Raw genomic sequence first — 751,041 nt, forward strand, 5'->3', positions numbered from 1 at the left:
CGTCGCCCGGGCGGAGGAGGTGGAGCGCTTGGTGAAAACAGCGCTCGACCAGTTCGGCCGCCTCGACATTTTGGTGAACAACGCCGGCATTACGCGCGACAATTTGCTCATGCGGATGAAAGAAGAAGAATGGGATGCGGTGATTAATACGAACTTAAAAGGGGTATTTCTTTGTACGAAGGCTGTGACACGGCCGATGATGAAGCAGCGCGGCGGCCGGATCATCAACATCGCCTCCGTCGTCGGGGTCATCGGCAACCCTGGGCAGGCGAACTACGTGGCGGCCAAAGCCGGCGTCATCGGATTGACGAAGACGGCCGCGCGCGAACTCGCCAGCCGGAACATCACCGTCAACGCCGTCGCACCGGGATTCATTACAACCGATATGACCGAAGCACTCAGCGAGGAATTGAAGGGGGAAATGTTAAAACAAATTCCGCTCGCCCGTTTCGGCGAGCCGGATGACGTCGCCCGCGTTGTGGCGTTTCTCGCGTCCGACGCCGCCGGCTACATGACCGGCCAGACGCTTCACGTTGATGGCGGCATGGTCATGCCGTAACAAAAGGCGGCTAGTATTTTCCCTGAGAATCGACTATAATCATGAAGGGAGGTGAACAGAATGGCAGACGTATTGGAACGTGTCACGAAAATCATCGTCGACCGGCTCGGGGTTGACGAATCGCAAGTGACGCTCGAGGCGAAGTTCAAAGACGATTTGGGTGCTGACTCGCTCGACATCGTCGAATTGGTCATGGAGCTCGAAGACGAATTCAACATGGAAATTTCCGACGAAGAAGCGGAAAAAATTGTCACAGTCGGAGATGCTGTGAACTACATAAAAAGCCATCTGTAATCCCGCTTTTTTGCAAAGTCCCGTTGCTCCGAACGGGGCTTTCTCTGCTTTTTAAGAGGCACACGGGACCTAGCCGCGGAAAAAAGGCGCCTTTGCCACTCGCGTAGCGGGATGGTGAACGGATATAATAAAGGATAGTATACGGCCAGTTTTGTCTGGAACGAAGTCGGAGGGCATTTTTATGTCAAAACAAAAAGACAAAGAACGCATCCACGAAAAAAGGCGGGCGAAGTTTCAAGAACTGCAAAGGAAAATCGGGATCACCTTCCAAAATGAAAAGCTGTTGATGCAAGCGTTCACCCATTCATCGTATGTGAATGAGCATCGGCGGCGGCTTCACGAGGATAATGAACGGCTCGAGTTTTTGGGCGACGCCGTGCTGGAGCTGACCGTTTCCCAATATTTGTTTCAAAAATTCCCACATATGAGCGAAGGGCAGTTGACAAAGCTGCGGGCGGCCATTGTCTGCGAGCCGTCGCTTGTGAAATTTGCCAACTCCCTGTCGTTTGGCGAACTCGTTTTGCTTGGCAAAGGCGAGGAGCTGACCGGCGGACGGACGCGCCCGGCGCTTTTGGCTGACGTGTTTGAAGCGTTTATCGGCGCCCTTTATTTGGATCAAGGAATGGAGGCGGTCCTCCATTTTTTAGGGCAAACGATCTTTCCAAAAATAGATGAAGGTGCTTTTTCTCATGTGATGGATTTTAAAAGCCAGCTGCAGGAACTCGTGCAGCGCGACGGCAGCGGGACGCTTGAATACACCATTTTGGAAGAAAAAGGACCGGCCCACAACAAAGAGTTCGTCGCCCGCGTGGCGTTAAACGGCCAAGAGCTCGGCATCGGTGTCGGCCGCTCCAAAAAGGAAGCCGAGCAGCATGCGGCACAAATGGCGCTTGAGACGCTGCGGGCTGCCGAGCGGCCATAGAAAGGCTGGCGCTTTTACGTCAGTCTTTTTGTATGAACATTTTTTCTCGACGCACTGTGGTGGTATATTGAAAACAGCAGCCTGTCCCGGTCCGCTCCGGCGGGCCGAGATCAAAGCGGAAAGATGGTGAAGCATCGTATCATGTTCCTGAAACGGTTAGATGTGATCGGCTTCAAATCATTCGCCGACCGCGTATCGATTGATTTTGTCCCCGGTGTCACGGCGGTTGTCGGCCCGAACGGAAGCGGCAAAAGCAACATTACCGACGCGATCCGCTGGGTGCTCGGCGAGCAGTCGGCGAAATCGCTGCGCGGGGCAAAAATGGAAGACGTCATTTTCGCCGGCAGCGACTCGCGCAAGCCGCTGAATGTCGCCGAAGTGACGATCACGCTCGACAACGAAGATGGCTTTTTGCCGCTTGAGTATCAAGAGGTGAGCATCACCCGGCGCGTTTACCGCTCCGGGGAAAGCGAGTTTTTCATCAACCGCCAGCCGTGCCGCTTAAAAGATATTGTCGATTTGTTTCTGGACTCCGGGCTTGGCAAGGAGGCGTTTTCGATCATCGGCCAAGGCCGGGTCGAAGAAATTTTAAGCAGCAAGCCGGAAGAGCGGCGTACGATTTTTGAAGAAGCGGCCGGTGTCTTGAAATACAAGCTGCGCAAAAAAAAGGCGGAAACAAAACTTGCGGAAACACAAGACAACTTGCATCGCGTCAACGACATTTTGCATGAGCTCGAACAGCAGCTTGAACCGCTTCGGATGCAGGCGTCAATCGCCAAAGAGTATTTGGAAAAACGCGAGGAGCTCGAGCGGTTTGAAGTGGCGCTTATGGTGCACGACATCGAGGAGCTGCACCGGCAATGGAGCGGACTGAAGGAAGCGCTTGATCGGCACCAGCAAGAGGAAGGAGCGCTGGCGGCGGCGTTGCACAAAATGGAAGCTCATATCGAACAGCTGCGCGACCAAATGGCGGCCATTGACGAGTCGATCGACGGCCTGCAGCAAGTGCTGCTGTTGGCAAGCGAGGAGCTTGAAAAACTCGAAGGCCGGAAGGAAGTGTTAAAAGAGAGGAAAAAAAATGCAGAAAAGCGGAAAGAGCAGCTTGAGGAGACTGCCGCCGCTTTAACGGCGAAACAGCGCCGTCTGGCCGAACGGCTCCGTGCAGAGCGGGCTGAGCTCGCCCGGCTTGAGGGCGCTGCCGCGGCGCTGGAGAAAGAGCTGAAAGAGAAACAAATGTCGCTTTCCGAGTATGAGGTTGATCTTGAGGAGGAGATCGAGCGGCGAAAGGGCGATTATATCGACCTTGTCCACGAACAAGCGGCGTTGAAAAACGAGCGCACGCATGTGGAGCAGGCGATCGGCAAGCTGCAGGCCAAGCGGGCGGCGCTCGACGAAGCGAACCGCCACCATCTTGCTGAACGCGAGCAGATAGAACGAAAACTGGCGGCTTCGCGTGCTGAGCAGTCCCGCCTTGAACAAGCCATCGCTGAGACGAGCGGGAAGCTGGCTCATATGACGGCCGCACTTGCGGCACAAAAGGCGGAGCTCGAACGGAATGAGTCGCTTTTGCAGCAGGCGCGTCAATACCGGCAGCAAACAAAAGCGCGCAAGCAATGGCTGGAAGAGATGCAACACGATTATGCCGGCTTTTTCCAAGGGGTGAAGGAAGTATTAAAAGCGCGCGACCGGCTTCCCGGTATTCATGGTGCAATCGTTGAGCTGATCCGCGTGCCGGACCGCTACGAAACGGCGCTCGAAACGGCGCTCGGCGGCGCGATGCAGCACATCGTCGTCGACAGCGAAGCGGCGGCGCGGCAAGCCATCCACTATTTGAAAACGAACGGCCATGGGCGGGCGACGTTTTTGCCGCTTGACGTCATTCAAGCGCGCGCCCTGTCGGAGCGGGAGCGGGCGATGATCAGCGGCCATCCGGCGTTTGTCGGCATCGCAAGCGAGCTGGTCGAGTACGATCGCGCCCACCAGGCGGCGATCGCCCATTTGCTTGGCCACGTCATCGTCACGGCGGACTTAAAAGGAGCCAATGAACTCGCCAAACTCCTTCAGTACCGCTATCGGCTCGTCACCCTTGACGGCGATGTCGTCAGTCCGGGCGGCGCGATGACCGGCGGCGGGGCGGCGAAAAAGACGGCTTCGCTGTTGGGCCGAGCCCGCGAGCTCGAGGCGATGGCTGCCAAATTGCGTGAAATGGATGAAACGATCGCCCGGCTCGAGCGCGATATCGCAGGGAAAGAGCGAGAGCGGGCGGAGCGGGAACGGGAGGCGGCTGCGCTGCAAGAGAAGATGGCGGCGCTGCAGCAGTCGTTGCAGGCGCAAAAAGACGAACAACGTGAACTCGACTGGCAAAAAAAGCGGATCGACGAGCGGCTCGCGCTGTACGATGAAGAAAAAGCGAACGATGAGCGTGAAGCGGCGGAACTCAACCGCCGTCTCGTCGCCGTTGACAGACAGCTTGAGCAGCTTGCCGGAAAGCTGCAAGCGATTGACGACGACATCAGCCGGCTGCAGGCGCAAAAACAGACGGAGCAAACGACAAAAGAAGCGCTGCAAGCCGCGATCACAGAACAAAAAGTCGCTTTGGCCGAGACGAAAGAACGGGTGAAACACGCGCGGCGGACAGTGGAGGAGCTTGAAACGGAATTGGCTGAAACGGCCCGCGAGCTCGAAGCAGCCGAACGGGAGCGCGCCGCCCTTGCCGCCGAAATGAACGCGCCGTCCTGGAACGAGGACAAACTGGAGCAACAGCGGCAGCAAAAGCTAGAAGACAAGCAAAAAACGATTGAACTCATCGCCAGCCGCCGCGAACAGCGGCTTGACTGCCAAGGGCGGCTTGAGCATTTGGAGCGGGAATGGAAAGAAGCGAAGCGCCAGCATAAACAGCTTGTCGATGTGGTCAAAGACGAAGAAGTGAAGTTGAACCGGCTGGACGTTGAGCTTGATAACTTGCTCACCCGGCTTGGCGAAGAGTATGGAATGTCGTTTGAGGCGGCCCGTTTGGCCTATCCGCTTGAAATCGGGGCCGAAGAGGCGCGCAAGCGAGTGAAGCTGATCAAGCGCGCCATCGATGAGCTCGGCACCGTCAATTTAGGAGCGATCGATGAATATGAGCGCGTTTCCGAACGGCACCGTTTTTTGAGCGAGCAAAAAGCCGATTTGGAAGAGGCGAAAGCGACGCTCCATCAAGTGATCGACGAAATGGACGAGGAAATGAAAAAACGGTTTTTTTCAACGTTCGAACAAATCCGCGCTCATTTCGGCGAGGTGTTCCGCGAGCTGTTCGGCGGCGGGCGCGCCGATTTGCGCCTGACTGACCCGAACGACTTGCTTGAAACCGGGGTGGAGATCGTCGCCCAGCCGCCGGGGAAAAAGCTGCAGCACTTAAGCCTGCTTTCAGGCGGTGAGCGGGCGTTGACGGCGATCGCCCTTTTGTTCTCGATTTTAAAAGTGCGCCCAGTGCCGTTTTGCGTCCTCGATGAAGTCGAGGCGGCGCTTGATGAAGCGAACGTGCAGCGCTACGCCCAATATTTGAAGCGGTTCAGCCGCGATACGCAATTTATCGTCATCACCCACCGGAAAGGGACGATGGAAGAGGCGGACGTGCTGTATGGCGTCACGATGCAAGAATCGGGCGTCTCGAAGCTCGTTTCCGTCCGTTTGGAAGACTCCAAGCAACTCGTGTCGTCATAGAAAGGAGGAGCCTCGATGGGCTTTTTTCAAAAGTTGAAAGAAAAGTGGACAAAACAGGCGGATGCCGTCACGGAAAAGTTTAAGGAAGGGCTGTCGAAAACGCGCGATTCACTCGCCGGGAAAGTGAACGACTTGATCGCCCGCTACCGGAAAGTCGATGAGGAATTTTTCGAAGAGCTGGAGGAAATTTTAATCGCCGCTGACGTCGGCGTGGCGACCGTCATGGAACTGGTCGATGAGCTGAAAATGGAAGTGAAGCGCCGCAACATTCAAGATTCGGCGCAAATGCGCGACGTGATCGCGGAAAAACTGATTGACATTTACCGCGCCGGCGCCGATGACAACGAGCTTTCCGCCTTGAATATGCAAGAAGGAGGGCTGACGGTCATATTGTTCGTCGGCGTCAACGGCGTTGGCAAGACGACGACGATCGGAAAACTGGCGCATAAGCTGAAATCGGAAGGGAAATCGGTGCTCTTGGCCGCAGGCGACACGTTCCGCGCCGGAGCGATTGAGCAGTTGGAAGTATGGGGCGAACGCGTTGGGGTCGATGTCATTAAGCAGGCGGCCGGCTCCGACCCGGCGGCCGTTATGTACGACGCCATTCAGGCGGCAAAAGCACGCAGCGTTGACGTGTTGTTGTGTGACACAGCCGGGCGGCTGCAAAACAAAGTGAACTTAATGAAAGAGCTTGAAAAAGTGAAGCGCGTCATCAGCCGCGAAATCCCGGGCGCTCCGCATGAAGTGCTGCTTGTGCTTGATGCGACGACCGGGCAAAATGCGATGAGTCAGGCGAAGCTGTTTAAAGAAGCGACCGATGTGACCGGCATCGTGTTGACAAAGCTCGACGGAACGGCAAAAGGCGGCATCGTGCTCGCCATTCGCAACGAGCTGGCCATCCCGGTGAAATTCGTCGGCCTCGGCGAAAAGATGGACGATTTGCAGCCGTTTGATGCAGAAAAATATGTATACGGACTGTTTGCCGGTTTGTTCGATGAACAATAACGGCTAGTTGGCCAGTTGCATGCCGTTTAGCGGCTCGTACGGCATCGGCGCGGCCTGCATCCGTGTTTTCCCGCCAGGCTGGCGGCCAACCGCGCCCCAGCCTTGCTTTTATGGGGGGAAAAATCGTCCTCATCTTGACAAGAGCCGGAAAACAAAGTACACTCACTTGTAAAGGGAATTTACTTAACAACGGGGGAGGGAGCGTTCGGTGCTCGAAAAAACGATGCGCATGAACTATTTGTATGATTTTTATCACGCGCTGTTGACGCCGAAACAGCGCAATTACATGGCGCTGTACTACTTGGACGACTACTCCCTCGGGGAAATTGCTGAACAATATGAGGTGAGCCGCCAGGCGGTGTACGATAACATCCGGCGCACAGAAGCGATGCTTGAGCAGTATGAAGAGAAGCTCGGGCTGCTGCAAAAATATGAACAGCGGCGGCAGGCCATCGAGCGGCTGAAAGACTACATCAGCCGGCATTACGGCGCTGACGCCGAATTGGCGGCGCTTGTCCGCGAGCTGGATGAACTTGATTAAAAAAAGGGGGTGGCCGCCATGGCGTTTGAAGGATTGTCCGAACGTTTGCAGCAGGTGATGAACCGCATCCGCGGCAAAGGGAAAGTCACCGAAGCGGATGTCAAAGAGATGATGCGCGAAGTGCGTCTCGCTTTGCTCGAGGCTGACGTCAACTTTAAAGTCGTCAAAGATTTCATCAAACGGGTGAGCGAACGGGCCGTCGGGCAGGAAGTGATGAAAAGCTTGACGCCGGGCCAGCAGGTGATTAAAGTGGTCAAAGAGGAGCTGACGGCGTTAATGGGCGGCGAACAGAGCAAAATCGCGGTCGCCAAAAAGCCGCCGACGGTCGTCATGATGGTTGGCCTGCAAGGGGCTGGGAAGACGACAACGACCGGGAAGCTCGCCAACTTGCTGCGCAAGCGCCATAACCGGAAGCCGCTGCTGGTCGCTGCTGACGTCTACCGCCCGGCGGCGATCAAGCAGCTGGAGACGCTCGGCAAACAGCTGAACGTTCCTGTCTTTTCGCTCGGCGAGGACGCCAATCCAGTCGAGATCGCGAAACAGGCGCTCGAGCGGGCGAAAGAAGAGCATTACGACTATGTGCTGATCGACACGGCCGGCCGCCTTCACATTGATGAGGCGCTCATGGATGAACTGAAGCAAATGAAAGAGGCGGTCAAGCCGGACGAAATTTTCCTCGTTGTCGACGCCATGACCGGTCAAGACGCCGTCAATGTCGCGCAAAGCTTCCATGAACAGCTCGGCATCACCGGCGTTATTTTGACGAAGCTCGATGGCGACACGCGCGGCGGGGCGGCGCTGTCGATTCGCGCCGTGACGGGAGCGCCGATCAAGTTCGCCGGGATGGGCGAAAAACTGGATGCGCTCGAGCCGTTTCATCCAGAGCGGATGGCGTCCCGCATTTTAGGGATGGGCGATGTCTTGACGCTCATTGAAAAAGCGCAGGCCGCCGTTGATGAGGAGAAGGCGAAAGAGCTCGAACAAAAAATGCGCACGGCCACCTTCACGCTTGACGACTTTTTGGAGCAGCTCGGCCAAGTGCGCAAGCTCGGACCGCTTGACGAACTGATTAAAATGCTGCCGGGAGCCAATAAAATCAAAGGGCTTTCCAACATTCAAGTCGATGAAAAGCAAATCGCCCGCGTCGAAGCGATCATCCGCTCGATGACGAAAGAGGAGAAAATGCATCCGGAAATCATCAACGCTAGCCGCAAAAGGCGGATCGCCAAAGGGAGCGGCACGACCGTGCAAGACGTCAACCGGCTGCTCAAGCAATTTGATGACATGAAAAAAATGATGAAAATGATGACGAATATGCCCAAAGGGAAGAAAAAAGGATTTCGCTTCCCATTTATGTAAATGATGTTCTGTTAAGCGAAAAACCTTTACAAACGGAAAAAGAATTGTTAATATACTATCTTGTGTGAACACTATACGGAGGTGCGTACAAACTATGGCAGTAAAAATTCGTTTAAAACGCATGGGCGCAAAGAAAAAACCGTTTTACCGCATTGTTGTGGCGGATTCCCGCTCGCCGCGCGACGGCCGCTTCATTGAAACGATCGGCACATACAATCCGGTTGCGGAGCCAGCCGAAATCAAAATCGATGAAGAGCTGGCGCTCAAATGGCTGCAAAACGGTGCCAAACCGTCCGACACGGTGCGCAGCTTGCTGTCGAAACAAGGCATTTTAGAGAAGTTCCATAACTTGAAATACGGCAAATAAGCGGGATGCACATGAAACCGCTCATTGAAACGATCGTCAAGGCGCTTGTCGATCATCCGGAGGCGGTGGCGGTCGAAACCCGTGAGGAAGAGACGGCCGTCATCTATGAACTGTCGATGCACGATGACGATATCGGCAAAGTGATCGGCAAACAAGGACGGACGATCCATGCGATCCGCACGGTCGTCTATGCCGCCGCCGCTGGATCGCCCAAGCGGGTGATTGTGCACGTGAAAGAAAAAGGGTGAGGATGTTCCTCTCCCTTTTTTGATATCGCCGTAAAGGGGGATGGGGATGAAGCTCATTCAAACGGTCGAAGTGCGGCAAGTTGTCACCGAGCGGAGCAAACAAGAGCTTGCGGCGGCATTTGCGGCGCGCAAGCAGCAGTTGGAGCGCGAGTGCGGCCAGCTTCGCTTCGAGCAAAAGCGGATGGAGAAAAGCGGGAAATACCCGGCTAGTCTTGTAAAGCAATATTTTGCCAAAGAAATCGACGACCGGATGGAGAAAATCAAGCTGCTTGAGTTTCAGCTTGAACAGTTACATATGCTACCGTTAGGAAGTGAATTGAAAGAGCGGGAAGTCGAGGCGCTCATTGAGGTGAACGTCGGCGACCGCTGGGAAGAGGTGACGAAAACGCGCGCCATTATCGTTGAAGACGGCGTCGTGAAAGAGATTCGCTAAGGAGGGAGCAAAGAATGGAACGATGGTTTAACGTCGGCAAAATCGTCAATACGCACGGCATTCGCGGCGAAGTGCGCGTCATTTCCCGCACCGATTTTCCGGAAGAGCGATACAAAAAAGGAAACAAGCTGTACATTTTCCGCGAACGCGACAGCGAGCCGATCGAAGTGACGGTGAAAAGCCATCGCGTCCATAAATCGTTCGACTTGCTGTCGTTTGAAGGCTATGACAGCATCAACGATGTCGAACCGTTTAAAGGAGCGATGCTGAAAGTGCCGGAAAGCCAGCTCGGTGAACTCGCGGAAGGCGAGTATTATTTCCATGAAATCATCGGCTGTACCGTCGTAACGGAAGAAGGAGAAACGATCGGCACGGTCAGGGAAATTTTAACGCCGGGGGCGAACGACGTCTGGGTCGTCCGGCGCGGCGACGGCACCGATGCGCTCATTCCGTACATCGACGAAGTCGTTCTTCGCGTCGATCCGGCGCAAAAAACGATCATCATCCGACCGATGGAAGGGCTGCTTGAATGATGCGGATCGATATTTTGACGCTGTTTCCCGACATGTTTTCCGGCGTATTGAATGAGTCGATTTTAAAGAAGGCGCAAGAAAAAGGGGCGGTGGACATCCGGCTTGTTGACTTCCGCGAATTTGCCGACAACAAGCATAAGACGGTTGATGATTACCCGTACGGTGGCGGCGCCGGCATGGTGCTGAAGCCGCAGCCGATCTTCGACGCGGTGGAACATGTGACAGCCGGCTCGCCTGGCGCGCGCATTATTTTGCTTTGCCCGCAAGGCGAGCGCTACACGCAAAAAAAGGCAGAAGAGCTCGCCCAAGAAGAGCATTTGGTGCTTATTTGCGGCCATTACGAAGGATATGATGAGCGCATCCGCCAATATTTGGCGACCGATGAAATTTCGATCGGCGATTACATTTTAACAGGCGGGGAGCTCGGCGCCATGGTCATCGTCGACAGCGTCGTCCGCCTGCTGCCCGGCGTGCTCGGCAACGAAGCGTCGCCGGTTGACGACTCGTTCAGTTCCGGCCTGCTGGAGTATCCGCAATACACAAGGCCAGCCGACTTTCGCGGCATGAAAGTGCCGGACATTTTGCTTTCCGGGAACCACCAGCTCATTGCTGAATGGCGCGAGAAGGAGTCGCTCCGGCGCACGTTTTTGCGCCGCCCGGATTTGCTCGCCGGCTATCCGCTCACCGAGAAACAAAAGCAATGGCTGAAAGAGTGGGAACATGAACGCGAAACGGAAAACAGCGGCTCTCAATGCGAATAACTATTGCTTGTGCCCGGCGTTTATGCTATCATATCTTTTGTGTGACTGAAGCAGTCCGCTTAAGGACGGAAAACGATGTTCCGCTGCAATGATCAAACGCATTGGCATGAACATCTGTGGAAGGAGTGGAAAATGATGCATCATTTAATCCAAGAGATCACGAAAGAACAATTGCGGACCGACTTGCCGGATTTCCGCCCGGGCGACACGGTGCGCGTCCACGTGAAAGTTGTGGAAGGCAACCGCGAACGCATCCAAGTGTTTGAAGGTGTCGTCATCAAACGGCGCGGAGCGGGCATCAGCGAAACGTTCACCGTCCGCAAAGTGTCCTATGGCGTCGGCGTTGAGCGCACATTCCCGGTGCATACGCCGAAAATCGCAAAATTGGAAGTCATCCGCCGCGGGAAAGTTCGCCGTGCGAAATTGTACTACTTGCGTGAACTTCGCGGCAAAGCGGCGCGCATTAAAGAAAAAACGGCCCAATAACGGGCAACGGTGGATCACAGCGGAAAAGGAGCTTGCTTTCAAGCTCCTTTTTTCACTACCGCCAATGATGATTACGGTAGTGATCCACGACTGCAAACTTTGATTTAGGTGGGTGGACAATGGAACAGAAAAAAAGCGAATGGCGCGAATGGCTGAAAGCCATTGTTGTTGCGGTGCTGTTGGCCGGGGGCATCCGCTACTTTATTTTTGCCCCGATTATCGTCGACGGCATTTCGATGATGCCGACGTTACATAATCACGAGCGGATGATTGTCAATAAGTTGGCCTACAAAATCGGCATGCCTCATCGTTTCGATATTATTGTGTTTCATGCCGAGGAAGGGAGAGACTATATTAAACGGGTGATCGGCTTGCCGGGCGACCGGATCGAGTACAAAAATGATACCTTGTACGTAAACGGCAAACCGTATAAAGAGCCGTATTTGGACGAACGTAAAAAGCAGGTTGCCGACGGGCCGCTGACCGAGCCGTTTACACTTGAGGAATTGACCGGGCGGAGCACGGTGCCGGAAGGGCATTTGTTCGTCATGGGCGACAATCGCCGATTCAGCAAAGACAGCCGCCATATCGGCTTCATTCCGATGTCAAAAGTCGTTGGCAAGGCGAATCTTGTGTATTGGCCGCTTTCTGACGCCCGGATTGTGAAATAAACGAGGCAGGTGATGCCAATGACAGTGATTCAATGGTTTCCCGGCCATATGGCAAAAGCGAAGAGGGAAGTGCAAGAAAAATTAAAGTTGATCGACGTAGCGTTTGAGCTGCTTGACGCCCGTTTGCCGATGTCATCGCGCAACCCGATGATCGATGACATTCTCGGACAAAAGCCGCGCCTCATTTTGCTCAATAAGGCGGATATGGCCGATGAGGCCGTGACTGAGCAATGGATCCGCTATTTCCGCGGCCAAGGCCGAACAGCCATCGCCATCGATGCGCAAAGCGGGACGGGGGTCAGGCAAATCGCTTTCATTGCCAAAGAAATGGTAAAAGAGAAATTTGAGAAAATGCGGGCGAAGGGCATTAAAAATCCACGCCCCGTGCGGGCGCTCATTGTCGGCATCCCGAATGTCGGCAAATCGACGCTCATCAACCGGCTCGCCGGCCGCCATATCGCCAAAACCGGCGATAAGCCGGGGGTGACGAAAGCGCAGCAATGGATCAAAGTCGGCAAAGAAATGGAGCTGCTTGATACGCCAGGGATTTTATGGCCAAAGTTCGAGGATGAAGACGTCGGCTTCAAGCTCGCGGTCACCGGAGCGATCAAAGATGAAATTTTGAACTTGCAAGACGTCGCTGCCTATGCGCTCCGCTTTTTGTCAGTCCATTATCCGGAACGGCTGTCGGAGCGCTACCGCCTTGACAGCATCCCCGATGACATCGTCGCCTTATTTGACGCCATCGGCCGGCGGCGCGGCTGCCTGACAGCGGGCGGCGGCATTGACTATGACAAGGTCGCTGACATTGTCTTATACGACATTCGCACCGAAAAATTAGGACGGTTGAGTTTTGAAACGCCCGCTTCCTGGACGTAATGGCGTCCGGCGGGCGTTTTTTGCTTCACAGCCGGCTGAACATGGCCGATAGTATTAAGTAGAAAAGGGAGAGAAACATGAAGGAGTACACGGTAAAAGAAATCGAAGCGCTGCTTCCGGAGCTTGGCGGCGAGGATGACCCGCGCTGGGAGATGCTGCGGCGCGATGAACGGAAAAGCGTGCAGGCGCTGCTTGCCCGTTTTGTGAAACAAAAAGAGCGGGAAAAAGTGATGCGGCGGCGTTGGGAGGAGTTGATGCGCTATGAGCGTGAACTGTACGCCGCCGGCATCGAACGAATCGCCGGCATTGACGAGGCCGGGCGCGGGCCGCTTGCTGGCCCGGTCGTCGCGGCGGCGGTCATTTTGCCGCCTGACGCCTACTTGCCAGGGCTTGACGATTCGAAACGGCTGACAGCAGCCAAGCGCGAGGCGTTGTTTGCGCAAATCGAGGCGTGTGCGGTTGCGGTCGGCATCGGCATTGTCAGTGCGGCGGAAATTGATGAGCGGAATATTTACGAGGCGACGAAACAGGCGATGGCAAAGGCGGTCAGCGCGCTGTCGCCGCCGCCTGACTACTTGCTCGTTGATGCGATGGCGGTGCCGTGCGCGCTGCCGCAGCGGCGTCTGATGAAAGGCGATGCCAACAGCGCTTCGATCGCCGCGGCTTCCATTATGGCCAAAGTGACGCGCGACCGGCTGATGAAAGAGCTCGACCGCCGCTATCCGCAGTACGGGTTTGCCCGCCATATGGGTTACGGGACGCCGGAGCATCTCGAGGCGATCCGCCGTTACGGCATAACGCCGGAGCACCGCCGCTCGTTCGCGCCGGTAAAGGAAGCGGCGGGCGTTGAAAATTAGCCGGCCCCACGGCTGGGATGCGGGCCGGGACGAAAGGGGGAAAGCAAAATGGTGGAGCGGATGGAACGAACCGTTCCTGTAGCCGCCGTCCGTGATGCGGCGTCAAGCGGACAGTTTCGGCCGGGGCAGGCGGTTGTCGGCCGAATCGAGCGGGTGGAAGAGGCGGAGACGGGGGAGCGGACAGCGCTTGTCCGCACCGGCGGCCGCCTCGTGCGCGCCCGCCTCGAGGCGCCGCTTGCCGCCGGGCGCACGTACTTGTTTGAAATCAAGGAAAGCGGCAGCAACGTTTACTGGAAAGCGGTCGCGCTTTCCGAACCGGAGCAGGCGGTTCCCCGTGAAGATGTCGTCCACCGATGGCAGCAGGCGTGGAAGCTGCCCGAGGCCGCGCTCCCGGTGCTTCGCCAAGCGCTGAAGGCAGGCGCGGCCGTAACGAAAGAAGAAGCGGCGGAACTGGCTGCAGCGGTGCGAAAAACCGGCCGGCCGGCCGACGCGGAGGAGGTGCTTGCTTATTTGTTCCATCGCCGCCTCCCGCCGTCTCCCGCCGTATTTCGCGCACTGTGGGCGGCGCGGACCGGAGAGCCGCTCGCAGTGCAGCTTGAAAGGCTAAAAGCGGTGTTCACTGAACGTTCTTCAGGCCCGATGGCGCCGGTGTTCAAGCAGGCGGCTGACCGTCTTCTTTCGCCGCCGCTGTTCGCCTATGAGGCAGCGGTGCGCCTGTTGTTGACAGCGGAAGAAGGAGCGGAGGGGCCGGCTCATGCGCTTCTTTTCCGCCTCGGGCTTGTTCCGCTACCGGCAGGACGGATGGCCGCCATTCAGAACGCCATGCAGCAGCGGCAGTTTGCTGAAGTCGGGAAGCTGCTCGGCCTGACGGACGAGGAAGCGTTTTTCGCGCGCTTTGCCGCTGTCGATGCCGCCTGCAAAAGCGGTGCGCTGTCAGAGGCGGAAGCGAAGCTGTGGACGTCTGTCCTCACGGCCGGCGACCCGGCGCTGTCGCTGTTTCATTGGTTGAGGCGGATCGCTGGCCGCCTCGGGCTTGAGGATGAGGCGATGCTCGCCGAAGCGTTGAAAACAAGAGGCGCGCCGCCGATGGCTCCTTCGTTGAGACGGCTGCTTCTTCATCTGCTCGGCGGAGCGGGAAGCAAAGAGGCAGAAGCCGCGGCGGAAGCGTTTCTTGACCGCCTTGACGGAATGGCCGTCATCGCCGGAAGCGATGGGCCTGTCGGGCACATTTGGATTTCTTTTCCTTTGCCGCTGGGCGGGCGCAACCACGATTTTTCGGTTTATTGGCAAGGGCGGCGGAAGGATGGAGGGGCGCTTGATCCCGATTATAGCCGCATCGTTTGCAGCGTCACGCTCGAACAACTGGGCGGGATTTTGATCGATATGCGTGTGCAGCGGCGGATCGTCCACATTTCCCTTTTTCACGATGATCCGAGGCTGCCGGAGCTCGTTCATCGCTTTGCCCCGCTGGTGAAAGAGCGTCTTCAGGCGCACGGTTATCTGCTGTCGGGCATTGATGTGAAAGCGGCCGAAGCTAGTCCCCCGGCCCCTTCCGTGCTGCCGTTTGCCGGCAGCAGCAGCGAGGTGGATTGGCGCGTATGAGCGAGGAGCGGAAAAAAGCGGTCGCCCTGTCCTATGACGCGGCGGTTCACGAAGCGCCTGTCGTGAAAGCGAAGGGAGCGGGAACGGCGGCGGAAGCGATCATCGCTGCCGCCCAACAGCATGGCGTGCCGATTCGAAAGGATCCGTCGCTCGTTGAACTTCTCAGCAAAGTGGAAATCGATAACACGATTCCGGAAGTGCTGTATGCGGTTGTGGCGGAGTTGTTTGCGTTCCTTTATCAGCTGGATCAGGCGGCGAAACAGGAAACGGAGGGAGAAAAGGGATGATTTTTCAACCTCCTAATTTCTCAATTTTGCGACGAAACGGTGGACAAGCGGGAAATGTTAGGTATAAAATGAAAGCGCTAAGACTTTTTCAGTTTCATACATAGGAGGTTGGCGCATGAACATTCATGAATACCAAGCAAAAGAAATTTTGCGAAGCTATGGCGTAAGCGTGCCGAACGGCCGCGTCGCGTTCACGGTTGATGAAGCAGTGGAAGCCGCCAAAGCGCTCGGCACGCCGGTATGCGTTGTCAAGGCGCAAATTCATGCCGGCGGGCGCGGCAAAGCGGGCGGGGTGAAAGTGGCGAAAAGCTTAGAGGAAGTCCGTACATACGCCAGCGAACTGCTCGGCAAAGTGCTCGTCACCCACCAAACCGGCCCGGAAGGAAAAGAAGTGAAACGGCTGTTGATTGAAGAAGGGTGCGACATCCAAAAAGAATACTATATCGGCCTTGTCGTCGACCGCGCCACCTCGCGCGTCGTGTTGATGGGCTCGGAAGAAGGCGGCACGGAAATCGAAGAAGTCGCGGCGAAAACGCCGGAGAAAATTTTCAAAGAGTACATTGACCCGGCCGTCGGGCTGCAGGCGTTCCAAGCGCGCCGCTTGGCGTTCAACATCAACATTCCGAAGCATCTCGTCAACCAAGCGGTCAAATTTATGATGGGCTTGTACCAAGTGTTTGTCGACAAAGACTGCTCGATCGCCGAAATCAACCCGCTTGTCGTCACCGGCGACGGCAAGGTGATGGCGCTTGACGCGAAGCTGAACTTTGATTCGAACGCGTTGTACCGCCACCCGGACGTGCTCGAATACCGAGATTTGGACGAAGAAGATCCGAAAGAGGTTGAAGCATCGAAATACGACTTGAACTACATCGCCCTTGACGGCAACATCGGCTGCATGGTCAACGGCGCCGGCTTGGCGATGGCGACGATGGACATCATCAAATATTACGGCGGCGAGCCGGCCAACTTCCTCGATGTCGGCGGCGGCGCCAGCGAGGAAAAAGTGACGGAAGCGTTCAAAATCATTTTGTCGGACCCAAACGTGAAAGGCATTTTCGTCAACATTTTCGGCGGCATTATGAAATGCGACGTCATCGCGAGCGGCATCGTCGCAGCGACGAAGCAAGTCGGCCTCACGCTTCCGCTTGTCGTCCGTCTTGAGGGTACGAACGTCGAGCTCGGGAAAAAGATTTTAGAAGAATCGGGCTTGAACATTACGGCGGCGGAATCGATGGCGGACGGCGCGCAAAAAATCGTCGAGCTAGTACGTTAAGAAAGCGAGGGAGACACGTGAGTGTTTTTGTCAATAAAGATACGAAAGTGATCGTACAAGGGATTACCGGTTCGCAAGGGCTGTTTCATACAAAACAGATGATTGAATACGGCACGAACATTGTCGGTGGCGTTACGCCGGGCAAAGGCGGCACGGAAGTCGAAGGCGTGCCGGTGTTTGACACCGTTTCCGAAGCGGTCGAAAAAACAGGCGCGAACGCCTCGGTCATTTACGTTCCGCCGGCGTTTGCTGCAGACGCTATTATGGAAGCAGTCGACGCCGGGCTTGATCTTGTCGTCTGCATCACCGAAGGCATTCCGGTGCTCGATATGGTGAAAGTGAAGCGGTACATGGAAGGGAAAAAGACTCGCCTCATCGGCCCGAACTGCCCGGGCGTCATTACGCCGGAAGAGTGCAAAATCGGCATTATGCCGGGCTACATCCATAAAAAAGGGCACGTCGGCATCGTCTCGCGCTCCGGCACGCTGACGTATGAAGCGGTTCACCAATTGACGCAAGCCGGCATCGGCCAATCGACGGCGGTCGGCATTGGCGGCGACCCGGTCAACGGCACGAATTTCATCGATGTGCTGAAGGCGTTTAACGAAGACGAGGAGACGTACGCGGTCATTATGATCGGCGAAATCGGCGGCACGGCGGAAGAAGAAGCGGCCGAATGGGTGAAAGCGAACATGACGAAGCCGGTCGTCGGCTTTATCGGCGGGCAAACGGCGCCTCCGGGCAAACGGATGGGCCATGCCGGCGCTATCATTTCCGGCGGCAAAGGCACGGCGGCGGAAAAAATCAAGAAAATGACCGAATGCGGCATCAAAGTAGCGGAAACGCCGGCCGTCATCGGCGAAACGCTCATTTCGGTCTTGAAAGAGCGCGGTTTATACGAAAAATGCAAAACGCATTAACATGGGGCTCCGCACGTTGCCGTGCGGGGCGCTGTTTGCCATTGACGCAGAAAGGAGAATGGTATGTACGATACAGTTCGCGACCGGCTCATTCATCTTCACCATTGCCGCGGAGCCGGCTGGAAGACGATCCGCTCTCTGCTTGACGCGGACCCGACGCTTGCCGCTCCATTTTTCATGTCCCCTCAATCCCTTCGCCCGCTCGTTCCGCTTACTTCTCAACAATTCGCTGCTTTTTTCCGCGACCTGCATTCCATTGATCTTCACCGGCTCATCAAAACGTATCAAGCTCGCCGCATTCACGTCATAACCGTGTTCGATGATCACTATCCGCCGCTGTTAAAGCATATTTACGCGCCGCCATGGGTGCTGTATGCAAAAGGGAACGCCGGCTTGCTTCAACAAACAAAGTTGATCAGCATCGTCGGCACGCGGCGCCCGACCAAATACGGGCTCGAAGCGCTTGACAAGCTTGTTCCGCCCCTTTCGGCCGCCGGATGGACGATCGTCAGCGGGCTGGCTGCCGGCATCGACATTCATGCCCATCGGCTTGCTGTCAAGTACGGCGGAACGACGATCGCCGTCATCGCCGGCGGGCTGGATCATGTTTACCCGAAAGCGCACTGGCCCTTCGCCCGCTATTTGATGAATGAACAGCTTGTCATCGCCGAACATCCGCCGGCAACGAAGCCGCAGGCATGGCACTTTCCGGCGCGCAACCGCATCATCAGCGGACTGTCGCTCGGCACGCTCGTCGTGCAAGCGAAACGGAAAAGCGGTTCGCTCATCACCGCCGCGTATGCGCTCGAGCAAGGGCGGGAAGTGTTTGCCGTCCCCGGTCCGATCGGGGCGGCCGAGGCAGCCGGGCCGAATACGCTTATTCAGCACGGGGCAAAACTAGTGCAGGAAGCGGAAGACATCATCGTCGAATTCCCGTACGTATAATGATCATGTTTGACAAATGCGGCAATAATCATTAATAATAATGAAGATTTCAATTTACTTCCTAGGGGTGGAAGATGGATGTCAGACTACTTGGTTATCGTCGAATCGCCAACGAAAGCGAAGACGATCGAGCGGTACTTAGGAAAAAAATATACGGTCAAAGCTTCGATGGGACACGTTCGCGATTTGCCAAAAAGCCAGATGGGCGTTGATATAGACCGCGGCTACGCATTGAAATATATTACGATTCGCGGCAAAGGCCAGGTGATTAAGGAGCTGAAAATGGCGGCCAAAAAGGCGAAAAAAGTGTTTCTTGCCGCCGACCCGGATCGGGAAGGGGAAGCGATCGCCTGGCATTTGGCCCACATGCTCGATTTAGACATTCACTCAGACTGCCGCGTCGTTTTTCATGAAATTACAAAGGATGCCATTCAACAGTCGTTCCAGCAGCCGCGCTCCATCAACATGAATCTTGTCGACGCCCAACAGGCGCGGCGCGTGCTCGACCGCCTCGTCGGCTACAACATCAGCCCGCTCTTATGGAAAAAAGTCAAAAAAGGGTTGAGCGCCGGCCGCGTCCAATCGGTTGCGCTCCGTCTGATCATCGACCGGGAAAAAGAAATCCGCCAGTTTCAGCCGGAAGAATATTGGACGATTCAAGCGACGTTTCAAAAAGGGGATGAGGCGTTTGCGGCTTCGTTTTACGGGATGGACGGCGAAAAGCGGGAATTAAAAACGGAAGCGGACGTCAAAGCGGTGCTCGCCCGCTTGAGCGGGCCCGCGTTTACGGTGAAAACGGTGACAAAGCGGGAGCGAAAACGCAGCCCGGTGCCCCCATTTACCACATCGTCACTGCAGCAGGAGGCGGCGCGTAAGCTGAATTTCCGCACGAAAAAGACGATGATGATCGCCCAGCAGCTGTACGAAGGGATCGACCTCGGCAGCGAAGGAACGGTCGGGCTCATTACGTACATGCGCACCGATTCGACACGCATCGCCGAAACGGCGCAGCAAGAGGCGGCAGCGTACATTGAGGCCAAATTCGGCGCGGCGTACGTCAGTCAGGAGAAGCGGAAAGAAAAGAACAGCGCGAACGCCCAAGACGCCCACGAGGCGATTCGCCCGACCTCGGCGTTTCGCGATCCGGAGAACGTGAAGCCATATTTGACGCGCGACCAGTTTCGGTTGTATAAACTCATTTGGGAACGGTTTATCGCCAGCCAGATGGCGGCGGCGGTGCTCGACACAATGAGCGTCGAGCTGGAAAACAACGGCGTCGTGTTCCGCGCGAGCGGCTCGACGGTGAAGTTTCCGGGGTTTATGAAAGTGTATATTGAAGGGACGGACGATCAAGCGGAAGAGCAAGACCGGCTTCTTCCGGACTTGACGGAAGGGGAGACGGTCAAGAGCGAGGCGGTCGACCCGAAGCAGCACTTTACCCAGCCGCCGCCGCGCTATACGGAAGCGCGCCTTGTCAAAACGTTGGAGGAGCTCGGCATCGGCCGCCCATCGACCTACGCCCCGACGCTCGATACGATCCAAAAACGCAACTACGTCGTGTTGGAAAACAAACGGTTCGTCCCGACGGAGCTCGGGGAAATCGTTGTCGAGCTGATGCTAGAGTTTTTCCCGGAAATCATCGATGTCGAGTTTACGGCGAAAATGGAAAAAGAGCTGGATGGAATTGAAGAGGGAAAAGTGGAATGGATCAAAGTCGTCGATGAGTTTTACCGCGAGTTCGAGAAAAGGTTGAAAGTGGCGGAAAAAGAAATGCGCGAAGTGGAGATTAAAGACGAGCCGGCCGGGATCGACTGCGACATATGCGGCAGCCCGATGGTGTACAAAATGGGCCGCTTCGGCAAGTTTATCGCCTGCTCCAATTTTCCCGAATGCCGCCATACGAAGCCGATCGTCAAACAAATCGGCGTCAAATGCCCGAAGTGCCATGAAGGAGAGATTGTCGAGCGCAACACGAAGAAAAAGCGGATCTTTTACGGTTGCAGCCGCTTTCCGGAGTGCGATTTTGTCTCCTGGGATAAACCGCTTGCCCGCCCATGCCCGAAATGCGGCGGCCTGCTTGTCGAGAAAAAGTTAAAAAAAGGCGTGCAAGTGCAGTGCACGGCCTGCGATTATGAAGAACAGCCGGAAACATAACGGAGTGTTGAACACAATTCAGAATTTTAGAAGAAATAGTTGCGCTGCAACCAATCATATGGTACGATGTAGAGGCATTGCGGGGTGAGGCGATGAAAAATGCGACATTTGCGTTACAATTGTTCATGGAATATTTACAAATCGAGAAAAATTATTCACAATATACTATTGCGTGCTACCGGCGCGATATTGAGCAGTTTTTCCAGTTCATGAACGAAGAAGGGATCAATGAGCTTGACCAAGTCGCCTACAGCGACGTCCGCTTATATTTGACGAAACTGTATGGCCAGCATTTGGCCAGCCGTTCGGTCGCCCGTAAAATTTCCAGTTTGCGCAGCTTTTACAAATTTTTGATGCGCGAAGGGCGGGCGGCCGAAAATCCGTTTGCGCTTGCGACACTGCCGAAGAAAGAGCAAAAAATTCCTAATTTTTTATACCCGAAAGAATTAGAAGCGTTGTTTCTTGTCAATGATGAAAATACGGCCCTCGGCCAGCGCAATACGGCGCTGCTTGAGTTGTTGTACGCGACTGGTGCTCGGGTTAGTGAATGTTGTCACATACAGCTGTCTGATGTCGATTTTGTGGCGGAAACTGTGCTCATTCACGGCAAAGGAAACAAGCAGCGCTACGTTCCGTTTGGCCGTCCGGCCCGCGAAGCGCTTGAACGGTATATTCATGGGGGCCGACGCGAGCTGACCAGAAAGCTGCGGGCGGACCACCGCTATTTATTTGTCAACGCCCGAGGCAATCCGCTCACGCCTCGGGGAGTGCGCCATATTTTGGATCGGATTGTCGAAGCTGCTGCGCTGACGCAAAACATCAGCCCGCATGTGCTTCGGCATACGTTTGCGACTCATTTGCTCAACGAAGGGGCCGATCTCCGTTCGGTGCAGGAACTGCTCGGCCATGCGCATTTGTCATCGACGCAAGTGTATACACATGTAACGAAAGACCGGTTGCGACATATTTATTTGCAGGCGCATCCGCGGGCATAGCCCGCATGTAAGGAGGGGAAAGCGATGGAACGCTTTCATGCAACGACGATTTTTGCCATCCGCCATAACAGCGCAGCGGCGATGGCTGGCGACGGCCAAGTGACGTTCGGCAACGCCGTCGTGATGAAGCATACAGCGAAAAAAGTGCGGCGCCTGTTTCAAGGCAAAGTGCTAGCCGGCTTTGCCGGCTCAGTGGCGGACGCGTTTACGCTGTTTGAAATGTTTGAAGGCAAGCTGGAACAGGTCAACGGCAACTTGCCGCGTGCGGCCGTCGAGCTGGCGAAAGAGTGGCGGAGCGATAAAGTGTTGCGCCGCCTTGAGGCGATGTTGATTGTCATGGATAAGGAACATTTGCTGCTGATTTCCGGCACAGGGGAAGTGATTGAACCGGATGACGGCATGCTCGCCATCGGCTCGGGCGGTCAGTATGCGTTGGCTGCTGGGCGTGCGTTGAAGAAGTACGCCGGCGGCTCGATGACCGCCAAGGAGATTGCGAAGGCGGCGCTGGAGATCGCCGCTGACATTTGCGTTTATACGAACAGCCATATTATTGTCGAAGAGCTGTAAAAAGGAGGAGGCCGATGATGGCGGAATCGTTGACTCCACGGCAAATTGTTGAGAAGCTCGACCAGTTTATCGTCGGACAAAAAGAGGCGAAAAAGGCGGTGGCGATCGCGCTTCGCAACCGGTACCGCCGCAGTTTGCTCGATGAAAAACTGCGCGATGAAGTAATGCCGAAAAACATTTTAATGATCGGCCCGACCGGGGTCGGGAAGACGGAGATCGCCCGCCGTCTCGCGAAGCTCGTCGGCGCGCCGTTTATCAAGGTTGAGGCGACGAAATTTACGGAAGTCGGTTATGTCGGGCGCGACGTCGAATCGATGGTGCGCGATTTGGTGGAAACGTCAGTTCGGATCGTGAAAGAACGAAAAATGAATGAGGTGAAAGACCGAGCTGAACAACAGGCGAACAAGCGGCTCGTTGAACTGCTCGTTCCGGGCAAACAAAAGCAAACGATCAAAAATCCGCTCGAGCTGTTGTTTGGCGGCCAAGGGAATCCGTCGGACAACAGCTACGGCCATGAGGATGAACAAATCGAGCAAAAACGGCGTCAAGTGGCCTGGCAGCTGGCAAACGGCCAGCTCGAAAACGAGATGGTCACGATTGAAATTGAGGAGCAGACGCCAATGCTCTTTGACTTTTTGCAAGGGACGGGCATTGAGCAGATGGGCGTGAATATGCAAGACGCGCTCAGCAGCCTGATGCCGCGGCGACGCAAAAAGCGGCGCCTGAAAGTGAGTGAAGCGCGCAAGGTGCTCATCAATGAAGAAGCGCAAAAACTGATCGACATGGATGAAGTGACGCAAGAGGCGGTCCGCCTCGCCGAACAGTCGGGCATCATCTTTATCGATGAAATTGATAAAATTGCCCGCAGCGGGGCGGTGTCCGGATCGGCCGACGTCTCGCGCGAAGGGGTGCAGCGCGACATCTTGCCGATCGTCGAAGGATCGACGGTCATGACGAAATACGGACCGGTCAAAACGGACCATATTTTGTTCATCGCCGCCGGCGCGTTTCATATGGCGAAGCCGTCCGACTTGATCCCTGAGCTGCAAGGTCGGTTTCCGATCCGCGTCGAGTTGGCGAAACTTTCGGTTGACGATTTCGTAAGTATATTGGTCGAGCCGAATAATGCGCTCATTAAACAATATCAGGCACTTTTGGCAACAGAAGGTATAAGTCTTGAATTTTCTGACGATGCTATTCGTAAGATTGCCGAAGTGGCCTTCGAAGTCAACCAGACGACTGACAACATCGGCGCGCGCCGGCTACATACGATTTTGGAAAAACTGCTTGAGGATTTGCTGTTTGAAGCGCCCGATATCGGGCTCGACAAAGTCGTCATCACGCCGCAATACGTTGAGCAAAAACTCGGCAGCATCGTCAAAAACAAAGATTTGAGCGAATTTATTTTATGAGGAGGAGATGGACTCGATGAACTTGCTAGAGAAAACACGAAAAATCAACGCCATGCTGCAGAAGGCAGCTGGGCGGCCGGTCAATTTCAAAGAGATGGCGGAAACGCTTTGCGATGTCATTGAAGCGAACGTGTTCGTCGTCAGCCGCCGCGGCAAACTGCTTGGCTTCGCCATTAAACAGTCGATTGAAAACGAACGGATGAAACGGATGCTTGAGGAGCGCCAGTTTCCGGAAGAATACACGAAAAAATTGTTCAACATTACGGAAACGTCCCCTAATATCGATATTAATAGCGAATATACGGCGTTTCCAGTGGAAAATCGTGACTTGTTCAAAACCGGTTTGACGACGATCGTTCCGATCAACGGCGGAGGCGAACGGCTCGGCACGCTTATTTTGTCGCGCCTTGATCGTGAGTTTGATAACGATGACCTGATTTTGGCCGAGTATGGCGCAACGGTCGTCGGCATGGAAATTTTGCGTGAAAAAGCGGAAGAAATCGAAGAGGAAGCGCGCAGCAAGGCGGTCGTGCAAATGGCGATCAGCTCGCTTTCTTACAGCGAACTTGAGGCGATTGAACATATTTTTGAAGAGCTTGACGGAACGGAAGGGCTGCTTGTCGCCAGCAAAATCGCCGACCGCGTCGGCATCACCCGTTCGGTGATCGTCAACGCCCTGCGCAAGCTTGAAAGCGCCGGCGTCATCGAATCGCGCTCGCTCGGCATGAAAGGAACGTACATTAAAGTATTGAATGACAAGTTTTTAAGCGAACTGGAAAAATTGAAATCAAGCTGAACGGCATAGCTGCCTAAGCCCGCTGGGTATTTTGGCCCGGCGGGTTTTTTGTTGTTGACAAACATCTTTGGCATCGTTTTTCTGTCATGGCATCTTCGAAAAATAGTACCAAGTTCCGTCTATACATTAGGTTTTCTTTCCCGTAAAATGAAAATTAGCAGAAACTGTCGAAAAATAGGAGAAAAGAGGGGATTCCATTGGCGCTCTTTTCAGCGACGATCGGTTGGCTTGAACAAGGGCTTCGCTACGCTGCGCTTCGCCAACAGGCGATCGCCGACAATATCGCCAACGCCGATACGCCGGGCTATAAGGCGAAAGATGTGCGCTTTCAGGCGGAGCTTGACCGGGCGCTTGCCCTTGAGGCCAAACGGACGGATCCGCGCCATTTTCCGTTTCGAAACGAACAGAATGGAAAAATTGTCGTGACGACCAATGCCAGCATCAGTTACAATCATAATGGAAACAGTGTCGATATCGACCAAGAAATGTCGAAATTGGCAGGAAACCAAATTTATTATAACGCTCTGATTGAGCGGTTAAACGGCAAATTCAATACGCTAAAGATGGTGATCAAAGGAGGAAAATAGGCTGTGTCCGTGTTTCAAAGCTTAAACATTTCGGCGTCGGCGCTCACCGCTCAGCGGCTGCGCATGGACGTGATTTCTTCCAACATCGCCAACGCTGATACGACGCGGGCCCGCTTCGTCAATGGCGAATGGGAGCCGTACCGACGCAAAATGGTCATCATCGAACCGCAGAGCGGGGCGTTTTCGGGCTATTTGCAGGCCGCCCTCGGACGTGCTGAAGCTGTCGGCAACGGCGTTCGGGTGCACGAAATTGCTGACGATCCGGCTCCGTTTAAACTCGTCTACGACCCGGACCATCCGGATGCGGGCGCAGATGGCTACGTTCGCCTGCCAAACGTCGAACCGCTCAAAGAAATGGTCGATTTGATCGGTGCGACGCGCTCGTATGAGGCGAATGTCACCGCGCTGAACGCTTCAAAAGGGATGCTCATGAAGGCGCTTGAAATCGGGAAATAAGCCGAAGAGGAGGAATGACAAATGGTTGATGGAGTGAGCCGCATCGGGCTGGCGCCGGCGGCCGCCGCTTCAAGCCCGGTGAAGCCGGCAGCGGTGCAAAAGCAGTTCGCCTCCTTTTTCAAAGAAGCGCTCAACAATGTCAATAACGCACAAATCGAGGCAGATGCGCTGACAGAAAAGCTTGTCCGTGGGGAAAACGTCCAATTGCATGATGTGATGATCGCGTCGCAAAAGGCAAGCATCGCGCTGCAACTGACGATCGAAATCCGTAACAAAGCGGTTGAGGCGTACCAGGAAATGATGCGCATGCCGTTGTAGACAGCAAGGGACGATACATACAGAGCCCGCCATGGCCGAACGGTGGCCGCGGCGGCTGTATGGCTGGATGATCGGGGGAATCGTATGAGCAACAAGTGGAAAGAGTGGTGGGGCCGGGCCCGTTTGTTTTGGCAAGAGCGGACGAAAAAACAGAAATGGCTTGCCGCCGGAGGCGCGGCTACGGTCCTTTTGATCCTTGGCCTCGGTATTTTTTTCGCCTTCAGGACGGAAATGGTGCCTCTATACAGCGATTTGACGCCGCAAGAAGCCGGACAAATCAAGGCGACGCTGGATCAGCGCGGTGTTCCCGCCGAAGTGACGGATGGCGGCACGACAATTAAAGTGCCGAAAGAGCAAGTGGATGCGCTGAAAGTCGAGCTGGCCGCCGAGGGCATTCCGAACAGCGGGGTTATTGATTATTCGTTTTTCGGCCAAAACGCGAGCTTCGGCATGACCGACAACGAGTTTAATATGGTGAAACTGAAGGCGATGCAAACGGAGCTCGCCAACTTAATCAAAACGATCGACGGCGTCGAGGACGCGAAAGTGATGATTAATCTTCCGCAGCCGAGCGTATTCGTTTCCGATGAAAAGGGGGAAGCCTCGGCTTCGATCGTGCTGAAGACGAAGCCGGGCTATGAATTCAGCGACGAGCAAATTCGGGCTTTGTATCATCTCGTCGCCAAAAGTGTTCCCCACCTCTCTACAGATAATATCGTCATTATGAACCAGTTTTTTGAGTATTTCGATTTGAAAAATGAAAACAAAAATTCGACAGCGGCGGCATTCACTGAGCAGCAACAGATCAAACGACAAATCGAACGCGACATTCAACGGCAAGTCCAGCGAATGCTCGGCACGATGATGGGGCAGGACAAAGTCGTTGTCTCGGTGACGGCCGACATCGACTTTACACAGGAAAAGCGAGAGGAGCAGTTGGTCGCTCCGGTGGACGAAAAGAACAATGAAGGCATTGCCGTCAGCGTCCAGCGCATTAAAGAGACGTACTCGGGAAGCGGTGCGCCGCCGGGCGGCACGGCCGGAACGGGGACGAATGAAGTGCCGGGCTACCAAGGAGCAAACGGCGGAACGAACGGAAACTATGAGCGGACCGAAGAAACGATCAACAATGAGGTCAACAAAATTAAAAAACAAATCGTAGAAAGCCCGTATAAAATTCGCGATCTAGGCATTCAAGTGATGGTCGAGCCGCCAAATCCGGATGATCCGAATTCATTGCCGCCGGAAACGGTCAATGACATTCAAAAACTATTAGGGACGATTGTCCGGACGTCGATTGACAAAGAAGAAGCGCAGGCGCTGACCGACCAGGATGTCAATAGCCGCGTCGTCGTCTCGGTGCAAAAGCTCAACGGCAAACCGGTATTCACCGAACCGGCGCCGGTTCAGCCGGCGTGGCGGTGGTACGCGGCCGGCGGAGGCGCGCTATTGCTCATTGCCCTACTGCTCTTCTTCTGGCTGCGACGCCGCCGTGAAGATGAAGAAGAAGAAGAAGAGGAGGAGCTCGCATTCGCCCCGCCGCTTCCGGTCGAGCCGGATTTGCCGGAGCCGCCGGAGACGGAGGCGGTGCTGCGCCGTCGGCAGCTGGAGCGGTTGGCGAAAGAAAAACCGGATGAGTTTGCCAAACTATTGAAAACATGGCTATCGGAAGAGTAGGAGGAGCGGCGTATGGCAAAACGCGATCGGAAAGGCGGGCTGACGGGCAGGCAAAAGGCAGCCATTTTGCTCATTTCCCTCGGCCCGGACGTATCGGCCTCCATCTATAAACATTTATCCGAAGAAGACATTGAAAAGCTGACGCTCGAAATTTCCAACGTCCGCCAAGTGGCGGCCGAGCAAAAAGAGGAAGTGCTTGAGGAATTCCGGCAGCTCGCTTTGGCGCAGGATTACATCGCCCAAGGCGGCATCGCCTACGCGAAAGAAGTGTTGGAAAAAGCGCTCGGCCCGGACAAGGCGATGAACATTATCAACCGTCTGACATCAGCGCTTATGGTGCGGCCGTTTGATTTCGCCCGCAAAGCCGACCCGATGCAGCTGTTAAACTTTATTCAGCATGAGCATCCGCAAACGATCGCTCTCATTCTTTCGTATTTAGACCCGGCGCAGGCGGGGCAGATTTTATCAGCGCTGCCGCAAGAGATGCAGGCCGATGTGGCCAGGCGCATCGCGCTTATGGACAGCACGTCGCCGGAGATCATTAGCGAAGTCGAGCAAATTTTGGAGCGGCGGCTGTCGGCGACAGTGATGCAAGATCACACGCAAACCGGCGGCATTGAGGCGGTCGTCGAAGTGCTGAACCAAGTCGACCGAAGCACGGAGCGGACGATTTTAGAGGCTTTGGAAATTCAAGACCCCGAGCTTGCGGAAGAAATTAAAAAGCGGATGTTTGTGTTTGAAGACATCGTTACGCTCGACAATCGCGCCATTCAACGCGTCATCCGCGAAGTGGATAACAATGACCTTATGCTGGCGCTTAAGGTGGCGAGTGATGAAGTGAAAGAAATTGTCTTCCGCAACATGTCAACAAGAATGGCCGAGACGTTCAAAGAAGAAATGGAATATATAGGCCCGGTCCGGCTGCGTGATGTGGAAGAAGCGCAATCGCGCATTGTCGCCATTATCCGCCGTCTCGAGGAAGCCGGGGAAATCGTCATCGCCCGCGGGGGAGGAGATGATATTATTGTCTAGCGTCATTAAAGCGCCGGCATTGGCCGGGCGCGCCGGCAAAAAGACGATCGCTGTGCAGCGCTGCATTTTCGATGTTCCGCCTTCGAACGAGGATCGGCAAAAGGAAATCGAGGCGATTTCCGCCGCCAAAGAAGAGGCGGCCGCGCTTCGCCGCCAAGCCGAGCAATATTGCGAGACGGTGCGCGAACAGCTGGCCCGTGAACGGGAGCAATGGGAGCGCGAGAAAGACCGGCTTAGGCAGGAAGCGCGCGCCCAAGGGTACGAAGACGGCTACGCCGCCGGGCGCGAGGCGGCGCTTCGCGAACACCGCGAATGGATCGACCAAGCCCGCCGCTTGGCGGAGCGGATGAATCACGAATTTTATGCGAAGGTCGAGGCGGCGGATGAGATGATGCTCGAAGTGGCGCTGAAAGCGGCGGAACGCATCATCGGCGCCACGCTCGAGCGAGACCGGAGCGCGTTTTTGCCGCTTGTGCGCCAAGTGCTGCAGGAAGTGCGGCGGCAAACGGAAGTGTCCGTTTACGTGCATCCGGGTTGTTATGAGACGGTAGCCGAACAGCAAGAATTGTTGAAATCGCTATTTCCGCACCGTGTCGATTTGTTCATCTATCCGGATGAGGCGTTGCCGGAATACGGTTGTCTCGTGGAAACGCCGTTCGGCCGCATCGATGCCAGCGTAGACATGCAACTTGAACGGCTGCGCGAAGCGCTCTACAGACGGCTGAAGGAGGGAATGTCCTCTGAACTGGCAGGCGCTTCTTGAGGACATCGCCACCGTCGATTTGTACAAACGATTCGGCAAAGTATCGCGCGTCGTTGGGCTCATGACCGAATCGAAAGGTCCGGGCAGCTCGATCGGCGACCTTTGCTACATTCATGAAACGAGTGGCCGGAAAATTCCGGCGGAAGTCGTCGGCTTTCACGAGCACCACGTCTTGCTCATGCCGTTTTCCGCCATGACGCATATCGCCCCCGGCTGTTTGGTGGAAGCGACCGGCAAGCCGCTCGAAGTGTATGTGGGCGATGCGCTCATCGGCATGGTTCTTGATCCGCTCGGCCAACCGTTGGACGGTGCCCCACTGCCGCCCGGGCTGAAGCCTGTGTCGGTCGACCGCGATCCGCCCAATCCGCTCACCCGGCCGCCGATCGCCGAGCCGATTGAAGTCGGCGTGCGCGTCATCGACAGTCTGCTGGCGGTCGGGAAAGGGCAACGGGTCGGCATTTTTGCTGGTTCCGGCGTCGGCAAGAGCACGCTCATGGGAATGATCGCCCGCCGCACATCGGCTGACGTGAACGTTATCGCCTTAATCGGCGAGCGGGGGCGCGAAGTGCGCGAATTTTTAGAGCGCGATCTTGGGCCGGAAGGATTGGCCCGTTCCGTCGTCGTTGTCGCCACCTCGGACCAACCGGCGCTCATGCGTGTCAAAGGGGCGTACACCGCGACAGCGATCGCCGAATATTTCCGCGACCAAGGGGCGGATGTCATGCTGATGATGGATTCGGTCACCCGCGTCGCGATGGCGCAGCGGGAGATCGGGTTGGCTGTCGGCGAGCCGCCGACTACAAAGGGCTATACCCCGTCGGTGTTCGCCTTGCTCCCGAAGCTGCTCGAGCGGGCCGGGACGAGCGACTCAGGCACCATTACCGCGTTTTATACGGTGCTCGTTGACGGCGACGATATGAACGAGCCGATTGCCGATGCGGTGCGCGGCATTTTGGACGGCCATTTTGTGTTGGAACGCCAGCTCGCGAATAAAGGCCAGTACCCGGCCATTAACGTGCTGAAAAGCGTCAGCCGCGTCATGCCTCATATTATCAGCGCTGAGCACCGCGAAGCAGCGAACCGTTTCCGCCGTCTCCTTTCCACTTATATCGATTCGGAGGATTTGATTCAAATAGGGGCGTACAAGCGGGGGGCATCGCGAGAAATTGATGAGGCGATTGAACGTTATCCGCAAATGATGGCGTTTTGCCGCCAAGAAATAGAGGAAAAGGCGACGCGCGCCGAAAGCATTGATGCCCTTTTCCGTCTCATTTCGCCGCCATGACGGGGGCACAGCGTTAAGAGGGGGAAGGGTGATCCACAATGATGTCGACATTTCGGCTGCAAAAACTATGGACGATGAAGGAAAAAGAAAAGCAAGCAGCGCTGGCTGAATACGAAGAAGCGGTGCACAAGTTTGAGCAGGCGGCCGAGGCGCTGTACAAGTTGCTCAAGGAAAAAGAACGATGCGAGGCGGAAAGGGACAGGCGGCTGCAAGATGGCCTCGCTGTCGGGGCCATTCGCCATACGCTGCAGTATCTCGCCAGTTTGCAACAAACCATTGATCACTATCAGCTCATCGTCATGCGGGCGCGCGAGCAAATGCAGTGCCGGCACCAGCGCCTCATTGAGCTCAATATTGAAGTGAAAAAGTATGAGAAAATGCAGGAGCGCGTGCGGCGGTGGACAGAGCAGCGCGAAAAAGAGGCCGAAAGCCGTTTGCTCGATGAAATAGCCGTTCAGCGCTTTGTGCGGCAAGGAGAGTTATAGATGGCGGGCAGCAAACTTCAGCAGGAAGAAACGGCAAGCCGGTGGCAATGGATGTTGTTCGTCGTTGTCGTCCCGAGCCTCTTTGCGGCTTTCTTCCTCTTGCTGATTGCAAAGGCGGCCGGCATTGATGCGGTGAAGGCGAAACAATGGGTGGACAGCGTGCCGTTCGTCGCCGAATGGTTTGATTGGAAGAAGAAAGAAAAGACGCTGGCCAACACGATCGAGACGCAACAGCAGACGATCAAGCGGCAAAACCAAACGATCGCCAAGCAAAAAAAGCAAATTGAGCAGCTAAAAAGCGAATTGGCGGCAAAAGACGAGGAAATTGCCCGGCTGTCGACGCAGCAACAGCTGCCGACCCAGCAGGAAAAAGGCGGCGGACAAGCGTCTGCGGTGGATGTCATCAGCATGTACGACGCCATGTCAGACAAGCAGGCCGCGGCTATTTTAGCCAAGCTGCCGGAGGATGAAGCGCTTGAGGTGCTGAGCCGGCTCGATAGCGACAAAGCCGCGGCTATTTTAGAACAAATGCCGGCCGAGCAGGCGGCGAACTTGCTTTCGTCATTGCATAAATGGGCAGGGAGAGAGGAGGGGGCTGAATGAAAGTGATGATCGCAGCAGTTGCACCGCAGCCAACGGGCGTGGAGCTGACAGCGAGAAAAGAGACAGCGGCTTCCAGCGCATTTGCGGCATTATTGGCGCAAAAGCAAACCGGGAAGCTGCCGGTTGAGGAGGGGATTGAACGGTCATCCCAGCCGGAAGGAAAGAAGCCGCGAATAACAGACGAATGGACAGAGCCGTTATGGCTGGCCGCTTCAGCTATGCACGTTGGCGCTGCCAACGTTTTAAACGCCCCTCCGGCGGCTGCATACAATGATGGTGAAGCCTTGGCGGCTGATGGGGAAAGCGGAAGAGTTAACCAAGAAGGGGCTGGTGCAAAAGCGCTGGCAGCCGTTCCGTCTTTTTGGCTACAGACGGATGAAAATAGCGGGTTGGACAAAGCTGCTTGGCTGGAACAACAGGCCAAAGAAATGAACGGGCGTTTCGATGGCGAACACCAGCCGCCTTTCTCACAAATTTTGCCGCGAACCGAGGGAGCTAGAAAGGAAATGGCGGTGCATTCCAACGGTGAAAGCAGCTGGCTGGCGCCGCGAGTTTTATCTTCGATGTACGGGCCAGCCTCTTTACGGCAGCAGGAGGACGCTCGCCAGCTGCATAGTGTGCTCGTTTCGACAAACCTTGCCTCTTTGATTCCATTCGTCCCTGGCGGCCATGAGGCGGGGACGGTGGAAGCAGGGAAGGAAAGTTCGTTTGTCGAGCAAGTAGCCCGTGCATGGCAATTCGGCCGATGGGTGAAGCTGCCAAACGGCGTTATGCAGCTTGTTATTCGCCTTCATCCGGAACATCTTGGAACGGTGACGGTGAAAATGGCGCAAGAAGGCGGAAAATTGACCGCCCGGCTGCTTGTGGCGACCGATGCGGTGGAAGAGTTGATCCGCAACCACTTGCCGCAGCTTGCTCAGCAGCTTGATGCGAGTTCCATCACGGTCGAAAAATGGACCGTTTGGTCGGATTATGACAGCTCCGCGATGCCGCCGTATTCCGGGAATCGCCAAGGAGGGCAGCAGCAGGGCGAATCGCGGCAAAAACAAAAGCGGGAGCCATCATCTTCCTTCCCGTTAGCGCTAGACGGGATCGAAGCTGACGCATAAGGGGGAAAAAGAACGAGGATGACAACGAATGTGATTGATGGAAGCTTATGGATGGCAAACGCGGTTCAGCCGGAACGGAAAACGGGTAATCAAATTTTAGGAAAAGACGACTTTCTCAAAATTTTGCTCGCCCAGCTCGAAAACCAAGATCCGCTCAATCCGATGGAAGATAAAGACTTTATCGCGCAAATGGCGAGCTTCTCCTCGCTTGAGCAAATGATGAACATCGCCAATTTGATGCAGAAATGGATGCAAGTGTCAAGCCGTGATGCGCTTTTGCGCTACAGCGAATGGATCGGCAAAACGGTGCACTGGCAAGAAGGCGATGCAACGATGAGCGCGGTTGTCAAATCGGTGACGCAAAAAGACGGGAACATTGTTCTCGGGCTCGATAACGGAGCGACGATTGCCGCTGACGCGGTGATGACAGTCGAACAACACGAATAAGAGGGGAGAGGGAGCGAATGCTTCGTTCGATGTATTCCGGCATTGGCGCCATGCGCAATTTCCAAACAAAACTTGACGTTATCGGCAACAATATCGCCAACGTCAATACGTACGGGTTTAAAAAAGGACGAACGATCTTTAAAGATTTAATGAGCCAAACGATTTCCGGAGCGGGAGGGCCGAACGCCGGCCGCGGCGGCACGAATCCGAAGCAAGTCGGGCTTGGCTCGCAGTTGGCTGCCATCGACACCGTCCATGCGCAAGGAAGCTTGCAAACGACCGGGCGCGTGCTCGACTTGGCGATTTCGGGGGATGGGTTTTTTGTTGTCGGCGATGCGGAGGGCAACAATCGCATGTATACGAGAGCCGGGAATTTTTATCTCGATTCGCAAGGCTATATTGTCAATGCCGATGGCCAATATTTGCTCGGTGTGGGAAATAGCCGCCTGAAAGTTCCGGCGGATGCGAAAAGCTTAAGCATCGGGGCTGACGGCAAGGTGAATATTGTGAACGCTTTGGGAAACTTGCTGACGATCGGTACGATTCAGCTGGCTAAGTTCTCTAATAACGATGGATTGGAGAAAGCCGGAAACAACCTGTTCCGTGAAACGATCAACTCCGGCGCGCCAACGACAGGGGCGCCGGGAGCGAACGGAACAGGAACCATCGTCTCCGGGGCGCTTGAGATGTCCAACGTCGACCTTGCTGAGGAGTTTACGGAAATGATCGTCGCCCAGCGCGGTTTTCAGGCAAACACGCGCATCATTACGACATCGGATGAAATTTTGCAAGAACTTGTCAACTTGAAAAAGTAGAATAGGAGGTAGGGCGTCAGCTGTTGTTGGACGCTGATGCCCGCTTGCCGATGATTCCGCTGACGAAGCTCAACGGCAAACGGTTTGTGCTCAATGCGTTGTACATCGAACAAATCGAGGCATTTCCCGACACGACCGTGACGCTGACGAACGGAAAAAAATTCGTCGTGCGCGAGACGGTCGAACAAGTCGCGGCGTTGGCGAGCGAATTTTACCGGCAAATTGGCGCGTTTCGCTTGCCGGAAGCAGGAGGATTGAACCGTGAAAGGGAATAAAGTACTCAAAACGATGGTCATCGTGCTAGCGGTCATTGCCTTGGCCGGCACGGCGGCGCTTGTTGCCGTTATGAACCTGACCGGCAAAGAAAAACAGGAGGCGCCAAGCGCCGATGAACTGGCGGACAGTTCGATCGACATTCCGGAAATGACAACGAATTTGGCGGACGGCCGTTATATTAAAATCTCCTTTAAAATTCAAACCGACAGCGACAAAGGAAAAGAAGAAGCGGAGAAGCGTGATTTCCAGATTAAGGATGCAATCATCGAACAGCTCTCGGAAATGAAAGCGGCCGACTTTAAAGGAAAAGAAGGAATGGCGGCGTTGAAAGAGCAGCTGAAACAACAGATTAATGCGTTAATGCAGGAAGGGAAAGTGGAGAACGTCTACATTACCTCCTTTATCCTCCAGTAGCCTGCCATCCGAAGGGGGGAAGGTGACATGACAGCCGGCGAAGTACTATCGCAAAGTGAAATTGATGCGCTGCTTGCCGCGCTTTCGGCCGGAGAAATGAATGCGGAAGAACTGAAAAAAGAAGAGGAAGGCCGACGCGTCAAAACGTATGATTTCCGGCGGGCGCTCCGGTTTTCCAAAGATCAAATCCGCAGCCTGACGCGCATTCATGAGAATTTCGCCCGTCTGCTGACAACGTTTTTTTCCGCCCAGTTGCGCACATATGCGCAAATTTCGGTCGCATCGGCCGACCAAATTCCATACGAAGAATTTGTCCGCTCCATCCCAAAAATGACGATCATCAATGTCTTTGAGGTGCCGCCGCTTGGCGGGCATGTCCTTTTGGAAGTCAACCCGAACATCGCTTACGCCATGCTTGACCGGGTGATGGGCGGGCGCGGCGTCGGCATGGATAAAGTGGAGCATTTGACTGAGATTGAAACACGCATCATGTCCAATTTGTTTGACAAGGCGTTTGTCCATTGGCGCGACGCTTGGGAATCGGTGGCGGAAGTCGACCCGCTCTTTGTCGATTTTGAAGTCAATCCGCAGTTTTTGCGCATGATTGCGCCGAACGACACCGTCGTCGTCATTTCGCTCAACACGCAAATCGGCGAAGCGCGCGGCATGATGAATGTGTGCATTCCGCATGTCGTCTTGGAGCCGATTATGCCGCGGCTGTCGGTGCAGTACTGGATGCAGGCGCAAAAAAAAGAGCGTTCCCCCGAGGAAGCGAAACGGATCGAACAGCGCATCCGCGCGGCAAAATTGCCGATTATCGCTGAACTGGGAACGGCGGTCATCACGGTCAATGAATTTCTTCAACTCGAGGCCGGCGACGTCATTCAGCTCGAGCAGTCGATTCATGAGCCGCTCGTGGTCAAAATCGGCCATATTCCAAAGTTTATCGGCCAGCCGGGGAAGCGGAACAAAAAGCTGGCGGTGCAAATTTTAGCGATGATCGAGGGGGACGAAGCAGGACATGATGAATGACGGAATGTTGTCGCAAGATGAAATCGATGCTCTGTTGCGCGGAATGGACAGCCGTGACCGCGCACCGGCGCTTCACGATATTTTCACCCCGCTCGAGCAGGACGCTCTAGGGGAGATTGGCAATATTTCCTTTGGCAGCTCAGCGACGGCGCTGTCCATGTTATTGAACCAAAAAGTCGAGATTACGACACCGAACGTCTCGGTGATCGAGCGGACGCGTGTCGCGGATGAGTTCCCGCGGCCGTATATCGCCGTTCAAGTCAATTACACGGAAGGGCTTCTCGGGACCAACTTGCTGGTCATTGAGCAGCGGGACGCCGCCATTATCGCCGATTTGATGCTTGGCGGCGACGGAACGGCGCCCGACAGCGCGCTTGGGGAAATTCAGCTGAGCGCCGTGCAGGAAGCCATGAACCAAATGATGGGGTCAGCGGCGACGTCGATGTCGACTGTTTTTGGCAAGCGGGTCGAGATTTCCCCGCCGACGATCCATCTTCTTGATTTGAGCGAAGGAAAAGGTCTGGAATATTTGCCGGATGAAGACTTTTTGATTAAAGTGTCGTTCCGGCTGAAAATCGGCACGTTAATTGATTCGAACATCATGCAGCTGCTGCCCGTTGATTTTGCCAAAGAACTGGTCACCTATTTGCTTGGTGCGGCGGCAGGGGAGGAGGAAAACCGGCCTGAGCTGCCGGCCGGGGCGCCGCTGTCCGTGGAGCCGGAGCCGCAGCCCGCCTACGCCTATGCGGAGGCCGGCGCTCCTTCTTCCCCGGCGGCGAACCGTTTCCCGGAGGCGCCGGCTGAGCGCCTGGATGAAGGCAAAAGCGCAGCTGGACGGCATATTCAAGCAGCTGATTTTGCTGAGTTTGACGCCCCACCGCTTGCCGCGGCGGAGGCGCGCAATTTGGAGCTGCTGTTTGATGTGCCGCTGCAAGTGACGGTTGAACTGGGACGGACGAAACGCTCGGTGCAAGAGATTTTGCAATTGTCCACCGGGTCGATCATCGAACTTGATAAGCTGGCCGGCGAGCCGGTCGACGTTTTTGTCAACAATAAGCTGATCGCCAAAGGCGAGGTGGTCGTGATCGATGAAAACTTCGGCGTGCGCATCACCGACATTGTCAGCCAAAGCGATCGGTTAAAACGGCTAAAATAATGTGCATGGCAGGAGGTAGGGAGATATGGCAAGAGTGCTTGTTGTCGACGATGCTGCGTTTATGCGGATGATGATTAAAGACATTTTGACGAAGAATGGGCATGAGGTCGTCGCTGAAGCGGCGGACGGGAGACAGGCGGTCGAAAAATACAAGGAGACGCGCCCTGACATTGTGACGATGGATATTACGATGCCGGAGATGGATGGGATTACGGCGCTTAAAGAAATAAAAAAAATCGATAGCAACGCCAAAGTGATCATGTGTTCGGCGATGGGGCAGCAGGCGATGGTCATTGACGCCATTCAAGCCGGGGCGAAAGATTTCGTTGTCAAGCCGTTCCAGGCGGACCGCGTCATTGAAGCGATTAACAAAACGATCGGCTAGGCGATTAGAGGTGAGGGGATGTTGATGGCCATACGGCGATGGGCAGCGGGATTGCTGGCGGCAGCCATCTTGTTTGGGGCGCCGCCGGCGTCGGCTGCCCAAAGCCCGACGGTCGCCGATTGCCTGCAGCATCCGGATGCGTGCGGGCCGTCAACGCCGGCCGGGCAACAGACAAAACCGACAGCGAATCAATCGGCTGATGCGGTGTCTGCTTCCGATGTGCTCCGGCTCATCGGGGCGACCGCCTTTGTCCTCGTTCTTCTTTACGCTCTGTTAAAATGGCTTTCCCGCCGCCATTCACCTGCTTTCGGGTCAAAGGGTCTCATTGAGAATCTCGGTGGAACGAGCGTCGGGGCAAACCGCTCTGTTCAGCTCATCAAAGTCGGCAACCGGCTGCTCGTCATCGGCGTTGGCGATTCGATCCAGCTGCTGCGGGAAATCAGCAATGAAGACGAAATAAACGAACTGCTGGCGCAGCATAATGAGCGGCTCGAACGGATGGCCAGCTTCCACCCGTTTGGGTCCCGCCTTCGTGAATATTGGACAGCGAAAGCGAAACGGGGAAGCGGTCCGGCTCCGTCCTTTTCCTCACTGTTTGCCGAGGAAATGAGCCGAATGGCCAACAGGCGGAATGAGTGGCTGAAGCGGTTGAAAGAGAAAGGAACGGCTGGCGATGAATGACTTTGTCCATATGTTTAACTCGATGGCGCCCGAGCATGTCTCGACATCGGTGAAACTGCTTTTGCTTCTTACCATTTTGTCGGTTGGTCCCGGCATTTTGATCATGATGACGTGTTTTACGCGCATCGTCATCGTTTTGTCGTTCGTGCGCACGTCGCTTGGCACGCAGCAAATGCCGCCCAACCAAGTGTTGATCGGGCTGGCGCTGTTTTTGACGTTTTTCATCATGGCGCCAACATGGAAAGAGATTCACGATCAGGCGCTTGAGCCGCTGTTTGCCGAAAAAATTGATTTGGATGAGGCGTACGAACGCGCCGCTGTTCCGCTCAAGCAGTTTATGAGCCAACATACGAGACAGCAAGATTTGGCCTTGTTTTTATCATACAGCGGCGCCGGGCAGCCGAAAACGGTCAACGACATTCCGCTTACCGCGCTCGTCCCGGCGTTTGCGATCAGCGAGCTGAAAACCGCGTTTCAAATGGGCTTTATGATTTTCATCCCGTTTTTGGTCATCGATATGATCGTTGCCAGCGTCTTGATGTCGATGGGAATGATGATGCTGCCGCCGGTGATGATTTCGCTGCCGTTTAAAATTTTGCTATTTGTTCTTGTCGACGGCTGGCATTTGGTCGTCAAATCGTTGCTGCAAAGCTTTCAATAAAGATGGGTGGCGTTTATGAGTGCCGATTTTATCATCCGCCTTGCCGAACAAGGCGTCTACATCGTGTTGATCGTTTGCGGCCCGTTGCTGCTGCTGTCGCTTGTTGTCGGGCTCGTTGTCAGCATTTTTCAGGCTGCGACCCAAATTCAAGAGCAGACGCTCGCGTTTGTCCCGAAAATCGTTGCTGTCCTGCTCGGGCTCGTCTTGTTCGGGCCGTGGATGCTCTCGAAAATGGTGTCGTACGTCCATGACATTTTCGCGAATTTGGCTTCATTTATAGGCTGATCTATGATGGAACAACTATGGACGTATTTTCCCGCGTTTTTGCTCATCTTCGCCCGCACCGCTTCGTTTTTTGCGGCCATGCCGCTCTTTTCGTACCGGACGGTGCCGGCTTCGTACAAGATTGGAATGGCGTTTTTTTTCAGCTGGCTTATGTTTTTGGCAGGGCCGAAGCCGTCGCTTCCATTGGATGATGTGTATGTATTGCTCGTCGTCAAAGAGGCGCTCGTCGGGCTGGCGCTCGGCTTGATCGCGGCCATCGTCATGGCGGCTGTGCAAGTCGCCGGCGGCTTGATCGATTTTCAAATCGGGTTTGCCATCGCCAACGTCATCGATCCGCAAACCGGGGTGCAAAGCCCGTTGCTCGGGCAGTATCTTCACTCGCTGGCGCTTTTGCTGCTGCTTATGCTTGACGGGCATCATTTGCTGCTTGACGGCTTGTTTTACAGCTATCACTGGCTGCCGCTTGACCGGTGGCCGCACATTGCCGACGGGCGGGCGGCTGAGTATGCGGTGCGCACGTTCGCGGCGATGTTTGCCGCCGCTGTGCAAATGGCTGCCCCGCTTGTCGGATCGCTCTTTTTGGTCGATGTGGCGCTCGGCCTCATCGCCCGCGCCGTGCCGCAAATGAATATTTTTGCTGTCGGGTTTTCGCTCAAGACAGCGGCTGCGTTTTTCATGTTGTTTGCGGCGATCGGGGGAATGTTGACCGCGGCGCGCGAACTGCTTCAACTTATGTTTGTGTCGCTGCGCGAGTTTATGCAGCTGTTGGGAGGCGCGTAACGTGGGCGAACGGCGGCTTGATTTGCAGTTTTTCGCCGGGGAAAAGACGGAAAAGGCGACGCCGCGCAAACGGCAAGAAGTGCGGGAAAAAGGCCAGGTCGCCAAAAGCAGCGATGCGGTGGCCGCCATCGTATTGCTCGCGCTGTTTCTCGTTTTGTCGCTGGCGGGAGCGTATGAGCGGGACGGGCTGCTGCGCATGCTCGCGCGTGCGCTTTCCGATTATGCCGCCGCTCCGCTGACGATTGATTCGCTTCATGCCATCTTTCTCGACTGGCTTCGCCATGCGGCGCTTCTGTTAGCTCCATTTTTTGCTGCCGCCGTATTAGCGGCTGGGCTGGCCAACTTTTTGCAAGTCGGTGTCTTGTTTACCGTAGAGCCGCTCAAAATCGACGGAAACCGCCTCAACCCGGTGCAAGGAATAAAACGGCTTTTTTCGCTGCGCGCCATTGTCGAGCTGTTAAAATCTGTGTTAAAAGCTGGAATCATCGGTGCGGTCGTGTTTATGCTCTTGCTTGGGGGATGGGACGAGCTCACGGCGCTTGCGGCCAGGCCGCCGGCCGCCATGCTTGCCATTGTCGGCGCGCTGACGGTGAAAATGGGGCTGTATGCTGCGGCCGCGCTCTTGTTTTTGGCGTTGTTTGACTATTTGTACCAGCGGTTTGAGTTTGAACGAAACATCCGCATGTCGAAGCAAGACATTAAAGATGAATTCAAAAAGACGGAAGGCGACCCGCTCATTAAATCGCGCATTAAGCAAAGACAGCGGGAGATGGCGATGAGGCGGATGATGCAGGAGGTGCCGAATGCCGATGTTGTCATCACCAATCCCACCCATTATGCGGTAGCGCTGAAGTATGAAGATGGAAAAATGGAGGCGCCGGTTGTCGTGGCGAAAGGGGCTGACTATGTGGCGTTGAAAATAAAGGAAATTGCCAAGGCGAACGGCGTCGTGACGGTTGAAAATCGTCCGTTGGCGCAGGCGCTTTACCGGCAGACGGACGTCGGTGACATGATTCCAGAGACGTTTTTTAAGGCAGTGGCGGAAATTTTGGCGTACGTCTACCGGCTCAAACGAAAAGGGTAACAGCAAGGGGAGAAAACCATGCAAGCGCAGCTCAAAGATTTATCCGTGTTAATTATGGTTGTGCTCATCGTCGCCATGCTCGTCATTCCATTGCCGACATGGCTGCTGAGCGTTTTGATCATCATCAACATTTCCCTCGCCTTGCTCGTTTTGCTGACGGCGATGAACACGAAAGAGCCGCTTCAGTTTTCCGTTTTTCCGTCATTGCTGTTAGTGCTGACGTTGTTCCGGCTCGGGTTGAATGTCTCGACAACCCGTTCGATCTTAAGCAAGGGGGAAGCGGGCGGCGTCGTTGAGACGTTTGGGACGTTCGTCGTCGGCGGCGATGTCGTCGTCGGGTTTGTCGTGTTTTTGATTTTGGTCATTATTCAGTTCATTGTGATCACAAAAGGGGCGGAGCGTGTCTCGGAAGTGGCGGCCCGCTTTACGCTCGATGCGATGCCGGGCAAACAGATGAGCATTGACGCTGATTTGAACGCCGGCATGATCTCGGAGCAGGAAGCGCGCGAGCGGCGGGAAAAAATCGCCCAAGAGGCCGATTTTTACGGTGCGATGGACGGAGCGAGCAAATTTGTAAAAGGCGACGCCATCGCCGGCATTATTATCGTGATCATCAATATGCTGTTTGGCATGGTGATCGGCGTTGTTGAGCAAGGAATGGACATGGCGGAGGCGGCGAAGCACTATACGTTGTTGACGGTCGGCGACGGAATCGTCAGCCAGATTCCGGCGCTGTTGATTTCGACCGCGACCGGCATCATCGTCACGCGTGCGGCGTCTGACAGCAATTTAAGCGGCGACATTATGCGTCAGTTATTTGCGTTTCCGAAAATGTTGTACGTCACGGCGGGAACGATTTTCCTGCTCGGCTTGTTTACCCCGATCAACGATGCGTTGACAATGTCGATCGCCGGGCTGTTGGCATTTGGCGGCTACCGATTTGTCGAGCAGCAAAAACAGGGGGAAGCGGCTGCCGTCCAGCCGGATGAAGAAATAGCGGCGGCTGACGAATTAAAAAGTCCGGAGAGCGTGATTCAACTATTGCATGTCGACCCGATCGAGTTCGAGTTCGGTTACGCGCTTATTCCGCTTGCGGATGCCGCCCAAGGCGGCGACCTGCTTGACCGGATCGTTATGATCCGCCGTCAGCTCGCGCTTGAGCTCGGCATCGTCGTTCCGGTTGTGCGCATCCGCGACAACATCCAGCTTCAGCCGAACGAATACCGAGTGAAAATTAAAGGCGAAGAGGTGGCGCGCGGCGAGCTGCTGCTTGACCATTATTTGGCGATGAGCCCCGGGATTGATGACGGATCGGTCGAAGGGATTGACACGGTTGAACCGGCGTTTGGCCTGCCGGCGAAGTGGATCTCCGAGGCGGCCAAAGACCGCGCGGAAATGCTCGGCTATACGGTGGTCGATCCGCCGTCGGTCGTTTCGACGCATTTGACGGAAGTGCTCAAGGCCCACGCCCATGAACTGCTTGGGCGCCAAGAAACGAAACAGTTGATCGATCATTTGAAAGAGTCGCACCCCGTGCTGGTTGAGGATGTCACACCGAATCCGCTGCCGGTCGGGGATGTCCAAAAAGTGCTTGCCAAGCTGCTGAAAGAGAACGTGTCGATCCGCAATTTGCCGCTTATCTTTGAGGCGCTTGCCGACTTTGCCCGCCTGACCGCCGACACCGACTTGTTGACGGAATACGTCCGCCAGGCGCTGGCGCGGCAAATCACGAAGCAGTACGCCGTGCCGGGCGAACCGCTGCGTGTCATTACGCTTTCGGGCAAGGCGGAAAAAACGATTGCCGATGCGGTGCAGCAAACGGAGCACGGACGCTATTTGGCGCTTGATCCGGCGCGGGCGCAGGCGCTTGTCGAGGCGGTGGCGGCGGCGCTCGACCGCCACCCGTTCGCCGGCCAAACGCCGATCTTGCTCTGTTCTCCGGCGGTGCGCATGTATGTCCGGCAGCTGACGGAGCGCCATTTTCCGTCAATCCCGGTGCTGTCGTACAACGAGCTCGAAGCTGACGTCGAAGTTCAAAGCGTGGGGATGGTGGAAATCGAATGAAAGTGAAAAAATTTGTCGCCCCGTCGATGAACGAAGCGATGAAAATGGTCCGAGCCGAGCTCGGCCGCGATGCCGTCATTTTGCACTCGAAGGAGATTCAAACGGGCGGACTGTTCGGCTTGTTTGCCAAAAAGAAGATTGAGGTGCTGGCCGGCATCGATCCCGATCCACTGCCGCGCCGCGCGTCAGAGGCGAAGGCCCCCGCTTCTTCACGGCCGGCGGGGCGGGAGGAAGCGGACGGTTTGTTGGCCGCCGAGCTTCGGGAAGTGAAAGCGCTCGTCCGTCAAATGGCCGGACGGACGTCGTCGCTGTTGTACCCGCCGCCGCTTATGGATGCGGAGCGGCGGCTGCTGCAGCAAGGCCTCGCCGATGGCTACATCCGCCAAGTGATGGACCGCCTGCTTGAGCGATGGTATGCGGACAAAAAAGAGAGATCCGCTGCTGCAGTTGCCGGCTGGGCGAAAGAAGCGGTGCGCGATCTTCTTTCGCCGCTCCCGTTCGCTGAAACGGCAGGAACGAAAAAATATCGCCTGCTGCTTGGCCCGACCGGAGTTGGAAAAACGACGACGCTTGCCAAAATGGCGGGGCGCGCGGTGCTTGAACATGAAAAAAAAGTCGGATTTATCACGACCGATACGTACCGGATCGCCGCGATCGACCAGTTGAAGACATATGCGCACATTTTGCAGGCTCCGCTCGAGGTGTGCTACAACGCCGATGACTTTCGGGCGGCTAAGCAGCGCCTGGCCGATTGCGACGTTGTGTTCATTGATACGGCCGGCCGCAATTTCCGCAACCCGCACTATGTTGCCGAGCTCCAGCAAACGATCGAGTTTGACAGCGAGACGGAAACGTTTCTCGTGTTCGCCGCCACCGGAAAATACAATGATATGAAAGCCATTTATGATCGCTTTTCCGTCCTCCCGATTGACCGGCTGATCGTGACGAAGCTTGATGAGACCGATACGTACGGCGCGGTCGTCAATTTTCTGCTCGAGAGCCGGGTTGGCGTTGCCTATTTAACGAATGGGCAAAACGTGCCGGACGATATGGTGGAAGCGTCAGCCGACCGGTTTGTCCATCTGTTGTTTGGAGCGGATCGATGGTGAGAGACCAGGCGGAACGGCTTCGCCGCGCGTTAAGCCGTCCACGGCGTCCGGCTTCGCCGCGGACGATCGCGGTGGCGAGCGGAAAAGGCGGAGTCGGCAAATCGAACCTTTCGCTCAATCTTTCCGTATCGCTCTCTGAACTCGGGTTTCGCGTCCTGTTGCTCGATATGGACGTCGGCATGGGCAATATCGACATTTTGCTCGGTCAATCGTCGCCGCTTACATTGGCGGATTGGTTTTCCACTCGGCTGCCCCTTTCGGACATCGTCAAAAGCGGGCCGGGGCAACTATCATATATCGCCGGGGGGACGGGCGTTGCGCAATGGCGGACGTTGGATATGGCGGGCATCGACTATTTTTTGGCTGAACTGCAGGCCATTGCCTCGCGCTATGATTATCTCATTTTTGATATGGGGGCGGGGGCATCGGAAGAGCGTCTTTATTTTTTAAAGTCGGTCGACGATGTGTTCATCGTCACGACGCCGGAACCGACTGCGGTGACGGACGCCTATGCCATGATGAAATACATGCATGCCGCCGGCAGCGAAGCGCCGTTTTCGATCATTGTCAACCGCACGAGCTGCGGGCAAGAAGGGTATGGCGTCTTTCAGCGGCTGAAAGATGCGGCGGCGCGCTTTTTAAACAAACCGATTGCCCTGCTCGGCATTGTGCCGGAAGACCGGGTTGTCGCCCGCGCGGTCGTCAGCCAGATGCCGTTTGTCCTGCTTGACCCGAAGGCGAAGGCGAGCCAGGCTGTCCGCCAAATGGCTTGGCGCTATGCGATGGGCAGAGAGGGCGAGCCGGCGCCGCCGGGTCAAATCCCCCGCTTTTTTGCGATGCTGCGCCAATTTTTGCTAGAAAGGTAGAGACGGAACATGAAGACGATCAAGGTGCTTGTCGTCGATGACTCGGCGTTTATGCGCAAATGGATCAGCGACTTTTTGTCCGAGCACCCACGCCTCGAAGTCGTCGGGACGGCTCGCAATGGCCAAGAGGCGCTCGACAAAATCGCCCTCTTGCGCCCGGATGTCGTCACGCTTGATGTCGAAATGCCGGTTATGAATGGGCTCGAAACGTTGCGGCGCATCATGCACAAGCAGCCGCTGCCGGTCGTCATGGTGTCGAGCACGACGAGGGAAGGGGCGGAAAACACGATCACCGCCATGCAATACGGGGCGGTGGATTTTGTCGCCAAGCCGTCTGGCACGATTTCGCTTGATTTATACAAAGTAAAAGATGAGCTGATCCGCAAAGTGCTGCACGCAAGCGAGGCGAATGTAAGGGCGCTCGCCGCCCACCGCCCGGCGCTTGCCGCCCGGCGCCCGCCGGCCCAAACGGCGCACAGCCAAAAAACGGTCGTCGCCATCGGCACGTCGACAGGCGGTCCGCGCGCCTTGGAAACGGTGTTGGCGCAGCTGACTCCTGATTTTGCCGCTCCGGTCGTCATCGTTCAGCATATGCCGAAAGGGTTTACGAAATCGCTTGCCGACCGGCTCAACGCACTGGCGGCGATCACGATCAAAGAGGCGGAAGACGGGGAACTGTTGCGAAATGGCACCGCCTATATCGCCCCGGGCGGCGTCCATCTCATCGTTCGCGAAGAAGGCGGCGCACTTAAAGCCCGTTTCGACGAATCGCCGCCGCGCGCCGGCCATCGTCCGGCTGTTGACGTGTTGTTCGAGTCGCTCGCTGCCATTCGCCGCTGTCGGAAAATCGCGGTGATCATGACCGGGATGGGAAGCGACGGAACAGCGGGGGTGAAAAAGCTGAAGGAAAGCGGGAACACAAAAGCGATCGCGGAAGCGCGCGAGACAGCCGTTATCTTTGGGATGCCAAGAGCGGCGATCGAGGCTGGCGTCGTTGATGTCATCGTTCCGCTTGACAGCATCGCCGCTGCCATCGTCCAATTGATCGGGGAGTGAGGGGGAAACGGCATGGACATGAGCCAATATTTGGATTTATTTATTGATGAAAGCAAAGAGCATTTGCAGGCGATCAACGAGCGGCTGTTGGAACTTGAAAAAACTCCGGAGGACATGTCTGTGGTGAATGATATTTTCCGTTCGGCCCATACGTTGAAAGGCATGTCCGCCACGATGGGGTTTGAAGATTTAGCCAATTTGACGCACCAAATGGAAAACGTGCTCGATGGCATCCGCAATCGGCGGCTTTCTGTTACCCCGGAATTGCTTGACGTCATTTTTGAGGCCGTCGACCATTTGGAGGCGATGATCAGTTCCATCGCTGCAGGCGGCGACGGAACGCGCGATGTAAGGAGAACAGTCGAACAGCTGAAACGAATCGAGCAAGGGGAGATGCCGAACAAGCAGGCAGCAAGAGAAGAACCGCCCCTTGAACATGCGTATGGGGAATTTGAATACTATGTGCTCGAGCAGGCGAAGGAGCAGGGATTTTCCGTCTACGAAATCCGCGTTCGGCTTCGCGATGATTGCTTGTTGAAAGCAGCGCGCGTCTATATGGTGTTTGAACAGCTGAATGAAGTCGGAGAAATTGTGAAAGCAATGCCGCCGGTCGAGATGCTGGAGGAAGAACAGTTTGACCGGGAGTTTCTCGTTACGGTCGTATCCAAAGCGCCAGCCGATGAGTTGCAAAAGCGGCTGATGGGCATTTCGGAAATTGATGACGTCAAGGTGTCTATGCTATCGAGCAATGAACCGTCGGCAGAAAGCGAGAAAGCGTCTGCGCCCCAACAACCGGCCGCTATGGAGCAGGCGGAGGCCGTTCAGGCCGAAGCGGAGGCGCCGGAAAAACAAACAGCGAAACAGGCGACGAAAACGATCCGCGTCAATATTGAACGGCTCGATATGCTGATGAACTTATTTGAAGAGCTTGTCGTCGACCGCGGGCGGCTTGAGCAAATTTCCCGCGAGCTGAACCATGCCGAATTGACGGAAACGGTCGAGCGGATGTCTCGCATCTCGAGTGATTTGCAGACGATCATTTTAAATATGCGCATGGTGCCGGTGGAAACGGTGTTTAACCGCTTTCCGCGCATGGTGCGCCAGCTCGCCCGCGAGCTCGGCAAAAAAGTGCGTCTTGATGTGATCGGGGCGGAAACGGAGCTTGACCGGACGGTCATTGATGAAATCGGCGATCCGCTTGTCCATTTGCTCCGCAATGCGCTTGATCATGGCATTGAAGCGCCGGACGTCCGGGCGGCGCGCGGAAAGCCGGAGGAAGGGACGATCCAATTGCGCGCCTACCATAGCGGCAACCATGTCTTTATTGAAATCGAGGATGATGGCGCCGGTATTTCTAGGGAAAAAGTGCTGAAAAAGGCGATCAGCCGCGGCATCGTTTCGCCCGAGGAGGCTGAGCATTTAACCGATGAGCAAGTGTATGAGCTTATTTTTGCTCCCGGGTTTTCCACTGCCGATCATATTTCCGACATTTCCGGGCGCGGCGTCGGCTTAGATGTCGTCAAAAGCACCATCGAGTCGCTCGGCGGCACGGTGGCCGTCGATTCCCGTCCTGGCCAAGGGTCGCTGTTTTCCATTCAGCTGCCGCTCACGTTGTCGATCATTTCGGTGCTGCTTGTGCAAATTGCGGCGGAAACGTATGCCATCCCGCTGTCATCGATTATGGAGACGGCGCTCATTAGGAAAGAAGACGTGTTCTATGTCCATAACCAGCCGGTCATCGATTTCCGCGGCAAAGTTGTGCCGCTCGTCCGGCTGAAGGACGTGTTCGCTGTGCCGGGCGCGTCGGATGACAGCGAGACGGTGCCGGCTGTCATCGTGCGAAAAGGGGAAAAGCTGGCGGCGTTGGCGGTCGACTCGTTTATCGGCCAGCAAGAAGTCGTGTTGAAGTCGCTCGGCAACTATTTATCTTCTGTTTTCGCCATTTCAGGGGCGACGATTTTGGGAGACGGCCGGGTGGCGCTCATTATTGACTGCAACGCGCTTGTCAAATAGAAAGCCGACTGTATGCCGGCGGAGCTGGAAAAAGGCCGCGGGCGGACGCGGCCTTTTCGTTGGCGGCGCCGGGCGAGGAAGCTGAACAGAAAAAGGGGGAAGCGACCGATGAGCATGAGCGTGCAGACGGATTGGAAAGTGATTGCATTTCGCCTGCAAGAGGAAGAATATGCCTTGCCGGTGCAATACGTTCGTTCCATTGAAAAAATACAGCCGATTACGCGCGTGCCGGGAACGGCTCCTTATGTCAAAGGAGTCATCAACTTACGCGGGGTCGTCACGCCGATTATCGATTTGCGCGAGCGGTTCGGGTTTGCGCCCGAACCATACTGGGAGCAGACGCGGATGATTATCGCCGCCTTTGGGGATATCGAAGTCGGGTTGATCGTCGATGCGGCCAACGATGTTCTCGACATTCCGGCAGCGAGCATTGAGCCGCCCGAGGCGATCGGCGCCATAGGGGCTGCTTACATTTGCGGAGTGGCGAAAGTCGAGAAGCGTCTCCTCATTTTGCTCGATTTGGCAAGTGTCTTAAGTGAATAAAACGGAGAGAGGGGCGTTTGCGGTTGGACGACATTCGCAACTTAACAGGGACACACATTGATATTTTGCGCGAAATGGGCAACATCGGGGCCGGCAACGCGGCGACCGCTTTGTCCATGCTGCTCAACAAAAAAATCGAAATGGCTGTGCCGCGCGTCCAAATTGCGACATTTGCCGAGATGATGGAGCTGATCGGCGGTCCGGAGCAAGTGGTGGCATGCGTCTATTTGCGCGTCGAAGGCGAAGCGCCGGGAAACATGTTTTTCGTGCTGCCGCCGGACCAGGCCGAGAAGTTTGTCCGCCGAATGACGGGCGATGGCTCGTTTTCGTTCCAAGGCGAAGCCCATGAGCTCGGGCGGTCGGCGCTGCAGGAACTTGGCAACATTTTGGCCGGCTCATACTTGTCGGCGCTCGCCGATTTCACCCGGTTAAACTTGCATCCGTCCGTGCCGGCGCTGGCGATCGATATGATCGGAGCGGTGCTGTCGTTTGGCTTGCTTGAGCTGTCGCGCGTCGGCGATTGCGCCATTTTGATCGATACAGCTATTTACGATGACCGGCGGCCAAATGAGAGCATTAACGGCCATTTCTTCCTTCTTCCTGACCCAGAATCATTTTCCATTATTTTTCGAGCGTTAGGTGTGGAGGGGTGATGAAGACGGCAGAAGCAGTGAAGGTTGGCATTGCCGAAATGGAAGTTGTCGTGGCGCCGAACGTCATCCGCACATGCGGGCTCGGGTCGTGCGTGGGCGTCGTCATTTATGACAGCGGAAAAGCGGTTGCCGGTATGGCGCACGTGATGCTGCCGCATTCATCGATGGCGCGCGGGGGAGTTGTCAATGCCGCCAAATACGCTGATACAGCGGTGGAAGCGCTTTGTAAGCTCGTCTTGGCCGCCGGAGGACGGAAGGGCATGCTCAAAGCGAAGTTGGCCGGAGGGGCGCAAATGTTCTCGTTTTCCGCAGCTGGCGGGGACATGATGCGTATCGGCGCCCGCAACGTTGAGGAAGTGAAAAGGCAGCTTGAACGGCTTCATATCCCGATTGTGGCCGAAGATGTCGGGGGCCATAGCGGCCGCACAATCGAGTTTAACCCGCAGACGGGCGTGCTGGCCATCCGCACGGCGTGCCAGGACATAAAAGAAATATGATGGAACGATATGTGGTTTCCGCGAGGCGAGGGGGAGAATGATGGGGAGCGCGCTAAAAGGTGAAGAACGGAAATATTGGGACGACTGGGTCAACGGCCGCGACCGCCGCGCGGCTGAAGAGCTCGTGCAGCGCTATATGCCGCTTGTTTCCTACCATGTGCAGCGGCTTTCGGCGACGCTGCCGAGTTCTGTGCCAAAGGATGAGTTGATCAGTCTTGGGCTCCTCGGGTTGTACGATGCGATTGAAAAGTTTGACCCATCGCGCGATTTGAAATTCGATACGTATGCATCGTTCCGCATCCGCGGCGCGATATTGGACGGTTTGCGCAAAGAAGACTGGCTGCCGCGCAGTGTGCGCGACAAGGCGAAAAAAATCGAGGAAGCGGCCGAACGGCTGGAGCAGCAGTATATGTGATCGGTGACAGCGAAGGAAATTGCGGCTGAACTTGGCATGACGGAAGCGGAAGTGCAGGCGGCGGCCAGCGACACGTTTTGGTCGCTTTGGTTGCCGCTTGGACAAGGAGAGGCTGAAGACGAAGATGAGCCGCTGGCGATTCGGGACGACCGCGCCCTGCTCCCGGAAGAGGAAGCCATTAAGCGGGAAATGATCGACCAGTTGGCGGAAGGCATTCGACGGTTGAATGAAAAAGAGCAGCTCGTCATCAGTTTGTTTTACAAAGAAGAGCTGACGTTTACGGAAATCGGAAGTCTTTTGCAGCTGTCCACATCAAGAATTTCGCAAATTCATGCCAAAGCGCTGTGGAAATTGCGCCGCTTTTTAAGCGGGGATTCATGAGGCGAAAGGAAGCGGGAAGATGGACATCCAATTGCCGATGCTGCAAAGCGTCATGCCGAAGGCGCCTGAAGCCGCGTCCAAGCACGCCTTGGCGCAGCAGCACCCTCATGTTGTGCAGGCGCAGCGGGCAGCCGCGGAGGAAAAACGAGCGGAGCAGGCGCGCCGCCAAGTGACGGGAAAACGGGCGGGAGACGCGCTCCGTTTTGGGAGTCATCCTTATAAAGGAAAAACAATCGACATCAAAGGATAGTGAACAACGATGGAGGCATTTTGGCTGACTGTCAGCTTGTTGCTGCACGCGTTTTCGTTTTGGTTGATCATCCTGCTTTACACGCGCTTGTCGCGGCTAAGCGAAGAGGAAGCAAGAGCCAAGAGGCGGGCTGAGGAGCTTGAGGAGGCGATGGCGGCCCATCTCGTGGCATGGAAAGAGGAAAATGAGCGCTTTTTGGCCGAGTTGGATGCGCTGCTTAGCGCGAAACCGGCCGCCGCGGCGGACAAGCGGACGCCGGCTCCCGTCAAGAGCCGCCTGCCTCAGCAGTCAGAGCCCAGCAATGAGAAAGAGAGCAGGCTGGTAAACGGAGCGGGCAGCGAAAACAGGCCGGGTCGGAAACAAACTGCATCGGAGCGGCCGGAGCTGGGGCGAAGCGGCCGGGTTGAACAAACGGACGCCATGGACGCGCTGTCGGACTATTTTCCCGATGTTGACGCCATCGAAGATGTAGTCGACTTTTCGCCGCCATCCGCCCATGCCGCCGCCATCGCCCACCGTCTCGAAGCCGAAGGGATGACGGTCGAAGAAATCGCGAAGAAGCTCGGAAAAGGAAAAACAGAAGTCGAACTGCTGCTCAAATTTGGCCGAAAAAACGGCCGAATGGGCGAACAATAGCTTGATTTCCTGCCGGCGGTTATGATATATTTTTACATGGTGTGAATACACACGCCTGATGATTTCAGCAACGGTGCTGGCAACGCCAGTCTTGCTGAAAGATGAGGCAGGCGGAGGCACAAAAACCACAAGGAAACAGGAGGAGCATGCATGTCAGTCATTTCAATGAAGCAATTGCTTGAAGCTGGCGTCCATTTCGGACATCAGACGCGCCGTTGGAACCCGAAAATGAAAAAATACATTTTCACGGAGCGCAACGGCATTTATATTATCGACTTGCAAAAAACGGTGAAAAAAGTCGAGGAAGCATACAACTTCGTCCGCGAACTGGCGGCGAACGGCGGCAAAATTTTGTTCGTCGGCACGAAAAAACAAGCGCAAGAATCCGTGAAAGAAGAAGCCGAACGCTGCGGCATGTTTTATGTCAACCAACGCTGGCTTGGCGGCACGCTGACAAACTTTGCAACGATCCAAAAGCGGATCAAGCGGTTGCGCGAAATTGAAAAAATGGAAGAAGATGGCGTATTTGACGTTCTTCCGAAAAAAGAAGTCATCGGTTTGAAAAAAGAAAAAGAGCGGCTTGAGAAATTTTTAGGCGGCATTAAAGACATGAAAGAACTGCCGGATGCGCTGTTTGTCATCGACCCGCGCAAAGAACGGATTGCAGTGGCGGAAGCGCGCAAGTTGAACATCCCGATCATCGGCATTGTCGACACGAACTGCGATCCGGATGAGATCGACTACGTCATTCCGGCGAACGACGACGCCATCCGCGCCGTCAAACTGTTGACGTCGAAAATCGCCGATGCGGTGCTTGAGGCGAAACAAGGCGAAGAAGCCGCTGTGGCAGCAGAGTAAGGCAAGGTGGAGGAAAGGTGATAAGAGGGGAAAGCCTTTTATCACCTTTTTTTAGACAAAAGTCAGCAACTTTTGGCTATACTAACGAATAAGGGCAAAATGGGCATCCGTTGCCGGCATCGATACATATATGCGATCAAAAGAAGGAGGATTTATTCATGGCAATTACAGCACAAATGGTCAAAGAGCTGCGCGAAAAAACGGGCGCAGGCATGATGGACTGCAAAAAAGCGCTCACCGAAACAAACGGCGACATGGAAAAGGCGATCGACTGGCTGCGTGAAAAAGGGATCGCCAAAGCGGCGAAAAAAGCGGACCGCATCGCGGCGGAAGGAATGACGTACGTCGCTGCTGAAGGCAACACAGCCGTCATTTTGGAAGTGAACTCGGAAACGGACTTCGTCGCCAAAAACGAGTCGTTCCAAACGCTCGTCAAAGAGCTGGCCGCCCACTTGCTGAAACAAAAGCCGGTTTCGCTTGACGAGGCGCTCGGGCAAACGATGGACAACGGCGCGACCGTCCAAGACTACATCAACGAAGCGATCGCCAAAATCGGCGAAAAAATTACGCTCCGCCGCTTTGCCGTCGTCAACAAAGCGGACGGTGAAACGTTTGGCGCGTACTTGCACATGGGCGGGCGCATCAGCGTATTAACGTTATTAGCCGGCAACGCCAGCGAAGAGGTCGCCAAAGACGTGGCCATGCATATCGCCGCGCTCCATCCGAAATATGTTTCGCGCGAGGATGTGCCGGAGGAAGAACTTAACCGCGAACGCGAAGTATTGAAACAGCAGGCGTTAAACGAAGGCAAGCCGGAAAATATTGTCGAGAAAATGGTTGAGGGCCGTTTGAAAAAGTTTTACGAAGACATCTGCCTGCTTGAGCAAGCGTTCGTCAAAAATCCAGATGTCACAGTGCGCCAATATGTGGAATCGAACGGGGCGACCGTTAAACAGTTCATCCGCTATGAAGTCGGTGAAGGGCTTGAAAAGCGCCAAGACAATTTCGCTGAAGAAGTCATGAGCCAAGTCAGAAAGCAGTGATGGACCGCAACAGGGAACACGCGCGTGTTCCCTGTTTTTCAAAGCGATTTGCATCATGGAGGTCGGACATGGAACAGCCAAAATATCGACGTGTCGTATTAAAATTAAGCGGGGAAGCGCTCGCCGGAAAGCAAGGGTTTGGCATTCAGCCGGCGGTGATCCAGTCGATCGCCAGACAAGTGAAAGAAGTGGCTGAGCTTGGCGTGGAAATCGCCATCGTGGTCGGCGGCGGCAACATTTGGCGCGGAAAAACGGGAAGCGAAATGGGGATGGACCGGGCGACAGCCGATTATATGGGGATGTTGGCGACGGTGATGAACTCGCTTGCCCTGCAGGACAGCCTCGAGCAGCTCGGCGTCGAGACGCGGGTGCAGACGTCGATTGAAATGCGGCAAGTCGCCGAGCCATACATCCGCCGGCGGGCGATCCGCCATCTTGAGAAAAAGCGGGTCGTCATTTTTGCTGCCGGCACGGGCAACCCGTATTTTTCGACCGATACGACGGCGGCCTTGCGGGCGGCGGAAATTGAAGCGGACGTCATTTTAATGGCGAAAAACAACGTCGACGGCGTCTACAGCGCCGATCCGAACGTTGACGCCAACGCTGTTAAGTACGACGAGCTGTCGTACTTGGACGTCATCAAGCAAGGGCTTGGCGTCATGGATTCGACTGCTTCATCGCTTTGCATGGACAACAACATTCCGCTTATCGTCTTTTCAATCATGGAAGAAGGCAACATTAAACGCGCTGTCTTAGGCGAAAACATCGGAACGATCGTAAGGGGGAAATAACGATGGCAAAGCAAGTGATTCAACAGGCGAAAGAAAAAATGGATAAGGCCGTGCAAGCATTCACCCGCGAGCTGGCAAGCATTCGCGCCGGACGGGCGAACGCCGGGCTGCTCGAAAAAGTGACGGTTGATTATTACGGCGTCCAAACGCCGATCAACCAGCTTGCTTCGATCAGCGTGCCGGAAGCGCGCCTGCTCGTCATCCAGCCGTACGACAAATCGGTCATCAAAGAGATGGAAAAAGCGATTTTAGCATCGGATTTAGGGTTGACGCCATCAAACGACGGATCGGTCATCCGCCTTGTCATTCCGCCGTTGACGGAAGAGCGGCGCCGTGAGCTGGCCAAGCTTGTCAAAAAATATTCGGAAGATGCGAAAGTCGCGGTTCGCAACATCCGCCGCGACGCGAACGACGAGCTGAAAAAGCTCGAGAAAAACGGCGAAATTACGGAAGACGAACTTCGCAGCTACACTGATGATGTGCAAAAACTGACCGATGACCATATCGCCAAAATCGACGCCATCACAAAAGAGAAAGAGAAAGAAGTTATGGAAGTATAGGCAAAACGATGCAAACCCTCTATGTTGATGGAGGGTTTTTTTGCTATAATGGAAAGGCAAAACATGTTGTCGGAGGACTCGTATGTTTAATAAAATCCGAAAAGCGAAGCGGGAAGATGCCCCGCTGACAAAAGAGGATGTGCTTGGCCATCCGATTCCGAACCATGTTGCCATCATTATGGATGGGAACGGGAGATGGGCAAAAAAACGGGCGCTGCCGAGGGTGGCCGGCCATTACGAAGGCATGCAAGTCGTGCGCAAAATCACCCGTTTTGCCAATGAGCTTGGGATCGAAATTTTATCGCTTTACGCGTTTTCGACGGAAAACTGGAAACGGCCGAAAACGGAAGTCGACTATTTAATGAAGCTGCCGGAACAGTTTTTGACGACGTTTCTTCCCGAGCTCGTCGCCGAAAATGTCAAAGTCCAAGTGATCGGTCATACGGAGGCGTTGCCCGATCATACGCGCCGGGCAGTTGAGCAAGCGATTCACGAAACGAGCGGCAACACCGGCTTAATTTTAAACTTTGCGCTCAATTACGGAAGCCGGGCGGAGATTGCCGCCGCTGTAAAGCGGATCGCTGAGGATGTCGAGCGCGGGGTGCTCGCGCCGGACGATATTACGGAGCCGCTCATTTCCTCATACTTGATGACGAACGGCCTGAAAGATCCGGACTTGCTCATTCGCACAAGCGGAGAGATCCGCCTGAGCAATTTCATGCTTTGGCAATTGGCGTATACGGAACTTTGGTTTACGGATGTCTTATGGCCGGATTTTACGGAGCAACATTTTCTAGAGGCGATCGCTGCCTACCAGCGCCGCGACCGCCGGTTTGGAGGAGTGTCAGCGCGATGAAGCAGCGAATCATCACCGGAGTCATAGCGGCGGCGCTCTTTTTGCCGATTGTTATTTTTGGCGGATTTCCGTTTATAATAGTAACATATATATTGGCCACGGTCGGACTGTTTGAGCTGCTGCGGATGAAAGGGATGTCCCCGTTGTCTTTCGCTGGGGCCGCCGGGTTTGCCGCCCTTTGGCTCCTGCTTGTTCCCGCTCTTTACGGCCAAGAATGGCTGGCGTCCGGGACGACAAAGTTCGGTGTGCTGGCCGCGCTCGCTTTTTTGCTGCTTGTCGGCACCGTCGTGACAAAAAATGCGCTGACGTTTGATGAGGCAGCATTTGTCGTGCTGGCGGTTTTGTATGTTGGCGTCGGGTTTTTCTGCTTCGCCGCGATCCGCTTGGCCGGCTTGGCGTACTTCGTCTACGCGCTGTTTGTCATTTGGGCGACCGACATCGGAGCGTATTTTCTCGGCCGCGCGTTCGGCCGGCGCAAGCTATGGCCGGAAATCAGCCCGAATAAGACAGTCGAAGGCGCCATTGGCGGCGTCGTCTGCGCTGTTGTCATCGCGGCCGTTTACGAATGGGCAGTCGGCCCGTTCGGCAGCCTTGGCGCAGCTGTGGGGATTGCGCTTTTGCTTTCGATGTTCGGCCAGCTTGGCGACTTGGTCGAGTCCGCTTTCAAACGCCATTACGGCGTGAAGGATTCGGGGGCGATTTTGCCGGGGCATGGCGGCATTTTGGACCGGTTCGACAGTCTGCTGTTTGTGCTGCCGCTCTTATACATATTCATCGAAGCAGTACGATAAGCGGATGAGGAGTGAAAATGTTGAAATATATTAGTATATTAGGGGCGAGCGGATCGATCGGCCAGCAAACGCTCGATGTCATGCGCGCTCATCCGGACAAGTTTCGTCTGGCGGCGGCATCGGTTGGGAAAAATGTGGAAGCGGCAAGAAAGCTGATTGCTGAGTTTTCCCCTGTTCTTGTCGCTGTCACCGACCGAGACGCTTACGAAGTGCTTCGCTGCGAGTACAGCGGGCGGACTGCAGTCGTGTACGGAGAGGAAGGGTTGGTGGAGGCGGCTATTTGCCCGCAGGCGGACGTCGTTGTCACCGCCGTCGTCGGCAGCGTCGGCCTCGTGCCGACATTAAAAGCGATTGAAGCCGGGAAGACGATCGCTCTCGCCAATAAAGAGACGCTTGTCGTTGCCGGGCATCTTGTCACGGCGGCAGCCAAGCGGCGCGGTGTGCCGCTGTTGCCGGTTGACAGCGAGCATTCCGCCATTTTTCAATGCTTGCAAGGGGAAAAGCGTGAACACGTGGAGAAGCTGATTCTGACCGCGTCGGGCGGGAGCTTTCGCGATCGGACGCGCGAAGAGCTCGCTCATGTGACGGTCGAAGAAGCGCTTCGCCATCCGAATTGGTCGATGGGGGCGAAAATTACGATTGATTCCGCCACAATGATGAACAAAGGGTTTGAAGTCATTGAAGCGCATTGGCTGTTTGGGCTGCCGTATGAGCGGATCGAGGTCGTGCTGCACCGAGAAAGCGTCATCCATTCGCTCGTCGAGTTTCGCGACACGAGCATCTTAGCCCAGTTGGGCACGCCGGATATGCGCATCCCGATTCAATACGCGCTCGCCTATCCGGAGCGGCTGCCGCTTGCGGCGGCCAAGCCGCTCGATTTGGCTGCGCTTGGGGCGCTCCATTTCGCCCCGGTCGATTTTGACCGTTACCGCTGCCTCCGCTTTGCCTATGAAGCTGGAAAACGCGGCGGCTCGCTGCCGACGGTGTTGAATGCCGCCAATGAGGAAGCGGTGGCGGCGTTTTTAGCCGGACGCATTCCGTTTTTGGCCATCGAGGAGTGGATCGAGCGCGCTCTTGAGCGCCATCAGCCGGTGGACGATCCGCAGCTTGAAGAGATTCGCGAAATTGACGCGGATGTGCGCGCTTATGTCCGCTCACTATTAGCATAAAGGTGGTTGAAACGTTGGAATCGATTATTTCGTTTATTGTTGTCTTCGGCGCTCTCGTCTTTTTTCACGAGCTCGGGCATTTGCTGCTGGCCAAACGGGCCGGCATTTTGTGCCGCGAGTTTGCCATCGGGTTCGGACCGAAAGTGTTTTCGTTTAAGAAAAGCGAAACGGTGTATACGATCCGGCTTTTGCCGCTTGGCGGTTTCGTCCGCATGGCCGGCGAAGACCCGGAAACGATCGAGCTGAAGCGCGGGCAAGTCGTCGGTCTTTTGCTTGACAGTGAAGGACGGGTGGAAAAAATCGTCCTCAACCATAAGGACGATTATCCGAACATTCGGGTCGTTGAGGTGGAAGACGCTGATTTGGAGCATGGCATGTATGTCACCGGCTATGCCGACGGCGAGCGGCTGGAGCGGTTTGCGGTGAAAGAACCGGCGTTTTTTGTCGTCGACCGCCAAGAAATTCAAATCGCCCCGTACCACCGCCAATTTGCGGCAAAAACGCTCGGGCAGCGGACGATGACGATTTTGGCCGGCCCGCTCGCCAACTTTCTATTGGCCGTCCTCGTCTTTATCATCATCGGCCTTTTGCAAGGCTACCCGGTCGATAAGCCGGTCATCGGCGAGCTGACGCCGGATGGAGCGGCGCGCGCGGCGGGGTTGAAGCAAGGGGATGAGGTCATCGCCATCAACGGCGAACGGATGGAAACGTGGACGGAAATCGTCAACACGATTCGCGCTCATCCAGAGGAGCCGCTGGAGTTTCAAATTGAGCGGAACGGGAAAGACATGAGCGTGACCGTCACCCCGGAAGCGAAAACGATTCAAGGGGAGACGATCGGCTTAATCGGCGTCTATCAGCCGATGGAAAAATCGGTGTTCGGCTCCGTAAAGCAAGGGCTGGTCGAGACGTATTACTGGACGAGGGAAATTGCAACAGGGCTCGTTCAATTGATCACCGGCCAGTTTCAGCTTGACATGCTGTCAGGCCCGGTCGGCATCGCTGTATCGACTGGCAAGGTGGCGGAGTCCGGGATCTACTACTTGATGAAATGGGGAGCGATTTTAAGCATCAACCTCGGGATTGTCAACTTGTTGCCATTGCCGGCGCTAGACGGCGGGCGGCTCCTCTTTTTCGCCATTGAAGCCGTGCGCGGCAAGCCGGTCGACCGGCAAAAAGAAGGAATGGTCCATTTTATCGGTTTCGCCTTGCTTATGTTGCTGATGCTTGTCGTCACATGGAACGACATTCAAAAATTTTTCCTATAAAGAGAGAGAATGAGGTGGCTGTGAATGAGACAAAGTCAAGCGTTTATTCCGACATTGCGCGAAGTGCCGGCGGACGCGGAAGTGAAAAGCCATCAGCTGCTGCTGCGGGCCGGCTTCATCCGCCAGAGCGCGAGCGGAGTCTACACGTTTTTGCCGCTCGGGCAACGCGTGCTGCAAAAGATTGAAGCGATCATCCGTGAGGAGATGAACCGCATCGGCGGCATGGAACTGCTGATGCCGGCGCTGCAGCCGGCCGAGCTTTGGCAGCAGTCCGGCCGTTGGTATTCGTACGGACCGGAGTTGATGCGCTTAAAAGACCGGCACGAGCGCGATTTCGCCCTTGGGCCGACGCATGAGGAAATGATCACGGCGATCGTCCGCGATGAAGTGAAAACGTACAAGCGGCTGCCGCTTGTGTTGTACCAAATCCAAACGAAATTCCGCGATGAAAAGCGCCCGCGCTTCGGACTGCTGCGCGGCCGTGAATTCATGATGAAAGACGCCTATTCGTTCCATACGTCAAAAGAAAGTTTGGATGAAACGTACAACGACATGTATAACGCCTATTCGAACATTTTCCGCCGCTGCGGCTTAAACTTCCGCGCCGTCATCGCGGATTCGGGGGCGATCGGCGGCAAAGATACGCACGAGTTCATGGTGCTCTCGGACATTGGCGAAGATACGATCGCCTATTCCGACGCGTCCGACTATGCCGCCAACATTGAAATGGCGCCGGTTGTGACCACGTACGAGAAAAGTAGCGAGCCGCCGGCTGAATTGAAAAAAGTGGCGACGCCGGGGCAAAAAACGATTGATGAAGTCGCTTCCTACTTACAAGTTTCGCCGGAGCGCTGCATCAAGTCGCTTTTGTTCAATGTCGATGGCCGGTACGTGCTTGTTCTTGTCCGCGGCGACCACGAGGCGAACGAGGTGAAAGTGAAAAATGTGCTCGACGCCACCGTCGTGGAGCTGGCGACGCCGGAAGAAACAGAACGGGTGATGGGGGCGCCGGTCGGCTCGCTCGGTCCGATCGGTGTCAGCGAAGCGGTCATGGTGATCGCGGACCATGCTGTTGCTGCCATCGTCAACGGTGTTTGCGGCGCGAATGAGGAAGGCTACCATTACATCGGCGTCAACCCGGACCGCGATTTTGCCGTCAGTCAATACGCCGACTTGCGCTTTGTCCAAGAGGGCGACCCGTCTCCGGACGGCAAAGGGACGATCCGCTTCGCTCGCGGCATTGAAGTCGGGCACGTGTTCAAGCTTGGCACGAAATACAGTGAGGCAATGAACGCCGTGTACTTGGATGAAAACGGCCAAACGAAGACGATGATCATGGGCTGCTACGGCATCGGCGTCTCCAGGCTGGTGGCGGCGATTGCCGAGCAGTTTGCCGATGAAAACGGGCTCGTCTGGCCGGCTTCGGTGGCGCCGTTTCATATCCATTTGCTGACAGCGAACGCGAAAAGCGACGAGCAGCGAGCGTTGGCGGAGGAATGGTACGAAAAATTGGGACAGGCAGGATTTGAAGTGTTATATGATGACCGCCCGGAGCGGGCCGGAGTCAAGTTTGCCGACAGCGATTTGATCGGCATTCCGGTTCGCGTCACCGTCGGCAAGCGGGCGGGCGAAGGCATCGTCGAAGTGAAAGTGCGAAAAACAGGCGAGACGTTTGACGTGCCGGTGGGCGAATTGACCGATACGGTGCGCCGCCTCTTGCAAGGGTGAACGAACGGCGCCGGCGAAAAAGAACGAGTTTCTTTTCCGTCGGCGCTTTTTGGCGTTTGTATGGTATGATTAGAAAGAGAAACGATTTCGTTGAGAGGGGAAATCATGGCCACGAAAGAACAAAAAGAGCGGTTTTTCGTTTTGCTTGAGCAACTGAAGATGACGTCGGATGAATGGATGCCGTATTTCCGTGATGCGTTCATTCGCAAAGTCGTGATTGATAAAGAAGAAAAAAGCTGGCATTTCTATTTTCAGTTCGCCAACGTGCTGCCGGCCGAGGTGTACAAATCGTTTACGGACCGCTTGGCGGCTGCTTTCCGCCATATCGCTGCCATCCGGTATACGATTGATGTCGAATCGCCGCGCGTAACGGAAGACGATGTGCGGGCGTACTGGCCGCTTTGCCTCGCCGAGCTGCAAGAAGGCGTCTCGCCGCTTGTCGATTTGCTGAGCCGGCAGACGCCGGCGGTGAAAGGGAACAAGCTCGTTGTCACCGCCCGCCACGAGGCGGAGGCGCTGGCTGTCAAACGGCGGTTTGCGCAAAAAATCGCCGCGATTTACGCGTCGTTCGGTTTTCCGCCGTTTCAGCTGGAAGTCGACGTGCAACCGGCTGAGCAGGAAATGGAGCAGTTTTTGGCGCAAAAGCAGCAAGAAGATGAAGAGCGGGCGTTGGCGGTGCTGACCGATATGGCAAAAGAAGAGGAAAAGGCAGCAGCGGCTTCTCCATCCGGCCCGCTCGTCATCGGCTACCCGATCCGCGACGAGGAGCCAGTGCGTCCGCTTGAGACGATCGTTGAGGAAGAACGGCGCGTTGTGGTGCAAGGGTATGTGTTTGACGCTGAGGTGAGCGAGCTCAAAAGCGGCCGCACGCTGTTGACCATGAAAATCACCGATTACACGAACTCGATTTTAGTCAAAATGTTCTCGCGCGACAAAGAGGACGCCGAGCTCATGAGCGGCGTCAAAAAAGGCATGTGGGTGAAAGTGCGCGGCAGCGTGCAAAACGACACATTCGTCCGCGATTTGGTCATCATCGCCAACGATTTGAACGAAATCGCTGCAAACGAACGGCAAGATACAGCGCCCGAAGGGGAAAAGAGGGTCGAGCTCCATTTGCATACCCCGATGAGCCAAATGGACGCGGTTACCTCGGTGACAAAACTCATCGAACAAGCGAAAAAATGGGGTCATCCGGCGATCGCCGTCACCGACCATGCCGTTGTTCAGTCGTTTCCGGAGGCCTACAGCGCGGCGAAAAAACACGGCATGAAGGTCATTTACGGCCTTGAGGCGTACATCGTCGACGATGGCGTGCCGATCGCCTACAATGAAACGCACCGCCGTCTTTCGGAGGAGACATACGTCGTCTTTGACGTTGAAACGACCGGGCTGTCGGCTGTGTACAATACGATCATTGAGCTGGCGGCCGTCAAAATCAAAGACGGCGAGATCATCGACCGGTTTATGTCCTTTGCCAATCCGGGACATCCGCTGTCCGTGACGACGATGGAATTGACCGGAATCACGGACGAAATGGTGAAAGACGCTCCGCAGCCGGATGAGGTGCTGGCCCGTTTTGTTGACTGGATTGGCGATGCGACGCTTGTGGCCCATAACGCCAGCTTTGACATCGGGTTTTTAAACGCAGGCCTCGCCCGCATGGGACGCGGCAAGCTCACCAATCCGGTCATTGACACGCTTGAACTCGCCCGCTTTTTGTATCCGGATTTGAAAAACCACCGGCTGAACACGCTTTGCAAAAAGTTCGACATTGAACTGACCCAGCACCACCGCGCCATCTACGACGCGGAGGCAACCGGGCATTTGCTTATGCGGCTATTGAAGGAAGCGGAAGAGCGCAGCATACTGTTTCATGACGAATTAAACAGCCGCACGCACAGCGATGCGTCGTACCGCCTGGCGCGCCCGTTCCATGCGACGCTGTTGGCGCAAAACGACATCGGGCTGAAAAACTTGTTCAAGCTCGTCTCGCTGTCGCACATCGATTATTTTCACCGCGTGCCGCGCATCCCGCGCTCCGTGCTGGTCAAGCATCGTGAAGGGCTGCTCGTTGGCTCGGGCTGCGACAAAGGCGAGCTGTTTGACAACTTGATCCAAAAGGCGCCGGAGGAAGTCGAAGACATCGCCCGCTTTTACGATTTTCTTGAGGTGCATCCGCCCGAGGTGTACAAGCCGCTCATTGAAATGGATTACGTCAAAGATGAAGAGATGATCCAAAACATCATCCGCAGCATCGTCGCCCTTGGCGAAAAGCTCAACATTCCGGTCGTCGCCACCGGCAACGTCCATTATTTAAATCCGGAGGACAAAATTTACCGGAAAATTTTAATCCATTCGCAAGGCGGGGCGAACCCGCTCAACCGGCATGAGCTGCCGGATGTGTATTTCCGCACGACGAACGAAATGCTGGATTGCTTCTCGTTTTTAGGGCCGGAAAAAGCGAAAGAAATCGTCGTCGACAACACACAAAAAATCGCTTCGTTAATCGGTGAAGTGAAGCCGATCAAGGATGAGCTGTACACGCCGCGCATCGAAGGGGCGGACGAGGAAATCAAGGAAATGAGCTACCGGCGGGCGAAAGAAATTTACGGAGACCCGCTGCCGAAACTTGTTGAGGAGCGGCTTGAAAAAGAGCTGAAGAGCATTATCGGCCACGGATTTGCCGTCATTTACTTAATTTCGCATAAGCTCGTCAAAAAGTCGCTCGATGACGGCTACCTTGTCGGGTCGCGCGGCTCGGTCGGCTCATCGTTTGTCGCGACGATGACGGAAATTACCGAGGTGAACCCGCTGCCGCCGCATTACGTCTGCCCGAACTGCAAACATTCCGAGTTTTTTAATGACGGTTCGGTCGGGTCGGGCTTTGACTTGCCGGATCAAAACTGCCCGCAATGCGGGACGAAATACAAAAAAGACGGGCATGACATCCCGTTTGAGACGTTCCTTGGCTTTAAAGGCGACAAAGTGCCGGATATCGATTTGAACTTCTCCGGCGAGTACCAGCCGCGCGCCCACAACTATACGAAAGTGCTGTTTGGCGAAGACAACGTCTACCGCGCCGGAACGATCGGCACGGTCGCCGACAAAACGGCGTACGGGTTTGTGAAAGGCTATGCGAGCGACCATAACTTAGAGCTGCGCGGCGCGGAAATCGACCGTCTGGCGGCCGGCTGCACCGGAGTGAAGCGGACGACTGGGCAGCACCCTGGAGGCATTATCGTCGTTCCCGATTATATGGAAATTTACGACTTTACGCCGATCCAATATCCAGCCGATGATACGTCATCGGAATGGCGGACGACCCATTTTGACTTCCACTCGATTCATGACAATTTATTGAAGCTCGATATTCTTGGGCACGACGATCCGACGGTCATCCGCATGCTGCAAGATTTAAGCGGCATCGATCCGAAAACGATCCCGACCGACGACCCGGACGTGATGGGCATTTTCAGCAGCACCGAGCCGCTTGGCGTTACGCCGGAGCAAATTATGTGCAACGTCGGCACGATCGGCATCCCGGAATTCGGCACGCGCTTTGTCCGGCAAATGCTCGAAGAAACGAAGCCGAAAACATTTTCCGAGCTCGTGCAAATTTCCGGTTTGTCGCACGGCACCGATGTATGGCTTGGCAACGCGCAAGAACTCATTCAAAATGGCACGTGCACGCTTTCTGAGGTGATCGGCTGCCGCGACGACATTATGGTCTATCTCATTTACCGCGGGCTTGAGCCGTCGCTGGCGTTTAAAATTATGGAATCGGTGCGCAAAGGGAAAGGATTGACGCCGGAATTTGAGGCGGAGATGCGCAAGCATAACGTGCCGGAATGGTACATCGACTCGTGCAAAAAAATCAAATACATGTTCCCGAAAGCGCACGCGGCGGCCTACGTGTTGATGGCGGTGCGCATCGCCTACTTTAAGGTGCACCATCCGCTTTTGTATTACGCGTCGTACTTTACGGTGCGGGCGGAGGACTTTGACCTTGATGCCATGATCAAAGGATCAGCCGCCATTCGCAAGCGGATTGAGGAAATCAACGCCAAAGGCATTCAGGCGACGGCGAAAGAGAAAAGCTTGCTCACGGTGCTGGAAGTGGCGCTGGAAATGTGCGAGCGCGGCTTTTCCTTTAAAAATATCGACTTGTACCGCTCGCAGGCGACCGAATTTGTCATTGACGGCAACTCGCTTATTCCGCCGTTTAACGCCATCCCGGGGCTCGGGACGAACGTGGCGCAAAACATTGTGCGCGCCCGCGAAGAAGGGGAGTTTTTGTCAAAAGAAGATTTGCAGCAGCGCGGCAAAGTGTCGAAAACGCTGCTTGAGTATCTCGAAAGCCGCGGCTGCCTCGACTCGCTTCCGGATCATAACCAGCTGTCCTTGTTCTGACGGACGGTTTTTCGTTGCAATATATTTCCCAATGTGTTATAGTTTTAGTGGAATTGGCAAAGATAATGGCAAACAAAGAGTGGGGAAACCCACTCTTTCGTCTTGAATGAGCATCGGTCTTTCCGTCTTTCGTTCATTCCCGCCTTGTGCAGGGGATTTTCTCATTATGCAGCATGCAGCCTTGCCCAGTAAGGAGGAACACGATGAGCAAAAAAGTGACAGAAACGGTTGAACAGCTTGTCGCGCCGATTTTGGACGAAATGGGGCTCGAGCTGGTGGACATCGAGTATGTGAAAGAAGGAAAAAACTGGTTTTTGCGCGTCTTTATTGATTCAGACACCGGCGTGGACATTGAACAGTGCGGCGTCGTCAGTGAAAGGCTAAGCGAAAAGCTCGACGAGGTCGACCCGATTCCGCACAACTATTTTTTAGAAGTGTCATCGCCGGGAGCGGAGCGGCCGTTAAAAAATGAAAAAGATTTTGTAAGAGCAATTGGGAAAAATGTATATATCAAAACATACGAGCCGATTGCAGGAGAAAAGCAGTTTGAAGGGGAATTGACCGCTTTTGACGGGACGACCGTGACGCTGTCGGTCAAAGACCGCGGGCGGCAAAAAACGGTCGCCATTCCGTATGAAAAAGTGGCGAGCGCTAGATTAGCCGTCATTTTCTCTTAATGATAAAAGGGGGATTTTCGTTTCATGAACACGCAGTTGCTTGAGGCGTTAGCCGATCTGATGCGGGAAAAAGGCATCAGCAAAGAAGTGATTATGGAAGCCATTGAAGCGGCGCTCGTTTCCGCGTACAAGCGCAATTTCGGCCAAGCGCAAAACGTGCGCGTCGATTTAAATATGGAAACAGGGACGATCCGCGTGCTCGCCCGCAAAGACGTCGTCGAAGAGGTGACCGATCCGCGTCTTGAAATTTCGCTTGAGGAGGCGCAGCGGATCAATCCGAACTATCAAATCGGCGATGTCGTCGAATTGGAAGTGACGCCGCGCGATTTCGGGCGCATCGCTGCGCAAACAGCGAAACAAGTCGTGACCCAGCGCGTGCGTGAAGCGGAGCGGAGCATCATCTACGCCGAATTTGTCGACCGCGAAGAGGACATTATGACCGGCATCGTCCAGCGCATTGACCCGCGTTTTGTCTATGTCAGCCTCGGCAAGGCGGAGGCGCTTTTGCCGGCGAACGAACAAATGCCGAATGAAACGTACAAACCGCACGATCGGCTGAAAGTGTACATTACGAAAGTGGAAAAGACGACAAAAGGGCCGCAAATTTTCGTCTCCCGCACTCATCCGGGCTTGCTGAAGCGGCTGTTTGAGCTTGAGGTGCCGGAAATTTACGACGGGACGGTTGAAATCAAGTCGATCGCCCGCGAAGCCGGCGATCGTTCCAAAATTTCCGTCCATTCCGACAATCCGGAAGTCGATCCGGTTGGCGCCTGCGTCGGGCCAAAAGGGCAGCGCGTCCAGGCGATCGTCGACGAGCTGAACGGGGAAAAAATTGATATCGTCCGCTGGTCGGCCGACCCGGTGGAGTTTGTCGCCAATGCGTTAAGCCCAGCGAAAGTGCTGCGCGTCATCGTCAATGAAGAGCAAAGGGCGACGACCGTCATCGTTCCGGACTACCAGCTGTCGCTCGCTATCGGCAAACGCGGGCAAAACGCGCGGCTGGCGGCAAAATTGACCGGCTGGAAAATCGATATTAAAAGCGAGTCCGAGGCGCGGGACATGGGCATTGATCCGTATGCGCCATCCACTTCGCTTGATTTCAACGGCGCGGCGGCCGATAATGAAAATAGTGATGAGAACGTCCAATCATTCGATGCATCGGCGGAAATCGAGTGAGGGGGAATAGAAATGGCAGCGCAAAAGAAAATTCCGTTGCGCAAATGCGTCGTCACTGGAGAGATGAAGCCAAAGCGGGAAATGGTGCGCATCGTCCGCTCCAAAGAAGGAGAGGTGTCGATCGACCCGACCGGCAAAAAAGCGGGGCGGGGCGCGTATATTACCCTTGACCCGGATTGCATTTTACAGGCGAAAAAGAAAAACATTTTGGCCCGCCATTTAAAAGCCGACATCGCCGACTCGCTCTATGACGAGCTGCTTGCTTTGGCGAAAAAGGAGAAACAGGCAGGACAATGAAACAGAACCGCTGGGCATCGCTGTTAGGGTTGGCGCAGCGGGCCGGAAAAGTCGTTTCCGGAGAGGGACTTGTCGTCAAGGAAGTGCAACGGGGCAGGGCGCGGCTCGTGTTGCTTTCGGAAGATGCGTCGGCCAACACGGAAAAAAAAGTGACGGATAAATGTGCGTTTTATGGCGTCCCGCTTTGCAAAGTGCCGGACCGGTATGTGCTGGGCGGCGCGATCGGCAAAGACGCCCGCGTCGTCGTCGCCGTCACCGACGAAGGGTTCGCGCGCCAATTGCAAACGATGCTCGACCGATCTTTATGGGGGTGACTGTATGTCAAAAATGCGTGTGTACGAATATGCGAAAAAACAGAACGTGCCAAGCAAGGACGTTATTCATAAATTGAAAGAAATGAACATTGAAGTAAACAATCATATGGCCATGCTCGAGGCCGATGTCGTCGAAAAGCTTGACCATCAATACCGCCCAAAGGCCGAAAAGAAAACCGAAACCAAAAATGAAAAGAAAGCGGAAAAGAAAACCGACAAGCCGAAGCGGCCGATGCCGGCGAAGACGGCCGATTTCTCGGATGAGGAAATTTTTGACGATGTAAAAGAAGCGGCCAAGCCGGCCAAGAAAAAAGGGGCGGCGAAAGGGAAAGAAACAAAACGAACGGAGGCGCAGCAGCAAGAAAAGAAAGCGTTCCAAGCGGCGAAGAAGAAAGGAAAAGGGCCGGCGAAAGGGAAAAAACAAGCGGCTCCGGCCGCGAAGCAGGTGCCGCAGCCGGCGAAAAAAGAAAAAGAGCTGCCGAAGAAAATTACGTTCGAGGGTTCGCTCACCGTGGCCGAGCTGGCGAAAAAATTGGGCCGCGAGCCGTCGGAAATTATTAAAAAGCTGTTTATGCTTGGCGTGATGGCGACGATCAACCAAGACTTGGACAAAGATGCGATCGAGCTCATCTGCTCCGACTACGGCGTTGAAGTGGAAGAAAAGGTGACCATTGACGAAACGAACTTTGAAGCGATTGAAATTGCCGATGCTCCGGAAGACCTGGTTGAACGGCCGCCGGTTGTCACGATCATGGGGCACGTCGACCATGGGAAAACGACGCTTCTTGATGCGATCCGCCATTCGAAAGTGACTGAGCAAGAAGCGGGCGGCATTACGCAGCACATCGGCGCTTACCAAGTCACCGTCAATGACAAAAAAATTACGTTCCTCGATACACCAGGCCATGAAGCGTTTACGACGATGCGGGCGCGCGGCGCGCAAGTGACCGATATCGTCATCCTTGTCGTCGCAGCCGATGACGGGGTCATGCCGCAGACGGTTGAGGCGATCAACCATGCCAAGGCGGCAAACGTGCCGATCATCGTCGCCATTAACAAAATGGATAAACCGGAAGCGAACCCGGACCGCGTCATGCAAGAGTTGATGGAGTACAACCTCGTTCCGGAAGAATGGGGCGGCGATACGATTTTCTGCAAGCTGTCAGCGAAAACGAAAGAGGGCCTCGATCATCTGTTGGAAATGATTTTGCTTGTCAGCGAGATGGAAGAATTAAAAGCCAATCCGAACCGGCGCGCGGTCGGAACGGTCATTGAAGCGAAGCTCGACAAAGGGCGCGGCCCGGTGGCGACGCTGCTCGTTCAAGCCGGCACGCTCAAAGTCGGCGATCCGATCGTCGTCGGCACGACGTACGGGCGTGTGCGGGCGATGGTCAATGACAGCGGGCGGCGCGTCAAGGAAGCGGGGCCGTCGATGCCGGTGGAAATTACCGGGCTGCACGACGTGCCGCAAGCCGGCGACCGTTTCATGGTGTTTGAGGATGAGAAAAAGGCGCGGCAAATCGGGGAAGCGCGGGCGCAGCGGCAGCTGCAGGAGCAGCGGAGCGTGAAAACGCGCGTCAGCCTCGACGATTTGTTTGAACAAATCAAGCAAGGCGAAATGAAAGAGCTGAACTTGATCGTCAAAGCCGATGTTCAAGGATCGGTTGAGGCGCTGGTTGCCGCCTTGCAAAAAATCGATGTCGAAGGCGTGCGGGTGAAAATCATCCATGCGGCGGTCGGCGCCATCACCGAATCGGATATTTCACTGGCGACGGCATCGAACGCTATCGTCATTGGCTTTAACGTCCGCCCGGATGCGAATGCGAAGCGCGCCGCTGAATCGGAAAAAGTCGACATCCGCCTCCATCGCATCATTTACAACGTCATTGAGGAAATTGAAGCGGCGATGAAAGGGATGCTCGACCCGGAATACGAAGAGAAAGTCATCGGCCAAGCGGAAGTGCGGCAAACGTTCAAAGTGTCCAAAGTTGGCACGATCGCCGGCTGCTATGTCACCGACGGCAAAATCACCCGCGACAGCAAAGTGCGCCTCATCCGCCAAGGCATCGTCGTGTACGAAGGCGAAATCGATTCGCTCAAACGGTATAAAGACGATGTGCGCGAAGTGGCGCAAGGATATGAGTGCGGCTTGACGATCAAAAACTTCAATGACATTAAAGAAGGGGACGTTATTGAAGCGTACGTCATGCAGGAAGTGGCTCGGGCATGATCGGCTTTGCCGCATGCGAATGTCTCATTTATAACGCCCGCTCGCTGAAGGACAAACGGGCCGTCCTGCAGCGGGTGCTGACAAGGATTCGGCAAAAGTACAACGTCTCTGTGGCTGAACTCGATTATCAAGACGCATGGCAGCGGGCGAAAATCGGCCTTGTCGCCATCGCGTCGAGCCGAATGGCGGCTGAGCGGGAACTCGAGCGGGCCTTGGCCTTGATCGATTCGTTCCCCGAGTTGGAGCGGGCGTCCACATCATTTGAGTGGTTGTAAACCGAGGTGATGGATGATGAACATACGGGCAACTCGCGTTGGCGAGCAAATGAAAAAAGAGTTGAGCGACATTATCGGCCGCAAGCTGAAAGACCCGCGCATCGGTTTCGTCACCGTCACCGATGTGCGCGTCACCGGCGATTTGCAGCAAGCGAAAGTGTACATTAGCGTCTTAGGCGATGACGAGCAGCGGGAGAACACGCTGAAAGCACTGGAAAAGGCGAAAGGATTCATCCGTTCGGAAATCGGGCAGCGCATTCGCCTGCGCAAAACGCCGGAAATTTTGTTTGAGATCGATGAAACGATGGAATACGGCAGCCGCATTGAGCGGCTGATCCGCGAAATTTCCGACGGCGACCGCCGCCGGCCGGAAGAGGCGGAGGATGGTCCAAACAATGGATAGACGAACCGTCTATCCATTTCCGTTGCGCGAGTATAGACAGGGAAAGGGTGCGCCGATGGACGGGGTATTGCTGCTCAACAAACCAAAAGGAATAACGTCGCACGACTGTGTGGCAAAGGTGCGCCGCCTGCTTGGGGTAAAAAAAGTTGGCCATACCGGCACGCTCGATCCAAACGTGTCCGGCGTCCTGCCGCTTTGCCTTGGCAAAGCGACGCGCATTGCGGAATTTCTTACCGGAGCGACGAAAACGTACGAAGGGGAAGTGACGCTCGGTGCAGCGACGACGACCGAAGACGCCGACGGTGACGTCGTTGCCGTCCGGCCGGTCGAGCGGCCGATTGCGCGGGTGGAAATCGAAGCCGTTTTCCGCCGCCTTATCGGGGAAATCGAGCAAACGCCGCCCATGTATTCGGCGGTGAAAGTCGGCGGCAAAAAGCTGTATGAATATGCGCGCGCCGGCATCGAGGTGGAGCGCCCGACGCGGCGCGTGACGATTTACGAGCTCGAGCTGCTCGATGATCGCGAGCAGTTTGCCGGGGAGACGGTGTCATTTCGCTTTCGCGTCACATGCAGCAAAGGCACGTATGTCCGCACGCTCGCAGTGACGGTCGGCGAGCAGCTCGGCTATCCGGCTCATATGTCCGATCTCATCCGCACAGCGTCCGGCCCGTTTCGGCTTGAAGATTGTGTGACGCTGGAAGAAGTCGAGCGCCGGGCGGCCGACGGAACGGCCGCCGCCTTGCTCATTCCGATCGAGCAAGCGCTTTTTCATTTGCCGAAATATGAAATCAATGATAAAGTAGCAGAGAAAGTAAAAAACGGGGCGCTGCTCCGGCTTCCCGCCTTTTTGCATGCGCTTGACGGGCCGGTCGTGCTCGTGACGCCCGAGCGGGAGGCGCTGGCCCTGTATGTAAAGCATCCGGCGCGCCCGGGCTTGATGAAACCGCTCAAAGTGTTTCGTTGACGCCGGGCGAAGCGCGGAAAAAAAGTAAGGTGGGTTATGGACATGGAAACGATATTTCTTTCGCATCCGCATCGCTTTGAGCGCCAGGCGCTTCCCCCGGCGGTGATGGCGCTCGGCTATTTTGACGGCATTCACCTTGGCCACCAAAAAGTGATCCGGACGGCGGTCGAGATTGCGAATGAACGCGGATACGAAAGCGCGGTGATGACGTTTCATCCTCATCCGTCCGTCGTGCTTGGCAAACAACCTGAGCTTCGTCTCATTACCCCGCTTAACAAAAAAGAGCAGTTGGTTGCGGCGCTTGGCGTGAATCGACTGTATATCGTCGAATTTACACCGGCGTTCGCCAACCTGCCGCCGGAGCAGTTTGCCGATCAATATTTGGATGGGTTTCATGTCAAGCACGTCGTCGCCGGTTTTGATTTCACTTATGGCCGGTTCGGAAAAGGGACGATGGAGACGATGCCGCTTCATGCGCGCGGCCGCTTTGGGCAAACCGTTGTTCCAAAGCTGGCCGTCGACGGGGAAAAGGTGAGTTCGACAAGGGTGCGGAAGCTCATTGAAGAAGGGGCGGTCGATCAGCTCCCCCGCCTCCTCGGCCGTTTTTATGACATCGAAGGGACGGTTGTCGCCGGGGAGCAGCGCGGGCGGACGATCGGGTTCCCGACGGCCAACATTGCGTTAAATGGCGACTATCTATTGCCGGCGGTCGGCGTTTACGCCGTCAAAGCGACCGTTGGCGGCCGGACGTACGAAGGGGTGGCGAACATCGGCTACAAACCGACGTTCCATGCGGCGCGCGAAGGGTTGCCGAGCGTGGAAGTGCATTTGTTTGCGTTCGCGCGCGACATTTACGGGGAAACGGTGACGGTTGAGTGGCACCGCCGCCTGCGGAGCGAGCGCAAGTTTGCCGGCGTCGCCGAGCTGGCGGCGCAAATTGCCCGCGACAAGGAAGAAGCAAAACAGTATTTCCGGCGTTTGGACGAAAAGACTTGCATTTTGCCGGAAAAAGAGGTATTCTAATCAGTGTATGCGAACCGTTGCTTGGCCAGGCGACTCACCGACGCCCGCTCGGCAACCGGGGATCGAAGACTAGGGAGGTGAACCATGATGGCATTGACGCAAGAGCGCAAACGCGAAATCATCGAACAATTCAAAGTCCATGAGAACGACACCGGTTCTCCGGAAGTGCAAATTGCGATTTTGACAGAGCAAATCAACAATTTGAATGAGCATTTGCGCGTCCATAAAAAAGACCATCATTCTCGGCGCGGCCTGCTGAAAATGGTCGGGAAACGCCGCCGGCTGTTGGCCTACTTGCGCAATAAAGATGTGGCGCGCTACCGTGAAATAGTTGAGAAACTTGGATTACGTCGATAAAAAAGCGGGAGCATTCCCGCTTTTTTGCTAGTTTATAGGCGCCGTTTGCGCGGCGATGATACAATAGCGCCAATTCGTCTATACTAATCATCAGCAGATCCCTTATTTTTGTACATAGAGAGGAGTACTCGTCTGTATGGAACAAGAGAAACGCGTGTTTTCCATCGATGTGGCTGGACGCCCGCTCGTCATTGAAACCGGCGAACTGGCAAAACAGGCGAACGGGGCGGCGCTCGTCCGCTACGGCGATACGGTGGTGCTGAGCACGGCCACCGCATCGCGGGAAGCGAAAAATGTGGACTTTTTCCCGCTGACGGTCAACTACGAGGAGCGGCTGTACGCGGTCGGGAAAATTCCGGGCGGGTTTATTAAACGGGAAGGCCGCCCAAGCGAGAAAGCGATTTTGGCGAGCCGGCTCATCGACCGGCCGATCCGCCCGTTGTTTGCCGAAGGATTCCGCAACGAAGTGCAAGTCGTATCGATGGTCATGAGCGTCGACCAAGACTGCTCCCCGGAAGTGGCGGCGTTGATCGGTGCGTCTACGGCGTTGACGATTTCCGACATTCCGTTTGAAGGACCGATCGCCGGTGTCATCGTCGGCCGCGTCGATGGCCAGTTTGTCATCAATCCGACGGTCGAGCAGATGGAAAAAAGCGATCTGCATCTTGTCGTCGCTGGGACGAAAGATGCCATCAACATGGTCGAAGCCGGCGCGGATGAAGTGCCGGAAGAAGTGATGCTCGAAGCGATCATGTTCGGCCACGAAGAAGTCAAGCGGCTCATTGCTTTCCAAGAGGAAATTGCCGCCCAGGTCGGCAAAGAAAAAATGGAAGTCGTCTTGTATGAACCCGATCCTGAGTTGGAGGCGGAAATCCGCCAACTTGCGGAAGCAGATATTAAGCGGGCGGTGCAAGTGCCGGAAAAACTGGCGCGCGATGCTGCCATCGAGGATGTAAAAGCGGGCGTCATCGCCAAGTACGAAGCGGAAGAGGCGGATGAAGAGAAGCTGAAGCAAGTGCAGGAAATTTTGCACAAGCTTGTGAAAGAAGAAGTGCGCCGTTTGATTACAGTTGAGAAAATCCGTCCGGACGGGCGCAAAGTCGATGAAATCCGCCCGCTGTCGTCGGCGGTCGGCGTCTTGCCGCGCACGCACGGGTCGGGCTTGTTTACGCGCGGCCAAACGCAAGTGTTGAGCGTTTGTACGCTCGGGGCGCTCGGCGATGTACAAATTTTGGACGGGCTTGATTTGGAAGAATCGAAACGGTTCATGCATCATTACAACTTCCCGCCGTTTTCCGTCGGCGAAACCGGGCCGATGCGCGGGCCGGGGCGGCGCGAAATCGGACACGGCGCGCTTGGGGAGCGGGCGTTGGAGCCGGTCGTGCCGTCGGAGCGCGAGTTTCCGTACACGATCCGCCTCGTTTCGGAAGTGCTCGAGTCAAACGGATCGACATCGCAGGCGAGCATTTGCGCGAGCACACTGGCGATGATGGATGCCGGGGTGCCGATTAAAGCGCCGGTCGCCGGCATTGCCATGGGGCTGGTGAAACAAGACGATCATTACACAATTTTGACCGACATTCAAGGCATTGAAGACCATCTCGGCGATATGGACTTCAAAGTCGCCGGCACGAGAAAAGGCGTCACCGCCCTGCAAATGGACATTAAAATTAAAGGGCTGACGCGCGACATTTTGGAAGAGGCGCTCATGCAGGCGCGCAAAGGGCGCTTGGAAATTTTGGACCATATGATGCAAACGCTCAGCGAGCCGCGCAAAGAGCTGTCCAAATATGCGCCGAAAATTTTGATCATGCACATCAATCCGGATAAAATCCGCGAGGTCATTGGGCCGAGCGGCAAACAAATCAATAAAATCATCGATGAAACCGGCGTGAAAATCGATATCGAGCAAGACGGCACGATTTTCATCTCCTCTGTCGATGAAGCGGCCAACCAAAAAGCAAAGCAAATCATCGAAGACATCGTCCGCGAAGTCGAAGTGGGGGAAGTGTATTTGGGCAAGGTGAAACGGATCGAAAAATTCGGCGCGTTCGTCGAGCTGTTCAACGGCAAGGACGGGCTCGTCCACATTTCCGAGCTGGCCGAGGAGCGGGTCGGCAAAGTGGAAGATGTCGTGTCGATCGGCGATGAAATTTTGGTGAAGGTGACCGAAATCGATAAACAAGGGCGCGTCAACTTGTCGCGCAAAGCGGTGTTGCGCGAGCAGCGCGGCATTGCCGAGCCGCCGCGGGAAAAACGCGGAAGACGGCCGGAGCGCCAACGCATGAAGCCTTAGGAATTTGTTTCTTAAGGCTCTTTTGCTATGTTCTAACTTGTCTCCCGTAGACATATGGTTGTAGTAGTGAAAAAGGAGGGGGACAAGGGTGAACAACGGCTATGCCCGATACATGGCGCTAGCGGTCATGTTTCTCATCGCTTGGATGGCGGTTCAGTGGCCTCCGGTCGGCGGCTACATCGAGAGCTGGCGCCCAGTGGAAATGACCGCCATGAAAGAACGCGACAAACTGTACGAGACGATTGTCAAGCAGGCGAAGCAATACGAAATTCCCGCCCAGGATGCGGTCATTGATAAAGTGTGGAAGGCGACGCCGGGGTACAACGGGCTCGCTGTCGATATTGACGCCTCTTATGAAAACATGAAGAAAACGGGAACGTTCGATGAACGAAAACTCGTGTTCCGCCAAGTGCCGCCGCGCGTTCATTTGGATGACTTGCCGCCGGCGCCGATCTATCGCGGCCACCCCGACAAACCGATGGTCTCGCTGCTCATCAACGTGGCCTGGGGGGAAGAATACATCCCCGATATGCTTGAGACGTTGAAAAAACACGGGGTGAAGGCGACGTTCTTTTTGGAAGGGCGATGGGTAAAAAACCATCCGGAGATGGCAAAAATGATAGCAGATGCCGGCCATGAAATCGGCAACCATTCCTACAGCCATCCGGATATGAAAACGCTCAGCAGCGAAGCGGTCCGCCGCGAACTGGAAAAGACGAATGAAGTCATTGAAGCGGCGACGTCGGTCAAATGCAAATGGTTTGCCCCGCCGAGCGGCAGCTACCGTGATGACGTCGTCAACATCGCCGCCGAGCTCGGCATGAAGACGATCATGTGGAGCGTTGATACAATTGATTGGCAAAAACCGTCGCCATCTGCTATAGTGAAACGGGTAACATCAAAAATCCATCCCGGCGCCATGATTTTGATGCATCCGACGATGCCGACGGCGGCCGCACTCGATGAGCTGATCGCCTCGATCAAGCGGAAAGGCTATGCCATCGGCAGCCTGACAGCCTTATTCGACGAGAAAAGACTGGCCAAAAAACAGGAGGAACATGGAGTTGATTAACAAGTACACGTGCAAAAACGGCGTGCGAATCGTGCTGGAGCAAATTCCGACTGTAAGGTCGGTGGCCATCGGCGTATGGATCGGCACAGGTTCGCGCAATGAGACGGAACAAAACAACGGCATTTCCCACTTTTTAGAGCACATGTTTTTTAAAGGGACGGCAACGCGCACGGCCCGGGATATCGCCGAAGCGTTTGACAGCATCGGCGGGCAAGTGAACGCCTTTACGTCGAAAGAGTATACGTGCTATTACGCCAAAGTGTTGGACGAACATGCACCGCTCGCGTTGGAAATGCTTGCCGATATGTTTTTTCACTCGACGTTCGTTGAGGATGAGCTGCAAAAAGAGCGGAACGTGGTGCTTGAGGAAATCAAAATGTACGAAGACACGCCGGATGACATCGTCCACGATTTGCTCGGCAAGGCATGCTATGCGGGTCATCCGCTCGGCTACCCGATTTTAGGAACGGAAGAGACGTTGCGCACGTTTACGGGGGACACGTTGCGCCAATATATGGCCGACTACTATACTCCGGATCGCGTTGTCGTTTCCGTTGCCGGCAATGTCGATGAGCGGTTTATCACTGAAGTCGAACGTTATTTCGGCTCGTTCACTGCGTCCCGCAAGCCCGCTCCGTCAGGGACGCCGACGTTTGTGCCGCAAAAGCTCGCGCGCAAAAAAGACACGGAGCAGGCGCACGTATGCATCGGGTTCAACGGCCTGCCGGTCGGCCACCCGGATGCGTATCCGCTTCTGATCCTCAACAATATTTTAGGCGGCAGCATGAGCAGCCGGCTGTTTCAAGAAGTGCGCGAACAGCGCGGATTGGCGTATTCGGTGTTCTCGTACCATTCCGCCTACCAAGACAGCGGCTTGCTCGCCATTTACGCCGGCACGGGGAGCAGCCAGCTTGACGTTTTGTTTGAAACGATCCAACGGACGCTGCGCCAGTTGAAAGAAGACGGTATTACGGAAAAAGAGCTGCATAACAGCAAAGAACAGATGAAAGGAAGCTTGATGCTTGGGCTTGAAAGCACGAACAGCCGCATGAGCCGCAACGGCAAAAACGAACTTCTTCTCGGCCGCCATCGGTCGCTTGACGAGATTATCGAGGAAATTGAAAGCGTCACGGTGGAAAAAGTGAATGAGCTGGCGCGCACCGTTTTTACCGATGATTACGCGCTCGCCTTAATCAGCCCGGATGGCGTGCTGCCGCGCCCGCTTCGATCGTAGCCGCCTGTCGGGCATAAAAAAAGCTAACGACCCGTTGTGAGGTTGTTAGCTTTTTTCGTTTGGCGCGCCCGTCATTCTTGTTCCGGAGCGTCGATCATCACCATATCGGCGCCGATTTTGCGAATATACTTCCACGGCACGCGAATTTCCTGCCCGTCTTTGCGAAACCCGAACCATTTTCCAGTCGGGATGAGCAACGCTTCGATTTGCCCTGTTTGCTCGTTGATTTCCAAATCCGTTTGCCCAAGCACCCCAAGCCGCTCCGCCCGCCGCACATCGACGATTTCTTTGCCGCTTAATTCACTCAGCCTCACGCTGATTCCCCCTTCCCCCTTCCCTCTTCCCTACTTCTATTGTAAGAAACGGGCGGGCAAAAAATGCCGCCCGCCAATGGCCTATTTTTCCGCCAAGAGCATTCACCTATATTTTTCTTCCAACATAAGATGGGAAAAGAAACGGAGCAGTTTGCCAGTAAAGAAGGTGACGAGGACATATGATGCTGACAGGAATGCATGTCGCCATCATCGGCGGTGATGCGCGGCAACTTGAAGTGATTCGCAAGCTTGTTGAACTGGACGCCAAATTGTCGCTTGTCGGCTTTGACCAGCTCGCCCACCATTTTACCGGGGCGACGAAGATGTCGATCGAGGAGGTCGATTTTGCCGACCTGGATGCGATCATTTTGCCGGTTCACGGCACGACATTGGATGGCAAGGTCAACAGCGTGTTTTCCCACGAACCGATTCCGTTCACGGAAGAGATGGTGCAAAAAACAGCCAAGCGGTGCACCGTTTATTCCGGCATCAGCAACTCGTATTTAGACGAACTGATGAAAAAGACCGGGCGCAAATACATCCAGCTGTTTGAGCGCGATGATGTCGCCATTTACAACTCGATCCCAACCGCTGAAGGAACGGTGATGATGGTGATCCAGCACACCGATTTTACGATTCACGGTTCCCGCATCGCCGTTTTAGGATTGGGGCGCGTCGGCATGACCGTCGCCCGGACATTTGCCGCTTTGGGGGCAAAAGTGAAAGTCGGGGCGCGCCGGTCGGAACATTTGGCCCGCATTACGGAAATGGGGCTTGAACCGTTTCATTTAAATGATTTGGAAAAAGAAGTGCGCGATATCGACGTTTGTGTTAACACCGTCCCCCATTTGATTGTAACGGCGAGCGTCATCGCGAAAATGCCGGCCCATACGCTGATCATCGATTTGGCGTCAAAGCCGGGCGGCACCGATTTTCGCTATGCTGAAAAGCGCGGAGTGAAAGCCATCTTGGCGCCTGGGCTGCCGGGGGTCGTCGCGCCGAAAACGGCCGGACAAATTATCGCCAACGTCTTGGCGCAGCTTTTGTATCAAGATTTACAGAAACGGAAGGAGAATAAACAATGAGCGAAAAAAGCCTGAAGGGGAAGCGGATCGGCTTCGGCCTGACTGGATCGCACTGCACGTATGACGCTGTGTTCCCGGAAATTGAAAAACTCGTGAATGAAGGGGCGGAGGTGCTGCCAATCGTCACGTATACGGTGAAGACGACGAACACCCGGTTTGGCGAAGGGGAAGAGTGGGTGAAAAAACTCGAGCAATTGACCGGGAACGAGGTGATTGACACGATCGTCAAGGCTGAACCGCTCGGGCCGAAAATCCCGCTCGACTGCATGGTCATCGCGCCGCTGACCGGCAACTCGATGAGCAAGCTGGCAAACGCCATGACCGATTCACCGGTGTTGATGGCCGCCAAGGCGACGATGCGCAACCACCGCCCGGTCGTGCTCGGCATTTCCACGAATGACGCCCTCGGCCTAAACGGCGTCAATTTGATGCGGCTGATGGCGGCGAAAAACATTTACTTCATCCCGTTTGGCCAAGATGCTCCGCACGCCAAACCGAACTCGATGGTGGCGCGCATGACGCTCCTGCATGACACTGTGCTTGCCGCCTTGGAAGGAAAGCAGCTGCAGCCAGTTGTGATCGAACGGTTCCGTTACAACGACTAACGGAGGGTGTGGAAAATCGACACCGGACAGAAAAATTTTCTCTCGTCCGCAGCGGAATGTGATAAAATAAAGACTATGAATTCATCTCTTTAGAGTGACGATGTGGAAGGAGAATGGCTGATGGCTGAAAAACAATACCATGTCGCTGTCGTCGGAGCCACGGGGGCAGTCGGACAACAAATGGTGCGGACGCTTGAAGACCGGAACTTCCCGGTCGGAACATTAACGTTGTTATCGTCAGAACGCTCGGCTGGCAAAAAAATGCGCTTCCGCGGCAGAGAGATTGAAGTGCAGGCCGCCGCGCCCGAGCGCTTTGATGGGGTTGATATCGCCTTATTCAGCGCTGGCGGCGCAGTGTCGAAAGCATTGGCGCCGGAGGCGGTTCGGCGCGGGGCGATTGTCATCGACAACACGAGCGCATTCCGGATGGAGGAAAACGTGCCGCTTGTCGTCCCGGAAGTGAACGAAAGCGATTTGACATGGCATAACGGCATCATCGCCAATCCGAACTGCTCGACGATTCAAATGGTCGTGGCGCTTGAGCCGATTCGGAAGGCGTTCGGCTTATCCCGCGTCATCGTTTCCACGTACCAGGCCGTCTCGGGAGCAGGGGCGCAGGCGATTGAAGAGCTGTACGAGCAGACGAAAGCGGTGCTTGACAATAAGCCGTTCGAGGCAACCATTTTGCCGGTCAAATCGGACCGGAAGCATTACCCAATCGCGTTTAACGCCATTCCGCAAATCGATAAGTTTCAAGATAACGGGTTTACGTTCGAAGAGATGAAAATGATCAACGAAACGAAAAAAATCATGCATATGCCCGAGCTGAGCGTCGCGGCGACGTGCGTACGCATTCCGGTGGCGAGCGGGCATTCGGAGTCGGTGTATATCGAGATTGAGCAAGACGGCGTCACGGCTGCCGATTTGCAAGCGGTGCTGCGCGAGGCGCCGGGCGTCGTTCTCCAAGACGATCCGAGCGAACAGCTGTATCCGATGCCGGCCAACTGCGTCGGCCAATACGACGTCTTTGTCGGCCGCATCCGCCGCGATTTGGACAACAGCCGCGCCTTTCATTTATGGATTGTTGCCGACAACTTGCTAAAAGGGGCTGCTTCAAATTCCGTGCAAATTGCCGAAAGTTTGCTGAAGCTCGGGCTCATTTAACGAGTATCGGGGTGTTATCATGAAAATCATTGTTCAAAAGTTCGGCGGCACGTCCGTCCGCGACGAACGCGGGCGAAACTTGGCGCGCCGCCATATTGAAAACGCGCTTGAAGATGGGTACAAAGTCGTCGTCGTTGTATCAGCGATGGGCCGCCAAGGCGATCCGTATGCGACCGACACGCTTCTTGGCTTGATCGGCGGAGCCCGTCACCATGTGACGAAGCGCGAGCAAGATATGCTTATGGCGTGCGGGGAAATCATTTCGAGCGTCGTGTTCAGCAACTTGCTGAACGAACACGGCATCAAGGCGACGGCGTTTACCGGCGCGCAAGCCGGATTTCGCACGACCAGTGATCATACGAACGCCAAAATTGTTGAAATGCGCTGCGAACGGTTGCTTGAAGCGCTTCGGGAATACGACGTCGTCGTCGTCGCCGGCTTTCAAGGCATGGCGGAAAACGGAGACATCACAACGCTCGGGCGCGGCGGGAGCGATACATCGGCCGCGGCGCTCGGCGCGGCGCTAAACGCCGAGTGGGTTGACATTTTTACCGATGTCGATGGCGTGATGACGGCCGACCCGCGTATTGTCGAAAATGCTCGGCCGTTGGAAGTTGTCACCTATACGGAAATTTGCAATATGGCGTACCAAGGGGCGAAAGTGATCCATCCGCGCGCGGTGGAAATCGCCATGCAGGCGAAAGTACCGCTGCGCATCCGTTCAACGTATTCCGATGGGCCAGGGACGCTCGTTACGTCATCGGTGCGCGGTCAAAGAGGAAGCGATGTGAAAGAGCGTCTCGTCACGGGCATTACGTACGTCGCCAATGTGACGCAAATGAAAGTGTTGGCAAAAGAAGGGCATTATGAACTGCAGTCGGATGTATTTCAGGCGATGGCTCACGAAGGAATCAGCGTCGACTTTATCAACATTTCACCGTACGGCGTCGTCTATACGGTGAGCGGAGATATGACGGAAAAAGCGATAGCCGCTTTGCGCCGCATTGGCTATGATCCGGTTGTGACGCCCCGCTGCGCCAAAGTGTCGGTCGTTGGCGCCGGCATTGCCGGTGTGCCAGGAGTAACGGCCAAAATCGTCACCGCTCTATCGGAGCAAGGCATTCAAATTTTGCAATCGGCAGACAGCCATACGACCATTTGGGTATTAGTCAAACAAGACGATATGGAAAAGGCCGTCAATGCCTTGCACGACGCCTTTTGCTTGTCCGAGGCCAAACAGGACGAATGATCAACCGATTTGAAAATGAGGAGTGAAAACCGTGGTTCAGTTCGGGAATGTCGTCACTGCGATGGTCACTCCCTTTGACCGAAAAGGAAACTTAGATTTAGCGAAAACGACAGAACTCGTCAACTATTTGCTTGACAACGGCACGGATGCGCTTGTTGTCGCAGGCACGACCGGCGAATCGCCGACGTTGACGACGGAAGAGAAAGTCGCACTGTTCCGCCATGTCGTTTCCGTCGTCAATGGCCGCGTGCCGGTTATTGCTGGGACGGGAACGAACAATACGCGCGCCTCGATCGAGCTGACGAAACGGGCGGAAGAAGCAGGCGTCGACGCTGTCATGCTTGTGGCGCCATATTACAACAAACCGAATCAAGAAGGGCTGTATCAGCATTTTAAAGCGATCGCTGAGAGCACGCCGCTGCCGGTCATGTTGTACAACGTGCCGGGGCGCACGTCGGTCAACCTCGCTCCTGAGACCGTCATTCGGCTGGCAGCGATTCCGAATATTGTCGCGGTCAAAGAAGCCGGCGGCAATTTAGAAGCGATGGCGGAAATCATTGAACGCACGCCGGACGATTTTCAACTGTATAGCGGCGATGACAGCTTGACGCTGCCGGTGTTGGCGATCGGCGGCGCCGGCGTGGTTTCTGTTGCATCGCACATCATCGGCAACGAAATGCAACAAATGATTCGTGCATTCCAGGCCGGCGACCATCAAGCCGCCGCCGCGTTGCACCGGAAATGGCTGCCGCTCATGAAAGGGCTGTTCGCTGCGCCGAGCCCGGTGCCGGTGAAAACCGCCCTGCAGTTGCGCGGCTTGGATGTCGGCTCGGTGCGCCTTCCGCTCGTTCCGCTCACCGAGCAGGAGCGAAACGAGCTCAGCCGTCTGCTTGATGCTTGATGGCCATATTCGTGCAGCAAATGACCCCAGCGTCGGTTCGGACGTTGGGGCTTTTTTGTCGAGACGGTGAAATGCGCCGGCTCGTTCATGAACCATCTTGTGTTTTTTGGCATCAATTCGTTATAATAAAGGCAAGTGACTTTGAGCGGGTTAGCATCACAATTGGGAGGACGCAGCCTTGAAATCCAAAATAAAGCCAGTAGAGAAAATACGCATTTTTGCCCTTGGGGGAGTCGGGGAAATCGGCAAAAACATGTATGTCGTCGAATTGGACGAGGACATTTTCGTCCTCGATGCCGGGGTGATGTTCCCGGAAGATGAGATGTTTGGCATTGACAAAGTCATCCCGGACATTGCCTACTTAATTGAACGGCAGCACCGCATTCAGGCGATTTTTCTCACTCACGGGCATGAGGAGCATATGGGAGCGATCGCCTACGTGCTCAAGCAGCTGTCTGTGCCAGTCTACGGGACGAAGCTGACGCTCGGGTTGGCGGAAGCGATTTTAAAAGAGCAAGGCATTGCAAACGCCAAACTGAATGAAATTCATCCTGACGCTGAACTGCTGTTTGACAAAGCAAAAGTGACGTTTTTCCGCACGATCCACAGCATCCCCGATTCCATCGGCATCAGCCTGCATACATCGCAAGGGGCGATCGTGTACACGAGCGATTTTAAATTTGACCAGACGCCGTATGGCAATAATCGCGCCGACTTGGGGAAAATGGCGCAAATCGGCGAACAAGGGGTGCTTTGTCTTTTGTCGGACAGCACGAATGCCGAGCGTCCGGGCTACAGCGGCTCTGATACAGCCGTCGCCCATGAGATTGCAGATGTGATCGGCCACGCGAAAGGGCGCGTGTTTGTCGCCTGCTATGCTTCGAACATTACGCGCATCCAACAAGTGCTTTACGCCGCCAAGCAGTACGGGCGCAAGGTGGCGGTGATCGGCAAAACGCTGCATAAAATTATGGACATCGCCGTCCGCCTCGGTTATTTGCATCTGCCGGATAAGGTGACGATTTCTGCCTACGACTTGGACCGCTATGGGGATGATGAACTCGTCATTTTGACGACCGGGGGTCATGGCGAGCCGATGAGCGCGCTTTGGCGCATGGCGCGGCAGGCGAACAAGCAGGTGAACATTAAAGAAGGAGACACCGTCATCGTCGCTGCTTCTGTCATGCCGGGGTATGAGCTTGGGTTTTCGAAAACGATCGACGCCCTATACCGGGCTGGGGCGAACGTCATTTACCACAATCGGCAAGTGCACGTGTCCGGGCACGGCTGCCAAGAAGAGCTTAAGCTCATGCTTAATTTGATGAAGCCGAAATATTTCATCCCGGTGCATGGGGAGTACCGAATGCAAAAGGCGCACGCCCGGTTGGCGAAGGCGGTCGGCATCTCGGAAGAGCGGACGTTTTTGCTTGACAAAGGTGAAGTGGTCGAATTTCGCGGCGGAGCCGCCCGCCCTGGCGGTAAAGTGCCGTACGGCAACATTTTAATCGATGGCCTCGGCATCGGCGACGTCGGCAACATTGTGTTGCGCGACAGGCGTTTGTTGTCGCAGGACGGCATTTTGATCGCCGTGGTGACACTAAACAAAGAAGCGAAAACGATTGCTGCTGGACCGGAAATCATATCGCGCGGATTCGTTTATATGCGCGAGGCGGAGACGCTGTTGGAAGAGGCTGAGCAAATGGTGTCGGAGATCATTAAGCGCTGTCTGGAATCATACATGCTGGAATGGTCATCGTTAAAGGCGAACATTCGCGAGGCGCTAAGCCAGTTTTTGTTTGAGAAAACGAAGCGAAAGCCGATGATTTTGCCGATTATTATGGAGGTATAACGCAATCATGCTCAAAGTCCAAGGGAAATGCTGGAAACGGTGAACCGTTGCCGGCATTTTTCTTTTTCTTTTCGGCCATACTAAACGTATGACCGATAGAAAGGAGAAGGAATCGATGGACAAGGAGCGTTACCTTCAGGAAGAGACGGAAGAAAAACCGGAAACGAAAACGGAAGAGGCCACTGCTACCATCACCCAGCTTGGGCAGACGAATGTCCCGCAAATGGAACCGGATACGAACATTCATTGTCTGACGATTGTCGGCCAAATTGAAGGTCATATTCAGCTGCCGCCGCAAAACAAGGCGACAAAATACGAACATGTGATCCCACAAATCGTCGCCATTGAGCAAAATCCGAAAATCGAAGGGCTGCTCGTCATTTTAAATACGGTCGGCGGTGATGTGGAGGCCGGGCTTGCGATTGCGGAAATGCTCGCTTCGCTGTCAAAACCGACCGTTTCCATCGTGCTTGGCGGCGGCCATTCGATCGGCGTGCCGATCGCCGTTTCGTGCAACTATTCGTTCATCACTGAGACGGCGACGATGACGATTCATCCGATCCGTTTGACGGGGCTTGTCATTGGCGTTCCGCAGACGTTTGAGTATTTGGATAAAATGCAGGAACGCGTCGTCCGCTTCGTAACGAAGCATTCCAACATTAGCGAGGAGAAGTTTAAAGAGCTCATGTTTTCCAAAGGCAATTTGACGCGCGACATCGGCACGAACGTCGTCGGTCCCGATGCGGTCCGGTACGGCTTGATCGATGAAGTGGGCGGTGTCTCACAGGCCATGGCGAAGCTGCGCCAGCTGATCGAAGCGAAAAAAGGCGGCGAAGGGAAGATGATCCAATGATTTTGTACACGATCATGCCGGAACATTTGGTGTTCCCGGTCGATGCGGCCGCGTATGAAAAGCAAAAGCTAGTGCATTACGAAGGCATCCCGTTGCTCGTCCAAATGACCGATACGGGCGAATATGAAATCGTGCAAAACTTAAGCACCAACCCCTATCATTTTTTAAACGCCAAGTATGCGCCAGGGGTGCGGTTTCCGGTTTCTGTCGCAACATCGTAATGAATTGTCAAGTTGTTCATGATATAATAATAGACAAACAGAAAAAAGCAGCCATTGTTGGCTGCTTTTTCCGGCTTGCCAATTCATTCATGTTGGAGTGAGCGATCATGGCGAAACGAAAGCGACAAAAAAAAGGAAAAACGCCAAAGAAACAGTCATGGACGGAGACAATTCGCTTTGAATTGATCGGTCTCGGGCTGCTGGCTGTTGCCGTTGTGGCGATGGCTCGCCTCGGGCTTGTCGGGGAAACATTCGTGCTTGTCGGCCGCTTTTTTTTCGGCGAATGGTACATGCTGTTAATAGGGGGAGTGTTCATTTTATCGCTCATCCTCATTTGGAAACAATCGTGGCCGTCATGGGCGAGCCGTCCGTTTGTCGGCGTGTCAGTCATCACAGCGGCGCTTTTGCTGCTAAGTCACGAGAAGTTATTTGAGCTCATGTCGCGGCGCGGTGAGCTTGATCCGAGCGTCATCCGGACGACGTGGGCGATGTTTTGGAACGAGGCGGGCGGAAAGGAGTCCCATGCCGACCTAGGCGGCGGAATGGCTGGCGCTCTGTTGTTTGCCGCCAGCTATCAGCTGTTTGATTCGCTCGGGACAAAATGGATTTGTTTTCTGCTGTTTGTAGTCGGCTTTGTCGTATTGACCGGGAAATCGCTGCGCGAAACGATCGGACAGATAGTTGTTGGGGCGGCCGCGCTTGTGCGGAAGGAATGGCTGGCGTTCGTCGCCGATGTGAAACAATGGCTCGCGGGGAGAAAACGGCGAGCGAGTGTAGAACGAGGCCGGCGTTCACGGCGGACGGCCGCCTATCCGGCCGAGGAATCGGCAGAAGCCGGGGCTGCTGAGGCGGACGACGAATTGCTTTCGCCGCCGCCGATCATATCCGATTTTGCCGCCGTCCGGGCGGCCGCCGAGCCGGAAGAAGAGAAACAGCTGCCTGTGGAAGATGACGACAGCGAAGGGGGGGCATCCCCGCCGTTGGCGTTTTCCGAGCATGAAAATGCCAATTACGATTTGCCGCCGCTTGAACTTCTCCGTCCGCCAAAGCCGGCTGGGCAGTCGACCGACCATGCGAATATTTATGCCAATGCGCGCAAGCTGGAAAAAACGTTCCAAAGCTTTGGCGTTAAAGCGAAAGTGACGCAGGTGCACCTTGGCCCGGCGGTGACAAAATATGAAGTGTACCCGGACGTCGGGGTGAAAGTAAGCAAAATCGTCAGCTTAAGCGACGACTTGGCGCTCGCCTTGGCGGCGAAAGACATCCGCATTGAAGCGCCCATCCCCGGAAAGTCCGCAATCGGCATCGAAGTGCCGAACGAGGAGATCGCCACCGTCTCGCTGCGCGAAGTGCTGGAGGCGGTCGAGCACACAAGGTCCGAATCCAAGCTGTTGATCCCGCTCGGGCGCGACATTTCCGGGGAAGTCGTTGCCGCCGAGTTGAACAAAATGCCGCATTTGTTGATCGCCGGCGCTACCGGGAGCGGGAAAAGCGTCTGTATCAACGGCATTATCGTCAGCCTGCTCATGCGCACCAAGCCCCATGAAGTGAAGTTGATGATGATTGACCCGAAAATGGTCGAGCTAAGCGTCTACAATGGCATTCCGCATCTGTTGACGCCGGTCGTCACCGATGCGAAAAAAGCGGCTCAAGCGCTGAAAAAAGTCGTCCAAGAAATGGAACGGCGCTACGAGCTATTTTCCCATACCGGCACGCGCAACATTGAAGGGTATAACGAGCATATCCGTCAGCAGAACGAAGCCGCGCTGGAGCAGCAGCCGCTTTTGCCATATATCGTCGTCATCATTGACGAACTGGCTGACTTGATGATGGTCGCTTCGTCAGATGTGGAAGAGGCGATCACTCGGTTGGCGCAAATGGCGCGCGCGGCCGGCATTCACTTGATCATCGCCACTCAACGCCCGTCGGTTGACGTTATCACGGGCGTCATTAAGGCCAACATTCCGTCACGCATCGCGTTCAGCGTCTCATCGCAAATTGACTCACGCACCATTCTCGATGTGGGCGGGGCGGAAAAACTTCTCGGCCGCGGCGACATGCTGTTTTTGCCCATGGGCGCGTCCAAACCGGTGCGCGTGCAAGGCGCATTTGTGTCCGATCAAGAAGTGGAAGACGTCGTCCAATTTGTCATCGGCCAGCAGCAGGCCCAATATTACGAGGAGATGATCGTACCGGAAGAGGAGGCGAACGCATCGGCCTTCGAAGACGACTTGTATGAAGAGGCCGTCCGCCTTGTTGTGGAAATGCAAAGCGCTTCTGTGTCGATGCTGCAGCGCCGCTTCCGCATTGGCTACAACCGCGCCGCCCGGCTGATCGACGCCATGGAGGAGCGAGGCGTCGTCGGTCCGTACGAAGGGAGCAAACCGCGCGCGGTTCTTTGGTCGAAAGAAGATTTGAAAAAGACGTCGTAGCACTCGGCGGAAAATGGGCCTCAGAGCATTTTGTCAGAAAAGCGCTGGCGTCACGAGGTTTTTCCATTGAACATGGGCTGAAATCAACAGTCTTTTGCGCTGCATCGCAAGCCCTGATCGCTAAGCAGGCAGGTCGATGCCACCTGCCTGCCAATCGTATGCCACATTGGAATCGCTTTCATAAACATATCTTTTTTTTCGACAAAATTTGATAACCCTATTTATTTGGCCAGTAAAAAATGATATAGTAGTCTCAGAAAGGTTATATGTCTAATGTCAGAGGTCTGACTCTTACAGGAGATCATGTGGAGGACGTTGTCATGTCAATCAAATCAGACAACCGCCATCTGTACTTGCAAGTCATCGACCGTTTGAAACACGATATTGAAACTGGCGTGTACAAAGAAAAGCAAAAGCTGCCGTCTGAGTTTGAGCTTGCCAAACAGCTTGGCGTCAGCCGGGCGACATTGAGGGAAGCGCTCAGGGTGCTGGAAGAAGAAAACATTATCATCCGCCGCCACGGCGTCGGAACGTTTGTCAACGCCCGGCCGCTGTTTACGTCCGGCATCGAGCAGCTCTCAATCGTCACGGACATGATCCGCCAAGCCGGACGAAAACCGGGAACGATTTTTTTGTCTTCTTCCATCCTGCTGCCGACAGAAGACGATATGCGCCGTTTTCAATGCCGCCCGGACGACGAGATTTTGTTGATCGAGCGGGTGCGCACCGCCGACGGGGAGCCGGTCGTCTATTGCCTCGATAAAATTTTGTGCAAGTATTTGCCAAAAGGCATTTCGTACGAACACGAATCGTTGTTTGAAAACTTGCACAACCAAACGCATCGCGACATCGCCTATGCAGTTGCGCGCATCGAGCCGCTCGGCTACCATGAAAAAGTGTCGCCGATTTTGCAATGCGACCCGGAAACGGCGCTGCTTGTGCTCAAGCAAATGCATTTCGATAAAAACGACGAGCCGATTTTTTATTCCGTCAACTACTTCCGCTCCGACAAGTTCAGCTTCCATGTCATGCGGAAGCGGTTCAGCTTTTAAGGGGGTGAAAATGGGTACATAGAAAGAGAGCGGAAGCTTTATACTAATTAAAGAACAAATTTTCAAGCCAGGGGGGCAGTGAATGTGAAAAAGCGAATCGGATTGGTGTTGTCCGTCCTGTTTGCCGCCGGCACGCTGCTTAGCGCCTGCGGACAAGCCGGCAACAATGCGGGAGGCGGCAATCAGAAAGATACGTTCAGTGTCGCCATGGTCACCGACGCCAGCGGCATTGACGACAAATCGTTCAACCAGTCGGCTTGGAAAGGGCTGCAAAAGTTCGGCAAAGACAACGGGTTAGAAAAAGGCCGCGGCGGCTACGACTACTTGCAGTCATCGAGCGACGCTGACTATGCCACGAACTTAAACAAGCTCGTGCGCAGCGACTTTGACTTGATTTTCGGCATCGGGTATTTGATGGGCGACGCGGTGAAAGAAGTCGCGAAGCAAAACCCGAAAAAACATTTCGCCATCGTCGACACGGTTGTTGATGAGCCCAATGTCGCCAGCATCACGTTCAAGGAGCATGAAGGCTCGTTCCTTGTCGGCGTTGTTGCCGGTTTGATGACGAAAACGAATAAAATCGGCTTTGTCGGTGGGATGGAGATTCCGTTGATCGAAAAATTCGAAAGCGGATTCCGCGCCGGCGTGAAAGCGGTCAATCCGAAGGCGACTGTGGAAGTGCAATACGCCGGGGCGTTCGACCAAGCGGATAAAGGGAAAGCGATCGCCTCGAGCATGTACGCGTCTGGCATCGACATCATCTACCATGCAGCTGGAGCGACTGGGAACGGCGTCTTCTCGGAAGCGAAAGATTTGAAGAAGAAAGATCCGAACCGCGAAATTTGGGTCATCGGTGTTGACAAAGACCAAGCGCCGGAGGGAGAAGTGAAAGTCGGCGGCAAAACGTACAACGTAACGCTCACTTCGATGGTGAAACGCGTCGACGTCGCTGTCTATGACACGGCGAAACGGGCGAAAGAGGGTGACTTCCCGGGCGGCAAAACGATTGAGTACGGGTTGCCGGAAAATGGGGTTGGCATTGCCCCGACGCAAGGCAACATTCCGGAGAACGTGTTAAAAACCGTTGACGAATGGAAGCAAAAAATCATCAAAGGCGAAGTGAAAGTTCCGACAAACCGGAAAGAGTACGAGCAATTCGCTGCGACGATCAAGTGACGAACAACGGCGAAGAAGGCTAGCGCGAGCCGCTAGCCTTCTTCAAAATCGTCAACTACCCCCACTTCGCTAACGCTTGAAGTGGGGGCCTGCCACTCCCCAGAAGTGCAAACGGACCTCGTCCTCCTTCCTTGACTTGGGGTTGCATCAGGGGGCAGGTTGACCGCTGCCCAACGACGCAGGTCATGCCTGCATCGTTGCCGATTCTCTCGGTGTGTCTGTTGGCAGTACTTGGCTTCCACACACAACAGACAGACCTGCGCTCGATGTTTGACGGCTACAACGTTTCCTGCAGCCAACCCCATACATCGAGCAGCCGTGATTGGAGTGCCTTTATTGAACGGTTTTCTCCACGTCTTTATTCGATCATACACAAAAGAAAGGGGGAACGCGCATTCCTCTCCCACTTACTCCCTTTGGTCGTTGAAGTGGGAGTCTCCTGCGCGAAATAGGATGAAGGGCGGCCGTTTCGCTGTCGCCTTTCATTTTGTGATTTTGACCTTGCTTGAGTAAGGAGTGAATCGCTTGGAATACGTGATTGAAATGCTCAATATCCGCAAAGTGTTTGGCACGTTTGTCGCCAATGACAACATTACGCTGCAAGTGAAAAAGGGGGAGATACACGCTCTGCTTGGCGAAAACGGGGCCGGCAAATCGACGCTCATGAACGTGCTGTTCGGTTTATACCAGCCGGACGGCGGCGAAATCCGTGTGAAAGGAAAGCCGGTGCGCATCACCGACCCGAACGTCGCCAACGATCTTGGCATCGGCATGGTGCATCAGCACTTTATGCTCGTCGATACGTTCACGGTGACGGAAAACATCATCTTAGGCAGCGAACCGACGCGGGTCGGAACGATCGATATGAAGCGGGCGGAGCGGGAAGTGCGCGAATTGTCGGAACGATATGGACTCGCGGTCGATCCAACAGCGAAGATCGCCGACATTTCCGTCGGCATGCAGCAGCGCGTGGAAATTTTAAAGACGCTTTACCGCGGCGCCGATATTTTGATTTTTGACGAACCGACAGCGGTGTTGACGCCGCAGGAAATCCGCGAGCTCATCCAAATTATGCGCACGCTCGTCCGCGAAGGAAAATCCATCATTTTAATTACACACAAACTTAAAGAAATTATGGAAGTGTGCGACCGCGTCACCGTCATCCGCCGCGGCAAAGGAATTGCGACGCTCAATGTGGCGGAGACGAATCCGAACGAACTGGCGGCGCTCATGGTCGGCCGCGAGGTGCAGTTTACGACCGCTAAGAAACCGGCTGAGCCGGGAAAACCGGTGTTGGAAATTAAAGACTTAGTCGTCAAGGACGCGCGCGGGATCAAAGCGGTCAACGGTTTGAACTTGACGGTGCACGCCGGCGAGATCGTCGGCATTGCTGGAGTTGACGGCAACGGCCAGACCGAGCTCATTGAAGCCATAACCGGGTTGATCAAAGCTGAATCAGGGACAATCCGCCTCAACGGCCGAGACATTACGAATTTGCCGCCGCGCAAAATCATCGAAGCCGGCGTCGGCCATATTCCGCAAGATCGGCATAAGCACGGGCTTGTCCTTGACTTTCCGATCGGCGAAAACATGGTGCTGCAAACCTACTATCAGCCGCCGTACTCGAAACGGGGTCTGTTGAATTTTCAAGCCATTTACGAAAAAGCGCGCCAGCTCATCCGCGAATTTGACGTGCGCACGCCGGATGAATATACGAAGGCGCGGGCGCTGTCGGGCGGAAACCAGCAAAAAGCGATCATTGGCCGCGAAGTTGACCGCGACCCGGATTTGTTGATCGCCGCCCAGCCGACAAGGGGGCTTGACGTCGGCGCGATCGAGTTTATCCATAAGCGGCTCATCGAACAGCGCGACCGCGGCAAAGCGGTGCTGCTCGTCTCATTTGAGCTCGATGAAGTCATGAACGTCAGCGACCGGATCGCCGTTATTTATGAGGGGAAAATTGTCGCCATCGTCGATCCGAAAGAGACGACGGAACAAGAGCTCGGGCTGCTGATGGCTGGAAGTAAACGGAAGGAAGCAGGTGTGTCGTGATGAAGTCAAACCGTCTCCAGCAATTGTTGATTCCTGTATTGGCCGTCTTGCTCGGCATGGCTGCCGGATCCATCGTCATGCTCGTGAGCGGCTACAACCCGATCGCTGGGTTTTACGCTCTCGTGTACGGGGCATTTGGCGATACGTACTATATCGGCGAAACGATCCGCCAGACGACGCCGTACATTTTAACCGGGTTGGCGGTGGCGTTTGCTTTTCGCACCGGCTTGTTTAACATCGGGGTCGAAGGGCAGCTGATCGTCGGCTGGCTGGCGGCCGTCTGGGTCGGCGTGTCGTTCGACTTGCCGAAAATCATCCATTTGCCGCTCGCCATTTTGGCGGCCGCCCTCGCCGGAGCGCTTTGGGGGCTGATCCCAGGCGTGCTAAAGGCGTATTTAAAAGTGCATGAAGTCATTATTACGATTATGATGAACTATATTGCTTTGCATGTAACGAACGCCATCATCCGTTCCGTTTTGTCCGATGAGGGATTTAAATCAAAGCCGGTGAAAGAAAGCGCATCGCTTCACTCCGACTTTTTTGATGCCATTACGTATCATTCCACCATGCATTACGGCATTTTCATCGCTGTCGCCGCCGCATTTGTCATGTGGTTTTTGCTTGAGCGGACGACGAAAGGGTTTGAGCTGCGGGCGGTCGGGTTCAACCAGCATGCCTCCCAGTATGCCGGCATGAACGTGCGCGCCAACATCATTTTAGCGATGGTCATCTCCGGCGCTTTTGCCGGCGTCGCCGGGGCGATGGAGGGGCTTGGCACATTTGGAAACATCTCGACGAAAGCCGGCTTTACCGGCCTCGGGTTTGACGGCATCGCCGTCGCCCTGATCGGCGGCAACAACGCGTTTGGCATTTTGCTCTCCGCCTTGTTGTTTGGCGCCTTAAAAGTCGGGGCGTTGGAAATGCCATCAAGCGCCGGCGTGCCGACCGAACTCGTCGATATTATTATCGCGCTCATCATTTTCTTTGTGGCATCGAGCTATATGATTCGCTGGCTGTTATCTCGCTGGCAAAAGGGGGCGGAGTAAGTGAGCATGTATGACGTGTTGCAGACGATTATCCCGACAGCGATTTTCTTTGCGGCTCCCCTCATTTTCACGGCGCTTGGCGGTGTGTTCAGCGAACGGTCCGGCGTCGTCAACATCGGGCTTGAAGGATTGATGACCATCGGCGCGTTTGTCGGCATCGTCTTTAATTTGACGTTTGCCGATCGGTTTGGCGAATGGACGCCGTGGCTTGCCTTATTGGCTGCCATGGTGGTCGGCGCTGTATTTTCCCTGCTGCACGCTGTCGCGTCGGTTACCTTTCGCGCCGACCAAGTCGTCAGCGGGGTGGCGATCAACTTTTTGGCGCTTGGCCTGTCGCTGTTTTTAGTCAAAAAAATGTACGGCAAAGGCCAGACCGACCAAATTCAAGTCGGGTTTGACAAAATCGATGTGCCGGTGTTGAGCGACATCCCGGTCATCGGCCCGCTGTTATTCTCCAATGCGTATGTGACGTCGTACATCGCCATTTTGTTGGCGTTTGTCTCTTGGTATGTGATTTATAAAACGCCGTTTGGCCTGCGGCTGCGTGCGGTCGGCGAACATCCGATGGCGGCGGATACGATGGGGATTCATGTCGCCAAAATGCGCTACATCGCCGTCATGATCAGCGGGGCGCTCGGCGGTTTGGGCGGTGCGGTATACGCGACGATCATTTCCCGCGATTTTAGCCATGCGACGATTTCTGGGCACGGATTTATGGCGCTCGCCGCCATGATTTTTGGCAAATGGCATCCGATCGGCGCGATGGGAGCGGCGCTCTTTTTCGGACTGGCGCAAAGCTTAAGCATTGTCGGGCAAACCATTCCGTTTTTGAAAAACGTTCCGACGGTTTACTTGCTCATCGCCCCGTACGTGCTCACCATTTTGGCGCTCGCCGGCTTCATCGGGCGGGCGGAGGCGCCGAAAGCGGCCGGCACGCCATATATCAAAGGGAAACGGTAGAACTTGCAGCTGTCCGGCGCAACCGGACAGCTGTTTTTCATTCCCATGATGGCAATGTTTCCAAGCGCATCGGACGAACTAGGCGGATTTGTTTGCATTTGTCGCTTGGCAACAGGTATATTGTTGATAAGACATCTCACAATAAGCATGCCGCCCATTTTGCGACAGAAAAGGAGGAGTTGGATTGGTCGACGAAAAAGTCACAGCGGTCGGACCGGTTCGCGTCCATACGATTTCGACCGATAAGTACAAAACGAACACGATCGTTTGGAAAATGAAGGCCCCTCTTGCTAAAGAAACGGTCACGCTGCGCGCGCTTTTGCCATACGTCTTGCAAAGCGGCACGGCCGACTATCCGAGCGTTAAGGCGCTGCGCACCTATTTGGATGAACTGTACGGGGCGACGCTGAACGTCGATTTAACGAAAAAAGGCGAACATCATATCATGACGATTCGTATCGATGTCGCCAATGAACGATTTTTGCCGGAGCAAACACCGTTGCTTTCGAAAGCGCTTCAGCTCTTGGCCGATCTTCTGTTCCGCCCGGCTCTTGATGGCGGGCGGTTTGTCACCGACATTGTCGAGCAGGAAAAGCGGGCACTCCGTCAACGCATTCAGGCGGTGTATGATGACAAAATGCGCTATGCGAACATGCGCCTTGTAGAAGAAATGTGCAAAGGCGAACCGTACGCGCTCTCGCCTAATGGCGAGCTCGAGGATGTCGACGCCATTACAGCGGAAAGACTGCACCGCTATTATGAGCGGGCGTTGGCTGAAGATGAGCTTGACCTGTATGTCATCGGCGATATCGACGAAGAAGAGGTGCTCAACACCGTCCGTCAGCGCTTTTTGCTGCCCGACCGCGCAGAGCCGGCGCGTACGCCCCAAGCTCAGGCAAAAGCGCGTGGGGAAGTGAAGGAAGTGATCGAACGGCAAGACGTCAAGCAAGGAAAATTGAACATCGGCTACCGAACGAATGTCACATACGAGGATGACGATTACTACGCCTTGCAAATGTTTAACGGCATTTTTGGCGGTTTTTCCCATTCGAAGCTGTTCATCAACGTCCGCGAGAAGGCAAGCCTTGCCTATTATGCCGCCTCAAGGCTTGAGAGCCATAAAGGGCTTTTGATGGTCATGTCCGGCATTGAACCGGCCAACTATGAGAAGGCGCGCCGCATCATCGATGAGCAAATGCAGGCGATGAAAAACGGCGATTTCACAGATGAAGAAATGGCGCAGACGAAAGCGGTCATCCGCAACCAGCTGCTTGAGACGCTCGATACGCCGCGCGGGCTTGTCGAGGTGTTGTACCATAACGTCGTCTCAACGCGAAAGCGCCCGATCGATGAATGGATGGCCGGCACCGATCAAGTGACACGCGAGGATGTGGTGCGCGTCGCTGACAAGGTGGAGTTGGATACGGTGTACTTTTTGACCGGAATGGAGGCGACGGAAGATGGAAAAACGGGTGTATGAGACGCTGCGCGAAGAGCTGTTTTATGAAAAAATGGACAACGGTCTTGACGTGTACATTTTGCCGAAAAAGGGATTCAACAAAACGTACGCCGTGTTTACGACGAATTACGGTTCGGTGGACAACCAGTTTGTCCCGCTCGGTAAAACGGAGATGAAGCGCGTTCCGGACGGCATCGCCCATTTTTTGGAGCATAAGCTGTTTGAAAAAGAAGACGGCGACGTGTTTCAGCAATTCAGCAAACAAGGCGCCTCGGCGAACGCCTTTACGACGTTCACCCGCACCGCCTATTTGTTCTCAAGCACCGACAATGTCGAGAAAAACTTGGAAACGTTGATCGATTTTGTGCAAAGCCCGTACTTTTCCGACAAGACAGTGGAAAAAGAAAAAGGGATCATCGGCCAGGAAATCCGGATGTACGACGACAACCCAGACTGGCGCGTCTATTTCGGCGCCATCGAAAGCATGTATCACAACCATCCGGTCAAAATCGACATCGCCGGCACAGTTGAATCGATCGCCCAAATTACGAAAGAGTTGCTGTATGAGTGCTACGAAACGTTTTACCACCCGAGCAACATGCTTTTGTTTGTCGTCGGCCCGGTCGATGAACAAAAAATCATGCAGCAAATCCGCGACAACCAGGCGAAAAAGTCGTTCCCGCAAGCCCCGGAAGTGAAGCGGTTTGCGTATGAAGAACCGAGCGCAGTAGCGGAAAAGAAAAAAGTGATTCCGATGCATGTGCAGACGAACAAGTGCTTTGTCGGCATCAAAGCGCCGTCCGTTCCTGAAGCCGGCGAACAAAAACTTCGGCATGAGCTTGCCTTCCACGTCGCATTAGACTATTTGTTTGGAAAAAGCTCGCCGCATTATGAACGGCTGTACCGCGAAGGATTGATCGATGATACATTTATGTACGATTATACAGAAGAGCGCGGGTTCGGCTTCGCGTTGATCGGCGGCGATACAAGGGACGCTGAACGGCTCGCTTCGGAAATTCAAACGGTGCTGCTGTCGTTTGCCGCGGAGACTATAAAAAAGGAAGAATTTGAGCGGGTGAAAAAGAAAAAAATCGGCGCTTTTTTGCGCGCGCTCAACTCGCCGGAGTATATCGCCAACCAGTTTACGCGCTACGCGTTTTACGGCGCGAGCTTGTTTGACATTTTGCCGGCGTTGTCATCGTTGACGCTTGACGACGTTGCAGCCATTGCCGATGTGTGTTTCCGCGATTCGCAAATCGCCGTTTGCGAGGTTGTGCCAAAAGGGCAATGACAGGGGCTGACCGAAAGAGCGGTAATGCCCCTATCTGGGGCAGCATGGAAAACTAGACCACCCTGAAACCCCTGGTAAAACCAACGATTTCAGAGGTGGTCTCTTTCCCATGTTTTTCAGTTTCATTTCATCAAAAAGGGGCTTTTGCGTCAGCCCCTTTTTTGCGTCCAACAGAAGGAGGAGAACGTTCGATGCGCTATGCGTTAATTACCGGAGCGTCAAGCGCGATCGGGCAAAGCATCGCCCGCGAGCTCGCGCAAGGCGGCTATGGACTTTTTCTTCATTACTACCGGCGCCGCGCGCCCATTGAGGCGCTGCAAGCCGAACTAACCGGCGTGCACACCGTGCCGGTGGAAGCGGATTTGTCGATGCCGGGCGGGGTCGACCAACTGCTTTCCCGCCTCGACCGCCCGATCGATGCCATCATTTATAACAGCGGGGCCACGTATTACGGGTTGCTTACCGACATGAATGACGAGCTGATCGAACGGATGGTGCGCCTCCATGTGACAAGCCCGGCGCAGCTTGTGAAAAAACTGCTGCCGCCGATGATTTCGAAAAAGCGCGGCCAAATTGTGTTCATTTCTTCGATTTGGGGGTTGTGCGGCGCCTCATGCGAAGCGGTGTATTCGATGACCAAGGGCGGGCAAAACGCGTTCGCCAAGGCGCTGGCGAAAGAGCTCGCCCCGAGCGGCATCCGCGTCAACGCCGTCGCGCCGGGAGCGATCGCCACAGATATGCTCCGGCCGTTCAGCGAAGAAGAATTGGCGGCGCTCGCCGATGAAATTCCGGCCGGCCGGCTCGGGACCCCTGAGGAAGTGGCGAAAACAGTGGCGTTTTTGTTGTCGGACGCCGCTTCTTACATCACCGGCCAAATCATCTCTGTCAACGGCGGCTGGTATTGTTGAGCGTATATTTTTTTCGCCCGCAGGCAAACTACCCTTGAAACGTTCATCAAGGAGGGAGGGAATGAACATGTCGGTACTGGATAACTTTGAACAATGGAAAGACTTTTTATCGGAACGTCTGCAGCAAGCGCAGCAACAAGGTTTGACCCAGCAAGTGATCTCGGATGTCGCCTATCAAATCGGGGACTATTTGGCGAAACACGTCGACCCGAGAAACCCGGAAGAACGGGTGCTCGCCGACCTTTGGAGCGTTGCGGATGAAAAAGAACAGCATGCCCTTGCCAACATGATGGTGAAACTTGTCCAACAAAAATAACACCCGGTAAAGAGAGGGGCTCCCTCTCTTTTTTCTTTCCTCTTTTCGGTTGCTTTTCCGTTCGCGGTTATAGTAGTATGAACTTAGCATAAGGCGTTCGTGCGGACAGCGGCAAGGGAGGAGACGGGATGGGCAAGCAGGAGTGGTATTTGGAGTATGAGATTCATGTCAACCGTCCAGGGTTGCTCGGCGATGTCGCCTCGTTGCTCGGCATGTTGTCGATCAACATCGTGACGATCAATGGCGTCCGGGATTCGCGCCGCGGCATGTTGCTTCTTTGCGACAGCAGCGAACAAATCGAGCGGCTGGCGACAATTTTGCGGACGATGGACAACATTACGGTGACGAAACTCCGCCAGCCGAAGCTGCTTGATCGTTTGGCCGTCCGCCATGGCCGCTACATTCAGCGCGATGCCGACGACAAAAAGACGTTTCGCTTCGTTCGCGACGAGCTTGGGCTGTTGGTCGATTTTATGGCAGAAATTTTTAAAGAAAAAGGGCATAAGCTCATCGGCATTCGCGGGATGCCGCGCGTCGGCAAGACGGAGTCGATCGTTGCTGCGAGCGTATGCGCCAATAAGCGGTGGCTGTTTGTATCATCGACGCTGATCAAGCAGACCGTCCGCACGCAGCTGATGGAAGACGAATATAGCGAGGACAACATTTTCATTGTCGACGGCATCGTTTCGACGCGCCGCGGCAATGAGCAGCACTGGCAGCTCATCCGTGAGCTGATGCGCCTCGAGGCGACGAAGGTCGTGGAACATCCGGACATGTTTATCCGCCATACGGAATATACGCTTGATGATTTTGACTATATTATTGAGCTGCGCCATGAACCGGATGAAGACATTTCCTACGATGCGATTGAACGCCCGTCCTTGCTGGGCGGAGACGGATTTTCCGAATTTGGATTTTAATTTTAACAAGTGGAAGGTGTTGGCTGTTGACGGAACTGGGAAAACGTTTGCGGGAAGCGCGAGAGGAAAAAAACATCAGCTTGGACGAGCTGCAAGAGATGACGAAGATTCAGAAGCGGTATTTGATCGGCATTGAAGAAGGGAATTACGCCATTATGCCGGGCAATTTTTATGTGCGCGCCTTCATTAGACAATACGCCGAGGCGGTCGGCCTCGATCCGGATGAGCTGTTTGAACAATATAAGCAGGACATTCCGCAATCGTACCAAGATGATCTTCCGCAGCCGCTGTCGCGCGTGAAAACGCGCCAACAGCTTTCCGCCGAAGGGACGAAATGGCTCGACTGGCTGCCGAAAGCCTTGATCGCGGCGGTCGTCGTCGGGGCGGCCGTTCTTGTTTGGGTGCTGCTCCAGCGCGGCACGGCAAACGAGCCCCCGGCGAAAACGAGCCCGGAGACGGCGGAAGTGGAAAAGCCGAAACAGTCGCCGCTTGAACAGGCGAAACAAAAGCAGTCGGCGAAGGAAACGGACGAGAAGGAAACGAATGAAAACGGACAGCAAAATGAACAGCCAGCGCCGACTGGCGAAGAAGAACAGCCGGCTGCGGCGATGAATGTGACGGAAAAGCGCGGCAACACGGCGACGATTGAAGTCGCCAGCTCTGGCGCGTTTTCCATCGAGCTTTCATCCAAAGGAACGTCATGGGTCGAAGTATACAATACGAAAGGCCATACGTTTTACCGCGGCAACTTGACAAGCGGGCAGACGAAAACGTTCGATCTGTCGGCCGAAAGCGAAGTATGGGTGAAAATCGGGCGCACGCTCGATGTTGAGATGAAGGTGAACGGCCAACCGTTTGCCTACCCGTTTGCCCCGAAAGAGGAAGTATACCAAAAGCTGCATTTCGTGTTGAAGAAATGATGGAACAGGGCGCTTTTCCGCAGGAAGGCGCCTGCTTTTCGCACGGACTGAACTATGTTGAATGAGCGGAGGTATTTGTGGTGAACTTGCCGAATAAAATTACGGTAGCGCGCATTATGCTCATCCCGTTTTTCTTGATCGTGATGCTCGTTCCGTTCGGGTGGGGAAGCATCCAAATCGGCGGGACAGAGCTTCCGGTTGCCCATCTTGCCGGCGCGCTCATTTTCATCATCGCCTCAGCCACGGACTGGATCGATGGCTACTATGCCCGCAAATACGGGTTGGTGACGAATTTAGGAAAATTTTTAGATCCGCTTGCCGATAAACTGCTTGTGTCAGCAGCGCTCATCGTGCTCGTTGAACTCGGCGCCGCTCCGGCTTGGATGGTGATCGTCATCATCAGCCGCGAATTTGCTGTTACCGGCCTGCGGCTCGTGCTCGCCGGGGAAGGGGAAGTCGTCGCTGCCAACATGCTTGGCAAAATCAAGACATGGACGCAAATTGTCGCCATTTCCGCTTTATTGTTACATAACTTCCCATTCTCGCTCATTTCGTTTCCGTTCGCTGAATTGGCGCTGTGGGTGGCGGTCATTTTTACGATTTGGTCTGGCTGGGATTATTTTGCGAAAAACAGACATGCGTTTTCCCATTCGAAATAGCCGGCCACAAAGGGGGAGAAAAGTCTGTTGAACGCGGAGATCATTGCCGTTGGCTCTGAGCTGTTGCTTGGGCAAATCGCCAATACGAACGCCCAGTTTTTGTCGCAGCAGCTGGCGATGTTTGGCATTAACGTCTATTTCCATACCGTCGTCGGCGACAACGCCGGCCGCCTTGAGCAGGCGGTGAAAACGGCGCAAACGAGAGCGAACCTCATCATTTTCACCGGCGGCCTCGGCCCGACGAAAGACGATTTGACGAAGGAGACGATCGCCCGCCTGCTCGGCCGCCGGCTCGTGATCGACGAGGAAGCGCTCCGAGCGATTGAGGTGTATTTTGCCCGCACAAACCGGCCGATGACAGAAAACAATAAAAAGCAGGCGCTCGTCTTGGAAGGATCGACGGTGCTGAAAAACGAGCACGGCATGGCGCCAGGGATGGCGCTTGTGGCAGACGGCATTACGTACATGCTGCTGCCCGGGCCGCCGAAAGAAATGCGGCCGATGTTCAAAAAATACGGAAACGCCTTTTTGCGCCGTACGTTTTCGCTTTCCGAGCGCATCGAGTCGCGCGTCCTCCGCTTTTTCGGCATCGGCGAGTCGGCGCTCGAGACGGCGATCGCCGACTTGATCGACGCCCAGTCGAACCCGACGATCGCCCCGCTTGCAAACGACGGTGAGGTAACGCTCCGTCTGACGGCGAAACATCGGGATCAGGCGAAAGCCAAGCGGCTGCTCGACGAGGCGGAAGCCGCCATTTTGACGCGCGTCGGCCGTTATTGTTACGGGTATAATGATGAAACGCTGTTTACAAAGACATTGGCACGGTTAAAAGAAAGAGGATGGACAATCGCTGCAGCGGAAAGCTTGACTGGAGGCATGTTCCTTGAAGAGCTGACAGCTGTGCCGGGGGCGTCGGCTGCTGTGCGCGGCGGCGTTGTCTGTTACACAAACGGCGTAAAAGAACACATCCTTGGCGTGCCGCGGCCGCTGCTGGAGACGGACGGAGCGGTAAGCGAACCGTGCGCACGCCTGCTCGCTGAGAACGTGCGCACGATGTGCGATGCGGATATCGGCATCAGCTTCACCGGCGTCGCCGGCCCCGATCCGCTTGAGGGCCATCCGCCGGGCACCGTGTATGTCGGCATCGCCATGCGCGGGCGCGACACCGTCGTCCACCGCCTCACCTTATCCGGCACGCGTGATGCCATTCGCATCCGCACCGCCAAATACGGCTGTTTTTTTCTGCTTGAGATGCTCGCGGCCGACTGCTGATCGGCCTCCCCCTTCCTTCTCCATTCTCCACCGCACATCGTTTTTTCCACCGCATGAGTATGGCGATTGTTGCTAGTTTCTCCACCGAAAAAACGAATGGACGTTCGTTTTTTGCTTGGCAATGGCCGCAAAACGCGGTATAGTATAAGTAGTCCTAGAATAAGGAGGAGTAGGTTAGTGAACCAAGATCGTCAAGCTGCATTGGAGCAGGCATTAAAACAAATTGAACGACAGTTTGGCAAGGGGGCCATCATGAAGCTCGGCGAGCAAGTCGACCGCAAAGTGTCGGTCGTGCCGAGCGGTTCGCTAGCGCTCGACATCGCGTTAGGCGTCGGCGGCTATCCGCGCGGGCGGATTGTGGAAATTTACGGCCCGGAATCGTCCGGGAAAACGACCGTTGCCCTTCACGCGATCGCTGAAGTGCAAAAGCGGGGCGGGCAAGCAGCTTTCATCGACGCAGAGCACGCGCTCGACCCCATCTATGCACAAAAATTAGGGGTCAATATCGATGAATTGCTGCTTTCCCAGCCTGACACGGGCGAGCAAGGTGCGTCACGTTTCCGTATAAGTGCGTAGGCACGAAAGCGGAGTCCGATGGGAACATCGGGACAACTCTACAGCCGAGTTGGAAGGTGAAATTCCTTCCCGTGGTGATAGTCCTATATCCACGAGCCTGAGACTCCTGCATGCATTCCGGTGCACCCTCACCGGGATGTATGAAGCCAGGTGAAGTCGTAACCCAAGTAGCCTAAGGCCGCAAAATGTGGCTATGGCGAAAGTGGTGCGGGGCTCCTTAAAAGACGCCTATGGTGACGAAAGGAACCTATGCGTGAAGCTCGGTTACCGGTGCTCCCTGAAAAGGGACCATACAGGACGAACCACCGTGTCTTGTTTGCGGTGTTTCCTTTAACCGGCTGGCTTAGTTCGGTTACTGCTCTGATGGGTAGCGGACGTTCCAATCAGAGGTCCTGCCGAGTAGAGTAGGCACCTAAGGGCGTTCAAAAGAAGGGATAGGCTGTAGGGAACGTGAGAGGCCCCCTAAGGAGGAGACAGGGCTGGTCGATGATATCTTAGGGGGAGTCAGCGGTTCCATAGTAATGATGAAGGAGCGCCGTTTGAACCCCAAAGGCAACGATGGGGGAGGAAAAAACGCTCTGGAGTGAAGGGAACCAGCCGGGGCGGCAAAGTATCTACATGTTACGGCAAGCAGGCTAATTCATGGCACTTCCACCCAGTATTATAAAAAGGGAGAAAGGAGCATGAAGGTAAACAAACTTGTCGTAAAAAGCGAACAGGACTTGAGAAACTGCTTGGATCTTCTTTATCAAGAAGCTAAAAAGGGAAAACATTTTTACGGGATGCTTGAGTTGCTTCAAAATGATGTTGTCATTTTAGAAGCTATTCGCCACAGAGATAAAGGAAAATGCAAAATATGTGCTGTATACTTAAGTCCCGGTAACTTCCACTGCCATCATATTGACCCGAGTAAACCTTTAAGTGAGATCAATAAGACCGTTAATCTAGTTAGCTTATGCAACCAATGCCATAGGCTTGTCCATAGCAACCAAGAACCGCCGTTTACAGAACGAAAAATGATTGACAAACTAACGGAGTATAGGAACAAGCTGAAAATATAAAAGTTCTGTTCGCTGGAAAAATTGTAGGTGCTGTTGCCATGTCATCGCGAGGTGATATGGTGGAGAGATAGCCCAAACGGGGCTATCGAAGCTGTCCCGGTGGAACGCCGTGTGCGGGGAAACTCGCACGCACGGTGTGGGGTGGGGGAAAAGCCGGAGATTGCATCAAAGGCTTACCTATCACTATCGCTCGAAATCGCGGAAGCGCTCGTGCGAAGCGGCGCGGTCGACATTATCGTCATCGACTCGGTGGCGGCGCTCGTGCCGAAAGCGGAAATTGAAGGGGAGATGGGGGACGCTCACGTCGGCCTGCAAGCGCGGCTGATGTCCCAGGCGCTTCGCAAGCTGTCCGGCGCCATTAACAAGTCAAAAACGATCGCCATCTTCATCAACCAAATTCGCGAAAAAGTCGGCGTCATGTTTGGCAATCCCGAGACAACGCCGGGCGGGCGGGCGCTCAAGTTTTACGCTTCCGTCCGCCTAGAGGTTCGTCGCGCCGAGCAAATCAAGCAAGGCAATGATATGGTCGGCAACAAGACGAAAATCAAAGTCGTCAAAAACAAAGTCGCGCCGCCGTTTAAAACGGCTGACGTCGACATTATGTACGGCGAGGGCATTTCCCGCGAAGGGGAAATCATCGATATGGCGTCTGAACTTGACATTGTGCAAAAAAGCGGCTCATGGTATTCGTACAAAGACGAACGGCTCGGCCAAGGGCGGGAGAATGCAAAACAATTTTTGAAAGAAAACCCGCATATCGCCGAAGAAATCGCCCGCGCCATCCGCAAACATTACGGCATCGATGATGGCGAAGCAGGCGGCGAACCGATGCAAGACGAATTTGGGCTGCTTGAGGAATAACAGACGGAAGGCGTCCTGGCATGACTGGGGCGCCTTTTTCCTAGCTGCCGAAACGGAACGGCCATTCACGTCCCTTTGCAGGATATGCCGGAGGACGCCCGACTAACTTGCAGGCGGTTCCGTTTCTTTTCGCATTTTGCCAAAAAGAAGAGGAAGAGCAGAACGCTCTGTGTGCCGCGGCTTAAGAAGGGCTCCTGTGGTGTGAGTAAAATATTTGTGGGTGACATTCCGAAATGATCCCCGACGAGGGTTGCGAACTTTTGTTCGCGACGCTCGTCGGGGCCACCAAGCGAAGCGCGGTAGAAAAAGCAAATGTCGTGAAAAAAGGACTCTCTCCCTGCTATGATGGTGATTGGCAAACCAACCGAAAACAGGAGGGAGAGAGTCCATGAAACATCTTACCACAGAATGGCCTTTATTAAAAGAGCTGGAGGAGCAATTAGTCAGAACTCTTCAAAAGGTGTTCGCTGTCTTGTTGGCGGCCCTTTTGGAGGAGATTGATCAACAACTGGCGGAAGCGCGGGACAAGCGCCGGTATCAGCTGAAAGACAAACGGCCGACTACGATCCAAACGCTGTTTGGAGAAGTGACGTTTCGACGGAACTACTACTATGATCGGCAGGCGGGGGCGTATACCTTCTTGCTGGATGCCGAACTGGGCTTTGATGGAGCGCAGTCGATCAGCCCTTGCCTCGAGGAAACGGCGGTCGAGTTGGCCGTAGAGTGCTCTTCCTACCGCAAAGCGGCCCGTACGTTGGAGTCGATCGTGGGGTATGCGGTCCTAAGCCACGAGGCGATTCGCCAACTGGTGCTGGAGGCCCCTGTCTCGCTGCACCGCCCTGTTTCCCAACGGCACGGCCGAGTGCTATTTGTGGAGGCGGATGGGCTGTTCATTTCCCGCCAGGGGAAAGGGAAACGGGCGAAAGAAGAGAAAATCCTGGCGGTTCACGAGGGATGGAAACGAAACGGTTCGCAGCTCGAGCTCGTGAACCGGCGCCACTACCTCCATGAAGGGGCGGGAGACGTGTGGGAACGGTTTGAAGAGTGGCTGATGAACGAATATGCCTATGATCCGTGCCGGGACCTTTTGATCATCAACGGCGACGCGGCGTCGTGGATCACGGCCTGCCGGGAGTATTTTGGGAAGCGGGCGTGCTTTCAGCTGGATCGATTTCATGTGGCGCGGGAGCTGCGTCAGTGTCTGTCCGGCCATCCGCGTTGGCGGGAGGTGCGGAGGAAGCTGGCGAAACAAGACGAAGAAGGACTTTTGGTCGAGCTGAACAGCGCGGTCGGCACGTTGGGGGACGAAGGCAAAGAACAACAGCTGGCCGCCTTGATTCGCCGGATCGAGTCGATGCCGGGATGCATCCGGGACTATCGGGAGTGGCTGTCGGAGCAAGGGGTGGAGACGACCGGCATGCGTCCGATGGGCCACGCCGAGAGCGTGATGAGCCGGTTTGCGCATCGGGTGAAATCCCGCCGCAGCTGGAAAGACCAAGGGCTTCGGGCGTTTCTGAGGGCGATGGCGGCCCGAATCGACGGGATTTGGCGGAGAAATGGGCAGTTGGTGGAGGAAGAAGAGACCCGAACGGCGGCCTCGGCCTCAACAAAGTCCAAGCGGGTTGAACAGGCCAAACGGAAGGCCGGACGGTTATGGGCAGATGTGGTGCGTCAGAATCTACCGTGTCTGCAGCGGTCATCCGGGACGCCGATCCATCAAGCGTTGTCGGCGCTCCGGGATGGTGGTTGGGTGTAAAAAAATGGAATATCTTATCATCGCCTCAAGATGAGGGATGAGAGTCCGAAAGCGCTTACGATATGAATTCCTGAAAATGGTTCGCTAACTAGTGATTGACAACACCCGTAGTGAACCGAAAAAATGTTCTCCACAAAGTCTTGACTGACTCGCTCCTGTGTAATATCTTGACAATTCCTACCGCCGCCTTTACAATGAACATGTATATTTATCCATGTACACGGCAGGGTCGCGTGACCGCCCGCAGCGGCGTACTGCTTGGATGCGGGGGCGCGTGGAAATGGCCAGGCAAACGACCAAGCCAATGGGTTGAAAACGGGAATGTCCATCTGCGTCGGACGATGGCGCGAAGAAGGCGCAAGGGAAAACGAAACAGCAAGAGGAGGTGAAACGATGGGTTCGATCATCATCTCCGCTTTGCTTGCCTTAGTCATTGGTGCCGTTGTTGGCTTTTTTGTTCGCAAATCGATTGCCGAAGCGAAAATCGGCGGCGCGAAAGCAGCTGCCGAGCAGCTGATTGAAGAGGCGAGACGCGAGGCGGACGCCTTGAAAAAAGAGGCGCTTCTCGAAGCGAAAGACGAGATTCATAAATTGCGGACGGAAGCGGAGCGCGACATCCGCGACCGGAGAAGCGAGCTCCAAAAACAAGAAAACCGCTTGATGCAAAAGGAGGAAAACCTCGATCGCAAAGATGAAGCGCTCAACAAACGCGAGGCGCTGCTTGAAGCGAAGGAAGAAGCGTTAAACGAAAGACAACAGCATATTGAACAAATGGAAAGCAAAGTGGAAGCGCTCGTGAAGCAGCAACAAACCGAACTCGAACGCATTTCCGGCCTGACGCGCGACGATGCGCGCCAGCTCATTTTGGAACGCGTTGAAAAAGAACTGTCCCATGAGATTGCCATGATGATCAAAGAGGCGGAAACGCGGGCGAAAGAGGAAGCGGACAAGCGGGCGAAAGCGATTTTGTCGCTGGCCATCCAGCGCTGTGCCGCCGACCATGTCGCCGAAACGACGGTGTCCGTCGTCAACTTGCCAAACGATGAAATGAAAGGGCGGATCATCGGGCGCGAAGGGCGGAACATTCGCACGCTTGAGACGCTGACTGGCATCGATTTAATTATCGATGATACGCCGGAAGCGGTGATTTTGTCCGGATTTGATCCGATTCGCCGCGAAACGGCGCGCATCGCGTTAGACAAGCTTGTGCAAGACGGACGCATCCACCCGGCGCGCATTGAAGAAATGGTGGAAAAGGCGCGCCGCGAAGTCGATGAGCACATTCGCGAAGTCGGTGAGCAGACGACGTTTGAAGTCGGCGTCCATGGCTTGCATCCGGATTTGATCAAAATTTTAGGGCGGCTGAAGTTCCGGACGAGCTACGGACAAAACGTCTTGAAACATTCGGTGGAAGTCGCGTTTTTAGCCGGACTGATGGCGGCCGAACTTGGAGAAGACGAAATGTTGGCGCGCCGGGCCGGCTTGCTTCATGATATCGGCAAGGCGATCGACCATGAGGTTGAAGGCAGCCACGTGGAGATCGGCGTCGAGCTGGCGACGAAGTACAAAGAACATCCCGTCGTCATCAACAGCATCGCCTCCCACCATGGCGACACCGAGCCGACATCGGTCATCGCGGTGCTTGTGGCGGCGGCGGATGCGCTCTCCGCAGCGCGGCCGGGAGCGCGTAGCGAGACGCTGGAAAACTATATTCGCCGCTTAGAGAAACTGGAGGAAATTGCGGAATCGTACGAAGGCGTGGAAAAATCGTACGCCATCCAGGCCGGTCGCGAAGTGCGCATCATGGTCAAGCCGGATATGATCGACGATTTGGAAGCGCACCGGTTGGCGCGTGACATCCGCAAACGGATTGAAGAAGAGCTCGACTACCCGGGCCATATTAAAGTGACCGTCATCCGTGAAACGCGCGCGGTCGAATATGCGAAATAAAGTGGCATCCTATTGCCACTTTATTTTTCTTTGAAAATAATGAATCCATGAGCGGTTATTTTCATGCTTGGGTGGCGAGTAAAAGCTTACTCATGGATGTTTTTTGTGCGTAAAATGAGAAAGTACAATGGATCCGCGCCACCTTTGAAGCGAAGCGCCATATTTTTTTGATTAGAAAGGGATCGATCATGAGAATCTTATTTATCGGCGATGTCGTCGGTTCGCCGGGGCAAAAAATGGTCGAGCATTATTTGCCGAAATTAAAAGAAAAACACCGTCCCGATATCGTCATCATCAACGGTGAAAACGCCGCCGGCGGGAAAGGGATCACCGAGCCGATTTACCGGGCGTTTTTGGCCCAAGGAGCCCATGTTGTGACATTAGGCAACCATGCGTGGGACAAGCGTGATATTTTTGAATTCATCGATCAGGCGAAGGCGCTCATCCGCCCGGCGAACTATCCGCCCGGCACACCGGGAAAAGGCATCGTCTACGTGCCGACCGAGCAAGGGGAGGCGGCGGTCATCAACTTGCAAGGGCGGACGTTTTTGCCGGCGATTGACTGTCCGTTTCAAAAAGCGGATGAATTGATTGCCGCTGCCTCGACGCGCACGTCGGTCATCATTGTTGATTTTCACGCTGAGGCGACAAGCGAAAAACAGGCGATGGGCTGGCACTTGGATGGGCGCGTGTCGGCCGTCATCGGCACGCATACGCACGTTCAGACGGCGGACAATCGCATTTTGCCGAAGGGTACGGCGTACATTACCGATGTCGGCATGACCGGCCCGTATGACGGCATTTTAGGGGTTGACCGCGACGCGGTGCTGCGCAAATTTTTAACCGGACTGCCGGTCCGGTTCGGCGTCAAGGAAGGACGAAGCCAGCTGAACGCGGTGCTTGTCGATGTTGATGGAAAAAGCGGGCGTGCGCTTGGCATTGAACGGTTGATCATTAATGACGACCACCCATATTTTGAATAATCGTTTTTTTTAAAAACAAGCTTCTCCTCAGCAGGAATAGTTGTCGAAACAGTGAATATAGTTACAGTGAAGACATTTTACCGTAATCTATTTTTCAAGGGAACGAGGGAGGAGCTAGAAATGGAAATATTAAAAGTTTCAGCAAAGTCGAATCCGAACTCTGTAGCCGGTGCACTTGCCGGGGTGCTGCGCGAGCGCGGCGCGGCGGAAATTCAGGCGATCGGTGCAGGTGCATTGAACCAAGCCGTTAAGGCAGTAGCGATCGCACGAGGGTTTGTGGCACCAAGCGGCATGGACTTGATTTGCATTCCGGCGTTTACCGATATTATTATTGACGGAGAAGAGCGGACCGCCATTAAATTAATCGTCGAACCTCGTTAACTCGATGATGAGTCAATGGTAAAATATAACCTGTTGGCGCCTTCGCTGTAGAAGGCAGGCAGGTTATTTTTGCTTTTTTAAGGGGGAAAACGAATGATTTTCGATGTCCACTGTGATGCGCTCATGAAGCTATGGCAAGACCGGTCGTTGTCGTTTCACGATGGGGCACCGCTTCATGTCACCTTTTCTGGCATGGCGGAAGCGGGAATAAAAGTGCAATGTTTTGCCATTTACGTGCCGGAAACCGTGCCGGAAGAAGCCCGGTTCACAGCGGCATTGGAGATGGTGGACATTTTCTTTGCCCGCATCGTCGAGGCGTTCCCGTCCGTCAAGTTTGTGCGGACGAAGCAGGATATCGCCGCACTGAAAGAAGGGGAAATTGGCGCGATGTTGACGCTCGAAGGATGCGACGCCATCGGTGCCAACCTTGTCAAGTTAAAGACGCTTCTTCGCCTCGGCGTCGCTTCTGTCGGCCTGACGTGGAACTTTCCAAACGCCGTCGCCGACGGGGCGTGGGAGAAGCGCGGCGCCGGCTTGACCGCGTTTGGCCGGCAAGTCGTCGAGCTGCTCAATGAAACAAAGCGGTGGGTCGATGTGTCCCATTTGTCGGAAAGAGCGTTTTGGGATGTGATCGAAACAGCCTGTTTTCCGATCGCTTCTCATTCGAACGCCCATCGCCTCTGCCCGCATCCGCGCAATCTGACGGACGAGCAGCTGAAAGCGCTGATTGAAAAAGACGGGATGATTGGCATCAATTTTGTCCCGTACTTTTTAACGAAGGACAAACGGAGAGCAACGATCGCCGATGTGCTTCGCCATCTTGACCATGTATGTGCGCTCGGAGGGGAAAACAACGTCGGGTTCGGCTCCGACTTTGACGGCATTACGGAAACGGTTTCCGGTCTTGAAACGGTGAAGCAATACGACCAGCTCGTCAATGAGTTGTACAAGCATTACTCCGCCGAACAAGCATCCCGCTTTTTATTCGGCAACTTCTACGCCCATTTACCGGAGTGACGAATATCACGGAGTATCGGATCTGCGTATCCTAAAATATTATAGATGCAATTTGAAGATTTACCATTTGCAGCTTTTATCGACTGTCAGGCGACCGAACAACGCCGCTTTACAGACCCATATATGGGTCTGTGAAGCAGGTGGTTGTTCGGTCTTCCGTCACGCCTTGGCGTGACGGGGCAAGCCATAGGCTTGCCTTCGACAGTCGAAAATGGACAAACCGCTTTTCCGTCAAGGATATGTTAAACTTCTTCGTTGCATCTATCCTGAAAATACCCGAACTCCAAAATGTGTAAAGTTGTAAAATTCAACATAGAGGTCTTTTCATCCTTCCGATGGTGACGAAATTTTTTTGTCATGGGAGTCTATATAGAAGACAGGGCATCCGCGGTGCCGGCTGAAAAAGGCGTTCAAAATGATAGTTTCCTTGTCAGAAAAGTGGTACAATAGTAGCGAAAGGCTGGAGTGAATATGAAGGGGTGTAAGCATGATCGAACAGCTGTCATGGAAGGTGGGCGGCCAGCAAGGGGAAGGAATTGAAAGTACAGGAGAAATTTTTTCCACAGCGCTGAACCGCCTCGGATATTACTTATATGGATACCGTCATTTTTCTTCACGCATCAAAGGGGGTCATACGAACAACAAAATCCGCGTCAGCACGAAACCGGTGCGGGCGGTCGCAGACGATTTGGACATCTTGGTGGCGTTCGACCAAGAGACGATTGACTTCAACTTTCACGAGCTGCACAGCGGCGGCATCGTCATGGCGGACGCCAAGTTCAATCCGGTCATTCCGGAGCGGGAAGGGGTCGTCCTTTATGCCGTTCCGTTTACTGATATCGCCACAAGCCTTGGCAACTCGCTCATGAAAAACATGGTTGCCATCGGCGCGACGAGTGCAGTGCTCGGATTGGATCCGGCCGTGTTCGAAAGCGTTGTCGCCGACACGTTTGGCCGCAAAGGGGCGCAAGTCGTCGAGAAAAACATGGAAGCGATCCGCGCCGGAGCCGAATATATGAAAGAGCTGTTGGGCGGGCGCGCCGAACCTATGAAACTGGCAAAAGCGGACGGCAAACAGCGGATGTTCATGATCGGCAACGACGCGATCGCCTTGGGCGCCTTGGCCGGCGGGGCGCGCTTTATGGCGGCGTATCCGATCACCCCCGCCTCGGAAATTATGGAGTATTTAATTAAAAAGCTTCCGGATCTCGGCGGCACGGTCATCCAAACAGAAGACGAAATCGCCGCCTGCACGATGGCGATCGGCGCCAACTACGCCGGCGCCCGGGCGTTCACCGCTTCCGCTGGTCCGGGTCTGTCGCTCATGGCTGAAGCGATCGGCTTAGCCGGAATGACAGAAACGCCGCTTGTTGTGGTTGACACGCAGCGCGGCGGCCCGAGCACCGGCTTGCCGACGAAGCAAGAACAATCGGACTTGCTTGCGATGATTTACGGCACGCACGGGGAAATCCCGAAAATCGTCATGGCGCCAAGCACGGTTGAAGAAGCGTTTTATGACATGGCAGAAGCGTTCAACTTGGCTGAAGAATATCAGTGTCCGGTCATTTTCTTGTCGGATTTGCAGCTGTCGCTCGGCAAACAAACGGTCGAGCCGCTCGATTACGACCGGATCGAGATTCGCCGCGGCAAACTCGTCAGCGAGGAATTGCCGCCGCTTCCGGGCAAAGACAACTTCAAACGATATGAGGTGACGCCGGACGGCATTTCGCCGCGGGTGCTGCCGGGAACGAAACACGGCATCCACCACGTCACCGGGGTCGAGCATGCCGAAACGGGCCGCCCGTCGGAAACGGCAGCGAACCGCCGGACGCAAATGGAAAAGCGGTTGCGCAAACTCGAGCACATCCACTTCCCGACGCCGGTGCACAAACAACTCCGCCACGAAGAACCGGATTTGCTCCTTGTTGGCTTTTTATCGACGCGCGGAGCGATTGAGGAAGCGATCGAACGCCTCGAGCAGGACGGTGTTAAAGTCAACCATGCACACATCCGCCTGCTTCATCCGTTCCCGGTTGACGACGTGCGGCCGCTTGTCGAAAAAGCGAAGCGGGTCGTCGTCGTTGAGCAAAACGCGACCGGGCAATTGGCAAGCTTGTTGAAAATGCATGTCGGGCATGCGGACAAAATCGCCAGCGTCTTGAAATTTGACGGCAATCCGTTTTTGCCGGGCAATGTCTATACTAAATGCAAGGAGTTGTTAGCACAATGGCCACCTTTAAAGATTTCCGCAATGATGTGAAGCCAAACTGGTGTCCGGGCTGCGGCGACTTTTCCGTTCAGGCCGCCATTCAGCGCGCCGCTGCCAACCTCGGTTTGGAGCCGCACGAACTCGCTGTCATTTCCGGGATCGGCTGCTCCGGCCGCATTTCCGGCTACATTCATTCCTATGGGTTTCACGGCACGCACGGCCGCGCCTTGCCGCTCGCCCAAGGGGTGAAAATGGCGAACCGCAACTTGACGGTCATCGCCGCCGGCGGCGACGGTGATGGGTTTGCGATCGGCATGGGGCATACGGTTCATGCCATTCGCCGCAACATTGACATCACGTATATCGTCATGGACAACCAAATTTACGGGCTGACAAAAGGCCAAACATCGCCTCGCAGCGCCACCGGGTTTCAAACGAAAAGTACGCCGCAAGGGTCGATCGAGCCGGCGTTGTCGCCGCTTGAAATCGCGTTAAGCGCCGGAGCGACGTTTGTGGCGCAAAGCTTTTCAAGCGACCTAAAAGAGTTGACAAGCTTAATTGAAGAAGGCATCAAACATAAAGGATTTTCCCTCATTAACGTCTTCAGCCCGTGCGTCACGTACAATAAAGTCAACACGTACGAATGGTTTAAAGAGCGGCTGGTGAAAGTGAGCGACATTGAAGGGTACGACCCGTCCGACCGGGCGATGGCGATGCAGACGGTGATGAAATACGACGGGCTTGTCACCGGGCTCATTTACCAAAATAAAGAGCAAAAATCATACCAAGAACTCGTCCCGGGCTACCGTGATACACCGCTTACTGAAGCCGATTTGAAATTGAGCAAAGAAAAGTTTGCCGAGCTTGTAGCAGAGTTTATGTAACATATAGAAAGATTGGAAGTGATTCACACTCGATGGGGGGGCTTGCCTCATCGGGCGTTTTTTGTTATCATAGCGTGTTCCGGACATCCGGAATAAATCCCATTGTGTTTCATGACGGTTGACGCTATACTATGGTAGTGTGTGATGGAAGAAATTTGCGAGGAAGGCGGGCGGCCAACAAAGCGCCTGCGATCTACATTATTACGAATGAGGAAAGGAGATTGCGATGAACGAAAAACAACGGTTGGAACAAACAGCGCAAATTGAGACGGCAAGCCATCCAGCGGACAGAAAATCCGCCTTGGACCGGCTGAAGGAAAAAACGACGAAAGACTACGAGAAATATTTCACGAAAGTGTTTTTGCCGCCGAATTTGAAAGAAGCGAAAAAGCGCGGCAAAGAGGAAATTCAATATGTAAAAGACTTTGCGATTCCGGACGAGTTCCGCGGCATGGGGCGCGGGCGGAAGTTTTACATCCGCACATACGGCTGCCAGATGAACGAACATGATACGGAAGTGATGGCCGGCATTTTCATGGCGCTCGGCTATGAGCCGACCGACCGTCCGGAAGAGGCAAACGTCATTTTGCTCAACACGTGCGCGATCCGTGAAAACGCGGAAAACAAAGTGTTCGGCGAGCTCGGCTACTTAAAGCCGCTCAAAACGACCAATCCGGACTTGCTTCTTGGCGTGTGCGGCTGTATGTCGCAAGAAGAAGCGGTCGTTAATAAAATTTTAAAGCAATACCAATATGTTGATATGATTTTCGGCACGCACAACATCCATCGACTTCCTTACATTTTGCATGAAGCATATATGTCAAAAGAAATGGTTGTCGAGGTGTGGTCGAAAGAAGGCGACGTTGTCGAAAACTTGCCGAAAGCGCGAAAAGGCCGCATTAAAGCATGGGTCAATATTATGTACGGCTGTGACAAGTTTTGCACGTATTGCATCGTTCCGTATACGCGCGGCAAGGAGCGAAGCCGCCGTCCGGAAGACATCATCCAAGAAGTGCGCCAGCTCGCCGCCCAAGGCTATAAAGAAATCACGCTGCTTGGGCAAAACGTCAACGCTTACGGGAAAGACTTCACCGACATCCAGTACGGCCTTGGCGATTTAATGGATGAGCTGCGCAAAATTGACATTGCCCGCATCCGCTTCACAACGAGCCATCCGCGCGACTTTGACGACCGGCTCATCGAAGTGCTCGCCAAACGCGGCAACTTGGTTGAGCATATCCATCTGCCGGTGCAATCGGGCAGCACAGAAATTTTAAAAATGATGGGCCGCAAATATACGCGCGAGGAGTACTTGGAGCTCGTCCGCAAAATTAAAGCCGCCATTCCGGACGTCGCGTTGACGACGGACATCATCGTCGGCTTCCCGAACGAGACGGACGAGCAGTTTGAAGAAACGCTGTCGCTTTACCGCGAAGTGGAGTTTGATTCAGCGTATACGTTCATTTACTCGCCGCGCGAAGGCACGCCGGCGGCGAACATGAAGGACAACGTGCCGATGGAAGTGAAAAAAGAGCGGCTCAAGCGGCTCAACGACCTTGTTCAAGAAATCGCGGCCAAGAAAATGAAGCAATACGAAGGCCAAGTCGTCGAAGTGCTCGTCGAAGGCGAAAGCAAAACGAACCCGGACGTGCTGGCCGGCTACACACGCAAAAACAAGCTCGTCCACTTCGTCGGCCCCAAATCGCTCATTGGCCAATTGGTCAACGTGCGCATTACAGAAGCGAAAACGTGGACGCTGACGGGCGAATTCGTGAATGAAGCGATCGAGGTGAACTGATATGGCGAAATATACGCGGGATGAAGTGCTGGCGCAGGCGAAGCAGTTGGCGAAAATGATCGCCGAAACCGAGGAAGTCGACTTTTTCAAACGAGCGGAGGAAAAAATCCACCAAAATGAAAAAGTGCGCACATTGATCAACGAACTAAAATCGCTGCAAAAACAAGCCGTCAACTTGCAACACTACGGCAAACATGAGGCGCTCAAGCAGGTCGAGGCCAAAATTGACGCCATTTACGAGCAGCTCGAACAAATTCCGATCGTGGGCGAGTTCCAGCAGTCGCAAGCTGAGGTGAACGACCTGCTTCAGCTCGTCGCCTCGACGATTTCGAATACGGTGACCGATGAAATTCTCGCTTCGACGGGCGGCGATGTGCTGCGCGGCGAAACAGGTGCTGCCCTTCGCTACAACAAGCACGGCGGCTGCCATTAATGGCATGCGGCTCAAAAGCGTCCTTCGGGGCGCTTTTTTTCTTATGGGCGCGCTCTCCCTTCCCCCAAACCGCGGGCGGCTGCCTGGCAGCAAAAAAGAAGGCACATCGAACGGAGCAGGCGCATACAATGAACTATACGGAATAATGATTCATTTGCTGTGCACATTAGCGGAGATGGCGCATAGGATGAAATGAAGATTCATTTGAGGAGGGTTCCGTTCGATGTCTGAATACAGAGAAATTATTACGAAAGCCGTTGTTGGCAAAGGCCGCAAGTTTACACAATCGACCCATACGGTGACGGCGCCGAACCGCCCGTCAAGCATTCTTGGCTGCTGGATCATCAACCACCGTTATGAAGCGAAAAAATGCGATAAAACGGTCGAAATTCACGGCCATTATGACATCAACGTCTGGTATTCGTACAACCACAATACAAAAACCGAAGTCGTCACCGAAACGGTGTCGTATACGGACGTCGTCAAATTAAAATATCGCGACAAAGATCATTTAATCAGCGATGACACCGATGTCATTGTCCGCGTCATCCAGCAGCCGAACTGCCTCGAATGCACGATTTCGCCAAACGGCAATAAAATCGTTGTCGATGTTGAGCGGGAGTTTGTCGCCGAAGTGATCGGCGAAACGAAGGTGTGCGTTGCCATCAATCCGGAAGGATGCGGCAAAGACGACGATTTTTGCGACGAGGATGACCTTGATGAAGAATTAGAAGATTTAAGCCCAGATTTGCTGCTTGGCGAAGAAGAATAAAACTAGGAAATTTCTTTCCTAGTTTTTTCTTTTGCCGCTTGTTATAATAGTAGCGCAATCAACGAGCCTTCGGGCCGAAAAGGTTGGGGAGAAGCGATGCCATCGTACACACCGATGATCCAGCAATATTTGCACATTAAAGCGCAATATCCGGACGCGTTTTTATTTTTCCGGCTTGGCGATTTTTACGAACTGTTTTTTGACGACGCCATCAAGGCGGCGCAAGAGCTGGAAATTACATTAACAAGCCGCGACGGCGGCGATGAACGGGTGCCGATGTGCGGGGTGCCGTACCATTCGGCGCAAGGATATATTGAACAGTTAATCGAAAAGGGATATAAAGTCGCCATTTGCGAACAAGTCGAAGACCCGAAAACGGCCAAAGGCGTCGTTCGCCGCGAAGTGGTGCAGCTCATCACCCCAGGGACGCTCATGGAAGGCAAAGGGCTCACCGAGAAGGAAAACCACTACTTGGCGGCGCTCACGCCGTTTGCTGATGGTACATACGGATTGGCTTACGCCGATTTGTCGACCGGCGAGATTCGGCTCACGCTTCTTTCTTCGTGGGAGGAAACGGCAAACGAATTGCACGCCGTTGGAGCGCGGGAGATCATCGTTGCCACAGACAGCGGCGAAGAGTGGGTGCGCGAGCTGAAAGAGCGGTACGGGGCGGCGGTCTCTTATGAGGACGACACATCGCTATGCGACGAATGGAACGGCGTCATCGGCCATGTGGTGCAAGAAAAGCTGCGGCAGGCCGCAGCCCGTTTGCTTCATTACCTCGTCCGCACGCAAAAGCGGCGGCTCGATCATTTGCAGCCGGCTGAGTTGTATCAAGTTGACCACTATATGAAAATGGACCGACATTCCAAGCTGCATTTGGAATTGGTCGAAACGGTGCGGTCAAAAGGAAGGAAAGGCTCGTTGTTATGGCTTTTGGATGAAACGGTGACAGCGATGGGCGGGCGGCTCTTAAAACAATGGCTGGACCGGCCGCTCATTGATCGGCGCGAAATCGAACGGCGCCTCGATTTTGTGGAAACGTTGAAAACGAGCTATTTTGAACGGCAGGAGCTGCGCGACAGGCTGCGCGGCGTTTACGACATTGAGCGCCTTGTCGGCCGAGTCTCCTACGGCAACGCCAATGCCCGCGATCTCGTGCAGCTGAAAAAGTCGCTTCTTCAAGTGCCGGCGCTCCGTCAGACGGTCGGCGCGCTGCCGCTCGCTGAAGCGGACAAGCTGTGCGAGCGCCTTGACCCGTGCGAAGAGCTCGTCGATTTGCTCGAGCGCTCGATTCAAGAACAGCCGCCGCTTTCCGTCAAAGAAGGGAACCTCATCAAAGACGGGTATGACAAGCAGCTCGATCGCTACCGCGATGCGAGCCGCAACGGCAAAGCGTGGATCGCTGAACTTGAGGCGAAAGAGCGGGAAGCGACCGGCATCAAATCGCTCAAAGTCGGCTACAACCGAGTGTTTGGCTACTATATTGAAGTGACAAAGCCCAATCTCCCCCTTGTTCCGGAAGGACGTTACGAGCGGAAGCAGACGCTCGCCAACGCCGAGCGGTTTATCACCCCGGAGTTGAAGGAAAAAGAGGCGCTCATTTTGGAGGCGGAAGAAAAAAGCATCGAACTCGAATATGAACTGTTTGTCGCCATTCGCGAGCAGGTGAAGCAATACATCCCGCGCCTGCAGACGTTGGCGAAAGCCATTGCCGAGCTTGATGTGCTTCAATCATTCGCAACGATCAGCGACGAGTATCGCTACGTGCGTCCGCAGTTTTCCACGGAGCGCGTCTTGGTGATTCAAGGCGGCCGCCACCCGGTTGTCGAAAAAGTGCTCGGCGCGCAAATGTACGTGCCGAATGACTGCTACATGAACCGCGAGCGGGAAATGCTGCTCATCACTGGACCGAACATGGCTGGAAAAAGCACGTACATGCGGCAAGTGGCGCTCACCGCCGTCATGGCGCAAATCGGCTGTTTCGTTCCCGCCGAGCGGGCGGTGCTGCCCATTTTTGACCAAGTGTTCACCCGCATCGGCGCTGCTGACGACCTGTCGGCAGGACAAAGCACGTTTATGGTCGAAATGTTGGAGGCGTGCCACGCCATCGATCATGCGACACAAAACAGCCTCATTTTGTTTGATGAAATCGGGCGCGGCACATCGACGTACGACGGCATGGCGCTCGCCCAGGCGATCATTGAGTACATTCACGACCATATCGGCGCGAAAACACTATTTAGCACCCACTACCATGAACTCACCGCCTTGGAGCGTTCGCTCCCGCGGCTTTCGAACGTCCATGCCCGCGCCATCGAGGAAAACGGCAAAGTTGTCTTTTTGCATCAAATCGCCGACGGGCCGGCCGACAAGAGCTACGGCATTCACGTCGCCGAACTGGCCGGGCTGCCGGCTTCGCTCATTGAACGCGCGCGGGCCATTTTAGCGGAACTGGAGAAAGCGGCGGGAAAACAGGAAGCCGCCGCAGGCAGGATGGACGATGGCGCTTTGGCGGAAGCGGGTTTGGCTTTTCAGGGGAACGAAGCGTTAGACGTCGGCAGCAAGGTTGAGCGCGAGAAGGACTCCCGTCCGTCAGCCGGCGCGGCGCGGGATGGCGTTTTGGCGGAAGCGGCGTTTGAGCAGCTGAGCATGTTTCCTGACCTTGCCCCGGCGCCTGTGGAGCCGCCGCTTTCAAGCAAAGAGAAAAAGGCGCTCGCGGCGCTGAAAGAGATCAATTTGCTCGAGATGACGCCGCTTGAGGCGCTCAACAAACTGTATGAACTGCAAAAGCTCCTCAAGTAAAGGAGGGAGGCCCGATGGGACGCATCCGCAAGCTCGATGACCTGCTGGCAAACAAAATCGCCGCCGGCGAGGTCGTCGAGCGGCCGGCTTCGGTCGTCAAGGAGTTGGTGGAAAACGCCATTGATGCCCATAGTACGGTCATCAACATCGAGCTTGAAGAGGCGGGAATGGCGAAAATCCGCGTCATCGACAACGGCGATGGCATGGAGGAAGACGACTGCTTGCTCGCTTTTGAACGTCATGCGACAAGCAAAATTCACAACGAGCACGATTTGTTCCGCATCCGCACGCTCGGGTTCCGCGGTGAGGCGCTGCCGAGCATCGCTTCTGTATCCGAAGTGGAGCTGACGACCGGCACGGGCAGCGGACCGGGAACGAAGCTTGTGCTTCAAGGCGGCGCACTCGTCTCCCGCGAGCGGGCGGCGGGGCGCAAAGGGACGGATATTACCGTATCGAACTTGTTTTTCAACACCCCAGCGCGCTTGAAATATATGAAAACGATCCACACCGAGCTCGGCCATGCGGCTGACGTCGTCAACCGGCTGGCGCTCGCCCATCCGGACGTATCATTTCGCCTCCGCCACCAGGGCAAAACATTGCTTGCCACCAATGGCAGCGGCGATGTCCGGCACGTGCTCGCCGCTATTTACGGCGCCGAGACGGCGAGACAAATGATCCCCATCGAAGCGGAATCGCTCGATTTTACCGTTCGCGGCTACATTTCGCCGCCGGACGTGACGCGCGCCTCGCGCAACTACATCTCGCTTGTTGTCAATGGCCGCTATGTGCGCAGCGTGCCGCTCATAAAAGCGATTGAAGCCGGCTACCATACGCTCTTGCCGATCGGCCGCTATCCGATTGTGTTTTTATCCATTGAAATGGATCCGGTGCTTGTCGATGTCAACGTCCATCCGGCAAAGCTCGAAGTCCGCTTTAGCAAAGAAGCAGAGCTGAATGAGCTCGTCACAGACGCCATCCGCCAGGCATTTCGCGAGCGGACGCTCATTCCGTCCGTATCTGCCGACAGCAAGCTGGCAAAACCAAAGGCGGAGCAGGCGGCTTGGACGTTCACTCATCGCGTCCGCGAGCCGTCTGTCTTATCGAGCGACATCGGCGGCGTGGAAGATGCGACCGCCCCTTTTGCGCCGCTAACCGGTGACGCACCGGCTGAGCGGCCATCCGTGGCTGTGCGGACGGATGAATGGGGAATACCGGACGAACATGGGCCCGCTTTCGAGCGAAAGCAGGAGGAAGAGGTGGGAGAAGAACGGCGTGCCCTCCGCTCGCCGACAGATGGGCAAGCGGAAGATAAAGCGGCGGCTGATCGCCTGCCGCCGCTTTATCCGATTGGACAATTGCATGGGACGTACATTTTGGCGGAGAACGAACATGGGCTGTATATGATCGATCAGCATGCGGCTCAAGAGCGGATCAACTATGAATATTTCCGGGAAAAACTCGGCGAAGCCACGAAGGAAGTGCAGGAGCTGCTCGTTCCGTTGATGTTTGAATATCCAGCCGACGAGTACGAGCGGATCACCGCCTGCCGCAATGAGCTGGCGCGCTGCGGCGTGTTTCTTGAGCCGTTTGGGCCGCGGGCGTTTCTCGTTCGCTCCCATCCGACGTGGTTTCCGAAAGGGAGAGAAAGGGAAATCATCGAGGAAATGATCGAACAAGTGTTGGCGGCCAAAACGGTCGACATCAAGCAATTGCGCGAACAAGCGGCGATCTTAATGAGCTGCAAGCGCGCCATTAAAGCAAACCAACATTTGCGCCAGGATGAACTGTTCGCTTTGCTTGAGGCGCTGCGGCAGACGACGGACCCATTTACTTGTCCCCACGGCCGGCCGATCATCGTTCATTTTTCGACATATGAAATTGAAAAACTATTTAAACGGGTGATGTAGCCTGCGCCCCCTTTGTGCGACAAAGGGGGCGCTTTTTGTAATCGTTTTGTAATCTACTTTTATTCTTTCTGTTACAGACGGATTGCTTTGATTTTACTATAATGGCTCATGTGTAGGAATACGTGGTGAATTTTGTAGAGTGATAGCGAATTTTGTATAAACATGGATACATAAAGATGGATACATCGACGTCATAGGGGGATGCAGCATGAAAAAAACGGTTATATTGACAAGCACGTTGATCGGTTCCTTGTTGGCCGGCCACGCGGCATCGGCGGCGAGCTATACGGTGCAAAAAGGCGATACGCTTTGGAAGATTGCCCGGAAATCCGGCACGACGGTCGCAGCGTTAAAGCAAGAAAACGATTTGTCTTCGGATTTGATTTTTCCCGGACAAGTATTGCGCGTCAATGAGCCAAATGAATCGAACGAATCTTCTTCGAATACATATACGGTCGAGCCTGGTGATACGCTAAGCGGAATCGCCCGCAAGTTTAGCACGACTGTGGATGCGCTGCTCAAGCTCAATCCAAGCATTACGAACCCAGACTTCATTCGCGCCGGGCAGAGGCTGCAAGTAGCAGGGAAACAGGAACGTTCCAATACATACAATGTGCAGCCGGCAGCCGTGCCGACAAGCGGCCGGTATATCGTGCAGGCGGGGGATACGCTGCTTGAGATTGCGAACAAGTTTCAAACGACGGTCGACCGTCTATTGGCACTGAATCCGCAAATTACAAACCCGAACACCATCCGCATTGGCCAAGCCATTAAAGTGGCGGGCGGAACGGCTGATGTCCGGGAGGCCAAGCAGCAAGTATCGGCCGCCAACTCGGCTGCCACTGAGTCGTCCGCATCGCTTGCCGACCGAATCATCGATATTGCGGAAAAATATTTAGGGGCGCGCTATTTGTATGGAGCAAGCCCGTCGCGCACCGATGTGTTTGACTGCTCATCGTTTACGATGCGCGTTTTTGGCGAAGCCGGCATTTCGCTGCCGCGCACATCCATCGCTCAGGCGCAAGCGGGAAGAACGGTGTCGTTTGGCCAGTTGCAAAAAGGCGATCTCGTCTTTTTTGATACCGATTCGAACGGCACAATCAACCACGTCGGCATTTATGCTGGCAACGGGCAAATGATCAACGCCACCGTTTCGCTCGGTGTCACGTATTCGTCGCTCACGTCCTCATATTGGAAAACGCGGTTTGTAAAAGCGGTCCGGGTGCTTAACTAACGGGATGCGTATGGACGTCGGCTTAAACATAACCGAATGCGGCGGAAGGCTGCTCGCATAAAGCACATTTGTGGCTTTGGCGGGCAGCCTTTTTTTATGCATCCCGTGCAAAGATGTTGCTTCAGCTGCTGATCGTCACAACCAAGGGAATCATAAGGCCTGTCAATCATTTCGTACATCCTATAATAAGAAAAGGTGTCCCGTTGCTTGAGGGACACCTTTGGTCATTATTGGATGGGTTTTTTCGCTTTTCGCGTCACTTCCTCCTGAAATGAACGGATAAGGGACAGAACGATCAAAATCATGATGATCGCAAGCGGGAATGCAGCGATGATCGAAGCGGTTTGCAACGCTTGCAGACCGCCAGTCCACAGCAAGATCGCCGCAGCTGCCGATTGAATGATGCCCCAGACGAACTTGACCGAATTTGGCGGGTTTAAACTGCCCTTAGTGGTTTGCATGCCGAGCACAAACGTTGCTGAGTCTGCCGATGTGACGAAAAATGTGCAAATGAGCAAAATGGCAATTCCCGAGAGCAATGGAGCGAATGGGAAATGTTCGAATGTAAAAAACAGAGCTATTTCTACTCCTTTTTCATTCATTACCTCGCCAATGCCGGCATGTTGGAACTGCTCCAAATAAAGAGCTGAGCCGCCAAACACGGAAAACCAAAGGGCGCTGAAAATCGTTGGAACCGCCAAGACACCGATCATAAATTCACGGATCGTGCGCCCACGGGAAATGCGAGCAATAAACGTCCCCACAAACGGCGCCCATGCGATCCACCACGCCCAATAAAAAATGGTCCACACTTTCGGCCAATCATTTTGCTCGAACGGGTTGAGCCGGAAACTCATCGAGGGAAGATTTTGTAAGTACGTCCCGATCGTCGACGTGAACACATCCAAAATAAAATTCGTTGGACCGGCAAACAGCATGAACAACATAAGCAACAATGCGAGCGCAATATTGATGTTGCTCAGCCATTTTATGCCTTTGTTTAGGCCGGTTTGCGCCGAGAGCATAAACAGAGCCGTGACAACCACAATGATGAGCAGTTGTGTTGAAATAGAGTTTGAAATATTTGGGAACAACTGATGCAATCCCCCACTGATTTGAATGGCTCCCAGCCCTAGCGAGGTGGCGACGCCAAAAATGGTTGCGTATACGGCTAGCGTATCAATGGCTACACCGAGACCGCCTTCTGTCCGCGCTCCTAGCAACGGGCGCAGCGTGCGGCTGATGACCCCGGCTTCTCGCTTGCGAAACTGGAAGTAAGCGAGCGCCAAGGCAAGGACGCCGTAGATCGCCCATGGATGCAGCCCCCAATGGAAAAACGAGTAGCGCATGGCCAGACGGGCCGCTTCCGCCGTTGCCTCTTCTCCTGTTGGCGGCGTGTAATAGTGGGACACCGGTTCGGCCACTCCCCAAAACACTAACCCGATTCCCATTCCGGCGCTAAACAGCATGGCAAACCACGTCATATAGCTGTATTCCGGTTCTTCCCCGTCGCGGCCGAGGCAGATATTTCCGTAACGGGAAAAAATAAGAAACAAAGAAAACGCCAAAAACAACGAAGCGCTGAGCAAATAAAACCAGCCGAATTTATCGATCAGAAACGAGTGCACCGCGTTGCTGACCGCCTTTAAATTGTAGCGTGGCAGCAAAGACTCCGGAACGACTCCCCAAATAATAAACACAATGGCGATCACAATGGAAATAGAAAAGACGCTTGTTGTTTTTTTCATCTCATTCCTCCTTATTTGTACAATAATCTCATGAGGATCGTGTTAGCGGTTTTGGGGCTTTGCACTTTTAGGGTAACAAAATTCGACAATGAATACAAACGATCCAAATTTTTGACGCATATCATTTTGTGCCATGATTTTTTATTGTGTAAAATAAAATACTTGTAGTTTACCAAAAAAGGAGGTTATTTGTATGAGCAGCCGCCTGTCGGCCATGGTCAGCATCGTGCTGGCGATGCTCGTCGCGTCCATGGATACGACCATCATGAACACGACAATGCCGATCATCGCCAAAGAGCTTGGAGGGTTTTCTTTGTACGCCTGGGCGTTTGCGTCATACATGATTACAACGACCGTCCTGTCGCCGATTGCCGGCCGTCTGTCCGACCTGTTTGGCCGCAAAAACGTATTCAGCTTTGGCATCATTTTATTTTTGATTGGCTCGCTTCTTTGCGGTTTGTCGCAAAATATGGTGCAACTCGTCCTGTTCCGCGCCGTACAAGGGGTCGGCGCCGGGTTTATGATGCCGTTTCCGGCCATTATCGCCGGTGATTTGTTTCCGGTGGAAAAGCGCGGAAAGATCCAGGCGTTTTTTACCGCCATGTGGGGCATTTCCGCCGTCTTGGCGCCGCTTTTAGGCTCGCTGTTTGTCGAATACGCGACATGGCGCTGGATTTTTTATGTCAACATTCCCATCTGCTTGCTCTCGCTTGTGACGTTGTTTCCATATAAAGAAGTATATGAACCGAAGCGGGCGGCGGTTGATTATATGGGCGCGGTGCTGTTTGCGGCGGCGATCAGCTTGCTTTTGCTCGTCACCGTCGTTGCGCGGGGGCAATGGTGGTACGGGGCGGCCGGCGCGCTCTTACTTGTTGCGTTTTACTTTTTCGAAAAACGGCAGCCGTCTCCGCTCGTGCCGCTTTCACTTGTTCATCACCGCACGCTCAAATGGATGAACATTAACGGCTTTGTCAGCTGCGTCGCGCTGTTTGGCACGTCAAGCTACATTCCGCTCTTTTTGCAAAATGTTGCTCATTTATCGGTATTTATCAGCGGCGTTGCCTTGCTTGGCTCGTCCGTTGGCTGGATGATCGCCGCCGTGCCGGCCGGGAAATGGATTTTGCGCTATGGCTACCGTCCGCTTCTCATCATCGGCAATGTGCTGCTGGTTGCGTCCGGCCTGCTTCTGGCGCTGCTGAACGAAAGTCACGGATTTTGGTATGTTTTTTTCGTCATGTTTGTCCAAGGGCTGTCATTCGGGTTGACGTCGACCGTTGGGGTCATTGGCTCGCAGCAGCTTGCCGACGCTCATGAAAAAGGAATCGCGACATCCTTTTTTATGTTTTGCCGCAATATCGGCACGGCGATCGGCGTGACCGTCATGGGAGCGTTTTTGACGAAGGCGCCGACGTTTATGACCGGCATCCATCATTTGTTTTTATTCGGCCTCATTGGCAGCATCGCCGCGCTTGTCACCTCGCTTTTCATTCATGATGAAGCCGAAGCCGGCCGAAACACGTGGCAGCCGGAAGGAACGGCGTAAGGCGGGGAAGCGGCATGGGTGCGGCCTGTTTGCTCTTTGCGAGTTGACGGTGAAAGAGGAGGCTCATTGAGAAAATCCAGTTGATTTTCTCAATGAAGCAGGCCTTTTCATCAAAGATGGCAAAAGAGCCAAAAAAACCCTAAACATTGTCTGTGATCATCCGATAATGTAGATAGAACAACATACTGATTCACAGAAGGAGGATTTGCCAATGAACATGAAAATGACCGTGCGCAGAAAACTGCTGGCTGGGTTTGGCCTTGTCTGCGTATTGATTGTATGGCTAGTCGGCTTTTCTTATTACGAAATTTCCAAACTGAACGGTACATATACTGTCATTGACAAACGGGTGCCGAATCTCGTCAACGTCAAGGAGCTGGAGGTGCTCATCCACCGCCAAGTCGGCAGCATGCGCGGCTATTTGTTGACTGGCGATGAGACGTTAAGGAAAAACTTTGAAAAAGCGCATGAGGAGTACAAGAAAATAAGCGAAAAGCTTGCGGCGAAGCTGACGCGGGAAGAAACGAAACAGCAGCTTGCCGAGCTCGATTTGCTTGAACAGCAGTTTTACGAACTTGGGCAAAAAACGTTCGACTTAAAAGCGCAAAACAAACCGGAGCAGTACATCGCCCTTGTGACCACAACAGGGCGCGACTTAACAACCCAATTTGATGAAAAGGAGAATCAATTGGTCGCTCTCCAGGAGCAGGAAATGAAGGAAGCTAATGATAATGCGAGCGCATCGGTGGCTGCGGTCGAGCGGCTGATCATCATCGTCGGCTTGTTGACGGTGGCGGCTGGAGCGACCGTCAGCTATTACATCAGCCGCTCGATTTCCCGCCCGCTATTGGTGCTGTCGGATGCGGCTGGTCGGATCGCTGCCGGCGATTTGACCAAGACGAAAACCGGCGTCCGCAACCGGGACGAAATCGGCGAGCTGGCCGCTTCGTTTGAACAAATGGCCCAAAATTTGCGCGAAGTGCTAAAGGAAGTGGCGCAAAACGCCGAGCAAGTCGCCGCTTCGTCGGAGGAGCTGGCAGCGAGCGCCGAACAGACGAGCAAGGCGACCGAGCAAATCGCCATGACGATTCAGGGCGTTGCTTCCGGCATGGACAAGCAAATGCGAAGCGGGGAAGAAACGTCCGCCGCCGTCGATTCGATGTCTGAGAGAATCGAGCAAATTTCCGGACGGGCGCAAAGCGTGTCCGCCATCGCTAGTGAGGCGTCGAGACAAGCGGCTGAGGGCGGGCAAACGATCGAGGCGGGCGTCGCGCAAATGAACAAAGTGAACGATACGGTCGAGCGGCTGGCTGACCTCATTAAAGGGCTTGGCCACCGTTCCGAGCAAATCGGCTCCATCATCGAAGCGATCCGCAATATTGCGGCGCAGACGAATTTGCTTGCGTTAAATGCCGCGATTGAGGCGGCGCGCGCCGGCGAGCACGGGCGCGGCTTTGCCGTCGTTGCTGACGAAGTGCGGAAGCTCGCCGAGCAATCGGCCCAATCGGCCCAGCAAATCGCGGAATTGATCGATGCCATTCAAGAAGAAACGGTCCATGCCGTCCAATCGATGGAGTCGGTCGTCAACGAAGTGACGGCCGGAACGAACGTCATTCGCGCCTCGGGAGAAATGTTCGCCCGCATTCGCGCCGCCGTGGACGAAGTTGCGGCGCAAATCCGCGACGTATCCACCGCGGTCAGCGACATGGTCTCTTCTTCGGAGCAAATGGTGCGCTCCGTCCGGCTTGTCGCCGACGTGGCCGAGTCGACATCGGCCGGTGTGCACGAGGTGTCGGCGGCGACCGAGGAACAGCTGGCCTCGATGGAGGAAATTTCAGCTTCGGCCGCGTCGCTCTCGAAAATGGCGGACGATTTGCAGGCGATTGTCAACAAGTTTTCATTATGATGAGCGCCTTTTATGGCGTTCATTTTTTTCCATATGGTTATGGCGAAAGGGAAGAAAGGCGATTTTTCGCGCTGTCATGTATAAAACGATTTGTGGATGGAGAAAACGTATGAAAGAAATGGTTCCATGCACAGCTGTTTTTATGTATAATGATGGTTGACACAAGTCCCACAACAGAAAGCAGTGACGCGCTATGGCTGAAAAAGTCGCCGTCATCGTCGGGCCGACGGCGGTCGGCAAAACGAAGCTCGGCATCGCGTTGGCGAAAAAGCTGGGCGGAGAGGTCATCAGCGGCGATTCGATGCAAATTTATAAAGGGATGGACATTGGCACGGCGAAAGTGAAGCCCGATGAGATGGAAGGAATCCCGCATCATTTGCTGGACATCAAAGAGCCGTGCGAACCGTTTTCCGTCGTCGAATTTCAGCGGCTTTGCCGTGCGCTCATCACCGAGATTTCGGCGCGCGGCCGGCTACCGATCATCGTCGGCGGCACCGGGCTGTACATTCAGGCAGCCCTTTACGATTACCAATTTTCCGCTGCCCCTTCCGACGAAGCGTACCGCCGGGCGCTCAAACAGCTGGCGGCCGAGCAAGGAGCCGAAGCGCTTCACCGGCGGCTTGAGGCGGTTGATCCAATAAGTGCGGCCCGCATTCATCCGCACAACATCCGCCGCGTCATCCGCGCCTTAGAAGTGTATCACTCGACCGGAAAGCCGTTCAGCGAGTGGCAGCAAGGGCAGTCAAAGCGGCTTTTGTATGAGGCGGCCATTGTTGGCTTGACGGCGGAGCGGGAGGCGCTTTACCGCCGCATCAACGAGCGGGTCGATGAGATGATCGCCGCAGGGTTGATCGAAGAGGCGAGGGCGCTTTATGACCGCGGCCTGCGCGACTGCCAGGCGGTGCAAGCCATCGGCTACAAGGAGCTGTACGACTATTTTGACGGCCGCGTTTCCCTTGATGAAGCGATTGAGCTGCTGAAACAAAATTCTCGCCGCTATGCGAAACGGCAGCTCACTTGGTTTCGCAACCAAATGCCGGTGAAATGGTTTGACATGACCGACGCTGGGCAGTTCGCCGCCAAGGTGGAGGAAATTTCTCGCTATGTAGCAGGAAAGCTTCAACTTGAAGCGAATATATAATTATATCCTTAGAGAGAAAAGAGGAGGACGTTTGATGAAAAATACGATCAATATTCAAGACCAGTTTTTAAACCAGCTGCGCAAAGAGGGCATGCAAGTGACCGTCTTCTTATTGAACGGCTTCCAACTGCGCGGATACATTAAAGGGTTTGACAACTTCACCGTACTTTTGGAAGTGCAAGGAAAACAACAGCTCATTTACAAGCACGCCATTTCGACGTTTGCGCCGGAGCGGAACATCCATTTTGAAACCGAACAGTAAGACCGACGGTACATACGCCGCCGAAAAAAGGCGCCTTCCTTCGCGGAGGGCGCCTTTTGCCATTTCCCGTTTTCCTTCCGCGCCCGCTATTTGATCGACAAGCTCCTGCGTCACCCGAAGGGAAGTGAGGGACGAGGTGAATTCAGATGCGTAAACCGCCGCTTTTGTGAATAAACATATACAAACTTTTTCCACTATAACCGACCCGCTGTTCGTTTGGGCGATTGTCACGGATCGGCGGCGGCGTACGTATACTAGTAACGAAAAGGCAAGGCGTCAAAAGCCAAGTCGGAACAGGTGCGGATGGAAGAAAACGGTAAGCGAGGTGACGCCCCTTGTCAGAATTGACGATGAACAAGGCGAAAGGGCAAATCAACATCGTGTTGAACTCCAAAACGGTAAACCATTTAGTGAAAGAAGAGAGAAACGACTGGCTCGATGGCGAAGAGCATCAGGCGCTCCGCAATATTCAAAAGGAGCTTGATCAGCTGATCGGCCTTGATCATGTCAAAAAAATCATCAAGGAAATTTACGCCTGGCTGTACATCAACCGGCTGCGCAAGGAGAACGGCTTAAAGGCCAACCGCCAGGCGCTCCATATGATTTTCAAAGGCAATCCCGGCACCGGCAAAACGACGGTGGCTCGCTTGCTCGGCAAGCTGTTTTTTGAGATGAACGTGCTGTCCAAAGGGCATTTCATCGAGGCGGAGCGGGCCGATTTGGTCGGAGAGTACATCGGGCATACGGCGAGCAAAACGCGCGATTTGATCAAAAAAGCGCGCGGCGGCATTTTGTTTATCGATGAGGCGTATTCGCTCGCCCGCGGCGGGGAAAAAGACTTTGGCAAGGAAGCGATCGATACGCTTGTGAAAGGAATGGAAGACTATTGCGACGATTTGGTCGTCATTTTAGCCGGCTATCCGAAAGAAATGGACTATTTTTTATCGTTGAACCCAGGGTTGCCGTCGCGCTTTCCGCTGACGATCGAGTTTCCGGACTATACCGTCGAAGAGCTTGTGCAAATCGCCAAACAAATGCTGCGTGAGCGCGAATACGACATGACGCCGGAAGCGGAGCGGAAACTGTACATTCATCTCGAAGGGACGCTGGAAGCGACCGGCCGCCTCAAGTTCAGCAACGGCCGTTATGTGCGCAACTTAATCGAAAAAGCGATCCGCAAGCAGGCGGTCCGTCTTCTACACGAAGGGCGCTATGACAAAAAAGAGCTGATGACGATCCGTGACCGCGATTTAGTGATTCATGCTTGAACGCTCTCCCACCTACGCTCACGCGTGGAAGTGGGGGTCTTCTCGGCGCGAGATGATAAAAAAGCCAAGGAGGCTCCTCTTTCTTTTTCTTGTCGAAAGAAAGAGGTCTTCCTTTCTTTTTTGTGCCGCAAAAAAGAGGATACAACATCGGCCGGCTCGCGGCGCTTGAGGCCGGATTCCCGATCGAAGTGCCGGCCGTGCAAATCAACCGGATGTGCGGCTCGGGGCAGCAGGCGATTCATTTCGCCGCCCAGGAAATCCGCGCGATGAGCTGGTTTCGTTTTGGCAACCGGATTTGACGGTTCCGCTCGCCCCTGTGTTTCCTCCGGAAGAAAGCGACGTCTAGCTGATCGAGCACCGTCTTGTTTGGCTGTTAGTTCTGAAAATAACGGCTTTGCTTTTGGAGTCAGCAGCAGAAAGAAGAACGCAAAGGGGATCGATGCCATGAAACAACCTGCTCTTGCTTCCTTGTATTTATCGCTTGCTGCCAGCATTTGGGGCGGGATGTACGTCGTGAGCAAATACGTGTTGGACTACATTCCGCCGTTTACGCTTGTCTGGCTGCGCTACGCCGTCGCCTTGATTGTGCTTGGTGCCATCGCCGCGGCGAAACGGGAGCGCCCGCCAAAGAGCGGGCGCGACTGGGGGATGGTCATCGCAATCGGAATCATCGGCTATGTCGTTTCCATTTCGTTGCAGTTTGTCGGCACAAAATGGTCGAATGCCCATACCGCTTCCCTCATCACCGCCTCGACCCCGGCGTTTGTCGTTTTGTTTGCCCGCTGGCTGCTTGGCGAGACGCTCACATGGCGGAAAATGGCTGCGCTGCTACTGGCGACAGCGGGTGTCATCGTCATCGTCGGCTTAGGAGGCGGAGAAGAATCAACGTTTCTTGGCAACATTTGCTTAGTCGGCGCGGCGGTCACTTGGGCGCTGTTGTCGGTGCTCGTGAAAATCGCTTCGGCCCGCTTGTCCGTGTTTTCGATCACCACGTATGCCATTTTTGTGGCACTCATTGGCATGACGCCGATGATGCTCGCCGAAGGGCCGGGGCTTGCTGCGAGCCATTGGAGTGTTCCCGTCGCCCTTGGGGTGTTGTATCTTGGCGTTATATCGACAGCAGGGGCATTTTTTCTTTGGAACAAAGGGATGGAAATGATTGACGCCGGCGTCGGCTCGCTCTTTGGCCGGCTGTTTTTACAAGAGCAACTCGATGTCTCGTTTTGGCTCGGCGGGGCGCTCATTGCTGCCGGCGTGGCCGTGGCGGTGCGAAGCGAGCAAAGCGCGTAAAGGAAAGCGTCAGCAAACTATATATAGACTCCCATGACAAAAAAATTTCGTCACCATCGGAAGGATGAAAAGACCTCTATGTTGAATTTTACAACTTTACACATTTTGGAGTTCGGGTATTTTCAGGATAGATGCAACAAAGAAGTTTAACATATCCTTGACAGAAAAGTGGTTTGCCCATTTTCGACTGTCGAAGGCAAGTGTGTGGCTTGCCTCCGTCACGCCTTAGCGTGACGGAAGACCGAACAACGACTTGCTTCACAGACCCATTCATGGGTCTTTAAGCGGCGTTGTTCGGTCACTCGACAGTCGGATGCAATGACCGGCAAAGACGAAAAATGTTAAAGCTTTAAATTGCATCTATTATCAAAGCGAGGAGCCGTCTCTCTTTTCGTACGAATCAATTTTGCCGTTTTATCATGGCTCGCCCGCTGTTTCCCCAACCGCCCGGCGCGGCAGCTTCCAACCGTATGTGTAGGACAAAATGCGCAAAGCGGCGACGGCGATAAACAGCATATACAGCTCTACGGGCGAATCCGTCCATTTCAACCCGACGGCAAGGCCGGCCAAAATCGCCCAGGCGGCGTAAATCTCCGCATGCAGCACGAGCGGCTTCCGTCCGGCGAGCACATCGCGGATGATGCCGCCGCCGCTTCCGGTCAACACCGCGGCGACGATGACCGCGCTTAACGGATGACCCATGTTGACGGCATACAGCGCTCCTTGAATGGCGAACGCGGACAGCCCAAGGGCGTCAAAAAAGTTGCCCCACCGCTTCCACGGCGGCAGCATTTGCTTTGGGAACAAATACACAACTGTCATGGCCGCCAAAGCGACAAGAAAGAGCGGCTCTTGTTCCCATAACGCCGACACGGGAACCCCGATCAGCAAATTGCGCACCGCCCCGCCGCCAAAAGCGGTGACAATCCCTAAAATGTACACCCCAAGCAAATCGTACTCCTCTTCCATCGCGACGATCGCCCCGCTAATGGCAAAGGCGATCGTGCCGATGATGCTCAATACTTCCCACGTCATTCGTGCTGTTCCTTTCCGTGCGGTGTTCTTGTATCATTGTAGGGGCAAAAGCGGCGGAAAATCAATCATTTTTTTGGAACGAACTAGCAGACCGACGGTGGGATTTGGTATCATGAACGTAGAGAACATGTTCGCCGCGAGGGAAAGGAAGGGGGATGCCATGAGCCGTGAACAAGCGATCCTTGTCGGCTGCCAGCTCGCTGGTGTCGATGATGAACGGTTTCGCTATTCGATGGAGGAGCTCGCTTCGCTCGTTGCGACGGCGAACGGCGAGGTTGTGGCAGAGGTGACGCAAAAACGTGAAGCGCCGCACCCGGCGACGTATATCGGCAAAGGGAAAACGGAAGAGCTCGCCGCCCTTGTCAAGGAGCTCGAACCGGATCTTGTCGTTTTCAACAGCGAGCTTTCCCCAAGCCAGGCGCGCAATTTGACAAACCTGCTTGGCGAGGTGAAAGTGATTGACCGGACGCAGCTGATTTTAGACATTTTTGCCCAGCGCGCCCGCTCAAAAGAAGGAAAGCTGCAAGTCGAGCTCGCCCAGCTCGAATATATGCTGCCGCGCCTTAGCGGCCAAGGGGAGATGCTGTCTCGCTTGGGCGGCGGCATTGGCACGCGCGGCCCGGGGGAGACGAAGCTCGAGACCGACCGCCGCCATATTCGCCGCCGCATTGATGACATTAAGGCGGAACTGCGGCGCGTCGCCAAGCACCGTGGGCGCTACCGCGAGCGCCGGCAAAAAAACCAAGCGTTTCAAGTGGCGCTCGTCGGCTATACAAACGCCGGCAAATCAACGATTTTCAATCGGCTGACCGCCGCCGATTCGTTGGAAGAAAACTTGTTGTTTGCCACGCTCGATCCGTTGACGCGCAAATGTGTCTTGCCATGCGGCTACACGGTGCTTGTCACCGATACGGTCGGGTTCATTCAAGACTTGCCGACGACACTTGTCGCCGCGTTCCGCTCGACGCTCGAGGAAGTGACGGAAGCCGATCTATTGCTTCACGTCGTCGATTCGTCTCATCCGGATTACGTTGCGCACGAGCGAACGGTGTCGCGGCTGCTCGCTGAATTAGGGGCTTCTTCCATTCCGATGGTCACGGTGTACAATAAAAGCGATCAAAAAGCGTCGGAATTCATTCCGACAACGACTGCTTCCATCATGATCAGCGCGCTTTCCGCCGCCGACATTGACCGGCTCCACTATTTTCTTGAAGAGGCGGTGAAACAGCAAATGGCCCGTTACGACGTGTCGATCCCAAGCGGTGAAGGAAAATTGCTCGCTCGGTTAAAATCGGACACCATTTTGCACGAATGGCATTATAATGAACAGGGAGGCACGTACGACTGCCAAGGGTACGTGCTGCCGACGCACCCCTTGTATGGGGAGCTGCAATCATTCCAACGGTAGAAAGGGTTCATCTATGTTTTGGACACAATGGAGACACGGAGAAACCATCGCTCTTCTCATCGAGGAAATCGAAGCACAAATCGCGCCGATTCACCGCCGCATCGATGAACTGGTCGACGTCAACCAATACCGCGTGCTTGAGAGCTTCCGTCGCCATCAAGTGAGCGACGCCCACTTCATTCCGTCAACCGGTTATGGATATGACGATGCGGGCCGCGATACGCTCGATCGCATTTTCGCTGATGTGTTTGGAGCGGAAGAGGGGCTTGTGCGCCCGCAAATCATTTCCGGCACGCACGCGATTGCGATCGCGCTGTTTGGCGTGTTGCGCCCGGGCGATGAATTGCTTTACATCACGGGCGCTCCGTACGATACGCTTGAGGAAATCGTCGGCGTCCGCGGCCGCGGCGTCGGCTCGCTGAAAGAGTTTGGCATTCGTTATCGCAGTGTGCCGCTCACAGCGGAAGGGATGGTCGATTTTCCGGCCGTTCGCGAAGCGATCCATGAGCGGACGAAAATGATCGGCATTCAACGTTCGCGCGGCTATGAGGACCGGCCGTCGTTTACTGTCGAAGAGATCGGCGACATGATTGCATTCGTCAAGTCGATCAAACCGGATGTCGTCGTGTTTGTCGACAATTGCTACGGAGAATTCGTCGAGGAGAAAGAGCCATGCCATGTCGGCGCCGATTTGATGGCCGGCTCGCTCATTAAAAACCCGGGAGGGGGCTTGGCGAAAACGGGCGGCTACATTGTCGGCAAGCGGGAATATGTGGAGGCGTGCGCCTATCGGATGACCTCGCCGGGCATTGGAGCGGAAGTCGGTCCGTCGCTTTACAGCTTGCCGGATATGTATCAAGGCTTTTTCCTTGCGCCGCACACCGTGGGTCAGGCGCTCAAGGGGGCGGTTTTTACGGCGGCGATGCTCGAGCGGATCGGACTAAAAACCTCGCCATCGTGGAAGGCGAAGCGCACGGATTTGGTTCAGTCCGTCCGTTTTGACGATCCGGAACAAATGGTGGCGTTTTGCCAAGCGATTCAGGCTTCCTCCCCGGTCAACGCTCATTTCACTCCGTATCCGAGCGACATGCCCGGCTATGAAGACAAAGTGATCATGGCCGCCGGCACGTTCGTGCAGGGCGCGAGCATCGAGCTGACGGCAGACGGGCCGCTGCGGCCCCCATATGTCGCCTACGTGCAAGGCGGGCTGACGTATTCACACGTCAAAATCGCCATTTGTTCAGCCGTCCACCGTCTGCTTGAGCAACAGCTCATTTGTTTGTGAGAAAATATGACGCATCATTGACTGTTTTCTTGACATTATGGTAAAATGAAGGTATCAAAAGCGAGGAGGAATTGGCATGAGCAGTCATATTCGTCGTTCCATGCCATTGTTTCCGATTGGGATTGTGATGCAGCTGACCGACTTGTCGGCTCGGCAAATCCGCTATTATGAAGAGCACGGTCTCGTTTCGCCAGCGCGCACTGAAGGCAACCGGAGGCTGTTTTCGCTCAATGACATTGACCGCTTGCTGGAAATTAAAGATTTGATCGACCAAGGCGTCAACTTGGCGGGCATTAAACAAATTTTTGCCGCGCGGGAGGAAGGACGCCACCAGCAGGCGGAGAAAGTCGAAAAAGTAGGAAAACCGAAGCTGTCGGACGAAGAACTGCGCGAAATTTTGCGGAATGAATTGCTGCAGGCCGGGCGGTTCCAGCGCGCGTCGCTTCGCCAAGGAGATCTCGCTCGCTTCTTTCATTAATGACGGAACATGATTTCCGAGCCGGGGAGGAGTTTGGACATGGCAAAATATACGCGTGACGACATTTTACACATCGTCAAAGAGGAAAATGTCAAGTACATCCGCCTGCAATTCACCGATATTTTGGGGACGATCAAAAACGTCGAAATCCCGATCAGCCAACTTGAGAAAGCGCTCAATAATAAAATGATGTTTGACGGGTCTTCGATCGAGGGGTTTGTCCGCATCGAAGAATCGGACATGTATTTGTATCCGGATTTGGACACGTTTGTCATCTTCCCGTGGACATCGGAAAAAGGAAAAGTCGCCCGCTTTATTTGCGACATTTACAATGCGGACGGCACGCCGTTTGAAGGCTGCCCGCGCTACAATTTAAAGCGCGTGTTGAAAGAGATGGAAGCGCTCGGCTTTACGGCGTTCAACTTGGGAGCGGAACCGGAGTTTTTCCTCTTTAAGCTCGATGAAAATGGCCGTCCGACGATGGAACTGAACGACCGCGGCGGCTACTTCGACTTGGCGCCGACCGATCTTGGGGAAAACTGCCGGCGCGATATCGTGCTTGAGCTTGAGGAGATGGGCTTTGAAATTGAAGCGTCGCACCATGAAGTTGCCCCGGGCCAGCATGAGATCGATTTCAAATACGCTGATGCCGTAAAAGCGTGCGACGACATTCAAACGTTTAAACTCGTTGTCAAAACGATCGCCCGCAAACATGGGCTGCATGCGACGTTTATGCCGAAGCCGATTTTTGGGATTAACGGTTCGGGAATGCACTGCAACTTGTCGCTGTTTCGCAACAACGAAAACGCCTTTTTTGATCCGAACGGCGATTTGCAGTTGAGCGATACGGCCCGGCAGTTTATTGCCGGCGTGTTGAAGCATGCGCCGAACTTTACAGCTGTCACCAACCCGACGGTCAACTCGTACAAGCGGCTTGTTCCGGGGTACGAGGCGCCATGTTATGTCGCCTGGTCGGCGCGCAACCGCAGCCCGCTCATCCGCATTCCGGCTTCGCGCGGCATGAGCACGCGCATTGAAGTGCGCAGCGTCGATCCGGCGGCGAACCCGTACTTGGCGATGGCCGTGCTGTTGGCGGCCGGGCTTGACGGCATTCGCAACAAGCTCACTCCTCCGGCGCCGGTTGACCGAAACATTTACGTCATGACGAAAGAAGAGCGGCTTGAAGAAGGCATTGTCGATTTGCCGGCCACGCTGCATGAAGCGTTGGAAAACTTGAAGTCCGATGAAGTGATGATTCACGCGCTCGGCAAACATTTATTCGAGCATTTCGTCGAAGCGAAAGAAATTGAGTGGGATATGTATCGGACAACGGTTCATCAATGGGAATTGGACCAATATATGGAACTCTACTGATTCATAAAAAAGCTGCCCCGTTTTTTTCAGGGCAGCTTTTTTATGGGCGCAGGCCGGCACGAGTCAGTCGAACAGGCGATAGACGCCGATCACTTTGCCGAGAATCGTGCAGTCGCGGACGATGATCGGCTCAAGATGGGCGTTTTCCGGCTGCAGGCGGATGTGGTCTTTTTCCTTGAAAAACCGCTTCACCGTCGCCTCGTTGTCTTCCGTCATGGCGACGACGATGTCGCCGTTGTTGGCCGATGACTGCTGGCGGACGATGACGTAGTCGCCGTCGAGAATGCCGGCTTCGATCATGCTGTCGCCCATCACTTCAAGCATAAACAACTGCTCCTCGCCAGCGGCGAGCCGCTTCGGCAGCGGAAAGTAGCCTTCGATGTTTTCCACCGCTGTAATCGGTTGACCGGCCGTCACCTTGCCGATGATCGGCACCGAGATGATCTCCTCTTTTTCTCTCTCCTTGGCCATATCGTTGTCCAAAATTTCAATGGCGCGCGGCTTTGTCGGGTCGCGGCGGATGTACCCTTTGCTTTCTAGGCGCGCGAGATGCCCGTGGACCGTCGAACTTGACGCCAGTCCAACCGCTTCCCCAATTTCCCGCACCGACGGAGGATAGCCTTTTGTTTTTACTTCCTGTTTAATAAACTCTAAAATTTGCTGTTGTCGTTTTGACAGTTTCGTCATTGTTTCACACCTTTCGCCACATCATTTGCCTTCATTATACCATGCGGAAGACGAAAAAACAAACATAGGTTCGAGTTTTTTATTGACACAAACAAATGTTCTTGACTATAATGAAGGAAAGCGAACAAACATTCTAGAAAGGGTGGGGAGAATGGAGAAAACGTTGCTGCACTATGTTTTGTTTTCATTTTTGTTTTCGCTCGTGTTGGCAGGGTTCGTTTACGCCAGCAGCCCGGTCGATAAAAAAGAATACGTGACGATCACGGTCGCTCCCGGCGATACGCTTTGGGGGCTGGCAAAACAGTACGAACAGGAACACCATATGCCGCCTGATGAGTTCATCCGCTGGGTCGTCGATGTCAACCATTTGCCGAGCCCGCGTCTTGCCACCGGTGAACAAATTGTCATTCCTGTGTTAAAATCAAAGCAGGGCGGCTCGGTGGCCGTCAATCAGTGATGGAAAGAAGGGAGTGGCCATGAGGGCGGTCATTTACTGCCGAGTCAGCACGGACAAAGCGGAACAGGAAACGTCACTCGCGAGGCAACGAGATGAGCTCGAGCAGCTGGCGGCCGAGTGTGGATTTGAAGTCGTGAAAGTGATCGCCGAGCAGGCGAGCGGTTATGAAGCCGACCGCGACGGCGTGTTGGAGCTGCTTTCGCTTTGCGAGGAAGGCGAGGTCGATGTGCTGCTCATTCAAGATGAAACGCGGCTTGGGCGCGGCCATGCGCGCATGGCGGTGCTGCATTGCTTGAAAAAGCAAGGGGTGAAAATATACAGCGCCAGCCACCGCGGGGAGATGCCGCTGTCGGAGGCCGATGAGATGGTGTTATCCATCATCGCGATTGTCGAGGAGTACCAAAGAAAAATACATAACGCCAAAATTAAGCGTGGCATGCAGCGAGCCATCGCCAGCGGATACCGACCGGAGCGGAACCTAAGGCGCCGGGGCGAAAACGCCGGGCGCGATCGAATCGATCTGCCGGTTGAGGAGATCGTCCGCTTGCGCGAGCGTGGACTGACGTTTGCCGATATCGCCGCGACGATGCGAAGCTTCGGCTACGAGGCGTCCAAGGCGACCGTCCATCGGCGTTACCAGGAATATATGGACGAGCAACAAAGGCGGCGTTGATCGTGTACTGCGCCTGACCCTAAAGCGGCGAGCGGGCAAAGGAAGCCAAGATGCCATCCTTGCCATCTTCCCGGTTGATCAGATAAGATAAAACAGAGTGAGAATATGGCAGATAGGAGAAGATGATCAATGCTTGCCAAACATAAATTAGCCCGCATCAATGAACTGGCGAAAAAAGCGAAAACGGCCTGCTTGTCGGCCGAAGAGGCCCTCGAGCAAGCGAAGCTGCGCCGTGAGTACATTCAAGCGTTCCGCAAGGCGATGACCGATATGCTCCATACAGTGACCGTCATTGACCCGAACGGCAACGACGTGACGCCGAAAAAATTAAAGGAAAGCCAGCGGCGGCGCTTCCATTAAACGGTCGAAAGAGGGGTGGACCGGAAAATAACGTTGTACAAGCCGATCGATTTTCTATATGATAGTAAATGACACCATGTTAATGAAAGGGAGGAAGACGATGGCGCATTCAATCGAGGAGTTGGCGATTACGACGATTCGAACGCTGTCGATTGACGCGATCGAAAAAGCGAAATCCGGGCACCCGGGCATGCCGATGGGCGCGGCGCCGATGGCGTACACGCTTTGGACAAAATTTATGAATCATAACCCGGCGAATCCAAACTGGTTCAACCGCGACCGGTTTGTCTTGTCAGCCGGGCACGGGTCGATGCTGCTTTACAGCTTATTGCATTTAAGCGGCTACGATGTCACGATGGATGACTTGAAGCAGTTCCGCCAATGGGGAAGCAAAACGCCGGGCCATCCGGAATACGGCCATACGCCGGGCGTGGAAGCGACGACCGGCCCACTCGGCCAAGGGATTGCGATGGCGGTCGGCATGGCCATGGCGGAACGGCATTTGGCTGCTACATACAACCGCGACGGGTTTGAGATTATCAATCATTATACGTACGCCATTTGCGGCGACGGCGATTTGATGGAAGGAGTGGCGAGCGAAGCGGCGTCACTCGCCGGCCACTTGAAGCTCGGCCGTCTGATCGTCCTGTATGACTCGAACGACATTTCGCTGGACGGGGAGCTCAACCTGTCGTTCTCGGAAAACGTCGCCCAACGTTTCCAAGCGTACGGCTGGCAATATTTGCGCGTTGAGGACGGCAACAATATTGAAGAAATCTCCAAAGCGCTCGAGGAGGCGCGGGCGGACCTTGACCGGCCGACGCTCATTGAAGTAAAAACGACGATTGGCTACGGCTCGCCAAATAAAGCGGGCACGTCCGGCGTCCACGGCGCTCCGCTCGGCGCCCAAGAGGCGAAGCTGACGAAGGAAGCGTACCGCTGGACGTTTGCTGAAGATTTTTATGTACCGGAAGAAGTATATGCCCATTTCCGAGAAACGGTGCAAGAGGCCGGTGCGAAAAAAGAAGCGGAATGGAACGAACAGTTCGCCGCGTACGAACGGGCGCATCCGGAGCTGGCCGCCGAGCTGAAGCGGGCGATTGAAGGGAAGCTTCCGGATGGCTGGGAGGCGGCGCTGCCGGTGTATGAAGCGGGCAAAAGCCTGGCGACCCGCTCATCGTCCGGGGAAGTGATCAACGCCATCGCCAAAGCGGTGCCGCAATTGTTTGGCGGTTCGGCGGACTTGGCAAGCTCGAATAAAACGCTCATCAAAGGCGGCGGCAACTTCTTGCCGGACAGCTACGAAGGGCGCAACATTTGGTTTGGCGTGCGCGAGTTTGCCATGGGGGCGGCGCTGAACGGCATGGCGCTTCACGGCGGGTTGAAAGTGTTCGGCGGCACGTTCTTCGTGTTCTCTGACTATTTGCGCCCGGCGATCCGCTTGGCGGCGCTGATGGGCTTGCCGGTCATCTACGTCTTGACGCACGACAGCATCGCCGTCGGCGAAGACGGCCCGACGCACGAGCCGATCGAACATCTCGCTTCGCTTCGGGCGATGCCGAACTTGTCGGTCATCCGTCCGGCTGACGCAAACGAAACGGCGGCAGCATGGCGGCTGGCGCTCGAATCGACGGACAAGCCGACTGCACTCGTCTTGACGCGTCAAGATGTGCCGACGTTGGCGGCAACAGCTGAGTTGGCGTATGAAGGCGTGAAAAAAGGTGCGTACGTCGTTTCACCGGCGAAAAACGGCGCTCCGGAGGCGCTGTTGTTGGCGACTGGCTCGGAAGTCGGTCTGGCCGTCAAAGCGCAAGAAGCGCTTGCCGCTGAGGGCATCCATGTCTCCGTCATCAGCATGCCATCGTGGGACCGCTTCGAAGCTCAGCCAAAATCGTACCGCGATGAAGTGCTTCCGCCGGCCGTGACGAAGCGGCTCGCCATTGAAATGGGCGCGTCGCTCGGTTGGGAGCGCTACGTCGGCGCCGAGGGCGACATTTTGGCCATCGACCGATTCGGTGCTTCCGCTCCAGGAGAGAAAATCATGGCCGAGTATGGCTTTACGGTTGACAACGTCGTCCGCCGCACAAAAGCGCTGCTCGGCAAGTAACCGGAAAAGCTGCCCTTGCGTTGTTGCAGGGGCAGCTTATTTTTGTGAAAGATGGCTGCGCTTTGGTCAAGTATTTTCGGGGTTGAATCGAGGACAAAGGCTTGTTTGTTGGCGTGTTTGCGGCCGCATGGCCATCGCAAACAAAAATCGACAATGTTAGTGAAAAAACTCGCCGTTAATAGACATATTTTTCCTCTCTCATTTTCTATAATAGAAAATAGATGAACAGAAATGGGGGATGGGGCATGGTCCGCTATTGGATTTATTTGTTGAATGACGATGTGGCGTCGCATTACCGCCATCGGGCAGAAAAAATTGTCGAACTGCTTCGTGAGCATCAATACGCGAAAGCGCCGCTGAAGGCGATTTGCCGCAAGCAAGTCGAATTTATCACCGAACGGCTGTCATTTTCGCGCCTGGAACTTGGCTTAAAGCAATATTTTGCCGGCCGCGTCGACAAAAATTTGGAACGTAATATGTTTGTTTTGCAAAACGACGCCGGCAAGGAAGCGTTGCTTGTCGTGCAAAAGCGCCGCTTGCTTCTTGTCGCTGACAGCGCGCCGCTTGCCGCGGACATCGGGCGGGCGCTCGCTCGGCTTTCGCCGACGTTTTTGGCGGTCGACGCCGATTTTGTCGATTACTACTGGCTGTCTGCGCCTCGGCAAGGAAGAAAATTTGCGTAATGAAAAGATTTTTGTCGCGAAATATTGTCTAATGACGCATCGTTTAGTACACTGTTAGGGAGACAACAAGAAGGAGGAAAATCGCTGTTATGTGGGGTACGATTCTCGTTGGCGTGCTGGCGCTCATCGCCGGGGTGGCGATCGGATTTTTCGTCGCCCGCAAAACGATGATCAATTATTTGAAGAAAAACCCGCCGATCAATGAACAAATGATTCGCATGATGATGATGCAAATGGGCATGACTCCGTCGCAGAAGAAAATCAACCAGATGATGAAAATGATGAACAATCAACTGAAATAAGCGAAACGGACACTCGATCGAGAGTGTCTTTTTATTTTGCCAAAATGTTCTTTCAAAATTTTTCTAGTTTTGTTACAATAATATGGCGATTGTTCGTCAGCCAAATGAAAGGAGGGCGGGCCTTATGCGCGTGTTTCGCGATTTGTTTTGGTTTTTCCGCCAAGAAAAGAAGGCGTATATCACCGGTATTTTCGTGCTTGTCATCGTGGCGTTTTTGGAGACAGTCCCGCCGAAAGTGATCGGCTTGTTGGTCGATCATATGAAAAACGGCACGATGACAAAAGAAGTGCTCATCCGCTGGATCGCCGTCCTCGCCGCCGTTGCGGCGGCGCTTTACGGGCTCCGCTACGCTTGGCGCATTTTCATTTTCGGTTCGGCGGTCAAGCTTGCCCGCCAGCTGCGCAACGAGCTGTATCAGCATTTTACGAACATGTCGCCGTCGTTTTACCAGCGGAAGCGGATCGGCGATTTAATGGCTCATGCAACCAACGATTTGCAAGCGATTCAGCAGACGGCCGGAAGCGGCATTTTGACGCTTGTTGACTCGGTGACGCTTGGCGGGGTTGTGTTGGCAACGATGGCGTTTTCGATCAGCTGGAAGCTGACGCTCATCAGCCTATTGCCGATGCCCGTGATGGCGGCGGCGACGAGCCGCTATGGGACGATGCTCCATCGTCGTTTTTTAACGGCGCAAGCGGCGTTTTCGTCGCTGAACGACAAGGTGCAGGAAAGCGTCAACGGCATCCGCGTCATCAAGGCGTTCGGCTATGAGGAACACGATGTCGAGGCGTTTCGCCGTCAATCGGAAGACGTCGTGGCGAAAAACGTTGCCGTCGCCAAAATTGACGCCTTGTTTGATCCGACGATCGGGCTGCTTGTTGGGCTGTCATTTTTTCTCGCTGTGGTGTTTGGCAGCCAAATGGTTTTGGCGGGCGAATTGACGATCGGCGAGCTTGTGTCGTTTACGACCTACCTTGGCCTGCTTATTTGGCCGATGTTGGCGTTCGGCTGGATGTTTAACATTGTTGAGCGAGGGCGTGCTTCGTACGACCGGGTGCGGGCGCTGTTGGCTGAACAAGATGAAATCAACGAACGTCCGGATGCCCTTCACATCTCTCCGCAAGGCGACATTGAGTATGATGTTCGTCAATTTGCCTATCCGGGGGAGGCGAAGCCGGCGCTTCGGGGCATTCGTTTTCAGCTCAAGCGTGGGGCGACGCTTGGCGTCGTCGGCAAAACGGGGGCGGGAAAAACGACGTTGCTTCGCCTGCTGCTGCGCGAGTTTGACGGCTATGACGGCGAGATTCGCTTCGGCGGCCGCGACATCCGCGATTATACGCTTTTCGCGCTCCGTTCGGCGATCGGCTACGTGCCGCAAGACCATTTCTTGTTTTCTGCCTCCATCCGCGACAACATCGCCTTTGCCAAGCCGGAAGCCGGAGAGGACGAGGTCGTACGGGCGGCGCGGCTGGCCGACATTCATGATGACATTTTGCAGTTTCCCGACGGGTATGAGACGGTCATCGGAGAGCGCGGCATTTCCCTATCCGGTGGGCAAAAACAGCGGCTGTCCATCGCCCGGGCGCTTCTCATTGACCCGGAAGTGCTCATTTTTGATGACGCGTTGTCGGCCGTGGATGCGAAGACCGAGGCGCGGATTTTAGCGGCGCTCAAACAGGAGCGGCGCGGAAAAACGACGATCATCGCCGCTCATCGTTTAAGCGCGGTTGAGCATGCCGATTGGATTCTCGTCTTTGACGGGGGGCGAATTGTGCAGGCCGGAACGCACGAGCAGCTGATGGCAGAAGACGGCTGGTATCGTGACATGCATCGACGCCAGCAGCTTGAGGCGCTTGCGGAGTAACAACAGGTCTGAACGTTCGAGCTCTCGCCAAAAACGAGCGGAGCGAAAAGCCTGAAAATACAAGTTGTTTGTAAGATAGGGGGAAGTGGATGAACGACCGATGGTTGACAACAAAAGAGCAGCGGCGCGTCTTATGGCGGCTGCTCGCTTATATGGGAAGATACAAAAAAGAAACGGCGCTTGCGTTTGCGCTTCTTCTGTTGGCAACGGCCGGGGAGCTTTCCGGCCCGTATTTGGTGAAAGTGTTCATTGATGACTATTTGGTGCCGGGCCGCCTCGCTTTTGGACCGGTGGCGGCGCTGGCCGCCGCCTATCTCGGCGTGCTCGTCTTGAAAACGATCATTTCCTACTTCCAGCTTGTCGAGTTTCAGCGGCTCGCTTTGTATGTCATTCAAGCGCTGCGGATGGATGTGTTTGCGAAAGTGCACCGGCTCGGGATGAGCTATTTTGACCGGACGCCGGGCGGAAGCATCGTTTCGCGGGTGACGAACGATACAGAAGCGATCAAGGACATGTTCATCAGCGTCCTAGCGGCCTTTGTGCAAAACGGCTTGTTTGTCATCGGCGTGTTTGTCGCTATGTTTTCGCTTGATGCTAAGCTTGCGTTGTTTTGCCTGTTCATCCTCCCGGCGATCGCGTTCATCATGCACACATACCGCCGCTACAGCTCAGTGTTTTATCAAGAGATGCGCGAACGGCTGAGCGAACTGAACGCCAAATTGAACGAATCGCTGCAAGGAATGGCCGTCATTCAAGCGTTCCGCCAGCAGCGCCGTTTATATCAAGAATTTGCCGCCGTCAATGAAGCGCATTATAAGACGGGGATGAAAAACATCCACCTTGATGGACTGCTGCTTCGACCGGCGATCGATGTGGTGTATATGTTGTCGATCATGGTCGTGCTCAGCTTTTTTGGCATCACGGCGCTTGATGGCCCAGTTGAGATCGGCGTGCTGTATGCGTTTGTCAACTATTTGGAGCGCTTTTTCGAACCGGTGACGCAAATGATGGCGCGCCTGTCTCTTTACCAGCAGGCGATCGTTTCCGCCTCTCGCGTGTTTGCCCTTCTTGATCATCAAGAAGAGGCGCCGGCCAATCCAAATCGGTCGCCGCATGTGATCGAGCGCGGGGAAATCGAATTTCGGGATGTCAGCTTTTCCTACGACGGCAAACGAGATGTGCTGAAACGGCTGTCGTTTGTCATCCGTCCAGGTCAGACGGTCGCGTTTGTCGGCCATACCGGCAGCGGCAAAAGTTCGATCATCAACTTGCTCATGCGCTTTTATGAGTTTGACCGCGGCGATATTTTGCTTGACGGCCGGTCGATCCGCGATTACTCGCGCGCCGAGCTGCGCCGCCGCCTCGGCCTTGTCTTGCAAGATCCGTTTTTGTTTTACGGGACGGTCAAAGAGAACATTCGCATGTATAATCAGGAACTGGACGACGAAGCCATTCAGGAGGCCGCTCGGCTCGTGCAGGCCGATGCGTTTATTGAGCAATTGCCCGATCGTTACGACCATGTGCTCGCCGAGCGCGGGGCGACGTTATCAAGCGGTCAGCGCCAGCTTCTTTCCTTTGCTCGCACGATCGCTGCTGATCCGAAAATTTTGGTGCTCGATGAGGCGACCGCCCATATTGACACCGAAACAGAGGAAGCGATTCAAGATGCGCTCATGCGCATGCGGAAAGGGCGGACGACGATCGCCATCGCCCACCGTCTATCAACGATTCAAGACGCTGATCAAATTTTCGTCCTCCACTGCGGCGAAATCATCGAGCGCGGTACGCATCAGCAACTGCTGGCGCAAAAAGGGCTTTACTACCAAATGTACTTGCTGCAAAACGGCCTCGTCGATGTCCAAGCGCAACATCCAAAGAACGGACTGTTCGCCCGCCATGAGATGAGATGACCGCTTGCGCAGGCGGCGGGGGCGTGCCGGAAAGAAAAAGCGCCGTTTCCCGTTTAGCGGGAGGCGCTTTGTTTTCGTTGTCGTACTTGTTCGCGCTGATAGGCGTTGAGCAGCGTGTCGAGTTCTTTGCTTACTTTCATTGCGGCTTCAGAGTTTAAACCCGTTTTGGCTACAGTGTCGACAAGTTCCATCCGCTTTTGTTCGATTAAGGTCAACAGATTGCATTTTGGCACGAATAAACCGTCCTTTTCATGAAGTATCGTGTACTGTATTTTATATTATTTTACCAATGAATGCAAAAATGGAAAATAGAAAAATTGACCAAGAAACAGCGGGAAAAACGTTACGGGGAGGAGGATTTTTGCTAAAATAAAAGTAAAAAACAGAGCAGGGGCTGATCCAACAGTGAATGATCTCAATCTCTTTTTAGCGTTCGGCGCCGGGTTTTTGTCGTTTATTTCCCCGTGCTGCCTGCCGCTTTATCCGGCGTTTTTGTCTTATATTACCGGCGTGTCGGTCAGCGAGCTGAAAGAAGAAAACGCCATGCTCAATCGCCGCAGTTTATGGCATACGCTTTGCTTCTTGCTAGGATTCTCGCTCATTTTTATCTCCCTCGGCTTCGGGACATCGTTTCTCGGCCGGCTGTTTGCCGATTATCAAGATGTGATCCGGCAAATCGGCGCGGTCGTGATCGTCGCCCTCGGCCTTGTTGTCGCCGGGCTGTGGAAGCCGGCGTTTTTGCTGAAAGACCGGCGCATTTCGTTTCGTGAGCGGCCGTCCGGCTATTTCGGCTCGGCGCTGATCGGCATGGCGTTCGCCGCCGGCTGGACGCCGTGCATGGGGCCGATTTTGGTGGCGGTCATCGCTTTGGCTGCCGCGAACCCGGGCTCGGGGATGATGTATATGCTCGCGTATACGCTCGGCTTTGCCGTTCCGTTTTTCATTCTCTCGTTTTTTATCGGCAAACTGCAATGGATCCGCCGCCATAGCGCCCCTATCATGAAAGTGGGCGGGTATGTCATGGTGGCGATGGGCGTCGTTTTGTACTTTGACTGGATGACGAAGCTGATCGCTTATACGACGAGCTTGTTTGGCGGGTTTACTGGTTTTTAGCGGCTGTTGTTCGAGGAATATCGTTGAAGAGAGGATGATGAAAAAATGGCGTCCATTTTAACATCTTTCCGAAAGAAGTCTCCCACTTCTAAACGAAGTGAAAGTGGGAGATGAATTTTGGTTAGGTATAGCCTAAAATTGTCTCTTTTCCGTGAAAATCCCACGTTGGTGAGTGGTGATTTTCATGCCCGAGCGGAGGGCAAACCATTGCCCATGGATCTTTTCTGGCCGCGCTGGATTTCCCAAGTTCAAAAACCGCAAGGCGAAACAGTCGTACACCACAAATGCCGCGTTTTTTGTTATAATGATAGCGTTGTCCATGAATTTTGCCGGAAGAAGGTGATGGCTTTGGCGTTCATTACATCGCTCATCGCCGTTGTAATGGCGTTTTTCATCTTTTTTGTGCGCATGAAGGCGTCAGAAAAGCCGACGAATGCCAAAAAAATTATTTTGCCGCCGCTGTTTATGAGCACTGGGGCGCTCATGTTCATCGATCCAATCTTTCGCGTCACACGCGGGGAGCTCATTGAGGCGGTCATTCTCGGCCTGTTCTTCTCGCTGTTTCTCATTAAAACGTCGAAATTTGAAATCCGTGGCAACGATATTTATTTGAAACGCTCAAAATCTTTTATTTGGATTTTGCTCGGGTTGATTGTCATTCGTCTTGGCTTGAAAACGTATTTAGGTCGAACGATCGACTATCGCCAGTTAAGCGGCATGTTTTATTTGCTCGCGTTTTCAATGATCGTCCCATGGCGGATTGCGATGTATGTTTCGTATAGAAAACTGGCAGCGCAGCTGAGACCGCCGATTCTTACGTGAAAAGGCGTCCGAGAGAATGTAGACGCCTTTTCTTGCGCCAAGTGCATAAAACGGCCGCGAGGCGTCAAACGTTGCGTTTTCGTTGAGATCCGCCTCTTGTTTGCCGCGTAGCGGCCGCAGCGAGCCGCGAGGCGAAATGGTGAAAAAGCCGCCGTCTCATCTGTCGGTTCGGATGAGCGTCAGCGGCTTTCCAACAAATGTTGATATGGGGCGAGATCGATGTTTTTCGCTTGCAACGTCCGGATCAAAAATTTATGATCGCGCTTGGGGGTTGCGATGATGTAGCCGCGAATGAGCAAATCGCGTGTGATGCGCGGCGCCTGCTCCTTCAAGGCAAGCTCGCCGATTTTGCCGGCGATTTTTTGCCGGGCCACGTCGCGAAACAGTTCGGGCACAGGGCGGACAAGCTCCTCAAGCAGCGCCTTTTCTTCATCCCCCCATAAATGGCGCGTCTGCTCAATATAATACTCCTGCCAGTCGAGTTCCGATTTTCCATCTTCTTTCGGCAGTCGTTTCAAAAATTTGCGGAACATAAAAAAGCCGCCGATCGACATCATGACAAGCAAAAAGACAACCCAAACCAAAATAAACCAAAGAAACCATCCGGTCAGCACGATGACCACCCCAACTACTGATCGAGAGTTTGTCTTCTGCTGTCCGCAACAAGCAGGGCGGCAGAGGACAAGTTTCGTCTATTATTATGTCGAAAAGCGCAAGGTTTGGCAAGCATTGAGAGCGCGTCCAGCATTCTGTTACGGTCCGTAACGCAACTGTAACGCAACTGTAAAGATGCCTGCCCCGTCCTAGAGCGTCAACGGTTTTGAAATAGGCTACCCGCTCGTCTGGAAATGAAAGACAGTGACGCGCCTAGTTTTGCCTGTTAATCTAGTAAGAAAAGAGAAACAGGAAGAACGATGGAGGCAAGGTGGATGATGGAAATGAAGAAAACAATTGCAGCGCTGGCCATAACTTGCAGTCTGGCGCTTGGTTCACAATCGGTGCTGGCGGAAGCGGCGGGCTCCTTATACATACTACCAAGTGAAAAAAGGCGATACGCTGTCGAAAATCGCCAAACAATATCATACAACGGTGGCTTCACTAAAATCGCTGAACAGTTTAAAAACGGATACGATCCGCATTGGCGCGAAATTGAAAGTCCCGGCGGCTGCGAAGCGTCCCGCCTTGGCATCAGCCGGCAAAAAGGTGATTTCGCTCACCGCCGCCGACCGAAAGCTGCTTGCTCAGCTCGTGCAGGCGGAGACCGGCTCGAGCGAGCCGTTTGCCGGCAAGGTGGAAGTGGCGCTTGTCGTTTTAAACCGTACAACGCACCCAGAGTTTCCAAAGACGGTGCGCGGCGTCATTTATCAAAAAACGAAATCCGGCTATGCGTTTGTGCCGGTGAAAACGGGGAAATTGACCCGCATTCAGCCGACCAAGCAAGATTACGAGGCGGTCGACAAGGCGCTGGCCTTATTCCCAAACGACCGCCGTGGCTCGCTTTATTTCTACAATCCGAAAATCACAAAAGACAAGTGGATGTTATCGCGTCCGGTGACGATTCGCATCGGGCACCATGTCTTTGCGAAGTGAACAGAGCCGGGACAGGCTCTGTTTCTTTTTGGACGTATGGCTCCATAAGGCAATCGCCGCCGCCAAGCAGGGGAAACTATCCGAAGCGCGCCGGCTGTTGGAGCAGGCTGGGGCAGAACGGCAAGCCGCTCACGAGCTGCAAACGTCGTTGCGACAGCCGGAAGGCAGTCTACGGCTGTGACGCTGCTGATGGTGCGCGCCCAAGACCATTTGATGACAGCGATTGCCGTCAAAGAGTTGGCGGCTGAATTCGTCGATTTGTATGAACACATTCAATCGTAAAGGCCAACCCGCCCGTTTCACTCGGACGAGTTTTGGCAACCAATGATGTAACCATAATTTAATTATGTAAACAAAACGGCATCAAAACAGTTGCTCCAACGTTTGCTGCCGGTTGAACGAGGCGGTGCTCCCCGCTCCTTCTTGGCAAACGGAACGGGGGGCACGCCGCCCTTCAGCCGAGCGGTTTACATATCATGGCTTGTGTTATGTTTTTGCCGCGTGTGATTGCGGTTCTTCACTTTTTTCGAACCGTCAAGCGGCTCCGGCTGCCCAGGATTGTCGCCTTTTGGGGCGTTTTTGCGCATATCTTTGCCGTCGTTTTTGTTCGTCATTTGTTGTCCCTCCTTTATCCGTTAGCATGCGGCGTTGTGCTTTCGCTTATTCGGCGCATAATTTGCGCCCGGTTTGAAACGATAAGTAGTGAACGACCGCGATGACTGCGAAGGAGGGACGAGCCATGGTTTACCATAAAACGAAGCAAGAGGCGTTTCAAGCAGCGCAAAAGGCGACGATGGAAGCGAAAGAATGGCACGATCACTTGGTGCGTGATCAAGCCGACTACGGCCACCAGCTGGCCCATCTTCGGCAAGAAGTAAACGAGGCGTTCGCCCAAATTGAAAACGCGCTCGAAGTTGCCTCGGAAACGCAGCGCGTGCAGCTCGAAAAATTCCGCAGCGATTTGCAGGCGATCGTTGACGAAGTCAATGAAAACGAGTAAGGGAATGCCGGCGGCGGACATTCCCTTTTTTCATGCTATGGCAGTCCGGGATGGAGGAATGGCCGCCACGCTATTGGTTCTTTTTTCGTTTTTTGTTGTTTTGGCGCTGTGCTTCTGTCAGTGGTTCATTGGAAAACTCTTCGTTGTAGCCGGCCCCCATTCCTTGCGCTTTGGCGGCGTTCATGCCAGGGATCACGTGGTTTGCTTTTCGCTTTGCCATTCGTTTCACCTCCGCTTCTAGTTTGCGACGAAACGGGCGCCTTATTCCTCTTTTGCCGCCGTTAAGGAAGCCAGCCCGTGAGACACTGGAAATCATTATTTACAACTTGTGCTGTTCTATAATAAGATAAAGTCGTGCCGAACTTTATGGGGATTGGGAGAATTCATGCTATTTTTTCGACTTTTGTGCGAAAAAATAGTATAGTATTATTGTGAAGTGAAGGGGGTTATACATATGGCGAAACAAGATGTGTTCAACGCCCGTTCTTCATTCGAAGTCAACGGTAAAAAATACAATTATTACCATTTGCAAGCGCTTGAAAAAGCGGGAATCGGCCAGGTGAGCCGCCTGCCGTACTCGATCAAAGTGTTGCTTGAATCGGTGCTCCGCCAAGTCGACGGGCGCGTCATTACGAAAGAGCACGTCGAAAACTTGGCGAAATGGGGAACGCCCGAGATGAAGGACATCGACGTGCCGTTTAAGCCGTCGCGCGTCATTTTGCAAGACTTCACGGGCGTGCCGGCTGTCGTTGATTTGGCTTCGATGCGCAAAGCGATGGCGGATCTAGGCGGCGACCCGTACGAAATCAACCCGGAAATTCCGGTCGATCTCGTCATCGACCACTCGGTGCAAGTCGACCGCTACGGGTCAGACGATGCGCTGGAGTACAACATGGATTTGGAATTCAAACGGAACGCCGAACGGTACAAGTTTTTGAAATGGGCGCAAAAAGCGTTTAACAACTATCGTGCCGTTCCGCCGGCAACGGGGATCGTCCACCAAGTAAACTTGGAATATTTGGCAAGCGTCGTTCACGCGGTCGAAGGGGAGAACGGCGAGTACGAGGCGTTCCCGGATACGCTTGTCGGCACGGACTCGCATACGACGATGATCAACGGCCTCGGCGTCCTCGGTTGGGGAGTCGGCGGTATTGAAGCGGAAGCCGGCATGCTCGGCCAGCCGTCGTATTTCCCGGTTCCGGAAGTCATCGGCGTCCGTTTGACAGGCAAGCTGCCGGACGGAGCGACGGCGACTGACCTGGCGCTTAAGGTGACGCAAGTGCTGCGGAAAAAAGGCGTCGTCGGCAAATTCGTTGAATTTTTCGGACCAGGAGTGGCGACTTTGCCGCTTGCCGACCGGGCGACGATCGCCAACATGGCGCCGGAATACGGGGCGACGTGCGGCTTCTTCCCGGTTGACGCCGAAGCGCTTGACTACTTGCGTTTGACCGGCCGCGACGAACATCACGTTCAAGTCGTCGAAGCGTATTGCAAAGCGAACGGTCTGTTCTACACGCCGGATGCACCGGAGCCGGTGTTTACGGATGTTGTGGAAATCAACTTGTCGGAAATTGAAACGAATTTGTCTGGCCCGAAACGGCCGCAAGACTTGATTCCGCTCTCGAAAATGAAACAGTCGTTCCGCGATGCGGTGAAAGCGCCGCAAGGCAACCAAGGCTTTGGTTTGACGGAAGCGGATTTGGAGCGGGAAATTACGGTCGAGTTAAACGGCGAACAAGTGAAATTGAAAACGGGTGCGGTCGTCATCGCGGCGATCACGAGCTGTACCAATACATCCAACCCGTACGTTCTCGTCGCCGCCGGCTTAGTGGCGAAAAAAGCGGTCGAGAAAGGCTTGCAAGTGCCGAAATACGTGAAAACGTCGCTTGCGCCGGGCTCGAAAGTCGTCACCGGCTATTTGCGCGATTCGGGCTTGCTTCCGTATCTTGAGCAGCTCGGCTTCAACATCGTCGGCTACGGCTGCACGACATGCATCGGCAACTCAGGTCCGCTTGCGCCGGAGCTTGAAAAAGCGCTTGCGGAAAGCGACTTGCTTGTCACAAGCGTCTTGTCCGGCAACCGGAACTTTGAAGGCCGCATCCACCCGCTTGTCAAAGGCAACTATTTGGCATCGCCGCCGCTTGTTGTCGCCTATGCGCTCGCCGGCACGGTCGACATTGACTTGCTTAACGAGCCGATTGGCAAAGACAAAGACGGAAACGACGTCTATTTCCGCGACATTTGGCCGTCGATGGAAGAAGTGAAAGACGTCGTCAAACAGGCGGTCGATCCGGAACTGTTCCGCAAAGAATATGAGCGCGTGTTCGACGGAAACCCGCGTTGGAATGCGATCGAAACGACGGACGAACCGCTCTATCAATGGGATGAAAACTCGACGTACATTCAAAATCCGCCGTTCTTTGAAGGCTTGTCGCCGGATGTGCGCAAAGTTGAACCGCTCACCGGCTTGCGCGTCGTCGGCAAGTTCGGCGACTCGGTCACGACCGACCACATCTCGCCAGCTGGGTCGATCGGCAAAAACACGCCGGCAGGTCAATATTTGATTTCAAAAGGCGTCGAGCCGAAAGATTTCAACTCGTACGGTTCGCGGCGCGGCAACCATGAAGTGATGATGCGCGGCACGTTTGCGAACATCCGCATCCGCAACCAAATCGCGCCGGGCACGGAAGGCGGCTATACGACGTACTGGCCGACCGGCGAAGTGATGTCGATGTACGATGCGTGCATGAGATACAAACAAGACGGCACTGGGCTTGTCGTCATCGCCGGCAAAGACTACGGCATGGGCAGCTCGCGCGACTGGGCGGCGAAAGGGACGTTCTTGCTCGGCATTAAAACGGTCATCGCCGAAAGCTTTGAGCGCATCCACCGCTCGAACCTCGTTTTGATGGGCGTCCTGCCGCTGCAATTTAAAGAAGGCGAAAATGCGGAGACGCTCGGCTTGACGGGTAAAGAAGTGTTCGACATTCACATCGATGAAAACGTCAAACCGCGCGATCTCGTCAAAGTGACGGCAACGAACCCGGATACGGGTGAGAAGAAAGAATTTGAGGTCATCGTCCGCTTTGACAGCGAAGTCGAAATCGACTACTATCGCCACGGCGGCATTTTGCAAATGGTGTTGCGCGAAAAATTGGCGAAAGTGAAACAATAACGACAAAAAGCAGGCTCCCATATCGGGAAGCCTGCTTTTATTTTGTGTTGAGCTTTTTCGCTGCGTTCTCAAGCTTGCTTTTTGGATCCGGGGTGAACGTTCCGTCTTGGCCAAAGCCTTGCGGGTTGACGCCCGGCGCCTTCGTGCCGCGGTTTCGGCCGCCGTTTTTGGTCATTGCTCTCACCTCCGCTCTTTACGGATAGTATGGCCGCCCTTGGTCAAAATATAATCAAAGGAGGAAAGCTTCACTGTTTTTCGCTAAGAGCAATCGTTGCGGCTACGATGGGATGTTCCGCTTTTCCCGCCACCGTCTGCCCCAGAGGCGCATGCTTGGCAGTTCGGCGAAAATCATGCCGGCCAAAATCGCAGCGCCGCCAAGCCAGGCCGATGGCGACAGCCGCTCTCCAGCCCAAAGGTAGGCGGTCAAAGCGGCGAACACCGGCTCCATGGCGAAAATCAGCGCGACATGGGCGGGAGTCGTATATTTTTGCACCGCCGTTTGGATGAGAAACGCCGCGGTCGTCGCCAACAACGATGTCACAGCGAGCGCCCCCCATACTTCCGGGCGGCGGAGCACCGCCATATTCCACATTTGCGCGGCGTCTTCAAACCAAAAGGCAAAGAAGAAACAGAGGATGCCGACGGCAAAAATTTGCACCATGGTCAACAGCATCGTCGAATGCTGAGAGGAATAGCGGCCGGTAACAATAATGTGCATGGCAAAGGAAACAGCACAAAGAAAGACAAAGAAATCGCCCTGATTGAACGACAGCTCCGCTCCCCCTGTCAGCCAATATAGGCCGAACGCGGCAAGTGCCGCTCCAACGACCGCATTCACAGACGGTTTTTGCTTTAAAATCAAAAAGGAAAACAATGGAACGAGCACAACGCTCAGTCCGGTAATAAAGCCAGCTTTCGAGGAAGTGGTATACAACAGTCCGATCGTTTGGAATGCGTAGCCGCAAAACAGCCATAGCCCCATCCACGCTCCAGCGCCGATGACTCGCCATGACAACTGGCCGAAGAGTGGGCGGGAAGCGGTAGCCATCCAAGCGAGAAGCAACAAGCCGGCCAAACTGAAGCGAACGGCGTTAAACGACAACGGCTCCAAAAACGAAATGGCATTTTGGACGACGACGAACGTCGCCCCCCAGACGAACGTCACCATGAGCAGACTCAGATCGGCTATGGTTTGACGCTTCAATTCGAATCCTCCCTCTTCATATGCTTGCGCCTCATCTCATTTTGGGTGCTAGCCGCTAGTGTACCACAAGTAGGCCGAAAAAGATAGATATTTTGGAAAAAAGATGGGCGCCTGCGGCAAAATGGTTGATACAAGAAGAAATTGCGCATAATATTAGGTAATGAACAAGGGCGCAAGTGTGGTAAAATAAAAACCAGCTCCGATCATCGCCACGCGGAAGGGTGATAATGCGTTGGACGTACAAATCCACTGGACGTATATCACGCCGAAAAAACAAGAGGCGTTTCTTGTCTCCGATTGGGTCGATGCCAAAAAGGCGCTCGCTTTGGCGGATGATTTTGCAAAAACCGGGCGAACGAAAACAGTGGAGTTCGTCGATCGAAACGGCACGGTGTGGTCAAAAAAAGAGCTGCAAAAGCTGCTTGAGGAGATCGCCGGCGAGCCGCATGAGATCGTTGTGTATTTCGACGGCGGCTTTGACCATGAGACGTCCCAAGGCGGCGCCGGCGCAGTCGTATACTATAAGCAAAACGATCATCGCTACCGGTTGCGCGCCAACCGCCGGCTCGGCGAAATCAAATCCAATAATGAGGCAGAGTATGCGGCGTTTTGGTTTGTCATGCAGCTGCTCGAGGAACTTGGCGTCCATCATTTGCCGGTGATGTTCCGCGGCGACTCCCACGTCGTGTTAAAGCAGCTGTCCGGCGATTGGCCGTGTTTTGAGGATGATTTCAACATCTGGCTTGACCGCATTGAAGCGAAAATGCGCGAGCTTCACATCGAACCGGCGTACGAGCCGATTTCGCGCAAACAAAATAAAGAGGCGGATTCGCTCGCCCGCCAGGCGCTTGAAGGGCAGATCATCACAAGCCGAACGGAATTGACAGGGAAAGGGTAAGGTCGTATGGGAAAGAAGCGGAACCGACGCAAAGAAATATTGGACCAAATCGCTTGGCTGGAGGAAACGTACTGCGATGGCTGCTTTTTAAAAAGCACGTTCCGGAAAGAGTACGGCAAAACGTACGCCCAATCGTTTTGCATCCAGCAATGCACGGTCGGGGAACAAATGCGGCAGTACGGGGAGATGCTTCTATCAGCGCCGCCGCGTTCGCGTCGGTAATGAAGGAATTTTTTTCAAGAGGCGGTTGGTGCGGGCGATAGGAGTCCCAATCTGCGCTTTCGCGGGCCTGGGGCGGTGCCGGCTGTGACCAGGCAAGCTTTGGCGTTTGAACGGAGGAAGCGGATTCGCTGCGAAGGCCGGTGATTGACAGAACATACGTTTTAACATGGAGAAACCTCAAAAGCAGTTCTTCTTTTCACTCCAAAAGGAAATCGCTTTTTGTCCTCCGCCTTAATAGATGCAATTTAACTTCCCTCCGAAAGAAGTCTCCTACTTCTAAACGTGAAGGTGCGCCAGCACCAGTGAAAGTGGGAGATGAATTTCGGTTGGCGTTAGCCAACGAATAGGATAGAATATGGCTAGAACGGACACCTTCGGAACGAAGGGAAGCGTAAAGGGTTCTTGTGTGTGGCTTACCGTTCAGCGAACACACACAAGTCGCTTGAAGCCCCCACCTCTAAGCGAAGCGTAGGTGGTGGGTAGTTCACATTTGTAGCTTTTACTGAGCATTGGATCGACTGTCGAACGACTGAACAAACACCGCTTTCAGCCCCATGAATGGGTCTTTAAGCGAGTCGTTGTTCGGTCTTCCGTCACGCTAAAGCGTGACGGAGGCAAGCCATAGGCTTGCCTTCGACAGTCAAAAATGGATGAGCCACTTTTCCGTCAAGGATATGTTAAACGATTTCGTTGCATCTATATATATCGTTTTGCTGTTATTGCCGCGCCTCGCGAAGCTGGTGTTCGGCGTGGGCCAATGTTTGTTCGCAACGGGCGAGAAAATCACCGTCGACGCCCGTTGCTTCTTGGCGGGCGCGCGCAAGTTGGTCGCGGGCGTTTTTCACCGCTTGTTCGGCATGGCGAAGCATCTCGGGGTCGAGCTGCATCGTCGCCTGGCCGACCATTTTCTCCGCCGTTTCGACGAACATTTCCACTTGCTTTACATCGTTGTATCCCGTATGTACGTCGGCATCGCGTCTGACCATATGAACACCCCCTTTTCTTTATTGTTTGCTGCTTGGTGAAATTTATGCCAATCAAATGAAAAAGGCATCCTGTGATGGTGCAGGATGCCTTTCTTTCCGCTCCCGTTCTCTCGTCTATGTCAACGAAGTCTTATAATTTGACAACGTTCGCTGCTTGCGGTCCGCGGTTTCCTTGTACGATTTCAAACGAAACTTCTTGGCCTTCTTCCAACGATTTGAACCCTTCACCTTGGATCGCCGTGAAGTGAACGAATACGTCCGAACCGCCTTCCACTTCGATGAAACCATAGCCTTTTTCGTTGTTAAACCATTTTACTTTACCACGTTGCATAATGCTGAATTCCTCCTAATACCTTTAGCCTGTTCGGCTAACCTCAAGATTTTTATCAAATAACAAAATATACTTCACAGCCATCCAAGATGCGTATTCATGTTGAATGCCTGAAATATATTCTGTTATATGATGACTTTACTATACACTACCGCGGGTGGCCGCGTCAAGCAAAAGAAAGGAAATTTCCGAAAAAAGTTGTTTGCCGGCCCGAAAAACAATGCGTTGAAAAGGAAAACGGGCCGCTGGGGAGAAAAAAGTCATGAGCGGGCAACAACGGCCATACATTGGAATAGGAACGACGAAAAGGGGGAGAAGCGGATGTACCGCGGAAAAATCGCGGGAAAAGAAGTGATCGTTCGATTGGGCAACCGGGTCAGCCTCCGCTATTTCAGCGACAATAAAATTTACCACATGGTTCTTTCGTACGGAGAGTCGGCGTTTCGCAAAGGGCAGGATATGTTTTGCATCTATAATGACCGCGTCGGCTTGATTGTCGCGGAAGTCGAGCAACAGGACGTCCCGGTCATTCGAATCGATTATATTATCGAAAACGAAAATGTGTACGAATAACCAATTGACAGCGGAAGGCGAATGCGGTAATCTCGAATGTAAGCGATAACAAAACAAGCCGCATTCGTCCTTGTTTCTCCCAGGGGCAGACGTGCCGCGCCAGCATCGTCTGTTTATTTTTTGGCTCGCGTTGAAACAAGCGGCTTCGTTTTTTCGTATGATGATATGACAAGAGAGACAAAGAGGTGACTACGGTGTTATTGCGCAAAATGATGTCAAGAGTCGGAGTCGGGTCGGCGCACGTCGACTTGATCTTAAATAAATCGTTATGGCGCCAGGGGGAAATGATTCAAGCGATCGTCCACATTTACGGCGGAACGGTGGAACAAAGGATCGAGCGGCTCGATGTGGAGCTCGTGCAAAAAACAATCGAAAACAGCAAGGAACTGGATGCCATTGTCGCCGTCATTCCGGCGGCCGGAGCGTTTTCGATCAAGCCGAGCGAGAAAAAGGAAATCCCGTTTTCCTACACGATTCCGGAAACCTTTCCGCCATCGCGCCCCGGCCGGTCGTACCGGTTCATCACCCGCCTTCATATCGAAGACGCGGTCGATACGCTCGACTTCGATTACGTGCAAATTTTGCCGAAAAAATATTTTGACAGCGTTTTCAAAAGATGATATGCTAAAAGCAAGTTAATACGTTGTGGTGGAGAAGCGGAGACCCACACATATTCCTCGTTGATGGGCGGGAAGTGTGTGGGTTTTTGCTTTTTCGCCCAACGGTTCACCCTCCGGAGGGGCTGGACAAACAGGAAATGGAAGAAGAAATCACGAAATGAAGAAAAGGGGGAAGAGAACAAATGTCGCCATTTTTAGGGGAGCTCATCGGCACGGCACTGCTCATCATTTTCGGCGCGGGTGTATGCGCCGGGGTCAACTTGAAAAAATCATACGCGGCCAACTCCGGCTGGATTGTTATTACGATGGGGTGGGGGTTGGCGGTGGCCGTGGCCGCATACGCTGTCGGCCAGTATAGCGGCGCCCATCTCAATCCAGCGCTGACAGTCGCGTTGGCGCTCGCCGGTGATTTTCCGTGGAAAGACGTGCCGGGCTATATTACGGCGCAAGTGCTTGGAGCCGTCATGGGAGCGGTCATTGTCTACCTCCACTATTGGCCGCATTGGAAAGAAACGGACGACCCGGGCGTCAAGCTTGGCGTGTTTGCGACAGGTCCGGCCGTGCCGAATGCGGCTGCCAACTTGCTTAGCGAGATCATCGGCACGTTTGTGTTGGTGTTGGCCATCTTGGCCATTGGCGCCAACCAGTTCGCCGATGGGCTTAATCCGTTTGTCGTTGGTTTTTTGATCGTGGCGATCGGCCTGTCGCTCGGCGGCACTACGGGATACGCCATTAATCCGGCCCGCGACTTTGGGCCTCGGTTGGCCCACTTTTTGCTGCCCATCCCAGGGAAAGGATCATCAAACTGGTCGTACGCATGGGTGCCGATCGTCGGACCGCTGCTTGGCGGCGCGCTAGGCAGTTTGGTGTATAAAGCTGTTTTCTTGGGAAAACCGTCAGGCGCATTATGGGGAGTGCTGGCGGCAACGGCAGCCGTTTTGGCGGCGGCGAAGATGACAAACGGAAAGACAGTGAGCGCCACAAGCCGCCGTTCTCTGTAGCTGGCATATGGGGATTGCAAGCTCATCAAGGAGAAGGGGGAAGAAGGTTATGAATCAATACATGTTAGCCATCGACCAAGGCACAACGAGCTCGCGCGCGATTTTGTTCAATCAAAAGGGCGAAATCGTCCATATGGCGCAAAAAGAGTTTACGCAATATTTTCCGCAGCCCGGCTGGGTTGAGCACAACGCCAATGAAATTTGGGGATCGGTGCTTGCGGTCATTGCCAGCGTCTTGTCCGAAGCGCAAGTGAAGCCGGAACAAGTGGCAGGGATCGGGATTACGAACCAGCGGGAGACGACGGTGGTGTGGGAGAAAGACACCGGCAACCCGATTTACAACGCCATCGTCTGGCAGTCGCGGCAGACGGCCGGCATTTGCGATGAACTGAAAGCGAAAGGGTATGACCCGCTATTCCGCAAAAAAACCGGCTTGCTTATTGACGCCTATTTTTCCGGGACAAAAGTGAAATGGATTTTGGATCATGTCGACGGAGCGCGCGAACGGGCGGAGCGCGGCGAATTGCTTTTCGGCACGATCGATACGTGGCTCATTTGGAAGCTGTCTGGCGGCCGCGTCCATGTAACCGATTACTCGAACGCGTCGCGCACATTAATGTTTAACATTCATACGCTCGAGTGGGATGACGAGCTGCTTGATATCCTAGGCGTACCGAAGGCGATGCTTCCTGAGGTTCGGCCGTCGTCGGAAGTGTACGCGAAAACCGCCCCTTATCACTTCTTTGGCGTCGAGGTGCCGATCGCGGGAGCCGCAGGCGACCAGCAGGCGGCCTTGTTCGGGCAGGCGTGCTTTACGGAAGGGATGGCGAAAAATACGTACGGCACCGGCTGCTTTATGCTCATGAACACCGGGGAAAAGGCGGTCGCGTCAAAACACGGGCTGCTCACGACGATCGCTTGGGGAATAGACGGCAAGGTCGAATACGCCCTTGAAGGCAGCATCTTCGTCGCCGGTTCGGCCATTCAATGGCTGCGCGACGGCTTGCGGATGATCAAAACGGCGGCGGACAGCGAAGCGTATGCCGAAAAAGTCGAGTCGACCGACGGGGTGTATGTCGTACCGGCGTTCATCGGGCTTGGCACGCCGTATTGGGACAGCGAGGTGCGCGGGGCGGTGTTTGGCCTCACGCGCGGCACAACGAAAGAGCATTTCATCCGGGCCACCTTGGAATCGCTTGCTTACCAGACAAAAGATGTGCTCGCCGTCATGGAAGCCGATTCCGGCATCTCGCTGACCACGTTGCGCGTTGACGGCGGGGCGGTGAAAAACAATTTCCTTATGCAATTCCAGAGCGATTTGCTTGCCGTTCCGGTCGAACGTCCGGTTGTGAATGAAACGACGGCCTTGGGTGCGGCGTATTTGGCCGGGCTGGCGGTCGGCTACTGGAACAGCCGAGATGACATCGCCGCCCAATGGCAACTCGAGCGCCGGTTTGAGCCGAAGATGGATGACGACAAGCGAACGATGCTCTACGATGGCTGGAAAAAAGCGGTGCGGGCGGCGATGGCGTTTAAATAACTATAGGGAACAAAGCAATAATCGATCGTAAATGGGCGGCCGCGGTCAAGCTGTGTCCTTTTCCACTTTTTTGTTCATTGCTTAGGCAGATGTTCCTTTCGTGGAGCATCTGCTTATTTATTGTCCAAAAAATAGTGGTTGAAACGAACAGACGAAATCATATCGTGCATTTTATCCCCTTATTCAAATGGGAAAATGGAGGGAACAAATAACAAGATCAAGCTGATGAAACGTCGGGGATACGGATACAGAAATATCCAGCGTTTTGCATGGCGGGTTCGGCTAGAAACAGCTAACATACTTTCATGACAGGTGCAAGTACAACTTTTGGTGATGAACCTTTCTATAAATATTGAATTTACGAAAAAAATGATAGAATACTAATTGAATTTACAAAAAAAAATGATAGAATATTATCTAACTAGTAATACTAACAAAAGGGAGAAGGACACATTGGCAAAGCAAACGTTATTGGAAATTGAGGAGCTGCGAGTCTCTTTCCGCATCGGTGATGACTATTATGCGGCGGTCGACGACGTTTCGCTGGCGATCGGAGAGAACGAAGTCGTCGCTCTCGTCGGGGAGTCGGGTTGCGGCAAAAGCGCACTCGCTTTGTCGATCATGGGTCTCCACCCGCCCGAAAAGACAAAAATTGAGGGGCGCCTGCACTTTAAAGGGACAAATTTGCTGTCGCTCTCCGTTGCCGAACTCAATCGCATCCGCGGCAAAGAAATCGGGATGATCTTTCAGGATCCGTTAACGGCGCTCAATCCACTCATGACGGTCGGCCGGCAGATCGAAGAAAGCATGGATTACCATCTGCGGCTGTCAGCAGCCGAAAAAAAGAAGCGAACGATCGTTTTGCTTCGCAAAGTCGGCATTCCGGAGCCGGAAAAGGTGTACCACCGTTATCCGCACGAGTTGTCCGGGGGGATGCGGCAGCGGGTCGTCATCGCGATCGCCATCGCCTGCGAGCCCGCCCTGCTCATCGCCGATGAACCGACAACGGCGCTTGATGTGACGATTCAGGCGCAGATCATAGGGCTGCTCAAAGAGTTGCAGCAGCAAATGAAAACGAGCATTATTTTAATCACGCATGATTTGGGGGTGGTGGCGGAAATGGCGGACCGTGTGGCGGTCATGTATGCTGGGGAAATCGTTGAGTTAGCGGACGTCGATACCATTTTTCACCGTCCGCTTCATCCATACACTCGCTCATTGTTGCAGTCGATCCCGTCTGCGCAGACGAAAAAGGAACGACTCCACGTCATCCAAGGGATCGTTCCGCCGCTGCATAAACTGCCGCGGCGCGGCTGCCGCTTCCAGCCGCGCATCAGCTGGATTGGGGCGGATAAGCACGAATCGGATCCGAAGTTGCGGGAAGTGGAGCCGGGGCACTGGGTGCGTTGCACATGTTACCAACATTTTTATTTTCCCGATGATCAAACGGTAGGTGGAATCGGCTATGGCGCTTCTTAACGTCAACCATTTGAAAGTATACTATCCGGTGCGCGGCGGTTTTTTTCGCCGGGTGGTCGACCATGTCCGCGCGGTGGACGATGTCAGTTTCACGCTGAACAAAGGGGAAACGTACGGGCTCGTCGGCGAGTCCGGCTGCGGCAAGACGACGACAGGGCGCACGATTATCGGTTTGATCCGCGCCACGGCCGGGGAAGTGCTGTTTGAAGGGACGGATTTGACAAAGCTTCGCCGCCGCGAGTTTCATCCGTATCGGAAAGACATCCAGATGATTTTCCAAGATCCGTATTCTTCGCTCAATCCGCGCAAACGTGTGCTCGACATTGTCGCCGAGCCGCTCCGCAATTTTGAACGCCTGTCCCCGCAAGAGGAGCGGCAGAAGGTGCAATACGTTTTAGAGCGGGTCGGCTTGAGCGCGGAGTCGATTTACAAATATCCGCATGAATTTTCCGGCGGACAGCGCCAACGCATCGGCATTGCGCGGGCGCTCACGCTCAATCCGAAGCTCATCATCGCCGATGAGCCGGTGTCGGCGCTTGATGTGTCGGTGCAGGCGCAAGTGTTGAATTTCATGAGAGAAATCCAGCAGGAGTACGGGCTGACGTATTTGTTCATCAGCCATGATTTAGGGATCATTCGGCATATGTGCGACCGCATCGGCATTATGTACCGCGGCCGGCTCGTGGAGGAAGGGACGAGCGAGGAGATTTTTACGAATCCTCAACATATTTATACGAAACGTCTGCTCTCCGCCATTCCGAACGCCGATCCGCGCGAACGCGGCCGGCAGGAGGCGCTTCGCCGCGAAGTGGAAAAAGAATATGAGCAGTCGTATTCCCGCTATTTTGATGAAAACGGCCGGGCTCACCCGCTCAAGCCGATTTCGCCGACGCACTCGGTGGCCATTCCGTAAAGAGGGGGAGACGGGAAGATGCTGAAATTTATTTTACGGCGAATCCTCATTATGATTCCGCAATTGTTTTTGCTGAGCGTCCTCATTTTCTTGCTGGCGAAGGCGATGCCGGGCGATGCGCTGACGGGGCAGCTGGCGGCCAACCCGAAAATGGATCCGCAGACGCTTGAGGAAATGCGGGAAAAACTTGGCTTGAATGATCCGGTACATATTCAATACATCCGTTGGGTGAAAAACATGCTGCAAGGGGATCTCGGCCTTTCCTATATCCACCAGCAGCCGGTCACTGATCTGCTGGCCGGACGGATCGGGAATACGGTGTTGCTGTCGGCGGCGATTTTAATTTTGACGTACCTGATTGCCATTCCGCTTGGCATCGTGTCGGGGCGATGGACAGATACATGGGCTGATAAGCTGATCGTCGGCTACAGCTATCTCGGGTTTGCCACGCCGATGTTCATTTTTGCTTTGATCATGCTGTTTATTTTCGGTTTTCACCTTGGCTGGTTTCCAACCGGCGGCAGCGTGGACGTTCAGGTCGAGGAAGGGACGCTCGCTTACTATTTAAGCAAATTGAACCATCTCATGCTTCCGGCGTTGTCGGGAGCGCTCATCAACACGGTCGTTACGCTTCAATATTTGCGCAGCGAAATCGTCGATACGAAAGTGAAAGATTTCGTGAAAACGGCGCGGGCGAAAGGCGTGCCGGAGCGGCACATCTATTGGCGCCATATTTTGCGCAATTCGTTTTTGCCGATCGCGGCGTTTTTAGGGTATGAGATCACCGGGCTTGTCGGCGGTTCCGTGTTTTTGGAGTCGATCTACAGCTATCCGGGGCTTGGCCAGCTGTTTTCGCAGTCGATTATGCAGCGGGATTACAGCGTCGTGACGGCGCTCGTCATGATTTCCGGCCTGGCGACGCTGGTGGGCACGCTGTTGTCGGACATCATTTTGAGTGCGGTCGACCCGCGCATCCAGATTGAGTAGGGAAGGAGGAAGACAGCTGACATGAAAGCGGAAATCAGCGGCCCAACGCCGGCCGGAGCGAACATCGAGAAAAGCCCTTCCGCCTTTTCGATCATGTGGCGGGAGGTGGTTCGGGATCGGCTCGCGCTTGGTTCGCTCATCATTTTAGGAATCCTTTTGTCGATCGTCTATGGCGTGTCGCTCTTTTTGGATCAAGAGGAAATCGTGAAAGTGGATTTTCTTTCCATCTATTCTCCGCCGTCAGCGGAACACTGGCTTGGCACAGACTACGGAGGGCGCGACGTGTTTGGCCAGCTCATCATCGGCGCCCGCAATTCGTTTACGATCGGGCTGGCCATTACGCTCATCACTGGGGCGATCGGCCTCATTGTCGGATTGGTGGCCGGCTATTTCGGCGGCTGGATTGACAATGTCATTATGCGCATCATCGATTTTATTCTCGTTCTGCCGTTTTTGATGCTCGTTATTGTTTTTGTCGCCATTGTGCCTAAATATAATGTATTGACGTTCATTTTGATCATGAGCGCGTTTTTGTGGACGGGCAAAGCCCGGCTGATCCGCGCCAAAACGCTGACCGAGCGCGAGCTGGATTATGTCAGCGCGTCAAAAACGCTCGGCACGCCAGATTGGAAAATCATTATTTTTCAAATTTTGCCCAACCTCAGCTCGATCATTATCGTCAATTTGACGTTAAATTTGGCGGGCAACATCGGCATCGAGTCCGGGCTCACGTATCTTGGCTTCGGGCTGCCGGAGAGCACGCCGAGCTTAGGGACGTTGGTCAGCTATGCGACCAACCCGGATGTTTTGCAAAACAAATGGTGGGTTTGGTTGCCTGCGTCATTGCTTATTTTAGTGATGATGCTGTGCATAAATTTCATCGGCCAAGCGCTGAAACGTGCGGCTGATGCAAGACAACGACTAGGATAAGGGGGAAGAAAATGTGAAGAGAAAATGGCTGGCGGCTCTCGCCGCGCTCTTGCTCGTGCTCGCCGGGTGCACGGGCAAATCCGACACAACGAGCGGAAAGGGCAACAATAACGAAAAACCGGCGGCTCAGAAGGAAGACATCAGCAAATTCCCGATGACGGTGAAAAACGACGGGAAAATCATCGATGGCGGCGTGTTGAAATACGGCCTTGTGTCCGATACGCCGTTTGAAGGGATGCTCAGCTCTGCATTCTACACCGGAGCGCCCGACGCAGAGATTTTGCAATTTTTTGACGAGTCGCTTTTCCGGACGAACGGTGACTATGAAATTACAAATGATGGGGCTGCCACGTATGAGTTGTCGGATGATAAAAAGACGATGACAATCCATATTAAAGACAATGTGAATTGGCATGACGGCCAGCCGGTGACCGCTGAAGACTTGGAGTATGCGTATTTGGTCATCGGCCATAAAGATTACACCGGCGTCCGCTATGGCGATGCGCTCATCCAAGGGATCGTCGGGATGGAAGAATATCACAGCGGCAAAGCGGATAAAATTTCCGGCATTAAAGTCATCGACAAAAAGACGTTGACGATCACATGGAAACAGGCCAATCCGTCGGTGTTGACTGGCATTTGGGCGTATCCGCTGCCGAAGCATTACTTGAAAGACATTCCGATCAAAGACTTGGCGAAATCGGATAAAATCCGGAAAAAACCGATCGGGTTCGGTCCGTTTAAAGTGAAGAAAATCGTTCCGGGCGAGTCGGTAGAGTTTGTTCGCAATGATGACTACTGGGCTGGCAAACCGAACTTGGAAGGCGTCATTTTGAAAGTCGTCAGCCCGCAAGTCGTCCTGCAAGCGCTGAAAAAAGGCGAAATTGACGTCGCTGGGTTCCCGACTGACCAATATTTGAACGCGAAAGGGACGAAAAACATTCAGTTTATCGGTAGAGTGGGTTTGTCGTACAGCTATATCGGCTTTAAACTCGGCCATTGGGATGCGAAAAAGCAGGAAAACGTAATGGACAATCCGAAATTCCAAAACAAAAAACTGCGCCAAGCCATGGCGTACGCCATCAACAACCAAGAGGTGGCCGACCGCCTGTATCATGGTTTGCGCTTCCCGGCGAACACGCTCATTCCGCCGTCGTTCCCGGGCTATCATGACAGTTCCATCAAAGGGTATACGTACAATCCGGAAAAAGCGAAACAATTGCTGGATGAAGCGGGATATAAAGATGTGGATGGCGATGGCCTCCGCGAAGATCCAAACGGCAAAAAATTCAAGATCAACTTCTTGGCGATGAGCGGTGGGGACATCGCTGAACCGCTGGCCAAATTTTATATGCAATGCTGGAAAGATGTGGGTCTCGATGTTCAGCTTGTAGACGGACGCTTGGCGGAGTTCAACTCCTTCTACGATATGGTCGAAAAAGACGATCCGAAAGTGGATGTCTACGCCGCCGCTTGGTCAACTGGAACGGACGTCGACCCGTACGGATTGTACGGCCGCAACGCCATGTTCAACTACTCGCGTTGGGTGAACGAGAAAAATGATGAGCTGCTGGAAAAAGGCCATTCCGAGCAGGCGTTTGACAAGGAGTATCGCCGGAAAATTTACAGTGAATGGCAACAGCTGATGAACGAAGAAGTTCCGGTCATCCCGACGTTGTATGGTTTGTCCATTTATGCCGTCAACAACCGCGTCGCCAACTTTACGGTTGACCCGAGCTCGAAACTGACGTGGAAAGATGTCGGCGTCACGTCCGAGCAACCGGAAGTCGAACAATGACGATTGTTGCCTTTGATGATGTACGATAAGATAGAAGATAAATTGCATACGTCTTATCAAGAGTGGGCGAGAGAACGGGCTTGATGACCCCACAGCAACCTGCCGCAGGCAAGGTGCTAACACCCGCAAAGCGGTTTCGCTTTGGATGATAAGAACGGCTCATGACCCCTTTCGCCTCATTCCGAGGCGAAGGGGGTTTTTGTCGATGGGAGGTGAAGGAGAAACAGTGGAGGAGGCGGTTTCGCTCCGTGCTTGCATGGCCGCTCATCTCCCTGCCGCAGCGTTCTCCGTTTGTGTCATGCGCTGTGTGCAGGCGGAGCTCATCCGGTTTGACTCTAAGGCGGCGGCTGACAAGCATCTTGGCACAAATCCGCCGGTTTATGAAAACATACGGCCTTGACCGCGGCGGAACCGAGCGGGAGTATATGCGCATTTTTCAAGACATTTTGTACAATCCCGTCTTGTATCGCATCGTTCAAGAATTGATTTTATTTTTATATCGGTTGTTCCACTTGCCAGGCACCGCCTTTTTCTTAATGACAAAAGCCGTCGATGCCCGCCGTTTGATCGACGCCGTCGCTTCCTTTGTCGGCAGCTACTCCATTGGGTTATTGATCACTAATAAAGTGTTCAAAGAAGGCAAATATACCGTGAAAGAAGCGGCGATCATCGCTACCGGCTTTTCCACTGTATCCGTGACATGTGAAGAAGTTGGGATTAAGTTAATAGTAACTGAAGAGTCTTATACAAGCGGAACATCATTTTTAGACGGAGAAGCTCCAACCAAAGAAAATTATAATAAAAACAGAAGAATTAAAAGAGGTTTATTTAAATCCAATAAAGGGATTTTAATAAATGCAGACGTGAATGGAGCTTATCAAATAATTAAAAAAGTATCTCCAAATGCTTTTAACAAAAGCTATGGAGTAGAGGCTGTGGTGTTACAGCCATCTAAGATATCCGTATCTTAGTAAAGAGTAATGTTTTTTATTACCTGAATCCGTGATAAAAACGCGTTCAAACTGCTGAGAAAGCTTGATAAATCAACAAATATCACACTTTTTGCTTTTCACTCAATAAGTGAACATCCGAAACTGGGCTAAACCCTTGATATGATTACGTTTTCCGGTGCTTTTGATGAGCTGCTGTCACGGATTCAGGTATTATATTTCTTTAATATTTTTTACCATTTTTAACATTACTCATAACATGGGAGAACTTGCGCGATGGCTTCATCATGATGATGGGCATTTTGCCGTCCATTATGTCAGTCGGACTGATCGGGCTGTTGCTCGCTGAATATACGCCGGTGTTTGACTGGTTGGGTTACCTGTTCTACCCATTCACCCTTCTGTTGCAAATCCCTGAACCGCTGTTGGCTGCGATTTTCGGGTTCGCCGCCATTCCATCAACCCGATTGAGAAGTTTCAGCGCCATGAAAGCCTGTCCATCTTCCAGACAGGCTTTCACGTCGTTTCCCGCTGCTGCTTTAACAAATCGCGAATTTCTGTCAATAGCTCCTCCTCTTTCGTCAGCGTCGGTGCGGTTTCCTTCACCTCTTCCTGCTTTTTCACCCGTTCATACAGCGTGTTGATCAATTTCACAAACAGGAAAATCGAAAACGCGATGATCAAAAAATCGACGACTGTTTGGATAAACGCCCCATATTTCACTTCCGCTTTGCCGACTTTCCAAGACAAATCGCTGAAATTGATGCCGCCTAGAATCAGCCCGACAAGCGGCATGATGATGTCATTGACGAGCGAGGAAACGATTTTGCCAAACGCCCCGCCGATGATCACCCCAACGGCTAAATCGATGACATTGCCGCGGACGGCGAATTTTTTAAACTCGTTCCACATGGTCATCTCCTTCCGAAGAAAATGTTCGTCTGCTATTATACCCGACCGGCCGCAACATTGAAACTTTTTAGCTTAAATCGTAGCAAATCAATTGGTTTTTATATATTATAGAATACGTTCATCAACCAAAACAAAAGGGGGAACGCATCGTGGAAGTGACCGCACAACAACGAGACGTTCGCGCGAAACAAGCAGCGAACGCCCCGAAACATCCGACTGCGTGGATTATTGCGGTCTCCATCCTCATATTGATCGGTGGCACGTTGTTCTTATATAGCCGTGTTTCCTGGCAACAGGCGCTTTTGTATGTGCTGGGAGCGTTTGGTGGATTTGTATTGTACCAGGCGCATTTTGGCTTTACATCCGCCTGGCGAAAGTTTATTCTATACCGCCAAGGGAAGGCATTCGGGCACAGATGATCATGATGGCGGCAGCCAGCGCGTTGTTTTTGCCGCTGCTCGTGAAAGGCTCAGTGCTCGGGCACCCGGTGTCAGGGTATGTATTTGGCGTGGGAGTATCGGTCATCGTCGGCGCTTTTCTGTTTGGCATCGGCATGCAGCTTGGCGACGGCTGCGCGTCGGGGACGTTGTACCATATCGGCGGGGGGCGATGCGAACGGCATCGTGACGCTCATCGGGTTCATCGCTGGCTCCGTCATTGCGACGACCCACTTTGACGTGTGGGCGAAGATGCCGCAATGGAAGCCGTTCTCGTTCATTGGCGAGTTCGGCCCCTTGGGAGGGTTTTTGCTTCAGTTGGTTTTGCTTGCGGTCGTCTACTATGCGGTGACGGTGATGGAAAAACGACGCCACGGCCAACGCGTTGCTGCATCGCTTGAGAACCATCATGGCTGGAAAGCGATTTACAAAGGGCCGTGGCCGCTTCTGGTCGGGGCGTTGCTCTTGGCTGTAACGAACGCGCTTGTGCTGATGATTAGCGGCAAGCCTTGGGGCATTACGTCCGCCTTCGCCCTTTGGGGAGCGAAGTTCGTGCAGCTGTTTGGCGTCGATCCGACTGCTTGGGCGTACTGGCAAGATGAAGCGAAACGGCAGGCGCTCGCGAATCCACTCTACTACGATACAACGACTGTGATGGACATCAGCTTGATGGTCGGCGCCTTATTGGCGGCGGCGCTCGCGGGCCGCTATACAAAACCCATTCAGTGGAAGCGTCCGACGCGCATGACGATCGGTGCGCTGATCGGCGGCCTGATGATGGGATACGGCGCCCGGCTGGCGTTCGGCTGCAACATCGGCGCGTATTTCAGCGGCATCGCTTCCTTCAGCGTCCATGGTTGGATTTGGTTTGTGTTTGCTTTCCTTGGCAGCTTGATCGGTGTCAAGTTGCGTCCGTATTGCGCGTACAAAAACTAAACGTTCGAACATCGGCATCCCGTCATGTTGGCGAGATGCTTTCTTTATGCAGGACGGCATATGGTACAATGGGCAGTGAGGCTTCGACAAGAGCAGCTGCCTGCTTGTTTGAAATCGTTTTCCTTGTTTTGGGAGAGCGGAAGGAGGACAGCGGTGTTCATTGGGAGAGGAGGGAAAAGGCATGCGGCAAGCGGCCTCGATCGTCTGCATTGGCGGGGCGAACGTCGACCGAAAGGCGCGGCTGCTTGCGCCGTTTCAGCTCGGCACGTCCCATCCCGTCACCACGACGCAAACCGCGGGTGGGGTGGCGAGAAACATCGCCGAAAACTTAGGACGGCTTGCTCAACCTGTTTCGCTCGTCAGCACCGTTGGCGATGATCGCGATGGACAGTGGCTCGTTGACGTGACGAGCCGATATGTCAATACGAGCTTCATCGTGCGAACGCCAAAAGCGAACACCGGGACGTATACAGCGGTGCTCGATGAACGCGGCGAGATGGTTCTCGCCTTGGCGGATATGGCCATTTATGATACAGTAGGGGAAGAATGGCTAAAGCAGCAATGGACTCGGCTCGGTCCGATTTCTGCGGTCGTGCTTGACACGAATTTCCCGAAGGCTGTCATTCGTTCGGTGATTGCACAATGCCGCCAAGAGGACATCCCGCTTTGTGTTGTGACGGTGTCGGTTCCAAAAGTGAAGCGATTGCCCAGCGATTTGTCTGGTGTGACGTGGTTTGTCACGAATGAAGCGGAGGCGAAGGCATTTGTGGGAAAAGATGGGCATACGGACGACATCATGAAAGCGATCCTTCACGCCGGCGCCCAGAACGTTGTCGTCACGCGCGGCGCAAACGGCGTCGCGTACGCCACCAAGCAAGGGGAAACAGAAGCGATTGCGGCGCCGAAGGTTGAGGTCACCGACGCCACCGGAGCGGGCGACGCCTTTGCGGCTGGATTTTTGTACGGCGTCTTAGGCGGACATACGGTGGAAGACGCCTGCCGCTTTGGGATGAGCAGCGCGGCGCTTACGCTGCAAACGGCCGAAACGGTGCATCCCGCTTTGAATGAACACCTGTTGCAAGCCGCCTATGCGCGGTATTTTCGCGAAGGGGGAACGAAGTGATGAATGATTTTCTCGTCTTTTCCGAAGAAGTCGCCCAAGCTAAAGCAGAACAAAAGCCGATTGTCGCCTTAGAATCAACGATCATCTCGCATGGCATGCCGTATCCGGAAAACGTGCAAACGGCGAAAGCGGTTGAACAGATCATCCGCGACCGCGGCGCCGTGCCGGCGACGATCGCCATTTTAAACGGAAACATCAAAATCGGGTTGACCGAAGACGAACTTGAACAGCTCGGGACAAGCCGCGATGTAGAAAAAGTGAGCCGCCGCGACTTGCCGTATGTCGTCGCCATGAAGAAACACGGGGCGACGACCGTGGCGGGGACGATGATTTGCGCCCAGATGGCGGGCATCCGCGTATTTGCGACCGGCGGCATCGGCGGCGTGCACCGCGGCGCCGAACAGACGATGGACATCTCGGCTGACTTGCAGGAACTCTCGCGCACCAACGTCGCGGTCGTCTGCGCCGGGGCAAAATCAATTTTGGATTTAGGGTTGACGCTTGAATACCTCGAGACGCACGGCGTTCCGGTCATCGGCTATCAGACGGACGTCCTGCCGGCGTTCTATTCGCGGACGAGCCCGTTTCGCGTCGACTATCGCCTCGACAGCGCAGAAGAAATCGCCCAGTTCATCGAAACGAAATGGAAGCTTGGGTTAAACGGCGGTGTTGTGATCGCCAATCCCGTCCCAAAAGAAGAGGAGCTCGAGGAGTCGTATATCACCGCCATCATCGAACAAGCGCTCAAGGAAGCAGAAAAGCAGCACATCACCGGCAAAGCGGTCACCCCGTTTTTGCTTGACCATGTGAAAACGTTAACCGGAGGCAAAAGCTTAAAAGCAAACATCGCCTTAGTGAAAAACAACGCCGCCTTGGCGGCCGACCTTGCCCGAGAGCTTTCTTGATGCGAACGCCCCCGCCTTGATGGAAAGGCGGGGGCATGATGGCAGTGGAGGATTTATCGAGCGTGAAGCAAATGGCGGATTTTTCGATCATGCTGGGCGATTTTGACGGAGTGGAAGTCGACCGTTTCTTGTGTTTCAACTGGTTCGACGCGGATGTGGCCGAGTTTCGCTTCGAGCCGTTCGAACCGTTCGTTCACGGTGCGCTCCAACTGGGCAATCTGCCGCTCAAACCGTCCATCCATCTCCTCGATGCGCTTGTCCATTTCATCCGTTTTTTCATTCAACGCTTGGACTTGGCGTTGGAGCGAGTCGAATTTCTCATGGAGCGCTTCGAACTGCTTGCGCATATCCGCCGCGTACAAATCCAGCACTTGCAAAATTTGCGCCAATATCGTTTTTTCGTAACTATTCACCCCAGTGCTAGTGTATAAAAAAGCCCAGCACAAATAGGGCATTTCGGTCATAGAAAATGCCCTAGGTAGCGGAAAGAACTCGATCGATCGTTTCGCCTGCCAACAGAAGACATAACGAATCCCACACGTTTTTTTCGTGTTTCGTCAGTGTGGAAACGATGCTTCTTGCGATGCAAAACGACTGCGCGAATGTTTCTTCGCGAAACGTACCCGAAATGTTCTCTTTGACTTTGACCATGCGAAGATCGCGTTCGGCTTGGTTGTTGTCAAAGGGAACATGTACTTCACGTAAGAAACGCAGCGCTTCTTCCTTTCGTTTTTGAAGGCGTCGAACAAAAGCGAGTGCTTTTTTCGGAAGAGGCGTCATCGTTTCTAATCGGTGTTGTGCTCTTTCTAGGATGCGATCATACACTCGTTCCCACCGTCTCGCTTCTTCTTCGGAAAGTGCACCGTGATGGGCTTCGACGGCTTGCTTGGCGGCTAACAGAAACGTGGTCATGCGCATCGCCCACGTATGCCCCTGTTCGATGAATCCTTTTAACTCACGCAAATGGTGGGCATGACAAAGGGCATGGGTGGCATGTGTGTATTTCGGATACGTACCGAACGCATCGTGCATCATCGTCCCTTCATATCGGGGAAGAATCCCGATCTCATCGGTCGCTTTTTTTCCACGAGAAGCGTGAGGAGCCAAGTATGTATATCTCGATGTACACGCGACATGCACCCATGCGAGTTTCCCATTGATGCGCAAACTCGTTTCATCGACATGCAGGATGTTGGATTCAAGTAAGGCGTCTTCGATGATGTCCATATTTGATTCCAGCGCTTCGCGTCCTCGTTTCACCATATTGGCAAGGGTTCCTGTACTAATCGAGTGTTGATATAACGCTTCGATTGTATCACTTAAACGCTTGTACGGGATCAATTGGATATGATGTAAATAAACAACGAGTGCCGTGAGCCGTGGACCGTATTGCACATGATTCGTGACATGGGATGGGAATTCGGCTTGTTGCACGCATCGACAATGTGGACACGATTTCACTTCACGTTCATGTTGTGTCACCTCGATCGCCACAGGAGGGACATCAAACACTTGACGGATATCGACTTTGAACGGTTTGACTTCACGCAAAGAAGCTCCACATCCTTGACACGTATGCACACGGTGGACGATGCGATGATGTGGATGTTCCACTTGACGGAGCGTCTTCCCCTCATGTCCCTCTTGCCCACCAGGCTTTTTGCCAGACGGCTCGCGGGAGGAACGCTTTTTCTCAAAACGGTCAGAAGATGGGGGCAAATGGCTATTGGAGCTGTTTTTTTTCGTGCGTGCTTCCAGCTCTTGAACACGGTACTTCAGTTGTTCATTTTCTTTGCGTAGCTGTTTGTTTTCTTTCAACAGTTGCTCAATGACTTGTTGCTGGTGAGTAATGAGCTGCTTTTGTTGTTGAACTTTGCCGATTAAGCCCTCAACTGTAAATACAGCTTGTTGTACCGTCAACATGCGATTCACCTCCTTGTCTATCAATATTCACATCATAGACAAGGAAAGAAGAAAATATTCAGCTCACTTTATGATGTGGCTGAATAGTTACGTTTTTTCTTCCACCCTCTTCACCTCCTTCCATTTCTAGCATATCAAACAAGCGAGTTTGCGAGAAGGAAAAACGGTTTCAAATCAAGCGGATTTTGTCTATGATAGAGGAGGAGATGCTGTGATGTTTGAAATGACCAAGAGCTCCTTTGGCTGCCCATTTCCATCGCATCGGCCGCTGCTTGTGTTCCATGTATGAAGGAAGAACCCGCAAACCCGTCGCGAGGAGGTTGAATGTCGATATTCTGTCAGCGACGGGGGGAAATTTCAGAAAAAAAGAAGGTGTGATCATGTCCTTTATTCAAACAATCGAGCCGCATTTGTTTAGCGACCATCCTGTCCTCCGCCAGTTTGCGTTTGACGCAATCGAAGAGTATCCGGATATTCCAGCCGCGCTTGTGGAGCGTTTGGTGGATGAGGCTGTAACGGCGGACAACGAAGAAACACGGAGGATGATTTTGCACGGCATCTCCAAACAGCCGTTGACCGACCGAGCGCTTGAGCAGTTGTTGAGCATGAAAGATGCAGCGAAGTACATCCGTTGGTTTTTCCCGTTTCCAGCCGCCCAGCTCGAAAAATACGGAGAACAGCTGCTCCCTCACTTCCCGCGGTCTTGGCAGCGAGCTGTCCGCCTTGCTTTAGAAGGAACGGAAGATGACGTATGGGAACACTATTTTTCAGTGCTTTCGCATTTGCACGAGGAAGAGTTTCACAATCACGATTGGTTTTTAGTAGCCAAGCAAGCCGTGCGCATTCTCGTTGAACGCGGATGGATGACGAAGGAAGATATCGGTCTGACATGGATGAAAAACGAGCAACAGCCTTGGTTTTCGTATGACGGCATTTTGGCGGTGTATGCGGTCTCGCTCGTCGGCGCCGCTGAATATATTCCCCGCCTCGCCCGACTGTTGGAACAACAAGACGGTGATGTGCTTGTTGATCAAGCCGTTTCCACCTTATCGATGTTCCAACGTGAAGAAACGATCGAAGCGGTGCGCCCATATGCGTTTCAGGAAGACACGGCGCTGTCCGCTATTCATGTGCTCGCCAACATCAAATCTAAACAGGCCGTGCGTGTATTGCGAGAAGTCTTTTCCAAGCAGCGCGATGATGACCTCCAAGCATTTTGCTTTGAGGCGCTTTGCCATCAGCTGGATAAAGAGGCGCTCCCAGAAGTAGAGCAGTATGTAAAAAGAGCGGAAAAACGAGGGCGTTCTTGGATGATTGATGTCGAACAGAACGCGTACGCCTATTATACGATTCTAGAGATCGATCACCCGAAGCTGGAAACGTGGAGAGCCATTGCCGAGCAGCGGTATCGCCATTTTCAAGCCGTGCTGCAAACACCTCCGCGGCCGACCAACATCCCATACCGCCGAAAAGAGCGAAAAATCGGCCGTAACGACCCATGTCCGTGCGGCAGCGGGAAAAAGTATAAAAAGTGCTGTGGCAAATGAGAACGCTGCTTTGTCTCAAAGAAACAGCCCGCCCCCACGCGGTGGCGTTGGAAGCGGGCCTTTTAAAAAGACACAGCCATGAGGCTTAAGCTTCCATATTGATATTCTCGGAACAACACGCGCGGCGCCCCGCCGCGATCGCCGGCCCCGTAGGCGATCCAGTACGGCGCGAGATGCTCGGGCGTCGGCACGGCCTGCTTGGCGTACGGCGCCTTGTTCTCATACTCGAACACCTCTTCACTATGGGCGGCGGATCGGCTGAGAAGCCAATCATCAAATGCGACGGCCCATTCGTCCGCCTCCGCATGCCCTTCCCAACGGAGCGCCATCAAATTGTGCACCGTCCCGCCGCTGCCGATGACCATCAATCCTTCGTCACGCAATGGACGCAGCGCCTCACCAAGCTGGAACAATTGCTTCGGCGTCCACCACGGCACGACCGACGCCTGCACAACCGGAATATCCGCTTTCGGAAATAAGCGGTAGAGCAGCACCCACGAACCGTGATCCAACCCCCGGGTCCGATCGACGGCCACTTCCGCCACACCGCCTAGGCGCTCCCGCACGCGCTCCGCCCACTCGACCGACCCGCGCGCCGGATACACCACTTCATACAGCTCGCGCGGAAATCCGGAAAAATCATAAATCATGTCATACGTCCCCTCAACCACCGAAACCGTCGGTTGGCGCGTCATCCAATGGGCGGTAAAGATGACGACCGCCTGCGGGCGAATTCCTTCCCCAAGCTTTTTCAAAAACGCCGTATACGCATTGTCTTCGATTGCCAACATCGGCGAACCGTGAGCGAGAAATAGGGCGTGGGATCTCATCGTTCCATTCCTCCCTTGAGTCATATTGACAGATCAACACTTTGCGGCCTGATGCCGCCTCTAGAAGGTTGGTGAAAAACCACTGTTTGACTTGATCGATGATTGAACGCGCGAACATAGAGGCTGATGCAACAAGTTTTTTCTACTTGAGAACCGATTTCCAGAAGCGGTTGCGCAAGTAAATCACCAACCTCCTAGAGAGCTGGTGAAAAATTTGTTTTTTGCTTGAACCGGTGGCAGTTCATCAGAAAGGGGGACAGATCTGACAAGGCTTCCCTAATTGAAAAAAATAATGGGGATGAGCTGCCTTTTTCATTCCTCGTCGGCCTTTCTAGACGATTCGACGAAAAACGGTGTATGGGCCGCTTCCCTTGCCAATCCCCTTACCCTTAGTGTAGCATAAGCATCCTTTGCCATTCTATGCACTTGCAAAACTTTTCCTTGTCCATTTAACCTTTTAAAACAGCAAAAAATCAGTTATAATATACCCGTCTAACACGCCATAAACGGTATGCATCAACAAACATGACTAGAGCCTGCCCCCAGTTCACTGGCAACCAAACAATGAACATATTCTCAAACTGGCCGCGCGTTTGATCGGTTGCACAGCGCCAAAGGCAAGGAGCGGTCTCGTTTCGATGTTTTTCCTCAAAAAACCAGGAACGGATCAAACAATCGGAATTCTCGACGTCTCGAGGGGATGGAGTCTCTCCCCTATCCGTCCCAGCGCTTAGGTGTACATTCTTATCATGGCCCCGTAGCTCAGTGGATAGAGCGTCGGTTTCCTAAACCGTGCGTCGGAGGTTCGAATCCTCTCGGGGCCGTTCCAACGATCCGACTAGTTCGGATTAAAATTCTTAAACCCCTTGATACGACTGCGTTTGCAGTCATTTTCTATTTTTTGGAATCCGAAAAAATACGATAGAATTTGAAAAAATTTTGCACGAATTTTGCACGGCTATTTGGCATGATGCAGTTCCTCCATTGCCAGATCAACTTGGCGGAATCCTTTTTGCTTCATTCCCTTCTATTCTAGAAACAGTCAAGTACCACTTTTGGCGAAGATCCAAAATGACATGTATAAGATAAAACGGGTTTGGTGTATGCACATCGGATTTTGCACGATTTAGACGTCGAGATTAAATGGAACTCAAACACATAAATTCAGGATGAGTTCATACGATCACGGTGGAGAAAATCGTCCAAAGCTATGGGAATATATAAAAAAATGGTCGAGAGCGACCGACGATATTGGAATAAACGAAAGGGATAAGAGGCGGCAATCAAAGACATCATTGTTACGCTTGCGGCTTTGGCGGCGCTAATCAAAAATGTCCTCGACATCCTAGACTGGTTCGACCGCCGCCGCAAGCGACAGTAAGCGGACGAGGGGGTGGGGTTCTCCCCAACCTCACCCTCTCACAACTATTATATCCGTTCTTCCACACAAATTCCATATGAAATGGTTGAAAAAGACAGATGCAACAGACTGGTTTTTCCTTATGCTGTATCTCTCCTGGCTTAGTGAAATTGATTTTGATGACATGACGTTTTTAAGATGGATCACATTGGGATTAGGGATCGTCTGGATCGTGATCGTCGTCATCAAATACAAACTGAAATTCGAAGGGGATGAATGATGGAGTATCATTTAAAAAATCGGAGAGAGGTAGAGGACTTCATTCGAAATGAAGTCCTCACGACTTCTGAAGTAGTTGAAATTCTTGGTGTCACACGTCAAAGAGTGAGTCAGATGATTGCGGGCGGCAAGTTAAATCCGATCAAAAAGCTACGCGGCGACAGTTTGTTTTTAAGAAGCGACATCGAGGAAAAGAAAAAAGAATTGGAGGCGTTGCGCAAGAAATACCGGCCGTATGATATGGAATGATGATTACGAATCTCCACCTTTAGAGTGGGGATTTTTTTATTTTAATACAAAATTCGACAATCTTTTTGATCAAAATTGATTACTATTGAAATTAATGGATAAAGCTTTGAAATGGGGGCTCAATGATGTACGTTGTAGATGGGACTAGCAGAATCATCTATTATCCATCAAATTATACAAATTATCTATGGAGTGGGCAAACGCTGAAAAGAGGTGATCGAAATGATTATGTGAAGACATTGCAATCTTGGCTTTATAAAGCCGGATTTAATCCCGGGGGAATTGATGGAGTTTACGGAGCAAATACAGAGAAGGCTGTGAAGGAATTTCAGAAGAAGGTTGGAATCACGGCCGATGGAATTGCGGGGAAACAAACGTACCAAGCTCTACAAGAGTATGTGAGAACACAAACAACAGTGTCCCGATCAAACTCATCAGGTAGCGATGATCGTTGGACAGGTCAGACGCTTAGGGAAGGAGATCGGGGACAAGCCGTAAAAGATTTGCAGGCTAAGCTTCAACGATTGGGGTATAACGTCGGAGCTGTTGATGGTATTTACGGTAAACAAACAGCAGAGGCAGTGAAAAGCTTTCAAAAAGCGCATGGGTTGACAGCGGATGGCTTGGCGGGAAAAAGCACTTATCATGCTATCGAGCACGCCATGCAGCAAAAAATTTATTATAATCAAAAAACGATTGTTGAGAATAAGTATAAAGCATTGGAAAACAAGGTTCATTCTAAAGATTCTACATGGGAAGAAGTGGTGAAATCTTTAAAAGAAATTGCTAAATTAGGATTTGATTTCATCATTGGTGATGATATTAAAACTTTATTGGATGGCAATGCTAGTACAATAGATAAATTGATTGCTTCCCTAAGCTTTATTCCAGGTGGTAAAGTTGTAAATGAGGGTGTTAAACTGAGTAAAATGGGGAGTAAAGTATTGTTGAGGCTTGATTTGCAATTTTTTGCTAGAGAAGCAGTACATTCTGTTATTAGATCTTTACCGGAAAATCCTAAAGATTTATTGAAGAGGGGATGGCAGGATGTAACTGATCCAAGAATGAAAGCAAATACTAAAATGAGAGAATATAAAGACCCTGTAACGGGTCTAAAAGTTAGATTTGACCCAGCAACGCCAGGAGCAAGTGGTTATGAAGGGAAAGATCATTATCATATATATAATCCTAATGCCACAGGAAAAAATGATATGTATTTGGACATAAATGGTAACCCGGTGGCAAAGGGATCAAAAGCTTCGCATATTGTGATTAATAGGGGGAAGAAATGATGAGAATATCTGATTTTCTTAAAAGATATAATTTACATGGGAGTTTAATTAATAATGTGGAATATGATTCCACTACAAAAAGAGTATCTATTGAAACTGAGTTATGTAAATGGCAGCAATTTGATTATGACGAAACTAAAGATCCTGAAATGATTGAGGGATTCATTGTTTTTGAAGATGTAACATATTTTGAAACAGATTGCGTTAAAGACTTTGATGCTGATGAAATATTGGAAGCGGTGCTTATTTCCGAAACTCCATCGCTTGAAAAAGTTAAAATAGTAACCGATGGGGTGAACATCATCATTATTGAGGCAGGGAATGTAGAGTGGCACTCACTTTGAGTTCAATGCTTGAGGAAAAGAACATTAAAATGTATACAGCGCATACAGTTGTATCGAACGATATTGCTTCATACAGTTTCGAGAAACAAAGGGAGGATGACATCACATATGAAGATGAACCGCCTCGCGAAATAAAGCTGGTGAAGGTGGATGGTACGTATGGAACGTATCGCGTCGAGGAGAAGATGAAGCCGAGTGATGTGGTGGGGTGTGCTTTGTTATCGTTTTACTTATAGCTTATTTTAGCTAAACAAAAGGCGGATCTCTCCGCCTTTTCGCACGAGATAGCAACTCAAAAGAATTTTGCACAAATTTTGCACAACACAAAAGAATGTGTCGCTCAAACATTAAAATATCAATACTTTTCGGTAAATGGTTATTATCCTCTCGGGCCGCTAGTGAAAACCCTTGCGATGCGGGGGTTTTTTCTTTATCTCCCGCCATATTCGCCGCAGCTCACCCCGATCGAGCGTTTGCGGAAATGGCGGAAAGATCCTGTCATGGCGAATGTATTTCATAAAGAACGAAACGATATCATGCAAGCCTTTGATCGATGGCTTATATCCATGAACATCCGGAGAAGGTGCTGCAGCGCTTGGGGGATGGGGCGTGATGAGAAGTCCACTCTTCATGTTGCATGTATATACATAAAGAACGCCTGCTCGTGACGAAAGAAGCGGCTCTCTCACTAGTTGAGAGAGCCGCTTTTTTAGTAGAATAGAAGAAAAATAGAAACGAAGAATAACATTTCTATACGAAGGAGTTATTCCCATGTCATTGCACGATCTTTTCCGCCAAGTGATGGCCATTTACGAACAAGAAAAACGCGAAAAACTGTCAAAAGAGCGGCGGACGTTTCAGTTAGTGACGCGGGCGATTCCAGAGGCGTTGAAAGCGCTGCCGTTTCTGCCGCCTGATCGGTATATGGTGAAAGGGTCGGTCGGTCAAGGGAATTGGACCGACGTGCCGTGGGTGGCGGTGATGGACCAAGAAGTGACGGATTCGACGCAGCGAGGGTATTATATCGTCTACTTATTCAGTGAAGATAGGCGCCGCCTCTATTTGACGCTCGCCCAAGGGGTGACGGAGACGCCGAAAGACGAAATGGAGCGGGTGAAGCGGGACATCCGCCAACTCATTCCCGCCGGAGAGCGCGTGCGGACCGATGATGACATCCGTCTTGGCGAAAGCAAACGGGCGAAAGACTACGAACGGTCGGTGGCGGCGTATATCGCCTATTCGTTTGACGATCTGCCATCCGATGAACAACTCGCGCGCGACCTCGAAACGATGATCGATTATTACCGACAGTATGTAGAGCGAACAGAACCAATGGCATCGCCCGAGCAGGTCTTTTCCTATCGGGAGGCGGTTGAGCATATTCATTCATACATATCCGCCAAAGGTTTTTATTACACAAAAGAGGAAGTGGCCAACCTCTTTCTATCGTTAAAAACAAAACCGTTTGTCATCTTGTCCGGCATTTCTGGAACGGGGAAAACGAAAATCGTTCAATGGCTCGCCGAGAGCGTCGGCGCCACGGAAGACAACGGCCGCTTCGCCTTGATCCCCGTCCGTCCGGACTGGAACGACGGCTCGGACTTGCTTGGCTATGTCGACATTAAAGGCGAGTTCAAGCCCGGGCCCCTTACGAACGTCATCATCGAAGCCGAGAACCATCCGGACAAACCGTATTTCGTCGTGTTGGACGAGATGAACCTCGCCCGCGTTGAGCATTATTTCAGCGATGTCTTAAGCGTCATGGAAAGCCGCCGCTGGGAAGACGGGCGCATCACCTCGTCACGGCTGCTGCCGCGAGAAACGGTGGGGCGCGACCTTTTTCTCCCACCGAACGTCTACATCATCGGCACGGTCAACATGGACGAGACGACCCACCCCTTCAGCAAAAAAGTGCTCGACCGCGCGAACACGATCGAGTTCAACCGTGTCCGTCTCGACCATCTCGACTTTTTGCGCGATGTGCCGACCGTTGCACCCCAACCTGTCGGGCAGGAGCTGTTCGCGGCGCGGTATTTGCATTTGAAAGATGTGTACGCACGCTGCCCAGAGCTTGTTGAAACGGTGACGAAACAGCTCGTGGACATCAACCACATCCTTGAGCCGCTCGGGGCGCACATCGGCTACCGCGTCCGCGATGAAATCTGCTTTTATCTTGCTTACAACGAAGAAGGAAAGCTGATGGAATTTGACAAGGCGTTCGACTATTGCCTGATGCAAAAAATGTTGCCGCGCCTTTCAGGAAGCGACGCGCGGCTCGAGCGGGCGCTCAAACAGCTGTTTGTCCTGTGCGCCGGTTTTGAACCGGATGGGGACTACAGCGGTGCGCTTGATGTGTCGTACGCCCGCTATCCAAAAAGCGCGGAGAAAATTTGGCGCATGCTGCGGAGGTTAGAGGACGATGGCTTCACTTCGTTCTGGCTCGGGGCGTGACGACTATGAGCTCGTCCATATCGAAACGGAACAGCTCACGCTCGTAATCAAAGGAAAGCCGTACCATGAACAATACGAAGGGCTTAAGCAGTACCGCCGCCTCGATTTCCACGAGACGATGGAGTTTTTCGCAAGCGGCGAAGGGGTGCGAAACGTCAAGCTGTTTGACGTGGACGCGGGGGCGCTTGTCGACTGGTCGGGCGGCCACCGCCCGATTTTCTTTGAAAACGGCGTCTATCAGCTGCTTGTCGTTCCGAAAACCGAGCGGGTGCTTACCTTTTATCATGAATCGCCAGCCATTCGGAACGCCATCAGCCTGGTGGACATCGGCGGACAGGCGGTGTTGATGGGCAACCTCTATTTCCCGAATGAAGTCGGGCTGTCGACATTCGAAATCCGCGACGGCCACCGCTCCGTTTTGGACGTGACGATCGAAATTTTTCCGACGAAATTGACCTACAAACAAGACTACCAGCGGCTGCTTGATGAAGTGAGCGAAGAAATTTACAACTTGGCGTTTCACTTTATCAAGCGCACATACCAGCGGGCGAAGGCGAAGCGCAGCGGCGCGCCGTCCCGAAGCGAATTTTTCCGGCTTATGGAGGCGCATATCGGCGATTTTTTGCAGGCCATTCGCCATATCGAGCGGCAGCCGCACCATCAACTGTCGACCGTCCATGTGAGGGTGCGCGGCGACCAGCTCGGCCGTTTGGATGCGGCAGGACGGAATGATTTGCGCAAGCGGCCGCATGTGTTCCGCGATGTCAACCGCGGCATCGACATTGGAAGTCGAACCGTCATGCCGCAATCGGGGCTCAAAGCGAAACAAGAACTGACGTACGACACGCTCGAAAACCGGTTTGTCAAATGGATGATGACGCGCCTTGCCGAGAAGCTGCGCGATTTGTTCGAACACGTGCAAGGGAAACAAAGACGGTACGAAACAGAACCGGATCCGGGTTTGCTTGAGCGCATCCAATCGATGATCCGCGCCCTCGAAACCCGTCTCCGCCACTCCTTTTGGCGGCCGATCGGGCGGCTTGACCGCTCTGTTGCGAGCCTCGTCCTGCAAATGGCGCCTGGATACCGCGACGCTTATCAGCTGTTTCTCCTCATCACCCGCGGCCTCGCCTTGCAGGGAACGCTGTACCGAATGTCCGTCAAAGACGTGGCGACGCTGTACGAGTACTGGACGTTTCTAAAACTCGGGCAGCTTCTCGGGAAAAAATACAGACTCATCAGTCAAAACGTCATCCAAGTGAACCGCTTGGGGCTGTTCGTCCATCTCGACAAAACCCGCTCCGCCAAGCAAGTGTACGAACATCCGCACACGGGCGAGCGAATCACGCTCACGTACCAGCTGTACGAAGGGAGGCTGCCGACCGTCCCGCAAATGCCCGACACGGTTTTGGCGATTGAAAAGAAGGGAAAAGACTATACGTTCAACTACATTTTCGATGCCAAATACCGCCTCGATTTCGCCGTTTCCGGCAGCGCGTATGAAAAACGGTACGGAATGCCAGGCCCGATGGAAGACGACATCAACACGATGCACCGCTACCGTGATTCCCTTGTCGCCCGCCGCGGCGGCCCGTACGAGCGCACCGCCTTTGGCGCCTACGTGCTCTTCCCGTGGCATGACGAAGACAGCTACCAAGCGCACCCGCTGTACAAAAGCATCAACGACGTCAACATCGGCGGCCTGCCGTTTTTGCCGAACGCCACCCGCCTGGTCGAGCAGTTCATCGAGCGGCTGATTGAAAAGAATCCCGAAGAACTGCAACACGAAGGCATCCTGCCGCAAGGGATCATCGAAGAATGGCGGTCGGCGTTCGATGAGCATGTGCTCGTCGGCATGGTGCCAAGCGCGCGGCATTACGAAGTCTATGTGAAGCACCGCTTCTACCACATCCCGGTCAAGCAGCTGAAAAAAGGCTGGCAAAACGCGCGCTACATCGCCCTTTACCCGAAGCGGGGAGCCGCCCCGCAAAACGGGGTCACGTGCTTTGGCAAAATCGCCGCTGTGAATATCGTCAAACGATCGGCCATCACCGAGCTGCCGAAACGAAGCGATGAGGAATACGTTCGCTTCGAAGTCGAAAGCTGGCACTTTCTCCAACACGTCATCCGTCCCGTCGGCTACGGCATCGCCGTTTATGCGATGACGACGCTCAACACGCTCAAGCAGGCGAAAGAACTGCCCGAACTGTTCATGAAATCAAGCGACGAAATCGCCCTTTGGCGCATCCTGCGGCGGCTGTCCGACCGCATCCGCTTCGACCTTGACGCCCGCTACTTGGATCAGGCGTCCAAAATCACCGCATACCGCGTCAAAAACGTGTCCATCCGCCTGGAAAGCGGCCGTCTCATCATCACAAACGGCGCAAAGCACAAAACAATCCCCGCCGACCTGCTCCGCAGGCAGCCGTCGGCCGTGTTTCGCGAAGTGGTGGGGATGATGGGGGAGGGGTGAATGATGGATAACCAGGCGGTTATGACCGAAAAGCGGCCCCTCTTCCCTTTGGAAACAATTTCTGTTTCGACAAATTTCGATACTGTTTTCTCGGATGTTTTAGTAAAATAGATCTGATTCCATAGTCAAACATGATTGCGATTGTTTCGACTGTGTTGAAAGAACGGTTCTTACTATTTTTGAAACTAACAGGGGTGAACAGAATATGACTGTAAAAGCAGACATCGATTTTCAGAAGGATTTATTTGAGGCAGCCAATAAAATGCGTGGGAGTGTGGCTCCTGCTGATTATAAACACTATGTACTTCCGTTAATCTTTTTGCGCTATCTTTCTAACAAGTATGAAAAGCGACGAAAAGAATTAGAGCAAATCGTAAAAGATCCAAGTAGCGATTGGTATACGGAAGATGATGAAATGCGGCAAGTCATTATCACCGATCCGGACCAATATAAGGCGGAAAACGTCTTTGTCGTGCCTGAAGAAGCAAGTTGGTCTTATATTATGAAAAACGCCAAGCAGCCGAATATCAAAGAAATTCTTGATAACGCGATGAAGCGTCTTGAAGAGGAAAACCCAGAACTGGAAGGCATATTGCCGCGAATTTACCAAGGTTCGAACTTGCCGCCTGAAAACGTGGCGGGATTAATCGAAATTTTTTCTCGTGATGTATTTAGCGCCAATACGGATGACAGTGTAGATATATTGGGCCGTACATATGAGTATTTTATCAGTTCTTTTGCCGCTTCCGAAGGTAACAGAGGCGGAGAATTCTTTACGCCATCCAGTATTGTTAAACTGCTTGTTGCCATGCTCGAGCCGAAAAGCGGGATTGTGTTTGATCCTGCGTGCGGTAGCGGCGGGATGTTTATACAAAGTGAAGAATATGCGCCAAACAAACACGCTCTTTCGTTTTACGGGCAAGAAAACGTAGTAACGACCGTACGTCTTGGAAAAATGAACGTTTTGTTGCATGGCATCAATGCAGAAATTCGCTTAGGAGACTCGCTGTTAAACGATCAGTTCCCTGATTTAAAGGCCGATTACGTGATTGCCAATCCGCCGTTTAACCAAAAAGACTGGGGAGCAGATCGTTTATCAAAGAATGACCCGCGCTTAATCGGGCCTGTTACAAACAGCAATGCGAACTATATGTGGATGCAGCACTTTCTGTACCATTTAAACGATGCGGGTACCGCAGGATTTGTCATGGCAAACGGAGCGATGACAACGAATGTCAAAGAGGAGAAAGAAGTTCGTCAAAAATTAGTAGATGAGGGGTATATTGACTGCATTGTTCAATTGCCTGAAAAATTGTTCTTTACAACAGGCATTCCATGTTGTTTATTCTTTTTAAGCAAAAACCGTGACGGCAAAAACGGCTACCGGGCAAGAAAAAATGAAATTTTGTTTATCGATGCCCGCAAAATGGGGACACTCGTCAGCCGCAAGCAAAAAGCGTTGTCTAAAGAGGAAATTGACAAGATCGCAGCCGTTTATCGTGCCTACAAATACGAAGGAGCAGAAGGATACGAAGACGTTGTTGGATTCTGTAAAGTTGCAACAATTGAAGAAGTACAAGCCAATGACTACAAATTAACACCGGGGATTTACGTTGGGACGGAAGTATCCAATGAAGACGATGTACCGTTTGAAGAAAAAATGGCTGAATTAACTCAGCGTCTTTTAGAACAGTTTGAAGAATCGAATCGCCTTCAAGAGAAGATTAAGAAAGACTTGGAGGGATTAGTGTGACGAGATGGATAACTTGTAGAATTGGGGACTTATGTACCTTAAGAAGAGGTGCATCCCCAAGACCAATAAATAATTTTATTTCAACTGAAGGAGTTCCATGGGTCAAGATTGCTGATGCAACGGAATCAAAGACAAGATTCATTGAAAAAACAAAGGAATTTATTAAAGAAGAGGGTGCAAAGAATAGTGTGGCTGTAACACCGGGAACTTTAATATTATCTAATAGTGCAACTCCCGGTCTCCCTAAAATTATGAAAATTAATGCCTGTGTTCATGACGGATGGTTAGTTTTTGATGACTTTAATGGGATTACTAGAGATTTTTTGTATTATTTGTTTTTAAATGAGAGAGAAAGACTAGTGCAAGGCGCTAATGGAAGTGTATTCAATAATTTAAAGACTGATATAGTAAAAAATTTTATAGTTAGGATTCCGGAAAGTATTGCTATACAAAATAGAATAGTTTCGATTTTGAGCAGTATAGATGACAAAATTGAACTTAACTTAAAAATTAACGAAACTCTCGAAGAAATGGCCATGACGCTTTACAAGCATTGGTTTGTTGATTTTGGACCGTTTCAAGATGGGGAGTTTGTGGAGTCGGAATTAGGGATGATTCCGAAGGGGTGGAGGGTAATTTCCTGTTATGATTTGGCGAATTATATTAATGGTAAAGCGTTTAAAACAAACCAACTAGTTGATAATGATGGTTTACCAGTAATTAAAATAGCAGAATTAAAGTCAGGTATTACGAATTCGACAAAGTTTTACAATGGAGATATTGAACCAAAATATCTTCTTCAAAATGGCGATATCCTTTTTGCATGGTCAGCATCTTTGGGTGTCTTTATATGGGCAAAAGGTAAGGCTGTATTAAACCAACATATTTTTAATGTCAAACCTAACGGTACTTTATCAAAATCCATGATTTATTTTACTCTAAAAAATATTATTCAAGAATTTATAGAGATTGCTGCAAGTCGTGCAACAACAATGGGACATATCACAAAAGAGCATTTGATAGATAAAAAAATTGCTTTGCCTCCAGATGAGTTGTTGGTTAAAGTGGATGAAAAAATGAGTAATTATTATCAAATGATACTAAGCAATATGTTAGAAGTGGAGAGGTTAACCCAGATAAGAGATTATCTCCTCCCTCGCCTTTTATCCGGTGAAATTGATGTATCAAAAGCAGAAAAACAAGTAGAAGAAGTACTTTAAACAAACTTAAATTCAACTAGGAGGTGCAAGCAACATGACGAGACCTCTAGGTGAAACGGAATTTGAAGAGACGACGATTGAACGTTTAAAACGGTTAGGTTATGACTATCTTCATGCGCAGGAATTGTTTCAGCGCGGAGAGCGGGACAGTCTTCACGAGGTAGTTCTTTACGGTCGGTTGGAAGCCTTCTTAAAGAAGGCTTATCCGGCCATACCGGAACAAGAAATCAAAAGGCTTGCTCAAATTTTGACGGCGCCGGATGGGGTAAAATTGATTAACCGAAATATGCATTTTCACCAAATGTTGACGAAAGGACTTGAATTTTCTTATGAGGTAAACGATGAAACGTACACGCCTCATGTCTTCCCAATCGATTGGGAACATCCGGAGAACAACGATTTTTTAGTGGTCAATCAATTGCCGATTGAAGGGCGCATGTCCCGCCGGCCAGATATCGTTATATATATTAACGGTTTGCCGCTGATTGTATTTGAGTTGAAAAATCCGAACAACGAGCAAGCGACTGTTTATGATGCATATACCCAAATCCAAAACTATACGTATGATATCTCGCAATTATTTAACTACAACGCTTTTGTTGTCATTTCCGATAACGTGGAAACGAAGCATGGGATGCCGTTTGCCGATTACGATTTCTTTGCCTCATGGAAATCGATTGATGGACGAAATGTCGATAACAAACGTGCCAATACGATGCGCACGCTGATTGAAGGATTATTTCCAAAAGACCGCCTGCTAAATTATATTCGTAATTTTATTGTCTTTTTGGAGGAAGGAAGCAAAATTACAAAAATTGGCGCGAAATATCACCAATTTTTTGGTGTAAACTTCGCTGTCAATGAAGCGATCCGTGCAACGCGTCCGGATGGAGATCGGAAAATCGGGGTAATGTATCATACAACGGGTTCGGGCAAATCGCTAAGCATGTTATTTTTCGCAGGAATTTTGTCTCGCCACCCGGAAATGGAAAATCCATCCATTGTCATTCAAGTGGACCGTAATGACTTAGACGAACAGTTGTATGAGACGTTTGTGCAAGGAAAATCATACATCGGCCATGTGGAGCATGCAGAAGATACAGAACAGTTAAGAACGTTGCTGAGAGGGGAAGCCGGACAAATCATTTTCTCTACCATTGAAAAATTCCGTAAGAAAGAAGGAGAAACTAAGCATCCGGTTTTATCGGAAAGACGAAACATTGTTGTGATTGCTGATGAAGCACACCGCACCCAAGCCGGTTTTGCAGGTGGATTTGCTGCTCAATTGCGTTATGCTTTGCCGAATGCTTCCCATATTGGATTTACAGGAACTCCAGTCGATTTTGTTGATAACAATACGGAGGAGATTTTTGGGCATATTATCCATCGTTATGATATGGCTCAGGCGGTGGCAGATAAAGCGACGTTGCCAATCTACTATGAAAGTCGCTTAATCCCGCTTGATTTATCGGCTGACGACATTGATGAAAAATACAAGGAAATTATCGTAGAGGCTGGTGGAGACGATGAAGAGTCAGAGAACTATAAAAGAAAATGGGCCGCTCTGGAAAAAGTCGTCGGTACTCCAAAACGGCTCCGTCGTTTAGCCAAAGATATCGTATCACATTTTAACCAAGTCGCCAATCCGTTTCAAAAAGCGATGATTGTCTGCATGAGCCGGCGAATTGCGGTGGATTTGTATAATTATCTAAGAGAGATTCCAGAATGCCCTCCTGTTGAAGTGATTATGACAGGAGATGTATCAAAGGATCCAAAAGAGTGGCGAGAGGTTCAGCCGGGAAGCAAATATGCGCATATTAAGTCGAAAAAAGAGCAAGAAGAAGTGAAAGCCAAACTTCGTGACCCAGAAGACCCTTTGAAATTTGTCATTGTCGTCGATATGTGGTTAACAGGAATGGACGCAAAACCGCTTTCTTACCTTTATGTCGATAAGCCAATGAGGGGACACAATCTTATGCAAGCCATTGCCCGTGTAAACCGTGTGTTTCCGGGAAAAGAAGGCGGAGTAGTCGTTGATTATATTGGCATTGCCACTTCACTGAAAGAAGCAACTCATAAATATATGCAAAGTGGCGGCACGGGAAGTCCTACTTATGATATTTCAGAGGCTGTTAACATCTTTATGAATCATCTGGAGACAGTAAGGGGATTTATTCCAAGCAAGATTGATGTGCAAAACTGGCGGGCAAAACCAAAGATAGAGCGCGAAGACTTCATTGCAGATCTTGTTAACATTCTTTTAAATCGAGATCCCGAGGAATATATCCAAGCAGCCACCAAACTAGAAAAATCGTATCAGTTGGTGAAACATCAGCCGGAAGTACTTGAACTTGCAGATGAAGTCATGCTCTATTTAATGATGAAAGCACAACTTCGCAAACATTTACGCCCGTCTACTCGGGGATCTAAGGAAAACAAAACATTAGAAGAGCGATTATCAGAACTCATTGATAACAGTCTGTTAGCGAAAGAAACGGTTGACATTTTCCAAATAGCAGGAATTGAACGTCCGGATATCAGCATATTGGATGATGCATTCTTGGCAGATTTAACGAAAAAAGAGCATGTAGACTTGCGCTTAAAGTTGTTGAAAAAACTTTTAGAGGACCAAATTAAAGTGACATTTAGCCAAGGAAGCCCACAGTCAAAGGCGTTAAGCGAACTTCTAGAGAAAACGTTAAGGGATTATCATAATCGTGTTATTCAGGCTGCTGATGTGATCCGGGTTATGATTAACATGCGTAAAGAAATGGAAGAAGAAATACGCAAGCGGCACGACCTAGGATTGTCAGAGGAAGAAATTGAATTTTACAAAGCGATCACGGCTATGGGGCAGGAAGCGTTCTCAAACGAGTTTCTTGCGAGTTTAATCCATAAGGTGGTCAACGCCTTAAAGAAACAATTAGCCGTAGACTGGACGAGTCCTCACCGCCGCGATGTCTATGCCAAAGTGAAATTAGCTGTCAAGCAAGTGCTCATGAAAGAGAAAATTACGGGACAACAATTGCAGTTCTTAACAAATAAGTTCATGGAGCAAGCGGAACGGCAATATAAAGACTGGCCGATGAATGCGTAATCATGCAATAAATGGTCTATTTGATGAATGGAGCCTAAAAGTTATGCAGTCGGCTAGTAACAGGTGTAGATTTCACTATAAGCAAGCATTACGATTTTTTGCAACCTTTTTCGTTCTAGCATCGAGCTTTTGAAAGCCAGTTCTGTCGGGAAAATTTTTATTTGTTTTAGTCGCCTCTCGTTTTCTTATGTGTCGGGGGAACTGAGGGGCGATTGATTCACCTGGCCATTGTTCAGAACAGGTGCATTAGTATATAAATTCTGTAACTAAACCGCTATTTTAGTATAAAATAGGTTCATCACCACAACATGTACTTGACAAGCGGGGGATTTTCTTGAGCCGCCGTGTACGAAAAATCTGATTTACTGATTTTTCCTTATAAGTACAGAGAAGGCGTGTTCTGAAATAGTCAAGTACAACTTTCGGTGAAGAGCCATAAAATAGGGATGCAAGTTACTGTCTATAAATATTAGGAGTGTATACCAGTCAACTACCCCCACTTAGCTAACGCTTGAAGCGGGGGCTTGCAACTCCCCAGAAGTGCAAACGGACTTCGTCCTCCTTCCTTGACTTGGGGTTGCATCAGGGGCAGGTTGACGACTACCCAACGACATAGGTCATGCCTATATCGCTACCGAGTGGCTCGGCATGTCTGTAGGCAGTACTTGACTTCCACGCACAACAGACGGATGTACGCTCGATGTTTTACGGTTGCAACGTTTCCTGCAACCAACTCCCTACATCGAGTAACGAGAATTGGAGTGCCTTGATTCAACGGTTTTCTCCACATTCTTATTTTATCATATACAAAAGAAAGGAGGAAGGGCGATTCCTCCCCGACTTTCTCTATTGTTTAGAAGTCGGGGTCTCCTCGCCAAAGATGATGAATGAGGCCAAATATTCTGTCCTGCTATTTTCATCTGATATTCGGCAAATACGAGCAAGTGAACTTCGGCAATATATCCAAAGCGGCCGCAAGGTGTATTTGCTTGCGTTTGATGATCCGCAAGAATTATTAGAGGATCCGATTTTGCATGAAGCGCATAAGAAAGAATTGCTCCAAGTTTCTATTGTTCGCTATGCACCAGAATGGGAACGGGTATGGGCAGTGATTGAAGATGGCAAAGTTAATGACTCTCAATTATTGGATTATCTTGATCAAAACAGCGCTTTTAATAAAGGACAGTATGAACTCGAACATGCCTATAGCCGCGGGCATTATATTGTGAAGGCAGGAGCAGGGACGGGAAAAACGACGACGATGATCAACCGGATCATGTTTCTTAAGCATATGCAAGGGGATCTCGATTTGCGTTCAGTTGTCATGATCACGTTCACGAACGAAGCTGCTTCCAATATGCGTTCAAAGTTGTTAGAAAAGATAAAAAACTATTACGATTTGACGAAGGATAAAAAATATTTAGAGTGGATGGAAGAAGCAGGACGGATGTTTATCGGCACCATTCACTCGTTTGCTAGGGAGTTTCTCGTGACAGAAGGGCAAACGCTAGGTTTTTCGCGGTTGATGGAAGTGAGGAGTTATAAACATGAGCGGAGAAGGCTGATCGAGAAGTATATTGACCAGTTCTCGGTTGAATACCCGGAGATATACGAACGTTTTCGGCATATTCCCCACTATCAAATCATTCGTTCTTTTATCGTTATGATCGAGCAGTTGCATAACAAATCGCTTTCTGTTGAAGCGATTGGGCAGCTTGATTTCGGGACAGACAGCTGTGGGTTTCATGAATTTGCCGATTATGTCATGAAACGTGTTATTCAGGAGCTTGATGAACAGAAAAAGAAGGAGGAAACGTTGGAAATTAGTGATTTAATCAGCCGTCTAGCGTCGCTTAAGAATCTTTCTTCCGATCAACTCGATTTGCCGATCCGTTATTTGTTTGTCGATGAATTCCAGGATACGGATGAATCACAGACAGCATTCATCAGTTGGTTGGCGGAGAAGTATGGTTGTCAGTTGTTTGTGGTTGGGGATGTGAAGCAAAGCATTTATCGGTTCCGGGGCGCGGACTATACAGCGTTTCTTCAGTTGCAACAGCAGCTGAAAACAGCCAATCAAGTGTATAAAGAGTATTCGCTGCAGAAAAATTACCGATCATCACCGACATTATTAACACAATTGAATGCCTTATTTCGGAAATGGACAAAAGTCGTTGAAAAGTTTCCTTTTGATGATACGGACAAGCTGCTTCCGGCGAAAGAGGAAGGTTGCAAAGAGGGAGAAGAAGGATTAGTTGCGTTAGATATGGGTGATCCCGCTCTAAAATGCTTGCTTCACCGTTTGTATCGCGAAGATGTTGCCATCTTAGTCCGCTCAAACCGTGAAGTTTTGGAAATGGTGGATAGAGTTGAGAATATGGGGTTCTTTTGTGAAGCAACTATGTCAGGAACTTTTTACCGTTCATTGCCAGTAAGGGAATTTTACCTGTTGATCCGGAGGTTTACCCACCCGTATGTTCCGAAGGATCGTTATCTCTTTCACCAAAGCTCTTATGGAGAGAATGAACTGACTATCGCCAGAGTGTTATCAGCTTATACGCCGGAAACGTCTTTTATTCTTGATTTATTGCAGACATTTGACAATATGGAACGGTGGGAATGCCAATGGAACACATCATCCGCCCTTGCTGTGTTGCAAAACATCATTGATGAAGTTCGGCCGCATGAAGTCTTTCGGCTGCGCTACTATAACCAGTTGAGATCCCGGTTTCCTGATGGAGATGTGGAGATGCATCGGAAAGAAGCCATTGCGAAAATGAAGGAATACAAAATGAACTTGGACCGCCTTATTTTTTTCATCAAAAAGGAATTTGGCGATTTTCGCGCATCTTTCTATGATCTGGAGAAATTTTTAGCAATCAAAATGGCAACAGATGCTTCGGAGAATGAGCTGAAAATAACGAGGGGTGTCAATCACCGGATCAAAGTGATGACCGTCCACAAGGCAAAAGGATTGGAGTTTGACTATGTGCTCATGCCCTTGACGCGCCATCCGTTTATTAAGCAAGGGGAAACGGATGTGATGTTAATTTCTGATCGAGCGCAGTGGAAACTCGGATACAGCATTCGTTGGGATGATATGGAGTTTGAAAATAATTATTACAATGAATACGCCAGATCAGAAAAGAAAGAATTGATCGGCGAAGAAGCTCGGCTGCTGTACGTAGCGTTGACGCGGGCGCGAAAGGCGGTTTATGTAAACAGCTCTTCCCCAATGAATCCATATCAAGCGCAGTGTTGGAGTGACTTGTTAGAAAGCGGGGAGATGTTGGTTGTTTGAAGTCAAGTACTACCAGCATACAACACATTTTTACGAACGGTTCAGAATCCGCGAAGGCGAAATCCATCTTACGCAAAGTACTGCGTTGGCACAGTATTTGAGAAGTGTCACCGGGGCATCGAAAAGCCAAGTACTGGCATATCATTCGTTTGTAAGGAAGCTGTTTCCTCATTGGAATCATCCACATACTGAAATCTATTTGCGGTCGATGATACGCCAATACATTCATCAACATGCTTCGGAAGAATCGATGAACTATTTAGAGAAGAAGGTTCGCGATTTTTATTTATCTCTCCGTTTTTTAATCGAAATGGGGATGACGCGGTTGTTTGACTTTCCGAGCATGCAGCTGAAGGAAGAACAAAAATTTCTGATTGGCATGTTCGAGCAGCTCAGACATGACCCTATCGTCGTCAGCTATCGGCAAGAACGAGCCCATCTGACCAAGAAAAAAATGGCGGAGACATTGAATATTGATACTGACATTCATACCGTATGTGTTCATCATTTCGATTACATTGATGCTGTACGGATGATGATGTTTTATCAATTGCAACAAATAGGATTGCATGTCATATTTTATATTCCATTTAATCCCCATGCTCCAAATGTTTATCAAACATGGCGCAAAATTTATGAGCGGGTGAGCGGAAGCGAGTATAGCCGTTGGGAATGCGTCGAGAATTCCCAGCCGCGCCGAGGCGCCAAATTTGCTCGCTATTTGGGCGATCGTTTTCTAGATCAGGAAGATCCATTGCACCACGTTCGTTTTCTCACTTTTGATCATACGACGGAATTTAAAGAGTATTTGCAAAAACATCCAATTGTAAAAAACCATCATGAAGTGGTGGCTAAATTTGAAGAAGATTTAAACATATACACAAATTGCGCTAGAAATGATCATTTTTACGCCAGCCGCTATGGACAATTTTTCTTGTCTTTGCAAAACTGCAGAAAAACAAATAATGGCATTTTCTTAACTTATGATGATTATGTGAATATGATGACGTCAGGGTGGGTGCAGTCTGGACATGTAAACGGCACGCAAGCATTGACGTTGCTGATTGATTTGCGCAGTTATATGGACGGTGTGAAAAGTTTTCAAGATATCATGGAGCGTCTGCAAGCGCTTGTTGATCTTCAGGAAGTCAGCCGCGTATTTGATGAAACAGCGAAGGAACAGTCGGGGAGCCACCGACTGAAGCGTTATTTAAGCAATCCGTTTCGCTGTTTTCCATATGTGCATCAGTCTCGATACAAAATTACAGTCAAGCAGTTGATCGAATGCACAAAAGATTTGGCTCGAAAAGTGAACCGCCTGCTATTGGGGGAAAGGGAAAAGAGAAATGTGAGGGTGTATATTAAAGAACTGAACGACATCTATGTGGCTGTAAGCGGCCAATGGGAACCTAGTGCTAAACAAAAGATGGAAAAGTTATTTTCCGTTTTGATTCCTGCCGACTGGGAGTTTACGATGGAAGAGTTGTACCAATTTATTACATTGCACTTAGGTGCAGTGCAGGATGAGGAAGAAGACGACCAAGACAGTCCACAAATTGTAAACATTGATCAGTTGATTGGCAAAACGTTGATTGCACATAATATTCACGTAACAGACTTATCGTTGCGAACGTTTCCTTGGGAACAGTCTGAAATGCCACACTTGTTGACGCATAGTTGGTTGAAAGAATGCATTCGCCGTTCATTTGTTGCTGGGAATCGAATCATGCGGATGAATGCGCTTGTAGTTGATTATTATTCACGGAATGTTACAAGAAATACTGCACTATATTCCATTTATCATCTTCTAGCGTACGGCAAGGGACAAATTACTTTTAGCTATATTAAAGATTTGTACGAACATAACAGACCAAGCGTTTATTTCACTATCTTACAGGAATTGTATGGGGGAACAGCAGAAGTTGCACAGGAGCAACCTGAGGAGTGGAAATGGGAAGAAGAGACTGTTGTCCAAGAGGAGATACCGAAAGAACCGTTGCAGGCTATTCCCGATTTGTTATGGTTGGACAGCGACTTTTGCCAACGGAAATTCTTTTTCAATGCGTTTGTTGAACATCATCCGATTTACGAAAACGATTTTCATCAACAACAAGCTTTTGCGATCATCGGCAAACTTCTTGCTGAACAAGGGGATGGAGAAGCGCTGGTGCGGGAGACCATATTCCCTTTATTTCCGCAATGGACAAATGCGCACAAGCAGAACTTGTTGGATACAACCTATCCCTCCAGCCTGAGAACGTATAAATCATATCAGAATATTTACTATCCAAAGGCGATGAAACGGCTTCAACGCTTGGGAAGCAGATATATGGTCACAAAAAATTGGAAAGCGAAATATCAATATGACCATGACACCTTCCGAATTGACGAGCATATAAAGGAATTTCTTGCAAGTGTTCAAACAAAGGAAATCGAAGCAAGAAGCGGACAACATTGCCGCATGTGTCCATTCCTGCATGTTTGTAAGGACGGTGAGTATGTCATCGATGCAAACGACAGTTGATCTTCGTAAGAAGCGCCTAGACTTTGCCAGACGATCGGCGCGGGCTTGGCAAAATTACTTCGATGCTCATGGCCTGTTGCCTAATATTACGCTAAGCCCTGAACAAATTTCCGTTGTCCAGCAAGACGAAGACCAAATGTTGATCAACGGTTCGGCAGGAACTGGAAAAAGTCTTACATTGATTTATAAGTTGATAAAAGTCATGGAGCAGGAAAATGAACCGAAGCGCATTTTATATTGTTCGTTTAATACGACGCTTGTTGAAGATGCCAGAAAACGAATCGAGCAGTCGAGCAAGTTTCATGAGATCAAAGATAAACATACCTTGCATATGGAAACTTTTCACTATATGGCGGCAAGGATTTTAAGGGAAATTGGTTTTCCAAACGCAGAGTTTTTGCGGATCAACCTTGAAAACTTGCGGCGCTATGAGGACGCCATTACGCGCCGTACGATAGCGCTTGTAGATACGTTTATGGAAAGCGAAGAATATAAAAAGCTGCCGCTGGAACAAAAACTTTACAAAACCCATGCGGGGACGTTTTTAATGGATGAAATTCTTTGGATGAAAGCGAACGGTTTTGTCACAGAAGAATCGTACTATCATTGTGAACGGGCGGGAAGGGGAAACATCCCGCGATTAACCAAAGAGCAGCGCCGAACGATTTTCTATTTGTATAAGGAATATGAGAAAATGTTAAAAAAACAGTTTCACGATCATTTAGATTTAGAAGATTATGCTTTGTTGCTGCTGAAATATTTTGACGATATTCCGGATTCATTGAAGTACGACTATATTTTTGTCGATGAAGTTCAGGATTTGCAGGCGATGCAATTAAAAGCATTGGTCAGATTGGCCAAAAAATCAATTGTTGTCTCCGGCGATCCGAAGCAACGTATTTACAAACGAAGCCCGTTCTCTTATCGGGATTTAGGGTTGCACATCGAGGGGAGAAAAACGAGAAACTTGCGAACAAACTACCGATCAACAAAGCAAATCATGAAACTGGCGAGCAGTTTGGAGTTCATTGATATAGAAAACGACCGTTTGGATGATCAACGTTTTGTGAGGGAAGGAAAAAAACCGTCGATTTACTTTTTCCAGAGCTCGAAAGAACTGAGTTGTCATCTAGTGAACCAAGTAAAAGTGATTCAGAAAAACGACCCGGATGCGACGATTGCCGTCATCCACCGCCATGATGCGGATGTATATGCCATCTATCGATGTCCGGTTCTTATGGAATTAAAGAAACACTTTGATGTCATCACCACATCCCAATATGGAAGAAGATTTGATTTGAACAAACAAAAAAAGCCGATCTTTTTTACGGATGCATATAGCGTCAAAGGGCTTGAGTTTGATTATGTATTTTTGATTCATTTTGACCGTGATCATTATCCGAATAAAAAGAGGATTGAAGAACTGGATAAACGAGCCGGCGACAATAAAAATAGTGACGGCTACAAGGCAGATTTTGACGCTATACTCAATGATGAAAAGAAAGTTCTTTATGTCGCAATCACCCGAGCAAAAAAAGAAGTGCAGTTGATGTATACTGGCCGCAACTTTAGAAGTATTTGTCCTTTTGTAAGAAATTTTCATAAAGAAGATTACGATGCCTTTGGCTTTGATTCAAGTATATATTCCAAGTAAGGGAGCGGGTTTGTTTGGCGACGATTCAGTTTGAAATCAAAAAACGAATTGCGACGTTGTCTAGTTCGCCCAAAGGATGGAATAAGGAACTAAATCTTGTGAGCTGGAACGGATATCCTCCGAAATATGATATACGGGATTGGGATGCCTCACATGCGAAAATGGGCAAGGGAGTTACCCTTTCAGAAGCGGAAGCGAAAGAGTTATATTATGCCTTAAAACAGCTGTTTGAAAAGAATTCATCTGAAAACTCTAGCATACAAAATGGGGATTGGCGGAAACGAATCGATGAATGGACCGAGAACTCCCCGTTATTTATTCAACAAATCAAGAATGTACTAATATTCATGAACGAAAAAGGGTACCCTGTCGAGAAGCAAAGGCAATTACTAACGGGGATACAATCGGCATCATCTGAAGAAGCGTTGCAATACGAAATAGAAAGCATTAGCAGCATTTATCCTTCATTCCATAGGGAGTTTATTATCCTGGTTCGAAAGTTAGAGCCGGAGGAACTGGAACGGTTGTTTTTATATATTTGTCATCGCTAGAAAAGGTGAGGAATTCGAATAAAAAATGGTGGGATGATCTGAGTGGGGGACCGCAATGAACTTATTCTGTTTTTGGCTGGAAAAGGCATCTCATCGATCGGATGGCGCGGTTGGAAACCCAAAGACATGTGTTCAACCAAAAGAACAGTTGCTGAAAAAGGCAAATGAAGTGCCCAGCGAGGCCAAGACGACATCGAGAGCAAGTCAAACATCACAAAAACGTTGCCTATGCCTCGGAAATCTAACAGCTTCTCGGGGCGAACCGGCTCGATGCGAATGATCTGTTCGTCTCAACTGGGGGATTTACATGCACCGTTTTTCCAATTATAATGATATTTAGAATAACCGCTGCCGTTCGGATGGATGGCAGGTCAAGAGAGAGGGGCGGCATCGCCGCTCCTTTTGTATTCATTGCCATGGACGGGAGGGAATGCGTTGTATTCGCGAATTGCCTTATTTATTGATGGTGGATATCTCGACCATGTGTTGAAATGGCATGGAAAAGCCAAAATCGATTACAGCAAGCTTGCTCAACAAATGGCTCAAGGCCATCTGCTTTTACGAACGTACTACTACCATTGCCTTCCCCATCAATCATCCTATCCATCTCTAGAGGAAAAAGACTATTTCTCCCATGCACAACGTTTTTTCAAAAGACTAAACCGGCTTGGTAGTTTTACCGTCCGGGAGGGAAAGCTAGCATTTCGTGGCATTGATGAGCGTGGGTTTCCAGTGTTTGAGCAAAAAAGGATCGATGTGATGCTAGCAACCGATTTGGTTATGCATAGTACGAAGAAATTAATCACTCATGCGGCATTGTTGACGGGGGACAGTGATTTTTTGCCCGCGTTGCAAATCGCACAATCAGAAGGAGTGCATATCACTCTTTATTATTCCGACGGAAATGATGAGATTCGGCCACACGACGAACTGCTAGATCTTGTCGATGACAGGAAAGTAATCGATGCGGAATTTCTCCACAGCATTCGACGGGAATGAGAAGGCGATTGTGTACAAACTGTTATTTCCGAAGGGCGCGTTTTTGATTTCAGCCGCCTATTTGAGAAATGCCACCGCAACTCCAAAATGAAAAGCTCCTCGCCTATTTGAACGACAACGCCATCCCGAGCGAAAAATCGCCGTTTGACCATATCCTTTACGATTCCGATGTGGAAGAGCGGTTCGCCAAACGTTTTGAACACGATGAGAACGTAAAAGTGTACGTCAAACTGCCGAGTTGGTTTAAAATTGACACACCGATCGGCTCCTACCCCACATTTCGCACCCTCTCGACGAAAATCGGGAGGATTTTTTCGTTCCGATGTCGAATGAATCCTTGACACACAAGGAACGTAAAGGAGTTTTTCTCTTATGAACGTTCAAGTCAAAAAGGTCTATCGCAATTCTTATTTGAATATAATAAGTGCCCTATTCAAGAAACTGGGTCTGCCTCAATTGATTGACCATCTCGTGCCCGTCGATCCGCAGTGCCAAACGCGAGTCAGCGATGCCGTTCAGGCCATCCTCTACAATATGTTTGACGGCCGGCAAGCCCTTGTTCACTTGGAACATTGGGCTCAGGAGGTCGATTGTGAGAAACTCATCCGTCCCGGTCTCCATCCTTCCTGGTTGAACGACGATGCCTTGGCTCGTCATCTCGACCGCTTGTATGAGGCCGACATTCACAAGGTGATCAGCACTTGCTTGATTCACATTTATCGCAAAGAAGGCCCCTTTCCCTCCGAGCCTTTCACGCCGATACGACGGACAAGACCGTTTACGGCGCGTATGAATCGGCCTCGTTAGAGGCCTTACAAATCACACATGGCTATAACCGCCATCATCGTTGGCAAAAACAGATCGGCTTCGGACTGGTCGGCAACGAGGACGGCATCCCGTTTTACGGCGATGTGCACGACGGCAACCTGCCTGACAAAACGTGGAATCCGGAGGTGCTGTCCCGTGTCCACGAACAGCTCAAACAAGCCAAGATGGAAGACGAATGGATTTACGTGGCCGATTCCGCCGCGATGACAAAAGACACTCTGGCGCAAACCAAAGCGGCCAACGCCTTTTTGATCACCCGAGGCCCTTCGTCGCTTCGGATCGTGAAATGGGCATTAGCGGAGGCCGATTCGCCTCACATCCCGTGGAGCGAACCCTTTACCCTGGCGGAGAGAAACGGCGCCACGTACCGGGTATGGGAAACATCCTCCACCTATGAAGGCCACCCCGTTCGGCTGATCGTCGTCGAATCGAGTGCGCTCGACCAGCGAAAAGGAAAGACGCTCGAAAAAGAACGAACCAAAGAAGCGGAGCTTCTTCGCGAGGAACAAGCCCATTGGGAGCGCCACCCTTTCTCGTGCCGGGAAGACGCTGAACAAGCCTTGGCGTCCCTCAAGATGTCCCTTCGCCCACGGTTTCATCAGGTCAAGGCCGCGGTCGAAGAGATCGTACGCCCGAAAAAACGGCGCGGACGGCCGAAAAAAGGGGTGGAACCCGAGATGGAGACGCGGTATCTCTTGCGCCTTGACGTCGAATTCGACCAAAACGCGTGGGAACAGGCAAGACGGAAAGCGTCCCGGTTTGTCCTTGTCACGACCGTTCCGGAGGAATGGAAGGGCCAACAAATGGATGCCCAAGAGATCTTGAAGCTATATAAAGGGCAGATCTCGGTGGAAATGAACTTCGCTTTTTTGAAAGATCCGTTTTTCACGGATGAGATTTACGTCAAAAAACCAGAACGGGTCGCAGTATTAGGCTATTTGTTTCTGTTGGCCTTGGCGATTTACCGCGTTTTTCAGCGCCGAGTGCGTCAGTTTATTACTCCAGAACACCCGTTGAAGGGTCCTGGAGGCCGCAAGCTGACCCGGCCGACGGGACAGGCGATTTTTCAGCTGTTTCAATATGTGAACGTCGTCCTCCTGGAGCTGCCGGATGGGCGCATCCAACGCTCACTGGATCGCTCCCTTACCCCTGATCAGCGAAGGATTCTGCAGGGGTTGGGGCTGGATGAGAGCATTTACGTGTAACGTCATACGGAACGACCAGCGATGGTAAAAAAAGGATTGCCATCGCTCGTTGTGTTGGTCAAAAAGTTATTCTGAAAAACTAAATAAAAAATCCTTTGTTTTGACCTTGTTAGGGTGCGAAATGTGAGTTGTATCTCCATAAAAGAGGATTTATCTCGTTTTCAAACATGAAAGTGGTGCAGGGAATCATCAAAAAAAGGGATGTATGGATCATATATCCATAGAACTAACACCAAAATCAAAGTTGATTTCCAACCATCACGGATTCAGGTTCTTTTTAAAATGGTATAATAAGTAAAAATTTTTATTAATCCTGAATCCGTGACAGAAGTGTATCAAAAATGCTGGGAAACCCAATCGTGTCGAGACTTCGACTCCATTTCGAATGTTCACCTATTAGGTGAAGAACCCCGAGTGCAATATTTTGTTGATTGATCCAGTTTTCTTGGCAGCTTTGAACGCGTCTTTATCACGGATTCAGGTATTAATCATAGGTGTAGGCTTTAACAACTTAAAAATTATTGAAGATAAATATTCTGAAATTTTTCAGGGAAATATGTTCCCGAAATAAGCCGCTAACAATTAATAAGCGATAGCACCAATGTTGGGGATGACACCATATTTAATATTTAAATCGAAAACCGATTAAAGTAGACGAACATTGGTAAAGTTAGAGCAATACATAATTTGTGTGTGTCGAGATACTGGTTCAACTCTTTTCGATTTTCAGATGTTTTTCTACATGTTGCTTATGGGACTATAATTCTGTCGTTACAACTGACCAAAAGGGAAGATTTCTATCGCTATAATGGAGGCTTTCTGGGAGAGAAAAAGCCCTCTTCGTGCTTCTTTCCTATAAAATTAACTAGCGGGAGGTTGAATAGTTACTTATATTTAAAATGAAGATTGTTTTTATACCTCTCCATTATCTTATTAAAACGTTTGAACGTTTGTCTGGTGTTAAAACTTATATAACCCGTGGTGCTAGATAAAACTCAGACAAGCATAAAAATAGCCCTTGCTGGCGGATCTCCAGTAGAATGAAAGTGTCACCCAACATTCGAAAGGAGAGATCCCCCATGCAAGAGCACTTTCATTTTACTACAGATCCAGCCAAACTTCAAAAACAATATGCTGTAAACTAGCACATTATTTCAGAATCCCTTTTTCAAATTATTTCAGGCGGATTCGGAAATAATGTGCAAAATTTTTGCGGATTGTTCCGGATTTTGCACATTCTTTCGGAACGTTTGCACGCTCTTTCAGATGAAGATTTCCAGCGCGCCTGATGGACCTATGGAAAAGAGAAAGCACAAAAGAGGCCGATTCGGCCCCTTTCGTGCTAATACCCCATTTCCTCTGCGGCCATGCGCACCACTTCTTCGTCAATGGCGTCCTTTTTCAGCTGATACCCGTATAACAGGCACGTCGTGGCCAACGTGTTGATCACCCGAGGCCATCCCCGCGACTGCAGGGCAATCGCCTCTAACGCCGATGGGGTGAAGATCGGATGCTTCGCCCCGGCCTGTTTCATCCGATGTTCGATGTAGCCCGCCACCTCTTCCTTCTCCAGCGGCCCCATCCGGTATCGCATGATGATCCGCTGGTCGAGAGGGCGGTGCTGATTGAGCCGCAGCTTCCCCTGTAAATGGGGCAGCCCGGCCAAAATCAAGACAAATGGGTTGGTCGAATCCATCTCAAAGTTGAACAAGATCGCGATGTCCTGTAAAAATGCATCCTTCGCTAAATGCATCTCATCCAAAATGAACACCGGCGTGATCCGCCGTTCATGATACAATCGCTCGATCGCCTGCTGGATTTGGCGGAAGAGGTCTACCTTGCGGTACTTCGGTTCCTCTCCTAATCCCAAGGCCAGTCCACGGTAAAAATCCATCACGCCTCCGGTGGATAACGGAAAGTAGACGACATGATACAATGATGGATTCAATGACTCTTTCAGCGCCCGAAGGGCGAACGTCTTGCCCGCCCCCGGCTCTCCGATCAACAGCCCGATCCCCCGGGTTCGTTTCACGTACTCCAGCGCCCGCAACGCTTCCTGAAATGACGCCCCTTGATACGCCTCGGACGGGTCTGTTTCTTTCGCAAACGGCTCCCGCGAAAGGGAGTAAAACGATTTATACACTGTGTTCTCCCTCCTTCGCCGGAATCGCCGCAAACGGGGACCGATGGCGTTTTACATAGGCATTGTCCTCCAAACGCACCCGAATGGCTTCCGCCACCCGTTTGCCCTCTTCGTACACATAGACGCCTCGTTCGTCATAGCGGAGCTCAATCGATTGCCCAATGAACCGAGGCGGCACTTCGTATAGCTGTTTATTCAGGGTGATTGTGCCATCGGCTTTCACCTTGCGGTGCTCCCGTTTCAGAAAAATCGCATCCAGCCAATCGCCATCTTCGATGAACGACACGAGATGCACTTGCGATTGAAACACCTCATGCGGCGTTTTTCCGTCCAGTGAGGCGTGCGGTTTTCGATGATACTCCTCTTCAAGCCACTTCCAAAAACGCTCGTTCAACTCGTCAAGCGATTTCGGCGGATTCAGCTCCAACAGTGGATAAAACCGTGTCTGTACGGTGCGGAAGAACCGTTCGATTTTTCCCTTGCTTTGCGGGTCATACGGCTGGGTGTGGATGAGCGTAATTCCCATCTCGGCGCACGCATACTGCAGCACCTCGGACCGATAAATTTTCCCGTTGTCCGAGTAAATGCGTTTCGGCTTCCCGCAACGAAGCACCGCTTCCTTCGTGACGATCCGCAGCCCGTCAAACTTCTCCGAAGGGAAAAATTGGGCATATGGCACTAACCGCGAGCAGTCATCGATATACGCGATCAAAAACGTTTTCTGGGCTTTCCCATGGACGCGAATCGTGGGTCCATGGGATAAGTCCCCTTGCCATAGCTCATTGATCTGGTCATACGCAAAACGCTTTCGCTCCGGCATCGGCAAGATTTCTTTTCCCACCAGGTTGTGTTTTTTCAACAATCGGTATATAGTAAAGTAAGAGGTATGATTTTCTGGGATTTCCCCCTGCTCGATCAGGTGTTCGTAGAACACCGTCACGGGCATGGTGGGATGTTCTTTTCTTAGGGCTAAAATATGATCCTCATCATCGGGCGACAGACGCCTTGAGTGGCCGCGGTCCGAACGGCGCTTCGGCTTTAAGGCGTCAAAGCCCCCTTTTTTGTATCGGGTGCACCAATCGAGGATCGTCTTGGCTGCGATTCGTTTGTCTCCCTGGTGGGGAACATGGTGCACTCGCTCGCTCACCTCTTTCAGATACGTCTTCGGTTCCACCTGCCCATTCACCAACGGAGCGATTAGCCCGTACCGAAACAGGGCAATGTCGTGTCTCATCGACTCATTCATTCAAATCTCCTCCTTGTCTCACTTGGAATCAGGACCGTTCCGGTCCGTCTGCCCTTATCGTACCGAATTGCTTTTTCTCCGTCGATAGGAAAGGTTTGTGGGAACCGAAACTATTTCCAATTTAGGGTATGTATGTAAAATCAGGATCCCATTTAATTCGCAAAAGGGTGTCGGAATCCGCCCTCCCACATCTCTCTGATGGCCGAATCAAGACCGTGTTCCTCTAACGTCTGGATCCACCAAGAAGCCCGTTCCTTTTCTTTTTTCACGATAGGGCCTATGATCCTCCACCGCCTCGCAAAAAAGCTGTGAAGGCTTGATAGGTTTCGGTAGAACCGTCGGACATAAAAGATGATGCCGTCCTTTGTCGGGAGAAACGGAGCCTGGTTCGTCCTTTCGGTCAATCCCAACTGCTCTTTCACGACTTGCCATATGGCGGACAACGTATACTGAAAATACGGGAGGAGAAAGGAAGGCAGCACACTCACCGTCTTCAAGCATTCCCGACAGCGATACCGGACAATCCAAATGCGATAATCACCATGTGGGGTCAATGCGTTTCGCTCATAGTAACCGTGGCGGTGCAACGGGCGCTTGGCCCGGCAATGCGGACACTTTTTCAGAAGAGGGAAGTCGTTTTCTTTTCCACGCTCTGCATACGTTTGGACGTCAATGCCAAAGTCATGAAATTGGATCACGTCCTCCTCCCCCTCCTATGAACCGATGGATTTTCTCTTCCGAAATAATTCACAAAAAATTTAGCACATTCTTTCAGAAAAGGGGAGAGGGCTTTCTGAAGGAATGTGCAAAAAAATGTCTCTTTTGTTCCGAAATAAAGTGATAATTTACACAACAGCTTTCCGGATGATATCATCCCTCCGTCGTTGAAACATCTTCGCATGAATACTCGTTATGATCATTTTTACAGATGGGGTATAAGAGGTGGAAGAACTGGAAATCACAGAATTATATTTGCGATTCACAATTTTTCAAAAGTCATATTGCTTCATTATTTTGACAAGCAGTATAACGGAGCGATAAGACGAGAGGATATTGTGCCGGCTGAATCAGCATATGAACGTTATTGCGCTTTCGACCCTTGCCTTTATTAATGGACTGGGAGGGAAAAACAATGAGTGATTTTTTTAAGAAATATGCAGCCATTCGAGGCGAGCAACATGTTCAAAAACTTCGATTGGAAGGAACGATAGCTGCACAGATTAAAACAAGACGAAAGCAGCTGAATATGTCTCAACAGGAACTGGCAGATCGCATTGGAGTTCCAAAATCCACGATTGGGAGAATTGAAGCGGGACTTACAAGTCCTAGGGTAGAGACGCTTTTTAAAATTTCGCAGGCATTGAATACTCCTTTCATCATTGATGGTACAAGCAGACAGGATCATAACCTAAATGTTCAAGTTTAGCGCATAATAGGGAAATCGATGAGTTCTTTGATCAACTGAGAGTACATGTGAATTTTCCTCCGATGATTTGGCTCGGTCTCCTTTACCATACGGGAAAATTCGCATTTTTTGTATCCTCTATTTTCCCAATGCGCACCTATCTTGCCGTAATGATCAAGTACAACTTGTGGTGAAGAGCCGGAAAAGCTTAATCACTCACTTTTTGCACCCTCCCGACGAAAATCGGGAGGATTTTTTGCGCCCATCGTTGATGGAGAGGCTGGATGTCTTGCGCCTTGACGTCGAGTTCGATCAATTCGTTCCTAGATCGAAACAGAGCCCTCGTTCTTAAGCTGTGTCTATGATAATCAATCTATAGTTTCGACAAATTTCAACAACATCCTACCAGTTGTTTTCGTAAAATAAAACCATAAAGAAAAGAAACAAGGAGCCATTCGTGCATGAAGACAAAAGGGATGATTGACAACAGACAAAACGGCCTAGTCGGCGATGCGTTGAAAGCGCATATCACAAAAGGCAGCAAACTATCGATTGCGGCGGCGCATTTTACAGAAAAAGCCGTCTGAAAGCACATGGTTTCAATCATGGGATGAAAGACGGCATTGCTCGGTAATCCCTTAATAGGATTGTTTAGAGCAACCTCTTTTGTCGTGTGAGTAAAATATTTGTGGGTGACATTCCGAAATGATCCCCTGACGAGGGTTACCAACTCTTATTCGTAATTCCTGTCGGGGCCACCCAGTGAAGCGTGGTAGAAGCCAAAACATGCAAAAAGGACTCTCTTCCTGTTATGATGGTGATTATCAGCATCAACCGAAAACAGGAGGGAGAGAGTCCATGAAACATTTTACTCCATGAAGGGACGGGGGACGTGTGGGAACGGTTTGAGGAGTGGCTGATGCAGGAATATGCCTATGATCCGTGCCGGGACCTGTTGGTCATCAACGGCGATGCGGCGTCGTGGATCACGGCCTGCCGAGAGTATTTTGGAAAGCGGGTGTGCTTTCAGCTGGATCGATTTCATGTGGCGCGGGAGCTGCGTCAGTGTCTGTCCGGCCATCCGCGTTGGCGAGAGGTGCGGAAGAAGCTGGCGAAACAAGACGAAGAAGGACTTCTCGTGGAGTTGAACAGCGCGATCGGCACGTTGAAGGACGAAGCGAAAGAACAGCAGCTGGTGACCATGATCGGCCGGATCGAGTCGATGCCGGGATGTATCCGGGACTACCGGGAGTGGCTGTCGGAGCAAGGGGTGGAGACGACCGGCATGCGTCCGATGGGCCACGCCGAGAGCGTGATGAGCCGTTAGCGGCAACATTACATAGAAGATGATACGGGTAATGCATAAGCACGTGTATTAAATAAAAACGGTGGGGATATATATGCAAGACATTATAAAAAAAGAGCAGGAACGCTTGAATATGACGATATCTGTTATTGATGAGCTGTTAGAAAAAAATAAACAAAACATGAATAAAACCGCAAAAGATGCTGTAGAGGCCCAGCTCATTGCATATGCCAAGAAAGAAGTAAAAAAGCTTCAAGAGATACGACCTCATCCATACTTTGGAAGGTTGGATTTTGAAGATGAATTTGGAAGGGAAACTATTTATATTGGGAAAAAGGGTCTTGAAAAAGATGGAGAATTGATTGTTGTTGATTGGCGGACGGATTTAGGAAGATTATATAATGCCTACCAAGGTGTGCAAAAGACTTTCCAAATCGGAAAAGAAAACAGACCGGTAACGATTCACGGAAAACGCGGCATCGTCATTAAAAACGGAAAAGTGATTAAAGTAACCGATATTGGAAAATCGGAAATCATTGAAAATGACAACGGCGAAAAAGTAAAATACATGGACGATTATTTAAAAGAAATTTTGACCAATACCGAAGAAGCTCATCGACTTCGGGATATTATTGCTAGCATTCAAGCCGAACAAGATGAAATTATCCGCCTGCCACTGAAAGATACGATTATCGTCCAAGGTGCGGCTGGAAGCGGAAAATCAACGATTGCACTGCATCGCATTTCATATCTTTTATATCAATATCACGAGCAAGTCAAACCGAAAGATATTCTTATTTTAGCGCCGAACGAGATTTTCTTATCCTATATTAAAGATATCGTACCGGAAATCGAAATTGAGGGGATTGAGCAACGAACATTTTACGATTGGGCATCTACTTATTTTACCGATGTTCATGATATTCCTGACTTACATGAGCAATATGTACATGTATACGGGTCAACGGAAAAAGAAGACTTGATAAAAATTGCTAAGTATAAAGGATCGCTTCGATTTAAAAAGCTTCTAGATGACTTTGTTGAGTACATCGGCAATACGATGATCCCGCATGGTGACATCGTTATTGAAAGCGGGGTTATTCTTTCCAAGGAAGAAATTCATCAATTTTATCATGCCAAAGAACATTTGCCTCTCAATGTACGCATGAAAGAAGTAAAAGAGTTTATTGTAAATTATCACTTTATTTCGGAACAAAAGAGACATTTTTTTGCACATTCCTTCAGAAAGCCCTCTCCCCTTTTCTGAAAGAATGTGCTAAATTTTTTGTGAATTATTTCGGAAGAGAAAATCCATCGGTTCATAGGAGGGGGAGGAGGACGTGATCCAATTTCATGACTTTGGCATTGACGTCCAAACGTATGCAGAGCGTGGAAAAGAAAACGACTTCCCTCTTCTGAAAAAGTGTCCGCATTGCCGGGCCAAGCGCCCGTTGCACCGCCACGGTTACTATGAGCGAAACGCATTGACCCCACATGGTGATTATCGCATTTGGATTGTCCGGTATCGCTGTCGGGAATGCTTGAAGACGGTGAGTGTGCTGCCTTCCTTTCTCCTCCCGTATTTTCAGTATACGTTGTCCGCCATATGGCAAGTCGTGAAAGAGCAGTTGGGATTGACCGAAAGGACGAACCAGGCTCCGTTTCTCCCGACAAAGGACGGCATCATCTTTTATGTCCGACGGTTCTACCGAAACCTATCAAGCCTTCACAGCTTTTTTGCGAGGCGGTGGAGGATCATAGGCCCTATCGTGAAAAAAGAAAAGGAACGGGCTTCTTGGTGGATCCAGACGTTAGAGGAACACGGTCTTGATTCGGCCATCAGAGAGATGTGGGAGGGCGGATTCCGACACCCTTTTGCGAATTAAATGGGATCCTGATTTTACATACATACCCTAAATTGGAAATAGTTTCGGTTCCCACAAACCTTTCCTATCGACGGAGAAAAAGCAATTCGGTACGATAAGGGCAGACGGACCGGAACGGTCCTGATTCCAAGTGAGACAAGGAGGAGATTTGAATGAATGAGTCGATGAGACACGACATTGCCCTGTTTCGGTACGGGCTAATCGCTCCGTTGGTGAATGGGCAGGTGGAACCGAAGACGTATCTGAAAGAGGTGAGCGAGCGAGTGCACCATGTTCCCCACCAGGGAGACAAACGAATCGCAGCCAAGACGATCCTCGATTGGTGCACCCGATACAAAAAAGGGGGCTTTGACGCCTTAAAGCCGAAGCGCCGTTCGGACCGCGGCCACTCAAGGCGTCTGTCGCCCGATGATGAGGATCATATTTTAGCCCTAAGAAAAGAACATCCCACCATGCCCGTGACGGTGTTCTACGAACACCTGATCGAGCAGGGGGAAATCCCAGAAAATCATACCTCTTACTTTACTATATACCGATTGTTGAAAAAACACAACCTGGTGGGAAAAGAAATCTTGCCGATGCCGGAGCGAAAGCGTTTTGCGTATGACCAGATCAATGAGCTATGGCAAGGGGACTTATCCCATGGACCCACGATTCGCGTCCATGGGAAAGCCCAGAAAACGTTTTTGATCGCGTATATCGATGACTGCTCGCGGTTAGTGCCATATGCCCAATTTTTCCCTTCGGAGAAGTTTGACGGGCTGCGGATCGTCACGAAGGAAGCGGTGCTTCGTTGCGGGAAGCCGAAACGCATTTACTCGGACAACGGGAAAATTTATCGGTCCGAGGTGCTGCAGTATGCGTGCGCCGAGATGGGGATTACACTCATCCACACCCAGCCGTATGACCCGCAAAGCAAGGGAAAAATCGAACGGTTCTTCCGCACCGTACAGACACGGTTTTATCCACTGTTGGAGCTGAATCCGCCGAAATCGCTTGACGAGTTGAACGAGCGTTTTTGGAAGTGGCTTGAAGAGGAGTATCATCGAAAACCGCACGCCTCACTGGACGGAAAAACGCCGCATGAGGTGTTTCAATCGCAAGTGCATCTCGTGTCGTTCATCGAAGATGGCGATTGGCTGGATGCGATTTTTCTGAAACGGGAGCACCGCAAGGTGAAAGCCGATGGCACAATCACCCTGAATAAACAGCTATACGAAGTGCCGCCTCGGTTCATTGGGCAATCGATTGAGCTCCGCTATGACGAACGAGGCGTCTATGTGTACGAAGAGGGCAAACGGGTGGCGGAAGCCATTCGGGTGCGTTTGGAGGACAATGCCTATGTAAAACGCCATCGGTCCCCGTTTGCGGCGATTCCGGCGAAGGAGGGAGAACACGGTGTATAAATCGTTTTACTCCCTTTCGCGGGAGCCGTTTGCGAAAGAAACAGACCCGTCCGAGGCGTATCAAGGGGCGTCATTTCAGGAAGCGTTGCGGGCGCTGGAGTACGTGAAACGAACCCGGGGGATCGGGCTGTTGATCGGAGAGCCGGGGGCGGGCAAGACGTTCGCCCTTCGGGCGCTGAAAGAGTCATTGAATCCATCATTGTATCATGTCGTCTACTTTCCGTTATCCACCGGAGGCGTGATGGATTTTTACCGTGGACTGGCCTTGGGATTAGGAGAGGAACCGAAGTACCGCAAGGTAGACCTCTTCCGCCAAATCCAGCAGGCGATCGAGCGATTGTATCATGAACGGCGGATCACGCCGGTGTTCATTTTGGATGAGATGCATTTAGCGAAGGATGCATTTTTACAGGACATCGCGATCTTGTTCAACTTTGAGATGGATTCGACCAACCCATTTGTCTTGATTTTGGCCGGGCTGCCCCATTTACAGGGGAAGCTGCGGCTCAATCAGCACCGCCCTCTCGACCAGCGGATCATCATGCGATACCGGATGGGGCCGCTGGAGAAGGAAGAGGTGGCGGGCTACATCGAACATCGGATGAAACAGGCCGGGGCGAAGCATCCGATCTTCACCCCATCGGCGTTAGAGGCGATTGCCCTGCAGTCGCGGGGATGGCCTCGGGTGATCAACACGTTGGCCACGACGTGCCTGTTATACGGGTATCAGCTGAAAAAGGACGCCATTGACGAAGAAGTGGTGCGCATGGCCGCAGAGGAAATGGGGTATTAGCACGAAAGGGGCCGAATCGGCCTCTTTTGTGCTTTCTCTTTTCCATAGGTCCATCAGGCGCGCTGGAAATCTTCATCTGAAAGAGCGTGCAAACGTTCCGAAAGAATGTGCAAAATCCGGAACAATCCGCAAAAATTTTGCACATTATTTCCGAATCCGCCTGAAATAATTTGAAAAAGGGATTCTGAAATAATGTGCTAGTTTACATTTATCTTAAATTGGAGCAATGAACAAATCAACATTCGCAAACAACAAATTGAAGATGAATTTGAGGAAGCGTATCGGAAATGGGTTGTAACGCTTCCGGAAGGAGAAGAAAGAAAAGCGGTATATGAAGCATTAGAAAAAGCAAAACAATTGCGTATGAAGATCTTTCAAGAGAAAATGCAGCATGAAATCTCGCTTATTGTGAAAAAGATGGAAAATATTCCTGCGTTGTTAATGTATAAATCGGTGTTCCAGAAAAAAGTATTTGAGAAATTTCATCCGGATATCGATGAAGAATTGCTAAGTCTTTTACTGAAAAACGGAAGACAAATTAAACAGGAACGTTTTATGTATGAAGATATTGCCCCGCTCATTTATTTAGATGCGAAAATCAATGGAAAAAAACTGCAGTACGAACACATTGTTATTGATGAAGCGCAAGATTATAGCCCGTTTCAACTTGCGATTATGAAAGATTATGCGAAATCGATGACGATATTAGGCGATATTGCGCAAGGAATCTTTTCTTTCTATGGACTTGACCGTTGGGAAGAAATAGAATCGTATGTTTTTAAAGAAAAAGAGTTTAAAAGACTTCACTTGCAGACAAGCTACCGCTCGACAAAACAAATTATGGATTTGGCCAACAGGGTGTTATTAAATAGCAATTATGATTTTCCGCTTGTTATTCCTGTAAACCGTCCAGGGGACGTTCCTACGATTAAGAAAGTTGAAAGCATCGGTGAACTTTATGATGAAATAGTAAATTCAATACGAATATTTGAAGAAAAAGGTTATAAAAAAATTGCGATTTTAACAGCTTCCAAACAAGGAGCTATTGATACGTATGATCAGTTAATGAGACGTCAAATTACGCAAATGGAAGTGATTACAGAAGGAAACCAAGCGCTGAAAGAGAAAATCGTCATTATTCCTTCCTATTTAGTCAAAGGCCTTGAGTTTGATGCGGTGATTATCGAAGATGTTAGTGACGAGACATTTAAAGATGAAACGCAACATGCTAAGATGTTGTATATGTCTATTACTCGCGCTCATCACGACTTACATCTATTTTACCGTGGAAATATATCGCCGCTATTGGAAGAACGAGACCCTAGCGCGCCGCCAAAACCACGAAAATCATTTGCCGACTGGTTAATTACGGATATAAACGATCCGTATGTGGAACCACAAGTGGAAGCGGTAAAACGTGTGAAAAAGGAAGATATGATTCGTTTATTTGATGACGAAGAAGAAGAGTTTGTTGAAGAAGCGTTTGAAGATGACCGCGAACGATATTACGATTTCCATGCTTGGTTAAAAGTTTGGCACCGCTGGGCGGAAATGCGAAAACAATTAGACGAAAAATCGTAAAGGTTGGGATGTAGTGTTGAAGAAATATTCCGGAGGATTTACAGCGGAACACCTTTATAGAAATGAAATGAAAATCATTGTTCATTTACAACTACAAGGGTTATCGAAAGAGGAAATAAAGAAAAAAGTTTTTGAAGAAAATTTACTTCATTGTCGCAGCGAAGCGGCAATAAAAGACCTATTTCCTCGCGTTTATCGGCGAGCCGAAGTCCTTGATCAGCAGCTAAAGTTTTTTCTAATACATGGAGCACGTTCCGACCAAAACGCGCTCCTGCTATATGCATTTTTAAAACGTTTTACGTTTCCTCGTGATTTTGTTTTGGAAGTGATCCATTATAACATGAAAAAATTTAAGTCAACGGTGACAGAAGGAAATATTCGCACGTTTTTTGAAGAAAAGGAACAGCAATATGAACAAGTGAGAAACTGGACCGATAAAACAAAATATAAACTAAAGCAAGTGATGTTAAAAATAATAGTAGATGCCGAATTGCTTAAGAAAAATGGAAACGAATACGAAATCAAACCGATTCCATTAAGCAGAGAGTTGCGTGATTACGTCGAACGAAATCCGGTGTATCGCGACTTACTCATCTTAACATTAAACGAATAATATAGGAGGTTTGCAGTGGAGATTCAAAAAAAATTAGATCGGTTTTTTGAAGAGATTCAAAAAGATGAATTTTTGCAGATGAGAGGATTAGGAAATGAAGTACCATACTTCATTTTTGATTACGAACCGGAACATGAGTTGATTGTCCGCCAATCGATCCGATATTTTACGAATCGGATTCATTTAAACATTAAAGTGCTCAATTTATTGAAAATGGTTATTGAACTATTTGACGATATTGGATTAGAAGGGTTAAAACAATTTGAGGAAGAACAAGGAACGGAAGCCTTGTTTGACGCTTTGCGCCCAACGATCGAAGAAGAACAGCTAGTAGACAAAATTGCCGAAGCGGCAGAACAAGCACAAATCATTTTTATCACCGGGATTGGAAGTGTATTTCCATTAGTGCGGGCTCATGAATTGCTAAATCAATTGCATCCGAAAGTAACCAACGTGCCAATCGTTATTTTTTATCCGGGAACATATACAGGGCAAGGCCTGAGCCTATTTAATCGTTTCGAATCCAACGGATATTATCGGGCATTTTCTATCTAATGGACAGAGGAGGGTTCGCAGTGTTACAAAACACATTTACTATTCAGGAACTGTTTAAAAAGCCGATTGACCGTGAAATTAATGGGGTAGTGCAAGCGGGACAATACGACGAAAAAGTGGTTCACAGCGAATTAGAAGAATATGTCATGACGAAAGAAATCAGCGAAAATATGAAGTATTTCTTTGAAAACTACACTTATAGTTTTGACCATCCGACGACAAAAATAGGAGTATGGATTTCCGGCTTTTTTGGTTCAGGTAAATCCCATTTTCTAAAAATTTTATCCTATTTGCTCAACAACGAAACCGTATATGGCAAACGAGCGGTTGATTTCTTTACAGAAAAAACAGATGACCAAGAATTATTAGAAATGATGCAGCGCTCCGCAACGTATGATAGCCATGCAATTTTATTTAACGTTGATTCCAAATCAGCGGGCGGTAAAAAAGAAAAAGCAACTATTGTAGAAGTATTTTTAAAAGTATTTAACGAATATCTAGGATACTCTCCAACGCCTTGGATTGCCCATATCGAGCGGCAATTGGCGGACGAAGGAGTATACGAGGAATTCGTAAGACATTTTGAAGAAATAGAAGGGAAACCGTGGAAGGAAGAACGGGCGCGGATTTTATTAAAACGCAAACCGTTCATTCAGGCGTTAGCTAGATTAGGATATGACGAAGAAACGTCGGCAGGCTTCTTGGACGCGGCTAAGAAAACGTTTGAAATCAGCTCAGAGGAATTTGCCAAAATCGTGGCCAAACACGTCAAAGAGAAAGGAGACAACTACCGCCTTACATTCCTTGTCGACGAAATCGGTCAGTATATTGGCGATGATCCGAACCTTATGTTAAATCTACAAACCGTTGTCGAAGATTTAGGAAACTATTGCCAAGGAAAAGTGTGGGTGATTGTTACTTCTCAAGAACAAATCGATGCCGTAACAAAAATTAAAGGCGCTGACAATTTTTCTAAAATTCAAGGCCGTTTCGCGACACGTATTCACTTAACGAGCTCTAATACGGACGAAGTCATTAAACGCCGTCTATTAGAAAAATGGCCGGCAGCTGCCGATCATTTAAAAGTTGAATTCGAACAAATCGGACAAAGTTTAAACAATACGCTAACGTTTGAAAAAGATACGTGCGTGCTTCAAAGCGGATTCAAAAATGAAGAAGAATATGCGGCGATTTATCCGTTCGTCCCATATCAAGTCGAATTGCTGCAACGGGTTTTTGATAAAGTACGCCGCCAAGGAGAGGCAGGAGCTCATTTAGCTCACGGAGAACGTTCCTTATTAAATGCCTTCCAGGAAGTTGCGTTGCAATTAAAAGATCAAGATACAAACCAATTGGCTCGTTTTTCCCAATTTTATGAAACGGTTAAACGATTTTTAAGCACCTCTGTTTCGGCGACGATCGCATCAGCTGCGAAACGCGAAGGCATCACAGAGTTTGACGTTGAAGTGTTAAAAGTGTTATTTATGATCAAGGGGATCGAGCAGATTAAAGCAACGGTAGAAAATATTACCACTTTGCTTGTCGACAGTGTAGACTGCATAAAAAATGATTTAGAAAAAGAAGTTCGCCGTTCGTTAAACCGTCTTCGCCGAAACATGTTAATTGCGGAAAATGCGGATAAAACGTTCGTGTTCTTAAGCGATGACGAACAAGAGATGAATCGCGAGATTGAACACGAACATATTAACGAAGCAAATGTCATTGATGAGTTGGGCAAAATATTTTTTGAAGATATCGTGCAAATGAAATCATATCGTTATCAAAAAACACATGACTTTGAATTCAATAAAATATTTGATACGTACACTCGCGGTGGGCGAACGCATGAACTAACCCTTCAAGTATACACGGGGGATGTCACGGAAGAACAAGCGCGGGCTGAGGCAAACTCAGGCATTTTAGTCATGCATATTCCACAAGAATTTACTGAAAAGTTTTTTGAACCGATGGAATACGCGTTGAAAATCCGATCCTATGCAAATAAAAAAATTTCAACGAGCTTAACGGAAAGACAACGTAAAATACTGGATGAAAAACGCCAACAAATCACGGAATTTGAAAAGAAAGCTAAGGAAGCGCTAGCCGAAGCGGCAGTGCATGCGACTTACTATGTGCAAGGACAAGAATACCGTTTTAACGGCAGTTTAGAAAATCAGCTGCAAAGCGCTTTTGAAATTCTTGTCCGTAATACGTACAGCTACTTAAGCTATATGGAAGAGCCGGTTCCTGTCAAAAACGCGAACGATACGATTTATGAATGGGCAACAAAAGGTCTTCCAGCGAAATTAGATGGAACGTTTGCCAACCATCTTGCGTATGACACGGTGTTTCGTTTCCTTGAACAAAGCCGCAACCGGCAAATGGTGACGATGAAATTGCTTGTAGAAAAATTTAAAAGCGCGCCTTACGGCTGGAGCGAAAACGATATTGCCGGATTAGTAGCTGCTTTAATGCATGATGGAAAAATAAAATTAACGTATTTAGGAGAAAGTTTTGATACGAGCCATCCACAGTTTATTTCTCGGATTACAAAAGCGTCTGAACGCGAAAAAGTAATGATTGAGGCGCAAATCGCCATTCCAAGCCACAAACGTAAAATCGTCGTAGAAATGATGCGTGACCTATTTAACTTCTACGATGTTGGCGAAACGTATGATGAAATTGCAAAGAACATTCGCGAGCAAATGCAAAAACATTTCTTAGAACCAATAACAGAGATGCTGAAAATAAAAGAATATGAAGATCCGCAATATCCATATCCAGGCGGCATTCAGCTCGCGAAATTAAAGAATAGCATCGAGGAATTGTTGTCTTATTCCAAGAGCGAGAATCTCGTTGAGGAATTCATTGAGTTGGATGAAGATTTAGAGGAATGGCTTGAGGATATACAAACTTTATCTGCATTTTATACAAAAACGGCCATTCGCTATTTTGATGAAAGTGTCCGTCTATTAAAAGAGCGTGCGGATGATTTAGATATCGCCAAAAATCAAACGGAAGTACAAAAAATTAAAAATCAAATTGTTTCCATCTTGACAATGGATCATCCTTATCGAGAAATTCCTAATCTACCAATCTTAAACGAAAAATTAAGAACGGAATTATCAAACTTTGTGAAAAAAGAGTTAGGCGCTCAGCTTGAACAAATGGAAGAAGTTCGCCGCAAGATGGAAGAGCTGAAAGAGCGGTACAGCATCGAAGAGATCAAAGCAATGGTTCAACATGAATTAGAAGAGCTGCAAGCCCGTATAGAGCAGCTGAAAGATATGGACAGCATTTCCCGTGTCTATTCCTACACACAAATGGCGACAAACGATTTGCGTCGTTTGGAAGAAAAAGTATATGAACTGTATGTACAATATCAGTCGGAAACGAGTGACGGCGATGATCGTCAAGTGGAAGTGCCAATCTCACGATTCATCCAAGTCATGATACCGTCCGGTCGAGTCGAAATTCGTACTGAAGATGACGTGGATCGTTTATTAGAAAAAATGAAACAGGAACTGCTAAAAGAAATTCAGAATGGAAAAGTTGTCGTCATTAAAAAGTAGAAGGAGTCAGGAGACAATGAACAAACGAGCATTAAAAGAATTTGCTGTTTATGCGCGCAACGAACTTCGCAATCAAATCTCATTACGAGCACAGGCCTTTGGGATTACTCCCGAAGGCTCTCCTGCGCTTGTAACAGGTGCGGATTATGTCGAAATCAACGGCAAAAAACTGCCGTTATCTTATAAAAACGGTCTACAAAAACTGTTAAAAGAAATTGAAACAAAAGGTTATGACCAAGTGATTGAAGAAGTCGCGTACACGTGGTTTAACCGCTTAATCGCGATTCGCTTCATGGAAGTGCACAACTATTTGCCATCGAAAATTCGTGTTTTATCAAGCGAAACGAAAGGAAAAGTGGATCCGGATATTTTAACCGATTACCAATATACGGACTTGCCAATCGATAAAGAGGAGATTGCATCACTTTTACAACAAGGAAAGCGGGAAGAAGCGTATCGGAAGTTATTAATTGCCCAATGTAATGAATTGCACGAAATCATGCCGTTCTTATTTGAAAAGTTAGCGGACTATACAGAGTTATTGTTGCCTGAGTCGTTGTTGCATGCGGATTCGCTGATTAACAAACTAGGCAAAGAACTTGGAGACGAAAACTTCGGGGATGTAGAAGTCATTGGTTGGTTGTATCAATATTATATGTCTGAAAAAAAGGAACAAGTAGGCGGATTGAAAAACACAGCTGTCAAAAAAGAAGATTTACCTGTTGTTACCCAACTTTTTACGCCAAAATGGATTGTGCAATATATGGTGCAAAACTCATTAGGAAAGCTATATGACGAATGGAAGCCAGAAAATCATCTTGCAAAAGATTGGGAGTATTATTTGAAATCATCCGAGAAGCTTCCAATACCAGGAAACATCTCTTTAGAAGAAATAAAGGTCATCGATCCTGCCTGTGGATCAGGACACATTTTAGTTTATGCATTTGATTTGTTATATGACATGTATTTAGAAGCGGGATATCCAGAACGTGAGATTCCACAACTCATTATTGAAAAAAATCTATATGGATTAGATATAGATAAACGCGCTGTTCAACTGGCAAGCTTTGCTTTAATGATGAAAGGACAAGAAAAATACCGTCGCTTTTTAAAGAAAGCAACAGATTTAAAACTAAACATCCATGAGTTTGTCGACAGTGAGCCTATCTCAGAAGAAGCACTCGCTTTCTTTGGAGAAAAAGTAGGGGATGTCAGTTGGGTTGCTGCTTTACAAGAGAAGTTTGAAAATGCAAAACAGTTTGGCTCGTTACTTGTTCCAGACGAACAGGCATCATTTTATTTAAAATATATTGGAGCAATCGAATCCTACGACGTTAATGAAGTAGAACTATTAGAAGAAACATATATTATTGAGTTAAAAGAAAAACTTCTTCCACTATTAAAACAAGCATACTTATTGGCATTAAAATATGAAGTCGTTGTAACGAACCCGCCTTATCATAATAAGTACAATCCTGTGTTAAAGAAGTTTATGAATGATAACTACAAAGATTATAAATCAGATTTATACTCTGCCTTTATTTATCGTTGCACACAAATGACGGTTGAAAATGGGTTTGCTGCGCTAATGACACCATTTACATGGATGTTTATTGCATCACACGAAAAACTAAGAAAATATATCATTAAAAATCAAAGTATTTCGAGTCTAATTCAACTCGAATACTCAGCTTTTACGGAAGCAACTGTTCCAATTTGCACGTTTGTAATTCAAAATCAAAATCGGACATCCATTGGGGAGTATATCAGATTAGAAGAATTTAAAGGTGCTGATTTACAACCTATAAAGGTAAAAGAAGCTATAAAAAATAATGTGAATTATCGCTATTCGTGTGATAACAAAAACTTTAACGTGATTCCAGGCTCTCCAATTGCTTATTGGGCCTCTAAAATAGTTACGGATAGCTTTCTTAATCGCAAGCTATTTGAAATATATGATATAAAATTAGGAATTAGTCCGGGAGATACAAATTTATTTTTAAAGCGATGGACTGAACTTAATGTTCATCGTATAGGTTTTGAAACTTCTTATGAAAAATCTAATGATAAAAAATGGTTTACTTGTAATAAAGGAGGAGCATTTAACAAATGGTTTGGGAACAGAGAATATGTCCTTGATTGGGAGAATGATGGATATTCCATAAGAAATTTAAAAAATGAGAAGGGAAAACTGCTTTCCCGTCCCCAAAACCTTGACTATCAATTTAAAGAGCATATAGGATGGTCACGTATATCATCATCCGATACGTCATTTAGATATTTTGAAAATGGATTTATGTTTACAGATTCTTCTGCCGGATTATTTCATTTAGATGATTATAAATTTTATGTTTTAGGTTACTTAAATAGTACAGTTACTAAGTATATTCTTGGATTTATTAATCCTACGTTAAATTATCAAGTCGGAGATATTTCGAAATTGCCATTAATATTTAATGAGAATCAAACAGAGATTGTTAAATCTATCGTACAAGATTGCATTACGATCTCAAAATTAGATTGGAACTCCTTCGAGACTTCCTGGGATTTTAAGAAACACCCATTCCTCACCTACCGAAGAGAAGCGAAGACATTAGAAAAATGCTATGCCAACTGGGAGGAACATGCGGAGAAGCAGTTCCGTCAACTACAACAAAATGAAGAAGAGTTGAACCGTATTTTTATTGAGCTATACGGTTTACAGGACGAATTGACACCAGAGGTACCAGATGAGGAAGTAACTGTCCGCCGCGCGGATCGCGTTCGTGATGCAAAATCGTTCTTGTCCTACTGCATTGGTCTGATGATGGGGCGTTATTCGTTAGATGTCGAAGGTCTTGCTTATGCAGGTGGTGAGTGGGATGCTTCGAAGTATAAAACATTCCAGCCTGATAAAGATGGCATCATTCCATTGACGGAAACAGCTTATTTTGAAGATGATGTCATCAGTCGTTTGCAAGAGCTATTAATCATTATGTTCGGCGAAGATACGTTAGCGGAAAATCTTCGTTGGTTAGCGGAGTCATTAACGATGAAAAACAACGAAACACCGACAGAGCGTTTGCGTCGTTATTTCTTCGATGAGTTTTATGATGATCATTGTAAAATTTATCAAAAACGTCCGATTTATTGGATGGTTGAGTCTGGTTCGAAAAAAGGTTTCCGTGCGTTATTTTACTTACACCGTTACACGCCAGAAACATTAGCAACAATGCGCTTTACGTACGTACAAAACTTACAAGAAAAACTGCGCCAAGAAGAAAAACGTCTCGAGCAAGACCTTATCAATCCGGATTTATCTTCTGCGATGAAGAAGCGTTATGAGAAGCAATTGAAACAAATTAGAGCTCAGCAGGAAGAGCTCGTTGAATTCGATAAAAAATTAGCGGAACTTGCCAACCAACGCATTGCCTTAGATTTAGATGACGGAGTGGTTGTGAACTACGAGAAATTAAAAACGATCCTTGCGAAAATAAGATAACCACTGCAAAATGGATAGGGGGAAGTCTCCTATCCATTTTTTCACTTGCCATTGGATTGTCTTTCTTTAAAATAGGGAAAAGAAATACATTGAGAGTTGGTGTAAAGTATGGATATTGTTCAAGAGTTACTGCAACTATTCGAAAAACAGCTTACGGAAAATATTGGCGCGGATCGTGCGATTGTCTTTTGGTATGATGCGCAAAATGAGGATCGTGATTTAGCAGAAATAGAACAAGCGCTGAATGAAAAGGGAATCAAAGTTTGGAAATTAAACGATCACAATGCGTTCCAAACAAAAGTATTGTTGGAACTCGAGGACACGGAAAGTTCGTATTTAATATACGCCCCATTTGTCAAACCGAAAGATGAGGATAACTTTTTATTAGATATCCTTCTTTACAGCGGCAAATACGGAGAATTTCAAGCAGATGAAATCGCGATTATGATGAAAGAACTTCGCATCGATCATTTAGCGATTCGACCGTTTATAGAGGAGCATTGGGCGTTTTTTAAAAACAAGCAACGAGTTGCCAAATTTAAAAAGCTGCTTCCAAATAACCCAAATGCCAATGATGTAAAGCAAACGATGATGGCTGTATTATGTGATGCAAAAAGCATCCATCCACAGGAGTTATTGAAAAGCGTTGTCGCAAAAAAAGGCGGGATATCAGATGATAATGAAGCGCTCATGCAAATGAGCAAATATTTAGATGTCAATCTGTTTTTCGAGCTAATCGAAGATTATTTTGGCGTCTCACCGAAAGAAGAACACCGTCTATCTCATATTATCGAAACAATCGTTTACCAGCATGTTGCTTCCAATATCGATGAAGGGGTATTACATGTTCATTATCCTTGTAGCGTTCCAAATATTTGTAAAGTATTTATTGATGATTGGTTGAAATCGGACGAACGTGAAATATTAGAAACGATTTTATTGGAACTAGAACAAAAGTGGAATGTGCCGCAATTAGTAGAAACGCATACGTATCAGGCGTTCATTCGTTGTTTTACGTTCCCGATTATCGAACGAAAAGTGCTGGATGCTTTGCATGAATTATTATTAAATGAAACGGTTCTTGTGAACGAATGGAAAAGTATTTTGGCGGAACGAAGGAAAGGTTATTGGTCTCAGGCGCATTTTGCCCAAGAGTATGAGTTGTTGGAGAAAGTACTTGATTTTTATGAATGGAAAATCATTTTTGAACGAGATGATGCACCGAAAAACGAACAAGAATGGTTTTCGTTGTATACAGAAAAGTATTACCGTATCGACCAACTTTATCGCCATATTTATCTTCTGTATAGAAAAGGAACGAATTTGGAACGTTACGAACAATTAATAGAAAGAGTAACATTTTGGTATGAGAATAAGTATTTAATGACGTTAGCGGCACATACAGATCACATGTTGGAAACAAGACTCAGCAAACAATGGAACATTCCAAGTGTCATGCAGCAAAAAAAATTTTATCAACATTTTATACGGCCATTGTTAGAGGCGACACGGGAGCGTATTTTTGTCATTATTTCCGATGCGCTTCGTTATGAAATAGGAATGGAATTGTTAGAAGAGTTTCAACAGCGTTTAAACACAGAAGTGAAAATCATTCCGATGCAGGCAACGCTTCCTACTTATACGCAATTAGGAATGGCGGCGTTGCTTCCAGGAAAGATTACAGGGATAAAAGAAGATGGCACGATTTATGTAAATGATCTTTCTACGAAAGGCTTGCAAAACCGGAATAACATTTTGCAAATGTATGAAGTGGATTCCATTGCTTTAAAAATGGAGGACTTCATTCAATTAACTAAAGACGAAGGACAAGAGTATATTCGTGGCAAGCGCGTTGTCTATTTGTATCATGATGCCATTGACGCGATTGGCGATTCGAGCAAAACGGAAGCATATACGTATGAAGCAGTCGAAAATGTGTTAGAACGGATAAAAGCAGCCGTTCGCAAATTAACAGGTACGTATGAAGCTGTTCGTATATTTCTAACAAGTGATCACGGCTTTTTATATCAAACTTCCCAAGTCGAGCAGTTTCAGAAGACAGAAAGTTTAAAAGGCGAGATCTATGACGGGAATCGCCGTTTTGCGATAGGGAAAAACTTAACGGTCCCTGCTGGCGCGATCAAAGTTTCTCTCGATTATTTAGGTGTGGATTGTGAAGCGGTAATTGCGAAGGGGCTGAATCGTTTTACTGCCGGTGGCGGATTGCGGTTTGTTCATGGCGGTGCAATGCCGCAAGAAAGCATTATTCCGTTAATCGAATATCGGCAAATAAAAGGAAAAGCTCGTAAATCTGAAGCGGAACGGGTAAACGTACAGGTTGCTTTGATTCAAAAAGTCATTACGAGTTACCGATTTATTGTTCCATTTTTCCAAGAAGAAAAAGTCTCACCTGAGCAGCAACCACGAACGTTGCGGGCAGCGTTTTACCGCAATAACGAGCGAATTTCGAATGAGGTAACGATTACTTTTGATTCCACTGGGGAAGTTTCAGAACGGCAAATAGAAGTGGTGTTTCATCTTTTAGAAGACCGGTATCGAATGGGAGAAATATGTGTTTTACGCTTAGAGGACGTATCAGGACGTGCCACAGAGCTGTATGCCGAAGAGGAATTCGAGTTGAAGCTGTATAGTATTGAATGATCAAGTAAGCCTTTCTGGTCAAATATACCCAGAAAGGCTGCTTTATTTTGCTATAATAAAGGAGAAATGGAGCAAACGTAGGGGGAGCAATATGATACAAGTTGGGGATATTGTCAAAGGGCCTTTATGGCCGGAAGTAGTAGAAATAAAAAATCAGGCGTGTTGATTATCCAATAAAATCCAAAGGGTATAGAAAAAAGAGCACCTTTCCTGTAGAATGTGAGTAGCAACACAAACAAACCCAGGAGGTGCTCTCTATGAACAAGCATACCACACTCCCGAATTTGATGCAAAAACTTGTTTCGGATGAAGAGATTCAACTGATTGCCGAAGCGGTTGGGTATCGTGATTCGTCTCGAACCTTTACGTTGCGCGAGTTGATTCACTTCTTCCTGCTGGCCGCCATGCATCAATGGAAAAGCTTTCGCCACGGAGCCGATGTGGGGCCTCTGTATGGATTGCCGCGATTCCATTATTCAACTGTATCCAAGAAAGCGAAAGAAGTTCCCTATGACATCATGAAACGCTTGTTGGCGTTGATCATTTCCAAGTGCAACCGCCAAACCCGCCGTTCGCTTCGGTTTCCCAAACCGCTTCGGGTGGTGGATTCGACGACCGTCACGGTCGGGAAAAACCGCCTCCCATGGGCTCCGTATCACGGCGAACGCGCCGGAGTGAAGCTGCACGTCGCGTATTCGCCGGAATCCTCGTTGCCGGCAGACGTGGTGGAAACCATCGGACTGCGTCATGATGGCCCGGTGGGAGAACAGTTGACGAACGCTCAACAAGTGCTGGTGGAAGACCGGGCGTATTTCAAAATCGAACGCCTCGATCGATTTGTGGAGCAGCATCAGCTCTTTGTCATTCGGATGAAGGACAACATCGAACTTCATCAGAAAAAAAGCTTGAACCGCCTTCCGAGCGCATCTTCATCGGTTCAAGCCGACTTCACGTGCCAGTTGGGAACGAAACAATACCGCTCCACCAAGCGTCACCGGGTAGTGATCTTTCGAGATGCGAATGGCCGCGACATTCGGGTCGTGACGAACCTCTTCCATGCGTCTGCGGAAACCATTGCCGACATGTACCAACAACGTTGGACTGTTGAGATCTTTTTCCGTTGGGTGAAGCAATATCTGAATGTCCCGACCTTGTTTGGCACGACGGAAAATGCGGTATACAACCAACTGTTTGCGGCGTTCATCGCGTATGTGTTGCTGCGATGGCTGTATGATCAAACCAAAAAACGGACGAACGTCTCTCTTTCCTTCATTTCGTTTGTTCGCCGTTTTTTCTCTGGGCAGCTTCCTCTCGATTGGAAATCCGGGATGGCCGCTGCTTTGTTTGAGTATGCCCAAATTTATGGAAGGCGTATGTCTAATTTTGGATAATCAACACTCGTGATAAAAAATTGTACGATGATTCAAAATCAATTTTATCAAGTGGAGGCTTATGGGAAGAATACAAGTAAATATTATCAAGTCATTATTCTCCCGGAACAATTAACCAATATTGAAATTATCAATACATCAAATAAAAAAACATATTCTTCGGAAGAATTGCAAGACTATTTACGTTACTTTGAATTCGTTGTCGATAAAAGATTTTCAAAAACGCGCGCATTAGGGAATCAGCATCTGATCCCTTTGCCACATCAAATTGAAGCGGTGTATGGAAGAATGCTTCGCGTGCCTTCGGTGCGGTTTTTACTGGCGGATGATCCAGGTGCGGGAAAGACGATTATGGCAGGGATGTTAATTCAAGAATTAAAGGCGAGACAAAGCGCCAATCGAATTTTAATACTCGTTCCGCCGCTAGTATTGAAACAATGGCAGCAAGAACTAAAAGAAAAGTTTAATGAAGATTTCCTTATTGTTACCCGCTCGACATTAAACGAATACAGCGGCAAAAATCCGTTTGTCGAAAATGACTGTGTCATTACGTCCCTTTATTGGGCTGCGCGAGATGATGTCAGGGATCTTGTCATTGAAGCGGATTTTGATCTTGTGATTGTGGATGAAGCGCATAAAATGGCGGCATATACATCAGGGGTAAAGAAAAAGAAAACAAAGCGTACCAAATTGTATCAACTTGGAGAAATCATCTTGCGGCATAGCGATCATTGTTTATTGTTAACGGCTACTCCTCATAAAGGAGATGTCGAAAATTTTCGCCATTTAATGCGGTTTATTGACCCTGATATTTTTTCTTCCATCGGTATAAAAGAAACGTTGCGTGATAAAACAAATCCGTTTATTATTCGCCGACTGAAAGAACATTTAAAGTATTTTGATGGAACTCCTTTATTTCCAAAACGAACAACAAAAACGATTACATACCATTTATCAGAACAAGAATTAAAACTGTACGAAGCGGTGACTCAATACGTCAAAGAACATTTTAATCGCGCCATCAATCGGGGAAATAATAGTACGGCGTTTGCGATGATGTTATTGCAAAGGAGATTAAGTTCATCTATTGAAGCGATTCATTTGTCGTTGGAACGCCGTTATCATCGATTGATGAATTTGCTGGAGGAAGCGAAGCAAAAACAAATGATTCCATCGGAAGAAGTGCTTTTCGATGAGTATGAAGAAGCAACGTTAGAGGAACAAGAAATTTTCGAAATGAAAAGCGAGACGTGTGTGGATGCCATTGATCTAGCAGAATTAGAGTTAGAAATCGAGGAGCTGAAAAAATTAATAGCTTACTCAGGTTATCTTCGCGAACATGGTGTAGAACGTAAATGGATGGAGTTAGAAAAGACGTTATTTGGTGTAGAGGGATTGTTGCAAAAAGGAGAAAAAATTCTCATTTTCACCGAGTCGACGGATACGTTGTATTATTTAGAAAAGAAACTTCGATCGCATGGAGTGGAAGTCGCAAAGATTATTGGAAAATTTTCGATGGAAGAACGCCGGAAACAAGTGGAAAGATTCAAACATGAATGTCCGATTATGCTGGCGACGGATGCTGGAGGCGAATCGATTAATTTGCAATTTTGCAATCAAATGATTAACTATGATATTCCTTGGAACCCAAATAAGCTGGAGCAACGAATGGGAAGAATTCATCGCATTGGGCAGAGAAATGAAGTATTTGTATTTAACTTAGTGGCTGGCAATACACGAGAAGGGGACGTTTTATTAACGTTAATGACGAAAATGGAACAGATGCGAAAAGATTTAGGCCATGATTTAGTATACGACTTTATCGGTGATCGATTGGAAGACAAAGTGGCGGATTTGCCAACATTAATGCAGCAAGCGATTCTTCAAAGAGAACGATTAGAAGATATAAAGAAAAGTATTGACGAAGTGTTGGCGGAAGAATATGCGGAGCTATTAAAAATAGCAAAAGAAGAACGTCTTGCAGTAGAAACGATCGATTTACCAGGAGGTAGCGTCAAAAGTTCTATGAAAACTCCACACAGATCATCCCATTGAGCATCGTGGGGCATGCGGAGGGCCGGATTCGCCCTTGACCAACACCCGCCAAAGGTGCGGAAGAGTCGTCAAGGGCGACGGGGACAAAAAAGAAGGCAATAAGAAAGCCGCCCTTGCCATGACCGAATTTTACCTTTGGCGGTGTTCGGTTGGTCAAGGGTTCGCTTCGCCGAATCCGGCAGGAGTTCTGTTCAACGGGCTCCAGAGGACAAAAAAGTCAGGCCGCCTCTTGTTGGAGAAACGCTTGTGCCATGGCGATCAGCTTCGTCCACCGGGCCGGCATATGCGGAAGATCCGCCAGTTCCGGGATGACGACCGGCACCCGGCCTTCGAGCGCGCTGTGTGGGCGCAGAAAGTTGAAATACGCCACAAACAGCGTCACAAAGGACACCGAGCCTTCTTCCGCACCAAACCCATGGGTCGGGCGGTAGTTGCCTTTAAAGGTCCGGTTGAATCGCTCGATGATCTGCTTGAGAGGGCGAAACTCTTCCGAGACCGGATCCTCATTGGTCAGCCCGATCACTTGGCGGACGTCAAATGAAATCCCGTGTTGGGCGAAGAAGTGTTGCGCCAGCAGATAAATCGGGTTGCCATCCACGACGAACGACAAGTCGTCTGGGAGGGACGCTAGCTTCCTGAGGACATCATCGATGGCCTTGATGGCCGAGAGCGTGTCCCGGTTGGGCGAGACGCGATACGACAGCACGATCTTTTTGACGGCGTCAAACATAAAGAACAGGTAATGCCAGCGCCCTTTGACGCGAATATACGTCTCGTCCCCGCAAAACGAACCGGACAGCTCATACGGGAACCGGTCGACAAAGGGCTTGATCCAAAGCGCGACGCTGTTGGCGTAGTTGAGCACCGTCTGATGGGAGATCGAGACGCCATGGATGTCCTTCATGGCGGCGGCGGTCTCCCTCGAGGACATCCCAAAGTTGACGTAGTACGTCAACACGAGCCCCAACACGTGCGGCGACGCAGCCAGCCGGGACAAATCGACCTTCGGCTTGATGAGCGACGAGGAAGCCAACGGGAGAAAGTCAAACAAGAACTCTCGAAACAAATACCGCACCTTGAAGGCTTGAGGATCCTGTTGAAACTGTTGGCGCTCCTTCTTCGTCATCCGGCGAAGGTTGGCCTGGTAAAACGGGCAAGCGTTGTTCTTGCACTTATAGATGTTGTATTCTTTGCGTTCCTTGATTTTTTCCAGCGTCTTTTTGCAGTGCGGGCAGCGAAAGACCGCTTGCTTGGTGAACCGATTTCGGTGGTTGAACCGGCACTGGCACACTTTGCATTGGTATTGCCCTTTTCCGCCGTTATTGGCGTACAGGTAAGAAGAGGGAGCCTGGCAGCGAGGGCAGGTCAACGAATCCGGAACACGGTGTTTCGCATTCGCGCGGCGCTGGATGGGCCGTAAAGGACGTCCGTGCTGGGCTTCATAGTCTGCCAACAGCTTTCGGTAATCAAGGGTTTCCGGCACATCGATGATCGGAAGGTCATCGACCTGAAGTTTCCGGTACGGCTTTTGGATGGGTTCGTCCAAGTCCTCGAGATTCAAGGATTTTCCCACGATCACACCCATCAAATACACAATGATTTGATATTGGGTCTTGATTATTTCGAGCAAATAGGCTAATAATTGAGGTAACAAAGCTTGTCACTCCTTTGTTTTGGCTGTTGGGTGTCGTTACCTCAATGATGGCCGAAAACAACGGGGGTGGCAAGCTTTTTTTCTTCCAACCGTTGAAACTCAAGGGAAAACCGTGAGTGTGGAGGATAAACTTTTGACAATACCTACCAGGAATGAAGAGGGAACAGTATGATCTCGCTGTGCAAAAAATCCCTGCACGCGCTTATGCGCAATTTGCGATCAATACGTTAAGCCGTCATCGTGTAAAGGTATATTCTTCTCAAAACAACCATGTTTTTCGCATTGATCGTATGCCAAAATTTATTCGGGAATTTGCGAGAAAACACCATATTAGCTTAAAAGGAAAAGAAGAATCGTACCGTTTTACCGATATAGCTAAATATGCAAATGAAGAAGTTGCATTGATGAAAAATGACCATCCGTTATTTGCTGTATCATTGCAATTAATGAAAGAAGAAATCGAAGGGTTGGTGCTGCCATTTTTTGAAGCGAAAATCCCAATTCGCGAAGCATTAATGGTAGAAGCCTATGAAATTGGTCTAACAGATGGCACAGGAAGAGAATTATTCCGGGATATTGTTTACTTTGCGAGACGGAAAAACGGAGAAATCATAGAAATCGACTCTTACTGGCTTTATGGTTATTCATTGGAGCTAGTATCATTGCATCCCATTGAACAAAATGAATCAACGTTGCTTGCTCATGCTCTCAACAAGGTGATGCAAAAACGGGAAGAGTTAGTTTTATCTAACGAAGCGCAATTAAATAAAAAAATACAGTTCCTTCGCCGTGCTTTTGACCATCAATATCAAGAAACGGTATTTAGACTGGAAAAATATCGACGAGAGAACGATGCAAATCGGAATTCAGCACTAATCAATCAGATGAAAGCAAAATTAGTGGACATTGAAGAACGCCGCCAAGCCCGTTTAGAGGAAATTGAACGCGAACGAAATATAAATATCATTCCGCCGAAAAAAATTGCTTCATTCACCTTATTACCTGACGACAAAACATCGTACCGCCTTCTTTCCGTTGATTATAAAGAAGCAGTCGAACGTTATGAACAAGCGAACGGTCGTAACCATGTAAAAATGTATCCTTCTTTATCTCTAGTTGATTTTATGAGCGAGGATGAACAAGGAAATCCGCGATTCATTATTCTAACAGATAATCCGGAAATGACATTACCAGAGTCTCATTTGGAAGATTTAGCAGAGCTTCAAGGAAGTGTGTATATGTATTTCGTTCGAAATGGAGAAGTAATAAATAAACGATTAATTCTCATTTAAATACAAATATTGAATTCGTCGGATCACAGAATAATGTAAATCTGTTTATATTGCAAGAGACTAAACGGTTAATCATTCATCAAAGACAGAAGCCAGTGTTAAAGCCGATGATAAAATCCCCAATATAGCCGGAATAAAATTCCCCACTTACAATAGAACCATAGTTGTAAATTATCACTTTATTTCGGAACAAAAGAGACATTTTTTTGCACATTCCTTCAGAAAGCCCTCTCCCCTTTTCTGAAAGAATGTGCTAAATTTTTTGTGAATTATTTCGGAAGAGAAAATCCATCGGTTCATAGGAGGGGGAGGAGGACGTGATCCAATTTCATGACTTTGGCATTGACGTCCAAACGTATGCAGAGCGTGGAAAAGAAAACGACTTCCCTCTTCTGAAAAAGTGTCCGCATTGCCGGGCCAAGCGCCCGTTGCACCGCCACGGTTACTATGAGCGAAACGCATTGACCCCACATGGTGATTATCGCATTTGGATTGTCCGGTATCGCTGTCGGGAATGCTTGAAGACGGTGAGTGTGCTGCCTTCCTTTCTCCTCCCGTATTTTCAGTATACGTTGTCCGCCATATGGCAAGTCGTGAAAGAGCAGTTGGGATTGACCGAAAGGACGAACCAGGCTCCGTTTCTCCCGACAAAGGACGGCATCATCTTTTATGTCCGACGGTTCTACCGAAACCTATCAAGCCTTCACAGCTTTTTTGCGAGGCGGTGGAGGATCATAGGCCCTATCGTGAAAAAAGAAAAGGAACGGGCTTCTTGGTGGATCCAGACGTTAGAGGAACACGGTCTTGATTCGGCCATCAGAGAGATGTGGGAGGGCGGATTCCGACACCCTTTTGCGAATTAAATGGGATCCTGATTTTACATACATACCCTAAATTGGAAATAGTTTCGGTTCCCACAAACCTTTCCTATCGACGGAGAAAAAGCAATTCGGTACGATAAGGGCAGACGGACCGGAACGGTCCTGATTCCAAGTGAGACAAGGAGGAGATTTGAATGAATGAGTCGATGAGACACGACATTGCCCTGTTTCGGTACGGGCTAATCGCTCCGTTGGTGAATGGGCAGGTGGAACCGAAGACGTATCTGAAAGAGGTGAGCGAGCGAGTGCACCATGTTCCCCACCAGGGAGACAAACGAATCGCAGCCAAGACGATCCTCGATTGGTGCACCCGATACAAAAAAGGGGGCTTTGACGCCTTAAAGCCGAAGCGCCGTTCGGACCGCGGCCACTCAAGGCGTCTGTCGCCCGATGATGAGGATCATATTTTAGCCCTAAGAAAAGAACATCCCACCATGCCCGTGACGGTGTTCTACGAACACCTGATCGAGCAGGGGGAAATCCCAGAAAATCATACCTCTTACTTTACTATATACCGATTGTTGAAAAAACACAACCTGGTGGGAAAAGAAATCTTGCCGATGCCGGAGCGAAAGCGTTTTGCGTATGACCAGATCAATGAGCTATGGCAAGGGGACTTATCCCATGGACCCACGATTCGCGTCCATGGGAAAGCCCAGAAAACGTTTTTGATCGCGTATATCGATGACTGCTCGCGGTTAGTGCCATATGCCCAATTTTTCCCTTCGGAGAAGTTTGACGGGCTGCGGATCGTCACGAAGGAAGCGGTGCTTCGTTGCGGGAAGCCGAAACGCATTTACTCGGACAACGGGAAAATTTATCGGTCCGAGGTGCTGCAGTATGCGTGCGCCGAGATGGGAATTACGCTCATCCACACCCAGCCGTATGACCCGCAAAGCAAGGGAAAAATCGAACGGTTCTTCCGCACCGTACAGACACGGTTTTATCCACTGTTGGAGCTGAATCCGCCGAAATCGCTTGACGAGTTGAACGAGCGTTTTTGGAAGTGGCTTGAAGAGGAGTATCATCGAAAACCGCACGCCTCACTGGACGGAAAAACGCCGCATGAGGTGTTTCAATCGCAAGTGCATCTCGTGTCGTTCATCGAAGATGGCGATTGGCTGGATGCGATTTTTCTGAAACGGGAGCACCGCAAGGTGAAAGCCGATGGCACAATCACCCTGAATAAACAGCTATACGAAGTGCCGCCTCGGTTCATTGGGCAATCGATTGAGCTCCGCTATGACGAACGAGGCGTCTATGTGTACGAAGAGGGCAAACGGGTGGCGGAAGCCATTCGGGTGCGTTTGGAGGACAATGCCTATGTAAAACGCCATCGGTCCCCGTTTGCGGCGATTCCGGCGAAGGAGGGAGAACACAGTGTATAAATCGTTTTACTCCCTTTCGCGGGAGCCGTTTGCGAAAGAAACAGACCCGTCCGAGGCGTATCAAGGGGCGTCATTTCAGGAAGCGTTGCGGGCGCTGGAGTACGTGAAACGAACCCGGGGGATCGGGCTGTTGATCGGAGAGCCGGGGGCGGGCAAGACGTTCGCCCTTCGGGCGCTGAAAGAGTCATTGAATCCATCATTGTATCATGTCGTCTACTTTCCGTTATCCACCGGAGGCGTGATGGATTTTTACCGTGGACTGGCCTTGGGATTAGGAGAGGAACCGAAGTACCGCAAGGTAGACCTCTTCCGCCAAATCCAGCAGGCGATCGAGCGATTGTATCATGAACGGCGGATCACGCCGGTGTTCATTTTGGATGAGATGCATTTAGCGAAGGATGCATTTTTACAGGACATCGCGATCTTGTTCAACTTTGAGATGGATTCGACCAACCCATTTGTCTTGATTTTGGCCGGGCTGCCCCATTTACAGGGGAAGCTGCGGCTCAATCAGCACCGCCCTCTCGACCAGCGGATCATCATGCGATACCGGATGGGGCCGCTGGAGAAGGAAGAGGTGGCGGGCTACATCGAACATCGGATGAAACAGGCCGGGGCGAAGCATCCGATCTTCACCCCATCGGCGTTAGAGGCGATTGCCCTGCAGTCGCGGGGATGGCCTCGGGTGATCAACACGTTGGCCACGACGTGCCTGTTATACGGGTATCAGCTGAAAAAGGACGCCATTGACGAAGAAGTGGTGCGCATGGCCGCAGAGGAAATGGGGTATTAGCACGAAAGGGGCCGAATCGGCCTCTTTTGTGCTTTCTCTTTTCCATAGGTCCATCAGGCGCGCTGGAAATCTTCATCTGAAAGAGCGTGCAAACGTTCCGAAAGAATGTGCAAAATCCGGAACAATCCGCAAAAATTTTGCACATTATTTCCGAATCCGCCTGAAATAATTTGAAAAAGGGATTCTGAAATAATGTGCTAGTTTACACATAGTGTCAACGAGAGGAGCTATGGTTCATGATTACGAGAGGGGAATTTTTTATGATCAAAGAGATGTATGAAAGGGGAATGAGTATTTCCGATATTGCGAGGGAATTGGGGATCGATCGGAAAACCGTCCGAAAATATATTCACTCCCCCAATCCTCCTTCCAAATCCAAGCGAAAACAAAGAAAAAGCAAGTTAGATCCATTTAAGCCGTATCTTCAAAAACGAATGTTAGAAGATGGGGTGTTTAATAGCGAAAAGTTGTTTTTTGAAATTCGACAACAGGGCTATACGGGAGGAAAGACGATTTTAAAAGACTATATGAAACCTTTCCGAGAGACGGCGAAAAAGAAATACACCGTTCGTTATGAAACGCTTCCTGGCGAACAAATGCAAGTCGATTGGAAAGAAGTTGGGGAGGTCGTGATCGAAGGGAAAAAAGTCAAGTTATCGCTATTTGTGGCCACGTTAGGCTATTCGCGGATGAAATACGCGGTATTTACGACCAGCCAGGATCAGGAACACTTAATGGAATGCCTGATTCAGAGCTTCAAGTACTTTGGCGGGGTTCCGAAGAAGGTGTTATTTGACAATATGAAGACCGTTACAGACGGGCGAGAACAAGGAGTGGTGAAATGGAATCAACGATTTTCCGAATTTGCGAGTTACTATGGATTTATTCCAAAAGTATGCCGGCCTTACCGGGCCCAGACAAAGGGAAAAGTCGAACGAGCCATTCAGTATATCATGGATCACTTCTATGTGGGGACAGCGTTTGAAAGCATCGAGGAATTAAATTTCCTTCTCCATCGTTGGCTCGATCAAGTGGCGAATCGGAAGCCAAACGCCACTACCGGTATTTCTCCGCAAGAGCGTTGGGCCGAGGAGTCACTCAAGCCTCTTCCGTTGAAAGATTACGATACGAGCTATCTTTCCTATCGGAAGGTGCATTGGGATGGCAGTTTCTCCTACAAAGGGGAACAATGGCTCTTATCGGCGGAGTATGCGGGCAAAGAAATTCTGGTGAAGGAGCGATTAAATGGAGATATTCGATTGTACTTTCGAGGGGAGGAGATTTCTCACGTGGACCAACAGAAAAAAGTGATTTCATTCGCCGAAAAAATAAAAAAGAAACAGACGGAAATGGCCGCCACCATTTCGCCTATTTCGGTGGAAGTGGATACTCGTCCATTGTCCGTTTATGACGCATTCCTGCGAGGGGAAAGCTCATGAAAGAACGAATACACGAGTATTGCCACCAACTCCATTTGCCTGTCATGGCGGAGCGATGGTCCGCCATGGCAGAATACGCCTCTACTCATAATATATCATATTCAGAGTTTTTATTCCGCTTATTAGAGGCAGAAATCGTCGAAAAACAGGCACGATCGATCCAAACGCTCATCAAGCTGTCCAAACTGCCGTATCGCAAGACGATCGATACGTTTGATTTTACCGCGCAGCCTTCGGTGGATGAGCGCCGGATTCGAGAACTGCTTACGTTGTCCTTTATTGACCGGAAAGAAAATATCCTCTTTCTCGGTCCACCGGGTATTGGGAAGACACATCTGGCAATTTCGATTGGAATGGAGGCGATCGCAAGAGGATATAAAACGTATTTTATTACCGCTCACGATTTGGTCAATCAGTTAAGAAGAGCCGACCAGGAAGGAAAGTTGGAGAAAAAGCTTCGTGTCTTTGTGAAGCCAACCGTTCTCATTATTGATGAAATGGGGTATCTAAAACTGGACCCGAACAGCGCTCATTACTTATTTCAAGTGATCGCCCGGCGGTACGAGCATGCCCCGATTATCCTCACCTCCAACAAAAGCTTTGGGGAATGGGGAGAAATCGTGGGAGACTCGGTTTTGGCGACAGCGATGTTAGATCGATTACTGCATCATTCCATCATTTTCAACCTAAAGGGGGAAAGCTATCGATTACGGGAAAAGAGGCTCCAAGAAGAAAAACAGAAGGATCAATGAAAGGTCCTTCTGGGGAATTTTAAACCGGCGATTTTGGGGAAAAAATAATCGGCCTTGACAGCCAGTGAGCTTCTGTTTTTGATTTTGTGGCTAGGTGCGATATTTTTTTGGTTAAATATAGTATAACCCGTGGTGCTAGATAAACTTGAGCAAGCATAAAAATAGCCCTTGCTGGCGGATCTCCTGTAGAATGAAAGTGCGACCTGCCATTCGAAAGGAGAATCCCCATGCAAGAGCACTTTCATTTTACTACAGATCGAGCCAAGATTCAAAAGCAATATGCCGCCATTTTCGTTTTTGTTTCTGCTCAACTTTCATGCATTCAGGTGCATCTTCATCGTCGAAATCGCCATTTGGTCAAGCAAGAGGACGCTGTCATCATCGCCATTCATCTTTTAGGAAAGCTGCTCGGTTTTACATCCGAACGGGCATGGCATCGTTTTGTCACGGGAAATTTGTTCACAAACGGCTCGTTTCTTGAACGCTCCCGATACAACCGCCGTTGCCGGGCGCTTGGCTTCGCTATCAAATGGATCGCCGTCGTGAGCAAAACGCGGCCAACATCATGCCTATGCCGTCGTGGACAGCTTGCCGCTCCCGTTGTGCCATACGGCAAGAATGCATCGCGTTAAACGGTTTCAAGAGATCGCCGACATCGGGTATTGCGCTTCCAAAAAGCAATGGTACTACGGGTTGAAGCTGCACCTTCAAGTGACCGATCAAGGGCTGCCAATGGGGTATGTGGTGACGGAAGCATCTTGCCACGATCGAATCGCAGCCGAAAGCGTGATGACCCAAATTCCCCACCCGTATAACTTTGGGGACAAAGGATTCATTAGCCGTGACTTGCAAAAAAGGCTGTACGAAGAATACCAAATGGCGCTTTGGACTCCGTCTCGAAAAAACCAGAAACATCGTGCATCTGAGACATGGGAGAAATGGATCCAACAAAAACGCAAAGTGATCGAGACGGTGTTCTCGGTTCTGGTTGACCACTATCGCATCACGGGGATCCGAGCCAATTCGATTATCGGATTTGAAGTGGCACTAGACGGTATATTGTTAGCTTATTCCCTGGTTACACTTGGGCTAGTTGAGCGCTAAAGCTCAACTAGCACCACGGGTGATATAATATAGAATGGATCGATTTGGAAAGGCGGTGAGATTGTGAACCATTATTATTTTTCTGAATGTAAAGCGGATGAAAAAGCGTCGGATATTGCCATTCATCTTTATACGGTTCCTTTATCTAATCCGCACGAAAAATATTCTTATGCCCATTCGATCGCTTATGAACTGAGAAAGCTAAATTCGTACATAACGGTGGTGGCGCACGGACAGTATATAGCATCGTTTGAAGAGATTTGTCATTGGGGAGATCATCGTTATATTCAGCACGAACATCGGCCCATTCAATGTTCTTTACCTATGGAAAGAACAATTTTGGAAAGATTATTAAAGAAAGAATTAGAGAATCGTTGTAAAAGCAGCTATAAGATGGATAACGACTTATTCCGTTTAGCCAATGAACAATCAATGCATGTCGGTGAAATTAGCATTCATCCGGCGATCTATATTTCCTTTTCAGTCGAAGAAAATGGAGATATTTTCGTCGGTTTTGATTATCAGCACCGTTTTGAATATCGAAAAACATTGCAAGATGTGATCAATAATGATCCATCGCTTCTCAAAGAAGGAATGGAGGTTGTCGATCCATTTAATAGACGAGCATACTATTACACTTTTGTGGGGATGGCTGACTATACAGCCGGGCAAAAAAGTCCGTTTCTCCAACAAAGTGTTATTGATTATTATTTGGAAAAAAATGAGCGATGGAAGCTAAAAGGAGTTCATGAAAAAACACCGGTCGTACATGTAAAAAACAGAGACGGTCATCTTCTTCCATATTTGCCCCATTTGCTAAAATTAACTTGTTCATACGAGCAATTGCCGCCATCGATGACGAAGAAAGTCAATCGCCTGATTAAGCTGTCACCGCATGAAAAAATGTTTAAGCTTTATACAGAAACGTTCCGCTTGCTTAGGCAACAACAAGTGTTGACGTTCCAAAAAGAAAATGTGCGGGCGGTTAACCTAGGCTATGATGTTAATGAGTTGGATTCCCCGATAATGGAGTTTGGACAAGGATATAAAACAAATGAGATTTATAGAGGGCTTAAGCAGTCGGGAGTGTATGAACCGAGCAATGTAGCCGTCAGCTATTTCGTCGATCCAGAGCTGAACTATGACCCACAAAAGCGAAAAGAAGTGGGATGTTTTGTAAAAAAGCTAGAATCAATGTCTGAAGCGCTTGGAGTAAAGCTTAATATTTCCGATCAGCCTCGCCAACTATACGGTCAATTGCCAAAAGACTTTTTTAAGCAAGATAACTTGTCGTATCATTTGAAATCCATTACTGACCAGTTCCGCGGAACAGTAGTAGTGGTCATTGGAACAGAAGAAAATATTGATCGCGCCTACGTTACGATTAAAAAAGAATTTGGCGGAAAAGAAGACTTAATGACACAATTTGTTGGGTTCACTTCTTCTTTAGTTACGGAAAATAATATCTTTCACTACTATAATATTTTGCTGGGTATTTATGCCAAGGCAGGAATTCAGCCTTGGATTTTGGCTAGTCCTATGCATTCGGACTGTTTCATTGGCTTGGATGTCAGCCATGAACACGGAAAGCATGCCTCTGGGATCATTCAAGTTATTGGACGCGATGGGAAAATCATTAAACAAAAATCAGTGGCTACAGCGGAAGCGGGGGAAACCATCGCCAATTCTACAATGGAAGAGATTGTGAATGAAAGCATATACAGCTATGAACAAATCTATGGAGCAAAGCCGCGGCATATTACTTTTCACCGCGATGGTATTTGGCGGGAGGATCTAGATTTTTTGCAAGCTTATTTGCGATCATTTCAAATTCCTTTTGATTTTGTAGAAATCATAAAAAAACCGCGAAGAAGAATGGCTATTTATTCAAATAAAAAATGGGTGACAAAGCAAGGAATATACTATTCAAAAGGAAACACGGCGTATTTATGTGCGACAGATCCGAGAGAGTCTGTAGGCATGGCTCAACTTGTAAAAATTGTGCAAAAAACGAATGGTCTGTCTGTTCATGAGATTGTTTCTGATGTATATAAGCTATCGTTTATGCATATTCATTCCATGCTGAAGACACGCTTGCCGATTACGATCCATTACTCCGATTTGAGCTCTACTTTCCATAACCGCGGGTTGATTCACCCGCGTTCACAGCATGAAAGGGCATTGCCGTTTGTGTGATATGAAAGGGTTGCTTGCCCGCCACTCTCTAAGGGTTGCTGGGATTTGTAGAAGCAGAGAGTCATTGCTTGGCTCTCTGTTTTTGTTTTATCCCATGCAGGAATTTCGCACATGTTGTCGAATAACGTATGTGAATTTTCACATGTGAGGTGAATGTATGGCTGTTGACCATGACCGCTTGTTCAAAGAGTTGATCCAAGCATTTTTTGAAGAGTTTATCCTTCTCTTTTTCCCCGAAATGTACGAGTATATTGATTTTCAGCATTTGTCCTTTTTATCCGAAGAACTGTTCACCGATGTAACGGCAGGGGAGAAGTATCGCGTCGATTTGTTAGTCGAAACGAAATTAAAAGGGGAAAACGGGCTGATCATCGTCCATATTGAAAATCAAAGCTACGTGCAGCCGTCGTTTCCGGAACGGATGTTCATTTACTTCAGCCGCTTGTTTGAGAAATACCGCACGAATGTCGTTCCGATTGCCGTTTTCAGCTACGATGCCATCCGCGACGAACCCTCTTCGTTTACGCTTCAACTTCCTTTTGGCAACATCCTTCACTTCCGCTTTTTCACCATCGAACTACGCAAACAAAATTGGCGCAACTACATTCGCATTGACAACCCGATCGCCGCTGCGCTGTTAAGCAAAATGGGTTATACTGAAAGTGAACGAATCGAATTGAAAAAACAGTTTTTACGCATGTTAGTTCGTTTAGAGCTGGATGAAGCAAAGCAGAGGCTGTTAATGGGTTTTTTTGAAACATATGTGAAATTGTCGGATGAAGAAGAACAACGATTGCGAAACGAGGTGAATCAAATGGAAACGAAAGAAAAAGAGCAAGTGTTGGAATTGTTGATTTCGTATGAAAAAAAGGGAAAACGTGAAGGAGCTAAGCAAAAAGAGCGAGAAATGATGCGAAAAATGATTGCAAAAGGAATGAGCATTGCCGATATTGCATATATATTTGACCTAACGGAAGAAGAAGTTCATAAAAGGGTAAAAGAAGAGTAGGAAGAGACAGTACTTGGCATCTGCTCGAACGTGATTTTATTTACAAGGATGAAAAGACCATTAGAGGATTTAAAGAAATAATGGAGCGCCTTTTGGAACTGGAGAGATACAAGAGAACATTATTAGATGACGAGGATACTTCTTCCGATATATTAATAACAATGAAAATAGCAACCATTGAGCAGACATTAAATTATTTGATGGAATACGAACAAGGGAAGTTGCATGAAGAATTTAACAGAGAGCGAGAACGTATACATTATGGGAGGAAATAAAGAGATTTCAAACGATATTTTGCATGTGGAGTGAAATGTATAACGATTGACCACGACCGCTTGTTTAAATAAATAGATGGCACAGCGTTTTTTAATGGTTTTATTCTTCGCTTTTTCCCGAATATGTATTGGCCTGGTACCTGTTGTTACCCGCTAAAGGAGAAAGCTGCCCTAAGCTGATGGGGTAGCTTTTTTGTTTCGATTGCCTGAGTTTTCAGACGGTATATTAGTTAATTATGCATAGGAAATTTGCAAATGATTTTACAATATTCGACAACGTTTTTCTACAAATATTGGTACAATCGAATTAAATGAGATTTTTGGTTTAGGAATAAGGAAGGGGATCATGATGACAACGATTTGCAAAGCCGATTACTATTACGGGGCGTTGCTTTCTGCGCTGGTTAATGGGGGGCTGGCGCCTGCACTGTTTGAAAAAGAAAACGATAACCGGCAAATATACGAAGTCACGACGAATAAAGCGAGTTATATCATTTATACGAAGTACAATACCACTCCATCAGGTTCCAAGGATTTCACTTGGTCTTTTTCGTTTAGCGACAATGAGATCGAAGAAATTACTAAGATTCATCAGGAAAACAACAAGGAAAAAGAATGGCTCTTCACCACAAGTTGTACTTGATCATTTAAGGTAGGTGTGCATAGAGGAAATAGAGGGTACAAAAAATGCGAATTTTCCTGTATGGTAAAGGTGACCAAACCAAACCATGGAGGAAAATTCGCATGTACTCTCAGTTTATCAAAGAACTCATCGATTTACCAGATGTTTTGATTCAAAAGGTGCGGAAAGAAGGGGAACGTTGGATTTTCGAACTTTCTCTACCCGAACAATGCCCGTTATGTCCTGTCTGCTTGAAGCGCACGATCAAAATGACAGTCAAAAAGAAGCAATGGATGCATGGCTATGCTCAGCGAATAGGGATTTTTTGGATCGAACTTCCTATCGAGCGCAGACGTTGTAGCACGTGTGGCGTGACGTTCAGCACGTCGTATCCAGCCATCTCTCCGCGAAGTGTGGCGACGGATGCGTTTCAGCGATGGGTCGCGCAATCTTGCATCGGAACATCCATTCAGGCGGTGGCTCGTATGCTCAAGTTTCCTTACACGACCGTTGAACGATGGTTTTATACCCATGCCCCTTCCTTCCTATCGAATGACGTCCAACCAAAGGCGGTTTGTGTCGATGAGTTTGCGTTTCGAAAAGGGCACGACTATGGAGTGGCGATCATGGATGCCGAAACGGGAGAAGTGTATGCCATGGAAGCAGGAAAGAACGAGGAAGCCATTGGGCGTGCATTGGCTCATGTGTCTCGTTCCGTTCAGTATGTCGTGAGTGACTTGGCTCCAGCGATGAAAAAAGCGATTCAACGGGTTTGCCCAGAGGCGACACATGTCGTCGACTATTTCCATGTCATTCAGCTGTTTACCGATGCTTTAGAACGTTGTCGCAAATATTTGGGCAAAGGAGGCAAGAAACATGGAAATGTTCGTTACGTTTGCCGTTTATTGAGCCAATGTCCAGAGAAATTGACGGAGGAAGAACGTCAAATCATACGAGAATGGTGTAATGAAAGCGATTACTTAAAGTCTGTTTACCAATCGCTCCAACATGTTCGCTATGTGTTCAAAAGCAAAGATGAGCAACAGGCGAAACGTCGTTTGAACGCCTGGGTTCATCGGTATTTGTTTTGTCCTTGTTCTGCTGTTCGCGCCATCGCAAAATCACTCGTCAAACGAACAGACGAAATCATATCGTGCATTTTATCCCCTTATTCAAATGGGAAAATGGAGGGAACAAATAACAAGATCAAGCTGATGAAACGTCGGGGATACGGATACAGAAATATCCAGCGTTTTGCATTGCGGGTTCGGCTAGAAACAGCTAACATACTTTCATGACAGGTGCAAGTACAACTTTTGGTGATGAACCAAAAGAATTTATCTTTGCCTTTATTTGCAGCCAGAAGCAATTAAGCGACTACAATCAAGTCATTGCCATCGTCTACTGGGACGAATTTCTCGAATGCGTGGATATCGAAAAAGAACAAGTTCGCGGAACGGCGCGGCTGGCCGTGAAAGCAGTCAAAGGCTCCCCATGGCTGCGCATTTACGGCAGCAAGCGTGCTGATATGTTGGACGGGAAAGATAACACGATCAAAATTGAACGAAATCGCCTAGGTAATCTGTAAAGTGGTATGGGGGATGTGAAAAGGGAGGGGGGCAGATGAACGTGAATCTTTTCTATACACTGCTTCTTTTATGTTTGCTTGCCTTATTGGCAAGATGGATCAAGTCAAAAGAAGCCGAATGGATTGGATCGTATGGAGAATATAAAGTCCGTAAAGCAATTAAAAATATAGAAGCAACATCATCCGGAAAATACAAAGCTTTTCATAACCTGTATATTCCAAAACAAGACGGTTCAACTTCGCAAATTGATCATGTTATCCTTTCCGATCAAGGACTGTTTGTCATCGAAACGAAAAATTACAGCGGCTGGATTTTCGGAGATGAAACGTCAAAATATTGGACGCAAGTCATTTATAAACGAAAAGAAAAATTTCTTAATCCTATTTTGCAGAACAAAGGGCATATCAAGGCGTTAAGAGGCTGGCTTGGGGAGGAGTTTGCGCATATTCCGATTCACTCGGTTGTCGTGTTTTTGACGCGGGCAAAGTTTAAATCAAATGCTCATTTTGCCCATGCTTATGTGGTTTATCCGAAACAATTGAAACAAGTGCTCGAGCAACATCAAACAAAAGTGATCGATAGGGAAACAAAGGAACGTTTAGCTCAAAAATTAGAAACAGTGCTTGCCAAAGATAAGACACAAGAAAAAGAAATGAAAAAGCGGCACGTGCAAACGATTCGAACGAAGCAAAAGCAGACGGAACAACATATACAGCAAAACCGTTGTCCAAAATGTGGCGGTGTTCTAATCGTTCGGAAAGGGAAATACGGAACATTTAAAGGTTGCAATAATTACCCGAAATGCAAGTTTACGCAGTCGATTGGCTGAACTTGCAACACGGCCGTTTGGGCAGCAACTATAGATAAGGGAAGGAGGAAAATGATGTTTTCTATTCACGAGGAATTGGAACGCCTATCGCAAAAGTATCGATTTTTTGCTTCAAAAGAAGCGTTTAAACAGTCATTAAAATTTCAGCTTCAAGAAAAATTCCGCGTCGAGGAGAACAAACGCTTTCATGATTATCTGATCGATTTGTGGGTGGAAGAACCGGAAAGCGGGCGCCAATACGCGATTTGTTTAATGAACAAGCTCGCTCGGGTCACGATAAAGCAAAACGGGCAAACGATTGAATTGAAGCACCACGGTGCTCAGGATCAGGGTCGTTATGATTTTTTGGCGCAAGTGGAAAAGTTAGAACGAATAACAATGGGGAGAAGGAATGTATACGGGATCGTTGTGCTGCTAACGAATGACCATTTGTATTGGACCGAGCCGATGCGACCAAATACGGTGGACTGCGAGTTTCGCATTCATGAAAACCGGATCATCACCGGGGAGTTAAAATGGCAGGAACGTGCATCAGCAGGGACGAAAAAAAACCGTGATGCGCCGATCTTTATTAAAGGGAGATATCAATTGAAATGGCATCATTATTCTACTATCAACCAAGATAAACATGGCGAGTTCCGATATGTAGCCGTTCATGTTGGGGACGTATATAGTTGAGAGAAATAGTTTTAGTGTCTGTTGTCACCTATCGAAGAAAAGCTGTGTCAGGAACGAAAACGTCTCGGGCAAGACTTGATTAACCCGGATTTATCTGTTGTGATGAAGAAGTGTTATGAGAAGCAATTAAAAAATTAGAGTGCGACAGGAGAAGCTTCGTTGCACGCGGATCCTGTCACTTGTCGAATGTATGGGCACAGACAGGGGGGAGAAAGTTTGTTAGCTGAAATACATGGAAAAATATCATCAGACGGTTCGAATTTAAGCGAGCGGCTTGAGGATCAGCTGACAGCGAACGTATTTGGCACGTTGCGTTATCTCCCTTTTCCCAAAGGGATTCAGCCGATTTTCAGCAAGGCCGTATTTTTTTCTCAAACTGATCAAACGGTGTTCATAAACGGTTTGGCGGCGCAAAAAGACGAGTTTATAGGGGATAAAGTTAATTTTTGGGTCAAGGGGGAAAGAAGTGAAATCGATGTTTTGCTGGAATTGGATCATTTGACCATAGGAATCGAAGTGAAATATCATAGCCCTTTATCATCAGATGATCAATTGGAGCGAGAAGCAAGCGATTTATTAAACGGTAAAGGACAGACGCCAAAGTTTTTGCTCTTATTAGGAACGGAACCAGAAGTGAATATGATGGCTAAAAAGGTGATGGAAGACAGAAAACTGCCAAGCGGTGTTCATTTCGGATATTTATCGTGGCAAGAAGTGTTCCATCAATTGGTGTACGTGCAAAAAAATGAAACATTGAATGAGTTTGAAAGGTTAATGCTGAAAGATTTGACTGCTTTATTGAGAAAAAAGGGATTTGATCGTTTTCAAAACTTTCAAAGCCTTGCTTGTCCTTTAGTTGACCACTGCTCCTACTTTCATTTTTATACAGATGAACAATTTTTTCATTTAAGTGCCAATCGTATTGAAAAGGAGTGGTATTATGAATTCCGTTAGTATACGAGAGAACATAAAAAACGCTTTTGAGATTGTGCGAAAAACGTACGAGAGTGTCGATAAACTGTTGGCGGAATTGGACCGTCAATCGGTTGAATGTGGATTTGTTCCGGTGATCCCACAATTTTTACGTCAGAAATCTGACCGCGAGTATCAAGGCTGGTTCATTCAATCTTTTATCTTAATTAGGCGAGAAGACTCCCACTTCAACGAAGCGAAGCGGAGTAAGTGGGAGAAGAATCGCCTTAACTATATTTTGCTGAAAATAGGATAGATTCAGTAAAATATAGTATCATATAGTTAGGTAGCGTCAAAAGTTCTATGAAAACTCCACACAGATCATCCCATTGAGCATCGTGGGGCATGCGGAGGGCCGGATTCGCCCTTGACCAACACCCGCCAAAGGTGCGGAAGAGTCGTCAAGGGCGACGGGGACAAAAAAGAAGGCAATAAGAAAGCCGCCCTTGCCATGACCGAATTTTACCTTTGGCGGTGTTCGGTTGGTCAAGGGTTCGCTTCGCCGAATCCGGCAGGAGTTCTGTTCAACGGGCTCCAGAGGACAAAAAAGTCAGGCCGCCTCTTGTTGGAGAAACGCTTGTGCCATGGCGATCAGCTTCGTCCACCGGGCCGGCATATGCGGAAGATCCGCCAGTTCCGGGATGACGACCGGCACCCGGCCTTCGAGCGCGCTGTGTGGGCGCAGAAAGTTGAAATACGCCACAAACAGCGTCACAAAGGACACCGAGCCTTCTTCCGCACCAAACCCATGGGTCGGGCGGTAGTTGCCTTTAAAGGTCCGGTTGAATCGCTCGATGATCTGCTTGAGAGGGCGAAACTCTTCCGAGACCGGATCCTCATTGGTCAGCCCGATCACTTGGCGGACGTCAAATGAAATCCCGTGTTGGGCGAAGAAGTGTTGCGCCAGCAGATAAATCGGGTTGCCATCCACGACGAACGACAAGTCGTCTGGGAGGGACGCTAGCTTCCTGAGGACATCATCGATGGCCTTGATGGCCGAGAGCGTGTCCCGGTTGGGCGAGACGCGATACGACAGCACGATCTTTTTGACGGCGTCAAACATAAAGAACAGGTAATGCCAGCGCCCTTTGACGCGAATATACGTCTCGTCCCCGCAAAACGAACCGGACAGCTCATACGGGAACCGGTCGACAAAGGGCTTGATCCAAAGCGCGACGCTGTTGGCGTAGTTGAGCACCGTCTGATGGGAGATCGAGACGCCATGGATGTCCTTCATGGCGGCGGCGGTCTCCCTCGAGGACATCCCAAAGTTGACGTAGTACGTCAACACGAGCCCCAACACGTGCGGCGACGCAGCCAGCCGGGACAAATCGACCTTCGGCTTGATGAGCGACGAGGAAGCCAACGGGAGAAAGTCAAACAAGAACTCTCGAAACAAATACCGCACCTTGAAGGCTTGAGGATCCTGTTGAAACTGTTGGCGCTCCTTCTTCGTCATCCGGCGAAGGTTGGCCTGGTAAAACGGGCAAGCGTTGTTCTTGCACTTATAGATGTTGTATTCTTTGCGTTCCTTGATTTTTTCCAGCGTCTTTTTGCAGTGCGGGCAGCGAAAGACCGCTTGCTTGGTGAACCGATTTCGGTGGTTGAACCGGCACTGGCACACTTTGCATTGGTATTGCCCTTTTCCGCCGTTATTGGCGTACAGGTAAGAAGAGGGAGCCTGGCAGCGAGGGCAGGTCAACGAATCCGGAACACGGTGTTTCGCATTCGCGCGGCGCTGGATGGGCCGTAAAGGACGTCCGTGCTGGGCTTCATAGTCTGCCAACAGCTTTCGGTAATCAAGGGTTTCCGGCACATCGATGATCGGAAGGTCATCGACCTGAAGTTTCCGGTACGGCTTTTGGATGGGTTCGTCCAAGTCCTCGAGATTCAAGGATTTTCCCACGATCACACCCATCAAATACACAATGATTTGATATTGGGTCTTGATTATTTCGAGCAAATAGGCTAATAATTGAGGTAACAAAGCTTGTCACTCCTTTGTTTTGGCTGTTGGGTGTCGTTACCTCAATGATGGCCGAAAACAACGGGGGTGGCAAGCTTTTTTTCTTCCAACCGTTGAAACTCAAGGGAAAACCGTGAGTGTGGAGGATAAACTTTTGACAATACCTATAGTTAGATGGGAGGTGAAAAAATGTATTTTTGTATCAAACAACAGCTAAATGGTTTGACCAAAGAAGAATACTTGACTCTTCGAGAACTGTGCCATATTGCCAAGAACATGTACAACGTCGGATTGTACAATGTCAGACAATACTATTTTGAACACAAGGAATTTCTTAATTATGAGAAAAACTATCATCTTGCAAAAACTAACGAAAACTATAAGCTGTTAAACAGCAACATGGCACAGCAAATTTTAAAAAAGGTCAATGAAGCCTTTAAATCTTTCTTTGGTTTGATCAGTCTTGCCAAACAAGGAAAATATGACCACAAGGCTATCAGTATTCCAAAATATCTTAAAAAACAGGCGTGTTGATTATCCAATAAAATCCAAAGGGTATAGAAAAAAGAGCACCTTTCCTGTAGAATGTGAGTAGCAACACAAACAAACCCAGGAGGTGCTCTCTATGAACAAGCATACCACACTCCCGAATTTGATGCAAAAACTTGTTTCGGATGAAGAGATTCAACTGATTGCCGAAGCGGTTGGGTATCGTGATTCGTCTCGAACCTTTACGTTGCGCGAGTTGATTCACTTCTTCCTGCTGGCCGCCATGCATCAATGGAAAAGCTTTCGCCACGGAGCCGATGTGGGGCCTCTGTATGGATTGCCGCGATTCCATTATTCAACTGTATCCAAGAAAGCGAAAGAAGTTCCCTATGACATCATGAAACGCTTGTTGGCGTTGATCATTTCCAAGTGCAACCGCCAAACCCGCCGTTCGCTTCGGTTTCCCAAACCGCTTCGGGTGGTGGATTCGACGACCGTCACGGTCGGGAAAAACCGCCTCCCATGGGCTCCGTATCACGGCGAACGCGCCGGAGTGAAGCTGCACGTCGCGTATTCGCCGGAATCCTCGTTGCCGGCAGACGTGGTGGAAACCATCGGACTGCGTCATGATGGCCCGGTGGGAGAACAGTTGACGAACGCTCAACAAGTGCTGGTGGAAGACCGGGCGTATTTCAAAATCGAACGCCTCGATCGATTTGTGGAGCAGCATCAGCTCTTTGTCATTCGGATGAAGGACAACATCGAACTTCATCAGAAAAAAAGCTTGAACCGCCTTCCGAGCGCATCTTCATCGGTTCAAGCCGACTTCACGTGCCAGTTGGGAACGAAACAATACCGCTCCACCAAGCGTCACCGGGTAGTGATCTTTCGAGATGCGAATGGCCGCGACATTCGGGTCGTGACGAACCTCTTCCATGCGTCTGCGGAAACCATTGCCGACATGTACCAACAACGTTGGACTGTTGAGATCTTTTTCCGTTGGGTGAAGCAATATCTGAATGTCCCGACCTTGTTTGGCACGACGGAAAATGCGGTATACAACCAACTGTTTGCGGCGTTCATCGCGTATGTGTTGCTGCGATGGCTGTATGATCAAACCAAAAAACGGACGAACGTCTCTCTTTCCTTCATTTCGTTTGTTCGCCGTTTTTTCTCTGGGCAGCTTCCTCTCGATTGGAAATCCGGGATGGCCGCTGCTTTGTTTGAGTATGCCCAAATTTATGGAAGGCGTATGTCTAATTTTGGATAATCAACACTCGTGCTTAAAAAAGATGGCTTTCATTCACTGATCATTGGCCAGATTCGTATAGACGGCAACAAATTCACGATACCGTATTCTCGCCTATTTAAAAAGACTCACAAGCCTATCACGATAACGATTCCGCCTGTGTTACTGGACAAAAAGATTAAGCAGATTGAAATCATTCCTAAGCATCATGCCAGGTTCTTTGAGATTCAGTACAAATATGAAATGCCTGAAGATCAAAGAGAATTAAATGACCAAAAAGCACTGGCAATTGATTTAGGATTAAACAATGTTGCCACTTGTGTCACATCAGACGGCAGATCATTCATCATTGATGGGCGGAGATTAAAAAGTATAAATCAATGGTTTAACAAAGAAAATGCCAGACTTCAAAGCATAAAAGATAAGCAAAAAATCAAAGGCACCACTCGTAAACAGGCTTTGCTTGCTATGAATCGCAATAATAAAGTGAATGATTATATCAACAAGACTTGCCGTTACATCATTAACTACTGTATTGAAAATCAAATTGGCAAACTTGTCATTGGCTATGCGGAAACATGGCAACGCAATATGAATCTAGGAAAAAAGACAAATCAAAACTTTGTCAATATTCCTCTCGGTAACATAAAAGAAAAACTAGAATATCTTTGTAAATTTTACGGCATTGAATTCTTGAAACAGGAAGAATCCTATACGTCTCAAGCCAGCTTTTTTGACGGCGATGAGATTCCTGAATATAATGCCGACAATCCAAAAGAATATAAGTTCAGCGGCAAACGTATTAAGCGCGGCTTGTATCGAACAAAGTCTGGCAAACTAATGAATGCTGATGTCAATGGCGCATTAAACATCTTAAAGAAAAGTAAAGCTGTAGACCTGAGTGTCTTATGCTCTAGCGGCGAAGTGGACACGCCTCAAAGAATAAGGATTGCTTGAAGCAGTCAAACTTCTTTGGAAGCCCCCACTTCAAATTTTCGCTAGAAAATTAAGTGGGGGTAGTTCACTATCCATTACATCAACGAACATTAAGGATAGGGTGTTTGATGAGTTGCATCGTTTGTGACAGATAAACTGGAATTAGGGAAATTAAAACAGTTGACAGACTGAGGAGGGCGGTGCGTAGGGATCAAAATAGAAATGTCTCTTCGGATGGTAATATTCCGTCTAGCGGAGTTGGATAAATGGAGAAACGGCGAAAGAGAAAACGGTTATTGCAGAAAACTGCCTGGTACAAAAGAATTTAGTTATTTGGGAGTTTTAAAATGAACACGATAGAGTATAATTGCCATTTCACACTGCTTACGGCGAAGATATGGCAAGCCCTGCTTTTTTCCCGTGAATCGGGAATCGCTGGCCAAGGAGCATCGTATTAAAGATATGGGGGGAGAGGAATGAACATGCTGAGCTTTGAGCATAAGAAAGCTATTTTTCGGTCATTTAAGCAATTACAAGAAAAGCCTATAAGTAACAATCGAGTAAATTATGTTTATCCAGAAAGCTTGCAAAGAGGGAAAATATTAGCTAGGGAGTTATCACCTAGTGGAAATGGATATGTAAATGGCAAGTATATAGATAGTGAAATCATAAAGAAAAAAGGATATAACGTTGATCGACGAGGATGGATAAACATTGCAGATTTTTCTGAAGAGCAGTTAAGGGAAGTGATTGAGATTGCCATGATGTCTATGTCAGGGAAAAGGGCTGAAATGATACAAACTGGCGAAAATTTGAACCATGACAGTAACGAAATAAGGCAGGAAACCTCGACTTCTTTTGAGAGATTGGTTCGTTCATGTTTGTATAATTGGCTTGGCTACGGAAATGTCAATGCACCGGTTTGGTTTATTGGGGTTGAAGAAGGCGGGGCAGAAATATGGAGACACCGTACGAAAACACTTGAACAAAGTTTAGAGATTCGCTCAAAGTTTCATCTTCAAATGGATTTTCGGCATGTTTGGGAAGATTTGTACAATATATCGTTATCATCATGGACAGGTCCTAATGTTTGGCGCTATATAGCGGCTTTTATTTTGGAGATCGAAGGAAGGGACGCAACTGTTGAAAATATTAACGATTACATTTTTTATACTAAGCAATTAGGGAGAGAAAGTTCCAATCATTTTCTTGGCGAAATGATGCCATTGCCCAAGCCGTCTAAAAAAAGCATAAAACCTTATGAATCTATTTGGAATTCTGTAAATGATTATTATGATGAAGTAGCCAACAACAGACTTTCCCTTATTCGTAAAACAATTATTGAAAATCAAAATGTAAAGCTCCTCGTATCTTATGATCGAACGCTCACTGAAATGATGCTAAACTATTTCTCTTCGACGATTGAAATGGTTAGTACTTGACCCGTGGTGCTAGTTGAGCGTCAGCGCTCAACCAGCCCTAGTGTGACCAAGGAATAAGCCAACAAGATGCCATCGAGTGCCACTTCAAACCCGGCCATGGAATTCGCTCGAATGTCGGTGATCCGGTATTGGTCTACGAGAATCGAAAACACCGTCTCGATGACTTTGCGTTTTTTTTGGATCCATTCTTCCCATGCCTTGGATGGGCCGTGCTTTTGATTGTGTCGAGACGGTGTCCAGAACGCGACTTGGTGTTCTTCGTACAGCTTTTCTCGAAGAGCGTGGCTGATGTACCCTTTGTCCCCAAAGTTGTAGGGATGAGGGATTTGAGTCATCACCGTTTCAGCGGCTTTGACGTCGTGGCAGGACGCTTCCGTCACGACATAGCCCATGGCCAGCCCTTGATTGGTCACTTGAAGATGCAGCTTGAAACCGTAGTACCATTGCTTTTTGGAAGCACAATACCCCATATCCGCGATCCCTCGAAATCGCTTGACGCGCTGCATTCTCACGGGATGGCACAACGGAAGAGGCAAGCTGTCGACGACCGCATAAGCATGGTGTTGGCCACGTTTCGCCAGCTCATGACGGATCCATTTGATGGCGAAACCAAGCGCCCGGCAGCGGCGGTTGTATCGGGAGCGTTCAAGAAACGAGCCATTTGTGAACAAATTTCCCGTGACAAAACGATGCCAGGCTCGTTCGGAAGAAAAGCCCAGCAACTTCCCCAAAAGGTGAACCGCCATGACCACTTCGTCTTCTTGCTTGACCAAGTGACGGTTGCGGCGATGAAGATACATTTGAATCAACGACAGTTGGGCAGAAACAAAACAGAAAATAGCGGCATATTGTTTTTGAAGTTTGGCTGGATCTGTAGTAAAATGAAAGTGCTCTTGCATGGGGGATCTCTCCTTTCGAATGTTGGGTGACACTTTCATTCTACTGGAGATCCGCCAGCAAGGGCTATTTTTATGCTTGATCAAGTTTATCTAGCACCACGGGTAGTACTTGGAATTTTCAACATGAGCAATATACACTTTATAAAATTACTTTTAGCAATGAAAGATCTATTTTGATGCTTTCCACTCCTTTTTTTGGTAATGGGAGAATTACCTGAATCCGTGATAAAGACGCGTTCAAAGCTGCCAAGAAAACTGGATCAATCAACAAAATATTGCACTCGGGGTTCTTCACCTAATAGGTGAACATTCGAAATGGAGTCGAAGTCTCGACACGATTGGGTTTCCCAGCATTTTTGATACACTTCTGTCACGGATTCAGGAATTAGTTATAATGGGATAAGAAATGCTGCGAGACGTATTATAAATGAAGGATGGGTAGTTCTGTAGCTTGCTTAACTACATTATATGTTTGAATAGAAACAGCACTTGTCAAAGACAAAAAGCAAGAAAAAGAAATGAAAAAGCGGCACGCACAAATGATTCGAACGAAGCAAAAGCAGACGGAACAACATATACAGCAAAAACGCTGTTCGAATGCTGCGGTATTCTATATACATGCACCTTAAAACGATGACTTCTGTATGAGCACCTTTTTTCATGGCTATACTGCTCCTAAATACTCATGTGTAAAAGGAGCGGAAAGGACATGAAACGTCTTAAAATTACAAATGATCACGGCTGGACGCCTTGAACACTTCGGAAACAAGAACGGAAAATCAAAGATGCTTCTCTTCGCGTTCGGGTGACCGCTGTTCGTCTTGTCATGGAAGATCACCTCGGTAAAGATGTCGCGAAAATGATCAACGTATGCCGTCAATCGGTTGTCCTCTACGTTGCACGTTTTAATCAAGGTGGGCTCGATCATCTACTCGATCGTCGGTTGCCGCCTGGTCGCGTGCCATTTCTTACGGAAGAACAACAACAAGAAATTAGACAACTCGTGTTAACCACCACCCCTGTGGATGTCGGCTGGGGCATTTCTTCGTCATGGAATACGCGCATTTTACAATCTTACATTCAACAAACCTATGGTGTTTCCATGTCACGGGAAGGGATTCGCAAGTTGTTGCATCGTTTGCGTTTGTCATGGACACGCCCGACGTATAAGCTCGTCAAAGGAGACGCTAAGCGTCAAGCTGCTTTTCAAAGAGAACTTGAATTTATAAAAAAAAACTAATTACCGGGAATGTTACCATGTTTTATGTGGATGAGACACATGTTCGCGCCTATCAAGCGCTACGTACGACATGGGCAGAAGTAGGAAATCAAAAACACGTGCCGAGCTACGGTCACCACGCCCACGTTTCTATTTTTGGCGCCGTCGATGTTCAACAAGGCGATGTGGTATTTCATCGCGCATCATCCGCCAATGCCGAAACGTTCCTCGACTTTTTGCGCCGATTGAAAGAGAAATATACGGACCGATTCCTCGTGCTTGTGTTGGACAATGCGCGTATTCATCATGCCAAGATGGTGCAAGCCTTTCTTGATGGCGAGGAAGGCGATGCTTTTCATTTCATCTCTTTGCCACCGCATTCTCCACAGTTAAATCCGATTGAACGGCTGTGGAAGTGGTTGAAAGATGAAGTGATTGTCAACATTTTTCACAAGAATCAAAATGACATTGCCCAATCCATTACTCGCTTTGAACAGTACGTCTTACAACATCCAGATGAGGTGTTACGCCGCATGGGGTGTGCTGTGTGAATCAGAGGTTAAAATGTCAATTTGGATGTATATAGAAAAGCTGTGACAAATAAGTCATCGCGATCTTTAAAATAACGATAAATTAAAGCGGGAGATATTCCTGCTTCCTTGGCAATATCACGCATGCCCACATTGGAAATAGATTTTTGGCTGAATAGACGAATAGCTGCATCTATAATCAATTGTTTTCTCGCTTCTCTTTCTTGTTCTTTCAAATCGTGGAAAGTAAGCTTTTTATCCACTATCTCTTCCCCATTAACAAACATCCAAGTAACATTGTTATTATTTCTAAAGTTGAAAGGAAAGTCAAGGTTTTAGGTTCCTGTATGAGCCAAGTTTTGGTGGGAGTTACAAAAACAGTGTGGGAAATTTGGTCTTATAAATAAAAGCGTTTTCTATAATAAGCAATTGTTCCATTTATTTTGGTGAAGAAAAGCAATGAAATGATTGAATGGTTGCCGCTGCTCAAAGGTATCGATCGGTAACTGCTAAAACGAAGCATTTTAGTTTTTACTTCTAGAAGGCTGGTGAAAAACGACTGATTTCGCCGAACCCATTGTTTTCGGTCGAAAGAGAAGCGTTGATTTTGCAAGACTTCTCTATTTGAGAAAAAAGTCCGTTTTTCCGCGATTTTTCACTAAATCACCGGCCTTCCAGAACAAAAGGATTTGGAGGAACCTGGATGTCAAAATGGTGGATGATCCGCGCGGGCGATCGCAATGAACTGATTCCGCTTTGGCTGGAAAAGGGCATCGCATCGATCGGTTGGGCGAGATTGGGCGATCCGAAGCGCTTTCGGTCGAAAGAACAGCTGCAGCGAAAGGCGGATGAAGTGTTTGCCGAGTCAAAACCAAAATCGAGAACGAGTTGGGTGAATCAAGTATGGCGGTTTGCCCATGAAATCAAAAAGGGCGATCGAGTGATCACATATTCAAAAGAGAAAAGGGAGTACATTGTTGGAACCGTGACAGAAGAGCATCGTTACGATCCCTCCATCGGGCATCCCTATTATCCGAACATCATCCGGGTAAAATGGGAAAATGCGACAGTTCCAAGGGATTCGTTGTCAGACGGAGCGAAGAACAGTTTAGGTTCGACGCTGACGGTGTTTCGAGTGGACGAATGGGGCGATGAAATCGAGCAGCGTTTACACAGTGAACCATTCTCAAAACCTCAACATGAAGAGGGGGAAACGGAAGAAATCGTCGAAGACCTTGTTGGAAAAGCGTTGATGATGATCCAAGACAAAGTGGACAAGCTTGATCCGTGGCAAATGCAAGATTTAGTGGCAGGCTTGCTTCAAGCGATGGGGTACAACGTGCAAGTAAGCCCGAAAGGCCCTGACGGCGGTGTGGATGTGCTCGCCTATAAGGACGCGTTTGGCTTTGAAAAACCTGTAATCAAGGTGCAAGTGAAGCATCGCAAAAGCGCCGCCTCGGCCCCGGAAATCCAGCAGCTTCTCGGAGCCAACCCGATTGATGCCAATTGCCTGTTCGTCTCCACAGGCGGTTTTACGTCCCACGCAGAGGCAGTCGCCAAACATAATTCCGTGAAACTGATTGATTTGGAAGAGCTGGTCAACTTGATTGTCCATTGGTATGAGAACATGCCTAGCGATGCGAGAGCGCTGCTTCCGCTGCAGAAAATGTATGTGCCTGAATAAAAGCCGTTTGGGGCCGATTTCCTAGTTGCTCGAGGTTTTCCCGATTAAGCGAGTTGATGTTTGTTGAGCCTTTATGCCAAGGCAGGGATTTCGTCGTATTGACTTGGATGGAACACACAAGCGAAAAACGGAGAGCTTTCCCCAGCTCTCCATTTTTTCGTACATGCAGGATTTCGGCCTTATGTTCACGAATGATATCCCTTATTGTTGGTTTCCTCCGTGAGGAACCGTCCTTTCCACGATGGGAACGATTCCGCCAAGGATGTTGATGATGACAAACGGCCAACCGTTCGTTGTGCGGATGGTGCTCCCTAAGAACGCTGATCAAGTTGCGGTGTTTGCAAGGGCGGTGGACGGAGAAGGTCGTCTTGCCTGCGATCAGGGAAGCAGCGGTTCAAGGCTGCGGCGAATCCCATCGCTTCGCGTTGCCGTGCAGACGGGGCGTCTAAATGCAAGGGCAATGGTGGTGTGTGGCTGTAAAGATGGTGTTTTTGAGAGGGGATGAATGTTGCAAATCGTCACCTATACGTTCTATTCCATTGTGTCGGAACGAAGCGGGATTCGGCTGATCGATGCGGATTGGAGCGATCGGTGCGGATGGATCGTTGTGCAAAGAAGCCGTCGGCGGTTGGAGTGCGTCGTGAATGGAACTGTTCTTCATCCGGACGTCTCTGTTCGCTTTCCCATCATTCGCTGGGTCGACAGTGAGCGCTTTTTGCTGGCGGATGCGAGAAGTGACGGAATCAGCCATAATGTGTTTTTGGTAGATCTGCATGGAAATGTACAACATTCCTTTTGCGGCGGCGATGGGATTGAAGACATAGCGATTGGAAAAGAAGGGATCTGGATCGGCTACTTTGATGAAGGCGTGTTCGGCAAAGGAATTTCGACGGAAGGATTGGTTTTGTTTCGATTGGACGGTTCCCCGGCATTCAAGTATCATTCCCATCTGACGGATCGTCCAATGATCGTGGACTGCTATGCGATGTGCAAAGGAAAATCATCGACCTTGTGGCTTTTTCCTTACGACGATTTTTCGCTGATTCAGGTGGATCCTTGCAAAAAGACGGTGCGGAGATACAAAGCACCCGAGCAGCTGCGCGGATCGACCGCTGTATGTGTGAGGGGGAACTATGCGTATTTTGGCCACAGCTATCATGCAAAGGAGGAAGTGTACAGCTGGGACATCGGAAACGGAACGCTGGAGAAAATCGGGCGTCTTCATGGGGCGGTTCGAGGACTGGGGCCGAAGGAAACGAACCACTTTGTGAGTGTCGAGGATGATGCCGCGAGGGTGCATAGGATTCTCAATCCAGACGAATACGGGACGTCATGGTAAGATGATCGTGGCTGTTTTTCCGCATCGGGCAAGACGTTTTGGGCAGGCGATTTGAACGTTCCGCGGGAAAACGTGGGTCGATCCAAGCCGACGAATCCAAATTGCTGGGAGCGAAGAGCGAACTTTGGAGAGATCGGGGGTGGAGTTTTCGATTTTGTTTGTCTATCAGCTATTGAATTTTTAGGCGCAGATGGATAGAATGAAAAAGGAGAGCCATATGGCCCCGTAGCTCAGTGGATAGAGCGTCGGTTTCCTAAACCGTGCGTCGGAGGTTCGAATCCTCTCGGGGCCGCCATCTACATACGATTCGTTCGGGTTGAGATTGCCGAACCCCTTGATATGACTGCGTTTGTGGTCATTTTTCATTTTTTAGGAATCCCCAAAAAAACGATAGAATCCGAAAAAATTTTGCACGAATTTTGCACGGCTATTTGGCATGGTACAGCTCCTCCATTACGAGATCGACCTGCCGGGATTCTTTTTGTTCCATCTCATCTAAAATGTGCGAGTACGTTTGTAAAGTGGTTACAATATCTTTATGCCCCAGCCGCCGGGAAACGTATTTGATATTCACTCCCTCTAGAAATGTTGATTTATCAAGGCTTTTCGGCCCCTCAGGGGTGTCCAAAAAATATTTTTCGACAAAATCTCTTACATCCTTTTTCAGTTTTGTGGATATCTTACAGACCTAGGGTGCGCTTCGCGGCCACGGCTGGTTATATTTTCCTGCCGTGGGGGAAGCGTATTCGATGCACCCTTTGGATCTCCGCGTCGCTGATGAGGACGAACCCTCCCATGTCTCCGGGCGTCTTCGCGCCAACATTCCCTCGTTCGGTCTCGTCATCAGGCGGAGGCCGGCCAAGCTCCTTTGGGGACTCAAGGTCGAATGGATAAAATCACGCCAGCTTCTCCGGTGTCATCTCGTTGTCCAACGATTCTTCCGTTCGCAGGGGGAGGCCTTAGGCCGCCCGTTGCACCTGGGACAAGACGTCCTGTTTCATTCGCTCCGCGTCAAACGCTTGTTTCTTCGTACAAATCGCAAACAGCACATTCAACAGCTTCCGGCACAAGGCGACGATGGACTGCTTTCCGGTCAGCGGATTGACGGATCGGGTCGTATAATACTCATGCAGCTCGCGAAACGCCTCGTTATGCCGAATCAGCGGAATCATCGCCCGAAACAGCACCGATCGCAGCCGTTTCCGTCCCCGTTTGGAGATGTGCTTTTGCCCTTTGCGCTGGCCGGAGGAGTTCTCCTTGAGCGTCAGGCCCGCCAACTTCACCAATTGGCGCGGGTCCCGATAATGGGCGAAGCTGCCGATCTCCGCCAGCAGATCGATGATCGTGGCGTCTCCCAACCCGTCGACCGTTTTCAACCATTGGTACTCCATCGTCGTTTGAACCAATGCCTTCAACTCGGCGTCCAGTGCAGCGATCTCCGCCTCCAATTGGCGGTATCGGCGGACGAGCGCGGCGATCTCAAACCGGGCCATCGCTGTCCCTTCCGTCACCCCAATCGAGTCCTTCGCGGTGTTGATCAACGCCTGAATTTTGGCCTTCTGCGGGCATTTCATCCCTTCGCTTTGCCGGTACACCTCAAGAAGCTCCTCCACCGTCCGGCCGGCCATATCAGCCGGAAGCGGCGTCCACTCCAACACCGAAAGCGCCGTTTTCCCCAAGTCACGAAACACGGTCCAAAACTCTGGAAAATACCGATCCGTCCAGCGGACGATCGCGTTTTTCACCGCCGTCTGTTCCTTGCGGAGCTTCTCTTTGAGCGTGCTTCCCACGCGCAAATCGGCTTCGATCTCGTGCAGCAGCCGGGGAACGAGGAATCGTCCGTCTTTTGCCAGTCTGGCAATGACCAGGGCGTCTTTGGCGTCGTGTTTCGTCGGCAGGTTGTCATCGAGTTCTTTCGACCGGCACACATGCGCCGGGTTGACCATGACCAACGGGATCCCGTGCTCCTCGAGGAAGTAGGCCAGGTTCAACCAGTAGTGCCCGGTCGGCTCCACCGCGACGATCACCTCTGACTTCCCAAACGCTTGCATCGCCTCCTGAATCGCTTTATACAGCTGCTGAAACCCCTCTTTCGACTGGAAGATCGGGAACGACTTGCGAAGCACGCGCCCCCGGTCATCCACGAAGCAGGCGTAGTGGGTTCGTTTCGCGATATCGATGCCCACGACAAGCGTTTGTTCCGTAACTTGATCAATTTTATAGTTTTGTGTACAATTCATGTAACTATTCAGCCACATCATAAAGTGAGCTGAATATTTTCTTCTTTCCTTGTCTATGATGTGAATATTGATAGACAAGGAGGTGAATCGCATGTTGACGGTACAACAAGCTGTATTTACAGTTGAGAGCTTAATCGGCAAAGTTCAACAACAAAAACAGCTCATTCATCAACTCATTCAAGAAAATGAACATTTGCGTCACGAAAACAAACAGCTACGCAAAGAAAATGAACAACTGAAGTACCGTGTTCAAGAGCTGGAAGCACGCACGAAAAAAAACAGCTCCAATAGCCATTTGCCCCCATCTTCTGACCGTTTTGAGAAAAAGCGTTCCTCCCGCGAGCCGTCTGGCAAAAAGCCTGGTGGGCAAGAGGGACATGAGGGGAAGACGCTCCGTCAAGTGGAACATCCACATCATCGTGTCGTCCACCGTGTGCATACGTGTCAAGGATGTGGAGCTTCTTTGCGTGAAGTCAAACCGTTCAAAGTCGATATCCGTCAAGTGTTTGATGTCCCTCCTGTGGCGATCGAGGTGACACAACATGAACGTGAAGTGAAATCGTGTCCACATTGTCGATGCGTGCAACAAGCCGAATTCCCATCCCATGTCACGAATCATGTGCAATACGGTCCACGGCTCACGGCGCTCGTTGTTTATTTACATCATATCCAATTGATCCCGTACAAGCGTTTAAGTGATACAATCGAAGCGTTATATCAACACTCGATTAGTACAGGAACCCTTGCCAATATGGTGAAACGAGGACGCGAAGCGCTGGAATCAAATATGGACATCATCGAAGACGCCTTACTTGAATCCAACATCCTGCATGTCGATGAAACGAGTTTGCGCATCAATGGGAAACTCGCATGGGTGCATGTCGCGTGTACATCGAGATATACATACTTGGCTCCTCACGCTTCTCGTGGAAAAAAAGCGACCGATGAGATCGGGATTCTTCCCCGATATGAAGGGACGATGATGCATGATGCGTTCGGTACGTATCCGAAATACACACATGCCACCCATGCCCTTTGTCATGCCCACCATTTGCGTGAGTTAAAAGGATTCATCGAACAGGGGCATACGTGGGCGATGCGCATGACCACGTTTCTGTTAGCCGCCAAGCAAGCCGTCGAAGCCCATCACGGTGCACTTTCCGAAGAAGAAGCGAGACGGTGGGAACGAGTGTATGATCGCATCCTAGAAAGAGCACAACACCGATTAGAAACGATGACGCCTCTTCCGAAAAAAGCACTCGCTTTTGTTCGACGCCTTCAAAAACGAAAGGAAGAAGCGCTGCGTTTCTTACGTGAAGTACATGTTCCCTTTGACAACAACCAAGCCGAACGCGATCTTCGCATGGTCAAAGTCAAAGAGAACATTTCGGGTACGTTTCGCGAAGAAACATTCGCGCAGTCGTTTTGCATCGCAAGAAGCATCGTTTCCACACTGACGAAACACGAAAAAAACGTGTGGGATTCGTTATGTCTTCTGTTGACAGGTGAAACGCTCGATCGTGTTCTTTCTACCACTTAGGGCATTTTCTATGACCGAAATGCCCTATTTGTGCTGGGCTTTTTTATACACTAGCACTGGGGTGAATAGTTACCAATTCATCTGAAGTCCTCCTTGGTATGGTGAGTGATGTGGTTGACACCCCTGCATCATACCAAGAGGGCTTTTTTTGATCAAGTCCCCGGAAAAGCTCCTAACGGGAATGCTCCTTTGGAATCAAATTCCGAAGGCTAGGTGGGCTCCGTTTTTTGTCTTAAATGGTGTTTTCAGGATAGATGCAACAAAGAAGTTTAACATATCCTTGACAGAAAAGTGGTTTGCCCATTTTTGACTGTCGAAGGCAAGCCTATGGCTTGCCTCCGTCACGCTAAAGCGTGACGGAAGACCGAACAACCACCCGCTTCACAGATCCATACATGGGTCTGAAAGCGACGTTGTTCGGTCGCCCGACAGTCGATCCAATCGCTCTGTAAAAACTACAAATGTTAAAGATTCAAATTGCACCTATATAGTTCCCTATTCATTCCAAATCCATTTCAGAGAAACCCTACCCCCATTATATTACACAAAATTCTTGACGGTACCTAGCAATTTCCTATAAACTCTTTCATACGATAAATAAAGCTCACTTTACATATCGGTTTTTAATCATTAGAGTAATTTTACGTGTCAGGAGGGATTGACGATGAATGTTTACCTAATCATTTTCAACGTTGCTATATTGCTATTATTGATTGGTGTTCTGGCCTATATGCAAAAGAAACACGTTTCCTTCTCCAAACGGGTATTTACTGCTCTTGGACTCGGAATCGCCTTTGGGTTCGCATTGCAGGCAGTGTATGGGGCTGGTTCCGCTATCGTCCAGCAGTCCACCCAATGGTTTGACATTGTCGGCACAGGCTATGTAAAACTGTTGCAAATGATTGTTATGCCATTAGTTTTCATTTCTATCGTTATGGCGTTTACCAAACTTTCTATATCTAATAATTTAGGAAAAATCGCCACGCTCATTATTGGGCTATTATTGGGCACTACGGCGATATCTGCTTCTATCGGCATCATGGCCTCATTAGGCTTTCAATTAGAGGCGGTGGACATTCCTTCGGGAGAGGCGGAACAGATACGTGGGCAGGAGTTAGAACAAAAATATGAACAAATTCAAAACCTGTCTTTCCCACAAAAAATAATCGAGCTGCTTCCGGCAAATCCATTTTTAGATTTCACGGGACAGCGCAGCACATCCACCATAGCGGTTGTTATTTTCGCCGCCTTTGTCGGCATTGCTTATTTAGGAGTTGCTAAAAAACAGCCTGAACAGGCGGAAATGTTCAAAAAAATAGTAGATTCCCTGTACGCGATCGTCATGCGCATCGTCACGCTAGTGCTGCGTCTAACGCCTTACGGAATTTTAGCCATTATGTCCCGAGTGACTGCGACAAGCGATATCAACTCTATTGCAAAACTAGGAAAATTCGTCGTGGCTTCCTATATTGCACTTTTCGTTATGTTTGCCGTTCATTTGCTAATTTTAGCGTTGTCCGGACTAAACCCTATTACTTACGTAAAAAAAGTGCTGCCGGTACTGTCGTTTGCATTCACTTCTCGTTCAAGCGCCGCCACTCTTCCATTGAATGTTAAAGCACAAACAACCGCGCTTGGCGTTCCCGAAGGCATCGCCAACTTTGCCGGCTCATTTGGGCTGTCAATTGGGCAAAATGGCTGTGCCGGCATTTATCCTGCCATGCTTGCAGTGATGATCGCGCCAACCGTTAACATCGATCCAACTTCTCTTTCCTTTATTTTGACGCTTATTCTAGTCGTCACCATCAGTTCGTTTGGGGTTGCAGGCGTTGGCGGCGGTGCTACGTTTGCGGCGATTCTAGTGTTATCGACCATGAATCTGCCAGTAGCATTAGCAGGATTGCTCATTTCCGTAGAGCCGCTGATTGACATGGGAAGAACTGCCTTGAATGTCAGCGGAAGCATGACCGCCGGTGTCGTCACCAGCCGCATCACTAAAGAATTGGATTTAAATATCTATAACGGAGAAACGCAAAAACTAGAAGCATAGGGCTTGGATATGTCTTGCACTTTCCCGCCCACGCCAAAACATCCGGCTGCACTTGTGCGGTAAATGAAAGAAGAGAGCCTAAACATTATGAGCACCTGTCAAGCAGACACGCATAAAAAAATTACGGCATGGGTTCAGTATCCAACAGAACCCATGCCGTATTCATTTGTGCTTCTTCAACAATTTGCAGCGAAACGGAAACATGTCATGGCACCACAGATTATAGAAAAAATTCTGTTCTTCGACGGGAGTAAGAAATCGTTCACATTTTTAAATTCCATCCTGTATAAACACCTGCTAAAAATATTGTCGTAATCACAATAAAATGGAAGACAACCCATCCCCATCTTCCATAGCGAAAAGATTTAGATTGTATCGGTTTTCTTGAATGAGTTGGAACAATTTTTCCACCAATCCACTCAAAAAGAAGCAAATAAATCCACCACCATGTATAAGAGTCCCAAGCATCCCAGTTTTCTTTGTAATCCATTATCTTAACTGGGGGAATAACACGAAAATTTCTAAAAGCATCGCGATATGAACCATCCCCCAGTAAAAGGGGATCTTCCATCCCCATTTAGACGGACTATATCTCACTCCGAAAAGAACATAAAAAGGAATGACCGTAAACATTTCAATGATAGGTATCGGTGACATAGGGATAAGTCTAGCCGGAAAAGAGTAAAATCCGATAGAAACAAATACAAAACAAAGGAAAGCTCCCGTCAAACCGCTTATAAAATAGACTGTAGATGAGCAATTTTCATAACAATAATTACCATGTAAAAAGAAACAAACAGGGTACCCTTTATGACACATGGAGCTGTTTTTTCACGGTATCAATGGGAATATCTTGTTTCGCTGCATCGTAAATAAACTCCACGAGGCTATGTCCTTTTCTCTTGCGCAAGAGATCGAGCCCATCAGAAAAATCGCTGTTCGACTCGAATAGGCTGTACACGTAAGCAAGCTGCACCAAGATCCAGTAGCGTTTCACCGCCCGAACCTGACGAACACGGTACCCATCGAGCTTCAGCTGGTCTTTCGCTTGTCGAAAAAAGCATTCGATCGACCAGCGTTGGGCATAGTGGCGCAAGATGTCTTCATCGCTTAGCTCCCGATCGGTGCTCAAGACGCAGTGAAGATGTTCCGATGTCATCGGCTGATTGGCTTTCCAAGCGAGCAGCACCACCGCATGGTCGAGACCGTTGAGCGCTCCTTCGTAACGATAGACGCGATAATGCTCTTCTCCCACCGTGACGAGGTGAGTGTCATTCGGTTCGATGGAGCGGGCCAACTGCTTCGCTTGGACGGCAACGCCGTTCGGATAGAGAATCCGGTTCGTCTTGAGCATCGCGATGACGTGGAATCCTTTTTTCAGACAAGCCGTACATCCAACGAAGAAAGCATCTCGATCGCGAGTTCCCCTTTGCTTTTTCCCGCCGTCTTGTCGTAGAGGCGGAAGGAAAAGGGAAACGCCTGGGTTGCAGTATGAACCATGAACCAAACAAGAGAATGGCCCCAAATCGATTTTTTCTCTGAGTGAGAGTAGTGCCAATCACATCCCTGAATCGCGTGTGTTGCCCGTGACGAAGGCTTGGTTTTTTGGCAAATCGTATCATCGATCGAAACAAACAAGGGTTGATTCTCCTGTTTGGCGATGCGTTCGACACGACGAAGGATCCACTGCTGGAGTTTGCGAAGCAGTGTCTCTTCCTCCCACGGACTTTTCGTGAAAAAATGGCTGAGTGTCGTGCGGTGGTTCGGATGAAAGCTCCCATGATGAAGATCGGTCAATGTTCCCGAAAAGCCCTTCGTGATCATCGCATCCACGATATGAACGAGATGCTTCATAACAGGTTTTGAAAAATAAAGGGCCAACCCCAACATCGTGAAAAACTTGTGAATTCCTTGATGATGTGCTAATCTATTCATGAGACATGAACCTCCTTGTGAATGGTTTGGTAGCACATCTATTCTAACCAAGGAATCGGGTTCATGTCTCCTTTTTTGTTTCGATGTAAATTTATGTTAGTGATTTTGCTCATCTACAGTACTGTAGATGAGCATTTTTCATTACAATAATTTCCATGGTTAGAGAGACAAACAGGGTACCCCTTACGCGATACGGAGCTGTTTTTTGATCACATCAATGGGAATCTCTTGCTTTGCAGCGTCATAAATGAACTCGACGACGCTGTGGTCTTTCCGCGACCGAAGAAGCTCCAGCCCGGTGGAGAGGTTTTGTCGGGATTCGGCGATGCTGTACACGCAGGCCAACAGCACCACCGCCCAATACCGTTTCACCGCCCGAATGTGGCGAACGCGGTATCCATCCAGCTTCAGTTGATCTTTCGCCTGCCGGAAAAAGCACTCGATCGTCCAGCGCTGGGCGTAGTAACGCAAGATGTCTTCGTCCCCGAGTTCCCGGTCGGTGCTCAAGATGCAATGAAGATGTTCCGGCGCCATCGGCTGATCCGCCTTCCAAGCCAGCAGCACCACCGCGTCATCGAGGCCATGGATGGCCCCCTCATAGCGATACACGCGATAACGCTCCTGCCCCACCGTGACGAGGCGGGTGTCTTTGGACTCGATATAGCGGGCAAACTGCTTGGCTTGGATGGCGATGCCTTTCGGGTAGAGAATCCGGTTCGTCTTGAGCATCGCGATGACATGGAATCCCTGTTTCAAGCAGGCTTCAATGAGCTTTTTGGACGGATACCACGAATCCATGAGCACATACACCGGCTGAGCCCGCTTCACCTTGAGCGAGGAAAGCATCTCGATCGCCAGGTCGATCTTGCTTTTTCCCGCTTTCTTGTCATACAGGCGGAACGCAAATGGGAACGCCTGCGTGAAGGTGTGCACCATCAGCCAAACGAGCGAATGCCCCCAGACCGATTGATGATCTTTATGCGAGTAGTGCCAGTCGCACCCTTGAATGGCGTGCACAGCCCGTGACGAAGGCTTTGTTTTTTGGCAAATCGTATCATCAATCGAAACAAAAAGGGGTTGATTCTTCCGTTTGGCCAGTCGTTCGACCTGGGAAAGGATCCACTCTTGAAGCTTCCCAAGCAGCCTTTCCTCGTTCCAAGGGCTTTTCGTGAAAAAGTGACGGAGCGTCGTTCGATGATTCGGATGAAAGCTCCAGTAATGAATATCAGTCAATGTTCCCGAGAATCCCTTGGTGGTCAAGGCATCGACAATATGAATGAGATGCTTGATGACCGGTTTGGAAAGCTGCAGCGTCAACCCCAGCGTGAAGAAAAACTTGTGGATTCCTTGGTGATGTGCTAATCTATTCATGAGACATGAACCTCCTTGTGGATAGTTGGTGGTACATCTATTCTAACCAAGGAATCGGGTTCATGTCTCCTTTTTTGTTTAGTTGTCAATTTATGTCAGTGAATTTGCTCATCTACAGTACAGTAAATAAAAAATCCTTTGTTTTGACCTTGTTAGGGTGCGAAATGTGAGTCGTAAGGTGCGAAATGTGAGGTTTAGGTAAGTTGGAAGATAAAATTTGCTCAAGGGCAGATGCCGGGGGACAGTGGTGATATACAGAGGAATGCAGCTTGATTTTGGTTGAAATTGCATGCACAACAACTGTTGACTTCAGATGATGAAAGTAGTATTATATAAAACGTTGCTTTGGTGGTAGGCAAGAAGCGGCCTAAATGCATTCAACAAAGAACGAAAACGCAAAAGTTAAAAAATGCTTATTGACAAAATATGATTTTTTGATATAATTAAATTCGTCAGGTTGTTCAAGATAGTAATTAAGAAACTTGGCGATCGTTGGATGGAATCATTATATTAATAAAGATTAATAAAGAAATCGAATTGCAAACGCGAGCGAATTCAGAAAAGTTGAATTCCTCAAGATTATGGAAAGAAGTTGCTTGTTCCTTGAAAACTGAACGAAACGAAGCGCGACGAAAAGCGGAGGTCCGCATGGGCCGAAGCAAAAGCCAATCAACTTTCTTTGGAGAGTTTGATCCTGGCTCAGGACGAACGCTGGCGGCGTGCCTAATACATGCAAGTCGAGCGGACCGGATTGGGGCTTGCCTTGATTCGGTCAGCGGCGGACGGGTGAGTAACACGTGGGCAACCTGCCCGCAAGACCGGGATAACTCCGGGAAACCGGAGCTAATACCGGATAACACCGAAGACCGCATGGTCTTCGGTTGAAAGGCGGCCTTTGGGCTGTCACTTGCGGATGGGCCCGCGGCGCATTAGCTAGTTGGTGAGGTAACGGCTCACCAAGGCGACGATGCGTAGCCGGCCTGAGAGGGTGACCGGCCACACTGGGACTGAGACACGGCCCAGACTCCTACGGGAGGCAGCAGTAGGGAATCTTCCGCAATGGGCGAAAGCCTGACGGAGCGACGCCGCGTGAGCGAAGAAGGCCTTCGGGTCGTAAAGCTCTGTTGTGAGGGACGAAGGAGCGCCGTTCGAAGAGGGCGGCGCGGTGACGGTACCTCACGAGAAAGCCCCGGCTAACTACGTGCCAGCAGCCGCGGTAATACGTAGGGGGCGAGCGTTGTCCGGAATTATTGGGCGTAAAGCGCGCGCAGGCGGTCTCTTAAGTCTGATGTGAAAGCCCACGGCTCAACCGTGGAGGGTCATTGGAAACTGGGGGACTTGAGGGCAGGAGAGGAGAGCGGAATTCCACGTGTAGCGGTGAAATGCGTAGAGATGTGGAGGAACACCAGTGGCGAAGGCGGCTCTCTGGCCTGCACCTGACGCTGAGGCGCGAAAGCGTGGGGAGCAAACAGGATTAGATACCCTGGTAGTCCACGCCGTAAACGATGAGTGCTAAGTGTTAGAGGGGTCACACCCTTTAGTGCTGCAGCTAACGCGATAAGCACTCCGCCTGGGGAGTACGGCCGCAAGGCTGAAACTCAAAGGAATTGACGGGGGCCCGCACAAGCGGTGGAGCATGTGGTTTAATTCGAAGCAACGCGAAGAACCTTACCAGGTCTTGACATCCCCTGACAACCCAAGAGATTGGGCGTTCCCCCTTCGGGGGGACAGGGTGACAGGTGGTGCATGGTTGTCGTCAGCTCGTGTCGTGAGATGTTGGGTTAAGTCCCGCAACGAGCGCAACCCTCGCCTCTAGTTGCCAGCATTCGGTTGGGCACTCTAGAGGGACTGCCGGCGACAAGTCGGAGGAAGGTGGGGATGACGTCAAATCATCATGCCCCTTATGACCTGGGCTACACACGTGCTACAATGGGCGGTACAAAGGGCTGCGAACCCGCGAGGGGGAGCGAATCCCAAAAAGCCGCTCTCAGTTCGGATTGCAGGCTGCAACTCGCCTGCATGAAGCCGGAATCGCTAGTAATCGCGGATCAGCATGCCGCGGTGAATACGTTCCCGGGCCTTGTACACACCGCCCGTCACACCACGAGAGCTTGCAACACCCGAAGTCGGTGAGGTAACCCGCAAGGGAGCCAGCCGCCGAAGGTGGGGCAAGTGATTGGGGTGAAGTCGTAACAAGGTAGCCGTACCGGAAGGTGCGGCTGGATCACCTCCTTTCTAAGGGGAAAAGCGAAGGCCGCCCGCCTATCGGCGAAACGCGCTGGAGGGCCTGCGAGGAGGCTGTTGCCGCCGCAGCAGGACCGAAGCGTCGCGAGCCGATGGCGGCCGGAGCTAGACAGTACGAAAAGCGGAAGCGCCGCGTTCGGCTCTCGAAGCCAAATGTTCTTCACCCGGAGGGGTGCTGGCACCCCGAGGGGGAAGGTTATTTGGCAGAAGAGAGCCAGGCGCTGGAGCTAGACAAGACGAAAAGCGAAGGCCGCAATGGCCAACTGTCGATACACAGCGCTTCTGTTTCGTTCAGTTTTGAGGGAGCGAGTCATGTTCTCTCAATGACAAAAATCGTTCCTTGAAAACTAGATAACCGGAAAAGCGGAGGCGAGCGTTTCGCCGCGATGGGCAAATGTTCTTCGCCTGCAAGGGTGCTTGCACCCGGAAGGCGAAGGTTATTTGACCCCGAGCGGCGGCGAGCCGACGCTAGACAATAAGGAAGAAGCCGAGAGCGCTGTAGGTTAAGCTAGAAAGGGCGCACGGTGGATGCCTTGGCACTAGGAGCCGATGAAGGACGGGGCAAACGCCGAAACGCTCCGGGGAGCTGTAAGCAAGCGTTGATCCGGAGATGTCCGAATGGGGGAACCCACTGTCCGTAATGGGGCAGTATCCATGCCTGAATCCATAGGGCATGGAGGGCACACCCGGGGAACTGAAACATCTTAGTACCCGGAGGAGAAGAAAGCAAACGCGATTCCCTGAGTAGCGGCGAGCGAAACGGGAACAGCCCAAACCAAGAGGCGTGCCTCTTGGGGTTGTAGGACCGCTCATTGTGGGAGTGAGAAAGGAACGGGGTAGACGAACCGGTCTGGAACGGCCGGCCAGAGAAGGTGACAGCCCTGTAGTCGAAACTTCGTTCCCTCCCGAGCGGATCCTGAGTACGGCGGGACACGGGAAATCCCGTCGGAAGCAGGGAGGACCATCTCCCAAGGCTAAATACTCCCTAGTGACCGATAGTGCACCAGTACCGTGAGGGAAAGGTGAAAAGCACCCCGGAAGGGGAGTGAAAGAGAACCTGAAACCGTGTGCCTACAAGTAGTCAGAGCGCGTTCATGCGTGATGGCGTGCCTTTTGTAGAATGAACCGGCGAGTGACGATGGCGTGCGAGGTTAAGCCGAAGAGGCGGAGCCGCAGCGAAAGCGAGTCTGAACAGGGCGAAAAGTACGTCGTCGTCGACCCGAAACCAGGTGATCTACCCATGTCCAGGGTGAAGGCCGGGTAACACCGGCTGGAGGCCCGAACCCACGCACGTTGAAAAGTGCGGGGATGAGGTGTGGGTAGGGGTGAAATGCCAATCGAACTTGGAGATAGCTGGTTCTCCCCGAAATAGCTTTAGGGCTAGCCTCGGGATGGAGAGTGTTGGAGGTAGAGCACTGATTGGGCTAGGGGCCCTCATCGGGTTACCGAACCCAGTCAAACTCCGAATGCCAACGACTTATGCCCGGGAGTCAGACTGCGAGTGATAAGATCCGTGGTCGAGAGGGAAACAGCCCAGATCGCCAGCTAAGGCCCCAAAGTGCACGTTCAGTGGAAAAGGATGTGGAGTTGCAAAGACAACCAGGATGTTGGCTTAGAAGCAGCCACCATTTAAAGAGTGCGTAATAGCTCACTGGTCGAGTGACTCTGCGCCGAAAATGTACCGGGGCTAAACGTGCCGCCGAAGCTGCGGGATGACCGTTGGTCATCGGTAGGGGAGCGTTCTAAGGGCGTTGAAGCCAGACCGGAAGGACTGGTGGAGCGCTTAGAAGTGAGAATGCCGGTATGAGTAGCGAAAACAGAGGTGAGAATCCTCTGCGCCGAAAGCCTAAGGGTTCCTGAGGAAGGTTCGTCCGCTCAGGGTTAGTCGGGACCTAAGCCGAGGCCGAAAGGCGTAGGTGATGGACAACAGGTTGAGATTCCTGTACCACCTCCTTCCCGTTTGAGCGATGGGGGGACGCAGGAGGATAGGGCGAGCAGGCGGCTGGAAGAGCCTGTCCAAGCCGCAAGGCTGATCCGTAGGCAAATCCGCGGATTGTAAGGCCAAGCGGTGATGGCGACGGAGTCATCCGGAAGTCCCCGATTTCACACTGCCAAGAAAAGCCTCTAGCGAGGGAAGAGGTGCCCGTACCGCAAACCGACACAGGTAGGCGAGGAGAGAATCCTAAGGCGCGCGGGAGAACTCTCGTTAAGGAACTCGGCAAAATGACCCCGTAACTTCGGGAGAAGGGGTGCTCGTTTGGGTGAAGAGCCCGAACGAGCCGCAGTGAAAAGGCCCAAGCGACTGTTTATCAAAAACACAGGTCTCTGCGAAGCCGAAAGGCGACGTATAGGGGCTGACACCTGCCCGGTGCTGGAAGGTTAAGGGGAGCGCTTAGCGGAAGCGAAGGTGCGAACCGAAGCCCCAGTAAACGGCGGCCGTAACTATAACGGTCCTAAGGTAGCGAAATTCCTTGTCGGGTAAGTTCCGACCCGCACGAAAGGTGTAACGACTTGGGCGCTGTCTCAACGAGAGACCCGGTGAAATTATACTACCTGTGAAGATGCAGGTTACCCGCGACAGGACGGAAAGACCCCGTGGAGCTTTACTGCAGCCTGATATGGAATTTTGGTATCGCTTGTACAGGATAGGTGGGAGCCTGGGAAGCCGGAGCGCCAGCTTCGGTGGAGGCGGCGGTGGGATACCACCCTGGCGATATTGAAATTCTAACCCGCACCCCTTAGCGGGGTGGGAGACAGTGTCAGGCGGGCAGTTTGACTGGGGCGGTCGCCTCCCAAAAGGTAACGGAGGCGCCCAAAGGTTCCCTCAGAATGGTTGGAAATCATTCGGAGAGTGCAAAGGCACAAGGGAGCTTGACTGCGAGACGGACAGGTCGAGCAGGGACGAAAGTCGGGCTTAGTGATCCGGTGGTTCCGCATGGAAGGGCCATCGCTCAACGGATAAAAGCTACCCCGGGGATAACAGGCTGATCTCCCCCAAGAGTCCACATCGACGGGGAGGTTTGGCACCTCGATGTCGGCTCATCGCATCCTGGGGCTGTAGTCGGTCCCAAGGGTTGGGCTGTTCGCCCATTAAAGCGGTACGCGAGCTGGGTTCAGAACGTCGTGAGACAGTTCGGTCCCTATCCGTCGCGGGCGCAGGAAATTTGAGAGGAGCTGTCCTTAGTACGAGAGGACCGGGATGGACGCACCGCTGGTGTACCAGTTGTCCCGCCAGGGGCACCGCTGGGTAGCTATGTGCGGACGGGATAAGCGCTGAAAGCATCTAAGCGTGAAGCCCCCCTCAAGATGAGATTTCCCACCGCGTCAGGCGGGTAAGATCCCTCGAAGATGACGAGGTCGATAGGTCCGAGGTGGAAGCGTGGCGACACGTGGAGCTGACGGATACTAATCGATCGAGGGCTTAACCTAGAAAAGCGGCGGCGAGCCGGAGCTAGACAATGAAAAGTGAAAGCGTCCCGGCTTCTTCCCGAAACGGTTATCTAGTTTTGAAGGAATGGCTTTCCTTCTTGACAACATTTATTTTTTAAGTATAATAAATGATGTCGAAACTGAATCGCTTGCCTAGTGGTGATAGCGGAGGGGAAACACCCGTTCCCATCCCGAACACGGAAGTTAAGCCCTCCAGCGCCGATGGTAGTTGGGGCCAGCGCCCCTGCAAGAGTAGGTCGCTGCTAGGCAAAGAACAAGCAGCCAGTTGTGCGTAATGCATAATTGGCTGCTTTTGTTTTTGTTGACCAAGTTTCTGGAAGCCTCCCGTTCTTAATAAGGTGGATGGATCACGATCCGCTTTTTTCAGAACTCCTATTTGCCCTTGGAAATGTTCACTCGTTCAATCTTTCTTTTTCGCCCTTCTCCTTGCGCATCATGCTGAATGACAATGTTAGTAGTGGAATATCTGTGAACTACCCACCACCTACGCTTCGCTTAGAGGTGGGGGCTTCAAGCGACTTGTGTGTGTTCGCTGAACGGTAAGCCACACACAAGAACCCTTTACGCTTCCCTTCGTTCCGAAGGTGTCCGTTCTAGCCATATTCTATCATATTCGTTGGCTAACGCCAACCGAAATTCATCTCCCACTTTCACTGGTGCTGGCGCACCTTCACGTTTAGAAGTAGGAGACTTCTTTCGAAGGGAAGTTAAAGAGAATGCAAAATTTTTTTGAAGTACATATAATGTCCAAGTGGAGATGGTAATATATTGTTGGGGATTCATAATGGGACCATTTTAGGAGTATTATAGTAATTTGGGCTGATCGGCGTTTCGACAGTACAATGGGGGGATGAGCGTGGATGATCAGCACCCAAAGTCATTGCGGGTTCTATCCATTTATGAGAGGCTTCGCAAAGGGGAGGCGATTTCAAAAAAGAGGGAGGCGGAACGGTTTAGCGTCAACGAAAAAACCATTCAGCGTGATCTCGATGAGTTGCGTGCGTACATTGCCGAGATGTTCCAAGGTTTAATGGAATTGGAGTATGATCGGAAGAAAAATGGTTATGTGCTGAAGAAGGACGAAGAAGGATGGTTGACAAACAAAGAAATTTTGGTTGTCTCTAAAATACTGCTGGAAAGTCGTTCGCTGCCAAAGGAAGAGATGGATCGAATATTGAAAAAACTCATTTTTCAATCCCATCCGCAAAATCAACGGTTTATTCAGGAAGTGATCCAAAATGAACGTTTTCACTATGTTCCTTTGCAGCATAACCAACCGCTTATTGAAATCATTTGGGAGTTAAGCAGCGCTGTACATACGAAACGCATTGTTTTAATCAACTACAAAAAGGAAGGGAGCGATGCCCCCGTTGCCCGGAAAGTCAAACCGGTAGGCATTATTTTTTCCGACTATTACTTTTACTTGATTGCCTTTCCGGAAGATTATGATTTTGACTTTCCAACGATTTATCGCATTGACCGTATTGTCCGCTATACGATAACTGACGAACATTTTCACTATGATTACAAAAATCGTTTTGAAGAGGGGGAGTTTCGAAAACGGGTGCAATTTATGCATGCTGGGGAATTGATAAAAATCACCTTCCGCTTTTGGGGTTCGTCTTTGCAGGCGATTTTGGACCGTCTTCCTACCGCGAAAGTTATAGGGAAAGATGGAGATGCTTTTGTCATTGAGGCTGAAGTATACGGGCGCGGTATCAAAATGTGGCTGCTAAGCCAGGCGCAATATTTGGAGGTGATCAAGCCAAAAGAGTTTCGCGAAGAGATGAAAAGAACGATTGAAGAGATGCTGGGGAATTATCGGCAAGAATACGTTTGACGAATTCATGCTAGGGGATGAGCCGCTAGTCTTGCAGGTGAAACGATGTAGGCAAATGATTTTTCTATAATAATGTAAACGCCTTGTTGACTTTCATACAGACAGCGACAACACGTTGCCTATGAGCTTTTTTCGTGTGCTAAGAGGATTAGAACTAGAACCACCGATAAATCTCGAACAAAGATCAGTTATTGGGAAGGGGAAAAGATAAAGTATGAAAAAACGCTTATCATTCTTTTTGGCACTAGCATTGTTGTTCTCCACGGCGGCAGGCTGTTCATCGGAATCATCGTCCCCATCTTCCGGTGACAAAAAAGAAAGCCAAAAGCAAGAAACGAAGGCACCGCTATCGAAGGAAGAGTTTGCAAAAATGATTTCCGATCCGGATCAATACAAAGGCTCGAAAGTAGACTTCTATGCGAAAATTTTTGTTGAACCGGAAAGGAGCGATGACGGCGTTTACATTCAGGCGTTCGCCGATCCAAAAAATAGTGAACAGAACGTGATTGTGGTGGCGGATCCGAAAACGGATGTGAAAAATGAGGATATTATTCATGTTGTTGGAACAGTGAGAGAATCATTTGAAGGAGAAAATGCATTAGGTGGAACCGTGACTGCTCCTGTCATTGATGCAGAAAAAGTAGAAAAAACGGACTATATAAAAGCGTTTTCAAAGCCTTTGAAAACAATTGAGGTGAACAAAGAAATTAATCAGCATGGCTACATTGTTAAATTAAGCAAAGTTGAGGTTGCCGAGGATGAAACAAGGGCGTATGTGACGATTTCCAATCAAAGCAACGCTAAAATTAACTTCTGGGAGCATAATGCAAAGCTGTTAGTAGGGAATACACAGCATGAAAAAGCGGATAACTTTGAAGCAGGCTATCCAGAAATTCCTTCGGATATTTTGCCGAAAGCAACAGTTGATGCGATTATTCCTTTTCCTGCAATTGACCAGAATGAAAAGACGATTAAACTTTATTTTGAGGGAAGTTCAGAAAACTATGACATTACTATCGAACCGTTTCAATTTGAAGTTAATTTGAACTAAAATGCACTTTTGGAACGTGTTAGTGTAATAAAAATAAAGAGGAAAAGGGGGAGCGGCGCTGCACATTGCGCCGCTCCTTGCGTCTTGTTTACAGGTTTTGCCTGTCTTTCGTCACGGTTGTTCATTATGATGGCGGTTTCTCACGGCTGCAGGGATGGGAAGTAGGCTCTGCCGACGGAACAGACGATTTTTCAGCTTCATTTATATAAAGCCGGAAAATGTGCTGATTTTAGGTCCTTCGAAAATGTTTATCAGTTCGTTCCAAGGGCTGCTTCCGGATTTGAATTTAGAGGGCATTCAACAAATGACGTTTCAACAGCTGGCCTTGATGATTTTGCCTTTCTTGCCGAAGGGCCAGCTTGGTCGGTCGCATCACTGGTATTTTGAAAGCGTTTTGTTTGATGATGATGAACTAGAGCGAAAACGAATTGAGTTCAAAGGTTCGTTGTCTTTTATGCGGCTGCTTGACTGGTTTGTCGAAGGAATAAAGGAACGATACGAATCGCAGATGCAGCCGGTCATGGTGTTCGATGAGTATTTGCCATAGCAAAGGAATGGAATTTGATGCGGTGATGCTGGTCAACGTGAATGGAGAACATTTTCCTAATGACGATTTGCATGCCCGTCTCCTTTATGTTCTAGTCACCCGCGCCCAGCATGAGTTGAAAATATTTCGCTATTGGAAGGGCTCGTTCAGCCAACAGCCAAATCCGCTTCCAAGTTTGATGACATCTTATGAGAAGGCGGTGCATGCCCATCCCTAAAGTTCAAAATTTCTTCATTTTTTCTCCACAGATGATGGCGAAATATTCAACTATTTTGTAAAATTAAATATGTAGGTGAGCGTAGGTTTCCACTATTGATATCATAATTGTAGAGCAAAACAATTTATTATATAAGTATATTTTTTGCAGTGCAAATAAAAGTGATATACTATAACTGAAATGTGTTATAATAATTCTCGTCATCTCCCCCAAGCGGCGAGGGGGAGTGCTGAAATCGTTTCGAGCGGTCGCTCACCGTTTTTACAAATATGAGAGGATAGGGATGGTAAACATGGGCAACAAACAAGGAAAAACGGATGTCATTTTAATCGGCGCTGGCATTATGAGCGCGACGTTGGGGGCGCTCTTGAAGGAATTGGCGCCAGAGTGGGACATTGCCGTGTTTGAGCGGCTGGAGGAAGCGGGAGCGGAAAGCTCCAACGAGTGGAACAACGCCGGGACGGGGCATGCGGCGCTGTGTGAGTTGAACTATACGGTTGAGAAGGCCGATGGGTCGATTGACATCGGCAAAGCAATTAAAATCAATGAGCAGTTTTACGTCTCTTTGCAGTTTTGGGCTTATTTAGTCAACAGCGGTATTCTTCGTGACCCGAAAGATTTCGTCCGTCCGCTGCCGCATATGAGCTTTGTGCAAGGGGAAGACAATGTGGCGTTTTTGAAAAAGCGCCACGAAACGATGGCGGCCAATCCACTGTTTAAAGGGATGGAATTTTCCGATGATCCGAAAAAGTTGGCCGAATGGGTGCCGCTCATGATGGAAGGGCGGGTGGTGGACGAGCCGATCGCGGCGACCCGCATCGAATCGGGAACGGACGTGAACTTCGGGGCGTTGACGCGTCAACTGTTTGAACATTTGAAACGGAAAAATGTCAACATTTACTACCGCCATCATGTCGAGGATATCCAACGGACAAGCGATGGCTTATGGGAGTTGAAGGTGCGGAATTTGGACACGGGCGCGGTGGAGCGCCATGCGGCCAAGTTCGTTTTCATCGGCGCCGGGGGAGGCAGCCTCCATTTGTTGCAAAAATCCGGCATTCCCGAAGGAAAGGGGATTGGCGGCTTCCCGGTGAGCGGGTTGTTTATAGTGTGCAACAATCCGGAGGTTGTGGAAAAGCACCACGCGAAAGTGTACGGCAAAGCGAAAGTCGGCGCGCCGCCAATGTCGGTGCCGCATTTGGACACGCGGTTCATCGACAATCAAAAGATGTTGTTGTTTGGGCCGTTTGCGGGTTTTTCGCCGAAATTTTTGAAAAACGGATCGATGCTCGACCTGTTCACTTCAATCAAGCCGCATAACGTCTTGACGATCTTGGCGGCGGGCGTGAAAAATATGGCCTTGACCAACTATTTGATCCAGCAAGTGCTGTTGTCGAAAGAACAGCGCATGCAAGAGCTGCGTGAATTCGTGCCGACGGCGAAAAGCGACGAGTGGGACATCGTCGTGGCGGGTCAGCGCGTGCAAGTGATCAAAGACACGGAATCTGGCGGCAAAGGAACGCTGCAATTCGGCACGGAAGTCGTCCATGCGGCTGATGGTTCGATCGCGGCGTTGCTCGGCGCTTCGCCGGGGGCATCGACGGCGGTTCATGTGATGTTGGAAGTCATCGAGAAATGTTTCCCAGAGCAGATGAAACAATGGCGACCGAAAGTGAAAGAAATGATTCCGTCCTACGGTGAATCGTTGATGAAAAACGAAGCGCTGTTGCGGCAAGTGCAAGCGTCTACAGCGGAAGCGCTCGGGTTGAACGGCCACTTTGCGATACAGTTGGCGTAGGCTTATAGGTTTGAGCAATGGAAAGGAAAGCCGAGAGCCCGTTGCTTGGAAGGAGCAGCTGCCTGGAAATGAAGGGCGGCTGTTTTTCTATTTCGTTTGCCGCTTGATGTCGGAATGAAAGGGGCCTTGCCCTGCGGTTTTCAGATGCACGGTGGGGCGCAATCAAGTATACTGGAAAACAAAGACGTGAATGGAATAGCAATGGATCATCAAGGCTTGTTGAGACGATCTTGCGCTGCGGCCGCTGTTATCTTCCATGGAGAAGCAGTTGAAGGGGGTGAGGCTATGACGAGATGGGTGTCCTATTCAGAAAAGCGGCAGTTCTTAACAACGTTTTTGCACAATCATCGCTTAAAGCATCCGGATGCCCGATTTGTGCTTAAGTATTTGCTTCAGCACCCCCATTTGCTTGAGAACGTCCAGTTTACGGAAACCGAGCAAAAGCAGGCGCGGTGGCTGATCATTTCGACTGCGATGGCGGAAGAGGAAGGGCTCGTCTTTTATCGGCGCGGTCAAAAAAGCACGAGTCTTGCCTCGATTATGGGCGATTTGGCGCTGCATCCGAACGAGCCGCTCTATTTGACGCTCCATTTTCCAGGAAAGGCAAGGAATTTTTCGTACCTTCGGCTTATTGATCACCAAGCGTTTGAAAATGTCAGACGGCACGAGCGGCATGAGAAAATGGCGAAGGCGGCCGAGCAAGTGTTGGATGAGGCGCTGAAACGTCATGAACTATCGGTGTTGAAAATGCAAATTGACCAGGCGCTTGACCGAAAAGATATGGCGTTGTTTCAACAGCTGACGGAACAGTTGAAAAAATACGAAGGACAAAACAGCTAAACGGGCTGCGGGCCTGCATGGGGCAAGCCCGCAGCCGGCGCTGGCCGCTGAACGCGGCAGTTGGGCATCGGGTGGGAGTGCTAGTGTTGCACCGTGCGGCAGCGTCAGGAAAGCGGGATGATGGCCTCGGCGACGTTGTAGTCGAACGAATCAAGTTCGGTCGGGCGGCCGAGTACAAGCTTGGCAAGTTCTGCGCCTAAATATGGCCCGACGGTGAGCCCGGAAGAGCCAAGGCCGTTGGCTGCGTAAAGGCCGGTAAAACCGGGAAGCGACCCGAAGACAGGGAGAAATCCAGGCGTGCGCGGGCGAAACCCGACCCGTGTTTCCACGTAGGTGCACGCCGACAGCCCTGGCGCGACGGCGAGTGCTTTGTCCAGTATTTCGTGGATGCCGCCGGCGGTGGCGCGGACATCCATCCCCGCTTCATCTTCATGGGTCGTTCCGATGATGATTCGCCCTCTAGGGAAGGCGAGCATATACTGATTGTTCGGGGGCATGACGACCGGCCATCGGTCGGTCTCGCCTGCCAACCATTCGAGATGAACGATTTGTCCTTTTTGCGGAGTGACGGCAAACCGAACGCCCAGCGGCTCAAGCAGTTCGCCAGCCCATGCGCCGGCTGTGACGATGACCGCTTCGGCCGTGTATTTCGCTCCATTGACTTCCACGCCGATGACGCGGGAGCCTTCAAACAGGATCTGGGCGTTTCCGCGGATGTAGGCGGCGCCAAGCTTTTGGGCCGCGTTTGTGAGGGCGTCCCGCACCGCTCGGCCGTTCACTCGGGCGGCGCCGCTCACATATAGGGTATGATGCTCACCGCCAAGCGGCGGAAACAGCTCCTTCGCCTCATGGGGATGAAGCCGCACGATCTCTCCCATTTCCGGCGCGTCTTCGCGCCGTTTGCGAGCGCGCTCCTCCATTTGTTCCAGTTTCTGTTCGTCTGTATGCAGGCAAAGCGCCCCGACGCGCGCATAACCGGTGTCCGTTTCCCCGAGCGCTTGCAGTTCTTCGATGAGGGAGGGGTAAAACTTCGCTCCGTTTTTGGCCAATCGGTACCATTTTTGGTTGCGGCGCTGCGACAGCCAAGGGCAGACAATCCCCGCCGCCGCACCGGTCGCCTGCCCTTTGTCGCCGCGGTCGATGATGATCACGTTTGCGCCTTCCTTGGCCAAATGGTAAGCGGTCGAGGCCCCTAAAATGCCGGCTCCGACGATGATGTACTTCATTCATGAACACCTTTTCCTTTTTTCTACTAGTATACCATAGACGGCGCCAATCGGGAACCGGTGTGGGCCGGCCCGAAAGCCGGCAGGCGTCAAAAAGGCGCCCGCGTCAAACGGTGTTCGGCATATTTTTTCCGTAAAAGATCTCATCCATTTCCCTTCTCAGCTTGGCGGTTGTTTCATTCGCTTCTTGTTCGCTCAAATCCTCTTTTGCATAGCCAAACAAGTAGTTGTCCAAATCAAACTGTTTCAACTTGCATTTTGTGTGAAAAATATTCTCTTGGTAAATGTTTACGTCGATCATATCGTACTTTTCGCGAATGTGCTCCGGGATATAATCTTGAATCGACGTAATGTCATGGTCGATAAACAGCTTGTATCCGTGAATGTCGCGCGTAAATCCGCGCACGCGGTAGTCGATGATCATAATGTCGGCGTCAAATGAATGAATCAAATAGTCGAGCGCTTTGAGCGGCGAAATTGCCCCGCATGTGACGACATCAATATCGGCGCGGAACGTGCTGATTCCGTCATTCGGGTGATATTCTGGGTATGTATGGACGGTGATATGGCTTTTGTCAAGGGAAAGCACCACCGCCTCCGGCAAAGGGCCGTCATCTTCGGGCACCTCGACAACCGGCCCCTCGGAAACGAGCATCGTCACGCTCGCGCCCTGCGGAACGTAATCTTGCTTGGCGATGTTTAACACATGGGCGCCGATCATGTCGGCGACACGTTTTAAAAGATTCGTCAGCCGTTCGGCATTGTACACGTCGTCAATGTATTCGATATACGCCTCTCTCTCCTTCGCCGTTTTCGTATAGCAAATATCGTACATATTGAAGCTGAGCGATTTCGTCAAGTTGTTGAACCCGTGCAGCTTGACGCGCGGTGTTTCGTTCATCGACGGGACCCATCCTTTCGTTTTTTCTTAATTTGTCCCGTTGCTGGCGAAGATAGTAATTTTTCATTTGAAATGGAAGAAAACGGAATATGGGCTTGCCCTAATGGTCTATGGCCATTTCCGGGAAGCGTCCGCTTCAGCTTGCCCGTTTCGCTTGATATTCTTGAATGACCGACCGAACAATGTGAAGGGAGTCCCACTCCTTCGCCGAAAAAAAGACGATCGGATATTTTTTCGGGAAAAGCGTTTCTTGAATTTGTTTCGGCGGCATGCCTTTTTCGTATAAATCGATGATGTTGCCTTGAAGTTCAAGCAAGTAATCGAGTTTTCGCTGCAAGGCCTCGCGCCCGTTTGGGAGATAGCCGGCATGGGCGCAGAAGACGTCGCCGAAATCGTATGTCAACGTGCGTTGCAAGGAGGCGATGATCGCCGGGATGTTTTCCTCGCGCAAGATGACTTTCGTTTTCTCTTGACAGTACAAGTCGCACGGGGAACGAAACGTGTTGGGGCGGCTTTTTCTTTTCGATTTCGTCTTCAAAAGGTGCCTCTCTCCCCTAACCGGAAAAGCGGAAGGGGGCGGCGCGTCAATACGCCGTCCATCCGGCATCGGCGACGATCACAGCGCCGTTTAGAAAACTGGCGTCATCGGAAGCTAAAAACAGGGCGATGTTGGCGATTTCCTCTGGTCTCCTGCGCGAGGTTTGAGGGCGGCGTCTGCCATGGCTATTTCGAATGGAGTTGACGCCGTAATCGTGGCGCTGAATGTTTGTTCGTACTGACTCCCAGGTGCCCCAGGTGCGATGGCGTTGCAACCTTCAAGCGTTAGCTAAGAGGGGGAAGTGGACCGGCGACGTCATAGAGGCAATGTAGTATAATGGAATGGGGTGCTTCCACCTATTATGATGAGCCACGAGGGGGGACATAGCTGTGATTGTCACGACCACCAATACCATTGAGGGAAAAGAAATTGAAGAGTATTTGGGCATCGTAGCGGGAGAGGTCATTTTGGGCGCCAATGTCGTCCGTGATTTTCTCGCCAGCATCACCGACATCATCGGCGGGCGGAGTGGAACGTATGAAAGCAAGCTGGCCGAAGGTCGGGAGATGGCGATCAAGGAGATGGTCAATAAGGCGAAGCATCTTGGCGCTAACGCCGTCATCGGGGTGGATCTTGATTTTGAAACGCTGCGCGATGGCATGATGATGTGCATTGCGACAGGGACGGCGGTGCGGGTGAGATCGTAATGGAAAAGCAGAGGGTCTATCGGCCCCTGCTTTTTTTGCTTTGCTGGCTGCCGTTGTGGGGTGTCAGTGCATCGGCTGTTGATGCTGATGGGGTTTTGCGGCTTGAAATTGGATTGACAGAGGAAAAAAAGAGGGTTATGATTCACATATATGAACAAATGCTCATATGTTAAAGTGAGAGGGAACAATGATGAAGGCAGAAGATCATTTGTTTTTAGATGAAAGCGTCGTGGAGGAAGTGTCGAAAATCTTTAAAGCGTTGGCGGATCCGACGCGGATGAAGATGTTGTATTTGTTGTCGCAGGAAGAATGCCATGTCGGCCATATTGCGGAAGTGCTCGGCATGTCGCAGTCGGCCGTTTCCCATCAACTGGCGCTGCTTCGGGCGCTACGGCTTGTCAAATATCGCCGTGAAGGGAAATCACTGGTGTATTCGTGCGATGACGATCATGTCATTTCGCTGCTGAGGCAGGCGATTGATCACGCTCAACATCCATAAAAGGGAGAGAAGAACGATGCATCATCATGAACACGGCCATTGCGGCCACCATCACGGGCATCATCATGGCTTGGGCAGAGAGGGGAGCCAAAAAGGGCTGGCGGCCGCTCTTGTCATTACCGTCGGGATTATGGTTCTGGAGTTTGTCGGCGGGCTTGTGACGAACAGCCTTGCTCTTCTTTCGGATTCGGGGCATATGCTGAGTGATGCCATTTCACTTCTATTAAGCCTGGCGGCGGTTTGGCTGGCGGCGAGGCCTGCGTCGCCGAAGAGGACATATGGATTTTACCGGTTCGAGATTTTAGCGGCGCTCGTAAACGGGGTTGCGTTGGTGGGGATTGCCGCTTGGATTATTTGGGAAGCGGTCGCGAGGTTTGTGAATCCACCTGCTGTCGCGAGCGGGCCGATGATGGCCATTGCTGTCATAGGGTTGCTGGCTAATTTGGCAAGCGCTTGGGTGTTAATGCGCAAAGGGGATGTCAAAGAGAACGTCAATGTCCGCAGCGCCTATCTTCATGTACTTGGCGATGCGTTAGGCTCGGTCGGGGCGATGGCGGCAGGGCTTGTCATCTGGCTGTTCGATTGGTACGCGGCCGATCCGCTCATTTCCATCGCGGTGGCGGTTTTGATTCTAAAAGGAGCATTTGCCGTAGTCAAGCAGACAGTGCATATTTTAATGGAAGGAACGCCGGCGGCGATTGACCATGCGGAAGTGAAGGCGGCGCTCTCGGGCATTGATGGGGTGATCGATGTCCACGATTTGCATATTTGGACGATCACCTCGGGGCTTGATTCGTTAAGCTGCCATTTGCTCATTGAGGAAGGATGCGATGGGCAGGCGGTTTTGCAGCGGGCGATTGATTTGATCGAGACGCGCTTTCACATTCGCCATGCGACGATTCAAATCGAAATGCCGCATATTCGCCATGGGGAGATGGAAGTATAGGGGAGGGCTGCCAAGCTTCTCCCCGTGTTTTTTAGGATCTCCAATTGTGTTGCAACGTTTCAAGGAAGATACGTACATTTTGCTTGTTTTCCATAATCGGTGCACAAATATAGGAAAACATTCGGTAAAACGGTGGATGGTTCAAGTGAACGATGGACAGATGGCCGTGCTCGATGTCGCGGGCGACGACGCTGCGCGACAGCAAGGACAGGGCGTTGCCGTTGATCAGCGTTTCTTTAATGCCTTGGTTGCTGCTGATGATCATGAGCGATTGGATTTTCAGCCCGTTCGAGCGGATGAAATGGTTGAAATATTCCCTTGTTCCCGACCCGACTTCGCGCGCCACCCACGCCTCGTTTTGCAGCTCGCCGATCGTGACTTCGCCTTTTTGCGCTAGCTCGTGCCGCTTGGAGGCGACGATGACGAGCTCGTCTTGCATAAACGGGTGGACGGACAATTCTTTTTCGTTCGTTTGCCCTTCGATCAAGCCGATGTCGACTTGATACGATTTGACGAGTTCGACAATTTCTTTCGTGTTGCCGATCATCACCTCAAGCTCCAATTCTGGATAGCGCTTTTGGAAATCGGGCAAAAGCGGGGGCAAAATATACTCTCCAATCGTAAAGCTGGCGCCGATGGTCAATTTGCCTTTCACTGAGTGATGGTGCTCCAAAATGTCTTGCTTCGTTTGTTCATAGAGCGCCATCATTTGTTTGGCGCGATCGTACAAAAGTTCACCTGTCGGCGTCATGCGCAGCCGCTTCGGGGAGCGGATGAACAGTTTCGTCTGGAACTCCTTCTCTAAATTTTTAATGTGCAAGCTGACACTTGGCTGGGATAAATGGAGAATTTCCGCCGTCTTTGTGAAATTTTTCACTTCTGCTAACGTAATGAACGTCTTCAACTCGTCGTAATACATTGGCCAACCCCTCGCATGCAGCCTGACTGTTTTGTTGCGGATCATTATTAGTGATGTTAATAGTTTTGATAATTTATATTTATTTTACTAATGTTTTGTTTTGCGGTAAAGTGTAAATATGATATTTTGGATAAAGTATACTTTGTTTATATGGATTAATGGAATTTGGCGTCCGCCCATGATGGCGGGTTAAGCAACGCCAATCGATTCCATCTTATTTTTATATTGTGAGGTGGACACTGTTGCAGCTGCAAGTAACCAACAGTCCGTTTAGCCAGGAGCAGATTGAGCTCTTGAACCGTTTGTTGCCGACGTTGACGCCAGCGCAAAAATTTTGGCTGAGCGGGTATTTGGCCGCCGCCGAGTCGGCCGCTGCTGTGCTTGACGCCGAAGCGCCCGCACTGCTTGTCGGGGGTGGGAAACCGGTTTCGAAAGAAGTGACCGTTCTGTACGGTTCGCAGACCGGCAATGCGCAAAAACTGGCCGAAAAAGCAGGCAAGGCGCTTAAGGAGCGCGGATTCGAGGCGAAAGTGTCGTCCATGCTTGACTTTAAGCCGAATGAATTGAAGAAAGTCGAGACGCTGCTCATCGTCGTGAGCACGCATGGGGAAGGCGATCCGCCAGACAACGCGGTGGCGTTTTACGAGTTTCTCCACAGCAAACGGGCGCCGAAGCTGAATCATTTACGCTTTTCCGTCTTGGCGCTTGGCGATACGTCGTATGAACATTTTTGCCAGACGGGGAAAGATTTTGACAAGCGGCTCGAGGAGCTCGGGGGAGAGCGGTTTTATCCGCGCGTCGACTGTGACGTCGACTACGAGGAAGCGGCAGCGAAATGGCTTGACGGCGTGCTTGCCGAGCTGAGCAAGGGGATCAATGCCGAGGCCGCACCAGTGTTGTCGGCCGCTGCGGCCGTGCCGAAAGCCGAACCGGCGGTCGTCTATTCGCGGAAAAATCCGTTCCCGGCTGAGGTGCTGGAAAACATCAACTTAAACGGCCGCGGATCGAACAAAGAAACGCGCCATCTCGAATTGTCTCTTGAAGGATCGGGGTTGAAGTATGAGCCGGGCGATGCGCTTGGCATCTTCCCGAAAAACGATCCGGAGCTTGTTGATCTCATCATTCAAGAAATGAAATGGAACCCGGAAGAAACGGTGACGATCGACAAAGACGGGGAAGTGCGGTCGCTCAAAGAAGCGCTCACGTCCCATTTTGAAATCACTGTGTTGACCAAAGCGCTGTTGCAAAAGCTTGCGCCGCTGTCGAAAAACAGCGAGCTTCAAGCGCTCGTTGCCCCAGGCAATGAGGCGAAGCTGAAAGAATACGCCAAAGGCCGCGACTTATTGGATGCGTTCCGCGACTTCGGCCCATGGGATGCGGCGCCGCAACAAGTCATCTCGATTTTGCGCAAAATGCCGCCGCGCCTGTACTCGATCGCGAGCAGCTTAGCGGCCTATCCAGATGAAGTGCACTTGACGATCGGCGCGGTCCGTTATGAGTCGCACGGCCGCCTGCGCAAAGGGGTGTGCTCGACGTTCTGCGCCGAACGCGTCCAAATCGGCGATACGTTGCCGGTCTTTGTGCAGCCGAACCCGAATTTTAAACTGCCAAAAGACCCATCGACGCCGATCATTATGATCGGTCCAGGCACTGGGGTTGCGCCGTTCCGCGCTTTTATGCAAGAGCGCGAGGCGACAGGAGCCAACGGAAAATCGTGGCTCTTTTTCGGGGACCAACATTTTATGACCGACTTCCTGTATCAAACGGAATGGCTCGCTTGGCTGAAAAGCGGTGTGCTGACCAAAATGGATGTCGCCTTCTCTCGCGATACGGAGAAGAAAGTGTATGTGCAGCACCGGATGCTCGAGCGAAGCAAAGAACTGTTCGGCTGGCTCGAGGATGGCGCCGTCGTCTACGTATGCGGCGACAAACAACACATGGCGCGCGACGTCCATCAGACGTTGATCGAGATTATCGAAAAAGAAGGCGGAATGAGCCGCGAACAGGCGGAAGCGTATGTCACCGAGATGCAAAAGCAAAAACGATACCAACGCGACGTCTATTAATCTCAAAAGAAGGAGTGGGATCGAAAATGGCGAAAGTCGTGTTAAAAGCGCCGGACGGACCGCTAAGCGATGTGGAGCGCATCAAGCAGGAAAGCCGTTACTTGCGCGGCACGCTCGCGGAAACGATAGAAGACCCGCTCAGCGCAGGAATTCCAGAGGATGACAACCGGTTGATGAAATTCCACGGCAGCTATTTGCAAGACGACCGCGACGTGCGCACCGAGCGGCAAAAACAAAAACTGGAGCCTGCATACCAGTTCATGGTTCGCGTCCGCACGCCGGGCGGGGTGGCGACGCCGGAACAGTGGCTTGTCATGGATGAGCTCGCCCGCAAGTATGCGAACGGCACGTTGAAGCTGACGACGCGCCAAGCGTTCCAATTGCACGGCGTCTTAAAATGGAACATGAAAAAAACGATGCAAGCCATTCACAATGCGCTGATGACGACGCTTGCGGCGTGTGGCGACGTCAACCGAAACGTCATGTGCAACCCGAATCCGTACCAGTCGGAAGTGCATGCAGAAGTATATGAGTGGGCAAAGCTGATCAGCGACCATTTGTTGCCGCGGACGCGGGCGTACTACGAAATTTGGCTGGACGACGAGAAAGTGGCGGGGACGCCGGCGGTTGACGGCGAAGAAGAGCCGATTTACGGACCGACGTATTTGCCGCGGAAGTTTAAAATCGGCATCGCCGTTCCGCCGTCGAACGACGTCGATGTGTTCTCGCAAGACATCGGGTTCATCGCCATTGTCGAAGACGGCAAGCTCGCCGGGTTTAATGTCGCCATCGGTGGCGGCATGGGGATGACCCATGGGGACAAAACGACGTATCCGCAGCTTGCCAAGGTGATCGGCTTCTGCCGGCCGGATCAAGTGGTCGAGGTGGCGGAGAAAATTATGACCGTTCAGCGCGACTACGGCAACCGCTCATCGCGCAAACACGCCCGCTTTAAATACACGATCGCCCGCCTTGGCCTTGAAACGGTGAAAGAAGAAATTGAGCGCCGCCTTGGCTGGAAGCTCGGCGAAGCGCGCCCGTACCATTTCGAGCATAGCGGCGACCGCTATGGCTGGGTCGAAGGCGTCAATGGGACATGGCACTTCACACTCTTTGTCGAAGGCGGACGCGTCAAAGACTACGACGATTACAAGCTGATGACCGGCCTGCGCGAAATCGCGAAAGTCCATACGGGCGATTTCCGGCTGACGCCAAACCAAAACTTGATCATCGCCAATGTCACGAGCGAGAAAAAGCCGGAAATCGAGGCACTCATCGCCGAATACGGCTTGACCGACGGCCGCCGGTACACCGCCTTGCGCCGCAACGCGCTCGCCTGTGTCGCGCTGCCGACATGCGGCTTGGCGATGGCGGAAGCGGAGCGCTACTTGCCGAAGCTGCTTGATAAAATCGAGGAAATTATCGCCGAAAACGGTTTGCGCGATGAAGAAATCACGATCCGCATGACGGGCTGTCCGAACGGCTGCGCCCGCCACGTGCTCGCAGAAATCGCCTTCGTCGGCAAAGCGGTCGGAAAATACAACATGTACCTCGGCGCTGCGTTCAACGGCACGCGCCTTGGCAAACTGTACCGCGAAAACATCGGCGAAGAAGAAATTTTGCGCGAACTGCGCGTTCTCCTATCCCGCTATGCGAAAGAGCGGCTCGACGGTGAACATTTCGGCGACTTCGTCATCCGCGCCGGCATCGTCAAAGAAGTGACGGATGGGACGAATTTCCATGATTAAAGTGGTCAGGGTGAAATGGAAACCAGCCTCTCCTTGTTTAGGGGAGGTTGGTTTTTTGTTGCTTTCATGCAATGGCTTTGGTGTTTTGTTCATTGTAGCCGCATTCAATCAATATGAGGTTGTAATAAAGGATTTCCGATCTCCATGTCCTATCTTTATCACTTGAAAAGCTGGAACGGTGACAAAAAGAGCGAACAATGCTATGTAAAAAATTGCAACTTATATAATTCACGAAATATTTCAACTATATTATAGTAGTGTTATGAACTTGTATTTTTCAGATCATGAAAGTGCGCTGCTGTTTAGGCAGGGCGCTTTTTTTAGCGTCAAGCCATTGGTGAAGGTGATTGTCGGCGAGCAAACGGTTTGCTTACAAAAAAACGATGAAAAATATTGACAATGTTCCAATTAAGTAAAAAATGGTTGAGCCGGCTTTCATGTTGACATCGGCAAGAAAGGGCGCCCCTTGTTGAGTGAATACGAAAGCCGTCAACATATAATTTGAATTTCCAAAGGGGGGTATAGCCAATGAAACAGCGTTGGCTGATGGTAGTGGTTGCTTTGCTTCTTGTCGTACTGGCTGCTTGCGGCAATAAGGAGACTGCAAGCAACGGAGCGAGTGGGAAGAATGACGAGAAGAAAACGGAACAGGCCGAGGAAATGACGATCAAGCACCAGCTTGGAGAGGCGAAAGTCAAGAAAAATCCAGAGAAAGTGGTTGTCTTTGATTTTGGAGTGCTGGACACCCTTGATAAACTAGGGGTGAAGGTGACAGCTTTGCCGCAGATGAACGTGCCGAAATACTTGGAGAAATATAAAAGCAGCGACTACCAAAACGTCGGCAGCTTGAAGGAGCCGGATTTTGAAAAATTGAGCGAAATCAAGCCGGATGTCATTTTTATTTCCGGTCGTCAAGCACATTTGTATGACAAGTTGAAAGAGATTGGCCCAACCGTGTATATAGGGATTGACACTCAACATTATTGGGATTCATTTACAAACAATATGAAGCTGATCGGGCAAATGTTTGGCAAAGAAAAAGAAGTAGATGAGGAACTGGCCAATATTGAAAAACAAATCGAAGAAGTGAAGACAAAGGCTGCAGACAAAAAAGCGCTGATCATTTTGACGACCGGTGGGAAAGTGAGTGCGTACAGCAAAGGTTCGCGCTTTGGGCTCATCCATGATGTGCTCGGCGTGCCAGCCGCAGACCCGAATTTGAAAGTGACGAATCCTCATGGACAAAGCGTATCATTTGAGTACATTGCCGAGAAAAACCCGGATTACTTGTTTGTCATTGACCGCGACGCCGTTGTAGAAGGAAAGCCGACAGCGAAGCAAACGATTGAAAATGCACTTGTGAAAAAGACGAAAGCATATCAAAACGGCCACATTGTCTACTTGGATCCAAATTATTGGTATCTCTCAGGCGGCGGATTGACGTCGGTGTCGGAAATGATCAAACAGGTGGAAGAAGGATTGAAATAAAAGGACAGGCGGGCTTAGGCGGCCCGCCTGCTTTATCGTCATAAAATGACATTCTTAATTTTGTAGATTTCCCGTTCGTGTTCGATGACTTTGTTCGAGAGGAAGGTGATGTCAAGTTTGATGTTGTTCAGCTGTTCATTGAATGATTGGGCATGGGAATCGACTTTTTTCTCTAAGGAGTCGAGTCTTTGGTGGATGGAAGAAACTTCACCGTGAAGTTTGTGCACGTCCATCGCGAGGGCGTCGAGTGCGGCGTCGGTTTCATCCTGGCGGTGAAGCAGGGCAGACATCAAGTCATACAGCTCTTTTTGGCCGGCTTTGATATGGGCTTGTTCTTCTTCTAACCGCTTTTGGCCTTCAAGGAGAGCTTGCTGGATCCGCCGGAATTCTTCTTGTTCTTTCCGCATTTCCTGCTGTTCTCTACGGATCTCCTGCTGTTCTTTCCGCATTTCCTGTTGTTCTCTTCGGATCTCCTGCTGTTCTTTCCGCATTTCCTGTTGTTCTCTTCGGATCTCCTGCTGTTCTTTTCGCATTTCTTGTTGTTCTGCTTCCAGCCGTTTGTGGCTTTCGACGAGGAGGTGCAGCGTGTTCTCGATATGACCAAGGCGGTTGAACAACTGCAAGAGGATCTCTTCGCTCATGGTTGGCCCCTCTTTCATTCTAATTTCTTTCATTATAGCACATATGTTCTTGTCGGACAAGCACGAATGGTGTATATAGGAAAGCGTACAAACATATGATACAATGAATAAACAAACTGACAAGCCCCAGTGCGGATGTCGGCTAGTATGTTTTTAGAAAGGGATCGATGTATGCTTTACGTTTCTCCTGCCAAAATCGCAAGCTATTTTTATCACGAGTGCGAGCGGAATTTTTATTTTCAGTCGTTGGCGAAAGAACGGCGAAGCGAGCTCGATGTGCCGGAAGAGCTGTTTGAGCGGCCCGCGGTTCATGAGAGCGTGCTGCGCCGAGGGGTTGAGTGGGAAGAGGAAGTGATTACGACCTATTTGGCCGGCCAAGTGCAGATGGGGAAGCGAGAGCCTGGCGCACCGATTTCCCACTGCTATTTGGATGGAGAGGAGACGATCCGCGAGCTGAAGCGGCCGAGCAAGCGCTATTTATACCAGCCGACATTGATCGCGCCGCCGCGCTTTTACGAGCGGTACGGACTGGACACAACGATGATCCGGTTTGCGGCGTGTCGCCCGGATTTGATTGAGTGTATTCCGGGGCAAAACGGCTTTGTGTTCCGCATCATCGACATCAAATCATCAGATGTGTTAAAGATTTCCCACCGCGTGCAAACGGCGCTGTACGCGTTGATGTTGTCCTCGGTGTTAGAGGAGCACGGTGTTAAGGGCAGCGTCGATTTGCGCGAAGCCGGGATATGGACGTACAAAACCGAGCAGCCGCAGCTGACAGATATCGGACAGCTGCTTCCGTTTCTTGAGCAGTTTTTGGCTAGCGAATTGACGGCGCTGGCTGGGAAGCAACTTGATGAGCTGTTTTGGCATTTGGATTATCGCTGTGAATGGTGCCTGTTCTATGATTACTGTTTCGACAAAGCGCGGAAACAGTCGCATATTTCCCTCGTTCCGTACTTATCGAGTCATGCGTCCCGCTTTATCCGCATGCGGCAGCTTCCGGAGACGATCGATGAGTTTCGCCAACTTCTTGAGCGTCAAGAAACGAGACACGTCCTAAAACAAAACGCTGGATTGGCGCGTCAACTTCGGCGGCTTGAAGCGCAGCTTGAGGCGATTGCGGAGGAAAAGGTCGTTCCGTATGACCAGGCGGTGACGCATATGCCGATATGGGAAGACATCCGTCTGATTCTCACCGCGCAACGCGATCCGTTGACGGGGAAGATTGCGGCGGCATCGTTGTACCGTGTTGGTGGAACAGACGTGTTTGGAACGGGATCGGAAATGCATCATGTTATCGCCGGTTCGTTTGAGGAATGCGACGAGGTTGGCCGAAAGCTGGCCGATGCGCTGGACCGCCTGCTTCAGACGGTGCACGATTACAACCGGGAGCGAGAGTGGCGGTCGCAAAAATCGGTGCAGGTGTATGTCATCGACAACTATGAATGGGACAATGTGCAGCAGCTACTTCAAGCGCTTTTGTTCGATCCAGACTATAACGAAAAAGCTGTTCGGCTGCTGTCGTATTTTCATAGCAGCTCACTAGCAAGTGCCAGCGACCACCCAAGCGAAATGGTTCCGCTTCCTGTCGTTGTGCTGACAACGGCTGTGAGCCAGCTGTTCGCCTTGCCGGCGCATGTCGCGTACCGTCTTGAAGACTTGTCGCGATATATTGCGACCTACCATGATTCGCCGTTTCTGTACTCGGCGAGTGAGCGTTTTTCATTTCGTTTGACAAACGCCATGAAACTGGATGTGCTGCACGACGCCTGGCAAACGGGGGACGAGGAAAAACGAAAAGCGGTCGAGAAGGAGCTGAGCCGCCGCCTTTGGGCCGCTCACAGCATCATTCAAGGAATCCGTGCGTGGGCCGAGAGCGTCCATCCTTCGCCGCTTATGGTCTGGCCGGAAAAATTTGCGTTTCCTCATTCGGCTGATTACCGTGATCCGCTTGTGTCCAAGCTGGCGTTTATGGCGCGCTATGAGGCGCTATTAAACTACTTGGATATTCGCCAAAAGCGCCTGCTTCCGCTTTCGGAGCGGCTTGAGAACGGAGTGACGCTTCATGTCACGTACCTTGGCGGCGATCGGTTCCGATTGAACAACCGCCAGGCGCTTGAAGCGATCGACCAGAAGGCGAGCTGGCTTTTGACGGAGTGCAATGAGGAAGGGGAAAAGGCGCAACAGACGTTTCCTGATCATAAGTACGCCAGTGAATGGAAGACGCCTCAACGGGTCAATTTGTACTTTACCCGCATTCGCGCCATCGAAGATAATGGCAAGACAGCTGAACTCGAGCTCAAGTTGCCCAAATGGCTCGACCGGTTCCCGCTTGTGGAAGGAGGGGAGTATTGGCTGTCGCTTCGGCATGCGGATTTTACCACCCCGCGCGTCTTGCAGGCGTTGCAACAGTTGGATAAGGACAATCATCGCATCTTGGACTTGATTCGCGATCCGATTCGCTATCGGAAAACGTTTCGTCCCAACTGGGATGCAGAGGAAGTCAAGGCGCTTCTCCGCCAAAGCAGGCTGACGAAAAGCCAGCGTCAGGCGTTTCTCCACTTTCTCCGTCATACGTTGACGCTCGTCTGGGGGCCGCCTGGCACCGGGAAAACGCATTTTATTGCCGTCGCTCTTCGGCTGCTTATGCCGATTTACGAAAAGCAGGGGCGCAGGCTTGCCATTCTTGTTTCGGGTTTCACCCATGCGGCGATCGAAAACGTTCTGCGCAAAATTCAGGAGCTTGCGCCGCGGCGCAGCGTCCATATCGCGAAACTTGGTGAGATTCAGACGGAAAACGCCAAAGGAATCGCCGAGGTGGCGGACCGTGACCTTCCCCGATGGCTGGGCAACGGCGGGCATCGGGTGCTTGGCGCCACGCTGTACGGCATTCAAAGAGCGTATGAAAAAGGCTGTCTAGAAGAGTTTGACGTCGTCATTCTGGATGAGGCGTCGCAAATCCGCGTGGCCGATTCACTGTTGGCGCTGCGCCATGTCAAAAAAGCAGGCAGGCTGCTTATCGTCGGCGACCATTTCCAGTTGCCGCCAATCATTCAAGGGACGTATGCGGCCGCGGAAGGGGAACCGCACCTGTTCGACTCGATTTTCCGCCTGCTGTTTGACGCGGATGTGGAGAAGCGGTATACCCGCCAACTGACGGACAATTTCCGCATGAACGAGGCGCTTTGCCGCTACCCGGCCGAGCGGATTTACAGCTCCCAGTATACCGCGTTCACCCGCCAGATTGCCGAACAAACGTTGGCGCTCGCCGATGCCCCAACTGCCGATGAATGGGTGGAAGCAGCGATCGACCCTGACTATCCGCTTGTCGTCTGCACGTATGACGGCGTGTACGGTGCCCAAGAAAACGAGGCGGAAGCGCGCTGGGTGGCGAGCATCGCGAAGGTGTTGCGGGAACGGCTTCTCGACAGCGAGGAAAAACGGTACGATGACTCATCAGAAGGCGACCAAGCGTTTTGGCGCCGCGGGCTGTTTATCATCTCGCCGCATCGGGCGCAAATCCGCGCCATTCGCCGTGCCCTTGAACACCAAGGACTGCGTCCGCCGTTTTTCGTCGATACGGTTGATAAAATGCAAGGACAAGAAGCGGATACGGCGATCATCAGCTACGGCGTCGCCGATCCGGAACTGGCTGTGATGGAAGGGGAGTTCATCTACAGTTTGAACCGCCTCAACGTGTCGCTCACGCGGGCGCGGAAAAAGGCGATCCTCTTCCTCTCGCGCCAACTCATGTCGCCGCCGCTTCAGGTGATCGGCAACGAGGAATACCGTGAAGGAGTCAACTTTATGGTTGGGCTTGAGCAGTACGCTTTACGTCATGGGGAAGCGAAAACGTTTATGGTCGACGGTGTTGCGCTGCAAATGTACCGAGTCAGTCGTCCGAAGATGGAAAACATGGACACTCTATGAAGCTGCTGAGTTTGACAGGAAAAAAGGATGAATCAAGGCGCTGTTCAACTTGAGAAATTCTTTGATGCATCCGAGAATCCCCCATTTTCTTACTCAAAAACCGCATAAGCAGTCACCATCCGCCATGCCGCCTTCTCCGTTTGTTGGCTCGTTTTGTTTTCTGTGCCGGAGGAGGGAGGGCATGGCGATTTTTTTGGACGGCCAAGTCATCTATATAATTGTTATTTTGTTACATATTGCCGATAGGTCGTAACGCCTGTAAAATGATTTTGTAAGAATCGGAGAGAAGAACGCTTTTTGCCATTCCAGTGAATAATCAGATGAACAGCGAAGGGGACGAATGGAACGGATTGGATTTTTCTTAGCAACAGATGACTTTACACAATAGAAAGCGCGGGTGAGGGACGTTGTATACCGTTTTTGAGACGTTGTTTTCCTTGATTAACAAAATCGGAAATGAAGGTTTTACTGATTTGTTTCTTTATTTTCAGTTTAGTTTGTTTTTGGTGATGGCTGTTTGGCAGTTTGTCCGCATTCATAGGGAGATTGCGGTGATGAACCAGTTGAAGCCAAAGCTTTTGGAATTAAACCGTCCTTTAGATGGAAGCGTCTACGAGATTGATCAGGCCATTCACAATCTTTTTGCCCAAGTGAAAAAGTCGAAATATAAAGAACTTTGGGAGCGATATTATAATCGCGTATCGCAGAAAAATGAGGATGAGCGCATTAATGTAGAGCCGTTTTTTGGATTTGATGTGATGTACCATCATATGGGCTACCGAACATTGATGGACATGGGGGCGGGCATTCACGTCAGTCTCGGTGTTCTTGGCACTTTCGTTGGTCTCTCGGTAGGATTGGCTCAATTGCATGTCACTGATACAGAAATGTTGCGGTCTGGAATTGATAGTTTAATAAATGGGATGAAAGTCGCCTTTTACACTTCTGTATGGGGCGTGTTGCTTTCTTTAATATGGACGATGTTCGACCGATGGATCAGTGGCGTGCTTGAGCGCAATATCGACTGGCATTCCGAGCGGCTTGACTTTTTGCTTAGCACCGATGATGAGGAGCTGTTTCTTAACCGTTTAGAAAAGTTATCACGTCATCAGGCTGACCATCTGAAGACGCTACTGACTGATGCGCTTGAAAGGGCAATGCAGCCGATCGCTCTATCGCTTCAGCAGTCGCACGGCAGCCTGCAGCAAGTGTTCGGTCAGCTTCATGACCAGTTTGCCCAGCTGCATGAAGGGATGGAGACGCAGGCGAAGCTGCTTGAGTCGCAAATTGAGTTGACAAAAAGTACAAGCGCCGATGTGACGAGTCGGCTTGTTGATGAGATTACAGGCGGGACACAACAGTCGATTGGAAAGTTTAGAGAGTTTGTCCAACAATCGCAAGTGCTTCACTCAGAAATGATGAAAACGATTGAGTCATTCACAAGCCGTTTTGCTTATATGGAAGAGCGACAGGCGATGACGCTTGAGCGGACGGAAAAAATGTTTGCGCAGTTTGAAAAGATGGCTGGAGAACTTGAGCTGATGAAGGACAGCTATCAAAAAACGGCAGGCATAATGAACGGATTAGGAGAAACGTTTTATCAGTTGCAGCAGCTGACAAAAGACCATCTCCCAGTCCAACAAGAAGTGATGCGGAGCAACCAGTTGCTCGCTCAAAAATACGACGATCTGGTGGAGCGTTTTACCCACTTTAATGCGCAGGTCGAAACGCATTACAGCCAGTTGCTCGAACAGCTTGTTCATGCTGCATCTTCCCTTTCCGCGTCCTTTCAAACGATGGCGAACAAGTTTGAGGAGTCTCTCCGCATTCAAAAAGAATCGCTGCATGATTCGCAGCAGCTGCTTGGCGATGTCCAGTCGGCTGTGGCGGCGCTGTCGCCTCTCGTTCCCGAATTGCGCGAAACGTTCAATTGCGTTCGCGAGCTGAAGGAGCAGTTGCTTAAAATGCAGGAAGCGCAAAAACAGCTTCTTCCAGAGCTTGTGCAGCTGCGTGCGCAGACAAATGAAACGGTGGAGGAAGCATTACAAACGACGAAAGTGTACATGCATGAGATGACAGAGCAAATCGCGACGCTGCAGCAAAACTGGGCGATGACGAAAGAACAGTTGGCGAAGATTACAGAAGCCCTTCATCTTTCAATGAAAGATTTTGCGGAGAACATTGACAGCGGTCTAAGCAAAACGTATCAACACTTTGATGAGACGTTGACAAAAGCCGTTCAGGAAGTGAGCGGGCTCGTTTATCAGTTCAGTGAAGTTCAGAACGATTTCATTGAGAATATGGAAGACTTAGTCGATCATTTAGATAAATGGAAAGCAGGGGCTTCAACATGAAATACCGGAAACGGACAGAAGTGAACTACTGGATGTCCTATGCGGATTTAATGAGCGCCATGTTGATGGTGTTTGCCTTGTTGTTGATGTCTGTCATCCTTGACTACCGTGAATTGTTAGAAGAGAAAGAAAAACAAATTGAAGAGGTTGTCAGCGTCAAAACGGAGATCATTCGGGCTTTAACAGAAGCGTTTAAGAAGTCGAATCTAGCCATTGAGATTGATCAGCAAACAGGAGCCATACGCTTTCCCGGCAGCATTTTGTTTGAATCGAACTCGGCGGAAATCTCTCCGGAGGGGAAGGCGTTTTTGCAACAATTTATTCCTAAGTATATGGGGATTTTATTGCAGGATCGGTTTAAAGATGAAATTTCAAGTATCATTATCGAAGGACATACCGACCGAAATGGGACGTACATGTACAACATGTCTTTGTCACAGCGACGGGCATACGCCGTTTTAGAGTATATTTATAGTAAAGAGTTTCCTAATTTTAAAGAGCGGGAGCTGTCGAAAAAGTACATTACCGCAAATGGCCGGAGCTTCAGCAATCCGCTGACGGATGAAAACGGCAAGTATGATCCTGACCGATCACGCCGGGTTGAATTTTTATTCCGTCTTAAGGACGATGAAGCAATTAAAGCCATTGAAAAGTTGGTGAACGAATAATGAAGTATGAGTATGAACCGGTGTTGCTGAAACGATGGCTGCGGGAACCGCGTCGTCCTCTTTTGAAACAAACGGTTGACTATAGAGCTGAGAAATATCAGGGGGTGCTTGAACGGCTGTCCGATCGGTTTGCCGAGGTAGCCAATGCGCCGATTTCAGTGTTTCAAGAGTGGGTACAACAGCTGTCGCGGCGGGAGAAACTTCTTCTCCCGAACTTGTACAAAAAAGAGCTTCCCGAAGAGCTCAAAAAAGCCATGATCGAGTCCATTCAGCGCCATATCCAGCATGAGCGACGCCTGTTCCGCGTGTTGGTCGATGTTATGTATGAAACGTGCGATTTGGACGAGATTTGGAAGCTTTTGCGTTACGCCTATGCTACCCATATAGAGAAAATCGAAAAGAGGTTGGAAAAAGAGAAAAGTGAAAAATGGCGGCGTTATTTGTTAAGCAAAGATCCCATTGTGTATTTGGCAACAACGGCGTATGAAAGCGAGAAAGGAATTTTAGACGAACTGGAGACGTTTTATTTAACGAAAAACTTTCCGTTGTTTAAACTCGTGTTGATAGAGATTTTTCAGCTGGCCGATGAATCGTTTTTTCTCAAGGAACAAAACTTGTATCGGGAGCTGTTTGTTTCCTCAACAAATGAACAGCAACAAAAAATGGCGAATGCACTGATCAAAAAGTGCAAGCTCAATCACGTCAAGCCGCTTGGGAAACTGATATTTGAAAGGCTGCAAACGTATCACCGAAAGCCGATGTTATGGAGATATGTCGGTGAAGAGGAAAAGCGGCGGTTCGCTCAGTGGATTATGAAGCTGCAATTGAAAGACTTTTTTGGCGGCGTGAACAAAAACCATGAACGGTTTCAATATTGGGAAAAGTTTATTCCAAAGCTAGAGGATGTCGTTGTGACGGATGAACGCACGACGTTGATTATGTATTTTCATGACGTTGTCATTATGGAAGTGCTCGGAACTGGGGCGGTTTATATTTACCGCGCCGACGTATTCCGGCGCCATTTTCAACCCAAAATCGACCGGATGCTCGCCGAACGCGAGCAGTTTGCCAACAAGGCGTGGCGAAAAGTGCGGGAAGTGAAACGAACCGAGCTGATGGATAGAGATTTGACAATTCCAGGCGGCTGGCTGCGCCATAACGGTGGGTGGCAATGGAAATTTGATGAATGGCTTCGCCGCGAACTCGGCTGGGAGGTAAGAAGGGATGTTCTTCTTCAAAAAGAAACGGAAAATGATGAAGGCAGTTTTGACGCCGAATGAGGATGGGATTCATTTTTCGTTTCAGTTGCATGACGGCAAAACCGTCGCCGAACTGAAGCTGCCTATGGCCAAAGAAGACATCGAAAAATATTACAAAGTGCAAGGATTTCAGCAGTATGTCGCTTGGGAGGAGCTTTACGACTCGGGCGTTCTTGTCGATTCGACTTTGCCGTATAGCGAGTATTATGAATTGCTGAAAGACGAAAGCGCCAAAGAAGTGCTCCAATATTTAGGGCTTCCCGTTGTTGAGGAGCAAGTGGGCGGAAAGCTCTCACTTCGTTCGTTGCCGCATGAAGCGGACTTAGTTTTGCAACTGTTTGATGCAGGCGGGCGCAACTTAGATCGGGTTGGGAAACAGGCCGGGGCGATTTATGTGCTGCCAGACCGTCTCATGTTGCTCCCGGAACGCGTATATCGGCTGAAACAAGCGCTTTTGGGATCGTACGAATCAGGATATGAAAAAATCGGCATTTGCCAACAGCTGGCCAACGAAGCAGGAATTGAACTTGAAAACTTTTTACAAAACGAAACGTATCACGTCGTTGATGCGTACAATGTGGACGTTGCTGTGCACCGCCATGACCATATCGAGCTTGTCGTTAAAGGACGAAATGAGGAGGAAACCCGCCATCTTCAACGACTGCAACGGGTTAGCAGCATAAAAAAAGGCCATGGGCGCAGCCGTTTCGTCAGCACGGAGCAGGTTCATGCTGATATGATGCATTTGCAGCAAAAACGGCATATTACGGGAGAAGAAGTGCCGCTGTTTTTGGAAAATCCAGCTGCCGTCTTGCCTGAGCATGATTATTTATTTGATTTGGACCAGTTTTCAGAACGTGTCCGCGGCCTTATCCCGATTGAACGGGTTCGCCCTTTTTTTCATGAGCGGACCGGAATGCAATGGTTTGATGAGGAGAGCGGGCATACCGTTCCGTACGATGAGACGTTTTTGCGCGAACTGATGGAAAAATATCCGGATCAGCAATATGTCGAATACAACGGCAAATGGATTTACCTAGATCCTTTATTGCGCCGGAAGCTGCTGCAGCTGCCGAAAGACGCCGATGAAGCGTTGAAGCGCCGGTATATTCTTGATATTAAAGATAACGAAGAACAACTTGAATACAAGATAGACAGCGCCCAAGAGGCATCATGCCGGCGCTATCCGATTCCATCTGAGCTGCAAGCGGAGTTTTTTCCGCATCAAATCGAAGGCTTTGAGTGGCTCTGTCACTTGGCAGAGCAAGAAAGGGGCGGCCTGCTTGCCGATGATATGGGGCTTGGAAAAACCATTCAAGTCATTGCGTTTTTGCTGCATCAAAAAGCAAATGGGCGGTTGAAGCCGACGTTGATCGTCCTGCCGATAGCCCTGATTGAGAACTGGGTGGCGGAAATCGAAAAGTTTGCCCCAAGCTTGTTGGACGGTTTATATATTCATAAAGGAAGAGGACGGCTGGCTTCGTCGCAGCTCATTTCACAGTTTGATATCGTTTTGACAAGCTATGACACGCTCAAAATGGACCAGCTTCTGTTGGGGAAAATTGAATTTCAAGCGATTATTTGTGATGAGGCGCAAAACATTAAATCTCATACTAGCCAGCGCTCACGCGCCATTCGCGCCATGCAAGGACGTTTCCGTTTAGCGATGACCGGCACGCCGGTCGAAAATAGTTTAGACGAACTTTGGGCGATTATGGACTTTGTCCAGCCCGGCGCTTTAGGCTCTCTAAAAGAATTTCGCTTCCGCTATGTAGAAACGTCGGACTATGATGCGTTGCTTGCGGCCCTCCAACCGTACTATTTGCGCCGCACGAAGCAACAAATTCTCGATGACCGTTTGCCTAAAAAACACCTTGTTCCGCCGATTTATGTTGAAGCTTCGCCCATACAGAAGGAGATTGCCCAGTCAATGCTGGCCACAAAAGAAGTTGGTCAGGTCGCCATTTTGAATATGATTATGAGACTCCGTCAACTGTACGGCCATCCCGGTGCGGTCATTCCGAAATATGAACAGCTCTCTTATCAAGAAGTGCCGAAGCTGAAAGAAACGATGCACATCATTGAAACGATTCGGCAAAAGGGAGAGAAAGTGCTCATTTTTACTGAATTTCGCAAACTGCACTTTCTTTTAAAACGAATCTTTATGGAGACATACGGCATTTCTGTTCCAGTGATTGATGGCGATGCGAAAAATCGGCAATTGATTGTTCGACGTTTTAATGAAATGCAAGGCTTTGGCATTATGATTTTATCCCCAAAAGCGGCCGGCGTTGGCTTGACGATCACAAGTGCCAACCATGTGATTCATTACACAAGATGGTGGAATCCAGCGGTCGAAAATCAAGCAACTGACCGTGCATATCGCATCGGCCAGCAAAAGGACGTGTATGTCTACCATATTATTACGAGGGACAGTTCCCACTTTCCGCAGGGAACAGTAGAGGAATTGATGCATGAATTGCTTGAAAGCAAGCGCCATTTAGCCGAAAATGTCATTATTCCGTTTAATATGAGCGAGATCCAGCAAGCGGTCGCTGAGAAGGTGGTGGGGCGAAGACAGCTTGTGTAAAGCGCCGTTTTCGTGTCCGATCGGCGGATTCTCTTGTCTGACAAGGGAATCGCTTCGCATGAAACGTTCTACGTTCCGCTTCCGTTTGCAGGAGGTGGGGATATTTTTTAGCTAAGAGTTGTGGCAGGAAAACGGTTTGCCATGGCGAAATATTGGAAATACGATCTCTTTTTCGTGGACAAAAAAATGTTGCGGACAAGATGGCGGAGGGGGAGGGAGGGCGTGCCATGGCAAATGCCGGCGGGAGAAGATCGGTGTCGGATGCAAGGCTTGAGGTGATCAAAAAGCTCTTTCCGGAAGCGGTTGTGGATGGGGGCATCGATTGGGAGTGGCTGAAGAGGGTGCTTGGCGGTCACAAACGGCAGGAAGCATATGAGTTCATGTGGCCGGGGAAGGCAGAGGCGAGGCGGCTCGCTGAAACGCCTGCGTCCGGAGTATTGCGGCCGGATCAGGCAGCGAGCAAGCAGTGGGAGACAACAAACAATTGGTATATTGAAGGAGACAATTTAGAAGTATTAAAACTGCTGCGGACGTCGCATGCAGGGGCCATCCAAATGATTTACATCGACCCGCCGTACAATACAGGAAAAGTGCTCACGTACAAAGACAATTGGCGCAAGGGGAAAGCCGTTGTTCCTAGCGGAATCCAGGAAGAAGCGCGTGCCCATGCCGGCTGGCTCAACATGATGTACCCGCGCCTTTGGGTGGCGAGGGAGCTGTTGGCGGAGACAGGGGCGATGTTTATTTCCATTGATGATACAGAACAGGCGAATTTGAGAAAAATGTGCGATGAACTGTTTGGCGAGCGAAATTTTGTCGCCACGTTCATTTGGCAGCGGGCGTTTTCGCCTGTGAACATGAACAAGTTCGCTTCGCGCAACCATGACTTCATCCTCTGTTACGCGAAAAATATCGACCGTTTAGCTTGGTACGGCTTGCCGCGCCATCCGGAAGCGGACGGGCGGTATGCCAATCCGGACAACGACCCGCGCGGGCCGTGGACGTCAGGAGATTTGTCGGTCGGTCCGCCGATTCCGGAAAAAATTTATGACATCGTGACGCCAGGCGGCCGGGTCGTTTCGCCGCCGAACGGGTATTGTTGGCGGGTGACAAAGGAGCGCTTCGCCGAGCTGGCGGCGGACAACCGCATTTGGTTTGGCAAAGACGGCAACGGGGTGCCGCGCCTGAAGCGGTTTTTAAGCGAAGTGAAGCCGACGGTGACACCGCTTACGATTTGGACGCATGATGAGGTGTCCCATTCGCAGGAGGCGAAAAAAGAGCTGAAGGAGCTGTTCGATGGGCTGGCGGTGATGGATTACCCGAAGCCGGTGAAGCTCATTCAGCGTATGGTGGCGTTGACAACGAAGGACAATGACATCATCCTCGACTTTTTTTCCGGCTCGGCGACAACAGCCCATGCCGTCATGCAGCAAAACGCTGAAGACGGCGGCCGGCGGTCGTTTATAATGGTGCAGCTTCCCGAGCCGCTTGCGGAAACGTCCGAGGCGTATCGGGTGGGGTTTCGGACGATTTGCGACATTGGCCGCGAGCGCATCCGCCGCGCGGGGGAGAAAATCGTCCGTGAAACGGGAAAGACAGAGCTTGATATTGGCTTTCGCGTGTTTCGGTTCGAGAAGAAATCGAAGCAGCCCGCTCGCTAGGTGGACGGGCTGCTTTTCGATTCGGCTGATGAAAAGCGCTTTGGTAAAACAGGCGTTGCGTCTATGTTCCGAGTCCCTGATGTCCGTCGTTTCAGGCGCTTTTTACAATGACGCCGCATCCCAACGGTCGTTGACAAAGACGTCGTACTCCGCGGCAATCGTTTCTTTGAGCTCCGCTAAAGACGGGATGCCGTCGGCGAACGTGTAGGTGTCAAGGCAAATGAGGGAGTATTCGTCGCCGGGATCAAATACGATGGTGACGACTTCTTCCGTTCCAGCGTCCACTTGTCGGATGGTGTCGCCGTCTTCCGGCTCCACGAGTACGTTTTGGTATGTTTCGCGAATCACGTAGTAGCCTTCCTGCAATTGTTCAGTGAATAGATGTTCGATGTCTGTCAGTTCGTGGACGATCATTATTTAAGTCCTCCTAACTTGTGAAATCATTCTTAATGTCAGTATATAACGTAGTCGTTGTCGATATAATAGATGTTGTGGAAAGTTCGAAAAATTGTCATTTTGTATGCCAAGCGTAGATAAGGTTGGGGGCAGGATTGACAAGGGAAAATAGCAGCTTCCTGCAAAAAGGCATCGCCCTCGTGGGAGGAATTCAAATATGAACAGGAAATTTATAGGAGTAATGTCCCTCTTTTTGATAATATTATTCGGAATGTATGGTGTCGGGACTAAAATTGTCGCCAAATCAAAAATTTATGAAACAGAGTCAACAACTACATTAGTGGTTAATAAAAATGATTTAGAGGACCTTTCAATTTACTTCTTAACGCCTTATATAACCAAAGCAGTACAGGATTATTATGGAAAACCATCTGGAATTCAGTGGTGGAAGCCTAAAATATTAGAGATTAAAAATTTAGAACCCGGGAGTCGTTATAAATTCTTACTCAAAATTCGTGTAGAAACATTTAAAGGGGCTCACAACCCTCCTTACGGAATTGATATAATAACACTTGAAATCGATTTTGACAAAATTCGTATTATTGATTACAAGCACATCGAAGAGAAGATAAAAAAACAAACATAGGGTATTACCTCTTTTATTTTTCCTAAATAATGGACTCACTAATCAGCGAGGAACAGCTGAGCTTATACAGCTGCTTTCTCCTGCCCGAGTTCGACAGTGACTAGGCAAATAAATCGCCTCTCAGTCCTTGATGCAGAAGGGCTGAGAGGCGATTAGGTATACTTGTGGCGTGTATCTAGGAGCGAGGATGAATGTCTAGGATCTTCGGTGGAGGCTCTAGTCCTAGAGTCGCAAAGGTTTGCCCTTATTTGGCGGTCAGTTCTGTCCGCTGATAAAGGTCCCCGTATTTCGAAGAAAAATGTCCGAGTGTGAGACGCTAGCATTCCTCTCTTACTTTCGGCCACGATTCGTTGGTCCGAATCTTTACGATGCGAACCAGCAAGAGAACCAGCTAACTGAGCAGCGCATGCACACGAATGCGGTCTTCCAAGCGATGATACATGGGTCGCAATTCCAATGTCGATTTCAGTGTACGAAAAGCCAGCTCGATATCCACCAGCTGCTTATATCCCAGCGCGACATCCTCGGCAGACAGTGTGTCATCGGACGTGCGGATAAGATATTTGCCATCATACTTTTCGGCTAAACGTGTGCCTATGGAATTCAGGGTTTTTTCCTAGGTTGACAACCCCAAAGTCCTTGATATAACGGGATTTCTGGACTTTTTATTTGCCTAAAATGGCCTCAAAACTGTCGAACTCGGGTCTACCAAAGAGGCGTCAAGGAAGTGCTTCTTGGCGTCTTCGATGGCCTTCCGGGGCTGGAGGAAGCCTTTCGGGCGGTGTATCCGAAAGTCGATGTGCAGCGCTGTGTCGTGCACAAAGTCCGCAACACCCTCAGCCGTGTTCGGAAAAAAGACCAATTCGAAGTGGCCGAGGATCTCAAGCTGATTTATCGCGCGCCGAATAAGGAGATGGCGTTACAAATGTTTCAACAGTTTGAGTCGAAATGGTCCAGCAAATATCCAAGAGAAGTTCAATCTTGGGCCAATGAGTTGGATGTCCTCCTTACATTTATGGATGATCCAAGCAGTATTCGAAGTGTGATTTATACGACCAATGCCATCGAACGAACGATCAAGGAGATTCGGAAACGTCTAAAGCCGATGAACAGTTTGAGCAGTTTAGAAGCTGCGGAAAAAGTCGTGTATTTAACCATTCAAGATTTTAATGAGAAATGGGCAGGGCGAAAGTTGCGAGGATTTGCCGAAGCGCATGAAGCCCTCGAGCGAATGTTTGAAGAACGTTAACATTAACCAAATACTGTAAATAAACAAAATAGGGGGATTCTCCCTTTCCACACAGGAGACCGAATATTCAGTCTCCTGTGTGGAGGAAACTAGTTCCCTATTCATTCCAAATCCATTTCAGAGAAACCCTACTCCATTACATTACACAAAATTCTTGACGGTACCACCGGAAGCGAGGGTTTTCTTGGTTCAGAAAGGAATCTGGCGTTTGGTTGTCGAATGACATGAGAGAAGAATGCATGAAGAAAGGGAGAGGAATGATGTCCGCATTTCAAGCGTTCGTTGTCAACAAAACCGAAACAGAATTTACCGCTGGTGTGCAGACGATGTCCATAGATGATTTGCCGGAAGGCGACGTCCTTGTCCGCGTCCATTATTCGAGCGTCAATTACAAAGATGGATTGGCGTCCATTCCGGATGGCAAAATTGTGAAAACGTATCCGTTCGTGCCGGGAATTGATTTGGCCGGGGTGGTTGTTTCGTCGCACCATCCGCGCTTCCGCGAAGGGGACGAGGTGATCGCGACCGGATATGAAATCGGTGTGACGCATTTCGGGGGCTACAGTGAATATGCTCGCCTGCACGGCGATTGGCTCGTGCCGCTGCCAAAAGGGTTGACGTTGAAAGAAGCGATGGCGATTGGGACGGCTGGGTTTACAGCGGCGCTGTCCATTCACCGTCTTGAGGAGCATGGGTTGACGCCGGAACGCGGACCGGTGCTTGTCACGGGGGCGACGGGCGGCGTCGGGAGTCTGGCCGTGTCGATGCTCGCCAAGCGCGGCTATACGGTGGAAGCGAGCACAGGCAAAACGGCGGAGCACGACTATTTGCGCGCCCTCGGCGCCAAGGAAGTGTTGACGCGCGAAGACGTCACGGCTGAACGCATTCGTCCGCTTGATAAGCAGCGCTGGGCCGCGGCGGTTGACCCGGTCGGCGGCCGGACGCTGGCGACGGTGTTAAGCCGCATCCGCTACGGCGGAGCGGTGGCGGTGAGTGGGTTGACAGGCGGCGTCGAGGTGCCGACAACCGTCCATCCATTCATTTTGCGCGGCGTCAGCTTGTTTGGCGTTGATTCCGTCTATTGTCCAATGGATGTGCGCCTCCGCATTTGGGAGCGGCTCGCTGGCGACTTAAAGCCGGATTTGGAGCGGATTGCTCAAGAGATTTCGCTCGCTGAATTGCCGCAAGCGCTTAAGCGCATTTTGCGCGGCGAACTGCGCGGCCGGACGGTCGTGCGGTTAGGATGACGTTCGGACGCAATCGAACGGAAGCAGCGTCCGAACTTGGTGCTCTCCACATCTTCTTTTGAATGATCCTTGATGAGTGAAGGCGATGGAAAGGGGAAGTGTGCAGAAGAAGAAAGGAAAGACGCAGGGGGAAGCACCTGCGTCTTTTTTTGTGATCTCGAATCCGTTTTTCGACGTGAGCGTAGGCGGGGGAGCGTTCACCCCCGCAATTGATACCGCTCGAGCTCCGCGAAAAAGTCTTTCACAAACCGGTAAAACACTTTTACCGACGGAGCGAGTTCGTGGTGGTCGGAAATGATAATGCCGACGTTGCGCTTTACTTGCGGCATCTCGATTGGCACTTTGGCGGCGTAGCGAAGAAGGCTTTCCGACAAGGCGCTTTCCGGCAGGAGGGTCACGCCGATGCCAGCGGAGACAAGCCCTTTAATGGCATCGAGATCTTCGCCTTCCGATGAAATGTTGGGCGAAAATCCGGCTTGGTGGCAAGCGTCAATAACGATTTGATGCAAAATGTATCCTTTTGGAAACGTTACAAATGGATCATGGCGCAGTTCGTTCAATACGATCCGGTCGCGGCGGGCGAGCGGATGGCTGTTCGGCAGGAGGGCGGCAAACGGTTCGGAAAACAAAATTTCTCCTTTAATGCCGATTTCATGAACCGGAATCGGTCCGAGAAAGGCAAGGTCGATCTCCCGTTTTTTCACCGCTTCGATTAAATAATAGTACGACCCTTGGCGGAGATGGAACGAGACGTTTGGGTGCTCCGCTTTAAAGGCGGAGATGACCATCGGCATCATGTGGCTTGCCAGGCTTGTTGGAAACCCGATTTTAATCGTTCCGCGTTCCGGGTCCAAATACTCTTCGATTTGTTGCTTTGCATCCTCGACCGCCTTTAACACCGCTTCGGCGTGCGACAAAAAATGGCGGCCGATCGGGGTGAGCTTCACGTTTCGCCCTTCCCGTTCAAACAGCTGCACGCCAAGCTCCGCTTCGAGGTTGGCAATTTGCCGGCTGATCGCCGACTGCGCGACATGGAGGGCGTCGGCGGCTTCGGAGACGTGTTCGCGCCGGGCGACTTCCACGAAATATTGCAGTTGCCGCAGCTCCATTTTTCTCCCTCCTTTTGATTGATCGCAAAAAGAGATGGATTTTATCTAAATTATATATTGTTTATATTAATTTTGAAAACTACAATGAATATTACAGACAATTCGGAACGGGAGGGGAAGGCAGCATGAAACACTACGGATTACCGGAAGCGCAAGGGTTATATCGCCCGGAATTTGAGCATGATGCATGCGGGATCGGGTTTTATGCGCATTTGAAAGGAAAACCGTCACATGACATTATCGAAAAAGCGCTCCATATGCTTCGCCAGCTTGAACACCGCGGCGGACAAGGGAGCGATCCGGAAACAGGCGATGGCGCGGGCATTATGACGCAAATTCCGCATGAGTATTTTCAAGCGGTGTGCAGCGGGATGAACTTGCCGGAAAAAGGGCGCTACGGGGTCGGGATGTTCTTTTTGCCGGAAGAGGAAGCGAAACGGGCGTACTATGAATCGATGTTCAATGAGATCGTCGCTCAAGAAGGGCAACGGCTGCTCGGATGGCGGACAGTTCCAGTTGATCGTGAAAAGCTTGGCAAACTGGCGCGGCAAAGCAAGCCGTTCATCCGTCAAGTGTTTGTCGCGGCAAGTGATGACGTGACTGATGAGTTGGCGTTTGAACGGAAGCTGTATGTGATCCGCAAACAATTCGAAAAATGTGTGGAACACAACGAGTGCTATGTAGCGAGCTTCTCGAGCCGAACGATCGTGTATAAAGGGCTTTTGACGCCGGAACAAATCGATGCGTTTTATTTGGATTTGCAAGATGAACGGTTCCGTTCGGCGTTTGCTCTCGTGCACTCGCGCTTCAGCACGAACACGTTTCCGAGCTGGGAGCGGGCCCATCCGAACCGCTACTTGATCCATAACGGCGAGATCAACACGCTGCGCGGCAACGTCAACTGGATGGCGGCGCGCGAGAAACAATTTGTGTCCGAAGCGTTCGGCGCGGATTTGGAAAAAGTCGTGCCGATTTTGGATACGAACGGCAGCGACTCGTCGATTTTGGACAATGCGTTTGAATTTTTCGTTCTCGCTGGCCGGAAGCCGGCCCATGTCGCGATGATGCTCATTCCGGAACCGTGGTTTTGGGATGAGCAGATGGACGGGGCGAAAAAGGCGTTTTACGAGTACCACAGCTGTCTCATGGAGCCGTGGGACGGACCGACGGCGATTTCGTTCACCGACGGCAAGCAAATCGGCGCCATTTTGGACCGGAACGGTTTGCGTCCGGCCCGCTATTATGTCACCAAAGACGACTACATTATTTTCTCATCCGAAGTCGGCGTCATCGATGTTGACCCGAACAACATTTTATATAAAGAGCGGCTGAGCCCGGGGAAAATGCTGTTGGTTGACCTCGAGCAAGGGCGCATCATCTCTGACCAGGAAATCAAGGAAGAAATGGCTCATGAAAAGCCATATCGCCAATGGATCAACGAGCAAATGATCACGCTTGGCGATCTGGAAATTCCGGAGGACGTCGAAGCGCCGAAGCAACTCGTCAAACTGCAAAAAGCGTTCGGCTACACGTTTGAAGATGTGGAAAAAACGATTTTGCCGATGGCGGCGGAAGGAAAAGATCCGACCGGCGCTATGGGCATGGACGCGCCGCTTGCCGTGCTGTCGGAGCGGCCGCAAAGTTTGTTCAACTACTTCAAGCAGCTGTTTGCCCAAGTGACAAATCCGCCGATTGATGCGATCCGTGAATATGTCGTCACCTCGACGATGACGCTGCTTGGCAAAGAAGGGAACATTTTGCATCCGGACGCCAAAGCGGCGCGGCGCATCCGCTTGGAAACTCCGCTATTGACGAACGAAGAGCTCGCAGCGTTAAAAGCCAATCCGTACCCGGAATTTGCGTGCGCGGTGCTGCCGACGCTGTTTACTGATGATTTGAAACAGGCGCTTGATGAGCTGTTTGCCAAAGCGGATGAAGCGATCGAAAACGGGGCGGTGCTTCTTGTGCTGTCCGACCGCGGCGTTGATGAAACACATGTCGCCATTCCGGTTTTGTTGGCGACAAGCGGGCTTCACCAGCATCTTGTCCGCAAAGGGACGCGCACGAACGTCAGCCTGCTTGTCGAAAGCGGCGAAGCGCGTGAAGTGCATCATTTTGCGGCGCTCATCGGCTACGGGGCGGACGCCATCAACCCGTACTTGGCGCTGGAGACGATCCGCCAAGCGTCAGAAAACGGCACGATCGCCTTGTCGTACCGCGAAGCGGTGAAAACGTATATGAAGGCAGCCGTTGACGGCGTTGTCAAAGTGATGTCGAAAATGGGCATTTCGACGGTGCAAAGCTACCGCGGCGCGCAAATTTTTGAAGCGGTCGGCATCGGCGACGATGTCATTGAGGAATACTTCACCGGCACGGCATCGCAAATCGGCGGCATCGGGCTTGCGGAAATTGCGAAAGAAGCGAAAATGCGCCACGAAGCCGCTTTCGGAGCGCGGCATGAAGACGATGTGCTCGATGCAGGCAGCGAGCTGCAATGGCGGCGCAACGGCGAACATCACGTGTTCAATCCGAAGACGATCCATTTGTTGCAATGGGCGTGCCGGAAAAACGATTACAACCTCTATAAACAATATTCGAAACTGGCCAATGAAGAACAGTTGACGTTTTTGCGCAACTTGTTCGACTTCGATTCGAAGCGCCCTCCGGTGCCGATTGACGAAGTCGAGCCGGTTGAATCGATCGTCCGCCGCTTTAAAACAGGGGCCATGTCGTTCGGTTCGATCAGCCAGGAAGCCCATGAGGCTCTGGCGATCGCCATGAACCGGATCGGCGGAAAAAGCAACAGCGGCGAGGGCGGCGAAGACCCGGCCCGCTATGTGAAAGACGACAACGGCGACTGGCGCCGCAGCGCGATCAAACAAGTGGCGTCCGGGCGTTTTGGCGTAAAAAGCCATTATTTGGTCAATGCCGATGAATTGCAAATCAAAATGGCGCAAGGGGCAAAACCAGGTGAAGGCGGGCAGCTTCCGGCCAATAAAGTGTATCCGTGGGTCGGCAAAGTGCGCGGCTCAACGCCGGGAGTCGAGCTCATTTCCCCGCCGCCGCACCATGACATTTACTCGATCGAAGACTTGGCCCAGCTCATTTACGATTTGAAAAACGCCAACAAAGACGCGCGCATCAGCGTCAAGCTCGTCGCCAAAGCCAGCGTCGGCACAATCGCCGCTGGCGTGGCGAAAGGGAACGCCGATGTCATTGTCATCAGCGGCTATGACGGCGGCACGGGTGCGTCGCCGAAAACGAGCATCAAGCATGCCGGCTTGCCGTGGGAGCTTGGTTTGGTGGAAACGCATCAGACGCTCATGCTCAATGGGTTGCGCGACCGCGTCGTTCTAGAAACCGACGGCAAATTGATGACCGGCCGTGACGTTGTGATGGCGGCGCTGTTTGGGGCCGAAGAATTCGGATTTGCGACGGCACCGCTCGTCGTTTTAGGCTGTGTCATGATGCGCGTCTGCCATTTGGATACGTGTCCGGTCGGCGTGGCGACGCAAAATCCGGAACTGCGCAAGAAATTTACCGGCGAGCCGGATCATGTCGTCAATTTCATGTATTTCGTCGCTCAGGAAGTGCGGGAAATGATGGCGGAACTCGGATTCCGCACGATCGACGAAATGGTCGGCCGCGTTGACGTCTTAAAAGTGAGCGAACGGGCGAAAGCGCATTGGAAAGCGAAACATCTTGACTTGTCCCGTCTCTTGTATCAAGTCGATGGCCCGCGCACAGGCAGCAAAGGGCAAAACCATCGAATGGAAGAGACGCTCGACTATACGGAAATTTTACCGGCGGTGCAGCCAGCGCTTGAGCGGCAGGAGCCGGTCGAACTTCACCTCGCCATCCGCAACGTCCACCGCACGGTCGGGGCGATGACAGGAAGCGAAATCTCGAAGCGCTACGGCGAGGAAGGGCTGCCGGATGATACGATCCGCCTCCATTTCACCGGATCGGCTGGGCAAAGCTTTGCAGCGTTTGTGCCGAAAGGGATGACGCTTGAGCTCGTCGGCGACGCGAATGATTACGTCGGCAAAGGGCTTTCCGGCGGCAAAGTGATCGTCCGTCCGCCGCATGAGGCGCCGTTTGCCGCGGCTGACAACGTCATCATTGGCAACGTGGCGTTTTACGGGGCTACAAGCGGCGAAGCGTACATTCGCGGCCGCGCTGGGGAGCGGTTCTGCGTCCGCAACAGCGGCGTCCATGCTGTTGTCGAAGGCGTCGGCGACCACGGCTGTGAATATATGACCGGCGGCCGCGTTGTCATCCTCGGTTCGGTTGGCAAAAACTTCGCCGCCGGCATGTCCGGTGGGATCGCTTACGTTCTTGCCGATGAAGACAGCTGGCAGCAAACAGCCAACCTTGAGCTCGTCTCATTTGAGCGGCTCGAAGACGAGGAAGAAATTCGCGACGTGCGCCGGATGATCGAAAACCATTACCGCTATACAGGAAGCCCGCGGGCTGCATTGGTGCTCGACGAGTGGGACGATTACGTCCGCCGCTTCGTCAAAGTTATTCCACGCAATTACAAACTGATGATTGAGACGATCGAAACGCTCGAACAGTCCGGGCTTTCGCACGAAGAAGCTGTCATGGCGGCGTTTGAAACGGTGGCAAAACAGAAAAAAGCGGCTGTCGGCGGCGTCCATCAGCTGCAAGCGGTGGCGAAGTAACGCTGTGGCTTGCGATTGGCCGCGAAGTGACGACGCCGCTTCGGCTCCGCGGCTTCGCGGGGCCCGCTTTTTGATCGGCCAACAGGCGGGAAGGCCGCATGAGAGAAGAGAGGATACGTACGGAAAGAAGGAGGGGAACCATCGTGGGAAAAGCAACAGGATTTATGGAATATGCACGCGAGGAAGAGAAAAAGCGCGATCCGCTTTCCCGTCTTGATGATTGGAAAGAATACACGCAGCCGTTTTCCGAAGACGTGCTGGCCCGCCAAGGTGCCCGCTGTATGGACTGTGGCACGCCGTTTTGTCATATGGGATTGGAGCTAAACGGCCTGACTTCGGGGTGTCCGGTGCACAACTTGATCCCGGAATGGAACGATTTGGTGTACCGAGGCCGCTGGAAAGAAGCGCTTGATCGTTTGTTGAAAACGAACAACTTCCCGGAATTCACCGGCCGCGTCTGTCCAGCGCCGTGCGAGGGGTCATGCACGGTGGCGATTTCCGACCCGGCGGTTGCCATTAAAGGGATTGAACGGGCTATTATTGATAAAGGGTTTGCCGAGGGATGGGTGAAACCGCGCATTCCGAAAACAAGAACAGGGAAAAAAGTGGCCATCGTCGGCTCTGGCCCGGCTGGGCTCGCCTGTGCCGACCAACTTAACCAAGCTGGCCATTCGGTGACGGTGTATGAGCGGGCTGACCGCATCGGCGGCTTATTGATGTACGGCATTCCGAATATGAAGTTGGAAAAAGAAGTGGTCGAGCGGCGGGTGCGTCTGCTCGAAGAGGAAGGTATCACGTTTATTACGAACACCGAAGTCGGCAAAGATATTACGGCTGACGAACTGCGTGCTCAGTACGACGCCGTCGTCTTGTGCATCGGTGCGCAAAAGCAGCGCGATTTGGCCATTGAAGGCCGGGAGCTGGAGGGCGTCCATTTTGCGATGGATTATTTGACCGGCGTGACGAAAAGTTTATTGGATTCCAACTTTGCCGATGGCCAGTTTATTGATGCCAAAGACAAACATGTCATTGTGATCGGCGGCGGCGATACGGGCGCCGACTGCGTGGCGACCGCGCTGCGCCAAGGCTGCAAAAGCGTCGTCCAGTTCGGCAAACACCCGGCTTTGCCGGACAAGCGCCCAGACAATAACCCTTGGCCGCAATATCCGCTCGTTTTCACGCTTGATTATGCGTATGAGGAAGCGAAGGCGAAATTTGGGGCAGACCCGCGTCAATATTGCATTCAAACGAAAAAAATCGTAGGCGACGAGCACGGCCGCGTGAAAGAGCTGCATACGATTCAAACGGAAAAAATCATTGATGAAAACGGCAAAGCGATCTTTAAAGAAATTCCGGGGACGGAACAAGTATGGCCGTGTGATTTGGTTTTTATCGCCATCGGGTTTGAAGGGCCAGAGCAGCCGTTGTTGAAGCAGTTTGGTGTTGAAACGATCAACAACAAAGTGAAAGCCCCATACGGCAAATATACAACAAACATCGAGGGCGTGTTTGCCGCCGGCGACGCCCGCCGCGGCCAAAGCTTAATTGTCTGGGCCATCCATGAAGGCCGAGGGGCGGCTCGTGAAGTCGATCGGTTCCTGATGGGAGAGACGAAGTTGCCGTGGTGATGGATCCCTCCTTAAAAAGCACCGCTTTTTAAGGAGGATTTTTTGTTTTGCTGGAAAAGAAGGTATAAGGAGGAGAGTGATGCTCAGCATGAATCGACGATTATGGATCACTGCGGCTATGAGTCTGAGCCTTTTTTTGCTTGTTTGGACAGGCGTGGCCGCTGGATGGACGGAGAGAATGGATGAAGAGGGGCTGCGTCTGTTTGATTATTGGAATTGGCTTGACCCGTTTACGTTTCTTGGCAATGGAAAGACGATTGGCACCATCAGCATTATGCTTGTCATTGGTTTATGGTTTTTTCGCCGCGACGTCTACGGAATGGTGTTGGTTGTGGCCGCTGTTGGCGGGGGATATGGCATCAATGAGTGGCTAAAACATATCATTGGACGGCCTCGACCTCCTCATGCTGAAATCGGTGGATTTAGTTTTCCAAGCGGCCACGCGATGATCGGGACGATTTACTTGTTGATTTTGGCGTACTTTTTGGCGCAAACGCGCACGAAGCGAGGCGAGCGGACCGCGATTTACGGCGTTTTTGGAGCGCTTGCCCTGTTGACTGGCTTAAGCAGGTTAAGTCTGCAAGTGCATTATCCATCTGATGTGCTTGGTGGGTTTTTGCTCGGGGTTGCCTATGTATCAGCCTGCCTGGCTCTTTACCGTAGGTTCACTCGCTGAAGCGGATTTTAGAACATGGACAAAAAACGATTTTTGTTTTGATTTCGCGCGGTGAAAAGCAAATTTTGCGGCTTTGTGTTGAGCTTTGCCGTTGTCGAAATTAGGGAGAAAATCTCTTTTTCTATACTATCGCGTTGACCGAGACAATGATACAATGGGGAAAAGGAGGTGAAACGATGAGCCAAGCCGAACTCGTGCAAATGATGGCCGAACTGCTTGACCAAAAGCTCAATCCCATCCACGTGCGGCTCGATCGGATTGAAGGAAATGTCCGAGCGCTTCAAGAAGGGCAGGCGCGCTTGGAAGGCGAAGTGCAGGCACTCAAAGAAGGGCAGGTGCGCCTCGAAGGCGAAGTGCAAGCACTCAAAGAAGGGCAGGCGCGCTTGGAAGGCGAAGTGCAGGCACTCAAAGAAGGGCAGGTGCGCCTCGAAGGCGAAGTGCAAGCACTCAAAGAAGGGCAGGCGCGCCTCGAAGGCGAGGTGCAGGCACTCAAAGAAGGGCAGGCGCGCCTTGAAGGCGAAGTGCAGGCACTCAAAGAAGGGCAGGTGCGCCTCGAAGGCGAAGTGCAAGCACTCAAGGAAGGGCAAGCGCGCCTTGAAGGCGAGGTGCAAGTGCTCAAGGAAGGCCAGGCGCGTTTGGTAGATGAAGTGCAGTTGTTACAGGAGGGACAAGCCCGCTTGGACCAACGGCTTCACCGGGTTGAGGAAGATGTGCGCACATTAAAGGTGGATATGAACGCGGTCAAAGGCGATGTGCAAACACTGAAAGCCGACATGGATGCGGTCAAAGGCGATGTGCAAACATTGAAAGAAGGACAGCAACGGCTTGAAGGGAAAGTTGAACGGGTCGAAGAAAAAGTTGACAACCTCACACTAGAAATGCGGAGCCACTTTCGCTATATCGAGAACATGCTCCATAAGCATCAGGCCGCTCTTGACATGGCTTCGCGGCAGTTCTCTTCGCAACAGTCATCGATCAACTATTTGATCAAAAAAGTGGCAGAGCATGATATGGACATTTTCCACTTAAAAAATGATCTCCAACCATAGTGTCCTGTACTGCAATAAAGAAAACAGTCTAAAGGGTGAGCGGCAACTAGGAAAATACGATGGAATGAGGCGTGTTTTCACTGGTCTTCTAGACAGCTTTTTCAGCATATTTTATAGAGAGAAAGATTCGAGCCACAAGGGGAGAAAGCGATATGGCGGTCCGCGTCGTGAAAACGGGGTATGCGTTGGCGTTTTTGTGCATGATTGCCGGGATGGTGTATTTTTTTGCCGCCAATTGGCCGGAGATGGGGCGAGAGGTGAAAGTCGGGATCAGCATCGGCATGATGGCGGCATTTTACATCGCAAGCGCGGCGCTTTGGGGCCGCCGTCGTTTCTTAGGGCGTTGGATGTTGATCAGCGGAGTGTTGTCATTTGGCATTGCGTTGGCGCTGCTCGGTCAAATGTACAACTCGCATGCGGACAGTTATTGGCTGTTTCTTGTCTGGCTTGCGCCAACCGCTTTGTTGGCGCTGTTGACAAAAGAACGGGTGCTTTCCGTGATCGCGATTGGGCTGCTGCAGCTTGCGTGCTGGTTTTATTATTTTCCGTCCGCTTATCGGATTGAGTGGACGGAATGGTCTTCGTTTGGAGTGCTGTCGTTATTCGTGATCGTAAACGGTGCGCTCGTTGTGTTTGCTCGGACACCGCTCATCCGTTGTTTCGCTTACCTAGCCATGCAAGGTTGGCTGCTTGTGATGGACATAACCGGGTTTTCCTATGGGCGCGACGCATGGTGGCCATACGTGTATGCCGTGTTGCTCGCTGTGTTGCTTTATTATTTTCTTGTCATCGCCAAGCAGCGGTTGTATGTGTTGTTGACGAGTTTGTTTGCTGGACTGTTTTTGTTCATTCAATACATTCGCTTGCTCGCTGATCATTATGGAACATGGTTGCTTCTCATTGGGCTCGTGGCGGCTGCTGCCGTGTTGTACGGGGGCGTTGTGCTATTACGGCGCACGGGGCTGTTTTCAGCAAAGACGAAAGCCGGGAAATGGTTTTTGGCGGCGTTTCAGGCGATTGTCACACTTGCGGCTTCCGCGTTGGCCATCCAAAGCCTGCTTGGCTTGTATTTTCTTTGGACAGAGTCATGGTCGCCTTATGTGCTCTTTTTCATTTCCATCTTTGGATTTGTCGTTCCCGCCTCATTGGGCCGGCATTGGAATGCGGTCGTTCGTTATACTCTGCTGGCTGTTGGTTATGGGCTCGGGGTGGCGATGGCGGGGGAGGTCTCGCGGCTGGCTCTGTTCCTCTATGTCATTGGGCTTGCGATTGGCATCATCCGGTCATCAGACAGCGGAGTGCGCCGGTTGACGACGGCGGCGCTGACGGTCTATTTCGGGATCGCCTTAAGTTCGGCGATGGATGACGGCCGGACGGTGTTGCTCACCTTGGCTTTGGTCAACGGCGGGTTGTATGCGTATGGCCGCTTTCGCGGAACGCCGTTTCTCACTCCGCTTGTCTTGGCGTTCGGAGCGCTTGGGATCGCGACGAGCGCCGATGTATTTGCGGTTGATGGACTGTACGTGGCGTTGAATATCGTCATGGTCTTGGCGCTTGCCTTCTTTCTTTTCCGCGGTCGGCAACTGGAGCGGAAGACCGCTTGGGTGTACACGGCGCTTTATCTCGTGCTGAAATATTACGAGTTCGCCTGGAATTTGCTTCATAAATCGATCAGCTTGCTGGCGGCAGGCGTGGCGTTGCTTGCATGGACATTGTGGCTCGAGAAACGGAATGGCTTCACATGGGCCAAGGGAGTGCGCTGGGGGCGGCGCGTTTCATTGTGGACGCTCATAGTCGTGATCGCTCAATTTTCATTTTTAGGTTATACCGTGTGGCAAAAAGAGCGATTGCTGCGATATGGTGATGTCGTAAAGCTGGAGCTTGAGCCGGTGGATCCGCGTTCCATGCTGCAAGGGGATTATATTCAGCTTCGGTACGATATTTCCACCATTCCGTCGCTTGATGGAAGCGGACGGGTGCAAGTTGGGCTGCGAAAAGGAGCGGATGGGGTGCATCGTTTGGCTGGCGTATATATGGTGAATGGAAACAAAAGGCCGGGATACACGCCGCAGCCTGGGGATGTGATCATCACCGGCACGTTCCACGGCCCGCAAGTCGTGTATGGCATTGAATCGTATTTCATTCCGGAAAAAACGGGGATGACACAGCAAGAGAATGTTCGGTTTGCCTATGTGCGCGTGAGCGAAAGCGGGGATGCGCTGCTCGAAGCGATCCGTGCTGAATAAAGATGGCGCGGGGAAAGCAGGAGAAACTACTCCCCCGCATACCGTTCTAACACGCGGTCGACCGCGTTGCCGTATGTTTCGCCGAATAAATTGAGATGAACGAGCAAGTAAAACAGCTGGTAGAGTGGTTTTCGGTCATGATAATCAGCCGAGAGCGGCATAAGCTCGCGATAGCTTTCATAAAACCGGAGCGGAAAGCCGCCAAACAGCTCGGTAAACGCGATCTCAAACTCATGATGGCCATATAAAACAGACGGATCGATCAAATACGGCACTCCGTCTGGCCCCGGAATCCAGTTGCCGCTCCATAAATCGCCGTGCAACAGCGACGGGAAACAGTCATCCGGAAGCCATTGGTCAAGCCGCTCGAGCAGCCATTCGAGACGTTTGTGCCGCTTGGCGGGCAGGAGGCCTCTCTCCGCCGCCCGCGTCATTTGTGGTCTAAGGCGGGCGGCGCGGTAATAGTCGGGCCAGCGGCCGTACCAGCCGTTGCGCTGCGGCAGCGTCCCGATGTACGTATCGCGGTCAAGGCCAAACGCCGGGCCGCGGCATTGATGGAGGCGGGCAAGGCCGCGGCCGAGCTGTTCGGCCGTCTGCGCCGTTTCCGTTCCTTCGACCCATTCCAAGACGAGCCAGCCCCAGCCGTTCGCTTCCCCGAAGCCGAAGGTATGCGGAACGTTGATGGCGCGTGCTTGCCTGATCAGCTCGAGGCCCATCTGTTCGGCAGCGAAAAATCCACTCGGCGGGAAACGTTGCATTTTGATAAAGTACGTTTGCTTGCCGCTTTGGACGCGATAGGCGTCATTGATGTCCCCGCCTGAGACGCGGCGCCAATGGCGGATGCGGGAGTGGTCGCCGATCGATTCGAGCGCCATTTGCAACATCGTTTCTTTGTTCATTCCGCCGCCTCCGTCAACTGCCGCTCCAGCTCGTTCAGCACCTCGCCGATTTTCCGGCCGTGAATGACAGCGTCGGCGAGATCGTCCAAGTCAGTCGGCTCCCAATTGATGATCACGAGTTTAGCCCCACTCCGCTTGGCAACAAGCGGCAGCTGGTTGGCTGGGGATACCTGCAGAGAGGAGCCGAGCACAACGAACAAGTCCGCTTGGCGGGCCGCTTCCCACGCTTGATCGATGGCTTTCTCCGGCAGCGGCTCGCCAAACAGCACGACCGACGGGCGCAAAACTCCGCCGCATTCACACGTCAACACACCGTGCAAATAGACAAAGCTTGGCTTTGTTTGCCCGCACCGCTGACAATGGACGGTGCGGAGCGAGCCGTGAAGTTCGATGACGCGTCGGCTTCCCGCTTCTTGGTGAAAGCCATCGACATTTTGCGTCACAATCGTCTGCACGATCCCGCGCCGCTCCCAATCGGCCAACAAGCGGTGTCCGTCATGCGGTTGGCACTGTTGCAATGTGCGAATGCGATATTGGTAAAACTCGACGAACGATTCACGGCGATGATGCAATGCATCGATGGTCGCGAGTTCGCTCGGATTGAAACGCGCCCACAGCCCGGTGCGCGGCGAACGGAAATCGGGCAGCCCGCTTTCCGTTGACATGCCGGCGCCGGTCAGTACGACGGTTCGGCGCGAGGCGGCCAGCCATGAGGTGATGGTCATTCCGTTTCCCTCCTTACTGTCGCAACCATAGCGACTCTCATTTCTGATGCTTCATCTCTTTCCACCAATCATTTTACTTTTCCTTTTCACTCGTTTCCAGTATGATAGAAATGAAAGAAAAAAATGGACAAGGAGGCGGAAATCCATGAGCAAAAAAGTGCTGATCATCACGGGTGATGCTGTTGAGGCGCTTGAAGTATACTATCCGTATTACCGCTTGCTTGAAGAAGGTTATGAAGCGACGATTGCCGCGCCGAAGAAAAAGAAACTGCATACGGTCGTTCACGATTTTGCCGACTGGGATACGTACGTGGAAAAGCAAGGCTATTTGATCGACGCCCATGCGTCGTTCGCCGAAGTCGATCCGGCGCAATACGACGGATTGGTCATTCCGGGCGGGCGCGCTCCGGAGTACATTCGCCTTGATGAGAACGTGCAGCGCATCGTTCGCCATTTCTTTGAGGCGAATAAGCCGATTGCCGCCATTTGCCACGCCTCGCTCATTTTTGAAACAATGCCGGATTTGCTGAAAGGACGGAGTTTGACAGCGTATATTGCCTGCAAGCCGGGGGTTGAGGCGCTAGGAGCGACGTATGTGTCTGACCGCACAGTCCACGTTGACGGCAACCTCGTCTCCGCCCATGCGTGGCCGGATTTGCCGGCGTTTATGCGTGAGTTCCTTCGATTGCTCCAATAGCCAAAAAGCGGTCTCCCTTTGGGTGAGGGGAGACCGCTTGTGCATGCAACAGGGTTTTGGGTGCGGCGGGCGGCGCTGTTTTTCATGGCTAAAGGTTCCCGCTTGTGATGGCGGGTTTTATTTTTGATGATGCTGTCCGCCAAACGGTCCGGCCGTCATCCTGCGATATCCACTTGTTCCGTCTTCACTTTCGGCGCTTTTGTCGCCAAATAGACGCCGAACAAGACGATTGCGCCGCCGGCCAGCTGCAGGACGGATAGAGCACCGCCAAGCAAAAACGTGATCACAGCGGTAAATACGGCAATTAAGTTTAAATATACACCGGCATGGCTCGGACCGACTTTTTGCACTGAGATGTTCCAAAATAAGAAGGAAAGAATGGACGGAAACAAGCAAATATAGATCAATCCGGCGAGCCCAGCTGCACTTATGTGATCAGCTGGAAACGGATATAAGAATGCGAACGGCCACAGCAGCAGCAAGCTAAAAAAAACGGAGCACGTTGTCGCTGTAATCGGTGGGACGGGTAGTTTTTTGCCGATGATCGAATAAAGCGCCCAGACGACACCGGCGGCGAGCATCATCAAATCACCGCGGTTGTAGTTCATCCTATTTCGCGCAGGAGACTCCCACTTCAACGACCAAAGGGAGTAAGTGGGAGAGGAATGCGCGTTCCCCCTTTCGTTTGTATATGATAGAATAAAGGCGTGGAGAAAACCGTTTAATAAAGGCACTCCAATAACTGCTACTCGATGTATGGAGTTGGTTACAGGAAACGTTGTAACCGTAAAACATCGAGCGTAGATCCGTCTGTTGTGTGTGGAAGCCAAGTACTGCCAACAGACACACCGAGAGAATCGGTAACGATGCAGGCATGACCTGCGTCGTTGGGTAGTTGTCAACCTGCCCTGATGCAACCCCAAGTCAAGGAAGGAGGACGAAGTCCGCTTGTACTTCTGGGGAGTTGCAAGCCCCCACTTCAAGCGTTAGCTAAGTGGGGGTAGTTGACTCGGAAGACGTGTGCTATATGCCCATCCGTTAAAATAAACAATACACCGGCCAGCGACAACAAAAAGCCGGCAATATTGGTTTTTGACAGCCGCTCCCGCAGCAGCGCATACGACAACACGACGATGATCGCCGGATTGAGCGAATTGACGATCGCTGCGTTCATCGGCGATGTATAGGCGAGCGCGCCGTATAAAAGCAAATTATAGCCGATGACGCCAAGAATTCCGGCTGCAGCGAGCGGCAGCCAATATTGTTTGATGACCCGTGGTGCTAGATAAACTCAAACAAGCATAAAAATAGCCCTTGCATGAGGATCTCCTTAAAATGAAAGTGCAACCAAACATTGAAAGGAGAATCCCTATGCAAGAGCACTTTCATTTTACTACAGATCAAGCAAAGATTCAAAAGCAATATGCCGCCATTTTCTTTTTTGTCTCTGCCCAACTGTCATCGATTCAGATGTACCTACAGCGTCGCAACCGCCATTTGGTCAAACAGGAAGACGCCGTGGTCATCGCGATTCATCTTTTAGGAAAGTTGCTCGGTTTTACTTCTGAACGGGCGTGGCATCGTTTTGTCACGGGAAATTTGTTCACAAACGGCTCGTTTCTTGAACGCTCCCGATACAACCGCCGTTGCCGGGCGCTTGGTTTCGCCATCAAATGGATCCGTCATGAGCTGGCAAAACGCGGTCAACATCATGCCTATGCCGTCGTGGACAGCTTGCCGCTCCCGTTGTGCCATACGGCAAGAATGCATCGCGTCAAACGGTTTCAAGAGATCGCCGACATCGGGTATTGCGCTTCCAAAAAGCAATGGTACTACGGGTTGAAGCTGCACCTTCAAGTGACCGATCAAGGGCTGCCAATGGGGTATGTGGTGACGGAAGCATCTTGCCACGATCGAATCGCAGCCGAAAGCGTGATGACCCAAATTCCCCACCCGTATAACTTTGGGGACAAAGGATTCATTAGCCGTGACTTGCAAAAAAGGCTGTACGAAGAATACCAAATGGCGCTTTGGACTCCGTCTCGAAAAAACCAGAAACATCGTGCGTCTGAGACATGGGAGCAGTGGATCCAACAAAAACGCAAAGTGATCGAGACGGTGTTCTCGGTTCTGGTTGACCACTATCGCATCACGGGGATCCGAGCCAATTCGATTATCGGATTTGAAGTGGCACTAGACGGTATATTGTTAGCTTATTCCCTGGTTACACTTGGGCTAGTTGAGCGCTAAAGCTCAACTAGCACCACGGGTTTGATGATGTCCTGGTAGCGCGGCCGCTCAAGCCAGTACGATACGGGCGCCAACACGATAAAAGCGGCGCACCAACGGATCAACGTCAGCCAAAATGGGCCCGTTTCCGCAATGATGGACTTCCCGATGACGTAATTGCCGGCCCAAAACAAGTTGGCCAGCACGAGAAACAGCTTTTCTCTCATTCTTTTTCGCTCCTGTCTAGTTTTTCCTTTCTTTTACGTTTACTTCATTGCTGCTCTGATTTCCTTCTTGCATGTTGTTTTTCTGCCGTCAGCCACCCCTGTTGCTGTTTTGCCAACAGCGGAACATGAACGGTGGGAAGAAGGCTGCGCTGGCTCAGGACGCATGCTGTTTCACGTTCGGCGGAAAGATGCATGCGTTTGCCGAAAGGGGGTGTACAATAAGGGTTGTCTTTTTCCGGTTCATAGGATAACATTTGTACCGTAAAATGATTTACTGATTTAAACAAAAATGGAGAAAAGGAAGGACAATTGTTATGGCATTACCAGGCGGGGCAGCGATGAACATTACGATTCGTCTCCAGTTCGAAAAAGATATCGTCTCGTTCAGCGATATCGCCGCCGCAATCGGCAAAACGGGCGGGGACATTGTCGGGATTGACGTCATTTCATCAAGCAAAGTTCACACGGTGCGCGACATCACCGTCAGCGCCCTCGACACGAAGCAGTGCGATTTGATCATTGAGGCGCTGAAAAAAATTCGCGGCGTCAAAATCATCAACGTTTCTGACCGTACGTTTTTAATGCACATCGGGGGGAAAATTGAAACAAATTCAAAAATCCCAGTGAAAACGCGCGACGACTTGTCGCGGGTGTACACGCCGGGCGTGGCGCGCGTCTGCACGGCCATCGCTGAGGATCCGCGCAAGGCGTATTCGCTGACGATTAAACGGAATACGGTCGCCGTTGTCTCGGACGGCACGGCGGTGCTTGGGCTTGGCGACATCGGTCCGTACGCGGCGATGCCGGTCATGGAAGGGAAAGCGATGCTGTTTAAGGAATTTGCCGGAGTAGACGCGTTCCCGATTTGTTTGGATACGAAAGACACGGAAGAAATCATTCAAATTGTGAAAGCGATTGCCCCGGCGTTTGGCGGCATTAATCTCGAAGACATTTCCGCTCCGCGCTGCTTTGAGATTGAAAAGCGGTTGAAGGAAGAGCTTGACATCCCGGTGTTCCATGACGACCAACACGGCACGGCGGTCGTGCTCTTGGCCGGGCTGCTCAACGCGCTGAAAATCGTCGACAAAAAGCTCGAGGACATTAAAGTGGTTCTCACCGGCATTGGCGCCGCTGGCATCGCCTGCACGAAAATTTTGCTTGCGGCCGGCGTGCGCAACATTATCGGGGTCGACCGCCATGGCGCCATCCATCGCGATGAAACGTATGAAAATCCGTATTGGCAAGAATATGCGCAACTCACGAACCCGGATAATCTGAAAGGAAGCTTGTCCGATGTCATCGCCGGCGCAGATGTGTTTATTGGCGTCTCAGCTCCCGGCATTTTAAAAGTGGAAGATGTGAAAAAAATGGCGCGCGATCCGATCGTGTTTGCGATGGCCAACCCGATTCCGGAAATTGATCCGGAGCTGGCCGAACCGTACGTGCGCGTCATGGCGACCGGGCGTTCCGACTATCCGAACCAAATCAACAACGTCCTTTGCTTCCCGGGCATTTTCCGCGGGGCGCTCGACTGCCGGGCGAGAGAAATTAACGAGGAAATGAAGCTCGCTGCCGCGAAGGCGATTGCCTCTGTCGTGACGGAGGATGAATTGAACGAAACATACATCATCCCGAGCGTCTTCAACAGCAAAGTCGTCGAACGCGTCAGACAAGCGGTCGTCGAAGCGGCTTACCGCACTGGGGTGGCGCGGAAGGATCATATTCCTTTAGGTGGATATACAGGGGAGCAAAAATAGAATAAGTGCGTAATTACAGAAAAAGCCGTCTGAAGGCCCACGGTTTTAATTGTAGGATGAAAGGCGACGTTGCTCGGCAATCCCTTAAGAGGATGGCTTCGAGCCACCATGTTTCTCTTTAGGTGTGGAATCTCAAAAGAAAAGGGGGTGAAGCCATGCCCACGATCACACTCAGGCTGGAGCTGCACAACCCAACGAAAGTCAAACAAGACATGTATGAACGGATGACAGAAGTGAATACCGCGTTTGCCAATTGGCTGTTGAATCATCCCGAGCTGAATCAAGCGACGAGCAAAATTTTTAAAGACTTTTCGTCGCAGCGGTTTCCTTCCGCCGTCGTCAATCAGACGATTCGGGAAGTGAAGTCTCAAAAGAAAAACCAGAAAACAAAGAAGTTCCGAACATTATGGTGTTGCTTTAACAACCAAAACGTAAAGGTGGAAAAGAAAGGAGAGTTCTACACGGTTTCATTCCCCACACTGGAGAAACGAATTGGCGTGCCGGTCGTCGTGCGTTCCTATCAAGAAACGTGGCTGAATCGGCTGCTCGATGGAACCGCCAAACAAGGGGCAGCCAAGCTCTACAAAAAGAGAAAGAAATGGTACTTGGCGATTGCCATCACCTTTGAAGTGGAGCCGCGGCACGAAACAAAGGTGATGGGCGTTGACTTGGGGCTTCGCTATATCGCCGTTGCCAGCGTAGGAACGAAATCGTTGTTTTTCAAAGGGAACCAATGCGCTTTCATTCGCCGACGATACGCGGCTTTGCGGCGAACGTTGGGCAAAGCCAAAAAGCTCCATATGATTCGCAAAATCGGTGATAAAGAATCTCGTTGGATGAAAGATATGAACCATAAAATCAGCCGTCAAATCGTCAACTTTGCCCTCGCCAACGGTGTTGGCGTGATTCGGATGGAAGAGTTGACAGGGATTCGGAAACGAGCCGCTTCGGCAAAAGAAGCAGGACGAAATCTTCATTCGTGGGCGTTCCATCAACTGCAAACGATGATTGCCTATAAAGCCGAAAAGGCAGGCATTCGGGTCGAGTGGGTGAATCCGACCTATACAAGCCAAACGTGCAAGTGTGGTCATCGAGAGAAAGCGAACCGAAACGGCATCCGCTTCCGATGCCAAAAATGCGGATACACCCTCCACGCTGACTTGAATGGTGCCATCAACATCGCCAAAGCGATTTCGGGTTTGAGCACCTAGCGCACTGGTCATAGGTGCGCCGCCCATTGGGGTACACGCTAACCTGATGGGATGGGCTGATGACACAGCCCCGAACTTGGGCGTTGTCCGAACCAGAAATGGATGAGGACGCCAACGACCCAAGAATCCCATGGCTTTAGCCGTGTGGAGTGTCAAAACCCGGCGCCAAAGGCGACGACGGCGGTATTTCAATGGAACAAGCCGCTCTTGGGCGTCTTTCGCACGAATCTCAATGAGGAGCTGCTTGACTCGCTCGTGGCGGACGAATGCGGAACGTTTGCGGTCGAGGTGAAGCCGAACGAAGTGCAAACCGTGCTTGTCGTTGATAAACAATAAGATGGTCATCAAAGCTGGGGCTTGCCGCCCCGGCTTTTCTGTTTGCAACAATAGGACAAGCTGTCAGTCTGTTTTGTAACAATACTGTAACAATTGTTAAATGAAACAGCGTGTTCGAGGGGTTGTCAACTCCCTTTTTGCAAGAAAAATATAGAATGATCGGCTGATAGAAGAAAAAAAGGAATGGAAGTGTGTGAAAGGATGACATCGCCAGCCGTTGCAGCCGGCGGCTTAGGCGTTTATTTGGCAATGAAAACAAGCCTGTTTTTTGCTCATTTTTTCCAACAGTCCTTTTTCCCAAATTTAAACCAAAAATATTACAAAAAACCCGTGTTATAATGGGGGTGCAGGCAAGAGAACAGCTGGAACTGTTCCTAAACAGAACTTAAGTGGATGGCGTGACGATGAATAGAGAAAGTCTTTGAAACTTTGAAAATAGAAACGTTAAGAAGGAGGAATTCCGATGAAGAAAAAAATGTTAGCCACGATCGCCGCTTCGGTCGCACTTGTCGGCGCTTCGTTTGCGGCAACGACGAAAACGGAAGCGGCAGGGGTGACGTGTCCGACAGCGAACGTGTATCAAGTAAAATATACAAGCACTAACATTCAAGATTTCGAGAAATGGTTGAAACAATACTTCCCGTTTGTGTCGTTCCAACCGGCGAAACCGGCCGTGCAGCAACCGGCAGTGAAACAGCCGGCCGCAGCGAAACCGCAAGCTCCGGCAGCGGTCAAACAGCCGGCGGCTGCAAAACCGGCAGCCAATACGCAAGCGCCAGCGAAAAAACCGGCAACAGCGCCAACAACAACGACACAAAAAACAACCGGCTTGAACGCTTATGAGCAACAAGTCGTAGAACTGACGAACAAAGAACGGGCAAAATACGGTTTGCCGCCGCTTCAAGTCGACTTAGCTCTCAGCAAAGTCGCCCGCGAAAAATCGCGCGATATGGCGGTCCACAACTACTTCTCGCACAACAGCCCGACGTACGGCTCCCCGTTTGAGATGATGAAAAAATTCGGCATTTCGTACACAGCCGCCGGGGAAAACATCGCCAAAGGCCAACGCACCCCGCAAGAAGTCGTCAATGCGTGGATGAACAGTGAAGGCCACCGGGCGAACATTTTGAACAAAAACTTTACGCATATCGGCGTTGGTTTTGAAGAAAACGGCTATATTTGGACGCAACAATTTATCCGCAAGTAAGGCGGATGGTTGACGGTGATCCTGCCCATCATGCAGATGGGCAGGGTTTTTTTGTACAAAAATATTTCGCTAACAACTTGGGAAACTATGCTATAATGGTCAACAGGCTGTAAAAAATGAGAAGATCGCGGGGGAGACACCAATGCGAATACGCGATTGGGATCACAACTTAAAAGCCCGCCTGTATGGCGAGGCGCTGATGAATACGACTTTTTGGATGTTTTTTCCGTTTATGGCCATCTATTTTGCAGACTCGTTTGGCAAAGAAACAGCCAGTATGTTATTGATTGTGTCGCAATTGTTTTCCGTGGTCGCCAATTTGATGGGTGGCTATTGCGCCGATGTGTTCGGGCGCAAGCGAATGATGGTGTTATCCGCTTACGGGCAGGGGGCGGCGTTTTTCGTCTTTGCCTTGGCCAGTTCCCCATGGTGGTCGTCGCCACTTGTCGGTTTTCTTTGTTTTACGTTTGCCGGCATTTGCGTCGCCTTTTATTGGCCGGCGAGCCAGGCGATGGTTGCTGACATCGTGCCAGAAAAAGACCGGAGCTACGTGTTCGCGGTGTTTTATACGTCGGTGAATATTTCGGTCGTGATTGGCCCGACGGTCGGCGGGCTGTTTTATGCTGATCACCTGTTTTGGCTGCTGCTTTTGGCGGCGTGCTCCTGTTTAACGATGGCGGCTGTGTTGGCCAGACGGCTGCGCGAAACAGCCCCGCATTCGGCGGGAGGGCGGCGAACCGTGCCGTGGCTGCGGTTTTGGCGGGAACAAATAGGACAGTATGCCGTCATTGTCCGCGACCGCACCTTTTTCTTGTTTATTATAGCCGGGGTGCTTGTCGCACAGACGTTTATGCAGCTTGATTTGTTGCTTCCGGTCTATATGAAAGAGACGCTTCATAAAGAAACGTTATGGGCTGGCTGGACGGTGGACGGCGCCAATGCTTTTGGCCTGCTTATTGCGGAAAACGGGCTGCTTGTGGCGCTGTGCACGGTCATGATGACGCGGCAGATGGCGCGTTTTTCGGAGCGGTGGGCGTTTATCGGCTCGGCTGTTTTATATGGCATCACAATGTGGCTGTTTAGCCAAACATCGTCGTTTTTCGGATTTGCGGCGGTCATGGTGCTGTTCACCTTGGCCGAGCTGATGACGGCCGGTCTGCAGCAGTCATTTGTATCCAGGCTGGCACCTGAAGACATGCGCGGCCAATATTTTGCCGCCGCTAGCCTCCGCTTTACGATCGGGCGGATGGTGGCGCCGATGTCGCTTGCAGCCGCGACGTGGGTCGGCTATACATGGACGTTTGTTGGCCTTGGAATGCTGGCGCTCGCCAGCGCGGCGCTCTATGCATGGATGTTTCACCAGGCCAGGCAGCAAACAGAGCGGCCGGACATTTCCCTTTCCCAATGACGGGGGCTATGCAAATGGCTACCCGTTTTTTTGTGTTCCCCGGTGTAAATTAGCACATTATTTCAGAATCCCTTTTTCAAATTATTTCAGGCGGATTCGGAAATAATGTGCAAAATTTTTGCGGATTGTTCCAGATTTTGCACATTCTTTCGGAACGTTTGCACGCTCTTTCAGATGAAGATTTCCAGCGCGCCTGATGGACCTATGGAAAAGAGAAAGCACAAAAGAGGCCGATTCGGCCCCTTTCGTGCTAATACCCCATTTCCTCTGCGGCCATGCGCACCACTTCTTCGTCAATGGCGTCCTTTTTCAGCTGATACCCGTATAACAGGCACGTCGTGGCCAACGTGTTGATCACCCGAGGCCATCCCCGCGACTGCAGGGCAATCGCCTCTAACGCCGATGGGGTGAAGATCGGATGCTTCGCCCCGGCCTGTTTCATCCGATGCTCGATGTAGCCCGCCACCTCTTCCTTCTCCAGCGGCCCCATCCGGTATCGCATGATGATCCGCTGGTCGAGAGGGCGGTGCTGATTGAGCCGCAGCTTCCCCTGTAAATGGGGCAGCCCGGCCAAAATCAAGACAAATGGGTTGGTCGAATCCATCTCAAAGTTGAACAAGATCGCGATGTCCTGTAAAAATGCATCCTTCGCTAAATGCATCTCATCCAAAATGAACACCGGCGTGATCCGCCGTTCATGATACAATCGCTCGATCGCCTGCTGGATTTGGCGGAAGAGGTCTACCTTGCGGTACTTCGGTTCCTCTCCTAATCCCAAGGCCAGTCCACGGTAAAAATCCATCACGCCTCCGGTGGATAACGGAAAGTAGACGACATGATACAATGATGGATTCAATGACTCTTTCAGCGCCCGAAGGGCGAACGTCTTGCCCGCCCCCGGCTCTCCGATCAACAGCCCGATCCCCCGGGTTCGTTTCACGTACTCCAGCGCCCGCAACGCTTCCTGAAATGACGCCCCTTGATACGCCTCGGACGGGTCTGTTTCTTTCGCAAACGGCTCCCGCGAAAGGGAGTAAAACGATTTATACACCGTGTTCTCCCTCCTTCGCCGGAATCGCCGCAAACGGGGACCGATGGCGTTTTACATAGGCGTTGTCCTCCAAACGAACCCGAACGGCCTCCGCCACCTTCCTTCCATCTTCGTACACATAGACGCCCCGTTCATCATAGCGGAGCTCAATCGATTGCCCAATGAACCGAGGCGGCACTTCGTATAGCTGTTTATTCAGGGTGATCGTGCCATCGGCTTTCACCTTGCGGTGCTCCCGTTTCAGAAAAATCGCATCCAGCCAATCGCCATCTTCGATGAACGACACGAGATGCACTTGCGATTGAAACACCTCATGCGGCGTTTTTCCGTCCAGTGAGGCGTGCGGTTTTCGATGATACTCCTCTTCAAGCCACTTCCAAAAACGCTCGTTCAACTCGTCAAGCGATTTCGGCGGATTCAGCTCCAACAGTGGATAAAACCGTGTCTGTACGGTGCGGAAGAACCGTTCGATTTTTCCCTTGCTTTGCGGGTCATACGGCTGGGTGTGGATGAGTGTAATCCCCATCTCGGCGCACGCATACTGCAGCACCTCGGACCGATAAATTTTCCCGTTGTCCGAGTAAATGCGTTTCGGCTTCCCGCAACGAAGCACCGCTTCCTTCGTGACGATCCGCAGCCCGTCAAACTTCTCCGAAGGGAAAAATTGGGCATATGGCACTAACCGCGAGCAGTCATCGATATACGCGATCAAAAACGTTTTCTGGGCTTTCCCATGGACGCGAATCGTGGGTCCATGGGATAAGTCCCCTTGCCATAGCTCATTGATCTGGTCATACGCAAAACGCTTTCGCTCCGGCATCGGCAAGATTTCTTTTCCCACCAGGTTGTGTTTTTTCAACAATCGGTATATAGTAAAGTAAGAGGTATGATTTTCTGGGATTTCCCCCTGCTCGATCAGGTGTTCGTAGAACACCGTCACGGGCATGGTGGGATGTTCTTTTCTTAGGGCTAAAATATGATCCTCATCATCGGGCGACAGACGCCTTGAGTGGCCGCGGTCCGAACGGCGCTTCGGCTTTAAGGCGTCAAAGCCCCCTTTTTTGTATCGGGTGCACCAATCGAGGATCGTCTTGGCTGCGATTCGTTTGTCTCCCTGGTGGGGAACATGGTGCACTCGCTCGCTCACCTCTTTCAGATACGTCTTCGGTTCCACCTGCCCATTCACCAACGGAGCGATTAGCCCGTACCGAAACAGGGCAATGTCGTGTCTCATCGACTCATTCATTCAAATCTCCTCCTTGTCTCACTTGGAATCAGGACCGTTCCGGTCCTCCTGCCCTTATCGTACCGAATTGCTTTTTCTCCGTCGATAGGAAAGGTTTGTGGGAACCGAAACTATTTCCAATTTAGGGTATGTATGTAAAATCAGGATCCCATTTAATTCGCAAAAGGGTGTCGGAATCCGCCCTCCCACATCTCTCTGATGGCCGAATCAAGACCGTGTTCCTCTAACGTCTGGATCCACCAAGAAGCCCGTTCCTTTTCTTTTTTCACGATAGGGCCTATGATCCTCCACCGCCTCGCAAAAAAGCTATGAAGGCTTGATAGGTTTCGGCAGAACCGTCGGACATAAAAGATGATGCCGTCCTTTGTCGGGAGAAACGGAGCCTGGTTCGTCCTTTCGGTCAATCCCAACTGCTCTTTCACGACTTGCCATATGGCGGACAACGTATACTGAAAATACGGGAGGAGAAAGGAAGGCAGCACACTCACCGTCTTCAAGCATTCCCGACAGCGATACCGGACAATCCAAATGCGATAATCGCCATGTGGGGTCAATGCGTTTCGCTCATAGTAACCGTGGCGGTGCAACGGGCGCTTGGCCCGGCAATGCGGACACTTTTTCAGAAGAGGGAAGTCGTTTTCTTTTCCACGCTCTGCATACGTTTGAACGTCAATGCCAAAGTCATGAAATTGAATCACGTCCTCCTCCCCCTCCTATGAACCGATGGATTTTCTCTTCCGAAATAATTCACAAAAAATTTAGCACATTCTTTCAGAAAAGGGGAGAGGGCTTTCTGAAGGAATGTGCAAAAAAATGTCTCTTTTGTTCCGAAATAAAGTGATAATTTACACCCCGGTATAATAAAAAGCGTGTCGTTGTTCGTGTAACATATATTCCCTGTCTCTGACATAAAGTGGAACTAGACAGAGAGAAGGAGAGGGGAAGCCATCATGAAACTGCAACGGTGGGAAACGAACATAAACGGGGGGGAAGCGGACAACCGCGGCGGACAAGACGGCGCGGCGGCGTTAGCGCGTTATGAGAAACGGCATCAAAAGCGCCTATTGTCCCGAGAAAAGAGAAAAAAACAATACCGTTTCATCGGCTGGCTTCTTTTGGCGGTCGCTGTCGCATGGGGGGCGGGCACGCTCGTTTGGAGCGGGTACGGAACATTAAAGACGGCAGCGAGCCGAGAGTTGGCCATCACGCGGTTGAAAGAAGCGATCGAAGACCGCGATGCGGCTGCCTTGCAAACGATGCTGAGAACGACCGATGAAACGGTGCCCATTAATGAGAAAACGCTCACGCCGTTATTCGCCTATTTTGAACAGCATTCTGAGGCGTACGAAGCGCTCGATCAGGAGTTCGACCGCCAGCGTGAGGGGGGGCACGTGTATATTAAAGGATTGACGTCCCGCCCGCCGGTGTTTACGATTCATGTGTTTGAGGATCGGTATGTGTTTGAGCCAGCCCTCTATTTTCTCCATGTCCGCGTCGATGATCCGGAGGCGTCGCTTGTCGTCAATGGGGTGAAAGCGGAAGAGGAGGCGACGAAAGACCCATTTGTCAAAAAAATCGGCCCGTATTTGCCGGGCGCGTACACTGTAACCATTGTCCATTCGAATGGGAAAAAGAAAACCATCCGCGTTGAGCTGTTTGGCGGCGCCCGCGTCCATGAGGTCGATATCACGAAATGAACGAATAAGCAAATACCGCTTCCACGACGGCGGTAATGACAACATCTTGCGTCTGTACAGGCGGCGCTGATGAGGAAATGCTGAGAACAGCCGGATTGTATGGCGCCGGCCGAGGCGATGACTGTTCTTTCAGTTCAATCGGCGTGTCATAAAGAGGCAAGCTGAGAGCGCGGGCGATGGCCAGCGCTTTTTCTTTGGCGTGTTTCACGGCCAATGCCAACGCTTGCTGGTAATAGGCTTGTTCGTTTGCTAGACGGAATTCCAAGCCGCGGGCGAGGTTTGCTCCACGGGCAACGGCCGCCTCGTAAATGGCGCCGGCTTTTTTAGGATCGCGGACGGTGATTTCCAGCCAATGTTCGACTTCATAGCCAGATAAAGCGGTTGTTCCGTTATGATGTTCGTATGTTGGCCGGATGGAAAACGATGTCGTTTCAATGTCTTCTATTGGAATGTCAAGCGCCTTTAATGCTTCGGTGACGGCATTGGTGCGTTTGGCATTGTCAGTCAGGGCTTCTTGGATGTTGTGATGTTCTGTATGAACGCCGATTGCGATGAGGACGGTATCCGGTTTGGCGATGACGGTTCCTTGGCCAGTGATGGTCAGTGTGGGGCGAGAAGCGACAGGGGGAGCGGGACGATGCCATGACTGCATTTCATTCCCTCCTTCCACCATTAGGCAGCTTTTTGATCCTCGTCCGCCGCTTGCCAATAGTAGACGCGCGGCAGGCCGACATAGCACCAATATTCCTTCAACAGCGAGATCACGACAAAGGAGGCAAATTGCCAGTCGATCGAATTCATCCCCATTTCTCCTTTCGATGGTTTCACTATAGCTTATTCAAAGCGGCCATTGTCCTATGCGCGCCGTCTAGTTGGTGATGAAACTTCTTTGGGCGCTTGTACGTATCATGGCGTGGACATGTTATAATGGAAGAAAAGATGAAGAAAGGGATGGACAATGAAGCAACTGCTTCGCACGATATGGCGTTGGTTCGTTTCATGGAACATTGGGATCATCGTTGCAGTTACGGTATTTATTGCCGCCGATTTTCACGTCCTGGCCTCGCTTTTATCAGGAATGGGAGCGATGTGGGGGGTGTCCGCTGTGATGAAAAGGCGGCATCGCCGTTTGGCAGCTGACGTACCGACCGAGGAGCAGGCATACGTTCGCAGCCAGCTTGGCGAGGCGCGCGCGTTATGGAAGCGGCTGCGCCGGGCCCGCTATCGGCTTCGTTCGGTGGCGATGTGGCAAACCGTTTCCCGATTGAGTGCCATCGTCGATCGGATCATTCGCGCGGTCGAGCAGCAGCCGCACCAGCTTCGCCTCGCCCAGCCGTTTTTCTTAAATGAGTGGCCGACGGCGGTGGAAATGGTGGAAAAATACGTATACTTGTCGCAGCAGCCGGTGCAAAATGCGGAAATGGCCGCGGCGCTGCAACAAACGGAGCGGTTGCTTGGCGAGCTGACCGAAGCGGCGGAGCGGCAGCTGCTCGAAGTGTTATCAAACGACGTTTGGTCGCTGCACACCGGAGCAAAAATGCTTGAGCAGTCGTTGCATCAATCATCGGCCCGGCTTCATTTGCCGTTGTCAAAGAAAGGAGAATGACGGTGGACGAACGGAATCATGAGATGGAGTCACTCGAACAGCTTCATGAACGGAAACGGACAAGCATACTTGACGATCTGCTGGCCCAGCCGTTTTCCCCGCCGGCCGCCCCCCAGCTTGAAGAAGGGGAAACGACGGCTAACGCACTCGATGCGCTCAAACCGGAGCATCGGGAAAAAGCATTGGCGCTGGCCCGACAAATCGATCCGGCCAACCACCAGGCCATTTTGCAATACGGGGTGGCGGCGCAAGCTGAGCTGTCCAAGTTTTCCCATGCGATTTTGCATCATGTGCAGACGAAAGACGCCGGTCCGGTCGGTGAAGTGATCAGCGAGCTGATGGCGAAAATTAAGGAAGTCAATCCCGATGATTTAATGACGGCGAAAAAAGGGTTTTTGTCCCGCTTGTTTGGCACAGTGGCCAAGCCGCTGCAAGGGATGGTGGCGAAATATCAAAAAATCGGCGTTGAAATCGACAAAATCGCCGACCAGCTGGAAAAACACCGGCATTTGTTGTTTCGCGACATCATGATGCTCGAGACGCTTTACGAGAAAAATAAAGAGTATTTTGAGGCGCTCAATATTTATATTGCGGCCGCGGAATACAAGCTGGAGGAGCTGCGGACGAAAACGATCCCGGAAAAGCAAGCGGCCGCCGAGCGCTCCGGCGACCAAATGGCTTGGCAAGAGGTGCAAGATTTGCGCCAGTTTGCCGACCGGCTGGAAAAGCGGGTGCACGACTTAAAGCTCAGCCGGCAAGTGACGATCCAGACCGCGCCGCAAATCCGCATGATTCAGCATATGAACGAGACGCTCGTCGAGCGCATCCAGTCATCGATTTTAAACGCGATTCCGCTTTGGAAAAACCAAGTCGTCATCGCGTTGACGCTGTTTCGACAACAAAAAGCGGCGGAGGCGCAAAAACAAGTTGCTGAAACGACGAATGAGCTGCTGTTGCGCAACTCCGAGCTGTTAAAAACGAACAGCATCGCAATCGCCAAGGAAAATGAGCGCGGCTTGGTCGACATCGAAACGCTGAAGCGGACGCAAGAAAACTTGATCGCCACGCTTGAGGAGACGTTGAAAATTCAAGCGGAAGGCCGTTTGAAACGGCAGCAGGCCGAACGCGAACTGGCGGCCATGGAAGCGGAACTGAAACAGACGCTTCTGTCTTTGAAGCGGCCGGAGCGTTAGGGGATCGCTTGCCCGCGGCTCGGCGCATAGAAAAGGGTGCCTGCCACGAAATGGGCACCCTTTTCGTCGTTTTGCGCGGCCGCTTGTTTCGGCCGCAGGCGGTTGTGCAGCCAAGAGCCGCCGTTCGATGGCGTTTTGCGCTAGGCGGCCTCCTCGCCTACAAAATCGGGGGGTTGGGCGGTTCTTGCTTCGGCCGGTCTTCGTCGTCCACCCGTTCGTCTTCGCGGCCATCGGGGCGGGCGGTGCGGATGTCAAACTCTTCCGCCGCTTCCGTCTGCCACTGGCGGCCGATCAGCGGCACCCCTTCCTCGCCATGTTGGCCGATGACAAAACGCAACACATAGCCATGAAACAACAGCTCCCCTAATGCGGCAAGCAAGGCCGAGAAAAAGGCTGCATTGATCATAGCGCCCCCTGCACCGTCATAAAACGCGCCAACGCCGATCCAAGTAGCGACAAACACTAGGCCGAAATCGGCGATCGTCGCCGAGACGTTGCCGAGGCGCGGCAAGACATACAAATCGCCGAGCGCGTAGGCGACTAGCGTCAGCCAAAGGCTGAACCATAATAGTTCCGCGGACGATATGCGCAAAAACAACGGCAAAATGGCGAACATCACGGTAGCCGTCAGCAAATACTTCAGCGCCAATGCGAGCAAATGTCTCATCTTTGCGCCGCCGTCTTCACTCTGCAGGGGAGTTCGGACCCTCTAATTTTTTATCTCCGTACCCCGGTTGCTTTTCCATATTTTTTGCCGGCTGTTGTTTTTTTCGTTGCTGCTCCAAGCTGTCGTTTTGTTGTGGCTGTCTCATTGATCATCATCCTCTCTTTTGGTTGTTTACCGTTAGTTTGCCGCATTTGTCTTGATGTATACATGTATTATCCATAAACTCCCTCTTTTTATTTTTCATCCCTGTTTCACATTAATATAATGAACGATGTAAACAGGGAGGAAAGCGAATGGAAGAGAACAAACAATCGCTTGAGGTGGCCGGGCGCCAGTATGATCCGTCTGATTACAAGTCAGCCGCGGCTCTCGGCGCCGGGTTGGCCGAGACGCATGAACAAGTAAGCGACGTCTACGCGGAAGGGACGATCGAGGCGGCGGCCGAGCAAGAAAACGCGCCAGACATTCCCCTGTCCACGCCGGAGTAAAAGCCGAAACGCCAAGGATTCGCTCCTTGGCGTTTCCGCTGATGGCTAAGGCTGTCCATCGGTGAGAAATGAAAGGGCAAAAGGAAAGAAAAACAGTTCGTACTTTCCCCCATCGTCGTCTATACTAGTAGTGCGCACGGCGATTCACCGATATAAGGGGGATGATCATCGTGAGATGGCAGCGGGCTTTATTGGCGTTGCTCAAAGAGCGGAAAGACCATTCCATCGCGTTGGCGATCGACACATCAAACCGTCCGGAGCGGCCAATGCTCATTCAAAACATTGTGAAGCTGTTTGAAAAGCTGCGCCCGGACACGCTGCTCGTCCAAGCGGATTTTAAAATTCGCGATGTCTCTCCGGTTGGCGTGGCGACGATTAAATATTTCAAGCACGGGAAATCGTCGTACACCGAAGTGCTGGAATGGGCCGCTGCGCAAAAAATCGATACGTTGTTTTACATCACCGATGTAACCGGCTATTTTTATGAAGAACTCGAAGTCGACTATGAAGTGTTTTGGCTTGTGCCGGACGATTATATGCCGCGCGTGCCGTTTGGCAAGCCCATTCGTGTGGCGTAACACTGTGAGGAATGCCCCTCGTGATGAGAGGCATTCTTTTTTGTTAAGAAATTTAACAAACTTTTTGTGTTCGAAACCGATTGCAACCAAAAACACACGTTGCTTTTGGTTGGTTTGTGTTATATATTATTACATATAAAAGGGATGATAAATGACAAAAGGGGGATGCGTAAAATGGATGAAAAAACGTTGACGCTTGGGCTGGATGCCCTCTGGGTCATGCTTTCGGCGGTGCTCGTCATCGGCATGCAGGCAGGGTTTGCTTTGCTTGAGGCCGGATCAACGCGCATGAAAAACTCCGGGCATGTGGCTGGCAAACAAATTTTAAGCTTTGCTATCGCCTCATTGGCGTTTTGGGCGTTCGGCTTTGCGATTGCGTTTGGGGCTGGGAATAGCTTCATCGGGACGGAAGGATGGTTTTTAAAAGAAGGAAAAGGAACGTTTGACTCGTTGTCGTGGGCGAATGTGCCGCTCGAGCTCAAATTTTTATTCCAGCTCGGCTTTGCCGGCGTGTCGCTGGCCATCGCTTGGGGCGGCTTCGCTGAGCGGGCGAAGCTGTCTGTTTATTTTCTTTTTGGCACGATTTTTACGATCGCCATTTACCCGGTGATCGGCCATTGGGTGTGGGGCGGCGGCTGGCTCGGGCAACTCGGGATGCAAGATTTCGCTGGTTCAACCGTTGTCCACTTGCAAGGCGCGATTGCGGCGCTCATCGCCACGGTCTTGCTTGGCCCGCGCATCGGCAAGTTCAATAAAGACAAGACGCCAAACGTCATTCCGGGGCATAACCAAGTGTATACAGTCATTGGCGGATTGATTTTATGGATCGGCTGGTTCGGCTTTAACGCGGGCAGCACGATGGCGGTTGGCGACGGATTTTTCGGCTATGTGGCCTTGACGACGAACTTGGCTGCTGCGGCGGGGGCGGTTGCTGCGATCTTGACGGCGAAAATTTTGGTCGGCAAAGCGGACATTCCGGCGATGGTCAACGGTGTGTTGGCGGCATTGGTTGCCATTACAGCGGCGTGCGCGTTCGTTGAACCGTGGGCGGCGGTCATCATCGGTGCAGTGGCGGGATCGTTCACGTTCTGGACGTCCATCTACTTCGAACGCAAAGGGATTGATGATCCAATTTACGCCTTTTCCGTCCACGGCATTGCCGGCATTATCGGCACGATTTCAACTGGGTTTTTCGCTTCGCCGCGTTTAGTCGAGATCACGGGCATCGGGAAGGCCGGACTGTTTTACGGCGGCGGATTTGATCAGCTGATTGTGCAAACGGTCGGGGTGCTCGGCGCTGCGGTGTATGTCGCTGCCGTTTCGTTTATCATCTTATATGCCATGAAGAAAACGATCGGACTGCGTGTGACGGCGGAACAAGAAATTTCAGGTCTTGATATTAGCGAGCACGGCTCTTATGGCTATCCGGAACAGCTCGATCCCGTGTATCAGCCGAAGACAGCTGCCCAGCAATAGCCAAGGGGGAAAAGGAGGTGGAATCGTTGGCGGAAAAGGTGGCCGAACGGCTAAGTGCAGCCGAGTCGGCCGCCGAACTTCGTTTTTGTCATGATGAACTGGCGCGTGAACTGCGGCGCTGTTTGACGCTTGAACAAATGGAGCAGCTTGCAAGCGACATCGTTTGTGTGCATGAAGCCATCCTTCGCCGCGCGTTTTTCCTTGCGGAGCGGGAGACGATGAAACAGTCGGTCGGCATTCGTCCCTCGGCGTGGTGCTGGTATGTGATGGGAAGCATCGGCCGGCGTGAGCCGACGATCTGGACGGATCAGGATCACGGCGTTTTATTCGACTGTCCCGAGGAAGTGGAGGCGGATTGTTATGAATTCATCCGCCATATGGCGGCGATTGGGGTGGACATGTTGCATGAGGCTGGGTATCCGTACTGCTCCGGTTACGTGATGGCGACGAACAAGCGGTGGGCGCAGTCGGTCCGCGGTTGGGAGCAACAACTTTCTTCCTATTTCGAAAGCGGGTGGCCGAACGACATTCGTTTTTTGTTGATCGCGATGGATATGCGTCCGCTTTATGGCGAGCTGAGATTGGCTGAGGAGGGCAGGAGGATGTTGTTTTCAGCGGTGGCCAAACGGCCGCCGCTGTTGGCGCGCATGGGGGAGCACGTTCAATTCCCTCCGGTTCCGCTCGGTTGGCTGGGTAACGTGCAAACGGAGCGATGGGGGCCGCATAGTGGGGCCGTTCATATGAAACAAAGCGGCTACGTGCAACTCGCCAACGCCTTAAAATGGTTAGCCTGTTTTGCTCAAGTCCCAGCGGCGGACACGGCAGAGCGGCGGCGGGCGCTTGAGGCGGCGGGCGTATTGACGGCACCGCTTTCCACCGCCGTTGGCGAGGCGCTGTCTGTTTACTATTCGATTCGTCTCAAGTACAGCACCGAGGCGAGGGATGGTCGTGAATATGTGTTATGGCGGACGCTTGAGCGGACAGAGCAAAAGCAGCTGAAGCAAGCGATGCGCACCGCAAAACGGTTGCAGCGCTTTGTCGCCCGGCAGGTGGCTCGCATTCATGCATGAGCGGCACCGTTTTTGGCAGCGGGCGCTCCGCTTGTTGTCGCTTGGCGTTCCGCGCGAGGCATCATCCGCCTTATTTGGGCATGACCATTCGCTGCAACAGGAAACATGGCTTCGCTCGCTGCAAAAGGAAAAACAGCACATCATCAATTGGCATGACCGTTTGACTGACATCCCGTTTGTCATCATCGATATGGAAACGACCGGCTTTTCCCCGGAGCAAGGCGATGAAATTTTGGCCATGGCGGCAGCGAAAACGGTCGGAGGAGCCGTGACCGATATGTACATGACGCTCGTCAAGCCGGAAAAGCCGATCCCGCAACACATCTCCGCCTTGACCGGCATTGAGGCGAAGGATGTGGTGTTCGCTCCGCCGCTTGCCGAGGCGCTGCGCACGTTTGTGCCGTTTATTGCCACAGGCGTTTTAGTCGGCTATCATATCGGCCATGATTTGGCGTTTTTGCGCCATGCCCTTTGGCGCCATTATCGGCAAAAATGGAGCGGACGATTTCTTGACTTGCAGCCGATGATGACGCTGATCGGCCATTCGTGCCCGACGTTTGACGATGCGTTAGCTTGTTACGGCATCTGTTGCCCGCGCCGCCATACGGCGGATGGCGACGTCGAAGCGATGGCAAAGCTATGGGCGATTTTGCTCGATGAATTCCGCCAGCGCGGCATCGACACGCTGCATGATCTGTACGCCGCGCTCAGCCGCCACTGACGCTCCTAGGCAGGGCAGAGGACTGGAAGGTTGGTGGAGAATGGTCATTGTTCGCCAAGCGATCGAGTTCGCCGTGAACAAAGAGTTGATTTTACAGGATCAATGTCGTTTTGGCCTAGGGCATCGGCTGAACGAAAAAAAGCGCTAAGTTTGGCGCTTTTTTTGCTGGTATTAGAGCGGTTTGGTCGGCGTCGGTTCGGCGTAGCCTTCTTTATATTTTTCATCGATCATATGCCGAATGTCTTTGATCGATTTCCCTTGATCGTAAGCGGCGATCGATTCAGCGGCGATCTCCAAGCAGACGCCGCATTTGGTCGCATGATCATCCCAGACGACCGAGCCGTCTTCTTTAGTTTCATAGACAAAGCAGTCATAACTGTTCTTATGGCCAGCTGATTGCCCGCAGCCGCAATAGCAAGGGATATTCTCAAGCAGCTCGCGGTGTTCGGCCGCCTGCTGGTACAAGACCGCCATCTCTTCTTCAAACGCGCTCAAAAAGCTTGGCAAATGCTCGATCGATTTTGTTGTTTCGCGAATATCGCCAGTAGCTGTTTTCGTTATATGCGAATGGCTTTGTTCTTGGCTGTTGCCATCTGCGCAGCCTGACAGAAGAACGCTAAACGACAACATACATGCCGCCATCCATACTGGACGTCTCAAATTTCTTCTTCCTTTCTTTTTGGTCGTTTCCTGGCTCGGTTATTGACAGTTTGAATGTATCATACTTTGTCTTGGGCGGCAATCATCTTGTAGCTAGGCGCGTTGCGCTCACCATTCCAGCATAAAAATGGCTGATCAAGGCAGTGCGTTTTCATAAGAAAAAAGAAGACGATGCAAAGGAAGAAGAGGCTTTGCATCGCCTTTCACTGCATTACTGGCCTTGCAGAAAATATTTTTCAATATCATCCAACATCAAGTGGGCCGCAAGTACTCCGCCAGCCGTGTTCCAAATCGTGTTGCTCACTTTGTACACCTTGCCTTGTTTCGCGACGTTTAAGTTTTGAAATAGCGGGTCGTTGATCCATTCTTTTTCAAGTTCGCTCGCTTTGCCGTCCCCCGTCTCATATGTAAAGTAGAACAGGATGTCGCCATCCATTGCTGGAATGCGTTCTTTCGTCACGCCGGTTTCCGCAAAGTCGTTTACGTTTTGCGATTCCGGGCGGGCGAAGCCAAGTTGATCCAAAATGACGCCGGAGAACGAGTCTTTATGGTAAATGCGCACGTCGCCGGCCTCAAAGCGGACGATCGAGACTTTCATGTTTAACTTGTCGCCGAGTTTCGCTTTTAAGTCTTCAATGCGCTTGTCATATTCAGCAATGATTTGTTTCCCTTTTTCCTCTTGGTTCACAGCTTTCGCATACAGCATAAAGTTGTCTTTCCATTTGCCGCGCAGCGTTTCTGAGAACACGGTCGGGGCGATTTGTTTCAGTTGTTCGTAAATTTTTTCATGGCGCATTTTGTTGCCGATGATCAAATCCGGTTTCAAGGCGGCGATCGCTTCCACGTTCGGCTCTGACTCCAAACCGAGCTCTTTGACGCCTTCCATTTTATCTTTAATATGGTCGTACCACGGATCGCCCGTCCACGATTTGACGGCGCCGACCGGCTTTATGCCTAGCGCCAGCAACGCTTCTGTTCCTTCGTTCGTCAAAATGACGACCCGTTTGGGTGTTCCTTTGATTTCGGTCGTGCCCATGGCGTGTTCGACCGTGTAGCTCACTTCCGCTTTCGCCCCATTGTTTTCCGCTGGTTTGGCTGTTTCTTCCTGTTTTCCGCCGCAGCCCGCGAGAAGCAGGAGAGAAAGAATGAAGGCGGAAAAAAGGGTGAGATGTCGTGATTTCACTAGCCAATCCCCCTTGAAGTTTGATAATGAATTTCATTTACGTTGATTATAATAAATAAAATTGAGAATCGTTGTCAACTATATCATAAGAAAATGCGAAAAAAACATTGACGATGAGAGTCATTATCAAATATACTTGACGATAGAGATATAGAGAATGAAGCAAGGGAGATCTCAGAGATGCTGGTGACAAACCGTCAAAAAATGGTTGGCCTTATCGGTTTGCTGATTGTGCTGCTTGCCGCCATGTGGATGAGCATCGTTTGCGGATATACCGATACGAGTTGGCGGCAGGCGGTGGCGGCTCTCATCGACAATAACGGATCGAATGCCCATTTAGTCGCGGCGACGGTTCGGCTGCCGCGAGCGTTGATTGCGGCTGCCGTTGGCGCAAGCCTAGCGATGGCCGGAGCGCTCATGCAAGCGCTGACGCGAAACCCGCTCGCTTCGCCAGGCATTTTCGGCATTAACGCCGGGGCCGGTTTTTTGATTGTTGTGACGGTCACCTTTTTTTCCATTTCTTCATTGCAAATGTTGTCTTGGGTCGCATTTATGGGGGCGGCGATGGCGGCGTTGATCGTGTTTGTGATCAGCGCCGCGGGGAAGGACGGGCTGACCCCGCTCAAAATGACGCTCGCCGGCACGGCGGTCGCGGCTTTATTTGCCTCGCTGACGCAAGGGATGCTGGCGATGAATGAAAAAGCGCTTGAAGAAGTGCTCTTTTGGCTGGCCGGGTCGGTCGCCGGCCGGAAGCTCGAGCTGTTGGCAGCCGTCTTTCCGTATTTGGCTGCCGCTTGGCTTGGGGCCATGTTGCTGGCGCGCCATGTCAACATCTTAATGATGGGAGACGATGTAGCGAAAGGGCTCGGGCAGCGGACAACCTTCATTAAAGCGGCCGCCGCTCTCTTAGTTGTCCTGCTCGCCGGCGGTTCGGTCGCTGTTGCCGGTCCGATCGGCTTTATCGGCATCATGGTGCCGCATATGGCGCGGGCGCTGGCCGGCGTCGACCACCGCTGGCTGCTTCCATACTGCGCCTTGCTTGGCGGGATTTTGCTTCTTATGGCCGATATTGGGGCGCGCTACGTTCTGATGCCGCGCGAAGTGCCGGTCGGCATCGTCACCGCCTTGCTCGGCGTTCCATTTTTCATCTACATTGCCCGCAGGGGGATCGCCGCAAAATGAAAAAATACATCACGGTCCGAATGGGAAAACACATCTCGTTTTTCTATGACAAAAAAGCTGTTGCGGTGCTCGCCGCGCTCATAGCAGCGGCCGTCTTACTTTTCCTGATCAGCATTGGCAGCGGCGAAATGCGCATGTCCCCGCTTGAGGCCGCTGCCGCGCTGTTCGGATACGGAGAGGAAATTCATCAGACGGTGATTGTGACGTTCCGCCTGCCGCGTGTGCTTGTCGCTTGGTTGGCCGGAATGGCGCTGGCTGCCGCGGGTGCCATTTTGCAAGGAATGGTGCGCAATCCGCTCGCTTCGCCGGATGTGCTCGGCATCACCGGCGGAGCGGCGGCCGCGGTCGTTGGCTTTTTGGCGCTATTTAGCGATGAAAACAACTCTTTGACCGTCAGCATCCACTGGCTGCCGCTTGCCGCCTTTCTCGGCGCAGCGACCGCTGCTTGGCTCGTATATATGCTGGCGTGGAAAAACGGCCTCGCCCCGCTTCGGCTCGTGCTTGTCGGCATCGGCGTTTCTGCGCTCATGCAGGCGTTGACGACACTGTTGATGATCACAGGACCCATCTATCGGGCGAGCCAGGCAAACGTGTGGATTACGGGCAGTGTGTATGGAGCTTCTTGGCAGCACGTTTCGCTCATGGCGCCATGGGTCATCGGACTGCTCCTTGTGGCGATATTGGCCGCGCGGCATGTCAATGTGCAGGAGCTGGGCGATGAGCTGGCGATTGGGCTTGGCGGCGCGGTCGAACGGCAACGGCTAGGACTTGTTTTGCTTAGCACCGCGCTCACCGGCGGCGCGGTCGCTTTCGCCGGTGGCATCGGCTTTGTCGGGCTGATGGCGCCGCATATGGCACGCCGGCTTGTTGGTTCGGCGTTTGGTGCGCTGCTTCCGACGGCAGCGCTGTTAGGCGGCGTGCTCGTCATGGGGGCGGATCTCGCCGGGCGGATGCTTTTGGCGCCGACGGAAATCCCGGCCGGCGTATTTACGGCCGCACTTGGTGCGCCATATTTTATTTATTTGTTGTACCGAACCCGGAAACCATAAATGAAGGAGGGGGCAAACATGCACGCGCTGCAGGCGAAAGAATTGACATTGTCGTACGGGGATGCGCTCATTATCGATCGGTTGAACTTGACGATTCCAAAAGGGAAAATCACGGTGTTCATCGGCGCGAACGGCTGCGGCAAGTCGACGTTGCTGCGCGCCTTGGCTCGTCTGTTGAAGCCGGCAGGCGGCGCTGTCTTGCTTGATGGAAAAGAGATTGCCAAGCAGCCGACCAAGGAAATCGCCCGCCGTTTGGCCATTTTGCCGCAGTCGCCTGTGGCTCCGGAAGGATTGACGGTCCTTCAGCTCGTCAAGCAAGGGCGTTACCCATATCAAACGTGGCTCAAGCAATGGAGCGACGAAGATGAGCGCGCCGTTGCGCGCGCTTTGTCAGCAACAGGACTGACAGAGCTTGCCGAGCGGCCGGTTGATTCGCTGTCCGGCGGCCAGCGCCAGCGCGCATGGATTGCCATGACGCTGGCGCAAGAAACGGACATCATCTTGCTTGACGAGCCGACCACTTACTTAGATTTGGCGCATCAAATTGATATTTTGGATTTATTGTTCGAACTCAATGCAACAGAACAGCGGACGATCGTCATGGTGCTTCACGATTTGAATTTAGCGTGCCGTTACGCCCATCATCTCGTCGCCATTCGCAACAAAACGGTGTACGCCGAAGGGAAGCCGGAGGATGTCATTTCCCACCAGCTCGTGAAAGATGTGTTCCAAATGGACTGTCAAATTACGTACGATCCGCTCTTTGGCACTCCGCTTTGCATTCCGTACGGCAAAGGGCGGCGCATTCTACAGAAAGAAGGCGTATCGTGATGAGGTTAAGTGAAGAAGAAGTGAAAGCGTTGGAAACGTACCGTTTTTCGAGCGAAGCTGCTGATGTCTCGTCATCGATGTTGTTGGCCCGGCTGCTGAATGATGACGGGCAGCTCGCGAAGTATGTGGCGCACGTCCGCGCCGAGATGGGGGCGGCAAACGACGCGGTTGCCGCTTCGATGCTCGTCAAGCGCCTAAGCTTTTTGGCGCCGATGGCCTTATACGCCATGTCGGTGTGGAACAAGCGGCTTGTGCTCGATCCTGAGCGAATTTGGCTTGATACGGACGGCGAAGGGGAAATGTGGATGCCGCGCTTTCGCCTTGCGCCGCCGGAAGCGGAGATGTGCGGCATTGAGCGCAGCGGTTGGCGCGAGCAGGCCGTTCGCGACGTGTTCGCCGGCTTGTTCGCTCCGCTCATCGTCCGGTTGCGGCGCCTGACGCGTGTATCGCCGCTCATCTTATGGGAAAATGTCGCGATTTATGTGTACTGGGTATATGAACGTTGGCTTGAGGATGAGTCGCTTGCTCCGGTCGCCGACCGGCTGCGCGATGATTTTTATTTCCTTGTTTATGACGCAGACGGCCGCCTGTTTGGCCAAAAAGACAATCCGCTCCGTCGCTTTTGGAAAGGCGCGAGCGGCATGCAGCGGACAACGTGCTGCCTATACGTGCAAACCAACGGGGGGACATGCTGCCAAACGTGCCCACTCAAAGCCCGCCAGCGGCAAACCGGGTGACCGGAAGGCCGCCGGTGGGCAGTTCCATATTTTTGACAAAATGTTTGCGAAATTTGTTGATTTTTGCCGTGATTTTCGTGAAAATGGAAGTGTGGACATCGCTTATTTTGGTGAAACGGCGAGGTAGCAATTGCATGGACAAATATACGGCCTTTTTCCATCACTTCACAGAAGCAGTGGTCATCTTGAATTTGCAAGGCGTGATCATTTACAACAATCCGGCTTTTGCCGGCTTGGCGCTGAGTGAAGAAGTACAGAGGACGCTGTCCGTCGAAGGACGGGCGTTGGTTGAACGGGTGAAACAGCGCCCGGCTGCCTTTCGCTGGGAGTTGCTTGGCGGCTTATTGGTTGCGGGGGTGTCGCCGATCATCGGTGAAAACGGACAGACGGCCGCCGTCTTATGCGTCCTGCGCCGTCAAGCGGAAGAGAGCGGGCTGCAGGAGCGGCTGGCCGAAGCGGAAAGGCGCTTGCAGCTGATCGTCGAACATTCGAGCGATTATGTATTGATTTTTTCCCGCCACGGTGAGTTGGCGTACATTCCGCCGTCGTGGAAACACAAAACGGATGAGCGCCATCCGATAACGTACAAAGATGTGCTGGCGTTTGTCCATCCGGATGATGCGCCGGCGGTGGCGCAAAAACTGGCTGAGCTGTACGATACATATGAAACGCAAGCTGCAGAGTTTCGCAAACAAGGGGAGCAGGGCGAATGGATTTGGGTCGAAGCGCAAGGGAAGGCGATTCTCGACGAGGCAGGGGCATTGGATTGCGTCATTGTAACCGTGAAAAACATCAGCGAGCGGAAACGGTATGAAGAGAAGCTCTGTCAGCTTTCCTACTTCGATTCGCTTACCGGCATCGCCAACCGCAGCTATTTCGAGCGGCATATTCATGAGCTGATCGCGAGTCAGACGCCGTTTGCCCTTTGCTATTTGGATTTTGACAAATTCAAATGGATCAACGATCATTTTTCCCATCAAGCCGGCGATTACTTTTTGCGCGAGGCGGTCAAGCGCGTCGAGCGGGCGTTGCGTCCCGGCGACTTTTTTGCCCGCATCGGCGGCGATGAGTTTGTTCTCTTGTTGCCAAACATCACGAAAACAGAGATGACCGCCTTGGCCGAGCGGCTTGTCAGTTCGTTTCACGAGCCGTTTTATTACGACAAACAGCTCATCCAATCGACTTTATCGATCGGCATCGCTTTTTTCCCGAAAGACAGCGATCGGATCGAGCAAGTGATGAAATACGCTGATCAAGCGTTGTACGAAGTGAAAGAGCGGGGGCGGAACGGCTATGCCTTTTACCGCCCGACCGAGCATCGGCAGGCGGTGATCGAGCAAGATTTGCCGTTTGCCGTTATGCGCGGGCAGTTTTATTTATGCTATCAGCCGAAAGTGAGGCTTGCCAAAGGCCGGGCAATGGGCGTTGAGGCGCTGTTGCGCTGGCGCCACCCGGCGCTTGGCGACATTCCGCCGCTTGATTTCATCCCGCTGGCTGAAGAGAGCGGCTTTATTTTTGAAATTAACGCTATGGGTGTTGGAACGGGCGTGCCGCCAAGTGAAAGAATGGGAAAGAAAATTTCCCAGACTGAAGTTAGCGGTCAATTTATCGCCGTTTTTGCTCAACCGCCCCGAACTTGTCGAGCATGTGAAGCGCATTTTGCGCGAGACGGGGCTAGCGCCTGATCGGCTCATTTTAGAAGTGACAGAAAGCGGGCTGATGGAAAACATTGAGACAGGAAGACACATTTTAACCGAACTGCAGCGACTTGGTGTACAGGCGGCGATCGATGACTTTGGCACCGGTTTCTCTTCGCTCGCGTATATCCGCAATTTGCCGGTGTCGCTGTTGAAAATTGATCGCAGTTTTATTCAAGGCATTGCGGAAAATTCGAAAGATGCGACGATTGTCGATACGATCATTCATTTAGCCAAAAGTTTGGATATTGAAGTGTTGGCGGAGGGAGTCGAGACGGAGTCGCAAGTGGCGCTTCTGTCGCAAATGGATTGCGACTACGCGCAAGGATTTTATTTCAGCCGTTCGCTTGAAGCGGAAAAGCTGCAACAATGGCTAGAAGAACACAACCGCAACGCTTGCGGCGAACCGCCGGCGTAGCCGATCTTTTCCGTTCATTCTTTTCCTCGTTTTGCCGCACACTAACATTGAGCATGGGCAAAGAGGAGGAAACGAAGATGGAATTTGTGCCAAGAAGCGTCGTGATCGACGAGTTTATCGACACGCTTGAGCCGATGATGGAAGCGTATGGCCTCGACCAAGTCGGCATTTTTGAAGAGCATGGTGAAGGCAATCGCTATTATATCGGTTATACGATCAACAAAGATGACGAGATGATCACCATTCACATGCCGTTTGTCAAAAACGAACGCGGTGAACTGGCGCTTGAGAAGCAGGAATGGACCGTTCGAAAAGACGGTCGGGAGAAAAAAGGCTTTCATTCGCTGCAAGAGGCGATGAAAGAAATCATCCATTAACAAGCAGGCGGCCCAGCTCGGCCGCTTTTTTGGCTGACGGAAGGGGAGAGAGGAGCATGATTGCGGAACTCCGCATAGCAGATGAAAAAATGGCCGCTATGGTGCTACGCCTGCAGCGGCGGCGTATGCGATCGAGGCGCAGCTCATCGGCAGCACAGCGCTTCCGCCGCTTCACGATGCGATCGCTTCTCTGCAACGATGCAGCGATCGCTTTTTTGGCTATTTTCAAGGTGAATGGCTCGTTGGGGCGATCGCCTATGAGCGAAGCGGCCCGACGCTTCACCTTTGCCGGCTGATGGTCGACCCGGATTTTTTCCGCCAAGGGATCGCCAGCACGTTGCTTGACTTTGTCATCAAGCAAGAACCGTCGATCAGCGAGATCGTCGTGACGACCGGAAGCGGCAACGCGCCGGCCATTTGCTTTTACGAACGCCATGGGTTTCGCGCCATCGAGCGCATCGAAACACCAGAAAAAATCGAGTTACTGAAACTCGTGAAACGAAGCGGATGACAAGCGGGTGTGAGTTTTCAGTTGTGCATAATGCCGATCTTGGCCATACAGATCCAATGGCAGTGCTGCCGAAAGGCGCTCAAGCAGAGATGAAAAGCGGATCTGTTGCGTTTCGTTTGCCTGAGCGGGCGGTTGAATGATCGATAGATGAATAGAGAGGAGAAGCAAAGGAACACATGGGGACAACCTTGTATTTGACCAGACATGGGGAAACGAAGTGGAACGTCGAAAAGCGGATGCAAGGATGGCAAGACTCGCCGCTCACGGAAAAAGGGCGGCAAGACGCCATGCGGCTTGGAAAGCGGCTTGAAGCGGTGGAATTGGCCGCGATTTACACAAGCACAAGCGGCCGGGCGCTGGAAACGGCCGAGCTCGTCCGCGGCGGGCGGCTCATTCCGATCTATCAAGACGAGCGGCTGCGAGAGATTCAACTTGGCGATTGGGAAGGCAAGACGCATGACGAGATTCGGCAAATGGATCCGACTGGGTTCGATCATTTTTGGAACGCGCCCCATCTGTACGCTCCAAGGCGAGGCGAGCGGTTTTGCGACGTGCAGCAGCGGGCGCTTGAAGCGGTGCGGCGCATCATCGAGCGGCACGAGGGAGAAACGGTGTTAATCGTCACTCACGGCGTTGTGCTGAAAACGCTTATGGCGGCGTTCAAGGGCGCGCCGCTTGACCAGCTGTGGGCGTCGCCGTATATGTACGGCACGAGCGTGACGATTGTGGAGGTGAATGCGGACGTGTTTCGCCTGGTTGTGGAAGGCGATGTTTCCCATCTAGAAGAAGTCAAGGAAGTATAGATAGGGAAGAAGGATGGAGAATTGGAGGCGGCGCTGTTTCTTCGGTTCATCGCCATAATATGCGCTTGGCCAAGCGGATCGGTTTCTTGCGCCATCATGCATCCTCATTCATGATTCAAGAAATGGATGAAAGCTATGAGTGGGCGCCTTCCAGTACAACGTTTGGTGAAGAACTGCTTTTTCTTATCAAGTCTAGTTATCCAAAAAAACAGCCCCGTTTTCCTCGATCGGGAAGCGGGGCTGCGCCGTTTATACGAGCCCGAGCCATCTCGCTAGCTGTGCGGTCGTAAAGGTGACCGCAATGGCAATCGCTGTCGGCAAGGCAAAGGCGACGAACGTCCATTTTGCGCTTTTCGTTTCTTTGTAAATGTTGACGAGCGTCGTGCCGCATGGGTAGTGAAGCAGGGAAAACAGCATCATATTAAGGGCGGTGAGCCACGTCCAGCTGTGGTCGAGCAAAAGTTGTTTAAGAGAATGCAGACCATCGGCTTCGATGAGCGCCCCCGCGGATAAATAGCCCATCAGCAAAATCGGCACGACAATTTCATTGGCTGGCAAGCCTAAAATGAACGCCATCAAAATGTAGCCATCCAATCCCAATGCTTTGGCAAATGGGTCAAGCCAGTCGGCTAAATACGCCAGCACGGTCGTATCTCCCACGTGAACGTTGCCGAGCACCCATGTCAGAATGCCGGCCGGCGCCGCAACCGTTACCGCCCGTTTCAGCACATAGAGCGATTTGTCGAGGGTGGTCCGGATGATCGTCTCCATGATTTTCGGGCGTCGGTACGGCGGCAGCTCCAGCGTGTAATGGGTCGGAATGCCGCGCAAGGCCGTCTTGGATAAGACCCATGAAACGGTCAACGTGACGACGATGCCAAACAACACCATGGCGACGACCACACCTGCTGTCACGAACGTGTTCCATCCGCCTGTATAGCCGGCTGCCATAAATAAGGAGGAAAGCAGGATCAGCGTTGGCCAACGTCCATTGCAGGGGACGAAGTTGTTGGTCAAAATGGCCAGCATTCGTTCGCGCGGTGATTCGATAATGCGCGTCGACATGATGGCCGCCGCGTTGCAGCCGAAGCCCATGGCCATCGTCAGTGATTGTTTGCCATGCGCCCCCGCTTTTTTAAACAAGCGATCCATGTTAAAGGCGACACGCGGCAAGTAGCCATAATTTTCGAGCAACGCGAATACGGGAAAGAAAATCGCCATCGGCGGCAGCATCACGCTGACGACCCAAGCCGTGCCGCGGTATAGGCCAAGTACAATGAGGCCGTGCAACCAGTCGGGGGCGTGAATCGCTTGAAAGGCCATGGTGAGATACGTTTCGATCGTTCCGAACAAGCGGGCGAGCGAATCGGAAAATACGTTGGCGCCGGCGATCGTCATGTACAGGACAGCGGCGAGAAGCGCCAGCATAATGGGAAATCCCCACCGCTTCGACGTGACGATCCGGTCAATTTGTTCCGTTCGATCACGTTTTGCGACCGCTGTATGCGTGACACATTCTTGAGAAAGCGCAGCGGACGTTTGGAAAATGGCAGACACGATCTGTTCACGCGTGTCAGCCGGTGCTAATGACTTGGCTTCGTTCATGAGCTGGTCAAACTGATTTGACAGATCCGCAGCAGGCATACGCGTTCCCCTCCTTGATCAATGGTTGCGGCGGTTGTTTCAGCGCTTGAAGCAGCGATGCATCACCGTCAAGGAGACGAAGAGCGATCCAGCGAGCAGGATACGTGTCTCCCATCACGTCTTTCACGAGTGGAAGAAGTTTGGCAATGCCTCGTTCGATTTCCGGGCTGTACCGGATGGAAAGCGGGGTGGTGTTGATGCGGCCATGCGCCATGGCATCCACTGTATCAAGCAGTGCATCGATTCCTTCCCGGTTGCGGGCCGAGATCGGCACGACCGGCACGCCGAGTTTGACGGCTAATTTTTTTGTATTGATATGAATGCCTTTCTTTTTCGCTTCATCCATCAAATTGATAGCGATAATGACGCGGTCGGTCATTTCCAATACTTGAAGCGCTAGATTCAAGTTGCGTTCTAATGCCGTCGCATCGACGACAACGACCGTGACGTCAGGACGTTGAAACAGAAGAAAATCGCGCGCCACCTCTTCATCGGCTGAATTGGAATAGAGCGAATACGTTCCCGGCAAGTCGACGATCCGGTACAATGCGCCGCGGTGGCGGCATTCTCCTTCGGCATGAGTGACCGTTTTCCCGGGCCAGTTGCCGGTATGTTGGCGCAGGCCCGTTAAGACATTGAACAACGTGCTTTTGCCGGTGTTCGGATTTCCCATTAAGGCAATCGTATACGTCATATCAGTCATGGTGGATCTTCTCCCCGTAAATATAGTCGCTTTCTTCTTTCCTTAATGCGATCGTCGTGCCACAAACGCGATAGGCGGTCGGGTCGCCAAGCGGGCTTCTTTGTCCCACCTTCACTTCCCCGCCGGGTACAAATCCCAAATCAAGCAACCGCCTTTTTAAAATAGGATCAGGAACATCAACCTTTTCGATGCGAAATCGATCGCCCGGTTTCATATTGGAGAGGCAGCAGTGTTTTGCTTTTGTCATAAAAGTTTCCCTCCGATTAATATTTTTTGTTAAGGACATTTTTTTGGATTAGACCAACTTTTGAATTTATCATATTCCAGTTGCCTCGCTGTTGTCAACAAATTCGTTTCATCTTTTTCTGACAGAGTTGTCGAACCAACAACTATTCAAAACAGTAGGAAATCATGTTATCATATGAATAGTCTGAACAAATTCCAAAAACGCTAACCGGCAAGAAAATGGAGATTCCGATCCGCAAGCTGCTCCTTGGCTTCCCGCTCGAAAAGGCGGTCAACCCAGGCTCGATGGCCAATCCAGAGGTGCTCGACTTTTTCCTCGAGCTGGCGAAGACGCTGGCGGCGAAGACGCAGACAAGCTGAAATGCGAAAGGTTGTTATTAAGTGACGATGCTTAATAACAACCTTTCTATGTATTAGTGAATTATAAATAGAGGAGTCGGGGGTATGGAAGAAAGCAAGCGGACTAGGCTAGTTTGGAAATCCATCGGTGATTGAGGAGCGGACGACGGTGAAAGAGATGTTGGGGCGATGAGACGAGACGGTGTCCGTTTTCATGATGAGAAAGTCCGGAAGATCTGTTTAGGAGAACCTTCCGGGCTTCATTTGCGGCGACGATGATTCGGAGTTTTAGTATGACGTAAGCAGGGGGATGTTGTTTGATGATGGCTATGTTCACACAGGATATGGAACAAGCGTTCAACGTCGAAGAGATCAACGAAATGGAGCGGACTGACGTCTAGTACATATTGAGCGCCGTCTTGACCCGCCTGATCTCCTTTTTGTTTTCGAACAGCTCTTCAACTAAAATGTTTTGGCCGTTGGCGACATCGGTGATCCGTTTGTCCATGTCGGCCACTTGCTGGCTTAATTGGTTGAGTTGTTCATTCGTTTGCTGCACTTGTTTGGCGAGCTGGTCGACTTGCTCATGAGTTTGCTGTACTTGGTGATTCAGCTGCTGCACTTGGCTGTTAAGGTGTTGGACTTGTTGGCCCAGTTGCTGCACTTGTTCGTTTGTTTGTTGCACCTGTTGACCGAGCTGTTGCACTTGCTCGTTTGTTTGTTGCACCTGTTGGCCCAGTTGCTGCACTTGTCCGTTCGTTTGTTGCAGCTGCTCGGCAAGTTCTTTAATGGCTTGCCAAATCATTTCATTTGTAATATCCCCCATTCGACAATCTCCTTTCTCGTTCGATTCTCTCTCTATTATACATGACGAAAGATGGGAACGATAGAGAAAAGATGGCGAAATGTTTTTCTTTGCGGCGCGCCCCCTCGATGTGATATAACAAAAGAATGTCAACAGTACACTATTGGAGGATGGGCACTGTGATCCGTGTCAGCCATTTGCATAAATCGTTCCGCGTCCATCGCCGCGATGCGGGATGGCTTGAGGCGGTGCGTCATTTATGGCGGCGCGACTATCGCGTCATTGAGGCGGTGAAGGACGTTTCGTTTACGATTGAGAAAGGGGAAATCGTCGGCTTTTTAGGGCCAAACGGGGCAGGGAAAACGACGACGATGAAAATGTTGGCCGGTCTCTTGCATCCGACGTCAGGAGAGATCACGGTCGGCGGGTTTGTGCCGTTTGAGCAAAAGCCGGAGTTTAAAAAAATGATGAGCTTGGTGATGGGGCAAAAAAGCCAGCTCATTTGGGACATTCCGCCGATGGAGACGTTTTTGGTCAATAAAGCGATTTATGACATCGACGATCGGTCGTTCCGCCAGACACTCGAGGAATTGACGGAGCTGCTCGACTTGGCGCCGCTTCTTGACAAGCCGACGCGTAGCTTGTCGCTTGGCCAACGGATGCGCTGCGAGCTGGCGGCCGCGCTGTTGCATCGGCCGCACGTGTTGTTTTTGGATGAGCCGACGATCGGGCTGGACGTCCATACGCAGGAAAACGTGCGCCGCTTTATCGTCGACTACAATCGGGAGCACGAGACGACGATTTTGTTGACGTCGCATTACATGGGGGATGTCGCGGCGCTTTGCGACCGGGTGATGATCATTAACTACGGGCGATTGATTTACGATGGGGAGCTGTCGGTGCTGACGGAGAAGCTGGCGCCGTACAAGCGGCTTGAGGTTCGGTTTTCTCGGCTGCCGAATGTCGATTGGAGCGAGTACGGCGAAGTGGTGGAAATCGAAGAAGGAACGATTGTGCTCAGGGTGGCGCGCGAGACGGCGGCGGAGACAGCAGCGCGGTTATTGGAACGGTTTGATGTCCGCGACATCAACATCGAAGACCCGCCGCTTGAGGAAGTGATTGCGCGCGCGTTTTGGGAGGAACACGTATGATTCGCAAATATATCGCCCTATTGCGGATGAAATACATCGAAATGCTTGCGTATCGGCTTGCGACGTTCGTCTGGATGACGGGCGCCATCACGCAGCCGCTCATTACGATGTTTGTCTGGATGAACATTCATCCGGAAGAGAGCGAGTCGTTTCTGTTCTATTTTATGGCGGTCATTTTTGTCGAGCGGATGACGAGCGCGTGGGATGTATGGGAGCTCGACCGTGAAATTCGCGAAGGGACGTTTTCGAATTTGCTGCTTAGGCCGGTTCATCCGATCCATTGGGCGATTGCGGAAAACATCGTTTACAAATGGCTGTTTGCCGTCATTTTAGCGCCGGTTTGGCTGGTGGGGGCGGTGTTTTGGCCGCCGCTTCGCCCGCATATGACGGCAGGGCAAGCGGTGCTGTTTTTGGCGGCGGTCGTATTGGGTGCGGCGCTTCGGTTTTTGTTGAGCTACTCGTGCGGGCTGCTCGCGTTTTGGGTCACAAAGGTGGCGGCGGTGTACGGGGTGATCGACGTCATTTCGTTGTTTTTGTCAGGACGGATCGCGCCGCTGGAAATGCTGCCGCCGGCGCTTCGCGAATGGAGCGAATGGCTGCCGTTCCGCTATATGATCAGTTTTCCGATTGAAATCGCCACCGGGGCGGCGGATGGAGGAGAGTTGGCGCGCGGCTTTGCGGTGGCGGTCGGGTGGATGGCCGTGTTTGTCGCGGGGGTGCAGTGGCTTTGGAAAGCAGGAATGCGAAAAAACCAGGCGGTAGGTGGGTGAATATGCGGCGGTATGGGCGGGTGTTCCGCGAGTTTTTCCGTGCTTGTTTGGTTGAGGAATTGGAATATCGAAGCGAATTTTTCGGCAATTTCATCGCCAGCTTTTTTGGTCTCGGCATCGCCCTGCTTACGATCCATATCTTTTTTTATCAGACGGACCGGTTAGGCGGCTGGACGTATGGGGAAGTGCTTGTGCTGCTCGGCGTTTTTAATACGCTGCGCGGATGGATCGATTTCGCGCTTCGGCCGAACATGCCGCGTTTGCTTGAGCATGTCCGGCGCGGCACGCTCGATTATATTTTGACGAAACCGGTCGATAGCATGTTTTACGTCAGCTTCCGCCACCTTGTCTTTTGGCGGTTGATCGATGTGGCGCTTGGCTTTGGCGTCATCGGCTACGGCTTGTATGTCGAACGCTACGTGCCGTCGGCGGCGGACGTCTTGATGTTTTTCGTCGTGATGACCGCGTCACTCTTGCTTATTTATTCGTTATGGATGATCCTCATGACGACGTCGTTTTGGGTGGTGCGCATTGATGATTTGTCGTTTATTTTCGATTCGTTTTTTGATACGGCCCGCTTCCCGGGCAGCATGTACCGCGGCGCGGTGCGCTTCGTGATTACGTACGTTCTGCCGGCGGTGTTGATCACCAATACGCCGGCTTTGGCGCTGCTTGGGAAATGGAGCATGGCTGCGGTGCTGGCGGCTTTGGCTGTGGCTATGCTCTTTTTATGGGCTTCCCGCCGCTTTTGGCGGTTTGCCTTGCGCTTTTACACCGGGGCGGGCGGGTGAGGAAACGGCTCCCTAGACGGGGGCTTTTTTTCTTTAGTCATGGCTATTTGGCCAAGATATCGACGGTGATCGGCAGTATATCGACGAGCATCATGCTGCTCGATTCGCTTCTTTCCGCCGTGAATGATGGGGAAGCGTTCCAGTGTTTATGACTCGAGCGTTCGGTTGATTGTTTCTTTCCTTGCATTGGCTCGGGATGCTCTCCTTTCGCCGGCGACTCCCAGATCCATTTTTTCCATATTGATGGTTGGATGGCGGAGAGAATGGACACGGAGAAGGGGGAGGATGACTGTTTCTTTGCTTTCATATTCGTTGACTTTTACGTCAACGTCAATTAAAATAAAATTCATAATATTACTTCTATAAAAGGGATGGCCATGCACTATTTCACCATTTCCGATTTGGCGCACGAGTTTGATGTGAGCACCCGGACGATCCGCTATTATGAAGAACGCGGATTGCTCTCCCCAATCCGGACCGAGTCAGGGCAGCGGCTGTATACGAAAAAGGAGCGGGCAAAGCTCAAGCTCATTTTGCGCGGCAAACGGTTCGGCTTTTCGCTTGACGAGATTCATGAGATGATTTCGCTGTTTGATGAGGACCGAACGGGGAAGAAACAGCTGGAAAAAACGGTCGAATACGGGCGGCGGAAATTGAAGGAGGTGAACGAGCGGATTGAGGATTTGCTGCAGCTGAAGGCGGAGATGGAAGCGCTGCTTTCCGATTTTGAACAGCGATTGCGGCAATGGGAGGGATCGGATGGTTGAACATTTCAGAGCTGCTTGCCCGCAATGCGAGGAAATTTCCCGACAAGACGGCGATTATCGATGGGGAAACGGAGCTTTTCTACGCCGAAGTCAACCGAACGGTCAACCTATATGTATGGGAAGAACAATCGAAAGGGGCAACGTATATGATTCCGATCGTAACGGCTGAGGAAATGTACGCCATTGACCGGGAAGTGGCAGAACGGATCGGCATCAGCGCTGACTCGTTGATGGAAAACGCCGGACAGGCGCTGTTTTGGGCGCTGAAGAAGCGGATTCCGCCCGCTGCCAAGGTGGCGGTGCTCGCGGGCACGGGCAACAACGGCGGCGATGGGTTCGTCATCGCGCGCATGTTGAAAAGTTATGGCTATGAAACCGATGTCTGGCTCGTTCCGCCAAAGGAAAAGGTGAAAGGGGCGGCGCGCACGGCGCTTGAGGTGTACGAGCAGTCCGGTTATGCATGGATCGCTTATGAAGGAAAAGAGCGGGAGTTGGCGGCGCTCTTGCCGCATTATGACATCATCATTGACGCCTTGCTTGGCATCGGCGTCAAAGGGGACGTACGTCCGCCATATAAGGAAATCATCGAGCAAGTGAACCGTTCGCCGGCGGTCGTTTATGCGATTGACGTGCCGAGCGGGGTGCCGGCGGACGGTGGGGAAGCCGGCATGGCGGTCCGCGCTGATGCGACACTGACGGTGCAATGCCCGAAACTTGGGGCGTACACGTTCCCGGCGGCCGATTATTACGGAGAGCTCACCGTCGTGGATATCGGCATTCCGCCGGCGGCGGTGCAGGCGAAGGCGGCTGCTCGGTTTTTGTGGGAAAAGAGCGATGTGGTGCGGACGATGCCGAAGCGAACACGGTCATCGCATAAAGGAACGTACGGCAAGCTGCTCATTGTCGGCGGGTCCAAGGCGATGGCCGGCGCGGTGACACTCGCCGCGAAGGCGGCGCTTCGCAGCGGGGCGGGGCTGGTGACGATCGCCGTTCCGGAAGCGATGTATGAGGCGGTCGCCAACCGCGTGCCGGAGGCGATGTGTCGATTATGGCCGGCCGAGGGCGGCGCGTTTGCCGGCGCGGCCGATTGGGACGGGCTTGAGATCGATGCGATCGCGGTCGGCCCAGGGATGGGCCGGACGGAAGGGGTTCGCCGCTTGGTCAATGAGCTTGTGCGCCAGCCGGTGCCGCTTGTCATCGACGCCGATGCCTTGTTTTTTTGGGACGACTACGCCGAGCTGGTGCGCGAACGGAGCGCGCCGACGGTGATCACGCCGCATCCGGGGGAAATGGCGCGCCTCCTTCGCCGCCCGGTCAGCGAGGTGGAACGCGACCGGTTTGGCGTGTCGAAGCGGCTGGCGATGGAATATGGCGTCTATGTCGTGTTGAAAGGGCCGTATACGATTGTGACGGCGCCAGACGGGGCGCAATATGTAAACGCGACCGGCAATCCGGCCTTGGCGAAAGGCGGGAGCGGCGACGTGTTGACGGGCATCGTGGCGGCGTTTTTGCTGCAGCACGAGGCGGTGCAGCCGGCGGTGAGCAATGCAGTGTTCGTGCATGGAAAGGCTGCTGATTGGCTTGTTCAACACGGTCATTCGTCCTGGGATGTATTGGCGTCGGACGTTGTGGATGCCTTGCCGGCTGTGCTCACTTCGCTGACGTGATCAACCGGCCCATTGAAAGGGGCAATGGGGGATGAACACGATTCCTGCCGGTTTGCGATGACCGGCTGGCGTATGGGCTGTGTCAACTACCCCCACTTAGCTAACGCTTGAAGTGGGGGCTTGCAACTCCCCAGAAGTACAAGCGGACTTCGTCCTCCTTCCTTGACTTGGGGTTGCATCAGGGCAGGTTGACAACTACCCAACGACGCAGGTCATGCCTGCATCGTTACCGATTCTCTCGGTGTGTCTGTTGGCAGTACTTGGCTTCCACACACAACAGACGGATCTACGCTCGATGTTTTACGGCTACAATGTAAATTATCACTTTATTTCGGAACAAAAGAGACATTTTTTTGCACATTCCTTCAGAAAGCCCTCTCCCCTTTTCTGAAAGAATGTGCTAAATTTTTTGTGAATTATTTCGGAAGAGAAAATCCATCGGTTCATAGGAGGGGGAGGAGGACGTGATTCAATTTCATGACTTTGGCATTGACGTTCAAACGTATGCAGAGCGTGGAAAAGAAAACGACTTCCCTCTTCTGAAAAAGTGTCCGCATTGCCGGGCCAAGCGCCCGTTGCACCGCCACGGTTACTATGAGCGAAACGCATTGACCCCACATGGCGATTATCGCATTTGGATTGTCCGGTATCGCTGTCGGGAATGCTTGAAGACGGTGAGTGTGCTGCCTTCCTTTCTCCTCCCGTATTTTCAGTATACGTTGTCCGCCATATGGCAAGTCGTGAAAGAGCAGTTGGGATTGACCGAAAGGACGAACCAGGCTCCGTTTCTCCCGACAAAGGACGGCATCATCTTTTATGTCCGACGGTTCTGCCGAAACCTATCAAGCCTTCATAGCTTTTTTGCGAGGCGGTGGAGGATCATAGGCCCTATCGTGAAAAAAGAAAAGGAACGGGCTTCTTGGTGGATCCAGACGTTAGAGGAACACGGTCTTGATTCGGCCATCAGAGAGATGTGGGAGGGCGGATTCCGACACCCTTTTGCGAATTAAATGGGATCCTGATTTTACATACATACCCTAAATTGGAAATAGTTTCGGTTCCCACAAACCTTTCCTATCGACGGAGAAAAAGCAATTCGGTACGATAAGGGCAGGAGGACCGGAACGGTCCTGATTCCAAGTGAGACCAGGAGGAGATTTGAATGAATGAGTCGATGAGACACGACATTGCCCTGTTTCGGTACGGGCTAATCGCTCCGTTGGTGAATGGGCAGGTGGAACCGAAGACGTATCTGAAAGAGGTGAGCGAGCGAGTGCACCATGTTCCCCACCAGGGAGACAAACGAATCGCAGCCAAGACGATCCTCGATTGGTGCACCCGATACAAAAAAGGGGGCTTTGACGCCTTAAAGCCGAAGCGCCGTTCGGACCGCGGCCACTCAAGGCGTCTGTCGCCCGATGATGAGGATCATATTTTAGCCCTAAGAAAAGAACATCCCACCATGCCCGTGACGGTGTTCTACGAACACCTGATCGAGCAGGGGGAAATCCCAGAAAATCATACCTCTTACTTTACTATATACCGATTGTTGAAAAAACACAACCTGGTGGGAAAAGAAATCTTGCCGATGCCGGAGCGAAAGCGTTTTGCGTATGACCAGATCAATGAGCTATGGCAAGGGGACTTATCCCATGGACCCACGATTCGCGTCCATGGGAAAGCCCAGAAAACGTTTTTGATCGCGTATATCGATGACTGCTCGCGGTTAGTGCCATATGCCCAATTTTTCCCTTCGGAGAAGTTTGACGGGCTGCGGATCGTCACGAAGGAAGCGGTGCTTCGTTGCGGGAAGCCGAAACGCATTTACTCGGACAACGGGAAAATTTATCGGTCCGAGGTGCTGCAGTATGCGTGCGCCGAGATGGGGATTACACTCATCCACACCCAGCCGTATGACCCGCAAAGCAAGGGAAAAATCGAACGGTTCTTCCGCACCGTACAGACACGGTTTTATCCACTGTTGGAGCTGAATCCGCCGAAATCGCTTGACGAGTTGAACGAGCGTTTTTGGAAGTGGCTTGAAGAGGAGTATCATCGAAAACCGCACGCCTCACTGGACGGAAAAACGCCGCATGAGGTGTTTCAATCGCAAGTGCATCTCGTGTCGTTCATCGAAGATGGCGATTGGCTGGATGCGATTTTTCTGAAACGGGAGCACCGCAAGGTGAAAGCCGATGGCACGATCACCCTGAATAAACAGCTATACGAAGTGCCGCCTCGGTTCATTGGGCAATCGATTGAGCTCCGCTATGATGAACGGGGCGTCTATGTGTACGAAGATGGAAGGAAGGTGGCGGAGGCCGTTCGGGTTCGTTTGGAGGACAACGCCTATGTAAAACGCCATCGGTCCCCGTTTGCGGCGATTCCGGCGAAGGAGGGAGAACACGGTGTATAAATCGTTTTACTCCCTTTCGCGGGAGCCGTTTGCGAAAGAAACAGACCCGTCCGAGGCGTATCAAGGGGCGTCATTTCAGGAAGCGTTGCGGGCGCTGGAGTACGTGAAACGAACCCGGGGGATCGGGCTGTTGATCGGAGAGCCGGGGGCGGGCAAGACGTTCGCCCTTCGGGCGCTGAAAGAGTCATTGAATCCATCATTGTATCATGTCGTCTACTTTCCGTTATCCACCGGAGGCGTGATGGATTTTTACCGTGGACTGGCCTTGGGATTAGGAGAGGAACCGAAGTACCGCAAGGTAGACCTCTTCCGCCAAATCCAGCAGGCGATCGAGCGATTGTATCATGAACGGCGGATCACGCCGGTGTTCATTTTGGATGAGATGCATTTAGCGAAGGATGCATTTTTACAGGACATCGCGATCTTGTTCAACTTTGAGATGGATTCGACCAACCCATTTGTCTTGATTTTGGCCGGGCTGCCCCATTTACAGGGGAAGCTGCGGCTCAATCAGCACCGCCCTCTCGACCAGCGGATCATCATGCGATACCGGATGGGGCCGCTGGAGAAGGAAGAGGTGGCGGGCTACATCGAGCATCGGATGAAACAGGCCGGGGCGAAGCATCCGATCTTCACCCCATCGGCGTTAGAGGCGATTGCCCTGCAGTCGCGGGGATGGCCTCGGGTGATCAACACGTTGGCCACGACGTGCCTGTTATACGGGTATCAGCTGAAAAAGGACGCCATTGACGAAGAAGTGGTGCGCATGGCCGCAGAGGAAATGGGGTATTAGCACGAAAGGGGCCGAATCGGCCTCTTTTGTGCTTTCTCTTTTCCATAGGTCCATCAGGCGCGCTGGAAATCTTCATCTGAAAGAGCGTGCAAACGTTCCGAAAGAATGTGCAAAATCTGGAACAATCCGCAAAAATTTTGCACATTATTTCCGAATCCGCCTGAAATAATTTGAAAAAGGGATTCTGAAATAATGTGCTAATTTACACTACAACGTTTCCTGTAACCAACTCCATACATCGAGTAGCAGTTATTGGAGTGCCTTTATTAAACGGTTTTCTCCACGCCTTTATTATATCATACACAAAAGAAAAGGGGAACGCGCATTCCTCTCCCACTTCTGCGCGAAATAGGATGAAATAGCCCCTTACACCGCCGGCATTTGTGAATTCTCGATCCCATTTTCAACGCTGAAGCCGTATTTGCGCCTGCGGCTCTGAACCTCCCGATGGCTAAAGCCACGGGGTTCTTGTGTACTATAGAGCTTCTTCCATACCTTCGCATGGATACTGACTCTACTTCCACAAGACTTTCATGGGCAAACACCTTACTGGTGCTTATCGCCCTGTGCGCCCGATTCAAGACGCTTTTTATCATTTAAATTCCCATGCTACTTACGACATATGGCTGAAGACGAAGTCGTTTGATTTCTTCATCATGCAGTCGAATAAATTGATCCCATCTCTCTAAACATTTGTTCCTATCTATTTCTTTTCGATTGTTTTTCACGTTCATGATTAAAAATGCGCTGTATAAATCTCGTTGTACTTTGTGTCCGTCTACTTCATGCCATCGTTGAGAAAGTGTTTTCTTGTTGTACTCATCGTTTTGATGGTCGTATTGACTTGCCTTGACGCTAAATGTGTCGATGTATTGAAGGGAATAGCCTTCATATTGCAGTTTTTGATTTAGTATGTTCAAAAACAAACTTGGCGCACGATTCGCAATGCTTTTCCCAAATCGTTTTTTCTTTTTGTATTTTCCGTTGGCATCGACTTTTGTTTCTTTTGCCTTTGCTTGAAGTGCTCTGAAATTCATTTTTTCTACTTGGATATGATGGCCTAATGTGATGATCCAATTAGCAAGCCGTTGATGATCTTGTTTACGTTTTTCAGCCATCTTTCTTTGCAACTCGGCTAGTTGTTGACGAGTTTTTAGATAATTTTTACTCCAAACCCATTTTTCCTTGTTGTCTTTTTTTATTGTTCCATCTTCATTGTATTTGTGTGGATTATTCGCCCGTCTTTGACGATCCAATTTTCGTTGAAGAACTCGCTTTTGCTTTTCTATGTTTTCGATGCTCGGCGCAAGAACGAACAACTTGACATTATTCATTGAACAAATAGCGATGGTTTGTGTTCCTATGTCGATGCCAACATCGCCTTGCCCTATTGGATGTTTTACTTCTCCTGTTTGACGGTTTATTTTCTTTGGCGGCACACCTTCAAGGGTGAGTTGGAGAAAATACTTGATTTTCCCCCTAATCCGTCTACGAACGATGCGACAATATTTTATACGGTCTTGTAGAGCCGTATGTGCATATATATCGTTTGAGCGAATTATAACAGGAATAGATAAACCATTCCAAAGCAAATGTTTGTTTTTGAAACGGATGCCTGTGCTATTTGTTTTTCCTTCTAATGAATCCATATCGTTGTATTTTTTAAAAGACACTTTTTTGGCATTGCCAAAGATTAGTTTTTCCATTGCCATACATGCTCTCGTAGCGATTTTTTGTGCGGTGTGTGAGTCGATGTGTTTCTTGAAATGGTGTTGCATTGGCTTAACAAAATCGTGCATAGCGTATTCATTGATTCCGTACTGCCGATATAACTCATTTAGCAAGTTGTTTCTTTCTTTTGATTTTGGTTGTTGGATTAGATGACGATACTGCTTATCGTGTTGTAGTTTTTTATACCGTTTCAGCAATTCGCCCAAACAAGCGTTGTATATTTTTCTGCCAATTTCAAAACGTTTCTCTAATATGTGCGCTTGCCATAATTCTGTTTTGAGTTTCAACGTCAGCACGTAGCTTTTGGTTTTTGTTTTCGCCAATGACACCACTTCCTTTATATTCCTTTATACGTTCTTTTGGTTTTCGATGTACTGTTTAACCGCTTCTTCTGAAATATGACCAATTGTGCAACAAAAATAACTTCGTGTCCATAGCGACGGTAGTCTGCTTTTTAACGAAGGATATTTTTCTCTTAGTATTCGACTACTTTTTCCTTTAAATGCTTGTATTAATTTATGGATATGCTGTCGTGGATCAAAAGAAATAAACATATGAACATGATCTGGCATAATTTCTAACGCTTTAATTTCAACATCATTTTCTTTCGCTACTTCATACAAAATCTCTTTTAAATCTTTTTCAATATCTCCAACTAATACTTTACGTCTATATTTTGGACAAAATATAACATGATATTGATTTAAATAAACAATTCCATTTTTATGAGTATACTTATCATTAGACATTAGATAAACACCTCCTATCTAATATTTATTATACAAAATATTAGATAGGAGTCAATTATCTAATATTTTTTGTTTCGTTTCATCCCAACGACTAAAGTCGTGGGCTTTCACGAAACGCATCCTGTAATTATTGGTTTATCAGCCGACATTCAGCTTCCGCTGATCGCTGGGCTGCGACCTTTACGCGTTTGAAGCGAGAGTCTTCTTTCGAAACGATGATCAACGTTGCGGAAAGGAGGCAGTTCCATTTTTAGATAAATATTGATATCATGAATGTAGAAATAGAAGAAGGGAGATAGGAATCGTGCCGCGATTCGTTTGGCTTGAAACGGAGGAAGAAGTGAGAAGCGCCTTTCCGGTGATGCGTGAGCTGCGCACCCATTTGGATGAGGAAACCTACACGGCGCTCGTGCGAGAAGCGCAAGAACAAGAAGGGTATCAGCTTGTGGCGTTATATGATCAGGACAAAATGGTTGCGGTTGTCGGATTCATGCCGATGATCACGCTCTATAACGGCCGCTTTATTTGGGTGTGCGATTTGGTTACCGCTTCGAGCGAACGTTCGAAAGGATATGGAAAGGCGTTGTTGTCCTATGTGCACGAGTGGGCGAGGGAGCACGGCTACGGGATTGTTTCGCTGTCGTCCGGCCTGCAACGGATAGACGCCCATCGCTTTTATGAGGAAAAAATGGAATATGCAAAAGTCAGTTATGTGTTTTCAAAACGCTTATCGAGTTGAATCCAACGGCGTCTGTTCAGCAGACGCTTTTCATTTTGGGGGTGGGAAATTGTCCTACTTTTCATTATAATAAGAATATATAGTCCGTATTTTGGAATTAATATTCTGATATTCGGAATTGAGGGGCAATGATGAACAAAACGGTGTTAAAAACAAAAGAACTGCTTGATTTGTTTCTCGACTGCGAACGGTTGACTTTGCCAGAGATGGTCGAACGGCTTCAGATGCCGAAAACATCGGTATACCGGATGGCGCAGTCGCTTGTCGCGCTTGGCTTTTTGCAAAAGCGGGGCGATCACTATGAACTCGGTTTGGCATTGTTGACGTTTGGGTCGCTCGTTGCCGAGCGGCTCGATATTCGTCGGGTGGCGCTGCCGGTGATGGAGCGGCTGAAAGAAGCGACGAACGAAGCGGTGAATCTTGTCATCCGCGACGGTGATGAGGCGCTCTATATTGAAAAAGTCGAGACGTCCGAGCCGGTGCGCGTCTATACGAAAGTCGGCCGGCGCGCGCCGCTGTACGCCGGCGCGTGCCCGCGCGCTTTGCTGGTCTTTATGGACGAAAAAGAGCAAGCACGCTATTTGGAACGAACAAAACTTGTCAAAATCGCCAAAAATACCGTAACGGACAAGCAGGCGTTGCGTCGGCAGTTGGAAGAAGATCGGAAACGGGGCTATACGGTCAGCTATTCTGAGCTGGAAAACTATTCGGCGGCTGTGGCTGTACTGATTTTTAACCATGAAGGCGCGGCCATCGCCGGGCTGAGTGTCGCCGGCCCGGAACAGCGTTTTTTGCCGGATGATGTGGCGCGCATCGTTCCGTTGCTTCGGCAGGCGGCGATGGAGATTTCACGTGAACTTGGCTTTCAAGGAAAGGGATGGAAATGAACTATACGCTGTTTCCGTTATGTGAATATGCAGTGACCGTCCGGTTTGCCGATTATATCGATGAGACCGTAAATGATATCGTTCATGAGACAGCGGTTCGCCTAAAGAGAAAACGAAAAGAAGGGGTCAACGAAATTGTGCCGGCGTTTTCATCGCTTACCGTGTATTACGACCCGCTGGCGATTGGTTATGCGGACGTATGCCGGTGGCTGCGCGAAAAGGTCGAGTCGTCTGGACAGACGGACCGGCCTTTGGCGCGAACGGTTGTTATTCCTGTCTGCTATGGCGGTGAATTTGGGCCGGACTTACCAGAGGTCGCCCGCTTTCACGGGATAACGGAAGATGAGGTGGTTACGCTTCATTCGGCCGGCCGCTACCGTGTCTATATGATCGGGTTTTCGCCCGGGTTTGCGTATTTGGGGGGCTTGTCGCCGCGTTTGTCCACACCGAGGCGGGCGGTGCCGCGCACAAAAGTGCCCGCCGGTTCGGTCGGCATCGCCGGCGGGCAGACGGGCGTCTATCCGCTGGCGACGCCGGGCGGCTGGCAGCTGATCGGCCGGACGCCGCTCCGCGTATTTGACCCGCACCGGAAGGAGCCGAGCTTGCTTTCCGCCGGTGACATTGTTGAATTTCGGCCGATTGGCGCCGATGAATTTGCACGTTGGAGAGATGAACATGATTGAAGTCATGGAGGGCGGATTTTTTACGACCGTTCAAGACAGCGGGCGTTTCGGCTACCGGCATGCCGGGGTGCCGGTGGGCGGGGCGATGGACGCGTGGGCGTATCGCCTTGCCAATGCGCTTGTCGGCAACCATGGCGATGAGGCGGTGCTCGAGGCGACGATGTCCGGGCCGACGATTCGGTTTCACGCCGAAACGGTGATCGCCATATGCGGCGGCGAGTTCTCATGCGCGCTGAACGGGCAGCCGTTGGTGCTTTGGAAGCCGGCGGCCGTCAAGCCGGGCGATGTGTTGGAAATCGGGGCATGCCGAGTGGGATGGAGAGCGTATATGGCCGTAGCAGGCGGCATTGATGTTTCGCCTGTGATGGGCAGCCGTTCAACGTACGTCCCGGCGCAGCTTGGCGGTGTATCGGGCCGGCCGTTGCGGCGCGGGGATGTGTTGAAGATTGGGCCGGCCGCTCTCATTTTCCCTTCAAAGCCGCTGCGTTGGGGGCTCTCCCGGTTGGCCAGCCGCTATATCGGCGGAAAAACGAAAACGGTGCGCGCTGTCCCTGGTCCGGAATATGACGAGTTTACGCCGGACAGCCGCACTCAGTTGTTTGCCGCCTTCTATGAGGTGACGCCCCAATCCGACCGGATCGGCTGCCAGCTCGCAGGCCCGGCGCTAGTCCGCGCCCGCGAGAAGGAGATGGTGTCGGATACCGTCGTCTTCGGCACTGTGCAAGTGCCATCGTCCGGCCAACCGATCGTGTTGATGGCCGACAGCCAGACAACGGGCGGCTACCCGCGCATCGCCCAAGTGGCAGCGGTCGATTTGCCTTTGTTGGCGCAGGCGCGTCCCGGCGACCGTATCCAGTTTCGACCGATCGCGCTTGAGGAAGCGGTGCAGCTTTATATCGAACAACAGCAACGGCTGGATCGGTGGATTGCCGCCATTCGCCGCCAATGGGGGGAAGAATCATGACGGTCATTGATCTCAATTGCGATTTTGGCGAAAGTTTTGGTGCATACGAGCTTGGGCAGAAAGAAATATTGTTATACGTTACGTCTGTCAACATCGCCTGCGGGTTTCACGCTGGCGATCCGCTCGTCATGCGGCGGACGGTGCAGCTCGCCATCCAGCATGGCGTTGCCATCGGCGCCCACCCCGGTCTTCCTGATTTGCTCGGATTTGGGCGGCGGGCGATGGCGGTTTCACCCGAAGAAGTGTATGCGTACGTTGTTTACCAGATCGGCGCACTTGCAGCCTTTGTCAAGGCGGAAGGCGGCGTGATGACGCATGTGAAGCCGCACGGCGCCTTGTACAATATGGCGGCGAAAGACGCGGCGTTGGCCGAAGCGATCGCCAAAGCGGTGCGCGATGTCGACCCGTCGCTTGTCTTGTATGGTTTGTCGGGGAGCGAGCTCATCCGCGCGGGCCGCGCTTATGGCTTGCGAACCGCGAGCGAAGTGTTCGCCGACCGGACGTATCAGGCGGATGGTTCGCTCACTCCAAGAAGTGATGCACGTGCCATCATTGTGGATGAAAATGAGGCGGTCCGCCAAGTGCTTCGCATGGTTGGCGAACAGCGCGTCCGCTCATTGCAAGGGACGGACGTGACGATTGAAGCCGACACCGTCTGCCTGCATGGCGACAATGAGCAGGCGGTGCGATTTGCCAAGCGGTTGTATGAAGCGTTGCAGCAAGAAGGCATTGCCATTCAGGCGCTGCGATAAGAAGAGAGACAATGCATAAGAATGAAAGCCGATTAAGCGTGTTGATCGGGGCCGTTTTTTTGATGGCGACATCGGCCATCGCTCTCGGGTTGGCGACATTGCCGTTTTTCCATGTCACCGGGATGGTGCACAGCATGCACGTGCCGATTTTCGCCGGCTAAGCGCCGAATTCAAAACCGCTGCCAGCCGGCTTTGCCCGGCCGACAGCGGTTTTTCGTTTGCCGTCCGTTTTTTGCCATCATTATGAATAATTTTCCTCATTTGTTGAACAATAATGAAAGACATCAGCCGGGCGAAAGGAGGGAGAGAGGCGCTGGTGACAGAAAAACGACTTCTGTTCTTCTCACTGCTGGCCATCGCCTTATATGTGTCGCCGTACTTTGTGCTCGGTGAAGATGCGCATATGCGCGTCCATGACAATTTGGATTCCAACATTGCCTGGTATAAAGTGCTCACCCGAAGCGGCGAACTGTTTGGACCGGTTGACGGAATCATCCCGCAAATCATTAACGGATTGCCGCGCAACGCGTTCGGGACGGAGTTCAGCGGCATCGTCTGGCTTCACGCTTTGTTTCCGTCCATTTACGCCTATGGGCTCAGCCAAGCCATCACCCGCGTGTTCGCGTTTGTCGGCATGTATCTTTTGCTGAAAAAGCATGTGCTGCCGGCCGGACGCTGGGGATGGATCCGCATCGGCGTTTCGTTAACGTTCGCGCTGACGCCGTTTTGGCCGTCGGGGATGTTGAGCACGCTCGGCATGCCGCTTGCGCTTTGGGCGTTTTTAAACATTCGGGGCGGGGAGCGTTCATGGGTGAATTGGGCGGTGTTGACGCTCTTGCCGCTTTACTCGAGCTTTGTGCTTGGCTTTTTCTTTTTCCTAAGCGCGCTTGGGATTTGGTGGCTCATTGATGTCATCCGCGGCAAGGGTTGGAATTGGCGATTTTTGGCGGCCATCGTCTATATGACGGTGCTCTATTCGGCGGTCGACTACCGGCTTGTCCATTCGCTCTTGTTTTCCGATGAACCGACAAGCCGAGACGAATATTTCCACGCCCGCCTGCCGCTTTGCGGGTGATCCGTCTGACGTTCAAAAACTATGTGCTCGGCCATACTCATGTGATGACGGTGCACGGGTTCGTCATTTTGCCGGTGACGCTCATCGCCTTGTACTTCGTGTGGAAGCGGAAGCGCTGGCGGCAGGAAATGCCGTTTCTTGTGCTGCACGTATTGAACTTCGCGTTGTCGACATGGTATGCATTTTGGTTTTACAAAGGATGGCTGCCGCTCACGGAACGGTTTGATTTGCTCGATAAGTTCAATTTCGCCCGCTATCATTTTTTGCGGCCGATGGTCATTTACGTTTTGTTTGCGATGGCGCTGAAAATTATTTGGCAGGAAGGACGGCGGTGGCGGGCGGTCAGCGCGGCGGCGATCGCTTTGCAGCTGTTGGTGCTTGTCTTGCACAATGAGGAAATCGTCTACCGCAACAAGCCGTCATTTCGCGAATTTTACGCTGAGAAGCAATTTGCCGCCATCCGCGAGTATATCGGCCGTCCCGTCCATACATATCGCGTCGCCAGCATCGGCATCCACCCGGCGATCGCCCAGTACAACGGTTTTTACACGCTTGATACGTACAATAACTTTTACCCGTTGGAATACAAACACCGGTTCCGCTGCATTATCGCCAAGGAGCTGGAAAAAAACAAAAAGCTGCGCGAGTATTTTGACGAATGGGGCGGGCGTTGCTACCTTTTTGTCGACGAACTCGGCAAACATTATATGTTCAAGAAAACGTCGAAGCGGACGATCCGCCATCTTGAATTGAACACAAAAGCGTTTTACGCCATGGGCGGGCGTTATATTTTCTCGGCGTTGCCGATTGAAAACGCAAGCGACAACGCGTTGCATCTTGAGCGTGTGTTTCGCTCGGACGAATCTGCTTGGACGATTTACTTATACAAGGCCGCATGGAAAGGGGGAACGTGAGATGTCCGAACCGGTAGTAGCCATCGTCGAGCCGTGTTACAACGAAGAAGAGGTGCTCCCAGAGACGATCCGCCGCTTGCAGGCGCTGCGCGGCGAACTTGTTGAGGAAAAAATGATTTCGCCCAAAAGTGCGCTCTTGTTCGTGGATGACGGAAGCCATGACGATACATGGAAAATCATTTACAAGGCGAGCTTGTGCCATCCGGAAGTGAAAGGGCTGAAACTGGCGCGCAACGCTGGGCATCAAAACGCGTTGCTGGCCGGTCTGTTTGCGGCAAAAACACACGCCGACTGCTTGATTTCGATCGATGCCGATTTGCAAGATGATTTGTCGGCCATTCGCGAATTTGTGCAAAAGTTTCGCGAAGGGTATGACATCGTTTGCGGCGTGCGCCGGCGTCGCGATACGGATACGTGGTTTAAACGCCATACCGCCCAAGGATTTTATCGGTTAATGAAGATGTTTGGCGTTGATCTCGTGTATAACCATGCCGACTACCGTCTGATGAGCCGGCGCGCGGTCGAGGCGCTCGAACAGTTCGGGGAAGTGAACTTGTTTTTGCGCGGCATCGTTCCGCTTCTAGGTTTTCGCTCGGCGGTCGTCTATTACGACCGGAAAGAACGGCTGGCCGGAAAAACAAAATACCCGTTAAAAAAAATGATCGCTTTTGCGCTCGACGGGGTCACATCGTTTAGCGTCACCCCGATTCGCTTTATTTCGCTCATCGGCTTTCTCTCGTTTGTCGTCAGCCTCATCTTCGGCGCCTATTTTCTCTTTTTAAAGTGGGCTGGACATACCGAGACGGGATGGACGTCGCTCATTACCTCGATTTGGCTGCTAGGGGGGATGCAGCTCATCGCCCTTGGGCTGATCGGGGAATACGTTGGAAAAATTTATAAGGAAACGAAACGGCGGCCGCGCTACATCGTCGATTTGGATTTATGGAACTGGCCACTGCCGCAGCGGCTGTCGCCATCGGCTTCGTCCGAGGAGGCGGAAGCGGAGAAGCGGCTGCGGCCATAAGGAAACGGCAGGCGTGCACAAGCGCGCCGTTTTTCTTTGTCTTGCAATTCTAAAAAAGAAAGAGTAGACTGATGGATGGGAATGATATGGCGGATTGGCGGGGGATGCAGAGAAGGCGGTCTTTCGCCAGCTGGCAAAGGGTGTTTGTCGAGAAAGGGGAGGGTAAGTGATGGCCGATTGGCGTGAATGGGCGGAACTGCGCGAGCGGGTGAGAGAGGCCAATCCGCTCGTCCACAATATGACGAATGTCGTCGTGACGAATTTTACGGCGAACGGATTGCTGGCGCTTGGCGCTTCGCCGGTGATGGCGTATGCGAAAGAGGAAGTGGCAGAGATGGCGAAGCTTGCCGGCGCGCTCGTATTGAACATCGGGACGCTGAACGCTGAGGAAGTAGAGGCGATGTTGATCGCCGGCCGGGCGGCGAACGAAGCCGGTGTGCCGGTGGTGTTCGACCCGGTCGGAGCCGGGGCCACGCGCTATCGAACGGAGACAGCGCGCCGCATCGCCGAACAGGTGAAGCTTGCAGCGGTCCGCGGCAATGCGGCGGAAATCGCCAATATGATCGGCGAGACGTGGGCGATTAAAGGCGTCGACGCCGGGGAAGGAAGCGGCGATGCCGCGGCTTTGGCGAAGCGGGCGGCGGCCAAGCTTGGCACCGTTGTGATCATCACCGGAAAGGACGATGTCGTCACGGACGGAAACACGACGTATTTGGTTCACAACGGCCACCCGCTGTTGACGAAAGTGACCGGGACGGGCTGTTTGTTGACGTCGGTGATTGGGGCGTTTGCCGCTGTTGAGCGTGATATGGTGAAGGCAGCGGTGGCGGCGCTCGCCTATTATGGCGTCGCGGCGGAGCGGGCGGCTGCAGAAGCTGGGGAGCGCAGTCCGGGCCGTTTTCAGTCGTTGTTTCTAGACGCGTTGGCGCACACAAGCGCCGATGATGTGAAGCGTGACGGACAGGTCGAACAACGGTAAAAGGAGAGGGGCGCCACATGGTATTCAAAGCGTTGACGATTGCTGGTTCGGACAGCGGCGGCGGCGCCGGCATTCAAGCGGATCTCAAAACGTTTCAAGAGCTTGGTGTGTTTGGCATGTCAGCGATCACAGCGGTGACGGCGCAAAATACGCTCGGCGTGCAAGGCGTCTTTCCGCTGTCGGCGGAGGCGGTCGCCGCCCAGATCGAATCGGTGGCCGCTGATTTAGGCGCCGATGCGGTGAAAACCGGCATGCTTTTTAGCGCCGATATCATCCGCACCGTGGCTGAACAGGTGAAAAAACACGGCTGGGAGCGGCTTGTCGTCGATCCGGTGATGATCGCGAAAGGCGGCGCCCCGTTGCTGCAAGAAGAGGCGGTGGCGGCGCTGAAAGAAGAACTGTTGCCGCTGGCGCTTGTCATTACGCCGAACATTCCGGAAGCGGAAGCGCTGACCGGCACGGCCATCCGCACGATGGATGACCGCCGCGAAGCGGCGCGCCGTCTGCACCGGATGGGCGCCCGCTACGTCGTGATTAAAGGCGGCCATGATGACGACGGCGAGGAAACGGTCGATTTGCTGTATAATGGAGACGGATTTTCGTATTTTAAAAGCAAGCGGATCGACACGCGCCATACGCACGGGACCGGTTGTACGTTCGCTGCGGCGATTGCGGCTGAACTGGCGAAAGGGCGCCACCCCGCTGATGCTGTGGCAACGGCGAAGGCGTTTGTACAATCGGCGATTGCCCATCCGCTCGGCATCGGCCAAGGCCACGGGCCGACGAACCATTGGGCGTATCGGCAATATGGGGAGTGAGACGGGTGACGCGCATCACAAGCGAAGAAATGAAAGAGCGGTTGGCGGTGTACTTTATTATGGGAACCCCAAACAGTGAGAAGCCGGCGGAGCAGGTGCTCGAGGAAGCGCTTGACGGCGGCGTGACGCTGTTTCAATTTCGCGAAAAAGGACCGGGCGCTTTCAAAGGGGAAGACAAAGCGGCGCTCGCCCAGAGATTGCAGCGTCTTTGCCGCACTTATGGCGTGCCGTTTATCGTCAACGATGACGTCGAGCTGGCTATGGCCATCGATGCCGACGGTGTCCACGTCGGCCAAGATGATGAAGACGCGCGGCGCGTGCGGGAGAAAATCGGTGATAAAATTTTAGGCGTTTCCGCCCACAACGTCGAAGAAGCGATGGCGGCTATGGCGGCAGGGGCTGATTACATCGGCGTCGGCCCAATTTATCCAACCCGCTCAAAGGATGATGCGAACGAAGCGCAAGGCCCCGATATTCTTCGCCGCCTCCGCGAAGCGGGGATTACGATTCCGATTGTCGCCATCGGCGGCATTACGGCTGACAATGCAAGAGAGGTGATGGAGGCCGGAGCGGACGGGGTGTCGGTCATCAGCGCCATCGCGTCATCTCCGTCGCCTAAAGCCGCCGCTTCTCGTTTATTGGAGGCGGTGCGGGCTGCCCGTGTGAAACGGTGACCATCAAACAGACAAGACAAAAGGGTGTCCTGTTCGCAGGACACCCTTTTTGCGTCTTATGAAGCCGTCTGCCGCCACCTCGGCCACCGCCATTCAAGCAGCGGCCGCACGAGCCGGACGACCGGCCGGCTGCCGAGAACGAGCATAACGGCGACTGACAGCGCGAGCAGAAGCGGATAGCCGTGCACATCCATAATAAAATCCGTAAACGGCGTTTCGTGCAAATATTTTAAAATAAACCCGTGCAAGATATAGATGTAAAACGTGCGCGCCCCAAGCACGGAAAACGAGAAGCGCCGGCTCGGGATGAGCGACAGAAAGCCAAACATCATGAGCAGGCTCGCCCCATAAATGGCAAGGCGGCCCGCCGCGCCGGCCGGCTCCGACACGCCGAGCGTATCGTATGACTTTGAGCCGTACAACCAGTCTTGTGGCAAGTCTGGAAACCCGAAATGAATAAGCACAAACATGCCAGTCAGCACAAACAGCGAAGCGACGCGCACCGGTGCGGCAAACAGGCGCTCGATCGCCGGCTTTGGCGTGAAAAACCCGAGCAAAAAGAACGGGAAAAACGTGAGCGTTCTTGACAAGCTCAGCCATTTTTCCGCTTCCATCATCCCGCCGGCCAAGCCGAGAAGAAGCGCCATCGGCAGCGCGATCCGCTTCGGCAGCCGGCCGAACCATAACAGCAGCACGTTCCAGCTGAACAGGCTGAGCAAAAACCATAGGCTCCAATGCGGGGTCAACAAGTCAAGTTCCAACGACTGTTTGTCGTACAGGAAGAAGTAGTAGACCGAGTACAGCAGCTGGAACAGAACGTACGGAATGAGCAGCTTTTTCGTAATTTTTTGCAAGTAGCCGTGTTCATAGAACTTTTTGGCGAAATAGCCGGAAATGAAAATGAACGCCGGCATATGGAAAAAAATCCACGTATACAAGCTGTGCACCCATAAGACGCCGTCAATGTACGGGCGCAGAAAATGGCCAAACACGACAAGGAGCATCAACGCACACTTCGCGTTGTCAAAATAATAGTCCCGCTCCTTCACAGTGTTTCCTCCTTTTCTAACACATCAATTCGAATCATACTTCTTTTTTTTGGGGGAGTCAACCGCAGAAACATGCCGCTGCCGGAAAGCGGCTGTCCATGCAACAGTTTGACAAAGAAAGGTGATGATTGGGTGAAAAACGACCGCCGCGAAACGGACGATATGACGCAGTTATTGCAAATCATCAACGCCAAAGGGGACGAAGGGGAATTGAACGCCATCGTCTGCAACGATGAATTGTTTTGGAAAAGCTTGCGGGCGCAGGCGGAAGACAGTGCAAAAGGAGGCGAATAAGAAATGGAGTTGCTGCGGGCGAAACGGATCGCCGAGGCCGGAGAGATCGTCCCGGTGACGTATGAAGGAAAACGGGTGATCATTCAGCACGTCGATGAAGGGCGGGAATGGCGCGCATTTATTTTGCTGATGAGCCGGAACGCGAGCAAGACGTACCGGTGCGCCTGCTTGAAGAGCTGTAGGCGCCGGGCAAGTTGTCGTTGTTTTGTCAAGGGAAAGCCGATGACACTCCTTGTTCGAATATGATATAATAGCGAAAGAAATGACGCTTGAACATTGGAGTGAGCAATATGAACATCGGGTTTGGAGAAATTGCGCTCATCGTCTTTTTCGCATTGCTCATTTTCGGGCCGAAAAAGTTGCCGGAGTTAGGGCAAGCGGCTGGAAAAACGCTGCGTGAATTCAAAAACGCGACAAAGGGCATCATTGACGACGACGAGGCGACAAAAGCGCAAAAATAAGAGGTTGGGCGAGAGCCTAGCCTCTTATTTTTTGCTTTGTCGGCCATTGTTCTCTCGCCGCAAAAAAAAAGACAAGCTCTGCTGACAAGCGCCATATACATATACGGAGGTGCGTTCGTTCGTTGCAATCAGCCGGTGGCGGAGGGGAGTCATGATGATCAAAAAAATGGCGGCGGTGATCGTCGGCAGCCTGTTGATTGGCGTTGGCATCAACGTCTTTTTAGTTCCTCACCATTTGCTTGATGGGGGAATGATCGGGCTCGGATTGATCGCCAAATATGTCTGGAACGTGCAAGCCGGATTGATGATGATCGTCTTAAGCGTTCCGCTTTACGTGGCGGCTTGGTTTTACTACCGCCCGTTTTTTTACAACAGTTTGCACGGTCTTTTGTTTTCCTCTTGGATGATTGACGTATTGTCGGTGTTGCGCGGCGTGGTGGCGCTCGATCCATTGTGGAGTGCCATGATCGGCGGAATCTTGGTTGGTGCAGGCATCGGGTTGATGCTGCGTGAGGAGACAAGCACGGGCGGCACCGACTTGCTCGCCCAGTTTATCGCGCGGCTGACGAACTGGAACGTTGGGATCGTTATTTTTGTGATTGATGCGTGCATCATTTCAGCTGGAAGCTTGATCATCGACTCCGTGCCCTTTGTTCATTCGCTTGTCGTCGTCACGGTTGTCGGGGCGGTGACAACGATATTGACGCACGAAAAAACGATGGGGGTGTAATCCAGTCCCCACCGTTTTTTCATGGCCATTCCCCGCCTGTCCGCTGTCATGATCAAGACGGAAAGGGAGGCGGTTATGGAACTTGAGCGTTCGAGCCTGCAACGCTTCGTTGAGATGGCGTCATTCCGTTGCAACGGGCGGCATGCAGGCTGTTCCAGATGGAAGGCGGGCGCTTGTTCACGGTTTCGCCAGCTCGAGGGCACGATAGACGTTGATAAGTCCGTAGCCATAATACGGATCTTTTCCTCTCTCGCCTAAGTCATCAGCGCTTTCTAAAATAATGCTGCGCACTTCATCATTCGAAAGCTGCGGGTTGACGGAACGAATCAAGGCGGCGAGCGCCGCGACGTGGGGAGCGGCCATGGATGTGCCGGAAAGAGCGGCGTACTGATGGCCGGCAAATGTGCTGGCAATGTTCGTCCCGGGCGCCACCACATCGATGTACTCGCCATAATTGGAATACAAAGCGTAGGATAGATCCGGGTCGACGGCCCCGACGCTGATCACTTCCGGATACGCGGCCGGAAAGCTCGGCTGTGATGTGCTGTCATTGCCGGAGGCGGCGACAAGGACGACATCATGGGCGTCGGCGTAGCGGATCGCCTCTTCAAGCACCGAGGATGGTTGGTAGTTGCCAAGGCTTAAATTGATGACCTTTGCCCCGTGGTCGACCGCCCAGCGGATGCCTTTCGCCACGTCGATGCTCGTTCCATAGCCGTCCGCATTTAATGCTTTGACGGCCATGATCGGGTTGAACCATGTTATGCCGGCGACTCCTTCGTCGTTGTTCGGCTGTGAGGCGATAATGCCAGCGACATGGGTGCCATGGCCATTTTCGTCATTCGGAGAGCGGTCGTCGGCCAATACGTTGTATCCGGGACCAAGGCGGCGGATTAAATCGGGATGGGTCAAATCGACCCCGCTGTCAATGATGGCGACAGGCACGGTTTGTTTGCCGCGCGACAACGTCCAGCCGGCTTCGGTATGAATGGCCGGCAAATTCCATTGGTAGCGGGCGTAAAACGAATCGTTCGGGATCAGCGCCGGCTTGTTCCACTCATTTTGCATGTAAATGTAGTGCGGTTCGCAATAATCAACCATCGGAAGGGATCGGAAATAGCGGCGCATCTCTTCGTACGTTTGCCCGCGCGAACGGAATACAAACACGTGGTCGACCTGCTTGATGAGCTGGCCGGCGATGGCTGCCTCCATTTGTTGAAGACGGCTTTCCGATGGCAATGCCCGAAAGCGGACGACGATCTCATTGGCGAAATAATGGCTTCGGTCACCGCGGCGATTATGGAGGATTTCCCGAATGCGCGGGTGCTTGTTCAACTGCTGTTTCAGCTGTTCGCCTGCGCTTAAGCTGTCTAAGGCGACAACGGTTGGATGGGTGGGTGCGACCTCGGCGTCAAACGGCTTCAGCCGTGGTGGAGCCGGGGCGTTTTCTTCTAGAGCCGGCCGCCCCAAGGCGGCTGCGGCAACGAGTAGAGCAACAACCGCGCTGGTCGCGGCCCATATTCGGTATCGGCGTTTCACGCTGTTCACCTCCTTGTTGTTAGGATGGGCGAATGGAGGGCAAATCATGAAAAATGGGATTCCCCTTGCAGCAGGCGAATCCCATTTGTGCGTTCAGCGGCCGGCTGATTGCAACACTTGCTGCGCCGTTTGCATATCGACGCGCAGCTGCTCTTGGACGTTGGTCGGATGATAGTATCCTTTGTTGATCATGTATTGGCTAATTTGCTCGTGAAACGCAATCGCGTCATTTAACTTCCCTCCGAAAGAAGTCTCCTACTTCTAAACGTGAAGGTGCGCCAGCACCAGTGAAAGTGGGAGATGAATGTCGGTTGGCGTTAGCCAACGAATAGGATAGAATATGGCTAGAACGGACACCTTCGGAACGAAGGGAAGCGTAAAGGGTTCTTGTGTGTGGCTTACCGTTCGGCGAACACGCACAAGTCGCTTGAAGCCCCCACCTCCAAGCGAAGCGTAGGTGGTGGGTAGTTCACATGTTGCTTCAGCGTATTGCGCACTTCCGGGGTTGTTGCTTCGGCAATGGCCATTGCGCACGCTTTGATCGCGCTTTTCGCCCCAATGAGATAGTCGGCGGCGATCATTTGATCATTGAATACGCCGGTCGGCGTCATCGTTGCCTGCATCGTTGTCCCTCCTCCGTTCGTTACGATAATAAGTTTTGCAAGTCGCGGATGTGCTGCTCTGTTTTTTGCATGTCTTGTTGAATGAGCGATTTCAGCTGCGGGTCGCTCGCCATTAGACTATTTGTTGTCGCACACGTCGTGCTGATCGCTTTTGGGGATGTTTTCCTTGCAATGACGTTCCTCGGATTGTCCACACTAACGGACAAGGAGGGACAATCGATGAACGAAACGTGTTTCTATTGCCAATGCGAGTGCGACGACAACGTGCATTACGTCTCGTTCCATGCGAACGATGAAGAACGCGAGGAAGCGCTTTGTCCGGAATGTTACCAAGAATGGCTGCAGGGCATGAAAGGCTAAAAAAACCGCACCGGTTCGGTTACGGTGCGGTTTTTTCCGCGAGCGGAGGGGTGGTGACGACATCGGACAAGTCGCTCTCTTCGTCATAAGAACGATACACGGCTGCTTTGGTCCGCGGAGCGTGAAGCGACAACGATAAAATGCGCTCGTTCCCGTTGTGGGCGACTTTTGTTTCCATCCTCAGCGCCGCATCCGCCAGTGTCAGCGAGTAAAAGCGGTACGTCAAACCGAGCCAAGTGCGCTCGGACCGGACGGTGTCCGGATGATGGCGGATCAGCTCCGCCAGCTCGGCAAACGAATGGTTTTCCCGCTGAAGCCATTCGCGAATGGCGGCTGCCGTCTGTTCCAGCAAATGTTTCCATGACGGTGTCATCGACATCATCCTTTTTTACATCCAGCATGCCCATTTTCGCCCTTTGTTATGCGGGCAGGCGGATGGAAAACGTCGTCATGTCTTCATCGGATGAACAGCGGATATCTCCGCCATGGTCTTCAATCACTTTTTTGCAAATGTACAACCCGATGCCGGTTCCGAGTTTTTTCGTCGTAAAAAACGGCTCGAAAATCGTTTCCACAATGTCGGCCGGAATGGACGGACCGTTGTTGGCGATTTCGATGATGATGCTTCCGTCTTGGCAACGGGCGGCGATGTTGATCCGCCGCGGTTTTTCCCTCTCTTTCAACGCTTCGATCGAGTTGAGCAAAATATTTACCAGCACATGGCGCAGCTGATCTTTATAGGCAAATATATGTATGGATTCATCGATCGCCACCGAAAGGTCGACATCGCTGTCGACGATCGAGGCGTATAAAAACTCGATAATTTCCTCCAACAGCTGGCAAAGCGAAAACGTTTCCTTTTCGCTTTCAACAATTTCTTTGCGTGAGGCATGCAAAAATTGCGAAATGCGAAATTTCAGCTGCTGCAACTCATGGTCGATAATGTCTAAATAAGGAAGATGCGGATGCTCAAACTTCAATAATTGAATAAAACCAATAATAGCCGTAAGCGGATTGCGAAACTCATGGATAAAACTCGATGACATTTGTCCGAGCAGCGTCAGCCGGTCTTGATGCGATCTGGCAATGAGCGCATTTTTCTCATGCAGCTCCTTTTCTTTTAACTCATTGTATTTGGTGACCGCATGAAACAAAAACTGGTCAAACAACTCGTTCATATGGTCAATGAGCGGGGCGAGCTCATCGACGGACAGCGGTGCGGCCAACGCATGGTTGATGATCAGGCGCCGTCCCAAGTTTACGTTGTAAACAAGGGCGCCGATGCCGGTGTTCATCTCCTCCCGTTCTTTGGCGATTTTGTTCGCCAGCCGTTCAACCATCTCGCCGGGCCACGACTGCAGCAGCGCCTCTTTGACCAAGGTGAACACCGCCAAGCCGTTTTGTTCGACACAGTCGATATATTTGTCATCGTCGGCAATTTTCATGTGCTGCAGCCAATAGGCGAGGAAGTCCGGCAAATGGGTTTCCAAATGGGTGACAAGCTGCTGTGCGGCAGATGTCAACAAAGCCACCTCGCTTTCTGTCGTTTATTTTTATTATAATTGAGAACATCGAACTAGAACAGAGGGAAAATGGCTGCATATCCGAGAAAACTAGTTTCCTTCCGCGAAAAAGGCGGGTGGTTTGAACAAAAACGGAAAAATCATTTATAATGAATGGGACGAACAAATATTTTGCAAAAGGTTGGGGACGATCGTGAAATTGTATGACTCGATTTTAGATTTGATCGGTGGTACGCCGATCGTGAAGCTCAACCGTCTCCCGGATCGGGAGGGAGCGGACGTATATATAAAACTCGAATCGTTCAACCCAGGCGGCAGCGTCAAAGATCGGCCGGCTTGGGAAATGATCCGCCGGGCAGAGGCGGAAGGGAAAATTACGCCTGGAAAAAGCACGATCATCGAACCGACGTCCGGCAACACCGGCATCGGGTTGGCCATGGTGTGCGCCGCCCGCGGGTATCGCTGCATCATCACGATGCCCGACAATGCGACGGTGGAGCGGGTGAAAATTTTAAAGGCGTACGGAGCCGAAGTTTATTTGACGCCGGCGGAGAAGCGGATGCAAGGGGCAATTGATGAAGCGAACCGGCTGGCTGGCGAAATCCCTGACAGCTTCATTCCGATGCAGTTTGAAAATTCGGCCAATCCGGATGCGCATCGCCATACAACGGCGGTGGAAATTTACGAGGCGTTTGATGGGCGGCTCGATGCGTTCGTGCTCACCGCCGGCACCGGCGGGACGGTGACGGGAACAGGGGAGGAACTGAAAAAGCGCATTCCAAATTTGCGCATTTACGTCGTTGAACCGTACGGTTCGCCGGTGTTGTCGGGCGGGAAGCCGGGGCCGCACAAAATTCCCGGCACGGGTCCGGGGTTTATCCCGAAAATTTTAAACCGCTCGATTTACGATGACATTTTTTTGATCAAAGATGAGGATGCCCAGCAAATGGCGCGCCAACTGGCGGCCAAGGAAGGCATTTTGGTCGGCGCCTCAGCGGCGGCGAGCGCTTATTACGCCATCAAAGTGGCAAAACAGCTCCCGAAAGGCGCACGCGTCCTTTGCATGGCGCCCGATTCCGGCGAGCGGTATTTGTCATCCGATTTATTCGCCGATTAAGCGGACGTCGATCGACGAAAAAAGCGAGGATTTCTTGCCTTTCATTGGGAAGTGAAGCATTCCTCTCTGCAAAACAAAGAGGAATGCTTTTGTTTGATCGTTTGCCGGTGTGGAGAACAAAAAAACCGACCGGTCGTTCTTGATGAAGGATGACAATCGGCTTTCTTTCTGGTTCCTTGGCGCATGCGTTGAGCGCCTCAGCGGGGAGTGCGGTGAATCGTTGCTGTTCTTTTGGCAGATCGAACGAGCGCAGCGCTGCGTCATGGTCGGAATGATAAAAACAGTGACGGATTTCATGAACCATTTCGAATCCTCCATCGATGACGGCAGGAACGCTTGGGGAGATGGGCCGGCAATTGCCGGTGATGTTGCTGACAGCGTTCATCGATTTGGCGCCGGGGGGTATGGATCAAATGGGGATTTTGGCGCGGGAAGCGCATGCCGATCTTGCTGTTGTGACAAGTTATCAAATGTTCCGCATTTTTTTTATTTTGCTTGTCGTTCCGCCGGTGCTGAAAAAATGGTTTGCCGCCCGCTGGTTTCGATCGATTGAACGATGGGTCATGCCGTCTGCGTCAATCCAAAAGAAAGGGCTGTGACAAGAAACAAATATATGCTAAACTAGAAAGAAAAAGGAGGGGGGTTGCCATGAACCATTCGACCGTTTATCGTCCGCACAGCCCGGTGGCGAAGTTGGCGGTTTCCTTTTTAGCGGCGCTGGCTGTTGCGACCGCAGGGCTGTATGCCGGGCAATGGGTGCCGGCCGGGATGTACTTGCCGCTCTATGGCTTGGAACTCATTTTGCTTTTGGTGATGATCTTCGCCCGCAGCAAAAAAGCGGTCGGCTATCCGCTCATGTTTGCGTTTATGTTTGTCTCGGGGGCGACGCTCTATCCGCTCATCGGCTATTACTTGTCCGTCATCGGTGCAGCGGCGGTGTTCAAAGCGTTTGCGCTGGCCGTCGTCTCGTTTTCCGGCGTTGCCATTTACGCGGCGAGAACGAAAGAAGATTTTTCGTTCCTCGGCGGGTTTTTGATGCTTGGCGCGTTTGCGCTTCTTGGCTTGCTGATCATCCAATGGTTCATTCCATTTTCCAGCGTCGGGCAAATGGGCATCGCTGCTTTGGGGATTTTGATTTTCCTTGGCTTTACGATTTACGACATCAACCGTTTGGCCCGCTACGGCTTTACGGAAGCGGATATCCCGATGATTGTCGTCAATATTTACCTTGATTTCATCAATTTGTTTGTCTACATTTTGCGTTTTTTCGCCAGCGATGAGGATTGAGTGCCAAAAAGGGCTGCCAAAAGGAGCAGCCCTTTTTCTATGACGATGGCACAGATCAAAGCGGCAAGTCGAAATGGTGCGGCTATTTTTTTACGGCATGAAAGGTGAAACGCGGTGAGGCAGGAATCGGCAAATGGTGGGGCGAATAAAAGAAAGAAATGGAGAAGAAAGGGGCCTCATGATGAAGTTTGCCGTCAATGTTTCGACGATTTTCACGGAAGCGCCGTTTCTTGCCCGGTTTTGCCAAGGCGAAGCAGCACAGGTTTTCGCACGTTGAGTGCCAGTTTCCGTACGCTGCGGCGCCTGAGGCGGTTGCCGCTGAACTGGAGGAATACGGGCTGTCGCTCGTTACGATCAACTTGCCGGCCGGCGATTGGGAAAAGGGGGAGCGCGGACTGGCGATTCTTCCCGGCCGTCATGACGATTTCCGCCGTGCGCTTGAGGAAGGGGTGCGCTATGCGCTCGCGCTTGGCGCGCCGCGTCTTCATTGCATGGCTGGAGTGGTTCCGGCCGATTTGCCGCGGGAACGGGCGAAAGAAATATACATGCGCCGCTTGGATGAGGCGGCCGCTGCGCTCGGCGTCCACGGTTTGACGCTGACGATTGAACCGATCAATCCGTTCGATATGCCGGGCTACTTTTTAACGGATATTGATGAAGCCGTGGCCATCATTCGCGCTCTTGGCAGGGCAAATGTGAAAGTGCAATACGACATCTACCATATGGCGCGGCTTGGGCGCGATGTGACAGCGACGTTTGCGGCCTATGAACCATTGATTGACCATGTGCAATTTGCCGATGCCCCCGGGCGGCATGAGCCGGGGACGGGAGCGCTTCCGTATCGCGAGATTTTCGCATTTTTGCAAGAGCACGCTTTCCGAGCGGCTGACGGGACGGCCGGTTTATACGCTTGTGATCGGGTGTGAAGATGTGGAAAACGCCGTCCATTACCAAGAACAATGGGTGGAACGGCTGCGGCCGAAAATGGCGGAAATGTCCGTTTTAGCTGCTGAGGAGGCTTCCGTCTTTTGGCAGGCGTTTTATACAGCGGCGTCGAACGCGCGCCTGGCGCTGGCGAAAAACGGCGTGGAAGCGGCGGTGAAAATCGGCGTCGTCAACTTGGATGTGCTCGCCGTCTTGCAGGAAAGCGTTCTTATCGTTGATCGCTGCCACGTCCGTCTTGAGGCGCACGGTGGATTGGGCCATGGGCTTTGCCAGGTGTATGTACACGGAAGCGAAGAAGGGGTGTTGGCGGCCATTGAGGAGCTGCGTCAGGCAGCAGTTCGCCTTGGCGGCTATGCGATCGTGAAACATTTACCATTTTCGCTGCGCCAGCGCGTTGACGTTTGGGGCGGAAAGCCATCGTACTTTTTCTTGCTCGAAGGCATTAAGCGAAAAGATCCAAACAAAACGCTCAACGATCAGTGCTTTATTGGGGGGATTTAATCATGAGCACGATAATCAACGAACGGACGGACAGCCCGGCGTGTGCGACCACAAGCCTCGGCAACTCCCGATTTCCCGACTTGCCGGACCCGAGCAAGTGGGCTGATTGCGTCCACTGCGGCATGTGCTTGGAGTCGTGTCCGACGTATGAACAAACCGGCCAAGAGCAGCACTCTCCGCGCGGCCGCGTTTCCAGTCGGCCATCCGAAAGACATCGCCGCGCTGTTGCTCATTGAAGTGGACGGCATTTTCGCCGGGATTGACGAGCAAATCGACGATATTTTAACGATTTGCCGCCGCCACCATGTGCGCGAAGTGAAAGTCGCCCAGTCAGAGGAAGAGCGGGCGCGCTGGTGGGCGAACCGGAAAACCGGCTTTGGCGCCATGGGGGCGATTTCGCCGGATTATTTAGTGCAAGACGGCGTCATTCCGCGCAGCCGGCTGCCGGAAGTGTTGAACGAAATCGCCAACATCAGCCGCAAATACGGGCTTCTGATTGTGAATATTTTCCATGCTGGAGACGGCAATTTGCACCCGCTTGTGTTGTTTGATGCGAGCAAGCCGCTCGGCCCGGTTATTGAAACGGAGCTTGACCCGCTGTCGGTGTCGGTGAAAGCGCGCGTGAACGGCGTCGAAAAACAAAACAGCCCGACAGAGCTCATGATCATTTCGATCAGCAAAATGATCTCCTATTTGTCCCATGTCATGACGTTGCAACCGGGCGATGTCATTTTAACCGGAAGCCCGGTCGGCGCTGAGCTGGTTGGCCCGGGAACAGTCATTGAATGTGAAGTGGACGGCATCGGCACGCTCCGCAATACGTTTGTCGCCGCCAAAGCGCCGGCTGTCGCCGCCGAGATCATCGACCGGAAAGGGTTGCCCAGACATACCGATTGGACGATCACCGACCGCGAGGCGTTTTTCCGCGAGCTTGACACCATTCGGCAAAACGGATATGCGCTTGACCTGGAAGAAAATGAATATGGCATCCGCTGCGTCGCGGTGCCGATTTTCGACTATACAGGAAGCGTTGTCGCCGCCGTCAGCGTTTTCGGCCCGACGATCCGCATGACGGATGACCGCATCATGAGGCTTGCTGCGCGCATGCGCCAAATCGGCAAAGAACTCTCCGCCCGGCTCGGCCATCGGCCGATTCATTCCGTCCAGCCGTAACGGCTGGGCGTTTTGTTTTGCGGCGCGAACGGCCGGCTGGGCATGGCGGACGGAAGGGCATGCAGCCGAGCCGTGTTGCGCTTCGCTTTCCGAAAGACGCCCGCTTTTCGCCGCGTTTTGCTAGTGCAAACGGCAATGATGCATGTAAAATAGAAACGAGGTGATTGGCAACGTGAACAAACAGACGCTTTCCGAGTGGATCGAACAGCTTCGTCAGGACCCGAACGTCGTTCATTGGCATGAAATTGAGCCGAAAGAAGCCGACACAGTTCCGTTTCCGACCGAATTGAATCCGCGGCTGCGCGCGGCGCTTGAAGCGCGCGGCATCGCCTCGCTTTACACGCACCAGGCGTCAGCGTATGAGGCGGTGCGAAGCGGGCGGAACATCGTCGCCGTGACGCCGACGGCATCCGGCAAAACGCTCTGCTACAATTTGCCTGTGCTGCAAGCGATCGCGGAGGCGCCGGAAAGCCGCGCTCTTTACTTATTTCCGACCAAGGCGCTCGCCCAAGATCAAAAAAACGAATTACATGAAATCATCGCCGAGATGGGAACGCCGATTTACAGCTATACATACGACGGCGATACGGCGCCGGCGCTGCGGCAAAAAATCCGCCAGGCCGGTCATATTGTCATCACCAACCCGGACATGCTCCATACCGCCATTTTGCCGCACCATACGAAATGGATGTCGCTGTTTGAACAGTTGCGCTACGTCGTCATCGACGAACTGCATACATACCGCGGCGTGTTCGGCAGCCATGTCGCGAACGTCATCCGCCGCCTAAAGCGGATTTGCGCCTTTTACGGCAGCCGGCCGACATTTATTTGCACCTCGGCGACGATCGCCAATCCGCAGGAGTTGGCTGAGCGGCTGATTGGCGAACCGGTGGCGCTGATTGACAACAACGGGGCGCCGCGCGGACGGAAACATATCGTGTTTTACAATCCGCCGGTCGTCGAGCGGACGATGAACGTCCGTCAAAGTGCGACGAAAACGGCGGTCGAACTGGCGCGGCAGCTTTTACGCAACCACATTCCGACGATTGTGTTCGCCCGCAGCCGCGTCCGCGCCGAACTTATCTTAAGCCATTTGCAGGCGGCGGTGAAGGGGCGGATTGGGGAAACGATGGTCCGCGGCTACCGCGGCGGCTACTTGCCGAACGAACGGCGCGCGATTGAAAAGGGGCTGCGCAGCGGGGACATTATCGGGGTGGTCAGCACAAACGCGCTCGAGCTTGGCGTTGATATCGGCCAGCTGCAGGCGTGCATTCTCGCCGGTTACCCAGGAACGATTGCCAGCACGTGGCAGCAAGCCGGCCGCGCCGGCCGCCGCCATGGCGATTCGCTCGTGATTATGGTGGCCGGTTCAAGTCCGCTTGACCAGTACATCGCCGCCCATCCGGAATACTTCTTCGCCCGCTCGCCGGAAACAGCCCGCATCAATCCGGATAATATGCTCATTTTAGTCGACCATCTTAAATGCGCCGCGTACGAGCTTCCGTTTCGGCGCGGCGAGACGTTTGGTGGAGTCGAGGTCGAAGAAGTGCTCGATTTTTTGGCTGAGCAGGGGGTGCTTTATGAGCGCAGCGGCCGCTGGCATTGGATGAGCGAAGCGTTTCCGGCGCAAAACATTAGTTTGCGCTCTGCGGCGCAGGAAAATGTCGTCATTATCGATGTTTCTGACACCGCCCGCCATCGTGTCATCGGTGAGATGGATCGCTTCAGCGCGATGACGCTGCTCCATGAAGAAGCGATCTATTTGCACGAAGGGACGCAATACCAAGTTGAGCAGCTTGATTGGGAGGAGAAAAAAGCGTACGTCCGTCAAGTGGATGTCGAATATTTCACCGATGCCAATCTGGCCGTGCAGCTTGAAGTGCTGTCTGAAGACCGTACTGCCGAACGAGGGGCGATGGCCGTCAAGTACGGCGATGTATCGGTCCGGGCGATGGCGACGATGTTTAAAAAGCTGAAACTGTCGACGTTTGAAAACATTGGATGGGGGCCGATCCGCCTGCCGGAAGAAACGCTTCATACGTCGGCGGCATGGCTCGAATGGATGGAAGTGCCGCCGCGGTTTTCCCCGGCGTTGTTTGAGCACATTCTGGTGGGCATCGCCAACGTGCTTGGCCATCTAGTGCCGATGTTTGTCATGTGCGACCGCTCGGATATTCATGTTGTGCCGCAGCTGAAGGCGCCGCACTCCGGACGGCCGACCATTTTCCTTTATGACCGCTATCCGGGCGGCATCGGTTTATCGGAAGCGCTGTTTGAGCGGTATGAACAAATGCTGGCGAAAGTGAAAGAGTGGGTGGAGCGCTGTCCGTGTGCGGATGGCTGTCCATCGTGCATCGGTGCTCTTGATGCGGCAGGAATGCCGGTCAAGCATGAATTGGTGCAGTTTTTAGCTGAACAGCTCGCTGTGCGGAGCGGTTCCTCGGCTTAGCGCCAACCGCGCCCTGCGGCGCAGCTTCCCGGTCATCGAGACTGGACGGAAAGGAAGGGCGAGACGGATGAAGCCAAAGCTGTCGCAATGGAAAGAGCTGCTGGCCGCCCGGCATCAACCGAAGGCTGCGGCCGGAGAACTTGAAGCAGAAGCGGGTGAATGCCGGGCGGCGGACGTGCCGTTTGCTGAGCAGTGGCGACAATGCGGCGTTGTTCCGCATTCGTTTGCCGGCGATTATTGTCTTGTCCGCGAGACGGTGTACCCGCTTGATCACGAACATGGCCGCTATCGGCTCGGTGCGTTTTATGAGGTGCACCGGCGCTGGCAGGAGGCGCCGTTTTCCCACCCGCTCTCGTGCCGCGGGTTTGCCGTTGGCGACTTGTTCTTTTTTGACACGGAGACGATGGGGCTTTCAAGCGGAGCGGGAAATGTCATGTTTTTGCTCGGCCATGCCCGCTTTGCCGGTGATTGCGTCATCGTCCGCCAGCATTTTTTGCCGCATCCCGGAGCGGAAGTGGCGCTGTATCAAAGTTTCTTATCCGATGTCAACTATACGACGCTTGTTACGTACAATGGAAAAGCGTTCGACTGGCCGCGGCTGAAAACGCGCCATGCCCTTGTCCGTGACATGGTGCCGAAGCTGCCCGCGTTCGGTCATTTCGATTTGTACCATGCCGCCCGCCGATTATGGAAAGGCCGGCTCGATTCGCTGCGGTTGGCTGAAGTGGAGCGGCATATTCTTGGCGTCAAACGGAACGATGATGTGCCTGGTTTTTTGGCGCCGATGATGTACCAAGCGTTTTTGCAAATGCCCCATCCCGACCGGATCATGCCCGTTTTGCGCCATAATGAGCAAGACGTGTTGTCGCTCATCGTGTTATACATTCATTTGTCGATTCAGCTGCTTGACGCAAACCAACTCACCGATCCAGGCGAACAGCTGGCCGCTGCCCGCTGGTTGGAAACGGTCGGGGAGACGGCGGCCGCGCGGGGCGTCTATGAACAGGCGGGCGCCGGGCAGGCGAAAGAAGCGCATATGGCGAAGTGGCAACTGTCGCTTTTATATCGGAAGGAAAAACGGTATGACGAGGCGGCGGCGCTTTGGCGCGACTTATTGGAGTGTGGCGTCTATTGGAAGATGAAAGCGGGCCTTGAGCTGGCGAAAGCGTACGAACATTATTTCCGTGACCTTGATGAAGCGCACCTTTATGCGGCGGCGGCGTATGAGGCATGGCGGTCGCTTGCCAGGGCGAGCCGGCAGGCGGCGGACGGGGAGGAGCGGGAGTGGCGCAAGCGGCTTGAGCGGCTTATGCGCAAGAAAAACAGGCCGGGAAAATGAGACGCCCATTTCCCCGGCAAGCGCAAAATGTGACAGAAACAGAAAAATTCCTACTCTTCTTTTGCTGCGAATCTTGTAGAAAAATAAAAAAACGTGTACAATGGCGTCGGAATGAACGAAAACGAGGGCAGGGAGAAGAATGTGATGAGGAGCATGTACAAAAAAATTTTGTACCTCTTTTTTATTGTCGTCGGCTTGACGTTTGTCGTGTTCCATTATGTTTATTAACGGTTCACGATGCCCGAGATGACCGGCGCCGCGTGGGCGGGGCTGAAGAAGCGGATTCGGTTTGGCAGCGCCGCCGTGCAAAATGGGTATCTACACTAGTACGAGTTCGGTTCGTTCATCATAGGCTAGTATTGCAAACCAACAGTCTAGATGAAAGGAGAAGGATGCCTATGCATTGCCCGCCTTATGTAACGGCGCCGATTGTTCATCCGCCTCAATGCTGCGTCCAACATCATTTTCAAGCAACGATTGTGCCGCATATCCATCCGTCGCATACGATGCATGTGTATCACCAATTGTATGAACATCACCATTATTTCCCGCATACGGAATCGGCCGTCGCTCAGGCTGCCAACCGGCACCTGTATTGCCCAGGGCCGATGCCGCCGTTCCCGGTTGGATATTAAACAAACGGACGAAGGGGCCGCTCGCCGGCCTCTGTTTTTTGTCAAACGGTGTCCGGACCATGCGCTGGAACATCCGTTTTCAAGTATGAGGGGATGGATGGAATCATTTCCTTTTATTCGGTTTCGCGACCGGAATAAAGAAAACGTCAATTGACAACCGGACCGATTTCTGAAAAAATAAAGAAAAGAGTTGAAAGCGGATTGAGGTGAAAGCCATGTCAGCCAATCGCGTAAAACTAACGCCGAAAGACATTTTAGAAAAGGAATTTAAGGTGAGCATGCGGGGGTACAATCAAGACGAAGTGGACCAGTTTTTAGATATGATCATCAAAGATTACGAAGCGTTTCAGCAGGAAATTGAAGAGCTGCAACAAGAAAACGCCCGCCTGAAGCGGCAAGTCGAGGAGCTGCAAAAGCGGCCGTCGGTATCGGCCGGGACGACAAACTACGATATTTTGCAGCGCCTGTCCAATTTAGAGAAACATGTGTTTGGCCGGAAGCTGTACGAGTAGGCGATGTAGACAAATTCCAATTTTTTTCTCTTGCTCTTATGTGAAAAATCGATTATACTGTAAAATGCTCGCAGCGTTAATCATGCTCGGGTAATCGCTGCGGCCGGTTTCGGCCGTAGAGGAAAGTCCATGCTCGCACGGTGCTGAGATGCCCGTAGTGTTCGTGCCTAGCGAATCCATAAGCTAGGGCAGCCTGGCTTCGGCTGGGCTGACGGCGGGGAAAGAACCTACGTCCCGGCTCGGGATATGGTTCGATTACCCTGAAAGTGCCACAGTGACGGAGCTCTAAGGGAAACCTTAGAGGTGGAACGCGGTAAACCCCACGAGCGAGAAACCCAAATGATGGTAGGGGCACCTTCCCGAAGGAAATGAACGGAGGGAAGGACAGGCGGCGCATGCAGCCTGTAGATAGATGATTACCGCCGGAGTACGAGGCGCAAAGCCGCTTGCAGTACGAAGGTACAGAACATGGCTTATAGAGCATGATTAACGTGGTGATGGCATCATGAAAAGCCCTCCTGCATGAAGGAGGGCTTTTCTTGTATCGGTTGTTTTGCAGGATGGTTATACTTGGAGATGAAATACATATTGCCTGCCAGAATAGGGGGAAGCGGATGGAGCGATTTTCAATCATTGCCACGGCCGCGATGGGGCTCGAAGCGGTTGTGGCGGATGAAGTGCGCCGGCTTGGCTACGAATGCCAAGTGGAAAACGGCAAGGTGATGTTTGAAGGTGATGCGGCTGCGATTTGCCGCGCCAATCTTTGGCTGCGCACTGCCGACCGTGTGAAGCTCAAAATCGGCGAGTTTCGGGCGACGACGTTTGAAGAGTTGTTTGAGCAGACGAAGGCGCTGCCATGGGCTGATTATTTGCCGAAAGACGCCTCGTTCCCTGTTATTGGAAAATCAGTGAAATCAACGTTGTTCAGCGTCTCCGATTGCCAAGCCATCGTCAAAAAAGCGGTTGTTGAAAGCCTAAAGGAGCGCTATCGGCTGTCGTGGTTTCCTGAAACAGGGGCGCTCTACCGCATCGAAGTGGCGCTCCATAAGGACATCGCCACCTTGACGATCGATGCGAGCGGCGCCGGGCTGCACAAGCGCGGCTATCGTCTCCGCCAAGGGGAAGCGCCGCTCAGAGAGACGCTCGCCGCCGCCTTGGTGCTGCTGACCAACTGGACGCCGGATCGCCCGTTTGTTGACCCGTTTTGCGGCTCGGGCACGATCGCCATTGAGGCAGCGCTCATCGGCCAAAACATTGCCCCTGGATTCAACCGCGACTTTGTTTCCGAACAATGGCCGTGGATCGGGAAACAAGTGTGGGAGCGCGCGCGCGAAGAAGCAGAAGCGCTGGCCCGCTATGACCAGCCTTTGGATATTATCGGGATGGACATCGATCCGCACATGGTGGAAACCGCCAAGGCGAACGCGGCGGAAGCAGGGCTTGCCGATTTATTGTCGTTTCGAGTCGGGCGGGCGGAGCAGTTTCGGACGGACAAGCGGTACGGAGTGATTGTCGGCAATCCGCCGTATGGGGAGCGGCTTGGCGAACGCCGGGAAGTGGAAGCGCTCTATCGCGCTATCGGCCGCGCCTACGCCTCTTTGGATACGTGGTCGGTCTATATCTTAACCGCCCACCGCGGCTTTGAAACGCATTACGGCCGACCGGCAACCAAACGGCGCAAGCTGTTTAACGGCTTTATCGAAACGCATTACTACCAATATTGGGGGCCGCGGCCGCCGCGTGAAGGCTAGAAGTTGACTTCTCGGCGGCGATCCATCATAATATTGTCTTGTTATTGAGAATAAGCGCGCAACAAACTTGTTGCGCGCTTATGCATGATGATGCCGGGGGAGTTTATGCCAATTTGGAGGGGTGGCGGCGATGAGCCATGATCGTTATCCATTTACAGTAGAAAAAAACGAAAACTTCTTTGACAAGCTCAGCCAATGGATCGGCGATGTTTTTTACGATATTTTGCCAGAGGCCGGGTTTGAGCTGCGCGATGAGCAAATTTATATGGCGTTCCAGCTCGAGCGCGCGTTTCGCGAGAAAAAGGTGATGTTTGCCGAAGCCGGGGTCGGCACGGGAAAAACGATCGTCTATTTGCTGTATGCGATTTGTTACGCCCGCTACACTGGCAAGCCGGCCATCATCGCCTGCGCGGATGAGACATTGATCGAGCAGCTCGTCAAAAAAGAAGGGGATATCGCCAAATTGTCCGATGTGCTTGGACTGCATATCGACGTCCGGCTGGCCAAATCGCCGGATCAATATTTATGTTTAAATAAGCTCGAAGAAGTCACGACATATGATGACGAGGATATCGAATTATACGAGCGAATTTTTGATGAGCTTCCGGCATTCGTCCACGATAATAAACCGATGCAGTCGTTTTACCGCTATGGCGACCGGAAGGAATACGCCCATTTGAGTGATGAGCAGTGGAAAAAAATCGCCTGGGACCCGTTTCAGGATTGTTTTACATGTGAAAAGCGGCACCGCTGCGGCCAGACGCTTTGGCGCGATTATTATCGAAAAGCGACGGATTTGATCGTCTGTTCGCACGATTTTTATATGGAACACGTCTGGACGTATGAGGCGCGCAAGCGGGAAGGCCAGCTGCCGCTGTTGCCGGAGGCGAGCTGCATCGTGTTCGATGAGGGGCATTTGCTTGAGTTTGCCGCGCAAAAGGCGCTGACGTACCGGATGAAAGAGACGACGCTTGAGATGCTGCTGACAAGGCTGCTCGAAAACGACATCCGTGAACAGCTCGCTTATTTAATTGAGGAGACGTTGGAGACGAGCGCGCGCTTTTTTGCGGAATTGAAAGCGTGCGCGAAAGACGTTCCCGGATCGAACCGGAAAGAAATTTTGCCGTCGCCCGCCCTGCAGCAATGGGCGAAGCAGCTGCACAGGCAAATCGTTGAAATCGGCAATGAGCTTGTGTTTGAAAGCGAGACGTATACGATCGACCATTATCAGCTGAACATCGTGGACGAATATTTGGATCAAATTCAATATTCGCTCGACTTGTTTTTGACGAACGCCGATGCGATCACATGGCTTGAGTCATCGCGCCAAGAGGCGACTTTGGTCGTCATGCCGCGCACCGTGCAGGAAGTGCTGCGCGAAAAAGTGTTCAGCAAACGAATGCCGTTTATCTTTTCATCGGCGACGCTGTCGAGCGGAAAATCGTTTGCCTATATTGCCCAAAGCTTGGGCATTGATGACTATTTGTCGTTCAGCGTGCCATCGCCGTTTGATTACGATGAGCAAATGACAATTTATATGCCGACGTTCCGCGCCGGCGAGACGCTGTTTGCGGAAAAATATCGCTATGCGCTCGAAAAATTGCGCGAAACCGGCGGCCGGGCGCTCATCTTGTTCCCGACGCGCGAAGAGCTGCTCCAATTTAAAGAAGAAGCGGCCGATGAACCGTTTTCGTTCTTGTTTGAGGGAGACCGTGAAATCAGCGATTTGGTCGCCGAGTTTCAGCGCAATGAGGAGACCGTGCTTTGTTCGGAACATTTATGGGAAGGGCTTGACATCCCGGGGCCGTCATTGTCAAACGTCATCATTTGGTCGCTTCCGTATCCGCCGAACGATCCGGTGTTTCAGGCGAAACGGAAGGCATACCGCGATCCGTTTTGGAGCGTTGATGTGCCGTACATGCTGCTCCGCCTCCGTCAAGGAGTCGGACGGCTCATCCGCACCCGCGATGATCGCGGCATCGTCTCCATTTTTGTCACTGACCGCGACGATGCGCAAGTCATCCAAGCGGTCAAAGAGGTGCTGCCGACAGCGGTGAGGGAAGAATAAGTTCTTCCCTTTTTCTTTTTGCAGCCGAAGCGGATATTTCCCGATGTGTCAGCAGGAAAATGCCCACTTGTTATGGAAATGATGATACGGCCAACAAAAACAGTGGGAGGATGGGGCTCGATGAAGCGAATGGAAGAACAATTTTTGGAATATGTCAAAAAAATGATGGGATACCATGAGGCGATCGGCCTCATGTATTGGGATTTGCGGACCGGGGCTCCGAAGAAAGGAGTCGGACAGCGCTCGGAAGTGATCGGCATGCTGTCGGCGGAAGCGTTCCAAATGTCGATATCCGAAGAGATGGCGGCGTTTATCGCCAAACTGTCAGCCAAAGGGGTGTATGAACAGCTTGGTGAAGTGACGCAGCGCACGCTCGATGAGTGCAAAAAAGAATATGAGCGCAATAAAAAAATTCCCGTTGCCGAATACAAGGAGTATGTAGTACTTCGCTCCAAAGCGGAAAGCGTCTGGGAAGAGGCGAAAGCAACCGCTGATTTTTCCCGTTTTCGCCCGTACTTGGAGCGAATCATCGAGTTTCAGCGCCGTTTTATCGAGTACTGGGGATATGAAGGGCATCCGTACAACACGCTGCTTGATCAATATGAGCCGGGCATGACGGTCGAGCTGCTCGATCAGCTGTTCGGCCGGCTGCGTGAACGCATCGTTCCGCTTGTACAAGCCGTTGCCGCCGCCCCAAATAAGCCGGATACGTCGTTTTTGTTTGCTGCGTTTCCGAAAGAACGGCAACGGGCGTTTCTTTTGGAGCTGCTTCCGGAACTCGGCTATGACTTTGGCAAAGGGCGGCTTGATGAGACGGTTCATCCGTTTGCGATCGGGTTGAACCCAAACGATGTGCGCATTACGACGCGCTACGACGAACGCGATTTTCGCACCGCCATCTTCGGGACGATTCATGAGTGCGGCCATGCCCTGTATGAACAACATATTTCCGAAACGCTTGTCGGCACGCCGCTTTGCGGTGGGGCATCGATGGGCATTCACGAGTCGCAGTCACTGTTTTTCGAAAATATGGTTGGCCGCCACTATTCATTTTGGAAGCGGCATTATTCACGTCTTTCGCAATACGCGCCATCGCAGTTTGCCGGCGTTTCGCTGGATGCGTTTTACCGGGCGATCAATGAGGCGAAGCCGTCGCTGATCCGGATTGAAGCCGATGAACTGACGTATCCGCTTCACATTATCATCCGCTACGAAATCGAAAAGCAGCTGTTTGCCGGCGATATCGAAGCGGCGGACTTGCCGGACGTATGGAATGAGAAATATGAGCAATATCTTGGCATCCGCCCGTACAACGATGCGGTCGGCGTGTTGCAGGACGTCCATTGGTCGGGCGGCAGCTTCGGCTATTTTCCGTCGTATGCGCTCGGCTATATGTACGCGGCGCAATTCAAACAGGCGCTCGAAAAAGAACTCGACATGGCGGCGTTGCTTGAAGAAGGGAACATCGCGCCGATTCGTGAATGGCTGACCGAGCGCATTCATCGATTCGGAAAAACGAAAAAGCCGCTCAACCTTGTGCGCGATGCCACCGGTGAGCCGCTCAACGCCGAACACTTGATCCGTTATTTAGAAGAAAAATATAAAGCGATTTATTGTCTATAAAGCAAATCCCCCTCTCCGGTTTGGAAGAGGGGGATTTGCTTACCATAATTTGTATCCTTTCGATCCCGGCGGAGCATTTTGAATGATGTCAATGAGCGGCACCGTATAGGCGATGACAATGAGCGCCACAACGAGGCCGATCCACAGCTTCCAGTTTTCGAGCGCCAACGCCGCCCGTTCCTGCGGGGCGGCCGCTTCGGCGACCGGGAATTCGGTTTCGCCTTTCGGAGCGAGAAACGCTAGGTTAATGACGATGACAAGAATCAAAATGATGCCGATGAACAAAATGGTGCCGCCGACCGCCTGGGCGATTTGGTACGGAATCCATTCAAGCGCCTGCGGCGAGTTGCCGTATGTGGAGAACGCTGAGCGCCGTGGCGCCCCGAGCAAGCCTGCAAAGTGCATCGAGCCGGACATAAATGTCATCCCGACCGCCCATACGATCGTTTGGATGATGGCAAGCCGGTTCATCGCTTTCGTCATCACCCGGCCGGTCAAATGCGGGATGAGCCAATACGATGCGCCAAAAAACGTTAACACAACCGTCGTGGCAACGGTCAAATGGAAGTGGCCGGTCACCCAAATCGTGTTATGAACGACTTGGTTGAGCTGGTGCGAAGCATTGATGATTCCACCCGTGCCGGCCGGAATGAAAAACAGCATCCCGACAAACGGTGCGAAAAAGCGGGCGTCGCCCCACGGCAATTTCCGCCACCAGCCGAACAGGCCGGTTGCCCCCTGCGAGCGGCCGTACGATTCAAACGTCGCAAACATGGCAAACGCTGTCATGAGCGACGGAATGATGACCATAAACGTCAAGACGACTTGCACGTACTTCCAAAACGGCGAAATCCCTGGCTCCAGCAATTGATGGTGAAAGCCGACTGGAATCGAAAACAGTAAAAACAAGATAAACGCCAGCCGCGCGAGCGAATCGGAGAATATTTTGCCGCCGATCACTTTCGGGATGACAGCGTACCAAACCATATACGCCGGCAATAGCCAGAAGTAGACGAGTGGATGCCCGAAATACCAAAACAGCGTCCGGCTCAAGAGCACGTTCACCCGATCCGTGAGCCCAAGCGACCACGGAATGAGCTGAAAGACGACGGTGGCGGCTACGCCAAGCGTGCAGATGAGCCATAATACCATATTCGTGACAGACATAAACGCCAACAGTGGGCTCGCCTGACCGCGGTGCGCCTTCCGCCAGCGCGCGTAATGGGCAAACATTCCAAACCCGCTCACCCAGCTGCCGACGACGACGAGCGCCAAGCCGATGTAAAAGCCAGCGTGCGCCTGAAGCGGCGCGTAAAACGTATATAAGACAGATGCTTGGCCGGTTAGGATGAAAAAGGCTGTGCAGGCCGTCCCTGCCGTCATCATCCAAAAACCGATCCAGCCGAGCCGGCGCGAACCGTCCGAGAGCGCTCCGGTCGTGCGGCTGACCGCAGCGAACTGAAAGCCGATAATGAAAAACGTCGTCAGCACAAGCCCAAGCAAGACGCCGTGCGTCGTCAAAATCGTGTAATAGCTGATCCCAGCCGGCAGCTCAAACTTGCCGGAACGGACGAGTGTTTGCAACAAACCGGCGAATCCCCCGAGCGCCAGGGCGGTAAAGGCGACAAACAAATGTGCCAGCGCCAGTTTGGCGTCGCGGCGATCGACTTTTTCCAACGAGTTCACCATCTCACTCCACCACCTTAATGCGCGCCGTCATCATATGGTGGCCGGCGCCGCAATATTCATTGCAAAGAATCGTATACTCGCCCGGTTTGTCAAACGTCGTTGTCAAGCTGTTGACATAGCCGGGTTCGACCATCATATTGATGTTCGTTCCGGGAATTTCAAACCCGTGAATGACATCTTTTGAGGTGACGTTGATCGTCACTTTCGCTCCTTTTGGAATTTCAATGGCATTTGGCGTAAAGGAAAACGCGGCCACGACGATGTTCAGTTCGTATTCGTCATCCCCTTTTTTCACAAGCCCCGGATGATCAAACGGCGGGGTAGTGTCCACTTTTTCCGGATCGATTGTCGTCAGACAGCTTGGCGGCTGCTGTCCGGCGGCGAAAGCGCTCACGCCGACGACCGTCAAAAAGACGATCAAACAACCGATGCCGAACGTCAGCCAAATTTTTTCATACTTATGAATGTGCATCTCAAGTCCCTCCCTTGCCGCTTACAGGCGGTGTAAAAATAAAAAGTAGACGCTGACCCAGGCGAAAATGATGAAAAAGCCGAGCAAAAACACGGACGACAGCGTGCCACTGAGCGCCGGCTCTTTTTCCTTTTTTGTTTGCCGGTCCATTGCCGTCGGTTTTGTCCGCTCTGGTTTGGCCATCCTTTCATCCCTCCTCGTGCGTTTTGGATTCATCCCCCATAACGTTGACAGGCAGGTGCGCCAAGCGTGAGTTTCCCTGCTTTGACACTATCATAACCGTACAAAACGGCTGCAACAGTGACTTTTCTCACAAAAACAACACAAGAAGTTTGAACAAATGGTGACGATGGTGAACAATGTAGGAAAAGGGCGGGAAGGAAAAAGGCGGCGGATCCGTCTGATGAGGGACAGCGGCAACGGTTTTGTCCCGGACAGAATCGGAACGAAGATAGCTGACGGCAAAGGAGAGTAAAAACGAATGATTAATTATTTTTTTATTTAATGTTCGTTTTTTTTTTTTTATTAAAAAACCGCTTCTCATCCGCCGCTTTCCGTGGTATACTGCTAGTAACTGAATCACGCTGACTCACTCATATAATCGCAAGAATACGGCTTGCGAGTCTCTACCAGCCGACCGTAAATCGGCTGACTATGAGTGGTAATGTCAAGGGGGGCGGCCATGGCCGTCTTGCGCCTTCCTTTTGCCTTGGCTTAAAAGACATTGCCTGACTCATGGAATGAGTGAGGCCGGTGTTTTTTAAGCTTTTTTATTTTGGAGGGGATTGGCATGCGCGAATTGCTCGAAAAAATTGCCACTGAAGGAGAGGTGCTGGCCGGCGGGGTGCTGAAAGTCGATCGCTTTTTGAACCATCAGGTCGCCCCACAGCTGATGAAGCGGATCGGCGAAGCGTTTGCCGGCCGGTTTTGCGGCGAGCGGCCGACGAAAGTGTTGACGCTTGAGTCATCGGGCATCAGCCCGGCCATCATGGCCGCGTATGAACTTGGCATCCCGCTTGTCGTTGCCCGTAAGCCGATTTGGCTATGCAAGAAAACTTGCTGATCATTGTTTGCTCGGTCGGCATAGGGCTTGGGGTGACGGCGGTGCCGAACTTGTTTGCTGAGCTTCCGGCGGGCCTGCGCATTTTGACGGACAGCGGCATCGTCGCCGGCGGCCTCACCGCCATCCTTTTAAATGCCGTCTTCCATTTCGGCAAGGCGAGAAAATCGGCTGCACTGCCGTTGCAGGAACAAAAAATTTCATAATCGTATTGATCGCTTTCATAGAAATCCATCAGCTGTTCCTGAGGCTGCGGCCGCGCTTCGTGCCGCCGCTGCGGGGAGAACGGGCGTGTGTTTCCGGCAGTGCGCAAGTAAAACAAAGACAGCCGGCTGTGAAACGGTTCCATTGACGCCAATGGCTCGCCGGCTGCGGGCCGGGGAAAAACATTCATCCCGCTGAACGAACCGGCGGGATTTTTTTGTTTTCCTATTGGGAAACGGGGCGAAATACAGTAAAATGAATGTAAATGACATTGACGGAAACAAAGGGGTTTTGGTCATGGGAATATTGTGATCGAGCGGCCGCCATTGCGGCCGTGGCTGGCGAAAATGACAAATATGCACGACCGGCTTCAGCAAGCCGGCGACAACGAAAATGCCGATAAAGTGAAGCATGCCGATGCGCTGCTGTTTGTCACGTATTACAACCACGCGTTCTCGAAGGCAGACCGGGAGTTTTTGCTGCAGCTCGGGCGCGTCAAAGATGCGTTTTCGCTTGATAAAATGTTTTTCATCATCAATGCGGCTGATTTGGCCCAGTCGAAAGAGGAGCTTGAGGCCGTCATTTCCTATATGAACGGAGAGCTCGCCCGCTTCGGCATCCGCTTCCCACGCCTTTATGCGCTCTCAAGCCGCTTGGCGCTGGCGGAAAAAACGGGGGCCGAGCCCGGTCCGCGCGGCGTCTTGGCGGACTCCGGCTTGTCTGCCTTTGAAACCGACTTCTTCCGCTTCTTAACGGAAGAACTGGCGGAAGTCGCCGTCGAGAGCGCATATGCCGAGCTTGAGCGGGCGCGGCGGGCGGCAGAGGAATTCGCGCGCGCCGCAGGGCAAAGCGAAGCGGAAAAAGCGGAGAAACGGCAGGCGCTTGAGGCGGTGAAAACGAAGATGCACGCCGTGCTTGCTGGCATTGATGATGCCTACGGCCGGCAGGCGCTTCGCCAGGAAGTCGACGAATTGCTCTATTACGTCAAGCAGCGCGTCTTTTTCCGCCTCAACGATGTGTTTAAGGAGGCGTTCAACCCGGCGGTGCTCCGCGACGACCAAGGCCCGGCGCGGCGGGCGCTTGAGCGTTGCCTCGACGAGTTGCTCGCATCGGTTGGCTTTGATTTGGCCCAAGAGTTGCGGGCGACGAGCTTGCGTGTTGAGTCGTTTTTGCACAAACAGCTGGCCGAGCAGTTCTCGCGCCTATTCCATGAGCTTCGTCGTTTCGATGATGCGCTCGCGCTCACGCCGCCTGAGCCGTTTGCCTTTTCGGCGCCGGAGTTTGCCAACGCCCTTGGGGATGTAGACCGGGTGCGGTTTACCAAGGCGCTTTCGCTGTATAAAAACGCCAAATCGTTTTTTGAGCGCGACGAAAAGCGGCGGATGAAAGAGGAAATTGAGGCGGCGCTTGTCGAGCCGATCGACGCCTATTTGGCTGAGCAAAAAGAGCGGCTTGTGGCGACGTACGCAGAACAATACAAGGATGCCGTCGCCGCACTTTTGGCCGCTCTCGCGGAACAAGTCGACAGCTATATGGAGGGCTTGCTTGCCGCGCTCGCCGAAGCGGCGGATCATGAGGCGCTCGCCCGCATCGAAGCGGCGCTTCGCGGCCTTCTTTCGGGCCGCGTCGGGGAGGCGCGTTGATGAACCGGTTTCACGCTTGCGCTACATGCATCTACTACCGTATAGAAAAGCGAGCCGACGGGCTGTACACGTATTGCCGCCGGCTCGGCTATAAGACGAAGCCAAACTATCGGTTCAACTGCTGGACGCCAAAACCGAACGTCCGGCGTTTGATGGAAAAAGAAGCAGGAAAGGACGAGGACCATTGAGCGAAGTACATCACGCCATCACCGCCCATATCAACAAACAGCACGCCATCTTAAAGCGGTTTGCCGCCCTTGAGCTCGAGCGCGAGCGGCGCATCGATGAGGCGGTTGAACGGTGCCGCCGCGGTGAGCCGTTTACGGTCGAGGCGATCAATGAAGTGACGAAACAAATGAACGAGCTGGCCGCCGGCGGCCTCGTGCCGGCGCGCCGCTATGTAACGCCAGAGATGGTGCGCGACTACGTGCGCCGGCTTGAAGAGAAGTAACGTACACAGCCAAAGCGTTGGCATTGGCTTCCCGGCTGCCGGCCTGTAAGCAGGCCGGGCTGATGAAAACGAAAGAGGGGGGAGGAACAATGGCGTCTCTCGTTTCCCACGAATGGCTGTTGGCGCATTTGTCCGATGAAACCATCCGCATTGTTGATTGCCGGTTTTGGCTTGGCGATCCGGCTAAAGGGGCGTCTCTTTACCGGGAAGACCATATTCCCGGAGCGGTGTATATGGACTTAGAGCGCGACTTGTCGGGCCCGGTCGGAGAGCACGGAGGCCGCCATCCGCTTCCATCAGCCGCCCAAGCGGCGGATGTGTTTAGCCGGGCCGGCATTGACGACACGACGATGGTCATCGCCTACGATGACCAAAACGGGGCCATGGCCGCGCGCTGTTGGTGGCTGCTCCGGTATTTCGGCCATGCGCGCGCATACGTGTTGGATGGCAACTACAGCGAATGGAAACGAAAAGGAAATCCGGTGACGCGCGCCATTTCAGCTGTGCCGCCGCGGCGGTTTCAGCCGCGTCCGGACCGATCATGGCTCGCAACGGTCGAGGATGTGCGAGCCGCCGTTCGCGACCGTGCAGCGATGCTCATTGATTCCCGCGAGTGGAAGCGGTATGCCGGGTTGGAGGAGCCGATCGACCGCCGGGCCGGCCGCATTCCCGGGGCGGTGCACCGATTTTGGAAAGACGGGGTGACGGAAGGAGGCTACTGGAAAAGCGCTGTCGAGCAGGCGGCTCGGTTTGCCGATTTTGACCGTGGGCAGCCGTTGATCGTTTACTGTGGTTCCGGCGTCACCGCCTGCCCGAACGTGTTGGCGCTCCACGAAGCTGGTTATCACAACGTTCGGCTGTACGTCGGCAGCTTCAGCGACTGGATTTCCTATCCCGATCATCCGGTTGAAATGGACCACCCGTCCTCGGACGCCTAGTTTCGAAATTGTTTCGCGCATCGTTTTTCTCCGGCAGCGCATACTATGTGTGAACCGTTGAAACAAAAAGGAGGCGAGTGCATGGGCCGGACAAAACTTGGCAATGCCAATGCCCAACGAAACAACAACGCCAAAAAGAAAAACGGCTTCAATGAATGGACGAGCGAGTTTGCTTCGTACGCCGAGGTGGAAGCCGAGAAACTGAAAAACGACCATAAAAACATCCGTTAATGACGAGGGCTCGTCCCTCGTTTTTTCGTCCTTAGACGTCAACGTTGGCAAACACAAACGTATGTGCTATAATGATGGGCAGAGCGGCGGAGGGCGCTGGATGGAAGAAAGGGCGCCGGCCGGCAGGGAGGGAAATGCGTGCGGAAATGGTTTGTCGTCCTATTGTTTTTGGCCGTTGCCGGCTATGGTCTTTGGAATGCGATGGCTGCCGGGAACGAACAGGAAACAGACGAAATAGAAAGCGGCCCGGGCATCGGTCAGACGGCCCCTGATTTGACGCTGCCGACGCTTGGCGGCAAAGCCGTCCGGCTGTCTGATTTGCGCGGCAAAGCGGTTGTCCTCAACTTTTGGACGTCGTGGTGTCCGCCGTGCAAAAAGGAAATGCCGGAGCTTGAGGCGTTTTACAAGCAGCACGGCCGCGAAGTCATGTTGCTTGCCGTCCATTTGACGACGCAAGATACGCTCGATAATGCGGAGCGATTTGCGAAAGACAAAAAACTGACGTTGCCCGTCGCCTTGGATGTGCGCGGCGAGGCGCTTCACCGATACCGAATCCAGACGATTCCGACGACGTATATCATCGACCCAAACGGCGTCATCCGGCAAAAAATCATCGGCCCGGTGACCGCCGCGCAACTCGAAAAGAAGACAGCGCTCTTTCGTTGACCGAACAGTTTTGACGGAAGGCGCTTTTTTTTATGGTTCATTATTTTTTGAAAAGTTGTCATAATTTTTATCTTTTTTGGGCATGAATAAGATTACAATATAAATGAGGGGAGGTTGATAGCGATGAGACGATCCCGCAAAATGACTCTCCAAGAACTGATCAGCGAGAACAAACGGCAATTGTTGAGCGACCGGGAAGCGCTCGAGAAAATCGAGAAAAAGCTGGAAGAGCGGATGCTCAAGAAAGCAGAATGACCCATGCATAGCGGTCCTCCGGGCGGACAGACTAGATGGCGAGGAGGCGAAGACAATGAGCAATCCGAAAGGAAGCCGCAAACATTTTGTTCCCAACCATATCGGAACACAGCCTCGCGCCGCTGGAGGAAACAAAGGCAAACAAATGCAAGATCAATCCGGCCAGCATGCTCAAGTCATCCAAACGAAGGGTGAGTAGCTGGAAAATCTCGTAAAGGAGGAAGCCTATATGCCGCGTCCGAAACCGGATGACCGCAGCGACAATGTTGAGAAGCTGCAAGAGATGGTGCAAAACACCATTGAAAATATTGAAAAAGCCGAAGAAACGATGCAGTTTGCTTCCTCGGAAGAGCGGGAGAAAATTCGCGAGAAAAACCGCCGCCGCGAAGAAGCGATCGCGGCCATGCGCGCGGAAATTAAAGACGAAGCCGCTGCACGGGAGCACGGCTACCAATTATGACAAAGCTGCCCCGATGCGGGCGGCTTTGTTTTTTGGGTTGCCGCTTGAGCGGCCGGACGGACAAATGGTAACATAAAGGAGAAGCCCGGCAAAAAATGGAGGGAGAACGAACATGAAAGTGGCAGAAAAACAAATTGAAGTGCGTTATGCGGAAACAGACCAAATGGGCATCGTCTACCACGCGAACTATTTAGTTTGGATGGAAGTCGGGCGTACGGAATTGATCAAACAGCTTGGCTTTCATTATGCCGACATGGAGAAAGAAGGCATCATTTCGCCTGTTGTCGATTTGCAAGTGTCGTACAAAAAGCCGCTTCGTTATGGGGAAACGGCGACCGTCCGCACATGGATTGACGCTTACGACGGCATCCGCGTCACATACGGCTACGAGATTCTCGCCCCGGACGGCGAGGTGGCCGTGACCGGCAAATCGCAGCACGTTTGCGTCAAGCGCGATACGTTTCGGCCGATCGTCATCCGCAAATATTTTCCCGAGTGGCATGAAGCGTATGAGCGGGCGAAACGATAAAGGGGAGCGGTGCGATGGCGTTTGGCATTCGCCGCCACGAGCTCGCGGCATGGAAAGAAAAAGTGAAGCGCGGCGAAATCGCCTTTTTGACCCATTATTGGCATGATGAACGGTTTCCGCACTGCACGACGGTGACGAAAGTCGGCTGCGCCGATGTCGAAAAACTTGCCGCCTGGGGGAGGCAATACGGGCTGAAGGAAGAGTGGATCGACCGGCGCAACGAGTTTCCGCATTTCGATTTGCTTGGGGAGACGCAGGTGCGCATTTTGCGGCAAGAAGGCCGGCTTCATGAGCTGGAACGATTCACGAAACGGGGGAAGAAGGAGTCATGATCGATTTGGCTGTTGTAAAAGAAATGACAAAACATACGTTAATCGAGACGCTCGGCATCGATATCATCGAGCTTGGCGAAGGGCGTGTCGTGGCGACGATGCCGGTCGACCATCGCACGCATCAGCCGGCCGGGCTGTTGCACGGCGGAGCATCGGTTGCCTTGGCCGAGACGGTCGCCAGCATCGGCGCGTACGCGCTTGTGGACCCCAACACGGAAAACGTCGTTGGATTGGAAATCAACGCCAATCACGTCCGCGTCGTTCGCCGTGGGACGGTGACGGCGACAGGGACGGTGTTGCACCGCGGCCGGACGACGATGGTTTGGAATGTGCGCATTACGGACGAACAAGGGGAGCTCGTCTGCATCTCCCGCTGCACGATCGCCATTATTCGAAAAAGCTAGCGTCACGGCTAGCTTTTTTCGCTGGTTAATGGAGCAAAAACACCGGTTCGCCGCTTTTTTCGTCCAAATCAACCGTCAAATCGCGGCCGTCAAAATACCATTGGTCGCTGTCTTCGACAAAAAACGTCACGCCGTCAACCGTTGTCTGCGCCGCTGGCTCTCCTGCCGGCTCGTCTTTCGTCATGCCAAGCGAAAACCCTTTTTGCACGGTGCTGTACCCGCCGTAGCGGACAAAAAAGCGGATCGCATCGCCCGGCTTCAGCCCGAGCTCCTGCTTGTACCAATCAAACGCTTTTTTTGTAATCATGATATTCATGGCTTCCCCTCCTCACTTGTTTATTATAAGTGAATGGACGGCGCCTGTAAAACGATTGTGTGAACATGAGTCAGTCAAGACTTTGTGGAGAACATTTTTTCGGTTCACTACGGGCGTTGTCAATCACTAGTTAGCGAACCATTTTCAGGAATTGATATCGTAAGCGCTTTCGGGCTCTCATCCCTCATCTTGAAGTGATGATATTGTATTCCATTTTTTTACACCCAACCACCATCCCGGAGCGCCGACAACGCTTGATGGATCGGCGTCCCGGATGACCGCTGCAGACACGGTAGATTCTGACGCACCACATCTGCCCATAACCGTCCGGCCTTCCGTTTGGCCTGTTCAACCCGCTTGGACTTTGTTGAGGCCGAGGCCGCCGTTCGGGTCTCTTCTTCCTCCACCAACTGCCCATTTCTCCGCCAAATCCCGTCGATTCGGGCCGCCATCGCCCTCAGAAACGCCCGAAGCCCTTGGTCTTTCCAGCTGCGGCGGGATTTCACCCGATGCGCAAACCGGCTCATCACGCTCTCGGCGTGGCCCATCGGACGCATGCCGGTCGTCTCCACCCCTTGCTCCGACAGCCACTCCCGATAGTCCCGGATGCATCCCGGCATCGACTCGATCCGGCGAATCAAGGCGGCCAGCTGTTGTTCTTTGCCTTCGTCCCCCAACGTGCCGACCGCGCTGTTCAGCTCGACCAAAAGTCCTTCTTCGTCTTGTTTCGCCAGCTTCCTCCGCACCTCCCGCCAACGCGGATGGCCGGACAGACACTGACGCAGCTCCCGCGCCACATGAAATCGATCCAGCTGAAAGCACGCCCGCTTCCCAAAATACTCCCGGCAGGCCGTGATCCACGACGCCGCGTCGCCGTTGATGATCAAAAGGTCCCGGCACGGATCATAGGCATATTCGTTCATCAGCCACTCTTCAAACCGTTCCCACACGTCTCCCGCCCCTTCATGGAGGTAGTGGCGCCGGTTCACGAGCTCGAGCTGCGAACCGTTTCGTTTCCATCCCTCGTGAACCGCCAGGATTTTCTCTTCTTTCGCCCGTTTCCCTTTCCCCTGGCGGGAAATGAACAGCCCATCCGCCTCCACAAATAGCACTCGGCCGTGCCGTTGGGAAACAGGGCGGTGCAGCGAGACAGGGGCCTCCAGCACCAGTTGGCGAATCGCCTCGTGGCTTAGGACCGCATACCCCACGATCGACTCCAACGTACGGGCCGCTTTGCGGTAGGAAGAGCACTCTACGGCCAACTCGACCGCCGTTTCCTCGAGGCAAGGGCTGATCGACTGCGCTCCATCAAAGCCCAGTTCGGCATCCAGCAAGAAGGTATAGTTCCCCGTTTGCCGGTCATAGTAGTAGTTCCGTCGAAACGTCACTTCTCCAAACAGCGTTTGGATCGTAGTCGGCCGTTTGTCTTTCAGCTGATACCGGCGCTTGTCCCGCGCTTCCGCCAGTTGTTGATCAATCTCCTCCAAAAGGGCCGCCAACAAGACAGCGAACACCTTTTGAAGAGTTCTGACTAATTGTTCCTCCAGCTCTTTTAATAAAGGCCATTCTGTGGTAAGATGTTTCATGGACTCTCTCCCTCCTGTTTTATGGATGTTGGTCATCACCATCATAGCAGGGAGAGAGTCCTTTTTGCATGACATTTGCTTTTTTCTACCGCGCTTCGCTTGGTGGCCCCGACGAGCGTCGCGAACAAAAGTTCGCAACCCTCGTCGGGGAATCATTCCGGAATGTCACCCACAAATATTTTACTCACACTGTGAACATTAGCTGACAATTTTAGGATAAAACGCTTTCCATAAAGTGGCGGTGTCCTTGTTTTCATCGGTTGGAGTAAAACGCTGGCTGGCGGCAAACAGTAAAAGCGAAGGGGGTGAGGGCGGTGGGCAAAAAGCGGACGTTTCCGCTCAGCTACGAATCCGACGGACTGATGGGGAAAAGCAATGAAAAGCATCCGCGCCGCTCGGACAGCCAGCAAACGGGCAAACAAGCGCCTGATTTTTTCAACACGACGCCATCGAGCGAATAAAAAAGCCGAATCGAACGGGCGATGGTTGAACATCGCGCTGTTTTGTGAATAAAGTAGCCAGTAGGCTGCTTTTTTTCATGGCAACTACTATACAAACGGGCCGGTCCGCGTTATCATTACTTGAGGGACATCTTTTTTGAAAGGAGTGGCGTTTTCGTATATGAGTAGTTCGAGCCCGAACGAACCGGAACCGGAATATAGCGGGGAACGCGGCCTGTTCCTTTTTCCGCCCGCTGCTCATCATACGAAAACGAGCTCCGGACGGAAAGGAAGAGGCGCCGCCTTTCTCGCATGAAAAGGAGGAAGGATGCCAGATGATGAAAATGTATTTGTCTGATGCGAGCGGCAAAATGCGCGAAATTGACCGGATCGAAAACGGCTGCTGGATCAATCTCGTCGCTCCGACCGAGGACGAAATTCGCTACATCGCCCACCATTTGGACATTCCGATCGATTCGATCAAAGATGCGTTGGACGACGAGGAGCGGTCGCGCGTCGAAAAGGAAGACAACCATGTGCTCATTATCGTCGACATTCCGATCGCCGCCCATGATGAAGTGGACGGCCCGATTTATGAAACGATTCCGATCGGCATGATCATTACGAACACATGCTTTATCACCGTCTGTTTGCAAGAAAATCCGATTTTTGAGGAATTTTCAAAAAACAAAATCAAAAACTTTTACACGTTTATGAAGACGCGGTTTGCGTTGCAAATGCTGTACATGATTTCCACGTATTATTTGCGCTACTTGAAGCAAATCAACCGGCGGACGAGCGAAATTGAAAAAGAGCTGCACCAGTCGATGAAAAACAAAGAACTGTTTTCGCTCCTTAGCATGGAAAAAAGCTTAGTCTACTTTATGACGTCGCTCAAGGCGAACAACATCGTCATGGAGCGGCTTATGCGCCTCAACTATTTGCGCATGTACGAAGATGACCAAGATTTGCTGCAAGACGTCATTATTGAAAACAAGCAGGCGATTGAAATGGCCGAAGTATACAGCAGCATTTTAAGCGGCATGATGGATGCGTTCGCTTCGGTCATCTCGAACAACTTAAACATTGTGATGAAGTTTTTGACCGCCATTACGATCGTCATTTCGCTGCCGACGATGGTGGCGAGTTTCTACGGCATGAACGTACCGATTCCGTACCAACACTCTCCGTACGCCTTTTTGATCGCGATGGCGCTCGCCGGTTCACTGTCAGCGGCGACGGCGTACATCTTTTGGAAAAAGCGATACTTTTGACGGCCGGCGGAACAACGGCTGCCCTATTGTTCGGGCAGCCGTTTTTGCGTTCTTGCCGCCACTCCGCCGGAGAGGATAAACTTCATCGCCTCTTCCGGCGCCATGTCGATGACTTCAACTTGTTCTTTTGGAACGAGGAGCGTCAGCCCCGCAACTTGAAACGTCTGCGGAACATAGACGGCCACATAATCGGCCAGCGGATCGTGCCAGGCGCCGACGTCATCCATTGTAATGAAGCCGAGGCATTTCCAGCCGCTTTCCGGCAGCGTGACGAGCACGACTTTGGAAAACGACCGTTTTTCCCCGATCAAAGAGGCGATCGTATCTTTGGCGACCGAATAAACGGTTTTCAGGAAGGGAATGCTTTCAAGCAACCGGTCGATCAGTCGAATGAGGCGGCCGCTCACGTATTGCGTCGACAGCCAGCCGAAGACCGTGATGAGCGCAACCGTTGCGAGCAAACCAAGGCCGGGGACGTAGCGGCCGTCCAGGTGTGGGCGGACGTATTGACCGAGCAATCCGTCCAAAACGGTGAATACTTTGTAGCACACATAGACCGCTACGAAAATCGGCACGATCGTCAACATGCCGTTTAGGAAATTTTTGGCCAAAAAGCGCATCCGTTTGCTCCCCTTTCCTTCATTCTCTTTGGCGCGGAGCTCCCCACTTCGATCGACGGAAACAAGCGGGAAGCTGCTCCTTTCCTACCATACCAGTTTTTCTTTTTGCCGACAACGCTTTTAAAAGGACGGCAGTCGACGGAAAAGCGGATTAAAGAAGGATTTATTGAACCAACGCTAAAAGAGGCGGTGCCGGGCGATTTAGGCCTTGTGTTGCCGTACAACACGATGAAAAGCTTGATTGAGATGACGGAAGCGCTCAATCACGTCACCCCGGGGCTGGCGTCGGAACATACGCTCTTTTATGGCGTCGAGGCGAAGTTTTATTCGGCGCGCCCGAAGCTAAACGACCGGTTTGAAACAGAAATTGCTGGGCTGTACGTTGGCGGCGACGGCGCCGGCATTACGCGCGGCCTCGCCCAAGCGAGCGCTTGCGGCGTCTGGATCGCCCGCGACATCGTCGAAAAATTGACGCGCTAAGCTGAAGGCGGCAAGGCAGGCTGTCCGAAACGGAAGCTTGCCTTGTTTTGCATCGGATGGTTCATCAGCGGGCGTTCGCCCGAAAAGTAAACTTAAAATAAATTTAGGTTGACAATCAATCGCCCGATTCGTTACGATAAATGTAATGATGTGGAAAGGGGAGAGGAACGATGGCAAATTGGCTTCATTTGGCTGAACAAGTGCTCGACGGCCATGAACTGACCGACGAGGAAGCGCTGGCGATATTGGATTGTCCGGACGAGGAGCTGCTCCTTCTTTTGCAAGGGGCGTACCGCATCCGCTCGGCGTACTACGGCAACAAGGTAAAACTGAATATGATCATTAACGCTAAGTCCGGTCTCTGTCCGGAAAATTGCGGCTACTGTTCCCAGTCGGCCGTAGCGACGGCGCCCGTGAAAACGTACAAAATGGTTGATAAGGAGACGCTGCTCCGCGGAGCGGAAGAAGCGCACCGGCTGCGCATCGGAACGTATTGCATTGTGGCGAGCGGCCGCGGGCCGAGCGATAAGGAGATCGACACCGTTGTGTCCGCGGTCAAGGAAATTAAAGAGCGGTTCGGGCTGAAAGTGTGCGCCTGCCTGGGGATTTTAAAGCCGGAGCAGGCGGCGCGGCTGAAGGAGGCGGGCGTGGACCGCTATAACCATAATATTAACACGTCAAAACAGCACCACCCGAACATTACGACGTCCCATACATACGACGATCGGGTGCGGACGGTGGAAACGGTGAAAGAGGCGGGTCTTTCGCCGTGTTCCGGCGTCATTGTCGGCATGAAGGAAACAAAGCGGGATGTCGTTGAGATGGCGCGCAGCCTGCGGGCGCTCGACGCGGATTCCATTCCGGTCAACTTTTTGCACGCGATCGACGGAACGCCGCTGGCCGGCACGAACGAGCTAAACCCGCGCTATTGCTTGAAAGTGTTGGCGCTGTTCCGGTATATGAATCCAACGAAAGAAATCCGCATCGCCGGCGGACGCGAAGTGAACTTGCGCTCCCTTCAGCCGCTCGGGCTGTATGCCGCCAACTCGATTTTTGTCGGCGACTATTTGACGACGGCCGGGCAGGAAAAGGCGGCCGATTATCAAATGCTTGAAGATCTAGGATTTGAAATTGAATTTGCCCCAGCACCGCCCGCCGGGGTGGTGTAACGGTTGACGGGGCTGACTCAAAAGTCCCTTTTTGATGGAATGTAACCGAAGTATGTGAAAGAGACCACCTCTGAAATCCTCGGTTTTACCGGGTTTTTCATGGTGGTCTATTTTTATGTCGCCCCAGATAGGAGCATTACCGCTCTTTTGGGTCAGCCCTTTTTCATATGGCTAGTCCGGGATCGGTCATTGGAAACGGCTTCTAGAAGGACGGGGATTTTATGGAAACAGCGGCCCGATGGTTGGCATGAAACGCGAACGTGGCGCGTACGATGGCAATACAAGCGGCAAAAAAGCTTCACAAACAGAAAAAAGCTCATTATAATAGCAACAAAGAGAAAGGAAGGGGATGGGGAAACATGGCAAGATCGTTTTATCGTTACTTATTGCGCTTCCGCCACGGGTGTGAAGAAGATCCAATCGTCCGGTTTGCGAACGGGGCGTACGATGACCACAGCTTTCCAAAAGGATCGGCCGACTACGAGGAGCTCAGCGGGTATTTGGAGGTGCATGGCGATTATTTGGAAAGCATGGTTCTCTTTGATGAACTATGGGAGCAGTTTTTACACGAAGCATAACATGGAAGAGGGTTTTGCTCCGAATATTGACAGCGATTTCAATCGTTTTTCCGCGCTGGCAAAGGTGTCCACCCTTGTATGCATGCATATACTATACTAACCATTTGTTCAACAAGGGTGGGAGATGCCAATGAGCGCGCCGAAACGCCCGAAATTTTCTGTCGGCGATATCGTTGTCAATACATTGTACGGAACAGTCGGAACCGTCACCGATATTCAGCAAGTAGACGGCACGTTTTTGTACGAAATCAACCATGGCCATAGCCTGTTTGCTGAGCAGACGCTCGTGTTGTTGTCTGAATTTACCGGCGATTTGTGGATTGCCGAAGAAATTGAAATTGAGCTGCCGTTTTTCCTTGGCGAAATTGTCCGCGTCCGCGATTATGGCGGCCAATTGTTCAAAGTCGTTGGAGTGCGGACAGAAATTTACCGCTATTATGGGGAAGGATGGGAAGAGACGATTTATGAATTGAAACGGCTGACGGACGGCTGGGAAATTGAAGTCCATCTCGAAGATATGATTCCGCTGGCCGATGGGGACGAAACGTCCGTCACGCTCGTGCAAGATATCGTGATCGCCGCGCCGATGAAGGCCTCGATCGCGCTGCCGCCTGCCGGCGAAAAGAGTGGGCCGTCGGTTGACGACCTGCTTGATATGTACAATGACTACAAAGCGCTGTATGAATGGTTCGGCGATGACCAATACAAACGAATGATGGAAACGGTTGTTCAACGGTTGCAAACGATTGTAAACTACCATAATAGGAACTGACAAAGAACAAAGAGAAAGTAGGGAATGCCGGCGAAGAGGACGAACGCAGCCATTCTGTTAACAATTGTTTCCATTATTTTATCTGCAATCGTCAGCTTGTCCATTTTGTTCCGCCTCCGTATTTTTTTGTTTTATTGGTACATATGGTATGAAGGAAGCGGAAAAAGTAGTACAACATGATTTTTGACATAAAACGGAAGGCGGCGACATACAACATTACAAAGGGGGCGAGATGGAGTGAAGGAGATTGAAGTGATTATTGATACGGAGGAGATCGCCGAATTTTTTTACCAACAGCTCATCCGCCGCGGCTTTGTGCCGACGCAGGAGGAACTGGAAGAGCTCGCGGATATTACGTTTGACTATTTGCTGGAAAAATGCATTATCGACGAAGAGATTGATGTCGACGACGAGTAACCGTCGTCGTTTTTACAATTACTCGGCCGCCGCGATGGCGGCCGCTTTCATCATGGCCAAATGCCGCTCGTAGCGGTCGGTCACCTCGCCTGAGGCCGGAAGCGGAAGCGTCTCGAGCGCCCGCATGATCGTGTCGTCGGTGAACCAGTCGCGCCGATCGTCAAAAGAATGGGTGAGACTCCCATGACAAAAAAATTTCGTCACCATCGGAAGGATGAAAAGACCTCTATGTTGAATTTTACAATTTTACACATTTTGGAGTTCGGGTATTTTCAGGATAGGATACCGTCAAGTATGCCGGTTGACCGTGACGGCCGCCGATCATCATGAGGCGCTGTCGATTTTGTACCGAATGTTTAACGTGGCTGATTTGATTCCGAAAAACTGCCAAGCTCGGTTTATGGGGACCGGCGATATTGTCTTGATCGACGAAGGGCGGAAAGGACAGACGTACTACCACCTCTGCCCGGATGACTGGAAACGGGTGGAACGCCAGCTTGTCTGTTGACGGAATATTCAAAAATACAGTCGCCTTCAACCGATTGGGGATGGTATAATAGCGATAACATCGAATAAAGCCCGGCCGTTTAGGGAACGGATAAGAAAGGAAAGGGGGCGGATCAGATGGAAGAGCAAAGACAACGGCGCGACACGCCGACGGTAGCGCCGGGAATTGACGATGATGAAGTGTTGAACGAAAAGGCGACGGAAGAGGAAATTGAGCGCGGAGACTATACGAAAGTCGTCACACTGGCGTGGGACGAAGTCGAGCCGTCGGAGCCCTGATCGAAATAGAAACCCTTGTGCGGCACAAGGGTTTCTCCGGTTTTGTTACGATTCGGGATTGTCGTGATGGCCCGGGCCGTTTTTCCGGCCGCCGGCGGCCGAGTATTCCTTGGCGTGCGCTGCGTCTTCAGCGATCAACGCCTCTTTTGGAATATGGTTGTTCTTTTTCTGCCCGTTGATGCGGTTGCGATGCTTTTTGCCCATCGTTTTCCCTCCTTGAACTGTCGTTGTCGTTAGTGTATGCGGCAAAAGGGCGGTTCATCGACGGAAAATGTTTGCAGGCGGCGCCGGGCGGGCGGAGCGGAGACTGAAGGGAACTGGGAGGGGGACGGAATATGGCCGCATTGGCGCTGGCGCTGTGCGTCGTCTCGATCGCCGCGTCGCTTTGGCTCAAAGAGCAGGTGGAGCGCGTTTTGTTTCGCTGGAGAAACGTTCCTGTTCTCCATGCGGCCAATATCGTCATCATTGCGGCCATCGTTGCGGTTGCCTATTATCAGCTGAGCGGCATCGGCGTCTACTTGCGTGATTTGGCCGACATCGATGGATTTTGGTATGTATTTGCCGGAACAACGCAGCTTGTGCTGCCGCTTTATTTGTTCGCCTGCTGGCTGCTCGCCAGGCGGCGCGGACGCGAGAAAAAATATACGCGCAGCAAAGACAAAAAGGTGCTGTATATCAACGAAAGGTATCTTGCGCGCCGCTATCGCGACGATTATCGTTCGAAAACGTCTTAAAAAGGGAGAGCAGCTCTCCCTTAAAATTTTGTTTTTTCTTTTTTGGACGTTGACGGCTGGTTGTTCGCTTTTGAGGATGGATTCGTTTTGTTGGCGTACTCCACCGCCTGCTCAAGTTTCTTTTTCACCGTCTTTCCTCCTTTCCCGCCGTGTGGGCACGAATAGTATGCCCGCCTTTCGCTCAAGCTACTCGAAGCAAGACTGCCATTTTCCGCAAACATATGATATGATAAACAAGGGCATGGCCGAACCATAACCGTTCGAAGTCATAAGGAGGAATCGAGTTTGAGCGTACATATCGGAGCCAAACAAGGGGACATCGCCGAACGCATTTTGCTGCCGGGCGACCCGCTGCGCGCCAAATACATTGCCGAGACGTTTTTGGAAGGGGCGGTGTGCTACAATGAAGTGCGCGGCATGTTCGGATTTACGGGGACATACAAAGGGCATCGCGTCTCCGTCCAAGGGACGGGGATGGGAGTGCCGTCCATTTCGATTTATGTCAACGAATTGATCCAAAGCTATGGAGTAAAGACGCTCATCCGCGTCGGAACATGCGGCGCCATTCAACCGGATGTGCGCGTGCGTGACGTCATTTTGGCGATCGGCGCATCCACCGATTCTAACATGAACCGTCTCATTTTCCGCGGCCGCGATTATGCGCCGACGGCGGATTTCCACTTGCTGCGGACGGCATACGACGTTGGAATGGAAAAAGGATTGGCGCTCAAAGTCGGCAACGTCTTTACCGCCGACATGTTTTACAACGACGAACCAAACTGGGAAACGTGGGCGCGCTACGGCGTATTGGCCGTCGAGATGGAAACGGCGGCGCTCTATACGTTGGCGGCCAAATTCGGCTGCCGGGCGCTGTCGGTGCTGACGGTCAGCGACCATATTTTAACCGGCGAGGAGACGACAGCCGAAGAACGGCAAACGACGTTTAACGAAATGATCGAGGTGGCGCTCGAAGCGGCGGTTCGCAGCAGCTGATGATGCGGCGGCTGTTCGGGGCGCCCCGGGAAACAGAAAAGGGGAAGATGAATGAATCAGCGTTGGCAAACAGCGGCGCTTATGTGCCTGTTGCTCGTTGGCTGCCAAACGGGAGGAAGCGGTGACGGCGGCGCGGCCGGCTCGCCCGGGCAGCCGGCGGAACATACGGCGCCGCCCAGCGTTCATAAACGAGAGGAACTCAACCGGCCGGTTGACCCGGATTTGCAGCTTGAAGCGAAATATTGGAACGTCATCGAGGTGCGAAACGGCCAAAAGGTCATTATGAATCCGGACAACATTTTGGTGCTCGTCAATAAAGAGCAGTCGCTTCCGTCCGGTTACAAGCCGGCCGATTTGGTTGTGCCGCGCGTGCCGTTTTCGTTTGCCGACCCGAATGCAGAAAAGCGGCGTATGCGGGCCGAGGCGGCCGCCGCGCTCGAAGAAATGTTTGCCGCCGCCCGCCGCGATGGCATCGAGCTTGTCATGGTGTCCGCTTACCGGTCGTATGAGCGGCAGAAGGCGATTTTTGCGGAGGAGGTGCGGCAAAAAGGGGAGAAAAACGCCGTCCAGGCCGTCGCCCACCCGGGACAAAGCGAACACCAGACAGGGCTTGCAGTCGACATTAGCAGCCGGTCGATCGGCTGCCAGCTGACCGAGGCGTTCGGGGCGACAAAAGAAGGACAGTGGGTCGCTGCCCACGCGCACGAATACGGGTTTATCATCCGCTATCCGAAAGGGAAGGAAGCGGTGACCGGCTACAAGTATGAGCCGTGGCATCTTCGCTATGTCGGGCGGAAGGCCGCCGCCGTGATGAAAGAGCGCGGCATGACAATGGAAGAATATTTTCAAGCGGTAAAAAAAGTGTAAAGACGGGGCTGGCCCAAAAGAGCGGCAATGCTTCTATCTAGGGCAGCATGGAAAAACAGACCACCACGAAAAACCTGGTAAAACCAAGGGTTTCAGAGGTGGTCTCTTTTTTACATACTTTCGGTTCCATTTCATCAAAAAGGGGCTTTTGAGTCAGCACCCGTGTTCGTTTGTTGCAGCCCCTATGTCTCACACCAAAACACGCAGTACCCGAGCCGGTCGGCAAATTGCGCTGTCAGCTGCTGATGCTTCTGCCACATGCTTGCCATCTCCGGCGTCGTCGGGAAGACGATGACGGCCGGCGCCCCTTCGCCCGCCGCCTCCGCCGCCGTTTTGTAAAAGAAATGGCGGCAGCGGAATCCGTTTTGTTCAAGCGTTTTTTTCCATTCGCCGGGCGTCATCAGCCGCTTGAAGCCGTAGAACGCGGCGATCCGCTGCTGCTCGGCGGCGGTGAGCCGCTTATGGCATGCTTCGATGCCGATGAATGTGCCCCCTTTCTTCAGCACGCGGCAGATTTCATCAAGGGCAGCAGGCACTGAAACAAAGGCGAGCACCGATTCGGAAAGGACAAGATCAAACGTGCCGGCGGGAAACGGCAGCGATTCGACCGAAGCCTGGTGCAGGCGAACCGGAACCGCCATGGCACCGAAACGCTGCTTCGCCTTGGCGATCATTTTGGGATGGAGATCGATGGCCGTCACGTCCGCGCCGTACTGTCTAGCGATATACGCCGCTGTCTGCCCTGTGCCGCAGCCGACGTCAAGCACGGCGGTTGAGCGGTCAATATTAAGTTTACGTAAGATTTGTTTTGTCAACTCAAAACCGCCGGGGTGGGCGCCGTCAATCCCCATGTCCGCCAACCAGTCCAAATACGTCATCATGGCATTCTCTCCTTTTTCACTCAGTTGGTTTATCATATGCCAGAGAGCCGTTTTTTGTCTTTGAGCAAAAAAATTGGCTTGTCCCTATACTCATGAAAAAAAGCAATTTTGTTGCTATAGACCCAACCGCTATCAAGCTGGTACACTGATACGTGCAAGAACGAGAACGCTAGGTTGGTGAATGGAGTGGAACGGAAACAACGGGCGGAGGCTGGGGTGTTGTTAAGCCTCTTTATCTATCTTCTGCTGGCAGCCGGCAAGCTTTTGGCCGGGGCGGCAGCCGGATCGGACGGAGTGAAAGCGGACGGATGGAACAATTTGAGCGATGTGATGGCTTCCGTCGCTGTCTATATCGGCATGAAAATTGCCAAAAAACCGCGCGACCGCAATCATCCGTACGGACATTCGCGGGCGGAGAACATTTCGTCGCTGTTGGCCGCCTTTTTCATGATGTCCATCGGTATTGATGTGATTACAGACGGCGCCCGCACGCTTCTTGGCGGCGGGAGGGAGGCCGCCCCCGATTGGCTGGCGGCAGCGGTCGCCCTTGCTTCAGCAGCAGTGATGTTCATCATCTATGTCATCAATGTGCGGCTGGCGCGGCGGACGAACAGCATGGCGCTGGCGGCCGTAGCGAAAGACAACTTATCGGATGCACTCGTCAGCATTGGCGCCGCGCTTGGGATTGTCGGCGCGCATCTTGAGTGGGCATGGCTTGACCCGTTGGCGGCGCTCGTCATTGGTGTGCTCATTTGCAAGACGGCGTGGGAGGTGTTTATGGAAACGGCCCATGCGTTGACCGACGGGTTTGATGAAAGAAAGCTCGCCATTTACCGGCAAGAAATCGCTGCGGTCAGCGGGGTGCGCGATGTCGCGGATATTAAGGCGCGCATGCTCGGCGATGACGTTGTGCTCGAAGTAACCATCCGCGTCGATTCGCAGTTGACGGTAGTGAAAAGCCATGAAATTGCCGACGAGGTCGAGCGTTTAATGAAAAAACGGCATAACATCCGGGCGACGCACGTTCATGTGGAGCCGGAAGCGGTGCGCTGAGCGGAGGCCAAGCAAACGGGGGCGCGGCCGTCGCGCCCCAACCGCCTGCCGATCAAGAGGGAGGGATGGTCCTCCTTTTTTTTCGAATGCTGCCGTCCGATGGACGCTCCTGCTTTGTTAAGGCATCGTTCCATTCGGCGGACAAAAGCGGCTTTCGGCGGGCACGGGGCGGCGTTGCTGCGCCGATGTTCCGGCCGTTTTTTCGGCGGCCGGCGAGGAGTAGTTTTTCGGCAAACGGCAAACAATACGAATAAACGCATCAGTTAGAAAGGAGACTCGTGTATGGCCATCCATCCGAACCCCCGCTTGCCGCTTGGCGGAATATACGAACGGCATGCGCCGGCGGGCGGCCAGTCGTGCTGGCTTCATTTCACCGCCGCCGCCAAGCCGGATTTGGAACGGCTCCTCTCCTCGCTGTCGATTCATCCGCTCGCCCGAAAACGGCTTATAGGTGGAACAGACATTCCACTGGTCGATGAGTACGAAGGATTCCTTTTTGTATCGTTGTTTATCATCCGTCCGTCCGGCCGAACGGCAAACATTCGCCTGCTTGCCGCCGAGCGGCATATCATCAGTTATATGGATGAAGATGACCCGTTTATCGGCCATGTGAAAGAACGGCTGTTGGATCATCGCGATCAGGCGCTGTACCCTGGATATGTTCTTTACCATTTCCTGGACTTAGCCGTCGCTCGCTTTTTGCAGGTGATCGACCAAATCGCCGACCGCATTCAGGCGCTTGAGCGGCAAGTGTTTGCGACGCCGTTCGCCAATGAAATCGGGCGTGAAATTTACCGGATGAAAACCCATCTTCATGAGCTGCGGCAAGTGGCCGAAGCGCAGGAAGAGGCGATCAAAACGATCCGCCATGCCGAGCTGCCGTACATCAACGCGGAAACGAATCCATACATCGATGAGGTGGCCTCCCGTTTCACCCGCGTGCCGGCGGCGCTCGACGCGTTTAAGGAATCATTGTCCGCCATTTTCGATTTGCAACTGTCGCTCAAATCCGATCATATGAACGTCATTATGAAAACATTGACATTGGTGAGCGTCATATTTTTGCCGATGACGTTTATTGCCGGTATCTACGGCATGAATTTTTCGTTTATGCCCGAGCTGAAATGGCGGTACGGGTATCCGTTCGCCCTGCTGCTGATGGCGACCGTCGCCGTCCTCATTGCCCTGTATTTTAAGCGCAAAGGTTGGTGGGGGGAGACTGGGACGAAAGAAAAATAGGCGCCAGCTTGCAAAAATGGGCGTTGGCCCGGTCGTTTGGGCGGGCGGACGCATATGATGGTCCCATCAACGGGACCAAGGAGGTGTCCGCCATGAGCAGTTTGGTCAGCAGCGGTTATGCGCTCGTCATTGTTTTGTTCATTTTGTTGATTATTGTCGGTTGTGTATGTGTCGCCTGGTAGGAAGCCGGACGGAAAAGAAGGGGAAGACGGGTCAAACAGTGCGGCTAGTCGCCGACGATTAGTCTTCTCCTTGGTGTCTTTTTGTTCGGCGAACCGTTTACGCGAGCCCATTTGTACGCATTCAGCTGCATTTGGACGGCGCTTATCGTGTTTTCCGTTGTTCAAATCAAGCAAGCGCCAGGGCAGAAAAAATGGAAGCGAAGTTCGCTTAAAGCATAAAAGCGGTCCGAGAACGGGCCGTTTTTTTGTTTTTACGGCAAATACCTATTTTTGCCGAACCCCATAACCATTTTCCTCGTTTGTGAATAGTCTACTAGTACAAAAACAAAGGAGGTGTTGGTAAATGGGTGCAGCTTACGGCGGCGGATTCGCGTTGATCGTCGTTCTGTTCATCTTGTTGATTATTGTCGGATGCGCATGTATCGGTGGTTGGGTGTGCTAACGAACCCTACTTTCTAGCAAGGAGGTGACGAATATGACATGCGGCTTTTATGGCGGCTGGGGCGGCTATGGCTTCGGTTATCCGGGTTACGGCGGCTACGGCTACGGCTTTGTGCTGATCGTCGTTTTGTTTATTTTGCTTATTATCGTCGGGGCAACATGGTGCTAGGCGGATGATGGGCATGCGGAGGGAGACGGCCGGGCAACGGCTGTTTCCCCCGCTTTTTTTGTGAACAGGCAGGAACAACGAAAGGAAGTGGAGAAATCATAAACGATGAGAAAATGGAAAGCATATGGAGGACGGGGAAATGACACATATTGCAAAAGACATCGTCGCGACGTTTTCGATCGTCGCGTTCGATCCGGCGACCGGGGAGCTTGGCATCGCTGTTCAATCGAAATTTTTAGGCGTTGGTGCGGTTGTTCCGTGGGCGAAAGCGGGCGTCGGCGCCGTGGCGACGCAGTCATATGCCAACACGTCATACGGCCCACGCGGCCTCGAATGGATGGAACAAGGGAAAACGGCGCAAGAAACGCTTGAGTTGCTCGTTGCCGATGACAGCGAGCGCGATTTGCGCCAGGTCGGCATCGTGGATGCGAAAGGACGGGCAGCAACGTTCACCGGAAAAAATGTTACCCGTGGGCGGGCGGCATTACCGGACCGAACTATGCAGCGCAAGGCAATATTTTAGCCGGGGAGGAAACGGTGCTGGCGATGGGAAGAACATTCGAGCAGGCCAAAGGGCCGCTCGCCGAGCGATTGCTAAAGGCGCTTCAAGCTGGTCAGGCGGCGGGGGGCGACCGCCGCGGGCAACAGTCGGCTGCCTTGCTCGTTGTGAAAGAAAGGGGCGGCTATGGCGGGTACAATGACCGCTATATCGATTTGCGCGTTGACGACCACCCGAGGCCGATCGAGGAGCTCATTCGCCTGTATGAGCTGCGCCAGCTTTATTTTGAGAAACCGCGCCCCGAAAAAGTGGCTGTAATGGAAGGCGCGGTCAAGGAAGAGGCGGCTTTCCACTTGATCCGGCTCGGCTACTTGCCGAAAGAGCGCGCCGCCGACAGCGAGGCGCTTCACGAAGCGCTGAAAGCGTATATACATACAGAAAACTTTGAGGAACGCGAACTAGAAAAAGGGAAAATCGATCTTGACGTGCTCGCGTATATGAAACAGCAGCCGTCGCCGCAGGGGGAAAAATAAAAAAATAAAAACGATCACTGCATATGGTTGGTCGGGCGGATGAATGGCGTTGTATGAAAAGCGAAGGTGTCCCAAAAGGAGCGGGACACCTTTTCCTATGACTGCATATGCGCAGACAATGATTTATGCGGTGTTTCGGTTCAGGAAAAACAGCCCGTGTTTGGGCAGCGGCCGTTTAGGAGGCGAGCGGCGCACGCCCGCTGTCATGTCTGCGCCAAACGGCCCGCAGGCGAAAGCTGAGAAACAGAGCACCTGCTGCCAATCCGGCGATCAGGCCGATCCAATAGCCGAACGCTCCGGCGGCAGTCAAGAGAGCGAGCGCGCAGCCAAGCGGAAGGCCAACGCCCCAATAGGCGAGAAGAGCGGACCAAAAAACAGCGTTCACCTCTTTATAGCCCCGCAGCGCTCCTTGGATGGGAGCGGCGATGGCATCGGAAACTTGAAAGAAGATCGCATAGAGCAAAAATTTCCCCGTCAACGCCGCCACTGTCGGATCGTTTGTATACAGTCGAGCAACATCGCCGCGGAAGATGGAAAGAAACAATGCAGCGGCGGCAGCGACCGCCAAGGCGAGGGTGATGCCGATCAGGCAATATTGTTTGGCCGCTTCATAACGGTTGGCCCCAGCTTCAACGCCTACGGCGATCGTCAGCGCCATCGATAAGCTGAGCGGAATCATATACAACGAGGAAGCGAAGTTGAGGGCGCTTTGATGGGCAGCGACTGTTTCGGTGCCAAACCGGCCGACAAGCAGCGTCACCGCAGCGAAAATGCTCGTTTCAAAAAAGATGGCTGATCCGATCGGCACCCCGGTTTTCAGCAACTCTTTCCATGCGGCCCATGACGGACGGTAAAAACGGACGAGCACGCGATAGGGAGACAAACGGCGAAATTTCACCGCGGCAAAGGCAGCGGCCGCGAAGCAGTATGCGTACGTGATCGCTGTCGCATAGCCGGTGCCGATGCCGCCAAGGCGCGGAAACCCGCCATGCCCGTAAATCAACAGCCAGTTGAACAGCATATTGATCGGCAAGGCGGTGAGCGTAATCCACATCGTCACGTTCGTTTGCCCAAGTGCATCGATGAAATAGCGGAGCACAGAATAAAGAAACAGCGGGACGATCCCAAACGACAAGGCGCGTAAGTAATGAAAGGCGATATGCCGAACGTTTTCGTCCAAAGACATCTGTTTCAAGATCAACGGCACAGAAGCGGCGCCGGCCATGACAATGGCAGCAGCAAGCGCGACAGCCAAGTAGAGCGCCTGGGTGACGGCGCGGGCGATTGAGTCATGGCGTCCGGCGCCGAGATGATGCGAGACGATCGGGGACAAGGCGAGCAAAATGCCGCCGACGCCGGTCCACACCGGCACCCATAGGCTGGAGCCGATCGCGACGCCGGCAAGATCTTCGGCGCTCGCGTGGCCGGACATGGCGACATCGACAAAGTTCATGGCATATTGGCCCGTTTGCGAAACGAAAATGGGAAGAAACAAGGCGAACAGGCGCCGCCATTTGCCGTTGGGCGGAGCGGGCGTGGTCATAATCGTTCCCCCTTTTTCTATGATAAAGTGACACATTGTTCTAAATCATCAACCTCATCGTTTCCGAAGCCGGGATGGCCTCCCTCTTCGGAAGCAATTTACGACGAAAGAAACGGCGGTTGGCTGCAAAGCGGAAATTCGATCAAAAAACAAGTGCCGCGTGCATCGCTTTGCACTTTCATCGTCCCGCGATGCAGTTCGACGATTTTTTTCGATAACGACAGGCCGAGCCCAGTTCCCGTTTCCTTCGTTGAAAAAAACGGATCGAAAACATGGTCGATGACCGACGGCGGAATGCCGGGCCCATCGTCGCAGAAGCGAAGCTGGACGATATGGTTCACTTTCCGGCTGCTCACCGTGACATTCATCGTTTTGGCCACTTTGGCTTCCACAGCGTTGCGGAATAAGTTTAAAAACACTTGCAAAAGCTGGCGGCGGTCGCCGCTCATTTCGTAATCGTCCAGTTGTTCGTCGAGGTCAAAATGGACGTTCACACTGTGCAGCAACGCCTCGCTCTGCAGCAGAACGCCGACATCGTCGCGCAAAAAACGGTGCAGCCGGAACGTTTCCATCTTCACGTCCGCCGGCTTGGCGATGTTTAAAAAGTCGGTGATGATGCCGTTTGCCCGGTCAAGCTCAGGAATGAGCAGGCGTTCGACGAGCGAGGCGATCCGGTCTGGCAGCTCGGTTTTGAGCAGCTGCAAATAGCCGCGCACCGTCGTCAGCGGATTGCGGATTTCATGGGCGATGCCGGCGGCGATGCGGCCGGCGACGGCGAGCTTTTCCGTTTCTTTCATCATATTGAGCGACTGAAACATACTGATGACTCGTTTGATCGATCCGTCATCGTTGTAAATAAAACGGGTGTTGACGATGCCGTAAAATCGGTCGAGCACCTCGTGATTGTAGAGCGGCTCGCCTTTTTCAAGCGATTCGAGCGTTGCGATCAGCTCGTCAGGCAGCTTCAGCAGCTCGCGAATATGTTTGCCGATGATGGCGTCGCGCTCGACGCCCGTGTCAATGGCCGCCTGCAAATTGCAAAGCGTGATGATCCCTTTGTCGTCGACAAAAACGATATGGTGCGGCACGAGATCGAGCAGCGGCGTCAAAAAGGCTTCCACTTTTTCAAACGGTACGTCGTGATACAAGTCAATATCCCACTGCCATTTGGCTTCCTTTTCAAGGGACGGTGGAATGGTGCGAAGGTGCGGCCGGACGTCGCCGCGCTTTTTTTCGATGGCGATTCCACTTTCGTAATCGGCAAAGGTGAACGGAAACGGAAGCGTTTCGATGAGCCGCTCATAAGCGCGCAGCTTTCGTTCGAGCTCTTCGATTTGCGATTGTACGAGTCGATCGTTCATCTCTTCAAACTCCTTAGCTGCACATTTCGTTTTTCATTTTACAAAAACCGCCCTCCGTCGGCTATGGCGGACATCGCATCGATCCGACGGGAGGACGAAACGAATCGAAGCAACCGGGCGGTGCGGGCAGGAGCCGTCAATCGATGACTGCCGTTTCCACGTGGGAAAGGAACTGGCTAAGCGCCTCAAGGGACGGAAAAGCAGCTTGCCCCTGCCGCTCGTTGCCGCCCCCTTTGCCGCCAAACAGGGCGGCTTGTTCTTTCAGCCAGTTCCCTGCATGGAGCAAGGAAGACGGTGCTTTGGCGATCACGGCGCGCCAATCGGAGGTGGAGGCGAGAAGCGCGGTTTTGCCATAACGGTCGGCGATCAGACGGGCGATCATTTGCAGTTCTTTTGCCCCATATTGGTCGTAACAGCCAATCACTGCACGTCCTGATTCGGCGGCGGCCCGTTCGGCTTCGACGGCAAAGACGATTGCCTCGTATTGGCGCAGCCGTTTTTCCCATTCTTTTTTCTCTTGTTCCCATTTTGCGATCACGTCGAGCAGCTGATCGCGGCTTGTCCCGAACCGACCTGCTGCCGCCTGCACGACGCGGTGGGTTTGCTGGTAGTCGGCAAGCGCCCGGCCGCCGCAAAGAAAGGAAAGACGCGTCATGCCGCGATGGCGCTCTGCTTTCAGCAATTTGATCACGCCGATTTCGCCCGTGCGTTTCACATGGGTGCCGCAGCACGCCGACAAATCGATCCATTTCATCTCGACAACACGGACAGAACCTTGGACATCGGGACGCTTGCGAAACGGCATCCGTTCTGCTTCTTCCGGCGTCACCCAATACGTCTCGACCGGGAGATTCGCGTAAATGAGTTCGTTGGCCCGGTTTTCCACTGCCAGCATGTCTGCTTCCGTCAGCGCACCCGCCGTGATGTCGATTGTGACGACCTCGCGCCCAAGGTGAAAACCGACTGTTTCGGCGCCGAGCTGTTCAACGAGTACAGCGGATAATACATGTTGGCCGCTATGCTGTTGTGTATGATCGCGGCGCCGTTTCCTATCAAGGACGCATGAAACGGCGCCCATTCCCGGGTGGGCAGGAAGGCGGTGATACACTTCCCCGTTTTCGTCAAACACATCGAGCACCGGCAAGCCGGCGATCGTGCCGGCGTCAGACGGTTGGCCACCGCCTTCCGGGTAAAACGCTGTTTCCGCCAAGGTGACAATGTATGTTTCGCCGTCTTGGCGGACGCTTGTCACCGTTGTCGTCCACACGTCAACATCCGGCGCCGTATAGTACAACTTTTTCGTCACAACCGTTTCATCCTTTCGTCTTCCGAATGCTTTTCTTTCATATTAGCAAATTCCTTCGCGTTTGCCTATCGCCGATCTTTTTGGCCGCTTTTTCCCGTTGGCAATTGGCCAAATCTATAGAACAATGTTCTAAATAAACAATATTCACAAAAGAAAAAGAACAGACCGTAGACAGCTCTTCCTCTAGAAACACTCTGATGTTTTGGGACAAGTCCAACGTTCAAACGGTTTGACAAAGGAAGCGGGTTGCAGCGATGTTTGTTGAACATGATTTTATGCAACAAAACTATATGCTAAAAATAATCCAAAACCAACTAAAGAAAAGTAACATTTGTCGGTGATGGAATGTTTTGTATATAATAAAGCGGGGTGAACAAGAACCGGTCGCCCGATCGGAAAGGGTGGTTTGATGATGTTGACGTTAACAGACATTGAACAAGCGCGAGCGAAAATGAAAGGCATCGTCCACCAAACGCCGCTTGAGCATTCGCAGACGTTCAGCCGGCTGTCCGGCAATGAGGTGTATATGAAACTGGAAAATTTGCAAAAAACAGGTTCGTTTAAGGTGAGAGGCTCATTCAATAAAATTATGTCGCTCACGGAAGAAGAAAGGGCGCGCGGCGTCATCGCCGCCTCGGCCGGCAACCACGCCCAAGGGGTCGCCTACGCAAGCGGCATGCTCGGCATTCCTTGCACGATTGTCATGCCGAAAGGGGCGCCGCTCAGCAAAATTGAAGCGACGAAAAGCTACGGGGCGGAAGTCGTGCTGTACGGCGATGTGTTTGACGAGTCTTTGGAATATGCATTAGAGTTGCAACGTGAACGGGGGATGACATTTGTTCATCCGTTTGACGACTTGGCGGTGATGGCCGGCCAAGGGACGATCGGCTTAGAGCTGATCGAGCAGCTTCCCGACGTCGATGTCGTTCTTTGTCCGGTCGGCGGCGGCGGGTTGCTTGCGGGGGTGGCGCTTACGTTAAAACAGCTGAAGCCGTCGGTTGAAGTGTACGGCGTTGAGTCATCGGCTTGCCCCGGCATGACGGCGGCCATACGCCATAAACAGCCCGTCTCCATTGCCGCATCGAATACGATCGCCGATGGGATTGCCGTGAAAAAGCCGGGCAATATTACGTACCAATACATTGAGCAATACGTCGATGGCGTTGTATGCGTGAAAGAGGCGGAAATTTCGCGGACGATGCTGTATGTGCTCGAGCGGAACAAGCTGTTAATCGAAGGGGCGGCAGCTTGTCCGTTGGCGGCATTGTTGTATCAAAAGCTGCCGTTTCGCGGCAAAAAAATCGCCGCCATTTTAAGCGGCGGCAACGTCGATGTGACGCTCATTTCCCGCATCATCGAGCGGGGGCTCGTCGAAGCCGGACGATTTGTGACGTTTACAACGGTCATCTCCGACAAGCCGGGCCAGTTGAACAAGCTGCTGCGCATTATTGCGGAGCTTGAGGCAAACGTGATGTCGATTCATCATCAGCGCATCGGCGCCAAAGTGCTGCCAGGTCAGGCGGAAATTCACTTTTCGCTCGAGACAAAAAACGAAGACCACATTCAGCAAATCTACCAAGTGTTGTTGAAAGAAGGCTACGATGTACAGTTTTACCGATGAGCGCGCGATGGGAAAACGGTTTGTGTTTCGCCACTGTCTGTTAAGCAAACAGTGGAAAAGCCGTCTTCGAAATCATGTTCACAGGGCTGCCACATGAATACGAAACCATCATTTGCCCAACATAGCGGCTGTTCTTTATGACATGCAGGACAGCCGTTTTGTTTTGTCAATGCACGCGCGGCGCATCTTGCGGCCGCGTCGCGCCGAGGCCTTCGCGGGCCATTTTCGCTTTCAAGCTTTCCAGGACATACAAACCGAACATGCCAAGCAGCTCTTCATCAGTCATCTCACCAATCAGCTTGAGCACATCGCGGCGGCTAAGTTCATCTAAAATCGACATCGCCACCGCTTCGGCATCTTCTTCATCCCCGGTCAGTCGATCTTTATAGTATTCGTACAGATCGTCAATAAACTTCATCTGCACGGCCGCCCTGCTTTTGGAGGCAGCCTTCCTCCTTTCCTCACGGTCGGCCGAAGCCGGTCGCTCCCTGATCATCCCGCCATTGGCAACGGGTATACGTTATAGTATAATGGAAAAAATATCATTCGAAAAGCGGGGGAATTCTATGATTCGCCGGTTAACGGCTGAAGACCATCAACAAGTCTATTCGTTTTTGCGGCAAGATCCGTCGTTCAATTCTCATTGTCGGCGATGATCGTCGGTGTCTGAACGGATCAGGAGCATCGAGGGAAAGGGTATGCCAGCACCATCGTGGCGAAGCTCGTTTGCGATTTGCTCGCTGAAGGGAAGATGCCGTGCTTGTTTTATGACAACCCGTCCGCCGGTCGCATCTACCACCGCCTTGGTTTTCGCGATGTTGGGCTGTGGGCGATGTATCGCTAGCAACGAGAAGCGGAAGCTCCGCCGGCTTGCTTCTGTGCAGAAGCAAGCCGGCGTTTATTGCCCGTCCGCCCCGTTTGGCGTGACGCGGCGAATGTGCTCGTCGCCGCGCTCTTGCATCGCTTTTGCCTTGTCGTTGACGAGCTGTTTTTGGTCTACGATGGAAGAAGGTGTTTGTTTTTTGTTCGCCATATGGAATCACCTCAATGGAGACGATTTTGCGCGCTGAATGAACATGTCCGCATCTTCGATCAGCCCGCAGACGCCGCATTGGACGCGGTAGCTCGGGCCGCGGTACGGGAGATGGAACGGTTCGAGCGCTTCATTTGTGTATTCATGCTCGATGTCGCCGGTGTGCGGATCGAGCTTGACCGCACGCGGATGCTGCTCAATGAGATGAAACCGCGTCCGGTTCGTTTTGCAGTTTGGGCATAGCATCGGTTCCAATCGAAGCCACCTCCATCTTTATCATTTGAAAACATGGCGGCCATTATGTATCAGCAGGCCCTGTACGACCGTGTTGGTCATGAGAAGCAATGGTTGACAATCATGGTGCAGTTCGGGTATGGTAAAGGAAAAACAAAAAATATTTCACTTTTTCAGAAAATATTGTATTATAAATGGCAAAGGGGATTTTCTATGGCTGACAAACCGCTCAGAGACCGCATTATCGATACGGCGCTTCATTTATTTGAGAAATACGGCTACCACGGCGTGACGGTCGACCGCATCGTTGCGGAAAGCGATACGTCGAAAGGCGGGTTTTACCATAATTTTAACATCTTTCCGAAAGAAGTCTTCCACTTCTAAACGAAGTGAAAGTGGGAGATGAATTTTGGTTAGGTATAGCCTAAAATTGTCTCTTTTTCCGTGAAAATCCCCACCACTTGGTGAGTGCGGTATACGCTCCTGATCCGTGAGGGTATACTGAAAATGGCCAAAAAAGGCAATAGGAAAGCAGAGGTGCCCGATTTTAGGCATCTCGTATAACCTGTCTGCCTTTTGGCTAGACTAAATAAGTTGTGGTTGGCGGAACGGCTCTTTGCGGGAGATCATGCAAAAGATGATCACCAACATCCGCCGAGCAATGGCGATGAGGGCTTTTTTCTTCCCGCACCGGGCCGCCAACGACCAAAACTTTCGGGACAAGGGATGCGTCTTGGATCGAGCTGCTGACCATGCCGCCTCGCATAACGCCGATCGGAGATGGGGATTGCCTTTTGTCGTGCGCGTGCTCTTTCGCTTTCCGGCGCTTTCATGGTTGCCGGGGGACAATCCAGTCCATGAAGCCGCCCGTTCCGGCGTTTCAAAGACGCTCATGTCGGTTCCCATCTCGGCGATGATGACGGCGGCGGTTTGTTTTTTCACTCCGGGCATGGTCATCAGCAGGTTCACTTCCTCGCGATACGGCTCGAGCAGGCGGTCGATGTGTTGGTCGACTTCTTCGATGAGCCGCTCCAATTCCTCAACGTGTTTCCACAAGAGGCGAAGGAGACGGAGCTCGTGTTCGGTCAAGGTGCCGAGCAGCGAATCGTACACCGCTTGCTTTTTCTTTTTGAGCCTTCCGCGCAGGCATTCATCCAACTCGTCCTTGTCCACGTATCCCTTCTCCAGCAGCCGGGCGAGGATGTCTTTTCCGGAAACGCCGAAGAGATCGGAGAGGACCGAGCCGAGTTTGACATTGGAAGACTCGAGCACTTTTTGAATCCGGTTTTTCTCCGAAGTCAGCTGTCCGACCCACTTTTTGCGGAGGCGGGTAAAATCCCGCAATTCGCGAATATCCGCTGGGGGGACGAAACTTTTTTCAACGAGTCCATGGCGGAGCAGCTTGGCGATCCACTCGGCGTCAGAGACATCGGTTTTTCTTCCCGGGACATTTTTGATCCGCTGCGGATTGGCCAGTGTCAAGTCGACATAGCCCTCGAGGAAGGCGAAGACCGGTTTCCAATACACGCCGGTGGATTCCATGGCGACATGGGTGACGCCATGTTCTTCGAGCCACTCAAGCAGGTCGCCAAGTCCTTTCGAGAACGTGGAGAAGGTTTGAATGTCCTTTTGAATGTGTCCATCTTCTTCCCATAGCGCGCAGGCGACGATGGTTTCGGCATGAACATCCAATCCTGCGCAGCGAGGATAGATGACATCCATGATGAAAATCCTCCTTTTCGATGATCGAGTGCGCAAACAGCGAATTCACGGGAGACATGCGGCAGTTTTCCGTTCGTCGTCACCTTTCCTCTGTCACAGGAAAGGCCGGACAATGGGTGGTGCACCCAGTGGATTCAAACACTTTTCTGTACAGGGTCCAAGCCACCATTAAGTATAACGTCCTGTTAAACTGTTTGCGCCTATTCTTCATTATGGGAAGAAAAGGGGGATTTTCATCCCTGGGTGGAGGGCAAACCATTGCCCATGGATCTTTTCTGAGCGGAAGCATGGGGTGTATCCAGTTTGAAAAAATGGATGGATGTCCCTCTTGCCAAGGGACGGCCGATCATGTATCATAATAATCACCAATCCGTTGCTGCGTTGTGCGTTGTAGAATGAAGTTTCAACCGATGGCAATCAAAAGGGAGTTCTACATTGAAGCGGGAATGTCATGCCTCAATATTCGTGATGGAGGACGGCAGGAACGCTTCTGCGAACACCCACCTGGTGGAGCGTGGTTGAGAAACTGCATTCAGCCAACGGCAACAGCGGCGCGGATTCACGAATGAGGAGTTGGCAAAAGAGTCCAACTGGATGCAAAACATCCGGTTGGACTCTTTTTCGTTGCGTATGTTTTCTCAAAAAGACATGAAACAATATAGTTGATTTTTCCTGTTTTCATGTTATAATAACCATATTTCGTACAGTAATAATTCGTATTGAAACTATTCCAACAAGAAAGATGAGGGGTAGCGTCAAAAGTTCTATGAAAACTCCACACAGATCATCCCATTGAGCATCGTGGGGCATGCGGAGGGCCGGATTCGCCCTTGACCAACACCCGCCAAAGGTGCGGAAGAGTCGTCAAGGGCGACGGGGACAAAAAAGAAGGCAATAAGAAAGCCGCCCTTGCCATGACCGAATTTTACCTTTGGCGGTGTTCGGTTGGTCAAGGGTTCGCTTCGCCGAATCCGGCAGGAGTTCTGTTCAACGGGCTCCAGAGGACAAAAAAGTCAGGCCGCCTCTTGTTGGAGAAACGCTTGTGCCATGGCGATCAGCTTCGTCCACCGGGCCGGCATATGCGGAAGATCCGCCAGTTCCGGGATGACGACCGGCACCCGGCCTTCGAGCGCGCTGTGTGGGCGCAGAAAGTTGAAATACGCCACAAACAGCGTCACAAAGGACACCGAGCCTTCTTCCGCACCAAACCCATGGGTCGGGCGGTAGTTGCCTTTAAAGGTCCGGTTGAATCGCTCGATGATCTGCTTGAGAGGGCGAAACTCTTCCGAGACCGGATCCTCATTGGTCAGCCCGATCACTTGGCGGACGTCAAATGAAATCCCGTGTTGGGCGAAGAAGTGTTGCGCCAGCAGATAAATCGGGTTGCCATCCACGACGAACGACAAGTCGTCTGGGAGGGACGCTAGCTTCCTGAGGACATCATCGATGGCCTTGATGGCCGAGAGCGTGTCCCGGTTGGGCGAGACGCGATACGACAGCACGATCTTTTTGACGGCGTCAAACATAAAGAACAGGTAATGCCAGCGCCCTTTGACGCGAATATACGTCTCGTCCCCGCAAAACGAACCGGACAGCTCATACGGGAACCGGTCGACAAAGGGCTTGATCCAAAGCGCGACGCTGTTGGCGTAGTTGAGCACCGTCTGATGGGAGATCGAGACGCCATGGATGTCCTTCATGGCGGCGGCGGTCTCCCTCGAGGACATCCCAAAGTTGACGTAGTACGTCAACACGAGCCCCAACACGTGCGGCGACGCAGCCAGCCGGGACAAATCGACCTTCGGCTTGATGAGCGACGAGGAAGCCAACGGGAGAAAGTCAAACAAGAACTCTCGAAACAAATACCGCACCTTGAAGGCTTGAGGATCCTGTTGAAACTGTTGGCGCTCCTTCTTCGTCATCCGGCGAAGGTTGGCCTGGTAAAACGGGCAAGCGTTGTTCTTGCACTTATAGATGTTGTATTCTTTGCGTTCCTTGATTTTTTCCAGCGTCTTTTTGCAGTGCGGGCAGCGAAAGACCGCTTGCTTGGTGAACCGATTTCGGTGGTTGAACCGGCACTGGCACACTTTGCATTGGTATTGCCCTTTTCCGCCGTTATTGGCGTACAGGTAAGAAGAGGGAGCCTGGCAGCGAGGGCAGGTCAACGAATCCGGAACACGGTGTTTCGCATTCGCGCGGCGCTGGATGGGCCGTAAAGGACGTCCGTGCTGGGCTTCATAGTCTGCCAACAGCTTTCGGTAATCAAGGGTTTCCGGCACATCGATGATCGGAAGGTCATCGACCTGAAGTTTCCGGTACGGCTTTTGGATGGGTTCGTCCAAGTCCTCGAGATTCAAGGATTTTCCCACGATCACACCCATCAAATACACAATGATTTGATATTGGGTCTTGATTATTTCGAGCAAATAGGCTAATAATTGAGGTAACAAAGCTTGTCACTCCTTTGTTTTGGCTGTTGGGTGTCGTTACCTCAATGATGGCCGAAAACAACGGGGGTGGCAAGCTTTTTTTCTTCCAACCGTTGAAACTCAAGGGAAAACCGTGAGTGTGGAGGATAAACTTTTGACAATACCAGATGAGGCAAGGAGGGGGGATGAATGGAAGGGATCAGCCGGGACATCATGTATGCTGTCTTCCGGACGCAAAAGGCGCTTTATCGCCTCATCCGCGAGGACGCCGCCCGCGTCGGGGTGACAGAGGTGCAGCTGATCGTCTTATATACGCTGCTGAAAAAAGAGCATATTCGTCTGAATGACTTGGCGGAAAAATTAAACTTAAGCAACAGCAATGTCAGCGGCACGGTTGACCGGCTCGTCGGCGCCGGCCTTGTTGTCCGAGAGCCGTCGAAGCAAGATCGGCGCGCGGTCATTTTGAGTTTGACGGAAAAAGGAAAAGAGACGGTGTCGGAAGCGTTTGGCGAGCAGTCGGTGCTGCGCCGGCGGCTTGGCCGCATTCAAGAACTCGTCTCTCCAGAGGAGATTGAACAGTTTTTGCATCTTCATGAAAAAATTAAAGCGATTTTACTCGGGGAGGAATAGACGTGAACGTGAAACGACTGGTTGCGCTGAACATCATTGTGCTCATTTTGCTTGTCGGCGGCGGCTTTGCCGCCTACTACTATGTGAATGAAGCAACGAACTACATTAAAACGGACAACGCCCGCATCGACGGCCAGGTCATCTCCGTCGCTGCGCCGCTGTCCGGGAAGTTAACATCCTGGCGGGGCGACACGGGAAAAACCTTCTCAGCTGGGGAAGAAATCGGCGAGGTGTTTGACGGCAAAACAACGATTCCGGTGACAGTGCCGCATCGGATGACGATCGTGCAGCAAAACGCGGTCAAAGACTCGTTTGTCGCCGCGGGGACGCCGCTTGCCCGAGGGTTTGATTTGAACGATTTGTGGGTGACGGCGAACATTGAAGAGACCGATATTGAAGACGTGAAAGTCGGGCAAGACGTCGATATTTATGTCGATGCGTATCCGGACCGCAAATTCAGCGGCAAAGTCGAAAAGATTGGCAACGCGACAGCGAATACGTTCAGCCTGCTGCCAAGTTCCAATGCGACCGGCAACTACACGAAAGTGACCCAAGTCATCCCGGTGACGATTTCCATTGACAACTACAGCGGAGCCGGACTTGTGCCGGGCATGAACGTCACCGTCCGCATCCATAAGTAGGTGATGGGACATGACAACATTTGTCATTGGTTATATTGTGTTTGCCGTTTTGGTTTTGGCGGCGGTCAACATCGCGCTGCGCCGCCGCAAACCGGCTTCAGCTGCAGGGAAGGCGGCGGATGAAGCTGCGGAAGCCAACGCTCAACCGTTAGCGGAAACGAAAGCAGAGCCGTCGACAGGAACGGATGGGCGCCCGGCCGCTCCAGCCGGGCAAGGCGGCCTCGGGGATATCGGCAGCCGCGGCAAGGTTGTGGCGACGGTCATGCTGGGCGCGTTTGTCGCCATCTTGAACCAAACGTTGATCAACGTCGCCTTGCCCCATATGATGCAAGATTTCAACGTGGAAACGTCGACGATTCAATGGCTCGTGACCGGCTATATGCTCGTCAACGGGGTGCTTATCCCGATCAGCCCGTTTTTAATCGCCAAGTTTCCAGCGAAACGGTTGTTTTTATCGGGCATGTCGTTTTTCGCCATCGGCGCGTTTGTCTGCTCGATCGCTCCGTCGTTTGCCGTCATGCTCGCAGGGCGGCTGACGCAGGCGGTCGGGGCCGGCATTATTATGCAACTGATGATGGTCATTATGTTGTCGATTTTCCCGCCGGAACGCCGCGGAGTGGCCATGGGGACGGTCGGAATCGCCATGATGTTCGCGCCGGCGATCGGGCCGACGTTATCCGGATGGCTTGTCGAACATTATACATGGCGGCTGTTGTTTTACGTCGTTTTGCCGATCGCGATTGTAGACATTGTGCTCGCCTCCGCCTGGCTGAAACATATGCCGCGTAAAGGCAATCCGGTGCTGGACGTGCAAGGGGCGGTCTACTCCACGATCGGGTTTGGCGGCGTTCTGTATGGCTTCAGCGAAGCCGGCAGCAAAGGATGGGGCGAGACGGAAGTCGTTGTGTCGCTTATCATCGGCGTCTTGTTCTTGATCATGTTCACATGGCGTTCGCTCCGCTCGGAGCATCCGGTGCTCAATTTCCGTGTGTTCCGCTACCCAGTGTTTACGTTGGCGACCGTCATCGGATCGGTCATCAATATGGCGATGTTTGCAGCCATGGTGTTGCTGCCGGTGTATTTGCAAAACTTGCGCGGCTTTACGCCACTTGATGCCGGTTTGCTGTTGCTACCGGGAGCGATTGTCATGGCGATCATGTCGCCGATTTCCGGCTGGGTGTTTGACCGCATCGGCGCGCGGGCGCTGGCGATCGTCGGCTTGATCATCACCGCGGCCACGACGTGGGAATTCAGCAAGCTGACGATGGATACACCGTACAGCCAGTTAATTTGGCTTTATATTTTCCGCATGTTCGGCATGTCGATGCTCGGAATGCCGATTATGACGGAAGGATTGAACGCCTTGCCGCGCCATTTGTACAGCCACGGCACGGCGATGTCCAATACGATCCGCCAAGTGGCCGCTTCGCTCGGAACGGCGTTCTTGGTGACGATCATGTCCAACCGGGCCAAATTCCATGCGGACATGTACCGAAATGAGATGACGGAAAACAATCCGTTTTTCATGAGCCTTGTCGGCCAGCTGAAGCAGGCGATTCCGAGCGATGAAGCGGTGGTGCAGCTGCTGTATGGGCTCGTGCAGCAGAGATCGACTGTCGAAGGGATTAACGACGCCTTTTTCGTCGCCACCTGCTTGACGGTATTGGCGTTAATGATGGCGTTTTTCTTAAAGGGAAAAAAGCATAAATCGCCATCAGCGTAAACAAAGGAAGCGGCGCAGAAGCCGCTTCTTTTTTTGTTTTATGCCATTATGGACAACAATGTTCTTGCTCCCTTTTTGCACACATATACATCATAAAGACAAGCGGATGACAAAAGAGGGGGGGAGCGCCCATGGCGCATTTCGGCTCGAAAGGATGGCTTGTGGCTGAGTTGAAAAAGGCAGGCATCGCCCGTCATCCGGTTGGACGGAAAAAAATTGAAACGTACAAGGCGGCGGAGCTGTACGGGCTGTACCGAAAATATGTGCAGAAAACGCGCTAGGCCGGATGAAAAATCCGGCTTCTTTTTTGGACAACCTAAAGGGGAAAGGAGGGAGGCGCGCCTGATGGTTGACAAGAGTGGGGACGCGCCGGAAACGATGAAGAAAAAACGGTTTACGGTAGCGGAAGGGGAAACGATCGCCGCCTGTTTAGCGCGAATGAAACAGGAAGGCTACCGCCCCATCCGCCGCATCGAGCAGCCGATTTTCCGCGAAGTGGAAACGAACGGCGAAACGATGGTTGAGCCGTGCGGGCGCATCATCGAATTTGAGGGGGTGCGCGATGAGCCGTAGCAACAGGTCGTTAGCACGGTTGCCCGCCGCCGCCAACGATTTGAGGCGTCGGCCATAGCGGCAAATGGCGAATGGGACGTTGCAGCCGGTTGTCCGGGTCGCTACAATAAAGAAGGGGAAAAATATAAAGAGAAGGAGATGACGCCATGATTCATCACACATGGGCGACCCGGCCGACGATCAAAAAAGTAAAGTGCGTTCACACGAACGCGGAAAAGTACATGGTCAGCAATGTATTGACGCCGGGCAAAGTATATGAAGTAAAAAACGAAACGGACGAGTTTTATTTTGTCATCGACAACAGCGGAAAAGTCGGCGGGTTTTACAAAGATTATTTTGAGGAAGTCAAGTGATCGCGCCAATCACCAAGAAAAAACGGATGTCCGAAACAGGGCATCCGTTTTTTCGATCAGCCGGCGGCGCTTTGTTCCGCCGTCGGCGGCCGCAACCGGCTTGCCGGCAGCGTGATCGTCAACGTCGTCCCTTTTTGTACGGCGCTTTCGATCGTCCACGTTCCTCCCATTTGTTCGATGATTTTGACGGCGACCATCGCACCAAGCCCAGTGCCTTTTTCTTTTGTGCTGAAGTATGGCTCGCCGAAGCGGCGCACTTGTTCTTTCGTCATGCCAACGCCGTTGTCGGAAATGGTGATGACGACTGATGCCTCCCGGTTCTCGGCCGCAACATGGAGCGTGCCGCCGTTCGGCATCGCCTCAATGCTGTTTTTCAACAAGTTGAGAAAGGCTCTTCACCACAAGTTGTACTTGATCATTGAAGATCGGTGTGCATAGAGAAAATAGAGGGTACAAAAAATGCGAATTTTCCTGTATGGTAAAGGTGTCCAAACCAAACCATTGGAGGAAAATTCGCATGTACGCTCAGTTTATCAAAGAACTCATCGATTTACCAGATGTTTTGATTCAAAAGGTGCGAAAAGAAGAAGAACGTTGGATTTTCGAACTTTCTCTTCCTGAACAATGCCCGTTATGTCCTGTTTGCTTGAAACGCACGATCAAAATGACAGGAAAAAAGAAGCAATGGATGCATGGGTATGCTCAACGGATCGGCATCTTTTGGGTGGAACTCCCTGTGGAGCGTAGACGTTGTTGTACATGTGGCATGACATTCAGCACGTCTTATCCCGGAATTTCCCCTCGAAGTGCAGCGACGGATGCGTTTCAGCAATGGGTGGCGCAATCTTGCATCGGAACATCCATTCAGGCGGTGGCTCGTATGCTCAAGCTTCCGTACACGACCGTTGAACGCTGGTTTTATACCCATGCCCCTTCCTTCCTATCGAATGACATCCAACCAAAGGCAGTTTGTGTCGATGAGTTTGCGTTTCGAAAAGGACATGATTACGGAGTGGCAGTCATGGATGCCGAAACGGGAGAAGTGTATGCCGTTGAAGCAGGAAAGAACGAGGAAGCCATTGGACGTGTGTTGGCTCCTGTGTCTGGTTCTGTTCAGTATGTCGTGAGTGATTTGGCTCCAGCGATGAAAAAAGCCATTCAAGGGGTGTGTCCGGAAGCGAAGCATGTGGTCGATTATTTTCATGTGATTCAATTGTTTACGGAAGCGTTGGATCGATGCCGCAAATCCTTCGGAAAAGGGAACAAGAAACATGGGCATGTTCGGCATGTTTGCCGCTTATTGACCCAGTGCCCCGAGAAACTCACCGAGGAGGAGCGCCAAACGGTGCGGGAGTGGCAGAAAGAGAGTGATTCCTTGCAGGCTGTCTATCAATCCCTTCAACATTTTCGTTATGTATCCAAAAGCCAAAACGAGCGACAAGCGAAACGTCGTTTGAACGCCTGGGTTCATCGGTATTTGTTTTGTCCTTGTTCTGCTGTTCGCGCCATCGCAAAATCACTCGTCAAACGAACAGACGAAATCATATCGTGCATTTTATCCCCTTATTCAAATGGGAAAATGGAGGGAACAAATAACAAGATCAAGCTGATGAAACGTCGGGGATACGGATACAGAAATATCCAGCGTTTTGCATTGCGGGTTCGGCTAGAAACAGCTAACATACTTTCATGACAGGTGCAAGTACAACTTTTGGTGATGAACCTAAAAAAAAGAAATTCGGAATATTTTTCCAGACCTTCCTCGCATTCGAACAGCCATGCCTAGTCCACATTATTGTGTAAAATCCATTCTCCATCCAGTGAACTTGGATCACTGGAAAACAAAAGCACTTTTTTGCCGTTTTTCTTTTTACGCCATTTTCGGGACTCCATCAACAGTCATCAACGCATATACAGAAAAACCAACGGACAGCGGTTCTTTCATAAAGATGGTTGTCCGTTGGTTTTTCGCGTCTAATTATAAAACTTATTGCTTTCCTCATTATCTTTCATGTATGTATTTCTTTGTTTACCAGCAAAAAAAGGAAAGTGCACACGAGTGTTGATTATCCAAAATTATACATACGCCTTCCATAAATTTGGGCATACTCAAACAAAGCAGCGGCCATCCCGGATTTCCAATCGAGAGGAAGCTGCCCAGAGAAAAAACGGCGAACGAACGAAATGAAGGAAAGAGAGACGTTCGTCTGTTTTTTGGTTTGATCATACAGCCATCGCAGCAACACATACGCGATGAACGCCGCAAACAGTTGGTTGTATACCGCATTTTCCGTCGTGCCAAACAAGGTCGGGACATTCAGATATTGCTTCACCCAACGGAAAAAGACCTCAACAGTCCAACGTTGTTGGTACATGTCGGCAATGGTTTCCGCAGACGCATGGAAGAGGTTCGTCACGACCCGAATGTCGCGGCCATTCGCATCTCGAAAGATCACCACCCGGTGACGCTTGGTGGAGCGGCATTGTTTCGTCCCCAACTGGCACGTGAAGTCGGCTTGAACCGATGAGGATGTGCTGGAAAGGCGTTTCAAGCTTTTTTTCTGATGAAGTTCGATGTTGTCCTTCATCCGAATGACAAAGAGCTGATGCTGCTCCACAAATCGATCGAGGCGTTCGATTTTGAAATACGCCCGGTCTTCCACGAGCACTTGTTGAGCGTTCGTCAACTGTTCTCCCACTGGGCCATCGTGACGCAGTCCGGTCGTTTCCACCACGTCTGCCGGCAGCGAGGATTCCGGCGAATACGCGACGTGCAGCTTCACTCCGGCGCGTTCGCCGTGATACGGCGCCCATGGCAGGCGGTTTTTCCCGACCGTGACGGTCGTCGAATCCACCACCCGAAGCGGTTTGGGAAACCGAAGCGAACGGCGGGTTTGGCGGTTGCACTTGGAAATGATCAACGCCAACAAGCGTTTCATGATGTCATAGGGAACTTCTTTCGCTTTCTTGGATACAGTGGAATAATGGAATCGCAGCAATCCATACAGAGGCCCCACGTCAGCTCCATGGCGAAAGCTTTTCCATTGATGCATGGCGGCCAGCAGGAAGAAATGAATCAACTCGCGCAACGTAAAGGTTCGAGACGAATCACGATCCCCAACCGCTTCGGCAATCAGTTGAATCTCTTCATCCGAAACAAGTTTTTGCATCAAATTCGGGAGTGTGGTATGCTTGTTCATAGAGAGCACCTCCTGGGTTTGTTTGTGTCGCTGCTCACATTCTACAGGAAAGGTGCTCTTTTTTCTATACCCTTTGGATTTTATTGGATAATCAACACGCCTGTTCTTCTAGAAATTATACATGTCAATGCGGATACAAACAACACCGTGACATCCACGGAGCGATGAATTTATTTGCCAAAGTATATTATGGCGAAATTCGCCCGTTGGAATTTACGGTCAAACCGTTTACGTATCGACGGATTGCATAATCAAGAAGTCGTAGATGGCGAGTTCCCGCCCTTGAGTATCGATGATACTCATGTTGCCTGTCGCTCCCAACGGGACGGATGCCAGGCGTTGCCTGCAGATAGGCTGCCGACCAACCTATCACGCATCCACCCCGAAGGGGAAACAGGAAACTCCCACTTCTGTAAGTGGGAGAGGTTCATGAAAGTGAATGTCGAGCTCGATCCGGCTTACAAGGAAATTCGGCAGACCAACATGGGGAAATTGCATCCTACGGAAGAGGAACAACGGGAGATGGAAATTGGTCCAAACCGGTGCGCCGTTCGGTAAAGAGAGAAAGCCGGCATTTTCCAATGCCGGCTTTTTTCCTCTCTTTGCGAGTATAATGAAATGGAAGTGAGGAATAGGAGAGAAAAGGATGACAGGGCATCGTTTTCATTACGAACATGCTGAACGATTATTGGATCCGAAGCGCAAGGAATGGATCGACCCGCAACGGGTCATTTCGATGTTGTCCGTGAAACCGGATGACACGGTCGTCGATCTTGGCGCCGGGAATGGTTATTTCACGATTCCTCTCGCGCAGGCGACAAACGGAAAAGTGTATGCGGTCGATGTGCAGCCAGAAATGATTGAATTGCTAAAACAGCGAGCCGCGAAACTAGCGGTCACCAACATCGAATATCGGGTGGCGGATGTCGCTTCGACCGCCTTGCCTTCGCATTCGGTGGACAAAGGGATCATGGCATTTGTCTTTCATGAGGTGGAACAAAAAGAAGCCGCCCTTGACGAAATTCGCCGTGTGATGAGGCCAAACGGGCAGTTTCTGTTGATCGAATGGGAGACGATGGAAAGCGAAATGGGGCCGCCGCTCCATGAGCGGATTCCGTCGGAGGAACTGTTTTCCTATGTGAAGCAAAAGGCGGGCAACGTGGAACTTGTCCGTTTTCACCCGGCTGTCTATGGTCTTTTGATTCGCTGGGAATAACCAATTGTTGAGGAAAATATTTCTTATTGTCATTATACCGTATAGGGTATATAATGATCATGCATAGGGTGAATAGAGGGGGTGAACCGTTGATCGTTAGCAGTTTGTTCTTCTTTCTCATTCTTTTCGCCGTGGCGTTGTATCGACGCTACTATCCTGTAAAACATATCCCATGCCTTCCGGTAGAAGAGGTGCCGGACGGCTTGCTTCTTCTTGACTTGCGCGATTATAATGAAAGCAACGGCTCCATATTTGGCCAAGCGTTGCATATTCCGGTGGCGTATTTGAAACGGCATGCGCGGGATATTCCGCCAAAGCCGCTTCATATCATCGTTCAGGATGACATCGAAAAAAACGTCGGCATCCGCCTGTTGCGCCGCTATGGCTATGAGGTGAACAGCTATTCGATCACGGCTTGCGATTGTCAAGAAAGGGGGCGAACGAGCCGATGGAATATAACAAAGAGATCAAAAACCGCTTAAAACGGATTGAAGGACAAATTAAAGGCGTCCTTGGCATGATGGAACAAGGGAAAGACTGCAAGAGCGTCGTTTCCCAGCTGTCGGCGGCGCGCAATGCCATTGACCGCGCCATTGCCGTCATCGTCAGCACCAATTTGGAACATTGTCTTCGTGAAAGCATGGAAAAAGGGGAAAGCACAGACAGTCTTGTCAAAGAAGCAGTGGAACTGCTTGTGAAAAGCCGTTAATGCGTTGCTCAACAAAAAGGTGTTGACAACGTTCTTTTTCTCGTAGTAATATACCCATAGGGGTAATGGTAATAAAACGTATGATATCAAGGAGGTTATCAAAATGAACGCAACGAAAGTATTGGATGCAAAAGGATTGGCCTGCCCGATGCCGGTGGTGAGAGCGAAAAAAGCGATGGACGAATTGCAATCAGGTCAAGTGCTCGAGGTGCACACGACCGATAAAGGGGCGAAAAACGATTTGCCGGCATGGGCGAAAGCGAGCGGCCATACGGTGCTTGAGATGAAAGAAGACAACGGTGTGTTGATGTTCTGGATCCAAAAAGGATAATGTGTGCACATTTTTATACCCATACAGGTATGAAAGGAAGGAGGCAGCCAGATGACACAGCCGAAGAAAAAGACGACGATCATTTTGTTCAGCGGCGACTATGACAAGGCGATGGCGGCTTACATCATCGCCAACGGCGCCGCTGCCTACGACCATGACGTGACGATCTTTCATACGTTCTGGGGGCTGAACGCCTTGCGGAAAGAGGCGTCGGTTCCAGTGCAAAAAGGGTTTCTTGAAAAGATGTTCGCGAAAATGATGCCGCGCGGCGCGGACCGCATGGGGCTGTCGCGCATGAATTTTGCCGGCATCGGCCCGAAGTTGATCAAAAAGGTCATCAAAAAGCATAACGCCATGCCGCTTCCGCAGTTGATCGAGATGGCGAAGGAGCAAGGCGTGAAACTCGTCGCTTGCCAAATGACGGTCGATTTGCTTGGGCTGAAGCCGGAGGAATTGATCGACGGCGTTGAGTTTGCTGGCGTCGCCGCGTATTTGGCTGATGCGTCGGAAGGGAACGTGAACTTATTTATTTAACGAGGGAATCATATGTCGCAAACCATCATCAACATCATCCTGTTTGTTTTGCTTGTTTGGTTTTTTGCCAGCCGCTTCATCTCGCCGAAAGGGGTGCGGATGATGACGGCGGCGGAATTGAAACGCCGGTTGAAAGAACCTGGGGTGCAATATATTGATGTGTGCACCCCTTTGGAGTTTCAGTCTTACCATCTGCCAGGGTTTCGGAACATCCCGCTGCACGAATTGACAGCCCGTGCTCACGAACTATCGAAAGAGAAAGAAGTGATTGTCATTTGCCAAAGCGGGATGCGAAGCCAAAAAGCAAGCCGACTGTTAAAGAAAATGGGATTTCAGCACGTGACGAACGTCAAAGGCGGCCTAAACGCCTGGCAGTAGAGGAGGATGATGATGAAAACGATCACGCCAAAAGAGGTAGAAGAACGGCTTCGCGCTGGAGAATCACTTCATATCATTGATGTGCGCGAGCCGGAGGAAGTCGCTGCAGGCAAAATTCCAGGAGCGGTCAATATTCCGCTCGGTTTGATCGAGTTTCGCATGCATGAATTGGACAAAAATGAGGAATACATTCTCGTCTGCCGTTCCGGCGGCCGCAGCGGCCGTGCCGCGGAGTTTCTTGACAGCCGCGGTTACCGCGTCATCAACATGACAGGCGGCATGCTCGCCTGGGAAGGGCCTGTCGAATAAGCTGTAAGGAGGGATTCGTTCATGATTAAAGTTGATATGACCGTTGATGCGAAAGGACTGTCCTGCCCGATGCCGATCGTTCGCACGAAAAAAGCCATCAATGAGCTGCAGCCAGGCCAAGTGCTGGAAGTGCAGGCGACGGATAAGGGATCCAAAGCCGATATCAAAGCATGGGCGGAAAGCACAGGGCATCAATATGTAGGAACAATTGAAGAAAATGGGGTTTTGAAACATTATATCCGCAAGTCAGTGGAACATGAAACACGCAACGAAACGGCATTCCCTCATGTCGTATCGAATGAACAATTGCAAGAAAAACTTCACGATCCTGATTCGTTTGTTTTGGATGTCCGCGAACCGGCGGAGTATGCGTTTGGCCATATTCCGGGCGCCGTTTCAATTCCGCTTGGGGAGCTCGAGAATCGGATGGCCGAACTTCCGAAAGACAAAACGATTTATGTCGTGTGCCGCACAGGGACACGGAGCGATTTGGCTGCGCAAAAGCTGGCCGAAAAAGGATTTGACCGTGTGCGCAACGTCGTTCCCGGCATGTCGCAATGGAACGGGCCGCTTGATTCCGCTCAATCGTAATGAGCGGCCTTTTTTAACAATCAAATATACATTAGGGGGTATGTTGATATGGTGAAAGAAATGACCGTGCAACAAATGACGGAAAAGGTGTTCAACAAAGAATCGCTGTTCATCTTGGACGTCCGCAACGAAAGCGATTTTCGCGATTGGAAAATCGAAGGGAAAAACTTTGACTATTTGAACGTGCCGTATTTTGAATTGATTGATGGGGTTGACTCGATTGTCGACCGTCTTCCGAAAGACAAAGACATCGTCGTCGTGTGCGCGAAGGGCGGATCGGCGGCGTTTGTCGCCGAACAGCTGACGGAAGCCGGGTTTGACAACGTTTATACGCTCGCTGGCGGGATGCAGGCGTGGAGTGAGCATCTCCATCAAGCGAAAGTATACGAAGATGATCAGTTGAAAATTTACCAATTCATCCGCGTCGGCAAAGGATGCCTGTCGTATATGGTCATCTCCGGAAGCGAAGCGCTTGTCGTCGATCCGTTGCGATTTATTGACGTGTACGAACAAGCCGCCCAACAAGAAGGGGTGAAGATCACGCATATCGTGGACTCGCACTTGCATGCCGACCATCTTTCCGGCGGCAAGGCGCTGGCCGAACGAACGGGGGCAACGTACTACTTGATGAAAAGCGAGGGAGCGGTGTTTGATTTCGAGCCGCTCGAGCAACATGACACGATCGACTTTGCCAACGTTCATTTGGAAGTGTTGGCCGTGAAAACGCCAGGCCATACGCCAGGCAGCGTCTCGTTCTTTGTCAACGGCAAATGGCTGTTCTCGGGTGACACGATTTTTGTCGGCGGTCTCGGGCGGCCGGACCTTGGCGGCAAAGTGGCGGAATGGGCGGCGGATTTGTATGACACCGTGTACGAAAAAGTCGCGGCCATGGCGGATGATGTGATCGTCTTGCCGGCTCACTACGCGAACTTGGATGAAGAAATCAACGCGGAGGGGTATGTCGGCGATACGTTGGGCCGCATCCGCGCCCGCAATGAGATGATGCAAAACAAACCGAAAGACGAATTTATCGATCTTGTCATCCAAAGCGCCAAGACGGAAACCCCGCCGAACTTTGAAGACATTGTCGCCATCAACCGCGGGCTCAAAACCGTGGATATCGAAACAGAGCGGGAGCTTGAGATCGGCCCGAACCGCTGCGCGCTGCATCATGCCCATGCCTAAAGAAGCGGCACAGATTGACAGGGGGCGGGGGCGTGCCCCGTCCCTTTTGAAACGAAAAGGGAGGATGATCGATGGATGTTTCGCTCGCGTTTCTCATTGTCATCTTTTTCATCGGTTTTGTCGGTTCGTTTATTTCTGGGATGGTGGGGATCGGCGGATCGATTATTAAATATCCGATGCTTCTGTATCTTCCGCCGTTGTTTGGACTGGCGGCGTTCAGCGCCCATGAAGTGTCGGGAATCAGCGCGGTGCAAGTGTTTTTCGCCACGATCGGCGGCGTGTGGGCGTATCGAAAAAGCGGCTATTTGAACAAATCGCTCATTTTGTATATGGGGGTAAGCATTCTTGTCGGCAGTTTTGTCGGCGGTTACGGCTCGAAGCTGATGAGCGAGGGAACGATTAACGTCGTTTACGGCGTCTTGGCGGCATTAGCCGCGATCATGATGTTTGTGCCGAAAAAAGGGATCGATGACATTCCGCTTGACCAAGTGACGTTCAACAAAGGGGTGGCGGCCGCCTTGGCGTTCCTCATCGGCGTCGGGTCCGGCATCGTCGGGGCGGCGGGGGCGTTTTTGCTTGTGCCGGTCATGCTCGTGGTCCTGAAAATCCCGACGCGAATGACGATCGCTACGTCTTTGGCCATTACGTTCATTTCCTCCATTGGCTCTACGTTCGGGAAAATCGCCACCGGCCAAGTCGATTACATCCCGGCGCTCATCATGGTCGTCGCGAGCTTGCTTGCCTCTCCGCTAGGGGCGAAAGCGGGGCAAAAAATGAACACGAAAGTGCTGCAAGTCATCCTTGCCGTGTTGATTTTGGCGACGGCGGTGAAAATTTGGGTGGATATTTTATGATCGAAGCACTTGAAAGGCGACGGGTCACGGGAAAAGACATGTGAATGCTGGAACTGATCATGTGTCGCCGTCCGTTTTCTGCGTGATGGTGAGCGATCGATTTGAGCATGCTAAACAACGGGAAAACATAACGAAGGGAAGAAGGAACGATGTTCCATTACACGGTTGACGTGTCAACGGGCATGAACGAAACGATCGAGCGTTTGGAAGAGAACTTGAAACAAGAAGGGTTTGGCGTGCTCTGGCGGTTCAGCGTGACCGAAAAGCTGCAAGAAAAGGGGCTTGATTTTTCCACGCCGATGGTCATTTTCGAAGTGTACAACCCGCAAGAAGCGGCGCGGGTGTGAAATGAAAACTTGTTGGTCGGTTACTTTTTGCCGTGCAAACTCGTCTATCAAGAGAACGGCACAACGAAAATCGGCATGCCGAAGCCGACAATGCTTGTTGGCATGGTGAACGAGCCGGCGTTGAAGGAAATCGCGGAAGATATTGAGAAAAGGTTGGTCGCTTGCATTGACCAATGCCGTCAGTGAAAAGGAAAAAGGTGTCCCACAGACGGGGCACCTTTTGGTTGTGCACATATAAACGGAAACGCAGGTTTGCCGAAAGAAAAGCGCTCTTTTCCCCTCTTCGCTGCTATTTGATCCACATAGGAGGCGGACGGCCGCAAAGCCCATCCTTTCTACAAATTCTCTTTCCCCGCCGCTTTTTTTGTTTTTGCCCGTTTTTTGGCTGCGCGCGGCTGTTTTTCCGTTTCCAGTTCGCGATGCACAATCCGGTCGGGGTTGAGCCCATTGCCGAGCGTGCCGTACACATGGCCTTGCTTCGGTTCGATAAGCTCGTTGTGCTCGTAGTAGACGCGCGGCGTTTTCCAAAGGGCGGCCAACGCTTTTCCCATCGGCATTTCGTGGTAGCGGTCGGGCCACATTTGTTTGATGTGTTTTTTCACGAGCGGGTAGTACTTCGAGCTCATCGCTGGAAAGAGATGATGTTCAGTATGGTGCGAAAAGTGGAAGTGAAGGATATCCACCCACTTTGGCACGGTGACCGACAAACTGTTCGCCAACGGATCGTTGACCGGCACTAACGGATTGAGACGATGGTTGGTTGCGATATAGCTCATGACGATCGTGTTGGCGACGAGCAGCGGAAGCAAAAAGGCGAACAGCCATTTTTCCCAGCCGACAAGCCATAACAGCCCGAGCCATGTCGCCCAAGGCAAGAAAAATTGAAACAGGACAACCGCGCGGTTCTTCCGGCGAAAGTCTTTGAAAAAGTAAAAAAGCATCCGCACCGAATGAAGGGTAAACATCACCGACAAGGAGCTAAACGAGAAAAACGCGCGAATCGGAAACGGGATGCGGTATACCCAAGAGAGCAGGCGGCTTTTCGCTAATTTCTCCATGCTTGGCCACGCGTCCGGGTCTTTTTCTTCATGCTGGGTATGCACATGGTGGCTGGCGTTATGCCATTTTCTCCACAACTTCGGACCGGTGCAAAGCGGCCAAAAGGCGATCGCTCCGAGAAGATCGCGCAGCCATGGTGTACGGACGACGGTGCCATGCAAAATTTCATGTCCTAAAAATCCTAACGCAGCAAAACTGAAACCAAGCACAACCGAGATGAGGAGGTTCCATACAGGATGGAGGTGGAAAAGGGACACAGCGAGGATGCCGGCGATGACGAGCCCTACATAAGCCAGACCTCCAAACAAGCGGGACTTCACGGGTTGAAACGCTTTTTTCGGCAAATGCGGGGCCATTTTCGCCGCGTACCAGCCGAACGGGTGAAAATCATTCATTCAGTGATCTCCTTTCAAGCTACTCTCCGTTTGACAAGCAGCGGCGAAGCCATTCACACACTCTTGGTCGCAACGAAGACCTTATTTCATAAGGTGATCCCCAAAGCTGTCATCTATGCCGAAATGATGCGGAGGGCGGAGAAAAGCTCTAGGTCACTATAAAATTTATCATAATATCTTTTGGATTGTCCTGTCTATAGGCTTGATGGAAAACTGCCAAAATTGAGTATGGCGGCAATATTTCGAGAAGAACAGGCTAAACGATTGAGAAGGCGGCTGGCTAAAACATCATGATCAATGTCCCGATGGTAATGAGCAGCACCCCGATCACCACTTTCGCGGACAGCGGTTCGCCGAGAAACATCGCCGCAAACAAGATCGTCAGCACCAAGCTCGACTTGTCAATGGCGGTGACGCGCGAGACATCGCCGATTTGGATTGCTTTGTAGAAACAAAGCCACGACAATCCGGTTGCTGCTCCTGAAAGGCAGAGAAACACCCAGCTTTTCGTTGAGATCACTTTGACGCCTTGATGGGCGCCTGTCATCCAGACGATCAGCCATGCGAGCACGAGCACGACAACGGTGCGAATAGCGGTCGCGAGATGGGAATTGACGTTTTCAATGCCGATTTTCGCCAGCACCGATGTCAGCGCCGCAAACACCGCCGCCAACAAAGCATACACGATCCACATATCGATCCCTTCGCTTTCGCTGAGAATTTTTCTCATCTATTATACTATGAGAAGGAAGAACATTTCGCCATTTTTCCGTTCGTTTGTTATAATGGAGGGCAAGCACCACTTTTGCGAGCTGGGCGTTAAGATGAGCACAAATCCCCCTCGTTCTGATGAAGTGCGCCAATGGTTCGCACCGTTTGTGATCGAAGAACCCGACAGCTATCAGAATAAAAAGGAAGCGTTGCAGAACAAGAGCAGATGGAGTCAGGCGCTGACGTACGGAGAGAAGAGGGTGGATATTTCCAACTTTCCACTAGCCCCGGCTTCTGTCGGAACACCGTTTTTCCAGCCGCTTTTGGCATGACGAAAGAAAGAGGGATCAGAGATGTTGATTGCACTCGATATGGACGGAACGCTATTAAACAGGGAAGGAAAAATCAGTGAACGAAACCGGGCGGCCATCACCGCAGCGCAGGCGCAGGGCCACATTGTCGCCGTCGTGACAGGGAGGGCGCGCAAAGACGCGCTCGCCCCGCTTCGCGAGGCGGACATTATCTGCCCGATTGCCAGCTTAAACGGCGCGGTCGTTTCGCTCGAAGACGGCACGGTCATCAGCGAGGCGCCGCTCGAGCGGACAATCGTCCGTCCGACGCTTGAGTGGGTGCGCGAACAGTCCGATTTGTATTGCGAAACGTACACGGGCGATGCGGTCTATGTCGGCCTGCACAACCGCGCCCAATGGGAGGCGCTCGCTTCCGGGATGGCCGATGCGGCGCCAGAGGTGAAGTGGCTCGTGAACAAGCAGTTCCAGCAGGCGCGGGTGATGTATGTTGATGACATCCGCACGGTGTGGGACGACCCGCAGACGGTGATGTATAAGCTGCTGATTTTCGCCCTCGACCGCGAGCGGCTGCGTGATGCAGCGTCGCGATTCGCCGCGCTCCGTGGTGTCACGGTTACCTCGTCGCACCCGCACAATATTGAGATGAACAACGAACGGGCGACAAAAGGCGAGGCGCTCAAACAGCTCGCCGCCCATTACGGCATCGATGTGCGCGACACGGTCGCTTTTGGCGACAGCCATAACGATTTGTCGATGTTTAAGGTCGCAGGCTATCGCGTGGCGATGGACAATGCCGAGCCGGAGCTGAAAGCCATCTGCGACATGGTGACGTCCTCCCACGAAGAAGATGGGGTGGCGGCGGGGCTTGAGCGGCTGCTTGCGAAACGGGTGTAGCGGCACCCGTTTTTTTCGATTGGACGTTCACCACATCGCTTTGGATGTAGAGAGGCTCAGGTTTCCGGTGCTTGCCCCGTCTGCTGAAACGTGAATGTGTGCTGTCGGAGAGGGGAATCGTTTTCGCCGCTTATGGACAACAGTCGCATCATCATCTCAACGTATGGCAACGAAAGGTGAGAACAATGACGCACGATCGCATTCAAGACTGAATTGGAATGTGGTGGGTGCCGGTGTATACAGCGGCGGTGGCGCTGTATATGGTGGTCCAGTTTGTCGAGACGGCCCCCGTTCACGATGCTATGGGAACTGCAGCGCTGTCAGCGTTTATTGTGTCCACGTTTTTCGCCCGCGGGGTGTACCAGGTGTCGGGAGCTCTGTTTTTTGCATTTGGTGTTGGATTGTTTTGTTTCGGATGGGCGCTGCTTGTGCGCCGGGTGAAGCGGTATGCGGTGATGGCGCTCTGCCATTGGAAAGAGCGGACAGAGGGATTGGGAAACTATTTTTTCATGTTTTTAGGAGCCGGGTTGTTTGTCGAGATGCTGGCCCGGTCTCCGCTGCTCGCTGGGCTTGGAGGCTGGTTTCGCGTCGGGGCGGAACATTCCGTCTGGCTGTATGGAATGATTGCCGTTTATTTTTTCGCGACGTCGTTTGTTGGGTTTCATCCGTTGGTCAGCTTGACGCTGCTCATGCCGCTGCTTGTTCCGGCGGTGCCGTTGTCGATTGTGCTCGTTTGTTGCAGTTTGGCGACGGTCATGTACAGCCCGTACAATATTTCTGTTTCTTTGCTGGCGGAGGAGCTGGGGGACAATCCGTATCGGATCGGCAGGAGGAATGTTCCGTTTGCGCTCGGTTATATGGCCGGAGGAATCGGCATTGCGCTGTTGGCGGAGCGGCTGTTTTTCGGCTGATATCTATGGCGTTGTGGGGTCGTTTCCTTCTTTTTTTCAAAGAAAGAAGATTTTTAGGTTGACAGCGTTTTCATCAGAACGATATAATGAGATCGAATCGATTGAATTGTTTGTCATTTCTTTTTTAGATCGATCTAATAAATAGGCGTGCCTAGTTGGTGCGCTCGGGATCGTCTGCTTAAAAATGGAAACAAAGAAGATTTGTTCTGGAGGTTTTTAGATCGATCTAATCTTCATTCTTTTGTTTTATATCTCACATTTCGCACCCTAACAAGGTCAAAACAAAGGATTTTTTATTTAACCCGTGGTGCTAGTTGAGCTTTAGCGCTCAACTAGCCCAAGTGTAACCAGGGAATAAGCTAACAATATACCGTCTAGTGCCACTTCAAATCCGATAATCGAATTGGCTCGGATCCCCGTGATGCGATAGTGGTCAACCAGAACCGAGAACACCGTCTCGATCACTTTGCGTTTTTGTTGGATCCACTGCTCCCATGTCTCAGACGCACGATGTTTCTGGTTTTTTCGAGACGGAGTCCAAAGCGCCATTTGGTATTCTTCGTACAGCCTTTTTTGCAAGTCACGGCTAATGAATCCTTTGTCCCCAAAGTTATACGGGTGGGGAATTTGGGTCATCACGCTTTCGGCTGCGATTCGATCGTGGCAAGATGCTTCCGTCACCACATACCCCATTGGCAGCCCTTGATCGGTCACTTGAAGGTGCAGCTTCAACCCGTAGTACCATTGCTTTTTGGAAGCGCAATACCCGATGTCGGCGATCTCTTGAAACCGTTTGACGCGATGCATTCTTGCCGTATGGCACAATGGGAGCGGCAAGCTGTCCACGACGGCATAGGCATGATGTTGACCGCGTTTTGCCAGCTCATGACGGATCCATTTGATGGCGAAACCAAGCGCCCGGCAACGGCGGTTATACCGGGAACGTTCGAGAAACGAGCCGTTTGTGAACAAATTTCCCGTGACAAAACGATGCCATGCCCGTGAAGTAAAACCGAGCAGCTTTCCTAAAAGATGAATGGCGATGATGACAGCGTCCTCTTGCTTGACCAAATGGCGATTTCGACGATGAAGATGCACCTGAATGCATGAAAGTTGAGCAGAAACAAAAACGAAAATGGCGGCATATTGCTTTTGAATCTTTGCTTGATCTGTAGTAAAATGAAAGTGCTCTTGCATAGGGATTCTCCTTTTCAATGTTTGGTTGCACTTTCATTTTAAGGGGATCCTCTGCAAGGGCTATTTTTATGCTTGTTTGAGTTTATCTAGCACCACGGGTATACTGCTATTTTCTCTGAAAAGAATATAATCTCTTCAAGTTTCTTACATAAAGAGTACCACCTGAATCCGTGACAGAAGTGTATCAAAAATGCCGGGAAACCCAATCGTGTCGAGACTTCGACTCCATTTCGAATGTTCACCTATTAGGTGAAGAACCCCGAGTGCAATATTTTGTTGATTGATCCAGTTTTCTTGGCAGCTTTGAACGCGTCTTTATCACGGATTCAGGTACCATTTTTATCTATTGCTAAATCCCAAGCATTATGATCAAGCAAAATAGTTACTTTCATAGTAGATGGATCAACTTCAAAAAGCTTCCCTTCAACAGTACCGTACAATAAACCATTTTTTCCGTTTACTAAAACGGCATTTTTGAAGCGACCAGAAATCGCTTTTAAAATTTGCTTAGTTTTAAATGAATTCGTCGAAGGGTTGTATTGGAACAGTGTCCCATTAGCCATTCCCCATATGTTTCCATCAGGTCCCTCAATTAAAGAAGATATCATGACACTGTTTAACGGTATTGGTAAAAATTCGACCCGCTTTGGATTATCAAGTTTAAAACGGAAAAATCTTGCCGGCTCTTTTGACACTTTATAGTTGGCGTGACGAGATGTTCCCCCATAAATATAGCCATCTTTATACGCTAAAAGAGATATAATACTCTGATTATTGATAAAGTTTGGATAAACTGTTGATTTGCCCGAAACCGTATCATAAAGGGCAAGCACACCACCTCCGGTTGAATTCTCCGGATATGTTCCAAGCAAGAGAGTATTATCTTTTTTAATTAAAGCTGTAATTCTTGTCTGACCATATGACAAAAGATTTAGTAACTTTCTGGGATTTATTGGATATCCTTTCCATTTCGATGCTAAATCGTACTCAAGCAATCGAGCTTTCGGATAAGCACCTAAATACATTTTTCCAGGTGTAACAAGTATCGTTTCTAATTGACTAACAGGTTTTAACTCAATTTCTTTTTTCGTATCCACATCGTAAATACACAAGCCACCTGACATATAACCGTTAATAATAATTTTGCTCCCATCTAAACTTTGCGTCATTGTGTATAAATTAACGGGTTGAGCCGGTAAAGTAGGTTTACGAATGACAAGCCTATTCCGAATCGGATTCAACTCATAATAACGCCCGTCATTATCTACAAGACCTGTTAAGACCGTTTCTCCATTTTTCTTTTTCACGAAGTCCAAAGAAATCGCTTCGGTAAATGGAGGCAACGAAAGGTTAGTTCTATAAGTTTTTAACGTTTTCAAATCAAAACGGTAAAACTTCCCTTTATATGTATAATAGACCTCATTCTTAAAAGGATTCTTGTTAGATACGATTGAACTTGCAGGAAATTCAGCCACGAAACGGTTTTTTTTCATATCATACACGGCAATTTTCTCGCTCGGATACATGCGGGCAAACAAATACTGGTTCACAATTCTCATCTTATAGATATATGTTTCGGACTGATATTTAAGCGGTAAAATATGTTCTTTTTTACCTGTCGATAGATTCCATTTAAGCAAATTCGCTTTTGCTCCGAGCGAAATAAACAAAGTATTGGAACCTTGATCATACACAATTGATTTTGCGAATTTCTTACCCGGTTCTAAAGGTGATAAGCCGCTGACACGTTTTCCTTTAGCTTTACTAAAACTAAAGAAATTAGCCCCATATGCGGTTGTTGCAAATAATTTTTGATTAGAATGTGTAATATCTTGAATAGCTACTTCTTTAGAACCGCCTAATTGATTACCAAAATTCTTGAATGAAAACGTATTAGGATCAAAGCGATAAATACTGCCTTTATTCGTGCCGCCAATCCATAAAACTCCCCCTTCATCTATGTCGGTATTGTCAAAAGTTTATCCTCCACACTCACGGTTTTCCCTTGAGTTTCAACGGTTGGAAGAAAAAAAGCTTGCCACCCCCGTTGTTTTCGGCCATCATTGAGGTAACGACACCCAACAGCCAAAACAAAGGAGTGACAAGCTTTGTTACCTCAATTATTAGCCTATTTGCTCGAAATAATCAAGACCCAATATCAAATCATTGTGTATTTGATGGGTGTGATCGTGGGAAAATCCTTGAATCTCGAGGACTTGGACGAACCCATCCAAAAGCCGTACCGGAAACTTCAGGTCGATGACCTTCCGATCATCGATGTGCCGGAAACCCTTGATTACCGAAAGCTGTTGGCAGACTATGAAGCCCAGCACGGACGTCCTTTACGGCCCATCCAGCGCCGCGCGAATGCGAAACACCGTGTTCCGGATTCGTTGACCTGCCCTCGCTGCCAGGCTCCCTCTTCTTACCTGTACGCCAATAACGGCGGAAAAGGGCAATACCAATGCAAAGTGTGCCAGTGCCGGTTCAACCACCGAAATCGGTTCACCAAGCAAGCGGTCTTTCGCTGCCCGCACTGCAAAAAGACGCTGGAAAAAATCAAGGAACGCAAAGAATACAACATCTATAAGTGCAAGAACAACGCTTGCCCGTTTTACCAGGCCAACCTTCGCCGGATGACGAAGAAGGAGCGCCAACAGTTTCAACAGGATCCTCAAGCCTTCAAGGTGCGGTATTTGTTTCGAGAGTTCTTGTTTGACTTTCTCCCGTTGGCTTCCTCGTCGCTCATCAAGCCGAAGGTCGATTTGTCCCGGCTGGCTGCGTCGCCGCACGTGTTGGGGCTCGTGTTGACGTACTACGTCAACTTTGGGATGTCCTCGAGGGAGACCGCCGCCGCCATGAAGGACATCCATGGCGTCTCGATCTCCCATCAGACGGTGCTCAACTACGCCAACAGCGTCGCGCTTTGGATCAAGCCCTTTGTCGACCGGTTCCCGTATGAGCTGTCCGGTTCGTTTTGCGGGGACGAGACGTATATTCGCGTCAAAGGGCGCTGGCATTACCTGTTCTTTATGTTTGACGCCGTCAAAAAGATCGTGCTGTCGTATCGCGTCTCGCCCAACCGGGACACGCTCTCGGCCATCAAGGCCATCGATGATGTCCTCAGGAAGCTAGCGTCCCTCCCAGACGACTTGTCGTTCGTCGTGGATGGCAACCCGATTTATCTGCTGGCGCAACACTTCTTCGCCCAACACGGGATTTCATTTGACGTCCGCCAAGTGATCGGGCTGACCAATGAGGATCCGGTCTCGGAAGAGTTTCGCCCTCTCAAGCAGATCATCGAGCGATTCAACCGGACCTTTAAAGGCAACTACCGCCCGACCCATGGGTTTGGTGCGGAAGAAGGCTCGGTGTCCTTTGTGACGCTGTTTGTGGCGTATTTCAACTTTCTGCGCCCACACAGCGCGCTCGAAGGCCGGGTGCCGGTCGTCATCCCGGAACTGGCGGATCTTCCGCATATGCCGGCCCGGTGGACGAAGCTGATCGCCATGGCACAAGCGTTTCTCCAACAAGAGGCGGCCTGACTTTTTTGTCCTCTGGAGCCCGTTGAACAGAACTCCTGCCGGATTCGGCGAAGCGAACCCTTGACCAACCGAACACCGCCAAAGGTAAAATTCGGTCATGGCAAGGGCGGCTTTCTTATTGCCTTCTTTTTTGTCCCCGTCGCCCTTGACGACTCTTCCGCACCTTTGGCGGGTGTTGGTCAAGGGCGAATCCGGCCCTCCGCATGCCCCACGATGCTCAATGGGATGATCTGTGTGGAGTTTTCATAGAACTTTTGACGCTACCTCTATGTCCATGGCCCAAGCAGCAGTGGAATCCAAGAGTGGAAATGTTTTCTTGACCTTTCCCGTATTGAGGTCTAAAACAGCTAGTACTGTAGGTGTTCCGTGCAAAATCATATACAAATAACAATTTCCTTTTTTATCCATGGCGGCACGTGAAGTATTAACAGAGATATTGCGCACCTTAGGACCTAAATCCGTCAACACTCCATAAGGTGTGGAAATAGATTTTGCATAAGCAAAAAAAGGGTGAATGAAAAAAAGGAAAAAATTAAAAATCATAAAAGAAGAAACCAATAATAAATGACGCTTAAACTTTAACATAAACGACACTCCCGCAATGCTTCGGTGAGAAACGGCTCTCGCCCAGGGGCAAAATCCCGATGAAGCAGGAGTTCCAGGCCCCCTTCGTTAAACAGCGACACATAATGGGAAACGGTTTGGCGGCACACGTTGACCATGGAGGCCACGTCTTTGTCCAAATAGCCTTCCATGACCAGGCGGACGGCCATCACACGTTGGCGGAGATGAGCGTTTTTGATCTTCCGTTCCTGCTTGCGGAGTTTCCGGGGCACCCATCCATGGTTGTCGGTGATGTTGAGACGTTTCATGCAGAATTCCGCTCCTTTCTCATGCTTTTCCTTAGGAGCAGTATAACCAGAGTGGGCACCGCTTATGCGAAGGTTAATGTAAATTATCACTTTATTTCGGAACAAAAGAGCCATTTTTTTGCACATTCCTTCAGAAAGCCCTCTCCCCTTTTCTGAAAGAATGTGCTAAATTTTTTGTGAATTATTTCGGAAGAGAAAATCCATCGGTTCAGAGGAGGGGAGGAGGACGTGATTCAATTTCATGACTTTGGCATTGACGTCCAAACGTATGCAGAGCGTGGAAAAGAAAACGACTTCCCTCTTCTGACACAGTGTCCGCATTGCCGGGCCAAGCGCCCGTTGCACCGCCACGGTTACGATGAGCGAAACGCATTGACCCCACATGGTGATGATCGCATTTGGATTGTCCGGTATCGCTGTCGGGAATGCTTGAAGACGGTGAGTGTGCTGCCTTCCTTTCTCCTCCCGTATTTTCAGTATACGTTGTCCGCCATATGGCAAGTCGTGAAAGAGCAGTTGGGATTGACCGAAAGGACGAACCAGGCTCCGTTTCTCCCGACAAAGGACGGCATCATCTTTTATGTCCGACGGTTCTACCGAAACCTATCAAGCCTTCATAGCTTTTTTGCGAGGCGGTGGAGGATCATAGGCCCTATCGTGAAAAAAGAAAAGGAACGGGCTTCCTGGTGGATCCGGACGTTGGAGAAACACGGTCTTGATTCGGTCATCAGAGACATGTGGGAGGACGGATTCCGACACCCTTTTGCGAATTAAATGGGATCCTGAATCCGTGATAAAAACGCGTTCAAACTGCTGAGAAAGCTTGATAAATCAACAAATATCACACTTTTTGCTTTTCACTCAATAAGTGAACATCCGAAACTGGGCTAAACCCTTGATATGATTACGTTTTCCGGTGCTTTTGATGAGCTGCTGTCACGGATTCAGGGGGATCCTTATTTTACATATATATCCTAAATTGGAAATAGTTGAGGTTCCCACAAACCTTTCCTATCGACGGAGAAAAAGCGATCCGGTACGATAAGGGCAGACGGACCGGAACGGTCCTGATTCCAAGTGAGACAAGGAGGAGATTCGAATGGATGAGTCGATGAGACACGACATTGCCCTGTTTCGGTACGGGCTAATCGCTCCGTTGGTGAATGGGCAGGTGGAACCGAAGACGTATCTGAAAGATTTGTCTTGATTTTGGCCGGGCTGCCCCATTTACAGGGGAAGCTGCGGCTCAATCAGCACCGCCCTCTCGACCAGCGGATCATCATGCGATACCGGATGGGGCCGCTGGAGAAGGAAGAGGTGGCGGGCTACATCGAACATCGGATGAAACAGGCCGGGGCGAAGCATCCGATCTTCACCCCATCGGCGTTAGAGGCGATTGCCCTGCAGTCGCGGGGATGGCCTCGGGTGATCAACACGTTGGCCACGACGTGCCTGTTATACGGGTATCAGCTGAAAAAGGACGCCATTGACGAAGAAGTGGTGCGCATGGCCGCAGAGGAAATGGGGTATTAGCATGAAAGGGGCCGAATCGGCCTCTTTTGTGCTTTTTCTTTTCCATAGGTCCATCAGGCGCGCTGGAAATCTTCATCTGAAAGAGCGTGCAAACGTTCCGAAAGAATGTGCAAAATCCGGAACAATCCGCAAAAATTTTGCACATTATTTCCGAATCCGCCTGAAATAATTTGAAAAAGGGATTCTGAAATAATGTGCTAGTTTACAATCGGTTCTCAAATGTTCGCTGATCATCCCCCCTCTTTTTTGTTCCATTGTATGTAACTTGTTTTCTTTAAACGGAATTATTGAATGGATTATAACAAAGTTCGCTTTCGTTTGTCCATAACTTACTGAAAAATTTGAACGGTTTATGCAATCCGTTCAGACAATGGACGGGCAGGAAGACAGGCCTAACGCAGCATATGTCCCTTCACACAGACGTTTAAATGAAAAAAGGCTTCGCCGCCCTTTCTCTTGTTGAAAGCAAAAAGGAAAGAAACGCGAAAAAAAAGCTTGAACGGCGGTGAATGAAGATGCTAAAATGGGAGTAATGTTCCACTGAAAGAAATGAAATTCCGTTTAACGGAACATAAGGAAGGGGGGAAACAAACAGGTGCAGGAAGAAAAAAAACACGAAGCCGGCTTGCGCACGGTGCAGCGGGCCATTGACATCTTGTATTGTTTTACCCTCGAGGAACAAGAGCTATCACTCACGGAAATTGCGAAAAAGATTTCGCTCGCCAAATCGACGACGACGCGCCTGCTCGCTACGCTGGAGCAAAACCGCTTGGTCGTCAAAGATCCGGAGACGTTAAAGTACCGTCTTGGACAAGGATTGTACTATTTAGGATATATTGCCGGCAAATCGATTAAAGTGCGGGAAATCGCGCGGCCGGTGATGGAGCGGCTGCGCGACGAGACGCGGGAGACGGTGAACTTATACGTGCTGGAACAAGATGCCCGCGTTTGCGTCGAACAGTGCGAGGGGCTTCAGGCGCTGCGCCATATGGTGAGAATCGGCGAGCGGCTGCCGCTTTGGGCGGGGGCGGGGGGAAAAGTATTGTTGGCCTATCAATCGCCCGAAGTTCAAGAGCGGATTTTTGCGCAAGTGCCGACAAAGGAACGCTTGGATCGTCTGACGGCGGAGCTTGAGGCGATTCGCGAGCGCGGTGTGGCATCCAGCGTCGATGAACGGGAAGTCGGCTCTGCGGCCGTTGCGGCGCCCATTTTCGACATCCGCGGGGAAGTGGGCGCCTGCTTGTCCGTCTCTGGGCCGGCGCATCGATTTACACGGGAAGTGATGGAACAGTTCGAGAGGCTCGTAAAAGAAGGAGCACAAGCCATTTCCGAAAAACTAGGTTATCGACCATAAGGGGGAGAGCATATGGCGATTGCAAAGCGTGCTGTCCGTGTGCGCAATGTCTTGATCGGGGGAGACGAACCGTGCATTTGCGCCCCGGTCGTCGGAGCGGACGCGAAGCAAGTGTTGGAGGAAACAAGGCAAATCACGGAGAAAAAGCCGCATCTCATTGAATGGAGGGCGGACTTTTTCGAGGCGATTCGGGACGAACAGGAAGTGGCGGCCACATCGAGAAAGATGCGGGCGATTGCCGGAGACATCCCGATTTTGTTTACGGTTCGTTCCGAACAGGAAGGCGGGCAACCGATTTCGTTGACGGAAGAGGAAAAGATTCGGTTGTTTGAAACCGTCTGTGAAAGCGGGGCGATCGATTTGCTTGATTACGAGCTTGCCCATGGGCCGCGCATCCCGATCGTCCGGGAGCTGACGCGCCGCTATGGAGTGCGCCTTGTGTTGTCTTACCACAATTTTGATCATACGCCATCGAAGGAAGAGCTTGTCGCGAAAATGCGTCAAGCGGAACAATGCGGCGCCGACATCGCGAAAGCAGCTGTGATGCCGAAAACGCGGGGGGATGTGCTCACGCTGCTGCAGGCGACGGAAGAAGCGCGAAAAGAGGTGGACATCCCGCTGATCACGATGTCGATGGGGGCATTGGGCGCCATCACCCGCCTGGCAGGCGGATTGTTCGGCTCTGCCGTCACCTTTGCAGTCGGACGGCAAAGCTCGGCGCCGGGGCAAATTCCGATTGAAGACGTCCGGACCGCGTTGTCGGTCATCATGACATACGGACAATAAATCGAAATGGGGGAGGAGATTGTCATGGCGCGTTTGCCGCTGGAAGGCGTCAAAGTGCTCGATGTGTCGACAATGATCGCGGCGCCGTTTGGGGCGGTTTTGCTCGGTGATTTTGGCGCCGATGTCATCAAGGTGGAATTGCCAGGAAAAGGGGATACGCTCCGCCATGTCGGGCCGTTCAAGGATGGGGAGCCGCTCCGCTGGCCCGGACTGGCGCGCAATAAACGGTCGCTCACGTTGGATTTGCGCAAAGAAGAAGGAATGAATATTTTTAAAGAGCTTGTCCGCCACGTCGATATTGTCATCGAAAATTTCCGCCCCGGCAAGCTCGAAAAATGGGGCGGCGGATATGAAGAACTGAAGCGGATCAATCCGAAGCTGGTGATGATTCGCGTCTCGGGCTACGGGCAAACAGGTCCGTTTCGCGAGAAAGCCGGATTCGGCACGCCGGCGACGGCGTTCAGCGGGTTTACGTATTTGCAAGGGTATCCGGACCGTCCGCCGGTCAGCCCGATTTTGAGCATTAAAGATATTTTTGAGCATCCGCATTACCAAGCAAGGGAAAACATCATCGAAGTCGCCCATCCGCGCCTTAGCAAAATTAAAATGCCCGGCATTGTGCCGAAATTCGAAAAAACACCAGGCGCCATCCGCCGCACTGCTCCGGATTTAGGCGAGCATACCGAAGAGATTTTGCAAACGATGCTTGGCATGTCCAAGGAAGACATTGAGCGGCTGCGAGAAAACGAGATCATATGAATGAACGAACGGCGGCTTGCCGTCTTCCCGGCTCCTTGCCTTGTGCGAGGCTGCCGGGTTTTTTGTTTCGAAGTTTGTTTTCCCGGTAGCCCACGACTTGCATTGACACTGCTTGCCGCCAGCCTTTATACTTTTGATAGGTGAAAGCGACGGTAAAGCAGGTGATTCGAACGGTGTCAGATAAAAAGCGTTCCCGCGTGACGCTCGAACAAGTCGCCAAACACGCCGGCGTGTCGCGGGCGCCCGCCTCTCTTGTCGTCCGTGAGAGTCCGAATATTTCGAAAGAAACGAGAAAAAAGTGCTCCAAGCGATGAAAGAGCTTGGCTACGTCTATGACCGCGTGGCGGCCAATTTGCGTTCGCAGCGTTCGTCGACAGTGGGTCTTATTATCACCGAACTTGACAACCCGTTTTTTTCGAATTGCTCGTTGGCGTCCATGAGGCGCTCGATCAGGAAGGATATACGGTCATTTTAGGCACGACGTTTGACCGGCCGGAAAAACAAGACGCCTTATTGTCGACGATGCTGGAGCATCGGGTGGGCGGTGTGATCATGAGCCCGGTTCCTGGATGTTCGGCAGAGATGCTCGAGCGGCTGCGGCAGTGGGATATTCCTGTTGTATTGTTTGCCCGTGATGAACTTCCGGCCGGACAGTTTGATTATATTGGGATCGATAATATAGCCGGCGGGCGGATGGCGGTCGAGCATTTGCTCGAAGGCGGCCATCGGCGCATCGCCTTTATCGGTGGGTCTCCGCAATCGTCCGTATGGAAAGCGCGCCGGTCGGGGTACAGTGAAGCGTTGCGTGCGGCGGGCATCGAGATGGATGACACGCTGCTTGTGCCATCGGCGACGACAAGGCAAGGCGGGCGGATGGCGGTCAAACGCCTGTTGCAGCACCCGAACCCGCCGACAGCGCTCTTTTGTTACAACGATGTCGTCGCGTTTGGGGCGATGCTTGGCTTAAAAGAGGAAGGGATCGTTCCAGGGCGCGACATCGCGGTCGTCGGGTTTGACAATATTCAAGAATCGGCGCTGTTTCAGCCGCCGCTCACAACTGTCGCCGCGTTTCCTGAGAAGATCGGCGCCTATGCGGCCAAGCAGCTGCATGAACGCATGAAAGGGGATGCGAGTGCACCGAAACGGACGATTTTGCATCCGGAGCTTGTCATTCGCCAGTCTTCTGGGAAGAGAGAGGAAAAGAGGTGAAGCAGCGTGGAGAGGCAGACGGTCATCCCGCTTCGCGAGCGAAATATCATTTTGATCGGCTTTATGGGAGCAGGGAAAACAACGATCGGGCAGCTCGTGGCAAAGAAGTTATACCGCGACTTTATCGATGTCGATGCGGAAATCGAGCGGCGGCACGGGATGTCGATTCCGGAGATGTTCGCGCAAAAAGGGGAAGCGTATTTTCGGCAGGTTGAGCGGGAGCTGATCGTTGATTTATGTACGAATACGAGGTTGAAAATCCTTTCGCTTGGCGGCGGTGCGTATTTGCAGGAAGACGTGCGGCGCGCCTGTTTGGCCCACGGCATCGTCTTTTTCCTTGACTTGTCGTGGGAGCATTGGAAGAAAGAGCGGCTGCCGCTTATTGTCGACAGCCGGCCGGTGTTGAAAAACAAAACGTTGGAAGAAGTGGAGCAGCTCTTTTTCCAGCGCCAATCAGCCTATGCGCTCCATCATTCCCGCGTCATTATCAATGAGCTCGAGGCTGAACAGGCGGCGGACCAAATTGTTCAGTCGATTAAATGGACATGGGATGTGTACGAGCCGAACCGTTGAGAGGATTTAGCCGCGGGCAAGCAAGCTCCTAGGCAAAGGGGCTTGCTTTTTTGATTTCCTCATTGGCAAGGGTTGCCGCCACTTGATTGGAAATGGACTTCGGTTGACCAAAAAAGAAATTTCGAATGCCGCATCCGCCTGTTCTTGCCGGACAATCGTTTCGTGTGTTATAAATAGGGGAAATAGGTGAAAGATTGAGAGAGTGGGGAGATGGAGAAGCGGGTGTTCAGCTGGCTTTATGTGTATATGGTCTTGGCAGTGCTGGTTCTGTTCGCGCCCTATTGGCTTTGGTGGCTGAAACCAGAAACAAAGCTTGATTTGCTCATTGTCGACAAAACGGTGCCCGATCGGTCGTATCACGAGCATCAAGGGCTCGTTTGGGTCTTGAATCAGCAAAAATACGTCCACGGCAACGGAAAGCGATACAAAGCTGCGCGCGATTACGCCGGGTTTGCGCCGAAACAGGATGAAACGTACGAGGTGCGGCCGCTGCCAAAGGAGATGGCACGGTACGATGCGGTCTATATCGTTGACACATATGGGGTATATGAGGAAGAGTTTGTCCACAAGCAAACGGACGGCGCGCGGGCGAAAGTGTACGGCGGGCTTGAGCGGCAGGAGATGGAGTCGCTTTGGCGGTTTGCCCGCCAAGGCGGGAAAACGTTGATCGCCGAGTTCAATTCGATGGCCCATCCGACAGAAAAAGAAGTGCGCGCCTCGTTTGCCCAGCTGTTCGGCCTTGAGTGGACCGGCTGGATCGGCCGTTATTTTCCTGATTTGAACAGCCAGGAAGTGCCAGTGTGGGTGAAAGAAAACTACAAAGCGCAATACGGAAAGGCGTTTTCGTTCCGCGGGCCGGGTATGGTGTTGGTCGATGAGTCGGATCGGCTTCTTGTCCTCGATCGGCGCGACCTTGGCGGCGGTGGCGTCATGTTTTCCTCCACAAAAGCGGGGGAAGCCCGTTGGGGCGGCAAGATGCGCACATCGTATTCGTATTGGTTTGACATCGTCAAGCCGCTTGATGAGCGCATGGTGCTCGCAACGTACACGCTGTCGCTGTCTGAGCGCGGGAAAGAGAAGCTGCGGGCGATCGGGCTGCCGTTTTCCTTTCCGGCCGTTGTCCGCTATGAGACAAAGACGTATCAGTCGTATTACTTTTGCGGCGATTACGCTGATCAAGGGGAACTGCCTTCCGTTTATCAGACCGTGGGGCTGGATGTATGGCGCAAATGGACGGAGGACGGCCGCTCGGACAACGGCGCGGCCTTTTACTGGAAGGCGTACGTGCCGATGATGAAAGCGATTTTGCGGGAAATCAAGGCATATAAGGAAGATGGCAAGCTGCAGGACGCCGTTCAAACGGTGGAACAAAGCGGCGTCCGCTTGGCGGGAACGGTCGGGCGCGACTATTTGCAAGTATACCGCAACGGGAGATGGGAGCCGCTGCTCATCAAAGGAGTCAACCTCGGCATCAGCAAACCCGGCGCGTTTCCGGGAGAGGCGAAGATTACGAAGGAAGAATATTTCCGCTGGCTGCAGTACATCGGGGCGATGGGGGCGAATGCCATCCGCGTCTATACGATCCATCCGCCGGCGTTTTACGAGGCGCTTTACGAGTACAACCAAATAGCGAAGCAGCCGCTTTATTTGTTCCATGGCGTCTGGATCGATGAAAGGACGATGCTGCGGACGAAGGATGTGTGGGCGCCTGAGGTGAGTGAGGCGTTTCGCACGGACATTCGCCGTACGATTGACCTCGTTCATGGCAAGGCCCGCATTGCAAAACGGCCTGGGCATGCCGGCGGGATGTACCGATACGACCTTTCTCCGTATGTTCTCGGCTGGATTTTCGGTGTCGAGTGGGATCCGGACGTTGTGGCGGCGACGAACGAAAAACACCCGAAGCAGGGCGACTACCGCGGCAAATACGTATACACGAAAGGAGCCAGCCCGTTTGAGGCATGGCTGGCCCGTATGATCGACGAAGCGGTGGCGTATGAAACGGAAACATACGGCTGGCAGCGGCCGGTCAGTTTTACGAATTGGGTGACGACCGACCTCCTCCGCCATCCGGCCGAACCGTTTGTGAAAGAAGATTTTGTTTCCGTCAACCCGAATGTCATGTACGCCACTGACGAGCTGCAGGCCGGGCTGTTTGCGTCATACCATATTTATCCGTATTACCCTGACTTTTTGAATCGTGAGGAAAAATACGTCAGCTATGTTGACCAACGCGGCGAGCAGAACAGCTATGCCGCCTACTTGCATGACATGAAGGCGGCGCACCGGATGCCGATTTTGGTCGCTGAATTTGGCGTTCCTTCTTCGCGCGGCATGGCGCATCGAAATGTACATGGGAAAAATCAGGGGTTTTTGTCGGAACAAGAACAAGGAACGATCGACCGGGAGCTGTTTGAGGACATCGTCCATGAGTGGATGGCGGGAGGGCTGTTGTTTTCCTGGCAGGATGAATGGTTCAAGCGGACATGGAACACAATGGATTATGACAACCGGGACCGCCGCCCGTTTTGGCTGAACGTGCAGACGAACGAACAACAATTTGGATTGCTTCGGTTTGAGCCAGGTCCAAGCGCAGCCGCGATGATGAAGGTCGACGGCCGAAAAGACGATTGGACATTCAACGGAATCCGGCCAGCTTGGACAGAGGGCAAGCGGGCGCTGTACGTCACAAGCGATGAAGGGTATTTGTATGTGCGGCTTGACAGCGGACGCATTACCGATCGGACGACGGTCTACATGGCGTTTGACACGATTCCGAACCAAGGGCAATCGCTCCTGCCCGGCCTGTCTGGCGTCCGGACAGCGGGAATTGACTTTGCCTTGGTCATTCATGGAGAACAGAGCGCCCGGCTGCTTGTCGACAGCTACTATGACACGTTTTACTTCCATTACGGAAAAGAGCTGCATATGATGCCGGCGGCCCCGTACGCCAATCGCAAAGATAACGGCGTCTACCACCCGATTCGCCTGACGTTGAACAAAAAATTGGAGGAAATCCGCGGCAAGGCTGTGCCGTTCGACTCATATGAAACAGGGGGGTTGCGGTTTGGCACAGCCAACCCCGACGATGAGGCATACGATTCACTCACGGATATCAGCGTCAGCCGCGATGGCGATATGTACGAAATCCGCCTGCCATGGGCGCTTTTGAACGTGACCGATCCGAGCCGGCGCGAGGTGATGGGCGACATGTGGTCGAAAGGCGGGCTCAAAAGCCGTGTCATCGTTGAAGGCATTCGTCTTGGTTTGTACGTTGAGGATGGAGACGATTCGTTTTCTTTCCCGGCGATGAACGGGAATGTGCTGCCGGCCGCGCGATTTTATGAGTACACGTGGCCGGTGTGGGAGGCGCCGCGCTATCATGAGCGGCTGAAGCAGTCGTATGAGGTGATGAAAGAGGCGTTTTCACGCGTGGACATCGCAAAGCAGCAGGGAGTGGAATAAAAAGAAAAGGGCTTGCCTCCTCTCGACATCATGATCATTCATCAAAGCAGGCGCCTGTTCAAACAACAGAAGGCAGAAGCCAAACCGATCGTCAAGCAGGAAAGTGCCGGCGGCGCTTTGGCTGCAGGCGTTGAGCGTGAAAGTGTTCGGAGTGAGCGATTTTAGCGTGCTTCTTCCGGAAGCGTTGGCGGGGGTTGCCTCGACGTGGATGATGTACGTGATCGTCAAGCCGTGGGCGGGCGGATAGCGGCGCGCTGGGCAAGCTTCGTGTTTTCCTGCTATTGACCGGAAAGTGTGCGATCAGTTACGCTATATGAGAGAGCGAAGCCGGTTTGTTCGGGGGCTGGTAAGTTGGGTCGGCTTCCGGCAGACGGCGGTTGAATACGAGCGGGAGCCGCGTTTCGCCGGCGAGACGAAATACCCGCTCAAAAAGATGATTCGGTTTTCGCTTGATGGCATCACCTCGTTTTCATACAAGCCGCTGAAGCTGGCGAGTTGGCTTGGGTTCTTGTTGTCGGCGGCCAGTGTGGTAGAGATGCTCGTTGTCCTTTATCTTAAATGGTTTGCTCATTCAACGGTCGCTGGCTGGGCGTCATTGTTGATGGCCGTGCTGCTTGGCAACGGGGTGACACTGCTCATGCTCGGCGCGATTGGCGAATATATCGGCCGGATTTACGATGAAGTGAAAGAGCGTCCGCTCTATATTGTCAATGAAACGTGGGGAGTCGGAACGAAACATGAACGAAAGCCTTCGTATATTCCGTAAAGAAAAACAAGCCGTATGGCGGTTTGGCCTCGTTGGGGTGAGCAATACCGCGGTGGACTTCGCCGTCTTTTTTTTGTTGACTGCTGCAGGCGCTAAGGCGGCGGTTGCCCAAGCCGTTGCCTACGGCGCCGGGATGGCGAACAGCTACATTTGGAATCGGCGTTGGACGTTTCAAGTCAAACGGAAAGCCAATATAAAGGAAGTTTTGCGCTTTCTTGTCGTCAACGGGCTGTCGTTCGGTGCATCGCTTGCCGTTTTGCTGGCCGCGGAACGGTTTGCATCGCTCTGGCTGGCGAAACTGGCGGCGACAATCGCCGGGATGGCGGTAAACTTTATCGGCAGCCGCTATTGGGTGTTTGTGGAAATGGAAAAATAAGAAAACGATCCGGAAGCCATGCGTTGGGTCCGGATCGTTTTATGCTTTAGAAACTTAGTGAAAAAGGAAGCCGTCTTCGTTGCAGCCATCGTTATGACTCCCGAATTTGCCCCGTCCCGTACACGAGCGATTTCGTTGTCGTGATGGCGACAAGCCCCATCGGACCACGGGCGTGCAGCTTTTGCGTGCTGATGCCGATTTCCGCTCCGTAGCCGAACTGTTCGCCGTCCGTGAAGCGGGTGGAGGCGTTATGGTACAAGACCGCCGCGTCGACCGCTTGGAAAAAGCGGCGGACGTTCGCTTCGTTTTCGGTGATGATCGCTTCTGAGTGCTTCGTCCCGTAGCGGCGGATATGGGCAATCGCCTCATCGACATCGGCAACGAGCTTAACCGCTAAAATCGGCGCCAAATATTCCGCATGCCAGTCGTCTTCCGTCGCCGGTTTGATGAACGGGTGCGATGACGCGAGGCGGTCGTCGCCGCGCAGCTCCACACCGCGGGCGTGCAGCGCCTCAAGCAAGTCGGCGGCATATGGCCAACGCTCATGGATGAGCACCGTTTCGATGGCGTTGCAGACGGACGGACGCTGCAATTTGGCGTTCAGGACGATGTTGATCGCCATTTGCCGCTCGGCTGATTCGTCGATGAACATATGACAGTTGCCGACGCCGGTCTCAAGCACCGGCACGGTGGCGTTTTCGACGACCGAGCGGATGAGCCCGGCTCCGCCGCGCGGGATGAGCACATCCAAGTAGTTGTTGAGACGGAACATACGCTGCGCCGTTTCCCGGCTCGTGTCTTCGAGCAGTTCAATCGCCGTTTCCGGAACGGTCGTCGTGCGGAGCGCTTCTTTCATGACGCGAACGAGCGCTTTGTTCGAATGAAGCGCTGATGTGCTGCCGCGAAGCAAAACCGCGTTGCCCGTTTTCAAGCAAAGGCTCGCCGCATCGACCGTCACGTTCGGGCGCGCTTCGTACACCATGCCAATGACCCCAAGCGGCACGCGCACCGTTTGGATGCGGAGCCCGTTCGGCCGCGTCCACTCTGCGATGATTTCTCCGACCGGGTCAGGCAGCGAGGCGACTTGGCGGACGCCGTCGATGATTTGATCCATTCGTTTGTCGGTGAGCTGCAGCCGGTCGAGCAGAGCCGGTGACAGCCCTTGCTCGCGGCCTTGGGCCATATCTTTTTCGTTTTCTTGCAAAATGAAGGCGCGTTCGCGGTCGATGGCTTTGGCGATCTGTTCCAATGCGGCGTTTTTTTCTTTCGTAGACAGCATGGCTAACGTTTGTGACGCCGTTTTCAACCGTTCGGCTTTTTCGAGCAGTTCGCTCATTTCGATACACTCTCCTTTCGCAACGTGACCCAATTGTCGCGGTGGATGACTTCCGGGCGGTGAAGGTAAGAGTATTGCCGCGCTTCCTCACTCGGAAGTCCTTTTACTTTTTCTAAATCGGCGGCGGCATAATACACTTGGCCGCGGCCGATCGTGATCCCTTTCTCATTGACAACATCGACGACATCCATCGCATGAAAGTCGCCGGAAACGGCCGTGACGCCGGCGGGAAGCAAGCTTTTGCCGCGCGCAAGGAGCGCTTCCTCCGCGCCGCTGTCGACGGTGATCGTGCCGGCGACAGGCGCGTGATACGCGATCCATTGCTTGTGCATTTGCATTTGCTTCGGAAATGGGGCGCCGATGTACGTCCCATCACCTTTTCCGGCTAAAATATCGGCGAGTGCTTCTTTGCCTCGCCCGGTGCCAATAAAGACGCTGACGCCGAAGGACAACGCTTTTTGAGCGGCGAGAAGCTTTGAGCGCATGCCGCCGGTGCCGACTGCCGAGCCGCTGCCGCCGGCCGCTTCGATCATTTCGTCGGTAATGTGCGGCAAAAAGGTGTATTTTTTCGCTTGTGGATTCGTTTTCGGGTTGGCGTCATACAGCCCGTTAATGTCGGTAAGCAACATGAGCGCATCGGCGTGCAAAAAGCCGGCGACAAGCGCCGACAGCATATCGTTGTCGCCAAACGTCAATTCTTCAACGGAAACGGAGTCGTTTTCATTGATGATCGGGATCGCCCCGTGTTCGAGCAGCGTCGTCATCGTGGCGAACAAGTTGCGAAACCGTTCGCGGCTGTAAAAGTCGCTGCGCGTCAACAACAGCTGAGCGGCCGTAAAGCCGAATTGGGCGAACGCCGAGCTGTACGCCTGCATGAGCAAGCTTTGCCCGACGGCAGCCGCGGCCTGTTTGCCGGAGATCGTCGTCGGCCGCGCCGGGTAGCCGAGCGGCCCGAACCCGGCGGCGACAGCGCCGGACGTGATGAGAATGACGTCATGGCCGAGCTGTTTCAGATAGGCGATGGCTTCAACATGGCCGTGCAGCTTGTCGCGGCAAAGGCCACCTTTCGGATCGGTGAGCGAGCTGCTGCCGATTTTGACCACTACGCGCTGCCGTTTCATCGCGTTCCTCCCTCCTTTGCGTGTTGAATGGCATGAGTTGGATTGCCTAGCCGTCCTGCGAAGCGGCCGGCCAATAAAAAACGCTTTTCCTCCTTATCGCAAAAGGACGGAAAAGCGTTCCGCGGTACCACCTTTTTTGGCGCCTAAAGCGCCCCCTCGAGCCTGTAACGCAGGCGTGCGGCTTATGTTTGCATAAGCGGCCGTCTAGGGCAGGTTCAACCGGCTTCCCGCGAGGAACCTTCCAGCCTATGGGTTCCACTCTCTGGCGCGTTCCCTCGGTTTACTAGTCCCGTGCCGTTCCTGTTGTTTTCTTGTCAAGGAGTGCAATTTGTAAGAAATTATGACGCCAAATGCTCCGGTTGTCAAGAGGAAAGGCTGATTTTTCTGACTTGTTTTTTCGAAGTGGATTTTGAAAACGAATTCATAATAAAGGTAATTGTCTTTCTATTAGAAAAAGTGGTACAATACTAGCAATCAATCAAACCGCATGATGGAGGGACCGATGATGAAAAAACGGCGCAGCGACATGATCAAAAAAGGATTTGACCGTGCTCCGCACCGAAGCCTATTGCGAGCGGCGGGCGTAAAAGAAGAAGACTTTGATAAACCGTTTATTGCGGTGGTGAATTCATACATCGACATTATTCCGGGGCACGTTCACTTGCAAGAGTTTGGGAGAATCGTGAAAGAAGCGATTCGCGAAGCGGGCGGCGTGCCGTTTGAAATGAACACGATCGGCGTTGACGACGGTATTGCGATGGGTCATATCGGGATGCGCTATTCGCTGCCGAGCCGGGAAATCATCGCCGATTCGATCGAAACGGTTATCTCGGCGCATTGGTTTGACGGCATGGTGTGCATTCCGAACTGCGACAAAATTACGCCGGGAATGATGATGGCGGCGATGCGTCTTAACATTCCGACGATTTTCGTCAGCGGGGGACCGATGAAAGCCGGCGTGACGAAGGATGGGCGGAAAATTTCACTGTCATCTGTATTTGAAGGCGTCGGGGCGTATTTAGGGGGAACGCTCGATGAGAAAGGGCTTGAAGAACTCGAACGGTACGGCTGTCCGACGTGCGGATCGTGCTCGGGCATGTTTACGGCCAACTCGATGAACTGTCTCGCTGAAGCGCTCGGGCTTGCACTGCCGGGCAACGGCACGATTTTGGCGGTTGACCCAGCGCGCAAAGAGCTGGTCCGCCAATCGGCAAAGCAGCTGATGTATTTGATCGAACATGACATCAAACCGCGCGACATCGTCACCGAAAAAGCGATCGACAATGCGTTTGCCCTCGACATGGCACTTGGCGGCTCGACGAATACGGTGCTGCATACGCTGGCGATCGCCAACGAAGCCGGCATCGAGTACTCGCTTGAGCGCATCAACGAAGTGGCGGCGCGCGTGCCGCATTTGGCCAAACTCGCCCCGGCGTCGGACATCCATTACATCGAAGACTTGCATGAAGCGGGCGGCGTTTCGGCCGTGTTGAACGAGCTGGCGAAAAAAGAAGGTACGCTTCATTTAGATACGCTCACCGTCACGGGCAAAACGCTCGGGGAAAACATCGCCGGCTGCGAAGTGAAAAACTATGACGTCATCCGGCCGATTGACAACCCGTATTCGGAAACGGGAGGGCTCGCCATTTTGTTTGGCAACCTGGCGCCGGACGGCGCCGTCATTAAAACCGGGGCGGTGCAAGGCGGCATCACGCGCCATGAAGGGCCCGCGATCGTCTTCGACTCCCAAGAGGAAGCGCTCGAGGGCATTGCCAGCGGGAAAATCAAGCCGGGACATGTTGTCGTCATCCGCTACGAAGGGCCAAAAGGCGGCCCAGGGATGCCGGAAATGCTGGCGCCGACGTCGCAAATCGTCGGCATGGGGCTCGGCACCAAAGTGGCGCTTGTCACTGACGGCCGCTTCTCCGGCGCCTCGCGCGGCCTATCCGTCGGCCACGTTTCACCGGAAGCGGCCGAAGGCGGACCGATCGCGTTCATCCAAGACGGCGATATCATCGAGATCGATACGGTGAAACGAACGATCAACGTCAAGCTGTCCGATGAAGAGCTCGAACGCCGGAAAGCGAACTGGAAAGGCTTTGAACCAAAAGTGAAAACCGGCTATCTCGCCCGCTACTCGAAACACGTCACCTCGGCGAGCACGGGGGGGATTATGAGGATTTAGCGGATTTCTGTAAGAGCGTTGTCCCCTTCCAAGCGCGCGAGGGACGCCATTAGACGATCAGAATCAAAAGAGGCGGTTTTTCCGCCTCTTTCATTTATTTTGGAAAGGAGCGTCCATCGCCTCCCTCCTGTTTTCGGTTGATGTTGACAATCACCATCCTAGCAGGGAGAGAGTCCTTTTTTCACGACATTTGCTTATTCTACCGCGCTTCGCTTGGTGGCCCCGACGAGCGTCGCGAACAAAAGTTCGCAACCCTCGTCGGGGATCATTTCGGAATGTCACCCACAAATATTTTACTCACACAATGCACGATATCTTTTCCGCTGCCAAGAACCATCCATTCATGTACCAATGCCTTACGGGGCGAGCAAAAGCGGCAATGAGGCGGTCGTCATCCTTTGATGGCAAGGCGCAAATCTGCAATTGCCGCTTCGTGTTCAATCGATCGGCGGCATAACATATCGATGATCCGTTCTTGGCGCAGCCATAGCTGCATTTGTTGCTCTTGATTTTGTTCAAGCCGTTTAACGATCACATCGATTTCCTGAATGGCTTGATGAACAGCGGCAACTCCTTTTTGCCATTTCAGCTTTGACTTCATTCAGCTCTGCTTTTGTCGCCGCATTGGTTTTGATGTCCTCGAGCTCCTGCTTGGTCGCCAGATTGTTTCTCATCTCTGACATTTCTTGCTGTATGACCCAATCTTGTCCAAAACAAGACGCCACGGTTCGCTCATTGGCAACATCCGTTCTGAATTGGCAATGAAGATAAGGAATTTGCGGTGGGCGCAAAGATGCAGGTGAAATGGAAGAGAGGAAATGGTGCTGTTGCGGAAGCGACGATTCCCTGTCATTGATTATACATGAATCAACAAGACGCGGAAAAGGTTTTTTCTGTACGATGAAAAGATGTATTTTTTAAATATTATTTTTCTTGATGTTTCTTTATTATAATGTGAAATTATGAATCATGCAAAATTTTTTTGACAATATAAACATAATGAATTATTATATTAAAAGAATTTAAAGGAGGTAAGTAGTGGTTATGTCGTCCATTGACAAGCAACAAATCGCTGCCAGCGTTCCCCAGCGCGGCTTTTTCGGCCATCCGAAAGGGTTGTTTACGCTCTTTTTCACGGAATTTTGGGAACGCTTTTCGTATTACGGCATGCGCGCCATTTTAGTGTATTACATGTATTATGAAGTATCGAAAGGCGGGCTCGGGCTTGATGAGCATCTGGCGCTCGCGATTATGTCGATTTATGGGGCGCTGGTGTACATGTCCGGAATCATTGGCGGTTGGCTTGCTGACCGGGTGTTTGGCACGTCGCGCGCGGTCTTTTACGGCGGCCTTCTCATTATGGTCGGTCATATCGCCTTGGCGATTCCAGGCGGGGTGGCGGCGCTGTTTGTGTCCATGGCGCTCATTGTCTTGGGAACTGGGTTGTTAAAACCGAACGTTTCGAGCATTGTCGGCGATATGTACAAGCCTGGCGATGACCGCCGCGACGCCGGATTCAGCATTTTTTACATGGGGATTAACCTTGGCGCCTTTTTGGCTCCGCTTGTTGTCGGTACCGCGGGGATGAAGTATAACTTCCACCTCGGCTTCGGACTTGCGGCCGTCGGGATGTTTCTCGGATTGATTGTCTTCATCGCGACAAGAAAGAAAAACCTCGGGTTGGCCGGGACGTATGTGCCGAATCCATTGACGCCAGCGGAAAAGAAAAAAGCGGCTTCCATCATGGCCGTAGGGGCGGTCGTGATTGCCGTGCTGCTAGCCATCTTGATTTCAAACGGCTGGTTCACTGTGGAAACGTTTATTTCTCTTGTCGGCATCTTAGGCATCATCATCCCGATCATCTATTTTGTCGTCATGTACCGCAGCCCGAAAACGACGGCTGAAGAGCGGTCGCGCGTGATCGCGTACATTCCGTTGTTCATCGCTTCAGCGATGTTTTGGGCCATTCAAGAACAAGGATCGACCATTTTGGCGAACTATGCGGACAAGCGGACACAGCTGGATGTCGCCGGCATTCACCTTTCACCGGCTTGGTTCCAATCGCTGAACCCGTTGTTTATCATCCTCTTAGCGCCGGTGTTCGCGTGGATGTGGGTGAAGCTTGGCAAACGGCAGCCGACGATCCCGCAAAAATTCGCGCTCGGCTTGTTGTTCGCCGGCCTGTCGTTCATCGTCATCCTCGTGCCGGGGCATTTGAGCGGCGGAGGGCTTGTCCATCCGATTTGGCTCGTGTTAAGCTACTTCATCGTCGTGCTCGGGGAGCTTTGCCTGTCGCCGGTCGGCCTGTCGGCGACGACGAAACTTGCCCCTGCCGCTTTCTCAGCGCAAACGATGAGCCTTTGGTTTTTATCGAACGCCGCCGCGCAAGCGATCAACGCCCAGCTTGTGCGCTTCTATACGCCCGAAAACGAAACGGCCTATTTCGGCATGATCGGCGGGGCGGCGGTTGTGTTAAGCGTCATCTTGTTTTTGCTCGCCCCGAGCATTCAGCGGCTCATGAAGGGTGTTCGTTAATATCACGCTGATGTTTGTATCAACAGGGAAAACAGATGATCCAAAAGATTACAAATCTGTGACAGGATGCTCTGCGTTGGCAGAGCTTCTTTTTTTATTCAAAAAAATTTACATAAATCAAAAAATAAGTTCAGATGGTGTTTACAAAAATGGATTACGATGGAATAGAAAAAGAGGAAAGGGGAGAAAAGCGGATGGCGTTTCTTGAGCTGGTCGAGGTGACGAAATCGTATGGAGGCAAAAAGAGCGCGGTCGAGAATGTGAATGTCGCGATTGAATCAGGGGAGTTTTTTGTTCTTGTTGGCCCATCGGGATGCGGCAAAAGCACGATTTTGCGGCTGATCGCTGGCCTTGAGCCGCTGACATCAGGATATGTGCTGATCGATGGGCAGGTGGCGAATGATTGGCCCCCTCACGCCCGCCGGTTATCGATGGTCTTTCAAAATTATGCGCTATATCCCCATTTGACGGTGGAGCAAAATATGCGGATTGTCTTGCAGGCGCAAAAGGTGCCGAAAGAAGAACAAGTGAAACATTGCATGGAAGCGGCGGAATTGCTTGGATTGACCGATGTGCTGCATAGGAAGCCGCGGGAATTGTCAGGGGGGCAGCGTCAACGCGTTGCCTTAGGGCGAGCGATTGTCGCGCAGACTCCGCTTTGTTTGATGGATGAACCGCTCTCCAATTTAGATGCCAAGCTGCGTGCGAAAATGAGGAGCGAGCTTCGACGTTTGCAACGTCAGCTCGGCATGACTGTGATTTATGTCACGCACGATCAGACGGAAGCGATGACCATGGCTGACCGGATGATGATTTTGCATGACGGCCGTCCGCAACAAATCGGCAGTCCGCTTGATGTATACAATAGCCCAGATAACACGTTTGTCCCTTGACCTGATACGAATAATATTCGATGTCGTAGATGTCCCTAAACTATATAGATGCACCTTGAAAAGTTAACTTCTGGATTACACTGCACACCCTAGGCGTTGTAGCACTTCCTTCGGGCGTTCATGGATGTAGTCCACAAACCGGGCAATGGCTTGGGCGATATCGTTTTGATCTTTGTGAAACACATTGGCAATGACAGTGTCTTTCAGCCATTTCCACAAGCGTTCGATCGGGTTCAGTTGCGGAGAATACGGAGGAAGGTAAATGAAGTGAAAACTCCGTCCTTCTTCCCGCAAAAACTCTCTCACCATTTTGGCATGACGAATTCGGGCGTTATCCAGCACCAAGACGATGAGACGATCCGGGTAACGCTCTTTGAGAATCCGCCGAAGCGATGTCCCAGCCCAGCTCCGCGGGTGTCGTGGTCAACACAAGGTGTTTGATCTCTTCCTGCTGTTCTTCGGTGAGAAACGGCTCTCGCCCAGGGGCAAAATCCCGATGAAGCAGGAGTTCCAGGCCCCCTTCGTTAAACAGCGACACATAATGGGAAACGGTTTGGCGGCACACGTTGACCATGGAGGCCACGTCTTTGCCCAAATAGCCTTCCATGACCAGGCGGACGGCCATCACACGTTGGCGGAGATGGGCGTTTTTGATCTTCCGTTCCTGCTTGCGGAGTTTCCAGGGCGTCCATCCATGGTTGTCGGTGATGTTGAGACGTTTCATGCAGAATTCCGCTCCTTTCCCATGCTTTTCCTTAGGAGCAGTATAACCGGAGTGGGCACCGCTTATGCGAAGGTTAACTTTTCAATGAGCATGTATATACTTTCTTCAGCAAATACATCTCCTCCTCCACTTTCGCGATGCGGCCAAGTTGATAATCAAGCCGCTGATGAATGAGGGAGATGTCTTCTTTTGTCGCCATTTGCTCGCGAAGGCGGGAAAGATCGTCTTTTGTTGCCATCTGCTCGCGAATGCCGGCCATTTCTCCGCGGAGGTTGGCGATTTCATGGCGCATGCCGTCTTGAATGCTGCGCTGTTCGAGTTGATTGTCGCGGATCGCTTTGATCATGTCCGTGTTTTCTTTCATCTGCTCTTTCAGCCTGCGCAACTCTTCTTCCTGCTTGTCCATCCGCTGTTCCAGTTTGTCCATTCGTTGTTCAAGTTGGCCCAATTTTTGCTTCACCGTTTGCATGTCTTGCTTCAGGACGGACATGTCATCGACAAGTCCTTGAACAAGTGTGGTTAACTGCCGCAACAGCTCTTCCATGAAGAAACCTCCCTATCGAGAGGGGATTTTGCTTGGGGCGTTTCAACCATGAAACGTGAGGAGTCCAAGATGTGGAAATAGGAGAGGAAACGCCTACAAGCTCATTATATCATGGCTTGGCTAGGTCATCACTCCTAAATTGAGGAAAAGAAAAGGGATAAAGAGGAGGTGTGTTGAATACGTCATTAGCAGAAGTTGTGGTAGTTTGAAGAAAATAGATGGATGGGAGAGGGAGCATGAACGGATGGACGAAGGGGAAAAACGCGGCGCTTCTGTGTATGGCGTCCGTCTTTTTATTTTCCTGCAGCAATGCGGCTGATCGCGGCATCGAGGAAGTGCTGGCAGCGCCAAACGAACTGGCGGGGCAAACCATCGAGCATCCACCGCTGCCGAGTCCGATCGATAAGATGGTGATAGCGTCAGCCTCTGCCAAACAAGCGGCGCCGAACCCGAACGAAGTGCGCATCACCATCAGCGCGGCGGGCGATGTGACGCTCGGGCGCGATGAAAATTATGGCTATGCGTATTCGTTTGATGAAGAAGCGAAGAAGCACGGCTTGCGCTATTTTACGAAATACATTGAGCCGATCTTCAAAAAGGACGATTTTACGACCGTCAATTTGGAAACGACGCTGACGACCTCGACGCGCAAGGCAAGCAAGACATTTCGTTTCCGCGGCCACCCGAGTTATGCGAAAATCTTAACTTATGGCGGCATTGAGGCGGTGAATTTGGCCAATAATCATACATACGATTATTTGCAAAAAGGATATAACGATACGATCGCCAGTCTAAAAAAAGAAAAGATCGGTTATTTCGGCCGTACGCTTCGGCTCATGAAAACGGTCAAAGGCATTCAAGTCGGGGCGTTCGGCTATGAAGGTTGGAGCAATACCAGCACGTTGCGCAAGCAAATCGCCAACGATATTCGCACGCTTCGGAAACAAGGAGCCGACATCATTCTAGTCCATTTCCACTGGGGAGTGGAACGAAGCTATGTGCCAAACAGCACGCAAAAGGTGCTCGGCCGCTTTGCGATTGACAGCGGCGCCGATTTGGTCGTCGGCCATCACCCGCACGTCGTGCAAGGGATCGAGGAGTACAAAGGCAAATTTATTGTCTACAGTTTAGGGAATTTTATGTTTGGTGGAAACAAAAACCCGAGCGACAAAGATACGTTTGTTTTCCAGCAGGTGTTTTCTTTTCAAAACGGCAAGCGGACAGCCAAAAAAGAAATCCGCGTCATCCCGTTTCGCATTTCATCGGTGACGACAAGGAACAACTACCAGCCGATGCCGTTAGCGGGAGGGGAAGCAGCCCGAGTGAAACGGAAAATTGTTTCGCTGTCGGCGAAAATCAAAAAGCCGACTTGGACCGCGTACGAGGTCAAATGAAAAAGGGAGGGTGTCTCGAAAGGGCGGGACACCTTTTCTTATTGATGGAACTATGTTGTATTTGTCGAAAAAGGCTGGCGGTTTGATGAAAAAGCAACCCAAAATCAGCTTTTCTGTTGGCAAACGCCCTGTTTCAACGAAACCAATCATTTTTCGCCGCTCTTCTAAGGAAAAACACCTTTTTGGGCCATCCCTTCGTCTGTTTTAGGCTTTACGGAACGATGGATGCGCATGCTCTTCTGCTTTTATCTTTTTTTGGCAGCAAGCCTTCGTGCGTTAACGTTTTCCGTGTATGACTTCCCCTTAACAACGTATATTAACCGTTGAAACGGAAGCCGTTAGGCGAAGGAGGTGTGTGTCGAATGAATCGCCTGTTTCAATGGTTTCGCATCCGGCGCAACCACCGTTTCTGGAATTCATGGTTGGCGCTTACCGGACGGCGGAGAAACAATGGCGCCATCTGGACGCTTGTCAGCTTAGGGGTAGGTGCGGCGGCCGCCGCGATGGTTGGCGCTAGAAGGAGATCGGGCATAGGGTGGATGACGGCAGGACCGATGCAAAATATGATCCGCGGCCTAAACCGCTGGATGGGGCGGCGAATGGGCACGACGCGTGTTGCTCCGGCGGAGTTTGCCGAAGAAATGGCTCCTTGGCAGCGAGACGGCCAAGGGAATCAGTAACGGTTTTTATTCTTTTTGCGGGCTGGCAGTGCGGCGCTTAACAGCTTGTTCCTTGCCGCATGCGGCCCGCCTTGTGTTTTGATCATGCGTCATTGCTTTTGGAAAAAGCAAAGGGGTAAGCGCCAGTTTGTAAACTGCGTGGTAAAAAGAAGGGGAAAGGCGGCCGGCGCTCTGTTTTTTTGCGGCAGTCATTGGCATTTTCTCTTGAAAAACAAGGAAATTTGCACCATAATAAAGGAAAATTCGAAATATAAAGATATTGGAGTCTGTTGGCGAGCAGCTTGAACGGTAGTCGTCGATTGAGGGAAAGAATCAAGGGAGAGGGGAAAGAGATGGCGCATGTCAACATTGAAGCGGTGGGGGATGGGGTATATCGTGTTCCGATTCCTGTCCCCTTCCCAATGAAATATGTGTATTGTTATGTATGTCGTACTTTCCGCCGCCGGTGAGCGTGCCGGTCGTGCTTGGCATGCTGTTTCAGCAAGTGCTCGCGTCGATGTACCATCGCCTGCTGGACAAAACGTATCATTTGTCGTCGGGCCGTCAGGCGTCGTTTGTCGAAAGCGCCCGGTAGGCGGTCAGCGGCGTCGGGCGAGGGAGTAAAGGGCCAAAAAGATTGCTCATCCGGGATCGGACGGGCACCGGCAGCAATCCAAAAAAAGGCGTTGCCGGCGGCAGCAGTTCGCGGATGGGCGATGGATCTGCTGCGGTGGAGGGACAGGGCTGAGCCGGCCTAGCGGCTTGGCGCATGTTCCCGTTCCGGTGAACGGATGAGGTGGCGGCGGAGGGGGAGGTTGAGCTCCATAATCCCCTCGACGACTAGCCGGGCGATTTCTTTCGCTCCTCGTTTGTGAAAATGCGTGTTGTCTTCGATTCCGTGCGGATAATTTGCATGCTCGCCGGGCGCAAGCCATAGAAACAGCTGTTTCGTCTGTTCCGGGCCGAGCTGTTCAAACCGTTGTCTGCTTTTTGCCGTCAAATCGATGACGGGAACGTGCTCTCTCTCCCCAAGCGCCTTCATGGCTGCAGGATAAAGTCCATGCGAGTTGAGCGCTCGTCCGTCGGCAGAAAAGCGCCGCCGCTCGACCGGAGTGATGAGGACAGGGGTTGCTCCTTTCGTGCGGGCGCCGTCAATATACCGTTTCAAGTATGATTGGTAGGAGGTGAATGGTTCGGTGTAGCGTGCCGGATCGTTCACCTTTTCATCGTTGTGACCGAATTGGATGAACAAGTAATCCCCTTTTTTCATTTCCCGCAAAATACGGGAGAGCCGTCCTTCTTCGACAAAACTTTTCGCGCTGCGGCCGGAAGCGGCCATATTTTTCACCATGACGTTGTCATCAAACCAATCATCGAGCATTTCACCCCATCCGGCCCGAGGAGCGCGGGAGCGGGGGGCGGCGGCGACGGTCGAATCGCCTGCCAAGTAGATCGTTATGACGGCCCGTCCGCCCGTTTTGGATGCTTTTCCATCCGTGTCCGGTTGGGCGATGAGGGCAACGCTGGCGGCGATAACAGCCAAGCAAAGGAATGCGGCTTTTTTTCTTCTCAATCGGATTCCTCCTATCCGGCAGCTGCTCGTCTTTTCGGTTTGTTCCCCGTTATCGTTGCTCGCTGCCATTGTCTTTATGCGCCATTTGGGCTAGTCCACCGTTTGGAATCGGCGGTAAAATTCCCATATTATTGAAAGAAAAAGACCGTAACCGGCAACTGAATACCAATGGCTCTATTCGGCCGTGTGGGTGAACAAACCGTACGTCTCGGCTTTGGCCTCCAATGCGGCCGCCAATGCCGACAATGCAGCGATGAGCCCCATGCGCCCAAGGCGGCTAAACCGCTCCATGAGGGCAAGAAAGAAGACGGTGCCGAGCGGAAGAACGACGGCCGTAAAGAAAATATCGATCGAAAAGACAGAAGGAAAGGGCCGTTTCGGGAACGCATACAGCCCTTTTCCCACGAAATACAAATCCAAATACGTCCCCGTCCAAGACGCAAGCAGCGCTGAAGTCACGTAGGCGCGGCGGCTAGCGCGCATGAAAGAAGAATAGCCCACCATCCGTACGAGGCCGTGATGGAACGCTGCCATGCCAGAGTGCAGTCACTCCTGGAGAACGGAAGCCAAGAAGAGCGGGAGTACGCCAAGGAGCACAACGTGTCGTTGTCGCCGTTGTTTGAAGGCGGACATCGTTTTGTGTTGAGCGTGACGACCATCGCCACCCCTCATGACGGAACGACGCTTGTCAACATGGTTGATTTCACCAATCGCTTTTTTGACTTGCAAAAAGCGGTGCTGGAAGCGGTGGCTGTCGCCAGCAACGCGCCGTACACAAGCGAAATATACGATTTTAAGCTCGACCAATGGGGACTGCGCCGCCAGCCAGGCGAATCGTTCGACCATTATTTTGAACGGCTCAAGCGCTCCCCTGTCTGGACATCGACCGATACCGCCCGCTACGATTTATCCGTTCCCGGGGCTGAGACGTTGAATCGATGGGTGAAAGCCAGCCCGAATACGTATTATTTGAGCTTTTCTACCGAACGGACGTATCGAGGAGCTCTGACAGGCAACTATTATCCCGAACTCGGAATGAACGCATTCAGCGCGATTGTCTGCGCCCCGTTTCTCGGTTCGTACCGCAATGCGGCGCTTGGCATTGACGACCGCTGGCTTGAAAACGATGGCATTGTCAATACGGTTTCCATGAACGGTCCAAAACGTGGATCAAGTGATCGGATCGTACCGTATGACGGGGCGTTGAAAAAAGGAGTTTGGAATGATATGGGGACGTACAACGTCGACCATTTGGAAATCATCGGCGTTGACCCGAATCCGTCATTTGATATCCGCGCCTTTTATTTGCGGCTTGCCGAGCAACTGGCGAGTTTGCGGCCTTAAAACGAGTATTTTGCGAAAAAGCCCTCTCGATCGGATGGCTCTTTTTTTTTTTTTTTTTGAGGAGCAAGCTCTTGAGTTGTATGACGGCTGCGGATGTCCGATGGTATAATAGGGGCAAAGCAAGCGGATGGGGGAATGGACGTGAAGCCGCCTGAGCGGCAAAAGGAACGATATACGTATCAAGATTATGTCAAGTGGGACGGACGGTGGGAGCTGATCAACGGCGTACCTTACAACATGGCACCGGCCCCTTCATTTGTCTACCAGTCGATCGTCGGTGAATGGTATGTCGCTTTGCGGGCATTTTGTCGTGAAAAAGGATGTGCGGTTGTCATGGCGCCGTTTGATGTGCGGTTCGATGAACAGGCCGACTATGAACAAACCAAGCATGTCGTGCAGCCAGACATCTCCGTCATTTGCGATCAAAGCAAAATCGGCAGCCGAGGCTGCGATGGGCCGCCTGACTTGGTGGTGGAAGTGCTTTCGCCGAGCACTGCGCTGAAAGATCGGAACGAAAAATATAAGCTGTACGAACAGTTTGGCGTCAAGGAATATTGGATCGTCGACCCGCTGCATCGGGCGGTGGAAGTGTACGGCCGCGGTGAGAAAGGGTATGAGAAGCGGAGCGTCTTTGGCGAAGGCGATGTGCTCGTCTCGTTTTTGTTCGCTGATTTGACGGTTTCGCTGGCTGGCATATTTCAAAATATAGAGGGTGAGGGATAACGATGCGGCTAGCGGAAGAGGAAGTGCAAGCGCTGCTTGAAAAAGCGGACGGCTGGAAGTTGACGGATGAACGATGGATTGTGAAAAAATACCGTTTCCAAGACTACTTGCAAGGCATTGAATTCGTCCGGCGCATCGCCGCGATTTCGGAAAACGCCAACCACCACCCGTTCATTTCGATCGACTACAAGCTCATTACCGTGAAACTGTCTTCATGGCGGGCGAAAGGGCTGACGAAGCTCGATTTTGACTTGACGAAGCAGTATGATGAGGTGTACGAACAGATGAAGCAGGGGGGAGGGGAATGATGGAACATCGCACAGCACTCATCACCGGCGCAGCACGGGGAATCGGGTATGAAGTGGCGAAAACGCTGGCGGAACATGGTGCAAACGTGGTGCTCGTTGATTTGCGTCAGGAAGAAGTCGAGCAAGCTGCTCGTTCGCTTCGGGAGTTGGGCTATGAAGCGGTCGGCGTGAAATGTGATGTGACGGTTGAACAAGAGGTAAGCAAGCGATCAACAAGGCCGTCAACCGGGGCGCCTTGATGTTGTCGTGAACAACGCCGGATTGCAACATGTGGCGAACATCGAGGATTTCCCGACGGAAAAATTTGAACAGCTCATCCGCGTCATGCTTGTCGGCCCATTTTTGGCCATCAAGCATGCGTTTCCCGTTATGAAACAGCAGCGATATGGCCGCATCATCAACATGGCATCGATCAACGGACTCGTCGGGTTTGCCGGTAAAGCGGCGTACAACAGCGCGAAGCACGGGGTGATCGGCTTAACGAAAGTGGCAGCGTTAGAAGGGGCGCCATACGGCATTACGGTGAACGCCCTTTGCCCGGGCTATGTGGACACCGAGCTCGTCCGCGGCCAGCTCGCGGACTTGGCGGCAACCCGCAACGTGCCGCTTGAGAAGGTGCTTGAGGAAGTGATTTACCCGCTTGTGCCGCAGCGGCGGCTGCTGTCAGTGGAAGAAGTCGCCCATTATGTCCTCTTTTTGGCGGGCGAACAAGCAAAAGGCATCACTGGCCAGGCGGTGGTGATCGATGGCGGGTATACGGCGCAGTAAACTCCCTCTCTTCGCCTTGCTTGAAGCGAGAGCCTTCCTTTCGGGATGATGATCAAACGCCCCCGGCACATGCCACGGGCGTTTCGATTCGAGTCGCTCAGCTCAAGGCAAATTCGAAGCTGGCTAGGATTTTGACTTCTTTCCCGACAAGGAATCCGCCGGTTTCGAGTGCGACGTTCCATACCAATCCGTAGTCTTCGCGGTTGATCGTTCCTTCGACATCAAAACCGACCGAGATGCCGCCGGTGAGCGGGTTTTTCACTTGGCCGTTGTATTCGACTTTGAACGTTTCCGTTCTCGTCACGCCGCGGATCGTCAGCTTCCCGGTCACTTCATATTCCGTGTCGGACAGCTTGCGCACGGATTCACTGACAAACGTAATGGTTGGATAGTTCTCGACATCGAAAAAGTCGGCCGAGCGGAGATGGTTGTCACGGTCGGCGTTTTTCGTGTCGATCGAGGCGGCATCGATCGTCGCTTTGATTTTCAGCGACTCGAGTTCGTTGATGTCGCCTTCGACCTCAACGTCAAAGTTGGTGAATTCCCCTTTTGCTTTGGAGATCATCATATGTCTTACTTGGAAGGCGACAGAGCTGTGCGCTTTGTCGAGTTGGAATGTTGTCATCGCTTTTCCTCCCTCTAGAAATGTTGATGTATCAAGGCTTTTCGGCCCCTCAGGGGTGTCCAAAAAATATTTTTCGACAAAATCCCTTACATCCTTTTTCAGTTTTGTGGATATCTTACAGACCTAGGGTGCGCTTCGCGGCCACGGCTGGGGATATTTTCCTGCCGTGGGGGGAAGCATATTCGATGCACCCTTTGGATCTCCGCGTCGCTGATGAGGACGAACCCTCCCATGTCTCCGGGCGTCTTCGCGCCAACATTCCCTCGTTCGGTCTCGTCATCAGGCGGAGGCCGGCCAAGCTCCTTTAGGGACTCAAGGTCGAATGGATGAAATCACGCCAGCTTCTCCGGTGTCATCTCGTTGTCCAACGATTCTTCCGTTCGCAGGGGGAGGCCTTAGGCCGCCCGTTGCACCTGGGACAAGACGTCCTGTTTCATTCGCTCCGCGTCAAACGCTTGTTTCTTCGTACAAATCGCAAACAGCACATTCAACAGCTTCCGGCACAAGGCGACGATGGACTGCTTTCCGGTCAGCGGATTGACGGATCGGGTCGTATAATACTCATGCAGCTCGCGAAACGCCTCGTTATGCCGAATCAGCGGAATCATCGCCCGAAACAGCACCGAGCGCAACCGTTTCCGTCCCCGTTTGGAGATGTGCTTTTGCCCTTTGCGCTGGCCGGAGGAGTTCTCCTTGAGCGTCAGGCCCGCCAACTTCACCAATTGGCGCGGGTCCCGATAATGGGCGAAGCTGCCGATCTCCGCCAGCAGATCGATGATCGTGGCGTCTCCCAACCCGTCGACCGTTTTCAACCATTGGTACTCCATCGTCGTTTGAACCAATGCCTTCAACTCGGCGTCCAGTGCAGCGATCTCCGCCTCCAATTGGCGGTATCGGCGGACGAGCGCGGCGATCTCAAACCGGGCCATCGCTGTCCCTTCCGTCACCCCAATCGAGTCCTTCGCGGTGTTGATCAACGCCTGAATTTTGGCCTTCTGCGGGCATTTCATCCCTTTGCTTTGCCGGTACACCTCGATGAGCTCCTCGGCGGTCCGACCGGCCATATCAGCCGGAAGCGGCGTCCACTCCAACACCGAAAGCGCCGTTTTCCCCAAGTCACGAAACACGGTCCAAAACTCTGGAAAATACCGATCCGTCCAGCGGACGATCGCGTTTTTCACCGCCGTCTGTTCCTTGCGGAGCTTCTCTTTGAGCGTGCTTCCCACGCGCAAATCGGCTTCGATCTCGTGCAGCAGCCGGGGAACGAGGAATCGTCCGTCTTTTGCCAGTCTGGCAATGACCAGGGCGTCTTTGGCGTCGTGTTTCGTCGGCAGGTTGTCATCGAGTTCTTTCGACCGGCACACATGCGCCGGGTTGACCATGACCAACGGGATCCCGTGCTCCTCGAGGAAGTAGGCCAGGTTCAACCAGTAGTGCCCGGTCGGCTCCACCGCGACGATCACCTCTGACTTCCCAAACGCTTGCATCGCCTCCTGAATCGCTTTATACAGCTGCTGAAACCCCTCTTTCGACTGGAAGATCGGGAACGACTTGCGAAGCACGCGCCCCCGGTCATCCACGAAGCAGGCGTAGTGGGTTCGTTTCGCGATATCGATGCCCACGACAAGCGTTTGTTCCGTAACTTGATCAATTTTATAGTTTTGTGTACAATTCATCTGAAGTCCTCCTTGGTATGGTGAGTGATGTGGTTGACACCCCTGCATCATACCAAGAGGGCTTTTTTTGATCAAGTCCCCGGAAAAGCTTCTAACGGGAATGCTCCTCTTTATGATTCATATTCGCATCACTATCATAACAAATGTATATCTCGAAATCAAATATTTTTTATTAAAGATTATTAGTATGGAGGGTAGCGTCAAAAGTTCTATGAAAACTCCACACAGATCATCCCATTGAGCATCGTGGGGCATGCGGAGGGCCGGATTCGCCCTTGACCAACACCCGCCAAAGGTGCGGAAGAGTCGTCAAGGGCGACGGGGACAAAAAAGAAGGCAATAAGAAAGCCGCCCTTGCCATGACCGAATTTTACCTTTGGCGGTGTTCGGTTGGTCAAGGGTTCGCTTCGCCGAATCCGGCAGGAGTTCTGTTCAACGGGCTCCAGAGGACAAAAAAGTCAGGCCGCCTCTTGTTGGAGAAACGCTTGTGCCATGGCGATCAGCTTCGTCCACCGGGCCGGCATATGCGGAAGATCCGCCAGTTCCGGGATGACGACCGGCACCCGGCCTTCGAGCGCGCTGTGTGGGCGCAGAAAGTTGAAATACGCCACAAACAGCGTCACAAAGGACACCGAGCCTTCTTCCGCACCAAACCCATGGGTCGGGCGGTAGTTGCCTTTAAAGGTCCGGTTGAATCGCTCGATGATCTGCTTGAGAGGGCGAAACTCTTCCGAGACCGGATCCTCATTGGTCAGCCCGATCACTTGGCGGACGTCAAATGAAATCCCGTGTTGGGCGAAGAAGTGTTGCGCCAGCAGATAAATCGGGTTGCCATCCACGACGAACGACAAGTCGTCTGGGAGGGACGCTAGCTTCCTGAGGACATCATCGATGGCCTTGATGGCCGAGAGCGTGTCCCGGTTGGGCGAGACGCGATACGACAGCACGATCTTTTTGACGGCGTCAAACATAAAGAACAGGTAATGCCAGCGCCCTTTGACGCGAATATACGTCTCGTCCCCGCAAAACGAACCGGACAGCTCATACGGGAACCGGTCGACAAAGGGCTTGATCCAAAGCGCGACGCTGTTGGCGTAGTTGAGCACCGTCTGATGGGAGATCGAGACGCCATGGATGTCCTTCATGGCGGCGGCGGTCTCCCTCGAGGACATCCCAAAGTTGACGTAGTACGTCAACACGAGCCCCAACACGTGCGGCGACGCAGCCAGCCGGGACAAATCGACCTTCGGCTTGATGAGCGACGAGGAAGCCAACGGGAGAAAGTCAAACAAGAACTCTCGAAACAAATACCGCACCTTGAAGGCTTGAGGATCCTGTTGAAACTGTTGGCGCTCCTTCTTCGTCATCCGGCGAAGGTTGGCCTGGTAAAACGGGCAAGCGTTGTTCTTGCACTTATAGATGTTGTATTCTTTGCGTTCCTTGATTTTTTCCAGCGTCTTTTTGCAGTGCGGGCAGCGAAAGACCGCTTGCTTGGTGAACCGATTTCGGTGGTTGAACCGGCACTGGCACACTTTGCATTGGTATTGCCCTTTTCCGCCGTTATTGGCGTACAGGTAAGAAGAGGGAGCCTGGCAGCGAGGGCAGGTCAACGAATCCGGAACACGGTGTTTCGCATTCGCGCGGCGCTGGATGGGCCGTAAAGGACGTCCGTGCTGGGCTTCATAGTCTGCCAACAGCTTTCGGTAATCAAGGGTTTCCGGCACATCGATGATCGGAAGGTCATCGACCTGAAGTTTCCGGTACGGCTTTTGGATGGGTTCGTCCAAGTCCTCGAGATTCAAGGATTTTCCCACGATCACACCCATCAAATACACAATGATTTGATATTGGGTCTTGATTATTTCGAGCAAATAGGCTAATAATTGAGGTAACAAAGCTTGTCACTCCTTTGTTTTGGCTGTTGGGTGTCGTTACCTCAATGATGGCCGAAAACAACGGGGGTGGCAAGCTTTTTTTCTTCCAACCGTTGAAACTCAAGGGAAAACCGTGAGTGTGGAGGATAAACTTTTGACAATACCGTATGGAGCACAGGGGGCTTTCCATGATAAGATGAAAGAAAAATGATGTGCGGAAAGGGAGAATAAGATGAATGAATCGGCCTTTTAGCGAAAATCAAACAGCAAATGGAACGGTTTTCACCGGCGGAAGACACAGCGAACGTCTACGCGCGCGGGGAAGCGGAAAAAATCGTCGGCGAGGCGCTGCGCAAATATCCGCGCGAATCGTATGTCATCGCGACGAAAGTGTTTTGGCCGATGGGCGACGGCCCGAACGACCGCGGCCTGTCGCGCAAGCATGTGTTTGAGCAGCTCCATGCGAGCTTAAAGCGGCTGCAACTGGATTATGTCGATATCTACTACTGCCACCGCTATGACAAAGAAACGCCGGTCGATGAGACGTTGCGTACGATCGATGATCTCGTCCGCCAAGGAAAAGTGCTGTATGTCGGCGTGAGCGAATGGACGGCCCAGCAAATTCAAGAGGCGCTCGGCGTGGCCGACCGCTACTTGCTCGATCGGATCGTCGTCAATCAGCCGCAATACAACATGTTTCACCGTTATATTGAAAAGGAAGTCATCCCGGTGTGCGAACAAAACGGCATCAGTCAAATCGTCTTTTCGCCGCTCGCCCAAGGGGTGCTGACCGGCAAATACAAACGAGGTCAAGCGTTGCCGGCTGACAGCCGCGCCGCTGATCCAAGAGCGAATACGTTTATCCAAGGATTGCTCAATGACGAAGTGTTAACGAAAGTGGAACAACTCGAAAAAATCGCGGCTGAGCTTGGCATTACGTTGTCCCAGCTTGCCCTCGCTTGGGTGCTGCGCCAGCCGCCCGGAACAAGTCGAAGAGAACGTCAAAGCGGTCGATGTCGTGCTCAGCGAAGATGTGTTCGAGAAAATTGAGGGGATTTTGGCGTAAAAGAGGTGAGGGTGTCCCAAAAGGATCGGGACACCCTTTCTTATTACCGTATATAGACAATATGTTGTGTTTTGTTAAGGAAAATTACCCTTTTGGGTCAGTCCCCTTTTTATCACCTCGAACCGAGAAGGCCTTAACTTCCAAGCATGAGTGTAAGTGGGGGATGAACCGGCGTCTTCCACCAACGATCTTCCCCTTGCACCAAAAGAACAAAGGAAGGGCTTCGATTGCGATCTTTTTGAGGAAGCTTAACGGTAGGATGCACAGGGATGGCTTAGCTGACCGCTTACCGTATGTTAGGGTGTTCCCGAGAATCCCCTACTTCTCTACGTGAGCGCGGGTGAGGAGTGTTCAATTGAGTCGGTTTCATTTCCGGCGTATTGAGTATGTAGTAAAAATTTAGGGAATGTTATTCGTTCCGTGACTGCATCCAAAAGGAGCAGAGTGTGATAGAATAAAATAAAAAAGGGTGTGAGTTCGATGGCCATGGACTATTTTCAGGTGAACTTGCCGAAAGAGTTTTTGTCCGCCATTAATGAATTGGAAGGCAACACAGTTGAGGCAAAAATAAAGCTTTCATTGGCGATTGGTTTGTTTGTTGGAAAACAGGTGACGCTGGCGAAAGCGGCTGAATTGGCAGGGAAACCCTTAGGGGAATTTATCGATGTATTGCGTTCGAAGGCGATTCCTTGGATGGAATATACGGAGGAACACATCAAAGATGATTGGGACACGGTGCAAAAATTGAGCAAAGAAAATAGGGATCACAATGAGCAGGGTTACGGTTAATTCTACACCGATTATAGGTCTGTCGATCGTTGGTCAATTGACTCTTTTGTCTGAACTATTTGATGAAGTATATGTTCCGGAAGCTGTCTATCAAGAAATTGTTCATAACCATGCCCCACGCCATTATGGAAAAGAGGAGCTCAAACGATTGGTCAGCGAGGGGGTGTTTCGACTATACCATGTAAAAAATCGCAGCCTTGTTGAAAGTTTATATGGAAAATTCCATGCCGGGGAGTTAGAAGTTATTATTGGAGCGAAAGAACTTGGTGCTCAAGTCGTTGTGATGGATGAGCATGCTGCCAGATCATTGTCGAAACAATTCCTTTTACGGCCTATCGGTACAATCGGAGTTTTGATTCTGGGAAAGAAAAACAGGAAAATAGCGGAAGTCAAGCCGCTGTTAGACACTTTGCTTGAAAATGGATTTTATCTCTCCCAACGTCTCTATCGAGAGGCGTTGTCGTTGGCAGAAGAAACGCCGTAACCCCGCCCGCCGCGCTCGGCTTTTCCTTTTTAACCCCTGTCAACAACCCCATACCCGTCAAGTTTAGCGGTATAAAATTTTTAAGACGATACTCGTGTTCATCCCCGCAGTGAATGATGGGGATCACATCCATTATTGGGCATACCAAATCCCCCTCCAGAAGAGGGGTGTTTGGTATTTATATCCATATCTAATTCTACCATATCTCTAATTTCGTTACGATATCTGATGCCGTTTCTTCCCCTTTCCTTCGACCTTTCTTGGCATGTTTTCGTAACAGGGAAAGGAGAGAGAAAAGGTTGATTTCCGCCATATGCGAACGCAAAAGCAACTGGTGCCAATACGATTGGAGAAGATCGAGCGCTTTCCGTTCACTGATTTCAATGTCTTCCTTTTGATGCCAATACATCCGAGCTTGAAACATCCCCATGCACAGAGAGTCAGAAAGGCTTCCGCCGTTAACGAACGCTGCCGCCGGATAAAGCCTGTTTTCTGTGCGAGACGGGTTCATTCTTCGGGAGAAAAGAGTTGACGAATGGTTTGAATCCATGCTTTCATTTGTTTTTCCATGAAAAAAATCCTTTCTAACGTGGAGTGTTCGTTAGAAAGGATACCGTGTTTTTGACGATGCACAAAGACCAAAATTCTTAACTTGATGGGTATGGATTTTCACCCCCTGTTTGCGAATGGATAGAATCGAACACGTTCAAAGAGGGTTGATCGAATGGCCATTGACCATGACCGATTGTTCAAAGAGCTGATTCAAACGTTCTTCGAAGAGTTTCTCCTTCTCTTTTTCCCCGACATCCACGAGCATATCGATTTCCGCCATTTGTCCTTTTTGTCCGAAGAACTGTTTACCGATGTCACGGCAGGTGAAAAATACCGCGTCGATCTATTGGTCGAGACGAAGCTGAAAGGGGAAGACGGGCTGATCATCGTTCATGTGGAGAATCAAAGCTACGTGCAGCCATCGTTTCCAGAGCGCATGTTTATCTATTTCAGCCGTTTGTTTGAAAAATACCGCACCCGCATCGTTCCGATCGCTGTCTTCAGCTATGAGGCCCTTCGCGAGGAACCGTCCGTGTTCTCAATCGAGTTTCCCTTTGGCGACGTGCTGCAGTTTCGCTTTTTCCCCGTGGAGCTGCGCAAGAAACATTGGAGAGACTATATCCGGCATGACAATCCGATCGCGGCTGCCCTCCTTGGCAAAATGGGGTATACTGAAAGTGAGAAAATCGAGTTAAAAAAAGAGTTTTTGCGCATGTTGGTGCGATTGGAGCTGGATGAGGCGAGGCAGCGGCTCTTGTTGGGCTTTTTTGAAACATATGTGAAGCTGTCGGAGGAGGAAGAGCAACAACTGCAAAGAGAGGTGAAGGCGATGGAAACGAAAGAAAGAGAAAAAGTGTTGGAGCTGATCATTTCCTATGAGCAAAAGGGAAGGAAACAGGGGTTGGAAGAAGGGATCAAACAAGGTATGAAACAGGGAATGGAACAAGGAATGAAACAAGGAATGAAACAGCTGATCCGCAACATGGCGCGCAAAGGAATGAAGGCGGAAGACATTGCTAGGTTGGTGGATCTTCCAGAGGAAGATGTTTGGGAATTGCTTGAAGAGTAGGGGAATCCAATACAAAAGGCGGCCATCTAACGAGGACAGTTGGCGGTGGCAAAAGAGGTAGAGGAAATCACTGATTCGTAAGTGATCGATTGTAGAAAACGGATGATCGTCCGGTCACATGAAAGAGGAGGAACAAAAATCAGAAAGTATGTACCGTGCCAACGTTTTATGCACCGTCGGCCTTGAAGGCTGGCGGTCTTTTTTTGTTATGGGGCTCCGGCGTTCCGCTAGGCGTCTTGGCCATATGAGATCATGTCGGCTATATGTCCATGAACAAAATGCACAAAATTCATTTTATTTTCAAAAACTTCACACTCATCCCACGGCATGGTAAGGTTGTGATTGAAAACGTTATCAAAAACAAGGGGGCAAGGGAGAAATGAAGAAAACGAAATGGTGGGGATTGCTCGCTGCAGGGATGACGACACTGGCTTTGGCGGCCTGTGGGGGCAATGAATCGGCGGGGTCGAAATCATCCGGTTCGAACTCTGGCTCATCGGCCTCAAACTATCCGACGAAGCCGATTACGATTGTTGCTCCGTCTGGGGCGGGCGGCGGTTGGGATTTAACGGCCCGCGCCATTACGAAAGTGCTCGATGAGACGGGGCTCGTCAAACAAACGATGACGGTCGAAAACAAACCGGGCGGCGGCGGGGCGGTCTGTTGTTTGAGACAAGAAGTTATTCAGATGCGGCAGATGAGAAGCCGCCGCGGCAATATAAAAAGTCAGGCGTGTTGATTATCCAATAAAATCCAAAGGGTATAGAAAAAAGAGCACCTTTCCTGTAGAATGTGAGTAGCGACACAAACAAACCCAGGAGGTGCTCTCTATGAACAAGCATACCACACTCCCGAATTTGATGCAAAAACTTGTTTCGGATGGAGTCAGTCAAGACTTTGTGGAGAACATTTTTTCGGTTCACTACGGGCGTTGTCAATCACTAGTTAGCGAACCATTTTCAGGAATTGATATCGTAAGCGCTTTCGGACTCTCATCCCTCATCTTGAAGTGATGATATTGTATTCCATTTTTTTACACCCAACCACCATCCCGGAGCGCCGACAACGCTTGATGGATCGGCGTCCCGGATGACCGCTGCAGACACGGTAGATTCTGACGCACCACATCTGCCCATAACCGTCCGGCCTTCCGTTTGGCCTGTTCGATCCGCTTGGACTTTGTTGAGGCCGAGGCCGCCGTTCGGGTCTCTTCTTCCTCCACCAACTGCCCATTTCTCCGCCAAATCCCGTCGATTCGGGCCGCCATCGCCCTCAGAAACGCCCGAAGCCCTTGGTCTTTCCAGCTGCGGCGGGATTTCACCCGATGCGCAAACCGGCTCATCACGCTCTCGGCGTGGCCCATCGGACGCATGCCGGTCGTCTCCACCCCTTGCTCCGACAGCCACTCCCGATAGTCCCGGATGCATCCCGGCATCGACTCGATCCGGCGAATCAAGGCGGCCAGCTGTTGTTCTTTGCCTTCGTCCCCCAACGTGCCGACCGCGCTGTTCAGCTCGACCAAAAGTCCTTCTTCGTCTTGTTTCGCCAGCTTCCTCCGCACCTCCCGCCAACGCGGATGGCCGGACAGACACTGACGCAGCTCCCGCGCCACATGAAATCGATCCAGCTGAAAGCACGCCCGCTTCCCAAAATACTCCCGGCAGGCCGTGATCCACGACGCCGCGTCGCCGTTGATGATCAAAAGGTCCCGGCACGGATCATAGGCATATTCGTTCATCAGCCACTCTTCAAACCGTTCCCACACGTCTCCCGCCCCTTCATGGAGGTAGTGGCGCCGGTTCACGAGCTCGAGCTGCGAACCGTTTCGTTTCCATCCCTCGTGAACCGCCAGGATTTTCTCTTCTTTCGCCCGTTTCCCTTTCCCCTGGCGGGAAATGAACAGCCCATCCGCCTCCACAAATAGCACTCGGCCGTGCCGTTGGGAAACAGGGCGGTGCAGCGAGACAGGGGCCTCCAGCACCAGTTGGCGAATCGCCTCGTGGCTTAGGACCGCATACCCCACGATCGACTCCAACGTACGGGCCGCTTTGCGGTAGGAAGAGCACTCTACGGCCAACTCGACCGCCGTTTCCTCGAGGCAAGGGCTGATCGACTGCGCTCCATCAAAGCCCAGTTCGGCATCCAGCAAGAAGGTATAGTTCCCCGTTTGCCGGTCATAGTAGTAGTTCCGTCGAAACGTCACTTCTCCAAACAGCGTTTGGATCGTAGTCGGCCGTTTGTCTTTCAGCTGATACCGGCGCTTGTCCCGCGCTTCCGCCAGTTGTTGATCAATCTCCTCCAAAAGGGCCGCCAACAAGACAGCGAACACCTTTTGAAGAGTTCTGACTAATTGTTCCTCCAGCTCTTTTAATAAAGGCCATTCTGTGGTAAGATGTTTCATGGACTCTCTCCCTCCTGTTTTATGGATGTTGGTCATCACCATCATAGCAGGGAGAGAGTCCTTTTTGCATGACATTTGCTTTTTTCTACCGCGCTTCGCTTGGTGGCCCCGACGAGCGTCGCGAACAAAAGTTCGCAACCCTCGTCGGGGAATCATTCCGGAATGTCACCCACAAATATTTTACTCACACTTTCGGATGAAGAGATTCAACTGATTGCCGAAGCGGTTGGGTATCGTGATTCGTCTCGAACCTTTCCGTTGCGCGAGTTGATTCACTTCTTCCTGCTGGCCGCCATGCATCAATGGAAAAGCTTTCGCCACGGAGCCGATGTGGGGCCTCTGTATGGATTGCCGCGATTCCATTATTCAACTGTATCCAAGAAAGCGAAAGAAGTTCCCTATGACATCATGAAACGCTTGTTGGCGTTGATCATTTCCAAGTGCAACCGCCAAACCCGCCGTTCGCTTCGGTTTCCCAAACCGCTTCGGGTGGTGGATTCGACGACCGTCACGGTCGGGAAAAACCGCCTCCCATGGGCGCCGTATCACGGCGAACGCGCCGGAGTGAAGCTGCACGTCGCGTATTCGCCGGAATCCTCGCTGCCGGCAGACGTGGTGGAAACGACCGGGCTGCGTCACGATGGCCCAGTGGGAGAACAGTTGACGAACCCTCAACAAGTGCTCGTGGAAGACCGGGCGTATTTCAAAATCGAACGCCTCGATCGATTTGCGGAGCAGCATCAGCTCTTTGTTGTAAACTAGCACATTATTTCAGAATCCCTTTTTCAAATTATTTCAGGCGGATTCGGAAATAATGTGCAAAATTTTTGCGGATTGTTCCGGATTTTGCACATTCTTTCGGAACGTTTGCACGCTCTTTCAGATGAAGATTTCCAGCGCGCCTGATGGACCTATGGAAAAGAGAAAGCACAAAAGAGGCCGATTCGGCCCCTTTCGTGCTAATACCCCATTTCCTCTGCGGCCATGCGCACCACTTCTTCGTCAATGGCGTCCTTTTTCAGCTGATACCCGTATAACAGGCACGTCGTGGCCAACGTGTTGATCACCCGAGGCCATCCCCGCGACTGCAGGGCAATCGCCTCTAACGCCGATGGGGTGAAGATCGGATGCTTCGCCCCGGCCTGTTTCATCCGATGTTCGATGTAGCCCGCCACCTCTTCCTTCTCCAGCGGCCCCATCCGGTATCGCATGATGATCCGCTGGTCGAGAGGGCGGTGCTGATTGAGCCGCAGCTTCCCCTGTAAATGGGGCAGCCCGGCCAAAATCAAGACAAATGGGTTGGTCGAATCCATCTCAAAGTTGAACAAGATCGCGATGTCCTGTAAAAATGCATCCTTCGCTAAATGCATCTCATCCAAAATGAACACCGGCGTGATCCGCCGTTCATGATACAATCGCTCGATCGCCTGCTGGATTTGGCGGAAGAGGTCTACCTTGCGGTACTTCGGTTCCTCTCCTAATCCCAAGGCCAGTCCACGGTAAAAATCCATCACGCCTCCGGTGGATAACGGAAAGTAGACGACATGATACAATGATGGATTCAATGACTCTTTCAGCGCCCGAAGGGCGAACGTCTTGCCCGCCCCCGGCTCTCCGATCAACAGCCCGATCCCCCGGGTTCGTTTCACGTACTCCAGCGCCCGCAACGCTTCCTGAAATGACGCCCCTTGATACGCCTCGGACGGGTCTGTTTCTTTCGCAAACGGCTCCCGCGAAAGGGAGTAAAACGATTTATACACTGTGTTCTCCCTCCTTCGCCGGAATCGCCGCAAACGGGGACCGATGGCGTTTTACATAGGCATTGTCCTCCAAACGCACCCGAATGGCTTCCGCCACCCGTTTGCCCTCTTCGTACACATAGACGCCTCGTTCGTCATAGCGGAGCTCAATCGATTGCCCAATGAACCGAGGCGGCACTTCGTATAGCTGTTTATTCAGGGTGATTGTGCCATCGGCTTTCACCTTGCGGTGCTCCCGTTTCAGAAAAATCGCATCCAGCCAATCGCCATCTTCGATGAACGACACGAGATGCACTTGCGATTGAAACACCTCATGCGGCGTTTTTCCGTCCAGTGAGGCGTGCGGTTTTCGATGATACTCCTCTTCAAGCCACTTCCAAAAACGCTCGTTCAACTCGTCAAGCGATTTCGGCGGATTCAGCTCCAACAGTGGATAAAACCGTGTCTGTACGGTGCGGAAGAACCGTTCGATTTTTCCCTTGCTTTGCGGGTCATACGGCTGGGTGTGGATGAGTGTAATCCCCATCTCGGCGCACGCATACTGCAGCACCTCGGACCGATAAATTTTCCCGTTGTCCGAGTAAATGCGTTTCGGCTTCCCGCAACGAAGCACCGCTTCCTTCGTGACGATCCGCAGCCCGTCAAACTTCTCCGAAGGGAAAAACTGCGCGTACGGCACAAACCGCGAGCAGTCATCGATATAGGTGATCAAAAACGTTTTCTGGGCTTTCCCATGGACGCGAATCGTGGGTCCATGGGATAAGTCCCCTTGCCATAGCTCATTGATCTGGTCATACGCAAAACGCTTTCGCTCCGGCATCGGCAAGATTTCTTTTCCCACCAGGTTGTGTTTTTTCAACAATCGGTATATAGTAAAGTAAGAGGTATGATTTTCTGGGATTTCCCCCTGCTCGATCAGGTGTTCGTAGAACACCGTCACGGGCATGGTGGGATGTTCTTTTCTTAGGGCTAAAATATGATCCTCATCATCGGGCGACAGACGCCTTGAGTGGCCGCGGTCCGAACGGCGCTTCGGCTTTAAGGCGTCAAAGCCCCCTTTTTTGTATCGGGTGCACCAATCGAGGATCGTCTTGGCTGCGATTCGTTTGTCTCCCTGGTGGGGAACATGGTGCACTCGCTCGCTCACCTCTTTCAGATACGTCTTCGGTTCCACCTGCCCATTCACCAACGGAGCGATTAGCCCGTACCGAAACAGGGCAATGTCGTGTCTCATCGACTCATTCATTCAAATCTCCTCCTTGTCTCACTTGGAATCAGGACCGTTCCGGTCCGTCTGCCCTTATCGTACCGAATTGCTTTTTCTCCGTCGATAGGAAAGGTTTGTGGGAACCGAAACTATTTCCAATTTAGGGTATGTATGTAAAATCAGGATCCCATTTAATTCGCAAAAGGGTGTCGGAATCCGCCCTCCCACATCTCTCTGATGGCCGAATCAAGACCGTGTTCCTCTAACGTCTGGATCCACCAAGAAGCCCGTTCCTTTTCTTTTTTCACGATAGGGCCTATGATCCTCCACCGCCTCGCAAAAAAGCTGTGAAGGCTTGATAGGTTTCGGTAGAACCGTCGGACATAAAAGATGATGCCGTCCTTTGTCGGGAGAAACGGAGCCTGGTTCGTCCTTTCGGTCAATCCCAACTGCTCTTTCACGACTTGCCATATGGCGGACAACGTATACTGAAAATACGGGAGGAGAAAGGAAGGCAGCACACTCACCGTCTTCAAGCATTCCCGACAGCGATACCGGACAATCCAAATGCGATAATCACCATGTGGGGTCAATGCGTTTCGCTCATAGTAACCGTGGCGGTGCAACGGGCGCTTGGCCCGGCAATGCGGACACTTTTTCAGAAGAGGGAAGTCGTTTTCTTTTCCACGCTCTGCATACGTTTGGACGTCAATGCCAAAGTCATGAAATTGGATCACGTCCTCCTCCCCCTCCTATGAACCGATGGATTTTCTCTTCCGAAATAATTCACAAAAAATTTAGCACATTCTTTCAGAAAAGGGGAGAGGGCTTTCTGAAGGAATGTGCAAAAAAATGTCTCTTTTGTTCCGAAATAAAGTGATAATTTACACTTTGTCATTCGAATGAAGGACAACATCGAACTTCATCAGAAAAAAAGCTTGAAACGCCTTTCCAGCACATCTTCATCGGTTCAAGCCGACTTCACGTGCCAGTTGGGGACGAAACAATACCGCTCCACCAAGCGTCACCGGGTGGTGATCTTTCGAGATGCGAATGGCCGCGATATTCGGGTCGTGACGAACCTCTTCCATGCGTCTGCGGAAACCATTGCCGACATGTACCAACAACGTTGGGCTGTTGAGGTCTTTTTCCGTTGGGTGAAGCAATATCTGAATGTCCCGACCTTGTTTGGCACGACGGAAAATGCGGTATACAACCAACTGTTTGCGGCGTTCATCGCGTATGTGTTGCTGCGATGGCTGTATGATCAAACCAAAAAACAGACGAACGTCTCTCTTTCCTTCATTTCGTTCGTTCGCCGTTTTTTCTCTAGGCAGCTTCCTCTCGATTGGAAATCCGGGATGGCCGCTGCTTTGTTTGAGTATGCCCAAATTTATGGAAGGCGTATGTCTAATTTTGGATAATCAACACTCGTGAGCTTATTTATTAGATCGAACGCCAGACGGGCTGCGCAACAATTATTTAGGAAAGTTATTGGCTGAAGGGAAAATGCACTTAAAGTATCCAAATCAACTAAACCACCCAAAACAAGCGTATATAACAAATAAGCAATATTCATGATTTGTTCAATATTTCACAATCTCTAATAAAGAAAATAATGTTACAATAATGGTAACAAAAGAAAAGTTGAGGTGACGGATGATGCTTGTATGCGAATGGAGAAACTTTTCAACAGATGCAGAGACATATACATTGGAGCTATTTGAAGAAATGATTGGCGATGAATTTGAAGCAATGATGTTTGAAGATGATCAAGATATTCCTTCTTATATATGGACGGCTAACTACGTCGTGATCGTTAAGCGAAATACGCGCATGTACAACGATATTTCGTTTGAAAAGATTCCACGCAATCCAGTGTGTGAGTAACCGCCTTCTTTATAAGAAGCGGTTCTCTTATACAACATATTTGCTCAATATTTCACAAAGCTGACACACACAAACAGGCTTATCCTCGTTATAATGTGAATGTGAAAACAATCATATTTTTATTTTCAATTAACTTGTGAAAAACTTCACAAGGACAATACAGGAGGGGAAGGGTCTTATATGGCTGTTGATGAAAAAGTATTAGACCAAAAGAAAGAAGTTACAAAAATGATCGATACGCTCGTCGCGAATGCGCAAAAAGCGTTAAAAGCGTTTCGTGATTACGATCAAGAAGCGATTGATCATATCGTTAAGCAAATGGCGTTAGCTGGACTTGACAAACATATGTATTTAGCGAAGTTAGCGATTGAAGAAACAAAACGTGGCGTGTATGAAGATAAAATCATTAAAAACATTTTTGCGACAGAATACATTTATCATAACATCAAATATGATAAAACCGTCGGCGTTATTCGCGAAAATGAACAAGAAGGTATTATTGAAATTGCTGAGCCTGTTGGAGTCATCGCTGGGGTTACACCAGTAACAAACCCAACATCAACAACGATGTTTAAAGCGCTTATTTCAATCAAGACGCGCAATCCAATCATTTTTGCGTTCCATCCGTCCGCGCAAAAATGCAGCAGTGAAGCGGCACGCATTTTACGTGATGCAGCGATTGCGGCCGGTGCGCCAGAACATTGTATTCAATGGATCGAAACACCTTCCGTTGAAGCAACGCAACAACTTATGCATCACCCTGGTGTTTCGCTTATTCTTGCGACAGGTGGAGCAGGCATGGTCAAAGCAGCATATAGCTCAGGAAAACCAGCATTAGGGGTTGGACCTGGTAACGTACCTTGTTATATTGAAAAAACAGCAAATATTAAACGCGCGGTGAACGACCTTATTCTTTCAAAAACGTTTGATAACGGAATGATTTGTGCATCTGAACAAGCGGTCATTATTGATAAAGAAATATATGATGCGGTGAAAAACGAAATGATCGCAAACAAATGTTACTTTTTAAATGAAGAAGAAAAGAAAAAAGTCGAAAAGCTTGTCATTAATGAAAATACGTGTGCAGTAAACCCGAATATCGTCGGTAAACCAGCATATGAAATTGCAAAAATGGCCGGTGTGGACGTTCCAGTTGATACGAAAATTCTTGTCGCAGAATTAAAAAGCGTCGGTCCGCAAGAGCCGCTTTCTCGTGAAAAATTAAGTCCTGTATTGGCGTGCTATAAGGTGAATAGCACAGAAGAAGGGTTAAAACGAGCAGAAGAAATGCTTGAATTTGGTGGACTTGGCCACTCCGCTGTCATTCATTCGGAAAATCAAGACGTCATTCTTGAATTCGGTAAGCGAATGAAAGCAGGACGAATCATCTCTAATGCACCATCTTCACAAGGAGCGATCGGGGACATTTACAACGCATACATTCCGTCATTGACGCTCGGTTGCGGTACGTTTGGAGGCAACTCCGTTTCGACAAACGTGGGTGCGACACACTTAATTAATATTAAAAAATTAGCGAGAAGGAATGTAAACATGCAATGGTTTAAAGTTCCACCAAAAATTTATTTTGAAAAACATGCGACACAATATTTAGCGAAAATGCCAAACATCTCACGTGCCTTTATCGTTACAGACCCAGGTATGGTGAAGCTCGGCTATGTCGATAAAGTGTTATACTATTTGCGTAAACGTCCAGATTATGTGCATTGCGAAATTTTCTCAGAAGTTGAACCAGATCCATCAATTGAAACAGTGATGAAAGGTGCCGACATGATGCATGCGTTCCAGCCAGACGTCATCATCGCGCTCGGCGGTGGTTCGGCGATGGACGCGGCGAAAGCGATGTGGCTGTTCTATGAACATCCAAATACCGACTTTAATGGCTTAAAACAAAAGTTTTTAGATATTCGTAAACGCGTATTTAAATATCCAAAACTCGGTCAAAAAGCGCAATTTGTCGCGATTCCAACAACATCTGGTACAGGTTCAGAAGTGACATCGTTTGCGGTCATTACAGATAAGAAAAATAACGTCAAATATCCGCTTGCTGACTACGAGTTAACACCAGATGTCGCCATCGTTGACCCACAATTCGTCATGACGATGCCAAAACATATTACAGCGGATACAGGTATGGACGTATTAACACATGCGATTGAAGCGTACGTATCGAACATGGCAAACGACTACACAGACGGATTAGCACTAAAAGCCATTCAACTCGTCTTTGAATATTTGCCACGCGCATACAAAAACGGCAACGATGAAGTGGCGCGCGAAAAAATGCATAACGCATCAACGATTGCCGGTATGGCATTCGCGAACGCATTTTTAGGCATTAACCATAGTTTAGCGCATAAACTTGGCGCAGAATTCCATATTCCGCACGGACGTGCGAACACGATTTTAATGCCGCACGTCATTCGTTATAACGCGACAAAACCGAAGAAATTTGTAGCGTTCCCTAAATATGAACATTTTATCGCGGATAAACGCTATGCGGAAATCGCACGCATTTTAGGATTGCCAGCACGCACAACGGAAGAAGGAGTCGAAAGCCTCATTCAAGCGATTATCAAGCTTGCAAAAGAGCTTGAAATGCCATTAAGCATCGCGGAAACAGGCGTCAGCAAAGAAGAGTTTGAAAGCAAAGTCGAACAACTTGCTGAACTAGCTTTTGAAGATCAATGTACAACAGCCAACCCAAAATTACCATTAGTCAGCGACCTTGCCGACATTTATCGCCAAGCGTATAAAGGGGTTGAATGAAGAAACAGGGATGTCCCGCGGGGATGTCCCTTTTTATCATGATCAAAGACTTCTTCGCTTCCCTTGGTCCGTAAAAGTTGTTAAGAAAAGCGGTTCAAGGTAAACTAAACATGAAGCTACTTAATAGGTAGGGGAAATGAGATGAAACAAGCAAAAACGAACGCGATGCGTCTATTAGACCGAGAAGGCATCTTATATGATGTGTGGACATATGAAAACAACGATGGAAAAATCGATGGGGTATCCGTAGCGAAAAAAATCGGAAAAGACCCAAAAACCGTCTATAAAACGTTAGTGACAAAAGGAAGCAGCGGAACGATTTACGTATTTGTCATTCCTGTAGAGGCGGAACTTGATTTGAAAAAAGCAGCGAAAGCGGCACAAGAGAAAAAAGTAGAGCTTCTTCCTGTTCATGAGATTGAAAAGCACACAGGCTATGTTCGCGGCGGATGTTCACCGATTGGAATGAAGAAGCAATATGCCACGTTTATTGATGAAACGGCTCTTCAACTTAAAAAAATCATTGTCAGTGCAGGAAAGATTGGCATGCAAATCGAACTGTGCGTCGATGATTTGCAGAAGATGACGGGTGCAAAGCTCGTCGATCTTGTAAAAGAAAAAGAAAAAGACGGACACAACTAGGCGAGTCCGTCTTCAATTTCTACCTCTACTCCGAAATGGTCAGAAATGACATGGCCATTTTGGCCGTTAAAAATGGTTTTAGAGTATTTTACGTGTAAAAGCTTGTTTGATAGAATCAAATCAATGCGTAAGTTTTTTTCGTTTTCATTCCAACCATCAATTTTCCCTTGAACCGTAGTACCGCTATCCTTCTCTTTTGCTAGTACGTATGTGTCATAAAGCCCTCTACTCATCATGTAATCATAGCCCTCTCCACGAATGTGGGCGTCGTTATTAAAATCGCCCATGAGGAAGAAAGCGTCTTCATATTCAATTTTTTTAAGAAGTGTATCAAACTGATCGCCGAAAGGTTCTTCTTCATCATGCCACCAACCAAGATGACAAGAATAAAACGAGAGAGGGCGTCCATGCCAACGAATGGTTGCCCCAACGATTTTACGAGTTTTCCAAAATAAAGGATTCTGATTTTTAGAAACATAGAAAGAATGTTTCTTTATAATAGGATGTTTTGTTAAAATGGCTAATCCTTCTTCATATTTCTCATAGCCGATATGAGCAAAATCCCAAACGAGAGAATAATCACGACAACCGAGTTGCTCAAGATTTTTTAATAAAATGAATGCAAAGTTATCTTCTTTTATGTTTTCATAGATGTATGGAGCTTCAATCGATTGGCTTACTTCTTGCAAAGCGATGACATCGTATTTTTTTTCGTTTATGATTTCAGCTAAATACTTAATTTTTTGTAATTGATTTTCCTCTTGCCATGAGTGGCAATTTAATGTTAGTAATTTCATGGCTTAAACCCCTAAAAGATCTTGAATATTGGATTTTAAAACATCTGCTTTTGGTCCATAAATGGCTTGAACGCCTTTATCTTTTAAAATTAATCCGAGTGCTCCTGCTGTTTTCCACTCTTGTTCAGAAGCCACTTTATGAATATCTTTTACCGTTACACGTAAACGTGTCATGCACGCATCGACATCCTCAATGTTATCTTTGCCGCCGAGTAATTCAATAATATGAGCGGCTAAAGAATCGTCATTGGTTGTATTTTTTGATTGAGATTGAGCTGGCTCTTCTGCTTCTATATAGTTTCCGTTTCGACCCGGTGTTGGCAAGTTCAGTTTTTTAATCAGTGCATTGAATACAACAAAGTTGATGCCGAAAAATGCAAGGCAAGAAATAGCGAAGTTCACCAAATCTTTTACAAGTCCTGCTTTAATGATCATTGGTGTTCTTGTTAAAAATTCAATAAAGCCAAATGCGTGAATACGTAAATGGATTAGATCGGCAAGGGCAAACGCTAAACCAGTTGTAATCGCATACACAATATATAAAACGGGTGCGACAAACATAAACATGAATTCGATCGGTTCTGTCACGCCTGTCAAAAATACGGCTAATGCTGCAGAGAAAAACATGGATTTATATTTTTCGCGCTTGTCTTTATCAACATTGATATACATAGCTAATGCAACACCGATGAGAGAAGCGGTCGATGTAATCATTTGTCCAACTTTAAATCGTGCTGGATGAACGGTTTCAAGCAAATGATGGTATGTTTTTGTGTCTCCAGAAGCTAACAGGTTGTTTAAATCGGTGATCCATGCAAGCCATAAAGGATCTTGACCAGCAACGATTTGTCCTGCTTTTGAACCGGTTAAAATCGTATAGGTTCCACCGAGCTCTGTATAGTTCACTGGCACTGTTAACATATGATGTAAGCCAAATGGCAATAAGAGACGCTCCAACGTACCGAAAATAAAAGGTGCAATGATTGGCGCTGTATCTTTAGACGTAGCGATCCAACGTCCAAATCCGTTTAATAAGCTTTGAACAGACGGCCATACGATCGATAAAATAAGCGCTGTGATAACTGAACCAGCGATCACAACAAATGGAACAAATCTTTTCCCATTAAAGAAATTAAGAGATTTTGGAAGACGATCAAAGTTATAATATTTATTACTGTAGATGAGCAAATTTGCTAACATAAATTTACAAACTAAACAAAAAAGGAGACATGAACCCGATTCCTTGGTTAGAATAGATGTGCTACCAACTACCCACAAGGAGGTTCATGTCTCATGAATAGATTAGCACATCATCAAGGAATCCACAAGTTTTTCATGACGCTGGGATTGGCGCTTTATTTCTCGAAGCCGGTCATCAAGCATCTCGTTCATCTTGTCGACGCCTTGACGACCAAGGGATTTTCGGGGACATTGACGGATGTCCGGTACTGGAGTTTTCATCCGAATCATCGAACCACGCTCAGCCACTTTTTCACGAAAAGCCCTTGGAACGAGGAAAAACTGCTTGAGAAGCTTCAGGAGTGGGTTCTTCGCCAGATCGAACGCCTGGCCAAACGGACGAATCAACCCCTGTTCCTTTCGATTGATGATACCATTTGCCAAAAAACGAAGCCTTCGTCACGGGCAACGCACGCCATTCAAGGGTGTGACTGGCATTTCTCTCACAGCGATCATCAATTGGTCTGGGGGCATTCGCTTGTTTGGCTGATGGTGCACACCTTCACGCAAGCGTTTCCGTTCGCCTTTCGTCTGTATGACAAGACATCGGGAAGAAGCAAAATCGACCTGGCGATCGAGATGCTTTCCTCGCTCAAGGGGAAGCGGGCTCAGCCGGTGTATGTGCTCGTGGATTCATGGTATCCGTCCCAAGCGCTCATCGAAGCCTGTCTGAAACAAGGATTCCATGTCATCGCCATGCTCAAGACGAACCGGATTCTCTACCCGAAAGGTATCGCCATCCAAGCGAAGGAGTTTGCCCGCTATATCGAGCCAAATGACACCCGCCTCGTCACGGTGGGGAACGAGCGCTATCGTGTCTACCGCTACGAAGGCGCGCTCAACGGTCTTGATGACGCGGTGGTGCTGCTGGCTTGGAAGGCGGATCAACCGATGACGCCGGATCATCTCCATGTCATATTGAGCACCGACCGGGAGCTGAGTGACGAAGACATCTTGCGTTACTATGCCCAGCGCTGGACGATCGAATGCTTTTTCCGGCAGGCAAAAGACCAGCTGAAGCTCGATGGGTACCGTGTTCGCCACGTTCGGGCGGTGAAACGGTATTGGGTCGTGGTGCTGTTAGCCTGCGTATACAGCATCGCGGAATCTCAACAAGACATCTCTTCCGGCCTGGAGCTTCTTCGGTCTCGGAAAGGGCACAGCGTCGTCGAGTTCATCTATGACGCCGCAAAGCAAGATATTCCCATTGATGTGATCAAAAAACAGCTCCATGTCGCCTAAGGGGTCCCCTGTTTGTCTCTTAGGGAATGGAAATTACTGTAATGAAAAATACTCATCTACAGTTTATTATATAAGGAAGCTCCTAAAAATCCTGAAATGATTCCTACAAAAACCCCCATGTTTAATGCCGGAGCTCCGAGAACAGAGATAAAGTAATCTTTAACAATTAGTTTGCTTCCAGTAATGGTGACGACAGTTGCTTCTGGGTCTTGCAACATGGCATTATTGACGCCAAAAATCGCTCCTGTGATACGGTTAATTAAAATAAATGCAATAAGTGCCGCAAAAGCTCCGCCTGCACGCTCTTTTGCCCAAGAGCCCCCGATTGCGACCGCAAATAAAATATGGAGATTGACAATGATCGCCCAACCGATCTCCTCCATAATCCGTGCAATCGATTGCACGAATGAAACATCTCCGCTCATCATGCCAATTAATTTTCCTAATGAAATCATCAAACCGGCTGCAGGCATGACAGCAACAACGACCATCAATGCTTTCCCGAACTTTTGCCAAAAATCGAATGATGTCAATTTCATTTTTTTCATTTTTTCTCTCTCCCTTCTAAATGGTAGGGGGTTAGTTGAAAGTGAATACATTTTCTTGTGTGATTTTCAAACAAATTCATCAACTTCAATGCAACCGGTTGCATTATCTATTTTAGTTGAATGGGTAAAATTATGCAATAGAAAGAGATGATTTGTAAAAAAATTTTAACTGTAGATGAGCATTTTTCATTACAATAATTTCCATGGTTAGAGAGACAAACAGGGTACCCCTTACGCGATACGGAGCGGTTTTTTGATCACATCAATGGGAATATCTTGCTTTGCAGCGTCATAAATGAACTCGACGACGCTGTGGTCTTTCCGCGACCGAAGAAGCTCCAGCCCGGTGGAGAGGTTTTGTCGGGATTCGGCGATGCTGTACAAGCAGGAGAGCAGCACCACCGCCCAATACCGTTTCACCGCCCGAATGTGGCGAACGCGGTATCCATCCAGCTTCAGTTGATCTTTCGCCTGCCGGAAAAAGCACTCGATCGTCCAGCGCTGGGCGTAGTAACGCAAGATGTCTTCGTCCCCGAGTTCCCGGTCGGTGCTCAAGATGCAATGAAGATGTTCCGGCGCCATCGGCTGATCCGCCTTCCAAGCCAGCAGCACCACCGCGTCATCGAGGCCATGGATGGCCCCCTCATAGCGATACACGCGATAACGCTCCTGCCCCACCGTGACGAGGCGGGTGTCTTTGGACTCGATATAGCGGGCAAACTGCTTGGCTTGGATGGCGATGCCTTTCGGGTAGAGAATCCGGTTCGTCTTGAGCATCGCGATGACATGGAATCCCTGTTTCAGACAGGCTTCGATGAGCTTTTTGGACGGATACCACGAATCCATGAGCACATACACCGGCTGAGCCCGCTTCACCTTGAGCGAGGAAAGCATCTCGATCGCCAGGTCGATCTTGCTTTTTCCCGCTTTCTTGTCATACAGGCGGAACGCAAATGGGAACGCCTGCGTGAAGGTGTGCACCATCAGCCAAACGAGCGAATGCCCCCAGACCGATTGATGATCTTTATGCGAGTAGTGCCAGTCGCACCCTTGAATGGCGTGCACAGCCCGTGACGAAGGCTTTGTTTTTTGGCAAATCGTATCATCAATCGAAACAAAAAGGGGTTGATTCTTCCGTTTGGCCAGTCGTTCGACCTGGGAAAGGATCCACTCTTGAAGCTTCCCAAGCAGCCTTTCCTCGTTCCAAGGGCTTTTCGTGAAAAAGTGACGGAGCGTCGTTCGATGATTCGGATGAAAGCTCCAGTAATGAATATCAGTCAATGTTCCCGAGAATCCCTTGGTGGTCAAGGCATCGACAATATGAATGAGATGCTTGATGACCGGTTTGGAAAGCTGCAGCGTCAACCCCAGCGTGAAGTGTGAGTAAAATATTTGTGGGTGACATTCCGGAATGATTCCCCGACGAGGGTTGCGAACTTTTGTTCGCGACGCTCGTCGGGGCCACCAAGCGAAGCGCGGTAGAAAAAAGCAAATGTCATGCAAAAAGGACTCTCTCCCTGCTATGATGGTGATGACCAACATCCATAAAACAGGAGGGAGAGAGTCCATGAAACATCTTACCACAGAATGGCCTTTATTAAAAGAGCTGGAGGAACAATTAGTCAGAACTCTTCAAAAGGTGTTCGCTGTCTTGTTGGCGGCCCTTTTGGAGGAGATTGATCAACAACTGGCGGAAGCGCGGGACAAGCGCCGGTATCAGCTGAAAGACAAACGGCCGACTACGATCCAAACGCTGTTTGGAGAAGTGACGTTTCGACGGAACTACTACTATGACCGGCAAACGGGGAACTATACCTTCTTGCTGGATGCCGAACTGGGCTTTGATGGAGCGCAGTCGATCAGCCCTTGCCTCGAGGAAACGGCGGTCGAGTTGGCCGTAGAGTGCTCTTCCTACCGCAAAGCGGCCCGTACGTTGGAGTCGATCGTGGGGTATGCGGTCCTAAGCCACGAGGCGATTCGCCAACTGGTGCTGGAGGCCCCTGTCTCGCTGCACCGCCCTGTTTCCCAACGGCACGGCCGAGTGCTATTTGTGGAGGCGGATGGGCTGTTCATTTCCCGCCAGGGGAAAGGGAAACGGGCGAAAGAAGAGAAAATCCTGGCGGTTCACGAGGGATGGAAACGAAACGGTTCGCAGCTCGAGCTCGTGAACCGGCGCCACTACCTCCATGAAGGGGCGGGAGACGTGTGGGAACGGTTTGAAGAGTGGCTGATGAACGAATATGCCTATGATCCGTGCCGGGACCTTTTGATCATCAACGGCGACGCGGCGTCGTGGATCACGGCCTGCCGGGAGTATTTTGGGAAGCGGGCGTGCTTTCAGCTGGATCGATTTCATGTGGCGCGGGAGCTGCGTCAGTGTCTGTCCGGCCATCCGCGTTGGCGGGAGGTGCGGAGGAAGCTGGCGAAACAAGACGAAGAAGGACTTTTGGTCGAGCTGAACAGCGCGGTCGGCACGTTGGGGGACGAAGGCAAAGAACAACAGCTGGCCGCCTTGATTCGCCGGATCGAGTCGATGCCGGGATGCATCCGGGACTATCGGGAGTGGCTGTCGGAGCAAGGGGTGGAGACGACCGGCATGCGTCCGATGGGCCACGCCGAGAGCGTGATGAGCCGGTTTGCGCATCGGGTGAAATCCCGCCGCAGCTGGAAAGACCAAGGGCTTCGGGCGTTTCTGAGGGCGATGGCGGCCCGAATCGACGGGATTTGGCGGAGAAATGGGCAGTTGGTGGAGGAAGAAGAGACCCGAACGGCGGCCTCGGCCTCAACAAAGTCCAAGCGGATCGAACAGGCCAAACGGAAGGCCGGACGGTTATGGGCAGATGTGGTGCGTCAGAATCTACCGTGTCTGCAGCGGTCATCCGGGACGCCGATCCATCAAGCGTTGTCGGCGCTCCGGGATGGTGGTTGGGTGTAAAAAAATGGAATACAATATCATCACTTCAAGATGAGGGATGAGAGTCCGAAAGCGCTTACGATATCAATTCCTGAAAATGGTTCGCTAACTAGTGATTGACAACGCCCGTAGTGAACCGAAAAAATGTTCTCCACAAAGTCTTGACTGACTCCCGGTCTTGGGAGAAGGCCGGTGCTTCTTTTTCGATGCGGCGTCATCATCACCTCGTGTCACACCAGTGGTTTGACCAGCAACAACTCATCTCGAATAGGAATGCCGTCAGGACTTGTTTTCGGAATGTTTGGCTTGATTTGTCGCGCCTTGTCGACAGCGTTGGGAAAGACGTTCACAATTTGATAGCCGCGCTTTTGATAGAAACGAAGGGCATGCAAGTTGTCGTTGGTAGTGATCAGTTGAACAGCCGTGCACCTTTGTTGTCTCGCCCATGCCTCTGCCTCATGCAAAAGGGCGCTGCCGATGCCGCGGTTTTCCATTATGCTGTCTAGCGAGATGATCTCGCATTCGCTGCCACGGATGATGAATGTAATCAGTCCGATGATCCGCTGACCGTTCTCAACAGCCGCAAATCCATCCAGCTCTCTGCAGTTATAGATGCCGGTTGAAACAACCATTTGCGGACTTCCCCAATGGTTGGTGAAAAACTGGTTGACGATGGCGCGGTCCAACTGTTTGGTTGGAACGATGTTCAAGGCGCTCCTTCTCCTTTGTGCAGATGATGATGTTTGATCACCCCAATGCATAAGACGTTCACTTCCGTGCGTGATTTTGACACTCCGCACGCCTAAAGGCGTGGGATTCTTGGGTCGTTTGCGTCCTCATCCATTTCTGGTTCGGACAACGCCCAAATTCAGGGGTGTGTCATCACCCCGTCCCATCGGGTTAGGATGTACCCCAATGGGCGGCGCACCTGTGACCAGTGCGCTAGGTTAGACGGGGCTCGCTTTCATCCCACCCCTCAAGGAGTGGGCTTTCTCGCTGATCTGTAACAGGGGATGTCCACATCCGTCCTCCTCTTGTGTCAAAGGGCCGAGTCTTTTTGCATCATCGTTCGTTGAAACGAGTGAAAAACAGCAAAGGAAATGAATGTTAGCACAATCCCTGCCATATATGGCAAACTGGACTTTAAGGTGAACAACCAGCCGGCGATCGCCGGACCGCCGATGCGGCCGAGCGAATCGAACGATGATAAGACGCCTGTTGCGCTTCCTTGGCCATCCGCCGTATATTTCGTCAACAACGCGGAGACGCACGGGCGGATGACGCCGTTTCCAATGCCGAAAATCGTTAAATAGAGCGCGGCTGTCCAAAAGCTGTGAACGAATAAAATGAGAAAAAAGCCAACTGCTGACAAGAACAGCCCGACACGAATGACAGCTCCTTCCCCGAATGAGCGGATCAGTTTTCCAAGCAACCCTCCTTGGACGATGGCCCCTGCAAGCCCCATGATCATAAAGATGTAGCCAAGTTCCGTCGACGAAAGCCCCGCACGTTCAGCGGCAAAATAGGCGAACGTCGCTTCAAGTCCAGCGAGGGAAAACGTTGTGATCAGCTGCAGTAAGTATAGGCGCGCTACAGGCCCTTGGAGGGCGGCCGCAAGCGAGGGCCGCTTTGTTCGTATATTCGTTCGTTTTTCTCTCGGAAGCGACTCATGCAAGAAAACGAAAACGAATAGAGCGGTCAAGAGCGCCAAGCTGCCTGCCATCCAAAACGGAGCGGTTAAGCTCGCTTTCGAGAACACGCCGCCGATCCCCGGTCCGAAAATGAATCCAAGCCCAACGGCCGCTCCGATCATCCCCATTCCTTTGCCCCGGTCTTCTTCCGTTGTCACATCTGCGACGTACGCCATAGCGGCCGGCATCGTGGCCGCCGATAGACATCCGCCGATGATGCGAGCGGCAAACAACATCCAAAGCTTTGTCGCGACGGCGAGCAAGAAAAACGAAAGAGCCAAACCGAAAATGCCGACAAGCAGCATCGGCTTTCGTCCATAGCGGTCCGATAAATTCCCCCACATCGGCGCAAATAAAAATTGCATGAGCGAATAAACGGCCATCAACCAGCCGAGCTGCGTTGGCGTCGCGCCGATTTTTTCTGCGTAAAATGGAAGGACAGGGATAATGATGCCAAACCCGACCATGACCAAAAACATCACGAGAAACAAAAGCGATAAACCGCGGCGATTGCCCATGATCATCATCTCCACGATATGGTTTGCCTCTTTCATCATAATGGAAAGACAGGCGTTTTTCAAAGCAGATCGCACCTTGCTTGGCCGTTCCGACGAGGCTGGCGATCACTCCTGAATGTCGCCCACAACCCATTTTCCTTCCTCCCCATTGACAATGGAAGCGGTTTTCGCGAGACTGGAGGTAAACGGTTCGACAAACAATGAAGCGGACTTTGGACCGGCATCCGCCAAGGGTGCGAAACGACAAACACGCATGGGAGAGGATGGTGCATGATGACCAAAAACGAAATCCAAAAGTGGGTAAAGGAATTCCCGCTGCTTGAAATGATCATGGCGGCCGAAGAGGTGTTTTGGCGCAATCCAAAATATCACGCGTTCGCGCAAGCCATTCAAACGATTCCTTTACGCGAACGCGATGTCAAGGAGGCGGAAGAACGATTGCGCCGCTTTGCCCCCTACATCGCGAAAGTTTTTCCCGAGACGCGAACGGCCCACGGCATCATCGAATCCCCTTTAGTCCGGATTCCGAACATGAAACAGCGTTTAGAAAAGATGTTTCAGACCAACATTGAGGGGGAGCTGTTGCTGAAATGCGACAGCCATCTTCCCATCTCCGGGTCGATCAAGGCGAGAGGGGGAATCTACGAGGTTCTGAAACATGCCGAAGACCTCGCGCTCGCCAACGGGATGATCACCATAGGAGACGACTATGCGGTCATGGACAGCGAGAAATTCAGGCAATTCTTTTCCCGCTATTCTCTGGTCGTCGGTTCGACAGGGAACTTGGGCTTGAGCATCGGCATCATCGGGGCAAAGCTTGGGTTCCGCGTCACCGTTCATATGTCAGCCGATGCGAAACAATGGAAAAAAGACTTATTGCGAAGCAAAGGGGTCACCGTCATCGAACATCTCACTGATTACAACAACGTGGTGGAAGAGGCGCGAAGACAGTCCGCCGAGGATCCAACGTCGTATTTTATCGATGATGAAAACTCGATCCATCTGTTTTTAGGCTATGCGGTGGCGGCGTTTCGGCTGAAAAAGCAATTAGAGGACATGAACATCACGGTTGATGAAAAACACCCGCTCTTTGTGTATCTTCCTTGCGGCGTCGGCGGCGGTCCGGGCGGGGTGACGTTTGGGCTGAAGCTCGTGTACGGCGATCATGTCCATTGCTTTTTCGCTGAGCCGACGCATTCGCCTTGCATGCTGCTCGGCCTGATGACAGGAGAGCACGACCGCGTGTCGGTGCAAGATTTTGGCCTCGACAATAAGACCGAAGCGGACGGGCTAGCGGTGGGCCGGCCGTCGCGGCTGGTGGGGAACATGCTTGAGAACGTCATCAGCGGCGTCTATACGGTGGACGATTCGACGCTTTACCGCTTGCTCGCGGCGATGGTGGAAACGGAGGAAATCTATTTAGAGCCGTCCGCCTTGGCGGGGGTGGCGGGGCCTGTTCGGCTGTTTCGTGATTTGGCGGGGCAAACGTACGTAGAGGCAAACGGTTTGAAAGAAAAGATGAAAAACGCCGTCCATATTGGCTGGGCGACGGGTGGAAGCATGGTGCCAAAGGATGTGATGGAGGCCTATTATCGGGAAGGCGTGCGCATCGAAACGATGACAGGGAACGGTTTTTCTGAAGGACGATAAGATCATTCCATGGAGTTTTGAAACGAATGCATGAAATGTTGGAGGGGTTCGATGAAAACCGAAAAAGAAAAGATGGTAGCGGGACACTTGTACAATCCCGCTGATCCGGAGCTCGTCAAGGAGCGGGAGCGGGCGCGGCGGCTCGTTCGTTTGTATAACGAAACGTTGGAAACGGAATATGAAAAGCGAACCGCTCTGCTGAAGGAGCTGTTCGGTTCAACGGGAGAACGGCTGTTTGTTTATCGAGCCGAACTTCCGCTGCGACTACGGCTACAACATTCACGTCGGTGAAAATTTTTTTATGAACTTTGATGGCGTGATTTTGGATGTATGTGAAGTGCGAATCGGCGACCATTGTTTTATTGGTCCTGGTGTGCACATTTATACGGCGACTCACCCGCTCGATCCGCACGAACGAAATTCCGGGTTGGAGTACGGAAAGCCGGTTGTGATCGGCCATAACGTCTGGATCGGCGGGCGGGCCGTCATCAACCCGGGCGTCACGATCGGCGACAACGCTGTCATCGCCTCAGGGGCGGTCGTGACAAAAGATGTCCCCGCCAACGCGGTCGTTGGCGGAAACCCGGCGAAAGTGATCAAATGGCTCAAATAGCCCGAGGCCGCGCCCCGTGCAAAGCATGTGCGGGGCGTTTGGTTGCATCATCCTTCTTTGTTACGCCCACTGCACCGCCACCGCCCGAACAGGCGAACCGTCGCAGCCAGGCAAGGAAAGGGGGAGGGCAATAATATACGGATCATCAAAATCGATTCGCTCGAAGTTCACGAAATTTTCCCCGATCACCCCGTTGGCGCCAAGAATAAGTTCGTGGGCGCGGAACGACGAACCGTCCGGCGGGTCGATGTTGAGCGCGTCGATGAAAAACGTCCGCACGCCCCGCTCCAGCATTGCTTCAATCACATCCGGCGCGACGTACGGATGATGGAAATACCGCTTTGTTCCGGCGTATTGCGACCAGCCGGTATGAAACAACACAATGGTTCCCGGCGACAGCTTCGGGATATACGGAGCGGCATCGGCCATCGTCACCGCTTCGCCTTCCGCTTTTCCGGTGGCATTGATCACGGCGCCGCGGCCAAGAAAATACGTGAGCGGCACGTCATCGAGCCGCCAACCGTGTTCGCAAAAGTGAAACGGCGCATCCACATGCGTGCCGCTATGCGACCCAAGCACAAGGCGGCTGACGTGATAGCCGTCTTGGGCGAACGTCGCCGCCGGTTCGATTTTCGGCTTCGGATCCCCCGGGTACACCGGAGTTTGGGCCGTGATCGGCATGGTGAGGTCGATGAGTGTTTTGATGTTCATTTCCAAATCTCCCTCTACACTATTTTTGGCTGCTTTTATCATACAACAAAAACATAGGAGAAGGAGGAGTTAGAAAGCCATCATCATGCCTTGCGGAGCTGGACGGTTAGCTGGGGAATTGTTGCGCCGACGTTGGGCGGCCGGTGACCAAGGGCTATGTTGCTTGTCTTTCCACGAACAGGGGCAAGCAGTTTGGCGGCAAACCGAGCGACGGAGTGTTATCATAGAGAGGGGAACGTCACCCGTAACGAGAGAGGCGAATGATGGCGCTGCATGGCAACGGACGGCTTTCGTAAACAAAGGACAAGTGGAAGAATTTTCACGCGCGATGGCGAATGAAACAAATAAACAGGGCATGCGGGACATATACTGAAGGGGAAATTTTCGGCCGCGTGCTTAAAAGAAGGGAAGGGTGAAAAGATGTCAATCGCGGTGCAGAAACAGAAGCTATACATCAACGGCAAATGGCGGGAAGCCAAGTCGTACACGGAGCTGAAATCGCCATACTCACGCGAGACGATTGCCGAAATCCCTGTGGCCACCGAACAAGAAGTCGACGAAGCGATCGCGGCGGCGTACGCCGCGCGGCAAACGATGGCGGCTATGCCGGCGCATGAACGAGCCGCCATTTTAGAGCGGGTCGGCGAGCAGCTGAAAGCGCGGCAGGAAGAAGCGGCAAGGTTGATCGCACTGGAAGCAGCCAAACCGATCACCACGGCGAAAGGGGAAGTCGCCCGCACGATCCAAACGTACAAATTCGCCGCCGAAGAAGCGAAGCGCATTCACGGGGAAACGCTGCCGCTTGACGCCGCGCCGGGCGGGGAACATCGCATCGCCTTGACGGTCCGCGAGCCGATCGGCGTCATTGGAGCGATTACGCCGTTTAACTTCCCGATGAACTTGGTGGCCCATAAACTTGGCCCGGCCATCGCCTCGGGCAACACCGTTGTGTTGAAGCCAGCCAGCCAAACGCCGCTGTCCGCCTACTTTATCTTAATTAGGCGAGAAGACTCCCACTTCAACGAAGCGAAGCGGAGTAAGTGGGAGATGAATCGCCTTAACTATATTTTGCTGAAAATAGGATAGATTCAGTAAAATATAGTATAATATAGTTAGATGGGAGGTGAAAAAATGTATTTTTGTATCAAACAACAGCTAAATGGTTTGACCAAAGAAGAATACTTGACTCTTCGAGAACTGTGCCATATTGCCAAGAACATGTACAACGTCGGATTGTACAATGTCAGACAATACTATTTTGAACACAAGGAATTTCTTAATTATGAGAAAAATTATCATCTTGCCAAAACTAACGAAAACTATAAGCTGTTAAACAGCAACATGGCACAGCAAATTTTAAAAAAGGTCAATGAAGCCTTTAAATCTTTCTTTGGTTTGATCAGTCTTGCCAAACAAGGAAAATATGACCACAAGGCTATCAGTATTCCAAAATATCTTAAAAAAGATGGCTTTCATTCACTGATCATTGGCCAGATTCGTATAGACGGCAACAAATTCACGATACCGTATTCTCGCCTATTTAAAAAGACTCACAAGCCTATCACGATAACGATTCCGCCTGTGTTACTGGACAAAAAGATTAAGCAGATTGAAATCATTCCTAAGCATCATGCCAGGTTCTTTGAGATTCAGTACAAATATGAAATGCCTGAAGATCAAAGAGAATTAAATGACCAAAAAGCACTGGCAATTGATTTAGGATTAAACAATTTTGCCACTTGTGTCACATCAGACGGCAGATCATTCATCATTGATGGGCGGAGATTAAAAAGTATAAATCAATGGTTTAACAAAGAAAATGCCAGACTTCAAAGCATAAAAGATAAGCAAAAAATCAAAGGCACCACTCGTAAACAGGCTTTGCTTGCTATGAATCGCAATAATAAAGTGAATGATTATATCAACAAGACTTGCCGTTACATCATTAACTACTGTATTGAAAATCAAATTGGCAAACTTGTCATTGGCTATGCGGAAACATGGCAACGCAATATGAATCTAGGAAAAAAGACAAATCAAAACTTTGTCAATATTCCTCTCGGTAACATAAAAGAAAAACTAGAATATCTTTGTGAATTTTACGGCATTGAATTCTTGAAACAGGAAGAATCCTATACGTCTCAAGCCAGCTTTTTTGACGGCGATGAGATTCCTGAATATAATGCCGACAATCCAAAAGAATATAAGTTCAGCGGCAAACGTATTAAGCGCGGCTTGTATCGAACAAAGTCTGGCAAACTAATGAATGCTGATGTCAATGGCGCATTAAACATCTTAAAGAAAAGTAAAGCTGTAGACCTGAGTGTCTTATGCTCTAGCGGCGAAGTGGACACGCCTCAAAGAATAAGGATTGCTTGAAGCAGTCAAACTTCTTTGGAAGCCCCCACTTCAAATTTTCGCTAGAAAATTAAGTGGGGGTAGTTCACTGCCGAACTGTTCGAAAAAGCCGGTTTGCCGAAAGGGGCGCTCAACGTCGTCACCGGAAGCGGCCGCACGGTCGGCGACAAAATCGTCACCGACCCGCGCATCAGCATGATCACCTTCACCGGCAGCCCGGAAGTCGGCATCGCGATCCGCAATAAAGCTGGCTTAAAGCGGGTGACGCTCGAGCTCGGCTCGAACTCGGCCGTGATCGTCGATGAACAGGTCGATCTTGACCGCATCATCCCGCGCTGCGTGTTCGGTGCGTTCACGTTCCAAGGGCAGGTGTGCATTTCACTCCAGCGCATTTACGTGCATGAGAATCGTTATGACGAGTTCGTCGAAAAATTTGTCGCCGCCGCGAAACAGTTGAAAACAGGCGACCCGTTGGATCCAACCACCGATGTATCCGCCTTGATTACGCCAAACGATGTCGACCGGGCGCTCTCTTGGATCGAGGAGGCGAAACAAGGCGGCGCAAACGTCGTCCTCGGCGGCGAGCGCGACGGCAATATCTTGCTTCCGACGGTCATTGTGGACGCCGAACCGACGATGAAAGTGTCTTGCCAAGAAGTGTTCGCCCCGATCGTCTTGATCAACCGCGTCCGTTCGATCGATGAAGCCATTGAACTGGTCAATGACTCGCGCTACGGCTTGCAGGCGGGCATCTACACCGACAACGTCCATACCGCGTGGAAAGCGGCGAAACAACTGCACGTTGGCGGCGTGTTGATTAACGACATCCCGACGTTCCGCGTCGACCATATGCCGTACGGCGGCGTGAAAGAAAGCGGGTTTGGCCGCGAGGGGATCCGCTATGCGATCGAGGAAATGACGGAGTTGAAATTGATTATTTTTAACCAGAATTAAGCGGGATGAGAAGAGATTGGAGTAAAATTTGTTCCTAAAATTCTAGAAGAATAGTTGCGCAGCCTTGGAGAGAGTGGCACTCCAAGGCTGTATGTTTAAGCATGCTTTTCCAGAATATATCCCCAACGGTTCGAGGCGAGAACAGACAGGTGGTATTGATGCTCGAGCTGTTTGCTGAACCATGCTTTTTTCACGAGAAGCAGGCTTCGGCTTGTATGCAAGAACGTTTTCAGTCCTCCGTGCCGAGGTTTGAGGTCATTCGCAAGCTCTGCTGTCAAGACCGCATTTTGCGGCCAGCGACCTTTCTCGCGCAACGGATGGGGCTTCTCGGGTAATTTGGTTTGGTCATGATGCAGAACAATTTAGCCAATTTCGCAAATCCACAGAAGGATACTACGAATGAAAGAAAGGGGCAGTATTGATGACCGCATCCCGCATCGTCTTTCCGCCGCTCAGCTATGTCGGCTGGGGGGCGCTTACGCAGTTAGTTCCAGAAGTAAAAAGGCTTGGGGCAGCACACGTGTTGGTGATCACCGATCCAGCGCTTGAAAAACTCGGCCTCGTCGAGCAAGTGGCATCTCCGCTCCGGCAAGCAGGGTGCAGCGTGCATGTGTATACGGATGTTGTGCCGGAGCCGCCGCTTGAAACGGGGGAGAAGGCGGTGGCGTTTGTCCGCGACGGAGAGTTTGACCTTGTCATCGGCGTCGGCGGCGGCAGCGCGATGGATTTGGCGAAACTGGCCGCTGTTTTGGCCGTGCATGAAGGTTCGGTCGCCGATTATTTAAACTTAACTGGAACGAGAACACTTGAGAAAAAAGGATTGCCGAAAATATTGATTCCGACGACATCAGGCACCGGGTCGGAGGTGACGAACATCTCCGTGTTGTCCTTAGAAACGACGAAAGACGTCGTGACGCATGACTATTTGTTGGCGGATGTGGCGATCGTCGACCCGCAACTCACGGTTTCTGTTCCGCCGCGGGTGACGGCGGCCACGGGCATTGATGCGCTTACCCATGCGGTTGAAGCGTACGTGTCGGTCAACGCGAGTCCGACATCGGATGGGTTGGCCATCGCCGCCATGCGCCTGATTTCTCGCTCATTGCGCAAAGCGGTGGAAAACGGAACGGACAAACAGGCGCGCACCGATATGGCGAACGGCAGCTACCTGGCCGGTTTGGCGTTTTTCAACGCCGGGGTGGCCGGCGTGCATGCGCTCGCTTATCCGCTTGGCGGACAGTTTCATATCGCCCATGGCGAATCAAATGCCGTGCTCTTGCCATATGTGATGGGCTACATTCGCCAAAGCTGCACGAAACGAATGGCTGATATCTTAAACGCCCTCGGCGGCAACTCGAGCTTTTTATCAGAGGAGGAGGCGTCGCACCGCTGCGTCGAGGAGCTCGAGCGCCTCGTCGCCGATGTCGGCATTCCGAAGACGCTCGGCGGTTTTGGCATTCCGGAAAGCGCATTAGAAAGTCTGACGAAAGACGCCGTCCAACAAAAACGGCTGCTCGCCCGCAGCCCGATGCCGCTTTTGGAAGCCGACATCCGCGCGATTTATCAAGCAGCGTTTGCCGGGACGATCATGGAACCGAACAACAAGTGAGAACACAAAAACAGGGGCTGCTTCAGGCTCCTGTTTTTTCTTTGGCTGTTGGAAATAGGGTCTCGCTCCTCAGGTTGGATCCCCCTTCCGCTCAAGGGGTGACGTTTTTCACGTTTTCTTGATGGTGAAGCAGGAATTTCCACGTCGTGAAGCGAACACATATACATCAGCCGCCGAAATTCGACAAAAGACGATTCCAGTTCTTGTGGAGGAGGGGCGTTCGTGTTTACGACTGTCATTACGCCGCGCGTGTCAGAAACGGACGGCGTCGGCCATATTAACAATACGACCGTGCCCGTTTGGTTTGAAGCGGGGCGGCATGAAATTTTCAAGCTGTTTACGCCTGACTTGTCATTCAAACGTTGGCGGATGGTGATCATCCGCATGGAGGTTGACTACGTCAACCAACTGTATTATGGGCAAGATGTGACTGTGTATACCGGCATTGAGCGCATCGGCAACACAAGCCTCACGATTTATGAAGAAATCCACCAAAACGGGGTGGTGTGCGCCAAAGGGCGGGCGGTGTATGTCAATTTCAATTTTGACACCGGGCGGCCTGAACCGATTCCGGATGACATTCGGGCGAAATTGCGCGAACATGTATGGCAGCCGGGCGAGTAGACGAAAGGGGGTGAGTGTGTGAAGGAGCACCATCTTTGGGAACAAGTGAAAACGAAGCTTGCGCAAAAGCTGCCCGGCCCGTCGTTTGACACGTGGTTTGCCTCGACGTCGGCGACGGTGGATGACGATTGGCTCATCATTGAATGCCTCAACGACATTCAATGTGAATGGCTGCAAACAAGATACGGCGAACTCATCAGTGAAACCGTCCGCGAAGTGTTCGGCCGCGAGATGCGCATCTTCGTCTCTGTCCACGGCGAGCGGCAGAAAATCGAAGAGCGGCTCGAACAGCGATTCGGCGCTCCGATGACCTTCCGTCAATACGTCACCCGCCTTGAGCGGCAGATGGAGGAGCTGGAGCGGCGCATTGACCACTACGCGCGCATTATCGATGAACTGCTGGAATCCCGTCCGATTCACTGATGATCCCCTTAACGAGTAAACCTCCAACAAGAAGCGGCCTCCGCTCCATCAAGCGGAAGGTCGCTTTTTTATGTGATAAAAAGTTACATTTTTTCGACAAATACGTATATTAATCTGATTTTTTATATGATTATTATTTTTTTTTAAAATTGTGTTATATAATCTTATATAGACTCCCATGACAAAAAAATTTCGTCACCACGGAAGGATGAAAACAACCTTCTGTCGAATGGTCTCCTTGCAGCTGGGGTCATGAGGTCGTTGTATCTATGGTACGTAAAAGTCCGATATATAGACGGACCCCAGTAGTCTGGTGCACCACGGAATGTCGCTCCCTTGAGGGAAGCACGCAGGATAGAATGCTTGAACAAAGGCTACTGCACCAGCTGTTTTTGAGAACGAAGCAGGGAGGGAGACCGATGCGCGTCTTGTATGAACGCTGTTGCGGATTGGACGTGCATAAGCAATCGATTACGGCTTGCGCCCTTACCCCTGAAGGAAAAGAGATTCGCACGTTTGGTACGCTGACCGACGATCTCGAGGAGTTGGTGGATTGGCTGAAAGAAAAAAGGTGACGCACGTTGCCATGGAGTCGACGGGCGTATATTGGAAGCCGGTGTATAATCTCCTCGAAGCAGAGCCGATCGAAGTGCTTGTCGTCAATGCCCAACACATCAAAGCGGTTCCCGGGCGAAAGACCGATGTCAAAGATGCCGAATGGATCGCGGACTTGCTTCGCCATGGATTGCTAAAAGGGAGTTACATCCCTCATCGAGCTCAGCGGGAGCTCCGGGAACTGGTCCGTTATCGGCGCAGTTTGATCGAGGAACGGGCACGGGAGCTCAACCGCATCCAAAAAGTGTTGGAAGGAGCCAATATCAAGCTTTCTTCGGTCGTATCCGACATCAACGGGATGTCGGCCCGGCTCATCATTCGCGCCCTTATCGAAGGAAAAGACGATCCGGCGGCCCTCGCCCAGCTCGCCAAAGGGCGGCTGAAACAAAAAACGGAAGAGCTCCGGCGCGCGTTGAAAGGAGTGATAGGGCCGCATCAACGCATGATGCTGGCCGAGCAATGGCGTCATGTGGAGTATTTATATAGATGCACCTTGAAAAGTTAACTTCTGGATTACACTGCACACCCTAGGCGTTGTAGCACTTCCTTCGGGCGTTCATGGATGTAGTCCACAAACCGGGCAATGGCTTGGGCGATATCGTTTTGATCTTTGTGAAACACATTGGCAATGACAGTGTCTTTCAGCCATTTCCGCAAGCGTTCGATCGGGTTCAGTTGCGGAGAATACGGAGGAAGGTAAATGAAGTGAAAACTCCGTCCTTCTTCCCGCAAAAACTCTCTCACCATTTTGGCATGATGAATTCGGGCGTTATCCAGCACCAAGACAATGAGACGATCCGGGTAACGCTCTTTGAGAACCCGCAGGAAATCCAAAAACGTTGTCGCATTGGCCGCTCCTGCTTGATAAAGAACTGTTTCGCCATCAGGGACGTTAATGGCGTCAAACAGCGATACGTGAGCATGATGGCCGAACGTCGGCACTTGCTTTTGACGGCCAACCTCTGACCATGTCGTACGCAACACATGATACGATCGGATATGCGTTTCATCGATGTACAACAGGACGGAATCTGGATCGATTAAGTTTTTTTATTAGATCCATTTGTTTTTCGAAGTGTTTTTGCCGATCCGGATCTCCTTTCGCCAACGTGTAAGTCGGCCGGGTCCACGAAAGCCCTTTTCGATGCAAGAGTTTTCGCAAGGCTTCGCGGGACATGGAGATGCCATAATGGTGGTGTACATAGGATTGAAGGATCTTCGTATTCCACGCCGAAGCGATGTCCCAGCCCAGCTCCGCGGGTGTCGTGGTCAACACAAGGTGTTTGATCTCTTCCTGCTGTTCTTCGGTGAGAAACGGCTCTCGCCCAGGGGCAAAATCCCGATGAAGCAGGAGTTCCAGGCCCCCTTCGTTAAACAGCGACACATAATGGGAAACGGTTTGGCGGCACACGTTGACCATGGAGGCCACGTCTTTGCCCAAATAGCCTTCCATGACCAGGCGGACGGCCATCACACGTTGGCGGAGATGAGCGTTTTTGATCTTCCGTTCCTGCTTGCGGAGTTTCCGGGGCGTCCATCCATGGTTGTCGGTGATGTTGAGACGTTTCATGCAGAATTCCGCTCCTTTCCCATGCTTTTCCTTAGGAGCAGTATAACCAGAGTGGGCACCGCTTATGCGAAGGTTAACTTTTCAATGAGCATGTATATATAAAAAATGCATGCTTCATGTTTGACGTGATATGATGGGCACAGCCAAGGCAAAGGGGAAATTGTGAGGGTGATGCGAACAAAAACAGTCGGATTATGGGAGCTGCTGGTGATGACGATCCGACTTTGGCTGCATCGATGACGATAAACAAAGTAACGAAGATGGAGGGATGGCGACGTGAGACGAAAACTCGTGTTAATCGGCAACGGCATGGCGGGGGTTCGCTGCATCGAGGAGATTTTGAAACTTGACCGCGAGGCGTTTGAGATCACGATTTTTGGCAGCGAACCGCATCCGAACTATAACCGCATTTTGTTGTCGGAGGTGCTGCAAGGAGATACGCGTCTTGATGACATTACGTTGAACAGTTGGGAATGGTACGAACGAAACGGTATTCAGCTGTTTGTCGGCGAAACGGTGACGGAAGTCGACATCAAGCGGCGGCTTGTCCGGACCGACCGTGGGAGGGTAGTCGAATACGATGAATTGATTTTCGCGACAGGGTCGAATCCGTTTATCTTGCCGGTGCCGGGGGCGGATTTGCCCGGGGTGACGGCGTTTCGCGATATCCAAGATTGCGAGCGGATGATCGAATATGCGAAGACATACAAAAAAGCGGCGGTCATCGGCGGCGGCTTGCTTGGATTGGAGGCGGCGCGCGGGTTGCTTCACTTAGGGATGGATGTCGATGTCATCCATATTTTCGACTATTTGATGGAACGCCAGCTTGATCCGACCGCTTCCAAGCTGCTGCAGCGGGAGCTGGAGAAACAAGGGATGAACGTTTTGCTTCGCAAAGAGACGGCTGAATTGTTCGGCAACGGCCGTGTGGAAGGAGTGCGGTTTAAGGACGGTACGTCCATTGCCGCCGACTTGGTGGTGATGGCGGTCGGCATTCGTCCGAATGTTGATTTAGCGCGGAGAAGCGGCATTGAAGTGAATCGAGGGATCGTTGTCAATGACTACTTGGAAACGAGCGTGCCGCACATTTACGCGGTCGGTGAATGCGCGGAACATCGCGGTGTTGTGTATGGGCTCGTCGCTCCGCTTTATGAGCAGGGGAAAGTGCTGGCAGAGGCGATTTGCGGCCGAAAAGGAAAGCCGTATGAAGGATCGGTCGTTGCGACTCAGCTGAAAGTGTCCGGTGTCGATGTGTTCTCGGCTGGTGAATTTATGGATGGCGAAGGGACGGAGTCGATCAAACTGTATGACGAAGCGCGCTCGGTGTACAAGAAAGTCGTCGTTCGCCAAGGGAAAGTCGTTGGGGCGGTGCTGTTTGGCGATACGAGCGAAGGTCGAAAGCTGTTCGATATGATCCAGCGCGGCGATTCGGTTGAGGCGCTCTCGCTGTCGCTGTTTGCCCCAGCCGCTTTAGGCGGGAAGGGAAGCCTTGCGGCGGCGATGGCCGACACCGATGTGGTTTGCGGTTGCAACGGGGTGACAAAAGGCGCGATTTGTCAGGCGATTGCCGAACACGGGCTTAAGACGGTCGCCGAGGTGCGCGACTATACGAACGCGTCTCGCTCGTGCGGCAGATGCAAAGGGCTTGTCGCCGAGCTGCTTGAGCATATGCTTGGTGAAGAAGCGAACCGGTATGCGGTGAAAGAAATGATCTGCGGCTGCACGGACTTAAGCCGTGAGGAAGTGCTCGAGGCCATCGGACAAAGACGGTTGATGACGGTCAAAGAAGTGATGAGTGTATTGGGATGGAAAAACGAGGAAGGGTGTTCGAAATGCCGTCCGGCGCTCAATTATTACCTGGGCATGTTGTATCCGGGCGAGTACGATGAAGAAGCGGAATCCTTGTTTGTCAATGAGCGGCTGCACGCCAACATCCAGGCCGACGGCACGTACTCCGTTGTGCCGCGCATATATGGCGGGGTGACGACAGCCGAACAGCTGCGGAACATCGCTGATGTCGCGGAAAAATACAACGTGCCGATGATTAAGATCACCGGCGGGCAGCGCATTGACTTGCTTGGGGTGAAAAAAGAAGATTTGCCGCGCATTTGGGCCGATCTCGGCATGCCGTCAGGCTACGCCTACGCCAAGGCGCTTCGGACGGTGAAAACGTGCGTCGGCAAGCAGTTTTGCCGCTTTGGGACGCAAGATTCGACCGGGCTTGGCATTCGGATGGAACAAACATTTGAGCGGCTGAAAACGCCGCATAAAGTGAAAATGGCCGTCTCCGCCTGCCCGCGCAACTGTGCGGAATCGGGCATTAAAGATGTCGGCGTCGTCGGCGTCGAGGGCGGATGGGAGATTTATGTCGGCGGCAACGGCGGCACCCATTTGCGTGCAGCTGACTTGCTTTGCACGGTCAAGACGGAAGACGAAGTGATCGAGATGACTGGTGCTTTTTTGCAATATTACCGCGAGTCCGCGCATTATTTGGAACGGACGTCCAAATGGGTCGAGCGCGTCGGGCTTGAGCATATCCGCGAAGTGTTGTTCGATGTGGAAACGCGCCGCGCGCTGCTTGAGCGGCTTCACAAAGCTCTTTCCGCGACAACAGATCCGTGGCGGGACATCGTCGAAAACGAGAGAGTGCAGCAACTGTTGTTCCGCGATATCGGCGACAAAGAGCCGGTGGAATGAAGGGGGATGACGGCGGGCGGAAAAAGTTGATGTTCCGCCGCCTGGATTGATCATGGGTTAGGATCAATGCTGGAACGAAGAGAGGGAAATGATGGCCATCGTTCAGCCGGAAACGAGGTTTTCGTTTGCGAAACGACGATTTTACGTTGTTGTTCATGAAAGTTTGTAAAGGAATGGCCAAACAGGATCAGACATCGATGCAGGGGGAGGACGAAGAGAGGATGAAGGTGGAAGTGGGAACATTGGAACAGCTGCCGAAGCGGCTCGGAAAATGCGTGCGGGTCGGGAATCGTGAGCTGGCGTTGTTCCGGACGAGTGACGATCAAGTATTTGCCGTTGAAAACCGCTGTCCGCATCGAGGAGGCGATTTGTCACAAGGTATTGTGAGCGGTGAGTTTGTGTTTTGTCCGCTTCATGATTGGAAAATTTGCCTGAAAGACGGCCGGGTGCAGGCGCCGGATGAAGGGTGTGTCAAAACGTACCGCGCGGCGGTGAAAGACGGCTTGGTATATGTCGAGCTGTAGGAAGCGGGGGAATGGCGATGACGAACGAATTGCTGCGCTACTTTCGCGCCAAGGAAAAAGAACGGGCGTCAGAAACGGCTGCCGCGACGCAATGTCCGTTTTGCAGCGTCCAGTGCACGCTTCAGCTGGTGGAGGAGCGGATTGTAGAGCGGCGCCGCTACAAGGCGGTCCCGACCGACAACCCGACGTCCAACGGCCGCCTTTGTTTAAAGGGGATGAACGCCTGCCAGCACGCTTTGCATCCCGAGCGGCTGTTGGTTCCGCTTGCGAAAGTGGACGGCCGGTTTGTGCGGGTCCGTTGGGAGGAGGCGCTTTCGCTGATCGCGGAACGAATCATCTCCATTCAGAAGGAGATGGAGTCGATGCGTTTGCTGTTTACGGCGGCGGATCCTTGACGAATGAGGAGGCGTATTTGCTCGGGAAATTTGCCCGCGTGGCGCTCAAGACGCGGCACATCGACTACAACGGCCGTTTTTGCATGCCGGCTACCGCGGCCGCGATGAACGACGCGTTTGGTCTTGACCGCGGGTTGACAAATCCGCTCTCCGACATTCCACTCGCCCAGACGATCATTTTAGCTGGAACCAATGTCGCCGAATGCCAGCCGAAGTTGATGCCGTATTTTTATGAAGCGAAGAAGAACGGCGCTTTTATCATCGTGGTGGATCCGCGGGAAACGAAAACGGCGGCGTTGGCGGATCTGCACCTGCCGCTCAAGCCCGGAACGGATGCGGCGCTGGCCGTCGGCATCGGGAAAGTGCTGCTTGACGAAGGATATATCGATGAAGCGTTTGTGCGCGAGCGGACGGTTGGGTTTGTCGAATGGAAACAGCACATAGAAGCAGTGGAGATGGATGAGATCGTCCGGCTGACTGACGTGCCGGAAGAGAAGATTCGCTTAGCGGCGCGAAAGTACGGGGAGGCGGCCGATGCGATCGTGCTCACGGCGCGCGGCTTGGAGCAGCAGACGGACAGCTATGCGGCGGTCAGACAGTGGATCAACGTCGTGCTATCAACCGGAAACATCGGCCGTCCTGGCTCTGGGTTTGGCTCGATCACCGGACAAGGGAACGGGCAGGGCGGGCGCGAGCATGGACAAAAAGCCGATCAGCTGCCGGGCTACCGAAGCATTGAGCATCCGCAACACCGGCGGTATATCGCAAGCGTATGGGGCGTTGCGCCGGATGAGCTGCCGCGAAAGGGGGGTCAGCCGTTCTCCGTCGGGAACACAGTCCTTTCTTTAGGTTGACAAAGAGGGGGGTTCGCGGCGTTTCTTAAGTTTTTCCAGCCTTGGCGCTGATTTCGGAAGGATTTCTGTTGAAGAATGAGGGTGAAAAAAGGTGCCCGTGAAGAAATTCAGGGCACTTTCTCATTTGCGATCGTTTTACAATCGATTTTGCAAAAATCGAAGCAGTTCATCTGCTCGGTTGCCGATGAGCGCGATCAGTTGCTCAAACATCGCGTCGCGCTCAAGATCGAGTTCAATGATGCGTTTGGCCAGTTCGAGCGCTTGTTTGTCCATGGCGGCGTCCTCCTTCGATCGTGTGGGCGGGGTGGAATCGTTCGTATTCGCGTCGCAGTTCGGCCATTGTCCATTCTTCAAACCGATCACGGTCAGCGGCTAAGCCGAACCGTACGAGCTGTTCAATATAAAATTGCTTTTTCTTCCGCACGGCGTTTCTCATCCATGTCCCCATTCGATTCCCTCCCTGTTTTTACCTTTACCATACTATCTTTTTCTTCAGTTTACAGCAAATGTGTTAAGTACATTTACAGGAAATTTAAAAAATATGTTAATTTTATTTACAAAAGTTAGCGGGCTAACATCATTTTTTGTATAATTACGTTAGAAAATACAACGAATTGAGGTGAGGAGTATGACAGATCATCCTCAAGAGGATCATTACAAATACAAAAAAGTCATTTCGATCGGGATTGTCAGCGAGCTGACCGGGCTGTCGCAGCGGCAAATTCGTTATTACGAGGAACGGAAGCTTGTGTTCCCTGACCGTTCGAAAGGCATCCGCAAATATTCGTTCGCCGATGTGGAGCAGTTGATGAAAATTGCCAATCAGCGCGAGGAAGGGGTGTCGACGTGGGAAATCCGTCAGGAAATGACGAAAGAGCTGCGTGAGCGGATGTTGAAAGGGCAAATGAATGCGCATTTTCGGATGCGTTCCTAGGGGCGCGGGCAGATTCGAATTTTGGATGCATCCCCTGCTTGGAAGCAAAGCATGCGGAAAACCGCCTGGCCGTGTGCCAACAGGATGTAAACACAGTGGCGTTTGTCCAATCATAAGAGCATGGTTGTTTGGCGCGCATAGAGATTCGCGCGCGCTTTTTTTGATAAAGCCTCGAGCAGGGGGCGAAATGGAACTGGACCTCAGTACGCGCGTCTCCCGACTGGTCATGCAGCCATCTTTTCTCCTTTTTTCTCCATTTATAATGCCGCTCGATCGATTCCATAATGTAAATGGATAGAACGAACAGGGGAAGGATGCCGCCAATGAGAAGCAAAGCGACGCAGTGGCTGTTGTCTGTATGGGGACTGATGGATCCGCTCTATTATGCATGTTCACGCCTCGAATATGTTGGTGGGAAAGAGAACGGCTGTCGTTCCATTTTTCGCGTCCGTTTGCTTCGATACAAGGGTGAAACCATTCGCCTTTCGGACGGAACGACGATTGCGGCCAATGACTGGCTGTTGAAAATTCACCTTCATAATGTTCGTCTGCTTCGCGAACTGATGCAGTATCGAGGTGATATTCAAAAAGGACGTTATATTTTCGAACAGGTGAAGGCCAGTTTGCCGTATGTTGCCCATTATCTTTACCATCACGAACAGTCCGCCTGCATAAAAGGGATTATCGGCGTAACGATGTTAAACAAAGGTTGTGAGAGACTCGGATTTGATGTCATTGACATAGCGGATTCATTTTACCGTTGGTTGAAAATGGCATCCCATTGGCCGATGATGACAGTGGCCCAACACCGTCTCATGCCGCTTGTTCGCCCGCCGAAATATTTGTTGATGTCGAAGGAAAAGTTGTTTTCATTGTATGGTTACCATCTCATCCACTAACTCCCTCTTTCTTCTCTCCTCCGTTTCACTATAATAGTGATGGAGGGAGGAGAGAAGACAATGACGTTCGTTTTCATTATTCTATCAATCTTTTTATTGCTTGTTTTGGCCATTCGCAAAGCCCACCGCAACACGTATGAAGCGGTTTTGCATAAAGTTCAGGTCGGCAGTCTGGATGGTGGGAACCGCGCCATCCGCATTTTGCAGCTGTCTGACCTTCATTTGGAAAAGCTGTCCATTTCCCCGGATGATGTGTATGAAAAGCTGAAAGGGGAGCGCATCGATTTGATCGCCTTAACGGGCGACTTTTTGGACCGTGAGGAAAGCATTGTCAAACTCGGTCCGTATTTGACGGCGTTGAAACAGTTGAATCCGACATATGGCATGTACGCCGTGTTTGGCAACCACGATTACGTGCTGCAAGGCGAGTCGTTCGAGCGCCTGAAAGCGACGCTTGAGGCGCACGGCTGCGTCGTCTTGCAAAACGAGACGAAGACGATTACCGTCAACGGTCACACCGTCAATATCATTGGCATCGATGACTTTTACACGGGGCGCAGCGACATTGAAAAGGCGTATGCGGGCGTCAAAGACGGCCTTAACCTCGTGTTGACGCACGATCCAGACATCGTGCCGCATATGAAAGACTATCATTTTGACTACTTGTTGTCCGGCCACTTCCACGGCGGGCAAATTCATTGGCCAAAGCCGTACCATTTGGCGAAAATGAGCAAAACGCTCACCGAGCGGGACATGATCAAAGGTTATCATGAATGGGAGGGGAAACCGTTTTATATCAACGAAGGGCTTGGGCAAACCGGGGTGAACATTCGAATCGGCTCGAAGCCGGAAGTGACGCTCCATTTGTTGGCGCTCTCGTCCCAAAAAGAAGCAGTGAAAGCTGTCTAATAGGCAGCTTTTTTATTTTCGGGGCAGGAAAGCGGTTTCATTCATGTATGTCCTCTTGCACTTTTTTCGCAGCTGTTTCCGTGTTGTTGGATGAAGATTCGCTGCGGATTGCATAGACAGAGGAAACAATCGCCATACTTTTTAAAGAAAGGAGTGAATGGCCAATGGAACCGTCGTGGAAAGCTCTCTTGCCATTTTTCGTCGTCATCCCGATTTCGATTTGGACGAAGCAAGTCATCCCGGGGCTGTTTGTCGGGCTGTTGGTTGGCAGTTATTTGATGACCCCGTCCTTGCTTGGTGGGCTGCGGACGATGCTTCATTACGTCGTCGATAACTTGATGCAGACGAACAACATCCGCATCATCATGTTCTTGTATGTGTTCGCCGGCCTTGTCAGCATGATCAAATACACCGGCGGAATCAAAGGATTCGTCCATCTCGTCAGCAAAAAAGTGAAGTCGGCGAAAACCGCCATGTTCTTGACGTGGATATCGACGATGGTGACATTCAGCGACCCCGATTTTCGCATCGTCACCGTCGCGCCGATCATGAAGGCGCTGAGCAAACGGCTCGGGCTGTCGTCCCAGCAAATCGGCTTTGCCATTGAGGTGACTTCCAACCCGGTCGTTGCCTTGATTCCGATCGCCACTGCCTTTGTCGGCTATATGGTGTCGGTCATCGACAAGGCGCTTGATACGGCCGGCATCGGTGCGGAGCCGTACATCGTGTACGTCCGAAGCATTCCGTTTAACTTTTTCTCGTACGCGATTATCGCTGTTGGGCTCTACTATAGTTTTTTTGTTTATTCGCGGCGAAAGCAGGCGGCGGTGAGCGAAGCGCGGGGAATGGAGCCGATTCGGCGCTGGAACAAGCGGTTGGCGCTCGAAATGGCGGAAGAACAGCAGCCTGATGGCAGCGAGCCGAACGAAGCGCAAGGGGAAGAAGGGGACGCGATGCAGACATGCCCGCGCGCCTATCAGAAAGAAACGCCGGTGAAACCGTGGAATTTGATCGTTCCACTTTCAGTCGTTCTTGTTTTGACGCTGTTTTTAAGCTGGTGGGACGGCCATCGCGGAGCGCGGACGTTTTGGGATGCTTTTTTGCGGAGCGATGCGCTCGGCGCGATGTTGGAGGCGCTGTTGTTTACTGTAATTATCGCTGTCGCCTTTTTCCTTTGGCAACGATTTAAATTGAACGATTTGTTGACCCATTTTGTGAAAGGCGGCAATGAGCTGATGTCGGTCATTGTCATGTTGGCGCTCATTTGGGCGCTGTCGGCGGTGGCGGAAGACTTAGGGTTTTCCCAATACATTACGAGCCATGTGCAACAATGGATTCCGCCGTTTTTTGTCGCCCCGATTTTGTTTTTGCTTGGCGCCGTCATTTCCTACTTCATCGGCTCGTCATGGGGGACGTGGGGGATGTTGATGCCGCTTGGTGTGACGCTCGCGAGCCAGTCGGGAACGAACATTTTGCCGGTCATCGGCGCGGTGTTTGCGAGTGGGACGTTCGGGGCGTTTGCGTCGCCGCTTAGCGACAATACGGTGACGCTTTGCACTATTTTGGATTTGCCGGTGATGGAATACGCGCGAACGAAGCTGATTCCGTCGTTGATCGCCGCCGGCATCGCCGCCGTTTTGTTCGGCGCGACATCGTTTCTTTTGCATTAACGCCGTTATCGCCCTCTTTCGTCTTCCGTGATACACTAAAAGAAAAAAGAAAGGGGAACGCTGATGGGAGAGGCGGAACGGCGGCTTGAGGAGCTCGGCCAATGGCGGGAGGAAGATCCGAAAGAACGGCTCGAGCAGCTGAATGAGCGGCTCGCGGTGGAGGATGCGTATCATCAGGCCGCAGAAGATGAGCGGGCGCGCGAACGGTATTACCGCCGTCTGCCGCTTGAAGGGGATGGATTGATGTTGTTTGTCCGCTATCATGAATTAGCGGCGCGCACCCATAAGCGACGGCTGCCGTATTTTTTCAGCAAGGATGAGTATTTGTACACATGGATCGACTTGCAGCCGGACGGAACGGTGCGCAGCTTGTATTCGGGCGAGCGGAAAGATCCGAAAACGTTAATCGTCCAAGATGTGGAAACGATGAAGCGGCGTTATGACGAATTCCGCCAGCTGCTGAAAAAAGCCAAACAAGGGCCGGGCGAGGTGCACGAGCGGGTGAACACGATCGAGCAGCAGTGGAAATTCAATGCCGAACATGTTGTCCCGCAGTCATGGTTTGGCGCGCGTGAACCGATGAAAGGCGATTTGCATCATTTGTTCGTCTGCCAGCCGGAGTGCAATACGATGCGGTCGAATTTTCCGTACGCGGATTTCCCGTTTTACAATCCGGAAGATCCCGACGAACAAATCCAAAACCGCTGTGGCGTCGTCCATAACGGCTATTTCGAGCCGGAATACGGCAAAGGGACGGCGGCAAGGGCGATGCTGTACTTTCTGCTTCGCTACCCGAAGGCAATCGCGAAGTCGTTTCGGCGCAAAATCGATATTCCGCTCCTTGTCCGTTGGCACGAACAATTTCCGCCGACAGTGTATGAGCATCATCGCAACAGCGCGATTTTTTTCATCCAAGGCAACCGCAATCCGTTCATTGATTTCCCGGAACTAGCGGGAAGGATGGTGTTTCCGTTTGAGGGGGCGTTGTGAAATGAGGTTGAAGGCGAATATCGGCTTTTTTGTTTCCAAAGCGCATCTGAATCGCTTGGAAGTGGAGAAACAAGAGTGATGGCAAAAAAGCTGTCTCCCGAAATAAACGACCGTCTTTCGGGGACAGCTTTTTGCCTTGCTGCTAGACAAAGTGTGAAAGAGATCAAGCGGAAATGGTTTGTTCGTCCGCCGCGTGGCGGTCTGCATGTTTGCGGAAGTATGTTGCGACCATCGGACCGGAAATATTGTGCCAGACGCTGAAAATAGCGCTTGGAATGGCGGCGAGCGGCGAAAAATGGGCGGTCGCCAAGGCCGCACCAAGCCCAGAGTTTTGCATGCCCACTTCAATGGAAATCGCCTTTTGTTTTGGCGGCGACAGGCGAAACAGTTTGGCAAACCAATACCCAAGCAGCAGCCCCAATCCGTTGTGAGCGACTACAATCAGAAAAATAAGAAGCCCGCTTTTGGCAATGGCGGCTTGGTTTTGCCCGACGACGGCGGCGACGATGGCTACAATGGCGATGACCGAAACGAGCGGCAGCGCCGGGATGCACGCTTTTACTTGCTTTTGGAACAGCGCCTGGGCGATGAGCCCTAAAACAATCGGAAGCAGCACGACTTTGACGATTGACCAAAACAACGCGGCAGCGGATACGGACAGCCATTTTCCAGCTAAAAGCAAGATGAGCGAAGGCGTCAAAATCGGCGCCAAAATCGTCGAAACCGAGGTGACGGCGACCGACAGCGCCGTGTCCCCTTTCGCCAAATACGTCATGACGTTGGACGCCGTCCCGCCCGGGCAGCAGCCGACTAAAATAATGCCGAGCGCCACCTCACGTGAAACCGGCAGAAAGTAAGCGAGCAAAAACGCGACAAGCGGCATGATGAGAAACTGGGCAACGACGCCGATTAACACATCAAGCGGACGCTTGAACACCTCTTTAAAATCGTTCGCTGACAGCGTCAATCCCATGCCAAACATCACGATGCCTAGAAGCGGCACGATATACGGAGCGATCCACGTAAATGCGCTGGGAGCGAAAAAGGCGAGCGCTCCAAACAGAAGCACCCAGATGGCAAAGGTGTTGCCGACAAAGTTGCTGATTTTTCCTAGTGTGTTCATTGAGCTTCCTCCTTGAGCAAAGATGGGAAAGATATACAAGAAATTATATACATTTTTTTGAAAAGTTCAACTAATGAATCGCCAAATTTTGAAGAAATGTTGACAATATAGAATGATTGTGAAAAAAATCACTTCCTTTTTTTTTGGTTATGCTATGATAGAGATTGAGAAAAAGAATCATTCTTGACACACATGAGAATAGACAGGGAAATAGGGGGGGAAAAGACGATGGTGCTGACTGATTTGCATAAAGGGGAAACAGCGGTCGTCGTCCGTCTGGCCATGGAGCAGGAGGCACTGAAACAGCGTCTTCTTCATCTAGGGGTGAAAGAAGGAAAAATGGTGCGGTTGAAAGCGGCGATGCCGTTTGGCGGACCGGTGATGGTCGAAGTCGATGGGCAGGCAATCGGCTTGCGGCGCAAAGAGGCGGCGTCGATTGAGGTGAGATAAATGTATGTCGCTCTATTTGGCAATCCGAACACCGGCAAAACGTCATTGTTTAACTGTTTAACCGGCTCTTATGAATATGTTGGCAACTGGAGTGGGGTAACGGTCGAGAAGAAAGTAGGAGTGCTTCGCCAACACGGTGTGCCGGTCGTCGATTTGCCCGGCATTTACTCGCTCCAGCCGCTGTCCCGTGATGAAGGAGTGGCGACTGATTTTTTATTGACCGAGCCGTGCTCAGCGATTGTCAATATCGTTGACGCGTCGCAGTTGCGCCGCAATTTGCATTTGACCGTTCAGCTGCTGGAATTTGGCTGTCCCGTTGTCATCGCGCTCAACATGGTTGATGTGGCGGAAAAACGAGGCGTGAAAGTGGACGCCGCTAAACTGTCGAAGTATCTTGGCGTTCCTGTTATCCCGGTCATCGCCCGAACCGGAAAAGGAACGAACGAATTGGTTCACGCCGTTTTGGCGGCAAAAGATAAGCCGCACCCGGCAATCACAATCGATTACGGCGCCGAAGTGGAGAACGCCATCAGACGCATTGCCGAGCAGCTGCCGGACGATGTGCCTGGAAACAAACGATGGGCGGCGTTGCAGTTCCTTGAGGGAAATGAACGCATGGCTGCGTATTTGCATAATAGCATGAACCTTTCGCCGCTCGCGGCGATTCGCGCGGAGACGGAGCGGGCGCTTGGCGGCGCGCTCGCCAAGCATATTTACGAGGCGCGCGACCGTTGGATCGCTGAGGTGATCGCTGCTTCAGCCATTGAGTTCAAACATAAGCCGTTGACATGGACGGAAAAAATCGATGCGGTGGTGACGAACCGCTACGTTGGGCTGCCGATTTTTTTGGCGCTGATGTATGTGGTGTTTATGCTGACGTTTAACTGGCTGGGGACGCCGCTTGCCGATCGGCTTGATGCGTTTTTCTCCGGTCCGCTGGCAGATGGGTTGTCCCGTTTTCTCGACTGGGCAGGGGCATCGCCGTTTATCAAGGCGCTCGTCTTGGACGGCGTTGTTGCTGGGGTCGGCGGGGTGTTGGTGTTTGTGCCGCAAATTTTCATTTTGTTCTTTTTCATTTCGCTGCTTGAAGATTCTGGATATATGGCGCGCGTGGCGATGGTGATGGACCGGGTGATGGAAACGATCGGGTTAAACGGCAAGGCGTTTATCCCGATGATCATTGGCTTTGGCTGCAACGTTCCTGGAGTGATGGCGGCGCGGACGATTGAGCAGCCGAAAGAGCGGCTCATGACGATCTTGGCGCTGCCGTTCATGTCGTGTTCCGCCCGCTTGCCGGTGTACGCCTTGTTTGCCGGCACGTTTTTCGCCCGCGAGCAGGCGCTTGTCGTGTTTTCGCTTTACGTGCTTGGCATTGTAGTGGCTTTGGGGCTTGTCAAGTTGTTCTCATCGACGCTCTTGAAAAACGAAAATTCGCTGTTTGTCATTGAATTGCCGCCATACCGCGTGCCGCAGGCGCTCACACTATGGCGAAGCACATGGGAAAAAGGGAAAGGATTCATCCGCAAAGCAGGAACCTTTATTTTCGGCGGTTCGGTCGCCATTTGGCTGCTGACGTATGTCGGGCCGCGTGGGGTTGGCGTTCCAATGGATGACAGTTTGCTGGCTGCGATCGGCGGGTTGATCGCACCGTTGTTGTCGCCGCTTGGCTTTGGCGCCTGGCAGGCGGGCGCCGCGTTGATCACCGGTTTTTTGGCGAAAGAAGTTGTGGTGTCGACGATGAATATTATTTACCACGTTCATGAAGCAAGCGGGCTGAAGAAAGTGATTGCTGCCCAGTTTACGCCGCTGTCGGCGTTCAGCTTTATGGTGTTCGTCCTGCTTTACACTCCGTGTCTGGCAACCGTGGCGGCGATCCGCAAAGAAACCGGATCGTGGAAATGGACGCTGTTGTCGATTGGCATCTCCTTAACGGTTGCTTATATGATTTCACTTCTTGTCTACCAAGCTGGAAAGATAGTAGGTTTTCCATGAAAGGAGAGAATATGATGATGGCGAATATCATCATTGGCGGAGCGATTTTTGCCTACGCCGGCTGGACGATGGTCCGACACGTGAAAAAAAGCGCCAAAGGGGCGTGCGCGTCATGCCATGCAGCGGACCATTGCCGAGGCAGCTGCGGGACGGAGAGATAATCCGTTCAAGACAAACGGATTCCTGACGATGATCGGAATCCGTTTTTTCATTTTCCGACGAAAGACTTTCGCTTCCATGGTTGTAGGATAGCCAAAAAATAAGCGGGGATGCAATGGGCAAACTTTCGTTTCAACGGGCTCTGGAGGACAAAAGATCAGGCCGCTCTTTGTTTTGCCTGTTGGGTGTTGTTGCCTCAATGATGGCCGAAACACCGGGGATAGAAAGCTTTTTTCGTTCAACCGTTGAAACTCAAGGGAAGACCGTGAGTGTGGAGGATAAACTTTTGACAATACTCAATACCTGCCGCAAGGTAAAAGTATGAAAAGCTGCGAATAGCGAAAAGGCGTCTTTGGATCAAGGTTCGCACAGTTGCGTAAAAACAAAGCAGCAAAAAAACGACGTTGTGGTCCTGTCATCCAAGTTTACTGGGTTGGCGATGGAATTTCACGCAATAATTGAACTTGACCCGGCTTTGGCCCGCTCTTTTCCTCACTCTTTTCCTCATTCTTTTCGGTTTTGGATGGGGCGGATGTAACCTTCTAATTCGTGGACAAGATGCTGGATGCAATCATTTCCTCGGAACTTGGCATCCTCGACAAGGTACACTGTGAAATTTTCCGCTTCTTTATTGGTCATCGTGAACTCATATCCATTCAAATCAAGGAACGTGACGAATACGGTTAAAGCCGTCCGCTTATTGCCGTTGTGGAAAATATGACCTGTCGCGATGGAATGGTAATAGCAGCACGCCTTTTCGATAATCGAAGGGAACTGTTCCTCCCCGAACAATTTCGCTTTCGGCCTTTCCAACATCCACGCGAATTTATCGGGGAATTGGATCCCCGCTTGTTCTGCGTCGTCGTACATTTCCATGACCGTGTAATGGATAAATAGGATTTCTTCCGCTGTCAAATAATAAACCATGTTTTCCTCCAGCTGCTCCTTTATCTATATTTCAAGTTGCGCAGCGCTTCGTCATATTTGGAGATCGCGCGGTTCATTGCCATCGCGACTTCAGGACGGACTCCTTTTGGAATTCGGTTTGCGCGTTTCATCACGATTTCCCCTCGTTCCTTGTCGTAATATATTTCGATTTCATCGCCTTTATTTAGGTTTAGCATCGTGGCTAAATCTTTCGGGATGCTAACGGACAAACTATTCCCGACTTGGCTAATCCGACGTGTATACGTTTTGTCATTCTTGCTTCCCAACATTTCCGCGTCCATTTCTTTTTCATCTCCTTTCCATATAATGGGCAAAAAGGACGTTTTTATCCATAAAATTATTACTGTATAAACAATTATAACAATAATCTTCCGAAAAGCAATACGGAATAATAAAAAAGGGCTTTTTGTCTTTCAACGAGAAAAACGCATGCCGCATTTGCAGTCGGGGGATCATTCCATTGAGGGTAGGTTCTTTGTCACTATTCAATGGATATACATGCCGCTGTTTTTGTCGTTTCTTGTTTCAAAGAATGACGAAAAAGAAAAGAAAGAAACGATATTCATCAAAATTTGTTTGCAGTTAGGACGAACAGACTATTTACATGGAATGAAAAAAACGGTAAAAATAGAAGTGAGGATAGCAGTTTAGAAAAAAGAGAAAATTCTGTTTATCAAGGGGACAGCATTATGGTTTACGATGGAATCATTTTGTCGTTGTTGATCGGCTGGTTTCGCGGCGGAAGCCTGAAAGGGTTGGCCAACATGAAATTGCGCTTCGGTTGGCTGTTCCCGATCTTATTGGCGGTGCAGTTTGTGGTCTTTTTCCTGCAAGAGCGGGTCGCATGGATCTCGAGCATGAGCAACGGCATTTTTCTCCTCGTCTACATCACCGGGCTCGCGTTTTTATGGCTCAACCGCCATCAGCCAGGGTTTCCGGTCATCTTCGCCGGCGTCTTGCTCAACTTTATCGTCATGGCCGTAAACGGCGGACGGATGCCGGTCTCGATCGAAGCCGCCCAATTTCTCGGCCGCGAATATATCGAAGCGTTAAAAGCCGGTCTGTACGGCAAGCACCAGGCGATCACATCGGATACGCTTCTGCCGTTTCTTGGCGACATCATCCCGCTGTCTCCGCCGTACCCGCGCCAACAAGTCATCAGCATCGGCGACGTTGTGATGAACGTAGGGGCGTTCTTGTTCATCCAGCATCTGATGCTCAGTGCACCGCGGCATAGAGCAGATGATGCTGAAGAAACAACGGGTGCCCCTGCGATCAATAAATAAAATGTTAAGGGGGAAAAGGACATGAAATTCAAAGCAAAACAAGTATTGATCAATTTGTTCATCCTCGGTTCGGTGATTGTGGCGTTGACGTCGGGGTTTAAACTCATTGAGTAGAAAATAATAATGTTGATCTAATAAAGAGGGAGGCGATACTCCTTCTTTAAAATTTTTTAGCTGAGAGTGATTTTGTATGGTTTTTGAACGGTTAAAAAACAAAGAACAACTATATACTGTTGTTGTCTCTCTTTTAGGGATGTGTATATTTGCTACAGAGGTTGATATCCATTCTCAATCCTTAAAAGATTGGGTTTTAGTATATATATTGACTGGTTCTGTCGTTTTGTTGAATCTTTTTCCTATTATCTTGCCCCCTAAAGCTAATTCTTTTTCAATGGATTCTGCTGTTTACTTGGCTACTCTGTTTTTATATGGATTGAACTTTACGTTACAGGTTCTTTTTATTTTTAGTTTGATAGAATTGTATCGTAATCAACGAATGTCTGCATGGAGACATTTATTTAATTTCTCAATGTATTGTTTGATGATATCAGGTGCTTATTACTCATTTTTATTCTTCGATGGGAATATTGGGAAGATAAATGTCCATCATTTACTTCCTTATTTGATTAGTTTGCTAGTTTATTTTAGTATTAATGTATTATTGATTTTTCTTTTCTTCTATTTCATTGGACAAATATTTAAAGGTGCTCTAGAGTTAGGCGTCTTAAAAGAGGCGTGTGTTGGTTATTCAGTAACATTGCTTCTTTCAATGGTTTTAGCCATTTTATTGTCGGAAGAGAAATATTTTGGCTTGTCCTTATTTATTATTTTAGTAACGATATTGTCTATTGTTTTTAGGAAATTTTCGGAATTATACCAGTTAGTATCCAACCGCGCCAACAGAGATCACCTCACCGGCCTATACAACCACGGTTTTTTCAAAGAAACGCTCAAGGAGCAGTTTTCTGACTGCAAGATGCTCAAACAGCCGTTGACCTTGGCGTTTTTGGATCTGGACGATTTTAAAAAATACAATGACCGGAACAGGCATTTGCAAGGAGATCGTTTGTTGGCCTTTTTTGGGAAGCTGCTGCAACAAGCGGTGGAAGGGACGAATTTTACGGTTGCCCGCTATGGCGGGGAAGAGTTTGCCATTTTAATGCCCAACACGACGAAAGAAGACGCGTACGCGTTTTTAAACCGGTTGCGCAAAGAAGTGAACGATACATATTTTGAAGGCGTCGAGCATATTCCGTATCGTTGCCTGTCGTTTTCGTGCGGCATCGCCGAGATGGAAAAAGATATGTACGAAAGCGAGGAATTGATCCATCGCGCCGATCAAGCGCTGTATTACGCCAAGGCGCAAGGGAAAAATAACGTGCAATTGTATGATAAGCATAATATGTGCCTGGATGAAATTAAGTTTAAACAAGACTTGGAAGCGCTCGAGCAGCAAGTGAAGTTTTTTCTTTCAAAAGACGTCTACACATACCGCCATAGCAAACGGGTGTTTAAATATGCGGTCGAGTTTGGCAGCTGCCTCGATGAGTTGACTGATCACGAGCGGCAGACGCTCATTTTGGGAGCGCTCATTCACGATATCGGCAAAATCGAAGTGCCGCGCGATATTTTAAATAAGCAAGGGAAGTTGGAAAAACACGAGTGGGAGATTGTCAAGAAACATGTCACATGGGGGCGGGAAATCATTGCGGCGGAGAAGCGGTTTGATGATTTGCTTCCGCTCATCGAACTGCATCACGAACGGTATGATGGAAAAGGGTATCCGTACGGGCTGAAAGGGGAAGAAATCCCGAAACTGGCCCGCATTTTGTGTATTATCGACTCGTTTGATGCCATGACGACGGAACGGCCGTACCAGCGGACGAAAACGTTCGAAGAGGCGGTCGAGGAAATCAAGCGCTGCGCAGGGACGCAGTTTGACCCGGCCTATGCGGCGAAGTTTATCGCGTTTGTGCGCGAGCATTATTTGCCGCTAGCTGAGATGCAACAACTGAATTGAACAAGGGAAAGGAGGGGCTGACCCAAAACGCGAATGCGTTTTGGGATCAGCCCCCACTTTTTTGCCTCAAATATAGAAGAATCGCCCTTTTTTCTGGTAGAATAGAGTCACCAAAACCACTACCACCGAAAGAAGGGCGATTCTTTTATGAAACATGATCATATTTCCTTTAAAGAGTATACCATGGACAACCTCTCTTTGCCAAGCAACATCGCCGATCTGAGTCAGTCAAGACTTTGTGGAGAACATTTTTTCTGTTCACTACGGGTGTTGTCAATCACTAGTTATCGAACCATTTTCAGGAATTCATATAGTAAGCGCTTTCGGACTCTCATCCCTCATCTTGAGGCGATGATACGATATTCCATTTTTTTACACCCAACCACCATCCCGGAGCGCCGACAACGCTTGATGGATCGGTGTCCCGGATGACCGCTGCAGACACGGTAGATTCTGACGCACCACATCTGCCCACAACCGTCCGGCCTTCCGTTTGGCCTGTTCGATCCGCTTGGACTTTGTTGAGGCCGAGGCCGCCGTTCGGGTCTCTTCTTCCTCCACCAACTGCCCATTTCTCCGCCAAATCCCGTCGATTCGGGCCGCCATCGCCCTCAGAAACGCCCGAAGCCCTTGGTCTTTCCAGCTGCGGCGGGATTTCACCCGATGCGCAAACCGGCTCATCACGCTCTCGGCGTGGCCCATCGGACGCATGCCGGTCGTCTCCACCCCTTGCTCCGACAGCCACTCCCGATAGTCCCGGATGCATCCCGGCATCGACTCGATCCGGCGGATCATGGCAACCATCTGCTTCTCTTTCGCTTCGTCCTCCAACGTGCCGACCGCGCTGTTCAGCTCCACGAGAAGCCCCTCTTCGTCTTGTTTCGCCAGCTTCTTCCGCACCTCCCGCCAACGCGGATGGCCGGACAGACACTGACGCAGCTCCCGCGCCACATGAAATCGATCCAGCTGAAAGCACGCCCGCTTCCCAAAATACTCCCGGCAGGCCGTGATCCACGACGCCGCGTCGCCGTTGATGATCAAAAGGTCCCGGCACGGATCATAGGCATATTCGTTCATCAGCCACTCTTCAAACCGTTCCCACACGTCTCCCGCCCCTTCATGGAGGTAGTGGCGCCGGTTCACGAGCTCGAGCTGCGAACCGTTTCGTTTCCATCCCTCGTGAACCGCCAGGATTTTCTCTTCTTTCGCCCGTTTCCCTTTCCCCTGGCGGGAAATGAACAGCCCATCCGCCTCCACAAATAGCACTCGGCCGTGCCGTTGGGAAACAGGGCGGTGCAGCGAGACAGGGGCCTCCAGCACCAGTTGGCGAATCGCCTCGTGGCTTAGGACCGCATACCCCACGATCGACTCCAACGTACGGGCCGCTTTGCGGTAGGAAGAGCACTCTACGGCCAACTCGACCGCCGTTTCCTCGAGGCAAGGGCTGATCGACTGCGCTCCATCAAAGCCCAGTTCGGCATCCAGCAAGAAGGTATAGTTCCCCGTTTGCCGGTCATAGTAGTAGTTCCGTCGAAACGTCACTTCTCCAAACAGCGTTTGGATCGTAGTCGGCCGTTTGTCTTTCAGCTGATACCGCCGCTTGTCCCGCGCTTCCGCCAGTTGTTGATCAATCTCCTCCAAAAGGGTCGCCAACAAGACAGCGAACACCTTTTGAAGAGTTCTGACTAATTGTTCCTCCAGCTCTTTTAATAAAGGCCATTCTGTGGTAAGATGTTTCATGGACTCTCTCCCTCCTGTTTTCGGTTGATGTTGACAATCACCATCATAGCAGGGAGAGAGTCCTTTTTGCATGACATTTGCTTTTTTCTACCGCGCTTCGCTTGGTGGCCCCGACGAGCGTCGCGAACAAAAGTTCGCAACCCTCGTCGGAGAATCATTCCTGAATGTCACCCACAAATATTTTACTCACACCGCCGATCTCATTCCACGGGATAACATGGCCCACGTGGTTCATGAGATGGTTGAACGCATCCCGATGGAGACGTTTCTTGCTTACTACAAAGGAGGGGGCGCCTCCGCCTATCATCCGAAAATGATGACCAAAATTCTCCTTTACGCTTACACCCAAAAAATGTATCATGGCCGTGAGATTGCACGGCAGCTCGAAGTCCACCTTCCCCTCATGTGGCTAAGTGGATTTCAAAAGCCGGACTTCCGCTCCATCAATCGGTTTCGTTCGGAGCGGATGAAAGACCTGATTGACGACCTGTTCCGGGAAATGATCACGCTGCTCGTGGCCGACGGCTATGTCAAGATGGAAGATTATTTTGTGGATGGAACGAAAATTGAAGCGAATGCCAACCGGTACACCTTCGTTTGGCGCAAATCGGCTGAGAAGTACCAGGAGAAACTCCAAGCCAATGTCGATCGGCTGATTGCCCAGATCGAGGCGATCGTGGAAGAAGAAAAGGCGGAAGACATCGACCCTTCGCCGGCCTTTACGTCAGAAGAAATCCGAAAGAAAACCGAGGAGTGGGAAAAACGGTTGGAGGCCGAGCCGGACAACCAACCGTTGAAGAAGGCCATCAAGAAGATGAAGGAGGACTACTTGCCCCGCAGTGAAAAGTATGAACACCAACTCCATGTATGCGGGGATCGCAACAGCTATTCCAAGACCGATGTGGATGCCACCTTCATGCGGTTGAAGGAGGATCACATGCGAAACGGCCAGCTCAAGCCGGCCTATAACGTACAGGTGGGTTCTTCCGGCCAATTTATTTTGGGGTATTCCCTTCATCAGAGGCCGGGCGACACTCGTTGTCTTCTCCCGCATTTGGAGACCGTTCGAGAGAAGTACGGCGTGGAACCCGAACGTTTGATCGCTGACGCGGCTTATGGCTCGGAAGAGAACTACGTGAAGCTGGAAGAGAAGCACATATCGGCCTTGATCAAGTACCATACGTATGAGAAGGAGAACACGCGCAAGGTCAAGAAAAATCCGCATCATCAGCAGAATTGGACCTATGTGGAAGAAGAAGACGTTTGGATTTGCGCCAATGGGAAAAAGCTGGTTCGCACCGGAACTTCGAAACAGACCACGGAATCAGGATACACCTCGGTCACCCGACACTACCAATGCCATGAATGCGAAGGATGTCCGTTCCGTTCGGCCTGCACGACTTCCAAGTATGGACGAACCACGCAATGGAACCCCATCTATCATGAACAAAAACAGAAAGCCCGCGAACGGTTGGAGAGTGAAGAAGGGCAAGCCCGATACCGCCAACGCCAAACCGACATTGAGAGTGTATTTGGGCAAATCAAACAAAATCGCGGGTTTCGTCGCTTTGTCCTGCGAGGCCTCCAAAAAGTTTCCATCGAATGGGGGCTGGTTTGTGCTGCCCACAATCTTCTCAAAAAAGCCGCTAGGGACAAGCAATTGTCCTTGGTGGCGTAAATGAGGGGGAGAACAGAGTCGGAATTTTGTTCCGTTTGGTAAAATATACAAAAACCAGAGAGGGCTGACTCCAAAAGTCCGCTTTTTGGCGGACTTTTGGGTCAGCCCCTTTTTTGTTTTTCACCGTTTTGCCACACTTTTGCCAAATAATGTTCACTGATCTTGGAAATGAAGTGATTTTTTGCACAGGGGAGGTCAAGGGCGGGTGGCTATAATGGTAAACGAATTTCTCACTGTAGAAGGAGGAGGGGCATGAAACAAACGGTCGTCATTTTTCTCATTAGCGCTTTGATCGGTTTGGCTGGCGGTTATTCGTATTTTCAGTTGGGAGGAACGAAAGGAGAGACGAATGCGACGCAGGCAGGAAAACAAGAGACGGCTCAATCGTCCCAACCATCAGCTTCGACAGAGGATGGGAAGGGGGCGGGCAAGACAAAAAACGCTAGTACGCAGGAAGGGACTATCCTGCAACAAAAAGGTTGTCTCTCTTGCCACTCTGTTTCCAAGCTTAACTTGCAAGGAGGGACGACCGGTCCGGATTTATCGAACGCTTATCGAGAAGTTGAGGGCAAACACGGCAAGCCGATTGAAGAGTTTTTAAAAGCGCCGACGTCTGCGGTGATGTCTGGGGTGATCAAATCGAATCCGCTGACAGATGAGGAGCGGGCCGAAATTATTGCTCTCTTAAAAGAAGCATCCGAAAAGTAAGAAACGATGGGAGGAGCGAGAGTGAAGAAAAAAGTGATTTCCGCGTTGTCAGGGTTGGCAGTTGGAGTGTTGGCGTCAACTGTCTTTTTCGGCAATTTTTCCACTCCTGATACCGTTTCGACTGCATCGGCCAAAACCGATGCGGAAAAAGTGTACGTTCCGTTTGGTGAAAAAGATGAATATTACTTGTTCGCCTCTGGTGGCCACTCGGGGCAAATGTTTATTTACGGGGTGCCGTCGATGCGGCGCATTCGCACGGTTCCTGTCTTTTCGCCCGATCCGGCGACCGGCTACGGCTGGGATACCCATTCGAAAAAAATGCTTGGCGGCTATACGTGGGGCGATTTGCATCATCCGGCTTTCTCGGAAACGAATGGAGAATATGACGGCAAGTATATGTTTGCGACCGATGTGGCGAACAGCCGGGCGGCAGTGATGGATTTGAAAACGTTTACAGTCAAAGACATGATCGAAGTCCCCAATACGAGCGGTCCGCACTGTGCCGCGTTTGTGACGGAGAATACCGAATACTTATTTTTGCCGACCCGATTTTCCGTTCCGCTCGGCCATCAGTACGCCTCGCTTGATGAGTATAGCGAAAAATACCGCGGTGTGATGAGTGCGGTCACGTTCGATGAAAAGGCGCAAAAGCTGCACATTGCCTATCAAGTTGCGTTGCCGCCGTGGTCGTACGATTTGTCCGATGCCGGGAAAAAAATCTCAAAAGATTGGGCCGTGCTGACAACGTACAATACGGAAGAAGCGACAACAAACTTGGAAATCAACGCGTCTCAAGAAGACCGCGACTTTATCGTGCTGTTTAACTGGAAAGAGCTTGAGAACATGGTGAAAGCGGGGAAATATGACAATGTCGGCGGTCAAAAAATGATCTTTCCGGAAAAGCATAAAGGGGGCATTTATTTAGTGCCGGTCGCCAAATCGCCGCATGGCGTCGATGTTACCCCAGACGGGAAATATTTCATCGCCTCCGGGAAGCTCGCCCCGTTGTTGACGGTATTTTCGTTTGAAAAGGCGTTTCAGGCGATTGAAAAGAAAGAGTTTGCCGGCGAGCGGAACGGCATCCCGATTTTGAAATACGAATCGGTGATGGAGCGGGAAGTCAATCCGGAAAACGCGCTTGGGCCGCTGCATACGCAGTTTGATGACAAAGGCATGGCGTATACGACGATGTTTATTTCGTCTGAAATTGTGAAATGGAATCCGGAAACCGGCGAAGTGCTTGACCGCGTTCCGGTTCAATATTCGCCAGGGCATGCCGTCGCGGCGGAAGGGGATACCGTATCTCCGGACGGCAAATATTTAGTGTCGCTCAACAAGTTGGCGAAAGACAGCTATTTATCGGTCGGGCCGTCCCACCCGGAATCGATGCAGCTCATTGACATTAGCGGTGACAAAATGAAAGTGATCCAATCGTCGCCGGTCGATCCGGAACCGCACTATGGGCAAATGATCAAGGCCGATAAAATTAAAACGATTGAAGTGTACCCGAAAGAGAACAACAATCCAGACGCTGTGTACAACCAAAAAGACGCCCGCATCGTCCGGAAAGGAAATGAGGTGCACGTCTACGGCATCGCAATGCGTTCGAAGTTTATTTTTGATGCCAATGCGAAGCGGCCGGACGTCATTGAAGTGAATGAAGGAGATAAAGTTGTCATCCACCTGACGAACCTTGACTTTGATGAGGACATTACCCATGGTTTTGCCATCAACCAGTATAACTTGAATATGGAAATTCAGCCGGGACAAACGAACACGATCGAGTTTACCGCCAATAAGCCGGGAACGTACCCGTTGTATTGCACGAACTTCTGTTCAGCGCTGCACCAAGAAATGACCGGGTATTTGTTGGTAAAGCCGAAACAATAAACCGAGGGGGCGGACGCGCCCCCCTGACTAACAAAAGAGGTGTGAAGAAAATGGCTGCAGCGAAACTGTCTCCGTTGTCTGCCGTCTTTGTCGGCGCGGCCGGAGGATTGCTGCTTTTGTCTTTAGCGTTTCCTTGGTGGGGGATGGATTTCATCGCTCCGCAATATCCGGAAGGATTAGAGATTATCGTTTATCCGAATCGGCTTGAAGGGGATATCGACATTATTAACGGACTCAATCACTATATCGGCATGAAGCCGTTTAGTGAAGAGAGCTTTCCGGAACTTGGCTATTTGTCCTACATCGTGATCGCTATGGCCATAGCGGCATTCATCATCGCGTTCACGAGAAGCAAAAGAGGGCTGTACGTGTTCATCGCCGCCTTTCTCATTGGCGGGGCGCTCGGTCTTTACGATATTCATCGCTGGCTCGCTGACTTTGGAACGAATTTAAACGATAACGCCCCGATCGATATCGATCCGTTTGTGCCGCCGATTTTCGGAGAAAACCGGATCGCCAACTTTACGACGTTCAGCTATTTTGCGACCGGTGCGTATCTCGTCGGTGCCGCGTTCGTTTGCCTGCTCGTTCCGCTATGGAAGGAGAGAAAAACATGAAGCGATGGCTGCTCATTTCCTTGTTCATTTTTTTCTTTTTCGATGTTCCGAAAGAAGCGGCTGCCGGCCAGACGCTGCAGCAACTGATTGACGCTGCTCCGGCTCACGGCACGATTCGCCTAACAGGCCAAACGTACATTGGCGATATTGTCATCGACAAACCGCTGACCATCATCGGCACAAAAGGCACGGTCATTCAAGGAAGCGGGCGCGGCAATGTGATTTCGATCAAAGCGCCGCATGTCACCATTACACATGTGACCGTCACGAACAGCGGAAAAAGCCGGAGCACGCAAGAGGAATACGCCGGCATCAAAGTTTATTCCGATTATAATACGCTAGAACACATAACGGTAAAACAATCGTTTCATGGCATTTACTTGAGTCAGGCGCATCACAACCGGATTGCCAACGTACGGGTGATCGGCGAACAAAACGGAGAAATCGCCGGACAAGGAAATGGGCTGCACATTTATTATTCTAATTTTAATGAGCTTGAACATAACACCATTATCGGAACGAGAGATGGCATCTTTTTTGACTACGCCAATCATAACGTCGCCAAAGGAAATGAAGTGTCTCACACCCGTTACGGGCTTCACTACATGTATTCGGATGATAACGCGTTTGATGACAATACGTTTATGCTTAATAACGGCGGGGCGGCGATCATGAACTCGAACCGGATTGTCCTGAAAAACAACCGCTTTTTCTTCAACAAAGGAATGCGCTCGTTTGGGTTGTTGCTGCAGATGGCAAATGACAACCGGATCATTGGCAATACGTTTTATCAAAACGAGCGGGGATTGTATATTGATCAGTCGAACGATAATTTTTTGCAGCGAAATGTCTTTTTGCAAAATGAGATCGGCATTGAGCTTTGGTCGAGTTCACAGCGGCAAACGTTTACGGAAAACCGGATTTGGAAAAATACGATTGCTGTCGCGCGCCTTGGCGGCGGGGACAGGAATAGGTGGGATTTTCGCGGGGTTGGCAACGACTGGGGCGGCGAAGCGGCGTTGCTTGATTTGAACCAAGATGGGAAAGGGGATTCCCCGTTTCGCTATGCGTCCTCCTTTCATAAGTTAGCGGAAGAAAATGAACTGGCGTATTTGTTTTTGTCGTCGCCGAGCTTAGGTGTCTATGAGGCGATCAACGAATGGCGGCAGACAGACGAAGTGATGGCGGTCGATCATGCGCCGCTTGTGAAAAAGACCATATCAGCCGGCTGGTGGTGGGGACTGCTCGGCTTTGGAGCCATCGCGGTGATCGTGCCGAAAAGGAGGATTCGGAGATGAGCTACATTTGGAAAGAATGGCTTGAGCTTTCGCGGGGGAAGGCGTTTTGGCTGTTTTTTCTGCTCGTTGTTGCCGCATCGCTTTCCGTATTGATGAGCGCAAAATCGTTGCCGGCTGAGCATGGACTGACTATTTTTTTGCAGATGCTGTTTGACATGAATGCGTACATCGTTCCGCTTCTTTGTTTATTTTTTGCTTCTTTTTCCGTCATGCAGGAGAAAGAGCAGCGGACGATGGTCATGATTGTCGTCAAAAGCGGGCCGCCTTGGATGTTTTTATGGAAAAAAAGCGCGGCGATCCAGCTCATTACAATGACGGTGCTTGTCATTTGGTACTTCGTTTTGATCATTCCGGCCAAGTTTTTATTTGTCTTTCATTTATCGTATTTTCTTTCTTTTTTGCTCGCCACGATGGTGCTTGTGTTTATTTTTAATCAAATTGGAATTTGGCTCGGTTTCGCGTGCAAGACGAAAATTCAGTTGATTGGCGCCAACTTGTTTGCCGCGTTCTTTTTCATTTATTTGTATGACTTTGCGCTGCTTTCTGTTTTGCCGTCGGTGACGTATGACAATGTGCATGTGTTCTCCTTCGTGTATTTTCTGCAGCCGCTTCATGCGCTCCGTTTTTACTTAGAGACGTCGCTCGGGATGTTCTCGCTCGATTATTTGTCGCGGACGATGAAAAAATTTTTCTCCTTCTCTCCCGGCGTCCTTGTTGCGCTCAATATCGCGGTCTGGGGGATGGGGGCGCTAGCGGCATCGATGCTGTGGAGCCGAAAGGGGGAAGAACGATGATTGAAGTGGCGGGATTGACAGTTTCGTACCGAAACAACAAAGTGCTTGATGATGTCCATCTTGTCATTCAGAAAGGGGAGCGGTGTGCTTTAGTCGGGCGAAACGGCGCCGGCAAGTCGACATTGATTCATAGCTTGCTGAACTTGCTTCCGGCAGCAAGCGGAACGGTGTATATTGACGGCATTGATCATCGGCGGCACGAGTGGAAAAAGAAAGTCGCCTATTTGCCGGAAAAGTTTCAGCTGTATCCTCAGTTAACGGGGGAGGAAAATGTCCGCTTTTTTGCCTCGTTGCACGGCGCGGTCGATGAAGAGCGGATCGAAGACGTTTTGCACACCGTCCGGTTATGGGAAGCGCGCCATATGAAAAGCAAGCAGTATTCGAAAGGGATGCTGCAGCGGCTCGGGCTTGCTATTATGCTGTACTACGATGCTGACTTGCTGATTTTAGACGAGCCGACAAGCGGGCTTGATCCGTTAGGAAGGGCGGACGTGCTGGCGATTTTACGCTCTTTGTCGAACAAAACGGTGTTGCTGTCGTCGCACCATATTGACGAAGTCAGGCAGCTTTGCACCCATGTCGCCTATTTGGAAAACGGGAAGATCACGAAATACCGAGTCGAAGATTTTGAGCTTAGCACACTGATGGAGGGAGAATAAAGTGAGGCAACAATGGATGATCGTGATGGCAGCGCTTCTCTTCTTGCTTGCCGGGTGTCAAGGAAACGATTGGACGGTGTCGGTGAAAACGACCCCTTTTTATAAGGAAGGGACGGCTTCTTCGTTTGCGGTCGCCATCCAAAAGGACGGGAAGCCGGCGGGTGGGCTTGAAGTGACGGCGGTCTTTGAGATGGCGAATATGGATCACGGGCAAACAGTCGTCCAATTGGCGGAGAAGGAACCCGGCCTTTATGAAGGGAACGTGCAGCTGCCGATGGACGGAGAATGGGACGCTTTGTTGCAAATCAAAGACGGCGATGAGACGGTCGAAAAGCTCGTTACCCTCAAGGTGAAGAAGCAAGACGTGGCAGCGATGATCAATGGCACCGCGATTACAGCGGCAGAAGTCAAGTTCTACCAAACACGCTGGCAAATTGAGATCTCTTCGGCCATGGAAGCGGTCAAAAAGCAGTATCGCGGCGAAGAGCTCAACGAGCGGCTCAGTTATTGGAAACGGCAGTTGAATGAGACGACTGAGCCCCGCTCCGCTGTTACCCGTCTCATTGAACTGCACTCGATGGCGCTGCTTGCCGAAGAAAAAGGCTATTCAGTAGATGAACCGGCCGTTGATCGTGAAGTGGAAAACAGAAAGCGGCAATACGAAGGGAGCGAAACCGCTCAAACACTCATCCGCCAATACGGTGAGGCGGCATTTTGGAAGCAAGAACGGCGGTATGTCCAGCTCGTTTTGTTGGCGCAAAACGTGTGGAACGACATGGTAGAACAAGTGAAAAATGAGCATCCGAATGTAACGGAGGCGGAGATGCGTTTTTTAGCGCAAAAGAAGTATGACGAGTTGCTCGTTTCCCAAATCGACTCTTTGTCCATTCAACTGTATCTTTCCGGACGATAGTTTAGAAACATTGCCTGATCGGAATGAAAGGCAATGTTTTTTTGTTGTTGATGAATGATTATGATCGTTTTAAATACTATTTTTGATTAATATTGAGTGATAATGAATGTTTTTGATTGATTTTTTCGTTGTCTTGGGATATGATAGAGTTGTAAGCGATATCCCCGATGATCGGAGGTGGGAGTGTGCTGACCGAAGAACGCCACCGCCTCATTTTGGACCTGTTGGCGCAAAAAGGAGTCATCAAGCTGCAAGAGCTCGTTGACGCGACCGGGGCGTCAGAGTCGACGATTCGCCGTGATTTGACACAGCTTGAGACCGAAAAGAAACTGCGCCGTGTGCACGGCGGGGCGGCCTTGTTGCAGCAGAAGCGCGAAGAGTTGAGCGTGTCGGAAAAATCGCTGAAATATATCGAAGAAAAGCGGCGGATCGCTGTCTATGCGTCCAGCTTGGTACAAAAAGGAAACTGCATCTATTTGGATGCGGGAACGACAACGTGGGAAATGATTCCGCATTTGGCTGGCAAAGAGGTCATTGTGGTGACGAACGGCGTGATGCATGTCGAGCGGCTGCTTGAGCATAACGTCACGACGTATTTGGTCGGCGGTATGATCAAGCCGAAGACGAAAGCGTTAATCGGGCGCGGCGCCATCGAGTCGCTGCGGCAGTACCGCTTCGACCAATGTTTCATCGGCGCAAACGGTGTTCATTACGACTATGGCTATACGACGCCGGACCCGGAAGAGGCGCTGGTGAAATATACGGCCATGCAGCTGGCGCAGCGTGCGTATGTGCTTGCAGACCATTCGAAGTTGAATGAAAGCGCGTTCGCAAAAATTGCGGATTTGTATGAAGCGGTGTTGATCACCGATGAATTGGATGAAGAGTGGAACGATTTGTATCGAACAAAAACAACAGTAGAGGTTGTGGCTCCATGATTTACACATGTACGTTAAATCCATCTGTTGATTATATCGTTCATCTCGATGAGCTTCATGTTGGCGAACTGAATCGCTCGGTGAAAACGTTCACATTTCCGGGCGGGAAAGGGATCAACGTGTCGCGTGTGTTGAAGCGCTTGGGTGTTGACAGCACGGCGCTTGGGTTTATCGGCGGATTTACCGGCGGGTTCATTGAAAGCGAACTTCGGAAAGAAGGCATTGCCTGCGATTTTGTTCATGTCCCAGGGCAAACGCGCATTAACGTCAAACTGAAAGCGGGGCGGGAGACGGAAATTAACGGCGAAGGCCCGGCGGTTGCCGATGACGATGCCGCGCAATTGATCGCGAAAATTGGAGCGCTTTCGGCCGGTGATGTGCTTGTTCTTGCTGGAAGCGCGCCGACGTCGCTGCCGGCGGACATGTACGAGCGATTAGCGGCTCGGGCGGTGAACCGTCGCGTTCGCCTTGTTGTCGACACGAGCGGTCCGGCGCTCGGGGCGTTGCTTGCGTGCCGCCCGTTTTTGGCTAAGCCGAACCATCATGAGCTGGCCGAACTGTTTGGTGTTGCGATGGTGACAAGAGAAGACATCGTGTTGTATGGCCGACGACTGGTGGAAAAGGGAGTGGAACATCTCATTGTGTCAATGGGCGGCGACGGGGCGTTTTACTTCAACGAGGAAACAGCGTTGTTTGCCGAAGCGCCGCAAGGAACGGTGAAAAATTCGGTCGGGGCGGGCGATTCAATGGTCGCTGGATTTTTGGCCGCTCAAGCGGATGGGAAATCGATTGAGGAAGCATTCGCTTACAGTGTCGCCGCTGGAAGCGCGACCGCGTTTTCGGAAGATTTGTGTACGAAAGAGGAAGTGGAAGCGCTCGTCGACCGCGTCCATATCGTGCATTTATAAAGAAAATAAAGGGGGATTGGGCCAATGAAGATTACAGATTTGTTGACAAAAGAAACGATGATTCTCGCGCTTCAAGCGAAGACAAAGGGCGAAGTCATTGATGAACTGGCTGAAAAGCTTGCCGAAGCGGGAGCGGTCAGCGATGTGGAAGTGTTTAAGCAAGCCATTTGGGCGCGGGAAAAACAAAGCACGACCGGCGTTGGCGACGGCATCGCCATTCCGCACGCCAAAACGGCGGCGGTCAAGCGCCCGGCGGTGGCGTTCGGCCGTTCAGTGGAAGGCATTGATTATGAGTCGCTCGATGGCAAGCCAAGCCATTTGTTTTTCATGATCGCCGCGCCAGAAGGCGGGGAGCAGATGCACCTTGAGGCGCTCGCCCGCTTGTCGTCGATGTTGATGGATGCATCGTTCCGTGCTCAGCTTGAAACCGCTTCAAGCGAGGAGGAGATTATCCGTTTGGTTGCCGCGAAAGAAAGCGAGCAAGAAGCTCCACAGCAAGCGGTGCAGGCAGGGAACGGGCGGAAAGTGCTGGCAGTAACCGCTTGTCCGACCGGAATCGCTCATACGTATATGGCCGCTGATGCACTGAAGGCGAAAGCAGCCGAAATGGGGGTATCCATCAAAGTCGAGACCAATGGCTCAGATGGAGTGAAAAACGCTCTCACCGCACAGGAGATTGAAGAAGCCGCGGCGATCATTGTCGCAGCCGATAAACAAGTCGACTTGGACCGTTTTGACGGGAAACCTGTCATCCAAGTGCCGGTCGCTCGTGCGATCCGCGAGCCGGAGAAGCTCATCGAGCAGGCGCTCCGCCAAGACGCGCCGATTTATCGGGCAGGCGGTGCGGCGCGGGGCAGCGTGGGGGCGGCGAAACCGCGCACCGGTTTTTACAAGCATTTGATGAACGGCGTATCAAATATGCTTCCGTTTGTCGTCGGCGGCGGGATTTTGATTGCCATTTCCTTCACGTTCGGCATTAAAGCGTTTGACCCGAACGATCCGTCGTATCATCCGTTTGCCAAACTGTTAATGGACATCGGCGGTGGCAATGCGTTCGCGTTGATGGTTCCTGTGCTGGCCGCATTCATCGCCATGAGCATTGCCGATCGACCAGGGTTTGCGCCGGGGATGGTCGGCGGCTTTCTGGCGGCGAACGGCGGCGCTGGGTTTTTGGGTGGATTGATTGCGGGCTTTTTGGCCGGGTATTTGGTCGTCGGGCTGCGGAAACTGTTCAGCCGCTTGCCGCAGTCGCTTGAGGGGATTAAACCGGTGCTGCTCTATCCGGTATTCGGCATTTTTCTCACCGGCGTCATCATGATGTATGTGGTCATCGATCCTGTCAAAGCGTTGAATGAAGGGTTGAAACATTGGCTTTCCGGCATGGGAACCGCGAACTTAGTGCTGCTTGGTGCGGTGTTGGGCGGCATGATGGCGGTTGATATGGGCGGACCGATCAACAAAGCGGCGTATACGTTTGGGCTGGCCATGATTGAAGCGGGCAACTATGCGCCGCATGCGGCCATTATGGCCGGCGGGATGGTGCCGCCGCTCGGATTGGCACTGGCGACGACATTCTTCAAGAAGAAGTTTACGAAAGCCGAGCGCGAGGCCGGCAAAACGTGCTATATTATGGGCGCTTCGTTCATCACGGAAGGGGCGATTCCGTTTGCGGCGGCCGATCCGGTGCGGGTCATTCCGTCGATTATCGTCGGCTCAGCTGTAGCCGGGGCGCTGACGATGCTGTTTGGCATCGGACTTCCGGCGCCGCACGGCGGAATTTTCGTCATCCCGATCGTCAAAGGCAGCGCATGGCTTTATATATTGGCTATTTTGATTGGTTCCATCGTGACCGCATTGATGGTCGGGCTGTGGAAAAAAGAAGTGGAAGAATAATAGAAGAAGAGGCGTTTCGCCAAAGGCGAAGCGCCTTTTTGATTTTTCTTACCAAATTTTCATGACAATGGCCATTTCTCATGGTAAAATGAACGGTTGTAAATGAGAGGAGAACCCATGATGAACACGTTTTTGCAGCTGAATACGATTTTTATCAGCATATTGATTGAATCGTTGCCGTTCGTCGTGCTCGGGGTGTTTGTTTCCGGAGTCATTCAAATGTTTGTCAGTGAAGAGGCCGTACAACGGTGGGTGCCGAAAAACCGCCTTTTGGCCATTGTTTATGCCACATTGCTTGGAGTGTTTTTCCCTTCATGCGAATGCAGCATCGTGCCGATCACCCGCCGTCTCGTCGCCAAGGGGGTGCCGCTTTACGCGGCCGTGCCGTTTATGTTAACGGCGCCCGTCATCAATCCGGTTGTGCTGTTTTCGACGTATATCGCTTTCGGAAGCAGTTGGACGATGGTATTGTGCCGGGCGCTGTTCGCTTGCGCCGTCGCCGTCACTGTCGGCGCCGTGATGGCGATTCGGCATGAAGGCAGCGAGTTGCGCCATGAACGGCGCGAGATGCCGATGATGCCCCGTACTTGGAAAGAGAAAATCGTTGGCACCCTGCGCCATACGATCGATGAATTTTTTGCGACCGGGAAGTATTTGATCATTGGGGCGTTCATTGCTTCGGCGATGCAAACGTATGTGAAAACGTCGGCGCTTGTGTCGATCGGCAATGGGAAAGTGGCGGCCTCTTTGGTCATGATGGCGCTCGCCTTCGTGCTGTCGCTCTGTTCCGAGGCGGACGCATTTATCGCCTCGTCGTTTCAAAGCACATTTCCGTTTCACGCGCTGGCAGCGTTTCTCGTTTACGGGCCGATGCTCGATGTGAAAAATACGCTCATGTTGTTTCAGTCATTCCGAGCCCGGTTTGTGTGGAAACTGATTTCCTATATCACGTTGTTTGTGTTTGCCGGATCGCTATTGATCTAGCAAGGAGGTGGCGGCATGATTCGCATGTATATTTTGCTTGGGTTTGCGTTTTTGTTTTTTCATTTATATATTACTGGAGAGTTGAGCAAATACATTAATATGCGGTATTCGTATATTTCGTTTAGTGCGATGTTTGTGTTTGCTTTTTTAACGATCGTGCAATTTGTGCTGGCAAGCCGCAACGAGGAACCGCACGATCATGGGGAAGAATGCTGCGGTCATCATCATGAGCCGTCCGCGCGCTGGAAGCGGGCGGTGAATTACCTTATTTTTGTTTTTCCGCTTGTTTCCGCCTTCTTGTTTCCCGTTGCGACGCTGGATTCTGAAGTCGTAAAGGCGAAAGGGATTCATGTTCCTGGGATGGCAGCTGACGGCAGCGATCCGTTTGCCCAGCGGCAGTTTTTGCGTCCGGATACGAGCATGTATTATGGGCGGGACGATTATCAAAATGCCATGGAAAAAGAGCTGAAAAAATATGGTCGTCTTGCTCGCTTGGAGTTGAATGATCAAAACTATTTAAATGCCATGGAAACGATTTATCAGTTTCCCGGTGCATTCGCCGCCCGCGACATTGAGTTCACCGGGTTTGTTTACCGTGAGGAAACGACGCGCGCCAATGAGGCGTTTCTCCTTCGCTTTGGAATCATTCATTGTGTTGCGGATTCAGGGGTGTACGGGCTGCTCCTTCAGTTTCCAAAGACGGTGCCGCTTCAAAATGATGAATGGATTCATGTGAAAGGTACGCTATCCACCATGTATTACCAGCCGTTTCATATGACGCTTCCGTATGTAAAAGTGACGTCATGGGAGAGGGTGGCCAAACCGAAGGAGCCGTACGTATACCGCCAATTCAATGAATAAGAGCGAGCCGCGGACTGGCTCGCTCTTTTGGATAAAGTTGCGCTCATTCCTTTTGCCGCGCTTGTTTCACCGTGGTGATTGCGCTTGTTTGGCTGAACGAATTGTCGAATGGGGAAAGGGCCGTCAACGCTTGGGCGGCATCGATCACCTCGCCGAGCTTCAAGCAAAGCAAGCGCTCCTCTTCCAATTCGCGCCGCCGCCATTCAGCCCATAGGCGGTCAAGCGCTTCTTTCGGCGTATCGTCGGCCAAGCGGAACGCCCCGTAATGCATCGGCACAAACAGGCGGGCCCGGCAGTCCAAAAACGCCTGCACCGCTTCTTCCGGGGTCGTGTGCTGCGGCCCCATGAACCATTCCGGTTCGTACGCGCCGATCGGCAAGAGCGCATAGTCGATGGAAAAGCGTTCGCCGATGTCGCGAAAGCCGCGGAAGTAGCCGCTGTCGCCGGCGAAGTAAATGGTGGGGGCGCCGTTTGATGTGATCACCCATCCGCCCCAATGCGACGTGTTCGTGTCCCACAGCGTCCGCCGCGTCCAATGTTGGGCGGGAACAAATGTGAGCGATACGCCGTGAAAGGAGGCCGTTTCCCACCATGACAGTTCGGTGACACGGCGATAGCCGCGGCGGCGGAACAAGCGGCCGAGCCCCTCGGGCACGAATATGTGCGGGTCACCGTGCAAACGGCGGAGGCTGCCGAAATGCAAATGGTCATAGTGGCCGTGGGAAATGAGCACAACGTCCACGGGCGGCATCTTGTCAAGCGGAACACCAGGAGCCGTCAAGCGTTTGGCCGCGCCCATCCGCTTCGCCCAAACCGGGTCGGTGACGATCGTGATGCCGTTCATTTGCACGACGAACGTCGAATGGCCGATCCAACAAAGCTGCGGCCGTCCGTTCGGATGATGAAGCCGGTTCCATTGCGGCGGCACGGCGTGCGGTACGACGTACGACAAGTCTTTTTGCTTTTGTTTCCGTTCCCGCTGCCAGCGGCGGAAATCGGTCCATGTTTTGTGCGTCGAGACGTTGTCGAGATTCGTGTATCGTTTCGGCACGGCAGTTTCACCCCAATGGACTTTGCTAGGAGACTCCCGTTTCCATGCAGGGATGGCAGGTGGGAGGCCGTTCCATATGCTATAATTAAATGGTAGCAAATTTTGCGTTGTTCTACAAAATATTTGTTCAGGAGGTGAAAGACTTGCTTCAATCTTTTTCACTTCGCACGACAAAGCGCGATGAAATGGTGGAGATTACGTCATTTGTCGAAGAAACGGTGCGCCAGTCCGGGGTAGAAGAGGGGGTGGCGATCGTTTATTGCCTGCACACGACAGCCGGCATCACGATTAACGAAAACGCGGATCCTGACGTGAAGCGCGATATGATGCGCCGCTTTGATGAAACGTACCCGTGGGAGCATCCGCTTGACCGCCATATGGAGGGAAACACGGCCGCTCATATGAAAGCGAGCACGGTCGGCGCGTCGCAACATGTTATCATTCATGAAGGCCGGCTGCTGCTTGGCCGTTGGCAAGGCATCTATTTTTGTGAATACGACGGGCCGCGCCAGCGGACGTTTTACGTGAAAGTGCTGAAAGGGTAGCAACCATAATTATATTATGTAAACAAAATAGCAGGAAAAAGCAATGGCAACACAGCGGCCGCAACGGTCTGGCCAGAATAAAGAGAAGGGAACGAAAAACCCGGGCCAACGTGTACCCGGGTTTTTCGAATGTCGAAAAAATCAAGCTGTTGAGAACAAGAAATATCTGTATCCTTACGCCGTCGTCGTTAAGATCAGCGGCCCGTTTTTCGTAATGGCGATCGTATGTTCATATTGCGCCGAATACGAGCCGTCAATGGTGCGCGCCGTCCAGCCGTTTGCGTCCATTTTGCTTTGCCATGCCCCCATGTTAACCATCGGCTCGATCGTAATGACCATCCCTTCCTTTAAGCGCATCCCTTTTCCTTTTTCACCAAAATGGGGAACGTACGGCTCTTCGTGAATCGTCGGCCCGATGCCATGCCCGGTGAAATCGCGTACGACGGAAAAGCCGTGCGCTTCGACGTACGTTTGAATGGCGTGGCCGATGTCGCCGATCCGATTGCCGAGAACGGCTTGCTCGATTCCTTTATAGAGCGACTGCTCGGTGACGTTAAGCAGTTTTTGCACGTCTTCACTGACGTCGCCGATGGCGTACGTCCAGGCGGAATCGGCGAGCGCTCCGCGCAAATTGACGACAAAATCGATCGTGACGATATCGCCTTCTTTCAGCGGCTCATTGCGCGGAAACCCGTGGCAAATTTCATCGTTAATGGAAGCGCATGTCGCATACGGATAGCCGCGGTATCCTTTTTGTTCCGGTTTGGCGCCGTATTTGGCCAAAAACGTTTCAACGAACCGGTCGATTTCCATCGTTGTGACGCCCGGTCCGATGCGTTTGGCGATCTCTTGATGACAGGCGGCCAAGAGTTTCCCCGCCTCACGCATCAACTGAATTTCTCGTTCCGTTTTGACGTGAATCATGCAACTGTCTCCTTTTCCTTTGGTATGTTTCCATCCTATAGTATTGTAACAAAAACGCCAGTGGTGATAAACTGTCGGGAACATAGGACAAAGAAAAAGGACACCCGAACAGGCATCCTTTGTTTCGCTGGTTATTGTCTTCCCCCGGTTTGGCCGCGGCGTTTACAAGACGGCAAACAACTGCTTTTCTTTATCGGAAATCGTGGATAGGGATGGGGACGGAGCGAGCGGCAAATAAATCGATACCGTCGTTCCTTTATGTATTTCGCTTTCAATTCGAATTGTTCCGTTCATTGATTCGACAATGCGATAGACGACCATCATTCCGAGCCCCGTGCCTTTGACGCCTTTCGTCGTAAAATACGGTTCGCCAAGCCGTTCGAGCTGTTCTTTCGTCATACCAACGCCGGTATCAGCGATGCGGATGAGCACACGTCCGTTGTCAATGGAGACGTATACTTGCAACGTCCCGCCGTTAGGCATCGCTTCGATGGCGTTTTTCATTACGTTGAGCAAACATTGACGGAATTTTTCGCGCTCACCGATGACGGAAAATGGGGCAAGCGTCGCTTGAATATCGACGCAGCTCATATTGGCGAGCGGACGGATGATGTCGATGGCCCGCTTCACTTCCAGTTTGACGTTCAGCTTTTCCGGCATCTCCGGGGCCGGCTTGGCAAACGTCAAGTAATCGGTGATGATCGCTTCAGCTCGGTCAAGCTCCTCAATGGCGATGCGCGCATACTGGCGTCGTTTGTCGGCAGCGAGCGGCTGCTCTTCGATCAGTTGGATAAACCCACGCGCCGCGGTGAGTGGATTGCGTATTTCATGAGAGATGGAAGCAGCTAAATGGGTGACGGCTTCCATTTTCTCGGCGCGAATCACTCGTTTGCGCAGCGCGATGTTATGGTGCACCATTTCCTGAAACGAACAAACGATGAGCATGCTGATGGGCTGTACAAACAAAAAGATAAGCGCAACGGAAGGCGGAGGAGAAACCGCAGCAGCCATCCACTCCGCTATGGCGACGGTCAATAGGCCAGAGCCGAAGCTGAGCGATGCAGCGAACAGCGTGCGCTGTTTGGTTGGCAGCTCGACAAACCGTTTTGTCAATAAACTGCTTGTTGCAGCGATGGCGATGGAAACGACGACGGTGACGAAGACGCCAGCTCCGCCGAACAGCGAGCGGTAGGCGATCGCCGTAAACGCTAAAACCGTCGCCGCCCCCGCTCCGCCGTACAAACCGCCAAGCCACAGAGGAATTTGCTGCAAGTCGAAGATGAAATTGCTCTCTGTTCCGACCGGAAGAGTGATGCATAGGACGATTACAATGGCGTAACAAGCGGTCGGCAAATACAGGCGGAGGCGCTTTGGCCCTTTTTCTTGCTCCGTCCATAGCGGGACAAGAAACACCGGCAGGAGAATAAAAAACAAGTTCAGCAAAAAGTCTTTGAAAATATTCAGCATCGCGGCACCTTCTTTCCCATCGTCAAGATGCATAACCAGAATTTCTACAAAAACCGTGAATATATTACATTGTAACCGGAACATCACGGGTCTGTTAAGGTGAAATCGATAGTCTTTTTTTGCTATAAATCTCGTTTTTTCGACAGATATAGGCAAAAAGAACTGTTTTGTTCTTAGTCAAAAATTCCCTTTCGTTTTTTGGGATTATTCTATAATATTTTAATTGTATATATTTTCTATCAACATTTTATTTGATATGGAGGGGTGTTTTTGAAGAAACGGTCGATCACATCACTTGTTGCTGCGCTGTCGCTTGGAATGGGCCTATGGGCAGTGCCGGCGGCTACCCCGCAGGCCGCCAATTCGGGAGCACCTTTGGCAGCCAGGCACGGCGGTCCGGTCGATTTGGCGGTGGCGAATGAAGAGAAGCTGGCGGAGATGTTGAAAAAAAGCGGCAAGCTTCGCGCTGACGCCACCCCAGCTGAGGCGGAAGCAGCGGTGCGCGCCTATTTAAAACAAAAGGCGGCCCACACTTCGAAAGAAAAAGGAGAATTGCACGAATACGAGGCAAAGCGGGCTGATGTGCTGCGCGAGAAGGGGCAGAAAAACAGTATTTTGAATGGGAAAGGAAAAAAGCTTGGCCAGACGAAAAAAGATTCCGTTCCGTCTGTCAAGCCAGAGGCATGGAACGGTGGCAAGCGGGTGGACCGCGTGCTCGTTTTGCTCATTGAATACCCGGATTTTCCGCACAACCGCATTCAACCGAATGAGACGGATATGTATTATAAAGATTATACCCGTGAACATTATGAAGACATGATTTTCGGCGGGGATGACGGCTATTACGCAGGACCGAACGGAGAAAAACTCATCTCGGTGAAAAAAAGTATTATGAAGAGCAATCAGGCGGCAGCTATTCGATCGAAGGAAAAGTGGCGGGCTGGTATCAGGCGAAGTATCCGGCTAAATACTATGGCGGCAACGTGCCGACCCCGGATGGCAATGACGCCAATCCGCGGGCGCTTGTGCGCGAGGCGCTGGCGGCGGCTGCGAAAGACCCGAGCATCAATTTGCGCGAGTTTGACCGAGAGGATCGGTATGATTTGGATGGCGACGGCAACTACCGCGAGCCGGACGGCTTGATCGATCATTTGATGATCATCCACTCGAGCGTCGGTGAAGAGGCGGGCGGCGGTTCGCTCGGCGGCGACGCGATTTGGTCGCACCGCTGGAATTTAGGATCGGTCTATCGCATCCCGAACACAACAACCGATGTGCCGTATTGGCGCGGCCAGCTGGCGGCGTACGACTACACAATCGAACCGGCCGATGGGGCGGCAGGGGTGTTTGCCCATGAATACGGCCACGATTTAGGGCTGCCGGATGAATATGATACGATTTACTCCGGCTTGGGCGAGCCCATTGCCTATTGGTCGATTATGTCCAGCGGGAGTTGGGCGGGGCGCATTCCGGGCACGGAGCCGACCGGCTTCAGCGCCTGGGCGAAACAGTTTTTGCAGTCGACCATGCCCGGCAGCAACTGGCTGAGCGGAACGACCGTTGAGTGGAACGAAGTAACGCCAAACGGTGTTGAAGTCGTGCTCGATGAAGCGAACACGAAAGGGACGAACAACGATGCCGTGCGCATCAACTTGCCGGACAAAGAAACGGTCATCACGACCCCGCCAAGCGGTGTGTACGCCTATTTCTCTGGAAGCGGAAACAACTTAGATCATACGATGGCAACGACGATCGATTTGACGAAAGCGTCCAAGGCGATGCTGGCATTTGATACATGGTATGCGATTGAGAAAGATTGTGATTACGGGGCGGTGGAAGTAAAACCGCATGGCAGCAACGAATGGACAACAATTCAAGGAAACATTACAACGACCGACAATCCGTACGGGCAAAACCCTGGCAACGGCATTACCGGTACGTCAAACGGCTGGGTGAAGGCGGAATTTGACTTGTCGGCCTATGCAGGACAAACGATTGACCTTCGCTTCCATTATATCACTGATGTAGCGGTGTCGGAAGCTGGCTGGTATGTTGACAACATTCAAGTGACGGCAGATGGAACAATCGCGCTCACAGACGATGCAGAGGGCGACAGCGCTTTCGCGTTGGACGGTTTTGCGAAAAGCGACGGCATCGCGCGCTCGAAGCATTATTATTTGCTTGAATGGCGCAACCACCGCGGCGTCGATGAAGGGCTCGCCCATATTTTGCGCGGCGACCGGCTTCTTTCGTACGATCCAGGGCTTGTCGTCTGGTATGTGGATGAAGGCTATGACAACAACTGGACGGGCGTCCATCCGGGCGAAGGGTTTCTTGGCGTTGTGGATGCCGACCAGCATACGTTAAAATGGTCGGGCAATACGACAGCGTCGACTCGCTATCAAGTGCACGATGCGGCGTTCAGCCTGCAAAAAGGAGCCCCATTCCGCGTGGCAATCAATGGCTCACAGCTGATCGACAACGATACATCGCCGACGCCGGTGTTTGACGACAGCCGGTCGTATGACAATAAAGGGGCCGTCGACGCCGGCCGGAACGTGCCCAACTATGGCCTAAAAATCCGCGTCATCGGTGAAAGCGCTGACTGCACGGCAGCGCGTGTGTTGATCCACCGCTGACCACCTCCAAAGGCGCACGGAACATTTCCGTGCGCTGAACATTTATCTTAATTAGGCGAGAAGACTCCCACTTCAACGAAGCGAAGCGGAGTAAGTGGGAGATGAATCGCCTTAACTATATTTTGCTGAAAATAGGATAGATTCAGTAAAATATAGTATAATATAGTTAGATGGGAGGTGAAAAAATGTATTTTTGTATCAAACAACAGCTAAATGGTTTGACCAAAGAAGAATACTTGACTCTTCGAGAACTGTGCCATATTGCCAAGAACATGTACAACGTCGGATTGTACAATGTCAGACAATACTATTTTGAACACAAGGAATTTCTTAATTATGAGAAAAATTATCATCTTGCAAAAACTAACGAAAACTATAAGCTGTTAAACAGCAACATGGCACAGCAAATTTTAAAAAAGGTCAATGAAGCCTTTAAATCTTTCTTTGGTTTGATCAGTCTTGCCAAACAAGGAAAATATGACCACAAGGCTATCAGTATTCCAAAATATCTTAAAAAAGATGGCTTTCATTCACTGATCATTGGCCAGATTCGTATAGACGGCAACAAATTCACGATACCGTATTCTCGCCTATTTAAAAAGACTCACAAGCCTATCACGATAACGATTCCGCCTGTGTTACTGGACAAAAAGATTAAGCAGATTGAAATCATTCCTAAGCATCATGCCAGGTTCTTTGAGATTCAGTACAAATATGAAATGCCTGAAGATCAAAGAGAATTAAACGACCAAAAAGCACTGGCAATTGATTTAGGATTAAACAATCTTGCCACTTGTGTCACATCAGACGGCAGATCATTCATCATTGATGGGCGGAGATTAAAAAGTATAAATCAATGGTTTAACAAAGAAAATGCCAGACTTCAAAGCATAAAAGATAAGCAAAAAATCAAAGGCACCACTCGTAAACAGGCTTTGCTTGCTATGAATCGCAATAATAAAGTGAATGATTATATCAACAAGACTTGCCGTTACATCATTAACTACTGTATTGAAAATCAAATTGGCAAACTTGTCATTGGCTATGCGGAAACATGGCAACGCAATATGAATCTAGGAAAAAAGACAAATCAAAACTTTGTCAATATTCCTCTCGGTAACATAAAAGAAAAACTAGAATATCTTTGTGAATTTTACGGCATTGAATTCTTGAAACAGGAAGAATCCTATACGTCTCAAGCCAGCTTTTTTGACGGCGATGAGATTCCTGAATATAATGCCGACAATCCAAAAGAATATAAGTTCAGCGGCAAACGTATTAAGCGCGGCTTGTATCGAACAAAGTCTGGCAAACTAATTAATGCTGATGTCAATGGCGCATTAAACATCTTAAAGAAAAGTAAAGCTGTAGACCTGAGTGTCTTATGCTCTAGCGGCGAAGTGGACACGCCTCAAAGAATAAGGATTGCTTGAAGCAGTCAAACTTCTTTGGAAGCCCCCACTTCAAATTTTCGCTAGAAAATTAAGTGGGGGTAGTTCACAATCATAAGTAGGATCGGATGAGAAGGGGGAACAATCAGAATGGAATGGTATGAACAGCTGTCGGCGTGGATTGCCGAGAAGCAGCCGGTGCGTGTAAAAACCTATCAAGGGGAAGCGGTCGTGCTGCCGGTCAAGCTGTATCAGGACACGCGCAAACTGTTTGTTTACAACCGGCAAATGCGTCTAATGAACATTCCGTTGGACCGGCTCATTTCCGTCGAGCCGAAGCGCATCATCGGTTCCTTTGACCGTCGGGGAGAAGAGGCCATGGTACATACTCGTTGAACGGAGGGCACGCGTCTTTGGGCGCGTGTTTTTTTGATGGTGGTCGGCTGTTTCTGCCTGCGGTCTGTTCTGTTGCGCTGGGCTCTATACCCAATGAAGGCGGCATTCGCGTTGCGATGTGCCAGGGAGCGGAATGGTTTTTGTTGCATAGGCAAAGACCATCTTTTAGAATGGAAAGGACGAACGACTGACCATAAGGGGGAAGGGACATGCATGGCAAACGGATTGCCTTATGCGCGTCACGCAAACTGGACGAAATGACAACGCTTATTGAAAAGCAAGGAGGAACGGCCATCATTCGTCCGGCGCAAGGGACCGTCTTTTCAAAGGGAAGCGAACTGGGAGAGGAAATGCGAACCGTCATCGCCATGCGGCCGGACTGGATCGTATTTACGACGGGAATCGGCTTTGAGGCGCTGTTGGAAGCGGCCGACCGGGAGGGAATGGCTGCTCAATGGCATCGAACGATCAAGGAAGCGAACGTGGCTGCCCGCGGCTATAAAACGGTGACGGCGTTGAAACAAATCGGCGTCACCCCGGTGGCCGCAAGCGAGGACGGGACGACGAAAGGGTTGATTGCTGCTCTTTATGGGCACGACTTTGCGGAAAAAAACGTTGTTGTACAGCTGTACGGCGATACCGCGCCAGCCTTGAAGCAGTTTTTTCTTGAACAAGGCGCTTTGTATACGGAATTGTTGCCATACCGGCATATCGCTCCGGATGAGGGGACACTGGCGACATTGTATAAAGAAATTGTCGGGCGCGAAGTCGATGCCGTCTGTTTTACATCGGCGATGCAAGTCCGCTTTTTCTTTTCGTTCGCCCGCGAGAAAAAAGAGATCACACCGCTCTTTGACGCGTTTCGCACCGATGTCGTGGCCTGCGCCGTTGGCAAAGTGACAAAAGAAGCATTGGAAGAAGAGGGAGTCGATCGCGTCATCGCCCCGGAACATGAGCGGATGGGAGCGATGATTGTGACGCTTGCCCGTTATTTTCAACAATAAGCCCTGTTGAGGGTTGTTTTATATCAATTGTCCAACCTGCTATATAAGAGACCATCTTTTTGTTAAATGTTTTATATTATGTGTTTCATCAAAAATGCTAAACTGTTTATTTTTTGTCACAGTTTTTCGAACATTTTCCGCTTATAATAAAACTGGGTATGTATTTTTCATATGAAAGGGCGGGGCGAGCATGAAACGAAGCTCATTCCAGCAGATGGCGAGCACGGTTCGGCGGGGATTTGCTACGGCGCGTCGCTCATGGGGGCGAGCGTGCTGTTTTTTTTGCGCTTGTCTGTCGGCGGTGTGATATGACTCACAACGATGGAGATGCTGCACACAGTATAATGGAAACAACGGACGGGTCATAAAAAGGAGGAATTGATGATGCATTCATTTTGCCATATGGGCGGCCCTGAAGGGGTGAAATTATGCGCCGGTCTGGCGCAATTAAAACAAGAACACGGCCCGCTGCGCGCCCAAATGGAGCAGCTGCTTGCCGCAGCGGAGGCGATCGGCCGCGGGGAAAATGACCGCAACTGGCGTGAGCCGCTCGCTGATTTGAGAGAAAAAGTTGAATCGTTCGTCGCCGCCCTAGATCCGCATTCGGAGCGGGAAGAAGGCGTATTGTTCCCAATGATGGCTCGGTACATCGGGCGGACGACCGGCCCTATCGCCGTTATGGAATACGAACACGAACAGGCGAAAACGCGACTTTCCATGTTTTTAGAAAAGACCGCCCAGCTGCCGGAGAACATCGACAGCAGGCAGGCGTTGACGCTTGCCGGCGCGGTGATTGAGGCGTATCATATTTTGGATGAGCACTTCATGAAAGAGGAGAACGTGCTCTTCCCGATGGCCGAGCGGTTGTTGTCCGATGCGGAGAAAGAGGAGCTGTTTGCGCGCATTAACTAAGTAACAAATGGAAAACAGGATGCCCCAAACGACGGGCATCCTGTTTTTTATTATTGGTTCATTTGTTGGCCGGTTGTTATGCATGATCGTTAGGGTATGCGGAAGCGCACGTTGTTTCGTTCCCGCCGCCGTTAAAGTTGACAGGCCGGCTGTTAGGCAATCGGTTGCCCCCTCCGCCTGTTCAGTTTAGGGTTCCTGATGTGACGCCCGCCGCTCGCTTACTTGGCGCGGTTGACCGGCTCTGCTTGTTTTGGCATTCGCTTTCGATAGACGACGTAGCTGCGCTGCAAGTAGCGGAGCGGGAAGCTGAATACGTGAACGAGACGGGTGAACGGCCAGACGGCGAACAAACCGAATGCAGCGAGAATATGAATCTGAAACCAAAGCGGCACCGCTTCCATATAAGCTGGGTTCGGACGGAACGTAAGAAGGCCGCGAAACCACGGGCCGATTGTCGTCCGGTAATCAAACCCGTGCGAATCGATGTTCAGAAACGTCGACGACAACCCGCTGGCGATCACGACAAGCAAAAATCCGAGCGCGACCCAGTCGCCGGTGCTGCTTGTCGTCCGTACGCGCTTGACCGTCAAGCGGCGGCGAAAAAGGATCAACAAACCAACGAAGGCCGCCAAGCCGGCCGGAATGCCGCCTGCCAAGGCGAGGGCGTGGTACATCTCTTCTGTCACGCCAAGCGCCTCGTAAAACGGCTTGGGAATGAGAATGCCCATCACGTGGCCGACAAACACGAACAAAATGCCCCAGTGAAAGAGAAGGCTTCCAAGGCGCAACTGCCGTTTTTCAAGCAGTTCGCTTGATTTGGATGTCCAGCCAAACTGGTCGCGCTGGTAGCGCCAAATATGGCCGGCGACAAATAGGACAAGCGCCAAATACGGAAAAATCACCCAGAGAAATTGGCTGGCCATGCCGTTGCACCTCCTTTCGGGAGCGGCGTCACGCCGAGTTGAGTGAATGTGTGATTGAGCGCGTCAAACAACTGTGCATACGGGCTGCCTGCCGCTGCCAGCCGGTCGCCGATTTCGCGGATATGGCCGGCATAATCGGCGAGCAAGGCAGTCGTATGCTCTTGATCTGCATAGGCCATCCATTCAAGCATGAGCGGCAAGTAGTCGGGCAGCTCGTGATCGGAGACGGAGAATCCGGCCGCCTCGTAGCGCGCTTTTAAGGCAACGAGTTCGATTCCGCGCTCCCGCTGCTCGCCGTTTGTCATATACGTCAAGTACAAATTCGTTTTTTTGCCGAAATCAAATGTTTCGACATATTGCTCCATCCGCTCTCGAGCCGGGGTGACCGCGAGCTGTTCGGCCACTGCCAAAAGCGGCGCGCGGACGGTTTCATCGTCAAGCGAGCGGATGGCGTCTAGGCAGTCAGGAAGCGATTCGGCCCACTGTTCGTCCGGGTAAGACAACAAATACGATACACATAGAAAGACCGTTTGTTGTTGTTCGCTGTTCATCGTAAATCCTCCATTTCATTATTGAAGGGGGCGGGGCTCGCCTTCTTTCTCCTTTTACAGCGTGCCGCAAGCGCCCGGGCCGCCGGCGAACGCCAGCCCGCAGCTGCCTTGTTCGGCGTAGAGGTCAGCGACTTCTTCGCGGTGCGATGCTGGAATGACGAAGCGGTCTTCGTATTTGGCAATCGCGAGCAAACGGTACATCTCTTCAATGTCTTCACGGCTTAAGCCGAGCGATTCAATGAGACGGGTGTCCGGCTGTTTGTTCGTTTGTTTCGCCCGCATGTATGAGCGCATGGCCGCCATTTTTTTCAATGTCGTGCGGATGTGCGCCGTATCGCCCGCCGTCAGCAAATTCGCCAAATATTCGATCGGAATGCGCATTTCATCAATGGCCGGGAAGATGTCATCGGCGCTCGCTTGGCTTCCTTTTCCTTCGATCGTATTCATGATCGGGCTCAGCGGCGGAATGTACCATACCATTGGCAGCGTCCGGTATTCCGGATGCAGCGGCAAAGCGATTTTCCAGTCGACGATCATTTTGTAAATCGGCGAGCGCTGTGCGGCGGCGATCCATTCGTCTGGGATGCCCGCTTCTTTCGCGGCGGCGGCGACGGCTGGATCGTTTGGATCAAGGAAAATATCAAGCTGGGCGTGGTACAGCTGTTTCTCATCTGTGACGCTCGCCGCTTCTTTCACTTTGTCAGCGTCATACAGCATCACACCGATGTAACGGATGCGGCCGACGCACGTTTCCGAACAAATCGTCGGCATGCCGGCTTCGATGCGCGGGAAGCAGAGCGTGCATTTTTCCGCTTTGTTCGTTTGCCAGTTGAAATACACTTTTTTGTACGGACAGCTTGTGACGCAATACCGCCAAGCGCGGCAGGCGTTTTGGTCGACGAGGACGATGCCGTCCTCGTCGCGTTTGTACATGGCGCCTGACGGGCAGCTCGATACGCATGACGGATTGAGGCAATGCTCGCAAATGCGCGGCAAGTACATCATAAAGACATTCTCAAATTCCGTTTGGATCGCCTGCTCCATTTTGACAACGTTCGGATCACGCAAACCGGTGATATGGACGCCGGCCAGATCGTCTTCCCAGTTCGGCCCCCATGACAGCTCCATCCATTCGCCGGTGATGCTTGATTTCGGCCGCGCCACTGGCTGGTATTGTTTTAGCGGGCTGTTCGTCAACGTTTCATAGTCGTAATTCCACGGTTCGTAGTAATCGTCGATCGTAGGCTGGTACGGATTGTAGAACAAGTTGACGAGCCGCATCGCTTTCGAGCCGGATTTGAGCCGCAGTTCGCCGTTTTTCAACTCCCAGCCGCCTCTATACTTCTCTTGGTTTTCCCATTGTTTCGGATAGCCGATTCCGGGTTTCGTTTCAACGTTGTTAAAGTACATGTATTCAGCGCCGGGGCGGTTCGTCCATGTGTTTTTGCACGTGACGCTGCACGTATGGCAGCCGATGCATTTGTCCAAATTCATCACCATTCCGATTTGCGCTTTAATCTTCAAGCCAATCAACCTCCTCGAGTTTGCGGATGACGACGTACAGGTCGCGTTGGTTGCCCGTCGGTCCGTAATAGTTGAAACCGTAGCTTAACTGTGCATATCCGCCGATCATATGCGTCGGCTTTACGTGGATGCGCGTCGGGCTGTTGTGTGTGCCGCCGCGGTTGTTTGTCAGCTTCGTGCCCGGCACGTTAATATGGCGGTCTTGCGCGTGGTGCATAAACGCCATGCCGCGCGGCAGCCGGTGGGAGACGACGGCGCGGGCGACGACGACGCCGTTTTCGTTGAAACATTCGATCCAGTCGTTGTCGTTGATGCCGGCTTCGGCCGCATCATCTTTGTTCATCCACACGGTCGGCCCGCCGCGGAAAAGCGTCAACATCGGCAAGGAGTCGAAATACATGCTGTGGATCGACCATTTGTTATGCGGCGTCAAATAGTTCAAGATGACTTCCTTTCCGTTTTCTTTCGGGCGTTTGTTTGAAAACGGACGGTGCGGCAACACCGGCTTGAACGTCGCCATCGTTTCGCCAAACTCGTGCATCAGTTCATGATCGATGTAAAACGACTGCCGACCGGTCAACGTCCGCCACGGGATGAGCCGTTCGACGTTCGTCGTAAACGGCGAGTAGCGCCGCCCGCCTTTTTCCGAGCCGCTGAACGCCGGCGAGGTGATGACCGTTTTCGGCTGGGCGGTGATTTGTTCAAACGTAAAGCATTCTTCCTCGCGTTCTTTCGCTAAATCGGCCAATTTCAAATCCGTCTTTTTCTCAAGCGCCTCCCACGCTTTCACCGCCATTTTGCCGTTTGTAGTTGATGACAGCGTCAAAATCGCTTCAGCCGCTTTTTTCGCTTCGCTGATATCCGGGCAGCCGTCGGCGATGGAAGCGCGCCGGACAGTGCCGAGCCGGCGTTTCAACTGTTCATACTCGTCTTTCGCTGACCAGGCAATCCCTTTTGTGCCGATCGGCTGGCGGGCGACATTTGGACCTAAGGCGGTCATTTGGTCGTAAAGAAGGGTATAGTCGCGTTCAATGACGTGAATGTTCGGCATCGTTTTGCCCGGAATCGGTTCAGTTTCGCCTTTGCTCCAGTCTTTCACTTCACCGAACGGCTGCGCCAGCTCTTGCGCCGTATCGTGCAACAGCGGAGTGGCGACGACTTCTTTCATTGGCTTTAAGCCGGCTTGTTTGGCGACATCAGATACGGCTTTCGCGAGTGATTTGAAAATATCCCAGTCCGAGCGCGCTTCCCAGAGCGGAGGCACGGCTGGATTGAACGGATGGATGAACGGATGCATATCCGTGCTGCTTAAGTCATGTTTTTCATACCATGTCGCTGCCGGCAGGACGACATCGGAGTAGAGCGCTGTGCCGGCCATGCGGAAGTCCAAGTTGACAAGCAGATCAAGCTTGCCTTCCGGCGCTTCATCGCGCCAGCGGATTTCTTCCGGGCGCAGGCTGTCGCGGTCATCGTTTAACAAGCCGTTCGTCGTGCCAAGCAAATGTTTTAAGAAGTATTCGTGCCCTTTGCCGGAGCTTGAGATTAAGTTGGCGCGCCAGACGATCAAGTTGCGCGGAAAATTCGCCTCGTTGTCCGGATCCTCGATCGCAAACTGCAATTCTTTCTTTTTCAGCTGTTTCGCGACGTAGGCGCCGATCTCTTCCGGCGTGCGGGCTCCATGGCTTACTGCTTCGTTATACAGCTCGATGCCGTTTTTGTTAAACGTCGGGTACGACGGCAGCCAGCCAAGCCGCGCGGCCAAGACGTTGTAATCGCCAGGGTGTGAATAGCGCGCTTTTTTGGCCAGCGGTGAGATGAGCTCATCGACCGGCCGCTCTTCATAGCGCCATTGGTCGGTCGCAAAGTAAAAGAATGACGTGCCGTTTTGCAATTTCGCTGGTCCGACCCAGTCGCGAGCGGTGGCGATTGTCTGCCATCCTTCCACCGGCCGCAGCTTTTCCTGCCCGACGTAATGGGCCCAACCGCCGCCATTCACCCCTTGGGCGCCGACGAACAAGACAAGGTTCAAGACGGCGCGGTAAATCGTATCGGAGTTGAACCAATGGTTGATCCCAGCGCCGACGATGATCATCGACCGGCCGTTTGTGTCGATCGCGTTGTCGGCAAACTCACGGGCGATTTTCACGACGAGTTCGCGGTCGACGCCGGTGATCGCTTCTTGCCATGCTGGCGTGAATGGCACCTCGTCATCGTACGAGCGGGCGACTGTGCCGCCGATGCCGCGGTCAATGCCGTAGTTGGCCAAAATCAAATCATAGACGGTCGTGACGTAAACGTCTCCTGTTACGGTTTGCACTTTTTTCACTGGAACCGCGCGTTCGATCGTTTTTCCGCCCTCAGCGGTGAAATATGGAAGCTGGATCGAGATGACTTCATCTTCGCTCCCTAAAAACGACAGGCGTGGCTCAAGAGGCTGTTCTGTTTCCTCATCAACAAGACGCAAGTTCCATTTTCCTTTGTCTTCCCAGCGAGCGCCGATCGTTCCATTCGGCACGACAAACGAGTCGGTGTTTTCATCATAGATGACCGGCTTCCATTCGGCATTGTTCGTTTGTTTGCCAAGGTCTTTCGCCAACAAGAAGCGGCCGGCCGTCCATGTGCCGCCGTTTTGTTTTAAGGTGACGACAAACGGAAAATCGGTGTACATTTTGGCATATCGTTCAAAATATGGAACGGTCCGTTTGACGTAATATTCGTTTAAAATAACATGTCCCATCGCCATCGCCAAGGCGCCGTCCGTCCCTTGCTTCACCGACAGCCAGTCGTCGGCGAATTTTGTCGACTCGGCGTAATCTGGGCTGACGGAGACGACTTTCGTGCCGCGGTAGCGCACTTCGGCTAAAAAGTGAGCGTCCGGAGTCCGGGTGAGCGGGACGTTCGAGCCCCAGGTGATGATGTAGCCGGCGTTGTACCAGTCGCTTGACTCCGGCACGTCCGTTTGGTCGCCCCAAATTTGCGGCGACGCCGGCGGCAAGTCGGCGTACCAATCATAGAAGCTTAACATCGGCCCGCCCATCAGCTGCATGAAGCGCGATCCGGCGGCATGGCTGACCATCGACATGGCTGGAATCGGGGAGAAGCCGACGTTGCGGTCCGGGCCGTATTTGACGACCGTATACAATAAAGAAGCGGCGACAAGCGTCAATGCTTCATCCCAGCTGACGCGCACGAATCCGCCCTTCCCGCGCGCCTGTTTGTAGCGCTTCGCTTTTTCGCGGTCTTCAACGATGCTTTTCCACGCCTCAAGCGGGTTGTTTGGATGATGGGAGAGCGCCTCGCGCCACATGTCAAGCAAGATGCCGCGGACATACGGGTATTTGACGCGCAGCGGGCTGTACATATACCATGAGAAGCTCGCGCCGCGCGGGCAGCCGCGCGGTTCAAAGTCCGGCATATCCGGCCCGGTCGACGGATAGTCGAGCTGCTGTCCTTCCCAGGTGACGATGCCGTTTTTGACGTAAATGTTCCAGCTGCACGACCCCGTGCAGTTGACGCCATGGGTCGAGCGGACGACTTTGTCGTGCTGCCAGCGGCGACGGTATGCATCTTCCCAGGCGCGGTCGCCGTAGGTTGTTTCGCTATGGCCGTCGGCTTGGCGCTCGATCGGCCGAATATATTTGAAACGGTTGATGAACGGAGATCGTTTTCGTTTCATTTGCTTCACTCCTTATTAGCGTTGTGTACTTTTAACTATAGCCATGATGTTAATAACGCGATGTTAACTTTGTCACACTTGGCATCATTGTCACAAATCCGTCAAAAAACGAACGAATATTCTTTTCTGTGGTATAATGGGGAAAACGATAAAAGTTTGAGGGGATTTCGTTGCGATACTCCAGCCATGTCATTGCCACATTATGCCTCGGCGCGGCGGCGGCCGCGCATACAAAGCTGCCGTTTACCGCCGCCTATACGGTGGGGCTTGTCATCGGCAGCCTTCTTCCTGACATTGACGAGCCGTCGTCATACGTCGGCCGCCGTTCGTTCGGCGTCGCGGGGAAAGTAAAAGAAGCGTTCGGCCATCGCGGCATGACGCATTCGCTCATCGTCTGGGGGGTGCTTGCCGCCCTCGTCTGGCGCGACTCGGCGTCGCCGTTTACCGCTGGGCTCGTGCTCGGCTACTTGTTTCATATTGTGGAAGACTTTTTTTCTGTTCAAGGGGTGCCGCTGTTTTGGCCGTTTTCGTCCAAGCGGTGGAAAGTGCCGCTCTATCGGACGGGAAAAGGGATGGAGAAAGCATTGGTTGGCATCGCTTGGATCGCATTCGTCTATTTTGGCGTCAACGGCTTGTTTCACGAATGGTGGTGGTCATGGTTGTCGATGTGGTAACGGCGTCCGATCAAAAAAAGGAAAAAAGAGGTGCGGGGGCGAGCTGCCGAGGTATCTGGATTCGATCGGTTCGGACTTGAAAAATCCGGATGTGAAAGAGCTGGCATACGAGAAAACGCCGACCGCTTCTCTTCTTCAGCTGGCTAGGCTGATGGCACAGACAAAAGCGAAACTCGATCGCATCGTCTGTCCGGCGTTGATTTTTGTCTCTGACGAAGATCACGTCGTGCCGCCGGGAAACGCCGACATCATCTTTCAAGGTATTTCATCGACGGAGAAAGAGATCGTCCGCCTCCGAAACAGCTACCATGTGGCGACGCTCGATTACGACCAACCGATGATTATTGAACGGTCTCTCGAATTTTTCGCCAAGCACGCCGGATAAAACGAATCGGTATATGGCTGATCCTGTTCAAAGGAGAGGCCATTTTTTGTTTGTCGGTATTTTTGTGAAAAAATATGTGGCTGTTTTGCCGGGCTTGTTCTACACTTAATAAATAGCTGGAAAAAGAATAAGGGAGTTTTCTTTGTATGAATCATATCAAACCGATCGCATTGCTCGTTGAAGAAAAACGAATCGTGGATGCCCTTGCCCAGGTGCGGCCGCATTTAGAAAATATGGGATTGTTTCAATGGCGGCCGCTCATGGCTTCGTGGGACGAGATCGAACCGTTTCGGACGCTTGTCCGCCTGTTCGACTACGCGCTTATGTACCGGCATAGCGGGCTTGTCGCCCGGTACGCCCACCGGAAGTTCAACACGCTGCAGACGCTCGCATGGTTGTGCGACGAATGGCTCGATCAACGCCGGCCGCTCGATGTGGAAGAGGCGCTCACTCCGCGCCTGACCGCCGCGCTCGATGGCCGGGTGGAGGAGCCGAGGGAAGCGATCGCCCGGGCGGCGTTTGCGTTGGTGCGCGCTTTATTGGATATGCAGCGGATCGATGAGGCGCACGAATGGATGGATGTGGTTGCCCGCTATGAGACGGCGCCGATGCATGACAAGTGGGGCTATTTTTATATCGAGACCGGCGACCGGAAGCGCGCCGAACAGGTGATTTGCGCCGGTCTCGATGACCCGGAGCGCGGCGATATGTGCTATTTGCTTCTTGCCGATTTGTATGCGCTCGATGGCCGCCACCGCGAGGCGCTTGCCGTTTTGGAAGAAGGAAAGCAGCGTTTTCCGCAAGTGTTAGCGTTTTACGCTGAGCGCGTGCGCCGCCTGCGCGATGTGCGCGCCTACCGCGAGGCGCTCGCGGCGATGGAGGAACTTGACAGCCTGAATCCGCTTCATATGCATCGCCGTTATTTCGCCCATTTGCGCGCCGAACTGTATTACCAGCTTGAGGAATGGGAGAAGCTTGAATCGCTTGTGAAAGCGGAGCCGCAGCTTGAAAAAACGCCGTACGCCCGCGCGCTTGGGCGGCAAGGGAAACGGTCGGTGGCGCTGCCGCTTGTGCCGGTCGTGCAAAAGCACAACTATTGCGTGCCGGCGAGTCTGGAAATGATGCTTCGATTGCTTGGTTCCCCCCGCACGCAGGATGAAGTGGCCGAACATATTTTTGATGTGCGCGGATCGAAGCTGTCCACGACCGTACATTATTTGGAAGATATTGGATTTGTTTGCCGCTTTTTCATCGGCACGCTGCCGCGCTGGAAGCGGCTCATTGATGAGGGCGTTCCGGTGCTGTTAAGCGTCGATTACGAACAGTCATCACACGTCCAAGTGCTGTTTGGCTATGACGAACGGCTCGAGGCGTTTTATGTGCAAGACCCGAATCTGTTTGATCCGTTTGTCGTTTCCAAGGACGAGCTTGCCAAGTGGTATGCAGGGACGCATTATTTGTCGATTGTGGCGCTTCCCCGGGAAAAAGCGGCGCTCGCCGCCGAGCTTCCGGAGGAGGAGGACCGCTATTTCCGTGAGCTGCACGCGTTGGCTGAAAAGATGGACGAGGACGAACAGGCGCATTTCGCCGCCTTTGTCGCCTTTTTGCGCCAGCATGAGCACATCCCGTACACATGGCTGTATGTCATGAAGCATTTCGGCATCGACGAGGCGAAGCCGCTTGTATTGGAGTATACGGAACGAGTCTTGAACGAGTATCCGGAACATAACGACTTGCTGCTGATGGCGGCGAAAGCGTATGTCTACACGCAAGAAATGGAGAAGGCTGAAGAGGTGCTCAAACGGGTGAAAGGAAAGGCACAAAGCCCGCTCTACCATTATTTGCGCGGCCGAATCGCCTTTTTTGCCAGCCGCTATGAAGAGGCGGCTCGCTATTTTCGCACCTCGCTCCAGTTGGACCCAGACCAGCCGGAAGTGTGGAGCTATTTCGGGCTCGCCTCGGCGTACGCCGGTCATATCGAAAAAGGGCTCATCTCTTCGCGCGTGGCAGTCAGCCTGTATCCGGGCGATTTGTTTATCGAAACGAATCACGGTGTGCTGTTGTTCCATGCGAAGCGGTTTGCCGAAGCGCGCGACTGGTTTGATCGTCTTGTGCGCCGCGAGCGGCGGGATGCCCAGCTTTGGTATGAGCGGGCCTGCTGCGATCGGGAGCTCGGCCGAAGGCGCAAGGCGGAACGCGGCTTTTGCGTCGCCAAAGCGCTCGACCCGCAGGAACCGTACCCGTATTTGATGTTGGCTGACTTGTATGATGACGACGGTGATCGGGAAAAAGCGAAAGCGGTGTTGGAAGAGGGATTGGCCGCCGCCTGGCGGTTGGCGCCGCTTTACGTCCGCCTTGGCGATCTCTATATGGAGGAAGGAGAGGCGGAACAAGCGGTTTCGTGCTACGAAGAGGCGATCCGCCATGACAGCGATGACGTGTTCGCCCATCTCGGCTTGGCGGCCGCCCTCGCGGAGCGCGGGGATGTGGAAGCGGCGCGCCGGTATGTAATCAAGCAGCGCACCCGTTTTGCCAACAACAGCGAATATTGGCTGAACGCGGGAAGATGGCTTGTCGCCCATGGGTTCGCCGACGAGGGGGAAGGACGCGAGACGGCGCTGTCGTGGTTGGAAGAAGGGTTGCGTCTGGCTGAGTTTGAGGCGGAAGAAGCGTACGAGTTTTACCTTGATCAGCTGGCAACGCCGTCTTTAGAGGAACGCGGCCGGGCGTTTTTAGAGCAGCTTGTCTCGGCTCGCCCGACACTCGCTTCGGCCCATTCCGCTCTCGGCGCCCTTTATGAACGGCAAGGCCGGCCGTCGAAGGCCATGGCGTTTTACCGAGAAGCTGCCGCCATGGGCCATGCGCTTTCCCTCTTCCGGCTCGCGGAGCTGTGCGCCTCGCTTGGACGCCACGAAGAGGCGAAACAACAGTATGAGGCTTGTCTCAAAGCCGATCCATCGTTTGTCCTTTGCCATTTTCGCTTAGCTTCACTCTATGAGGCGGAAGAAAACGAAGAGCGGCAGCACGCGCATTTGCTTCAGGCGGTGCGCTTGGCCCCGAAGCGCATCGATATGGAGCAGCTTGCCGCGATCGCGGAGCCTTCCGCGCTTCTCCGCGCGTTGGCTGACGCCCGTCCGCATGCAGGGGAGGTGTGGTATTACGACAGCCTTGGATATGTTTATGGAGCGCTTGAGCGCCGCGATCAAGAAAAGGCGGCCGTCGAGAAGGCGCTTGCTCTTGACCCGGACCATCCTGAAGTGCTCCGCCATTGGGCGATGGTGCTGATCGCGGAAGGAAGCCAAAAAGAGGCGGCGAAACTGCTCGAACAGTTGATGGTGCGCCATCCGGACGATGAATCGTTGTACCCGTTGTATGTGGCTCTCTTTCCGAAAACGATGCGCGGCTTAGGGAAGCTGCGCCATCGACTCGAGCGGCTGAAGGCAAGCCGCGAGGCGAAAAGCGTGATGTATCGGAACACTGCCTCGGCTCTTTTCCCGTATTTTGGCGAGGAGAAGGGGGGGCATGACGAACCGGTGCGATGGTGGACAAAAGCGAAAGAATGGGTCGGCACCGTTGTCTTGTTTTCGATTGTGACCGATTTCTACGACGAAGCGATTCGCCTCAACCGCAGCGATGCGGAAGCCTACAGGCGGCTCGCCCGCTTATATGCCGCGCTCGAATTGGACAGCGATGCCGTGAAAACGTGGCGCAAAGCGCTCGCCCGCGTTTGGGATCCGTCTTTGGCGCAAGAATTTGTGGAATATTTATTGGCCGCCGATGAGGAAAGAAAACGCGAGGAAGCGAAGCGCTGGCTGGAGCGGCTGCTGGCTGATGACCCGGATGATGTCGACCTGCGCGTGTTGCAGGCGGTCGTTTGGCTTCAAGAAGGACAGCGCGAGAAAGCCGAGCGGCAGCTCGAGGAGACTGTGGCGGAAGAACCGCTCGCCCGTGAGGCGCTCATGTTGCTTGGCGAGCATTATATGGAAACGGGCCGCTATCAAGAAGCAGCGGCGCTTTGGGAGCGCTATGCTGATTGGTATCCTGAGGATGAAGAGTTCCATATGCAGCTTGCGGCTGTTTATGAAGAAGCGGGGCGCATCGATCAGGCGCTCGCGACCATCGAGCGGTGCGTCCATATGGCCAACGATGCCCGGCTTCGCTACGAACGAGCCCGCTATCTCGCACTGCTTGGACGCTTCGATGAGGCGAAAGAAGAGCTTCGGGCGGCGCTGGCGGCCGATGAAAGCGGGGAGCTGGCCGTCTTGGCAGCCGACGAGCCGGCATTTCACCGCTTGGAGCGGATGTGATCAATTGTTGCTTTTCTTTCGGTTGAAAGTTTGCTATTGTATGGAAAGAGAACAATCGACAGGCGAAAGGGAGGTGGACGCATGGAAGCGCCTATTGATTTGCTTGTGTATATGTCGCTTGTCGGCGCGCTATGGATCATCATGAAAGGACATACGAGCGCGCGCCGGATGGCAGGTTCGCTGTTTTATGAACCGGCGTTGGCAGCGGTTCGCGAGCATGAAGCAGAGGGAGGCGCCGAACGGGCGGCGCTTCCATGGCGCCCGCTGTTTTTGCCGCAGCGGCGGAAAATTCCCGTTTGGGAACGGACAAGCCGAACGGATGAGGATGGAAGGCCCTTTCCTTTATGTTGAAACGGCATGATTTTGCAACATGATATTGAAGGAGGGCTTTTCATGAAAAAATGGGTATTGGTGCTGCTTGGCGCCGTTTTGCTTCTTGCCGGCTGTAACCGCAACGAACCGATCGACGAACATAGTCAAGGCATTTGGAACCATTATTTTGTCTATCCAATGTCGAAGCTTCTTTTGACGCTTGGGCACTGGTTTGGCGACAATTACGGCATCGCCATTATCGTGCTGACGCTCATCGTCCGCTTTTGCTTGCTGCCGCTCATTTTGAAGCAGTTCCGCGCATCGATCGCCATGCAAAAACTGCGCCCGGAGCTTATGAAGCTGCAAGAAAAATATAAAAGCAAAGACCCGGAAACGCAGCGCAAGCTCCAGCAAGAAATGATGCAGCTGTATCAAAAGCACGGCGTCAACCCGGCGAGCGGCTGCCTGTCGGTGCTCATTCAAATGCCGATTTTTATGGCGCTGTATTACGCGATTTCGCGGACGCAAGAAATTAAAACGCATTCGTTCTTATGGGTCGAGCTCGGCCATCGCGATCCGTATTTCATTTTGCCCGTTTTAGCGGCGTTGACGACGTTCATCTCGCTCCGCCTGTCGCCGTCGATGGCTGAAGAACAAATGCCGCAAATGGCGATGATGTCGTACATCATGCCGGTTATGATTTTTATCGGCGCCAGCTCCGTTCCATCGGCGCTGTCGCTCTATTGGGTCGTTGGCGGCTGCTTCTCGATCATCCAGTCGCTCATTTTGCGTGCTCAAATGAAAGCGGCCAAAGCGGCGGAAAACAGCTAAAACGACTTCGACAATCCCCTGTCTGCTTCAAAGCAGGCAGGGGATTTGTTGTCTTATCTGCTATCCATATTGCTATGGTATAATGGTAGAAAAGCCCAACAAGATGTAGGCGGGATGAAAAAACAGCAACCCGACCATGCAGGAAGAGGAAAAGGAGTGAACGGGAATGAACAAAGCGCTTATTAACATCGACTACACCGTCGATTTCATCGCCGATCATGGCGCGCTTACATGCGGGAAATCGGGGCAGGCTATTGAAAAAGAGCTCGTGCGGGTGACGAAACAGTTTATTGACAACGGTGATTTTGTCGTCTTTGCCATTGACAAGCATGTGGCGGGAGACGACTATCATCCGGAAACGAAGTTGTTTCCGCCGCATAACATTGAAGGGACGGAGGGGCGAAAGCTGTACGGGGAGCTCGAGGCGGTGTATCAGGGGAACAAGCATAAAAACAATGTGTATTGGATGGACAAAACGCGCTACAGCGCGTTCGCCGGAACGGATTTGGAGCTGAAATTGCGCGAAAGAGGCATCACGGAAGTGCATTTGGTCGGCTGCTGCACCGATATTTGCGTCCTCCATACGGCGGTCGATGCGTACAACAAAGGATTTCGCATCGTCGTCCACCGGCGGGCGGTGGCGAGCTTCGACGCGGCGGGACACGAATGGGCGCTCCGCCATTTTCGCCATACGCTAGGCGCGAAAATAGTGGAATAATGGAGAAAACGTGATAGAATAGACGATGAACATTGTTTTATTCGGCGGCGCCGTCATTCGTGTGTTGGAGGTAGCAATTCATGAAGACATATGCTGATGACAGCTTGATGCTTCATACGGACTTATATCAAATCAATATGGTCGAGACGTATTGGGAAGATCGTATGCATGAGCGCCGCGCTGTGTTTGAAGTGTTTTTCCGCAAGCTGCCGTTTGGCAACGGCTATGCGGTGTTCGCTGGGTTGGAGCGCGTCATTCAGTTTTTGCAGCAGTTCCGATTTTCTGACAGCGACATCGACTATTTGCGCCAAGAACTTGGCTACCGCGACGACTTTTTAGACTATTTGCGGACGCTTCGCTTCACCGGCACGGTCCGTTCGATGCGCGAAGGGGAAGTGGTGTTTGCCAATGAACCGATTATGCGCATCGAGGCGCCGCTCGCCGAGGCGCAGCTCATCGAAACGGCTATTTTAAACATTATCAATTTCCAGACGCTCATCGCCACGAAAGCGTCGCGCATTAAGCATATTCTCGGGGATGAGCCGGCCTTGGAGTTCGGCAGCCGGCGGGCGCAGGAGATGGATGCGGCGCTTTGGGGCGCGCGCGCAGCGTATATCGGCGGGATTGAGGCGACATCAAACGTGCGTGCCGGGAAGCTGTTTGGCATTCCGGTCGCCGGAACGCACGCCCATTCAATGATTCAAGCGTATCAGGATGAATACACGGCCTTTTTGAAGTATGCACGCCGCCATAAAGACTGTGTCTTTCTTGTCGATACGTACGATACGTTGAAGTCGGGGGTGCCAAACGCCATTCGCGTCGCGAAGGAGCTGGGCGACCAAATCAACTTTATCGGCATCCGCATCGACAGCGGCGATTTGGCCTATTTGTCGAAAGAAGCGCGGAAAATGCTCGATGAAGCCGGATTTCCGAACGCGAAAATTTTCGCCTCAAACGATTTGGACGAAGATACGATTTTAAACTTGAAGTCGCAAGGGGCGAAAATCGATGTGTGGGGGATCGGCACCAAACTCATTACGGCGTACGATCAGCCGGCGCTCGGCGCCGTGTACAAAATGGTGGCGATCGAAAACGAACGCGGTGAGATGGTCGATACGATCAAAATCAGCGGCAATCCGGAAAAAGTGACGACGCCGGGGCTGAAGCGGGTGTACCGCATCGTCAACAAAATCAACCATAAAGCGGAAGGCGACTACATCGCCTTAGAGAGCGAAAACCCGCAGCAAGAAGAGCGGTTGAAAATGTTCCATCCGGTGTACACGTTCATCAGCAAATTCGTCACCAATTTCGAAGCGCGTGACTTGCATGTGACGATCTTCGACAACGGCCGGCTCGTGTATACGTCGCCGCCGCTTCCGGACATTCAAGCGTACGCAAAAGAAAGCTTGCGCTTGTTTTGGGAGGAGTACAAACGGACGCTCAATCCCGAGCAATATCCCGTTGATTTGAGCCAAGCGTGTTGGGACAATAAGATGGAAAACATCCGCAAGGTGAAAGAAAAAATTGCAGGCGCATCTTTAAGTGAATAACCGTCTTGGCTGCGGGGCAAGCGCATGATGTCGCTTTGTACGCGATCGACCGCCTTAACCGGTCCCGCGCGTTGCAACGCAAAGCGATATTCTTTTTTCCGCCGCAATAACAAAGGTGTCCCGAACGGCGCGGGACACCTCTTTCATGTATATAGATGTAACGAAGAAGTTTAACATATCCTTGACGGAAAAGCGGTTTGTCCATTTTCGACTGTCGAAGGCAAGCGTGTGGCTTGCCCCGTCACGCCAAGGCGTGACGGAAGACCGAACAACCACCTGCTTCACAGACCCATATATGGGTCTTTAAGCGGCGTTGTTCGGTCACTCGACAGTCGGATGCAATGACCGGCAAAGACAAAAAATGTTAAAGCTTTAAATTGCATCTATATAGACCGCTGACGGTTTTGGCTTGGCAGCTGTCGATCGAGTTCGTCAACGAGTTCGGCGAAATGACCTAAGACCCGCTCGATCGGTTCGGGGCTTGTCATATCCACTCCGACTCGCTTGAGCAGACGGATCGGATCATCGGATGCGCCGGAGCGCAAAAATTGTGTGTACCGCTTCACCGCCTTGCCGCTTGCATCGGTTTGGATGCCGCTCACAATGGTGTACGACGCCGCGAGCGAAGTGGCATATTTGTATACATAAAAGGCGTCATAAAAATGTGGGATGCGCAGCCAGCCGCGCGCGGCGCCGGGATCGGCGGCGTACGCCGGGCCGTAATACGTTTTCAGCAGGCCAAGCCAAAGATGGTTCAGTTCGTCCGCTGTCAGACTGCCGCCTTGGCGCACTTTGTCATGAATCATCCGTTCAAATTCGGAATACATCACTTGCGTGTACAACGTGCCGCGGATTTGCTCGATTTGTTCGACGAGCAGGCGGAGTTTTTCTTCTTTTGTTTTCGCCTGTTTGTACAAATAATCGAGCATGAGCCATTCGTTCGCGGTCGAGGCGACTTCGGCGGTGAAAATCGAATGACCGGAATAATGGTACGGCTGCGCGCGGTTCGTGTAGACGGAATGCATGGCGTGCCCAAGCTCGTGAGCCATCGTCAATACGCCATCAAGCGAACCGTTGTAATTGAGCAAGATGAACGGATGGGTGTCATACGCTCCCGTGTTGTAGCCGCCGGTATATTTTTTCGGGCGCGGGAAGACATCAAGCCATCGCTCTTGAAACGCTCGGTGCACCTGTTTGATATAGTCGGCGCCGAGCGGCTTGAGCCCTTCGACAATGAACGTTTTCGCTGTTTCAACTGGGATCGATTTCGCCGTTTCGCCGACAAGCGGCACGTACAAATCATAGCTGTGAACGCGGTCAAGCCCGAGCGCGCGCCGCCGCAATTCGATATAGCGGTGCAGCGCCGGCAAATGGCGGCGGGTGGCGGCGATTAAGTTGTCGAACACTTCCTTCGGGACATCGTCGGCGGCCAGAGCGGCGGCCAGGCCGGATGGATAGCGGCGCACGTTCGCATACAATTCGTCCGCTTTGACCGAGGCGTACAACGTCGCCGCGGCGGTCTGCTCGAGCGCCTCATAGCTTTTCGCTTTCGCTTCAAACGCCGCCTTTCGATAGCGGCGGTCCGGGTGCTCGAGCATGGCGGCGTATTGGTCGTCGGTCAATGTCACTGTTTTTCCATTCGGCATCGTGACAGACGGCGGCTCGTAATCGCCGCGGACGGCGTGGTCATAAATGTTCTCCGTCTCGCCGAGCACCGGCGATAGTTTCGCGAGCAGCCGTTCTTCGCGTTTCGTAAGCGTATGCGGCTTTTGCTCGCGCAACTCATGGAAGTAATAGCGGTACGCTTTCAGCTCTTTGCTCGTTTGGAGCTTCTTGAGCGTCCGCTCGGGTAGGGCGAGCAGTTCCGGCTCGATGAACGCTGTTTTCGCCGCATATTGGGCGGCGAGCGCTTCCACTTTTGCCCCAAACCGGGCCGCTGCCTCGTCTTCAATGTTCAGATCGCGTTTTAAATGGGTGTAAAGCGCCAGTTTTTCGAGCTTGCGGGCCGTTTGTTCGTTGAGGGCGAACAGTTTGGCGATCGTCTTTTCATCATCGAGTTTTCCTTCAAACGCCGCCAGTTTCGGCAAGGCGTTTTGCACCGCCTTGTAGTCGTGCATCCACTCGGCTTCGGATGGATAAATGTCGGCTAGGTTCCATTCGTATGCGGTTTCGGCGGCTGATGCCGGCCATGGGGAGGCGAAAAGAAGCACAGCGGCGAGCCCAAGAAGCCAGCGCTTCATATCATCACGTCCTTTCCGTTTTTTCCTCTTGTTGGTAGTATGCGCAAGCGGAACGATTTTAGCCAAAAATAAAGAAAGGGAGACAATCAATGGAACGAATTCGGTTGGCGGACGATTTGACGTTTTCCCGCCTCATTCACGGCTGTTGGCGGCTTGCGGACTGGGGCTATTCGCGCGAGCAGCTGCTCGGGCTCATTGAATTTTGTCTTGAGCGCGGCATTACGACGTTTGACCATGCTGATATTTACGGCGACTATACGTGTGAATCGCGCTTTGGCGAAGCACTGGCGTTAAAGCCAAGCTTGCGCGGTCAGATCGAGATCGTGACGAAATGCGGCATCAAGCTGCCATCGAAGTACGGGATGAAATTATACGATACAAGCAAAAATCATATCATCGCTTCGGTTGAGCAATCCCTTCGACACTTCCATACCGATTATATTGATGTATTGCTTATCCACCGCCCGGATCCGTTTATGAACCCGGAAGAGGTGGCCGAGGCGTTTCTCCAACTCAAGAAGGATGGAAAAGTGCGCTATTTTGGCGTTTCCAACTTTAAACGTTTGCAGTGGGAAATGCTTCAGTCGTATTTGCCGTTTCCGCTCGTGACCAACCAAATCGAAGTATCGGCGTATCGGTTGGAAAATCTTGAAGACGGCACCGTTGACCTTTGCCTTGAGAAGCGCATTCCGCCAATGGTATGGTCGCCGCTCACCGGCGGGGCGATTTTTTCCGCTGACGATGACCGGGCGGTGCGGTTGCGCGGGACGCTTGAACAAGTGCGGGGTGAGGTGGGCGCTGAGACGATCGACGAAGTGTTGTACGCGTGGCTTCTCGTTCATCCAGCGCGGATGATGCCGATTGTCGGCTCGGGGAAACAAGAACGCATCGAGCGGGCGGTGCGGGCGTTGTCGCTTCCGCTTTCCCGCGAGCAATGGTTCGCTATCTTACAAAGCTCCATGGGGCATGATGTGCCGTAAGGGGAGAGGACGATGAAGGTCATTATCGCGGAAAAGCCGGACCAAGGGGCGACGCTCGCCTCGATTTTTCGGACGAAAAAACGGCAAGGCTATATCGAAATTTTGCCGAATGACTTGTTTCCCGACGGGGCGTATATGACATGGGCGATCGGGCATTTGTTCCAGCTCGCCCCGCCGGAGCGGTATCGGCCGGAGTGGAAGCGGTGGACGCTCGGCACGTTGCCGATCATCCCGGAACGGTTTGAGTATGAGATCGAAAAAGCGAAGGCGAAACAGTTCAAGGTTGTGAAAGAATTGCTGCGAAAGCCGGAAGTGACGGAAATCATCCATGCCGGCGACGCGGGGCGCGAAGGGGAGCTCATTGTGCGCAACCTCATCCGCCTAAGCGGCGTGAACAAGCCGATGAAGCGGCTTTGGCTGTCGTCCTTGACTCCGAAGGCGATCGAGGAAGGGTTCCGCCGCCTGCTTGATGAACGGACGACGCGCCCGCTCTATGAGGAAGCGTACGCCCGCGCCTGCGCGGATTGGCTCGTCGGCATGAACGCCTCGCGCGTGTACAGCCTCTTGCTGAAGGAGCGCGGGATGAACGATGTGTTTTCCGTCGGGCGCGTGCAGACGCCGACATTGGCGCTGATCGTCCGGCGTGAGCGGGAAATTGAGCAGTTCCGCCCTGAACCGTTTTGGGAAGTCGTCGCCTCGTTTGTCATTGGCGACAAGCGTTATGAAGGAAAATGGACGGATAAAAACGGCCAAACGCGTCTTGGGGACGAGGAGATGGCGAAAAAGATCGCTGCCTTTTGCCAAGGAAAACGGGCGGAAGTCGCCGACGTCCACACAGAGCGGAAAACGTATCAGCCGCCGCTGTTGTTCAACTTATCGACGCTGCAAGCGACAGCGAACAAGTTGTACCGCTTCTCGCCGAAAAAGACGCTTGATGTGCTGCAATCGCTCTACCAAAAAGGGATCGTTTCGTATCCTCGTTCCGATTCGATGCATGTGACGAAAGGGGAAGCGGAAACGTTTCCCGCCATTTTGCAAAAGCTGTCCTCGTTTCCGGCGTACGCTTCGTATTTTCCGCTGCCGCAGCCGTCGATTTTACAGAATAAACGTTATGTAAACGAGAAAAAGGTGACGGACCATTACGCCATTATCCCGACCGAGCAAGTGGTGGATCCCGAGAAGCTGTCAGCCGACGAACGGAAGGTGTACGATTTGGTCGTCCGCCGCCTAATTGCCGCCCACCATCAGGCGGCGGTCATCGATTATACGACCGTCACAACGCTCGTTGACGGCCGGGCCCGCTTTGTTTCGAAAGGAAGACAAGTCGTCGAGGAAGGATGGCGCGCCGTCATCCGTCCGCATGAGGAGGAGAAAGATGCTGCGCTGCCTCTCCTTGAGCGAGGGGAGGCGGGGGAAGCGGCCGCTGTCAAGGTGAAAGAAGGGAAGACCGAGCCGCCGAAACGGTATACAGAAGGCGAACTCATCACCTTGATGAAAACGGCGGGAAAATTTTTGGACGATGAGGAACTGGAAAAAGTGCTCGCCAAAACGGAAGGGCTCGGCACGGAAGCAACAAGGGCGGCGATCATTACCATGCTGAAAGAGCGGAAGTATATTGAAGTGAAAAACAACCTCGTATATGCGACCGACAAGGCGAAAGTATTGATCGAGGCGCTCGGCGGCACGATTCTCGCCTCGCCGGAAATGACGGCGAAATGGGAGCAGCGCTTAAGCGAAATCGGCGAAGGGAGCGCCTCTCCCGCTGCCTTTATGGAACAGGTGAAAAAGTTGGCGCAAAAAGTGGTCGCTGACGCCATCGCCGCTGCGCCGAATTGGAATTTCAGAGGGGTTGACACCGCCTCGATCCAACGGACAAGGAAGAAAAAAACGATGGGCGAGAAGCTTGGACCGTGCCCGCTTTGCGGCGGGACCGTCGTCGACAAAGGAACGTTGTACGGCTGCGACCAGTACGCGAAAACAAAATGCCCGTTTACGATCTCCAAACGCATTCTCGGCAAATCGATTTCGGCGGCCAATGTGAAAAAACTGCTGGCGCAAGGGAAAACGAATGTCATCAAAGGGTTTAAAAAAGGCGAAAAAACGTTTGACGCCATCCTTGTCTGGGATGAAAACGAGAAGAAATTATCGTTTCAGTTTCCGAAGCGGTGACAAGGGCGGGGGAGGAAAGGATGGAGCGCTTGGCAAAAAGGCGGACCGATGGCGGACCGCCGATCTGACCTCCCGATTTATAACAAGGGATGGAGATTTTTTATTTTTACATCCTTCTTCATGTTCATTGGTTGTCATTTCTTCTTTTTTCACTGTCTTTAAATTAAAATTGTTCAACATTTCACAAACTATTCAATAATAGATGATTCTAAGCATCCAAAAATATAGTATCATAGAGATGAGATCTGTTATATATGATTGTTCTGAACAATTGGGAGGGGATCTGTTATGAAACAAGCTGTTGCTGTATTAGACCCGTGGCGAAATTTTAAAGGGTCTAAATGGAAAAAGTCCATTGACGTCCGTGACTTTATTTTAAAAAACGTAACCGTTTACTATGGGGATGAATCGTTTTTAGAAGGACCGACCGAAGCAACGAAAAAACTTTGGGAACAAGTGATGGAATTGTCGAAGCAAGAACGCGAAAAAGGCGGCGTTCTTGATATGGACACATCCATTGTTTCCACCATCACTTCCCACAGACCAGGTTATTTAAACAAAGACTTGGAAAAAATCGTTGGCTTTCAAACGGATAAACCGTTTAAGCGCGCATTAATGCCGTTCGGCGGCATCCGCATGGCGCAGCAATCATGTGAAGCATACGGCTACAAAATAAGCGACGAAGTGAAAAAAATCTTTACGGAATACCGAAAAACGCATAACCAAGGTGTATTTGACGTTTACACCGAAGAAATGAGATTAGCGCGCAAAGCAGGAATCATCACCGGTCTTCCAGACGCGTACGGACGCGGCCGCATTATTGGCGACTATCGCCGTGTAGCATTATACGGTGTCGATCGTCTGATTGAAGAAAAACAAAAGGATTTGAAAAACACCGGCGCAAGAACGATGACGGAAGACATTATCCGCCTTCGCGAGGAAATTGCTGAACAAATTCGCGCGTTAAACGAATTGAAACAAATGGCATTAAGCTACGGTTACGACATTTCCAAACCAGCGCGAAACGCGCATGAAGCATTCCAATGGCTCTATTTCGCTTATCTCGCCGCCATTAAAGAACAAAACGGCGCAGCGATGAGCTTAGGGCGCGTTTCCACCTTCTTAGATATTTATATCGAACGCGACCTACAAGAAGGTACACTAACAGAAAAAGAAGCGCAAGAGCTTGTCGACCATTTTGTGATGAAATTGCGCCTTGTCAAATTCGCAAGAACGCCGGAATATAACGAACTATTTAGCGGCGACCCGACATGGGTAACAGAATCAATTGGCGGAGTCGCTATCGACGGTCGTCCGTTAGTAACGAAAAACTCGTTCCGTTTCCTTCATACGTTAGATAACTTAGGACCTGCGCCAGAACCAAACTTAACCGTACTTTGGTCGAAACAATTACCGGAAGCGTTCAAAGAATATTGCGCGAAAATGTCGATTAAAACAAGCTCGATTCAATATGAAAACGACGACTTAATGCGCGTTGAATTTGGCGATGATTACGGAATTGCCTGCTGCGTATCGGCGATGCGAATCGGTAAACAAATGCAATTTTTCGGAGCGCGCGCCAACCTCGCGAAAGCATTGTTATATGCGATTAACGGCGGCGTCGATGAAAAATTAAAAATTCAAGTTGGTCCTGAATTTGCGCCAATTACATCCGAATATTTAGATTATGGCGAAGTAATGCGTAAATTCGATCAAGTGCTTGAATGGCTTGCCGAACTTTATATTAATACACTCAATGTCATCCATTACATGCACGACAAATATTGTTACGAACGCATTGAAATGGCGCTTCATGATACCCACGTTTTGCGCACAATGGCAACTGGTATTGCCGGGCTATCGGTTGTCGCCGATTCGTTAAGCGCGATCAAATATGCAAAAGTAAAACCGATTCGCGATGAAAACGGCATTGCTGTTGATTTTGAAATTGAAGGCGACTTCCCGAAATACGGAAATAACGATGATCGCGTCGACCAAATTGCGGTTGATTTAGTCGAACGCTTTATGACGAAATTGAAAAAACATAAAACGTATCGCGATTCAAAACATACGTTATCGATTTTAACGATTACATCAAACGTCGTATACGGTAAAAAGACAGGCAATACACCAGATGGCCGCCGCGCTGGCGAACCGTTTGCTCCAGGAGCGAACCCGCTACACGGCCGCGACATGAAAGGTGCGCTCGCTTCGTTAAGCTCTGTGGCAAAATTGCCGTATGAACACGCCCTAGACGGTATTTCAAACACGTTCTCGATCGTTCCGAAAGCGTTAGGAAAAGACGAGGAAACACGTATTCACAATCTTGTCGCTATTTTAGACGGTTACATGGAAAAAGGCGGGCATCATCTCAACATTAACGTGTTGAATCGCGAAACATTATTAGACGCGATGGAACATCCAGAAAAATATCCGCAATTAACGATTCGCGTCTCTGGATATGCCGTCAACTTCATTAAACTAACTCGTGAACAACAAATTGACGTCATTAACCGCACGTTCCATGAAACAATGTAATCTCTCCCCCCTCCTTCTTGTGAGGGGGTATATTTCTCTTAGGAAGGAGAACATGCGTATGAAAGGATTTATTCACTCCATCGAATCATGCGGTACCGTCGATGGCCCGGGCCTTCGTTATGTCATCTTTACACAAGGATGTGTATTGCGCTGCCAATATTGCCATAACGCCGATACATGGGAAATCGGAAAAGGAAAAGAAATGACCGTAGAAGAAATTATCGATGACGTGAAAACGTACTTGCCGTTTATCAACGCTTCCGGCGGCGGGATTACCGTCAGCGGCGGAGAACCTTTGCTACAAATCGACTTTTTAATTGAGCTATTTAAAGCATGCAAAAAACTCGGCATTCATACAGCAATCGATTCGTCAGGGGGATGCTACACGACAGAAGCATCGTTCCAGCAAAAATTAAACGAATTGCTTTCCTATACGGATTTAATTTTGCTTGATTTAAAACATATCGATGAAAAAAAACATCGGAAACTGACAGGAAAAACAAATAAACACATTTTACAATTTGCTCGGTTTTTATCCGAAAAAAACGTTCCTGTTTGGATCCGGCATGTTCTCGTTCCAACCATTACCGATGACCCTAATGACTTGCGCCGTCTCGCCGCTTTTATTCGTACGTTAAATAATGTGGAAAAAATTGAAATTCTCCCGTACCATAAACTAGGGGTATACAAATGGAAAGCGCTTGGATTGAAGTATCCTTTGGAAGGAATTGAACCTCCTTCGGAAGAAAGCGTACAAATGGCCCAACAAATCTTAAATGGAACGGAAAATAGCACGCCTCTTACGTAATGTAAGAGTTTTTTTCTGATTTCACATATATATACCCGTGGTGCTAGTTGAGCTTTATCGCTCAACTAGCCCAAGTGTAACCAGGGAATAAGCTAACAATATACCGTCTAGTGCCACTTCAAATCCGATAATCGAATTGGCTCGGATCCCCGTGATGCGATAGTGATCAACCAGAACCGAGAACACCGTCTCGATCACTTTGCGTTTTTGTTGGATCCACTGCTCCCATGTCTCAGACGCACGATGTTTCTGGTTTTTTCGAGACGGAGTCCAAAGCGCCATTTGGTATTCTTCGTACAGCCTTTTTTGCAAGTCACGGCTAATGAATCCTTTGTCCCCAAAGTTATACGGGTGGGGAATTTGGGTCATCACGCTTTCGGCTGCGATTCGATCGTGGCAAGATGCTTCCGTCACCACATACCCCATTGGCAGCCCTTGATCGGTCACTTGAAGGTGCAGCTTCAACCCGTAGTACCATTGCTTTTTGGAAGCGCAATACCCGATGTCGGCGATCTCTTGAAACCGTTTGACGCGATGCATTCTTGCCGTATGGCACAATGGGAGCGGCAAGCTGTCCACGACGGCATAGGCATGATGTTGGCCGCGTTTTGCTCACGACGGCGATCCATTTGATAGCGAAGCCAAGCGCCCGGCAACGGCGGTTATACCGGGAACGTTCGAGAAACGAGCCGTTTGTGAACAAATTTCCCGTGACAAAACGATGCCACGCCCGTTCAGAAGTAAAACCGAGCAACTTTCCTAAAAGATGAATCGCGATGACCACGGCGTCTTCCTGTTTGACCAAATGGCGGTTGCGACGCTGTAGGTACATCTGAATCGATGACAGTTGAGCAGAAACAAAAACGAAAATGGCGGCATATTGCTTTTGAATCTTGGGCCCGATCTGTAGTAAAATGAAAGTGCTCTTGCATGGGGATTCTCCTTTCGAATGGCAGGTCGCACTTTCATTCTACAGGAGATCCGCCAGCAAGGGCTATTTTTATGCTTGCCCAAGTTTATCTAGCACCACGGGTAACCATAATAACATTATGTAAAAAATAAGCTCCCCCTGGCTCCCTGAAGGCGGGTCAATGACGGGGCAAACGACGGCAGGCGGCAATGCGGCCAGGGCGGTCTGGATAATCGGTGAACACACCGTCCACGCCCATGGCGCATAGGCGAGCGAGATCGTGTGGTTCATTGACGGTATAGACGTGAACCATGAGCCCGCGGCCATGGGCGGCGCGCACCCACTCTTCGGTGACGGCTGGGAGCGGCAAGCCGATGCCATCGGCATAGACGGCGATTTGTTGCAACAGCTCGTCGCGGCCACTTCGCGCTTCCTTTTCGCCGACCAATTGAATGAGCGGGACGCCGCGCGGGATGAGCGGGCGGAGCGCCTGCAAACTTTCTGGATGGAACGATTGAAACATGACGCTTCCGCGCTGGAGAACGCCGTGTTTTTGCAATAGGCGGGCGACCGCCCGTTCGATGCCGGGCTGTTTCGTTTCGACGTACAACGGAACGTTTACACGTTCCGCTTTCAGCATCCGAACCACCTCATCAAGCGTCGGAACGCATTCGCCGGCAAAGCGTGGATCGAACCACGATCCGGCATCCAATTTTTTGAGCTCACGCAATGAAAAATCGCTGACCCGCCATGGCGACCGGTGTGGGTAGACCGTTTCGACATTTGTCGTCCGGGCGAGCGTCGCATCATGCAGGGCAACGAGCTTCCCGTCTTTCGTTGCGCGCACATCGACTTCGATATAATCGGCATTCATGCGGGCGGCGAGGCGGTAGGATGAGAGCGTATGCTCCGGCGCGTGTCCGGACGCGCCGCGGTGGGCGATGACGGTGGTTTTCGGCTGGCTGGGTGGCTGCCAGGCAGCCGCGGCCGCTAAGACGATCGGCAGCGATAACAAAAACAATGCGCAAAGATAGATGCGAAAAACCGTGATCCGGCGCATAGACATCTCTCCCTTCCAGTATCATATCGGAAAAACAAGTGCGAGAGAAAACGAGGGGATATAGCAGGGAAAGGATGTTTGTACCGATAGTGTCGCACATCAAGCAAAAGAATATTCAGGTTGATGCATAACGTGCACCATCATGACGCATACTGTAAACGACAACAAAACGTTGGGCTATAGCCAAGCGGTAAGGCAACGGACTTTGACTCCGTGATGCGCTGGTTCGAATCCAGCTAGCCCAGCTGAATCGCCGGACGGGGTCCGCACGTCCCGGCGGCCAAAACGGCTTCCGCCATGTTGTGCGGGGCCGTTTTTTCGTTCGCCGGAAAGCGGGGACGAGAACATCTTCGGGGACGAGAACATCTTTTTATCGTTTTCAGCGGCCCCGCAAGGACACGCATCCGATGCCCGAGCAGAAGCAGCGCCGCAAAAAAATGTGGTGTCGGCAGGATTTTGACGAATGGTGGCGAATGAAAAAAAACGAAAGGGGAGAGGATCATGAAAACAGCTGATTTATGCGATCAATGTTTAGATGAGTTGCAAGTGTGCGAACTTTCGTTTCAATCGTACGGCGGAAAACGGATGTTTTCCGGGCCGATCGCGACGGTCGACGTGTTTGAGGACAACGTCCTTGTCCGTGAAGCGCTCGAGACGGTGCTGCCGGGGACGGTGCTCGTGGTCGATGGAAAAGGCTCGCGCCGCGTGGCGCTATTAGGCGACCGGTTGGCGCAAATCGCCTGCGACCGGGGGCTTGCCGGCGTCATCATCCACGGCTGCATTCGCGATTCGGCGGAAATCGGCCGCATGCCGCTTGGGGTCATGGCGATCGGCACGTGCCCAGTGAAAAGCAAAAAAGAAGGAAAAGGCGTCCGCGACGTTGTGCTCGAGTTCGGCGGCGTCCGCTGGGAGCCGGGCGCATACGTGTACGCCGATGCCGACGGCGTTGTCGTCGCCCGCGAAGATTGGTCGGCAAAAAACGGTTGACGGCAACGCATTGGTTGTACTACGATGAAAACGGATGCTTGTTCCATGACAGCGCATATATGGCGGTAAGACAAACAAGGTGCCTAAGCCTGCTCTAGGGTTTGGGTGAAAAGGGAAGCCCGGTGAAAATCCGGCACGGTGCCCGCCACTGTGATGGGGAGCTTTGCGGCAACAAGTCACTGAAGGATGCTTCGGGAAGACGCCGTCAAGCGATGATCCTAAGTCAGGAGACCTGCCTTGTTTGGATCGGACGGATGCCTACGGGACTATAGGCAGACGTGCGGGAGAATGATGGCTGCATTGGGCCTGTTTGGGCCGTTTACGGCTTTCGTATACATTTTTCTGCACCTCTGCTGTAGAGGTGCTTTTTCTTTTGCCGAAAACCTGCCCGTCTGTCTGCGTCTAAATTCTATCATTCTAGCCAAAAAGGGGGGATTCGGTGGCGACATGGGATTTGCGGGGAATGAAGCATCATGTGCTCATTTGCAACGGAGGGACGTGCCTCCGCCATGGCGGGGATGATGTGACAACGGCGGTGCGCGAGGAGATCGCCCGTCTCGGGCTTGACGACGCTGTCCATACAACAAGGACGCGCTGCAACGGACGATGCCAAGACGCGTGCGTGATGATCGTCTATCCGCAAGGCGTCTGGTATCGACAGATAACGCCGGAGCGGGCGAAGGAGGTTGTGCGCGCTCATTTGGGTGAGGGGGTTCCGATGCGGGAGTGGGCGACGTATGAATACGAAGGCGAATTGGTGTTGACGCCAGCCGGCGAACGGGAGGCGCCAAGCGGAAAACGGAAAACGGAACATGCTGCGAAAGGAGTGAAGGGATAAATGAAGAGAGCGGTTCGATGGAGCAAAATGGCGGCTTTGTTCGTTTCCTATTTTTTGTTGACGAATGAAAATGAAGCGTATGCCATGCACATTATGGAAGGATTTTTGCCTGTCAAATGGGCGCTGTTTTGGTGGCTGTTGTTTTTGCCGTTCTTTGTGTTCGGATTGCGGCGGCTTGTGCATACGCTGAAGCAGCACCCCGAACATAAGCTTCTGATGGCGTTAGCTGGCGCGTTTACATTTGTATTGTCGGCGTTGAAAATTCCATCCGTCACCGGCAGCAGCTCGCATCCGACCGGGATCGGCTTCGGCTCGGTTTTGTTTGGACCATGGGTGATGGTGGTGATCGGCACAGTCGTTCTTCTCTTTCAAGCGCTGCTTCTTGCCCACGGAGGAGTGACGACGCTTGGGGCCAATGCGATGTCGATGGCGATCGTCGGCCCGTTCGTCGCGTACGGAGTGTATCAACTGTGCCGAAAAGGGGCGGTATCCAATCGAGCGGCTTTGTTTCTTGCCGCTTGTTTGTCTGATTTGGCTACATATGTCATGACGTCCCTGCAGCTTGCCCTGGCGTTTCCGTCTCCTGATGGGGGAGTCACCGCCTCGTTTTTGAAATTCGCCGGCATTTTTGCCATTACTCAAGTGCCGTTGGCGGTGACGGAAGGCATCATAACGGTAATCGTCTGGAACTGGCTTTCCTCCTATCAAGCTTCTCCGCTGTTCCAAAAGGAAAAGGAGGCGTAATGCGATGAAGAAAAATGGCTTGCTCGTGTTGCTGGCTGCTTTGCTTGTCATCATTCCTCTTTGGTGGGCGCGCGGATCGGAATTCGGTGGAACGGACGATCAGGCGGAAAAAGCCATTCAAACGCTCAACCCGCATTATCGGCCGTGGTTTGAGTCGATCTTCACCCCTCCAGGCGGCGAAGTCGAAACGCTTCTGTTCTCGCTGCAAGCCGCGCTTGGCGCCGGCGTGATCGGCTACGTCGTCGGGTTGTACAAAGGGCGTTCGGAGCGGAAAAACAGCCATGATTCGCGAGTTTGACCGTTGGGCGTATGACAACCGGCTGCGGGCATGGCGGGCGGAGTGGAAGCTGATCGTGGCGTTTGTTATGCTTGCCGTTGTCATGATGGGCGGCTGGCGCGAACAATGGCTTGTGCTCATCGGAATGGCGTATTGGATTGTCGCTCGTGCACGAGTGCCGTTTTCCGTGTATGGAAAAGCGATGCTCGCCGCCTCCGTTTTTTTAGGGCTCAGCCTGCTGACGCTCGTTGTGTCCGTGTCGGTTCCTTTTCAAATAACTTTCATCGACAGCCAGCTGCAGCCGGCTGCAAAGCTCGCCGTCCGCTCCCTTGCCGCCTGGTCGTGCTTGTTTTTCCTTCTCATTACGACGCCGGCGCCGGACTTGATTGCGGTGCTGAGGCGAATGCGGCTGCCGGCGGCGCTCGTGGAACTTTGCTTTCTTATGTATCGCTTTATCTTTTTGCTCGAGCAGGCGGCCGCAGAGCTGATGCTGGCGTTGCGGGCCCGCAGCGGGGGAACGCATTGGCGGCATGGCGGGATGCTGATGTACCAACTATGGATGAAAACGTGGCAGTCGTATGAAGCGTTCAGCCGTTCGCTTGCGGCGCGTGGAGGCGTCGCGTCGGCTGGGCATACGCATCAGCGGGAAAAAGCGCATGTGCCTCTTGTCGATGTTGCGGCCGGCATCATCATGGCCTTGCTGCTTGGGTGGGCATGGCGGAAAGGGTGAAAACGTTGCTGCTGCGAATGGAACGAGTGAAATACGCTTATCAAGCAGAACGGTACGTGCTGAATGGGATTGATTGGGAAATTCCAGAGCGAAAAAAATGCGCCTTGATCGGGCCAAACGGCTGCGGCAAAACGACGTTGTTTCTTCATTTGAACGGGCTGCTGCGGGCGCAGGAAGGAGCGGTGTATTGGAAAGGGCGCAACATGTATGAACGCGGCGCTGATTGGACGCAATGGCGGCGTGAAGTCGGCATCGTCTTTCAAAACCCGGAGCATCAAATCCTCGCCCCGCTCGTGCGTGATGAATTGGCGATCAGCTTAGTCCATGCCGGAATCGATCGAGAAAAAATGAGGGAGGCGCTTGCCGCGATTACGGCGGAATACCACCTTCAATCTTGGCTGGACCGCCCGACCCATCAATTCAGTCTCGGACAGAAAAAATGGCTGACGCTCTGCTGTACGATGGCGGCCAAGCCGGACTTGCTCGTATTGGACGAACCGACCGCCTATTTGGATCAGCATCAGACAAAGCAGTTTCTCAAACAAATTGACGCCATTCACCAGGCGGGGACGACTGTGTTGATCGCCACCCATGACATGGATTTCGTCTGGCAGTGGGCGGATGTCGTCGCAGTCATGCACGAAGGACGGATCGTGATGCAAGGGGCGCCCGAAGACGTATTCGCCGACCGCCAGCGGCTGTTGGACATTCGCTTGGATGTTCCGCTGTTCGTGCGGCTTTGGCAAGCATGGCGGCCAGAGGAAAAGATCGTCCCCGATGTGTTGCGCCGTGAAAGGGACATGAGCGGCGAATGGAGTGTGAAAAATGGGTGCTAGTCGGCAAAAGGAGGGATCATGATGAGCGGCAAATTGCTCATTGTCGGCTTCGGCCCGGGAAGCGTCGACCATATGACGAAACGGGCTCGGGAAGCGATTGAAGAAAGCGACGTCATCATCGGCTACAAAACGTACATCGAACTTGTGCGCGATCTCATTGCTGGAAAAGAGATCATTAGCACGGGTATGACCGAAGAAGTGAGCCGCGCCCAAGCGGCGGTGAAGTGGGCCGAGCGCGGCAAAACGGTTGCCGTCATCTCCAGCGGCGACGCCGGGTTGTACGGCATGGCGGGGCTCGTGTATGAAGTGTTGATCGAAAAAGGGTGGACGAAAGCGCGTCCGATTGAAGTCGAAGTCATCCCCGGCATTTCCGCGATTCATTCGTGCGCGGCGCTGCTTGGCGCCCCGATTATGCACGATGCCTGTACGATCAGTTTGAGCGATCATTTGACGCCGTGGGAGCTGATTGAAAAGCGGATTGACGCCGCGGCGGCGGCCGATTTTGTCATCGCGCTGTACAACCCGAAAAGCGGGCGGCGCACTCGGCAGATTGTGGAGGCGCAGCGCATCCTGCTTCGCCACCGGTCTCCGGAGACCCCGGTCGGTCTGGTAAAAAGCGCGTATCGCGAGCGTCAGCATATCGTCCTCACCGACTTGGCGCATATGCTGGACCATGAAATCGGCATGTTGACGACGGTCATTATCGGCAACTCGACGACTTTTGTTTACGATGGGCTCATGATCACGCCGCGCGGCTACCAGCGCAAATACCAGTTGACTGCCGCCGTCCAGCCGCTCAAGCCGCATGAGCGGCTGCGCAAAGAGGCGGAGCCATGGGCGCTCGACCAGACGAAGCCGCTGAGAGAGCCGGACGAAGAAAACGGAGAAGCGTTTCGGCCGTTTGTCGCGGCTGCCTCCGCTTTCGGCGACGAGAAAGACCGCGGTTTTGCCGCCGTAGCGGTTTTGCCGCCGGCTGTGGACGCGGCCGCGAAGGAAGCTGGATTGGCGCCGGCAGCTTCCGCTTTTCCGCTGCCGGAGGAGCCATTCGTCCAAACGGAAAACCGGCCGTCATCCGCTCTGTTGCATCGGGTGAGAGAAACAGCGGAGGACGCGCTTGTAGCATTGGAAAGAAGAACGACAAAGAAGGCGTCCGCTGTGCTGTTCGAAGCGGCAGTGAGCCCAGGGGTGGCCAACAAGCAGTTTACTCCGGAGCAGCTCATCGCGCTTGCCGAAGCGGTCGGACCGGACGGGAAAATGACGTACACGCCGGATCATTATATCAAAATCGAGCGGGTGACAGAGAATCCAAAAGGGCTTGTCGATCGGCTCGCTGCTGTCGGACTGATGGTAATGCCGGTTGGTGATGTGCTGACGGTGAAGGCATGCGACTTTTGCGATGGAGAGAAAAAAGACGCCATTCCATATGCCGAGGAATTGGCGCGGCGATTTGGGGGCATGGCGCTGCCGAAAGAGTTGAAGCTTGGCATCAACGGCTGCGGCATGGCATGCTACGGCGCGGTGCACGAAGACATCGGGCTTGTGTACCGGAAAGGGAAATTTGATTTGTTTTTGGGCGGGAAAACGGTCGGCCGCAACGCCCATCCCGGCCAGCTCGTCGCGGAAGGCATCCCGCCGGAAGAGATGGTGGCCATTGTGGCGGACATCATTGAACAGTACAAAGAACATGCTTACCCGAACGAACGATTTCATAAGTTTTTTGCCCGCGTGAAACAAATCGGCCGCTTTTCGTACGAGGAGGCCAAGACGGCGGCGAATATCGAAACGCCGGCATGCAGTGAGTAACCTCGGATGGAGCGATATAAAAGAGAGGAGAGCGAATATGAGAGCCATTTTGTTTGTCGGCCATGGAAGCCGCGACCCGGAAGGAAATGAGCAAGTACAGCAGTTTGTCGACCGCCTGCGGCCGCGTCTTTCTGCTTCTTTCCATGTTGAAACGAGTTTTCTAGAGTTTGGCCGTCCGTCGATCAGCGAAGGGATCGCGCGGTGCGTTGAGGCCGGAGCGGCGGAAGTGGCGGTCATTCCGCTCATTTTATTGCCGGCTGGGCATTCGAAGCTGCACATCCCGGCGGAAATCGATGAGGCGAAAGCGCGCTATCCGCACATCATGTTTCGATATGGACGGCCGATCGGCGTCCATGAGCAGACATTTGCTATTTTGCGCGAACGATTGCAAGAAATCGGCGAGCGGCCGGAGCAGCCAGACGACGGCACAGCGGTCATTTTGCTCGGCCGCGGCGGGAGCGACCCGGACGCGAACAGCGACTTGTATAAAATCGCCCGCTTGTTTTGGGAACAAACGGGCTATGCGCTCATCGAGCCGGCGTTTATGGGGGTGACGACGCCGTCGCTTGATGACGCCGTCCGCCGCTGTCTCATGCTTGGGGCGAAGCGGATCGTCGTTTTGCCGTATTTTTTGTTCACCGGTGTGCTCATCAAGCGGCTTGAACAGCAAGTGGCGCAATACCGCCTCGATCACCCGCACGTCTCATTTGCGCTGGCCGATTATGTCGGTTTTCATCCGAAACTGATCGATATCGTGCTTGACCGCCTGCAAGAAGTGCTCGATCAAACGGTGGCGATGAATTGCGACATCTGTCAATACCGGCTGCACGTTTCTCACCATCATCATCACCATCATCACTAAAAAACAAAAAGGGGGAGCGCTGATGATTTTGATGTTGGCAGGGACGAGCGATGCCCGCGAATTGGCGGTGATGATCCAACAAGCTGGCTATTCGGTCACGGCGACGGTCGTCACCGATCACGCGGCCGAACAGCTTCGGTCATCCGGCATTCGCGCCTATGTCGGCCGCTTGGATGCGTCCCAGCTTGCCGATTTGGCCAAAGCCGAGGGAGCCAAAGCGATTGTCGATGCGAGCCATCCATTTGCGGAGGAGGCGTCGAAAAACGCCATGCAAGCGTCGGCCGCTGCCGAATTGCCGTACATCCGCTATGAGCGGCAGGCGTCTTCGCTTTCATCCGAGAAGGTGACATTTGTCGATAGCTATGAAGAAGCCGCCGAGCTGGCGGCGGAAAAAGGCGGCGTCGTGATGCTGACGACCGGCAGCAAAACGCTCGACATTTTCGCCGCCAAACTGCTCAATCGCCCAAACGTGAAGGTGATCGCCCGGATGCTCCCGAGAAAAGACAATTTGGACAAATGCGAGCGGCTCGGGTTTTCGCAAGAGCAGATCGTCATGATGCAGGGGCCGTTTACGAAAGAGCTCGATCGGGCGCTATACCGCCATTTTGGCGTCACGGTCGTCGTCACGAAAGAAAGCGGCAAAGTCGGGTTGGTCGATGAGAAAATCGCTGCCGCCGAGGAGCTCGGCATTGATGTCATCGTCATCCGCCGCCCGCGGCTGTCATACGGCATCGTGCATCACGATTTTGCCGGCGTGCTTGAGTCGTTGAAGCAGCATGCGCCGCTTCCGGCCGTGTAAAGAATGGGATTCTAGTGGCCGCTCATGCAAGCGATCATGAAGAAAGGAGAATTGTCATGGACTTCCATACAACATTTCGTCCGGCGACGGTGCAGCCGGAACAAATTGAAGCGCGCAGCTTTCAAATCATTGATGAAGAGATCGGCGAGCATTCATTTACAGAAGAACAATACCGAATCGTTCAGCGCGTCATCCATACATCGGCTGATTTTGAGCTTGGCAAAAGTCTTCTTTTCCACCCGGATGCGATTCGCTCAGGCATTGATGCCATCCGCAGCGGCAAGCTCGTCGTCGCCGATGTGCAAATGGTGCAAGCCGGCGTCAATCAAGCGCGGTTGGCGAAGTTCGGCAGCGCGGTGCGTGTCTATATTTCTGATGAAGACGTGATCGCGGAAGCGAAACGGCTGAATACGACGAGGGCGATCGTGGCGATGCGCAAAGCGGTGAAAGAAGCGGAAGGCGGCATTTTCGCCATTGGCAACGCACCGACTGCGCTGTTGGAGCTCATTCGTCTCATCAAAGAAGGAGAAGCGCGGCCGGGATTGGTGATCGGCTTGCCGGTCGGATTCGTCTCGGCGGCGGAATCGAAAGAAGAATTGGCGAAGCTCGATGTGCCGTTCATCACCAACCGCGGCCGCAAAGGAGGAAGCACCGTGACCGTCGCTGCCTTGAATGCGTTATCGCTGCTCGCCGAGCGAGCGTGACGAACGATGGAAACGAAAAAAACGCTGCGTGAAGGATATACGACCGGATCGTGCGCGGCAGCGGCAACGAAAGCCGCGCTCACAGCCCTCATCACTGGCCAAGTGCAGACAGACGCGACGATTCGCCTTCCGATCGGGCGGGTCGTCACCTTTTCACTTGCCTCTTGTTCGTTCGAAGGTGAAACGGCGACTGCAGCTGTGGTGAAAGACGGCGGCGATGATCCGGATGCGACGCACGGCGCGCTCATCGTTTCCACTGTCTCATGGGCTTCGTCGCCGGGCGTTCATATTGACGGCGGAGAAGGGGTCGGACGTGTCACCAAACCCGGCTTGCCGGTTCCGGTCGGGGAAGCCGCGATCAATCCAGTGCCGCGGCAAATGATCCGCGAAGCAGTCAACGAAGTATTGGCGCAATACGGTTTACATCGCGGGGTGAACGTTGTCATTTCTGTGCCCGGCGGCGAGGAAATCGCCAAAAAAACGTTGAATCCGAGGCTTGGCATTATGGGCGGCATTTCGATTTTAGGAACGCGGGGCATCGTCGTTCCGTTCTCGACCGCCGCCTACCGGGCGAGCATCGTACAGGCGCTTCAAGTGGCGAAAGCGAACGGCTGCCGCCATGTCGTGATCACGACCGGGGGGCGGAGCGAGAAATATGCCATGCAAGAGTATCCGCATTTGCCGGAAGAAGCATTTATTGAAATGGGTGATTTTGTCGGGTTTACGCTGAAGCAATGCAAACGGCTTGGCATCAAGATGGTGTCGATGGTCGGGATGATGGGGAAATTTTCGAAAGTCGCCCAAGGGGTGATGATGGTGCACTCGAAAAGCGCTCCGGTTGACTTCGGTTTTTTGGCGGCGCTCGCTGAGCAAGCCGGCGCCTCTTCCGCGCTGGTGGCCGCGGTGCGCGGCGCGAACACGGCGGCGCAAGTCGGCGACATGCTGCAAGAAGCCGGCTGCACGAAGTTTTTCGAACTGTTGTGTGAGGCGTGTTGCCGGGCAGCGCTCAACGAAGTCGGAGGCGGCTTGACGGTGGCGACGTCCATTTACACCTTGAACGGACAACGATTAGGAAAGGCGGTGCAAATTGATGGGGACGATGAAACTGATCGGCGTGGGAGCTGACGGGAAGGCAAGTCTTCCTGAGCTGTATCGGCGCTGGATTGATGAAAGCGAACTGCTTGTCGGCGGCGAGCGGCAGCTGGCGATGTTTCCTGAATACAAAGGAGAAACGATCGTCATCCGCCGCGGACTGGCGGAGCTGGTGGAGCGGCTTCGGCACGAGACGCGCCGTACTGTCGTGCTGGCGTCTGGCGATCCGCTCTTTTACGGCATCGGCAGCTATTTGGCCGGCAAATTGCCGATTGAGGTGTATCCGGCGGTCAGCTCGGTGCAATGGGCGTTTGCGAAAATGGGGGAGTCTTGGCAAGATGCCGCATTTGTAAGCGCCCATGGCCGCCCGCTCACCGGCCTCGTGCAACGGATCGACGGGCGGCGCAAAGTCGCCATCTTAACCGATGAGACGAACTCGCCGGCCGTCATCGCCCGCTATTTGCTCGAGTACGGCATGACGGAATATGAGGCGTTTGTCGGCGAGGAGCTCGGCGGCCCGAACGAGCGCTGCCGCTTGTTTTCGTTGGAAGAGATGGCGGAAGCCGAGTTTCTTCCATTGAATATAGTCATTTTGCGGCAGACAGCGCCAAGCCCGGTTTGGCCGTTCGGCATTGAGGATGACGAGTTTTTTCAGCGCAAGCCGGACAAAGGATTGATTACGAAAAAAGAAATCCGAGTTTTAAGTCTAAGCGCCTTGCGCTTGCGCCCGGACAGCGTCGTCTGGGATATTGGAACGTGCACCGGTTCGGTGGCGATTGAAGCGGCGAAAATCGCCCGCGACGGTGCCGTGTTTGCGATTGAAAAAAATGAACAAGATATCGAACTTTGCCGGCAAAACTTGCGCAAATTTCGCGTCGATATCACACTTGTGCACGGCAGGGCGCCCGATCGGCTCGATGAGTTTGCCGACCCGGATGCCATCTTTATCGGCGGCACGTCAGGCGCGATGTCGCCGTTGTTGGACGTCTGTGCGAAACGGCTGAAGAAAAATGGACGCATCGTGATCAACGCGGCAACGGTTGAGACGCTTGCTGAAGCGGGCCGCGAGCTACGTAGCCGTGGATTTCATGTTGACATCACGCTCGCGCAAGTGTCGCGAAGCAAGCCCATTTTAGAGTTGACGCGCTTTGAGGCGCTCAATCCAGTGTATATCATGACAGCCAAGCGGGAGGGAGACGAATGACCGGCACGTTGTACGGCATCGGTGTTGGCCCGGGCGATCCAGAGCTCATGACGGTGAAAGCATACCGCCGCCTAAAAGAAGCGGATGTCATCGCTTATCCAAAAAAAGGGCGGCAAAGCAAAAGCTATGCCGAACAAATTATCGACGCGTATTTGGCGCCGGAGGAAAAACGCCGGCTTGGGCTTCATTTTCCGATGACAAAAGACGTGGCCGTGCTTGAACCAAAATGGAACGAAGCAGCCGACGCCATTTGGGCGGAACTGTCGGCTGGGCGCGATGTGGCGTTTGTCACCGAAGGCGATCCGCTGTTGTACAGCACGTTCATCCATTTGATGCATGTGATGGAGCGACGCTATCCAGACGCGCCGATCGAAGTCGTCCCCGGCGTCAGCTCGGCGAACGCCGCCGCCGCCCGGCTTCGCCTGCCGCTTGCGGACGGCGATGAAACCGTGGCGATCGTGCCCGCCCGCGACGATGTTGAGGCGATGAAAGCAGTGCTTCTTGAGCACGATTGCGTTGTCTTTTTTAAAGTGGCGAAAGTGATCGATTTGCTGGTTCGTCTGTTGCGGGAACTCGATTTGCTTCATCGCGCCGCTGTTGTGACGAAAGTGACGTCCGGCGAGGAAGTCGTGTGGAAGGTCGAGGAGCTCGACGGAGCGGAACTCGAATATTTGACATTGATGGTGGTGAGAAAGTGAAGCTGTATATCATCGGAGCGGGGCCTGGAGCGCCGGATTTGATCACCGTTCGAGGAGCGGAGCTGTTGGCCGCGGCGGACGCCATTTTTTACACCGACTCGTTAGTGAGCGAAGAACTGATTGAGCGTTACCGGAAGCCGGAGGCAGAGGTGTTTCATACAGCCGGCATGCATTTGGAACAAATGGTGGCGATGATGGCCGACAAGGTGAGGCAAGGCCGGCTCGTCGTCCGCGTGCATACGGGTGATCCATCGATTTACGGGGCGATGCTCGAGCAAATCGCCTTATTGAAAGGAGAAGGAATTGAAGTCGAAATCGTCCCCGGTGTCAGTTCGGCGTTTGCGGCCGCGGCCTCGGTGCAGGCCGAGCTCACCGTCCCCGAATTGACGCAGACGGTCATTTTCACCCGCGCCGAGGGTCGGACGCCGGTGCCACCGCGTGAGAAATTGCAGGAGCTGGCCCAGCATCATTGCACCCTTGTCCTTTTTTTAAGCGCGACGCTTGCCAAAAAAGTAAGCGCGGCGCTCCTTGACGCGGACTGGAGCGGTGATACGCCGGTGGCGGTCGTCTATAAGGCGACATGGCCGGATGAAGTGGTGATTCGCTCCACGGTGGCGACATTGGCTGAGGATATGCGGCGCTATGGCGTGACGAAGCACGCCATCATCTTAGCCGGCTGGGCGCTCGATCCGCATATTCATGGACAAGGCTATCGGTCGAAGCTGTATGACCGGACGTTTACGCACGGATATCGAAAGGGGGAGGCGTAAGGTGGGGGCTGTTGCCATAAACAACGAAAGGAACGGCGTCTATGCGGTCGTGGCCATTACGAAACACGGGGTCGAGATCGCCCGCCGGCTCGGCGGCGCTCTAGTTGGAGCGGACGTGTATTATACGGAGAAATTCGCCCGCGGCGATGAAGCCGAGCACGGGATCCGCTTGTTTTCCGGCAACGTGAAGACGTTGCTGCCGGAGCTGTTCGCCCGCTACGACGGGCTCATTTGCATCATTTCGCTCGGCGCGGTCGTCCGGATGATCGCTCCATTGCTGAAAGATAAAAAGACCGATCCGGCGGTTGTCGTCATTGATGATAAAGGAGAACATGTCATCAGCGTATTATCCGGCCATTTAGGAGGCGCCAACGAACTGACGCGGCGTGTGGCCGCCATATTGGGCGCCCGCCCGGTCATTACGACCGCTTCCGATGTGCAGCAGACGATCGCTGTTGATCTATTCGGCCGCGAATTCGGCTGGGAATGGGAGTCGGATGACAACTTGACGCCGGTGAGCGCGGCTGTTGTCAATGAAGAACCGGTCGCCATTGTGCAAGAGTCAGGAGAACCAAATTGGTGGCCGGCGGGCCGCCCGCTGCCAAAAAACATCACCGTGTACGGCTCGATCGCGGAGGCGCTGGCCGCCCGCCCGACGGCGGCGCTTGTGGTCACTCACCGGCTGCTTGCGCCGGAAGAAGAAGCGATTTTGCAAAACGGCGTCTTGTATCGCCCGAAAGTGATCGCCCTTGGCATCGGCTGCAACCGCGGCACATCGGCTGACGAAATCGAAGCGGTCATCCGCGAGACGCTCAATGAGCTGCGCTTTTCGCTCAAAAGCGTCAAAGCGGTGTGCACCATTGACTTGAAAAAGGATGAACAAGGCCTTTTGGAGGTAGTCAACAAATATCGATGGGAATTGGTTGCATATACGCCAGAAGAGCTGAACACGGTGCCGATCGAAGCGCCGTTGGAGACCGTGTTTCGCTACACCGGCGCCTACGGGGTGAGCGAGCCGGCGGCGAAATTGTACAGCGGGGCCGATCGAATGGCGCTCGTGAAAAAGAAATCGGGCAACGTGACGATTTCTGTGGCACTGATCGATCACAGACGCAGAAAGGAGAGCGAGCCATGCGACGGCTTGTCATCGCTGCGCCAGGAAGCGGAGCCGGCAAAACGACTGTAACGCTCGGCTTGATGGCGGCCATGAGGCAGCAAGGATATACGGTGCAAGGGTTTAAATGCGGCCCGGACTACATTGATCCGACGTACCATACGGCTGTGACCGGCCGGCCGGCGCGCAACTTGGACAGTTGGATGATGGGAAGCGAAGCGGTCAAAACGGTGCTCGCCAACGGTTGTCAAGGGGCTGATATCGCCATCATCGAGGGGGTGATGGGGCTGTTTGACGGGAAACAGCCGCTTTCTGACGAGGGGGCGACGGCTAAAATCGCCGTATTGACCGAAAGCCCGGTGCTGCTTGTCGTCGATTGTTCCGGCATGGCCCGCAGCGCCGCCGCCATCGTCCATGGGTTTCAAACGTTTCGCCCCGATGTGCGCCTCGCCGGCGTATTTGCCAACCGCGTCGGCAGCGAAGGGCATTTTCGGCTCGTCAAAGCGGCCATCGAGCAAACGTGCGGGGTGCCGGTCGTCGGGTTTCTCACGCAAGACGAAGCGTTGGCGCTACCAGAGCGCCATTTAGGGCTCGTGCCGTCGGTGGAGCGCGGCGAACTGGATTCGTTTTTTGCCAATCTGGGGAGAAAGGTGGCGCGCACGATCGATTGGGAGACGCTCCTTTCGATTGCAGAAGCGCCAGCCCTTTGTTCTCCGGCGCCGCTCATTCGCCCTTCGCGGCCGTATCGCGTGCGCGTGGCGGTTGCCAAAGATGCTGCCTTTCATTTTTACTATCCGGAGAATCTGGAGATGCTTTCTGCCTGTGGCGCGGAGCTTGTCTACTTTTCTCCGCTCGCCGGCGAGCCGCTTCCGGATGGGGTGAACGGATTGTATATCGGCGGCGGGTTTCCGGAAGAGTTTGCCGCCGAGCTCGCCAGGCAAGCCGCTGTCAAACAGTCGATCCGCGCCGCCATCGAACACGGGTTGCCGACGTTGGCCGAGTGCGGCGGGTTTATGTTTCTCACCGAACAGCTTGTTGCGACGGACGGTTCGGCCTATGAGATGGCGGGCGTCATCCCGGGGAAGGTCGTGATGAAGACGAAGCTCGCGGCGCTTGGCTACCGCGAAGTGCGCGGTCGAAATGGAAATTTTCTATTGCCGGAAGGAGAAACAGCGCGCGGCCATGAGTTTCACTACTCCGTTTATGAGCCGCGCGGTGAGACGCCGTTTGCCTACGAAACGAGCGGCCGGAAAGGAACGAAGCCTGACGGTTATTTGGCGCACCGGCTTTTCGCTGGCTATGTCCATTTTCATTTCGCGTCCGCCCCGGCGATGGTTGAGCGGTGGCTCGCCGAATGCGAGAAGGTGACCATCAATGGCTAAGGCGCTGCCGATTATGTTTCAAGGCACCCATTCTGATGCCGGCAAAAGCGTCATCGCCACTGCGTTTTGCCGCATGTTCGCCCAAGACGGCTGGAAGACGGCGCCGTTCAAGTCGCAAAACATGTCGTTAAACTCCTACGTGACGCCAGACGGAAACGAAATCGGACGGGCGCAAGGAATTCAGGCCGAAGCGGCCGGAGTGGCGGCGCGCGCTGAGATGAATCCGATTTTGATTAAGCCAAGCCGCGAGCATGAATCGCAAATCGTTGTGCTTGGCAAACCGTACGGCAATATGCAGGCGTTCGCTTACCGGAACGAGTTTTTCCACCAAGGGCTGGCCGTCATCCGTCAGTCGCTCGAAACGTTGATGAACGAGTATGACCGGATTGTCATTGAAGGAGCGGGAAGCCCGGCGGAAGTAAACTTAAACGACCGCGAGTTGGTCAACATGCGCATCGCCCGTCTCGCCAACGCCCCGGTCGTGTTGATCGGCGATATTGAGCGGGGCGGGGTGTTCGCGAGCCTCGTTGGAACGCTGTCGCTGCTTGAGCCTGAGGACCGAAAGCGGGTCATTGGGGTCATCATTAACAAGTTTCGCGGCGATGTGGCGCTGCTTAAGCCTGGGCTCGATTGGTTTGAGCAGCACACCGGCGTGCCGGTGCTTGGCGTCGTTCCATATTTGCCTGATTTGGCGATCGATGCGGAAGATTCGCTGTCGCTTGAGCGGTTTGCTTCATCTGTCGGGGGAGAGGAAGCGATTGATGTCGCTGTCATCCGCTGTCCGAAAATCGCCAATTTCACCGACATCGACCCGCTGCTGGCAGAACCGGACTGCCGCGTCCGGTTGGTGACGCACGTCGACGAGCTTGGAGCGCCGGATGTGATCGTGCTTCCCGGCAGCAAAAACACGATCGAAGACTTGATTTATATGAAGAAAAGAGGACTCGCTTCCCGCATTGTGTCGCTTGTCAATGAAGGAAAAGCGAGAGTCGTCGGCTTATGCGGCGGCTACCAAATGCTTGGCGTCGTCATCCGCGATCCGTATGGAGTCGAGACGCCGCTCCCCGAAGTAAAAGGACTTGGTTTGCTGCCGATTGAAACGACGCTTGAGCGGACGAAAATCACGATCCGTACGGAAGGGATGCTTACGTGGGCGGGCGAGCGGTTTTCGGTGCAAGGATACGAGATTCATATGGGCCGCTCGGCGCCGCTTCCTGGCTATGCGCCGCTTATTGAGGCGGACGGCCGCCATGAAGGGGCGAAGCACAGTGATGAGCGGGTGCTGGGCACGTACATGCACGATTTGTTTCATAACGATGCGTTCCGCACCGCGTTTTTCAACAACATTCGCCGCCAAAAAGGAATCGCTCCTTCTGGCGTCCGACTCTTTCGCTCGCTCAAAGAAAAGGCGTTCGACCGGCTTGCCGCTCATGTCCGCGAGCATGTCGACGTCGGACGGATCGAACAGATGATGCGTCAATTTCAGCGGCTGTGATCGATATGGAAAATGGTGGTGCGGAGGAACGGCCGATATGGCCCGCTTTTGCCGAGCGATTGGCTCGGTTTGGGGGCTGCGAATTCCTCTGTAAAGCGGGAGGTCTCCGGCCTTCCACTGCGCTAAAGCGTGACGGGGGAAAGCTGCTTTTTCGCCCCTCAATCATAGACCCTCAATCATAGACGAGAAAGGAGGAAGCGCCTATTCCCGCTTGATGGGGATATGGTGCGACCGTGATGAATGCTTCCATCCCACCGATCCGCCGTGAAATGGTGGAACAAGCACGTGATTACATCAATCAGCTGACGAAACCGCCCGGCAGCCTCGGCCGTCTGGAAGAAGTGGCGGCCGCGCTTGCCGGTATGACTGGAGAGCTGCTCCCACGCGTCACTCCGCCCGGAGTGCTCGTGTTTGCGGCCGATCATGGCGTCACGGAAGAAGGGGTGTCTGCCTATCCGGCCGAAGTGACGGCGCAAATGGTGTACAACTTTGCCAACGGCGGAGCGGCGATCAACGCCTTCAGCCGGCAAATCGGCGCGTTGCTTCAGGTGATTGATGTCGGTGTCGCCGTGCCGATTGCTGATGAGCGCGTCATTCAGAAAAAGGTGCGCCCGGGAACGAACAATTTCGCCAAAACGGAAGCGATGACGCCGTCCGAGGCCGAACAGGCGCTTCATGTCGGTTACGAGCAGGCGGCATCCATCATTGAACAAGGCGCCCGCACGCTTATTGTCGGCGAAATGGGCATCGGCAATACAACCGCTGCGAGCGCTTTATTGGCCACGCTCTCCGAGGAGCCGCTTGAGCGCATCGTTGGCAAAGGAAGCGGCATTAAGGAGGAAATGCTTGCCCATAAACGGGACGTGATCCGACGGGCGCTCTTGCTTCATCGGCCGGATCCGGCGAAGCCAGTTGAATGGCTTTCGAAAATCGGCGGGTTGGAGATTGCGGCTATGGCCGGGGCGATGTTGGCAGCCGCTGAACGGCGCATTCCGATTTTGCTTGACGGCTTTATTTGCACGGTGGCTGCCCTTGTGGCCCGCCAGTTTGCCGTGAACGTCACAGACTATATGATTGCCGGCCATCGTTCCGAAGAGCCGGGGCACAGCATAGCCCTTCGTTTGCTTGGGAAAGAGCCGCTTTTGGATCTTGGCCTGCGCCTTGGTGAAGGAAGCGGCGCGGCGGTAGCGTTTCCGCTCTTGATTTCAGCAATGGCGATGGTGAACGAAATGGCGACGTTCGCTTCGGCAGGCGTTTCCACCGCTGATGCGAAAGGGAAGAACGGGAAATGACCATCGGCAAAGTGTATTTAGTCGGCGCCGGGCCGGGCGATGAAAAGCTCATCACGGTTTACGGCCGCGAATGCCTAGATCGGGCGGATGTCATTATTTACGACCGGCTCATCAACCGGAAGCTGCTGCGCTACGCAAAGCCGGGCGCTGAGGTTCTTTACTGCGGCAAAGAGCCGGGAAAACATGACACCGTTCAAGAACAAATTCACGAGCTGCTCGTTTGGCATGCGCAACAAGGCAAAACGGTCGTCCGCTTAAAAGGCGGCGATCCATGCATTTTTGGCCGCGTTGGTGAAGAGGCGGAAGTGTTGGTGAAAGCCGGAATTCCGTTTGAAATCGTTCCAGGGGTGACATCCGGCATCGCTGTTCCGGCGTACGCCGGCATTCCGGTCACCCACCGTGATTACGCCGCCTCGGTGGCGATCGTCAGCGGGCATCGGAGTGAGCGGATCGATTGGGAGGCGCTGACTCGAGGATGCGATACGATCATTGTCTACATGGGAGCGGCCAACTTGTCGGATATTTGCGGCCGGCTGATGGCGGCCGGAAAGCCGTCGGATGCACCGGCGGCCGTCATTGAATGGGGGACGACTGAGCGGCAGCGCACCGTGGCGGCGACACTTTCGACGCTGTCAGACGAGGTGGAACAGGCGGGCATTTCCCATCCGGCCATCATCATCATCGGCGATGTCGTTCGTCTGCGTGAGACGCTCCAATGGTTTCCGGAGCGGCAAGGGGGCGTGGTCGATGCCGACGCCTCGTCGTAGCGGGCGTGTCATCGTTTATACGGGCGACGGAAAAGGAAAAACGACGGCCGCATTGGGGCTTGCCCTGCGTGCCGTCGGTCGGGGAATGAACGTCGCGGTTTTGCAGTTTTTGAAATCGCCGGAACGAACATACGGCGAGCAGTTGGCCCTAGAGCGCCTTGGCGTCGACGTCCGTCAGCTCGGCGCCGGCTTCACATGGACGAAAACGCCGGACATCCACCGGGAAGCATTGAAGCGTGCCTGGGCGGTGGCCAAAGAATATGTGTATTCCGGACGGTATGATATGATTGTGCTCGATGAACTGAACAATGTGTTGGCCATTGACCGCTTTCCCGTTGAAGATATCGTATCAGTCAGCGAAGTGCTCGAGCTGATCCGCACGCGCCCGCCGTCGCTCCATCTTGTCATCACGGGGCGCGCGGCGCGCCCGGAGTTGATGGCGGCTGCCGATATCGTTACGGAAATGAAGTTGGTCAAGCATGACTATGAACAAGGAAGGACCGCGATGAAAGGGATTGAATTTTAGAAGCAAAAAAGCGGCCGTTTTTTAGCCGCTTTTTTGCAGGTTAGGCATTTTCATCGGTTTTGTCATTTTGGATTTTGTTTTGCCGACCTCCTTTGCTGTTATCGCCGGAAACCGGGCCGCGAAGCAAGGCCATCGGATCTTGCGTTGGCGCGTTTTGATTGCGGCTGCCGTTGTTTGGGCGTTTCGTCATGAGCTCCACCTCCTTTGGCTGCCGTTGTCATACGTTTAGCATGGACGATGCCTTCATTCCTATGCATGGTTGTCTACAGCCCAGCATAAAAAAAGCGGGAAGCGTTCGTGTTCCCGCTGCAAGCCGGCCGGATGAAGGCAATCAGTGATTTCGGTTAGTAGGCATATCCGCCCAAGCAGGCACATCCAACAATAATCAACAAAATAAACAGAACGACAATCAACGCAAAGCTGTTTCCATGCCAAGCGCCCATCATGTTCACCTCCTGGTGGAATCTATCGTATTGTATGTCAAAAAAAACTAAAAGAACAGGACGATTGTCGAAACACGAAAACAATCGGCCAAAATGAGAAAAACGCCTTTCATATGTTTCAGCAAGGCGTTTTTTCGGGATGGTTCAAGTGAAATGATTGCATATATTGATTTCATTCCCATTCATAAGGCGTTTCTTGATACACGTAATAGTTCAGCCAGTTGACAAACAGTAAATTGGCATGCGAGCGCCATGTGTTCAGCGGCGGCTGGCTTGGGTCATCATTGGGAAAGTATGATTCCGGGATGCGAATCGGCAGCCCTTTCGCCAAGTCGCGTTCATATTCTTCTTTGAGCGTTGTCGCATCATATTCTGGATGGCCCGTTAAGAAAATGCGGCGCCCGTCGTTCGATGCGACGAGGCAAACGCCGGCTTTGTCAGACATGGACAAAATGGTGAGATCCGGCACTTTTTCGATGTCTTCGCGCTTGACGTCTGTATGGCGGGAGTGCGGCATGCGGAACACATCGTCAAAACCACGCAATAGTTTTACGTTTTTCACTTCCACCGTATGGTTGAACACACCGAAGCATTTTTCCGGCAATGGGTATTTCGGAATGCCGTAGTGATAGTATAAACCAGCTTGTGCCCCCCAACAAATGTGCAACGTTGACGTGACGTTCGTTTTCGTCCATTCCATAATTTCCGTCAATTCTCCCCAATAGTTGACCTCTTCAAACGGCATTTGCTCGACCGGCGCTCCGGTGATGATCATCCCGTCGAACTTGCGATGGCGAATGTGCGGGAAAATCGTGTAAAATTGTTCTAAATGATGTTTGCTTGTCGTTTTCGGCTCATGGGTCGCCGGGCGCAAAAAGGTGACGTTCACTTGCAGCGGCGAGTTGCCGAGCAGCCGCAGCAACTGTGTCTCTGCTTTTTCTTTTTCGGGCATCAAGTTTAAGATGACGATGTTGAGCGGACGGATGTCTTGCGAATACGCCCGTTCTTCGTCCATCACGAAAATGTTTTCTTGTTCGAGTATTTCTTTCGCCGGCAAGTCTTTTGGAATGTTGATTGGCAATGGTGTCCCCTCCGTTTCCGTCTCGTTACTAAATACCTTAATTATAAAAACTTTGTCAACATTCTTCAATTGATTTTTTGACCTTAAAACAGCTTGTGAACAAAAAGGGGGAATCCCGATTGGATCCGACCGCCTTTGACAATTTAAAAACGGTGTTGGAAGGAGCCGTCTATGATGCCGACTTGCAAGGGCGCATTGCCGTCACCGACCGCCGCGATCTCGCCGATTTGGCCCGCCTGTCGCGCGAGTACGCCATTTCCTTTCAACAGGCCGGTGCGCCTGAACCGCCGGTCGTCTGCACGGTGCGGCTTGCGATCGATTTTGCCGAACTGGTGAATGAACGGCTCCATCACGACCAGGCCGGCTGCCGGCTTGCGGTCTCGTTCGCCTTGCCGGTGCGCCGCCTGTCCGTTTGTGCGCTTATCGAAGGAACGCTGCGGACGATTTGGGGCAAGGAGCGAATCATTCGGCAAACGCTCCGCTTTCCGTTTCCGCATGAACGCGGCTCGTATGAAAATGAAGCCGTGGTCGAATTTGCCCGCCTCATTTACGAAGAAAACGCGGCCGATTTACCGGAAATGGTGCCGTATATGATTTCCTCGCTCGAACAGCTGCAGCCATTTGCCGGCCAGTAACGGTGCAAAAAGTGGAAACAAACGAAGAAGTCGGCTATGATGGGGGTGAGGTGAGAACGATGAGTGTGTATGAATTCAGCGTCAAAACGATTCGCGGAGAGGAACAACCGCTTTCCGTCTATCGAGGCAACGTGCTGTTGATTGTCAACACGGCGAGCCGTTGCGGCTTCACCCCGCAGTATAAAGAACTGCAGGAGCTGTATGGCGAATATCGCGATCGCGGGTTTGTTGTGCTCGGCTTTCCGTGCAACCAGTTCGGCGGCCAAGAGCCGGGGACGGAAGAGGAAATTGAACAATTTTGCCAGTTGAATTACGGTGTGACGTTCCCACTGTTTGCGAAAGTGGATGTGAATGGCGATCACGCCCATCCGCTGTTTCAATATTTGAAAGAAGAGGCGCCGGGGGCATTGGGAACAAAGGCGATCAAATGGAATTTCACGAAGTTTTTGGTCGACCGCAACGGCAAGGTTGTAGCTCGTTTCGCACCGCAAACAAAGCCAAGCGAGCTGAGAAAGGAAATTGAAAAGCTGCTGTAAGGCAAGGAGGGGTAACGCTTGCCGTCGATGAGCTGTCGGCAGCCTATCCGCCCGAGCGGCTGGAGCGGATCGTCAACATGTTCCGCCGCGGCGAGCAGGAAAAAACGGTGCAAAAGCGTCCAAGCCTCAAAGTGACGAGCGAGATGCTCGATGACCCGGATTGGCGCAAACGGTATGCCGCGCTCGAACAGATGGCCGAGCCGACCGAGGACGATATCCCGGTGTTGGCCAAGGCGCTCAAGGATGAAAAAATGGCGATTCGCCGCCTGGCGACGGCATACCTTGGCATGATCGGCGGGAAAAAGGTGCCTCCGTATTTGTACAAAGCGCTAAAAGATCCGGCTGTCGCTGTCCGCCGCACTGCCGGCGACTGTTTGTCCGACATCGGCGACCCGGACGCCATTCCGGCCATGATCGAGGCGCTCAAGGACGAAAGCAAGCTCGTTCGTTGGCGCGCGGCTATGTTTTTGTACGAAGTCGGCGATGAATCGGCCTTGCCGGCGTTAAAAGCGGCGGAAAACGATCCGGAATTTGAGGTCAGTTTGCAAGTGAAAATGGCGATCGAACGGATTGAAGGCGGCGAAGAGGCGAAAAGGCTCCGTCTGGAAGCAAATGACGGAAAGTCGAAAAAAAGAGAACAAGACGGAGAAATAAAAAAAGGCACGCCGGCCGGCGCGTCTCTTTCTTTGGCCAAAAAAGCGATTCTTGTTAAGTCGTCACGGTTGTGCTCAAGATACGTTCATTCTATTTGAATGTTCCACGCTGCAGTCACTGACGGCAGCCACTTCATTTTCGGGTTTGCGGCTGTTTCCCAGCCGGCGCTGATTTGGAGGGGCGTCTTCCCCCGGCCATCGGCTTTTCACTTGCCGCTGGCAGCCGTCTTCATTGATTTTTTCGTGCGAAGTATAGTATGCTGATAGCACAACGATGATCATATGGAGGGATGATGGCCATGTCGATGGCATATGAAGAATATATGCGTCAGCTCGTGCAGCCGATGCGCGATGAGCTCGTCCGCGCCGGTTTCCGCGAATTGCGCACGAGTGAGGAAGTCGAGCAGTTTATGGAACAAGTGGAAGGAACGACGTTTGTCTTTGTCAACTCAGTGTGCGGCTGCGCCGCCGGACTGGCGCGCCCGGCCGCGACGCAGGCGGTGCTTAGGAGCGAGAAAAAGCCGGATCATCTTGTGACGGTATTCGCCGGCCAAGACAAAGAGGCGACGGCGAAAATGCGCGAGTACTTTGTCGGCTATGCGCCGTCCTCGCCGTCGATGGCGCTCTTAAAAGGAAAGGAAGTTGTTCATTTTATCCCGCGCGAAGACATCGAGTTTCACTCGATGGAGGACGTGATGGAAAACATTTTGGCTGCGTTTGACAAATATTGTAACTGATGCCTTATGCCTTCCCAGGCCTTGCATACCACTGCCGGCGCCGGGGAACGATAAGGGCGGAGGTGATCGGCGTGCCGAAGCGGAAAAAAGACCGTTCGAAAACGGGCGTCAGCGCCCCGGAGGTGAGGGGACAAGGCACGACGCAAACGGAAACATGCGCCTACGAGCTTGATTCTGCGCGCAAAAAAACGAAAATCGACTGAAAGAAAACGGAGCTCCTGTGCGGAGCTCCGTTTTCGCTGCCGCCGTCAGGCATTGGCGATGCAGCTGTAAATGAAATACAACAACGTAATGAGGCTGGCCGCAAAAAAGATGGTTGTCATCGCTGTTTTCCCGCCTTTCTGTCTATGTTTTCCCCTTGAACATATGATACACTATTCATGTAATCATAGTATATACCAACCAAAAGTGAAAAGGAAAAGCGGTTTTTGTTTTGGCAAGGGAGAGGAAAGACGATGAAAAGGGCGAAACGAATGAACGCATTTTCTGCATCGATTTTTGCCGAATTGGCGGCGTATCGCCAACAGCGGTGCCATCTTCATGACGAGTGGATCGATTTAAGCGTCGGCAGCCCGGATTTGCCCCCGGCGCCGTTTGTGCGTGAGGCGATCGCCCGCTACGCCAACGAGCCGAATGCGTACGGCTACACATTAAGGGGCATTCGCGAGTTTCGTGAAGCGGTCGCCGACTATTATCGCACGGCGCATGGCGTCGTGCTCGATCCGGAGACGGAAGTAACGTACGTCATCGGATCACAGGACGGGCTCGTGCATTTGCCGATGGTGTTCGCCGACCCGGGGGATGTCATTTTATTGCCGGATCCCGGGTATCCGGCGTATGCGGCGGGGGTGGCAATGGCGGAAGCGGAGCCGTATTTTCTGCCGCTGAGGGAGGAAAACCGCTTTTTGCCGGATTTGCGTGCGATCCCGGAGGACATTGCCAAACGGGCGACAATCATGTTTATCAACTTCCCTGGAAATCCAGTTCCAGCTATAGCGACAGAATCGTTTTATCGCGAAGTGGTCGAGTTTGCGAAGCGGTACGATATTCTCGTTGTGTCCGATTTTGCTTACGGCGAGCTGTATTATGACGGAAACAAACCGGTGAGTTTTCTTTCTGTTCCAGGCGCAAAGGACGTTGGCGTGGAGATCAATTCGTTGTCCAAAAGCTACAACATGGCCGGCTGCCGGGTCGGCTATTTGTGCGGAAATGCCGAGGTGATTCGCACGTTCGCCGAGTTTAAGTCGAATTTGGATTATGGAGTCTTTTGGCCGATTCAAAAAGCGGCGGCCGAAGTGCTGCGTCATGGGGCCGACTTTTGCGCCGAAAGCCGCGCGATCTATCAATCGCGCCGCGATGCGCTCGTTGACGGGTTGGCCGACATCGGCTGGTCGGTTGACCGTCCGCAAGCCGGTATGTTCGTGTGGGCGAAAATTCCGGACGGCTTTACATCGCTTTCGTTTGCGAAGGCGCTCATCGACCAAGCGGGCGTCGTCGTCACGCCCGGGCACGCGTTTGGGCCAAGCGGCGAGGGCTATGTGCGCATCGCCCTCGTCCAGCCGGAGGCGGTGTTGCGCCGGGCGGTCGCCAAATTAAAAGCGACCGGTTTGTTTGCGTCTTTAGCCGCTGATCGGCGGTAGTGGGAGGTGAAGGCGATGAAGCTGCCGTCTTGGCTTCGAAAAACGCTTGTTGCCGCCATTACCGTCTGCACGTTTGGACTCGTCACACCGCCCGCTTCGCTGCTCGCGGCCAAAGAGCCGCCGTCAGATGACGCCCCGTCTCCCGATTGGAAGCATTCCCAAGCAGACCATGCGGCAGAAGCTGTTTCTGTTTCGTTAACTCGTGAACAGTTTATCGAAGAGACGATGGAAAAGGCAGTGGCGCAGTCGTACGAAAAGTTTGGCCGCAAAATCGCCCCGGTTATTGAAGATGAATTTCGCACCGTCATCTTGCCGCGCATCGAAGAGGTGATTGCCGGGCTGGCTGAACGCTGTCCGGAAGAAGAGCTCCGTTATTTGGCCGTATCGGAAAATCCGTCCGGCGGGCAAGGGGAACGCATTTTCCATATTTACCGCGCCGATACGGCAGAAGATGTCATTCGCTTCCACGTCCGCCGCGAACATCCGCCGCAGGACGGGTACTGGTTTCAATTTCACTATCATACTTGCGATGATGGCTTTCAAGCTCACTATGAACTCGGGAAAATCTACTGGTCCAAAAATACGCCGCCGAATTGGCGCACATAAACCGCTTGCGGTTCTTTCCTGATTTTGCGCGTTTTTCCCTGCTTCGTTCTATGATATCATTTTCATAGAATAAAAGAAGCGGGGGAATACCATGAAACGATTGTGGACTAGTTTGTTGGCAGCGCTGTTCGCGATTCCGCTTCTATCGCTTTCGCCGTACCCGGCCGCCCACGGCGTGCTGCTTCAAGAAAGCGGCCTTGATCTTCGGGACATTCCGTCCCGTGACGTGCTCGGCCGCATTGTGATCGTGCCCGAGACAGCGTTTCCCGCTGCGGAGGCGAACAAGACCATTCAGACGCTTGCCCGCATAGATCGCAGCATTTTAGAGCAGGCGGCTGCTCATCATATTTACATTCAGCTGTTGACAGGCCCTATTACGAATGAACCGACAGCTCGCCACTTGCGTGGGAAAACCCCGCGCGGCTATGCGCCGGGATCCAAAACATGGGATGACGTGCCGGGCATCGGCGGGTCGCATTTGGTGCTCGTCCGTCTCGGCCATAGCGAAAAAGGGAAAGGACACGGCTCGGTCAATTTGGAGCTGCATGAGTTTGCTCATTCGCTCGATTACATCGTATTTGACCGCATTCATGAAACGGACGAATTTCAAGCGATTTGGCGGGAGGAGGCGCCGCGGCTTTTTCCTGGCGAATCTTATTTTTTGACCTATCCAGAAGAGTATTTTGCCGAGTCGTTTGCCTATTATTACGCAAGTGAAGAGACGCGGCACACGCTGCGGGCGGTAGCGCCGAACACATACGCATTCATCCGTGGATTGGCGGAGCGGGCCTCGTAAAAGGCTCGTTTTTTTTATCTTAATTAGGCGAGAAGACTCCCACTTCAACGAAGCGAAGCGGAGTAAGTGGGAGATGAATCGCCTTAACTATATTTTGCTGAAAATAGGATAGACTCCCATGACAAAAAAATTTCGTCACCATCGGAAGGATGAAAACAACCTTCTGTCGAATGGTCTCCTTGCAGCTGGGGTCATGAGGTCGTTGTATCTATGGTACGTAAAAGTCCGAAGGATAGACAGACCCCAGTAGTCTGGTGCACCACGGAATGTCGCTCCCTTGAGGGAAGCACGCAGGATAGAATGCTTGAACAAAGGCTGCTGCACCAGCTGTTTTTGAGAACGAAGCAGGGAGGAAGACCGATGCGCGTCTTGTATGAACGCTGTTGCGGATTGGACGTGCATAAGCAATCGATTACGGCTTGCGCCCTTACCCCTGAAGGAAAAGAGATTCGCACGTTTGGTACGCTGACCGACGATCTCGAGGAGTTGGTGGATTGGCTGAAAGAAAAAAGGTGACGCACGTTGCCATGGAGTCGACGGGCGTATATTGGAAGCCAGTGTATAATCTCCTCGAAGCAGAGCCGATCGAAGTGCTTGTCGTCAATGCCCAACACATCAAAGCGGTTCCCGGGCGAAAGACCGATGTCAAAGATGCCGAATGGATCGCGGACTTACTTCGCCATGGATTGCTAAAAGGGAGTTACATCCCTCATCGGGCTCAGCGGGAGCTCCGGGAACTGGTCCGTTATCGGCGCAGTTTGATCGAGGAACGGGCACGGGAGCTCAACCGCATCCAAAAAGTGCTGGAAGGAGCCAATATCAAGCTTTCTTCGGTCGTATCCGACATCAACGGGATGTCGGCCCGGCTCATCATTCGCGCCCTTATCGAAGGAAAGGACGATCCGGCGGCCCTCGCCCAGCTCGCCAAAGGGCGGCTGAAACAAAAAACGGAAGAGCTCCGGCGCGCATTGAAAGGAGTGATGGGGCCGCATCAACGCATGATGCTGGCCGAGCAATGGCGTCATGTGGAGTATTTAGATGAAGCGATTGCCCGGTTGGATCGGGAAATCGAGGAACGAACGAGCCCTTTTCATGAAGCGCTGGAGCTCATCGATACGATCCCGGGAGTGGGGCGGCAAAGCGCGGAACAAATTGTAGCGGAAATCGGGACGGATATGAGCCGGTTCCCTACCGCCGCGCACTTGGCCTCATGGGCCGGAATGGCTCCCGGGAATCATGAGAGTGCAGGGAAACGGTTGTCAGGTCGAACGAGGAAAGGGAACAAGAAGCTGAGGTCGTGCCTCGTGGAATGCGCCCGTGCCGCCGCCCGAACGAAGAACACGTACCTATCGGCCAAGTATCATCGGATCGCCAAACGAAGAGGAGCGAATCGAGCGAGTGTCGCGGTCGGGAGAACGATTTTAGAAATGATCTATTACATCTTAACTCGAAAGGAACCGTATAGAGAGTTGGGAGCCGACTACTGGGATCGGCAGCGAGAAGCGAGCATCGTGCGTCAAACGGTGAAACGATTAGAGGGGTTAGGGTACGAAGTGAAACTAGAAAAAACGAGTGCATAGCACTTATTAACCATATATATACTGAAATACCTTCCTTTGGAATACGATTCCGAAGGCTAGGTGGGCTCCGTTTTTTGTCTTAAATGGTGTTTTCAGGATAGATTCAGTAAAATATAGTATAATATAGTTAGATGGGAGGTGAAAAAATGTATTTTTGTATCAAACAACAGCTAAATGGTTTGACCAAAGAAGAATACTTGACTCTTCGAGAACTGTGCCATATTGCCAAGAACATGTACAACGTCGGATTGTACAATGTCAGACAATACTATTTTGAACACAAGGAATTTCTTAATTATGAGAAAAACTATCATCTTGCAAAAACTAACGAAAACTATAAGCTGTTAAACAGCAACATGGCACAGCAAATTTTAAAAAAGGTCAATGAAGCCTTTAAATCTTTCTTTGGTTTGATCAGTCTTGCCAAACAAGGAAAATATGACCACAAGGCTATCAGTATTCCAAAATATCTTAAAAAAGATGGCTTTCATTCACTGATCATTGGCCAGATTCGTATAGACGGCAACAAATTCACGATACCGTATTCTCGCCTATTTAAAAAGACTCACAAGCCTATCACGATAACGATTCCGCCTGTGTTACTGGACAAAAAGATTAAGCAGATTGAAATCATTCCTAAGCATCATGCCAGGTTCTTTGAGATTCAGTACAAATATGAAATGCCTGAAGATCAAAGAGAATTAAATGACCAAAAAGCACTGGCAATTGATTTAGGATTAAACAATGTTGCCACTTGTGTCACATCAGACGGCAGATCATTCATCATTGATGGGCGGAGATTAAAAAGTATAAATCAATGGTTTAACAAAGAAAATGCCAGACTTCAAAGCATAAAAGATAAGCAAAAAATCAAAGGCACCACTCGTAAACAGGCTTTGCTTGCTATGAATCGCAATAATAAAGTGAATGATTATATCAACAAGACTTGCCGTTACATCATTAACTACTGTATTGAAAATCAAATTGGCAAACTTGTCATTGGCTATGCGGAAACATGGCAACGCAATATGAATCTAGGAAAAAAGACAAATCAAAACTTTGTCAATATTCCTCTCGGTAACATAAAAGAAAAACTAGAATATCTTTGTGAATTTTACGGCATTGAATTCTTGAAACAGGAAGAATCCTATACGTCTCAAGCCAGCTTTTTTGACGGCGATGAGATTCCTGAATATAATGCCGACAATCCAAAAGAATATAAGTTCAGCGGCAAACGTATTAAGCGCGGCTTGTATCGAACAAAGTCTGGCAAACTAATGAATGCTGATGTCAATGGCGCATTAAACATCTTAAAGAAAAGTAAAGCTGTAGACCTGAGTGTCTTATGCTCTAGCGGCGAAGTGGACACGCCTCAAAGAATAAGGATTGCTTGAAGCAGTCAAACTTCTTTGGAAGCCCCCACTTCAAATTTTCGCTAGAAAATTAAGTGGGGGTAGTTCACGGACAAGTGGTTCACCATGCGTTGCTTTATGGTATGATAGAGCGTGAGGTGAGGACATTGCGGCAATATTTACAGCTTTTGGAGGATATTTTGGAAAACGGCGTCGAAAAAGAAGACCGAACGGGCGTCGGCACGCTGTCGGTGTTCGGCCGCCAGCTCCGCTTCAACTTACAAGATGGATTTCCGCTCGTGACAACGAAAAAATTGCATATCCGCTCCATCATTTATGAACTGCTTTGGTTTTTAAAAGGCGATACGAACGTCCGCTATTTGCAGGAGAATGGCGTGACGATTTGGGACGAGTGGGCGGACGAAAACGGCGATCTCGGCCCGATTTACGGCGCGCAATGGCGCTCGTGGAAGGGAGCAGACGGGAAAACCATCGACCAGATCGCATGGGTTGTCGAAGAGATCAAACGAAATCCGCATTCACGCCGACTGCTGGTGAGCGCTTGGAATGTAGCGGAATTGGACGAGATGAAGCTGCCGCCGTGCCATTACGCCTTCCAGTTTTACGTCGCCAACGGCCGGTTGTCATGCATGTGGCAGCAGCGCTCCGTTGATACGTTTTTAGGGTTGCCGTTTAACATCGCGAGCTACGCGTTGTTGACGCATATGATCGCCCAGCAGTGCGACCTCGATGTCGGCGAACTCATTTTCACCGGCGGCGACGTCCATTTGTACAAAAATCATCTGGAACAAGCGAAACTGCAGCTGACGCGCGAGCCGCGCCCGCTGCCGAAGCTCGTGATCAAACGGAAGCCGCCGTCTATCTTTGACTATGAATACGACGACTTTGAAATCGTCGGCTACGATCCGCATCCGGCGATTAAAGCGCCGGTGGCGGTGTGAAGGGGAGAGCGCGATGATGTCGCACATTGTGGCGATGGATGAAAACCGGGTGATCGGCAAAGACAACGGTTTGCCTTGGCATTTGCCGGCTGATTTGGCGTATTTCAAACGGGTGACGATGGGGCATGCCATCGTGATGGGGCGAAAAACGTTTGAGGCGATCGGCCGGCCGCTTCCCGGCCGGGAAAACATCGTCGTCACGCGCAACCGTTCGTTTCGCCCGGAAGGCTGCCTTGTGCTTCACTCGCTCGACGAGGTGAAACAGTGGGCCGCCGGCCGCAACGATGAAGAGGTGTTTATCATCGGAGGAGCGGAACTGTTTCAGGCGACGATGCCGCTTGCCGACCGACTGTATGTGACGAAAATTTTCGCCTCGTTCCCTGGCGATACGTTTTATCCGCCGATTTCCGAGCAAGAGTGGGAGATCGTTTCATATACGCAAGGAACGATCGATGAAAAAAACCGATACGATCACGCCTTTCTCATTTATGAGCGAAAAACAGGGCGCGCTTAGCTTTTGGCTGGGCGCGTCTTTTTGCATAGAAGCGGGGCGAACAAGGAACGATAACAAGTAAGACCCAACAATGGAAATGGAGGAAGACAAATGAAGCATATCGTTCCTTTTATCGTCAAGCTCGCCGCTTGGAGCGTCGTCTTATTTTCCATGTTTACGATCTTCAACGTCCCGCTTTCGTTGATTTCGCTCATGACGGTCATCACGGCGCTCGTGTCTTACGTCATCGGCGATGTGTTCATCTTGCCGCGCGTCGGCCATTTTGTTGCTGCCGCACTTGACGTGCCGCTTTCCTTTTTGTTGATTTGGCCGTCCAGCTTTGCCCTCATTGCCCCGTCCGTCAACGTGGCATACGGCGCATTTTTCAGCGCCTTGGCGATCGGGGCGGTTGAAGCGTTTTTCCACTTGTATATGGAAAGCCATGTTCTCGAAGAGGCAAGGAGGGAAGAAGAGCACCGCTGGTATGATGAAGGAAGATGGGCAACGGAATTTGCCGAGGAAGAAGAGTTTAAAAAAGAGGACGACCGGACATAGCGCCGGTCGTTTTTTCGGTCCGCTTGCGCATGAACGAGCCGTTCGCTATGCCTGTATTGGCCGAGTGGAAGAGGTTTCTAGAAGCTCATCCGATGACGTCAAGCTAGGACCTCGGAAGCGTCCGGTAAAGCGGGATTATCGCGATGATCGTGAGCCAGCCCCTCTTCACTCAAAAACTTTTCGAAAATTCCCTTTTCTTTTTACGAATTTGTGATATAATCTACAAATCAAAGACAACTTAGAAAAGAAAGGGAACGAGAACATGGAACAACAGCTGAAACGAAAGCAAGGGGCAGTATACGTCGAGGACATTTTGATCGCGTATCATACGTTGAAGGATGTTGTGTTCCATACGCCGCTGCAAAAAAATCCGCTGTTATCCGAGCGCTACGAATGCAATGTCTACTTAAAGCGCGAGGATTTGCAAGTCGTGCGTTCGTTTAAGCTGCGCGGGGCGTACAACAGGATGAAGCATTTAACGGATGAGGAGCGGAGAAACGGGGTGGTATGCGCCAGTGCCGGCAACCATGCCCAAGGGGTGGCCTATTCATGCCGAGCGCTTGGCGTGCATGGGAAAATTTATATGCCGGCGACGACGCCGCGGCAAAAAGTGTCGCAAGTGCAGCTGTTTGGCAAAGACATGGTTGAGATCGTGCTTGTCGGCGACACGTTTGACGATTCCTACAACGAAGCGGTGAAGTGCGCCGAGGCGGAAGGGCGGACGTTCATCCATCCGTTTGATGACGAATACGTCATCGCCGGACAGGGGACGATTGGCGTCGAGGTGCTCAACGACTGCGATGAGCCGATTGACTTTTTGTTTGCCAGCATCGGGGGCGGCGGATTGATGGCTGGGCTGGGGACGTATGTGAAAAGCATTTCCCCGTTCACTAAAGTGATTGGCGTCGAACCGGCCGGCGCCCCATCGATGAAAACGGCGCTCGAGCATGGACGTGTCGTCACGCTTGAGGAGATTGACAAGTTCGTGGACGGCGCCGCCGTCAAAACGGTCGGGGAAAAAACGTTCGCCTTATGCCGCGGAGTGCTTGATGACATCGTCGTCGTTCCAGAAGGGAAAGTGTGCACGACGATTTTGGAGCTGTACAACGAAAACGCCATCGTCGCCGAGCCGGCTGGGGCGCTGCCGATCGCCGCGCTCGAGTTTTACAAGGAACAAATCCGAGGCAAGACGGTCGTTTGCGTGGTGAGCGGCGGCAACAACGACATCGACCGGATGCAGGAAATCAAAGAGCGCTCGATGATTTACGAAGGGCTGCAGCACTATTTCATCGTCAACTTCCCGCAGCGGGCCGGGGCGCTGCGCGAGTTTTTGGATGAAGTGCTTGGGCCGACGGATGACATCACCCGGTTTGAATACACGAAGAAAAACAACAAAGAAAGCGGACCGGCGCTTGTGGGCATCGAGCTGAAACGGCGCGAAGACTACGCACCGCTCATCGAGCGGATGAAGAAAAAAGGTTTCCCGTTCCAAGAGGTCAACAAAGACCCGAACTTGTTCCATCTATTGATTTGACGAAAAAAGTCGGAACAAATTCGCCGCATTTCGACAAACTTTTTCACCGGATTGGTGTATAATAAAAGTAAATCGGTGAAAAAGAGGATTGATATTTTGCTATTCAAAAGCCTCGAGTTTCAAAACGTGTATGGGCAGAAGGTCAAGATTATCGAAATCCCAGTATTGGAGGAAGAGAACACATACCGATTCATGATCCAACTGCGCTTGGAGGCGTTTATTGCAAAGGTGTACCGATCGAGAACGAGCCGTTCTGTGTATTCGTTCCGCGAACATTTGAAGAAAGTGCTGAAATGGCCTGTATATGAACAGATCTTTAAAGAAACGGCGTTAAAGCATAATGCATGACTGTTGTTGTTTTGCCCTTGGCGGCAAAACAACTTTTTTTTTGGTGGGATTTTCGCCGGTTTCATTATATAATGGAAACGAGATCATCAGTATTAGGAGTGAACGAATGAAATCAATCAAAATTGTAACTGACTCAACGGTCGATGTGCCGGCGGCGGTGCTTGCCGAGCACGGCGTTGAAGTCGTTCCGCTTCATTTGACAGTGGATGGGGAGGCGTTTATCGACCGGGTGACGATCACACCAGGGCAGTTTATGGCGAAGATGAAGGCAGCGCGTGAACTGCCGAAAAGCTCGCAACCGTCGATCGGTGAGTTTCTAGCTGTCTATGACCGGCTCGGGGCGGACGGAAGCGAGATCATATCGATCCATATGGCCGGCGAGCTGAGCGGCACGGTCCGTTCGGCTGAGCATGCGGCCGCTTTGACAGAGGCAGCGGTCACCGTCGTGGATTCACAATTTATTTCCTGTGCGTTGGGGTTTCAAGTGCTCGAAGCAGCACGTTTGGCCAAGGCGGGCAGAAGCGTCGCCGATATCATCCGGCGGCTTGACGAAATACGCCGTTGCACGCGGCTGTATGTTGTGCTTGATACGCTTGAGCATTTGGTGAAAGGCGGCCGCATAGGCCGCGGCAAAGCGCTCGTCGGCTCGTTGCTGCGCATCAAGCCGATCGCTGCGCTTGTTGACGGGCTGTATACACCGGTGTCGAACGTGCGCAGCTTTTCGCAAGCCATCGCCGATTTAGCGGGCCGGTTGGTTGAGGAGAAGGCGGAAGCGCCGGTGCGCGCGGTCGCCATTGCCCATGCCGATGCTCCTCGGTGGGCGGAGCGGCTCAAGGAAGCGGTGACAGACATCATCGGCTATTCGCCGATTGACATCGTTGAAACAACGCCGGTCATTTCCATTCACACCGGTCCCGGGGCGCTGGCGCTCATGTACTACGCCGAGGAAGCGCCGCTTGATGAATAAACGCCGTTATTGGCGGCATCAACATATTTTGGCCGAAAAGGAAGGACCTATCGATGTGGAAACGAATCGCACTTTTTCTCGTTGTTCTTTTGCTGGCGGCGTGCGGAAAAACAATTCCGGATGCCAAAAACTGGCCGGTCGCTGACTTTACGTTTGTCGATCAGACCGGCAAGCCGTTTGGACTTCGCGATCTGAAAGGAAAAGTGTGGGTCGCCGATTTTATTTTTACCAATTGCGAAACGGTGTGTCCGCCGATGACCGCCCACATGGCCAAACTGAAAGAGAAGGCGGAAGAAAAGGGGCTCGATGTTGAATTTGTTTCGTTCAGTGTCGACCCGGAAGTTGACACGCCGGAAAAACTTGCGGCTTATGCGAAGCAATTTACAGATGATCTAGCAAACTGGCATTTGCTGACTGGATACAGCCCGGCCGAGATCAGCGAGTTGGCGCAAAAAAGCTTTAAAATGATCGTGCAAAAGCCGGCCAATGACGACCAAGTCGTGCATGGCACCAGTTTTTATTTGGTCGGACCAGACGGAAAAGTGGTTCAGACGTACAGCGGCGTGCAAGATGTGCCATACGAAACAATTTTAGAGCATATCAAAATCGTGCAGTCGTCGCAATGAGGCAAAAACGGCTACCGCCTTTTTGCCTTCTTTTCGTCTTTCCCCTTGTTGCAGCAAAAGGCAGGTGTCAAACAATGAGACGGTGGGGATGGTTGTTGTGCTGCTGGCTGCTCGCCGGATGCGTGGCGCTTTCGGCGGGCGGAAAGCCGGAGCGCCCGCATGAAGCCGCCGTCAAGCAGACGGAAGCAAAGCCGTTGCCGAAAGACATTCACCTCGTCGCGTTAGGCGATTCATTGACCGAAGGAGTCGGAGACGGTGAAAGGAAAGGCGGCTATGTCGGCCGCCTTGTCCCGCTTTTGGCGGCGGAGGATGGGGTGCGGACGGTGACCGTCACGAATGCCGGAAAGCGCGGCCGGCGCATCACCGAACTTGAACCGGTTATTCGCGCCCATCAGGCGGAGCTTGAGCGGGCTCATATCGTCATGATCACGATCGGCGGCAATGACGTGATGAATGTCGTCCGCGCTCATTTTTTTGACTTATCATACGAGCGGTTTGCGAACGAGAGCCAACGATTTGCCGAGCGGCTCGATCATTTGTTGATGTTGTTGCGCACGATCAACCCGGATGCGGTCGTTGTCCTGATCGGCTTGTACAATCCGTTTTCCGCCACGTTGCCGAACATCCCGGAAATCGATGATGTCATCGCCGAATGGAACCGCACAAGCCAAGCAGTGGTTTCCCGCTATCCGCGCACGATCTTTGTGGATATTCAAGACATGTTTGCCAACCGCGATGATTTGCTTCACCGCGATGAATTTCACCCGAACGCCGAGGGATATGCGCAAATGGCAGTGCGGGTGTATGAGTCGCTCGATGCGCGAAAAGAGTGGTGGGCGAACTGATGGAAACGAAATGAAGCAGCATAAGGAGTATGTTGGAATGAATTGGAAACGATCGTTTTTCGTTTTGGCGGCTGTGAATGCTGTTGTGCTCATTCTTGCCGCTGTTTGGCTGCTGCAGCCGTCTCCGCCGGTGAAACGGCCGGAGCGCCTGGATGTGGAAGGGGCTTCGTTTACGGTGTACTCCAAAAAAGCGCACTTGAACGCTGTCATTAACGATTATTTGGCGGAAAAAACGAAAGACCATCCGCTTCGCTATGACGTTTGGCTCGCCGACCGCGTTTACGTCTCGAGTGAAATTCCGATCTTTGGGCGCAACGTCGAGCTCGTCGTCTCGTTTGTGCCGAAAGTCGTGAAAGGCGGGAACGTCGAACTTGTCGAACCGGTCATTTCGCTCGGCGACTGGAAGCTGCCGGTGACGTACGTGCTTCGCTACTTGCAAAAGCATGCGCCGCTGCCGGATGAAGTCATCATCGATCCGGGACGGGCCCGCATTTATGTGGCGCTCCATGAGATTCGTTTTGGCAACGGGTATCAAGTAGCGGCGAAAAAAATCGATTTGGCGGCCGATGAAATCGTATTTACCTTAACGATCCCGACAAACCGTCCGCGGTAAAAACGTTGACGTCAACGTTTCCGTGCAACATCGTGAATCTTGTCGGCGTCTATTTGGAAGAAAAAGGGTGTCTCAAAGGCAATGAGACACCTTTTTTTGGCCGTTCCAGCCTCGTGCGGCCCCGCCGTTAGATCAGGCGCAGCCCTTTCGGATAAAAGTTTTTCACCGTCCCTTTGACTTCTTTTCCCCAGCCGAATGGAAACCCGTCGACCGTCACAAGCAGCCAGCCGCGGTCGCCGCCAGTGGAAAGCGTCTCGCCGCGCCAATATTGGACGATTTCGCGGCTTGCGCTCGATAGGTCAAGCACATGTTTCGCTTCCTCTGTCCGCAGCGCCAAGGCAAGGGCATGGTTCGGCTCAAACCGCTCCTTTTTGGCCTCGCCAAGATGAAGGCCAGCGCGCACCACTTTCAAGCCGGACAAATCCGGGCATCGGTCCGGGAGCATGGCCAAATGGCTGCCAAACGAGAGGATTGTTCCGTGCTGCACGGTTTGCAACGATTGCTGTTCAAATTGGCGGTACAATCGGACGGCCGCTTTTGGCGCGTTCGCTTTCGCCCACCGCCCGCTCCAAGGTGGAGTCGGCCGCTGTTTTTGCAGCTTGGCGACAAAATGTCCTTCCCCTTTGAGGCGATGCGGCCAAAGGCGGGCGGCGTGGACGAGATCGGATCGATTGGTTTTCGTCCATTCCGGCCGTCCCGGCTCGATGCCACCGATTTTCGCAATCGGCAGCAACCGCAAATCATCGTACGTCTCGAGCAGCCATTCCATCGTTTGCTCGTTTTCCTCCGGAGAGAACGTGCATGTTGAATAGACAAGAATGCCGCCTTCTTTCAGCATCGCATAGGCGCTTTCTAAAATGCGCCGCTGCCTTGCCGCGCATTCTTCCACATAGGCCGGACTCCAAAACGAGGCGGCCTCTTCTTCTTTCCGGAACATGCCCTCCCCCGAGCACGGAGCGTCCACTAAAATTTTGTCAAAAAAGCCGGGAAACCGCTCGGCAAGCGTTTCGGGAGCTTCATTGACGACGACGGTGTTCGTCAAGCCGAACCGTTCGACGTTCTCTGCAAGCGCTTTGACCCGTTTCGGGTGGATTTCGTTGGCGACAAGCAGCCCTCTGTTTTTCATCATCGCGCCAAGCTGGGTCGTTTTCCCGCCAGGGGCGGCGCACAAGTCAAGCACCGTATCCCCCGGCTCAGGCTGCAGCGCCTCGGCGGCCGCCATCGCGCTCGGTTCTTGAATGTAATACAGGCCGGCCGCATGGTACGGATGCTTTCCCGGCTGTTCGTCCGGTTCATAATAAAACCCGGTCGGGCAAAACGGCACCGGGGAAAGGGAAAAGGGCGCCGTTTTGACCCATGCGCCCGGGTCGGTTTTCAACGGATTGACGCGCAAGCCGTTGATTTTTTCGTTTTCATACACAGCGAAAAACTCGTCTGCTTCTTCATCAAGCAGCTTCTTCATTTTCGCGACAAATGCTTCCGGCAATCTCAACGCAGCAAATCTCCTTTCTCCGTCCGTTGTCATGAGGCTTTGCCTGGCCATTTCACTTTTGGCTCCGTTTTGTTCAAGATGCGCTTGATGTTGGCGCGATGACGATAAAAGATAAACGAAGCCAGCAACAACACTGCCACCTTCAATGGAATGTCGTCCGTGAAAAAGACGGTGTACACGACCGCGTACAGCGCCGCGGCCATCGATGACAGCGAGACGTAGCGTGAAACAGCCAAGACGACAAGAAACACGGCGATGAGCGACAAAAAGAACAACGGCGAATAAAACAGCATCACCCCGCCCGATGTCGCCACCGCCTTGCCACCGCGGAACTTGGCGAACACCGGATACATATGGCCGACGACTGCCACCGCTCCGGCCAAAAGCGGATGCACGGGGACGGAAAAAAACATCGGCAAGCTCGCCGCCAGCGTTCCTTTCAACATATCCCCGACAATGACGATCGTGCCCGCTTTCGCCCCAAGCACGCGGAACGTGTTCGTTCCCCCGAGATTGCCGCTTCCATGTTCGCGGATGTCGATCCCGTAGCCGATTTTCCCGACAAGAAGGCCAAACGGAATCGAGCCGAGAAGATAAGCAAGAAGCAAAATGAGTGCGGTCATCGAATCAAACACCCTTTACTCAACAAGTTTGTGCATGTTTCTATTTTATCATGCGCCGGTTAAAACGGTAGACTGGAAATGAAGAAAAGCGGTTGTTTTGCATTTCCACATGATAACCGGTAAACTGAAAAGCAGGCAGGGACGGACGAGTTCATTCGTCCCGCAACAAACGCAGAGAAGAGAGGAGCGGCTGTGATGAAAACGACCGTCACGTGGAACGGAAACATGTCATTCAGCGGCCAAAGCGCTTCCGGCGTCACCATTCCGATCGACGCCGCGAAAGACGTTGGCGGCAACGATTCCGGCGCCCGGCCGATGGAACTGTTGCTTCACGCCTTGGCCGGCTGCACCGGCATTGACATCGTTTTGATCTTGCGGAAAATGCGGCTTGACGTCCGCGCGTTTTCGATGGAAGTCGAAGGAACGCGCGCCGATGACCACCCGAAGCGGTTTACCGACATTCATATTCATTATGCGCTCGAAGGCGACTTGCCGGAAGACAAAGTCGCCCGTGCCATTCGGTTGTCAAAAGAAAAATATTGTTCCGTTTCCCATTCGTTAAATGCCGCCATTACAGCGAGCTATTCGATCAACGGCGTGCGCGGGAAGGAGACGATCTAACCAAAGAAAAGAACGTGGCGTTCATGTTTGTTTCGCGTGGCATAGCACGGAATGGCAAAACGATGAAAAAGGTGTTCCGATCGTTGGCGGAACACCTTTTTTGTGTTCGAACGAATAACGGCGATCAGTCGTTTGGATAGACGCCTTGCCGTCCCGCTTTTCTTCGCGTTCGGACGGGCTGATTATTTGGCTGCCTATTTGAAACAGCGGGAGGCGGAGGTGTCCCCAAAAGACTCGGGACACCTTTTCTTTACTCCTAACGGGCGGGCTTGCAGCCGCTTGTGCTTGGACGATCGAAAAAAGATCGTTCAAGAAAGGTTTTCCGTAGATCAAGATGCTTTTTGCTCGAACAGCTTGATGATCTCCACGATCACTTCGGCCGATTTCACCATTGTATCGGCGGAAATGTATTCGTAGCGGCCGTGGAAGTTTTCGCCGCCGGCAAAAAGGTTCGGCGTCGGCAGCCCCATGTAGGAGAGCTGCGACCCGTCTGTGCCGCCGCGGATCGGTTTCACTTTCGGTTCAATGCCCAAGTTCGTCATCGCTTCGTGGGCGATGTCCACAATGTGGCGCACCGGCTCGATTTTTTCGCGCATGTTGTAATATTGGTCGTTGATTTCGAGTGTGATTCGGTCGTTTCCATATTTTTGTGCAAGCGAAGCGGCGATCTCGTTCATTTTCGCTTTGCGAGCCTCGAACTGTTCACGGTCGAAGTCGCGGATAATGTAGTGAAGTTTCGTCTCCTCTACACTCCCTTGGAATGAAAGCAAATGGTAAAACCCTTCGTATCCTTCGGTATGTTCCGGCGACTCATCGGCTGGCAGTTGCTGTTGGAACTCCATGGCGATTTTGATTGAGTTGATCATTTTTCCTTTTGCCGTGCCTGGGTGGACGTTTTTTCCTTTGATCGTCATTTTTGCTTCCGCGGCGTTAAAGCTTTCGTATTCCAATTCGCCAAGCGGCCCGCCGTCGACCGTATAGGCAAATTGGGCGCCGAATTTGGCAACGTCAAATTTGTGCGGTCCGCGGCCGATTTCCTCATCCGGGGTAAAGGCGACGCGCACTTTGCCGTGCTTGATCTCCGGGTGTTGGATGAGATAGTTCATCGCGGTCATAATTTCGGCGATTCCGGCTTTATCATCGGCGCCAAGCAGCGTCGTCCCATCGGTTGTAATCAGTGTATGCCCTTTGTAGCCGGCGAGCTCCGGGAAATCGTTTGGCGACAAGATGATGCCTTGTTCTTTGTTCAACACGATGTCGCCACCGTCGTACTGTTCGATGATTTGCGGGTTGACGTTGGCTCCCGTAAACTCCGGAGCGGTGTCCATATGAGCCAAAAAGCCGATCACGGGCACGTTTTTGTCCGTATTGGCCGGCAGCGTCGCCATGACGTAGCCGTTTTCGTCGACTGTGACGTCTTCCATGCCGATCGACTTCAGCTCTTCGACGAGCATTCTCGCCAGCTCCCATTGCCCTTGAGTCGACGGGCATGTGCTGCTTTCTGGATCGGACTGGGTATTCACTTTGGCGTAGCGGATGAAGCGTTCGATCAATTCTTGTTTCATTTGTTCATCTCCTTTTTATGTATGAGTGTTGGGTGAATGCGTGAATCGCTTCTCCAATGCAGCGGAGCGGTTCCGTGTTTATTTTATCATATGCGATCTCCAACAGGGAAAGAGGGAGCGCCATGCGGCGCACGAGTTTTCCGCGGCCGGCGAGGCGGTTGGGATTTCGAAAGCGAAGGAATTGGGCGTCAAACCATTGGCGATGAGGCGATTTTGGCCGAGAAGCGGACGGTGGCGGAGCTCGAAGGGGCGTTCGTTTGCCCGGAAGGAGCGGCGGCGTTTGCGGCGGTCCGAAAATTGCGCGAGAGCGGCTGGATTCGCGACGGGGAGACGGTCGTCGTGCTCAACACGGGGACGGGATTGAAATACGCCGATTTGGTTCAAGTCGCCCCACCGGTGCTTGAACCGGGAGATTCTCTTTCGATGCGGGAATAATCAAGCTGTGAGCAAAAAACATAGACAAATTGAAAACAGTATTGTATGCTAAACTCATCAGAATAATTAAAAATGAAAAACGATTCATCTTCGGGGCAGGGTGAAATTCCCGACCGGCGGTGATGAGGCGCTTCGCCTCTCAGCCCGCGAGCCGCAAGGCAGGATCCGGTGCAAGTCCGGAGCCGACAGTATAGTCTGGATGGGAGAAGATGAAGGTTTGCCGGCGTTCGTTTTGGCGCATGCGAACGTCTAGTTGCGCACACCCTTTTTCTCCCTTAAGCCTTGTTCGGTTTAAGGGAGTTTTTGTTGGCGCTCGCAGCGGCAGCCTTCTTCTTGTGAGGATGAATCACGAGAAGGGGAGGAGAACAAGCGTCAACTACCCCCACTTCGCTAACGCTTGAAGTGGGGGCTTGCAACTCCCCAGAAGTGCAAACGGACTTCGTCCTCCTTCCTTGACTTGGGGTTGCATCAGGGGGCAGGTTGACGACTACCCAACGACGCAGGTCATGCCTGCATCGTTACCGATTCTCTCGGTGTGTCTGTTGGCAGTACTTGGCTTCCACACACAACAGACGGACCTACGCTCGATGTTTTACGGTTACAACGTTTCCTGTAACCAATTCCATACATCGAGTAGCCGTGATTGGAGTGCCTTTATTGAACGGTTTTCTCCACGCCTTTATTCTATCATACACAAAAGAAAGGGGGGAACGCGCATTCCTCTCCCACTTACTCCCTTTGGTCGTTGAAGTGGGAGTCTCCTGCGCGAAATAGGATGAAACGTATTTCCATCCGCGCCTTTGTCGGCATCGGAGTGTTGGGCGCCATGGCGCATGTGCTGATGATGCTCAACTTTCCGCTGCCGCCGTTTCCGAACTTTTTGCTTGTTGACTTCAGCGACATCCCGGCGCTCATCGCCGCCTTGTTGTACGGCCCGCTCGCCGGCGTGGCGATCGAACTATTGAAAAACGTGCTGAACTACGTGTTCGTCGGCAGTGCGACCGGCGTTCCGGTCGGCCAGATCGCCAACTTCACTGCCGGGGTGGCGTTCCTTTTGCCGGTTTCCTATATTTATCGGAAAGCCGCATCGAAAAAAGGCTTGCTGCTGGGGTTGGCGGCGGGAACAGTGACGATGGCGCTCGTCATGAGCGTGCTCAACTACTACGTCTTTCTGCCGGCGTATACGCTTTTCCTCGGCGCTCCGCAGATGAGCGCACCGGAAGCGAAGGCGTTGGTGGTATCGGCGATTTTGCCGTTTAACGCCGTCAAAGGAGCGATGGTGGCCATCGTATTTCAGCTTCTCTTTTGGCGTCTTCGTGCTTGGCTTGACAAACAGGCGGCATCTCGCCAAGCCGCTTGAGGAACAAAAAGCGAGGGTTTTTCCCTCGCTTTTTTGCGTTTGTCAAAAGCGAATCCGCGGCACCCACTCGGCAAACCGTTCTTCTTTAAACGGATTGGCGGTCATCGAATAGCCGCGCTCCTCCCAATAGCCCGGCTCATCTTCTTTCATAAAGCGGATGCCGGACGCCCATTTCGCCCCTTTCCATAAATAAAATGTCGCCGGCGGGATGAACCGGAGCGGATAGCCGTGCTTCGGCGAGATGTCCTGCCAGTCGTGATGCTTGTCTTTCCATCGATAAACAAACAAGGCATCGTCGCCCATCAGCGCGTCAAGCGGCAAGTTTGCCGAATAGCCGAACCGGTCGCCGTTTAAGTAGCCGTAAATTTTCACATATTTCACGTCGGGATCGAGATCGACGAAGCGCAAAAACTCGCGGAAAGCGATGCCTTCAAACGTCGTATCAAATTTCGACCACGTCGTCACGCAGTGCATATCCACGGTCGAAATCGTCTTCGGCAGCCGCATCACTTCCTGATACGACAGCGTCACTTCTTCTTTCACATTGCCGAACAATCGGAAATTCCAAGCCGCTTCATCGAATTCGTACACATCGCCTTCATGCAAAATCGGCCATTTTTCCGTTTCGAATTGGCCGGGAGGGAGTTGTTTCGGCATGGTGTGCTCCCCTTTCTATGTATTCGTTTACGTATACCATGATAAGGGGAAAATAAAGCGTGTGCAACTTGGCTATGGTTTTAATGCATCACAATATTGAGGACAGTCATGTAAGAATGGAATAATTTTCTTCTTATTGCACATCGTATTCAATAGGGATTTCATGGCCAAGAACAGCTATGGCGGGAGCGTGATGCCGATGGCCGAACAAAGAGAACGATGGCTTTTCCTTTTGGCACTTTGCCTCATCGCCCTTTACGTGTCCCCGCTCTTTCTCCTTGGCGAGAACGCCCATATTCGCGTCCACGATAATTTGGATTCCAATATCGCTTGGTATAAGGTGCTCTCCGAAAGTGGAAAAATCACCGGGCCGCTTGACGCGAACATTCCGCAAATTGCTAACGGCCAGTTGTCAAGAAACGCCTTCGGCTCGGAGCTGACCGGCATCGTCTGGCTGCACGCGTTATTTCCGACGATGACTGCGTATGCGCTCAGCCAAACGATCACAAGGGTTGTGGCGTTTTTGGGTATGTATTTGCTGTTAAAGACGCATTTTTTAACTGATCCACGCTGGATGGCCGTCCGCATCGGCGTGGCGCTCGCATTTGCGCTGACACTGTTTTGGCCGTCGGGGATGTTAAGCACGATGGGCATGCCGCTTGCGCTTTGGGCGTTTTTGAGCATCCGAAAAGGCGAGGGGAAGTGGAAGCATTACGCCGCGCTTACGCTTCTCCCGTTTTATTCCAATTTTGTGCTCGGGTTCTTTTTCTTTCTTGCCGCCATGGGTGTTCTCTGGCTCGCTGATGTGCTGCGCGGTAAGGGGTGGAACATCCGCTTTTTGACTTCCATCGCTTACATGACGCTGTTGTATTTGCTTGTCGAGTACCGGCTTGTCTACTCGTTTTTATGGGAAGACGAGCCGACAAGCCGGGATGAGTACTTCCATGCCCGCCTGACGTTTTGGCATTGCGTCCGCTTGACGTGGAAAAACTTTCTCCTCGGGCACCATCATGTCATGACCGAGCATACGTTTTTTATTTTGCCAAGCTGTTTGGTGGCGTTGCATCTCGTTTTCGTGAAAAAACGGTGGAAGCAAGAACGGCTATTCCTTTTCCTATTCGGACTGAATTTCGTCCTGTCGGCGTGGTATGCCTTTTGGTTTTATAAAGGGTGGCTGCCGCTTACGGAGCGGTTCCATTTTTTAGACACGTTTAACTTTGCCCGCTTTCATTTTTTGCGCCCGATGATCATTTATGTGCAGTTTGCGCTGGCGTTGAAAATCATGTGGCAATATAGCGAAAACGGGAGAAGGTGGGCGAAGCGGCTGCTAGCGGCTCAAGTGATCTTCGTGTTTTTGATTAACGAAGAAATCGTCTTCCGCTACGAGCCGACGGTGAAGCAATTTTACGCGGAAAAACAGTTCCAAGAAATCAAAGAATACATCGGGCTTCCCGTAGCCGATTACCGCGTCGTCAGCATCGGCATTCACCCCGCCATCGCGCAATACAACGGGTTTTATACGCTCGATACGTACAACAACTTTTATCCGCTGTCATATAAATACGAGTTCCGCAAAATCATTGAACGTGAACTGGAAAAAAGCAAAACGATCCGCACATATTTTGACGAATGGGGCGGCCGATGCTATATTTTTACAGCGGAACTTGGGAAACGGTACATGTTCACAAAACATTCGAAAAAGCGGCTGAAGAACTTGCAGCTGAATACAGAACAGTTGAAAAAAATGGGCGGCCGCTATATTTTCTCGGCGGTTCCGATCGATAACGCGGCGGAAAATGGACTCGTGTTGGACCGTGTATTCACGTCCGATGAGTCGGCGTGGACGATTTACTTGTACAAGGTGAAATAAAAACAGCGGCTCCCTTTTGAAAGGGGGAACCGCTGTTTTCTTGATTTAGTGCTCATTCAACCGCGCAAGCTGCCGGTCGTGCCACCTCGAGAGCAGCCATAGGGCAATCAGTGTCCCAATCAATGTGCATACCATATCCCATTGCGTAGCTGGCTGGGTGAATGGCCGACCAAACGAATACAGCAGCAACGATCAGCAACAACAGACCATGAATGCGGGTTTGCCTTGCTTGTTCCACCTTTTTTCCTCCTTGGAACAGCGAGATTTGTCTATGGTCATTATTCGGAAAAACGCGGATTTTATACAAATGAATTTCATACGGAGAAGGGGCAGAACGGGTTTGTGTTGAAAAGAATATCGACAAGCGAAACAACAGTTTTTCGAATGTCTGATGAAAACGCCGGAGTTTCAGCGGTTATAGGAGCTGCTGTGGAAGCAGCGAGAAAAGAGGCGTTTCCTCCATGGATAGGGAAACATTCCTAATTTTCAACGAGGATGCGAATGTATATTCGTATTTGATTGATTTGATGGTATAATGAAACATGCACAGCCAAATGCAGGGTGGGCAGTGGCCACTCCCTGAACGAAAGGGGGTGGTGCTGATGATGGCGATCGCTGATGCGCTGACGCTCATGATTGCGTTTGCGTCACTCATCGTCGCGGTGATCGCCGTATCCAAAGACAAAAAGTAACCCACCCTGCTAGGCCGAGGCGAGGGTAGGTTACGATGCCCGAGGCTTGGGCCACTACGCTTCTTGCAGCGGCTGTGTATGGACAGGGCATTGGTGGCCGCCAATTCCCTGCTTTATTGTACGTTCCTTCTTCTTTATTATACGCGTATAAAGAAGGGGATGACAAGAACTTTAGAGAAAGGGACAGTGAAGATCGAAAAAAATGAAAAAGAGGGTTGACTCTTTCATTTTTTTATAGTAAATTTTACATTGTCGTTCCGATTCTGAAGGAACTGAAATATAAAGATACAAAAAAACTTGACAAAGTTTTGGATTGCTTTATAATAGAAATCGTCGCCATTGCCTAGTGGTGATAGCGGAGGGGAAACACCCGTTCCCATCCCGAACACGGAAGTTAAGCCCTCCAGCGCCGATGGTAGTTGGGGCCAGCGCCCCTGCAAGAGTAGGTCGCTGCTAGGCAATATCGTGGAGTATTAGCTCAGCGGGAGAGCACCACGTTGACAGCGTGGGGGTCACTGGTTCGATCCCAGTATACTCCACCATCATGGGGCGTTAGTTCAGGGGGAGAACGCTTCGCTGGCAGCGAAGAGGTCAGGGGTTCAAATCCCCTACGCTCCATTGTATGCGGTCGTGGCGGAATGGCAGACGCGCTAGGTTGAGGGCCTAGTGGGGGCAACCCCGTGGAGGTTCAAGTCCTCTCGACCGCATCGCTCCAAACAGCTATGGAGGAGTACCCAAGTCTGGCTGAAGGGGTCGGTTTCGAAAACCGATAGGGGTGTCACAGCCCGCGGGGGTTCGAATCCCTCCTCCTCCGCCATAAATATTGACTTAGCTCAATTGGTAGAGACGAGCATCTGCATCGTCGAATTTGCTTCGAGTTGTCCCGACGCATCCAGCGTCTTCGAATTGGCTGGGAGAGGAAGGGACACAACAGAAGCCAAGGAGTCACGGTCTACTTCTATCATGCCGACTTAGCTCAATTGGTAGAGACGAGCAGCTGCTTCGTCGAGTCGGCTTCGAGTTGCCTCGACGCATCCTGCTTCCTCGAAACAGCTTGTAGAGGAAGAGGCACAGATCACAACAATAAGCCACCTTCTTGCATTTATTTTATGCCGACTTAGCTCAATTGGTAGAGCAACTGAATCGTAATCAGTAGGTTGCGGGTTCGAGTCCTGCAGTCGGCATCACGATTACGGAGGGGTAGCGAAGTGGCTAAACGCGGCGGACTGTAAATCCGCTCCCTTTGGGTTCGGCGGTTCGAATCCGTCCCCCTCCATTTTTATTTCTTATAAGCGGGCCTATAGCTCAGCTGGTTAGAGCGCACGCCTGATAAGCGTGAGGTCGGTGGTTCAAGTCCACTTAGGCCCATCACTTATGATGGACGACAAGAATGATTCTTGTCGTCTTTTTTGCGTTGTCGCTAAAGGCATAATGTGCTCTACCATCTCCATGGAGAATCCTCTGACTTTCACATGTCAACGAAAGGGTGCCCCCGTTCAGACACCCTCCCTTGGTTTTTACTTGAAAGTGGTTTTAGCAGAGAAACTTCCGCTTCAAACAAAACTAGAAGCCGTTCACGGAACGATAGTCCGTTTGCCTAATGGACGTACTTCCCATAATCAGGGGTAGCGATACGGTCAAAATTACGGGCGAGTTTTGTCAACCCTTCACGCAGCTCTTTGCCGGCGACAGGAGCACCGTGTCCGGTGATGGCGACTGACGGAAAGAGTGCGGCTAACTTGCGCACCGACTCGCGGGCGGCGCGCCAATCGATGGTATAATAGCGCGGCGGGCCGCTGATTTCGATTTGTTGGGTCAACACTTTATACAGTGAATCTTGGCGGACGGTGACGAACGCGTCGCCGGCGATTAAAGCGGCGTCGCGCGGCCGAAATAACGAAATGTGGCCTGGCGTGTGCCCCGGTGTGTGGATCCAGCGGAACTCCGGCAAGTGCGGAACAGTGCCGTCCTCTGGCAGCGGATGAACGCGATCGCCCAGTTGAATCGGTTCATTTGGGAAAAACGGTGATATTTTGGCGATGAAGCCGCCCTCGACGGAAGCGTCAGGTTCAGGATAGCTCGCCTTTCCAGTCAAATACGGCAGTTCAGCCGGATGGGCATACACCGGGACATTCCAATGCTTGACAAGCTCAACAATCGCTCCAACGTGGTCAAAATGGCCGTGGGTTAAAACAATGGCTTGCGGGCGGCTGCCGCTGCCAAAGCGGTCTTCCACGACTGAAACAATGTCATCGGCTGATCCCGGCATGCCAGCGTCGACTAATACAAACGCGCGGTCATCCGGGCGGCCGACAAGACAAATGTTCACGATTTGGATCGTATGGCAGTACAAATCGGGCAGCACGCTGACTCCGAGGCCGCTCGCTGCTGACATCGCAGGTATGAAACGATAGTCTTCTCCGTAGTGCAGTTGTTCCTCTGCCATGGGAACTCCCTCCTTGCACGAATGGATAGCCCATCGATAGGATTCCTTATCGAGAAGTGGGATATGCAACGCTAGGTTCGAACGGAAAACACCTTCCGCATTTTCCTCTTTGGCCGCTTGCTCGACATGCCCCGCCAAATAATGGTACTATAAAGGAAAGAAGGAAAGGAGGAAAACAGGATGAGCATTTTGAAAAAAGGATTGGCGTTCGGGCTTGGGCTTGCGATCGCCAGCAAAGAACAAGCGGAAAAATTGATCGATGAGTTGGTCAAAAAAGGAGAGTTGTCGCTTGATGAATCGAAGGAAGTGATCGATCAATGGAAGCAGCAAACCGAAGCGCGGAAAGCGGAAGTACAGCGGCTTGTACGCGAGCAAATCAAGCAGGTGATCGATAAACTCGACTTGGCGACGAAAGAAGACGTGCGGCAGCTCGAGGAGCGAATCCGCCGTCTTGAAGAAAAGGAACAAAGCGGGCAGTAAACCGATGCGGCCTGTCCGCTCGCTTTTTACCGCCTTAGGAGAGATGTCTCGATGATCGGAAAACGGGTGCGCCATATCGGAAGGTACCACGAAATCGCCGCCTCCTTGCTTCGGCACGGATTCGGGATGATCGTCGATGAGCTCGGCTTTTCGTCGTTTCTTTCGTTGCCGCCGCGATGGAGAGCGGAGCAAGGGAAAAAGGAAGGAAAAACGGTTGGGGAGCGGCTCCGCCTTGTGCTCGAGGAGCTCGGCCCGACGTTCGTGAAGCTCGGGCAAATTGCCAGCACACGGCCGGATTTGATTCCCGCTCCGATCATCAGTGAGCTCGAAAAGCTGCAAGACCAAGTTCCGCCGTTTCCGTTTGCCGATGTCCGCCGGATTGTCGAAGCGGAGTTTGGAAGTTCGCTGGAAACACTCTTTCGTTCATTTGAGGAAATGCCGCTCGCTGCCGCTTCGCTTGGACAAGTGCACCGGGCGGTTCTTCCTTCCGGACAGGCCGTGGCGGTGAAAGTGCAGCGCCCGCACATCGTTGCGCGGGTGGAGACGGATCTGGAAATTTTGCAAGATTTGGCCGTGCTGGCGGAACGCCGTCTCGATTGGGCGGCAACTTACCAATTGTCTGAGATTGTCGATGAACTGGCGCGTTCATTACGGCAGGAGCTGGATTATACAGTCGAGGCGCGCCATGCGGAACGGTTTGCACGGCAGTTTGCCGGCGATTCGTCGGTGTATGTCCCGAAGGTGTTTTGGGATTATACGACGAAAACAGTGCTCACGATGGAATATGTCGAAGGGATCAAACTCGGGGAGATCGAGCGGTTGAAAGCGAACGGTCACTCCTTAAAAACGATCGCCGAGCGTTTGGCTGAAGCAACCTTTCAACAAATGTTTGAGCATGGATTTTTTCATGGCGACCCTCATCCTGGCAATGTATTTGTTCTTGACGATGGAACGCTTTCCTTCATTGACTTTGGCTTGATGGGCCGCCTTCGACCTCATGTCAAACATCATCTTTCTTCACTCATCATCTCCTTAATGCGGCAAAACACGGATGGGGTGTTGGGTGCGATTTACGGTTTAGGAATTGTTCCTGACGGAGTCGATGAAGGAAAATTGCGCGATGATATTGACGAGTTGCGGGAGAAATACTACCGCGTCCCGCTCGGTGAGATCAGTCTTGGGGAAGCCGTCGAGGATTTGCTTTCGGTGGCATTTCGCCATGGCATTCGCATCCCAAGCGATTTGACGCTGTTAGGGAAAGCGCTGTTGACGGTCGAAGGGGTGGTGGAAATGCTTGATCCGCAGTTTCGCATCATGGATGTGGCCGAACCGTTTGGGCGGAAGCTGTTGAAAGACCGTCTTCGGCCTGACCGGGTGGCGGAAACGGCGTGGAAACGGATTTTCGACTACGGTGAATGGCTGCTTCGCTTGCCGGACAGCGTAAAGGAATGGACGAAAATGATGCGGCATGGCAAGCTTCGATTGGAAATCACGGCGCCTGATTTGGAAACGCTGCTAAAGAAGCTCGATCAGATTACGAACCGACTGTCCATTAGCATCGTTCTTCTTTCGTGGAGCATCGTCATGGCTGGCATGATGATCGCTTCATCGTTCGGACGGCAGTCGATGCTGCTATGGAAAATTCCTGCTGTTGAAATCGGATTAGGTGTGTCCGCTTTTCTTTTTGGTTGGCTGCTTTACTCGATTTTTCGTTCGGGAAAGTTTTAGCGTTTGTTGCACAATGTTAAAAAGGGCTAAACCATTTTCTGTCTCATAGAAGGATTTTTCTTTCTCGATCGCGAAACAAGTACTGCAAAACCAAAGAGGGAAGGAGAGAACCCGATGCCCATTGTCAACCCAAGCCGGGAAGAAATCGGCGACATTTTGCGCAAGGCGAAGCGGATTGCCGTTGTCGGCTTGTCCAACAATCCCGAGCGCGAGTCGTATATGGTGGCGAAGGCGATGAAAGACGCCGGATACGAAATCATTCCGGTTAATCCGATGATCGAGGAATGGGAAGGCATTCCAGCGGTCGACAAACTGACGGATATCGAAGGACATGTCGATATCGTCGATGTGTTTCGCCGTTCCGAACATTTACCGGAGCTCGCCCGCGAGTTTGTGCAAATCGATGCGGACGTATTTTGGGCGCAACTTGGCGTCGTCAATGAAGAAGCATACGCGTTTTTAAAGGAAAAAGGCTATACGGTGATTATGGATCGCTGCATTAAAGTAGAACACGCGCTCACGAAACGCCCGTAACAGGCAAAGCGCGCCATTGACGAAACGGCCATCTTCTCTAAGATGGTCCTTTCGTTTTTCAGGCGCCGTTGTCCGATTTTGTCAAGCGGTGTCAAAAGACAATGGACAGCTGGTCATTTTATGATACAATAAAACAGAAACAGATGTTCTTGTTTTGGCAGAAAGGGGTGGGCTTGTGGCAAAGCAAGCGATACATGACTATAACGAAGATGCCATTCAAGTGTTAGAAGGGCTTGAGGCGGTGAGGAAGCGGCCGGGGATGTACATCGGCAGCACCGACAGCCGCGGGTTGCATCATCTTGTTTATGAAATCGTCGACAACTCGGTCGATGAAGCGTTGGCCGGATATGGAAATTACATTTTGGTGCAAATACATAAAGACAACAGCATCACCGTCCTTGATGAAGGGCGCGGCATGCCGGTTGGGATGCATAAACTTGGCAAGCCGACGCCGGAGGTCATTTTGACGGTGCTCCATGCCGGGGGCAAGTTCGGCCAGGGCGGCTATAAAACGAGCGGCGGCCTGCACGGAGTCGGGGCGTCGGTTGTCAACGCCTTATCAGAATGGCTGGTCGTCACGATTCATCGCGACGGCTTCATTTACCGGCAGCGGTTTGAGCATGGAGGCAAACCGGTGACGACGCTAGAGAAAATCGGCACAACGAACAAAACCGGAACCATCATTCAATTTAAGCCGGACCCAACGATTTTCAGCACGACGGTCTTCGATTATGAAACATTGAGTGAACGGCTACGCGAATCGGCGTTTTTGCTGAAAGGGTTGAAAATCGAACTCGTTGACGAACGGACCGGCATGCGGGAGGTGTTCCATTACGAAAACGGGATTGAAGCGTTTGTGGCCTATTTGAATGAGGAGAAAGATGTGCTCCACCCGGTTGTGTATTTTGCTGGCGAGCAAAACGGCATTGAAGTCGAGTTTGCGTTCCAGTTTCATGACGGTTATTCGGAAAACGTGCTGTCGTTTGTCAACAACGTGCGCACAAAAGACGGCGGCACGCATGAGGCGGGTGCGAAAACGGCGATGACGCGCGTTTTTAACGAATACGCCCGCCGTGTCGGTTTGCTCAAGGAAAAAGATAAAAATTTGGAAGGAACCGATATTCGCGAAGGATTGTCCGCGGTCGTTTCGGTGCGCATCCCAGAGCACTTGCTTCAGTTTGAAGGGCAGACGAAAGGAAAGCTCGGAACGAGCGAAGCGCGTTCGGCCGTCGATGCGGTGGTGTCCGAGCAGCTCATGTACTTTCTGCAAGAAAACCCGGACGTAAGCGCGATGCTCATTAAGAAAGCGATCCGGGCCTATCAGGCGCGTGAAGCGGCCCGTAAAGCGCGCGAAGAGGCGAGAAGCGGCAAAAAGCGGAAAGGGAAAGAGGCGCTCTTAAGCGGCAAGCTGACGCCGGCGCAAGGGCGCAATCCGCAAAAAAACGAGCTGTATTTGGTCGAAGGCGATTCGGCGGGCGGTTCGGCGAAACAAGGGCGCGACCGCCGCTTCCAGGCGGTCCTTCCGCTGCGCGGGAAAGTCATCAACACGGAAAAGGCGAAGCTTGGCGATATTTTGAAAAACGAGGAAATCAATACGATCATCCACGCCATCGGCGGCGGCGTCGGCGCTGATTTTTCGCTCGATGATGTCAACTACGACAAAGTGATCATTATGACCGACGCCGACACGGACGGCGCCCATATTCAAGTGCTGCTTTTGACGTTTTTTTACCGCTACATGCGTCCGCTCATTGAAGCGGGAAAAGTGTACATCGCCTTGCCGCCGCTTTATAAAATCAGCAAAAAAAGCGGCAAAAAGGAAGTCATCGAATACGCATGGACGGATGAGCAATTGCGGGAAATCACGAAACGAATGGGCCGCGGCTATACGATTCAGCGCTACAAAGGGCTTGGCGAAATGAACGCCGATCAATTGTGGGAAACGACGATGAATCCGGAAACGCGCACGTTGATCCGCGTGCGCATTGAAGATGCGGCTCGCGCCGAGCGGCGGGTGACGACACTGATGGGCGATAAAGTCGAGCCGCGCCGCAAATGGATTGAAACGCATGTTGCCTTTGGGCTTGAGGAAGAGCCAGGGTGGATCGGCTGATGGCGGCGCGAAAAGACGCCGCCATGATTGCGCCGATGTCTTGTAGGAAAGGAGAGGTATGATGGCAGAGCGATTGTTGGAATTGCCGTTAGAAGACGTGCTTGGCGACCGCTTCGGCCGCTACAGCAAATACATCATCCAAGACCGGGCGCTGCCCGATGCGCGCGACGGGCTGAAGCCCGTGCAGCGCCGCATTTTGTATGCGATGTACATCGATGGCAACACGGCCGATAAACCGTTTCGTAAGGCGGCGAAAACGGTTGGGAACGTGATCGGCAATTTTCATCCGCATGGCGACTCGTCAGTGTACGAGGCGATGGTGCGGATGAGCCAAGAGTGGAAGCTGCGCAACGTGCTGATTGAAATGCATGGCAACAATGGCAGCCTCGACGGCGACCCGCCGGCGGCGATGCGCTACACGGAAGCGCGCTTGTCGGCGATCGCCGCTGAGTTATTGCGCGACATTGACAAGCAAACGGTCGCGTTTGTGCCGAACTTTGACGATACGACGGAGGAGCCGACCGTCTTGCCGGCGATGTTTCCGAACTTGTTGGTGAATGGCTCGACCGGGATTTCGGCCGGCTATGCGACCGACATTCCGCCGCATGCGCTCGGCGAGGTGATCGATGCTGTCCTGATGCGGATTGACCGGCCGGATTGCACGGTTGAGGAGCTGATGACCGTCCTTCCCGGCCCTGATTTTCCGACCGGCGGCATCATCCAGGGGAAAGACGGCATCCGCAAGGCGTATGAGACCGGCCGCGGGAAAATCATCATCCGCGCCAAAGCCGCCATCGAGCAGGCGAGAGGCGGGAAAAAGCAGATTGTCATCACGGAGTTGCCGTATGAAGTGAACAAGGCGAATTTGGTGAAAAAAATTGACGAGCTTCGTTTGGACAAAAAGCTCGACGGCATTGCTGACGTCCGCGATGAAACGGACCGGAACGGGCTGTCGATCGTCATCGAGCTGAAAAAAGACGCCGATGCCGAGGCGATCCTTAACTATTTATACAAAAACACCGATTTGCAAGTGCCATACAGCTTCAACATGGTGGCGATCCATGAACGCCGGCCGAAGCTGATGAGCTTGCCGGAGCTGTTGGATGCCTACATCGTCCACCGGAAGGACGTCGTCACGAACCGTTCGCATTTTGAGCTCAAAAAAGCGAACGAGCGGAAGCATATTGTCGACGGGTTGATCAAAGCGCTCTCGATTTTGGATGAGGTGATCGCGACGATTCGGGCGTCGAGTGACAAGCGCGATGCGAAAGATCGGCTGATGGCAGGCTACGGGTTCACCGAGGCGCAAGCGGAAGCGATCGTGACGCTTCAGCTTTACCGGCTGACAAACACCGATATCGCCGCGCTTCGGCAGGAAGCGGAAGAACTCGACAAAACGATCGCCGAGCTGAGCGCGGTGTTGGCCGATGAGAACAAGCTGTTGTCGGTCATTAAAAAAGAATTGAAGGCCATGAAAAAGCAATATGCTGACGAGCGGCGGACGGCGATTGAAGAGGAGATCGAAGAGCTGAAAGTGAACGTTGAAGCGCTCATTCCGGCTGAAGATGTGATCGTGACCGTGACAAAGGAAGGATACGTGAAACGAACGAGCTACCGTTCGTACAGCGCATCGAACGGTCAGGACATCGGCATGAAGGAGACCGACCGTCTGCTCGCCCAGCTCGAGATGAATACGACCGATGTGCTCTTGCTGTTCACCCGCCGCGGCTATTATTTGTATTGCCCGGTTCATACGCTGCCGGACATCCGCTGGAAAGAGGTCGGCCAGCATATTTCAAGCTTGATTCCGCTGGAACGCGACGATGAGCTCATCGCCGCTGTCCCTGTTTCCTCGTTTGAGACGGACGAACAGCTCGTCTTCGTCACGAGGCAAGGGATGGTGAAACGGACCGAGCTTTCCCAATACCAAGTGCAGCGCTACACGCGCCCGCTTGTTGCGGTCCATGTGAAAGACGATGATGAGGTCGCCGCCGTCTATGCGACGGACGGCCGCGGCCTCCTTTGGCTGGCGACGCATGATGGCTATGCACTTTTGTTTGCCGAAGAAGAAATCAGCCTAGTCGGCGTGCGCGCTGCTGGGGTGAAAGGGATTCAACTAAAAGAAGGAGACTTTGTCGCCGCCGCCTGCCCGCTTCGCCCTGAAGACCGCGGTTTTCTCGTTGTCGCGACGCAGCGCGGGGCGGTGAAAAAAATGGCGCTAGGCGAGTTTGAGCCATCCTCGCGCGCCAAGCGGGGTGTGCGAATCGTGCGCGAAGTGAAATCAAACCCGCACTGCGTGGCCGGAGCGGTTTTGGTCGGCGAGAGCGAGGGGACGGTCGGGCTGCGGACGGAAAAAGGGGCGACGGAGATGGTGGAGACTGCGTCGCTTCGCTTGTCGGACCGCTACGCCACTGGCTCGTTTGTCATCGATACGGATGAAGCGGGAGCAGTGGTGGACGTCTGGAAAGAACCGGCGAAGGGGATTGGCAAAGGAGAAGAAGGATGAGGGCGGACCGTTCGGATGTGCCTGCCGGTCGGCGCGCGTTGTTTGAGGGCGGAAAACCGCGGGCGAAAGCCCCACGCTTTCAAACCAACGCTTGTTTGCCGCCAAGCCCATGTTGGAGATTGATCAACAAAATAGGGAACGAAAAAGGGCGCTCCTTTTCATGGAGCCCCTTTTTCGATTGCGGCCTTTCCATTCGGGAATTACCAAAACTTCCACCATTTGTTCGTCCGGGAGCGGCCGGCGTTGGTGTTGGCTGCTGTTTGCCGAAAGGAAAGCACCAGTTCCCGGAAAGCTTTTTCCCGCTCGATAATGCGCTGTTCGAGCTGTTTTCGCTCCTGTTCTTGCCTTGCTTTTTCTTCGTGACAAAAGGCGACGACCGTTTCCAAATGTTCGTGCAGCTGCTCGGTTTTTTGCTGCCACGCTTCTTGGTAGTCTTGAAGGGAGCGGCGCACGGTTTCCGCCGCAGCGCTCGTCTGCTCGCCGAGGTGGTCGAGTTGCCCTTTGACCTCCCTCATCGCCTGTTGGATGGTGTCGGCTGCCTCGCGCTTGACGGCGTCGACGAGCTCGTCTTTTACGCGGGCGACGAGCTGTTCTGCTATGTACGGGGCCCCATGGCGCAACAAACGGGGCACGTCAATAATTTCCCCTTCCATCACATCGGGTTCCACCGGAGCAGGGGGATCGGCGGGCCGCCCGTTCATCTGGGTGATGAGATCCGCGATTTCGCGCGGATGGCGGCCTTCCTCGAGCAACATACGGATTTGACGAAATCGATGGATCAGCTCGTCGGTATAAATGCGCGCCCCTTGGCTGGTGCGGGGAACGGTGATCCATTGAGTGAATTGCTTTTCCCACTGTTTCAAGTCGCGGGCGGTCGTCCCGATTTTTTTCGCTGCTTCGCGGAGTGTATAGGTTTTCATCGCATTTCCTCATCCTTTCTCGTCTTTTGGCATTGATTTGCGTTATGTTTTATTTTCCTACTCGGTCATTGATTTTCCTGCCGCTTGACAAAACATAACAAAAGAAGTGGAAGTTAGCAAAAAAACAACAACTATTGTCGAAAAATGAAGGTGGTCATCGAAAGATGTTGACAAACAAGGCGGGGGCTGGAATGCGCTCTTTTGGTGCAACCACGATCAGCCGCGCATCGTGTCGCGCTATGGCGATGACGGGACGTATTGGAAAGAATCAGCCAAAATGTTGGCGACGACTACCAAGGCGAAGAAATCGGCATGACGGATCCGAAATTCACCGATATCCGCGATTACCGCGACGTCGAGTCGCTCAATATGTACCGGATTTTGCTTGAACAAGGCAAAAGTGAGCAAGAAGTGATGGAAATGGTGATTCTTATATTTGTCGATTTTGCGCGCCGGAAATGACGGCGGCGGCCTGGGCCGCGAATCGAATCGCATGGCGCTGCGCCTTTGGGCCGCGGCGTTTTTTTTTATGGCGTCCGATGGTTATTTAATAAACAAAACTATGTTCTAAATAATCAACAAAATCATAAACGAACAGCATTATGGCTATCCTTGTTAACAGCAAGATCGCAAAGGGGGATGCCGGTGTGGAAGGAACATGGTGGTCGCTATTGCCTTTTCTTTTGATCATTCCGCTCGCCATTTGGCTGAAAGAAATTTTGCCCGGTCTTATAGCCGGGCTGCTTGTCGGGGCGTTTTGCCTTGAGCGGTCGCTTGTTGGCGGCATCGAGCGGGCGCTGTCCGCCATTGTTCATTCGCTCAGCGATGTTGAACACATGAAGGTGGCAGCGTTTTTGTACTTGTTCGGCTCGCTTGTCGGCATGATGCAAATCACCGGTGGGATCAAAGGGTTTGTCGAGAAGCTGTCTGGGCGCATCCGCACGAAGCGCAGGCTTTTGTTGTTCGTTTGGTTGACGGTGCCGGTGACGTTTTTTATGCCGATGTTCCGCATTATGCTCCTCGGTCCGGTGATGAAGGCGGTGCTTCGCCAGTTTCGCATCGACCGGCGCCGGATGGCGTACATCATCGATGTGTCCACTGAACCGATCATCGTGCTTCTGCCGGCGGCAACGGCGTTTGTCGGCTTTATGACGTCTGTTGTAGCGGCGGCGCTGGCGCAAAACGATATTCATGAACCGGCGTATGGCGTTTTTTTGCGCAGCTTGCCGTACAATCTGTTTGCCATTATCGCGCTGATAATCGGGCTGCTGACGACGATGCTGAACATCCGCATCGGCAAGCCGCGGGCGAAAAAAGGAGAGGAGAAAACAAACGAACTGCACGGCCTCGGGCTGCGCAAAGAATTGTCCCTTGTTACAGGAGAGCCGCTTCACCTTTTTGTCCCGCTGGCGTTGCTGCTCGGGCTAACGTTCGCTTTTTTTGCCTATGATGGTCGGCGGCGCGGGGCGCACGGCTGGCTAGAAGCGTTTTCGCAAGCGGATGCAACATGGGCGATGCTGTTGGCGCTGTTTGTGACCCTTCTTCTCTCGATGGGGTTTTATGTATGGCGCAGGCAGTCGCTGTCGGAGTTGATTTACCACTTTTTCGCGGGGGGCAACGAGTTGATGGCGCCGATCGGCATGCTCGTTCTTGTTTGGGCCGTCTCCGCGGTGGCGGGGGAGCTCGGCTTTACCGCTTACGTGACTTCGACGTTTGGGACATGGCTTCCCGGGACGTTTGTGCCCGCGGCAGTGTTTTTGGCCGGATCGTTTTTGGCGTATTTTATTGGGTCCTCGTGGGGGACATGGGGCATTTTCATGCCGCTTGGCGTCACGCTCGCGCACGCGACTGGAGCGCCGCTTGAGATGACGGTCGGCGCGGTGTTTGCGAGCGGAACGTTCGGCGCGTTTGCCTCGCCGCTTGGCGATACGACCATCACGACAGCCGCCATCATGGATATGGACTTGATGAACTATGCGAAATACAAACTGCGCATTTCCTTGATTGGCGCCGGGCTGTCGCTTGCCGGGTACGTGCTGCTTCCGCTTTGGGCCGGGTGAGGAGAAGCGAACGCTTCGCTCTCCCTGCTCCTCACCTCTATCTAAACTATGTTCTAAATCATCAAATATCAAAAACAAAACAATCGCATCCATAAGCGAATCAAGCTATGATAAAAAACAACATACTGACTAGTTGGTAGACACACTGCTGTGTCTGCCCGTCAAAAAGGGGAGAGGGAACACGAATGAAAACCGCACACGATTACGGTCAATCCGCGTTTTTGTGAAACAGACGCGCTCGGACATTTAAGCAACATCAGCTATTTTATTTATTTGGAAGAAGCGCGCACCCGTTTGTTCGATGAGCTGAGCTACGGCGGACGAACGGACGAATGGCACTTTATTTTGGCGTCTACGAAGTGCGACTTTATTCGCCAAGCGTTTTTCGGGCGGCGGTTGCGGGTGGAAACGAATGTCTCCCGCATTGGCAACAAAAGCTTTCAATGCATCCATCGCATCATGGAAGAGGAAACAGGAAGACTGATCGCCATCGGAGAGGCAGCGGTCGTCCATTTTAATTTCCAAACTCAAACGAGCGAACCATTGCCCGATGACTTGCAGACCATGCTTGCCGAATACCTTGCGCCGTCCGTGGGGGAAACGATTTCGCCGTTATCGTGCAAAAAAAGGAGTAAAAAAGGGAGTGGAATATCATCCGCCTGTACGGCGGATTTTTCATTTTCAACTTTCCCACGTTTTTTTGGACCGAACCACCGAAGGCAACATACTTTGTAAATAGACGAAATGGCGGAAAGGGGGAATCAACATGGCCATTCACGCTGTGATCGGCAATGCGGTGTATACATGCCGAGGAGAGCTTGAGACGTATTTTCAGCCGTTTCGCGATGGAACGATCGGCCGCTTTCATCCGTTTTCCACCCCGTTTGGCGAGCAGCGGCTTCTTTACGCCGACTGGACGGCAAGCGGACGGCTGTATCGCCCGATTGAGGAGAAAATGGCCCGTGAACTCGGCCCGTTCGTCGGCAACACCCATACTGAGTCGAACGTGACCGGGACGAAAATGACGCTTGCGTATCGCTATGCGAAAGAACTCATCAAACAACACGTCCATGCCAAAAAAAGCGATGTTTTGATCATGCAAGGCGCCGGGACCACAAGCGCCGTCAACAAGCTGCAGCGCCTGCTTGGCTTGCGCGTGCCGGAGCGGTGGAAACGGCGCTTGGTGCTGGCGGATGACGAGCGCCCGGTCGTGTTCGTCACCCATATGGAACACCACTCGAATCTGCTGCCGTGGGCGGAAACGATCGCTGAAGTCGTGACGATTCGGCCGACCCAAAACGGGGATGTCGATCTTGACCATTTGCGGGAGCTGCTCGAGCGCTACCGCGATCGGCCGCAAAAGATCGGCGCATTCACCGCCTGCTCGAACGTAACTGGGATCGAAACGCCGTATCATGCCTTGGCGAAACTGATGCATGAATATGGCGGGCTTTGCTTCGTCGACTTTGCCGCTTCCGCCCCGTATGTGCGCATCGATATGCACCCGGATGACCCGATGGAACAGCTAGATGCCATTTATTTTTCGCCGCACAAATTTCTTGGCGGACCGGGAAGCGCAGGAGTGCTTCTCTTTGACAGCCGGCTGTATGACCAAAAGGCGCCTGACCATCCAGGAGGCGGAACGGTGTATTGGACCGACCCGTGGGGGCATTACGAATACGTAGAGGCAATCGAAGAGCGGGAAGACGGGGGAACGCCGCCGTTTTGGCAAACGATCAAAGCAGCGCTCGCCATCCAGCTGAAAGAGCAAATGAACATAAAACGAATGCGCGCCCGCGAACAGGAGCTCGTATCGCTCCTATTACCGGCGTTAAAAGACATTCCCGGCGTCCGCGTGCTTGAAGGACATCGGGACGACCGTCTTGGCATCATCTCATTTGTCATAGATGGATTGCATTACAACCTTGTTGTCAAACTGCTGAATGATCGCTTCGGCATTCAAGCGCGCGGCGGTTGTTCATGCGCCGGGCCGTACGGCCATTATTTGCTTGGCATCGATCAAGAGCAGTCCGCCGCCTTGCTCAACGAAGTCAAAAGCGGCAACTTGTTGGCAAAACCGGGCTGGGTGCGCGTGTCGCTTCATCCGACGATGACGAATGAAGAAGTGTATACGATCCTTCATGCCGTCCGCCAAATCGCCCGCCATGGCGCCCGCTGGCAAGAGGAGTATGTATACGATGCGGCGAAAAACGAGTTTGTCCATCGCCACGATGACCGATATGTCCGCCATTTCTTTCTGTTGTAATGCATTTTCATTTCCTCATCAATGCAAAACCGGTACAATAGAGGCATCCTGGAAAAAAGAAGGGGAGAACGATGAACGAATTGTACCATCTGCTTGTGCGGACCGAACGGGAAGAAGAGCTTCACCGCCGGGCATGGCGCCTCGCCGAACAGTTTGCCGCCCGCGCGGCGCATTATGATGAGCGGGCCGAGTTTCCGTTTGCCAACTTCGCTCTGTTAAAAGAAGCCGGATTTCTGTCGTTGACCGTCCCGGCCGAATACGGAGGCGGCGGGGCCTCGCTGTACGAGCTCGTGCTCGTGCAAGAGACGCTGGCCCAAGGCGACGGCGCCACCGCCTTGTCACTCGGTTGGCATTTAAGCATTGTCATGCGCCTGTATTTGCTGCGCCGCTGGCCGGAAGCGGTGCTCATCCGCCTGGCCAGCGAGATCACGGAACGCCATGTGTTGATAAACAGCGCCCATTCTGAACGGGCAACCGGCAGCCCGGCGCGCGGGGGAAAACCAACAACAACCGCTTGTTTCCGCAACGGCCGCTGGGTGCTTCATGGGCGAAAAGCGTTTGCGTCATTGGCGCCGGCACTCGATTACGTGCTAATTTCCGCCACGATTGACAGCAGCGGCGAGGTCGGCGAATTTCTTGTCCCGATGAAAACCTCGGGGCTTCGCATTGAGCCGACATGGCACACGCTCGGCATGAAGGCGACGCGCAGCGATGACCTCATCCTTGATGGCGTCGAGGTTGAACCGGAAGCGCTCGTGGAGATGCTGGAGAAACCGGTCGGTGCAGCACCGGCACAAGGATGGCTTTTGCATGTTCCGGCATGCTACTTAGGGATCGCCATCGCCGCCCGCAATGAGGCGCTCCGCTTTGCCCAAACGTACCAACCGAACACGTTGTCGCAGCCGATCGCCTCGACGCCGGAGGTGCAGCGGAAAATCGCCGAGATGGAGTGGCGCCTCGTTCACGCCCGTCATTTTCTGTATAGCATCGCCGATTTATGGGATCGATACCCTGACAAACGTCATGAAATGAAAGAGGAACTGGCAACCGCCAAGTTCATTGCGACGAATACCGCGCTCGAGGTTGTCGATTGGGCGATGCGCATCGTCGTGGGACAAAGTTTGTATGCTGATAGTCCGCTTGGGCGCTATTACCGCGACGTGCGCGCCGGACTCCATAACCCGCCGGCTGACGACTTGACGATCGCGTGGCTCGCCAAGCGGGCGCTTGCCGGCAGTCGAACGCGCGCAAAAGCTGACGCCTAAGCAGCCAACCAATGCAGGTTGACTCAAGAACATTCAACGTGTGTTTTCCAGACAAATCGAAACCGCTGTCCCTAAATGCGAGGGACAGCGGTTTTTTAACGGTCATTTTCCCGTGTTTTCGTTCTCTGCCTCCAGCGCAGCGCGCAAAAAGGAAGGCAACGCGAAGCATTGGCGGAATACAGCGTCATTGACGTATTTTGTATCTTCGGGAATCGCTGTTTGCTTCGGCAGCTCAAGCGGCCGTTTCGAGCCGATTGTAAAGCTCCACAATCCGCCCGGGTACGTCGGCACAACCGCCGTGTACACGAGCACATGCGGGAACAATTCGCGAATGTTGCGGTATGTCCGCTTCAAAATATCGAGATGGAAAATGGGCGACTGGCTTTGGCACACCATGAGCCCGTCCTCTTTTAATGCCCGGTGCACGTTGGCATAAAACTCCGGTGAAAACAGCGCCTCAGCCGGGCCGACCGGGTCGGAGGAGTCGATCATGATGACGTCGTACTCGCGTTCCTTTCCGCGCACAAAGGCGACACCGTCGCCATAAATGAAGTGGACGCGCGGGTCGGACAAATTGCCGGAGACGGCCGGCAAATGTTCTTTGCACGCCCGGACGACCTTCTCATCAATTTCCACCATCTCGATCGCCTCGAGGCGGGCATACTTAGCCGTTTCTCTGGCTGCCCCGCAGTCTCCCCCGCCGATGATCAGCGCCCGTTTGGCTTCCGGATGAAACTGAAGCGGCACGTGCGAAATCATCTCATTATAAATATGGCCGTCAATCGAGGTCGTTTGCACGACGCCGTCCAGTACGAGCATGCGGCCAAAATCATACGAATCCAAAATCATGACATGCTGATACTCGGATGGCTCGGCAAAGATCACCTCTTTGATCCGGTAGCTAATTTTCAAATTGTCGCGGTCATCTTCGGTGAGCCAAAGCTCTCCGTTGTCCATATGCAAGTAAGGGGGTAAAGCGCTTCCTTCGTGTTTCATTGTGACCTCCTTTAGTCATGCAGATGTTTTCACACCTTTCTAATCTTAATATATTCTTCGTCTTGTGGCAAACAAAGGGGATGTGATCGGCCGGTGCCGGACGTGTTCATCCCGCCGCCCATGTTCGACGACTGGTTGCGTTTTTCCGGCCGCTCCTCGTCTTGGCCGCCGCAGCCGGCACAAAGGCTGACCGCTAACGCGCAAATGGCGGCAAGCGGCATCATCCATCGTTTTCGCATCTTTTCCTCCTCCTTTCGTTTCCATCATAAACTGAGACGGCGGGCGACGACCACGACATCGTATGATTCCATCGTTCCGTCTCCCTTCATGCGGCGATGCTTGCTTATAGTGTGCCTGTTCGGCAAAAAATAACACTCCCCGGCACCCGGCCGGAGAGTGTCTATCGATCGCGCCGCTTTCCAAGCAAAGCACGAAGCGACGTACGGTTTTCAAGCAAATCAGCGAGCGTATACGCATCGAGCACACGCAAAAACGCTTCTAACGCCTCGCGAAGCGCAAAACGGAGCCGGCATGAAGGCGTCAGCACGCATTCATTACCGTGAGCGGCGAAGCACTCCACAAGCGACAAATTGTCTTCCGTCTCGCGAACGACCGCACCGATGACAATCTCCTCCGGCCGTTTCGCCAGGCGAATCCCGCCGTTGCGTCCGCGGATCGTTTCGATGTAGCCAAGCTTGCCGAGCTCATGGACGATTTTGCTTAAATGATGCTCAGAGAGGGAAAACGCAGTGGAAATTTCTTTGATATTTGTTTTTTCGCCTTCATCGAGCGTTCCTAAAAACAGCAGCACACGCAACGCATATTCTGTATAGTTCGTCAGCTGCATGGTCATCCACAACCTTTAGACAAGATGGTTGCTTCCATTGTATCACACCTGTCTGTGCGAGGGAATTGTGAACAATTTATTAAAGATGTATTTGAAATGTTGCTTTTTCACTATGCGTATGATTGAATAAAACATGTATTTAAAATACATGTTTTATGAGAGGAGATGAAACATGGCTAAGACAACGGCTTTGCACCCAAAAACGATTGAAATCGTCAAATCGACCGTACCGATGTTGGAGCAGCACGGCGAACAGATTACCAAACGGTTTTACCAATTGATGTTTTCGAACCATCCAGAATTGTTGAATATTTTCAACCATGCCAACCAAAAACAAGGGCGGCAGCAACGCGCCTTGGCGGCAGCCGTGTACGCGGCAGCGCGCTATATCGATCAATTGGACGCCATTTTGCCGGTCGTGCGGCAAATCGGCCATAAACACCGGAGTTTAGGCATTAAACCGGAACAATACCCGATTGTCGGAAGGCACTTGCTGCTAGCGATCAAAGACGTGCTCGGCGACGCTGCCACTGATGACGTGATAACGGCTTGGGCGGCAGCGTATGAAGCCATTGCCGCTGTTTTCATTCAAGTCGAGAAGGAGCTCTACGATGAAGCTGCGGCCAAGCACGGCGGCTGGCGCGGTTTCCGCCGCTTTGTCGTCACAAAAAAGGTGAAGGAAAGCGACGTCATCACGTCGTTTTATTTCGAGCCGGAAGACGGCGACGCCATCAGCGACTATTTACCAGGTCAATACGTGAGCGTAAAACTGGACATCCCTGGTGAAACGTATACGCACATTCGCCAATACAGCTTATCGGACGCCCCTGGCAAAGGGTATTACCGCATCAGTGTCAAACGGGAAGCAGCAACAGCGGAAAAACCAGCCGGCATCGTGTCGAACTATTTGCATGACCACATTCACGAAGGCGATGTCGTCGAGTTAAGCGCTCCAGCCGGCGACTTTACGCTCGACTTGACACACGAAACGCCGGTTGTGCTGATCAGCGGCGGCGTTGGGGTCACTCCGCTTTTAAGCATGGCGAATACATTGGCCATCCGTCAGCCGAATCGTCCGGTGACGTTTCTTCAAGCTGCCCTAAACGGCCGCGTGCAAGCCTTTGACGAAGAGTTGCGGGCATTGGCCAAACGCCCGTCGTTTGCCTACCATCTCTGTTACGAATCGCCGTCTGAAGACGACCGCCGTCATCCGCATTTCGGCAAAGAAGGACGGATCGACCTTGCTTGGATGAAAACGGTAATTCCGACTCGCGACGCTGACTTTTATTTCTGCGGCCCAGTTCCATTTATGAAAACGGTCTACCGCGCCTTAGCAGAGTGGGGCGTGCCGGAAGAACGCATCCATTACGAATTTTTCGGCCCGGCCGGCGATTTGACGAAAGACTGATCACGGGCAGACCAAAGGGTGTCTCCTACATAACGAGACACCCTTTGATCTGCCATTTTACTCGAGGGGAGATGTTCTTTTGAATATCGCCCCTTCCGCCGCAGGGGCAAAGGCGGCTTTTCTTGCAAAAAAGATGGACTGTGCAGTTGGCAAGCGGATGATTTTTTTGTATGATGAAAACCAAACGACGGAAAGAAAAGGGAGAGAACAACATGACGACATTTCGCCAACATCGCTTGCAATCATTTTTGCAAGGCTATGAAGATCGCGCCCGCCTGCTCATTTCCTGTCCGGATCGTCCAGGTATTGTCGCCGCGGTCACGTCCTTCTTGTATGAGCAAGGCGCCAATATCGTCGAATCGAGCCAATACTCGACCGATCCGAAAGGGGGTACGTTCTTCCTCCGTTTGGAGTTTGACTGCCCGAACATCACGGAACGAAAAGACCAGATCGAAGCGGCCTTTGCCCCGATCGCCGCTGAATTTCAGATGCGTTGGCAGCTTCGGCTGCACAACGACATTCGGCGAATCGCGATTTTTGTCTCCAAAGCTGAGCATTGTCTGCTTGAACTTCTTTGGCAATGGCAGGCGGGAGAGCTGATCGCCGACATCGCCCTTGTCATCAGCAACCACCCCGACTTGCGCGAGACGGTCGAGTCATTTGGCATCCCTTATGTGCATATTCCGGTGACGAAAGAAACGAAAGCGGACGCCGAAGCCGAACAAATCCGTCTGCTTCGCGACTATCAGATCGACACGATCGTGCTTGCCCGCTACATGCAAATTTTGTCGCCGGCGTTTGTCGCTGAATTCCCGGGACGGATCATCAACATCCACCACTCATTTTTGCCCGCCTTTATTGGTGCGCGTCCGTATGAGCGGGCGTATGAGCGCGGCGTCAAATTGATCGGCGCCACATCGCACTACGTCACCGACGATTTGGATGAAGGGCCGATCATCGAGCAAGACGTCGCCCGCGTGGACCACCGCCACCATCCCGACGATTTAAAGCGGATCGGCCGCCTGATCGAAAAAACCGTGCTCGCCCGGGCGCTCAAATGGCATTTGGAAGACCGGGTCATCATCCACGGAAACAAAACGATCGTGTTTTATTGAACCCAAGCGGGAGAGGATTTTTCCTTTCCCGCATGGTATAATGAAGATAAGCAGGATTTGGCCGCCCAAAGAGCGAAATTTCATCCGTAGGGAAGGAGGGAAAAAGCCTATGGGAGAAAAACGGACGCCCAGCGGTTTTCTGTTAAAACAACGTGCGTTTTTAAAACTGTATTTAATCACGTTAACGGAACAAGAACGGTTGTATGGACTGAAGCTGCTTGATGTGCTGCGCCAAGAGTTTAAACCGTTCGGCTACCAGCCGAACCATTCCGAAGTGTACAAAGCGCTCCACGATTTGATTGAAGACGGCATTTTAAAGCAAGTCAAGCAGAAAAAAGAAGGCATGAAGTACCAAGAAGTTGTGTACTACCGCTTCGCGGAAGGGGGGCAGGAAAAGGCGAAATTGTACAAACGCCAACTGAAAGCGGAGCTGGACCGGTGTGCGGCGCTCATTCGCAAGGCGATTGAGGACAACTTCAGTTGAGGGCGCCTCTTTTTCTATGAAAATAATGAATCCATGAGCGGCTATTTTCATGCTTGGGTGGCGAGTAAAAGCTTACTCATGGATGTTTTTTGTATGTATTTACATAACATTTTTATGGTGAATTCTGTTTGTTTTGCATCCCACCGAATGATTTAGTAGAATGGGAGAAGGACACGACAACAGAGAGGAAGACGTAGGATGTTGACATGGCCACAGGTTGTCATAAGGGAAATGGAAACACGAAAAGCGTTATTCCGCCATGATCCAGATCACGCGCTGATCGGCTCCGGCGGGTATACGGCGGAAGACGAAGCGATCGTGCACGATGCGGCCATCGCCCTGGCGCTTGGAAAAAACGTACTGTTAAAAGGTCCAACCGGATCGGGGAAAACGCGGCTAGCGGAAACGTTGTCCGCCTTGTTCGGGCAGCCGATGCACAGCATCAACTGCTCTGTGGACCTTGATGCCGAGGCGCTGCTTGGGTTTAAAACGATCGTGCACCGCGACGGCCAAGCGGTGATCGAATATGTGCCCGGTCCGGTCATCCGGGCGATGGAGAAGGGGCATTTGCTATACATTGATGAAATCAATATGGCCAAACCTGAGACGCTGCCAATCTTAAACAGCGTGCTTGACTATCGGCGCCGCCTCACCAATCCGCTCACTGGCGAGGTCGTCGAGGCGAAGCCGACGTTTGGCGTCATTGCGGCGATCAACGAAGGTTATATCGGCACCGTGCCGCTCAATGAAGCGTTAAAAAACCGCTTCGTCGTCATCGATGTCCCATATGTGCAGGGGGAGACGTTAAAATCGGTCATCATGGCACAAACTACATTAACAGACGATGCGTTGATCAACCGTTTCGTCGCCTTGTCAGCCGACTTTCTGGCGCAGGTGCGAAACGGGCAAGTGGCAGAAGAAGTGGCTTCCGTACGCGCCTTGCTCGATGCGTGCGATCTGGCGGTGCATATCCCGCCGCTGCGCGCCATTGAACGAAGCATCATTGACAAGCTCGACGATGAACGGGAGCGGGCGGCGGTGCGCAATATCGCGGAAACATGGTTTGACGAGTAGGAGGCGGCCATGGAACGGTTTATGATGTTCAACGATCGGCCGATCGATCCGTTTTTGGTGATGCAGCTCGCCGATCTCGCCCGAACGCTCGCCCGCCGTCCTGACATGACGGTCGAGTTCGCCGCCCATTCCGGGATGCATCCGGTTAAGCCAACGGTGTACGTCAGTCAGTTTTGGGATGTGTATCCGCCAAAGGAGAAAGAAACGGCGATGAAAAGCGATGTCGCCTTGCGCGTCATCGGCACGCGGCGGCATACGGACCTAGCGGCGGTCCGCGCATTTCGGCAAGCAGCCGAAGCGCACCCATGGCCGAAACTGGCGAAACAGCTGTTTTCGTTGGCTGAGGATCTTCGTGTTGAGGCCCTCTGCGAGCGGGAACGGCCCGGGGTGAAACGTTGGTTTCGCACGCGCCGCCGCCTTTACCGTCGCTACTTCACCCAGCAATGGCAGGCAAACCAAACCCGTGGCGCCGCCGCCGATCAATTTTTGGCGGCGATGTATTTGCGGCTGACCGCCGACTCGCCGCTTGATGACGTTCCGCTCGCTCCGATGGCGGATGAAACGGTGCAGGCGCGCCTTGACGCGCTGTGGCCGCAATGGTTTGACGCGATGTCCACCGCGGATACGGCCCGCTGGGCGTTAGCCATCGTCGCATTGATGGAAGAGGCGCTTGCCGGTGACATGGTGAACGCTTACATCTCGCTTCCATTTGTCGATGACGGGGACGATGAACCGAAGGTGATGGTTCGCGATTTGAAGCGGGTCGATCCGTTGGAAAACCGCGATGTAGCGGAAAATCCGTCAAACGGCAAAGCGCACCAGGAAGTGCTGTCGACGTGGCACCGGGAAACAAGCCGGCCGAATGGGAATTTTCTCCGCTTTGAGTTGGAACGCGGCACCCGCACTGGCATGCTTGGCGACGGGGCGAGGCCGGGGGACGATGGCGACCAGGCGCTCGCCATTGTCCAAGGAACGTCCCAGCCGGCGAAGCGAAACGAATACGGCCTCGAGGCGGCAGCCGCATTCCAGGAACATCGACTAGCCGGAGGCGGTGCTCCATATGGGGAAGCGAACCGCCAGGCAGCCATCATTGTTTTTTCTTCCCCGCCGCCAAGTCGTGACGAACGGGACGAATACCGCAGCAAACAGGCGGCGGCCGCGCCATACCGGAAGCGGCTTGTGCGCGTGATGGAGCAATGGCTCGAACACCAACGCAGCACGTGGCGCACGAACTTGCCGGCCGGACGGCTGCGCAAACAGCTCATACCGTTTTTCACCGACGAGCGGCCTCACCTGTTTTACAAAAAAGGCGAGCCAGCGCGGCGGTTCAACGCAGCGTTCGGCCTGCTTGTCGACTGCTCGGCGTCGATGCACGATAAAATGGATGAAACGAAAACGGGGCTCGTTCTCTGCCACAACGTGCTTCAAACGTTGCGTGTGCCGCACCAGATCGTCGGGTTTTGGGAAGACGCCAACGAGGCAACCGCGGCCAGACAGCCGAATTACTTGCAAGTGGCTGTTTCGTTCCGCGAGTCGTTGAACCCATCAAGCGGCCCGGCGATCATGCAGCTTGAGCCCCACGAAGACAACCGCGACGGGCTGGCGATCCGCTGGATGACTGAGCAACTTCTCCGCCGCCCGGAAACGCAAAAAGTGTTGCTCATCTTTTCTGACGGGGAACCGGCCGCCTATGGCTACGAACAAAACGGCATTATCGATACGCATGAAGCGGTGGCCGAAGCGCGGCGGCGCGGCATTGAGGTTGTCAACCTTTTTTTAGGCCGCGGGGCGGATGACGAATCGACGCGGCGGACGATTGAAAACATTTACGGCCGCTTTCGCGTTTTCGTTCCACAAGTGAGCGAGCTGCCCGACCGACTGCTTCCGCTTTTGAAAACGTGGCTGCAAAAAAGCTTGTAACAAAAGGATGGGAATCGATGATCAAACTATTTACCGACAGCGATTTAGACGGCATCGGCTGTGGATTGCTCGCCAAGCTGGCGTTTGCCGAGGTGAACATTTCGTTTTGCTCGTACCGGAACTTGGATGAACGGGTCAGCCAGTTCTTGCAAAGCGAGGAAGCGAATGGCGCCATGCTGTTTATCACCGACCTAGCCGTCGGCCAGGAGGTGGAGCAGCAGCTCGCCGAGCGGGCGAAGCGCGGCGGCCATGTGCAAGTCATCGACCACCACGTGACCGCGCTTCATTTCAACAGCTATCCATGGGGATGGGTCGCGCCCGAACGGGAAGACGGCAAAAAAACATGTGCAACCTCGCTCTTTTACGATTACCTCGTCCGCGAAGGAAAACTGGCGCCTAACGAAACGTTGGATGCGTTTGTCGAGCTCGTCCGCCAGTACGACACGTGGGAATGGGAAGAAAATGGGAATTTGCAAGCGAAGCGGCTCAACGATTTGTTCACCATTCTCGGGCTCGACGGCTTTTGGGAGACGATGAGCGAGCGGCTCGCCTCCGGGGAGGCGTTCGCCTTGACGGAGACGGAAGAGTTGCTTCTGGATATGGAAGAAAAGAAAATTCAACGCTACATCCGACAGAAGCAAAAGCAGCTCGTTCAGCGCTGGATCGGCGATTACTGCATCGGCGTCGTGTTCGCTGAACGCCATCTGTCGGAGCTTGGCAACGCCTTATCCAAACGGCATCCGCACCTAGATTTGATCGCCCTAGTCAATCTCGGGACAAAACATATCGGGTTTCGCACCATCCATGACAATGTCAACGTCGCCGAATTCGCGAAGCAGTTTGGCGGCGGCGGCCACCCGAAGGCATCGGGTTGTTTTGTGGATGACACGACCTTTCCGCTGTTTGTCATCGAGACGTTCCCGCTTGCGCCTGTTTATGGCGATGCGGAACAAAACCAACTGAACAAGCGGGAAGAGGCAGAAGGCGTGTTTTGGACGAATCATCAGGGCCAGTGGTGGTTAAGCCGCCAGACGGAACAGGGATGGACATGGTATGCCGACGGGGGAGAGGCTCGCACCTTTCCCGATGAAGCCGCGGGCGAGCGATGGTTAAAGCGGCAGTTTGCTGCAGGGCTCGCCTACGACGCCGCTGTGCTAGAGTTTTTAAGTGTGCGGCTTGGGCGGGACAAAGACGCCATCCAAGCCGACTATCCGTCGGCTGTCAAACAATACAAACATCAAACCGGCATCGAATAAGGTGCCGGTTTTCTTTGCGGCGACAAGAGGAGAGATCGCTGGCTTTGCAGCATGGCGGCAGGCTGATTCCGACGGTGACAACGAACATACTACGTGACACGGCGGCCCATTCCGCCAGCCATTTTTTCATAGTGCCGCGGCACAGAAAATGTTAACATAATTGTAACAGTTTTTGTGTTTAGAAAAAACAGTCTCTGATTATAATAAGTACTTAGGGAGGTGAAGAAGGGTGAAACAGTACGTCTTTTCCTTTTACACAGAACAAGGAAGAACGTCTGTCTGGGATGAGGCGATTTCGGCATCTGGGATGATGGAAGCCTTTTCAAAAGCTCGACGGCTACTCATCAAGTACAAACAAGAGAAAGGCATACCGGTTCGCGTTCGGTATAAAGGCGTCCGCTATCGCCACACCGACATTGCATAACGTTGAAAGTTAAAAAGAAAGGATGGGAGCATGCCTTTCCTGCGACAATCGACACGCAGCGGGTAACGTGCAGTGTTTCATGAACCACTCAGGAACACTGCACGTTTTTATTTTATTTGCATCCGCACGCCATTCAACTCGGCAGGAGAAAGGGACAAGCCTAGCCACTGTCAAACGATCAGGAAGGCGAGACGGATGCGGAAAATGATTGCGGTGAAACACATACTGCTCGGGCACAAGCTAGGAACGGCGCAAAAACCAAATTGGCGACGACTCTTGATTTTTTTGGTATGACACAACAAATATGGACGAGCCCGCATCTCATCATCGCGCACTCCTTTATAACAAACTATAACGGATTTCCAGGTGGCGGGGAGTTCAGCAACCAAATATGTCCGCTGCATGCGTATGTTGCAAAAGCGCTCATTCATGACGGATGTCGTTGTTTTTTTGTTTTTTGTCTCACTATCAAAAGATTACTTTTTATTGAGACAAAACCGAATATAACTTCCTATAATTTATATTATGTTAACTTAAGACGGGAAAAAGAGAGAAAGGAACGTCACGATTCCCTCTACTCCCCCCTCGACTCGCTGCAACCGCAGCGCAGTGAAAAGCAGAAAACTATATGTAGTTCAATATTTCACGAGGCGCAAAGTTGTCGATTTTCTGCAATTCGTCTTTGCTCCACCATTTGAGTCCTTTCAGTGTGTCTTTTTCGTTCTTTGTCATATGTTCGATAGACAACACCGTATCGGATTGGATCGTAACGTGATAATAAATTTCCCGGCTAATAAAAGAACCTTGTTTTCCTTCAATCCATACATCCAGTTGGAATATGGGGCCACCGAGAAGATCAACCACTATGCCTAGTTCTTCGTATAATTCCCTTTTTAAAGCTTCAGCTGGGGTCTCGTTTTCTTCAATGCCCCCTCCTGGAGTAACCCATAACACTTTGTTCCCTACTACATCCCGAAATTCAAATTGCTGAAGAAGAATTTCGTTTCGCTCATTGATGATCACTGCTCTAGCACATTTGCGTATCCTCATCGGGCGCTCCTTTCCAGATCTATTTTACAGATGCAGCCGGCCATGACTGCCGAACTCGGGTTTCATAAATGGCCCGAATTCGAACGTCCATGATGGGAAAACTCCTTCTTTTCTTTGTGTGTCAAAGATTCATATTTATTGATAAAAAAACTAACTAAGAGAATCATAAAATAGAATAATTCCTACCCCGCCCTTCAATCTGATCCTTGTATCCGATCAGTGTGTTCTTCATGGTATTCGGATAGCCTGTCTTGAGTCTAAGCTCTTTTAGAGGCATCGCTGGATTCTCAACCATGATCTTTTGAATTCGTATTATTTCTTGTGAATCATATGCTGCTTTATAAGCCATAAAAGGTGATACATAGTCGCTGATATTGACAAAGGTGAGTTCTTCGTGTCCCGTCCATTTATATAGTTTGATTTGCTGTTGAAACTTCATTAAGTTATTTCCTTCAATAAGGAACCGGTATATTAAATCACTTTTTATCTTGGCAGTATTGGACGATTCAAGATAATTTTGTTCCAACAAAAATATAACCATCCCCATAAATGTATCCACTATTTGCAAAGGTATTGATTTAACAGAGTTTTGAGAAAGAACATTAACAACGCGGTAATTTTTATTGCGATAAGCCGAATGTGCGTTCATCTGTTCAATGATTTTCGTTTCAAGAAAAAGCTTATCATACTCATCATTCTGGTCTACCTTAATCTTCACCTTAATCGTTCCAGATTCTTGACTTGATAAATCCCGAGTCATTCCATAAAATAATCTTTCCGGTATTTTGATATAGAATAAGTTTCTTAGTTCAGTCGCCGTTAATCCGATTTTCTGTGCCGCATACAAAGCATCCCTATTATTAACGGTTAGAATATTAATCTGTACATTCTCATTAATAACCGTATGAAGAGTTTGAAAATATTTCTTGACAAGGTTGTCTTTCGTATACTCTCGAAAATGAAGTTCACTAAAAGAATTACACTGTTTAAAGATGTTTCGAACTTGCTTAACAACCCTTGCCATTGCGGCATCGGTTCCTCCGTAAGCCCCATAGTAAGAATAGTTAGCGTTAAACTGGTCGAGTTTATTGCTCTCATCAAAATAGATTAAGTAGTGCATATTTAAAGTAAACTCCTTTACTTTCCATACATAAATTCATTTTGTGTTGACTAAAACACGTTTATACCTTACAATCATAAAAAGAAGGTGTTGTTTTCCCCGCCGCCGTTGGGCAGGGCTGATAACATCTCAACGTACGGAAGGATAGCTTTTCCCCGCCACCGTTGGGCAGGGCTGAGCTGTCTTTTTATTTTGACGTGAACGTTTGTCCTGTCCCTTTCTCTATGCTATTTGATCTTGATTTGATTCTGCCGCAATCATACTGAAAAACACATAATTTGTCAATAAAATACATACTATTCTCAAAGATTCTCCAAAGGCTCTTTTCTCTCTGCAAATCTCTGACACATAAGCATAAAAACAGGTAATTGAGCGCTCTAGTTTCCTTTCAACGAATCTTTCCCTTTTGATCCACAACAAGTCTAAGAAATATAAAAAAACAGCTTGCCCCTTAAACGGACAAGCTGCTTTTTTTGCCTGGTTAAACTGTGACCGACTCTTTGGCTTGTTTCAAACGAATGTCAAAGCGGTCGGCGTTCATCACTTTCACCCAAGCGTTGATAAAGTCGCGGACGAATTTTTCTCGGTTGTCATCTTGGGCGTAAAATTCGGCGTACGAACGAAGGATTGAGTTGGCTCCGAAAATAAGGTCAACCCGGGTGGCCGTCCACCGCACTTCGCCCGTTTTCCGGTCGCGGATTTCATAAATGCCGCTGTCTGTCGGCACCCATTCGTAGTTCATGTCGACTAAGTTGACAAAGAAGTCATTCGTCAGCACCCCGACGCGATCAGTGAAAACCCCGTGCGGGAGATCGCGATAGTTCGCGCCCAACACCCGCAAGCCGCCGATGAGCACGGTCATCTCAGGTGCGGTCAACCCTAGAAGCTGCGCTTTGTCGATGAGCAATTCTTCCGGACCGACGCTGTACTCTTTCTTTTGATAGTTGCGGAATCCGTCGGCAAACGGCTCCAGTACGGAAAAGCTCTGGACGTCAGTTTGTTCTTGCGTCGCATCACCCCGTCCTGGAATAAACGGCACTTTGACATCAAAGCCAGCGTCGCGCGCCGCCTTTTCAACCGCCGCGCTGCCGCCAAGGACGATCAAGTCGGCGATGCTCACCTTTTTCGGCAGCTCGCGCTGGATGTCTTCATACACCGAAAGCACTTTGGCGAGCCGCTCTGGTTCGTTCACTTCCCAATCTTTTTGCGGCGCAAGGCGTATGCGGGCGCCGTTGGCTCCGCCTCGTTTATCGGAGTTGCGGAACGTGCTGGCTGAGGCCCAAGCGGTTTTGACGAGTTCACTAACCGTCAGACCCGAGTTCAAAATCTTCGCTTTGATTTCTTCAATTTCGGCATCGGTCAATTCATAGTCGACCGTTGGAATCGGGTCCTGCCAGATGAAATCTTCTTCCGGCACTTCCGGACCTAAGTATCTCGTTTTCGGCCCCATATCGCGATGCGTCAGTTTGAACCAAGCGCGGGCGAACGCATCCGCGAACTCATCCGGATTTTCATGGAATCGGCGGGCGATTTTTTCGTACTCCGGGTCAAACCGAAGCGCCAAATCGGTCGTCATCATCATCGTCGGAACTTTTTTCGACGGATCTTCGGCATCCGGAGCCAAGTCTTTTTCATCCGGGTCGACCGCCATCCATTGCCATGCCCCGGCTGGGCTTTTCGTCAGCCACCAGTCATAGCCAAACAGCATGTCAAAGTACGACGTATCCCACTGGGTTGGCGTCGGCGTCCAAGCGCCTTCAATGCCGCTTGTGATCGTATCGCTCCCTTTCCCTTTTCCGTAAGAGCTGATCCATCCCAGCCCTTGCGCTTCAATCGGGGCGGCTTCCGGCTCGGGACCGACGTGCGTGGCAGGGCCGGCGCCGTGCGCTTTTCCGAACGTATGACCGCCGGCGATCAAGGCGACCGTTTCTTCGTCGTTCATCCCCATGCGGCGGAACGTCTCGCGAATGTCGCGCGCTGCCGCTTTCGGATCCGGCTTGCCGTCAGGGCCTTCCGGGTTGACATAGATCAGCCCCATCTGCACAGCCGCAAGCGGATTTTCCAGTTCGCGATCCCCGCTGTAGCGTTCCGAAGCGAGCCACTCTTTTTCCGCGCCCCAATAAATGTCTTCTTCCGGATGCCATACGTCTTCCCGGCCGCCGCCAAAGCCGATCGTTTTGCCGCCCATCGATTCGATGGCGACATTGCCGGCCAAAATCATCAAGTCAGCCCAAGAAATTTTGTTGCCGTATTTTTTCTTGATCGGCCACAGCAACCGCCGCGCTTTATCCAAGTTGGCGTTATCCGGCCAGCTGTTTAACGGAGCAAAGCGCTGCGTGCCGGTCGAACCGCCGCCGCGACCGTCGCCGATGCGGTACGTTCCCGCCGAATGCCACGCCATGCGAATGAACAGCGGTCCGTAATGACCATAGTCGGCCGGCCACCAATCTTGGCTTTCTGTCATCAGTTTGCGCAAATCTTCTTTGAGCGCCCAGTAGTCGAGTTTTTGAAACTCCTCGGCATAATTGAACTCTTCATCATGAGGATTCGTTTTTCGGTCGTGTTGATGGAGAATGCTTAAGTTCAGCTGGTTCGGCCACCAGTCTTTATTGGTTGTTCGATTTGAGTTGTAGCTTGTGACGCTGCCGTGATATGGACATTTGGAAGCATTTTGTTGGTTCCCCATTATTTCTTCCCCTTTCTATCTTTCTATAATTGATAATGATTAGTACATTAGAATTATAATAAATTAATATTTAGTAGTAAAGTATAAAAAATATTTTTTTACATACAATATTTGTTTGCGGCTGGCGCTTGGGCGACAAAAACCCACATAAAGCGGCAACCACGCCAAGCGCTCCACCGCTTGTCAACGAAGCCACCCCTATTTCTTTCGCCGATAAGGCAAACAGAGCACGATGTGGACGGTTCGCGGATGGTTCTGGATGGGCGGCGGCTCCCACCTTGTGTTTCGCCTGTTCCACGCATCGTTGCAGGCAGCGGGCTTCTTCCTTTGATATGGCCCGAAGCGTCACTTCTGCTTCACCGAGGGCATCACCCGCCGCCTCAACATGTACTTGAACCACTCCCGCCATCCGTTGCCATATCCCCTCTGTCACTGAAATCCCATGGATGCGCTCGAACGGAATCGAACGTCTTTTGCGGACAAACACGCCTTCCTCCACGAGCAAGCGGTCTTCATCCCAAGCGTAGGTAAAGCGGAGCCAAGACAGAACCCCCATCACCACCTTGTATACGACATCCGCCAGCGGCACGATGAAATCCCGCCAAGAGAAGCGGTTCAGACTGCCCGCCACCATGATCACAAGGAGCGGAACGACCATGTTTTTCAGTTCTTTTCCGACTCCCACCATAATCGCAACGGGATGAAGGCAGCGTCTAGGCGTCATCTTCATCCACCAATTTCCATGTTGGCGATGCCTTTTTTCGACAATCGTTGACAGAACAACTGAACTATTATATTCTGAAATTATCTTTTTTGCTTAACCGCATAAAAGCAAAAAAGCACATCTATGAATCAACATTAGAGCAGAAAGGTTGTTGTCAACATGGAACAATCCCGTCCTCAGCTGCAAAAAGGACTATTGCCCCGCCACGTTCAGCTGATCGCGTTAGGAGGGATGATCGGCACCGGCATTTTTAAAGGAAGCGCCGAGGCCATTCATATCGCTGGACCAAGCGTCGTGCTCACGTACTTGATCGGCGGCGTGCTGTTGTTTTGGATTATGGCTGCACTGGCCGAGATGGCGATCGCGTATCCGGGTTCGAACGTTCAACATTTGATCCGCCGGGCGTTTGGCTTTCGCCTGTCATGGATCGTCGGCTGGCTGTATTGGATCAATTGGACGTTGGTCACTGTTGTCGAACTGCTGGCTGCCGGCAGTTTTCTGAACTATTGGGTTCCGTCTACGCCGTTATGGCTGCTTGCCCTCCTGTGCGCGTGTCTGATCATGGGGTTGAATCTTTTCCCTGTGAAGTATTACGGGGAAGCGGAATTTTGGCTGGCCGGCCTGAAAGTGGCGGCGCTAGTGGTGTTTATCGTGCTCGGGGCGGGCGTATGGGCTGGCGTGATCCCAAGCGGCATAAGCGGCTCGTTTCCGTCTGCCAGCGACGGCGGATGGTTTCCGCACCGGTTTGCCGGAACGCTCAGCGCCTTGCTTATCGTGATGTTTTCCTATGGCGGAGCGGAGCTGATCGGGGTGGCGGTGACGGAGATGAAAGACGCCGAGCAGGTGCTGCCGCGCGTCATTCGCACCACAATCTGGCGGGTTGTCGGCTTTTATCTTTTGCCAATGGCTATCATTTGCGGCATTATGCCATGGAACACCGTTTCGGAAACGAACAGTCCCTTTGTCCAAGTGTTAGAAGCGATCGGGTTGCCCGGCGCGGCCCATGTCATGAACGCGGTGTTGCTCATTGCCGTCTTATCGGCGGCCAATACAGGCGTCTATGCGACTTCTCGGTTGCTGTACACCATGGCTGAACAAGGAGAAGCAAGCCGCCGCTTGCAGCGGACGACGAAACACGGGGTTCCGCTGTACGGGATGGGCATGGTCGCCATCTGCATCGCCGCTGGCGTGATCGGCGCCTACTTGGCGCCCGGGCGGATCATCGAGGAATTGATGACGATTCCTGGATTTACCGTGCTCATCGTTTGGATGATGATCGGCGCCGCTCAGCTGAAGCTGCGGCCGCACTACAAAACGAAGCCGTTTTTCCGAACGAAAGGGTTTCCGTACACAACGATGGCGGCGGTCGGGGCGCTCGGGGCGATTTGGCTTGGCTTTTTGCTTCAAAGAGAGCATCGAATCGGTTCGCTTCTCTGCGTGGCCGTCTTGGTTCTCTTATTCATCTATTCCACTGTCAAAGAAAAGCAGCATCAAGCAACAAAAGCGCCCGGGCGAACGGCGTAACCAAACCGCCTCTTTTCGCTCGGGCGACAGCTAGAGACGGGCGTCCTTTCATCATAGACGGCGCCCGTCTTCCTTTTTTCGTGTCCAACCGTTCCCACGATATTCGTCCCATGCCCGCCAGGCCATGATCGCCATGCCGAGCGCGAGAATCAGCGCCTGTCCGTCCATCCGGTGTTCCGTCCATAAGTGATGCCCTGCCGCTCCGATGCCGTAAAGCACCCAAACCACTGAAAACCACATAACTCCCAACCAAAATCTCCGCATCGTTTCTCCCTTTCTTTCTCCCGTTTTCCCAATAGGGGATTTTCGTATAATTATACCACAATTTTCACAAATGAGCCGAAAAAAACAAGCCATTCCCCTATGCTCCAAGGGAAATGGCTGCGCGGATCGCTCCGTAAGACTCAGGCGAAGCCGCCTATATTGTCTATTTTTTGAAATTTTGCGGAAACACCGATGATGATTCGTTAGTTGGCCGGCGACAGCTCGTCTTCGGTCACCCATTTGTGGTTGGTCACTTTTTGACCAGTTTCCGTATCGATGTAATCGACCATATACACCGTCGTTTGTTTCGCCGAATCAATGACTGCTTTGGCCCCTTTCATCCCTTCCATGTGATCGGCATTCAAGACGACTTCATCGCCCGGCTGGAACGGTTTGTCTCCGGCGTTTTCGATTTCTTCGTGAATGACCCATTTATGGTTTTTCACTGGGTCCCCGCCTGTAGTTGGGGTGTATGTGACCGTATAGACGATCGTGTCAAAGGCACCGGTGACAGTCGCCTTGGCTCCATCCATTCCCGGCATATGGTCGGCATGGATGATGACTTGGCTTCCAACCGGATACTTTGGTTGTTTCGCTTCCTTCAATCCAGCCGGCACCTCTCCTGAACCCGAGTGGTTCATTCCCTCATGACCGGTGTGAGAAGCCGTATTTTCCTTTGGCACTTTGTTGTCGTCTGCACCGGTGCAGGCCGATAGCAAGAGCGCTGCCATGACCGAAGTTGTGCCTAGCAACATTTTTAATTTTTTCATCGTTTTCACCCTCCTTGCCTTGTTAGCATACCCGGCATTTGTGCAGATTTTATGGAGATGGCCTTGGATTTGCCGCTAAAGGCCGTATGGCGCCTAGGCTGACTGTCCTTTTGGGCGGGGGCTGTTTCACCCCGCTGCTTTTTGCCCTATCTTTCGCCAGACGAACCACAAAAGAACGATCGATGCAACAGCGAGCATCAGTTTGCCCGCCCAGGCGGCCTCGAGGAATTGATGGACGGCATACGCTTCCAACCATAAAGCCGGGAGCTTGCCGAGTGAGCTAGCCGTTGCAAACACAGAAAGAGACGTGCGGCCGATGGCAGCAACGAACGTCACCGCCCCGGATGGCACAAACGGCAACAGTCGAAGCGCGAAAATAAGCCCAAATGCCTCCTTGCCACTTGCATGAAGCAACGGCTTCACCTTGGGATGGGAAAGCCATGTCGTCTCGCTCCATCGGCGAAGTCCTTTTCGATACAAGACAAACGAGACGACCGCTCCGATCGCCTCGCCGGCAAACGACACCCAAAAGCCGGGCCAAAATCCGAAAACGGTCAAATTGGCGGCAGTTAAAAAGGCGCTTGGGACGACTCCGAGCACGCTGATCACCACATTGCAGGCTAGACTCAAGAAGTACGCCGCTCCGCCGTATGCTTGAAGGAACTCAATCATCCGTTCTTCCATTTGGCCCAAACGCCTCTCTTTCCGAAAATAGTTATGACTTGCGCCCTTCCCATTTGTAGCCGACGCCCCAGACCGTCTGCAAATAGTCGTCCACTGGGAACCCCGCTTTCCGCAATTTTTCGCGGATGTTTTTCATGTGGGAGTCAACGGTTCTCTCTTCCGTATCAGCGAGATAGCCCCATAGCGATGCGATGATTTGCCCGCGGCTGAACACCTGATTCGGGTGCTTTAACAGCAGTCCCAAAATGGCAAATTCTTTCGGCGTCAACGCAATCGGCTTATCTTCGTAGCGGACCGTATGTTCCTCTTCGTCCCATACAAGCCCGGCCGCGCGAATGGCGGAACGACCGCCGGCTGTACGGCGCAGCACCGCTTCAATGCGAGCAAGCAGTTCCGCCTCGTCAAACGGTTTCGTCACATAATCGTCCGCTCCGATTTTCAATCCTTGGACAATATCCGCCGTCTCATCGCGAGCGGTGACCATCATGATCGGCACATTCGAAAACGATCGGATGCGGCGGCACGTTTCCCATCCCTCGAGTTCTGGCATCATGACATCAAGCAGCACCAAATCGGCATGATGGCGCCGCAAATAGTCAATGGCTTCCGCCCCCGAACGCCGTTTCACGCAGCGGTAGCCGTTCGGCGCTAAATACAATTCCAATAAATCAAGCATCCGCTCTTCATCATCAACCAACAGCAGGGTATACATCGTTATCCCTCCGGCAGCGTAATGAGGATGGTCGTTCCTTTTCCTTGTTCGCTTCTAGCGGCGATCGTTCCCCCGTGCGCCTCGACGATTTCTTTGGCAATCGCCAAACCGAGTCCGGTCCCGCCGCTTGTCCGCGACCGCGATTTGTCAACCCGGTAAAACCGCTCGAAAATCCGGGGCACATCTTCCGGCGGAATGCCGGTTCCTTCATCGGACACGGCAATGACGATTCCTTGCTTTTGAAGGTGAACGGCGACGGCCACCGTCGTGCCGGAAAACGCGTACTTTCGTGCATTGTCAAGCACGTTGATCATCACTTGCTCGAACCGCTGCCGATCGATCGCGGCCATGACCGAACCGGGGCACTGGCACACAAGCGACAACGATTTTTCCTGAAACGCGGGGCTCAGTTTTTCACACAATTTTGTCAAAAACGAACAAAGATTCGTCGGCTGCTTTTCAATCTGGAACGAGTGTTGCTCCAGTTTGGCTAATTCAAACAAATCTTTGACCATCTTTTCAATCTTTTCCGCTTCTTCGTAAATGATCGCCATATAGTTCGCCCGTTGCTCCTCAGACAGATGCGGACGCCTAGCAATGTCGGCGTATCCTTTCACATACGTCAGCGGCGTGCGCAATTCGTGAGAGATGCTCGCTAAAAATTCGCTCCGCTCTTGTTTCAAATACGCCAAATCGTTGGCCAGCGTTTGAATCGCTCTCCCGAGCTGCGCCAGCTCGTCGTTGCCTTTCATCTCGAGGCGGACGGAAAAATCCCCCCGGCTGAGCGCTTCGGTCGCTCGCTTCATGCGAAGGAGCGGCATCGTGATGGCGCGGGAGAAAAAGGCGATGGTCAACACGGTGATCGCCACCGACAGCACGCCAACGACAATAAAATGATGCTTCAGTTTATACACCATCGTCCGGATCGAGCGAGTGTCTTGAAACATATACACATATCCCCTTGTTTCCCCCCCCCCCGATTTGAATCGGGCTGACGGCAGCGATATGCGATGCCCGCTTCCAGTCGGTTTCGACCATCATTCCCCGGCGGGGAATATGGCGACCGTTCGTTAAAGGAATGATGCGCTTGGCAAACGGAACAATGCCGCTAGAAGCCGATACAATCCGGCGCCGGGCGTCAGTGATGGCGACATCGGTTTCCGCCTCTGATTCCATCATCACGACATGCGCCAACGTCGTTCGATCGTTATTTTTCTCCAAGACGTTGCGGTGGCTGTTTCCCCGCGCTATCAGTTGCGCGAATTCTTCCTCGATGCGCGCATGGACGAGCGTAGCGTAGAGGGAAACGAACAGCACCATTTCAATGGCCAAGACAAAGGCAAAAAACAGCATTCCGAGTTTCCATGACAGTTTTCGCACGGATTCCTCTCCTCATCCGTCAAGTCCGAGTGTCATTTCAATTTTACTATTTTATTTGGCAAATGTGCAGAAAGTGTGGAGATGCAGCTTTGCGCCACGCCAAGGCGTCTTGTCCCGCCAAGGAGACAAACCTTGACGGATGCGTCTTTTTCCTTCTTCCTTTATACTTAAGAAGCAGACTATGCTCATGTAGAGACGACAGAAAGGGGTTTATCGATGAAATCGCTCGTGTTAGCGGAAAAGCCGAGCGTCGCCCGCGACATCGCCCGCGTGCTCGGTTGCAAGCAAGCACATAAACATTATTTTGAAGGAAAGCAGCACATTGTCACCTGGGCGCTCGGCCATTTAGTGGAGCTGAAGATGCCGGAAGACTACGACCGAAAATACGAAACATGGCGGATGGAGGACTTGCCGATCATCCCAAAGAAAATGGGCTTGAAAGTCATTCGGCAAACAAGCCACCAGTTTCGCGCTATTGAACGGTTGGCGAAACGACCGGATGTGAAAGATGTCATCATCGCGACCGACGCGGGCCGCGAAGGGGAACTGGTGGCGCGCTGGATTTTAGAGATGATCGGTTGGACGAAGCCGATTTGGCGGCTATGGATTTCGTCGCAAACCGACCGCGCCATCCGCGACGGCTTCCGCCAACTCAAGCCCGGGGTGCAGTTTGAACGCCTGTATCAATCGGCCGTCTGCCGCGCGGAAGCCGACTGGCTGATTGGGTTAAACGTCTCGCGCGCCTTGACGACCAAATACAACGATCCGCTCTCAGCCGGGCGGGTGCAGACGCCGACGCTTGCGATGATCATCGAGCGCGAACGCGAGATCCAATCGTTCGTTCCCGTGCCATATTGGACAATTCGGGCCAAGATCGGGTCCATCACAGCCGTATGGGAGCGGCATGGCGGACATCGTCTGTTTGACCAAGACGAGGCCAACCGGCTGATGACTCGTCTCAAAGGCCAGCCGGCGCGCGTCACATCGATCAAACGGAAACGAAAAAGCGAGTCCGCCCCGTTGCCGTATGACTTGACCGAACTGCAGCGGGACGCAAACAAGCGGTTTGGCTTTTCGGCGAAAAAGACGCTCTCGGTGTTGCAGCGACTGTACGAACAACACAAGCTTGTCACGTACCCGCGCACCGATTCGCGTTATTTGCCAAGCGATATGGAAGCGACGATGACCGAGCGGTTGTTGGCGATGAAATCCGGTTATGAGGACGTCATCGCTCCGCTTCTCGCCAAAGGCAAAGCCAAAGCAGCCAAGCGGGTATTTAACGATGACAAAGTGACCGATCATCACGCCATCGTTCCAACGGATGAGCGGCTCGACCTTAGCAGGCTGTCCACTGATGAGCGCAAGCTGTATGATCTCATCGCCCGCCGTTTTTTGGCGCTTTTCTACCCGCCGCATGAATCCGAAACGACGACAGCCGTCTTTGACATCGGCGGCGAAACGTTTGTCGCCAAGGAGACGGCGGTTGTCAACGCCGGATTTCAAGCCGTTCTCAGCAAAGAAGACAACAAGGCCCAACCAACGTTGCTGCATCTCGCGGAAGGCCAGACGCTCCCATCAGTGCAACTTGAGCTGGAACAATCGTTCACGGAACCGCCTGCCCGTTATTCGGAAGCTGACTTGCTCGCGCAAATGGAGAAATACGGGCTCGGCACGCCGGCGACAAGAGCGGACATCATCGAACGGCTGGTTGAAACCGAAGTGGTCGAGCGAAAAGACGGACGGTTTTATCCGACAAAAAAAGGGAAACAGCTGATTGAGCTCGTCAATGAAGAGCTGAAATCGCCGGAATTGACCGCCCGCTGGGAGCGGGAGCTGGAGGCGATCGCCCGCGGGAAAGGAAATCCACAACAATTTTTGGCCAACATCCGCCGGCAAACGCAGCAGCTCGTTGCCGAAATTAAGCAAAGCGAGCAGGTATACAAAGCGCCAAACCTCACGAATCTGACGTGTCCAGAATGCGGCGCGCTTTTAAAAGAGCGGAAAACGAAAGACGGACGGATGCTTGTCTGCTCGAACTTACAATGCCGCTACCGCCGTCGGCGCGATCCGAAACTGTCGAACCGCCGTTGCCCGCAATGCCACCGGCGTATGGAAATGCATGAAGGAAAAGCAGGACTTTATTTCCAATGCCGCCCGTGCAATATTGTCGAAAAAGCGGACGAGACCAAACGCATTGCCGCCAAAGGCAGCGAACGGGCGCTGCTGAAAAAATACAGCCCGGCCAACGAATCGTTTGGCACGAGTTTAGGGGAGCTGCTCAAGCAGGCGTTGAACGAAAAAAAGGAATGAGGTTGCCGCACCGCGCTAGGGGCTAATGCCCCTGGCGGTTTCTTTTTCATCTTTGAATCTGAAACCTCCCTCTCATTGCCTCGTATATATAGATAAATCTATCACAAAGGAGCGATCACGATGTTGAAAAAATGGCTAAAATCCCTTTTCGGCCATCCCCATCATCCGTCGCACTACCATAAACATTACAGCAGCAGCGACCACCATTATTACAACCCGACGTATCATTCGCACCACCACCCGTCCCAGTACGGGCATCATCACTACAAAAAGAAACATCATAGCGGCAGCTTCTTCTCAAGCTTTTTCGGCAGCTGATGAAACGGTTTTTTGAACGCCATCCGTTCGTTTCCCGCTGGGTTGATCGGCCGCATCGGGGCGGGAAGGTGCTTTTGGGCCGCTATGAAATCATCGAAGAGCTTGGGATGGGAAGCTACGGCATCGCCTACAAAGGGCGCGATCACCTGACAGGCCGTCTTGTCGTCATCAAACAAGCGCGGCGGACAAAAGGCGAAGACGGCCGCCGCTTGCTTCAACGCGAAGCTGACGTGCTCGCCCACCTGCGCCACCCGCAAATTCCGAGGCTGTATGATCGGTTTGTGGAGCGCGGACAGCCGCATCTCGTGATGGAGTATATCGACGGAGAAACGGTGGAAGACCAGATTTTCAAGCTGGAAGCCAAGTACACGGAACAAGAGGCGTTTCGATTGTTAAAGAAGGTGCTTGAGGTCGTCCGGCACGTCCATGCTTTCGGCATCGTCCACCGCGATTTGCGCATCTCGAACATCATTTGGCGCGATGGAACGGCGGCGATCATCGATTTCGGCTTGGCCTGCCGCATCGGCGAACCGGTGGATTTCCGCGATGACGACCCGCTTGAGAAACGGTTGCGGCGCGAACCGCATCCACGAAGCGATTTCTATGCCCTTGGACACTTCACCTTGTTTTTATTGTATTCTGCCTATGAACCGACAAGTGACGAGGAAAAAAGCTGGGAAGAAGAGCTCGATTTATCACCAAACGCTCGTCGGATCTTGCGGAAAATGCTGCAGCTGGATGCGCCGTATGACCATGTTGACGAGTTGATCGACGACGTGGATCAGTTGCTCGCAGAACCCATCCGGAATCAAGCAGGGGCGCTTTGACGTTTGATCGCACCGTTCCCCGACCAGCCACCCCTTTTCCCCATTTGGAAAGGGGGCTGTTTCAACACCATGCTGTTAAGGAAAAAAGAGGAGCCGCAGTTTTGGCTCCTCGTTTATCCATCGATAAGGTCAGCGGCGCTACTGGTGGTTCGGCCTTCATCATCTCCCCTGTCTTGAAATTTGGAAAAAGAACGATCGACACACGGAATCCAATGACTGCAACCGCTCGATCAGCCCCTGCAAATCGCACGTATGGAGCGTATCGCTCAGTTCGCGGCCTTCCTCCGTCACCAAGTACAAGTGAATTTCCATGCATCCGTCCCAGCGAACGTTGGCGTCAAGCCACCCATCTTCGCTCTCGAGCTCCAGCCCGACCGTCTCCCCTTGGTCATTTTCGTGTTTTGTTTTGATGACCCATACCATCCTTTGTTCCGCCCTTTCCTGTTCGCCGCCTCACTCTTGTTGTTCCGCCCCGATTCCTGACACCGGGGAGCCAGTGGACGTATGTTCATTCACCCAACGGAGTGCCGCGTCCACCACTGCATCGGCGTCAGAAAGCTGGGTGCGGTGCTCAATGATCCAATTGAGCCCGTCTTGCGGATCAAGGTTATGTTGTAAACATTCCACCAAAAATGATTGGACACATGCCACATCGCTCCACTCCCACGCTCCGCACTGGCGGCGCCAAATCGCTTCGATCGCATCTTTCCCAAATTGCATTGAGTTCCTTCCCTCCTGTTGCCCATATTGTCATCCATAGTATGCCTACAACAGATGACAGGGCTCCACAAAAGAAATTGGCGGGAAAGGATTTGATTTCCATTTGTACGGCATCCATCAATGGCCATACTGAGAATATGGAGGTGTTGGTTCATGAGAGAACCTTGGGAAGAACGCAGCGCCGCTTCCAACCTGCCGCGCTATACCCCGGGAATCGGCGTTCCCGATGAAATGAGTCCGATTCGCGATATCGCCCGAGGCTTTGAAAACGGACGGCCGCCGGTCATTGAAATCACGCCCGCTGACGGCCGCCAACAAGCGGACGATATCGATTTTCCGCCCGTTGACCGGGCGTTTTGAAACGTCGAGCCACAAAAGAGGATGTCACGCTGCTTGGCGGACATCCTCTATGCGTTGATGGCGCTATGCGGGTTGAAAATTGAGAAACAGGTGGAGCTACCATTATTTTGTACTAAATCACCAACCTCCTAGCGGTGGAGGAATCGGCCGGCTCAGCGGCGCACAGACGCCCACGGCCGCCCGTTCTCCCAATGAACGCGCATATGGAGGCGAAACGCCGCTGAAAGCCGCTCATCGGTCAGCACATCCTCTTTTCGCCCAGCGGCGGCAATGCGCCCGTCTTGCAAGAGCAGCACATGGGTGATCGATCCCACAATCTCTTCAATATAGTGGGTGACGTATAATACATGGCACGGACGGGACACGACCTGTTCGATCAAGGAAAGTACTTCTTCACGCGCCAATAAGTCTAGGCCAACGGTCGGCTCGTCCAAGATCAGCAGCTTCGGATTCGCCATCAACGCTCGGGCGATCAATGTTTTTCGCTTTTCTCCTTGCGACAGCGTCGCGTATCGCTTCCCTTTTACCGCTTGCAGGCGGAACGATTCCATCAATGCCTCCGCTTGATCCCGATCCTCGCTAGTTACTGCATCATACAGGCCAATCGTTGCAAACTTGCCGCTGATGATGACATCTTCAACTGTTTCCGTTTGCAGCGTGTCGTGAAATTGATCAAGGAGCGCGCTGCTGACAAACCCGATGTGCCGGCGCAACTCCGGCAGACTCGCCTGTCCAAACCGATAGCCCAATACTTCAACATCCCCGCTCGTCGGGTACTGATAGCCGGTGACGATATTGAGAAGCGATGTTTTCCCGGAGCCGTTTAGTCTAAGAATCGCCCATTGCTCGCCTTCTTTTACTTCCCAGTTTATATCGCGCAAAATCATGCGCTCTCCTCTTGCCCATGACACATCGCGCATGCGGATGATGACGGTCATTGTTCCTCTCCCCTTTGTGGTTCGTATGGACGGTCCTGATAGAAAAAGTTGGGCAGCATCATCGTGTTGTCATACGACCGATGAAAAATGTGCGTTGTTGCCGGAGAAAGAGGCGGAATCAGCCATGTCCAATCGCCGGTGACATGGCGGCCGGCTGCTTTCTCTTGCTGTTCAAACAACTGAAATTGGCGCGCGGCGGTATGATGGTCAACGATGCTGACGCCCGCCTTTTTGTAGGAATACAAAACCGCGATATTCAATTCGACCAACGCCTTGTCTTTCCATAATGATGCGTTGGAGTTGGTGTCAAGCTATGATAAACTGTTCTGCTTTTGTCATCAACTGCTCATCGTGCTGTCTGAGCTTATCGCTCTCGATCGTTACCATATATGCTTCTTTTCCTCCACTTCGCCGTCATTCCAATTCCAATCAAGAGGCAAATTCCCCCGACCCACCACATTTGCTCGATAAACATCGAAATCGCCAAAAAAATGAGCGCAAAACCAAGCAGTCGACGGATCGACATGATTCTCTCCCCTTTTCCCCGCCATCGAGCGCTCTCCCATCGCGCAAAAGCAGCAGTGAACAATGCTTGGGAGACGTCTATCCTACGGGGCAATTGAGAATGAAGCAACGCTCTCGTCCCTATTGTAACAGATGCTTCCATAAAGAGAACAGACAATTTTCAATGAAACAAACCACTTTGAACAGCTTTTTCCTTCAGCACGCGCATCCACGTGCTTAACGGGCCTTTCAACACAAGCCCAGCCAAAAGGGCGGCAACGGCAAACAAGAGAAGCCGCTTGACGTCATGCTCAACATTTTCCCATACGATCCCGCCGACTGCCTCGCGCATGATGTCAATGGCGTAGGTAAACGGCAGCCAAGGGTTTAATTGCTGAAAGAACGGAGGAATCAGCTCAATCGGATACGTGCCTCCCGCTCCGGCAATTTGCAAGACGAGCAACACAATCGCCATCGCTTTTCCCACATTGCCGAACAAGGAAACAAGCGAAAAAACCACCGCCATAAAGACAAAGCTGCACAAAAGGCCGAACGTCATGAACCATCCCGGCTCACGGACGAAAATATTCGGCAAGATGAAAGCCGCTCCAGCTGTCACGACCATCGCCTGCAAAGCATTCAGCGTCCAAAAGGTCAACAGCCGTCCGACATATTGTTCCCGCTCATTCGCTTCCGAAAACGAAGAAGGATCGGTCGACAAGACGGAAACAAGCAACAAACATCCTACCCATATGGCCAGCACCGTGTAAAATGGATTCATGCCCGAACCATAGTTCGGCAGCGGGAAAAGGCGGAACGTTTTGACGTCAACCGGGTGAGCAAAAAACGCCCCTTTCGCCTGTGGATCTTGTTTCAACAAGCGAATCAGTTCGTCGATGTCGGTTTCTCTTTTGATTTTCGATAGGAAGGCGGCCAGCTCGCGGACCTGGCGGGAGAGAAATGGATATTGAGCCTGTGCGGTCTTTAGCGCTTGTTGCGCGGCCGCTAAATCACGATCTGTGTTTGACAACCATTGCTCTGCCTCATGTAACGCTTGATCCATGCGAAGAAGCGTTTGTTTCGCTTGGCGCACCTGTTCCCCTGTTTGATTCCATTTTGCCCGCAGCATAGGTAGCAGCCGTTGGCGATATGCTTGATCAAGTTGCTGCGCCTGTGCGTCCAATAAGGCCATTTGTTCACGCAGGTGAGTGATCTTCCCTTCGACGCCTGTTGGATGTTGTTTCACTAGCGCCGCTGTTTCTTGAATAGACGCTAGCGTCTGCTCGATACGGCTGACTGTGCGTTGCACAGGTTGAAGCGAAGAGGAATCAATCGTCCCCTCCCATGTTCTCAACGTTCGGCGCAATTGCTGAACCAATGGGCTCGCGTCTGTTGCCGCCTGTTGGATGAGAGCCGCCCAACGCGCTTGCTTTTCCGGTGTATCGAGGGACTGTGGCGTCTGCTCTGCAAAGGAATAGAGCGCATGAACCGCCATTTCCACCGGCTTTTCCCATAAGTGCGATGAAGCATTGACTTGCATGAACAACTTCTCAACGCGGCCTGTCCATTCTAAACCGCGCCGCACCGTTGTTTTGGCAGCCGGCAGAAGCTCGCGGCCTGTACGAACTAGTGATCTTGCCTCTCCCACATCGCGATCTAGGGCTTTCAATTGTCGTTGAATCGTTGGCAATTCGTTTTCCAAACGAAACACGAACGCTTCAACGCGGCGAATGGTAGGAAGCTGCTGTTCGAGCGTCACTCCCGCTTGGTGGAACAAGGAAAACAATGCGGTATTGACCACCCTCACAAACTCATCGCTGACTCGCGCTGACAATGTACTTGCTCCGCGCTCCGTGATTTTGGGAGCGATGGCGTTCCGTTTGTCGTTTTCATAATAGTAAATAACCGCCCTTTTCGGACGTTTCTGCACTACAGTGGCTAATTTAGCCGAGAAATCAGCCGGAATGACGATCGTCGCAAAGTAGTCTCCCCTCCGAACGCCTTCCATTCCTTTTTTCCGCGTGACAAATCGCCATCCCAACTGGTGGTTGTTTTTTAAGGTCTTGACGATCTCATCGCCGGCGTGAAACCGGTGACCGGCGAGCTCCGCCCCTCGGTCTTCGTTCACGACGCCGACCGGTAAATCCTCTGTATGGGCATAAGGGTCAATCGAAGCCTCTACATTGATCCAAGCGTAAAGCGATGGAAGAACGATCAGACCGAGAGCCAATATGGATGCGGCCCAGTTGGTCGTGAGATGTTTCAAATCGCTCATATAAATGCGCCATGCCTGTTTCACTTTGATCCACTTCCTTTCAAGTCGATCATGCTGTTGTTAGTATGAGCGGATCACGGAAAACTAAACCAACTTGGCCAGTCCTAACGAGGTTGACGATCGACGCCATCGTGCTCGCCACGATGGTCGGCGGCGGCTGGATTGCTTGCGGCGCAGATCGCACTCGGCCCCTTGTTGTCTGGTTTGACCTCCCGCCTGCTATTGTGACCATCCATTTTCTCATAGCGTTTCTCTTGGCTGGCGCTGCTGTTGATCGATCTATATAAGTTGCAATTTTGTTTTACATGGCATTGTTCGCTCTTCTTGTCACCGTGCCAGCTTGTTAGGTGATAAAGTAAAGACGGGACATGGAGGTCGGAAATTCTTTATTACAACCTATGCGACCGGTCCGCCAAATGACGTCAAGCCGAGGCGAAGCGCCGTAATTGCGACCTCCCAGACGGAACCGTATCGGTCTGCTGCTTGTTTCTTTGCAGCCATGGATCCCGCTCCTTTCGTTCACGAGAGTGGTATGCTACAATCATATCATCATGCACGAGAGGAGAGAATACCATGAACGTTCGAACGATGGCGACAAACGGTTTGATCGCCGCCGTGTATATCGCCGTGACGGCATTCATCCAGCCGTTTGGCTTTACGAACATTCAGTTTCGCGTCTCAGAAATGTTAAACCACCTAGTCGTATTCCGCCGAACATACGCCGTGGGCATCGTGCTCGGCGTCTTTTTGGCCAATTTGTTTTTCTCGCCGATTGTCGCGTATGATCTTGTATTCGGCGTCGGCCAGTCGGTGCTGGCGCTTCTCATCACGATTGTTTCTATGCGTTATGTCGAGAACATTTGGGCGCGTATGGCGATCAATACGTTGTCGTTTACCGTGACCATGGCCATCATCGCCTTTGAACTAAAGCTCGCGCTCGGCTTTCCGTTTTGGCTCACATGGCTGACGACGGCCATTGGCGAGTTTGTTGTCATGGCGATCGGCGCACCGATCATGTATGCGGTTGGCCGCCGGATCGCTCCAGAAGCCTTCCGGGCCGCTGACGGCCGCAACGACTGACCAAGTGTTCCTACGGCATCGAGCGCACCGCCCATTCGATGATCAATGAACAGACGGCGGCAAGCATCGACGCCGCCGTCATCGTGTGCGCCCGGCACGGGTGCAGTCTATAGGGTGAAAGTCCCGAACTGCGAAGGCAGAAGTAGCAGTTAGCTTAACGCAAGGGTGTCTGCGGCGACGCAGAATCTGAAGGAAGCAGGCGGCAAACTGGGATGAATACGGGGGCGAAAGTGAAGGATGGTGAGGCTGACAGCAACCCCTCCGCCCCATACGACAAGACCCACGGGCGTCATAAGCACGTCCCAGTCGCTAATCCAGAGATAAATCACAGCCGCATGGCAGGCCAGCAGCGCGTATATAGATGCAATTTGAAGATTTACCATTTGCAGCTTTTATCGACTGTCAGGCGACCGAACAACGCCGCTTCACAGACCCATATATGGATCTGTGAAGCAGGTGGTTGTTCGGTCTTCCGTCACGCCTTGGCGTGACGGGGCAAGCCATAGGCTTGCCTTCGACAGTCGAAAATGGACAAACCGCTTTTCCGTCAAGGATATGTTAAACTTCTTCGTTGCATCTATATAGATGCTCGTTTTCACCGCTCTCCCTCCACCCGATACGAAGGCTGGGCCTTCGAAACAGCCGAAACCGACCGTCTCCCAGACGATCCATGTCCATGGATGGCGCTTCATGTCGCGCCAAACCGGACCGAGATTGCGGCGGGCAAGAAGAATGACAAACAACAGCGGAACCATAAAGAAAAAACGAAGTGACGAGCTCCATGTCCAACTCCCGCCAGCTAGTTCCATAGACCGGTTCAATATGAACGTAACGGCAAAAAAGAACGAGGCGGCAAGGCCGAGGGCCATTTCCCGCATGGTCGGTCTCTCCTCTCCTGTGATTAGATTCATCATGTGGCAGGGCAGTTTTATTTTATTTCATTATTGAAAATTTTTCTATTTGTTTCTTTGATTATTTAGAACATAGTTTTTTATGATAATAAGTACACAATAAGAATTGATCAACCCGAAACAGTGCTTCCAGGCGGCAATTCTATCATTAACGAATCAAAAAACGTCATAATGCGAACGATGTCAGCCGGCGCCGCAAGAACGGCGATCCATAAGCGCCGGTTGGCGAATACAGCCATCAATGTCCCTCCTTGGCAAACAGTCCGTTCGGTTTGACCGTTAAAATGATGACGAGGATGGCAAAAGCGATAATGTCTTTGTAGTCGTTCGACACATACGTCGCTCCCAAGCTTTCGCTGAATCCCAAAATATAGCCGCCGACAATGGCGCGGGAATGCTTCCCATGCCGCCGAGAATGATGATGCCAAACGCTTTCAAGATGACGAGATGCCCCATGCCGGGAAACACAAGGTTGATCGGCGAAGCGAGCGACGCGGCGAGCGCTGCCAAACTGCCGGAAAGGAAAAACGTCAGCATGGCGACTTTATTCGTGTTAATGCCGCCCAAATTCGCCCCTTCGCGGTTTTGCGCCATCGCGATGATGGAAGACCCGATGAACGTCTTTTTCAAGAAGAGGTAAACAAGATCATGATGATGACAGCGGATGCGATGATGAGGATGCGTTGAATGGTCAATGTGAATCCGAACAACGTGACGACATCGCCATACGGAGTCGGCATCGTCTGATAGTCCGCCCCCAGACGAACTGGGCGAATGCCTCCAAAAACAACAAAATGCCAATCGCCGCAATTTTGTCATGGAGCGGCGATGCGTCGCGAAGCGGATAAAACACGAGCCGCTCCATCAAGACGCCAAGCAGCCCGACCGCCGCCATCGATGCGACGATCGGCATTTCTTTCGTGTCATGGAATCTATCGATCTATTCCGCCTGTATTTGCTTGCGCACGCTAGCGACCGTTTCCCCGATTCCGCCATAAATGACAAGGTCAAACATCCCGTCCATTCTTGTCGCTGTTTTGTTGATCAATACTTTCCTTGTTGCCGGCGATTCGGCGGCGACATAAAACGGGATTTGATTCGCGGGCGCCACTTCCAAACTTGTTCCCATCGCCAGAAGCAAGTCGCTGGCGGCCGCCGCAGCAAACGCTTCTTCCATGCGCGGCACGAGCCCGCCAAACAAAACGACATCCGGTTTGACAATCGTCTGGCACTTTTCACAGCGCGGCACCTCGTGACGGTTGATAAACGACAGATCATACTTGTTGCCGCATGACGGGCATGTCGCCGTCTGCAGCGTGCCGTGCAGCTCAATGACATTCGTGCTTCCTGCTTTCGTATGCAGCCCGTCAATATTTTGCGTCAAAATCGTCACCGTCTTGCCCATCTCCTCAAGCCAGCAGAGAAACCGATGCCCGTCATTCGGGGCAAAGCCGCCCATCATTTTTAATGAAAACATCCGCTTGAATCGACGCCAAAAATCAATCGGATCTTTTTTGTAATAATGCTCTGACAAATAATATTCGACATGGTCCTCTTGGGCGTAAAGGCCGTTTTCGCTGCGAAAATCAGGAATGCCGGACTCCGTGCTCATCCCGGCCCCGGTCAGGACGGCGATTGTATTCGCCTCTTTGATCCATTGCGCCAGTTGCCGGATTTTGTCCACTCTCGTTCTCTCCTTTCTTACGAACCTCTTGGGCTTCGGGAATGGGAGCTGGGGGCTCCCGCCTGCAGCGAGGCTACCGTAAATTGAACCCTTTCCCTTCCACAAACTCCTTCATGTACATCCGGACTTGGCGGCTGAGCATATCGGCCATCTGCCCGGTCCATGTGTCGCGGCGGCGGCCGTTTGTCCGCTGCTCATAATACGCCGAAACCGTTTCGTTGTAGCGTTGCAATTGTTCGAGGAATCGGGCGCGGTCTTGGTTGTATTCGTCCTCATGATAAACGTGTTCAAACGGCAACCGCGGCTTTTGATCCGGCGTTTGTGCAGGATAGCCGACGGCAAGCCCAAACAGCGGAATGACCCGCTTCGGCACATTTAGCAGCGCACATACTTCCGGCAAGTTGTTGCGCAGCCCGCCAATGTAGCAGATGCCAAGCCCCATCGACTCCGCGGCAATGGCGGCGTTTTGCGCCGCAAGCGCCGTGTCAATCAGCGCAACCATAAACTTTTCCGTACTCTCAAGCGATGGAAGCACGTCTTTTCCTTCTAGCTCGCCAATGAGCTCATGGCGGTGAAAATCAGCGCAAAAGACAAAGAAATGGCCGTTATGCTCGACATAGGATTGATTTCCCGCCAACTCGGCGAGCTTCCGTTTTTTCTCCGGATCTTTCACCCCGATGATCGAGTACGCTTGAACATAGCTTGAAGTGGATGCCGCCTGGGCGCATTCGACGATCGTGCGGATTTGTTCATCCGTGAGCGGCCTGTCTTCAAACCGGCGGATCGAACGGTGCTGGAGAATCGTTTCGATGACTTGGTTCATGACTATGTCCTCCTTGAACAACCCAACGGCTTCTTTTTGTGAACATGATAACAAAAAAGAAAGAGCCATACAACGAATCGGCTCTTTCCCTTCCATTATCGCCCAAACCGCCCTTCCTGGTAATCGCGAATCGCCTCGCGGATTTGTTCCGGCGTGTTCATGACGAACGGCCCGTAGGCGACGACCGGTTCGTTCACCGGCTCGCCGGCATAAAGAAGAAGGCGGAGTTTTTCGCGGGCGGTCACGTTTAGCTCCGTTTCCTCGCCGCAGTTGTGGCGGCTGAAAAACAGCATTTGTGCAAAATAATCTCCAGTGTGTCAATCCATGCAAAAAAGCGGGACGATCCGCCTTCTTTTCGTTGCTCGATTCTGCCTTTTTAACAAAATATCCGAAGGAAGTCTCCCGCCTCAAGGAGCGTGAAGGGCAAAAATGTACGCAAAAAGTATGCTAAAAGTGAACAAAAGGCCAATATAAATGGCCTTTCACGAAAGAAAAGTATGAATCAGATCCAAGCAATCCGAAACAACTTCATTGGGCGCCCGTCCTACTATTTGAAGCTGTCGGGCGCGCCAATCTAAACTTTTGACCTGATCGGTTAAAATCACGCCTTCAACGGCCAAGCCTGATGGCAATTCCACTTCAAATGGATATCCTTTTTGTTGCTGGGTGATCGGGCAAAGCACCGCAAACCCTGTCAATTGATTGAACCGCTTTGGTGATAGAACGATGCCGGGCCTTTTTCCTGCCTGCTCATGCCCTGCTTGTGGATTGAAATTGACGTAAACAAGATCCCCACGATCCGGCGCTTGCATCAGAACAATTCATTCCCTTCTGTTCCAAAATCAATTTCAGCATGGCGATTTTCCGGCGTGATTTTAGCCAAAAGTTCCTCCAATGTCGGCTTTTTCTTTTTCGGGATCAACTTGATCGCTTGGTTCTCAACGATCACCTCCACTTCTGATCCTTGATGAAGCGCTAAACGTTCAGCAATCACGCTTGGGATACGAACCGCAAGGCTGTTTCCCCATTTTTGAACTGTTATTGTCATGATTGACACTCCTTTCTGTTTGTTTAATTCCACTATACCTCTCTCCTTTCATTTCGTATATACATAGTATATACATAAATTCAAAAAAAAAGATGCCATCGAGACGGTGTTTTCGATTCGAAACGAACGATTACGATTGATGATAAGACGCTGAACATGTTAAAAGATTTGAAGAAAAGTCAAAAGGATTCCGAAAAAATGAAAAAACGACTGCCAACGCAGTCGTATCAAGGGGTTCATGATTTACAATTTGACAGGATGGATATTAGAAATGGAGGAAGAGGGATTCGAACCCCCGCGGGCTGTGACACCCCTAGCGGTTTTCGAAACCGCCCCCTTCAGCCAGACTTGGGTATTCCTCCGTATGAAAATGGAGCCTATCGGATTCGAACCGATGACCTCCTGCGTGCGGGGCAGGCGCTCTCCCAGCTGAGCTAAGGCCCCATGTCTATAATGGTCGGGAAGACAGGATTTGAACCTGCGACCTCACGGACCCGAACCGTGTGCTCTACCAAGCTGAGCTACTTCCCGACATATGCTGGTTTACCTTGCGACAATTCATATTCTATATGAACCTCAAAGGAAAGTCAATAGTTTTTTTATCTTTTTTTCGCCATAACGGATGAAAATTGATCTTTTTTCTGAAACGACCTGCATAGCTGCCGCTCCTTTTTTTCTACTACTAAAAACACAGCAACCGTGTAAAGGAAAGGGGGCGCTTTGTGAAACTCATTCCGCCGGCGCGGCGCAAACGGGCGCATTTGTCGCAATTGACAACCACCCATTTCCATTTGCGTCATCCGCTTGTCGTCGCCTTTTTTCCTTTTCGTTTCCGGGTTTCGGCAATTTGATGCAGCAACGCTACGCCACGGCCTTTATGTTAATCCTCTGGGAGCTGTTTATCAACACAAAAGCCCATATCAATACAGGTATATTATACTCGCTGCTTGGCGATTTTGAAAAGGCAAAAGCCGTTCTTGACGAACGATGGCTCATGTTTTATGTGGCCATCTACATGTACAGCATTTGGGACAGCTACCGCGGCTCAGTCGACATGAACAAGCTGTATTTGCTCGCCGACCGCGAAGATGCGCCGATCTCTTCCATACCGAATGGGATCGTGCTTCTCATCCGTTGCGATGAACAGCAATGGCCGGCCGTGGAGCATATAGATGCAACAAAGAAGTTTAACATATCCTTGACAGAAAAGTGGTTTGCCCATTTTCGACTGTCGAAGGCAAGCGTGTGGCTTGCCTCCGTCACGCCTTAGCGTGACGGAAGACCGAACAACGACTCGCTTCACAGACCCATTCATGGGTCTTTAAGCAGCGTTGTTCGGTCACTCGACAGTCGGATGCAATGACCGGCAAAGACGAAAAATGTTAAAGCTTTAAATTGCATCTATACAGTTGCTGCGGGGCCATCACGCGCTTGGACTCGCCGGCGTTCACGACAAGCAGCCGAATAGATAGGCATTTCATCCCCTTTCACTAAAAAACCCGAGGGAACACCCCCTCAGGTTTTCGCCGCTCTGCCGTTTTCAATAGACATCTCGCCGCATAAAGACAAAAAAAGCGACAAGAAGCCCTGCAAGCCCCCAGACAGCCAGCACGGCCATCGAAAAGCCAAGCGTCATCCCCTCAATCGGCGGAGCCGCTCCTTTTATGTAATCCGTCAGCCGCAAATTGACCATAAACAAATATTTTGCCGAATGCCACGACGACACCATGTTCGACAAAATCGCGCCAGAAATCAATGCTGCCAGCATGATGCCCATCACCGCCGCCGTGCTCCTAAGCAGCACGGAAAACATAAACGTCAGTGTGCCGACGACAACGCTCACAAACGCTGCCAGCCCGAGCTCGATCAAAATGTATTTCCATTGCGGAATCATGTGGACATTCGCTGTATTGAGATCCTCTCCTTGCTGGACAAATCCGGTCAATAGCGGCAGACGGAAGCCGCCATATCCAAACACGAGTCCGGAGATGGCATACGACAGCACCGCCGCCATCAGCATAATGAGCGACACCGACAGGAGCAACGCGATATATTTGCTCAACAAAATTTTCCACCGCTTCACCGGCCGAACGAGAAGCAGCTTGATCGTTCCAGCGCTTGCCTCGGACGACACTAAATCGGCCGCAACCACCATCACTAAAAGCGGCAAAAACAAGTCGATGGCGTTTTCGATAAACGTGCGCATAAACGTCGGCGCTCCAGGGGCGGACGGATTAATGTTGTGCTCTAAGTAGTACTGCTGCTGCTTGAGGCGGATTTGCAAGTATTTCTGCCATTCCTCAGACATGCTCGGCGACTGCAAGCGGTTTTGCAAATCGACGATTTGCTGCTGCAGCTGCGTCCGCCAGTCGGTCGTGCCAAGCCGTTTTCTCAACTCTTCCGTCTCGCGGTATTGGGCGTATGTAAACAAGGCGACGAGCACCACAATGATGGCGGCGATCACCCATAGCCGCTTTTTGCGGACGATTTTCAACATTTCATTATACACGAGCTTACTCAATCGTTTCGCCCCCTGTCAGCTCGATAAACAAGTCCTCGAGCGTCGGCAGCCGCGGTTCAATTTCCGAAACCGAGACGCCGGCTTGGACAAGCTTGGCGTTCCAAGCGGCTAGTCTCGACGGCTCATATGGCGTGACGATCGTCTCTTCATCGGCGCGCAACACCTCGGTTTCCGCCGCTAACAGCGCCCGCGCCCGATCCGTTGGAGCGGCTTTCCAGACGACGCGCGCCTGTTGGTTTAACAGCCGCTCAACCGTGTCCACGGCCAAGAGCCGTCCTTTCGCCATAATGGCGACGCGGTCGCACATTAATTGAATTTCACTTAACAAATGCGATGAAACAAGGACGCTCAACCCTTCCGTTTCCGCCAAAAAGCGGATGAAGGCGCGCATTTCGCGAATGCCGGCCGGGTCAAGGCCGTTGGTCGGCTCGTCCAAAATGAGCACCTTCGGCTTTCCAAGCAGCGCCTGAGCGATGCCGAGCCGCTGCCGCATGCCGAGCGAATACGTGCCCACTCGGTCATGGATGCGCTGTTCAAGGCCGACGAGCTTCGCCACTTCCATGATCCGATCTGCACCAATTCCCGGTATCATGCGGGCGAAATGTTCAAGGTTTTCCCATCCTGTTAAATACGGATACATTTCTGGGTTTTCGACGATGCAGCCGATCTGGCGGATCGCGTCGGTAAACTGGCGGTGAAGATCATACCCGCAAATCACCACCGTCCCCGACGTCGGCCGAATGAGCCCGACGAGCATGCGGATCGTTGTCGTTTTTCCCGCGCCGTTCGGCCCTAAAAAACCGAATACTTCCCCCTCATGCAACTCAAACGAAATGCCTTTAATAATTTCCTTGCCGCGAATCGTTTTCCGCAGCTCTTTGACCGCTAACGTCACCTGTTTGGTCATTGCTCACCCTCCTCCGTCAACGTGATGAGCGAGGCGACGCGCTCTCCAATCCGCTTGTAGCCTGCCGCGTTTGGATGAAAATGGTCGCTGTACAAATAGTCGTTGACATGGAGGGCAAACAAATCAAACGTCGGCACCGCGACGATGTTCGGATAGCGGGCCGCCACTTCCGCTGATGCAAAATTCCAATCGCGCACAACCGCCGACGTCCGTTTGGCATCGTCTAAATCGCCAAACGGGTTGTACAAACCGATCGCAAAAATGACCGCTTCGCTGTTGAAGCGGCGCAGCGCGGCGAAAATGCGGTCTAGGTTGGCTACATATCGCCGTTTCGCCTCATTCAGCTGCTTTCGATCCAGTTTCAACGCTTCCCCGCCTTGAAACAAGTCGTTGCCGCCGATGGTCATCACAATAAGATCCGCCATGGCGACTTGCCGCTGAATCTCAGGCTGGCCAAGCTGGCGAAGCAGTCCGTCAGAGCGAAGGCCGCGGATGGCCAAGTTCGTCACACGGATCGGTTTGTCCGTTTTCCGGCGAAGCTCATCGACCATATAGCCGACATACCCTTTTCCGCTTTCATCGCCCGTTCCTCTCGTCAACGAATCGCCAAGAGCAACAATATCCATTTTCTCGTCATGTTGCCTTGTTTCAGCCGTCGGCGGCCGTTGTTCTTTCGTCGGCGGCTTGGCGACCGAAAAAAACTGGTCTTGCACCGCCAATGCCAGGCCGCCAAGCCAAAGCACTCCGGACAGAGCGGCAACAACGATGAGAAACGAAACAGCTCTCCGTCTCATGCCACCACCTCATCTCTTTATTGGCTTTCTTCCAACCGTTCCTCTTTTTGCTTAACATCATTGGTTTGATCCAACCGTTGCCGATTTATGCGCCAATGCTTCGGATTCCAATACGCTTTCAGCTTCCTCGCTGCTTCTTTTCCAGCCAGCAGCACCCCAAGCCAAAACATGACTTCCGCCGCCGCAATGACCGTGGCGACAATCGTTGCCTTGACAGCGGCTGAAAACGGCAGAAACGGCGCGATCGGCACCGCCACCCAAACGACGAACGAGGCGATGATGAGGTCAATGCCAATGCGATACAGAACCGGTTTCTCTTGCTTCGCGTCCCCACCTCCTTATGGCGTCGTGGTTGAGAACGAAGATTGGGATTCTGCACTCCCACTCTACCATATCCATCTCCCGTTCACGAAACGGCGCGCCTGAAGCCGTGCGTTTCGCCGCCAACCAACGCCTGTCTTGAACCGCAAAACGCACCGTTTGGAAGGAGAAAAACCGGCCTCATGGCATGAAACCAAGCAGACGGATTCGTCATCATCATCGTTATACGTATTAACAAAGAAAAGGTGTCCCTTTTATGCTTGGGACACCGTTCATTCACCCCTATCACCGCCGCTTATGCCAGTAATCGATCAACCCCATCGCGCACACTTGCAAATCCAGCTCGATCGCCGCATACACCGGCGACGAAGACGGGACGCCATATTCGTTCAAAAACGCTTCTACATCGCGGCGCAACCGTTGTGCAGCGACTTTCGCCTGCTCTGCGGGCGATGCTTCCGGATTTCGCTCGATCGCTTCTTTTCCTGCCGCCACGAACTTCGGCAGCCAAACGCGAAGCTGGCGGAACGCCTCCTGCGGGTCATCGAGCATGCCAAAATGACCAAAATAGATGCGCGACGGATTCAACTTCTCGAGCCGCTCAGCCGACCGCTCCATCGCTTCAGGGTCAAATTGGTTCGGAGATGTTGAAGGCAGGCAAAACGTAAGCCCCGCTTCTTGCAGCTGCGGGTAAAAAACGCCGATCGTATCGCCGGTGAACACGCCGCGGCTGTACGAATCATAAATGGAAACATGATGGTTCGCATGCCCCGGCGTATCATAGAACGTGAGCGTCCGCTCCACACTCAACGCCAACGTTTCCCCGTCCTCTTTCACAATCAATCGCTCTTCTGGCACCGGAAGAATCGGATCAAAGAGCGACTCAAACTGCGCGCCGTACACCGACCGCCTTCGCCCCGGCGATGAGGCGCGATGGATCAGCCAAATGCCGCTTCCCTTTCGGATGGACGACAACCATCGCATTCGGGCAATGCTGAAGAAGTAGCCCTACACCGCCGGCGTGGTCCAAATGAATATGGGTAACGATGATATAGCGAATATCAGACGGATCAATATAAAGCGCTTTCAACCCAGCAAGCAAATGCGGCACCGACGGGCTTGGCCCTGTTTCCACGATCGCCAAGTTCTCTTCGTGAAGCACGTATGTACCGGTGCGCCACGGCATGCGCAAATCATACAAATCGATGAGTGAAATGCGGCGGCCGAGATCAAGCGGCTGTGCCATGTTCCCTCTCCCCCTTTGGTTGATGATGCAGAATATTTTAACATAGAAACCGGCTTCCCGCTACAGGGGTTGATAAAAAAGCAGCCCCTGCCCAGAGGGCAAGAGCCACCTTCTCGTTTCAACTGTCGTCAACGGGGCAACAACTGCTCCGCGCGCTATTTTTGAGGGCAGGCGCTGTCGACCGTTGCCCTTTGCAGCACGAACAAGCTCCCTGATGCTCAACCCGATCGCATCCAACGCTGCCGCCAACGGAAAGACACTGTCGTTTGCCAAGCGCCCCCTAATGCTTACGACGCCAACTCCCTGCCAGTCGCCTTTCCTTTCCGTCCATTTCTGATCGCCACCCATACTGCCGCCGCCCAGCCGATGACGATGAGGCCGTACACAGCAGGATAAACCGGCGCCGGGGCTTCCCAAGCGTGCAGAAGCGTGCGAACGTTTGTCAAAATAATCAATCCGCCAACCAACACTCCAAGCAAATGGGACGGCAGTTTACGCACAAGCCAAGCCGCGATCGGCGCAGCGATGACCCCGCCCGCCATCAGCGTCAGCACCCAATACCAGTTCACTTGCTCCCAACCAAGCGAAATGACGAATCCTAGCGTCGCCGACAAGGCAACGGCAAATTCGGACGTATCGACCGTGCCGACCACCTTGCGCGCTTCCGTGCTTTTATTGGCCAACAACACCGGCGTCGCAATCGGCCCCCAGCCCCCACCGCCGGTCGCATCAAGAAAACCGGCCGCCAAGCCGAGCGGGACGAGCTGCTTATTGGACCACTGTTTTCCTGACGCCGACGGCGCGCGGCCGTTCAACACTAAAAATCGATAAATAATGTAAAAGCCAAGCGCCAATAAAAACAACGATACATACGGTTTGATCAAATCCCCTGGCAAGTTGCTTAAAAAGCATGCTCCGATAAACGCGCCGACCGACCCAGGAATAATGAGCTTCCCGACCATGGCGCGATCGACGTTGCCAAATTTCCAGTGAGAGGCGCCGGACGCCGCTGTCGTCACCACTTCCGCCAAATGAACGGACGCCGAGGCAACAGCTGGAGCGATGCCAAACGTCAACAGCAGCGTCGACGAGGTGACGCCGTACGCCATTCCGAGCGATCCGTCGATCAACTGGGCGATAAATCCTACAAACACAAAAACGATCAGTTTTTTCATTGGTTTCCCTCCGCTTGCAATAGTTGAGCGTGTTACTTATAATTTAAATCCCATTATTCATAGATGTCAACTATGAATTTAAAAAATAAAAAAATGCAGTCATCTTTTCCTCCCCACGCGCAAGATGACGTTGCGAACGCCGGCAGCTTGGCGGCCGACGGGCGGCAGGCGCCGCGCGGCCGTCCATCAAGACAAACAGCTGCCTGCAGAAAAAAGGCGCCCCGAATATGGCGACGGGACACCTTTTGAATGCTGGCTTTCGATCAGAACTTTCCTTGATACCGCTCGACTTCCCAAGCATGAACCGCCGTGCGGTAGCTGTTCCATTCCTCTTTTTTCAACGCGACATATTCGTTGAATACGTGCTCGCCAAGCGTCGCGCGGCCGATTTCTCCGCTTTCTAGCGCTGCGATGGCCTCGCCCAAGTTTTCCGGCAAGTTGTCGATGCCAAGCTCCGCACGTCGTTCTTCCGACATATGGAAGATGTCTTCATCAATCGGCGCCGGAGCGGTTAAACCTTTTTCGACACCGTCAAGGCCAGCGGCAGCGATGATGGCATACGCCAAATACGGATTGGCCGACGGATCCGGGCAACGGAGCTCAACGCGCGTCGCGACGCCGCGTTTGGCCGGAATGCGGATGAGCGCCGAACGGTTGGAAGCGGACCAAGCGATGTAGCAAGGCGCTTCATACCCTGGCACAAGCCGTTTGTACGAGTTGACAAGCGGGTTCGTAACCGCCGCGAAGTGTTTTACGTTTTTCAGCAAGCCCGCGATGAATTGGTACGCTGTTTCTGACAACTGGTTCGCATCGTTCGGATCAAAGAACGCATTTTCCCCATCTTTGAAGAGGGAAATGTTGACATGCATGCCTGAACCGTTGATGCCAAACACCGGTTTTGGCATAAACGTCGCATGGAGGCCGAACTTGCTGGCAATCGTTTTGACAACCCATTTGTACGTCGTCGCATTGTCAGCCGCACCGAGCGCATCGGCATATTTGAAGTTGATCTCATGCTGGCCTTCCGCCACTTCATGGTGCGACGCTTCAATCGTAAAGCCCATCGCTTTTAAGGCGCGGTAAATTTCAAGGCGAACGCGTTCGCCCAAGTCTTTCGGAGACGGTTCGAAATAACCGCCGCCATCATGGAGCTCGAGCGTCGGATTGCCGTTTTCATCGGCTTTGAACAGGAAAAACTCCAGCTCCGGACCGACCGAGATCGTATATCCTTTTTCCGCCGCCCGCTCGATCGTTTTTTTCAGCACGTTGCGCGGGTCGCCTTCAAACAGCGTGCCGTCCGGATTGGTCACCGAGCAGAGAAAGCGCGCTTCCGCATAGCCTTCCTCGACCGTCCACGGCAAAACAGCAAACGTATTCAAATCCGGAAGAAGATACAAGTCGGAACGGTTGATCGGCGAGAAGCCTTTGATCGACGAACCATCAAACATGATTTTCCCTTCGACAACATCATCAAGCTGTTCAGCCGTCACGGTCACGTGCTTTAAGATCCCTTCAATGTCGACAAACTGCAAATGAAGAAGCTCAACGTTCTTTTGTTGGATCGTTTCTTTAATTTGTTCGAGCAATCCCGTTTGGGTGGAGGAAACGAACGTTTTCGACATGTAACATTACCTCACATTCGTACGTTTATTTTTCTAACATGCTTTTATTATAGAAAAAGAGTGGCCGTTTGGCAACACTTTTTTAGCAATTTTTCTGTATTTTTATAACGATTTTTTACAACCGTTTTCATATTCATGTAAAAAATAAACAGCCCAGAGGATGACCGTTCCTCACAGGCTGTTTCTAGATGTTACATTTTCTCCTCACGCCGCCGCCATGATCCGGACGGAATAAGCGGCAAGCCGGCCGCTTTTTCCGGCGGATAGACGTACACATATCCTTCGATCGGTTTGCACGCGTCGCGAACCCACACCCGTTCGTATTCGTTATCGCACCGCCCTTCAACGTAATCCTCGAGCTCATCCATTGCCTTGAGCCCTTCTTCCGTCACCGTCAGCCACTCCCCTTCCACTTCCCCCTCTTCTCCAAGCACAAGCGCGGGGTACGGACCGACATTGTATAAGCGGCCGTTTACTTTCCCTGGACACGCGGCGCGAAAGTATGGAGCGGCCACTTCATGGTTTTCTTCGCCAGTCAGCAACGTTCCATACACAAACACCCAATATCGCCCTTCCGCCATCTCCTCGTTCTCCTTTTGTTTACATAACATAAATTACGAAAACTCAAGGAAAGGAAACAAAAACAATGGAAGCCCTTCCTCTCATCCATCCTTGCCGCTCCGAGGCGGCGCCAGTGTGAATTTGTTCAGTAGATCGCGGCCACAAAAATGCCGTGCCGGCTGCACTCGCAAGCCAACGGCACGGCGGTGGCGATTCCGCAACGAACGAATGATGCTTTTTCCATCATACCCGCTTCACAATGAAAAGTCAAGCACATTGTTACAGTGTTTGTTTCCATTTAATGCTGCAGCCGATGCTCGGCTTTTGCTTTTCCGGCACCGGGCGGCCCTCCAACAAAGCATCCAGCGCGGTGCGGATCGACTCCCCGGTGACCGGGATGCCGTTGTTCGGGCGCGAGTCGTCCAACTGGCCGCGGTAGACGCATTTCAGATCCCGGTCGAAAATGTAAAAGTCCGGGGTGCAAGCGGCGTCGTATGCTTTCGCCACCTCTTGCATCTCATCGTACAAATACGGAAACGGATAGCCGAGCTCTTCCGCCACCTTTTTCATGTTTTCGGGTGAATCTTCTGGATACTGTTCCGCATCGTTGGAGTTGATGGCGACAAACGACACCCCTTTGGGCATATAATCGTTCGCGAGGCGAACAAGCTCGTGCTGGACATGCTTGACAAATGGGCAGTGATTGCAAATGAACATAATGACGGTTGCGACGTCCGATTTCACATCCTCAAGACGGACGACGTTGCCATCGATGACATTCGTGAGGGAAAACGACGGCGCTTGTTTGCCGAGGGGAAACATGTTCGATTCGACAGCTGGCATCAACAACACCCTTTCTCCAATATTTTCTTTCATTATATCAAAAGGAAGGCGGGTGTCACAAATCCAGCGCCCAAACCGAACTGCACAGCTCGGCATATGATGCCACATAGACGACGGAAAGGAGGCGTTTGTGCATTGATTTATATGAATAAACACATGACCCCGCGCGTGTACGGGCCAGCTGCCGCACCGCCCGTATCCCACCCGATGTTTTATTATCGCCGCACTGCCGCGCATCTTGACGGGATTGGCCGATCCGCCGACGGCGGATCGGTTTTTTGCTAGGCGGGTGGACAAATGAATGGACAAACCGAAGCAAAACAGCGCATAATAGAAACTAATCATTATTTCCACCGCTGCGGCGGAAGAAGGAGGAATCGCAATGGCGCTGCAACTGAGCGTCCTCGACCAGTCGCCGATCGCCGAAGGCATGACGGCAGAAGAAGCGCTCGAGAACACCGTCAAGCTCGCCCAACACGTTGAGCAGCTCGGCTATAAGCGGTTTTGGGTGTCGGAACACCACGATACAAACAGCCTTGCCGGTTCGTCGCCGGAAGTGCTGCTCGGACACATCGGAGCGAAAACGTCGCGCATCCGCATCGGCTCAGGCGGCGTGATGCTGCCGCATTACAGCCCGTACAAGGTGGCGGAAAACTTCCATGTGCTTGCCGGCCTTCATCCCGGCCGCGTCGATCTCGGCATCGGGCGGGCACCCGGCGGCATGCCGCGGGCGACGATGGCGCTCCAAGACGGCCGGCCGCGTTCAGCGGATCGCTATCGGGAGCAAATCGATGACTTGCTTGGGTATTTGCACGATGCGCTTCCGCCCGTCCACCCGCTTTATGGCGTCAAGGCGACGCCGATCGTGCAGTCCCCGCCGGAACTATGGCTGCTCGGCTCCAGTTCGGAAACGGCGAAGCTGGCAGCCGATAAAGGGCTGCCGTATGTGTTCGCCCAGTTTATCAACGGGGAAGGCGGCGAACATTATATGCGGCTGTACCGTGACCGGTTTGTTCCATCGCCGTATTTGGCCGAGCCGCGCGGAATGGTCGCGGTGTTTGCAATTTGCGCCGAAACGGATGAAAAAGCGGAATGGATCGCCGGCAGCCTTGATCTGTCGCTTCTTATGATCGAGCAAGGGATGGCGCTGAACGGCACGCCAAGCCCGGAAAAAGCGGCTGCGTATCCGTACAGCCCGTATGAGCGCAAACGGGTGGAAGACAACCGGCGGCGGATGATCGTCGGCAGTCCGACGCGCGTCAAAGACAAGCTGTATCGGCTGAGCGAAACGTATGAAACAGAGGAAATCATGCTCGTGACGATTACATACGACTTCGAGGATAAACTCGCAAGCTTCCGGCTCATCGCCGAGGCGGTATGGGGGTGAACGCGATGCAGATTCTCTCCATTAATGTCGGGAAGCCGAAAACGCTCCACATCGGCGGCCAGCGGATCACAACCGGCATTGACAAAACGCCGGTCGCTCATCCCGTTGCGGTCGGCAAACAAAACTTGGCTGGAGATGGACAAGCCGACCTCGTCCATCACGGAGGAGAAGATAAAGCGATTTGCGCCTATCCGTCCGAGCATTTCGTCTATTGGGAAGAGCGATACGGCCGCCCATTTACGGCGGGGGCGTTTGGCGAAAACTGGACGCTTCTCGGGTTGACGGAAGACGATGTATGTCTTGGCGACATTTATGCCGCCGGCACAGCGCTCGTACAAGTGTCGCAGCCGCGCCAGCCGTGCTCCAAATTGGCGTTCAAACATCAGCTGCCCGATTTGCCGAAAGCCGTCTGCCAGACAGGAAAAAGCGGGTTTTACTTTCGCGTTCTCAAAGAGGGCGTCGTCGCTCCAGGCGCGCCGCTCGTTCTCGTCGAACGGGGCGTGGGGGCGCTATCCATCGCGTATATCAATCACATTTACTATCATGAGCGCGACAATGTTGCTGCCATGAAGCAAATCGCCAGCCATCCGGCCTTATCCGCAAGCTGGCGCGAAACGTTTCAAAAGCGTCTCGCCGCTCGGCCCCGGCCGTAAAGCACAAAGCGGCGGAAATGACTAACAAAATATCTTTATACCCGTGGTGCTAGATAAACTTGATCAAGCATAAAAATAGCCCTTGCTGGCGGATCTCCAGTAGAATGAAAGTGTCACCCAACATTCGAAAGGAGAGATCCCCCATGCAAGAGCACTTTCATTTTACTACAGATCCAGCCAAACTTCAAAAACAATATGCCGCTATTTTCTGTTTTGTTTCTGCCCAACTGTCGTTGATTCAAATGGATCTTCATCGCCGCAACCGTCACTTGGTCAAGCAAGAAGACGAAGTGGTCATGGCGGTTCACCTTTTGGGGAAGCTGCTGGGCTTTTCTTCCGAACGAGCCTGGCATCGTTTTGTCACGGGAAATTTGTTCACAAACGGCTCGTTTCTTGAACGCTCCCGATACAACCGCCGCTGCCGAGCGCTTGGTTTCGCCATCAAATGGATCCGTCATGAGCTGGCGAAACGTGGCCAACACCATGCTTATGCGGTCGTCGACAGCTTGCCTCTTCCGTTGTGCCATCCCGCAAGAATGCAGCGCGTCAAGCGATTTCGAGGGATCGCGGATATGGGGTATTGTGCTTCCAAAAAGCAATGGTACTACGGTTTCAAGCTGCATCTTCAAGTGACCAATCAAGGGCTGGCCATGGGCTATGTCGTGACGGAAGCGTCCTGCCACGACGTCAAAGCCGCTGAAACGGTGATGACTCAAATCCCTCATCCCTACAACTTTGGGGACAAAGGGTACATCAGCCACGCTCTTCGAGAAAAGCTGTACGAAGAACACCAAGCCGCGTTCTGGACACCGTCTCGACACAATCAAAAGCACGGCCCATCCAAGGCATGGGAAGAATGGATCCAAAAAAAACGCAAAGTCATCGAGACGGTGTTTTCGATTCTCGTAGACCAATACCGGATCACCGACATTCGAGCGAATTCCATGGCCGGGTTTGAAGTGGCACTCGATGGCATCTTGTTGGCTTATTCCTTGGTCACACTAGGGCTGGTTGAGCGCTGACGCTCAACTAGCACCACGGGTATATATATAGACTCCCATGACAAAAAAATTTCGTCACCATCGGAAGGATGAAAACAACCTTCTGTCGAATGGTCTCCTTGCAGCTGGGGTCATGAGGTCGTTGTATCTATGGTACGTAAAAGTCCGATATATAGACGGACCCCAGTAGTCTGGTGCACTACGGAATGTCGCTCCTTTGGAATCAAATTCCGAAGGCTAGGTGGGTTCCGTTTTTTTATCTTAAATGGTGTTTTCAGGATAGATGCAACGAAGAAGTTTAACATATCCTTGACAGAAAAGCGGTTTGTCCATTTTCGACTGTCGAAGGCAAGCCACAGACTTCTCCGTCACGCCAAGGCGTGACGGAAGACCGAACAACCACCTGCTTCACAGACCCATATATGGGGCTGGAAGCGGCGTTGTTCGGTCGCCTGACAGTCGATAAAAGCTGCAAATGGTAAATCTTCAAATTGCATCTATATAGTCCGTTTTTCTTATTTTGCTGATTGTCCAAACCGCCGGCGAATCGCCGCAATCACAAGCAAGAGCACCGGGATGATGATTTGCATCGGGATGTGCAGATAGAACGTGACAATCTTTAATCCTTCATGAATATGTTCCCAGTAGTTGCTGGCCATCGCCACCGACCACAATAAGACAAGCACCCCAAACGCATAAACAAGCCGCTGGTGGTTCGAAAACCCGAATACATGAGCCACCCCCACGATGCCGGCATAAAAAAAGATGGAGACTTTAAAAAACCCCCCGATCACTAGAGCGACCATAAAAAAGACATCAAGCCGCTCTAAAAAGTGAGCGACTCGAATGCGGCGGATCGTATCGAGCAACGGAAACGATGAACGTGACACCGCATCAGCTCCTAAGACGGCCGTATTAACGACCATAATGATCGCCAGGTTGATCCCGGTCAACACCATCCCGGCAACGGCGGCCCGCCGCGCTTTTTCCGGACGATTCAAGTATGGAAACAGCATGGTAAACACGATCATTTCGCCAAACGGCACGTACAACGTTTCCGTGAACACCGTTTTCCACACCCGTTTCCACCCTTCCTCTAACACCGGTTGGATCTGGGTGAGATCAACAACTCCGGAAGCGATAACTAAGAGGAATCCAACAACTGCCAGTATATGCAACAACGTATAAAGCAGTTCGCCGGTGCGTGCCAATACTTCAATGCCTTTATAGGCACCGTACATGACCGTCATAGCCATAAGGGCATTCAAAACAAACAGCGGCGTTTCCGGATAGGCAAACGTGAGCAACAGTTCGCCAAAATCACGCAACACACGGGCGGTGATATGGAAAAAATAGGTAATATAGAGAACTGCCAACACCTTGCCGAGCGGCTTACCGACGATATGTGTCACATAGGAAGTCAGCGGCTGATCGGGATAATAATGAAACAAACGCTCATAAACCAAAATCAGCAATAGCCCAAGAACCAGACTGAGCAAAATGGCGATCCACGCATCTTGCTTGGCGCTGGCGCCGAGCGGAATGACTATCGCACTGCCATGCTCAAACAATACGATCAGGACAAACAGCTGGCGCATATTGATTTTACTATGTTCCATCTCGCTCCATCGCTCCTCACGCTACCGTATCCAAGTTTTTAAGCCGAAAACGCTTATTTGATATATGGCGTATTCCGCAATCCCGTGCGTCGAATGGAAGCATCCACTTTCACTGTCACCGGAAGATGAGGGAAATAGCGGTCATCCCACTCTTTTTTGATTCTTTTCCACAGGCGGGGGTGGGCGCGATGCACCGCCTCGCCAAAACCAAAAACATCCGTTTTTTCATGCTGGGCCGTTTCAATCGCCTGTCTCACTTCCCGTTCAATATCCCGACCAATCGCCTTTTCCAATTGAAACAATAATCGGTAATCAGCCAAATTGATCGGGACGTACGTCTCACTGATATCCCCTTCTGTTTGGATATGAACCAAAATGGAAGGATGGCCGTTTTTCAATTCCACTTTTAACCTCGTTGTCCCTCTCATCGCTCGATAACCAATCGCTTCTTTTTTTCCTTTCCATGGGATCGTAATATTCGTTTGTTTGATTCGATCCAACACCCAAAGCACGCCTCGTTCCGTTGAGCCGTTCACCCAGCGAACAAGACGGTCTTTTTTAAATAACGCCAGCCCATCCAAGCTGATGCGAGCATCTGGCACAGAGGATTGAACGTTTGTTTGCCGTTTGCCCCGCTGTGTGTTTCCTTCAATGACAACACCCGTCAAGACTATATTTTTTCCTGAAGATGTCAAACCACGAATCGCCCACCAGGCATCAGTGTTGATTGTCTGCCCCAAGTCCATCTCGGAAAACTCCAACGTCTTAATAATTTGATTGGCGGGAATTTTGTCAATGGGTGTTAATACGCTTAACACCTCTTTCGCTGAGTGGCCATGAGCAATAACCAGCTTCGTTGTCGTCCGAAACTCTTGATTCCGTTCTATCGCATCGAATACCCCATTCAACCCTTGGCGTGCCAATTCCTCGCTGATGACCACCAAGTTGGTATGAGCGTAATACAGGATGCGCGACAACTTTTTCGAGGCTTTCCGGCTTGCCTCGACCAATGTGTCTCCGGTCGACGTATAAACGGAAATGGGCACGCCGCCCGCCCCGCCGCCACGCTGGGTGGCGCCGGCGACGTTGCCGGGGTTGACGACTTGAAACGAGGCCAAATATCTGCCGTCTTTTGTTTTATCAAGACCAACGGCAATGACAAACGCTAAGTCAGGAAGCTCCTTTTTACTCCAACAACCAGTCAACAACACCACACAAACAAAAAGGGACACAAACATGGCGATAGATCGTTTCATGATCCATCCTCCTTTTCCTGGCGTGTTGGCGCCGGAGGCTGCGGTTTCTGATCCCCTGATTGGCGAATGATATTTTTCTGGTTAATCAGGCGCGGCCGCTCGCGGTACATCCATGTCGGAATCCGAAAGAGGGTATCGCCTACATTGGTTGCAATAAATGGAGCGAGCGGCGACATGTATGGCATGCCAAATGAACGCAAGCTGCATAAATGGAGAATCATAACCAACAACCCCATCATGATGCCGTAAAACCCGAACATCGCTGCTAAAAACATCAACCCGAAGCGGATGAGGCGGGCTGAAATGGCGATGGCAAACGACGGCGTCGCAAAGCTGGCGATCGCCGTGATCGAAACGACGATTACCATCGCCGACGATACAAATCCAGCTTCAACCTCCGCCTGCCCGATGACCAAGGCACCAACAATCGACACCGCCTGTCCGACTGCACGCGGCAGCCGAATCCCCGCTTCGCGCAAAATCTCAAATGTCACTTCCATGATTAATGCCTCGACAAAAGCGGGAAACGGCACAGCCTCTCGCTGGGCGGCAATGGCGATGACAAGCTGAGTGGGGATCATTTCTTGGTGAAACGTCGTCGCCGCGATATAAATGGCCGGCGCAACGAGCGAGAGAAAAAAAATCAATACGCGCAAAAAGCGGAGAGCAGTGGCGATATCAAAACGGGCATAATAATCCTCTACCGCTTGAAAAAATTGGATAAACAAAGCCGGCACAATCAGGATAAACGGCGTCCCCTGAATCAAAATCGCAATCCGCCCCTCCAGCAAATTCGCCGCCACCACATCGGGACGCTCGGTATGGTAGATCGTCGGAAATGTCGTAAACGTTTGATCTTCGATTAACTGTTCAATATAACCGGACTCAAGCACGCTGTCCGTATCAATGCGGCGCAGGCGCGCTCTCACTTCCTCGATAACCTCGTCATTGGCAATGCCTTTGATGTACATGATCGCGACATCCGTTTGCGTCACGGTGCCGATTTGCATCGTTTCCAGCCAAAGATTGGGATTTTTAATGCGACGGCGGATCATCGCGGTGTTTGCGCGCAACGACTCCGTAAATCCCTCGCGCGGCCCGCGGACGGCGAGTTGCGTCTGTGGCTCCTCGATTGCACGATATTGGCCGCCTTTGGTGCTGGCGCTGACAGCGGACGGCACCCCATCCAACAAGATGATGGTCTCTCCGGAAAACAGCTCCAAAAACAGGTGTTCCCAATCGATGACATGCTTCACACCGCCCACCGCGGCCAACTTTTGTTCGATCCACGGAAACGATTCTTTTTCTGTTAATGACAGTGGAAATGACGCCTCTAGCAACGGCGTTAGCAAAAACTCGTACACATGTTTTTCGTCAACAAGACCATCCACAAAGACGATGGCTGCATTGATTTGCTTCTCTTGGCCAAGCGAAAACCGGCGGATGACAACATCGCTGCTTTGTCCAGTCGTTTGGCGGATGATGTCAAGGTTGACGGCTAATTCAGCTGACATCGGCTCTTGCGGGACGTCCGTTGCCTCGCCGCTATGGTCCGGTCCTTCTTGTTTCACCCTGTCATTGATCTGCTTTTTTTGTCGGCCCATTCCCCATTGAAACAGCATGTTTTTCCTCCTCACTCCGCTTCCTTTTTATCCCTCATTATGGACACGAAATCGGGAGGGTATACGCCCGTGCATCAGTTTTGAATCAATAGCAAAAACTAAAGAAAAACAGCAGGTGGAACGCCATGAAACTAATTGTTGTTTGGCTGATGTTTGCCTTGCTCGCCATAGGAACGATGGTAAGCATGGATCAGTTGATGGGGATGACCTTGCATCAATCGTTGTATATCGTGCTGAATCCCTTTCGGGCAATGGAAATGCCTGAACTATTTATTTTATCCTTGTTCATTTTTTTTCTGTTGCTCGATCTATTGAACGTTTGGATGTGGAAACGAAAAAACAAAACGTCTTGACCAACAGCCGGTGGAAAAAAGAGGAAGGTGCCCCAAAAGCAACGGGACACCTTTTCTCTTCATCGGGCGTTACCTTTTCTGTATTTGCTCCCAATGATGCCGTTGTTGCAACCACTCGCGAACATGGGTGCTGTGTGAAGATAAGGGAACGGTAAACGAATCGCCGTCGCTTTGCAGCAATTCAATATCCCCCTGCCATGTTCTCCCCCCGCGGATGATGTCCTCCACCGGCTCATTCCACAAATCTTGTTTGAGCGCCTGGACAAACGACTCGATCTCCTTCGGATCGGCCAGCACGACCACCGGACGCCCCGTTTCGACATTGCGGATCGTCACTTGGCGGATCGGAGAATAGCTCGGGCGAAGGAGCAAATAATATTGCTGCTTATATTCGTTTGAACCCATGATGCGCTGAAAATACGGCATGTACGGTTCAATCGGCACTTCGTAGCGGCGGAGGAGACGCGTGCCGTCTTTTAGCACATAGCCGATCACAATCACGTTGCCAAAACGTGACAGGAGCGGCTGATCGTGCACAAGCTGCGCATGAAGCGCCCTGACAGCTTTGATGTTGTCCTTCGTGCGCAAAAACTGATCGAATGCTTCAAACTCTCTTTCCATCAAGTTAGGATTTTGCCAATTCATCACCGACTGGCCGAAATAGACTTTCTCAATATCGGACAAATTCGGAACGTGTCTCACATATCCAACCGGATCAAGGCGCACAGTCAAAAATAAGACCGACATCACAGCGGCAAAGGCGATATACCCTTTCCATTTATGAAAAACACGCCATGTTTTCATCACGACCATTTGCGCAACGGCATACCCGATAAGCGAAAACGCAACATACCCAAAGATGATCCATCCCCACTGCCGTTGGACTTGTCCAAAGTAGAACCCGCCGGTCAAGCACATGCAAAACGCCACTCCATACACAAACAGCGGGCGAAGCACTGAAAAGGCGAGCGCCTGTCCGGCCGCTTCCGTCGGCCGCCGCTCGTACAACCAAATGGACACCCCGAAAAACAGAAGCGACAACAGCAGCAACAGTCCGGCTTCCCCCGCGCTCATCGCTTGATCCGTCAGCATCGCATAACGAATCGGCAGCGGCAGCGCCCAATCCATCAGATTTCCCGATAAATAGTACCCATCGGGGAATCCATACAACCATAACGGCAAATTGCTAAACAGCAGCACCATGATGCCTGTCGGAAAAAAGAGAGCAATATTCGTTAACACAATATGAACGATCGATTGGCCGACGAGCACGCCGACCATGACACCTAGCGCAAAAATCACCGTCTCTACGACAAGCGTCTCGCCAAGCCATCGTCCCACATCCCCCGCTCCAATCGGCCACGGGAGATCAAGTCCGTACAGACATCCGATCGCAACCAAGGCGGTCAACACGAGCGGAACCGCCAAAAAGAGCCATCCAATAAGCATCTGCCCGGCAAGCAGTTCGGTGCGGCGGATGGGCAAGCTATGGATGAAATCAGCCAACCGTTTCTCATGCATATAGCGAACCACGCCGGCCGCCGCCAAAATCGGAACGAGCCAAGCGCACAGCGCTTCCATTCCATTGGCTATATCATACACACTGTACCATTGCGGAATATTGCCGACCTTTGGGTCATATTGAGAATACGCGAGCGCCATCGGCAGCACAATCGCCGCCAGCCATAGCAGCCAGTGAATGATGGCAATCCAGCCGATTTGGCGAACATTTTGCGTCCACATGGCACGGTTAGCCGACAACCGTTTCGCGGACATCGACAACATCCCCCATTTCATACACAAAAATTTCTTCCAACGACAACGGCAAGACGTCAAGAATGAGCGGAGCAAACGAACTCACCGTCTCTTCGATGGATCGTTTCTCGCCGCGGACGACAAGAAGAACGATGCTGCCGCGCTCCTCGCGATGCACGATGTCAAGGCGTTCGGCCAACTCGCTCGGAAATCCGCCGCGAAACGCGACTTGAATTTTATGCATCCCGGCGCGCAGCTCGTTTAAATCGCGCTCCATCCGTACGGTCCCTTGCGCCATCAATCCGACGATGTCGCATAAATCTTCGAGCTCGCGCAAATTGTGCGACGAAATGACGACCGTCATCTCCCGTTCGGCCACTTCTTCTATGAGCAGCTGCTTCACATGGCGACGGACGAATACGTCGAGCCCATCAAGCGGCTCATCCATCATGAGCACGTCCGGCCGGACGGAAAAAGCAAGCCAAAACGCCGCCTGGCGCTGCATGCCTTTGGAAAACTGCTGAATCTTTTTGTTTGGATCAAGCGCAAAGACGGACTGCAATTCCAGAAACCGTCCGCGGCTGAACGAAGGGTACAGTTGCTCGTAAAAATCCGCCATTTGCCGAATTGTCGCGTGCGGAAAAAAGTAGACAAAGTCTGGCAAAAACAAAAGGCGTTGCTTGATGCGGACATTTTCCCACACATCCTCCCCGTCCACTGCAATCGTTCCGCGATCTTGGCGGAGAATGCCTGCCATCATCTTTAGCAGCGTCGTTTTTCCGGCGCCGTTCGGGCCGAGCAGCCCGTAAATCGCTCCTTTTGGCACCATCATGTTCGCGCCCTTGACAGCGGCAAATCGATCAAACATTTTCGTCACGTCCACAAGTTGAATCACGATTCTCCCTCCTCTTTCTCCCCTTCTCGAATCCATTGCCATAACTGCTCATTTGTCACCCCTAAAAACCGTGCTTCCTTGACAAGGCGGACAAACTGCTCACGGACCGCAGCGATCGCCTCGATGTTTGGTTCTTTCGAGCGCGGGGCAACGAAGCTGCCTTTCCCTGGAATCGAATAAATCCAGCCGTCACGTTCCAGTTCGCGGTACGCTTTTTGAATCGTATTTGGGTTGATCATCAGCTGTTTCGCCATCGTCCTGACCGATGGCAGCTGATCGTGCGGCTGCCATAGTTCGCGAACGATCATTTCTTTCATTTTGTCAATCAGCTGCTCGTAAATCGGCTGGCGGCTTCGCAAATCGAGCTCAAACATCTCCCCTCCTCCTGTCATTGTCACAACCGTACTATAACCAATAGTACACATAAAACAGAAGAAAGGCAAGAATTTTTTCCAAAATAAAGAAAGAATCCATTCCTGGATTCTTTCTTCCTCTCATTCCGGCGCCGTTTGCCGCCTCGTTGACCGTTGCCGCTCGGCGGGCTGATACGTCTGAACAAACAGCCCATCTCCTTCGAGCCACTCGGCGATCAACACGTCTTTTGGCGAGGCAATTCCTTGTTTTTGCAGTTTGGCGGCCAGCCATTGCTCCGTTTTCCCAAGCTCCGCTAATTCGTCTGCCAACAGCTGGCCATCCCGGATCAGCGTCACCGGGACATACACCGGGTGGAGCGGCAGCTGGAAATCTTCACGCCGATCGTCAAATGAAGCCATTTCATGCTGCGCCCCCTTGCATGCCGTTGATGTTCGCCCTTTCTTCCCTGTATTGTGCCCCCTGCCGCCTGAGAAGTTTCGCTGTTGGGTTGCCGTTTGCGCGGATAAATTCCCCTGGACTGGAAACACTATCGTTTTAGAAAGCCAATCAGCGGCATTTCATCAGAAAAGAAGCCGGTTCAGCAAGGTTTCTGGAATCAGCAGCCTTTTGCCCTACATCCCCCGCCCTTTGGAGATTGCATGGAAAGAAAGGGATCCATGATGAACGGACAGCCGCTTAGCGCTCTGCAACTGTTATTTATGGTCATGCTGTCGGTCGGGCTGATGAATCATGTCATCATCATCCCCTTTATGCTTGAGGCCGCCCACCGCGATGCGTGGATCGCCGCCTTGGGAGCGTTGGCGTGTTTGCTCGTTTGGCTGCCGCTGCTTTATTTCACCATCCGACAACTGAACGGCGAGCGGCTGTTTGACTGGCTCAAGGCCCGATTTTCGAGCGCGGCTGCTTATGCGATGGCCGGTGTCAGCAGCGCATTCTTGCTTCTTCATAGTTTTGTCACGTTAAACGATACGGTCACGTTTACCACCACCTCTTATTTGACGGCGACGCCGAGATGGGCGCTGATTTTGGTCATCGTGGCCGTTTGTTTTTATAACTCGTACCAAGGCATCGACTCGATTGCCAACACTTCCATGATCATTTGCCCGTTCGTCATCGTGTTTGGTTTTTTCGTTATGCTCTCGACCACGCCTCATAAAGATTATTCACTGCTCAGACCAACGCTTGAACATGGTGTTGGACCTGTGCTCAACGGCATGATGTACGCCGGAGCGGGATATGTGGAAGTGATCGTTCTATTGTTTCTCTCCCATCGCCTGCCTCGCCCATTTTCATGGAAGGCGCTTGCCGCCATCGCTGTTTTCACAGCCGGGCTGAGCATCGGGCCGACGATTGGCACCATCACCGAATTTGGCCCCGAGCAGGCGACGCGCCTTCGCTATCCGGCGTTTGAGCAATGGCGGATGGTCAGTTTAGGGACGTACATTGAGCATGTGGACTTTCTGTCGGTCTATCAATGGCTGTCCGGCGCCTTTATCCGCATCTCCTTATCGACAGCGCTGATTGTGGAATTGTTTCCGATCCGCCATCCGCAAACCCGCCGTTGGGTGCTCATTGTCCTCTACTTGGCGATCACATTGGCGGCGCTGGCGCCGGTCAGCGATGAACAGTTTTTGCATTTTGTCAAACATGGGGTGCTGCCGGCATCGCTGCTGTTTAGTCTTGCGCTGTCCGTTGTGTTAAGTGGTTTCGCTTTGTTGGCATATCGAAAAAAGAAAAGAGGGGTGGCAGGATGAAACGACCCATGCGAGCCGCCGAAGGCAAACGGTTGAAAGACGATTACACGGGGCTCGAGACCGTCATCATCTCCGAAGAGGCGTTGCGCACGATGTACGCCAAATGCCCGGATGTCATCATGACGGAAGCCGCGATTCCAACCTCTTTTGACGGCTCGGCGGCTGTCGTGCACTTGCTGTTTATTTATTGTGAAGAACTGTGCGATACGCAAATGCTGCAAAAGGCCATTTATCCGATGTTCCGCGAGCTGTGCGAACAGCATCCGTGCTTTACGGCTGCTGACATCGAGGCCCGCAAACCGGCGGCGCTTGAGTATATGGGAAAAGAAGTGCGGATCGATGATCTCAACTTCAGGCTGTTTAGCGGCGATTTGCTCATTTATTTCCATGAAGCCGATGTCTTGTACACGATGCCGCTCGCCAGCCCGCCCAGCCGCGATCCGGAAGAGCCGAACACGGAAGTATCGATTCGTGGACCCAAAGATGGATTTATTGAAGAAATCAGCAAAAATGTCGCCCTCATTCGCAAGCGGCTGCGCTCACACCGGCTCGTCTACGAACCGTTTGTCATCGGCACACGCAGCCAGACAAAAGTCGGGCTCCTCTATGTCGATGATATTGCCAATACAGAAATCATCGACGAGGTGAGAAGCCGTCTGCTCAGTTTGTACATCGACTCGGTGACAAGCACCAACCAAATTGAAGAGTGGTTTTCCGACACCCGTTTTTCTTTGTTCCCGATGTTCGGCTACACCGGGCGGCCCGATTTTGCCGTCAATTCGCTCCTCAACGGCCGTTTTATCATCTTGGTGGACGGGGCGCCGACCGCCTTGATCGGACCGGGCAATTTAACGTTTTTGCTGAACACGGCGGAAGACAACAACACGCTTTTCTTGTTTGTCGTGTTTCAGCGCCTGCTTCGGCTCGTCGGCACTTCGGTCGCCATTTATTTGCCGGGCGCCTGGGTCGCCTTGACCTGCTTCCATCCGGACCAGCTTCCGTTCACCTTGCTGGCGACGCTCATTTTGTCGCGCCAAGGAGTGCCGCTTCCGGTGCCGCTGGAGATGTTTGTGATGATGATTTTGTTTGAGGTGTTTAAGGAAGCCGGGATGCGGCTGCCAATCGCCATCGGGCAGACGCTGTCCGTCGTCGGCGGCTTAATCATCGGCCAGGCGGCGATCAACACCGGGCTCGCCGCCCCGGCCACACTCGTCATTGCCGCCATTTCCGTCATCTCGACATTCACGCTCGTCAATCAAAATATGGCCGGCAGTGTCACCTTGCTGCGCTTTATTGTCTTGACGGCTTCCACCGTTCTTGGCCTGTTTGGCTTCATTCTGTCGCTGTTTTTCATCTTGACTTATGCGGTCAACTTGCGCACCTGCGGCGTTCCGTATCTCACGCCGCTGGCGCCGCCATCAAAAGATATCAGGAAAGTCTTTATCCCGAGTACATGGAAGCAGTTCCGCACGCGCAACCGCATTGTGCACCCAAATGATCTCATTGCGAAAGAGAGGGAACAAAAATGAGGAAGCGGCTCTTTCCCGTCATCGCTTCCGTCATCTTGCTCAGCGGCTGTTGGGACACGCGCAACATCGATCACATTGTGTATATTCATGCCATTGGGGTGGATTATAAAGATGGCCAAGTGGTCGCCTACGTTCAGCTGGTTGGTTTCACCGCCCTCGCCAAAGTCGAGGCCGGAGGCGGCAAAGAGAAAGCGGCCGTTTCCATCGGCAAAGCCGCTGGCGAAACGTTTAATATCGCGACCGACAAAATCTACCCTTCCATTCAACAAAGGGTGTCATGGGGCCATGTAAAAAGCATTGTCTTTACCAAACGGGCCTTGCAAAAAGGCATCGTGGCCGATGTGATCGACGTGCTGAACCGTTACAACGAAATTCGCCATACAGCATGGGTGTACGCCACCGATGAGCCGCTGTCCGAGCTGTTTGAAGCGACGCCGCTGTTAAACGCTTCCTCGTATTATTCGCTGTTGTCCAATCCGGAAGAAATCTTTCAACAAAGTTCGTTTATCCGCCCGATCCGGCTCAGCCGGCTGATTGTCGATATGGATGAAAAAGCCGATACGGCAAGGCTTCCGTATTTAACGCTCGACCGCCGGCGCTGGATCGAAAATAAAAAGCCGAAACCGATGCTCGCTGTTTCCGGCGTGTGTTTTGTCCACCATTACAGCCTCCAGCAATGTGTCCGCCGTTCCGATCTAGAGGGACTTCGCTGGCTCGAACACGACATTCGCCGCACCCCGATTTATGTCAAACAAAAAGGGAAAACGGTCGCCTCTCTTGTCGTCCGGGACCCGAAAACGAAATGGTCGGTCAAAGTGAAGGATGGAGAGCCTGCGTTTACTGTCCAAGTGCAGGCGCAAGGCGCCATCACCGAACTGCGCAAACCGCTCTCGCGAAAACAACTGACCAAACTGGCGGAACAAACGGTGAAGCAGGAGATCCGCCGCTTGTATGAACTTGGCAAGAAGCAGCAGATCGATATATTGAATCTGTCGGAGCAGCTGTATCGCCAGCGTCCGGATCTCTGGAAAAAACATCAGATCAACGGCCTCATCCCACTCCATAACAACACGCTATTCGTAAACGTCGAGCTCGTCATCAGTGCATCTGGAAAAGAAAAGCTGAATTACCGCGCTGGCGATTGAAAAGACAAAAATGAAGCGCCCTCTTGCCTGCGCTCACGCTGGGAAATGGGGCTTTCTCTGGTGGCAAGGATCAAGTATAATTTAGCCATATTAAGATCTATGGTTGGAACGGGGGAGAACGATGGGGGTTCATACGGAACGAACAAGCGCCGTCAGCATGACCGTCTACCCGATTTTTGTTCGCATCAGCCTCGGCCACTTTTTGAACGATGCGATGCAGGCGGTCATCCCGGCGCTCTTTCCGATTTTGCGCTCGACGGCGGCTTCGTTTACGCTCGCTGCCGCTCCTTGGCGGTTTGGCTGCTGAAAGACCGGACATAGCCAATGCATATTTTTCTTTCAATCTCTTTCCGCTATAATGAAAGGTGATGATGTCTATTCAGTTAGGAGATTTTTCGTATGGCCGGTTTATACATTAACCAGCACGTCTTGAACAACTTATTTTATATTTTAGTCACGATCTTTGCCTTTTCCTTTATTTATGACCATAGTCGAGCGATCCGGCAGCGCCCGCTCTATGGCCAAGCGCTGCTTGGCGCTTGCTTGGCGTTGGCGGCCGTTTTGTGCATGAAATTTCCGATTTACATGGATCCGCTGTGCGTCCATGATTTCCGGCAAATTCCGTTTTTGCTTGGGACATTGTATGGCGGCGGCGCGGTCGGGGCGGTGCTGTTTGTTGTCTTGATGCTGGCACGCACCGTTTTGTACGGATTTCAGCCGCTTACGTTGATCGTTTACACCATCATGTTTGCCATAGCGGCGGCCGCCTCGCCGCTGTTTCGCAAGCTACCGCGGCCGAGCAAGCTCGTTATGTCGCTTGGGCTGACGTTTTTGCTCGCGGTGCTGACGACATTTGTCGCCGTGATGATTGCTGATTTTCCGGTAACGAGGCCGTATATCGCGTATTTCATTATAATGCCGCCATTCGTCATGATGTTCGCTGTCTATTTGATGGAGACGCTTCATGAGGCACAGCTCGCTCGAGCGGAGCTGATGAAGATGGAAAAAATGGAGATCGTCAGCCAAATGGCAGCCAGCATTTCCCATGAAATCCGCAACCCGCTCACCGTCGTCAAAGGATTCATCCAGCTGCTGCAAACGGGTCGGCTGCCGCGCGAAACCGAAGAGCGGTACATTCGCATCGCCTTAGAGGAACTCGAGCGGGCGGAAGCCATCATCCGCGACTATTTGACGTTTGCCAAACCGGCGCCAAAAGAGACCGAGCCGATTGATGTCGCCACCCAGCTTCAGAAAGTGCTGCAAATGATTACGCCAATGGCGCATATGCATTCGATCCATGTATCCTCTTCCCTCGAACATGGTGTCGTTATCGGAAACGTACAATATTTCCAACAGTGTTTTCTCAAGGTTCATCACCAAAAGTTGTACTTGCACCTGTCATGAAAGTATGTTAGCTGTTTCTAGCCGAACCCGCAATGCAAAACGCTGGATATTTCTGTATCCGTATCCCCGACGTTTCATCAGCTTGATCTTGTTATTTGTTCCCTCCATTTTCCCATTTGAATAAGGGGATAAAATGCACGATATGATTTCGTCTGTTCGTTTGACGAGTGATTTTGCGATGGCGCGAACAGCAGAACAAGGACAAAACAAATACCGATGAACCCAGGCGTTCAAACGACGTTTCGCTTGTCGCTCGTTTTGGCTTTTGGATACATAACGAAAATGTTGAAGGGATTGATAGACAGCCTGCAAGGAATCACTCTCTTTCTGCCACTCCCGCACCGTTTGGCGCTCCTCCTCGGTGAGTTTCTCGGGGCACTGGGTCAATAAGCGGCAAACATGCCGAACATGCCCATGTTTCTTGTTCCCTTTTCCGAAGGATTTGCGGCATCGATCCAACGCTTCCGTAAACAATTGAATCACATGAAAATAATCGACCACATGCTTCGCTTCCGGACACACCCCTTGAATGGCTTTTTTCATCGCTGGAGCCAAATCACTCACGACATACTGAACAGAACCAGACACAGGAGCCAACACACGTCCAATGGCTTCCTCGTTCTTTCCTGCTTCAACGGCATACACTTCTCCCGTTTCGGCATCCATGACTGCCACTCCGTAATCATGTCCTTTTCGAAACGCAAACTCATCGACACAAACTGCCTTTGGTTGGATGTCATTCGATAGGAAGGAAGGGGCATGGGTATAAAACCAGCGTTCAACGGTCGTGTACGGAAGCTTGAGCATACGAGCCACCGCCTGAATGGATGTTCCGATGCAAGATTGCGCCACCCATTGCTGAAACGCATCCGTCGCTGCACTTCGAGGGGAAATTCCGGGATAAGACGTGCTGAATGTCATGCCACATGTACAACAACGTCTACGCTCCACAGGGAGTTCCACCCAAAAGATGCCGATCCGTTGAGCATACCCATGCATCCATTGCTTCTTTTTTCCTGTCATTTTGATCGTGCGTTTCAAGCAAACAGGACATAACGGGCATTGTTCAGGAAGAGAAAGTTCGAAAATCCAACGTTCTTCTTCTTTTCGCACCTTTTGAATCAAAACATCTGGTAAATCGATGAGTTCTTTGATAAACTGAGCGTACATGCGAATTTTCCTCCAATGGTTTGGTTTGGACACCTTTACCATACAGGAAAATTCGCATTTTTTGTACCCTCTATTTTCTCTATGCACACCGATCTTCAATGATCAAGTACAACTTGTGGTGAAGAGCCTTTTTTTATTTTTAGGTATAATTTTTCACACTATGTAACACGAAAGTATCTACTTGTTAAATGGAATGATGTGCCTAATAATATCAGTATCGCCACATGAATGGGCGATACGTTGCTAGATGGATAATGAGGTAGCGTCAAAAGTTCTATGAAAACTCCACACAGATCATCCCATTGAGCATCGTGGGGCATGCGGAGGGCCGGATTCGCCCTTGACCAACACCCGCCAAAGGTGCGGAAGAGTCGTCAAGGGCGACGGGGACAAAAAAGAAGGCAATAAGAAAGCCGCCCTTGCCATGACCGAATTTTACCTTTGGCGGTGTTCGGTTGGTCAAGGGTTCGCTTCGCCGAATCCGGCAGGAGTTCTGTTCAACGGGCTCCAGAGGACAAAAAAGTCAGGCCGCCTCTTGTTGGAGAAACGCTTGTGCCATGGCGATCAGCTTCGTCCACCGGGCCGGCATATGCGGAAGATCCGCCAGTTCCGGGATGACGACCGGCACCCGGCCTTCGAGCGCGCTGTGTGGGCGCAGAAAGTTGAAATACGCCACAAACAGCGTCACAAAGGACACCGAGCCTTCTTCCGCACCAAACCCATGGGTCGGGCGGTAGTTGCCTTTAAAGGTCCGGTTGAATCGCTCGATGATCTGCTTGAGAGGGCGAAACTCTTCCGAGACCGGATCCTCATTGGTCAGCCCGATCACTTGGCGGACGTCAAATGAAATCCCGTGTTGGGCGAAGAAGTGTTGCGCCAGCAGATAAATCGGGTTGCCATCCACGACGAACGACAAGTCGTCTGGGAGGGACGCTAGCTTCCTGAGGACATCATCGATGGCCTTGATGGCCGAGAGCGTGTCCCGGTTGGGCGAGACGCGATACGACAGCACGATCTTTTTGACGGCGTCAAACATAAAGAACAGGTAATGCCAGCGCCCTTTGACGCGAATATACGTCTCGTCCCCGCAAAACGAACCGGACAGCTCATACGGGAACCGGTCGACAAAGGGCTTGATCCAAAGCGCGACGCTGTTGGCGTAGTTGAGCACCGTCTGATGGGAGATCGAGACGCCATGGATGTCCTTCATGGCGGCGGCGGTCTCCCTCGAGGACATCCCAAAGTTGACGTAGTACGTCAACACGAGCCCCAACACGTGCGGCGACGCAGCCAGCCGGGACAAATCGACCTTCGGCTTGATGAGCGACGAGGAAGCCAACGGGAGAAAGTCAAACAAGAACTCTCGAAACAAATACCGCACCTTGAAGGCTTGAGGATCCTGTTGAAACTGTTGGCGCTCCTTCTTCGTCATCCGGCGAAGGTTGGCCTGGTAAAACGGGCAAGCGTTGTTCTTGCACTTATAGATGTTGTATTCTTTGCGTTCCTTGATTTTTTCCAGCGTCTTTTTGCAGTGCGGGCAGCGAAAGACCGCTTGCTTGGTGAACCGATTTCGGTGGTTGAACCGGCACTGGCACACTTTGCATTGGTATTGCCCTTTTCCGCCGTTATTGGCGTACAGGTAAGAAGAGGGAGCCTGGCAGCGAGGGCAGGTCAACGAATCCGGAACACGGTGTTTCGCATTCGCGCGGCGCTGGATGGGCCGTAAAGGACGTCCGTGCTGGGCTTCATAGTCTGCCAACAGCTTTCGGTAATCAAGGGTTTCCGGCACATCGATGATCGGAAGGTCATCGACCTGAAGTTTCCGGTACGGCTTTTGGATGGGTTCGTCCAAGTCCTCGAGATTCAAGGATTTTCCCACGATCACACCCATCAAATACACAATGATTTGATATTGGGTCTTGATTATTTCGAGCAAATAGGCTAATAATTGAGGTAACAAAGCTTGTCACTCCTTTGTTTTGGCTGTTGGGTGTCGTTACCTCAATGATGGCCGAAAACAACGGGGGTGGCAAGCTTTTTTTCTTCCAACCGTTGAAACTCAAGGGAAAACCGTGAGTGTGGAGGATAAACTTTTGACAATACCGATAATGAGAGAGGAGGGATAAGAATGTATCGAAAGGAGTTTTATGTCTTTGACCAAGATCGTCCTGTTCCAGCGGTGATCCGAAATTATGAAGAAAAGGACTTTCCTGGATTAATCCGCATTCAACAGGAAAGTTTTCCTCCGCCATTCCCGTCTGAATTATGGTGGAATACGGAACAGCTGAAAAACCATGTGACACTCTTTCCGGAGGGAGCCTTATGTGTTGAGGTGAATGGCGAAATTGCGGGGTCAATGACAGGGCTTATTGTCGACTTTGACCCCAGCCATCCGGACCATACATGGGAAGAGATCACGGATCATGGATATATCCGCAACCATAACCCAAACGGGAATACGCTTTATGTCGTTGATATTGGCGTGCGCCCTGCCTACCGCAAATGGGGGCTGGGAAAATGGCTGATGCTATCCATGTATGAAGTGGTTGTTCATTTGGGACTAGAGCGGCTGTTAGGCGGAGGGAGGATGCCTGGCTATCATAAAAAAGCGCATGAGATGACAGCGGAGCAATATCTCGAAGCGGTAGTAAAAGGCAAATTGAAAGATCCTGTTATTACCTTCCTGCTTCGCTGCGGCCGCACACCTGTCAAAGTGGTGGCGAACTATTTAGAAGATGAAGAATCGTGCAATTATGCTGCACTGATGGAATGGAAAAATCCTTTTTATCGCGCAAAATCTTAAAGGAGAATGATGAAAATGGAGTATCGCAGAATTACGAGCATTGAAGACCCTTTGTTTAAGAAAATGCATCAATTGATGCAAAATGTATTTCCTCCGGAAGAAGTATTGGCATTTGATTTGTGGAAAGAGCCTCTGGAAGATCCGGGAATTCGTGTGTGCGTTGCTGTTCACGAAGGAGAGGTAGTAGGCGCAACGGAGTACCGTTATTATGAAGATTTAAATGTCGCGATGACAGATTTCACCATTATCGGCCAAGCAGGACTGGGGATCGGCCGGTTTTTAGCCAAAAAGCGGCTGGAGGATTTACAAAATTGGGCCGCTGCAAATGGAAAGCAGTTGTATGGCATGTTCGCCGAGATTTATGATCCTTATCGGGTGAAGCATTATGAATTTGGCGGGATTAAGCCGATGGATCCATATGTTCGTCGTGAGGTATTATCTCATTTGGGATATAAGCGGCTTGACTTCCCTTATGTCCATCCATCTTGGAACAATGATGGAGAAGCCGTAACCGGGCTTGATCTTTGTTTCCTTCCGATGGACGATAGCGTGAATGAACTTCCAGCGGATCTTGTTGTGAAGTTTTTGAAACGTTATTATTCTGTCTTATCGAACAAACCAAGGGATTGGTATGAAATGATGGAAAAACTAGAGGCGAAAAACACCATACCGCTATTACCGATTTAAACCTTAATAAAAACACCATGCTTATGGAACCTTAAAAAAATTCTTCCAACTTCAGCGCGTCTTTTATCGTTTCCCTATCGAAAGCAGCAAAAATGCTATTTCGCTGCTGGAAAGGGGTATGGGCCTAGAACGGGTGGCCGAACAGCGCTGTGAGGTTTGCGCGGGGCGCGGTATTGTTCTGAGGCCGCCTTTTGACAGCGTCCTTGCTGCTTTTCAAGATATCGCAGCCATGCGGCCCAAGGCGACGCCCGACTTTGACCAAGGGTATGTGACGCCCGAGACAACCGTTCGGCGGCTGGCACTGATGGCCCAACAGGGAGATCTGATGGGGCGAGACTGCCCGCCTTCTGCAGCGGGAATACCCGTTGCCGAGGGCGGGCGTTTTGTTCGCCGTTTCCTGACATCTGCATGCGGAGTTGCGTTCTTCAAGGTTCAGGAATCATTATTGCTGTCGCAGCCAATTTTTCCGCCACAACGGGCACAGCGCTTTTAGGAACGGCTACGATCCGCGCTCAATTGTATATCGCCACTTCTCCATCCAGCAACGTATTTTCGCCTATTCCAGGCACGCTCATTACATTAACGCCATCAATCACCTTTCCCATCTCCCTAGCCCAAAACGACAGCGGCATCATCACAGGATTAAACGTGCCTGTCAATACTGGCGACCGGCTGCTCATGGCGTTTTTCATCACCACTTCCGGCCTTTCAATCGCCGCTTCCGTCATGGGGTATGCGAGTGCAGGAGTGGCGATTAGTTAGCGCCTCACTGTGATACCAAGGATGCGCTCATTGGAGCGCTCAACTAAGGCCGCTGCAAACAAGCGGCCTTATAATCCCTCTCCGTTCAGTTGAACGCTCTCCCGCCCGCATTTCGAGGTGGGAGATTCTTGGGAACACCCGCCCCGCGGCAGGATGTCCGCCAAGCCATCCCCGTGCGTCCCACGGTTCAGCCGCCCTACAACGACAGCAGTCGAAGCCCTTCATTTAGAATATTCCGGGCAGCGTTATGGTCCCGGTCATGTTCGGCTCCGCAGGCGGGGCACACCCACTCGCGAATGCCAAGCGATTTCACCTCGACGTGCCGATGCCCGCAGCACGAGCACAATTGACTCGAGGGAAACGTGCTCGCAACACGAACCACCGTCCGCCCGTACCATGTCGCTTTATACTCGAGCATGCGAAGAAAACTCCCCCACGCGGAATCGGAAATGGATTTAGCCAGCTTGCGATTCTTTTGCATGTTCCTAACACGCAAGTCCTCCACGCACACCACTTGGTTTTCGCGGATGAGGCGGGTGGACAGTTTGTGCAGGAAATCGTTCCGGCAGTTGGCGATTTTTTCATGAAGCTTGGCCACTTTCAAACGGGCTTTCTCCCAGTTCGAACCGCCTGGCTTTCGACGAGCCATCACCCGCTGCCAGTAGGCGAGCTTTTCTTCATACCGGCGCCAATACCGGGGGTGTTCGATCGTTTCGCCTGTGGAAAGCACTACGATCTGTTTCAACCCCAAATCGACGCCCACTTTCTTGTCGGTTTGGGGCAATGGGGGAATATCCGTTTCCACGAGAATGGAGACGAAATACTTCCCCGCTCGATTTCGACGAATCGTGGCGGAGAGAATGCGGCCTTCCACCTCGCGGCTTTTGGCGAACTTCACCCATCCGAGCTTGGGAAGTTTCAACCGATGGCCGTCCACTTCGATCGTAGGGCGTCCGTTCTTTGGGTAGTTGCACTGGGCGGTGTACGATTGGTTCGGGTGTTTTTTGCTTTTGAAGCGGGGAGCGTTCACCGTTCCCTCGAAGAACCGGTCAAACGCCTCGGCCAACTGCTGCAGTGCGTTTTGCAAGGCGGTTGAATCAGGGGTTTTCAGCCATGGAAGGGTTTTCTTCAAAGCTGTCAATCGTTTGGAACACTCGTTGTAGCCGAGTCCTTTTCCCGTGGTTTCATACGTCTCCTTCCACTCGGCCAAAAAGTGATTGTACACAAATCTTCAGCACCCAATCGTCTCGTTGAGGAGTTTTGCCTGTGTTCGGGTGGGATACAGCCGAAAGCGATAGGCTTTGTGCATAGCCCTCCCCCTCAAAAAGAACGTTTGTTCTATTTACATCCATTGTATACTTTTTGCCCATTGGGGGCAATAGGGAGATTCGCAAAGGAAGCCCGGATTCATCCCGACTTACATTTACGGGTAAAAGCGAGATTTTCTCGGCGGAAGATGATCACAAATAAGCAGGCGGCTTCACGCGAACACCGTCGTGAACAACCGCCTGCTTTCTTCACGATTGCAACATGGAAAACACTTGCTCAACATCCTTATCCCCGCGCCCCGACAAATTCACAATGATGATTTGGTCTTTGCTTAACGTCGGCGCAAGCTTGATAGCGTACGCCACCGCATGGGCGCTCTCGAGAGCTGGGATGATTCCTTCTGTTTTAGACAGCAGTTGAAACGCCTCAAGCACTTCTTCGTTCGTGACCGTATAATACTCAGCCCGCCCGGACACTTTCAAGTAGCTATGTTCCGGACCAATGCCCGGGTAATCAAGCCCGGCGGCAATCGAGTATGTCGGCTGCGGGTTTCCATTTTCATCAAGGAGCACCAAACACTTGAATCCATGCAACACGGCCGGAACGCCCTTCGTTAACGTCGCTGCCTTCTCCGGCTCGACACCGATGAGCCGCACGCTCGGTTCATCCAAGTAGTGGGCGAACGCCCCGATGGCGTTGCTTCCCCCGCCGACGCAGGCCACTACCGCATCCGGAAGACGTCCTTCCTTCTCTACAATCTGCCGCTTGCTCTCTTCGCTAATAACCGACTGAAAATGTTTCACCATCGACGGGTACGGATGCGGACCAACCGCCGAACCAAGCAAGTAAAATGTAGTCTTATAGTTTTGCACAAGATCGTTCAGCGCCTCGTCCACGGCATCCTTCAATCGTCCTTGACCTTTCGAGACCGACACGACTTTCGCCCCTAACAGCTCCATGCGGAACACATTGAGCGCCTGGCGCTTCGTATCTTCTTCTCCCATATAAATGGTACAATCGATGCCAAACATGGCGCATGCGGTAGCGGTCGCCACCCCGTGCTGGCCTGCGCCTGTCTCCGCAATGACCCGCTTCGCGCCCATCCGCTTCGCCAATAAAATTTGCCCAATCACGTTGTTGATTTTATGCGAACCGGTATGGTTTAAATCCTCACGTTTCAAATAAATCTTCGCCCCGCCGAGCCGCTCCGTCAACCGCGCCGCAAACGTCAGCGGACTCTCACGGCCGACATACTCCCGCAAATAGGTTCGAAACTCCTCATTGAATTCCGGGTCATCTTTATATTTCAGAAACTGCTCTTCCAAGTAGTCAAGCACTTCCTGCAGTTCAGGCGGAACAAAGCTGCCGCCAAACTCGCCAAAATACCCTCTTCTTTCCTGCGCTACACTCATTGCTCATCTCTCCTCTGCTTCCTAAAAGTCGTAACAGTAACAGAATAGACTGTTTTGACAGGCAAGTCAATCAATAATTTTTACTTTTTGAAACATTAAAAAAAGGAGCGGCCCACCGCACAACCAGACGCCAAGCATTCACTGCTAGTGCGGTGAGCATGTGCTGCTGCAAAGCCGCCGTACAGCCGCACCCTCACAGCTTCCCACTTCGGATATTCACCAACCAGAGCAGGCAGTTCAGCTTATAAAACCCCAAGCTGCTCATCGCGCAGATCGGTAATAAACATATGTCCTGGGGCATGCGTAATCATGATATCCGGCTTTACTTCCATAGCAACCGCTTGGGGGGTGACCCCACAGGCCCAAAATACCGGGGTTTCCTCCTCACGGATGGTGACCGGATCCCCAAAATCAGGCTTATAAATATCATGAATCCCTATAAGTTTCGGGTCGCCAATATGAATAGGGGCACCATGAACAGACGGGAAGCGGCTCGTGACTTGAACCGCCCTGACAACATCCTTATGGGGAATCGGGCGCATGCTTACAACCACTTGCTCGAATCTGATGCCCGACAGTATTTTCTTGCAATCACCGTAAACTACCATAAAAAAGAGAAGAGTTCTCTCATCCCCCCTTCCTTTCAAAATACACATGCAATCGATACTCGCAAATCTCTTTTGTCCAGTTGTGCAATATTTCTTGATGCTCGTCCTCAATGGCAAATTGGAGCGCAAAAACGTTGTTTGCAAAGGAAATCAGCCCATTCGAACTGCCGCTCCATTTCGTCATCGGCATGCGGGCGATCAACCGGCTCACCTTTTCCTGGTCATATTCCCAGAGGCGCTTCGTTTCTCCGTCGGAAAAATCGATGCGCTTTCGGTATTCTTTTTCCGTTAAATACCGATGGAAAAACGGGGCAGCCTCCTGCGGTGTAATTGGTTGGTGCCATCCGGACGGTCCACGTTCAAGCATGGCTTTTAGAACAACCATTTTATAGCTTTTTGACATCACCGTACGTTCCACTTCAACAAGCCACGATTCGTATTTTCGGAACACGTCCTTTTCTAGATCGGACAACTCGTCTGCCCAATATAAAAACCCGACGTAAGATCCGAACTCTGATTTATACTCCGCCGCTTCGCTCCGACCATGAAGATGCAGTTCCAAATACGTCGGCCGTCTGCCAAGCTCCTGTTTCAACTGCCGATAATCGGCAAGCAGCCGTTCTTTGCGTGGCTGGCGTTTTTTCTGCATCTCTTCGAGAAGATGGATGGCTTGAACATCGAGATGCAGTTCGCACGTTTCTGGAACGGTTGGCACAATGGGTTCCCGCGCCGTTTTCTTTGTCTCATCTCGCCACGTATCAAACAGACGCAGTTTGACATCCGCATTGCGGTAGTTTCCGATTAAATCGATAATGACGCAATAGTCTTTCCCTTCATACAGCCGCAGCCCGCGCCCCACTTGCTGGGTGAAGACAGTTAAGGATTCCGTTGGCCTTACAAATAAGAGCGTATCAACGGAAGGAATGTCCACTCCTTCATTGAATAAGTCCACGGTGAAAATAGCATCCAATTCACGGCGCTCCAACATGGCAATGGCCTGCTGGCGCGAAATGGCCGTCTGCTTCGAATGAAGGCTGACCGTCCGGTAGCCGTGACGCTGGAAATATTGGGACAGGAAATCAGCTTGCCTGATCGATGAACAAAAGACAAGCGTCCTTGTTTTCTTATACTTCTCCCACGCTCGCAAAATCTTCTCCGCCATCTCCTCGCGAAGCTGCACTTGAAGCAGCTCTTCCTCATCATAGCGATTGCCAAGCCACTTGATTTGCGAATAGTCTGTGTCGTCGTAGACCCCGTAATAATGGAAGGGAGCCAACCAACCGCGCTGCACCGCTTCGATAAAATCGATGCGATACGCGACATTTCCGTCGCAAAGGGCGTATACGTCTTTGTTGTCGCTCCGATCTGGAGTAGCAGTGATGCCAAGCAAAAATTTCGGCTGAAAATAACAAAGGACGCGTTCGTACGAGCGGGCTGCCGCATGGTGGAACTCGTCGACAATGATCAAGTCAAATGCGTCGGGACGAAACGAATGCAAATGTTTTTTCATGCTCAACGTAAAGATCGAGGCAAACACCATGTCGGCATTTCCTTCTTTTTGATTGCCATCGTACAGTCCTGCTGTTCGATCAGGAATCACGCGTTCAAACGACTGCTTCGCCTGGCGAAGAATTTCTTCGCGATGGGCGATAAACAGCACCCGCGAAAAACGGCGGGCAAAAAAAGCGGCCAAGTATGTTTTTCCCAGTCCGGTCGCCATGACAACCATCGCTTTGTCGTACCCTTCTTCATAGGCAGCTTCCAACCGCTCCAACGCCTCAACTTGGGCAAAGCGCGGCTGGATCGTTCCATATGGCGCCGCCGTTTCATGGACAACATCGATCTTGTCCGCCGTCTCCTCCTCTTGCTTCTTCTCCGTTTCCGTCGGAAGCATCAACTCGATTTCCTCATTCTCCGCCCATATGCGGGCTAAATTGGGGTGCCGCTGATGATAGTCTTGATGCTGCTTTTCATAGTCAGCGGCTGTTTCGGCATTGACCGGCACCGTTTCCGGAGCGTAAAACAGCTTTAAAAACTGCTCCATTGCTTCGGCAAATACATCCTCATCAACGCTCTTATCCAGTCCAAGGTTCCATTCGACACCGTCAGTGAGCGCCGAACGGGACAAGTTGGAAGAACCGACAATGAAGTAGCCGCCTTCTGTATCTTCAAATAGGTACGCTTTTGGATGAAAGGACATTCCCTCACTCCGATACAAGCGGACCTCGATGTCCGGGTGGATGGATATGAGCTCGCGCAACGCCTCTGGCTGAGTGACAAACAAGTAATCACCAACGCAAATTTTGATATCCGCCCCCCGCCCTGCAGCTGCCCGCAAACTGTCCTTCAATAAGCGAACCCCGGACTTCATGGCAAACGATGTCAGTATGTATATCGTCGACGAGCGGCTCATCTGTTCCTGCAGCTTGTCAAGGAGACGGTTGGAAATCAATTTCACCTTACTCATCGTGAACCTCAATCAAGAAAATTTTCTCCCGAAAGCCGCCGCGCTTCTCTGCCTTTTTGGCGCGGATTTGTTCCACTTGCTCGATCGAAGCGCCATGGCATTCAGCCAAAGCATGGATAATTTCCAACACGTCTGCGAGCTCTTCAAGAGCCGCCTCATCCGTTTCCGCTTGGACGTATTCCTCAAGCTCCTCAAACGCTTTTTTCTGCAGTTCTTTCCTATACTCTTCATCGTCAAGTATGCGGGTTGTGAACGTTTTTCCCGCTTGTTCAATAATGGTGGGAATGCAGTCGCGAACGAGTTTGTTGTATATCGGCATGTCCATTCCTCCATTTACAAAACTATACTACCATTTTACAAAATTTCGCCTTTTTTTCATAGGAAAGAACACACAGAAGACCGTCGTTTCTAAGGCCTATTGCCTGTTGCAAAATGAAAACACCAAAAATTTCACATACTCCCCCCTCTTTCATTCCATACTAAGAAAAATCGACATCATTCGCGCTTGGGGGCTATGATGGAACACTCGATCCTTTGGCTTCTTGCTGCGGTGGGCATCGGTTTGCTGGGGCTCAGCTTCCGCGTTTTTTCACCAAGGGAAGTATGGCTTTCGTTTTTGCTCAATTCATATGCGGCGAGTTTTTTCGGTTCGATCGTGGCGGGGGCCGGACTGCTCGAGTATCCGGTCCGTTTTTTTGCTTCTTATACAAATAACAGCGTCATTTTTGAATATCTTCTCTATCCGGTTGTCAGTGTGTACGTCTATGCCACCTCGCGCCGGGCGCGCTGGCCGGGTGTGGCGGCGCAATGCGCGGGGTATGCGGCGGTGCTGACGGCCCTTGAGGTTGTCTTTGAACGGTATACGGATTTGATCGAATATCATGGTTGGAAGTGGGAATACTCACTCGTTACAATGTTTCTGTTGACGTTGGCCGTTCGGTTGCTCGCAGGGCGAATGCTGAGACGAAATGAGTGAGCCAGCATGTCTATTTTTGCCCGTTTGGCGCTATACATATAGTATCATGTCCAAAAGGAGGCAAACGGAATGGTGCTGTTTGACATCAAACACCGCCTGTATTATGAAGCCATCAATTCCGCGCGTCCAAAAATGGCGCCGATCCGCCAAGACCGGGCGTGGGGGTATGTATGGAAGAACGTAAATGGCGAGGCGGTGAAGTTTTGGATCGATTTCCGGCGCGGGCGGTACATGTATTTTGAGTACGGGCGCAAGTGGTACCGGGTCGCGTACTTGCAGGCAAACGGAAAAAAGTCAGGCGATGATGTGTTGGATGGCGCGATGATCGATTTGACGGTGGACGGGCACCGGCTGCTGTTCATGAAAGGGCGCGTAGGCCGCGAGACGGCGCAAGTGGTCTAAAGCAGGTGCGCCTCTTGGCAGGCGTTGGAGGGTCTTTTTCGCGCTTACGCTGAAACGGCGGGCGGCAAGGGATCATTTTCCCTTGCCGCCTTCTTTTTATGCCCACCACATCTCCGGCAGTTCTTCTTTGAACAACACCTTTTTCAAGAGGGCGACGGCTTTGGACAGCCCTTCATCGATCGAAGCGAGCATGTCTTCATGTTCGATCGACAGCACGTAGTCGTAGCCGACGGCGCGCAGGGCGCTGACGATGTCGCGCCACATTTTTTCGCTTTGTCCGTAGCCAACGGTGCGGAACACCCACGAGCGGTCGAGGATTTGGCTGTAATGTTTCGTATCGAGCACGCCGTTTTTGCGGATGTTCGCTTCGTCTAGGTACGTGTCTTTCGCATGGACATGGAAAATCGCTTTTTCGCGGCCGAGCAGTTTGATCGCCTCAACCGGGTCGATGCCTTGCCAAAGCAGGTGGCTCGGGTCGAAGTTGGCGCCGATCGCGTCGCCGACATGTTCGCGCAGTTTGAGGAGCGTTTCCGGGTTGTAGACGACAAAGCCCGGATGCATTTCAAAGGCGATTTGCGTGATGCCGTGCTCCTTGGCGAACGCGGCTTCTTCGCGCCAGTACGGAATGACGACTTCTTCCCATTGCCATTTTAAAATTTCCAAGTAATCCGGCGGCCAGGAGCATGTGACCCAGTTCGGGTATTTGGAGCCGGGATGGTCGCCCGGGCAGCCGGAGAAGGCGTTGATGACCGGGACTTCGAACTGCTCGGCGAGCCTGACCGTTTTCCGCCACGTGTCATGTGACTGTTTCGCGAACGTTTTGTCCGGATGAAGCGGGTTGCCATGGCAGCTTAACGCGCTGATGACGAGGCCGCGGTCGGCGACAGCTTTTTTCAGCGCTTTGATGTTTTCCGGCTGATCCAACAGCGCGTCGGGATCGCAATGGGCGCTGCCCGGGTAATTGCCGGTGCCAAGCTCAACGGCTTCGATGCCCATGGCGGCGACTTTGTCCAGCATTTCCTCAAACGGCAGCTGTTGATACAAGACGGTGAATACGCCTACTTTCATTTTGTCATTCTCCCCCTTTTGACGGCGCGCAACGGCCGGACGGCCGCCGCGCCGCGCTGTTGTTGCTTCTCGTCGGATGAGCGGATCGAACGAACTCCCACGCTTATTCCGCCACCCGCACCCATTGTTTTGTGCGATGGCTTTCCAAAATGGCGTCGACGATCCTCATCGTATGGTGGCCGTCGGCGATCGTCGCAAACGGCAGTTCCCCAAGCGCCTCGCCGCATTGTTTCCGGATGATGGCGCCATAAAAATCACGGAACAAATTTTTCAGCCCGTCCGGCCAGCCTTCTTCATGGCCGCCCGGGTAATGGGCGTAAGCGGCGGCTTGCGGCGACAAAAGCGCCGGGTCGCGGACGATTTCTTCGTTCGGGCCGCTGCGGCGCCCGACCCAGAGGCGGTTCGGGTGCTCTTGGTCCCAGGCGAGCGTCATCTCATCGGCGGCGATTTCAAAATAGAGTCGGTTTTTCCGGCCGGCGCTCACTTGCGAAATCGTAAACGCGCCGTGAGTGCCGTCATCAAAATGGACGAGCACGCTGCCGCCGTCTTCCGTGTCAATCTGGACGGGCTCGGCGTCTTGAGCATGCCCGGATGCAAACGTGCTCCCTTCCTGCTTCGGCTTGTAGCGGACCGGATGGACAGTGCGCAAGTCGGCGAACACTTCGACGATTTTCTTGCCGAGCACGTATTGCACCGTGTCGCACCAGTGTGAGCCGATGTCGGCGATGGCGCGCGACGGGCCGTTTTGCGCCGGGTCGAGCCGCCAGTTGTAGTCCGTGTCATACAAGAGCCAGTCTTGCACATAGCCGCCGTACACGAAATGAACGCGCTTCACCTCACGGGCGAGCCGCTCTTTCGCCTCGACAACGAGCGGGTAGTGGCGGTAGTTGAAGCAGACCGCGCTAAGGCTTTCGCTTTGTGCAGCGAGCCGCTTTAATTCCGCCGACTGTTCGCTGTCCATGGCGAGCGGCTTCTCCGACAACAAATGTTTCCCTGCCTCGAGCGCGTCCTTGTTGATCGGGAAATGGAGGACGTTGCGCGTGCAGTTGTGCACGGGCTTCGACGTCCGGGTCGTCAATTAAAGCGCGGTAGTCGCCGTACGCTTTCGGAATCCCGAATCGGCGCGCGGCTTCCTCCGCTTTTTCTTGGCTGCTTGAGGCGATGGCGACGATGTTCACAAACGGCAGGCGGCGGAGCGCCTCAATATGGGAAGAAGCGGAAAAGCCGGTGCCGATAATACCGACGTTGATCCGGTTCATGGCGTCACCCCTCCTTATTTCGCTTTGATCGGCTCAAGCGGCTTGACGTTGCCGAAAACGATTTCCCCGCGGTTGACTGGCGCGGCCCAGCGGACGGCGTTGGCGATCACTTTCAGCACATCCGGGTGATGGTACGTCGGATACGTTTCATGGCCAGGGCGGAAGTAGAAAATTTTCCCTTTCCCGCGCGTGAACGTGCAGCCGCTGCGGAACACTTCTCCACCTTCAAACCAGCTGATGAAAATCGTTTCGTCCGGCTCTGGGATGTCGAAAAACTCGCCGTACATTTCTTCCTGCTCAAGCTCGATGTACGGACCGATTCCTTCGACGATCGGATGGCCCGGGGCGACGACCCAGAGACGCTCTTTTTCATCCGCCTCGCGCCATTTCAAATTGCATGTCGTCCCCATCAGCGTTTTGAAAATTTTCGAGAAATGGCCGGAATGAAGGACAATGAGCCCCATTCCTTCGAGCACGCGGCGGTGGACGCGTTCGACCACCTCATCTTTCACTTCGTCATGGGCGATATGCCCCCACCAGACGAGGACGTCGCACCGGTCGAGCACCTCGTCGGTCAAGCCGTGCTCCGGTTCATCCAAGACAGCGGTCGCGGCGTCAAATCCCGCTTCAGCCAGGTAGCTCGCGATGACAGTATGCATGCTTCCGGATAAATGGCTCTTACTTGTTCATTTTTCTTTTCATGGCGAAATTCGTTCCAGACGACGACGCGAATGGGTGTAGTCATTCATGGATCCCCCTTGTTTTTTTCGGATTGCGTTCATCCTATCTCGCGCAGGAGACTCCCACTTCAACGACCAAAGGGAGTAAGTGGGAGAGGAATGCGCGTTCCCCTTTTCTTTTGTGTATGATATAATAAAGGCGTGGAGAAAACCGTTTAATAAAGGCACTCCAATAACTGCTACTCGATGTATGGAGTTGGTTACAGGAAACGTTGTAACCGTAAAACATCGAGCGTAGATCCGTCTGTTGTGTGTGGAAGCCAAGTACTGCCAACAGACACACCGAGAGAATCGGTAACGATGCAGGCATGACCTGCGTCGTTGGGTAGTTGTCAACCTGCCCTGATGCAACCCCAAGTCAAGGAAGGAGGACGAAGTCCGCTTGTACTTCTGGGGAGTTGCAAGCCCCCACTTCAAGCGTTAGCTAAGTGGGGGTAGTTGACAAAGGCAAGGACGGCTTGTTTTTGGTTCACAGCTCGCGGGAAGCCAGCACCGCTTCTCACCATTCAATGCGGACTTGCCGTCCTTGTTCGGACGACTCGTAAATCGCTTCCAACACTTTAGCGATCATAAGCCCTTGTTCCGCCGTGCAAAGCGGTGCCGTCTCCTCCGTGATGCTCGTGACAAAGTGGTCAAGGAGCGCCACCCGTTCGCCCTGGTCCTCAAAATGGAGCGTGACATCGGCCGAAACGCCGTGTTCGTTGCGGAACCATTTCACTTCTTGGCGGTTGCCGGCGATGTTCCACTCCCAGCGCACGCCGCCTTCCGTGCCAAGAAATTCGACATATGCCCGCTCTTCTTCAATGTGCGACGCCCAGCTCGTCTCCAGCAGCACCGTCGCGTCATTTTCGAGCTGGATGAACGCCGCGGCGAAATCTTCGACCGTATAGGCGGCATCAGGCGAAAACGTCGTTCCCGGCCATGCCCCTTGGCGACGCGGGCCAAACTTCGCGTACGTTTTCCCTGTCACGGCAACCGGGTTCGGATTGCCGAGCAGCCAAAGGGTCACATCGAGCATATGGACACCCAAGTCAATGAGCGGACCGCCGCCGGAGCGCTCGCGGTCAAAAAACCATGCCCCCATGCGGGAATGCCGCGGCGGCGCACCCAGCCCGTTTTCGCGTAATAAATCTCGCCGAACGCACCGGATTGAATTCGCTCATGCAGCCATTGCGCTGCTTGGCGGAAGCGGTTGTTCAACGACACCATAAACTGTTTTCCCGACTCATCACGGGCGCGGATGATGGCGTCGGCCTCTTCCGCTTTCGTCACCATCGGCTTTTCGCAAAGCACGTGTTTCCCGGCCCGCAAGCTGTCGACTGACACTTGGGCGTGCAAAAAATTCGGCACGGTAATGATGACGGCATCGACATCTGGTGAGGCGAGCAGTTCCTTGTAGTCGCGATACACTTCACGGAAGCCGTACGTTTTCGCTTTCTCCGCGGCCGCTTGTTCATTGACGTCGCAAATCGCCTGCAAGACGACGCGCTCGGAAAGGTTTAGCGCCGCCTTGATATGTTCTTTGGAAATGCCTCCAGCTCCAATCAAGCCGAGGCGGATTGGAAGTGTGTTTCCCATGTCCTTTTCCCCCTTGCGCTCATTTGTTTTCTCTGTCCCATATGCTCCACCGATTCGCCGTCCGTTTTCTAAGTGATGTAATCGATTACATCACCATGCAAAAAAATCCGCCCGTTCCCCCGCACCGGACAGAGAGCGCTGTCAGCCCCTTTGCCCAGAGCGCTCTCCTCCACACGAATCGCGAATGACGAGCCGATCGGGAAGAACAAGCTGACGCCGCCGCGCGCTCGTTCCTTCAATGAGCGCAAGCAGCAATTCCATCGCTTTTTGCCCGATCTCAAACATCGGCTGGGCGATCGTTGTGAGGCTCGGTTCAAAAATCGAGGCCATGTGAATGTCGTCAAATCCGACAACGGCTACATCGTCGGGAACGCGCCCGCCGCGATGGCGAATGGCTTTAACCGCCCCGATCGCCATCTCATCGTTGGCGGCGAAAATCGCTGTCGGCGGCTTCTCAAGGGCGAGTAGCTTGAGCGTCAAATGATATCCGGACTCATAGGTAAAATCACCTTCCTGCACGAGCGCAGCGTCCGCCTCAAGCTCATGCTGGGCCAGCGCCTGTTGGTAGCCGCGCAGCCGATCGCGGCTTAAAATGATGTTCATTGGCCCGGACAGGTGGGCAATGCGGCAATGGCCGAGGCGGATCAAGTGTTCTGTCGCTTTGCGGGCGCTACTGATATTGTCAATGGACACGGTCGGGATATCCGTCCCTTCGAGATACTCGCACGCCAAGACGATCGGAAACTGGCGCGCCATCTCTTCCATCAGCTCTTTGCGGATGCGGGCGGTCAAAAAAATCATCCCGTCGACTTGCCGCTGCGGCAATACGTTCAAATATTGCTCCTCAAGCCGCGCGTCATTTTGCGTATCGCCAAGCAGCACCTGATAGCCGTGCTTGAGGGCGACCGCTTCAATGCCGCGCAGCACCTTCGAGAAAAACGGATTCGTAATATCGGGCACGACGACGAGCACCGTCTCGGTCTCCATCCGCCGCAAATACCGGCCGAGCACGTTCGGCTGGTAGTTCAGCGCTTCAATGGCTTCAAGCACGCGCTGCCTTGTCTCCTCGGTGACGTTGCCCGTGTTGCGCAACACGCGCGACACGGTCGCCGTCGATACGTTCGCCCGTTTCGCCACATCTTTTATGCTTGCCATTGGTCGTAGTCCTCTCGCTTATGTAATCGATTACATTACCATCATATTGGAAAGACAGGACGGTTGTCAAGCCCGATTCCACGTAAATCGTATCACCGATCTTGACGGGACGAACGAAACAAAGTGAATCGATGCCATAAAACGCCAGGACCACTCCCGGCTCCATCATCCACAGCCCTGTCGCCGCTGACAGCGTCAACATCCCATGGGCGATGCGCTCGCCAAATGGCGTCCGCTTGGCGTATTCCTGATCCATGTGCAGCGGGTAAAAATCGCCGGAAACGCCGGCAAACCGCACAATATCCGCTTCGGTAATCGTTCGCCCGCGCGAGCGGTGGCGTTCGCCAAGCGCATACTGTTCAAACGGACGGTCAAATCGCACGCCTTCCCCTCCCCTTGGTTGGTGCAAAAAAGAGTAAAAACAAATTCCACCCCCTTTCACGGCTGCCACTGTATATTTTGTTAATATTCTGAATATTAATCATATCATCTTTGGCCTTTACGCATCCCTCCCCGTTAGCCCGTCTGTCATTAACATATGAACGGAGTGGAGCGGATAGAACTGCCCCTCCGTGCTTCATGTTTCCAAAAACAAAAGGATGCCGGCCGGCACCCTTTGTTCTTCCTTATTCTTTTACCGAACCGGACGTGAGCCCGGAAACGATGCGGCGCTGGAACAACAGCACCATGATGACGAGCAGGATCGTCACAATCACGGTGGCCGCGGAAATTTCGCCCCACGGGATCGTATACTGGCCTTGGAACATGGCAATGCCGACCGGAACGGTTTTGTATTTTTCCGCCGTATTGATCGTCAAGGCAAGTGAACTACCCCCACTTAATTTTCTAGCGAAAATTTGAAGTGGGGGCTTCCAAAGAAGTTTGACTGCTTCAAGCAATCCTTATTCTTTGAGGCGTGTCCACTTCGCCGCTAGAGCATAAGACACTCAGGTCTACAGCTTTACTTTTCTTTAAGATGTTTAATGCGCCATTGACATCAGCATTCATTAGTTTGCCAGACTTTGTTCGATACAAGCCGCGCTTAATACGTTTGCCGCTGAACTTATATTCTTTTGGATTGTCGGCATTATATTCAGGAATCTCATCGCCGTCAAAAAAGCTGGCTTGAGACGTATAGGATTCTTCCTGTTTCAAGAATTCAATGCCGTAAAATTCACAAAGATATTCTAGTTTTTCTTTTATGTTACCGAGAGGAATATTGACAAAGTTTTGATTTGTCTTTTTTCCTAGATTCATATTGCGTTGCCATGTTTCCGCATAGCCAATGACAAGTTTGCCAATTTGATTTTCAATACAGTAGTTAATGATGTAACGGCAAGTCTTGTTGATATAATCATTCACTTTATTATTGCGATTCATAGCAAGCAAAGCCTGTTTACGAGTGGTGCCTTTGATTTTTTGCTTATCTTTTATGCTTTGAAGTCTGGCATTTTCTTTGTTAAACCATTGATTTATACTTTTTAATCTCCGCCCATCAATGATGAATGATCTGCCGTCTGATGTGACACAAGTGGCAAGATTGTTTAATCCTAAATCAATTGCCAGTGCTTTTTGGTCGTTTAATTCTCTTTGATCTTCAGGCATTTCATATTTGTACTGAATCTCAAAGAACCTGGCATGATGCTTAGGAATGATTTCAATCTGCTTAATCTTTTTGTCCAGTAACACAGGCGGAATCGTTATCGTGATAGGCTTGTGAGTCTTTTTAAATAGGCGAGAATACGGTATCGTGAATTTGTTGCCGTCTATACGAATCTGGCCAATGATCAGTGAATGAAAGCCATCTTTTTTAAGATATTTTGGAATACTGATAGCCTTGTGGTCATATTTTCCTTGTTTGGCAAGACTGATCAAACCAAAGAAAGATTTAAAGGCTTCATTGACCTTTTTTAAAATTTGCTGTGCCATGTTGCTGTTTAACAGCTTATAGTTTTCGTTAGTTTTTGCAAGATGATAGTTTTTCTCATAATTAAGAAATTCCTTGTGTTCAAAATAGTATTGTCTGACATTGTACAATCCGACGTTGTACATGTTCTTGGCAATATGGCACAGTTCTCGAAGAGTCAAGTATTCTTCTTTGGTCAAACCATTTAGCTGTTGTTTGATACAAAAATACATTTTTTCACCTCCCATCTAACTATATTATACCATATTTTACTGAATCTATCCTATTTTCAGCAAAATATAGTTAAGGCGATTCATCTCCCACTTACTCCGCTTCGCTTCGTTGAAGTGGGAGTCTTCTCGCCTAATTAAGTTAAATTTTGGATTTGTCAAACACCGCATGGCATCGCGTATAGTGGTTGCTTCGACTGCCCCAATCACCTCCTGGACATGACATCCATTGACGTTTGACTTGGCATCCCCCACTGCTTGTCTATACACATTCTTTGTAATCGATTACATACAAAACGATGAACACCCTCATGTCCGCTTTTTTCTTGCTTTCCTCTCGAAGCTGAAAACGTGCAGTGTTCCCATGCTTCCCTGTTCAACCAAAGCAACCTGTCTAGGCCGTCGGTCACCCTGCCCGCTTTACCAGCTTCTTTTTGCACCTTGGTTATGTAATCGATTACAAAATCATCTTACATTGCCGAAAAATCGTTCGTCAAGTCCCTAAATGCTTTTTTTGCTTTATAAACAAAGAACCCCAAGCAAACTCGCTTGGGATGTTCCTTCACACCTCCACCGTCTTCCCTTCCTCAACGATATGATAAAGCAAATGCGCCAGGTGGTGGATCGGTCCGTATTCCTCTTCGCCGTCTTCCGTCATTTCTTCTTCGTCGGCGAATTCAAGGTCGTTTAAGTAGAGCGCCATAAATTCGTAAAAGTCTTTCAGCTCAAAGCTGTAGCACGCGCTCGGGTCTTCGCTGTCTTCTTCGTATTGAAGCATTAAATACGATACGTTGCCTTCGTTGTCCTCAGCGTCGAAAAAGACGAAATAGCCGATATTGGTGTCAAGGTCAAACAAATGCCGCGTCCCGCCTTCGGTCGCCTTGTCAAAATCCTCTTGGCTCAACTTGCCGACGTTCATCGCTTCGACGTCGTCTTCGCGGTGAAACTGGACCGTAAATGTTTTCATCGTGATTTCCTCCTTAGAAAATGCTTAATGAATACGTTTTTGACAGCCGCTCGAGCAGTTTCACCCCGGTCACGCTGTTCCCTTTATCATCGAGAGCCGGGCCGAAAATACCGATGCCGCACCGGCCCGGGACGGCGGCGAGAATGCCGCCTGAAACGCCGCTTTTCGCCGGGATGCCGACTTTGATGGCAAATTCGCCGGATGCGTTGTACATGCCGCACGTGACCATAAATGTTTTGCAAATGCGGGCGACATCAAGCGGCATGATCGGCTCGCCCGAATGCGGGTCGCGCCCGTCAAGCGCGAACACCAAGCCGATGCGCGCCAAGTCGATGCACGTCATTTCAATGGCGCACTGCTTCGTGTACAAATCCATCAGCTCTTCGACATCTTCGTCAATGATACGATGCTGCTTGAGAAAATAGCAAAGCGAACGGTTCAAAAACGCGGTTTCAAATTCGGAGCGGGCCACTTCCTCCGAATACGCGATCTGTTCGTTGCCCGCCAATCGGCGAACAAACGCCAACAGCCGTTCTAGCCGTTCGGACACCGAGCCGCCTTGAATCATCGACGTGACGACAAGCGCGCCGGCATTAATCATCGGATTCAGCGGCTTGGCAGGCTTTTCCTCTAATTTGGCAATGGAATGAAACGGATAATCCGTCGGCTCCATGCCGACTTTATGGAACACTTCATCTTCTCCGTGATCCATCAACACAAGGGCCAGGGCAAGAATTTTGGAAATGCTTTGCAGCGTCACTTTCACCGTCACATCCCCGGCGCTTGCCACTTTGCCGTCCGGGGTGTAGACGGCGACGGACAGTTCATTCGGATTCGCTTTGCCTAAAGCGGGAATGTAATCGGCCACTTTGCCGTAGCGGGCGTACAGCTTCGCTTCTTCGACAAACCGGGCCAGTTCTTCTTCGTTGTACACAGGCATCACCGATCGTTAGTATCGCCTGTTTTTTCCGTTTCTATGCCCAAATATGGCAAACAATCACCTCTTCCCCCGCGAAATGGATCCGTCCCAGCAAACAAACAAGGGGAGCATGCGATTTGAACAGTAGCCGTTTTTCTTATTCTTCTTCGGCAAATACGTTTTTTAATTCGATCGCCAGTTCAGGAAACAGGCGAACGGGAATCGTATCATCGCGGACGTACATTCCTTGATGGCGGAATCTCCCTTCTTCAAGCACATAGACATCAATCGTCTCATTCATCGGATCGACAATCCAATATTCTTTCACCCCTGCCCGCTCATAACGATGAAATTTGACAATTTTGTCCTTGCGCACCGTCGATTTTGAAATAATCTCCACAACGAGATCCGGCACGCCAACAATTCGTTTTTCGCGAATTTTGCTTTTGTCACAGACAATGACAAGATCCGGCTCAACCCATTCGCGAATTTGTTCCGGATCATCCCGATCCGCCAAACAAACGTCGATCGGAGCGCCAAATACGGTGCATGTTTTCCCACGCAAATAGGCCGCAAATTCCACCAGCAATTCATGTTGCACGGCCTGATGTTTCGGCGTTGGAACGGGAGACATGTTGAAGACTTGGCCGTCAATGACCTCATAGCGTGCATCTTCGTCAAGCATCATATATTGCGCATAAGTAAACGGCGGCCCTTTTTCCGGCGCTGGCATGAAAACGGCCTCCTTTCCTCTTTTCTTTTTAGTATACTTGAATACCGCCTGGCAACCTAGCGTTTTCTTTTTCTCCACAACCCGTTGTAGGCAAGAGAGACCGGTTTCAAGTATAATGAAAAAGAGGTGAGGAGCATGCAAGAAGCCATCAACATGTCCCCGTCCCCGTCATGGGAACATCAAATCGTTTGCGACAATCTTGTTTCCATGATCAAAGGAAAAAGCCCATGTCAACCGATTTCAAACTTGTCCGTGAAACTCGAAAAGAACGGAAACGTGATGAACGAGTTTATCCAGCCGGATGTCGCTGTCTATTGCGAACGGCCTGAAAAAATCATCGGCGGCTATAAGGGGCGGCCGCTCATTGTCATCGAAGTTGTCAGCCCGTCAACCTACAAAATCGATGTGACGCTGAAAAAAGATTTGTACTGCGCCTACGGAGTGGAAGAATACTGGATCGTTGACCCATACAACAAAACGATCCGTCAGTGCACACTCGAACATGATCGATACGCCGAGACGATCATCGCCTGCGGAGAAACGTTCGATTCTGTGATCGGAACGATTGACACCGCGCTCGTTTTCCAAGGCGTGTAGAAGACGGGGAAAACCATTCTTTTCGGCCTATCGGCAGTTTTTGTGGCGGAAGGACAGACAGAGGAAGATACGTTCAAAGGAGCATGAAAACAGAAAAAAACAGACTTGTCAGCAACAAAGATGCCGCTAGTCTTTCAACGGCATCCTTTTCCAACTCAACGCAAAATTCGCCATTGATTTTGTCCTGCTTTTCTTGTATAATCGAAAATGTCTCACCATCCATTTCGGGATGTAGCTCAGCTTGGTAGAGCACACGCATGGGGTGCGTGGGGTCGCAGGTTCAAATCCTGTCATCCCGATCGAAGGAAACCAGCCGAAAAAACGTCCGGCTGGTTTTTTTGTTCTCTCACGCGTTTCCTCCTCGTGACGCCGTTTTTCCCTATGAAATCAATCCAATCTGCCTTCCTGCCCAAGCGATACGGTCAATCGCCATATCAATGTCTTCTTCCGTCATCGCGGCGGTGATGGAAAAGCGAATGCGCGCCGTTCCCTCAGGGACGGTCGGCGGCCGGATGGCGTCGCGGGCGGAGATTGCTTCAACAATGATTCCAGCTGATCGATGTCATTATGTCGATAGCGGAAACAGGCGGCTTTGCTCAAGCGGATGCCATCAATTAAACTCGCATGGTTCCACTCATCGCTAAAGACAAGATCATCTCGGCCAATTAACGCTGTCAACACGCCGATGTTGGCCGTGTAGCCGCTGTTGAAAATAAGAGCCGCCTCTGCTTTTTTCCATTGTTTCAACGCGGCTTCCGCCCGCTCATAGAGCGGATGATTGCCGACGACGAGCCGCGACGCGCCCGCTCCGGCCCTATATGCCTCATCGCCTCGCAGCCCGCTTCGATGAGCCGCCTATCATCCGCCAACCCTAAATAATTATTGGACGCTAAATTCAACATCGGCTTTCCGTTCAGGATGACCGTAGCGCCTGAAGCCTCTGCCCGGCGCAGCTGGCGTTTTTGCGCTTTTTGTTCCCATTCGAGCAGTTGGGCGGTTAGTTCGGTTTTCATCCCCATCCCCTTATATGTAAACTATTTGTAAAAAACAGTTTACATTAAAACGTGTGAATCGGCTAGGAAAAGATGGTCGGTTTTGTTGATTGATTATTTAGCACATTGTTTTGGAAATTATTCTTTCCGATCTCAGCCACATGCATAGTTCAATCGCACACCTGTCATACTATGCGTGTTATCGGCAAATAAGGAGGTGTTTCAGATGGATGTCCGTCGGGCGCAAGAAATCGCGTCGTCGCCGGTGATGGCAAACGTCACGTACAACGGCCAGCGCATTTACATTGAGCATGTCGACCAGCAAAAAGGCGTAGCAACGATCCACCCGCTTGACAACCCGAAGCAAAAACAAAGCGTGCCGGTCGCCAGCTTAGAAGAGCATGCTTAACCGCAAAAAAGCGAGAGAAAGGAATCGCCCTTTCTCCCGCTTTTTGATTGAATCGGCCGTCAGCTCTTCCCGCTCTTTGTAGGCCTCTTGCACCGTTTGTTCCTTCATCGCTGTCCGGCCTGCCGTCCGTGTGTCGGCGGCGCGGGCCGGATGCCCGGCGCGTTGGTTGTCCGGTTTCCGTTTCATCGCCCTCCCCTCCTTCATCCCTAGCATGCCCCGAATGAGACGGGTTTACGATAGCGAAGGGGAAAGAGAGCATTCTCGCCTCAAACTATTTATGAACGGTTGCGCTGTTCTTGCTGCTCATAAAGAAACGATTGAACGATGAGATACAAATTGCCGACAACGATGATGACGAGAAACAAAACAACCCTCATCTCCCCGCGCCAAAACGCGGTGAGCATCGACAAAATCCCCATCGCGATAAACACCTTGCCGCCAAGGCGGTGCGTTTTGTTCCAAACGGCCTCGCTTTCCAACGCCCACGGCGTGCGGATGCCGATAAAATAATTCGGTTTGATTTTCGGCATGTAGTTTCCCAACACGATGAACAGCACTCCAACACCAACTGGCACAAGCCGTCCAATATCGACCGGAACTCCGAGATTGTACGCCAACGTTACAATATGCAAAAGCAAGAAAAAGCAGGCAAGCGCCGCGTTGACAATACGATAGCTTTTTTGAAAGCGGCTGTAATTGGCTTTTTTCGGGTCGAGCTTCGGCAGCACTCCCATCAATATGATGAGAAATGTCATCAATAAGGGGGGAAGGAAGGCACCCAACCATTTGTTGCTGAAGCCGTCGGCTTCACCCGCTGCGTTCCAGTGAATGGCCACTTGATCCGGCAAATAAGGAATGGCAGCCAGACTGATGACATAGGCGAAAACTGTAAGCATGATCGCAAGCCGATTACTCTTCCACATGTTTCTCTCCCCTTTCGACAAAATCGTAAAACCAGCGCAGCAAATCTTGAAACACCGTCGTGTTCAGAGAGTAGTAGATATGCTGTCCCTCACGCCGGTCTTGCACCAAATCAGCCTGTTTGAGAATTTTCAAGTGATGCGAGACGCTCGGTTTTTGCATATCAAAATGCGAAGCGATCTCCCCTGCTGTCAACTCCCCGTTCCGCAACAAGGATAAAATTTTCCGGCGCGTCGGGTCGGCGATCGCTTTAAACGCTTCGTTGAATGACAATGGCGATTCCACCTTGCAAACGAGTTTTCGTTGGATGAACCGCTAAAGGGGCATCTTTCGTTTATCACAGCTTCGTACGCGGCACATGCAAACGATTTTTCATGCCGGTCTATAGTTAGACATTTAGGAAATTATCTAAATACGGACAAAAACATTCGATATTTAGACATCTTTCTAATTAAAGAATATTCCATTTCCATTGGATTGTCAATGTATTTTTCGACTTTTCACCTCTCACATGCGGCATCCGACCGCTGCCCCTCGATGAAAGAGAAACAGCCCAGCGCCACCCCCTCCGCCACTGGCGGAGGGGGATTCCCCATTAACTTCCATTAACCCCCCGTCGGCCAAGCGGCGAGCAGCCGCTCGCTTTTTTCGCCATCAGTTCGTCTGTTAATTGCCGCAAATTGTCCACCGTGATCCCCCTTTTTTCGGAAAAGGCGGGGCGGCCCGCGCCAAACTCCGCCGCTATATTTATTCTCTTGGAAGCAGCTTTCGCAATACTTTGCCTGACGGCGTCGCCGGCAATTCATCGATGAATTCGATATAACGCGGATACTTGAACGCCGCCATATGCACTTTCGCCCATTCGATCAACTCAGACGGCGCCACCTTTCCTTTTTCCACCCCTTTTTCCCGCAAATAGCGGGCAAAACGGTGAACGTGATCGAGCAAGGTTCCCCACGTGATCACCTTGTTATAGAAAATGTACGCCGGCTCGTTTTCCTCGCGTTCGCCGCGATGGCGCAAATAGCCATAGAGCGGCTGTTCGCCGAGCTCATAGCGGAGTTCCTTCGGCAGCCCGCTCGGCCAGTATGGGCGTGTTTCATTCATTCGTTTCACCATCCCTTATAAAAAAATACTGAATGGTTAGTATGTTACCTTTCAGAAAACGCTTTCAAATACTTGTTCATGTCTCCTGCTTCATCCATATGCATATCATTTCGCCGTCATTCGCCAAATTCCTTTCTCGAACAGCCAATCATTTTATCCGACGCGGCAAACGACCACCCCCTTCCACGTTGGAGAAGGAGCGGCCGTTCGGAAAAGGAGGAAGCCTGAAGCAGCGCATGCGGCTTGGTGACGGTCATTGATGCGCTGAGGCCGGTCGGTGTGGACGATGCGTTTTATCCCTCCACCAGTGGCGGAGATATGGCAGCACCCAATGATCCAAGCCGTATCGTCCCGCATTGGCCCCGGCGACGAGGAGAAAGACGGTAAGAAGCACCATTTGCGGGTTCGTGCTCGTCGTGCCTGAGAACATGAAGGCGAAGTTCATCACAGCTCCCATGAGGGCGGCAAACGTCGTAAACAATCCGAGAATGAGCGCGATCCCGACGAGAAATTCACCCCATGGCACAAGAACGTTGAACAATCCGACATTCGGCAACGCCACGTGTTCGATAAACCCCGCCCACCAGCTTTGCACGGCCGGATGTTCCCCAGCGGCTTTCGCCAACGCTCCTTTTAAAAATCCGGTGGCGTCAAACCCTTGCGTGATTTTTTCCCACCCTGCCGTCATCCATTCATATCCTAAATACAAGCGGAATACGACCATCAACACCGATGCCGTGACGTGTTCGCGCAACCATTTGACAACCATCGTGTTTCTCCCCTTTCGTTTTGGAAGATGTTCCTTACACTTTTATCTTAATCGTTTTTTCGCCTGGCGGCGCAGAGTTGCTCACTATTTCACAATATCTTCAAAAAGTTATGACGGAATGATAAATGCAAGATTCGTTCCATCGCAGTAGGCCTTTCCTCACAGGAAAAAGGATTGGCGTCTTGCCTCTCATACCGGAAAATAAAATAAACAATGTTAATTTTTAGAGAAAAGGAACGATTCAATGGAGGGGAAAAGAAAGAACATGCTACTAAGACAAATGGATCACTTGTACAAGCAAATTGTCGAACATACGAGCCAAGGGATTATGGTGACTGATGCCGACGCCCGCATTCGTTCAAACGGTTCAACGACACGTACGGCCATCAATGCGGAGACGACTGTTTGCGCAAAGTCGCCTTGTCGCTGAAGCAAACAGCCAAGCAATACGGCGGGACGGCAGCGCGCTATGGGGGGAGGAATTTGCCGTTATTTTGCCGCACACTTCGCCGTCCGAAGCAGCGGCTGCTGCTGAGGCCATACGGGCAAACGTCGAGCGGCTCGCCATTCCGCACGGTTCCTCGCCCGCTGCTTGTGTCGTCACAGTCAGCGTCGGAGCCGCCGTCGCCGTCCCGCAACCAAATGAGAGCGCGGAAACCGTTCTTTCCCTTGCCGATCAGGCGCTTTATCGAGCCAAACAAAACGGGCGCAACCGGATGGAAATCGCCTGTCCCGCTCGTGGATGAACCTCCTCCTTTTCTCAAAAGAAGCGAGATATCGTCAAGCGTTCAGTGCAGATACGCAACAATCAGAAAGGGTGCCCCGCTTCTTTCGGGACACCCTCATGTTCATGTACTGACGTTATCGGTTACATCGTCCGTTGCCGGTCAGGGAACAACAGGCTAAACAGCACCCCGGCCGCCAGCGCAATGGCAAATGTCGTAAACCGCGAGCTAACGATGGCCTCAAGCGGAGAAGAAATCCAAATGACCGTGCTGACAAAACCGGCCACAATCGTTTCGATGACGCCGACGCCGGAATACCGCTTCCAGAAGAAAGAGAGCAAAATCGCCGGCGACAACGTGCAGCCGATCCCTGCCCATGCCCAACTGACAATGAAATACACAAGCGACTCCGATGTCGTCGCCAGCACCAAGCCAAGCAGCCCGGCGATGACCACTACCGCGCGGGAAAGCGCGACAAGCTGTTTTTCCGACAGGCGAAGGCGCAGCGAGCGGCGGACAATATCTTCGCTGATGGAGCTCGTGATCACGAGCAGCTGCGAATCGGCCGTTGTCACGATGCGGCCAAAATGCCGGACAAAAGCACTCCCGCGAGCCACGGCGGCAGCAAGTCGAGCGCCATGTGCGGCAACACCGTTATGTGTCAACCCATCCTGTTATTCCAACATGAGGCGCGTCCTACATCGGAATGTTTCGCTCTCGTCCGGACAGCGTCCACATGTAAAGTTCCCTAAGTTGCAAGGCGGTGGGAATTATAATAAAGTGGAGATGAATCCAAAAAAAGGAGTGAACAAGATGAACCGTTGGGAGAAGGAATTGGACAAATACGCCGAACTGGCGGTGAAAGTCGGGGTGAACATTCAGCCCGGGCAGACGCTGTTCGTCAACGCCCCGCTCGAAGCGGCGCCGCTCGTCCGCAAAATCGCCAAAACCGCGTACGAAACCGGGGCGAAACACGTGTATGTCGAGTGGAACGACGAGGCGCTTACATACATTAAATTTCACCACGCCCCAGAAGAAGCGTTTTCCGAATATCCGATGTGGCGGGCAAGAGCGATGGAAGAACTCGCCGAACAAGGCGCTGCCTTTTTATCCATTCACGCCCCGAATCCGGACTTGTTAAAAGACGTCGATCCAAAGCGGATCGCGACCGCCAATAAAACAGCAGCGCAAGCGCTCGCCAACTACCGGAGCGCCATTATGGCCGACCGGAACTGCTGGTCGCTCATTTCCGTCCCCACACCGGCGTGGGCGCAAAAAGTATTTGGCGATCTGCGCGATGAAGAAGCCATCGACAAATTATGGGAAGCGATTTTCCGCATCACCCGCATCGACCAAGACGATCCGATCGCTGCCTGGCGCGAACATAACGACCGGCTCGCCCGCATCGTCGATTACTTAAACAACAAGCAATACAAACAGCTCGTTTACGAAGCGCCAGGCACCAATCTCACAGTCGAGCTCGTCGACGGGCACGTCTGGCACGGCGGCGCGGCGACGAGTCAAAGCGGCGTGCGCTTCAATCCCAACATCCCGACCGAAGAAGTGTTTACCATGCCGCATAAAGACGGCGTCAACGGCACAGTGCGCAACACGAAGCCGCTCAATTACAACGGCAACGTGATCGATGGTTTTACGCTCACGTTCAAAGACGGGCAAGTCGTCGACTTCAGCGCCGAACAAGGATATGAGACGCTTAAGCACTTGCTTGACACCGATGACGGCGCGCGCCGCCTCGGGGAAGTCGCCCTCGTGCCGCACCAATCGCCGGTGTCGCTGTCCAATCTCATTTTTTACAACACGCTGTTTGATGAAAACGCCGCTTGCCATTTGGCGCTCGGCAAGGCGTATCCGACCAATATCGAAAACGGCGCCTCTCTTTCCAAAGAGGAGCTTGACCGCCGCGGCGTCAACGACAGCCTCGTCCACGTCGACTTTATGATCGGCTCAGCTGATCTGAACATTGACGGCGTGACGAAAGACGGGAAGCGCGAGCCGATTTTCCGCAGTGGCAACTGGGCATTCGAACTGGCGTAATCGGTTTCGCCAGCTCTAAACAATAAGGCTGCGCCAAACGAGCGGCCAGACCCGACCGTTGGCGCAGCCTTATTCCGTTCAAGCACGGTTTTGCACGGAACCATTAGACCGAACGGATTGATTTGTTTTCGTCCTGTAGCAATTGCACAGCGGCAGATGCCGCCTGCGCCAGCTGCTCGCATTGCCGCAAACGAATGTCAAAGAGCACGAGCGGGTCGCGGTACGCCTCAGGGTTTTTGCGCATATGTTTGAGCTCGCCTTCCTGGGCAGCGATCTCCAGCTCCAGCCGTTTCAACGTTTCATCGAGCGCCGTCAATGGCGCATGGAAAAATTGAGTGACATCACGCTCAAGCGATTTGGCAAACCATTCAAACGGCAGCAACAACTGCTGGATGATCGCCTCCACCACCTCAGCGTAATCTTGCGTCTGGATCAACTGCTTATACTTTTGCGCCAGCATCGCCTTGTTTTGCGCAAAAGCACCGAGCAGTTTGCCCGCCCCTTTCAACAGCAGCTGGCTTGGCGTTCTCCGCAAGAAAACGTTCACCTTGCCCACTTGCACCCCGTTGATCAACCGATCCGTATCGCGCCGCCAATCGGCGAGAAGGTGAAAATCGCATTCGAGCTTGAGTCGTTCCTGGCCGAACATGGCGTTAAACCCTTCGCCCATTTCATGCAAAAACACCTGGCATTCGTTGAATTCGTCTTCCGTCGCTGCAATCCACTGTTCCATGGCGCGGCGCAGCTTTGGCAGCGCCTCTTCATCAAGGTAAGCGCGAAGCCGTTCGTTCGCTTTGTCGTTCAGTTCAAGATGCAAGCGGGAAAAATCGCTGTCTTCGCTCACAAGATCCGCCATGCTGCGCAACAGATCGGAAATCGCCGTCAACAGCTCGCCCCGCATTTCCGCCAAGACGGTGTGGAACAACTTTGCCGTTTTGGCCGTTTTCTCCTCTTGCAGGTCGCCAAGCTGATGAATGGCGCCGCTCAGTTTGGCCGCCATTTCTTTTTTCCATACGACCAGCTCCGCCAGTCGACTTTCCGCCTCGGCTCGCTGCTGGAACAAATGAGCGATGAACTGGCGGATCGTCGTTAAAATCGCTTCCTCGCGGCGGACAGGGGACACGCATCGGCGCATCTCCTCAAGCCAGCCGACGAGGGCTTGCTGCTGCTTGCGGCTTGGCGCATGCGGCGAATAGACCATGACATTGGCTTCCGGAACGATCGTACGAACGTGCGCTTCCACTTCCTCAACGATTCTCGCCGTCTCCTCTTCATCCACCATCCCGTCGCCCGGAGGAAGCAAAACGCACATCGGCGCAGACGGCGCCCGCTCGCGAAGTTGCAACATCAACTGTTCATCGGCGCTAGAAAACGGATCCTCGCCGTTGAGAAGAAAAAGAATGCTGTCAGCAAGCGAAAACGACACAAGCGCTTCATGGTCGGATGAAGCGCTCCCGCCGAGCGGGCCGATATCCAACAAGACAATCCCTTGCGGCACGAGTGAAAACGGCGCCGTGCATTCAATGACAGCGTCATCGGAGAATCGGCTTCCGCGGCCGCCCGTTGCTTGTTGAAATTCGTCAATGCTCGAAAAAACGGTAAACTGGTCGTCGCTGATTTTCGCGACTTCCATCTCCCCGCCGTTTCTCCATGCCAGCACCGGCGCAGATGGCGCCGCCAACGCTGCCTCGCCGACCAACGTCCGCAAAAACGCCAACCGCTCATGGCGCGACGCCCCAGCGACCAAAACGAAATGCGTCCGCGAATCAGACAACTGCCGCACGAACCAGCGGAAGCGGAAATGCGAGCCCGCCCGCTGCTCTTCCGCCCAATCGGCAATTTCTTCAAATAGCGACACACCCGTTTCCCCAGCTTGCCGTTTCGCATGGACGAGCCGCTTAGCGGCGTCGTTGACCGTCTCTTCTTCAAACGCCTCAGGAAATTTCTCACTCCACGCCAACAAGGCAGCCGCGGCCACCGCTGTCTCCGGACCGTCGGCTAAACTTACCCAGCTTTTGACAAGCGGTGGCACCACTTCCACCAACTCTTTCAATCGGTACGGGCCTTTCATCAATCCTGCATAGGCTTCCCCTAAAAGGCCAGGAATTCGCTTCCAGTCGTAGTCGCGGCCGATCGACAACTCATCATAGAGGCGATTCCACTCCGCGAGCCACGAAAAATAGAGGTCACCATCCCGATACCCGTTCCATAGCGCCTGCACAAGCCGTTCAAACTTCACCCGATCCGTTTCGTACAACAGCGCCAGGCAGCGTGAAAACCGCGCAGGCGCCATCGTTCGCGCATGTCCTTGTTCCACATAACCGGTCAAGATGTCCACCCAGCGGCGCGCCGACGTCCGCACCGCCTCTCCTAAAGCAAGCTCGACGGCGCTTTCCCAATCACCTTGCTCCTCGAAAAAGGCGCGCGCCCATTCGGTCATGTTCGGATAATCCGGATACAACGTCACACCGCGCTTAATCATATCATCCGCTTTCGCGTTTTCCCCCAACTCACGGTAGAGCGAAAACAGGCGCAAAATGATTTCCGCATGCAACGTTTCGCTTTCCGTCTCAATCGAACGGTACAGCTCCTCGGCCAGCTCGAGCCGTCCAAGCTCATAGTAGCTGTCGGCGATATTTTTTTGCGCCCACGGGCGCAAATCGTCGTGATGGACTTGTTCCCATTTAAAAATCGCCGCTTCGTAGTCGCGGCGGTGGAAATACACTTCCCCTTGGGCAAAGCGAATCGACGACAAATCAGCGCCATCCCGATGCGCCGTGAAAAAAATATCGCCAAGCGCGCTGACAACGTCGCGTTCCCCCGCCTCGACGAGCGTCTCGTAAAATGTTTTATGAACAAGTTGCTGTTCAAACCCCATGTCGATCACCTGACTCGTATATTTGCCATGCATGTTCATTGTATGGCACGTTTTCTAATTTTATTTCTATCCTATACATTTTAACAAACTTTCGCCGCCATGAACGTTTCAATTTGTTTTCATTTGCGAGACAAAATTCGACCCAATAGGCGATGAGGCCAATCAAAGGAACTTTCAATGGTGGTTACGCCCACGAGCTTGTCGAAAAAAACATTCGCTCGACCAGCGTTGGGCATAGTGGCGCAAGATGTCTTCATCGCTTAGCTCCCGGTCGGTGCTCAAGACGCAGTGAAGATGTTCCGATGTCATCGGCTGATTGGCTTTCCAAGCGAGCAGCACCACGGCATGGTCGAGACCGTTGAGCGCTCCTTCGTAACGATAGACGCGATAATGCTCTTCTCCCACCGTGACGAGGTGAGTGTCATTCGGTTCGATGGAGCGGGCCAACTGCTTCGCTTGGACGGCAACGCCGTTCGGATAGAGAATCCGGTTCGTCTTGATGATGTGCTAATCTATTCATGAGACATGAACCTCCTTGTGAATGGTTTGGTAGCACATCTATTCTAACCAAGGAATCGGGTTCATGTCTCCTTTTTTGTTTCGATGTAAATTTATGTTAGTGAATTTGCTCATCTACAGTCAAGAAGTTATTCTGAAAAATGAAATAAAAAATCCTTCGTTTTGACCTTGTTAGGGTGCGAAATGTGAGTCATGTGCAAAATTTTTACGGATTATTCTGGATTTTGCACATTCTTTCGGAACGTTTGCACGCTCTTTCAAATGAAGATTTCTACTCTCACATCATAGACGAGAAGGAAAAAAAGAATCGCGGCAGGTAGATCAAACCATGATGGAACTCTATAATGCCCTGTGATCACCGCGCAAAATTCGTGCAAAATTTTTTCGGATCCTATCGTTTTTTCGAGATTCCCAAAAAATGAAAAACGACCGCAAACGCGGTCGTATCAAGGGCTTTGAGGATTTTAACCCGAACGAATCGTATGTAAGTGGCGTCCCAGGAGAGACTCGAACTCCCGACCGACGGCTTAGAAGGCCGCTGCTCTATCCTACTGAGCTACTGGGACACAATCCATTAGGAAACTCCAATATCCTCGCTGCCCCTTCCTCTACAAGCCGATTCGAAGAAGCCCGATGCGTCGGGGCAACTCGTAGCCATTTCAAAGATGACTTTGCTCGTTGCTCTATCCTGCTGAGCTGCTGGAACAATATCCATACGATATTCACGATAAAATAAAGGAAAGCGGGTGATGGGAATCGAACCCACGACTTCAGCTTGGGAAGCTGAGGTTTTACCATTAAACTACACCCGCATAATCAATATCATTAGGACTTGTCTTAGAAACGACTGCAATAAAAATATAATCGCTAATTGTTTTTTTGTCAATATCTTTTTTGAAGTTAGTTAATAAACGCGCTCGAGAGGATTCGAACCCCTAACCTTCTGATCCGTAGTCAGATGCTCTATCCAATTGAGCTACGAGCGCATGATGGAAAAGCGGAAGACGGGACTCGAACCCGCGACCCCCACCTTGGCAAGGTGGTGTTCTACCACTGAACTACTTCCGCATCATGAGAAGAATTCATTCCTTCAAAACTAGATAACCGTTTCGGGAAGAAGCCGGGGCGCTTTCACTTTTCATTGTCTAGCTCCGGCTCGCCGCCGCTCGCCTGCGCTTTTCGCTGTCTAGTTCCGGCCGCCATCGGCTCGCGACGCTTCGGTCCTGCTGCGGCGGGCTAAGCCCGCTCACAGGCCCTCCAGCGCGCCTCGCCGATAAGCAGGCGGCCTCCACTTTTCTTGTTAGGTTAAGCCCTCGATCGATTAGTATCCGTCAGCTCCACGTGTCGCCACGCTTCCACCTCGGACCTATCGACCTCGTCATCTTCGAGGGATCTTACCCGCCTGACGCGGTGGGAAATCTCATCTTGAGGGGGGCTTCACGCTTAGATGCTTTCAGCGCTTATCCCGTCCGCACATAGCTACCCAGCGGTGCCCCTGGCGGGACAACTGGTACACCAGCGGTGCGTCCATCCCGGTCCTCTCGTACTAAGGACAGCTCCTCTCAAATTTCCTGCGCCCGCGACGGATAGGGACCGAACTGTCTCACGACGTTCTGAACCCAGCTCGCGTACCGCTTTAATGGGCGAACAGCCCAACCCTTGGGACCGACTACAGCCCCAGGATGCGATGAGCCGACATCGAGGTGCCAAACCTCCCCGTCGATGTGGACTCTTGGGGGAGATCAGCCTGTTATCCCCGGGGTAGCTTTTATCCGTTGAGCGATGGCCCTTCCATGCGGAACCACCGGATCACTAAGCCCGACTTTCGTCCCTGCTCGACCTGTCCGTCTCGCAGTCAAGCTCCCTTGTGCCTTTGCACTCTCCGAATGATTTCCAACCATTCTGAGGGAACCTTTGGGCGCCTCCGTTACCTTTTGGGAGGCGACCGCCCCAGTCAAACTGCCCGCCTGACACTGTCTCCCACCCCGCTAAGGGGTGCGGGTTAGAATTTCAATATCGCCAGGGTGGTATCCCACCGCCGCCTCCACCGAAGCTGGCGCTCCGGCTTCCCAGGCTCCCACCTATCCTGTACAAGCGATACCAAAATTCCATATCAGGCTGCAGTAAAGCTCCACGGGGTCTTTCCGTCCTGTCGCGGGTAACCTGCATCTTCA

669 protein-coding genes, 18 tRNA genes, 5 rRNA genes, 2 other RNA genes, 90 pseudogenes and 4 riboswitches (2 of these 788 cut by a window edge) are annotated in these 751,041 nt (G+C 52.0%); of the genes and pseudogenes, 564 read left to right on the forward strand and 220 right to left on the reverse strand.

Translation table 11 applies throughout. The features are described 5' to 3' along the window. The 82 genes and pseudogenes from fabG to NSQ51_RS06135 form a co-directional block, all read left to right on the forward strand. Positions 1-559: the 3' portion of a 3-oxoacyl-[acyl-carrier-protein] reductase gene (gene fabG / locus NSQ51_RS05730; protein ID WP_033011164.1), read on the forward strand. Its footprint begins 185 nt before the window's first position; only the last 559 of its 744 coding nucleotides appear in the window; its start codon lies off the left edge, out of view; the stop codon is at positions 557-559. Positions 560-619: 60 nt separating this feature from the next. Further along, the gene (acpP, locus tag NSQ51_RS05735; protein ID WP_033016040.1) at positions 620-853 is read left to right on the forward strand and encodes an acyl carrier protein; all 234 of its coding nucleotides are present in this window, start codon (positions 620-622) and stop codon (positions 851-853) included. Positions 854-1,034: 181 nt separating this feature from the next. Further along, on the forward strand, positions 1,035-1,775 hold the full coding sequence (gene rnc / locus NSQ51_RS05740) for a ribonuclease III (protein WP_033016039.1): 741 nt from the start codon (positions 1,035-1,037) through the stop codon (positions 1,773-1,775). 141 nt (positions 1,776-1,916) lie between these two features. After that, complete coding sequence (smc, locus tag NSQ51_RS05745) at positions 1,917-5,480, forward strand: chromosome segregation protein SMC (protein WP_049624362.1); 3,564 nt, start codon at positions 1,917-1,919, stop codon at positions 5,478-5,480. Between the two features lie 15 nt (positions 5,481-5,495). Further along, positions 5,496-6,485, forward strand: a complete 990-nt coding sequence (ftsY, locus tag NSQ51_RS05750) for a signal recognition particle-docking protein FtsY (protein WP_033011157.1) — start codon at positions 5,496-5,498, stop codon at positions 6,483-6,485. Between the two features lie 208 nt (positions 6,486-6,693). Then, complete coding sequence (locus tag NSQ51_RS05755; protein ID WP_033011156.1) at positions 6,694-7,026, forward strand: putative DNA-binding protein; 333 nt, start codon at positions 6,694-6,696, stop codon at positions 7,024-7,026. 18 nt (positions 7,027-7,044) lie between these two features. After that, complete coding sequence (gene ffh / locus NSQ51_RS05760; RefSeq protein WP_033011155.1) at positions 7,045-8,385, forward strand: signal recognition particle protein; 1,341 nt, start codon at positions 7,045-7,047, stop codon at positions 8,383-8,385. A gap of 94 nt (positions 8,386-8,479) precedes the next feature. Then, positions 8,480-8,752, forward strand: a complete 273-nt coding sequence (rpsP, locus tag NSQ51_RS05765) for a 30S ribosomal protein S16 (protein WP_033011154.1) — start codon at positions 8,480-8,482, stop codon at positions 8,750-8,752. A gap of 11 nt (positions 8,753-8,763) precedes the next feature. Continuing rightward, positions 8,764-9,000: a KH domain-containing protein gene (locus NSQ51_RS05770; protein WP_033016030.1), complete on the forward strand. Its 237-nt coding sequence runs from the start codon at positions 8,764-8,766 to the stop codon at positions 8,998-9,000. Positions 9,001-9,046: 46 nt separating this feature from the next. Then, positions 9,047-9,433, forward strand: coding sequence for a YlqD family protein (locus NSQ51_RS05775; protein ID WP_033011152.1), 387 nt, complete (start codon positions 9,047-9,049; stop codon positions 9,431-9,433). A 14-nt stretch (positions 9,434-9,447) separates the two neighbouring features. Further along, entirely contained in the window at positions 9,448-9,966 is a 519-nt protein-coding gene (gene rimM / locus NSQ51_RS05780) for a ribosome maturation factor RimM (protein ID WP_033011151.1), read from the forward strand. Then, on the forward strand, positions 9,966-10,727 hold the full coding sequence (gene trmD / locus NSQ51_RS05785) for a tRNA (guanosine(37)-N1)-methyltransferase TrmD (RefSeq protein ID WP_162839645.1): 762 nt from the start codon (positions 9,966-9,968) through the stop codon (positions 10,725-10,727). Before rimM ends, trmD begins: the two co-directional genes overlap by 1 nt. Before the next feature lie 135 nt (positions 10,728-10,862). After that, positions 10,863-11,213 carry a 50S ribosomal protein L19 gene (gene rplS / locus NSQ51_RS05790; RefSeq protein ID WP_014195437.1) on the forward strand — a complete coding sequence of 117 codons (351 nt, stop codon included), beginning with the start codon at positions 10,863-10,865 and terminating at the stop codon, positions 11,211-11,213. 119 nt (positions 11,214-11,332) lie between these two features. Beyond that, positions 11,333-11,884 (forward strand): signal peptidase I, encoded by a 552-nt coding sequence (gene lepB / locus NSQ51_RS05795; RefSeq protein WP_033016029.1) that lies wholly within the window; start codon positions 11,333-11,335, stop codon positions 11,882-11,884. Between the two features lie 12 nt (positions 11,885-11,896). Continuing rightward, on the forward strand, positions 11,897-12,763 hold the full coding sequence (ylqF, locus tag NSQ51_RS05800) for a ribosome biogenesis GTPase YlqF (protein WP_033011146.1): 867 nt from the start codon (positions 11,897-11,899) through the stop codon (positions 12,761-12,763). A gap of 77 nt (positions 12,764-12,840) precedes the next feature. Further along, positions 12,841-13,620, forward strand: a complete 780-nt coding sequence (locus NSQ51_RS05805; RefSeq protein WP_049624363.1) for a ribonuclease HII — start codon at positions 12,841-12,843, stop codon at positions 13,618-13,620. 48 nt (positions 13,621-13,668) lie between these two features. Next, positions 13,669-15,222 (forward strand): cytosolic protein, encoded by a 1,554-nt coding sequence (locus NSQ51_RS05810; protein ID WP_049624364.1) that lies wholly within the window; start codon positions 13,669-13,671, stop codon positions 15,220-15,222. Next, on the forward strand, positions 15,219-15,509 hold the full coding sequence (locus NSQ51_RS05815; RefSeq protein WP_033016017.1) for an EscU/YscU/HrcU family type III secretion system export apparatus switch protein: 291 nt from the start codon (positions 15,219-15,221) through the stop codon (positions 15,507-15,509). Before NSQ51_RS05810 ends, NSQ51_RS05815 begins: the two co-directional genes overlap by 4 nt. A 115-nt stretch (positions 15,510-15,624) precedes the next feature. Beyond that, positions 15,625-16,785 (forward strand): ADP-forming succinate--CoA ligase subunit beta, encoded by a 1,161-nt coding sequence (sucC, locus tag NSQ51_RS05820; RefSeq protein ID WP_020278184.1) that lies wholly within the window; start codon positions 15,625-15,627, stop codon positions 16,783-16,785. 17 nt (positions 16,786-16,802) lie between these two features. Beyond that, positions 16,803-17,705 (forward strand): succinate--CoA ligase subunit alpha, encoded by a 903-nt coding sequence (sucD, locus tag NSQ51_RS05825; protein ID WP_015374401.1) that lies wholly within the window; start codon positions 16,803-16,805, stop codon positions 17,703-17,705. A 63-nt stretch (positions 17,706-17,768) separates the two neighbouring features. Continuing rightward, positions 17,769-18,650, forward strand: a complete 882-nt coding sequence (dprA, locus tag NSQ51_RS05830) for a DNA-processing protein DprA (protein WP_049624365.1) — start codon at positions 17,769-17,771, stop codon at positions 18,648-18,650. Between the two features lie 78 nt (positions 18,651-18,728). Next, positions 18,729-20,804 carry a type I DNA topoisomerase gene (topA, locus tag NSQ51_RS05835; RefSeq protein ID WP_033016014.1) on the forward strand — a complete coding sequence of 692 codons (2,076 nt, stop codon included), beginning with the start codon at positions 18,729-18,731 and terminating at the stop codon, positions 20,802-20,804. A gap of 92 nt (positions 20,805-20,896) precedes the next feature. Then, positions 20,897-21,799, forward strand: a complete 903-nt coding sequence (gene xerC / locus NSQ51_RS05840; RefSeq protein ID WP_033016013.1) for a tyrosine recombinase XerC — start codon at positions 20,897-20,899, stop codon at positions 21,797-21,799. A 24-nt stretch (positions 21,800-21,823) separates the two neighbouring features. Then, the gene (gene hslV / locus NSQ51_RS05845) at positions 21,824-22,366 is read left to right on the forward strand and encodes an ATP-dependent protease subunit HslV (RefSeq protein WP_033016012.1); all 543 of its coding nucleotides are present in this window, start codon (positions 21,824-21,826) and stop codon (positions 22,364-22,366) included. A gap of 17 nt (positions 22,367-22,383) precedes the next feature. Next, positions 22,384-23,778 (forward strand): HslU--HslV peptidase ATPase subunit, encoded by a 1,395-nt coding sequence (gene hslU / locus NSQ51_RS05850; protein WP_033008184.1) that lies wholly within the window; start codon positions 22,384-22,386, stop codon positions 23,776-23,778. A gap of 16 nt (positions 23,779-23,794) precedes the next feature. Next, entirely contained in the window at positions 23,795-24,574 is a 780-nt protein-coding gene (gene codY, locus NSQ51_RS05855; protein WP_033016011.1) for a GTP-sensing pleiotropic transcriptional regulator CodY, read from the forward strand. 197 nt (positions 24,575-24,771) lie between these two features. Then, a complete protein-coding gene (gene flgB, locus NSQ51_RS05860) occupies positions 24,772-25,161 on the forward strand; it encodes a flagellar basal body rod protein FlgB (RefSeq protein ID WP_049626444.1) in 390 nt (129 codons plus the stop codon). Between the two features lie 3 nt (positions 25,162-25,164). Beyond that, positions 25,165-25,617, forward strand: a complete 453-nt coding sequence (gene flgC, locus NSQ51_RS05865; RefSeq protein WP_049624594.1) for a flagellar basal body rod protein FlgC — start codon at positions 25,165-25,167, stop codon at positions 25,615-25,617. A gap of 21 nt (positions 25,618-25,638) precedes the next feature. Next, positions 25,639-25,935 (forward strand): flagellar hook-basal body complex protein FliE, encoded by a 297-nt coding sequence (gene fliE, locus NSQ51_RS05870; protein ID WP_033016005.1) that lies wholly within the window; start codon positions 25,639-25,641, stop codon positions 25,933-25,935. Between the two features lie 84 nt (positions 25,936-26,019). Beyond that, positions 26,020-27,612, forward strand: a complete 1,593-nt coding sequence (gene fliF, locus NSQ51_RS05875) for a flagellar basal-body MS-ring/collar protein FliF (protein WP_033016022.1) — start codon at positions 26,020-26,022, stop codon at positions 27,610-27,612. A 12-nt stretch (positions 27,613-27,624) separates the two neighbouring features. Next, positions 27,625-28,644: a flagellar motor switch protein FliG gene (gene fliG, locus NSQ51_RS05880; protein WP_033016004.1), complete on the forward strand. Its 1,020-nt coding sequence runs from the start codon at positions 27,625-27,627 to the stop codon at positions 28,642-28,644. Beyond that, positions 28,628-29,407: a flagellar assembly protein FliH gene (gene fliH / locus NSQ51_RS05885; protein WP_033016002.1), complete on the forward strand. Its 780-nt coding sequence runs from the start codon at positions 28,628-28,630 to the stop codon at positions 29,405-29,407. The genes fliG and fliH overlap by 17 nt, the downstream gene beginning before the upstream one ends. Then, positions 29,385-30,692 carry a flagellar protein export ATPase FliI gene (fliI, locus tag NSQ51_RS05890; RefSeq protein WP_080706533.1) on the forward strand — a complete coding sequence of 436 codons (1,308 nt, stop codon included), beginning with the start codon at positions 29,385-29,387 and terminating at the stop codon, positions 30,690-30,692. The genes fliH and fliI overlap by 23 nt, the downstream gene beginning before the upstream one ends. 38 nt (positions 30,693-30,730) lie before the next feature. Continuing rightward, entirely contained in the window at positions 30,731-31,177 is a 447-nt protein-coding gene (gene fliJ / locus NSQ51_RS05895; RefSeq protein WP_033015998.1) for a flagellar export protein FliJ, read from the forward strand. Further along, positions 31,178-31,780, forward strand: coding sequence for an MgtE protein (locus tag NSQ51_RS05900; RefSeq protein WP_049624595.1), 603 nt, complete (start codon positions 31,178-31,180; stop codon positions 31,778-31,780). Beyond that, positions 31,777-32,889: a flagellar hook-length control protein FliK gene (locus NSQ51_RS05905; protein WP_053093044.1), complete on the forward strand. Its 1,113-nt coding sequence runs from the start codon at positions 31,777-31,779 to the stop codon at positions 32,887-32,889. The genes NSQ51_RS05900 and NSQ51_RS05905 overlap by 4 nt, the downstream gene beginning before the upstream one ends. 18 nt (positions 32,890-32,907) lie before the next feature. Further along, a complete protein-coding gene (flgD, locus tag NSQ51_RS05910; RefSeq protein WP_049624596.1) occupies positions 32,908-33,336 on the forward strand; it encodes a flagellar hook assembly protein FlgD in 429 nt (142 codons plus the stop codon). 17 nt (positions 33,337-33,353) lie between these two features. Continuing rightward, a complete protein-coding gene (gene flgG, locus NSQ51_RS05915; RefSeq protein ID WP_049624597.1) occupies positions 33,354-34,151 on the forward strand; it encodes a flagellar basal body rod protein FlgG in 798 nt (265 codons plus the stop codon). A gap of 50 nt (positions 34,152-34,201) precedes the next feature. Further along, positions 34,202-34,426: a flagellar FlbD family protein gene (locus NSQ51_RS05920; protein WP_033016021.1), complete on the forward strand. Its 225-nt coding sequence runs from the start codon at positions 34,202-34,204 to the stop codon at positions 34,424-34,426. Then, a complete protein-coding gene (gene fliL, locus NSQ51_RS05925) occupies positions 34,413-34,841 on the forward strand; it encodes a flagellar basal body-associated protein FliL (RefSeq protein ID WP_033015988.1) in 429 nt (142 codons plus the stop codon). Before NSQ51_RS05920 ends, fliL begins: the two co-directional genes overlap by 14 nt. Before the next feature lie 27 nt (positions 34,842-34,868). Then, the gene (gene fliM, locus NSQ51_RS05930) at positions 34,869-35,873 is read left to right on the forward strand and encodes a flagellar motor switch protein FliM (protein ID WP_121649913.1); all 1,005 of its coding nucleotides are present in this window, start codon (positions 34,869-34,871) and stop codon (positions 35,871-35,873) included. Continuing rightward, complete coding sequence (gene fliY / locus NSQ51_RS05935; RefSeq protein WP_049624599.1) at positions 35,863-37,029, forward strand: flagellar motor switch phosphatase FliY; 1,167 nt, start codon at positions 35,863-35,865, stop codon at positions 37,027-37,029. The genes fliM and fliY overlap by 11 nt, the downstream gene beginning before the upstream one ends. Positions 37,030-37,054: 25 nt before the next feature. Then, complete coding sequence (locus NSQ51_RS05940; RefSeq protein WP_033008120.1) at positions 37,055-37,414, forward strand: response regulator; 360 nt, start codon at positions 37,055-37,057, stop codon at positions 37,412-37,414. 24 nt (positions 37,415-37,438) lie between these two features. Beyond that, positions 37,439-38,095, forward strand: a complete 657-nt coding sequence (gene fliZ / locus NSQ51_RS05945) for a flagella biosynthesis regulatory protein FliZ (protein ID WP_049624600.1) — start codon at positions 37,439-37,441, stop codon at positions 38,093-38,095. Then, positions 38,088-38,756, forward strand: a complete 669-nt coding sequence (gene fliP / locus NSQ51_RS05950; RefSeq protein ID WP_049624601.1) for a flagellar type III secretion system pore protein FliP — start codon at positions 38,088-38,090, stop codon at positions 38,754-38,756. The genes fliZ and fliP overlap by 8 nt, the downstream gene beginning before the upstream one ends. Positions 38,757-38,771: 15 nt before the next feature. After that, positions 38,772-39,041: a flagellar biosynthesis protein FliQ gene (gene fliQ, locus NSQ51_RS05955; RefSeq protein WP_033015981.1), complete on the forward strand. Its 270-nt coding sequence runs from the start codon at positions 38,772-38,774 to the stop codon at positions 39,039-39,041. A 6-nt stretch (positions 39,042-39,047) separates the two neighbouring features. Further along, a complete protein-coding gene (gene fliR, locus NSQ51_RS05960) occupies positions 39,048-39,821 on the forward strand; it encodes a flagellar biosynthetic protein FliR (RefSeq protein WP_049624602.1) in 774 nt (257 codons plus the stop codon). Between the two features lies 1 nt (position 39,822). Then, positions 39,823-40,905, forward strand: coding sequence for a flagellar biosynthesis protein FlhB (gene flhB / locus NSQ51_RS05965; protein ID WP_049624603.1), 1,083 nt, complete (start codon positions 39,823-39,825; stop codon positions 40,903-40,905). Between the two features lie 18 nt (positions 40,906-40,923). Then, positions 40,924-42,969 (forward strand): flagellar biosynthesis protein FlhA, encoded by a 2,046-nt coding sequence (gene flhA, locus NSQ51_RS05970; protein WP_049624604.1) that lies wholly within the window; start codon positions 40,924-40,926, stop codon positions 42,967-42,969. Then, positions 42,966-44,078, forward strand: a complete 1,113-nt coding sequence (gene flhF, locus NSQ51_RS05975) for a flagellar biosynthesis protein FlhF (RefSeq protein ID WP_033015974.1) — start codon at positions 42,966-42,968, stop codon at positions 44,076-44,078. The genes flhA and flhF overlap by 4 nt, the downstream gene beginning before the upstream one ends. Beyond that, positions 44,072-44,944, forward strand: coding sequence for a MinD/ParA family protein (locus NSQ51_RS05980; protein ID WP_049624605.1), 873 nt, complete (start codon positions 44,072-44,074; stop codon positions 44,942-44,944). Before flhF ends, NSQ51_RS05980 begins: the two co-directional genes overlap by 7 nt. 9 nt (positions 44,945-44,953) lie before the next feature. Then, a complete protein-coding gene (locus tag NSQ51_RS05985) occupies positions 44,954-46,000 on the forward strand; it encodes a chemotaxis response regulator protein-glutamate methylesterase (RefSeq protein WP_049624606.1) in 1,047 nt (348 codons plus the stop codon). Positions 46,001-46,012: 12 nt separating this feature from the next. Next, positions 46,013-48,013, forward strand: coding sequence for a chemotaxis protein CheA (locus NSQ51_RS05990; RefSeq protein WP_049624607.1), 2,001 nt, complete (start codon positions 46,013-46,015; stop codon positions 48,011-48,013). Positions 48,014-48,121: 108 nt separating this feature from the next. Continuing rightward, entirely contained in the window at positions 48,122-48,556 is a 435-nt protein-coding gene (locus NSQ51_RS05995) for a chemotaxis protein CheW (RefSeq protein ID WP_049624616.1), read from the forward strand. A 23-nt stretch (positions 48,557-48,579) separates the two neighbouring features. Next, on the forward strand, positions 48,580-49,209 hold the full coding sequence (locus NSQ51_RS06000; protein WP_033016884.1) for a chemotaxis protein CheC: 630 nt from the start codon (positions 48,580-48,582) through the stop codon (positions 49,207-49,209). Then, entirely contained in the window at positions 49,209-49,706 is a 498-nt protein-coding gene (locus NSQ51_RS06005) for a chemotaxis protein CheD (RefSeq protein ID WP_033016882.1), read from the forward strand. The genes NSQ51_RS06000 and NSQ51_RS06005 overlap by 1 nt, the downstream gene beginning before the upstream one ends. Before the next feature lie 40 nt (positions 49,707-49,746). Next, positions 49,747-50,502, forward strand: a pseudogene (locus tag NSQ51_RS06010) (FliA/WhiG family RNA polymerase sigma factor). 19 nt (positions 50,503-50,521) lie between these two features. Then, complete coding sequence (locus tag NSQ51_RS06015) at positions 50,522-50,752, forward strand: hypothetical protein (RefSeq protein ID WP_033016878.1); 231 nt, start codon at positions 50,522-50,524, stop codon at positions 50,750-50,752. A 9-nt stretch (positions 50,753-50,761) separates the two neighbouring features. Beyond that, positions 50,762-51,388, forward strand: a complete 627-nt coding sequence (locus NSQ51_RS06020) for a hypothetical protein (RefSeq protein ID WP_049624609.1) — start codon at positions 50,762-50,764, stop codon at positions 51,386-51,388. Positions 51,389-51,538: 150 nt separating this feature from the next. Then, a complete protein-coding gene (gene rpsB / locus NSQ51_RS06025; protein WP_021322279.1) occupies positions 51,539-52,246 on the forward strand; it encodes a 30S ribosomal protein S2 in 708 nt (235 codons plus the stop codon). 158 nt (positions 52,247-52,404) lie between these two features. Beyond that, a complete protein-coding gene (gene tsf, locus NSQ51_RS06030) occupies positions 52,405-53,289 on the forward strand; it encodes a translation elongation factor Ts (protein ID WP_121649912.1) in 885 nt (294 codons plus the stop codon). A 68-nt stretch (positions 53,290-53,357) separates the two neighbouring features. Continuing rightward, positions 53,358-54,080 carry a UMP kinase gene (gene pyrH / locus NSQ51_RS06035; RefSeq protein ID WP_033008098.1) on the forward strand — a complete coding sequence of 241 codons (723 nt, stop codon included), beginning with the start codon at positions 53,358-53,360 and terminating at the stop codon, positions 54,078-54,080. A 2-nt stretch (positions 54,081-54,082) separates the two neighbouring features. Then, complete coding sequence (gene frr, locus NSQ51_RS06040; protein WP_033008096.1) at positions 54,083-54,640, forward strand: ribosome recycling factor; 558 nt, start codon at positions 54,083-54,085, stop codon at positions 54,638-54,640. A gap of 82 nt (positions 54,641-54,722) precedes the next feature. Next, positions 54,723-55,496, forward strand: a complete 774-nt coding sequence (locus NSQ51_RS06045) for an isoprenyl transferase (protein WP_033016874.1) — start codon at positions 54,723-54,725, stop codon at positions 55,494-55,496. Then, positions 55,493-56,287, forward strand: coding sequence for a phosphatidate cytidylyltransferase (locus NSQ51_RS06050; protein ID WP_049624612.1), 795 nt, complete (start codon positions 55,493-55,495; stop codon positions 56,285-56,287). Before NSQ51_RS06045 ends, NSQ51_RS06050 begins: the two co-directional genes overlap by 4 nt. A 20-nt stretch (positions 56,288-56,307) precedes the next feature. Next, the gene (dxr, locus tag NSQ51_RS06055) at positions 56,308-57,456 is read left to right on the forward strand and encodes a 1-deoxy-D-xylulose-5-phosphate reductoisomerase (RefSeq protein ID WP_047819265.1); all 1,149 of its coding nucleotides are present in this window, start codon (positions 56,308-56,310) and stop codon (positions 57,454-57,456) included. A 2-nt stretch (positions 57,457-57,458) separates the two neighbouring features. Further along, positions 57,459-58,724 carry an RIP metalloprotease RseP gene (gene rseP / locus NSQ51_RS06060; protein WP_171697966.1) on the forward strand — a complete coding sequence of 422 codons (1,266 nt, stop codon included), beginning with the start codon at positions 57,459-57,461 and terminating at the stop codon, positions 58,722-58,724. 24 nt (positions 58,725-58,748) lie between these two features. Then, the gene (locus tag NSQ51_RS06065; RefSeq protein ID WP_047818151.1) at positions 58,749-60,452 is read left to right on the forward strand and encodes a proline--tRNA ligase; all 1,704 of its coding nucleotides are present in this window, start codon (positions 58,749-58,751) and stop codon (positions 60,450-60,452) included. 105 nt (positions 60,453-60,557) lie between these two features. Beyond that, positions 60,558-64,862 (forward strand): PolC-type DNA polymerase III, encoded by a 4,305-nt coding sequence (locus tag NSQ51_RS06070; RefSeq protein ID WP_033016851.1) that lies wholly within the window; start codon positions 60,558-60,560, stop codon positions 64,860-64,862. Between the two features lie 203 nt (positions 64,863-65,065). Then, complete coding sequence (gene rimP / locus NSQ51_RS06075) at positions 65,066-65,539, forward strand: ribosome maturation factor RimP (RefSeq protein WP_033008087.1); 474 nt, start codon at positions 65,066-65,068, stop codon at positions 65,537-65,539. Positions 65,540-65,563: 24 nt separating this feature from the next. Further along, the gene (nusA, locus tag NSQ51_RS06080; protein ID WP_033016849.1) at positions 65,564-66,715 is read left to right on the forward strand and encodes a transcription termination factor NusA; all 1,152 of its coding nucleotides are present in this window, start codon (positions 65,564-65,566) and stop codon (positions 66,713-66,715) included. A gap of 12 nt (positions 66,716-66,727) precedes the next feature. Beyond that, the gene (locus NSQ51_RS06085) at positions 66,728-67,012 is read left to right on the forward strand and encodes a YlxR family protein (RefSeq protein ID WP_033016843.1); all 285 of its coding nucleotides are present in this window, start codon (positions 66,728-66,730) and stop codon (positions 67,010-67,012) included. Next, positions 67,009-67,326: a YlxQ family RNA-binding protein gene (locus NSQ51_RS06090; protein ID WP_033008083.1), complete on the forward strand. Its 318-nt coding sequence runs from the start codon at positions 67,009-67,011 to the stop codon at positions 67,324-67,326. Before NSQ51_RS06085 ends, NSQ51_RS06090 begins: the two co-directional genes overlap by 4 nt. A 4-nt stretch (positions 67,327-67,330) precedes the next feature. Then, positions 67,331-69,556: a translation initiation factor IF-2 gene (gene infB, locus NSQ51_RS06095; protein WP_033016841.1), complete on the forward strand. Its 2,226-nt coding sequence runs from the start codon at positions 67,331-67,333 to the stop codon at positions 69,554-69,556. Further along, entirely contained in the window at positions 69,553-69,831 is a 279-nt protein-coding gene (locus tag NSQ51_RS06100) for a DUF503 family protein (RefSeq protein ID WP_033008081.1), read from the forward strand. Before infB ends, NSQ51_RS06100 begins: the two co-directional genes overlap by 4 nt. A 16-nt stretch (positions 69,832-69,847) precedes the next feature. Beyond that, a complete protein-coding gene (gene rbfA, locus NSQ51_RS06105; RefSeq protein WP_033008079.1) occupies positions 69,848-70,234 on the forward strand; it encodes a 30S ribosome-binding factor RbfA in 387 nt (128 codons plus the stop codon). A gap of 55 nt (positions 70,235-70,289) precedes the next feature. Next, on the forward strand, positions 70,290-71,198 hold the full coding sequence (gene truB / locus NSQ51_RS06110) for a tRNA pseudouridine(55) synthase TruB (RefSeq protein ID WP_033008077.1): 909 nt from the start codon (positions 70,290-70,292) through the stop codon (positions 71,196-71,198). Positions 71,199-71,234: 36 nt separating this feature from the next. Then, positions 71,235-72,221 (forward strand): bifunctional riboflavin kinase/FAD synthetase, encoded by a 987-nt coding sequence (gene ribF, locus NSQ51_RS06115; RefSeq protein ID WP_121649911.1) that lies wholly within the window; start codon positions 71,235-71,237, stop codon positions 72,219-72,221. A gap of 87 nt (positions 72,222-72,308) precedes the next feature. Next, positions 72,309-72,578 carry a 30S ribosomal protein S15 gene (gene rpsO / locus NSQ51_RS06120; RefSeq protein WP_033016867.1) on the forward strand — a complete coding sequence of 90 codons (270 nt, stop codon included), beginning with the start codon at positions 72,309-72,311 and terminating at the stop codon, positions 72,576-72,578. 136 nt (positions 72,579-72,714) lie between these two features. Then, positions 72,715-74,874: a polyribonucleotide nucleotidyltransferase gene (gene pnp / locus NSQ51_RS06125; protein ID WP_033016835.1), complete on the forward strand. Its 2,160-nt coding sequence runs from the start codon at positions 72,715-72,717 to the stop codon at positions 74,872-74,874. A gap of 88 nt (positions 74,875-74,962) precedes the next feature. Next, entirely contained in the window at positions 74,963-75,946 is a 984-nt protein-coding gene (locus NSQ51_RS06130; protein WP_049624698.1) for a polysaccharide deacetylase family protein, read from the forward strand. Next, the gene (locus tag NSQ51_RS06135) at positions 75,933-77,180 is read left to right on the forward strand and encodes a pitrilysin family protein (RefSeq protein WP_033016833.1); all 1,248 of its coding nucleotides are present in this window, start codon (positions 75,933-75,935) and stop codon (positions 77,178-77,180) included. Before NSQ51_RS06130 ends, NSQ51_RS06135 begins: the two co-directional genes overlap by 14 nt. Positions 77,181-77,251: 71 nt before the next feature. Here the strand turns inward: NSQ51_RS06135 and NSQ51_RS06140 are convergent, their stop codons facing one another. Then, on the reverse strand, positions 77,252-77,494 hold the full coding sequence (locus NSQ51_RS06140; RefSeq protein WP_033008066.1) for a YlmC/YmxH family sporulation protein: 243 nt from the start codon (positions 77,492-77,494) through the stop codon (positions 77,252-77,254). A 179-nt stretch (positions 77,495-77,673) separates the two neighbouring features. Here NSQ51_RS06140 and dpaA point away from each other — a divergent pair, with 179 nt between their 5' ends. The 38 genes and pseudogenes from dpaA (at position 77,674) to NSQ51_RS06330 (ending at position 122,511) form a co-directional block, all read left to right on the forward strand. Then, entirely contained in the window at positions 77,674-78,579 is a 906-nt protein-coding gene (dpaA, locus tag NSQ51_RS06145; protein WP_049624699.1) for a dipicolinic acid synthetase subunit A, read from the forward strand. After that, positions 78,576-79,184 carry a dipicolinate synthase subunit B gene (locus NSQ51_RS06150; protein WP_033016831.1) on the forward strand — a complete coding sequence of 203 codons (609 nt, stop codon included), beginning with the start codon at positions 78,576-78,578 and terminating at the stop codon, positions 79,182-79,184. Before dpaA ends, NSQ51_RS06150 begins: the two co-directional genes overlap by 4 nt. Before the next feature lie 120 nt (positions 79,185-79,304). Beyond that, complete coding sequence (gene asd, locus NSQ51_RS06155) at positions 79,305-80,348, forward strand: aspartate-semialdehyde dehydrogenase (RefSeq protein WP_033008061.1); 1,044 nt, start codon at positions 79,305-79,307, stop codon at positions 80,346-80,348. A gap of 19 nt (positions 80,349-80,367) precedes the next feature. Further along, complete coding sequence (dapG, locus tag NSQ51_RS06160) at positions 80,368-81,597, forward strand: aspartate kinase (protein ID WP_053532331.1); 1,230 nt, start codon at positions 80,368-80,370, stop codon at positions 81,595-81,597. Between the two features lie 31 nt (positions 81,598-81,628). After that, positions 81,629-82,498 (forward strand): 4-hydroxy-tetrahydrodipicolinate synthase, encoded by an 870-nt coding sequence (gene dapA, locus NSQ51_RS06165; protein WP_033008058.1) that lies wholly within the window; start codon positions 81,629-81,631, stop codon positions 82,496-82,498. 178 nt (positions 82,499-82,676) lie between these two features. After that, complete coding sequence (locus tag NSQ51_RS06170) at positions 82,677-84,347, forward strand: ribonuclease J (RefSeq protein WP_033016829.1); 1,671 nt, start codon at positions 82,677-82,679, stop codon at positions 84,345-84,347. A gap of 115 nt (positions 84,348-84,462) precedes the next feature. Then, on the forward strand, positions 84,463-85,200 hold the full coding sequence (locus NSQ51_RS06175) for a ClpP family protease (protein ID WP_033016828.1): 738 nt from the start codon (positions 84,463-84,465) through the stop codon (positions 85,198-85,200). Further along, entirely contained in the window at positions 85,197-85,421 is a 225-nt protein-coding gene (locus NSQ51_RS06180; protein ID WP_033008053.1) for a YlzJ-like family protein, read from the forward strand. Before NSQ51_RS06175 ends, NSQ51_RS06180 begins: the two co-directional genes overlap by 4 nt. 107 nt (positions 85,422-85,528) lie before the next feature. Further along, positions 85,529-87,853 (forward strand): DNA translocase FtsK, encoded by a 2,325-nt coding sequence (locus NSQ51_RS06185; RefSeq protein WP_033016827.1) that lies wholly within the window; start codon positions 85,529-85,531, stop codon positions 87,851-87,853. 320 nt (positions 87,854-88,173) lie between these two features. Then, positions 88,174-88,905: a GntR family transcriptional regulator gene (locus NSQ51_RS06190; protein ID WP_049624716.1), complete on the forward strand. Its 732-nt coding sequence runs from the start codon at positions 88,174-88,176 to the stop codon at positions 88,903-88,905. 84 nt (positions 88,906-88,989) lie between these two features. Then, the gene (locus NSQ51_RS06195; protein ID WP_049624701.1) at positions 88,990-90,081 is read left to right on the forward strand and encodes a BMP family protein; all 1,092 of its coding nucleotides are present in this window, start codon (positions 88,990-88,992) and stop codon (positions 90,079-90,081) included. A 525-nt stretch (positions 90,082-90,606) separates the two neighbouring features. After that, the gene (locus NSQ51_RS06200; RefSeq protein ID WP_049624702.1) at positions 90,607-92,133 is read left to right on the forward strand and encodes an ABC transporter ATP-binding protein; all 1,527 of its coding nucleotides are present in this window, start codon (positions 90,607-90,609) and stop codon (positions 92,131-92,133) included. Next, on the forward strand, positions 92,133-93,179 hold the full coding sequence (locus tag NSQ51_RS06205) for an ABC transporter permease (protein WP_044741264.1): 1,047 nt from the start codon (positions 92,133-92,135) through the stop codon (positions 93,177-93,179). The genes NSQ51_RS06200 and NSQ51_RS06205 overlap by 1 nt, the downstream gene beginning before the upstream one ends. Further along, entirely contained in the window at positions 93,180-94,139 is a 960-nt protein-coding gene (locus tag NSQ51_RS06210; RefSeq protein ID WP_049624703.1) for an ABC transporter permease, read from the forward strand. 184 nt (positions 94,140-94,323) lie between these two features. Next, complete coding sequence (locus tag NSQ51_RS06215) at positions 94,324-95,619, forward strand: pitrilysin family protein (protein ID WP_049624704.1); 1,296 nt, start codon at positions 94,324-94,326, stop codon at positions 95,617-95,619. After that, complete coding sequence (locus NSQ51_RS06220) at positions 95,600-96,889, forward strand: pitrilysin family protein (protein ID WP_049624705.1); 1,290 nt, start codon at positions 95,600-95,602, stop codon at positions 96,887-96,889. The genes NSQ51_RS06215 and NSQ51_RS06220 overlap by 20 nt, the downstream gene beginning before the upstream one ends. Positions 96,890-97,080: 191 nt before the next feature. Then, positions 97,081-97,797: an SDR family oxidoreductase gene (locus NSQ51_RS06225; RefSeq protein ID WP_033012192.1), complete on the forward strand. Its 717-nt coding sequence runs from the start codon at positions 97,081-97,083 to the stop codon at positions 97,795-97,797. Positions 97,798-97,864: 67 nt separating this feature from the next. Beyond that, a complete protein-coding gene (locus NSQ51_RS06230) occupies positions 97,865-98,113 on the forward strand; it encodes a DUF3243 domain-containing protein (protein WP_033016862.1) in 249 nt (82 codons plus the stop codon). A 128-nt stretch (positions 98,114-98,241) separates the two neighbouring features. Next, positions 98,242-99,033 (forward strand): DUF3388 domain-containing protein, encoded by a 792-nt coding sequence (locus NSQ51_RS06235; protein WP_049624706.1) that lies wholly within the window; start codon positions 98,242-98,244, stop codon positions 99,031-99,033. Between the two features lie 26 nt (positions 99,034-99,059). Beyond that, positions 99,060-99,953: a RodZ domain-containing protein gene (locus NSQ51_RS06240; protein ID WP_049624707.1), complete on the forward strand. Its 894-nt coding sequence runs from the start codon at positions 99,060-99,062 to the stop codon at positions 99,951-99,953. 80 nt (positions 99,954-100,033) lie between these two features. Beyond that, positions 100,034-100,612, forward strand: coding sequence for a CDP-diacylglycerol--glycerol-3-phosphate 3-phosphatidyltransferase (pgsA, locus tag NSQ51_RS06245; RefSeq protein ID WP_033016861.1), 579 nt, complete (start codon positions 100,034-100,036; stop codon positions 100,610-100,612). Positions 100,613-100,639: 27 nt separating this feature from the next. Continuing rightward, on the forward strand, positions 100,640-101,884 hold the full coding sequence (locus NSQ51_RS06250) for a competence/damage-inducible protein A (protein ID WP_049626371.1): 1,245 nt from the start codon (positions 100,640-100,642) through the stop codon (positions 101,882-101,884). Positions 101,885-102,061: 177 nt separating this feature from the next. Continuing rightward, positions 102,062-102,430: pseudogene (locus NSQ51_RS06255) on the forward strand (ATPase domain-containing protein); the annotation flags it as partial. Between the two features lie 713 nt (positions 102,431-103,143). Further along, on the forward strand, positions 103,144-103,521 hold the full coding sequence (locus NSQ51_RS06260) for an HNH endonuclease signature motif containing protein (RefSeq protein ID WP_033012180.1): 378 nt from the start codon (positions 103,144-103,146) through the stop codon (positions 103,519-103,521). A gap of 27 nt (positions 103,522-103,548) precedes the next feature. Continuing rightward, entirely contained in the window at positions 103,549-104,382 is an 834-nt protein-coding gene (gene recA / locus NSQ51_RS06265; RefSeq protein WP_033012178.1) for a recombinase RecA, read from the forward strand. A 388-nt stretch (positions 104,383-104,770) separates the two neighbouring features. Then, the gene (locus NSQ51_RS06270) at positions 104,771-106,138 is read left to right on the forward strand and encodes an ISLre2-like element ISGsp3 family transposase (protein WP_342462722.1); all 1,368 of its coding nucleotides are present in this window, start codon (positions 104,771-104,773) and stop codon (positions 106,136-106,138) included. A gap of 393 nt (positions 106,139-106,531) precedes the next feature. Continuing rightward, positions 106,532-108,088: a ribonuclease Y gene (gene rny / locus NSQ51_RS06275; protein ID WP_033012175.1), complete on the forward strand. Its 1,557-nt coding sequence runs from the start codon at positions 106,532-106,534 to the stop codon at positions 108,086-108,088. Between the two features lie 188 nt (positions 108,089-108,276). Next, positions 108,277-109,071 carry a TIGR00282 family metallophosphoesterase gene (locus NSQ51_RS06280; protein WP_033017459.1) on the forward strand — a complete coding sequence of 265 codons (795 nt, stop codon included), beginning with the start codon at positions 108,277-108,279 and terminating at the stop codon, positions 109,069-109,071. A 120-nt stretch (positions 109,072-109,191) separates the two neighbouring features. Further along, positions 109,192-109,452 (forward strand): stage V sporulation protein SpoVS, encoded by a 261-nt coding sequence (spoVS, locus tag NSQ51_RS06285; RefSeq protein WP_003251598.1) that lies wholly within the window; start codon positions 109,192-109,194, stop codon positions 109,450-109,452. 93 nt (positions 109,453-109,545) lie between these two features. Further along, positions 109,546-110,469 (forward strand): dipeptidase, encoded by a 924-nt coding sequence (locus NSQ51_RS06290; RefSeq protein ID WP_033017458.1) that lies wholly within the window; start codon positions 109,546-109,548, stop codon positions 110,467-110,469. Positions 110,470-110,956: 487 nt separating this feature from the next. Next, positions 110,957-112,729 carry a 2-oxoacid:acceptor oxidoreductase subunit alpha gene (locus NSQ51_RS06295; RefSeq protein ID WP_033017275.1) on the forward strand — a complete coding sequence of 591 codons (1,773 nt, stop codon included), beginning with the start codon at positions 110,957-110,959 and terminating at the stop codon, positions 112,727-112,729. Beyond that, positions 112,696-113,562, forward strand: coding sequence for a 2-oxoacid:ferredoxin oxidoreductase subunit beta (locus NSQ51_RS06300; RefSeq protein ID WP_033017277.1), 867 nt, complete (start codon positions 112,696-112,698; stop codon positions 113,560-113,562). Before NSQ51_RS06295 ends, NSQ51_RS06300 begins: the two co-directional genes overlap by 34 nt. Before the next feature lie 226 nt (positions 113,563-113,788). Continuing rightward, positions 113,789-115,360, forward strand: coding sequence for a tRNA (N6-isopentenyl adenosine(37)-C2)-methylthiotransferase MiaB (miaB, locus tag NSQ51_RS06305; RefSeq protein ID WP_033017278.1), 1,572 nt, complete (start codon positions 113,789-113,791; stop codon positions 115,358-115,360). Between the two features lies 1 nt (position 115,361). After that, positions 115,362-115,793: a RicAFT regulatory complex protein RicA family protein gene (locus NSQ51_RS06310; protein WP_033012165.1), complete on the forward strand. Its 432-nt coding sequence runs from the start codon at positions 115,362-115,364 to the stop codon at positions 115,791-115,793. Between the two features lie 223 nt (positions 115,794-116,016). Beyond that, entirely contained in the window at positions 116,017-116,565 is a 549-nt protein-coding gene (locus NSQ51_RS06315; RefSeq protein WP_015374452.1) for an outer spore coat protein CotE, read from the forward strand. A gap of 96 nt (positions 116,566-116,661) precedes the next feature. Then, a complete protein-coding gene (gene mutS / locus NSQ51_RS06320; RefSeq protein ID WP_033017279.1) occupies positions 116,662-119,370 on the forward strand; it encodes a DNA mismatch repair protein MutS in 2,709 nt (902 codons plus the stop codon). A 14-nt stretch (positions 119,371-119,384) separates the two neighbouring features. Then, the gene (gene mutL / locus NSQ51_RS06325) at positions 119,385-121,277 is read left to right on the forward strand and encodes a DNA mismatch repair endonuclease MutL (RefSeq protein WP_049624709.1); all 1,893 of its coding nucleotides are present in this window, start codon (positions 119,385-119,387) and stop codon (positions 121,275-121,277) included. A 208-nt stretch (positions 121,278-121,485) separates the two neighbouring features. Next, positions 121,486-122,511 (forward strand): C40 family peptidase, encoded by a 1,026-nt coding sequence (locus NSQ51_RS06330; RefSeq protein ID WP_049624710.1) that lies wholly within the window; start codon positions 121,486-121,488, stop codon positions 122,509-122,511. Between the two features lie 227 nt (positions 122,512-122,738). Here NSQ51_RS06330 and NSQ51_RS06335 read toward each other — a convergent pair whose 3' ends face one another. After that, positions 122,739-124,259 (reverse strand): BCCT family transporter, encoded by a 1,521-nt coding sequence (locus tag NSQ51_RS06335; RefSeq protein ID WP_033017283.1) that lies wholly within the window; start codon positions 124,257-124,259, stop codon positions 122,739-122,741. Between the two features lie 193 nt (positions 124,260-124,452). On the opposite strand from NSQ51_RS06335, the gene NSQ51_RS06340 reads away from it, so the two are divergent. The 7 genes and pseudogenes from NSQ51_RS06340 (at position 124,453) to NSQ51_RS06370 (ending at position 131,669) form a co-directional block, all read left to right on the forward strand. Next, a complete protein-coding gene (locus NSQ51_RS06340) occupies positions 124,453-125,802 on the forward strand; it encodes an MDR family MFS transporter (protein ID WP_049624711.1) in 1,350 nt (449 codons plus the stop codon). Between the two features lie 211 nt (positions 125,803-126,013). Continuing rightward, a complete protein-coding gene (locus NSQ51_RS06345; protein ID WP_049624712.1) occupies positions 126,014-127,708 on the forward strand; it encodes a methyl-accepting chemotaxis protein in 1,695 nt (564 codons plus the stop codon). A gap of 193 nt (positions 127,709-127,901) precedes the next feature. Continuing rightward, the gene (gene miaA, locus NSQ51_RS06350; RefSeq protein ID WP_033017285.1) at positions 127,902-128,849 is read left to right on the forward strand and encodes a tRNA (adenosine(37)-N6)-dimethylallyltransferase MiaA; all 948 of its coding nucleotides are present in this window, start codon (positions 127,902-127,904) and stop codon (positions 128,847-128,849) included. A gap of 34 nt (positions 128,850-128,883) precedes the next feature. Further along, positions 128,884-129,111, forward strand: a complete 228-nt coding sequence (hfq, locus tag NSQ51_RS06355) for an RNA chaperone Hfq (protein WP_049624713.1) — start codon at positions 128,884-128,886, stop codon at positions 129,109-129,111. Positions 129,112-129,446: 335 nt separating this feature from the next. Further along, a complete protein-coding gene (spoVK, locus tag NSQ51_RS06360; protein ID WP_049624714.1) occupies positions 129,447-130,379 on the forward strand; it encodes a stage V sporulation protein K in 933 nt (310 codons plus the stop codon). Positions 130,380-130,468: 89 nt separating this feature from the next. Next, positions 130,469-130,645: pseudogene (locus NSQ51_RS06365) on the forward strand (hypothetical protein); the annotation flags it as partial. A 178-nt stretch (positions 130,646-130,823) separates the two neighbouring features. Beyond that, positions 130,824-131,669, forward strand: a complete 846-nt coding sequence (locus NSQ51_RS06370) for a DMT family transporter (RefSeq protein ID WP_049624715.1) — start codon at positions 130,824-130,826, stop codon at positions 131,667-131,669. 417 nt (positions 131,670-132,086) lie between these two features. Here NSQ51_RS06370 and NSQ51_RS06375 read toward each other — a convergent pair whose 3' ends face one another. After that, entirely contained in the window at positions 132,087-132,704 is a 618-nt protein-coding gene (locus NSQ51_RS06375) for a trimeric intracellular cation channel family protein (protein WP_033017292.1), read from the reverse strand. A gap of 160 nt (positions 132,705-132,864) precedes the next feature. On the opposite strand from NSQ51_RS06375, the gene hflX reads away from it, so the two are divergent. The 4 genes from hflX (at position 132,865) to glnA (NSQ51_RS06395) (ending at position 137,249) form a co-directional block, all read left to right on the forward strand. Next, positions 132,865-134,112 carry a GTPase HflX gene (gene hflX, locus NSQ51_RS06380; RefSeq protein WP_033017294.1) on the forward strand — a complete coding sequence of 416 codons (1,248 nt, stop codon included), beginning with the start codon at positions 132,865-132,867 and terminating at the stop codon, positions 134,110-134,112. A gap of 13 nt (positions 134,113-134,125) precedes the next feature. Next, on the forward strand, positions 134,126-135,397 hold the full coding sequence (locus tag NSQ51_RS06385) for a methionine gamma-lyase family protein (protein WP_121649974.1): 1,272 nt from the start codon (positions 134,126-134,128) through the stop codon (positions 135,395-135,397). 76 nt (positions 135,398-135,473) lie between these two features. Next, a complete protein-coding gene (locus tag NSQ51_RS06390) occupies positions 135,474-135,875 on the forward strand; it encodes a MerR family transcriptional regulator (protein WP_033017296.1) in 402 nt (133 codons plus the stop codon). A 39-nt stretch (positions 135,876-135,914) separates the two neighbouring features. Then, entirely contained in the window at positions 135,915-137,249 is a 1,335-nt protein-coding gene (gene glnA, locus NSQ51_RS06395) for a type I glutamate--ammonia ligase (RefSeq protein ID WP_033017297.1), read from the forward strand. A 63-nt stretch (positions 137,250-137,312) separates the two neighbouring features. Here the strand turns inward: glnA (NSQ51_RS06395) and lexA are convergent, their stop codons facing one another. Beyond that, the gene (gene lexA / locus NSQ51_RS06400) at positions 137,313-137,936 is read right to left on the reverse strand and encodes a transcriptional repressor LexA (RefSeq protein WP_011230827.1); all 624 of its coding nucleotides are present in this window, start codon (positions 137,934-137,936) and stop codon (positions 137,313-137,315) included. Between the two features lie 151 nt (positions 137,937-138,087). Here lexA and yneA point away from each other — a divergent pair, with 151 nt between their 5' ends. From yneA to NSQ51_RS06440, 8 genes are all read left to right on the forward strand, one after another. Next, positions 138,088-138,393, forward strand: a complete 306-nt coding sequence (gene yneA / locus NSQ51_RS06405; protein WP_033017298.1) for a cell division suppressor protein YneA — start codon at positions 138,088-138,090, stop codon at positions 138,391-138,393. A 19-nt stretch (positions 138,394-138,412) separates the two neighbouring features. Next, on the forward strand, positions 138,413-139,066 hold the full coding sequence (locus NSQ51_RS06410; protein ID WP_013145683.1) for a recombinase family protein: 654 nt from the start codon (positions 138,413-138,415) through the stop codon (positions 139,064-139,066). Between the two features lie 129 nt (positions 139,067-139,195). Continuing rightward, complete coding sequence (locus NSQ51_RS06415) at positions 139,196-139,426, forward strand: DUF896 domain-containing protein (protein WP_033017300.1); 231 nt, start codon at positions 139,196-139,198, stop codon at positions 139,424-139,426. 100 nt (positions 139,427-139,526) lie between these two features. After that, positions 139,527-141,533, forward strand: a complete 2,007-nt coding sequence (gene tkt / locus NSQ51_RS06420) for a transketolase (RefSeq protein ID WP_033017301.1) — start codon at positions 139,527-139,529, stop codon at positions 141,531-141,533. Positions 141,534-141,778: 245 nt separating this feature from the next. Beyond that, positions 141,779-142,216 carry a sporulation inhibitor of replication protein SirA gene (gene sirA, locus NSQ51_RS06425; protein ID WP_033017302.1) on the forward strand — a complete coding sequence of 146 codons (438 nt, stop codon included), beginning with the start codon at positions 141,779-141,781 and terminating at the stop codon, positions 142,214-142,216. 89 nt (positions 142,217-142,305) lie between these two features. Beyond that, on the forward strand, positions 142,306-142,518 hold the full coding sequence (locus tag NSQ51_RS06430; RefSeq protein ID WP_011230833.1) for a YneF family protein: 213 nt from the start codon (positions 142,306-142,308) through the stop codon (positions 142,516-142,518). Positions 142,519-142,642: 124 nt separating this feature from the next. Continuing rightward, entirely contained in the window at positions 142,643-144,382 is a 1,740-nt protein-coding gene (locus tag NSQ51_RS06435) for an ABC transporter transmembrane domain-containing protein (protein ID WP_033017303.1), read from the forward strand. An 89-nt stretch (positions 144,383-144,471) separates the two neighbouring features. Next, the gene (locus tag NSQ51_RS06440) at positions 144,472-146,292 is read left to right on the forward strand and encodes an ABC transporter ATP-binding protein (RefSeq protein ID WP_050488676.1); all 1,821 of its coding nucleotides are present in this window, start codon (positions 144,472-144,474) and stop codon (positions 146,290-146,292) included. Between the two features lie 53 nt (positions 146,293-146,345). On the opposite strand, the gene NSQ51_RS06445 is transcribed toward NSQ51_RS06440, so the two are convergent. Then, on the reverse strand, positions 146,346-146,525 hold the full coding sequence (locus NSQ51_RS06445) for an aspartyl-phosphate phosphatase Spo0E family protein (RefSeq protein ID WP_033017305.1): 180 nt from the start codon (positions 146,523-146,525) through the stop codon (positions 146,346-146,348). A 172-nt stretch (positions 146,526-146,697) separates the two neighbouring features. On the opposite strand from NSQ51_RS06445, the gene NSQ51_RS06450 reads away from it, so the two are divergent. Both NSQ51_RS06450 and NSQ51_RS06455 read left to right on the forward strand, forming a co-directional pair. After that, positions 146,698-147,405: a cytochrome c biogenesis protein CcdA gene (locus tag NSQ51_RS06450; protein WP_033017306.1), complete on the forward strand. Its 708-nt coding sequence runs from the start codon at positions 146,698-146,700 to the stop codon at positions 147,403-147,405. Between the two features lie 348 nt (positions 147,406-147,753). Beyond that, positions 147,754-148,227 (forward strand): cytochrome c biogenesis protein CcdC, encoded by a 474-nt coding sequence (locus NSQ51_RS06455; protein WP_033015158.1) that lies wholly within the window; start codon positions 147,754-147,756, stop codon positions 148,225-148,227. Between the two features lie 179 nt (positions 148,228-148,406). On the opposite strand, the gene NSQ51_RS06460 is transcribed toward NSQ51_RS06455, so the two are convergent. Next, entirely contained in the window at positions 148,407-148,841 is a 435-nt protein-coding gene (locus tag NSQ51_RS06460) for a DUF2621 domain-containing protein (protein ID WP_033015157.1), read from the reverse strand. A 324-nt stretch (positions 148,842-149,165) separates the two neighbouring features. On the opposite strand from NSQ51_RS06460, the pseudogene NSQ51_RS06465 reads away from it, so the two are divergent. Beyond that, positions 149,166-149,817 (forward strand): annotated as a pseudogene (locus NSQ51_RS06465) (cell wall hydrolase). Beyond that, a pseudogene (locus NSQ51_RS06470) lies at positions 149,801-150,099 on the forward strand (PTS lactose/cellobiose transporter subunit IIA). The pseudogenes NSQ51_RS06465 and NSQ51_RS06470 overlap by 17 nt, the downstream one beginning before the upstream one ends. 185 nt (positions 150,100-150,284) lie before the next feature. Here the strand turns inward: NSQ51_RS06470 and NSQ51_RS06475 are convergent. Then, the gene (locus tag NSQ51_RS06475) at positions 150,285-150,431 is read right to left on the reverse strand and encodes a small acid-soluble spore protein P (protein ID WP_011230843.1); all 147 of its coding nucleotides are present in this window, start codon (positions 150,429-150,431) and stop codon (positions 150,285-150,287) included. Positions 150,432-150,556: 125 nt separating this feature from the next. On the opposite strand from NSQ51_RS06475, the gene NSQ51_RS06480 reads away from it, so the two are divergent. Then, a complete protein-coding gene (locus NSQ51_RS06480) occupies positions 150,557-150,817 on the forward strand; it encodes a hypothetical protein (protein WP_011230844.1) in 261 nt (86 codons plus the stop codon). 70 nt (positions 150,818-150,887) lie between these two features. Here NSQ51_RS06480 and sspO read toward each other — a convergent pair whose 3' ends face one another. After that, a complete protein-coding gene (gene sspO, locus NSQ51_RS06485; RefSeq protein WP_008879509.1) occupies positions 150,888-151,037 on the reverse strand; it encodes a small acid-soluble spore protein O in 150 nt (49 codons plus the stop codon). Between the two features lie 234 nt (positions 151,038-151,271). On the opposite strand from sspO, the gene acnA reads away from it, so the two are divergent. After that, positions 151,272-153,992: an aconitate hydratase AcnA gene (gene acnA / locus NSQ51_RS06490; RefSeq protein WP_049625437.1), complete on the forward strand. Its 2,721-nt coding sequence runs from the start codon at positions 151,272-151,274 to the stop codon at positions 153,990-153,992. A gap of 37 nt (positions 153,993-154,029) precedes the next feature. On the opposite strand, the gene sspL is transcribed toward acnA, so the two are convergent. After that, on the reverse strand, positions 154,030-154,167 hold the full coding sequence (gene sspL, locus NSQ51_RS06495; RefSeq protein WP_011230846.1) for a small, acid-soluble spore protein L: 138 nt from the start codon (positions 154,165-154,167) through the stop codon (positions 154,030-154,032). Between the two features lie 102 nt (positions 154,168-154,269). Continuing rightward, positions 154,270-155,196 (reverse strand): DMT family transporter, encoded by a 927-nt coding sequence (locus tag NSQ51_RS06500; RefSeq protein ID WP_033015154.1) that lies wholly within the window; start codon positions 155,194-155,196, stop codon positions 154,270-154,272. 232 nt (positions 155,197-155,428) lie between these two features. Here NSQ51_RS06500 and NSQ51_RS06505 point away from each other — a divergent pair, with 232 nt between their 5' ends. Beyond that, the gene (locus NSQ51_RS06505; protein WP_049625438.1) at positions 155,429-156,094 is read left to right on the forward strand and encodes a ribonuclease H family protein; all 666 of its coding nucleotides are present in this window, start codon (positions 155,429-155,431) and stop codon (positions 156,092-156,094) included. A gap of 6 nt (positions 156,095-156,100) precedes the next feature. Beyond that, the gene (locus tag NSQ51_RS06510) at positions 156,101-156,316 is read left to right on the forward strand and encodes a zinc-finger domain-containing protein (protein ID WP_011230850.1); all 216 of its coding nucleotides are present in this window, start codon (positions 156,101-156,103) and stop codon (positions 156,314-156,316) included. Between the two features lie 716 nt (positions 156,317-157,032). Here NSQ51_RS06510 and NSQ51_RS06515 read toward each other — a convergent pair. Both NSQ51_RS06515 and cspD read right to left on the reverse strand, forming a co-directional pair. Further along, complete coding sequence (locus tag NSQ51_RS06515; protein ID WP_121649975.1) at positions 157,033-157,302, reverse strand: DUF2564 family protein; 270 nt, start codon at positions 157,300-157,302, stop codon at positions 157,033-157,035. Positions 157,303-157,432: 130 nt separating this feature from the next. Beyond that, entirely contained in the window at positions 157,433-157,633 is a 201-nt protein-coding gene (cspD, locus tag NSQ51_RS06520; RefSeq protein ID WP_033015550.1) for a cold-shock protein CspD, read from the reverse strand. 321 nt (positions 157,634-157,954) lie between these two features. On the opposite strand from cspD, the gene NSQ51_RS06525 reads away from it, so the two are divergent. The 13 genes and pseudogenes from NSQ51_RS06525 to NSQ51_RS06585 all read left to right on the forward strand — a co-directional run. Next, positions 157,955-158,206: a hypothetical protein gene (locus NSQ51_RS06525; protein ID WP_033015581.1), complete on the forward strand. Its 252-nt coding sequence runs from the start codon at positions 157,955-157,957 to the stop codon at positions 158,204-158,206. A gap of 194 nt (positions 158,207-158,400) precedes the next feature. Continuing rightward, positions 158,401-158,826: a sporulation protein gene (locus NSQ51_RS06530; RefSeq protein WP_049625439.1), complete on the forward strand. Its 426-nt coding sequence runs from the start codon at positions 158,401-158,403 to the stop codon at positions 158,824-158,826. Between the two features lie 182 nt (positions 158,827-159,008). Then, positions 159,009-159,827: an MIP/aquaporin family protein gene (locus NSQ51_RS06535; RefSeq protein WP_033015552.1), complete on the forward strand. Its 819-nt coding sequence runs from the start codon at positions 159,009-159,011 to the stop codon at positions 159,825-159,827. A 49-nt stretch (positions 159,828-159,876) separates the two neighbouring features. Continuing rightward, positions 159,877-161,367 (forward strand): glycerol kinase GlpK, encoded by a 1,491-nt coding sequence (glpK, locus tag NSQ51_RS06540; RefSeq protein WP_033015553.1) that lies wholly within the window; start codon positions 159,877-159,879, stop codon positions 161,365-161,367. Positions 161,368-161,505: 138 nt separating this feature from the next. Next, positions 161,506-161,676 (forward strand): annotated as a pseudogene (locus tag NSQ51_RS06545) (transposase); the annotation flags it as partial. A 144-nt stretch (positions 161,677-161,820) separates the two neighbouring features. Next, the gene (locus NSQ51_RS06550) at positions 161,821-162,846 is read left to right on the forward strand and encodes an ABC transporter ATP-binding protein (RefSeq protein ID WP_033015554.1); all 1,026 of its coding nucleotides are present in this window, start codon (positions 161,821-161,823) and stop codon (positions 162,844-162,846) included. Then, a complete protein-coding gene (locus tag NSQ51_RS06555; protein ID WP_061580709.1) occupies positions 162,833-163,759 on the forward strand; it encodes an ATP-binding cassette domain-containing protein in 927 nt (308 codons plus the stop codon). Before NSQ51_RS06550 ends, NSQ51_RS06555 begins: the two co-directional genes overlap by 14 nt. Positions 163,760-163,777: 18 nt before the next feature. After that, entirely contained in the window at positions 163,778-164,746 is a 969-nt protein-coding gene (gene opp4B, locus NSQ51_RS06560; RefSeq protein WP_121649976.1) for an oligopeptide ABC transporter permease, read from the forward strand. Between the two features lie 21 nt (positions 164,747-164,767). Next, entirely contained in the window at positions 164,768-165,676 is a 909-nt protein-coding gene (locus tag NSQ51_RS06565) for an ABC transporter permease (protein WP_049625311.1), read from the forward strand. Positions 165,677-165,689: 13 nt separating this feature from the next. Beyond that, the gene (opp4A, locus tag NSQ51_RS06570; protein ID WP_121649977.1) at positions 165,690-167,474 is read left to right on the forward strand and encodes an oligopeptide ABC transporter substrate-binding protein; all 1,785 of its coding nucleotides are present in this window, start codon (positions 165,690-165,692) and stop codon (positions 167,472-167,474) included. A gap of 50 nt (positions 167,475-167,524) precedes the next feature. Next, positions 167,525-167,629: riboswitch (SAM riboswitch) on the forward strand. A 180-nt stretch (positions 167,630-167,809) separates the two neighbouring features. Continuing rightward, positions 167,810-167,986 (forward strand): annotated as a pseudogene (locus NSQ51_RS06575) (AraC family transcriptional regulator); the annotation flags it as partial. Between the two features lie 54 nt (positions 167,987-168,040). Further along, a pseudogene (locus NSQ51_RS06580) lies at positions 168,041-168,175 on the forward strand (YjiH family protein); the annotation flags it as partial. 515 nt (positions 168,176-168,690) lie between these two features. Beyond that, positions 168,691-168,858: pseudogene (locus tag NSQ51_RS06585) on the forward strand (YjiH family protein); the annotation flags it as partial. A gap of 82 nt (positions 168,859-168,940) precedes the next feature. Here the strand turns inward: NSQ51_RS06585 and mscL are convergent. Continuing rightward, positions 168,941-169,336 (reverse strand): large conductance mechanosensitive channel protein MscL, encoded by a 396-nt coding sequence (gene mscL / locus NSQ51_RS06590; protein WP_063166175.1) that lies wholly within the window; start codon positions 169,334-169,336, stop codon positions 168,941-168,943. Between the two features lie 149 nt (positions 169,337-169,485). Between mscL and NSQ51_RS06595 the strand changes: the two genes are divergently transcribed. From NSQ51_RS06595 to NSQ51_RS06610, 4 genes and pseudogenes are all read left to right on the forward strand, one after another. Beyond that, complete coding sequence (locus NSQ51_RS06595; RefSeq protein WP_259463633.1) at positions 169,486-169,755, forward strand: hypothetical protein; 270 nt, start codon at positions 169,486-169,488, stop codon at positions 169,753-169,755. A gap of 5 nt (positions 169,756-169,760) precedes the next feature. Then, a pseudogene (locus NSQ51_RS06600) lies at positions 169,761-170,709 on the forward strand (YeeE/YedE thiosulfate transporter family protein). A gap of 181 nt (positions 170,710-170,890) precedes the next feature. Further along, positions 170,891-171,832 (forward strand): carbohydrate kinase family protein, encoded by a 942-nt coding sequence (locus NSQ51_RS06605; protein WP_049626779.1) that lies wholly within the window; start codon positions 170,891-170,893, stop codon positions 171,830-171,832. Then, complete coding sequence (locus NSQ51_RS06610; RefSeq protein ID WP_049625301.1) at positions 171,832-172,737, forward strand: pseudouridine-5'-phosphate glycosidase; 906 nt, start codon at positions 171,832-171,834, stop codon at positions 172,735-172,737. The genes NSQ51_RS06605 and NSQ51_RS06610 overlap by 1 nt, the downstream gene beginning before the upstream one ends. 53 nt (positions 172,738-172,790) lie before the next feature. Here the strand turns inward: NSQ51_RS06610 and NSQ51_RS06615 are convergent, their stop codons facing one another. Together NSQ51_RS06615 and NSQ51_RS06620 are read right to left on the reverse strand one after the other, a co-directional pair. Further along, positions 172,791-173,084: a hypothetical protein gene (locus NSQ51_RS06615; RefSeq protein WP_235434242.1), complete on the reverse strand. Its 294-nt coding sequence runs from the start codon at positions 173,082-173,084 to the stop codon at positions 172,791-172,793. A gap of 127 nt (positions 173,085-173,211) precedes the next feature. Beyond that, positions 173,212-174,660, reverse strand: coding sequence for an IS66-like element ISGst1 family transposase (locus tag NSQ51_RS06620; protein WP_342462708.1), 1,449 nt, complete (start codon positions 174,658-174,660; stop codon positions 173,212-173,214). A gap of 380 nt (positions 174,661-175,040) precedes the next feature. Here NSQ51_RS06620 and NSQ51_RS06625 point away from each other — a divergent pair, with 380 nt between their 5' ends. Beyond that, positions 175,041-176,207 carry a HEAT repeat domain-containing protein gene (locus NSQ51_RS06625; RefSeq protein WP_014195544.1) on the forward strand — a complete coding sequence of 389 codons (1,167 nt, stop codon included), beginning with the start codon at positions 175,041-175,043 and terminating at the stop codon, positions 176,205-176,207. A gap of 62 nt (positions 176,208-176,269) precedes the next feature. Here NSQ51_RS06625 and NSQ51_RS06630 read toward each other — a convergent pair whose 3' ends face one another. Then, complete coding sequence (locus NSQ51_RS06630; RefSeq protein ID WP_049625335.1) at positions 176,270-177,037, reverse strand: class III extradiol ring-cleavage dioxygenase; 768 nt, start codon at positions 177,035-177,037, stop codon at positions 176,270-176,272. 751 nt (positions 177,038-177,788) lie between these two features. On the opposite strand from NSQ51_RS06630, the gene NSQ51_RS06635 reads away from it, so the two are divergent. The 17 genes and pseudogenes from NSQ51_RS06635 (at position 177,789) to NSQ51_RS06715 (ending at position 202,617) form a co-directional block, all read left to right on the forward strand. After that, positions 177,789-177,861 (forward strand) — tRNA-Arg (locus tag NSQ51_RS06635). 815 nt (positions 177,862-178,676) lie between these two features. After that, complete coding sequence (locus NSQ51_RS06640; RefSeq protein ID WP_075261456.1) at positions 178,677-178,925, forward strand: helix-turn-helix domain-containing protein; 249 nt, start codon at positions 178,677-178,679, stop codon at positions 178,923-178,925. A gap of 125 nt (positions 178,926-179,050) precedes the next feature. Further along, complete coding sequence (locus NSQ51_RS06645) at positions 179,051-180,217, forward strand: peptidoglycan-binding protein (RefSeq protein ID WP_269208237.1); 1,167 nt, start codon at positions 179,051-179,053, stop codon at positions 180,215-180,217. Beyond that, the gene (locus tag NSQ51_RS06650; RefSeq protein WP_230581431.1) at positions 180,217-180,561 is read left to right on the forward strand and encodes a hypothetical protein; all 345 of its coding nucleotides are present in this window, start codon (positions 180,217-180,219) and stop codon (positions 180,559-180,561) included. The genes NSQ51_RS06645 and NSQ51_RS06650 overlap by 1 nt, the downstream gene beginning before the upstream one ends. 771 nt (positions 180,562-181,332) lie before the next feature. After that, positions 181,333-183,012 carry a DUF3578 domain-containing protein gene (locus NSQ51_RS06655; RefSeq protein ID WP_049625336.1) on the forward strand — a complete coding sequence of 560 codons (1,680 nt, stop codon included), beginning with the start codon at positions 181,333-181,335 and terminating at the stop codon, positions 183,010-183,012. Next, positions 182,981-185,485 (forward strand): restriction endonuclease-like protein, encoded by a 2,505-nt coding sequence (locus tag NSQ51_RS06660; RefSeq protein WP_049625337.1) that lies wholly within the window; start codon positions 182,981-182,983, stop codon positions 185,483-185,485. The genes NSQ51_RS06655 and NSQ51_RS06660 overlap by 32 nt, the downstream gene beginning before the upstream one ends. Positions 185,486-185,690: 205 nt before the next feature. Then, on the forward strand, positions 185,691-187,238 hold the full coding sequence (locus tag NSQ51_RS06665; RefSeq protein WP_049625338.1) for a class I SAM-dependent DNA methyltransferase: 1,548 nt from the start codon (positions 185,691-185,693) through the stop codon (positions 187,236-187,238). Further along, complete coding sequence (locus tag NSQ51_RS06670; protein WP_121650083.1) at positions 187,235-188,458, forward strand: restriction endonuclease subunit S; 1,224 nt, start codon at positions 187,235-187,237, stop codon at positions 188,456-188,458. Before NSQ51_RS06665 ends, NSQ51_RS06670 begins: the two co-directional genes overlap by 4 nt. A 34-nt stretch (positions 188,459-188,492) precedes the next feature. Further along, positions 188,493-191,555 (forward strand): type I restriction endonuclease subunit R, encoded by a 3,063-nt coding sequence (locus tag NSQ51_RS06675; RefSeq protein ID WP_049625492.1) that lies wholly within the window; start codon positions 188,493-188,495, stop codon positions 191,553-191,555. Positions 191,556-192,321: 766 nt separating this feature from the next. Next, the gene (locus tag NSQ51_RS06680) at positions 192,322-194,856 is read left to right on the forward strand and encodes a UvrD-helicase domain-containing protein (RefSeq protein ID WP_233434079.1); all 2,535 of its coding nucleotides are present in this window, start codon (positions 192,322-192,324) and stop codon (positions 194,854-194,856) included. Then, positions 194,849-197,380, forward strand: a complete 2,532-nt coding sequence (locus tag NSQ51_RS06685) for a hypothetical protein (RefSeq protein WP_121650082.1) — start codon at positions 194,849-194,851, stop codon at positions 197,378-197,380. The genes NSQ51_RS06680 and NSQ51_RS06685 overlap by 8 nt, the downstream gene beginning before the upstream one ends. Continuing rightward, the gene (locus tag NSQ51_RS06690) at positions 197,364-199,034 is read left to right on the forward strand and encodes an ATP-dependent helicase (protein ID WP_049625494.1); all 1,671 of its coding nucleotides are present in this window, start codon (positions 197,364-197,366) and stop codon (positions 199,032-199,034) included. Before NSQ51_RS06685 ends, NSQ51_RS06690 begins: the two co-directional genes overlap by 17 nt. Before the next feature lie 14 nt (positions 199,035-199,048). Continuing rightward, positions 199,049-199,234: pseudogene (locus NSQ51_RS06695) on the forward strand (PC4/YdbC family ssDNA-binding protein); the annotation flags it as partial. 551 nt (positions 199,235-199,785) lie between these two features. After that, a pseudogene (locus tag NSQ51_RS06700) lies at positions 199,786-199,893 on the forward strand (restriction endonuclease); the annotation flags it as partial. Between the two features lie 127 nt (positions 199,894-200,020). After that, positions 200,021-200,584: an NYN domain-containing protein gene (locus NSQ51_RS06705; RefSeq protein ID WP_033008850.1), complete on the forward strand. Its 564-nt coding sequence runs from the start codon at positions 200,021-200,023 to the stop codon at positions 200,582-200,584. Between the two features lie 83 nt (positions 200,585-200,667). Beyond that, positions 200,668-200,856 (forward strand): annotated as a pseudogene (locus NSQ51_RS06710) (hypothetical protein); the annotation flags it as partial. Between the two features lie 100 nt (positions 200,857-200,956). Further along, positions 200,957-202,617: pseudogene (locus NSQ51_RS06715) on the forward strand (IS1634 family transposase). A 1,342-nt stretch (positions 202,618-203,959) separates the two neighbouring features. Here NSQ51_RS06715 and NSQ51_RS06720 read toward each other — a convergent pair. The 3 genes from NSQ51_RS06720 to NSQ51_RS06730 all read right to left on the reverse strand — a co-directional run bounded on the left by NSQ51_RS06720 (position 203,960) and on the right by NSQ51_RS06730 (position 206,704). After that, positions 203,960-204,760 (reverse strand): AAA family ATPase, encoded by an 801-nt coding sequence (locus NSQ51_RS06720; RefSeq protein WP_064213564.1) that lies wholly within the window; start codon positions 204,758-204,760, stop codon positions 203,960-203,962. Continuing rightward, on the reverse strand, positions 204,753-206,006 hold the full coding sequence (locus NSQ51_RS06725) for an IS481 family transposase (protein ID WP_117219280.1): 1,254 nt from the start codon (positions 206,004-206,006) through the stop codon (positions 204,753-204,755). Before NSQ51_RS06725 ends, NSQ51_RS06720 begins: the two co-directional genes overlap by 8 nt. Positions 206,007-206,158: 152 nt before the next feature. Then, a complete protein-coding gene (locus NSQ51_RS06730; protein WP_033011705.1) occupies positions 206,159-206,704 on the reverse strand; it encodes a DUF6431 domain-containing protein in 546 nt (181 codons plus the stop codon). A 434-nt stretch (positions 206,705-207,138) separates the two neighbouring features. Between NSQ51_RS06730 and NSQ51_RS06735 the strand changes: the two genes are divergently transcribed. The 15 genes and pseudogenes from NSQ51_RS06735 (at position 207,139) to NSQ51_RS06805 (ending at position 228,711) form a co-directional block, all read left to right on the forward strand. Then, complete coding sequence (locus NSQ51_RS06735) at positions 207,139-207,432, forward strand: helix-turn-helix transcriptional regulator (protein WP_021321279.1); 294 nt, start codon at positions 207,139-207,141, stop codon at positions 207,430-207,432. A 440-nt stretch (positions 207,433-207,872) separates the two neighbouring features. After that, positions 207,873-207,998 (forward strand): hypothetical protein, encoded by a 126-nt coding sequence (locus NSQ51_RS06740; protein WP_255404861.1) that lies wholly within the window; start codon positions 207,873-207,875, stop codon positions 207,996-207,998. Positions 207,999-208,282: 284 nt separating this feature from the next. Next, positions 208,283-208,735, forward strand: a pseudogene (locus NSQ51_RS06745) (UPF0236 family protein); the annotation flags it as partial. Between the two features lie 76 nt (positions 208,736-208,811). Next, positions 208,812-209,984: a hypothetical protein gene (locus tag NSQ51_RS06750; RefSeq protein ID WP_121650210.1), complete on the forward strand. Its 1,173-nt coding sequence runs from the start codon at positions 208,812-208,814 to the stop codon at positions 209,982-209,984. A gap of 73 nt (positions 209,985-210,057) precedes the next feature. Then, a complete protein-coding gene (locus tag NSQ51_RS06755; RefSeq protein WP_033011705.1) occupies positions 210,058-210,603 on the forward strand; it encodes a DUF6431 domain-containing protein in 546 nt (181 codons plus the stop codon). Positions 210,604-210,755: 152 nt separating this feature from the next. Beyond that, complete coding sequence (locus NSQ51_RS06760; protein ID WP_094239815.1) at positions 210,756-212,009, forward strand: IS481 family transposase; 1,254 nt, start codon at positions 210,756-210,758, stop codon at positions 212,007-212,009. After that, positions 212,002-212,802 carry an AAA family ATPase gene (locus NSQ51_RS06765; RefSeq protein ID WP_064213564.1) on the forward strand — a complete coding sequence of 267 codons (801 nt, stop codon included), beginning with the start codon at positions 212,002-212,004 and terminating at the stop codon, positions 212,800-212,802. Before NSQ51_RS06760 ends, NSQ51_RS06765 begins: the two co-directional genes overlap by 8 nt. Positions 212,803-213,057: 255 nt before the next feature. Beyond that, the gene (locus NSQ51_RS06770; RefSeq protein WP_342462757.1) at positions 213,058-214,383 is read left to right on the forward strand and encodes a 3'-5' exonuclease; all 1,326 of its coding nucleotides are present in this window, start codon (positions 213,058-213,060) and stop codon (positions 214,381-214,383) included. Between the two features lie 13 nt (positions 214,384-214,396). After that, entirely contained in the window at positions 214,397-214,996 is a 600-nt protein-coding gene (locus tag NSQ51_RS06775; RefSeq protein WP_033010176.1) for a DUF1819 family protein, read from the forward strand. 15 nt (positions 214,997-215,011) lie between these two features. Further along, positions 215,012-215,551: a DUF1788 domain-containing protein gene (locus tag NSQ51_RS06780; protein WP_015863617.1), complete on the forward strand. Its 540-nt coding sequence runs from the start codon at positions 215,012-215,014 to the stop codon at positions 215,549-215,551. Between the two features lie 20 nt (positions 215,552-215,571). After that, a complete protein-coding gene (gene brxC / locus NSQ51_RS06785) occupies positions 215,572-219,123 on the forward strand; it encodes a BREX system P-loop protein BrxC (protein WP_049624985.1) in 3,552 nt (1,183 codons plus the stop codon). Positions 219,124-219,139: 16 nt separating this feature from the next. Beyond that, positions 219,140-222,604, forward strand: a complete 3,465-nt coding sequence (pglX, locus tag NSQ51_RS06790) for a BREX-1 system adenine-specific DNA-methyltransferase PglX (protein ID WP_121650141.1) — start codon at positions 219,140-219,142, stop codon at positions 222,602-222,604. Between the two features lie 108 nt (positions 222,605-222,712). Then, on the forward strand, positions 222,713-225,265 hold the full coding sequence (pglZ, locus tag NSQ51_RS06795) for a BREX-1 system phosphatase PglZ type A (protein WP_049625367.1): 2,553 nt from the start codon (positions 222,713-222,715) through the stop codon (positions 225,263-225,265). 257 nt (positions 225,266-225,522) lie between these two features. Continuing rightward, on the forward strand, positions 225,523-226,656 hold the full coding sequence (locus tag NSQ51_RS06800; protein WP_121678437.1) for an IS4 family transposase: 1,134 nt from the start codon (positions 225,523-225,525) through the stop codon (positions 226,654-226,656). A 27-nt stretch (positions 226,657-226,683) separates the two neighbouring features. Next, positions 226,684-228,711 (forward strand): helicase-related protein, encoded by a 2,028-nt coding sequence (locus NSQ51_RS06805; RefSeq protein ID WP_233434112.1) that lies wholly within the window; start codon positions 226,684-226,686, stop codon positions 228,709-228,711. A gap of 217 nt (positions 228,712-228,928) precedes the next feature. Here NSQ51_RS06805 and NSQ51_RS06810 read toward each other — a convergent pair whose 3' ends face one another. Then, a complete protein-coding gene (locus tag NSQ51_RS06810) occupies positions 228,929-230,365 on the reverse strand; it encodes a DDE-type integrase/transposase/recombinase (protein ID WP_047817981.1) in 1,437 nt (478 codons plus the stop codon). A 152-nt stretch (positions 230,366-230,517) separates the two neighbouring features. Between NSQ51_RS06810 and NSQ51_RS06815 the strand changes: the two genes are divergently transcribed. The 15 genes and pseudogenes from NSQ51_RS06815 (at position 230,518) to NSQ51_RS06885 (ending at position 246,166) form a co-directional block, all read left to right on the forward strand. Next, positions 230,518-231,657 (forward strand): hypothetical protein, encoded by a 1,140-nt coding sequence (locus NSQ51_RS06815; protein WP_183085392.1) that lies wholly within the window; start codon positions 230,518-230,520, stop codon positions 231,655-231,657. 317 nt (positions 231,658-231,974) lie between these two features. Continuing rightward, positions 231,975-232,520: a DUF6431 domain-containing protein gene (locus NSQ51_RS06820; RefSeq protein ID WP_033011705.1), complete on the forward strand. Its 546-nt coding sequence runs from the start codon at positions 231,975-231,977 to the stop codon at positions 232,518-232,520. Between the two features lie 152 nt (positions 232,521-232,672). After that, positions 232,673-233,926, forward strand: a complete 1,254-nt coding sequence (locus tag NSQ51_RS06825) for an IS481 family transposase (RefSeq protein ID WP_117219280.1) — start codon at positions 232,673-232,675, stop codon at positions 233,924-233,926. Beyond that, complete coding sequence (locus NSQ51_RS06830) at positions 233,919-234,719, forward strand: AAA family ATPase (RefSeq protein WP_064213564.1); 801 nt, start codon at positions 233,919-233,921, stop codon at positions 234,717-234,719. Before NSQ51_RS06825 ends, NSQ51_RS06830 begins: the two co-directional genes overlap by 8 nt. 236 nt (positions 234,720-234,955) lie before the next feature. Then, positions 234,956-236,158: an IS21-like element IS5376 family transposase gene (istA, locus tag NSQ51_RS06835; protein ID WP_328062830.1), complete on the forward strand. Its 1,203-nt coding sequence runs from the start codon at positions 234,956-234,958 to the stop codon at positions 236,156-236,158. Further along, positions 236,155-236,910: an IS21-like element IS5376 family helper ATPase IstB gene (gene istB, locus NSQ51_RS06840; RefSeq protein ID WP_061580738.1), complete on the forward strand. Its 756-nt coding sequence runs from the start codon at positions 236,155-236,157 to the stop codon at positions 236,908-236,910. The genes istA and istB overlap by 4 nt, the downstream gene beginning before the upstream one ends. A 227-nt stretch (positions 236,911-237,137) precedes the next feature. Continuing rightward, a pseudogene (locus NSQ51_RS06845) lies at positions 237,138-238,014 on the forward strand (IS982 family transposase). A 63-nt stretch (positions 238,015-238,077) separates the two neighbouring features. Continuing rightward, complete coding sequence (locus NSQ51_RS06850) at positions 238,078-240,210, forward strand: Piwi domain-containing protein (RefSeq protein WP_049625402.1); 2,133 nt, start codon at positions 238,078-238,080, stop codon at positions 240,208-240,210. Between the two features lie 157 nt (positions 240,211-240,367). Then, a complete protein-coding gene (locus tag NSQ51_RS06855) occupies positions 240,368-241,219 on the forward strand; it encodes an Rpn family recombination-promoting nuclease/putative transposase (protein WP_049625403.1) in 852 nt (283 codons plus the stop codon). Positions 241,220-241,843: 624 nt separating this feature from the next. Next, positions 241,844-242,119 (forward strand): annotated as a pseudogene (locus NSQ51_RS06860) (hypothetical protein); the annotation flags it as partial. Between the two features lie 119 nt (positions 242,120-242,238). After that, positions 242,239-243,414, forward strand: coding sequence for an ISL3 family transposase (locus NSQ51_RS06865; RefSeq protein ID WP_121650175.1), 1,176 nt, complete (start codon positions 242,239-242,241; stop codon positions 243,412-243,414). Between the two features lie 26 nt (positions 243,415-243,440). Beyond that, positions 243,441-243,704: pseudogene (locus NSQ51_RS06870) on the forward strand (hypothetical protein); the annotation flags it as partial. 35 nt (positions 243,705-243,739) lie between these two features. Then, the gene (locus tag NSQ51_RS06875) at positions 243,740-244,534 is read left to right on the forward strand and encodes an NERD domain-containing protein (protein ID WP_233205242.1); all 795 of its coding nucleotides are present in this window, start codon (positions 243,740-243,742) and stop codon (positions 244,532-244,534) included. Positions 244,535-244,588: 54 nt separating this feature from the next. After that, on the forward strand, positions 244,589-245,212 hold the full coding sequence (locus NSQ51_RS06880; protein ID WP_080706524.1) for a hypothetical protein: 624 nt from the start codon (positions 244,589-244,591) through the stop codon (positions 245,210-245,212). 216 nt (positions 245,213-245,428) lie between these two features. After that, on the forward strand, positions 245,429-246,166 hold the full coding sequence (locus NSQ51_RS06885) for a hypothetical protein (RefSeq protein ID WP_049625537.1): 738 nt from the start codon (positions 245,429-245,431) through the stop codon (positions 246,164-246,166). Positions 246,167-246,734: 568 nt separating this feature from the next. Here NSQ51_RS06885 and NSQ51_RS06890 read toward each other — a convergent pair. Then, a complete protein-coding gene (locus NSQ51_RS06890) occupies positions 246,735-248,171 on the reverse strand; it encodes a DDE-type integrase/transposase/recombinase (protein WP_047817981.1) in 1,437 nt (478 codons plus the stop codon). Positions 248,172-248,339: 168 nt separating this feature from the next. On the opposite strand from NSQ51_RS06890, the pseudogene NSQ51_RS06895 reads away from it, so the two are divergent. The 4 genes and pseudogenes from NSQ51_RS06895 to NSQ51_RS06910 form a co-directional block, all read left to right on the forward strand. Then, a pseudogene (locus NSQ51_RS06895) lies at positions 248,340-248,672 on the forward strand (RNA-guided endonuclease TnpB family protein); the annotation flags it as partial. Between the two features lie 103 nt (positions 248,673-248,775). Next, complete coding sequence (locus tag NSQ51_RS06900; protein WP_121678437.1) at positions 248,776-249,909, forward strand: IS4 family transposase; 1,134 nt, start codon at positions 248,776-248,778, stop codon at positions 249,907-249,909. A gap of 12 nt (positions 249,910-249,921) precedes the next feature. Then, a pseudogene (locus NSQ51_RS06905) lies at positions 249,922-250,845 on the forward strand (RNA-guided endonuclease TnpB family protein); the annotation flags it as partial. Between the two features lie 455 nt (positions 250,846-251,300). Next, positions 251,301-252,266 (forward strand): hypothetical protein, encoded by a 966-nt coding sequence (locus tag NSQ51_RS06910; protein ID WP_233434113.1) that lies wholly within the window; start codon positions 251,301-251,303, stop codon positions 252,264-252,266. Positions 252,267-252,286: 20 nt separating this feature from the next. Here the strand turns inward: NSQ51_RS06910 and NSQ51_RS06915 are convergent, their stop codons facing one another. Further along, positions 252,287-253,165 (reverse strand): IS982-like element ISGsp1 family transposase, encoded by an 879-nt coding sequence (locus NSQ51_RS06915; protein ID WP_014195983.1) that lies wholly within the window; start codon positions 253,163-253,165, stop codon positions 252,287-252,289. Positions 253,166-253,874: 709 nt separating this feature from the next. On the opposite strand from NSQ51_RS06915, the pseudogene NSQ51_RS06920 reads away from it, so the two are divergent. Both NSQ51_RS06920 and NSQ51_RS06925 read left to right on the forward strand, forming a co-directional pair. After that, a pseudogene (locus NSQ51_RS06920) lies at positions 253,875-254,405 on the forward strand (winged helix-turn-helix domain-containing protein). A gap of 17 nt (positions 254,406-254,422) precedes the next feature. Beyond that, positions 254,423-254,935, forward strand: coding sequence for an IS630 family transposase (locus NSQ51_RS06925; protein WP_064213688.1), 513 nt, complete (start codon positions 254,423-254,425; stop codon positions 254,933-254,935). 8 nt (positions 254,936-254,943) lie between these two features. Here the strand turns inward: NSQ51_RS06925 and NSQ51_RS06930 are convergent, their stop codons facing one another. Next, entirely contained in the window at positions 254,944-255,177 is a 234-nt protein-coding gene (locus NSQ51_RS06930) for a helix-turn-helix domain-containing protein (protein ID WP_053093057.1), read from the reverse strand. 440 nt (positions 255,178-255,617) lie between these two features. Here NSQ51_RS06930 and NSQ51_RS06935 point away from each other — a divergent pair, with 440 nt between their 5' ends. From NSQ51_RS06935 to NSQ51_RS06945, 3 genes are all read left to right on the forward strand, one after another. Then, positions 255,618-256,598, forward strand: coding sequence for a restriction endonuclease (locus NSQ51_RS06935; RefSeq protein WP_033015505.1), 981 nt, complete (start codon positions 255,618-255,620; stop codon positions 256,596-256,598). A 508-nt stretch (positions 256,599-257,106) separates the two neighbouring features. Next, positions 257,107-257,937 (forward strand): TetR family transcriptional regulator, encoded by an 831-nt coding sequence (locus NSQ51_RS06940; protein WP_183085386.1) that lies wholly within the window; start codon positions 257,107-257,109, stop codon positions 257,935-257,937. A gap of 219 nt (positions 257,938-258,156) precedes the next feature. Then, a tRNA-Arg gene (locus NSQ51_RS06945) sits at positions 258,157-258,232 on the forward strand. Between the two features lie 132 nt (positions 258,233-258,364). Here NSQ51_RS06945 and NSQ51_RS06950 read toward each other — a convergent pair. Together NSQ51_RS06950 and NSQ51_RS06955 are read right to left on the reverse strand one after the other, a co-directional pair. Then, a pseudogene (locus tag NSQ51_RS06950) lies at positions 258,365-258,514 on the reverse strand (site-specific integrase); the annotation flags it as partial. A 382-nt stretch (positions 258,515-258,896) separates the two neighbouring features. Next, complete coding sequence (locus NSQ51_RS06955) at positions 258,897-260,177, reverse strand: IS110 family transposase (protein WP_055358439.1); 1,281 nt, start codon at positions 260,175-260,177, stop codon at positions 258,897-258,899. Between the two features lie 91 nt (positions 260,178-260,268). On the opposite strand from NSQ51_RS06955, the gene NSQ51_RS06960 reads away from it, so the two are divergent. Both NSQ51_RS06960 and NSQ51_RS06965 read left to right on the forward strand, forming a co-directional pair. After that, entirely contained in the window at positions 260,269-261,717 is a 1,449-nt protein-coding gene (locus NSQ51_RS06960) for an IS66-like element ISBst12 family transposase (RefSeq protein ID WP_342462746.1), read from the forward strand. 664 nt (positions 261,718-262,381) lie between these two features. After that, positions 262,382-263,767, forward strand: coding sequence for an L-cystine transporter (locus NSQ51_RS06965; protein WP_049625340.1), 1,386 nt, complete (start codon positions 262,382-262,384; stop codon positions 263,765-263,767). 262 nt (positions 263,768-264,029) lie between these two features. Here the strand turns inward: NSQ51_RS06965 and NSQ51_RS06970 are convergent, their stop codons facing one another. The 3 genes and pseudogenes from NSQ51_RS06970 to NSQ51_RS06980 all read right to left on the reverse strand — a co-directional run bounded on the left by NSQ51_RS06970 (position 264,030) and on the right by NSQ51_RS06980 (position 267,073). Further along, entirely contained in the window at positions 264,030-264,344 is a 315-nt protein-coding gene (locus NSQ51_RS06970) for a hypothetical protein (protein WP_147432157.1), read from the reverse strand. Between the two features lie 231 nt (positions 264,345-264,575). Next, a pseudogene (locus NSQ51_RS06975) lies at positions 264,576-265,702 on the reverse strand (transposase). Between the two features lie 183 nt (positions 265,703-265,885). Beyond that, positions 265,886-267,073 (reverse strand): IS701 family transposase, encoded by a 1,188-nt coding sequence (locus NSQ51_RS06980; RefSeq protein ID WP_121678128.1) that lies wholly within the window; start codon positions 267,071-267,073, stop codon positions 265,886-265,888. 676 nt (positions 267,074-267,749) lie between these two features. Between NSQ51_RS06980 and NSQ51_RS06985 the strand changes: the two genes are divergently transcribed. From NSQ51_RS06985 to NSQ51_RS07030, 10 genes are all read left to right on the forward strand, one after another. Continuing rightward, positions 267,750-269,308 (forward strand): 16S ribosomal RNA (locus NSQ51_RS06985). Between the two features lie 209 nt (positions 269,309-269,517). Further along, on the forward strand, positions 269,518-269,661 hold the full coding sequence (locus tag NSQ51_RS06990) for a hypothetical protein (RefSeq protein ID WP_162489997.1): 144 nt from the start codon (positions 269,518-269,520) through the stop codon (positions 269,659-269,661). A 157-nt stretch (positions 269,662-269,818) separates the two neighbouring features. Then, positions 269,819-272,746, forward strand: a 23S ribosomal RNA gene (locus NSQ51_RS06995). Between the two features lie 152 nt (positions 272,747-272,898). Next, positions 272,899-273,015, forward strand: a 5S ribosomal RNA gene (gene rrf / locus NSQ51_RS07000). Positions 273,016-273,623: 608 nt separating this feature from the next. Continuing rightward, entirely contained in the window at positions 273,624-274,607 is a 984-nt protein-coding gene (locus NSQ51_RS07005) for a WYL domain-containing protein (RefSeq protein ID WP_049625228.1), read from the forward strand. Positions 274,608-274,821: 214 nt separating this feature from the next. Then, a complete protein-coding gene (locus NSQ51_RS07010) occupies positions 274,822-275,658 on the forward strand; it encodes a hypothetical protein (RefSeq protein ID WP_049625229.1) in 837 nt (278 codons plus the stop codon). Positions 275,659-275,878: 220 nt separating this feature from the next. Then, entirely contained in the window at positions 275,879-276,205 is a 327-nt protein-coding gene (locus NSQ51_RS07015) for a hypothetical protein (protein ID WP_147438584.1), read from the forward strand. 25 nt (positions 276,206-276,230) lie between these two features. Continuing rightward, complete coding sequence (locus NSQ51_RS07020; protein WP_259463341.1) at positions 276,231-276,422, forward strand: hypothetical protein; 192 nt, start codon at positions 276,231-276,233, stop codon at positions 276,420-276,422. 292 nt (positions 276,423-276,714) lie between these two features. Next, positions 276,715-278,220, forward strand: a complete 1,506-nt coding sequence (locus NSQ51_RS07025; RefSeq protein WP_049625232.1) for a malate:quinone oxidoreductase — start codon at positions 276,715-276,717, stop codon at positions 278,218-278,220. Positions 278,221-278,505: 285 nt separating this feature from the next. Then, positions 278,506-279,060, forward strand: a complete 555-nt coding sequence (locus tag NSQ51_RS07030; protein ID WP_033017384.1) for a YpiB family protein — start codon at positions 278,506-278,508, stop codon at positions 279,058-279,060. A gap of 104 nt (positions 279,061-279,164) precedes the next feature. On the opposite strand, the gene NSQ51_RS07035 is transcribed toward NSQ51_RS07030, so the two are convergent. The 4 genes and pseudogenes from NSQ51_RS07035 to NSQ51_RS07050 all read right to left on the reverse strand — a co-directional run bounded on the left by NSQ51_RS07035 (position 279,165) and on the right by NSQ51_RS07050 (position 281,999). Next, a complete protein-coding gene (locus NSQ51_RS07035) occupies positions 279,165-280,286 on the reverse strand; it encodes an FAD-binding oxidoreductase (protein WP_049625233.1) in 1,122 nt (373 codons plus the stop codon). Between the two features lie 106 nt (positions 280,287-280,392). Beyond that, complete coding sequence (gene speD, locus NSQ51_RS07040) at positions 280,393-281,187, reverse strand: adenosylmethionine decarboxylase (RefSeq protein ID WP_049625234.1); 795 nt, start codon at positions 281,185-281,187, stop codon at positions 280,393-280,395. A gap of 136 nt (positions 281,188-281,323) precedes the next feature. Further along, positions 281,324-281,671, reverse strand: a pseudogene (locus NSQ51_RS07045) (MBL fold metallo-hydrolase); the annotation flags it as partial. Between the two features lie 100 nt (positions 281,672-281,771). Continuing rightward, complete coding sequence (locus tag NSQ51_RS07050) at positions 281,772-281,999, reverse strand: SDR family oxidoreductase (protein ID WP_196762633.1); 228 nt, start codon at positions 281,997-281,999, stop codon at positions 281,772-281,774. Positions 282,000-282,114: 115 nt separating this feature from the next. Between NSQ51_RS07050 and NSQ51_RS07055 the strand changes: the two genes are divergently transcribed. The 3 genes from NSQ51_RS07055 (at position 282,115) to NSQ51_RS07065 (ending at position 283,877) form a co-directional block, all read left to right on the forward strand. Further along, complete coding sequence (locus NSQ51_RS07055; protein WP_025951297.1) at positions 282,115-282,432, forward strand: YbjQ family protein; 318 nt, start codon at positions 282,115-282,117, stop codon at positions 282,430-282,432. 190 nt (positions 282,433-282,622) lie between these two features. After that, entirely contained in the window at positions 282,623-282,931 is a 309-nt protein-coding gene (locus tag NSQ51_RS07060; protein ID WP_025951296.1) for a metalloregulator ArsR/SmtB family transcription factor, read from the forward strand. Positions 282,932-282,947: 16 nt separating this feature from the next. Continuing rightward, positions 282,948-283,877 carry a cation diffusion facilitator family transporter gene (locus tag NSQ51_RS07065; RefSeq protein ID WP_033017394.1) on the forward strand — a complete coding sequence of 310 codons (930 nt, stop codon included), beginning with the start codon at positions 282,948-282,950 and terminating at the stop codon, positions 283,875-283,877. A 31-nt stretch (positions 283,878-283,908) separates the two neighbouring features. Here NSQ51_RS07065 and NSQ51_RS07070 read toward each other — a convergent pair whose 3' ends face one another. Next, positions 283,909-284,796: a LysR substrate-binding domain-containing protein gene (locus NSQ51_RS07070; RefSeq protein WP_049625584.1), complete on the reverse strand. Its 888-nt coding sequence runs from the start codon at positions 284,794-284,796 to the stop codon at positions 283,909-283,911. Positions 284,797-285,038: 242 nt separating this feature from the next. Here NSQ51_RS07070 and NSQ51_RS07075 point away from each other — a divergent pair, with 242 nt between their 5' ends. The 3 genes from NSQ51_RS07075 (at position 285,039) to NSQ51_RS07085 (ending at position 290,098) form a co-directional block, all read left to right on the forward strand. Next, the gene (locus NSQ51_RS07075) at positions 285,039-286,862 is read left to right on the forward strand and encodes an assimilatory sulfite reductase (NADPH) flavoprotein subunit (RefSeq protein ID WP_049625585.1); all 1,824 of its coding nucleotides are present in this window, start codon (positions 285,039-285,041) and stop codon (positions 286,860-286,862) included. A gap of 26 nt (positions 286,863-286,888) precedes the next feature. Further along, on the forward strand, positions 286,889-288,610 hold the full coding sequence (cysI, locus tag NSQ51_RS07080; protein ID WP_049625586.1) for an assimilatory sulfite reductase (NADPH) hemoprotein subunit: 1,722 nt from the start codon (positions 286,889-286,891) through the stop codon (positions 288,608-288,610). Between the two features lie 528 nt (positions 288,611-289,138). Then, positions 289,139-290,098 (forward strand): siderophore ABC transporter substrate-binding protein, encoded by a 960-nt coding sequence (locus NSQ51_RS07085; protein WP_049625587.1) that lies wholly within the window; start codon positions 289,139-289,141, stop codon positions 290,096-290,098. 38 nt (positions 290,099-290,136) lie between these two features. Here the strand turns inward: NSQ51_RS07085 and NSQ51_RS07090 are convergent, their stop codons facing one another. Next, positions 290,137-290,739 carry a hypothetical protein gene (locus NSQ51_RS07090; RefSeq protein ID WP_049625588.1) on the reverse strand — a complete coding sequence of 201 codons (603 nt, stop codon included), beginning with the start codon at positions 290,737-290,739 and terminating at the stop codon, positions 290,137-290,139. 171 nt (positions 290,740-290,910) lie between these two features. Here NSQ51_RS07090 and NSQ51_RS07095 point away from each other — a divergent pair, with 171 nt between their 5' ends. The 6 genes from NSQ51_RS07095 (at position 290,911) to NSQ51_RS07120 (ending at position 303,204) form a co-directional block, all read left to right on the forward strand. Continuing rightward, positions 290,911-294,672 carry an AAA domain-containing protein gene (locus NSQ51_RS07095; RefSeq protein WP_049625589.1) on the forward strand — a complete coding sequence of 1,254 codons (3,762 nt, stop codon included), beginning with the start codon at positions 290,911-290,913 and terminating at the stop codon, positions 294,670-294,672. Between the two features lie 407 nt (positions 294,673-295,079). Then, a complete protein-coding gene (locus NSQ51_RS07100; RefSeq protein WP_049625590.1) occupies positions 295,080-297,026 on the forward strand; it encodes a MotA/TolQ/ExbB proton channel family protein in 1,947 nt (648 codons plus the stop codon). After that, positions 297,023-297,694 (forward strand): OmpA family protein, encoded by a 672-nt coding sequence (locus NSQ51_RS07105; protein ID WP_049625591.1) that lies wholly within the window; start codon positions 297,023-297,025, stop codon positions 297,692-297,694. Before NSQ51_RS07100 ends, NSQ51_RS07105 begins: the two co-directional genes overlap by 4 nt. Next, positions 297,694-298,974 (forward strand): hypothetical protein, encoded by a 1,281-nt coding sequence (locus NSQ51_RS07110; RefSeq protein ID WP_049625592.1) that lies wholly within the window; start codon positions 297,694-297,696, stop codon positions 298,972-298,974. Before NSQ51_RS07105 ends, NSQ51_RS07110 begins: the two co-directional genes overlap by 1 nt. After that, positions 298,919-301,543, forward strand: coding sequence for a DEAD/DEAH box helicase (locus NSQ51_RS07115; RefSeq protein WP_049625593.1), 2,625 nt, complete (start codon positions 298,919-298,921; stop codon positions 301,541-301,543). Before NSQ51_RS07110 ends, NSQ51_RS07115 begins: the two co-directional genes overlap by 56 nt. 227 nt (positions 301,544-301,770) lie before the next feature. Continuing rightward, on the forward strand, positions 301,771-303,204 hold the full coding sequence (locus NSQ51_RS07120) for a site-specific DNA-methyltransferase (RefSeq protein ID WP_049625594.1): 1,434 nt from the start codon (positions 301,771-301,773) through the stop codon (positions 303,202-303,204). Positions 303,205-303,306: 102 nt separating this feature from the next. Here NSQ51_RS07120 and NSQ51_RS07125 read toward each other — a convergent pair whose 3' ends face one another. Further along, a complete protein-coding gene (locus tag NSQ51_RS07125; RefSeq protein ID WP_033017407.1) occupies positions 303,307-303,618 on the reverse strand; it encodes a hypothetical protein in 312 nt (103 codons plus the stop codon). A 199-nt stretch (positions 303,619-303,817) separates the two neighbouring features. On the opposite strand from NSQ51_RS07125, the gene NSQ51_RS07130 reads away from it, so the two are divergent. Next, positions 303,818-304,246, forward strand: a complete 429-nt coding sequence (locus NSQ51_RS07130; RefSeq protein WP_015374612.1) for a DUF3888 domain-containing protein — start codon at positions 303,818-303,820, stop codon at positions 304,244-304,246. A gap of 175 nt (positions 304,247-304,421) precedes the next feature. Here NSQ51_RS07130 and NSQ51_RS07135 read toward each other — a convergent pair. Next, a pseudogene (locus tag NSQ51_RS07135) lies at positions 304,422-304,829 on the reverse strand (transposase); the annotation flags it as partial. Positions 304,830-304,949: 120 nt separating this feature from the next. On the opposite strand from NSQ51_RS07135, the pseudogene NSQ51_RS07140 reads away from it, so the two are divergent. Together NSQ51_RS07140 and NSQ51_RS07145 are read left to right on the forward strand one after the other, a co-directional pair. Then, positions 304,950-305,495, forward strand: a pseudogene (locus NSQ51_RS07140) (transposase); the annotation flags it as partial. A gap of 260 nt (positions 305,496-305,755) precedes the next feature. Continuing rightward, positions 305,756-306,742, forward strand: a complete 987-nt coding sequence (locus NSQ51_RS07145) for an acryloyl-CoA reductase (protein WP_033016618.1) — start codon at positions 305,756-305,758, stop codon at positions 306,740-306,742. A 197-nt stretch (positions 306,743-306,939) separates the two neighbouring features. On the opposite strand, the gene NSQ51_RS07150 is transcribed toward NSQ51_RS07145, so the two are convergent. Beyond that, on the reverse strand, positions 306,940-307,851 hold the full coding sequence (locus NSQ51_RS07150) for a LysR family transcriptional regulator (RefSeq protein WP_033016617.1): 912 nt from the start codon (positions 307,849-307,851) through the stop codon (positions 306,940-306,942). 125 nt (positions 307,852-307,976) lie between these two features. Here NSQ51_RS07150 and gltB point away from each other — a divergent pair, with 125 nt between their 5' ends. The 5 genes from gltB (at position 307,977) to NSQ51_RS07175 (ending at position 318,135) form a co-directional block, all read left to right on the forward strand. Continuing rightward, complete coding sequence (gene gltB / locus NSQ51_RS07155; protein WP_049625595.1) at positions 307,977-312,536, forward strand: glutamate synthase large subunit; 4,560 nt, start codon at positions 307,977-307,979, stop codon at positions 312,534-312,536. A gap of 143 nt (positions 312,537-312,679) precedes the next feature. After that, complete coding sequence (locus NSQ51_RS07160; protein WP_033016615.1) at positions 312,680-314,164, forward strand: glutamate synthase subunit beta; 1,485 nt, start codon at positions 312,680-312,682, stop codon at positions 314,162-314,164. 79 nt (positions 314,165-314,243) lie between these two features. Next, positions 314,244-314,840 carry a phosphatase PAP2 family protein gene (locus NSQ51_RS07165; RefSeq protein WP_033016614.1) on the forward strand — a complete coding sequence of 199 codons (597 nt, stop codon included), beginning with the start codon at positions 314,244-314,246 and terminating at the stop codon, positions 314,838-314,840. A gap of 176 nt (positions 314,841-315,016) precedes the next feature. Next, positions 315,017-315,889 carry a hypothetical protein gene (locus NSQ51_RS07170; RefSeq protein WP_049625596.1) on the forward strand — a complete coding sequence of 291 codons (873 nt, stop codon included), beginning with the start codon at positions 315,017-315,019 and terminating at the stop codon, positions 315,887-315,889. Between the two features lie 152 nt (positions 315,890-316,041). After that, positions 316,042-318,135: a GDYXXLXY domain-containing protein gene (locus tag NSQ51_RS07175; RefSeq protein ID WP_049625597.1), complete on the forward strand. Its 2,094-nt coding sequence runs from the start codon at positions 316,042-316,044 to the stop codon at positions 318,133-318,135. Positions 318,136-318,161: 26 nt separating this feature from the next. Here the strand turns inward: NSQ51_RS07175 and NSQ51_RS07180 are convergent, their stop codons facing one another. Next, positions 318,162-319,034, reverse strand: a complete 873-nt coding sequence (locus NSQ51_RS07180) for a fructosamine kinase family protein (RefSeq protein ID WP_049625598.1) — start codon at positions 319,032-319,034, stop codon at positions 318,162-318,164. Next, a complete protein-coding gene (locus NSQ51_RS07185; protein WP_049625599.1) occupies positions 319,031-319,759 on the reverse strand; it encodes an NAD-dependent deacylase in 729 nt (242 codons plus the stop codon). The genes NSQ51_RS07180 and NSQ51_RS07185 overlap by 4 nt, the downstream gene beginning before the upstream one ends. Positions 319,760-319,904: 145 nt before the next feature. On the opposite strand from NSQ51_RS07185, the gene NSQ51_RS07190 reads away from it, so the two are divergent. Beyond that, positions 319,905-320,456, forward strand: coding sequence for a DJ-1/PfpI family protein (locus NSQ51_RS07190; RefSeq protein ID WP_049625600.1), 552 nt, complete (start codon positions 319,905-319,907; stop codon positions 320,454-320,456). Between the two features lie 155 nt (positions 320,457-320,611). Here the strand turns inward: NSQ51_RS07190 and NSQ51_RS07195 are convergent, their stop codons facing one another. After that, positions 320,612-321,064, reverse strand: a complete 453-nt coding sequence (locus tag NSQ51_RS07195) for a DMT family transporter (protein WP_233434061.1) — start codon at positions 321,062-321,064, stop codon at positions 320,612-320,614. Positions 321,065-321,435: 371 nt separating this feature from the next. Further along, positions 321,436-321,726 carry a DMT family transporter gene (locus NSQ51_RS07200; RefSeq protein WP_310794042.1) on the reverse strand — a complete coding sequence of 97 codons (291 nt, stop codon included), beginning with the start codon at positions 321,724-321,726 and terminating at the stop codon, positions 321,436-321,438. 101 nt (positions 321,727-321,827) lie between these two features. Here NSQ51_RS07200 and NSQ51_RS07205 point away from each other — a divergent pair, with 101 nt between their 5' ends. Beyond that, positions 321,828-322,706, forward strand: a complete 879-nt coding sequence (locus NSQ51_RS07205) for an IS982 family transposase (RefSeq protein WP_055357903.1) — start codon at positions 321,828-321,830, stop codon at positions 322,704-322,706. On the opposite strand, the gene NSQ51_RS07210 is transcribed toward NSQ51_RS07205, so the two are convergent. Further along, positions 322,703-322,912, reverse strand: coding sequence for an EamA family transporter (locus tag NSQ51_RS07210; RefSeq protein WP_049625264.1), 210 nt, complete (start codon positions 322,910-322,912; stop codon positions 322,703-322,705). The genes NSQ51_RS07205 and NSQ51_RS07210 overlap by 4 nt on opposite strands. Before the next feature lie 314 nt (positions 322,913-323,226). Here NSQ51_RS07210 and NSQ51_RS07215 point away from each other — a divergent pair, with 314 nt between their 5' ends. The 5 genes from NSQ51_RS07215 to NSQ51_RS07235 all read left to right on the forward strand — a co-directional run bounded on the left by NSQ51_RS07215 (position 323,227) and on the right by NSQ51_RS07235 (position 328,831). Further along, positions 323,227-324,669 carry an NAD-dependent malic enzyme gene (locus NSQ51_RS07215; RefSeq protein WP_049625265.1) on the forward strand — a complete coding sequence of 481 codons (1,443 nt, stop codon included), beginning with the start codon at positions 323,227-323,229 and terminating at the stop codon, positions 324,667-324,669. A 155-nt stretch (positions 324,670-324,824) separates the two neighbouring features. Beyond that, complete coding sequence (locus NSQ51_RS07220) at positions 324,825-325,880, forward strand: RNA-guided endonuclease TnpB family protein (RefSeq protein ID WP_049625266.1); 1,056 nt, start codon at positions 324,825-324,827, stop codon at positions 325,878-325,880. A gap of 144 nt (positions 325,881-326,024) precedes the next feature. Next, positions 326,025-326,216 (forward strand): hypothetical protein, encoded by a 192-nt coding sequence (locus tag NSQ51_RS07225; protein ID WP_049625267.1) that lies wholly within the window; start codon positions 326,025-326,027, stop codon positions 326,214-326,216. A gap of 463 nt (positions 326,217-326,679) precedes the next feature. Next, a complete protein-coding gene (locus NSQ51_RS07230) occupies positions 326,680-327,423 on the forward strand; it encodes a CAP domain-containing protein (RefSeq protein ID WP_049625268.1) in 744 nt (247 codons plus the stop codon). A 142-nt stretch (positions 327,424-327,565) separates the two neighbouring features. Further along, entirely contained in the window at positions 327,566-328,831 is a 1,266-nt protein-coding gene (locus NSQ51_RS07235) for an MFS transporter (protein ID WP_049625269.1), read from the forward strand. A 250-nt stretch (positions 328,832-329,081) separates the two neighbouring features. Here NSQ51_RS07235 and NSQ51_RS07240 read toward each other — a convergent pair whose 3' ends face one another. The 3 genes from NSQ51_RS07240 to NSQ51_RS07250 all read right to left on the reverse strand — a co-directional run bounded on the left by NSQ51_RS07240 (position 329,082) and on the right by NSQ51_RS07250 (position 331,826). Then, entirely contained in the window at positions 329,082-329,882 is an 801-nt protein-coding gene (locus NSQ51_RS07240) for an AAA family ATPase (protein WP_064213564.1), read from the reverse strand. Next, the gene (locus NSQ51_RS07245) at positions 329,875-331,128 is read right to left on the reverse strand and encodes an IS481 family transposase (protein ID WP_342462693.1); all 1,254 of its coding nucleotides are present in this window, start codon (positions 331,126-331,128) and stop codon (positions 329,875-329,877) included. Before NSQ51_RS07245 ends, NSQ51_RS07240 begins: the two co-directional genes overlap by 8 nt. 152 nt (positions 331,129-331,280) lie before the next feature. Beyond that, positions 331,281-331,826, reverse strand: a complete 546-nt coding sequence (locus NSQ51_RS07250) for a DUF6431 domain-containing protein (protein ID WP_049626302.1) — start codon at positions 331,824-331,826, stop codon at positions 331,281-331,283. 252 nt (positions 331,827-332,078) lie between these two features. Between NSQ51_RS07250 and NSQ51_RS07255 the strand changes: the two genes are divergently transcribed. Beyond that, positions 332,079-332,825: a hypothetical protein gene (locus tag NSQ51_RS07255; RefSeq protein ID WP_049625987.1), complete on the forward strand. Its 747-nt coding sequence runs from the start codon at positions 332,079-332,081 to the stop codon at positions 332,823-332,825. Here the strand turns inward: NSQ51_RS07255 and NSQ51_RS07260 are convergent. Together NSQ51_RS07260 and NSQ51_RS07265 are read right to left on the reverse strand one after the other, a co-directional pair. After that, positions 332,815-333,477 (reverse strand): SIMPL domain-containing protein, encoded by a 663-nt coding sequence (locus tag NSQ51_RS07260; protein WP_049625271.1) that lies wholly within the window; start codon positions 333,475-333,477, stop codon positions 332,815-332,817. The genes NSQ51_RS07255 and NSQ51_RS07260 overlap by 11 nt on opposite strands. A gap of 20 nt (positions 333,478-333,497) precedes the next feature. Beyond that, complete coding sequence (locus NSQ51_RS07265; RefSeq protein WP_255350121.1) at positions 333,498-333,626, reverse strand: hypothetical protein; 129 nt, start codon at positions 333,624-333,626, stop codon at positions 333,498-333,500. Positions 333,627-333,783: 157 nt separating this feature from the next. On the opposite strand from NSQ51_RS07265, the gene NSQ51_RS07270 reads away from it, so the two are divergent. Together NSQ51_RS07270 and NSQ51_RS07275 are read left to right on the forward strand one after the other, a co-directional pair. After that, positions 333,784-334,431, forward strand: coding sequence for a 5-bromo-4-chloroindolyl phosphate hydrolysis family protein (locus NSQ51_RS07270; protein ID WP_049625272.1), 648 nt, complete (start codon positions 333,784-333,786; stop codon positions 334,429-334,431). Then, positions 334,428-335,624: a toxic anion resistance protein gene (locus NSQ51_RS07275; RefSeq protein ID WP_033016581.1), complete on the forward strand. Its 1,197-nt coding sequence runs from the start codon at positions 334,428-334,430 to the stop codon at positions 335,622-335,624. The genes NSQ51_RS07270 and NSQ51_RS07275 overlap by 4 nt, the downstream gene beginning before the upstream one ends. A 157-nt stretch (positions 335,625-335,781) precedes the next feature. On the opposite strand, the gene NSQ51_RS07280 is transcribed toward NSQ51_RS07275, so the two are convergent. Next, complete coding sequence (locus tag NSQ51_RS07280; RefSeq protein WP_033016582.1) at positions 335,782-336,291, reverse strand: YndM family protein; 510 nt, start codon at positions 336,289-336,291, stop codon at positions 335,782-335,784. Between the two features lie 293 nt (positions 336,292-336,584). Between NSQ51_RS07280 and NSQ51_RS07285 the strand changes: the two genes are divergently transcribed. From NSQ51_RS07285 to NSQ51_RS07305, 5 genes are all read left to right on the forward strand, one after another. Continuing rightward, complete coding sequence (locus NSQ51_RS07285) at positions 336,585-336,779, forward strand: YozQ family protein (protein ID WP_049625273.1); 195 nt, start codon at positions 336,585-336,587, stop codon at positions 336,777-336,779. A 170-nt stretch (positions 336,780-336,949) separates the two neighbouring features. Beyond that, the gene (locus tag NSQ51_RS07290) at positions 336,950-337,357 is read left to right on the forward strand and encodes a VWA-like domain-containing protein (RefSeq protein ID WP_014195627.1); all 408 of its coding nucleotides are present in this window, start codon (positions 336,950-336,952) and stop codon (positions 337,355-337,357) included. Between the two features lie 174 nt (positions 337,358-337,531). Beyond that, entirely contained in the window at positions 337,532-338,833 is a 1,302-nt protein-coding gene (locus NSQ51_RS07295; protein WP_049625274.1) for an ammonium transporter, read from the forward strand. A gap of 17 nt (positions 338,834-338,850) precedes the next feature. Then, positions 338,851-339,903: a DUF294 nucleotidyltransferase-like domain-containing protein gene (locus NSQ51_RS07300; protein WP_033016586.1), complete on the forward strand. Its 1,053-nt coding sequence runs from the start codon at positions 338,851-338,853 to the stop codon at positions 339,901-339,903. Continuing rightward, complete coding sequence (locus NSQ51_RS07305) at positions 339,896-340,624, forward strand: 3'-5' exonuclease (RefSeq protein WP_033016587.1); 729 nt, start codon at positions 339,896-339,898, stop codon at positions 340,622-340,624. Before NSQ51_RS07300 ends, NSQ51_RS07305 begins: the two co-directional genes overlap by 8 nt. A 171-nt stretch (positions 340,625-340,795) precedes the next feature. Here NSQ51_RS07305 and NSQ51_RS07310 read toward each other — a convergent pair whose 3' ends face one another. Continuing rightward, positions 340,796-341,284, reverse strand: coding sequence for a PCYCGC motif-containing (lipo)protein (locus tag NSQ51_RS07310; RefSeq protein ID WP_049625277.1), 489 nt, complete (start codon positions 341,282-341,284; stop codon positions 340,796-340,798). A gap of 211 nt (positions 341,285-341,495) precedes the next feature. After that, the gene (locus NSQ51_RS07315; RefSeq protein WP_049625986.1) at positions 341,496-342,467 is read right to left on the reverse strand and encodes an iron-siderophore ABC transporter substrate-binding protein; all 972 of its coding nucleotides are present in this window, start codon (positions 342,465-342,467) and stop codon (positions 341,496-341,498) included. Between the two features lie 180 nt (positions 342,468-342,647). On the opposite strand from NSQ51_RS07315, the gene NSQ51_RS07320 reads away from it, so the two are divergent. From NSQ51_RS07320 to NSQ51_RS07355, 8 genes and pseudogenes are all read left to right on the forward strand, one after another. Next, positions 342,648-343,649 (forward strand): iron ABC transporter permease, encoded by a 1,002-nt coding sequence (locus tag NSQ51_RS07320; protein ID WP_049625287.1) that lies wholly within the window; start codon positions 342,648-342,650, stop codon positions 343,647-343,649. After that, positions 343,646-344,698 (forward strand): iron ABC transporter permease, encoded by a 1,053-nt coding sequence (locus NSQ51_RS07325; protein WP_049625288.1) that lies wholly within the window; start codon positions 343,646-343,648, stop codon positions 344,696-344,698. The genes NSQ51_RS07320 and NSQ51_RS07325 overlap by 4 nt, the downstream gene beginning before the upstream one ends. Positions 344,699-344,716: 18 nt before the next feature. Further along, positions 344,717-345,529, forward strand: a complete 813-nt coding sequence (locus tag NSQ51_RS07330; protein WP_049625985.1) for an ABC transporter ATP-binding protein — start codon at positions 344,717-344,719, stop codon at positions 345,527-345,529. Next, on the forward strand, positions 345,529-346,266 hold the full coding sequence (locus tag NSQ51_RS07335) for an IucA/IucC family C-terminal-domain containing protein (RefSeq protein ID WP_044743913.1): 738 nt from the start codon (positions 345,529-345,531) through the stop codon (positions 346,264-346,266). Before NSQ51_RS07330 ends, NSQ51_RS07335 begins: the two co-directional genes overlap by 1 nt. Before the next feature lie 134 nt (positions 346,267-346,400). Beyond that, positions 346,401-348,381 (forward strand): annotated as a pseudogene (locus NSQ51_RS07340) (EAL domain-containing protein). Positions 348,382-348,458: 77 nt separating this feature from the next. After that, positions 348,459-348,758 carry a DUF5634 family protein gene (locus tag NSQ51_RS07345; RefSeq protein WP_033016592.1) on the forward strand — a complete coding sequence of 100 codons (300 nt, stop codon included), beginning with the start codon at positions 348,459-348,461 and terminating at the stop codon, positions 348,756-348,758. A 56-nt stretch (positions 348,759-348,814) separates the two neighbouring features. Next, positions 348,815-349,269: pseudogene (locus NSQ51_RS07350) on the forward strand (GNAT family N-acetyltransferase). Between the two features lie 176 nt (positions 349,270-349,445). Continuing rightward, positions 349,446-350,072, forward strand: coding sequence for a histidine phosphatase family protein (locus NSQ51_RS07355; RefSeq protein WP_121649993.1), 627 nt, complete (start codon positions 349,446-349,448; stop codon positions 350,070-350,072). 249 nt (positions 350,073-350,321) lie between these two features. On the opposite strand, the gene NSQ51_RS07360 is transcribed toward NSQ51_RS07355, so the two are convergent. The 3 genes from NSQ51_RS07360 to NSQ51_RS07370 are packed head-to-tail and all read right to left on the reverse strand — an operon-like array spanning position 350,322 to position 352,666. After that, a complete protein-coding gene (locus tag NSQ51_RS07360; RefSeq protein ID WP_049625323.1) occupies positions 350,322-351,716 on the reverse strand; it encodes a nucleoside recognition domain-containing protein in 1,395 nt (464 codons plus the stop codon). Then, positions 351,685-352,419, reverse strand: coding sequence for a FeoB small GTPase domain-containing protein (locus NSQ51_RS07365; protein WP_033016595.1), 735 nt, complete (start codon positions 352,417-352,419; stop codon positions 351,685-351,687). The genes NSQ51_RS07360 and NSQ51_RS07365 overlap by 32 nt, the downstream gene beginning before the upstream one ends. Beyond that, a complete protein-coding gene (locus tag NSQ51_RS07370) occupies positions 352,412-352,666 on the reverse strand; it encodes a FeoA family protein (protein WP_049625984.1) in 255 nt (84 codons plus the stop codon). The genes NSQ51_RS07365 and NSQ51_RS07370 overlap by 8 nt, the downstream gene beginning before the upstream one ends. A gap of 218 nt (positions 352,667-352,884) precedes the next feature. Between NSQ51_RS07370 and NSQ51_RS07375 the strand changes: the two genes are divergently transcribed. After that, positions 352,885-353,025 (forward strand): hypothetical protein, encoded by a 141-nt coding sequence (locus NSQ51_RS07375; RefSeq protein ID WP_155266805.1) that lies wholly within the window; start codon positions 352,885-352,887, stop codon positions 353,023-353,025. A gap of 376 nt (positions 353,026-353,401) precedes the next feature. On the opposite strand, the gene NSQ51_RS07380 is transcribed toward NSQ51_RS07375, so the two are convergent. Continuing rightward, on the reverse strand, positions 353,402-353,830 hold the full coding sequence (locus NSQ51_RS07380) for a hypothetical protein (protein WP_033016597.1): 429 nt from the start codon (positions 353,828-353,830) through the stop codon (positions 353,402-353,404). Between the two features lie 158 nt (positions 353,831-353,988). On the opposite strand from NSQ51_RS07380, the gene NSQ51_RS07385 reads away from it, so the two are divergent. Genes NSQ51_RS07385 through NSQ51_RS07395 form a run of 3 tightly spaced genes read left to right on the forward strand, consistent with a single transcriptional unit; the run spans position 353,989 to position 356,521 of the window. Continuing rightward, positions 353,989-354,960: an ABC transporter ATP-binding protein gene (locus NSQ51_RS07385; protein WP_033016598.1), complete on the forward strand. Its 972-nt coding sequence runs from the start codon at positions 353,989-353,991 to the stop codon at positions 354,958-354,960. Continuing rightward, complete coding sequence (locus tag NSQ51_RS07390; RefSeq protein ID WP_033016599.1) at positions 354,957-355,730, forward strand: ABC-2 family transporter protein; 774 nt, start codon at positions 354,957-354,959, stop codon at positions 355,728-355,730. Before NSQ51_RS07385 ends, NSQ51_RS07390 begins: the two co-directional genes overlap by 4 nt. A gap of 2 nt (positions 355,731-355,732) precedes the next feature. After that, on the forward strand, positions 355,733-356,521 hold the full coding sequence (locus NSQ51_RS07395; RefSeq protein ID WP_033016600.1) for an ABC-2 family transporter protein: 789 nt from the start codon (positions 355,733-355,735) through the stop codon (positions 356,519-356,521). Positions 356,522-356,564: 43 nt separating this feature from the next. Here NSQ51_RS07395 and NSQ51_RS07400 read toward each other — a convergent pair whose 3' ends face one another. After that, entirely contained in the window at positions 356,565-356,828 is a 264-nt protein-coding gene (locus tag NSQ51_RS07400; protein ID WP_033016601.1) for a hypothetical protein, read from the reverse strand. Positions 356,829-356,898: 70 nt separating this feature from the next. Between NSQ51_RS07400 and NSQ51_RS07405 the strand changes: the two genes are divergently transcribed. The 5 genes from NSQ51_RS07405 (at position 356,899) to NSQ51_RS07425 (ending at position 362,164) form a co-directional block, all read left to right on the forward strand. Further along, on the forward strand, positions 356,899-357,288 hold the full coding sequence (locus NSQ51_RS07405) for a MerR family DNA-binding transcriptional regulator (RefSeq protein ID WP_025950097.1): 390 nt from the start codon (positions 356,899-356,901) through the stop codon (positions 357,286-357,288). Between the two features lie 146 nt (positions 357,289-357,434). Continuing rightward, positions 357,435-358,955 (forward strand): bifunctional ADP-dependent NAD(P)H-hydrate dehydratase/NAD(P)H-hydrate epimerase, encoded by a 1,521-nt coding sequence (locus NSQ51_RS07410; RefSeq protein WP_049625430.1) that lies wholly within the window; start codon positions 357,435-357,437, stop codon positions 358,953-358,955. Between the two features lie 464 nt (positions 358,956-359,419). After that, on the forward strand, positions 359,420-359,965 hold the full coding sequence (locus NSQ51_RS07415; protein ID WP_049626302.1) for a DUF6431 domain-containing protein: 546 nt from the start codon (positions 359,420-359,422) through the stop codon (positions 359,963-359,965). A gap of 152 nt (positions 359,966-360,117) precedes the next feature. Further along, positions 360,118-361,371, forward strand: a complete 1,254-nt coding sequence (locus tag NSQ51_RS07420; RefSeq protein WP_342462693.1) for an IS481 family transposase — start codon at positions 360,118-360,120, stop codon at positions 361,369-361,371. Then, positions 361,364-362,164 carry an AAA family ATPase gene (locus tag NSQ51_RS07425; protein WP_064213564.1) on the forward strand — a complete coding sequence of 267 codons (801 nt, stop codon included), beginning with the start codon at positions 361,364-361,366 and terminating at the stop codon, positions 362,162-362,164. The genes NSQ51_RS07420 and NSQ51_RS07425 overlap by 8 nt, the downstream gene beginning before the upstream one ends. 596 nt (positions 362,165-362,760) lie before the next feature. Here the strand turns inward: NSQ51_RS07425 and NSQ51_RS07430 are convergent. Further along, positions 362,761-364,224, reverse strand: a complete 1,464-nt coding sequence (locus tag NSQ51_RS07430; RefSeq protein WP_227412724.1) for a transposase — start codon at positions 364,222-364,224, stop codon at positions 362,761-362,763. A gap of 18 nt (positions 364,225-364,242) precedes the next feature. After that, positions 364,243-364,644, reverse strand: a complete 402-nt coding sequence (tnpA, locus tag NSQ51_RS07435; protein WP_044743973.1) for an IS200/IS605 family transposase — start codon at positions 364,642-364,644, stop codon at positions 364,243-364,245. A gap of 304 nt (positions 364,645-364,948) precedes the next feature. Between tnpA and NSQ51_RS07440 the strand changes: the two genes are divergently transcribed. The 11 genes and pseudogenes from NSQ51_RS07440 to thiE all read left to right on the forward strand — a co-directional run bounded on the left by NSQ51_RS07440 (position 364,949) and on the right by thiE (position 374,153). Then, a complete protein-coding gene (locus tag NSQ51_RS07440) occupies positions 364,949-365,383 on the forward strand; it encodes a GNAT family N-acetyltransferase (RefSeq protein WP_033016602.1) in 435 nt (144 codons plus the stop codon). Between the two features lie 131 nt (positions 365,384-365,514). Further along, positions 365,515-366,270 (forward strand): IclR family transcriptional regulator, encoded by a 756-nt coding sequence (locus NSQ51_RS07445; RefSeq protein ID WP_342462749.1) that lies wholly within the window; start codon positions 365,515-365,517, stop codon positions 366,268-366,270. Continuing rightward, positions 366,261-366,953 (forward strand): 5-oxoprolinase subunit PxpB, encoded by a 693-nt coding sequence (gene pxpB, locus NSQ51_RS07450; protein WP_183084004.1) that lies wholly within the window; start codon positions 366,261-366,263, stop codon positions 366,951-366,953. The genes NSQ51_RS07445 and pxpB overlap by 10 nt, the downstream gene beginning before the upstream one ends. After that, positions 366,946-367,917, forward strand: a complete 972-nt coding sequence (locus NSQ51_RS07455) for a biotin-dependent carboxyltransferase family protein (protein WP_049625983.1) — start codon at positions 366,946-366,948, stop codon at positions 367,915-367,917. The genes pxpB and NSQ51_RS07455 overlap by 8 nt, the downstream gene beginning before the upstream one ends. Then, entirely contained in the window at positions 367,914-368,669 is a 756-nt protein-coding gene (locus tag NSQ51_RS07460) for a 5-oxoprolinase subunit PxpA (RefSeq protein ID WP_033015378.1), read from the forward strand. The genes NSQ51_RS07455 and NSQ51_RS07460 overlap by 4 nt, the downstream gene beginning before the upstream one ends. A gap of 11 nt (positions 368,670-368,680) precedes the next feature. Beyond that, positions 368,681-368,830: a hypothetical protein gene (locus tag NSQ51_RS07465; RefSeq protein WP_155266792.1), complete on the forward strand. Its 150-nt coding sequence runs from the start codon at positions 368,681-368,683 to the stop codon at positions 368,828-368,830. 113 nt (positions 368,831-368,943) lie between these two features. Further along, positions 368,944-370,658 (forward strand): annotated as a pseudogene (locus tag NSQ51_RS07470) (DUF6044 family protein). Between the two features lies 1 nt (position 370,659). Next, a complete protein-coding gene (locus tag NSQ51_RS07475; RefSeq protein WP_049625982.1) occupies positions 370,660-371,682 on the forward strand; it encodes a glycosyltransferase family 2 protein in 1,023 nt (340 codons plus the stop codon). A 169-nt stretch (positions 371,683-371,851) separates the two neighbouring features. Further along, positions 371,852-372,661, forward strand: a complete 810-nt coding sequence (gene thiM, locus NSQ51_RS07480; RefSeq protein ID WP_033015373.1) for a hydroxyethylthiazole kinase — start codon at positions 371,852-371,854, stop codon at positions 372,659-372,661. Between the two features lie 17 nt (positions 372,662-372,678). Next, positions 372,679-373,479, forward strand: coding sequence for a bifunctional hydroxymethylpyrimidine kinase/phosphomethylpyrimidine kinase (gene thiD, locus NSQ51_RS07485; protein WP_033009277.1), 801 nt, complete (start codon positions 372,679-372,681; stop codon positions 373,477-373,479). Between the two features lie 5 nt (positions 373,480-373,484). Further along, complete coding sequence (gene thiE, locus NSQ51_RS07490) at positions 373,485-374,153, forward strand: thiamine phosphate synthase (protein WP_049625119.1); 669 nt, start codon at positions 373,485-373,487, stop codon at positions 374,151-374,153. A gap of 56 nt (positions 374,154-374,209) precedes the next feature. On the opposite strand, the gene NSQ51_RS07495 is transcribed toward thiE, so the two are convergent. Then, positions 374,210-375,202 carry an acyltransferase family protein gene (locus tag NSQ51_RS07495; RefSeq protein WP_049625981.1) on the reverse strand — a complete coding sequence of 331 codons (993 nt, stop codon included), beginning with the start codon at positions 375,200-375,202 and terminating at the stop codon, positions 374,210-374,212. 72 nt (positions 375,203-375,274) lie between these two features. Here NSQ51_RS07495 and NSQ51_RS07500 point away from each other — a divergent pair, with 72 nt between their 5' ends. From NSQ51_RS07500 to NSQ51_RS07515, 4 genes and pseudogenes are all read left to right on the forward strand, one after another. After that, positions 375,275-375,496: a hypothetical protein gene (locus NSQ51_RS07500; RefSeq protein ID WP_033015364.1), complete on the forward strand. Its 222-nt coding sequence runs from the start codon at positions 375,275-375,277 to the stop codon at positions 375,494-375,496. Between the two features lie 3 nt (positions 375,497-375,499). Continuing rightward, positions 375,500-375,678: pseudogene (locus NSQ51_RS07505) on the forward strand (H-type small acid-soluble spore protein). A gap of 108 nt (positions 375,679-375,786) precedes the next feature. Then, positions 375,787-375,957 carry a twin-arginine translocase TatA/TatE family subunit gene (locus tag NSQ51_RS07510; RefSeq protein WP_020959661.1) on the forward strand — a complete coding sequence of 57 codons (171 nt, stop codon included), beginning with the start codon at positions 375,787-375,789 and terminating at the stop codon, positions 375,955-375,957. Positions 375,958-376,111: 154 nt separating this feature from the next. Further along, entirely contained in the window at positions 376,112-376,687 is a 576-nt protein-coding gene (locus tag NSQ51_RS07515) for a YitT family protein (protein ID WP_033015362.1), read from the forward strand. 177 nt (positions 376,688-376,864) lie between these two features. Here the strand turns inward: NSQ51_RS07515 and NSQ51_RS07520 are convergent, their stop codons facing one another. The 4 genes and pseudogenes from NSQ51_RS07520 to NSQ51_RS07535 form a co-directional block, all read right to left on the reverse strand. Further along, complete coding sequence (locus NSQ51_RS07520; protein WP_049625120.1) at positions 376,865-378,226, reverse strand: S8 family peptidase; 1,362 nt, start codon at positions 378,224-378,226, stop codon at positions 376,865-376,867. Positions 378,227-378,319: 93 nt separating this feature from the next. Continuing rightward, positions 378,320-378,460, reverse strand: a pseudogene (locus tag NSQ51_RS07525) (spore coat protein); the annotation flags it as partial. A 164-nt stretch (positions 378,461-378,624) separates the two neighbouring features. Continuing rightward, a complete protein-coding gene (locus tag NSQ51_RS07530) occupies positions 378,625-378,849 on the reverse strand; it encodes a spore coat protein (protein WP_015374703.1) in 225 nt (74 codons plus the stop codon). 20 nt (positions 378,850-378,869) lie between these two features. Continuing rightward, positions 378,870-379,055 (reverse strand): hypothetical protein, encoded by a 186-nt coding sequence (locus NSQ51_RS07535; RefSeq protein WP_061567589.1) that lies wholly within the window; start codon positions 379,053-379,055, stop codon positions 378,870-378,872. A gap of 13 nt (positions 379,056-379,068) precedes the next feature. Here NSQ51_RS07535 and NSQ51_RS07540 point away from each other — a divergent pair, with 13 nt between their 5' ends. After that, a complete protein-coding gene (locus NSQ51_RS07540; RefSeq protein WP_015374705.1) occupies positions 379,069-379,209 on the forward strand; it encodes a hypothetical protein in 141 nt (46 codons plus the stop codon). A gap of 19 nt (positions 379,210-379,228) precedes the next feature. On the opposite strand, the gene NSQ51_RS07545 is transcribed toward NSQ51_RS07540, so the two are convergent. Further along, positions 379,229-379,582: a hypothetical protein gene (locus NSQ51_RS07545; RefSeq protein ID WP_033006776.1), complete on the reverse strand. Its 354-nt coding sequence runs from the start codon at positions 379,580-379,582 to the stop codon at positions 379,229-379,231. A 46-nt stretch (positions 379,583-379,628) separates the two neighbouring features. Continuing rightward, positions 379,629-380,732, reverse strand: a complete 1,104-nt coding sequence (locus NSQ51_RS07550; protein ID WP_049625980.1) for a histidine kinase N-terminal domain-containing protein — start codon at positions 380,730-380,732, stop codon at positions 379,629-379,631. A gap of 193 nt (positions 380,733-380,925) precedes the next feature. Between NSQ51_RS07550 and cysK the strand changes: the two genes are divergently transcribed. Then, positions 380,926-381,849 (forward strand): cysteine synthase A, encoded by a 924-nt coding sequence (gene cysK / locus NSQ51_RS07555; RefSeq protein WP_033009303.1) that lies wholly within the window; start codon positions 380,926-380,928, stop codon positions 381,847-381,849. Here the strand turns inward: cysK and NSQ51_RS07560 are convergent. Further along, positions 381,835-382,146 (reverse strand): hypothetical protein, encoded by a 312-nt coding sequence (locus NSQ51_RS07560; RefSeq protein WP_033015338.1) that lies wholly within the window; start codon positions 382,144-382,146, stop codon positions 381,835-381,837. The two genes, cysK and NSQ51_RS07560, sit on opposite strands and share 15 nt — an antisense overlap. A 5-nt stretch (positions 382,147-382,151) precedes the next feature. Between NSQ51_RS07560 and NSQ51_RS07565 the strand changes: the two genes are divergently transcribed. The 14 genes and pseudogenes from NSQ51_RS07565 to NSQ51_RS07630 all read left to right on the forward strand — a co-directional run bounded on the left by NSQ51_RS07565 (position 382,152) and on the right by NSQ51_RS07630 (position 396,132). Then, the gene (locus tag NSQ51_RS07565; protein ID WP_259463474.1) at positions 382,152-382,448 is read left to right on the forward strand and encodes an AbrB family transcriptional regulator; all 297 of its coding nucleotides are present in this window, start codon (positions 382,152-382,154) and stop codon (positions 382,446-382,448) included. A gap of 49 nt (positions 382,449-382,497) precedes the next feature. Next, on the forward strand, positions 382,498-383,136 hold the full coding sequence (locus NSQ51_RS07570; RefSeq protein WP_020755708.1) for a Bax inhibitor-1/YccA family protein: 639 nt from the start codon (positions 382,498-382,500) through the stop codon (positions 383,134-383,136). Positions 383,137-383,333: 197 nt separating this feature from the next. Next, positions 383,334-384,062, forward strand: a complete 729-nt coding sequence (locus tag NSQ51_RS07575; protein ID WP_230581340.1) for a TIM barrel protein — start codon at positions 383,334-383,336, stop codon at positions 384,060-384,062. Further along, positions 384,007-384,582: pseudogene (locus NSQ51_RS07580) on the forward strand (FAD-binding protein); the annotation flags it as partial. The gene NSQ51_RS07575 and the pseudogene NSQ51_RS07580, both read left to right, overlap by 56 nt. Before the next feature lie 2 nt (positions 384,583-384,584). Further along, a pseudogene (locus NSQ51_RS07585) lies at positions 384,585-384,773 on the forward strand (4Fe-4S dicluster domain-containing protein); the annotation flags it as partial. Then, positions 384,730-385,755 carry an IclR family transcriptional regulator C-terminal domain-containing protein gene (locus NSQ51_RS07590; RefSeq protein WP_033015333.1) on the forward strand — a complete coding sequence of 342 codons (1,026 nt, stop codon included), beginning with the start codon at positions 384,730-384,732 and terminating at the stop codon, positions 385,753-385,755. The pseudogene NSQ51_RS07585 and the gene NSQ51_RS07590, both read left to right, overlap by 44 nt. A 172-nt stretch (positions 385,756-385,927) precedes the next feature. Next, complete coding sequence (locus NSQ51_RS07595) at positions 385,928-388,204, forward strand: DEAD/DEAH box helicase (protein WP_049624871.1); 2,277 nt, start codon at positions 385,928-385,930, stop codon at positions 388,202-388,204. Positions 388,205-388,271: 67 nt separating this feature from the next. After that, positions 388,272-389,543, forward strand: coding sequence for a ribonuclease H-like domain-containing protein (locus tag NSQ51_RS07600; protein WP_121650089.1), 1,272 nt, complete (start codon positions 388,272-388,274; stop codon positions 389,541-389,543). A 398-nt stretch (positions 389,544-389,941) separates the two neighbouring features. Next, complete coding sequence (locus tag NSQ51_RS07605) at positions 389,942-390,178, forward strand: CotD family spore coat protein (RefSeq protein ID WP_033009240.1); 237 nt, start codon at positions 389,942-389,944, stop codon at positions 390,176-390,178. 215 nt (positions 390,179-390,393) lie between these two features. Next, positions 390,394-390,690, forward strand: a complete 297-nt coding sequence (gene gpsB / locus NSQ51_RS07610; protein ID WP_033009238.1) for a cell division regulator GpsB — start codon at positions 390,394-390,396, stop codon at positions 390,688-390,690. 82 nt (positions 390,691-390,772) lie between these two features. Beyond that, positions 390,773-391,171, forward strand: an RNA gene (gene rnpB, locus NSQ51_RS07615) — RNase P RNA component class B. A gap of 133 nt (positions 391,172-391,304) precedes the next feature. Continuing rightward, on the forward strand, positions 391,305-392,441 hold the full coding sequence (locus NSQ51_RS07620; protein WP_033009237.1) for a class I SAM-dependent RNA methyltransferase: 1,137 nt from the start codon (positions 391,305-391,307) through the stop codon (positions 392,439-392,441). A 130-nt stretch (positions 392,442-392,571) separates the two neighbouring features. Then, positions 392,572-394,509, forward strand: a complete 1,938-nt coding sequence (locus NSQ51_RS07625; protein ID WP_033015327.1) for an ATP-dependent DNA helicase — start codon at positions 392,572-392,574, stop codon at positions 394,507-394,509. Between the two features lie 120 nt (positions 394,510-394,629). Beyond that, complete coding sequence (locus tag NSQ51_RS07630) at positions 394,630-396,132, forward strand: carboxypeptidase M32 (RefSeq protein ID WP_033015325.1); 1,503 nt, start codon at positions 394,630-394,632, stop codon at positions 396,130-396,132. 39 nt (positions 396,133-396,171) lie between these two features. Here NSQ51_RS07630 and NSQ51_RS07635 read toward each other — a convergent pair whose 3' ends face one another. Genes NSQ51_RS07635 through NSQ51_RS07645 form a run of 3 tightly spaced genes read right to left on the reverse strand, consistent with a single transcriptional unit; the run spans position 396,172 to position 398,476 of the window. Then, on the reverse strand, positions 396,172-397,821 hold the full coding sequence (locus NSQ51_RS07635; RefSeq protein WP_049625392.1) for a b(o/a)3-type cytochrome-c oxidase subunit 1: 1,650 nt from the start codon (positions 397,819-397,821) through the stop codon (positions 396,172-396,174). Between the two features lies 1 nt (position 397,822). Beyond that, positions 397,823-398,293 (reverse strand): cytochrome c oxidase subunit II, encoded by a 471-nt coding sequence (locus NSQ51_RS07640; protein WP_033015318.1) that lies wholly within the window; start codon positions 398,291-398,293, stop codon positions 397,823-397,825. Positions 398,294-398,314: 21 nt separating this feature from the next. Beyond that, the gene (locus NSQ51_RS07645; RefSeq protein ID WP_049625393.1) at positions 398,315-398,476 is read right to left on the reverse strand and encodes a cytochrome c oxidase subunit 2A; all 162 of its coding nucleotides are present in this window, start codon (positions 398,474-398,476) and stop codon (positions 398,315-398,317) included. 390 nt (positions 398,477-398,866) lie between these two features. After that, positions 398,867-398,968: riboswitch (purine riboswitch) on the forward strand. A 115-nt stretch (positions 398,969-399,083) separates the two neighbouring features. Here NSQ51_RS07645 and NSQ51_RS07650 point away from each other — a divergent pair. From NSQ51_RS07650 to NSQ51_RS07715, 14 genes and pseudogenes are all read left to right on the forward strand, one after another. After that, positions 399,084-399,326, forward strand: a pseudogene (locus tag NSQ51_RS07650) (xanthine phosphoribosyltransferase); the annotation flags it as partial. A gap of 2 nt (positions 399,327-399,328) precedes the next feature. Next, positions 399,329-399,559: pseudogene (locus NSQ51_RS07655) on the forward strand (xanthine permease); the annotation flags it as partial. A gap of 402 nt (positions 399,560-399,961) precedes the next feature. Continuing rightward, a pseudogene (locus NSQ51_RS07660) lies at positions 399,962-401,200 on the forward strand (dynamin); the annotation flags it as partial. Beyond that, a complete protein-coding gene (locus NSQ51_RS07665; RefSeq protein ID WP_033015314.1) occupies positions 401,200-401,388 on the forward strand; it encodes a hypothetical protein in 189 nt (62 codons plus the stop codon). The pseudogene NSQ51_RS07660 and the gene NSQ51_RS07665, both read left to right, overlap by 1 nt. After that, positions 401,385-401,651, forward strand: coding sequence for a YpbS family protein (locus tag NSQ51_RS07670; RefSeq protein ID WP_049625395.1), 267 nt, complete (start codon positions 401,385-401,387; stop codon positions 401,649-401,651). The genes NSQ51_RS07665 and NSQ51_RS07670 overlap by 4 nt, the downstream gene beginning before the upstream one ends. Before the next feature lie 89 nt (positions 401,652-401,740). Continuing rightward, positions 401,741-402,589, forward strand: coding sequence for a sulfurtransferase (locus NSQ51_RS07675; RefSeq protein ID WP_049625396.1), 849 nt, complete (start codon positions 401,741-401,743; stop codon positions 402,587-402,589). A gap of 81 nt (positions 402,590-402,670) precedes the next feature. Further along, the gene (locus NSQ51_RS07680) at positions 402,671-402,820 is read left to right on the forward strand and encodes a hypothetical protein (protein WP_015374731.1); all 150 of its coding nucleotides are present in this window, start codon (positions 402,671-402,673) and stop codon (positions 402,818-402,820) included. Positions 402,821-402,958: 138 nt separating this feature from the next. Next, positions 402,959-403,486 (forward strand): TlpA disulfide reductase family protein, encoded by a 528-nt coding sequence (locus NSQ51_RS07685; protein WP_020753890.1) that lies wholly within the window; start codon positions 402,959-402,961, stop codon positions 403,484-403,486. Between the two features lie 123 nt (positions 403,487-403,609). Then, the gene (locus tag NSQ51_RS07690; RefSeq protein WP_080706519.1) at positions 403,610-403,741 is read left to right on the forward strand and encodes an FbpB family small basic protein; all 132 of its coding nucleotides are present in this window, start codon (positions 403,610-403,612) and stop codon (positions 403,739-403,741) included. A gap of 55 nt (positions 403,742-403,796) precedes the next feature. Further along, entirely contained in the window at positions 403,797-403,940 is a 144-nt protein-coding gene (locus tag NSQ51_RS07695; RefSeq protein ID WP_011231056.1) for an acid-soluble spore protein N, read from the forward strand. 30 nt (positions 403,941-403,970) lie between these two features. Beyond that, a complete protein-coding gene (tlp, locus tag NSQ51_RS07700) occupies positions 403,971-404,201 on the forward strand; it encodes a small acid-soluble spore protein Tlp (protein ID WP_033015308.1) in 231 nt (76 codons plus the stop codon). Positions 404,202-404,313: 112 nt separating this feature from the next. Further along, on the forward strand, positions 404,314-404,730 hold the full coding sequence (locus tag NSQ51_RS07705; protein WP_049625397.1) for a thioesterase family protein: 417 nt from the start codon (positions 404,314-404,316) through the stop codon (positions 404,728-404,730). Between the two features lie 14 nt (positions 404,731-404,744). Further along, complete coding sequence (locus tag NSQ51_RS07710; protein WP_033015303.1) at positions 404,745-405,062, forward strand: hypothetical protein; 318 nt, start codon at positions 404,745-404,747, stop codon at positions 405,060-405,062. Then, on the forward strand, positions 405,059-405,466 hold the full coding sequence (locus NSQ51_RS07715; RefSeq protein ID WP_049626772.1) for a hotdog fold thioesterase: 408 nt from the start codon (positions 405,059-405,061) through the stop codon (positions 405,464-405,466). Before NSQ51_RS07710 ends, NSQ51_RS07715 begins: the two co-directional genes overlap by 4 nt. Positions 405,467-405,491: 25 nt before the next feature. Here the strand turns inward: NSQ51_RS07715 and NSQ51_RS07720 are convergent, their stop codons facing one another. Continuing rightward, positions 405,492-405,782, reverse strand: coding sequence for a HesB/YadR/YfhF family protein (locus tag NSQ51_RS07720; RefSeq protein ID WP_033015298.1), 291 nt, complete (start codon positions 405,780-405,782; stop codon positions 405,492-405,494). A gap of 218 nt (positions 405,783-406,000) precedes the next feature. Then, complete coding sequence (locus tag NSQ51_RS07725) at positions 406,001-407,368, reverse strand: ISLre2 family transposase (RefSeq protein WP_339238914.1); 1,368 nt, start codon at positions 407,366-407,368, stop codon at positions 406,001-406,003. A 314-nt stretch (positions 407,369-407,682) separates the two neighbouring features. On the opposite strand from NSQ51_RS07725, the gene NSQ51_RS07730 reads away from it, so the two are divergent. Beyond that, positions 407,683-407,829, forward strand: a complete 147-nt coding sequence (locus NSQ51_RS07730; RefSeq protein ID WP_162839626.1) for a hypothetical protein — start codon at positions 407,683-407,685, stop codon at positions 407,827-407,829. A 314-nt stretch (positions 407,830-408,143) separates the two neighbouring features. Further along, positions 408,144-409,082 (forward strand): magnesium transporter CorA family protein, encoded by a 939-nt coding sequence (locus NSQ51_RS07735; RefSeq protein ID WP_033015297.1) that lies wholly within the window; start codon positions 408,144-408,146, stop codon positions 409,080-409,082. Between the two features lie 23 nt (positions 409,083-409,105). Here NSQ51_RS07735 and NSQ51_RS07740 read toward each other — a convergent pair whose 3' ends face one another. Then, positions 409,106-409,702: a DUF502 domain-containing protein gene (locus NSQ51_RS07740; protein WP_033015295.1), complete on the reverse strand. Its 597-nt coding sequence runs from the start codon at positions 409,700-409,702 to the stop codon at positions 409,106-409,108. Between the two features lie 117 nt (positions 409,703-409,819). Between NSQ51_RS07740 and NSQ51_RS07745 the strand changes: the two are divergent. The 5 genes and pseudogenes from NSQ51_RS07745 to NSQ51_RS07765 form a co-directional block, all read left to right on the forward strand. Further along, a pseudogene (locus NSQ51_RS07745) lies at positions 409,820-410,182 on the forward strand (hypothetical protein); the annotation flags it as partial. Between the two features lie 170 nt (positions 410,183-410,352). Beyond that, positions 410,353-411,351 carry a biotin synthase BioB gene (bioB, locus tag NSQ51_RS07750; protein WP_033015291.1) on the forward strand — a complete coding sequence of 333 codons (999 nt, stop codon included), beginning with the start codon at positions 410,353-410,355 and terminating at the stop codon, positions 411,349-411,351. Between the two features lie 359 nt (positions 411,352-411,710). Continuing rightward, a complete protein-coding gene (locus tag NSQ51_RS07755; RefSeq protein WP_033015279.1) occupies positions 411,711-411,929 on the forward strand; it encodes a YozE family protein in 219 nt (72 codons plus the stop codon). A gap of 130 nt (positions 411,930-412,059) precedes the next feature. After that, complete coding sequence (locus NSQ51_RS07760) at positions 412,060-412,701, forward strand: hypothetical protein (RefSeq protein ID WP_033015277.1); 642 nt, start codon at positions 412,060-412,062, stop codon at positions 412,699-412,701. Positions 412,702-412,938: 237 nt separating this feature from the next. Next, positions 412,939-413,118, forward strand: coding sequence for a YozD family protein (locus tag NSQ51_RS07765; RefSeq protein ID WP_033015276.1), 180 nt, complete (start codon positions 412,939-412,941; stop codon positions 413,116-413,118). 18 nt (positions 413,119-413,136) lie between these two features. Here the strand turns inward: NSQ51_RS07765 and NSQ51_RS07770 are convergent, their stop codons facing one another. After that, positions 413,137-413,325: a hypothetical protein gene (locus NSQ51_RS07770; RefSeq protein ID WP_049625473.1), complete on the reverse strand. Its 189-nt coding sequence runs from the start codon at positions 413,323-413,325 to the stop codon at positions 413,137-413,139. Between the two features lie 94 nt (positions 413,326-413,419). On the opposite strand from NSQ51_RS07770, the gene NSQ51_RS07775 reads away from it, so the two are divergent. Together NSQ51_RS07775 and NSQ51_RS07780 are read left to right on the forward strand one after the other, a co-directional pair. After that, complete coding sequence (locus NSQ51_RS07775; protein ID WP_233434084.1) at positions 413,420-413,626, forward strand: hypothetical protein; 207 nt, start codon at positions 413,420-413,422, stop codon at positions 413,624-413,626. A 116-nt stretch (positions 413,627-413,742) separates the two neighbouring features. Then, a complete protein-coding gene (locus NSQ51_RS07780) occupies positions 413,743-413,904 on the forward strand; it encodes a hypothetical protein (RefSeq protein ID WP_162839633.1) in 162 nt (53 codons plus the stop codon). Positions 413,905-413,949: 45 nt separating this feature from the next. Here NSQ51_RS07780 and NSQ51_RS07785 read toward each other — a convergent pair whose 3' ends face one another. Beyond that, a complete protein-coding gene (locus NSQ51_RS07785) occupies positions 413,950-414,108 on the reverse strand; it encodes a hypothetical protein (protein WP_017437412.1) in 159 nt (52 codons plus the stop codon). A 131-nt stretch (positions 414,109-414,239) separates the two neighbouring features. On the opposite strand from NSQ51_RS07785, the gene NSQ51_RS07790 reads away from it, so the two are divergent. The 3 genes from NSQ51_RS07790 (at position 414,240) to NSQ51_RS07800 (ending at position 416,498) form a co-directional block, all read left to right on the forward strand. Beyond that, positions 414,240-414,638, forward strand: a complete 399-nt coding sequence (locus tag NSQ51_RS07790; protein ID WP_049626110.1) for a hypothetical protein — start codon at positions 414,240-414,242, stop codon at positions 414,636-414,638. Positions 414,639-414,923: 285 nt separating this feature from the next. Then, positions 414,924-415,631, forward strand: coding sequence for a purine-nucleoside phosphorylase (gene deoD / locus NSQ51_RS07795; protein WP_033009203.1), 708 nt, complete (start codon positions 414,924-414,926; stop codon positions 415,629-415,631). A 51-nt stretch (positions 415,632-415,682) separates the two neighbouring features. Continuing rightward, positions 415,683-416,498, forward strand: a complete 816-nt coding sequence (locus NSQ51_RS07800) for a M15 family metallopeptidase (protein ID WP_033015274.1) — start codon at positions 415,683-415,685, stop codon at positions 416,496-416,498. A 182-nt stretch (positions 416,499-416,680) separates the two neighbouring features. Here NSQ51_RS07800 and NSQ51_RS07805 read toward each other — a convergent pair whose 3' ends face one another. Next, the gene (locus tag NSQ51_RS07805) at positions 416,681-417,379 is read right to left on the reverse strand and encodes a class I SAM-dependent methyltransferase (RefSeq protein WP_049626109.1); all 699 of its coding nucleotides are present in this window, start codon (positions 417,377-417,379) and stop codon (positions 416,681-416,683) included. A gap of 174 nt (positions 417,380-417,553) precedes the next feature. On the opposite strand from NSQ51_RS07805, the gene NSQ51_RS07810 reads away from it, so the two are divergent. From NSQ51_RS07810 to NSQ51_RS07840, 7 genes and pseudogenes are all read left to right on the forward strand, one after another. Continuing rightward, positions 417,554-418,432 carry a cation diffusion facilitator family transporter gene (locus tag NSQ51_RS07810; RefSeq protein ID WP_049624273.1) on the forward strand — a complete coding sequence of 293 codons (879 nt, stop codon included), beginning with the start codon at positions 417,554-417,556 and terminating at the stop codon, positions 418,430-418,432. Positions 418,433-418,714: 282 nt separating this feature from the next. Beyond that, positions 418,715-419,671 carry a CorA family divalent cation transporter gene (locus NSQ51_RS07815; protein WP_049624275.1) on the forward strand — a complete coding sequence of 319 codons (957 nt, stop codon included), beginning with the start codon at positions 418,715-418,717 and terminating at the stop codon, positions 419,669-419,671. Between the two features lie 92 nt (positions 419,672-419,763). Next, the gene (locus NSQ51_RS07820) at positions 419,764-419,853 is read left to right on the forward strand and encodes a YjcZ family sporulation protein (protein ID WP_080706518.1); all 90 of its coding nucleotides are present in this window, start codon (positions 419,764-419,766) and stop codon (positions 419,851-419,853) included. Positions 419,854-419,901: 48 nt separating this feature from the next. After that, a pseudogene (locus NSQ51_RS07825) lies at positions 419,902-420,072 on the forward strand (EamA family transporter RarD); the annotation flags it as partial. Positions 420,073-420,196: 124 nt separating this feature from the next. Beyond that, complete coding sequence (locus tag NSQ51_RS07830) at positions 420,197-420,295, forward strand: YjcZ family sporulation protein (RefSeq protein WP_080706517.1); 99 nt, start codon at positions 420,197-420,199, stop codon at positions 420,293-420,295. A gap of 33 nt (positions 420,296-420,328) precedes the next feature. Next, positions 420,329-420,463, forward strand: coding sequence for a YjcZ family sporulation protein (locus NSQ51_RS07835; RefSeq protein ID WP_080985683.1), 135 nt, complete (start codon positions 420,329-420,331; stop codon positions 420,461-420,463). A 139-nt stretch (positions 420,464-420,602) separates the two neighbouring features. Then, positions 420,603-421,495: pseudogene (locus NSQ51_RS07840) on the forward strand (DUF1028 domain-containing protein). Positions 421,496-421,670: 175 nt separating this feature from the next. On the opposite strand, the gene NSQ51_RS07845 reads toward NSQ51_RS07840, so the two are convergent. From NSQ51_RS07845 to NSQ51_RS07855, 3 genes are all read right to left on the reverse strand, one after another. Further along, the gene (locus NSQ51_RS07845) at positions 421,671-423,038 is read right to left on the reverse strand and encodes an MATE family efflux transporter (protein ID WP_121650106.1); all 1,368 of its coding nucleotides are present in this window, start codon (positions 423,036-423,038) and stop codon (positions 421,671-421,673) included. Positions 423,039-423,136: 98 nt separating this feature from the next. Next, the gene (locus NSQ51_RS07850; RefSeq protein WP_033012220.1) at positions 423,137-424,399 is read right to left on the reverse strand and encodes an ATP-binding protein; all 1,263 of its coding nucleotides are present in this window, start codon (positions 424,397-424,399) and stop codon (positions 423,137-423,139) included. A gap of 136 nt (positions 424,400-424,535) precedes the next feature. After that, positions 424,536-425,705 carry a DHHA1 domain-containing protein gene (locus NSQ51_RS07855; RefSeq protein WP_121650107.1) on the reverse strand — a complete coding sequence of 390 codons (1,170 nt, stop codon included), beginning with the start codon at positions 425,703-425,705 and terminating at the stop codon, positions 424,536-424,538. A gap of 412 nt (positions 425,706-426,117) precedes the next feature. Between NSQ51_RS07855 and ilvA (NSQ51_RS07860) the strand changes: the two genes are divergently transcribed. Beyond that, positions 426,118-427,326 carry a threonine ammonia-lyase gene (gene ilvA / locus NSQ51_RS07860; protein ID WP_033015242.1) on the forward strand — a complete coding sequence of 403 codons (1,209 nt, stop codon included), beginning with the start codon at positions 426,118-426,120 and terminating at the stop codon, positions 427,324-427,326. Between the two features lie 166 nt (positions 427,327-427,492). Here ilvA (NSQ51_RS07860) and NSQ51_RS07865 read toward each other — a convergent pair whose 3' ends face one another. Beyond that, complete coding sequence (locus tag NSQ51_RS07865; protein ID WP_080706515.1) at positions 427,493-427,750, reverse strand: DUF6154 family protein; 258 nt, start codon at positions 427,748-427,750, stop codon at positions 427,493-427,495. Positions 427,751-427,966: 216 nt separating this feature from the next. Here NSQ51_RS07865 and NSQ51_RS07870 point away from each other — a divergent pair. Continuing rightward, positions 427,967-428,170: pseudogene (locus NSQ51_RS07870) on the forward strand (GNAT family N-acetyltransferase); the annotation flags it as partial. A gap of 54 nt (positions 428,171-428,224) precedes the next feature. On the opposite strand, the gene NSQ51_RS07875 reads toward NSQ51_RS07870, so the two are convergent. Next, complete coding sequence (locus tag NSQ51_RS07875; protein WP_259463539.1) at positions 428,225-428,359, reverse strand: hypothetical protein; 135 nt, start codon at positions 428,357-428,359, stop codon at positions 428,225-428,227. Positions 428,360-428,365: 6 nt separating this feature from the next. Continuing rightward, positions 428,366-428,614: a hypothetical protein gene (locus NSQ51_RS07880; RefSeq protein WP_013145420.1), complete on the reverse strand. Its 249-nt coding sequence runs from the start codon at positions 428,612-428,614 to the stop codon at positions 428,366-428,368. A 33-nt stretch (positions 428,615-428,647) separates the two neighbouring features. On the opposite strand from NSQ51_RS07880, the pseudogene NSQ51_RS07885 reads away from it, so the two are divergent. Further along, a pseudogene (locus NSQ51_RS07885) lies at positions 428,648-428,944 on the forward strand (helix-turn-helix domain-containing protein); the annotation flags it as partial. Positions 428,945-429,178: 234 nt separating this feature from the next. Here NSQ51_RS07885 and NSQ51_RS07890 read toward each other — a convergent pair. Beyond that, positions 429,179-430,315 (reverse strand): IS110-like element ISGka2 family transposase, encoded by a 1,137-nt coding sequence (locus NSQ51_RS07890; protein WP_064213609.1) that lies wholly within the window; start codon positions 430,313-430,315, stop codon positions 429,179-429,181. A 370-nt stretch (positions 430,316-430,685) separates the two neighbouring features. Here NSQ51_RS07890 and ssrS point away from each other — a divergent pair. Next, positions 430,686-430,874: non-coding RNA, 6S RNA (gene ssrS / locus NSQ51_RS07895), on the forward strand. Between the two features lie 454 nt (positions 430,875-431,328). On the opposite strand, the gene NSQ51_RS07900 is transcribed toward ssrS, so the two are convergent. Beyond that, complete coding sequence (locus NSQ51_RS07900; RefSeq protein WP_047817981.1) at positions 431,329-432,765, reverse strand: DDE-type integrase/transposase/recombinase; 1,437 nt, start codon at positions 432,763-432,765, stop codon at positions 431,329-431,331. A 168-nt stretch (positions 432,766-432,933) separates the two neighbouring features. Between NSQ51_RS07900 and NSQ51_RS07905 the strand changes: the two genes are divergently transcribed. The 6 genes from NSQ51_RS07905 (at position 432,934) to NSQ51_RS07930 (ending at position 436,664) form a co-directional block, all read left to right on the forward strand. Next, on the forward strand, positions 432,934-433,374 hold the full coding sequence (locus tag NSQ51_RS07905; protein WP_011231100.1) for a MarR family transcriptional regulator: 441 nt from the start codon (positions 432,934-432,936) through the stop codon (positions 433,372-433,374). Positions 433,375-433,376: 2 nt separating this feature from the next. Further along, complete coding sequence (locus tag NSQ51_RS07910; RefSeq protein ID WP_061581026.1) at positions 433,377-434,015, forward strand: efflux RND transporter periplasmic adaptor subunit; 639 nt, start codon at positions 433,377-433,379, stop codon at positions 434,013-434,015. A 10-nt stretch (positions 434,016-434,025) separates the two neighbouring features. After that, complete coding sequence (locus NSQ51_RS07915; RefSeq protein ID WP_064213438.1) at positions 434,026-435,738, forward strand: DHA2 family efflux MFS transporter permease subunit; 1,713 nt, start codon at positions 434,026-434,028, stop codon at positions 435,736-435,738. Positions 435,739-435,869: 131 nt separating this feature from the next. After that, a complete protein-coding gene (locus NSQ51_RS07920) occupies positions 435,870-436,019 on the forward strand; it encodes a DUF2639 domain-containing protein (protein ID WP_079936670.1) in 150 nt (49 codons plus the stop codon). A gap of 64 nt (positions 436,020-436,083) precedes the next feature. Further along, positions 436,084-436,311, forward strand: a complete 228-nt coding sequence (locus NSQ51_RS07925; RefSeq protein WP_121650200.1) for an NETI motif-containing protein — start codon at positions 436,084-436,086, stop codon at positions 436,309-436,311. Positions 436,312-436,457: 146 nt separating this feature from the next. Next, on the forward strand, positions 436,458-436,664 hold the full coding sequence (locus NSQ51_RS07930) for a DUF6501 family protein (RefSeq protein WP_014195730.1): 207 nt from the start codon (positions 436,458-436,460) through the stop codon (positions 436,662-436,664). Positions 436,665-436,720: 56 nt separating this feature from the next. On the opposite strand, the pseudogene NSQ51_RS07935 reads toward NSQ51_RS07930, so the two are convergent. Continuing rightward, positions 436,721-437,053 (reverse strand): annotated as a pseudogene (locus NSQ51_RS07935) (ATP-binding protein); the annotation flags it as partial. A 128-nt stretch (positions 437,054-437,181) separates the two neighbouring features. Here NSQ51_RS07935 and NSQ51_RS07940 point away from each other — a divergent pair. Next, complete coding sequence (locus NSQ51_RS07940; protein WP_050367390.1) at positions 437,182-438,357, forward strand: ISL3 family transposase; 1,176 nt, start codon at positions 437,182-437,184, stop codon at positions 438,355-438,357. A 373-nt stretch (positions 438,358-438,730) separates the two neighbouring features. On the opposite strand, the gene NSQ51_RS07945 is transcribed toward NSQ51_RS07940, so the two are convergent. Next, positions 438,731-439,864: an IS4-like element IS5377 family transposase gene (locus NSQ51_RS07945; protein ID WP_342462753.1), complete on the reverse strand. Its 1,134-nt coding sequence runs from the start codon at positions 439,862-439,864 to the stop codon at positions 438,731-438,733. 83 nt (positions 439,865-439,947) lie between these two features. Between NSQ51_RS07945 and NSQ51_RS07950 the strand changes: the two genes are divergently transcribed. The 13 genes and pseudogenes from NSQ51_RS07950 to NSQ51_RS08010 all read left to right on the forward strand — a co-directional run bounded on the left by NSQ51_RS07950 (position 439,948) and on the right by NSQ51_RS08010 (position 446,504). After that, positions 439,948-440,115 carry a transposase gene (locus tag NSQ51_RS07950; RefSeq protein WP_230581342.1) on the forward strand — a complete coding sequence of 56 codons (168 nt, stop codon included), beginning with the start codon at positions 439,948-439,950 and terminating at the stop codon, positions 440,113-440,115. Positions 440,116-440,293: 178 nt separating this feature from the next. Beyond that, positions 440,294-440,422, forward strand: coding sequence for a hypothetical protein (locus NSQ51_RS07955; protein WP_259463666.1), 129 nt, complete (start codon positions 440,294-440,296; stop codon positions 440,420-440,422). 88 nt (positions 440,423-440,510) lie between these two features. Further along, the gene (locus NSQ51_RS07960) at positions 440,511-441,080 is read left to right on the forward strand and encodes a class I SAM-dependent methyltransferase (protein ID WP_015375142.1); all 570 of its coding nucleotides are present in this window, start codon (positions 440,511-440,513) and stop codon (positions 441,078-441,080) included. An 89-nt stretch (positions 441,081-441,169) separates the two neighbouring features. Further along, the gene (locus NSQ51_RS07965) at positions 441,170-441,562 is read left to right on the forward strand and encodes a hypothetical protein (protein WP_033015468.1); all 393 of its coding nucleotides are present in this window, start codon (positions 441,170-441,172) and stop codon (positions 441,560-441,562) included. Beyond that, a complete protein-coding gene (locus tag NSQ51_RS07970) occupies positions 441,529-441,789 on the forward strand; it encodes a metal-sensitive transcriptional regulator (protein WP_013145015.1) in 261 nt (86 codons plus the stop codon). The genes NSQ51_RS07965 and NSQ51_RS07970 overlap by 34 nt, the downstream gene beginning before the upstream one ends. Positions 441,790-441,892: 103 nt before the next feature. Further along, positions 441,893-442,120: a sulfurtransferase TusA family protein gene (locus NSQ51_RS07975; RefSeq protein ID WP_020278577.1), complete on the forward strand. Its 228-nt coding sequence runs from the start codon at positions 441,893-441,895 to the stop codon at positions 442,118-442,120. A 51-nt stretch (positions 442,121-442,171) separates the two neighbouring features. Continuing rightward, positions 442,172-442,654, forward strand: coding sequence for a DsrE/DsrF/DrsH-like family protein (locus tag NSQ51_RS07980; RefSeq protein WP_015375138.1), 483 nt, complete (start codon positions 442,172-442,174; stop codon positions 442,652-442,654). A 12-nt stretch (positions 442,655-442,666) separates the two neighbouring features. Next, positions 442,667-443,032: a rhodanese-like domain-containing protein gene (locus tag NSQ51_RS07985; protein WP_033015466.1), complete on the forward strand. Its 366-nt coding sequence runs from the start codon at positions 442,667-442,669 to the stop codon at positions 443,030-443,032. A 12-nt stretch (positions 443,033-443,044) separates the two neighbouring features. Next, a complete protein-coding gene (locus NSQ51_RS07990) occupies positions 443,045-443,341 on the forward strand; it encodes a rhodanese-like domain-containing protein (RefSeq protein ID WP_033015463.1) in 297 nt (98 codons plus the stop codon). 21 nt (positions 443,342-443,362) lie between these two features. Further along, entirely contained in the window at positions 443,363-443,932 is a 570-nt protein-coding gene (locus NSQ51_RS07995) for a sulfurtransferase TusA family protein (RefSeq protein WP_033015461.1), read from the forward strand. A gap of 48 nt (positions 443,933-443,980) precedes the next feature. Next, positions 443,981-445,117 carry an MBL fold metallo-hydrolase gene (locus tag NSQ51_RS08000; protein ID WP_033015460.1) on the forward strand — a complete coding sequence of 379 codons (1,137 nt, stop codon included), beginning with the start codon at positions 443,981-443,983 and terminating at the stop codon, positions 445,115-445,117. Positions 445,118-445,188: 71 nt separating this feature from the next. Then, positions 445,189-445,971, forward strand: coding sequence for a sulfite exporter TauE/SafE family protein (locus NSQ51_RS08005; protein ID WP_033015458.1), 783 nt, complete (start codon positions 445,189-445,191; stop codon positions 445,969-445,971). 149 nt (positions 445,972-446,120) lie between these two features. Beyond that, positions 446,121-446,504, forward strand: a pseudogene (locus tag NSQ51_RS08010) (DUF302 domain-containing protein). 149 nt (positions 446,505-446,653) lie between these two features. Here the strand turns inward: NSQ51_RS08010 and NSQ51_RS08015 are convergent. Together NSQ51_RS08015 and NSQ51_RS08020 are read right to left on the reverse strand one after the other, a co-directional pair. Then, complete coding sequence (locus NSQ51_RS08015) at positions 446,654-447,772, reverse strand: acyl-CoA desaturase (RefSeq protein ID WP_055358492.1); 1,119 nt, start codon at positions 447,770-447,772, stop codon at positions 446,654-446,656. A gap of 280 nt (positions 447,773-448,052) precedes the next feature. Then, positions 448,053-448,466 carry an EamA family transporter gene (locus NSQ51_RS08020; RefSeq protein ID WP_011231547.1) on the reverse strand — a complete coding sequence of 138 codons (414 nt, stop codon included), beginning with the start codon at positions 448,464-448,466 and terminating at the stop codon, positions 448,053-448,055. Positions 448,467-448,596: 130 nt separating this feature from the next. Here NSQ51_RS08020 and NSQ51_RS08025 point away from each other — a divergent pair, with 130 nt between their 5' ends. The 3 genes from NSQ51_RS08025 (at position 448,597) to NSQ51_RS08035 (ending at position 450,599) form a co-directional block, all read left to right on the forward strand. Then, on the forward strand, positions 448,597-448,815 hold the full coding sequence (locus NSQ51_RS08025; protein WP_147432153.1) for a hypothetical protein: 219 nt from the start codon (positions 448,597-448,599) through the stop codon (positions 448,813-448,815). Positions 448,816-448,836: 21 nt separating this feature from the next. After that, positions 448,837-449,688, forward strand: coding sequence for a Cof-type HAD-IIB family hydrolase (locus tag NSQ51_RS08030; RefSeq protein WP_033015450.1), 852 nt, complete (start codon positions 448,837-448,839; stop codon positions 449,686-449,688). 218 nt (positions 449,689-449,906) lie between these two features. After that, the gene (locus tag NSQ51_RS08035; RefSeq protein ID WP_230581341.1) at positions 449,907-450,599 is read left to right on the forward strand and encodes a hypothetical protein; all 693 of its coding nucleotides are present in this window, start codon (positions 449,907-449,909) and stop codon (positions 450,597-450,599) included. 321 nt (positions 450,600-450,920) lie between these two features. On the opposite strand, the gene NSQ51_RS08040 is transcribed toward NSQ51_RS08035, so the two are convergent. Next, the gene (locus NSQ51_RS08040) at positions 450,921-451,796 is read right to left on the reverse strand and encodes an IS982 family transposase (RefSeq protein ID WP_339239037.1); all 876 of its coding nucleotides are present in this window, start codon (positions 451,794-451,796) and stop codon (positions 450,921-450,923) included. A 326-nt stretch (positions 451,797-452,122) separates the two neighbouring features. Further along, on the reverse strand, positions 452,123-453,436 hold the full coding sequence (locus NSQ51_RS08045) for a hypothetical protein (RefSeq protein WP_147432160.1): 1,314 nt from the start codon (positions 453,434-453,436) through the stop codon (positions 452,123-452,125). Positions 453,437-453,904: 468 nt separating this feature from the next. Here NSQ51_RS08045 and NSQ51_RS08050 point away from each other — a divergent pair, with 468 nt between their 5' ends. After that, positions 453,905-455,341, forward strand: a complete 1,437-nt coding sequence (locus NSQ51_RS08050) for a DDE-type integrase/transposase/recombinase (RefSeq protein WP_047817981.1) — start codon at positions 453,905-453,907, stop codon at positions 455,339-455,341. A 243-nt stretch (positions 455,342-455,584) separates the two neighbouring features. On the opposite strand, the gene NSQ51_RS08055 is transcribed toward NSQ51_RS08050, so the two are convergent. Then, positions 455,585-455,926, reverse strand: a complete 342-nt coding sequence (locus NSQ51_RS08055) for a hypothetical protein (RefSeq protein WP_121650220.1) — start codon at positions 455,924-455,926, stop codon at positions 455,585-455,587. Between the two features lie 20 nt (positions 455,927-455,946). After that, positions 455,947-456,213 (reverse strand): annotated as a pseudogene (locus NSQ51_RS08060) (helix-turn-helix domain-containing protein); the annotation flags it as partial. A 228-nt stretch (positions 456,214-456,441) separates the two neighbouring features. Here NSQ51_RS08060 and NSQ51_RS08065 point away from each other — a divergent pair. The 11 genes and pseudogenes from NSQ51_RS08065 (at position 456,442) to NSQ51_RS08115 (ending at position 467,034) form a co-directional block, all read left to right on the forward strand. After that, positions 456,442-456,987: a DUF6431 domain-containing protein gene (locus NSQ51_RS08065; protein WP_342462754.1), complete on the forward strand. Its 546-nt coding sequence runs from the start codon at positions 456,442-456,444 to the stop codon at positions 456,985-456,987. Between the two features lie 313 nt (positions 456,988-457,300). Continuing rightward, a pseudogene (locus NSQ51_RS08070) lies at positions 457,301-457,746 on the forward strand (hypothetical protein); the annotation flags it as partial. Between the two features lie 595 nt (positions 457,747-458,341). Next, positions 458,342-459,100: an IclR family transcriptional regulator gene (locus NSQ51_RS08075; RefSeq protein ID WP_121625905.1), complete on the forward strand. Its 759-nt coding sequence runs from the start codon at positions 458,342-458,344 to the stop codon at positions 459,098-459,100. A gap of 12 nt (positions 459,101-459,112) precedes the next feature. Then, entirely contained in the window at positions 459,113-459,886 is a 774-nt protein-coding gene (aroD, locus tag NSQ51_RS08080; protein ID WP_014196097.1) for a type I 3-dehydroquinate dehydratase, read from the forward strand. A gap of 24 nt (positions 459,887-459,910) precedes the next feature. After that, positions 459,911-460,645 carry a CoA transferase gene (locus tag NSQ51_RS08085; protein ID WP_033017082.1) on the forward strand — a complete coding sequence of 245 codons (735 nt, stop codon included), beginning with the start codon at positions 459,911-459,913 and terminating at the stop codon, positions 460,643-460,645. 173 nt (positions 460,646-460,818) lie between these two features. After that, a pseudogene (locus tag NSQ51_RS08090) lies at positions 460,819-461,854 on the forward strand (LacI family DNA-binding transcriptional regulator). Between the two features lie 6 nt (positions 461,855-461,860). After that, on the forward strand, positions 461,861-462,427 hold the full coding sequence (locus NSQ51_RS08095; RefSeq protein ID WP_033017083.1) for a shikimate kinase: 567 nt from the start codon (positions 461,861-461,863) through the stop codon (positions 462,425-462,427). A gap of 210 nt (positions 462,428-462,637) precedes the next feature. Continuing rightward, positions 462,638-465,892: a hypothetical protein gene (locus tag NSQ51_RS08100; RefSeq protein WP_121650127.1), complete on the forward strand. Its 3,255-nt coding sequence runs from the start codon at positions 462,638-462,640 to the stop codon at positions 465,890-465,892. Positions 465,893-465,992: 100 nt separating this feature from the next. Beyond that, positions 465,993-466,171: pseudogene (locus NSQ51_RS08105) on the forward strand (glycosyltransferase family 39 protein); the annotation flags it as partial. 1 nt (position 466,172) lies between these two features. Further along, positions 466,173-466,658: pseudogene (locus NSQ51_RS08110) on the forward strand (glycosyltransferase); the annotation flags it as partial. Then, positions 466,630-467,034 (forward strand): GtrA family protein, encoded by a 405-nt coding sequence (locus tag NSQ51_RS08115; protein WP_014196089.1) that lies wholly within the window; start codon positions 466,630-466,632, stop codon positions 467,032-467,034. The pseudogene NSQ51_RS08110 and the gene NSQ51_RS08115, both read left to right, overlap by 29 nt. Before the next feature lie 91 nt (positions 467,035-467,125). Here the strand turns inward: NSQ51_RS08115 and NSQ51_RS08120 are convergent, their stop codons facing one another. Beyond that, a complete protein-coding gene (locus NSQ51_RS08120; RefSeq protein ID WP_033017089.1) occupies positions 467,126-468,370 on the reverse strand; it encodes a glutamate-5-semialdehyde dehydrogenase in 1,245 nt (414 codons plus the stop codon). Continuing rightward, the gene (proB, locus tag NSQ51_RS08125) at positions 468,367-469,491 is read right to left on the reverse strand and encodes a glutamate 5-kinase (protein WP_033017091.1); all 1,125 of its coding nucleotides are present in this window, start codon (positions 469,489-469,491) and stop codon (positions 468,367-468,369) included. The genes NSQ51_RS08120 and proB overlap by 4 nt, the downstream gene beginning before the upstream one ends. A gap of 505 nt (positions 469,492-469,996) precedes the next feature. On the opposite strand from proB, the gene ilvD reads away from it, so the two are divergent. After that, on the forward strand, positions 469,997-471,676 hold the full coding sequence (ilvD, locus tag NSQ51_RS08130; RefSeq protein ID WP_049624951.1) for a dihydroxy-acid dehydratase: 1,680 nt from the start codon (positions 469,997-469,999) through the stop codon (positions 471,674-471,676). Positions 471,677-472,067: 391 nt separating this feature from the next. On the opposite strand, the gene NSQ51_RS08135 is transcribed toward ilvD, so the two are convergent. Continuing rightward, a complete protein-coding gene (locus NSQ51_RS08135; protein WP_047818497.1) occupies positions 472,068-472,277 on the reverse strand; it encodes a hypothetical protein in 210 nt (69 codons plus the stop codon). Positions 472,278-472,720: 443 nt separating this feature from the next. Here NSQ51_RS08135 and NSQ51_RS08140 point away from each other — a divergent pair, with 443 nt between their 5' ends. The 3 genes and pseudogenes from NSQ51_RS08140 to NSQ51_RS08150 all read left to right on the forward strand — a co-directional run. Continuing rightward, entirely contained in the window at positions 472,721-474,211 is a 1,491-nt protein-coding gene (locus NSQ51_RS08140) for a peptide MFS transporter (RefSeq protein ID WP_049625793.1), read from the forward strand. Positions 474,212-474,287: 76 nt separating this feature from the next. Then, positions 474,288-474,419 carry a hypothetical protein gene (locus NSQ51_RS08145; RefSeq protein WP_259463542.1) on the forward strand — a complete coding sequence of 44 codons (132 nt, stop codon included), beginning with the start codon at positions 474,288-474,290 and terminating at the stop codon, positions 474,417-474,419. Then, positions 474,406-475,098 (forward strand): annotated as a pseudogene (locus NSQ51_RS08150) (ABC transporter ATP-binding protein); the annotation flags it as partial. The gene NSQ51_RS08145 and the pseudogene NSQ51_RS08150, both read left to right, overlap by 14 nt. Positions 475,099-475,179: 81 nt before the next feature. On the opposite strand, the gene NSQ51_RS08155 reads toward NSQ51_RS08150, so the two are convergent. From NSQ51_RS08155 to NSQ51_RS08165, 3 genes and pseudogenes are all read right to left on the reverse strand, one after another. Next, positions 475,180-475,446 (reverse strand): transposase, encoded by a 267-nt coding sequence (locus NSQ51_RS08155; protein ID WP_233434082.1) that lies wholly within the window; start codon positions 475,444-475,446, stop codon positions 475,180-475,182. A 22-nt stretch (positions 475,447-475,468) separates the two neighbouring features. Further along, positions 475,469-475,828, reverse strand: a pseudogene (locus NSQ51_RS08160) (helix-turn-helix domain-containing protein); the annotation flags it as partial. A 73-nt stretch (positions 475,829-475,901) separates the two neighbouring features. Then, on the reverse strand, positions 475,902-476,372 hold the full coding sequence (locus tag NSQ51_RS08165; RefSeq protein ID WP_049625766.1) for a hypothetical protein: 471 nt from the start codon (positions 476,370-476,372) through the stop codon (positions 475,902-475,904). A gap of 236 nt (positions 476,373-476,608) precedes the next feature. Between NSQ51_RS08165 and NSQ51_RS08170 the strand changes: the two genes are divergently transcribed. Then, positions 476,609-477,766 carry a CapA family protein gene (locus tag NSQ51_RS08170; RefSeq protein WP_049625767.1) on the forward strand — a complete coding sequence of 386 codons (1,158 nt, stop codon included), beginning with the start codon at positions 476,609-476,611 and terminating at the stop codon, positions 477,764-477,766. Positions 477,767-478,128: 362 nt separating this feature from the next. Further along, positions 478,129-478,446 (forward strand): hypothetical protein, encoded by a 318-nt coding sequence (locus NSQ51_RS08175; protein WP_033017107.1) that lies wholly within the window; start codon positions 478,129-478,131, stop codon positions 478,444-478,446. Positions 478,447-478,452: 6 nt separating this feature from the next. Here the strand turns inward: NSQ51_RS08175 and NSQ51_RS08180 are convergent, their stop codons facing one another. Further along, on the reverse strand, positions 478,453-478,638 hold the full coding sequence (locus tag NSQ51_RS08180) for a hypothetical protein (protein ID WP_033017106.1): 186 nt from the start codon (positions 478,636-478,638) through the stop codon (positions 478,453-478,455). A 223-nt stretch (positions 478,639-478,861) separates the two neighbouring features. Here NSQ51_RS08180 and NSQ51_RS08185 point away from each other — a divergent pair. Next, positions 478,862-479,020, forward strand: a pseudogene (locus NSQ51_RS08185) (bile acid:sodium symporter family protein); the annotation flags it as partial. A gap of 159 nt (positions 479,021-479,179) precedes the next feature. On the opposite strand, the gene NSQ51_RS08190 reads toward NSQ51_RS08185, so the two are convergent. After that, entirely contained in the window at positions 479,180-479,998 is an 819-nt protein-coding gene (locus NSQ51_RS08190) for a rhamnogalacturonan acetylesterase (protein WP_033017104.1), read from the reverse strand. A gap of 174 nt (positions 479,999-480,172) precedes the next feature. After that, complete coding sequence (locus tag NSQ51_RS08195) at positions 480,173-480,532, reverse strand: CBO0543 family protein (RefSeq protein WP_233434081.1); 360 nt, start codon at positions 480,530-480,532, stop codon at positions 480,173-480,175. 12 nt (positions 480,533-480,544) lie between these two features. Between NSQ51_RS08195 and NSQ51_RS08200 the strand changes: the two are divergent. The 4 genes and pseudogenes from NSQ51_RS08200 to NSQ51_RS08215 form a co-directional block, all read left to right on the forward strand. Then, positions 480,545-481,342, forward strand: a pseudogene (locus NSQ51_RS08200) (lipase); the annotation flags it as partial. Between the two features lie 135 nt (positions 481,343-481,477). Beyond that, on the forward strand, positions 481,478-482,065 hold the full coding sequence (locus tag NSQ51_RS08205; protein WP_049625928.1) for a Uma2 family endonuclease: 588 nt from the start codon (positions 481,478-481,480) through the stop codon (positions 482,063-482,065). A gap of 2 nt (positions 482,066-482,067) precedes the next feature. Continuing rightward, the gene (locus NSQ51_RS08210; protein ID WP_033017101.1) at positions 482,068-482,373 is read left to right on the forward strand and encodes a 4a-hydroxytetrahydrobiopterin dehydratase; all 306 of its coding nucleotides are present in this window, start codon (positions 482,068-482,070) and stop codon (positions 482,371-482,373) included. Beyond that, positions 482,370-483,141, forward strand: a pseudogene (locus NSQ51_RS08215) (3-hydroxybutyrate dehydrogenase). The gene NSQ51_RS08210 and the pseudogene NSQ51_RS08215 overlap by 4 nt, the downstream one beginning before the upstream one ends. 97 nt (positions 483,142-483,238) lie before the next feature. On the opposite strand, the gene NSQ51_RS08220 reads toward NSQ51_RS08215, so the two are convergent. The 3 genes from NSQ51_RS08220 to NSQ51_RS08230 form a co-directional block, all read right to left on the reverse strand. Next, the gene (locus tag NSQ51_RS08220) at positions 483,239-483,766 is read right to left on the reverse strand and encodes a YceI family protein (RefSeq protein ID WP_033017100.1); all 528 of its coding nucleotides are present in this window, start codon (positions 483,764-483,766) and stop codon (positions 483,239-483,241) included. Positions 483,767-484,161: 395 nt separating this feature from the next. Then, positions 484,162-485,442, reverse strand: coding sequence for an IS110 family transposase (locus tag NSQ51_RS08225; protein WP_033013870.1), 1,281 nt, complete (start codon positions 485,440-485,442; stop codon positions 484,162-484,164). Between the two features lie 458 nt (positions 485,443-485,900). Beyond that, a complete protein-coding gene (locus NSQ51_RS08230; protein ID WP_047817981.1) occupies positions 485,901-487,337 on the reverse strand; it encodes a DDE-type integrase/transposase/recombinase in 1,437 nt (478 codons plus the stop codon). A 273-nt stretch (positions 487,338-487,610) separates the two neighbouring features. On the opposite strand from NSQ51_RS08230, the pseudogene NSQ51_RS08235 reads away from it, so the two are divergent. From NSQ51_RS08235 to NSQ51_RS08260, 6 genes and pseudogenes are all read left to right on the forward strand, one after another. Beyond that, positions 487,611-488,382 (forward strand): annotated as a pseudogene (locus NSQ51_RS08235) (aldo/keto reductase family protein); the annotation flags it as partial. 480 nt (positions 488,383-488,862) lie between these two features. Further along, positions 488,863-489,171: a UPF0175 family protein gene (locus NSQ51_RS08240; RefSeq protein WP_233434110.1), complete on the forward strand. Its 309-nt coding sequence runs from the start codon at positions 488,863-488,865 to the stop codon at positions 489,169-489,171. Further along, complete coding sequence (locus tag NSQ51_RS08245; protein ID WP_049625855.1) at positions 489,152-489,655, forward strand: DUF3368 domain-containing protein; 504 nt, start codon at positions 489,152-489,154, stop codon at positions 489,653-489,655. The genes NSQ51_RS08240 and NSQ51_RS08245 overlap by 20 nt, the downstream gene beginning before the upstream one ends. A gap of 724 nt (positions 489,656-490,379) precedes the next feature. Then, positions 490,380-491,276, forward strand: coding sequence for an Rpn family recombination-promoting nuclease/putative transposase (locus NSQ51_RS08250; RefSeq protein ID WP_049625790.1), 897 nt, complete (start codon positions 490,380-490,382; stop codon positions 491,274-491,276). A gap of 379 nt (positions 491,277-491,655) precedes the next feature. Further along, a pseudogene (locus tag NSQ51_RS08255) lies at positions 491,656-491,937 on the forward strand (tripartite tricarboxylate transporter substrate binding protein); the annotation flags it as partial. A 169-nt stretch (positions 491,938-492,106) separates the two neighbouring features. Continuing rightward, positions 492,107-492,289: a hypothetical protein gene (locus tag NSQ51_RS08260; protein WP_200901091.1), complete on the forward strand. Its 183-nt coding sequence runs from the start codon at positions 492,107-492,109 to the stop codon at positions 492,287-492,289. 20 nt (positions 492,290-492,309) lie between these two features. Here NSQ51_RS08260 and NSQ51_RS08265 read toward each other — a convergent pair whose 3' ends face one another. Continuing rightward, the gene (locus NSQ51_RS08265; RefSeq protein ID WP_341082615.1) at positions 492,310-493,677 is read right to left on the reverse strand and encodes an ISLre2 family transposase; all 1,368 of its coding nucleotides are present in this window, start codon (positions 493,675-493,677) and stop codon (positions 492,310-492,312) included. A gap of 162 nt (positions 493,678-493,839) precedes the next feature. On the opposite strand from NSQ51_RS08265, the pseudogene NSQ51_RS08270 reads away from it, so the two are divergent. Continuing rightward, positions 493,840-494,433, forward strand: a pseudogene (locus NSQ51_RS08270) (transposase); the annotation flags it as partial. A 203-nt stretch (positions 494,434-494,636) separates the two neighbouring features. Here NSQ51_RS08270 and NSQ51_RS08275 read toward each other — a convergent pair. From NSQ51_RS08275 to NSQ51_RS08285, 3 genes are all read right to left on the reverse strand, one after another. Next, positions 494,637-495,437, reverse strand: coding sequence for an AAA family ATPase (locus NSQ51_RS08275; RefSeq protein ID WP_064213564.1), 801 nt, complete (start codon positions 495,435-495,437; stop codon positions 494,637-494,639). After that, positions 495,430-496,683, reverse strand: a complete 1,254-nt coding sequence (locus tag NSQ51_RS08280; protein WP_342462656.1) for an IS481 family transposase — start codon at positions 496,681-496,683, stop codon at positions 495,430-495,432. Before NSQ51_RS08280 ends, NSQ51_RS08275 begins: the two co-directional genes overlap by 8 nt. A gap of 152 nt (positions 496,684-496,835) precedes the next feature. After that, positions 496,836-497,381 carry a DUF6431 domain-containing protein gene (locus NSQ51_RS08285; RefSeq protein ID WP_033011705.1) on the reverse strand — a complete coding sequence of 182 codons (546 nt, stop codon included), beginning with the start codon at positions 497,379-497,381 and terminating at the stop codon, positions 496,836-496,838. 153 nt (positions 497,382-497,534) lie between these two features. Between NSQ51_RS08285 and NSQ51_RS08290 the strand changes: the two are divergent. The 5 genes and pseudogenes from NSQ51_RS08290 to ybaK form a co-directional block, all read left to right on the forward strand. Continuing rightward, positions 497,535-498,068: pseudogene (locus NSQ51_RS08290) on the forward strand (transposase); the annotation flags it as partial. A 13-nt stretch (positions 498,069-498,081) separates the two neighbouring features. Then, positions 498,082-498,225, forward strand: a pseudogene (locus NSQ51_RS08295) (transcriptional regulator); the annotation flags it as partial. An 81-nt stretch (positions 498,226-498,306) separates the two neighbouring features. Further along, positions 498,307-498,534 (forward strand): hypothetical protein, encoded by a 228-nt coding sequence (locus NSQ51_RS08300; protein WP_049625382.1) that lies wholly within the window; start codon positions 498,307-498,309, stop codon positions 498,532-498,534. A 180-nt stretch (positions 498,535-498,714) separates the two neighbouring features. Next, positions 498,715-501,321, forward strand: a complete 2,607-nt coding sequence (adhE, locus tag NSQ51_RS08305) for a bifunctional acetaldehyde-CoA/alcohol dehydrogenase (RefSeq protein WP_033017072.1) — start codon at positions 498,715-498,717, stop codon at positions 501,319-501,321. A gap of 141 nt (positions 501,322-501,462) precedes the next feature. Continuing rightward, positions 501,463-501,963 (forward strand): Cys-tRNA(Pro) deacylase, encoded by a 501-nt coding sequence (gene ybaK, locus NSQ51_RS08310; protein WP_033017071.1) that lies wholly within the window; start codon positions 501,463-501,465, stop codon positions 501,961-501,963. Here ybaK and NSQ51_RS08315 read toward each other — a convergent pair. After that, positions 501,960-502,760, reverse strand: coding sequence for an endonuclease/exonuclease/phosphatase family protein (locus NSQ51_RS08315; RefSeq protein ID WP_033017069.1), 801 nt, complete (start codon positions 502,758-502,760; stop codon positions 501,960-501,962). The genes ybaK and NSQ51_RS08315 overlap by 4 nt on opposite strands. A gap of 3 nt (positions 502,761-502,763) precedes the next feature. Beyond that, positions 502,764-504,020 (reverse strand): annotated as a pseudogene (locus tag NSQ51_RS08320) (PTS transporter subunit IIBC); the annotation flags it as partial. A 33-nt stretch (positions 504,021-504,053) separates the two neighbouring features. Here NSQ51_RS08320 and NSQ51_RS08325 point away from each other — a divergent pair. After that, positions 504,054-505,241 (forward strand): IS701 family transposase, encoded by a 1,188-nt coding sequence (locus NSQ51_RS08325; RefSeq protein ID WP_049625563.1) that lies wholly within the window; start codon positions 504,054-504,056, stop codon positions 505,239-505,241. A 62-nt stretch (positions 505,242-505,303) separates the two neighbouring features. On the opposite strand, the pseudogene NSQ51_RS08330 reads toward NSQ51_RS08325, so the two are convergent. Beyond that, positions 505,304-505,780 (reverse strand): annotated as a pseudogene (locus tag NSQ51_RS08330) (PTS transporter subunit EIIC); the annotation flags it as partial. A 240-nt stretch (positions 505,781-506,020) separates the two neighbouring features. Then, positions 506,021-507,205 carry an IS701 family transposase gene (locus NSQ51_RS08335; protein WP_342462758.1) on the reverse strand — a complete coding sequence of 395 codons (1,185 nt, stop codon included), beginning with the start codon at positions 507,203-507,205 and terminating at the stop codon, positions 506,021-506,023. Between the two features lie 151 nt (positions 507,206-507,356). Between NSQ51_RS08335 and NSQ51_RS08340 the strand changes: the two genes are divergently transcribed. Continuing rightward, a complete protein-coding gene (locus NSQ51_RS08340; RefSeq protein ID WP_341082615.1) occupies positions 507,357-508,724 on the forward strand; it encodes an ISLre2 family transposase in 1,368 nt (455 codons plus the stop codon). A 209-nt stretch (positions 508,725-508,933) separates the two neighbouring features. On the opposite strand, the gene NSQ51_RS08345 is transcribed toward NSQ51_RS08340, so the two are convergent. Beyond that, positions 508,934-509,413, reverse strand: coding sequence for a GNAT family N-acetyltransferase (locus NSQ51_RS08345; protein WP_049625328.1), 480 nt, complete (start codon positions 509,411-509,413; stop codon positions 508,934-508,936). 329 nt (positions 509,414-509,742) lie between these two features. Then, entirely contained in the window at positions 509,743-510,912 is a 1,170-nt protein-coding gene (locus NSQ51_RS08350) for an MFS transporter (protein WP_049625330.1), read from the reverse strand. Positions 510,913-511,182: 270 nt separating this feature from the next. On the opposite strand from NSQ51_RS08350, the gene NSQ51_RS08355 reads away from it, so the two are divergent. Next, positions 511,183-512,562: a D-serine ammonia-lyase gene (locus NSQ51_RS08355; RefSeq protein ID WP_049625327.1), complete on the forward strand. Its 1,380-nt coding sequence runs from the start codon at positions 511,183-511,185 to the stop codon at positions 512,560-512,562. A gap of 51 nt (positions 512,563-512,613) precedes the next feature. Then, a pseudogene (locus NSQ51_RS08360) lies at positions 512,614-513,175 on the forward strand (sugar O-acetyltransferase). A 60-nt stretch (positions 513,176-513,235) separates the two neighbouring features. Here the strand turns inward: NSQ51_RS08360 and NSQ51_RS08365 are convergent. Beyond that, positions 513,236-513,886 carry a cyclase family protein gene (locus tag NSQ51_RS08365; protein WP_049625326.1) on the reverse strand — a complete coding sequence of 217 codons (651 nt, stop codon included), beginning with the start codon at positions 513,884-513,886 and terminating at the stop codon, positions 513,236-513,238. Positions 513,887-514,306: 420 nt separating this feature from the next. Here NSQ51_RS08365 and NSQ51_RS08370 point away from each other — a divergent pair. From NSQ51_RS08370 to NSQ51_RS08400, 7 genes and pseudogenes are all read left to right on the forward strand, one after another. Then, positions 514,307-514,879 (forward strand): annotated as a pseudogene (locus tag NSQ51_RS08370) (aldehyde dehydrogenase family protein); the annotation flags it as partial. A 138-nt stretch (positions 514,880-515,017) separates the two neighbouring features. Then, on the forward strand, positions 515,018-516,265 hold the full coding sequence (locus tag NSQ51_RS08375; protein WP_050367512.1) for an RNA-guided endonuclease TnpB family protein: 1,248 nt from the start codon (positions 515,018-515,020) through the stop codon (positions 516,263-516,265). A 69-nt stretch (positions 516,266-516,334) separates the two neighbouring features. Continuing rightward, positions 516,335-517,198 (forward strand): annotated as a pseudogene (locus NSQ51_RS08380) (aldehyde dehydrogenase family protein); the annotation flags it as partial. A gap of 421 nt (positions 517,199-517,619) precedes the next feature. After that, positions 517,620-518,807 carry an iron-containing alcohol dehydrogenase gene (locus NSQ51_RS08385; protein WP_121650201.1) on the forward strand — a complete coding sequence of 396 codons (1,188 nt, stop codon included), beginning with the start codon at positions 517,620-517,622 and terminating at the stop codon, positions 518,805-518,807. 222 nt (positions 518,808-519,029) lie between these two features. Further along, positions 519,030-519,431, forward strand: a complete 402-nt coding sequence (locus tag NSQ51_RS08390; protein ID WP_047818459.1) for a thioesterase family protein — start codon at positions 519,030-519,032, stop codon at positions 519,429-519,431. An 18-nt stretch (positions 519,432-519,449) separates the two neighbouring features. Continuing rightward, positions 519,450-519,854 (forward strand): DnaA N-terminal domain-containing protein, encoded by a 405-nt coding sequence (locus NSQ51_RS08395; protein ID WP_014195972.1) that lies wholly within the window; start codon positions 519,450-519,452, stop codon positions 519,852-519,854. 419 nt (positions 519,855-520,273) lie between these two features. Next, positions 520,274-520,950 (forward strand): annotated as a pseudogene (locus NSQ51_RS08400) (IS110 family transposase); the annotation flags it as partial. Between the two features lie 32 nt (positions 520,951-520,982). Here the strand turns inward: NSQ51_RS08400 and NSQ51_RS08405 are convergent. After that, on the reverse strand, positions 520,983-521,489 hold the full coding sequence (locus NSQ51_RS08405) for an IS630 family transposase (RefSeq protein ID WP_259463654.1): 507 nt from the start codon (positions 521,487-521,489) through the stop codon (positions 520,983-520,985). Further along, on the reverse strand, positions 521,476-522,039 hold the full coding sequence (locus NSQ51_RS08410; protein ID WP_183085841.1) for a winged helix-turn-helix domain-containing protein: 564 nt from the start codon (positions 522,037-522,039) through the stop codon (positions 521,476-521,478). Before NSQ51_RS08410 ends, NSQ51_RS08405 begins: the two co-directional genes overlap by 14 nt. A 276-nt stretch (positions 522,040-522,315) precedes the next feature. Between NSQ51_RS08410 and nirB the strand changes: the two genes are divergently transcribed. From nirB to NSQ51_RS08425, 3 genes and pseudogenes are all read left to right on the forward strand, one after another. Next, entirely contained in the window at positions 522,316-524,736 is a 2,421-nt protein-coding gene (gene nirB, locus NSQ51_RS08415; RefSeq protein WP_049626733.1) for a nitrite reductase large subunit NirB, read from the forward strand. Between the two features lie 221 nt (positions 524,737-524,957). Beyond that, positions 524,958-525,260: a nitrite reductase small subunit NirD gene (gene nirD, locus NSQ51_RS08420; protein ID WP_049626735.1), complete on the forward strand. Its 303-nt coding sequence runs from the start codon at positions 524,958-524,960 to the stop codon at positions 525,258-525,260. A gap of 11 nt (positions 525,261-525,271) precedes the next feature. Then, positions 525,272-526,464 (forward strand): annotated as a pseudogene (locus tag NSQ51_RS08425) (molybdopterin-dependent oxidoreductase); the annotation flags it as partial. Positions 526,465-526,644: 180 nt separating this feature from the next. On the opposite strand, the gene NSQ51_RS08430 reads toward NSQ51_RS08425, so the two are convergent. Both NSQ51_RS08430 and NSQ51_RS08435 read right to left on the reverse strand, forming a co-directional pair. Continuing rightward, the gene (locus tag NSQ51_RS08430) at positions 526,645-526,782 is read right to left on the reverse strand and encodes a hypothetical protein (protein WP_011231352.1); all 138 of its coding nucleotides are present in this window, start codon (positions 526,780-526,782) and stop codon (positions 526,645-526,647) included. After that, positions 526,742-526,957 carry a Fur-regulated basic protein FbpA gene (locus tag NSQ51_RS08435; RefSeq protein ID WP_080706572.1) on the reverse strand — a complete coding sequence of 72 codons (216 nt, stop codon included), beginning with the start codon at positions 526,955-526,957 and terminating at the stop codon, positions 526,742-526,744. Before NSQ51_RS08435 ends, NSQ51_RS08430 begins: the two co-directional genes overlap by 41 nt. Before the next feature lie 180 nt (positions 526,958-527,137). Between NSQ51_RS08435 and NSQ51_RS08440 the strand changes: the two genes are divergently transcribed. From NSQ51_RS08440 to NSQ51_RS08460, 5 genes are all read left to right on the forward strand, one after another. Then, positions 527,138-527,443: a MerR family transcriptional regulator gene (locus tag NSQ51_RS08440; protein WP_033017045.1), complete on the forward strand. Its 306-nt coding sequence runs from the start codon at positions 527,138-527,140 to the stop codon at positions 527,441-527,443. A 323-nt stretch (positions 527,444-527,766) separates the two neighbouring features. After that, a complete protein-coding gene (locus NSQ51_RS08445) occupies positions 527,767-528,342 on the forward strand; it encodes a hypothetical protein (RefSeq protein ID WP_033017043.1) in 576 nt (191 codons plus the stop codon). A gap of 60 nt (positions 528,343-528,402) precedes the next feature. Beyond that, a complete protein-coding gene (locus NSQ51_RS08450) occupies positions 528,403-529,251 on the forward strand; it encodes a metallophosphoesterase (RefSeq protein WP_049626676.1) in 849 nt (282 codons plus the stop codon). Positions 529,252-529,415: 164 nt separating this feature from the next. Then, complete coding sequence (locus NSQ51_RS08455; RefSeq protein ID WP_033017041.1) at positions 529,416-530,921, forward strand: Na+/H+ antiporter NhaC family protein; 1,506 nt, start codon at positions 529,416-529,418, stop codon at positions 530,919-530,921. 63 nt (positions 530,922-530,984) lie between these two features. Beyond that, positions 530,985-531,911 (forward strand): endonuclease, encoded by a 927-nt coding sequence (locus NSQ51_RS08460; protein WP_033017040.1) that lies wholly within the window; start codon positions 530,985-530,987, stop codon positions 531,909-531,911. A gap of 163 nt (positions 531,912-532,074) precedes the next feature. On the opposite strand, the gene NSQ51_RS08465 is transcribed toward NSQ51_RS08460, so the two are convergent. Next, positions 532,075-533,034 (reverse strand): bile acid:sodium symporter family protein, encoded by a 960-nt coding sequence (locus NSQ51_RS08465; protein ID WP_121650122.1) that lies wholly within the window; start codon positions 533,032-533,034, stop codon positions 532,075-532,077. Between the two features lie 228 nt (positions 533,035-533,262). Here NSQ51_RS08465 and NSQ51_RS08470 point away from each other — a divergent pair, with 228 nt between their 5' ends. The 4 genes from NSQ51_RS08470 to NSQ51_RS08485 all read left to right on the forward strand — a co-directional run bounded on the left by NSQ51_RS08470 (position 533,263) and on the right by NSQ51_RS08485 (position 535,960). Beyond that, positions 533,263-533,484, forward strand: a complete 222-nt coding sequence (locus tag NSQ51_RS08470; protein WP_050367315.1) for a FeoA family protein — start codon at positions 533,263-533,265, stop codon at positions 533,482-533,484. After that, positions 533,485-535,476 carry a ferrous iron transport protein B gene (gene feoB / locus NSQ51_RS08475; RefSeq protein ID WP_049626674.1) on the forward strand — a complete coding sequence of 664 codons (1,992 nt, stop codon included), beginning with the start codon at positions 533,485-533,487 and terminating at the stop codon, positions 535,474-535,476. It begins immediately after the preceding gene. Between the two features lie 14 nt (positions 535,477-535,490). Continuing rightward, a complete protein-coding gene (locus tag NSQ51_RS08480) occupies positions 535,491-535,637 on the forward strand; it encodes a FeoB-associated Cys-rich membrane protein (RefSeq protein ID WP_080706570.1) in 147 nt (48 codons plus the stop codon). A gap of 113 nt (positions 535,638-535,750) precedes the next feature. After that, positions 535,751-535,960: a hypothetical protein gene (locus tag NSQ51_RS08485; RefSeq protein ID WP_147432130.1), complete on the forward strand. Its 210-nt coding sequence runs from the start codon at positions 535,751-535,753 to the stop codon at positions 535,958-535,960. Positions 535,961-536,139: 179 nt separating this feature from the next. Here NSQ51_RS08485 and NSQ51_RS08490 read toward each other — a convergent pair whose 3' ends face one another. Beyond that, positions 536,140-536,562: a type II toxin-antitoxin system death-on-curing family toxin gene (locus NSQ51_RS08490; RefSeq protein ID WP_061580932.1), complete on the reverse strand. Its 423-nt coding sequence runs from the start codon at positions 536,560-536,562 to the stop codon at positions 536,140-536,142. A 20-nt stretch (positions 536,563-536,582) separates the two neighbouring features. After that, on the reverse strand, positions 536,583-536,864 hold the full coding sequence (locus NSQ51_RS08495) for an AbrB/MazE/SpoVT family DNA-binding domain-containing protein (RefSeq protein WP_049626673.1): 282 nt from the start codon (positions 536,862-536,864) through the stop codon (positions 536,583-536,585). Positions 536,865-537,272: 408 nt separating this feature from the next. Here NSQ51_RS08495 and NSQ51_RS08500 point away from each other — a divergent pair, with 408 nt between their 5' ends. Further along, a complete protein-coding gene (locus tag NSQ51_RS08500; protein ID WP_049626672.1) occupies positions 537,273-537,869 on the forward strand; it encodes a DUF5317 domain-containing protein in 597 nt (198 codons plus the stop codon). Positions 537,870-538,059: 190 nt separating this feature from the next. Beyond that, positions 538,060-539,889 carry a diguanylate cyclase gene (locus NSQ51_RS08505; protein WP_121650121.1) on the forward strand — a complete coding sequence of 610 codons (1,830 nt, stop codon included), beginning with the start codon at positions 538,060-538,062 and terminating at the stop codon, positions 539,887-539,889. A 372-nt stretch (positions 539,890-540,261) separates the two neighbouring features. Here NSQ51_RS08505 and NSQ51_RS08510 read toward each other — a convergent pair whose 3' ends face one another. After that, on the reverse strand, positions 540,262-541,629 hold the full coding sequence (locus NSQ51_RS08510; RefSeq protein ID WP_342462659.1) for an ISLre2-like element ISGsp3 family transposase: 1,368 nt from the start codon (positions 541,627-541,629) through the stop codon (positions 540,262-540,264). A gap of 160 nt (positions 541,630-541,789) precedes the next feature. Here NSQ51_RS08510 and NSQ51_RS08515 point away from each other — a divergent pair, with 160 nt between their 5' ends. From NSQ51_RS08515 to NSQ51_RS08575, 13 genes are all read left to right on the forward strand, one after another. Next, entirely contained in the window at positions 541,790-543,307 is a 1,518-nt protein-coding gene (locus NSQ51_RS08515) for an IS1182 family transposase (protein WP_339240708.1), read from the forward strand. Between the two features lie 252 nt (positions 543,308-543,559). After that, positions 543,560-544,015 (forward strand): cytochrome C, encoded by a 456-nt coding sequence (locus NSQ51_RS08520; RefSeq protein WP_121650120.1) that lies wholly within the window; start codon positions 543,560-543,562, stop codon positions 544,013-544,015. Between the two features lie 21 nt (positions 544,016-544,036). Next, positions 544,037-545,905: a Sec-dependent nitrous-oxide reductase gene (nosZ, locus tag NSQ51_RS08525; RefSeq protein ID WP_049626714.1), complete on the forward strand. Its 1,869-nt coding sequence runs from the start codon at positions 544,037-544,039 to the stop codon at positions 545,903-545,905. A gap of 50 nt (positions 545,906-545,955) precedes the next feature. Next, complete coding sequence (locus tag NSQ51_RS08530) at positions 545,956-546,522, forward strand: hypothetical protein (protein WP_042382788.1); 567 nt, start codon at positions 545,956-545,958, stop codon at positions 546,520-546,522. After that, the gene (locus NSQ51_RS08535) at positions 546,519-547,820 is read left to right on the forward strand and encodes a nitrous oxide reductase family maturation protein NosD (RefSeq protein WP_049625247.1); all 1,302 of its coding nucleotides are present in this window, start codon (positions 546,519-546,521) and stop codon (positions 547,818-547,820) included. Before NSQ51_RS08530 ends, NSQ51_RS08535 begins: the two co-directional genes overlap by 4 nt. Next, positions 547,817-548,614, forward strand: a complete 798-nt coding sequence (locus tag NSQ51_RS08540) for an ABC transporter permease subunit (protein WP_049625248.1) — start codon at positions 547,817-547,819, stop codon at positions 548,612-548,614. The genes NSQ51_RS08535 and NSQ51_RS08540 overlap by 4 nt, the downstream gene beginning before the upstream one ends. Then, positions 548,611-549,273: an ABC transporter ATP-binding protein gene (locus NSQ51_RS08545; RefSeq protein ID WP_049626713.1), complete on the forward strand. Its 663-nt coding sequence runs from the start codon at positions 548,611-548,613 to the stop codon at positions 549,271-549,273. The genes NSQ51_RS08540 and NSQ51_RS08545 overlap by 4 nt, the downstream gene beginning before the upstream one ends. Position 549,274: 1 nt before the next feature. Continuing rightward, complete coding sequence (locus tag NSQ51_RS08550; protein WP_225995627.1) at positions 549,275-550,186, forward strand: FixH family protein; 912 nt, start codon at positions 549,275-549,277, stop codon at positions 550,184-550,186. A gap of 185 nt (positions 550,187-550,371) precedes the next feature. After that, complete coding sequence (locus NSQ51_RS08555) at positions 550,372-551,124, forward strand: DeoR/GlpR family DNA-binding transcription regulator (protein WP_033017022.1); 753 nt, start codon at positions 550,372-550,374, stop codon at positions 551,122-551,124. Continuing rightward, positions 551,121-552,032: a 1-phosphofructokinase gene (pfkB, locus tag NSQ51_RS08560; RefSeq protein ID WP_033017020.1), complete on the forward strand. Its 912-nt coding sequence runs from the start codon at positions 551,121-551,123 to the stop codon at positions 552,030-552,032. The genes NSQ51_RS08555 and pfkB overlap by 4 nt, the downstream gene beginning before the upstream one ends. Positions 552,033-552,056: 24 nt before the next feature. Next, positions 552,057-553,925: a PTS fructose transporter subunit IIABC gene (locus NSQ51_RS08565; RefSeq protein WP_121650119.1), complete on the forward strand. Its 1,869-nt coding sequence runs from the start codon at positions 552,057-552,059 to the stop codon at positions 553,923-553,925. A 117-nt stretch (positions 553,926-554,042) separates the two neighbouring features. Further along, positions 554,043-554,909, forward strand: coding sequence for a permease (locus NSQ51_RS08570; RefSeq protein WP_033017017.1), 867 nt, complete (start codon positions 554,043-554,045; stop codon positions 554,907-554,909). A 15-nt stretch (positions 554,910-554,924) separates the two neighbouring features. Continuing rightward, positions 554,925-555,770, forward strand: coding sequence for a TIGR03943 family protein (locus NSQ51_RS08575; protein WP_033017016.1), 846 nt, complete (start codon positions 554,925-554,927; stop codon positions 555,768-555,770). 43 nt (positions 555,771-555,813) lie between these two features. Here NSQ51_RS08575 and NSQ51_RS08580 read toward each other — a convergent pair whose 3' ends face one another. Beyond that, positions 555,814-556,821: an MBL fold metallo-hydrolase gene (locus tag NSQ51_RS08580; protein ID WP_033017014.1), complete on the reverse strand. Its 1,008-nt coding sequence runs from the start codon at positions 556,819-556,821 to the stop codon at positions 555,814-555,816. A gap of 143 nt (positions 556,822-556,964) precedes the next feature. Here NSQ51_RS08580 and NSQ51_RS08585 point away from each other — a divergent pair, with 143 nt between their 5' ends. Further along, entirely contained in the window at positions 556,965-557,366 is a 402-nt protein-coding gene (locus tag NSQ51_RS08585) for a secondary thiamine-phosphate synthase enzyme YjbQ (RefSeq protein ID WP_033017027.1), read from the forward strand. Positions 557,367-557,540: 174 nt separating this feature from the next. Here the strand turns inward: NSQ51_RS08585 and map are convergent, their stop codons facing one another. Both map and NSQ51_RS08595 read right to left on the reverse strand, forming a co-directional pair. Further along, positions 557,541-558,290 (reverse strand): type I methionyl aminopeptidase, encoded by a 750-nt coding sequence (map, locus tag NSQ51_RS08590; RefSeq protein ID WP_033017013.1) that lies wholly within the window; start codon positions 558,288-558,290, stop codon positions 557,541-557,543. A 162-nt stretch (positions 558,291-558,452) separates the two neighbouring features. After that, positions 558,453-559,757: an ATP-binding protein gene (locus tag NSQ51_RS08595; RefSeq protein ID WP_033017012.1), complete on the reverse strand. Its 1,305-nt coding sequence runs from the start codon at positions 559,755-559,757 to the stop codon at positions 558,453-558,455. 270 nt (positions 559,758-560,027) lie between these two features. On the opposite strand from NSQ51_RS08595, the pseudogene NSQ51_RS08600 reads away from it, so the two are divergent. The 6 genes and pseudogenes from NSQ51_RS08600 (at position 560,028) to NSQ51_RS08625 (ending at position 566,099) form a co-directional block, all read left to right on the forward strand. Further along, positions 560,028-562,396 (forward strand): annotated as a pseudogene (locus tag NSQ51_RS08600) (immune inhibitor A domain-containing protein). 185 nt (positions 562,397-562,581) lie between these two features. Beyond that, the gene (locus NSQ51_RS08605; RefSeq protein WP_047817673.1) at positions 562,582-563,829 is read left to right on the forward strand and encodes an RNA-guided endonuclease TnpB family protein; all 1,248 of its coding nucleotides are present in this window, start codon (positions 562,582-562,584) and stop codon (positions 563,827-563,829) included. A gap of 108 nt (positions 563,830-563,937) precedes the next feature. Then, entirely contained in the window at positions 563,938-564,183 is a 246-nt protein-coding gene (locus NSQ51_RS08610; protein WP_053532846.1) for a hypothetical protein, read from the forward strand. A gap of 209 nt (positions 564,184-564,392) precedes the next feature. After that, positions 564,393-565,187 (forward strand): uroporphyrinogen-III synthase, encoded by a 795-nt coding sequence (locus tag NSQ51_RS08615; RefSeq protein WP_033017009.1) that lies wholly within the window; start codon positions 564,393-564,395, stop codon positions 565,185-565,187. Positions 565,188-565,358: 171 nt separating this feature from the next. Continuing rightward, entirely contained in the window at positions 565,359-565,499 is a 141-nt protein-coding gene (locus NSQ51_RS08620) for a hypothetical protein (protein WP_033017007.1), read from the forward strand. Positions 565,500-565,571: 72 nt separating this feature from the next. After that, the gene (locus tag NSQ51_RS08625; RefSeq protein ID WP_020278823.1) at positions 565,572-566,099 is read left to right on the forward strand and encodes a hemerythrin domain-containing protein; all 528 of its coding nucleotides are present in this window, start codon (positions 565,572-565,574) and stop codon (positions 566,097-566,099) included. Positions 566,100-566,317: 218 nt separating this feature from the next. Here the strand turns inward: NSQ51_RS08625 and narI are convergent, their stop codons facing one another. From narI to NSQ51_RS08645, 4 genes are read right to left on the reverse strand one after another with little or no spacing between them, the layout of a single operon-like run. Beyond that, the gene (narI, locus tag NSQ51_RS08630) at positions 566,318-567,022 is read right to left on the reverse strand and encodes a respiratory nitrate reductase subunit gamma (RefSeq protein ID WP_033017006.1); all 705 of its coding nucleotides are present in this window, start codon (positions 567,020-567,022) and stop codon (positions 566,318-566,320) included. Further along, on the reverse strand, positions 566,998-567,573 hold the full coding sequence (gene narJ, locus NSQ51_RS08635) for a nitrate reductase molybdenum cofactor assembly chaperone (protein ID WP_121625892.1): 576 nt from the start codon (positions 567,571-567,573) through the stop codon (positions 566,998-567,000). Before narJ ends, narI begins: the two co-directional genes overlap by 25 nt. Positions 567,574-567,627: 54 nt before the next feature. Beyond that, complete coding sequence (gene narH / locus NSQ51_RS08640; RefSeq protein WP_033017004.1) at positions 567,628-569,097, reverse strand: nitrate reductase subunit beta; 1,470 nt, start codon at positions 569,095-569,097, stop codon at positions 567,628-567,630. After that, positions 569,087-572,773 carry a nitrate reductase subunit alpha gene (locus tag NSQ51_RS08645; protein WP_033017003.1) on the reverse strand — a complete coding sequence of 1,229 codons (3,687 nt, stop codon included), beginning with the start codon at positions 572,771-572,773 and terminating at the stop codon, positions 569,087-569,089. Before NSQ51_RS08645 ends, narH begins: the two co-directional genes overlap by 11 nt. Positions 572,774-572,943: 170 nt before the next feature. Between NSQ51_RS08645 and NSQ51_RS08650 the strand changes: the two genes are divergently transcribed. The 7 genes and pseudogenes from NSQ51_RS08650 to NSQ51_RS08680 all read left to right on the forward strand — a co-directional run bounded on the left by NSQ51_RS08650 (position 572,944) and on the right by NSQ51_RS08680 (position 581,550). Next, positions 572,944-573,447 (forward strand): metal-dependent hydrolase, encoded by a 504-nt coding sequence (locus NSQ51_RS08650; RefSeq protein ID WP_033017000.1) that lies wholly within the window; start codon positions 572,944-572,946, stop codon positions 573,445-573,447. 34 nt (positions 573,448-573,481) lie between these two features. Then, positions 573,482-573,832 (forward strand): annotated as a pseudogene (locus NSQ51_RS08655) (alpha/beta hydrolase); the annotation flags it as partial. A gap of 146 nt (positions 573,833-573,978) precedes the next feature. Then, on the forward strand, positions 573,979-578,139 hold the full coding sequence (locus NSQ51_RS08660; protein WP_049624868.1) for a bacteriocin-processing peptidase family protein: 4,161 nt from the start codon (positions 573,979-573,981) through the stop codon (positions 578,137-578,139). An 81-nt stretch (positions 578,140-578,220) separates the two neighbouring features. Next, the gene (locus tag NSQ51_RS08665) at positions 578,221-578,490 is read left to right on the forward strand and encodes a hypothetical protein (protein WP_033016997.1); all 270 of its coding nucleotides are present in this window, start codon (positions 578,221-578,223) and stop codon (positions 578,488-578,490) included. A 42-nt stretch (positions 578,491-578,532) separates the two neighbouring features. After that, positions 578,533-579,282 carry a membrane protein insertase YidC gene (gene yidC / locus NSQ51_RS08670; RefSeq protein WP_033017024.1) on the forward strand — a complete coding sequence of 250 codons (750 nt, stop codon included), beginning with the start codon at positions 578,533-578,535 and terminating at the stop codon, positions 579,280-579,282. 166 nt (positions 579,283-579,448) lie between these two features. Continuing rightward, complete coding sequence (locus NSQ51_RS08675) at positions 579,449-580,000, forward strand: isochorismatase family cysteine hydrolase (RefSeq protein WP_121650087.1); 552 nt, start codon at positions 579,449-579,451, stop codon at positions 579,998-580,000. Positions 580,001-580,080: 80 nt separating this feature from the next. After that, positions 580,081-581,550, forward strand: coding sequence for a nicotinate phosphoribosyltransferase (locus tag NSQ51_RS08680; protein ID WP_015374911.1), 1,470 nt, complete (start codon positions 580,081-580,083; stop codon positions 581,548-581,550). A gap of 383 nt (positions 581,551-581,933) precedes the next feature. On the opposite strand, the gene pepF is transcribed toward NSQ51_RS08680, so the two are convergent. After that, on the reverse strand, positions 581,934-583,790 hold the full coding sequence (pepF, locus tag NSQ51_RS08685; RefSeq protein WP_121650088.1) for an oligoendopeptidase F: 1,857 nt from the start codon (positions 583,788-583,790) through the stop codon (positions 581,934-581,936). Between the two features lie 89 nt (positions 583,791-583,879). Between pepF and NSQ51_RS08690 the strand changes: the two genes are divergently transcribed. The 4 genes from NSQ51_RS08690 (at position 583,880) to pflA (ending at position 590,285) form a co-directional block, all read left to right on the forward strand. Continuing rightward, positions 583,880-584,770, forward strand: a complete 891-nt coding sequence (locus NSQ51_RS08690; RefSeq protein WP_049624866.1) for an aldo/keto reductase family oxidoreductase — start codon at positions 583,880-583,882, stop codon at positions 584,768-584,770. 12 nt (positions 584,771-584,782) lie between these two features. Continuing rightward, entirely contained in the window at positions 584,783-586,939 is a 2,157-nt protein-coding gene (locus NSQ51_RS08695) for a DNA topoisomerase III (RefSeq protein ID WP_049625997.1), read from the forward strand. 288 nt (positions 586,940-587,227) lie between these two features. Further along, positions 587,228-589,477 (forward strand): formate C-acetyltransferase, encoded by a 2,250-nt coding sequence (gene pflB, locus NSQ51_RS08700; protein ID WP_049624864.1) that lies wholly within the window; start codon positions 587,228-587,230, stop codon positions 589,475-589,477. 58 nt (positions 589,478-589,535) lie between these two features. Then, the gene (gene pflA / locus NSQ51_RS08705) at positions 589,536-590,285 is read left to right on the forward strand and encodes a pyruvate formate-lyase-activating protein (protein ID WP_033016988.1); all 750 of its coding nucleotides are present in this window, start codon (positions 589,536-589,538) and stop codon (positions 590,283-590,285) included. Between the two features lie 54 nt (positions 590,286-590,339). Here the strand turns inward: pflA and NSQ51_RS08710 are convergent. Both NSQ51_RS08710 and NSQ51_RS08715 read right to left on the reverse strand, forming a co-directional pair. Then, positions 590,340-591,217 (reverse strand): annotated as a pseudogene (locus tag NSQ51_RS08710) (IS982 family transposase). A 156-nt stretch (positions 591,218-591,373) separates the two neighbouring features. After that, positions 591,374-592,255 carry a glycerophosphodiester phosphodiesterase family protein gene (locus NSQ51_RS08715; protein WP_064213504.1) on the reverse strand — a complete coding sequence of 294 codons (882 nt, stop codon included), beginning with the start codon at positions 592,253-592,255 and terminating at the stop codon, positions 591,374-591,376. 173 nt (positions 592,256-592,428) lie between these two features. On the opposite strand from NSQ51_RS08715, the gene NSQ51_RS08720 reads away from it, so the two are divergent. The 21 genes from NSQ51_RS08720 to cobO all read left to right on the forward strand — a co-directional run bounded on the left by NSQ51_RS08720 (position 592,429) and on the right by cobO (position 611,175). Next, positions 592,429-592,500, forward strand: a tRNA-Gln gene (locus NSQ51_RS08720). Between the two features lie 256 nt (positions 592,501-592,756). Next, positions 592,757-593,242 carry a ribonuclease E activity regulator RraA gene (gene rraA / locus NSQ51_RS08725; protein WP_033016984.1) on the forward strand — a complete coding sequence of 162 codons (486 nt, stop codon included), beginning with the start codon at positions 592,757-592,759 and terminating at the stop codon, positions 593,240-593,242. Between the two features lie 60 nt (positions 593,243-593,302). Further along, positions 593,303-593,497: riboswitch (cobalamin riboswitch) on the forward strand. A 184-nt stretch (positions 593,498-593,681) separates the two neighbouring features. After that, positions 593,682-594,080, forward strand: a complete 399-nt coding sequence (locus tag NSQ51_RS08730) for a (2Fe-2S) ferredoxin domain-containing protein (protein ID WP_033016979.1) — start codon at positions 593,682-593,684, stop codon at positions 594,078-594,080. A gap of 27 nt (positions 594,081-594,107) precedes the next feature. Continuing rightward, the gene (locus tag NSQ51_RS08735; RefSeq protein WP_230581405.1) at positions 594,108-594,824 is read left to right on the forward strand and encodes an energy-coupling factor ABC transporter permease; all 717 of its coding nucleotides are present in this window, start codon (positions 594,108-594,110) and stop codon (positions 594,822-594,824) included. Between the two features lie 4 nt (positions 594,825-594,828). Continuing rightward, positions 594,829-595,122: an energy-coupling factor ABC transporter substrate-binding protein gene (locus tag NSQ51_RS08740; protein WP_011231298.1), complete on the forward strand. Its 294-nt coding sequence runs from the start codon at positions 594,829-594,831 to the stop codon at positions 595,120-595,122. Beyond that, positions 595,106-595,831 (forward strand): CbiQ family ECF transporter T component, encoded by a 726-nt coding sequence (locus NSQ51_RS08745; RefSeq protein ID WP_011231297.1) that lies wholly within the window; start codon positions 595,106-595,108, stop codon positions 595,829-595,831. The genes NSQ51_RS08740 and NSQ51_RS08745 overlap by 17 nt, the downstream gene beginning before the upstream one ends. A 5-nt stretch (positions 595,832-595,836) precedes the next feature. Further along, entirely contained in the window at positions 595,837-596,667 is an 831-nt protein-coding gene (locus NSQ51_RS08750) for an ABC transporter ATP-binding protein (RefSeq protein ID WP_310794043.1), read from the forward strand. Positions 596,668-596,688: 21 nt separating this feature from the next. Next, positions 596,689-598,470, forward strand: a complete 1,782-nt coding sequence (gene cobJ, locus NSQ51_RS08755; protein WP_080986164.1) for a precorrin-3B C(17)-methyltransferase — start codon at positions 596,689-596,691, stop codon at positions 598,468-598,470. A 37-nt stretch (positions 598,471-598,507) separates the two neighbouring features. Beyond that, positions 598,508-599,332 (forward strand): sirohydrochlorin chelatase, encoded by an 825-nt coding sequence (locus NSQ51_RS08760; RefSeq protein ID WP_033016971.1) that lies wholly within the window; start codon positions 598,508-598,510, stop codon positions 599,330-599,332. A 22-nt stretch (positions 599,333-599,354) separates the two neighbouring features. Further along, positions 599,355-600,131, forward strand: a complete 777-nt coding sequence (gene cobK, locus NSQ51_RS08765; RefSeq protein ID WP_049624533.1) for a precorrin-6A reductase — start codon at positions 599,355-599,357, stop codon at positions 600,129-600,131. Positions 600,132-600,187: 56 nt separating this feature from the next. Continuing rightward, positions 600,188-600,835 carry a precorrin-8X methylmutase gene (locus NSQ51_RS08770; protein WP_049624532.1) on the forward strand — a complete coding sequence of 216 codons (648 nt, stop codon included), beginning with the start codon at positions 600,188-600,190 and terminating at the stop codon, positions 600,833-600,835. Between the two features lie 6 nt (positions 600,836-600,841). Further along, positions 600,842-601,960 carry a cobalt-precorrin-5B (C(1))-methyltransferase gene (locus NSQ51_RS08775; RefSeq protein ID WP_049626335.1) on the forward strand — a complete coding sequence of 373 codons (1,119 nt, stop codon included), beginning with the start codon at positions 600,842-600,844 and terminating at the stop codon, positions 601,958-601,960. Beyond that, complete coding sequence (locus NSQ51_RS08780; RefSeq protein ID WP_049626334.1) at positions 601,926-603,131, forward strand: bifunctional cobalt-precorrin-7 (C(5))-methyltransferase/cobalt-precorrin-6B (C(15))-methyltransferase; 1,206 nt, start codon at positions 601,926-601,928, stop codon at positions 603,129-603,131. Before NSQ51_RS08775 ends, NSQ51_RS08780 begins: the two co-directional genes overlap by 35 nt. Further along, positions 603,128-603,829 (forward strand): precorrin-2 C(20)-methyltransferase, encoded by a 702-nt coding sequence (gene cobI, locus NSQ51_RS08785; protein ID WP_033016964.1) that lies wholly within the window; start codon positions 603,128-603,130, stop codon positions 603,827-603,829. Before NSQ51_RS08780 ends, cobI begins: the two co-directional genes overlap by 4 nt. Beyond that, positions 603,826-604,599, forward strand: coding sequence for a precorrin-4 C(11)-methyltransferase (gene cobM, locus NSQ51_RS08790; protein ID WP_049624529.1), 774 nt, complete (start codon positions 603,826-603,828; stop codon positions 604,597-604,599). Before cobI ends, cobM begins: the two co-directional genes overlap by 4 nt. Before the next feature lies 1 nt (position 604,600). Continuing rightward, the gene (locus tag NSQ51_RS08795) at positions 604,601-605,785 is read left to right on the forward strand and encodes a cobalamin biosynthesis protein (protein WP_049626333.1); all 1,185 of its coding nucleotides are present in this window, start codon (positions 604,601-604,603) and stop codon (positions 605,783-605,785) included. Beyond that, positions 605,731-607,095 (forward strand): cobyrinate a,c-diamide synthase, encoded by a 1,365-nt coding sequence (locus NSQ51_RS08800; RefSeq protein ID WP_049624527.1) that lies wholly within the window; start codon positions 605,731-605,733, stop codon positions 607,093-607,095. The genes NSQ51_RS08795 and NSQ51_RS08800 overlap by 55 nt, the downstream gene beginning before the upstream one ends. After that, a complete protein-coding gene (locus NSQ51_RS08805) occupies positions 607,088-608,590 on the forward strand; it encodes a cobyric acid synthase (protein ID WP_049624526.1) in 1,503 nt (500 codons plus the stop codon). Before NSQ51_RS08800 ends, NSQ51_RS08805 begins: the two co-directional genes overlap by 8 nt. A 236-nt stretch (positions 608,591-608,826) precedes the next feature. After that, positions 608,827-609,882, forward strand: a complete 1,056-nt coding sequence (gene cobT, locus NSQ51_RS08810) for a nicotinate-nucleotide--dimethylbenzimidazole phosphoribosyltransferase (protein WP_049624525.1) — start codon at positions 608,827-608,829, stop codon at positions 609,880-609,882. Beyond that, positions 609,879-610,649 (forward strand): uroporphyrinogen-III C-methyltransferase, encoded by a 771-nt coding sequence (gene cobA, locus NSQ51_RS08815; RefSeq protein WP_049624524.1) that lies wholly within the window; start codon positions 609,879-609,881, stop codon positions 610,647-610,649. Before cobT ends, cobA begins: the two co-directional genes overlap by 4 nt. Then, positions 610,630-611,175 (forward strand): cob(I)yrinic acid a,c-diamide adenosyltransferase, encoded by a 546-nt coding sequence (cobO, locus tag NSQ51_RS08820; RefSeq protein WP_049624523.1) that lies wholly within the window; start codon positions 610,630-610,632, stop codon positions 611,173-611,175. The genes cobA and cobO overlap by 20 nt, the downstream gene beginning before the upstream one ends. A 40-nt stretch (positions 611,176-611,215) precedes the next feature. Here cobO and NSQ51_RS08825 read toward each other — a convergent pair whose 3' ends face one another. The 3 genes from NSQ51_RS08825 to metA all read right to left on the reverse strand — a co-directional run bounded on the left by NSQ51_RS08825 (position 611,216) and on the right by metA (position 612,699). Then, positions 611,216-611,365 carry a hypothetical protein gene (locus NSQ51_RS08825; protein ID WP_162839646.1) on the reverse strand — a complete coding sequence of 50 codons (150 nt, stop codon included), beginning with the start codon at positions 611,363-611,365 and terminating at the stop codon, positions 611,216-611,218. Between the two features lie 154 nt (positions 611,366-611,519). Further along, the gene (locus NSQ51_RS08830; RefSeq protein ID WP_011231280.1) at positions 611,520-611,618 is read right to left on the reverse strand and encodes a YjcZ family sporulation protein; all 99 of its coding nucleotides are present in this window, start codon (positions 611,616-611,618) and stop codon (positions 611,520-611,522) included. A 172-nt stretch (positions 611,619-611,790) separates the two neighbouring features. Beyond that, positions 611,791-612,699 carry a homoserine O-succinyltransferase gene (gene metA / locus NSQ51_RS08835; RefSeq protein WP_033014069.1) on the reverse strand — a complete coding sequence of 303 codons (909 nt, stop codon included), beginning with the start codon at positions 612,697-612,699 and terminating at the stop codon, positions 611,791-611,793. 119 nt (positions 612,700-612,818) lie between these two features. On the opposite strand from metA, the gene NSQ51_RS08840 reads away from it, so the two are divergent. From NSQ51_RS08840 to NSQ51_RS08930, 19 genes and pseudogenes are all read left to right on the forward strand, one after another. Beyond that, positions 612,819-613,334 (forward strand): hypothetical protein, encoded by a 516-nt coding sequence (locus NSQ51_RS08840; RefSeq protein ID WP_049624522.1) that lies wholly within the window; start codon positions 612,819-612,821, stop codon positions 613,332-613,334. Between the two features lie 59 nt (positions 613,335-613,393). Further along, positions 613,394-613,870 (forward strand): glutathione peroxidase, encoded by a 477-nt coding sequence (locus NSQ51_RS08845; protein ID WP_033014177.1) that lies wholly within the window; start codon positions 613,394-613,396, stop codon positions 613,868-613,870. 23 nt (positions 613,871-613,893) lie between these two features. Then, a pseudogene (locus tag NSQ51_RS08850) lies at positions 613,894-614,524 on the forward strand (HEAT repeat domain-containing protein); the annotation flags it as partial. 298 nt (positions 614,525-614,822) lie between these two features. Then, complete coding sequence (locus tag NSQ51_RS08855) at positions 614,823-615,260, forward strand: BrxA/BrxB family bacilliredoxin (protein WP_033010047.1); 438 nt, start codon at positions 614,823-614,825, stop codon at positions 615,258-615,260. A 71-nt stretch (positions 615,261-615,331) separates the two neighbouring features. After that, positions 615,332-615,463 (forward strand): YuzL family protein, encoded by a 132-nt coding sequence (locus NSQ51_RS08860; RefSeq protein WP_080706497.1) that lies wholly within the window; start codon positions 615,332-615,334, stop codon positions 615,461-615,463. A gap of 252 nt (positions 615,464-615,715) precedes the next feature. After that, positions 615,716-616,900, forward strand: a complete 1,185-nt coding sequence (locus NSQ51_RS08865) for an LL-diaminopimelate aminotransferase (RefSeq protein WP_049624521.1) — start codon at positions 615,716-615,718, stop codon at positions 616,898-616,900. A gap of 15 nt (positions 616,901-616,915) precedes the next feature. Beyond that, positions 616,916-617,506: a YpjP family protein gene (locus tag NSQ51_RS08870; RefSeq protein WP_033014071.1), complete on the forward strand. Its 591-nt coding sequence runs from the start codon at positions 616,916-616,918 to the stop codon at positions 617,504-617,506. A 91-nt stretch (positions 617,507-617,597) separates the two neighbouring features. Beyond that, positions 617,598-618,302: a hypothetical protein gene (locus NSQ51_RS08875; RefSeq protein ID WP_033014073.1), complete on the forward strand. Its 705-nt coding sequence runs from the start codon at positions 617,598-617,600 to the stop codon at positions 618,300-618,302. A 360-nt stretch (positions 618,303-618,662) separates the two neighbouring features. After that, positions 618,663-619,882, forward strand: a pseudogene (locus NSQ51_RS08880) (IS110 family transposase). A gap of 146 nt (positions 619,883-620,028) precedes the next feature. Continuing rightward, entirely contained in the window at positions 620,029-621,276 is a 1,248-nt protein-coding gene (locus NSQ51_RS08885; RefSeq protein ID WP_339239157.1) for a transposase, read from the forward strand. Between the two features lie 125 nt (positions 621,277-621,401). Beyond that, on the forward strand, positions 621,402-622,196 hold the full coding sequence (gene thyA / locus NSQ51_RS08890) for a thymidylate synthase (RefSeq protein ID WP_033014075.1): 795 nt from the start codon (positions 621,402-621,404) through the stop codon (positions 622,194-622,196). Between the two features lie 13 nt (positions 622,197-622,209). Further along, positions 622,210-622,710 carry a dihydrofolate reductase gene (locus NSQ51_RS08895; protein ID WP_033010007.1) on the forward strand — a complete coding sequence of 167 codons (501 nt, stop codon included), beginning with the start codon at positions 622,210-622,212 and terminating at the stop codon, positions 622,708-622,710. 90 nt (positions 622,711-622,800) lie between these two features. After that, the gene (locus NSQ51_RS08900) at positions 622,801-623,244 is read left to right on the forward strand and encodes a YndM family protein (protein WP_033014076.1); all 444 of its coding nucleotides are present in this window, start codon (positions 622,801-622,803) and stop codon (positions 623,242-623,244) included. Positions 623,245-623,506: 262 nt separating this feature from the next. Next, positions 623,507-624,778, forward strand: a complete 1,272-nt coding sequence (gene ilvA, locus NSQ51_RS08905; protein ID WP_033014077.1) for a threonine ammonia-lyase IlvA — start codon at positions 623,507-623,509, stop codon at positions 624,776-624,778. Positions 624,779-624,874: 96 nt separating this feature from the next. Next, a complete protein-coding gene (locus NSQ51_RS08910) occupies positions 624,875-625,126 on the forward strand; it encodes a YpmP family protein (protein ID WP_033014079.1) in 252 nt (83 codons plus the stop codon). 106 nt (positions 625,127-625,232) lie between these two features. Next, positions 625,233-626,093, forward strand: coding sequence for a DegV family protein (locus tag NSQ51_RS08915; protein ID WP_033014080.1), 861 nt, complete (start codon positions 625,233-625,235; stop codon positions 626,091-626,093). 53 nt (positions 626,094-626,146) lie between these two features. Then, positions 626,147-626,719 (forward strand): SCO family protein, encoded by a 573-nt coding sequence (locus NSQ51_RS08920; RefSeq protein ID WP_049624106.1) that lies wholly within the window; start codon positions 626,147-626,149, stop codon positions 626,717-626,719. 74 nt (positions 626,720-626,793) lie between these two features. Then, complete coding sequence (locus tag NSQ51_RS08925; protein ID WP_033014083.1) at positions 626,794-627,564, forward strand: SGNH/GDSL hydrolase family protein; 771 nt, start codon at positions 626,794-626,796, stop codon at positions 627,562-627,564. A 37-nt stretch (positions 627,565-627,601) separates the two neighbouring features. After that, positions 627,602-628,177, forward strand: a complete 576-nt coding sequence (locus NSQ51_RS08930) for a YpmS family protein (RefSeq protein ID WP_033014084.1) — start codon at positions 627,602-627,604, stop codon at positions 628,175-628,177. 127 nt (positions 628,178-628,304) lie between these two features. On the opposite strand, the gene NSQ51_RS08935 is transcribed toward NSQ51_RS08930, so the two are convergent. Both NSQ51_RS08935 and plsY read right to left on the reverse strand, forming a co-directional pair. After that, positions 628,305-629,669, reverse strand: coding sequence for an RsmF rRNA methyltransferase first C-terminal domain-containing protein (locus NSQ51_RS08935; RefSeq protein ID WP_049624107.1), 1,365 nt, complete (start codon positions 629,667-629,669; stop codon positions 628,305-628,307). Positions 629,670-629,698: 29 nt separating this feature from the next. Next, positions 629,699-630,292 carry a glycerol-3-phosphate 1-O-acyltransferase PlsY gene (plsY, locus tag NSQ51_RS08940; protein ID WP_049624108.1) on the reverse strand — a complete coding sequence of 198 codons (594 nt, stop codon included), beginning with the start codon at positions 630,290-630,292 and terminating at the stop codon, positions 629,699-629,701. A gap of 195 nt (positions 630,293-630,487) precedes the next feature. Here plsY and NSQ51_RS08945 point away from each other — a divergent pair, with 195 nt between their 5' ends. After that, the gene (locus tag NSQ51_RS08945) at positions 630,488-630,913 is read left to right on the forward strand and encodes an OsmC family protein (RefSeq protein WP_033009997.1); all 426 of its coding nucleotides are present in this window, start codon (positions 630,488-630,490) and stop codon (positions 630,911-630,913) included. 329 nt (positions 630,914-631,242) lie between these two features. Here the strand turns inward: NSQ51_RS08945 and pepT are convergent, their stop codons facing one another. Further along, on the reverse strand, positions 631,243-632,478 hold the full coding sequence (gene pepT, locus NSQ51_RS08950) for a peptidase T (protein ID WP_049624109.1): 1,236 nt from the start codon (positions 632,476-632,478) through the stop codon (positions 631,243-631,245). A gap of 201 nt (positions 632,479-632,679) precedes the next feature. On the opposite strand from pepT, the pseudogene NSQ51_RS08955 reads away from it, so the two are divergent. Both NSQ51_RS08955 and NSQ51_RS08960 read left to right on the forward strand, forming a co-directional pair. Next, positions 632,680-632,913 (forward strand): annotated as a pseudogene (locus NSQ51_RS08955) (threonine synthase); the annotation flags it as partial. Between the two features lie 82 nt (positions 632,914-632,995). After that, positions 632,996-633,128, forward strand: a riboswitch (FMN riboswitch). Between the two features lie 560 nt (positions 633,129-633,688). After that, the gene (locus tag NSQ51_RS08960) at positions 633,689-634,273 is read left to right on the forward strand and encodes an ECF transporter S component (protein WP_049624110.1); all 585 of its coding nucleotides are present in this window, start codon (positions 633,689-633,691) and stop codon (positions 634,271-634,273) included. Positions 634,274-634,315: 42 nt separating this feature from the next. Here NSQ51_RS08960 and NSQ51_RS08965 read toward each other — a convergent pair whose 3' ends face one another. Beyond that, complete coding sequence (locus NSQ51_RS08965; protein WP_049624111.1) at positions 634,316-634,930, reverse strand: sulfite oxidase-like oxidoreductase; 615 nt, start codon at positions 634,928-634,930, stop codon at positions 634,316-634,318. A gap of 199 nt (positions 634,931-635,129) precedes the next feature. On the opposite strand from NSQ51_RS08965, the gene NSQ51_RS08970 reads away from it, so the two are divergent. Further along, a complete protein-coding gene (locus NSQ51_RS08970; RefSeq protein WP_121650069.1) occupies positions 635,130-636,800 on the forward strand; it encodes a DUF6044 family protein in 1,671 nt (556 codons plus the stop codon). Between the two features lie 52 nt (positions 636,801-636,852). Here the strand turns inward: NSQ51_RS08970 and NSQ51_RS08975 are convergent, their stop codons facing one another. Next, a complete protein-coding gene (locus NSQ51_RS08975; RefSeq protein ID WP_033014099.1) occupies positions 636,853-637,038 on the reverse strand; it encodes a hypothetical protein in 186 nt (61 codons plus the stop codon). A gap of 364 nt (positions 637,039-637,402) precedes the next feature. Between NSQ51_RS08975 and NSQ51_RS08980 the strand changes: the two genes are divergently transcribed. From NSQ51_RS08980 to NSQ51_RS09020, 9 genes are all read left to right on the forward strand, one after another. Next, on the forward strand, positions 637,403-637,492 hold the full coding sequence (locus tag NSQ51_RS08980) for a putative holin-like toxin (protein WP_233434057.1): 90 nt from the start codon (positions 637,403-637,405) through the stop codon (positions 637,490-637,492). A gap of 342 nt (positions 637,493-637,834) precedes the next feature. Next, positions 637,835-637,951: ribosomal RNA gene (gene rrf, locus NSQ51_RS08985) — 5S ribosomal RNA — on the forward strand. Positions 637,952-637,959: 8 nt separating this feature from the next. Then, a tRNA-Val gene (locus NSQ51_RS08990) sits at positions 637,960-638,034 on the forward strand. A gap of 4 nt (positions 638,035-638,038) precedes the next feature. Continuing rightward, positions 638,039-638,110, forward strand: a tRNA-Ala gene (locus NSQ51_RS08995). A gap of 6 nt (positions 638,111-638,116) precedes the next feature. Then, a tRNA-Leu gene (locus tag NSQ51_RS09000) sits at positions 638,117-638,199 on the forward strand. Positions 638,200-638,216: 17 nt separating this feature from the next. Next, positions 638,217-638,309, forward strand: a tRNA-Ser gene (locus NSQ51_RS09005). A gap of 294 nt (positions 638,310-638,603) precedes the next feature. Beyond that, positions 638,604-638,676 (forward strand) — tRNA-Thr (locus NSQ51_RS09010). 10 nt (positions 638,677-638,686) lie between these two features. Further along, a tRNA-Tyr gene (locus tag NSQ51_RS09015) sits at positions 638,687-638,768 on the forward strand. Positions 638,769-638,786: 18 nt separating this feature from the next. Next, positions 638,787-638,860 (forward strand) — tRNA-Ile (locus NSQ51_RS09020). Positions 638,861-639,089: 229 nt separating this feature from the next. On the opposite strand, the gene NSQ51_RS09025 is transcribed toward NSQ51_RS09020, so the two are convergent. Then, complete coding sequence (locus NSQ51_RS09025) at positions 639,090-639,938, reverse strand: MBL fold metallo-hydrolase (protein WP_121674094.1); 849 nt, start codon at positions 639,936-639,938, stop codon at positions 639,090-639,092. Positions 639,939-640,118: 180 nt separating this feature from the next. Between NSQ51_RS09025 and NSQ51_RS09030 the strand changes: the two genes are divergently transcribed. The 5 genes from NSQ51_RS09030 (at position 640,119) to parC (ending at position 647,299) form a co-directional block, all read left to right on the forward strand. Continuing rightward, positions 640,119-640,418, forward strand: a complete 300-nt coding sequence (locus tag NSQ51_RS09030; RefSeq protein ID WP_033014101.1) for an ATP synthase subunit B — start codon at positions 640,119-640,121, stop codon at positions 640,416-640,418. A 51-nt stretch (positions 640,419-640,469) separates the two neighbouring features. Next, positions 640,470-642,146, forward strand: a complete 1,677-nt coding sequence (locus NSQ51_RS09035; protein WP_121625930.1) for an AarF/ABC1/UbiB kinase family protein — start codon at positions 640,470-640,472, stop codon at positions 642,144-642,146. A gap of 114 nt (positions 642,147-642,260) precedes the next feature. Next, on the forward strand, positions 642,261-642,680 hold the full coding sequence (locus NSQ51_RS09040; protein ID WP_033010909.1) for a CoA-binding protein: 420 nt from the start codon (positions 642,261-642,263) through the stop codon (positions 642,678-642,680). Between the two features lie 175 nt (positions 642,681-642,855). Continuing rightward, positions 642,856-644,793 (forward strand): DNA topoisomerase IV subunit B, encoded by a 1,938-nt coding sequence (gene parE / locus NSQ51_RS09045; protein ID WP_049625220.1) that lies wholly within the window; start codon positions 642,856-642,858, stop codon positions 644,791-644,793. Between the two features lie 61 nt (positions 644,794-644,854). Then, positions 644,855-647,299, forward strand: coding sequence for a DNA topoisomerase IV subunit A (gene parC / locus NSQ51_RS09050; protein WP_033014106.1), 2,445 nt, complete (start codon positions 644,855-644,857; stop codon positions 647,297-647,299). 200 nt (positions 647,300-647,499) lie between these two features. Here the strand turns inward: parC and NSQ51_RS09055 are convergent, their stop codons facing one another. Beyond that, positions 647,500-648,219 (reverse strand): MerR family transcriptional regulator, encoded by a 720-nt coding sequence (locus tag NSQ51_RS09055; RefSeq protein ID WP_033014107.1) that lies wholly within the window; start codon positions 648,217-648,219, stop codon positions 647,500-647,502. Between the two features lie 175 nt (positions 648,220-648,394). Between NSQ51_RS09055 and NSQ51_RS09060 the strand changes: the two are divergent. The 5 genes and pseudogenes from NSQ51_RS09060 to NSQ51_RS09080 form a co-directional block, all read left to right on the forward strand. Further along, a pseudogene (locus NSQ51_RS09060) lies at positions 648,395-648,645 on the forward strand (alpha-amylase family glycosyl hydrolase); the annotation flags it as partial. Between the two features lie 221 nt (positions 648,646-648,866). Then, entirely contained in the window at positions 648,867-650,279 is a 1,413-nt protein-coding gene (locus tag NSQ51_RS09065) for a Na+/H+ antiporter NhaC family protein (protein ID WP_049626147.1), read from the forward strand. A gap of 201 nt (positions 650,280-650,480) precedes the next feature. Beyond that, positions 650,481-650,909, forward strand: a pseudogene (locus NSQ51_RS09070) (thioesterase family protein); the annotation flags it as partial. 136 nt (positions 650,910-651,045) lie between these two features. Beyond that, complete coding sequence (locus NSQ51_RS09075) at positions 651,046-652,545, forward strand: aminotransferase class V-fold PLP-dependent enzyme (RefSeq protein ID WP_049624282.1); 1,500 nt, start codon at positions 651,046-651,048, stop codon at positions 652,543-652,545. 71 nt (positions 652,546-652,616) lie between these two features. Continuing rightward, positions 652,617-653,810 (forward strand): acyl-CoA dehydrogenase family protein, encoded by a 1,194-nt coding sequence (locus NSQ51_RS09080; protein ID WP_049624283.1) that lies wholly within the window; start codon positions 652,617-652,619, stop codon positions 653,808-653,810. 102 nt (positions 653,811-653,912) lie between these two features. On the opposite strand, the gene speE is transcribed toward NSQ51_RS09080, so the two are convergent. The 3 genes from speE to nsrR all read right to left on the reverse strand — a co-directional run bounded on the left by speE (position 653,913) and on the right by nsrR (position 655,653). Continuing rightward, entirely contained in the window at positions 653,913-654,806 is an 894-nt protein-coding gene (gene speE / locus NSQ51_RS09085; RefSeq protein ID WP_033014118.1) for a polyamine aminopropyltransferase, read from the reverse strand. 29 nt (positions 654,807-654,835) lie between these two features. Beyond that, the gene (locus NSQ51_RS09090) at positions 654,836-655,045 is read right to left on the reverse strand and encodes a hypothetical protein (RefSeq protein WP_033010925.1); all 210 of its coding nucleotides are present in this window, start codon (positions 655,043-655,045) and stop codon (positions 654,836-654,838) included. 161 nt (positions 655,046-655,206) lie between these two features. After that, on the reverse strand, positions 655,207-655,653 hold the full coding sequence (nsrR, locus tag NSQ51_RS09095; protein WP_033014120.1) for a nitric oxide-sensing transcriptional repressor NsrR: 447 nt from the start codon (positions 655,651-655,653) through the stop codon (positions 655,207-655,209). 172 nt (positions 655,654-655,825) lie between these two features. Between nsrR and hmpA the strand changes: the two genes are divergently transcribed. The 7 genes from hmpA to NSQ51_RS09130 all read left to right on the forward strand — a co-directional run bounded on the left by hmpA (position 655,826) and on the right by NSQ51_RS09130 (position 663,334). After that, positions 655,826-657,061 carry an NO-inducible flavohemoprotein gene (gene hmpA / locus NSQ51_RS09100; protein WP_049624284.1) on the forward strand — a complete coding sequence of 412 codons (1,236 nt, stop codon included), beginning with the start codon at positions 655,826-655,828 and terminating at the stop codon, positions 657,059-657,061. A gap of 212 nt (positions 657,062-657,273) precedes the next feature. Beyond that, on the forward strand, positions 657,274-658,176 hold the full coding sequence (gene purU / locus NSQ51_RS09105; protein ID WP_049624285.1) for a formyltetrahydrofolate deformylase: 903 nt from the start codon (positions 657,274-657,276) through the stop codon (positions 658,174-658,176). Positions 658,177-658,285: 109 nt separating this feature from the next. Beyond that, positions 658,286-658,660, forward strand: a complete 375-nt coding sequence (locus NSQ51_RS09110) for a helix-turn-helix transcriptional regulator (protein WP_033014127.1) — start codon at positions 658,286-658,288, stop codon at positions 658,658-658,660. Between the two features lie 198 nt (positions 658,661-658,858). After that, positions 658,859-659,734: a MoxR family ATPase gene (locus tag NSQ51_RS09115; RefSeq protein ID WP_121650067.1), complete on the forward strand. Its 876-nt coding sequence runs from the start codon at positions 658,859-658,861 to the stop codon at positions 659,732-659,734. Positions 659,735-659,743: 9 nt separating this feature from the next. After that, positions 659,744-661,654, forward strand: a complete 1,911-nt coding sequence (locus tag NSQ51_RS09120; RefSeq protein ID WP_033014131.1) for a hypothetical protein — start codon at positions 659,744-659,746, stop codon at positions 661,652-661,654. Positions 661,655-661,671: 17 nt separating this feature from the next. Then, complete coding sequence (locus NSQ51_RS09125; protein ID WP_033014133.1) at positions 661,672-662,910, forward strand: oligoribonuclease; 1,239 nt, start codon at positions 661,672-661,674, stop codon at positions 662,908-662,910. A gap of 229 nt (positions 662,911-663,139) precedes the next feature. Next, positions 663,140-663,334 (forward strand): hypothetical protein, encoded by a 195-nt coding sequence (locus NSQ51_RS09130; protein WP_049624288.1) that lies wholly within the window; start codon positions 663,140-663,142, stop codon positions 663,332-663,334. 624 nt (positions 663,335-663,958) lie between these two features. Here NSQ51_RS09130 and NSQ51_RS09135 read toward each other — a convergent pair. The 4 genes and pseudogenes from NSQ51_RS09135 to NSQ51_RS09150 all read right to left on the reverse strand — a co-directional run. Next, on the reverse strand, positions 663,959-664,384 hold the full coding sequence (locus tag NSQ51_RS09135) for an NUDIX domain-containing protein (protein WP_015374844.1): 426 nt from the start codon (positions 664,382-664,384) through the stop codon (positions 663,959-663,961). Positions 664,385-664,547: 163 nt separating this feature from the next. Continuing rightward, entirely contained in the window at positions 664,548-665,504 is a 957-nt protein-coding gene (locus NSQ51_RS09140; RefSeq protein ID WP_015374842.1) for a DUF3800 domain-containing protein, read from the reverse strand. Between the two features lie 481 nt (positions 665,505-665,985). Further along, a complete protein-coding gene (gene katG, locus NSQ51_RS09145) occupies positions 665,986-668,190 on the reverse strand; it encodes a catalase/peroxidase HPI (RefSeq protein WP_033014142.1) in 2,205 nt (734 codons plus the stop codon). Between the two features lie 133 nt (positions 668,191-668,323). Beyond that, positions 668,324-668,914, reverse strand: a pseudogene (locus NSQ51_RS09150) (PH domain-containing protein); the annotation flags it as partial. 159 nt (positions 668,915-669,073) lie between these two features. On the opposite strand from NSQ51_RS09150, the gene NSQ51_RS09155 reads away from it, so the two are divergent. Then, on the forward strand, positions 669,074-670,438 hold the full coding sequence (locus NSQ51_RS09155; protein WP_049624289.1) for an amino acid permease: 1,365 nt from the start codon (positions 669,074-669,076) through the stop codon (positions 670,436-670,438). A 51-nt stretch (positions 670,439-670,489) separates the two neighbouring features. On the opposite strand, the gene NSQ51_RS09160 is transcribed toward NSQ51_RS09155, so the two are convergent. The 5 genes and pseudogenes from NSQ51_RS09160 to NSQ51_RS09180 form a co-directional block, all read right to left on the reverse strand. Then, positions 670,490-670,666 (reverse strand): hypothetical protein, encoded by a 177-nt coding sequence (locus NSQ51_RS09160; RefSeq protein WP_230581318.1) that lies wholly within the window; start codon positions 670,664-670,666, stop codon positions 670,490-670,492. A 239-nt stretch (positions 670,667-670,905) separates the two neighbouring features. Next, positions 670,906-671,472, reverse strand: a complete 567-nt coding sequence (locus NSQ51_RS09165) for a YdhK family protein (RefSeq protein WP_033014148.1) — start codon at positions 671,470-671,472, stop codon at positions 670,906-670,908. A gap of 126 nt (positions 671,473-671,598) precedes the next feature. Next, positions 671,599-672,156, reverse strand: coding sequence for a VTT domain-containing protein (locus NSQ51_RS09170; protein WP_033014150.1), 558 nt, complete (start codon positions 672,154-672,156; stop codon positions 671,599-671,601). 31 nt (positions 672,157-672,187) lie between these two features. Then, the gene (locus NSQ51_RS09175; protein ID WP_033014152.1) at positions 672,188-672,868 is read right to left on the reverse strand and encodes a response regulator transcription factor; all 681 of its coding nucleotides are present in this window, start codon (positions 672,866-672,868) and stop codon (positions 672,188-672,190) included. Positions 672,869-672,870: 2 nt separating this feature from the next. Next, positions 672,871-674,248, reverse strand: a pseudogene (locus NSQ51_RS09180) (ATP-binding protein). 216 nt (positions 674,249-674,464) lie between these two features. Here NSQ51_RS09180 and NSQ51_RS09185 point away from each other — a divergent pair. The 3 genes from NSQ51_RS09185 to NSQ51_RS09195 all read left to right on the forward strand — a co-directional run bounded on the left by NSQ51_RS09185 (position 674,465) and on the right by NSQ51_RS09195 (position 677,703). Further along, positions 674,465-676,558 (forward strand): DNA topoisomerase III, encoded by a 2,094-nt coding sequence (locus tag NSQ51_RS09185; RefSeq protein WP_033014155.1) that lies wholly within the window; start codon positions 674,465-674,467, stop codon positions 676,556-676,558. A 120-nt stretch (positions 676,559-676,678) separates the two neighbouring features. Continuing rightward, positions 676,679-676,876, forward strand: a complete 198-nt coding sequence (locus NSQ51_RS09190; protein ID WP_011231182.1) for a hypothetical protein — start codon at positions 676,679-676,681, stop codon at positions 676,874-676,876. Next, positions 676,876-677,703, forward strand: a complete 828-nt coding sequence (locus tag NSQ51_RS09195; protein WP_033014158.1) for a serine/threonine-protein kinase — start codon at positions 676,876-676,878, stop codon at positions 677,701-677,703. Before NSQ51_RS09190 ends, NSQ51_RS09195 begins: the two co-directional genes overlap by 1 nt. A gap of 159 nt (positions 677,704-677,862) precedes the next feature. Here the strand turns inward: NSQ51_RS09195 and NSQ51_RS09200 are convergent, their stop codons facing one another. Then, positions 677,863-678,126: a hypothetical protein gene (locus tag NSQ51_RS09200; RefSeq protein WP_033025364.1), complete on the reverse strand. Its 264-nt coding sequence runs from the start codon at positions 678,124-678,126 to the stop codon at positions 677,863-677,865. A 30-nt stretch (positions 678,127-678,156) separates the two neighbouring features. Then, on the reverse strand, positions 678,157-678,423 hold the full coding sequence (locus tag NSQ51_RS09205; protein WP_033014171.1) for a hypothetical protein: 267 nt from the start codon (positions 678,421-678,423) through the stop codon (positions 678,157-678,159). Between the two features lie 153 nt (positions 678,424-678,576). On the opposite strand from NSQ51_RS09205, the gene NSQ51_RS09210 reads away from it, so the two are divergent. Next, positions 678,577-678,783, forward strand: a complete 207-nt coding sequence (locus tag NSQ51_RS09210) for a hypothetical protein (RefSeq protein WP_033014172.1) — start codon at positions 678,577-678,579, stop codon at positions 678,781-678,783. 152 nt (positions 678,784-678,935) lie between these two features. On the opposite strand, the gene NSQ51_RS09215 is transcribed toward NSQ51_RS09210, so the two are convergent. The 3 genes and pseudogenes from NSQ51_RS09215 to NSQ51_RS09225 all read right to left on the reverse strand — a co-directional run bounded on the left by NSQ51_RS09215 (position 678,936) and on the right by NSQ51_RS09225 (position 682,524). Then, positions 678,936-679,721, reverse strand: coding sequence for an ABC transporter ATP-binding protein (locus tag NSQ51_RS09215; RefSeq protein WP_061567289.1), 786 nt, complete (start codon positions 679,719-679,721; stop codon positions 678,936-678,938). Then, a pseudogene (locus tag NSQ51_RS09220) lies at positions 679,718-680,032 on the reverse strand (nitric oxide synthase oxygenase); the annotation flags it as partial. The pseudogene NSQ51_RS09220 and the gene NSQ51_RS09215, both read right to left, overlap by 4 nt. A 374-nt stretch (positions 680,033-680,406) precedes the next feature. After that, positions 680,407-682,524 (reverse strand): YhgE/Pip domain-containing protein, encoded by a 2,118-nt coding sequence (locus tag NSQ51_RS09225; RefSeq protein WP_049625462.1) that lies wholly within the window; start codon positions 682,522-682,524, stop codon positions 680,407-680,409. Positions 682,525-683,073: 549 nt separating this feature from the next. On the opposite strand from NSQ51_RS09225, the gene NSQ51_RS09230 reads away from it, so the two are divergent. After that, entirely contained in the window at positions 683,074-683,580 is a 507-nt protein-coding gene (locus NSQ51_RS09230) for a QueT transporter family protein (RefSeq protein WP_033014176.1), read from the forward strand. Between the two features lie 635 nt (positions 683,581-684,215). On the opposite strand, the pseudogene NSQ51_RS09235 reads toward NSQ51_RS09230, so the two are convergent. The 11 genes and pseudogenes from NSQ51_RS09235 to NSQ51_RS09285 form a co-directional block, all read right to left on the reverse strand. Next, positions 684,216-684,458 (reverse strand): annotated as a pseudogene (locus NSQ51_RS09235) (multidrug resistance efflux transporter family protein); the annotation flags it as partial. 143 nt (positions 684,459-684,601) lie between these two features. Beyond that, positions 684,602-684,730, reverse strand: coding sequence for a hypothetical protein (locus NSQ51_RS09240; RefSeq protein ID WP_259463347.1), 129 nt, complete (start codon positions 684,728-684,730; stop codon positions 684,602-684,604). Continuing rightward, positions 684,730-685,398, reverse strand: a pseudogene (locus NSQ51_RS09245) (branched-chain amino acid ABC transporter permease); the annotation flags it as partial. The pseudogene NSQ51_RS09245 and the gene NSQ51_RS09240, both read right to left, overlap by 1 nt. Before the next feature lie 33 nt (positions 685,399-685,431). Further along, a complete protein-coding gene (locus NSQ51_RS09250) occupies positions 685,432-686,175 on the reverse strand; it encodes an NAD-dependent protein deacylase (RefSeq protein ID WP_033016746.1) in 744 nt (247 codons plus the stop codon). A 73-nt stretch (positions 686,176-686,248) separates the two neighbouring features. Further along, complete coding sequence (nfsA, locus tag NSQ51_RS09255) at positions 686,249-686,998, reverse strand: oxygen-insensitive NADPH nitroreductase (protein ID WP_033016745.1); 750 nt, start codon at positions 686,996-686,998, stop codon at positions 686,249-686,251. A 95-nt stretch (positions 686,999-687,093) separates the two neighbouring features. Continuing rightward, a pseudogene (locus tag NSQ51_RS09260) lies at positions 687,094-687,288 on the reverse strand (pirin-like C-terminal cupin domain-containing protein); the annotation flags it as partial. A gap of 192 nt (positions 687,289-687,480) precedes the next feature. Continuing rightward, on the reverse strand, positions 687,481-687,810 hold the full coding sequence (locus tag NSQ51_RS09265; protein WP_033016743.1) for a type II toxin-antitoxin system PemK/MazF family toxin: 330 nt from the start codon (positions 687,808-687,810) through the stop codon (positions 687,481-687,483). Then, positions 687,810-688,079, reverse strand: a complete 270-nt coding sequence (locus NSQ51_RS09270) for an AbrB/MazE/SpoVT family DNA-binding domain-containing protein (RefSeq protein WP_023634676.1) — start codon at positions 688,077-688,079, stop codon at positions 687,810-687,812. The genes NSQ51_RS09265 and NSQ51_RS09270 overlap by 1 nt, the downstream gene beginning before the upstream one ends. A 239-nt stretch (positions 688,080-688,318) precedes the next feature. After that, positions 688,319-688,408 (reverse strand) — tRNA-Ser (locus tag NSQ51_RS09275). A gap of 9 nt (positions 688,409-688,417) precedes the next feature. Continuing rightward, positions 688,418-688,490, reverse strand: a tRNA-Ala gene (locus tag NSQ51_RS09280). Positions 688,491-688,500: 10 nt separating this feature from the next. Beyond that, positions 688,501-688,577 (reverse strand) — tRNA-Pro (locus NSQ51_RS09285). A gap of 91 nt (positions 688,578-688,668) precedes the next feature. Here NSQ51_RS09285 and NSQ51_RS09290 point away from each other — a divergent pair. Continuing rightward, positions 688,669-689,316 carry a hypothetical protein gene (locus NSQ51_RS09290; RefSeq protein WP_342462668.1) on the forward strand — a complete coding sequence of 216 codons (648 nt, stop codon included), beginning with the start codon at positions 688,669-688,671 and terminating at the stop codon, positions 689,314-689,316. Positions 689,317-689,586: 270 nt separating this feature from the next. Here the strand turns inward: NSQ51_RS09290 and NSQ51_RS09295 are convergent, their stop codons facing one another. From NSQ51_RS09295 to NSQ51_RS09335, 9 genes and pseudogenes are all read right to left on the reverse strand, one after another. Then, positions 689,587-690,567: an ABC transporter permease gene (locus NSQ51_RS09295; protein ID WP_033016739.1), complete on the reverse strand. Its 981-nt coding sequence runs from the start codon at positions 690,565-690,567 to the stop codon at positions 689,587-689,589. After that, positions 690,560-691,474, reverse strand: coding sequence for an ABC transporter ATP-binding protein (locus NSQ51_RS09300; protein ID WP_033016738.1), 915 nt, complete (start codon positions 691,472-691,474; stop codon positions 690,560-690,562). The genes NSQ51_RS09295 and NSQ51_RS09300 overlap by 8 nt, the downstream gene beginning before the upstream one ends. Then, positions 691,471-692,268, reverse strand: a complete 798-nt coding sequence (locus NSQ51_RS09305; protein WP_121650054.1) for an SGNH/GDSL hydrolase family protein — start codon at positions 692,266-692,268, stop codon at positions 691,471-691,473. The genes NSQ51_RS09300 and NSQ51_RS09305 overlap by 4 nt, the downstream gene beginning before the upstream one ends. A gap of 17 nt (positions 692,269-692,285) precedes the next feature. After that, positions 692,286-692,573, reverse strand: coding sequence for a transporter suffix domain-containing protein (locus NSQ51_RS09310; protein ID WP_049624307.1), 288 nt, complete (start codon positions 692,571-692,573; stop codon positions 692,286-692,288). Between the two features lie 301 nt (positions 692,574-692,874). Next, a pseudogene (locus NSQ51_RS09315) lies at positions 692,875-693,835 on the reverse strand (MBL fold metallo-hydrolase). A 287-nt stretch (positions 693,836-694,122) separates the two neighbouring features. Next, positions 694,123-695,010: a sulfite exporter TauE/SafE family protein gene (locus tag NSQ51_RS09320; protein WP_121650055.1), complete on the reverse strand. Its 888-nt coding sequence runs from the start codon at positions 695,008-695,010 to the stop codon at positions 694,123-694,125. A 263-nt stretch (positions 695,011-695,273) separates the two neighbouring features. Next, positions 695,274-696,632, reverse strand: coding sequence for a type I glutamate--ammonia ligase (gene glnA / locus NSQ51_RS09325; RefSeq protein WP_053532803.1), 1,359 nt, complete (start codon positions 696,630-696,632; stop codon positions 695,274-695,276). 191 nt (positions 696,633-696,823) lie between these two features. Then, positions 696,824-697,213: a gamma-glutamylcyclotransferase family protein gene (locus NSQ51_RS09330; RefSeq protein WP_033016731.1), complete on the reverse strand. Its 390-nt coding sequence runs from the start codon at positions 697,211-697,213 to the stop codon at positions 696,824-696,826. 259 nt (positions 697,214-697,472) lie between these two features. After that, positions 697,473-698,036: a thioredoxin family protein gene (locus NSQ51_RS09335; protein WP_055358984.1), complete on the reverse strand. Its 564-nt coding sequence runs from the start codon at positions 698,034-698,036 to the stop codon at positions 697,473-697,475. Between the two features lie 382 nt (positions 698,037-698,418). Here NSQ51_RS09335 and NSQ51_RS09340 point away from each other — a divergent pair, with 382 nt between their 5' ends. The 3 genes from NSQ51_RS09340 (at position 698,419) to NSQ51_RS09350 (ending at position 701,098) form a co-directional block, all read left to right on the forward strand. Further along, entirely contained in the window at positions 698,419-699,423 is a 1,005-nt protein-coding gene (locus NSQ51_RS09340; RefSeq protein ID WP_033016728.1) for an LLM class flavin-dependent oxidoreductase, read from the forward strand. 5 nt (positions 699,424-699,428) lie between these two features. Then, the gene (locus tag NSQ51_RS09345; protein ID WP_061567428.1) at positions 699,429-700,076 is read left to right on the forward strand and encodes an MOSC domain-containing protein; all 648 of its coding nucleotides are present in this window, start codon (positions 699,429-699,431) and stop codon (positions 700,074-700,076) included. Positions 700,077-700,219: 143 nt separating this feature from the next. After that, the gene (locus tag NSQ51_RS09350; RefSeq protein ID WP_339238857.1) at positions 700,220-701,098 is read left to right on the forward strand and encodes an IS982-like element ISGsp1 family transposase; all 879 of its coding nucleotides are present in this window, start codon (positions 700,220-700,222) and stop codon (positions 701,096-701,098) included. 494 nt (positions 701,099-701,592) lie between these two features. Here the strand turns inward: NSQ51_RS09350 and NSQ51_RS09355 are convergent, their stop codons facing one another. Genes NSQ51_RS09355 through NSQ51_RS09365 form a run of 3 tightly spaced genes read right to left on the reverse strand, consistent with a single transcriptional unit; the run spans position 701,593 to position 705,574 of the window. Beyond that, on the reverse strand, positions 701,593-702,696 hold the full coding sequence (locus tag NSQ51_RS09355; RefSeq protein ID WP_033015161.1) for a GerAB/ArcD/ProY family transporter: 1,104 nt from the start codon (positions 702,694-702,696) through the stop codon (positions 701,593-701,595). Between the two features lie 53 nt (positions 702,697-702,749). Then, entirely contained in the window at positions 702,750-703,952 is a 1,203-nt protein-coding gene (locus NSQ51_RS09360) for a Ger(x)C family spore germination protein (RefSeq protein WP_049625542.1), read from the reverse strand. Then, positions 703,949-705,574 carry a spore germination protein gene (locus NSQ51_RS09365; RefSeq protein WP_121650136.1) on the reverse strand — a complete coding sequence of 542 codons (1,626 nt, stop codon included), beginning with the start codon at positions 705,572-705,574 and terminating at the stop codon, positions 703,949-703,951. The genes NSQ51_RS09360 and NSQ51_RS09365 overlap by 4 nt, the downstream gene beginning before the upstream one ends. A 125-nt stretch (positions 705,575-705,699) precedes the next feature. On the opposite strand from NSQ51_RS09365, the gene NSQ51_RS09370 reads away from it, so the two are divergent. Next, positions 705,700-705,927 (forward strand): hypothetical protein, encoded by a 228-nt coding sequence (locus NSQ51_RS09370; RefSeq protein WP_033015165.1) that lies wholly within the window; start codon positions 705,700-705,702, stop codon positions 705,925-705,927. A 69-nt stretch (positions 705,928-705,996) separates the two neighbouring features. On the opposite strand, the gene NSQ51_RS09375 is transcribed toward NSQ51_RS09370, so the two are convergent. The 4 genes from NSQ51_RS09375 to NSQ51_RS09390 all read right to left on the reverse strand — a co-directional run bounded on the left by NSQ51_RS09375 (position 705,997) and on the right by NSQ51_RS09390 (position 709,350). Next, positions 705,997-707,703, reverse strand: a complete 1,707-nt coding sequence (locus NSQ51_RS09375) for an ABC transporter permease (RefSeq protein WP_121650137.1) — start codon at positions 707,701-707,703, stop codon at positions 705,997-705,999. Then, positions 707,678-708,577 (reverse strand): ABC transporter ATP-binding protein, encoded by a 900-nt coding sequence (locus tag NSQ51_RS09380; RefSeq protein WP_049626705.1) that lies wholly within the window; start codon positions 708,575-708,577, stop codon positions 707,678-707,680. Before NSQ51_RS09380 ends, NSQ51_RS09375 begins: the two co-directional genes overlap by 26 nt. Next, positions 708,574-708,951 (reverse strand): GntR family transcriptional regulator, encoded by a 378-nt coding sequence (locus tag NSQ51_RS09385; RefSeq protein WP_061567361.1) that lies wholly within the window; start codon positions 708,949-708,951, stop codon positions 708,574-708,576. The genes NSQ51_RS09380 and NSQ51_RS09385 overlap by 4 nt, the downstream gene beginning before the upstream one ends. 120 nt (positions 708,952-709,071) lie before the next feature. Then, positions 709,072-709,350, reverse strand: a complete 279-nt coding sequence (locus NSQ51_RS09390; protein ID WP_049626706.1) for a YetF domain-containing protein — start codon at positions 709,348-709,350, stop codon at positions 709,072-709,074. 261 nt (positions 709,351-709,611) lie between these two features. Between NSQ51_RS09390 and NSQ51_RS09395 the strand changes: the two genes are divergently transcribed. From NSQ51_RS09395 to NSQ51_RS09415, 5 genes and pseudogenes are all read left to right on the forward strand, one after another. Next, a complete protein-coding gene (locus tag NSQ51_RS09395; protein WP_033015170.1) occupies positions 709,612-710,706 on the forward strand; it encodes an endospore germination permease in 1,095 nt (364 codons plus the stop codon). Next, positions 710,703-712,235 carry a spore germination protein gene (locus NSQ51_RS09400; protein WP_049626707.1) on the forward strand — a complete coding sequence of 511 codons (1,533 nt, stop codon included), beginning with the start codon at positions 710,703-710,705 and terminating at the stop codon, positions 712,233-712,235. The genes NSQ51_RS09395 and NSQ51_RS09400 overlap by 4 nt, the downstream gene beginning before the upstream one ends. Next, positions 712,232-713,380 carry a Ger(x)C family spore germination protein gene (locus NSQ51_RS09405; protein WP_049626708.1) on the forward strand — a complete coding sequence of 383 codons (1,149 nt, stop codon included), beginning with the start codon at positions 712,232-712,234 and terminating at the stop codon, positions 713,378-713,380. The genes NSQ51_RS09400 and NSQ51_RS09405 overlap by 4 nt, the downstream gene beginning before the upstream one ends. Before the next feature lie 121 nt (positions 713,381-713,501). Then, a pseudogene (locus NSQ51_RS09410) lies at positions 713,502-713,639 on the forward strand (MFS transporter); the annotation flags it as partial. A 140-nt stretch (positions 713,640-713,779) separates the two neighbouring features. Further along, positions 713,780-714,745 (forward strand): annotated as a pseudogene (locus NSQ51_RS09415) (histidine kinase dimerization/phospho-acceptor domain-containing protein); the annotation flags it as partial. 33 nt (positions 714,746-714,778) lie between these two features. On the opposite strand, the gene NSQ51_RS09420 reads toward NSQ51_RS09415, so the two are convergent. Then, positions 714,779-715,954 (reverse strand): ISL3 family transposase, encoded by a 1,176-nt coding sequence (locus NSQ51_RS09420; RefSeq protein WP_050367390.1) that lies wholly within the window; start codon positions 715,952-715,954, stop codon positions 714,779-714,781. A 523-nt stretch (positions 715,955-716,477) separates the two neighbouring features. Further along, entirely contained in the window at positions 716,478-717,914 is a 1,437-nt protein-coding gene (locus NSQ51_RS09425) for a DDE-type integrase/transposase/recombinase (protein ID WP_047817981.1), read from the reverse strand. Positions 717,915-718,082: 168 nt separating this feature from the next. Here NSQ51_RS09425 and NSQ51_RS09430 point away from each other — a divergent pair, with 168 nt between their 5' ends. The 4 genes from NSQ51_RS09430 (at position 718,083) to NSQ51_RS09445 (ending at position 720,206) form a co-directional block, all read left to right on the forward strand. Further along, positions 718,083-718,757: a GNAT family N-acetyltransferase gene (locus NSQ51_RS09430; protein WP_015375151.1), complete on the forward strand. Its 675-nt coding sequence runs from the start codon at positions 718,083-718,085 to the stop codon at positions 718,755-718,757. Positions 718,758-718,772: 15 nt separating this feature from the next. Next, positions 718,773-719,444, forward strand: coding sequence for a hypothetical protein (locus NSQ51_RS09435; RefSeq protein WP_033015477.1), 672 nt, complete (start codon positions 718,773-718,775; stop codon positions 719,442-719,444). 133 nt (positions 719,445-719,577) lie between these two features. Beyond that, a complete protein-coding gene (locus tag NSQ51_RS09440) occupies positions 719,578-719,937 on the forward strand; it encodes a bis-aminopropyl spermidine synthase family protein (protein ID WP_289492952.1) in 360 nt (119 codons plus the stop codon). Then, positions 719,853-720,206, forward strand: a complete 354-nt coding sequence (locus NSQ51_RS09445; protein WP_121650144.1) for an exosporium glycoprotein BclB-related protein — start codon at positions 719,853-719,855, stop codon at positions 720,204-720,206. Before NSQ51_RS09440 ends, NSQ51_RS09445 begins: the two co-directional genes overlap by 85 nt. Positions 720,207-720,402: 196 nt before the next feature. Here the strand turns inward: NSQ51_RS09445 and tnpB are convergent. From tnpB to NSQ51_RS09470, 5 genes and pseudogenes are all read right to left on the reverse strand, one after another. Further along, positions 720,403-721,515 (reverse strand): annotated as a pseudogene (tnpB, locus tag NSQ51_RS09450) (IS200/IS605 family element RNA-guided endonuclease TnpB). A 208-nt stretch (positions 721,516-721,723) separates the two neighbouring features. Continuing rightward, positions 721,724-722,887, reverse strand: coding sequence for a tryptophan synthase subunit beta (gene trpB / locus NSQ51_RS09455; protein ID WP_033015484.1), 1,164 nt, complete (start codon positions 722,885-722,887; stop codon positions 721,724-721,726). Positions 722,888-723,129: 242 nt separating this feature from the next. Then, positions 723,130-723,441: pseudogene (locus NSQ51_RS09460) on the reverse strand (DUF1445 domain-containing protein); the annotation flags it as partial. A gap of 73 nt (positions 723,442-723,514) precedes the next feature. Next, positions 723,515-725,962, reverse strand: coding sequence for a DEAD/DEAH box helicase family protein (locus NSQ51_RS09465; RefSeq protein WP_121650143.1), 2,448 nt, complete (start codon positions 725,960-725,962; stop codon positions 723,515-723,517). Further along, a complete protein-coding gene (locus NSQ51_RS09470) occupies positions 725,955-726,281 on the reverse strand; it encodes a nucleoside triphosphate pyrophosphohydrolase (RefSeq protein ID WP_033015496.1) in 327 nt (108 codons plus the stop codon). The genes NSQ51_RS09465 and NSQ51_RS09470 overlap by 8 nt, the downstream gene beginning before the upstream one ends. 198 nt (positions 726,282-726,479) lie before the next feature. Between NSQ51_RS09470 and NSQ51_RS09475 the strand changes: the two genes are divergently transcribed. Then, complete coding sequence (locus tag NSQ51_RS09475) at positions 726,480-726,938, forward strand: CBO0543 family protein (protein ID WP_233434096.1); 459 nt, start codon at positions 726,480-726,482, stop codon at positions 726,936-726,938. 69 nt (positions 726,939-727,007) lie between these two features. Further along, positions 727,008-727,340, forward strand: a complete 333-nt coding sequence (locus tag NSQ51_RS09480) for a hypothetical protein (protein WP_015375207.1) — start codon at positions 727,008-727,010, stop codon at positions 727,338-727,340. Between the two features lie 96 nt (positions 727,341-727,436). Here NSQ51_RS09480 and NSQ51_RS09485 read toward each other — a convergent pair whose 3' ends face one another. The 12 genes and pseudogenes from NSQ51_RS09485 to NSQ51_RS09540 all read right to left on the reverse strand — a co-directional run bounded on the left by NSQ51_RS09485 (position 727,437) and on the right by NSQ51_RS09540 (position 737,895). Continuing rightward, the gene (locus NSQ51_RS09485; protein ID WP_053532584.1) at positions 727,437-728,408 is read right to left on the reverse strand and encodes a sugar phosphate isomerase/epimerase; all 972 of its coding nucleotides are present in this window, start codon (positions 728,406-728,408) and stop codon (positions 727,437-727,439) included. 103 nt (positions 728,409-728,511) lie between these two features. After that, positions 728,512-729,667: pseudogene (locus tag NSQ51_RS09490) on the reverse strand (Gfo/Idh/MocA family oxidoreductase). Positions 729,668-729,681: 14 nt separating this feature from the next. Next, a pseudogene (locus tag NSQ51_RS09495) lies at positions 729,682-730,412 on the reverse strand (ThuA domain-containing protein). 494 nt (positions 730,413-730,906) lie between these two features. Further along, a complete protein-coding gene (locus tag NSQ51_RS09500) occupies positions 730,907-731,491 on the reverse strand; it encodes a Gfo/Idh/MocA family oxidoreductase (protein WP_233434060.1) in 585 nt (194 codons plus the stop codon). Further along, on the reverse strand, positions 731,413-731,985 hold the full coding sequence (locus NSQ51_RS09505) for a Gfo/Idh/MocA family oxidoreductase (protein WP_233434059.1): 573 nt from the start codon (positions 731,983-731,985) through the stop codon (positions 731,413-731,415). The genes NSQ51_RS09500 and NSQ51_RS09505 overlap by 79 nt, the downstream gene beginning before the upstream one ends. Positions 731,986-732,126: 141 nt before the next feature. Beyond that, positions 732,127-733,140, reverse strand: a complete 1,014-nt coding sequence (locus NSQ51_RS09510) for a LacI family DNA-binding transcriptional regulator (RefSeq protein ID WP_121649983.1) — start codon at positions 733,138-733,140, stop codon at positions 732,127-732,129. Beyond that, a complete protein-coding gene (locus NSQ51_RS09515) occupies positions 733,028-733,522 on the reverse strand; it encodes a MaoC/PaaZ C-terminal domain-containing protein (RefSeq protein WP_230581417.1) in 495 nt (164 codons plus the stop codon). Before NSQ51_RS09515 ends, NSQ51_RS09510 begins: the two co-directional genes overlap by 113 nt. 244 nt (positions 733,523-733,766) lie before the next feature. Continuing rightward, positions 733,767-733,961, reverse strand: a pseudogene (locus tag NSQ51_RS09520) (carbohydrate ABC transporter permease); the annotation flags it as partial. A gap of 70 nt (positions 733,962-734,031) precedes the next feature. Further along, positions 734,032-735,279, reverse strand: a complete 1,248-nt coding sequence (locus NSQ51_RS09525; RefSeq protein ID WP_341085273.1) for a transposase — start codon at positions 735,277-735,279, stop codon at positions 734,032-734,034. Positions 735,280-735,838: 559 nt separating this feature from the next. Beyond that, positions 735,839-736,243 carry a hypothetical protein gene (locus NSQ51_RS09530; RefSeq protein WP_033017209.1) on the reverse strand — a complete coding sequence of 135 codons (405 nt, stop codon included), beginning with the start codon at positions 736,241-736,243 and terminating at the stop codon, positions 735,839-735,841. Between the two features lie 13 nt (positions 736,244-736,256). Further along, positions 736,257-737,183, reverse strand: coding sequence for a glutaminase A (gene glsA, locus NSQ51_RS09535; protein ID WP_049624785.1), 927 nt, complete (start codon positions 737,181-737,183; stop codon positions 736,257-736,259). Between the two features lie 136 nt (positions 737,184-737,319). After that, the gene (locus tag NSQ51_RS09540) at positions 737,320-737,895 is read right to left on the reverse strand and encodes a Uma2 family endonuclease (protein WP_049624784.1); all 576 of its coding nucleotides are present in this window, start codon (positions 737,893-737,895) and stop codon (positions 737,320-737,322) included. Positions 737,896-738,030: 135 nt separating this feature from the next. Here NSQ51_RS09540 and NSQ51_RS09545 point away from each other — a divergent pair, with 135 nt between their 5' ends. Next, on the forward strand, positions 738,031-738,492 hold the full coding sequence (locus NSQ51_RS09545) for a Uma2 family endonuclease (RefSeq protein ID WP_049624783.1): 462 nt from the start codon (positions 738,031-738,033) through the stop codon (positions 738,490-738,492). Positions 738,493-738,717: 225 nt separating this feature from the next. Next, positions 738,718-738,791, forward strand: a tRNA-Pro gene (locus NSQ51_RS09550). A 151-nt stretch (positions 738,792-738,942) separates the two neighbouring features. Here NSQ51_RS09550 and NSQ51_RS09555 read toward each other — a convergent pair. Together NSQ51_RS09555 and NSQ51_RS09560 are read right to left on the reverse strand one after the other, a co-directional pair. Beyond that, on the reverse strand, positions 738,943-739,329 hold the full coding sequence (locus tag NSQ51_RS09555) for an aminotransferase class I/II-fold pyridoxal phosphate-dependent enzyme (RefSeq protein WP_230581419.1): 387 nt from the start codon (positions 739,327-739,329) through the stop codon (positions 738,943-738,945). Next, positions 739,236-739,505 carry a hypothetical protein gene (locus tag NSQ51_RS09560; RefSeq protein ID WP_230581416.1) on the reverse strand — a complete coding sequence of 90 codons (270 nt, stop codon included), beginning with the start codon at positions 739,503-739,505 and terminating at the stop codon, positions 739,236-739,238. Before NSQ51_RS09560 ends, NSQ51_RS09555 begins: the two co-directional genes overlap by 94 nt. A 205-nt stretch (positions 739,506-739,710) precedes the next feature. Here NSQ51_RS09560 and NSQ51_RS09565 point away from each other — a divergent pair, with 205 nt between their 5' ends. Then, positions 739,711-739,893 carry a small acid-soluble spore protein H gene (locus NSQ51_RS09565; RefSeq protein WP_049624782.1) on the forward strand — a complete coding sequence of 61 codons (183 nt, stop codon included), beginning with the start codon at positions 739,711-739,713 and terminating at the stop codon, positions 739,891-739,893. Here NSQ51_RS09565 and NSQ51_RS09570 read toward each other — a convergent pair. From NSQ51_RS09570 to NSQ51_RS09595, 6 genes and pseudogenes are all read right to left on the reverse strand, one after another. After that, complete coding sequence (locus tag NSQ51_RS09570; RefSeq protein WP_049624781.1) at positions 739,876-740,079, reverse strand: hypothetical protein; 204 nt, start codon at positions 740,077-740,079, stop codon at positions 739,876-739,878. The two genes, NSQ51_RS09565 and NSQ51_RS09570, sit on opposite strands and share 18 nt — an antisense overlap. 89 nt (positions 740,080-740,168) lie before the next feature. Then, positions 740,169-740,816: an SdpI family protein gene (locus NSQ51_RS09575; protein ID WP_049624780.1), complete on the reverse strand. Its 648-nt coding sequence runs from the start codon at positions 740,814-740,816 to the stop codon at positions 740,169-740,171. Beyond that, entirely contained in the window at positions 740,803-741,087 is a 285-nt protein-coding gene (locus tag NSQ51_RS09580) for an autorepressor SdpR family transcription factor (protein ID WP_015375228.1), read from the reverse strand. Before NSQ51_RS09580 ends, NSQ51_RS09575 begins: the two co-directional genes overlap by 14 nt. 474 nt (positions 741,088-741,561) lie before the next feature. Beyond that, on the reverse strand, positions 741,562-741,714 hold the full coding sequence (locus NSQ51_RS09585; protein WP_310794017.1) for a hypothetical protein: 153 nt from the start codon (positions 741,712-741,714) through the stop codon (positions 741,562-741,564). After that, positions 741,703-741,921, reverse strand: a pseudogene (locus NSQ51_RS09590) (AMP-dependent synthetase); the annotation flags it as partial. The pseudogene NSQ51_RS09590 and the gene NSQ51_RS09585, both read right to left, overlap by 12 nt. Positions 741,922-742,174: 253 nt before the next feature. Then, positions 742,175-742,690, reverse strand: a complete 516-nt coding sequence (locus NSQ51_RS09595; protein ID WP_121650126.1) for a DoxX family protein — start codon at positions 742,688-742,690, stop codon at positions 742,175-742,177. Positions 742,691-743,079: 389 nt separating this feature from the next. Here NSQ51_RS09595 and NSQ51_RS09600 point away from each other — a divergent pair, with 389 nt between their 5' ends. Next, entirely contained in the window at positions 743,080-743,436 is a 357-nt protein-coding gene (locus NSQ51_RS09600; protein ID WP_160315800.1) for a diguanylate cyclase, read from the forward strand. A 122-nt stretch (positions 743,437-743,558) separates the two neighbouring features. Here the strand turns inward: NSQ51_RS09600 and NSQ51_RS09605 are convergent. Continuing rightward, positions 743,559-744,070, reverse strand: a pseudogene (locus NSQ51_RS09605) (sodium/proline symporter); the annotation flags it as partial. Between the two features lie 158 nt (positions 744,071-744,228). Here NSQ51_RS09605 and NSQ51_RS09610 point away from each other — a divergent pair. Then, complete coding sequence (locus NSQ51_RS09610) at positions 744,229-745,470, forward strand: aminopeptidase (RefSeq protein ID WP_033017195.1); 1,242 nt, start codon at positions 744,229-744,231, stop codon at positions 745,468-745,470. A 103-nt stretch (positions 745,471-745,573) separates the two neighbouring features. Here NSQ51_RS09610 and NSQ51_RS09615 read toward each other — a convergent pair whose 3' ends face one another. The 7 genes and pseudogenes from NSQ51_RS09615 to NSQ51_RS09645 form a co-directional block, all read right to left on the reverse strand. Next, the gene (locus NSQ51_RS09615) at positions 745,574-748,387 is read right to left on the reverse strand and encodes a GTP-binding protein (RefSeq protein ID WP_049626616.1); all 2,814 of its coding nucleotides are present in this window, start codon (positions 748,385-748,387) and stop codon (positions 745,574-745,576) included. Between the two features lie 153 nt (positions 748,388-748,540). Next, positions 748,541-748,852 (reverse strand): annotated as a pseudogene (locus tag NSQ51_RS09620) (IS701 family transposase); the annotation flags it as partial. A gap of 504 nt (positions 748,853-749,356) precedes the next feature. Further along, positions 749,357-749,433 (reverse strand) — tRNA-Arg (locus NSQ51_RS09625). Positions 749,434-749,608: 175 nt separating this feature from the next. Next, positions 749,609-749,679: transfer RNA gene (locus NSQ51_RS09630), tRNA-Gly, on the reverse strand. Between the two features lie 100 nt (positions 749,680-749,779). Continuing rightward, a tRNA-Arg gene (locus NSQ51_RS09635) sits at positions 749,780-749,853 on the reverse strand. A 10-nt stretch (positions 749,854-749,863) separates the two neighbouring features. Next, a tRNA-Gly gene (locus tag NSQ51_RS09640) sits at positions 749,864-749,935 on the reverse strand. A 233-nt stretch (positions 749,936-750,168) separates the two neighbouring features. Next, a 23S ribosomal RNA gene (locus NSQ51_RS09645) occupies positions 750,169-751,041 on the reverse strand; it runs 2,064 nt beyond the window's last position.

Source organism: Geobacillus sp. FSL K6-0789, from assembly GCF_038593135.1.
GTDB classification, from domain to species: Bacteria; Bacillota; Bacilli; order Bacillales; family Anoxybacillaceae; genus Geobacillus; species Geobacillus stearothermophilus.

Bases quoted from the DNA above. Each gene is read 5' to 3' on its own strand.
- speD (WP_049625234.1), bottom strand. From the start codon at position 281,187: ATGAACGAAACACCGCGCGTCAAGCTGCACGGGTTCAACAACTTGACG.
- sspO (WP_008879509.1), bottom strand. From the start codon at position 151,037: ATGGCAAAGCGAAAAGCAAACCACGTGATCCCTGGCATGAACGCCGCC.
- NSQ51_RS09340 (WP_033016728.1), top strand. From the start codon at position 698,419: ATGGCGCTGCAACTGAGCGTCCTCGACCAGTCGCCGATCGCCGAAGGC.
- NSQ51_RS05815 (WP_033016017.1), top strand. From the start codon at position 15,219: ATGAGCGAGGAGCGGAAAAAAGCGGTCGCCCTGTCCTATGACGCGGCG.
- rny (WP_033012175.1), top strand. From the start codon at position 106,532: ATGGGTTCGATCATCATCTCCGCTTTGCTTGCCTTAGTCATTGGTGCC.
- fliG (WP_033016004.1), top strand. From the start codon at position 27,625: ATGGCAAAACGCGATCGGAAAGGCGGGCTGACGGGCAGGCAAAAGGCA.
- pepT (WP_049624109.1), bottom strand. From the start codon at position 632,478: ATGAAACAAGAATTGATCGAACGCTTCATCCGCTACGCCAAAGTGAAT.
- NSQ51_RS07260 (WP_049625271.1), bottom strand. From the start codon at position 333,477: ATGCAGTCATGGCATCGTCCCGCTCCCCCTGTCGCTTCTCGCCCCACA.
- NSQ51_RS09565 (WP_049624782.1), top strand. From the start codon at position 739,711: ATGGATGTCCGTCGGGCGCAAGAAATCGCGTCGTCGCCGGTGATGGCA.
- NSQ51_RS07090 (WP_049625588.1), bottom strand. From the start codon at position 290,739: ATGAGCGAAGAGATCCTCTTGCAGTTGTTCAACCGCCTTGGTCATATC.
- NSQ51_RS08690 (WP_049624866.1), top strand. From the start codon at position 583,880: ATGGAACGAATTCGGTTGGCGGACGATTTGACGTTTTCCCGCCTCATT.
- NSQ51_RS09195 (WP_033014158.1), top strand. From the start codon at position 676,876: ATGAAACGGTTTTTTGAACGCCATCCGTTCGTTTCCCGCTGGGTTGAT.
- NSQ51_RS08040 (WP_339239037.1), bottom strand. From the start codon at position 451,796: ATGCAAGAGCACTTTCATTTTACTACAGATCAAGCAAAGATTCAAAAG.
- NSQ51_RS06815 (WP_183085392.1), top strand. From the start codon at position 230,518: ATGAAGAGGGAACAGTATGATCTCGCTGTGCAAAAAATCCCTGCACGC.
- NSQ51_RS08740 (WP_011231298.1), top strand. From the start codon at position 594,829: ATGAAGAAAAATGGCTTGCTCGTGTTGCTGGCTGCTTTGCTTGTCATC.
- NSQ51_RS06875 (WP_233205242.1), top strand. From the start codon at position 243,740: ATGAACGTGAATCTTTTCTATACACTGCTTCTTTTATGTTTGCTTGCC.
- NSQ51_RS08355 (WP_049625327.1), top strand. From the start codon at position 511,183: ATGATGACCAAAAACGAAATCCAAAAGTGGGTAAAGGAATTCCCGCTG.
- NSQ51_RS08505 (WP_121650121.1), top strand. From the start codon at position 538,060: ATGGTTTTTGAACGGTTAAAAAACAAAGAACAACTATATACTGTTGTT.
- NSQ51_RS06150 (WP_033016831.1), top strand. From the start codon at position 78,576: ATGAGCGAAAAAAGCCTGAAGGGGAAGCGGATCGGCTTCGGCCTGACT.
- sucC (WP_020278184.1), top strand. From the start codon at position 15,625: ATGAACATTCATGAATACCAAGCAAAAGAAATTTTGCGAAGCTATGGC.
- NSQ51_RS07625 (WP_033015327.1), top strand. From the start codon at position 392,572: ATGAGCCATGATCGTTATCCATTTACAGTAGAAAAAAACGAAAACTTC.
- NSQ51_RS07990 (WP_033015463.1), top strand. From the start codon at position 443,045: ATGAAAACGATCACGCCAAAAGAGGTAGAAGAACGGCTTCGCGCTGGA.
- cobT (WP_049624525.1), top strand. From the start codon at position 608,827: ATGAATGCTTCCATCCCACCGATCCGCCGTGAAATGGTGGAACAAGCA.
- NSQ51_RS09240 (WP_259463347.1), bottom strand. From the start codon at position 684,730: ATGGCTGTATTCGCCAACCGGCGCTTATGGATCGCCGTTCTTGCGGCG.
- NSQ51_RS08775 (WP_049626335.1), top strand. From the start codon at position 600,842: ATGGAAACGAAAAAAACGCTGCGTGAAGGATATACGACCGGATCGTGC.
- NSQ51_RS07130 (WP_015374612.1), top strand. From the start codon at position 303,818: ATGAACAGGAAATTTATAGGAGTAATGTCCCTCTTTTTGATAATATTA.
- topA (WP_033016014.1), top strand. From the start codon at position 18,729: ATGTCAGACTACTTGGTTATCGTCGAATCGCCAACGAAAGCGAAGACG.
- istB (WP_061580738.1), top strand. From the start codon at position 236,155: ATGAAAGAACGAATACACGAGTATTGCCACCAACTCCATTTGCCTGTC.
- sspL (WP_011230846.1), bottom strand. From the start codon at position 154,167: ATGACCAAAAACGGCGGCCGAAACCGCGGCACGAAGGCGCCGGGCGTC.
- yidC (WP_033017024.1), top strand. From the start codon at position 578,533: ATGAAAAAATGGGTATTGGTGCTGCTTGGCGCCGTTTTGCTTCTTGCC.
- narI (WP_033017006.1), bottom strand. From the start codon at position 567,022: ATGGCCAGCCAATTTCTCTGGGTGATTTTTCCGTATTTGGCGCTTGTC.
- rplS (WP_014195437.1), top strand. From the start codon at position 10,863: ATGCATCATTTAATCCAAGAGATCACGAAAGAACAATTGCGGACCGAC.
- NSQ51_RS07545 (WP_033006776.1), bottom strand. From the start codon at position 379,582: ATGACACCGTCATGGAAACATTTGCTGGAACAGACGGCAGCCGCCATT.
- NSQ51_RS08615 (WP_033017009.1), top strand. From the start codon at position 564,393: ATGCATGGCAAACGGATTGCCTTATGCGCGTCACGCAAACTGGACGAA.
- glnA (WP_053532803.1), bottom strand. From the start codon at position 696,632: ATGTCGAAAACGTTCGTTTCCTCCACCCAAACGGGATTGCTCGAACAA.
- NSQ51_RS06625 (WP_014195544.1), top strand. From the start codon at position 175,041: ATGTCCTTTATTCAAACAATCGAGCCGCATTTGTTTAGCGACCATCCT.
- NSQ51_RS06650 (WP_230581431.1), top strand. From the start codon at position 180,217: ATGAGAATATCTGATTTTCTTAAAAGATATAATTTACATGGGAGTTTA.
- hfq (WP_049624713.1), top strand. From the start codon at position 128,884: ATGAAAAATACGATCAATATTCAAGACCAGTTTTTAAACCAGCTGCGC.
- NSQ51_RS07230 (WP_049625268.1), top strand. From the start codon at position 326,680: ATGAAGAAAAAAATGTTAGCCACGATCGCCGCTTCGGTCGCACTTGTC.
- codY (WP_033016011.1), top strand. From the start codon at position 23,795: ATGAACTTGCTAGAGAAAACACGAAAAATCAACGCCATGCTGCAGAAG.
- NSQ51_RS06735 (WP_021321279.1), top strand. From the start codon at position 207,139: ATGAGTGATTTTTTTAAGAAATATGCAGCCATTCGAGGCGAGCAACAT.
- NSQ51_RS06020 (WP_049624609.1), top strand. From the start codon at position 50,762: ATGGAGGCATTTTGGCTGACTGTCAGCTTGTTGCTGCACGCGTTTTCG.
- NSQ51_RS08490 (WP_061580932.1), bottom strand. From the start codon at position 536,562: ATGGTTTATTATTTGACAGCGGAAGAAATCCTATTTATCCATTACACG.
- NSQ51_RS09165 (WP_033014148.1), bottom strand. From the start codon at position 671,472: ATGAAAAAATTAAAAATGTTGCTAGGCACAACTTCGGTCATGGCAGCG.
- NSQ51_RS09140 (WP_015374842.1), bottom strand. From the start codon at position 665,504: ATGCACTACTTAATCTATTTTGATGAGAGCAATAAACTCGACCAGTTT.
- NSQ51_RS08545 (WP_049626713.1), top strand. From the start codon at position 548,611: ATGATTGAAGTGGCGGGATTGACAGTTTCGTACCGAAACAACAAAGTG.
- NSQ51_RS07640 (WP_033015318.1), bottom strand. From the start codon at position 398,293: ATGCACATTCATAAGTATGAAAAAATTTGGCTGACGTTCGGCATCGGT.
- NSQ51_RS09360 (WP_049625542.1), bottom strand. From the start codon at position 703,952: ATGAAACGATCTATCGCCATGTTTGTGTCCCTTTTTGTTTGTGTGGTG.
- gltB (WP_049625595.1), top strand. From the start codon at position 307,977: ATGAAACACTACGGATTACCGGAAGCGCAAGGGTTATATCGCCCGGAA.
- fliY (WP_049624599.1), top strand. From the start codon at position 35,863: ATGATGAATGACGGAATGTTGTCGCAAGATGAAATCGATGCTCTGTTG.
- NSQ51_RS06965 (WP_049625340.1), top strand. From the start codon at position 262,382: ATGAATGTTTACCTAATCATTTTCAACGTTGCTATATTGCTATTATTG.
- NSQ51_RS07465 (WP_155266792.1), top strand. From the start codon at position 368,681: ATGCATAAGAATGAAAGCCGATTAAGCGTGTTGATCGGGGCCGTTTTT.
- NSQ51_RS07905 (WP_011231100.1), top strand. From the start codon at position 432,934: ATGGAAGGGATCAGCCGGGACATCATGTATGCTGTCTTCCGGACGCAA.
- NSQ51_RS08250 (WP_049625790.1), top strand. From the start codon at position 490,380: ATGGCCATTGACCATGACCGATTGTTCAAAGAGCTGATTCAAACGTTC.
- NSQ51_RS08180 (WP_033017106.1), bottom strand. From the start codon at position 478,638: ATGACTGCCGCAAAAAAACAGAGCGCCGGCCGCCTTTCCCCTTCTTTT.
- NSQ51_RS09075 (WP_049624282.1), top strand. From the start codon at position 651,046: ATGGCCATTCACGCTGTGATCGGCAATGCGGTGTATACATGCCGAGGA.
- ffh (WP_033011155.1), top strand. From the start codon at position 7,045: ATGGCGTTTGAAGGATTGTCCGAACGTTTGCAGCAGGTGATGAACCGC.
- NSQ51_RS06310 (WP_033012165.1), top strand. From the start codon at position 115,362: ATGGCGAAATATACGCGGGATGAAGTGCTGGCGCAGGCGAAGCAGTTG.
- NSQ51_RS06220 (WP_049624705.1), top strand. From the start codon at position 95,600: ATGGAAAAACGGGTGTATGAGACGCTGCGCGAAGAGCTGTTTTATGAA.
- parC (WP_033014106.1), top strand. From the start codon at position 644,855: ATGGCAGAGCGATTGTTGGAATTGCCGTTAGAAGACGTGCTTGGCGAC.
- flhA (WP_049624604.1), top strand. From the start codon at position 40,924: ATGCAAGCGCAGCTCAAAGATTTATCCGTGTTAATTATGGTTGTGCTC.
- NSQ51_RS06085 (WP_033016843.1), top strand. From the start codon at position 66,728: ATGGCAGCGCAAAAGAAAATTCCGTTGCGCAAATGCGTCGTCACTGGA.
- NSQ51_RS07205 (WP_055357903.1), top strand. From the start codon at position 321,828: ATGCAAGAGCACTTTCATTTTACTACAGATCAAGCAAAGATTCAAAAG.
- NSQ51_RS08035 (WP_230581341.1), top strand. From the start codon at position 449,907: ATGTGGTGGGTGCCGGTGTATACAGCGGCGGTGGCGCTGTATATGGTG.
- NSQ51_RS08085 (WP_033017082.1), top strand. From the start codon at position 459,911: ATGGCGCGTTTGCCGCTGGAAGGCGTCAAAGTGCTCGATGTGTCGACA.
- NSQ51_RS07460 (WP_033015378.1), top strand. From the start codon at position 367,914: ATGACGGTCATTGATCTCAATTGCGATTTTGGCGAAAGTTTTGGTGCA.
- NSQ51_RS08980 (WP_233434057.1), top strand. From the start codon at position 637,403: ATGATGGCGATCGCTGATGCGCTGACGCTCATGATTGCGTTTGCGTCA.
- fliJ (WP_033015998.1), top strand. From the start codon at position 30,731: ATGATGTCGACATTTCGGCTGCAAAAACTATGGACGATGAAGGAAAAA.
- NSQ51_RS08680 (WP_015374911.1), top strand. From the start codon at position 580,081: ATGAAGACATATGCTGATGACAGCTTGATGCTTCATACGGACTTATAT.
- bioB (WP_033015291.1), top strand. From the start codon at position 410,353: ATGGCAAATTGGCTTCATTTGGCTGAACAAGTGCTCGACGGCCATGAA.
- NSQ51_RS07830 (WP_080706517.1), top strand. From the start codon at position 420,197: ATGGGTGCAGCTTACGGCGGCGGATTCGCGTTGATCGTCGTTCTGTTC.
- NSQ51_RS05990 (WP_049624607.1), top strand. From the start codon at position 46,013: ATGGACATGAGCCAATATTTGGATTTATTTATTGATGAAAGCAAAGAG.
- NSQ51_RS06415 (WP_033017300.1), top strand. From the start codon at position 139,196: ATGCTTGCCAAACATAAATTAGCCCGCATCAATGAACTGGCGAAAAAA.
- NSQ51_RS05980 (WP_049624605.1), top strand. From the start codon at position 44,072: ATGGTGAGAGACCAGGCGGAACGGCTTCGCCGCGCGTTAAGCCGTCCA.
- NSQ51_RS06675 (WP_049625492.1), top strand. From the start codon at position 188,493: ATGACGAGACCTCTAGGTGAAACGGAATTTGAAGAGACGACGATTGAA.
- NSQ51_RS08015 (WP_055358492.1), bottom strand. From the start codon at position 447,772: ATGAATGATTTTCACCCGTTCGGCTGGTACGCGGCGAAAATGGCCCCG.
- NSQ51_RS09400 (WP_049626707.1), top strand. From the start codon at position 710,703: ATGAAACGACCCATGCGAGCCGCCGAAGGCAAACGGTTGAAAGACGAT.
- NSQ51_RS07925 (WP_121650200.1), top strand. From the start codon at position 436,084: ATGGTTGACAAGAGTGGGGACGCGCCGGAAACGATGAAGAAAAAACGG.
- NSQ51_RS07785 (WP_017437412.1), bottom strand. From the start codon at position 414,108: ATGGGCAAAAAGCATCGCAACCGCATCAACGGGCAGAAAAAGAACAAC.
- NSQ51_RS06410 (WP_013145683.1), top strand. From the start codon at position 138,413: ATGAGGGCGGTCATTTACTGCCGAGTCAGCACGGACAAAGCGGAACAG.
- ilvD (WP_049624951.1), top strand. From the start codon at position 469,997: ATGAAAAAACGGCGCAGCGACATGATCAAAAAAGGATTTGACCGTGCT.
- NSQ51_RS09390 (WP_049626706.1), bottom strand. From the start codon at position 709,350: ATGGCTTCATTTGACGATCGGCGTGAAGATTTCCAGCTGCCGCTCCAC.
- NSQ51_RS07320 (WP_049625287.1), top strand. From the start codon at position 342,648: ATGCTGGTGACAAACCGTCAAAAAATGGTTGGCCTTATCGGTTTGCTG.
- tlp (WP_033015308.1), top strand. From the start codon at position 403,971: ATGCCGCGTCCGAAACCGGATGACCGCAGCGACAATGTTGAGAAGCTG.
- NSQ51_RS06290 (WP_033017458.1), top strand. From the start codon at position 109,546: ATGATTTTCGATGTCCACTGTGATGCGCTCATGAAGCTATGGCAAGAC.
- NSQ51_RS07390 (WP_033016599.1), top strand. From the start codon at position 354,957: ATGATTCGCAAATATATCGCCCTATTGCGGATGAAATACATCGAAATG.
- ilvA (WP_033015242.1), top strand. From the start codon at position 426,118: ATGTTGACGTTAACAGACATTGAACAAGCGCGAGCGAAAATGAAAGGC.
- fliZ (WP_049624600.1), top strand. From the start codon at position 37,439: ATGGCCATACGGCGATGGGCAGCGGGATTGCTGGCGGCAGCCATCTTG.
- rraA (WP_033016984.1), top strand. From the start codon at position 592,757: ATGAAAACAGCTGATTTATGCGATCAATGTTTAGATGAGTTGCAAGTG.
- NSQ51_RS07295 (WP_049625274.1), top strand. From the start codon at position 337,532: ATGGATGAAAAAACGTTGACGCTTGGGCTGGATGCCCTCTGGGTCATG.
- NSQ51_RS08920 (WP_049624106.1), top strand. From the start codon at position 626,147: ATGTGGAAACGAATCGCACTTTTTCTCGTTGTTCTTTTGCTGGCGGCG.
- NSQ51_RS06345 (WP_049624712.1), top strand. From the start codon at position 126,014: ATGAACATGAAAATGACCGTGCGCAGAAAACTGCTGGCTGGGTTTGGC.
- NSQ51_RS08460 (WP_033017040.1), top strand. From the start codon at position 530,985: ATGGGAGAGGCGGAACGGCGGCTTGAGGAGCTCGGCCAATGGCGGGAG.
- NSQ51_RS07560 (WP_033015338.1), bottom strand. From the start codon at position 382,146: ATGAAATCCGTCACTGTTTTTATCATTCCGACCATGACGCAGCGCTGC.
- NSQ51_RS05905 (WP_053093044.1), top strand. From the start codon at position 31,777: ATGAAAGTGATGATCGCAGCAGTTGCACCGCAGCCAACGGGCGTGGAG.
- NSQ51_RS08260 (WP_200901091.1), top strand. From the start codon at position 492,107: ATGAACAAGCATACCACACTCCCGAATTTGATGCAAAAACTTGTTTCG.
- fliP (WP_049624601.1), top strand. From the start codon at position 38,088: ATGAATGACTTTGTCCATATGTTTAACTCGATGGCGCCCGAGCATGTC.
- NSQ51_RS09320 (WP_121650055.1), bottom strand. From the start codon at position 695,010: ATGAAAAAACTGATCGTTTTTGTGTTTGTAGGATTTATCGCCCAGTTG.
- NSQ51_RS07740 (WP_033015295.1), bottom strand. From the start codon at position 409,702: ATGCGCTTTTTGGCCAAAAATTTCCTAAACGGCATGTTGACGATCGTG.
- NSQ51_RS07940 (WP_050367390.1), top strand. From the start codon at position 437,182: ATGTACGCTCAGTTTATCAAAGAACTCATCGATTTACCAGATGTTTTG.
- NSQ51_RS08005 (WP_033015458.1), top strand. From the start codon at position 445,189: ATGGATGTTTCGCTCGCGTTTCTCATTGTCATCTTTTTCATCGGTTTT.
- NSQ51_RS07185 (WP_049625599.1), bottom strand. From the start codon at position 319,759: ATGACCATCACCTCATGGCTGGCCGCCTCGCGCCGAACCGTCGTACTG.
- NSQ51_RS07770 (WP_049625473.1), bottom strand. From the start codon at position 413,325: ATGGTGACGAAATTTTTTTGTCATGGGAGTCTCACCCATTCTTTTGAC.
- NSQ51_RS08645 (WP_033017003.1), bottom strand. From the start codon at position 572,773: ATGAAACGAAAACGATCTCCGTTCATCAACCGTTTCAAATATATTCGG.
- cobJ (WP_080986164.1), top strand. From the start codon at position 596,689: ATGAGCGGCAAATTGCTCATTGTCGGCTTCGGCCCGGGAAGCGTCGAC.
- NSQ51_RS07805 (WP_049626109.1), bottom strand. From the start codon at position 417,379: ATGATGACGTATTTGGACTGGTTGGCGGACATGGGGATTGACGGCGCC.
- NSQ51_RS08445 (WP_033017043.1), top strand. From the start codon at position 527,767: ATGAGAAGCAAAGCGACGCAGTGGCTGTTGTCTGTATGGGGACTGATG.
- NSQ51_RS08205 (WP_049625928.1), top strand. From the start codon at position 481,478: ATGGACGTGAAGCCGCCTGAGCGGCAAAAGGAACGATATACGTATCAA.
- NSQ51_RS07010 (WP_049625229.1), top strand. From the start codon at position 274,822: ATGAAAAAACGCTTATCATTCTTTTTGGCACTAGCATTGTTGTTCTCC.
- NSQ51_RS07510 (WP_020959661.1), top strand. From the start codon at position 375,787: ATGAACATCGGGTTTGGAGAAATTGCGCTCATCGTCTTTTTCGCATTG.
- NSQ51_RS08715 (WP_064213504.1), bottom strand. From the start codon at position 592,255: ATGCGCCGGATCACGGTTTTTCGCATCTATCTTTGCGCATTGTTTTTG.
- NSQ51_RS09025 (WP_121674094.1), bottom strand. From the start codon at position 639,938: ATGGCAGAGGAACAACTGCACTACGGAGAAGACTATCGTTTCATACCT.
- NSQ51_RS06565 (WP_049625311.1), top strand. From the start codon at position 164,768: ATGAAAGCGGAAATCAGCGGCCCAACGCCGGCCGGAGCGAACATCGAG.
- NSQ51_RS07735 (WP_033015297.1), top strand. From the start codon at position 408,144: ATGATGAAAATGTATTTGTCTGATGCGAGCGGCAAAATGCGCGAAATT.
- NSQ51_RS07165 (WP_033016614.1), top strand. From the start codon at position 314,244: ATGCTCAGCATGAATCGACGATTATGGATCACTGCGGCTATGAGTCTG.
- NSQ51_RS07755 (WP_033015279.1), top strand. From the start codon at position 411,711: ATGGCAAGATCGTTTTATCGTTACTTATTGCGCTTCCGCCACGGGTGT.
- mutL (WP_049624709.1), top strand. From the start codon at position 119,385: ATGGGACGCATCCGCAAGCTCGATGACCTGCTGGCAAACAAAATCGCC.
- NSQ51_RS07850 (WP_033012220.1), bottom strand. From the start codon at position 424,399: ATGAACGATCGACTCGTACAATCGCAAATCGAAGAGCTCGAACGAAAG.
- NSQ51_RS07110 (WP_049625592.1), top strand. From the start codon at position 297,694: ATGAAGTATGAGTATGAACCGGTGTTGCTGAAACGATGGCTGCGGGAA.
- NSQ51_RS09210 (WP_033014172.1), top strand. From the start codon at position 678,577: ATGAGAGAACCTTGGGAAGAACGCAGCGCCGCTTCCAACCTGCCGCGC.
- NSQ51_RS07355 (WP_121649993.1), top strand. From the start codon at position 349,446: ATGGGGACAACCTTGTATTTGACCAGACATGGGGAAACGAAGTGGAAC.
- NSQ51_RS08865 (WP_049624521.1), top strand. From the start codon at position 615,716: ATGAAAAGGGCGAAACGAATGAACGCATTTTCTGCATCGATTTTTGCC.
- NSQ51_RS09215 (WP_061567289.1), bottom strand. From the start codon at position 679,721: ATGACCGTCATCATCCGCATGCGCGATGTGTCATGGGCAAGAGGAGAG.
- NSQ51_RS08435 (WP_080706572.1), bottom strand. From the start codon at position 526,957: ATGGGGACATGGATGAGAAACGCCGTGCGGAAGAAAAAGCAATTTTAT.
- NSQ51_RS07245 (WP_342462693.1), bottom strand. From the start codon at position 331,128: ATGAATGAGTCGATGAGACACGACATTGCCCTGTTTCGGTACGGGCTA.
- NSQ51_RS06375 (WP_033017292.1), bottom strand. From the start codon at position 132,704: ATGACGTGGGAAGTATTGAGCATCATCGGCACGATCGCCTTTGCCATT.
- NSQ51_RS06620 (WP_342462708.1), bottom strand. From the start codon at position 174,660: ATGTTGACGGTACAACAAGCTGTATTTACAGTTGAGGGCTTAATCGGC.
- acnA (WP_049625437.1), top strand. From the start codon at position 151,272: ATGGCGAAACAAGATGTGTTCAACGCCCGTTCTTCATTCGAAGTCAAC.
- NSQ51_RS09035 (WP_121625930.1), top strand. From the start codon at position 640,470: ATGATCGGAAAACGGGTGCGCCATATCGGAAGGTACCACGAAATCGCC.
- NSQ51_RS09600 (WP_160315800.1), top strand. From the start codon at position 743,080: ATGCGGAGACGACTGTTTGCGCAAAGTCGCCTTGTCGCTGAAGCAAAC.
- sirA (WP_033017302.1), top strand. From the start codon at position 141,779: ATGGTCCGCTATTGGATTTATTTGTTGAATGACGATGTGGCGTCGCAT.
- NSQ51_RS07115 (WP_049625593.1), top strand. From the start codon at position 298,919: ATGTTCTTCTTCAAAAAGAAACGGAAAATGATGAAGGCAGTTTTGACG.
- NSQ51_RS09350 (WP_339238857.1), top strand. From the start codon at position 700,220: ATGCAAGAGCACTTTCATTTTACTACAGATCCAGCCAAACTTCAAAAA.
- NSQ51_RS08855 (WP_033010047.1), top strand. From the start codon at position 614,823: ATGTCGATGGCATATGAAGAATATATGCGTCAGCTCGTGCAGCCGATG.
- fliE (WP_033016005.1), top strand. From the start codon at position 25,639: ATGGTTGATGGAGTGAGCCGCATCGGGCTGGCGCCGGCGGCCGCCGCT.
- cspD (WP_033015550.1), bottom strand. From the start codon at position 157,633: ATGCAACGTGGTAAAGTAAAATGGTTTAACAACGAAAAAGGCTATGGT.
- NSQ51_RS07210 (WP_049625264.1), bottom strand. From the start codon at position 322,912: ATGAGAGAAAAGCTGTTTCTCGTGCTGGCCAACTTGTTTTGGGCCGGC.
- NSQ51_RS06440 (WP_050488676.1), top strand. From the start codon at position 144,472: ATGAACGACCGATGGTTGACAACAAAAGAGCAGCGGCGCGTCTTATGG.
- glsA (WP_049624785.1), bottom strand. From the start codon at position 737,183: ATGCCTGTGTACAACGAAGAAGAACTGGCCCGGTTTGTCGAAGAAGCG.
- NSQ51_RS09560 (WP_230581416.1), bottom strand. From the start codon at position 739,505: ATGAAAACCGAACTAACCGCCCAACTGCTCGAATGGGAACAAAAAGCG.
- NSQ51_RS08450 (WP_049626676.1), top strand. From the start codon at position 528,403: ATGACGTTCGTTTTCATTATTCTATCAATCTTTTTATTGCTTGTTTTG.
- NSQ51_RS06510 (WP_011230850.1), top strand. From the start codon at position 156,101: ATGGGAAAGAAGCGGAACCGACGCAAAGAAATATTGGACCAAATCGCT.
- NSQ51_RS09155 (WP_049624289.1), top strand. From the start codon at position 669,074: ATGGAACAATCCCGTCCTCAGCTGCAAAAAGGACTATTGCCCCGCCAC.
- NSQ51_RS09185 (WP_033014155.1), top strand. From the start codon at position 674,465: ATGAAATCGCTCGTGTTAGCGGAAAAGCCGAGCGTCGCCCGCGACATC.
- NSQ51_RS06645 (WP_269208237.1), top strand. From the start codon at position 179,051: ATGTACGTTGTAGATGGGACTAGCAGAATCATCTATTATCCATCAAAT.
- NSQ51_RS07635 (WP_049625392.1), bottom strand. From the start codon at position 397,821: ATGGTGAACTCGTTGGAAAAAGTCGATCGCCGCGACGCCAAACTGGCG.
- NSQ51_RS07665 (WP_033015314.1), top strand. From the start codon at position 401,200: ATGAACCGGTTTCACGCTTGCGCTACATGCATCTACTACCGTATAGAA.
- NSQ51_RS09395 (WP_033015170.1), top strand. From the start codon at position 709,612: ATGAACGGACAGCCGCTTAGCGCTCTGCAACTGTTATTTATGGTCATG.
- NSQ51_RS07995 (WP_033015461.1), top strand. From the start codon at position 443,363: ATGATTAAAGTTGATATGACCGTTGATGCGAAAGGACTGTCCTGCCCG.
- nusA (WP_033016849.1), top strand. From the start codon at position 65,564: ATGAACACGCAGTTGCTTGAGGCGTTAGCCGATCTGATGCGGGAAAAA.
- NSQ51_RS07530 (WP_015374703.1), bottom strand. From the start codon at position 378,849: ATGCAGGCAACGATGACGCCGACCGGCGTATTCAATGATCAAATGATC.
- NSQ51_RS07270 (WP_049625272.1), top strand. From the start codon at position 333,784: ATGAAGCAACTGCTTCGCACGATATGGCGTTGGTTCGTTTCATGGAAC.
- NSQ51_RS08210 (WP_033017101.1), top strand. From the start codon at position 482,068: ATGCGGCTAGCGGAAGAGGAAGTGCAAGCGCTGCTTGAAAAAGCGGAC.
- NSQ51_RS06880 (WP_080706524.1), top strand. From the start codon at position 244,589: ATGTTTTCTATTCACGAGGAATTGGAACGCCTATCGCAAAAGTATCGA.
- NSQ51_RS08520 (WP_121650120.1), top strand. From the start codon at position 543,560: ATGAAACAAACGGTCGTCATTTTTCTCATTAGCGCTTTGATCGGTTTG.
- NSQ51_RS09200 (WP_033025364.1), bottom strand. From the start codon at position 678,126: ATGGTATGGGTCATCAAAACAAAACACGAAAATGACCAAGGGGAGACG.
- NSQ51_RS06615 (WP_235434242.1), bottom strand. From the start codon at position 173,084: ATGCGCAAGCAGTTCGAAGCGCTCCATGAGAAATTCGACTCGCTCCAA.
- NSQ51_RS07815 (WP_049624275.1), top strand. From the start codon at position 418,715: ATGGCCATCCATCCGAACCCCCGCTTGCCGCTTGGCGGAATATACGAA.
- NSQ51_RS08030 (WP_033015450.1), top strand. From the start codon at position 448,837: ATGTTGATTGCACTCGATATGGACGGAACGCTATTAAACAGGGAAGGA.
- NSQ51_RS08870 (WP_033014071.1), top strand. From the start codon at position 616,916: ATGAAGCTGCCGTCTTGGCTTCGAAAAACGCTTGTTGCCGCCATTACC.
- NSQ51_RS08540 (WP_049625248.1), top strand. From the start codon at position 547,817: ATGAGCTACATTTGGAAAGAATGGCTTGAGCTTTCGCGGGGGAAGGCG.
- NSQ51_RS09205 (WP_033014171.1), bottom strand. From the start codon at position 678,423: ATGCAATTTGGGAAAGATGCGATCGAAGCGATTTGGCGCCGCCAGTGC.
- NSQ51_RS07820 (WP_080706518.1), top strand. From the start codon at position 419,764: ATGAGCAGTTTGGTCAGCAGCGGTTATGCGCTCGTCATTGTTTTGTTC.
- NSQ51_RS07150 (WP_033016617.1), bottom strand. From the start codon at position 307,851: ATGGAGCTGCGGCAACTGCAATATTTCGTGGAAGTCGCCCGGCGCGAA.
- NSQ51_RS07945 (WP_342462753.1), bottom strand. From the start codon at position 439,864: ATGAACAAGCATACCACACTCCCGAATTTGATGCAAAAACTTGTTTCG.
- lepB (WP_033016029.1), top strand. From the start codon at position 11,333: ATGGAACAGAAAAAAAGCGAATGGCGCGAATGGCTGAAAGCCATTGTT.
- NSQ51_RS08660 (WP_049624868.1), top strand. From the start codon at position 573,979: ATGAATCATATCAAACCGATCGCATTGCTCGTTGAAGAAAAACGAATC.
- NSQ51_RS09485 (WP_053532584.1), bottom strand. From the start codon at position 728,408: ATGAAAGTAGGCGTATTCACCGTCTTGTATCAACAGCTGCCGTTTGAG.
- NSQ51_RS08610 (WP_053532846.1), top strand. From the start codon at position 563,938: ATGGAATGGTATGAACAGCTGTCGGCGTGGATTGCCGAGAAGCAGCCG.
- NSQ51_RS08620 (WP_033017007.1), top strand. From the start codon at position 565,359: ATGAAAGGGCGGGGCGAGCATGAAACGAAGCTCATTCCAGCAGATGGC.
- pnp (WP_033016835.1), top strand. From the start codon at position 72,715: ATGGAACAAGAGAAACGCGTGTTTTCCATCGATGTGGCTGGACGCCCG.
- NSQ51_RS06045 (WP_033016874.1), top strand. From the start codon at position 54,723: ATGTTTAATAAAATCCGAAAAGCGAAGCGGGAAGATGCCCCGCTGACA.
- NSQ51_RS07590 (WP_033015333.1), top strand. From the start codon at position 384,730: ATGAACAAACCGGCCAAGAGCAGCACTCTCCGCGCGGCCGCGTTTCCA.
- gpsB (WP_033009238.1), top strand. From the start codon at position 390,394: ATGTCAGCCAATCGCGTAAAACTAACGCCGAAAGACATTTTAGAAAAG.
- NSQ51_RS08170 (WP_049625767.1), top strand. From the start codon at position 476,609: ATGAACGGATGGACGAAGGGGAAAAACGCGGCGCTTCTGTGTATGGCG.
- nirD (WP_049626735.1), top strand. From the start codon at position 524,958: ATGAAGGTGGAAGTGGGAACATTGGAACAGCTGCCGAAGCGGCTCGGA.
- NSQ51_RS07955 (WP_259463666.1), top strand. From the start codon at position 440,294: ATGAAAGTGAATGTCGAGCTCGATCCGGCTTACAAGGAAATTCGGCAG.
- NSQ51_RS07180 (WP_049625598.1), bottom strand. From the start codon at position 319,034: ATGAACAAAGAAACGATGTTGCAAATGGCGCTCGAATCGATCGGCGAC.
- speE (WP_033014118.1), bottom strand. From the start codon at position 654,806: ATGAAACACGAAGGAAGCGCTTTACCCCCTTACTTGCATATGGACAAC.
- rbfA (WP_033008079.1), top strand. From the start codon at position 69,848: ATGAACATACGGGCAACTCGCGTTGGCGAGCAAATGAAAAAAGAGTTG.
- NSQ51_RS06315 (WP_015374452.1), top strand. From the start codon at position 116,017: ATGTCTGAATACAGAGAAATTATTACGAAAGCCGTTGTTGGCAAAGGC.
- NSQ51_RS09230 (WP_033014176.1), top strand. From the start codon at position 683,074: ATGAACGTTCGAACGATGGCGACAAACGGTTTGATCGCCGCCGTGTAT.
- NSQ51_RS07145 (WP_033016618.1), top strand. From the start codon at position 305,756: ATGTCCGCATTTCAAGCGTTCGTTGTCAACAAAACCGAAACAGAATTT.
- NSQ51_RS07920 (WP_079936670.1), top strand. From the start codon at position 435,870: ATGGCGCATTTCGGCTCGAAAGGATGGCTTGTGGCTGAGTTGAAAAAG.
- pglX (WP_121650141.1), top strand. From the start codon at position 219,140: ATGAACAAACGAGCATTAAAAGAATTTGCTGTTTATGCGCGCAACGAA.
- NSQ51_RS06555 (WP_061580709.1), top strand. From the start codon at position 162,833: ATGGCGCTTCTTAACGTCAACCATTTGAAAGTATACTATCCGGTGCGC.
- NSQ51_RS09040 (WP_033010909.1), top strand. From the start codon at position 642,261: ATGCCCATTGTCAACCCAAGCCGGGAAGAAATCGGCGACATTTTGCGC.
- NSQ51_RS09135 (WP_015374844.1), bottom strand. From the start codon at position 664,384: ATGAGGATACGCAAATGTGCTAGAGCAGTGATCATCAATGAGCGAAAC.
- NSQ51_RS07400 (WP_033016601.1), bottom strand. From the start codon at position 356,828: ATGAAAGCAAAGAAACAGTCATCCTCCCCCTTCTCCGTGTCCATTCTC.
- NSQ51_RS08510 (WP_342462659.1), bottom strand. From the start codon at position 541,629: ATGAAACATCTTACCACAGAATGGCCTTTATTAAAAGAGCTGGAGGAA.
- xerC (WP_033016013.1), top strand. From the start codon at position 20,897: ATGAAAAATGCGACATTTGCGTTACAATTGTTCATGGAATATTTACAA.
- NSQ51_RS07220 (WP_049625266.1), top strand. From the start codon at position 324,825: ATGCCCACGATCACACTCAGGCTGGAGCTGCACAACCCAACGAAAGTC.
- ftsY (WP_033011157.1), top strand. From the start codon at position 5,496: ATGGGCTTTTTTCAAAAGTTGAAAGAAAAGTGGACAAAACAGGCGGAT.
- NSQ51_RS06660 (WP_049625337.1), top strand. From the start codon at position 182,981: ATGGCTTCACTTCGTTCTGGCTCGGGGCGTGACGACTATGAGCTCGTC.
- dprA (WP_049624365.1), top strand. From the start codon at position 17,769: ATGTACGATACAGTTCGCGACCGGCTCATTCATCTTCACCATTGCCGC.
- NSQ51_RS08000 (WP_033015460.1), top strand. From the start codon at position 443,981: ATGGTGAAAGAAATGACCGTGCAACAAATGACGGAAAAGGTGTTCAAC.
- NSQ51_RS07725 (WP_339238914.1), bottom strand. From the start codon at position 407,368: ATGAAACATCTTACCACAGAATGGCCTTTATTAAAAGAGCTGGAGGAA.
- NSQ51_RS06100 (WP_033008081.1), top strand. From the start codon at position 69,553: ATGATCGGCTTTGCCGCATGCGAATGTCTCATTTATAACGCCCGCTCG.
- NSQ51_RS08780 (WP_049626334.1), top strand. From the start codon at position 601,926: ATGGGGACGATGAAACTGATCGGCGTGGGAGCTGACGGGAAGGCAAGT.
- NSQ51_RS08895 (WP_033010007.1), top strand. From the start codon at position 622,210: ATGATGTCGCACATTGTGGCGATGGATGAAAACCGGGTGATCGGCAAA.
- NSQ51_RS07255 (WP_049625987.1), top strand. From the start codon at position 332,079: ATGAAACTGCAACGGTGGGAAACGAACATAAACGGGGGGGAAGCGGAC.
- NSQ51_RS08760 (WP_033016971.1), top strand. From the start codon at position 598,508: ATGAGAGCCATTTTGTTTGTCGGCCATGGAAGCCGCGACCCGGAAGGA.
- NSQ51_RS07690 (WP_080706519.1), top strand. From the start codon at position 403,610: ATGAGACGATCCCGCAAAATGACTCTCCAAGAACTGATCAGCGAGAAC.
- rpsB (WP_021322279.1), top strand. From the start codon at position 51,539: ATGTCAGTCATTTCAATGAAGCAATTGCTTGAAGCTGGCGTCCATTTC.
- NSQ51_RS05810 (WP_049624364.1), top strand. From the start codon at position 13,669: ATGGTGGAGCGGATGGAACGAACCGTTCCTGTAGCCGCCGTCCGTGAT.
- NSQ51_RS08340 (WP_341082615.1), top strand. From the start codon at position 507,357: ATGAAACATCTTACCACAGAATGGCCTTTATTAAAAGAGCTGGAGGAA.
- NSQ51_RS06970 (WP_147432157.1), bottom strand. From the start codon at position 264,344: ATGGGGATGGAAGATCCCCTTTTACTGGGGGATGGTTCATATCGCGAT.
- feoB (WP_049626674.1), top strand. From the start codon at position 533,485: ATGTATGTCGCTCTATTTGGCAATCCGAACACCGGCAAAACGTCATTG.
- NSQ51_RS08845 (WP_033014177.1), top strand. From the start codon at position 613,394: ATGAGTGTGTATGAATTCAGCGTCAAAACGATTCGCGGAGAGGAACAA.
- NSQ51_RS07790 (WP_049626110.1), top strand. From the start codon at position 414,240: ATGGCCGCATTGGCGCTGGCGCTGTGCGTCGTCTCGATCGCCGCGTCG.
- NSQ51_RS08930 (WP_033014084.1), top strand. From the start codon at position 627,602: ATGAATTGGAAACGATCGTTTTTCGTTTTGGCGGCTGTGAATGCTGTT.
- NSQ51_RS08350 (WP_049625330.1), bottom strand. From the start codon at position 510,912: ATGGGCAATCGCCGCGGTTTATCGCTTTTGTTTCTCGTGATGTTTTTG.
- NSQ51_RS06865 (WP_121650175.1), top strand. From the start codon at position 242,239: ATGTACTCTCAGTTTATCAAAGAACTCATCGATTTACCAGATGTTTTG.
- NSQ51_RS07345 (WP_033016592.1), top strand. From the start codon at position 348,459: ATGGAATTTGTGCCAAGAAGCGTCGTGATCGACGAGTTTATCGACACG.
- NSQ51_RS08470 (WP_050367315.1), top strand. From the start codon at position 533,263: ATGGTGCTGACTGATTTGCATAAAGGGGAAACAGCGGTCGTCGTCCGT.
- NSQ51_RS06435 (WP_033017303.1), top strand. From the start codon at position 142,643: ATGCGCGTGTTTCGCGATTTGTTTTGGTTTTTCCGCCAAGAAAAGAAG.
- pflB (WP_049624864.1), top strand. From the start codon at position 587,228: ATGAAACAAGCTGTTGCTGTATTAGACCCGTGGCGAAATTTTAAAGGG.
- asd (WP_033008061.1), top strand. From the start codon at position 79,305: ATGGCTGAAAAACAATACCATGTCGCTGTCGTCGGAGCCACGGGGGCA.
- NSQ51_RS08665 (WP_033016997.1), top strand. From the start codon at position 578,221: ATGGAAGCGCCTATTGATTTGCTTGTGTATATGTCGCTTGTCGGCGCG.
- NSQ51_RS06655 (WP_049625336.1), top strand. From the start codon at position 181,333: ATGTCATTGCACGATCTTTTCCGCCAAGTGATGGCCATTTACGAACAA.
- hflX (WP_033017294.1), top strand. From the start codon at position 132,865: ATGAGCCGTGAACAAGCGATCCTTGTCGGCTGCCAGCTCGCTGGTGTC.
- NSQ51_RS09570 (WP_049624781.1), bottom strand. From the start codon at position 740,079: ATGAAACGGAAACCGGACAACCAACGCGCCGGGCATCCGGCCCGCGCC.
- opp4B (WP_121649976.1), top strand. From the start codon at position 163,778: ATGCTGAAATTTATTTTACGGCGAATCCTCATTATGATTCCGCAATTG.
- NSQ51_RS08900 (WP_033014076.1), top strand. From the start codon at position 622,801: ATGAAGCATATCGTTCCTTTTATCGTCAAGCTCGCCGCTTGGAGCGTC.
- thiD (WP_033009277.1), top strand. From the start codon at position 372,679: ATGGTATTCAAAGCGTTGACGATTGCTGGTTCGGACAGCGGCGGCGGC.
- NSQ51_RS08245 (WP_049625855.1), top strand. From the start codon at position 489,152: ATGAGCAGGGTTACGGTTAATTCTACACCGATTATAGGTCTGTCGATC.
- NSQ51_RS08925 (WP_033014083.1), top strand. From the start codon at position 626,794: ATGAGACGGTGGGGATGGTTGTTGTGCTGCTGGCTGCTCGCCGGATGC.
- NSQ51_RS09465 (WP_121650143.1), bottom strand. From the start codon at position 725,962: ATGAGTAAGGTGAAATTGATTTCCAACCGTCTCCTTGACAAGCTGCAG.
- NSQ51_RS05920 (WP_033016021.1), top strand. From the start codon at position 34,202: ATGATTCCGCTGACGAAGCTCAACGGCAAACGGTTTGTGCTCAATGCG.
- NSQ51_RS08325 (WP_049625563.1), top strand. From the start codon at position 504,054: ATGAATAGATTAGCACATCATCAAGGAATCCACAAGTTTTTCATGACG.
- truB (WP_033008077.1), top strand. From the start codon at position 70,290: ATGGACGGGGTATTGCTGCTCAACAAACCAAAAGGAATAACGTCGCAC.
- frr (WP_033008096.1), top strand. From the start codon at position 54,083: ATGGCAAAGCAAGTGATTCAACAGGCGAAAGAAAAAATGGATAAGGCC.
- NSQ51_RS07170 (WP_049625596.1), top strand. From the start codon at position 315,017: ATGAGCCAAGCCGAACTCGTGCAAATGATGGCCGAACTGCTTGACCAA.
- NSQ51_RS08300 (WP_049625382.1), top strand. From the start codon at position 498,307: ATGCTTGTATGCGAATGGAGAAACTTTTCAACAGATGCAGAGACATAT.
- NSQ51_RS08265 (WP_341082615.1), bottom strand. From the start codon at position 493,677: ATGAAACATCTTACCACAGAATGGCCTTTATTAAAAGAGCTGGAGGAA.
- NSQ51_RS06805 (WP_233434112.1), top strand. From the start codon at position 226,684: ATGATTCAAAATCAATTTTATCAAGTGGAGGCTTATGGGAAGAATACA.
- NSQ51_RS07705 (WP_049625397.1), top strand. From the start codon at position 404,314: ATGAAAGTGGCAGAAAAACAAATTGAAGTGCGTTATGCGGAAACAGAC.
- NSQ51_RS06050 (WP_049624612.1), top strand. From the start codon at position 55,493: ATGAAGCAGCGAATCATCACCGGAGTCATAGCGGCGGCGCTCTTTTTG.
- NSQ51_RS06190 (WP_049624716.1), top strand. From the start codon at position 88,174: ATGTCAATCAAATCAGACAACCGCCATCTGTACTTGCAAGTCATCGAC.
- map (WP_033017013.1), bottom strand. From the start codon at position 558,290: ATGATTCACGTCAAAACGGAACGAGAAATTCAGTTGATGCGTGAGGCG.
- cysI (WP_049625586.1), top strand. From the start codon at position 286,889: ATGGCGAAAGTCGTGTTAAAAGCGCCGGACGGACCGCTAAGCGATGTG.
- NSQ51_RS09595 (WP_121650126.1), bottom strand. From the start codon at position 742,690: ATGGTTGTCAAATGGTTGCGCGAACACGTCACGGCATCGGTGTTGATG.
- NSQ51_RS08140 (WP_049625793.1), top strand. From the start codon at position 472,721: ATGTCGTCCATTGACAAGCAACAAATCGCTGCCAGCGTTCCCCAGCGC.
- NSQ51_RS07035 (WP_049625233.1), bottom strand. From the start codon at position 280,286: ATGAAGTACATCATCGTCGGAGCCGGCATTTTAGGGGCCTCGACCGCT.
- NSQ51_RS09575 (WP_049624780.1), bottom strand. From the start codon at position 740,816: ATGTGGAAGAGTAATCGGCTTGCGATCATGCTTACAGTTTTCGCCTAT.
- NSQ51_RS07575 (WP_230581340.1), top strand. From the start codon at position 383,334: ATGTTTCGACGATTTTCACGGAAGCGCCGTTTCTTGCCCGGTTTTGCC.
- NSQ51_RS08410 (WP_183085841.1), bottom strand. From the start codon at position 522,039: ATGAAACGTCTCAACATCACCGACAACCATGGATGGACGCCCCGGAAA.
- NSQ51_RS06225 (WP_033012192.1), top strand. From the start codon at position 97,081: ATGCGCTATGCGTTAATTACCGGAGCGTCAAGCGCGATCGGGCAAAGC.
- NSQ51_RS08575 (WP_033017016.1), top strand. From the start codon at position 554,925: ATGATTCGCATGTATATTTTGCTTGGGTTTGCGTTTTTGTTTTTTCAT.
- NSQ51_RS07975 (WP_020278577.1), top strand. From the start codon at position 441,893: ATGAACGCAACGAAAGTATTGGATGCAAAAGGATTGGCCTGCCCGATG.
- cobI (WP_033016964.1), top strand. From the start codon at position 603,128: ATGACCGGCACGTTGTACGGCATCGGTGTTGGCCCGGGCGATCCAGAG.
- NSQ51_RS09470 (WP_033015496.1), bottom strand. From the start codon at position 726,281: ATGCCGATATACAACAAACTCGTTCGCGACTGCATTCCCACCATTATT.
- NSQ51_RS09335 (WP_055358984.1), bottom strand. From the start codon at position 698,036: ATGCCAGCTGTCGAATCGAACATGTTTCCCCTCGGCAAACAAGCGCCG.
- NSQ51_RS06430 (WP_011230833.1), top strand. From the start codon at position 142,306: ATGTGGGGTACGATTCTCGTTGGCGTGCTGGCGCTCATCGCCGGGGTG.
- spoVS (WP_003251598.1), top strand. From the start codon at position 109,192: ATGGAAATATTAAAAGTTTCAGCAAAGTCGAATCCGAACTCTGTAGCC.
- NSQ51_RS07375 (WP_155266805.1), top strand. From the start codon at position 352,885: ATGGAGATTCCGATCCGCAAGCTGCTCCTTGGCTTCCCGCTCGAAAAG.
- NSQ51_RS09480 (WP_015375207.1), top strand. From the start codon at position 727,008: ATGGTGCTGTTTGACATCAAACACCGCCTGTATTATGAAGCCATCAAT.
- NSQ51_RS07280 (WP_033016582.1), bottom strand. From the start codon at position 336,291: ATGAGACATTTGCTCGCATTGGCGCTGAAGTATTTGCTGACGGCTACC.
- fliF (WP_033016022.1), top strand. From the start codon at position 26,020: ATGAGCAACAAGTGGAAAGAGTGGTGGGGCCGGGCCCGTTTGTTTTGG.
- NSQ51_RS07970 (WP_013145015.1), top strand. From the start codon at position 441,529: ATGGAATATAACAAAGAGATCAAAAACCGCTTAAAACGGATTGAAGGA.
- rnc (WP_033016039.1), top strand. From the start codon at position 1,035: ATGTCAAAACAAAAAGACAAAGAACGCATCCACGAAAAAAGGCGGGCG.
- NSQ51_RS07710 (WP_033015303.1), top strand. From the start codon at position 404,745: ATGGCGTTTGGCATTCGCCGCCACGAGCTCGCGGCATGGAAAGAAAAA.
- NSQ51_RS08960 (WP_049624110.1), top strand. From the start codon at position 633,689: ATGAAACGTATTTCCATCCGCGCCTTTGTCGGCATCGGAGTGTTGGGC.
- nfsA (WP_033016745.1), bottom strand. From the start codon at position 686,998: ATGAACCAAGTCATCGAAACGATTCTCCAGCACCGTTCGATCCGCCGG.
- smc (WP_049624362.1), top strand. From the start codon at position 1,917: ATGTTCCTGAAACGGTTAGATGTGATCGGCTTCAAATCATTCGCCGAC.
- NSQ51_RS08365 (WP_049625326.1), bottom strand. From the start codon at position 513,886: ATGAACATCAAAACACTCATCGACCTCACCATGCCGATCACGGCCCAA.
- NSQ51_RS07915 (WP_064213438.1), top strand. From the start codon at position 434,026: ATGACAACATTTGTCATTGGTTATATTGTGTTTGCCGTTTTGGTTTTG.
- NSQ51_RS09385 (WP_061567361.1), bottom strand. From the start codon at position 708,951: ATGTTTGAGCTCGATTTGCGAAGCCGCCAGCCGATTTACGAGCAGCTG.
- NSQ51_RS08605 (WP_047817673.1), top strand. From the start codon at position 562,582: ATGTATTTTTGTATCAAACAACAGCTAAATGGTTTGACCAAAGAAGAA.
- trpB (WP_033015484.1), bottom strand. From the start codon at position 722,887: ATGAGTGTAGCGCAGGAAAGAAGAGGGTATTTTGGCGAGTTTGGCGGC.
- NSQ51_RS09305 (WP_121650054.1), bottom strand. From the start codon at position 692,268: ATGAGACGGAGAGCTGTTTCGTTTCTCATCGTTGTTGCCGCTCTGTCC.
- dpaA (WP_049624699.1), top strand. From the start codon at position 77,674: ATGATGCTGACAGGAATGCATGTCGCCATCATCGGCGGTGATGCGCGG.
- NSQ51_RS07420 (WP_342462693.1), top strand. From the start codon at position 360,118: ATGAATGAGTCGATGAGACACGACATTGCCCTGTTTCGGTACGGGCTA.
- NSQ51_RS07720 (WP_033015298.1), bottom strand. From the start codon at position 405,782: ATGAATATCATGATTACAAAAAAAGCGTTTGATTGGTACAAGCAGGAG.
- NSQ51_RS06980 (WP_121678128.1), bottom strand. From the start codon at position 267,073: ATGAATAGATTAGCACATCACCAAGGAATCCACAAGTTTTTCTTCACG.
- NSQ51_RS08315 (WP_033017069.1), bottom strand. From the start codon at position 502,760: ATGAAATTACTAACATTAAATTGCCACTCATGGCAAGAGGAAAATCAA.
- katG (WP_033014142.1), bottom strand. From the start codon at position 668,190: ATGGGGAACCAACAAAATGCTTCCAAATGTCCATATCACGGCAGCGTC.
- NSQ51_RS06960 (WP_342462746.1), top strand. From the start codon at position 260,269: ATGTTGACGGTACAACAAGCTGTATTTACAGTTGAGAGCTTAATCGGC.
- NSQ51_RS06910 (WP_233434113.1), top strand. From the start codon at position 251,301: ATGAACATGCTGAGCTTTGAGCATAAGAAAGCTATTTTTCGGTCATTT.
- narJ (WP_121625892.1), bottom strand. From the start codon at position 567,573: ATGAACAGCGAACAACAACAAACGGTCTTTCTATGTGTATCGTATTTG.
- NSQ51_RS09545 (WP_049624783.1), top strand. From the start codon at position 738,031: ATGCAAGAAGCCATCAACATGTCCCCGTCCCCGTCATGGGAACATCAA.
- NSQ51_RS08480 (WP_080706570.1), top strand. From the start codon at position 535,491: ATGATGGCGAATATCATCATTGGCGGAGCGATTTTTGCCTACGCCGGC.
- NSQ51_RS07380 (WP_033016597.1), bottom strand. From the start codon at position 353,830: ATGGGGGATATTACAAATGAAATGATTTGGCAAGCCATTAAAGAACTT.
- NSQ51_RS07025 (WP_049625232.1), top strand. From the start codon at position 276,715: ATGGGCAACAAACAAGGAAAAACGGATGTCATTTTAATCGGCGCTGGC.
- ybaK (WP_033017071.1), top strand. From the start codon at position 501,463: ATGAAACAAGCAAAAACGAACGCGATGCGTCTATTAGACCGAGAAGGC.
- NSQ51_RS06525 (WP_033015581.1), top strand. From the start codon at position 157,955: ATGTACCGCGGAAAAATCGCGGGAAAAGAAGTGATCGTTCGATTGGGC.
- NSQ51_RS07360 (WP_049625323.1), bottom strand. From the start codon at position 351,716: ATGCCTGCTGCGGATCTGTCAAATCAGTTTGACCAGCTCATGAACGAA.
- NSQ51_RS09345 (WP_061567428.1), top strand. From the start codon at position 699,429: ATGCAGATTCTCTCCATTAATGTCGGGAAGCCGAAAACGCTCCACATC.
- purU (WP_049624285.1), top strand. From the start codon at position 657,274: ATGACGACATTTCGCCAACATCGCTTGCAATCATTTTTGCAAGGCTAT.
- NSQ51_RS05995 (WP_049624616.1), top strand. From the start codon at position 48,122: ATGAGCATGAGCGTGCAGACGGATTGGAAAGTGATTGCATTTCGCCTG.
- NSQ51_RS06090 (WP_033008083.1), top strand. From the start codon at position 67,009: ATGAAACAGAACCGCTGGGCATCGCTGTTAGGGTTGGCGCAGCGGGCC.
- mscL (WP_063166175.1), bottom strand. From the start codon at position 169,336: ATGTGGAACGAGTTTAAAAAATTCGCCGTCCGCGGCAATGTCATCGAT.
- NSQ51_RS07305 (WP_033016587.1), top strand. From the start codon at position 339,896: ATGCATGAGCGGCACCGTTTTTGGCAGCGGGCGCTCCGCTTGTTGTCG.
- NSQ51_RS09405 (WP_049626708.1), top strand. From the start codon at position 712,232: ATGAGGAAGCGGCTCTTTCCCGTCATCGCTTCCGTCATCTTGCTCAGC.
- NSQ51_RS07105 (WP_049625591.1), top strand. From the start codon at position 297,023: ATGAAATACCGGAAACGGACAGAAGTGAACTACTGGATGTCCTATGCG.
- pyrH (WP_033008098.1), top strand. From the start codon at position 53,358: ATGGAACAGCCAAAATATCGACGTGTCGTATTAAAATTAAGCGGGGAA.
- NSQ51_RS08695 (WP_049625997.1), top strand. From the start codon at position 584,783: ATGAAGGTCATTATCGCGGAAAAGCCGGACCAAGGGGCGACGCTCGCC.
- NSQ51_RS08225 (WP_033013870.1), bottom strand. From the start codon at position 485,442: ATGAATTGTACACAAAACTATAAAATTGATCAAGTTACGGAACAAACG.
- NSQ51_RS09330 (WP_033016731.1), bottom strand. From the start codon at position 697,213: ATGGCGGAAGGGCGATATTGGGTGTTTGTGTATGGAACGTTGCTGACT.
- cobO (WP_049624523.1), top strand. From the start codon at position 610,630: ATGCCGACGCCTCGTCGTAGCGGGCGTGTCATCGTTTATACGGGCGAC.
- NSQ51_RS07195 (WP_233434061.1), bottom strand. From the start codon at position 321,064: ATGAACTACAACCGCGGTGATTTGATGATGCTCGCCGCCGGTGTCGTC.
- NSQ51_RS08625 (WP_020278823.1), top strand. From the start codon at position 565,572: ATGCATTCATTTTGCCATATGGGCGGCCCTGAAGGGGTGAAATTATGC.
- NSQ51_RS07410 (WP_049625430.1), top strand. From the start codon at position 357,435: ATGATTCCGATCGTAACGGCTGAGGAAATGTACGCCATTGACCGGGAA.
- NSQ51_RS07985 (WP_033015466.1), top strand. From the start codon at position 442,667: ATGTCGCAAACCATCATCAACATCATCCTGTTTGTTTTGCTTGTTTGG.
- NSQ51_RS09505 (WP_233434059.1), bottom strand. From the start codon at position 731,985: ATGGGAAACACACTTCCAATCCGCCTCGGCTTGATTGGAGCTGGAGGC.
- adhE (WP_033017072.1), top strand. From the start codon at position 498,715: ATGGCTGTTGATGAAAAAGTATTAGACCAAAAGAAAGAAGTTACAAAA.
- NSQ51_RS08945 (WP_033009997.1), top strand. From the start codon at position 630,488: ATGAAAACGACCGTCACGTGGAACGGAAACATGTCATTCAGCGGCCAA.
- NSQ51_RS08025 (WP_147432153.1), top strand. From the start codon at position 448,597: ATGAGCACAAATCCCCCTCGTTCTGATGAAGTGCGCCAATGGTTCGCA.
- NSQ51_RS09530 (WP_033017209.1), bottom strand. From the start codon at position 736,243: ATGAAAACATTTACGGTCCAGTTTCACCGCGAAGACGACGTCGAAGCG.
- pflA (WP_033016988.1), top strand. From the start codon at position 589,536: ATGAAAGGATTTATTCACTCCATCGAATCATGCGGTACCGTCGATGGC.
- tkt (WP_033017301.1), top strand. From the start codon at position 139,527: ATGGCGCATTCAATCGAGGAGTTGGCGATTACGACGATTCGAACGCTG.
- rpsO (WP_033016867.1), top strand. From the start codon at position 72,309: ATGGCATTGACGCAAGAGCGCAAACGCGAAATCATCGAACAATTCAAA.
- NSQ51_RS06185 (WP_033016827.1), top strand. From the start codon at position 85,529: ATGGCGAAACGAAAGCGACAAAAAAAAGGAAAAACGCCAAAGAAACAG.
- NSQ51_RS08530 (WP_042382788.1), top strand. From the start codon at position 545,956: ATGGCTGCAGCGAAACTGTCTCCGTTGTCTGCCGTCTTTGTCGGCGCG.
- NSQ51_RS06390 (WP_033017296.1), top strand. From the start codon at position 135,474: ATGAGCAGTCATATTCGTCGTTCCATGCCATTGTTTCCGATTGGGATT.
- NSQ51_RS08165 (WP_049625766.1), bottom strand. From the start codon at position 476,372: ATGGAAGAGCTGTTGCGGCAGTTAACCACACTTGTTCAAGGACTTGTC.
- NSQ51_RS06725 (WP_117219280.1), bottom strand. From the start codon at position 206,006: ATGAATGAGTCGATGAGACACGACATTGCCCTGTTTCGGTACGGGCTA.
- tnpA (WP_044743973.1), bottom strand. From the start codon at position 364,644: ATGTCTAATGATAAGTATACTCATAAAAATGGAATTGTTTATTTAAAT.
- NSQ51_RS07085 (WP_049625587.1), top strand. From the start codon at position 289,139: ATGAAACAGCGTTGGCTGATGGTAGTGGTTGCTTTGCTTCTTGTCGTA.
- NSQ51_RS07645 (WP_049625393.1), bottom strand. From the start codon at position 398,476: ATGGCCAAACCAGAGCGGACAAAACCGACGGCAATGGACCGGCAAACA.
- NSQ51_RS09500 (WP_233434060.1), bottom strand. From the start codon at position 731,491: ATGGGGGCATGGTTTTTTGACCGCGAGCGCTCCGGCGGCGGTCCGCTC.
- NSQ51_RS09055 (WP_033014107.1), bottom strand. From the start codon at position 648,219: ATGAAAACCTATACACTCCGCGAAGCAGCGAAAAAAATCGGGACGACC.
- NSQ51_RS07235 (WP_049625269.1), top strand. From the start codon at position 327,566: ATGCGAATACGCGATTGGGATCACAACTTAAAAGCCCGCCTGTATGGC.
- NSQ51_RS08375 (WP_050367512.1), top strand. From the start codon at position 515,018: ATGTATTTTTGTATCAAACAACAGCTAAATGGTTTGACCAAAGAAGAA.
- NSQ51_RS09290 (WP_342462668.1), top strand. From the start codon at position 688,669: ATGAAAATTGATCTTTTTTCTGAAACGACCTGCATAGCTGCCGCTCCT.
- NSQ51_RS06475 (WP_011230843.1), bottom strand. From the start codon at position 150,431: ATGACGAACAAAAACGACGGCAAAGATATGCGCAAAAACGCCCCAAAA.
- NSQ51_RS06640 (WP_075261456.1), top strand. From the start codon at position 178,677: ATGGAGTATCATTTAAAAAATCGGAGAGAGGTAGAGGACTTCATTCGA.
- NSQ51_RS06610 (WP_049625301.1), top strand. From the start codon at position 171,832: ATGAATGATTTTCTCGTCTTTTCCGAAGAAGTCGCCCAAGCTAAAGCA.
- NSQ51_RS07070 (WP_049625584.1), bottom strand. From the start codon at position 284,796: ATGTATTACGACGAGTTGAAGACGTTCATTACGTTAGCAGAAGTGAAA.
- NSQ51_RS09355 (WP_033015161.1), bottom strand. From the start codon at position 702,696: ATGGAACATAGTAAAATCAATATGCGCCAGCTGTTTGTCCTGATCGTA.
- NSQ51_RS07175 (WP_049625597.1), top strand. From the start codon at position 316,042: ATGGCGGTCCGCGTCGTGAAAACGGGGTATGCGTTGGCGTTTTTGTGC.
- NSQ51_RS05940 (WP_033008120.1), top strand. From the start codon at position 37,055: ATGGCAAGAGTGCTTGTTGTCGACGATGCTGCGTTTATGCGGATGATG.
- NSQ51_RS07120 (WP_049625594.1), top strand. From the start codon at position 301,771: ATGGCAAATGCCGGCGGGAGAAGATCGGTGTCGGATGCAAGGCTTGAG.
- infB (WP_033016841.1), top strand. From the start codon at position 67,331: ATGTCAAAAATGCGTGTGTACGAATATGCGAAAAAACAGAACGTGCCA.
- NSQ51_RS06230 (WP_033016862.1), top strand. From the start codon at position 97,865: ATGTCGGTACTGGATAACTTTGAACAATGGAAAGACTTTTTATCGGAA.
- NSQ51_RS08965 (WP_049624111.1), bottom strand. From the start codon at position 634,930: ATGCCGAAACAACTCCCTCCCGGCCAATTCGAAACGGAAAAATGGCCG.
- NSQ51_RS05900 (WP_049624595.1), top strand. From the start codon at position 31,178: ATGGCGGGCAGCAAACTTCAGCAGGAAGAAACGGCAAGCCGGTGGCAA.
- NSQ51_RS08115 (WP_014196089.1), top strand. From the start codon at position 466,630: ATGAACGAAAGCCTTCGTATATTCCGTAAAGAAAAACAAGCCGTATGG.
- NSQ51_RS08805 (WP_049624526.1), top strand. From the start codon at position 607,088: ATGGCTAAGGCGCTGCCGATTATGTTTCAAGGCACCCATTCTGATGCC.
- NSQ51_RS05805 (WP_049624363.1), top strand. From the start codon at position 12,841: ATGAAGGAGTACACGGTAAAAGAAATCGAAGCGCTGCTTCCGGAGCTT.
- cobK (WP_049624533.1), top strand. From the start codon at position 599,355: ATGATTTTGATGTTGGCAGGGACGAGCGATGCCCGCGAATTGGCGGTG.
- NSQ51_RS07370 (WP_049625984.1), bottom strand. From the start codon at position 352,666: ATGACAAAAGCAAAACACTGCTGCCTCTCCAATATGAAACCGGGCGAT.
- NSQ51_RS09365 (WP_121650136.1), bottom strand. From the start codon at position 705,574: ATGCTGTTTCAATGGGGAATGGGCCGACAAAAAAAGCAGATCAATGAC.
- NSQ51_RS05985 (WP_049624606.1), top strand. From the start codon at position 44,954: ATGAAGACGATCAAGGTGCTTGTCGTCGATGACTCGGCGTTTATGCGC.
- hslU (WP_033008184.1), top strand. From the start codon at position 22,384: ATGGCGGAATCGTTGACTCCACGGCAAATTGTTGAGAAGCTCGACCAG.
- NSQ51_RS06935 (WP_033015505.1), top strand. From the start codon at position 255,618: ATGTCAAAATGGTGGATGATCCGCGCGGGCGATCGCAATGAACTGATT.
- hslV (WP_033016012.1), top strand. From the start codon at position 21,824: ATGGAACGCTTTCATGCAACGACGATTTTTGCCATCCGCCATAACAGC.
- NSQ51_RS09420 (WP_050367390.1), bottom strand. From the start codon at position 715,954: ATGTACGCTCAGTTTATCAAAGAACTCATCGATTTACCAGATGTTTTG.
- ribF (WP_121649911.1), top strand. From the start codon at position 71,235: ATGGACATGGAAACGATATTTCTTTCGCATCCGCATCGCTTTGAGCGC.
- NSQ51_RS08220 (WP_033017100.1), bottom strand. From the start codon at position 483,766: ATGACAACATTCCAACTCGACAAAGCGCACAGCTCTGTCGCCTTCCAA.
- NSQ51_RS08770 (WP_049624532.1), top strand. From the start codon at position 600,188: ATGGACTTCCATACAACATTTCGTCCGGCGACGGTGCAGCCGGAACAA.
- NSQ51_RS06330 (WP_049624710.1), top strand. From the start codon at position 121,486: ATGAAAAAAACGGTTATATTGACAAGCACGTTGATCGGTTCCTTGTTG.
- NSQ51_RS06340 (WP_049624711.1), top strand. From the start codon at position 124,453: ATGAGCAGCCGCCTGTCGGCCATGGTCAGCATCGTGCTGGCGATGCTC.
- NSQ51_RS07500 (WP_033015364.1), top strand. From the start codon at position 375,275: ATGCCGCTGCCGGAAAGCGGCTGTCCATGCAACAGTTTGACAAAGAAA.
- NSQ51_RS09170 (WP_033014150.1), bottom strand. From the start codon at position 672,156: ATGGAAGAACGGATGATTGAGTTCCTTCAAGCATACGGCGGAGCGGCG.
- yneA (WP_033017298.1), top strand. From the start codon at position 138,088: ATGGAGAAAACGTTGCTGCACTATGTTTTGTTTTCATTTTTGTTTTCG.
- NSQ51_RS06280 (WP_033017459.1), top strand. From the start codon at position 108,277: ATGAGAATCTTATTTATCGGCGATGTCGTCGGTTCGCCGGGGCAAAAA.
- NSQ51_RS08440 (WP_033017045.1), top strand. From the start codon at position 527,138: ATGACAGATCATCCTCAAGAGGATCATTACAAATACAAAAAAGTCATT.
- NSQ51_RS05770 (WP_033016030.1), top strand. From the start codon at position 8,764: ATGAAACCGCTCATTGAAACGATCGTCAAGGCGCTTGTCGATCATCCG.
- nsrR (WP_033014120.1), bottom strand. From the start codon at position 655,653: ATGCAGCTGACGAACTATACAGAATATGCGTTGCGTGTGCTGCTGTTT.
- NSQ51_RS09300 (WP_033016738.1), bottom strand. From the start codon at position 691,474: ATGACCAAACAGGTGACGTTAGCGGTCAAAGAGCTGCGGAAAACGATT.
- NSQ51_RS08915 (WP_033014080.1), top strand. From the start codon at position 625,233: ATGAAATCAATCAAAATTGTAACTGACTCAACGGTCGATGTGCCGGCG.
- NSQ51_RS08970 (WP_121650069.1), top strand. From the start codon at position 635,130: ATGGCCGAACAAAGAGAACGATGGCTTTTCCTTTTGGCACTTTGCCTC.
- NSQ51_RS06855 (WP_049625403.1), top strand. From the start codon at position 240,368: ATGGCTGTTGACCATGACCGCTTGTTCAAAGAGTTGATCCAAGCATTT.
- NSQ51_RS07190 (WP_049625600.1), top strand. From the start codon at position 319,905: ATGAGCAAAAAAGTGCTGATCATCACGGGTGATGCTGTTGAGGCGCTT.
- NSQ51_RS06665 (WP_049625338.1), top strand. From the start codon at position 185,691: ATGACTGTAAAAGCAGACATCGATTTTCAGAAGGATTTATTTGAGGCA.
- NSQ51_RS06760 (WP_094239815.1), top strand. From the start codon at position 210,756: ATGAATGAGTCGATGAGACACGACATTGCCCTGTTTCGGTACGGGCTA.
- NSQ51_RS07335 (WP_044743913.1), top strand. From the start codon at position 345,529: ATGAGGTTAAGTGAAGAAGAAGTGAAAGCGTTGGAAACGTACCGTTTT.
- NSQ51_RS07695 (WP_011231056.1), top strand. From the start codon at position 403,797: ATGAGCAATCCGAAAGGAAGCCGCAAACATTTTGTTCCCAACCATATC.
- NSQ51_RS06630 (WP_049625335.1), bottom strand. From the start codon at position 177,037: ATGAGATCCCACGCCCTATTTCTCGCTCACGGTTCGCCGATGTTGGCA.
- NSQ51_RS09175 (WP_033014152.1), bottom strand. From the start codon at position 672,868: ATGTATACCCTGCTGTTGGTTGATGATGAAGAGCGGATGCTTGATTTA.
- NSQ51_RS07680 (WP_015374731.1), top strand. From the start codon at position 402,671: ATGGGCCGGACAAAACTTGGCAATGCCAATGCCCAACGAAACAACAAC.
- NSQ51_RS08675 (WP_121650087.1), top strand. From the start codon at position 579,449: ATGAACAAAGCGCTTATTAACATCGACTACACCGTCGATTTCATCGCC.
- pxpB (WP_183084004.1), top strand. From the start codon at position 366,261: ATGGAAATGAACTATACGCTGTTTCCGTTATGTGAATATGCAGTGACC.
- NSQ51_RS08020 (WP_011231547.1), bottom strand. From the start codon at position 448,466: ATGTGGATCGTGTATGCTTTGTTGGCGGCGGTGTTTGCGGCGCTGACA.
- tsf (WP_121649912.1), top strand. From the start codon at position 52,405: ATGGCAATTACAGCACAAATGGTCAAAGAGCTGCGCGAAAAAACGGGC.
- NSQ51_RS06335 (WP_033017283.1), bottom strand. From the start codon at position 124,259: ATGAAAAAAACAACAAGCGTCTTTTCTATTTCCATTGTGATCGCCATT.
- NSQ51_RS09615 (WP_049626616.1), bottom strand. From the start codon at position 748,387: ATGAACATGCATGGCAAATATACGAGTCAGGTGATCGACATGGGGTTT.
- NSQ51_RS07845 (WP_121650106.1), bottom strand. From the start codon at position 423,038: ATGACCACGCCCGCTCCGCCCAACGGCAAATGGCGGCGCCTGTTCGCC.
- miaA (WP_033017285.1), top strand. From the start codon at position 127,902: ATGGCTGAAAAAGTCGCCGTCATCGTCGGGCCGACGGCGGTCGGCAAA.
- NSQ51_RS06015 (WP_033016878.1), top strand. From the start codon at position 50,522: ATGGACATCCAATTGCCGATGCTGCAAAGCGTCATGCCGAAGGCGCCT.
- NSQ51_RS08195 (WP_233434081.1), bottom strand. From the start codon at position 480,532: ATGGCAGCGTTCCATCACGGCCTCGTACGGATGGTGGGCTATTCTTCT.
- NSQ51_RS08455 (WP_033017041.1), top strand. From the start codon at position 529,416: ATGGAACCGTCGTGGAAAGCTCTCTTGCCATTTTTCGTCGTCATCCCG.
- NSQ51_RS07540 (WP_015374705.1), top strand. From the start codon at position 379,069: ATGAACGAAACGTGTTTCTATTGCCAATGCGAGTGCGACGACAACGTG.
- NSQ51_RS08535 (WP_049625247.1), top strand. From the start codon at position 546,519: ATGAAGCGATGGCTGCTCATTTCCTTGTTCATTTTTTTCTTTTTCGAT.
- rimP (WP_033008087.1), top strand. From the start codon at position 65,066: ATGAGCAAAAAAGTGACAGAAACGGTTGAACAGCTTGTCGCGCCGATT.
- lexA (WP_011230827.1), bottom strand. From the start codon at position 137,936: ATGACGAAACTGTCAAAACGACAACAGCAAATTTTAGAGTTTATTAAA.
- NSQ51_RS07475 (WP_049625982.1), top strand. From the start codon at position 370,660: ATGTCCGAACCGGTAGTAGCCATCGTCGAGCCGTGTTACAACGAAGAA.
- proB (WP_033017091.1), bottom strand. From the start codon at position 469,491: ATGAAACGGCAGCGCGTAGTGGTCAAAATCGGCAGCAGCTCGCTCACC.
- pglZ (WP_049625367.1), top strand. From the start codon at position 222,713: ATGGATATTGTTCAAGAGTTACTGCAACTATTCGAAAAACAGCTTACG.
- miaB (WP_033017278.1), top strand. From the start codon at position 113,789: ATGAACGAAAAACAACGGTTGGAACAAACAGCGCAAATTGAGACGGCA.
- NSQ51_RS09125 (WP_033014133.1), top strand. From the start codon at position 661,672: ATGATCAAACTATTTACCGACAGCGATTTAGACGGCATCGGCTGTGGA.
- flhF (WP_033015974.1), top strand. From the start codon at position 42,966: ATGAAAGTGAAAAAATTTGTCGCCCCGTCGATGAACGAAGCGATGAAA.
- NSQ51_RS09190 (WP_011231182.1), top strand. From the start codon at position 676,679: ATGTTGAAAAAATGGCTAAAATCCCTTTTCGGCCATCCCCATCATCCG.
- NSQ51_RS08745 (WP_011231297.1), top strand. From the start codon at position 595,106: ATGATTCGCGAGTTTGACCGTTGGGCGTATGACAACCGGCTGCGGGCA.
- NSQ51_RS06235 (WP_049624706.1), top strand. From the start codon at position 98,242: ATGGGCAAGCAGGAGTGGTATTTGGAGTATGAGATTCATGTCAACCGT.
- NSQ51_RS09610 (WP_033017195.1), top strand. From the start codon at position 744,229: ATGAACCGTTGGGAGAAGGAATTGGACAAATACGCCGAACTGGCGGTG.
- NSQ51_RS06175 (WP_033016828.1), top strand. From the start codon at position 84,463: ATGGACAAGGAGCGTTACCTTCAGGAAGAGACGGAAGAAAAACCGGAA.
- NSQ51_RS07715 (WP_049626772.1), top strand. From the start codon at position 405,059: ATGATCGATTTGGCTGTTGTAAAAGAAATGACAAAACATACGTTAATC.
- NSQ51_RS07020 (WP_259463341.1), top strand. From the start codon at position 276,231: ATGCTGGTCAACGTGAATGGAGAACATTTTCCTAATGACGATTTGCAT.
- NSQ51_RS06205 (WP_044741264.1), top strand. From the start codon at position 92,133: ATGAAGTCAAACCGTCTCCAGCAATTGTTGATTCCTGTATTGGCCGTC.
- NSQ51_RS08240 (WP_233434110.1), top strand. From the start codon at position 488,863: ATGGCCATGGACTATTTTCAGGTGAACTTGCCGAAAGAGTTTTTGTCC.
- NSQ51_RS09540 (WP_049624784.1), bottom strand. From the start codon at position 737,895: ATGCCAGCGCCGGAAAAAGGGCCGCCGTTTACTTATGCGCAATATATG.
- dapG (WP_053532331.1), top strand. From the start codon at position 80,368: ATGAAAATCATTGTTCAAAAGTTCGGCGGCACGTCCGTCCGCGACGAA.
- rpsP (WP_033011154.1), top strand. From the start codon at position 8,480: ATGGCAGTAAAAATTCGTTTAAAACGCATGGGCGCAAAGAAAAAACCG.
- NSQ51_RS07875 (WP_259463539.1), bottom strand. From the start codon at position 428,359: ATGGCGAACAAAAAACAAACACCTTCTTCCATCGTAGACCAAAAACAG.
- NSQ51_RS06740 (WP_255404861.1), top strand. From the start codon at position 207,873: ATGAAGACAAAAGGGATGATTGACAACAGACAAAACGGCCTAGTCGGC.
- NSQ51_RS07605 (WP_033009240.1), top strand. From the start codon at position 389,942: ATGCATTGCCCGCCTTATGTAACGGCGCCGATTGTTCATCCGCCTCAA.
- trmD (WP_162839645.1), top strand. From the start codon at position 9,966: ATGCGGATCGATATTTTGACGCTGTTTCCCGACATGTTTTCCGGCGTA.
- NSQ51_RS07060 (WP_025951296.1), top strand. From the start codon at position 282,623: ATGAAGGCAGAAGATCATTTGTTTTTAGATGAAAGCGTCGTGGAGGAA.
- NSQ51_RS06515 (WP_121649975.1), bottom strand. From the start codon at position 157,302: ATGGTCAGACGCGATGCCGACGTACATACGGGATACAACGATGTAAAG.
- NSQ51_RS08465 (WP_121650122.1), bottom strand. From the start codon at position 533,034: ATGAACACACTAGGAAAAATCAGCAACTTTGTCGGCAACACCTTTGCC.
- NSQ51_RS09445 (WP_121650144.1), top strand. From the start codon at position 719,853: ATGCGGAGTTGCGTTCTTCAAGGTTCAGGAATCATTATTGCTGTCGCA.
- NSQ51_RS07570 (WP_020755708.1), top strand. From the start codon at position 382,498: ATGAACCATTCGACCGTTTATCGTCCGCACAGCCCGGTGGCGAAGTTG.
- NSQ51_RS07675 (WP_049625396.1), top strand. From the start codon at position 401,741: ATGGCGTCTCTCGTTTCCCACGAATGGCTGTTGGCGCATTTGTCCGAT.
- NSQ51_RS07835 (WP_080985683.1), top strand. From the start codon at position 420,329: ATGACATGCGGCTTTTATGGCGGCTGGGGCGGCTATGGCTTCGGTTAT.
- NSQ51_RS06135 (WP_033016833.1), top strand. From the start codon at position 75,933: ATGGAGTTGATTAACAAGTACACGTGCAAAAACGGCGTGCGAATCGTG.
- NSQ51_RS06915 (WP_014195983.1), bottom strand. From the start codon at position 253,165: ATGCAAGAGCACTTTCATTTTACTACAGATCCAGCCAAACTTCAAAAA.
- glnA (WP_033017297.1), top strand. From the start codon at position 135,915: ATGGCAAAATATACGCGTGACGACATTTTACACATCGTCAAAGAGGAA.
- NSQ51_RS07330 (WP_049625985.1), top strand. From the start codon at position 344,717: ATGCACGCGCTGCAGGCGAAAGAATTGACATTGTCGTACGGGGATGCG.
- NSQ51_RS08385 (WP_121650201.1), top strand. From the start codon at position 517,620: ATGACCGCATCCCGCATCGTCTTTCCGCCGCTCAGCTATGTCGGCTGG.
- NSQ51_RS09265 (WP_033016743.1), bottom strand. From the start codon at position 687,810: ATGCAAGCGCCGGATCGTGGGGATCTTGTTTACGTCAATTTCAATCCA.
- NSQ51_RS08595 (WP_033017012.1), bottom strand. From the start codon at position 559,757: ATGCTGAATATTTTCAAAGACTTTTTGCTGAACTTGTTTTTTATTCTC.
- NSQ51_RS07630 (WP_033015325.1), top strand. From the start codon at position 394,630: ATGAAGCGAATGGAAGAACAATTTTTGGAATATGTCAAAAAAATGATG.
- NSQ51_RS07265 (WP_255350121.1), bottom strand. From the start codon at position 333,626: ATGAATTCGATCGACTGGCAATTTGCCTCCTTTGTCGTGATCTCGCTG.
- glpK (WP_033015553.1), top strand. From the start codon at position 159,877: ATGAATCAATACATGTTAGCCATCGACCAAGGCACAACGAGCTCGCGC.
- NSQ51_RS06535 (WP_033015552.1), top strand. From the start codon at position 159,009: ATGTCGCCATTTTTAGGGGAGCTCATCGGCACGGCACTGCTCATCATT.
- NSQ51_RS07455 (WP_049625983.1), top strand. From the start codon at position 366,946: ATGATTGAAGTCATGGAGGGCGGATTTTTTACGACCGTTCAAGACAGC.
- NSQ51_RS07600 (WP_121650089.1), top strand. From the start codon at position 388,272: ATGAAGCCAAAGCTGTCGCAATGGAAAGAGCTGCTGGCCGCCCGGCAT.
- fliR (WP_049624602.1), top strand. From the start codon at position 39,048: ATGGAACAACTATGGACGTATTTTCCCGCGTTTTTGCTCATCTTCGCC.
- NSQ51_RS07980 (WP_015375138.1), top strand. From the start codon at position 442,172: ATGACACAGCCGAAGAAAAAGACGACGATCATTTTGTTCAGCGGCGAC.
- fliQ (WP_033015981.1), top strand. From the start codon at position 38,772: ATGAGTGCCGATTTTATCATCCGCCTTGCCGAACAAGGCGTCTACATC.
- NSQ51_RS06180 (WP_033008053.1), top strand. From the start codon at position 85,197: ATGATTTTGTACACGATCATGCCGGAACATTTGGTGTTCCCGGTCGAT.
- NSQ51_RS07395 (WP_033016600.1), top strand. From the start codon at position 355,733: ATGCGGCGGTATGGGCGGGTGTTCCGCGAGTTTTTCCGTGCTTGTTTG.
- NSQ51_RS06925 (WP_064213688.1), top strand. From the start codon at position 254,423: ATGTTTTATGTGGATGAGACACATGTTCGCGCCTATCAAGCGCTACGT.
- acpP (WP_033016040.1), top strand. From the start codon at position 620: ATGGCAGACGTATTGGAACGTGTCACGAAAATCATCGTCGACCGGCTC.
- NSQ51_RS06480 (WP_011230844.1), top strand. From the start codon at position 150,557: ATGGTTTACCATAAAACGAAGCAAGAGGCGTTTCAAGCAGCGCAAAAG.
- NSQ51_RS08055 (WP_121650220.1), bottom strand. From the start codon at position 455,926: ATGTTAAAGTTTAAGCGTCATTTATTATTGGTTTCTTCTTTTATGATT.
- NSQ51_RS09430 (WP_015375151.1), top strand. From the start codon at position 718,083: ATGTATCGAAAGGAGTTTTATGTCTTTGACCAAGATCGTCCTGTTCCA.
- istA (WP_328062830.1), top strand. From the start codon at position 234,956: ATGATTACGAGAGGGGAATTTTTTATGATCAAAGAGATGTATGAAAGG.
- NSQ51_RS08800 (WP_049624527.1), top strand. From the start codon at position 605,731: ATGCGACGGCTTGTCATCGCTGCGCCAGGAAGCGGAGCCGGCAAAACG.
- NSQ51_RS08830 (WP_011231280.1), bottom strand. From the start codon at position 611,618: ATGGGCGCTTGGCATGGAAACAGCTTTGCGTTGATTGTCGTTCTGTTT.
- NSQ51_RS07780 (WP_162839633.1), top strand. From the start codon at position 413,743: ATGGAAGAGCAAAGACAACGGCGCGACACGCCGACGGTAGCGCCGGGA.
- NSQ51_RS08485 (WP_147432130.1), top strand. From the start codon at position 535,751: ATGGGCAAACTTTCGTTTCAACGGGCTCTGGAGGACAAAAGATCAGGC.
- fliM (WP_121649913.1), top strand. From the start codon at position 34,869: ATGACAGCCGGCGAAGTACTATCGCAAAGTGAAATTGATGCGCTGCTT.
- aroD (WP_014196097.1), top strand. From the start codon at position 459,113: ATGGCGATTGCAAAGCGTGCTGTCCGTGTGCGCAATGTCTTGATCGGG.
- NSQ51_RS07215 (WP_049625265.1), top strand. From the start codon at position 323,227: ATGGCATTACCAGGCGGGGCAGCGATGAACATTACGATTCGTCTCCAG.
- NSQ51_RS06295 (WP_033017275.1), top strand. From the start codon at position 110,957: ATGATCGAACAGCTGTCATGGAAGGTGGGCGGCCAGCAAGGGGAAGGA.
- NSQ51_RS06800 (WP_121678437.1), top strand. From the start codon at position 225,523: ATGAACAAGCATACCACACTCCCGAATTTGATGCAAAAACTTGTTTCG.
- NSQ51_RS07800 (WP_033015274.1), top strand. From the start codon at position 415,683: ATGAATCAGCGTTGGCAAACAGCGGCGCTTATGTGCCTGTTGCTCGTT.
- NSQ51_RS07515 (WP_033015362.1), top strand. From the start codon at position 376,112: ATGATCAAAAAAATGGCGGCGGTGATCGTCGGCAGCCTGTTGATTGGC.
- NSQ51_RS06005 (WP_033016882.1), top strand. From the start codon at position 49,209: ATGAAGACGGCAGAAGCAGTGAAGGTTGGCATTGCCGAAATGGAAGTT.
- NSQ51_RS06955 (WP_055358439.1), bottom strand. From the start codon at position 260,177: ATGAATTGTACACAAAACTATAAAATTGATCAAGTTACGGAACAAACG.
- NSQ51_RS07285 (WP_049625273.1), top strand. From the start codon at position 336,585: ATGGAAGAGAACAAACAATCGCTTGAGGTGGCCGGGCGCCAGTATGAT.
- NSQ51_RS06750 (WP_121650210.1), top strand. From the start codon at position 208,812: ATGCAAGACATTATAAAAAAAGAGCAGGAACGCTTGAATATGACGATA.
- pfkB (WP_033017020.1), top strand. From the start codon at position 551,121: ATGATTTACACATGTACGTTAAATCCATCTGTTGATTATATCGTTCAT.
- NSQ51_RS09090 (WP_033010925.1), bottom strand. From the start codon at position 655,045: ATGCGAAAACGATGGATGATGCCGCTTGCCGCCATTTGCGCGTTAGCG.
- NSQ51_RS07620 (WP_033009237.1), top strand. From the start codon at position 391,305: ATGGAGCGATTTTCAATCATTGCCACGGCCGCGATGGGGCTCGAAGCG.
- NSQ51_RS08500 (WP_049626672.1), top strand. From the start codon at position 537,273: ATGGTTTACGATGGAATCATTTTGTCGTTGTTGATCGGCTGGTTTCGC.
- NSQ51_RS06370 (WP_049624715.1), top strand. From the start codon at position 130,824: ATGAAACAACCTGCTCTTGCTTCCTTGTATTTATCGCTTGCTGCCAGC.
- NSQ51_RS08825 (WP_162839646.1), bottom strand. From the start codon at position 611,365: ATGACGAAACGCCCAAACAACGGCAGCCGCAATCAAAACGCGCCAACG.
- NSQ51_RS09525 (WP_341085273.1), bottom strand. From the start codon at position 735,279: ATGTATTTTTGTATCAAACAACAGCTAAATGGTTTGACCAAAGAAGAA.
- NSQ51_RS06825 (WP_117219280.1), top strand. From the start codon at position 232,673: ATGAATGAGTCGATGAGACACGACATTGCCCTGTTTCGGTACGGGCTA.
- pepF (WP_121650088.1), bottom strand. From the start codon at position 583,790: ATGAAGCGCTGGCTTCTTGGGCTCGCCGCTGTGCTTCTTTTCGCCTCC.
- NSQ51_RS07890 (WP_064213609.1), bottom strand. From the start codon at position 430,315: ATGGATGTCATCTATCCTCGCTGCGCAGGATTGGATGTTCATGCCGAA.
- NSQ51_RS08570 (WP_033017017.1), top strand. From the start codon at position 554,043: ATGATGAACACGTTTTTGCAGCTGAATACGATTTTTATCAGCATATTG.
- NSQ51_RS06605 (WP_049626779.1), top strand. From the start codon at position 170,891: ATGCGGCAAGCGGCCTCGATCGTCTGCATTGGCGGGGCGAACGTCGAC.
- NSQ51_RS06270 (WP_342462722.1), top strand. From the start codon at position 104,771: ATGAAACATCTTACCACAGAATGGCCTTTATTAAAAGAGCTGGAGGAG.
- NSQ51_RS07445 (WP_342462749.1), top strand. From the start codon at position 365,515: ATGAACAAAACGGTGTTAAAAACAAAAGAACTGCTTGATTTGTTTCTC.
- NSQ51_RS09375 (WP_121650137.1), bottom strand. From the start codon at position 707,703: ATGTCCGCGAAACGGTTGTCGGCTAACCGTGCCATGTGGACGCAAAAT.
- NSQ51_RS09370 (WP_033015165.1), top strand. From the start codon at position 705,700: ATGAAACTAATTGTTGTTTGGCTGATGTTTGCCTTGCTCGCCATAGGA.
- NSQ51_RS07095 (WP_049625589.1), top strand. From the start codon at position 290,911: ATGCTTTACGTTTCTCCTGCCAAAATCGCAAGCTATTTTTATCACGAG.
- NSQ51_RS08280 (WP_342462656.1), bottom strand. From the start codon at position 496,683: ATGAATGAGTCGATGAGACACGACATTGCCCTGTTTCGGTACGGGCTA.
- NSQ51_RS09475 (WP_233434096.1), top strand. From the start codon at position 726,480: ATGGAACACTCGATCCTTTGGCTTCTTGCTGCGGTGGGCATCGGTTTG.
- NSQ51_RS09110 (WP_033014127.1), top strand. From the start codon at position 658,286: ATGGGAGAAAAACGGACGCCCAGCGGTTTTCTGTTAAAACAACGTGCG.
- NSQ51_RS08120 (WP_033017089.1), bottom strand. From the start codon at position 468,370: ATGAGCGAACTGCTCGAAAAAGCCGAACGGTTGAAAACGGCGTCACAA.
- NSQ51_RS06065 (WP_047818151.1), top strand. From the start codon at position 58,749: ATGAGACAAAGTCAAGCGTTTATTCCGACATTGCGCGAAGTGCCGGCG.
- ilvA (WP_033014077.1), top strand. From the start codon at position 623,507: ATGGAACAACAGCTGAAACGAAAGCAAGGGGCAGTATACGTCGAGGAC.
- NSQ51_RS06070 (WP_033016851.1), top strand. From the start codon at position 60,558: ATGGCCACGAAAGAACAAAAAGAGCGGTTTTTCGTTTTGCTTGAGCAA.
- hmpA (WP_049624284.1), top strand. From the start codon at position 655,826: ATGGCTAAGACAACGGCTTTGCACCCAAAAACGATTGAAATCGTCAAA.
- NSQ51_RS06300 (WP_033017277.1), top strand. From the start codon at position 112,696: ATGGCCACCTTTAAAGATTTCCGCAATGATGTGAAGCCAAACTGGTGT.
- NSQ51_RS09030 (WP_033014101.1), top strand. From the start codon at position 640,119: ATGAGCATTTTGAAAAAAGGATTGGCGTTCGGGCTTGGGCTTGCGATC.
- NSQ51_RS08175 (WP_033017107.1), top strand. From the start codon at position 478,129: ATGAATCGCCTGTTTCAATGGTTTCGCATCCGGCGCAACCACCGTTTC.
- NSQ51_RS07275 (WP_033016581.1), top strand. From the start codon at position 334,428: ATGACGGTGGACGAACGGAATCATGAGATGGAGTCACTCGAACAGCTT.
- thiM (WP_033015373.1), top strand. From the start codon at position 371,852: ATGGCCGATTGGCGTGAATGGGCGGAACTGCGCGAGCGGGTGAGAGAG.
- NSQ51_RS06690 (WP_049625494.1), top strand. From the start codon at position 197,364: ATGCAAACGACAGTTGATCTTCGTAAGAAGCGCCTAGACTTTGCCAGA.
- mutS (WP_033017279.1), top strand. From the start codon at position 116,662: ATGCCATCGTACACACCGATGATCCAGCAATATTTGCACATTAAAGCG.
- NSQ51_RS07930 (WP_014195730.1), top strand. From the start codon at position 436,458: ATGATTCATCACACATGGGCGACCCGGCCGACGATCAAAAAAGTAAAG.
- flgD (WP_049624596.1), top strand. From the start codon at position 32,908: ATGACAACGAATGTGATTGATGGAAGCTTATGGATGGCAAACGCGGTT.
- NSQ51_RS06385 (WP_121649974.1), top strand. From the start codon at position 134,126: ATGTTTTGGACACAATGGAGACACGGAGAAACCATCGCTCTTCTCATC.
- NSQ51_RS07325 (WP_049625288.1), top strand. From the start codon at position 343,646: ATGAAAAAATACATCACGGTCCGAATGGGAAAACACATCTCGTTTTTC.
- NSQ51_RS07405 (WP_025950097.1), top strand. From the start codon at position 356,899: ATGCACTATTTCACCATTTCCGATTTGGCGCACGAGTTTGATGTGAGC.
- NSQ51_RS07125 (WP_033017407.1), bottom strand. From the start codon at position 303,618: ATGATCGTCCACGAACTGACAGACATCGAACATCTATTCACTGAACAA.
- NSQ51_RS09510 (WP_121649983.1), bottom strand. From the start codon at position 733,140: ATGGCAAGCATAAAAGATGTGGCGAAACGGGCGAACGTATCGACGGCG.
- NSQ51_RS07960 (WP_015375142.1), top strand. From the start codon at position 440,511: ATGACAGGGCATCGTTTTCATTACGAACATGCTGAACGATTATTGGAT.
- NSQ51_RS07065 (WP_033017394.1), top strand. From the start codon at position 282,948: ATGCATCATCATGAACACGGCCATTGCGGCCACCATCACGGGCATCAT.
- NSQ51_RS05775 (WP_033011152.1), top strand. From the start codon at position 9,047: ATGAAGCTCATTCAAACGGTCGAAGTGCGGCAAGTTGTCACCGAGCGG.
- NSQ51_RS06260 (WP_033012180.1), top strand. From the start codon at position 103,144: ATGAAGGTAAACAAACTTGTCGTAAAAAGCGAACAGGACTTGAGAAAC.
- NSQ51_RS08100 (WP_121650127.1), top strand. From the start codon at position 462,638: ATGGAGAAGCGGGTGTTCAGCTGGCTTTATGTGTATATGGTCTTGGCA.
- NSQ51_RS08875 (WP_033014073.1), top strand. From the start codon at position 617,598: ATGAAACGATTGTGGACTAGTTTGTTGGCAGCGCTGTTCGCGATTCCG.
- NSQ51_RS08565 (WP_121650119.1), top strand. From the start codon at position 552,057: ATGAAGATTACAGATTTGTTGACAAAAGAAACGATGATTCTCGCGCTT.
- NSQ51_RS08495 (WP_049626673.1), bottom strand. From the start codon at position 536,864: ATGGACGCGGAAATGTTGGGAAGCAAGAATGACAAAACGTATACACGT.
- NSQ51_RS06900 (WP_121678437.1), top strand. From the start codon at position 248,776: ATGAACAAGCATACCACACTCCCGAATTTGATGCAAAAACTTGTTTCG.
- NSQ51_RS08885 (WP_339239157.1), top strand. From the start codon at position 620,029: ATGTATTTTTGTATCAAACAACAGCTAAATGGTTTGACCAAAGAAGAA.
- NSQ51_RS09120 (WP_033014131.1), top strand. From the start codon at position 659,744: ATGGAACGGTTTATGATGTTCAACGATCGGCCGATCGATCCGTTTTTG.
- NSQ51_RS09080 (WP_049624283.1), top strand. From the start codon at position 652,617: ATGAACGAATTGTACCATCTGCTTGTGCGGACCGAACGGGAAGAAGAG.
- NSQ51_RS09115 (WP_121650067.1), top strand. From the start codon at position 658,859: ATGTTGACATGGCCACAGGTTGTCATAAGGGAAATGGAAACACGAAAA.
- NSQ51_RS07030 (WP_033017384.1), top strand. From the start codon at position 278,506: ATGACGAGATGGGTGTCCTATTCAGAAAAGCGGCAGTTCTTAACAACG.
- NSQ51_RS08735 (WP_230581405.1), top strand. From the start codon at position 594,108: ATGGCGGCTTTGTTCGTTTCCTATTTTTTGTTGACGAATGAAAATGAA.
- cobA (WP_049624524.1), top strand. From the start codon at position 609,879: ATGACCATCGGCAAAGTGTATTTAGTCGGCGCCGGGCCGGGCGATGAA.
- fliH (WP_033016002.1), top strand. From the start codon at position 28,628: ATGATATTATTGTCTAGCGTCATTAAAGCGCCGGCATTGGCCGGGCGC.
- NSQ51_RS09435 (WP_033015477.1), top strand. From the start codon at position 718,773: ATGGAGTATCGCAGAATTACGAGCATTGAAGACCCTTTGTTTAAGAAA.
- ylqF (WP_033011146.1), top strand. From the start codon at position 11,897: ATGCCAATGACAGTGATTCAATGGTTTCCCGGCCATATGGCAAAAGCG.
- NSQ51_RS08430 (WP_011231352.1), bottom strand. From the start codon at position 526,782: ATGGACAAACAAGCGCTCGAACTGGCCAAACGCATCATTGAACTCGAT.
- plsY (WP_049624108.1), bottom strand. From the start codon at position 630,292: ATGACCGCACTCATTTTGCTTCTTGCTTATCTTCTCGGCTCGATTCCG.
- NSQ51_RS08135 (WP_047818497.1), bottom strand. From the start codon at position 472,277: ATGAAGTCAAAGCTGAAATGGCAAAAAGGAGTTGCCGCTGTTCATCAA.
- NSQ51_RS07365 (WP_033016595.1), bottom strand. From the start codon at position 352,419: ATGACTGATATGACGTATACGATTGCCTTAATGGGAAATCCGAACACC.
- flgG (WP_049624597.1), top strand. From the start codon at position 33,354: ATGCTTCGTTCGATGTATTCCGGCATTGGCGCCATGCGCAATTTCCAA.
- rimM (WP_033011151.1), top strand. From the start codon at position 9,448: ATGGAACGATGGTTTAACGTCGGCAAAATCGTCAATACGCACGGCATT.
- NSQ51_RS07760 (WP_033015277.1), top strand. From the start codon at position 412,060: ATGAGCGCGCCGAAACGCCCGAAATTTTCTGTCGGCGATATCGTTGTC.